The following is a 913,953-nucleotide window of genomic DNA, read 5'->3' on the forward strand; positions in this document are numbered from 1 at the left end:
GGCTGCTCGAGCAGCGTGCCGAGGCCCGGGCCGCGAAGGACTTCGCCACCGCCGACACGCTGCGCGACCGCATCAAGGCCGCCGGCATCGAGGTCGAGGACGGCCCGTCCGGCTCGACCTGGTCGCTGGCCTGAGACCCCGCCGCCCACCGGCGGCCCCCGCACCCGCGCCACCTCGGCGTACGACGAAAGGCAGCAGATGCCCGGCAACTCCTCCCGCAAGGGCGCCATCCGCAAGACCAGCAAGGGCAACCCGACCGCGGGGTCGGGGGGCCGGGTCCGTCGCGGGCTCGAGGGCCGGGGGCCGACGCCGAAGGCCGCCGAGCGCGAGAACCACAAGGCCTACAAGGCGAAGAAGCGCTCCGAGCGCGACGCCCCGAAGACCGCGCCGCGACGATCCAAGGGCGGCGACACCGAGTGGATCGCCGGCCGCAACTCCGTCGTCGAGGCGCTGCGGGCCGAGGTGCCCGTCACCGGCGTGTACGTCGCGGAGGGGGCCGAGCGTGACGGCCGGCTCCGGGAGGCGTTCAAGCTCGTCGCCGAGCGGGGCATCCCGCTGCTCGAGGTCACCAAGCGCGAGCTGGACCGGCTGACCGACGGCGCGGTGCACCAGGGGCTGACGGCGAAGGTGCCGGCCTACGAGTACGCCCACCCCGACGACCTGCTGCGGCTGGCCAAGGAGTCCGGCGCGCCGCCGCTCATCGTGGCGCTCGACTCGGTCACCGACCCGCGCAACCTCGGGGCGGTCGTGCGCAGCGCGGCTGGCTTCGGCGCGCACGGCGTCGTGGTGCCCGAGCGTCGGGCCGCCGGGATGACGGCGTCGGCCTGGAAGACCTCCGCCGGGGCGGCCGCCCGGGTGCCCGTGGCCCAGTGCGTGAACCTGACCCGGCAGCTGAAGGCCTACCAGGACGCCGGCTGCATGGTCGTGGGGCTCGACGCCGACGGGGAGGTCTCGCTGCCCGACCTCGACCTCGCCGACGGGCCGCTCGTGCTCGTGGTCGGCGCCGAGGGCGGGGGACTGTCCCGGCTGGTGGCCGAGACCTGCGACCAGCTCGTCTCCATCCCGATGGCGCACCAGCTGGAGTCGCTCAACGCCGGCGTGGCCGCCGGGGTGGCTCTCTACGGCATCGCCCAGCGCCGCGCCGGCGCCTGACCTCTCCTGACCCACCTGGCAGTCACCGCGGACCGGCCGGCCCGCCCCACCGACACCAGCGGCATCACGTAGGTCGCCGTACGCCGGGATCGTGTGCGCCTGAAGCCACCAGGTGACACGGAACGCACACGGTCGTGGGTAGGCACGCGAGAGGGCGAGCGGCGCCCCGACGTCGTGTCCGGCTCATGCGCAGAAGCGGCAGGCCTGCATCTCGCCGTCCCAGCCGCACACCGTCCTGAGCAGGCGTCCGACCCGCTCGGCGGTCCAGCACGCCCGGCCGAAGACCTGGCCGTAGGAGATCCGCGAGGTCCGGCGACGGTCCGCCGCCGCCTCGAGGTCACGGTCGAAGTCGGCGTCGCGCCCCCGGGCCGAGTCGTGTCCCAGACGGCCGTCCAGCTCCATGACGAGACCGCCGTCGTACTCCACGTCCTCGAACGCCGATCGACCCCCCGGCCCGACCACCCGGACCTGACGCCGCCCGACCGGCAGGCCGTGCGGCCTCTCGACCCTGGTCAGGTAGCCGTGCTCGAGAACGGAGCAGGCGCCGGTGACGACATCGGCGAGAACGTCCTCCAGGAACGTGCGACGCCGCAGTCGGGGACGGTTCCGCGCGGTCACGAGCAACCTCTCGGCGGTCGTGCGTCGGCTCTGCACCGCGCGGGTGAGCTCGTCGACGACACCCAGCACGTCGACCGCCCGGTCGGCGAGATCGACGGTGGCGTCCTCGACACGCATCCGGGGTGGAGAGCCCACGACGACCAGCCCGTCCCACCCACGCCGGCGACGCACCTCCACACCCGCGAGGCCCTGACGTCCGGAGGCCGTGAACGGCACCACGACCTCGACGACGTCCAGCGCTCCCCTGGCGACAGCCACCCCGCCGAGGCACTGGGCCGCCCGGCCAGCGAGCACCCCGCCGGAGACCGCGAGCGACGCGGCCCACAGCCGCTGCCGGTCGGACAACGGGCCGGTGTGCGTGACGTAGACGCCGGGATGGACCGGTGACAGCTCGCGGCGACGCACCATCCGTCGGACGTCGTGCGGTTGCAGGCCGCACTCCAGGAGCTGAGTCCGACTCACGGCGCCGTCCTGAGCGGCGAGCACGGGTGAGAGGAGGTCCATGGCAGGACTGTGGTCCGAGGAGGCATCGAGGGGGTGCGCCGTCGGCCGGCCTGTGGAGAACCGGGCCGATGGCCACCGCCTGGGACACCGCTGTGCCGTCCGCCGCCCCCCGGCCGGCCCGGGACCGTGTGCACCTGGAGTCACCAGGTGACTCGACGTGCACACGATCGCCGGATGAGGCTGCCCGGAGGGTCGGCGCGGTCAGCCGGGGGAGGCGAGGGAGGCGACGAAGGTGGGGAGGAACTCGGTCACGGTGGGGTGGATCGGCAGCCACGTCGTGATCTCGGTGACCGGCACCTTCGCGTGCATCATGAGGCTGAACAGCTGTGCCAGCTCGTCGCCGCCGATGCCGAGGCAGGCCGCCCCGAGCACCTGGTCGTCCTCGCCGACGAGCAGCTTCACCAGCCCGTCGGTCTCCCCGTCGAGCACGGCGCGCGTCACGCCGGACATCGGTGTGCTCGACACGCGGTACGGCGTACCGGCGCGCTTCAGCTGGTCCTCGCTCGCGCCGACCCGGCCGAGCGGCGGGTCGGTGAAGAGCGCGTAGGTCATGACCCGGCCGCCGACGGTGCGCGAGCCGCCGGTGAGGTGGTCGCCGAGGATCTCGCCGTCCTGGTACGACGTGTGGGTGAACGCCCCGCGGCCGTTGACGTCCCCGAGGGCGTAGACGCCGGAGACGTTCGTGGCGAACACCTCGTCGGTCTCGACGTAGCCGCGGTCGTCGGTCGAGACCCCCACGGTGTCGAGCCCCAGGTCGTCGCTGTTGGGCACCCGACCGGCGGCCACCAGGACGTGGCTGGCGTCGAGCTCGGTGCCGTCGGCCAGCGCCACGAGCACCCCGGCCCCGCCCCGCGACACCCGGTCGACCTCGACGCCGGTCAGCACCGTCATGCCCTCGTCGCGCAGGAAGGCTGCGACCGCCTCGCTGACCTCGGCGTCCTCGCGGCTGATGACCCGCTCGCCCCGCTCCACGACCGTGACCCGCGCCCCGAAGCGCGAGAAGACCTGGCCGAGCTCGAGCCCGATGTAGGAGCCGCCCAGCACCACGAGGTGCGAGGGCAGCTCGGTCACGTCGAGGATGCCGTGGTGGTCCATCCAGGGCACGTCGTCGAGGCCGTCGATCGGCGGCGGCACCGAGCGGGCGCCGGTGTTGAGCACCACGCGCCGGGCGGTCAGCGAGCGGCCGTCGACGTCGACGTGGTGGGAGCCGTCGGAGGTCCCGACCAGGCGGGCCCGCCCGTGCAGGTAGTCGATGCCCTCGGCGCCCTCGACCCAGTCGACGCTGGAGGCCCGCCAGCCGTCGATGAGCGAGTCCTTGCGGCCGATGGCCTCGGCGAGGTCGACCCGGACGCCGTCGACGTGCACCCCGAGACCGGCGCTGCTGCGCGCGACGTGGGCCGCGCGCGCCGTACCCCGCAACGCCTTGGTGGGACGGCAGCCGGAGTTGAGGCAGGTGCCGCCGAAGCGGTCCTGCTCGACGAGCGCGACCCGCTCACCCTCGCCGGCGAGCGTGGCGGCGAGCCCGGGACCCGCCTGGCCGGCGCCGATGACGATCGTGTCGTAGTGCGCGTCCGAGGCGGCGTCAGTGCTCATGCACCCGACGCTAGCGGCCGGGTCCCGACGCGAACAGATGCGCGAGGAGCGCCCGCGGGTCTACCTTCGCTCCCATGAGTCTCTGGCGCACCAAGAGCATCGAGCAGTCCATCCGTGACACCGACGACCCGGACCACAAGCTCCGCAAGGACCTCGGGGCGCTGGACCTCATGGTCTTCGGCGTCGGCGTCATCATCGGCGCCGGCATCTTCGTGCTCACCGGCACGGTCGCGGCGTCGAACTCCGGGCCGGCCCTGGCGCTGAGCTTCGTGATCGCCGCGGTCGCCTGCGGGCTGGCCGGGCTCTGCTACGCCGAGTTCGCCTCGACGGTGCCGGTGGCGGGCAGCGCCTACACGTTCAGCTACGCCACGCTCGGCGAGCTGGTCGCCTGGATCATCGGCTGGGACCTCGTGCTCGAGTTCACCATCGGCTCGGCCGCGCTGGCCTCGAGCTTCTCCGGCTACCTGCAGAACGTGCTCGACGGCGTCGGCGTCACGCTGCCGACCCAGCTGTCCTCGGCGTCCGAGGGCTTCGTCGACCTGCCGGCGGTGCTCTGTGCCCTGCTCGTGATGGCCCTGCTGATCCGCGGCACCAAGCTGTCGAGCCGGTTCAACCAGGTCGTGGTGGCGATCAAGCTGCTCGTGGTCCTCATCGTCATCGTCGTCGGCGTCACCCTCATCGACACCTCCAACTGGGTGCCGTTCATCCCCGAGTCGCAGCCCGTGCCGGAATCCGGGGGCGGCTTCCGCGACCTGCCGCTGATCACCAGCCTCTTCGGCATCGAGCCGGCGATCTTCGGCGTCGCCGGAGTGGTCGCCGGCGCGGCGGTCGTGTTCTTCGCGTTCATCGGCTTCGACATCGTCGCGACCACGGCCGAGGAGGCCAAGAACCCGCAGCGCGACGTGCCGATCGGCATCCTCGGCTCGCTCGCCGTCGTCACCGTGCTGTACGCCGCGGTCAGCCTCATCGTCACCGGCGTCCAGAGCTACGAGGACATCGACCCCAACGACGCCGCTCCGCTGGCGACCGCCTTCGACGCGGCCGGGGTGGAGTGGATGGGCGACGTCATCGCGGTCGGTGCCTGCATCGGACTCATCGTGGTGGCGATGATCCTCATGCTGGGCCAGAGCCGGGTGGCGTTCGCGATGGCCCGCGACGGTCTGCTGCCGGCGAAGCTCGCGCAGGTGCACCCGCGGTTCGGTACGCCGCACCGCATCACGCTCATCACCGGCACCGTCGTGGCCGTGATCGCCGGCTTCGTCGACCTGGCCACGCTGGCCAACCTGGTCAACATCGGCACGTTGTTCGCCTTCATCCTGGTGTCCATCGCGGTCGTCGTGCTGCGGCGTACACGACCCGACCTGCCGCGCGCCTTCCGCACCCCGGCCGCCCCGCTGGTGGCCGGCCTGGCGGTGCTGCTGTGCCTCTACCTGATGCTCAACCTGACCGGTGAGACATGGGAGCGCTTCCTCATCTGGATGGCGCTCGGCGTCGTCGTCTACTTCGCCTACGGTCGGCGCCACAGCCGGTTGGGCCGTGAGACACTGGAGCGTCGTACCAGTCAGTAACTTGCGGGGCGCCGACTCCGCGCGAGCAGTGAGGTAGGCGAATGAAGCGCGAGATCTACGACGAGGACCACGAGGCCTTCCGGGGCTCGGTGCGGGAGTTCCTGGACCGCTCCGTGAAGCCCCACCTCGAGGAGCACCTCGAGAACAAGGCCCTGCCGCGCGACTTCTGGATCGAGGCCGGCACGCAGGGCTTCCTCGGCCTCGAGGTGCCCGAGGAGTTCGGCGGGTCCGAGGCGGGCGACTACCGCTTCAACGCCGTGCTCATGGAGGAGCTCTCCCACGTCAACGCCGCGCTCAGCTCGTGCGTGGGCATCCACGCCGACATCGTGGCGCCGTACCTCGTGGAGCTGACCAGCGACGAGCAGAAGAAGCGCTGGCTGCCCGGCGTCGCGAGCGGCGAGCTGCTGACCGCGATCGGCATGACCGAGCCCTCCGGCGGCTCCGACCTGGCGGCGCTGAAGACCAGCGCGGTGCGCGACGGCGACGACTGGGTCCTCAACGGCTCGAAGACCTTCATCACCAACGGCTACTCCGCGGACCTCGTCGTCGTGGCGGCGCGGACCTCGCCGGAGAAGAAGGCGCGCGGCATCACGCTGTTCGGCGTCGAGACGTCCAAGGACGGCTACTCCAAGGGCCGCAAGCTCGACAAGGTCGGCCAGACCGAGTCCGACACCGCGGAGATGTTCTTCGAGGACCTGCGCTGCACCGACGACGACATCGTCGGCGAGCTCGACAACGGCTTCATCCACATGATGCAGAAGCTGCCGCAGGAGCGCCTCGGCTGCGCCATCTCGAACCTGGCGCACGCGCGGCAGATCCTCGTCGAGACGCTGGAGTACTCCAAGGAGCGCAAGGCCTTCGGCCAGGGCGTCGGGTCCTTCCAGCACAACAAGTTCCTGATCGCGGAGATGTTCACCCAGGTCGACGTGACCCAGGCGTACGTCGACCAGTGCGTGGTCGCCCACGACCGCAAGGAGCTCACCGCCATCGACGCCGCCAAGGCGAAGTGGTGGACCTCGCAGGTGCAGAACGAGATCCTCGACCACTGCGTGCAGCTGCACGGCGGCTACGGCTACATGAACGAGTACCGCGTGGCCCGCGCCTGGCGCGACGCCCGCGTCTCCAAGATCTGGGCCGGCTCCAACGAGATCATGAAGGAGCTCATCGGCCGCGACCTCGGCCTCTGAGGCCTCCGGTTTCCCACGGTATGCAGGAAAACTGGCACTCCCCACGGCGTACGCACCGTGGGGAGTGCCAATTCGGCTGCATACCGTGGGAAACCGGCATCCGCCCGGGGGGTCAGGGGCGCAGCGTCGGATCGTCGGCGGCCGCGAGCAGTGACGGGCCGTACCAGGTCAGCAGCCGCCCGCTGACCAGCCGGGTCGGTACGTCGAACGCCTCCGGCCCGTCCTCGGCGGTGAACACGTAGGGCTCGTCAGGCAGCAGCACCACGTCGGGGCCGGCGGCCTCGAGGTCGGCGACGGTCACGGTCGGGTAGCGGTCGGCACCGGGCCCGCCGTCGGCGTACACGTTCTGCCAGCCGAGCCGGCGCAGCAGGTCGTCGGTGAAGGTGTGGCGCCCGACGACCATCCACGGGTCACGCCAGATCGGCATCGCGACGCGGGCGGCGACGGGCGGCACCGGCCGGTCCCAGCGCCGCTCGACCTCCTCCAGCCACGCCGGGACGCCCCACCCGAGCGCCTCGTCGAAGATCCGCTCCATCGCCGTCAGCGCCTGCGGCAGCGTCTCGATCACGCTGACCCACACCGGGACGCCGGCGTCCCGGAGACGGCGTACGTCGAGCTCGCGGTTCTCCTCGCGGTTGCACACGACGAGGTCCGGCTCGAGGGCCCGGATCGCAGCCAGGTCGGGGTTCTTGGTGCCCCGCACCCGGGCGACGTCGAGGTCGGCGGGGTGGGTGCACCAGTCGGTGGCGCCGACGAGGGCGTCGGGGCGGGTCCGCGCGATCGCCTCGGTCAGCGAGGGCACCAGCGAGACCACCCGACGGGCCGGCGCGGGGACGTCGACCAGGGCTCCCAGGTCGTCGCGGGAGGGGCGCGGGGGCACGTCTGACCGGGTCACCCGTCCCACAGTAGGGCGGGGCCGTGACGGGCCGACGCCCGCGGTGACGCGCGACCCCCGGCGTTTGGCGACCCGGGTCGACGGGGCACCCTGAGGGGGTGAACCTGCGACGCGTACCCGCCCCGACCGGCGACCCGTTCTGGGACACCCTGCTGCGTCGGCACCCCGACCTCGAGCTCGTGCTGCTCCCTCCGGAGCAGCCGGAGCCCCCGGCCGCGGAGTCCCGGCCCCTGCTCGACGAGGTGACCCTGGAGGCCGTACGCCGCGCGTTGCGCGTCGCGGTCGACGCCGTCCTGGCCCGCGTGGGCGTCGACGTCGAGTCCGTCGTCGCTCAGCAGACCGAGCGGCTCGCGGCCGGTGCCACCCGGGGCACCGTGTCGGTCCACGTGCGCCGCGTCGTGCCCGGAGGGGCCGACGAGGCCTCGCCGCGCGAGGTCGTCGAGGCCCTGCGCGAGGACCGGTGGGACGTGAGCGACCACCCCGGTGTCGTCCACCGTGTGGTGGCGTCCCGAGCCGACCTGCCCGCCGGTCGCGGCGGGCTCCGTGTCGGGGTCACGGTCGTGGTCGGCCTGGCCCGCACGACGGGCTCGTTGCAGATCGAGGCGGAGACCGTGGACCTGCCGGTCGGCGAGGCCGCGGCCCGGGCCCTGCTGGACGCCCAGCGACGCGAGCGTGAGAAACCCGCGACCGACGACGACACCGACGCGCGCGACGCGAGCCAGGGGGACGACTGATGGAGGTGCCACTCACGCTCGGTGACACGGCACGGCTGTGGGACGAGCAGAACATCGACCTGACGTCGGCGGCCTCGCAGGTCGGCGACGCCTCGACCGCCGGCTTCAGCGACGCCGTCACGGGCTCGGCGAGCACCTTCGCCAGCACCTGGCGGGGACTGATCGACGACCTGGCCGGCGCGGCCGAGCGGCAGGCGGACTCCCTGCGGGGGGCCCTGGCCGACTACATGGGCGTGGACCTGTCGGTCGAGCAGTCCTTCCTGCCGCCCGAGCTGCAGGAGTACCGGTGAACGACGCCGCAGGGGGAGGGGGAGCGCCGGGGGCGCTGATCGTGCCCGAGGCGCCGCTGCCGGACGCGGTGCCGCACTTCGACGCCGACCCGGCCTCGGTGACCGCCTTCGGTGAGGACCTCCGCGCCGGGTCGACCCAGATCGACGACTTCGGCGGCTTCGTGCCCGGCCAGGCCCAGGTGCCGGAGTGGACCGGCGACGCGGGTGCGGCGTACCACGCGGACATCCGTCCGCAGGGCCGTCAGGCCGACGCGATGTCGCTCGCGCTGCGCAACGTCGCCCACCGGGTGCTGCGGCACGCCGACCAGCTCACGGCGCTGGTGCGCGACCACGAGGACCTGGTGACCGACCGGACGCGCCTCAACGAGACCGTCATCGCCTTCAACGCCGGCATCGACGGCTCGCCCGCGGCGCAGGTGCCCGCGCTGCAGGAGCGGTCGCGCGAGCTGACCGGGCAGGTCTCGTCCCTCAACGGCCGGATCTCGTCGTGGAAGCAGCGGCTGGCCACCGAGGAGAGCGAGATGCGCGAGGCCTTCCGCGGCGCGCTCACCCTCGAGCAGGTGGACCAGCGCTGGGGCGGGGTGGCCGACCCCGCCGACGCCGCCCTGGCCCGCCGCCCGCCCTCGGGCGCCTCGCCGACCGACGTCAACGCCTGGTGGGACTCGCTCACCGAGGCCGAGCAGCAGGCCATCATGGCGGCCGCGCCCGGCAGCATCGGCAACCTCGACGGCATCCCCGCCTCCGCGCGCGACGAGGCCAACCGGGTCTCGCTGTCGCGCGACCTCCACGAGCTGGAGATGCTCGAGGAGGCCGGCACGATCACGTACGACGAGCGCCAGCTGCTCGAGAACGCCCGAGCGGCCCGCGACGCGATCGAGAACGCCGAGGGACGGATCGACCCGCAGACGCTCGAGCCGGTCGACAGCATCCTCTACATGTACGACCCCGGTGCGTTCGGCGGCGACGGGCGCATGGCACTGACGTACGGCGACCCGGACACGGCTGACCACGTCAGCGTGCACGTCCCGGGCATGACCACCGACATGACCAGCGCGGTCGGCAACGGCGACGACGCCTGGGCGGCCTACGCCGCCTCACGCTCGGACACCACCGACACCGTGGCGACGATCGCCTGGATCGGTTATGACGCTCCTGACAATTATGTGTTCAACGGGGGCGGGCTCGACATCCTCCAGGTGGCGGGCGAGGGTCTGGCCGAGGACGGCGGCGCGCGCCTTGCCGACACCATGGCCGGTCTCGACGCCATCCGTGACGACGACCCGCACGTGACCGTGGTGGGCCACAGCTACGGCTCGACCACCACGGCGCACGGAGCGGCCGACGAGGGGCTCAGCGGCGTCGACGACATCGTGCTCATCGGGTCCCCGGGCGCCGGCGACGACAACCGGGCCGACGACCTCGGCGTCGACGAGGACAACGTCTGGGTCGGCACCAACAGCTCCGACCCGGTCAGCTACCTCGGCGACGAGGGCTACGTCGGCGGCATCGGCACGCTCGGCCACGACCCGGCGGACCGCGACTTCGGCGGCACCCGCTTCCAGGCTGAGGACACCGAGCGCTTCGACGGCTACAACTACTCGATCGACCAGCACACGTCCTACTACGAGCAGAACTCCGAGTCGCTCTACAACATCAGCCAGATCATCACCGGCCAGACCGACGACGTGCAGTCCGCCGAGGTGCGCTACGACCCCTGGTACTGGGAGGTCGTCGACCCCGAGGCCGACCGCGACGTCACCAACCCCGACACCGGGTCGTGGGAGGAGTGATGCGGCCCCTCGCTCGGCGTACGACGGGAGGGGCGCGCGCCGCAGCCGCGTGCCTGCTGGTCCTCGGAACCGTGGCGGGGTGCGGCGGCGGGGACGAGCCCGGCGACCCCCCGGCCTCGGCCGGCTCGGGCGACGAGCTCGACGGCGACCAGCTGCGCGCCGCCGTCGAGGAGGACCAGGGCTCCGTCGACCGGCTGACCGAGGAGGTCGCACCCGTGCTCGCCGAGGCCGTGGGCGGTCGGGTGCTGGGCGCCTACGGCAACGTCGAGGGCTGCAACGGCGGCTCGTTCGAGGGCTCGACCGCCTACGGCTACCAGGTGCAGGGAAGGCTCGTCGGCTTCACCGCCACCGACCAGGCCGACGTCGCCGCTGACGTCGAGTCCGCGCTGGCCGACGCCGGCTGGACCGGGACCGAGGTCATCGAGACCACCCCCGGCCGCACCGGGGTCGAGGGCTCCAGCGGCGGGGCCCAGGTCAACCTGACGCTGAGCGACGAGCTGCCCGGCGCGCTGTTCACGGTGCGCGGGCGCTGCCTGCCGGTGACCGACGACGGCCGCGAGGCCGTGACCGACCTGACCGGGTCGCGCGAGGTCATCGCTAAGCAGTGACGCCTCGCGTCACCCGCCGGTGAGCGAGAAGTGCTGGTAGTCCTTCAGCGACCGGTAGTCGCCACCCCACTGCCAGCCGACCGCGGCGAAGGCCGCCACCACGGGGCCGCCGGCGCGCACGAGGCCGGGCGCGCGACGGTCGCGGTCGAGGTACGCCGACGCGAGCTCGGGCAGCACCAGCTCACCCCGGACGTAGGGGTTCTGGAACGGGTTGACGTCGACCGCGCGGCCGTAGGCGTGCTCGGAGTACGACGTGCCGCCGGTGACCGGGCGGCACACGAACGCCCCGGTGTTGTTGCCGTCGCCGGTGGGTGGGGCGTCGAGCTCGTCGCGTCGGGTGATCCGCAGCTCCTCGAGCGGGAAGCGGGCCCGCCAGAGCCGCGCGAACACCGTCGTGAGGTCGTCGGCCACGTCGGCCGCCACCAGCAGCTCGCCGGTGTGCCGCTCGCCGTCGAAGCCGCGGAAGGCGACCCGCAGCCAGCGGAGGTCGCTCCGGGCGACCGGGCAGGCGGGCTGCCACGTCGAGCGGGCGATCACGGCGTCGGGGACCCGGGTCGTGCGAGCCGCGAAGCCGTCCCCGGGCAGGGGGTCCAGGGTGTCGGGCAGCGTGAACCGTCGGGTGCGGAGCTCCGGCGGGGTGGGACGGGCGGCGGCGTACCCGTCCGGGCCCTCGGGCAGCACCCGCGTGCCCAGCCAGGGCGGCGGCACGGTCCCGGGCGCCGGGTCGGGCGCCGGGTCGGGCGCCGGGTCGGGCGTGCGCCCGGGTGCCGGCGCCCCCGGCGGCTCGGAGCGCTCGGAGCGCTCGGAGCGCTCGGCCCGATCAGGCCGTCCGGAGGGCGGATCGGAGCGAGGGTCGTCCCCGGAGCCGCCCGGCGAGCAGCCGCCCAGGACCACGACGAGCAGCGTCGCGAGCACCGACCTGCCGGGGGACCCCATGGCGCCCAGGGTAGGTCGGTGCGCGTGCGGCGGATCGAGGTCGCCGGGCGGATCGGACCCACCGCGCGACCGGGGCCGGCTCAGGTGCCGGCGAGCGGGAGGGTCAGCACCGCCGGGGCGTCCGCGGCGACCCGGACCGGCACGCCCCAGTCCTGCTGGTGCAGGTGGCAGGCCGCGCCCTCACCACCCGCCTCGTCGCAGGAGGCGGCCCGGGCGGCGACGTGCAGCACGCCGTCGCCGACGGCCGGGTCGAGCACGAGCCGCCGGGTCAGCTCGGTGCCCCGGCCCTCGCCCTCACGGATCAGCTGCGCCGGGGTGGCGGAGACCAGCAGCTGCGACGGCGGTCCGAAGCGGTCGTCGACCTTCTGCCCCGGCGGCGGCGTGAAGTCGACGACGAGCTCGACGGTGGCCCCGACCTCGGTCACCGGCCGCTGGGTGGTGTGGGCGAAGCCGTCGACGCGGGCGTGCGCCCCGAGCGGTACGGCGGTCAGCCGGTGGGCGGTGGACTCCACCACGACCAGCCGGTCCCCGTCGACGTAGGCCGCGGAGGGCTCGGCCAGCCCGGTGGCCAGTGTCGTGGCCTGGCCGTCGGCGATCCGGCGGACGGCGCCGTTGTAGGTGTCGCAGACGGCCACCGAGCCGTCGGGCAGCGCGGTCACCCCGAGCGGGTGCTGGAGCAGGGCCTGGTCGGTGGCGCCGTCGCGGAAGCCGAAGTCGAAGAGCCCGGTGCCCACGACGGTGTGCACCGACCCGTCCTCGACGTACCGCACGCTCGAGGACTCGCTGTCGGCCAGCCACAACCGGTCGCCGGCCGCCGCGAGCCCCGACGTCTGCGCGAACCACGCGTCCGCGAGCGGGCCGTCGAGCAGGCCCTCGTTGGTCGTGCCGGCGGCCACCGCGCACGCGCCGGTCCGGGGGTCGAAGGTCCACAGCTGGTGCACGCCCGCCATCGCCACCCACGCCCGGTCCTGCCACCACGCGACCGACCAGGGTGAGGAGAGCCGACCGTCCTGCCCGGGGGCGCCGGGGAACAGCTGATCGCCGGTGCCGGCGACCGTCGACACGACGCCGTCGGCGAGGCGCACCCCGCGCAGCTCGTGGTTGACGGTGTCGGCGACGAGGACGTCGTAGCCGACGACCTCGGCGACCTCAGGCGGCAGCAGGCACAGGCCGTTGGGCTCGCTGAAGGCTGCCTCGCCGGGGCCGCCGTCGGCCAGTCCACGCTCGCCGGACCCGATCCGTCGGACCACGTCGAGGGTGCCGTCGAGCTCCACCAGCTGGTGGTGGCCCGCGTCGGCCACCAGCGCCCCGCCGCCGGGCAGCAGCACCGCGTCGGCCGGGAAGCGCAGGTCGCCGGGCACCGCCTCCGGCGCGACGTACGGCGAGCCCGCCGGCTGAAGCGTCCCCGTGGCGCGATGCTTTTCAGTCAGCTCGACAAGGAGTCGGTCGATCGCGTGCACGTGCCCCTCGCCGGCGTAGGTCGCGACGACGTACCCCTCGGGGTCGACCAGCACCAGCGTCGGCCACGCGCGGGCGGTGTAGGCCTGCCACGTGACGAGCTCCGGGTCGTCGAGCACCGGGTGGTGCACCTCGTAGCGCTCCACCGCGGCCGCCAGCGCCTCCGGGTCGGCCTCGTGGACGAACTTGGGGGAGTGCACCCCCACGACGACGAGCTCCTCGGCGTACGTCTCCTCCAGCGGGCGCAGCTCGTCGAGGACGTGCAGGCAGTTCACGCAGCAGAAGGCCCAGAAGTCCAGGAGCAGGAAGCGACCACGGAAGTCGGCGAGGGCGAGGTCGCGGCCGCCGGTGTTGAGCCACCCCCGTCCCCGCAGCTCGGGGGCCCGGACGTGCGCACGCGTGCTCATGGCTCCAGTGTCCCCGACCGGACACGCCGCGGCTCCCGGCACCGGCCTCGCCGAGACCGCCGCCGCCGACCCCGGGACGACGTACGCTCCCGGCATGCCCGGAACCCGGTGGAACACCACGACCACCCGCCGCGGCGCCCTGGCGCTCGGCGGTGCCGCCGCGCTCACGGCCTGCTCGCCCGTCCCGCCGCGCGGCTCCGACCTCGGCGTCCGCGTCAGGGCCCGCGACTGGCGGCGCCTGGCCGGTGCGGTGCGCGGCACCCTGACCCGCCCCGGTGACGCCGGCTACCGCAACGCCCGCCTCGTCGAGAACCCGGCCTTCGACGCCGCCCGACCCCTCGCGGTGCTGTCGGTCCGCTCCGCGGCCGACGTCGCCACGGGGCTGGCGTTCGCGCGCGAGCACGGCGTCGAGGTGGCGCTGCGCTCCGGGGGCCACAGCTACCCCGGCTGGTCGGCCGGGGACGGACGGCTCGTCGTCGACGTGCGTCCGCTGGCGACGGTGCGCCCCACCGCGGACGGCACCGGGGCGGTGATCGGCGCCGGTGCCTCGCTGGCGCGCGTCTACGAGACGCTCGCCGACCGGGGCCGCGGCCTGGCCGCCGGATCCTGCCCCACGGTCGGCATCGCCGGGCTGACCCAGGGCGGCGGCATCGGCATCGTCGGTCGCGCGCACGGTCTGACCTGCGACGCCGTCACCGCGATGCAGGTCGTCACCGCCGCCGGCGAGGTCGTCACGGCCAGCGCGCAGCAGGAGCCCGACCTGTACTGGGCCCTGCGCGGGGGAGGCGGCGGCCACCTCGGCGTCGTCACCTCCTTCACCGTCGACACCTTCGCCGCCCCCGCCGTCTCGACCGCGTTCCTGCAGTGGCCGCTCGCGGCGGCGGAGTCCGTCCTGCCGGCCTGGCAGGCGTGGGCACCGGCCGAGGACGCCCGCCTCTGGTCGACCCTGCGCGCCCTGTCGGGCACCGCCCACCGCGGCGGGCCGGTGCTGGCGCTGTCGGTGACCTGGACCGGTCCGGACACCGGGCTGGCCGCCCCGATGTCCCGCCTGCTCGCCGACGTCCCCCCTCCGACGGTGGACCGACGCCTGCGACGCACCTTCCGCGCCGTCACGCGGGCCTACGCCGGCTGCACCGACGTCCCCGTCGAGGACTGCCGATCCGCCCCGGCCGGCGCGCTCGCCCGCCGGCGCTTCGCCGCCACCTCGCACGTCGCCTACGACCCGCTGCCGGAGCGCGACGTCGGTCTCCTGGTCGACCGGCTCGCCGACGCCCACGGCTCCGGCCTCGTGGAGGCCGGCATCTCCCTCGACGTGCTCGGCGGCAGGATCGCCGACCCGGCCCCCGGGGACACCGCGTTCGTGCACCGTCAGGCGCTGGCCACGGTGCAGTACACCGCCACCCACCTCGCCGACGACCGGCAGCGGGCGGTCGGCTTCGTGCGCGGGTCGCGCGCCGCGCTGACCCCGGCCTGGGGGGAGCACGCCTACGTCAACTACGCCGACGCCGCGGTCGGTGACCACCGCACGGCGTACTTCGGGGCGAACGCGGTCCGCCTGGCCGCCGTGCGGCAGCGCTACGACCCGGACGGCTTCTTCACCCAGCCCCAGGGGTTCTGAGGCGGCCCGAACCCCTCGCCGGCCCTACGCTGGTGCGGTGACCACCGCCCCCGCCGACGTGCCCGTGACGGTCTCGATCACCCGCCGGGTCGACCCGGAGCACCAGGCCGAGATGGTGGCGTGGGTCCGCTCCGGCTCGCTGCTGGCCGAGCGCTTCGAGGGCTTCCTCGGCACCGGCTGGGTCCGACCCGGGCGCGACTCGGAGGTCTGGCACATGCTCTACCGCTTCGACAGCGGCGAGGCCTTGGCGCGGTGGGAGGCCTCGGACCAGCGCCGCTGGTGGCTGAGCTCGGCGCAGGGCATCGTCGAGGACACCCGGGTGGAGCGGCTGACCGGCATCGAGGGCTGGTTCGACCCGCCGGAGGAGTACGCCGTCGAGCAGCTCACCCCGACGCGTCCGCCCCGGTGGAAGCAGGCGGTGATGATCTGGTTCGCGTTCTTCCCGCTCAGCCTGGCCGTCACCGTGCTCGCGGGCTGGCTCGTGCCGGACCTGGCCGTCGTGCCCCGCGTCCTGCTGAGCACCATCGTGATGACCCCGGTCATGACCTACCTCGTGCTGCCGTTCCTCACGACCCGCCTCGAGTGGTGGCTGCACGGTCGTCCCGCGCCCTGGCGGCGGTGACGCGGCCACCCGGGGGCCTGGGAGACTGGAGCCACCCGACGAGGAGACCCATGTCGACCCCACCGCCGCCGCGCCGCGCCCGGCACCTGATGGACCCGAACGCCCCGCGCCCGGTCGCCGGTGGCCCGGGCTCCGCCAAGCCGGGGATGAGCATCACCTCGGTCCAGCGCTGGGTGCTGACCGCGCTGGTCGTCACCACCGTCGAGCACTTCGCGCTCGCCTTCGTTCTCGGCGCCGCCTCGATCGACGACAGCCGGGTGGCCGAGCGCGTCGTGCTGCTGGTGCTGGCGGCGGTGGTCGGCGTGCTCGGCGTCGTCTCGGCGTTCCTGCTGCACCAGCGCAGCCCGGTCTCGTGGTGGCTGCCGCTCGGCCTGCTGCCCGCCCTCCTCGGCGCCGCGTGGGTGTTCTCGAGCTGACCGCATGCCCCTGCCCGCGGCATCCCCCCTGCCGCTGGGCGCCCGGGTGCGACAGGATGCCCGGATGAGGATCCCCGATCGGCTCCGCGTGCGCCCCCGCGACGTCCGCGCCGTCGACGAGGCGGTGAAGTCGGTCGTCGGGGGACGGCTCTCGCGCCACGGCTGGGTGCCCCGGGTGCTGGCCTACCCCGGGTACGGCGGCGACGGCTGGGTCCGCGTCCTGGCCCGCGTGCTGCTCGCCCCGGAGGGCATGACGTCCAGCGACGAGCAGATCGTCCGCGGCTTCACCCGCTTCGTGGTGCTGCCGACCGAGGGCGTCGAGGTGCGGATCCGCGTCGGGGACCGGGTGCACGTGGTGCTCTCCAGCACCCAGGGGTACGTCGACGTCCGCCTCGACTCCGACCTGCCGCCCGGCTGGCACGACGTCGAGCTCGTGGTCGCCGACAACCCGCCGGTCGTCACGCAGGTGCGGGTCGTGGGGCCGGAGACCACCCTGGGCCTGGTCAGCGACATCGACGACACCGTGATCGTCACGATGCTGCCGCGACCGCTGCTGGCCTTCCGCAACACGTTCCTGCTGCGCGAGACCGACCGCGACGCCGTCCCGGGCATGGCCGCGCTCTACCGCGACGTCGTGGCCGCCGAGCCGGACGTCTTCGTCGTCTACGTCTCCACCGGGGCGTGGAACGTCGCCGGCGTGCTGCGCCGTTTCCTGCAGCGCAACGGCTACCCGGCGGGGCCGCTGCTGATGACCGACTGGGGGCCGTCGGACGAGCAGTGGTTCCGTTCGGGCCAGGAGCACAAGCGCACCCAGCTCGACCGGCTCTTCGCCGAGCTGCCCCAGCTGTCGTGGCTGCTCGTCGGCGACGACGGTCAGCACGACGTCACGCTCTACGCCGAGGCCGTCGAGCGGCACCCCGGCCGGGTGCTCGCGGTGCTCATCCGCGAGCTGAGCGCCACCGAGCAGGTCGCCACCCACGGCAGCCCGGTGCGGTTCTCCCAACGCGTCCGCCCCGACACCGGCGGCGGCGTACCGGAGCTGCGGGCGCCCGACGGCACTGGTCTCGGGCTCGCCCTGCGCGCCCAGCGCATCGTCCTCCGCTGACCACCCGAGCCACCCACCGCCGCGCCCCACCCACGCGACCCGCCCACGCGACTCGCCCACCCAACGGAACGAACCACCAACCGCATGTAACGCGGGGTTATGGACGCCCCACAAGGGTCACAACCCATGCGGCCCGTCCATAACCCCGCGTTACATGCAGGTTTTGCTGGGTTGGGTTGGGCTGGGAGGCCGGGGTGGGTTGGGGTGGGGAGGGGCGGTCAGGTGGTGGTGGCGTCGTGGATCTCGCCGACGAGCACCTCGATGGCGTCCTCGAGGAACAGCACCCCGCGGGGCGTGCCGTCGGGGTCGACCGAGGTGGCCATGTGGGCGCCCTGGGCCCGCATCCGGGCCAGCGCGTCCTCGAGCTCGGCGTCGCGGGAGATCGAGATCAGGCGGCGCTGGCGCTTGGGCGGCACCGGCTCGCCGAACTCCTCCGCGTCGGCCTCCATCACGTCCTTCATGTGGACGTAGGAGACCGGGGTGCCGTCGTCGGTGAGGACGTAGCGCGAGTAGCCGTGCTCGACCACCGCCCGCTGGATGTCCCCGGGGGTCGAGGACAGCGGCAGGTGGACCACGTCGTCCAGCGGCACCTCGATGTCGCGAGCCGCCTTGTCGGTGAACTCGAAGGCCCGGGTCAGCGGCTCCGGGGCATCGGTGAGGGTGCCCTCGCGCTGCGACTGCTCGACGATCCCGGCCACCTCCTCGAGGGTGAAGGTGCTGTTGGCCTCGTCCTTGGGCTCCACGCCGCACAGCTTCACGATGCCGTTGGCGATGGCGTTGAGGAAGGCGATGACCGGGCGGAAGACCCGCGAGACCATCACCAGCGGCGGCGCCAGCAGCAGCGAGGCCCGCTCGGGCACCGAGAAGGCGATGTTCTTCGGCACCATCTCGCCCAGCACCACGTGCAGGTAGGTGACCAGCACCAGCGCGATGACGAACGCCGTGACGCTGATGGCGTCCTCCGACATCGGGGTCGCGCCGAGCGGGTACTCCAGCAGGTGGTGGATGGCCGGCTCGGAGACGTTGAGGATCAGCAGCGAGCACACGGTGATGCCGAGCTGGCTGGTGGCCAGCATCAGCGTGGCGTGCTCCATCGCCCACAGCGTGGTCTTGGCGGCCCGGCTGCCCTCGGCGGCGCGGGGCTCGATCTGGGAGCGGCGGGCGGAGATCACGGCGAACTCGGCGCCCACGAAGAACGCGTTGCCCGCCAGCAGCACGACCAGCCAGGCCAGGCCGGGGAGGTAGTCGCTCATGCCTGGCTCCTCTCCGCCGTCGAGTCGCTCGGTACGTCGTGCTCGTCCGGCTCGCCGGGGGCCCTGCGGCCGGTGGGCTGGGGGGTGTCGGGCAGGTCGGGCACGAACTGCACCCGGCTGACGCGGTGGCCCTCGGTGCGGGTGACGCGGAGCAGGCCGTCCTCGACGGGGACCTCGTCACCCATGTCGGGGATGCGGCCGAGCGTGGCGGCCAGGAAGCCGTTGACGGTGTCCCAGTCGTCGTCCTCGGGCACCTGCACGCCGGTGCGGGCCAGCACCTCGTCGGGGCGCAGCGAGGCGTCGAAGGAGATGGAGCGGCCACGACGGGTCAGCGGCGACTGGTAGCGGTCGTGCTCGTCCTCGAGCTCGCCGATGAGCTCCTCGACGAGGTCCTCGACGGTGACGACGCCGGAGGTGCCGCCGTACTCGTCGATGACGACGGCGAACTGCAGCCCCTCGCCGCGCAGCTGCTCGAGCAGCTGGGCCGCGCCGAGCGTGTCGGGCACGACGACGGGCTCCATCATGAGGTCGCGGGCCCGGACGTCCGCGCGTCGGTCGAGCGGCACGGTGAAGGCCTGCTTGACGTGCATCAGGCCGACGACGTCGTCGGGTCCCTCGTCGACCACCGGGAGCCGGGAGTGGCCGGAGGCGGCGGCCGCCTCGATGACCTGCGCGGCGGTGTCGTCGACGTGCACCGAGGTCATCTGCACCCGCGGCGTCATCATGTCGGCGGCGTCGCGGCTGGAGAAGCGCAGCGTACGGTCGAGCAGCGTGGCGTCGTCCTCCTCGAGCAGCCCGGCGGAGGCGGAGTGGCGGATCAGCGAGCTGAGCTCCTCGGCGCTGCGTGCGCCGCTGAGCTCCTCCTTCGGCTCGATCCCGATGCTGCGGATGAGGCCGTTGGCGGTGTTGTTCAGCAGCACGACGATCGGCTTGAAGACTGTCGTGAACACCGTCTGGAACGGGATGACCACCTTGGCGGTGGCAAGCGGCACGGCGAGGGCGAAGTTCTTGGGCGCCAGCTCGCCGATGACCATCGAGAACAGCGTCGCCAGCAGCACGCCGACGACCGTGCCGACACCGCCGACCGCACCCTCGGGGACGCCGAGGCCGGTCAGCGGCTCCTCGAGCAGCGAGCTGACCGCCGGCTCGAAGGTGTAGCCGGTCAGCAGCGTGGTCAGCGTGATGCCCAGCTGCGCGCTCGACAGGTGCGTCGAGGTGATCTTCAGCGCGGCGATGGTCAGCGAGAGCCGCGACTCACCGGCCGCCTGGCGCTTCTCGAGGTCGTGACGGTCGAGGTTGACCAGGGCGAACTCCGAGGCCACGAACAGCCCGGTGCCGACGGTGAGGACCAGGCCGATGCCCAGCATGAACCACTCGTTCACGCGCTCCTCCTGACGTCCCCTGGGCGCGGGACACGTAGGTCAGGAGGGCGAGGACTTCGGGGCAGGTCATCCATGGTCCGATCATCGTAACGACCGGGTGCGTGCCTCGTGACCGCCTCGCGCGAGCGCGGAGACCGGCGTCACCCCGGGTCTCGCTCGCTCCGTCATACGTCTGGACGGTTCCCGGGCGCAGAAACCGTCCAGGCGTATGACGGAGCGGCGCGGTGCCTCAGGCCCAGAGGTCGGCGACGCGGCGCAGTGCCTCGACGTAGCCGGCGACCCCCTGGCCGATCACGTGGTCGGAGGCGACGAGCCCGACGTACGACGTGCGGCGGAACTCCTCGCGGGCGTGGATGTCGGAGATGTGGACCTCCACGAACGGCGCCTCGACCACGGCGAGGGCGTCCATGAGCGCGATCGAGGTGTGGGTGAAGGCGCCGAAGTTGCCCACGACGGCCCAGCCGCCGGCGAACGCCTCGTGGACCCAGTCGATGAGGACGCCCTCGTGGTTGCTCTGGCGGAAGTCCAGGGTGAGGCCCAGGTCGGCGCAGCCGTCGGCGCACAGCTGCTCGACGTCGGCCAGCGTCGCGGTGCCGTAGACCTCGGGGTCGCGGCGGCCGAGCAGGTTGAGGTTGGGACCGTTGAGCACCAGGACGGTCCGCGAGGTGGGCATGCCCGCAGTTATACCGGCTGGAGCGGCTCAGGCGGTTCGCGCGACCGGGTCGGAGGCCTGCGCCAGCAGGGAGGCGAGGAACTCGCTGGTGCCGTGGTGCAGCGCGAGGGTGGCGAGCGGGTCGCCGCGGGTCTCGCCCCGGTTGACGATCACGACGGGCGTGCCGGTCTTCGCGGCGTGCCGCACGAAGCGCAGGCCCGACATCACCGTCAGCGAGGAGCCGAGGACGAGCAGGGCCGGCGCGGTGTCGACGAGGTCGTAGCAGCGCTGCACCCGCGGCTTGGGCACGCTCTCCCCGAAGTAGACGACGTCGGGCTTGAGCACGCCGCCGCAGGTCTCGCAGGCCGGCACGTGGAAGCCGCCGGTGTCGGCGATCTCGACGTCGCCGTCGGGCCGGTCCTCGGCGGGCGCGACCTGGCGCTCCAGCCAGCCGGGGTTGATCGTCTCCATCCGTCGCTGCAGGTCGCGCCGGGGGCTGACCGTGCCGCAGTCGAGGCACACGACGTCGGCGAGGCGGCCGTGCAGGGCGATGACGCTGGGGGAGCCGGCGCGCTCGTGGAGGCCGTCGACGTTCTGGGTGACCAGGCCGCGGCACACGCCGCCCTGCTGCAGCCGCGCCAGCGCGACGTGGCCGGGGTTCGGGTCGGCGTCGCGCATCCGCGTCCAGCCCACGAAGGAGCGGGCCCAGTAGCGCTGCCGGGCGCGCGGACCCGACACGAACTCGGCGTACGTCATGGGGGTGCGGTTCACCGCACCGGGGCCGCGGTAGTCGGGGATGCCGGAGTCGGTGCTCATCCCGGCGCCGGTCAGGGCGACGAAGCCGCTGTCCAGCAGGAGCGCAGCGGCCCGGTCGATGCTGCCGACCCGGGGTGCGCTCACTCCGTCAGGTTACGCGGGCCTCCGAAGCGTCACGCTGCTCCCGCAGCGCGGGCAGTGCGTGCGCGAGCAGATGTCGAGCTCCTGCCCGCAGTGGCACACGCCCGCGTTGCCGCGCCGCTGCGCCATCGAGACGGTCGGGCCGCCCCAGCCGCCGGCCGTTCCCGCCAGCTTCTCTGTCGTCATCCCCAAGCCCCCTTGGTGTGTCGTGCCTCCACTACACGCCTGTCGTGTCGACGGCGACAGGGCCCTATGCCCTAGATGTCCTGGGTGCCGAGGGACCGGTCACGGGCGTTTGGTCCCGGCGACGACCGGCCGAACGGTCAACCGCCACGCACGTCCGTGCGTGCGCGTGGTTGCATCGGGGCCATGACAGGCGAGACGAGCGAGGCGAGCGAGCACCCGGTCCCCAGGGCAGCCGAGGACGAGCTGCGGATCGCGGAGTGGCAGGCGGCGTACGCGCGGGTGCGCGACCTGGTCGCCGCCACCGACGACGCGGCCCTCGAGGAGCGGGTGCCGGCCTGCCCCGGGTGGACCGGCCGCGAGCTGCTGGCCCACATGGTCGGGCTCGGGTCCGACGTCGTGGACGGCGACGAGCCCGACGACCACAACGAGGCGTGGACCCAGGCCCAGGTCGACGCGCGCGCCGACCGGTCGCCGGCCGACCTGCTCGCGGAGTGGGCGGCCACGGCGCCGCGGCTGGTGACGTGGATGCGCGCCCGGGGGACCCGGCCGCTCAACGACGTCGTCATCCACGAGCAGGACCTCCGCGGGGCGCTGGACGCACCCGGCGGTCGCGACAGCCGCGGCCTCGCGCTGGTGCGCGAGGGCATGGCCGGACGCGTCGGGTCGAAGGTCACGGACCTGCCGCCGCTGGCGCTGGTGGCGAACGACGAGGACTGGTCGTGGTGCTCGAGCGGTCCGGTGGAGGACGCCGCGGTGCGGCTGGAGGCGTCCGGCTTCGACCTCGCCCGAGCGCTGGTGTCCCGGCGTACGCCGCAGCAGCTGGCGTCGTGGACGGTGACCGGGGACGTGTCGGCGTACCTCGCCGCCTTCGCGCACCTGGGGCCTCCGCCCGACGGCCCGCTCCCCGAGTGAGCGACCCCGGACGGACCGCTACTGGCTGAGCTCGAGGTCGAGGCGGTCGAGCAGCGCCTCGAGGGCGTCCTCGAAGTCGACGTCGGCGTCGTGGCGGCGCAGCCGCGACTTCAGCCGGAGCAGCGTGGGGAAGTCGTCGAGGTCGACCTGCTGGTCGTCGTTGGGCACGTCGGCGTCGCCCTCGTCCAACGGCTCCTCCGGCGGGCCCGCGGGGGCGCCGGCCTGCACGACCTCGAGCAGCAGGTGTCCGAGCAGGAAGCCGGTGAAGGCCTTGTAGACCCACACCGCGTTGTCCTCGCTCAGCCCCCGGTGGAGGAGCCCGTCGAGGAAGTCCTCGACGAGGGCGAGGTTGCGCAGCGGCGGTCGCAGCCAGGGCGCCGCGGGCGGCCGGGTGGCCACGAGCGGGAACAGCTGCGGGTGGTCGACGGCGATGGCGCGGATCGCGTGGGCGACGTGCTGGAGGAAGGCCTGCCAGCCGTCGGCGGGCCCCAGGGGGTCACGCGGAGGGACCCGGATGCTCTCGACGAGGTCGGCGACCATCGCCTCGAGCAGGTCCTCGCGGCCGTTGACGTGGTGGTAGAGCGCCATCGCCTCGACGCCGAGGAGACGGCCGAGCTGGCGCATCGACAGGGCGCTCAGGCCGTACTGGTCGACCATGGCGATCGCCGCGGTCACCACCGTCTCGCGCGACAGGGGTGCCCCCCGCGGGGGTGTGGCGGCGCTCATCGCACCCACGGTACGACGGAGTGGGTGCCTGACAGCGGGGAACGACGGTTCTGCCGGTGCACGCCATTTTTACGCCATAAAGAGGTTTACGCCGTAAGGATGTGTCGCACGGTGGGAAGGAAAGTCCTTTCACGACAGAACGGAATCGCACAGTCATGGACATCGGAAACAGCTTCGAGGAGGCGACGGACGGGATCTTCGGATTCCTCCCGAACCTCCTGGGCTTCCTGCTCATCCTGCTCATCGGGTTCGTCATCGCGAAGGTCGTCAGCACGGTCGCCCGCAAGGCGCTCGAGAAGGCCGGCCTCGACCGGCGGCTGCACAGCTCGGAGGCCCACAACTACGTCGAGAAGGTCATGCCCGGCGCCAGCCCGTCGAACGCGATCTCCACGGTCGTCTTCTGGCTGATCTTCATCTTCTTCATCTTCAGCGCCATCGGCGCGCTGCAGATCCCCGCGCTGACCACGTTCATGAACCAGGTGCTCGCCTACCTGCCCAACGTGATCGTCGCGATCTTCATCTTCGTGCTCGCCTCGCTCGTCGCGGGCGGCGTCGCCGCAGCCGTCGGCAAGGTCATGGGCGACACCCCGACCGGCAAGGTTGTGGCCACCATCGTCCCGGCCCTCGTCATGGTCATCGCCATGTTCATGATCCTCGAGCAGCTGCAGATCGCTCCCGAGATCGTGCGCATCGCCTTCGGTGCCACCATGTTCGCGCTGGCCCTCGGCCTCGCCCTGGCCTTCGGCCTCGGTGGACGTGGTGTCGCGCAGCAGATGCTGGAGGACGCCTACCGCAAGGGCCGCGAGCAGCGCGACCAGGTCAAGGCCGACGTGCAGCGGGGACGCGAGCGCGCGGAGGCGAAGGCCCGTGAGGCCGCTCCGAGCCAGGGCGGCGCGACGTCGCACGACGCCGGCGCCTACGACCAGTCGACCGCCACCCCGGCGTACGGCCAGGGCGCCTACGACCAGAGCGCCTACGACCAGGGTGCCTACGACCAGGGCGGCCACGAGTCGCGTCGGACCGGCACGGCGCCGTACGACAGCTACGACCACGGCGCCTTCGAGCAGGGTGCGGACCCGGCACCGCGTCAGACCGGTGCCTCGGCGCCGTACGACGCGGGTGACGTCGAGACCCAGCAGTTCGAGCCGCGCCACGACCCCCGGACCTCCTGAGGCCCGGACGATCCGCCGCTGACGAGCGGCACCCCGCGACGCCCCCCGACCTGCCTCCCAAGGGCCGGGGGGCGTCGTGCTCCCCCTCCACCCGCGAGGCGTCGGTCGTTCGGGCGCGAGGCGTCGGTCGTGCAGGCGCGAGGCGCCGGTCGTGCAGGTGTACGACGCCTCAGCGGTAGTTGGTGAACTGCACCGCGAACTCGTAGTCCTGCTCCTTGACGAGCTGCTGGACGGCCTGGAGGTCGTCGCGCTTCTTCGAGGAGACACGCAGCTCGTCACCCTGCACCTGCGCCTTGACGCCCTTGGGGCCCTCGTCGCGGATGAGCTTGCTGATCTTCTTGGCGTCCTCGGTGGTGATGCCCTCCTTGAGGGCGATGCTGATCTTCGACTGCTGGCCCGAGGGGCGCGGGTCGCCGGCGTCGAGGATCTTGAGGCTGAGCTGGCGCTTGACCAGCTTCTCCTTGAAGACGTCGAGCACGGCCTTCGCGCGCTCCTCGGCGTTGGCGGAGATCTCGATGGTCTTCTCGCCCGACCAGGTGATCTCGGCGCCGGTGCCCTTGAAGTCGTAGCGCTGGGTGATCTCGCGGGCGGCCTGCCCGAGGGCGTTGTCGACCTCCTGGCGGTCGATCTTGGAGACGATGTCGAACGACGAGTCGGCCATGAGGACGCTCCTTGCGGTCTGGGGTGGGCGCGCGCCGGGACGTGCGCGTCGAGGGTCCGGCCGATTCTGAGGAGGGCCGGGTGCTGCGCTATCCTTTCGTCTCGTTGCCCCAGGCTCAACCCGGGGCGAAGCAGCACCCCGGCAGGTTGCCCGAGCGGCCAATGGGAGCGGACTGTAAATCCGTCGCGAAAGCTTCGAAGGTTCGAATCCTTCACCTGCCACACGACCGAGGGGTCGGCCCACGCGGCCGGCCCCTCGACGTGCTTCCGGGGCTCTGTCGTCCCGGCTGCCGCACCTCGAGGTGGCAGGCTCGGGTCATGGACATCGAACAGGCACGGGACTTCGTGCGTGACAACCACCGGGCGGTGCTGGCCACGCGCACGCCCACCGGAGGCCTGCAGCAGACGCCGGTGCTCGTCACGGTCGACGACGCCGGCGTCTTCGTGGTGAGCAGCCGCGAGACGGCGTACAAGACGCGCAACCTGCGACGGGACCCGTGGGCGCAGCTGTGCGTCGTGCCGGACGGTTTCTTCGGCTCGTGGGTGTGGGTCGAGGGGCGCGTCGAGGTGGTCGGCCTGCCGGACGCGATGGGCGGCCTGGTCGACTACTACCGGTCCGTCAACGGCGAGCACGACGACTGGGACGACTACCGCGCCGCCATGGCGCGCGAGCGGCGCGTGCTGCTGCGGCTGACCGCCGAGCGGGTCGGCCCGACCCGCCAGGGCTGAGCACGGCTCGGGTCGCCGCACCGACCCCTGTCGGGTCGGCCGCGAGCGGCGTACCGTCGAGGGATGGACCTCCAGCGGTTCAGCGTCGCGACGTTCAACCTCTACAACCTCCAGCTGCCGGGCGAGCCGATGAACCCGGGGCAGCGGGTGTGGACGGCCGAGGAGTTCGACCGCAAGCTGACGTGGATCGGCGGCAAGCTGGCGGCGCTCGACGCCGACGTGGTGGGGCTGCAGGAGCTGTGGCACCGCGACGCGATCGTCCAGGTCCTCGAGCGCGCCGACCTCACCGAGGTGTACGACGTCGTCGCCGACCCGGCCGACGGCGGCCGGATCGTGTGCGCGGCGCTCGTCCGTCGTGGCCTCCTGCGCGGACAGCCGGACTGGATCGACGTCTTCCCCGACGCCATGCGCCTGGACTCCACCGACCAGGCCGACCTGCAGGCGCCAGCCGTCAGCGTCAGCATCCCCGGCTTCTCCCGGCCCGTGCTGCACCTCCAGGTCGCGCTGCGCGACGACCCGCCGCTGACCGACGTCTTCGTGACCCACCTGAAGTCGAAGCTGCCGACCCGCATCGACCAGGAGCCGTGGTTCGACGCCGACCCCGACCTCTACCGGCCGCACACGACCGCGCTCGGTGCTGCGCTGTCGACCATCCGGCGCACCGCGGAGGCGACGGCCCTGCGGGTGCTGCTGACCGGGGTCATGAAGGGCACGACGACGCCGGTGCTCGTGCTGGGTGACGTCAACGACGGCCAGCACAGCAACACGTTGAACATCCTCACCGAGCAGCCGCGCTACCTGGTGGGGGAGTCGCGGGGTGGGGCGGACATCGGGCTCTACACGGCGCAGACGCTGCAGGAGTACCGCGACACCCGCGACGTCTACTACACCCACGTGCACGACGACCTGCGCGAGTCGCTCGACCACGTTCTTGTCAGTGAGCAGTTTTATGACAGCAGTCGGCGGCGGCTGTGGCTCTTCGACGGGCTGGTCATCCACAACGACCACCTCGACGACGAGGACCACCGGCTCACCGGGTCCGGGGACCACGGGGTGGTGCGGGTCAGCTTCACCTGGCGCCCCTTCACCTGACCCGTCGACCCCCGGTGGTCGAGCCGCCCCACCCGCTGGTCGATCTCGACAGGCTCGATCCAAGGAGCAGCGAGCGCCAGCGAGCGTCGTCGAGACCCGGTGAGTGGCAGAGCCGGCTTAAGTGGCGTCTCCACAGGCGATAGACCTGTCGAGCCACCACCTAGTCGTCGTCAGACCGACGTGGCGTCGAGGACGGCCGTCCATGGCCTTGGGACGTCGTCGAGCGGCAGCGCCTCCAGGAGGAGTACGGCGTAGCGCGCCTTGCGCCCCGACCTCGCCGTGAGGAAGCGCCGGAGCAGCTCGTGACGGGTCCAACCACGCTGGGCCGGCATCTGCGCCAGCAGGCGCAGGGAACGGGTCTCGTCGGCAGCCTCGATGACCGCCTCGACCGCGTCCACGCCGAGCGCGCGGATGAGCTCGCCCTCGAGATCGGGGGTGCACGCGAAGAACCCGAGCGTCTCGAGGTCGCGCGCGTCGTGGGTCTCGGCGAGTCCGGCCGCGGCAAGACCGTGCCGCACGAACGGCTGCTCCGGGGCGTCGTACAACCCCGCGAGGCGTACGCCGAGCCCGTGCGGCCCGTAGCGGGTGGCGAACGCCCGGACGTTGGTGACCCCGCCCATCGCCATTACGTCGACCCTCTCGGCAGCGAGGTCGCGGCCGCTCCTCGCCGCCAGCGTCAGCAGCGCCGCGCGGTCGCTCTCACCCTCGACCAGCACGACGGCGCGAGGGGAGTCCACCGGACCATGGCAGCGCCGGGAGCCGGAAGGCGTCAACACGTTTCCCGTCAGCGGCAGGAGCAGCGGGGGCTTGCTCGGGCGCGTGCCGCTGCGCGCCAACGGGGACAGATGCAGTCGCTACTCGAGCATCGAAATGCTTCGGACGTGGCTGCCCCTCAGCGCGTCACACGAGGCCAGCGTTGGGCGTCGACTCCCCGAATCGGGTTGTAGTCCGCGGAGATCACGGCCGATACGCCGGCCCCGGTCAGCTCGGCCACCAGGATGCGCTTCATCGTGGCGGCCATCTCGTGGCTGAGCCATTCACTGGTGTTGGCATACACATAGGCCGCTTCAGTGTCTACGCAGACGGTGGCGCTGCTGGGTGTGCGGTCCTCGGGTACGGCCGCGTGGGATGACTCGTACTCGGTACCACTCTCGCCGACATGCATGAACCGGTCGGCCACGGCGAGCAGGGCGTCCGCCGCCCGCTCCACCGTGTCGGTGACCACACGAAATCTCGGCTCCGCCTCCCAGCCGTCTTCGTAGTGACCCGTCGCCTCGGCGGGGTCCTCGATGTCCTCCCAGTCGGGTTGGATCGGATCTTCGGCGTGGAAGCAATCGGCCGCGAAGGTTACTGACATGGGCGTCACCGTATGACGGCGCTGCCACCTGGACGTGCACTCTTCCCCTGCCCGCGTCGGCCCCGCGCCGACTGGACACCACCTGCACCCGGCAGTGGGACGAGGTCGAGGCGCAGTTTGTGGACGAGTCGAGGCAGCGTGCTGAGTGCAGGAGCCTGCCTGTTCTCGCGGAGAACGTTCCCCGACCTCTGATCCATGATTCCCCTCACGCCGAGCGCGACGCTCATGTGTACTCGGCGTGGAGGTGCGGACATGGAGTGGCTGCTGATGGCGCTCGCGGTCGGTGGGGGCGGCACCTACGGATGGACGAAGTGGCGTGCCGGCGCGGCCGATCGCGCTGAGCAGGCGGCAGACCTCGAGGTCGTGCGACGGCTGGCCGACGAGGACGTCACGGTGCTGGGCGAGCAGCTCAGCCGCCTGGACACCCGGCTCGCGGGTGCCCCGCTGGACGACGACGCGCGGGTCGACTACCAGGCGGCGCTGGACGCCTACGAGCGGGCCGGGCGGGCGGTGCCGCTGCTGAAGAGTGCGGCCGAGGTGAGCACGGTGATCGACACCTTGTCCCACGGCCGCCACGCGATGGCGTGCGTGGAGGCCCGGGTCGCCGGTGAACCCCCGCCGCCGTGGCGCCCGCCGTGCTTCTTCGACCCGCGCCACGGGATGTCGGTGACCAACGTGATGTGGACCCCGCCGGGCCGGGGGACCCGCACGGTGCCGGCCTGCGCCCAGGACGCAGCCAGGGTCGCCCAGCACGAGAAGCCGGAGGTCCGCAGCGTGGTGCTGGGAGGGCGGCGCGTCCCGTACTGGCAGGCAGGGTCGGCGATCCTGCCCTACACGCAGGGCTACTTCACCGGTGCGGCGGGAATGGCCTGGGCCTACGAGGTGGCTGCGCGTGACGTCATGCTGCCGACGTCGCTCGGTTACTTCGGGGTCGGTGGCGGGGGCTTCGGAGACGGCGGCGGCGGAGGGGACGCCGGGGGAGGCGACGGAGGCGGAGGGGGCTTCTGAGCCCCCCACCCGTGGCGGACGTACGGCGCTAGCGTGGCCGAGTGCCCGATCTCGTGACCCCGTCGACCGATCTCCACGCGGCGTGGCTCGACTGCCACCACGAGTGGGGCCCGGGGCGCCACGAGGACGGCTTCGGCGTGCGGGAGACCGACGACGTCGTTTCGGAGGCGGGCTTCGCGGCGTACGTGACGCGGCTGGTCGACCAGGCCGACCCGGCGCAGGCCGAGGCGATGGGGCGGATGCCCTGCAGCTACCGATGGATCGTCGAGGACGGCCAGGTCCTCGGCGGCATCGCGCTGCGCCACGAGCTGTCCGCGAAGACCGAGCCGCTCGGCCACGTCGGGTACGGCGTACGCCCCTCCGCCCGAGGGCGCGGCGTGGCGACGTGGGCGCTCGGCGCGATCCTCGCCGAGGCCCGCACCCTCGGGCTGGACCGCGTGGTCGCGGTCTGCGACGTCGACAACGCGGCGTCGGCGCGGGTCATCGAGCACCACGGCGGGCGCCTCGAGGGCATCCGCGACACCGAGCACGGCACCGTCCGGCGCCACGTCATCGGCCTCTGACCGATCCGTGAGGGCCGGTCAGGAGCACGTCCCGGCTCAGCCGACGCTGACCGGGTGGTCCACGATCGCGCCGAACAGGTAGCCCTGCTCGTTGAACGGCACCGTCTCCGGCTGCACGTTGCCCTGGTCGTCGCGGGCGCGGACGCTGACGGTGTGCTGACCGCGCTTGGCGTTCCAGGGGAAGGACCACTGCCGCCAGGCCAGGGTGTCGTTGCGCTTCTCGAGCACGGCGGGGCGCCAGGGGGCGCCGTCGACGCTGACGTCGACGCGGCTGATGCGTCCGAGACCGGACCAGGAGCGACCCGTGAGGCGCTGCGCTCCGGGAGCGAGCGAAGCCGGGAAGGGGAGCTCGAGCGCGCTCTTGACGACCTGCGTCGTGACGAGCGGGGCGTCGGGGTAGTCCGGCCCGAAGAGCCGGTAGCTCGTGGTGTTCCACTGCGAGTAGAGCGGCGTCTCGGAGACCTCGATCGACCCGACCCACTTCACGTTCGCGACGCCGACCCAGCCGGGGGCGAGCAGCCGCACCGGGTAGCCGTGGTCCAGCGGCAGCGGTACGCCGTTCATCTGCGTGACCAGCAGCGTGTCGGCCAGCGCCTTCTCGACGGGGATCGGGCGCTGGACCCGCTGGGAGTCGAGGCCGACCGGCATGACGTCGAGCGCCGTGGGCTTCAGCCCAGCCCGCTCCAGAACCGCGGCCAGCGGCACGCCCGTCCAGGTGGCGACGCCGATCGCGCCCAGGCCCCAGGCGGTGCCGGCAGCCGGCGTGCCCTGCCGGGAGCCGAAGAAGCTGCGTGCGTTGCCCGCGCACTCGATCGCGCGGGTGACGGTGACCTGGGGGAGGGCCTGCAGGTCCACGAGCGACAGCGACAGCTCCCGGTCGACGCCGGTCCCGTGGATGCGCAGGCGCCAGGTGGTGGCGTCGATGCGCGGCGTCGTCGTGTGGTTGCGGATGAAGAACCGGTCGATCGGGGTGACGTAGCCCTGGCCCTTCATGGCCTCCCAGCGCATCTCGGCGTTGGTGCCGCGGATGATGAAGAGCTCGGGCGGCAGCGGCTTGGCGATGGGGGTGTCGGCGGCGAAGGCGCGCGCCGTGCCCAGCGCTCCCGGGCCGGTGGTGAGCCCGCCGCCGACCGCGGCGACGCCGAGACCGGCGAGCCCGGCCTTGAGCAGTCCGCGGCGTGACACCCCGGTGCGCGCGGTCGAGCGGAGGCGCTCGGCCCGCTCGGCGTCGTACTCGTGCTCCCGCAGCAGTCCCCGCTCCATCGTGGCTCCCTCTCGTCAAACAACCCAAAGTCGATTGGATTACTCATATCACGAGGGTGGGTGCGCCAGGACCCCCGCTGCGGGCCTCGGTTGGGCGCGTCGGGGATCATCGGGCGGGTGGAGTCCCCGAGCGCGCCGCTGACCGGCTGGGTGGCCGGCGCCCTGGTCTTCGGGTCCTCGGCCGCCGTGCTGGTGGTCGAGATCGTGGCGCTGCGCCTGCTGGCGCCCTACCTCGGACTGACCCTGGAGACCAGCACCCTGGTCATCGGCATCGCCCTCACGGCCATCGCGGTCGGGTCGTGGGCGGGCGGTCGCGCCGCCGACACCGTCGCGCCGCGGCGTACGCTCGCGCCCCTGCTCGCGGTCTCCGGCGCCGTCGTGGCCGCCACGCCGTTCGTGGTGCGCGCCGCCGGCGAGGCCGCCACCACCGGCCCGGTGCTGCTGGTGGCCGCGCTCGTGATCTTCGTGGCCGGCGCGGCGCTGTCGGCGGTCACGCCCATGGTGACCAAGCTCCAGCTGACCGACCTCGGCGAGACCGGCGCCGTGGTCGGACGGCTCTCGGGCGTCGGCACCGCCGGCGCCATCGCCGGCACGGTGCTCACCGGCTTCGTGCTCGTCTCGCGGGTGCCCGTCAGCGGCATCCTCGTCGGCCTCGGCGCCCTGCTCGTGGTCGCCGCGGTCGCGGTCGAGGTGCTGCTGCACCGCCGCCGCCCCGGCGTGGTCCCGGCCGTCGTCGTGCTCGTCGGCGGGCTGGCCGCGGTCGTCGCGCCCGGCGGCTGCGACGAGGAGACCGTCTACCACTGCGCGGAGATCGTCGCCGACGACGAGCGGTCCGGCGGGCGGCTGCTGCTGCTCGACGGCGTCGGGCACTCGTACGTCGACGTCGACGACCCGACGTACCTCGAGTTCGACTACGTGCAGTCGATCGCCTCGCTCGTCGACACCGCCTACCCGGCCGGGGAGCCGCTCGTCGGCTACCACCTGGGCGCCGGTGGGCTGACGCTGCCGCGCTACCTCGACGTCGTGCGCCCTGGTACGACGAGCCTGGTCTCGGAGATCGACCCCGGCGTGGTCGGCGTCGACACCGAGCGGCTGGGCCTGCGGACGGGGGAGTCCCTGGAGGTGCGCGTCGAGGACGGTCGCCTCGGGCTCGAGCGGCTGGACGATGCGGCGTACGACCTGGTGGTGGGTGACGCCTTCGGCGGCGTCACCGTGCCGTGGCACCTGACCACCCGCGAGGCCGTCACCGAGGTACGGCGGGTGCTGGCCGACGACGGGCTCTACGTCATGAACCTCATCGACCACGGGGACGTCGCCTTCGCGCGCGCCGAGGTGGCCACGCTGGCCGAGCAGTTCGACCACGTCGCCGTGGCCTCGCAGTCGGAGACGCTGCGCTTCGAGGACGGTGGCAACCTGGTCGTGGTGGCCGGTGACCGGGCCGTCGACGCGGCCGCGTGGACCGGGCGGATGGCCGAGCGGGACCTCGACTACGACGTGATCGAGGGGGCGGCGCTCGAGCGCTGGGTCGGTGGCGCCGAGGTGCTCACCGACGACCACGCCCCGGTCGACCAGCTGCTCACGCCGTACCCGACCGGCTGAATCCGCCACCACGGAGGGGCTGCCTCAGGCGGAGGGCTGCCTCACGCGGAGGGCAGCCTCACGCGGAGAACCAGTCCACCAGCCAGGTCCGCATCTGGACCATCTCCTCGCGCTGCTGTGCGCTGATGTCCTCGGCCAGCCGCGCCACCTGCGGGTGCTCGACGTCGCCGTGCATGCGCAGGCGCTGCGACATCATCACCGCGACCATGTGGTGCCCGATCATGTCGACCAGGAACGCCCGGTCGAGCTCGTCACCGCTCAGGCCAGACAGGTCGCGCATCATCGGCTCGTAGTCGGTGTCGGCCTCGGCGCCGGGGTGCCAGCGGTCGAGCCAGCCCTGCATCTGCTCGACCTGGGCGCTCTGCCCGGCCACCACGGCGGCGCCGAGGTCGCGCATCTCGGGGCGGTCGGACCGGGCCAGCTCCTCGGCGGCGCCGATCGCCTCCTCGTGGTGGGGGATCATCGCGACGAGGTACTCCGCCTCCGAGTCGACGTCCATCAGGCCGCTGCCCATGCCGACCCCGCCGGTGCCCGACCCGGCCCGGTCGCCCCTCCCCGAGCGGCCGGACCCGGACATCATGCCGAGGTCGTCGTCGGGGTCCTCCGTGCCCGACATCATCGGGCCCCGAGCGTCGTCGTCGTCGCCGTCACCGACGGCGGTCCCCACCCAGAAGGCGCTCCCCACGACGACGACCAGGGCGAGCAGCCCTGCCAGCACGACCACGATCCTGCGCATGACGATCCCGTTCCTCTCACCACCAGGCTGCGCGCCGTACGCCGTGAACGGCAGGGTCGGGAGACACCGGCCGGCAGTCCGATGGCACCGGGGGAGGTGACCCTCGGCCTCGCGGGGAGCAGGGGTGGGGACAATGACTCCCATGACGTCCCCCCGCCGGCTCCTGCGCTTCGACGACCCCGACGTGAAGGGCTACCCGCTGCTGAACTCGATCGTGGTGCCGCGCCCGATCGCGTGGGTCTCCAGCCTCTCGGCCGACGGCGTCGGCAACCTCGCGCCGCACTCGTTCTACACCGTGGCGTGCGCCGACCCCGGCGTCGTGCAGTTCACCTCGATCGGCGCCAAGGACACCCTGCGCAACGTGCAGGAGACCGGCGAGTTCGTCGTCAACGTGGCCCCGCGGTGGCTGCTGGAGCAGGTCAACAACTCCAGCGCGCGCTTCGACGCCGACACCTTCGAGGCCGAGGCGCTCGACATCGCGATGGAGCCCAGCGACCTGGTGGCGCCGCTGCGTGTCGCCGACGCCCCGGCGTCGCTGGAGTGCCGGCTGCACAGCACCGTCGACTTCGGCAGCTCGACCGTCGTCTTCGGGACCGTCGTCGCCGCGTCCGTGCGCGAGGACGTGCTCGACGGCGACCACCCGACGATGGAGGGCCTCCAGCCGCTCTCACGCCTCGGTCGCGACGAGTGGGGCCTGCCGCCCGAGGTCTTCCGGATCACCCGCCCCGGGCGTCCCGAGGACATCCCCGGCCGCGGCTGACGGCCGCACATTTCTTTCAAAAGAACGTTCAGAAGCCCCCTCGGCGAACGCGGACGGGCTTCTGAACGATCTTTTGAACGAAATGTGCTCCCTCACAGGAGCATCGTGACCGCGGCCGTCGTGCCGACAAGTACGACGAGCCCGCGCAGCACGGGCGCGGGGAGACGCCGGCCGATCCGGGCGCCGATGTAGCCGCCTACCACCGACCCGGCGGCCAGCAGCGCGATGGCGGCCCAGTCGAGCTCGGCCACGACGAGGAAGATCACGCCGGCCACGACGTTGGACGCCATCACGGCGAGCGTCTTGAGCGCGTTGACGACCCGCAGCTCGATGTCGAGGCCGAGCCCCAGGACGGCCATCATCATCACGCCCGACCCGGCGCCGAAGTATCCGCCGTACACACCGGTCAGGCCGGCGAAGAAGAGCGTGACCGGTGACATCTCGGTGCGGTCGGGAGCGTCGGGGCCCAGGCGGGCGCGCACGCGCGCCGAGATCCACGGCTGGGCGCCGACCAGCAGGCAGGTGAACAGGATCAGCCAGGGCACCACGGCCTCGAAGACGCCCGGCGGCAGCGCCAGCAGCAGGACGGCGCCGCCGACCGCGCCGACCGCGCAGGTCGCGAGGACGGCGACCGTCACGCCCGGGTGCTCGCGCAGCTCGGCGCGGTAGCCGAAGGACCCGCTCAGCCCGGCCGGCGTCATCCCGACCGTGTTCGAGGCGTTGGCGACCACCGGGGGCAGCCCGACCGCCAGCAGCACCGGGAAGCTCAGCAGCGACGCGACGCCGACGGTGGAGGTGAGCACACCGGCGCCGAGGCCGGCGAGGAGGACGGTGAGCTGTTCGAGGCCGCTCACGCGGGGCCGGGGGCGGCGCCGTCCGCCGGCTCGGGGCGCAGCAGCGCGACGTCGCTGACCATCGTCACGTGGTCGTGCATCGCGGTCGCCGCCGCGGACGGGTCGCCGGCCCGGATGGCCTCGGCCACGGCCCGGTGACCGGCCAGGGAGTCGCGCGGGCGCCCCGGCTGGGCCAACGACTCCAGCCGGGTCTCGCGGATCAGCTCGCTGATCTCCTCCATGAGGCGGGCCAGCAGCAGCGAGTGGGCGGCGGCGGTGACGGCGCCGTGGAAGAGCTCGTCGCCCTCCACACCGCGGCCGCCCGCCTCGACGTCGGCGGCCATGGTGGTCAGGGCGGCGTCGATGCGGGCGAGGTCCTCGTCGTTCCGCCGCTCCGCGGCCAGGGCGGCGAGCTTGGTCTCGAGCGCGTCGCGGGTGTCGATGATCTCGGGGAGCCGGTCGGCGTGGGCGCGGATGGCCTCGACGGTCCGATCGGCGGCGTCGACGTCGGGTGCCGCGCCGCTCGCGCCGTCGGTCGGCCCGCCTCCCAGCCCGGCCCCGACCCGCGTCACCACGGTGCCGTCGCCGTGGCGGACGCTGACGGCGCCGATCACCTCGAGGGCGACGAGGGCCTGGCTGAGGGTGGCGCGGCTGACGCCGAGACGGGCGGCGAGCTCGCGCTCGGGGGGCAGCCGGTCGCCGGGGGAGAGGCCGTTGTCGCTCACCCACGCCGTGATCTGGGCGGCCACCTGCTCGTAGAGCCGGGTGCGCACGAGGCGGCCCGGGAGCGACGTACCGAGGTCGCCGTTCGGCTCGGGCCGGGGCCTGCCGCTGGTCTGGCTCATAGCGGGAGTCTATTGACAAGAGGCCCGGTGGGCTAGAGGCTAGGCCACTGAGCCATCCACGTGAGCGGGGTCACACGCCCCGGACCGGACGGCCGATCCCCCTCGAGCGCAGCTCGAGACCGTCACGGAAGGACCGTCATGGGACCTGAATGGGTAGCCATCCTCGCGCTGGTCGCGCTCTTCGTGGTCGGCACGGTGATGCCGATCAACATGGGCGCGCTGGCGTACGTCGCCGCCTGGCTCGTCGGCATGTACGCGCTGGACCTCGACGAGAAGACCATCTTGGCCGGCATCAGCGCCGACCTCGTGCTCACGCTCATCGGCGTCACGTACCTCTTCGCGATCGCGCGACAGAACGGCACGGTGGACCTCATCGTGCGCAAGGCGGTGGGCGCGGTCGGGGGCCGCGTCGCGCTGATCCCGTGGGTGATGTTCGCGGTGACCGCGCTCATCACCTCGATCGGCGCCGCCTCGCCGGCCGCCTGCGCGATCATCGGCCCGATCGCCCTCGGCTTCGCCGGCCGCTACCGGATCAGCCCGCTGATGATGGGCATGATGGTCGTCCACGGCGCCCAGGCCGGCGGCTTCTCGCCGATCAGCATCTACGGCGTCATCACCAACTCCGTGATGGAGGGCGCCGGGCTCGAGCCGGCCAAGCTGACGATCTTCTTCTCCAGCCTGGTCGTCAACATCATCCTGGCCGCGGTCCTCTTCGTGGTCCTCGGCGGGCGTGACCTGATGAGCACGCGTCTCGACCCCGACGCCGACGAGGTCGGCGAGGTCGGCGAGGTCGAGCCCAGTGGACCCCACGCCGGGCCCCGTCACCGTGACCGCTCCACCGAGGCCTCCGGCACCGGCGCCACGCCCAGCACGGGCACCACGACCGGCACCACGACCGCCGTCCGTCCCGACCACGCCGGCACCAGCCGCGAGCACGCGCTCACTCTCTTCGCCTTCGTCGCGGTCGCCGCCGTCGCGCTCTACTTCGAGAAGAACATCGGCTTCACCGCCATCACTGCGGCTGTGGCGCTCTCGATGCTGTCGCCGAAGGCCTACCAGAACACCGTCAAGCAGATCGCCTGGCCGACCGTGCTGCTGGTCGCGGGCGTCAGCACCTACGCCACGATCCTCACCACCGCGGGATCGCCGGAGTTCGTCGGCAACTGGGCCGCCGGGCTGGGAGCGGCCGCCATCGGTGCGCTGATCCTCTGCTACGTCGGCGGCGTCGTCTCGGCGTTCGCCTCCTCCACGGCGCTGCTGCCGGTGATCATCCCGATCGCCATCCCGCTGATCGCCGAGGGCGGACTGTCCGCGGGGCTCTTCGTCGCTGCGCTGGCGGTCAGCTCGACGATCGTCGACGTCTCGCCGTTCTCCACCAACGGCGCGCTGATGCTGGCCAACCGGCCCGACACCATCGGCGAGCAGACCTACTACAAGCAGATCCTGACCTACGGCGTGATCGTCACCCTGGTCGGTCCGCTGCTCGTCTGGGCCGCTCTCGTCCTGCCGGGCTGGGGCTCGTGAGCGCGGCGAGCGCCGGGTCCGCAGGCGCCGGGTCCGCGAGCGCCGCAGGTGCCGGTACGCCGAGCGCCGGTCCGCTGGCTGACGTCGTGGTCGTCGACCTGTCGCGGGCGCTGGCCGGACCCCACGCGACGATGATGCTGGGCGACCTCGGCGCGCGCGTCATCAAGGTCGAGACCCCCAAGGGCGGCGACGACACCCGCGGGTGGGGCCCGCCGTTCGTCGGGGAGGACGGCGACGTGTCGACGTACTTCTTGTCGACCAACAGGAACAAGCAGTCCGTCGCGCTCGACCTCAAGGACGCCGGCGACCGCGACGTCCTGCTAGCGCTGGTGGACCGCGCCGACGTGCTGGTGGAGAACTTCCGCACCGGCGTGCTCGAGCGGCTCGGCCTCGGCATCGCCGAGCTCCAGCAGCGCAACCCGCGGCTGGTCGTGCTCTCGATCACCGGCTTCGGCCACGACGGCCCGGAGGGCGGTCGCGCGGGCTACGACCAGATCGCCCAGGGCGAGGCCGGCCTGATGTCGCTGACCGGCTCGGGACCGGACGACCCGCAGCGGGTCGGCGTACCGATCGCGGACATGCTGGCCGGGATGTACGGCGCCTACGGCGTCGTCGCCGCGCTCCACGAGCGGGACCGGACCGGGATCGGCACGGTCGTGCGGACCTCGCTGCTGGCCGCCGTGGTCGGCGTGCACACCTTCCAGGGCACCCGGTGGACGGTCGCCGGCGAGGTCGGCAAGGCGCAGGGCAACCACCACCCGTCGATCTCGCCCTACGGGCTGTTCCACTGCCGCGACGGCGTGGTGCAGATCGCGGTGGGCAGCGAGGGGCTGTGGCTGCGGCTGTGCTCCGCCTTCGACATCGACCCGGCGACCGAGGGCATGGCCACGAACCCGCAGCGCGTCGGCAACCGGGAGGCGGTGATCGCGCTCGTGGAGGAGAAGTTCGCCACCTGGGACGCCGAGGACCTGCTCGCCCGGCTGGCCGAGGCCGGTGTGCCGGCGGGCAAGGTGCGCAGCATCGACGACGTCTACCGCTGGGAGCAGACCGCGAGCCAGGGGCTGCTGGTCGACGTCGACCACGCCACGCTGGGCACGGTCACGATCCCGGGGCCGCCGCTGCGGTTCTTCGACGGCGCCGGCACCGAGGTCACCAAGTCCGACCACGCCGCCCCGCCGCTGCTCGACGAGCACGGCGACGTCGTACGCGCCTGGGCCTCCGAGCCCGGCTCCGACCCCGCCTGACGCGCGCCGAGCGCACATGTCGTTCAACTGAACGTTCAGAACCCCCGCCACGTGCTGTGACGGGGGTTCTGAACGTTCAGTTGAACGGAATGTGCAGGGTGACGCCGCTCGGGCGCCCCGGGGTCAGCGGGGGAGACCGGTGCGGTCGACCTTGCGGTGGAAGCGCATGCCGGCCAGGCCACCGACGATGGCGCCGAGGAGGCTCGCGGCGACGAGCACGGCGGCGGCGATGGCCCCGCCCTGGGTCAGCTCGCCCTCGCTGATCGGGATCCGCGGGAAGGTGTTGAGGTCGGCGAAGATGTCGTACTGGTCGCCGGCGACGAGGCCGAGGACCGCGACGAGCGCGGCGACCACGAGGGCCCACAGCCACACCGCGATGCCCTGCTTGATGCCGTTGAAGCGGGCCATGCGGCCGGCGACGTACCCGCCGCAGTAGTAGGCGAGGAAGACGACCAGCGCGAGCACGATGCCGCTGACCAGGCCGATGGTCTCGACGCTGGCCGAGCCGGCGGCGTCCGCGGCCTCGCTGGCGTCGGTGCCGCTCGCGAGCCCGACGCCCGCGCCGGCGGCGGCCAGCAGCGCGGTCAGCAGGACCGCGACGCCGGCGGCGGTGAGGAAGCCGAAGAACGCGGAGCCGATCTTGACGCCGCCGTGCTCCTCCTTCTGACGGGCGAGGACGCTGCGGCGGTCCAGCGCGGGCTCCTCGACGGCCGCGTGGTGGCCGGTCGGGGTGCCGTGCGTGGGGTGGGTCTGGGTGTCGCGCACCGGGGGCTGGTCGGTCCGGGTCTGCTCGGGGTGAGTGCCGCGGTCGGACGGTGTGGACGTGCTCATGTGTGTCTCCTGGGGTTCTTGGTACTTCCAGGATCACCGTCCGGCGGCGGTTTCAACCCTCCCGTACGCCCTTTCGTCGCGGGCGTGCCGAAGGGTGGCGGCGCGCTCCGCGCCGCCACCTCCGCGGTCTCAGGCGGCGACGACCGCCCCGTCGGCCGGCACGTCGTCCTTGCGCGCCGTGACCAGGGTGATCGCGGTGACGAGCGCCAGGGCGAGCAGGATGCCGCCCCAGAAGAACGCCACGTGGTAGCCGCTGATGAAGGCCTCCGGCGCCAGCCGCTGCGCGTCGGCCGCGCTGCGCACGTTGTCGGCGAAGTACGACGTGACCGCGCCGGCGAACAGCGTGTTGAGCAACGCCGTGCCCAGCGAGCCGCCGATCTGCTGCGAGGTGTTGAGGACGGCGCTGGCCACGCCGGCGTCGTGCTCGCCCACGTCGAGCAGCGCCAGGCTCGAGGCCGGCACGAACACGCACGCCATCCCGATGCTGAGCAGCAGCTCGGCGGGGAGCACGTGCGACCAGTAGGCCGTGTCGGACCCGATCTGGGTCAGCAGCATCATGCCGGCCGTGGCGAGCGTGAGCCCGGCGACCATGAGCGGCTTCGGCCCCAGCTTGGGCAGCAGGTTCGCCACCAGGCCGGCGGTGAGGATGATGCCGGCACTGAACGGCAGGAACGCGAAGCCGGCCTTGAGCGGGCTGTAGCCGAGGTTCAGCTGGAGGTAGTAGGTCAGGAACAGGAACATCGCGAAGAGCCCGGCGCCGACGAGGGTGAAGATCAGGTACGCCGCGCCGCGGTTGCGGTGCAGCACGATGCGCAGCGGCAGCATGGGGTTGGCCGCGCGACGCTCCCACCACACGAAGGCGACGAGGAGCAGGACGGCCGCACCGAGCCAGGTCAGCGTGGACGGGTCGCCCCAGCCCTGGACCGCGGTGTCGCTCGGGTCGTCGGGGTTGGCCGCCTTGGCGGCCTCGGTGAAGCCGAACACCAGCGCGAACAGGCCGCTGGTCGCCAGGAGCACGCCCGGCACGTCGTACCGGGTGTCGCCGTGGGCCTTGCTCTCCTTGACCAGCGGGACGGCGAGCGCGGCGACGAGCAGCGCGACGGGGACGTTCACGCCGAGGCACCAGCGCCAGGAGGTGAACTCGGTGAGCACACCGCCGACGATGAGGCCGATGGCGGCACCGCCGCCGGAGAGGGCGCCGAAGACGGCGAACGCCTTGGCCCGCTCCTTGGGCTCGGTGAAGGTGACCGTGATGAGCGCCAGCGCCGAGGGGGCGAGCAGCGCGGCGAAGGCGCCCTGGAGGGCGCGGGCCGCGAACAGCAGCTCCTGGTTGGCGGCGATGCCGCCCAGCGCCGAGGCGGCGGCGAAGCCGGCCAGCCCGACGAGGAAGGTGCGCTTGCGTCCCACGTAGTCGGCGATGCGGCCGCCGAGCAGCAGCAGGGCGCCGAAGGCGAGGGTGTACGCCGTGACGACCCACTGGCGGTCGGCGTTGCTGATGCCGAGGTCCGCCTGGGCGCTGGGCAGCGCGATGTTCACGATGGAGGCGTCGAGCACGATCATCAGCTGGGAGGCGGCCAGCACGGCCAGCGCCCACCAGCGGCGCGGGTCCGGCTCGGTCGGTGCGGCGCCGTCGGCCGGCGGGCGTGAAGTCTGGGCGGAGTCGGTCACGGGGATCCTGTTCGAGAAGGTGGCACGGGTGTCCGTGGAGGTCGCAGGTCGGTCGTGGGTCGGCCCGCGGGTGGCGCGTGTCCACGCTGCCTCACGATGACGACCTCCTCGTGAACACCCGGTCACGTTCGTGTGTTCCGCGAACCTGCCCCTTGTTTTCTCGCGAAGCGTCACGTGACGCCTCGGCCAGGGGGCTGGGGGTTCAGACGGGGACGGTGAGCCGGGCGGTCCAGCCGGCGGCGACGGAGCCGGACATGCGCGCCATCTGGAGGCGGTAGCCGTCGGAGAAGACCATGTCGGAGTCCAGCGACACCCGCGCCAGGTTCTCCGGGCTGCCGGCGTAGCGCGCGTCGGCGTACACCTCGCTGCTGACGTCCTCGGGCAGCGCGATCTGCGAGGTGCGCATCTTGGCGCTCGCGTTCGTCGCCTCGTCCAACGACGGGTAGACCTCGAAGTGGATGTGCGGCCAGCGGCCGTCGTAGCAGGCCGGGAAGACGCTGGTGAAGCGCACCTTGCCGTCGGCGTCGGCCTCCTGCACGCCGCGCAGGTAGTTCTCCTCGACGATCTCGTCGTCGTAGAGCGAGTAGCGCCCGGCCGCGTCGCAGTGCCACAGGTAGACCGCGGCCCCGGCGTACGGCGTGCTGGTGTCACCGTCGACGTCGAGGACCGTCAGGTCGATGGTCAGGGGTACGCCGTCCGCGACCCCGTCGGCGTCACCGAAGCTGCTCGTGATGTCGCTGCGCACGACCCCGCTCTCCGACAGCACGTTGACCCCGTTGGACCCGTCGCCGGGGTAGGGGCCGGCCGTCTCCTCGGGGATCTCGCCCGCCGCGACCTCGACCGACGACTCCGCCCCGCCCCCGGGCGGACCGTCCGGCGGTGCGCCGCCCGGGCCACGACCGGACGAGCCGGTGGCAGCGTCGCCGCACGCGGCCAGCGCCAGCGAGCCGCCGACGCCCAGCCCGACGAGGCCGAGGGCGCGACGACGTGACAGCAGCCGCGGCAGGTCGTGGTCGAGCCCCCGGTCGTGCTCGTGGTCGTCGTGGACGTCGGCGGCGGGGCCGGCCGCGGGGGTCGCGGGGGTCGCGGGGGTCGCGGGGGAGGAGGTGAAGGGGCGCACGGGCTGGCCTCTCGGGTCGGTCGTGGAGGGTGGGTCCTGCTCGACGCTAGGAGCCGGTCCTGGGAGCGACCTGTGCGTCGGCTGGGACCTGGCCGAGCACAGGATCCTCACAGGAGCAGCACAGGCCGGAGTCGGTTCCGTGCGGCAGGGTGAGTGCCATGAGTGACCCCTCCCTCCCCTCGGGCAGCGCGAGCACGGCGGGCCTGACCCGGCCCGACGGCTCCCCGCTGCGCATCCTCGTCGTCGACGACGAGGTCAACATCGCCGAGCTGCTGCGCATGGCGCTGCGCTACGAGGGCTGGGAGGTGGCCGTCGCCCACACCGGGCGCGACGCCGTCGAGGTCGGCCGCACCACCCGGCCCGACGCCGTGGTGCTCGACATCATGCTGCCCGACCTCGACGGGCTGTCCGTGCTGGCACAGCTGCGCGCCCACGTCGAGGACGTGCCCGTGCTGTTCCTCACCGCGCGCGACTCCGTGGAGGACCGGGTGGCCGGCCTGACCGCCGGCGGCGACGACTACGTCACCAAGCCCTTCAGCCTCGAGGAGGTCGTGGCCCGCCTGCGAGCGCTCATGCGACGGGCGGGCGCGCTCGACCAGCGGCAGCGGTCCGTGCTGACCGTCGGCGACCTCACCCTCGACGAGGACAGCCGCGAGGTCACCCGCGGCGGCGAGGAGATCGGCCTGACGGCGACCGAGTTCGAGCTGCTGCGCTTCCTCATGCGCAACCCGCGCCGGGTGCTGAGCAAGGCGCAGATCCTCGACCGGGTGTGGAACTACGACTTCGGCGGCCAGGCCAACATCGTCGAGCTCTACATCTCCTACCTGCGCAAGAAGGTCGACGCCGGCCGCGAGCCGATGATCCACACGATGCGCGGCGCCGGCTACGTCCTCAAGCCGGTCGGCTGAGGAGCGACGTGGACGTCGTACGCCGCCTGCGGCCGGGTCGGCGCGAGACCGCGCCACCCGCATCGCCTGGGTCGGAGGGTCCTCGGGCGGGCCTCGCGCGGTGGGTGCCGGCCAGCCTGACCGCCCGTCTGGTGCTGACCTCGGTGCTGCTGGTGGCCGTCGTGAGCCTGCTCATCGGGCTGGCGACGGCGCTCACCCTGCGGTCCTACCTGACCCAGCAGCTCGACGACGACCTGCGCTCCGCGGGCGACAGGGCTCGTGGGCAGTACGTCGCGGGATCCGACGACGGACCCGCCGTCCCGGACGGGCCACCCGGACCCGCTGCGCCGGACACGTCCGCCGGCACCGGCGGCGAGGTGTGCCAGTTCGGTCGCGACGACGACGACCGCCGCGGCGACGGTGACGGGGACGAGCCGGGTCGGGTGCCGGGCCAGGCGGCGGGGACGCTGAGTGCCTCCGTCCGGGAGGGCTACGTGGTGTTCGCGGAGGTCATCGAGGAGTCCGGCTGCTACGCCGAGGTGCCGGAGTCCGCCTACGGAACCCTGAGCGAGGTGGCGTCGGAACGGTTGTTCGACGACGGCGGCCCGCGCACCGACATCGAGGAGGTCGACCTGCCGGGGCTGGGGGAGTACCGCCTGCTCACCGAGCAGGTCGGGTCCACCACCCTGGTCAACGGTCTGCCCACCGAGAGCGTCGACCGCACGGTCGTGCGGGTCGTGGTCTCCGAGCTCGTGCTGATCCTGCTCGGCGTCGGGGTCGCCGGTGCGCTGGCGGTCGTGCTCGTGCGGCGGCAGATGCGGCCGCTGCGCCAGGTCGCGGCCACCGCCCACGACGTGGCCGCCGTACCGCTGTCGCAGGGCGAGGTCGGCGCCACCGCCCGTGTCCCCGAGGAGCTGACCGACGACCGGACCGAGGTCGGCCAGGTGGGCTCCGCGCTCAACACGTTGCTCGACCACGTCGAGGACGCGCTGCGGGCGCGGCACGCCAGCGAGCAGCAGGTGAGGCAGTTCGTCGCCGACGCCTCGCACGAGCTGCGGACACCGCTGGCCACCATCAAGGGGTACGCCGAGCTGACCAGGCGCACCACCCCCGAGGACGAACAGGCCGCCCTGCGTCAGGCCATGGGCAAGGTCGAGGTCGAGGCGGAGCGCATGTCGTCGCTGGTCGAGGACCTCCTGCTGCTGGCGCGTCTCGACGCCGGGCGGCCGCTGGAGCGGCGACCGGTCGACCTGACCCGGCTCGTGCTCGAGGACGTCGCCGACGCCCGGGTGCTGGCGCCCGAGCACCGGTGGGTCATCGACCTCGGCGAGGAGCCGGTGGTCGTGGAGGGCGACGAGCAGCGGCTGCACCAGAGCCTGGTCAACCTGCTCGGCAACGCCCGACGGCACACGCCGCCAGGCACCACGGTGACGGTGCGGCTGACGCCGGGGGTCGCCGGCCACGGCGCCGAGCTGGTCGTCCACGACGACGGCCCCGGCATCGACCCGGCCCTGGCGGGGCGCGTCTTCGAGCGCTTCGCCCGCGGCGACGCGGCCCGGACCCGGGCCTCCGGCAGCGTCGGGCTCGGCCTGTCGCTGGTGCAGGCCATCGTGGCCGCCCACCGCGGCGAGGTGTCCCTCGACAGCCGCCCGGGGTCCACCGCCTTCACCGTCCGCCTCCCCTGACCCGCCCCTGTCCCGCCCCCTGCCCAGTCCCTGCCGAGGTCCATGTAACGCGGGGTTATGGACGGGTACCCCGGGTCAGGACCCGTGCGAGGCGTCCACACGCCTGGGGCGGATGCGGGTACGACGACCGCCGGCCGGCCATCGCGTCGTACTCACAGGCCCGGCACAGGCGGGACAGGTGGCCCACCCAGGCCGGCGCCCGATGCTCGGTGCACGAGCCCGGAGCCGCCGGGTGACCGAGCACAGGAGCTCACATGTCCGACGACCAGCCGCGCAGCGGCTCCCGCTGGGAGCCTCCGGCCGAGACCCGTCCCCTCGCTGCCGACTCCCCGGCGTCCCCTCCGCCCGGGAGCTCGGCCCCTCCGTCCCCCGCGGGTGCCGCCCCCGAGGCGCCCGCGGGGGGTACCCCCGGGCCCGCAGCGGCGGCGCACCCGAGCGAGGACGAGGCCCGGCCGTTCCGGCGTCGCCGCCCGCGCGCACTCACCGGCGCCCGGGCGGTGCGCCCGAAGGTGGCGGCCGGTGTCGCCGCCGTCGCCCTCGCCAGCGCCGCCGGCGGGTTCGTCCTCGGCAGCGCGCTCGGCTCCGACGCCACCACCCCGGTGGGCTTCGGCGACGGCGGCCGGGATCATCACGGTGGCTTCGAGCGGGACGGCGACCGGGACGTCGGCGGGCCCCGCGGTGGCTTCACCGGTCCGGACGGGGAGGTCGCCCCGCCGCCGGGGACGGCCCCGGGCGAGGAGCCCGGCGCCCTGCCCGAGGGCGACGACGCGACCCCGCCGCCCGTGACCGGCGACGACGAAGGCGCCACCGACGGCGCCGGCGCCACGGAGAGCGGCGACTCCTCGGCCACCTGAGGGCCCCGCCGAGCGGCCGCCGCGCGCGATGCCGGGACGGTAGGTTCGGGCGGGTGATCACCGTCGGAACCGAGCCCGGACCCGTGCTGCGGGTCAGCCCGCTGGGAGCCCGCGTGGTGTCCCTGACCGTGCCGGTGGGAGGGCAGCGCCGCGAGGTCACCTGCGGCGTCGAGGACGAGGCGTTCCGCCGTACGCCGCACTTCCTCGGGGCGACCGTCGGCCGCTACGCCAACCGCATCGCGCGCGGGGACCTCCCCGTGGAGGGGGCCCCGCACCGGCTGGCGACGCAGGAGACCGGGCACACGCTGCACGGCGGCCCGGACGGCTTCGACCAGCGCACCTGGGAGGTCGTCGAGACCTCCGCCGACCACGTCGTGCTCGCGCTCGACAGCCCGGACGGCGACCAGGGATTCCCCGGACGGGTGCGCGCGACCGCGCGGTACGACGTGCGTCCCGACGGGGTGGTCGTGACCCTGGGCGCGACGACCGACGCCGCGACGTACGTCTGCCTGACCAACCACACCTACTTCTCCCTCGGCGCGCCCGGCGACGGTGACGTGCGTGACCACCGCCTGCAGGTGCTGGCGGACCGCTTCCTGCCGGTCGACGCCGAGCTGATCCCCACGGGGGAGGTGGCCGACGTGGACGGCACCCCGTTCGACCTGCGAGCCCTCACCCGGCTGGGCGACGTCGTGGCCGGCGAGCACCCTCAGCTCGTCGATGGTCTCGACCACAATTATGTGCTGGACGGTGACGCCACCCAGGTGCGCCTGGTCTCGCCGAGCGGTGACCTGACCCTGGAGCTGACCACCGACCAGCCGGGCGTGCAGGTCTACACCGGACAGGGTCTCGACCAGGTGCGTGACCATGGCGATCGGCCCGACTTCGCCGCCTACGCTGGCATCGCCCTGGAGCCGCAGGTCTTCCCGGACTCCCCGCACCACCCGGAGTGGCCCTCGGCGGTGCTGCGGCCGGGCGAGGAGTACCGCCACGTCACGTCCTGGCGGTTCGTCACCGCCTGAGCCGGACGGGCCGGAGCCAGGGCCACCATCAGTGCCAGGGCCAGGCCTGGCGTCAGGCCTGGCGTCAGGGCGTGCGCTCGCGCGGCGCGAGGCCGGCCGCCCGGTAGCACGCGTCGATGGCGCGCATCTGCGCGACGGCGTCCGCGGGCCCGGTCGGCACCTCGGCGCCGTGCTGCACCGCGTCGACGAAGGCCGCCAGCTGCGCGGCGTACGACGTGGGGTGGCGGGTGAACGACGCGCGCTGCACCCGCTCCTGGCCGCGGTGGCGCGACCGGACGACGAGGTGGCTGCCGCCCTGCGGACCGACGTAGCCCCGGACGGTCATCCGGCCGTGGGTGCCGATGATCTCGGCGCCGTCGCCGCGGCCGTGACGCGCCAGCATCGCCGAGCTCAGGTGGCCCTCGACGCCGCTGGGGAAGCGGAGGCGCGCCAGCAGGGTGCGGTCGACGCCGGGCGAGCGCGTCAGTGCCTCGGCCGACACGACCTCGGGCTCCTCGCCGGCGAGGGTGCGCATCAGGTGCAGCGGGTAGGTGCCGATGTCCATGAGCGAGCCGGGGCCGAGCCCGGGCTGCCACCGGATGTCGGAGGCGGGGCCGAGCCGGGCGCGGAAGAACGCGTCGACGCGGCGCAGCTGCCCGATCCGCCCGCTGCGGACGACCTCGAGCATCCGCTCCGTCAACGCGTGGTAGCGGTAGTGGAAGGCCTCCATCAGGACCAGCCCGGTGGACTCGGCGACGGCGGCCACCTCGGCGGCCTCGTCGGCGTTGGCGGTGAAGGGCTTCTCGCACAGGACGTGCTTGCCGGCCTCGAGCGCGGCGGTCGTCCAGCAGCCGTGCAGCCCCGCGGGCAGCGGGTTGTAGACGACGTCGACGTCGGGGTCGCTCACCACCGCCTCGTAGTCGGGCAGCACCCGGGCGATGCCGTGCTCGGCGGCGAAGCGGTCGGCGACCGCGGTGTCGCGGGCGGCGACGGCGGTCACCTCGACGTCGGTGCGCTCACGTGCCGGGGCGATCAGGGCGCCGGGCGCGATGCGGGCCGCCCCCAGGACGCCGATCCGCAGGGGCGGGTGTCCCGCCCCTGACGTGCCCCGGTCCGTCGTACGCGCGCCTGCAGCCATCCCGTGACGCTAGCCGGTTTCCCACGGTATGCAGACGTGTGGGCACTCCCCATGGTGCCGGCGCCGTGGGGAGTGCCAGTTTGCCGGCATACCGTGGGAAACCGACCGCCCCCGAGTGACCAAAACTGGAACGTGTTACAGTTTTGCGATGGCAGTGCCCGACGTGTTCTCCGCCGTCGGGCTCGGGCCGGTCCGGCTCCGCAACCGGGTCGTCAAGGCCGCCACCTTCGAAGGCCGCACGCCGGACGGCGTGGTCACCGACGAGCTGGTCGACTTCCACGCCACCGTGGCGCGCGGAGGCGCGGCGATGACGACCGTGGCCTACCTCGCGGTGTCTCCCGAGGGCCGCACGCACGCCGCGCAGGTGCAGCTGCGCGAGGAGTCGCTCGAGGGCCTGCGCCGGCTCACCGACGCCGTGCACGGCGCCGGGGGAGCGGTCGCGGCCCAGGTCGGCCACGCGGGTCCGGTGGCGAACGGCCGCTCGAACGGGGCGCGCGCCCTGTCCGCGACGGCGATGCCGAGCCCCCTGAGCATGCAGATGGTCCGGCGCGCCGGCGAGGCCGACCTCACCCGGATCACGCACGACTACGTGCGCGGGGCGCGGCTCGCCGTACGCGCCGGGTTCGACGCGCTCGAGCTGCACCTGGGCCACGGCTACCTGCTGAGTTCGTTCCTCAGCCCGCTCACCAACCGCCGCACCGACGCCCGCGGCGGCAGCCTCGCCCACCGTGCGTCGTACCCGCGCGAGGTCGTGCGCGCCGTCCGCGACGAGGTCGGCGACGAGGTCGCGGTCTACGCCAAGCTCGGCATGACCGACGGCGTGCGCGGCGGGCTCGGGGTCGACGAGGCCCTCGACGTCGCCTCGATGCTGGAGGACGACGGCTGCCTCGACGCGCTCCAGCTGACCGCCGGGTCGAGCCTGCTCAACCCGATGTACCTCTTCCGCGGCGGCGCACCGCTGCGCGAGCTGACCGCGCAGATGCCGTTCCCGGTCCGCTGGGGGATGCGCACGGTGGGCCGTGGCTTCCTCAAGGAGTACCCCTACGAGGAGCTGTTCCTGCTGCCGCACGCGCGCCGGTTCCGCGAGCGCCTCTCACTTCCCCTGATGCTGCTCGGCGGCATCAGCACGCGCGCCTCGCTCGACCGCGCCATGGCCGAGGGCTTCGCGTACGCCGTGATGGGTCGCGCCCTGCTGCGCGAGCCCGACCTGGTCGACCGGATGCGGACCGAGGGCCTGACCCGCAGCACCTGCATCCACTGCAACCGCTGCATGCCCACCATCTACACCGGCACCCGCTGCGTGCTCGACGACCCCGAGCAGCTGCGGCTCACCACCCGACCCGCCCGACCCGGACAGCAAGGAGCACGCGCATGATCCTCGACAGGTTCCGTCTCGACGGGCAGGTGGCTGTGGTCACCGGCGCCGGGCGCGGCATCGGTGCCGGTACGGCGCTGGCGCTGGCCGAGTGCGGCGCGGACGTCCTCATCTCGTCGCGCACCGAGGGGCAGCTGAAGGACGTCGCGGCGCAGATCGAGGCGCTCGGCCGGCGCGCGGTCGTCGTACCGGCGGACCTGTCCGACCTCGACGCCGTCGCGTCTCTCGCCACCCGCGCGGCCGAGGAGCTGGGGCGGCTCGACATCGTGGTCAACAACGTCGGCGGGACGATCCCGAACGCGTTCCTCGACACCACGCCGGACTACCTCGAGGAGGCGTTCCGCTTCAACGTCTCGACCGCGCACGCGCTGACCCGCGCCGCCGTACCCCTCATGCTGGCCGACGCCGACCTTCCGAACGGCAGCGCGGGCGCGGTCGTCAACATCTCGTCCGTCATGGGTCGGCTGGCCGACCGCGGCTACCTCGCCTACGGCACCGCCAAGGCCGCGCTCGCGCACTGGACGCGGCTGGCCGCGCGCGACCTCGACCCGCACATCCGGGTCAACGGGATCGCGGTCGGATCGGTGATGACCTCCGCGCTGGAGTTCGTCGCCGGGGACCCGGCGACCAAGGAGGCGATGGAGGCGGCCACCCCGCTGCGCCGCATCGGTGAGGTCGAGGACATCGCCGCGACCGCCGTGTTCCTGGCCAGCCAGGCGGGGGGCTACCTGACCGGCAAGGTCGTCGAGGTCGACGGCGGGCTGTCGCACCCCAACCTGTCGCTCGGCCTGTCCGACCTGGTGCCCGGGGGTGCCTCGTGATCCGCGTCGTCGAGTGGTCGACCGGCACCGTCGGGCGCCACGCGATCGCCGGGATCCTGGCGCGGCCCGAGCTGGAGCTGGTCGGGGTCTGGGTGTCCAGCGAGGCCAAGCACGGCCGTGACGTCGGCGAGCTCTGCGGCGGTCCGCCGCTGGGGCTGCCGGCGACCATGCACAAGCACGAGCTGGTCGCGCTGCGGCCCGACGTCGTCGTGCACACCGCGATGACCGACGCCGACCCGTTCGCGGCGGTCGAGCTCTTCCGCGAGCTGCTCGCCGCCGGCATCAACGTGGTGTCGAGCGGGCCGGTGTTCCTGCAGTTCCCCCACGGCGTGATCCCCGACGAGATGGTGGCGCAGCTGGAGGAGGCCGGGCGGTCGGGCGGCGCCTCGCTGCACGTGAACGGCATCGACCCGGGGTTCGCCAACGACGTGCTGCCCCTGACGCTGACGTCGCTGTCGCAGCGGGTCGACGAGGTGCGGGTCTCGGAGATCGCGGACTACTCGACCTACGACCAGCCGTTCGTCAACGGAGAGCTGTTCGGGTTCGGCAAGCCCGTCGACGACGTGCCGTTCCTGTTCTCCGACGGCGTGCTGCCGCTGGCGTGGGGCTCGGTGGTGCGCATCATCGCGGCCGGTCTGGAGCTCGAGCTCGACGAGCCGCTGACCGCGACGGTGGAGCACGCCGAGGCCTCGCGCGACTACGAGACGGTGAGCGGACCGGTGCCGGCCGGGACGCGCTGCGCGGTGCGGTTCCAGGTCGTCGGGTCGGTGGCCGGCATCCCGCGGGTGGTGCTCGAGCATGTGACGCGCACCCACCCCGAGCAGCGGCCGGACTGGCCGCAGCCGCCGACCGGTGACGGCTGCTACCGGGTCGAGGTCGTCGGCGAGCCGATGATGACGCTCGACCTCACCCACCGCGGCGAGCACGGCGACCACAACGTGTCCGGCATGATCACCACCGCCATGCGGCTGGTCAACGCCGTCGAGGCCGTCGTCGCCGCCCCGCCCGGGCTCGTCACCGCCCTCGACCTGCCCCTCATCACCGCCCGCGGCCTCGTCCCCCGGGACCCCGTGACCTCCTAGCCCACCGTGACCTCGACCCATCAATTTCGCGCACAAGTTCGCACATGTGACGTGTGAGCACCCCACGTGCCACATGAGCGAACTTGTGAACGGATCAGACCCCGTGGCGGGTGAGGGTGGCGCGCACCGACGCCGGTACGTCGACCCCGTGCGGTACGTCGGGCGAGGCCAGGGGCTGGTCGGCCCGCAGGGCCAGCGGGACGATCCCGGCCCACACGGAGCGGGGCTCGTGGTCGTCCGGGTCGACCTCGGGAGGTCCGGCCGCGACCTTGACGCTGGCGCTCTCCAGGGACACCCGGAGGACCAGCGTGGCGGCCAGCTCCTTGGCCGTGGGCGCCCGCAGCTCCGCCGTACGCCCGGGGAAGAGGTGGTCCGACAGCAGGTCGAGCGCCCGCGCCTTGTCGTCGGCCGGTACCTCCTCGGCGACCCCGTGCACGACGGCGGAGCGGTAGCGCATCGAGGAGTCGAACGTGGTCCGCGCGAACACGAGGCCGTCGAGGTGGGTGACCTCGACGCAGACCTCGTCGCCGGCCGCGATCCGCAGCAGCCCCGACCCGGTCGAGCCGTGCAGCAGCAGGTGGTCGCCGTCGCGGGCGCACGCGAAGGGCAGCACCAGCGGCCGGCCGTCGCGGACCACCCCGACGTGCGCCAGCAGCGCCTCGTCGAGCACGGCGTCCAGGGCGTCCCGGTCGGTGACCTGGCGGTGGGCCTCCCGACGGATTCGGGTGGCGTCGTCGACGACCAGCCCACGCTGCGGCGTACTCGATGGGTCCGGGGTGCTCTGGTCGCTCGGGCTGCTCATGGCCCCCACCCTCCCGCGCCCGCAGAATCGTTCACAAGAACGTTCGTGGGGCTGATGTGATGCTCACGCGCCACATGAGCGAACTTGTGCACGGAATCGGCCGTCCCCGGGGCGGGGACAGACGGGTGAGGTCGTCGGACAGGATGGGCCGGTGACCGACGTCGAGCACCCCGCCCACCACGAGCGCGAGCACCCTGCCACCGAGACGCTGGCCGATCGGACCACCTGGACCGAGCCGACGGCGGAGGTCGTGGCCCCGGGCGTCCGCCGGGTCCCGCTGCCGCTGCCGATGGACGGCCTCCGGGCGGTCAACGTCTACGTCCTGGAGACGGCCGACGGGCTGACCTGCATCGACGGCGGCTGGGCCCTGGAGGTCTCCCGCACGCGCTTCGAGGAGAGCCTGGCCACCTTCGGCGCCGGAGTCGGCGACATCAGCCGCTTCCTCGTCACCCACGCCCACCGCGACCACTACACGCAGGCGGCCGCGATCCGCTCCGAGCTCGGTCGCGCGACCGTCGAGCTCGGCATCGGTGACAAGGCGACCCTCGACCTCTTCAACAGCGGCACCCTCGACCACGACCCGACGGTGCCGCGGCTGCGGCTCGCCGGCGCCGCCGACACCGCCGCCGCCTGGGAGAAGATGTTCGAGGGCAACGACCCCGACCTGTCGGTGTGGCAGCCGCCGGACCGCTGGCTCGACGGCGAGCAGGAGATCGTCGTCGGCGACCGCGTCCTCACCGCCGTACCGACGCCCGGCCACACCGCGGGCCACTTCGTCTTCGCCGACCTCGCGGCCAGCCTGCTCTTCGCCGGCGACCACGTGCTGCCGACCATCACGCCGTCGGTCGGCTTCGAGCTCGTCTACGCCGAGGACCCGCTGCGCGACTTCCTCGGCTCCCTCGAGCGCGTGCGCCGCCTGCCCGACCTGCGCCTGCTGCCCGCCCACGGCGCCGTCACCGACAGCTCCCACGCCCGGGTCGGCGAGCTGCTCGCCCACCACGACGAGCGCCTCGAGCTCTGCCGGCGCGCGGTCGCCGGCGGGGCGGTCACGGCGTACGACGTCGCGCGGCAGCTGGCGTGGACCCGGCGCGAACGTGCCTTCGCCGACCTCGACGTCTTCAACGGCGCGATGGCCGTCATGGAGACGATGGTCCACCTCGACCTGCTCGCCGGGGACGGGGTCCTCGTCCGCAGCGCGACCGACGGCGTCGCGACGTACGCCGTCGCCTGACGACCGGGGTCACCTGGTGCCACGGGGTGACACCGGTTGACCCCCGATCAGGCACCATGGCCAGGTGGACGGCGACGTGACAGGTACGACGAGCAGCGGTGCGGCCGAGCTCGACCGCCAGGTCGACCGGCTGGTCGAGGTGGGCCACCCGGCGCTCGCCGGGCTGACCGAGGACGCCTTCCGGGAGCGACTCGCCCCGCTGCACGCCGTCGTGCCCGACGACCCGGCGGACCCGCCGGACCCGGCGGACCCGGCGGACCCGCCCCCCGACCAGGCCATGGGCTTCCTCCTCGTCGTCACCGCCGCCCTCGTCCCGACCGTCGCCGCCGTCGAGACCTGGCGGGTCCGCGGCAAGGCGGGCTGGACCGACATGGCCGACGAGCTCGCCGGCTTCCGGCCCGTCCCCGAGGTCGCGGTCGGGCTCCCCGACGCGACGGCGTACCTCCTGCTCGACGTCCGCACCGGCCGCGACACCCTCGGTGTCCGCCCCAGCGAGGCCCAGCCCGGCATCCTGGCCGCCGGCCGCACCCCGCTGACCATCGACGAGGGGGTCGCCCTGGTCACCCAGCGGCCCGACGTGTTCACCACGCACCACGCCTTCCAGGCGCTGGGCTCGCGCGCCGACAACGCGCGGGTGCCGTCGTTCTGGGTCAGCAAGGGCGCCCCGCGCCTGGGCTGGTGCTGGTGGAACAACCCCCACTCGTGGCTCGGTGCGGCCTCCGCGGCGGGTCGTCGGGGCCCCGCGTAGTACCGTGGCGGCTGAACGACAGGGGAGCGCCACCAGGCGCTGAGAGTGCGGAAACGGCCGCAGACCCTCGAACCTGATCCGGTTAGCACCGGCGTGAGGAAGTCGAGCTCTTCTCGCACGACCGCGAGACCCTCCCGACCTCTGGGAGACGACCATGAAGCACGCACGACCCCGGTGGAGGGCGGCCGCTGCCGTCACCGCCGCCGCCCTGGCCCTCACCGCCTGCTCCATCACCGGAGGCAGCGAGCAGGAGACCACCACCGGCACCGCCGCCGACGGCAGCACGGTCGCCGACCGCGACGTCACGCTGCTGGTCCACGACTCCTGGTACCTGCCGAGGAAGGTGCTGCGCGCCTTCGAGGAGGAGACCGGCTACCGCGTCGAGGTGCAGACCAACGGCGACGCGGGCTCGCTGACCAACAAGCTGGTGCTGACCGCGGACAACCCGCTGGGTGACGCCGTGTTCGGCATCGACAACACCTTCGCCACCCGGGCGGCCGACGAGGGCGTGCTGGCGCCGTACACCCCCGCGGACCTGCCCGCCTCCGCCGCCGACTACGCCCTCGACGGCGAGGCCGGCGAGCAGCTCACCCCGGTCGACTGGGGCGACGTGTGCGTCAACGTCGACGACGCGTGGTTCGCCGAGCGCGACCAGGCCCCGCCGCGCACGCTCGCCGACCTCGCCGACCCGGCCTACCGCGACCTCTTCGTCACCCCGGCCGCCTCGACGTCGTCGCCCGGCTTCGCCTTCCTGCTCGCCACGGTCGGGGAGTACGGCGAGGACGGGTGGCAGGACTACTGGACCCGGCTGATGGACAACGGGGCGCGGGTGGCCAAGGACTGGACCGAGGCCTACACCGTCGACTTCACCGCCGGTGGCGGCGACGGCGACCGGCCGATCGTGCTCAGCTACTCCTCCTCGCCGCCGTTCACGATCCCGAAGGGGGAGGAGCGGCCCACCACGAGCGCGCTGCTCGAAACATGCTTCCGGCAGGTGGAGTACGCCGGCGTGCTGGCCGGGGCGGACAACCCCGAGGGGGCGCAGTCCCTGCTCGACTTCCTCGTGGACCGCACCTTCCAGAAGGCGCTGCCCGACAGCATGTACGTCTACCCCGTCGACGCGGAGACCCCCCTCCCGCCGTTGTGGGAGGAATGGGCCGAGCCGGCCACCGACCCGATCGAGGTCGACCCGGCCGAGGTCACCGCGCAGCGCGACGAGTGGATCCGGACGTGGAGCGACCTGACGGCGGGATGACGTCTCGACAGGCTCGACCGACGGGTGTCCCCTCGGCGGGCCTCGTCGTCGGCCTGCTGGCGGCCCTGGTGCCGCTGGCGGTGATCGTCGTCTTCTTCGTGGTCCCGCTGGTCGGCATGGTCCAGCGGGGCTTCGTCGTCGACGGCCGCCTCGACGTCGGTGGCGTGCTGGCCGACCTGGCCCGTCCGCGGGTGGCCGGCGTGCTGTGGTTCACGCTCTGGAGCTCGGCGGTCGCGACCGCGGTCACGCTGCTGCTGGGCGTGCCGACGGCGTACGCCCTGCACCGGCTCGACTTGCCGGGCTCGGCGTTCCTGCGCGGCCTGGTGACGGTGCCGTTCGTGCTGCCGACGGTCGTGGTGGGCGTCGCCTTCCGGACCCTGCTCTCCTCCGGCGGCCCGCTCGGCGGGCTCGGCGGGGACGGCACTCCGGCGGCGATCGTGGCTGCCCTGGTCTTCTTCAACCTCAGCGTCGTGGTGCGGATGGTCGGGCCCTGGTGGGCCTCGCTCGACCCCCAGCGCGAGCAGGCCGCGGCCGCGCTCGGCGCCTCGCCCGCGCAGGTGTTCCGGACCGTCACGCTGCCGGCGCTGCGGCCGGTGCTGCTCTCCGCGGGGTCGGTCGTCTTCCTCTTCTGCGCCACCGCGTTCGGCGTGGTGCTGACCCTCGGCGGCACCCGCTACTCGACCGTCGAGACCGAGATCTACCTGCTGACGACGCAGTTCCTCGACCTGCGGGCCGCCGCGGCCCTGTCGGTCCTGCAGGTGCTCGTGGTCGTCGCGCTGCTGCTGCTCGCGGGGCGGGCGCAGCCGCGCGGGGCCGGGGTCGTCGACCGCGCCGCTCCCGCCCCCGGACGGCGCCCCCGCGGCTGGGTGGACCTCACCGCACTGGCGACGACGGCCGTCACGGTGGCGCTGGTCGCCCTGCCGCTGCTGGCGGTGGTGGCGCGCTCGCTGCGGGTCGACGACGCGTGGTCGCTGGCGCGCTACCGCTCGCTGTCGGAGTCCGCCCCCGGGTCGCCGCTGCGCACGTCGGTGCTCGACGCCGCCGCCACCTCGCTGCGCACCGCCACCGACGCCACCCTGCTGGCGGTCGGGCTGGGCGTCGTCGTCTCCGTCCTGGTGACGCGCCGGATCGCCCACCCCGGGCTGCGCCGCGCCGTCCGGGCCTTCGACGGGCTGTTCATGCTGCCGCTGGGGGTCTCGGCGGTCACCGTCGGCTTCGGGCTGCTCGTCGCCCTCGACACCCCGCCGCTCGACTTCCGCGGCAGCCCCTGGCTGGTGCCGGTGGCGCAGGCCCTGGTGGCGCTGCCGCTCGTGGTCCGTGCGCTCGTGCCCACCCTGCGCGGCGTCGACGAGCGCCAGCGCGAGGCGGCCGCGACCCTGGGCGCCGGTCCGCTGCGGATCCTGCGCGACGTCGACCTGCCGACGGCCTGGCGGTCGCTGCTGGCGGCGGCCGGCTTCGCCTTCGCGGTCTCGCTGGGGGAGTTCGGCGCCACCAGCTTCCTCAGCCGCCCCGACTCCCCGACGCTGTCGGTGCTGATCTACCAGCTCATCGGTCGCCCGGGCGCGGAGAGCTTCGGTACGGCGCTCGCCGCGGCCGTCCTGCTGGGCAGCCTCACGGCCGGCGTGCTGCTGGCCGTCGAGCGGCTCCGCGTCGGCCGGCTGGGGGTGTACTGAGGTGAGCGCCCCCGGGCTGGAGGTCCGCGACCTCGACGTCACCCTGGCCGGCACCCCCGTGCTCCGCGACGTGTCCCTCGACCTCCCGGCCGGGGAGGTGCTGGCGGTGCTCGGCCCGTCGGGCTGCGGCAAGTCGACGCTGCTGCGGGCGGTGGCCGGCCTCGAGCGTCTCGACCGCGGCGCCGTGCGGGTCGGAGGCCAGGACGTGACCCGGGTGCCGACGTACCGGCGCGGGTTCGCGCTGATGTTCCAGGACGGTCAGCTCTTCGGCCACCTCACCGTGGCCCAGAACGTCGCCTACCCGCTGCGGCTGCGGCGGGTAGGACGCCGGGAGCGCGCCGCCCGGGCGGCGGAGCTGCTCGAGCTCGTCGGGGTGCCCGGCTTCGGCGACCGCGACCCCGCCACCCTCTCCGGCGGCGAGCGGCAGCGGGTGGCGCTGGCCCGGGCGCTGGCGGTCGAGCCGCGGCTGCTGCTGCTCGACGAGCCGCTGTCCGCCCTCGACCGCGACCTCCGCGAGCGGCTGGCCGTCGACCTGCGGCGGATCCTCACCACCGCGGGCACCACGGCACTCCTGGTCACCCACGACCACGACGAGGCCTTCGCGGTGGCCGACCGGATGGCGCTGCTGCGCGCGGGCCGGCTCGTGCAGGACGGCACCCTCGAGGAGGTCTGGCGCCACCCGGTCGACGCGGAGGCCGCGCGCTTCCTCGGCTACGCGCGGGTGCTCACCGCCGACCAGGCCCGCCCTCTCCGCGCCGCGTACGCCGACCGGTCCCCCGACGGACGCGCCCTCGCCCTGCGGCGGTCGGCCCTGCAGGTCGACGCGGCCGGGTCGGTGCCCGCGACGGTGGTGACGAGCCGCTCGACGCCGGAGCAGACCCGGCTCGTCGTACGCCTCGAGGACGGGCTCGAGCTCGACGCCGTGGCCCCCGCGGGGCGGGCGTGCGCCGCCGGTGAGCTGGTGCGGCTGACCCTGGATGTGACACGAGTCGCACCCCTTCCGACGCACGCCACACCCACAGAGGCGGGACCTGACGTCCCGACGCCCGGCACCTCCGTAGAGTGACCTGCTATGAAGCGACCTGCCTACGGACTCCTCGTGGGCGTCGCGATCCTCACCGGGCTGGTGGCCGTCGTGGCCTCCTGGTCCCTCGACGAGCGGCTTCGCGACCCCGACGGGTTCCTCGGTCCTGCCTGGGTGCGGCTGCCGGCGATGGTGGTCGGCGCGTTCCTGGCCGACGTGGTGCCGCGCGCCTTCTGGCGCGCCGGCCGTCAACCCTCGACGGTGATGCGCCACGCCCGCCAGATCGTCCGTGAGCACTGGACGCGCGAGCGTGTGAGCCTCGTGGTCATCGGGCTGACGAGCTTCTACGTGACCTACGTCAGCTACCGGAACCTCAAGAACTACCTGCCCCGCATCTACGACACGATGCAGGACCCGCTGCTGCACCAGCTCGACCGCTGGCTGTTCTTCGGCAACGAGCCCGCCGTGGTGCTGCACGCGATCTTCGGCGAGACCTGGGCCGCGCACTTCTTCGCCTTCATCTACCTGCTCTACCTGCCGATCGCGCCGCTGAGCCTGGTGATCTGGCTGGTCTGGTCGCGCAACATCTCCTACGGCTACTGGTACGCCACCGCCAACTGCCTGACCTGGACGCTCGGCACGATCAGCTACTACCTGATCCCGACCATGGGGCCGACGTTCTGGTACCCCTGGCTCTACGAGGGCCTGCAGGTCACCGGTGTCACCGAGCTGCAGGACTCGCTGTGGCGCGGTCGCCAGGACGTCCGCTTCCCGCTCAACCCCTTCAGCGACTCGATCCAGAGCGTCGCGGGCTTCGCCTCGCTGCACACGGCGCTGACGCTCGTGATCGCGCTCGTCGCGCACTACACCGTGCGCCACCGGCTGATCCGCTGGTCGGCCTGGGTGTTCTTCGGGCTCACCGTCATCTCGACGCTCTACTTCGGCTGGCACTACATCGCCGACGACGTGGGCGGCGTGATCATCGCGGTGCTCGCCGTCTGGCTGGGGGGCATCGCGACGGGACAGAAGTTCGAACGCTGGGGGAGATCGGTGCGCCCCACCACGAGTACCTCCGCGGTGCCCGTGGACGAGGACGCGGTATAACCCAGGTCCGCGTCCCCCGCAAGGGGCAAAGGGGGAAAAAGGTCCCCCTCAGGCCTGTTTGTCGGCTGGGTTGGTGAGGTACTCTCGTACTAACGGGGACCCGGGGGGGTCTCCGCGAGGAGGGGTTCACAGAACACGCGACGCGTCGCTCTCGGCTCAACGGCTCAGGATCAGTATCCCGCCTGCCGTCGCCGCCCTTTCTCCGGCTCTGTCTCAGCCTCCCAATGGGACAGATGCCTTGAGGTCCCGCCCGAGCCTCCCAATCGGGCGGGACCTCTCTTCTTTTTCCTGAGCCCGCACCGGTCCGGTCCGCTCCTGTCCGCGCCGGCCGCATCTGTCAGCGCCGGCCGGATCTGTTAGCGCCGGCCCGCGCGCCCACGCGCCGCCGGAGAGGCCGTCCCCGACGGGCTCTGCCCTGGACGTCCCGGGACGTCCAGGGCCCCCGCCACGAACGACGGAGACGAATGACACGGTTGTTATTCGTCAAGTCGACACGCCGTGGGGCTTGCGGTTTCTTTGTGATTGTTGGTTCTCTTGGGGCTGTTGAGAACTAGCGTGACGAGAAACCACCAGGTCGACCGGAGAGGGATGCATGCCTGCGACGAGGACGAGCTCCGCCCGTGAGCGCACGCTCCGGGACCGGCGTGGTCCCCGCGCGGTCGTCACCGGCCTCTGCCTGACCCTCACCGTGGCCCTGGCCGGCTCCCTCGTGACGCTGGGCTCACCCGCCGGCACGGCGTACGGCGCACCGCGGGACCTGCCCCCGGGTACGCCGAGCCGCGCGGACGTCGAGGCCGCCGAGCGTCGGGCCGGCGACGCCGCCGGCGCCGTGGCGGCGACCGAGGCCGAGCTGGCCGCGGCGGACGCCGAGCTCGAGAGCGCCGCCGTCGCAGCCGAGCAGGCGTCCGAGGCGGCCAACGGCGCCCGCTGGCAGCTCGAGCAGGCCACCACAGCCCTCGCCGACGCCCGTCGCGACGCCCGTCGCGCCGAGGCGGCCGTGGCGGGCCAGCGCGACGACATCGCCGCACTGGCGGTGGCCGGCTACGAGGGCGCCGGGGACCTGTCCAGCCTGGACGCCGCCTTCGGTGCCCAGGGGCCCGAGGGCGTCATGAGCACCCTGCTGACCTACGAGGGTGCGAGCACCTCGCTCGAGGCGGAGTACCAGCGCTTCGCCGCCACCAGCGCGCTGGCCACGACCTTCCGCCAGGAGGCCGACGACGAGCAGCAGCGCCGGGCCGACGCCGCCGACCGGGCCGAGGCGGCCCAGGCCGAGGCGGTCGCGGCGGCCGCGTCCGCGCAGCAGGTCGCAGCGTCGATCGCGGACCGCAAGAGCGCCCTCATCGCCGAGCTGGCCCGCCTCCAGGGCGTGTCGGTCCGACTCGTGGAGGCACGCCGCGCCGGTATCGAGGAGGCCCGTCGCCAGGCGGCAGCCGCCGCCCAGGAGGCCGCCGCCCGCGCGGCGGCCCGCGAGGAGCGCGCCGCAGCCCGCGCCGCGATCCGGGACACGTCGGCGCAGGACGGGGACGCGACCGGATCGGGCTCGTCCGAGGCACCCGTCGAGGCTCCGGCGGACGACGCCGACGGCTCGGCAGCGACGGCGCCCGCTCCCGCGCCTGCCCCCGCTCCCGCGCCTGCCCCCGCGCCTGCTCCGGCCGTCACCCCGCCGCCGAGCGCCTCGGGAGCCCAGCGTGCGATCGCCTTCGCCCGCGCCCAGGTCGGCGACCCCTACGTCTGGGGCGCGGCCGGCCCGAGCTCGTGGGACTGCTCCGGGCTGACGATGGCGGCCTGGGCGGCCGCCGGGCGCAGCCTGCCGCACTACTCGGTGGCGCAGTACACCGAGTCCACCCCGATCTCCGCGAGCCAGCTGCGACCCGGCGACCTCGTCTTCTGGGGCTCCTCGAGCAGCCCGGGCTCGATCCACCACGTCGCGCTCTACGTCGGCGACGGCCTCATCGCCCACGCGCCGCGCACCGGGCGCGACGTCACGGTGGAGTCGATGTACTACTGGGTCCCGCCGAACTTCTTCGCCCGCGTCTAGCGACTCCCCGACAGGCGCTGCGCGGTGCTGCCACCATGGGGAGCATGCCGACCGAGTCCGAGACCCACGTCGACGTCGCCGCGCTGACGACCCTGCTCGACGGCCGCTACAAGCAGGTGCGCGACCTGGTGCGCGAGAACCTCGTCCTCCACCGCCAGCTGCTCGACGAGGCGGAGACGCTCGACACCACGGCGTACCGCGAGCGCGTCAAGGACGTCGTCGTCGAGCTGGCCAAGACCGGCCAGACCGGCTACGGCTTCCCCAAGGAGTACGGCGGCGGTGGTGACATCGGCGCGTCCGTGGCGGCCTTCGAGACCACCGCGATGGGCGACCTGTCCGTGCTGGTGAAGCTCGGCGTGCAGTTCGGGCTCTGGGGCGGTGCGGTGCTGCAGCTGGGCACCGAGCGCCACCACCGGGAGTACCTCGAGGCCACCGCCCGCGGCGAGGTCATGGGCTGCTTCGCGATGACCGAGACCGGCCACGGCTCCAACGTCCAGGCCATCGGCACGACCGCGGTCTTCGACCCCGACACGGACGAGTTCGTCATCACCACCCCCGACGACGCCTCGCGCAAGGACTACATCGGCAACGCCGCGATGCACGCCCACGTCGGTGCGGTCTTCGCCCAGCTCGAGGTGGCCGGCGAGAAGCACGGCGTGCACGCGTTCGTCGTACCCCTGCGCGACGAGAAGGGGCGCGTGCTCGACGGCGTCCGCATCGAGGACTGCGGCCCCAAGGTCGGCCTCAACGGCGTCGACAACGGCCGGATCTGGTTCGACCACGTCCGCGTGCCGCGCGAGGCGATGCTCAACAAGTACGCCGACGTCACCGAGGACGGCGCGTACGTCTCGCCCATCGACAACCCCGACCGTCGCTTCTTCACCATGCTCGGCACGCTCGTGCAGGGCCGGGTCTGCGTCGGCGGCGGTGCCGTCAACGCCGCCAAGGTCGCCCAGGTCATCGCCGTGCGCTACGCGCTGCGGCGCCGGCAGTTCGGGCCGCCGGACGGGGAGAGCGAGACCCTGCTGCTCGACTACGGCCAGCACCAGCGGCGGCTGCTGCCGGCGCTGGCGCGCACCTACGCGCTGCACTTCGCCCAGGAGCGGGTCGCCGCCGACCTGCACCGGGTCTTCTCCGACCCCGACAACGCCTCCGAGCGGCTGCGGCGGGCGCTGGAGTCACGCGCCGCGGCCACCAAGGCGCTCGGCACCTGGCACGCGAGCCGCACCATCCAGGAGTGTCGTGAGGCCTGCGGCGGCGCCGGCTACCTGTCGATCAACCGCTTCGACGCGCTGCGCGCCGACACCGACGTCTTCACCACCTTCGAGGGCGACAACACCGTCCTCATGCAGCTGGTGGCCAAGGGCCGGCTGACCGACCTGCGGGACTCCTTCGGCAAGCTCGACCAGATCGGCACCGCGGCGTACGTCGCCGGGATCGCGGTCGAGACCGTCGTGGAGAAGACCTCGATGCGCCAGATCATCGAGAGCCTGCGCGACGCCGTGCCGGGCCGCGACCGCGAGGGCGACCCCGACGCCGGGCTGCTTGACCCCGACTACCACCTGTCGATGCTGCGCTGGCGCGAGGACCACCTCACCTCGGGCGTCGCGCGGCGGCTCAAGGCGGGCATCGACCGGGGCGGCGACCCCGCGGAGGTGTTCAGCCGCGCCCAGGACCACGTCATCGCGGCCGCCTGGGCGCACAGCGAGCGGCTGGTGCTCGAGGCGTTCCTGACCAAGGTGCGCAACACGCCCGACGGCTCCAACCGGCGCGTGCTGGGGATGCTGGCCGACCTCTTCGCCCTGTCGGTCATCGAGGCCGACCGGGCCTGGTTCATGGAGCACGGCCGGCTGTCGTCGGCCCGGTCCAAGGCCGTCATCGCCATGGTCGGCGAGCTGTGCCGCCAGGTGCGCCCCCACGCCGCCGACCTCGTCGACGCCTTCGGCGTACCGGACGAGCTGCTGCGCACCGACCTGTTCTGAGGGGGGTGTCGGTTTCACTGGGTACCTAGTGAAACCGGCGCTTCCCGCACGAAACTTCGCTCGGGAAGCGCCAACATCACTAGGTACCTAGTGAAACCGACAGGGGCCGCTCAGTGGCCGGGGGTGTCCTGGTGGCGCTTCTGGGAGGCCACGACCTCGGCCTCGGCCTCGGTGCGTCCGACCCACTCGGCGCCCTCGACGGACTTACCGGGCTCGAGGTCCTTGTAGACCTCGAAGAAGTGCTGGATCTCGAGACGGTCGAACTTCGACACGTGGGAGATGTCGCGCAGGTGCTCCAGGCGCGGGTCCGTCGCGGGGACGCAGAGGACCTTGTCGTCGCCGCCGGCCTCGTCGGTCATGCGGAACATGCCGATCGCGCGGCACTTGATGAGGCAGCCCGGGAAGGTCGGCTCCTGCAGCAGCACCAGCGCGTCGAGCGGGTCGCCGTCGAGGCCGAGGGTGTCCTCGATGAAGCCGTAGTCGGCGGGGTACTGCGTCGAGGTGAACAGGGTGCGGTCGAGCCGGATCCGACCGCTCTCGTGGTCGACCTCGTACTTGTTGCGCTGCCCCTTCGGGATCTCCACCAGGACGTCGAACTCCACTGACAGCCTCCGCTCACACGGCCCGGGTCGGACGACCTGGGCTCTCGTCGTCGGTTAGTCTCGCGCACAATGCCCGGGAGTCACAGTCGAAGGGGGCAACGCGGCCGTGCGACGTGCCCTGATCGTGATCGGTCTCACCCTGGTCCTGGTGCTCGGGCTGGTCGTCTGGCGCGCCGACGACCTCGGCGTCAGTGACCTGGTCGACGACCTCACCGGCGCCTCTGACCCACCCCCGGCGTCCGAGGGGCCGGCCGCCGTGCCACCCCCTCCCGGCCTCGACCTGCCCCGGCTCCCGGACGCGCAGCCCGTCGCCCGGGAGCGGGTCGACCGCGCGATCGACCCCCGGGCGGTGCGCCAGAGCCTCGGCCGCCTGACCCGCGACAAGCGGCTCGGACCCCGCGTCGCCGTCGCCGTCGCCGGCCCGGACGGTCGGCCCGCCTACGAGGAGGGTCCGCGGGTGGTGACGCCCGCGAGCCTGCTCAAGACGGCCATCAGCCTCGCCGCCCTCGAGCTCCTGGGTCCCGAGCACCGCTTCACCACCTCCGTCGTACGCCGCGGCGGCGTCCTCACGCTCGTCGGAGGCGGCGACCCCCTGCTCACCGGGGCACCGGACCCCGGCGCCGTACCGCGCCGGGCCGACCTGACCACGCTGGCCCGGCAGACGGCCACGGCCCTGCGCGCGGAGAAGCGCGGGGGACCGGCGCGGGTGACGCTGCGCTACGACGACTCGCTGTTCAGCGGGCCCGCGGTCTCGCCGGACTGGGAGAACGACTACATCCCCGACAACGTGGTCAGCCCGATCACGGCCCTGTGGATCGACGTGGGACGGGAGTTCCCCGGGGCGCTGACCCGCTCGGCCGACCCGTCGCGGGCCGCGGCGCTGCGGTTCGCCGAGGCCCTGCGCGCTGCCGGCACCACGGTCGTCGGGAGCCCCCGGCCGGGCGCTGCCCCGGACGTCGACCCGGTCGCCTCGGTCGCCAGCGCCCCGCTCGTCGAGGTCGTCCAGCACGTCCTGGAGACCAGCGACAACGAGGGGGCCGAGGTGCTGCTGCGCCAGGTCGGGCTCGCGGACGCCGGCGCACGGGGCGGCTCCTTCGCGGCGGGGTCCCGGGCGGTGTCCTCGACGCTGGCCGACCTCGGCGTACCCCTCCGCGCGGCGCGGATCCTCGACGGCAGCGGGCTGGCGCGCGGCAACCGGATGGCGGTGTCGTCGTTGCTCGAGGTGCTCGCCACCTCGCTGGAGCCCAAGCGGCCGCTGCTGGCGGGCGTCACCAGCGGCCTCCCGGTGGCCGGGTTCACCGGCTCGCTCGCCTCGGGGCGGTTCGAGGTCGACGCCGTGGACGGTCTGGGGTGGGTCCGGGCCAAGACCGGCACCCTGACCGGTGTGCACGGGCTGGCCGGCTCCGTCACCGGGCGCGACGGCACCCCCATGCTCTTCGTTGCCGTCGTCGACCGGGTCAAGATCCGCAACGCCCTCCAGGCCCGCGCGCGGCTCGACCAGATCGCCTCGGCCCTGGCCGACTGTCGCTGCGCCGCCCGCTGACCGACCCCGTGGTCGTGTTGCGGGGGCTGTCGGTTTCCCACGGTATGCAGGAAAACTGGCACTCCCCACGGTTCCTGCGCCATGGGGAGTGCCAGGACGGCTGCATACCGTGGGAAACCGGCAGCGGTTCGGGCGGCGTCCGTAGAGTCGGGGCATGAGCGCGCAGATGATCGACTGGGACCTCGCCGTCGCCGCCGCCACCCGGCTGGCCGGGCCCGGACCGGTCGTCACGCGGGCCGAGGCCGACGACGCCGTGGCCGAGCTGCGCGCCGGCGCCGAGCGCTCCACGCCGCTGGTGCGCGACTTCACCGGGCTGGTGGCCGAGGCGGGCACGGCACCCGTGCTCGTGGTCGACCGGGCGGGCTGGATCCAGGCCAACGCCGAGGCGTTCGACCACCTCATCAGCCCTGTCGTCGCCAAGCTGCAGGAGCGGCGCGGCATCGAGCCGGGCGGGCTCACCGCGGCCGTCGGCTCCCGCGTCACCGGCCTCGAGGTCGGCGGGCTGCTCGGCTTCCTGGCCGGCAAGGTGCTCGGACAGTTCGACCCCTTCACGACCGAGGGTCTCGGCCGGCTGCTGCTGGTCGCGCCCAACATCGTCCACGCCGAGCGTGAGCTCGACGTCGACACGGCCGACTTCCGGCTCTGGGTGTGCCTGCACGAGGAGACCCACCGCGTGCAGTTCACCGCGGTCCCGTGGCTGCGCGACCACCTCCAGTCGGAGATCGACCGCCTCGTCGACGACGTCGACGTCGACCCGTCCCGCGTGGCCGCGATGCTCGGCGACGCCGTCAAGCGCACCGGTGAGATCGTGCGCGGCACCGGCGGTCCCGGCACAGGCAGCCTGCTCGACGTCTTCGCCACGCCCGCCCAGCGCGAGGTCATCGACCGCGTCACGGCCGTGATGTCGCTGCTCGAGGGTCACGCCGACGTGGTGATGGACGACGTCGGCCCCGAGGTCATCGGCTCCGTCGCCCTCATCCGCGAGCGCTTCAACCGCCGCCGCAAGGGCGCCTCCTCGATGGACCGGCTGATCCGCCGCCTGCTGGGGCTCGACGCCAAGATGGCGCAGTACCGCGACGGCGCCCGCTTCGTGCGCGCCGTCCTCGACGACGTCGGCATGGACGGCCTCAACAAGGTGTGGGTGGAGCCGGCGAACCTGCCGTCGATGGCCGAGATCTCCGAGCCGGGCGCCTGGATGCGCCGCGTCCACGGCTGAGCCGCCCCCGCCGAGCCGCCGCGAGACACCCGTGGGTCCGGATCCAGCCGTCGCCGCCGTCCGGCTCGCCGTACGGCGGGCGCTGCCGGTCCTGACAGACGACGACGGGGTGCGCTGGATCCCGGACGTACGGCGACCCGGGGCCGTCCTGGTCGCCTGCTCCGGCGGCGCCGACTCGCTGGCGCTGCTGGCCGCGACCGTCTTCGAGGTCCGCAAGGTCGACGGGGTCCGCGTCGTCGGCGCCGTGGTCGACCACGCGCTGCAGGAGGGCTCGGCCGAGCACACCGCGCGCGTCGTGGCGCAGATGGCGCAGCTCGGCGCCGACGAGACCGCCTCGATCCGGGTGAGCGTCGACCCGGGGCCGGGCGGGGTCGAGGCCGGGGCCCGGGAGGCGCGCTACGCCGCGCTGAGCCGGATGGCGCAGCACTTCGGCGCCGACCGGGTCCTGCTCGGCCACACCCTCGACGACCAGGCGGAGACCGTGCTGCTCGGGCTGACCCAGGGTTCCGGTCCGCGCTCGCTGCAGGGCATGCGGGCCGAGATCAAGGAGCTCGGCGGGCCGCTGGTCCAGCGCCCGATGCTCGGGCTGACGCGCGCGCAGACCGAGGCCGCCTGCCGCGCTGAGCAGATCGCGTGGTGGGAGGACCCGCAGAACCGCGACCAGCGCTTCCTGCGGGCGCGTGTGCGTCACGTCGTGATGCCGCTGCTCGAGGCCGAGCTGGGGCCCGGCGTCGCCGCGGCGCTGGCGCGCACCGGACCGATGGTGCGCGACGACCTCGCGGCTCTCGACGCGATCGCCGAGGACGAGCTCGGCCGCCTCGACCTCGCCACCGGCGTGGACCTCGAGCACCTCGAGCACCTCGAGCACGTCGTGCTCACCCGGGTGCTGCGGCTGGCCGCCCTGGCCGCGGGCTGCCCGCCCCGGGAGCTGACCCACGGCCACGTCACCGCCCTGGTGGAGATGGTCTGGCGCCGCCGCGGGGAGGCGCGCGACCTCGACCTGCCCGGCCACGTGCGCGCCGTACGCCGCGACGACGTACTGCGGATCGAGGGGCGGCAGGCACCCGGGGACCGGGGGCCGGACCGGGGTCGGGGACGCCCTGACGACACCGGAACCCATGTGGCAGGCTAATCCCTTCCGACGCCCCGCTGCACCGCCCCGGAAGGCACCTCGTGGACGCACAGCACGTGCAGGACGACCTCGTCGACGTCCTCTTCAGCGAAGAGGACATCCAGAAGCGGCTCGGTGAGCTGGCCCGGGAGGTGGAGCGCGACTACGCGGGGGAGGACCTCCTGCTGGTCGGCGTCCTCAAGGGCGCGGTGATGGTGATGGCCGACCTGGCTCGTGCGTTCGAGCGCCACGTCGAGATGGACTGGATGGCGGTCTCGTCCTACGGCTCGGGCACGAAGTCGTCCGGTGTCGTCCGCATCCTCAAGGACCTCGACACCGACATCAGCGGGCGTCACGTCCTCATCGTCGAGGACATCATCGACACCGGGCTGACGCTGTCGTGGCTGGTGTCGAACCTGAAGTCGCGCAACCCCGCCTCGGTGGAGATCTGCACCCTGCTGCGCAAGCCCGACGCCCTGCAGATGCCGGTCGAGGTCCGCTACGTCGGCCACGACATCCCCGACGCGTTCGTCGTCGGCTACGGCCTCGACTTCGACGAGCGCTACCGCAACCTGCGGTGCGTCGGCACGCTCGCCCCGAAGGTCTACAGCTGAGCCCCGACCCGCCCGCTCGTCGGTCGGCGGAGGTGCCCGTCCCACCCGTCCCGGGCGTTGCCGCTGCTGTGTAGGGTCACTGGAGTGAAGCGTTATCTCCGGACCCCGTGGTTCTGGATCCCCGTCGCCGTCCTCGGCGTGCTCATCGCCCTGCAGTACTTCGCGCCCAACGGCGGGTACGACGAGGTCGACACCTCCGAGCTGGCCGAGCACATCGCCGCCGGGGAGGTCAAGGAGATCACCTTCCGCGACCAGGACCAGGAGATCAAGGCCACCCTGGACGACGACACCAAGGTCATCACGCACTACATCGACGGGCAGCAGGAGACGTTGCTCGAGGCGGTGCGCGAGCAGCGCGAGGCCGGGGACATCGAGTCCTACAACTCGGAGAACCCGACGCCCAGCATCCTCGGGTCGCTGCTGACCTTCATGCTGCCGATCATCATCCTCGTGCTGGTGTTCCTGTGGCTGATGAACCAGGCCCAGGGCGGCGGCGGTCGGGTCATGCAGTTCGGCAAGTCCAAGGCCAAGCTGATCAGCAAGGACATGCCGAAGACGACGTTCTCCGACGTGGCCGGCTGCGAGGAGGCCATCGAGGAGCTCGGCGAGATCAAGGAGTTCCTCCAGGAGCCGGCGAAGTTCCAGGCCGTGGGCGCCAAGATCCCCAAGGGTGTGCTGCTCTACGGCCAGCCCGGCACGGGCAAGACGCTGCTGGCCCGCGCCGTGGCCGGTGAGGCCGGCGTGCCGTTCTACTCCATCTCCGGGTCGGACTTCGTCGAGATGTTCGTCGGCGTCGGCGCCTCCCGGGTGCGCGACCTCTTCGAGCAGGCCAAGGAGAACGCCCCCGCGATCGTCTTCATCGACGAGATCGACGCCGTCGGCCGCCACCGCGGCGCCGGCATGGGCGGCGGTCACGACGAGCGCGAGCAGACGCTGAACCAGCTCCTCGTCGAGATGGACGGCTTCGACGTGCGCGGCGGGGTGATCCTCATCGCGGCCACCAACCGTCCCGACATCCTCGACCCGGCGCTGCTGCGCCCCGGTCGCTTCGACCGCCAGATCGCCGTCGACGCCCCCGACCTCTCCGGTCGCCACCAGATCCTGCAGGTCCACGCCCGCGGCAAGCCCATGGGTCCCCACATCGACCTGATGTCGGTGGCTCGTCGTACGCCCGGGTTCACCGGCGCCGACCTGGCCAACGTGCTCAACGAGGCCGCGCTGCTGACCGCGCGCGGCAACCGCAAGATGATCGAGCCGGCCGACCTCGACGAGGCGATCGACCGCGTCATCGCCGGACCGCAGAAGCGCACGCGCCTGATGAGCGAGAAGGAGAAGCTCATCACCGCCTACCACGAGGGCGGACACGCGCTGGTGGCGGCGGCGCTGCCGGGCACCGACCCGGTCCACAAGGTCACGATCCTGCCGCGCGGCCGTGCGCTGGGCTACACGATGGTGCTGCCCGACGAGGACAAGTACTCCCAGACCCGCTCGGAGATGCTCGACAAGCTCGCCTACATGCTGGGCGGTCGGGCGGCCGAGGAGATGGTCTTCCACGACCCGACCACGGGCGCGGGCAACGACATCGAGAAGGCGACCGCGCTGGCGCGCGCCATGGTCACGCAGTACGGCATGACCGAGCGGCTCGGAGCGATCAAGCTCGGCGAGAACAGCGGCGAGCCGTTCATGGGTCGCGACTTCGGCCACACCCGTGACTACTCCGAGGACGTCGCGGCGGTGGTCGACGAGGAGACCAAGAAGTTCCTCACGACCGCGCACCAGGAGGCCTTCGACATCCTGGTCGAGAACCGCGACGTGCTGGACCACCTGGTCACCGAGCTGCTGGAGAAGGAGACGCTCGACAAGGAGCAGATCCGTCTGATCTTCGAGGCGCTGCGTCGGCGCCCGGTCCGTCCGGCGTGGACGGGGTCTCCCCACCGCGAGCCCTCCGACATCCCGCCGGTACGGGTGCCGGCGTCGGCCGCCAACGGCCTGAAGCCCGAGGAGCCCACGGGCGCCACGATCATCACCCCGCCCGGATCGGGTGGCGACATCCACGGGACGCCGCCGGTCGGTCGCTCCGACGGCTCCGAGCCGGGACCCCGTACGCCGTGACCCTCGGGCCCATCACGAGCCCGTCGTACGACGACGTGCCCGACTTCGACCACGAGCGCGCCGCCGCGGCGGTGCGCGAGCTGCTCGCCGCCATGGGGGAGGACCCCGACCGCGAGGGCCTGCGCGACACCCCGGCGCGGGTGGCGCGGGCCTACGAGGAGATGTCGCGCGGCATCCGGCAGCGTGCCGAGGACGTGCTGACCACGACCTTCGACCTCGGCCACGACGAGATGGTGCTCGTGCGCGACATCGAGCTGTGGTCGATGTGCGAGCACCACCTGGTGCCGTTCACCGGGGTGGCGCACGTCGGCTACATCCCCAACGACAACGGCCGGATCACGGGGCTGTCGAAGCTGGCCCGCACCGTGGACGTCTTCTCCCGGCGCCCGCAGGTGCAGGAGCGGCTGACGACCCAGGTCGCCGACGCGATGATGGAGATCCTGCAGGCCAAGGGCGCCATCGTCGTCATCGAGGCCGAGCACCTCTGCATGACGATGCGCGGCGTCAAGAAGCCCGGCGCCAAGACCATCACCTCCGCCATCCGCGGCGTCATGCACAACGCCGCCACGCGGTCCGAGGCGATGAGCCTCATCATGCACGGCACCCGCTGACCCCCCTCCACTCCCCGCGAAGCGTCGCTCGTGTACGCGCGAAGCGTCGCTCGTGCACCCGCGAAGCGTCAACGGTGTACGCGCGAAGCGTCACTCGTGCGCGCCGCCAGCACGTCGACGTACGTCGGGGCGGGCGTCGGCACCCCGACGCAGCCAGTGTCAGCGGGCCGACGGTCCGGGAGGTCGCCGCGGAGCAGAGTGGGGACCTCAGCCCGGTAGCACCCGGCCCCAGGGCCAGGTCAGCACCGGGACGTCGTGAGCCAGCAGGCTCGCACCGGAGGGAGAGGTCCCGTGTTCACTCGCAAGAGCCAGCCCCGTCGCCACCGCGGCGCCACCCACGTCCCCGCTCAGCGCTCGTCGATCCCGTTGGGGGCCGGCCCCGCTGCTGCCCTCGCTGCCCCGCTCGGGCGACGCAGCGGCTCGAATGCCTGGTGACCCGAGGCGCTCGAGCGTCTCGGCACCTGCAGAAGTGACGCTTCGCGCGTGCACGAGTGACGCTTCGTGGGGGCCGGGGGGAGGGGGGCGGATAGGGTTCGCGGGTGACGGCTGACGCGGGCGGACCGAGCGGGCGGGAGCAGGTGGCGGGGGTGTCTGGGCTGCCGCGGCACCTGGCCGGGACCGGTCGCTGCCTGGTCATGGGGATCCTCAACGTCACCCCGGACTCCTTCTCCGACGGCGGCCTGTACGCCGACCCGGCGGCCGGGATCGCGCGTGGCCTCGCCCTCCACCAGAGCGGGGCGGACCTCGTCGACGTCGGCGGGGAGTCGACCCGCCCCGGAGCGCGCCGTCCCAGCCAGGACGAGGAGCTGGCCCGCGTCGTCCCCGTCGTCCGAGCGCTGGCCGAGCAGGGCGTGGTCGTCTCCGTCGACACCATGCGGGCCGAGGTCGCCCGCCGCTCGGTCGAGGCCGGCGCCGCGGTCGTCAACGACGTCTCCGGCGGCCTGGCCGACCCCGCCATGCTCGCCACGGTCGCCGACCTCGGCGTTCCCTACGTGCTCATGCACTGGCGGGCGCACTCCGTCACCATGCAGCAGCACACGACGTACGGCGACGTGGTCGCCGACGTGACCGACGAGCTGTCCCAACGCCTCGAGGCGGCGAGCGCCGTCGGGCTCGAGGCCGACCGGATCATCCTCGACCCGGGCATCGGCTTCTCCAAGGACACCGACCAGAACTGGCAGCTGCTGGCCGGCCTGGACGCCCTGCGGTCCCTGGGGCGCCCGGTCCTGGTCGGGGTCAGCCGCAAGCGCTTCCTCGGCGAGCTGCTGGCCGCCGACGGCGTGCTGCGGCCGCCGCGCGAGCGCGACGACGCCTCGCACGCGGCGGCAGTGCTGGCCGCGGAGGCGGGCGCCTGGTGCGTGCGCACCCACGAGGTCGCGGCGGTCGCCGACGCCGTCGCGGTGGTCGCGCGGTGGCAGACCGCCCGCGCCGCCTCGACCCCGGCCACGCCCGGCGCCACCCCCGGCGCCACCTCGACGCCGGCCACCCCGGGCGGGGGAGCGCGGTGACCCCGGACCAGCAGGACGTCGCAGCGGCGAACGAGGCCTTCTACGGCGCGGTCGAGCGAGGAGACCTCGACGCCCTCACCGGGCTCTGGTGCACCGAGGAGACGGCGGTGTGCGTGCACCCCGGCGCGACCCCGATCCACGGCACCCGCAACGTGCTGCGCAGCTGGGCGCTGATCATGGCCAACACCGACTACATCCAGTTCTTCCTCACCGACGTCACCGTCAGCGTCAACGGCGACGTGGCGACCGTCACGTGCCGCGAGAACATCCTGACCGCGGCCGACAGCGGTCCCCAGGGCTTCAACGGCGGCCTGGCCGAGGCGCTGAACGTCTTCGTCCGGCGCCCGGGGGGTTGGCGCCTGTGGGTGCACCAGGCGTCGCCGGTAGTCTCGGAGGCCGGATGACCACCACACCGCGCACCCTGACCCCGCCCTCGGACCGCCTCCGGGTTCGCGGCATCGAGGTGTTCGCCCACCACGGCGTGCTGGATCACGAGCGCCGCGACGGGCAGACCTTCCTCGTCGACCTCGACCTCGAGGTCGACACCGCCGAGGCGGCCGCCACGGACGACCTGACCCGCACGGTCGACTACGGTTCCCTCGTCACCGACGTGGTGGCCGCAGTCCAGTCCGACCCGGTGGACCTCATCGAGACCGTTGCGGAGCGGGTCGCGGGCGTGTGCTTGGCTCGTGAGCGCGTGCGGTCGGTGGACGTGACCGTGCACAAGCCCGACGCACCCATCCCGGCGACCTTCGCGGACGTCGAACTGACCATCAACCGGAGGCGTGGATGAGCGAGACCCCCAACCCCAACTACGTGGACTCGGACACGTTGACCGGGGAGATGCGACCGATCCGCCGCTGCGTGATCTCGCTGGGCTCGAACCTGGGCGACCGACTCTCCAAGCTCCAGGGCGCCGTCGACACGCTCTCCGACACCCCGGAGGTGTGGCTCACGGCGGTCTCGAGCGTCTACGAGACGGCCCCGGTCGACGCCCCCGAGGGCTCGGAGCCGTTCCTCAACGCGATCGTGCTGTTCGACACGACGCTGCCGGCGCACACCCTGCTGGACCGCGCGCACGCGGTCGAGGACGCGTTCGGCCGCGAGCGCGACGGCGTCCCGAACTCCCCGCGCACCCTGGACGTCGACCTCATCGTGGTGGGGGAGCGCCGCGCGGACGACGACGACCTGAAGCTGCCGCACCCGCGCGCGCACGAGCGCGGCTTCGTGCTGGTGCCCTGGGCCGAGATCGAGCCCGACGCGGAGATCCCCGGCGTGGGACCGGTCGCCGAGTTGGCGGAGAAGGTCGGCTCGTCCGGCCTGCTGCTGCGCGACGACCTGGTCCTCGAGACGTCCTGAGCACGCCGGACCCCGACGGGCCCCCCGACGGACCTCCGCGGCTCGGGCTCACCGACCCGCGCAGCCTGACGGCGCTGGGCACGGGCGGGCTGGTGCTGGGCTGGTCGGTCCGCGCCGTGGCGACCCGCCTGGGCCTCACCGTGCCGACGGTCACCTGGCTCCAGGTCATCGGCCTCGCGGTCGGCGCCGGGATCGTCGCCCTGACCGCGCGCCACACCCGCCGCGCCGTACGCCGACGCACGGGCGACCTGCGCCCGCACGAGGCGGTCAACCGGCTCGTGCTGGGCAAGGCGTGCGCGCTCGTGGGCGCGCTGGTCGCCGGCGGGTACGTCGGAGCGGCGATCAGCTGGGTCGGTGCGCTGTCCGAGCGGGCCGACGACAACGTCGTGCGCTCGGCCGTCGCCGCCCTCGCGGGGGCCGCGCTCATGGCAGCCGGCCTGCTGCTGGAGCGCGCGTGTCGGACCGGGGACGAGCCGCCTCCGTCCTAGAGTCGGCCCATGGGTCGTACTCCTGCCGCTCGTCGTCGTCAGCGCAGCGTGCGGGTGGCGTTCGCCGCCGGCGTGCTGCTCCTCTCCACCGCCGTCGCGGTGACGGCCGTGGTCCTGGCCGACCCGGTCGCGCTCACGGTCGCGGTGGCGTTCTCCGTGGTGTGCGGCTGGGCCGCGCTGCGCGTCGTCGTCGTCGAGCTGCGCCAGCAGCGTCGTGCCCACGCGCAGGAGCGCTCACGCCTCGCCCAGGACTTCCACGCCGAGATCGCCGAGCAGTCGGTACGGCGTCGGGCCGCGCTCGCCGGGTCCGCCCGCGAGGTCGAGCGCACCCGTCTCGCCGAGCGGGCCACCGCCGAGCTGGAGGCCACGCTCCGGCTCTCCGAGGCGCGTGCCCACCACGCCGAGCACCGGGCCCGGCTTGAGGGCACCCGGGCCGACTCCGCGCAGCGGCGCGTGCACGACCTCGAGGTCTCGCTGGCCATCCGCAGCGCCGAGGAGGCCGACGAGCTGGCCTCCTGGGACGCCGGGCACGACGGCTGGGAGGTCGACACGGTGGTCGACCTGCTGAGCTGGTCGTCCGGCAGCACCCCCTCCGGCGGGTCGGACGGCCCGCCGCAGCGTCGGGCTCTCTAGACCACGCGCCCCTCCTCCTCCCGACAGCCCGGCTCCGGCCGGGCTGTCGGCTTTTTCTGCCGTCCGCCTCTTGCCCCGGGTGACCCCGGTCACTTATGTTCGTGCACATCGGTTCATGCGTGACGCACATATGTGCACAACCCAGGAGTACGGATGCCCCTCTCGCCCCTTCTCGACGTCGACCGTGGCCGCGCCGCGCTGCGCACCATGTGGCAGATCCGCCGCTTCGAGGAGGCCGTCGACGACCTCTTCGCCCGCGGGCTCATGCACGGCACGATGCACCTCTCGATCGGCCAGGAGGCCTCGGCCACCGGCGTCTGCCTGGCGCTGACCGACGGTGACGCCATCACCTCGACCCACCGCGGTCACGGGCACTGCATCGCGCAGGGCGCCGACCTGGTGCGGATGATGGCCGAGCTGCTCGCCAAGGAGACCGGCTACTGCCGTGGCCGCGGCGGCTCGATGCACATCGCGGACGTCGCCACCGGCAACCTCGGCGCCAACGGCATCGTCGCCGGTGGCATCCCGATCGCGGCGGGCGCAGCGCTGGCCTACCAGATGCGCGGCGAGGACCACGTCGTCGCGTGCTTCTTCGGCGACGGTGCGGCCAACGAGGGCGCCTTCCACGAGGCGGTCAACCTGGCGGCGATCTGGAAGCTCCCCGTGGTCTTCGTGTGCGAGAACAACAAGTACGGCATGTCCTTCTCCACCGAGAAGTCGATGGCGATCGACACCGTGGCCGAGCGCGCCAAGGGCTACGGCATCCCCGGGGTCACCGTCGACGGCAACGACCTCGAGGCCGTCCACGAGGCCGCCTCGGACGCGGTCGCCCGGGCGCGCGCCGGCGAGGGCCCGACCCTGCTGGAGAACGTGACCTACCGCTGGAAGGGCCACAGCAAGTCGGACAAGAACCTCTACCGCACCAAGGAGGAGATCACCGAGTGGCGGGGCAAGGACCCCATCGTCCGCTTCGAGGAGCGTCTCCGCTCGGAGGGCGTGCTCACGCAGGAGGACGTCGACGCGGTGCGCGCCCAGGCGCTCGAGGACGTGCGCAACGCCGTCCGCGAGGCCAACTCCGCCCCCGACGCCGACCCGACCGACCTCCTCGACGCCGTCTTCGCGTCGGCCTGAGCCCGAGAGGACCAGCAGCCATGAGCAGCCCCACCAGCACCCGCACCATCACCTACTCCGAGGCCATCCGCGAGGGCATCGGCCAGGCCATGGAGGCCGACGACAGCGTCTTCATGCTCGGCGAGGACATCGGCGTCTACGGCGGCGCCTTCGGGGTCAGCGGTGACCTCTACCACCGCTTCGGCCCCGAGAGGATCCGGGACACCCCGATCTCCGAGCTCGGCATCGTCGGCGCCGCCGTCGGCGCCGCGCTGGCGGGCATGCGCCCCATCGTCGAGATCCAGTTCTCCGACTTCACCAACCAGGCGATGGACCAGATCGTCAACCAGGCGGCCAAGATCCACTTCATGCTCGGCGGCGCGGCGTCGGTGCCGATGGTGCTCCGGGCCCCGCTCGGCTCCGGCACCGGTGCCGCCGCCCAGCACTCGCAGAGCCTGGAAGCGTGGTTCGCCCACGTGCCGGGCCTCAAGGTGGTCATGCCGGCCACGGCCGAGGACGCCAAGGGCCTGCTGCTGTCGGCGATCGACGACCCGAACCCGGTCATCGTGCTCGAGCACAAGCTGCTCTACCGCACCTCCGGCCCGGTCCCCGAGGAGGCCGTGCGCATCCCCCTCGGCAAGACCGCGGTACGTCGTACCGGCGCGGACCTGTCGATCGTCGCCACCGGCGTGATGGTCTCCCGGGCGCTCGAGGCCGCCGAGACGCTGGCCGCCGAGGGCATCGAGGTGTCGGTCATCGACCCGCGCACGCTCTCACCGCTCGACGACGCCCCGATCCTCGCCGACGTCGCCCGCACGGGACGGGCCCTGCTCGTGCAGGAGGCGCCCGGCCACGTCGGCTTCATGGCCGAGATCGCGGCCCGGATCTCCGAGTCGCCGACCCTCTACCGGCTGCTGGCGCCGATCAAGCGGCTGAGCGGGCTCAACGCCCCCATCCCCTACGCCCCGCAGCTCGAGACGGCCTCCGTGCCGCAGGTCGACGACATCGTCGAGGCGGCCCTGACGATCATGAAGGAGTCCTGATGGCGCGCCTGGCGATCCGCATGCCCAAGATGTCCATGACCATGACCGAGGGCGAGGTGTCGCAGTGGTCGGCGAAGGTCGGCGACACCGTCACCGAGGGTGACGTGGTCTGCGAGGTGATGACCGACAAGGTCGACATGGAGGTCGAGTCCACGGTCTCGGGCGTGCTGGCCGAGATCGTCGTCGAGTCCGGCACGGTCGACGTCGGCGCCGTCATCGGCTGGGTCGAGGGCGAGGACACCGGGGGAGGGTTCGGCGACCTGCTGAGCGAGCCCGAGAAGGCTCCCGAGCCCGTCCCGCCCGCGCCGGCCGAGGACGACCTGCCGCAGGCCGGTGCCGCGCTGGCGAACGAGGCGCCCGGCGACGTGCTGCCCACCGAGGCACAGCCGCAGCAGCCGCAGGAGCCCGCCGACCTCGCATCGGCGGGGGAGGCCCGGGCGACCGAGCGGCAGGACGCCTCCGACGTGCGTCCCCCGGCGAGCAGCATCGTCGCCGCCGTCCCCCGCGCCCGCGGGCTCGCGACCGAGCGCGGCGTCGACCTGGCGCTGGTGACCGGCACCGGGCCCGAGGGCCTCGTCCGGGTCGGCGACGTGGAGGCCTACCTCGCGGCCTCCGCGCGCCCGGCCACCACCGAACCTGTCGCAGGCGCTGCGTCGTCCCCCGAGCCGGCGCCTGCGGCAGCCTCCACGGCCCCGGCGCGCACGGCGGAGCGGCCGGCGAAGGCGCCCACGGACCGCAAGGCGGCCGTGCGTGCGGTGGTGGCCCGCACGATGACGCCGAGTGCCGCGATCCCGCAGTTCACGGTGTGGCGCGAGATCGAGCTCGACGCCGCCGACACCCAGCGGCGCGGGGTCTCGTGGACCACCGTGCTGCTCCGGGCGTACGCCGCTGCGTTGCGTGACGTGCCCGACCTGCTGTGCCGCTGGGAGGACGGTCGGGCGACCGACGCCGGTCCGCCCGCGGTCGCGCTCGCCGTCGCCACCGACCGGGGCCTGCTGGTCCCGATCTTCCGGGAGCCGGACCGCACCGCGGCCCCGGAGCTCGACCAGGAGATCCGCGCCGTCGTCCGCTCGGCCCACACCGGCAAGCTGGACAAGGCCTACCTCGGGGTGGCCAACGGCTCGGTGTCCAACCTCGGGGGCCAGGGCGTCGACCGCTTCCAGGCGCTGCTGACGCCACCCCAGGCCAGCGTGCTGAGCCTCGGCAGCATCCGGCAGCGGCCCGTCGCGGTCCCGGGCGGGGTCGGCCTGGCCCTGACCGTCCAGGCCGGTCTGACGGTCGACCACCGGGTCGCCGACGGCGCGCACGCCGCCACGCTGCTCGCCCGCCTCGCCGAGCGCCTCGGCGCCGGCGGCTGACGGTCGCACGGGGCACGCGTCGCGTGCCCCGCGCGGCTCCGGCCCACGACCGGACCCAACTCCGGACCAAGTCGGGCCCTCCAGCCCCTTGACGTGACCCCGGTCACATCTCTATACCTGTACTGAACATACGTGACGACCCAGACGCACAGAGGTGACAATGCCCACGCCACGCGACCCCGCGACGCTGATGGCTGCTGCGCGCCTCTACTACCTCCAGGGCCGCTCCCAGGCCGAGGTGGCCACCGCCCTGGGCACCAGCCGGTCCAACGTCTCGCGGATGCTCAGCGAGGCGCTCAAGCAGGGCATCGTCGAGATCCGCATCCACGACCCCGCCGGTCGCGAGCACCAGCTCGAGGAGCGGATCCGCGAGGCCTTCGGCCTCCGCGAGGTCCGGGTGGCCCACGTCGGCAACGCCGCCGGCACCAGCCTCGAGGAGAAGGTCGGCACCCAGGCCGCGCGGCTGCTGATCGAGAACCTCACCGACGGCATGACGGTCGCCCTGTCGTGGGGCCACGCGCTGCAGTCGATGGTCTACGCCACCACCGCCCAGCACGAGCACTACCGGCTCAACCTGGTGCAGCTGGTCGGCGGACTGTCGTCGATCAGCAACGAGGTGAGCGGCCAGGAGCTCGTGCGCGAGCTCGCCGTCCGGCTGGGCGCGGAGTACCGCTTCCTCCACGCCCCGGCGGTGCTGGAGTCGGCGGTCTCCCGCGACGCCCTCATGGCCGAGTCCTCCATCAGCGCCGCCCTCGCCTCGGCCGGTGAGGCCGACATCGCCTTCGTCGGCATCGGCGCCCCGACCGCCGGCTCGAGCTCGGCCATCCTCGAGTCGCTCAAGCTCAGCGCCGACGAGGAGAAGGCCTTCTGGGCCGCGGGTCCGGTCGGCGACATCGCCGCCCGCTACTACGACGCCGAGGGCCGCCAGGTCCGCGGCGCCGTGAGCGACCGGGTGCTGGCGATCAGCCTCGACCAGCTCGCCCGCATCCCGCACGTGGTCGGCGTCGCCCAGGGCCGCGCGAAGTCGCGCGGGGTCCTCGGAGCGATCCGCGGCCACCACATCGACTCCCTGGTCTGCGACGAGGTCCTCGCCCGCAGCCTGCTCGCCGACGCCCGCGCCGACGCCGGCGACACCTCCGGCCCCGCCCCCGACCTCGCCACCGACCTCACCGCCGTCGTCCCCGACACGAAAGGTGCCTGACATGCACACCGCCGCCCTGGTCCTCCTCGGAGCCGTCGTCGCCGGCTGGATGCTCCAGCTCTACGTCTCCTACAAGCAGGCGACCGCCTTCAACGCCGACGTCCGCGCGCTGCGCTCGCAGGGCACCGTCACGGTCGGCTCGGGCGGGCGGCGCTACCGCGGCGGGCGGGCATTCGTCGCCCTGGCCGTCGACGAGCGCGGCGTCGTCGCGGACGCCCTCTGCCTCAGCGGCATGACCACCTTCGCCCGCGGCAAGGCCCTCCCGGGCGTGCTCGGCGTCAAGGTGAGCAAGCTGTGCGGCGACGCCGAGCTGCCCGGCCTGACCTCGGCCCAGCGCGAGGCGGCCCGCGAGGCCGCGACGCTGCTGAGCCAGGCCCGACGCGCGACCCCCACGAACCTCGGGAACACCGTTTCCGGAGCGCTCCAGCGCGCCGGAGGCTGAGCAGGACACCGCGCGCCGTCGTGGGGTCGTAGCCCACGAGGACGCGCGGCGCAGGAGATCGAGCGGGACCTTCTCGCTCAGCACCAACCGGGATGCCGGTCCAGCATCACAAGGAACTGGTCGTCACAGACGGCCGACTCGACAGGAGCAATCATGCCACTCGTCCACCTGGTCTCGGGCGCGGTCAGCGCCTCGGAGACCCCGACGGTCGAAGAGCCGACCGGCTTCTTCGGCGCCCTCGCCGACGGCGCCGACAAGTTCATCGGAGTGTTCAACGCCGGCGGTGAGACCTTCGTCGGTCTCGTCACCGGCATCATCCCGACGCTGATCGTGCTGCTGACCGGCGTCAACGCCCTCATCCGCATCATCGGTCCCGAGCGGATCGACAAGGTCGGCGAGATGGCGGCTCGGCCGGGGATCCAGTACTACCCCGTGCGCTACCTGCTGCTGCCGATCCTCTCGGTCTTCTTCCTCACCAACCCGATGGCCTACACCATGGGCCGCTTCCTGCCCGAGCGCTACAAGCCGGCGTTCTACGACTCCGCGGTCAGCTTCGTGCACCCGATCACCGGCCTGTTCCCGCACGCCAACGCCGGTGAGCTGTTCGTCTACCTCGGCATCGCGGCCGGCATCACCACCCTCGGCCTCAGCCAGGGCGACCTGGCCGTCCGCTTCCTGCTCGTCGGCCTCGTCGTGATCCTCATCCGCGGCATCGTCACCGAGCTCATCACCGCGCGCATGCTCTCGCGTCGCACGACCAACCAGGAGGTGGCGGCATGAGCGCCACGAACACCACCACGTCCGGCGGAGCCATGGGCGGCTTCAACAAGGTCCTCGTGACCGTCGGCAAGAGCGTCGGCGGCGTCGTCGGCACCCTCTACCAGGCCGGTCGCGACACGATCGACACCGTCATCCGCAACATTCTGCCCTTCATGGCGTTCATCGCCCTGCTGATCGGCATCATCACCGAGACCGGCATCGGCGACGCGCTCGCGCACCTCATCGAGCCGCTCGCCAGCAACCTGCTGGGCCTGCTCGCCATCAGCGTCTTCTGCGCGATCCCGGTGCTCTCGCCGGTGCTCGGCCCCGGAGCCGTCATCGCGCAGGTCGTCGGCGTGCTGCTCGGCACCCGGATCGGCGAGGGCGACATCCCGCCGCAGTACGCCCTCCCGGCGCTGTTCGCCATCAACCCGCAGGTCGGCTGCGACTTCATCCCCGTCGGTCTGGCGCTCGGAGAGGCCGAGACCGAGACGGTCGAGGTCGGCGTGCCGGCGGTGCTGATCTCGCGGCTGTTCACCGGTCCGCTGGCGGTGGTCATTGCCTACTTCGCCAGCTTCGGGCTCTACTCGAGCAGCTGACCCCTTCCGCACCCCACGTGAGCTCCGCGGAGCTCGGACAAGGAGCACGACATGAGCGAGTACAAGTCCGCCAAGGTGTCCGCCGGCCGGGGCGGGTGGGGCGGTCCGCTGACCATCACCCCCACCGCCGACCGTCCGCTGGTCGCCTCGATCACCGGCGGTGGCATCCACCCCGTCGCGCAGCGCATCGCCGACCTGACCGGCGGCGAGGTGATCGACGGCTTCTCGGGCAACGCGCCGTTCGACAAGCTCGCCGTGGCGGTCATCGACTGCGGTGGCACGGCCCGGGTCGGCGTCTACCCCATGAAGAAGGTCAAGACCGTCGACATCCACGCCACCTCGCCGGCGGGACCGCTGGCGCAGTTCATCACCGAGGACCTGTTCGTCTCCGGGGTCAAGCCCGAGGACGTGGCCGAGGCATGAGCAGCGTCGTCTACGAGTCCTCGGTGACCGCGGTCGGCTCGCAGGTCGAGCCGTTCCTGGGCCACCAGGTCATGATCCTGTTCGGCGCGGACTCCCCGCCCGAGCTCCACGACATCTCGGTGCTGCACCGCGCCGAGGTGGCCGAGGACGGGCCGCGGCCCGGGGACACGATCCACATCGGCGGTGCCGACCTCGAAGTCCTGGCCGTGGGGGACGTCGTGCGCGACAACCTCCTCAACCTCGGCCACCTCGACCTCAAGGCCGACGGCCGCACCGAGCCCAAGCTGCCCGGTGACGTGTGCGTCCCGAAGGGCGACCTGCCGCTGCCCGCGGCCGGCCAGCGCTTCGCGATCACGCGCCGCGGAGCCGCGGCTGCCGGTGCCGGCGTCGGGGGAGGTGCCTGAGATGGCCTACCGCGACAGGCTCCAGCAACGGCTGGAGGAGACCGGGCGCCCGCTGCGCGTCGGGCTGGTCGGGGCCGGGCAGATGGGCACCGGGCTCGCCGCCCAGCTGCTCCGGATGCCGGGCATCACGCTCTCGGCCGTCTTCGACGTCCAGCACGAGCGGGCCGTCGAGGCGCTGACCCAGGCCGGCGTCGACCCGCAGGACGCGGCCGACGCCGAGTCCGGGGCGGCGATCATCGAGGGCGGCGGCAGCGTCGCGCTCGGTGGGCTCGACCTGCTCGACCGGCTCCCGCTCGACGTGGTCGTGGAGGCCACGGGCGTGCCCGAGGTGGCGGTCCAGGTCGCCGTACGCGCGCTCGCCGGAGGCATCGACGTCGCCACCCTGACCGTCGAGGCCGACGTGACCGTCGGCCGCTACCTCGCCGAGCTCGCCCGCCAGTCGGGCGCGATCTACTCGGTGTGCCGCGGCGACGAGCCGGTGGAGACCAAGATCCTCGTCGACTACGCCCGAGACCTGAACTTCGAGGTCATCTGCGCCGGGAAGGGCAAGAACAACCCGCTCGACCCGCTGGCCAACCCCGACACGCTCGCCGAGCGTGCCGTGACCAAGCAGATGAACCCGAAGATGCTCACCAGCTTCGTCGACGGCAGCAAGGCCATGATCGAGATGGCCTCGCTGGCGAACACGACCGGGCTCGGCGTCTCGACGACGGGCATGCACGGCCCGCCGTCGACCGTGCCGACGCTGCACCAGACCTTCGCGCTGAAGGAGGACGGCGGCGTGCTCGACCGTCCGGGCGTGGTCGACTACTGCACCGGGCCGGTGGCGCCGGGCGTCTTCGTGGTCATCCGCACCGAGGACCCCTACGTCCACCACGAGATGTCCTACCTGCAGATGGGCGAGGGCCCCTACTTCGCCCTCTACCGGCCCTACCACCTGGCCAGCATCGAGGCGCCGCTCACGGTCTACGAGATGGTGCTCGACCGACGGGCCAGCCTCGTCACCGAGCACTGGAACGCCGAGGTGGGCGCCCAGGCCAAGCGTGACCTGAAGGTCGGCGACACCATCGACGGGATCGGCGGCTACACCGTGCGCGGTCTCATCGAGGACGCCGAGGAGTTCGCCGGGCAGGGCCACGTCCCGCTCGGTGTCCTCGCCGGTGCACGCCTCGTGCGCGACGTGCCGGTCGGCCAGACGCTGTCGTACGACGACGTCGAGCTGGTCGAGGACTCGCTGGTGGTCCGGATGCGGCGCATCCAGGAGCAGATGGACGCCGCCGACGCCGAGACGCCCAAGCTCGTCGACCTGCGGACCAGCCTGCCCGGCTGAGTCACCACCCCTCGGACCGGGGAGCCCACCGCCCGTCAGGGCGGAGGGCTCCCCGGTCTCGTGCGTGGGGCGTGGGGCCGTGGAGCCTGGTGCTCGAGAGCGTGGTGCTCGAGAGCGTGGGCGCCGTCGGGTGTGAGCGCGGTCAGGCCGCGTCGAGCGGGTGCTCGCCCGGTGGGCAGGTCCCGGGTCCGAGGCTGTCGGTGCCGGAGCGGTCGACGCGGTAGAGACGACCGAGGGGACTGGCCCAGATCAGGTCACCGGTGTCGGGTCGTCGGTGCACGCTCCAGCCGCCGTGGGTCTTCAGGCGGTGGTGGAACCGGCACAGCCGGCCGAGGTTCGGGGTGCTGGTCTGACCGGGTGGTCCGCCGTCGTCGGGCGAGACGTACGGATCTCGGTGGTCGAGGTCGTGGCGGCCGGCGTTGCCGCACCACGGGAAGGTGCAGGTGTCGTCGCGCTCGGTGACCTGACGACGGAGCCGCGCAGGGATCTCGTAGTCGTCGACGGCGATGTCGGTGGTCAGGTCGATCACCGGGGTGACCTGCAGCCTCGATCCGGGTGTCAGCCCGGCCAGCCAGCGCTCCAGCGTCCGCACGGTGCGGGCGCCGAGCCGCTGTCCGTTGCGATCGACCCGCACGAGGGGGGCCCCGCCGGCCGTGCTCCCGGCCGTGCCCTCGGCCGGGTTCAGGGCCGGGTCCAGGGCCGGGTGCTGGGCCCGGTCGAGGCCGAAGGCCGTCAGGGCGTCGGTGTGCAGGTGGACGTGGAGCGTGGGGACCTGTCGCCTCGGCGCAGTCCTCGCCGGCGGCGTGCCGTCACCTGCGTGCTCGGTGGCGGCGTCGAGGTCGAGTGCGTGCTGCGGGTCGGCCAGCACCCCGAGAGCCCGGGCCCGGCGTACGTCGCGGGTGTCGGTGTCCCCGAGCCGGCCCAGCGTGGTGGCGACCTGGTCGAGCGCGTGGTCGAGGGCGGCGGCGTCGGGGGTGTCCAGGCGGGCGTCGAGGGTGGAGGTGCCGTCGAGGGCGTCCTCGAGCCAGACACCGCGCTTCTCGGCTGCCTCGGCCTCTCGAGCGGCGGCGAGGTCGGGCTCGTGACGCAGGATCGCGGCGTCGACGGCCCGGGTGATCCGGGCCAGCGTGAGGCGTCCGGCGAAGGGTGCCAGCGACGCGTCGACGGCGGCGGCGGTGCCGTCGGCCAGCGGGATCGTGCGCTCGGCGACCTGCCGCGCCTTCCAGGCCGGAAGAGCGCCGGCCATGACCGCGGCCCAGCACCGCGGCAGGCGGTCGCGGAGCTCGACGGCCTGACCGACGTAGGCCCGCCCCGCCCTCTCCCCGAGACCGAGCGCGGTCGCGAGCTCGGCGACGGCGTACTCCTCGACCATGAACGCGCCCTGCCCGGCCAGCCGCAGCACACCCTCGACGCCGCGCCGGTCGGACTCGGCGGCCAGCTGCTCGGCGATGCTCATCGCGTCGAGGATCTCGGAGTCGACCGAGCCGAGACCGCCGACGCGGTGGAGGTCGGCCCAGTGGGCCACCCCCTCGAGCTCCTGCGCCGCCGCCAGGTCGACGGCCCGTCGTCGCCCGGTCACGAACGACAGCGTTGCGGAGGCGTCGAGCCCCAGCACCTCGACGCCCTCGACCGCGCCCCGGGTCGTGCCCGGTGCGGAGTCGACGGTCGATGTCATGGCCCGAACCTACGACGGACCTCCGACACAAACGCGTCTCGGAACGACCCGTTCGCCAACCCTGGTTGACGATCGGACGTCAGACCAGCCAGGAGGCGTAGAAGAGCCCCATCCCGGTGGCGACGCTGATCCCGGCGAGCAGCCAGAACCGCACGACGACGGTGACCTCCTGCCAGCCCAGGTGCTCGAAGTGGTGGTGGATGGGGGCGATGCGGAAGATGCGCCGACCGGTGCCGGTGAGACGTCGCGTGATCTTGAACCAGCTCATCTGCAGCAGCACCGACAGGGTCTCCAGGACGAAGAGCCCGGCGATGACCGCCATCAGCAGCTCGGTGCGCGACATGATCGCGAGCCCGGCCAGCACGCCCCCGATCGCGAGCGAGCCGACGTCGCCCATGATGATGCGCGCCGGCTTGGCGTTCCACCACAGGAAGCCGACGCAGGCCGCGCTGATGGCGGCGGCGAGCACCGCGAGGTCGAGCGGGTCGCGCACCTCGTAGCACTGCGAGGCCACCACCGTCGGCCGCGACGAGCCGCACCGCTGGTTGTTCTGCCAGACGTTCACGAGCATGTAGGCGCCGAACACCATCGCGGAGGTGCCGGCGAGCAGCCCGTCGGCGCCGTCGGTCAGGTTGGCGCCGTTGGAGGTGGCGGTGACGATGAACCAGATCACCAGCAGGACCACGACCAGCGGCAGCTTGATCCCCCAGTCGTGGGTGGTGGAGATGTACGACGGCGACGCGGGAGTGACGCCTCGCTCGTCGGCGAAGAAGCTGGTGGCGAGGACCCCGAAGCCGAGGGCGACCGCGGTCTGGCCGGCCATCTTGGCGCGACTGGTCAGGCCCTGGTTGTTCTGCGTGTAGACCTTGATGAAGTCGTCGGCGAACCCCACCGCCCCGCATCCGAGGAAGAGCAGCAGCGCGAGCCACGCGCTGGCGCTGGGGACGCTCCCGGTCAGCAGCGTGGCCAGCAGGTACGACGCGGTGGCGCTCGCGACGATCACGAGACCGCCCATGGTCGGCGTGCCCCGCTTCACGTGGTGGGTCGTCGGACCGTCGTCGCGGATCGGCTGGCCGAGACCGTGCCGGGCGAACCACCCGATCGCGATCCGGGTCCCGACCAGCGAGCACACCAGGGCCAGGCCACCGCTCAGCAGGATCGCCCGCACGTGGTCGCTCCTGTCGGTCGCCTCGGTCGTCTCAGTCGTCTCGGTCGTCGGCCGCCGCCCGCACGGGAACGGCCCGCCCCTGATTGTGCGGGGGGAGCGCGCCGAGACGGCCGAGGCTCACCGGGCACGCGCGGGTTCACAGCCCGGTGCAACCGAATCACCGGTGGAGGCGTCTGAGGGGCAGAGGTGGCCGCAGGGGCCACCGCGACCACGGAGGACCCGATGCCCCAGACCACGCCCCCGTTCCCGACCTCCACCGCGACGTGCGCTGCGCGCCGTACCGGGCGTCGGTCGGCCCCCGTGCGGGGACTCGTGCTCGGCGCCCTGACGCTCGCCCTGCCCCTCGCCCTGTCCGTCACGGAGGGCGCGTCCGCCGACGAGTTCACCTACCTCACCGGCACGCCGGGCGACGACCGGCTGCGCGGCACGGCGACGGCCGACGACATCCGCGGTCTGGCGGGCGACGACCGGCTCTGGGGGCTGGCGGGGGCTGACGTGCTCAGCGGCGGCCGCGGCGGCGACGAGCTCCGTGGCGGCGCCGGCGTCGACGGCCTGTACGGCGGCGCGGGCGGGGACTTCCTGCTCGGGGGTGACGGCGCCGACCTGGTGTCCGGCGGCGCGGGCAACGACTTCCTCAACGGCGGCAGGGGACCGGACCAGATCGACGGCGGGGACGGGCGCGACTCTGTCGAGGACGACGGGGGCCGTGACCGCGTCGTCCTCGGGGCCGGCGACGACGGCTACGTCGCCTGGCAGGTCGACGGCGACCGCGACGAGATCTGGTGCGGTCCCGGCGACGACTTCGTCGGCTACTGGGGCGACCCGGACCCGGCCGACACGCTGCACGGCTGTGAGCGGATCGCCGACATCGCCCACTGAACCGGCTCGCGAGCCGTCGACGTGACGAGGCGGCGGCGGGGCTGGCTAGGCTCAGCGGGTGAGGACGACCGGTGAGCGACGTGCGGCGCTCGTGCTGCTGGCCGCGGGGGACGGTCGCCGCTCGGGGCACCACACCAACAAGGTGCTCCTGCCGCTGGCCGGTCGCCGCGTCCTGACCTGGTCGATCCGCTGGGCCACGGTCCTGCCCGCGATCTCGCGGGTCGTCGTCGTGATCCGTGAGCAGGACCGCGCCGAGGTGGAGGCCGTCCTCGACCGCGAGGCCCCCGACGTCCGCGTCAGCCTTGTCGTCGGAGGGGCCACCCGCCACGGCTCGGAGTGGGAGGCGCTGCAGGAGCTGGCCCCGGAGATCGAGAGCGGCGAGCTCGACGTGGTGCTCATCCACGACGCGGCCCGCCCGCTCGCGGGCACCGACCTGTTCGCCCGCGTCGTCGCCACGGCGGCCGCCGAGGGCGGAGCCATCCCGGTGCGCGAGCACGGCAGCCTGGTCGGCCTCGACGGCAGCCCCGGTCCCTCCGACCGGGTCGTCGCCGTCCAGACCCCTCAGGGGTTCGCGGCGGACCGGGTGCTCGCGGCGTACCGGCAGGCCGCGGTCGACGGCTTCGTCGGCACCGACACCGCCAGCTGCGTGGAGCGCTACACCGACGTCCCGGTCTGCGGGGTCGACGGCGACGTCGGCAACATCAAGATCACCTTCCCCGAGGACCTCTTCCTCGCCGAGCGGCTGCTGGCCAAGGCCGACTGGGACCTCTCCCGAGGAGCGGCGTCATGACCGCCGAGCACGCCGACCTCTGGTGCGAGACCTGCGACCAGGTCACCGAGCACGAGCTGCACTACGCCGGCCGGCTGCTGGAGTCGGTCCGCTGCCAGCGCTGCGGCCACCACGTGGAGATGTCGGCCCGTGCGCTCATCCCGGCGTACGCGATGGACCTCGAGCACCGCGTCGTCAGCAAGCCCCGCCGGCTCTGGCTGCGGGCCAGCCGCGACTGGCGCGGGTTCCTCAAGGGGCTGCCGCGCGCGACGGCCCGCCAGCCGCTGAAGTTCGCCCGCGAGTTCCGCGAGCTCTTCCGCCGCTGAGACCGCGGCCGTCGAGACCGAGCCCGGAGCCCGGGGCCGCTGGGGCTCAGCCGCTGCGGGTGCGGCGGCGGACCTCGTCGAGGCACTGGAGCAGGTGCAGCGAGGCCAGGTCGTCGACCCGGCGCGCCAGGGACGGCGCGCGCAGCATGCGGACCGGCCCGTGGCGGTGCACCCACGCCGCCAGCGCGGTCTCGCTGCCGAGGGGGAGGAGGTCGTCGTCCCCGGCCCGCGCCAGCGCGCCCGCTGCGACGAGCACGGGGGAGGCGACGGTCGCGAGGGTCTCGCGGTCGACGGTGCCGGTGATGCGGCTGCCGGCCATGTTCTTGACCGTGTCGGTGACGGGTCGGTAGGCGACCACGGAGGCGTCGCGGTCGTCGGCGCCCGCGGCCAGGACCTCGGCGAGGAAGTCGCGCCCCACCAGCGGGCACAGCGGGTCGTGGACCAGGACCGGTCCGTGGTCGGCGGCGCTCGCGCGGGTCTGCCGGTGCCACTCGGTCGGGGTCAGGACCTGGGCCGAGCGGTGGCCGGCCACCGCCTTCGCCGTACGCCGCACGTCGGCCGGGTCGGCGACCACGTCCAGGCGGCCGGGCAGCAGCTCCTCGAGCACCGCCAGCGCGTGCTGCAGCAGCGGCCGCCGGTGGAGGGTGGCGAAGGCGAGCTCGCCGCGACCGACGACGGTGAGGACAGCGCGCACCGCGCGCACGCGGTCGCCCGCCGGCTCACGGGCGTCGGCGACCATGGGTCTCCCTCGGCTCGAGGGGACGGCTCGGGTCGGGGCGCACCGCCGAAGTCTCCCACGCGCCCCGAGGCGTCCGAGGAGGGACCGGCGCCGCCGGGCCGCGGCCTATGCTCGCCGGTGTGGAGGACCTGTTCGCACCCCCGGACGCCACCTGGCAGCGCGTGTCGCCCCGGCTGGCCACGGCCCGCCGGCTCTCGGCGCTGCTCACCCTGCTGGTGCTGAGCGGTGTGGCGGTGGCGGCGCTGGTGGTGTTCAACCTCGACGGCTGGGCCGTGGTCGTCGCGGTCGTGGCCCTCGCGCTCGGCGCCTGGCAGTGGTGGTTCATCGGCCGGGTCGTGCGGCGCTGGGGCTATGCCGAGCAGGCCGAGGAGCTCTACATCACCCGCGGGGCGCTCGTGCGCGTGCTCGTCGCGGTGCCCTACGGCCGCATGCAGTACGTCGACGTCAACGCCGGCCCGCTCGACCGGGCCCTCGGCATCGCGACCGTCACCCTGCACACCGCCAGCCCCGGCACCACGGCCGTCATCCCCGGGCTGCCGGCCCTCGAGGCCGCCCGGCTGCGGGACCGGCTCACCGAGCTCGGTGAGGCCCGGGCGGCTGGGCTGTGAGCGAGCCCGACGCGGGTCGGGCCCCGACCCCGGAGTCCGCCCCCGCTCCGCTGCCCCCGCAGGAGCCGTCCCCGCAGGAGCTGTCCACGCAGGAGTCGGCCCCGCAGGAGTCGGCCCCGCTCGCGCCCCCGGCGACCGGGGCACGCCGGCTGTCGCCGCTCACCCCGCTGGTGCGCGCGCCGATCGTGCTGCTGGCGGTGCTGGGCGGCTCCTGGCAGTCGCTGCTCTCCGGCGGGATCGGCCCGGGCGCCCTGGCCGTCGTGGCGCTGGTGCTGGCCGGCGGCGCGTACGGCGTCGCGTCCTGGCTGCGCACGACGTACTGGATCCACGACGACGAGCTGCGCATCGACACCGGGGTGGTCAGCCGCCAGTCCCGGCGGATCCGCATCGACCGCCTCCAGGGCATCGACATCGTGCAGCCCCTGGTGGCCCGCCTCGTCGGGCTGGCCGAGCTGCGCTTCGACACCGCCTCGGGGTCCGGGCGCGAGGGCACGCTGGCCTTCCTGCCCCACCGCGAGGCGGTGGCGCTGCGGGCCCAGCTGCTGCGCCGGCGCGACGTGTCGCGCGGCGCCCCGGCCGGAAACCCCGGTCTGGGCGTGCCGGGCGCCGGGGTCACGACCACGCCCGAGCCCTGGCCCGGACCGCCGTTCCGGCTGCCCGAGGACCTCCCGCGGCCGGCCCCGACGGCCGCCTCCCCGGGCACCGGGCCCGCGGGCGCCGACCCCGCGGAGTGGCCGATCACGAGGCAGCCGGACCGCGAGCTCGCGCGGCTCGACCTCGGCCTGCTGGTCGCCTCGACGCTGCTCTCGCCCACCGCCGTGCTCTTCGTGCTCGGCGGGGGTGCGCTGCTCGCCGGGTCCCTCCTCACCGGCGCGCCCCTCTTCGCCGGGGGCGTGGTCCCGGCCCTGATCGGCACCGGCATCGCGCTGTTCCGCCAGTTCAGCGCCGCCTACGGCTTCGTCGTCTCGGAGTCCGAGGAGGGGGTGGCGGTCCGTCGGGGGCTGACCAACCTGACCTCCCAGACCGTGCCCCTGCCGCGGGTGCAGGGGGTCGTGGTCAGCGAGCCGGTGATGTGGCGGCGCTTCGGCTGGGCGCGGCTCGAGGTCTCGGTGGCCGGAGCCGCGGGCGCGGACGACGCGACCTTCTCCTCCTCGACGCTGCTGCCGGTCGGTCCGCGCGAGCAGGTGCTCTGGCTGGCCCGGCACGTGCTGGAGGGCGAGGACCTCACCACGGTCCCGCTCGTGCCCGTGCAGCGCCGCGCCCGCTGGGCCGCTCCGTTGTGGTGGCGGACGCTGGCCTTCGGCCAGGACGCGAGGTACGCCGTGAGCCGGCGCGGCTGGTTCACGCGCCGCTTCGACGTCGTCCCCCAGGGCAAGGTGCAGTCCGTGCGCGTGACGCAGGGGCCGTGGCAGCGGCGTCTCGGTCTGGCCACGCTGCACGTCGACAGCCCGCTCGGACGCGTCGCCGTACGAGCCGACGAGCGGGACGCGGCCGAGGCCCGCGCGCTGGCCGCGACGCTGGTCGAGCGGGGCCGCGCCGCCCGCCACGCGCCGGGGCGGGACCGTCCGGACGAGGCGACGACCGCGCCGCTGTGACGGAGCCCACCCGCCCGTTTCGGTGACGACCCGACCCGGGCCGACCTACCCTGGAGGGGTCAGCAAACCGTCCGGTACCCGCTCGCGGGACTGGAACGAAAGGCGATGACTGCCCATGAACGCGACGTCCGTGCAGGGACTCCGGATCGGCGTCGTCGGCGCCGGCCGCGTCGGTGCCGTCCTCGCTGCCGCCCTCCGCGCTGCCGGTCACGAGGTGACCGGGGCCGCCGGTGACTCCGACGCCTCCCGAGGCCGCATCACGAACCTGCTCCCGGGGGTGCCGCGGCGCAAGCCGACCGCCGTCAGCCGCGACTGCGACCTGCTGCTGCTGACCGTGCCCGACGACATGCTCGGCAACGTCGTCAGCATGCTGGCGGCCTCCGGCGCCATCCGCGAGGGCCAGCTCGTCGCCCACACCTCCGGCCGCCACGGGCTCGCCGTGCTGGAGCCGGCCCGGGCCCTCGGCGCCCGGGTGCTCGCCCTGCACCCGGCCATGACCTTCACCGGCACCGAGCTCGACCTGCCGCGCCTGCCCGGTTGCTCCTACGGCGTCACCGCCGTCGACCCCGACGCCGTCCCGACCGCCCGCCGCCTGGTCGCCGACCTCGAGGGCACGCTGGTGTGGGTGCCGGAGGAGAAGCGGGCGCTCTACCACGCCGGCCTCGCCCACGGCGCGAACCACCTGGTCACGCTGGTCTCCCAGGCGCTCGCGCTGGTGCGGGAGTCCGGTGCGTCGGACCCGGCGGCCACGCTCCGCCCGCTGCTGACCGCCGCGCTGGAGAACGCCCTGACGATGGGTGACGACGCGCTGACCGGCCCGATCGTGCGCGGCGACGTCGAGACCGTCCGCGCCCACCTGGAGAGCATCACCGCCACCCGGCCCGGCACGCTGCCGTCGTACGTCGCCCTGGCGCGCGCGACCGCGAACACCGCCGTCCTCGACGGCCGGCTGCTGCCGATCCGGGCCGCCAAGCTCATCGGCATCCTCAACGACTCCCTGGAGAAGGTCGCGGCGTGACCGCCTCCCCGTCCGGGGGTCCGCTCGTGGTCCGCACCCGCGCGGAGCTGGCCGAGGCGCTGTTGGCCGCCTCGTCGGCGGTCGCCCTCGTGCCGACCATGGGCGCGCTGCACGAGGGCCACGCGTCGCTGCTCGACCACGCCCGCGGCGTGGTGGGGCCCGAGGGGCGGCTGGTGGCGTCGATCTTCGTCAACCCGATGCAGTTCGGCGCGGGGGAGGACCTCGACCGCTACCCGCGCACCCTCGACAGCGACCTCGAGCGCTGCGCCGCCCACGGGGTGGACGTCGCGTTCGTCCCGACGGTCGACGAGGTCTACCCCGGCGGCGAGCCCGAGGTGAGCGTCGAGCCGGGGCCGCGGGCGCTGCTGCTCGAGGGCGCCTCCCGCCCGGGCCACTTCCGCGGGGTGCTGACCGTGGTCGCCAAGCTCTTCGGCCTGGTCCGCCCCGACGTGGCCGTGTTCGGCGAGAAGGACTACCAGCAGCTCGTGCTCATCCGCCGGATGACCCGCGACCTGTGTCTCGGCATCGAGGTCCAGGGCGCCCCGACCGTCCGCGACCCCGACGGGCTGGCGCTGTCGAGCCGCAACCGCTTCCTCTCGGCGCCCGAGCGGGCCCGGGCGCTGGCCCTGTCCGGTGCCCTCGCCGCCGGCCGGGACGCCGGGGCGCACGGCGGCGCGGCCACCCTGGACGCGGCCCGCGCGGTCCTGGCCGCCGGCGGCGTGGAGCCCGACTACCTCGCGCTGACCGGCCCCGACCTCGAGGAGGCGCCGTCCGCCGGCGACGCCCGGCTGCTCGTGGCAGCCCGGGTCGGCGCCACCCGTCTCATCGACAACACCGCGGTGCGCCTCGGCACGCCCCGCGCCCCGGACTGAGGAGCCGACCGTGCTGCGCACCATGATGACCAGCAAGATCCACCGGGCCACCGTGACCCAGGCCGACCTGCACTACGTCGGCTCGGTGACCGTCGACGAGGACCTCCTCGACGCCGCCGACCTGCTTCCCGGCGAGCAGGTGCACGTCGTCGACATCACCAACGGCGCCCGGCTGGAGACCTACACGATCGCCGGCCCGCGTGGCTCCGGCGTCATCGGCATCAACGGCGCCGCCGCCCACCTCGTCCACCCCGGCGACCTGGTCATCCTCATCGCCTACGGCCAGATGAGCACCGCCGAGGCCCGTGCGTTCACCCCGCGGGTGGTCCACGTCGACGCCCGCAACCGGGTGGTCGACCTCGGCACCGACCCGGCCGCCGTACCCCCGGTCGTGGAGGTGACCGGGACCGACCTCGTCCGCGGCGACCTCGTCGCCGGCCGGGCCGGGTAGCGTCGTTCCCGTGCTGCTCTGCGCCGACATCGGCAACAGCCACACCACGGTGGGGCTGCTGGACGACGGCGCCGTGCGGCACCACTGGCGCGTCAGCTCCGACGGACGACGTACGGCGGACGAGTGGCGCGTCCTGCTGACCCAGCTGCTCGCCGACGCCCCCGAGGCGACCGTCCACGGCTTCTCGGTCTGCTCGACGGTGCCGGCGGTGCTGCACGAGTGGCGCGACATGATGGCCACCGGCTACTCCCACGTGCCGCACGTCGTGGTGGAGGCCGGGGTGAAGACCGGGGTGCCGGTGCTGACCGACAACCCCCGCGAGGTCGGCTCCGACCGGGTCGTCAACGCCCTGGCGGCGGCCCACCTCTACGACGGCGCCGCCATCGTCGTGGACTTCGGCACCGCCACGACGTTCGACGTCGTCACCGCCCGCGGCGAGTACGTCGGCGGGGCCATCTCGCCCGGCATCGACATCTCCCTCGACGCGCTCGGGGCGCGCGGCGCGCAGCTGCGCAAGGTCGAGCTGCTGAGGCCGCGCTCGGTCATCGCCAAGAACACCGTCGAGGCGCTGCAGAGCGGGGTGCTCTACGGCTTCGCCTCGCAGGTCGACGGCATGGTCGCCCGGATGACCGCCGAGCTCGGGCTGACACCGGACCAGGTCACGGTCGTGGCCACGGGCGGCGTCGCCCCTCTCGTGGTCCACGAGTGCCGCAGCGTCACCGACCACCAGCCCTGGCTCACGCTGCTCGGCCTGGAGCTGGTGTTCTCCCGCAACGCCTGAGCCCGTCGGCCGCGATCCGGCCCCCGGCCCGGGTTCGGGGGCACGGTGCGCGCGGCCCTAGGCTTCGACCATGACCGAGACGACCCCTGCCGCCGACGACGTACCCGAGCAGATCCGGGTCCGCCAGGAGAAGCGGCAGCGGATCCTCGACGCCGGGGGAGCGGCGTACCCGGTCGAGGTGCCGATCACCCACACGCTGGCGGGCGTGCGCGCGGTCTACGACCCGCAGGAGCTCGAGCCCGACACCCACACCGGTGACGTGGTCTCGGTCGTCGGCCGCGTCATCCACGTCCGCAACACCGGCAAGCTCTGCTTCGCCCGGCTCCGGCAGGGCGAGGGCACCGAGCTGCAGGCCATGCTCTCGATCGCGGACGTGGGCGAGGAGGCGCTGGCCGACTGGAAGGCGCTCGTCGACATCGGCGACTTCGTGGGCGTCACCGGCGAGGTGATCACGAGCCGCCGCGGCGAGCTGTCGGTGCAGGCGAGCTCGTGGACGATGGCGGCCAAGACCCTGCGACCCCTGCCGAACGAGCACCGCCCGCTGTCGGACGAGGCGCGGGTGCGGCTGCGGTACGTCGACATGGTCGTCAACCCGGCCTCGCGCGAGATGGTCCGCACCAAGGCGACCGTGCTCAAGTCGCTGCGACGCACCCTCGACGAGCGCGACTTCCTCGAGGTCGAGACCCCGATCCTCCAGCTCACCAACGGCGGCGCCGCGGCGCGGCCGTTCCGCACGCACCTCAACGCGTTCGACCAGCCGATGCTGCTGCGCATCGCCCTCGAGCTCGACCTCAAGAAGGCGATGATCGGCGGCGTCGACCGCGTCTACGAGATCGGGCGGACCTTCCGCAACGAGGGGCTCGACTCCACCCACGCCGCAGAGTTCTCGATGCTGGAGGCCTACGAGGCGTACGGCGACATCGAGTCGATGAAGGAGCTCGTCCGGGCCCTCGTGGTCGACGCCGCCCGCGCCGTGGGCCGCACCGTCGTGACGGGCCGCAACGGTGAGGTGATCGACCTCGAGCAGCCGTGGCGCTCGGCCGGCCTCTTCGAGCTGATCAGCGAGGCGGCGGGGGTCACGGTCGACGTCGCGACCTCCGTCGAGGACCTGAAGGCGCTGGCCGCCCGGCACGACGTCGACCTGCAGCCGTCCTGGGGGGCCGGCGAGATCGCCCTCGAGCTCTACGAGCAACTCGTCGAGGACACGCTGGTCCAGCCCACGTTCGTCGAGGACTACCCCGAGTCGGTCCGGCCGCTGGCCAAGCCGCACCGGTCGGTGCCCGGCCTCGTGGAGGCCTTCGACCTCATCATCAACGGCGTCGAGCTGGCGCCGGCCTACACCGAGCTGAACGACCCGGTGATCCAGCGCGAGCGCCTGGTGGAGCAGTCCCTGCAGGCCGCCGGAGGAAATCCCGAGGCGATGGACCTCGACGAATCCTTCCTGCGCGCGATGGAGCACGGAATGCCGCCCGCGGGGGGCATGGGAATGGGCGTCGACCGCCTGGTCATGCTCCTCACGGGCGCCGGGATCCGCGAGACCATCCTTTTCCCGCTGCTGCGTCCCGAATAGGCGCGGGAATCGGTCCAGACCGCGGCCTGGACGACGACGGCGGCGCGACCCCGGTCAGGGGCCACGCCGCCGTGGTGTCGCGAGCGGGGACGATCAGAGGTCGCGGGCCTCGTCGGCCGCGGCCTTCTCGCTGCTGGCGCCCTCGTGGACGAGGTGGCCGCCGGTGTCCTCGAGGTGCGCGCGGATGAACCACTGGAACTTCTCCAGCTCGGCGGTCTGGCCGATCAGCATGTCCTCCGACACCGGGTCGATGTCGCCGGCCAGGTCGATGGCCTTGCGCAGGCTCCCCACGACGCCCGTGTAGACCAGGTCGAGCGCGGCCAGGTGGGCCGGCACGGTGTCGCGGTCGAGACCGTAGTCGTCCCACGTGCGGTCCTTGACGATCGCGCCGACGGTGCCCAGCGGGGCGCCGCCCATGGCCGCGATGCGCTCGGCGACCTCGTCGGCGTAGCCGCGCACGAGGTCGATCTGCGGGTCCAGCATCTCGTGGACGCCGATGAAGTTGGGGCCCACGACGTTCCAGTGCACGTGCTTGAGGGTCAGGTGCAGGTCGTTGTAGGCGCTGAGGCGCTCCTGGAGCGCGGAGATGACGCGAGTGGAGTCCTCGTCGGACAGCCCGGGAATCGTGTAGGTAGTCATGTGCGGAAAATGCTCAGTCTGGAGCGGCTCCAAACATGGTGCGGCCGTGATCCGCCACGACGCGGCCCCGGTCGTCGACTGGGCGGCGGCGGCCGCGGGGACGACGCATTTCGCGGAATAGCCAGGAAAGGCGTCGACACGCGTGGCTCGATTTCCCTTTCTGACGGATATGGATATGCTGAGCCCGATTCTCCGGGGGATACGGAAAGAATCACCCGAAAGCACAGAACGGAAAAGACAAGTGGCACAACGCGTGAATGTGGTTCTCGAGGACGACATCGACGGCACCGACGCCGACGAGACGGTGACGTTCTCCCTCGACGGGGTCCACTACGAGATCGACCTGTCGGCGGCCAACGCCGACAAGCTGCGTGAGTCGCTCTCGCTCTACATCGGCCACGGTCGCAAGACCAGCGGCCGTCGGCGCACCGGTGCACCGGCCCGCAAGGCCGCCGGCTCCGCCGCCTCCGGCCCGTCGGCCGCCGACGTGCGGGCGTGGGCGCGCGAGAACGGCCACGACGTGCCCGAGCGTGGACGCGTGTCCGCCGAGGTCCGCGAGGCGTACGCCGCCGCGCACTGACCGCGCGCTGTACCCGCACCACCTGGATCTGCCTCTCGACCCCTGGTCACGGGCTCCTCGGAGTGTTCGCCAGCAGCGAACTCGTCGACGGAACACAGCCCGCTGACCAGGGGTTGAGCCCTGTGTCGGCCCTCTTGAGGCCCCGTGGAGGGGTCGTGGAGGCCCTCGGCTGCCGGGCATCGCCTTTGCGTTGTCGGACCGCGGACTAGAGTGCAAGGGGACTTGACGATTCCGGCGCAGACCCGCGCCGCATCAGATCGTGGCGAGGAGCAATCACATGTTCGAGCGGTTCACAGACCGAGCACGTCGGGTTGTCGTGCTGGCGCAAGAAGAAGCCCGCATGCTCAGCCACAACTACATCGGCACCGAGCACATCCTGCTCGGTCTCATCCACGAGGGTGAGGGCGTCGCCGCCAAGGCGCTGGAGAGCCTCGGCATCTCGCTGGAGGCCGTCCGCGCGCAGGTCGAGGAGATCATCGGCCAGGGCCAGCAGGCGCCGTCGGGCCACATCCCCTTCACCCCGCGCGCCAAGAAGGTCCTCGAGCTGTCGCTGCGCGAGGCGCTGCAGCTCGGCCACAACTACATCGGCACCGAGCACATCCTGCTCGGCCTGATCCGTGAGGGCGAGGGGGTCGCCGCCCAGGTGCTGGTCAAGCTCGGCGCCGACCTCAACCGGGTCCGCCAGCAGGTCATCCAGCTGCTCTCCGGCTTCCAGGGCAAGGAGACGGCCACCGCCGGCGCCGCCGCGGAGGGCACCCCCTCCAGCTCGCTGGTCCTCGACCAGTACGGCCGCAACTACACGCAGGCCGCGCGCGAGAACAAGCTCGACCCCGTCATCGGGCGCGAGAAGGAGATCGAGCGCGTGATGCAGGTGCTCTCGCGACGCACCAAGAACAACCCGGTGCTCATCGGTGAGCCCGGTGTCGGCAAGACCGCGTGCGTCGAGGGCCTGGCCCAGGCGATCGTGCGCGGCGACGTGCCGGAGACGCTGAAGGACAAGCAGATCTACAGCCTCGACCTCGGCGCCCTGGTGGCCGGGTCGCGCTACCGCGGTGACTTCGAGGAGCGGCTGAAGAAGGTCCTCAAGGAGATCAAGACCCGCGGCGACATCATCCTGTTCATCGACGAGCTCCACACCCTCGTCGGAGCCGGTGCCGCGGAGGGTGCGATCGACGCCGCCAGCATCCTCAAGCCGATGCTGGCCCGCGGCGAGCTGCAGACCGTCGGCGCGACCACGCTCGAGGAGTACCGCAAGTACCTCGAGAAGGACGCCGCTCTCGAGCGCCGCTTCCAGCCCATCCAGGTGGCCGAGCCCACGATCGCGCACACGATCGAGATCCTCAAGGGCCTGCGCGACCGCTACGAGGCCCACCACCGGGTGACGATCACCGACGAGGCGCTCGTGGCGGCGGCGACGCTGGCCGACCGCTACGTCTCCGACCGGTTCCTGCCCGACAAGGCCATCGACCTCATCGACGAGGCCGGGTCGCGGTTGCGCATCCGTCGGATGACCGCTCCGCCGGACCTGCGCGAGTTCGACGACAAGATCGCCGACGTGCGCCGCCGCAAGGAGAGCGCGATCGACAGCCAGGACTTCGAGCTGGCCGCGTCGCTGCGCGACGAGGAGAAGAAGCTCATCGTCGCCAAGGGTGAGCGCGAGAAGCAGTGGAAGGCCGGCGACATGGACGTCGTGGCCGAGGTCGACGAGGAGCTCATCGCCGAGGTCCTCGCGATCGCGACCGGCATCCCGATCGTCAAGCTCTCCGAGGAGGAGTCGACCCGGCTGCTCAAGATGGAGGACGAGCTGCACAAGCGCGTCATCGGCCAGGAGGAGGCCGTCAAGGCGCTCAGCCGGGCCATCCGTCGTACGCGTGCCGGTCTGAAGGACCCCAAGCGTCCCGGTGGCTCGTTCATCTTCGCCGGCCCGTCCGGCGTCGGGAAGACGTGGCTGTCCAAGACGCTGGCGGAGTTCCTCTTCGGTGACGAGGACGCGCTCATCCAGCTCGACATGAGCGAGTTCTCCGAGAAGCACACCGTCTCGCGGCTCTTCGGCTCGCCTCCCGGCTACGTGGGCTACGAGGAGGGCGGGCAGCTGACCGAGAAGGTGCGGCGCAAGCCGTTCTCCGTGGTGCTGTTCGACGAGGTCGAGAAGGCCCACCCGGACATCTTCAACTCGCTGCTGCAGATCCTGGAGGAGGGTCGCCTGACCGACTCCCAGGGTCGGGTCGTCGACTTCAAGAACACCGTGATCATCATGACCACGAACCTCGGCACCCGCGACATCAGCAAGGGCGTCAACCTCGGCTTCCAGCAGATGGGTGACACCCAGGGGTCCTACGACCGGATGAAGGCCAAGGTCTCCGAGGAGCTCAAGCAGCACTTCCGGCCCGAGTTCCTCAACCGTGTCGACGAGATCGTGGTCTTCCCGCCGCTGACGCAGGACCAGATCATCTCGATGGTCGACAACATGCTGGCCGCGGTGAACAAGCGGCTGCTCGACCGCGACATGAGCCTCGAGCTGACCCAGCCGGCCAAGGACCTGCTCGCGGTGCGGGGCTTCGACCCGGTGCTGGGCGCTCGTCCGCTGCGTCGCACGGTGCAGCGCGAGATCGAGGACACCCTGGCCGAGAAGATGCTCTTCGGCGAGGTCGGCCCCGGCCAGATCGTCTACGTCGGCGTGGAGGGCGAGGGCCCGACCGCGACCTTCACCTTCGAGGGCAAGCAGCGCACGACGATCCCCGTCGAGGACCTGCCCCCGCTGGAGTCGATCGACGAGGTCGAGGCGGCCGACGCCGACTGACCCCACGACCGGCCCACGGCCGGAACGGCACCTGGCCCCTGTCACGCCTCCGGGCGTGGCAGGGGCCTGCTGCGTCCCCGGGTCTGGTCCGGTCCGGGAGCGGCGGCGCCGGTCGTCGAGCGGTCAGTGGGCGCCGTGCAGGTTCAGCACGAGCACGCCGGTGACGATCAGGGCGATGGCGCCGATCTTCACCAGGTCCATCGACTCGCCGAGCAGCAGGAAGCCGACGGCGGCGATGCCGGCCGTGCCGAGGCCCGACCAGATCGCGTAGGCGACCGAGACCGGGATCTCGCGCACCACCCAGCTCAGCATCCAGATGGAGGCGGCGTAGCCGCCGAGCACGGCAGCGGTCCACCCCGGGGCGTGGAAGCCCTGGGTGCGGGGGAGAGCGGCGGTTGCGCTGACCTCGATGCCGATGGCGGCAACGAGGACGAGCCACGCGGCGAGCATGAGGAGTCCTGGTGGGTCGTCGGATGTGTAGCGACTGCTACACCCTGCTAATGTAGCACTCGCTACACACCGACGGCCACCCGAGAGACCGCAGGAGGCGACGTGCCCGAGGACCCGTCGTCGCGCCGCGACCTCCTGGCCGAGCAGGCCACCGACTACGCGCTGGAGCACGGCCTCATCGGGCTCAGCCTGCGGCCCCTCGCCGCCGAGCTCGGCACCAGCGACCGGATGCTGCTCTACCACTTCGCCGACAAGGACGACCTCGTCGCGACCATCCTGCGCGTCTCGAACGACCGGTCCGTGGCGGCGCTCGAGGCGCTGCCGACGGCGGCCGACCTCGCCGACGGCGTCCGCCGGCTGTGGCAGGCGCTGCGGCAGGGCCGGCTCGAGCAGTGCCAGCGCCTGTACGTCGAGGCGGCCGCGCTCGGGCTCTTCGGGCAGGAGCCCTACGCGTCGGTCGTCAAGGAGGCCAACGACCGCTGGATGGCGGCCCTCGCCCGCCACCTCGAGGCGGCCGGCTGCCGGCGCGAGGCGTCGACCCGCACAGCGAACCTGGTGGAGTCGGTGATGGTCGGGCTGCTGCTCGACCAGCCGCTGAGCGAGGCCGACGTGCAGGCCCGGGTCGTCGAGGACCTGGCTGCCGCGCTGTCCGCCGCGGGCTGAGCTGTCAGGCGGGCAGCGCGAAGGTGTCCGGACCGACCTGCGTCACGAGCCCGTCCGCCAGCAGGCTGGCGAGGCACCGCTCGCGCTGCTCGTCGCGCAGGCCGCCGCTCCAGACCGCCGTCAGGGACGCACGGTGCACCACGGTGTCGGCGTCGCGCAGCACGTCGAGGAGCCGCCCCCGGCACTGCCGGTCGGTGCCGGCGTAGGTCTGGCCGCGCCGGGGCGGCCCGGCGTCGGGCGGGCTCCCCGCCAGCCGCCACGCGCAGACGTCGGCGACCGGGCACACCGAGCAGGAGGGGGACGCCGAGGTGCACACGACGGCCCCCAGCTCCATGGTGGCGATCGCCCAGCCGGCGGCGTCCGCCTCGTCGTCCGGCAGCAGCGCGGCGGCGCGCTCGCGCTCGGGCTTGTTGAGGCTCGCCGGCGGCAGCTCCTCGCCGGCGACCAGCCGGGTCAGCACCCGACGCACGTTGGTGTCGAGCACGACGTGGCGGTGGCCGTAGGCGAACGACGCCACCGCCGCCGCGGTGTAGTCGCCGATGCCGGGCAGCGCCAGCAGGTCCTCGTAGCGGTCCGGCACCACCCCGTCGTGCTGCTCGACGATCGTGGCGGCCGCGGCGTGCAGCCGCAGCGCCCTCCGGGGGTAGCCGAGCCGACCCCAGGCCCGCACCGCCTCGCCGGCCCCCGCCTCGACGAGGTCGGCCGGCTCCGGCCAGCGCTGCAGCCAGGCCTCCCAGACCGGCGCGACCCGTGGGACCGGGGTCTGCTGGAGCATGATCTCGCTGACCAGGACCCCCCACGGCGTGGTCCCGGGCCGTCGCCAGGGCAGGTCGCGCGCGTGGTCGGCGTACCACCGCAGCAGGCGCGAGTGCAGGTCGGTCGGGTCCATGGGCGGCGCCAGCCTAGCCAGGGCGTCGGATTCGTCGGTGATTCGGGGGCGGGCGGTGTGGCACGACCTGAGGGAGGGTGCCGGCTCGTTACCGTGGGCCCATGACCTCGTCCCGACCGCCCGGCGCCCCCGCGCGCCGTCCGGTCCGAGGCCGACGGCGCCCCCCGGCCCGCGTCTTCTGGGTGCGCCGCGTCGTCGCCCTCGCCCTGGTCGGCGCCCTCGTCTGGGCGTTCGTGGGTCTGGTCGGCATGCTCGACCTCTCCGCCGACGGCGAGACCGAGACGCCGCAGGCGACCACGGCCGGCGCGACGCCGTCGGCCACCCCGACCGTCGACCCCGACGCGGCTGCCGCAGCGGCGGAGCGGCGGGCCGCGGCGCGCGCCCTGCGCATCGTCGAGCGCGCCGAGAAGCGCGACGAGCTCGTCGAGCCCACCGGGCCGTGCGCCGACGGCGAGGTCGTCGTCACCCCCCAGGTCCCCGACGCCCACGCCGGCGCCGACATCACCGTCGAGCTCGAGCTGACCACCGAGGAGTCGGCGGCCTGCACCTTCGAGGTGGACCCCGACGACGTCTTCGTCACCATCAAGGACGACACCAGCACGATCTGGTCCAGCCAGCACTGCCCGGCGACGATGCCGACCGCCACCACGGTGCCGCGCCGCACCACCCCCGACACCGTCAGCTTCACCTGGAACGGCAAGGAGTCGATGACCGGCTGCGCCGTCGACACCGACTGGGTGTTCCCCGGCGTCTACCAGATCACCGCCGTCGCCCGTGGCTCCGTCACCCCGGTCGAGACCCTGTTCGCGCTCGGCAAGCCCGAGCAGACGGAGCCGGCCGAGCCCGAGGAGACCGACGAGGACTCCGAGAGCACCGAGGACGCCGAGAGCTCCGAGGACGCCGCGGCCCGCGAGGACGAGGCCCGGGACGGGTCGACGAGCGACGAGCAGACGGCCGAGCCGGAGACCGAGGAGGAGGCCGCGGAGCGCCGCGAGGCCCGCCGCGAGGCGCTGCGCGAGGCCCGACGGCAGCAGCGCGAGGACCAGCGCGAGGACCAGCGCGCGGAGCGCGACGCCGGCTGAGCCCGGTCAGGGACGTCGAGCCCGTGGCTCAGACGTAGCGCTCGAGGATGCTGGACTCGGCGAGCCGGGACAGTCCCTCGCGCACGCTGCGCGCGCGCAGCTCGCCCACGCCGTCGACGGCCTGGAGGTCGTCGATGCCGGCGCCGAGCAGCTTCTGCAGGCCCCCGAAGTGGTCGACGAGCCGCTCGACCACGGTGGCGGGCAGCCGGGGCACCTTCGCCAGCAGCCGGTAGCCGCGGGGGGCGACCGGGCTGTCGAGCATCTCGGTGCTGCCCAGGCCCAGGGCCGCGGCGACCGCACTGACGTCGACGAGGGTCGTCGCGTCGAGCTCCTGCATGTCGGTCAGCACCACCTCGTGAGCCCGGGCCTTCTTGCCGGCCGGCTGGTAGTCGCGCACGACGAGGAACCGGTCCTGGTCGACGCCGGTCACCAGCTCCTCGAGCTGCAGCGCCATCAGGCGGCCGTCGGTGCCGAGCTCGAGCACGTAGTCCTCGATCTCGCGGGCGATGCGGGCGACCATCTCGAGGCGCTGGGCCACGACGGCCACGTCCCGGACGGTGACGAGGTCCTCGATCTCGAGGGCCGACAGGGTGCTGGAGACCTCGTCGAGGCGCATCTTGTAGCGCTCGAGGGTCGCCAGCGCCTGGTTGGCCCGCGCCAGGATCGAGCCGGTGTCCTCGAGGACGTAGCGGCGCTCGCCGACGTACAGCGCGATGATCTGCATCGACTGCGACACCGAGATGACCGGGTAGCCGGTCATGCGGGCGACGCGGTCCGCGGTGCGGTGGCGGGTGCCGGTCTCCTCGGAGTGGATGGTCGCGTCGGGCATGAGGTGCACCGCGGCCCGGATGATGCGGGTGGCGTCGGCGTCGAGGATGATCGCGCCGTCCATCTTGGCCAGCTCGCGCAGACCGGTCGCCGAGAAGGGGACGTCGAGGCGGAAGCCGCCGCTGGAGATCGTGTCGATGGTGCGGTCGGTGCCCAGCACGATGAGGGCGCCGGTGCGACCCCGCAGGATCCGCTCCAGCCCGTCGCGCAGCTGGGTGCCGGGGGCGACCCCGGCCAGCACCGCGCGCAGGCGCTCGACGTCGTCGGGACGGTCGGGGGGTGCCACGGGCGCTCCTCGGTTCGCGGACGTGCGTCGGTCGTGGGCCGAGTCTAGAGCGTCAGGGTCGTCGCGAGGCGGAGACGGGGCCCGTCAGCTGGACGACCTGCAGCGCGCCGCGCAGATCCGGCGCCGCCGCGACCTCGAGACCGTCGACCCGCCGGCTGCCGATCTGTCCGGGCTCGGCGGAGACCAGCGCGAGCTTGAAGCCGATGCGGGCGGCCTCGGACAGCCGCCGGTCGAGCTCGGGCACCCGACGCAGCTCGCCGGCCAGGCCGATCTCGCCGATCGCGATCATGTCGGCCGGCAAGTGGAAGCCGCGCGCGGCGCTCGCGATCGCGAGTGCCATGGCGAGGTCGCCCGCCGGCTCCGAGACCCGGGCGCCGCCGACGGTGGAGGCGAAGACGTCCTGGCGCCCCAGCGCCAGGCCCTCCCGCGCCTCCAGCACGGCCAGCACCTGGGCGAAGCGGGCGGACTCGATGCCCGAGGACGTGCGGCGCGGGCGCTCCATCGGCGACGGGGCGACCAGGGCCTGGATCTCGGTGAGCAGCGGCCGCCGTCCCTCGAGGGTCACCGACACGCAGGTGCCCGGGACCGGTTGGTGGTGGCGCGAGACGAACAACCCCGACGGGTCGACCACGGCGTTGATGCCGTCGCCGGACAGGTCGAAGCAACCGACCTCGTCGACCGGGCCGAAGCGGTTCTTCAGCGCCCGCACCATCCGCAGCCGGGTGGAGCGCTCGCCCTCGAAGTGCAGCACCACGTCGACCATGTGCTCGAGGACCCGCGGCCCCGCGATGCCGCCGTCCTTGGTCACGTGGCCCACCAGGATGGTGGCCATCCCGCGGGTCTTGGCCTGGCGGACCAGGGCCGCGGTCACCTCCTTGACCTGGCTGATGCCTCCGGGCACCCCGGCGAGGCCGGGCGCGTCGATGGTCTGCACCGAGTCGACCACCAGCAGGTCGGGGCGCAGCTGCTCGACGTGGCCGAGCAGCACCCCGAGGTCGGTCTCGGCCGCCAGGTAGAGGTCGTGGTGGACCCCGCGGCACCGGTCCGCGCGCAGACGCACCTGCGCGGCGGACTCCTCCCCGGAGACGTAGAGGACCCGCCGGCCGCTGCGCGCCGTCCGGGCGGCCACGTCGAGGAGCAGGGTGGACTTGCCGACGCCGGGCTCGCCGGCCAGCAGGATGACCGCACCCGGCACCAGGCCGCCGCCGAGCACGCGGTCGAGCTCCTCGACCCCGCAGCTGGTCGCCTGGGACTCCTCGATGGGCACCTGCCCGATCGGGACGGCCGGCGTGACGGGGGTGGTGGCGGCCGGCGCGGTGCTCTCGCCGCCACCGGCGGTGCGGACCTCGGCCATGCTGCCCCAGGCCTGGCAGTCGTGGCAGCGACCCACCCACTTGGCCGTCTCCCAGCCGCACTCGGAACAGGTGAAGACGCTGCGGACGCGCGGGGCACGGGCGGTGGAGCGAGTCATGACAGGCACGGTAGGCGAGGGCTCCGACAGTGCTGGTACGGCGCTCCGCCGCGACGGGTCGACGACAGGTAGCATGAGCGGGTTGGAACGATCCAGACGCCGTGCAGGGTCTGCTCACGGGAGGACAGCAATGCCGGGACGACACCGCCCCGTGGCCACGCTGGCCACCGTCGCGGCCGCGGCCGGCGTCTCGCGGCAGACGGTCTCGAACGCGCTGAACAGCCCCGAGCTGCTGCGCCCCGACACCCTCGAGCGGGTGCAGACCGCGATCGAGACCCTCGGCTACACGCCGAACCGGGCCGCCCGCAACCTGCGCACCCGCACCTCCCACCTCGTCGGGCTGCGCCTCGAGCCGGCCGTCGAGGGCACCGCGTCGGGCCTGATGGACCGCTTCCTGCACTCGCTGGTCGAGTCGTGCAAGGAGGCCGGCCTCCACATCCTGCTGTTCACGGCCGAGGACGTGAGCGACCCGCTCGACGGCTACGACGCGCTGCTGCGCTCGGCGGCCGTGGACGCGTTCCTCGTCACCGACACCTACCGCGGCAACCCGCAGGCGCAGTGGCTCGAGGAGCGCCAGGTGCCGTTCGTGTCCTTCGGACGCCCGTGGGAGGAGCCCTCCGCGTCCCACCCGTGGGTCGACGTCGACGGCCGGGCCGGGGTCATGCTCGCCGTCGACCACCTCGCCGACCGTGGTCACGAGCGCATCGCCTGGGTCGGGTGGCAGAAGTCGTCGTACATCGGGGAGGACCGCCGCAGCGGGTGGGTCGACCGCATGCACGAGCGCGGGCTGTCGACCACGCGGCTGAGCGCGCGTGGCGAGGACACCATCGAGTTCGGCCGGCGCGCCGCGCACGCCATGCTCGACTCCGACCAGCCCTCGGCCTTCGTGTGCTGCAGCGACACCATCGCCATGGGGGTGCTGCAGGCCATCAACGAGCGCGGGCGACAGGCGGGACCGCACGACCTCTCGCTCGTCGGCTTCGACGACTCGCTCGCCGCGCAGGTCGTGCCGCCGGGGCTGACGTCGGTGCGCCAGCCGCTCGAGGAGGTCGCGGTCCAGATCGTGCGGCTGCTCGAGGACCGCCTCGTCATGCGGTCGATCGAGGACGCCCACGTCATCCTCACCCCCGAGCTCCGCCTGCGCGCCAGCTCCTGAGCTTCCCGGCCGACGCGGGCGGGTTGGTCAGGCGCGGCGCCACCAGAGGTTGACGGCGTAGTCGATCTCGAGGCCGGCGGAGGCCGGGTGCTCGACCAGCGCTGCCTCGGCGGTGGCGGGGTCGAGCTCGATGCGCACGACCTGCTCGAGGTCGGCCCGCGTCTCGAAGCGCCAGGCGATCGTGAGGGGCTCGCGCTCCCAGCCCTGTGCCGACCAGAAGCGCTCGACCGCGGCCGGGTCGACGCTCGGGTAGCCCCGCCGGAACCACCGGCCGAAGGTCGACCGGGTGCCGTCGTTGTCGACGACGAACGCCGTGCCACCCCGGCGCAGCACGCGCGTGAGCTCGCGCAGCCCCGGCTCGCAGCCCGGTCCGAAGAAGTACGACCAGCGCGCGTGGGTGACGTCGACCGAGGCGTCGGGCAGCGGCAGCGCCTGGGCGGTGCCGGCGCGCACCTCGACCTTGTCGAGCCGGCGGGTGCGCCGCGCCGCGAGGGCCACCAGCGGCGGGTGCGGCTCGACCCCGACGACGTGCCGCGCGGTGGCGGCGAAGCGGGGCAGGTGGAAGCCGGAGCCGCAGCCGACGTCGAGGACGTCGCGCCCGGCCCAGTCGGCGATCGACCGCATCGCGGTCTCGATGACGCCGTCGGGGTCGCAGGCCCGGTTCTCCAGCTCGTACGTCGCGGTGTGGTGCCAGATGTTGGGGGAGGGGACCACCCCGTCGCCGCTCACGCGGCCCGACCCGTCGACGTCAGATGCGGACGGGGCCGGCGGGGGTGCTGAACTTCGCCGCCACGAGACCGGGGGTGCCGTTGCGCCCGACCCAGTCGACCTTGACGTCCTCGAGCGGACCCTCGACCGGACGGCCGAGCCACTCGCTCACGCGGTTGGGGTCTCCGGCGATCTCCAGGCACTCCAGGTGCACCCGGTCCGAGCACCCGAGGCTCGGGTGGTCCTCGGCGTAGTTCTCCCACTGCACGAAGAACGGCAGCTGCGGGTCGGACTGCAGGCCCTTGACGCCGATCTGCTTCCAGCGCAGCTCGTGGCCGTCCGGCCGGTAGCGGTTGCCCTGCACGGCCTCGCGGCCCAGGCGCTCCTCGAGCGGGGCGACGTCGGAGACGGCGATCACCCACCCGAGCCAGCCGCCGCCCAGCTCGGAGCGCGCACGCACGGCCTGGCCGAAGGGAGCCTTGTCGGAGGCGGGGTGGTCGAGGCACTCGACCACCTCGACGTAGGTGCCCGCGCTGAGCGGCAGCACCATGTTGCGGGTCCCGAAGCGGGGGTGGATCCCGCCGTCCAGGAACGGTTCACCGAGCAGGTCCCCCAGCCGACGTGCGGTGCTGGCGAGCCCATCCGGTCCGGCGGCGTACGAGAGATGGTCCAGGCGCATTCCGTCATTGTGGACCGACCGCCGCGGGCCCGGAACAGCGGGGTCGGGCAAGTCCGCGACCGGAGGGCCGACGCCTGCGACCCCGCCCGCCGGGTGGTTCAGCGGGTGAGACGGTCCCGGCTCGCAGGGTGGATGGCCAGGGCGCTGCGCGAGCGCAGGTGGGTCGCGCAGTGCTGCGCCAGCTCGTCGTACGCCGCCGCGCCCATCAGCTCGGTGAGCTCGGTGGCGTTGGTGACGTAGACCGCCTCGGCGGCGACGTGGGCCTCGGTGTTGCCCGAGCAGTACCAGTCGAGGTCGTGACCGCCGGGTCCCCAGCCGGAGCGCTGGTACTCCGCGATCGTGATCTCCAGGTAGCTCGTGTCGTCGGGCAGCTCGACGGTGCGGTAGGTGCGTCGGATCGGCAGCTGCCAGCAGACGTCGGGCTTGGTCGCGACGAAGTGCTGGCCGGTGCGCAGCGCCAGCCCGTGCAGCGCGCAGCCGGCGCCGGCGGGGAACCCCGGACGGTTGAGGAAGACGCAGGCGCCGTCGACCACGCGGGTCTTGCGCTCGCCGTCGTCGTCGGTCTCGACCCAGCGCTTGCGGCCCTTCGGGCGCAGCTGCCAGTCGGCGTCGGTGAGCTGCTCGACCTGGGCCGCCACCCGGGCCTCGTCGGCCTCGTCGCTGAAGTGGGCGCCGAGCGTGCAGCAGCCGTCGTCGGGCCGGTCGGCGTAGATGCCCTGGCAGCCGTTGCCGAAGATGCACGACCAGCTCGAGGTCAGCCACGTGAGGTCGCAGCGGAAGACCTGCTCGGCGTCGTCGGGGTCGGCGAACTCGACCCACGCGCGGGGGAAGACCGGATCGACCTCTGGCACGGCCGTGAGCCTAGCCCCCTGGGTGTCTGGACCGTTGCGGCCGGGCCGCGCCCCCGCGCACGCTAGGTTGAGGGGGTGCGCCTCGGGGTCCTCGACATCGGGTCCAACACCGGACATCTCCTGGTGGTGGACGCTGCCGGCGGTGCCGCACCCCTGCCGGCCTACTCCTTCAAGGAGCCGCTGCGACTCGCCGAGCACCTCGACGACGACGGCGCGATGACCCAGAAGGGCATCGCCGCGCTGGTCGACTTCGTCGGGTCCGCCCTCGACGTCGCGGAGAGCAAGGGCTGCGAGGACATGTACGCCTTCGCGACCTCGGCCACCCGCGACTCCGCCAACTCCGACGAGGTCCTCGACGCCGTCAAGGACGAGACCGGGGTCGAGCTCGAGGTGCTCCCCGGTGACGACGAGGCCCGGCTGACGTTCCTCGCCGTACGCCGCTGGTTCGGGTGGTCCTCGGGACGGCTGCTCGTGTTCGACATCGGCGGCGGCTCGCTGGAGATCGCGACCGGTCAGGACGAGAACCCCGACGTCGTGCAGTCGCTGCCGCTCGGGGCCGGACGGCTGACCCGCGGCCTGCTGACCGAGGACCCGCCGGAGGCCAAGACCGTCCGCAAGCTGCGCAAGAGCATCCGCGCCGACCTGGCCCGCGAGGCCGGGAAGGTGCTGCGCGCCGGCGAGCCGCAGCACGCGGTGGCGACGTCCAAGACGTTCCGGTCGCTGGCCCGCATCTGCGGCGCCGCGCCGTCGGGCGAGGGCATGTTCGTCCGCCGCACGCTGAGCGCCGAGACGCTGCGCGAAAAGCTCGACGACCTGCTGGCCATGGACGACGACGCGCGCCAGGAGCTGCCCGGGGTCTCCCCGCGACGCTCGCGCCAGCTGGTCGCCGGCGCGCTGGTGGCCGACGCGGTCATGGACATCTTCGGCGTCGAGGAGCTCGAGATCTGCCCCTGGGCGCTGCGTGAGGGCGTCATCCTCGAGCGGCTCGACGAGCTCAGCATCCTCGGCTGACGGCGGTGACGGTGTCCAGCGGCGAGGGCCCGACGACGGGGACGGACGGCCTCCTCGGTCCCGAGATCAAGGTCGCGCTCTCGACCGCCTCGGTCTACCCGGAGTCGACGGCGGCGGGGTTCGAGATGGCGGTGCGGCTCGGCTTCGACGCCGTCGAGGTGATGGTGGGCGTCGACGAGACCAGCCAGGACCTCGACCAGGTCGCCCACCTCGCGGAGTACCACCGGATCCCGGTGTGCGCGGTCCACGCCCCCTGCCTGCTGCTCACCCAACGGGTCTGGGGGCTCGACCCCTGGGGCAAGCTCGAGACCAGCACCGAGATGGCCCGACGGGTGGGCGCCGACGTCGTCGTCGTGCACCCGCCGTTCCGCTGGCAGCGCGACTACGCCCGCGGCTTCGTCGAGGGGGTGGCGATGATGGAGGAGCGGACCGGCGTGCGGATCGCGGTGGAGAACATGTACCCGTGGCGCACGCGACGCCGCGAGACCGAGGTCTACGCGCCGGACTGGGACGTCACCGGCTCGGCGTACGCCACCACGCGGCACACGACCCTCGACGTGTCGCACGCCTCCACCGCCCAGCAGGACTCCCTCGAGCTGGCCCGCGCGCTCGGCGACCGGCTGCGGCACATCCACCTGACCGACGGGTCGGGCAGCGCCAAGGACGAGCACCTCGTGCCGGGCCGCGGCACCCAGCCGGTGGCGGCGATGCTCGAGCACGTCGCCGGCTCCGGCTTCGACGGCCACGTCGTGCTGGAGATCAACACCCGCCGCTCCGGCGGACGCCGTCAGCGGGAGACCGACCTCATCGAGGGCCTCGCCTTCGCCCGCCTCCACCTCTCGCCCCGGCCGGCACCGGCATGAGGCTGCTCGTCCTCGGCGGCACCTCGTTCGTGGGCCGTGCCGTGGTGCAGGCGGGCGTCGCCGCCGGCCACGACGTCACCACCCTCAACCGCGGCACCACCGGTCCCGACGAGCCGGGGGTCGACGTACGCCGGGCCGACCGGCGCGACCCCGACGCCGTCCGGGCCGCGCTCGGGAGCGACACCTGGGACGCCGTGGTCGACACCTGGTCGTCGGAGCCCCGACCGGTGGCGACGACCGCCGACCTGCTGGCCGACCGTGTCGGGCACCACGGCTACGTGTCGAGCCGCTCGGTCTACACCTGGCCGCCTCGTGCGGGCGGCGACGAGTCGGAGCCGGTCGTGGCGGGCGACCCGCGGAGCGACGACGCGGCGGACTACGCGGCGGCGAAGCGCGGTGGCGAGCTCGCCGTGCTGGAGCGCTTCGGGGACCGCTGCCTCCTCGCCCGTGCCGGGCTGATCCTCGGTCCGCACGAGAACGTCGGCCGGCTGCCGTGGTGGCTGCGCACGACCCGCGACGCCGACGCGGCTGCCCGGTCCGGGCGCGACGGCCGGGTCGTGGCCCCAGGGCCGCGGGAGCGGCCGTTGCAGCTGGTGGACGCCCGCGACCTCGCGGGCTGGATGGTGCGCTGCGCCGAGAGCGGCACCACCGGCACCTTCGACGCCGTCAGCCCGCCGGGCCACACCACCATCGGGGCGCTCCTGGACGCGTGCGTCGCGGTGACCGGGGGAGGCGCGGAGCTGGTGTGGGTCACCCCCGAGCGGCTGGCCGGGGCCGGGGTCTCCGGCTGGAGCGACCTGCCGGTCTGGACGCCGCCCACCGGGGAGCTGGCCGCCCTGCACGACAGCGACACGTCGGCCGCGGCGACCGCCGGCCTCACGGTGCGCCCGGCCGAGGAGACCGTCGCCGACACCTGGGCCTGGCTGCGCGGGCTCGACGAGGAGCCCTGGCAGATCCCCGGACGGGGCGTCACCGGCCTGACCGCGGCCCAGCGAACGGCCCTCCTCGACTGAGCCGGTCCCTGGGGAGTGACCGGGAGCCTGCCGGGGCCCTACGGTCGGAGGATGCCGAGCCCGCCGGCGGTCGTGGCCCGGGACCTCCACGTGGTCCGGGGCGGCACCGTCGCGGTCGACCACCTGACCTTCGAGGCGGCGGCGGGCGAGGTGCTGGGCCTGCTGGGTCCCTCGGGCTGCGGCAAGACCTCGCTGATGCGGGCGCTCGTCGGCGTGCAGAAGGTGGCCGGGGGAGAGGTCACGGTGCTCGGCGGCCCGGCCGGGTCGTCCCCGCTGCGACGTCGCGTCGGCTACGTCACCCAGTCCGCCAGCGTGTACGCCGACCTGACGGTGGTCGAGAACCTGCGCTTCTTCGCCCGGGTGCTGCGCGCCGACCCCGACGCCGTACGCCGCAGCCTGGAGCGGGTCGACCTGACCGGCCAGGCCGACCGGGTCGTGGCGACGCTGTCGGGGGGCCAGCGCAGCCGGGTCTCGCTCGCGGTGGCGCTGCTGTCCCGGCCCGAGGTGCTGGTGCTCGACGAGCCCACCGTCGGTCTCGACCCGGTGCTGCGCCGCGACCTGTGGCGGCTGTTCCACGTCCTGGCCGACCAGGGCTGCTGCCTCGTCGTGTCGAGCCACGTCATGGACGAGGCCGAGCGCTGCGACCGGCTGCTGCTCATGCGCGCCGGCCGGCTCCTCGCCGAGGGCACCCCCGCGGAGCTGCTGTCCCGGACCGGCGCCACGACGGTGGAGGACGCCTTCCTGCGGCTCGTCGAGGACGCCCCGTGAGTGCCCTGCCGTCGCCGCGCGTGACGCTCGCCGTCGCGGCCCGCGTGCTGCGCCAGGTCCGCCGCGACCACCGCACCTTGGCCATGCTGGTGGTGCTGCCGAGCGTCGTGCTCACCCTGCTGTGGTGGATGTTCCGCGAGGTGCCGACCGTGGTGGGCAGCCCGTTCGACTCCCTCGGCCCGCCGCTGCTGGCGATCATCCCCTTCATCGTGATGTTCCTGGTGACGTCGGTGACCACGTTGCGCGAGCGCACCTCGGGCACGCTCGAACGGTTGCTGTCGATGCCGGTCGGCAAGCTCGACCTCCTGGGCGGCTACGCCGTCGCCTTCGGCCTGCTCGCGCTGGTGCAGTCGACGCTCGCGGTGGCGGTCTGCGTCGGCCTCCTCGGGCTCGCGGTCGAGGGACCGGTCGCCGTCCTCGTCGTGGTGGCGGTCGCCGACGCGGTGCTCGGCACGGCGCTGGGGCTCCTGGTCTCCGCCTTTGCGGCCACCGAGTTCCAGGCGGTGCAGTTCATGCCGCTCGTGGTCATCCCGCAGATCCTGCTGTGCGGGCTCTTCGTGCCCACCGACCAGATGCCGTCGGTGCTGGGGGCCGTCGCGTCCGTGCTGCCGCTGACCTACGCGGTGGAGGCCATGCAGGCCGTCGCCGGCGGCGGATCGTCGACCTGGGACGGAGTGGCCGGCGACGTGGGGGTCGACCTCCTCGTCGTGCTCGCGTTCGCCGTGGTGGCGCTGGGCCTCGGGGCCGCCACGCTGCGACGACGTACGGCGTAGCCTGGGCGCCATGACCGGACCTGCCGACCTGTTGCGACGTCCGCTGCTCAAGCTGGCCGACAGTGACCGGGTCCGCCACCTGGTCACCACCACGCCGGTCTCGCGCGGGGTCGTCGACCGCTTCGTGCCCGGCGAGGAGACCTCCGACGCCGTCCGCGCCAGTGCCGAGCTGGTGGCCACCGGCCGCACCGTCACCCTCGACTTCCTGGGCGAGGACACCACCGACGAGGCGCAGGCCAGCGCGACCGTCGACGCCTACCTCGACGTCCTCGAGGGGCTGCACGCCGCCGGGCTGACGGGCTCGGTCGAGGTGTCGGTCAAGCTGTCGGCGGTCGGCCAGGCCCTGCCCGACCGCGGTGACAAGGTGGCGCTGGAGAACGCCCGCACCATCTGCGCCGCGGCGAGGCGACGGGGCACCACCGTCACCCTCGACATGGAGGACCACTCCACCACCGACGCGACGCTGCGGACCCTGCGCGAGCTGCGCAAGGACTACCCCGAGACCGGCGCGGTGCTCCAGGCCTACCTGCGCCGCACCGAGACCGACTGCCGCGACCTGGCCGTCGAGGGCTCGCGGGTGCGGCTCTGCAAGGGCGCCTACGAGGAGCCCGAGCGGGTGGCGTTCCAGACCCGGCAGGAGGTCGACCTCTCCTACGTGCGCTGCCTCAAGGTGCTGATGAACGGCGCCGGCTACCCGATGGTGGCCAGCCACGACCCGCGCATGGTCGCGATCGCGGGCGAGCTCGCGCGGGCGGCGGGCCGCGCGCAGGGCAGCTTCGAGTACCAGATGCTCTACGGCGTGCGCCCCGACGAGCAGCGTCGGCTGGCCGACTCCGGCGAGACGGTGCGGGTCTACGTGCCCTACGGTCAGGAGTGGTACGGCTACCTCATGCGGCGGCTGGCCGAGCGTCCGAGCAACGTCGCGTTCTTCCTGCGCTCGCTGGCCACCACCGGCTGACCCGGCCGCCACGGGCCACCACCGGACACCACCGGATGACCGGGCCCGGCCTCGGCTCGACCCTGCTGACACCGTCCCGACGGGGGCGGAGAAGGAGACCACCGATGACGGACAGCGTCGCGATCCTGGGCGCCGGGGTGATGGGGGAGAGCCTGCTGTCGGGCCTCGTGCGCGCCGGCCGGGAGGTCTCGAGCCTCCTCGTGGGCGAGAAGAGCTTGCAGCGCGCCACCGAGCTCGAGGAGCGGTACGGCGTGCGCGTGGTCGAGAACCGCGCCGCCGCCGCCGAGGCCGACACCGTCGTGGTCGTCGTGAAGCCGCAGGACATGGCCGACCTCCTCACCGACATCGCGCCGGTCCTGCGGGCGGGCCAGCTGCTGGTGTCGCTGGCGGCCGGCGTCACCACCGCCTTCATCGAGTCCCACGTCCCCGAGGGTGTCGCGGTCGTGCGGGTCATGCCGAACACGCCCGCCCTGGTCGACGCCGGCATGGCCGCCATCTCGCCGGGCACGCACTGCGACGACGACCACCTGGCGCGCGCCGAGGCGCTGATGTCGGCCACCAGCAAGGTCCTGCGGGTGCCGGAGAACCAGCAGGACGCGGTCACCGCGATCAGCGGCTCCGGCCCTGCCTACCTGTTCTTCGTGGTGGAGGCGATGATCGAGGCCGGGGTCCACCTCGGCCTGCCGCGTCCGACCGCGACCGAGCTCGTGGTGCAGACCGTGGTCGGCTCGGCCAAGCTGCTGCGCGAGACCGGCGAGCACCCGACCGTGCTGCGCGAGCAGGTCACCTCGCCCGGCGGCACCACCGCCGCCGCGGTGCGCCAGCTCGAGGACCACAAGGTGCGGGCGGCGTTCCTCACCGCGATGGAGGCCGCCCGCGACCGGTCGCGCGACCTGGCCGGCGGGGCATGAGCAGCGAGCCGTCCCCGGGTCCGCCGCCGGCCTCCGGGTCCTGCCGGGCCTGCGTGGTCTTCGACCAGAGCCTTGTCGACTACGACTTCGGCCACGACCACCCGCTCGACCCGGTCCGCGTCGACCTGACGATGCTGCTGGCCACCGAGCTCGGGGTGGTCGCGGGGCCCGGCTCGTCGTCGGGGCTGTCGGTCGTGCGGGCGCCGGTGGCCCCCGACGACCTCGTGGCCACGGTGCACGACGAGGAGTACATGGCCGCCGTCCGCCGCTCGGGTGCGGATCCCACGGTCCTCGACGCGGGCCGCGGTCTGGGCAGCGACGACAACCCGACCTTCGAGGGCATGCACGAGGCGGCCGCCCACGTCGTCGGCGCCTCGGTGGAGGCGGCGCGCCGGGTCTGGACCGGGGAGGTCGACCACGCGGTCAACGTCGCCGGCGGCCTGCACCACGCGATGCCGGACCGTGCCAGCGGCTTCTGCGTCTACAACGACGTCGCGGTCGCGATCCGGTGGCTGCTCGACAACGGCGCCGAGCGGGTGGCCTACGTCGACGTCGACGTCCACCACGGCGACGGCGTGCAGGCGGTCTTCTACGACGACCCGCGCGTGCTCACGATCAGCCTCCACGAGACCGGTCAGATGCTCTTCCCCGGCACCGGCTTCCCCGACGAGACCGGCGGCCCGGGGGCCGAGGGCACGGCCGCGAACGTCGCGCTGCCGCCGGGCACGGCCGACGCCGGCTGGCTGCGCGCCTTCCACGCGGTGGTGCCGCCGCTGGTGCGTGAGTTCGCCCCCGACGTGCTGGTCACCCAGCACGGCTGCGACTCCCACATCGAGGACCCGCTGGCGCACCTGCTGCTGAGCGTCGACGGCCAGCGCGCGTCGTACCTCGCGCTGCACGACCTGGCGCACGAGGTCTGCGACGGCCGGTGGCTGGCGACCGGGGGTGGCGGCTACGCGCTCGTCGACGTCGTGCCGCGGGCGTGGACCCACCTGTTGTCGATCGTCGCGGGCTCGCCGCTCGACCCGGCTCAGCCGGTCCCCGAGGGGTGGCGCGAGCTGGTGCGCGGCCGGATGCGGCGTACGGCGCCGCGGCGGATGACGGACGGACGCAATCCGGCCTACCGCGACTGGCGCGAGGGCTACGACCCCGACGTGTGGCTCGACCGCGCCGTCAACGCCAGCCGTGCGGCCTCGTTCCCGCTCCTGGGACTCGATCCGATGCCCTGAAGAGCCCGATCCGTGACATTTGCGGAGCGGCTGTCCAGTCGACACGCCAGTACAGAGTTAACTTTTTGCCCAAGTCGTATCGCGCACCCCATCTGTCACACTACGCTCAGAGAAGGAAAGCGCATCGTCGTCGCTCCGGTGGGGAAGCCGGAGGCGCTGTTGCTTGAGAAAGTGCGGTGCCGAACATGGCCGAATCCAGCTCCGGTGACATCTCCGGAGTCACGTTCCTGACCGTGGCCGAGGTGGCCTCGGTGATGCGTGTGTCCAAGATGACCGTCTACCGACTGGTCCACAACGGCGAGCTGCCCGCGGTGCGGGTGGGGCGCTCCTTCCGGGTCCCCGAGGACGCGGTCAACGAGTACCTCCAGCGCAGCTTCTTCCAGACCGGCTGACCCCCGGCGCACGCCTCGACGGAGCCGACGACCGACCGTGGTCGTCGGCTCCGTCGCGTCCGGGCCCCCCGGCGCCCCGGGCCGGTGCGCACGGTCACGTGGGACGGATTCGGGATCGACGGCGCCGAGGGCTAGGCTGGGCCACTCGGCCGGGTCGGCAGTGCGGACCCGGCGTCTCACGTCGGAAAGGTTCGACCCTTGGGTTCCGTGGTCAAGAAGCGCCGCAAGCGCATGGCGAAGAAGAAGCACCGCAAGCTGCTGAAGAAGACGCGCGTCCAGCGTCGTCGTCTCGGCAAGTAGCCGCGACGCACCAGGGCCAGGACCGGGCCGGCCGGGTCCCTCGAGGACCGGTCGGACCAGGTCGCCAGCGACACGGGGACGGGGCAGGCATGGGGCGGATCGTTCTGGTCACCGGGGTCTCGCACGACCTCGGTGGTCTCGTCGCGCGCCGGATGGCGAGCGACCCGGAGGTCAGCAGGGTCATCGGCGTCGACGTCGTGCCGCCCCGCGGTGACCTCGGTGGCGTGCGCTTCGTGCGCGCCGACATCCGCAACCCCGTCATCGCCAAGGTGATCGCCGGCGAGGACGTCGACACCGTCGTCCACACCAGCGTCGTCTCCTCCCCGGCCGCGGTCGGGGGGCGTGGCTCCATGAAGGAGCACAACGTCATCGGGACGATGCAGCTGCTGGCCGCCTGCCAGCGCGCCCCCGGCCTGGAGCGACTGGTCGTGAAGTCGTCGGCCGCGGTCTACGGCTCCTCGAGCCGCGACCCCGCCATGTTCACCGAGGACATGGCGCCCAAGCGCATGCCCCGCTCGGGCTTCGCCAAGGACGTCCTCGAGGTCGAGGGCTACGTCCGCGGCTTCTCGCGCCGACGGCCCGACGTGACGGTGACGCTGCTGCGCAACGCGCACACGATCTCCTCGCGCGGCGGGTCGATCATGGTCGACTACTTCTCCATGAACCCGGTGCCGAAGGTGCTGGGGTTCGACGCCCGTCTCCAGCTGCTGCACTACGACGACCTCGTCGCGGTGCTCCACCACGCCACCCTCGCGGGCGTCCACGGCACCTTCAACGTCGCCGCCGACGGCGTGGTGATGATGAGCCAGGCGCTCCGCCGGCTCGGCCGCGTGTCGGTGCCGATGCCGCAGGTCGCGCTGAGCTCGCTGGGGTCGCTGATCCGCCAGACCCCGCTGACGGTGCCGCACTTCTCCGGTGAGCAGATCGACTACCTCGCCTTCGGGCGCGGGCTCGACACGACCCGGATGCGCCAGGTGCTCGGCTTCGAGCCGGTCTTCAGCACCGAGCAGGCGCTCAACGAGCTCTCCAGCAAGCTGGGCCCGGGTCTGCTCGAGACCCACCCGGTGGTCTCCCTGGAGCGGCTGGTCGCCGGCAGGGCCGGTGCGACCGGCGCGACCGGTGCGACCGCCTCGCTGGGACACGACGTCCGAGCCGACCGAAGGGACAGCGATGGCTGACGCCGAGATCATCCCCCTGGGCACCCGCGGCCGACCGGGTCGTGGCGTGGGCAAGGACAAGCCCTCGGCCAACTCCCGCAGCCTGGCCGGCGGCGCGCGCCGCGGCGGCCCGGCACCGCGCGAGGAGTCCGACGCGGCCTCCGACGCCGTCGAGCCCGCGGACGAGACGCCCGGCGAGCCGGACCTCGACCCCGCCTTCGCCCCGGCCGCGACCGGTGCGCCGAGCAGCGCGGGCGGGCGGACGCAGGCGTCGCTCCCCGACGAGGGGGCACCGACGCCCGGCGCCGTGGATCCCGCGACGCCGGAGGTCGGGGACGGCGTGACCGGGCTGTCGCAGCCGGCCGCGTCGCTCGAGGCTCCCGCACCGGCCCGGACCGAGCGGCGCCTGCCCGGACCGTCGGTGCCCGAGCTGCTGGCCGCGGCCACCAGCGCCGCCCAGCGGGTCTTCGGCGACGACGCCGACCGCAAGCTGGCGCAGATGCTCGCCTTCGTGCGGCGCCGCGTCACCGGCGAGTACGTCGTCGACGAGTACGGCCTCGACGCCGAGGTCATCGACACCTTCCTCATGGAGATGGTGCGCCCCCTGGCGACCAAGTGGTTCCGGGTCGAGGTGCGCGGCGTCGAGAACATCCCCACCGAGGGCGGCGCCCTCGTCGTGGCCAACCACTCCGGCACCGTCCCGCTCGACGGCGCCATCTCTATGTTCGCGGTCCACGAGACCACCGGCCGCAACCTGCGACCGCTCGGGGCCGACCTCGTGTTCAAGCTGCCCTTCTTCGGCGAGATGGCCCGCAAGGCGGGCGCCACGCTGGCGTGCAACGAGGACGCCACCCGGCTGCTCAGCAGCGGCGAGCTCGCCGCGGTCTGGCCGGAGGGCTTCAAGGGCATCGGAAAGCCCTACTCCGAGCGCTACAAGCTGCAGCGGTTCGGCCGCGGGGGCTTCGTCTCGGCCGCCATCAAGACCGGCGTCCCGATCGTGCCGTGCTCGATTGTGGGCGCGGAGGAGATCTACCCGCTGGTGGGCAACGTGCCGGCGCTCGCGCGCCTGATCGGCGTACCCTACGTGCCGATCACGCCGTTCTTCCCGCTGCTCGGACCGCTGGGCCTCGTGCCGCTGCCGTCGAAGTGGATCATCGAGTTCGGCGAGCCGATCCGGACGGACTCCTACGACCCCGGCGCCGCGGACGACCCGATGCTCGTCTTCAACCTCACCGACCAGGTGCGCGAGACCATCCAGCAGACGCTCTACACGCTGCTGATGCGTCGCAAGTCCGTCTTCCACTGACCTGCACGGTCGGGCGGGGTCGGAGGCGACCCGACGGCTGGTCGGTGCGCGCTGTGCCGTGCCGAGGTCAGGACGAGGGGTCGGTCAGGGCAGGCGCGGGTCGTCGAGCCCGAGGCTCTCGCCGGTCTTGCCCACGATCGTGCCGAGACCCTCGGCGCTCTCACGGACCTTCTCCTCGGCCTCGCGCACGCCGTCGTCCAGCTGCTCGTCGAGGTCTCGGGTGTCGGAGCCGCCGTTGCTGACGTCGCTGCCCAGGCCGCCGGTGAGGCCGTCGAGCAGGCCCCCGGTGTCCTCGGGCACCTCCTGCGGTCCCAGGTCCTCGGCGGGCGGCGCAGCGCCGGCGCCGGTGCCGGCGCCCGGTGCGGAGGAGCGGGGGGTCGCCTTCATGGTGATCGGCGGCGCGATGCGCGGCGAGATCAGGGGGTGGTCGTTGCGGAGCTCGGCGCCACCCTCGAGGGAGGCCAGCACCCGCGCGGCGTCGTCGAGGGCCGGCTCGAAAGCCACGGGGAGCGCCCGGGCACTCGCGGGCCGGCAGGTCGGGCAGACCTCCACCGCGTCGGCGTCGATCGTCTCGAGCAACCGGGTCGTCTCGCGGAGGTCCTCGGCGAGCTCGGGCGCCAGGGCCGCGGCCAGCGCGTCGAGCTGGGCCAGGCCGTCCTGGGTGAAGCCGCGCACCTCGGAGACCGCGTCCGCGTCCGCGTCGCTGCCGGCGGTGTAGGAGCCCAGGAGCAGGCCGCTGCCCTCGCGGGCCTGGGACCGGTAGGTCTCGAGGGTGGAGCTGATGGCGGGGTCGGTGGCGGACTCGCCGACGAGGGCGGCCACCTCACCGAGGCGGCTGTCGGCCTGCGACAGCAGGGTCCGCCCGCGGGCGGCGTCGTCCGAGGTCAGGTCGGCGCGGACCTCCTCGAGGCCCCGCTTGATCGGGTAGAGCGCCTCGCCCGGGAGGGCCTGCTGGGCGGCCGCGGCCATGCCGGCCGAGCCGCCGGCGAGCAGGAGAGCGGTCGCGGCGACCACGAGCCGACGCTCGCGGCGGGGCGTCGTCGTGCGGGCCCGCAGCTCGAGGCGGGCGGCCGACGGGTCGTAGGTCCAGCTCTCCGCGGCCTCGGCGAGCAGCTGCTCACGCAGGCGGGAGGTGAACTCGGGGCGGGGGAACAGGGCCGGCGCCTCGGCGGCGGCGTGCGCCCGCAGGACGTCGGCGACACCGACGAGCTCGGCGATCTCCGGGCGGACGGCGGACGTCGTGGGGTCGTCGAGCGCGGCGGCCAGCTCGTCCGCGCGCCGACGGGCGCTCGTCAGAGTGATCATCGCTGGGGTCCGTTCCATCCAGTGGTGCGCGGCGGGTGGGGTGCCGGCGGCTCCGGGAGGGAGGACGTCGACACCTGGCACAACGAACGGACGAGACCCCGGGTTACGGCGTCCGGACGGCCGATCTCGCGGCCCGCAGCGCCGGGGTGCGGTCCGTCGAGGTGGCCCGCGCGCGACGTGCCGGGAGCGGTCATCGCAGACCCTCCGGCATGAGCTTCGCGAGGTTGCGCACCCCACGGAGCTGGAGCTGCTTCACGGCGCCGTCCGAGCGGCCGAGGGCCGCGGCCGTCTCCGCGATGGACAGCCCCTGCAGGAAGCGCATGATCAGGCACTCCTGCTGCTCGGCCGGCAGCTCCTTGAGGGCCGCCATCAGGGCCTCGTTGGTGAGGTGGGCCAGCACGGCGGCCTCCGGCGACTCCGTGGTGGAGTCGTGGGGGCTCATGTCCTCGGTGGTCATCTCCAGCCGGGTCTTGCTCGACTTGAAGTGGTCCATGGTGAGGTTGCGGGCGATGGTCATCAGCCACGCGCCGAAGTCCTTGCCCTGCCAGGTGAACGACGGCATGGAGCGGAGCGCGCGGAAGAAGGTCTCCGAGGTCAGGTCCTCGGCGACGACCACCGACCCCAGCCGGTAGTAGAGGAACCGGTAGACCGACGGCTGGTAGTGGTCGTAGAGCAGCCCGAAGGCGTCGGCGTCCCCGGCCTTGGCGAGGTCCACGAGGGCGATGAGGCGCTCGCCCTCGGCCTCGTCCTCCAGCGAGGACACCTTGAGGTCGGTCTCGTCACGGGGCCCCGGGGGCCCCTCGCCCTCCGCCCGGGCTCCCGAGCCGGAGGGCTCGGCAGGTCCGTCGGGGGAGGCTCGGTGGGACTGCACGAGGGCGTCGGAGGCCAGCAGCCGGTCGTGCCAGCGGCGCGGGGCCCGGCCGCGCACCGACCCCGTCGTGGGGGTGGCGAGCGCGGGGGTCGGGACGATCGCGGAGACGTCGAGGGAGGACAGCAGCACCTCGGCGACGGCGCGCCGGAGCGCGTCCAGCCCAGGCTGGTGCCCACTCCCTCGGAGATGCATGGGTCTCCCTCCCGGCGGTCGATCCCGGGCACGTCGTCGCCGCACCCCGGTCCGGTCGGACCGGGACACGTCGCCGGCCCACCCGAGCCGCGACGAAACCCGCTGTTCACCCTACCTCCGGTGATGCTGCCCTGTCGGGGGCTTGTGAAACGCCCCACGAGGGCCAGCGGGGGGCCAGCGGGGGGCCAGCAGGGGCCGGCGGGGCCCGAGGGATCAGTGGGGTCTGCGGGGTCAGCGAGGTCAGCGGGTGCGGCGGCGCAGTGCGAGGCCCGCGGCGACGGAGCCGGTGACGGCCCCGGCCATCCCGGCGGTGACGAGGCCGGCCTTCGCCGCCTTCCGGCCGGTGCGGTAGTCGCGGATGCGCCAGCCCTCGGCACGCGCGTGCTCGCGCAGGCGGGCGTCGGGGTTGATGACGCACGGGTCACCGACGAGGCTCAGCATCGGGATGTCGTTGGAGGAGTCGGAGTACGCCGAGCAGCGGGCGAGGTCCAGCCCCTCCTCCTCCGCGACCCGGCGTACGGCGACCGCCTTGTGGGGCCCGTGGAGCATCTCCCCGACGAGCCGGCCGGTGTAGACGCCGTCGACGTGCTCGGCGACCGTGCCCAGGGCCCCGGTGAGACCCAGCCGGCGCGCGATCGTGGTCGCGATCTCGATGGGAGCCGCGGTCACCAGCCAGACCCGCTGCCCCTGGTCGAGGTGCATCTGCGCCAGCGCCCGAGTGCCGGGCCAGATCCGCTCGGCCATCGACTCGTCGAAGATCTCCTCGCCGATCGCCTCGAGCTCCTCCACGCGGTGCCCCGCGATGAAGGCGAGCGCCGAGCTGCGGGCCTCGGCGACGTGCTCGGGGTCCTCGACCCCGACGATGCGGAAGTAGGCCTGCTTCCAGGCGGCGCCGACGATGTCCTTGGTGGTGAAGAAGTGGCGGCGGTGCAGGCCGCGGGCGAGGTGGAAGATCGACGCGCCCTGGATGATCGTGTTGTCGACGTCGAAGAAGGCGGCCGCCTCCGGGTCGGGCTGGACCGCCAGCGAGGTCTCCAGCTCGGCGACCGCCGCCGCGGCCTCGCCGGCCAGCAGCGAGCGCTCGGTCAGGTCGAGCCGGGCTCGGGAGCGGCCGCGACCGGCCCCGCGGTCGCTGCGTCCCCGCTGTCCCGACACCACGAGGACACCCTAGTGCGCCCGTGGACGGTGAGGGGGCCGGCACCGGGTCACCCCGGCCGCGACACCACCGGCGTGGTCGGCGTAGTCGGCGTGGTCGGCGTGGTCGCGGCCCGGAGGGGCGCGCTCCGGCCTCCGGCCCGGGCGGGTCGCGCTGTGGAAGACTTCCTGGCGTGACCGCCAACCTCGCCGACCTCCTCGCGCACACGGCCGCGCAGCGCCCGGACGGGGTCGCGCTGATCGACGCGGAGAGCGGCGTACGGCTGACCTGGCAGGAGCTCGAGGACACCGTCGCCCGGTGCGCCACGGGGCTGTCCGCGCAGGGACTGGTCGCCGGCAACCGGGTGGCGATCGCGATCGGCAACCGCGTCGAGCTGGTGGTGCTCCACCTGGCGGCGCTGCGCGCCCGGCTGGTCTCGGTGCCGGTGAACCCCCGCTCGGCCACCGGGGAGCTGCTGCGCGTCGTCGCCGACAGCGGCGCCCGCCTTCTGGTCGCCGATCCCACGACGGTCGATCCCGCCCGGGCCGTGGTGACGGGCCTGCGCGAGGCGCTGCCGCACGAGGGCCGCGCCGGCGCTCCCCGCCTGGTCGTGCTCGACGCCCCGACCGCCGGTGACGAGATCGCCTACGACGCCCTGCTCGCGGAGCCCGCCGCGGTGCTGCCGCCGCCGCGCGACGCCGAGTCGCTCGCGGTGCTGCTCTACACCTCGGGCACCTCGGGCCGGCCGCGCGCGGCGATGCTCAGCCACCGTGCGCTGCTGGCCAACATCACACAGGCCGGGAGCATCGACCCTCCGCTCGTGCAGGCCGACGACGTGGTCTACGGCGTGCTGCCGCTCTTCCACGTCTACGGGCTGAACGCCGTGCTCGGCCAGGTGCTGGCCACGGGCGCCACCCTGGTGGTCGTCGACGGCTTCTCCGTCGAGCAGTCCCTCGAGCACGTCCGCCTGCACGGCGTCACCGTGCTGCCCGTCGCACCGCCGGTGCTGGCGTCCTGGCGGGCCGTCGGCGACCTCGCGGACCGGCTCGCCGGCGTGCGCACCGTGATGTCCGGCGCCGCACCCATGCCCGAGGACCTCGTCACCGAGTACGCCGACCGCTTCGGCCTGCGCGTGCACCAGGGCTACGGCCTGACCGAGACCGCCCCGGTGCTGACCTCGACCCTCTGCGGCACCGACCCCGCCAAGCGCGGGTCGGTGGGTCGCGCGCTCCCCGGGGTCACCCTGCGGGTCCGCGACGACGCCGAGGGGGGCGAGCGGGTGCGCGGAGGTGCGCCCGACGACGTGCCGTCGGGCGACCCCGGCGTCATCGAGGTCCGCGGTGACAACCTGTTCAGCGGCTACTGGCCCGACGGCGAGGGCGGCCCCGACGCCGAGGGGTGGTGGTCCACCGGCGACATCGGGCTCCTCGACGCCGACGGCGACCTGTTCCTCGTCGACCGGGTCACCGAGATCGTCATCGTGTCGGGCTTCAACGTCTACCCCTCGGAGATCGAGGAGGTCCTCACCGAGGTCCCGCAGGTCCAGGAGGCCGTCGTGCTCGGCGTGCCGGACGTCAGCACCGGCGAGGCCGTCGTCGCCTACCTGCGCCTCGGGCCCGGGCAGCCCACGGACCCCGCCTCGCTCGAGGAGGTCGTCGCGGCTGCCCACCGGCACGCGGCCGAGCGGCTGGCCCGCTTCAAGCGACCGGCCCGCATCGAGGTCGTCGACTCCCTGCCCCGGACCGTGACCGGCAAGGTCGCGCGGGGCCGGCTCCGCTCGCAGGCCCGCGGCGCCCCGGACGTCCTGGGATGACGGCGACGCCCGGCGGGGCCGCCCCGGCCCGGGTCCGGCTCTACTCCCGGCCCGGCTGCCACCTCTGCGACACCGCCCGGACGACCGTCGCGGCGGTCTGCGCGGAGCTGGGGGAGAGCTGGGACGAGGTCGACATCAGCACCGATCCCGACCTGCTCGCCCGCTACGGCGAGGAGATCCCGGTGACCCACGTCGACGGTCGCCAGCACGACTTCTGGCGCGTGGACGCCGGTCGGCTCCGGGCCGCGCTCCGCCCCGCGTAGGGGCGTCGCTCCACCGTCCACACCCCCCTGGTGTGACCGATGTCACCGGGGGTGTCCGGGGCCGGGCCATCGTTTTGTTCTCACGTTCACAAACTCCTACAGTGGAAGCCCGCACCGGCCGCCGGACCACCGGCGGGAGCGGCGCGGCACGCAGATGCTGAGGAGCACGGTGAGGCCTTCCCGAGACCGCGAGGACGCGCGGGCGCACGACGCCCGAGACGTCGTCGACACGGTGCGGCTGGCCCCCACGGGGGAGCCGGCCGGGGACCGCCTGCCCGGTGCGCGCGACGGACAGCGCGCCTCCGGCACCCGAGGCATCCCCGAGGCGACCGTGGCCCGGCTCCCGCTCTACCTGCGCGCGCTCGTCGGCCTGGCCGACCGGGGCATCCGCACCTGCTCCAGCGAGGAGCTCGCCTCGGCCGCCGGCGTCAACAGCAGCAAGCTCCGCAAGGACCTGTCCTACCTCGGCTCCTACGGCACCCGCGGCGTCGGCTACGACGTGGAGTACCTCCGCTACCAGATCGCCCGCGAGATCGGCGTGACCGGCGACCTGCCGCTGGTCATCGTGGGGATCGGCAACCTGGGCCAGGCGCTGGCGACGTACGCCGGGTTCTCCTCGCGCGGGTTCCGCATCGTGGCGCTGATCGACGCCGACACCGACCGGGTCGGCGACCTCGTCGGCGGCCTGCCCGTCAGCCCGCTCGAGGAGCTCGAGGCGATCGTCCAGCACCAGCAGGTCGCGATCGGCGTCATCGCGACCCCGGCCGCCGCCGCGCAGGAGGTCTGCGACCGGCTGGTCGACGCCGGGGTCACCAGCATCCTCAACTTCGCCCCGGCCGTGCTCGCGGTGCCCGACGGCGTCGACGTGCGCAAGGTGGACCTCTCCATCGAGCTGCAGATCCTCGCCTACCACGAGCAGCGCAAGGCGCTGGCCGGCCACGGCGAGCACGCGGCCCCCGAGCGACCGGCGGTGGGGTCGTGAGCATCCTCGTCGTGGGCGTGTCCCACCAGACCGCACCGGTCTCGCTGCTCGAGCGGCTCAGCCTCGACGCCGACGGCGTCGAGAAGCTGATCGTGGCGGTGCACGGCACCGACCACGTGCAGGAGGCGACCGTGCTGTCGACCTGCAACCGCATCGAGATCTACACCGACGTCGAGCGCTTCCACGGCTCGGTCGAGGCGGTGGCCCGCGCCCTGTGCGACCTGGCCGAGGAGCCGACCGACGAGGTCGTGCCCCACCTCTACGTGCACTACGACGACGGCGCCATCTCCCACCTCTTCCACGTCGCCGCCGGCCTGAACTCCATGGTCGTCGGCGAGGGCCAGATCCTCGGGCAGACGCGGGAGGCGCTGCGCCACGGCCAGGAGCTCGGCACCGTCGGGCCCGCCCTCAACGCCGCCTTCCAGCAGGCGCTGCGCGTCGCCAAGCGCACGCACGCCGAGACCGACATCGACCGGGTCGCGCCCTCGCTGGTCTCGGTGTCGCTCGACCACGCCGAGGAGCGCCTCGGCACCCTCACCGGACGTCGGGCGCTGGTCGTCGGCGCCGGGGCGATGGCCTCGCTGGCCGTGGCCACGCTGACCCGTCGCGGCCTCGCCGAGGTCGTCGTGGTCAACCGCACGCCGTCGAAGGCGCGCCGCCTGGGCCTCCAGTACGACGCCCGGGGCGCCGACCTGGAGGACCTCGAGGCCGAGCTGGCCGTCGCCGACGTGGTCGTCTCCTGCACCGGCGCCGTCGGCACCGTGCTGTCCGTCGGCCAGGTCGCCCACGCCCTCGGGACGCGACCGCGCGACCTGGCGGTCATCGACCTGGCCCTGCCGCACGACGTCGAGACGGGTGTCGACGACCTGCCCGGCGTCGCGCTGGTCAACCTGGAGCGGCTCGCGGCCCTGACCGACGAGGACGACACCCTCGTCGACGTCCTCGGCGTGCGCCGGATCGTGGCCGAGGAGGTCCAGGCCTTCCTCACCGCCCGCCGGATCGCCAGCGTCACGCCCACCGTGGTGGCGCTGCGGTCGATGGCGACCGGGGTCGTCGACGCCGAGCTGGCCCGTCTCGACAGCCGCCTGCCCGAGCTGCCCGACGAGGTGCGCGCCGAGCTGGCCCACGCCGTGCGCCGGGTCGCGGACAAGCTGATGCACCAGCCGACCGTGCGGGTCAAGGAGCTGGCCGACTCCGGCGGCGCGGTGTCCTACGCCGCCGCCCTGGCCGACCTGTTCTCCCTCGACCAGCAGTCGGTGGACGCCGTCACCCGCGCCGACGGGGTGCAGCCGTGAGCCGGGTGGTGCGGGTCGGGACCCGCGGCTCCGCGCTGGCCTGGACCCAGGCCGGGCACGTCGCCGACGCCCTGCGCGAACACCTCGGCGTCGAGGTCGAGCTCGTCGAGGTCACCACGCACGGCGACGTCTCGGACGCACCGCTGGCCACCATGGGCGGCACCGGCGTCTTCGTGGGGGCCCTGCGCTCGGCGCTGCTCGAGGGCCGCTGCGACGTCGCGGTGCACTCGCTCAAGGACCTCCCGACGGCCCCGGCCCCCGACATCGACCTGGTCGCCGTACCGCTGCGGGAGGACCCGCGCGACGTCGTGGTGGCCCGCGACGGCCTCACGCTCGGCGAGCTGCCCGTCGGCTCCCGCGTCGGCACCGGGTCCCCGCGACGGGCGGCCCAGCTGCACGCGCTCGGGCTCGGCCTCGAGGTACTCGCGATCCGCGGCAACGTCGACACCCGGATCGGCAAGGTCGCCTCGGGCGAGCTCGACGCCGTGGTGCTGGCCCGCGCCGGCCTGGCCCGGCTGGGGCGTCTCGACGAGGTGACCGAGGCACTCGACCCGCTGCAGATGCTGCCCGCCCCCGGCCAGGGCGCGCTGGCGCTGGAGTGCCGCTCGGCGGACACCGCGCTGGCCGCCGACCTGGCCGTGCTCGACGACCCCGCCACCCGCGCCGCGGTGACCGCCGAGCGGCGGCTGCTGGCCGACCTCGAGGCCGGCTGCAGCTCCCCGGTCGGTGCCCTGGCCGACGTGGTCGAGGGTGAGGACGGCGAGGAGCTGTGGCTGCGCGCCGTGGTGCTCTCCCTCGACGGCGGGCTGTCGGTACGTCGCTCCGGGTCGGCACCGCTCGCCGCCGCCGACGAGCTCGGGTCGTCCGTCGCGGCGGAGCTGCTCGACGAGGGCGCCGCCGAGCTCGACGACGTCCCGCCGGCCCCCACCGACCTGGCGGGGAGGGCGGTGCCATGACCCGGCCGAGACGGCAGGCCGGTGACCAGGCGTCACCGCGACCCGCCCGCACCACCGGTCACCCGACCGCACCCGCACCCCGCACGCCCACGATCGAGAAGGCAGCCGTGAGTCACACCGCACCCTCGCAGCAGACCACCACCGTGCCCACCGGGACCACCACCGGGACCCTGAGCGGTCGGGGCACGGCCAACGGACGGGCGAAGGTCCGTCCGGGACGGGTCTCCTTCGTCGGCAGCGGACCCGGCGAGCGCGACCTGCTGACGGTCCGCGCCGTCGAGCTGCTCCGCTCCGCCGAGGTCGTCGTGACCGAGGTCCCCGAGCACGCCGACCTCGTCCGCCAGGTCCTCGGCCTGCCTGCGCCGGTGCTCGACGCCGACGGCGTCCCGGTGCCGGGCGACGGGCCCGAGCTGGTCGACGGCGGCTTCGGCACCGACGGCCAGCCGCTCACGCACGCCGCCCGCGCGAAGGTCGTGGTCCGCCACGCCAAGCAGGGCCGCCGCGTCGTGCGCCTCATGGCCGGCGACCCGTTCCTCTTCGCCTCCGGGCCCGAGGAGGCGCAGGCCTGCGTCAAGGCCGGGATCGGCTTCGAGATCGTCCCCGGCGTCTCCTCGGCCACCTCGGTGGCCGCCTACGCCGGCATCCCGCTGACCACCAAGAAGGCCCGCGAGGTCGCGGTGCTGTCCTGCGCCGACCTCAAGATCGACTGGCAGCCCTACGCCGGGGACACCACGCTGGTGCTGCTCTCGGCCGTGGCCTGCATCGGCGAGGTCGCCCAGCGCCTCATGGCGGCCGGCCGCTCGCCGCAGACCCCGGTCGCGATGACCCGGGTCGGCACCACGACCGAGCAGCAGACCGTGGTCTCCACCCTCGCCACCGTGGCCGTGGACGCCGAGGCCGCCGCCATGACCCCGCCGGCCATCACGGTCGTCGGCGACGTGGTCGACCTGCGCGAGACGCTCTCGTGGTTCGAGACCAAGCCGCTCTTCGGCTGGCAGGTGCTGGTGCCGCGCACCAAGGAGCAGGCCGGGTCGCTGTCGGCCGGGCTGCGCTCGCACGGCGCCGTGCCGGTCGAGGTGCCCACGATCTCGGTGGAGCCGCCGCGCAACCCGCTGCAGATGGACAAGGCCGTGCGCGGCCTCGTCGAGGGCCGCTACGAGTGGATCGCCTTCACCTCGGTCAACGCGGTCAAGGCCGTGCGGGAGAAGTTCGAGGAGTACGGCCTCGACGCCCGCGCCTTCTCCGGGCTGAAGATCGCCGCCGTCGGCGAGAAGACCGCCGCCTCGCTGGCCGAGTGGGGCCTGCGCGCCGATCTGGTGCCGACCGGTGAGCAGTCCGCCCGCGGCCTGCTCGAGGACTGGCCGGAGTACGACGAGGTCCTCGACCCCATCAACCGGGTCTTCCTGCCCCGTGCCGACATCGCGACCGAGACCCTCGTGGCCGGTCTGGTCGAGCTGGGCTGGGAGGTCGACGACGTGACGGCCTACCGCACCGTGCGTGCCACGCCGCCGCCGGCGCCGGTCCGCGACGCGATCAAGAGCGGCAAGTTCGACGCCGTCGTCTTCACCTCCTCCTCGACCGTGCGCAACCTCGTCGGCATCGCCGGCAAGCCGCACGCCGCCACCGTCATCGCCGCGATCGGGCCGGCCACGGCCAAGACCGCGGAGGAGCACGGGCTGCGCGTGGACGTGCTCGCGGCCAGCCCGTCGGCCGAGGAGCTCGTCGAGGCGCTGGCCGACTTCGGTGCCGCCCGCCGGCTCGCGCTGCTCGAGTCGGGCCAGGCGGTGACCAAGCCGTCGCAGCGGCGCACGACGAGCCGCCGCAAGGCCGGCTCGAAGTGAGCCCGAGGTGACCGTCGAGCGCCCGGTCGTCCGGCAGCGCCGGCTGCGACGGACGCCCGCGCTGCGCGACCTGGTCGCGGAGACGAGCCTGGCCGCGCGCCAGCTCGTCCTGCCGGTGTTCGTGCGCGAGGGTGCCGCCGAGCCCGTGCCGATCAGCAGCATGCCCGGTGTCGTGCAGCACTCGCGCGACTCGCTCAGGCGGGCCGCGACCGAGGCGGCGGAGGCCGGGCTGGGCGGGATCATGCTCTTCGGCGTGCCCACGACCAAGGACGCCGTCGGCAGCGGTGCGGTCGACCCCGACGGCATCCTCAACGTCGCCATCGCCGACGTCGCCGCCGAGGTGGGCGACGCGCTGCCGGTCATGGCCGACCTGTGCCTCGACGAATTCACCGACCACGGCCACTGCGGCGTGCTCACCGCCGGGGGTGTCGTCGACAACGACGCCACCCTCGAGGTGTACGCCGAGATGGCGCGCGCGCAGGCCGCCGCCGGCGCCGCCGTCGTGGGGCCCAGCGGGATGATGGACGGCCAGGTCGCGGTGGTCCGCGACGCCCTCGACGGGGTGGGTCGCACCGACGTGGCGATCCTGGCCTACGCGACGAAGTACGCCTCCGCCTTCTACGGCCCCTTCCGCGAGGCCGTCGACTCCTCGCTGACCGGCGACCGACGGACCTACCAGCAGGACGGCCGCAACCGGATCGAGGGCGTCCGCGAGGCGCTGCTCGACGAGGCCGAGGGCGCCGACCTGGTGATGGTCAAGCCGGCGCTGGCCTACCTCGACGTGCTGCGCGAGGTGCGCGACGCGGTGAGCGTGCCGGTGGCGGCGTACAACATCTCGGGGGAGTACGCGATGGTCGAGGCGGCCGCTGCGAACGGCTGGATCGACCGCGAGGCCGCCATCCTCGAGACCCTGACCTCGATCCGCCGGGCCGGCGCCGACGTGGTGCTGACCTACTGGGCCGCCGAGGCCGCAGCCCTGCTCCGTCGCTGACGTCCGGACGCAGACCGGGACGACGAAGGCCCCCTCACCGTGATGGTGAGGGGGCCTTCGTCGTGTCAGCCGTGGATCACATCTTGCCGTCGATGCAGCTCTCGAGGTTGAGGGCGAGCACACCCTCGGCGAGGCACTGGGCCTTCGCCTGGGCGTAGGACAGCGTGTTGGACGTACCGGTGGTGACCTTGTCGGTGGTGTCCTTGACCGTGTTGGTCACCTTGTCGGTGGTGTCCTTGACGACCTTCTCGGGCGAGACCTCCTGCGTCGGCGCCGGGGCGGGAGCGGGCTCCTGCGTGGGGGCCGGGGCGGGGGTGTAGCTGCCGCCACCCGACGAGCTGCTGCCGCCGCTGCCCGCGGTGGTGCTGCCGCTGCCACCGGGGCGCGGCGCCGGGTTCTTCGGCGGCGTGAAGCCCTTGGTGCCGCCACCCATCACCGAGTCGCCGTACGACGGGGTGAAGGTGGTGGGGGCCGTCGAGTTGTTCGGCACGGCGCTGTAGTCACCCGAGGCGTAGGCCTCCATGATCGACAGCACCAGGGCCACGTAGTCGTCGCTGTGGTTGTAGCGGTAGACGGCCGACTCCTGGCCGGCGCGCTCGCCGAGGTCCTCGTCGCCGGAGCAGAGGTAGACGGCCGTGGCGAGGGCCGCGTCGTCGATGTCCTGCGGGTCGCGCTTGCCGTCGCCGTCGCCGTCGACGCCCACCACCGACCAGGTGGAGGGGATGAACTGCATCGGGCCGACAGCGCGGTCGAACTGCTTGTCGTTGTCGTACTGCCCGGCGTCGGTGTCGCTGATGCGCTGGGTGCCGTTGCCGCCGTTGAGCGGGATGCCGTAGATGCCGGGGGTGGAGACACCCTCGGCCGACAGCGTGTTGCCGCCGTAGCGCCCGTGGTTGGACTCGACGCGCCCGATGGCGGCCACGAGGGGCCACTCGATGTTGCACGAGGCGTCGGCCGAGTCGATGACCTGGGCGGCCCGCTGGTAGGCCGACAGGGCAGCGCTGGGGATGCCGTTGGTGGAGGCGCTCTTGACGACCGAGTCCTCGCTGCCCTTCGGCACACCGGGGGCCACCTCGCCGGGGGCCGAGATGTTCGCGGGCTGGTCGACGGCCTCGCTGGGCACCGAGCTGCCGTCCGGCAGCGACGCCGCGGTCTCTTCCTCAGCGCTGTCCGAGGCGGTCGCGCTGGAGACGGCCAGGCTGGCCGTCCAGGCTCCGGAGAGCAGCGCGAGCGGGACGAGTGCCGTCGCCTTCTGCCACGTGGTCATGCGTTTGCTCATGATGATGTGTCTCCCTGTTGGCCCGGCGGCCAGGTCGGTGTTGCCGGGTCACTTCCCTCGTGCACTACAACTACCCAGACCGCGCGAGGTTACGCCCCAGTAGCAGACCTCTTCAAACGATCGTAAATCGGACGCGCCGTGCGCATCGGGAAAGATCCGGACGCGGTCCGACCCGGTCCGGGACGCGGTCCGATCCGGTCCGGGGCGGTCCTCGATTCGGCCTCGCTGGTCCCGTCGGGGAAGATGGCGGGTGTGAACCTGCCACCCCCGACCACCCCCGCGTCGGCACCGGCCTCGGAGGCCCTGTTCGCGCGCGCACGCACCGTCATCCCGGGCGGGGTGAACTCCCCGGTGCGTGCCTTCCAGGCCGTCGGCGGCACCCCGCGCTTCGTCGCGTCCGCCCGGGGTCCGCACCTCTACGACGCGGACGGCCGCGAGTACGTCGACCTGCTGTGCTCGTGGGGGCCGATGCTGCTCGGGCACGCCCACCCGGAGGTCGTGGCCGCGGTCAGCGAGGCCGTCGCCCGCGGCACGTCGTACGGCACGCCGACCGAGGCCGAGGTGCTGCTGGCCGAGGAGATCGTGGCCCGTACCCCGGTGGACCGGCTCCGGCTGGTCTCGTCGGGCACCGAGGCCACCATGTCGGCCATCCGGCTGGCCCGCGGCTTCACCGGCCGCGACGTGGTGGTCAAGTTCGCCGGCTGCTACCACGGCCACGTCGACCCGCTGCTGGCCGCGGCGGGCAGCGGGCTGGCGACCTTCGCCATGCCGGGCACCCCGGGGGTCCCCGAGGCCGTCACCGCCCGCACCATCGTCCTGCCCTACAACGACGAGGCGGCCGTCACCGCCGCCTTCGCCGAGCACGGCCACGAGATCGCCTGCCTCATCACCGAGGCCACCCCCGGCAACATGGGCGTCGTCCCGCCCGCGCCCGGCTTCAACCGCTTCCTGTCGGAGACCTGCGCCGCGCACGGCGCGCTCTTCGTCAGCGACGAGGTCATGACCGGCTTCCGCATCACCTCCTCGGGCCGCTGGGGCCTCGACGGTGCGGTCGAGGGCTGGCGCCCCGACCTCATGACGTTCGGCAAGGTGATGGGCGGGGGCTTCCCGGCCGCGGCCTTCGGCGGCCGCGCCGACGTGATGGCCCACCTCGCCCCCGAGGGCAGCGTCTACCAGGCCGGCACGCTCTCGGGGAACCCCGTCGCCGCCACCGCCGGCCACACCACGCTGCGCCTGGCCACCGACGCCGTCTACGCGCACGTCGACCGGGCCGCGGAGACCGTCCGCGAGGCCGCGACCGCGGCGCTGACCGAGGCCGGTGTCCCGCACGTCGCCCAGCACGACCGCAACATGTTCAGCGTGTTCTTCAGCGACGACGACGCCGCCACCCCGGTCACCGACTTCGCCGGCGCCTCGCGCCAGCGGCTCGACCGGTACGCCGCCTTCTTCCACTCCATGCTCGACTCCGGCGTGCACCTGCCCCCCAGCGCCTTCGAGATCTGGTTCCTCTCCGCCGCGCACGACGACGCGGCACTGGACCGCATCGTCTCCGCGCTGCCCGCGGCCGCCCGCGCTGCCGCCGCCGTGCCGGACCCGGCCCCTGGGAGGACCGCATGACGACCGTCGTCCACCTCGTGCGCCACGGTGAGGTGCACAACCCCACCGGCATCCTCTACGGCCGCCGGCCGGGCTACCACCTCTCCGACCTCGGGCGCCGGATGGCCACCCGGGTCGCCGAGGTCATCAGCGACCGCGACATCACCGGCGTCTACGCCTCGCCGCTCGAGCGGGCCCAGGAGACGGCCCAGCCCCTGGCCGACGCGCTGGGGCTGGACCTGCGCACCGACGAGCGCGTCATCGAGTCCAGCAACGTCTTCGAGGGCCAGACCTTCGCCGGCGACCAGCGCCTGATCCAGCGCCCGCGCACCTGGCGCCACCTGTGGAACCCGCTGCGACCCTCGTGGGGCGAGCCCTACCAGCAGATCGTCGCGCGCATGACCGAGGCCGTGCACGACGTGCGCGACGCCCACGCCGGCCACGAGGCCGTGATCGTGTCCCACCAGCTGCCGATCTGGATCACCCGGCTGCACCTCGAGGGCAAGCGCTTCCTGCACGACCCGCGCAAGCGCAAGTGCACGCTGTGCAGCCTGACCTCGCTCACCTTCGAGGGCGACCGGCTCACCACGCTCACCTACTCCGAGCCGGCCGGCGACCTCATCCCGGTGCACGACCGCAACAAGACCTTCTCCTCCGGCGGCTCGCCGGAGTCCCCGGGGGGCCGCACCTGATGCGTCCGACGAGGTCGAGTGGGAGGCCGAGGTCCGAGGTCCGCGAGCCCGGGGTCGCGACCCGCGCACGGCGTACGGCGGGTGCTCGCGTCACGTCCGCCGCCGCCGCGGCACTGCTGGCGCTCACCGGGTGCACCGGTCCGTCGCTGTCGAGCAGCGGCGAGCAGGGCTTCGTCACCTCCGACGGCTCGGTCTCGGTGCTCGAGCCCTCCGAGCGCAAGCCGCCGCAGGGCGACGTGGCGGGCGAGACCGTCGACGGCGACCCGGTCGCGCTGGCCGACTTCGCCGGCGACGTCGTGGTGATGCCGGTCTGGGGTTCCTGGTGCGGCCCGTGCATCGCCGAGGCGCCCGTGCTGGCCGCCGCCGCGCGCGACCTGGCCGACGACGGGGTGTCCTTCCTGGGCATCAACAACCGCGACTACGACGCGGCCTCGGCGCGGCAGTTCACCGAGAACAACGACCTGCCCTACGACAGCATCTACGACCCCGAGGGCAACCTGCTGCTCAGCTTCCGCGGCACGCTGCCCCCGCTGTCGGTGCCGACCACGGTGGTCGTCGACGCCGAGGGACGGGTGGCCGCGCGCATCATCGGCGAGCTGAACACCTCCACGCTGTACGGCGTGATCGAGGACGTGGTGGGCAGACAGCTCCGGACCCCACAGAGGTCGACCGAGGCGCCGGAGGGGGAGGGCGCGTGAGCGTCGCCGACTGGTTCGTCGAGCAGGTGACCAGCGGCTCGATGGCACTGGCCGTCCCGGTGGCCGCGGCCGCGGGCACGGTGTCGTTCTTCTCGCCCTGCGTGGTGCCGCTGCTGCCCGGCTACGTCTCCTACGCCACCGGCCTGTCCGGGGCGGACCTCGAGACCGCCAAGCGGGGCCGCATGCTGGCCGGCACGCTGTTGTTCGTCGTCGGCTTCACCGCGTGGTTCGTGGTCGTCGGCGCCACCGCCGGGGCGCTCGGCGGCTGGCTCTACGAGTACCGCCGCACCATCACCACCGTGCTCGGCGTCGTCACCATCCTGGTCGGGCTGGTCTTCATGGGCGTGGTGCCCTGGCTGCAGCGTGACGTCCGGCTCCACCGCGTGCCGTCGGTCGGGCTGGCGGCCGCGCCGCTGCTCGGGCTGCTGTTCGCGATCGGCTGGACGCCCTGCATCGGCCCGACTCTGACGGCCGTGCAGTCGATGGCCATCACCGAGGCGACGGCCGGGCGCGGCGCGCTGCTCAGCGTGGCCTACTCGCTGGGGCTCGGCCTGCCCTTCATCCTGCTGGGTCTGAGCTACCGCCGCATGCTCGGCGCGACCCGGTGGATCCGCAAGCACCAGGCCTGGGTCACGCGCGCCGGCGGTCTCATGCTCGTGGCCGTCGGGCTGCTGCTCGTGACCGGCTGGTGGGACCTGTGGGTCGCGGAGATGCGTGGCTGGGTCGTCGGTTTCGAGGTGTCGGTCTGATGAGCACGCGCACCACCGACCGGGACCCGTCCATGCCGGAGCCACCCAACGAGTCGGGGCCGTCGGACGGGACGGACGCGACAGACGCGCGGAGGCTCGCGAGCGACGTACCGGGGTCGCCGCCGGCGCTGTCGCCGCGCGAGCTCGCGCGCTGGGCCTGGCGCCAGCTGACCTCCATGCGCACCGCGCTGCTGCTGCTCCTGCTGCTCGCGCTCGGCTCGATCCCCGGCTCGGTCATCCCGCAGTCGAACATCGCCGCCGTGCAGGTCGGGCAGTGGAAGGAGGACCACCCCACGCTCGCGCCGATCTACGAGCGGCTGGGGCTGTTCTCGGTCTACGACTCGGTGTGGTTCAGCGCGATCTACCTGCTGCTCATGGTGTCGCTCGTCGGGTGCATCGTGCCCCGGCTGGCGGTGCACTGGCGCGCGGTGCGGTCGACCCCGCCGAAGGCGCCGCGCAACCTGCACCGGCTGCCGGCGTACGCCCGCGAGGAGCTGGCGCCGGGGGCGGCGGCCGAGGAGACGCTGGACCGCGCGGAGGCCGCGCTGCGACGCCGGCGCCGCTACCGGGTGGTGCGCACCGGCGACTCGCTGTCGGCCGAGCGCGGCCACCTGCGCGAGCTCGGCAACCTGGTGTTCCACATCAGCGTCGTCGTGGTGCTGCTCGCCTTCGCCTACGGCCAGCTGTTCGGCTACAAGGGCGGCGCGATCGTGCTCGTGGGCAGCGGGTTCACCAACTCCACCCCGCAGTACGACGAGTTCGCCCCCGGCTCGCTCTACGACCCGGTGGACCTGGAGCCGCTGAGCTTCACCGTCGACGACTTCGACGTGCGCTTCCTCGAGGGCGGTCCGGCCAACGGGCAGCCGGAGTACTTCCGCGCCCCCATCACCTACCGCGAGGACCTCGACGCCGCACCCGAGAAGCACGTGCTCGAGGTCAACAAGCCGCTGGTGCTCGACGGGGTCAGCGTGTTCCTCGTCGGCCACGGCTACGCGCCCGACTTCACCGTCACCGACGGCAGCGGCGAGGTGGCCTGGGACGCCCCGGTGCCCTTCCTCCCGCAGGACGCGACCTTCGCCTCCTTTGGCGTGCTGAAGGTGCAGGGCGCCCGGCCCGAGCAGCTCGCCTTCGACGGGCTGTTCCTGCCGACCTACGGCTTCACCATGGAGCGCGGGCCGTTCTCGGTGTTCCCCGACGCCCGCCGCCCGGTCGTCACGATGACCGGCTACTACGGCGACCTCGGTCTCGGCGACGGCCAGCCGCAGTCCGTCTACGCCCTGGACACCGACGAGATGACCCAGTTCGAGAAGGGCGACGGCACACCGTTCCGCCTCGACATGGTGCCGGGGCAGACCGTGGACCTGCCCGAGGGGATGGGCACGGTGCGGTTCAACGGCTACGAGCGCTGGGTCAAGCTGCAGATCAGCCACACCCCCGGCAAGGGCGTCGCCCTCGGCGGGATCGTGCTCGGCCTCGTCGGCCTGATGGGGTCGCTGTTCGTGCGACGCCGCCGGGTCTGGGTGCGCGTGGTCGGCGGACCGGACGGGCGCACGTCGTACCTCGAGGTGGGCGGGCTCGACCGCAGCACCGTGGCCGAGGGCCTGGAGACCGAGGTGACCGGTCTCGCACGCACGGCCCTGGGGACCATGACCGGTGCGGGTGATACTGGACGAGGACCCGGCAGCCAGGCGAGCCGGACCCGCGACGACGAGGAGCAGCCGTGACGACCGAGGCCTTCGCCAGCTTCAGCGACACCGCCATCATGTTCGCCGGCATCGTCTACGTGCTGGCGCTCGCCGCCCACGTGGCGGAGTGGGTGGTCGCCCTGACGACGCCGGCGCGCTCCGGAGGCGCCGAGGGTGCGGCGGCCCAGCCGGTCGTCGTGGGCGCCGACGGCAGCCGGATCGACGGACCGGCGGCTGGCGCGGGGTCCGGGTCGCTCCCCGAGCGCCCGGCGGACGCGGGTGATGAGCGCCGCGAGCTGCGCATCGACACCGCCAGCCGGATCGGCGTGGCGCTGACCGTCGTGGCCGCGGTGCTGCACACCGCGGGGGTGGTGACGCGCAGCTTCGCCAGCGACCCGTGGCGGGTGCCGTGGGGCAACATGTACGAGTTCACCCTCACCGGGGCGCTCGGCGTGACCCTCATCTACCTGGTGCTGCTGCGCACGCTCAGGCTGCGCTGGATGGGGCTGTTCCTGACGCTCTTCCAGGTCGTCGTGCTCATGCTCGCCAACCTGACGCTCGAGCAGCAGGCCGGCCCGCTCGTGCCGGCGCTGCACTCCTACTGGCTGGTGATCCACGTCGGTGCCGCGATCCTCGCGACCGGTGCCTTCGCGGTCGGGGCGCTCACGTCGGTGATGTTCCTGGTGAAGCTCCGGATGGGGGAGCGGCGCGCGGCGCTGCTCGACCGGTTCCCCGACGCCGACACCCTCGACCGGATCTCCTACCGGCTGCACGCCGTGGGCTTCCCGCTGTGGACGTTCGCGGCGCTGATCGCCGGGCCGATCTGGGCGGAGTACGCCTGGGGCTCCTACTGGAACTGGGACCCCAAGGAGGTGTGGGCGTTCATCACGTGGGTGGTCTACGCCGCCTACCTCCACGCGCGGGCGACCGCCGGCTGGAAGGGCAAGGCCGCCGCGATCATCGCGCTCATCGGTTTTGCCACCCTGCTGTTCAACTTCGTCGGCATCAACTTCTTCTTCGGCGCCAGCAGCCTCCACTCCTACGCCGGCTCCTGACCCCCGCAACCTCCGCGAAGCGTCAGGCGTGTACGCGCGAAGCGTCGCTCGTGTACGCGCGAAACGTCGCTCGTGCACGCGCGAAACGTCGCTCGTGCACGCGCGAAACGTCAGGCGTGTACGCGCGAAGCGTCAGTCCTGGCCCGCTGCCGACGCCAGGACGGCGCCGCGGCGCCGGTCGGAGAGGACCGAGGCGACCGAGGCGAAGCTGAGCACCGCGGCGACCGAGCCGAACGACCCGATCGAGAGCACCGAGAGGGCCGAGCCGACGCTGCCGACCGACAGCACGGACCCGACGCTCCCCACGGACAGCACCGAGCCGTTCGACGCGATCGAGAGCACGGAGCCCTTCGAGCGCCAGGACAGGTAAGAGTCAGCCACGAGTGGCAGGCTACGCGGATGACCGACGACACCTTCCGAGGCCTGCACCACGTCCAGCTCGCTGTCCCGGCGGGCTCGGAAGACCGGTGCCGTGAGTTCTGGGGCGACGTCCTCGGTCTCACGGAGCTCGAGAAGCCGCCCGTGCTGGCGGCGCGCGGCGGCTGCTGGTTCCGCCGCGGCGGCCTGGAGGTCCACCTCGGGGTCGAGGAGGAGTTCGTGCCGGCCCGCAAGGCCCATCCCGGGATCCTGGTCAGCGACATCGACGCCCTCGCGGCCCGGCTGGGAGCGCACGGGGTCGACGTACGGTGGGACGACGACTTCCCGGGCATGCGCCGCTTCTACACCAGCGATCCCTTCGGGAACCGCCTGGAGATGCTCGAGCCACACTGACCGCTTGGCGGTCCCGACGGTGTCAGTGGGTGTCGGAGGGGCGTCAGTCGGTGTCCTCGCGGGCGCGCATCTCCTCGAAGCGCGTCGACATGCGGTCGGCCCGCTCGGTGACGCGCTGCGCGAAGCGCTCGCGCAGGTCGCGCAGCAGGTACGCCGAGAGGAACGTCGACAGCACAGCGGCGAGGATCAGGGGCCACAGCACCGGCAGGGGCCCGTTGCGGTCCACCAGCCACACCATGAGCAGGACCAGGGCGTAGGTGACGCCGAAGATGCCGAAGCGAGCCGCGGTGTAGAGGACGAACTCACGCATGCCACCAGCGTACGGCGGTCGCCCGACCGCTCCGTCGGCAGCACCGGGGGCCGTCGACGGGTTGCGTGCCCGCCTAGGCTGGAGGGGTGCTGAAGTTCCTGCTGGTCGTCGCGCTGTTCGCCGGTGTCGTGTACGCCGTCGCGTGGACCCTCGAGCGCCGGCGCACCCTCGGCAAGGGCAATGCCCTGCCCCGCCGCCGTCCTGCGGCGCCGCCGACGAAGCAGGTCGCCCCGGACGACGACGAGGACTTCCTGCGCTGGCTGGACCGCAAGCGGCACAAGGACAGCAAGGACAGCAAGGACGGCACCGACGGTCAGGGCCAGGAGCCCGCTGCCGACTGACGGGGCCGCCGGCTTCGGCGGTCAGGCGACGAGGAGGCCGACGAAGAGGCCGAGGCCGTAGAGCAGCTCGGTGACGCCGGTCAGCTGCAGGACCGGGACGAGCGCGCGCCCCACGGCCCCGCCGCGCACCACGGCGACGGCCCGCGTGCCCGGCACCAGGGCGAGGAGGGCCAGCAGCGCCCAGGGGCTCGTCAGGACGGCGACCCCGACGGCGGCGAGGACCGCGACGACCATCAGGGCGACGTACCAGAGCCGCGTGCGGGCGTCGCCCAGCACCACGGCCAGCGTGCGCTTGCCGACCTCGGTGTCGGTCGGGATGTCGCGCAGGTTGTTGGCCACGAGGATGGCGCACGCGATCGCACCGATCCCGACAGCGGCCAGCAGCGACGGCGCCAGCCAGTCGCCGAGCGGCACCGCGCCACCCGTGCCGACCCCGTCGGTCTGGACGTACGTCGTCCCGACCACCGCGACCAGCCCGAAGAACACGAACACCATGACCTCGCCGAGCCCGCGGTAGCCGTAGGGGCTCGAGCCGCCGGTGTAGAACCACGCTGCGAGGATGCAGACCGCACCGAGCGCCACCAGCCACCAGGCCGTCGTCGCGGCCACCACGAGCCCGGCGACCGCCGCGACCCCGAAGGCCGCGAACGCCGCCCGCTTCACCGCTCCCGGCGTCGCCACCCGCGACCCGACGAGCCGCAGCGGCCCGACCCGGTCCTCGTCGGTGCCGCGCACGCCGTCGGAGTAGTCGTTGGCGTAGTTCACGCCGATCTGCAGCGCGAGCGCGACCACCAGCGCCAGCGCGGCCTTCCACCACACCGCGCTGTCGACGTACGCCGCGACGCCGGTGCCGGCCAGGACGGGTGCCACGGCCGCGGGGAGGGTGCGGGGGCGGGCTCCTTCGAGCCACTGCGCAGGGGTTGCCACGACAGGGATCCTGCCAGTGCCCACCTCGACGTCCCCACGACGGCCCCGCCACCGACGAGGGCATAGCGTGGACCGTCGTGAGCCAGCGAGAGGACAGCGACCGGGAGCACGCCGCCGCCGGTCTGCACCCGGTCACGGGCACCGCCGCCGACATCCTGGCCCTGCTGCGTGCCTGGGACGCCGCGCCGGAGGAGCCGGAGCCGCTCGTGCTGCGCACCTCCGGCTCGACCGGGCGCCCCAAGTCGGTGGTGCTGTCCCGCGCGGCCCTGCGCGCCTCGGCGCACGCCACCCACGACCGGTTGGGCGGGGCGGGGCAGTGGGTGCTCAACCTCCCGCCGACGTACGTCGCTGGCCTGCAGGTGCTCTTCCGCTCGGTCGTCGCCGGCACCGACCCGGTCCTGCAGACCGGGTCCCTCGCCGAGACCGTCGCGGAGATGACCGGCCCGCGCCGCCACGTCTCCCTCGTTCCCACCCAGCTGCGCCGGCTGCTCGACGACCCGGCCGAGCTCGCGGCCCTGGCCCGCTTCGACGCCGTGCTGGTGGGCGGCGGTCCGCTGCGGCCGGAGGTCCGCGCCACCGCCGAGACGGCCGGCGTACGCGTGGTGCAGACCTACGGCATGGCCGAGACCTGCGGCGGCTGCGTCTACGACGGACACCCGCTCGACGGGGTCGAGGTCCGCACCGGCGGCGACGGGCAGGTGCTGCTGCGCGGCTCGGTCCTCTTCGACGGGTACGCCGACGACCCGGACCGCACCGCCACCGTGATGGACGACGGCTGGCTGCGCACCCAGGACCTCGGGCGTCTCGACGAGGACGGCCGTCTGTGGATCCTGGGCCGGGCCGACTCGGTGGTCATCAGCGGCGGCGTCAACGTGCCGGCCGAGGCCGTCGAGGCGATGATCGAGCAGCACCCGGAGGTGGAGGACGTGGTCGTGGTCGGCGTACCGGACGAGGAGTGGGGCGAGCGCGTCACCGCCGTCGTCGCCGCCCGCCGCCCCCTGGGGCTGGCCGAGCTGCGCGACCTCGTCGAGCCCCGCGCCTGGGCCCCCCGCGCCCTCGTGGCCACCGACGCGATGCCCCACCTGCCGAACGGCAAGGTCGACCGGCGGGCGGCGCGCGCGCTGGCCGACCAGCAGGTCCGCCCGTGAGCCAGGTCTTCGCGGTCCCGATGCGCACGCGCTTCCGCGGCATCGACGTCCGCGAGGGCATGCTGCTGCGCGGCGACGCCGGGTGGGGCGAGTTCAGCCCCTTCCTGGAGTACGACGAGCGCGTCGCCGAGCCCTGGCTCCGCGCCGCCCTCGAGGCCGCCGACGAGGGCTGGCCGACGCCCCTGCGCGACTCCGTCCCGGTCAACGTCACCGTGCCGGCCGTGGAGGCGGAGCGGGCCCGCGCGACGGTGCTCGCCGGCGGCTGCACGACCGCGAAGGTCAAGGTGGCCGAGCCCGGGCAGCACCTGGCCGACGACGAGGCGCGCGTCGAGGCGGTCCGCGACGCCCTCGGTCCCGGCGGCCGGATCCGCGTCGACGCCAACGGCGCCTGGAGCGTCGACGAGGCCGTGACCGCGATCCGGCGGCTCGACCGCGCCGCCGGCGGCCTGGAGTACGTCGAGCAGCCGTGCGCGAGCGTCGAGGACCTGGCCCGGGTGCGTCGACGGGTGGACGTGCCGATCGCGGCCGACGAGTCGATCCGTCGCGCCGAGGACCCCTACCGCGTGCGCGAGCTGGAGGCCGCCGACGTCGCGGTGCTGAAGGTGCAGCCGCTCGGGGGCGTGCGGGCGTGCCTGCGGATCGCCGAGGACATCGGGCTCCCGGTGGTGGTCAGCAGCGCGCTCGAGACCAGTGTCGGCATCGCCGCCGGGGTCGCGCTGGCCGCCGCCCTGCCCACCCTGGAGCACGCCTGCGGGCTGGCCACCGTGCAGCTGCTGACCGCCGACGTGGTGCACCGCCCGCTGCTGCCGGTGGACGGCGCGCTGCCCGTCGAGCGGCCCCAGGTCGACCCGGTGCGACTGGCCGCGGTCGCGCCCGCGCCCGACCGGGTCGCGCACTGGGAGGCGCGGCTGGCCGCGATCCGGCAGGATCGACGCTCGTGAGCCCCGACCCCGACCCCGACCGCGACTCTGCCCCGGTCAACGCGGCGACCGCCCAGGCGCGCACGCTGCTCGACGAGCTCGTGCGGGGCGGGGTCGCCCACGTGGTCGTCTGCCCGGGGTCGCGCTCGGCGGCGCTGGCCTTCGCGGCCCACGCCGCGGCGTCCCGCGACGACCTCACGCTGCACACCCGTCTCGACGAGCGCACCGCCGGCTTCCTCGCCCTCGGCCTGGCGCGCACCTCCCGGCGTCCGGTGGCGGTGGTCACCACGAGCGGCACGGCGACCGCCAACCTCCACCCGGCCGTCCTCGAGGCCTCCCACGCGGGTCTCCCGCTGGTCGTCCTCACCGCCGACCGGCCCGCCCACCTCCGCGGCACCGGCGCCAACCAGACCACCGACCAGGTCCACCTCTACGGCACCGCGACCCGGCTGTTCGCCGACGTGCCGGCCGGTGCCCCGGGTCATTCGGAGGACCAGCAGGTCGCCGGCTGGCGCTCGCTGGTGGCGCGCGCCCTGGCCGCCGCCTCCGGGCACGCCGGCCCGCCGCCGGGCCCGGTGCACCTCAACGTCCAGCTCGACGGTCCGATGACCCCCGACGCCCCGGACGGCTGGAGCAGCGACGCGCCGGGCCGTGCCCGCGATCTGCCGTGGACCCGGAGCACGCGACCGCGTGAGGCGCTGGTGCCCCGGCCCGCCGCCACGGCCCCGGCCGAGGAGGACCCCTGGGACGACGACGTGCCCACGGTCGTCGTCGCCGGGGACGACGCCGGCCCGCCGGCGCGCGTGCTGGCCGAGGAGCGCGGCTGGCCGTTGCTGGCCGAGCCCTCCAGCGGCTCCCGCACGGGCGCCAACGCGGTCCGCACCTACCGGCTGCTCCTCGGCGACGCCGACCTCGCCGGCCGGATCCGCCGTGTGGTCGTCGCCGGTCACCCCACGCTCTCGCGCCCGGTCACGCGGCTGCTGTCCCGCGACGACGTCGAGGTGGTGGCGCTGCGCGACCGGCTCGGCGGCTGGACCGACCCCGGCCACCGCGTCAGCCGGGTCCTCGACCAGGCCCCGCTGCGACCCGCCACCGCGCCCGGTGCCCCTCGCGCGGAGCGCCCGGCGCCGGGACCATGGCTGCGGGAGTGGCTCGACCGCGACGCCGACGTCGGCGCCCGGCTCGACGCGCTCCTCGACGCCACCGGCGACCTCACGCCCCAGCACGTCGCGGGCGAGGTCGCGGCTGCGCTCGTGCCCGGCGGGCTGCTGTTCGTCGGCGCCTCGAACCCGGTCCGCGACCTCGACCTGATGGTGCCGCGCTACGACGTCGGCGCCCGCCGCATGGTGGTGGCCAACCGTGGGCTGTCGGGCATCGACGGCATCGTGTCGAGCGCGATCGGTGCCGCCCTCGGCCGCCCCCGCAGCACCCGCTCGCTGGCGCTGGTGGGCGACGTCACCTTCCTGCACGACACCACCGGCCTGGTCCTCGGACCCGACGAGGCCCGTCCCGACCTGACGATCGTGGTCGTCAACGACGACGGCGGCAGCATCTTCGCCCTCCTCGAGCAGGGTGCGCCCGAGCACGCCGGCTCCTTCGAGCGCCTCTTCGCCACCCCCCACGGCGTCGACCTCGCGTCGCTGTGCGCCGCCACCGGGACGACGTACGTCCGGGCGGGGGACCGCGCCGAGCTGCGCGCCGCCCTGGCGCGCGAGCCGCAGGGGATCCTCGTCGTCGAGGCCGTGGTGCGCCGCGACACCCGGCGCGACCTCGACGCCGCGATCCGCGCGCTCGTCGGCTGAGGCGCGTCCGAGGGCCGTCACCGGTCGGGCGGGCCTTGTCCGGGCCTCCACAATGGGGCGGTGCACGTCGCCCTCCTGCTGGTCGCCCTCGTCGTCACGATCGTGACGGTCGCGGCGGTCGCCCGCCGCCTCGACTTCCCGGCCCCGCTCCTCATGGTCGCCGTGGGTGTGCTGGCGTCCTACCTCCCGGTCGTCCCGGAGATCCGGCTCACCCCCGAGATCGTGCTGGTCGGGCTGCTGCCGCCGCTGCTCTACAACGCCGCGCTGTCGACGAGCCTGGTCGACTTCAACACCTATCGACGCCCGATCCTGGGGCTGTCGGTGGGGCTCATCATCTTCACGACGTTCGGCGTCGGCCTGCTGCTGCACACGATCGTGCCGGACCTCAGCTGGGGCGCGGCCTTCGCCATCGGCGCCGTGGTCGCGCCGCCCGACGCCGTCGCCGCCACCGCGGTCGGTCGCCGCATCGGCATGCCACGCCCGGTCGTCACCGTGCTCGAGGGGGAGTCGCTGCTCAACGACGCCACCGCCCTGGTGGCGCTGAACACCGCGATCGTCGCCGCCACCGCGACCATCTCGGTGGTCGAGGTCGGCCTGGACTTCCTCCTCGCCGCGGTCGGCGGCGTCGCCTGCGGCCTGCTCGTCTTCGTCGTGGTCGCCCAGGTGCGCCGCCACGTCACCGAGCCCACCCTGGACACCTCGGTGTCGATCGTGACGCCGTTCATCGCCTACGTCGTCGCGGAGGAGATCCACGCCTCCGGCGTGCTGGCGGTCGTCGTGGCCGGGCTCGCGCTGGGCCACAAGGCGCCGCTGCTGCAGACCCCGTCGTCGCGGATCGCCGAGCGGCTGAACTGGCGCACCTTCGCCTTCCTGCTCGAGAACGCCGTCTTCCTGCTGATCGGCCTGCAGACCAGCTGGATCGTCGGCGAGGTCTCCGAGAGCCCGCTGAGCACCGCCACGATCGTGGGCGCCTGCGTCGCGACCCTGGTGGCCGTCATCGTGCTGCGCTACCTGTGGCTGCTGCCGGCGCGGTTCGTGCTGCTCAAGCCGGACCCCAGCGGACGCAAGCCGCCGCCGGCGTACACCGTCATCGTGGGCTGGGCCGGGATGCGCGGCGTGGTCACGCTCGCCGCGGCTTTCGCGATCCCCGAGGAGGTGCCGGGCCGGGAGGTGCTGCTGCTCATCGCGCTGTTCGTCACCGGCGCCACCCTGCTCATCCACGGCCTGACGCTGCCGTGGCTCGTCCGGGCGCTGAAGGTGCGCCCGCCCGACCCGCGCGAGGACGCGCTGGCGCGTGCGGAGCTGCTGCAGGCCGCCAGCCGGGCCGGGCTGGACCGCCTCGAGGAGGTGGAGGACGACGGCGACCTGCACGAGGGCGTGCGCCAGGTCCTGCACTCGCGCATCGAGCAGCGCGAGTTCGCCGCGTGGGAGCGCCTGGGCGCCGAGCAGAACGAGGGCGAGACCCCCAGCGAGCGCTACGCGCGTCTCCGCGGCGACATGCTCGCCGCCGAGCGGGCCCGCGTCCTGGAGCTGCGGAGCACCGGACGCATCCCGCACGAGGTCGTCGAGGACGTGCTGTCGTCGCTCGACATCGAGGAGTCGATGATCGACTACGGGGTACAACGGCACCGGGAGTTCGTCCGGAAGCAGGAGAGGAGCGACGTCGTGAGCCGAGCCGTGGACGCGTGCGACCACCTGACCGAGGCGCCCGACCGGGAGGCCCCGGAGGAGCGTGCGTGCGAGGACTGCGTGCGCGAGGGCAGCAGCTGGGTGCACCTGCGGATGTGCCTGGACTGCGGCCATGTCGCGTGCTGCGACTCCTCCCCGCGCCGCCACGCCGCGGCGCACTTCCACGCGGAGGACCACCCGGTCATCCGCTCCGTCGAGCCCGGAGAGGCGTGGCGCTGGTGCTACGCCGACGAGGTGGTGGGATGACCATGCGGATCACCAAGTTCAGCCATTCGTGCGTGCGCCTGTCGAGCGGCGAGGGGCCTGGTCGCGACGTCGTCGTCGACCCCGGCGCGTGGTCCGAGCGCGAGTCGCTCGACGGCGCCGCGGCCGTGCTGATCACCCACGAGCACCCCGACCACTGGACCATCGAGCACCTGCAGGCCAGCGACGCCCCGATCTGGACGATCGAGGCCGTCGCGCGCCAGATCCGCGAGGCCGACGCCGGCGTCGGCGAGCGCGTCACCGTGGTCACCCCGGGCGAGCAGCTCGAGATCGCCGGGTACGACGTGCGCGTCGTGGGGGAGAAGCACGCCGTGATCCACCCCGAGGCGCCGGAGTTCGCCAACAGCGGCTTCGTGCTGAGCGCCGACGGCACGTCGGTCTACCACCCCGGCGACTCCTTCGAGCTGCCCGGACAGGACGTCGACGTCTTCCTCGGGCCCGCCTGCGCCCCCTGGGCGCGGATGTCGGAGCTCGTCGAGCTGGCCCGTGCCGTGGGGGCGCCCCGCACCCTCGGCATCCACGACGAGGTCTACTCCGCCAAGGGCCTCGGCATCGTCGACCGCTTCATGAACGACTTCCTCGGCAAGCAGGACGGCTCCTGGTCCCGCCTCGCCCCCGGCACCGACCTCTGACCGGCACATCCTCGTGGCCGTGGCCGCGCTGGTGGGCGTGGTCGGCGTGCCGATCGGCGCGCTCATGGTCTACGAGAAGAAGACCAGGAGGAAGCGCCGGAGGGGCGGCAGCGTGAGCTCCGCCGACTCGTTCAACGACATCATCAACGGCATGGACTGACGCCCAGGGCGCCGGCCGGCCCGGGCTCACCCCCTTGCGCGCAGGTCACGCCCGGTGCGCGTCCTCCTCGTCTGCGGGGGCTCCGGGCGGAGCAGCCGGCGGAGGTGGCGACCGAGCGGGATCCCGGCGACGGCCATCGCGAGGACCGCGAGGCGTGAGGGATCCGGGCGGTCGACGTGTCGGAACCCCTCGATCTCCCACGTGCAGGTGGTCCCGGGTGGGAACCAGCTGCGCTCGGCGGTGCCCCAGAACGACGACGCCGTCTCGAAGTCGCACATCAGTGAGCTGTCCTCGGCGAACAGCAGCCACAGCGCCACGAGGAGCAGGGAGACCGCACCCAGCACGTACGACGAGCCCACGAGCCAGCGACCCGGGTACCCGGCAGGACGACTCATCCCCGAACCGTAGGTGACGAGCCGAGCCGGGCCGGCGGCTACTGCTCGAGGGCGTCGCGCACGGGGACGAACTTGGCCTGCGCCTCGGCCAGCTCGGCCTCGGGGTCGGAGTCGGCGACGATGCCGCAGCCGGCGAAGAGGCGGACCCGCGGGCCCTCCAGCAGGCCCGAGCGCAGGGCGAGGCCCCACTCGCCGTCGCCGGTGGCGTCGATCCAGCCCACCGGCCCGGCGTACCGGCCCCGGTCCATGCCCTCGATCTCGTCGATGAGCGCGATCGCGGCCTCCGTCGGGGTGCCGCCGACCGCGGCGGAGGGGTGCAGCGAGGCGGCCAGCTCCAGGGAGGTGGCGTCGTCGTCGCTGACCCCGGCCACGTCGGTGGCCAGGTGCATCACGTTGGGCAGGTGCAGCACGAAGGGCGCCTCGGGCACGTTCATCGACGTGCAGTGGCGCCCGAGCGACTCGGCGACCGAGCGCACGGCGTACTCGTGCTCCTCGAGGTCCTTCGACGACCGCGCCAAGGTGGCCGCCAGCTGCAGGTCGTGGGCGTCGTCGCCGGTGCGGCGGATGGTGCCCGCCAGCACGCGGGAGGTGACCAGGCCGCGCTCGCGGCGCACCAGCAGCTCCGGAGTGGCGCCGAACAGGCCGTCGACGTGGAAGGTCCAGCAGGTGCGGTACTGCGTCGAGAGCCGCTGCAGCGGCCACCGTACGTCGATCGCGTCCTCGGCCTCGGCGACCAGGTCACGGGCCAGCACGACCTTCTCCAGGTCGCCGTCCTCGATGCGGCGCACCGCCTCGGCCACCACCTCGGCCCAGGTCGTGCCGCCCAGCGTGCCGTCGGTGTAGGCCAGCGAGCGGGGCGGCTCGGGAGCGACGGCGGGGCGGAGCTCGGGGGCGGAGCTGATCGACCCGACGGCGACGTGGGTGAGCCAGCTGACGCCGTCGCGTCGGCCGATCACGACCTCGGGGACGCGCAGCACGCTGTCGCCCGGGGCGTCGGAGAAGGCGAACGAGCCGAAGCCGACGAGCCCGGTCCCGGGCAGCGACACCTCGTCGCGGACCACGGCTCCGCGGGCCTGCTCGCGCCACCAGCGCTGGGCGGCGGCGAACCGGTCGGCGCCCGACGTACGCACCTCGGCGGCGACGCCCCAGCCGACGAGCCCGTCGCCGCGGCGCACCCACGCGACGGAGTCGGGCGTGCTCCCGTCGGTGCCTGCGGGCGCGGGGAGCAGGTCGAGCAGCTCGCCGGGATCGTCCAGGCGGACGGTGCGCACCAGCAGCGGCAGGGCGTCGCGGGGCGATCCGGCGGGACTGGTCGTCACGATCCATGAGCCTACGGCCCGCCCTGAAGCGGCCGGAGCGGGGTCGCCCACACGCGGCCGCGCGCGGTCGCGCGCGAGGGGGCGCGCCGGTCCGGGAGCGTGGCCGGGCGCCTAGAGTGATCGCGTGACTCGAGCCCAGCTGGACAAGGACCCCGCCGAGGTCGCCGCGATGTTCGACGGCGTCGCCCAGCGCTACGACCTGACCAACGACGTGCTGTCGCTGGGCCAGGACCGGGCCTGGCGCACGGCGGTGCTGCGCGCGGTCGCGCCGCTGCCGGGGGAGCGGGTGCTCGACCTCGCGGCCGGCACCGGCACCTCGAGCGTGCCCTTCGCCCAGGCCGGTGCGGTGGTCGTGCCCTGCGACTTCTCCCAGGGCATGCTCGCGGTCGGCAAGAAGGCGCGACCGGGCCTGCCCTTCGTGGCCGGCGACGGCACGCGGCTGCCCTTCGCCGACGCCTCGTTCGACGCGGTGACGATCTCGTTCGGCCTGCGCAACATCGTCGACAGCGACGCCGGGCTGGCCGAGATGCGGCGCGTGACGCGACCGGGCGGGCGGCTCGTGGTGTGCGAGTTCAGCTCCCCGACGTGGAAGCCCTTCCGGACGGTCTACCTGGAGTACCTCATGAAGGCCCTGCCGCGGGTCTCGCGTGCGGTGGCCACCAACGCCGACGCCTACGTCTACCTGGCCGAGTCGATCCGGGCCTGGCCCGACCAGGCCGGCCTCGCCGACCGCGTGCTGGCGGCCGGCTGGCGCGACGTGGAGTGGCAGAACCTGTCGGGCGGCATCGTCGCCCTCCACCGCGCCCGCGCCTGACGGCTGGATCCGCCGGTTTCCCACGGTATGCAGCGAAACTGGCACTCCCCATGGTCCGCTCGCCATGGGGAGTGCATGTTTGTCGACATACCGTGGGAAACCAGCAGCCCCCGGCCCGGGGTGCGCGGTGTGACCCGGGCCTCTAGACTGTCCTCCTGGCGGCTCGTGAATCCATTCACAAGGTCACGAGCCCGGGCCGCACGGCCCCCCTCAACGGCGAAGGCAGGCAGCGCATGACCCGGACCACCGCGGACGAGCGGATGGCTGACGTCATCGTCGTCGGTGCCGGTCCCGCGGGTGCGAGCACCGCCTACCACCTGGCCCAAGCCGGGGTCGACGTGCTGCTGCTGGAGAAGTCGTCCTTCCCCCGCGACAAGATCTGCGGCGACGGCCTCACCCCGCGCGCGGTCAAGCAGCTCATCTCGATGGGCTTCGACCTCGACGAGCCGGGCTGGCAGAAGAACAAGGGGCTGCGGATCGTCGGCGCCGGTCACCGCCTCGAGCTGCCGTGGCCCGAGCTGGCCAGCTTCCCGCCGTACGGCGCGGTCCGCACCCGCACGGACCTCGACGAGATCCTGGCCCGGCACGCGCAGAAGGCCGGCGCCCGCCTGACCGAGCGCACCAACGTCACCGGCCCCGTCCTCGACGAGCGCACCGGGCGCGTCGTCGGCGTCACCGCGAAGCCGGTCGACGACCGCGGCCGCAAGGTCGGCGACGAGGTCACCTACCGCGCCCCCGTCGTCGTCGCCTGCGACGGCGTCTCGGCCCGCATGGCGATCGCGATGGGCATCGAGCGCCGCGAGAACCGCCCGATGGGCGTCGCGGTCCGCGCCTACTACGAGACCCCGCGCCACGACGACCCGTGGATGGAGTCCTGGCTCGAGCTGTGGGACGGCCCGCCCGGGCAGAGCAACCTGCTGCCGGGCTACGGATGGATCTTCGGCGTCGGCGACGGTACGGCGAACGTGGGGCTCGGCATCCTCAACAGCTCCAAGGCGTTCCAGCAGGTCGACTACAAGCAGATCCTGCACACCTGGCTGGCCACCACGCCCGAGGAGTGGGGCTTCCGTGACGAGAACCGGGTCGGCCGCATCGGCTCGGCCGCGCTGCCGATGGGCTTCAACCGCAAGCCGCACTACAGCCGCGGCATGCTGCTGGTCGGCGACTCCGGCGGCATGACCAACCCCTTCAACGGCGAGGGCATCGACTACGCCCTCGAGGCCGGCGAGACCGCGGCCTCGGTGATCCTGCAGGCGCTGGCCCGCCCCGAGGGCCCGGCCCGCGAGCGCGTGCTCGAGGGCTACGCCGCCGCGATGGACGCCGCCTACGGGGGCTACTTCACCCTGGGCCGGGTCTTCGCGAAGATGATCGGCAACCCGACCTTCATGAAGCAGGCGACGAAGTACGGTCTGCCGAGGGAGGGCCTCATGCGCTTCCTGCTCAAGCTCATGGCCAACCTGACCGACCCGCGCGACGGCGACGTCTCGGACCGCATCATCAACGGGCTCAGCAAGATCGCGCCCGACGCGTGACCCGCCCGACCCAGCACGCGCACGGACCCAGAACGCGCACGACCGCACCACCCGCTCGACACCTGCAGCAGCTCACGACCTGAAGGGAGGTCCGGACAGATGGAGCTCTACGCCCCCGTGGTCGCGCTCGCCGCGCTCGCCGCGGGATTCGCGATCTTCTCGGTCGCCATCAGCGTCCTGACCGGACCGCGCCGCTACAACCGCGCCAAGCTGGACTCCTACGAGTGCGGGATCGAGCCGACCCCGCAGCCCGTGGGCGGCGGCCGGGTGCCGGTGAAGTACTACATCGTGGCGATGCTCTTCATCGTCTTCGACATCGAGATCGTCTTCCTCTACCCGTGGGCCGTGCACTTCGACGCGCTCGGCTGGTTCGGGCTCGTGGAGATGGTCATCTTCCTCGCCACCGTGTTCGTGGCGTACGCCTACGTCTGGCGACGTGGCGGATTGGAGTGGGACTGATGGGTATCGAGGAGAAGCTCCCGTCCGGGGTGCTGCTGACGACCGTCGAGGGCGTCGCCGGCTACTTCCGCAAGGCGTCGTTCTGGCCGGCCACCTTCGGCCTGGCCTGCTGCGCCATCGAGATGATGACGTCCGGCGGCCCGCGCTACGACCTCGCGCGCTACGGCATGGAGGTCTTCCGGGCCTCGCCGCGCCAGGCCGACCTGATGATCGTGGCCGGTCGGGTGAGCCAGAAGATGGCGCCCGTCCTGCGCCAGATCTACGACCAGATGGCCGAGCCGAAGTGGGTGCTCGCCATGGGCGTCTGCGCCAGCAGCGGCGGCATGTTCAACAACTACGCGATCGTCCAGGGCGTCGACCACGTCGTGCCCGTCGACATGTACCTCCCCGGCTGCCCCCCGCGCCCGGAGATGCTCATCGACGCGATCCTCAAGCTCCACGACCAGGTCCAGGCCGGCAAGATGGGCGCCCACCGCGAGAAGCAGGTCCTCGAGCTCGAGACCACCGCCCTCAACGCGCTGCCCACCTCGGAGCAGAAGGGACTGCTCCGGTGAGCGATCGGGACAGCCAGGCCGACACCTCGGGCGCCAGCACCAGCGGCCTCGCCCAGACCGGCGACCACGCCCACGACGTCGTCCGCACCCGCGAGGGCATGTTCGGCGTCCAGGGCAGCGGGGACACCTCCGGGTACGGCGGCCTCACCCAGGCCGTCGTCATGCCCGGCGGCACGCCGGCGCCGTACGGCGGCTGGTTCGACGACGTGGCGCGCGACCTGGTGCAGGGACTGTCCCAGCAGGGCATCGACGACGCGCTCGAGAAGGTCGTCGTCCACCGCGGCGAGATCACCTTCTTCATCCGCCGGGCCCGCCTGCTCGAGACCGCCCAGCTGCTCCGCGACGCCGAGACGCTGCGCTTCGAGATGTGCCTGGGCGTCAGCGGCGTGCACTTCCCCGACGAGCCCGGCCGCGAGCTGCACGCGGTCTACCCGCTGCTCTCGATGACCCACAACCGACGCATCCGGCTGGAGGTGGTGTGCCCCGACGCCGAGCCGCACATCCCCTCCGTGGTGCCGGTGTACCCGACCAACGACTGGCACGAGCGGGAGACCTACGACTTCTTCGGCATCGTCTTCGACGGCCACCCCGCCCTGACCCGGATCCAGATGCCCGACGACTGGCCCGGACACCCGCAGCGCAAGGACTATCCGCTGGGTGGCATCCCGGTGGAGTACAAGGGCGCGACGATCCCGCCGCCCGACACCCGGAGGTCGTACAACTGATGGTTTCGACAAGCTCAACCCAGGGGCGCGACGCGCAGGACCCCTACGGCGCCTCCGAGGCCGCCGGCTCGCAGACCAGCCAGGGCCGCGTCTTCACCGTCACCGGTCAGGACTGGGACTCCGTCGTGGCCGGCGTCGCCGACGAGGGCGACGACCGGGTCGTGGTCAACATGGGTCCTCAGCACCCGTCCACCCACGGCGTGCTGCGGCTCATCCTCGAGCTGGAGGGCGAGACGGTCACCGAGGCCCGCGCGGGCATCGGCTACCTCCACACCGGCATCGAGAAGAACATGGAGTTCCGCTCCTGGACGCAGGGCGTCACGTTCTGCACCCGGATGGACTACCTCGCCCCGTTCCACAACGAGCTGACCTACTGCCTCGGCGTGGAGCGGCTGCTGGGCATCGAGGACGAGATCCCCGAGGCCGCCACCGTGATGCGGGTGCTGCTCTCCGAGCTCAACCGGATCTCCTCCCACCTGGTCTGCATCGCCACCGGCGGCATGGAGATCGGCGCGCTGACGGTCATGACCATCGGCTTCCGCGAGCGCGAGCTGGTCCTCGACCTGTTCGAGACCATCACCGGCCTGCGCATGAACCACGCCTTCATCCGCCCCGGCGGCGTCGCGCAGTCCCTGCCCGACGGTGCGCTCGACCAGGTCACGGACTTCGTCAAGCTCATGAAGAAGCGGCTGCCGGAGTACGCCGCGCTCTGCAACGCCAACCCGATCTTCAAGGGCCGCCTCGTCGACGTCGGTCACCTCGACCTCGCCGGCTGCCTGGCCCTGGGCATCACCGGCCCGGCGCTGCGCTCGACCGGCTACGCCTGGGACCTGCGCAAGACCCAGCCCTACTGCGGCTACGAGGACTACGAGTTCGACGTCATCACCCGCGACAGCGCCGACGCCTACGGCCGGTTCCGGATCCGGCTCGACGAGATGTGGGAGTCGCTGCGCATCGTCGAGCAGGCCGTCGCCCGTCTCGAGGGCCTCAAGGGCGCCCCGATCATGGTCGGCGACAAGAAGATCGCGTGGCCCTCGCAGCTGAGCGTCGGCACCGACGGCATGGGCAACAGCCTCGACCACATCAAGCACATCATGGGCGAGTCCATGGAGGCCCTGATCCACCACTTCAAGCTGGTCACCGAGGGCTTCCGCGTCCCGGCGGGCCAGGCCTACGTGCCCGTGGAGTCCCCGCGCGGCGAGCTCGGCGCCCACGTCGTCTCCGACGGCGGCACCCGGCCCTACCGCGTGCACTTCCGCGACCCGTCCTTCACCAACCTGCAGGCGACCTCGGTGATGAGCGAGGGCGGCATGGTCGCCGACGTCATCGTCGCGATCGCCTCGATCGACCCCGTCATGGGAGGCGTGGACCGATGAGCACCACCGAGGGCACCACGGGCCTCACCGAGACGACGTACGCCGAGCTGCGGGAGATCGCGGCGCGCTACCCCCAGGCGCGCTCGGGGCTGCTGCCGATGCTGCACCTGGTGCAGGCGGCCGAGGGCTGCGTGACCTCCGAGGGCATCGAGGTCTGCGCGGAGATCCTGGGGATCACCGCGGCCGAGGTGGCCGGGGTGGCGACGTTCTACACGATGTACAAGCGCCGCCCGGTCGGCGACTACCACGTCGGGGTCTGCACCAACACGCTCTGCGCGGTGATGGGCGGCGACCTCATCTTCGAGCGGCTCAAGGAGCACCTCGACGTCGGCAACGACGAGACGACCACCCACGAGGAGGGTCGTCGCGACATCACCCTCGAGCACATCGAGTGCAACGCCGCGTGCGACTACGCCCCGGTGATGACGGTCAACTGGGAGTTCATGGACAACATGACCCCCGAGTCGGCGACCCGCCTGGTCGACGACCTGCGCGACGGCACCGAGGTGCGCTCGACCCGCGGGCCCCGCATCTGCACGTGGCGCGAGGCGGAGCGGGTCATCGCCGGCTTCGAGGACGGCCGTGTCGACGAGGGCCCCGCCGCCGGCGGGCCGTCGCTGCTCGGTCTGCAGATCGCCCGCGAGCGCGGCTGGACCGCGCCCGCCTCCGGCGACACCGGCTCGAACGGCTCGACTGGCTCGACTGGCTCGACTGATGGAGGCACGCAGTGACCGACCTGCTGACCCCGGTCCTCTCCGACACGTGGGACCACGAGCGCTCCTGGACCCGCGAGGTCTACGAGGCCAACGGTGGCTACCGCGCGCTGCGCAAGGCGCTCGCGATGGACCCCGACGACATCATCACCGCGGTGAAGGACTCCGGCCTGCGCGGTCGCGGCGGCGCCGGCTTCCCCACGGGCATGAAGTGGGGCTTCATCCCGCAGGACAACCCGAACCCGAAGTACCTCGTGGTCAACGCCGACGAGTCGGAGCCGGGCACCTGCAAGGACACGCCCCTGATGATGGCCGACCCGCACGTGCTGGTGGAGGGCGTGATCATCTCCTCCTACGCCATCCGTGCGAACACCGCCTTCATCTACGTGCGCGGCGAGATCCTCCACGTCATCCGCCGTCTGCGCGCCGCCGTCGCGGAGGCGTACGCCGCCGGCCACCTCGGCACGGACATCCACGGCTCGGGCTACGACCTCGACCTCGTCGTCCACGCCGGCGCCGGGGCCTACATCTGCGGCGAGGAGACGGCCCTGCTGGACTCCCTCGAGGGCCGGCGCGGCCAACCCCGCCTGCGTCCGCCGTTCCCGGCCGTGGCCGGTCTCTACGCCAGCCCGACGGTCATCAACAACGTCGAGTCGATCGCGTCAGTTCCGAGCATCGTCGACCGCGGCGCGGCGTGGTTCTCGTCGATGGGCACCGAGCGCAGCAAGGGCATGACGCTCTACTCGCTGTCGGGCCACGTGAAGAACCCGGGCCAGTTCGAGGCGCCGCTGGGCATCACGCTCCGTGAGCTGCTCGACCTCTCGGGCGGCGTCCGCGAGGGGCACGAGCTGAAGTTCTGGACCCCGGGCGGGTCCTCCACGCCGCTGCTGACTGCCGAGCACCTCGACGTCCCGCTCGACTACGAGGGCGTCGGCCAGGCGGGCTCGATGCTGGGCACGAAGGCGCTGCAGGTCTTCGACGAGACCACCTGCGTGGTCCGCGCCGTGCTGCGGTGGACCGAGTTCTACAAGCACGAGTCCTGCGGCAAGTGCACCCCGTGCCGCGAGGGCACGTGGTGGCTGGTGCAGGTGCTGGCGCGGCTGGAGAAGGGCCAGGGCACCGAGGCCGACCTCGACCAGCTCCTCGACCAGTGCGACAACATCCTCGGGCGCTCGTTCTGCGCCCTCGGTGACGGTGCGACGAGCCCCATCACGTCCTCGATCGAGTACTTCCGCGACGAGTACCTCGCCCACCTGACCCACGGCGGGTGCCCGTTCGACCCGATGAAGTCCACGCTGTTCGCAGCCGAGACGGCAGGAGCGTCCGCATGACCAGCGGGGTTTCGACAGGCTCAACCGCCGGTGGCGGACAGGTCGAGAAGGCCGACCTCGTCACCCTCACCATCGACGGCATCGAGGTCAGCGTGCCCAAGGGCACGCTGCTGATCCGGGCCGCCGAGCAGATCGGCGTGCAGATCCCGCGCTTCTGCGACCACCCGCTGCTGGCGCCGGTCGGCGCCTGCCGCCAGTGCCTGGTCGAGGTCGCGATGCCCGACCGCGAGGGCGAGCTCAAGACGATGATGGGCCCGCCCGGGCGCGTGAAGCCGCAGGCCTCCTGCACCATGGCCGTCGCCGAGGGGATGCAGGTCAAGACCCAGCTCACCTCGGCGATCGCCGACAAGTCCCAGCAGGGCGTCATGGAGGCGCTGCTGATCAACCACCCGCTCGACTGCCCGGTCTGCGACAAGGGCGGCGAGTGCCCCCTGCAGAACCAGGCCATGAGCAACGGCCGCGGCGAGACCCGCTTCAGCAAGGGCGAGGTCAAGCGCACCTTCCCCAAGCCGATCAACATCTCCGCCCAGGTGCTGCTGGACCGCGAGCGCTGCGTGCTGTGCGCGCGTTGCACCCGCTTCTCCGAGCAGATCGCCGGTGACCCCTTCATCGCGCTGATCGAGCGCGGTGCGCTGCAGCAGGTCGGCATCTACGAGAACGAGCCCTACCACTCGAACTTCTCGGGCAACGTCATCCAGATCTGCCCGGTGGGTGCGCTGACCTCGGCGTCGTACCGCTTCCGCGCACGGCCCTTCGACCTGATCTCCACCCCCTCGGTGGCCGAGCACGACTCCTGCGGCGCGGCGATCCGCGTCGACCACCGTCGCGGCAAGGTCGTGCGCCGCCTCGCCGGCAACGACCCCGAGGTCAACGAGGAGTGGATCAACGACAAGGACCGCTTCGCCTTCCGCTACGCCACCGCCGCGGACCGGCTGACCCACCCGCAGGTCCGCGACGAGACGACCGGCGAGCTCCGGGTCGCCTCGTGGCCCGAGGCCTTCGCCGTCGCTGCCCGCGGGCTCGCCGCGGCCTCTGCGGTCGGGGTCCTCACCGGCGGCCGCCTCACCCGTGAGGACGCCTACGCCTACGCAAAGTTCGCCCGCGTCTCTCTCGGCACCAACGACATCGACTTCCGCAGCCGCCCGCACACCGCGGAGGAGGCCGGCTTCCTCGCCTCGCGCGTGGCCGGCACCCCGACCACCGTGACGTACGGCGCCCTCGAGAAGGCGACCGCCGTGGTCCTGCTCGGGCTGGAGCCCGAGGAGGAGGCCGGTGCCCTCTTCCTGCGGCTGCGCAAGGCGTCGCGCTCGAGCAGCGGCGGCAAGGCTCCCCGCGTCTTCGCCGTGGCGCCCTTCACCAGCAGCGGCCTGCGCAAGCTCAAGGCGAGCGTCGTCCGCACCGCCCCCGGCGCCGAGGTCGCCGCGATCGAGCAGCTCGCCCACGACGGCGACCTCGCCCTCGACGGCGGTGGGGTCATCCTCGTCGGCGAGCGGCTCGCCCAGACCCCGGGCGCGCTGCACGCGGCCTCTGTGCTGGCCACCCAGACCGGCGCCCGCCTGGCGTGGGTCCCGGCCCGCGCCGGTGACCGCGGCGCGCTGGACGCCGGCTGCCTGCCGGGCCTCCTGCCCGGCGGCCGTCCCGTCTCCGACGCCGCGGCGCGGGTCGACGTCTCCACCGTGTGGGGCGTGCCGGTGCCCACCGGCGAGGGTCGTGACGGCGACGCGATCCTGGCCGCCGCCCGCGCCGGCGAGATCGACGCCCTGGTCGTGGGCGGGGTGGGTCTCGACGACCTCGCCGACCCGGCCGGTGCCGAGGCCGCCCTCGACGCGGCCGGCTTCGTGGTCAGCCTCGAGCTGCGCGAGAGCGCCGTCACCTCGCGCGCCGACGTCGTGCTGCCGGTGGCCCCGGTGGCCGAGAAGGCCGGCAGCTTCGTGACCTGGGAGGGACGCGTGCGTCCCTTCGTCAAGGCGCTGTCGGAGAGCAACGCGCTGCCCGACGTGCGGGTGCTGGCCGGCATCGCCGACCAGCTCGGGCGCCCGCTGGGGGTCTCCACCCCGCAGGCCGCCGCGGCCGAGCTCGACGAGCTCGGCGCCTGGGACGGAGCCCGCGCGGGCGACGACCTGGCCGACCTGGTGGCCGCGGCCCCGGCCGAGGCAGGCACCGGGCACCGGCTGGCGACCTGGAAGACGATGGTCTCCGACGGCCCGATGCAGGACGGCGACGCGGCCTACCACGCCAGCGGCCCCCGTCCGGTCGCCGTCCTCGACGAGCGCACCCTGTCCACCCTCGGCCTCGCCGAGGGTGACGGCGTCACGCTGTCGACCGCCCGTGGCTCCGTCACGCTGCCGGCCGTGGTCGGCGACGTCGAGGAGGGCGTGGTCTGGGCCCCGGCCAGCAGTGGCGGGGTGCACCTCGGGCGTGACCTCGGCGTAGGCTCCGGCGGCCGGGTGACGCTCCGGCCCGCCCCGGCAGCGGACGCACCCGTGCTCCACGACTCCCAGGAAGGACGGTGACGGGCGTGCTCGCGACCTCCCTCGCAGCCCCGGCGACGAGCGGTCTGGTCTCCCGGGCCGACGACCTGAGCTCCTTCGGGCAGGACCCCGTGTGGGTGGTGCTGCTCAAGGCGCTGATGATCTTCGTCGTCCTCGTGGTGCTCACCCTGTTCAACATCTGGTGGGAGCGGCGCGTGGTCGCGCGCATGCAGCACCGCATCGGCCCCAACATGCACGGCCCCTTCGGCCTGCTCCAGAGCCTCGCCGACGGCGTGAAGCTGGCGCTGAAGGAGGACATCATCCCGAAGTCGGCCGACAAGGTCGTCTTCATCATCGCGCCGGTGATCTCGGTGGTGCCGGCCTTCGTGGCCTTCTCGGTGATCCCGTTCGGCCCCGAGGTGACGATCCCTTTCACCGACACCGTCACCCCGCTGCAGCTGACCGACATGCCGGTGGCCGTCCTCTTCGTGCTGGCCATCGCCTCGATCGGCATCTACGGGATCGTGCTGGGCGGGTGGTCCTCGGGCTCGACGTACTCCCTGCTCGGCGGGCTGCGCAGCTCGGCGCAGATGATCTCCTACGAGGTCGCGATGGGCCTCGCGTTCGTCGCGGTCTTCCTCTACGCCGGCTCGATGTCGACCTCGGAGATCGTCGCCGCCCAGGAGGACACCTGGTTCGCCTTCTTCCTGCTGCCGTCGTTCGTGATCTACGTGATCGCGATGGTGGGGGAGACCAACCGCGCGCCCTTCGACCTCCCCGAGGCCGAGGGCGAGCTAGTCGGCGGCTTCCACACCGAGTACAGCTCGCTGAAGTTCGCGCTGTTCTTCCTCGCCGAGTACATCAACATGGCGACCGTCTCGGCCGTCGCGACCACCCTGTTCCTCGGCGGCTGGCGCGCGCCGTGGCCGATCAGCCTGTGGGACGGCGCCAACGAGGGCTACTGGCCGTTCCTGTGGTTCATGGGCAAGGTCCTCGGCTTCATCTTCTTCTTCATCTGGCTGCGCGGCAGCCTGCCCCGCCTGCGCTACGACCAGTTCATGGCGTTCGGCTGGAAGGTCCTCATCCCGATCTCGCTGGTCTGGATCGTCGCGGTGGCCACCATCCGCGCCGCCACCCTCGAGGGCGCCATCGAGCAGCGCCAGCTGCTCATCGCGGTCGGAGTCTTCGCCGCGCTGACGCTCGTGACGTTCTTCTTCGGCGGGACCGAGAAGGACGACGACGAGGACGAGCAACCCGCCTTCGACGCCTTCGCCGGCGGCTACCCGGTGCCGCCGCCGATGTCGGCCGAGGACGCCGGCTCGCGCGCGGCCCGGACCCCGACCACCACCGACCAGGAGAAGTGATGGCGACAGTCAAGGAGACCCTCTGGGACCCGATCGCCGGGTTCGGGGTGACCTTCCGGACGATGTTCCGCAAGACCGTCACCGAGCAGTACCCCAAGGAGAAGAAGGCCACCGCGCCGCGCTTCCACGGCCGGCACCAGCTGAACCGCTGGCCCGACGGGCTCGAGAAGTGCATCGGCTGCGAGCTGTGCGCCTGGGCGTGCCCCGCCGACGCGATCTACGTCGAGGGTGCCTCGAACACCGAGGACGAGCGGTTCTCGCCGGGGGAGCGCTACGGCCGCGTCTACCAGATCAACTACCTGCGCTGCATCCTGTGCGGGCTGTGCATCGAGGCCTGCCCGACGCGTGCGCTGACGATGACCAACGAGTACGAGCTGGCCGACGCCTCGCGCGCCGACCTCATCTACGAGAAGAAGGACCTGCTGGCGCCGCTGCTGCCCGGGATGGAGCAGCCGCCCCACCCGATGATGCTGGGCGAGGACGAGGGCGACTACTACCGCGGCGCCTTCCGCTCGCAGTCGCCGTCGGCCCCGGCCGACCCGGCGGCCACGGACGCCGGTGGCGGGTCGCACGAGGGCGAGGGGACGCGCTGATGCTGCTGTTCTGGGTGCTGGCCCCGATCATGGTGCTGGCCGCGCTGGGCATCCTGTTCGTCCGCAAGGCCGTCCACGCCGCGCTGCTGCTGGCCGTGGTGATGATCGGCCTCGCGCTGCTCTACCTGCTGCAGGACGCCCCGTTCCTGTTCGCCGTGCAGATCATCGTCTACACCGGCGCGATCCTCATGCTGTTCCTCTTCGTCGTCATGCTCGTCGGCGTCGACGCCTCCGACTCGCTGGTCGAGACCATCCGGGGGCAGCGGCTCGCCGCTCTCTCGGTCGGGCTCCTCTTCGGCCTCCTGCTCACGCTCGGCGTGGCCCAGGTGAGCGTCGGAGCGGTCGTCGGGCTGACCGAGGCCAACGCCGACGGCAACATCCAGGGCCTGGCGCAGCTGCTCTTCAGCCGCTACGTGTTCGCCTTCGAGACCACCAGCGCGCTGCTCATCACCGCCGCGCTCGGTGCGATGGTGCTCGCCCACCGCGAGCGCCTGACGCCGAAGCCGACGCAGGCCGACCTGGCCAAGAAGCGGATGCGTGACTACGCCGAGCACGGCAAGCACCCCGGCCCCCTGCCCAACCCCGGGGTCTTCGCCCGGCACAATGCCGTCGACACCCCGGCCCTGCTGCCGGACGGCACACCCTCGGAGCTCTCGGTCTCGCGGGTGCTCGCCGCCCGCGGCACCGTGCAGTCGCTGCCGGAGCTGGTCGACGACATCGCGGAGTTCATCACGCCCGACGGGCACGAAGGAGGGGAGCGGAAGTGAGCGCGACACCCTTCCTGGTGCTCTCGGCGATCCTGTTCACCATCGGCTGCGTCGGCGTCCTCACCCGGCGCAACGCCCTGGTGGTGTTCATGTGCGTGGAGCTGCAGCTCAACGCCTCGAACCTGGCCCTGGTGACCTTCTCCCGCACCAACGGCAACCTCGACGGCCAGATCGCGGCGTTCTTCGTCATGGTCGTGGCCGCGGCCGAGGTCGTCGTCGGGCTCGCCATCATCATGACCATCTTCCGCACGCGTCGCTCGGCCTCGGTCGACGACGCCAGCCTGCTGAAGTACTGAGAGGCACCTCGTGAACATCTCGATGGCAGCCGTCCGCCTCGCCGAGGGGGGGACCCCGGTCGTGGCGCCGACCGAGCAGGGAGGCATCTTCTTGCTGCTCTGGTTGATCATCGCGCTGCCGGCGCTCGGCGCCGCGGTCATCCTGCTGCTCGGCAACCGCCGTACGTCGGCCTGGGCCCACCTGCTGGGCACCGCCACCGTCGCCGGCTCCTTCGTCGTCGGCGTCATCGCCTTCGTCGGCCTGCTGGGCAACGACGAGAGCGAGCGCCAGGTCGGCCAGCAGCTGTGGACCTGGTTCTCCGCCGGGTCGTTCGACGCCGAGCTCGGGATCCTCTTCGACCCGCTGAGCGCGCTCTTCGTGCTGCTCATCACCGGGGTCGGCTCGCTGATCCACCTCTACTCCATCGGCTACATGGCCCACGACGAGCGGCGGGCGCGGTTCTTCGCCTACCTCAACCTCTTCGTGGCCGCGATGCTCACGCTGGTGCTGGCCGACGGCTACCTCGGCGTGTTCCTCGGCTGGGAGGGCGTCGGCCTGGCGTCGTACCTGCTCATCGGCTTCTGGCAGCACAAGACCTCGGCCGCCGTGGCCGCCAAGAAGGCCTTCGTCGTCAACCGCGTCGGTGACATCGGCCTGGCGCTCGGCACCATGCTGATGATCGCCACCTTCGGCACCGTCTCCTTCGCCGAGGTCTCCTCGATGGCCGAGGGTGCGGGGGACACCACGCTCACCGTCATCGGCCTGCTCCTGCTGCTGGCCGCCTGCGGCAAGTCGGCCCAGGTGCCGCTGCAGTCCTGGCTGCTGGACGCCATGGAGGGCCCGACCCCGGTCTCGGCCCTGATCCACGCCGCCACCATGGTCACCGCCGGCGTCTACCTCGTCGTGCGCTCCAACTTCATCTTCGAGCGCACCGAGGTCGCCCAGCACGCCGTCGCGATCGTCGGCGTCGTCACGCTGCTCGCCGGTGCGGCCATCGGGTGCGCCAAGGACGACATCAAGAAGGCCCTCGCCGGCTCGACCATGAGCCAGATCGGCTACATGATGCTCGCCGCAGGGCTCGGGGTCGCGGGCTACGCCTACGCGATCTTCCACCTGCTGACCCACGGCTTCTTCAAGGCCAACATGTTCCTCGGCGCCGGCTCCGTCATGCACGCGATGGACGACGACGTGGACATGCGCCACTACGGCGCGCTGAAGAAGGCGCTCCCGGTGACGTTCCTGACCTTCGCCATGGGCTACCTCGCGATCATCGGCTTCCCGGGCTTCTCCGGGTTCTGGTCGAAGGACAAGATCATCGAGTCGGCCTTCGGCGAGAGCCTGTGGATGGGCCTCGCCGCTCTGCTCGGTGCGGGCGTGACCGCGTTCTACATGACGCGCCTCATGCTCATGACGTTCTTCGGGGAGAAGCGCTGGGCCGAGGAGGTCCACCCGCACGAGTCGCCCAAGACCATGACCGTGCCGCTGATCGTGCTCGCCGCGCTGTCGGTGCTCGGCGGCCTGCTCTACCTCGGCGGCTGGATCAAGGACTGGCTCAAGCCGGTCGTCGGTGAGGAGGTCGAGCACTCCCTGCCGCTGCCCCCGCTGGCCTACACGCTCATCGTCACCGTGGTGGTCGCGCTCGGCGTGGCCGTCGCGTGGCTGACCGTCGGTCGCAAGGAGGTGCCGCGCACCGCGCCGACGAAGGTCTCCTTCGCCACCCGGGCCGCACGCGCCGACCTGTACGGCGACGCCTTCAACGAGGCGGTCCTCATGCGGCCGGGCAACTCGGCGGTCGACGGGATGGTCCACTTCGACGACCGCACCCTCGACCACGGGGTGGTGGACGGGACCGGGCGCGCCGCGATGGGCATGGCCGGCACCTTCCGCAAGCTCCAGAGCGGCTACGTGCGCAGCTACGCCCTGTCCGTCCTCGTCGGCGCCCTCGTCGTCACCTTCGCACTCCTGGCGGTGAGCTTCGCATGAGCGACTTCCCCTTGCTGACCCTCAGCATCCTCGTGCCCCTCGTGGGCGCGGTGGCGCTGATGTTCCTGCCCGAGCGCTCCGGCGTCGGCGCGCGCACCACGAACCTGCCCCAGACCGTGGCGCTCGGCGTCTCGCTGCTGACGCTCGTCGTGGTCGGCGTGCTGGCCGCGGGCTACGACACCGGCGCGGAGGGCTACCAGTTCTCCGAGGTCCACGAGTGGATCGGGGCCTTCGGCGCCCACTACGCCGTCGGTGTCGACGGCATCGGCCTGACGCTGATCCTGCTGACGGCCATCCTGACGCCCGTCGTCATCGCTGCCTCCTGGCGCGACGGTGACAACGGCCGGTGGTCGACGAAGTCCTTCTTCGCCTGGATGCTGGCGCTCGAGGGTCTGGCCCTCGGCACCTTCGCCGCGATCGACGTCTTCCTCTTCTACGTGCTCTTCGAGGCCACGCTGATCCCGATCTACTTCCTCATCGGCGGCTTCGGGGGGGCCAAGCGCTCCTACGCCGCGGTGAAGTTCCTGATCTTCAGCCTCCTCGGCGGCCTCGTCATGCTGGCCTCGGTCATCGGCCTCTACGTCGAGTCCGCAGGGTCCGACGGCGGACCGACGTACCTGCTCACCGAGCTGGTGCCGATCATGGCCGAGGCCGACACCGGCTACGCCCGCTGGCTGTTCGTGGGCTTCTTCTTCGCCTTCGCCACCAAGGCGCCGATGGTGCCGGTGCACACCTGGCTGCCCGACGCCGCCGACGAGGCGACCCCGGGCACCTCGGTGCTGCTGGTCTCGATCCTCGACAAGATCGGCACCTTCGGCATGATGCGCTTCTGCCTCGGGCTCTTCCCGGAGGCCTCGCAGTGGGCCACCCCGGTGGTGCTCGTGCTCGCGGTCGTCAGCGTCCTGTACGGCGGCCTCGTCGCGATCAACCAGCGCAGCATCCCGCGCCTGATCGCCTACACCTCGGTGTCGCACTTCGGCTTCATCGTGCTGGGCATCTTCGTGTTCAACAGCGCCGGCCAGACCGGCTCGCTGCTCTACATGTTCAACCACGGTCTCTCGACCGGCGTGCTGTTCCTCGTCACCGGCTTCCTCATCAGCCGGGGCGGGTCGAGGCTGATCCCCGACTACGGCGGCGTGCAGAAGGTCGCACCGGTGCTGGCCGGTGTCTTCCTCGTCGGCGGCCTGTCGTCGCTGTCGCTGCCGGGCCTGTCGCCGTTCGTCTCGGAGTACCTCGTCATGACGGGGGCCTTCCTCTACGACTGGTGGTACGCCGTCTTCGCGGTGCTCGGCATCGTGATCGCGGCGCTCTACATCCTGCTCATGTTCCAGCGCACGATGACCGGTCCGCTGCGACCGAGCCTCGCGACGATGCCGGACCTGAACCGCCGTGAGGTGGCCGCGCTGGCGCCGCTGCTGGTGCTGATCGTGGCCCTCGGCTTCTACCCCAAGCCCCTGATCGACGTCATCGAGCCCGCCGTGGAGACCACGCTGAGCCAGGTCGGCGTTTCCGACCCGGCGCCGGCCGTGGACGAGTCCTCCGCAGCGACCGAGGAGAGCGGCGAATGAGCGAGTTCCAGACCCCCTCGATCGACTACGCGGCCGTCTCGCCGCTGCTGATCGTGTTCGGCTTCGCGCTGCTGGGCGTCATCGTCGAGGCGTTCGCGCCGCGGCGGGTGCGCTATGCCGTGCAGTCGGTCCTGACGCTGGTCGGCCTCGCCGCCGCCTTCGCCGCCACCGTCTGGGTGGCCACCGACCTGACCGAGCGGGCCGACGGTGCGGCCTACGGCTCCCTGGTGGCCGAGGGCGCCATCGCCGTCGACGGTCCCTCGGTGTTCCTGTGGGGCACCCTGCTGGTGCTGTCGTTCACGAGCGCGATGCTCTTCGCCGAGCGCCACCTCGACGGCGGCCTCACGGCCTTCGCCGGCCAGGCCGCCGCCCTGCCGGGCACCGAGGCCGAGCGCCAGGCCTCCACCAAGGGCCTCGAGCACACCGAGGTCTACCCGCTGATGCTCTTCGCCGTCGGCGGCATGATGCTCTTCGCCTCGGCCAACGACCTGCTGACGATGTTCGTCGCCCTCGAGGTCTTCTCGCTGCCGCTCTACCTGCTCTGCGGGCTGGCGCGCCGTCGCCGACTGCTGAGCCAGGAGGCGGCGATGAAGTACTTCCTCCTCGGCGCCTTCAGCTCCGGTTTCTTCCTCTACGGCATCGCGCTGACCTACGGCTACGCCGGCACCACCAGCCTGGCCGGCATCGCCGAGGCGGTCGACGGCCGCATCGGCGCCGACGCGCTGCTGCTGGCCGGCATCGGCCTGATGGCGGTCGGCCTGCTGTTCAAGGTCGGCGCCGCGCCGTTCCACGCGTGGACCCCTGACGTCTACCAGGGCGCCCCGACCGCGGTGACCGCCTTCATGGCCGCGTGCACCAAGATCGCCGCCTTCGGGGCGCTGCTGCGGCTCTTCTACGTCGCCTTCGGTGCCGCCGAGTCCGACTGGACGCCGATGATCTGGATCGTCGCGATCCTCACCATGGCCGTCGGCTCGGTGCTGGCGCTGGCGCAGTCGGACATCAAGCGGATGCTGGCCTACTCCTCCATCGCGCACGCCGGCTTCCTGCTGGTGGGCTTCGTGGGGCTGCACCAGACCAACGGCAACGACATCTCCTCGCTGCAGGCGGTGCTGTTCTACCTCGTCACCTACGGCTTCATGACGGTCGGCGCCTTCGGCATCGTCACGCTCGTGCGCGACGCCGGCGGCGAGACCAACGACCTGTCCCGCTGGGCGGGCCTGGGCAAGGAGTCGCCGCTCGTGGCCGGCGCCTTCACGTTCTTCCTGCTGGCCATGGCCGGGATCCCGCTCACCAGCGGCTTCACCGGCAAGTGGGCCGTCTTCACCTCCGCCGCCCAGGGCGGTGCCTGGCCGCTCGTCGTGGTCGCCGTGGTCCTCAGCGCGGTGGCGGCGTTCTTCTACGTGCGCGTCATCGTGCTCATGTACTTCTCCGACCCGGTCGGGGCCGGACCCTCGGTGGCAACGCCGAGCGTGCTGACCGCCACGGTCATCGGCGTCGGCCTGGCCGCCACGGTGCTGCTCGGCATCGTCCCCGGACCGGTCCTGGACCTCGCCGGACAGGCCGGGGCCTTCGTCCGATGACCGACACCACCGCCGGCGGGCCGCTGCCCGCGCTGGCGCTGCCGGTGCTCGACCCCGCGCTCGCGGAGCGGCTGGTGGCGCGCATGGCGCAGGTGGAGGAGCGGCTCGAGCGTGAGATCACCTCGGAGGCCGACTTCATCACCGTGGCCTGCCGGCACCTGCTGCACGCCGGGGGCAAGCGGATCCGTCCGCTGCTGGTGCTCATGGCCGCCGAGACCGGCGGGTCGGCCGCGGTGCCGGCCGACGCGGGCGACGACCCGGTCCTGACCGCGGCCTGCGTGGTGGAGCTGACCCACCTGGCCTCGCTCTACCACGACGACGTCATGGACGAGGCGCTGCTGCGACGCGGCGCCCAGTCGTCCAACGCCCGGTGGGACAACCACGTGTCGATCCTGGCGGGGGACTGGCTGTTCTCGAAGTCCTCGGAGCTGACCGCCGACCTCGGGGCCGACGCGGTCCGGATCCAGGCCCAGACCTTCTCCCGGCTGGTCGAGGGGCAGATCCTCGAGACCCTGCCCGCGGAGACCGCCGAGGGCGCGCTGGAGCACCACCTGCGGGTGATCGGCGGCAAGACCGGCTCCCTGATCGCCACGTCGGCGCGCTACGGCGCGATGTTCGGCGGCGCCTCCGACGAGGTCACCGCCGCGCTCACCGAGTACGGCGAGATGGTCGGCGTCGCCTTCCAGCTCAGCGACGACATCCTCGACATCGCCAGCGACAGCGTCGAGTCCGGCAAGACGCCCGGCACCGACCTGCGCGAGGGCGTGCCGACGCTGCCGATGCTCTACGCCCTGGCCACCGATGGCCCCGAGGACGCCCGGCTGCGCGAGCTGCTCGGTCGGCCGTTGACCGACGACGGCGAGCACGCCGAGGCCCTCGCCCTGCTGCGGGCCCACCCGGCGATGGACCAGGCCCGGTCCTACGTCCTCGACCTGGCCCGGCGGGCGAGCGGGCGGCTCGACGTGCTCCCGGCCGGACCGGTCCGCGACGCCCTGGTCGCCTTCGCCGACCTCATCGCCACCCGCACCACCTGAGGATCGGCTCAGGAGTCGAGGACGATCGCGGCGAGGCGGCGCACGTCGTCGTCGAGGAGCGTCTCGGAGGCCTGGAAGCGCGCTCCGGCGCAGTCGAACTCGTAGACGTACTGGTCGGCGCCCGTCGGGGGCGTGCCGGCGGCCCGCTGCTCCAGCGCGGTGAAGTCGATGCGCTCGAGCAGCCCGGCGACCTCGCCGGCGCGCGGGTCGTCGGAGTCGAGCTCGACGGCCCCGCGCTGCACCATCCCGGCGAAGCCGCCCGAGCGGGTGACCGCGACCGTGCGGGTGTCGCCGCCGACCGGACCGGCCGGTGACGGCGTCGAGGCGGCGTCGGGCGTCACGCCGACCTGGGTCCAGGCGGTGGTGACGGCGTCGGCCTGCTCACCGGCGGCGGCCACGGTCGCGGCGGCGAAGCGGGCGAAGTCGGCAGTCGCCGGCACCCCCGACGTCAGCGCGGCGAACCAGATGCGCCCGGCCCCCTCCCAGGCCGTCCCCCCGATCGCGGTCGCGGCGAGCTGGAAGGCCTTGTTGGGGATGCCGGAGTTGATGTGGACCCCGCCGTTGTCGTCGGTGGTCTCGACGTAGTCGTCCATGTGCCCCGGCTGCGGGTCGCGCCCCAGCCGGGGGTCGTCGTACGCCGTGCCCGGCGCGACCATCGAGCGCAGCGCCACGCCCTGGACCCCGGCGACGAAGATGCCCTCACCGATGAGCCAGTCGCCGTCGGCGGCGTCCTGGCCCAGCAGCCGCTGCTTCACGCAGGCGCCCACGACGTCGGACATCGACTCGTTGAGGGCGCCGGACTGGCCGGAGTAGACGAGACCGGCGGTGTACTGCGTCAGGGCGTGGGCGAGCTCGTGGCCCAGCACGTCGACGGGCTCGGTGAAGCGGCCGAAGAGCACCCCGTCGCCGTCGCCGAAGACCAGCTGGGTGCCGTCCCAGAACGCGTTGGCGTAGTCCTGGCCGTAGTGCACGGTCGCCACGGCGGTGGCCCCGTCACCGTCGTAGGAGCTGCGACCCCAGTCGGAGAGCAGCGCCTGGGTGGCCTCGAGGCCCACCGCGGCCTCGTCGACCGCGACGTCGCCGCTCTCCGGGTCACCGGGGCTGCGCACCAGCTCACCCGGCAGCGTCTCGGTGCCGTCGGCGTCGTGCACCTGCCACGCCGGGCCGGGGGCGGCGTCCGGGGTGGCGCGGCGGTGGGTCCCGCTCGCGGCGCGCTGGTCGCGGAAGCCGGAGTCGACGCGCAGCATCCGCTCGCCGAGCTCCACCAGCACCGGTTCGTCGGCCTCGGTCAGCCGGCGCAGCAGGTGGGGCGGCACGATCGAGCAGACCGCAGGAGCAGCGGCGGGGTGGAGGCGAGCAGCGGAGCGGGGCGGGGCCGAGGAGGGGCGAGCGGCCGAGGGGCGGGGCGGGGTGGAGGAGCGGGGCGGGGTGGAGGTCATGCTCCGACCCTCACCCCGACCCCCGACACTCCACAACCCCCACCCCCATGTAACGCGGGGTTATGGACGCCGACCAAGGCGCAGAACCCTGGGGAGGCGTCCACAACCCGCGTTCACATGGCAACTGCGGTCGGGGGACCTCAGCCCTGGTAGGCGGTCACCACCGACGGGCGCGGGAAGGTCCCGGTGGGCCAGGTGCTGATCGGGGTCTCGAACGTCGCACCGTCGTCCTCGCCCGGGTGCTGCACGGCGACGAAGACCGTCTTCTGGTCGCGGGTGATGACCGGCCCGCAGGTCTCCGCGCCCGGCGGCACGGTGAGGAACTGCAGCACCTGGCCCCGCCGGGCCCCGGCGGTGGGCACCCGGAAGAGGCCGTCGTTGGACCCGAGCTTGTTGCCGTCGGTGGAGACCCACAGGTTGCCCTCGACGTCGAAGGCGACGTTGTCCGGGCAGCTGATCGGGCTCACCTCGTCGGGGTCGTAGCCGGCGAAGTAGGTCTCGGGTGCGTCCGGGTCGCCGCACACGAGCATGAGCCGCCAGTCGAAGACGGGCCGGTCGTGGTCGCCGTTGCGGGCGACCATCTCCAGCACGTAGCCGTTGCGGTTGCCGTTCGCGGGCTCCAGCTCGGAGCCGAGCGAGTCGCGGACCATGGACTCCGCCAGCGGGTTGGCCTCGTCGACGGGGTCGGTGCTGCCGCGCTCGTCGTTGTTGGTCAGGCAGGCGTAGACGCGGCCGTTGACCGGGTTGACGTCGACGTCCTCGGGCCGGTCCATCCGGGTCGGGGCGACCTTGTCGGCGGCCAGCCTGGTGTCGATGAGGACGTCGGCCACCGACATCCCCTCGACGAAGGACTCGGTGTCGCTGCACAGCGGGACCCAGCGCCCCACGCCGTCGTACTCGGGGGCGAGGTCCGGCGCCTCGTCGGTCAGCCGGCCGACGTAGAGCGTGCCCCGCGTCAGCAGCCGCATGTTCTGCCGCTTCGCCTTCGCGGTCCGAGCCGTGCGCACCCGGTCGGCGGAGACGAATTTGTAGAGGTACTCGCCCTTCTCGTCGTCGCCCATGTAGGCCACCGCGTGGCCGGAGTCGGAGACCACCACGTTGGCGCCCTCGTGCTTGAAGCGGCCCAGCATCGTGTGCTTGCGGGGCGTCGACTTCTTGTCGAACGGGTCGACCTCGACGATCCAGCCGAACCGGAACGCCTCGTGCGGCTCCTCGCTGAGGTCGAATCGCGGGTCGATCGACCCCCAGCCGCGCTCGGCCTCGGCCTGGAAGCCGTAGCGGGCGTACGACGCGGCGTACTCGGCGGGCAGGGTGCCCTCGCTGGCCTCGAAGTACTGGTCGATGTTCTCCTCGCCCGACAGCACGGTGCCCCACGGCGTGACGCCGCCGGAGCAGTTGTTGAGCGTGCCCAGCACGGTGCGGCCCTGGGGATCGGCGCTCGTGCGCATGCGCCGCGTGCCCGCGGCCGGTCCGTCGACCCGGAACGGCGTGCTCGTGTGGAAGCGCCGGTTGTAGGGGTTGTCGAGCCCCGCCACCTTCCACGAGCCGGCGCGGCCGCCGCGACGCAGCTTGACCACCGACAGGCCGTGCGAGGCCATCTCGATGCGCTTCTTCGTGTCCTCGTCGTAGTCACCGTCGGAGGGGAACATCAGCTCCGGGTTCGTGTACTCGTGGTTGCTGAACATCACCGCGGTGTCGCGGCGCAGCGGTAGTACGGCGAGGAAGTCGTTGTTGTAGCCGAACTGCCGTCGCGCCCTGGCCGGCGTCTGGGCGTCGACGTCGAACGCCGGCGTGCCGGGGAGGATCGGGTCGCCCCAGGAGATGACGATGTCGCTGCGGAAGCCGGCGGGCACGGTGACCCGGTCGCGCACGTTGGGCGGGACCGGCGAGAACCGCACCGTCCCCATGGTCGCCCCCGCCCGACGCTGCGCGGGCGCCGCAGCGGGAGCGGCGGCCGCGGGGGAGGGCAGGCCGAGGACGAGGGCACCCGCACCGGCGGCGGCACCGCCCAGCACGGCGCGGCGCGCGATCGCACGCGTCGCGATGTCGGAGAACTCGGGGTTGTCGGTCGTGTTGGGCAGCGGCTTGTCGCAGGCGTCGCCGCAGCGGTAGTGGCACGTCATCCGGCTGCGGGAGCCGTGGCGGGGGCCGGTGGGGTCCGAGAGGAGCGGCAGATATGTCGTCATCGTCCGACTCTGTACCTGAGACGCCCGTCACACAAGCACCGCGAGGAATCGGTCGCCCCACGAGCGACGCCCACGCCCCGGGGGACAAGGCGTGGGCGTCTGGGTGATGGGGCGGGTCAGGAGCGGTACTGCACCGTCACCGAGGGCCGCGGGAAGCCGTCGCTGTGCGGCCAGGTGCTGGCCGGCGACTCGAACGTCGCGCCGTTCACCTCGCCGGGGTGCTGCACCGCGACGAACACCGTGCGGTCGTCGGCGGAGATGAAGGGCCCGCAGGTCTCCGCGCCGACAGGGACGGTGAGGAACTGCTTGACCTCGCCCCGGCGCGGGCCCGCGACCGGGACGCGGAACAGCCCGTCGTTCGAGCCGAGGACGTTGCCGTCGGTCGAGACCCACAGGTTGCCGGCGCGGTCGAAGGCGACGTTGTCGGGGCAGCTGATGGGGCTGACCTTGTCCTTGGGGAACCCGCCGAAGTAGGTCTCCGGCGCCTCGGGGTCCCCGCACACGAGCAGCAGCTGCCAGCGGAAGCCGGTCCGGGCGTGGTCGCCCCGGGTCGGTGTGATCTCCAGGACGTAGCCGTTGCGGTTGCCCGAGGCGGGGGTCAGCGCGGCTCCCGGAGAGGTCCGGACCATGCTGCTGCCGATCGGGTTCGCCTCGTCGACCGGGTACGCCGTACCGCGGTTGCTGTTGTTGGTCAGCGCGCAGTAGACCTTGCCGTTGACCGGGTTGACCTCGACGTCCTCGGGGCGGTCCATGCGGGTGGGCGCGACCTTGTCGGCGGCCAGGCGGGTGTCGATGAGCACGTCGGCGACGCTCATGCCGTCGACGAACGACTCGGTGTCGCTGGTGAGCGGGATCCACTCGCCGGTGCCGTCGTACTCCGGCGCCGCGTCGGGGGCCTCGTCGCTGAAGCGGGCGACGTAGAGGGTGCCCTCGGTCAGCAGCGTCATGTTGTGGCGCTTGGCGCGGGCGGTGCGGCGCCGGTCCATCTTCTTCCTGCTGACGAACTTGTAGAGGTAGTCGCCGCGCTCGTCGTCGCCGGTGTAGGCGACCACGCGCCCGTCGTCGGCGATCGCGATGTTGGCACCCTCGTGCTTGAGCCGCCCGAGCATCGTGTGCTTGCGGGGCGTCGAGCTGCGGTCGTAGGGGTCGACCTCGACGACCCAGCCGAAGCGGAAGGGCTCGTTCGGCTCACGGTCGAGGTCGAAGCGCTCGTCGACCGTGCTGCACTTGCGCTCGCTGACCGGCACGATGCCGTAGCGGGTGTACGAGGGGGCCTGCGCCGCGGGCAGCGTGCCGCTGCTCGCCTCGAAGTACTGGTTGAAGTTCTCTTCGCCCGACAGCACCGTGCCCCAAGGTGTCAGCCCGCCGGCGCAGTTGTTCAGCGTGCCCAGCACGGTGCGGCCGGTCGGGGCGGCGCTGGTGCGCAGGCGCTCGTCCCCGGCGGCCGGGCCGTCGAGCTCGAACGGCGTGGCGAGGTGGATGCGGCGGTTGTAGGCGTTGGCGCGGCTGCTGACCTTGTAGGCCCCGGGGCGGCGGTGGCGCTCGATCTTGACCACCGACATGCCGTGGGAGGCCATCGCGATGCGCTTGATCTCCTCGCCGTCGTAGCCGGCGGGGAACATCAGCGCCTCGTCGGTGTACTCGTGGTTGCACACCATGAGGAAGGCGTCACGGCGCAGCGGGAGCACCCCGACGTAGTCGTTGTTGTAGCCGAACTGTTGCTGGGCCTTCTCCGGCGTCTGGGCCTCCACGTCGAAGGCCGGTGCGTCCTTGGTGACCGGGTCGCCCCAGCGGATCAGGACGTCGCTGCGGAAGCCGGGGGGAACGGTCACGGCGTCGGCCTTGTTCGGCGCGACGGAGGCGAACGGCGTACGGCTCAGCGGGGCGCCGGGACCGGTGGCCCCTCCGGCTCGGGCGGTGGGCGCGGCGGCGGCAGGCTCGGCGAGCGCGGCACCGACGACGATCGCGCCGGCACCGGCGGCGCCGGCCTTGAGCACGGACCGGCGGGCGAACGCGCGCCGCGCCACGGTCGCGAACTCGGTGTGGTCGGTCGGGTTCGGCACCGGCTTGTCGCAGGCGTTGCCGCACTTGTAGGCACAGGTCATCAGGCTGCGGGAGCCGTGGCGCGTGGTCGCGGCGTCCGAGACGTTCGGGAGCAGAGGGAGGTAGGTGGTCATGCCCCGACCCTCTGATTCCCGGCTGCCCGGCAGGTTCACGTCACCTGAACCCCCGGTGAACGCCTGTCGTTCGCCCGGAGGTTCAGGCGCCGGAGGCCCCGACCTGCAGCTCGGAGAGCCGGTCGCCGGGGACACGACGACGCCGGTGGCGCACCGAGTCGAGGGTGAACAGCGCGAGCGCGAGCCAGATGGCGGCGAAGGCCAGCCACCGCGCGGTCGGCATCTCCTCGCCGTAGAGGAACACCCCGATCACGAAGTGCAGGGTCGGGGTGCCGTACTGCAGCAGCCCCAGCGTGGTCAGCGGCACCCGGGTCGCGGCGCCGCCGAAGCAGATCAGCGGCAGCGCGGTCACCAGCCCGCTCGTGGTCAGCAGCAGCAGGTGCCACGGCCAGTCCTCGAGGGACTGCGCCTGACCGGCCGCACCGAGCCACCACAGGTAGCCGAGCGCCAGCGGTACGACGAGCAGGGTCTCGACGGTGAGCCCCTCGACCGCCCCGACGTCGGCCTTCTTGCGGACCAGCCCGTAGCCGGCGAAGGAGAAGGCCAGCGTGAGGGCGATCCACGGCGGCGACCCGAGGGCGAGCGTCAGCCCGGTCACGGCGGCGGCGGCGATGGCCAGCGCGAGCCACTGGGTGCGGCGCAGCCGCTCGCCGAGGACGAGCACGCCCGCGAGCACGGTCACCAGCGGGTTGATGAAGTAGCCGAGGCTGACCTCGACCACCTGCCCGCTGTTCACGCCGTAGATGAACATGCCCCAGTTGACGGAGATCAGCACCGCGGCGAGCATCAGCAGCCACCGGGTGCGCGCCGAGCGCAGCATCGCGCGCACGCGCCGGCCGCGGCGCAGCAGCACGACCAGCAGCACCATGACGAGCGCCGACCACGTCACCCGGTGGGCCAGCAGCTCCACGGCACCGGCGGGCTCGAGCAGCGGCCAGTAGAGGGGGAAGAGCCCCCACAGCGCGTAGGCGGCGACGCCGAGCAGGAATCCCTTACGTCGCTCGTCCACTCAGCGGACCACGGTCAGACCACGGTCCAGGTGTCGCCGCCGCCGAGGAGGTCGGCGAGCGCTCCGGTGCGGTCGGTGGTGCCCGCCTGGGCGGTCGCGACCTGGGCGCGAGCCTGGTCGTCGTACGTCGGGCGCTCGACCTGGCGGAAGATGCCGATCGGGGCCTGGTGGAGGTAGCCCGCGTCGGTGAGCCGCGACAGCGCGAAGGCCGGCGTCGGGTCGTCGGCGTGGGCGTCGTGGACGAGCAGGTCGGCCGTCGGCACACCGTCGGTCGAGCTCGTCGAGACCAGGTCCACCACGCGGACGCCGCCGGTGGCCGGGTCGCGCACGACCCCCTTGGTGGGGTTGCCGTCCTCGTCGGGGCGGCCGAAGGTGACCGGCTCGCCGTGGCGCAGCGGGATGATCGCGTCGGCGGCCGAGGAGTCCTTGGCGCCCTTGATGGCGTCGAAGGCGCCGTCGTTGAAGATCGGGCAGTTCTGGAAGATCTCGACGAGCGCGGTGCCGCGGTGGGCGGCGGCGGCCGAGAGCACCTCGGTGAGGTGCTTCCGGTCGGAGTCGACGGTGCGGGCCACGAAGGTCGCCTCGGCGCCCAGCGCCAGCGAGACCGGGTTGAAGGGGTGGTCGACCGAGCCCATCGGGGTGGACTTGGTGACCTTGCCGACCTCGGAGGTGGGGGAGTACTGCCCCTTGGTCAGGCCGTAGATCCGGTTGTTGAACAGCAGGATCGTCATGTTGACGTTGCGGCGCATCGCGTGGATCAGGTGGTTGCCGCCGATGGACAGCGCGTCGCCGTCACCGGTGACCACCCAGACCGAGAGGTCCTCGCGGGCGGTGGCGATGCCGGTCGCGATCGCCGGCGCGCGGCCGTGGATCGAGTGCATGCCGTAGGTGTCGAGGTAGTAGGGGAACCGGCTCGAGCAGCCGATGCCCGACACGAAGACGATGTTCTCGCGCTTGAGGCCGAGCGTCGGCAGGAAGCCCTGCACGGCGGCCAGCACGGCGTAGTCGCCGCAGCCGGGGCACCAGCGCACCTCCTGGTCGGAGGTGTACTCCTTGCGGTTCTGCGGCTCGTCGGTGGTGGGGACCCCGGTCAGGCCGGGGAAGGGGAGGTCCAGGGGTTCGGCGCTCATCGGGCGTCCTCTCGCTGCTCGGTGTCGACCGGCTCGAAGGTCGGGTCGGTGGAGGCGACGAGGCTCGACAGGGCCTCCGCCAGCTCCGCGGCCTTGATCGGCATGCCGTTGACCTGGTTGTAGCCCACCGCGTCGACGAGGTAGCGGCCACGCAGCAGCAGCGACAGCTGCCCGAGGTTCATCTCGGGCACCAGCACGGCGTCGTAGCGGCCCAGGATCTCGCCGAGGTCCTTCGGGAACGGGTTGAGGTGGCGCAGGTGCAGCTGGGCGACCTGACCGCCGGCGGTGCGCACGCGGCGGCAGGCCGCGCCGATCGGACCGTACGTCGACCCCCAACCGACCACGAGGACCTTGGCGGACCCGGAGGGGTCGTCGACCTCGAGCGGCGGGAGGGACTCGGCGATGCGGTCGACCTTGGCCTGGCGGGTGCGGACCATGAGGTCGTGGTTGGCCGGGTCGTAGGAGATGTTGCCGTGGCCCTCACCCTTCTCGAGACCGCCGATGCGGTGCTCGAGGCCGGCGGTGCCGGGGACGGCCCAGGGGCGGGCGAGGGTGTCCTCGTCGCGCAGGTAGGGCCAGAATTCCTCGACGTCCTCGCCCTTCTTGGTCACCGTCTTGTTGGGCTCGGTGGCGAAGGCCGGGTCGATGCGGGGGAGGTCCTCGACGGAGGGGACGGCCCACGGCTCGGAGCCGTTGGCCAGCATGCCGTCGGACAGCAGCATGACGGGCGTGCGGTAGGTGACCGCGATGCGGATCGCCTCCACGGCGGCGTCGAAGCAGTCGCCGGGCGACTGCGGCGCCACGACGGGCACGGGCGACTCGCCGTTGCGGCCGAACATCGCCTGCAGCAGGTCGGCCTGCTCGGTCTTGGTGGGCAGGCCGGTCGAGGGGCCGCCACGCTGGACGTCGACGACGACCAGCGGCAGCTCGGTCATGACGGCCAGGCCGATGGTCTCCGACTTCAGGGCCACGCCCGGGCCGGAGGTGGTGGTGACGCCGAGCGCGCCGGCGAAGGAGGCTCCCAGGGCCGCGCCGACCCCGGCGATCTCGTCCTCGGCCTGCAGCGTGGTGACGCCGAAGCGCTTGTGCTTGCTGAGCTCGTGGAGGATGTCGCTGGCCGGGGTGATCGGGTAGGAGCCGAGGAACAGCGGCAGGTCCGACTGCACCGCACCGGCGACGAGGCCGTAGGACAGCGCCAGGTTGCCGGTGATGTTGCGGTAGGTGCCCGCGCGCATCGGGGCGGGCTTGACCTCGTAGCGCACGACGAAGGCCTCGGTGGTCTCGCCGTAGTTCCAGCCGGTGTGGAAGGCCGCGATGTTGGCGTCGCGGATGTCGGGGACCTTGGCGAAGCGGCGCTCGAGGAAGGTCACGGTCGTCTCGGTGGGTCGGCCGTACATCCAGGAGACCAGCCCGAGCGCGAACATGTTCTTGGCGCGCGCGGCGTCCTTGCGCGAGAGCCCGAACTCCTTGACCGCGGCGACCGTCATCCCGGTCAGGTCGACGGCGTGGACGGCGAACGCCTCGAGCGTGTCGTCGTCGAGGGGGTTGTCGGCGTAGCCGGCCTTGGCCAGGTTGCGCCCGGAGAAGTCGTGGGTGTCGACGATGATCGTGGCGCCGCGCGGCAGGTCGGGCAGGTTCGCCTTCAGGGCTGCGGGGTTCATCGCCACCAGCACGTCGGGGCGGTCGCCGGGGGTGAGGATGTCGTGGTCGGCGAAGTGGACCTGGAACGACGACACGCCGGGGAGCGTGCCCTGGGGCGCGCGGATCTCGGCGGGGAAGTTCGGCAGCGTGGACAGGTCGTTGCCGAAGGAGGCCGTCTCCTGGGTGAACCGGTCGCCGGTGAGCTGCATGCCGTCGCCGGAGTCCCCGGCGAAGCGGATGATGACCCGGTCCAGCTGCTTGACCTCTGTGGCCACTGACGATCAGCCCTTCTGCTCGACTCGGCGCCACCGCGGCCCCGTGGTCGGGAACCGCAGAACGAGAACACGTTCTACGCACGTGACACCTTTGAAAGTGTACGTCGCGCCGCCGTCGCGGATCCGCCCGCGGACGCAGGGCAAGACGGTTGTGACGCGCGACTCACCGTCCGGGTGCTGGACACGGGCCCAAGGTCCGTTACTGTTCCCGACTAACTCAACTAGTTTAGTTGAGTAACACCAAATGGCGGGTCGTCGTGACCCGCCGAGAACGATGGGACCTGGGACTCATGATGAACAAGAAGACGGTGGGCGTGGCGTCTCTGACGCTCGGGCTGGGACTCGCCACCTTGACCGCCTGCGGGGGAGACGCATCGGCGGGCGGCGACGGCGAGGGCGGGTCGACCATCGACCTGGTCGCCTACTCGACCCCGGAGACGGCGTACAACGAGATCGAGGGCCTCTTCGCCGAGACGCCCGAGGGTGAGGGCGTGGAGTTCAGCGCCTCCTACGGGCCGTCCGGCGACCAGAGCCGCGCGGTCGAGGCCGGCCAGCCGGCCGACTACGTGAACTTCTCGCTCGAGAGCGACGTGACCCGCCTGGTCGACGCCGGCCTCGTGGCCGAGGACTGGCAGGACAACGAGCACGACGGCATCGTGGCCGACTCCGTGGTCGTCATCGTCACGCGACCCGGCAACCCGCTGGACATCCAGGGCTGGGACGACATCGTCAAGCCCGGCGTGGAGATCGTCTCCCCGAACCCCGGCTCGTCCGGTGGTGCTCGGTGGAACATCCTCGCCGCCTACGGCAGCGTCATCGCGAAGGGCGGCTCCGAGGCCGACGGTGAGGAGTACCTCACCAAGTTCTTCGAGAACGCCGTCTCGCTGCCCGGCTCGGCGCGCGACGCCCTGACGAGCTTCACCAGCGGCAACGGCGACGTCCTCATCTCCTACGAGAACGAGGCGATCCTCGCCCGGCAGAACGACGCCGAGCTGGACTACATCGTCCCGGACGAGACGCTGCTGATCGAGACCCCCGCGGCCGTCACCGAGGAGGCCGACGAGTCCGCCACCGCGTGGCTCGACTACCTCTACACCGACGAGGCGCAGGAGATCTTCCGCAAGTACGGCTACCGCCCGGTGGTCGAGGGCATCGAGGGCGAGGACGTCGAGGGCGCCACCGACCCGGCCGACCCGTTCCCGACCCCCAAGACGTTGCTCACCGTCGGTGAGGACTTCGGCGGGTGGCCCGACGCCACCACCAAGTTCTTCGACGAGGAGGCCGGCATCGTCCCGAAGATCCAGGTCGAGACCGGAGCCACCGGCGAGTGACCACGACCCTTGCTCCACCTCCTGCGGGGGCGGCGCCACCACGGCGTCGCCCCCGCAGGGCCACCACCACGCTCGGCGCGCCCAGCGCGCTGGGCCTGGGGGTGGCCGTGGTGTGGTTCTCCCTGCTCGTGCTCATCCCGCTGGCGGCGGTGCTCGCCACCACGGCCGAGGGCGGCTGGTCGAACTTCGTCGACACCCTGACCGGGGCGCAGACCTTCGCCGCGGTCAAGCTCACGGTGCTCCAGGCCGCGCAGGTCACCCTGCTCAACGTGGTCATGGGCACCGTCATCGCCTGGGTGCTGGTGCGTGACCGGTTCTGGGGACGCTCGGTCCTCAACGTCTTCATCGACATCCCGTTCGCGCTGCCCACGATCGTGGCCGGCCTGGTGCTGCTGGCCCTCTACGGCCCGCAGAGCCCGATCGGCATCAACGTGGCCAACACCGAGCGCGCGGTCTTCCTGGCGCTCGCCTTCGTCACGCTGCCCTTCGTGGTGCGGACCGTGCAGCCCGTGCTGGAGGAGCTCGAGGCCGACGTCGAGGAGGCCGCGGCCTCGCTGGGCGCCGGTCGCCTCACGACGTTCCGCCGCGTGATCCTGCCCAGCCTGGTGCCGGCCATTGCCGCCGGGGCCGCCCTGTCCTTCGCCCGCGCGATCAGCGAGTTCGGCTCGCTGGTCCTGCTCAGCGGCAACCTGCCCTTCCGCACCGAGGTCGCCTCGATCCGGGTGCTCAGCTACATCGAGAACGGCAACCTGGCCGCGGCCTCCGCGGTCGCCACCATCCTGCTCGTGGTCGCCCTCGTGGTGATCGTCGGCCTGGACGTCCTGCAGAGGCGGGTGTCGCGTCGTGGTTAGGGATCCTCTCTGGGTGCGCCTGTCGCTGCGCGCCGTGGCCATCGCCTACGTGTTCCTCCTGGTCGCGTGGCCGGTCTCGCTCGTCGTGCAGAACACCTTCGAGGACGGGCTCGGCCCGATGCTCGAGGCGCTCGAGGACCCGCTGGTGATCAACTCGCTGCGGCTGACCGCGATCGTCGCGGGCTCCGCGGTCGTCATCAACCTGGTGTTCGGCGTCGGCATGTCGCTGCTGCTGGTGCGCTACGAGTTCCCCGGCAAGCGCGCGCTCTCGGCCCTGATCGACGTACCGCTGTCGGTCTCGCCGGTCGTCGTCGGCCTGGCGCTGCTGCTCGTCTACGGCGGGCGCAACGGCTGGTTCGGCCCGACGCTGGAGAGCGCCGGCATCCAGATGGTCTACGCCGTGCCGGCCATGGTCATGGCCACCGCGTTCGTGGCCCTGCCCCTGGTCATCCGCGAGGTCGTGCCCGTCCTGCAGGAGATCGGCGACGAGCAGGAGCAGGCCGCCCGCAGCCTCGGCGCCAACGGTCGCCAGACCTTCTGGCGCATCACGCTGCCCAGCATCAAGTGGGCCGTCGTGTACGGCGTCGTGCTCAGCCTGGCGCGCTCGCTCGGTGAGTACGGCGCGGTCAAGGTCGTCTCGGGAAGCATCGTCGGCAAGACCCAGACGGCCACGCTGGTCGTCGAGCAGAAGTACCAGAACTTCGAGCAGTCCACGGCGTACTCGGTGGCGTTCCTTCTGGCCTTCGCCGCCGTCGTGTGCATCGTCGTCGTCTCCCTCCTGCGTCCCAAGGAAGAGCTCTCATGAGTATCGAGATCAACAACATCAACAAGAGCTTCGGTGACTTCGTCGCGCTCGACGACGTCTCGGTGAACATCCCCACCGGGCAGCTCACCGCGCTGCTCGGGCCCAGCGGTGGCGGCAAGTCGACCCTGCTGCGCATCATCGCCGGCCTGGAGAACGCAGACTCGGGCAACATCGTGATCGAGGGCACCGAGGCCACGCACCTGTCACCGCAGAAGCGCAACGTCGGCTTCGTCTTCCAGCACTACGCGGCCTTCAAGCACATGACCGTGGCCAAGAACGTGGCCTTCGGCCTCGAGATCCGCAAGCGGCCCAAGGCCGAGGTGAAGCGTCGCGTCGAGGAGCTGCTGGAGCTGGTGCACCTGAGCCAGTTCTCCCACCGGCTGCCCGCCCAGCTCTCCGGCGGCCAGCGTCAGCGCATGGCGCTGGCGCGGGCCCTCGCCGTCGAGCCGACCGTGCTGCTGCTCGACGAGCCGTTCGGTGCCCTCGACGCCAAGGTCCGCAAGGAGCTGCGCGACTGGCTGCGTCGCCTCCACGACGAGGTGCACGTGACCACCGTCTTCGTGACCCACGACCAGGAGGAGGCCCTCGAGGTCGCCGACAAGATCGTGGTCATCAACGACGGCCGCATCGAGCAGATCGGCACCCCCGACGAGCTCTACGACCAGCCCGCGAACGACTTCGTGATGTCGTTCCTGGGCCCGGTCACGTCGCTGCAGGGCCAGCTGATCCGCCCGCACGACATCGACCTGACCGACACGGAGTCGCTCCTGGGCAGCGTGCCCGGGGTCATCACGCGCATCCTCCGGGTCGGCTTCGAGGTGCGCATCACGGTGCGCACCGACGACGAGCCCGACGTGCTCGTCACCATGACCCGCTCGCACGCCCGCGGCCTCGAGACCGGATCGAAGGTCTGGCTCGTCCCCGCCAAGGGCGCCACCACGGTTCCGGCGATACCGTTGCGAGCGGGATGAGGGCCGGGGGGCGCCCGGCCGGCTCGTCTCCTCTACGACCAGCCCGGCACGGCGGCGCCCCCCGGCCCCTCACCCCGTGATCACCCGTCTGCGGTGGGTCGGAGCCACCTGGTGGCTCGGGCCCACCGCAGAGTCACGTCAGCGCTCGTCAGTACTGGTGGAAGAACCGGAACATCTGCTTCTCGGCCCCCGGGCACGTGATGTTGAGGTCGCGCTCGTACTGCACCCACTGACCCATCACGCCGTCGCCGCCCTGGATCGTCCAGTCCGGACCGCAGCGGCTGAGCGCCTCGGCCTGCGAGGTCTGCCCGGCCGCGCGCCACTCCGGTACGCCGCCCAGGCTCAGCTCGCCGACCACGCCCTCGTAGAGCGCGGGGGTGGAGTAGACGCCGATGCCGAAGCCGCTGTCGGTGTAGCCGCGGGCCGCCCCGGCGATCACGGCGGCGTTGGCGGCCTTGTCGGTGCTCCACTCGAAGGTCGGCACCGGCTCGACGTCGATCCAGACGATCGGCGTCGACAGCCCGGCGGCCTTCAGGTTGGCGAGGTTGTAGAGCGACTGCTGGAAGCCGACGTTCTGGAGCCGGCCCCGGGTGGTGCCGGCGTCGAACGGGCCCTTGCCGCCGTACTGCGCGAGCGTGCCGGCGTCGGGGTAGCTGTGCACGGCGTACGCCGACGCCATGAGGTCGCGCTCCTTGACCCAGTCGACCTGGCTCTCCAGGCACGGGTTCGGGGTGAAGCCGGGGCCGTTGGTCAGGCCGATCACGACGTACTTCGCCTGGGGCAGCGGCATCGGCATGCCCAGCGTACGTTTGGCGGGGATCCCCATGCCGGGAGGACACTGCGGCCACGAGATGTCCCCGCCCAGCACGGGACCGTCGAACACCGGCGGCATCTTCATCCGCGGGACCGTGATGTCGGGGCGCTTGAGCGGGGCCGGCGGCTTGCGGACCTGCTTCTTCCTGGCCGGGACGGGCTCGAGCGAGGGGCTGGGCAGCGACTCGGGCGGCTCGGCCGAGGGGCTCGCGGTGACCGACGGAGTCTCGGTGGGCGCGACCGTCTCGCTCGCGGCGTCGAGGTCGTCCATCAGCTTGCCGCCGCAGCCGGTCAGCAGGGCCGCGGCCGTCGTGAGCGCGGCCAGGCGCCCCACCGTGCCCCAGCGGCCGGTCCGGCCCCCGACGATCCCCATGCACACTCCCTCGTGAGGGGCCATGGTCCCACGGCGCGGACGATTCCGCCGGGGGTCGGGAGTTCGCGACGCCTCAGACGACGCGTTCGAAGAGCAGCTCGACCCCGTCCTCGGCGTCCCACTGCTCGCCGACCTGGCGGAAGCCGAGGCCGGCGATGGTGGCCAGCGAGGCGGCGTTGTCCGGGCTGATGCTGGCCCGCAGCAGGTGGACGCGCGGGTCACCCTCGAGGCGGTCGACGGTCTCGGTGAGCAGGGCCCGGGCGTGACCGCGCCGGCGGTGCGCCGGGTCGATCGTGTAGCCGACCTCGACGCGACCCTCGGCGTCGGGAGCGGCGTGGAACCCGAGGTGGCCCACGACCCGGCCGGCGTCGGTGCCCTCGAGGGCGACCGCCGGGCGGGCGATCCACTCGAGGTCCTGCGGCGACTCCTGCAGCTGCCCCAGCCGCAGCCGCCACAGCCACGTCTCGCCGGCGATGAAGGGGGTGAGGTCGGTGCCGCACCGGGCGCTGGCCGCGCCGAGGTCGCCGGCGGCCAGGGCCTCCAGGGACGTGAGGTCGAGGGGCACGAGGCGGTAGCGCACGCCCTGACAGTAGGCCCTTCCCAAGACTCTCCCCGCGGGGCGTCGCGTGTGGCAGGGTCCACCGCATGAGGGGTCGGCACCGCGTCACCGACATCGCCGCCCAGGCCGGTCTGAGCCGCGCCACGGTCGACCGGGTGCTGCACGGCCGCCCGGGGGTGCGACCGGAGACGGTGACCCAGGTCGAGCGTGCGATCGAGGAGCTCGACCGCCAGCGGGCCCAGGTCGAGCTGTCGGGTCGCCCGCTCATCCTCGACCTCGTGATGCAGGCGCCGCCCCGCTTCGCTGTCGCGTCGCAGCAGGCGCTGGAGGCCGAGCTGCGTTCGCTGCGACCGGCGGTGGTGCGGGCCCGGTCGCACCTCAACGAGGACAGTGACCCGCGAGCAGCGGCCCAGGCGCTCGACGACGTGCGCCGACGCGGCTCGCACGGCGTCGTGCTCAAGGCGCCCGACCACCCCGAGGTGGCGGATGCCGTGGACCGGGTCGTCGGATCCGGTGTCCCGGTCGTCACGTTCGTCACCGACGTGTCAGGCAGTCGCCGCGCGGCCTACGTCGGGGTGGACAACCGGGCTGCGGGCGCGACGGCGGCCTACCTGGTCACCCGGTGGGCGGGCACGTCGGGCGACGTGCTCGTCACCCTGAGCAGCTCGTCGTTCCGCGGCGAGGAGGAGCGCGAGACGGGCTTCCGCGAGGCTCTGGCCCGGCTGGCGCCGGAGCGTCGGGTGGTGGAGGTGAGCGGGACCGACGGTCGTGACGCAGGCGTCCTCGCGCCGGCGCTCGCGGCGCTGCGGGCGCACGGCGGCATCGACGCGGTCTACTCGGCCGGCGGCGGCAACGACGCGATCCTGGAGGCCTTCGCCGCCGTGGGTCGCGACCCGACCGTGTTCGTGGTGCACGACCTCGACGAGGACAACCGGCGCCTGCTGCGTGCGCACCGGGTGTCGGCCGTGCTGCACCACGACCTCCGCGGCGACCTGCGCCGAGCCTGCCGGCTGCTCCTGCAGGCGGGTGGCAGGGCGCCCGGCGCCCCCACGACCCGCCCGTCGCAGATCCAGGTCGTGACCCCCTTCAACGAGCCGCCGGGTCTGGTGGACGACCGCGACGACAGGTGAGCGGCTCGCCTCAGTCGTGGGCGCCGGGCACGTTCTGGTCCCAGTCGATGACCGAGCCGGTGACCACGCCGCTGCGCTCGGACAGCAGGAACACCACCATGGCGGCGATCTCGTCGACCTGTCCGAGCCGCCCCATCGGCAGCGTCTCCGCGGCTCGCTCGCGCCAGTCGTCGCCGGCGTCGTGGAACTCCCGCTGCACCGCGTCCTCGCTGTCGGTGTCGGTCCAGCCGATGTTGAGGCCGTTCACGCGGATCCGGTCCCAGCGGTGGGCGTGCGCCACGTTGCGGGTGAGCCCGGCCAGCGCCGCCTTCGAGGCGACGTACGGCGCCAGGTACGGCTGGCCGCCGTGGGCGGACATCGTGACGACGTTGACGACCGTGCCGCCGGCGCCCCGCTCCAGCAGGTGCCGGACCAGCGCCTGCATGAGGAAGAACGGGCCACGCACGTTGACCGCGACGTGCTGGTCGAACAGGTCCGGGGTGGTGTCCAGCAGCGTCCCCCGGGAGGTCAGACCGGCTGCGTTCACCAGGCCGTCGACGCGCCCCAGCAGCCTCACGGTCGCCGCGACCGCCTTCTGGACGTCGTCCGTGTCGGCGACGTCGCACGGCACGAAGTGGGCCTGCGGGCGGTCGGAGGCGGAGCGCAGGGATTCGGCCGCTGCCTCACCGACGTCGCGGCGGCGCCCCGTCACCACGACGTCGGCGCCCTGACGCACTGCCTCGCGCGCCACCGCGAGGCCCAGGCCCGCAGTGCCGCCGCTGACGAGCACAGCGCGGCCCAGCAGGAGGTCGTCCACGCGATCCTCTCAGCCGACCTGGGAGCGGCGACGGCCCTGCTGGGCGCGGAGGGCCTCGGTGAGGACGTCGGTCGACCAGTCCTCGGAGAGGGCCTGGTGAAGCAGGTCGGCCTGGCTCGGAGGGGCCAGTGATCCCACGGGCTGGTCGAGATCGAGGTTGGTGGGGAACGGGTAGGCCTCGGCGGCGGCCGTCACCACCCGGCCGATCGCGCGTGCGTCCACGCCCTCGGTGAGCCACCGGCGCAGCACCGGGTGGACGGCGGTGCAGATCGCGAGGGTGTCGACGGTCTCCATGGCGCGCCCGAACGCGCTCGAGACCTGGAGGAGGTTGGCCATCCGGCGCACGTCGGTGGTGAGGTTCGTGCCGGCACCGTGGAACAGGGCCGGGTTGAAGAACACCGCGTCGCCGCGCCTCAGGGGCAGCTGGACGCGGTGCTCCTCGAAGTACGACGTGAAGGCGGGGTCGTGGTAAGCGAGGTAGCCGGCCGGGTACTTCTGCGAGTGGGGCAGGTAGAGGGTCGGTCCGGTCTCGAGGGGCATGTCGACGTGCGCCACTGCTCCCTGGAGCGTCAGCCCGGGGGAGAGGGCGTGCACGTGGGCCGGGTAGGCCTGAGCCTGGTCCCGGTCCATGAAGCCGAGGTGGTAGTCGCGGTGCGCGACCTGCGCCTGTCCGCCCGGGTTCACCACGTTGACCTGCGAGGTGACCTGGTACCCCGGGCCGAGCCACGCCTCGCTCACCAGGGCAAGCACCTCGTTGGCGTAGTAGGCGGCGAAGGTCTCGGGGTCCGCGACGGCCAGCTTGTCCAGTGCACCCCAGACCCGGTCGTTCGCGCCCGGCTTCGCGAAGTGGTCGCCGGCGACCGTCCCCGCCGCCTTCTGCGCAGCGATGAGGGCGTCGAAGGCGGAGGTGGCGGCCTCGACCGTGGGACGGTCGAAGGCCCCCGGGAAGACCACGATGCCCGGTCCGTCGAGCAGGGCGTCGGCCAGCTCGGCCTGGAGGGTACGCCGCGCGGACGGGTCGGCAGCCGCAGCTCGCCAGCGCTCGCCGTACACCAGGACGCCGGAGACGACCTCGTCGGCGTGAGGGTAGCGGCGGGTGTCGGTCTCCACCTCCACCACGGCCCGCAGGTCGTCGAGGCGGCAGTCCTCAGGGGTGTACCAGCCCGTGCCGATCGTGGCCCCGCGGGGGCTGCTCGGTGGGGTGGTGGTGTCCGGCGTCGTGTCTGGGGTGCGGGTGCTCGTCGTCATGGCTCGACGCTAGGACCGCGCAGCCCCCGGCAGAGCTCCCGATCGCCTCAAGAACGCCTCACGGGCGGGCCGGGACCGGGGGCTCAGGCAGCGTCGAACAGCTCGGCGACGAAGAGCGCCCGGCCCGACGGTGAGGGGCGGCGCCGGACCGTCAGCTCGATGAGCAGCTCGCTGCCGTCCTCGCGGACGGCGGGCACCCGGACGGGCACGTCGAGCAGCGTCCGTCGGCCCGACAGCAGGTGCATCGTGAAGCCGGCCAGGTGGGCCTGCTGGAAGCGCTCGGGGATGATCGCGATCAGCCGCCGACCGACGAGCTCGCCCTCGGGGTAGCCGAGGAGGTCGAGAGCACCGGGGCTCGCGGCCAGGATGCGGTTGGTGTCGTCGGCCACGATCGTGGCCGGGCCGGTGCCCAGGAGGTCGTGCTCGTCCCACGCCATCGGGGCCCGCAGCGGGGCGTCGAGGTCGCTGGAGCTCAGCGCCCACGCCCGCGGCTCCTCGCCCCGGGCCTGCTCGGCCACGGACGCGCACAGCCAGCGACGCATCGCGCGCATCTCCGGCTGGATCACCGGCGTCAGGAAGCCGCCCTCGTCGGCCAGCGCGAGCCCGGCGTCGAGCATCTCGTCGAGGAGCCCGAAGTTGGACAGCGACTCGCGGGGCACCCGGAGGGTCACGCGCGGCGCCAGGACCCGCGAGCCGGTGGCGTGGTCCATCAGCGTCGCCGGGTCGTCACCGAGGTCGGGGGCGGGGATGCCCTCCGCCAGCAGCGCCAACGCGTCGCTCGCGGCGGCGTGCGCCACGATCACGGCCCCGTCGGCGGAGATGTCGTCGGGGTCGTCGGTCTGGTCCAGGCGGACCAGGAGGTACTCGCGCAGGAAGGTCTCGGCGTGCATCTGCCAGGCCGCGTGCAGCAGCAGCGGTACGTCGAGCAGGGTCACGTCCACGAACGGGTCGGCCTCGCGTGGCGCGTCGTCGCTCCCGGCCGAGGCGTGGTCCGGGGCGACCGTCGTGGCGCCGCGGCCGCGGGTCTCGCCGAGCTCGAACCAGACCGTCTTGCCGGTGGGGCTCTCCTCGACGCCCCAGCGGGCGAGCAGGTCCAGCAGCCGGAGACCGCGACCGGTCCCGGCGAGCTCGCCGTACTCGCGCACGATGGGGCTGTGCGGGCTTCCGTCGGAGACCTCGATCCGGACGCCGTCGCGCATGTGCCGCGCCGTCAGCCCGATCGGGCCACCGGCGTGCACCAGGGCGTTGGTGACGACCTCGCTCGTGAGCAGCTCGGCGTCGGCCGACAGCTCCGGGCTGGCCGACAGCGCGACGACGTCACGCACCAGCTGCCGCGCGCGGGACACGCTCGAGGGGTGCGCGGGTAGCTCGATCCCCTGCTCGTGCGCCGCCGCCATGGGGTCATGTCTATCGGATGCGGGTCAGCGGCGCAGACGAAGGCCGATCGCTGGACGGAGCCGGTGACAGGAGTCGAACCCGCGACATCCTCATGACAAGTAACCGCCAGGCTCGACAGGGCACCTCGGCGTGGCCTCTTGCCCGCATGAGGATCGAATCCCCGATCTCAGGTGCGGCTTCGTCTCCGACGTAGGCCGCGCCCTTGACAGCGTGGCTGACCCGGCTGACATGCCCGATTCTCAGTGACCTCGGTCCCGGCGTGGTCTAGCGGGTCGGGAACTCCAGGTATCGAGTGTGTATCCACTGACCTGTCCTGTCCTCCTTCCGCACGATCGCAGGTGCCGAGAGTCGGCACACCGACCGAGGAGGATTCCCATGAAACGAATCACCGCAGCCACGGCCATCGCCGCCCTTCCCCTGGGGGTTCTCGCTCCGGCGATCGGCGGCGCCGTCCCCGCACAAGCCGCAGGCGGCATCGTCCACATCGGTTTCGACGACGCCCCGGGCTTCTGCCTCTTCAACCAGACGACCGCCCTGCGCGACCGCTACGCGGCGGCCAACTTCCGTGGCCCGGGTGCTACGAGCGGCGGGGGCATCCTCGACTCCACGTGCGGCGGCTGGTCACAGTCGGCGCACAGCGGGAACCGGTTCCTCGCATTCAACCAGAGCGGGTCGTACTCCGACGGCGGGACGCCCGTCGGGCCGCAGCGGATCGAGTTCCACAACCTCAAGACGATGGTCTCCATCTGGGTGTCGCAGAACAGCGGTGCCAGCCAGGCGACCTTCACGCTGGTGGGCCGCAAGGGCAACTCTGTGGTGCGCAAGCACACGGTGTCGGTCAACAACAACGGCTGGGTGCAGCTGAAGGTCCAGCGGAACAAGGGCATGAACAACGTGATCCTTCGCGCTGACCAAGAGCCCGACGGTGTGTGGTTGGCCGATGACCTGCACATGAAGAACAAGTAGGGCGGGCACTCGACGCCACGAGGGCATCCGCGCGGTCGGTCCACCCAGCCGAAAGCGGGTGCCCTCGTTGTCGGGTGCCCCGCTCCACGGGGGTGGAGCCGGTGACAGGAGTCGAACCCGCGACATCCTCATTACAAGTGAGGCGCTCTACCAACTGAGCTACACCGGCGTGCGCCGTGCGGGACCCGCACGGACCGGGCAATCGTAGTGGGCCGTCCCGGCTCAGCGTGCGAGGGCCAGCTCGGCCCAGACCACCTTGCCGACCCCGGGCAGGGCGTCGAGGCCCCAGGCCGACGCGACCGCGTCGACGAGCACCAGGCCGCGGCCGTGCTCCTCGGTGGCGCTCGGCGGCTGCGGCTCCGGGGTGCCCACGCCGCGGTCGCCGACGTCGATGCGCAGCGACGACGGGCTCAGCGTCAGCCGGATCTCGCAGTCGGACTCGGCGTGGGTGATGGCGTTGGCCGCCAGCTCGCTGGTCACCAGCAGGGCGTCGTCCTCCAACGACTCCAGCCCCCACTCCTGCAGCCGCTCGGCGACGAAGCGTCGAGCCAGGCGCACGCTGGTGAGCTCCTTGGGCAGACCGAGCGACACCTGGACGGTCTGGGGGTGGGCGAGGGCGAGGTCGCCGCGACCGACCGACTCCACGAGGTCGACGAGGTAGCCGAGCTCGGCGTCCTTGGGGACGTAGGCCTCGACCTCCGACTCCAGCCCGGACTCGTCCGCGCCGGAGAACACCACGACCTTGCTGCGGGGGGAGGCGGCGCGGATGCGGGTGAGCACCTCGTGGCCGGCGAGGTCGGGCAGGCCCAGGTCCAGCACGACGAGGTCGGGCTGGAGCTCGGCGCTCAGCCGGACGGCCTCGGTGCCCTGCTCCGCCTCACCGACGACCTCGAAGCCGCCGCGCAGGCGCAGCGCGCTGCGCACCAGACGGCGGACGTGGACGATGTCGTCCACGAGCAGCACCCGGATGGTCGTGGCCGTCACACCGGCTCCGAGCCCTCGGGGGCGGTGGCAGCCGACGCCGCGCCGGCCAGGGGGAGCTCCAGCAGGAAGGCGCCCTGCGGGCCGTCGCCGTCGTAGCGGGCGTCGCCGCCGTGCACCCGCGCCAGCTCGCGCACGATGTAGAGACCCAGCCCGGTGCCGCCGGCGGTCGAGCCGGTGGCGAAGCGCTGGAAGAGGCGCGGCCGCATGTCGCTGCTGACCCCCGGGCCGTGGTCGCAGACGCGCAGCACCAACAGGTCGCCGTCGAGCAGCGCCGCCACCTCCACCGGGGGGCGTCCGTGCCTCAGGGCGTTGGTGAGCAGGTTCTCCAGCGCCTGGGCCAGGCGGTCGGAGTCGCCCCGCACGGTGGCCGAGGGCAACGGCCCGACGACGATCTCGGACGAGGGGTGCGTACGTCGTACGGTGTCGACGGCGGCGCCGACGAAGGACGCCAGCGGGACCTCGTCGCGCTGGACGGCCAGCTTGCTGCTCTGGAGCCGCGACGCGGTGAGCAGGTCGTCGACGAGCCGCCGCAGCCTCGTCGCGCCGGAGGTCATGGCCCCCAGCGTGTCGCGGCGCTCGGTCTCCGTCAGCAGCGCGTCGTGCTCGGCGAGCAGCTCGGCCGAGCCGCTGAGCAGGGCGACCGGCGTCCGCAGCTCGTGGGCGGTCACGGCCAGGAACTGCGCCTGGTCGTCGGCGGCCTTGCGGAGCCGCTCGTTGAGGACCGCCAGCTCGGCGTTGGCCTCGCGCAGGGCCTCGAGCGCGGCCTCGCGCTCCTGCTCCAGCTGCCGGCGCGACGTGGTGTCGCGGGTGACCTTGGCGAACCCGACGTGCTGGCCGGCCGGGTCGCGCACCGCGGTGATGAGCACGGTGGCCCAGAACCGGGAGCCGTCCTTGCGCAGGCGCCAGCCCTCCTCCTCGTAGTGGCCCTCCCGGAGGGCGACCTCGAGCTCGTGCTCCGGGTGCCCGCTCGCGGCGACCTCCGGCGGGTAGAAGATCCGGAAGTGGCGACCGACGATCTCGTCGGCGGTCCACCCCTTGCTGCGCTGGGCGCCGGCGTTCCAGCTCGCGATGGTGCCGTCGGGCTCGAGCATGAAGATGGCGTAGTCCTCCACCGCCTCCACCAGCAGACGGAAGCGTTGCTCGCTGCGGCGCAACGCGTCAGCGGCGCCCCCCGGCGAGGGGTCACCAGCCGAATCGGCCGCCAGGACCTCTCCCATGGTCTTCGACGCTAGCGGTTCGCGAGCCGGCGCGGGAGACCCGTGCGGGTGGTACGCCGTTCCCGCGGACTGTGCCTTCCCGAGGCCCGGCGCCGCGCCGCGGCGGTGTCCGTGGCCCGGGGGTGGCCCGGGGGTCAGCCCGCCGGCTCGTCGTCGAGCTTGGCGTAGTCGGTGACGGTGCCGTCCTTGATGACTTGTCGGGTCTGCTCGTGCAGGCGGGCGAAGCGCACCAGTGCGAGCACGATGTAGACCACCGACAGGCCGATGATGGTCCAGCGGTTCATGTCGGACGAGCCGAAGATGCTGACGAAGAATTGCACCGAGAACAGACCGATCAGCATCAGCGCCCCGCGGAAGCTCAGGCTCAGGTCGATGAGGACGGCCACCGCGAAGAGCGACTGGGCGGCGGTGATGAGGAGCTCGAAGCGCTGCTCGGTGTCCAGCGGGAGCCCGTCGAGGGTGCCGGCGGAGATCGCGAAGACCAGGGGCAGGCCGCCGACGAGCAGGGTCCACTGGTTCACCTTGCTCGACAGCAGGGTGCCGAGGCTGTCGCCGGCCTTGAGGCGCCAGGCGTAGAGGCAGGCCACGATCAGCTCGGGCGACTCGCTCGCCAGGGGAGCGACCCACTGCACCAGCAGGAACTCCGAGACGCCGATCTCCGCGCCGGTGGCGACGAGGGACTCCGCGAAGTGCTCGGCCGAGAGCAGGATGATGATCGCCGCGAAGACGAACATCCCGATCACCCAGGTGCGGCGGGGACGGGTGTCCTTCTCGCCGACCCACTGCGAGACGCCGAGCAGGTCGGGCTCGGTGGCCGGCATCTTGGCCAGCCGCCACGCGTAGGCGGCGAAGATGGCGAGGAAGACCCCCATGTCGAACAGCGTCAGCGTGTCCTTGAGCGGCAGCGTCAACGAGTAGAGCGTCGCGATGCCGAGGAAGACGACCTCGGCCGACATCGTCGGGGCCAGGCGCACCTCACCGGCGTGGGTGCTGGGGCTCTCGGACTCGTCCTTGTCGTTGCCCGAGCGGCGTGCATGCCAGACCGCGAAGGTGGCGACGAGCACCACGAGGGGCCAGCCCACGCCGACCAGCACCCGGTTGGCGCCGGTCATGTTGGCCAGGCTCAGGCCGCAGATCTCCGGGCTGCCGCCGGACGCGGCGTACTCCCCGCCGCACTTGGCGGTGAAGACGAAGTCGACGGCGTACTCCGGCAGCACGGCCAGCAGCGCGAGCAGCGCGAGTGCGAGCCCGGCGTTGATGTCGACCTGCACCGCCTCGGCGGCCCAGGACAGGATGAAGGCGGCGCCGACGATGGCCGCGCCGTAGACCAGCGCCTCGACCGGGGCGCCGAAGTGGACCGTGGAGATCCCGAAGTAGGCCGCGAAGCCCATCCAGGCCCCCAGCAGGGTGACCGCGGCGGCGACGCCGAGCTGCAGGGGGAAGCCGGTCTGAGAGGAGCGGTCCGAGCGCTCGGTGTCAGTGGTGGGCATCTGCGAGTCATGCCCACCACCGATCGCGCGCAATCCGACTGCGGACGACCCCAGGTCAGGGCCCGGGGATCCGCGGGGCGCTCGGAGGGATGGGGTCCGGCGGCTTCGGGGGGCCCACGTTCTCGTGGTCGCGGTCGCGCACGGCCCGCTTGATCTGCTCGAGGTTGTTGCGGAGCAGGTCGCTGATCAGCTCGTCCATGCGCGGGTCGCTCAGCATCTCGATGAGCACCCGCAGGGTCGTCTCGCTGACCTCGCTCACGATCGTGTCGTAGCCGGGGAGGCGGCCGATGAGACGGACGTTGGGGTCCCGCTTGACCTTCTCGGCGACCAGGTCCTTGAGCTCGTCGTGGTTCTCGAGCAGGGCCTGGGAGATGTTCTTCGTGTAGTGACCCGTCTGGATGACGGCGGCGACCTCGTCGAGGACGACGATGGTCAGCGGCCGCTTGACCAGGCCGAGGCCCTTCTCCGACAGGGCGGAGGCCCGGCGCACGACGGCGGGGCGGTGCATGCCCATCCGGACGAGCCAAGCACCGAGGACCGCGGCCACCACGGAGGCCCCGAAGACCACGGCGAGCACCAGCAGGATCACCTGCAGGGTGCTGAGACCCTCGAGCCAGTCGGACATGACGTCATCCTGCCCGACCGGCCCGAGGCTCGGGTCAGCTCGCGCTGTCGAAGGTGGCGGTGTCGATGACGAAGCGGTAGCGCACGTCGCTGTCGACGACCCGGTCCCAGGCGCCGTCGACGTCGTCGACGCCGATGGTCTCGATCTCGGCGCCGATGCCGTGCTCGGCGCAGAAGTCCAGCATCTCCTGGGTCTCGCGGATGCCGCCGATCTTCGACCCCGCCATGCTGCGCCGCATGGCGGCCAGCGAGAAGGCGTGGAAGTTGTCGGGGCTGTCGGGGATGCCGACGTTGACCATCGTGCCGTTCAGCTTGAGCAGCGAGAGGTACTTGTCCACCGGCAGGTTGGCCGCGACGGTGTTGACGACCAGGTCGAAGCTGTTGCGCAGCTCCTTGAACGTCTCCTTCTCGCTGGTGGCGTAGTAGTGGTCGGCGCCGAACCGCTTGCCGTCCTCCTGCTTCGACAGCGACTGGCTCAGCACGGTCACCTCGGCGCCCATGGCGGAGGCGATCTTCACCCCCATGTGGCCCAGGCCGCCCATCCCGACGATCGCGACCTTCTTGCCGGGGCCGGCCTCCCAGTGGTTGAGGGGCGAGTAGAGGGTGATGCCGGCGCACAGCAGGGGAGCCGCGACGTCCAGCTCGACACCCTCGGGGATGTTGAGGACGTAGTTCTCGTCCACGACGATCGCCTTCGAGTAGCCGCCGAACGTCGGCTCGCCGTCGTACTCCTTGCCGTTGTACGTCGGCACCTCGCCCTTGAGGCAGTACTGCTCGTCGCCGGCCTGGCAGTTCTCGCACTCACGGCAGGAGTCGACGAAGCAGCCGACGCCGACGCGGTCGCCGACCTTGAACTTGGAGACGCCGTCGCCGACGGCGCTCACCGTGCCGGCGATCTCGTGGCCGGGCACCATCGGGAACAGGGCCTCGCCCCACTCCTCACGGGCCTGGTGGATGTCGGAGTGGCAGATGCCGGCGAAGGCGATGTCGATGACGACGTCGTTCGCGCCGGGGTCGCGCCGCTCGACGGTCCGGCGCTCGAAGGGCTCCTTGGGGCCGGGGGTGACCAGGGCGTCCACGGTCTGGGGCATGTCTCTCCTTGGTGGGGCTCAGCGGGTTCAGGGGGCCCGGGAGGGCCGTGGTGAACCTGCCCGCCGGCGCTTGAGGGCTAAACCTTTGCGCTCGGTGCGGACCAGGTCCCGAACCGGTCATAACTCCCGCCCGTGCAGGTCGTTGACCTGGGCAGGGACGGGCAGCCGAAGGCGCTCGAGGGACAAGGAGAGACGCATGTCGAAGGTCGTCGTGGAGACCGCCGGGTGGATCCGGGGAGAGGTCGACGTCGAGACGGTGGAGGTCGCGCTGGCCTACGAGACCGCCGACCCGTACGCCGTGCGCGTGCACATCACCAGCGCGGAGGGGCGCCGCTGCTGGACCTTCGGCCGCGACCTGATGGCGGACGGCCTGCGCTCGATGGTGCCGGTCGGCGAGGGCGCCGTGCAGGTGCAGGCCACCTCGGTGCTGACCGAGATCTCCTACCTCGACCTCGACGGGCAGAGCACCACGCTGCGCCTGCCCTGGTGGAACACGCGTGAGTTCATCCGGCTGAGCCAGGAGGCCGTCGCCCGCGGCGACGAGCACTGTGACGTCGACTCCTGGGTGATGGCGCTGACCGACCAGGAGTCCTGAGCCGCTCACCGGTCCAGTCGAGTCCCGGTCGTTACCAGAGAAAGTAGGGCGATCGCGGGACTTTGGTCACTCCGGCGTGTCATGGTGGTGTGAGTCGCCCCACTGGGAGGAAGGCGACCACGACTCTGGGAGGTACACGACGATGTGTGCACACACGCCATCCTGTCCGTCCGTCGACGACCAGTGCTGCTGGACCGCGCACGTCGTCAGCGACCACTCGGAGCAGGGGTGGTGCCGTCTCTGCAACGGCGTCATCCTCTTCGACGACGGCTTCTTCATCGCGCCCGACGGTCACGTCGAGCCGGTGCTGATGTCGGCCTGAGCGCCGGCACCCTGCTGACCTGATGCGCCGGGGGCTGCGCGCCGTCGTCGTGACGGCGCTGGTCTCGGCGACCGCGTCCTTCGCCGTCCCCGTCGCCACGCCCTCGCTGGCGCCCGCGGCGTCGGCCTGGACCGAGGCGCCCGAGGACTACGCGGCGTACGAGCCCGAGGACGGCTGTCGCACCCGGCCGCTGCCCGGCACGGGCGAGCTGGCGTCCTGGATCGACCGCGCGTTCACCGGCGGCGCCGCCCGCGCCACCATGCGCACGTGCTCGAGCAGCTCCTCGGAGCACCAGGACGGGCGCGCCATCGACTGGACGATGGACGCGGACAAGCGCGCCCAGCGGCGCGAGGTCGCCCGCTTCCTGGCCAAGGTCTTCGCCGAGGACCCCGACGGCAACCGGCACGCACTCGCCCGTCGGATGGGCGTCATGTACGTCATCTGGAACGACCGCATCTACGCGTCCTACCGGACCTTCGAGGCGCGCGACTACCTGAGCTCGTCGTGCCGTTCGGTGGAGCGCTGCTCCAAGACGTTGCGGCACCGCGACCACGTGCACCTGTCGCTGAGCCAGCGCGGCGGGCGCGGGCTGACGAGCTGGTACGTCGAGGGGTCCTGACCCGCGGCCCTAGGCCGACGGACTAGAACGCGTTACAGTTTTCGGGTTTCCCGACCCGAGGAGTACGCCGCCATGCCCCTTCCCGCGACCATCGACGACCGGCTGCTCGGTCGCCTCACCGACCGGGTGCGCTCGAGCGGCGGAGCGACGTACAAGCTGCTCGAGGTCTACACCGGCGAGGTGATCACGGCGCTGCCGCAGTCCACCGCGGCCGACGTCGAGGCGGCGTACGCCGACGCCCGCGAGGCCCAGCAGGGCTGGGCCTCGCAGCCGCTGGAGCAGCGGCTCGCGGTGATGAAGCGCTTCCACAAGCTGCTGCTGAAGAACCACGCGACCGTCGTCGACCTCATGCAGGCCGAGACCGGCAAGGCCCGTCGGATGTCCTTCGAGGAGGTCTGTGACGTCGCCATGACGACCAGCCACTACCTCCGCACGGCGTCACGGGTGCTCACCGACACGAAGCGGGGCGGGGTGGTGCCGTTCGTCTCGACCGCCACCGAGGTGCGGGCGCCCAAGGGCGTCGTCGGCCTGATCTCGCCGTGGAACTTCCCCTTCGCCACCAGCCTCTCCGACGCCATGCCGGCACTGATCGCGGGCAACGGGGTGGTGCTCAAGCCGGACAACCGGAGCACCCTCAACGTCGCCTTCGGGGTCTCGCTGCTCGAGGAGGCCGGCCTGCCCGCGGGGCTGGTGCAGATCGTGTGCGGGGAGGGGCCGGACGTCGGACCGGCGATCGTCGACGGCGCCGACTACGTCATGTTCACCGGCTCCACCGCGACCGGGCGCGTCATCGGCGAGCGCGCCGGGGCCAACCTCATCGGCTGCACCCTCGAGCTCGGCGGCAAGAACCCGCTGGTCGTGATGCCCGACGCCGACCTCGACGAGACGGTCCCCGGTGCTCTCTTCGGCTCCTTCCTCAACGCCGGCCAGGCCTGCATGCACATCGAGCGGATCTACGTGCACGCCTTGGTCGCGGAGGAGTTCACCCGGAGGTTCGTGATCGCCGCCGAGCGGATCGCCCTGGGCGCGTCGTACGACTGGGAGCCGGAGATGGGCGCGCTCATCAGCGCCGAGCACCTGGAGCGGGTGTCCGACCACGTCGAGGACGCGCGGTCGCAGGGGGCGGAGGTGCTGACCGGGGGGCGGGCCCGCCCCGACCTGGGGCCGACCTTCTACGAGCCGACGGTGCTGCGCGGGGTGACCCCGGCGATGAGGCTCGCGCGCGAGGAGACCTTCGGACCGGTCACGGCGATCTTCACCTACGAGACCGAGGACGAGGTCGTGGCGCTGGCCAACGACACCGACTACGGCCTCAACGCCAGCATCTGGTCGCGCGACCTCGAGGCGGCCGAGCGGCTCGGACGTCGGATCCGGGCCGGCAACATCGGCGTCAACGACAGCCTGGCCTGCGCCTACGCCAGCAAGTCGACGCCCTCGGGCGGGATCAAGAACAGCGGGGTGGGCTCACGCCACGGCGACTCCGGGTTGCTGAAGTACACCGACCCGATCAACGTCGCCGTGCTCAAGAAGCAGGTCCTCACCCCGCCCGCCGACGTCGACTACGCGAAGTACGTCAAGCAGACGGTCCTGTCCCTCAAGGCCATGCGCCGCCTCAACCTGCGGTGATGGGGGGTGCCGGTTTCACCAGGTACCTAGTGAAACCGGCGCTTCCCGAGCGAAGCATCGCTCGGGAAGCGCCGGTTTCGTCAGGGAAGGTACGCCGTCACGCCACCTGGAGCGAGCGCTTCGACAGCCCCATCCAGTAGCCCTCGATGCGCTGCAGGCCGGGGGCGCTCGGGTCGGTCGCGGCGCCGAGCGTGACGAACAGCGGGGTCAGGTGCTCGACGGTGGGGTGGGCGTAGGGCAGTCCCGGGGCGAGGTCGGCGTACGACGCGAGCGTGTCGACGTCACCGCGTGCGAGGGCCTCGGCCGCCCAGAGGTCGAAGTCCTGCGACCAGCCCGGCACCGCGGCGTCGATGCGGAACTCGGTGAGGAACGGCAGGCCGTGGGTGAGGAAGCCGGAGCCGATGACGAGCACGCCCTCGTCGCGCAGCGCGCGCAGGCGCGAGCCGAGCTGGAGCAGGCGGCCGGGGTCGTGGGTGGGCAGCGACATCTGCACCACCGGGATGTCGGCGTCGGGGTACATGATCTTGAGCGGCACCCAGGCGCCGTGGTCGAGCCCGCGCGAGGGGTGGCGGTGGACGGTCTCGTGGTCCGGCATCATCGCCGCGACCCGGTCGGCGAGCGCGGTGGCGTCCGGGGTCGCGTACGTCTCCTCGTAGTAGCGCTGCGGGAAGCCGCCGAAGTCGTAGACCAGGGGCGTGCCGGCGGCCGTGGCGCTCAGCGCGAGGGGGGCGGACTCCCAGTGGGCCGAGACGATCACGATGCCGGTCGGACGCGGGAGGTCGGCGGCCCAGGCGCGCAGCTGGCCGCTCCAGACCGGGTCGTCGAGGAGGGGCGGCGCGCCGTGTCCGATGTAGAGCGCCGGGAGCGGGTGGGAACCGGTCATGATGGGCCTCACGAACGAACTAGATTGTTGAAGTCTCAAGTATAGAGGTAGGATGGCGGCTATGACCAGATGGTTGACCCAGGACGAGCTCGCGGCGTGGCTGCCCCTGGCCGGGGTCATGCTGCGCTTCAACAGCGCTCTCGACAGCCAGCTGGTCCGCGACTCCGACCTCACGCACTTCGACTACCTCTGTCTCGCGATGCTGTCCGAGGAGAAGGACCACGTCACGTCGATGAGCCACCTCGCGGGCCGCACCAACGCCTCACTGTCGCGCCTGTCCCACGTGGTCAGCAAGCTCGAGCGCCGCGGACTGGTCTCGCGCTGTCCCTCGGACATCAGCCGGCGGGTGACCAACGTGCGCATGACCGAGCAGGGGTACGCCGTGCTCGTCGCCGCGGCGCCGGGACACGTCGAGCACGTCCGCTCGCTGATCTTCGACGGCCTGAGCGACGAGGACGTCGACGCCCTGCGCCGGGTCATGCTCCACGTGCTCGGCAACATCGAGTGCGCCGGGGCGAAGGACGCCCAGCGCGAGGGCAAGCCCGTGCCGCCGCCCGCCCGCGTCATCTGACCCGTCCGACGCCTCAGCGGGCCCGCGACCGGCGCAGGCACAGCCAGGCGGCCCCGGCGTAGAGCACGGCGTACATCCCGCTGACTCCCACCACGTCGAGCGCCGACGCGCCCGCGGGCAGCCCGACGACCAGCCACCCGAGCGCGACCGCGACCACCACCCCGGCTGCGGCGCCGAGCGCCACCGCCGAGCCGTGCGGGCTCAGCCGCGCCAGGAGCACGCCGACCACGGCGACGACCGGCGCGAGGAGGTACGGCGCGTCGTCGCGACCGCCGTCCCCGACGATGCCGAGCGCCCCGACGCCGAGCAGCAGCAGGAGCGTGACGAGGCCTGCTGCTGCGAGGCCGAGCCACGGGGGATGGGAGGCGGTCGGTGAAGTAGGGGAGCCGGGTGCGGCGGTCATGGTGTCCTCCGGGGTCGGTCGGTGCGGGTGGGGTGAGGGCGGTGCGTGCCGAGAGGCGGTCAGTGTCCGGCGTCGGAGCGGACCAGGCGCCGTCCCCCGAGCAGGAGCGACCCGGCGGCCCAGGCGAGCAGCGTCAGGCGCGCCGACGTCGTGGTCATGTCGTCGCCCGGGCCCTCCCCGAAGACGAGGTACAGCGCGCTGGAGCCCGGGGTGGCCGCCGACAGGTCGAGCGCCCAGTCGTAGGGCAGGTTCGCGAGCAGCGGCGGCAGCACGAGCACCAGCGCGGTGACGCTGACCAGCGCACCGGCGGTGCTGCGCAGCGCCAGCCCGAGCCCGACCGCCAGCAGGGCGCTGCAGCCGAGCACCAGCCCCAGACCGCCGAGCTCGCGCAGCCCCTCGCCGGACGGCAGCCCGACGCCGGGCACGATCACCCACAGCACGACGGTGGCGGCGAGCAGCAGCACCAGCCCGACCAGCGTCGTGGTCAGGGCCAGCACGACGGTGCGGGCGAGGAGCAGTAGCCCGCGGCGCGGGGTCCACTGCAGCGTGGGCACGATGCCGCCGTTGCCGTGGTCGGCGGTGGCCGTCACGGTCGCCAGCGCCAGCACCCCGAAGAGCGCGAACATCGCGGTCGGACGGCTGCCGTCCCAGGCCGTCGCGTCGGACGGCACGTCGCCGGGGTCGCCGGCCACGTCGATGCCGATCAGCGCAGCCAGTCCGAGCACCGACACGGCGGTCACCAGCACGAGGACCCAGCTCGACCGCACGCTCCAGATCCGGCTCCACTCGGCCCGCCCGGTCGCGGCGAGCAGGGCGAGGTCGCCCATCACGCCACCTCCGCGCCGACGTGCTCGACCGCGCCCTCGGTCAGCCGGAGGTAGGCCTGCTCGAGCGACTGCTCGACCTCCGCCAGCCGGTGCAGGGGGACGCCGTGCTCGTGCGCCACCGTGCCGACCACCGCCGCGGCCAGCCCGGTGACCTCGAGGTCGTCGGCGCCCTGCCGCTCGACGACGCCGCCGCGCGTCGACAGCGCCCGCGCGAGGTCGTCGGCGTACGGCGTGCGCACGCTCACCCGCTGCTCGTCGAGGCCGCGCAGCACCTCCGCCACCGTGGCGTCGGCGATGAGCCGACCCCGGCCGATCACCACCACCCGGTCGGCGACCATCTGCATCTCGCTCATGAGGTGGCTCGAGACCAGCACGGTCCGGCCCTCGTCGGCCCACCCGCGCAGCAGCGTGCGGATCCAGCGCACCCCGTCGAGGTCGAGGCCGTTGACGGGCTCGTCGAACATCAGCACCGCGGGGTCGCCCAGCATCGCGGCCGCGATGCCCAGGCGCTGCCGCATGCCGAGCGAGTAGCCCTTGACCCGGCGTCCGGCCGCGCCGCTCAGGCCGACCCGGTCGAGCACCTCGTCGACGCGCGTGAGCGGGATGCCGTTGCTGAGCGCGGCGACACGGAGGTGGCCGCGCCCGGTGCGCCCGGGGTGCAGCGCCCCGGCGTCCAGCAGCGCCCCGACCTCGTGCAGCGGCGCCGACATGTCGGTGTAGGTCCGCCCCGCCACCCGGGCGGACCCGGCGGTGGGACGGTCGAGTCCCAGCACCATGCGCATGGTGGTGGACTTGCCGGCGCCGTTCGGCCCGAGGAAGCCGGTCACGGCCCCGGGCTCGACGTCGAAGGTCAGGTCGTCGACGGCGACCACGTCGCCGTACCTCTTGCTGAGTCCGCGCACCTCGATCATCGGGGTCCCTCCGTCCGCGGCGGCGCACGCCGCCGTCTCGTCTGCCTCGACCGTGCTGTCGAGCCGACGGTAGGGACGGGCGCGGGCGGAAGTGGCGGACGTGCTGTGGAGGTCCTGTGCAGATCGCGGAGCCCTCACCCCGCGGTCAGGGCAGGCGCCAGTCCACCGGCGGCGCGCCCTGGGCCTCGAGCAGCGCGTCGACCTGGCTGAAGGGCCGTGAGCCAAAGAAGCCGTTGCGCGCCGACAGCGGCGAGGGGTGCACCGACTCCACCGCGGGCACCGCGCCCAGCGACGCCTTGAGCCGGCGCGCGTCCGCGCCCCAGAGCACCGCCGCCAGCGGACCGCCGCGGGCCGCGAGCACCTCGATGGCCCGGTCCGTCACGGCCTCCCAGCCCTTGCCGCGGTGAGCCGCGGACTTGCCGGGCTGCACGGTGAGGCAGCGGTTGAGCAGCAGCACGCCCTGCTCGGTCCACGGGGTGAGGTCGCCGCTCGACGGCATCGGGTGGCCGAGGTCGGTCGTGAGCTCCTTGTAGATGTTGAGCAGGCTCGGCGGCAGCGGCCGTACGTCGGGGGCGACCGAGAAGCTCAGCCCGACCGGGTGGCCCGGCGTCGGGTAGGGGTCCTGGCCCACGACCAGCACGCGCACCTCGGCGAGCGGGCGCTGGAAGGCGCGCAGCACGTGGTCGCCCGCGGGCAGGTAGCCGCGCCCGGCCGCCACCTCCTCGCGCAGGAAGCGGCCCATCGCCTCGATCCGGTCCTCGACCGGCGCGAGCGCCTCGGCCCAGTCCGCGGCCACGAGCCCGCGGTCGACCAGCGACCCCAGGGTGCCGGTCACGACGCCTCCTGGCCGAGCCGCGCGGCGAGCGCGTCGGCGACGGCCTGCTGCCCCTCGGCGAAGGGGTGGAAGGCCAGGGCGCGCGACTCGTCGGTGCGGCGGCCGTTGACCCACGGGTCGTCCGCGCAGATCTCGTGCCCCGCCGACAGGGTGTAGGTGTCGAGGAAGGTGACGCCGGCGCGGCGGGCGGCCCCTGCGAGGGCGTCGCGCAGCGCCTTCTCCAGCTCCTGCGCCGCGGGCACGTCGCTCGGGTCGATCGGGAATTGGCGGCACCCGCCGGCCTCGCCCACGAGGCGCGGGTAGCCGACGAGCACGACCGTGGCTCGCGGGGCGGCGGCGGTGACGGCGTCCAGGGCGAGCGCGACCCGCTCGCCGACCCGTCCGATGGCCGCCGTCGGGTCGGCGACGTCGCCCAGGCACGGGCCCGTGGACGGCGGGGCCGCGCCCGGGGCGGCCGGTCCGAAGCCGCCGACGCAGCCGACCAGGGTCGCGAAGAGGTCCTCGTCGTTGCCGCCGATCCCGAGCGTCACCAGGTCGGTGCCACGGCGTACGGCGCGCAGCTGCGGCGGCACGGTGCCCTGGCCGCCGGCCACCCTCTGGGGCACCTCGACGTCGCGGGTCTCGGCCGCGCTGCAGCTGACGTCACGGACCTCGGCGATCCCGAGCGCGTCGGCCAGCAGCGCGGGGTAGTTGCCGTTCGAGCGCAGGCAGCCCTCGGCCAGGTCCGTGACCGGCACGAAGGGGGCGGCGGTGTAGGAGTCGCCCAGCGCGGCGTACGACGTGAAGGCCGGCGTCTGCGGCCCGTCCGACGTGCTCGGCTCCGTGCCCGACGACGAGGAGGGCTCGGACGGCTGCTCGGCGCCGGAGGACCAGCAGCCGGTCAGCGTCGCGAGGAGGAGCGCGGACAGCGCGGCGGAGGTGAGGCGACGGGGGGCGCGGCGCCCCCGGGGGTCAGCTGGCGCCACGCCTGGGGGCCGCCAGGCCCCGCGAGCTGGCCGAGGAGAACCGGCGGTTCGGGTTGGAGCCGATGGCGGGCTCGCCCTGCGCGTTGCGCACGGTGCCGCCGCGGGCGGGCGAGGCGGTCGCGCGCTTCGCGGGGGCGGAGGGCTTCTTCTTCGCGGTGGCCGTCCGCGCCCCGCTCGACGCGCGCTTCGTCGTGCGCCCCGCGTCGCTGGCGTGCTCGTCGATGAAGGAGTCGAGGATCCGCCACGTGGTCTCGCGAGCGCCGCGGCCGGTGAGCATGCCGAGGTGCCCGCCGGGCACGACCTCGAAGCGCAGGTCCGGCACGAGGTCCTCGATCGGGCGCACCGAGCTGACCGGCGCGATCGTGTCGCCGGAGCCGCCGAAGGCCAGCACCGGCACGGTGATGTCGGCGAACGAGATGTCGCGGCCCTCGAAGTGCACGGTGCCCTCGGCGAGCTCGTTGCCGCGCACCATGCGGTGGTAGAGCTGCCCGAACGTCCGGCCGGGGTAGGCGATCATGTTCTTGGTGAAGCGGTCGACGGCCTCGATCTGTGCGAGGAAGTCGGTGTCGTCGAGCTTGGCGAGCTGCACGAACGGCTTGGTCACCAGCTTGTCGAAGGCGCTGAGCTGGAAGGCCCGCTTGACCAGCGGCTGCGGCACGCCGCCCATGACGCGGTAGGCGAGCGTGATGAGGGACGCCCGGTCGCCGACGATGCCGAGCAGGGGGCGCACGGGCGCGATCAGCGGCACCTGCGTGACGTCGACGGGGGAGCCCACCGCGGTCACCGACGCGATCGGCAGCTTCGACCAGGCGGCGGCGGTCAGCAGCGAGAACGTGCCGCCCAGGCTCCAGCCGACGAGGTGCACCGGGCGCCCGCCGGCGTGGCGGCTGACGGTGCGGATCGCCTCGGGCAGCACCTCCTGCACCCAGTGCTCCATGCCGAGGTTGCGGTCCTTGAAGGACACCTGGCCGTACTCCACGAGGTAGGTCGGGCGTCCCTGCGTCACCAGGTGCTCGACCAGCGAGCAGCCCCGCCGCAGGTCGAAGCACAGCGAGGGAGCGGCCAGCGGCGTCACGAGCAGGACGGGGTCGCCGGTCTCGCGCACCCGGCCCTGCGAGCGGTAGTGGTAGACCTCGCGCAGCGTGCCCTCGTCGATCAGCGTGCGCGGCATGGGACGGAGATCGGCGACGCCACCGTAGAGCACCTTCTGAGCGACGTTCGCGGAGGCTGCGACGATCTGGTCCGGCTTGGGGATCAGATCCATGCGCGCATGTTACCCGCGGGTGCAGTCACGGCCCGGGAGCGTCCGAAGCGCGTCCCCCGGCCGTACGTCGTCCCGCTCACTCCGCGCGCAGGGTCGTCATGAACCGCTCGGCCCAGTCGACGACGTCGTGCTCGCGCACCGTGCGCCGCATGGCCTTCATGCGGCGCGACAGCTCGCGGGGCTGGCTGCGGACGGCCTGGAGGATCGCGGCCTTCATGCCGTCGATGTCGTAGGGGTTCACCAGGAACGCCTGCTTGAGCTCGTCGGCGGCCCCGGCGAACTCCGACAGCACCAGCGCGCCGTCGTCGTCCTGGCGGCAGGCGACGTACTCCTTGGCGACCAGGTTCATCCCGTCGCGCAGCGGCGTGACGACCATGACGTCGGAGGCGCGGAACATCGCCGCCATCTCGTCCTTGGGGTAGGAGGAGTGCAGGTAGGAGATGGCCGGACGGCCGATGCGGCCGTAGTCGCCGTTGATGCGGCCCACGAGCCGGTCGATCTCGTCGCGCAGCCGGCGGTACTCGTCGACGCGCTCGCGCGACGGGGTCGCGACCTGGATCATCACCGCGTCCTCGACGCTGAGCTCCTCCTCCTCGAGCAGCTCGCCGAACGCCTTGAGGCGCGTGTAGATGCCCTTGGTGTAGTCGAGCCGGTCCACGCCGAGCAGCAGCTTGGCGGGGTTGCCCATCTGCTCGCGGATCTCGGTGGCGCGCTCGCTGACCTCGTCGGTCCGCGACAGCTCGGCCAGGCCCTCGTAGTCGATCGAGATCGGGAAGGCCGCGGCGTGCACCGTGCGGCCGTCGGGCAGGTGGACGACGTCGCGCTGCGTGCGGTGCCCGACCCGCTGACGCACCAGCCGCACGAAGTTCTCGGCCCCGCCGGCGCGCTGGAAGCCGACGAGGTCGGCGCCGAGGAGGCCCTCGAGGATCTGGCGCCGCCACGGCAGCTGCACGAAGAGCTCGCTGGGCGGGAAGGGGATGTGGAGGAAGAAGCCGATCTTGAGGTCGGGGCGGGCCTCGCGCAGCATCGCCGGCACGAGCTGCAGCTGGTAGTCGTGGACCCAGACGGTGGCGCCCTCGGCGGCGATCCTCGCGGTGCGCTCGGCGAAGCGGCGGTTGACCGCGACGTAGGTGTCCCACCACTCGCGGTGGAACTCCGGCTTGGCCACGGCGTCGTGGTAGAGCGGCCACAGGGTCGCGTTGGAGAAGCCCTCGTAGAAGCGCTCGATCTCGTCGGCGTCCAGCGCGATCGGCACCAGCGTCATGTCGGACTCGTCGAGGTGGTCCTCGGGGCCGTCCGGGGCGCCGTCCCAGCCCAGCCAGGCGCCGTCGTGGCTCTGCATGACCGGCTCGACCGCGGTGACGAGTCCGCCGGGGGAGCGTCGCCAGCTGACCTCGCCGTCCTCGGCGACCACCCGGTCCACGGGCAGACGGTTGGCGACGACGATGAAGTCGAAGGTCCCTTCCTGGTCGTTCCGGTCGTTCTGGGGGGCGCTCATGGCGCGAGCCTAGTCGGCGTGGGGCGAATGACACGCCTGTCATTTGTGCCTACGATGGGGTCCGCAGACCCGCCGTCGTCGTACAGGAGTGCCCGCATGGACAGCGCCCCACGCGCCCACACCCCGAGCGACGCGGAGACCCCGGCCGGCGAGCTGTCGGCCCGCGACCAGGCGATCCTCGACTTCGAGCGGCAGTGGTGGAAGTACGCCGGCGCCAAGGAGCAGGCGGTCCGCGACCAGTTCCAGATGTCGTCGACGCGCTACTACCAGGTGCTCAACGCCCTCATCGACAGCCCGTCCGCGCTGGCCCACGACCCGCTCCTCGTCCGTCGCCTCCGTCGCCTCCGCGCGACGCGGCAGCGGGCCCGCTCCGCTCGTCGCCTCGGCTTCGAGGTCTGAGATGCCGCTACGTCACCGCGTCTCCGTGGCCGTCGCCGAGCGCCGTCCGAGCCGTCGCTCCGGTGCCGACGAGGGCTTCGTGATGTCGTCGCCGCTGGCGCTGATGAGCGCGGCCGCCGTGCTCATGGCCGGCGTCGCCTTCTTCGTGACGGACCCCGCGACCCCGGACGGGGACCAGGCCGTCCTGGTCACGGCTCCTGCGCCGACCGAGGCGCCGGTCGTGCTCGACCCGACCACGGTCGAGAAGGAGAAGAAGAAGACGCCCCCGCCGGTGCAGCGCGGTGAGGTCTACGTCAGCGTCTACAACAACTCGAACATCACCGGCCTGGCCGGCACCACGGCCTCGCGCATCGGCGGCGCCGGCTGGCAGGTCACCGGCTCGGACAACTGGTACGGCACGATCCCGGCCACCACCATCTACTTCCCGCCCCGGTTCCAGGACGCCGCCGAGCTGCTGTCCAAGGACCTCGGCATCACCCGCGTCCTGCCGGCCGTCGACCCCATGTCGATGGACCGGCTCACGGTGATCCTCACCTCCGACTTCGCCTGACCCGCCCCGGCGCCCTCGTGAGGTCGCCGGCCGCCTCTGGTTGAGTTCTCCCATGGACTTCGCCAGCGGTCTCTCCCAGCGTCGGTACGACGAGCTCGTCACGAGCGCGGAGCGCGCCGTCGTGGGCCTCGACTTCGACGGCACCCTCGCCCCCATCGTCGAGGACCCCAAGGACGCCCACATCCACCCCGACGCCGGAGCGGCCCTGGTCGAGCTCGCGCCGCTCGTGGAGGCGGTCGCGGTGGTGACCGGGCGTCCGGTGCGCCAGGCGGTGTCGCTCGGCGAGCTCGACGAGATCGGCGCGCAGGTCGCTGAGGGGGGCGGCGAGTTCCTGGTGCTGGGCCACTACGGCAACGAGAGGTGGTCGGCGCGGGACCGCCGGGTCATCTCGCCGCGCCCGCCCAAGGGCCTGGCCACGCTCATGTCCGAGCTGCCGGACCTGCTGCGCCGCCACGGCCTCGGCGAGGCCCACATCGAGTCCAAGGGCGGCCTCGCGGTCGCCGTCCACACCCGCCGCATGGACGACCCCGACGGCGCCCAGGAGACGCTCACCCCGATCCTCGAGAAGGCAGCACGCAGCCACGGCCTGGTCACCGAGCCCGGGCGGATGGTGGTGGAGGTCCGCGCCTCCGGCATGGACAAGGGCAGCGCCGTGCGCAGCCTGCAGAAGCAGCTGCACGCCGACGCGATGGTCTTCGTCGGCGACGACCTCGGCGACCTCGAGGCCTTCGACGCGGTGGCCGACCTGCGCCGTCGGGGGATGGTGGGCTTCCTGGTCTGCTCCGGCTCCGACGAGCAGCAGGCGCTCGTGGACAAGGCGGACCTCGTCGTCGACGGCCCGGACGGGGTCGTCGCCTTCCTCCACCAGCTCGCCGCCGACGTCGCTCGTCCCGCTGGTTGAGACAGGGGTCCGGATGCCGGACACGATGTGCGGATCTCCGGCGCGCTCCCTAGGCTTGCTCACAGCTCATCGAGAGGGGCAGAGGGACACGGCCCGTCGAAGCCCCGGCAACCCGCCACGGCAGTCATCCCCCGGATGACTTCCTCCGAGGAGCCAGAACGACCCCCTGACGGTCGCGCTGGCCCGTCGTGGTCACGGTGCTACATCCGTCCCGAGGCGAAAGACGCCGATCGGGGAAGATGAGAAGGAGGAATCCTTTGAGCGCATCAGTGATCGAGCCCACCACCCTGCGGAGCGGTGCTTTCGGGCACGCCACCGGCCTCGTGTGCCGCGAGTGCCGCGCCGAGCAGCCCCTCGGGCCGTTCTACGCCTGCCAGGAGTGCTTCGGCCCCCTGGAGATCGGCTACGACTTCCCGCAGGTCACCCGCGAGCAGATCGAGGCGGGCCCCAAGAACATCTGGCGCTACCAGCCGCTGCTGCCGGTGCCCTCGGACATCTCGCTGTCGCCGAACATGGAGCCCGGCTACACCCGCCTGCTCAAGGCCGGCAACCTCGGGCGCGAGCTCGGCCTGCGCAGCCTCTGGGTCAAGGACGACTCCGGCAACCCGACGCACTCCTTCAAGGACCGCGTCGTCGCCGTCGCCCTCTCGGCCGCCCGCGAGCTCGGCTCCAAGGTCTTCGCGTGCCCCTCGACGGGCAACCTGGCCAACGCGGTCGCCGCAGCCGGCGCCCGGGCGGGCATCCGCACGGTCGTCTTCATCCCGCACGACCTCGAGCCGGCCAAGATCCAGATGACCGCGGTGTACGGCGGCTCGCTGGTCGCCGTGCGCGGCAACTACGACGACGTCAACCGGCTGGCCTCCGAGATCGCCGGCGAGGAGGAGGGCTGGGCGTTCGTGAACGTCAACGTCCGCCCCTACTACGCCGAGGGCTCCAAGACGCTCGCCTTCGAGGTCGCCGAGCAGCTCGGCTGGCGCATCCCCGACCAGGTCGTCGTCCCGGTCGCCAGCGGCTCGCAGCTGACCAAGATCGACAAGGGCTTCCAGGAGCTCATCAGGCTCGGTCTCGTCGAGGACACGCCGTACAGGATCTTCGGGGCGCAGGCGAACGGCTGCTCGCCGGTCAGCGCCGCCTTCAAGGACGGCCGCGACGTCGTACGCCCGGTGAAGCCGGACACGATCGCCAAGAGCCTCGCGATTGGCAATCCCGCCGACGGGCCGTATGTTCTCGACGTCACTCGCCGTACGGGCGGCACGGTGGAGGACGTCACGGACGACGAGGTCCGTGACGGGATCGCGCTCCTGGCGCGCACCGAGGGGGTCTTCGCGGAGACCGCCGGGGGCGTCACCGTGGGCACGTTGAAGAAGCTGGTGGAGACCGGGCAGCTCGACCCGGACGCCGAGACCGTCGTCTTCAACACCGGTGACGGCCTCAAGACCCTCGACGCGGTCGCCGGTCGTGTGGGCCCGACTGCAACGATCGACCCGTCGTACACCGAATTCCTGTCCACCGGCCTGGCCTGAACCGGCCGACCACGCTGCCCGAGGAGCACCATGAGCGTCCACGTCCGTGTCCCCACCATCCTGCGCACCTACACCGGAGGCGACTCCGAGGTGTCCGCCGAGGGTGGGACGCTGGCCGAGGTCCTGGAGAGCCTGGACGGCTCCTACCCGGGGATCCGCGCACGCATCGTCGACGAGACCGGCGAGCTGCGCCGCTTCGTCAACGTCTACGTCGGCAACGACGACGTCCGCTTCCTGGAGGGGCTCGGCACCGAGACCCCCTCGGGAGCGCAGATCTCGGTCATCCCGGCCGTCGCCGGGGGCTGAGCGCCACCCGCAGGACCTGCGGGCCGCACGGACACAAGAGGCCGGAGAAGCGCTCGCGCGCTTCTCCGGCCTTGCCCCGTCGCACCCACGAGGTGCTGACGAACATAGGGCGGCGCGGCAGGAGCGTCAACGGGCGCCGGCGGCGCCCGGGTCCGGTCCAGACCGTCGCGGTCCCGACGCGTCTTGCACTCGTCTGGGGCGAGTGCTAAACATTGATTAGCACTCTCCCTAGGAGAGTGACAGCACGACATCGCACCACACAGCACCACCGGGCCGGGGAGACGAGGTCCACCAGCGCCGACGGGAAGGGTTCGTCGGGTCAGCCGGACCGTCCGTCGCGGGCGTCCTCCTCAGTCCATTCCCCCGACTTCACGCGAAGGAATCGCAGGAGTTATGCCGAAGCTCATCGCTTTCAACGAGGAAGCCCGACGCGGCCTGGAGCGTGGCATGAACACGCTCGCTGACGCCGTCAAGGTGACCCTCGGTCCCAAGGGACGCAACGTCGTCCTGGAGAAGAAGTGGGGCGCCCCCACGATCACGAACGACGGTGTCTCGATCGCCAAGGAGATCGAGCTCGAGGACCCCTACGAGAAGATCGGCGCCGAGCTGGTCAAGGAGGTCGCGAAGAAGACCGACGACGTCGCCGGTGACGGCACGACGACGGCCACCGTCCTGGCCCAGGCGATGGTCCGCGAGGGCCTGCGCAACGTCGCGGCCGGCGCCAACCCGATGGCCCTCAAGCGCGGGATCGAGGCGGCCGTCGAGGCCGTCTCCAGCCAGCTGCTGAGCATGGCCAAGGACATCGAGACCAAGGAGCAGATCGCTTCGACCGCCTCGATCTCCGCGGCTGACCCCCAGGTCGGCGAGATCATCGCCGAGGCCATGGACAAGGTCGGCAAGGAAGGCGTCATCACCGTCGAGGAGAGCAACACCTTCGGGCTCGACCTCGAGCTCACCGAGGGCATGCGCTTCGACAAGGGCTTCCTGTCGCAGTACTTCATGACCGACCCCGAGCGCATGGAGACGGTTCTCGAGGACGCCTACGTCCTCATCGCGAACCAGAAGATCTCCAACGTCAAGGACATGCTCCCGGTCCTGGAGAAGGTCATGCAGTCCGGCAAGCCGCTGCTGATCATCGCCGAGGACGTCGAGGGCGAGGCCCTGGCCACCCTGGTCGTCAACAAGATCCGTGGCACCTTCAAGTCCGCCGCCGTCAAGGCGCCGGGCTTCGGTGACCGCCGCAAGGCCATGCTGCAGGACATCGCGATCCTGACCGGTGGCCAGGTCATCAGCGAGGACGTCGGCCTCAAGCTCGACACCGCCGGCCTCGAGCTGCTCGGTCAGGCCCGCAAGGTCGTCCTGACCAAGGACGAGACGACCATCGTCGAGGGTTCGGGCGACGCGGAGCAGATCCAGGGCCGCGTCAACCAGATCCGCGCCGAGATCGACAAGTCGGACTCCGACTACGACCGCGAGAAGCTGCAGGAGCGCCTGGCCAAGCTGGCCGGCGGTGTTGCGGTCATCAAGGTCGGCGCGGCCACCGAGGTCGAGCTCAAGGAGCGCAAGCACCGCATCGAGGACGCCGTCCGCAACGCGAAGGCGGCCGTCGAGGAGGGCATCGTCGCCGGTGGCGGCGTGGCGCTGCTGCAGGCCACCGAGGCTGCCTTCGAGAAGCTCGAGCTCTCCGGCGACGAGGCCACCGGCGCGAACATCGTGCGCCAGGCCTCCGAGGCCCCGCTCAAGCAGATCGCGGTCAACGCCGGCCTCGAGGGCGGCGTCATCGTGGAGAAGGTGCGCAACCTGACCCCGGGCCACGGCCTCAACGCCGCGACCGGTGAGTACGTCGACATGGTCGCCGAGGGCATCCTCGACCCGGCCAAGGTCACGCGCTCCGCGCTGCAGAACGCCGCCTCCATCGCGGCGCTGTTCCTCACGACCGAGGCGGTCGTGGCGGACAAGCCCGAGAAGGCCGGAGCCGCCATGCCTGGCGGCGACGGCGGCATGGGCGGCATGGACTTCTGAGTCCCGCCCACCACCAGCACCTCCAGCACCACCCGCAGCACCCGAAGGGCCCCGAGGCGATCCGCCTCGGGGCCCTTCGCCGTGCTGGGGCCCTGTCGGTTTCACTGGGTACCTAGTGATGTTGGCGCTTCCCGAGCGAAACTTCGTTCGGGAAGCGCCGGTTTCACTAGGTACCCAGTGAAACCGACACCCGCTCAGAGCACGCCGCGGGGGCGGAGCTGGACCGAGATCCGTGGGCCGCAGGGGGTGCTGCTCTTGGGCACGGCGTGCTCCCAGGTGCGCTGGCAGGAGCCGCCCATGACGAGCAGGTCGCCGTGGCCGAGCGTGAAGGTCCGGGTCAGTCCGGCGAGCGAGGGGACCGAGTCGGGGTTGGGGCGCAGCTGGAGGCGCCGGGGCTCGCCGAGGGACAGGATCGCGACCATCGTGTCGGTGGTGCGGCCGCGCCCGATGCGGTCGCCGTGCCACGCCACCGAGTCGCGGCCGTCGCGGTAGAGGCAGAGCCCGCTCGTCACGAACCGCTCGCCCAGCTCGGGCTCGTAGTGGTCGCTGAGCTCCTCACGGACCTGCGTTAGCCGCGGGTGGGGGAGCGGCTCGCCGGCCCCGTAGTGCGCCAGCAACCGGGGCACGTCGACGACCCGGTCGTACATCTGCCGCCGCTCGGCCTGCCACGGCACCGAGCGGAGCAGGTCGAGGAACACCTCGTCGGCCCCGGTCAGCCACCCCGGGCAGTGGTCCACCCAGGCCCCGCGGGTCAACGTCGTACGACGAAGCCGGCCGGCCAGGGCGCTCGACGACCCGGCGTCGGGGGAGTCCGGCGGGTCGAAGAGCGACGGCTGGAGCGTGAGCGCCATGCCGGTCACGGTAGCACTCGTTCGAACACCTGTGCGAGAGACTTCGTGTGGTGGGGTGTCCTGTCCCGTCCCGACAGATGCGTGGGACAAGCACCCCGCCAGGCCGCCCGGGCGTGCTTTTCCCACGCATCTGCCCGGTCGGGGCCCACCGCCCGCCGGCCCCGACTAGGTTCGGCGTACGGCGTCACCGGGCGCCGCCCGAGGAGGGGTCATGGTCCGACGCGCCGCCGTCGCGCTCGCCGCCCTCACGCTGCTCGCCGGGTGCTCGGAGCCGGAGGAGACCGGCGGCACGCCGGCCGCCGAGACGCCGGTGACCCTGCAGCTGCCCGCCGCGGGTTCCGGGCGCTGCCTGTCGCCCACGGCCGACGCCCTGTCGCGCGCCGACGTCGCCTTCGACGGCCGGGTGGAGAACATCAGCGGCAGCGACGTCGAGCTGAAGGTCGACACCTGGTTCGCCTCCCGCCGCGGGAGGGAGCGCGACGAGTCGGTCGTCGTCACCACGCTCCGGGGCACCCGGAGCACCGAGGCCATCCCGATCTTCCGCCGGGGCGACCGCTACCTGGTGGCGGCCCTCGGCACCCAGGTCATGATCTGCGGGGCCACCGACGTCTGGTCCCCGGACCTCGAGGTGCTCTACCGCCAGGCCTTCGGCTGAGGATCCGCCCGCCGTCGCACCCGTGACGAACGGTCCGCCGGCGACGTGACAAAACGCAGTGGAGCCGGTGCGGTCGCAGTCGGTAGCGTCGGGGCTCAGGTCCCCCAGCCCGAGGATGTCCCCGTGTCCGCTGCAGCCCCTGCCCGTCCCGTCACCGGTGAGGTCGCCGCGCGCGTCGTGGACCTCCACAAGACCTACGGCGAGGGTGACGCCGAGGTGCGCGCCCTCGACGGCGTCACCCTCGACATCCACGCCGGGGAGTTCACCGCCGTCATGGGTCCGTCCGGCTCCGGCAAGTCGACGCTCATGCACTGCTGCGCCGCGCTCGACACCGCCACCTCGGGATCGGTCTTCATCGGCGCCACCGAGCTGTCGCGGCTCAAGGACAAGCAGCTGACGGTGCTGCGACGCACCCAGGTCGGCTTCGTGTTCCAGTCCTTCAACCTGGTGCCCACGCTGACGGCGAAGGAGAACATCCTGCTCCCGCTGGCGATCGCGGGCCGCAAGCCCGAGGCGGGCTGGTACGACACCGTCATCGACACCGTCGCCCTGAGGGACCGCCTCGACCACCGTCCCAACCAGCTCTCGGGCGGGCAGCAGCAGCGCGTCGCCGTGGCCCGGGCTCTCGCCAGCCGCCCCTCGATCGTCTTCGCCGACGAGCCCACCGGGAACCTCGACTCCCGCTCGGGGGCCGAGGTGCTCAGCCTGCTCAAGCGCTCGGTCGACGAGTTCGGCCAGACCATCGTCATGGTGACCCACGACCCGGTCGCGGCCGGCTACACCGACCGTGTGGTCTTCCTCGCCGACGGCAAGGTCGTCGACGAGATGCGCGAGCCCACCGCGGAGAAGGTGCTGGAGAAGATGACCCTCTTCACCCAGCCGGTCGGGGCCCGTCACGCGGCTCCGTCGGGCGAAGGCGCCTGAGCCGTGCTGCGGGTCACCCTGCGCAACCTGCTGGCCCGCAAGGTCCGGCTGCTGCTCAGCGCCTTCGCGATCGTCCTGGGCGTCGCCTTCGTGGCCGGCACCCTGGTGTTCACCAACGCGATGGGGGGCGCCTTCGACGACATCATCGAGGGATCGACCTCCGACGTCGAGGTGGCCTACCCCGGTGCGACGGACTTCGACTCGGTGCAGGACGCGCGCACCATCGACGCCGACGTGGTCGAGGACCTGGAGGCGCTGCCCGAGGCGGCCGAGGTCTACCCCAACGTCAACCTGCAGAACGTCTACCTCATCGGTGAGGACGGCAAGGTCGTCGGCGGCAACGGCCCGCCGGGACTGGGGTTCAACGAGAACGGCGCCGTGAACGTGGCCGGCGACCCCATCGTCGAGTACGTCGAGGGCGAGCCGCCGAGCGGTCCGGGGGAGGTGGCCCTCGACGAGGCCGCCGCGGAGAACGGCGGCTACGTCGTCGGCGACGAGGTCAAGGTGACCACCCCGGGCGAGCCGCCCGTGATGACCGCGACGCTCACGGGAGTCGTGGCGTTCGGGTCCGGGACGAACGGCGCGACGCTGACCATCTTCGAGACCCGCGCCGCGCAGGAGCAGTTCCTCGGGGGCGAGGACGTCTACAGCTCGGTCACCCTGCGCGCGGCGGACGGGGTGAGCCAGACGGAGCTCGCCGAGGCGGCCTCCGCGGTCGTGCCCGACGACCTGCAGGTGCGCACCGGCGACGAGATCGTGAAGGTCAACAAGGAGGGCCTCGACGAGGTCCTGGGCTTCATCACGACCTTCCTGCTGGTCTTCGCCGGGGTGGCCCTCGTGGTGGGGGTCTTCCTGATCATCAACACCTTCTCGATCCTGGTCGCGCAACGCAGTCGTGAGCTGGCGCTGCTGCGGGCCCTGGGCGCCTCCCGCAAGCAGGTCAACCGCTCGGTCCTGCTCGAGGCCGTGGTCGTCGGCCTCATCGGCTCCACGGTCGGCCTCGGTGTGGGGTACCTGCTGGCCCTCGGGCTGCGGTGGCTCTTCGGCACCTTCGGTCTCGACCTCGGCGGCGCGGACTTCCCCATGACGACGACCGCGGTCGTCGCGTCGTACGTCGTCGGTCTCGGCGTGACCTCGGTCGCCGGCCTCCTGCCGGCGCGACGTGCGAGCCGCATCGCACCGATGGCGGCCCTGCGTGACGACGTCGCCCTGCCGGAGGGCGCGCTGCGCAAGCGGGTGGCGATCGGGCTCGTGCTCTTCGCGGCCGGTGCCGGCCTCATGACCGCCGGCTTCCAGGTCGACGACGGCACGACCGGTCTCACGCTCATCGGCGGCGGCATCCTGGCCATGCTGATCGGGGTGTCCCTCGCGAGCGCCTTCCTCGGGCGACCGCTCATCCTGCTGTTCGGGGCGGTCTACCGGCGCGTCTTCGGCGAGGTCGGCAACCTCGCCACGGAGAACTCCCTGCGCAACCCGCGCCGCACCGCCGCCACCGCCAGCGCCCTCATGATCGGGCTGGCGCTGATGTCGCTGATGGCGGTGTTCGGGGCGAGCGCCTCGGCGAGCACCCAGTCGACCATCGAGCGGGTCGTGACGTCGCAGTTCATCATCAGCAACGTCATCGGCCAGCCGTTCTCCCCGGAGATCGCCGAGCAGGTCGAGGACCTCGACGGCGTCGCCTCGGTGGCCTCGATGCGCCAGGCGTTCGTCGACGTGGACGGCACCGGCTCGGCCGTCGGCGGCATCGACCCCGCGGCCTTCGGCGTCGAGCTCGCGCTCCCGGTCGAGGAGGGCTCGCTGCAGGACCTGCGCGACGGCACGGTCGCCGTCGACGCCGGCACGGCCCGCGGAGCAGACCTCGGGGTGGGCGACACCGTCGAGGTCGACTTCCAGGCCGGCAAGCAGGAGCTCGAGGTGGTGGCGCTCTTCCCGGCCGGGCAGGGGCTGGGGTTCTCCCACCTGACGACGCAGCAGACGCTCGAGGACGGCGGGCTCGCGCCGGTGGACGCGTTCGTCTACGTCGTCAAGGAGTCCGGTGCCGACACCGACGAGGTCCGCGAGGACATCGAGAAGGTCATCGAGGACCAGCCCACGGTCACCGTCAAGGACCCCGAGGGCTACGCCGCGGAGCAGCAGGAGCAGATCAACCAGTTCCTGGCCTTCATCTACGGGCTGCTCGGGCTGTCGGTGATCATCGCGATCCTCGGCGTGGTCAACACCCTGAGCCTGTCGGTCATCGAGCGCACCCGCGAGGTCGGGCTGCTGCGCGCGGTCGGGGTGACGCGTCGCCAGCTGCGACGCATGGTGATCCTCGAGTCCGTCGTCATCGCTGTCTTCGGCGGGCTGCTCGGCGTCATCATGGGCACCGGCTTCGGCTCGGCGGTCGTCATCGCGCTCGAGGACCAGGGGCTGTCCGACCTGGCCATCCCGTGGCCCGTGCTCGTGACCTTCGTCGTGGTCTCGGGCATTCTGGGCGTTCTTGCTGCGCTTTTCCCGGCATTCCGGGCAGCTCGCCTGAATGTGCTGCGAGCAATTACCGCTCAGTAGCAGCCCGATCGCGCCATATCTCCTCGACACGCCGCCGCCCTAGACTCGGACGTGCCACAGTGACGGGGTCAGATCGCGAAGGAGACACGCTCATGGGAGAAGCGGCTGTCGTCACTCGCGCCACTTCGGGCACCGGCGCAGGGTCAGCGGTTCACAAGCACGTCCAGGTCCGCGAGTACGTCCGGGCCCTGGTGGAGGGTGCCGAGGCCGGCACCCCGGCACCGTCCGAGCGCGAGCTCGTGCAGTACTTCGGCGTCGCCCGGATGACGGTGCGCCAGGCGCTCGACGCCCTCGTCACCGAGGGGCTGCTCGAGCGGGTCCCCGGTCGCGGCACCTTCGTGGCCGACCAGCGCCACGAGCAGAGCATGCGCCTGCACGGCTACACCGAGGAGATGCGCCACCGCGGGCTCCGGCCGGCGTCGCGCACCTTGCTGGCGCGTCTCGAGGCCGCCGGCCCCGGCGTGGCCCGGGCCCTCGAGATCGCGGTCGGGGAGTCCGTCGTGCACTGGCAGCGAGTGCGGCTGGCCGACAACGCCCCGATGTGCGTCGAGGACGCCTTCCTCAAGGCCGCCATGGTGCCGGGGCTGGTCGACCACCTCCCAGAATCGCTCTACGAGGACCTCGCCCGGCGCGACCTCGCCCCGACGTGGGGGGAGGACTCGGTGGACGCCGGCCTGGCCAAAGACCCCGAGGCGCGGCTGCTCGGCATCGCCGAGGGCAGCCCGGTGCTGCGGGTCGCCCGTCGCGCCTTCTCCGGACGGACCCCGGTCGAGGTCTCGCGCTCGACCTACCGCGCGGACCGGTTCACGCTCTGGATCCCGATGAGCCGCCAGCCCGGTCCCGCCCACTGACCTCCTGAGCGCCGCTCCTCGGCCGCTCCCTGCTGGCCGGTCGGGTGCTCGACCCGGTCGCCGGTCCGGCGCGGGGCACCGACAAACCTTCGACCAACCTGCGCGGGCTAGCCTCGCGGCGTGACCCGGGTGAGCGGACTGCTGCTGGCCGCCGGGGCCGGTCGTCGCATGGGCCGACCCAAGGCGCTGCTGCGTGACGCCGCGGACCGCCCGCGCCTCCTCGGCGCCGTCGACGTGCTGCTCGAGGGCGGCTGCGACGAGGTCGTCGTGGTGCTGGGCGCCGAGGCCGAGCAGGCGGAGACGCTGCTCACCGAGGGCACGTCCCGGTGGCCTGCGGACACCGTCTGCAGCGTGCGGGCTGACGACTGGGACCGCGGCATGGCCGCCTCGTTGGCCGCCGGCCTCGCCGCTACCGGCCAGGACCCCCCGGACGCGCTGGTCGTGCTGCTCGTCGACCTGCCCGACGTCGGGGCCGCGGTCGTGACCCGGGTCGCCGACGCCTGGCGCGAGGCCGGGGCCGGGCACGGCGCCGTCGCGCGTGCGGCGTACGACGGGGAGCCGGGGCACCCGGTCCTGCTCGGGCTCGACCACCAGCTCGCCCTGGCCGCCGAGGTGGCCCGGGCCCTCGGCACCCCGGGGGCCGTCGACTTCGGCGCCCGGCACTACCTCGCCACCCTCGCCAGCCACGACCGGCGCGAGGTGGCGCTCGTCGAGTGCGGCGACCTCGCGACCGGCCACGACGTCGACCGACCGGAGGACCTCCTGTGACCGACCCGACCCCTGCCGGCCGAGCAGCAGCGCCCGGCACGCCCGGCGCAGCGGCACGCACCCCCGGATCGCCGGAGGAGCTGGCCGAACGGCTCGGCGGCACCGGCTACCTGTGCGACGACGCGCTGGCAACCGTGGGCTTCCTGGCCCTGGACCTGGCGCGGCCGCTGCTGCTCGAGGGGGAGCCCGGCACCGGGAAGACGGCGCTGGCCGAGGCGCTGGCGGAGTCGATGGGCGTGCCGCTGATCCGGCTGCAGTGCTACGAGGGCATCGACGCCAGCCAGGCGCTCTACGACTGGGACTTCCCGCGCCAGATCCTGCACCTGCGGGCCATCGAGTCCAGCGCGTCCACCCGGGACGTGACCGAGGTCGAGGACTCGCTGTTCTCCGACCGCTTCCTGCTCGCCCGGCCCGTGCTGCGGGCGTTGCGCGAGAGCCCGGCCGTGTTGCTGGTCGACGAGATCGACCGCGCCGACGACGAGTTCGAGGCGTTCCTGCTCGAGGTGCTCTCGACGTTCCAGGTCACGATCCCCGAGCTCGGCACCGTCACCGCCGCCGTGCCCCCGGCCGTGGTGCTGACCTCCAACCGCACCCGGGAGCTGCACGACGCCCTCAAGCGCCGCTGCCTCTACCACTGGATCGACCATCCCGGGCTCGAGCGCGAGGTCGCGATCGTGCGCTCGCGGGCCCCCGAGGTGCCCGCGCTGCTGGCCGAGCAGGTCGTCGCGCTCGTCCAGCGGCTGCGCACCGCCGACCTGCTCAAGGCGCCGGGCGTGGCCGAGACCCTCGACTGGGCTCGGGCCCTGGACCGGCTCGGTGCCCGCGAGCTCGACGTCGAGACCGCGGCCCGCACCCTCGGCGCGGTGCTCAAGCACCGCGAGGACACCGACCGCGTGCGGGCCTCGCTGGAGCGGATGCTGGCGTGAGCCCGACCCCGCCCGCCACCCTCGACGTCGTCCCGCCCAGGACGCCGCCCGAGGTCTGGCTGCTCGGCTTCACCCGGGCGCTGCGCGCGGCCGGGGTTGCGGTGACCTCCGACCGCAGCCAGACCTTCCTGCACGCCGTGACGCGGGTCGGCCTGGGGGCGGACCGCGGCGTCTACTGGGCCGGGCGGGCGACGCTGTGCTCCGGCCCGGAGGACCTCGAGCGCTACGACCAGGTCTTCAGCGCGTGGTTCCTCGCCGACGAGCAGGAGCAGCGCGGGGCCGCCCGCGAGAACCCGCCCGCCGTCAGCCAGGCCGCGCTCGACCTCGAGGAGGCGACCGGCGAGGGCACCGAGTCCGAGGACGCCGAGGTCGCCGCCAGCGCCACCGAGGTGCTGCGGCACCGCGACGTCGCCACGCTCGACGCCGCCGAGCGGGCGCGGTTGAACCAGCTCTTCGCGACCCTGCGGCCCCGGGCGCCCACGCGCACGTCGTACCGCCGGACGCCGGCGCGGCGCGGCACCGTCGACACCTCCGCCACCCTGCGCCGCACGCTGCGCCAGCTCGGCGAGCCGGTCGACGTCGCCTGGCGCGCACGGTCGACGCGCGCGCGCCGGATCGTGCTGCTCGTCGACGTGTCCGGGTCCATGAGCCGCTACGCCGACGCGCTGCTGCGACTGAGCCACCGCATCGGCAGCGTCGGGGACACCGAGGTCTTCAGCGTCGGCACCCGCGTCACGCGGCTGACCTGTGCGATGCACCTGCGCGACGGCGACCGGGCCCTGGTCGCGGCCGGCGAGGCCGTGCCGGACTGGTCCGGCGGCACCCGGCTGGGGGAGGGGCTGCGCGTGTTCCTCGACCGGTGGGGCCAGCGCGGGCTGGTCCGCGGCGCGGTCGTGGTGCTGTTCAGCGACGGCTGGGAGCGCGGGGACACCGCGCTGCTGGCCGAGCAGATGGCCCGGCTGCACCGGCTGTCCCACCGCGTGGTGTGGGTGAACCCCCACAAGGGACGCGACGGCTACCAGCCGGTGCAGCAGGGGATGGTGGCGGCGCTGCCGCACGTCGACGAGTTCGTGGCCGGCCACTCCGTGGCGGCCTTCGAGAAGGTGCTGGAGGTGGTCGCGGATGCGTGAGGTGATCGAGCCGCTCGTCGGCTGGTGGCGCGAGGGCCGGACGGTCGGGATGGGCACGGTGGTGGCGACGTTCCGCTCCGCGCCCCGCCCGCCGGGTGCCTCGATGCTGGTCGGCCCGGACGGCTCCGCCGTCGGGTCGGTCTCCGGGGGCTGCGTGGAGGGAGCCGTCTACGAGCTGGCGCAGACCGTGGTCGCCGAGGGTGCCCCGCGCCTGCGCCGGTACGGCGTCAGCGACGACGACGCGTTCGAGGTGGGGCTGACGTGCGGCGGCATCCTCGACGTCTACGTCGAGAAGGTCGACCAGGAGACGTTCCCCGAGCTGGGCGAGATCGCCGACGACCTGGCCGCCGACCGGCCCGTCGCGGTCGCCACCGTCGTCGACCACCCGGACCCGTCACTGGTGGGCCGGCGGATGGTGCTGCGCCCGGGGCAGCCCCGGCACGGGACGCTGGGTGGTGAGCGGATCGACGCCGCGGTCGCCGACGACGCCACCGGACTGCTGGCCAACGGCACCAGCGGCGTGCTGACCTACGGCCCCCACGGCGAGCGGCGCGGCGAGGGCATGCGCGTCTTCGTCTGGGGCTTCGCGCCGCAGCCCCGCATGATCGTGTTCGGCGCCATCGACTTCGCGGCCGCGGTGGCGCGCATCGGCGGGTTCCTCGGCTACAAGGTCACGGTGTGCGACGCCCGGCCGGTGTTCGCGACCGCGACCCGCTTCCCGTCGGCCGACGAGGTGGTCGTCGACTGGCCTCACCGCTACCTCGCCGCCGAGCAGGAGTCGGGCCGTCTCGACTCCCGCACGGTCATCTGCGTGCTGACGCACGACCCCAAGTTCGACGTACCGGTGCTGGAGGTGGCGCTGCGGCTGCCCGAGGTGGGCTACGTCGGGGCGATGGGGTCGCGGCGCACGCACGAGGACCGGATGGAGCGGCTGGCCGAGGCAGGGCTGACCGAGGTCGAGCTGGCGCGGCTGTCGTCGCCGATCGGCCTCGACCTCGGGGCCCGGACCCCGGAGGAGACCGCGGTCTCGATCGCGGCCGAGATCATCGCCGCCCGGTGGGGCGGCGGCGGGGCCCGGCTCATGGAGCTGAGCGGGCGCATCCACCACGACGCCGACGTCGCCGTCGACGCCTGACCGCGGGCGGGCGGCGGCCCGCGGACGGGAAGGGGCTGCCCTCAGTTGGGGGCATCGGATAGCGTGACCGCGATCACACCGGCACGACCCGACCGGGCCCTGGGGCCACGAGAGGGAGGCATGAGCGACGTCCACGGCGACCTGCGCGCCCGGCGGCTCGATGCCGCACGCGCCTGGAGCCGCTTCGTCGAGCAGGGCGAGACCGGCGAGACCGCGGTCCGGCCCGAGATCCTCCACAGCTGGAGCCGCAGCGGTGCAGCGGTCGGCACGGACCTCACCGAGGCCCCGATGGACGACGAGTCCGACACCCAGGCCTACTTCCGCGGCTCCCCGCTGCAGGTGGCCGTCGAGCGGGTCGAGGACGAGCTGCGGCGCACGGCGGAGGACGGCGACCTGGTCCTGGCCCTGACCGACGCCGACACGCGGATCCTGTGGACCTACGGCGGGCGCGTCATGCGGCGCAAGGCCGAGACCGTGAACTTCGTGGCCGGCGCCCGCTGGGACGAGTCCAGCGTCGGCACCAACGCGTTGGCGCTGGCCATGCGCGACGGCTCCCCGTCGATGGTCTTCAGCGCCGAGCACTACGCGCCGATCGTGCACAACTGGGTGTGCTGGGCCGCGCCCGTCCACGACCCCGTCACCGGTCAGCAGCTCGGCGTCATCGACCTCTCCACCACCTGGGACCGCACCCACCCGATCGGCCTCGCCACGGCGCGCATGATGGCCCGGATGATCGAGGGCGCCATCCCGGCCAGCGACTGGCGGCCCGGCCCGGAGCACGCCGCCATCGCGCAGCCCGGGCTGTCGCTCACCCTCCTCGGCACCACCGAGACCTGGCTCGACGGGCGCCGGCTGCTGCTCAACCGCCGGCAGACCGAGATCCTCGCGCTGCTGGCCCTGCACCCCGAGGGCCTGTCGACCGAGCAGCTGCACGCCCTGCTGTACGGCGACCAGGCCGTCACGCTCTCGACCCTCAAGGCCGAGGTGTCCCACCTGCGCAGCGCCCTCGGCGGGCAGCTGGCCTCGCGGCCCTACCGCCTCACCGTCCCGGTCACGACCGACGTGGACACGGTGCTGCGCCGGGTCCGCCGCGGCGACGTCCGCGCCGCGGTCGAGGCGTACGGCGGCGACCTCCTGCCGGGGTCGAACAGCCCGGCCCTGTGCGAGCTGGGCGACTACGTCGCGGTGGCCCTGCGCGAGGCCCTCATGGCCAACCCCGAGCCCGACGCGGTCCTGCGCTACACCGAGCGGTCGCCGTACGACACCGAGGTCGTCGAGGTCTGCCTCGCCACGCTCGGCACCCGCCCGCACCCGAGCCGGCCGCTGCTCAAGGCCCGGCTCGCCGCCGCCCGCACCTGACATCCGGTCGCCAGCTGCCCCGCGGTTTCCCACGGTATGCAGGCAACCTGGCACTCCCCATGGCGTCCGGAGCGTGGGGAGTGCACGTTTTCCTGCATACCGTGGGAAACCGGCAGCCCCGACGTGACCGGCGTCACGATCAGCCAACCTTCCGCCAACCTCGGCCACCTAGGTTCGGAGCGCTCGGTAGACATCCGCTATCCCCGGGAGGCGCCCACATGGCCAAGATCGAACTCACCGTCGACGGGGGGCGGGTCAGCGAGGACGTCGAGCCCCGCATGCTCCTCGTCCAGCTGCTCCGCGAGCGCCTCGGCAAGACCGGCACCGTGATCGGCTGCGACACCAGCAACTGCGGCGCCTGCACCGTGCACCTCGACGGCCGCAGCGTGAAGTCCTGCAACATGCTGGCCGTGCAGGCCGACGGGGCCGAGGTGACCACGATCGAGGGCCTGGCCGAGGGCGACAAGCTCCACCCGGTGCAGGAGGCGTTCCGTGAGTGTCACGGCCTCCAGTGCGGCTACTGCACCCCCGGGATGATCATGCAGTCGATCGACCTGCTGAACGAGAACCCGCAGCCCAGCGAGGAGGCCATCCGCCACGGGCTGGAGGGCAACCTCTGCCGCTGCACCGGCTACCACAACATCGTGCGGGCCGTGCAGCACGCCGCCGGCGTCGCGACCGACGACGTCCCGAAGTTCGAGGAGAGCGCCCAGTGACCACCACCGCCAACGAGTCCCGCAAGGCCGAGATCGGCCTGGCCCGCCGGCGCAAGGAGGACCAGCGCCTCATCACCGGCCGCACCCGCTGGACCGACAACATCACCCCCACCGGCACCCTGCACCTGGCCATGGTGCGCAGCCCCTTCGCCCACGCGAAGATCACCAACATCGAGGCCACCGAGGCCCGGAACGCCCCCAACGTGGTCGCCGTCTTCACCGGCGCCGAGGTGGCCGAGGAACAGGGCACGCTCATCACCGCGTGGCCGCTCAACGACGAGCAGAAGACGCCCAACCACGCCCCCATCGCCGTCGACCGGGTCGCGTTCGCCGGCGAGATCGTGGCCGTCGTGGCCGCGCGCAGCGCCGCCGCTGCCCGGGACGCCGCCGAGCTGGTCGAGGTCGACTACGACGAGCTGCCGGCCGCCGTCGACCTGGCCGCCGCCGCCCGCGACGAGGTGCTCGCCCACCCCGACCTCGGCACCAACACGAGCGCCTTCTGGCAGCTCGACTCCGCCGGGCAGGGCTCGGGCGGCGACGTGAACGAGGCCATCGAGACCGCCCGCAACGGGGGCATCCTCATCGAGCGGGAGTACCGCCAGCAGCGGCTCATCCCCGCCTTCATGGAGCCCCGCTCCTGCGTGGTGGACCCGACCGGCGAGCAGATCACGATGTACTCCGCCACCCAGGTGCCGCACATCCTGCGCTTCGCGCTGGCCGCGACCACCGGTGTGCCGGAGTCGAAGATCCGCGTCATCGCCCCCGACGTGGGCGGTGGCTTCGGCGGCAAGCTGGCCTGTGCGGCGGAGGAGTGGATCACGTTCCTGGCCGCCCGCAAGACCGGCAAGCCCTGCAAGTGGACCGAGACCCGCTCGGAGTCGCTGGTCTCCGGCCACCACGGCCGCGACCAGATCCAGAAGCTCACGCTGGCCGCGACCAAGGAGGGCCGGGTCACCGGTCTCAAGGTCGACCTCATCGCCGACCTCGGGGCGTACGTCGCGCTGGTCGGCGGCGGTGTCCCGGTGCTCGGCGCCTGGATGTTCAACGCCATCTACAAGTTCGACTCCTACCAGTTCAACTGCACCACGGTGCTGACGAACAAGACCTACGTCGACGCCTACCGCGGCGCCGGCCGGCCGGAGGCGACGTACGCCATCGAGCGGCTCATGGACGAGCTCGCCGCGGAGGTGGGCGTCGACCCGCTCGAGGTCCGCGAGATGAACTGGATCAAGCACGACGAGTTCCCGTTCACCTCGGTGGCCGGCATGGAGTACGACTCCGGCAACTACGAGGCCGCCACCGAGAAGGCCAAGGAGATGTTCGGCTACGACGAGCTGCGCGCCGAGCAGAAGCGCCGCCGCGAGTCCAACGACCCGATCCAGCTCGGTCTCGGCATCTCGACGTTCACCGAGATGTGCGGGTTGGCCCCGTCCCGGGTGCTGGGCCAGCTCAACTACGCCGCTGGTGGCTGGGAGCACGCCGAGGTGCGGATGCTGCCGACCGGCACCGTCGAGGTCGTCACCGGCACCTCGCCGCACGGCCAGGGGCACGAGACGGCGTGGAGCCAGATCGTGGCCGACCGTCTGGGCGTGCCGTTCGAGGACATCGAGATCCTCCACGGCGACACCCAGAGCTCGCCGCGCGGGCTCGACAGCTACGGCTCGCGCTCGCTCGTCGTGGGCGGCGAGGCCGTGGTCCGCGCCGCGGACCGCATCATCGAGAAGGCGAAGCCGATCGCGGCCCACCTGCTCGAGGCGGCCGAGGACGACCTGGAGTTCGCCGACGGTCGCTTCTCGGTCCGTGGCACCGACGAGGGCGTGACCGTCCAGGAGGTCGCGATGGCGACCTTCACCGGCCACAACCTGCCGGACGGCGTCGAGCCGAACCTGGACGCCACCTCGACCTTCGACCCGGTGAACTTCTCGTTCCCGCACGGCACCCACCTGTGCGCGATGGAGATCGACACCGAGACCGGCGCCTCGACGATGCGCAAGTACGTCTGCGTCGACGACATCGGCACCATCGTCAACCCGCTGATCGTCTCCGGCCAGGTCCACGGCGGCCTGGTGCAGGGCATCGCGCAGGCGCTGTGGGAGGAGGCGGTGTACGACGACGCCGGCACGCTCGTGACGGGCTCCTTCGTCGACTACACACTGCCGACCTCGGCCGACACGATCTCCTTCGAGACCGCGCACACGGTGTCGAAGGCGACCTCGAACACGCTCGGGACGAAGGGCGTCGGTGAGGCGGGCTGCATCGCCTCGACGCCGGCCGTCGTCAACGCGATCGTCGACGCGCTGCGGCCGATGGGTGTCAACGACATCCGGATGCCCTGCACGCCGGAGCGGGTCTTCCGCGCGATCCAGACCGCCGGTGGCGGCGGTGCGGTGGACGCGGCCCCGGCCGCGCAGGCGCCGCACTTCGACACCGACACCCCCAACCAGGATCCCAGCGTGGGCTCGTCCGAAGGAGACGTCCAGTGATCCCCGCAGAGTTCGACTACAAGGCACCCTCCTCCGTCGAGGAGGCGCTGCAGCTGCTGGCCGAGGCCGGCGACGACGCCAAGGTGATCGCCGGCGGGCAGAGCCTCATCCCGGTGCTCCGGATGCGGCTCAACGCTCCCGAGCTGCTCGTGGACCTCGGCAAGATCGAGGCGCTGCGCTCCATCCGCGAGGACGGCGACCAGATCGTCATCGGGTCGATGGCGACCTACCAGCAGATCCTCGACGACGCGTCGATCGCGGAGCACCTCGGCCTGCTGTCCAAGGCCACCGCGACCGTGGCCGACCCGCAGATCCGCCACCGCGGGACGCTGGGCGGCGCGCTGTCGCACGCCGACCCCGCCGGCGACCTGGGCGCTCCGGTGCTCGCGCTGGGGGCGACCCTGGTGATCGCCGGCTCCGGCGGCACCCGCGAGGTGGCGGCGAGCGACTTCTTCACCGGGCTCTTCGAGACCGCGGTCGCCGAGGGTGAGCTGCTCACCGAGATCCGCATCCCCAAGCACACCGGCTGGGGCTCGCACTACGAGAAGTTCGTGCGGGTCTCCCACCAGTGGTCCATCGTCGCGGTCGCCGCCGCGGTGAAGGCCGAGGGCGGGAAGATCAGCGAGGCGCGGGTCGGCCTGACCAACATGGGTGACCGGCCGTTGCGGGCGAGCGCGGTCGAGGAGGCGCTCGTGGGCGCCGACGCGACCGAGGACGCCGTACGTGCGGCGGTGGCGTCGGTGGCCGAGGGCACCAACCCGCCCAGCGACCTCAACGGCGACGCCGACTACCGGCGCTCGATCCTGCCGGTGCTCACCCGCCGGGCCGTGCTCGCCGCCGCGGGAGCGTGAGCGGGTGGACCTGAACCACACCTTCACCGTCCCGGCGGACAAGGCGACCGCCTGGGCGGCGTTCGAGGACATCTCCTCGGTCGCCGAGTGCTTCCCGGGCGCCAAGGTCACCTCGTTCGAGGGCGACGAGTTCACCGGCACCTGCAAGGTGAAGCTCGGCCCGATCGCGCTGCAGTACTCCGGGCAGGGGTCGTTCATCGAGCGGGACGCGGAGGCCGGGAAGCTGGTCTTCGACGCCAAGGGCCGCGACAAGCGGGGCAACGGCACCGCCGGGGCCAAGGTGACCGCGACGTTCCACGAGGAGGGCCCGACGTCCACGCGGGTCGATGTCCACACCGACATGCAGATCACCGGCAAGCCGGCGCAGTTCGGCCGCGGGGTCATGCAGGACGTCTCCGACAAGCTGCTCGAGCAGTTCGTGGTCTGCCTGCAGTCGAAGGTGGGGGCGCAGCCGGAGACCTCGGAGTCCTCGGAGTCCTCGGCGTCGTCGGTCCCGGAGGTGTCGGAGTCGGCGCCCGCCGAGAACGGGGCGTCGCCCGAGGCGGTGCCGTCCGCGGCGTCCGAGTCGTCGGCGTCGGTGGCGTCCGCCGCCGGGTCGACGGCCCCGGGGGCGAACGACCCCGCTCCCGCCGCCGGCACCGCGCCCCGGCTGACGTCCGTCGGCTCCAACGGGACGGCCCGGGCTGCCTCGCCGGCGGCTCCGGCGGCCTCGAACGACGACGCGCTGGACCTCGGGGCGACGGTGCTCCCGATCCTGCTGAAGAGCTACGGCAAGCAGATCGGCATCGGGATCGCGGTGCTGGTCGTCCTCAAGTGGTTGCTGGGACGTCGCTGACGCCCCTGTGCCCCACCCCTGAGCGCGGCTGGTCCGCGTCGGCCGACCCGACGCGGACCAGCCGTCCCCATCTCCCCGGGGTCAGGACGGCGGGGGCGAGCCGAGGGAGCCCAGGGGCGCGACCTCGCGGCCGCTCTCCTCGCACACCCAGGTGGGGTCCGGTCCACCGAGGTCGGGGGAGATGAACACCGCGTGGGTGGCGTCCTCGCACAGCGGGCAGAGCGGCCAGCGGCCGTGCGTCTCGAGCAGCGTGTCCTGCACGTCCTGCGCCACGAGCCCGGCGGCGAAGACCGCGCCGTCCGGCCAGTGGGTGACCCACTCCCGCCGTGAGGCGACCACGTCCTCGAGGACCGAGACGGTCGCGGGCTCCGCGGCACCGGTCGCGGTCAGGTCGGCGAGCACCACCGCACGGGCGGCCGCGAGCGTCACGTCGACGTCGTCGCTCACCGGAACCAGCCGCGCTTCGGCTTCCGCTCCTTCGGCGGCCTGACCCGGGGCAGCTGGTTGAAGGCGCCGGCGGAGATGCCGGCGGTGGCGCACATCCAGTGGGGGATGCCCAGCCGGGCCTGCGGGTGCAGCGCGTGCGGGTGCGTCGCGCACATCGGGCAGGTGGGCCACAGCGGCGCCGAGGCGTGGACCTTCTCCTGCACCAGCCGCGCCAGCTCGACCCGGACGGCGGTCGGGTCGCCGAGCCGCAGCAGGTCGGGCCCGTGCTCCTCGGCCAGCCGGTCGACGGTCGCGGCGTAGCCCGGGTCCTCGAGACCCTGCAGCGTCAGGTCGAGCTTGACGATGATCACGGCCTCGTTGACCTCGAACGGGTCCAGCTCGGTCACGCGGCGACCTCCTCGGGGAGCGGCTCGGCGTGCAGCACGACCAGGGAGGTCACCGCACGGGTGAGGCAGACGTAGAGCCGTCGCAGGCCGGTGACCCGGTCGGGCTCAGCGGAGACGATCGTCGCAGGCTCCACCAGCACCACGTGGTCGAACTCCAGACCCTTGGCCAGGGTGGCCGGCACCACCTCGGTGCGGGGAGCGGTCGGGGGCTCGGTAGGGGCGGTGGGGGCAGGGATGGTGGGGGCAGGGGCGGCGGTGGTGTCGGCGGGGGTGGCGGGCACGGGCTCGGTCGCGGGGGCCGCGCCGAGGACGGTGTGGGGAGTCCCGTGCACGCGCAGCGCCTCCGCGACGTCGCGCACCAGCGCGTCGGGCGTGATCACCCCGACCGAGCCCGGGCGGGTCAGGGCGCTGGCCACGGCGTCACCGACCGCGGCGACCGGGTCCGCGACCTCCTGCAGGTCCAGCTCGCCCCGGGCCCGGCGGACCGAGGTGGGCGGTCGCAGTCCGGGGGCGATGTGCGGGAGCAGGCGAGCGGCGTACTCGATGACCTCGCCGGGGACGCGGAAGCCCTTGGTCAGCTCCTCGACGTGGGCGGCGTCCTTGCCGAGGTGGCGCAGCGACTCCAGCCACGAGCGGGTGGCCCACGGCGTCGTCGCCTGCGCGAGGTCCCCGAGCACGGTGACCGAGCCGGTGGTGGCGCGGCGACCGACCGCGCGCAGCATCATCGGCGAGAGGTCCTGCGCCTCGTCGGTGACGACGTGGCCGAGCGAGGCGGTGCGCTCCACCACGTCCGCGGCCTCGTCGACCAGTACGGCGTCGGCGAGCGACCAACGGACCGAGCCGGCGGCCCGTGCCGGCTTCGTCCAGAGGAGTCGGCGCTGCTCGTCCTCGTCGAGGAGCCCGTCGGCGCAGGAGGCGAGAAATTGTGCATCCGACAACAGTCGGTGCACGAGCTTGGCGGGGTCGACGGCGGGCCACACGGCGGCGGCGTACTTCTTGACGGGCTGGCTGCGCGCCACCGCGTCCTGGACGCGGTCGTCGGGGCTGTCGCCCGCCTCCTCCATTGCGAGCAGGATCGCGTGGGCCAGGCGTTGGGGCAGCATGGCGCGGGCGGCGCCGTACCGGACGCCGCGGCCGCGCAGCTCGGCCACGATCTCCTCGACGCGGTAGGTCGGGACGCGCCACCGGCGCGCGCCGCGGGGTACGACGAGACCCTCGGCCGGTGCGGTGAGGTGGCTCCACACGGCTCGACGGACGACCTCGGCCAGCCGGGCGTCGCCCTTGAGGGTGGCGACGTCGGCGGGGTCCTCGCCGCGGATCGTGTAGGTGGCCCGGACGCCGGACAGCGTCGCGCCGGCGAGCTGCTCGATCGTGGTCTGCTGCGCCTCGATCTCGCCCAGGGCGGGAAGGACGTCGCCGATGTAGCGCAGGAAGCTCTCGTTGGGGCCGACGACGAGGACGCCCTGGCGGCGGAGCTGCTCGCGGTAGGCGTAGAGGAGGTACGCCGCCCGGTGCAGCCCGACGGCGGTCTTGCCGGTGCCCGGCGCGCCCTGCACGCAGATCGACTCCGACAGGTCGGCGCGGACGATGACGTCCTGCTCGGGCTGGATGGTGGCGACGATGTCGCGCATCGGACCGACCCGGGGGCGCTCGATCTCCTCCTCGAGGATCCGCGACCAGTGCTCGTCGGACTCGGTGACCGCGTCACCGCCGCTCAGGCGCTCGTCCTCGAACGCCGTGACGCGACCGTGCTGGAAGCCGAAGCGCCGTCGGGTGGCGACCCCGAGCGCGTCGCGGGTGCTGGCGCGGTAGAACGGCAGGCTGATCGGCGCGCGCCAGTCGACCACCATCGGGTCGCCGGACTCGTCGCTGACGTGGCGGCGGCCGATGTAGAACGGGCGTCCGGCCTCGGGGTGGCCGTCGGCGTAGTCGAGGCGGCCGAAGAACAGCGGCACGGTCGGGTCGTCCTCGAGCGCCTTCAGCCGGCGACCCTGGGCGGAGTCGAGCAGCATCCGGCTGACCCAGTCGGCGGCGGCCGAGGAGTCCATGGACGCAGCTCGGGCCCGCATCCGGGCGAGGTGCTCGCGCGACGAGGTCAGGTGGGCGCGCTCGGACGCCAGCTCGTCTGTGGGCATCCGATGATTCTCCCACCGCCCCGCAACCGGGTTTCGGTGCTGTCGGTTTCACTAGGTACCTAGTGGTTCCGGCGCTTCCCGAGTGATGTTTCGTCAGGGAAGCGCCGGTTTCGCTCGGGAAGCGCGGCGTCTCGACGTACGACGTCCTCGCTGCAGTCGGATCGGGAGCAGGGGACGTGCTGGGTCCTCGAGCCGGCGTGCCAGTCCGGCACGGCACGCTCCCCTGACGAAACTGGCGCTTCCCGAGCGATGTTTCGCTCGGGAAGCGCCAGTTTCACTAGGTACCTGGTGAAACCGGCAGGGAGGATGTGCCTGTGGAGCGGGTGACGGTGGTGCGGCGGCAGGAGGAGCTGGGGCGCGCCGAGCTGGTGGAGGTGCGGGCGCTGCTGGACGACGCGTTCGCCGACGACCCGCTCAGCGAGGACGACTGGCAGCACTGCCAGGGCGGGCGCCACGTGCTGACCCGTGAGGACGGCCGACTCGTCGCGTACGCCGCCGTGGTCGAGCGCGTGATGCTGCTCGACGGCGTCCCGCTCGCCGTCGGGTACGTCGAGGGCGTCGGTGTCCGGCGCTCCCACCACCGGCGCGGGCTCGGGGGCACCGTGATGGCCCCGATCGAGGCCCTGGCCGGCGGAGACCTCGCCGCGCTGGCGCTGTCCACCAGCGACGAGGGCCTGCCGTTCTACCTCGCCCGCGGCTGGCGCCCCTGGCCGGGCCGGACGTACGTCGACACCTCGGCCGCCCCGCACCGGCGACCGCAGCTGCTGCGCACCCCTGACGAGGACGAGTCGCTGCTGGTGTGGCCCCACGGACCGTTCGCCGACGTCGGCCCCGACAGCGAGCTCGCGTGCCGGGCCCGGTCGGGGGACGACTGGTGAGCGAGCCCGCGCTGTCGGCGTCCTTCACCGGCGAGCTCTACCTGTGGCAGGCGCGCACCGACTCCTGGACCTTCGTCGACGCCCCGGCGGACCTGTCGGAGGAGATCCGCGACTCGCTGCCGCTGCCTCCGCGCGGCTTCGGCTCGGTCCGGGTCGAGGTGACGCTGGGCGCCACGACCTGGCGCACCAGCCTCTTCCCCGACAAGACGAAGGGGGTCTACGTGCTGCCGGTCAAGCGGGCGGTCCTGAAGGCCGAGGACGTCGAGGCCGGCGACGAGGTCACGGTCACGGTCGACGTACTCGCCTAGGAGCCCGCGCGACCCACGCGGCCTGGCTACGCTCGCGACCATGGCCCTCCTCGACTCCTGGACGCTCGGCGAGCACGCGTTCGACGGCACCACCCACCCGACCTACCGCAAGGGGTCCGGCCCCGGCGTCGTCGTCGTCCACGAGATCCCGGGCGTCACCGAGAACGTCATCAAGTTCGCCGACGAGGTCGTCGCCGCCGGCTTCACTGTGGTGATGCCGCGGCTGTTCGGCAGCGAGCCGCCCACGCCGTACACCCCGCCGCAGCTCGCCCGGTCGATGACGCAGGTCTGCATCAGCAGGGAGTTCACCACGCTGGCCACCGGCGAGACGACGCCGGTGGCGGGTTGGCTGCGCAGCCTCGCCCGCGAGCTGCACGAGGAGCTCGGCGGACCCGGCGTCGGCGCGCTCGGCATGTGCTTCACCGGTGGCTTCGCGCTGGCGATGATGGTCGACACCTCCGTCGTCGCGCCGGTGCTGTGCCAGCCGTCGGTGCCGTTCCCCGTCGGCAAGGCGCGTGCCGCCGACCTCAACCTCTCGCCGGCCGACCTGGCCACCGTGAAGGAACGCGCGGCCGGCGGCTGCGCCGTGATGGGCCTGCGCTTCACCGGCGACGTCGCGGTGGGAACGCGCTTCGACACCCTCACCCGCGAGCTGGGGGAGGCCTTCATCCGTGTCGAGTTCCCCGGCCGCAAGCACTCCACCGTCACCGAGCACCGCCAGCAGGAGGGCGTCGACCGCGTCCTGGCGTTCTTCCACGAGCGCCTCGACCCCTGAGGGGCGCAGTTTCGCGCACAAGTTCGCTCAAGTGACGAGGGACCGCCTCACGCGTCACATGAACGAACTTGTGCACGATTTCGTGCGGGGTTGGGGTGGGTTGGTGGGGTGGGGTGGTGGGGTCTCAGACGTCGGCGGCGTCGGTGATGGCGTAGGCGTAGCCCTGCTCGGCGAGGAACCGCTGCCGGTGCTGGGCGAAGTCGGCGTCGACGGTGTCGCGGGTGACGATCGTGTAGAAGTGCGCCGCGTGGCCGTCGGGCTTCGGGCGCAGCAGCCTCCCGAGACGTTGCGCCTCCTCCTGGCGCGAGCCGAAGGAGCCGGAGACCTGGATGGCCACGGTGGCCGAGGGCAGGTCGACGGAGAAGTTGGCGACCTTGGAGACGACCAGCAGCCGCTCCTCGCCGCTGCGGAAGGCGTTGAACAGCCGCTCGCGCTCCTTGACGGTGGTGTCGCCCTTGATGACCGGTGCGCCGAGCGCCTCGCCGAGCTCGTCGAGCTGGTCGAGGTACTGCCCGATCACCAGCGTCGGCTCGTCGCCGTGCTTGGCCACCAGCCGCTTCACGAGCCGGGTCTTCTCGGCGGTGCACGAGGCGAGCCGGTAGCGCTCCTCCGGCTCGGCGGTCGCGTAGACGAGCCGCTCGCCCTGCGGCAGCGTCACGCGCACCTCGGTGCACTCGGCCGGCGCGATCCAGCCCTGCGACTCGATGTCCTTCCAGGGCGCGTCGTAGCGCTTGGGCCCGATCAGGGAGAAGACGTCGCCCTCGCGACCGTCCTCGCGCACCAGCGTCGCGGTCAGACCGATCCGGCGCCGCGCCTGCAGGTCGGCGGTCATCCGGAAGATCGGCGCGGGCAGCAGGTGGACCTCGTCGTAGACGATGAGGCCCCAGTCCTTGGCGTCGAGCAGCTCGAGGTGGGTGTAGGCGCCCTTCCGGCGGGTGGTCAGCACCTGGTACGTCGCGATGGTGACCGGCTTGACCTCCTTCTTGGCCCCGGAGTACTCGCCGATCTCGTCCTCGGTCAGTGACGTCCGCTTCACCAGCTCGTCACGCCACTGCCGGGCCGAAACTGTGTTGGTGACAAGAATCAGGGTCGTCGCCTTCGCCTCGGCCATCGCCGCAGCGCCCACGAGCGTCTTGCCCGCTCCGCACGGCAGCACCACGACACCCGAGCCGCCGTGCCAGAAGGAGTCGACGGCCTCGCGCTGGTAGGCGCGCAGGCTCCACTCGCGCTCGTCGAGCTCGATCGGGTGGGCCTCGCCGTCGACGTACCCGGCGTGGTCCTCCGCCGGCCACCCCAGCTTGAGCAGCACCTGCTTGAGGTTGCCCCGCTCCGAGGGGTGCACTGCGACGGTCAGGTCGTCGAGCCGCTCGCCGATCATGCCGGCGACCTTCTTGGCCCGCACGACCTCCTCGAAGACGGCCTTGTCGACCGAGGCCAGCACCAACCCGTGGACCGGGTGCTTCTCGAGTCGGAGCCGGCCGTAGCGGTCCATTGTCTCGGCGATGTCGATCAGCAGGGCGTGGGGCACGGCGTACCGGCTGTAGGTCAGCAGCGTGTCGATGACCTGCTCCGCGTCGTGCCCGGCGGCCCGGGCGTTCCACAGACCGAGCGGCGTGAGGCGGTAGGTGTGCACGTGCTCGGGGGAGCGCTCGAGCTCCGCGAAGGGAGCGATCGCCTTGCGGCAGTCGACGGCGGACTCGTGGCCGACCTCGAGCAGGAGCGTCTTGTCCGACTGGACGATGAGGGGGCCGTCATTCACCCCCCGATGCTACGGACTCGCCGAAGCCCCGCTCACCACGGCGGCCGAGGTGGAACCCGACCAGCCTGACTGGACCACTCTTCTAACCTGGGGGCATGGCCGCGCCCCCGAAGAACCCCGCCTGGTCCGTCGCCGCGCCCGTCCTGGGACTGGTCGTGCTCGCTGCGACCTGGAACCGCGAGCTGCCGGTGATCGCCGCCGCCCTCGTGGGCCTGGTGCTGGCCGGAGCCGTGATGACCGCGGTCCACCACGCCGAGATGGTCGCGGCCAAGGTGGGGGAGCCCTTCGGCACGCTGATCCTGGCCGTGGCGGTCACCGTGATCGAGGTGGCGCTGATCCTCACCCTGATGCTCACCACCCCCGACGAGGCAGCCACGCTGGCGCGCGACACCGCGTTCGCCGCGGTGATGATCATCCTCACCGGCGTCATCGGGGCCTGCCTCCTCGCCGGCACCATCAAGCACCACGCCCAGGACTTCAAGGCCGACGGCGCTTCCGGTGCGATCTCCGGCATCACGGTCCTGGTCACGCTGACCCTCGTGCTGCCGGCGTTCACCACCAGCACGAACGGGGCGACGTACACCACGGCGCAGCTCCTGGTGATGTCGGCGATCGCGCTCACGATCTACGGGGTGTTCGTGCTGGTGCAGACCTCCCGTCACCGCGACTACTTCCTGCCCGACGAGGCGGAGGGCGATGCGGAGGCCGCCGCGGCCCACCCGGAGCCCTCGACGACGACCGCGCGCAACAGCCTGCTGCTGCTCATCGCCTGCCTGGTCGCCGTGGTCGGGCTCTCCAAGACGCTCTCGCCCAACCTCAAGGACGTCGTCAGCAGCCTCGGCGCTCCGGCCTCGACCGTCGGTGTCCTCATCGCGGTCCTGGTGCTCGCGCCTGAGACGGTGGCGGCGATGCGCGCCGCGGCGGCGAACCGGCTGCAGACGAGCATGAACCTCGCCGTCGGATCGGGCATGGCCAGCATCGGGCTGACCATCCCGACCATCGCAGTCGCGTCGCTGTTCCTCGACGTGCCGCTCGAGCTCGGCCTCGGCGCGCCGCAGATCGTGCTGCTGACGCTGGCGGTGTTCATCTCCGGCGCCACCGTGCTGCTGGGACGGGTGACGGTGCTGCAAGGCACGGTCCACCTCAGCGTCTTCGCCGCCTTCCTGTTCCTCGCCTTCGTCCCCTGAGGACGTCCGAGAACCGGGATCCGGGTCCGGCCGTCGGGCTCGGTTGCGGCACGCGGCCGCGCCGCTGCACGTCGTACGACGAGGGCGGCTGCGGACCTCCGACCCAGGGTTGTGGACGCCTGCCACGGGTTGTGAGCCTTGCTGGGCGTCCATAACCCCGCGTTACATGTGGGGACCCCGCGTTACATGTGGGGACCCCGCGTGACGTGGGGGTGGTCGGTCGGCCGGGCCGATGCGCCCGGGAGGTGTCGTTATCCGTGGCGGATGAGCGGTCAGCCTGCGAAATCCATCGTCGGGGACTGGAAACTCTGACGGATCCACGGCAGGCTGGCTCCATGACCGCCCCCGTCGCCCACTGGCTCGACAACGCCTCCTTCCCCGGCTCCTCCGACCGCACCGCCGAGGTCACCAACCCCGCCACCGGGGAGGTGACCGGCCGCGTCGCGCTGGCCTCGGCCGCCGACGCCGAGGCCGTCATCGCCTCCGCCGCGGCCGCCGCCCCCGGCTGGGCGGCCACCTCGGTCGCCGCCCGCACCCAGGTCGTCTTCCGCTTCCGCGAGCTGCTCAACGAGCGCGCCGCGGACCTCGCCGCGATCATCACCGCCGAGCACGGCAAGGTGCTCTCCGACGCCGCCGGCGAGGTGGCCCGCGGCCAGGAGGTCGTGGAGTTCGCCTGCGGCATCCCGCACCTGCTCAAGGGCGGCTACAGCGAGCAGGTCTCCACCGGCGTCGACGTCCACTCCAAGCGGCAGCCCCTCGGCGTGGTCGGCGTCATCAGCCCGTTCAACTTCCCGGCCATGGTGCCGATGTGGTTCTTCCCGCTCGCCATCGCGGCGGGCAACACCGTCGTGCTCAAGCCCAGCGAGAAGGACCCGTCGGCGTCGCTGTGGATGGCCGAGCTGTGGCGCGAGGCGGGCCTGCCCGACGGCGTCTTCAACGTGCTGCAGGGAGACAAGGAGGCCGTCGACGCGCTGCTGGACCACGCGTCGGTCAAGGCGATCAGCTTCGTCGGCTCGACCCCGATCGCGCAGTACGTCTACGAGCGTGGCAGCGCTGCCGGCAAGCGCGTGCAGGCCCTCGGCGGCGCCAAGAACCACATGGTGGTGCTGCCCGACGCCGACCTCGACCTCGCCGCCGACCAGGCCGTCAACGCCGGCTTCGGCTCCGCCGGCGAGCGCTGCATGGCCATCTCGGTGCTGGTCGCGGTCGGACCGGTCGCCGACGACCTCGTCGCGAAGATCGCCGACCGCGCCCGCGGGCTCGTCACCGGCGACGGCACCCGCGGCGCCGACATGGGACCCCTCGTCACCCGGCCGCACCGCGACAAGGTGGCGGCGTACGTCGACGCAGGAGAGTCAGCCGGCGCCAAGGTCGTCGTCGACGGCCGCGAGGTCGACGCCGACGGCGCCGCCGACGGGTTCTGGCTCGGCCCGACGCTGCTCGACCACGTCACCCCCGAGATGAGCGTCTACACCGACGAGATCTTCGGACCGGTGCTCTCGGTCGTCCGGGTCGAGACCTACGACGAGGCCGTCGCCCTGGTCAACGCCAACCGCTACGGCAACGGCGTCGCGCTGTTCACCTCCAGCGGGGGAGCGGCGCGCAAGTTCGAGGTGGACGTGGAGGTCGGCATGATCGGCATCAACGTCCCGATCCCGGTGCCGATGGCCTACTACTCCTTCGGCGGCTGGAAGAGCTCGCTGTTCGGCGACAGCCACGCCCACGGCACCGAGGGCGTGCACTTCTTCACCCGCGGCAAGGTCGTCACCTCGCGCTGGAACGACCCCGCCGTCAAGCCCCAGGGCGGGCTCGAGCTCACCTTCCCGCAGAACACGTAGATCTCGACGAGCTCGATCACCCTCGACGAGCTCGACCACCGTCGACCAGCTGGACCACCGCAGCACCGGAGGAAACCCATGAGCCGCGCCTACGACCTCGACCGCGCCCACGTCTTCCACTCGTGGTCGGCCCAGGCGACCCTCGACCCGATGGTGATCGACCGCGCCGAGGGCGCGCGGGTGTACGACGAGCAGGGCCGGTCGTTCCTCGACTTCTCCTCCCAGCTGGTCTTCACCAACATCGGCCACCAGCACCCCAAGGTCGTGGCGGCGATCCAGGAGCAGGCGGGCAACCTGTGCACGGTCGCGCCGCAGCACGTCAACGACGCCCGCTCGGAGGCGGCCCGGCTGGTCGCCGAGATCGCCCCGCCCGGCCTCGAGCACGTGTTCTTCACCAACGGCGGCGCGGAGGCGATCGAGCACGCCGTCCGCATGGCGCGGCTGCACACCGGGCGCATCAAGGTGCTCAGCCGCTACCGCAGCTACCACGGCGGCACCAACACCGCGGTCAACCTGACCGGCGACCCGCGACGGTTCCCCAGCGACTACGGCTCCGCCGGCACCGCGAAGTTCTTCGGGCCGTTCCTCTACCGCTCGGAGTTCGACGCCACCACCGAGGCCGAGGAGTGCGAGCGCGCGCTGCGCCACCTGCGCCGCACCGTCGAGCTCGAGGGGCCCGGCACCGTCGCCGCGATCGTCCTGGAGTCGATCCCGGGCACCGCCGGCATCATGATCCCGCCGCCGGGCTACCTGCGCGGGGTCCGCGAGATCTGCGACGACCACGGCATCGTGCTCGTGCTCGACGAGGTGATGGCCGGCTTCGGCCGGGCCGGCTCGTGGCTCGCGCTCGACCAGCACGACGTGGTGCCCGACCTGGTCACCTTCGCCAAGGGCGTCACCTCCGGCTACGTCCCGCTGGGCGGCGTGATCGTCTCGGAGGCGATCTACGAGACCTTCGCGCACCGCGTCTACCCCGGCGGGCTGACCTACTCCGGCCACCCGCTGGCCTGTGCCGCCGCGGTCGCGACCATCACGACCATGCGGGAGGAGGGCATCGTCGAGAACGCCGCCCGCCTCGGGCAGGACGTCATCGGTCCCGAGCTGCGTGCGATGGCCGAGCGTCACCCCTGCGTCGGTGACGTCCGCGGCACCGGTGTCTTCTGGGCCCTCGAGCTGGTGAGCGACCGGGCGACCAAGGAGCCGCTGGCGCCCTACGGGGCCAGCAGCCCCGCGATGAACGAGGTGATCGCCGCGTGCAAGAAGGGCGGTCTGCTGCCCTTCGCGAACTTCAACCGGGTCCACGTCGTGCCGCCCTGCACGCTCACCGACGACGAGGCCCGGGAGGGGCTGCGGATCCTCGACGAGGCGCTCGCGGTCGGCGACGCCCATGCCGCGGGCTGAGCGCCGCGGCGCCCCGACCGTCTTCGAGCGGCGTCGACCGGCCGCGTCGGTCGTCGACGTCGCCCTGTCCGACGCCGTCGACGGGTGCTTCTGGACCGAGGACGCCGTCGGGGCGTCGTACCCCTCGCTGCGCGGGGAGGCCCGCGCCGACCTCGCCGTCGTCGGCGGTGGCTACACCGGTCTGTGGACCGCGGTGCGCGCGAAGCAGCGCGACCCCGGCCGGCACGTGGTGCTGCTCGAGGGTGAGCGGCTCGGCTGGGCGGCCTCGGGCCGCAACGGCGGCTTCTGCGACGCCTCGATCACCCACGGCGAGGAGAACGGTCGCAACCGCTGGCCCGACGAGTACGACGACCTCGCGCGGCTCGGGCGCGAGAACCTCGACGGCATCGTCGCGACCGTGGCCGAGCACGGCATGGACGTCGACCTGGAGCTGACCGGCGAGCTCGCCGTCGCCGTCGAGCCCCACCAGGTGGCCTGGCTGCGCGAAGCGGCCGACGCCGGGGGCGGGACGTTCCTCGACGAGGCGGCGGTGCGCGCGGAGGTGGCCAGCCCGACGTACCTCGCCGGGCTGTTCTCGCCCGACTGCGCGCTGCTGCACCCGGCGAAGATGGTCCACGAGCTGGCCCGGGTGGCGACCGAGCTGGGCGTCGAGATCTACGAGGGTTCCCCGGTGACCGGCCTGTCGGCCACGCGCGGCGGGGGCCCGGTGGCCGTCGCGACCGCCTCCGGGCGCCTGCTCGCCGACCGGGTCGCGCTCGGGACGAACGCGTTCCCCGCGCTCGTGCGCCGCTTCCGCGCCTTCACCGTGCCGGTGTGGGACTACGTGGTGATGACCGAGCCGCTGAGCGCCGAGCAGCGGGCCTCGCTGGGGTGGGCGGCGCGGCAGGGCCTCGCCGACTCCGGCAACCAGTTCCACTACTACCGGCTCAGCGCCGACGACCGGCTGCTGTTCGGCGGCTTCGACGCGATCTACCGCGGCAAGCGGCTGCGGCCCGAGCACGAGCACCGGCCGGCCTCGCACGAGGCGCTGGTCTCGCACCTGCTGACGACGTTCCCCCAGCTCGAGGGCGTGCGCATCGCGCACCGCTGGGCCGGGGCGATCGACACGAGCACCCGCTTCAGCGCCTTCTTCGGCCAGGCGTACGGCGGACGGGTCGCCCACGCGGCCGGCTTCACGGGGCTCGGCGTCGGAGCGACCCGCTTCGCCGCCGACGTGGTGCTCGACCTGCTCGACGGCGACGAGACCGAGCGGACGTCGCTCGAGATGGTGCGGCGGCTGCCCGTGCCGTTCCCGCCCGACCCGGTGGCGCGGATCGGCATCGACCTGACCCGCTGGTCGCTGGACCGCGCGGACCACCGGGAGGGCCGGCGCAACCTGTGGCTGCGCTCGCTCGACCGGATGGGGCTCGGGTTCGACTCCTGACACGTGTCGGGGGCCGTTGCTAGCGTGCCCGGCATGACGATCAAGCTGGAGAACGTCGGCATCGCGGTGCGCGACCTGGAGGCCGCGATCGCCTTCTTCACCGACCTCGGCCTCGAGGTGATGGGCCGCGACACCGTGAGCGGTGAGTGGACCGACACCGCCGTGGGCCTCGACGGCAACCACGCCCACATCGCGATGCTCCGCACGCCCGACGGCGCCGGCGTGCTCGAGCTGTTCGAGTACGTCCACCCCGAGGCGATCGAGACCGAGCCGACGCGGCCGAACGAGATCGGCATGCACCGGGTCGCCTTCTCGGTCGACGACCTCGACGCGGCGCTGGCGGTCGCCGCGCGGCACGGTTGCCACCCGCTGCGCGGCGTGGCCACCTACGAGGACGTCTACCGGCTGACCTACGTGCGCGGGCCCAGCGGCATCATCGTCATGCTCGCCGAGGCGCTGCAGAAGGGCTGACCGCGGCCCGGGCGGGGTGGACCGTCGGCCTCGTGCTGCTGACGTGCGGGCGACCGCGGGGTCATACTGGGTCGGAGGGAAGGGGAGGGGCGATGAGGCGACCAGGTCGGGCCGCGGTGCTCCTCACGTGCGTCCTCGGGGTGGTGCCGCCCTCCGTGTCCGTGGCCGCGGCCGACGACCCGGGCGGACGTCCGGCCGACCTCGGGCCCGCGCCGTTCTCGCCGCCCGGGGCCGACGTGCCGCGCCCTGCACCCGAGCCGCCCGACGACGTACCGTTCCGCACGCCGCGCGCGGAGCAGCTCGACCCGGGCCCCGCCCCGGTCCCGATGCCGCGGGCGGCGCTGGGCTCCCGTGCCGTCCCGATGCCGGAGCTCGAGGCGGAGGCGGACCCCGACGGCCTGACCGGGCCGAACGGCTCGCCGCCTCCCGCGCCACCCCTCGAGCGTGGCCCGGGGCCACGCGTAGCGCCCGACCCGACGCCGCTGCAGGACCCGCGCGACCCGCGGCTCGCGCCAATGTCGGACCCGCGCCTGCCCTGAGCGGGCCCGGGCGACGGGACGCGTGCGGCTGTCGGCGGGGCGGCGTAGGTTCGCAGACATGACGGAACGACTCACCTCCCAGCAGTTCACCGACCTCGGCCTCGACGACTGGCGGGTGGTGCGCAGCGGCGCGCAGGCGAACTTCCACTGCGGGTCGTACGCCGACGCCGGCCGGTTCGCCGCCGACGTCGCGGCGCTGTGCGACGAGCACGACCACCACGCGAACCTCGACGTCCGCTACCCCGACCTGGTGCACGTCACCACCACGTCCCACGACGCCGGCGGCCTGACCCCGCGCGACGAGCGGCTCGCGCGGGCCGTCAGCGACCTGGCCGCCACCCGCGGGCACCGGGGCGACCCCCGGCCGTCGACCTCGCTGGAGGTGGCGATCGACGCGCTCGACATCCCCGCCGTCCTGCCGTTCTGGCAGGCCGTCCTGGCCTACGCGCCCGAGGGCACCCCCGACGGTCCGGCCGACGACAGCATCGTCGACCCCCGCGGCGTCGGACCCGCGCTGTGGTTCCAGCAGATGACCGAGCCGCGCCCGCAGCGCAACCGGGTCCACCTCGACGTCGTGGTGCCCCACGACGAGGCGGAGGGCCGGGTCGCCGCCGCGCTGGCCGCCGGGGGCCGCCTGGTCAGCGACGACCGTGCCCGCGCCTTCTGGGTGCTGGCCGACGTCGAGGGCAACGAGGCGTGCGTCTGCACCTGGCAGGACCGGGACTGACGGACCGAGCGTGCGCTTCCGCCTCGCCACGCCGGGCGACGCCCCGGCCCTGCGTGACCTCGAGCGCGACGCGAACCTGGTCGCGCTGGCCCACGTCTTCGGTGACACCCCTTACCCGGAGGCCGCCGTGCTCGCACGGTGGTCGGCCGAGCTGGCCGACCCGGCGTTCCGCGTCCACGTCGCCGACGGACCGGGGCGGCTCGACGCCTACGTCTCCCACGACGGGTCGGTGCTGCACCACCTCGCCGTGCACCCCGAGCGGTGGGGCAGCGGGCTGGGGCGCGCCGCCGTGGAGGTCGCGGTCGCGGAGATGACCGAGCCGCGGCTGTGGTGCCTCGACCTCAACGTGGCGGCGCAGACGTTCTACCGCCGGCTGGGGTGGGTCCCGACCGGACGCAGCCGCCCCGACGAGTGGCCGCCGCACCCCACCACCAGCGAGTGGGCCCTCAGCAGGGGCGGACCGAGCTGATCCGGTGCACGGCGTACGACGCGACCTGCTGGGAGCGCTGGTCGAAGGCCCGCAGCCAGCCGCCCTCGACCCGGTGCGGGTCGATGATGCGGTCGTGGACCGAGCCGTCCCCGTCGACGTACCCGATCCAGACCGACGACTCGGCCTCGCACGCCTCGCGGAGCAGCGCCAGCGTGAAGGCGGGCGACTGCTTGACCGGCGCTCCGGTCGAGCGCACCGCCGACACCCGGTCGCCCGAGCGCAGCGCCGTCACCGTCGCGGCCGCCCGCGTCGCGTCCCGCTCGGCCACCGTCTGCGGGTCGACGACCGGGCGCCCGCGCGGTCCCCGGGCCCGCAGCGGCTCGCGACCGGCGACGCGCACGATGCCGTCCGGGCCCTCGACCACGGGCGCGGCCCCGATCTCGCGCAGCCGGGGGAGCAGCAGGTCGAGGGGCAGGTCGCTGATGAGCACGGTGGGGGCGAGCCGTCGCAGCCGAAGCGACTCGGCGGCGCTGTCGTGCAGCAGCGCGGCGAGGGCGGCCTCGTCGTCGCTGCGCAGGAAGGACTCGGCGGCACCGACCCGGACGGTGCCGAAGGTCCGGGCGACGTCGTCGACGAGGTAGGTCAGCGGCTGCGGCACCTCGTTGCGGGCGGCGCGGTTGATCGCGTCGTGGACCTCGACGGCCGACCAGCCGACGTCGAAGGCGCGGCGCACGGAGCGCTCGGTGAAGCGGTAGACGGTGGCACCGCCGCGCGACTCGACCTCGGCCAGCAGGGCGAGGTCGCGGGCGAGCGCGTCCTCCAGGGGGCCGGGCGCCACCGCGGTCAGGTCGGCCTGGAGCAGGACGTGGTCGACGGGGGTGGGCAGCAGCGGCGCCAGCGCCGCCGCGGGGTCCTCGCCCGCGACGAGGGCGGCACCGTGCGTGCTGAGCCCGCCGAGCCCGACCAGACCGAGCACCGAGGCCTCCTCGACCGTCCACCCGACCAGCGCGGAGGCGCTCGACGGCAGGCGCGGGCGCAGCCAGGCGACGGTCTCGACCAGCGACTCGACGCCGGCCGCGGGGTCCAGGACGGTGCCGCGGGGCAGCCCGGCGAGCTCGCCGAGCACCCGCCGTCGCGTCTCCACGGCCCAGGGCCGCTCGAGCTCGGGGGCCAGGGCGTTGACGTTCTTGCCACGCATCGGGCGACCGACGTATCCGGCCGGACGCGCGCTCGACCACCAGGCGCGCACCAGGACGGCCCAGCGCTCGGCGGTGGGGGCGGCGCGCCAGGCGTCGTAGGCGTGGGTCGGCAGCCAGGCGACGTCGAGGCCGTCCGTGCCGCCCTGGGCGAGCAGCCCGGCGGCCGACGCGGTCTCGACCAGCAGGGCGGCCACCCGCTCGTCGGCGTGCAGCAGCGCTGCGGTCGCCTTGAGGTCGCGCACGCCGAGCCCGCCCTGGCGCAGCACGGTCGGGGGCCGCGCGCTCCACTCGTCGAGCAGCAGCTCGGTGCGGTGCACCAGCTCGTACGCCGCGCCCGCGGCGGCCCGGTCGACCAGCGTGGCCGAGCGTGACGTGGTGACCGGCGGCGGGGGTCCGTCGACCGGCTCGTGGGTGGTGCGACCGCCGCGGCGGGCCAGCCCCACCTCGCGGGGGACGACGACGTGGCGGGCGTCGCGCGGCACCAGCAGCCCCCGGGCCAGCAGCTGCTCGACGGGCGAGGCGGCGTCGGCCCGGCGGACCGGGGTGCGGGCGGCCTGGGTGACGCCCTCGGACCCGGAGCGCTCGAGGTGGTCGAGCATCGTCGCGGCGTCGTCGTCGAGCTCCTCGACGAGCCCGGCCACCGCGTCCACCCGGCGCAGCAGGTCGGCGAGGTCGCGCAGGTCCGTGGCCAGGTTGCCGCTCGAGCGGCGACCGAGGTCGCCGAGCAGGGCGGCGACCCTCTCCGGGCCGCCGGAGCCCAGCAGCTGGTCGACGGGCGGACCGAGTCCGCTGACCTGGGTGCCGAGGGTCTCGCTGACCGCGCTGACGGCGCGGAGGTCCTCGTCCTCGCCCCACAGCAGCACCAGGTCACGCAGCCGCAGGACGGCCGCCTCGGTGGCCTCGGCGTCGGCGTGGACCACCTCGACGAGCGCGGCGCGCGACGCGCGGGCGCCGAGCGCGACGGCCGCGTCCAGCACGAGCAGCTGCAGCCGGTCCAGGGTGTCCAGCGCGCGCAGCACCGAGGCGCGGGTGCTGGCCCGCGAGGCCAGCTGCGAGGAGTCGTGGGGTGCCGGGTTGGCGAGGTCGGGCCGGGCCACCAGCAGTGCCGTCAACCGCTCGTCCGACCAGCCGCGGAGCTGGTCGGCGAGGGTGCGGGGGGCGGCCGAGGTCATCCGCACCACGATACCGGCGGGGGTGAGCCGCGCGGGCCGGACAGCGGGTCGAGCGGTCGCCCGGCCCGCCTACCCTGGTGCGGTGCCTCCTCCCCTCGTCGTCGGCTTCGACCTCGACATGACCCTGATCGACACCCGACCGGGGTTCGCGGCGTGCCTGCGCGCGCTGGAGTCGCGCACCGGCCTGAGCTTCCCCGTCGACGACCTGGTGGAGCAGCTCGGGCCGCCGCTGGACCTCATGCTCGCCCCGCACGTGCCGGGCGCCACGCCCGAGACGCTGGCCGGGCTGGTCGACGAGTTCCGGGCGCTCTACCCGACGATCGCCGTCGCGCCGACCCCGGCGTTCGCCGGCGCCCACGAGTCGCTGGCCGCCGTACGCCGTCACGGGGGCCGGAGCCTGGTGGTCACTGGCAAGTTCACGCCCAACGCACGGCTGCACGTCGAGGCGCTGGGCCTGGACGTCGACGAGGTCGTGGGCGAGGTGTGGGGACCGGGCAAGGGGCCGGTGCTGGCCGAGCACGGCGCCGCGCTCTTCGTCGGCGACCACGTGCACGACATCGAGGGGGCCCACGCGGCCGGGGTGCTGGGCGTCGGGGTGACCACCGGCGGATGCTCGGCCGCGGAGCTGGAGGAGGCCGGCGCCCACGTCGTGCTGCCGGCGCTGAGCGACTTCCCGGGCTGGCTGGCCACGCACCTGGCCTCCTGAGCACGACGTTGCCGGGGCCCCGGCGCACGTTGCGGACGCCCGCGTAGGCTCAGCGCAGAGTCAGACGCAGCCGACAGGTGCCCGGGACCATCCCGGACGACGACGCGGGAGGTCCCTGTGCCCACGGGCAAGGTCAAGTGGTACGACGTGGAGAAGGGCTTCGGCTTCATCTCCTCCGACGAGGGCGGCGACGTCTTCGTGCCCTCCTCGGCGCTGCCCGACGGCGTGCCCAGCCTCAAGCCCGGCACCCGGGTCGAGTTCGGGATCGCGCAGGGCCGCAAGGGCGACCAGGCGCTGCAGGTCCGGGTCGTCGAGTCCCAGAAGTCGGTGGCCAAGGCCATGCGCCGCAAGCCCTCGGACATGGTGACGATCGTCGAGGACCTCTACCGGCTGCTCGAGGGCATCGAGCGCGGCTACCGCGCCGGGCGTCACCCCGACCCCAAGACCGCTGCTCCCACCGCCAAGCTGCTCCGCGCCCTGGCCGACGAGCTCGAGTCCTGACGGCTCCAGGGTCGGTCCTCCGACCTAGGTGACCTCCTGCGCGGCCGCCGGCTCGCGCAGCGACGTCAGGACCCAGGCCAGGATCCCCACGAGGATCACGGCCAGGACGCCGAGGCCGAGCCGCGGGATCAGCGGCATCGCGATGCCGAGGAACCCGCCGACCACCCACGACAGCTGCAGCAGCGTCTCGGAGCGTGCGAACGCGCTCGAGCGGGTCCGCTCGGGCACCTCGGTCTGGATCAGCGAGTCCAGCGACAGCTTGCCCAGGGCCTGGCTCAGCCCGGCCACCAGGCCGAGCAGCATCACCGCGACCAGGCTGTAGAACACGGCCGCGACCACGGCGGCCACGGTGTCGGCGACCAGCACCAGCACCACGACGTACGCCGGCTTGACCTCGCGCAGCAGCGACCCGAGCCCGATGCCGGCGGCGTTGCCGACCCCGGCGGCGCCGATGACCAGCCCGAGCAGGATCTCGGGACGGTCCTCCCACCCGGGCAACGGGTTCTCGCGCAGCAGGAACGCCATGAAGAGCGTCAGGAAGCCCGACACCAGCCGCAGCCCGCCGTTGCAGCGCAGCGCGCGCACGACGAGCGGGTGCACCTTGGTCCGGGTACGACGACCGCGCAGCTTGGCGCGCTCCTCGCCGGCGGCGTCGTCGACCTTGGACGGCAGCAGGATCGCGAGGACGGTGGCGGCGACGAACACCGCGAAGGCGTAGCGCAGCGACCACTGCGGACCGGCGAGCGAGGCCAGCACGGCCAGCGGGGCCGACACACCTGCACCGGCCATGCCCGCCAGCGAGATCCGGGAGTTGGCCTTCACCAGGCCCAGGCCGGGCGGACTGAGACGAGGCACGGCCGCGGCGCGGGTCACGCCGTACGCCTTGGACGCGACGAGCACGCCGAGCGCGGCCGGGAAGAGGCCGAGGGAGTTGCCGGTGACCTCGGTGGCGAGCACCCAGCACAGGAAGGCGCGGATCGCCATCGTGCTGCCGAGCGCCCAGCGCCGACCGTGGCTGAAGCGGTCCAGCACCGGCCCGATCAGCGGCGCGACGATCGCGAACGGCAGCATCGTGAGCCCGAGGAACAGCGCGACCTGGCCGCGCGCCTCGTTGGTCGGGACCTGGAAGAACAGGGTGCCGGCGAGGCTGATCGCGACGGCCGCGTCGCCGGCGGCGTTGAAGGCGTGCAGCTCGATGAGCCGCGACAGCCCGCTCTCGCCGGCGCCCTCCGCGTGGCTGGCGCGTCGCGCCTGGCGGTAGACGTAGCCCGCGGCGCGCGCGCTGCCCGATCCGGTCCGCCGGATCCCGCGCCCGGTCGCCACCCCGGCGCGGCGGGCGCCCCCGAGGGTCCGTCGACCGTCCCGACCCGGTGACGCGCCGGCCGGGGGCACCGGGTCGGTGTCCTCCAGGGTGTCCGGGCCGGTGTCGGGGCTGGCTTCCCGTGCGGCGCCCGGTGCGGTGTCCGGTGCGTGGTCCGGAGCGTGGCCCTGCGGGTCGTGGCCATGATCGGGAGCGCCCGCGGGCTGGGGACCGGGCCGGGCACCGGCCTGGGGACCGGGCTGAGGACCGGCCTCGGAGCCGGGCTCGGGTCGCTGGCGCGGCTCGTCGTCGGCCGCAGGGTCCCCGTGCATGGGGCCATCTTGCCTGCCCGTCCCGCGCCATTCGTCTCGGCCCCACCGACCGAGGCGACACGGGGCGCCGGGTTTGACACAATCCCCGGGTGACCAAAGCCAGCAAGCCGGCCAAGCTCGACCAGGTGGGCGCCGACGCCGTGGACGCGGCGCGTCAGGCGCTGCTCGAGCTCGTCCCGGCGGGCGACGTCGGTGAGCACCTCGGCGTCGACGTCGAGGGCAAGAAGGTGGTGACCCACCGCTTCGCGTGCACCCAGACGGGCTACCGCGGCTGGAGCTGGTCGGTCACGGTCGCGCGGGCGCCGAAGCAGAAGACGGTCACGGTCGACGAGATCGTGCTGCTGCCCGACGAGGACGCCGTGCTGGCCCCCGAGTGGGTGCCCTACAAGGAGCGGATCCGCCCCGGCGACCTCAGCCCCGGCGACCTGCTGCCCACCGAGGACGACGACGACCGGTTGGTGCCGTCGTTCACCGGCGCCGACGAGCTGCCCGACCCGCGCGAGGCCAAGCGCGTGGCCGAGGAGCTCGGCCTGGGACGTCCGCGCGTGCTCTCGGTCGAGGGCCGCGAGGCTGCCGCACAGCGCTGGTACGACGGCGACCACGGTCCGGAGGCGCCGCTGGCCCAGTCCGCGCCGGCCGCGTGCGTGACCTGCGGCTTCCTGGTCAAGCTGGCCGGTCCGTTGAGCCAGGCCTTCGGTGTCTGCGCCAACGCCTTCGCCAACGACGACGGCAGGGTCGTCTCGCTCGACCACGGCTGCGGAGCCCACTCCGAGGCCCAGCTGAGCAAGAAGCAGCTGCCCCGGCCGCTCCCCGAGCCCGCGCTCGACGCGATCCGTCGCGAGGACCTCGAGCTGTTCTGACGGGCGACAGCCGGCGGCCGACGGTGCCGCGCTGGCGTCGTCGTACCCGTCCTCGCGAGGGTTGTGGACGCCTCGCCAGGGTTGTGAGCCTTGCCCGGCGTCCATAACCCCGCGTTACATGCGGGTGGGCGGGGCAGGATGGCGCCATGCCTCTCGACCCCCAGATCGCCGGTCTCCTCCAGTTCATCGCCGACGCGGGCTACCCGCCGATGCACGAGGGTGACCCCGACACCGCGCGGAAGGGCTTCCGGGCGCTGACGGTCGACATGGTCTCGCCCGAGCAGGTGATCGCGGTCGGCGACGTGCGCGACCTCGACGTACCGGGTGGGGACGGGCCGCGGCCGGCGCGCCTCTACCGCCCCGAGGGCAAGGGCCCCTGGCCGACCACCGTCTTCCTGCACGGCGGCGGCTTCGTCATCGGCGACCTCGACACCCACGACCAGACCTGCCGCCGGCTGTGCCGCGACGCCGACACCGTCGTGCTCTCCGTGGACTACCGGCTGGCGCCGGAGCACCCGTTCCCCGCCGGGCTCGAGGACGCGCTCGCCGCCACGCGGTGGGCGCTGGAGCACACCGACGACCTCGGCGGCACCGACCGGGTGGGGATCGGCGGCGACAGCGCGGGCGGGAACCTGTCTGCCGTGGTGGCCCAGCACGTCCCGGGGCTCGCGGCGCAGCTGCTCTACTACCCGGCCACCGACGCCTTCACCGACCGGCCCTCGCGCCAGGAGAACGCCGAGGGCTACTTCCTCGAGCTGGCGACGATGGAGTGGTTCTTCGCCCACTACGTCGGCGACGGCGCCGGCGAGGTCGCGCCCGAGGACCCCCGCATCTCGCCGATCCTGCGCGAGGACCTGGCCGGGCAGCCGCCCGCGGTCGTCGCCACCGCCGGGTTCGACCCGCTGCGCGACGAGGGCGAGGCGTACGCCGACAAGCTCGCCGAGGCCGGCGTCCGGGTCGAGAAGGTCCGCTTCGACGAGCTGATCCACGGCTTCGTCGACATGACCCTGATGAGCCCCGGCGCGGACGCCGCCGTGGCCGAGGTGACCGCGCGGTACCGGGCCCTGCTGCACGGCTGATCGCACGGTCCCTGGGACGGCGGGGCTCGCTTCGCACGGCGGGGCGCGCTCGTCGCACGGCCGGGCGGACGTCGGGCGGACGGTCAGGTCGGCCCGACAGGCGCCGCACTAAGGTGGAGCGACCCGCGAGAAACCGACCCAGGAGCGTGCCCGTGACGGCCCAGCCGACCGATCGACCGAGCGACCCGACCGGGCAGCCCGACGACCAGCCCGACGCCGCGACGCGGCTGGGTGAGCTCACCGTCGCCGTCCTCGGGGGCACCGGCCCCCAGGGCCGTGGCCTGGCCCGACGCTTCGCCGCCTCCGGCCTGCGCGTGGTCATCGGCAGCCGCAGCGAGGAGCGGGCGCAGGGCATCGCGACCGAGATCGCCGAGTCCGGGAGCATTGAGGGCTCGCTGACCGGCGCCGACAACGCCGGGGCCGCCCGCGACGGCGACATCGTCGTGGTCGCCGTGCCGTGGGACGGCCACAAGGAGCTGCTGGCCTCGCTGGCCACCGAGCTGTCCGGCAAGATCGTCGTCGACTGCGTCAACCCGCTTGGCTTCGACAAGCAGGGCGCCTACGCGCTCGCGGTCGAGGAGGGATCGGCGGCCCAGCAGGCGCAGGCCGTGCTCCCCGAGAGCACCGTCGTCGGGGCCTTCCACAACGTCAGTGCCGTGCTGCTCGAGGACCCCGAGGTCACCTCGGTCGACACCGACGTGCTGGTGCTCGGCGACAAGCGTGAGGCCACCGACCTGGTCCAGGCGCTGGCCGACCGGATCCCCGGCGTCCGCGGCGTCTTCGGCGGTCGGCTCCGCAACGCCCACCAGGTCGAGGCGCTGACGGCCAACCTGATCTCGGTCAACCGCCGCTACAAGGCCCACTCGGGGCTGCGGGTGACGGACCTGTGACCTACCCCGCCATGCCGGCCGCCTCGGAGAAGGCCGTCGACCTCCACGCCCGTCTCCACACCTTCATCCAGGACCACGTGATCCCCGGCGAGGCGGCGTACCGCGCCTATCGCGCCGAGCGCGACCACGACGACCACAGCGTGCCGCCGGTCGTCGAGGAGCTCAAGGCCACCGCCAAGGAGCAGGGGCTCTGGAACCTCTTCCTGCCGGCGGAGTCCGGGCTGACCCAGCTGGAGTACGCCACGCTCGCCGAGCTGACCGGGTGGAGCCTCGAGCTCGCGCCCGAGGCCACCAACTGCGCCGCCCCCGACACCGGCAACATGGAGCTCCTCCACCTCCTCGGCACCGAGGAGCAGCAGAAGCAGTGGCTCGAGCCGCTGCTCGCCGGCGAGATTCGCTCGGCCTTCGCGATGACCGAGCCGGCCGTCGCCTCCTCCGACGCGACGAACATCGAGACCCGCATCGTGCGCGACGGCGACGAGTACGTCATCAACGGCCGCAAGTGGTGGATCTCCGGAGCGGCCGACCCGCGCTGCAAGGTCTTCGTGGTCATGGGCAAGACCGACCCCGACGCCGAGACCCACCGCCAGCAGTCGATGGTGATCGTGCCCGCCGACACCCCCGGCATCGAGATCGTCCGGTCGCTGCCGGTCTTCGGCCACCAGCACCAGCCCGGTCACTGCGAGATCGTCTTCGACGACGTGCGCGTGCCGGTGACCAACATCCTCGGCGAGGAGGGTGGCGGCTTCGCGGCCGCCCAGGCGCGCCTCGGCCCGGGCCGCATCCACCACGTGATGCGCGCCCTCGGCGCGGGGGAGCGGGCGCTGGCCCTCATGGTCGCGCGCTCGACATCGCGCACCGCCTTCGGCAAGGAGCTCGCCCGCCAGGGCGTCGTCCAGGCCAAGATCGCCGAGGCCCGGGTCGCGCTCGACGCCGGTCGTGCCCTGTGCCACCGGGCGGCCGCGGTCATCGACGCCGAGGGCAACAAGGCCGCGCGCCACCTCGTCGCCGAGGTCAAGGTCTTCGTGCCCCGAGCCGTGCTGCAGATCATCGACGACGCCATCCAGGTCCACGGCGGCGCCGGGATGTCCGACGACACCCCGCTCGCCGAGATGTACGGCTGGCACCGGGCGATGCGCCTCTTCGACGGTCCCGACGACGTGCACCTCATGACGTTGGCCCGCTCCGAGCTGCGCAAGGACCCGCTCTTCCGCTTCTGAGGGGCCGGCCTCACGTCGTTGACGACGTGAGGCCGGGGGCTGGTGTCGTTGACGACGTGAGGCCGGATCTGAGCGGTCTCGTAGCTGTCGCGTGTCGTCAACGACGTGGGGCAGGCGTCCTCGTGTCGTCAACGACGTGCGGCCAGCCGTCAGCTCGCTCGACGCATGGCACGCGCTGGCGTGCTGGAGGCCAGCCCCCAGGGCGCGACCCATCCCGGCGGTTCGGCGAGGGTCCATCGGCGTGCTCCTTCGGGAAGGAAGGCCGACCGGTCGCGACCAGCTCGAAGACGTCGTACGACGAGCCGGCGGTTGTCGATGTCGGGTCCCGTGACGCTGGTGTGCTCGAGCCCCACCTCGCGGACGCGTTCGTAGCGAGCGACGTCGCGCGCGTGTCGACCGGCGTGCCGGTGCTCGGCGCCGTCGTACTCAGCGACAAGACCTGCCTCCTCGTCGAACAGGTCGGCTATGCACACGAGGTCGCCGTCGAGGGTGAAGACGGGTTGGTTCACCAGAGGAGCCGGCAGGGCCGCGTCTAGTGTCCAGATCAGGCGCAGCCGTGTCTCCTGCGGCGAACGAGACCTCTCGGAGACGTGTTCGAGCGCGGTAGCCACCCAGCTGGCCCGTCGCCAGGACGAACGCGACTGCGTCATCCGACGCACCTCCCCGAGGATGTCAAGACCGGCAGCCAGCGCCATGTCGGCGGCGACGACCAGCTCACGTGCATGTGGGGGACACCGGAGCTCGTCGAAGAGGGCCCTCACCGGCGAGGTCACGCGGACATCCTCGACCTCCTCGACGTCAGCGTCCGGAAGCTTCTCGTAGCTCAGAAGGGAGCCCTGATGGACACGTCGCCCGGTGCCCGGCCCGACAGCCACCGCGACCGGGCGAGCCGAGCCATCGCGGCGTACGCCGTCGAAGAAGGCCGCTCCGTGGAAGTAGAGGGCAGCCCAGCCGGTCAGCGCCGCCCCCGGCGCTCGTGCAGACAAGGCCTCGATCGCGCGTTGTTCTGGTCGGGTGCCGTCGACGTCGCTGGGCACGTAGAGACCGTGACTCGTTCGCCGCCACCCCGCTCCGGCGGCCTGCGGCTTGGTCGGTCCGTCGAAACCCGTGGGATCCACCGGCACGGGGCGCACGAAGTCGAGGGAACCCTCGCGGCGAGGCTCGAACGGAGGCTGAGCGGCTGTCATCGGTGCAGGATCACCCAAGGCGGAGTCCGTTGACACGTCCTCCTGCGGAGATGTGGACAACGCCGGGGTTCGTCCCCTGTCGTTCCCGACGCGGGGGAGCGGAGCCTGGGGTCGTTGACGACGGGTGGCCAGGTGCGTGAGGTCGTTGACGACGGGTGGCCAGGTGCGTGAGGTCGTTGACGACGTGTGGCTGCGTACCGGAGCTCCGAAGCTGGCGGGACGTCGTTAACGACGTGGGGCGAGGGGCGGAGGTCGTTGACGACGTGCGAACGTCCGGGACGCTGAGGGCGCTGGACGGTCAGGGGAAGGGCGACCCGGTCCGGAGGTGCTCGAAGATGAGGTGCGTCTCGGTCATGGCGACGTCGCGGTTGGCCGACAGGTTGGCCACGACGAACTCGCGCAGCGCGTCGGGGGACGCGGCGGCCACGTGCACCTGGAAGTCGTCGGCGCCGGCGAGGAAGAACACGTTGAGCACGCCGGGCAGCGACGACAGCCAGCCGCCGAACTCGCCGATCCGGGCCCGGGCGTTGCCCTGCAGGCGTACGACGACGATCGCCTGCAGCGGCAGCCCCAGGGCCTCCGGCGACAGCTCGGCGTGGAACCCGCGGATGACACCGGTCTCCTGGAGCCGGCGGACCCGCATCAGGCACGTCGAGGGGGCGATGCCGACGGTCTGGGCCAGCACCGAGTTGGGGGTCCGTGCGTTCGCCGCCAGCATCGCCAGCAGCTGCCGGTCGACGTCGTCGAGCTCCAGGCCGCGCCCGTTCGTCGAGGGTCGAACGTTGTTCACCTCACACCCCTCTCCGACTCCTGACACCGAAGGATCGTCGGCTTGGATCGTTCCGCACGAATAGTCAACACGATCCGGCACCGTCAGCGGAAGAGTCAGGAGAATAGAGCGTCCCCAACTGCAGGAGAGAGCATGAAGGTCGGCGTCCCGAAGGAAGTCAAGAACCACGAGTACCGGGTGGCCATCACCCCCATCGGCGTCCACGAGCTGACCCAGCACGGCCACGACGTCTACGTCGAGAAGGGTGCGGGCGCGGGCTCGCAGATCCCCGACGAGGAGTACGCCGCCTCCGGCGCGACCCTGCTCGAGACCGCCGACGACGTCTGGGGCACCGCCGAGATGGTCCTCAAGGTGAAGGAGCCCGTCGCCGAGGAGTACGGCCGCATGCGTGAGGGCCAGACCCTCTTCACCTACCTGCACCTGGCTGCCGACCAGCCGCTGACCCAGGAGCTCGTCGACCGCAAGGTCACCGCGATCGCCTACGAGACCGTCCAGCTGCCCTCGGGCGGCCTGCCGCTGCTCTACCCGATGTCGGAGGTCGCCGGCTGCCTCGCGCCCCAGGTCGGGGCCCACTCGCTGATGAAGGCCGAGGGCGGCCGCGGCGTGCTCATGGGCGGCGTCGGCGGCGTGGCCAACGCCAAGGTCGTCATCATCGGCGCCGGCGTCTCCGGGCAGAACGCCGCCAACATCGCGCTCGGCATGGGGGCCGACGTCACGCTGCTCGACACCGACCTCGACAAGCTCCGGATGTCGTTCTGGCGCTACAACAACCGCGTCCACGGCCTGGCGTCGTCCAAGCTCGCCATCGAGCAGCAGGTCACCGAGGCCGACATGGTCATCGGTGCCGTGCTCATCCCCGGCGCCAAGGCCCCGAAGCTGGTCAGCAACGAGCTGGTCTCGCGGATGAAGCCGGGCTCGGTGCTCGTCGACATCGCCGTCGACCAGGGCGGCTGCTTCGAGGACACCCGCGCCACCACGCACGCCGACCCGACGTACACGGTGCACAACTCGGTCTTCTACTGCGTGGCGAACATGCCCGGTGCGGTGCCGAACACCTCGACCTACGCGCTGACCAACGCCACGCTGCCCTACGCCGTGGCGCTGGCCGACAAGGGCTGGCAGCAGGCCTGCAGCGACGACCGGGCGCTGGCGCTCGGGCTCAACACCCACGCCGGCAGCCTCACCAACGCCCCCGTCGGCGAGGCGCACGGCATGGAGGCCGTCTCCCTGGAGTCCGTGCTGGCCTGACCAGGTCGACGGGGCCCCGCCTAGCTGCCGCTGGCGTCGCGCAGCTTCTCCAGCAGCGGCCCGGCCGCCTCGGCGAGGAAGCGCTCCTGGGTGTCGCCGCCGATCTGCACCAGCGCCACGTCGGTGAAGCCCGACTCCCAGAAGGAGCTCACGGCGTCGACGATGGCGTCGAGGTCGGGCCCGCAGGGGATGTTGTCAGCGACATCCTCGGGGCGCACGAACTGCGTCGCGCCGGCGAAGCCGGCCGTCGTGGGCAGGTCGGCGTTGACCGACCAGCCGCCGGCGAACCAGCGGAACTGCTCGTGGGCGCGCGCGACCGCGGCGTCCTCGTCCGGGTCCCAGCAGATCGGGATCTGCCCGATGGCACGGGCCGAGCCGGGGATGCGCGGCGCGCCCTTGGTCCGGTTCCACCGGGACACGACGTCGGCGTCGGGCTCGGTGGTGATGAGGTGGTCCGACAGCGGCGCCAGCAGCTCGATCGACGACGGGCCGCTGACCGCGACGCCGATCTCGACCGGCTCGGTAGGCAGGTCCCAGATCCGGGCGGAGTCGACCTGGAAGTGGTCACCCTGGAGGTCGACGAGCTCCCCGGTGTGCAGCTCGCGGATGATCTCGATGGCCTCGGCCAGCATCTCCTGACGGTTGGTGACCGTCGGCCACCCCTTGCCCACGACGTGCTCGTTGAGGTTCTCCCCGCTCCCGAGGCCCAGCACGAAGCGGCCCTCGGACAGGATGCCCATCGTCGCGGCCTTCTGCGCGACCACGGCCGGGTGGTAGCGCATCGTCGGGCAGGTCACGTAGGTCATGAGGTCGACCCGCTCGGTCACCTGCGCGACCGCGCCGAGCACCGACCAGGCGTACGGCGCGTGGCCCTGCGCCGAGAGCCACGGGAAGTAGTGGTCGCTCATCACCTCGAAGTCGAAGCCGGTCTGCTCCGCCTGGGCGGCGTCGCGCACGAGACCACGGGGGTCACGCTGCTCGGTCATGAGGGTGTAGCCGAAGCGCGTCATCAGGGTCCTTCAAGTGTTGCCGAGTGGGGGCCGCCCCCACCGTGCCCATCCGGGTCCGGTCCAACCGGGGCCTCAGGCGCCCTTGTTGCCCTCCAGCGGCCGCATCAGGCCCTCCCAGTCGACGTCGGCGTAGCCCGACAGGTCGTCGAGGACCTGCGCGGCCCCGGCCTCGGTCAGCTCGTCCACGCCGAAGCCGCCGGTGCGTACCGTGAGGCAGCGCAGACCGGCCTTGGCGGCGGACTCCACGTCGTAGGGGGTGTCGCCGACCATGACGGCGCGGTCGATCGCGAAGCCGTCCAGGTCGTGCAGCTTGTCGAGAGTGGCGTGCAGCAGGTCGGACTCGGGCTTCGACTCCTCCGCGTCCTCGGACGTGGTCAGGATCGACACGTGCTCGCCGACGCCGAGGGTGCTCACGGCGTTCTCGGAGAAGTGCTTCTTGCCCGACGAGGCGAGCGCCACGACGTACCCGGCCCCGACGAGGTGCTCGATCATCGCGGCGGCGCCGGGCAGCGCGGGCACCTCGGACTCGACCTCGGCGTACTTCTTCTCCCACGCCTCGCGCAGCGCGTCGCCGTGCTTGTCCTCGACCTCCTCGCCGGCCACCTCGGTGACGAGCTTGTCGCCGCCCATGCCGATGGTGCGGTGCAGGCGCCACAGGGCGGGGGTGCGGTCGGCGCCGACGACCTCGTGGAAGGCGCGGAACCAGGCCAGGCCGTGGTGGTAGGTGGAGTCGACGAGCGTGCCGTCGATGTCGAGCAGGACGGCGGCGCGGGCGCCGGAGGGGGAGTCGCTCATCGCCCGACCGTAGCGGTCCGCGCAGCCCGCCGACTCCTCCGAGAGGGTGGGGCCCACCTGTCAGGATGGCGGGCATGGTCTCGACTCGTGTGGACGTCGTGGTGGTGGGAGCGGGGCTGGCCGGGCTGCGTTGCGCTCGTGAGCTGGCTGGTGCCGGGCTGTCGGTGAGCGTGCTCGAGGCCTCCGACGGGGTCGGCGGCCGGGTCCGGACCGACCGCGTCGACGGCTTCCTGCTCGACCGCGGCTTCCAGGTGCTCAACGACGCCTACCCCGAGGTGCGCCGCGCCCTGCGGGTGCCCGACCTGGACCTCCAGCGCCTCGACGACGCGATCACGGTGCGCGCCGACGGCCGCCTCCAGAGCATCGCCAACCCGCTGGTCCGCCCGTCCGAGACGCTCGCGACCGCGCGGACGGGTCTCGCGCCGCTGGGGCAGAAGCTGCGGCTGGCGGCGTACGCCGGAGCGGCCGCGACCCTGCCGCCGAGCCGGCTGCGGGCGCGTCCGGACGTGCCGGCCGTCGAGGCCTGGCGCCAGGCCGGCTTCGACCAGGCCACCGTCGACCGGGTGTTCCTGCCCTTCTTCGGCGGCGTCGTCCTCGATGACTCGTTCACCACCTCGCGGCGCTTCCTCGACCTGATGATGCGGATGTTCGCCCGCGGCCGCTCCACGCTGCCGGCCGCGGGGATGGGCGCCATGCCCCAGCAGCTCGCCGACGACCTGCCCGCCGGCACGGTCCGGCTCGAGACCCCGGTCAGCGAGGTCCACCCCGACGGTGTCGTGACCGCGGACGGCGACGTCGCGGCCGCAACGGTCGTGGTCGCGGCCGACCCCTGGACCGCGCACCGGCTGCTGCCCGCGCTCGGCGTGCCGCCCCAGGCGCGCGGCGTCTCGACGGTCTGGCACGCGGCGCCCGCGCGTCCCGGTCACCGGGGTCGTCTGGTGGTCGACGCCGACGGCAGCGTGGTGGCGAACTCGACCATGGTCTCCGCCTCCGCGCCGACCTACGCCCCGCCGGGTCGCACGCTCGTGGGCACCTCGGTGCTGCACGTGCGCGCCGGCCAGGTGCCGACTGACGCCGAGCTGCTGCCGCTGCTCGGCGAGCTGCACGAGGAGGACGCCTCGGGGTGGGAGCGGCTGCACGTCCACGACGTGCCCGAGGCGCTGCCGTTCATGGGGGCGCCGCACTCGTTCCGCCGCTACGTGCGGGTGCGGAGCGGGGCCGGCACGGTGTACGTCGGTGGCGACCACCGCGACACCAGCTCGATCCAGGGCGCGCTGGTCTCGGGGCGCCGCACCGCCGAGGCGGTGCTGGCCGACCGGGGCTGAGCTGCCGGGCGGAGTCGCCGAGCGGAGTCGCCGGGCGGAGTCGCCAGGCGGGGTTAGCGGGCGGCGGATCCGCGGGCCGCGGCGTCCCGGGCGATCGCGCGGGCGCGGCGTCGGCAGTAGGCGATGCCGAACAGCCCCAGCCCGAAGCCGGCCGCGCAGGTCCACAGCCACCACACGCGGCCGGTGTCCTCCAGCCAGTCGTAGGACGGCAGCAGCCCCAGCCCCGCTCCCAGGAACATCAGGGCGCCGAAGGCGACGGTCCGCACCCCGGTGACGTCGAGCGGCTCGACGTCGGCGACCAGGTAGGTGCGGTTGCCGATCTCGTGGACCTCGAGCACCGGCGGACCGCTCTCGGGGGCGGCGTCGGGCGGGGGGGAGTCCACGGGTCAGAACTTAGCCCAGCGGTGACGGCACCGACACATCGCTCTGGCAGCATGTGCCGCGGCACGGGCTGGACCGTGCCCGCCAACCCGTCCCGTCCCGTCCCGTCACCGCCTCAGGGGGCTCCTCCGGTGGACCAGTTCTTCAAGATCAGTGCGCGCGGATCCACCGTGGGCCAGGAGGTGCGCGGCGGCGTCGTCACCTTCTTCACGATGGCCTACATCATCGTGCTGAACCCGCTCATCATCGGCACCCAGACCGACGGCGCCGGGAAGTTCCTCGGTGGCGGCGACGCCCCGAACATCCCGCTGGTGGCGCTGGGCACGGCCGTCGTCGCCGGCCTCATGACCATCCTCATGGGGGTGGTGGCGCGCTACCCGCTGGCGCTGGCCACGGGGCTCGGGCTCAACGCCTTCGTCACCTTCTCGATCGCCAAGGCCTACACCTGGACCGAGGCCATGACGTTCGTCTTCCTCGAGGGCGTCATCATCCTGGTGCTGGTGCTCACCGGCTTCCGGGTCGCGGTCTTCAAGGCGGTGCCGACCTCGCTCAAGACCGCGATCAGCGTCGGGATCGGCCTCTTCATCGCCCTCATCGGCCTGGTCGACGCCGGGTTCGTGCGTCGTACGGCGGTGGGGCCGGTGCCCGTGGAGCTCGGCGTCGGCGGCGTGCTCGACGGCTGGCCGACCCTGGTCTTCGTGGTCGGCCTCGTGCTGGTCGTGGCGCTGCACGTGCGTCAGGTGAAGGGGGCCATCCTCATCGCGATCGCGGCCACCACCGCGCTGGCCATCGCGATCGAGAGCGCCTTCGACATCGGCCCGTCCTTCGTCAGTCCCGAGGAGACGAACCCGAAGGGCTGGCAGCTCAACGTGCCCTCGGTGCCCGGCGACGTGGCGAACGTGCCCGGACTGTCGGACCTGAAGGACCTCTGGGGCCTGGCGATCTTCGACGACATCGGGGGCCTGGGCGACGCGCTCGGCTCCTACGACGCCGCGGCGTTCATCGGCATCGCGCTGCTGATCTTCACCCTGCTGCTGGCCGACTTCTTCGACACCATGGGCACGATGACGGCCATCGGCGCCGAGGCCGGCCTGCTCGACGAGCAGGGCACCCCGCCGCGGGCGCAGCAGATCCTCATCGTGGACTCCATCGCCGCTGCGGCCGGTGGCGCCGCCGGGGTCTCCTCGAACACGTCCTACATCGAGTCAGCCACCGGGGTCGGCGAGGGCGCACGCACCGGTCTGGCCTCGGTGGTGACCGGAGTGATGTTCCTGCTCGCGACCGTGTTCACCCCGCTCGTGGCGGTGATCCCCTACGAGGCGGCCACGCCCGCGCTGGTGCTGGTCGGCTTCCTGATGATGACCCAGGTCCGCCACATCGACTGGGACGACGTCGAGGTCGCGCTGCCCGCGTTCCTCACGATCGTGCTCATGCCGTTCACCTACAACATCACCGTCGGCATCGGGGCAGGCTTCATCGCCTACGTCCTGATCAAGGTGGTGCGCGGCAAGGTGGGCCAGGTCCACGCCCTCATGTGGGTGGTCTCGGCGCTGTTCGTCGTCTACTTCGCCATCGAGCCGTTGCGGCAGGCCCTGGGCGTGAGCTGAGGGAGGAGCGCGCCCCCGCGCTCCAGCTCGTCCACCCAGGACCTGCCACTCCGTGTCAGCCGATCGCCTCCCCCGTGAGATCGTCCAGCAGGCGCAGCACGTGATCGCTGCGCTGCTGGACCATCGTCGTCAGCTGACGGAGGACCTCGGGAGTTAGGCCCTCCAGTCCCTCGCTCATCTCGGCCGCGGCGGCCTTGATGACAGCTGCGGAGTTCCGCAGGTCATGGATGAGCTCTTCGTGTTGTTTACCCATGGTGATACCCCTATCCCCACAGACAGGATGGCCCTCTACCACCCGATCCATCCAGGTTTGTGGGGATATGTAACCGAACGGCCAGCGGTCTAGTCCGGCAGGGTGGTCAGGCGGGCACCGTCGTCGTCCGGGTGGACCGCGCGGCCGTGTGGGGGATCGCCTCGAGGGTCGCGTCGAGGTCCGTGCGCAGCGTGGTGGCGGCGTCGACGACGTAGTTCTGCCGGACCCGCCACACCCCGGAGTCGCCCTGGCGCGGGAGGTGGGGCAGCGCCCGGGTGACGTAGCCCGAGGACAGGTCCAGCAGCGGTCGCTCGGTCAGCCCCTCCTCGAGCGGGGGCACGACCGCCCCGAGGTCACGGGCGTCGAGGTGCCGGAGGATCTTGCACACCAGGCGGGAGGACAGGTCGGCCCGCAGCGTCCAGGAGGCGTTGGTGTAGCCGACGCAGATCGCGAAGTTGGGCAGACCCGTGATCATCGCCCCGCGCCACACGAACTGCTCGTTGAGCGTGACCGTCTCGCCGTCCACGCTGGGCCGCACGCCACCGAAGAGCTGCATCTGCAGACCGGTGGCGGTCACGACGACGTCGGCGGGCAGCTCGCGTCCGGACTCCAGGGTGACGGCGTCGGCGGTGAAGCCCGCGATGCGGTCGGTGACGATGTCGGCATCGCCCCGACGGATGGCCTTGAAGAGGTCGCCGCTGGGCACCAGGCACAGGCGCTGGTCCCACGGGTCGTACGGCGCGGTGAAGTCGGCCGGGTCGAAGCGCTCCGCGCCGACCCCCTTCTCGACCCCCTGGAGGAGCAGCTTCTTCGCCTGGGCCGGGAAGCGCTGGCAGAACTGGAACAGCGCCTGGGTCACCAGCACGTTCTTGGTACGGATGAGCCGGTGGGCGAGCGGTGCGGGCAGCCGCTCGCGCATGCTGTTGGCGAGCTTGTCCACGCGCGGGGCCACCGCGATCCACGACGGGGTGCGCTGGAGCATCGTCACGTGCTCGGCCTCGCCGGCCATCGACGGCACCAGCGTGACCGCCGTGGCCCCGCTGCCGATCACCACGACGCGCTTGCCGGCGTACTCCAGGTCCTCGGGCCAGAACTGCGGGTGCACGACCTGGCCGCCGAAGTCGGCGATGCCCGGGATGGTGGCGGCGTAGGGCTCGGCGTAGTCGTAGTAGCCCGAGCAGGCGTAGAGGAACGAGCAGGTGAGCGTGCTGGTGCCCGGGCTCGCCGGGTCGGTCGACTCCACCGTGACGGTCCAGCGCTGGTCGGCCGTCGACCAGTCGGCGGCCACGACGCGGCGCTGCAGACGGATGTGGCGGTCGATGCCGTGCTTGGTCGCCGTGTGCTCGATGTAGCGGCGGATCGCGGCGCCGTCGACGATGGACTCCTTCTCCCGCCACGGCTCGAACGGGTAGGCGAGGGTGAAGATGTCGGAGTCCGAGCGGATGCCGGGGTAGCGGAAGAGGTCCCAGGTGCCGCCCAGCGCGTCGCGCGACTCGAGGATCGCGTAGGTCTTGTCGAGGCACTCGGTCTGCAGGCGGTAGCCGGCGCCCACGCCCGAGAGCCCGCCCCCGACCACCAGGACGTCGAGGTGCTCGGTGGAGGTGGCCGTCGCGGGGGCGGTGTCTGCGCTCATCGCGCCAGGATAGGGCGGCGGTCCGAGCCCGCGGGAGCGAACGTGCGCGGGGTCACGCGGGGGTCGGGACCGGGAATGATTAGCAGGACTAATGAGTTATGCTATCAATATGTCACCCACCGCAGAGAAGGTCGCCCGCACCGACGCCGGGCTCGCCTCCTCCCTCCGCTTCTCGGTGAACCGCCTGTCCCGGCGCATGCGCACCGAGGATCTCGACGACACCGGGGTCAGTGTCGGCGGCCTCTCGGTGCTCGCCCGGCTCTTCCGCGACGGGCAGAGCAGCATCGGCCAGCTGGCGGCCGCGGAGCGCGTGCAGCCGCCCTCCATGACCCGCACGGTCTCCTGCCTGGAGGCGGAGGGGCTGGTCGAGCGGGCGCCCCACCCGACCGACGGTCGACAGGTGATCATCCGGTTGTCCGAGGCCGGCGAGGCGGTCCTGGTGGCCGAGCGCCGCCGACGCGACGCCTGGCTGATGCCCCGGCTGCGTGAGCTGACCCCCGACGAACGTGCCCTGCTGCGGCAGGCCGCCCCGATCCTGGAGAGACTGAGCAACAGTTGAGCCCCACCTTCCGCGCCCTCGCCCACCGCAACTACCGGCTGTACTGGTCCGGTGGCTTCGTGTCGAACATCGGCACGTGGATGCAGCGGGTGGCGCAGGACTGGCTGGTGCTGCTGCTGACCAACAACTCCGGCACGGCGCTGGGCATCACCACCGGGCTGCAGTTCCTGCCGATCCTGCTGCTCTCGCCGTGGGCCGGCGCGGTCGCCGACCGGCTGCCCAAGCAGCGCCTGCTGCAGGTCGCCCAGCTCATGATGGCCGCCCCCGCCCTCGCTCTCGGCCTCCTCGCGGTCACCGGGCTCGCCCAGCCGTGGCACGTCTACGTGATCGCGCTGCTCTTCGGCATCGGGACCGCCTTCGAGGCACCGGTCCGGCAGTCCTTCGTCTCCGAGCTGGTGAGCGCCGACGACCTGCCGAACGCGGTCGGTCTGAACTCGGTCTCCTTCAACCTCGGCCGCATCGTCGGGCCGGCGGTGGCGGGCCTCACCATCGCGCTCTTCGGCTCCGGCGTCGAGGCCACCGGCGTCGTCATCCTGATCAACGCGCTCAGCTACGGACCGGTGTTCTTCGCCCTCGGGCGCCTGCGGGACCTGCCGCACGACCCGGATGCCGACCGCAGCCGACGGCCCGGCATGGTGCTCGACGGGATGCGCTACGTCCGCAGCCGCCCCGACCTGCTGCTGGTGCTGGCCGTGATGGGCTTCGTCGGCACCTTCGGGCTCAACTTCCAGCTCACGTCCGCGCTGATGGCCACCGAGGTCTACGCCCAGGGGGCGGGGGAGTACGGCATCCTCGGCTCCACGATGGCGCTCGGCTCCATCGTCGGGTCGCTCCTGGCCGCGCGCCGCACCAGCACCCGGCTGCGGCTGGTCGTCGGCGCGGCCCTGGCCTTCGGGGTGGCCGAGATCGTCATCGCGACCATGCCGACGTACCTCACCTTCGTCGCGCTGACGCCGCTCATCGGCATCACCGCGATGACCACCATCACCGCCGCCAACACCACCATGCAGCTGACGGTGCCCGCCGAGCTGCGCGGGCGCGTCATGGCGCTCTACCTCATGGTCTTCATGGGCGGCACCCCGCTCGGCTCGCCGATCGTCGGCTGGGTCGGGGAGACCTTCGGGGCCCGCTGGTCGCTGGCCGGCGGTGGGGTGATGTCGATCCTCGGCACGCTGGGCTCGGTCGCGGTCTTCTGGCACTTGAGCCGCCGCCGCGAGCGGCGTACGGCGGACGCCGCCGGGGACAACCAGCGGGTCCCCGACCCGCTGGAGGCGGATCCCGCGACCCAGCCGGTTCCGTAGACTCCTCGGGTGAACCCCCGCTACCGACGCATGGTGATCCCGGGCGCGCTGATCCTGCTCATCGTGATCGTCGTGGTCTCCTCGGTGACCCGTGGGTGAGACGACCAGCGACCCGGCCGGTCCGTCCGACGGCTTCGCCGAGGTCGCGGCGCTGCTCGGCGACGACGCGCTGCTCGAGCGGGCGGTGGCGGCCGGACGCCGCCGTGGTGAGCAGAACCCGTGGCGCCGCCTCGAGGTGAGGTACGTCGACCTCAAGGGCGGGCGCCACCTCCAGGTCACCCGGCTCGACGCCACCCAGGCGTTCACCGAGAACCACCCGCTCGCGACCGTGCCGGACGTGGTGGCGGGGCTGGTCGCCGAGCCGTGGTCCAACTGGCACGTGTGGACGCCGACCGGCACCCTCCAGCTGCGCGTGACGAAGAAGGGGCGGCCCCTGCTGCACCGCGAGCGCGTCGACCCCGCGGGCACCTCCGCGTCGTCCGACACCCCCGCGGAGCCGCGCGCCCACGACCGGGCCAAGACCCGCCTGCTGCCCGAGGACGACCCGGTGCTGGCGGTGCTGGGCATCGCGGACGCCTTGGGGCGGGTCAAGCCCAGCCGGCAGGCGAAGTACCGCCAGGTGGAGGAGTTCCTGCGCCGTCTCGACGCCGCGCTCTCCGACGCCTTCGACGCCGGGGCCCTGTCCCGGCCGACCGCGGAGGCGCCCCTGACGGTCGTCGACCTGGGCTGCGGCAACGCCTACCTGACGTTCGCCGCCCACCGCTACCTCAGCGCCGTACGCGGGCTGCCGGTGCGGCTGGTCGGGGTGGACGTCAAGGAGCAGTCGCTGCGCCACAACACCGCGCTGGCCCACGAGCTCGGCGTGGCCGACGAGGTCTCCTTCGTCCAGGGCGCGATCGGCGACGTCGCGCTGCCCGCGGCCACCGGTGACGTCGGGGTGGTGCTCGCGCTCCACGCGTGCGACACCGCGACCGACGACGCCCTGGCCCAGGCCCTGTCCTGGCGGGCGCCGCTCGTGCTGGCCGCACCCTGCTGCCACCACGACGTGGCCGCGCAGCTGCGGGTGTCGTCCCGCGCCGGGTCGGTGCCGGCTACCTACGCCCCGCTCGTGCGCGACGGGATCCTGCGCGAGCGCTTCGCCGACACCCTCACCGACGCCGTCCGGGCGGCCGAGCTGCGCCAGCGCGGCTACCGCGTGGACGTGGTGGAGTTCGTCGAGAGTCGGCACACGCCGCGCAACACGATGATCCAGGCCGTGCGCACGGGAGCGACGGCCGACGCCGGGGCGGGCGCCGAGCTCGAGAGGCTGCGCGCCGACTGGGCGCTGCGGCCGCGGCTCTCCGAGCTGCTGGCATGAGCCGGAGCGCTCCGAGGCGTCGGTCGACCCGCGGCCGTCGGATCTCGGGCCGGGCGACGCCAGGCCGGGCGACGCAAGGCCGGGCGACCCGGGGGCGGCGAGCCCTGGCCGTGACCGCGGCGACCGCTGCCCTCGTGGCCGGCGTCGGAGCGCTGGGTGTCACGACGCACGCGCCGCCGGCCGCTGCGTCGACCGGGGCCCGCGAGGAGCTGCGCTTCCTCGACCCGGCCATCGACGAGTCCAGCGGCCTCGTCGTCCAGGGCGACGACGTGCTCACCGTCAACGACTCGGGCGACGGGCCCGTGGTCTACGTCGTCGACGCCGGCACCGGCGAGACCGTCGGGCGCACGACGTACACCTCCGACGAGGTCGTCGACGTCGAGGCGCTGGCGCGCGGGCGCGACGGCAGCGTGTGGGTGGGCGACATCGGCGACAACGACGCGGTGCGGCCGTTCGTCAGCCTCTACCGCCTGCCCGCGGTGACCCGCGGGGACCGCACGGTCACCGCCCAGCGCTTCGACCTCGTCCACCCCGGCGGGCCGCGCGACGCGGAGACCCTGCTGGTGCAGCCGAGCACCGGGCGCGTCTTCGTGGTGACCAAGGGCGTCTTCGGTGGTCAGGTGATGGCCGCGCCCGATCCGCTGCGCGCCGGTCAGCCCAACCGGCTGCGGCCGGTCGGACGCGTCGGCGGCCTGGTCACCGACGGCACCTTCCTGCCGGGAGGGGCGGTGGTGCTGCGCGACTACGGCGACGGCTTCGTCGTCGACCCGCGGACCTGGCGCGGGGTGGGCGCCTTCCCGATGCCCTTGCAGGAGCAGGCGGAGGCCGTCGCGCCGTGGCCCGGGGGCCGGGTCCTGGTCTCGTCGGAGGGCGACGAGCAGCCGCTGCTGTCCGTCCCGGTGCCGCAGCAGTTCCTCGACGAGGCCACCCGGGAGGGCGACGGCGCGGGCGGCTCGGAGGCTCGAGGTCAGGGGCGCGACGGGCCATCGACGCGCACGGACGACGACGAGCCGGCGCAGTCGGTCATCCCGCTGGGTCCGGCCGTCGTGGGCGGGGGAGTCCTGGCGCTCGCCACCCTCACGGTGTTCTGGCTGCTGCGCCGCCGCGTCCGTCGTACTCCCCGCTGAGCACCGGCTGACCCTGGCCGGGCTCCGACCCCCGCAGGGTCAGAGGCGCTCGACGACGTAGTCGATCGAGGCGGTGAGCGCCTCCACGTCGGCGGGGTCGATCGCGGGGTACATCGCGATGCGCAGCTGGTTGCGGCCCAGCTTGCGGTAGGGCTCGGTGTCGACGATGCCGTTGGCGCGCAGCGTGGCGGCGATCGCGGCGGCGTCGATGCCGTCCTCGAAGTCGATGGTGCCGATCACCAGGGAGCGGTGGTCCGGGTCCGCGACGTACGGCGTCGTGTACGCCGTCTTCTCCGCCCAGCCGTACAGCGCGTCCGAGCTGGCCGTCGTGCGGCGCACCATGCCCTCGAGGCCACCCTCGGCGTTCATCCAGTCCAGCTGCTCGGCCATGAGGAACAGCGTGGCGACCGACGGGGTGTTGTAGGTCTGGTTCTTGCGGCTGTTGTCGATGGCCGTCGGCAGGTCGAAGAAGGCCGGGATCCAGCGGTCGCCGGCGGCGAGCTCCTCGGCCCGGGCCAGCGCGGCCGGCGACATGACGGAGATCCACAGACCACCGTCGGAGGCGAAGCACTTCTGCGGCGCGAAGTAGTAGGCGTCGACCTCGGTCAGGTCGACCGGCAGGCCGCCGGCGCCCGAGGTGGCGTCGACCAGCACCAGCGCGTCGGGGTCGGCGCCCTCGACCCGCCGCACCGGTGCCATGACGGCGGTGGAGGTCTCGTTGTGCGCCCACGCGTAGGCGTCCACGCCGGCCTCGGCGTGCGGTGCGGGGCGGCTGCCGGGCTCGCTGCTGATCACGGTCGGCTCGTCGAGGAACGGGGCCTGCGACGCCGCGGTCGCGAACTTGGCGCTGAACTCGCCGAAGGTCAGGTGCTGGCTCTTCTGCCGGATCAGCCCGAAGGTGGCGATGTCCCAGAACGCGGTGGCGCCGCCGTTGCCGAGGACCACCTCGTAGCCCTCGGGCAGCCCGAACAGGGTGGCCAGCCCGTCCCGGACGCGCCCGACGGTCTTCTTCACCGGCGCCTGCCGGTGGCTGGTGCCCATGAGCGAGGCGCCGGTGGCGGCCAGCGCGTCGAGCGCGCCGGTCCCGACCTTCGAGGGCCCGGCGCCGAAACGGCCGTCGGCGGGCTTGAGCTCTGCAGGGATGGTGATCGCGTCGGTCACGGCACTTCTCTCGTCTGATCGGGGTCGGACGGCGGACAAGGACCTGACGGCGTTGTCAGTGGTGGTCGACGCCACGCCGGGACACCCCGGCAGGTGAGGACGACCCGCCTATTCTGGCACCTGCCCCCACCCCCGCCCGAAACGAGGCAGCCCGCATGGACACCCCCGCGTCCGTCGGCCTGGACATCGAGCGCGTGTCGTTCGGTGCGTCCGACGTCGTACGCCTGGTCGCCGACCTGCAGCAGGAGTTCGTGCTGCGCTACGGCGGCCCGGACGAGACCGTGCTCACCGTCGACACGTTCGACGACGAGTCCGGCCAGTTCTTCCTCGGCCGCTCCGCGGGGGAGCCGGTGGTCATCGGGGGGTGGCGGATGCGGCGCGACGTCGCCGCACTCGGCGGCACCCGGGCGGCCGAGATCAAGCGCATGTACGTCGTCCCGACCGCCCAGCGCCGTGGGCACGCCCGCACGATGCTGGCCCACCTCGAGACGACCGCCCGCGAGGCCGGCGCCGACGTGCTGGTGCTCGAGACCGGTGCCGAGCAGCCCGAGGCGATCGCGCTCTACGAGTCGTCGGGCTACACCCCGGTCGAGGGGTTCGGCCTCTACAAGGACGAGCCGAGCGTGCGCTACCTCGGCAAGCGCCTGGCCTGACGCCGGTCCCGGCGCGAGGCCGTGAAACCTGTGCAGGTGGGTACGGCTGGGGCATGACCTCCACACCGGGCTCGAGCCCCCACACCGACGAGAACCTCGCTCCCGAGTTGTCCCGCGGCGACGACCGCGACGTACGCCCCGACCTCGACGCCGACGCCGCCGGCGAGGAGGCCGCCCAGCCCGGCGTGGACCCCGACTGGTCGCAGACCACCTCCGAGGAGGGCCGCTGAGCATGGCCGAGGCGGGCGAGCCCGACCTCGGGCGGGGTACGACGGCCCGCCGGGTCGTCGTGCACGGGCGGGTGCAGGGCGTGTTCTACCGCGACTCGTGCCGGCAGGAGGCCGAGCGCCTCGGGGTCGCCGGGTGGGTCGTGAACGAGCCCGACGGCACGGTGCGCGTCCACGCCGAGGGCGCGCCGGACGCCGTCCGCTCGCTCGTGGAGTGGTGCCGCACCGGTCCGACCCGCGCCGTGGTGCACGGCGTGGAGGTCACCGACACGAACGCCGAGGGCCTGGGCTCCTTCGAGGTCCGGTAGCAGCGCTCCCGTTCGTGCTCCCGTCGTGCCCCGGCTCGGCCGCGCGTCAGCCGTAGAGCAGGCGTGAGCCGAAGAACAGCGTCGCGCCCAGCGCCAGCACCACGACGAAAGCCATCACCAGCACGGCCCCCGACCCGCCGGTGCCGCCCGCGGTGGCGTGCGACTGCGGCTCGTCGTCACTGAGGAAGGCACCCGGGAACGCGTCCAGGGCGGACCCGCCGTCGCGCCGCGGCTCACGGGACGGCGACGTCCGCTCGGAGCTGCGGTCGGCCGCGGGAGCGCCGGTGCCTGCAGGGCGCGCATCCGTGCGTGGCTCCGTGGCGGCTCGGGAGCCGCGCTCCGTCCGGGGCTGGGCCTTCGGTCGCTTGCTGCGACGGGAGCGGGTCGGTCCCGTAGACGGGGCCGCGTCGGTCCGGTCCGTCCCGTCACGCGCACCGACGCCGGTCTCGCTGCTCGGCCGGTCCTCGGGCTTGCCGGTCACGGGGGCGAGCACCTGCGTGACGTCGTCTCCCGCGTCGGGCCCGACCGCGACGGTCTCGACGGTCCGGGTGTCCTCCTCCGAGGTCGCGGACCCGGCGGACTCCGCCTCGCCCGGTCCGGTGACGATGGGTCCGGCGCCGACGGGTCCGGGCGGCGCTGGTTCCGCCGGAGACGGCTCGGGGGCGGCACCGGTCGCAGCTGCTGCTTCGGGTGCTTCGGGTGCTGCGGGTGCTGCGGGGGCGTCGCGGACGACGAGGGCGCCGGGGACGGCCGCGTCGATCCCGGCGACCGCCCTGTCGCCGTGGCGCCAGGCGGCGGCGTCGACGAGCAGCGACGCGCCCCGGTGCGGCACCAGCAGACGCTCGGACGGGGACAGGTGGTGCACCGCGACGAGGTCGTCCCACGCGACCCCGTCACGCGTCAGCGTCCGGGTGACCTCGCAGGTGTGCTCCCCGACGACCAGCACGCCGCCGCCGCGGGAGCGCGAGCGGTGGCGGCTGCGCACCTCGCCCGGGGCGCGCAGCAGCGGCTTCTGGACCAGACGCAGGGCCGCTGCCCCCGACGGTTGCACGGGTCCGGTCGCCGCGCCCGACGCCTCGTCGTCGCCCAGCACCAGCAGGCTCGGCACGGCCTCGCGGGCCTCGGCCACCACGTCGTCGAGCGAGACGTCGTCAACGGCCCGGGCCGGCGGCAGGCCGAGCAGGTCGCCGAGCCCCTCCCGCTCGGCACGCGCCAGGGGAGCCGGGGCCGCGCTGCGGCCGAGCCGCTCCACGCACGCGGCCAGCTCGGGATCCTCCAGCTCGCCCCGCGAGATCGACCGCACCACGTCGTACACCTCGGTGGGACCGACGCCGCTGTGCTCGTGGACCCACAGCAGGCGGTCGCCGACAGGCAGGGCGCGGGTGCGGGTCCGTGGGCGGGTGGCGGCCCCGGCGGCGAGTCGCGAGCGCAGCAGCGCGGCGAGCACGCGGGTCGTGACCGGGTCGCGGGTCAGCGCGGTCAACGCGGTCAGCGGCATCGTCGGCCCCGGGCCGCCCGGAGCCCGGACCGCGCCGTCGCGCTCGGTCCACGCCGTGCGGCCGGGGAGCGGCAGGGGGAGGCCGGGCTGGTGCCGGACGGGGACGGCCGGCCCGTCGAGGAGGGTGACACCCCGCTCGGCGAGCCCGGGGTGGTCGGTGACGAGGTGGACGTTGGCCGAGGTGAGGTACGACGTCCGCCACGCGTCGAGGTCCTCGACCGTCACCTCGTGCAGCCCGACGGGCTCGAGCCCGAGCAGACCGACGCCGCGTCGACCCCAGCGGCTGAGGGAGGCGACGGCGAGCACGTCGTCGACCTCGCCGGGGTCCTCGGACCGGATCCGGTGCACGGCTCCGGGAAGGCCCGACCAGTCCGGCTCGCGGATCCAGCCCGCGAGGGCCTCGAGGGCCTCCTCGACCTCGGCCGCGGCGCCGGTGACCTCCAGCCGGGTGGTCACCGGTCCCACGACGACGTGCTGCTCGACCGGGCGCTCGCCGATCGCCTCGGCGAGCAGCTCGGCCAGGACGTGCACCTGGCCGTGGCAGCGGTAGTCGGCGTCGGCGACCCCGAGCCTCAGCAGCAGGACGCCGGTGGCGACGGCCCCCGGTCCGGGGGCCGCGTCACCGGCGGCGCCGGACGCGGTGTCCGCGACCTCTGCGACGTACGTCGGCAGCGGTGAGGCGGTCGGCGGTGCGGTCGGTGAGGGGGTCACGGTCGCGAGTGTGTCAGTTCCAGGAGTCGTTCCACCCGTCGACGTCGGAGGCCTTGCGCTCCGGCGGACCGGTGTAGACGGCCGAGGGTCGGATCAGGCGCCCGGTCTTCTTCTGCTCGAGGATGTGCGCGGACCAGCCGGCCGTGCGCGCGCACGTGAACATCGAGGTGAACATCCGCGGCGGCACCTCGGCGAAGTCGAGGACGATCGCGGCCCAGAACTCCACGTTGGTCTCGAGCACACGGTCGGGGCGCCGCTCCCGCAGCTCGGCCAGCGCCGCCTTCTCCAGCTCCTCGGCGACCTCGTAGCGGGGGGCGTTCAGCTCACGCGCCGTGCGCCGCAGCACGCGGGCGCGGGGGTCCTCGGCCCGGTAGACCCGGTGCCCGAAGCCCATGAGCCGCTCCTTGTTGTCGAGCAGCTCCTTGACGTACGCCGCCGCGTCGCCGCGCTTCTCGACCTCCTCGATCATGCCGAGGACGCGGGAGGGGGCACCGCCGTGGAGGGGACCGCTCATGGCGCCGATCGCGCCGGAGAAGGCCGCGGCCACGTCGGCGCCGGTGGAGGTGATGACGCGGGCGGTGAACGTCGAGGCGTTCATGCCGTGCTCGGCCGCCGAGCTCCAGTAGGCGTCGATGGCCTTGGCCTGGTCGGGGTCGGCCTCGCCCTTCCAGCGGATCAGGAAGCGGTCGGCGAGGGTCTCGCCCTTGTCGACCTCGCTCTGGGAGACCACGGGCTGGCCGAGGCCACGCGCGGACTGCGCGGCGTACGACAGCACCATGACCGCGACGCGGCTGAGGTCCTCGCGGGCCTGCTCGTCGGAGATGTCGTAGGTCTGCTGCATGCCGAAGGTCGGGGCCAGCATGGCCACCGCCGCCTGCACGTCGGCGCGGACCTCGCCGGTGTGGATCGGGAGGTTGAAGGGCTCGGCGGGCGGGAGGCCCGGCTCGTAGGAGCCGTCGATGAGGAGACCCCAGACCTTCTCGAACGGGACGCGGCCGACGAGCTCCTCGATGTCGACCCCGCGGTAGCGCAGCGCGGAGCCCTCCTTGTCCGGCTCGGCGATCTGGGTCTCGAAGGCGACGACACCCTCCAGTCCGTGGTGCACCTCGGGTGTGTCCTGCTCGGACGATGACATGCAGCCACTCCTTCGTCGGGGTTGTCTCCTCTGCCCGGGATTCTGCCCCACGTGTGGGCGCCGTGGGTCGGATGTGGCTGCCCGGTCCGCTGCCTACCCTGGGGAGGTGGACCACACGCCAGCCGGACGACCCGCCCCCGACCTCGCCGCCCTGCGCGAGGAGTACACGCTCGGGGGACTCGCCGAGAGCGACGTGGACCCCGACCCGCTGGTGATGCTGCGCCGGTGGGTGGACGACGCGGTGGCGGCGCAGATCGCCGAGCCGACGGCGATGGTGCTCTCCACGGTCGACGCCACGGGCCGGGTCGCGAGCCGGACGGTCCTGCTCAAGGGGCTCGACGAGCGCGGCGTGGTCTTCTTCTCCCACTACACCTCCCGCAAGGGCGAGGAGCTGGCCGGGCAGCCGCAGTGCGCGGTGCACCTGGGGTGGTACGCCCTCGAGCGGCAGGTCCGCCTCGAGGGGCGGGCCGAGCGGCTGCCGGAGTCCGAGAGCGACGCCTACTTCGCCAGCCGGCCGCGCGGGTCGCAGCTGGGGGCCTGGGCCTCGCCGCAGTCCACCGTGGTGGAGGGTCGGGAGGCGCTGGAGGCGCGGTACGCCGAGGCGGAGGCCCGGTTCGCCGGCGGTGACGTGCCGCGCCCGCCGTACTGGGGTGGGGTGCGGGTCGTGCCCGACCGCGTCGAGCTGTGGCAGGGCCGCCCCAGCCGCATGCACGACCGGCTGCGCTACTCCTGGAGCCCGACGCAGCACGCCTGGGCCCTGGAACGCCTCGCTCCCTGACCTCGGCCGGCCGAGGGCGGCGGAAAAATGCAGACGCCCCGCAGGCGGTTGATGACTCTCCGTTCGGACGAGCACGGAACGCCTGCGGGGCGGGTGACTGCTGTTGGATTCGCCTGCGCGCACTCGAACGAAGGTCGCTCGAAGGTTGCCGACGACGGTGCGCTGCTAGCGAGCAGCCACCTCACGTGTCCGCAAAGAACTCATTCTCTGGACCACCTCCTTTCCCGTGTACGACCACGGTAGATCGGCGGTTCACGTCCCCACAACCGGTTTCCGCGGACCGGTCCTGCGGCCGCCCGGGTGGTCCGGACCGGACCGTCACGGTCCGAGAAGTCCGACATCTGCTCCCAAACCGCACCACGCGCCGTCGGGGCCCGGCCGACCTCTCGCCACCCGGCCCCGGCGCGGGTGAGCATGGCGCCATGCGCCTGCCGAGCCGCCACCGTCCCTCCCCGAGCCGTCGCGCCGGGGCGGGGGAGCCGGTCGTGCTGCTGCACCCGCTGATGCTGTCGCACCACTCGTGGCGCCCGGTCGTCGACCGGCTCTCGCAGGGCCACGACGTGCTGGCGCCGACGCTGCCGGGCCACTGGGGCGGCCCGCCGCTGCCGTGGCACCGCGCCGACCTCGACTCCCTGGTCGCCCACGTCGAGCGACAGATGGACGACGCCGGCTGGGCCACCGCCCACCTGGTCGGCAACTCGCTCGGAGGCTGGCTCGCCCTCGAGCTGGCCCGCCGCGGCCGGGCGCGCAGCGTCACCGCGATCGCGCCGGGCGGCGGCCACACGTTCTTCGCCCCGCGCGACCTGCTCCTCGGCCTGGGGTTCGCCGGCGCGGCCACGCTCCGCCGTGGGCTGCGGGCGGTGAACCTGCTCCCGGCGTCCGTGCCGCTGCCGCCGCTGGCCCTGGTGGCGCTGCGCACGATCGCCCCGGACCCCGCCGCGCTCGCCCCGCAGGACGTGCGGCACCTGGTCCGCGCCTCCCTGGGCGCCAGCCACCCGCTGCAGGTGATCCTGGCCTACGCCCGGGCCCGGCCCGCCCGCGGCCTGGAGGACATCGACGTCCCGGTCCACCTCGTGTTCGCCGAGCACGACGTGGTCCTCCCGACGCCCACCCACGCGCCGTACTTCACCTCACGGCTGCCCGACGCCCACGTCACCCACCTGACCGAGCACGGGCACTGCCCCCAGCTCAGCGACCCCGACCTGGTGGTGGGGCTCGTCAAGGAGTCGATCGCGCTGAGCGGGCGCCACCTCGCGGTGGCGCGCTGACGGCTCGGGGCGCCGCGGACCCGCGGGGTCCGTTCAGCTCTTGTTGTTCTTGACCTTCTCGTAGCGCCGCAGCGACTCCTCGCGCTCCTCCTTGTGGTCCACGATCGGCTCGGGGTAGCCGGCCACGTCCTGCGGCTCGTGGATCTGCTTGGCCGGCACGTCGGCCAGCTCGGGCACCCAGCGCCGCACGTAGGTGCCGTCGGGGTCGAACTTCTTGCCCTGGGTGGTCGGGTTGAAGATCCGGAAGTACGGCGCCGCGTCGGTGCCCGACCCCGCCATCCACTGCCAGCCGTGCTGGTTGGAGGCCACGTCGCCGTCGGCCAGCAGGTCCATGAAGTGCCGCGCGCCGTGGCGCCACCACACGTGCAGGTCCTTGACCAGGAACGAGGCGGTGATCATCCGGACCCGGTTGTGCATGAACCCGGTCGCGGCCAGCTGCCGCATCCCCGCGTCGACGATCGGGTAGCCGGTCTCGCCCTTGCGCCAGGCCTCGAAGCCCTCACCCGGGTCGTCGTACTCCATGGCCGAGAAGGCCTTGTTGTAGTCCTGGCGCGCGCTGTCGGGGTTGTTGAACAGCACGTCGGCGTAGAACTCGCGCCAGGCGATCTCCTTGCGGTAGGTCTCCGCGGCCGCGCTGCGCTTCCGGGCCAGGTCGGCCAGGATCGTGCGGGGGTGGATCTCGCCCCACTTGAGGTACGTCGACATCCGGCTCGAGCCCTCGCCACCGGGGATGTTGCGGGCGTCGTCGTAGTCGGCGAGCCCGTCGTCGCGGAACGTCTCCCACGTGCGGTGGGCGGCCTTCTCACCGGCCGCGACGATCTCCATGTCGCCGGGCAGCGCCGCGTCGGGCCACCTGTGGCTGTCGAGGTCGGCCCAGGTGACGCCGGTCGGGGCGTCGACCGGCTGGCGCCAGCCGTGCTCGGCCCAGGCGCGCTGGAAGGCCGAGTAGACCTTGTACGGCGAGCCGCTGCCGTTGGTGATCCGCCCCGGCGCCACGGCGTACGGCGACCCGAGGACCGCCACCTCCACGTCGACCTCACCCAGCGCCTCGGCGACCTCCTCGTCGCGCCGGGCGCCGTAGGGGCCGTAGTCGGCGGCGTGGTGGACCGAGGTGGCGGAGACCTCGCGGGCGACCTTGGGCAGCACGGTGCGCGGGTCGCCCTGACGCACCACCAGGGCGCCGCCGAGCGACTCGTCGAGGGCGCGCAGCGAGTCCAGGAGGTAGCGCCGGCGCACCCGGCCCGACGGTTTCCACAGGGCCGGGTCGATCACGAAGAGCGGGACGACCTCGTCGGCGTCGCAGGCGGCCAGCAGGGCGGGGTTGTCGGCGAGCCTGAGATCGCGCCGGAACCACATCACGGAAGTGCTCACCTCGTCCACCCTGCCAGGGCGCCGGGAACCCTGACCTGGTCGGCCCGGGCGGCGGCCGGGTGGGGGTGGGCCGATCATCGGTCACAATGGGGGCGTGAGCGACCTCATCGACACCACCGAGATGTACCTCCGGACCATCTACGAGCTGGTCGAGGAGGGCATCACCCCGCTGCGGGCCCGGATCGCCGAGCGTCTGCACCAGAGCGGCCCGACGGTGAGCCAGACAGTCGCCCGCATGGAGCGCGACGGCCTCGTTACGGTCGAGGGCGACCGCCACCTCGAGCTGACCGACGAGGGACGCCGCCTCGCCACGCGCGTGATGCGCAAGCACCGGCTCGCCGAGCGGCTGCTGACCGACGTCATCGGGCTGCCGTGGGAGCTCGTCCACGCCGAGGCCTGCCGGTGGGAGCACGTGATGAGCGAGGACGTCGAGCGCCGGCTCATCGAGCTGCTCGACCAGCCGACCGAGTCGCCGTACGGCAACCCGATCCCGGGGCTGGCCGAGCTCGGCGGCACCGGGGGCGAGGAGTTCATGGAGGGCGTGGAGTCGCTCAGCGACGTGCTCGACGGGGACACCCCGGTGCGGGTGCGCATCCGTCGCATCAGCGAGGAGGTCCAGAAGGACGAGGTCCTCATGGCCGCGCTGCACCGGGTGGGTGCCACCCCCGACAACGACGTGCAGGCGACGCAGGGGCCCGAGGGCGTGCTCGTCGGCTCCGGGGGCGAGACGGCCGAGATCGAGGCCGAGCTCGCCACGCACGTCTTCGTCCGCCGCCTCTGAGCGGTGGGCCGTGGGCCCGCCGCGAGGCAGCCGGGCCTCAGGTGCCGTAGCGCAGCTGGGCGCGCGCCCGGGCCTTCGCCGCCTCGACCTCGCGGTCCTTGGGCGGCGCCGTGGTGGTGAGGCTGTCCAGCAGACGGCGCGTCGACTCGGCGACCTCGTGAACGGCCCGGTCGAAGGCCTCGGCGTTGGCCTGCGAGGGACGGGTGGCGCCGGCGACCTTGCGGACGTACTGCAGCGCGGCGGCCTGCACCTCCTCGCTCGTCGCGGGCGGCTCGAAGTTGTTCAGCGGTCGGATGTTGCGGCACATGACGACCACGGTAGGACTCCCGGTGCCAGAATGGCGCGTCCCACCGACCAGATCCTCGGCCAGCACGACCGTGACGAGGACCGCCCGACCCGTGACCAGCAGGAGCTCTCGTGCCCGACGGCCAGCAGACGTCCGCCAGCAACCGGAACGACCGGACCTACGACATCGTGCTCCTCGGCGCCACCGGGTTCACCGGCGAGCTGACCGCGGCGTACCTCGCCGAGCACGCCCCGACCGACTGCCGCTGGGCGCTCGCGGGACGCAACCAGGCCAAGCTCGAGGCGGTCCGCGACCGGCTGGTCGCGAAGCACGCGGGCCTCGCGGAGCTGCCGCTGGTCATCGCCGACAGCGGCGACGCCGCCTCCCTGCGGTCGCTGGCCGAGTCCGCCCGCGTCGTCATCACCACCGTCGGCCCCTACCTCGCGTACGGCGAGCCGCTGGTGGCCGCCTGCGCCGCCGCCGGCACCGACTACGTCGACCTGACCGGCGAGCCGGAGTTCGTCGACCGCATGTACCTCGCCCACCACGAGACCGCGGTCCGCTCCGGCGCCCGCCTGGTCCACTGCTGCGGCTTCGACTCGATCCCGCACGACCTGGGTGCGCTCTACACGGTCAAGCAGCTGCCGTCGGACGCCCCGATCTCGGTGCGCGGCGTGGTCCGCGCCGAGGGCATGTTCTCCGGCGGCACCTTCCACTCCGCGCTCGCGCAGTTCTCCCGCGGCCGGCAGATGGGCCAGGCGGCCAAGGCCCGGCGCAGCACCGAGCCGCGCCCCGAGGGCCGCAAGGTCCGCAGCGGCGACACCAAGCCGACCCGCGACGCCACGCTGGGCTACTGGCTCCTCCCGCTGCCCACGATCGACCCGTTCGTGGTCAAGCGCTCGGCCGCGGCCCGCGACGACTACGGCCCCGACTTCTCTTACGCCCACTTCGCAGGCGTCAAGACCCTCCGGTACGCCGTCGGCGGGTCCGCCGGGCTGCTCGGCCTGGTCGGCGCCGCCCAGCTGCCGCCGGCGCGCAAGCTGATCCTCAAGCGGGTGCCGCAGGGGGAGGGCCCCTCGGAGGCGAAGCGGGCGCGGTCGTGGTTCACCGTCGACTTCGTCGGCACCGGCGGCGGTCGCACCGTGCGGACCCAGGTCAGCGGCGGCGACCCCGGCTACGACGAGACGGCCAAGATGCTCGCCGAGTCAGCGCTCAGCCTGGCCTTCGACGACAACCCGACCACCAGCGGGCAGGTCACCCCGGCCACGGCCATGGGCGACCACCTGATCGACCGCCTGTCGAAGGCCGGGATCTCCTTCCGCACGCTCGCGGACGCGTCCTAGCACCGAGGGATGAGCGGCGCCGCCGGTCAGCCGTTCTGCGGCTGCTCCGGGGCGCCGGAGCTGCCGGTGGCCTCCTCGTGGAGGAAGAACGACAGCCGGCCGTTGGGCTCGAGGATGACGTGCTCGACGTCGGCGGTGTGGCGGATGCCCTGCTCGCGCATGGCCATGAGCAGGTCGGCCTCGGCGACCCGGTGCCGCTTCATGGCCTTCGCGTCGGGCTCGCTCCCGCGGATGATGAACACCGCGCGGCCGGTGATCACCGAGCGGGACCCGGGGAAGCGCCACTGCACCCACGAGAGGCTGACGGTGGCGAGCGCGAAGGTGCCGACGGCGAGGACGGCGCCCGTGACCGAGGTGTCCTGCTGGGTGACGGCCTGCTGGACCAGGTCGCCCATGGTGACGTAGAGCAGCAGCTCGAAGGTGCTGAGCTCGCCCAGCGTCGAGCGCCCGACCGAGCGGGTGATCATCCAGAGGAAGGCGAAGATCACCAGGGCGCGGAACACGATCTCCATCAGCGGGTCCTCACGGCAGCAGCCTGGTGCTGAACTCGACCGGCGCGACCTGGACCTCGCCGTCGAGCACCGCGACGGTCGCGGTGCTGCCGATCTGGCTGCCGGGCTGGATGTAGGCGTCGTAGGCGACCACGAACGTCTCCCCGGCGAGCGGCGGGTCGAACTCCAGGAACATCGTCGAGCCGTCGCGCATCATGGCCGACGGCTGCGGGTGGAAGGCCTGCGTCTCGTAGATGTCGAAGTAGGCGCCGTCGACGGCGAGCGTGATGGGTCCGGTGAAGCCGCCCTGGCGCTCGACGGTCACCTCCCAGGGGACGTCGAGGCCGCCGCGCGCCACCTCGGCGTACTCCAGCTCCAGCGTCCATCCCGCCTCGCTGTTGCTCGCGGTCGTCGTGTGCACGCCCAGCACCCCGACCGCGCCGGCCACGAGCACGAGCAGGAAGAAGGACAGCACGACGCGTCGCACGACCACCGACGTGCGCGTCTGGCGCGACGACTGCTCGTCGTCGATCGTCGACTCCGGGAGCTGCAAGGCCGCCTCCTCGCCCGGGTTCCACAGGGACCCCCGCCTCGGATGCCGCGGTGGGCGGGGTACCGGTGGGAGGGGGGTGGCTGATCATAGACCCGCGCGGCACCCGGCCGGGAGGGTGACGGGCCGGACGAGGAGAAGGTATCGGCCACGCCGACGTCGGCGGTGCGCGACCATGGGGGCATGGGGGACATGGGGACCGTGCACGCGCGCGGAGACGGACACACCGGGGTCGGCCCGGCCATCACGGTCCGGGTGGCGACCACCCGGGACGCGCTCGACGAGCACGCGGAGGCCTGGGACCGGCTCACGACGGCCTCGACCGAGAAGCTGCCCATGCTGTCCCACGCGTGGGTCTCCTCGTTCCTGGAGCACATGGTGCCGGCCGGCACCCCGTGGTGGTGCTTCTTCGCCTACGACGGACCCGAGCTGGTGGGCGTGATGCCGCTGATGCGCGCCCGCAAGTGGTTCCTCGACAGGCTCCGGGGGACCGCCGACGGCGGGCACACCGACTTCGCGCACCCGCTGCTCGACGCGAGGCTCGCGCAGCCCGCGCTCGACGCGCTGGTCGGGGCGGCGGCCGAGCTGGCTCCCAGGCTGCGGATCCGGTGGTACCGGGTCAGGGACGGCTCGCCGGTGCTCGCGTGCCTGTCCACCCTGGAGCGCCGCATGAGGGTGCTGCGACCGATCAGCACCTGGGGGTCGCTCGTGCGGACGACAGGGGACTGGAGCGAGTTCGAGGCCGGGCTGGGACGCAACTTCGCGCGCAACCTGCGCAAGGGTGGCAACCGGGCGGAGCGCGAGCACGCGGTCTCGTTCCGGTTCGTCGGTGGCGCGGAGGCGCAGTCGCCGGCGCTCCTGCAGCAGTTCCTCGAGGTCGAGAGCTCCGGCTGGAAGGGTGCCGCGGGCACGGCGATCCAGCGTTCTCCGCAGCTCGTCGCGTTCTACGAGACGCTCACGCGCCGGCTGGCGCACCGGGGATGGCTCGAGTGGCAGACCTTGCACATCGACGAGCGACCCGTCGCCGCCCACCTGGCCGTGCGCCTGGGGGACACGGTCGTGCTGCCGAAGATCGGGTACGACGAGGAGCACGCGCGGCTCGGGCCCGGCAACCTGCTGTTCCGCGAGCTGCTGGTGCGCTCCTTCGACGACCCGACGGTGAACGAGGTGAACTGCCTCTCCGACATGCCCTGGCACCGCAACTGGGGGATGCGGTCCGTCGGCTACGCCGGCGTGATGGTCGGTCCACGCGGACCGCGGGCCACGGCCGCGAGCCTCGTCGAGATGTCGAAGCCGCTCGCTCGCGACTACGGTCGCCGCCACCCCGACGTCCAGCGGAAGCTCCACGAGACCGCCGAGCGGCTCCGCCAGGCGACCCGCGCGAGGTGAGCCGGGTCCGGCGCGGACGTCTGCGGCTCGACGTCGCGGCGCGCGGCACTGCGTCGTGGTGGTGGTGCCGTGCGCGGTGGTGCCCCAGGCAAGAGTCGAACTTGCGACCTTTCGCTTAGGAGGCGGCTGCTCTATCCACTGAGCTACTGGGGCGGGCCGCGTCGCCCAGCACGCGTGGTGCAGGGAGACCAGCGCAGTCATCTTCCCAGAGTCGTCCGGACCGCGGGGAGGGGGCCCGACGCGGCTCGTGCGCCCGGCAGGAGGCGCTGGAGGTGCAGGGGAACCGACGAGGCCCCGGGTGCGTCGGACAGATGACCTCAGGAGGTGGGTGCTCGTGCGGGCTGTGGCTGTGGCTGCCTCGGTGGCTGTGTGCGGAGTGGTCCTCGCGACCACGGCCGCGTGCGTGAGCACCGACCCCGCGCCCCCCGGTGAGCCGGTCGCCGAGCCTGAGCGGACCAGCAGCCCGGGTGACCCGGGTGGCACGCCGACCGGGCCGGCGGCGACGGTCGAGGCGCCCGACGCGTGCGTGCCGTCCGCCGAGGCCCGGCGACCCACGACCGCCGGTGCGGCGCAGTGGGCCCGGTTCTGCCCCGGAGGTCGCGGGCGCACCACTCCGGCCGAGGTCCCGTCCGACGCGCTGACCACCCACCTCGAGCTGCTGTCCGGCCTCGTCGAGCTGGCGGCCGAGCCGTCGACCGAGGCGTCTGCCGAGGCGTCTGCCGAGGCGCCGGACGACGAGACGGTCTGCCGCCCCACGTTCAGCCGCACGTACCGCCTGCAGGTGGGGTACGCGGATGGTCAGGTGGCGGAGATCCGGGGAGCCACGGGCCCCGACTGCATCGGCACCCTCGGAACCGGACCGACGCGGGTTCGCGGACCCGAGGGATGGGGTGTCTACGGCGCGGTGATGTCCGCCTTCGGACGGCAGTACGCCGACCGACTCGCCGACCGCCTCGCCGGCACCGGGACCGCCCCGGCCGAGCCGCTCATGTGCCCCGTCGACCCCCGTGACCCCGACAGCGTGGACCTCGACGGCGCGTCGGCCGCCCTCGACACCGGGTGGCACCTGGGCAGACGCTCACCGATGGTGATGCCCCTGCGGGCCGTCCGCGGCATCGTGTGCACCTGGCCCTCCGGGGGGAGCGTGCCGGTGACCCGGGAGCTCAGCCCCGACGAGGCGGAGCGGGTGCGCATCGGTCTCCACGCCATCTACGGCGCGATGGTCGACTGCGCAGGTAGTCGCGACCCGACGTACACGGCCGTCGTCGAGGACCCCACCGGCACGCGCCGCGCGGTGACGATTGTCGAGTCCGAGTGCCACACGGTCATCCGCAGCGACGACGGGTACGGCCTGGGCTTTCCCTGGCTCCGGCGCTGACTGCGCGAGCCGCAGAGCCGCTGAGCCGGGAGCAGTGCGGAGGAGGACGGCCCGGACGCCGGTGGTCTCGACGCCCGGACCTGGAGCGACCCGTCGCCGACAACGAGGAGCTCCTGGTCCGGCGGTTCCCCTCCACCCACGAACCATGCGCAGCGGCCGGCGACACGTCGGTCACTGCTACGATCCGCCGGTGCCATGGGCCGCTGCGCGGCCTGGGGAACGGACGGGCGGCGCCGCATCTCGGAAGGCATGGACGTGACGGACATCAGTGACGCGTTGGCGGAGGCCGCGCGCGCCATGGGCAACCGCGAGTCGCTGCCCGAGACCCTCCAGGCGATCGTCGACGCGGCCCGCACCTCCCTGCCGCCGTTCGAGGTCGGTGTGTCCACCACGGCCAAGGACGGGGCGATCACGACCCGGGCGGCGACCAGCCAGACGGTCTGGGACCTCGACACCCTCCAGTACGAGCTCGGTGAGGGCCCGTGCCTCGAGGCGATCCTCGACGAGGGCGTGGTGAGCGCGCCGGCGATCCGTCACGACCAGCGCTGGCCCCGCTACGTCCCGGTCGCCGTCCGCGACCACGGGCTGTGCTCGCAGTTCGCGGTGCGGATGTTCCTCGACGAGGAGGGCACCGTCGGGGGGCTCAACTTCTACTCGACCTCGACCGAGAGCATCGAGGCCGAGGACGTCGAGCTGGCCAAGCTCTTCGCCGCGCACGCCGCGGTCGCCTTCGGGCAGGCCCGGGAGATCGAGAACCTCAACCGTGCCCTCGAGAGCCGGACCGTGATCGGTCAGGCCATGGGGCTCGTCATGGGGCGCTACTCGCTCGACCAGGACGCGGCGTTCGCGTTCCTGCGGCGGGCGTCGTCGCACGCCAACATCAAGCTGCACGACGTGGCGAAGCGCATCGTGGAGGAGGCCGACCGCATCGGCGGCAGCGGCACCCCCTGATCGTCCCCGTCCGCGTGCCCCTCAGCCCGTCGAGGCCAGCGAGGGATCGAGCGAGCGGTCCAGCGGGCCGATGGCGTCGCGCAGGTCGTCCAGGATCCGCGCGAGGAGTCGCGAGACCTGCATCTGCGTGATGCCCAGCTCCTCGGCGATCTCGCGCTGCGTCACCTGGGCGCAGAAGCGCAGGAACACGATCCGGCGGTCACGCGGGCTCAGCGAGTCGAGGACCGGCACCAGCAGCATCCGGGCCTCGAGCGCCGCGACGTCACCCTCGTCCTCGTCGGGCAGGAGGTCCCCGAGGGACCCGGGGGAGTCCGCCGACGTGGGCGCGTCCAGCGAGGTCGGGGCGAAGCAGCCGTTGGCCGCCATCGCCTCCAGCACCTCCTCCTCGTCCTGGCCGAGCGACGCGGCGATCTCGGACGGCCGGGCCGAGCGTCCCAGGATCTGGGAGAGGTCCTCGCCGGCGGCGGAGATGCGGGCCTGCAGGTCCTGGAGGCGGCGTGGCGGCCGCACCACCCAGGCCATGTCGCGGAAGTAGCGGCGTACCTCGCCTCGGATGGTGGGCACCGCGTAGGCCAGGAAGTCGTGACCGGCGTCGACGTCGAAGCCGCGCGCAGCCTTGACCAGACCGAGGTAGGCGACCTGCACCAGGTCGTCCTCGGCCACGCCCCGACGCCGGTAGCGGCTCGCGATGGACTCGGCCACCTCGAGGTGGAGCTCGACGACCTCGCCGAGCAGGCGCTCCCGCTTGTCGGGGGAGGACGTCTCGGCGGCGCGACGCAGCAGCTGCGACGCGTCGTCGTCGCGACGCTCGCGCGAGAGGCGGCGATCGGGAGAGAGGGTCGGGCTCACGGGGCACCTTGCAGCCAGGTGTGTCCGCCGTGGGCTCGAGCGGGTCCAGAACAGGAACGGTCAGCGCCGCTCCACCGCCATTGTGGTCGGGTCGGGCCCACGAGGTCAAGAAACCCCGGGCGCTCCCGGGGGCGACGGCGCGAGACCGTGGGAGAAGGCCCAGGCCACGGCCTGGGCACGGGTGCGCACGCCCATCTTGCGGTAGGCGGACCGGATGTAGCTCTTGAGCGTGTTCTGCGTGAGGTAGAGCCGGACGGCGATCTCGTGGTTGGGCAGCCCGGCGGCCACCAGGGTGACGACCTGCTCCTCACGCGGGGACAGCGCGGAGGCGTGGTCGGAGCGCCGCACACCGGCCGCCCAGTCGTCAGCAGGGTCGCCCGCACGGTCGTCCGCCAGCCGCGGCCCGGACGCCTCGACCGAGGCCAGCAGTGCGAGCAGGTCCTGCGTGCTGAGGGCGAGCACCAGCTCGCTGACGTCCGCCTGGGCCGAGTGCATGACCACGGCGCGGTCGGTGTACGGCGCCAGCACGCGTCTCAGCCGCTCGCCCACCTGCTGGTGGTCGTCGCGGACGGCCACCCGGACGACCGCCTGGGGGGCGGTGTCGTGGTCCCGACGCTGCTCGGGGACCGGTGGTTCCGCGAGGGCTGTGCCGGTGCTGGGGCTCATGGCGACCTCCTGGGACAGACCCCTGAGGGGGTGTCGGAGCCGTGCCCGTACCCCTCGCCCGTCCGTTCATGCGGACCGTCCAGCAGGTCGGCCTACCACACGCGATTTCAGGATTCACCCGGCGTGTCGGCATCATGGACGGGACCATGGGGGGCGGTCCGTGTCCAGCAGGACACGCCGCCGACTCCCGACGTACTCCTCGCAGGACGGTTCCGTGGCCTACCAGGGCAAGCACCGCAACACCGGCAAGCACCCGGTCATCCGTGCCGTCGCCATCTCCACGGCCCTCGTCCTCGCCGTCCTCGCCGGCACGGTCGTGCTGACCTACCGCCACCTCGAGGGAAACATCACGGAGTCCCAGGCCTTCGACAACATCCTCAGCGAGCGTCCGGAGCAGGAGGAGGTCGAGGGCCCCAAGGAGCCGCTCAACGTCCTCGTGCTCGGCTCCGACAGCCGGCAGGGCCAGACCGACGTGCTGGGCCAGACCCCCGGGCTCTCGGACACCACGATCCTGCTGCACCTGTCGGCCGACCGCTCGCGGGCGTACGGCGTCAGCATCCCGCGCGACCTGATGGTGCCCCGCCCGGCCTGCAAGGCGCGCGCGGGCGGCACCGTCCCCGCCCAGCAGATCGTGCAGTGGAACGACGCGTTCGCCGTCGGCGGCGAGGCGTGCACGGTGGCCCAGTTCGAGAAGATGTCGGACCTGCGGGTCGACCACTTCGTCATCGTCAACTTCAACGGCTTCGAGTCGATGGTCGACGCCCTGGGGGGCGTGCCGATCTGCGTGCCCACCGACGTCAACGACCCGATCGGCAAGATCTACCTCTCGGCCGGCACCTACACGATGGACGGCAAGCAGGCGCTCGACTACGTGCGGGTGCGCCACTCCATCGGCTCGCAGGACACCGGCGACATCGGTCGCATGAAGCGGCAGCAGACCTTCATGGCGTCGATGGTGAACAAGGCGCTCTCGTCGAGCACGCTGTTCAACCCGGTGCGGCTGGGGCGCTTCCTCAACGCCGCCACCGAGTCGCTGACGACCGACCCGGGCCTGCGCAACCTGAACTCGCTCTACTCGCTCGCGCAGGAGATGAAGGGCATCGGCCTCGACAAGGTGCAGTTCCTCAGCGTGCCGTTCGGTCCCTACGCCCCCGACCCCAACCGTCTCGGGCTGCTGCCGACCGCGGACCGGCTGTGGGACGAGATCCGCGAGGACCAGGCGCTGAGCCCCGAGTTCCTCAAGAAGGCCACCAAGGCGTCCGAGGGCAAGCCCGGCGACGGCAAGGGCGAGCCGAAGACCGAGGCGGAGAAGGAAGAGGCGGCCCTCAACGGGCTGTGCGCCTAGGCCCCGCGGTCGCCGGCGGGGCGGGTCGGGCTCTGCTCGGCGTACGCCGCGACGGTGGCGAGGTCGTAGTCGCCGTGGTCCGTGCCGAGGCCCTGCGCGACCTGGGCCGCCGCGGCGTTGCCCCACGCAGCCGCCGCGACGGGTGAGCGGCCGGCGAGGACCCCGGCCAGGTAGCCGGCGCTGAAGGCGTCGCCGCAACCGGTCGTGTCGACGACCGTGACGTCGTACGCCGGGACCGCGACCGCCTCGTCGGCCGACACCACGAGCGCGCCGTCGCCGCCGGCGGTGACCGCCACCCGGCCGACCCCGCGCCCGACCAGCGCGCGCGCCGCCTCGGTGAGGTCCTCGATGCCGGTCAGGCCACGCAGCTGCTCGTCGTTGGGCAGCAGGTGGTCGACGTGGGGGAGCGCGTCGGCGACCCAGGCCAGCATGTCGGGGTCGCCCGGCGCCAGCAGGTCCATCGACGTGACCGTGCCGTGGGCCCGGGCGTGCCCGAGCAGCCGCCCGGCCGCCTCGCCGCCGAGGAACTCGGGGCCGCCGAGGTGGAGCAGGTCGGCCGCCGCCACCAGGTCGAGATCGACGTCGTCGAGGGTGAAGGCGCCGTTGGCCCCGATGCAGTGCCAGGCCGGCCGGTCGCCGTTCGGTCGCACGGGGATGACGCTGGCGGAGGTCTGCTCGTCGCGCTCGACGAGCCCGGAGACGTCGACGCCGTGGTCGGACAGCAGCGTCCGCAGCAGCCGGCCGGCCGGGTCCCGACCGGTGGCGCCGACGCCGGAGACCTGCAGGCCGAGCTTCGCGAGCACGACCGCGGTGCCGCCGGCCGTGCCGGCGGGGGAGAGCGAGACCTGCTCGACGAGCTGGCCCTCCGAGCCCTCGGGGAGGGTCTCGACGTGGCGGACGTGCACGTCGAGGACGTGGACGCCGACGGCGACGACCCGGGTGGCGGCGAGGTCGCGAGCGGTCATCGGGACTCCTCGTCGGTCGGGCGGCGCCGCAGGGTGCCGTAGGACCGGGCGAGTGCCGCCTCGACCACGGCGCGCTGCTGGTCCTCGTCGAGCACGCGGGGAGTGCCCAGGGCGCTCGCGTCGCGGTAGATGCCGCAGAGCCACTCCAGCAGCAGGGCGTGGTCGAGGGCCTCGCCGACGGTGGCGCCCACGGCGACCGACCCGTGGTTGGACATGAGGGCCGCACGTCGGTCGGTGAGCGCCGTGCTGACGTCGGCGGCCAGCTCGGCGCTGCCGAACGTGGAGTACGGCGCCACTCGGACGTCGCCGCCGAGCGCCAGCTGCTGGTAGTGGATGACCGGCAGCGTGTCGAGGACGGTGCCGACCGCGACGCTCAGGGGGGCGTGGACGTGCATGACGGCGTCGACCCCGGAGCCCGCCGGGCGGGCGCGGTAGATGCCCAGGTGCAGGTCGACCTCCGAGGTGGGCTCGAGGTCGCCCTCCACGAACGCGCCGTCGAGGTCGACGACGACCACCTCGTCCTCGGTGACGCGCCCGAGGACGGCTCCGGTCGCGGTGATCGCCACCTGGCCGCCGAAGCGCTGGCTGGCGTTGCCGGCCGTCCCCACGACGAGCTTCTCGGTGGCGGCTCGGTGGCACGCCTCGACGACCGCCCGGCGCGCGGTGATCTCGTTCACCGCTCGGCCCTCGCCCCGGTGCCGGCCGCGGTCCCGGCCCCGGACCGGTCGGCGGCGTGCACATGCAGGTAGCCGACGACCGCCCGCCGGGCCTCGAGGAGGATCGCGTCGTCGCCGGTCAGGGAGTCCTCGAAGGCGAGCTGGAAGAGCCGGTCGCCGATCTCGACGGCGAGCTCGGCGACCCGGACCGGGGTGCCGGCGGCGAGCAGGCCGGACTCGCAGGCCAGCGCGTGCAGGCCGGCGGCGACCCGTCGGTTGTGCTCGCGGCAGAGGTCGCGCACCGACTGGTTGCCGCGACCGCGCAGCCAGATCTCCACGAACGCCGGGCGCTCGCGGTAGACCGAGACGAAGGCCTCGACGGTGGCGGACACCAGGCCCTCCAGCGTCAGGCCCTGCTCGGTGCCCTCGGCGAGGCCGGTGGCGACGCGGGCGTCCATCTCCTCGATGTCGCGCTCGACGAGGGCGAGCAGGATCTCGTCCTTGTCGGCGAAGTACTGGTAGAGCGACGCGACCGGCACCCCCGCGGCGTGGGCGATCGTGCGGGTGCCGAGGGCGTCGACGCCGTCGGTGACCACGAGCCGCGAGGCCGTGTCGAGCAGGCGGGCGACCCGGTCGCGGCTGCGCGACTGCTGGGGCACACGGCGCTTGCGGTGGTCGGTCACGAGCCGACAATAGTCCAGCGAGCGGAAACCTGACACATGTTTAGGTTAATCTTGAGACATTCGTTGTCCCTTGCGTCAGGATCGCCCCATGACCCGTGCACCGCGCCCCGCCACCGACGTCCCCTCCCCGGCCTCCGGGGACCCGGACCCCGACCCCACCGGCGGCCCGGGCGGGGTCAGTCGTCGCACGGTGCTGGCCGGCAGCGGCCTGGGCACGATCGGCGCGCTCGGTGCCCTGACGACCGCGGGATCCCTCAGTGCGGCCGAGGCCGCGACCACGCGCGGGTCCCTGCCCGACCGGGTCGACGTAGTGGTCGTCGGCGGTGGCCTGTCGGGCCTCGTCGCGGCGCGCAACCTCCGGCGGAGGGGTGCCTCGGTGCTCGTGGTGGAGGCCCGCAACCGGGTCGGTGGCCGCCTGCTCAACGAGGAGGTGGGCGAGGACTCCGTCATCGAGGCCGGCGGCGCGTTCGTCGGTCCCACCCAGGACCACATCCTCGACCTGGCCCGTGACCTGAGGGTGCCGACCTTCCAGAGCTACGCCACGGGCGACAACGTCTACGTCAAGGACGGCGTCGCCATCCCCTACACCGGGACGGTCCCGCCGGACCCGGCGATCCTGCCCGACGCCGGCCAGCTCCAGGAGCGCATCAACCGGATGGCCGCGGAGATCGACGTCAGCGCGCCGTGGTCGCACCCGCAGGCCGCGGAGTGGGACCGGCAGACCTTCGACGACTGGGTGCTGCGCAACGCCGCCAACGACGACGTCCGCGACCTGCTGCTGTGCTACTCCCAGGCCGCCTTCGGCAGCGACATGCGCGACTTCTCGCTGCTCTTCCTGGTCTGGTACATCGCCGCCTCCGGCAACGAGCAGAACGTCGGCACCTTCGAGCGCTCGTCCGGCAGCCGCGACGCCGCCCAGGACAGCCGCTTCGTCGGCGGGTCGCAGCTGGTGCCGCTGAGGCTGGCGCAGCAGCTCGGCGACCGGGTCGCGCTCAACGCCACGGTGCGGTCGGTGCGCCAGACCGCGCGGTACGTCGACGTACGCACCGATCGCGGCTCCGTGCGTGCCAAGCGGGTCGTGGTGGCCTGCCCGCCTCCGACGATCCTGGGCATCGACTGGTTCCCGCTGCTCCCGCAGCGGCGCGCCCGCCTGCTGCAGCGCATGCCGATGGGGGCGCTGATGAAGTGCGACGCGGTCTACGAGACCCCCTTCTGGCGTGAGGACGGGCTGTCCGGCACGGGGCTGAACACCGAGGGCGCCGTGCGCACCTGCTTCGACAACTCGCCGAAGGACGCCGCGGTCGGGGTGCTGCTGTCCTTCGTCGGCGGCTCGACGTGGGAGACCTACGGCACGGTGGGCCTGGCCCAGCGCCGGCAGGCGGTGCTCGAGGGGTTCGCGAAGATCGTGGGCGAGAAGGCGCTCGACCCGATCGAGTACACCGAGCACGACTGGACGCTCGAGCGCTGGACCGGTGGTGGACCGGTCGCGCTGCAGGTGCCGGGCACGATCGTGGAGTACGGCCGCGTCATCCGCCAGCCCTTCAACCGCGTGCACTGGGCCGGCACCGAGACCTCGACGTACTGGCCCGGCTACATGGACGGCGCGGTGCGCGCCGGGGAGCGGGCGGCCCTCGAAGTGGCGGACCTGCTGTGAGCGCGACGTCGACGCGCGCCCGCTCGCGCTGGGCGGGGGCGGCGCTCGCCGCGCTGGCGGGGGTGGCGGCGCTCACCACGCCCGTGGGACCCCAGGGTGCGGTCGCGGGGGAGCGCCAGGCCGCCGCGGAGCGGGAGCGCTGGGACACCCGGGTGACCACGCGGGTCCCGCGGCCCGGCTACCCGGCGTTCGCCTACGCCCACCCCAACGGCCGGCTCTACGCCGGCACCTACACCAACCCGTCCGGCGACGACGAGCGCTCGCGGATCTTCGAGTGGACGCGGTCCGGGACACTGCTGCGCTCGTGGACCGTGCCGGGGCAGGACCTCGCTGGCGACCAGGGCGCGCAGGCCGCGCTCAGCGACGCCGCCGGCCGGCTGGTCGTGCTGGAGAAGTCGACCGCGCGCGTGATGCGGCTGAACCTGGGGACGGGACGGTTCACGACGTACGCCCGGATCCCGGACCTGCCGACCTGTGCGCCGGGCGAGGAGCCTGACGGCTCCTGCTCGCCCAACGCCACCGACTCGCCGGCGATCCCGAACTACGCCGCCTGGGGACGCGGCGGCGTCCTCTACGTCACCGACTACGGCCAGGCCGTGGTGTGGCGGGTGCCGCCCGGCGGCGGACGTGCGACCGCGTGGTTCGCCGACAGCCGCCTCGACGGCTCCGAGTTCGGCACCGCCGGTCTGCTCATGACCCCGGGCCACCGGGCGCTGCTGCTGACCCAGCAGACCTCCACGGGCACCGCGCAGACCACGCAGGGCACGCTGTTCCGGCTCGCGATCCGCGACGACGGGCGCCCGGGAGCGATGCGGGCGCTGTGGACCAGCCTCCCCGGTGACCTGCCCGACGGCTTCGGGATCGCGCGGTCGGGGCGGATCTACCTCGCCAACGCCGGGCTCTCGAACCAGCTCGTCGTGCTGAGCGCCGCGGGCGAGGAGGTCGAGCGCTTCCCCGCCGTGCCCGGCTCCGGGGAGAACGGCTCGCCGATCCCCTTCGACACCCCGTCCAACGCGACCTTCGCGGGCCGGAGCGTCGTCGTGGCGAACCAGAGCTTCACCGGCAACCGCGACCACCACGCCCTGCTGGACGTGCACGTCGGGGAGCGCGGCGAGCCGGTCTGGATCCCCCGCCGCGCCGGACGCTGACCCGCGGGCCCGAGGCCCGGTCGGGACCTACCCTGGGACTCCCCGCGACTCCAGGAGGTCCGATGGCGCTGCACCGCTCCGACTCCGACCCGACCGGCCCCGCCGACCCGGGCGATCCCGCAGGCACCGGCACGGCTGGGGGCGCGGTCCCGCCTCGCTCGTCGGCCGACCACGTCGCGCTCACCGAGCGCTGGGCCGCGCACAACTACCACCCCCTGCCGGTGGTGCTCGCCAGCGGTGACGGGGCGTGGGTGACCGACGTCGAGGGCCGGCGCTACCTCGACTGCCTGGCCGGCTACTCCGCGCTCAACTTCGGCCACTCCCACCCGCGGCTGGTGGCTCGCGCCGCCGCGCAGCTGCCGCGGCTGACCCTGACCAGCCGGGCGTTCTTCAACGACCAGCTCGGGCCCTTCGCCGAGGCGCTGTGCGCGTTGACCGGCAAGCAGGTGATGCTGCCGATGAACTCCGGCGCCGAGGCCGTCGAGACCGCGCTCAAGGTCAGCCGACGCTGGGGCTACCAGGTCAAGGGCGTGCCCGAGGACGAGGCGGTCGTCATCGTGATGGGCGGCAACTTCCACGGCCGCACCACGACGATCGTGAGCTTCTCCGACGACCCGGACGCGTCGACGGCGTACGGGCCGTTCACCCCCGGCTTCCGCCTCGTGCCGTACGGCGACGCCGCCGCCCTGCGCGCCGCCGTGGAGGAGCGGGCCGGCCGGGTCGTCGCGGTGCTGCTCGAGCCGATCCAGGGCGAGGGCGGCGTGGTCATCCCGCCCGAGGGCTTCCTGCGCGACGTGCGGGAGATCTGCTCCGAGCACGGCGTGCTCATGGTCGCCGACGAGATCCAGTCGGGCCTGGGGCGCGCCGGCCGCACGTTCGCCTGCGACCACGAGGGCGTGGTGCCCGACGTCTACGTGCTCGGCAAGGCGCTGGGCGGCGGCCTCTACCCGGTCTCGGCGATCGCGGCGGACCACGACGTGCTCGACGTGATCACGCCGGGCTCGCACGGCTCGACCTTCGGCGGCAACCCGCTCGCGGCGGCCATCGGCCACGAGGTCGTGCAGATGCTGATGACCGGCGAGCACCAGCGGCAGGCCGCGGTCCTGGGGGAGCGGCTGCGCGCGGGGCTCGCGCCGCTGGTGGCCGAGGGCCGGCTGGCGGAGGTGCGGATCCGCGGCCTGTGGGCGGGTCTCGACGTGGCGCCGGGCGGACCGACCGGGCGTGAGCTGTGCGAGCGGCTGCTCGCCGAGGGGGTGCTGGCCAAGGACACCCACGGCCACACCATCCGGCTCGCCCCGCCGCTGGTGTGCACCGAGGAGGACGTCGACGTGCTCGTCGCCGCCCTCCACACCTCCCTGCCCCGCATGTGACGCCGGGGGGCTCCCGCATTTAGCGCGGGGGGTTTCTCGCAGGCAACGCGTGAGGGTTCTCGCATGTAACGCGGGGTTATGGACGCCGACCAAGGCGTGCACCCCTTGGTCCCCGTCCATAACCCCGCGTTACATGGGTTCCCGTGAGCCGTCTCAGCCCTGCTGGAGCTGGTGCATCGCCCGCTCGAAGGACCAGCCGGCGGCGGCCCACGGGCCGGTCGGCTCGTCGGGGTCGGTGAAGTTCAGCAGGTGCGTGGTGAGGTCGGCCGAGAAGGTCTCGCTCGCCTCCAACGGCAGCAGTGACGGCAGGTTGTCGATGGCGATGACGTCGAGCGGCCCGCCGGCGCCCTCGAAGCGGCGCACCGGGTCGTCCCAGCTGGTGATGGCGGTGTTCACCGGCAGCATGTTCGCGTCCGAGGTGACGTCGCAGGTGACGTCGGCGATGAGCCGCATGCGGCGCTCGCGGTCGAGGTCCGCGGGCGTGACGAACGGCGTCTGCGGGGTCTTGATGCCGACGCAGTTGACGACGTAGTCGTGGCGGAACAGGTCGTCCATGTCGAGACGCTCGGTCTCGAGACGGTCCCAGCGGGTCGGCTCGTGGTGGTTGACGGCCAGCGCCGCCCGGGCGCCGCGTCCCGAACGACCGCGCGCCCCGGTGACGAGGATGTCGGCGTCGGCCACCGCGTCGTGCGCGTCGCGCAGCTGCTGGTCGAGGTCGGCCTTGGCCAGGTGGGTCAGCGGGGACTCGAGCCGCCCGGCGAGCTGCAGCACGCCCAGCGCCGCGCCGACGTACCCGGCCCAGTAGCCGAAGGCGACCACGCGCCGCGCCTGGTCGTCGAGCAGGTACTCGACGTCGAAGAGCCGACCGCCGCCGGCCTCGAAGCGGCCCAGCGTCTCGGTGGCGTCGCTCTGGCCCTTGAAGGCGTGCGCGAAGTAGACGTGCGTGTGGCGCAGCTCCCGGGGCTCCTCGGGGAGCTCCTTGATGCCGACGACCACGACGTCGTCCGCGGCGTCGACCCAGCTGCCCGGCTCGGCGATCTCGGCACCCGCCGAGTGGTAGTCCTCGGTCGGGACGATCCGCTGCGGGGAGTCCTCGACGGTGACGCGGAAGCCCTCGTCGAGCAGTCGCAGGACGTCGGCGGGGACGACGGGGGCCCGGCGCTCGGTGGCGCGGGACTCGTGACGGATCCAGAAGTGGGTCGAGGCCATGGGCTCCATCATCCCGTACGCCGACCCGTGCTCCGGACACGCACCCGGCTCACGCGAGCGCGGGGTGAGTCCGCGATCAGCTGAAGCGGTGACCCTTGCCGAGGGCGACCACACCGGTGTCGCTGACGGTGAACCCGCGGCGGCGGTCCTCGTCGTGGTCGATGCCGATGAGAGCGCCGTCGGGGACGACCACGTTCTTGTCGATGATCGCGTTGCGCACCACCGCGCCCTTGCCGATGCGCACGTTGTCGAGCAGCACGCTGCGCTGCACCGAGGCGCTGTCGGAGACGTAGGAGTGCACGCCGATCACGGTCTCGTCGACGGTGGCACCGGAGACGATCGAGCCGGCGCAGACGATCGAGTCGCGCACCGACGCACCGTGGACGAACTTCGAGCCCGGCAGCTGGTGGTGCGAGGTGAAGATCGGCCAGGAGTCGTTGTAGAGGTTGAAGATCGGCACCGCGGAGACGAGGTCGAGGTGGGCCTCGTGGTAGTTGTCGAGCGTCCCGACGTCGCGCCAGTAGTCGCGGTCGCGCGAGGTCGAGCCGGCCACGTCGTTGCGCTTGAAGTCGTAGACCGCCGCGCGTCCCTGGCTCACCAGCATGGGGATGATGTCGCCGCCCATGTCGTGGCGCGAGCCCTCGTCCTTGGCGTCCTTCTCGAGCGCCTCCACCAGCGCGTCGGCGGTGAAGACGTAGTTGCCCATGGAGGCGAACGACTCGTCGGGGGAGTCCACGAGGCCCGGCGGCTCGGGCGGCTTCTCGAGGAACTCCTCGATGGTCACGCCGTCCTCGGCGGTCTTGATGACGCCGAAGGCGAACGCCTCCTCGCGGGGGACGCGGATGCCGGCGACGGTGACGTCGGCGCCGGACTCGACGTGCGCGGCCACCATCTGCGAGGCGTCCATGCGGTAGACGTGGTCGGCGCCGAAGACGACGATGTAGTCGGGCCGCTCGTCGATGATGAGGTTCATCGACTGGTAGATCGCGTCGGCGCTGCCCTGGTACCACTGCTTGCCGCGGCGCTGCTGGGCCGGGACCGGGGCGACGTACTGCCCGAGCATCGACGACAGCCGCCAGCTCTGCGAGATGTGGCGGTCGAGGCTGTGCGACTTGTACTGCGTCAGCACCGCGATCTTCGTGTAGCCGGCGTTGACGAGATTCGACAGTGCGAAGTCGATCAGCCGGTAGGAGCCGCCGAACGGCACCGCAGGTTTCGCCCGGTCGACCGTGAGCGGCATCAGCCGCTTCCCCTCGCCGCCGGCCAGGACAATGCTCAGGACCCGTGCCATGGGGTGACCCTAGTCGGATTAGTTGCGCAGGTCACACCGCGGCCCCGGAGGGCTAGATTCAGCGCATGCGCGTCTCCGTCCTCACCCGCGAGTACCCACCCTTCGTCTACGGCGGGGCGGGGGTGCACGTCGACTTCCTCGTCCGCGAGCTCCGACGCCTCGTCGACGTCGACGTCCTCTGCCTCGGCGAGGAGCGTGAGGGCGCGACGTCGTACGCCGAGAAGGACCCGCGACTGGGCTCGGCGAACTCGACGCTGCACCTGCTCTCGGCCGACGTGGCGATGGCCGCCGGCGCCGAGGGCTCCGACGTCGTGCACTCGCACACCTGGTACGCCAACATGGCCGGGCACTTCGCCAAGCTCCTGTACGACGTGCCGCACGTCGTGACGGCGCACTCGCTGGAGCCGCAGCGGCCGTGGAAGGCCGAGCAGCTCGGTGGCGGCTACCGCGTGTCGTCGTGGGCCGAGCGCACGGCGTACGAGGCCGCCGACGCCGTGGTGGCCGTCAGCGCCGGCATGCGCGCCGACATCCTCGAGGCCTACCCGTCGGTCGACCCGGCCAAGGTGCACGTGATCTACAACGGCATCGACACCGAGCTCTACGCCCCGGACGAGAACACCGACGTGCTGGAGCGGATCGGCGTCGACCTGACCCGGCCCTACGTCGCCTTCGTCGGGCGCATCACGCGGCAGAAGGGGGTGCCACACCTGCTGCGGGCCGGGCTCCAGCTCGACCCCGCCGTGCAGCTGGTGCTGCTCGCCGGCGCCGCCGACACCCCGGAGCTGGCGGCCGAGACCGACGCGCTGATCGCGGAGCTTCGGCGGTCGCGCGACGGCGTCTTCGTGGTCTCGGAGATGCTGCCTCGCCCCGACGTGCGTCAGGTCCTGACCCACGCGATGGCGTTCTGCTGCCCGTCGGTCTACGAGCCGCTGGGGATCGTGAACCTCGAGGCGATGGCGTGCGACACCGCCGTCGTGGCCAGCCGCGTCGGGGGCATCCCCGAGGTCGTGAACCACGAGGAGACCGGGATCCTGGTCGACCTCAGTCCGGACGACCCGGCGGACTTCGAGCGGCGCTTCGCCGAGGCGGTCAACCGGCTCGCGGCCGACCCGGACTTGGCGCGGCGGATGGGGGAGGCCGGTCGTCGACGGGCCGTCGAGTCGTTCGGCTGGGACGCGGTCGCGCGGGAGACCGTGGAGCTGTACCGCTCGCTGCGCTGAGGCGCCGGCTGCCCCGGCGGTCGGTGCCGAGGTCCGTCGGCAGCGGGGGGCGTGACGACTCGATCCGTTGTTCATGCCCCGTTGGGATGACGGCAACCGCGGCGGAACTTGCCGTTATCGGGTTGTTACCCCAGACTGTCGGCGGACACGGGCTCTCGGGGAGACCAACGCCCGTTTCACTGACCGCATCAGTCGGGAAGGGGCATCAGGCGTGCGAGTGGCCGTGGCCGGAGTGGCGTCGGGCGTGCGACGCAGCATCGTCGATCTCCTCGTCGCCGAGGGGCACGACGTCGTCACCGCTCCCCGGGGCAGTCAGCGCCCTGCGCTCGACGGCTGCCGGGCTCTCGTCCACGTCCCGGACCAGCTCCCGCACACGCTCGGCGCCCGCTGGGCCCAGCGCTGGCCGGCCCACGACCACCTCCACGCCCACGGCGTGCACCGGCTGGTCGACCAGGCCTGCGCGGCCGGCGTGCGCCGCATCGTCCACCTCAGCGGCTCCTGGCTGTACGCCGACCAGGGTGACGACTGGGTGAGCGAGGAGTCCCCGATCTGCGTGACGGCCGCGACCGAGCCGCTCGCGGTCGGCGAGATGGCCGTGCAGGACGCCGCCGACTGCGTGCGCACGAGCGTGGTGCTGAGGCTCGGCCAGGTCGTGGGTGACACCCCGCTGACCCGGTGGACGCTGCGCGCTGCCGCGGCGGGACGGCCCTACGGCGTCGGCGACCCCGACGGCTTCGCCCACCTCGTGCACAGCGACGACGTGGCCACGGCCGTGCTCGCCTCCCTCGAGGCGCCCTCGGGGATCTACAACGTCGGCGCCGCCCCCGTCCGACGGGCCGACGTCGTCTCGGCGTACGCCGCCGCGGTGGACCGCGGCACCGGACACTTCCTGGGGCCCGTCACCCGTCGGCTGGCCGGCTCGCGGATCGAGCCGTTCGAGCGGTCGCTGCGCGTGAGCTCCGACCGGTTCGCGGCGGCGACCGGCTGGTCGCCGCGCCACGCGACGTTCTCCCGCTCCTGGTTCGAGGCCGCGGAGAACCTGCTGGTCCTCAGGTGACCGAGCCGGCCCAGTCCGACCCGGCCCAGTCCGACCCGGCCCAGCCCGACCCGGAGCTGACCGGTGCTGGCCGGCAGAGCGCGGACGAGCCCGGTGCGACCGGGTCCGACCCGGCGTCCGATCGCGCGGCGCGAGCCCAGGAGGCCGAGCGCCGCCGACGCCGCGACCGTGTCTTCGGAGCAGTGCTCGCCGACACCACGGCCGACGAGCGCGGCCACGGCTCCTCAGCGGGCGACCGCTCCCGCGACGACGAGCTGCGCCGCAACGTCCCGCCCCACCACGGCTGACCCTCCCTTCCCCCACGAAACGTCAGTCGTGCACGCGCGAAGCGTCGGTTGTGCACGCGCGAAGCGTCGGTTGTGCACGCGCGAAGCGTCAGTTGTGCACGCGCGACACGTCAGTTGTGCAGGGGCCCTCGACGAGTCGGTAGGGCGATCCGCTCGTTCGATCAGCCAGGGGTCGCCGTACTCCACGAAGGTGACGACTGCGCAGAATCGGCAGCCCCTCCATCACGCCGGACGGGTGCGCGCGTCCCGAGTGACGCTTCGCGCGTACATCAGCGACGTTTCGCGCGTACAACTGACGCTTCGCGCGTGCATGAGCGACGTTTCGCGCGGCAGAACTGGCGTCCCGGCAAGCCGACGCCCGGCTCGCGCGGGTGGCGCGAGCCGGGCTCAGGCGGTGCGGGTCAGGCGGTGGGGGGCGGGGTGGTGCCGGTGCCGGTGCTGCCGTAGCCGCCGGCGGAGCCGGCGTTGCGGGACACGAGGGCGTCGCGGATCTCGGTCAGCAGGGCGATGTCCTCGGGGGTGCCGGCGGGCTCCTCGGAGGGGGAGGGGAAGAACTTCTCCTTGGCCCTCGTGTAGGGCGTCACCACGAAGAAGTAGACGACCGCGGCCAGGATGACGAAGGCGATGAGCGCCGTGAGGAACGCACCGACGGGGATGCCGACCCCGGTCTCGTCCTTCCAGATCGTGAAGGAGTCGAAGTTGGGGCTGCCGCCGAAGATCCGGGACACGAAGCCCATGATCACCGCGGTGAAGGTCGTGACGACGGTCGCGAACGACGCGCCGATGATGAAGGCGACGGCCAGCTCGACCAGGTTGCCGCGCAGGATGAAGGCCTTGAATCCACTCATGTTGATCGTGTCCCTCGTTCGTCCAGAAGATTCCGGTCCGCACGTTACACGCCGATGAGCAGGCTGAGGAGGTCCGTGGCCGCCCGACCCGCCAGGGTCACGGCGGTGCTCCGCGGCACGGCGAGCACGACCAGCGCGCCGCCGCTGAGTCCGGCGGTGTCCGGGTCGGAGCGGGTGCCGCGCGGCAGGGCCACCACGGGTACGTCGACCGCGGCCACCTCGGCCCGCCCGTTCGCGGGGTCGGTGGCGACCACGTCCACCCGGTCGCCGACGCGCAGGAGCCGCACCGAGCCCGGGTCGGTGATCCGCAGCGGCACCGCGACCCGCGCGGGGTAGCCGGCGAGCAGTCCCTCGGCCACCACCCTGACGTCGGTGACCGGCTCGCCCTGCCGCAGCGGTGCGGCCAGCGTGCGACCGACGAGGTCCGCGGCCTCCGTGGTCGAGCCGTCGGGCACGCTCTCGGGCGGCAGCGCACGGGCGACGAGGTCGCTGTCGGTCAGCGCGGTCCCTCCGGGCAGGTCGCGCGAGGCCACCAGCACCGAGGTCGTCGGCAGCGGTGGGGCGCTCGCCGCCCGGATGCCCGCCAGCACGGCCACCACCACGAGCACCACGGCGAGGGGGCGACGGCGCAGCAGCACCGCCCGCCGTACGCCGCGCAGCGTGCGTCCCAGCCCGCCGGGACCCGAGCGCCCGCGCACCTGCCCGCGCACCCGCCCGTCAGCTCGACCCCGCCCGGACGCCTGAGCACGACCCGTCGCCCGACCCCTCCCGGCCGCCTGGTCACGACCTGACGCCGGCCCCCTCCCGACGGTGTGGTCCCGCCCCGGTGCGCGACCCGGACCGCGGAGTCGGCCGGGGCCCGGGGCGCGGGAGGAGGCCCCGGCGTCGGGGCGGACGGCGAGCGGTGAGGGCGGGCGCATACCGCGACGCTAGGCACCTCGACGACCGCCCCGCGAGGGGCCGGACGCGGGACACCGGGATCTGTGGAGAACCGGGAAGTTAACGGATTCCGCCGGAGTTTGGAATGATTGGCAGTCGAGGGGCGCGAGTGCCAGCCCCGACGTCGTACCAAGGAGAGCGCGTGCCGACCTATCAGTACTCCTGCACCGAGTGCGGTCACTTCTTCGAGCAGGTCCAGACCTTCAGCGACGCGTCGCTGACCGAGTGCCCGGCCTGCGAGGGACGTCTCCGCAAGGTCTTCAACGCCGTGGGCGTGGTCTTCAAGGGCTCCGGCTTCTACCGGACCGACAGCCGCAGCGAGAACGGCTCGCGCGGCTCGGGCTCCTCCGACGGCAAGGGCAGCTCGGGCAAGGACGGCACGGACAGCAAGGGCGGCCAGGGCGGCAAGCACGGCACGGGCAGCACGGGCAGCACGGAGTCCTCCGGCGCCGGCACGTCGAAGGACGGCTCCTCGGGCAAGGGCAACGGCTCCAGCACGGGATCGGGCGGCTCCGGCAGCGCGGCCGGTGGCAGCAAGAGCGCCACGAGCTCCTCGTCGGGAAGCTCCGGCGGCTCCTCGACGAGTGGGAGCGCCGCCTGAGGCCTCGGCGGTTGGCACAATGACCGTCGTGCCCGACACGACCGCCGCCGACGCGCGCGCCCCCCGACGGTGGTTCCCCCGATCCCGTGTGGGTCGGACGTTCGCCTACTCCGGGCTCGCGCTGACGCTGATCCTGGTCGGGCTGGTGGTGGCCGGCGTGAGCGCGGTGCGCGCGCCGTTCCCGCAGACCGACGGCGAGCTCACGGTCCCGGGCCTGCGCGCCGAGGTCCGCGTGGTGCGTGACGAGCTCGGCGTCCCGCAGGTCTACGCCGACAACGCGCGTGACCTCTTCTTCGCCCAGGGGTTCGTCCAGGCCCAGGACCGGTTCTTCGAGATGGACGTCCGCCGCCACATCACCGCCGGCCGGCTGGCCGAGCTGTTCGGCCCGGACGCGCTCGAGACCGACAAGGTCGTGCGGACGCTGGGCTGGCGGCGGGTGGCCGAGCAGGAGGTCGCCGAGCTGGACCCCGAGGCGATCACCTACCTGGAGTCCTTCAGCGCCGGCGTCAATGCCTACCTGGCCGACACCTCGCCGGACGACCTCTCCCTGGAGTACGCCGTGCTCGGGCTGGACGGGCTCGACTACCAGGTCGAGGACTGGACCCCGGTGGACTCGGTGGCCTGGCTCAAGGCGATGGCGTGGGACCTGCGCGGCAACATGCAGGACGAGATCGACCGGGCGATGGCCTCGACGCGTCTCAGCGCCGAGCAGATCGCCGAGCTCTACCCGCCGTACCCCTTCACGCGCAACGCGCCCGTCGTGGGCGGCGGCACCGTCGTGCGCGGCGACTTCGACAGCGGCTCCGGCGAGGAGCCGGCGGTGCGCCCGGTCCGTCGGGTGCCGCCCGGCCCGGACCTGGAGCAGCTGCTGACCGGGGTCTCCGAGGCGATCGACGCGGTGCCGACCACGGTCGGGACCGGCGACGGCGTGGGCAGCAACGCGTGGGTGGTCGACGGCGAGCACTCGAAGACCGGGATGCCGATCCTGGCCAACGACCCGCACCTGGCCCCGACGCTGCCGGGCGTCTGGTACCAGATGGGCCTGCACTGCACCGAGGTCACCGCCGAGTGCCCCTTCGACGTCTCGGGGTTCACCTTCGCGGGCTTCCCGGGCGTGATCATCGGTCACAACCAGCAGGTGTCGTGGGGCATGACGAACCTCGGCCCCGACGTCAGCGACCTCTACCTCGAGGCCGTCGAGGACGAGCGCTACCTGCGCGGCAAGCGCTGGAAGCCGTTCGACCGCCGCACCGAGACGATCCAGATCGCCGGCGAGGAGCCGTTCACCTTCACCGTCCGCAGCACGGTCCACGGCCCGCTGATCTCCGACGTCGACGCGGTCACGTCCTCGGTGGGCGCGAACGCGCCGCTCCCTCCGGGCGTCGGCAGTCCCGAGCGGGGCAGCGGGTACGCCGTCGCGCTGGCGTGGACGGCGCTCGAGCCTTCGCGGACCGCGCAGGCCGTGTTCGGCTTCAACCGCGCGCAGAGCTGGGAGGAGTTCCGCGCCGCCGCCCGCGACTTCGCCGTCCCCGGCCAGAACCTCGTGTACGCCGACGTCGACGGCCACATCGGCTACCAAGCGGCCGGCGAGATCCCCGTCCGCGCGCCCGAGCACTCCGGTGACGAGCCCGTCCCCGGCTGGGACCGTCGCTACGACTGGACCGGGGAGACCGTCCCGTTCCGCGCGCTGCCCACGGTGCTCGACCCGCCGGAGGGCTTCATCGTCAGCGCCAACCAGGCGGTGACCGAGGCGAGCTACCGCTACGACCTGAACGGCGACATCGACTACGGCCAGCGGGCGCAACGGATCCGCGACGAGCTCGAGCAGCGCGGCGTGCTGTCGGTCGAGGACATGAGCGCGCTGCAGCTCGACACCGCCGACCCGTTCGCGGCCGAGCTCGTGCCGTACCTGCTCGACGTCGACGCCGGCTCCCGCTACTACGCCGGTGGCCAGGAGCTGCTCAAGGAGTGGGACTTCACCCACGACGCCGACTCGGCGGCGGCGTCGTACTACAACGCGGTCTGGGCGCGGCTGCTGGAGTACACCTTCGCCGACCAGCTGCCGCCCTCGGTGCGGGTGGAGGGCGGCAACCGGTGGTTCGAGGTCGTTCGCACGATCCTCGACGACCCCACCGACGAGTGGTGGGACGACGTCGACACCGAGGTGCGCGAGGCGCGTGACGACATCGTGCGGCAGGCGGTCCGGCAGGCCCGCGACGACCTGGTCCGGCTGCAGTCGCGGCGCACCGACGGGTGGAACTGGGGCCACCAGCACACGCTGGACCTCGAGAACCAGACGCTGGGCCAGAGCGACGTGCGGGTGGTCGAGGCGCTGTTCAACCGCGGCCCCTGGGAGGTCTCCGGCTCGTCCGCGGTGGTCAACGCGACCGGCTGGCTGGCCGACGAGGGCTTCGAGGTGACCTGGGTGCCGTCGATGCGGATGGTGGTGTCGGTGGGCGACTTCGACGACTCGACCTGGGTGAACCTCACCGGCGCGAGCGGGCACGCCTTCCACGAGCACTACACCGACCAGACCGACCTGTGGGCCGACGGCGAGACCCGGCGCTGGGAGTTCAGTCCCGAGGCGGTCGAGGAGCAGGGCAAGGACGTCCTGGTGCTGGAGCCGGTCGGGGCCGACGCGCCCGGTCGCTGACAGCCGGCCTCACGTCGTTACCGACGTCAGGCCGGCTCGGGCCCCGGGCCTCACGTCGTTACCGACGTCAGGCCGGTCGTCCCACGTCGTTACCGACGGGTGGCCCCTTCTCGAGCCGTTCCGGCAGGCCTCACGTCGTTACCGACGTCAGGCCGACCGCCGCAGGTCGTTTCCGACGCCAGGCGCCCCCGGGGCCTCCCGACCTCAGGGCTGCTCAGGAGCGGAGCACCCGCAGCCCGGAGGGGAGCGCGACCGCGGTGACCGGCCGGTCGTGCGGCTCGGTCGGCACCTCCTCGAGCAGCTCGCCCTCGTGCAGGAGCGCGCAGACCGGGGTGCCGACGGGGACCCGCCCGAGCGCCCGGTCGTAGGAGCCGCCGCCGCGACCGAGGCGCAGCCCGCGCCGATCGACGGCCAGCGCCGGCACCAGCACGACGTCGGCCGTCGCGACCGCGTCGGGCCCGAGCCGGGGGCCGGTCGGCTCGAGGAGCCCGCGGCCGGCCGACACCAGCGTGCCGTCGTAGCGGGCCCAGTCGAGGTCGCCGTCGGGCAGCAGCACCGGCAGCAGCACGTGGCGCCCGCGCGTCGCCAGCGCCTCCAGCAGCGGCCCGGTGCCCGGCTCGCCGGGGATCGAGACGTACGCCGCCACGGTGGCGGCCCGGCGCAGCGGCTCCCACGCCAGCAGGTGCTCGGTCAGCGCGCGGGCGTCGGCCTGGAGCTCCAGCAGGCTCCGTCGCCGGCGGGTCGTGAGGAGCCGGTCGCGCACCGCCACCTTGGCCGCGGAGCCGTCCGAGCGGCCTCCGGGCGGGCCGCTGCTCCCGGCACCGCCGATGTCGCCGCGCCCCGGGTCGCCGTCGGTGTCGTCCACCGGGCCAACCTAGCCCCGCCCGGGCCCCTACGATCGGACCCATGAGCGACGAGGGCCTGCAGCAGGCACGCGACAAGATGGCCGACGCCGGGGTCGACGCCACGGCGATCGAGGTGTTCTCGCACTACTACCGCCTGGTGGAGAGCGGCGAGAGCGGCATGATCCGCGAGTCCGACATCGAGCCCCTCGACATGGACGCCCTCGCCGACGTCGACGTCCCCGACGACGACGCGGTCGCCGCGCTGGGCGGCACCGTCGTGGTCAAGCTCAACGGCGGGCTCGGCACCTCCATGGGGCTGGCCGCGGCCAAGACCCTGCTCGAGGTCCGCGACGGGCTGACCTTCCTCGACGTCATCGCCCGGCAGGTGCTCGCGCTGCGTGAGCGGCACGACGTACGCCTGCCGCTGCTGTTCATGAACAGCTTCCGCACCCGCGACGACACCCTCGAGGCGCTGGCGGGCTACGCCGACCTGCCCGACGCCGACCTGCCGCTGGACTTCCTGCAGAACAAGGAGCCCAAGCTGCTGGCCGAGGACCTCACCCCCGTCAGCTGGCCCGACGACCCGAGCCTGGAGTGGTGCCCGCCCGGCCACGGCGACCTCTACACCGCGCTGCGCGGCACCGGGCTGCTCGACGCCATGATCGACGCCGGCTTCACCCAGGTCTTCGTGTCCAACTCCGACAACCTCGGCGCGGTGCCGGACCCCCGGGTCGCGGGCTGGTTCGCCGCCAGCGGTGCGCCCTTCGCCATCGAGGCCGTACGCCGCACGCCCAGCGACCGCAAGGGCGGGCACTTCGCCCGACGCACGAGCGACGACCGCATCGTGCTGCGCGAGACCGCCCAGACGGCCGAGGAGGACAAGGAGGCGCTGGCCGACCTGGACCGCCACCGCTTCACCTCCACCAACAACCTGTGGTTCGACCTCGCCGCGATGAAGCAGGCGCTCGACGAGCGCGACGGCATCCTCGGCCTGGCGATGATCCGCAACACCAAGACGGTCGACCCCTCCGACTCCAGCACCCCGGAGGTCATCCAGATCGAGACCGCGATGGGGGCCGCCATCGAGGTCTTCGAGGGCGCCACCACCATCGAGGTCGGACGCGACCGCTTCGTGCCGGTGAAGACCACCGACGACCTGCTGGTGCTGCGCAGCGACTGCTACCGCCTCGACGACGACGCGGTGCTGGAGCAGGTGGTCGAGGAGATCCCGTTCGTGGCCCTCGGCCCGGCCTACAAGCTGGTCGGCGGCTTCGAGGAGCGCTTCTCCCGCGGCGTCCCGAGCCTGCGGGGAGCCACCCGCTTCGAGGTCCCCGGCGACTGGACCTTCGGTGCCGACGTGACCGCGACCGGCGAGGTCGTCGTCGGCGACGAGGACTCCTCCGGCGAGATCGCCGACGGCACACGGCTCGACTGACACGGGAGTGGGGAGCGCCGGTTAGGGTCCTCCCCATGGCCTTCGTCCCCAGCTCCGACCAGCCGTCGGTCAGCGTGGAGGAGCACCTCGAGCGGGTCCTGTCCGCGCTCGAGCCGCTGCCCACCTCGGAGCAGAGCCTGCTGGACTCGCTGGGCCTGCCGCTGACCGAGGCGGTCACGTCGCCGATGGACCTCCCCGCCTTCGACAACAGCGGCATGGACGGCTACGCCGTGGTGCACACCGACCTCGACGGCGCCTCCGAGGAGTCGCCGGTGACGCTGCCGGTGGTGGGGGAGTCGGCGGCCGGACGTGCCACGCTGGTGGCGATGTCGCCCGGCACGGCGGTGAAGATCATGACCGGGGCGCCCGTCCCGCACGGTGCCACCGCCATCGTCCCGGTGGAGTGGACCGACGCCGGCGCAGCCACCGTCCGCATCACCCGGGCACCGCAGCCCGGCCAGCACGTGCGGCCGCAGGGCGAGGACGTCGCCACCGGCGACCTGCTGCTGGAGGCCGGCACGCTGCTCGGTCCGCGCCAGGTCGGTCTGCTGGCCGGCGTGGGTCTGGCCCAGGTCAGCGCCCGGCCGCGACCGCGGGTCGTGGTGATGTCGACCGGCGCGGAGCTCCGCGAGCCCGGCGCCCGGCTCTCGCACGACGCGATCTACGACGCCAACTCCTTCATGCTCGCCGCCGCCGTCCGCCAGGCCGGCGCCATCGCCTACCGCGTCGGCATCACCTCCGACGACCCCGCCGACTTCGCCGACGCGCTGTCGGACCAGCTCGTGCGCGCCGACCTCGTCGTCACCAGCGGCGGCGTCAGCAAGGGCGAGTACGACGTGGTCAAGGAGGTGCTCTCGACGCACGGCACGGTGTGGTTCGGCGAGGTGCGCATGCAGCCGGGCAAGCCGCAGGGCTTCGGCCGGGTGGGGGAGGACGGCACCCCGATCTTCGCGCTGCCGGGCAACCCGGTCTCCTCCTACGTCTCCTACCAGATGTTCGTGCTGCCGGCCCTGCGCAAGCTGATGGGGCGCACGCCGTACACGCGGCTGCCGACCCGCGCCCGCCTCACGACGCCGATGCGCTCGGCGCCCGGCAAGACGCAGCTCGCGCGAGCGGTGCACGCCTTCGACGACCACGGTGCGCACGTCACGCCGGTCGGCGGCCACGGCTCGCACCTGCTCGGCGACCTGGCGACCGCCAACGCGCTCGTGGTCCTGCCCGAGGACGTCGAGCACGCCGAGCAGGGCTCGCAGGTCGACGTGCTGCTGCTCGACCGGGACTACTGAGGAGAGCGCGGAGCGAGATGAGCGAGCCCACCGGCACCAACCGGCTGACCCACGTCGACGAGACGGGCGCCGCCCGCATGGTCGACGTCTCCGGCAAGGACGTCACCACGCGTACGGCGTCCGCGTCCGGGCGGGTGCTCGTGAGCGCCGACGTCGTCGCCCTGCTGCGCGGCGAGGGCGTGCCCAAGGGTGACGCGCTCGGTGTGGCCCGGGTCGCCGGGATCATGGCGGCCAAGCGCACGCCCGACCTGGTGCCGCTGTGCCACCCGCTGGCCATCAGCGGGGTCACCGTCGACCTCGACGTCCACGACGACGCGGTCGCGATCACCGCGACGGTGCGCACCACCGACCGCACCGGCGTGGAGATGGAGGCGCTCACCGCGGTGTCGGTGGCGGCGCTGACGGTGGTCGACATGGTCAAGGCCGTCGACAAGGGCGCGGTCATCACCGACGTCCGGGTGCTGTCGAAGACCGGCGGGAAGAGCGGCGACTGGAGCCGGTCGTGACCGACAAGACGGGCCCCGGGCCCGCCCGCTACCCGGCCACCGTCGTGGTGGCCTCGAACCGGGCCGCGGCCGGGGTCTACGAGGACACCACCGGGCCGCTCATCGTGGCCGCGCTGACCGAGGCCGGCTTCGAGGTCACCGGGCCGGTGGTGCGACCCGACGGCGAGCCGGTCGCCGAGGCGATCCGTGAGGCGGTCGCCGCCGGGGCCCGCGCCGTGCTCACCACCGGCGGCACCGGGGTCACCCCCACCGACCGCACCCCGGAGGTCACCCGCTCGCTGCTCGACTACGAGGTGCCCGGCGTCGCCGAGGCGGTGCGCGCCCACGGCGTGGCCAAGGGCGTCGCGACCGCGGCGCTGTCGCGCGGCGTGGCCGGCGTCGTCGGGTCGGCCTTCGTGGTGAACCTGCCCGGCTCGCGCGGCGGGGTGAAGGACGGGCTGGAGGTCGTCGTGCCGCTGCTGCGGCACGCGGTGGAGCAGATCGTGGGGAGCGACCACTGATGGCGCTGCGGTCTCCGAGCGTGCCCTGGCACGCGGTCGAGCTCACGCACGGACCGGTCACGCTCCGGGCGATCCGGGGCTCCGACGGCCGGGAGTGGACGCGGGTGCGCTCGCGCAACGCCGACTGGCTGCGGCAGTGGGACGCCACCCGCCCCCCGGAGGACGCCGGTCGGCCGGTGACGTTCCGCACCATGGTCCGCGACCTCCGCCGCCAGGCGCGGGAGGGGCGCTGCCTGCCCTTCGCCGTGCTCGTCGACGGCGCCTTCGCCGGACAGCTGACGGTCAGCAACATCGTGGGGGGCTCGGCGCAGTTCGCCAACGTGGGCTACTGGATCGACCGGGCGCACGCGGGGCGCGGGTACATGCCGTTGGCCGTGGCGATGGCCAGCGACTACTGCTGGTTCGAGCTCGGCCTCCACCGCATCGAGGTCGCCATCCGCCCGGAGAACGCCGCGTCGTTGCGGGTGGTGGAGAAGCTCGGCTTCACCGAGGTCGGCTACGCCCCTCGCTACCTGCACATCAACGGCGCCTGGCGCGACCACCGGATCTTCGCCCTGACGGTCGAGGACGTGCCGGGCGGGCTGGTCCGTCGGGTCGTCCGGGGACGCGTCTAGGGTCCGGCTCGGGCCGTCGACGTGACGTCCGGAGGGCCGCTGAAGCACGCGATTCACACGAGTCACAGGAGTTGTCTCCCGACACACCGCACCTCATCCGCCCCGGGAGAGGTCAGTCCTCTTACCGTTGTCCCGTGGACATGTCTGGCCTGATCTTCGTCGCCCTGGCCGCCGTCTGGGCGGTCGTTCTCATCCCGATGGCCCTGCGTCACCACGACGAGGCGGCGAGAACACGTGCCGTCGACAATTTCTCCGACGACCTCCGCGTGGTCGCCCGCCGCGAGGCCGTCAACACCCGTGAGTCGCGCCTCGTCGTGCCGTCCCGGCTGCGACGTACGCCGTCGACCGAGGCGTCCGCGACCACGACGGCAACCGACGCCGCGCCGTCACCCTCCGCCGCCGGCGCCGCCGGCGCCACCGGCGCGACCACGGACCGTCCGGTCGCCGGCCAGCCCAGCGTCCCGGCCCCGCGCCGCACCGGCCCGCGCGACGGCCGTCCGGCCGTCCCCGTCCGCGCCATCCCGGCCCAGAGACGCGCCTCCGCCCGCCGCGCCCACCGCGCCGCGGCGCGGGCCGCGGCCAAGCGCCGGCGCGTCGTGCTCGGGCTGCTGCTGCTCGTGACCCTGGGGGTCTCCGTCGGCTCGCTCACCGGTGTGCTCCTGCCGTGGGCCCCGGCCGTCCCGGCCGCGGTCGTCGTCGGCTTCCTGGCGCTGGCCCGCGTGCTGGCCCGGCGCGAGCTGCGGGCGTGGCAGGCCGTCGTCGGTGCCGAGGAGGAGACTGCGGCCCCCCAGGCCCCTGCCGCCCCGCTGGTCGTGGCCGACCTGCCCCGCTTCTCTCCCGCCATCACGGTCCCGGTCGTGCCGCCGGTCTCGGTGGTCAGCGGGCTCGACGACACCGCCGGCGTCCCCGTCGGTCTCGCCGCGGCCGCTCCCAGCACGCCGGTCGAGGGCCTGTGGGACCCGCTCCCCGTCACGCTGCCGACGTACGTCACCAAGCCGCGCGCCCACCGCTCGGTGCGCACCATCGACCTGCTGGAGCCGGGCGTCGTGAGCTCGGGACGCAACGCCGCCGACAGCGCCCTGGTCGCCGAGGCCGCCACCGCGCGGCCGGCGCAGGCCGAGCAGCACCGCGACCGCGCCGTCGGCAGCTGACGTCCCGCGGTCGAGCCGGTCGAGGCCCGCTCGTCGGTCGGGCTCGTCGAGACCTCCGCACGGTGGTCGAGCCCGTCGAGACCCGGTCCCCGATTCGGAGAGCCCCCGATCCGACTGGTATCTTCGACCCGCGCCCGGTCCTCCGGGCGCCCTGGTCTCCGGACCACGGGGCTGTGGCGCAGTTGGTAGCGCGTCTCGTTCGCAATGAGAAGGTCAGGGGTTCGAATCCCCTCAGCTCCACCAAACCCGCTGGTCAGAGGCCTGCACGGATCCTGAAATCAGGAGCAGGCAGTGGCAAGTCAGCAGAAACTCAGCACAAAGTCGATCAGATCGCAGGGACCCTCGGTCCGTCTGGGCCGGTCTCGGCCGGCCGCGGCACGGCTCGAACACCTGGTCTGCATGACGACCACAACATCCTCCGAGACGGCGCTGGGCCCCGTCCTCACCCTGTCCCAGCTGGCCGCCCAGCTCGGCGTCACCGTCCAGACCCTCTACGACCTCCGAAGTCAGGGGCGCGGGCCGCGCGGGTTCCGCGTCGGCCGTGAGCTCCGGTTCCGGGTCAGCGAGGTCGACGCCTGGCTCGCCAAGCTGGAGGCCGACGACGCCAAGCGGCACCCCCGCCAGGCCGGCTGATGCGCACCGGACGACCCCGTACGCCGATCGGCACCCACGGGGCGATCAACACCCGCCGGGAAGGCGGCAGCGTGGTGGCGGAGACCCGCGTCCGGGACCTGGATGGTCGGCTCCGCCAGGTCAGAGCCTCGGGGCCGACCGCGGCCGCCGCGCGCAGCCGGCTGATGGAAAGCATCCGGGAGCGACCGTCTCTCCCGAGCTCCGGAGTGTTGCGGCCCACGAGCTCGTTCGCCGACCTCGCGGACCTTTGGCTGGCTGACCTCGAGCTGCGCGACCTGGCCGGCAACACCAAGGAGAACTACCGCACCTGCCTGCGGCTCCACGTCCGACCGGCGTTCGAGCACTACACCCTGACCGAGGTGACCACCGGCCGGGTCGAGTGGTTCCTGGCGAGGCAGGCGAAAGTGTCGCCGTCGCAGGCCAAGCAGACCCGCACGATGCTCAACATGCTCTTCGCCTACGCGTTGCGTCATGACGCGATCGCTCGCAACCCGGTCGAGGGTACGTCGCAACTGCGACGGGTCAAGACGACACCTCAGGCGCTCACGCTCGACCAGATCGCCGCGATCAGGAAGGCGGCTGCCCAGTGGCGAAGTGAACCCGGTCTCCCCGGCCCCAAACCCGACGGCCAGGTCCGCGACATCATCGAGGTCCTGCTCGGGACAGCGATGCGTCCCGGGGAGGTGCTCGCGCTCCGTCCCTGCGACATCGAGGACCTGCCGACCGGGATGGTCGCCAGCGTCAACGGCACCGTTGTGCAGCGCAAGGGGAGCGGAGCTGAGCGCCAGCCTCGGCCCAAGACCGACGCGTCCATCAGGCGCATTCCCGTGCCCGAGTTCGCGGCCGACGTGCTGCGGCGCCGGATCACCGGCATGCCTCTCATTGCATCGTCTCGGACCATCTTCGCCAGCCGCAACGGGGGTCCTCTCAGCCCGTACAACGTCCGCCGCACCTTTCGCGACTTCCTCCAGCTCGCTGACCTGGGCGGCAGCGGAATCAGTCTTCGCTGGTATCGGCGGACCGGGGCAACCGTGATCGCACGCGGCATCGGGACCGACGCTGCCGCCGTCTACCTCGGACACACCTCCACCGTGATCACCGAGGGCCACTACATCGAGCCGGATCGTGCCGTGGATCCGACTCCTGCCGCGCACCTGGAACGTGCATTGCGACCGGACAAGCCAGACGGTTCGCTGCTGGCAATCCGTCCGGCCGACCGCGAAGCGGAGTTGCTCGACGCGGTTGACCGCGAGGGCGGGGATGACGCCGTGGCGTAGGCAGGTCGCGGCTCACGAACGTCGGATGGCGTCGTGGTTGCCCGGCGAGAAGTGTTCTCCGGAACATGTTGGGGGTCATGTGATCGAGCCCGGCCTCACCGATACGGGCGCCGGCGTGACGCCCGAGATCCTCGAAGCGCTGGCTCCGCGCGTGGGAGAGGACCACACCCCGCCGTGGGCAGCATCGGCTCACATCGAGCGCGAGGGACCGGTCGTTCCGCTGCCGGGTTGGTGCACGATCGCGGAGTGCAGTTCGGCTCGGCTCCGGGCCGCGCCCGGCGACGCAGTCGGCGGCTCTGACTGTGGGCGGAGTCGGTCGCGTACGAGCCCGATGATGGCGGTGTGGTCACCTTCGGTCAGGGGGAGGTAGCGGTGCCGGGGCGGGGCGACCAGCTGGCCGCTGTTCTCCACGATGCGCGGCATGGTGACGCGGGTGAAGTAGCCGTTGCGTTTGACGCCGGCCTCGATGACGTCGGCGATCCGGGCATCGAGCCTGGCGAAGAGGGCGGTGAAGGCGTGCAGGGCGCGGGGGTCGAGGTCGGCGTCGGGGCGGATGGTCTTGAGTCGGCCGATGGCGTTGGCGGCTTCGGTGATCGCGAGTCCGCCGGTTCCGACGCGGCCGCCGATGTTGCGCAACTGGTGTTGGAGGTCGAGGTAGGTCTGCGCGCGGGCGAGCCAGGCCTGTTCTAGGTCCCCGTCGGTCTTGGCGGCCAGCGGCGCGAGCCCTGCGGAGAGGAGCCGTTGGGAGTCGACCACGAGCCGCAGGTTCATCGCGCTGGGGAAGGACTTCATCCGGATGACGAGGTTGTGCTCGGCTTGGAGCACCCCGAGCAGTCCGGGTTTGGCGGGTCCGGTGATGACCTTGGCCTTGGGGCGCCAGCCGTGGGCGTCGAGGGCATAGTCGGGTGGTTCGAGGCTGGCGTCCAGGGCGCAGGCCAGCGCTGCCCAGCCGAGCCGTTCACCGCGGTGGAGCTTCTCCCAGCCGGGGATGTTGGAGTAGCGCTGGTCGAGCACCACCAGAGCGCGGACGGCGGCCGCGATGTCGCCGATCAGGGTGTGGGTCTGCCGGGCGTCCAGGCTGTCTCGGCGGAGTCCGGCGTCGAAGTCGTGCTCACCGAGGGCGGCGGCGCGGGCGACTTGGCGCCAGTGCTCGACCATCGGCAGGTCCTGGGGGGTGGTCAGCTCCTCCAGGGTGGGGAGCCGGGCGCTGGCTGCGTCGATGGCCTGGTCGAGTGCCAAGGCCAACGCGCCCAGGGCGCCGTGGTGGAGGCTGGGCAGCCGGAACGGGTTGGGCTGCCTGGGGTTCAGGTTGCTGGCCGTGTGTGGGGCGACGGCTCGGGTCGCCTGTCGGCACCACAGCAGTGCGGCGTGCCGGTAGCTGCCGATCTGGTCCCCGATCTGGCGGCGTTCGGCGTCGGTGGACGTGATCGGGACGCTGTGGGTGCCGTCGCCTCCGATGCGGAGTTGGACGCGGTGCTGGGTGAGCAGCGAGGCCAGCTCTGCTCGTAGGAGGGCGCCGTTCTCGCCGTACATCAGGGCTCATCCAGCGCGTGGGCGTCGGCGAGGGAGGCGAGGACCAACTCGATGTGGAGGGCATCGACGCCGTAGTCGGCGAGCTGCTGCACTGCGCACACGGCGAGACCCATCACGATGTCGCAGTCGCGGGTGATGCCGGCGGTGTCCAGGGCGGGCGTGTCGTCGCCGTGGACCCAGTCCAGCTCAATGAGGGCCCGTTCGTAGGCCGAGGACGCCTCGACGCTCCGGGCGTGATCGGCTAAAGCGGCGAGGTAGGAGCGGGCCTCGGCGAGGGTGGCCGCATGGGCGAGCAACATGATGAGTCCTTCCGTTCGGGGGTGGCATCCCGTTCACCGTCATCCCGGGGTCCGGGAAGCGCCGGCTGGGTTGCTCTGGCTGTGGAGACCCCTTGAGAATCAGGCTGTTGTGCAGCGCTACGAGGCGCTGCGGACCTGGTCCTCGATCCGTCGGCGGGCGGCGACGTCGTCGGCCACGAACTGGTGGAAGTCGGCGTTCCGGTCCGCGATCGGGACTTCCGGACCGGTCTCGATCGGCGTTTCCCCCGGCCAGGTGGTCTGCCTGGTCGGCCGGTCCCGGTCGAGGCGGCAGCCGGCGGTCGAGACCCATTCCCGGAGCCGGTTGCGGGCCTCGGCGAAGTCGCGGTGCCACCCGATCGGCCCGGATGGTGTGCCCTCGGTGTCGTAGGCGTTGAGCCAGTGGGTGTGGAGCGCGGAGAGTTCCCACACCAGTTCGTCGTGGCGATGCCAGTACGGCGGGACCACGGTCGGCGGGAGCCCGTAGGACAGCCGTAGCCAGGTGACCCAGCCGTTGAGGTCCAGCCACTCGACCAGGGCCTCGTCGGCGCTCAGCAGGTTCCAGTTGATCGGCCGCAGCGGCCGGTCGTCGTCCAAGTCGGCGGTCCCGAACTGCTCGGGATCGCCGTACTTTGACCTGCCGTCGTCGTCCGGGTCGAGGAGCGGCTGCTGCCCGGGGTCGACGTGAGTCGTCATCACTGGCCTTGCTCAGATGCTGGCAGCTCGTGCGGGCTCGTTGACCACCGTGAGCTCGTTGGTCGGCGGGTCGGGCTGCTGGGCCGGGGTGCGGTCGACGACGTAGCGGGTCCGGGCGCAGTCGTGCCCGATGCGGCGGGCGACGAACTGCTCACGGATCTCGCTGCGGCCGCCGGGGCGGTCCTGTTCGTACTCGTGGATGTAGCCCGAGGCGACGATCTGGTCGCCGGGCTTGAACCTTGGGTAGGCGCGCTCGGCCGACCGGTCGAACATCACCAGGTCGCAGTAGACCGGGTCGAGTTTGGTGAAGGACCCGTCGACCTCCTTGCGGTGCTGCTCGATGCCGACCCGGCTGTAGAACCGCGGGTGGCCCTTGCCGGTGAAGGTGAGTTCGGGCGCGGTAGCGATGAACCCCTGGAGGCTCATTTGGGTGGGAATCGACATTGGCTGACTCCTGGACTCGCGCGGCGCCTCGACTGGCGACCGCTCTCAGGAGTCAGGTGTGTGCTGGCTACTCCGTCGGCTTGTCCGCGTCGATGACGCGACGCCAGTCGTCGTGGAAGTCCTCCAACGGTTCGGGGGCAGTGCCCTCCCACCGGCGCGGGATGTCCTGCATTGAGTCCGGCATGAAGGGAGCGCTCTTGCGCCACTCGCTGAAGTACGTGTGCGCCATCGTCAACTGGTAACTCGGGCCCCGGTCACCGAAGGTGATGAGCAGATGGTCGAGCGTGGCACCGTCGTTGATGGTCGCGACGGCAACGGCGGTCACCGTCTCCGAGCTGAGGTCGGGGTAGAGCTTGGCCGTGTCCTCGGGCGGCTCACCGTTGGCCATGAAGTAGTTCTGACGCCAGAGATCGAACGGGCCGCCAATCGGGCATCCGTACTTCGCATGCTCAACCCAGTACTTGCTCACAGAACCTGTCTACGGGTCGCGTCCGACAGAAGCGCTTCTTCAGCGTCGTTGCAGGGCTTTCTCGATGGCAGTGCGCTCAGTGCGGAGTTGCTCGACCTCCTTGCGGGCCGTCCAGGGGCGCAGGTCGGTGACCAGGGGTGGGGAGCTGCGGAGCAGGACCAGGGCGAGGCCGAACGGGAGGGTGCGGATCGTCTCGGGTGGCATGACCGGGACGCGGCGGGTGGAGCGTTGGAGGGATCGGGAGCCGTAGTCGCCGATGGAGATGGTGTCGGTGCGTTCGTCGCGTTCGCCGATCAGCGCTGAGAGGTCTTGCAGGTCCCGGGCCGACGAGGCGCCGCCGAGGATGACCTTGACGATGCTCGCGTCCCAGATCGCGCCGGCGGCGTGGTCTCCCCACTTGTCGCGTGCCTGGGAGAGCGACTGGAGCACCGGCATGGTGGTGATACCGGTGCCGCCCCCTTCGGCCATAAGCACCGGCAGGGACGGCAAGGGGGAGAGGTTCCCGATCTCGTCGAGCGCCAGGAGCAGTGGTGGGTCGAGTCGGGCGCCCGGTGAAGCGGCGGCGAGGTGGCGGGCGGTCTCCACGAGGTCCTCGATGAACGCCGCGACGAGTGACCAGGAGGCGCCGGCTCCGGCTCCGGTGGCGAGCAGGTAGAGGGTGCCATTGCCGGTGAGGAACTCGACGGGGTCGAAGTGCTCGCCGGGGGGTGGCGAGACGGCGTCGAGGACACGGGGGTCGGCCAGGCACGAAAGGGCGAGGGAGACGCCCATCCAGATGGAGTCGCGGGTGCGGGGGTCGGCGTGGATCATCGACTCCAGCGAGTCTGCCCAGCCGGGGGCCGCGTTCGAGTTGCTGGCCAAGACCGCCACGGCGTCAGCGGCGGCGGAGGGTGAGAGCGTCCAGTTGAACAGCTCGCGCGGGGTCCTGTTGTCGAGCGCGGCGGCATGGAGGAGGGCTTGGAGAGCGGTGCGTGTCTTGCCCTCCCAGAACCCTCCGGACTCGACCCCGCCGGTGGAGAGGCCGGTGGCCGAGGCGAGGCCGGTGGCTCGGATCATCGCGGTGAGCGGGTCCTCGCAACCGCGTACGGGGGACCAGCGCAGCCCGGCGGGCAGTCCTTCGGCGAGGCGTTGGGGGTCGAAGACCGCGACGGGTCCTCGGCGTTGCCGTGAGGTGAGGGTGGCGGCGATGTTGTCGGGTCGGGTGGCGGTGGTGATCACGGCGCCGGGTGCGTCCAGGATCGCGTTGATGACGATGTGGAGGCCCTTGCCGGATCGCGGTGGGCCGAGCAGCAGGACCGAGTCCTCGACCGACGCCCACACGCTCTGGCTCCGGGAGCGGCCGAGCAGATAGCCGACATCCGAGGGTTCGGGCTGGTCGAGGGATGGCCTCAGGGTGCGCCCGCGTGCGAGCAGCGCCTTCTGCGAGGCCACAGTTCGTACGTCGCGGCCGGTAGCGACTCCAGCGAGCCGGCGCGGGTCGTGGGTTGTCCTGTGTCTGATCGTGCCGATGCGTCGCCACAGCACGAGCGCGGCCGCGATGACTCCGCCCATCATGAGGGCCAGGACGAGCCAGTAGACCCACGCGGCCATTCCGTCGGAGCCGAGCGCGGCGCCCGGGTCGCCTGGTCGGCTGAGTAGACGGAACCCTGCCTCCCATCCTTCGGTCGGCTGCCCGGTGCCTGAGAGCCAGGCTGCGACGGTTCCCGCCAGTCGCAGGATCGCGGCGATGACGCCGACGGCTGCGATCAGTCCGAGGCCGAGGTTGACCAGCTCGTCGTCGACGCCCTGGCCACGAGGGTTCACGCGGCACCGCCAATGACCATGACGGTCCCGGACTCCCTGCCCATGAGCACCAGGAGTCCCGGGTGGGCTTCGAGCAAGGCCGGTGGCAACCGGAGTCGAGTGGTGCCCTCAGTGCTCGCGGTTTGGTGCGCGACCACCACCGCGACGGCCACGTCCTCGTTCGGGAGGAACCCCTCCCCGGATAACTCCCCGACCGTGACACGCGGCTGCTTAACGGGCTCAACGACGTGCAGTCGGGGGCGGCCAGGGGTCACGATGTCGGTGAACGTCGAGTCGTCTGCCTCGTGCACTTCGACCCGCACGGGTGTGCCCAAGTCGGCGGCGATGTCGTCGAGCACCCGTCGGAGGTCCTCGCGCTGCAGGGCGCCGTCTGCGGAGTAGGGCTCGCGGTCGAGCGACACGGTCAGGTGGCCCGTCTTGTCGACGGTGACCTCGACTAGCGGCATCACCACGGGCACCCGCATCGCGGCGTGGTCGTCGCGTCGGTAGGAGCCTGCTGCGCTGGTCATGCTCATAGCCCCAGCACCCCCACTTGCCGCTGCGCTACCTGCTGCACGGGCTTGACGCCCTGCCGGGCTGCGAGTGCCTCACGGTCCAGGCCCGGCGGGTTGCCGTCACCGACCTGCGGGGTGTCGAGCAGGTCGAGGATCGTCACCGCGGCACCACGTACGCGCTCTGCGGTCGACTGCACCACCTCGACGGGTGACTTGCCCGGCACGCTGGAAGCCCACGAGGCGACGTAGGGGATCGTGTAGTCACCGGTGGCCAGCCCGTGCGCTGCGCCGAGCATGAGAGCCACCGATTCGGCCTCGACCTCGGCGATGCCGCGGTGCAGGGCGGCGTCGGCGTTGTCGGGGCCGTGGAGCATGACATGGCCCAGTTCGTGCGCGAGGGTCTTGACCTGGGCGGCCTCGTCCATGTCCATCCGCACCGACACCTCGCGGGTCAGGTAGTCGGTCAGACCGTTCGCGCCACCGATCAACTTCGCGTCGGAGACCAGCCGCAGCTGGAAACCATGGGCAGTGATCTGGTCGGCCAGCCCGTCCCACAGCCACTCGGGCGCCTGTCCTCGCAGCAGGGTGGGGCGGGGTGTCTCGGGGATCGGTTCGCCGTCGGTCTGGGAGATGTCCCACACGTGTGCCGGCTTGAGGCCGATCAATCTGGACCGGACGGCCTCGCCGAGGCCGGGCTTCTCGCCGCGACCGAGGCGGCGCCACGAGTCGGGGTCGGCCGGGTTCGAGGACGCGAACCGTGCGGTGACGGGGGCGAGGATCGCGTACCCGGCCTGGCCCTTCATGACATGCCGGTTCAAGCTGAGCCACTGCTTGAAGCCTGCGACGTAGGTCGGCATCGGCTCCGGCACCCGGCCCTGCTGAAAGGCTGCGTAATGCTGGACGTAGATCAGCATCGTGTTGTTGAACGAGCGCGAGCGGAACCTGGCCGCGAACTCCAACGCGCGCTTCCAGTCCTCACCAGTAACCAGCGCCTCGACCGATGCGGTGAGCTGCTGCTGGAGCGCATCGAGCTTCGCTTCACGCGCCGCGAGGTCGCGCGTCTGAAGTCTCATCGGGGACCGCCTCCTGATGCCGGGTCTCAGACGGCAGGTGTGCAAGAACAACCGCTACTGTCTGGGGCGGTCGATGCGCCAGTCGACGTCTCTGGGTCGTGGGTCGCGGCCGTGACGATTCGTTCTCGCGCAGGCTCCCAGCCTGCCGCCGAGAACCCACTGCCCGGACATCAGGCCAACTCAGCTGAGGGATCCCCCTTGGGGACGGAATGGAACAGAGCGTCGAGCGCAGGACGGGACCGCGCTTGACAGTCATACGCGGCGGAAAGACGTCGAACGGTTGGCAACGCCGATTCAGGCAGAGTTCGCGCCTCGCTCGAGTTCCCACAATCCAGCCACGCAGCAGGCAGCCTGGCGAGAGCACAACAACCGTGTGGCTGCGAGACATCCCGGCGACTGTTTCGCACGACCGGGAAGCGAACCTCTCCCTGGAGTCCGACTCGTCCCGGACCCGCCCGCGCGAGGTCTCAGATGGAGGCTGGGCCGACGGTTGGTGCCGATTGGAGAGACTCACTGAGCAGGGCTCGTCGCAGCACCTCGGCAGGGGAGACGCCGTAGCGCTCCGCGAGGCCCTGCAGCTTCTCCAGTTCCTCGGGAAGCAACCGAACACCGACTTGGTGTTGGCGCCGCCGAACGTCAGTGCCTCGGCGGCTTCGCTTGTTGCTCGACTCAGCCATGCCGAGAGCATGTCGTCAGCTGCTCGCGCGGGTAGCCGCGACACGCCGAGGGGACGCGGTTAGCCGCGCACCGCCCTGGCCGATGCGACTCTGGAACAGCCGCGCGGCTAACCGCGGCGCTGAGCAGATACGAATCCGACAGGAACGAGGCGTCATGGCACAGGCGAAGGGGGTCCTCCCTAGTAAGGAAGATGACCGGGAGGTCTTGTACAAGAACCCTCGAACCTGCGGCTATTTCATCCCGATTCGAATGCGGCCAGACGTCACCTTGGAGCAGCTCCAGACTTGGTTGTCGTCTCTGGACCAGGCGGTAGACGCACTAGTGGCCCGCGCCGAGCCGACCGGTGGGGAGGAGAAGGGCGAGAAGCTCGCGTCCGTTGCGGTGGGTCTCGCACCTACCTTCTTCGATCGACTCGCAAGCGTTGGCATTCCACTTGAACGCCCCGCGGGCTTCACGCCCGAGGCGGCCCCGCCTTCCCCCAGGTTCGGCCCGGCCGCCGAGCTGCCAGCGGACATGCTCTTCTACGTTGCGTCCGTGATGGAGTTCCGCGTCGAGCAGTTCCTCCGGTACCTGATGTCCTCACCAGTCATCGAAGTCCTGGGGCTGGAGCGCGGGTACCAGCGTGTAGATGAGTCCGAGCCCTTCGGCTATCGCGACGGGGTGCGCAACGTGAAGTCCTCGAAGCGCACCGGGGTGGTTTACGTGCACCGCGACGGCGAACAGCCTGACGAGCCGACGTGGGCCGACGGTGGTACGTACATGGTGACAATGAAGATCCAACAGAAGACGGCAGCATTTGCGAGCCTGGTCGACGACGCGGCCCGCGACGCAGTGATCGGACGCACGAAGGACGGGACGCGGCTGGACCTGCCGTCCGGATCCGACCCCCACCAGGAGTCCGGCGACGTCCCTGAGTCCCTTCCGCCTGGTTCCCACGTTCGAAAGGCCGGCCCGCGCGGGCACCACGACGACAACGAGATCTTTCGACGCGGCATGCCATACGTCGAGTTCGTTAACGGGATGGTGCAGGTGGGCCTGCACTTCTGCTCCTTCCAGTCGACGCCGAACCAGTTCGATGCCGTCTTCAACGACTGGATGCTCAACCAGCAGTTCCCCGCGCGCAGCGACGGGAGCGTCGCCGGACCGGACGCTCTGATGAGCGGCCAGTCGCCCCTCGGGCCCCTGGTCGAGGCGAAGCACGGCGGGATCTTCTTCGTGCCGCCCCATAACCCAGAGGGCATCGCGGCCACGCTGACACCGACCAAGCCGCACAAGCCCAAGACGGGCCGGCTGGCCATCAACAAGGTGGTCCGCGACCCGAACGATCCGAGCCGCCGCTTCGAGCGCGCTGGCTTCACGTTCGAGGTCCGCGACGTGTCGGGGGAGGTGATCGAAGGATCGCAGTTCGCCACCGGGTCCAACGGACGTGGGGTCTGCCCAGCTGAATTGCCGGTGGGGCACACCTACACGCTCGTTGAAACATCGTCACCTCAGGCAAACGTCTCTCTCGTGCAGCAGCAGTTCACGTTGGAGAAACCGAACCTCTTGCTGCGCGTGGAGAACGTCTTCCAAGCGCCTCCACCTCCGGGCGCCTACGGCGGAATCTAGAAGCGACCGCGAATCGCAAGTGAGCGCTTCGCGTGACTCAGGACAACATGCTCAATGTCGAGAGGAGGTAGACGGCATGGCGAAGAGCAAGCCGACTAAAGCAGCACTGTCCAAGGCGGGAAAGACCCTGGCATCCGGTGGTTCGTCGAAGGGCGCCAAGTCCAAGGCGGGCAGCACGCTGGGTAAGGGTTGATGGCCTGGACGCGTCTGAGCGGGCCGAGTTGAGCAGCGACCCTCGGCTCGGCCGCTTGGGATGTCCGGTAGGCGGCGGAATGGCCCATCCTGATGTCGCAGGCCAAGTACCGCGATCGAGATCCGCCTACCAGTCGTGATGACTCGACATTGCGGAGGACCTCCGACAGTTGAGTCAGTCCATAGTCTTGGGAACCGGCAACCACAAATGACCGTGGTGCGCACCTGCGGGCTCAGGCGAGTGCTGATGCCTGGATCTGCGTGGTGATGTCGGCGGGGACGTATCGCCAGCTCTGTGGGGGCTGGATGCCGATGGACCGGATGACGTCGAGGGGGATGGGTTGGACGGCGACGACGCAGTTCAGCTCGAGGGCGAAGGCCTGGTCGGTACCGTCGAAGTAGGCGTCGTAGTCGGTTTCGTCGATTGCTGCTGCAGTGCCGTACTTGTCCCAGATTTCGATGGGGGTGCCTACCCGTATGCCGGCGAGGTGGGCCCAGCCGACGACGGCGCGGGTGGGTGTGGAGGAGTACAGAATGACGAGGGATCCATCGGGGAGATGGGGCCGGGTGCGGCGTAGTTCGACGGTTTTGGAGCCCTCGAGGATCGCGTTCGCGTACCGCGGCTTCACCGAGATGAAGAGCGCTCGCTCTTCGGGTTCTTCGTCGAGTGCGTCGTCGGTCGCCACCGGCACGGCGTCTGCCGCGCTCTGCGTGCGGCGTCCGCGCACGGTAGAGGCGGTCGCTGCTCGAAGACTGGCCTCGAGTGCCTTCACCGCTCCTTGGGCCAGTCGGGGAACTCTCATCGGCGAATCCCCTCCTCATACAGCCGCTTGAACCACACTGTGTCGACCGGCACTGGCGACTGAAGCGTCAACCTAGCAGTGCCTCTCGACAGTTCCTGGGCCCGTGCCAGGGGGATCGGGCGGCCGAAAATTTCGGTGTCGGCGAACCGTAGGGCGTTCACTGTGCCGCGCTTGTCGGCGACCGCTCGGACTTGATGGAGGGTAAGGACGCCGATGTTGGCGAACTCTCGGTGGAGAACCTCCGGGGTACCAGTGACGCTTTCGACGAGCCTGGAGCAGGCGACGAGCTCTTGGTCGCGGGCGCTGGAGTACCACAGAATGCGACCGGGGGCCGCGGGTCGGCTCTGTCCACTCCGGTAGTAGACGTGTTCGCGGGACAGGCCGAGCTCGGCGGGTCGGGCGAGGAGTGTTGGTACGTGCCCGAGGAGGTCGTCGGCGAAAACACCGCGGATGGGCACGATGTAGGTGGGCAGGTCGGGGTCGAGGACCTTGGCCGGCCAAAGGAGCCGTTCGAACTCGGATGCCTCGGCTGTCGATCCGAGGTGGGTGGGTAGGACGAGACCGGACTCGGTCACTGCTTCGCCCGCCGCCCGGACCTCGGCCCAGGTGCCGATGGTGGTGAGGACGATAGCGGTAGGGCTGTTGGTCGCGGTGTCGGTTCTGAAGCCATCTCGGTCGAGTTCGGCGGCGATGGCGGCCGGAAGGTGTGTGTCGGTGAGTCGGACCGTGGTGAGGGCCAACTGTGCGGCCCTGCGGCGCAGCGTTCGCGAGATCTGGCGGGCGATCGTGGGGAGTAGTGGTCCACGCCGAATGCGAAGGAGGGATACCTCGAGGGTGGTTTCATTCGGTTGGGCTGCCCAGATCGCGAGGACTTCTCCGGCGGGGGTGAGCATCATCTGGCGGTCGTCCGTCCCGGCGGTCGTCTCCGCGAGTGATTTGATGAGGGTCCTGAAGTCGACCTTCCGTTCGCCGGAGTCGTTGCCGAGAAGGCCGGTGAGGTTCTCTGGGTTCCATGTCGCAGCGTCCCCGCGCGTCACTTGGAACTGGGTCTCCTCCAGTTGCACGGGGAGGTAGCTGGCGGCGTCGGCCCGGCGGTCGATGAACGCCGGAAGCTCGTCGGGATACAGGACTGCGAAGTCCCTCCCCTCGGCGGCGGTGGGTCCGAGGTAGGTGACGACGTTCTTGTCGCGGGTGACGAACAGGTCTGCACCGCCGACAATGGCCTCGGCCAGAAGGAGCACGTCTGTCTTCAAGCTGTCGTCCTTGGCGAGAACGTCGTCAGGTACGCCGGCCAGAAGTTTGTCGCGAAGCTTGCGGATCTCGGTGCGGTCGCCGTTGAGAACCTTCATGCCGCTGGCTGCGGCCGTGTGCAGGAGAGCGTCCCGTTCACGCTTGTCTGCGGTCCTGTTCAGCTCCTGGGTCAGTGTGAACGGCCTCGCGAGACGAATCTGTTCTGACGCGGCCAGGAGCGCGACGGTGCCCGAGAACCGCTGCCGCCGTTTCGGCGAGGTGCCGTGCAGGTCGCAGAAAACGTTGTTGTCGACGCCAGCCTCGAGCTGGTCAGGGTCCTCATCGGGCAACGTCAGCAGGTTCGCTACCGACTCGTTCTGCTTGACCCACTCCGTCATCGGCTTCTGGGTCTTGCCTCGGCCCGTCCGCCGGCGCACAGGCTCGAATCCGAGGCTCGGCCACTTCTTCGCAGCCTCCCAGTCGTCGCGGCACTTCAACCGAAGACCGAGCCGATCAGGGCAACGGTCCATCACCGCGTCGATGAGTTGTCGAGCTGCCCCAGAACCTCTCGCGTCGTCGGTCAGGCACAGGTGGGCGATGCGGGCGTACCAGTCGGCGCGGACCGTGGGGGCGTACAGGCAGTAGCCGGCGAGGGTCTCGGTCCCGTCGGGGTGGGTTCGAACAGCCAGGACGATGTTGCCGTTCGTTGCCGCTTCCCTGAAGCCGGAGTAAGGCATCGGGCCGAGGCGGTTTCGGTTGGCGTCGCCGAGCTCGATGACCTTGTCCACCCACTCGGGCGCCATCGCCTCGATGCCGACGATGCGAATGGCGTAGTCGTCGCTGTCGGTGGGGCCCCGAGTCACTTCGTCAGTCTGACTCAACCGGCGGCTGTTGTTTGGGAACTACGACCTGAGGGCAGCTCTCCGGGACGGTGACCAAGTCACTGGGACGGTCGCAGGTCCGGCGGAAGTCCTTCCGGATACAGCAGCGACGATGCCTTGGCCATTCGTCGCCACCGGTCGTAAGGGCTCAGATCCGGGTCCACGAGGTTGATGGCGAACTCCAGCCCGAAGATGCTCATCGCAAACAACGCGCTCTCTCGGTCGCTGGGGATGAGGAGGTCCATCTCCCACACCCGTTGATAGTTCGGGAGGTTCTCCTCGAACAAGTGGTTCGAGTCGTAGATCCGCTCGACACGCACACCCCACTCCTTCGGCCCTGCGCCATAGCGGGCGAAACGGCGACACAGCTCCAACTCCGGCGCACCGAAAATTGACTCCAGGCCCTCGGGGAAGCCCAGGTTTCGGTGCACTAGGTGCTCCAGGCCGGCCTTTGCCACAAACCGGGCAACGTCCCGAGTCGTCGGGGGCTTCTCTGGGCTGGCGAACATCGCGCCGCGTGGCCAGGTCGCCGTGTCAGGCCCTAGCCGGGCGAGGTCGGAGGCGTCCACCTGCAGGGAGAACGGAATCGGCAAACGCGGATACCTCTCCAAGCGACCGGGCATCCCGTTGTCCAGAACGACATCCATCCCTGGGATGCGCCCACGCTTGTTCCCCACAGCCTCCAAGTGCCGCAATGCCAACATCGCCGGCGAGTTCAAGAATGGTCCCTCAACCTTCCGGGCGAAGTAGTTGTTGCACCTGTCGCAGACGAACCCCCGAGGCAGCACCATCGTCGTGTTCCCCAGCGACTCCGGCACGATGTGCTCCACGCTCACCGACGAGCTCGAGTCCTCGCGGCAGAACAAGCAACGCTTAGGACTCATCTACGTCTCCTTGGGTCTCTGCCGCAGGTCCCCGACTCTAGGAAGCGCCACCGACACCACAGGTCTCCGCATGCGTGCGCCCGCATCCCAGGCTCCGACGGTTACGGTCGTACCACGACAACCACCCCTGTCGACCTCGAAACCCTTGACCCGCGAACCAGGCGAGGCTCGACGCGCCTCCGAGCGACGCGACAATCGACCTGCAGTGCTTCGTCTTCCACCGCCCGTCATTCTGGCTTGACGCGACTCGAGCGACGTCGGCAGGCGCGCCCCGTCCCACAAGCTGAACCTCGACCGGACCCGAGTTGATCAGTCGGCACGCCACCCTCCGAGCGTCCCGGTCGACCCGAGACCGGGACGTCATCCGGGAGGCCTTCGAGGCGGACCCCGCTGCCGGCACGACGATGTTCGTGCCACCTCAGCACCCAGACGTACTCTCCATGTCGCACGTGCTCTAGCTCCGGGCGACAACGTCGAGCTGCGCCGGAACTTCTAGAGAGCTGACTTCATCCGGCCGGTGGTGTCGAAGAGCTGGAGTTCGGCTGGGTGGAGTTGATGCTGGACGACGAAGGACCTGTGCTTGATCCGCCACAACCCCTGACCCGTTCCGAGGGTCGGCAGCAGCGACTGCTCGGTACCGGTCAGCCCGAGCGCGGCGGCTGTGGTGCCGAGCTGGTCAGACTCCTGCCGGTAGACCACGCGGGTCTCGGCGTTGGCGAGAAGCGACGAGGCCAAGGCGCGCATCGCTGAGCCCTGGTCGCCGACGTTGTCGAGGTCGGAGAGCTTGTGGAAGATCAGCATGTTCGCGATGCCGTAGTGCCGAGCTAGCCGCCAGTGCGCGTCCATGCGCCGCAGGAGTGCGGGGTGGGACATCAGGCGCCACGCCTCGTCGTAGACGACCCACCGTTGCCCGCCGGCCGGGTCGAGCAGGGCTGACTCCATCCACGCCGATGCACATGTCATCAGCACCGAGATCAGGGTGGCGTTCTCGGTGACCCGGGAGAGGTCAAGCGAGATCATCGGCAGGCTCGGGTCGAAGCGGACCGTGCTGGGACCGTCGAAGAGCCCGGCTAGATCGCCTGCCACGAGCCGCCGCAGCGCATGCCCGACCAGGCGGCCGTCCTCGGTGAGCCGGCCGTCGGTGTCTGTTGTGGGGTCGGGTGTCAGGAGTCGGTCGACGACCATCGGGAGCACCGGCACGTCGGCGATCCGGACGCTTTCGGCGAGTGCGACGTCGATGGCGGTGTGCTCCAGTGGAGTGAGTCTGCGGTCTAGCACGGTCTCGGCCAATGCGCCGAGGAGGTCACGTCGCCGGGAGGTGACCTGTGCTGCCCACTGGATGTCGTCGGATGCGGCGGGGCGGATTCCCTCGTCGAGCGGGTTCACCCGGTTGGACATCCCGTGCCCGAGTGCGATGGCCTTGCCGCCGACGGCTTCGGCGACGGCGGTGTGCTCGCCCTTCGGGTCGCCGGGGACGTAGACGCGGCGTCCGAACGGGATCGAGCGGGTGTAGAGGCTCTTCGCTAACGCTGACTTCCCCGACCCGACGATCCCGGCGAGTACGAGGTTGGGTGCGGTGATCAGTCCGCGGGCGTAGAGCACCCACGGGTCGTAGACGAACGACGAACCCGAGTAGAGGTCCTGGCCGACGAACACCCCGTCGCTGCCGAGGCCGCCCTCGGCCAGGAACGGGTACGCACCGGCCAGCGTCGCCGACGTGTCCTGATGCCGCGGTAACCGCAGCCGGCCAGGAGTACGGAGAGCGGCAGGGCCGGGTTCGCCGGACTTGGGCAGCATCACGGTGGCGCGGCGTTCAGCCGCGAGTGCGTCATGCTTCGACTTCGCCGCGGCCTTCCTGGTGTCGCGGTCCTCGGCGAGCAGTGACTGGGCGGCGGCTCGCCGGGTCCGGCGGTCGCGGCGGCGCTCGCGTCGGGGAGAGACGAGGACCGCGCTGTGGAGCCGTCCCTCGTTCCAGCCGTTCATAGCGAGAGCCCCTGGCCGGCTGACCGGTGCGGTGCCTCGCTGAGATCCGGGAAGTCGCGGTGGGTGTAGGTGATGCGGGACTCGGCGTTGTGGGCGCTGGCGATGGACTCGGAGACCTGGCGGAGGATCTCGCCTGCACGGTGGAGTTCCCACGACACCTGATAGGTCGCAACGCGTCCGGCACGGGAGTCGCCGGCCACCCACACCCCCTTCTTGACCTCGCCGTCGTGAAACGCCGCGAGCTGGTGCAAGGACTGGCTCAACGACGCGATCGCGGACGTGAGCGACCCGAGCACCGAGTAGACCTGGCGCGGGTCATCGATGGAGCGTGTCGCGTGCGCGAGTGCTCGTAGCGCCGCTTGGACTTCGTCGGCGTCGGCCGCCGGGTTCTCGAACGTGGGCATCGCAGCCTCCTTCTCGATGTGGTTGAGAGCCAGGTGTGGGGCTCACACCGCCCGGCACAGGGGCAGCGCGGCGGCCGAGAACGACTGCGCCTGCTGGCCCCAGAGGCGGCGGGTCTCACACGAGGCTTGGATGGCTGCCTGCTCGATGTCAGCGACCGCACGCTCCAGCTCGTCGGAGTCTTGGGCGCTGACGGCGATGAGTCCGGTGGTGCGCAGGATGCCGTGGCCGGCGGTGAGGTCGGCTTCCTGTTGGAGGACGTCGTTGTACTCGGCGCCTTGTTGGGCGTCCTCGATCTGTCCGATGCGCTGACGTTGGGCCGCGTCGGAGATGTACTCGGTCTTCTTCTTGCGGATGTCGCGAGCGGCCTGGTCGGTCCGCATCGGCGTGAACAGCAGCGAGAAGGTGCGACGTACTCCGGACGACAGGAGCACCGGGGCGAGGAACCCTGGGTAGACCAGCGAGCGCGGCCATTCGCTGATCCAGAGCACGCAGTGGTGGGCCGAGTCAGAGCGGACGCTGGCCCAGGTCTCGCTGACCGCGACCGGCCCGGCGGTTGCCAGGTCGCGGCCAAGATCACCGTGGCGTTCGAGGGCACCTGCGACGACCGGGTCGTAGGCCGAACGCAGGATCACGGCGAGGTCTCCAGGCTTCAACCAGCCTGAGGGGGCCAGGTCGGCAGCCCGCAGCGCCGCGGTCATGGTCGACATCTCCTGCCGCAGCACCGCGGCCGCCCCTCGGTTGCCACCACCGGCTGCGCGGATCGCTCTCCCCGCGGCCTTCATGTCGAGCGCGATCGAGACGGTGCTGGCGTGGCGCTCACCCGCCGGGCCGGCACGGTCGATCAATTCGCCGTACGTCGTCGAGGTCCACGAGCCGTCCTGACGTCCGTGCTGGGACCACCACTGCGCGAGTCCCTTGCCGGAGTCAGGCAGGGTCCGCTCCAGCACCTGCATCGAAGCGATGCGACCCGACCGGCAGGCGGTGGCCAGGACTCGGCCCCAGCTGGTGACTCGGCGTTGCTGTTCGAGCGGGTCGAGCAGGATGAACGCCGGATGGGTGACCCCGACGATTGCGGTGAGCGTCGACCGGTGCGGGTCATGGACCATCACCGCACCGCTTTCGGGATCGAACCACTGACGCAACCGGGCTGCATCTCCGGGGAGCGCGAGCGTGCCGACGGGTCGTGGTTGGACGATCCGACGGCGGAACAGGAGCTGCCCACCGGTCGAGCGCCACAGCCAGCGGGTGACGACGGGAAGCCACTCCACGACCTTGCGGCCACCGACACCAACGAACGCGAGCCCGGCGCAGACCAACAGGATCGGGACGACGTACATCAGCGATGCGCCGCCGCCGACGTACAGCGCGAAGATGAGGGTGATCCCGCCGAAGCCGACGACGACGAGCTGCAATCCCGACAGGCCGAGCAGCACGCCGCGTCGAGTGAGTCGGGAGAACTTCACGGGCGCCAGCTCGAAGTCACGCATCGTGGTGTTGGTGCTCATCGGTCAGCCCTTCCTGGCTCGCGACTGGCTGGGGACGGCGTCGCCAACGTGCGGCGGCACCGGTGGCCCTGCGGACGGCGGCGCCTGGCTCGCGGCGTCGGTCTGCGCCGAGGCTGCTGCTCCCACCGAGCGCCCAGCTGCGGCACCGGCCTTGACGGTCTCCTTCGCCACGATCACGCCCCCGGCGACGGCGCCACCCGCTGCGGCTGCTCCGCCCGGCGCGCCACCACTGGTGGCCCCGCCCGACGCTCCGCCTGCTCCGCCGTTCGCGGAACCAGAGGGTGCAGGCGCCGGAGCGGGTGCGCTACCGCTCGACGGACCGGTGCCGTTCGATGCGCCGTCGAGGACCTTGCTCGGCTCAGCGGCAGGGCGACGACTCATCGGGATCGGCAGCGGTCGGTTGAGCGCGGACTTGGCCTCTTGCTCGGCCGACATCGCGTGGTACATGTCGAAGCCCATGAAGCTGATCGCCTTGTAGGTCAGGTAGGGCGCGAACCCGGCGATGAGCATCAGCACCACCCCGGCGATGGGGTCGCTGACGGACTGGAGATCCCCGTCGATCGGTGCGGAGACCTGGGCCGTGGCGAGCAGGAAGATCACCACCAGGACGACCTTGGAGAGGATCAGCGCGATCACGAACGACGCCCACTTGCCCACCCAGCCACGGGTGTGGTCCCAGCTCGACCCTGCGAGCGCGATCGGGGCGAAGACGATCGCGATGAGCAGGAGCGCCTTGCGCATGAGCAGGCTGATCCACACGATCACGGCCGCGCCGATGGCGAGGCCGGCGATGAACATGGTGATGATCGCTCCCGCTCCGGGTGCTGCGATATTCAAGGTGAGCAGGCCGCCGGCGAGGAGGGCGATGCGATCACCCATCTGGTCCATGTTGGTCCCGGCAGCGTTCACGATGCCGATGCAGAGCTGGTCGGTGATCTCCAGAGCGGCGGCCAGCAGGGTGAGCGCGACGAACGAGCCGAGGATCGACTTCGCCAATCCGAGTGCCGCTCGGGTCAGCGCGGCAGGTTCGCGGCGAACCATGCCGCCGATCACCTGGAGGATGAAGAAGCCGAGCATCACGAAGACCGCGACGCCGAACAGGATGTTGTAGACCCGCGTGTACTGGCTGCTGGTGACGTCGACCATCGTGGTCGAGTCGAAGACCTTCCACACCGCCTCGAACATCCAGCCCGCTGCGTGACCCATGCCCTGGGCGAGCCAGTCGAACGGCGCCGCAACCAGGGATCCGGCTGCTTCCCCGGCCACATCGCAGACACCGGAGATGACGGGTACGTCGCATACATCGGCCATCGTCGTTGTCCTCTGCCTCTCGGGTGCCTCAGACCGACTGGCCGACGTTCCAGAAGAAGTTGACGAGCGCGACCGAGGCGCCGGTGATGATCGCCGCACCGACGCCGACAAGGACGCCCAGCTTCCCGCGACCGGCGAGGTGGGGGTTGGACGAGTTCGCGCCCAGCGCCCACACGATCGCGGAGATGATGAGCGCAAGCACCGCGAGGATGAGCCCCACGGTCATGGACGCTCCGACGATGCTGCGGAGCTGGCCGATACCGGGCAGGCCGTTGCCGTTAGGGCTGATGCTGATGTCCTGCGGGATCAGGGACACGATCGTCGTGAGCAGACCGGGCTTGATCACGATTCCTCCTGAGTGAGCGGCGGGGTTGCCTCGTCACACAGGTGCGCGCCTCGTTCCAGTCAGTCGCCGAGACCCACGGCAGGCGCTTGCGCGGCAGAGCGGGGCGGGGCTGGGAAGTGACTCGCCTTGGGACGCAGCGGCTTGGAGCCCTCGACGATCCGCTCTGGATCGACCGCGGTGTGGGAGAGGTCGTAACCACCCCACGGCGAGCGGCTAGGGACGTGTCGCGTGCCGAAAGGTCGCCGTTCGGTGATGATCGGAGCCCCGGGGACCTGCATCGACCTGGGGTAGTGCTCCTCGATCCACTTCCTCGCTGCCTTCGACAGCCCGACCTTGTCCAACATTCGCAGTCGCGCCGGGACGATCGGCAGCTCGCGCCAACCCGGGAGCGCGTGGTCGTGCCACATCTCGACCACGCCGTTCTCGCGGTCGGCGATGGCGTTCCACTCGCACGGTTCGCAGATGGCCTGGTACATGAGGTCACCGACGCACATGCAGCCCTCGTGCTTCTCGGCGTGCTTCCACGGCTCGCAGCGGAGGTCGGCCGTGTAGAGCACGAACCCGTGCCCGCCGACTTGTCTGCTCTCGGGGACGGCGATCGAGCGGCTCCACAGCCGGCTGCCGCTCTGGACCGGGTCGTGGGCGTGGAGGAACTGCCAGTGCTCGAACGCGGCGTCGAGGTCGCCGGGTGAGTAGTAGTCGGTTGTGAAGTGCAGGGGCGCGCCGCTCCATTCCGGCGTGGACTGGACACGCGCCTCGTGGAGCATCCCCTCGATGTCGAGGGCGAGTTGCTCCCCGCTCATAGCTTCGCCCCCACGTCGAGCAGCCAGTTGGCCCAGGCGAGCGCGCCACCCGTGAGGACTGCGCCGCCGAGCGCGACGAACAGCCCCGACTTGCCTTTGCTCGCTGTCTGCCAACTCCCGTTCGAGGAGCCGATCGCCCAGGTCGCCGCGCAGACGATGACCATGAGCACAGACACGATGAGGCCGTACGTCAGCAGCGCCCCGATGATCGCTCGGAGCTTGCTGGCACCGCCAACGGCTCCGAAGTCGGGACCGACAAGTGGAAGCAGAAAGGGCAGAGTCTTCACGTTTGGCAGGTGTTCTCTGCGGACCCACTTGCATCAGATGTAAGCGGGCAAAAGGCTAGTTCGCGGTGATCGTGAAGTGGAGGTGGTCGTAATGACCGCCAGTCACGGCGTTGGGGTCGTGCATGCCTCCTCCGCCGTACGGCCGCCATCCCTCGGCGCTCCGTGCAACCGACCTGATCCGGCCTTGCCAGATCAGGTATTCGACGCCGAGGGTCTTGGCGTTCGTCTTCAGCCAGTTCGTCACCTTCCAGCCGAGATCGAGCGCGGGACCCGTCGCAGCCGTGCCGATCGAATTGCCGAACGTGCCGTCGCAGGCGCGACCGAGGGGATGCTCGGACGTCGTGCCTGGGCGCTCAGCCCAGCAGGACCAGTGTGAGGTGGGGAAGCTCTTCTGCACCTGAGCGAGCACGCTCGCGGTGCGCTCGGTGATCTGTCCGCCCGTCGTCGGGTCATCGACGAGGTGGTTGGGGCTGTCGCCGGTGTACGCGGCGGCAGGTCCGCCGCGGTCGGTGCATCCCGCTGCGTCGGCACTCGCGCCGGCCTCGACGTTGACTGCGCCGTTTGCGGTCAGCCACGGCTCCGGGTCCACGGGCGAGGCGTGGGCGCCACCTGGGCGGACCTCGAAGTGGAGGTGCGGCCCGCTCGAGTAGCCGTCGGTGCCGACGTCCGCGATGTACTGCCCCGCACTGACCTGGTCGCCGGCCTTGACGAGGATGCCGTCGGCGTACATGTGCGCGTAGCCCGTGGCGACACGCTTCCCGCCGACCGTGTGCTCGATCAGGATGAGGTGCCCGAAGCCCGAGGCGGGGCCGGCGAACGCCACGCGGCCGTCGGCAGCGGTGAGGATGTGCGTGCCGCTCGGAGCCGCAAGGTCGACGCCGGTGTGCAGCTTGTACTCACCGGTGATCGGGTGTACCCGCATCCCGAAGCCGCTCGTTCGCACCCACGACCCCGCGGGGAGGGGGAAGGCGACGTGGGATGTCTCCGGAACCGATGGGGCGGCTGTGGTCGAGGTCGCCGTCGAGGCGGCCGGGAGGCACTGGGCCTGCGCCGCCGGGCTGAGGAGCGCGCCGAGGCCGAGCAGGGCACTGGCGGGCGCCAGGAGGACTGCGACCACTCCGGCGACAGCGACCTTGGCCATCGTTCAGTCCAGGGGCTTGTCGAGCATCGACAGACGCAGCAGATGGCACTCGGGGAACGACGGCCCACACACGATGAAGACGGTGAAGGCCACGTCGTGCTCGGATGCCACGGGCTCGCCCTCCCAGACGCCGGTGCGGTGCCGGATGCCGCGGATGGTGAGGCCGGTCGTTCCAGGCAACAACTGGTCGCCTGCCTGCGCTTCGGCTTCGGCCCAATGGCTCGGCGTAGAGACCGAGTCGATGGCGATCCACTGACGTGTCTCGTACTTGGCGAGCTCGGTCCAGGCGTCCGGCGTAGGCAGGTAGTTGTCGAGGTCAGAGACGAGACCGGGAGTGGCCTCACCAGTGGGGTCTGCCACGGCTATGAGTTGCTCGACGTGGTCGGCGCGGCTGGTGAGCATGGCGGTGTCCCACTCAAAGAGCGCCCCCGTGACCTGCCGCGCGAACGCGTCTGGGTCACCGGTCGGCCGGAGAGCAGTGAGCTCGGCGACAACCGGCGCGGTCTCGACCGGGGAACCCGGACCAGCGGCCGGCTTGTCGGCGGTCGAACTAGAGCTCGACGGGTGTAAGCGGTGGACGAGGACGGCGTAGCTGAGGAACGCGATCACCAGCAGCGCACCCGCGCCTGCGAGCACGACGAGTCGGCGGCGGCGGAGGTCATCGGGGTTCGTCGTGGAGAGCATCGGCGTGGCCTTTGAGTCGTGGGGTCACGACTGAGGTGCGCGGCTATTCCGCGCGAGGGTGACGGTCTCGGCGAACGTGTTGGTCTCGTCGAGGACACGCAAGAACAGCGCCCAGTCATCGGGCTTCATCTCACGGGCGATCTGCTCGGCGTCGTACTTGCGTGACCATCCGTCGAGTTCGGCCCACTTCAGCGCGAACGACCGGGTCGAACGTTTGATGTTCGCTGCGGCGGCTTCGCGCTTGGCGCGGTTCTCCTTGATTCGGCGAGCGCGATCGGCCTTGGCGTTGGCCAGGACTTCATCGGCAATCCTGTCCATCTCTGATTTGTCGTCGGGCTTCATCAGCTCGGCGACGCGCTGAGCGGCTTTCACCCGCTGGTAGCTCGGGTCGACGGCGCCGCCGTTGCGGATGGACTCGAGTTCGTCCTCGGCGACCTTGCGCAGGTCGTCGGACAGCGCCCGGTTGGCTGCGACTCGCTCCATCTCCAGGATCTGCTCCAGACGGTTGTGTGAAGCCTTCTGGGTGACGAGCAGCGCGGCCTGCCGTGATGCCCGACCCGGTGCGGTCTCCGGCTGTCCCGAATCGGGACAGCCGTCGTGACCTGCGGTTTCGCCGTTCCCGGCCTTATACTGGGTGGCCCTCATTCGTCGCGCTGCGTCCTCTTGGAGGAGGGTCTTCATCTCATCGAAGAGGTGGGCTGCTTCGACGGCAGACAGGGGCTTGTGGGTGACGTTCTCGTCGCGCTCGGCGAGGAGTCGGGTCAACTCGTCGCTGATCCCGGACCTCACCCACACCCGAAGGATCTCCCACCCCAGCTTCTTGGCGGCCTCCAGCCGACGGAAGCCGCAGATGAGGTAGCCATCCGGTGTGATGGTGACGGGCTGGAGCAGTCCAACCCGCTTGAGCGACTCCATCAGCGGCGTCAGGTCACCGGGGTCGCAGCGATGACGTTCGCCAACGACGATCGAGTCGACCCTGCGCTCCAGCTCGATGTGTCCGCGATCAGACATGGCTCTCACCCCTCGTCGTGATCGCGGGCGCGACTGACTCGATCGCGTCGGCCAGCTCCGTGTCCTGGAACAGGTCGTTGAGATGCTCCCCGCTCACCAGCCGCTGGAGAATCCCGTGCCCCTTGGTGGTCCCGGCGAAGTCGTGGTGCTGGTTTCCGAGCACAGCGGCCAGCACCGTCAGCCACGCCTCGTAGTCGATGTCGAGGGCCCCGGGACCCGTCCCATCGCGCCGCAGCGACATATAGGCGGCAGGACGTTCCTTGCACCGGATCAGTCGGGCGGCGATGATCTCCAGCCCGAGGCGGGCGGTGCGCTCCAGCCATCCCAGCTCGACGAAGAACCTCACCGCGATGTCGAGGGCGAAGTAGGCGTTGGTGGGATCGCCGTCGGGGTTCGCGTGCTTCGGTTCGTCGATCTCGTCCACGTTGTCGACGAAGTGGAAGGCCGGGTGGTAGTCCGCTATCTCCGACTCGCGGTCGCTGAACCTCTCGGCATCGTGGTACTCGGTTCCAGCGCTTCGGCGGGCCTGGCCCGTCGAACAGAGCAGGCCCTCTGCCCGCGACTCGTAGATCAGGCTGAGTTCGACCGCGTGGGTGGTGACGGCCCACGGGTCCTCGGCGAGGCGGGTCGAGCGCATCCGCATCACCTCGAACGCGGCGGCGGCCGCGTCGCTGGGCTCCAGGCCGTACTTGCGCGCGAGACCGCCGTACTTCTCCATCGCGTAGGTCATCAACTCAGTAGCGCGCGGGTCGTCATGCCAGCCGTGGGGGACGGCGTAGGTAAGTTCGAAGAGGAGCATCCGCAAGCCCTCGCTCGTCTTGAACCCTGGCGCGCTCACAGCCCGAGTCCTTCCCGGGTCGTGACTGGGGGGATCGGCGGCTCCGGCTGTGCGATCGAGCGTCGGGTCACGCGGCGGGCGGCTTTCGACGCAGCAGCACCGGGTGTCCGTCGAGCGCGGCGGGCCAGCTCCGTCTGGAGGTCGATCCCACGCCCCACGAACTTCGAGCCCACAAGCGTCGGCATCTCGCTCGGGCGGACCCAAGCCACGCTGGGCCGTGAGCGGCCGGACTCCTGCTTGACCTCGGCCACCGCCGGGACCGAGGGGTCGCGGTGCACCGCGAGTGCGTCAACCGACTTCTCGTCCTGGGGCGTTGGCTCGGGCTCCGGGATGGCGCGGTCGAGGCGGCGCTCGTATGGCTCGGGCGTGTTCACAGTCCCACCGCCTCAACCGCGTTCGTAGGGCGCGGCGGTGAGGCCGACCCCAGTCTCGAAGCGATCCGGTACGCGGACCGGATAGTCGCCATCGCCTCACGCTCGGGCAGCCCCGCGGCGTACGCCGCCTCACCGAGCAGCGAGGTGGTGGTGCTCAGGTCGTGTCCTTCCTCTGCCATCCGGCACGCCGCCCAGAACAGGCCGCCGTTGCGCCCACCCTCCGGCCGCGATGCCACCCAGCCGGCGAGCTTGTCGGGCCGGGAGCCGATGGCTGGCAGATCCGTGGGCGGACGCATCGGGCGGGGCGGGTCGAGGAGGGCGCGCAGACCGCTCGCGTCGACCGGCCCGGGCTGGTGGTGTTCGGCGACCGCGATCTGTCGGTAGCTCCTCGTGGCGCCGTCATCGCAGGTGACGCGGGACGGCGGAGCAACGATGTAGCCGCCGTCACCGCGGAAGTCGATGTGCTTGCCCGGGATCTGCCAGGAGCGCTGTTCCCGCTCGTCGGTTCGCAGGAAGTACGCGTGCATGCCACCGGAAGGGGTGCGGACCAGCCACGCCCAGCCCTCGGCGAAGCCGGCCCGGTGTGCCTGCTCGAAGGCGGCGTACCCGGAGCCGGAGTCGTGGACGTCTACGTCGACCACGTCGACTCCGCCGGCCGTCCCCGTGGGGATGCCGACGTTGGCCTCGGGCCACCGCCGCCACCAGGAGTGGACGACGTCGCTATCGGCGGTGGCGTCTTGGAAACCGCGGGCCGTCAGCGGACGCTTGCCGCCGGGGACGCAGGGGAACACCGGGATGCTCTGGAAGGCCAGGTGCTCGGCCGCCGTCGCGCTATCCGGTGCGTTGGCTAGGTCGTGGAGGAGCTGCGGACTCCACCGGCCCGTCGTAACTCGCTGCTGGTGCAATTGGTTCATGGGCTCGACTGTCCTCAGCCTGCGCAGGACAAATCGCCCCTCCTGGATGCGCCCCTCCTCGGGAGGGCGATGGAGGGGCGGGGGGCGTCAAAGCGTGTTTCCGCTGCTCAGAGGGGTGTCTTGCCTTCGCCCCTCCACGAGTTGAAGAAACATCGGTGAAAGGGGTCGCGTGCTGCTCGACTCAGGCTGTGGGGCGTCGTCTTGCGTTGCCCCAGCGTTGCCGTCCGACCACGTCGCCGGTCCTTTCGGGCAGGTCGATGGGTGGCAGATGGTCGTCAGTCCGGTTAAAGACATCGTCGGCCAGCATCCGTTCGGCGGCTTCCTCGTGCCCTTCGGCAGCAGCGACCTTCACCAGGTCGAGGCGGCAGATGTCGTCGTACGGCGCGGCCTTGCAGGCGGTCTCGGCCACGTCACGGGCCTTCGACAGGTCGCCGTTGGCGAGTGCGTCGATGACGAGGATGTGCGCGGTGTCGACGATCGCGCAGCCGATGGTCTCGTGGAGTCGCTCCCCGTCGAGCAGCCAACTCCAGCCCTTCTCTCGCAGCAGGCTGAACGGGATTCCTTCAACGAGCGACATGGCCGTTCTTAGATCCTCGATGCCGTCCGCACCGCGTGCCTCGCCCCGGGCTCGCAGACGGCGAAACAGGTCGACGTCGACAAGGACGTCCTGGAGTTGGTAGGTCTTCAAGCCCGTCTCTCGATAGGTCCGGGACTCGCTCGCAGCCGGCAGGTGCGGACTACCCGTTCGGGCGTCGGTGCCGAGCCAGTCGCGAAGGACGCTGAGCTGTGTGCGGGCGCGGGATGGGGAGACGGCGAACGCGTCAGCGACGGCGCTGCCTGTCGCGCCCTCGGGGTGGAGGGCGAGGAACGCGAACAGTTCGACGAAGTACGGCTTGCGCTTGGTGATCACCGGTGCGACCTCGCCGTAGGCCCGGGCGTTCACCGGCCCGAGCAAGGTCAATCGAGGCCGTTCGCTCTCGGAGTCGAACCAGTCCGCGACATCCTCGTCGAGGGTCGGATCGGCCTCCTCAACGGTCCGACGAAACTGTTCGGGCACGACCGGGGCGAGTGTCTCGACATCTTCAGGCGTCGTCGCGGCGATCTCGGGATACTCATCGGCGGCTGCGGGCAGTAGGGAGTCCTCTCCGGCGGGTCCTTCCTCGCGCACGTCCGTCAGCTCCTCGCGCAGTGCTCCTGCATGATCGGCCAGCGACCGCCAGCCGTCCGCTGCCTGGTCGAAGGTGGGGATCGGCACTGGCTCGCTCTCGCGAGTGAGGTCGACGATCGCTGCGCAAGTGGCAGCTTCCTCGCGGGTCAGCCCGGCAGCGCGGAGGTCGAGTCCGAGGGGGGGCGCCTGGAGCTGTCCCGTGCAGTCGACTTCGATGCTGGTTGCTTCGGGGAGGGGCGCGCCGAGTGAGACGAGGGCGACGCCGAGTCGCGGGGAGGGCGCTGACAAGAGAGAGGCGAGTTCAGCCGTGCCCGCGTCGGTGCTGATGCCCGTGGTGATGATGGCGCGGTAGGGCTCGGGGTCGCCCGAGCCAGCGTCGCGGGCCGCGGTGAGGCTGCGGGTGATCGAGGCAATGGTCTGCTCGCCGTGTGCGTGGTGTCGCAACCGCATCGGATCGAGTGTGGCCAGCTCCTCCCCGAGACCGATCAGGTCGACCTGGACCAGCACGGACCAGGGGTTGAGTGCCAGTTCGGCGGCGATGTGCCTGGCCAGAGCCTCTGTTGCAGCCGGGTCGCCGGCCAGTGACACGACGCCGAGGTGCTCCAGGTTCACCAGGTGCAGGCCCCCGGTGGCGTCCTGGCCGACCGTCACGAGTTGCGGGTACGGCGGGATCACCTCTCGATCCGGCAGGGTTTCCCCGAGATGAGTGGTCCATTCTCGGCCGCCGCCCTTCCACGGGTCGGGCAGGTCGTCGTCGTGGGCGAGGTGCAGGGTCGCCGATCCGCGCGCCAACGTCACGGTGGCGAGTGAGGGCAGCGCCCTCCCTTCGTCTGCGCAGGTGGCGGCGAGGTGTCGCAGTGCCCGGTCGAGGCGACCGATCGTGGCCGTGAGGGGGGCGCCCGCGAGGAGTGCCGTCTTCTCGACGTGGCGCAGCTCTAGTGGTGGAGGGGCGATCGTCTGTCCTGGTCGGCGGTAGCGGAGTTGGGTGTTGCGGTGGGCGCGAACGGCCAGCAGGACGAGCCCGGCCAGGACGGCGCCCGCTCCGGTCAGGCCAGGCAGCAGCCAGCCGGGCGCGGACGAGTCGACCTCGTCGTCGGGGACGTCGGCGGTGCTGACCTCCGGCTCAGGCTCGGCGGTCGCCGCGGGTGTCGGCGCTGGGGTCGGCGTCTCGGCCGGTGGTTTGTGCGGGCGTGGTCGCTCGGACTCGGCCGGAGGCGTCTCGGGCGCCTCGGCTTTGTGGTTGGCGTGTGGGGGAATGCTGATCTCCCAGCCGGGGCGGATCAGGTCCGGGTCGGTCAGCGTGGCGCCGTCCGGCTGGACCGTGTCACGAGACGACTCGAAGAGCGCCGGATAGCGCATCGGGTCACCCAGCTTCGCCTCGGCGATGTCCGAGAGGGTGTCACCGGGGCGTACGACGTACTCCTCATCGGGGCGGTCCGGATCAACGCCGGTGGTCACGTCCGGCACCTTGAGCACCGAGCCGGGGACGATGAAGTCGGGGCGCCCGTTGAGTTCCTTCTGGTTGAGCTCGACGATCTCGGGAAAGCGGGCACCGTCGCCAAGGAGCTGGTCGGCGATTCTCCACAGGCTGTCGCCGCGCTTGACGGTGTAGTCCATGGTCGACGTCTCCGTCGTCGAATCAGCAGCGACGCTTGGGAGGGGCGCAGGCTCCGGTAGCGCGGGTGCGGCTTCGACCACCGCGAGTCGTGCTTCGGGTAGTGCGGGCGTGGTCGCTGCAGCGAAGGCTGGAGGCGTCGGGAAGGCCGCGACTGCTGTCGGAGCAGCGACAAAGAGGAGTGCAGCCACAGCGACGAGCTGGCCGACGGCTCGCTGAGGGGCGCCGAGGCCGGGGAGGGAGGGCGCTGGTAGACCGCGGAGCCTTGCCGCGACCTCGATGAGCACGGAGACGGCGACGAAGAACCAGGCGAGCCACGCGACGCCGGCGATGACGACCATGGCGAGGGTGCCGTCGTCGCGGCTCGACAGCAGTGCTGGGAAGTCGCCTGGGTCGGCCTTCCACGGCGCAGCGCCGATGGCTAGCAGGAGGAAGGGGACGCCGGCGACGAGGAGCAGGATCACGAGTGTCGCCGCGAGACCTTGGAGGCGTTGTCGAAGCGTGGGCTGGGTCATTGCTCGCTACCTCCGAGGCTGCGGACCAGGCGTGCTGAGGCTTTGCCCGTGACGGCCAGGTCGCCGAGCCCGATGAAGCTCAAGAACTTGGGCGTGTAGGTGTCCGTGACGTTCACCGTGATCGTGTCTCCGTCGCTGATGGTCACGTTGCCGGTGACACCGGAGGCGGCGAGGTAGTCCTCCGCTGCGTGGCGAGCGGCCACCGCGTCGACGGCGACGTAGTCACCCTCGATTGCTGGAGCGGCCTGCACCTGCTCGCCGCCGGTTCTTGCGGCTTGGGCCGCGATGTTGTGAGCGCGTTGCTTGGCGTGGACCTGTCCGCCGAGGTCGACTGCGAGGCCGACGAGCATCATCATCACGAAGCTCGACGTGACGAGCCAAACGCTGATGGAGCCGCGTTCGTCGCGAGATCGGACCATCATCCGCGCTCCCTCCAAGTGTCGAGTGGGCTGCTGATGGTCGCCTCGATGAGGCGGCTGCCTGGGATGCCCGGCACGGACAGGTCGGCGAGATCAAGACGACACTCGACGGTTGCGGCGACCGAGCCCGGCTCGCCGACTGGCTTGCCGAAGGCTGAGAGGTCGAGGAGGACGTTCACGCTCAGGCAGTGGATGTCTTGGTTGGACAGGCTCGCCTGCGCGGCCGCCTTAGCGTCGGTTCTTGCCTCCGAGATGGTCCGTGCGATCGAGGCGGACCGGGCGGCGTCGGCGGCCGCGGACTCGACCGCCGAATGGGTCATGGCGGTCCGTCCCCCGAAGATGATGAGACCGACGAAGAGCACGAAGGCAGGCAGTCCGACAGCGGCTTCAATCGCGGCCGAGCCTCGCTCGTCTCGCACGAGCATCCGAGAACTCACGGGGCCGTCACCCTCTCCACCGGCAGTGAAGCCGACTGCACGATCTCCGGGTGCCAGCCCGGGATAACGCTGAGACTGCGTCCGGTCACAGTGACGGTGACCCTGGTCGCGGTGCGGTTGGCGGTCGCGCTCGTGCCGGTGAGTACGTCGTCTCCGCCGGCATCGGCGATGAACGAGGAGGCGGCACTGACGCCGTCAGCTGCCTGGCCGTTCTCCCCACCGGCCGCCCTGGCGCCTTCCTGAGCAGCAGCGATGGCCACGGTGCGAGCGTGGTAGAACAGCGCGGCTTGCATCCCGAGGAACATCACCGCGAACAGGGCAGGCAGCAAGATGACCAGCTCGATGGAGACCGAGCCGCGTTCGTCCCGCCGGCTACTTGATGTTGCCGGCCTGCGAGGTGACATAGGCCTTGAGGACTGCAACGACGATGCCGACGATGGCGATGACCGCCACTGCCCAGAGAACATGCTCCGTGGTCACGGAGCCGCGCTCATCTCGCTCAGACGGCGCACGCCAGCGCGTATCGACTCCGAGGTAGAGCGGCAGCAGGAGTTCGAGCAGTCGATTCATCTTGGCTTTCCCTTCCTTTGATGGGTCCCTTCGTGGGCTGGTTGTCAGGTGTTGCTGAACATCCGCAGGAGAGACGGGGCAACGAGCAGCGCCATGAAGATGACGCCCAGCAGGGAGCCGGGGATGGTCATGCGTTCGCCGACCGCGTTGGCTTCGGCGATCTCGTCGTTGAGCATCGCGGTGCGCATTGCGGTCGAGCGGGCTCGTAGGTTCGTGTAGACCGACGCACCTTCCTCGCCGGAGAGCCGCATGATGTCGGCGAAGTCGTCGAGCTCAGGCAGCCCCAGCTCGTCGGCCAGGGCGTGCAGGGCATCCCAGGGTGGCTGTCCGGACCAGCGGGATCGGGTCAGCTCCTCCGACAGGCGGGTGAAGACCCAAGAGTCGCCGACCTCGGCCGCGGACTCCATCGCCTGCCGCACCCCCGAGCCGTTGTTGCGCTCCAGGGCCACGAGGTCGATGTACGACCCGAGTGCCCGGGCGAACTCGAGCCTGGCCTTCCGGGCGTCGTCAACGGCGTTGTAGTTGGGCAGGAAGAACATCACCACCGCCAGCGCGAGCGAGGCGAATGCCGGAATCCCGACGGGGAACCCAAGGCCGATCTGCTCGAAGAAGAAGGCGAGCAGTGCCGGGATCACCAAGCCCATGACAGCCATCACGATCTTGTCGCCGTAGAACCGCGCCAGCGGGATACGCAGCAGGGCCAGCTCACGGGTCGGGGTCCTGATCCAGACTGCGGGCGGGAGGGCCTTGATCGCCCACACGCCGATCCGCTCCTTCCCCTTCGCAGTGGTCACCGGGCCGAGCGCGTTCGCTCGCCCTCGGGTGGGTGTGAGCCGACTGAGCGCCTCGGCGAGATCCGGCTCGGCCGGCATCAGACGGGCGATGAGAAGCACGACACCGAGCCCGAGGAAGGCTCCGCCGAGGAGAGCGAACTGGAGTCCGGTGGTCATCCGACACCGCCCTGCCTCGATGAGGCGGTGACGGGTGACAGGAACCGGGGCATCGCCTGTCCAATGGCCATCCGCTTCATCCAGACGAGCGTGGCGACGTACGCCGCCAGCAGCGCCACAAGGACGACTTGGCCGAGCGGGCTCTGGTACGGCTCCACGTACGAGCCCGACAGGGCAAGGATTACCAGCACGCCGACGCTGATCAGGGTGACCCAACGGGCTGTTGCTCGTGGCTTTGCCCGGTCTGCTTCGACCTGGCGTCGAGCGCGTACGTCGGCCGCCACCGACTCGGCGAGGCCTTCGAGGACGCTCGCCAGCCCTGCGCCCCTCCTGCGCGCTCCGAGGATGAGGTTGGCCGCCACGAGGTCACCGGTGGCGTCGTCCAGCTCGTCGGCGAAGGCCCGCAATGCATCCTCGGTGACCCACCGGGCGCGGAGCCGAGCGACAAGCCTGGTGACCTCGGGCGCGATGGCAGCAGGAGTCGAGCGGAGAGTGGCAACGAGTGCCTGCTCCAGACCGACGCCGACGGTCAGGACGCCCGCGAGGGAACGAGTCCATTCCTCCATCGCTTCCAAACGCTTGATCCGCGCGGTCGCCGAGGACGAGGACAACAGCGCCGGCAGCCCGACAAACGCCACCGGCACGGCGATCAGGGCGAGCATCCAGCCGGTCACGAGGAACGCGACGACTCCGGCAGCGGCGCCAGAGAGCAGGAGGATGCGGGTCTGCAGCGACAGCTCAATGGTCCGTCGGGCTCGGGAGGGGCGATCGATGACCGGGGCGGGGCGCAGCCCTACGAAGAGGGCGATCAGGCCACCGACGAGCAGTGCTCCGGCGAGGGCGGGGACGAGGACGATCACGAACGCCCCTCCTGCTGGGCCAGAAAGCCGGCGAGGTCGAAGCCGTACGTCGCGAGCGAGCGGTACTCGTCAGGCAACACCGAGGGGACGGCGGTGCCGTCGACATCGGGGGCGAAGACATGCGTGGTGGCGTACCCGGTCTCGCGTTCGCCGGGGGCGAGGGCGATGATCTCAGCCACTCGGCGTCGACGCGTCGAGCGACCGCTCTCGGTCACCGTCCGGAGATCGAGGTGGACGATCACGTCGATGGTCGAGGCCAGCTTGCTGGTCGCGAGCGCTTGCGTGACGTGCGGTCCGGCTTCCATCGCGCAGGTGACAAGCTTGCGGATCGCCGCGACCGCGTCGGAGGCGTGTGTGGTGGAGATGGACCCGGTGCCGGACTCCATCGCCTTGATCATCGCCCAGATCTCTTTGCCTCGGACCTCGCCGACGATCTGGCGTGAGAGGTTGAACCGGAATGAGTCCACCAATGCTTCGTCAAGGGTGAATTCACCGGCCGATCGCCCGTCAGGGCCGCGTTCGCCGGAGCCGGGCCGGGCCTCCCAAGGGTGGACGATCCGATGGCGGTCGCGCAGCTCATGCAGGTGCAGCTCGTATTCAGTCTCGAACGTGCCAATCGCCTCCAGCGGGTCGATCTCGGCACACAGAGCCCGGACCAGCGTCGTCTTGCCCGCCCCCTGCGATCCGGAGACGACGATGCTCCTGCGTGCTCTCACCGCCGCCCTCAGGAACGACGCAGCGACGGGAGTGAGCATCTGCCGGGCGACGAGGTCTTTGAGGGTGACCTCCATGAGCCGGTGACGCCGAATGACCACGGATGGGCGAGGTGTCACCCAGGCGGCAGCGGCGAGACGGGAGCCGCCATCGAGGCGCAGATGCAGGCGGGGTTGCGCTTCGGAGAAGCCGCGGGCATTGACCTCACTACGCGAGGCCAGAAAGACCAGGAAGTCGATCAGTTCCTCGTCCGAATCCGCCACGGGTGGGCCATCGACGAGCGACCCGTCGATGAGGTCGAGCAGCACGTTGTCGTAGCCGGTGATGATGATGTTCTCCACGCGATCGTCGTCGACGAGCGGCTGGAGCCGGCCGAGCCGGAATAGTGAGTCGAAGACCGCCCGCGCCAGGGCGTCCTGCTCGCTGACCGGCAGCGTCGTCGACCCGGCGTTCACGCGGTCGGAAACGGTCGACTCGATCAGGTCGAGCACGATCGTCCGCCCCAGTTCCTCCTGTGCGATCTTGTCGAGACGACTGCGGTCGGCGGCAACCGCCTGGCTGAGCTGCTCGGAGGCTTGAGCGCGCAGGGCAGAGACCAACGACCAGTCGACGTTCCGCCCGATGGGCGCGCTGCTCACAGTGGGCAGGTGTGCCACCGCTCCCGTCGGACGGCCGGCGCCCACCCGCTCGGTCAAGGGTGGGAGCTGCTGGGCGAACAGCGGCAGCCCGTGCAGGGATGTCTGAGCATCCTCCGAGTGTTCCGTCGTCATGACCGTGCTCCTTCGAGCAGTTGGGTGCGACGGTGGGTGATCGTAGAGTGGACCGTGGCGATCGCTGCATGAAGCGCTCGGGCCAGCGGCCCGGTCTCGAAGCGTTTGGGTGGTGGGGCACCGCGGGAGAACACCGCTGCTGCGTCGGGATCATCGGGAAGTGACGCCAGCACCGGCAGGTTGACCACCGACGCGACCTCTCGGGCGCCGTACGGTTGGCCCTCGGCGACGAGGAACACTCCGGATTGGTGCCAGTCGAGAGATGGGCGCCGGAGCGCGTCGGCCCAGGACCGTAGAGCCGACAGTGCGGGCAGTGTGGTCCGGCTGACGAGCAGTGCCAGATCGGCGGCATCCAGCAGCGGCTCGGGAGATCCGTTGAGACCGAGTCGGCCGGCGTCGACGACGACGTCCTGTCCCGTGGCTTCCAAGTCGCCGAGTGTCTCGGCCAACGGGGCCCATAGGTCTCGTAGCGCACTGGCCTGTGTATGCGAGCGAGTCCCGGCCACGAACGAGACGTGGGTCCCCTCGATGGGACGGGCGACATCGGCCAGAGCATCACTGAGGTTGCTCGCGGTCAGCGCCAGCTCGATGAGCCCCGAGTCGTACTCTCGCGTGCCGCGGAAGTAGCCGGCTAGTAGACCTGAACCGCCGGTCGGATCGGCCTCGACGAGCATGACCGGGCGCGGCCACAGTAACGCCAACCCCAGAGCCGTGGTGGTGACTCCGGGCGACCCGGAAGCGGAGACGAGCGCGACGATCGCCATCAGCGCTCCCGCGAGTCCAGGACGAGAGCGATGCGGCCGGTCGCGATGCGCGTCGCCAGCACGCCGGCATCCGCCTCGGGGACGAGCAGGTCGACCACGGTCTGCCCGGTCTCGTCGGAGACGTGGACACCGACCACGGTGGCGTCGTTGACGAGTGGTGCGCCAGCGGGCAGCTCTTCGTCCTGAGCCGGAGTCACGACGACCCGGACTGTGTCGCCGTATCGGAGGTCGAGGCCAGGTGCTTGTGCCGGGGTCAGAGCCACCCCGACCACCGAGTGTCCGTCGCCGGGAACGACCTCGTTGGTGAACGAGGCAGGCGTGAGCATCCCGCCCTCGGCGATGTCCAGCGCCGCTCGCTGCCCGACGATCTGGTCGAGCTCGGACGCGGACACAGGGTTGAGTGCAGGGTCCGTGCTGAGCCGCACACGGGCGAGATCGTCGGCCTCGATAACGGCGCCACGCTCGATGTTCTGCCGGGCGACGAGGACCTCTTGGGTATTCGTTGTCGCTGTCCAGGCCCAGGCGGCGAGGAGCGCACCGAGGCAGATCGCCCCGATCGCCGCAGCGACCAACGCGGGTCGTCGTCGCAGCTTCGGTGGCGGCACAAGCTGCCTAGCGGCGGGACCCGTCTCGCGGTCGACGGTCCTGTCGTCTCGGGTGGCTGTTCTGCTCATCCTCATCGCCTCTCCGTTGCCCGCTACTGCACGAGCACCTGCGCTTCGCCGACAGCGATCGCGACCGATCGAGTCAGGCCGTTCAGCCGGATGGTCCCGGTCTGCCCAGCCCCGTCCCAGGTGATGACCCAGTCCGAGCTCGCGGTCACCGTGTACTTCCCGCCCGACTTAGTGGAGCTGGACTTCGCATAGACGTGCCCGCAGTCGGGTGACTGCTGCTTGCCGTAGGACGCCTTGTAGGGCGTGCCGGTCGTCGTGCAGATGATCTGGGTGCCGTCTCCCATGTCCCAAGTGATCCTGTGAACCCGCGCCGTCGCCGTGACCGTGACGCCACCCGCGGACGCCGACTCGGTAATCGGTCCGACCGTGTGACTGTCGGGGTTGGCAGCCCACATCCACACCGGCATGCCGACGATCCCGATGCTGTCCTCTCCAGGCTCAGGTGCGATGCCGATGTCGATCGCACGGAGTGCCATCTGCTCGATGGCGATCTGCGCGACCTCGCGCGGCGTCGGCCCTGCCCCGGAGTTCGGTGGCGGGTCGGCGGACCAGATCCAGATGAGGAGGTCAGTCTGTGGCTGATAGCAGGTGTAGACCGCGCCGTCACCCGGCTCGTGACCCTGCCAGTTGGGGTCGCCCGCCGGCGGCTGCGGATCGAGCAGCGAGATGTAGCAGTTGTAGCCGTTGGACCAGTAGCCGTTCTCGCTGGAACAGGGGACCGGTCCGGGCGGGGGCTTGGTGATGCCCTGATCGGTCCCATCCCAAGCGCACGCCGCGCCGGTGCCGGTGTCCGTTGGCCCGTCGTCGCCAGGATCGCCCGGATTACCGGGAGTGCCCGGCACCTCGACGTAGATCAGGCAGACACCAGTCTCGGGGTCCGTGACCTGGCAGACCGGGTCTGCGTAGGACGGGCCGGGGGCAAGAGTGAGTAGACCCGCGGCTGCGAGCGAGGTGGCGACGACACGAGCTACGAGGCTTCGCATGGCGTGCGCTCGATGTCCTTGCTGGAGGCGACTCGCCATCCCGCGTCGGGATCGGTCTCCCACTCGTAGTTCGACACAAGGAACTGAATCCACCCGGTGTCGGGTCGATCGAGGCTGATGACCGACTTCTCGTCGGCGTCGACGACATCGACCTTGCTGACGTCGAAGCAGAGGTCGATCTGGACCGTGGGGACCTTCCCGGCCTTGGGGTCGGAGTTGTCGAGGTTCACCGACTGGACCTCAAGCTCGGCAACCTTCGTTGCGCCGACTTGGTGGAGCCCCTGCTTCCGTTCCTTCTTGAACAGGTTCTTCTGCGCGGCGAGCTCGGTACTGATCGCGACCTGGTCGAGGAGACTCAGCGGCCTGCTTGGGTTCTGACGAAGTTGGTTGCGGACGTCGTAGTACTTCCGCAACGTGGCAGACGCCGCCTCGGACGCCAGTTCGGTGTCAGACGGCGGCGTGGCGGTCGCTGTGGGGGTCGGGGTCGACGAACTCGGGGTGGGACTCGCGTTCGCCGCGGGATCTTGCCCGTCGTTGGCACAGGACGTCATGGCGACCAGTAGCAGCGCCGCGGCCGCGATTGCCCTTGCTCCTCGTGATGTCGTCATACCCGAGCTCCTGACTTCCCTCGCGAGGACGACTCGAGAAGGAAGAAGCCACCGTCCTGCCGCCCGTTCGGCAGTGCGCAGCCACGCCCTATTGAGTCACTCCTTGGCCCTCGAATGCAACCGTCCTGCACCTGTCGCTCCTGTCCTTGCCGCCGTGTGCGCGTCCCTGCTGCACAGGTGCTCCTGTCGCTCCGGCGCTGCCACCTCCCCGAGCGCACCCACCTCCTTCGACATACACGTCATGCAGAACGAGGAGGGCTCTGTGACCCGGGAACTGTGGACAACTCGGCCCGCCGCGGGCTGTGGAATCCGTTGTGCACCTTCACGCCAAGGAGGTGCGTGGCGATGACGGTTTCGATGCGCCGCATCAATGCTGGCCGGGGCTACGACTACCTGCTCAAGAGCGTGATCCGAGGGGACCGCAACATTTCCGACCCAAACCCGGTCACGAGGTACTACACAGAGGAGGGGACCCCTCCGGGGCGCTGGATGGGATCTGCGCTCCACGCATTCGGCGACGGTGAGATCGAGCGCGGCGACACCGTGACCGCCCAGCAGCTCTCGCTGCTGATCGGGATGGGGCGTGACCCGGTCACCGGCGATCAGCTGGGGCGGGCGTTCCCGCACTTCCCCAACCTCGCTGCGCGGGTGGCTGCCCGCGTCGCGGTGCTGAGCCCGGACCTGACCGGAGAGCAGCGAACGGAAGCTGTTGCTCAGATCGAGGTAGAGGAGTCGGCGAACGGCAGACAGGGTGTAGCCGGGTTCGACTACACCTTCAGCGTTCCCAAGTCCGTCTCCGCTGTGTGGGGCGTGTCCGATGCCGGCACACAAGCCCTGCTCGTGGAGGCCCACCACCACGCCGTCGCCGACGTGCTCGACTTCATGGAGCGGGAGGTTTGCGTCACGAGGAGGGGCGTTGCTGCTGGTGACGGCGCGGTGATGCAGGCGGACATCGTCGGTGTTGCCGCGACGGCATACGACCACTGGGACTCGCGGCTCGGTGACCCGCAGTTGCACACACACGTCGTCCTCTCCAACAAGGTCAAGACCGTGGCGGACGGACGCTGGCGCAGCCTGGACGGGCTACCGATGTTCGAGGCCAACGTGGCGATCTCGGAGCACTACAACGCCGTGCTCGCCGACCGGATCACCCGGCTGTTCGGCATCGAGTGGGAGCGACGCGACCGAGGTCAGGAGCGCAACGCCGCGTGGGAGCTTGCCCTCGTCCCTGAGGCCCTGATCCGTGAATTCTCTGGCCGGTCCAGCCACATCGACAAGGAGAAGGACCGGCTGATTGAGGAGTACGTCGGCCGCACGGGGCACCGTCCCTCCCCGACGAAGGTCATCCAGTTGCGGGCCAAGGCGACGCTCGCGACCCGCCCCGAGAAGAAGATCCGGTCGCTTTTCGATCTGACCGAGGAGTGGCGGGGGAGGGCGCAGAGGATTCTCGGGAGGGGTGCTGTGGAATGGGCGCGCACGGTCACCGCCCCTCCGATCGCCCCTCCAGCGCTCCGAGCCGACGACATCCAGCTCGGCGTGGTCGGCGCGGTCGGCGTCTCCGTCGTCGGAGCCGTCAGCCAGAAGCGCTCGACCTGGCGGCACTGGAACCTGTGGGCCGAGGCGTCCCGGCAGACGATGGGGTGGCGTTTCGCCACGGCTGAGGACCGTGAAGCCGTGGTCGGCATGGTTGTCGACGCCGCCAAGCAGGAGTCGCTCGCGGTGACGCCTCCCGAGCTGGCGACCAGCCCCGAGATCTTCCGCCGTGAGGATGGCACCACCGTCTTTCGGCCCCGTCACTCGGTTGTCTTCACCTCCGAGGCGCTGCTCGCCGCAGAGGACCGGCTGTTGGTGCGCTCGGCAGACCTCACCGCCCCGGGGGTCCGCCTCGATGTCGTCGAGCGGGTGACCGGCAAGGAACATCTGTTGAGCAGTGAGCAAGCCGAGACACTGGCTCGCATCGCCGTGTCCGGGAGGCAGGTCGACCTACTTGTCGGCCCGGCTGGTGCGGGCAAGACCACCGCGATGCACGCCCTGAAGACCGCCTGGACGAAGGCACACGGAAAGGGCAGCGTCGTCGGCCTCGCCCCGAGCGCGGTCGCCGCGCAGGTGCTGGCCGAGGACCTGGGGATCGGGTGTGAGAACACCGCCAAGTGGCTCCACGAGTTCGACCGTGGACGAGCGCGTTTCCGGAAGGGGCAGCTCATCATCATCGACGAGGCCACCCTGGCCGGCACGCTCACCCTTGACCGGCTCACGGGGCTGGCGGCCGACGCCGGTGCGAAGGTGCTGCTGGTCGGCGACTGGGCGCAGCTCCAGTCGGTCGACGCAGGAGGGGCATTCACGCTCCTCGCCTCCATTCGTCCCGACACCCCCGAGCTGACCGAGGTGCGACGGTTCACCTACGAGTGGGAGAAGACCGCGTCGCTCGCCCTCCGCTTCGGACACCCCGAGGTCATCGGCACCTACCTCCACCACGACCGGGTCCGCGAGGGCACGACCGAGGAGATGATGGATGCCGCCTTTCTGGCCTGGGCGGCCGACGTCCGTGCCGGGCGGTCGGCGATCCTCGTCGCCGAGGCGGCGGAAACCGTGAAGGTCCTCAACCGGCGTGCCAGGGCCGATCGCATCGTCGGAGGCGGCCCGGCGGGCAGCATCGAGGTGAACCTCGCGGACGGCACGCAGGTGTCCGAGGGCGACCTTGTCATCACGCGCAAGAACGACCGTAGACTCCGAACCCTGCGCGGCGGCTGGGTGCGCAACGGCGACCGCTGGCGAGCCGCCCATGTCGCGAAGGACGGCTCGATGCAGGTCCAGCGCGTCGGCGTCGCACTCGGGGGGTCGGTGACCCTGCCCGCGGCGTACGTCGCCGAGCACGTCGACCTCGGCTATGCGGTCACGGCTCACCGTGCCCAAGGCATCACGGTCGACACATCCCACGTCGTGGTGTCCGGCACCACCACGCGGGAGAACCTCTACGTGTCGATGACGCGCGGCCGGGAGTCGAACACCGCGTATGTCGCGCTCGACAAGCCCGACGAGAGGCACTCTCCACCGGAGCCTGACGAGGTAAGCGCCCGCACCGTGCTCTACGGCGTGCTCCAGCACTCTGGCGCGGAGTGCTCGGCGCACCAGATGATCGTCGACGAGCAGGAGCGCTGGTCGTCCATCGCCCAGTTCGCTGCCGAGTACGAGACCATCGCGGCAGCCGCCCAGCGCGACCGGTGGATCAGGTTGTTGGAGCGCAGCGGGCTCACTGACGCCCAGGTCGAGGCGGTGCTGACCTCCGCGTCGTTCGGCCCACTGACCGCCGAGCTGCGGCGTGCCGAATCGAACCATCACGACGTCGACCGGCTGCTGCCGGCCCTCGTGCGTCGTCGGTCGTTCGACGACGCCGAGGACATCGGCGCGGTGCTGATCAGCCGACTCCAGGAGGCAGCGCGGCCGAGGCAGGGCAGGCGCCGTCCTGACCCCAAGCTGGTCGTCGGGTTGATTCCTGTCGCCGACGGACCGATGAGCCTCGACATGGAGAAGGCCCTCACCGAGCGGCACGACCTGATGGAGTCCCGGGCGCTCACGCTGGCCGACCAGGCGGTCGAGTCGAAAGCGCGGTGGCTCAAGCGGCTCGGCACGCCACCCAGATCCGATGCCGCCCGCCGGCGCTGGCTTCACGAGGTCCGGACCGTGGCCGCCTACCGCGACCGCTACGGGGCTGAGGAGCGCAGCGCCCTCGGCGAGCCCCGCAGCGAGGCCCAGAAGCTCGACGCCGCCCGCGCCGAGCAGGCGATCACGCGTGCACGAGCAATCCGCGAGGAGGCTGCTGCCGCGGAGGAGGGGCGTAGCCGGGCGGTCGAGCAGGGTGGGCGGGCGATCGGTTAGGGCTCCACAGGGTGAAGCGCTGGCCACTTCCCCACAGGAGGGCGCGGCTGCGCCCCTCCTGTCGGCGGTCGGACGTATGGGTGGGAGTGAGCCGACCCGAAGGAGCCCATCATGCTCAGCGCGTGCTTCCGCCTCGCCGCCGCGATCCACGGCCACCTGGCCTTCCACATGCCCAGCAACCGAGCAGTCGACTGGCTGCGTACCCCGTGCGGCCTCAAATGGGCTGTCCCCGTCGCGCTCGTTGCCACGCCGACTTACCTGTTCGCGATGAGTGTCTGCACAGTCGTCATCCAGCGCGGCGGCCCGGGCTATCTCAACGTGCTGGTGATGCTGTTCGCCTGGAATGCACTTAAGTTCGTTGTGATCGGCATGCTGAGCCCGGCCATGCAGTTGCGAAGCTTCGTTCAGGGGCGGGCCGACTCCGATCACCAGGGAATGATGCGATCCACGGTCAGGTAGATCTCGCGCAGCAGCTCGCAATCGTCCGCGAGGCCCGCAACAGCTGTGCGCTGGATGTTCAGGACCTGGTCCGCGTTGACCGATTCGGACGGCGTCAGGTGCAGTTCCGACGTCACCCTGTCTGCCCAATAGGCCTTCCAGTCGCCGTTGTGGGCGCCGCTGCCCGGATCCACCGCCTTGGCAATGGCTTCCTCGGGCGTCTTGCCTGGCAGGTAGCCGAGATGTTGGTGTGCCCAGTTGATGCAGGCATGCAGGTTCTCCGGGTCTCGGCCGCCGCCCGAATCGGAATGGAGGTGTGGCGGGGTCTTGTGGAATTCCTCCGACCAGAGCTCGACGCGTTGCCGTAGCGCCCGTTCGTGATGGGCAAGTCGTCCGACCGGCGCCCCTGGCGGCGTCTGGGTCTATTCCTGATGAATCCGGGATTCACGAACCGTGATTCAACGCGACGACCGCGTGCGCACGCGAACCCACCTCTCCCTCGGCTTCGTAACTCATCGCAGTTTGTCGCAGGGTAGTCGCACTATGGCCTTGCAGGGTTATGTACGAAACCAGAACCCACGACGTGCTACGAGGCGAGGCCACCATCCTGTGGCGACGCACTCACCCCGGGGTCCGGCGTACCGTGTTAGCCATGAGTACGAAGTCGAGCCGGACGCGCAAGTCGTCCTCCGTCGCCGTTGCGGGCGCCGCAGTGACGACCGTGTCCCGGCACAGCGTCGACCCCACGAAGGTCGCGACGCCCGACTCGGCGCGAGAAGACATGGTGCGCTTCACCGGCGCCGAGTACACCGTCGTCCGCCACGTCTTCGTCCAGAAGCACAGCGGCAGCGACCGCTCGTCGACCCTCGCAGCGATCTGCAAGAACAAGAAGAAGCGGGCACTCATCCTCTACCTGATGCTGCTCACGCTGTGGAAGCCCGACCGTGATCCGCTCCGATCCGAGGTCTGGCTCCGTCTCGTGACCGTGACCGGCGGTTCCCTGACGTGGTCGCATTCCAGCCTCTCGGAGGCGTGGAGCAACCTCGTCGACATGGGCCTCGTCGACCGCACGAGGGTCCGGCGCATGGCACACGTCGTACCGCGGCGCGAGGACACCAAGTCGGACTACAAACGTCCGAACGGCCAGAAGAGGATCGATCGCTACTTCCAACTGCCCGGAGCGTTCTGGACCGAGAAGTGGTTTGACGCCCTGTCTCTCCCGGGGCTGTGCATGCTGCTGCTGCTCCTGAAGGAGACCAACGACAACGACGCCAAGTTCCACGTCACCCACAAGCAGGTCGAGGAGTGGTACGGAATCTCCGCCTCGTCGGCGGCCAAAGGCTTCACCGAACTGGAGGACCTCGGACTCGTCTCCGTCCGCCGCGATCAGATCAAGGCCGGATTGGCTCTCAAGGGCTACACCTATCACCTCTACTACAGCCTCAACGGTGACTTCAGCACGGCTTCCCGTTCGGCGGCGCGAACCGCCGCGAAGAAGGGGGCCCAGGACCGCGCCGCGGTGACGCCGAAGTCGAAGTCGAAGTCGACCAGCTCGGGCGCGAAGAAGGGGCCGGGCAACCGCTCCGCCACCAAGCCAGCCAAGAAGGGGTCGACGGGGAAGCGGTCCTCGACCCGCGCACCCAAAAGCGGCTTGAAGAAGCCGAAGGGGTGACGTGATGTTGCAGATCGTCAGGGCGAGTCCCGCCTGCTGGAAAACGATCCGGGTCGCCATCGAGGGCGGATGGGGCACGACCCTGCGCTTGATCGCCATCTTCACAGTCTTTGCCGCCTGCGTAATCGCAGTCCTGTATGCCGCACCGCTGTAACCGTCGCGAAGGCCCACGGGGTGCGGTGAGACGACAGCGAAGCGCAAGTGGACCCGCTGAACGCCGGCCCACTGCTTGGCCGGCGCGGGTGGGTCATACCGCCGCCTCTCGAGGCCCGGACCTGCTTGTCGGTGCGTAGCGGGCTCTGGGCGATCCTCGTAGACCGGCCAGCGCGTGGCATGGATGATGGCTATGTGACTCCGACCAGCGTGTTCAACGGGTGCTACGACGCGAACCGCGCCGCCGCGCTCTCTGGCGTACCCAAGTCGACCATCTACTGGTGGGCCCGCCAAGGAATCGTGGTCCCGAGTGTTTCGCCGGTCCAGGAGAAGCTGTGGTCCTTCGGCGACCTGATGACCCTGCGTATCGTCCACTGGCTGCGTCACGAGAAGGCCGGGGCCGACATCAAAGCCAGCCCGATGCCGATGGTTCGCCAAGCTCTAGCCTTGCTCGACGAGTACGACCTCGACCTTTGGGACGCCGCTGAAGGCCGCAGCCCCATCCTGGTCGACCCCCGCGGCCGAATCTTCGTCCGCCTCCACGAGGACGTGGTCGACCTTCATGGCGCCCACGCACTTCCCAAACTCCAGACTTGGGGTCTGACGGAGGCGTTCACCATCGACGGCGAAGTCAAGGGCCCGGACCTGCTCGCGCCACGCGCGAACCTGCGCATCATCCCGGGAAAGGTTTCCGGCGAGCCGCATGTGGTCGACACCCGCATTACCTCGCTCGCTTTGGCCTCACTGTCGCGGGACGGGTTCTCGACGGGGCAGATCGCCGCCATGTACGACTTGTCCGAGCACGTCGTCGATGACGCTGTCAGCCTCGAGAAACAGCTAGGCACCCTTGAGTTCGCCGCCTGACCATGCGGCTCGCCCTCGACCAGAACTTCCCGCTGCCACTGGTCCACGCCTTCCAGCAGTTCGTTCCGCCGGGCCTCACCCTGGAACACCTCACCAAGATTGACCCAGCCCTCTCACGGATGGCTGACAGCGAACTCGTCCGCGAACTCAGCCGCCGCAACTATGACGGCCTGGTGACTACCGACTACCACATGCTCGACGACCCCCCGACGGTCGCAGCGATGGTCGACACCAAGCTCACAGTGCTGGTCATCGAGGCAGCCGGCCACGATCCGTTGAAGGCGACGGCCGCCTTGCTCCAGGAGTTGCCGGGTCTCGAACACCGGCTGCTGCCAAACCAGGCCAACGTCATCCGTCACCGCCCGAGAGCGACGACGCCAAGGCCGGCGTGGGAGTACCTGAAGAAGATCGCCGACAAGCAGGGCGCTGACGTTGACGACCTGTGGAAGCGACACAAGGCGCCAGTGTCTGAAGAACCACGCTCACCCTCTTCGCCGGACGAGTAGCCGGACCGACCCGAGTGCGCATGGGCGGCTACCGCTGCGCCTCGTGACCGCGAACCAACGTCTAGCCGGATTCGATCGGGTCCATTTTGTGTCCAGATTGGGTCAGTCCGACTCGGTACTAGACGGGTAGCCTGAGACTGGAAGCGAGGGCGAATCCCTCACCACACCGAGCGAATCGGTAGTTTCCGGCCCGAGATCGTAGTAGCCGCGATGCCCCTGATGGCGTCCAGAGGCCTTCGGTTCAAATCCCGAGTGGTGGCGCCTGCTCCAGGTTAGGTCGAAGGCCTTGAGCCCCGCGAACCAACGGTGGGTGGCCCGGTCTAGTTTCCGGAGCTCGAAAACTCTTGGGGGCGGCAGGCACCAGTGGAGTCTGGGAGGAGCTCGGCCACTCCGGCATCGCGGTGAGACTCCACGCCCGCAGCAAACCCAGCCTCGCGGGTCGACGCTCGCTGGCATGCACTGCAGGCAGCCGCTCGACCTAGACGGTGAGACGGACTTAGACTGCTAGTACAAACAGCAGTTCTACAAGTCCTCGTGAGGGATGAGGTGAGTTGTGCCTGCTCGGAGCGCGGCAACGGCCGTTCTGGCCCTCGTAGTTCTCGCCAGCGGCTGCGTGGAATCTGTGGACGAAACTGAACCGCGGACGGGTCGAGTTGATGTGTCTCGCGTGATCAGGGGGGTGGATCCGGGAGTCCATCGACCCGTCGACAACCGCCCAACGGGTGTCGTGCTACCGCCATCCCTGGGTGGGTACCCAGCGATGTCAACGGCCGGGACGAGGCTGAGCGAGGCTGGTTTGCGGGCCGCGCAACGCGATCCAACTTGTGCGGCTCGCGGCCAAGGTCCGGCGCCCTCCAATGGGTTTGGTGGAACGAGGACTGAAGGCGGGGTGTATGCGGCGGGCATGCGTCCTGTGTTGTGGGTGGCGGTGCTTCGCGGCGTGCGGGACGAGAGTACCTCCGGGAGCGACGGCCGCGGGATCCGAGGGGGCCGTTGCCGCGACGTCGAGTACGTGGTCCGTGCAGGGGGTCTGGAGATCGCGGCGAGCTGGCTATGGATCCGGGATGTAGGTGGAGCACGGCTTCTGCGCACCCGCGTTCCGGGTGACCTCACCCTGGTCATCGCCTGTACATCCCCCATCCAGGATTCAACCTGCGGCGCGGCGATGGCGGAGCTGGTCCACTTTCTCGGTGTGTGACGCCGCCCGCGGCGTGGTCGTCTGCCGCTGCCAACGACGCGGGACTCGTGCTCGTGCGGCTTGCCCTGGACCTCCCCATCAAAGTCGGCGTTCGCAGGACTGGGGCGTTTACACATCGAGCAATCTAGTAAGTTTCGTTATCACTTGCTAGATTTCTGTAAACGGAAGGATGGAGAGTTCGATGAGCGTTCCCGCTCTGCGGCGTCCTCGCCGCGATCGCCTCGTCCTCGGTCCTCGCTCCAGCACTACACCGCTGACGGGGACGCCGTTGTGATGGTGCCAGCGCTCGCCTGGGGGGAGATGAGGGCCGCGCTCCGCACGCCGCTCGCTCTGGGAGGCGGAGGCCTGGCAACGATGGTCATTGCGACCGGACTCCTGGCATGTCCCGCACGGTGGCGGTCTCGCGGTTTCTCGAACCGGATGCTCTATCTGTGGAGTCGCTGCTGGCTGCTGTGCGTTGGTGCCCGGCTCAGGGTCCATGGTCGAGAGCACCTGGGCAATGGCGGCGCCTGCGTCGTGGTGTCCAACCACCAGTCGAACCTTGACCCCATTGTCTATCTGGCGCTGTCCCGCGGCTCGCTCCGCATCATGACCAAGCGGGAGCTGTTCGACGTGCCGCTTCTCGGGGCAGCTCTCCGGGCGCTGGGAATGGTGAAGGTCGACCGGCTCACCCCGGACCGGACGACGATCCAGGACGAATCGGCCCGAAACCTGGCGGAAGGCGTGCCACTGCTCGTCTTCCCGGAGGGAACGACCTCCCGTCGCGGGGAGCTCCTCCCGTTCCGTGCCGGCGCGTTCGAGGTCGCAGTGGCAAGCCAAGTGTCGATCGTTCCGGCGTGCGTACTGGACACCAGAGACGTCTGGCCCGCCAAGCGACTGCTCATCCGCCCCGGGACCGTCCACGTGATCATCAGCGAACCCCTGACCACCACGGGGCTCTCCCGCGACGACGTTCCAGCGCTCCGTGCGCGGGTGGTCGACCGGATCAGAACCACCTGCTGCCCACGTCAGGACACCAACCGGCCAGCCCACGCGGGTTGGGCCGACACACGAAAGGTCAACGGCACATGACTGCTCCAGCACTGGAAGGCAAGGTCGCGGTCATCACTGGCGGCGCCCGCGGGATCGGCTACGCGACCGCCAGGACGCTGAAGAGCCTGGGAATGAAGGTGGCCGTCGGCGATGTCGACGAAACCCGTCTGCTCGAGACTGACAGAGAACTTGATCTCGACGCGGTGGGCCGACTCGACGTGACCGACCCGGAGTCGTTCCAGGCGTTCTACCACATGGTCACCGACCGACTCGGAGTTCCTCACGCGTTGGTCAACAACGCCGGTGTGATGCCCGTCGGGCCCACGGTGGACGAGGGGCAGGAGGTTGCTCGTCGCATGGTCGACATCAACGTCCATGGAGTGATCACCGGCACCAAGCTGGCCCTGGACTCGATGCTGCCGCGCCGCAGTGGCCACATCATCAACATCGCCTCGATGGCGGGGGAGGCGTACGTCCCTGGCCTTGCGACCTACTGCGGGACGAAGGCGGCCGTGATCGCGTTCACCGATGCCGTCAGGCTTGAGCACCGCACCAGCGGAGTGGACGTCTCGCTCGTGCTGCCAACGTTCACCAACACCGAGCTCGTCGCCGGCACGCAGGGCCCCAAGGGCTTCCGGAACGCCGAGCCCGAGCAGATCGCCGAGGCCATCGCTGACCTGCTGGCCCACCCGCGGCCACGGGTCTATGTCACCCGACCCATGGGCGCGCTGCTCAAGGCACAACGGCTCATGCCTGCGGCATGGTCCGAAGGCCTCGCGCGACGACTCGGTAGCGACCGCATGTTCCTGGGTGGTGTCGACCAACAGGCGCGAAGCGCCTATGAGGAAAGGGCCCGGAAGTCATGATCACTCTGCTGTCACCGGGCAGGAGACTCCGCGATCGGTACTCCTCCCTCCTTCTGTTTCCGACGCCACGACCAGTCGACGACGCGCTCTTCGATCTCACACGGCGCTGGCCGAACCGGGTCCTGGCCGACCCCCCGGCCGGTAGCGGGCTGAAGGCGGTCATGGGAGACAGCGGGTTGCCGTTCCTCGGTCACACTGTCGACTACATCCGGTTCGGCTCCAGGCTCGGTCGCGAGAGGTGGCAGCGCTTGGGCCCCGTGTCCTGGATGGGGGCGTTCGGCAAGAAGGTGGTCGTCATCGCGGGTCCCTCCGCGACGCAGACCGCCTTGGCCAACACCGACAAGGCGTTCTCCCAGGACGGGTGGACCTTCCTCATCGACAAGTTCTTCCACCGCGGCCTGATGCTGATGAGCTTCGATGAGCACCTGATGCACCGGCGCATCATGCAAGAGGCATTCACCCGTGAGCGGCTCGCCGGGTACGTGGGCCAGGTGCTCCCCCAGGCACGCCAGGGCGTGGAGGCGTGGACGACAGGCGAGACGATCACGCTCTACCCGCTGTTGAAGGAGCTGACCCTGGACATCGCCACCGAGGTGTTCATGGGGGGTCGGGGCGGGGAGGACACTCGCGCCATCAACAAAGCCTTCGTGGACACCGTGCGCGCCTCCAGCTCGATCGTGCGGTTACCGCTTCCCGGCACCCGCTACCGCGCCGGAATCAAAGGTCGCAGGGTGTTGGAGGACTACTTCTACCGCCACCTGCCGGAGACGCGGGCCAGCGGGGGCAACGACCTGTTCGCCGGTCTCTGCCACGCCGGTACGACCGACGGCGAGAGCTTCTCGGACGAGGATGTCGTCAACCACATGATCTTCCTCATGATGGCCGCTCACGACACCTCGACGATCGCCACCGCCGCCGCCACCTACTTCCTGGCCAAGCATCCCCAGTGGCAGGAGCGGGCGCGACGCGAGTCGGTCGCATTGGCCGAGTCGGGTGGCGACATCGACATCGAGGCCCTGGAGGGCCTCACCGCGCTCGACCTGATCGTCAAGGAGTCACTGCGACTGGTAGCGCCGGTCCCCTTGGTGATGCGCAGAGCGGTCAAGGACACCGCGGTCGAGGGGCACTTCATCCCCACGGGTTCGCTCGTCGCGGTGGCGCCGGCGGTGAACCACTTCGACCCGGCATGCTGGTCGAACCCCGACGACTTCGACCCCGACCGATTCGGGCCGGCCCGTCGAGAGGACAGGTCCCACCGCAACGCCTGGATCCCCTTCGGTGGGGGCGTGCACAAGTGCATCGGTCTGCACTTCGGGACGTTGGAGGTGAAGGCGATATTGCACCAGATGCTGCTCACCCACTCCTGGACGGTGCCACATGACTACGAGGTGAGGTGGGACAACACCTCGCTTCCCATTCCTGTGGACGGACTTCCGGTGCGGTTCACGAGAGTCGACCGGTGATCAGCAGGGACGCATCGGACGACGAGACGCCAGCGGGGGAATCCGTAGCATCTGCGTCTAGCACGTTCCTCGAGTCCACCTTCTTCCTCGACTGGGAGAGCGAATCAGTTCAGCTGTTCACCGCATCCGCGGTCGGGGACGCCACCGAGCCGCTCGATGTCGCCGCGCGCATCTTCGCGGCGGTGCGCGACCGTGTCTGGTACGACCCGTACTCGGTCTCCGACGACCCCGTCCACTACCGCGCCTCGTACGTCGCGACTGCGAGGGCGGCGTACTGCGTACCGAAGGCGGTGCTGCTGACGGCGGTGGCCCGGGCCGCGGGCATTCCCTCCCGGCTCGGGTTCTGCGATGTCCGCAACCACCTGCAGACATACGCGCTGCGTCAGCGGATGGGCGGTACCGATCTGTTCGTCTACCACGGCTACAGCGAGCTCCTGCTCGACGGTCGCTGGGTCAAGGCGACCCCGGCGTTCAACCGAGAGCTCTGCGCACGCTTCGGCGTCGAACCGATCGACTTCGACGGCCGCAGCGACGCGCTGCTCCACCAGCACAGTGCGGACGGCGCCCAGCACATGGATTACGTCCGCGACCGTGGCTGGTTCGCCGACCTCCCGCTCCCCGAGATCCTCGCTGCCCTCCGCAGTCACTACGGCGACCTTGTCGGAGCCAAAGCCCCGACGGACGAGTTCCAGGCCCCGGGATCCCCGCAGCCGAGCGGGAGCCGGCGGCCCTGACCGCGGGGAAGCCAGGGCAGCCGGCGTCCCAGGTCACAGGTGGTTGCCTCGTCCCTCCTGATTGGGCGACACGTGAGCCTGAGCGTCGACGATCTCCCGCGACTCGGTACAACTAGGTCCTGTCGGCGCCGCATGAACCCGCATGAACCCGTGTGCTCACGGCTGCTGGTGCACCCGTCGGAAGTGACTCGGTGAGCTGCCGGTCCATCTCTTGAAGGCGTGCGAGAAGTTCGTGAGATCGCTGTAGCCGAGCTCGGTGGCGACCTCGCTGACTGACCTGGCGGGGTCGAGGAGCCGCATCGAGGCGCGGCCGAGCAGTGACTCCTGGAGCAGCTCGCGGAAACTGGTCCCCTCAGCGGCGAGGCGGCGCTTCAGGGTGCTCGCGGACATCGAGAACTCGTCCGCGACCGACTGGATCGTCCTGGCCCCGCACCCTTCGTCCAACAGGGCCTGCACCTTGCGGGTGAACTCCGGCGTGCCGGCTCGGCGTGCGAGCGCCTCCTGGAGCTGGGTGACGGCAAGTCCGTAGGTGATCGGGTCGGGGAAGCGGCAGGCGGCGGCAAGCGTCGTCGCAGGCATGTGCAGGTAGGACAACGGGGCGTCGAAGACGAGCCGGGACGCGCCCTTGGCCTCTCGGGGTAGCAAGCTCGGCTCAGGCCAGCGGCTGTGCATGGTCGCCTCCGACGCCTCGCCGACCAGCAGGTCGATCAACCGCATGAGCGCCAGTCCGCAGTAGGTGACGACCAGACAGTCGAGATCGGCGTCTCCTGCGTTCCCCGACAACCGGATCGTCAGGTCGTCCTTCTGTGGATGGAACTCCGTGGTGACCGCTTTGGTGATCAAGGGCAGATAGGTGAGCAGCTGCACGACCTCGGCGACGGTGCACGCGCTGACCAACGGGACGCTCAACGGTCCGAATGACGTGAGCTGGGCCTGTTCTGCGCAAGCGATCCCGAGCCGGGTGGCCTGCTCGGTGTCGAGGTCGGGATAGACCTCGCGGAACCACCGCAGCGGCGCCTCGTCCTGGGTCTGGATGAGAGCCAGCTCACCGGTTCCCTCGCGCGCCATGATGACGCGGAAACGCTCCACGGCGTCCTCGTCGATCGCCGGACTGCTCAGCAGCTGCACGAAGGCCAGCGACGGGACACCTGGCTCCTCAGTCCACACAGCAACCCCCAAGCGTGATCCGAATTCACAACATCCTGACACGGTACGACATGGCCCTAAGGGTGGTCGACGACCACCATCAGGGGAGACGTCAATTGCGGCGATAAGGAGAGTTGCAGATGGCAGTGGTCACCTTCATGTCATACGACGGGGAACAGCACGAGGCACCTCTCGAGGAGGGCAGCTCGCTGATGCAGGTGGCGACGAACAACGCCATTCCAGGCATCGATGCTGACTGCGGGGGAGAGGCCGCCTGCGGCACCTGCCACGTCGTCGTCGATCCCTCCTGGGCCGACAAGGTCGGCACGTCCGGCCCTGAGGAGGAAGAGATGCTGTCGATGAACCCCGACCGACAGCCGACCTCCCGACTGTCGTGCCAAGTCAAGGTCTCCCAGTCGTGGGACGGCTTGACCGTGCAATTGCCCGAGTCCCAGTGGTAGCAGGAGGTTCGACGAGATGAAGATCCCCGAAACAGTGAAGACGAAGGTCGAGGCGGCCATCCCGCTGGATCGACAGGTCCAGGGCGCGCACCTGTACGACAAGGGTCGACGGTGGCTCACCGGCACGAACGGGAAGAAGATGTTCGTCGAACGCCCGATCCCGCCCGTCGAGGACGTCGCGCTGGCTGATATCGACCTCAGCAACCCCTTCCTCTACCGGCAGGGGCGCTGGGCCTCCTACTTCGAGCGGCTGCGCAACGAAGCCCCGGTGCATTACCAGCCCAACAGTCCCTTCGGGCCGTTCTGGTCGGTGACGCGGCACGCCGACATCATCGCGGTGGACAAGAACCACGAGGTCTTCTCGGCAGAACCATTCATCATCATCGGGGAACCGCCGCGATTCATGGACATCGCGATGTTCATCGCCATGGACCCGCCCAAGCACGACGTCCGGAGGCGCGCCGTTCAAGGTGTCGTCGCTCCGAAGAACCTCCGCGAGATGGAGGGGCTCATCCGCGAGCGCGTCAGGGACGTCCTCGACAGCCTGCCGGTCAACGAACCTTTCGACTGGGTGAGCACGGTGTCGATCGAGCTGACCGCGCGCATGCTGGCCACGCTGCTCGACTTCCCCTTCGAAGAGCGCCACAAGCTCGTCGAGTGGTCGGACCTGGCGACCTCGATGGAGCAAGCCAACGGCGGGCCATCCGACAACGACGAGCTGTTCCGCGGCATGGTGGGCATGGCGCGGGGCCTCAGTGCGCTGTGGCACGACAAGGCCGCCCGGCTCGCCGCCGGCGAAGAGCCCGGGTTCGACCTGATCACGATGCTGCAAAGCGACGAGAGCACCAAGGACCTGATCAAGCGTCCCATGGAGTTCGCAGGCAACCTGATCCTGCTCATCGTCGGGGGCAACGACACCACACGCAACTCGATGAGTGGGGGCGTTCTCGCGCTGAACCAGTTCCCCGACCAGTTCGAGAAGCTCAAGGCCAACCCCGAGCTGATCCCAACGATGGTCTCGGAGATCATCCGCTGGCAGACGCCGCTCGCCTACATGCGGCGGGTCGCGAAGACCGACACAGTGCTGAACGGCCAGTTCATCCGCAAGGGTGACAAGGTAGTCATGTGGTACGCCTCCGGCAACCGTGACGAGACCGTGTTCGAGCGACCGGACGAGTTGATCATCGACCGCCGCAACGCCCGCAACCACATCGCTTTCGGGTTCGGCGTGCACCGGTGCATGGGCAACCGATTGGCCGAGCTGCAGCTGCGGATCCTCTGGGAAGAGCTGCTCCCGCGTTTCGAACGGATCGACGTCGTCGGAGAGCCGGAATACGTGCAGTCCAACTTCGTCCGCGGCATCAGCAAGCTGATGGTCGAGCTCACCCCCAAGCGCGCCGAATGAGCTCAGGGCGGGCGGTGGTCGTCGGGGCCAGCCACGCCGGCGCGCAGCTGGTCACCAGCCTTCGCCAGGGAGGCTGGTCAGGCGAGATCCTGCTCGTCGGCGACGAACCGGTGCTCCCGTACCAGCGACCTCCGTTGTCCAAGGCGTACCTCGCCGGCAAGCTCGGCCTGACGGAGTTGGCCATCCGCTCGGAGGACTTCTACCTCAAGCAGGACATCAAGCGCGTGGCCGCCACCGTGGAGGAGATCGACAGGTCGGCGGGCGAACTCGTGCTCGGCACCGGTGAGCGGTTGGCGTACGACGCTCTTGCTCTGTGCACAGGAGCGCGCCCCCGACGTCTCGCCGCGAAGGGCGCCGATCTCGACGGCGTGCACTACCTGCGTCGGTCATCAGACGTTGAGGGGATTCGCGAGGACGCGATACCGGGGCGGAACGCCGTCATCGTCGGGGGTGGGTACATCGGTCTGGAGACCGCGGCGTCGCTGCGCGCGTTGGGCCTCCACGTCACGGTCCTCGAGGCCGCAGACCGAGTCCTCGAGCGGGTCACCGCTCCGGAGGTTTCGGCGTTCTTCACGCGGGTTCACCAAAGTGAGGGTGTCGACGTGAGGACGAACGCCTTGGTCGAGGCCCTGGTCGGCGACAGCCGTGTGCGGGAGGTCGTGCTCGCCAGTGGGGATTCCGTCGTGGCCGACCTCGTGATCGTCGGGATCGGGATCGAGCCGACCACCGAGCTGGCCGAGAAAGCCGGCCTGGTCGTGGACGACGGAATCCTGATCGACGCCCACGCCCGCACCAGCGATCCCACCATCGTGGCGGCAGGGGACTGCACCTCGCAGGACATGCCCCGCTACGGCCGCCGGATCCGTCTGGAGTCGGTTCCAAGTGCGGTGGAGCAGGCCAAGGTGGCGGCGGCAACCATCTGTGGCAAGGACAAGGAGATCGCGGCACTCCCGTGGTTCTGGTCCGATCAGTACGACCTCAAGCTCAAGATCGCGGGACTCAACACCGGCTACGACGACATCGTCTTGAACGGCGACCCGACCCGTGACCGCGACTTCACCTGCTACTACCTGCGCGGCGGTGAGTTGCTAGCCGCTGATTGCGTCAACCGCCCACGGGATTTCGTGACCAGCAAGCGCATGCTCGCGCAGGGAGACCGGGTCGACCCCGGTGCGCTCGAGCAGGCGGTCGAGTCAAGGGGGACGTCGTGACGGACCGAGAAGTCTTCACCCACGTGGTGGTCGGGGCTGGCAGTGCCGGCGCGGTGGTCGCGGCCCGATTGACTGAGGACCCGTCGGTCTCGGTCCTGCTGCTCGAGGCCGGAGGCCCCGCCGACGCCGACGAGGTGAGCATCCCCGCGGCATTCGCCAACCTCTTCAAGACCCGGTGGGACTGGAACTACCAGACAGCCGAGCAGAAGCAGCTGCAGAGCCGCCGCGCCTACTGGCCGCGGATGAAGGGGCTCGGCGGCTGTTCGTCGATGAACGCGATGATCTACATCCGCGGCAACCGTGCGGACTACGACACCTGGCGCGACGCCTACGGTGCCACGGGGTGGGGGTTCGAGGACGTGTTGCCTGCGTTCGTCCGGTCCGAGGGCAATACCCGGTTAGGCGGGCCGTTTCACGGCCAGGACGGGCCGCTGCACGTCGAGGACCGTCGCTACACCCATCCGCTCACGACCGCCTGGGTCGAGTCGGCCGTGACCGCCGGGTTCAAGCCGACCGACGACTTCAACGGCGCCGAGCAGGAGGGTGCCGGGCTGTACCAGGTGACCTGCCGCAAGGGGCGGCGCTGGTCGACCGCGAAGGCCTACCTCGAGCCGGCGGACGGGCGACCGAACCTCACGGTCCGGACCGGCGCGCTCGTCGAGCGGGTCGTCGTCGAGGGCGGCCGGGCCGTGGGCGTCGCCTACCAGCACGGGCGCGGGACCCGCACGGCGTACGTCGACGGGGAGGTGGTGCTCGCGGGAGGCGCGATCAACTCTCCGCAGCTGCTGATGCTCTCCGGCATCGGGCCCGGTGCGCACCTGCGCGAGGTGGGCGTCGAGGTGGTCGTCGACCTGCCGGGCGTCGGGCAGAACCTCCACGACCACCCGGCCGTGCCGCTGGTGTTCCGCACCCGCGGGACGACCGACCTGATGGATCACAACAACCTGGTGCAGTTCGCCCGGGCCAAGGCGACCGGCACAGGCCCGTTGGTCTCGAACGTCGCCGAGGGCGGCGGCTTTTGGCGCAGCCGGGACGACCTCCCGGCGCCCGACCTGCAGGTGCACGTGGCTCCGACTGGCTTCTGGGACAACGGTTTGCACGAGGCCACCGCACGGAAGGTGACCGTCGCGCCGACCCTCGTATCGGTGGCCAGCCGCGGAACGCTGCGGCTGCGCTCCACCGACCCGCGCTGGCACCCCGAAATCGATCCCGGCTACTACGACGACCCGGCTGACCTCGACGCGATGACCGCCGGCGTGCGCCGGATGCTCGAGACGGCCTCGACGGGTCCGCTTGCCGGGCACGTCGCCGGGCCGGGGTTGCCGACGATGGAGGCCTGGGGCGAGGACCCGACCGATGCGCAGATCGTCGATCACATCCGCGCTTACACCCAGACGCTCTACCACCCCGTCGGCACCTGCGCGATGGGTGGCGACGAGCGCGCGGTGGTCGATCCGCAGTTGCGGGTCCGCGGCGTCGAGGGCCTTCGGGTCGCGGACGCCAGCGTGATGCCGATGGTGACCCGCGGCAACACCAACGCACCCACGATCATGATCGGCGAGCGTGCCGCCGACCTTCTGCGCGGAAAGGCCTGACATGACGACGACCACCTCCACCACGCCCAAGGACAGCGCATCGGGGCGGGCCACGCTCGAGTCGGTCAACCCCGCGACCGGTGACGTCGTGGGTGTCCACCCCGTCCACGGTGAGGCCGACGTGCGGGCGGCCGTCGCCCGGGCGCGTGCCTCTGCGGACTGGTGGGCCGGGCTCGGCTTCGACGGCCGCAAGCAGGTGCTGACCCAGTGGCGCGGCGTCATCACCCGCCGGCTCGCGCAGCTGTGCGAGCTCGTCCACCAGGAGACCGGCAAGCCGCACGGCGACGCCCAGCTCGAGTGCGCCCTGGCGATCGACCACCTCGCCTGGGCCGGCTCACACGCCGAGAAGGTGCTCGGCCGCCGGCGAGTTTCGTCAGGCCTGCTACTGGCCAACCAGGCCGCATCAGTGGAGTACCTCCCGATGGGCGTCGTCGGTGTCATCGGCCCCTGGAACTATCCGGTCTTCACGCCGATTGGCTCGATCGCCTACGCCCTGGCCGCCGGGAACACCGTCGTCTACAAGCCGAGCGAGCTGACGCCCGGTGTCGGCACCTGGCTCGCCGACAGCTTGCGCGAGGTCGTGCCCGATCACGCACTGCTGCAGGTCGTGACCGGTTACGGCGAGACCGGTGCGGCGCTGTGCCGGGCCGGCGTGGACAAGATCGCCTTCACCGGCTCGACCGCCACCGGCAAACGGGTGATGGCCGCCTGCGCCGAGACACTGACCCCGGTTGTCATCGAAGCCGGCGGCAAGGACGCGCTTCTCGTCGACGAGGACGCCGACCTCGAGGCCGCGGCAGACGCGGCCGCGTGGGGGGCGTTCAGCAACGCCGGCCAGACGTGCGCCGGTGTCGAGCGGGTCTACGTCCACGAGCAGGTCCACGACCGGTTCGTCGAACTGCTCGCCGAGCGCGCACGCGCCGTGCACGCCGGCACCGACGTCGACGCGAAGATCGGCCCGATGACCATGCCCGGCCAGCTCGACGTCGTACGCCGTCATGTTGCCGACGCGCTCGCGCACGGCGGACGGGCAGTCGTGGGCGGCGCCGAAGCGGTGGGGGACCGGTTCGTGCAGCCGACCGTGCTCGTCGACGTGCCCGAGGACAGTGAGGCGGTTGCGGAGGAGACGTTCGGGCCGACGGTGACCGTCCGCAAGGTGCGCGACATGGACGAGGCAGTCGAGCTGACCAACGGCGGCAAGTACGGCCTGGGGTCGGCGATCTACACCGCCAAGCGCGGTGACGATCTCGCGCGCCGGCTGCGCACCGGAATGACCTCGATCAACTCGGTGATCTCGTTCGCGGGGGTCCCGTCGCTTCCCTTCGGCGGGGTGGGTGACTCGGGCTTCGGGCGGATCCATGGGCCCGAGGGGCTGCGGGAGTTCGCCTACGCAAAGGCCGTCACCCGGACCCGGTTCAGAGCGCCGCTGAACCTCACCACCTTCGACCGCACCCCGGCCCAGGACTCGACATTGGCCACCATCCTCCTCGCTCTGCACGGGCGCGCCTCCCAGCTGCCGAAGCTCCCGCGAAGGCCGCTCGAGACGATCCGCGGACGCGCAGACTGATCACTCGAGGGCTCGTGGTGGCAAGCGCACGTAGCCGACTGGGATCTCTCGGGCACGTGTGCGTTCCCACATTGCTTTGACCCGGGGAACTGCCGCGGTTCATGGACATCGCTGGCTGCCACGTGACGGCCGGGTCGGCGGTGAGCACACATCTGGTCGTCACCACCTCTCCAGTGAGTCGGTGACGACGGCAGGGGCCAGCGAGTGGGCCGTCTCTGCCGCCGGTCTCGGGGCGGGCGGCGGAGCCTTCTCTGCGCACTTTGGCTACTGCACCCGTGAGCCGGAACGGGCGGTCTGTGGGCACCCGCCCGTTCTCAACGTCCCCACCTCCTTGATGCACGAGTGGCGGGCAGTGGTCCTGCCCGCGTCGCGATTCTCTCAGCCACGTACCGCTGCTCCTCGCGAGCGCTGCCAGATCAACTCGGCTTCGGCAGTGACCGCGCGATGATCTCCTTCATGATCTCAGTGGTGCCGGCGTAGATCTGACTGATCCGTAGGTCGGTCCAAGCTCGCGCGATGGGATATTCCTCCATGTATCCGTAGCCGCCGTGGAGCTGCAGACAGGTGTCGGCGACCTGCTGGGCGCGTTCCGACGACCAGTACTTCGCCATCGCGGCGGTCGGGATGTCGAGCTCACCCTTGACGTGGAGTTCGATGCACTCGTCGACGAAGGCGCGGGTCACGCGGGCCTCGGTGGCGACCTCGGCAAGCTTGAACTTGGTGTTCTGGAATCCGAAGATCGGCTTGCCGAACGCCTCACGAGACAGCGTGTACTCGTGGGTGATGTCAAGCATCAGGTCCATCGACGCGGCACAGCTGATAGCGACGATGAGTCGCTCCTGAGGGAGTTGCATCATCAGCTGGATGAAGCCTTGACCTTCTTCGGTGCCGAGCAGGTTGCCGGCAGGGACGCGCACGTCGTCGAAGAAGAGTTCGCAGGTGTCCTGCCCCTTGAGGCCGATCTTGTCCAGGACCCGGCCACGCCGGAAGCCCTCTGAGCTGGTCGGGACCAGGATGAGCGAGACGCCGGCCGCGGCTTCCTCGGGGTTGGTCTTGCAGGCCACCAGCACCATGTCGGCGTGGTAGCCGTTGGTGATGAAGGTCTTCGCGCCGTTGATGACGTAGTCGTCACCTTCTCGGATCGCCTTGGTCTTGATGCCCTGCAGGTCCGATCCGGTTCCGGGCTCGGTCATCGCAATGGCGGTGACGGCCTCTCCGGACGCCATCTTGGGGAGCCACTCCTGCTTCTGCTCCTCGGTGCCGTAGTGCAACAAGTAGTGGGCCACGATGCCGCTGTGCAGCGAGGCGCCCCAGCTGCCGTCGCCGACTCGGGCCTGCTCTTCGATGAGAACCGCCTCATGGAAGAAGTCGCCGCCACCTCCGCCGTACTCCTCGGGGATCGAGGCGCAGAGCAGACCCACCTCGCCGGCGCGGGTCCAGAGCTCGCGGTCGACTCGCTTGTTCTCGATGAAACGCTCGATGTTGGGCTTGATCTCCTTCTCGCAGAAGGTGCGGGCGAGATCGCGGAAGTCGTCGAGGTCCTGGTTCATCCAGGGCGAACGGCGGCCAGGCATAAATCCTCCATAGGGCTGGTCGTGCTCCGGGTACAAGCTGTACCAAGCGTACGGGTGCAACGTGGACCGGCGCCAGACCCATGAGCTAGATTGCCCGCCGTGGATCTCGCGAAGTGGGTGGACACGGCAGTCGTCCGCCGGTCGACCGCGCACGAGTCTCACCGAGCGCCACGACGCGAGCAGATCGTTGTCGCTGCGGCTGCCGCGATCGAGGAGTACGGCGCAGGGGTTGGCACGGCTCAGATCGCTGAGCGGGCCGGCGTTGCGCGACCCCACGTCTACCGGCACTTCGACAGCAAAGACGACCTCGAGGGCGAGGTGCTGCGATTCGCCGCCACCCAGCTCATCGAGGCAGTGCGTCCCGCGATGCGGCGGAGCGGGACCGCGCCGGTGATTATCGAGGGTGTGATCGCGGCCGCCGTAGGTTGGGCTGAGGAGCACCCGAACCTCTACCGCTTCATGGCGGCCCGTCAGCAGACCAAGGCAACCCATCGAGCCCGGTTGGGGCGCACGCGATTCCTGGGGGAGGTCGTAGCCGCCGCATCGGCCTATCTGCGCACCCCCGACGTGGAGGTCGACCTCCCTGATGGCGTCATGGCGGGCCTGATGGGCATGGTCGACGCCGGCATCATCTGGTGGCTTGACCACCACGACGAGTCCCAACCTGAGGTCGTGACCCGGGTCGCCCACCAAGTCTGGTTGGTTCTGCGTGACGTTGCCCAAAACGTGGGGCTGGCGATCGACGACGAAAGCCTGCTCACCGTCCCATGACTCGGTGTCGTGGAGCGTCGTCGACTGTGACACACCTCGACACGGCGAAGGGCGACGGCGACCTCCGCGCTGGCACTCGTTACTGCGCCGCCCAAGAGCTTCCTCGCCTTGTCGGAGCCGGTAGCAGATGGTGTTCGGACTCAACGAGCCCACGGGGCGCTCCGAGCCAGGTCACGACCGAGCCCCTCCAGTTGACGGGGGGTTGGTGGAACCGGTGCCCTATGACTCGTTCCGGGTTTCGGCGTCATCGCAGGCGAACTGGCAGCGAGGTGAGCCCTCGAAAGGTGAGTCCTGACCGCCACTGCGGCTGGCCGGCAAGCTCGATGCGTGGGAACCGGGTCAGCAGCCGGGGGAAGACCTCGACGCCCTCGGCCCGTGCGAGGGCCGCACCCAGGCAGAAGTGAATGCCGGCGCCGAATGACAGGGGGGAGGGGGAGGGCCGGGTCACGTCCAGCGTCTCTGGGTCCGCGAAGCGGGCAGGGTCGCGATTGGCCGCCCCCAGGAGCGTCAGGACGATCTCGCCTTCGGCAATGTCAACCCCAGCGATGCTGGTCGGGGCCAGGGCTGTACGGCCGTCGGTCTGCACCGGGGTGTCGTAGCGCAGCAGCTCCTCGACGGCATTGGGGGCGAGGTCAGGGTCGGTGCGTAGCCGATGAAGCTGAGCGGGATGGGTCAACAGCGCCGTCAGCCCGTTGCCGATGAGGTTGCTTGTCGTCTCGAACCCGGCGGCGAAGAGCAGGATGGCGGTGCCGACGGCTTCCTCGTCGTCGAGCGTGTCGTCACCCTGGGCTTGAGAGATCCGGCTGAGCAGGTCGTCCTGAGGGTCGCTGCGCTTGGATGCGAGCAGATGGCTGAAGTACTCGGCCAGCTGGTTCTCGGCGTCAGCTGCGCGCCGCACGGCCTCGGCGTCCGCGGTTGGTTCGAGGGGCGCCACCAGAGCCCGTACCAGGGGGGCTGCCTGTTCCCGGTCCGCCACGGGCACCCCCACGAGGTCGCTGATGACGTGGACGGGGAGCGGCAGCGCCAGCGAGGCGATGGCATCGATCTCACCTTGTGAGGAGGCGGCATCGAGGAGGGTGTCGGTCCACCGGATGACGGAGTCACGCAGCCCCTCGACGTGGCGGTGGGTGAACACGTCGGTGACCAGCCGCCGCAGCCGAGCATGGTCGGGCGGGTTACGAAACAGCATGGTGCGTCGGAACCGCTTCATGGCGCTGCGGGAAAGTTCCTCGGGAACGTCGGTCAGTCGAAACCCCAGCGACTCGTCGACCTTGCCGAGGCAACGGTCCCGCAAGGCGGCGTCGCAGTCGGCATATCGGCTGAGCACCAGGACTCCCGACCTGCTGCGCAAGACCGGTGCGCTCTCCCTCAGTCGGCGGTAGGCATCGTACGGGCCAGCGGTGCCGTGGTCTCCGAGGAGAATCTCGACCAGCAGCGACTCGGGCTCGGTGACGCCGAGGGACCGGCTCATCGGAGCACGCCCACCCGGTGGGACTGATCCATGTCCACCACGATGAAGAGTGCATCGGGGCGGACCGTGAGTCGATCGGCTGCGTCGACCAGTGCTGCGGAGCAGTGGAGACTGCGTCCCTCGCGCCGGACCACCTGGGCGCTGGTCTCATCGTTCATGGCTTCCCCTGGAGTTCGAGAGCCGCCGCAGCGACTTCCATGGTGGACACAGCGGACTCCTCCTGGGCGGGAAGGGTTGCGGCTACCTCGGCCACAGATCTCCAGCGGTCGATGGTGGTGCCTTGGCTGCGGCCGGCTGCAGCCAGCGCGGACCACCCATCGGCGCTCCGCAAGACTGCGGTGCCGGCGTGCGTCAGTTCGGCGACGTCGGTGTGACGCGCCACGTCGAAGCAGAACTGGGACTGCAGCCGTCGGAACAGGCCGCCGCCGGTACCGGCCTTCTCGACGAAGGCGGTGAGCGAACGGAGTGCGACGTCGAGTTCGGCCTCGGGCAGGAGGTCGGGCCACCGCTCGACGTCCTCCGCGAACACGCTCACCCCGGTGAGCCCGGCTGCGGTGACCGCGCCGGCTGGCAGTACAGCTGCGCCGGGGATGATCGAGGCATCGCCGCCCTGCAGCTGCTGGACGGATGACCTGAGGGCTGAGGCTGCGGCGCTGTGCAATTCAGGCAGGGTTCGTGGCCAGCGGACGAAGTAGGTGGTGTGCCGGGTCGGGACCGGGAATGCCCGTGACGACCGGGCTCGCGCCAGCGCAGCGTAAGGGACCTCCTGGACCTCGGTGCGGTCGTTGTCGACGACGTGGGCCACCTCGGCGTCGTCGTCGTAGCCGATTACTACGATGTCGTGGCGGCTCATGCGGAGTCGTACGTTGAGGTAGGGGAGTTCGCCGATGTCGGCCCAAACCATGACGGGTCGGCCTTGCTGGAGCTCTTGCCGGACCCATTCCCAGCCGAGCACCGGGTCATCCGTGTCGCGCAGGTCGACCTCGGCGCCCAGCCGGGTGAGCAGGTCGAGCTCGAGCTCGCTGCTGCGGCCGACCAGGTAGATCGGTGGACTGAGATCGGCCAGCCTGAGATAGGTGAAGCCGAGACCGCCACCCAGTCCGAACACCAGACCCTCGCTGGGAGGCTCACTCCAGCCGAGTCCTGCCCACTCCAGAAGGTCTCGCAGGGCTCCCGAGCCGCAGTGACCCGCCATCCGGTGGGGGTAGTCGAGCACTACCCGAGCGGGCTCGTCGGAGATGCCGGGACTTGTCACATCAGCTCCTGGAGCTTGGCGAGCTTCGCTTCGTAGGCCACCTCGTGCACGAAGTCGATCTCGCCCTTGTGAGCGATGTCATCGACGTTCGTGCTTCTGCAGAAGTGGTCATGGACCTCGCCTGATTGACAGTGAGCGGTCATCTGACCATACGGTGACAGAACTAGCAACTATGTAAACGGCCGATTAGAGATGATCGGCCGATATAGATGTAGTGCGCGGCTGTCAGCGTTCAGACAGAATCGCCAATATGTAAGGTGTGCGCGTGTCCACGCCATCCCTGCGCGCGCAGTTCCGCCATCAGGTGCGCGAACGCGCCCTGCAGGTCGCTCAATCGCTGACCGTTGAACGAGGGTGGGCTCAGGTGCGAGTGAACGAGGTCGCGGAGCTCACCGGGGTCTCGCGGCCCACGCTGTACGCGGAGTTCGGAGACAAGCACGGGCTGGGAGAGGCGTTGGTCCTCCGCGAGACAGATGCCTTCCTCTCCGGCATCGCCGAGGTGCTCCGTCATCACCACGACGACGCTCAGGGCGCGGTCACCGAGGCCGTGCGCTACGCCCTGGAGCAGGCCGAGGCCAGCCCCCTCCTGAGGGCGATCCTGACCTCGACCCGGGGTGTCGATCAGGACTTGCTGCCCTTGCTCACCACGGATGCCGCCCCGATCTTCCGGGCAGCCTCCGAGACCCTCGTCGCGTGGTTCTCCCTACATTTCCCGCAGTTCCCGGACGGGGACGTCGAGGCCGCCGTCGATGCCCTGGTACGCCTCACGGTCAGTCACATCGTGATGCCTGCTCAGGAGTCACCCGACCAGACCGCCGCGCGTCTGGCGAGCCTCGCGTTGCGCTTCATCGAACCGCGCGGGGTGGAGGCCTGAGTTCGCGCCGCCGGGGCTGAGACGGGGCACCAAGGTGCCCCGTTGACGTCACCGGCCAGGTGACGTGATCAGTGGCAGCGAGGTGAACCCGCGGATGGGACCGGACCTCAGTCGCGTCGCCGAGTCGTGGTCCACGTCCCAGTGGGGATGCCGAGCCAGGAGTGCGGCGAGCGCGAGTCGGGCCTCCATGCGCGCAAGCGCAGCGCCGAGGCAGAAATGGATGCCACGGCCGAAGGCGACCTGGCGCTCGGGCTTGCGGTCGATGTCGAACTGGTCCGCGCCCGGGAACGCGAGATCGTCACGGTTGGCTGAACCGAACAGCAGGAGAACCGTGTCGCCGGCACCCATGTGGACGTCATGGAGAGTCTCGTTGCGGGTCAGAGTGCGCGAGAGCCCCTGGACGGGTGAGTCGAATCGAAGCAACTCCTCCACCGCCGCGGGGATGAGCTCGCCGTTGTTGGCGAGGCGCTCTCTCGCGCCGGGGTGGTCCGCGAGGACCACGGCACTGTTGGAGAGCAGGTTTGTGGTCGTTTCATGTCCGGCGACGAGGAGGAGAAGGCAGAAGCCGAGCAGTTCGTCGTCGCTGAGTCGCTGACCCTCCACCTCGGCGTGGACCAGAGCAGACATCAGGTCCGGCTGGGGGCGGACGCGACGCTCCTCGAGAAAGCCAGTGAAGTAGTCGTAGAGGGCAGCCGCGGCCTCCAGGCCCTCGCCGAACTCCCCCCGAACGGGATTGGACTGGATCAGAGTTGTGGACCAGCTGCGGAACTGCGGGCGATCTGCGCGAGGAACGCCGAGCAGATCGGCGATCACGATGGCAGGCAAGGGGCCGGCGAAGTTGTCGACGAAGTCCCATGGCGTGCCCGACCCTGGAGTCTGGTCCAACAGCTCCTCGATGAGACCGCCGATTGTGTCCTCCAGAGCAGCGATCCGGCGTGCCGTGAAGGCTCTGCTGACCAGGTGACGAAGCTGGGTGTGGCGCGGCGGATCAGTCATGATCATCATCGGCAGGAACAGCTGGGTCATGTCCACACCCGGGGGTGTGGGGAAGACGCCCGAGGCCGAGGAATAGGTGTCGGGGTCGATCAGCGCAGCGCTGACATCGTCGTACCTGCTGAGCACCCAGCACCCGGCCGCCTTCGACCAGTAAACCGGCGCGTGCTCGCGCAGCTCCCGATAGATCGGGTAGGGGTCTGTGACGACCTGAGGGTCGAACGGGCTATAGGTCACAGGACTGTAAGTCGCAGTGTTGTCCGTCATGATGCCTTCCCCATGGCCGACAGAGAGTTTGTACTACGAGTACAACATAGGATGAGGTCAGGCGCCAGGGGTGAAGCGGAGAACGCCGGGGTGCTCCCCGCCCTGGGACAGTGGTAGTGCCCTGGGATTTGGGAAGGAGGCGGATCAATGCGTCAGGTCCCGGCCAAGCTGGCCAGCAAGCTCTATGGCGCGGCGGATCTGATCGCCGACCGCGGTCTGGCCGACGCCAAGATCGATGAGATCGCCGATGCGGCTGGGATCCCCAAGGCGACCCTTTACTACTACTTCACTGGCAAAGAGGAGATTCTGGCGTTCCTCCTCGGGGACGTTCTTGAACTGATCGCTGGAGAGGTCGGGGCCGCAGTCGCCGCGCCCGGCACCGCCGAGCAGCGACTCCGGGCGGCGGTGTTGGCCCAACTCACGGTGATGCTTGAGCAACCGGCCGTGTGCAGAGCCCTCGTCGGCGACCTGGGCCGAGCCACCAGGCTGCCCGAGCTCGCCCTAGCGCTGAGAAGCGCCTTTCACCAGCCCATCGAGCAGCTTCTCCACGACGGTGTGGCTGACGGATCGCTACGTCAGGTCAAGGACCCGCCGAACGTTGCCCTCAGCATCTTCGGTGCAGTCACCGTGGCAGGCCTCAGCCTCATGGTCGAAGATCCGTCCCGGGACGCCGGCAGTCATGCGGGACGCGCTTCAGAGGCGATCTGCGATCTCTTGCTCTACGGCATCCAGGCGCGCGCCTAGTTGTGATGTCCAGGCAGGTTGGTCGAGCAGGTGCGACGACACGATCTGATGTCGTAAATGGGTGAAGGCCTCCCGATGTGGAGTGGAGCTGTCTAGGAACCGCTTCACACCCAGGAGGCCTTCGTGTCCCACGCTAACGCTGCACTGACCCCGCGCCACCGACTGCGGCTCGCGCGGCTGATCGTCGACGACGGTTGGCCGACCTCGCGGGCGGCGAAGTTCTTCAACGTCTCCTGGCGGACCGCGGACCGATGGGCGCAGCGCTACCGAACGGAGGGGCCGGTCGGTATGAACGACCGCTCCTCAGCCCGGCAGACCCAGCACGCCAAGACGCCCCAGCCTCTGGTGCGCAAGATCGTGCACCTGCGGTGGAAGCAGCGGCTCGGGCCGGTCCAGATCGGCGGCCGGCTCGGGATGCCTGCTTCGACCGTCCACGCCGTGCTTCGCCGATGCCGGCTCAACCGGCTCTCCCATATCGACCGGGTCACCGGCGAACCGGCCCGCCGCTACGAACGGGCCCAGCCCGGCGAGCTGATCCACGTCGATGTCACCAAGTTCGGCAACATCCCCGACGGAGGCGGCTGGCGGTTCGTGGGCATCGAACAGGGCTGGGCCAACCGACAGACCACCCGCGACAGGACCGGCCAGCGCAGCAAGCGCCACCAACCAAGGCTCGGGAACTGCTTCGTGCACACCGTCATCGACGACTACTCCCGCGTGGCCTACGCCGAGATCCACGACGACGAGAAGGCGGTTACCGCGACCGCAGTCCTCTACCGCGCAGTGGCGTGGTTCGCCGAACGCGGCGTGACCGTCGAACGTGTGCTCTCCGACAACGGGTCGGCCTACATCTCGCACCTATGGCGCGACAGCTGCGCCGACCTCGGCATCGAGCACAAGCGGACACGCCCCCGACGACCCCAGACCAACGGGAAGATCGAGAGACTCCACCGGACCTTGGCTGACGGCTGGGCCTACAAGAAGCTCTACACCTCCGAGGACACCCGACGGGCCGCCCTGCCAGGATGGCTCCACTCCTACAACCACCACCGGCCCCACTCAGCGCTCGGCGGCCTCCCGCCCATCACCCGGTTGACCAACCTGGATGGACATCACACCTAGTCAGCGAAGGGCTGACAGGGCCAGTCTGAATCGTTAATCCCTAGCTGTAGTTCCCCGTGAGGTTGTGAACGCGGGCTGCGGGGACTTGGCCGCCGATGCCGGTGTGGGGTCGGTGGTGATTGTAGGAGTGGAGCCAGTTGTCGGCGTAGGTGGCTGCGCGAGCTTCGTCTGAGGAGTAGGCCTGGGCGTAGGCCCACTCGCTGTTCAGGGTCCGGTTGAAGCGTTCGACCTTGCCGTTGGTCTGTGGTCGATAGGGCCGGGTCCGGCGGTGCTTGATGGTCTCGCCGAGCGCTGCGTTGAAGGCGTTGGAGCGGTAGCAGGCGCCGTTGTCGGTCATCACTGCGGTGACCGTGATGCCGGCCGCGGCGAAGAAGGCGTTGGCCCGCAGCCAGAACCCGGCGGCGGTCTCCTTGCGCTCGTCGGTGTGCTGCTCGGAGTAGGCCAGGCGGCTGTGGTCGTCGACGGCGTGGTGGAGGTAGACGTAGCCGCGTGAGGGTGTCGCGCCACGACGGGCTGCTGCGTCGCGGGCAGCTCCGGCGCGACGGTCCTGGGCCGAGCCGCGACCGTGAACGCGCCAGCCTCCGCCGTCGGGGATGCGGCCGAGCTTCTTGATGTCGACGTGGACCAGCTCGCCGGGACGGGCGACCTCGTAACGCAGAGGGCGGGGCCTGCGGACCGGGAGTCCGGTGGCCTGGTCGAGGTGGGCCAGCAACGGCATCCGATAACGCTGCAGCACTCGTCCGACGGTCGAGCGTGGGACGCCGAGGTGGTAGCTGATCCGGTGCGGGCCCCATCGGCGGCAGTACCGCAGCTTCACGATGCGCCGCTCGAGCCGCGTGGGTGTCCTGGTCGGCGTCGTGTGCGGCCGCGACGGCAGGTCGGTCATCGGCAGACCAGCGCGATACCGAGCCGCCCACTTCGAGGCCGTGGCCGGTGAGCACTGGAACCGCTCAGCCGCACGGCGCACCGGCCAGTGCTGCACCACGATCAATTCGGCCAGACGTCGGCGACCAAGTGGGGTCAGCGGGGCGTTAGCGTGAGTCAACGAAGACCTCCGGGCGAGGGTTGGTGTGGTAACCCCCTCCGTACCGGAGGTCTTCGTCTATCCGCTCACGCCACGCTGTTCACAACCTGCCGGGGAACTACACCTAGCTCTCGAACGGAACGCAGCGGGCACACGTGTCGTGGTGGGTGACAGCTCGTACCTGGGTCTAGGTCGTCATGGAGCCAGAGCGGCACGGCAATGCGGAAGTGTTCCTGGAGGTCTGGCGCCGGAAGCCGGCAGGTCTTTCCCGTCGGGCAGATGTGTGTCGCCTTGTTCTCTCTCGTCCGATGACGGCTACTGAGTACCTCGGGAGAAGTGCTCGACGCCGACCGTGACGAACACCGCCTTCGACGTCCCCACCAGGGACCCCTCGGGATCGGTCAGGCTGGCGGTGAGGAACAGCTTGCGCCCCTCGTAGCTGCTCACGTGTGCCTCCATCCGGTAGGGGACGCCAATCAGTACCGGTGCTCGGTAGTCGACCGTCAGCTGGCGTGTGACCGCGGGTGTGCCGACGAGGTAGAGCAGGAAGCCGTAGAGGTCGTCGATAACGGTGGCGACTGCGCCGCCGTGCGCGATGCCGGGAGCGCCGACGTGCCGGTTGTCGAAGGTGTGATCGGCCACGACGCCGTCTCCGTCGCGGCGAACCTGGAGGTGATGGCCGTGCGGGTTGTCGGGCCCGCAGCCAAGGCACTGCTCGTGGTGGGGCGGGAGGTCGACTCCGTCCGGGTGTGGGCGAAACTTGTCCACCCAGGTGGCGAGCACGGAAGGCAGGTCAGTCATGGGGTGCACGGCCTCTCAAGAGTTGGGCCCAGGCGGCGAGGACCTGTTCTTGGCGATGGACTGGGTGGGGGGCGAGCAGGCCGCTGACACCCCTGCCGAGGAGTAGGTCGAGGGTGAGCCGGATCGAGACCGGGTCGTCGGTGACGTAGCGGCGGCAGATCTGCGCAAGCTCGTCGTTGACCCGCTCCTCGGCTGGGATCAACTGGGCGCGCAGGTCGGGGTGTGAACGCGCCGCCACCCACAGCTCCAGGGTGGCGGCGTACAGCGGACCCGACAGCGCGTCCGCCAGCAGCCCGAGCGCAGCCTCCTGCAGCTCGAGCGGATGTGGTGTCCGCCTCTCTCCTCCGGTCGTGGCCGACGACAGCGCGGCCAATGCCTCGTGTACCAGCGTCAGGCGCTTGTGCGCCAGATGCTCGACTGCCGCGACCACCAATTGGTCCCGCGTCCCGAAGTGGTGCAGCTGTGCGCCTCGCGAGAGCCCGGCCTTCTCGGCCACGGCCGCACTCGTGGTCCCGATGTAGCCCACCTCGACCAGGCACGCGACGGTGGCCTCCAGCAGCAGGCGGCGGGTGGCAGCGGAGCGCTCCTCCTGCCGCCTCGCTTGAATGTGCACGGTCACAACTTACATGCATGCACGAATGTATGTTGCACGGCGCTGCAGACGCCTTGCGATGTGCGGTCACGGGCAGCTGGTGGTACAGCGAGAGAGAGGCCCCAACACTACCCTTTCCCTCCTATCTAGTTCGGCGTAGCGTGGGTGGCGACCGATGCGTCGGGGTGATGGTGCTGCCCGGTTCGGCCGCAGGGGTTGGAGGTGAGCGACGTGAGCTACCCGGGTCCGAACGTGCCGGCATGGCAACAGCTCGGGAGCGCGCTCTGGGAGGTGCTGGCCGTCGTGGGGTGGACGCTCATCGCTGGCCTCATCGCGACTGGTGGATGCTGGTACCTGGGACAGTTCCTGTATACGGACTGGGTCCGCGAGCATCCTCCGCCACGACTCCGCTTCCTGGCAGAACGCAGGTTGCGCCGGGACTTCGCCCATGGGTTCAGCGATCTCGAGAAGTACCTCCGCGAGGGCGATCCGGCGCGCGCCAGCGACAGGGCGGCTCGACCGGGCCGGTCGTGGACCTGGAGGCACCAGGGCGGGCTCTGATCGAGAGGCTATGCCGGATAGCCGTGATGCCTCGACTGTCTGGGGGTGCCGCAGCCAGGTCTCGGGTGCCCGGCGACCCGCCGGGGTGTCTCTCAGGCGCGGACCTCGATGTTTTGCCTATCGGCAGCCTCTCCTTCGGAGGAATTTCCCCGGCCTGCCTACAGTTTTGATTGAAACGAAACCGTTCCGTTTCGATCGAGCATCAGGAGCACCACACGTGACACCACAGGAGGCGGCCCTCCGGCCCCGCATCGAAGGTGAGCGCGAGCAGGAGATCCTGGTCGCGACGCTCGACGTGCTAGCCGACGTCGGCTACGACCGCCTCACCATGGACGCCGTCGCGTGTCGCGCGAGGGCCTCTAAGGCCACCCTCTACCGCCGGTGGCATTCGAAGGCCGCTCTGGTGATCGAGGCCGTCATGCTCCACAAGGGTCCGGCCGCCTCGCCCGATACCGGCAGCTTCCGTCAGGACCTCATCGCGATGAGCTGCGGGGCTGGCGGCCTCACCGACGCGAAACCGCTCGGGATGCTGGCCAGCATCATCACCGCGCTCAACCTCGACGACGAGTTCGCCGAGCGATTTCGGCGAGACTTCATCGGCCCCAAGGTGGCCATCGGTCGGCTCGTCTACGAGCGAGCACAGGCCCGCGGCGAGATCCGCGCCGACCTGGACATCGACCTAGTGACGCCGGCGCTGACCGGGATGGTCCTGCATCGAATCTTCCTGATGGGCGAGCACGCCACCCCCGACCTGATCACCGCCCTGATCGACCAGATCATCATCCCGGCCTGCCGCCCGCAGGCCCAGGCACCTCGCGAAGACAAGGAATAGCTCGTGACTGAAATCGACCGCGTCACCACCCCACCCGCCGACGCGGCCCGCATGGCCGCCCCACAGCGCGAGCTCCACCTGGGCTGGGCTCTGGTCCTCATCTCGATTGCCCAACTGATGGTTGTGCTCGACGCCACCATCGCGAACATCGCGCTGCCCTTCATCCAGGTCGACCTGGAGATCAGCAACGCTAACTTGGCGTGGATCGTCACCGGCTACGCTCTGGCGTTCGGCAGCCTGCTGCTGCTTGGCGGCCGGCTTGGTGACCTCTACGGCCGCCGCAAGGTGTTCATGGCCGGCCTCGGCATCTTCGCGGTCGCTTCCCTGCTCGGTGGGCTCGCGACCAACGAGCCGTTGCTGCTCGGTGCCCGCGGACTGCAGGGCCTCGGTGCTGCACTGGCCTCCCCGGCCGCCCTAGCGCTGATCACCACCACGTTCCCCGCAGGCCCAGCCCGCAACCGGGCCTTCGCGGTTTATGCGGCGATGTCCGGCGCGGGTGCGGCCGTCGGTTTGATCCTCGGTGGCTGGCTGACCGGTACATCGCCGGAGTTCTTCGGCATGGTCGTTGACGGCTGGCGCCTCACCTTCTTGATCAACGTGCCGATCGGCCTTGGTGCCGCCGCTCTGGCGCCGCGCTTCCTCAACGAGTCTGAGTCCCACCCGGGCGAGCTCGATTTGCCCGGCGCCGTCTTCGGCACCCTGGCGCTGGTCGGCATCGTCTACGGCCTGTCGCGAGCCGGCACTGAGGGGTGGAGCGACGCGCTCACCATCGCCAGCCTGATCGTGGGCAGCTTGCTACTTGCCGTCTTCGGGCTGGTCGAGAGCCGAGTGGAGCACCCGCTGCTCCCGTTCCGGATCTTCACCAACCGAACCCGGGCGGCCAGCTTCGTAGCGATGTTCCTCGCGCCCGCGGCGATGTTCGCGATGTTCTACTTCCTGAGCCAGTACCTGCAGAACGTCATGGGATACAGCCCGCTCAAGACCGGTGTAGCGTTCCTGCCGTTCACGGTGGGCATCGTGTTCGGGGCAGGTCTGGCCTCCAACCTGGTGAACCGGATCGCCCCCCGCTACATCTCGGGAGTCGGCACGCTGCTCGCAGCGGGCGCCCTATTCGGCTTCTCCCGGATCCCGTTCGACACCGAGTTCCCGGTCAGCGACGTGACGGGGACGTATCTCGCCAACATCCTGCCGTACACGGTCTTGATGGCGATCGGCATGGGCCTGACGTTCGTGCCGGTCACCCTGACGGCGGTCCACCACCTCCGCTCGGAGGAGTCCGGCGTCGGGTCCGGGGTGCTCAACACGATGCAGCAGGTCGGCGGCGCGCTCGGCCTCGCAGTGCTCGCCACCGTCGCGACACAGACGTTCACCGACCGGGGCGCCGAGCTGGCCCAGGCCAGCGCCGCTGCGGGCGGCGAGGCCCCGTCGGCGGAGGTCATGCAGCGGATGCAGGCCATCGTCGAGCAGCAGATCTTCACCGAGGGCTCGACCCAGGCTTTCCTAGTCGGCTCGATTCTGATGCTCGCGGCATCCGCGGTGATCTGGATCTTCCTCGACGTGAAGCACCAGGAGCTAGCCACCGACGGTCCCGAGGGCGTCCACGTCGGCTGAGGCAGCCCACTCACTCCGTGGCCCGGTCGTCAGCCGCAGAGGTTGGCGGGCACCGGGACAGTGGCGGCGTGGCCGGGCCGCGGAGATGAACTCCGGCGTGAGCCGTATGACTCATCGCGAACGGTGACGTGATCGGCGTCCACGCCACGCAGCAGCGAGCAGCCCTTTACGTCACGGTAGGACAGCCATACCGCTGGTGCCATCGCACCGCGACCGACATCGCCTCACGGGAAACCGGAACCCTGCGAACGCCGACGCCAATGCGGAAGAAGTGACTAAGAACAGTCTCCCGTGTTGCGACGTGATCGTGCCGCCTGGATCCTGGTTGTCAAGCAGTGGGAGCCCGCGATGGAGATCACCCGGTCGAGTTCGGTGCTGAGGACAGTGGTGACCGCCGATCGGCCGATCAGTCAACGTTCATCGCGTTCCTGCGAGCGAGACGGAGCGGATGCGGGAGCGCTGGGCAGAGTACCGTCGGGATCTTCGGTGACCGAGCCTCCGAGGTTCATGCTGGATCGCTTTCGGTCGGCCGTCAGACCGTGGGGGGTCTGGCGTGCAGCACCACATCATGCCCGGCCATTAGGCCCTGGTGGCGTCAATTCCGGAGCTCGACGACCGGTGGCCTCGGTCTCTTGGTTGAGCATGGTGAGCAGCTTGTCGCCCTCGATGTCGAGGTCGGGCAGCAGGCGGTCAAGCCATCGAGGCAGCCACCAGGCTCTGTCGTCGAAGACAGCCATGAGCGCCGGGACGAGGGTCAACCGGACGATGAATGCGTCGATCAGGATACCGGCGGCGAGTGCGAAGCCGACCTGCTTGATCATGATGTCGTGGCTGAAGATGAAGCCGGAGAACACCGCGACCATGATGACGGCGGCTGCGACGACGACGCGGCTGGCTTGGTCGAAGCCATGGATGACGCTTGGTCGCGCTGCCTGGCCGTGGATGTGTGCCTCGCGCATCGAGGAGACCAGGAAGACCTCGTAGTCCATGGCGAGCCCGTAGAGGATGCCGGTCACGATGATCGGCATGAAGCTCATGAGCGGACCACCGGTGTCGAAGCCGAAGAGTTCGCTGACCCAGCCCCATTGAAAGACGGCGGTGGTGGCGCCGAAAGTGGCCAGGATGCTGAGCAGGAAGCCGGCTGTGGCCTTGATCGGCACGACCACCGAGCGGAAGACGACCATCAGAATCAGGACGGACAGCACGATGATGATGCCGAGGTAGAGCGGAAGGACGCTGGCGATCTTGTCGGACATGTCGATTCCGATGGCGGTGAACCCGGTCACGCCCAGCTGCACCTGGTTGGCCTCGGCGATCGCGTTGTCGGGCCCGCGCAGCGACTTCACGAGGTCGCTGGTGGCCTCGTCGCTGGGGCCTGAGGTGGGGATGATGCTGAAGACGGCGAGGTCACCGGCCTCGTTGACGCCGACGGGGGCGGCCAGCACGATGTCGTCTCGGTCCTGGAACCCAGTGATCAGTTTCGCGGTCAGGTCGGGAGTGACGCGGCCTGCGGTGCCGGTGGGCTCGGCGGTGACCAGCAGGGGGCCATTGAATCCCTCACCGAAGCCTTGGGAGACGGCCTCGTAGCTTTGCCGGGCGGCGGTGTCCTGGTTCGCGGTCGCGCCGGAGGGGATGCCAAGGTTCATGCTGGCTGCGGGGAGCGCCATCACGCCCAGGATCGCGACCACGCCGGCGATGACGGGCCACCTGAACCTGATCACACTCCTCACCCAGTGGTCAGCGACGCCGTGCGACTCCGCGTCCTCCTTGGCGCGGCGCCGGGATCGGGCCTTGTCGGAGCAGATGCGCTCCCCGACCAGTCCTAGCAGCGCGGGAAGCAGGCTGAGGGCGATGAGCACAGCGAGGGCCACCGTGGACGCTGCGACCAGGGCCATCGTCGACAACGACGCGATGCCGATGACAGTCAGCGCGGTCAGCGCGATGAGGACGGTGAGGCCGGCGAAGAACACGGCGCTGCCCGCAGTGCCGACCGCTCTGCCGGCTGCCTCTCGTGCGGTGAGTCCCCGGTCGAGGATCAGCCGTCGCTGCCGGTTGACGACGAACAGCGCGTAATCGATGCCGACGGCGAGGCCGACCATGAGTCCCAGGACGGGGGTGGCGGAGTTCATCTCGATGACCGTGGAGAGCGCGTACGCGCCACCCACGCCGATTCCGACGCCGACCAGCGCCGTGACCAGGGGCAGCCCGGCCGCGATGACCGAGCCCAGGGTGAGCACCAGCACGAGGGCAGCGACGGCGAGACCGATCACCTCGCCGATACCGACGGGGACCTCGAGGGCCTTGAGCGAGTCGCTCGGGAGAACGGTGATCCCCGTTCCCTGCTCGGCGCGCTCCACCACCTCGACCACTGAGGTGACGTCGTCATCGGTCAACGAGGTCGAGGCGACCGTGAACTGGAACTGGAACAGCGCGACCTGTCCGTCCGAGGACACCAGCACGCCGGGCACCGGGGCCCCATCCACCACGAGCGGCTGGTACGGGGGCGCCTGTTGCTGGTCCGACCCCGCTTGGGGTTCGACCGGTGCATCCTCTCGCGGAGAGCCCGCTGGCCCCTCCTCAGCGCCACCCAGCGCGGCGTCGAGCGGGTTGACGACCTTCTCGAGCTCATAGACGTCGCTGACGGTGCGGCTGATCACCGCAAGTCGCTCCGGTGTGTCGAGCCGCCCGCCGTCCGGCGCGGTGAAGACCACACTGGCCTGACCCCCCGAGGCCTCAGGGAGCTCGTCGGCCACGCGGTCAAGCACCGTCTGGGCCTGGGTGCCCTCGATCTTCATCTCGGAACTGACGCTCACGCCGTTGATGGCCACGGCACCGACGACCGCGGCGAGGACCGCGACCCAGCCCGCAATGAACAGCCACGGCCTGCCGAACGCGGTCTGTCCGAGCCGGTACAAGAAGGTGGACATGGATCTAGTGCTCCTTTGGGGGCGGGAGGCGCGGCGGTGCCTAGAGGCCGTGGCGCAGGTAGTCGAAGGTGATGTCGAGGAACGCGGCGTAGTCCATCGAAGCGGGGGTGGCGTCGCTCTCGCCGTCCAGGTGCACGTCGAGAGTTCCTTCCAGGGCAGCCATCACGGCGCCGTACACGGCGCCGAACAGCAGCGGTACGTAGACGGCGGGGTACCGGTCCCCGGCTACCGAGCCCAAAAGTTCCTGCGCGGTGTGGCGCATGCGTTGCTGAACGCCCAGGACGTACGGCTCCAGGGTCGGGTACTGCCGCGCCATCGCCATCAGCTCCCGCATCCTGATCAACGTGTCCGCGGTGAGCTGATCCCTCATCACGGCCAACAGGGCATCGAGCAGGGGCAGGTCTGCGGGGAGGCCAGCCAGGATCGCGCTGGCGTCGTCGACGCCACCGAACGCGACCGAGGCGACTGCCTCCTCCTTGCAGGAGAAGTGGTTGGCGAAAGTGCGTCGGGAGTACCCCGCCCGCTCCACCACGTCCGCGGTGACAAACCCGAACAGCCCCCGCTCACGGGTCAGCTCGAACGCCGCGTGCGCCAGCGCTTGGCCCGTCGCCTCGCGCTTCAAGTCCCGCAACCCACGATCCATTCCCTCAGTATGACCAGCCCTGCCCAATGGGCAACAATGCCCAGTGAGCAGACAGACTCCTCGCACTGCCCCTGCTTCAAAGCAGCAGCTGGCCAAGGGCAGGCCAGTAGCGTGACGACGACATGGAACTGGCGCTCCACCATCGGCGCCGGTCTCGTCCAAGAGTGGCCATCGACCTACGGGAGTGCGTATGGGTGCTGATGGCGGAGGGGCCGGGAGTGACGATGGCCCGAACCGGACGGCGACCGGCGACGGAGCGCAGTTCGCTGATGCAGTGCTGGCACTGCTCGCGGTCGCACGGCGGACCCGGGGCCGACTGCAGCCGCTTTTCGACGACATCACGGTGCCGCAGCTGGTGCTGCTCGATGCTGTGCAGGCGTGCGGCCGCGAGGGCATCGGTGCCATCTCGGCGTACACGCTGCTGAGCCAACCGACGGTGACCCAGCAGGCGGCCGCACTGGAAGTCGCCGGGCTGCTGCGTCGCATCCCGGCCGAGGACGATCGGCGGCGGCGAGTGCTCACACTCACCGAACGCGGCGAGCAGCTCCTGGCCGCAAAGCGCGACGTAGTCGCAGGTCGACTTTCGACCGCATGGCGATCCCTCAGCGCCGAGGAGCGGGGCATCGCGGTCCCACTGCTTCGCCACATCACGGATCTCATCAGGGAACTCGCCTGACTGCCACGACCACCCGTTGCCGGCCTGGGGATTCGGCCTCCTGCTCCGGCGCAGTCCCTCTCCCCACGTTCGCGAGGCCCGGACCGCCGACGAGGCTTCTGAGCTGTCGGCAGCGGCATGGAGGGGACAACGCCGACTGTGCGTACTGCGGCGACTCAGCGGAAAGTCAGCACAAAGACCGCGCGAAGTCGTCCGAGCCTCTCCGAGACCATCGGGTAGCGTGTGACCTCGGTAACGGATTGATCCGTGGCAGAGCGTCAGATAAAGCGGGTTCGGTCGAGACTGATCGAGATCGGAGGACGGCCGTGAAGGCCCCGTCCATCTGAGAAGGTCAGGGGTTCGAATCCCCTCAGCTCCACCACCGGCAGGGCCCGCAGCCACGGCTGCGGGCCTTCTGCGTTCCCCCGGGCGGAGTGGCGGCGGGCGCCGTGGCACGTCGCCCGGCACCTCGCCCCGGCACGGCGTCCGCCCTGGGCGAACACGGGCCGGGGCAGGAATCGGGCCCGCCACGCGAAGGTTGAGCCTTCACCTGTCAAGGACACGAGGTGAAGACATGGCTCAGGACCCACGGCGCCTCCCGGTGCTGTTCCTCTCCGACGGCGTGCTGCTGCCCGGCATGGTCGTCCCCATCGAGCTCGACGAGGCGGCGCAGGCCGCGGTCGACGCCGCGCGCAGCGAGGGCGGTGACGAGCTGCTCGTGGCGCCACGCCTGGTGGACCGCTACGCGTCGTACGGCGTCCGCGCGACGATCGAGAAGGTCGGCCGCTCTCGCGGCGGCTCTGCGGCGGCCGTCCTGCGCGCCGGCGGCCGCGCGCGCATCGGCACGGGCGTGGCAGGCCCCGGCGCGGCGCTCTGGGTCGAGGCGACCCCGGTCGAGGACGAGGACCCGTCCCCGCGTGCGCAGGAGCTGGCCGACGAGTACAAGAAGCTCGTCGTCGCCGTGCTCCAGCGCCGTGAGGCCTGGCAGATCGTCGACTCCTTCACCTCGCTGACCGACCCGTCCGTCATCGCGGACACCGCCGGCTACGCGCCGTACCTCTCGGTGGACCGCAAGCGCGAGCTGCTCGAGACCCCCTCGGTCGAGCGGCGCCTGGAGCTGCTCGTCGGGTGGACCCAGGACTACGTGGCCGAGCTCGAGGTCAACGAGAAGATCAGCGAGGACGTGCGCGAGAGCGTCGACGCGAGCCAGCGCGAGTTCCTGCTGCGTCAGCAGCTCGCCGCGATCCGCAAGGAGCTCGGCGAGGGCGAGCCCGACGGCGCCGACGACTACCGCGCCCGGGTCGAGGCGGCCGACGTGCCCGACGACGTCCGCGCCGCGATGCTCCGCGAGGTCGACCGCCTCGAGCGGGCCAGCGACCAGAGCCCCGAGACGTCGTACCTCCGCACCTGGCTGGACACCGTGCTCGACCTGCCGTGGAGCGTCCGCACCGACGACGCCACCGACGTCACGGCCGCGCGTGCCGTCCTTGACGCCGACCACCACGGCCTCGACGACGTCAAGGACCGGATCGTCGAGCACCTCGCCGTGCGCGCCCGCCGCGCCGAGCGCGGGCTCGAGGTGGTCGGCGGGCGCGGGTCGGGCGCCGTCGTGCTGCTGGCGGGGCCGCCCGGGGTCGGCAAGACCTCGCTGGGCGAGTCCGTCGCCCGCGCGCTCGGACGCAGGTTCGTGCGTGTCGCCCTCGGCGGCGTCCGCGACGAGGCCGAGATCCGCGGCCACCGGCGGACGTACGTCGGCGCGCTGCCGGGTCGCATCGTGCGGGCCGTCAAGGAGGCCGGGTCGATGAACCCGGTCGTGCTGCTCGACGAGGTCGACAAGGTCGGCTCGGACTACCGCGGCGACCCGGCCGCGGCGCTGCTCGAGGTGCTCGACCCGGCGCAGAACCACACGTTCCGCGACCACTATCTCGAGCTCGACCTCGACCTCAGCGACGTGCTGTTCATCGCGACCGCCAACGTGCTGGAGACCATCCCGCCGGCCCTGCTGGACCGCATGGAGCTGGTGAGCATCGACGGCTACACCGAGGACGACAAGGTCGCCATTGCGCGCGACTTCCTCGTGCCGCGGCAGCGCGAGCGCGCGGCCCTGACCGACGACGAGGTCAGCGTCACCGACGACGCCCTGCGCGAGCTCGCGAGCGACCACACCCGTGAGGCCGGCGTCCGCCAGCTCGAGCGGCTCGTGGCCAAGGCCTTCCGCAAGGTCGCCACGCGTCTCGCGTCCGGTACGACCGCTCCCGTGGTGGTCGACCGGGCGGCGCTGCGGGACCTGGTGGGCCGGCCCCGCTTCACGCCGGAGGCGCACGAGCGCACCTCGGTGCCCGGCGTGGCCACGGGCCTGGCCGTCACCGGTCTCGGCGGCGACGTGCTCTACATCGAGGCGTCCGACCTGCCCGCCGAGCCGGGCACGACCGGCCGGCTCCACCTGACCGGTCAGCTGGGCGACGTCATGAAGGAGTCCGCCCACATTGCGCTGACCTACGTGCGGTCGCACGCGGGCGAGCTGGGTCTCGACGACGCGGCGCTGGCCCGGCTGTCCGGTCCGGTCCACGTGCACGTGCCCGCCGGGGCGGTCCCGAAGGACGGGCCCTCGGCCGGCGTGACCATGACGACGGCCCTGGTGTCGCTGGCGACCGGTCGCAACGTCCGCGGCGAGGTCGGCATGACCGGTGAGGTGTCCCTGACCGGGCGGGTCCTGCCCATCGGCGGCGTGAAGCAGAAGCTGCTCGCGGCCCAGCGTGCCGGCCTCACCGAGGTCTTCCTCCCGGCCCGCAACGAGCCGGACCTCGACGACGTTCCCGCCGAGGTGCTCGACGCGGTGACGGTGCACCTGGTGCGCGACGTGCGCGACGTGGTGGCTCGGGCGCTGGAGCCCGGTTCGGCTCCGGCCGGGGTGGTCGCCGCCTAGGGTGAGGACGACCCGCCCAGCCCGTCCCCTCGCACGCAGGAGTCCGCCATGACGTCGTCCCGCTCTCTCGCCCGCGCTGCCGCCGTCACGGCCCTGGCTCTCGGCGTCGGTGGTCTCACCGCGGCGCCGGCGCAGGCTGCGTGGAGCAGTCTCGCGACGAACGAGGGGGGCCGCCTGCAGGCCTGCAAGGTCGCGACCGCGGACGGCGCGGCGTGGCGCGTCAAGGCGCGCGTGCGCAACGTGGACGACGACCGCAGCGACTGGGTGAAGGCGCGCGTGGTGGTGACGCGCAACGGCACCGCCACCGACCAGGCGTGGAGCAGCGGTCGCGTCTTCGGCGGGGAGAGCGCGGCGGGCACCGTGCGCAGCGGGCGCGGCAGCGCCTGGACCCTCGCCTTCAGCCTCTCCAGCCCCCAGTCGGGCGGCGGGGGTCAGGTGCCGGTCGGGGCGCTCGCCGGCTGCTGAGCCGAGCCAGGGGACCGTGGGACGCGCACGGCCCCTCGTCCCCGCGTCGTCGGGACCTAGGGTCGGGCGCATGACGGAGCGCCTGACCCTCGCCACCTGGCCCACCCCGCTGGAGCCGGCTCCCCGGCTGGCCACGGCCCTGGGCCTCGCGCCGGACGACCTGTGGGTCAAGCGCGACGACCTCGTCGGGCTCGGGGGCGGGGGCAACAAGGTCCGCAAGCTGGAGGCGACGCTCGCCGAGGCGCTCGCCCAGGGCGCGACGGCGGTGGTGACGAGCGGGGCGGCCCAGAGCAACCACGCCCGGCTCACGGCGGCGGCCGGCGCCCGGCTGGGTCTCGAGGTCACGCTCGTCCTCGCCGGCGAGCCACCGGAGCCACCGGAGCGCAGCACCGGCAACCTGCTGCTCGACGAGCTGCTCGGCGCCCGCCTGGTGTGGGCCGGCGCCACCTCGCTGGCCGACCTCGACGCCGTGGTGGAGCAGGAGGCGGCCCGGCTGAGGTCGGCCGGCACCCCGACGTACGTCGTGCCCTACGGCGGCTCGAACGTCGCCGGCGCCGGGGCCTACGCCGAGGCAGGGCACGAGATCCTGGGCCAGGCTCCGGACACGTCCCTGGTCGTGGCCGCCGTCGGCTCCGGCGGCACCATGGCCGGGTTGGTCCACGCCCTCGGGGTGGACCGCGTGCTCGGCGTCGACACCGGCGCGGTGCCCGATCCCGGGGACCGCGTGGCGCAGCTGCTCGCCGGCCTCGGCACGCCGGTGGCGTCGGCGGACCTGCGGCTGCGCCGCGACCTCGTCGGCGAGGGGTACGGCGTGCTGTCGGCCGAGGTCCGCGCAGCGATGGAGCTGGTCGCCCGCACCGAGGGGATCGTGCTCGACCCGGTCTACACCGGCCGGGCCGCCGCCGGGCTCGTGGCGGGCGTCCGTGAGGGCGTCGTCGTGGCGGGTCGTCGCACGGTGCTGCTGCACAGCGGCGGGCTGCCGGGGCTCTTCGGCCACCTCGGTGCCACCGACTGGTCCTGAGCGCGTCGACGCACCCGCCCGACGTACGACGTCAGCCGTTCCCAGCGGGAGCCGGGGAGCGTAACGTCGACGGCCTGGAACGGCCCGCGGCGGGGGAGACCCCGACCGTGGAGCGGGGAGGACACGACATGGCGGCCGTCGGCACCGGACCCACCGAGCAGGAGCAGGAGAGCGTCGCGCGGGCGAACGAGTCCGGCCGGCATCCGGTGGTGCTCGTCCACGGGCTGTGGCTGCTCAGCACGAGCTGGGACCGCTGGGTCGACTTCTTCACCGAGGCCGGCTACGCCGTGGTGACCCCCGGCTGGCCCGGCGACCCCGGGTCCGTCGCCGAGGCCCACGCGAACCCCGACGTCTTCGCGGGCACCGGCATCGGGGCCGTGGCGGACCACCTGCAGGCCGTCGTCGAGGGTCTCGACCGGAAGCCGGCGACCATCGGCCACTCCTTCGGCGGGCTCCTGGTGCAGATGCTCGCCGGTCGCGGGCTCAGCGCTGTCACCGTCGCCATCGACCCCGCGCCCTCGCGCGGCGTCCTCGCGCTGCCGATGGCCGCGCTCCGGTCGTCGTCGGCGGTGCTCGCCAAGCCCACCAACCGCTCGCGGGCCGTGACGCTGACCTGGGAGCAGTTCCGTTACGGCTTCGCCAACGCGGTCCCCGAGGACGAGGCGCGGACGCTCTTCGAGCAGCACCACGTGCCCGGCTCGGGCACCCCGGTGTTCCAGGCGGCGTTCGCCAACATGAACCCCGCCACCGAGCTGAAGGTCGACACGAAGCGGGCCGACCGGGGCCCGATGCTCATCATCTCCGGGGAGCACGACCACCAGGTGCCCCCCGCGATGGCCCACGGTGGCTACAAGAAGCAGCGGAAGAACACCGATAACGTCACCGAGCTGCACGACATGCCCGGGCGCGGCCACTCGCTCACCATCGACTCCGGCTGGCGCGAGGTCGCGCAGACCTCGCTGGACTTCATCGCCCGCTTCGTCCCCTGAGCCGCGCCGCGGCCGGCGCGGTCACCACGTCAGGGCGGCCAGCAGCCGGTCCACGACGGTGCGCGCCTCCTCGACGAAGACCCGGACCGGCTGGCGCTGCTCCACGTCGCGCCGCGCCAGCAGCACGATCCGTCGCGTGACCGGGTCGGCCATCCGCAGCGTCGTCAGGTCGTCGGCGCTCCGGGTGCCGAGCCGCAGCATCAGCGGGGTGGTGAGCGTCGCGCCGAGCCCGGCCGCGGCGAGCTGCAACGAGGCGGCCGTGTCGGTGACCTCGTGGACGACCCGGGGCTCGACGTCACGCCGACGCAGCCCCGAGCGCAGGGCACGGCCGTACTGCGTGCCCTCGGGCGGCAGGATCCAGTCGAGGTCGCGCAGCAGCTCCGGCGTCGCCGTACGCCGTCGGCCGCCGCGCGAGCCGGGAGGCAGCGACCCAGTCGCCACCGCCACGGCGAACTCCTCGGGCTCCAGCAGCGTGCGCGCGACGCCCCGGTCGCGGGGGATGGGGGCGTCGACGTAGTCGAGCCCGAAGGCGACGTCGACCTCCCCGTGCCGGACGGCGACCGAGACCGCGTCGAGGTCGACCTCCCGGGAGGTCACCACGACGTCGGGGAACGCCTCGCCCAGCCGGGCCACCACCGGCGCCAGCAGGCCGGCCGCGGTGCTGCCCCACGTGCCGACGACCAGTGGGCCCGCGACCTGCTCGCGCGCCGCCCGGGTGGCGCTGACCGCGCGGGCCTCGGCCGCCAGCAGCCCCTCGGCGTGGTCGGCCATGACCCGGCCCGCGTCGGTCAGCACCAGGTGGCGCCCGGCCCGCTGCACCAGGTTGACCCCCAGGGCGGCCTCGAGGGACGCGAGGTGCTGCGAGACCGCGCCTGGGGTGTAGCCGAGGTGGTCGGCCGCGGCGGCCAGCGTGCCGCGGCGGGTGAGCTCGCGCAGGGTCGTGACCTGGGTGAGGTTGAGCCGGGGACCGTGCACCACGGGGGACATCAGGCACCTCTCGCGTCGCGTGACAGTTCACGAAACCTAAACCATTGCACGGCCAGATCGTCGCTTGTGCTGCACGTTGGTCGCGGGAGAGGGTGAGGGGGTGCCGCCTGCCGCCTTGCCCTCACGCGCCTCCGTCGTCGTCGTCGGCGGCGGGGTCGTCGGCCTGAGCACCGCCTACCACCTGGCCCGGGCCGGCGTGCGCGACGTGGTCCTGCTCGAGAAGGACGAGCTGGGCTGCGGCTCCACCTGCAAGGCCGCCGGCGGCGTCCGTGCGCAGTTCTCGGACGCGGTGAACGTCGAGCTCGGCGCCCGGAGCCTGCGGACCTTCGAGACCTTCGCCGAGACCTTCGGCCAGGACATCGACCTGCACCAGGTCGGCTACCTCTTCCTCCTCGACGACGAGGAGCACGTGGCCGCCTTCGAGGCGAACGTCGCGCTCCAGAACGACCTCGGCGTCCCGAGCCGCATGATCGACGTCGCCGAGGCCCGGGCGCTGTCGCCGATGATCGACCCGACCGGGCTGCTCGCGGCGGCGTGGTCCCCGACCGACGGGCACTGCACGCCCGAGAGCGTCGTCGCCGGCTACGCCCGCGCGGCGCGCGCCGCCGGCGCCTGCCTCGTACGCCGCTGCGCCGCCCTCGAGGTGCTGTCCGAGGGAGGCGTGGTCACCGGGGTCCGCACCGAGCACGGCGTGGTCGCCACCGACACGGTCGTGTGCGCGGCCGGAGCCTGGTCGCGCGACCTGGCCGCGTCGGTCGGCGTGGACCTGCCGGTGACCCCGCTGCGCCGCCAGATCCTCGTCACCGAGCCGGTCCCGGGTGTCGACCCGCGCACGCCGTTCACCATCGACTTCGCCTCCTCGTTCTACTTCCACCACGAGGGCCAGGGCCTGCTGCTCGGGATGTCCGACCCCGACGAGACCCCGGGCTTCAAGCTCGGCCGCGGCGAGGAGTGGCTGCCCGGGCTGGCGGAGGTCATCGAGCGCCGCACCCCCGGGCTGGCCGACGTCGGGATCGCGTCGGGCTGGGCCGGGCTCTACGAGATGACCCCGGACCACAACGGGCTCATCGGCGAGGCCGAGGGCGTCTCGCGGTTCCTCTACGCCACCGGCTTCTCCGGCCACGGCTTCCTCATGGGCCCGGCCGTCGGCGAGGTCGTGCGCGACCTCTACCTTGGCCGGGACCCGGTGGTCGACGTGTCGGCCCTCAGCGCCACCCGCTTCTCCGCCTCCGCCGACCCGGCGGCCCTCCGTCCCGAGCTCAACATCGTCTAGTCACCTCGTCCCCCTCCTCCCCCTCGTCCAGGAGCCTCCATGTCCTCGCAGATCCCCTCCGGCGCCGACCTCCAGCGCCTCGCCGTCGAGCACGCCGGTCGCTGCGGCGTCGACACCGCCGCCCTCACCGGTGACCGGGTCGACCACTCGCCGATCAACGGCGAGCGGCTGGTCGACGTCGGCTGGGTCGACGCCTCGGCGGTCGACGACGCGGTCGGGCGGGCCCACGCGGCGTACCTGCAGTGGCGCCGCGTGCCGGCGCCCGAGCGCGGGGCCCTGGTCAAGCGCTTCGGCGAGCTGCTCGCCGTGCACAAGGACGACCTCGCCGCGCTGGTGAGCCTCGAGGCCGGGAAGATCACCTCCGAGGCCCGCGGCGAGGTGCAGGAGATGATCGACATCTGCGACTTCGCCGTCGGGCTGTCGCGCCAGCTCTACGGCCGGACGATGCCCTCGGAGCGTCCCGGGCACCGCCTCATGGAGACCTGGCACCCGCTCGGCGTGGTCGGCGTCATCAGCGCCTTCAACTTCCCGGTCGCGGTCTGGTCGTGGAACACCGCCATCGCGCTCGTCTGCGGCGACCCGGTGGTCTGGAAGCCCTCGGAGCTGACGCCGCTGACGGCCCTGGCCTGCCAGGCGGTGCTGGCCCGTGCGATCGCCGAGTGCGGTGCACCTGCCGACCTCAGCCAGGTCGTGCTGGGTGCCGCCGAGGTGGGGGAGCGGCTGGTCGACCACGACGGCGTCGCGCTGCTCAGCGCCACCGGCTCCACCCGGATGGGCCGCGCCGTCGGACCGCGCGTCGCCGACCGCTTCGGCCGCTCGCTGCTCGAGCTCGGCGGCAACAACGCCGCTGTCGTCGCCCCCAGCGCGGACCTCGACCTGACGGTGCGCGGCGTGGTGTTCTCCGCCGCCGGCACCGCCGGGCAGCGCTGCACGACGATGCGTCGCGTCATCGCCCACACCAGCGTGGTCGACGAGCTCACCGACCGGCTGGCCTCGGCGTACGAGCGGCTGCCGATCGGCAACCCGATGGCCGCGGGCACGCTCGTGGGACCGATGATCCACCGCGGCGCCTACGAAGCCATGGAGCGCTCGCTCGAGCAGGCCGCGGACGAGGGCGGCAAGGTCGTCGCCGGCGGCGGCCGCGCGCTGGCCGACGAGGCGCCCGAGGCGTTCTACGCCCGGCCCGCGATCGTCCGCACCGACCGCCAGAGCGAGGTCGTGCGCCAGGAGACCTTCGCGCCGCTCCTCTACGTGCTGCCCTACGGCGACCTCGACGAGGCGATCGCGCTCAACAACGACGTGCCGCAGGGCCTGTCGTCGAGCATCTTCACCTCCGACAACGCCGAGGCCGAGCGCTTCCTGTCGCCCGAGGGGTCCGACTGCGGCATCGTCAACGTCAACATCGGCACCTCCGGGGCCGAGATCGGTGGCGCCTTCGGGGGCGAGAAGGAGACCGGCGGCGGCCGGGAGTCCGGCTCGGACGCGTGGCGCGCCTACATGCGCCGGGCGACGAACACGGTCAACTACTCGGGCGAGCTGCCGCTGGCCCAGGGCGTCGACTTCACGGTCTGAGCGATGACCGCGACCACGGGAACCACCGGCACCACGGTCGGCACCACCGCGCTGCGGGCGCGCTTCGCCGCCCGCCTGTCGCGGCTGTACGGCGCGGAGGTCCCGGCCTACACCACGCTCGTCGAGGTCGCCCACGAGGTGAACCAGCGCGTGCTCGACCGCCACGGGGCTGCGGCCGAGCGGCTGGGGAGCATCGACCGGGTGACCGCGGAGCGGCACGGTGCCATCCGGGTCGGCTCGCGCCGCGAGCTCGCCGAGGTGGCGCGGGTGTTCCGGGCGCTCGGCATGCACCCGTGCGGGTTCTACGACCTGCGCGACGCCGCTCCCTCGGCCATCCCGGTGGTCTCGACCGCCTTCCGGCCGCTGGACCGCGACGAGCTGGCGGCGAACCCCTTCCGGGTCTTCACCTCCATGCTCGTGCCGGAGGACCGGCGCTTCTTCGACGCCGACCTCGAGGAGCGGCTGCACACGTTCTTGTCAGGGAGACAACTGTTTGCCCCCGAGCTGCTCCGGCTGGCCGACCGTGCCGTCGACGCCGACGGGCTGTCCGAGAGCGACGCCGAGGTGTTCCTCGACCTCGCGACCGCCTCCTTCGCGCTCTCGCACGACCCGGTCGACCGCGCCTGGTACGCCGAGCTCGAGGCGGTCTCGGCGGTCGCGGCCGACATCGGCGGTGTGACGACGACGCACGTCAACCACCTCACCCCGCGCGTGCTGGACATCGACGACCTCTACGCCTCGATGCGGGCGCGGGGGATCGCCATGATCGACGAGATCCAGGGCCCCCCGGCGTGGGAGGGGCCCGACGTGCTGCTGCGGCAGACGTCGTTCCGGGCGCTCGCGGAGCGACGTACCTTCCGCGAGGCCGACGGCGCGCTCACCGAGGGCACCCTGCGGGTGCGGTTCGGCGAGGTCGAGGCGCGGGGGATCGCGCTGACGGTCGCGGGCCGGGGCCGCTTCGACGAGCTCGTCGGCGAGGTCGACCGACGGCTGGCCGGCGACCCGGGCCTCACCCGCGCCGAGGTCGCTCCCGCCGTCTGGCGCGACGGGCTGCCCGCGACCGAGGAGGGGCTGTGGCGCGAGGGGCTCGGCTGCTTCGGCTACGCCGTGGACGAGGCGGCCCGCGCGCGACCCGACGACGCCCAACGTCGTGCGCTGAGCGACGGTCGGACCGAGGCGCTGGTCAGGACGGGCGTGCTGCGCCTCGAGCCGATCGTCTACGAGGACTTCCTGCCGCGCTCGGCGGCCGGCATCTTCGCCTCGAACCTGACCGGCACCGGCACCGGCAGCGCGGCCGGGGCCGACGGCGGCTCCGGCGCCGAGCAGGGGGGTGCCGTGCGTGACCTGACGTGGATGTCCGACGTGGTGGGGGCCGAGGTCGCCGTGCCCGAGGAGGTCTACGCCGCCGAGTCGGACGCCTCCTTGCGGACCGCCCTCGCCTCGTTGCGCTGACCGGCGTTCTCAGCCCGCGCGACCGGCCGTGGCCCCGCACGGGGTTGCGGTCTAGCGTGACGACGGTCACGTCACCGAACCCCGAGGAGCCGACCATGCCGCTGGAGAACTCGTTCTACACCGCCGAGATGCAGGGGCCGTACGTGACGGTCCCGCTGGGCCGCTTCGAGCTCGAGGAGGGCGGGGTGATCGAGGAGCTGGAGCTGGCGGTCGCGACGTACGGCGAGCTCAACAAGGCCAAGGACAACGCGATCCTGGTCCCGACCTGGTTCTCCGGCACCCACGCCACCTGGTGGCAGGTCTACATCGGCCCGGGGCGCGCGCTCGACCCGGAGAAGTACTTCATCGTGGTCGTCAACCAGATCGGCAACGGGCTCTCGACCTCGCCGCACACCACCGGCGACGCGTCGATCGCGATGGAGCGCTTCCCGCACGTCCGCATCGGCGACGACGTCCGCGCCCAGGAGCAGCTGCTGCGCGAGAAGTACGGCGTGGAGCGGCTGGCGCTCGTGGTGGGCGGCTCGATGGGCGCCCAGCAGACGTGGGAGTGGGCCGTCCGCTTCCCCGACAAGGTGCAGCGCGCGGCCCCGATCGCGGGCACGGCGCAGAACACGCCGCACGACTTCCTGTTCACCCAGACCCTGATGGACGCGATCACCTCCGACCCGGCCTGGGCGGGCGGGCGCTACACCAGCCACGCCGACGTCGCCGACGGCCTGCGGCGCCACGCCGACATCTGGGCCGTCATGGGCCTGACCACCGACTTCTGGAAGTCGGGGTTCTGGAAGGACCTGCCGCCGGTGGTCGAGGGACTCGGCTGGAGCACCTTCGAGGAGTTCCAGCAGAACTTCACGCGGCTGCTCTTCGGCCTCATGGACCCCAACGCGCTGCTGACCATGGGCTGGAAGTGGCAGCGCGGTGACGTCGCCCGCAACGCCGGCGGCGACCTGGCCGCGGCGCTCGGGCGGGTGTCGGCGAAGACCTTCGTGATGCCGATCGACTCCGACATGTTCTTCCCGCCGCGCGACTGCGAGGCCGAGCAGCAGCTGACCCCGGGCGCCGAGCTGCGCGTGCTGCCCAGCATCGCCGGTCACTTCGGGCTCTTCGGCTTCGAGCAGACCTACCTCGACGCGGTCGACGCGCACCTCCGCGAGCTCCTCGAGGCGGAGGTCTGAGGGGTCAGCGGGGCTCAGGGCCCCGGCCTCAGGGGCGCGACGCCGGGCGTTCGAGGCGCCCGCGGAGCAGGGCGAGCCCGGGGCCGTCGAGCTCGTCGAGGGCGGCCGGCCGGCCGGTGGCGGCCATCAGCAGCGCCTCGCCCGGCCCGGTCACGACCAGCCCGCGCCCGAAGGTCCAGTCGAGGTCGATGGCCTGCAGGCGGAGGAAGCGCGTGCGCACCGCTCCCCGGATCGGCGGGGCCACCATCGCGAAGGTCAGCGCGGAGGCGAGCCGGTCGTGCGGGACGTCGGTGCCCAGGCCGAGCGGTCGCCGTACGTCCTGGCGGTGGATCAGGCCGTCGGTCAGCGCGATCCGGCCGTTGAACTGCGCCGTCAGCCCGGTCGGGACCAGCGCGCGACGCAGCCTCTCGAGGAGCTCCTCGGTCGTCCCGGAGGTGCGCTCCACGACGAGGTCGTTGAGCCGCGCCGGGTTGCCGCGTGCCTGCACGGTGAGCTTGGCCATCTCGGTGCGCGGCAGGTCCTCGTAGGACACGACGTGGGTGACCACGTCCTGCACCGACCATCCGGTGCACAGCGACGGCGCCGCCCACTGCTCGGGGGTCAGCGACTCGGCCAGGACGAGGAGGTCCCGGCGCTCGGCCTCGGCCAGCTCCATCGACGACGTCATGGTCCCATCGTCACCCACGCACGCCGTGGAACAGCATCGCCCGGTCCGGATCGATGACCGGCGCACTCCCCACGGCAGGCTGGCACTCCCCATGCTCCGGACGCCATGGGGAGTGCCAGGATGCCGACATACCTTGGGAAACCGGCAGACCGGCCGGAGCAGGGATCAGTGGCGGAACGCCCGGCCCGGGTCCTCCCCGGTCCCGTCGCAGCGCCCGACGGCCCGGCCGAGCTCCATGAGGAACATCTCGGCGAGGTCGCGGCTGAAGGCGTTGCGGACGACGATGCGGATGATCTCCAGCTCCTCGCGGTCGGCGCAGAAGTGGTAGGCGGGCACCGCCCAGCCGCCCTGCTTCATCCAGTCCGCGACGTCGTTGAGGGTGTACTGCACGTTGGCGGCGTAGGAGTCCTTGCGCGGCTTGCCGGACTTGGTGTTCGCGCCGTTGAAGCAGAAGGCGATCACCGGCAGGTCGCTGGCGTCGGCGATCAGCTCGAACTCCTCCATGTCGCCGATGGCCTGCGCCATCATCTGGGCGATGTCGCGGCTGTGCTGGTGCACGCGCTTGAAGCCGTCGTAGCCCAGGCGCACGAACTGGTAGTACTGCGCGACCACGCCGGAGCCCGGCTTGGTGAAGTTCAGCGACATCGTCGGGTGGTCGCCGCCCAGGTAGTCGACGCGGAAGACCAGGTCCTCCGGACGGGCCTCCTCGTTGCGCCACAGCACCCAGCCGACACCGGGGTAGACCAGGCCGTACTTGTGGCCCGAGGCGTTGATCGACTGGACCCGCTCGAGGCGGAAGTCCCAGACCAGCTCCGGGTCGACGAAGGGGGCGAACAGCCCGCCCGACGCGGCGTCGACGTGGATGGGCACGTAGATGCCCTTCTCGATCTCGAGCCGGTCGAGCTCCTTGGCCATCCCGGCGATGTCCTCGTACGCTCCGTCGAAGGTGGAGCCCAGGATGCCGATGACGCCGATGGTGTTCTCGTCGCAGGCGGCCGCGACGTCCTCGGGGTGCATGGTCGTCTCGCCCTTGCGGATCGGCACCTCCTTCGGCTCGACGTCCCAGTAGCGGCAGAACTTGTGCCAGCACACCTGCACGTTCGCGCCGACGACGAGGTTCGGGCGGTCGGTGGGCTTCCCGGCCTCCTTCATGCGGTCGCGCCAGCGCCACTTCAGCGCCATGCCGGCCAGCATGCAGCCCTCCGAGGACCCGATGGTGGAGCAGCCGATGGGGTTGTCGGGCTCGGGGGCGTTCCAGAAGTCGGCGATGATGTCGAGGCAGCGGTCCTCGAGCTGCGCGGTCTGGGGGTACTCGTCGCGGTCGACGAGGTTCTTGTCCGCCGCCTCGGCCATCAGCTTCTCGGCCTGCGGCTCCATCCAGGTCGTGCCGAAGGTCGCGACGTTGAGCCGGGCGTGGCCGTCCAGCATCAGCTCGTCGACGATCACGTTGTAGGCCGTCTCCGGGTCGACGGACTGCTCGGCCATCCGGCGACGGGGGATGTCGACGACGGCACCGTCCCGGCTGAACTGCGGACGGACGTCGATACCGTCCTGGAGGTCGCGGCTGGAGGAGTACTTCGGCATCGGTGGGTGCCTCCCGGGTGGTACGGCGACCCTCCCGGGCCGGTCGGCGATCGGCCGACTCCTCAGGCCTACCCCATGCCGGGCCCTCGCACCCGTGCTTTGGCCCGGCCGGATCCGAGGGCGGGGGAAACCACGGGCGTGGTCAGTTCCAACACCGACCGGCGGGGGCAGGCTCCCCAGGTGAAGCGCCCCCCCTCACTGCACGACGTGCGCGCCGGCCTGCGCCGCCGCTCCAACGACCCCATCTTCTGGAACGACACGGTCCAGCTGTTCAAGACCGTCGCCGCGGCCGTCATCGCCTGGGTGGTCGCCACGAGCGTGCTCGACCTGCCGCAGCCCTTCCTCGCGCCGTGGGCCGCCCTGCTCGTCGTGCACGCCACCGTCTACCGCACGTTCTCCCAGGGCGCCCGCCAGGTCGCGGCGACGGGCCTCGGGGTCGTGCTCGCCTGGGCCGTCGGCGGTGCCCTCGGGCTCGACACCGTCTCGGTGGCGGTCGCGCTGGTGGTCGGGCTCGTCATCGGGGCCGTGACGTGGTTCGAGGACCAGGAGACGACGATCGCCGCCACCGCCCTGGTCGTGCTGACCACCGGGTTCTCGCAGAACGACAGCATGCTGGTGTCCCGGCTGCTGGACACCGGCATCGGCATCGGCGTCGGCCTGCTCGTCAACGCCGTGGTCTGGCCGCCGCTGCGACGGCGGACGGCGGTCACCGCGATCGACAAGGTCGACGACCGCATCGGGCGGCTGCTGACCCGAGTCCACGACGACCTCCGTCGCCACCCCGGGACCCCGCTCCAGCAGGAGACGGTCGCGGAGTGGGTCGAGGAGACCCGCGCGCTCGACGGCGACCTCGACAACGCCTGGTCGCTGGTGCGGCAGGCGCAGGAGAGCGCCCGCATGAACCCGCGCCGCTCGGCCCGGCAGGTCCGCCAGCCCCAGCAGTGGTTCTCGCTGCTGCACCGCATGGAGCAGGCAGTGGCCGAGCAGCGCAGCATGGCCCGCACCCTGGGCCGGTCCCTGGAGCGCGGCGAGGAGTGGCACGAGACGTTCCGCGACGGCTGGCTCCGGCTGCTGGAGGAGGCCGGTCGGGCCGTCCAGGACGCCGACAGCGAGGCCCTGGTCGACGTGCGCGGCCGCATCGACGACCTCGCCCGCGACCTCGAGCAGCTCGACCCCCTGCCGCTGCTCTGGCCGGAGTACGGCGCGCTGCTGTTCAACCTGCGCAACGTCGTGGACACCATGGACGAGGTGGCCGCGGCCAACCCCCTGGGCCAGCCGCCGCTGCCGGTGCGCCTGCCCGCGCCCGTGCTGCGGCGCGACGGCACGGCCGTCGGCAGCGTGCCGGCCGACGGGCTGACGAACGAGGACCGCGCCGGGTTGGACGCCCCGTCGGCGTCGGGCTCCGGCTCGCGGTAGGCTGGAGGCGAACGACCCCGACGCCCGCCTCGACACCTGTCAGCGGACGGCGGTCACCGTCCTTCCCAGGGCGGTCCCGGGGTCGGTCGGCGCGACGCCGCGGTCATGGCCGTGTCGCGTGGTCGGTGGTCACCGGTGGCCACCGTGTCCGACGCCGTACGGCGCCCCGGTCCCGACCCGGGGGGGCGCACGGTCCGAGCGCTCCGGGCTTTCCGGGGCATCCACGAGGAGCTGTTCTTGGCTCGACGAGGTCAGCGTCAGTCCGGTGCCACCCGCACCGCGACGCGGCAGCAGCAGCGCCAACGCCCTGCCCGCAAGCTGGACAACGAGGGCATCCTGCCGGTGCTCGCCCGCGCCGTGCGCGAGGTCGAGGCCGGGGTGCAGCGCGGGCCGACGACCCAGTCGCTGCGCACGAAGTTCCAGGTCATCGCCCTGCTGGCCCGTGAGGAGCGGACCCGGGTCAAGGCCGACACGGAGGCCTCCGAGACCTACCGCACCGCCCAGATGAAGCGGCTCGACGGGATCGCCACGATCCTGGCGAAGACCGCCGCCCGCGACACGTCCCTGCTGGCGCTGCTGGCCGAGGACGCCGCCGTCTCCGACGCCGCGAAGCGGCTGCGTCGCGAGATGGTGATGGCCACCGGGGTGGAACCGCCCCCGGAGGCCGAGCCCGCCGCCGAGCGTGTCGAGGGTGTCCCGCTGACCGAGCGCCGGGTCGTGCCGCAGTCGGTCGCGGCCCGTCAGCTCGCCAACCCGTTCCTGCCTCCCGACTTCACCATGGCGGAGGAGCGGCGCCCCGCCCGCGCCCGCCGCCTCGGCAGCTGGGAGCTGATCGGCCCGCTGCTGCGCGCCTTCGAGCAGGGCGGCGCGAGCTCCTGCATGGACCTCCCCGAGCCGCGTCCCATCCGCACCCCGCCCGGTCTGGAGCTGATGCCCCACCAGGCCCAGGTCGTGGCTGCCGCCGAGGACGGTCACCGCACCTTCCTGCTCGCCGACGAGCCGGGCCTGGGCAAGACCGCCCAGGCGCTGCTGGCCGCCCAGGCCGCCCGTGCCTACCCGCTGCTGTGCGTGGTGCCGAACGTCGTCAAGACCAACTGGGCCCGCGAGGCGGCGCTGTGGACCCCGCGTCACCCGGTCACCGTGATCCACGGCGACGGCGAGAACGTCGACGGGTTCGCCGACATCGTGGTGGTCAACTACGAGGTGCTCGACCGCCACGTCGGCTGGCTCGCGGACTTCGGCTTCCGCGGGATGGTCGTCGACGAGGCCCACTTCATCAAGAACAAGACCTCGCAGCGCTCCCAGCACGTGCTGCAGCTGGCCGACCGGATCCGCGAGCGCACGGCGCGCCCGCTGATGATGGCGCTGACCGGCACCCCGCTGATCAACGACATCGAGGACTTCCGCAACATCTGGCAGTTCCTGGGCTGGATCGACGAGAAGGCGCCGCAGCGGGCCCTGATGGAGGCGCTCGAGGAGACCGAGCTGACCCCGCTCGACCCCGGGTTCTACCCGGCGGCGCGCTCCGGCGTCATCGGCCTCGGCGTGGTGCGGCGTCGCAAGATCGACGTGGCCAAGGACATCCCGGCCCGGCGCATCGCCGACCTGCCGGTGGAGCTCGACGACGCCGTCGGGCGCTCCATCCGCCAGGCCGAGCGCGAGCTCGCCCGGCGCCTGGTACGTCGCTACGAGACCGCCCTGGAGAACCGCATCAGCGGCCGGCGCACCGAGGGCATCGACCTCGACCTGGTCCGCCAGGTCGCCGGCTGGGAGCTCTCCGACAAGGCCTCGAGCACCGACGGCGAGAACGTCTTCTCGATGGTGCGGCGCATCGGCCAGGCCAAGGCCGGCCTCGCCGCCGACTACGCCGCCCAGCTCGCCCGCAACGTCGGCAAGGTGGTGTTCTTCGCCAAGCACATCGACGTCATGGACACCGCCGAGGAGCTCTTCGCCAAGCGCGGGATCACGTACGCCTCGATCCGCGGCGACCAGACCCGGCCGACCCGTCAGCGCAACATCGACGCCTTCGTCAACGACCGCGACGTCGCGGTGGTCGTCTGCTCGCTGAGCGCGGCCGGCGTGGGACTGAACCTCCAGGTCGCCTCCAACGTCGTGCTGGCCGAGCTGTCGTGGACCGACGCCGAGCAGACCCAGGCGATCGACCGGGTGCACCGGATCGGTCAGGCCGAGCCGGTCACGGCGTGGCGCGTCATCGCCTCGCAGACCATCGACACGAAGATCGCCGAGCTGATCGACAGCAAGGCCGGGCTCGCCGCCCGGGCGCTCGACGGCTCCGACGAGGAGGTCGGGTCCTCCACCGACGTCCAGCTCGAGGCCCTCGTCGCGCTCCTCACCGAGGCGCTCGAGGACCGCTAGGACGTCCCGGGGGTGGACCCGCCCGCCGCTCCCGGCGTCGGGTCGACCGAGGCCACGAGCCCGGACGAGTGCAGGAAGCGGTCGACGCTCACCCGGATCGCCACCCGCTCCCGGTTGGGCCGCGGCACCCGGTAGCGGGAGGCGTAGCGCTCCTCGGCCCGGGCGACCGACGCCCGGTCGGTCAGCACCCGGCCCTCACCCTCCAGGGTCGACCAGCGCCGCCCGTCGACCTGGCAGGCCGCCAGCCCGGCGGTGAGCTGCACGTTGCGCACCTTGCGCGAGGTGCGGGAGGTGATGATCCAGGCGCACTCCTCCTCGGGGTCGAGCGCGACCCCCACGGGGACGACGTGCGGGGACCCGTCGGGTCGCAGGGTCGTCAACGTGCAGAGGTGCCGCTCGGTCCAGAAGGCCGCGAGGTCACCGGGCAGGTCGGACCAGCCGGGGCGCCAGGAGCTCATGGCGCCCATCCTGCCCGACCCCCCCCTGGGGGACGGGCGACGCGCGTGCTCAGCGGATGGCCAGCACGCGGGTCACGCCGTGCGACGGCGGGTCCGCGGTGAGCCGGGAGTCCGGTCGGACCGTCCAGCGTCCCGCCAGGGCACCCGGCCGCCCGAACGACCGCACCTCGGCCCGTGCCCGCACTGCGGCGCGGCGCAGGGTCTCCGGCTCCGTCCGCAGCGACGCCGGGAGCGCGAACAGCCCGTCCAGCCCGGCCGCGAGGAGCGCGCGGTGCAGCGCGAGGCTGGTGACGGTCACGGCGGCCGTCAGCAGCAGCGGGTAGGCCGCGACCACGACCGGTGCCGCCCACGACAGGTGCGTCCCGACCCGGGCCAGCACCTGCTCCGGACCCGGCAGGTGGTGCACCACGGCGAGCACCGGCATGTGCAGCACGTAGACCGGCAGCGTGCGCCGGCCCAGGCGTGCCGCCGCCGTCCCCAGCCGGGGCAGCTCCGTGAGGGCGCGGGCGGCCCGGACGGCGAGCGGCACCCCGAGCACGCTGAGGGTGGTCACCTCCACGCTGAGCGGGGTCCCCAGCCGGGCGAGGACGGACGCGGCGACGACGTACCCGCCGAGCAGGAGGGGGGTGGCGGGTCGGCGCCGGTCGGCCAGCAGTCGCACGAGCTCCGGAAGCCGGGCACCCAGCAGGAAGTAGACGAAGTGGACCAGCACCGCCTCGCGGTTGGCGTCGGCCATCGGCAGGGCCGAGACCGACACGGCGAGCAGGGCGGAGGCCGCCACGACGGGACGAACGTCGAGCGGCAGCAGCAGCTTGGCCAGCACGAAGTAGACCGCCAGCGCGTAGAGGAACCACACGCCCGTGGAGGCGAAGGCGAGGTCGGCCACGAGGTCGCCGAGGCCCTGGGTGCGGTTCATGACCAGGGTGCGCTCGACGCTGAAGACGACCGCGAGCAGCCCGAGCCACACCGCGTAGACCCAGTACGGGTTGAGCACGCGGGAGGTCAGCACCTGCGACCAGGGTCGGCGGACGGCGCCGGCGGCGAAGAGTCCCGACAGCAGGAAGAACAACGGCATCCGGATCGGCTTGAGCGCCGCGGTGAGCGCGGCCCAGCCCTCGACGACCCCGGCCAGCTCGGGCGGCGCGACCGAGGGCAGGTGCTTGACGGTCACGTGGTGGAGGACGACGAGCAGGATGCACACGCCCTTGGCCGCGTCGGCCCACCCCAGGCGGGCGCCGGCAGCGGTCGGGGGCGGGGCGGCAGGCACGGAGCTCCTCGGCGGTCTGAGGGAACAGAGCGGGACAGGGGGCGGGCAGGACCGCTCATCCCCCGTGACGGGCGGTCCTGCCCCTCTCCATGGTGTCCGGAAGGTCCGGTTCGGACACCTGAGTGAGAGGGCGCTCACGCTGTGCGGGCGCGCCTCAGGCGGGGGACGTGGCGACCGTCACGCCGGCCCGACTCAGATCCAGGAGCGGAACCAGATCCGGTCGAGCCACTCCGGGGTGGAGATCAGCTCGTGCGTGAGCACCGGCCAGAGCCAGGCGAAGTTGACCACGACGAGGACCACGAAGGAGCCGGCCGCCACCGCGCCGAGCGTACGGCGACGCGGGCTCGCGCCGGGTGGTCCCAGGACGCGGCCCAGGACGAGGGAGAGCACCACGATGGTGAAGGGCAGGATGGTGACGGCGTAGAACGAGAAGATCGGCCGGTCGGCGTAGAGGAAGAACGGCACCCAGGTGGTCAGCAGGCCGACGAGGGCGAAGCCGAAGCGCCAGTCGCGGCGGGCCAGGGCGGCGTACAGCGTGTAGGCCCACGCGACGGTCCCGCCCCACCACAGCGCCGGCGTGCCCAGCATGACGATCTCCCGCAGGCAGGTGCTGTCGGTCGGAGCCGTGCACCCCTCGACGCCGGGGGAGATGTCGAGGTCGGCGGCGACCACCACTGGGCGCCGCATGATCAGCCAGCTCTGCGGTGAGGACTGGTAGGTGTGCGTGGCGTCGACCAGACCGTTGGTGTGGAACGACAGCACCGCACCGTGGTAGTGCCACAGGCTGCGCAGCGCGTCGACCAGGGAGGGCCAGAAGCCCACGGGGTCGTCGGTGACGTAGGCGCCCCAGTAGGGCCCGTAGCTGTTGGTGGCGAACTGGCGCTCGATCTCGTCGGCGTGCATCAGCCACCCGGTCCAGGAGGCGACGTAGACCACCAGCGCGACCACGACGAGGTAGCCGAAGGCGAGCAGGCCGTCGGCGACGGAGGTCTTGAGCAGCGCCCAGCGCACGCCCAGCGTCCGACGGGCACCGGTGTCCCAGGCGAGCACGAGCAGCCCGAAGCCCGCCAACGGGATCAGCGCGCTCCACTTGCTGGCCACGGCGAGGCCGAAGAGCACCCCGGCGGCCAGCCGCCACGGCCGCCAGAGGAGGCCGCGCACGGGTCCCCACCCGCCGGGGCCGAGGGGTGAGCGCTCGGCGAGGTCGGCCAGGCGGCGTCGTCCCCAGTCGCGGTCGGCGACGAGGCAGGAGACGGCGCTGAGCAGGAAGAACGCGACGTAGATGTCGAGCAGGGCCAGCCGCGACAGGGTGAACTGCAGTCCGTCGAAGCACATCAGCACACCGGCCGCACCGCCGAGCAGGGTCGACCCGGTGAGCCGCCGGACCAGCCGGACCATCACGAGCACCATGAGGGTGCCGACGACGGCGCTGAAGAACCGCCACCCGAGGGGCTCGAAGCCGAAGACCTGCTCACCCGCCCCGATCAGCCACTTGCCGACCTCGGGGTGCACGACCATCGCGGGGTCGCCCTGGGTCGCCTCGGGGGGCAGCCGGCCCTCGAGGATCGCGCCGTTGGCGTCGTCGGGCCAGCTGATGCCGTAGCCGTGGCGCCACAGCGACCAGCCGTCCTTGGCGTAGTAGGTCTCGTCGAAGAGGAAGTCGCGCGGCTTCCCGAGGTGCCAGAAGCGCAGGACGCCCGCGAGGGCGGTGACGGCCAGCGTGACGACCCAGCCGATCGCCCGGTCGGGGTCCGGGCGTCCGCGCAGCCGGGTGAGAGCGTCGGGCACGGTGCGCCCGTCGGCGGTCCGCGAGCGGACCGGCCCCTCGACGGCGTCCGCGTCGCTGCGCTCGGCCGTCGTGGTCACGACGCCCAGCCTACGGTCCGTCGACCCGACGGGCGGGCGCCGCGCGCGCCTGCGGCGTGATCGGACATCATGGGGCGGTGAGCGGACTCCTGGTGCTGGCCGCGACCCCGATCGGTCGCCCCGAGGACGCCTCGGCGAGGTTGCGCGACGAGCTGGCGGGCGCGGACGTGGTCGCCGCCGAGGACACCCGCCGGTTGCGGCGGCTGGCGGGCGAGCTGGGCGTGGAGGTCGCGGGCCGGGTGGTCTCCTACTTCGAGGGCAACGAGGCCGGCCGCACCGCCGGCCTGGTCGAGGACCTCGTCGCGGGACGTCGGGTGCTGCTCGTCACCGACGCCGGCATGCCGTCGGTCTCGGACCCCGGTTACCGGCTCGTCGCCGCCGCCGTCGAGGCCGGCGTCCGCGTGACGTCGGTGCCGGGTCCGAGCGCCGTGCTCACCGCCCTGGCCGTGTCAGGCCTGCCGGTGGACCGCTTCTGCTTCGAGGGGTTCCTTCCCCGCAAGGCCGGGGAGCGGGCCCGGCGGCTGCGCGAGCTGGCGCAGGAGCCGCGGACCCTGGTGCTCTTCGAGTCCCCGCACCGCACCGAGGCGTCGCTGCTCGCGCTGGCCGAGGCGTTCGGGGCGGACCGGCCGGCGGCGGTCTGCCGCGAGCTGACCAAGACCCACGAGGAGGTCGTACGCGGTCCGCTCGGCGAGCTGGCGACCTGGGCGGCCGCCGGGGTGCGCGGCGAGGTGACGTTGGTGGTGTCGGGCCGCACCGGCCCGGCGGTCGGGCACGTCGACCCCGGTGACCACGACACGCTGCGGGCCCGGGTCGCGTCCGAGGAGGAGACCGGCCTCACCCGCAAGGAGGCGGTGCGCGCCGTCGCGGAGAGCACCGGAGTGCCGCGCCGTGAGGTGTACGACGCCGCCCACCGCGTCGCGCACGGGCCGTCCCGGCCCGACCTCGACCGCCCCGACCCGACGCAGGAGTGAGCGTGCCCGACCCCGTACCCGCCCCCGACCGCGCCCCCGACCGCACGACCCGGCCGCCGGCGCCCGAGCCGCTGCCGCACCCGGTGGTCGACAACCACTGCCACCTGGACATCACCTGGGACGGGGCCGAGGAGCTCGCTCCGGAGGAGGCGCTGGCGCGGGCCGCGGCCGTGGGGGTGCCGCGCATCGTGCAGATCGGCTGCGACCTCGCGGGAGCGCGCTGGGCCGAGGACCTGGCTTCGAGGTTGCCGGGGGTCGTGGCGGGCGTGGCGCTGCACCCGAACGAGGCGCCGAGGTTGGCGGAGTCCGGTGGGCTGGAGGAGGCGTGGGAGGAGATCGCGGCGCTCGCTCGCTCGCCCCACGTCCGGGCGGTGGGGGAGACCGGGCTCGACCACTTCCGGACGCCGCCGCCCGGGCGGGCCGCCCAGGAGGACAGCTTCCGCCGGCACGTCCGGCTCGCGAGCGAGCTGGGCAAGACCCTGGTCATCCACGACCGCGACGCCCACGACGACGTGCTGCGGGTGGTCGACGACGAGGGCGCGCCGCCCCGCGTTGTGATGCACTGCTTCTCCGGCGACGCGACCTTCGCGCGTGCCTGCCTGGAGCGTGGGTTCTGGCTCTCCTTCGCCGGGACCGTGACTTTCAAGAACGCCGGTGCCCTGCGCGAGGCGTGCCGCGTGACACCGGCGGACCGGCTGCTGGTGGAGACCGACGCGCCCTTCCTCACCCCCACCCCCCACCGCGGGCGGGCCAACGCCTCCTACCTCGTGCCGCTCACGGTGCGTCGGCTGGCCGAGGAGCGCGGCGACGACCTGGCCACCCTCTGCGCGCAGGTCGAGGCCAACACCTTCGCGGCCTTCGGAGGGCCCTGGGCCGCGGCCGGATCGGGCTAGACCTCTCGGCCGTCAGGTCGTTAGTCCTGAAACGGACAGGCACTCAGTCCCATCAAACGGGACCAAACGGGTCGATCACGATTTGGCAACGGCCCGGACACCGGTTACGGTCGACCGACCAGCCGGGAGCGGGAGATTCCTGGCGGCACGCCTGTGGGAGAGCATCACGCCCGGCCCGGACGACGACGTCCGCCGGACCCAGGACTGTGCCGCGCCGCGGCCCGGGGAGCACGAGCATGGGAGACGCGTGACCTCAGTCGCCTCCACCACCCCGTCCACCTCCTTCCTGCGGCGTCGCCGCACCCTCGTGGTCCTCGTGACAGCAGTGACCCTCGCCCTCGTCGGCGGCCTCGTCACCGCGATGGCCATGGAGCGCACCACCGTCACCCTGTCGATCGACGGCACCGCCTCCGAGGTGAGCACCGACGCGGAGACCGTCGGCCAGCTGCTGGCCGCAGAGGGCGTCGAGATCAGCGAGCGCGACGTCGTCGCGCCGGGCCCGGACACCGCCGTGACCGAGGGCACCCGCGTCGCCGTGCGCTTCGCCCGTCCGGTCGACCTGACCGTCGACGGCGACACCTCGCGCCACTGGGTCACCGCGACCGACGTCACCAGCGCGCTCGACCAGATCGGCGTCCGGTACGCCGACGCGCGGCTGTCCTCGAGCCGCAGCGCGACCATCAGCCGCAGCGGCATGAACCTGCGCGTGGTCACCCCCAAGACCGTCAAGCTCGTCGTCGGCGCCACCAAGCCGCGCCGCGTCGAGGTGGCGGCCACGACCGTCCGCCAGGCGCTGGACCTCCGCGACGTCACGGTCGACCGGTGGGACCTCGTCTCCCCGCGCCCCAACACCACGCTGGACGACGGCGACACGGTCCGCGTCACCAAGGTCAACTACATCGAGCGGACCGTGCGCAACGAGTCGCTCGCCGTGCCGACGCAGACCCGCTCCACCGACGAGCTCTACGAGGGCGAGGAGCGCGTGGTCCGCGCGGGTCGCAGTGGCGACCGCGACGCGACGTACCGGCTCCGCTGGGTCAACGGCGAGCTGCGCTCCCGCTCGCTGGTGAGCGTCAGCGACGTCAACCGTCCCGTGGCGCGCATCGTCGAGGTCGGCACCAAGGAGGAGGCCGCGGTCGAGGCCTTCGCCTCGGGCAACACCGTCTGGGACGCCCTGGCCGCCTGCGAGTCCGGCGGCAACTGGGCCATCAACACCGGCAACGGCTACTACGGCGGCCTGCAGTTCAACCTCGGCACGTGGCAGTCCTACGGCGGCACCGGCCTCCCGAGCGAGAACAGCCGGGAGACCCAGATCGCGGTGGCGACGCGCCTGCGCGACGCCAGCGGCGGCTACGGCGCCTGGCCGCACTGCTCGGCGCAGCTCGGCCTGCCGCAGTGACCGAGCTGGTGACCCGGCTCGTGACCCGACCGGGCACCGACTGAGACCGTCCGCGCGGACCGGCCCCCGTCCTGCGACGGGGGCCGGTGCACGTCCGGCCGCTAGGCTCGAGCCCTCATGACCCCCCACGACGCGACCGCCGGACCCGGTGCGCCGCGACTCCTCGGGCCGGTGGAGGTGCGCGAGCTCGCCGAGCGGCTCGGGGTGCGCCCCACCAAGCAGAAGGGGCAGAACTTCGTCATCGACGCCAACACCGTGCGGCGCATCGTGCGCGCCTCCGGCGTCGGTCCCGACGACGTCGTCCTCGAGGTCGGCCCCGGCCTCGGGTCGCTGACGCTGGCGCTGCTGGCGGAGACCCGGCGCGTGGTCGCGGTCGAGATCGACCCGGTCCTGGCGCGCGCCCTGCCGGCCACCGTCGCCGCCCACGCCCCCGACCACGTCGCCGCCTGCGAGGTCGTCGAGGCCGACGCCCTGCGCCTGCAGGAGCTGCCCGGTCCCGCCCCGACGGCCCTGGTGGCGAACCTGCCCTACAACGTCTCGGTCCCGGTGCTGCTGCACCTGCTGGCGCTGCTGCCGTCGCTGGAGCGGGGGATGGTCATGGTGCAGGCGGAGGTCGCCGACCGGCTGGTCGCCCCGCCCGGGTCACGCACGTACGGCGTTCCCTCGGCCAAGGCGGCGTGGTTCGCCGAGCTCCGGCGCGCCGGCTCCGTCGGCCGCTCGGTCTTCTGGCCCGCGCCGAACGTCGACAGCGGGCTGGTGGCCTGGGACCGGCGCGAGCCACCCGCCACGACCGCCGCCCGCGCCGACGTCTTCGCCGTGGTGGACGCGGCGTTCGCCCAGCGCCGCAAGACCGTGCGCGCCGCGCTCAAGTCCGTCGCCACCACCGAGCAGGTCGAGGCGGGCCTGGCCACCGCCGGTGTCGCGGCCAGCCGGCGCGGCGAGGAGCTCGACATCGCCACCTTCGCCGCCCTGACCGAGGGGCTCCTGGCGGCGGGGTGGTCACGATGACCTCCGAGATCCGCGTCGTGGCCCCGGCCAAGATCAACCTCTCGCTCGCCGTCGGCGGGGCCGGGGAGGACGGCTACCACCGGCTGGCGACCGTCTACCACGCGATCGGCCTCTTCGACGAGGTCGTGGTGCGCCCGGCCGGCAGGACGTCGGTGACGGTGTCCGGCAGCGGCGTCGACCTCGACGCCGTGCCCACCGACGAGCAGAACCTGGCCTGGCGCGCGGTCGCGGCCCTGTCCGCGCACGTCGGCCGGGACCTCGCCGTCCACGTGCACGTGCACAAGAACATCCCCGTCGCGGGCGGCCTCGCCGGCGGCAGCACCGACGCCGCGGCGACGCTGGTCGGCCTCGACGCGCTCTTCGAGCTCGGGCTCCCGCGCGCGGACCTGATGCACGTGGCCGCTGGCCTCGGCAGCGACGTGCCCTTCTGCCTCGTCGGCGGCACCGCCGTCGGGACCGGTCGCGGCGAGCTCGTCGCGCCCGTGATGGCACGCGGCAGCTACTGGTGGGCCGTGGTCCCCGGGGAGGGCGGTCTGTCCACCCCCCGGGTGTACGCCGAGTTCGACCGGCTGGCCGGTGACACGGACGTGCCCGAGCCCGAGCTGCCCGAGGACCTCCTCGGCTCGCTGCTGGCCGGTGATGCCGGAGCGCTGGGGTCCGCCCTGGTCAACGACCTGCAGCCGGCCGCGCTGTCCCTGCGTCCCACCCTGACGGTCCCGCTCGACGCCGGCCGCGACGCCGGCGCCCTGGGGTCGCTCGTCAGCGGCTCCGGTCCCACCACCGTCTTCCTGTGCGCCGACGCCGACCACGCCCGCGAGGTGCGCGACCTCGTCGTCGCCGCCACCGGCGCGGCCACCGGGTTCGTGGTGCCCGGGCCGGTCCCGGGCGCCAAGGTCTCGGCCGCCCGGCTCGCTGAGGGACCCCGCTGACGTGGCTGCTCCGCAACGCCCGGCCGGGGCGAACCTGGTCAACCTCGAGCGCGTCTCCCAGGCCTACGGCGTGCGCCCGATCCTGTCGGGGGTGAGCCTCGGGGTGGGGGAGTCCCAGCGCATCGGTGTGGTGGGCCGCAACGGTGACGGCAAGACCACGCTGCTGCGGATCCTCGCCGGGCGCGAGCAGCCCGACGAGGGGCGGGTGTCGCGCTCACGCGCGACCCGGATCGGCTTCCTGACCCAGGGCGACGACCTCGACGACGCCGCCACGGTGCGCCACGCGGTTCTCGGTGACAGCGCCGACCACGAGTGGGCCGCGGACGCGTCGCGCCGCGAGGTCGTCGAGGTGCTGCTGGCCGGCGTCGACCTGGAGCGGACCGTCTCCGGCCTGTCCGGCGGTGAGCGGCGGCGCTGCTCCCTCGCCCGGCTGCTGCTCGGCGACGACACGCTGCTGCTGCTCGACGAGCCCACGAACCACCTCGACGTCGAGGCGGTCGACTGGCTGGCGCGTCACCTGAGCGCCCGGACCTCGGCGCTCGTCGTCGTGACCCACGACCGGTGGTTCCTCGACGCCGTGTGCACCGAGACCTGGGAGGTCCACGACGCCCAGGTCGACCTCTACGACGGCGGCTACGCGGCGTACGTCCTGGCCCGGGCGGAGCGGCAGCGGCAGGCCGACGCGACCGAGAGCCGGCGGCAGAATCTGGTCCGCAAGGAGCTGGCCTGGCTGCGTCGCGGCGCCCCGGCGCGCACCTCGAAGCCGAAGTTCCGCATCGACGCCGCGACCACCCTCATCGAGGACGAGCCGCCGCCGCGTGACGCCCTGGCGCTGCAGCGCTTCGCCACGCAGCGCCTCGGCAAGGACGTGCTCGACGTCGAGGACGTCGACCTGGTGCGCGGCGAGCGGCGGTTGCTGAGCCACGTCACCTGGCGCCTCGGCCCCGGGGACCGGGTCGGCCTCGTCGGCGTCAACGGCGCCGGCAAGACCTCGGCCCTGCGGCTGCTCAGCGGCGACCTCGTCCCGGGCTCCGGGCGGGTGCGCCGAGGACGGACCGTGGCGCTGGCGCACCTGACGCAGGACGTCACCCCGGTCGACCCCGAGCTGCGGGTGCTGGCCTCGGTGGAGCGTGTGCGCCGCGTGACGCGCACCGTCGACGGCGAGATCACCGCGACCTCGATGCTCGAGCGCTTCGGGTTCACCGGCGACCGGCTCACCACCCGGGTCGGGGACCTCTCCGGAGGGGAGCGACGACGGCTGCAGATCCTGCGGCTGCTGCTCGACGAGCCCAACGTGCTGCTGCTCGACGAGCCCACCAACGACCTCGACATCGACACCCTGAACGTCCTCGAGGACTTCCTCGACGGATGGCCCGGGACCCTGGTCGTGGTCTCCCACGACCGCTACTTCCTCGAGCGCACCTGCGACACCGTGTGGGCGCTGCTCGGCGACGGCTCGCTGGCGATGCTCCCGCGCGGGGTGGAGGAGTACCTCGAGCGCCGCCGGGCCTCGCAGGGCGGTGGCACCCCTGGTGCCGGCAGTCCCGGGTCGGTCACGACCGGCGGTCCGGGGCTCGGTCCCCGCAACGGCTCGGTGGCCGGCTCGGGCGTGGGCACCGCCGAGGTGCGCGAGGCCCGCAAGACCATGCAGCGGCTCGAGCGACAGGTCGCGAAGCTCCAGGGCGACGAGCGCCGGCTGCACGACCAGCTCGCCGCGCACGCCCACGACTTCGAGCGGCTGGCGTCGCTCGACGCCGAGCTGCGGGCGCTGGTGGCGCGTCGCGAGGAGCTCGAGGAGGAGTGGCTCGAGGTCGCCGAGGTGGCCGAGGGCTGAGGCCGTCCGTCGGTCGGCGGGTCCGTGCGCTCAGGCCCGCCGCACGGTGTCGTCGTGCTCGATCCGGGTGAGCAGCACCCGCAGGGTGTCGGCGAGCGCCCGGTGCTCGCCGCGGTCCAGCGAGGTGAGGAGCGCACGCTCCTGGTCCAGGAGCAGCGCGAAGGCGCCGTCGACCCGGTCGCGGCCCTCGGGGGTGAGGCGGACCCGGACGCTGCGACGGTCCTCGGGCGCCGGGCCGCGGGCGACCAGGCCGCGCGCGGTGAGCCGGTCGACGCGGTTGGTCATCGTGCCGCTGGTCACGAGCGTCTCGCGCAGCAGCTGCCCGGGGGAGAGCTCGTAGGGGTCGCCCGCGCGACGGAGGGCCGCCAGCACGTCGAACTCCCACAGCTCGAGGTCCTGCTCGGCGAAGGCGCGGCGCCGGGCGACGTCGAGGTGGTGGCTGAGCCGGCTGACGCGGCTGAGGACCTCCATCGGGGTCAGGTCGAGGTCGGGCCGCTCACGCTGCCAGGCCGCGACCAGCCGCTCGACGTCGTCGCTCATGCCGCCAGGGTAGCGCCCGTCAAGAATCTTGACATCAAGATAAATCTGGCGCAGAGTGGCGGGATGACCGAGGAACGCGCCCACCGCTGGGACCCGCAGCTCTACCTGGCCCACGCCGACGACCGGGCCCGGCCCTTCGTCGAGCTGCTGGCGCGCGTCCAGCGCCCCGGGGACGCGGCCCCTCGTCGAGTCGTCGACCTCGGGTGCGGCCCCGGCCACCTGACCGCCCTGATGGCCGAGCGGTGGCCGCAGGCCGTGGTGCACGGACTGGACTCCTCCTCGGAGATGGTCGAGGCGGCCCGGCGCGACGTCCCGGCCGACCCGCGTCTCAGCTTCGAGGTCGCCGACCTCCGGTCCTGGCGCCCCGAGGAGCCCGTCGACCTGATCGTCAGCAACGCCACCCTGCAGTGGGTGCCGGACCACCTCGCACTGCTGCCCCACCTCCTCGCACAGCTCGCCCCCGGCGGCACGCTCGCCTTCCAGGTGCCGGGCAACGAGCAGGCGCCCAGCACGCTGCTGCGCCGCGAGCTGGCCCGTGACCCCCGCTTCGCGCCCTACCTCCACGGCGTGGCCGAGGTGGCCGCCCACGACCCCGCGGTCTACCGCGAGCACCTCGCGCCGGTGGTGGCCGCGACGGGCGGCAGCGGCGCCGAGGTCGACGCGTGGGAGACGACGTACCTGCACGTGCTGGCGGGGGAGGACCCGGTCTTCGAGTGGCTCAGCGGCACGGGCGCGCGCCCGACGCTGCAGGCGCTCCCCGACGGCGGCGACGACAGCCCGCGCCGCCGGTTCGCGTCCGAGCTGAGGGCCGCGCTGCGCACGGCGTACCCCGCGAGCGAGCACGGCACCGTGCTGCCGTTCCGCCGGGTGTTCGTCGTCGCGCACCTCTGAGGCGAACTCGGGTGCGCCCGGAGCCCGGGACTGACAGGCTGCGCGCATGCGTCTCGTGGTCGTCTTCGGTCCGCCCGCCGTCGGGAAGATGACGGTGGGGCGCGAGATCTGCGCCCGCACCGGCTTCAAGCTGCTGCACAACCACATGACGATCGAGCCGGTGCTCGAGATCTTCCCCTTCGGCTCGCCGCCGTTCGACCGCATCAGCGGCGGGCTGCGCCGCGACGTGGTCCGCGAGGCGGCCGAGTTCGGCCTGCCGGGGCTCGTGCTCACCTTCGTGTGGGGCATCGAGCTCGAGGGCGACGCCGAGACCGTCGCGGAGTACGACGAGATCGTGCGCAGTCGCGGGGGGACCGTCGACTACGTCGAGCTGTACGCCGACCTCGAGGTGCGCCTGGAGCGCAACGTCACCGCCGAGCGCCTGGAGCACAAGCGCAGCAAGCGTGACCTCGAGTTCAGCCGCAAGAACCTGCTCGACCTCGAGGAGACCTTCACCCTCAACACCGACCCGTCCGGGACCGGCGACACGCTCGCCGACCGGTTCCTCGTCGGCCAGGAGCACCTGAGGGTCGAGACGTCGCAGCTGCAGGCGGCGGAGGTGGCCGACCGCGTCGTGGCGGAGCTGGGCATCCTCGCCGAGCCGGAGCTCGGCGGCACCGCCGTCCGCCCGGCGTGACGGCCGGTCACTCCCGGAGCGCGTCCCGGTTCTCGCGGTACCACGCGACGGTGGACTCGATCCCGTCCCGCAGGCCGATGCGCGGCGTCCACCCGAGGGTGGCGAGCGTGCTGACGTCCAGGCGCTTCTGCGGCGTGCCGTCCGGACGGCTCGTGTCCCAGGTCGTCGCCCCGTCGTAGCCGACCACGTCGGCGATGACCTCGGCGATCTCGGCGATGGTGGCGTCCTTGCCCGTGCCGACGTTCACCTGGCCGGGACCGTCGTAGTGCTCGAGGAGGAAGAGGCAGGCGCGAGCCATGTCGTCGACGTGGAGGAACTCCCGGCGTGGACTGCCGGTGCCCCAGTTGGTGACGTCGCGGGCGCCCGCAGCGACGGCTTCGTCGTACCGGCGGATGAGGGCGGGCAGCACGTGCGACCCGGTTGGCGAGAAATTGTCACCGGGCCCGTAGAGGTTCGTGGGCATCGCGGAGATCCAGGGGACGCCGTACTGGCGGCGAGCGGCCTGCACGTGGAGGATGCCGGCGATCTTGGCGATGGCGTAGGCGTCGTTGGTCTCCTCCAGGTGCCCGGTGAGGAGGGCGTCCTCCTGGATGGGCTGGGCGGCGTCTCGGGGGTAGATGCACGAAGACCCGAGGAACAGCAGCCGCTCCACGCCCGTCTCCAGCGCGGCGTCGAGGACGTTCGTCTGGATCCGCATGTTCTCGGAGAGGAAGTCGACCGGGAAGCTCTGGTTGGCCAGGATGCCGCCCACCTTGGCCGCTGCGAGCACGACGTACCGGGGACGGGTGCGGTGGAAGAACTCGAGGACGGCCGTGCGGTCACGCAGGTCGAGCTCGCGGGACGGCAGCCCGACCAGACCGGTGAAGCCCTCGTGCTCGAGGTGCCGCCATACGGCGGAGCCGACGAGCCCGCGGTGCCCGGCGACGTAGAAGGTGGCGTCCCGGTCCAGCGGTGCCAGGACGACGGGCGACGTCACGACCGGATGCGGCCCACCTGGGGCCAGCCTTCGAGCGGGGGTTGGTCGATCCAGGACGTGCCGGCGTGCGCCAGCTCCTCGATGTCGGCGTCCACCATCAGGCGCACGAGGTCCTGGGCGTGGACGTCGGCCTTCCACCCGAGCTTCTCGCGCGCCTTCGTGGGGTCCCCCACGAGGGCGTCGACCTCGGTCGGACGGAGGTACCGCTCGTCGAAGCGCACGTGGCGCTCCCAGTCCAGGCCCGCGTGCTCGAACGCCGTGACGACGAAGTCCCGCACGCTGAACTCGACACCGGTCGCCAGCACGTAGTCGTCCGGCTCGTCGGCCTGCAGCATCCGCCACATGCCCTCGGCGTACTCCGGGGCGTAGCCCCAGTCGCGCACCGCGTCGAGGTTGCCGAGGAAGAGGTGGTCCTCCACGCCGGCCTTGATGCGGGCGACGGAGCGGGTGATCTTGCGCGTCACGAAGGTCTCGCCGCGACGGGGGGACTCGTGGTTGAACAGGATCCCGTTGACGGCGAAGGAGCCGTAGGCCTCGCGGTAGTTGCGCGTCACCCAGTAGGCGTAGACCTTGGCGGCGCCGTACGGCGACCGTGGGTAGAACGGCGTCAGCTCGTTCTGCGGAGGAGGGGTCGCCCCGAACATCTCGGAGCTCGACGCCTGGTAGAAGCGGCAGTGGATGCCGGCCATGCGCACCGCCTCGAGGAGGCGCATCGCCCCGATCCCGGTGGTGTCACCGGTGTGCTCCGGCTCGTCGAAGCTCACGCGCACGTGCGACTGGGCCGCGAGGTTGTAGACCTCGTCCGGCGCGATCTTGTGCAGGAGCGTGATGAGCCGGGCCCCGTCGGAGAGGTCCCCGTAGTGCAGGAACAGCCGGGCGTCGGGATCGTGCGGGTCCTGGTAGAGGTGGTCGATCCGGCGGGTGTTGAAGGTGGAGGCCCTCCTCGTCAGGCCGTGCACCTCGTACCCCTTCGACAGCAGCAGCTCCGCGAGGTACGACCCGTCCTGCCCCGTGATGCCCGTGATCAGCGCGCGCTTCACTCACCCTCCCCATTGATGCCAGACGCTCCCCCGGAGCGGGAGTCTATAGCAGGAGCTGCACGGGTCAGCGGTGCTTCCAGGCGAGCCTCAGGAAGGCGACGTTGCCCAGCAGGTAGCGCCGCCACAGGCGCCGAGGTTCCACGGCCAGCCGGAAGACCCACTCCAGACCGAGCCGCTGCATCCACGTCGGGGCCTCCCGGACCCGACCGGCCAGCATGTCGAAGGCGGCGCCGACGCCGACGCACGTCACGTTCAGGCGACGGGACAGCTCGTGGGCGAGGAGGTCCTGCTTCGGGACGCCCAGCGCGACCCAGACGATGTCGCTCTCGGAGGCAGCGACCCGTCGCCGGCAGTCCTCGACGAAGGCCTCGTCCAGGGGGCCGAACGCGGGGGAGTAGGTCCCCGAGATCTGCACGCCGGGGAAGCGGGCGTCGAGCTCTGCGGACAGAGCGGCCAGCGTGGGATCGGTGGTCCCCAGCAGGAAGTGACGCAGTCCGCGCTCCCGGCCTGCGTCCAGGGAGTCGACGAACAGGCTCGGTCCGCGCACCCGGCCGCCGTGCCGGTACCCGCCGCGGCGGAGCACCCGCATCGTCCCGGTGACGGACGCGCCGTCGGGGAAGGTCACGCCCTCGCCGTTCAGGACGGCGAGGTACGGCGGCTCCCTCGCGGCCAGCACGGCGCTCCAGGCGTTCGCGAGACGGACGCTGGGGCGCTCCTGGTCGCCGACGCAGACGTCGAGCAACCAGGCCACCGCCGCGGGCGCGCTGGTGTCGGCGAAGTCGATGCCCGCGACGCGCACGGTGTCGAAAGCCGAGGGTCTGCTGCGGGTCATGCCGCCCACCAGATCACGGATGAACCCTACGATGGTCGCCCCACGCGACGGAGGACGACCGACGGAGGACGACTGTGACGACGGCTCGCCTCACCTTCGTCAGCGTCGTCTTCGGCCCCGAGGTCCCTCTGCTCCGACTCCAGGCCCGGTCCTTCGCGGCGTTCGCGCACCCCGACGTGGTGGCGGAGGTGATCGTGCTCGACAACACCGCCGGGGGCATGGCCCGCAAGGAGCAGCAGGCCCTGGTGGCGGACTTCGGCGTGCACGGTCCCTCCGTGCGGGTCCTCCGAGGGCGCGAGGTGATGAAGGTCCCCGCGACCACCGGCTGGCGGTCGCAGCAGGTCCTCAAGCTCGGGATCGCCGAGCAGGTCGGCACCCCGCGCTACGTCGTGCTCGACGCCAAGAACCATCTGGTCGCCCCGCTCGGGGGCGACTTCTTCGAGGCGCCCGACGGCCGCATCCGGATGGGCCTGCCCCACTCCTACGCCGCCCACTCCCTGCGACCGAGCCTCGAGCGTGTCCTGACCTACCTGGGACTCGACCTGTCGCTCGTGGACCGCTTCACCACCACGGCCACCCCCTTCGTGCTCGACACCGCGACGGTGCGCTCGCTCGTCGAGGAGCTCGGGGCCCCCACGGGGCGGTCCTTCGCCGAGGAGTTCCTCGACCACGACCTGACGGAGTTCTTCCTCTACAGCGGCTGGGTCAGGGCGAGCGGCCCGTGGGAGGAGCTGTTCGACTTCCAGCCCGTCGAGTGCCCGGTGCTGTGGCCCCGCAACGCCACGGAGGAGGGCGTCGCGGCGGTCTCGTGGTGGGTGTCGGAGCGCGGCACGCCGTTCCTCGGCGTCCACCGGCGCGCCCTGCTCCGCCTGGACCCTGCCGGCCTCGAGGCCCTGGCGTCGATGTGGGCCGACGCGGGGCTGTTCGTCTCGGCGGAGGACGCGGCGACGTTCATCACCGACTTCCGGCGGTCGTGCGTGCGTGCGGAGCGGCGCGCCCACCTGCGGGAGGCTCCCGGGGCCCTGCGCCAACGGTTGAGGCGTCTCCGCGGCTCCACCGGCACACCCCGACCGGGTGCGTGACCCCTCTGCCTGGGCGCGAGGCGGCCGGGTTGCCTAGGCTGACCCCGCCGGCGGTCAGCATCCGCCGGTCTATCCCCGGTTGGTCTGCCGGCAGGGCCCGCCTGACTTTGAATCAGGACAAGCGACGTAGGTTCGACTCCTACCCGGGGAGCAAGGTTTCGTTGCCGCGCGGCTGCGGAGCCGGTCGTGACAGAGTGACCGCGTGAGCTCGAATCCCACTGCCGTGATCGTCCTGGCCGCGGGTGCCGGCACCCGCATGAGGTCGAGGACCGCCAAGGTGCTGCACCCGGTGTGCGGTCGCAGCATGCTCGCCCACGTGGTGGCGGCGGCGACGGCGGTCGAGCCGCGACACCTCGTGGCGGTCGTCGGGCACGGCCGCGAGCAGGTCGGTCCGCACGTGCACGAGCTGGTGCCCTCGGCCCTGCTGGCCGTGCAGGAGGAGCAGCTCGGCACCGGGCACGCCGTACGCGTGGGGCTCGACGCGCTGGCGGAGGCGCTCGGCGGGGCCGCGGGCCTGGACGGCGCCGTCGTGGTCACCACCGGTGACACCCCGCTGCTCGAGGGCAGCACCCTGGCCACCCTGCTGGCGGTGCACCGTGACGGCGGGCACGCCGTCACCCTCCTGACCGCGGAGCTCGGCGACCCCACCGGCTACGGCCGGGTGCTGCGCGACGCCGACGGATCCGTGCGCGAGGTCGTGGAGCAGAAGGACGCCACGGCCGAGCAGCGCGCGGTCCGCGAGGTCAACGCCGGCATCTACGTCTTCGACGGTCCCTACCTCGCCGAGGCGCTCGGCCGGCTCTCGTCCGACAACGCACAGGGGGAGTACTACCTCACCGACGTGGTGGGGATCGCCCGCCGGGACGGCGTCCGTGTGGGGGCGCACCTCACCGACGACGTCGACCAGACCGAGGGCGCCAACGACCGGGTGCAGCTCGCCGACCTCGCCGCCCGGCTCAACCGACGCACGCTGGAGCGCTGGATGCGTGCCGGCGTCACCGTGGTCGACCCGACCTCGACGTGGATCGACGTGACCGTGACGCTCGAGCCCGACAGCACGGTGCTGCCGGGTGTGCAGCTGCTGGGGACGACGACGGTCGCCGAGGACGCCGTCGTGGGGCCGGACAGCACGCTCACGGACGTCGAGGTCTCCCGGGGTGCCCGGGTGGTGCGCACGCACGCCGAGCTCGCCGTCGTCGGCGAGCAGGCAACGGTGGGCCCGTTCAGCTACCTGCGGCCGGGCACGGTGGTCGGGGCCGGCGGCAAGATCGGTGCCTTCGTGGAGGCCAAGAACGCCCAGCTCGGGGACGGTGCCAAGGTGCCCCACCTGTCGTACGTCGGCGACGCCGAGATCGGCGCGGGCACCAACATCGGCGCCGGGACGATCTTCGCCAACTACGACGGGGTCGCCAAGCACCGCACGGTGGTCGGGCGTCACGCGCGGACCGGGTCGAACAACACGTTCGTCGCCCCCGTGCACATCGGTGACGGAGCGGTGACCGGCGGGGGCACGGTGGTGCGCGAGGACGTGCCGGCCGGAGCCCTGGCCGTCTCCTCGCCGCCGTTGCGGATCATCGCGGACTGGGTCGCGCGCCGCCGGGCGGGGAGCGCCGGCGACCGGGCCGCCCGCGAAGCGCACGGTGCCGACGGGGCGCCTGGTGCGCGCGGCGGCACCGGCGGGGAGTGAGACCCGTCCCAAACCCCGCTCCCGGTGTGCGGGAACCCGCCCCGCTGGGTCACAATCGCAGCAGCGCCGAACGAGGAGAGACTGCACTGTGAGCAGCATCACCAGGACGACCGAGAAGAACCTGATGGTCTTCACGGGCCGAGCCCACCCCGACCTCGCGGAGGAGGTGGCGGCGCTCCTGGGGATCTCCCTGGTGCCGTCGTCGGCCTACGAGTTCGCCAACAGCGAGATCTACGTGCGCTTCGAGGAGTCCGTCCGCGGCAGCGACGCCTTCGTGATCCAGAGCCACACCGCTCCGGTCAACGAGTGGATCATGGAGCACCTGATCATGGTCGACGCCCTCAAGCGGGCCTCGGCCAAGCGCATCACCGTCGTGATGCCGTTCTACGGCTACGCGCGCCAGGACAAGAAGCACCGAGGTCGCGAGCCGATCTCCGCCCGCCTGATCGCCGACCTCTTCGCCACCGCGGGTGCGGACCGCCTCATCGCGGTCGACCTGCACACCGCCCAGATCCAGGGCTTCTTCGACGGCCCCGTCGACCACCTCATGGCCCTGCCGATCCTCTCCGACTACGTCCGCGAGAAGTACGGCCACGAGGACCTCGCGATCGTCTCGCCGGACGCCGGCCGGATCAAGGTCGCCGAGCAGTGGTCCGCCCGGCTCAACGGCGCCCCCCTGGCCTTCATCCACAAGACCCGCGACGTGACGCGCCCGAACGAGTCGGTGGCCAACCGGGTCGTCGGCGAGGTCGCCGGTCGCATCTGCATCCTGGTCGACGACATGATCGACACCGGTGGCACCATCGTGAAGGCCGCCGAGGCCCTCATGAAGGACGGCGCCGCCGGGGTCGTCATCGCCGCGACGCACGCGATCCTCTCCGACCCGGCGGTCGACCGCCTCAAGAACTGCCCGGCCGCGGAGGTCGTCGTCACCAACACGCTGCCGATCTCCACCGACCGCCACTTCGACAAGCTCACGGTGCTGTCGATCGCCCCCCTCATCAGCCGGGCGATCCGCGAGGTCTTCGAGGACGGCTCGGTGACCTCGCTCTTCGACGGCCAGGCCTGAGCCCGCCCGCGTTCACCCGCCGCGCGCGCTCATCGCGTGGGCGTAGACGGCCTCGGCGCGTCGCACCCACGACCGCGCCGTGAACTGCTCGGCGAACACGTGGGTGCACCGCTCGCGGAGCCCGGGGAACGCGTCCGTAGCCCGCCGTACCCCGCCGGCGACGTCGTCGCGGGCCACGGCGAGCCCGACCCCGAGCTCGGTCACCGACCGACCGGCCGGGACGTCGTCGAACGTGAGGATCGGCGTCCCCACCGACAGCGCCTCCAGGCACACCAGGGCGAGCCCCTCGAGCCACACCGAGGGGAACACCAGCCCGCGAGCCTCGCCCATCAGGTCGCGGAGCCGGTCGCCGTCCACCCGGCCCAGGCAGTCGACGTCGGGATGCTCGGGAAGAGGACGGTCGGGGTCGAGCGCACCGGCCACGAGCAGACGTTGCCCGGCGGGCCAGTCGCGGACCAACGCGTGCAGGCCCTTCGACGGATCGGTGCGACCGGCGTAGATCCAGGTGTCACCTCCCGGCCCCGGTGACGAGGCGGCCGTGGTGAAGTTGTCGAGCACGGTGAGCTTCTCGGCCGGTACGCCGGCGGCGACGTACTCCCGGCTCATGCCGTCGCTCAGGGTCGTGACGACGTCCGCCCGCACCAGGACCGGGTCCCGCGCGAAGCGTGTGCCGGTCGCGACGGGAAGGGTCGCGAGCCGGCTGCCGCGGTAGCACCCGTGCCGGACGGCCGGCCGCGTCGAGCCGGACTCCGGGCAGTCCCGGCAGGTCCCGCCGTCGCGGAACAGGGTGGCTGCCGGGCAGATGGGGCGGTAGTTGTGCATCGTCGCGACCACCGGACCGTCCCAGGAGCGCAGCCACCGCCGCCCGAAGCTGGGGAAGAGGTTGTGGACGTGCACCACGTCGGGACGGAACCGTCGCAGCTCCTCCTCCGGGGAGGGGCCGAGGCCGGTGGCGACCGTGACGGCGGCCTCGAGCGGGTAGGTGCGCCGCTGCTGCCGCTGGTCCGTCGACTGCGAGACCACGACGACGTCGTGACCCGCCTCGCGCAGCGCCGAGGCCTGTGCGTCGACGACCTGGTTCTCGCCGCTGGGCACGTCCGAGGAGTAGTAGCTGTGAACCAGGGCGATCCTCAGCGGGACTCCTCAGTCGGCCGGTCGGGGGACGACGGTAGCGCAGCCCCGACCGACATGCACGCGATCCACGGTCGCGCGGGCGCGGTGCCCCTAGGGTGGCGTGACGCACGATTCCGGAACGGGGGGCACATGACCGAGCAGCGGCGCAGGCGGAGACCTGGCCGGTGGGTGCTGGGTGTGCTCGTGCTGCTCGTGCTCGGCACCGCCTGGCAGACCTGGATCATCGGATCCTCCCTGCTGGAGGCGCGTCAGGAGCTGCGTGAGCTGGTCGACCGGGTCGACGCCCAGGACCCCGAGGGCGCGACCGAGGCGGCGCGCCGCGCCGACGACGCTACGTCGCGCGCCGACTTCCACAGCCACACCCCGGTCTGGTGGCTCGCGCAGTACCTGCCGGTCGTCGGCGACGACGTGGAGGCCGTGCGGGTGGTGAGCAGCGCCGCCCACGACCTGACCGAGGGGGTCGTGTCGCCGCTGGCCGAGGCCGGCCTGACCCCCGACCAGTTCAAGCCGCAGGACGGCCGACTCCCGATCGAACCGGTGCGCAGGGCCGCGGGCGTGCTGGACGAGGCCGCGCCTCGGGTGGCCGACGCGGAGGAGTCCGCGGGAGATCTGGAGACCTCGGGGCTCGTCGCCCCCCTGCGTGGGCCCGTCGTGGAGCTGCAGTCGATGTTGGGCGACGCCTCCCGCGTGACGCGGGCGGCCGCGATCGCCGCCGACCTCCTCCCCTCCATGCTCGGAGGGGAGGGGGAGAGGCGCTACCTGGTCGCCTTCCAGAACAACGCCGAGGTGCGCGCGACCGGGGGCATGCCGGGGTCGCTGGTGACGCTCACCGCGCGCGACGGCCGGCTCGAGATGGGGCGGTCACTGACGCCGGCCGCGTTCGAGGGCAACGGGCGCATCGTGGAGCCCACGCCGGCCGAGCTGGAGCTGTTCCAACCGCGCTACTTCGTGAGCGGTCGTCCGACGTTCAACCCCGACTTCCCGCGCAACAGCGAGCTCTACGAGGCCTGGTGGAAGACGACCGGCCGGGACCCGATCGACGGGGTGATCACGATCGATCCGGTGGCGCTGTCCTACCTGCTGGACTACACGGGTCCCATCACCCTGCGGGACGGGCAGGTGCTGACCCGGGCGAACACGGTCGACGTCATGCTGCGGGACTCCTACGCGAACCTCAGCATCCAGGAGCAGGACAAGTTCTTCGCCGACGCGGCGCGCACGATCTTCGACACGATGATCCAGGCGGACGGCTCGGCGGCCGACCTCGTCGCTGCCCTCAGCCGTGGCATCGACGAACGCCGGGTCGCCGTGTGGTCGGCGCGGCCGGAGGAGCAGGACCGGCTCGCGGGTGAGGACATCGCCGCCGAGCTGCCCCAGGAGACCGGCCGTCCGGAGATCGGGTTCTACGTCAACGGCGAGAAGGGCGACAAGCTCGGCTACTACCTCCACGTGGACACCGCCGTCACTCCGGGACCGTGCGACGAGGAGGACCAGCGGATGGTCGTGGACGTGACGATGCGCTCGAGCGCACCGGCGACGGGTCTGCCCGACTACGTCTACGGCGACCGGCTGCCCGGGCTGCCCGCTGCCGGGATGCGCAACCGCGTCTACCTCTACGCGCCGACCGGGGGACGGGTCGACGCGCTCACCGTCGACGGCGAGGAGGTGGCGGTGACCCGGGTGGTCCAGGGGACGCGGCCGGTCGCCTTCACGACCCTCGACCTCAGGCCGGGTGCCACCGTGAAGCTGCAGTACGCCGTCAGTGCTCCCCGCGAGGACGGTGACGTCCGTGTGCTGAGCACCCCGTTGGCCGACGGCACCGGTGGGGAGTCGTTCGTCGACTCAGCGTGCGGCTGAGGTCACGGGCTGTCGGCGTCGACGGGGCCCGTGATTCTGTCGTACTTCCGGACCGCCAGCAGGCGGTAGAACGCCCGCTGGGGCAGGACGAACCAGAGCACGGTCTTCGCCACCAGCTGGGCCTTCCCGCGTGGCCGCCGGGTCTCGCGGACCCGCTGCCGGACGACGGCCAGGTCGCCGTACTGCGACGACGTGCCGCCCAGCTCGAACTCGGTGACCACCTGAGGCACGAACCTGCCCCCGACGAGGTCGATGGCGCGGCGGGTGAAGTTGCCGTCCGACGCGACCGCGATCGACAGGTCGTAGCGCAGGACGGTGTACGCGCGGCGCGGATAGGCGGTCGCGGGGTGCGGGGCGGCCGCGAGGACGCCGTCCGTGCGGTTCCGGGCCGGGCGCAGGTAGCGGTCGTCGCCGAACCGCTCGACCACGTGTCCCACGACGACCTCCGTGCCGCGCAGGAACGTGCTCGGGTCGAAGGTGGGCAGGTACACGTCGCCCGCGTTGAGGAACATCACGAAGTCGCCGGTCGCGCGATCGAGCCCCTTGTTCATCGCGTCGTAGAGCCCGTCGTCGGGCTCGCTGAGAAGGTGGACGCGGGGGTCCGCCTCGGCAGCCACCACCTGACGGACGTCGTCGGTGGTGCTCCCGTCGATGACCCAGTGCTCGGCGAGGTCGAGGTGGGGCCGCACGCTCGCGAGCGTGCGGCGGAGACCGACCGGGTCGTTGAACACGACCGTGACGACGGTCAGGAGTGGCGTCATGGCCCTATAGTCTCCCAGCGTCGGACGTGGCGCCGTCGCTCGGTGCCGAACGCGTGGGGAGGGGAAAGACCGTGACCCTCGACGACGCGGTGCCGCAGCGGCGCCTGAGGGTAGCCATGTCGGCGTACGGGTGCGACCCGGCGGGTGGCTCGGAGCCCGGAGCCGGGTGGGCCTTCGCGGTCGCTGCTGCACGTCACAGCGACGTCTGGGTCTTCGCCCACCCCCGGTGGAAGCCCGCCATCGACGCCGTCCTCGCGCAGGACCCGGAGCTCGCCGAGCACCTCCACGTGCGGCACGTGGCTCTCGGTCGGACCCTGACCCGACTCCGACGGAGGCCGTCCGACGTCTACTGGTACTACTTCCTCTGGCAGCGGAAGGTCGGCAGGATCGCCGTCCAGATGCACGAGGAGGTCGGGTTCGACGTCGCCCACCACGTCACGTTCGCCACCGACTGGATGCCGGCCGGCCTCTCCCGCCTCCGCGACGTCCCGCTCGTGTGGGGCCCGGTCGGCGCCGCGGCCCGGCCGCCGGTCTGGCGGCTGCGGCGCTGGCTCGGTGCGCGCGGCTTCGTCGTCGAGGTCGTGCGACTGGTCGTGACCGACGCCGTCAGGCGCGTGTACGGCGACCCGGTCGCCCGGAAGGCGTCCGTGGTCGTCGCCCAGAACGAAGCAGTCGCGCGGCGGTTCGCCTTTGCGCGACGCGTCGTGCTGGAGCCGAACTCGGCCATGGGTCCAGCCCTCGACGGCGTGCGCCCGGGGCGGCCGGTCTCCGGGAGGAGGACGGCGCTGTACGTGGGCCGCCTGATCCCCCTGAAGGGCGTCCGTCTCGCGATCGAGGTGATGGCCCACCCGCTCGTGGACGACTGGGACCTGAGGCTGCTCGGCGACGGCGCAGAGCTGGACGTGCTCCGGCGCCGGGTGCACGAGCTCGGCCTCACGGACCGGGTCCACTTCCTGGGCCACCTCCCGCGCACGGAGGTCCTCGAGCAGTACGCCTCGGTCGACGCCCTGCTGTTCCCGTCCTTCCGCGACCAGGCCTCGTGGGCCGTCGCCGAGGCGTCGACGGCCGGCTGCCCGGTCGTCTGCCTTCCCCTGGGTGGTTCCCCCCTTCTCGCCCATGTGAACGGCTACGTGGCCGACCTGGACGGCGACGTGGTCGAGAACCTGGCGCGTGAGCTGGTGCGGGCTGGTGCCAGGGGTGGCACGCCTCACGAGCGGTGGTCGCGGGACCGCCTCCCGGGGCTCGTCGACGAGTGGTACGCCACCGCGCGAGGAGACGCCGAGGCCGGGTGAGTTCGGGCGGTCCTCGTCACCGACCGGGGCGGCCGTACTCCGCAGGACCGGCGCGCAGGGCACCGCTCATGACCCCCCGTGCGCGGTGGACCATCCAGAGCCCCCGCGCGTGCGTGCGGTCGTCGCGCAGCAGGAGCCCGAGGCAGGACTGAGCAGCACCCAGGACGAGGCGGCCCGACCCGCTGATGAGCAACGTCAGCCGCAGCCACCCGCGCTGCCGTCCGGTCCGGGCGAGGTGGGTCGCGACGAGGCTCCGGGTCTGCCCGTGGTACCAGGCCCGTTGCAGCACCCAGCTCCGTGTGCTGCGTTCGGCGGGCACCAGGTCGTGGACCGCGCCCTCGCGGCAGAAGACGATCCGTCCCCCGGCGCGGACGAGCTGCGCGCTGAACAGCGTGTCCTCGCCACCGTGCAGTCCGAGGGACGGGTCGAAGCCGACACCGAGCCGCCGGACCCGATCGATGTCGATGAGCATGTTGTTGGTGCCGGCGACGTCCACGGGCGTGCCGGTCGCGAGGTCGCGCCGGTCGAAGAACCGGCCCGAGGCGACCCACGGGCTCGGAGGAGCCGCGAACCGCGGCAGGATCCTGCCCGCCACCACGTCAGGGCGCCCCTGCTGCCACCACGTCGCGACCATGGCGAGGAGCCACCCCGTCGCCGGCTCCTCGTCGTCGTCGATGAACTGCAGCACGTCGACGTCGGCGCTCTCCTCGAGGGCACGCTGCCGACCGGCGGCGATGCCGGGGGTCCGCTCCAGCACGTAGCACACCTCGGGGACCGCGGCGCAGACGTCGCGGGCGCTGCCCTCGGGGTCGTTGTCGACGACGAGGACGTCGCCGGTGCCACCGGTCCAGGCGCACAGCTCCTCGACCTGGGTCACGAGCTGGGGCAGCAGGTCCGCGAGAAGCCCCTGGCGCTGGTAGGTCAGGACCGCGACCCGGGCGTGCAGCGCACCTCCGCCCCGCCCGTACGGCGTGGAGCGCGAGGTCATGACCGGATGTACTCGGTGACGACACGCCCGGTGGCGCCGCTCAGGAGTCCGAGCCCAGCAGCCACGTGACACTCGCCTGTCGCGCGCTGGCCGATGTCGGACGTCACCCGTCCCCGGACGGTCAGCAGGACGCCGCGCGCGACCCGCACGGCCCCACGGGCCATGAGGGTCACCCAGGTCCGGACCAGCTCCCGGCGCGAGTCGGCGAGCTCGAGGTGGACCCGGCTCCACACGTTCCCCACGCGTCGGTTCCGACGCAGCACCCACCCACGTTCCGCGCGATCGGGGGGCACCGCCTCGCGTGCCTCCGCCTCCTCGCACCAGCGGATGACGCCTCCTCGCCTGCTCAGCGTCCGGCTCAGCAGGGTGTCGCTGCCGCCGGTGAGCCCGTAGGCGTCCGAGAACTCCAGAGCCTCCCGTCGCAGCGTCGCGAGGTCGATCAGCAGGTTGCCGCTGGCCGCGCCCGCCAGGACCGTGCCCGTGACCCGGGTGACGCGGCGGAAGGTCGGGCACTCCCGGACCCAGGGGGAGACGTCGCCCACGAGGACGGGCACGGTCGGACCGGCGACGGCGTCACAGCCGTAGGACTGCCAGGTGCTGACGAGCGCCTCGAGCCAGCCCGCCGTCGGCTCCTCGTCGTCGTCGATGAAGACGACGGCGTCGGCGTCCGCTGCCTCGTGGATCGCGCGGTTGCGGGCCGCCGCGATGCCGGGGCGGGGCTCGTGGACGTAGCGGACCGGAGGGTCGGGCCAGGCGGCGAGAACGGAACGCCCCGACGCCTCGGGGTCGTTGTCGACGACCACAACGCGGGTGCCCGGCCCGAGGGCGGTCGCCTGCTCGACGACCATCGGCAGCATCCGGGCGAGGAGATCGGGGCGTCGGAACGTCGCAACGGCGACGGTGACGGTGGGGTCGGCAGCGGGCACCATGCTCCTTCGCGCATCCGTCGGCACAGCGGGCGGGCGCGGACCGGCGCCGCGCCCGTCAGGCACCCCCCGTCCGGCGCCTGCGAACAGGGAGTCCGCGCCGAGCGAACGAGAGGACGACCCGGACGTCGGAGCGTACCAGCGGGAGGAGGAGCCGGGCGGTGAGGAAGTACGTCGCCGCGGCACCGACACCGACGACCAGCTGCACGAGGGGAGGTGCCGGTACCCACGTGGCCGTGTGTGCCGCCAGCCCGCAGGGGAGGGCGACCAGGGTGAGCGTCAGCAGCACGCGAGTGACGAGGGGCGAGGTGTCCAGACGCGTCACCCTCCCGACGTGCCAGAGACCGACGGCCCAGGCCAGCACGCTTCCGGCTGCGACGCCCCAGGCCACGCCCACTGCGCCCCAGGGCAACCCGGCGAAGATGGCCAGGACGCTGAGCACACCCGTGACCGTCCGCTGCCGGAACAGCGCTCCGGAGTGACCCCTCGCGAGGTAGGCCCACCACGGAACCGCGGCGAGCGCGCGGAACGGTCCGGCGACGGCCAGCACGGCCAGGATGGGAGCGACCCCGGTCCACCCGTCACCGAACACGACCAGGACGATCGGGTCGGCGAGGCCGCAGGAGATCGCGAAGACGAAGCCCGTGGTGTAGAGCAGCACGAGCTGGGCGCGTGCCAGGTAGCGCAGGAACAGCTCGTCGTCCGACTGCGTGTGGCGCAGCACCGGCAGCACGACGTTGTTCATGGGCGCGTTGATGTTCGCCAACGGCGTCGTCATCAGCTGGTAGGCGCGACCGTAGAGACCCAGGGGTGCTGCACCCGACACCACGCCGATCGCGACGTTGTCGACGCTGCGGGTGAGGTACCCGATCGCCTGCGTCCCGAGGACCCCGGCCCCGAACCCGAAGTAGCGGCGGATGCTCGTCCGGCGTCTGGGCCACCCGGGACACCAGCCACCCATGACGGCGAAGAGCACCCCTGCGGCGGCCGAGTTGACCAGCATCCCGGCCACCAACGCCCACACCCCGGCCCCGGCAACGGCGAGGCCGACGGTGACGCCGGCGGACAGCGCCTGGGCGACGAGGTCGCTCAGCCCCAGCGAGGCGAACCGGAGCTGACGGGCGAGTCCGGCCCGGAACTGCGTCGCCAGGCCGTTCAGGAGAAACAGCGGCGCGATGGCGAGCGTGATGTCCTGCACGCGTGGTTCGTCGTAGAGCAGGACGACGAGCGGGGCCGCGCAGGCCGCGAGCACGGCGCAGCCGAGCCCGGCGGCTGCGTTGGCCCAGAAGAGGTTGGTGCGCTCGTCGTCGGACAACGTCGGGCTCTGGACCGCCGCCGTCGACAGACCGAAGTCGCGCAGCAGCTCGGCGACACCGACGACGGCCGCCACCATCGCCACGAGCCCGAAGTCGGCCGGCACGAGCAGCCGTGCAAGGACGGCCACCGAGCCGAACTGGATCGCCACGCGACCGACCTGGGTGATCACCGTGACGGCGGTTCCCCGGGCAGCGACGGACCCCAGGTCCGCCGGTCGATCGTCCGGTGAGGCCTCCATGTGCTGCCCGGCTCCTCACGCAGTCGCAGTGCCGGGGACTATACCGGCGGCGGTCCCGGCCCCGGCTCGCGGGCGAGGGGGCCCCCGGTCACGCTTCCCGGGACCATGGGCCTGACCTGGCCTTCGCATATAGGTCTATTCAGACAGCGGGGGTATCGTTCGACGCAGACCTGGGGTGGCTTTCATTGGGGTGGGTGCGGTCCCCAGGCGTCCGTTCGAAGAGGGCGCTCAGTTGCGCCCACAGGTTGGGGGTTGTGGACGATGATCGTCCCGCGTTTCGTTGCTCGTGCCGTGGCCGCTGCAGGGTTGTCCCTGGTGACGGCCGGTCTGGTGCTGATCCCGGGGCCGGCTCAGGCCGACACCCATCCGCTCGACCCTGCTGACCCGACAACGCCGCGCACGGCCGCGGCGCGGCCGCTGCCCACGACGCAGATCAACGGCGTCGTGTGGTCGCAGGCAGTCATCGGCAACACGGTCTACGTGGCCGGCGAGTTCACCACGGCCCGGCCCGCGGGGGCGGCCCCGGGCGTGAACGAGGTGCCTCGCAGCAACCTCCTGGCCTACGACATCCGGACCGGGCTCCTGTCGCAGACCTGGACTCCCACGGCCAACGCCGTCGTGAACGACATCGAGGTCTCGCCCGACAACTCCCGGATCTACATCGGTGGAGCGTTCACGGAGGTCAACGGCCAGACGCAGCGGCGCATCGCCGCGCTCGACCCGACGACCGGCAACCGGATCGCCAGCTTCGCTCCCAATCCCAACGGCCGCGTCCGCGCGATCGCCCCGACGAACACGTCGGTCTACTTCGGGGGAAACTTCGGCGCGGTCCGCGGGGTGACCCGGATCGCGTTCGCCGCGGCCCGGGCCTCGGACGGAGCCCTGCTCGAGTGGGCCCCGGCAGCGGGGGAGGGCTTCCCGTGGGACATGGTGCTCTCGCCGGACCACGAGCAGGTGCTGCTCGGCGGGTCGTTCGTCTCCATCAACGGCTCGGACAACCCCGGCCTGGGACTCGCGTCCGTCGACGCGGTGACCGGTGCGTCGCTGCCCTGGGCGGCCAACAGCCTGATCCGCAACGACGGGCGTCAGCAGTCGGCGATCACGTCGCTCGAGACCGACGGCGACTCGGTCTACGCCACCGGTGCGACCTACTCACGGCTGAGCAGGCTCGAGGGCGTGGCCCGGATGGACTGGGACGGCGGGGACGTCATCTGGGTGGAGGACTGCCACGGTGACTCGCTGGACACCTTCCCGTCCGGTGACGTCGTGTACGTCGCCTCCCACGCGCACTACTGCGGCAACCTGGCCGACGGGTTCCCGCAGCCCGACCAGTGGAACATGTACCGGGGGACGGCGTTCACGAAGCGCACCACGGGGACGCTGCGCACCGAGTACCTCAACTACTTCAACTTCGCCGGGACCCCGGCACCCTCGATGCTGCACTGGCTGCCCAACATCCCGGCCGGCAGCTACACGGGCAACGACCAGGGCGCCTGGGCGGTCGACGGCAACGACGACTACGTCGTCATGGGCGGTGAGTTCCCCAACGCCGGCGGCACGCAGCAGCAGGGCCTGGTGCGGTTCGCCAAGGACCCTTCCTCGTCGATCTCGCCCGACGAGACCCCGGCACGACTCACGCCCACCGTGCGCAGCCATGGCGCGGGCGAGGCCCTCGTCAGCTGGCGCACCAGCTGGGACCGGGACAACGAGAACCTGACCTACCAGGTGGTCCGCAACGAGAACTTCGCGAGCCCGATCCACACCCGGGTGGTCTCCTCGTCGGACTGGGACCGGCCCTACCAGAGCTTCCTGGACACCGGTGTGACGCCGGGTTCGTCCGCGACCTACCGGGTCGTCGTGCGTGACCCCCTGGGCAACCAGATCCGCTCCAACCCGGTCACGGTCCAGGTGGGATCGAGCGGCGCGTCGGACGCCTACGCCCGATCGGTCGCCGCTGACGGTCCCATGCACTACTGGCGCTTCAGCGAGTCGTCCGGCTCGACGGTCGCCGGGTACACAGGTCGTGAGAACGGCACCCTGGCAGGGAGCCCGACCCGTGGCCAGCCCGGCGTCGTGCCCGGCGACGCGTCGATCCGCTTCGACGGCACCAGCAGCCAGAGGATGGCCAACGCCGCCGCTGCCGAGGGGCCGTTCTGGTACACCGTCGAGGCGTGGTTCAACACCACGACGAACCGGGGCGGCAAGATCGTCGGCTACGGAAACTCGCAGTCCGGCACCAGCAGCAGCAGCCAGTCCGACCACGCTCTGTACATGGACAACAGCGGGCGGATCATCTTCGGCAGCCGTCAGGGAGGCGGCAACCAGGTCCTGGCCAGCGGAAGCGGACTCAACAACGGTCAGTGGCACCAGGCAGTCGGTGTCGTGACCAACGGCGGCATGAGCCTCTACATCGACGGGGCGCGGACCGGTTACCGGTCGGACGTCCGGACGGGTGCCTCGTTCAACGGCTTCTGGCGGGTCGGCGGCGACAACCTGAGTGGCTGGTCCAGCCGTCCCTCCAGCGACTACTTCGCCGGCAGCATCGACGAGGTCGCGGTCTACGGTCACGGCCTGAGCTCGAGCCGCATCCGCGACCACTACACGAAGAGCGGGCGCGCGCTCTCGGGTGCTCCGACCGACGCGTACGGCGCCGCTGTCGCCGGGGACGGACCGAGCGCGTACTGGCGCTTCGCCGAGTCGGGCGGCACGACCGCCGTGGACTCCTCGCTCAGCGGTGCGAACGGGACGTTCCTCGACGGTGCCGCGCGCGGCGCCACGGGGTCCGGGGCCGTCGGGGTCCCGACCGACCGGACGGCCAGCTTCGACGGCACCAACGACACGGTGGCGGCCGACGGCAGCAGGACGGCACCGGACCGGTTCTCGGCTGAGGCGTGGATCAAGACCAGCTCGACGTCGGGCGGCCGGATCATGGGCTTCGGCGCGAACCGCACCGGCACGAGCCCCCGGACCGACCGTCACGTCTACATGACCGACAACGGGCGGCTTCGCTTCGGCACCGCGTACCGCGGCGTCCAGTCCGTGGTCGAGACCGGTCAGCCCTACAACGACAACGCATGGCACCACGTGGTGGCCACGCAGGGTCCGCTGGGCATGCGCCTGTACGTCGACGGGGTGCTGGCCGGCAGCGACCCGACGGCGACCAACGAGGCCTTCACGGGCTACTGGCGGGTCGGCGGTGACTCGCTCGCCGGTTGGGCGAGCCGTCCCTCGAGCGACTACCTCGCCGGCTCGATCGACGAGGTGGCCTTCTACGACCGACCGTTGAGCGCTGGTCAGGTGGGGTCCCACTACAGCGCCGGTGGCGGCCAGCCCACCAACGAGCTGCCCCAGGCGGACTTCACCGCTGCGATCGAGGACCTCGAGGTCCAGTTCACCGACGGATCGGACGACCCGGACGGCACGATCGCGTCGCGGAGCTGGTCCTTCGGTGACGGCTCGACGAGCACGGCGACGAACCCGACACACACCTACTCGGCCGCCGGCAAGTACGTGGTCGAGCTGACGGTCACCGACGACCGCGGCGACAGCGACACCGTGAGCAAGGAGGTCACGGTCACGGTCCCGGTGAACGAGCCCCCGACGGCGGGCTTCACCACCACGGTCGACGGCCTCTCGATCGACGTCGACGGCAACGCCTCCGACGACCCCGACGGGTCGGTCGCGTCCTACGCCTGGGACTGGGGTGACGGCACGGCCGACGGGTCCGGGGCCACGGACTCCCACACCTACGCGGCGGCGGGGACCTACACGGTCGCGCTGACCGTCACCGACGACGAAGGGGCTGAGGACGTCGTGACCCAGGAGGTCACCGTGGCCGTGGCCGTTGCGCAGGACGCCTTCCAGCGGACGGTGACCGGCGGGTGGGGAACCGCCGACGTCGGCGGACCGTGGACCTCCGCCGCGGGAGTCGGCCGGCTCTCGGTCGCGGGTGGTCGCGGGGTCGTCACGGCTGGTCCGGGCCAGGCGAACTGGGCCTACCTCAACGGGATCGCCGAGACCGACGTCGCGGGCACGGTCGACCTGACGACGGACAAGGCGCCGACGGGCGGGGGCGTCTACATGTCGGTGCTGGCTCGACGGGTCGGCAACAACTCCTACAACTTCCGCACGCGGTTCATGCCCGACGGCACGGTGCGGTTGTGGGTCGTGCGGGAGGTCGCCGGCGCCGAGACCCAGCTCGGAGCCGCGGTGCTCGCGGTGCCGGGCGTGTCCTACGCCCCGGGCGACGTGCTGAGGCTGAGGTTCGAGGTGTCCGGTGGGGCGAACGCCACCCTGAGGGCGACTCTCTGGGAGACCGGTACACCGGAGCCGGCGGCCCAGGTCGTACGCACCGACAGCACACCGGCCCTCGCGGGTGCGGGCGCCGTCGGCGTGTCCACCAGCCTGTCGGGGACCGCCACCAACGGTCCGGTGCAGATGCGCTTCGACAACCTGGACGTCATCCCGCTCGGCTGATCCGAGGCGCCCTTGCGGCGCTTCGGGAGGGCGAGGGGTGAGGAGCGCTGGTGCAGCAGGAAGTAGGGCTCGACGCGAGCGCCACGTCGGGGGAGGTGCGACGGCACCGGCTCGGCGTGGCCCTCGTGTGGACGGCCACGGCGTGGACGGTCCTGCCCCGAGTGCTCCAGAGCGTGACGGCGCCGAAGGTGCGTGGCGAGGTGGGCGTCCAGTCGGCGGTGACGGGCAATCTCGCCTCGTCGCTCTCCTCGACCGCGCTCGCCCTCGCCCTGCTCGGCCTGTGCTGCTTCATCGTCCTCGACAGCTTCGCGAGTCCGCGGCGAGCGCCGGTGTTCCGTCTGATGGCGGTGCTGGCGCCCTGGGCCTACGTGGCCGTGCGGGACCTGTTCGTCGCCGAGGCGCCCCGCGTCGACCTCTTGGTGCACACCGCGGTGATGCTCGCGATCTGGAGGCTGCACCCGGATCGTCGGATGCTCGTGGCTCTGGGCTACGCCGTCGGGGCGTCGGCTGCCCTCGCCGTGCTCATGGGAGTCGTGGTGCCCGGCTCGGCGGTCTTCAGCACCGAGATCGGAGGTCAGATCACCGACGACAAGGCGGTGTTCTCCCTGGGTCTCCTGGCGGGGTTCTTCAGCCACAGCAACACGTTGGGACAGATGCTGGCGCTCGGGCTGCCGGTCGTCCTCCTCATCCCCAAGCGCGGTTGGAGGCTGGGCGCCCTCGCCGTGCTCCTCCTCGCCCTGCTCTGGACGGCGTCGCGCACCGCCTGGATCGGCGTTGCTGTCTCCGTGGTCGTCGTGACGGTGCTGCTCCCACTGCCCGCACCGCTCCGTCGGATGGCCGCGGCGACGGCGATGGCCGGGGCCGTCTCGGTCGCGGCGCTGGTGCCCCTCCTCGTGCGCGACCCGTCGGCGTTCACCTCGCGCGGCATCGTCTGGATCACGACCCGGGAGGCGTTCGGCGTCAGCCCGGTGTTCGGGCGCGGTTCGAACTGGTTCGAGGTGGTCGGGAGCACGTCCGAACGCTTGGGCGTGGCCGCCAGCACCGCCCACAGCCAGCTTCTGCACATGATGGTCACCGGAGGACTGGTGCTCGTGCTGCTGACGCTGCCCATGCTGGCGATGGTGGTCGCCGGAGCCCTCCGTCACCTTCGCGAGGGGTCGGTGTGGGGCGTGGTGTACGTCATCGCCCTCGCTGGGTGCGGGACGACCGAGGTCGTGATCAAGTTCGGTTCGGTGGCCGCTGCGTTCCCGGTGGTCATGATTCCGCTCGGGGTCCTGCTGTTTGGTGAGGAAGCTGCACCCCCGTTAGCATCTCCGGACGTCGGCGCCGATGACCGGGGACATGTCTTGTCGAGCGGGGGACGATGACGGCTCAGCCAGTGGATGGACGGCCCCGCCTGCCTGGAAAGCCGTGGTGGTGGGTGGCTGCAGCCGTCGGCGTCATCATCCTCGCGGCCCTCCTCTGGCGTGGGCTCGACGGCCGGTCCGACGGCTCGCAGCCCGGTGCCGGTGGGGACCCGGCGGGTCTTCCCTCGGCCGACGACCTCGGATCACCCACCGTCACGCCTTCTCCGGGTCAGACCGAGCCGGGGCTGCAGGAGATGCCGACCTCGACCCCGAAGCCGGTGAGGAAGGCGATCGACGAGGTCGCGGAGCTCGGCGGAGGGGTGAGTGCCCGGGTCGTCCGGTTCGAGTCCGTGCAGGGCGAGTCGACAGGTCGGGGCGAGCGCGACGCTCCCGCCGTGCGCTTCACCGTCGAGATCACCAACGACACCTCGTCCGACCTCGACCTGCGTGCTGCCACGGTGACGGCGTACCTCGGGGCAGACCAGGCGCCGGCTCCCGACCTCGGCGCCCCGGGTGTCCGACTCTTCCCGGCGTCGGCTGCGCCGGGCACGACGGCGTCCGGGACCTTCGTGTTCGCGATCCCCCCGGGGGAGCGGGACGACGTCTCCGTCCACGTGGGATATCGCGGTGAGGCCCCGACGGCCGTGTTCCGCGGCTCGGTGTCGTGACGGGCTTGAGCCAACGCGAGGTTCACGTGCGACACACTGTGAGACGATCACCACGGTGCATGCACGCCTGGAGTGAGGATGCCGACGGGCTCGAGCGCCTAGGGAGAAGCAGCAGGTGACTCTACGGGACTACATACGCGCGCTGCGCAAGCGGTGGTGGCTGGTCGTGGCCGCTGCCTTGGCCGGCGCGTCCCTCAGTGCCGTGTGGGTCCAGCAGCTGCCCCCCGTCTACCAGGGCACGGTCACGTTCTTCGCGACCACCCCCAGCCTCGATCCCTCCTCGCCGCTCCAGTCCGACCTCTTCGGTCAGCAGCGGGTCAACAGCTACGTACGCCTGCTGAAAAGTGAGCTGATGGCTGAGCGCGTGGTGGCCGACACCGATCTCGACCTGTCCGAGCGCGAGGTGATGACCTCGGTCGAGGGCAAGGCGGACCTGAACACCGTCCTCCTCACAGCGGAGATCAGGAACACCTCGCCCGACCGGGTCCAGGCCATCACCGAATCGGTCGCCGTCGAGATGCCGAGCCTGGTCGAGGAGATCGAGAGCGAGGGGGGACAGGCCCCGGTCCTTCTCCGGCGGGTGAGCGGACCCACGATCAACACGAGCCCGGTGAGCCCCCAGAAGGAGCTGTGGGTGGCGGCAGGACTACTCCTCGGGCTGGCGCTGGGGGTGGCGGTGGCGCTGCTCCGGGGTCTGCTCGACCGCACGGTGCGGACGCCGGAGGACCTGCGGGAACGGATGGGCGCACCCGTCCTGGGGCGCATCCCTGCCGGGTCCTCGAAGCGGATGAGGCTGCTGGCCAAGGGCAAGATGGGCTGGGCCCACGCCGAGGCCTTCCGCCAGCTCCGGACCAACCTGCAGTTCGTCGACATCGAGAAGCCGGTCAGCGTCCTCGCGGTCACGTCCTCGCTGCCCGCGGAGGGCAAGTCGAGCACGGCGGCCTACCTCGCGGTCTCCTTCTCCGAGGCGGGCAAGCGCGTCCTGCTGATCGAGGGCGACCTCCGTCGGCCGGTCCTCGCCGACATCTTCGGGCTGGAGGGCGGCGTCGGACTGACCAACGTGCTGGCGCACCAGGTGCTGCTGGACGAGGTGGTGCAGCCGTGGGGAACCCATGGTCTGCACTTCCTGGCCAGCGGGCCGATCCCGCCCAACCCGTCAGAGCTGCTGGGCAGCGATGCCATGGTCAAGCTTCTCGTGGAGGCTCGCGGGGTCTACGACCTCGTCGTGATCGACACGCCTCCGCTGCTCCCGGTCACCGACGGCGCGATCACGGCCGCCGGCGCCGACGGCGCCATCGTGGTGGTGCGCTACAGCAAGACGCGCACGAACGACGTGCAGCGAGCGCTGGAGAATCTCCGCGCCGTCGACGCCCGGGTGCTCGGCACGGTCCTCAACCGTGCGCCACTCAAGGGCCAGGACAGCTACACCTACGAGAAGTACACCGACAAGGGGGCGAGGGTCCGACGCGGTCAGCTGCGCTAGCGCCGGCTCGTCAGGTGCTCGGCCGCGGTGCTCGGTCCGCAGCAGAGAGCTCGCGCCACCAGGCGCGGACCGCCACCGCGAGCAGGCCCGCGCTGAGGACGGCGAGCGCACCGTATGCCGTCGCGAACCACCCGGGCCACGCCAGGAGGACGAAGATCCAGCAGACGAAGCCGTGGTCCGCCGGGAGCGTGAGCCACTTGCGCAGCGGGTGCTCGTTGGCGACGTCGGCTCGTCGCGCAGGCGCACCGGCCTGCCGCCGGAGGAAGGGCATCACGATCACGCTGAAGTAGGTCGCGGACGCGACCACCAGGAAGGCCATCGGCACCAGGAGGACCGACGTCTCCTCCACCGGAGGAAAGCGATACCACGACACGAGCACGCAGAGGTGGAGCAGTGTCGTCTTGAAGCAGTCGACCAGGTGGTCCAGCCACTCGCCCGACACCGACCCCCCGCCCCGCAGCCTCGCCAGCTGGCCGTCCACCGAGTCCATGACGTACCCCCCGGCCAGCAAGGCACCGACGGCGAACGCCTGCGGCGGTGACGGCTCGACCAGGGCGAGCAGCGCGAGGCCGAGGGCTGAGAGGACGGCGCTGAGGGCCGTCGCCTGGTTCGGGGTCGTCCCGAAGCTGTGGGCGGCCGCAGCCACCCGCCGCGCGAGCGGACGGTTGACGTAGCGGCTGTAAGCCGGTGTCCCGAAGGAGGGCTTCTGCGCCGACTCGAGCGCGCCGAGGTTGGCCCGATACGATCGGTCAGGAAGCGCCGACCCGGTGGCCTGGCCCGACCGGGTCACCGACGTTCACCCTGGCGGTCGGCCCCGAGGGGGGTAATCAGCGTCATGGCACCCATTGTCGGCTATGCCCCGGGCATCTTCGACCTCTTCCACGTGGGGCACCTCAACATCCTCCGACGCGCCAAGCAGCACTGCGACGTCCTGGTCGCGGGCGTGCTGTCGGACGAGATGTGCCTGCGCGCGAAGGGGCAGCCTCCGGTGATCCCGGCGATCGAGCGCCTCGAGATCGTCGAGCACGTCGACTTCGTCGACCGGGTGCACGAGGAGGTCGTGCCACGCAAGCTCGACACCTGGGGTGCGGTGGGCTTCGACCGGATCTTCAAGGGCGACGACTGGCGCGGGACCGACAAGGGGGGACGACTCGAGGCTGACATGGCGAGCGTGGGCGTGGAGGTCGTCTACTTCCCCTACACGGTCACGACCTCCAGCACCCAGCTGCGCCGCGCTCTCGCCGCCTTGCAGGCGGCCCTGCCCGCCGAGGTCGTGGACCTCGCCGACTGAGCTGCGCTCAGCCGCTCGTCGTGATCCGCAGCCGGTCGAAGTCGATGTGGCTGTCGCGCTGTCCGGCCCAGTCCAACGTCGCGCCACCGCGGAAGACCGCCCACATGATGTGCGAGATGCGGACCCTGCTGTTGAGGCGGTAGACCATGTCGGTCCGGCTGAGGACCTGCTGGCCGTCCAGCCAGGCGCGCATCACGCCGTTCGCCCTGCCGACGGTGTTCATGGTGTAGCACTGGCGCAGGACGTGCCAGCCACCGTCACCGGCCCGGGTGCCCCAGGCGAAACCCTGCCCGTAGTAGGAGGTCTGCGACGGGTAGTACAGGTAGGAGCTGAGCGATCCCCCGGAGCCCCACATCAGTCGGCCCGACCACCCCTTGTCCCCGGGGTTCCCCCCGCCGGTCGGTGCGGTGGGGGACACGCCGGGGGCGACGCCGGACAGGCCGGGGAGCTTGCCGCCCTTCGACCAGTCGAAGCCGCTCCCGAAGCGCACGCGGTACCGGATGCACGCGTTGTCGACCTGACGGGCCAGCGGCACCGCCGCGACGATCCCGTGGTTGCCGTGCGGGTTGTCCCGGATGGTGCCCGCGTCGAGATCGATCCGGTAGACCTTCCCGGACTTGCCGCCCGCATCGACGACCGAGGAGTCGTCGAAGGCGCCGTCCGCCCAGACCGGGCCTCCGATCGCTTCCGCGAACTCGGCTCCCGACATCTGGCCGGCCCGCAACGTGTCGAAGTCTGCGAACCGCAGCGTCGTCGTCCGGGTCTCCTCCGCCGAGGCGGTGCCGGTGGCGACGGTCGCGGTGCCGAGCGGCAGCGCGGTCGCGAGGGCGAGCATGAACACGGTGGTGGTACGTCGCAGCACAACTGCCTCCCAGCAGCTCGAACCGACGCGGGGGTGGGGTGGTCCTCCGCGTCCCGAAGAGCCGGCAGCGGAGGGCTGCCGGCTCTTCGAGGCTAGGTCGCCACTTTCACGCCGTACGGGCTTTTCGGGACTTTGGTCTGTAACCGGCGGGATTTTGGTCCTGCTGTCCAGACCGCCCAGGCCCGCGAGGCCTGGCGTGGTGCTCAGCTGGTGGTCGTGACCCGGACGTTGTCGATGTCGATCCAGCTGTCACGGGCGCCGGCCCAGTCCAGGGTCGCGCCGCCGCGGAAGACGTGCCACATGAGGTGGCTGATCTTGACGTCGGTGCGCTCGCGGAACACGTGGTTGGTGATGTTCAGCATCGAGGTGCCGTCGAGCCAGACCTGCATCTTGCCGTCGGCGTTGCCGCCGGAGGCTCCGACGGTGTTCATCGTGTAGCAGATCTTGACGGCGTGCCAGGTGCCGCGGGTCGTGGCGCGTGCCCAGGGGACGCCGTCGCCGTAGTAGTGGACCTGGCGCGGTCCGTACATGTACTGCGTCATGCCGCCGTTGGTTCCCCACATGACCCGGCCGGACCAGCCCTTGTCGCCGGGGTTGCCGCCGCCGGCAGGGAGCGTGGGCGAGACGCCGGGGGCGACCCCGGAGAGCCCGGGCAGCTTGCCGCCCTTGGACCAGTCGAAGTTGGCGTCGAAGAGGAGGTCGTAGGAGAGGCAGGCGTTGTCGACCTGCTTGGCCAGCGGGATGACCAGCGCGATCCCGTGGTTGCCGCTGCTGGGGTTCGCGTTGATGGTTCCCTGCTCGAGGCGGATCCGGTACGCCTTCCCGGTTCCCCGGCTGTCGGCGGTGACGGTCGAGTCGTCGAAGATCCAGTTCGCGAAGTTGGTGCCGCCGAACTGCGACTGGAAGCCGGTACCGGTCATCGGGCCGGTGGCCAACGAGTCGAACGGCGCGTTCATGACGGTCGACTGGGTGGGGGTCGGGGTCGGCGTCGGCGTGGGCGTGGGCGTCGGGGTCGGCGTCGGGGTCGGCGTCGGGGTCGGCGTCGGGGTCGGCGTCGGGGTCGGCGTCGGGGTCGGCGTGGGCGTCGGGGTCGGCGTCGGGGTCGGCGTGGGCGTCGGGGTCGGCGTCGGGGTCGGCGTGGGCGTCGGGGTGGGCTCGACGACCGGCAGCTGTCCCACGAGCGAGGCGTTGCTCAGCAGCAGCTTCTGCTTGGACCTGAGGGTCGCCCGGACCGAGAAGTCGAGCGAGGCGCCCGGCAGGGTCGGCGTGACGGTGACGGCGGCGCCCTTCCACGCCGTGCTCGTCAGCGACACGGACGCCCGGTGGTCGATGCTCGAGACTCCGTTGCTCTCGGTGACCACGAGCGTGGCTCCGAGCGTGGGCAGGTTGGTGCGCACGTCGACGGCGGCCCGGTAGGTCGCACCCGGCGTGACCTCGGCGACGGTCGTGCCGGTGTCGGTGACCCGCGTGGCGGTGGTGGTGCGCGAGCGGGTCGCGGTGGTCGTCGGGCGCAGGGCGCCGGCGCTGTCACGGGGCGACGCGACGGCCACCGAGGCGAGCCGCGCGTTGCTGCGCCAGTTGCTCGTCCCGTCGGCGAAGTCGCCGTTGGTGACGAACTCGTGGCTGGTCGTCCGTGCCGCGGTGGCGGACGGTGCGGCGGTGGCGGCGAGGGCTGCGGACGCGGGGACGAACACGGCACCGGCGCAGGCCAGGGCAAGGGTGGTGTGGCGGATCAAGGCTGCCTCCCAACAGACTTGTGGTGAATCCGGCATCCGCGGGGGGTCGGACGCCGACGTCGTCGGGAGGGCGAAGGCCCATGCCCGACACACCAAAGTTAGGCCCCATTCGGGACCTGTGGGGACCATTCCGGGACCTTGGTCCCGAATAGCGCAATCGGTTGATCCCGGGTAGGCCGAACGGGCTACTCGGAAGGCCGGTGGGGGTGGCCCACCGAGGAGTCCAGGGAGGTTGGCGGTCTAGACGGTGGGCTTGTTCATGACACGGTCAGGGGTCGAGGTGGGTGTCAGCCAGCGTTCGAGGGAGAGCGCTGCGAGCAGCTTCTGGTCCGTCGCGCGGGGCCCCGACCCTGCTGCCCGACCATGCCGCAGAGGACCGACTCGGCGTCTGTGACGTGCTCGAGGACGAGCGACGGGCAGGCCTCGTCGTAGGCGCCCTTGACGAGGAGGAGCGAGCGTACGTCCGAGGACCGCCTCGTCCAGTCGCCGTCGCTACCGAGATCCGACTGCGGGACCGTCTCCCTCGCGCTCGTCCCGCTCCGCCCATGCGAGCAGCGGTGCGAGGTCGAAGACCGTGTCGTCGATGCCGGCGTGCAGGTCGCCGATCTCGGCGAAGCGGGCAGGCACCGTCGCGATGGTGAAGTCGCCGGGCTCCGCGTCGTCGATCTCGTCCCACCGCACCGGGGTGGAGACCGTGCCCTCGGGGTTGCCGCGCACGGAGTAGGCCGCCGCGATCGTGTGGTCGCGGGCGTTCTGGTTGTAGTCGACGAACAGGCTGTGCGGGTCACGGTCCTTGCGCCACCAGGCGGTCGTCACGTCCTCGGGCGCCCGACGCTCCACCTCCCGCGCGAAGGCGAGAGCGGCGCGGCGTACGTCGGCGAAGCCGTGCGCCGGAGGGATCCTCACGTAGACGTGGAGGCCGCTCCCGCCGCTCGTCTTGGGCCAGCCGGTGGCGCCCAGGTCGTCGAGCACCTCGTGGACGACGTGGGCCACCCGTCGCACGCGGGCGTAGTCGCACTCCGGACCGGGGTCCAGGTCGATGCGCCACTCGTCGGGGCTCTCGGTGTCGGCCCGGCGGCTGTTCCACGGGTGGAACTCGACGGTCGACATCTGCACGGCCCAGACGACCGCGGCCGGCTCGGTGACGCACAGCTCGTCGGCGTACCGGTCGTAGCGGGGGAAGTGCAGGCGGACGGTCTCGAGCCAGGGCGGTGCGCCCCGGGGCACGCGCTTCTGGTGCACCTTCTCCCCGCTCACCCCCTCGGGGAACCGGTGGAGCATGCACGGGCGCTCGAACAGGGCCCGCACGATGCCGTCGGAGACGGCGAGGTAGTACTCGACCAGGTCGAGCTTGGTCTCGCCCCGTGCCGGGAAGTACACCCGGTCGGGGTTGCTCACCCGGACCACGCGGTCGTCGATCTCGATCTCCACCGCGGGAGAGGACGTGGCCATGACGTCACGGTAGTCCGCGTGAGCACCCGATTCGCCTCGCGGGACGCGGCCCGGTAGGATTCCGGGGTTGCCTCGGCGAGGGAGACGAAGGGTCCAGCGGGCTCTCGGCTCCGTGATCGACGCGGTCGTGCAGCGCACGTCTGCGTGCGCTCCGACCCAGCCTCTCGCCGACGGCCACCCCACGCGCACCCGCCGAGCAAGAGGAGAGCACCCATGTCCGAGACCAAGCTCCAGGCCGAGTCCCGCAACGAGTTCGGCAAGGGCGCCGCCCGCCGGATCCGCCGCGACAACAAGGTCCCCGCCGTGCTGTACGGCCACGGCACCGACCCCGTCCACATCACGCTGCCCGGTCACGACACGATGCTGGCCCTCAAGCACGGCGGCGCCAACGCGCTGCTGTCGATCGACCTCGACGGCACCTCGCAGCTCGTCCTGCCCAAGCAGGTCCAGCGCGACCCGATCAAGGGCTTCCTCGAGCACCTCGACCTGATCATCGTCCGCAAGGGCGAGAAGGTCACCGTCGACGTCCCGGTCCACACGGTCGGCGACGCCGCGCCGGAGACCCTGGTGACGCTCGAGAACTCGACGCTGTCCCTCGAGGCCGAGGCCACCCACATCCCCGAGGTCATCGAGGTCTCGATCGAGGGCGCCCAGGTCGGCACGCAGATCCTGGCCAAGGACCTGGTCCTGCCCAGCGGCTCGACGCTCGACGCCGACGAGGACCTGCTCATCGTCAACATCACCGCGGCCCCGACGGCCGAGGAGATCGAGGAGGAGCTCGCCGAGGCCGAGGCCGAGGTCGGCATCGAGCGCGACGAGTCCGACGAGGAGCTCGCCGAGGCGGCTGCCGCGGGCGACGACGCCGAGACCTCCGGCGACGAGTCGTCCGAGGGTGGCGACGACTCCTCGAAGGAGTGAGCCCGGTCGGTCGACCGCACGCCGACCCCGACCCCGACGCGCCCTGGCTGGTCTTCGGGCTCGGGAACCCGGGGCCGGCGTACGCCGGGCACCGGCACTCGGTCGGCCACATGGTCGTGCAGGAGCTGGTCGCCCGCCGGGGCGGATCCCTGCGCCCGTTCAAGCGGGGAGGGGCGGACGTCCTGGAGGGCTGGACCACCCCGGGACGTCGACGAGGGGTGCTGGCCACCGGGCGTTCGTACATGAACGTCTCCGGTGGGCCGCTGCTGAACCTCGCACGCTTCTTCAAGGTGGACCCGTCGCGCCTGGTGGTCGTCCACGACGAGCTCGACATCCCGTTCGAGGCGGTGCGGGTGAAGCACGGCGGCGGTGACAACGGCCACAACGGGCTCAAGTCGATCCGGGGCTCGCTCGGCACCGGCGACTACTTCCGTGTCCGGGTCGGCGTGGGCCGTCCGCCGGGGCGACAGCCCGTGGCCGACTTCGTGCTCTCCGACTACGCACCGAGCGAACGCGTCGCCCGCGACGTCCAGGTGGCGCGCGCCGCCGACGCGGTGGAGGTGCTGATCGACGAGGGCCTCGAGGCGGCGCAGCAGCGCTTCCACGGCGACTGACGGCCCGCGACCCGCGGCGGGGGCGCCGACACCGGGTGTGACGACCATCTCGGGGTCCTCGGACCTTGGTCCCGAGTACTCCCGAGACGGGACGGGGTACTTGCCTCGGGCGCCCCCGTTCCGTGAAGATGAACACGCGTCGATTCCGAAGGGGATGTCGGACCGGCGCTGTCACATTGGGGTTTTGCGTAACGGTGGGGGTTCACCGAGGTGTCGATTCACGTCGATGCTGCCGTTCAGGCATGGGGCGGCAGTGAGGATGCGCGCACGCAGGCGGCGCCGACTGCACGCGACGCGCGTGCGGTGGCCGGCCCCGTCCTGCCGCGCCAGTCCGCCCCGGGCCATCTCGCCGCACCGGTCGCTGCGCCCTTCCCGGTGCAGCGCGCCTCCTCGGAGGCCGGCACCGCACCCGCCCCGGCGCCCGCCGTGGTGCCCGCGTCGGAGCGCGGGTTCTCGGCCTGGCTGCGCCGGTGGGGCCTGCACCTCGAGCTGGCCGTGGCCCTCGCCATGGGCCTCGCCTTCGTCGTCTCCTCGGCGACCCCGCTCGTCGCGCTCGTGACGTTCGCGGTGTGGGTGGTCGGCGCGTTCTACCGCGGTCGCGCCGTGACCACCCCGTTGCGGCACCAGCTCCGCGTCGTCGCCTCCAGCGCGCTGCTCCCGCTGGCGCTGCTCTCGATGTCCGTGGCCCTGCTGAGCCTGCCCGTCGCCTCGGTCCGCCACAGCGTGCTCGCCGTCACCAGCGCGGCTGCCGTGACGGCCCTGAGCCGCTCGCTGCGCTGGACGCTGCAGGCCCCGGTCCGCGTCGTGGCCGTCGGGGACCGCGCCTCGGTGGCCACCTCCGTCGCCCAGCTGCCCCGCACCTCGCGCTGCCGCGTCGTCGGTGTCGTCGTCGTCGAGGAGGGCCTCGCCGCCGACGCCGTGCCGCAGCAGATCCTCGGGGTGCCCTGCCACCGCGACCTCGACGCCATCGCGGACGTGGTGACCGCGCACGCCGCCGACCTCGTGGTCGTCGATCCCGGCCGCGGGGTCAGCGCCGACGACTTCCGGCGGATGACCTGGCACCTGGAGGGCCTCGGCGTCGCGCTCGGGGTCTCCGGTGTCATCCGGACCGTCGCCCCCCACCGGCTGGCCGCCGGCAAACTGGGGCGCGCGTCCGTGCTCGACGTCCGGCTGCCCCGGCAGTCGCACTACGTGCGTCTCACCAAGGCTGTGCTGGACCGTGTCCTGGGTGGCCTGGCCCTCGTCCTGGCGACCCCGCTCCTGCTGCTGCTGGCCGCGGCGGTCCGCCTCGACAGTCCCGGCCCGTCACTGTTCCGGCAGACCCGTGTCGGGCAGGACGGCCGCGAGTTCACGCTGTGGAAGTTCCGCACGATGGTGCCCGACGCCGAGGACCGCAAGTCGGACCTCGTCGACGAGAACGTCGACGACGAGGTGCTCTTCAAGATCCGCAACGACCCCCGGGTGACCCGGCTGGGCGTGTTCCTGCGCACCTCCTCGCTCGACGAGCTGCCGCAGCTGCTGAACGTCGTGCGCGGCGAGATGTCCCTGGTGGGACCGCGACCGCACCTGCCCGAGGAGGTCGACGCCATGGACGACGGCACCCGCCGGCGGCACGTCGTCGCCCCGGGCATGACCGGGCTGTGGCAGGTCAACGGCCGCTCGGACCTCTCCCGCGACGAGGCGCGTGACCTCGACACCTACTACGCCGACAACTGGACCCTCAGCGGCGACCTGTCGATCCTCGCGCGCACGGTCCGCGCCGTGCTGGGGCACAAGGGCGCCTACTGAGGTTGCCGGTCAGGTTGCCGGTCTCGGGCGCCGGGGAGCGCAGTAGGTTACGGCCATGACGATCGCACCGGTCCCGCAGGACGCCCTGGACGACGACCACGCGCTGGCCTCCTGGCTGGCCACGCAGGCCGGCGAGCTGCTGCTGGAGGTGCGCACCCGCGGCCTGGAGGGGCGCGAGCTCAAGGACACCGGCGACCGCGAGTCCCACGAGTGGCTGATGCGTGCCCTGCACGAGGCCCGGCCCCAGGACCCGGTGCTGAGCGAGGAGGGCAAGGACGACCGACGTCGCCTCGAGGCCTCCCGCGTGTGGATCGTGGACCCCGTCGACGGCACGCGCGAGTTCTCCGAGCCCCCGCGCGACGACTGGGCCGTGCACGTGGCGCTCTGGCAGGACGGCGAGCTGGTCGCCGGCGCCGTCGCGCTCCCGGCGGTCGGCACGACCTTCCACACCGGTGCGCCCGCCACGGTCCCGCCGCGCACCAGCGACCGGCCGCGCATCGCGGTGTCGCGCTCGCGCCCACCGGCGTTCGTGCAGGCGCTCGCCGAGGAGATCGGCGCCGACCTGGTGCCCATGGGCTCCGCCGGGGCGAAGGTGATCTCGGTGGTGCGCGACGTCACCGACGCCTACGTCCACGCCGGCGGGCAGTACGAGTGGGACTCCGCGGCCCCGGTCGCGGTGGCACGTGCCGCGGGCCTCTTCACCAGTCGGATCGACGGCTCGGAGCTGGTCTACAACCAGGACGACGTCCTGCTGCCCGACCTCGTGGTCTGCCGACCGGAGCTCGCCGAGCAGATCCTGGCGTTCGTCGACCGCCACGGCACGGACTGACCGCGCGAGTCACGCAGGAGGGCCGGGTTCGGCACCGGTCGGACCCAGGAGGTCCGGGAGGCTCAGTCCCGGGGCCGGGCGGGGTGCCGGTCGTCCGGGAGGCGCTCCCGCCGCCACCGTAGACTGAGCCGGCAACCCCCTCCCGGGCTCGGGAGGGGGCGTTCGTGATGTGCGCGCAGCCGAGGACCATGGAGGAGCAGACCGGTGAGTCTCGTCGGAGTGGCCCAGCTGGTGAACCGGGAGGCGACCCTCGCCGGTGCATACGACGACGCCCGCGACGGGCGGGTGCCCACCCTCGACCTGACCGGCCCGTCGGCGCTGCGACCCTTCGTGGTCAAGGGCCTGGTCGACGCCGGCCGGTCGGTGCTGGCCGTCGCCGCCACGGCGCGCGAGGCCGAGGACCTGGTCACCGCCCTCGGCGGCGTCATGGACCCGGCGAGCATCGCCTACTACCCCTCCTGGGAGACGCTGCCGCACGAGCGGCTCTCCCCGCGCAGCGACACCGTGGGTCGGCGGCTCGCGGTGCTGCGCCGGCTGGCCCACCCGGGGACCGCGGTCGGCAACGGCCCCCTCAGGGTCGTGGTCGCTCCGGTCCGCTCGCTGCTGCAGCCGCAGGTCAAGGGGCTCGCCGACCTGGAGCCGGTCGAGCTCGCCGTCGGTGACGAGGCCGACCTCGAGGACGTGGTCCGACGGCTCGCGGCGGCGGCGTACACCCGGGTCGACCTCGTCGAGCGGCGCGGCGAGTTCGCGGTGCGCGGCGGGCTGGTCGACATCTTCCCGCCCACCGACGAGCACCCGGTGCGCGTCGAGTTCTTCGGCGACGACGTCGAGGAGATCCGCACCTTCTCGGTGGCCGACCAGCGCACCCTCGAGGCCGTCGAGCGGCTCTGGGCGCCGCCCTGCCGCGAGCTGCTGCTCACCGACGAGGTACGACGTCGCGCCCGCGAGCTGGGCGAGCAGCACCCCGAGCTGCTCGAGATCACCGAGAAGATCGCCGAGGGCCACGCCGTGGAGGGCATGGAGTCCCTCGCCCCGGCGCTGGTCGACGACCTCGAGCTGCTCGTCGACCTGGTGCCGACCGGCACCCACGTCCTGGTGCTCGACCCTGAGCGCGTGCGCGCCCGCGCCCACGACCTGGTCGCCACGAGCGAGGAGTTCCTCCAGGCGTCCTGGGCCGCCGCTGCCTCGGGGGGCAGCGCGCCCGTCGACCTCGGCGCTGCGTCGTACCGCAGCCTCGGCGACGTCCGTGCCCACGCCCTCGGGCGCGGGCAGGCATGGTGGAGCGTCAGCCCCTTCGGCCTGGGGGAGGACTCGGGCGAGCCGGAGCCCGCGGTGACCCGGCAGCGGCTGCGGGACCTGACCGGCGAGGTCGTCGACGCGGGCGTGGACGTCGAGGCCGGCGCCACCCCGAGCCGCAGCGTCGCCATCCGTCCGTCCGCGACCTACCACGGCGACGTGGAGCGGGCCGTGGGCGACGTGCGCGCGTGGCTGGCGCTCGGCGGCCGGGCCGTCCTCGTGCACGAGGGGCACGGGCCCGCGGAGCGGATGGTGGAGCTGCTGCGCGAGCACGACGTCGCGGTGCGTTTCGCCGAGACCCTCCCCGAGGCGGACGCCGTCCCGGAGGGGATCGCCGTGGTGACCTGCGGGACGCTCTCCCACGGGCTGGTCGACGAGGCGCAGCGCCTCGCGGTCGTGACCGGCGAGGACCTGCTCGGCCAGCGCTCGTCCACCAAGGACATGCGCACGATGCCGGCTCGCCGCAAGAAGCAGATCGACCCGCTGGAGCTCAAGCCCGGCGACCACGTCGTCCACGACCAGCACGGGGTCGGCCGCTACGTGGAGATGAAGCAGCGCGTCGTGCAGGGCGCCACCCGGGAGTACCTCGTCCTCGAGTACGGCTCCTCGAAGCGCGGCGGCCCGCCGGACCGCCTCTACGTGCCCACCGACCAGCTCGACCAGGTCACCCGCTACGTCGGCGGCGACATGCCCAGCCTCGACCGGCTCGGCGGCGCCGACTGGGCCAAGCGCAAGGGCCGCGCCCGCAAGGCGGTGCGCCAGATCGCCGCCGAGCTCATCAAGCTGTACGCCGCCCGCCAGGCGACCCGCGGCCACCGGTTCGGGCCGGACTCGCCCTGGCAGCGCGAGCTCGAGGACGCGTTCCCCTTCGTGGAGACCGTCGACCAGCTGAGCACCGTCGACGAGGTCAAGGCCGACATGGAGCGCGAGATGCCCATGGACCGGCTGGTCTGCGGCGACGTCGGCTACGGCAAGACCGAGATCGCGGTGCGTGCCGCCTTCAAGGCCGTGCAGGACGGCAAGCAGGTGGCCGTGCTCGTGCCCACCACCCTGCTGGTCACCCAGCACCTGTCGACCTTCGCGGAGCGGATGGCCGCCTTCCCCGTGGTCCTCAAGGGCCTCAGCCGCTTCCAGACCGACAAGGAGTCGGCCGAGGTGCTGGCCGGCGTCGCCGACGGCACCGTCGACATCGTCATCGGCACCCACCGCCTGCTCAACCCGGACATGCGCTTCAAGGACCTCGGGCTCGTCATCGTCGACGAGGAGCAGCGCTTCGGCGTCGAGCACAAGGAGCAGCTCAAGCAGATGCGCACCGCGGTCGACGTGCTCGCGATGTCGGCCACCCCGATCCCGCGCACGCTGGAGATGGCGATCACCGGGATCCGGGAGATGTCGACCATCACCACCCCGCCGGAGGAGCGTCACCCGGTGCTGTCCTACGTCGGGGCCTACGAGGACCGTCAGGTGGTGGCCGCCGTACGTCGCGAGCTGCTGCGCGAGGGTCAGGTCTTCTTCATCCACAACCGGGTCAGCTCCATCGAGCGGGCTGCCGCGCGGATCCGCGAGCTCGTGCCCGAGGCCCGCGTGACCACCGCCCACGGCCAGATGGGGGAGCACCAGCTCGAGCGGGTGATGCTCGACTTCTGGGAGAAGCGCTTCGACGTCCTGGTGTGCACCACGATCGTCGAGTCCGGCCTCGACGTCTCCAACGCCAACACCATGATCGTGGAGCGGGCCGACACCCTCGGCCTCTCCCAGCTGCACCAGCTGCGCGGGCGGGTGGGACGTGGCCGCGAGCGGGCCTACGCCTACTTCCTCTTCCCGCCCGACAAGCCGCTGACCGAGACCGCGCACGAGCGGCTGGCGACGCTGGCCCAGCACTCCGACCTCGGCGGCGGCATGGCCATCGCCATGAAGGACCTCGAGATCCGCGGGGCCGGCAACCTCCTCGGCGGGGAGCAGTCCGGCCACATCGCCGACGTCGGCTTCGACCTCTACGTCCGCCTCGTCGGCGAGGCCGTCAGCGAGTTCAAGGGCGACGGCCCGCCGGAGCAGACCGAGATGAAGATCGAGCTGCCCGTCGACGCCCACCTCCCGCACGACTACGTCGCCAGCGAGCGGCTGCGGCTGGAGATGTACAAGCGGCTGGCCGAGGTGCGCCACGACGAGGACGTCGCCCTGCTGCGCGAGGAGCTCGTCGACCGGTACGGCGAGCCGCCGGAGGCCGTGCGCAGCCTCCTGGAGGTCGCGCTGCTGCGGGCCCGGGCCCGTCAGGCGGGCCTGACCGACATCACGATCCAGGGCAGCTACGTGCGCTTCGCCCCGGTCGAGCTGCCGGAGTCGGGGGCGCTGAGGGTGTCACGGCTCTATCCGCGCACCCTGGTCAAGCCGCAGGTCAGTACCATCTTGGTGCCCAGGCCCTCCACGGCCGTCGTGGCGGGTCAGCCGATCCGCGGCGAGGCGCTGCTGACCTGGGTGCGCGAGGTGATCGACTTGGTGCTCGACCGGCCGGCGGTGAGCACCCCCGCGTGACGTCCGACCCCGCTCGACCCGACAGACCGGCTGCCCGTCCCGCTAGGAGCGTCCCTGTGCCCACCCTGCTCGCGTCCCGCCGCACCCCCCACCCCGGTCGTGCCGGCCGGGTCGCCGCCGCCGGACTCACGGCGCTGGCCCTGACGACGCTGACCGCCTGCTCGGGCCCCGGGCCGGGCGTCGCCGCGGAGGTCGACGGCACCACGATCACCACCGAGCAGGTCGACGACTTCGCGCTGCTGCTGTGCAGCCTCGGGGGCGTGCCCGGCGGCGAGGGGGCGGCCACCAAGTCGGCGCGTCAGCAGGCGCTGACCCTGCTCATCGGCAACGTCGCGGCGTTCGAGATCATCGACGAGGACGCCCTCGACCCTGCGGCGGTCGAGCAGGCCGTGGCGCAGAACGAGCAGGCTCGCGCCGGCGTGCCGGAGAGCCAGGTGGCGACCTTCGACGCCTTCGTGGAGGACTTCTCCCGCGCCCAGATCGGGCTGGTCGAGATCGGCACGGACGCGCTGGCCGAGCAGGGGCAGGACCCGGCTGCGATCACCCAGGAGGCCGCCTTCGCCGAGGGGCAGCGCCTGCGCCAGGAGGTGCTGGCCGACGCCGACATCGAGCTCGACCCACGCTTCGGCTCCGTCACCGACGGCGTGGTCGGCCCACGCTCCGAGCAGCTCTCGGTCCCGGTCTCGGACCTCGCGGTCGAGGGCAGCTCCGCGGAGCCGTCGGAGACGCTCGGCGGCCTGCTGCCGGCCTCGCAGACCTGCAGCTGACCCGTGGCGAGCACGCCGGACGACGGGGCGCCCCCGGGGTCGCGCCTGCTCGAGCTGGTCGAGGTCATGGACCGGCTGCGCACCGGCTGCCCCTGGGACCGCGAGCAGACGCACCGGTCGCTGGCGACGTACCTGCTCGAGGAGACCTACGAGACCCTCGAGGCGATCGACACCTGGGCCGCGACGGGCCAGGACCGCGACCTCGCCGAGGAGCTCGGCGACCTGCTGCTGCAGGTCGTCTTCCACGCCCGCGTCGCCTCCGAGCGCCGGGGTGACGGGTCGGGCTTCGACATCGACGACGTCGCGGGCGGCATCGTGGACAAGCTGGTGCACCGCCACCCGCACGTCTTCGCCGGCCTCGAGGTGGCCGACGCCGACGAGGTCGACCGCAACTGGCAGCGGTTGAAGGCCGCGGAGAAGCAGCGCTCGCACGTCCTCGACGGCGTCCCGCTCGCGCTGCCCGCGCTCTCGCTCGCCGACAAGGTGCTGGGGCGGCTCGCGCGTGCCGGCCAGGCGCCCCGACCGGTCGACCCGGGCATCGGCGCCGAGCTGCTGGCGCTCGTGGCCCGTGCCCGCGAGGCCGGGGTGGACCCGGAGCAGGCGCTCCGCGACGCCGTGCGGCAGGCCGCCCCGCCCCCGGGCGAGCCGGACCGGTCCGGGCCACCCGCGCGGGTCTAGGCTGGGCCGCGACGCCTCGGCGTCGACACCGACCCACCGACCCGACCGCACGGGAGCAGACACGTGGCAGCGATCGAAGCCGTAGGAGCACGCGAGATCCTCGACTCGCGGGGCAACCCGACCGTCGAGGTGGAGGTCGCCCTGAGCGACGGCACCATCAGCCGCGCCGCGGTGCCCTCGGGCGCCTCGACCGGCGCCTTCGAGGCGGTGGAGCTGCGCGACGGCGGCGACCGGTACGCCGGCAAGGGCGTCACCAAGGCGGTCGGCGCCGTGCTCGAGACGATCGCTCCGGCCCTCGTCGGCCTCGAGGCGTCCGAGCAGCGGCTGGTCGACCAGACCCTGCTCGACCTCGACGGCACCGACAACAAGGCCACCCTGGGCGCCAACGCCATCCTGGGGGTCTCGCTGGCCGTCGCCCGGGCGGCAGCCGACTCCGCGGACCTGCCGCTGTTCCGCTACGTCGGCGGACCCAACGCGCACGTCCTGCCGGTGCCGATGATGAACATCCTCAACGGCGGCGCCCACGCCGACACCGGGGTGGACGTCCAGGAGTTCATGGTGGCCCCGATCGGCGCCTCGACCTTCCGCGAGGCGCTGGAGCAGGGCGCAGCGGTCTACCACGCCCTCAAGGCCGTGCTCAAGGAGAAGGGCTTCGCCACCGGGCTGGGCGACGAGGGCGGCTTCGCCCCCGACCTGGCCAGCAACCGCGCGGCCCTGGACCTCATCGCCGAGGCGGTCGGCAAGACCGGCCTCACCCTGGGCGACGACGTCGTGCTGGCGCTCGACGTGGCCGCCACCGAGTTCTGCGAGAACGGCACCTACACCTTCGAGGGCCAGAGCCGCAGCGCCTCGGACATGCAGGCCTACTACGCCGAGCTCGTCGACGCCTACCCGATCGTCTCCATCGAGGACCCCCTCGACGAGGAGGACTGGGAGGGCTGGGCCTCGATGACCTCCGCCCTGGGCGACCGCATCCAGCTCGTCGGCGACGACCTCTTCGTGACCAACGTGCAGCGCCTGCAGCGCGGCATCACCGAGCGCTCGGCCAACGCCCTGCTCGTCAAGGTCAACCAGATCGGCTCGCTGACCGAGACCCTGGACTCGGTGGACCTGGCCCACCGCAGCGGGTTCCGCTGCATGATGAGCCACCGCTCGGGCGAGACCGAGGACACCACCATCGCCGACCTCGCGGTGGCGACGAACTGCGGCCAGATCAAGACCGGCGCCCCCGCGCGCTCGGAGCGGGTCGCGAAGTACAACCAGCTGCTCCGCATCGAGGAGGAGCTCGACGACGCCGCCCGCTACGCCGGTCGCGGCGCCTTCCCGCGCTTCTCGGTCTGAGACCGCCCACCCGCCGACCCTGAGAGCGAGCCGACCGGTGCCCCAGCAGCGACGAGGAGGACACGCCTCCCGCGGACCGCGGGACCGCGTGACCGACGCGCGCAGTGCCCGGCGCACCCCGGGCGGCCGCGTGCCCCGTCGCCCCGACCGTCCCGGGCGCTCCGCCGGCCGGGGGGAGGCGGCAGGGTCCGGTCCGGGCCACGGGGCCGCCACCCTGCGGAACCGTCCGCGCTTCACCGGTCGCGCCCTGGTGGTGCTGCTGGTGCTGGCGGCGCTGGTGGCCTCCTACGCCTCCAGCCTGGGCGCCTACCTCGACCAGCGTCGTCACGTGGCGTCGCTGCACGAGCAGATCGAGAGCTCCGAGGCCGCGATCTCCGACCTGCGGCGCGAGAAGGAGCGGTGGCGGGACGACGCGTACGTCGTCGCGCAGGCCCGTGCCCGCTTCGCCTTCGGGTTCCCCGGTGAGATCGGCTACCAGGTGCTTGACGAGGACGGCCGGCCGCTCGGCCACGAGGACTCCCTGCCCGAGCCCGTCGAGACGGTGCCCGACGAGCCGGAGTGGTGGGAGACCACCCTCGAGTCCGTCGCGGTGGCCGGCGACCCGCCCCCGGCCCGGGACTCCGGCCCCGTCGAGGACATCACGACGCCGCCCGACCTGAGGACCCCGACCGAGTGAGCGACGCCCCCGACACCTTCGGGCCCGAGGACGAGGCGTCGGTGACCGCCCAGCTCGGACGTACGCCGCGCGGCGTGGTCCGCGTCGGCCACCGGTGCCCGTGCGGCAACCCCGACGTGGTGACGACCGAGCCCCGGTTGCCGGACGGCACCCCGTTCCCGACGACGTTCTACCTGACCTGCCCGCGCGCAGCGTCGCGGATCGGGTCGCTGGAGGGCGGGGGAGTGATGGCGGAGATGACCGAGCGGCTCGCCCACGACGCCGACCTCGCGGCGGCGTACCGGGGTGCGCACGAGCGCTACCTCGCCGAGCGCGAGGCCATCGCCCACGTGCCCGAGATCGCCGGCGTCTCCGCCGGCGGCATGCCCGACCGGGTCAAGTGCCTGCACGTGCTGGCCGCCCAGTCGCTGGTCCAGGGCCCGGGCGTGAACCCGCTCGGCGACGAGGTGCTGGCCGAGCTCGGGGAGTTCTGGGCGACCGGCCCCTGCGTGGACCCGGGCGCCGAGCCCGGCACCGGCTCGGGCGCCGGGGCGTGAGCTCCCGCCGGGTCGCCGCGGTCGACTGCGGCACCAACACCGTCAAGCTGCTGGTCGCCGACCTCGACGCCGAGAGCGGCGAGGAGCGCGAGCTGGTCCGCGAGAGCCGGATGGTGCGCCTCGGCCAGGGGGTCGACGAGAGCGGACGGCTGGCCGACGAGGCGCTCGAGCGGCTCTTCGAGGCGGTCGACGCCTACGCCGCGACGGTCGCCGAGCACGACGTCGAGACGCTGCGGTTCTGCGCCACCTCCGCGGCCCGGGACGCCTCGAACGCCGACGTCTTCACCGCCGGGGTGCGCGAGCGCCTCGGCGTGGAGCCCGAGGTCATCGCCGGTGCCGAGGAGGCCCGGCTCTCCTACGACGGCGCCACCCGCGGCCTCCCGGACGTCGTCGCGCCGCTGCTCGTCGTCGACATCGGGGGAGGGTCCACCGAGCTCGTGCTGGGCGACGCCCACGGCTCGGTGCGCGCCGGGCACTCCCTCGACATCGGCTCGGTGCGGCTCACCGAGCGCTGCCTGCCCGGCGACCCGCCGGGTGCCGACGAGGTGGCTCGGGCCGTCGAGGTCATCGACGCCGCCCTCGACGAGCTCCCCGGCCACGGGGTCGACCTCGCCGACGCCCGGAGCCTGGTGGTGGTCAGCGGCACCGGCCTCACGGTGGCCGCGTCCGCGCTGGACCTGCCGGACCTCGACCGCACCGAGCTGCACCGGGCCACGGTCTCCGCCGAGGCCGCGCGCGCCGCAGTGGCCAGCCTCGTGGCGATGCCGGTGGCCGAGCGGCGGACGCTGGGCTACATGCAGCCCGGCCGTGCCGACGTCATCGGTGCCGGCGCCCTCATCCTCGACCGGGTCCTCGAGCGCACGCCGGTCACCGAGCTCCGGGTGTCCATCAGCGACATCCTCGACGGCATCGCCTGGTCGTGCCTCGAGCCCGGGCGCGAGCGGCGCGGCCCGTCGCGGCGATGACCCCGACGACGCTGCCGCACCCGCTCACCGGCGCCGCCCACCCCTCGCCGGTGCCGCCGGGCACCGGCTGGCCCGACGACCCCGCCGACCCCGCGACGCCCACGGCCCACGGTCCCGAGGACGTGGTCTCGCTCGCCGAGGGGGCCACCCTCGCCGAGGTCGGGGCCCGCGTCAGCGTGTGCCGGGCGTGCCCGCGCCTGGTCACCTGGCGCGAGGACGTCGCGGTGGCCAAGCGGGCGGCGTACGCCGAGGAGCCCTACTGGGGCCGGCCGATCGCGGGCTGGGGCGACCCGGCGGCGCGGGTGCTCGTCGTCGGGCTCGCCCCGGCCGCCCACGGCGGCAACCGCACCGGGCGCATCTTCACCGGTGACCGCTCCGGCGACTGGCTCTTCGCGTCCCTGCACCGCGCCGGGCTCGCGCGCACCGCCACCAGCGTCCACGCCGGCGACGGCCAGGAGCTGCTGGGCACCCGGATGGTCGCGGCCGTGCGCTGCGCCCCGCCGGACAACAAGCCGAGCACGGCCGAGCGGGACACCTGCGCGCCGTGGCTGCACCGGGAGCTCACCCTGCTCGCGCCCACCGCGCGCGTGGTGCTGTGCCTGGGCTCCTTCGGCTGGGCCGCCGCCCTGCGCGCCCTCGCCGCGATCGGGTACGTCGTGCCGCGTCCGCGCCCGCGCTTCGGCCACGGGGCGGAGGTCGTCCTCGAGCCCGGCCCCGGACGGCCCGACCTGGCGCCGCTCGTGCTGCTCGGCAGCTACCACCCCAGCCAGCAGAACACCTTCACCGGGCGGCTGACCGCCGAGATGCTCGACGCCGTCACCCGCCGGGCGGCCGAGCTCGGCCGCGACGGGTAGCCGAGCCCGCCCCGGGCGACCTGGCAGACTCCCGCCCGTGACCCTCCACGCCATCACCGTCATCGGCCACGACCGGCCCGGGATCATCGCCGAGACCACCGCCGCGCTCGGCGACCTGGGACTGAACCTCGAGGACTCCACGATGACCCTGCTGCGCGGCCACTTCGCGATGATGCTGGTCTGCCGCGGCGAGGCCGACCAGGCCGCCGTCGAGGCCGGGCTGGCGGGCCTCACGGCCGACGGCACCCTCGACGTCTCGGTGCGCGCGGTGCCCGACGAGGCCCCCGCCGGACCGGTCCGGGCGTCCTACGTGCTCACCGTCCACGGGGCCGACCGGATCGGGATCGTCAGCTCGGTGGTCGGGCGGGTGGCCGAGGTGGGCGGCAACGTCACCGACCTCACGACCCGGCTGGCCGGTGGGCTCTACCTGCTGGTGGCCGAGGTCGACCTGCCCGACGGGGTCGACGCCGACGCCCTCACGGAGGCCCTGCGCAGCACCGCCGGCGACCTCGGCGTCGAGGCGACCCTGCGGGAGCTGGAGAGCGACGACCTGTGACCGACGCCGTTCCCGACCCCGCCCAGCGGCCCGTCGGGCTGCTCGACGACGTCGTGGCGCGCTGGCACGAGACCGACCTGGGGGTCGAGGGCCGCGTGCTCGACGTCGTCACCGCCCCGGCGGCCGTGCTGTCGGGCACCGGGGCCGAGGTCGACCCCACGGCCCCCGAGACCGTGCGGCTCGCGGCCGACCTGGTCGCCACCATGCGGGTCTCGCCCGGCTGCGTCGGCCTGGCCGCCCCGCAGGTGGGAGTCGGGGCCCGGGTGTTCTGCGTCGACGTCAGCGACCACCCGAAGACGCGCACCCACCACGGCACCTTCGTGCTCTGCAACGCCGAGGTCGTCGGGTCCTCCCGCAACGAGAAGGCGCGCGAGGGCTGCATGTCCGTGCCGGACCTCACCGGCGACGTCAAGAGGGCCTCCCGGGTCGTGGTGCGCGGGCGCCTGCCCGGGACGGGGGAGGAGGTCGAGGTGGCCGCGGAGGCCTTCGAGGCCCGGGCCCTGCAGCACGAGATCGACCACTGCGCCGGGCTGCTCTTCCTCGACCGGGTGGCCGGCGCGCACGCGGTGCACCCCCGCAAGACGTACCTTTAGCCCCAGCACGTGGCCCGGCTGGTCGCGGCCCCCGTAGCCCAACGGCAGAGGCAGAGGTCTTAAAAACCTCGCAGTGTGGGTTCGACCCCCACCGGGGGCACCACCCGGCGGGTCCGGCGACGGATCCGGCCTGGGAGGATGCCCGGCATGCCTGACCTGATGACGCGCTGGGGGCGCGAGCTCGACGTCGACCACGTGCTCGCCGAGCACCCCCGGCCGCAGCTGGTCCGCGACAGCCACCTCAACCTCAACGGTCGGTGGGAGCACGCGTTCACCGCCGAGGACGCACCGGCCCCGTCGACGTACGACGGACCGATCGTGGTGCCGTTCTCGCCGGAGGCGCCGCTGTCCGGCGTCGGTCGTCAGCTGCAGCCCGACGAGCGGCTCTGGTACCGCCGCACCGTCACGCTGCCCGACGGCTTCGTGCGCGACCGGGTGCTGCTGCACTTCGGCGCCGTCGACCAGACCTGCACGGTGTGGCTCAACGACGTCGAGGTCGGGGGCAACGAGGGCGGCTACTGGGCCTTCACCCTCGACGTCACCGAGGCGCTGCGGCCCGGCGAGAACACGCTCGTCGTCGCGGTGCGCGACCTGTCCGACGGCCACCAGCACGCCTCGGGCAAGCAGCGGCTGCAGCGCGGCAACATCTGGTACACCGCGCAGTCGGGGATCTGGCAGACGGTCTGGATGGAGTCGGTGCCGGCGACCTGGGTGGACCGGCTCACCCTCACCCCGCACCTGGCGGACGGCGAGCTCGAGATCACCGTCCACGCCGCCGGCACCACGGCCGCCGACGGCGGGCCGGCCACGGCCCGGGTGGAGGTGGCCGGACGCGAGGTCGAGGTCGCGGTGGGGGAGCCGACCCGCATCGGGATCGACGACGTGCGCCCGTGGTCGCCCGAGGACCCCCACCTGTACGACGTCGCGGTCACCCTCGGCGCCGACCACGTGACGTCGTACGCCGGGATGCGCAGCGTCGGGATCACGACCGACGCCGACGGCACGCCGCGGATCACCCTCAACGGCGAGCCCTACCTCCACCTCGGCGTGCTCGACCAGGGCTACTGGCCCGACGGGCTCATGACCGCGCCGTCGGACGCGGCGCTCGTGCACGACGTCGAGACGATGAAGCGGCTGGGCTTCACCATGCTGCGCAAGCACATCAAGGTCGAGTCGATGCGGTTCTACCACCACTGCGACCGCCTGGGGATGCTCGTGTGGCAGGACGCGGTCAACGGCGGGGCGCCGTACCGTCGGCGCGCGGTCGCCAACGCCAAGCCGCGCCACTTCGACGACACGGTGCGCCGGCGCCCGCTCGGGCGCGAGGACGCGGCCGGGCGCGCGCTGTTCGAGCGCGAGCTGGCCCGCACGATCGACCAGCTGCACGACGTCGTGTCGATCGTGGTCTGGGTGCCGTTCAACGAGGGGTGGGGGCAGTTCGACGCCGCCCGCATCGCCGAGGAGACCGCCACGCGTGACCCCAGCCGGCTCGTGGACCATGCCAGCGGCTGGCACGACCAGGGTGCCGGCGACCTCTGGAGCCTGCACGTCTACCAGCAGGAGGTCGCGGTGCCGTCGCGGCCGTCGGCGGAGCGGCGGGCCTTCGTGCTCTCGGAGTACGGCGGGGTGTCGCTGCTGGTGCCGGGCCACGCCTTCGACGAGACCCGGACCTTCGGGCACGGCACCAGCCGGACCGAGGAGGCCTGGTTGGAGTCGTTCACCCGCCTGCACGACGACCAGATCGCGACCGCGGTGCGCCAGGGGCTCGCCGCGACCGTCTACACCCAGCTGTCCGACGTCGAGGACGAGGTCAACGGCCTGCTGACCTACGACCGCGAGACCTCCAAGGCTCCCGAGGCGGCGGTCCGGGCGGCGGTGGACGCGGTCCGCGCGGCGTACGACGACGCGCGCGGCTGAGCGCCCCAGGCGCGCGTCCCGGCGAGCACACCCTTGTGGAGGTTTCCCCGGAACATCACCGTTTCCGGTTCCGCCCGTGGACGGTTCGTGACAACGTGCGGCGGATGAACGCTCTCTCGGACCGCGCCCTCGTCTTCGCCCTCGCCGACGCCACCGAGCTGGTGGACCCCGAGCTGTGCAGTGAGCTGCGCCAGGCCGGGGCGACGACGTTGCAGGTCAACGTGTGCGACGTCGCGGTGCGGGCCGGGTTTCGGCTGGCGACCCTGGAGCCGCCCGTCGACGCCGTGGTGACGATGACGGGGGAGGTCGACGTCGAGCGCGCCCGCGAGGTGCTGGCGGCGCGCTCCCGCGTCCACGGGGCGTGGTGGACCGAGGTGGAGGTGCCCCTCGAGCCCGCCGAGACCCCGCAGGGCCAGCGGTTGGAGGCCCTGGCCCAGGTGGCCCTGCTGCGCCGTCCGGGGGCGATGGACGAGGAGCAGTGGCTGCACGTGTGGAAGGCCGAGCACACCCCCGTGGCGCTCGAGACCCAGGCGTCCACCGGCTACGTCCAGCACCGCGTCCTCGAGCCGGCGCTGCCGGGCAGCCCCGAGATCGCTGCGGTCGTGGAGGAGCACTTCCCCGTGGAGGCGGTCTCCGACCCGCACGCCTTCTACGGCAGCGGCGGCGACCAGGACGAGCTGGACCGCCGGATGACCACGATGGTCGCCTCCGTGCAGCGCTTCGGTGCCGACAAGGACCTCGACGTGGTGCCGACCAGCCGCTACCGCTGGGTGTTCCCCTCGCCCGACGAGCTCACATCGAGGCCTTGAGCCGCTTCTTCTCGGCCTCGACGTCGAAGTCGGGGGCCGGCCACTCCAGGTCGAGCCCGCGCAGCGTCTCCAGCAGCACCTGCGCCACGGCGAGCTTGCGGTACCACTTCCGGTGCGCCGGTACGACGAGCCAGGGCGCGACCGAGGTGTTGGTGCGCTCCAGGGCGATCTCGTAGGCCTCCTGGTAGGCGTCCCAGTGCTCGCGCTCGTCGATGTCTGCGGGGTTGTACTTCCAGTACTTCGTGGGGTCCTCGAGGCGGGCCATCAGGCGCTCGGCCTGCCGCTCCTTCGTGGCGTGCAGCATCACCTTGACGATCGTGACGCCGGACTCGACGAGCCCGGCCTCGAAGTCGTTGATGGCGCCGTAGCGGCGCTCGATCTCCTCCGGCTTGGCGAAGCCGTGCACCCGCGCGATCAGCACGTCCTCGTAGTGGGAGCGGTCGAAGACCCCGATCTTGCCCGGGCCCGGCAGCCGCTTCTCGATGCGCCACAGGAAGTCGTGGCGCTTCTCGGCCTTCGTCGGCGCCTTGAACGAGGCGATGTCCAGGCCCTGGGGCTCCATCAGCCCGGCGGCGTCGCGCACGATCCCGCCCTTGCCGGTGGTGTCCATGCCCTGCAGCACCAGCAGCACGCGCCGCTGGTCGCCCTCGATGCCGCGGGCGTAGAGCCGCTCCTGGAGGTCGGCCAGCTCGACACCGACCTCGAACAACGCCTCCTTGGCCGCCGCCTTGTCGTCGGAGGACGTGCCCGGCCACTCGGGGGTCGCCTTGGTGTCGATCGTGCTGAGGTCGACGGGACCGGGGTGGAGGCGCAGAGCCTCGGTGAATGCCATCGCCTCACCTTGTCACAGGCCGTCACGGGCCGGCGGCGCGTTGCGCGCGCTTTCAGCCTGGCTTCAGGTCCGGCCCCTACAGTGAAGAGGCAACCCGGGTGTCCTCATCGTCGCCCGGGTCCCGCCGCAGCCATCCGTCGAGGAGTGATGATGCACAGCAGCAACCCCGTGTTCCGCCGGTCCGAGGGCTTCAACGGCCAGCCGTCGACGACCAGCCAGAGCGGCGTCAGCTACCCCGCCCAGGGCTCGTCGACCTCCGGCACGGGCACCCAGCAGGCGCCCTCGTGGAACGGCGCCCCCGCGCCCCAGTACGGCGGCCAGTACGGCCAGCCGGGTGGTCAGTACGGCGACCAGTACGCGACCCCCTACGGCGTCCAGCCCGACCAGGGCCGGATGACCATCGACACCGTCGTGCAGAAGACCGGCCTGACGCTCGGCGTCGTGGCCGTCGTCGCGGCCGCGACCTGGATGCTCACCGGCGACTTCAGCACCGCCACGCCGCTGGAGCAGGAGCGCATCGCCTCCAACCTCTACCTGCTGTCGATGGTGGGTGCCTTCGTCGGCTTCGGCCTGGCGATGGTCAACTCCTTCAAGCGGGTGGTCAGCCCCGCTCTCGTCCTGGCCTACGCGGTCTTCGAGGGCATCTTCCTCGGTGCCTTCAGCAAGGTCATCGAGGCCACCTTCGGCGACGCCAACGGCATGCCGGGCCTGGTGATCGGTGCGGTCATCGGCACCGCCGGTGCGGTCGTCGGAACGCTGGCGGCGTACAAGTTCTTCGACATCAAGGTGAGCAGCAAGTTCCGCACCTGGGTGGTGGCGGCGGGCTTCGGCTTCGTGGCCGTCTCGCTGCTCGACGTCGTCCTGCGCCTGTTCAACGCCGACATCGGCTTCAACGGCTTCGGCACCATGGGCCTGATCTCCAGCTTCATCGGCCTCGGCCTCGGCGTGCTGTTCCTGATCCTCGACTTCGACTTCGTCGAGCGGGGCATCGCCGCCGGTCTGCCGGAGCGCGAGTCCTGGCGGGCCGCCTTCGGCCTCACCGTCACCATCATCTGGATCTACATCGAGATGCTGCGGATCCTGGCGATCCTGCGCGGCAACGACTGACCCACCGCGCGACCTCGACCGCGCACCCACCAGACGGCCTGCTCGGCCCGAGAGCCCCCCGGAGTGACCCGGGGGGCTCTCGTTCGTTCTCCGGGCATCGCACACGGCTGTCGTCGCGGCACGGGATCGCCGTGCCCTGGTGGGAGGGGTGCGGTTGTGCCATGATCCGGGCCATGCACCCGGGGATCGTGGTCGGCTCCGTGTTCTACACCGGGGTGGGCCTCACGGCGCTCGTCCGCCCGGCCCTGGTGCCGTCCCTGTTCGGCGGTCGTGCGCCGACCGCGACCGCGCGGACCGAGATCCGCGCGGTCTACGGTGGTCTTCCGCTGGCCATGGCCGGCCTCGTCCTGAGCGAGGCCGGAGGCCGGGACGGCGGCCGACGCGCCAGCAGGACCGAGGCGGTGGCCGCCCTGTCGGCGGCGATGGCGGCGGGACGCCTGCTGGGGAGCTGGATCGAGGGCGAGGCCGACGGCATCACGCGCCTGTTCACCGCCCTGGAGGCCGCCACGGCCGCAGCACTCCTGCTCGGCGCCGGGGTGGGCCCGGCCGGCCACGGCTCCGGGCCGGACGAGCGGACTGACAACGTGGGCCGGACGACTGCCTGATTCGACGGACAGGCCCGTCGGGGCCGCGTTGAATGGGCGGGACGAGCACTGGACGAGGACGGACGCCTGCCCGGCGTCGGCACCGCGAGGAGGCACCCCATGCGACGACTGCGAGCACGGCGAGCACTGCGTCGGCCCACCACCGCCCTGGCCGCGATCGCCGCGACCGCGACCACCGCCGGCCTGCTGGCCGCCGCGCCGTCGGCGCCGGCCGCGCCCGCTCCGGCCCTCGCCGCCGGCCCGTCGGCCACCGGCCTCACCCTGGGGGCCGCGACTGCCGAGCGACGCGCCCTCACCGGCAAACGCACCGTGATGGTGGTCGGCAACAACTGGGACGGCACCGCGACCATCGTGGACGGCGAGACCCGGCGCAAGCTCGACCGCATCGACATCGTCCCCGACCTCGAGCAGGAGCTGCGCGACATCCGCACCACCCCGGACCGGCTGGCCTTCTACCTCGCGGTGCAGCAGGGCGTGGGGGAGGGCCACGACCAGTACGTCGACGACGCCTTCACCACGCGCAACGGGCGCTTCCTGGCCGTCTCCCGGCCGAGCCTCTCCGACGTCGTGTGGATCGACCTGCGCAAGGCCGCAGCCGGCGACCGCGACAGCATCGTGGCCGAGCGCCAGATGGACGGCTACCGCACCGACCACATGGGGGTCTCGCCCGACGGGCGCCGCCTGCTCGTCTCGGACTCGACCGAGCGCCAGGTCATCGAGTACAGCATGGTGAACGAGCGGCGTCCCGACGGCACCCGGATCCGGATGGGCCAGCGGCTGCGGGCGTTCGAGTCCGGCGACACCCCTCACGAGAACAACTACTCCGACGACGGGCGGCGGATCTTCCACGCCTCGATCGGCCGGGTCTACACCGCGCCCGACCAGGACTTCCCGGCGCCGATCCCCGACGACTTCGTGCACGACTCGGTCAAGGCGGACCGGTGGCTGGAGGTCGTGCGCACCCGCGACTTCGCCGTGACGAAGCGCTGGGACATGGGCCTGGAGCTCGAGGAGGCCGGTCACCCGGACATGAGCAGCGCCGTCCGGCCGGTGGCGCTCAGCCCGGACGAGCAGACGATGTACCTCCAGGTGTCGTTCTTCCACGGCATCGTCGAGTTCGCCCTCGACGAGCCGGACGTCGCCGGCAGCGCCGACTACACGACCGGCCCGCTGGGCGGCGCCACCGTGCCGGAGCCCGAGACCGGCCGCGTCACCCGCCTCATCCCGCTGCCGAACCTCGTGCCCGACGTGCCCCGGGAGCAGTACGTCCTCGACTCGGCCCACCACGGCATCGCCATGAACGAGAGCGGCCGCAAGCTCTGCGTCTCCGGCACCATGTCCGACTACGCCGCGATCGTGGACCCGCGCACCGAGGAGCGCAAGCTCTTCCGCGGTGACGCCCGCTTCCTCGAGGGCCGGGAGTACTCCAAGCCCTACTGGGCCACCGAGGGCCCCGGCAACACCTGCTGGATGTCGATGAGCGGCAGCGACATGGTGACGATCATCGACTTCCGCACCGAGAAGGTGATCGGCGAGGTCGCCGTCGGGGACCACCCGCAGCGCGTCCGCGAGGGTCGCATCCGCGAGAGCATCGTCGCCACGTTCTGACCTGCTCGGGTCCCGTCAGGGAGCGACCGGCAGGTCGTCCGTGGGGTCCTCGGACGCGTCGTCGCCGGACCGGTCCTCGACGTCCTGCGGGGTCTCCACCTCGGTCTCCGGCTGGCGGCGTCGGCGGCGCAGCTGGACGAAGCGGCCCCGCGAGGCGCCGGCGGGCTTCGCGGTGTCGTCGGCCGGCTCGACCGAGGCGCCCGGGTGCCGCGCGGCCTCGAGGACGGCGATGTCGATCGGCAGCAGGGCCTCGCCGCGGTCGTACTCCGGCAGCTCGTCCTCGGCCGGGGCCAGGTCCAGCGCGGCCAGCACCGTCGGCAGCACCGCGGAGGACATCCGGGCGTAGCCGGCGGCCGAGGGGTGGAAGCGGTCCGGGCCGAACAGCAGGTCCGACAGTCGCTGGAACTCGGAGCTGAGCACCGAGGCGAGGGCGACGGCGCGACCGCCGTGCTCGACGACGGCCGTGGCCTGCGCCGCGGCCAGCCGGCGCGACCAGGCCCGGGCGACCTGCTTGAGCGGCGGTGCCAGCGGCTCGATGGTGCCCAGGTCGGGACAGGTCGCCACGACGACCTGCACGCCGGCCTCGCGGAGCCGCCGGACCTGGGCGGTCAGGTTGCGGACCGACGTGCGCACGGTGACGGCGTGCGTGACGTCGTTGCCGCCGATGAAGATGACGGCCACGTGGGGCTCCAGCGGGAGGATCCGGTCGACCTGGCCGGCCAGGTCCTTGGTCTGGGCCCCGACGGTGGCGACCGAGGTCAGGTAGACCCGCCGGTCGGCGGCGTCGGCCACGCCGGAGGCCAGGTAGGCGCCGGGGGTCTCCTCGACCGTGTCCACGCCGTAGCCGGCGGCCGAGGAGTCGCCGATGAGGGCGACGGTCAGCGCGGGGCCGGGGCGACCGTGGCCGTACCAGCCGGAGGGGGCCGGCGGATCACCGTCGGCGTCGCCGATGGCGCGCCGGGCCAGCTTCGCCTCGGCGACCAGCAGCCCGTAGACCGAGGTGCCCACCAGGGACAGCCCGCCCCCGCCGTACGCCGCGATGCGCCTGGCTGCTCCTCCTCGTCCGGCTGTGGTCACGGCGTCACTGTACAAACGCCCCGGCGGCCGCACCGCGGCTGCCCACGGGGGGCCGCCGCGATTAACGCCCCGGGGGTGTTTTCGCCTAGACTCGTACGTCGGCCCAACATGGGTCCGTCTTGTGCTGCCTCGCGGCTGCCCCACGACATCGCCCTCACGGTGGTGCCGGACACGGGGAAGAGGTGCCCAGGACGGCGTCATGAGGTCCACCCGGGGAGCGTGATCCTACGCCTCCGGGGCGGTTCGCGGGCCACCCGAGAGACCGATCCCACCCCCACGACAGATTGCGGAGGACATGCCGAAGAAGGAAGGCGTCATCGAGATGGAGGGCACCATCGTGGAAGCCCTCCCGAACGCGATGTTCCGGGTCGAGCTGAGCAACGGCCACAAGGTCCTGGCTCACATCAGCGGCAAGATGCGGCAGCACTACATCCGCATCCTTCCCCAGGACCGGGTCGTCGTCGAGCTGTCGCCCTACGACCTGACGCGTGGCCGGATCGTCTACCGGTACAAGTAGCACCCCGTGCGGGAGCAAGGCTCCTGCACGCCCGGGCACGCCCCGGGACCGTCCAGCCGACAAAGAACAGGACAGCACCGTGAAGGTCAACCCGAGCGTCAAGCCGATCTGTGACAAGTGCAAGGTGATCCGTCGCCACGGCCGCGTCATGGTGATCTGCGAGAACCCTCGCCACAAGCAGCGCCAGGGTTAGGTCGCGTCAGCGACCAAGGTCGAGTTGATGCGCGAAGCGCATCAAGGTCGAGCAGCCTGAGCCGCTAGGCGAAGGCGTCGTCGAGACCCTGTCGAGTAGTGAGCAGAACAGCACCACAACTGAACACCCCACAACGTGATCGCTAGCGAGGGTCCCCCTCGCGAAGACACCTCCGGAGCAGTGGCCGGAGCCCGCCGTGGCAGGCGGGACGCGACACGACAGAAACCACCGCGACGTACAGGAGGACCTCAGGTCCTCCGAGAAAGGGCCACTCATGGCACGCCTCGTCGGTGTGGACCTCCCGCGCGACAAGCGCATCGAGGTCGCACTCACCTACATCTACGGCATCGGCCGTACCCGCGCCCAGCAGCTGCTCACCGACACCGGTGTCAGCCCGGACACCCGTGTCCACGCGCTGGGCGAGGAGGAGCTGGTGAAGCTCCGCGACGCGATCGAAGCGAACTTCAAGATCGAGGGTGACCTCCGTCGCGAGGTCCAGGCGGACATCCGTCGCAAGATCGAGATCGGCAGCTACCAGGGACGCCGCCACCGGATGAACCTCCCGGTCCGCGGCCAGCGCACCAAGACCAATGCGCGCACCCGCAAGGGTCCCAAGCGCACCGTCGCCGGCAAGAAGAAGGCCAAGTGACGGCTCTCGCCAGGCTCGCTCGTCGAGCTCTGCCGAGCCTCACCGGCTGACTTCCATCCCACTCTTTCACCAGCAACTCAGGAGATAACGAATGCCTCCCAAGGGCCGTCAGGCCGGCGCCAAGAAGGTGCGCCGCAAGGAGAAGAAGAACGTCGCTCAGGGCGAAGCCCACATCAAGAGCACGTTCAACAACACGATCGTGACGATCACCGACCCCAGCGGTGCGGTGATCTCGTGGGCCTCGGCCGGCACCGTCGGCTTCAAGGGCTCGCGCAAGTCCACCCCGTTCGCGGCGCAGATGGCTGCCGAGGCCGCGGGTCGTCGGGCGATGGAGCACGGCATGAAGAAGATCGACGTCTTCGTCAAGGGCCCGGGCTCGGGCCGCGAGACGGCGATCCGCTCGCTGGGTGCGATCGGCCTCGAGGTCGGCACCATCCAGGACGTGACCCCCACCCCGCACAACGGATGCCGGCCGCCCAAGCGCCGTCGCGTCTGACCCGCCGACTCAAGAAACTAGGAGACATCTGACATGGCCCGTTACACCGGCCCCATGACCAAGAAGTCCCGTCGACTCGGTGTTGACCTGGTCGGCGGCGACATGGCGTTCGAGCGCCGCCCCTTCCCGCCCGGCCAGCACGGCCGCGGTCGGATCAAGGAGTCCGAGTACCTGCTGCAGCTCCGCGAGAAGCAGAAGGCTCGCGTCACCTACGGCATCCTCGAGAAGCAGTTCGTGCGCTACTACCACGAGGCCTCGCGTCGTCCCGGCAAGACCGGTGACAACCTGCTCCAGATGCTGGAGTGCCGCCTGGACAACGTGGTCTACCGCGCCGGCTTCGCCCGGACCCGTCGCCACGCCCGCCAGCTGGTCAACCACGGCCACTTCCTGGTCAACGGCAAGAAGGTCGACATCCCGTCCTTCCAGGTCACCCAGTACGACGTCATCGACGTGCGCGAGAAGTCGCTCGAGATGACCCCGTTCATCGTGGCCCGCGAGACCTTCGGCGAGCGCATCGTCCCGGGTTGGATGGACGTCGTCATCGACCGCATGCGGGTCCTGGTCCACCAGCTTCCCGTGCGCGCCCAGATCGAGCTGCCCGTCCAGGAGCAGCTCATCGTCGAGTACTACTCCAAGAAGTGACCCTGTGCGGGGGGCGCCGCCCCCCGCACCTCCTCCACTGAAGTTCGGGACCCTCAAATAGTGGTCGGTCCCGGGAAGGACACACTCCGTGCTCATCGCACAGCGCCCCACCCTCTCCGAAGAGGTCGTCGACGAGTTCCGCTCGAAGTTCATCATCGAGCCGCTCGAGCCCGGCTTCGGCTACACCCTCGGCAACTCGCTCCGCCGCACCCTGCTCTCCTCGATCCCCGGTGCCTCCGTCACGAGCATCAAGATCGACAACGTCCTCCACGAGTTCTCCACCATCGAGGGGGTCAAGGAGGACGTCACCGAGGTCATCCTCAACCTGAAGGACCTCGTCGTCTCCTCCGAGCAGGACGAGCCCGTCACCATGTACCTGCGCAAGCAGGGCCCCGGTGACGTCACCGCCGCCGACATCGCGCCCCCGGCCGGCGTCGAGGTGCACACGCCCGACCTGAAGATCGCCACCCTGAACGACAACGGCAAGCTCGAGATGGAGCTCGTCGTCGAGCGGGGCCGCGGCTACGTCAGCTCGGCGCAGAACAAGGGCCTGGACAACGAGATCGGCCGCATGCCCGTCGACTCGATCTACAGCCCCGTGCTGAAGGTGACCTACAAGGTCGAGGCCACCCGAGTCGAGCAGCGCACCGACTTCGACAAGCTCATCATCGACGTCGAGACCAAGCGCTCCATGCGTCCCCGCGACGCGATCGCCTCGGCCGGCAAGACCCTGGTCGAGCTCTTCGGCCTGGCCCGTGAGCTGAACGTCGAGGCCGAGGGCATCGACATCGGCCCCTCGCCCGTCGACGAGCAGCTGGCCGCCGACCTGGCGCTCCCGGTCGAGGACCTGAACCTCACCGTGCGCTCCTACAACTGCCTCAAGCGCGAGGGCATCCACACCGTGGGTGAGCTCATCTCGCGCTCGGAGCAGGACCTGCTCGACATCCGCAACTTCGGGGCCAAGTCGATCGACGAGGTCAAGCTGAAGCTGCACGAGATGGGACTCTCCCTCAAGGACAGCGCCCCGGGCTTCGACCCGTCGCTGGCCCTGGCCTCCTACGAGGACGACGACGACTCGTTCGTCGAGGACGAGCAGTACTGATCTGAGCTCCACCGGGTGGGCGCCACGTCCGAGGCGCCCACCCCGCACACCCCACTACCCGGGTACCTGGTACGGCTCGGGAGAATCGAGAAGCAGAGATGCCCACCCCCAAGAAGGGCTACCGCCTCGGCGGGTCGTCCTCGCACCAGAAGGCCATCCTCAACAACCTGGCCACCTCGCTCTTCGAGCACGGTCGGATCACCACCACCGAGGCCAAGGCGCGCATGCTGCGCCCGTTCGCGGAGCGGCTGATCACCAAGGCCAAGAAGGGTGACCTCCACAACCGTCGCATCGTGCTGCGTGCGGTCAAGGACAAGGGCGTGGTGCACACGCTCTTCACCGAGATCGGCCCGCAGTTCGCCGACCGCCCCGGTGGCTACACCCGCATCACCAAGCTCGGCCCCCGCAAGGGCGACAACGCCCCCATGGCCGTCATCGAGCTGGTGACCGAGCCCTACGCCCCCAAGGCGGCCTCGGGCGCGAAGGCCTCGACCACGACGAGCACCCCCGCCGCGGCCCCGGCCGCCGACGAGGCTCCCGAGTCGACCGAGGACACCACCGCGGAGTCGACCGACGAGACGACCGAGGAGACCGCTCCCCAGGAGACGGTCGCCGAGGACGCGCTCGCCGGCACCGCCGTCGAGGAGTCCGCTGCGGACTCGACCGACGAGGCCGACACGGCCGACTCGTCCGAGGACGACGCCAAGGCCTGACACCGGCCGCGCACGACCCACCGAAGGCCCGTTCCCCTCACCGGGGAGCGGGCCTTCGTCGTACGTCGAGCCCGTCGCTGCTCGCGCCGGGGGAGCGCGTCGCTACCCGCGGTCGGCGGGCTCGCGCGGCGACTCGGTGCGGACCGGGTCGAGCTGCAGGCCCAGCAGGCGGCCGGCCAGGGCGACGGCCGGCCCCAGCAGCACGATGACCGCGATCGTGCCCGGGCCGATCGCCGCCCCGAGCTGCCAGCCGACGACGGCGCTGAGCAGTTGCAGGGCGCTGTAGCTCCAGGCGAACGGCAGCGGCGGGTCCCAGGCCTGGGCCGCGGCCTCCATCGGGCCGGCGCCGAGGTGGCTGTCGAGGTAGAGCGCGATCCCGACCGCGAGCACGGGGAACGCCGCCAGCAGCATCAGGGTGCGCGCGACCGGTCCGCTCGGGTCGGCCCGCTCCAGCAGAGGAAGCAGCGCCGTGACGGTGGCGCCGACCACGAGGACCTGGACCACGGTGCCGATCCCGGGCCGCACGCCGCGCAGCCACGCCATGGCCAGGAACCCGGCGCTGACGACGGCGTTGGCCAGCATGAAGGACCAGCCGGCCGCCTCGGCCAGCCCGCTCACCAGCGAGGAGAAGCCGTCGGACCCCAGCTGCGGGGTGAGCAGCAGCGACACCCCGGAACCGAGGACGACGCAGCCGGCGAACAGCTGCACGATCCGGCGGGGAGTCACCTCCCGAGGATAGGTGGCGGCACGGGCCTCGTCCGGCCCGGGCGGCGGCCCCTCCCCGCGGAGGGGTGTGCCGGGCGACGACGAGGTGCAGGATGTGACCATGAGCACATTCGTCTACGACTTCGCCGAGGGCAACAAGGACCAGAAGGACCTGCTGGGGGGCAAGGGCGCCAACCTGGCCGAGATGACGAACCTCGGCCTCCCGGTGCCGCCGGGGTTCACCATCACCACCGAGGCCTGCCGGGCCTACCTGGCCGCGGAGGAGTCGCGTGACCACGCCACCCCGGGCGACGGCGGTGCCCACGGAGCCCTGCCCGACGGGCTGGCCGAGGAGATCACCGAGCACCTCGAGCGGCTCGAGGAGACGATGGGCAAGAAGCTGGGCCAGGCCGACGACCCGCTGCTGGTGTCCGTGCGGTCCGGGGCCGCGGCGTCGATGCCCGGGATGATGGAGACGGTCCTCAACGTCGGTCTCAACGACGAGTCGGTGCAGGGCCTGGCCCGGCAGTCCGACAGCGAGCGCTTCGCCTGGGACTCCTACCGTCGCCTGCTGTCGATGTTCGGGCGCACGGTGCTCGGCATCGACGGTGACCTCTTCGAGGAGGCCCTGGAGCAGCGCAAGGAGAAGGCGGGAGTCGAGGCCGACCTCGAGCTCGGCGCGGAGGACCTCCAGGGGCTGGTGCGCGGCTACCAGGAGATCATCGAGGAGCACAGCGGGCGGCCGTTCCCCCAGGACCCGCGCGAGCAGCTCGACCTGGCCGTGCTGGCGGTCTTCGGGTCCTGGAACACCGAGCGCGCCATCCTCTACCGCCGCCAGGAGCGCATCCCCGCCGACCTCGGCACCGCGGTGAACATCTGCTCGATGGTGTTCGGCAACCTCGGCGACGACTCCGGCACGGGAGTCGCCTTCACCCGCGATCCCGCCTCCGGTGCCCAGGGCATCTACGGCGACTACCTGCAGAACGCCCAGGGCGAGGACGTGGTCGCCGGCATCCGCAACACCGTCCCGCTGGCCGACCTGGAGGGCATCGACAAGACCTCCTACGACGAGCTGCTGGGCATCATGCAGCGTCTCGAGGAGCACTACCTGGACCTGTGCGACATCGAGTTCACCATCGAGCGCGGCAAGCTGTGGATGCTGCAGACCCGCATCGGCAAGCGGACGCCGGGCGCGGCCTTCCGGATCGCGGGCCAGCTGGTCGACCAGGGCCTCATCGACCTCGACGAGGCGCTCCACCGGGTCACCGGCGCCCAGCTCGCGCAGCTGATGTTCCCGCAGTTCGACCCGGCCGCCGACCGCGAGCTGCTGACCAAGGGCATGAACGCCTCCCCGGGGGCGGCGGTCGGCAAGGCGGTCTTCGACTCCGAGACCGCGGTGGAGTGGGCCGGGAAGGGCGAGAAGGTCATCCTCGTCCGGCGCGAGACCACCCCGGACGACCTGCACGGCATGGTCGCCGCGACCGGGGTCCTCACCTCCCGCGGCGGCAAGACCTCGCACGCCGCGGTGGTGGCGCGCGGCATGGGCCGCACCTGCGTGTGCGGTGCCGACGCCCTCGACGTCGACGTCCGCGCCGGGCACTTCAGCGCCCCCGACGGCGTGGTCATCGAGGAGGGCGACGAGATCTCCATCGACGGCACCACCGGCGAGGTGTTCCGCGGCAGCGTCCCGGTGATGGACTCCGCGGTGGTCCGCTGGTTCGAGGGCGAGGCCGACTCCGACGAGGACGACCTGGTGGCGGCGGTCGCCCGCCTGATGGAGCATGCCGACGGCGTACGCCGGCTGGGGGTGCGCGCGAACGCCGACAACCCGGCCGACGCCTCGCGCTCACGCCGGTTCGGCGCGCAGGGCATCGGCCTGTGCCGCACCGAGCACATGTTCCTGGGCGAGCGCCGCGAGCTGGTGGAGCACCTGATCCTGGCGCGCAGCGACGAGGAGCGCGACGAGGCCCTGGCGGCCCTGCTGCCGCACCAGCGCGACGACTTCACCGGCATCCTCGAGGCGATGGACGGGCTGCCGGTGACCATCCGGCTGCTGGACCCGCCGCTGCACGAGTTCCTTCCGGGCCTGACCGAGCTCTCGATGAAGGTCGCGGTGGCCGACGCCACGGGTCGGCCCAGCAAGCGCGACGCCCGGCTGCTGACCGCGGTCAAGCGGATGCACGAGGAGAACCCGATGCTGGGGCTGCGCGGGGTCCGTCTGGGCATCGTCATCCCCGGCCTCTTCACCATGCAGGCCCGCGCCATCCTCGAGGCCGCGGCCGCCCGCAAGCAGGCCGGGGGCGACCCGCGCCCGGAGATCATGATCCCGCTGGTCGCGGCGGTCCAGGAGCTGGAGCTGGTCAAGACCGACATCATCGAGGTGGCCCGCGAGGTCGAGCAGGAGACCGGGGTGGACCTGGAGTTCAAGGTCGGCACCATGATCGAGCTGCCGCGGGCGGCGATGACGGCCGACGAGATCGCCGAGGCGGCGGAGTTCTTCTCCTTCGGCACCAACGACCTGACCCAGATGACGTGGGGGTTCTCGCGCGACGACGTCGAGGCGGCGTTCTTCTCGCAGTACCTCGAGAAGGGCATCTTCGGGGTGAGCCCCTTCGAGTCCCTCGACCAGGCCGGGGTGGGTGCGCTGGTGCAGCAGGCGGTCGAGCGAGGTCGCGCGACGCGTCCCGACCTCCACCTCGGCGTCTGCGGTGAGCACGGCGGCGACCCGGACTCGATCCACTTCTTCGAGCGCGCCGGACTCGACTACGTGTCCTGCTCGCCCTTCCGCGTGCCGGTGGCGCGGCTGGAGGCCGGCCGGGCCGTGGCCGACCGGGGCGCCTCCGGGGACTGAGCACGGCCCCGCACCTGGGATGATGGGCCGGTGCGCATCCGACTCGACCTCGCCTACGACGGGGGCGCCTTTCACGGCTGGGCCCGCCAGCCGGGCCTGCGCACCGTCCAGGGCGACCTCGAGACGGCGCTGACCACGGTGCTGCGTCGGCGCGAGCCGGACGGCGTCGCGGTGACGTGCGCCGGCCGCACCGACACCGGGGTGCACGCCCGCGGCCAGGTCGTCCACCTCGACACCTCCGCCGACGAGCTCACGGCCGCCGCCGGACGTAGCGAGGAACCGGCCGTGGACTCCCTCGTCCGCCGGCTGAATGGGCTGCTGGGCGACGACGTCGTCGTCCGCGCGGGCCGGGAGGCGCCCGCCGGCTTCGACGCCCGCTTCGGGGCGCTGTGGCGTCGCTACGTCTACCGCGTCGCGGACCACCCCGCGCTCGTCGACCCGCTGGCCCGGGGGCACGTGCTGGCCTGGCCCCGCCCCCTCGACCTGGGCGCCATGAACGACGCGGCGGCCGGCCTGCTCGGCGAGCACGACTTCGCGGCGTACTGCCGGCGCCGGGAGGGCGCGACGACGATCCGGGCCCTGCTGGACCTGCGCTGGGACCGTGACGAGGCGGGGCTGGCCGCGGCCACCGTGCGCGCCGACGCCTTCTGCCACAGCATGGTGCGCGCCCTCGTCGGCGCGCTCCTCGCCGTCGGTGAGGGGCGACGCGCCACCACCTGGCCCGCCGAGGTCCTCGCCGCCGAGGTGCGCGACCCGGCGGTGCTCGTCGTACCGGCCCACGGCCTGTGCCTGGAGGAGGTCGCCTACCCGCCCGACGACGAGCTGGCCACCCGGGCGCAGGAGACGAGGACGGTGCGGACGCGTGGATGAGCACTACTTCACCGCCGACCCGTCGGCGCCCTTCCCCCGGACCACGGCGAAGACCGAGGTGTGGGGGCGCACCATGCGCATGGTCACCGGCGGCGGCGTCTTCTCCCACGGGCGCCTGGACCTGGGCACCGGCGTGCTGTTCCGCACCACGCCGCCCCCGACGGAGGGCCGGACCTACCTCGACCTGGGGTGCGGGTACGGCGTGATCGCCACCGCGCTGGCGCTGGCCCGTCCGGAGGCGACCGTGTGGGCCGTCGACGTCAACCGCCGGGCCCTGCTGCTGACCACGGAGAACGTGGTCATCGCTGGGGTCGAGGAGCGGGTGCGCATCGCCGAGCCCGACCAGGTGCCCGCCGACCTGCAGGTCGACGAGATCTGGTCCAACCCGCCGATCCGCATCGGCAAGGAGGCGCTGCACGCCCTGCTGCTGCAGTGGCTGCCCCGGCTGCGACCCGGTGGTCGTGCGGTGCTGGTCGTGGGCAAGAACCTCGGTGCCGACTCGTTGCAGCGCTGGCTGGGCGACCAGGGCTGGCCGACGACGCGGCTGGCCAGCGCCAAGGGGTTCCGCGTGCTGGAGACCCGCCGCGCGGAGCAGCCCTGACCCCGCCATGTAACGCGGGGTTATGGACCGGGGCCAAGGGGCACATCCCGTGGGAGGCGTCCGCAAGCCTTGGTCGGAAGGCGCGGCTCACCGGACCTGGCGCCGCTCGACGAGCACCCCGATCTTGTCGATGCGGTGCTCGGGGTTGCCGAAGCGGTCGGACCAGTAGTTGCCGCGCGCGTGGTCCTCGGGCGTCGCGCAGGTGGACAGCGTGATCATCGGCCGCGTCGCCTCCTGCTCCGGTCGCCCGGGCACCGGCGCCGACTGGGCCGCGAGCGAGCGGGGGGAGCGGAACGACGTCCACCGGGTCCGGGTGATCTCGTAGACCAGCTCCACCTCCCCGCTGCGGACCAGGACCCGGTCACCGGCCCGCGCCGAGGGCAGGTCGGCGAACGGCATCGTGTGCGACGTGCGGTGCCCGGTGACCAGGAAGTTGCCGACCACACCGGGCCCGACGCCACCGGCAGGGCCGCGCGGCGAGGCCATCGGGCCGGCGTTCTGGATCGCCGTCCCCGGTGCGTCGTCGGGGGAGCCGACGTAGCGCACCACAGGGAAGTCGCGCAGCCCGAGCGCCGGCACGGTGAGGAACGACCGGGCCGGCTCCGGCGCCGGAGCGGCTGCGCGGTCCGGCGAGCGCGTGGTCGTCGGACGGGCAGCCGGGGGTGTGGCCGGCGTGTCCGCAGGCTCCGACGGTTCCGACAGGTCCGACGGCTCCGACGACTTCGACGGCGAGGCGGGGCCGAGCCGGTCCCCACCGAGGTCCTCGCCCAGCGCCGCCGGGTCGGACCCGCAGGCGGCGAGGAGCAGGGCAGCGCCCCCGACGAGCGTCGCGGTGGTCCGGCTCGGGCGTGGCCTCACGCCTCCGACGGTACGCCGACCTCCGGGACGGGCCGTGAGACACGGACGGTGTCGCCGGGCCGCACGGTGCCGGCCTGCACGACGCGGGCGTTGAGCCCGCGCAGTCGCAGGGGGCGCCCGGTGCTGCCGTTGACGAAGCGCATGGCCTCGGCGCCGAAGCGGTCGACGAACTTCGGGCAGCCGGTGTGGGGCAGCGCGGTGACCTCGATGACGGCCCCGCCGGCCCCGCCGATCGCCAGTCGCGTCCCGGCCGGCAGGTTCTCCTCCGACAGGTCGAGGTCGAGGTAGAGCTGGTCGCCGGCCAGTGCCATCCGCTCCCGACCGTCGGCCACGAGCTCGGCGACGCGGACGCTCATGACGTTGAGCTGCATGTCGGGGTGGGCCGAGCCGTCGGGGGTGCGCTTGCTGCCGCGCTCGAGCCAGGTGTCGCCGACCAGCCCCACCTCGAGGTCGAGGACGCCCTCGGTGAGCACCTCGCGCTCGCCGACCCCGCCGCGGCGTACGACGAGGGCGAGGGTGCCGTCGTCCGTGGGTGAGCCGCGCAGGTGGTCCAGCGCGGCCGTCAGCTCCTCGGCGCCGAGGTGCCGGGGTCGTGCCGGCGCCAGCACCGGGTCGTGAGGGGACATGCGGAGGATGCTGCCACGCCGCAGGCGATCCACGACAGCCGGTTTGCGGGTGCGGCATGCTGGCCGAACACGCCCGACCGTCGCTGGCAGGGAGCCCGGTGTCCGACTTCGAGGAGTACGTCGCCGGTCGTGGCCCTGCCCTCGTGGCCTTCGCCGTGGCGGTGACCGGCCGCGACGACGCGGGGGTGCGCCTCGTCCAGAACGCGCTGGGACGTGCCCTGGCCGGCTGGGAGGGCCTGGTGCACGACGAGGATCCCGACGCGCACCTGCGTCGCGACGTGGTGGCCGAGGCGGCACGGCACGCGCGTCGTCCCCGTCGGGAGGGCTCCGAGCGCCGGGCCCGGCCGGCGGACCACGGCGGACGGCTCGACCCGGCGCAGGAGGCGCGGTGGCGACGGTGGTTGCGGCTGCCCGTCCTGACCCGGGCCGTGCTGGCGCTCCGGCTGCTCGAGGACCGGTCCTGGGCCGAGGTCGCCTGGGTGACCGACCTGCCCGAGCGAGCGGCCCGCCGGCGGGCCGAGCACGGCCTGCGGGCGCTGGGTGACGACGAGCCGACGCTGACCGAGGCGCTGCGGGCGCGGACGGTGGGGGTGGACGCCCTGCCCGTCGAGCTGTCGTCCCGTGCGGCACGCGTCAGCACCCGCCGCCGTGAGCGCGCCGTCCGCCGGGGCGCCCTGGCGCTGCTGCTGGCGGCGGTGGGGGTCCCGCTCCTGGTCTCGGTGTGGCCCGCGACGACCGGCGGGCTCGACCTCGATCCCTCGCCTGACGACAGCCTGCTCGAGGAGGTGCTGCCCGAGGGCTTCCGCACCGAGAGCTGGCGCGGCGTCGAGCTCGGCGTGCCCGACGGCTGGGGGCACGGCCCGCTCGCGGGCTGGTGCCGCGACGGCGACCTGCCCACGCCCCGTGTGGAGCGGCCCGGCCCGGACGGGGTCGGTGACGGGGACGAGGACTGCGACCCGTCCCTCGCCCCGGGGGTGCAGCTCCGGCTGGCGGGCGACCCCGCCCCGGACGTGCCGGACGACCTCGCAGCGGGGGAGCGGACGCTCGACGGCCGGGTGGTGCTGGTGGCGACCCCCGACGCCGACCTGACCGAGCAGGTGCTGGCCACGGTGCGCAGCGTCGAGCGCACGGACTCGGCCGGCTGTGCCGTGCAGCGCGCGATCCCGCGGGCCGGCAAGAACTTCCCCGCCGTGGAGACGAGCTCCGTCGCCCTCTCGGTGTGCCGCTACGAGGTCGGTGTCACCGGCCCCAACCTGGTGCAGTCCGAGCGGTTGAGCGTCATCGACTCCCTCGACGCCCGGGAGGCCGTCGACGCGGCTCCGACGGTCGTCGCCCCGCAGGGCTGCCTCGACGGCCCGGGTGAGGAGGCGGTGGTGCTGACCACCGCGGACGGCGACGTGGCGTGGATCCACCTGGGTCGCTGCCAGGGCCTCGACGATGAGGGCACGCACCTGCTGACCCCGGACGTCCTGTTCTGGGCGCTCACCCCGGGCTGGGACGGCCCGCGCCAGGACCTGCCGCTCCCCGACGAGCTGCGCGGGCTGCCGTCGCGCTGAGCGAAACCGGCTCGCCAGCGGGTCGTCGCCTCGGGGACACTGGCGTCATGGGCCATGTCGACGTCGCCGGGATCCGGTACGAGCTGCCGGACGGGCGGGTGCTCCTCGACGACGTGTCCTTCCGCGTCGGCGAGGGAGCCAAGGTCGCGCTGGTCGGTGCCAACGGTGCCGGCAAGACGACCCTGCTGCGCATCGTCACCGGCGAGCTGGTCCCGCACGAGGGTGCGGTCACGCGCTCGGGCGGCCTGGGCGTGATGAGCCAGATGGTCGGGCGGGGCAGCACCACCGTGCGCGAGCTGCTGCTGTCGGTCTCGCCGGAACGGGTGCGGCAGGCGGCCGCCGCGGTCGAGCGCTGGGAGCTCGCGCTCATGGACACCGACGACGAGCGCACCCAGATGAGCTACGCCGGCGCCCTCGCCGAGTGGGGCGACGCGGGCGGCTACGACCTCGAGGTGGCGTGGGACGTCTGCTGCACGGCCGCCCTCGGGGCGCCGTACGAGCGGGTGAAGTACCGCGACCTCGCCACGCTGTCGGGCGGCGAGCAGAAGCGCCTGGTGCTGGAGTTCCTGCTGGCCGGACCGGACGAGGTGCTGCTGCTCGACGAGCCGGACAACTTCCTCGACGTGCCCGGCAAGCGGTGGCTCGAGCAGCGGATCCGTGAGTCGGTCAAGACCATCCTGTTCATCAGCCACGACCGCGAGCTGCTGAACAACACCGCCACCCGGGTGGTCACGGTGGAGCTCGGGGCGGCCGGCAACAGCGTGTGGACCCATCCCGGCGGCTTCGCGTCGTACCACGCGGCGCGGCGCGACCGCTTCGCGCGCTTCGAGGAGCTGCGCCGGCGCTGGGACGAGGAGCACGCCAAGCTCAAGGCGCTGGTGCTGCGCTACAAGATCAAGGCCGAGTACAACGACGGGCTCGCCTCGCAGTACCGCGCGGCCCAGACCCGGCTGCGCAAGTTCGTCGAGAAGGGCCCGCCGACCGGACAGCCCCGCGAGCAGCAGGTCAGCATGCGGCTCACGGGCGGTCGGACCGGGAAGCGTGCCGTCGTCTGCGAGGACCTTCATCTGTGGCTCCCTGCATCGAGCAGCGAGCGCAGCGAGCGTGTCGAGATGATGAAGCCCTTCGACCTCGAGGTCTGGTACGGCGAGCGCGTGGCCGTGCTGGGCTCGAACGGCTCGGGCAAGTCGCACTTCCTCCGCCTGCTGGCGGCCGGGGGCTCGGACCCCGACGTCGAGCACCGGCCCGTGGGGGTCTCGACCGGCTCGACCGAGGTGGCCATCGAGCCGGTGCACCACCGGGGCCGGGCCCGCCTCGGGGCGCGCGTGCGACCGGGCTGGTTCGTGCAGACCCACGCCCACCCCGAGCTCGTCGGGCGGACGCTGCTGGAGATCCTGCACCGCGGCGACGACCACCGGGCCGGGATGCCACGGGAGCAGGCCTCGCGGGTGCTCGACCGCTACGAGCTGGCGCACGCCGCCGAGCAGCGCTTCGAGTCCTTGTCAGGCGGACAACAAGCCCGTTTCCAGATCCTCATGCTCGAGCTGTCCGGCGCGACCCTGCTGCTGCTCGACGAGCCGACCGACAACCTCGACGTCGAGTCGGCCGAGGCGCTCGAGGAGGGCCTCGACGCGTTCGCCGGCACGGTGCTGGCGGTCACCCACGACCGCTGGTTCGCCCGTGGCTTCGACCGGTTCGTCGTCTTCGGCAGCGACGGCTCGGTCTACGAGTCCGACGAGCCGGTCTGGGACGAGCGCCGCGTCGAGCGCGTGCGCTGAGGCCCCGCCACGACGGTCGAGCGCGAGCGTAGCGAGCAGTCGAGACCTGGTGACGGGGATCTCGACAACGGTCGCTGCGCGACCTGCTCGATCACCAAGAGCTACGACGGTCGCTGCGCGACCTGCTCGACCACCGGAGCGTTCAGTCGTCCTGGGGACGGCGCTGGCGCGGGATGCGGTCGCCCGCGACGGAGCGGCGCCGGCCGACCCGGGGCTGACGGTGTCGGACGGGGGACGGACCCTGGGCGCGTTCGACCCAGGCGGCGAAAGGATGAGGACTGGTCATGCCCACCAGGAGCACGGCCGGCGGGGGCTGATACCCAGGTCCAGACCGCTCAGAGGAACTCGACGGGGTCGAACTCGGCGATCGGGATGACCCGCACACGGGGGAGGCGGCTGGTGAAGGCCCGCACGTCGTGCTCGAGGTCGAACAGCCGCAGGCCCCGGGCGGCCAGCGCCGTGAACTGGTGGTTGCGGAACTCGTCGAAGCCGATGAGCGAGACCCGCCGGTCGCCGCCGAGCAGGCGGGAGACGTGGTCGGCGAAGTCGCCGTCGTTGCTGACGAGGACGACGTCGGCCTCGCGCCGCTGGAGCTCCTCCAGCGTGCGCTGGATGGCGATGTCGACGACCTTCTCCTCGCCGTCGCCCCGCAGCGGGACGGGCCGGTAGTCCATGGCCATGAGGGCCTGGACGAACGACATCGGCAGCTCGGAGGTGACGGCCAGGAAGAACAGGCCGTGGGTGTCGCCGCGCGAGCCCTCGGCGACGAACTGGAGCAGCCGCTCCCAGCGCGGCCGCTCGGCCGGCTGGGGACGGCGTCCCAGGATCGAGGCGCCCAGCGTCGCGTCGATGTTCTCGCCGTCGACGAGGACGTACGTCGGGCGGGACCCGGGCTCGGTGGACGTCACGGGTGTCACGACGACCTCACCGGCCCGGGCACGCGATCAGGCCCAGCGCTCGGAGGCGGGGACGAAGTCGAGTCCCCGGTCACCGGTGTAGATCTGCTTGGGACGCGCGATCTTCTGGTCCTTGTCCTGCACCAGCTCCAGCCACTGCGCCAGCCAGCCCGGCGTGCGCCCGATGGCGAAGAGCACGGTGAACATCTCCGGCGGGAACTGGAAGGCCTCGTAGATGAGCCCGGAGTAGAAGTCGACGTTGGGGTAGAGCTTGCGCTTGACGAAGTACTCGTCCTCCAGCGCGATCTTCTCCAGCTCCTGGGCGATCTCGAGGAGCGGGTTGACCCCGGTGACCTCGAAGACGTCGTCACAGGCCTTCTTGATGATCTTGGCGCGCGGGTCGTAGTTCTTGTAGACCCGGTGACCGAAGCCCATGAGCTTCTCGTTGCCGTCCTTCACCCCTTGGATGAAGTCGGGGATGTTCTCCTTCGAGCCGATCCGGCGCAGCATCCGGAGCACGGCCTCGTTGGCCCCGCCGTGCAGCGGGCCGTAGAGCGCGGCGATGCCGGCGGCCACGGCCGAGTAGGGGTCGACCTGCGAGGAGCCCACCGAGCGGACCGCGTTGGTCGAGCAGTTCTGCTCGTGGTCGGCGTGCAGGATGAACAGCACGTCGAGGGCCTTGACCAGGCGCGGGTCGGCCTCGAACTTCGACTCGCTCATCTTGAAGAGCATCGAGAGGAAGTTGGCCGTGTAGCTCAGGTCGTTGTCCGGGTAGACGTAGGGCTTGCCCTGCGCGTGGCGGAAGGCCCAGGCCCCCAGCGTCGGCATCTTGGCGATCATGCGCACGATCTGGAGGTGCCGGTTGTCGGCGTCGCTGATCTTGCTGGCGTCGGGGTAGAACGTCGACAGCGCGCCGGTGGACGCCATCAGCATCCCCATCGGGTGCGCGTCGTAGCGGAAGCCCTGCATGAAGGTCTTCACGTTCTCGTGGACGAACGTGTGGTAGGTGATCTCGTGCTCCCACGCGTCGTACTGCTCCTTGGTGGGCAGCTCGCCGTGGATGAGCAGGTAGGCGACCTCGAGGAAGTTCGACTTCTCGGCCAGTTGCTCGATGGGGTAGCCGCGGTACTCGAGGATCCCCTTCTCGCCGTCGATGTAGGTGACCGAGCTGCGGCAGGACGCGGTGTTGGTGAAGCCGGGGTCGTAGACCGCGATCCCCGGCTCGTCCTCGCCGGACTTGATCTGCACGAGGTCCTTGGCCTTGATCGTGCCGTCGGTGATGGGGAGGTCGTAGGACTCCCCGGTGCGGTTGTCCCGCACGGTCAGCGTCTGGTTGGACCCGTCGGTCACGTTCGCTCCTGAATGGTGAGGGAGAGCAGCAGAGGGAGGGCGGTCCCGATGAGGACAGTCCCGTGCCAACCTATTGCCCGAGCGTGTCCGGCGTGAAACCACGGCCCGTTTTGACCCTCGCGAGCCAGCGACGGTAGTCTTGTCGGTCGCGGCTGCTTGCACTCTCCTGTGCCTGCGGCCCGGACCGGTTCCCCGCGCGACGAGCGCGATGCTGTGGACCGCACCCGACCGAGCAACGACTGAGAAGGCAACTTAACGTGCGCACGTACAGCCCCAAGCCCGCTGACATCCAGCGCGAGTGGCATGTCATCGACGCCACTGACGTGGTGCTCGGTCGCCTCGCCGTGCAGACCGCGAACCTGCTGCGCGGCAAGCACAAGCCGACCTTCGCGCCCCACGTCGACGGCGGTGACTTCGTCATCATCGTCAACGCCGACAAGATCTCGCTGTCGGGCAACAAGAAGGTCACCAAGATGGCCTACCGCCACTCGGGCTACCCCGGTGGTCTGACCGCGACCGCGTTCGGCGACCTGCTGGACAAGGACCCGCGCCGCGCCATCGAGAAGGCGGTCTGGGGCATGCTCCCCAAGAACCGTCTCGGCCGCCAGATGCTGAAGAAGCTCAAGGTGTACGCCGGCCCGAACCACCCGCACCAGGCCCAGCAGGCCAAGCCCTTCGAGATCGTCCAGATCTCCCAGTGACCCGCTTCCCGGACAACCAGCAGGACGACGAGGACCTTTCGTGACTGACACGACCACGCAGACCGACGCCGAGGAGACCTTCGAGGTCAACGAGGACGGTGTCGCCTACAGCAGTGAGAGCGCGCCCAGCGCCGACGCGCCCCTGCGCCCCGCGACCATCGCGCCCGCCGCGGCCACCGGCCGTCGCAAGGAGGCCGTCGCCCGTGTGCGCCTCGTCCCGGGCACCGGGCAGTGGACCGTCAACGGTCGCGCGCTGGACTCGTACTTCCCGAACAAGCTGCACCAGCAGGTCGTCAACGAGCCCTTCGTGACCACCGACCTGGTCGACCGCTTCGACGTGATCGCCCGCATCCACGGTGGCGGCATCACCGGCCAGGCCGGCGCGCTGCGCCTCGGCGTGGCCCGCGCGCTCAACGCCATCGACCTCGAGGCGAACCGTCCGTCGCTGAAGAAGGCCGGTCTGCTGACCCGCGACGCGCGCGTCATCGAGCGCAAGAAGGCTGGTCTGAAGAAGGCCCGCAAGGCGCCGCAGTACAGCAAGCGCTGATCGCTTGACCCGCGGGGGGCCCCAGGTTGGGGGAGCCCGGGTCTTCGGCACCGACGGTGTCCGGGGCCTGGCCAACGGCTTGCTGACGGCCGAGCTCGCGCTCGACCTGTCGGTCGCGGCCGCTCACGTGCTCGGCGAGGCCGGGGCCTTCGAGGGCCACCGGCCCCGCGCCGTCGTCGGTCGGGACACGCGGCTGTCGGGGGAGTTCCTCCAGGCGGCCGTCGTGGCCGGCCTGGCCTCGGCCGGGGTCGACGTGCTCGACCTCGGGGTGCTGCCCACGCCAGGCGTCGCGCACCTGACCTCCGCCCTCGGCGTGGACCTGGGCGTGATGATCTCGGCGAGCCACAACCCGATGCCCGACAACGGCATCAAGTTTCTGGCCCGCGGCGGCCTCAAGCTCGACGACGACATCGAGCACGTCATCGAGGGCCGTCTGCGTGAGCCCTGGGACCGACCCACCGGCGCGAAGGTCGGGCGGATCTCCCCCTACGCCACCGCGGTCGACGAGTACGCCGCGCACCTGACCGCGACCGTCCCCGGCGACCTGGCCGGTCTCCGGGTCGTCCTGGACTGCGCCCACGGCGCGGCCTACCAGGCCGGCCCCCGGGCGCTGCGCGCCGCCGGCGCCGACGTCGTCGCGATCTGCGCCGAGCCGGACGGGCGGAACATCAACGACGGCTGCGGCTCGACCCACCTCGAGGTCCTGCAGGCGGCTGTGCTCGAGCACGGCGCCGACGCGGGCTTCGCCCTCGACGGCGACGCCGACCGGTGCCTGGCCGTCGACGCCTCCGGCGCGGTGGTCGACGGCGACCAGATCCTGGCCGTGCTGGCGCTCGCCCTGCGTGACGCCGGGCGCCTGCACCGCGACACCGTCGTGGCCACCGTCATGAGCAACCTCGGCTTCGTGCAGGCCATGGAGCGCGAGGGCGTCACCGTCGAGCAGACCAAGGTCGGCGACCGCTACGTGCTCGAGTCGATGAAGGCCCACGGCTTCACCCTCGGGGGCGAGCAGTCGGGCCACGTCATCCTCAGCGAGCACGCCACCACCGGCGACGGCATCCTCACCGCGCTGCAGGTGCTGGCGCGGATGGCGGCCACCGGTCGGTCCCTGACCGACCTGGCGGGCGTCATGACCCGGCTGCCGCAGATCCTCGTCAACGTGCCGGACGTCGACAAGTCCCGGGCGAGCTCCGACCCGGACGTCGCTGCCGCGGTGGCCGAGGCCGAGGCCGAGCTGGCCGGCCGCGGACGCGTGCTGCTGCGACCCTCGGGCACCGAGTCGCTGGTCCGGGTGATGGTCGAGGCCGAGAGCGAGGAGCAGGCCGCCCAGGTGGCTCACCGGCTCGCCGACGTGGTGAAGAAACACCTCGCGCTCTGATTCCCCGGGGCCCTAGCCTGGCGGCCATGAGCATCGCTGTGGTCGACCCCGCCGACGACGACGTCCTCCGCGCGGTCTGGTCGGTGGCCCGCGCCGCGCACGACCTGCGCCCCCACAACACCTACTGGGCGTGGGAGCCCTTCCGGGCCACCCAGCGCACGCCCCGGTCCGACCTCGAGACCGTCCTGCTCGCGGCGTACGACGACCGGGGCGATGACCGGGGTGCGTCAGGCGGGCCGGGGGCGGTCGTCGGGATGGTCGAGCTCCAGCTCTTCGGCCAGGCCAACCCCCACCTGGCCGCCGCCGACCTCCACGTCCACCCCGACCACCGTGGGCGCGGGGTCGGGACGGCCCTGCTGGCCGAGCTCGAGCGTCGCGTGACCGAGGCGGGGCGGACGGCGCTGCTCATGGAGGTCTTCGTGACCCCCGGGGAGACGTCGCCGGGTCGCGACTTCGGGCTCCGGCGCGGGTTCTCGGTCGCCATGGAGGAGGGCTTCAAGGCCTGCGACCTCGGCGCGACCGAGGACCGGTGGGACGCCCTCGAGGCGGAGGCGGCCCCGCGCCATGACGGCTACCGCCTCGTCACGTGGCAGCGGCGGGTGCCCGAGGAGCTGATGGCGGCCTACTGCCGGTTGCAGAGCGTCTTCCTCGACGAGGCGCCCCTGGGCGAGATGGAGATCCAGGCCGAGCCGTGGGACGCGAAGCGTGTCCATGAGCGCGACGACCGCCTGGCCGGTGCCGGGCGGCACCAGATCGGGGCGGTGGCGCTGGCGCCCGACGGGTCGCCGGCGGGGCTGTGCGAGCTGTCGGTCGCCGAGGCGGACCCCGCCGTCGGCATGCAGGGCATCACCCTGGTGCTGCCCGAGCACCGCGGGCACCGGCTCGGGATGGCGCTGAAGATCGCCACCCAGCGCGCGCTGCGCACCGCCGAGCCGCGCTGCACCCACGTCTTCACCGACAACGCCGACGTGAACGTCCACATGAACGCCGTCAACGACCAGCTCGGGTTCGAGACCGTGGAGCACCTGCTGGAGCTGCAGAAGACCTGGCCCCGCGACTGAGCCGCGGTCAGGTGGGGCGGAGCGCCGGAGGCGGGGTCAGGCGGTCTGCTGCGCGTCGAGCTTGCGCAGGAGGTTGGCCGAGAACCGGTCGCCCATCCGGGTCATCACGCTGCCCATGACCTTGTTCACCGACCGGGCCGCCACCTTCGGCAGGGGCAGGTCGACGCACACCTCGAGCTTGACCGCGAGGTGGGTGCCCCGCTCGTGGTCCTCGAGCTGGTACCACCCGGCGACGGCGGCGCGCTCCGGCTTGCCGCCCGGCGGGGCGTGCTCGAACTCGATGCGCGTCTCGGGGTCGAAGGTCATCTTCTCGGTGAAGGCCGGCGCGACGCTCACGCCGAGCACCGGGATGCGCCCCATCTGCCAGCGCCAGAGGTCACCGTCGGCGGTGATCTCGTTGAGGAACGGCGTCAGCTCCGGCAGGGCCTTCGGGTCGGTGAGGATCTCCCAGACCGCCGATCGGTCGGCCGAGACCACGGCCTCGTTCTCTGTCGTCGCGGTGAATCGAGCCACGCCTGCATCTCCTCCGAGTCGGACCCCTGGTCGGGTGGGACGGGGCCCCGGGGGCCCACCCTCTCAGGTCTCCCCACCTGCGGGCCTCGCCAACCTCACCGACCTCACCAACCGTGGAGCCGGGGTCCGCGCCCGCCCTTGTGCGACCAGTAGACGCGCTGGGCGAGCAGCGTGAGGGCACCGGCGACGACCATGCCGGCGATGTTGATGTTCAGCTGCAGGAACGCCGGCCACACCTCGTGCCACACCCCGGTGCCGAGGCACAGCGCGATCGTGCCGGCGGCGGGCACCGTGGTGACGGAGATGAAGACGCCGACGAGCGGGCCCGACTTGTCGCTGGTCAGCGACAGCACCCCGGCGACCCCGGCCAGCAGCGCGATGACGAGCGACCAGCCGTCGGGGTGGACGATGAACTCGGTGAGCCGACCGGACGAGGCGTCGCGGATCGTGGAGTTCCCGGTGACGTGGACCAGGACCCAGAACGGCACCGCGGCCGCCACCGCGATCAGGTAGCCGAGCACGAGCGTGCGCAGCGCCATCGGCAGGATGCTGAGCCGTGGCCGAGCCAGGGCCACGCAGATGGCGGCGATGGGGGAGAACTCCGGGCCCACCACCATGGCGCCGATGATGAGGATGGGCTGGTCGAGCAGCCGGCCGGTGCCGGCGATGAGCACGGCCAGGGTGAGGAAGGCCAGGTAGGCGAACGACATCCGGCTCTCCTTGCGGACCCGGTCCTCCACGACGTCCCACACCAGGCCGTCGTCGGGGTGCCCCGGGGCCGCCTTCTCCGCGGCCTCGGCCGCGTCGGAGAGCAGGGTGGCGGGCTCGGTCAGCATGATCGAGCCGTCGTGGTGCAGGCCCAGGCCGTGCAGCCGGGTGGTGATGCCGTGGGCGCCCTCGCGGGCGACGTCGGCGATGACGAGGCAGCCGTCGGGCTTGCAGTAGGCGCCCTCGAAGACGGCCACGTTGGTGACGCCGTCGTCCTCGGACAGCAGGGAGACGACCTCCTCGGACAGGTGCGACGGCACCCGCAGCTGCATGTGGATCATCGCGCCGCCACCTCTCCTCGTCTCTCCCCGCGTCTGTAAGCCGCTGCTCGTCAGAGCTTCCGCAGCCGGACCCAGCTGACCGAGTGGTCGCCGGCCTTGCGCAGCACGAGCGTGGCGCGCGAGCGTGTCGGGGCGATGTTGCGGGCCAGGTTGGGACCGTTGATGGTGTCCCAGATCCGCCCCGCCTCCTCGACCGCCTGGTCCTCGGACAGGTCGGCGTACTTGGTGAAGTACGACGTCGGGTCGCGGAAGGCGGTCTCGCGCAGCCGCAGGAAGCGCTCGGTGTACCAGCGCCTGATGTCGGTGCGCGAGGCGTCGACGTAGACGGAGAAGTCGAAGAAGTCGCTGACGGCGAGCCCGGCGGTGCCGTCCTCGCGCATCCGCGCCGGCTGGAGGACGTTGAGGCCCTCGATCACCACGATGTCGGGGCTGTTGACCACCACGGGCTGGTCGGGCGTGACGTCGTAGGTCAGGTGGGAGTAGGTCGGCGCCAGCACCGTGTCCTTGCCGGACTTGATGTCGATGACGAAGCGCAGCAGCGCCTTGCGGTCGTAGGACTCGGGGAAGCCCTTGCGGTCCAGCAGGCCGCGGCGGCGCAGCTCGTCGTTGGGGTAGAGGAACCCGTCGGTCGTCACGAGCGCGACGGACGGGTGGGCCGGCCAGTGCGCGAGCATCTGCTGCAGCACCCGGGCGGTGGTCGACTTGCCGACGGCCACCGACCCCGCGACGCCGATGACGAAGGGCGTCCGCGGCGGTTGCGGCTGGTCGAGGAAGGTCTCCTGGGCCCGGTGCAGCGCGCCGGACGCCTCGACGTACAGGCTGAGCAGGCGTGAGACGGGCAGGTAGACCTGCTCGACCTCGTCGAGGTCGAGCTCGTCGCCGAGACCGCGGACGCGGTCGATCTCGGCGGCGCTCAGCGGCTGCTGGGTGGCCGCCCCCAGCGCCGACCACGCGCTGCGGTCGAGCTCGACGTAGGGGGAGGTGTCGCGGTCGACAGGGGTGCCCGAGCGGACCTGCGCGGCAGAAGCCATGGCTCATTGTGGACCACGGGGGCACTAGGATCGCCGCCATGTGCGGAATCGTGGGGTACGTCGGGGAGCGCTCGGCCGAGCGTGTGGTCATCGATGGGCTGCGGCGGCTGGAGTACCGCGGCTACGACTCGGCGGGGGTCGCGCTCGTCCACGAGGGCACCCTGGTGGGCGACAAGAAGGCCGGCAAGCTGGCCAACCTGGTCAAGGCGCTCGACGAGACCCCGCTGCCGGAGACGACCACCGGCATCGGCCACACCCGCTGGGCCACGCACGGCCCGCCGACCGACGGCAACGCGCACCCGCACCTGGGCACCGAGCGCCGCGTCGGGGTCGTGCACAACGGCATCATCGAGAACTTCGCGCACCTGCGCGGCGAGCTCGAGGCCGAGGGCGTGACGATGAGCTCCGACACCGACACCGAGGTGGCCGCGCACCTGCTCGAGCGCGAGGTCCGCGGCGGCGCGACGCTCACCCAGGCCATGCAGGCCGTCTGCCGCCGGCTCGAGGGTGCCTTCACCCTCGTCGCGGTCGACGCCGAGGACGCCGACCGCGTGGTCGCCGCCCGCCGCAACTCCCCGCTCGTGGTCGGGGTCGGGCAGGGCGAGAACTTCCTGGCCTCCGACGTGGCCGCCTTCATCGAGCACACCCGCGACGCGCTGGAGCTCGGGCAGGACCAGGTCGTGACGATCACCGCCGAGGGCGTGGAGGTCACCGACTTCGACGGCGTCGCCGTCGAGCCGACCGCGTTCCACGTCGACTGGGACCTCTCCGCGGCGGAGAAGGACGGCTTCGACTGGTTCATGCGCAAGGAGATCTTCGAGCAGCCGCGCGCCATCGCCGACTCCCTGCTGGGACGCCACGACGAGGCCGGCCGGCTCCAGCTCGACGAGCTGCGGATGAGCGTCGAGGACCTGCGCTCGGTCGACAAGATCATCATCACCGCGTGCGGGACGGCCTTCTACGCGGGCCTGGTCGCGAAGTACGCCATCGAGCACTGGACGCGCATCCCCTGCGAGGTCGAGCTCGCCCACGAGTTCCGCTACCGCGACCCGATCCTGACCCGCGACACGCTCGTGGTCGCGATCAGCCAGTCCGGCGAGACCGCCGACACCCTGATGGCGATCCGCCACGCGCGCGAGCAGCACTCCAAGGTGCTCGCGATCTGCAACACCAACGGCGCCACGATCCCGCGCGAGTCCGACGCGGTGATCTACACCCACGCCGGTCCCGAGATCGGGGTGGCCTCGACCAAGGGGTTCATGACCCAGCTCATCGCGTGCTACCTGCTCGGCCTCTACCTGGCCCAGGTGCGCGGCACGAAGTACGCCGAGGAGATCCGCGACGTCGTGGAGGAGCTGGCGCAGATGCCGGACCGCGTCGCGACGATGCTCGAGCGCTGCGACGAGGTCTACGAGCTGGCCCGCGAGCTCGAGGACGCCGGCTCGGTGCTGTTCCTGGGGCGCCACGCCGGCTTCCCGGTGGCGCTGGAGGGGGCGCTCAAGCTCAAGGAGCTCGCCTACATCCACGCCGAGGGCTTCGCGGCCGGCGAGCTCAAGCACGGGCCGATCGCGCTGATCGAGAAGGACCTGCCCGTCTTCTGCGTCATCCCGCCCCGGGGCCGGGACTTCCTGCACGACAAGATGCTCAGCGGGATCCAGGAGGTGCGGGCCCGCGGGGCGCGCACCATCGTCGTGGTCGAGGAGGGCGACGACACGGTCGTGCCCTACGCCGACACGATCATCCGCATCCCGGTGTCGTCGACGCTGCTGCAGCCGCTGGCCGCGGTCGTGCCGCTGCAGCTGTTCGCCTGCGAGCTGGCCACGGTCAAGGGCCACGACGTCGACCAGCCGCGCAACCTCGCCAAGTCCGTCACGGTCGAGTAGGCCGCGGTGATCCTCGGGCTCGGCATCGACGTGTGCGACATCGAGCGCTTCGGCGCATCCTTGGATCGCACGCCCGAGCTGCGGGACCGGCTGTTCACCGCCGCCGAGCGCGACCGCCCGCTGGCCTCGCTGGCCGCCCGCTTCGCGGCCAAGGAGGCGCTGGCCAAGGCGCTCGGCGCCCCGGTCGGGCTGGCCTGGCACGACGTCGAGGTCGTCTCGGAGTCGTCGGGACGGCCGCGGCTGGCGATGACCGGGACCGTGGCCGACGCGTGCGACGCGCTGGGGGTGGCCTCGACCCACCTGTCGTTGTCCCACGACGCGGGGATCGCCTCGGCGGTCGTGGTGCTGGAGGGCTCGTGAGGTCGGCCCACACCGCGCAGCAGGTGCGTGAGGCCGAGGAGCCGCTGCTGGCGGCCGGGCCCGAGGGTGCGCTGATGAAGCGGGCCTCGGCCGGCCTCGCGACGGCGCTCGCGACCTACCTGGGACGCGTGTACGGCGCGCGGGTGCTGCTGCTCGTCGGCGCCGGCAACAACGGCGGCGACGCGTTGTACGCCGGGGCGTCCCTGGCCGGGCGCGGCGCTCGGGTGGACGCGCTGCTGCTGGTGCCCGGCAGGGTCCACCCCGACGGTCTGGCCGCCTTCCGGTCCGCCGGCGGCCGCGTCGTGGACCGGGTGGCGCGGGTGGACGGCCGGCCGCGCACGGCGTACGACGTGGCGGTGGACGGGATCGTCGGGATCGGGGGCTCCGGCCCGCTGCGGCCGGAGGCGGCCGAGGTGGTGGCGGCGCTGGACGGGATCCCCTTCGTGGCCGTCGACGTGCCCTCGGGTGTCGACGTCGACAGCGGACGCGTCGAGGGCCCGCACGTGCGAGCCGCGCTCACCGTCACCTTCGGCACCCACAAGGCGGTGCACCTGGTCGACCCTGGCGCCCAGGCGTGCGGAGTCGTCGAGCTGGTCGACATCGGCCTCTACCCGCCGGTTGCCCCGATCGAGGCGCTCCAGGCCACCGACGTGCGCGACCTGCTGCCGGTGCCGTCGCCGAGCGCCCACAAGTACACGCGCGGCGTGGTCGGGGTCCGCGCCGGATCCGACCGCTACCGCGGCGCCGGGGTGCTCAGCGTCGCCGGTGCCGCCTCGGGGCTCGCGGGCATGGTGCGCTTCGTGCCGGCCGGTGCCGGCGGCGGTCAGGGACCCGGTGTCGTCGACCTCGTGCAGGCCGCCCACCCCGAGATCGTGGTGGGGGAGGGCCGCGTGCAGGCCTGGGTCGTCGGGTCCGGCGGCGGTGAGGACGCCGCCGAGCAGCTGCGCGAGGCGTGTCGCGACGGGGTCCCGGTGGTGGTCGACGCCGACGCCCTCGCGGAGGTGAGCGGCCCGCTCGGCGTACCGGCCGTGCTGACACCGCACGCGGGCGAGCTCGCCCGGATGCTCGGGGTGGAGCGCCAGGAGGTCGAGGCCGACCAGCTGGCCCACGCCCGGCAGGCGGCCGAGCGGTACGACGCCGTGGTGCTGCTCAAGAACCGCCACACCTTGGCCGCCCACCCGGACGGCCGGGTGCGGGTCACGACGGTCGGCCCGCCGTGGCTCGCGACCGCCGGAGCGGGGGACGTGCTCGGGGGCCTGGTCGGGGCACTGCTCGCCGCAGGCCTGTCGCCACTCGACGCCGCGAGCGTGGGGTCGTGGCTGCACGGTGCAGCCGCTGCCTTCGCCGGACGGGGTGGTCCGCTGACCGCCTCCGACGTGGCCCGGGCGATCCCTGACGTGTGCGCCCGGCTGCTGCGCTGAGGCACTGCCCCTCGCCGGGGAGCGCCGTGCAGGTGTCCGCGGACGAGTACGCGCGATAAGCGGCCTCGCACTCACTGACGAGATCGACCCGCGGGGCTTGTCCGCGCCACCACAGGACTCCGACCGCTCATCGGCACGACCGCGCGGAACACGGCAGATCAGGGCGTTGGAGTCACGAGATCCTCGATGACGTCGGCGAGTTCGGATGGAGGACGTTGTCCGTCGAGTTCAAGGGCCCCTCGGCGCAAGAGTGGTTCGAGGGTGTCCACGTACCGCGCGATCTCGGCACGTTGCTCAGGGGTCTTGCCATAGGGGTTGTTCGTCCGTCTGCTCACTCGCTCGACCAGCACCGGAAGTGGCGCGCTGAGGAGCACGATGTGCTCGAAGCGGTCATAGAAGCGGCCTTGGTTCTCCACCGTCCCCGAGACGACCACATCATGGTTGGAAGCCAGAAGACGTTGCATACGTTCTTCGTCCCACGTGCCGTCAGGCAGTGCCCACCCGTCGTAGTCGGTGTCCACCGTCAGGTGTCCTCGACGTCGAAGCGCATCCAAGACAGTGGTCTTGCCCGCACCTGACATCCCCGTCACTAACACGCGCGCCATGGCAAGAACGGTAGTGACCTGGCGACGAGCAGGTCCGGTCATCAGCATGACCGCACTGTCGCGTCAGATAAGTGCCTTCGCGCAGCGATGGCTCGCCACCAGGCACAGAGGTCGTCTACGAGGCGTTCCACCGCTAAGGGCGAAAGCTGACGCGGAACTCGGCGTGGACCTCGCTTTGCAACCGCTCAGCCAGTCGCCGCCCGCGTTCCTCCAGTGGCGGATGCGGCAGCTGACGATGGTGGTGTGCCGTGTCCATGTCGCGCACCCACGCAAGTAGATCAGCGATGAGTGAGTCACTGAGGTCTAGCGCCTGCCGTAGCCATGAAGGGTCGTCAGGTAGCAGACCTCCCTCATCCCAGACGGGGCCGGCGCCCTCGTCCCACATGACTCGAAGCTTCGTGCCTTCGATAGTGGAGTCTGCCGCTTCGTCCCCTTCAGCGGTGGGTCCTTCAGCGTGAAACGATAAGTAGGTGTCAGCCGGGTAGTCGCCGGGGTGAGGCGGTGCTGGATCGTCCGGGCTGCACTCCATGGCCGCCATTTCACCAGAGAGGAAGCGAGCGGCACATGGGCACGGCCGCACATCGGTACGACCGCGCGGAACGCGGCAGATCCGGGCGAGCGTAGCCGCCCTCAACGCGGCAGATCCGGGCGAGCGTAGCCGCCCTCAACGCGGCAGATCCGGGCGAGCGTAGCCGCCCTCAACGCGGCAGATCCGGGTGCGTTCGCTCAACCGGGTTCTGCCGCTCGGACGACACCTGTCTCGTCGAGGAACAGCCTCAGTCGCTTTGGCCTCATGTCTGCAGTGATCGCTTCAACATCGGGATCGACCAGTTCAGGAGAGAAGCCCGCTTCAACGGCCCGGTCGAACGCAACGTCACCGGGCAACCCGATTAACTCGTCGCCGAGTACTGAACCGGCACGCAACGTCTCGGACAGCCGACGAGCACTTTCGTCCATGCGCGTCCCATTCACTCATTCGACCATCCCATCACTCCTGAGCGCGCCCATCAGCACCACCGCGCGGAACGCGGCAGATCCGGACGCTCTAGTCGAGCTTCGTTTGAGTGTCGTTAACCGAGTCCGGTGCGTCCTCGTCGTGCTCCATCCCGTAGATGTCCAGGTCGAGGTGGATCGGGAAGGTTCCCAGGCGCGCTAACAGGTCGGCGTCGAGGTCGACACCGCCCATGCCATCCACGTCGACGAAGCAGAACCAATCCATCGTGAAGCCGTCACCGGAGAGGTCCCGCAAGACTTCGCGGCGGTTCTCAACCTGCTCGAGCAGTGCCGAGAGGTGCTCCGTAAGTGGCCCACGTCCAAGGTGCTCTGTAGAAAGGCCCCACACTGCGCCCTTGCGCACGTGACCGCTACGCCCGATGTCACCGGCCTCGTGGGAGAAGGTCGGCGTGATGCCAAGACGTTCGGTTATCTCGGACGAGCTCGTGCCGGGTCTCCAAATCCGCAGGGTCGCGAAACACGTTGCTTGTGCCATAGACGGAAAGTCTGCCCGAGAGGAACACCCACCCGTCCGCTTATCGGCACGACCGTGCGGATCGCGGCATGAGCGGACGGTTTGCCTAGCCGCTGCTCGCCAGGAAGATCACCTCGTCGGGCTCAGACTTGTCGTTCCCCAGGACAGTCACGCGCACTGAACCAGCCTCAACGCCCAGCGACGCGTGCTCACGGTTGTAGACATCCCTGACGGACAGGTGCCCCTCCGACTCAATACGGAAGTCGCCGAGCGTCACGAGCCCTGACCCATCCATCACCTGCGTGAGCGAGGCCGATGTTGGGCCGTCATCGACGCTCAGGACTCCGACCGCGATGCAATCCGAACTCGACACACATACTTCGCCTGCAAAAGTCTGGGGCGGGGTGAACTCCTCACGCCCCACCAGCAGGAGTACCGAGTTGGGCGGCTCGATGAGGGGGCTCACCGGTTCATCTTCGCGCATTGCGGCCCCGTCCGCTCATCGGCATGACCGCGCGGAACGCAGCAGACGAGTGCGTTGGGGGCCGGCGAGGCTGCCAGCATGTGGTCATGCATCCACCCACGGGAACAGCGGTGACCATCAGCGGCGGCTACGACTTCGAGCCCCAGTGGCTGGGCGGCAAGCAAGAAGTTGAAGGGCACGTCGAGAAGTGGATTCCCGGCCAGAACACTCAGACAGCTTGTGTCGTTCGTCTTGACGAGTTTCTTACGGCCACCGGCGATGTGCGCGGCAAGCGCGAACAACGGACCGGGGTGTTCGTGGTACTCGAACTCCGGTACGTCGGGCAGGAGTGGGAGCACTCAGGAACTGCCCACGTCGAGTTGTGCGATGCCGAACCGGACGACAGGCCGTGGTCGGAACGCGAGGTCGGTGCGTGGGTGGAGTCGCATGCGACTTACGCATTCGCCGGTTGAGGTAACGCACTCACTCGGCGTAGCCGCCCTCAACGTGGCAGATGAGTGGGTCCTATGCGACTTATCGCTAACGAAGTTCGTTGCAGTGGACGAGTCGCACGGGCGCGGTCTGGTGATTCGGCGTCGACCGCTCACATGGCTGCCCGGACACCGCCAGAGCGTCGTCTGACTTATCGACCCGGCACTTCAGTTGGACGCCAGTTCCGCCTGGGCGGAATCCAGTCGAGCGCATCAGCTGCGGCGACGTCCGGCAGCACCACGACCGACTCGTCGTAGAGGTGCCATTCGTTGTGGGAGTAGGACTCGGCTGCAATCAGTAGTGAAGTCGACGCGTCGCCGTGAAGTAGCACCTCGGTGACCAAGCCCGGCGCGGAGCCGCCTTCAACCAAAGTGTCGAGCACGACCTCGACTTTCTTGATCCCGCCCACGACCAACGGGACATCCCGGCGCGAGCGGAGAGACCCATGGTCGGTCCCAGGCAACTGCAGGTCGACGTTCGAAACGAAGCTCAGCCCAAACACGGCATCGTCCTGGTAGATGCTGATCAAGAAGTCGCGATCGGAACCCCTTGCCCGGAGCCACGCGAAGGGCGTGCGGCCATCGGCTGGCATCGCCCACGCGAGTGCAACGTCGTCATCGCCAGACTCAAGTGCCCACTCCTCACCCTCCCAAGCGAGCACGTCTAACGAGGCCAGCAGCAGCGCTGCCGAGATGTTCTTCATGATCCATCCGTCGCCATCCGCCAAGTCAGCCGCTGCCAACAGATCAGCGACAGCTTCTCGGGTCATCGCCTCAAGTGCGTCCGGCGGTGGCAGGGCCCCTTCTCCGCGCGCCGCTGAGAACACCGGAAAGGCGCCACCGTCCTCGCGGAACACCGCCCAGACGTCTTCCTGCCGCAAAGTTGTAAACTCCCAACCAATCCCGTCGCGGGTGAGGACGTCGCTCGCCACCGTCACGAGCCACCGAGAGCGCCAATCAGAAGTCACCCGGGCGAGCGTAGCCGCCCTCAACGCGGCATGAGCGGTCGCTCAATCTTGCTGAGCCCGCTGGTTGAGGATGCTTACGAAGTACCTCGTGGACTGGCCCTGGCGCTCGGCCACCGCGTTGAGCCTCGCCGCCTCCTGGTCGGCGTCCCCGGCGTCAGAGAACGCCTTCATCAGCGCCACCCGCTGGTCAGGAGTCGTGCCTTCGTAGTCGTTGTACCGGACGACAACTGCTAACTCCCACGGGGGCGGCGGCCAGGGCTCGGGGAGGTTCGGACTCACAGGCCGAAGTCTGCCAGTCGGTCTCAACGCGTCGTCCGCTCATCGGCATGAGCGGACCCGTCGTGACGCGGGGTTGCGTGGGTGATCGCACGCCTCGACGGTGCGAGCGTGCGCCGCGCAGTGTCAGGGCAGGTCGAGAGCGGTGGTGCCGGAGGGAGTGACGAGGTAGCGGCGCCCGAGAGGGCTGGTCCAGGTGAGGTGGCCGGTGACCGGGTCGCGCTCGACGGTCCAGTCGCCGTTGGTCTTGAGCCGGTGGTGGAAGCGGCACAGCCGCGACAAGTTCGACGTCCGGGTCTGATCGGGTGGACCGCCCTCGTCGGGTGGTCGCCAGGGTTCGAGGTGGTCGAGGTCGTGCCGCCCGGCGTTGCCGCACCACGGGAAGGTGCACGTGGCGTCGCGCTCGACTACCTGTCGGCGCAGCCGGGGCGGGATCTCGTAGGAGTCGACCGCGATCTCGGCGGTCTGGTCGACGACGGGAATGACCGTGAGCCGTGCGCCGGGTGTGAGCCCGGCCAGCCAGCGCTCGAGCGTCGCGGTCGTCCGGGCTCCGAGCCGGAGCCCGGCCCGGTCGACGCGGATCAGGTCCGCGACGTCGTCGGCGATCTCGGCGTCTCCGGACGGCGCCGTGCGCGCGGCGTCCGAGCCGGACTCGGCGCCGCCACTCGTGACCAGGGTCCGCAAGGCGTCGAGGTGCAGGTGGAGGTGGAGGGTCGGCACCAGTCGCGTGGGCCGAACCGGCCGCCGCTGGATACCAGCTACCTCGTCCCGCTGCTGTGCCAGCTGCTCCGCGGCGCGGTCGAGGTCGAGGGAGTACTGCGGGTCGGCCAGCACACCGAGGGCCCGGGCGCGCCGGACCTCGCGCCGGTCACCGTCACCGAGCGCGCCCAGCGTCGTCGCCACGGCGTCTAGGGCGTGGTCCAGGGCGTGGGCGTCGGGAGTGTCCAGCAGAGCCGCGAGGTCGGTGGTGCCGTCCAACCGGTCCTCGAACCACACCCCTCGCTTCTCCGCCGCCGCAGCGTCCCGCTCCGCCGCCAGCTCGGGCTCCAGCCGGAGGGTCGCCGCGTCGACGGCCCGGTCGATGCGTCCGACGGAGAGCCGACCCGCGAACGGCGCCAGCGAGGCGTCCACCGCGTCGGCGGTCGCCGCCTCCAGCGGGATGGTGCGCTCGGCGATCCGGCGCGCCTTCCACGCGGGGAGCGCGCCGCCCATGACCTGGGCCCAGCAGCGGGGGAGGCGGTCGCGGAGCTCGACGGCCTGTCCGACGTACGCCCGACCGGCGGCCTCGCCGAGGCCGAGCGCGGTCGCGAGCTCGGAGACCGCGTACTCCTCGACCATGAACGCGCCCTCGCCCGCCGAGCGCAGCACGCCCTCGACGCCCTGCGCGGCCGCCGACGCCTTCACGAAGCCGTCGCGTCCGACCAGGGAGTCGCTGACGTCCTGGTGCGCGGCGCCGATGAGTCCCTGAGCGATGTCGGCGCGGCCGACGCGGTGGAGGTCGGCCCAGTGCGCGACGCCGCGCAGCTCGCGCGCCGCGGCCAGGTCCTGCGCCCGACGCTGTCCCACGACCCAGCCCAGCGCGTCGGCCGCGTCCAGCCCGAGGACCTCGGCGTCCTCGCTCGACCCCGCCACCGGTGCCGGCGGCGCCACCCGTCGGCGCTGGAGAGGGGTCGTCGTCATGCATCAAAACTAGGGGCACCCTCCGACACAATGGGCGTCTGATCAGGCCCTCTCCACAGGATCAGCAGAACCCATTTCTCGGCGACCTGACGACGCACACCGTCCGCCGCGCGTCGTGCTCCACCACCCGACGTGGCGCATCTGAAAAGATGCTGCGGTGAGCGAGCCGGAGAGTCCTGCGTCCGGACCCGTCCGGGCCGAGCTCGTCGTGGACCTCGACGCCCTGCGCCGCAACGTGCGCACGCTTGCCGACACGTGCGCGCCGGCCGCGCTCATGGTGGTGGTGAAGGCCGACGGCTACGGCCACGGCATGGTGCCCGTCGCCCGTGCTGCGCGCGAGGCGGGGGCCGACTGGCTCGGGGTCGCCACCCTCGACGAGGCGCTGGCGCTGCGCGCGGCCGGCGACACCGGACCCGTGCTCTGCTGGCTCGGGGTGCCTGGGGAGGACTACGCCGCCGCGATGGAGGCGGACGTCGACGTCACCGCCTACTCGACCGCCGAGCTCGACGAGATCGTCGGCGCCGCCCGTGCGCGAGGCGGCCGGGCGCGGCTGCAGCTCAAGGTGGACACGGGACTCTCGCGGGGCGGCGCCACCGCCGCCGACTGGCCCGACCTCGTGGCCGCCACCCGCGACGCCGTCGAGGCCGACGAGGTCGAGCTGACCGGCGTGTGGTCCCACTTCGCCTGCGCGGACGACCCCGACCACCCCGCGAACGAGGCCCAGGAGCAGGCGTACGCCGCCGCGCTGCGGGTCGTCGACGAGGCGGGCCTCGACCCGGGGCTGCGCCACCTCTGCAACTCCGCCGGCGCCCTGACCCGGCCCCAGGCACGCTACGACCTCGTCCGGTGCGGGCTGGCGTCGTACGGGCTCTCGCCGGTGCCCGAGCACCGCACCAGCGAGGAGCTGGGGCTCGTGCCGGTCATGACCGCGCGCGCCCAGGTCGCGCTCACCAAGCAGGTCCACGCCGGCGCGGGGCTGTCCTACGGCCACACCTACGTCACCGAGCGCGAGACCACCGTCGCCCTGGTCCCGGTCGGGTACGGCGACGGCGTCCCGGTCCACGGCTCGTCGGTCGCCCCGGTGCAGGTCGGCGGCGTACGACGTACCGTCTCCGGCCGGGTCTGCATGGACCAGCTCCTCGTCGACGTGGGCGACCAGCCGGTGGCCGCCGGGGACGAGGTCGTCCTCTTCGGCGCCGGCGCCGACGGGGGACCGACCGCCCAGGAGTGGGCGGAGGCCTGCGGCACGATCTCCTACGAGATCGTGACGCGGATCGGCGGACGCTTCCGACGACGCCACGAGCACCTGACCCAGGAGGACGCATGAGCCGGCGCGGGATCGCCGCGGGGGTGGTGGCCGGTCTCGGCGCCGCCGTCACCACCGGGGTGCTGGTGGACCGCCGGATCGGCAAGCGGCTCGAGGCCGCGGCCCGCGAGGGCGACGTCGACAACCTCGGCTCCCTGCGCGGCGAGGTGCACCGGATCCGCACCTCCGACGGCCTCGACCTGCACGCCGAGGTCGACCCCCGCTCACCCCACGTCGGGGAGGGGACCGAGGAGTACGGCGAGGACGACCTCACGGTGGTGTTCGTCCACGGCTTCGCCCTCAGCCTCGACTGCTGGCACTTCCAGCGGGCCGCCTTCCGCGGCCGGCACCGGCTGGTCTTCTACGACCAGCGCTCCCACGGCCGCAGCGACCGCTCGGAGAAGGAGAACGCGACCATCGACCAGTGCGGCGACGACCTGATGCGCGTGCTCGACGAGCTCGCCCCGGGGCCGGTCGTGCTCGTGGGCCACTCCATGGGGGGCATGACGATCGTGGCGCTCGCCGAGGAGCACCCGGAGCTGTTCGGCACGCGGGTGGTCGGCGTCGGCCTGGTCTCCACCACCGCGGGCGGGATGCGGGCCCACAAGGTCGTCATCAAGTACCTCCCCGACCGTGTCGGCACCACGCTGGTCAAGCAGGGCGTGATGCTGGCCGCGCAGCGCGACCGGCTCCTCGAGCTGCTGCGCCGCCGCGGATCCGCGGTCGGGCTCAAGCTCACCGACGTCTTCGCCTTCGGCGACCACCCGGTGCCCCCGGCGTACGTCGCCTTCGTCGACGACATGATCTCGGCGACGCCGATGTCGGTGCTGCTCGAGTTCATCCCGCAGTTCGACCTGCTCGACAAGTTCCACGTCGTGCGGGCGTTCGAGCGCGTCCCCACCTGGATCCTGGGCGGGACCGCCGACAAGCTGACCTCCATCGGGCACGCCCGCAAGCTCCACGCCCACATCGACGGCTCGCACCTCGTCGTGCTCGAGGGCGGCGGGCACATGCCGATCCTGGAGTTCAAGGACGAGGTCAACGCCGCCCTCGATGACCTCCTCGAGGCGGCCGAGCAGCACCGCGCCGGCGGAGGGCAGCCCGAGCGCGCCCGAGGGGCGTCGTGACGCAGCCCGAGGCAGCGCCGACGCTCCAGGTGTCCGAGGTCGGCGAGGAGGCCGCCGAGGTCGTCACCGCCCTGATCCATGCCGGCTTCTCGCACCGACCTGCCCTCGACCCGCCGGCCACGGCGCTCGACGAGACCACCGCCACGGTCGCGGCGGCCCTGCGCGGCGCCGGTGGCCTGCTGGCCACCCGGGACGGCGAGCCCGTCGGCGCCCTGCTGCTGGACCACGACGGCGACTGGCTGACGCTGCGCCGGGTGTCGGTGGCGCCGCAGGCCCAGCGCCTCGGCGTCGCCTCCGCCCTCGCGGCGGCCGCCGAGGAGGTGGCCGAGCGTCGCCGGGTGCCGCGGCTGCGCCTCGCGGCGCGCGTCGAGCTGCCCGCGACGGTGGCGCTGTGGGTCCGGCTCGGCTACCGCGAGATCGACCGCCACGGCCCGCTGCTGACGCTGGCGAAGGAGACGCCGGTGCGTGGCGTTGCCGAGGACGCCGACGCCACGCGCGAGCTCGGGCGCCGCCTCGCCGGTGGGCTGCGGGCCGGCGACCTGCTGATCCTCACCGGCGACCTCGGGGCCGGCAAGACGACGCTGACCCAGGGGCTGGGCGCGGGCCTGGGGGTGCGCGGTCCGGTCACGTCCCCGACGTTCGTGCTCTCCCGGGTGCACCCCTCCGAGGTCGGGGGACCGCCGCTGGTCCACGTCGACGCCTACCGGCTCGGCCTCGGGGCCGGCGCGGGGGCGCTCGAGCTCGACGACCTCGACCTGGACCTGTCGCTGGACACCGCGGTCACGGTGGTCGAGTGGGGCGAGGGTCTGGCCGAGAGGCTCGCCGACGACCGGCTCCACCTGAGCATCCGCCGGGCCACGGGTGGGGCGACCGACGGTGCGGGCGACGAGGCGACCGAGCAGCGGACCGTCACGCTCACCGCGGTCGGCGCCCGCTGGGTGGGTTCGGACATCCACAGGCTCGTCACCTAATCTCTACGGGTGCTTCTCGCCCTCGACACCTCGACCCCGCTGGTCGCGGTGGCCCTCCACGACGGTCGGGGCGTCGTCCACCGTGCGGTCAGCGAGGCCCGGATGCAGCACGGCGAGCAGCTCGGCGTGATGATCGACGCCGCGCTCCGCGCCGTCGGCGCCGACCGCCTCGACCTCACCGGGGTGGCCGTCGGTGTGGGACCGGGACCGTTCACCGGCCTGCGGGTCGGCGTGGTCACCGCGCGCGTGCTGTCCCTGGCCCTCGACGTGCCGACGCACGGGGTCAGCAGCCTCGACGTGCTCGCCGCGGCCGCCGCCGACGAGCAGGCAGCGGGGGGTCAGCCTCCCGAGCCCTTCGTCGCGACCCTCGACGCCCGCCGCAAGGAGCTCTTCTGGGCCTCGTACGACGCCACCGGGCAGCGGGTCTCCGACCTGCAGGTGACGCGGCCCGACGACGTACCGGAGGGGTTGGTGGTGGGCGCCGGACCCGTCCTCTACCCCGACGCGTTCACCCGGGTCGCGGGACCGACCGCGCCCGACGCCGGGGTGCTGGCGCAGGTCGTGCTGGACCGGCGCGCCGAGGTCGTCGCCGCCGAGCCGATCTACCTGCGCCGCCCCGACGCGCAGGTGCCCGGCCCGCCGAAGGCCGTGTCGTGAGCCGCCCGCACGTGAGCATCGAGCAGGCCACCGGCGCCGACGTCGAGGCCGTGCACGCGCTGGACGACGCCTGCTTCGGCGTCGACGCCTGGTCGCAGGAGTCGGTGCGCACCGCCCTGACCGGACCCCACCGGCACGCCCTGCTGGCGCACGAGGGCGAGGAGCTCGTCGGCTACGCCATCTCGATGCTGGGCGGCGACGTCCTGGACCTGCAGCGGATCGCGGTCGCCCCCGGGCACCGCCGCAGCGGCCTGGCCCGGGTGCTCTTCGACCGGCTCTGCCAGGAAGGCGCTGCCGGGCGAGCGCAGCGCCTGATGCTCGAGGTGAGCGAGGCCAACGCCTCGGGTCGCGCGTTCTACGAGGCCTGCGGGCTGACCGAGGTGGCGCGACGGCCGGCGTACTACCGCGACGGGTCCGCCGCCCTGGTGATGGAGCTGCCGCTCACGCCCGAGGACGAGGACGTGGTCGAGGCCCACCTCGCCCGGGAGCGGACCGACGTGGCGGAGCTGGCCGAGCTCGCCGAGCGGGAGGAGTGGCGCGATGCGTGACGAGCCGTTGGTGCTGGGGATCGAGACCTCCTGCGACGAGACCGGCGTCGGGATCGTGCGCGGCCACACCCTGCTCGCCGACGCCGTCGCCTCCTCGGTCGAGGAGCACGCCCGCTTCGGAGGGGTCGTCCCCGAGGTCGCCTCGCGCGCCCACCTGGAGGCGATGGTGCCGACCATCGAGCGTGCCTGCACGACCGCCGGGGTCTCCCTGCGCGACGTCGACGCGGTCGCGGTGACGAGCGGCCCCGGCCTGGTCGGGGCGCTGCTGGTGGGCCTGGCCTCGGCCAAGGCGCTGGCGATCGGGCTCGACAAGCCGTTGTACGGCGTCAACCACCTTTCGGCCCACGTCGCGGTCGACCAGCTCGAGCACGGGCCGCTGCCGGAGCCGTGCCTGGCGATGCTCGTCAGCGGAGGACACTCCTCGCTGCTGCTGGTCGAGGACGTCACCGGGACCGTGGAGCCCCTGGGCGCCACCATCGACGACGCGGCGGGGGAGGCCTTCGACAAGGTCGCGCGGCTGCTGGGCCTGCCCTTCCCGGGTGGGCCGCACATCGACCGCGCGGCCGCCTCGGGATCCTCGGTCGCGATCGACTTCCCGCGCGGGCTGACCTCGCGGCGCGACCTCGAGCGGCACCGGTTCGACTACTCGTTCTCCGGCCTCAAGACCGCCGTCGCCCGCTGGGTCGAGGCCCGCGTCGCCGCCGGCGAGCCGGTCCCGGTGGCCGACGTCGCGGCGTCCTTCCAGGAGGCCGTCTGCGACGTGCTGACCCGCAAGGCGATCGACGCCGCGGTGGACCGCGGCGTCGAGGACCTCCTCATCGGGGGCGGGGTGGCGGCCAACTCGCGGCTGCGCGTGATGGCCGAGGAGCGGGCCGCCCGCCACGGCATCCGCGTGCGGGTGCCCCGACCGGGGCTGTGCACCGACAACGGTGCCATGGTGGCCGCCCTCGGCTCCGAGCTGGTGGCCCGCGGCCGGACCCCGTCGGAGCTGGGCATCGGGGCCGACTCCAGCCTGCCCGTCACCCAGGTCCTGGCCTGAGCCATCTCCCTCAGGGGGTGGTCTCCAGGTGCACGTCGGAGACGTAGGGGTCGGAGCTCTCGTAGTCCCCGCCGCGCACGGCCGAGAACTCGCCGGTGACGCTCAGCTGCATCGTCCGCCACGTGCCGGCCTGCGCGACCGACATCACCACCTGGTCGGACTCGTTCCACTCCCTCTGAGCCACGAACGCCTGGGTCCTGCGGTTGTTGACCAGCGACGTGACCACCTCGCCGGTGGCCGCGTCGAGGATCGCGATCGACGAGCTGCCGGCACCGTCACCCTGGGGGTCGACGCCCATCACCCACCTCCCGCTGGGGCTGAAGACCAGTCCCGCGTAGTCGCACGTGCGCCAGAGCGGGCGCTGGGAGCCGGCCGCGACGACGCCGCTGCACGACCCGTAGTCCTCGACCTTGATCATGCCGGCGACGCGGCCGTCCGCGGCGACCGAGTTGACCCAGGCCAGCCCGGGCGTCACGGCGACGTCGCCCTGGGACGTGACGGTGAGGCTCTCGACCCGGTCCTGCCGGTTGAGGTGCACGACGCAGCCGTCGTCGGCCCCCGGGGTGCACGACCCCGTGGCGTCGATCGCGGCGACGAAGACCGTCCCCTCGGCCCGGTAGATCTCCTGGGGCTCACCTCCGTCGACCAGCGTCACGACCCGGTTGTCCGGGTCCGACCAGGCCACGACGGCGCCGTCACGCGAGACGGACAGCCCGCCGTCGCCGGCCGCGTAGGTGGCGTCGACGGCACCGGTCGCGTCGACGCGGTCGGCGACGAGGTCGGAGCCGTCGGAGCGGATCGCGACCCACCCGCTGCCCAGCGGCACGACCGACTGGTAGTCGGCCTCGACGGCCACCGGGCTCGCGCCGCCCGGCGGGTTGATGCGTCCGGGGGACACGGTGGTCAGGGTCTGCTCGGCCGCGGCCGGGCGATCGGTGGTCAGCACCTGTCCGATCGGGCTCACGGGCGTGTCGACGCCCTCGGAGGCGCGGTCGGGGCTGGGCTCCGCGGTCTGCGACGGCGAGGGCGACCGGTTGGCCGGGTCGAACGAGGGCGAGGCGCCGGGCGAGCCCGTGGCGTTCAGGCCGACCGGCACGGCGATCGCGAGCACCGCCGCGGCGGCCAGCCCGCTCACCGCGATGCGGCGGCGGCGGATGCCGTGGGCGCGGCCCTTGACGTCGTCGAGGGTGAAGGGGTGGTCGTCGCCGACGCCGTCGGCGCGGCGCTGCAGGGCGCCACGCAGGCTGCCCGGCAGCTCGTCGTGGGTGTTCATCGGGTCTCCCGGGGGGTGGAGGAGGAGCGGGGGAGGGACGAGCCCCGAGGGTCGTCGTCGTGAGGGGCGATCTCGTCGGCCCGGGCGCGCAGCGAGGCGAGGGCCCGGCTGGCCTGGGACTTGACGGTGCCGACCGAGACGCCGAGCGCCGCAGCGGTCTCGGCCTCGGACATCTCCTCGTAGTAGCGCAGCACCACCACGGCCCGTTGCTTGCGCGGCAGCGTCTGGACGAAGTCCCACAGGTCCGCGTCGCGTCCCGTCGGCGCCGGGGCGGCCTGGTCGGGCATCTGCGAGACCGTGGTCTCCTGCCGCTTCCAGGCCCGGCGCCACAGCGAGTTGTGCTCGTTGACGAGGATGCGGCGCACGTAGCCGTCGAGGCTCTCGCGCTGCTGCACCTTGTCCCAGCTCAGGTAGAGCTTGGCCAGGGCCGTCTGCACCAGGTCCTCGGCGGTGTGCCGGTCGCCCGAGAGCAGGTACGCCGTGCGCAGCAGGCTGGGCTGCCGGGCGGCCATGTACTCGGCGAACTCGGCGTCGCGGCGCTGGTCGCGTCGCTCGCCACGGCTCGTGCCGGCGGCCGGGACGTCTGGTCCGGTCACCTCAACCTCCTGGAGGTCGTGCCGTGGAAGGACGGCGGGCTGGGGTTCGGCGTACACGCGTGGTGCCATCCTTCCGCTTCTCTGTCGTCGTCCGGGGCCCGGACACGACCAAGACGCGAGCCGGTCGCAGAAGGTTGCACCGGTCCCGCGGCGGGTTGACCCGGCTGCCCGGCTACCCGGCTACCCGGCTACTCCGGGCGGCCGGTGGTGGCCAGCGCGAGCCCGAGGCCGATCATCGACAGCCCGCCGGTGGCGGTCAGACGACGGCCACGGGCGGGGGAGGCGTTGAACCACGTGCGGAGCCGGCTGGCCAGCAGCGCCCAGACCAGGTCGGAGACCACGCCGATGAGGACCGCGAGCAGCCCGAGGACCAGCATCTGCACGGGCACCCGCCCGAGCGTCGGCGTGACGAACTGCGGCAGCACGGCGGCGAAGATCATGAACGCCTTCGGGTTGGCCACGCCGACCACGAAGCCCTGCCGCACCGCGACCGGCCAGGGCAGCGTCGCCCGGGCGGCGTCGGGGTCGTCGACGTGGAGGTCGCGGCGGTGCCGCACCGCCTGCACCCCGAGCCAGACGAGGTACGCCGCCCCGACGAGCTTGACCACCGTGAACACCGCCGCCGACTCGGCGACCACCGCCCCGAGCCCGAGCGCCACGAGCACCATGACGACGAAGAGGCCGAGGCTGTTGCCGGCGACCGTGGCGATCGCCACCGACCGGCCGTAGGCCAGCGCCCGCCCGATCACGAACACCACGCTCGGTCCCGGGATCACGATCAGCACGAAGGCCGCCGCCGCGAAGGCGAGCAGCTCGTGGGCGGGGACCAGCGTCATGGGCTCCAGTCTGCCGCGTCTCCGGGGTCTGCGGGGAGCGGGTCGACGAGCAGGGCGGTGCCCCGGCCGGCCACCCGGGTCAGCACCACGGTGCCCTCGGCGTCGCCGCGGAGCGCGAGCCGCCGGCGCAGCTCCTCGGGCACGGCCTGGACGCCCCGCTTCTTGATGGTCAGCCGACCGATGCCGCGCTCGCGCAGCGCGGCCTTCAGCCGCTTCTCCTGGTAGGGCAGCTCCTCCTGGACCCGGTAGGCGCGCGCCAGCCGCAGCGCCCGCGGCCAGTCCGTGCCGCCCGTCCCGCCGGTCCCGCCCGTGCCGTCGGCGGCGACGTAGGCGATGTGCTCGTCGAGCAGGTGCCCGCCGACCAGTGCGGCCACGGCGGTGACCAGTCCGGCGCGGACGACCGCCCCGTCCGGCTCGAGGAGGTACGCCGCCACGGGGCCGGTGCCCACGGCGTCCGGCCCCGGGTCGTCGCGGTCGGTGACCTCCTCCACGTCGTACGCCGGGGTGGGGGCCGTCGCGTCCGCGCCCGGGTCCGTGCGCCGGCGGGTCCGGATCACGGTCGCTCGTCGGGTGACCTGCGCCAGGCCCGGCGACCACAGCGCGGCCTCCTTGACCTCCCCGTCGACGCTGACCCACTCCGCCTCCACCCCGGCCGGGATCCGGTCGTGCGGGACGCCGGGCGCCACCTTCACCACGGCCGGGACGGGCCCGGCGAGCACCTCCTCGACGAACGACCAGGGAGGGGAGTAGGCGTCGACGTCGAAGGTCCGACCGCGCGCCGTGCGCCGGGCCGGGTCGACGAACACCGCGTCGTACGCCGAACGGTCGACCGTCGTGGCGTCGGCCACCGTCACCCCGCCGCGGGTGCCGACGCCGTGGGCGGGCGCGGCGGCGAAATTGGCGGCGGCGACAGCGGCGGTGACCGGGTCCAGGTCGACCCCCGCCACCGCGAGCCGGGCGCGGGCGAGGGCGAGCAGGTCGGCGCCGATGCCGCACCCGAGGTCCATGACGGTGGGCGGCGCGACCGCCGGCGCTTCGGAGGTGGCATCGGGACCACCGTGGGGACCGGCGTCGTCCCGCAGCGCCGCGGCCAGGCGGGCCGCCCGGCGGTCGGCGATCTCGGGCCGGGTGGCCTGCTGGAGGCCGTCGGGAGTGAGCAGGAGCCGGGCCGCCCCGGGTCCGAGCCTCGCCACCGCGCGGGCCCGCAGCACCGCCTGCGTGGTGGCCGCCGCGGCGAGGTCGGCCGCGGCTCCCGGCGGCGCGTCGGCGTGCTCCGCGAGCGCGAGCCGGCGCACCTGCTCACCGGCCCGGAGGGCGTCGACGCCCGCGGCGTGCAGCTCCTCGGCGAGGGCCAGCACCCGCCGCCCGGCGGGCGTGAGCAGCCGCTCGAAGGTCGCCAGGTCCACGCCCGCATCCTCCCAGGACTCTGGTCTGGCACTCGACTTGACCGAGTGCTAACGCCGGACTAGTTTCGGTGTTGGCACTCTCGATGTGAGAGTGCTGATCGTCCGGCCCGTGCGACCCCCGCGACGGCGTACGACCACCGGGCGACAGTCTTGCTGCACCGTTCCACCCGCACCACCAGCTGCACCAGATCACCCAGCTCTCGACAACGAGACAGACCAACAAGATTGGGGAGGTCGACGACGTGTCGGTCAACATCAAGCCGCTCGAGGACCGGATCCTCGTCCAGACGCTCGACGCCGAGCAGACCACGGCTTCCGGCCTGGTCATCCCGGACACCGCGAAGGAGAAGCCCCAGGAGGGCGAGGTCATCGCGGTCGGACCGGGTCGCTTCAACGACGACGGTGACGAGCGCGTGCCGCTCGACATCTCCGTCGGCGACAAGGTCATCTACAGCAAGTACGGCGGCACCGAGGTCAAGTACGCCGGCCAGGAGTACCTCATCCTGAGCGCCCGCGACGTGCTCGCCGTCATCGGCTGATCCAGCCGGACCTGAGCTCGCGCACCACCGCACCACCGACTCCGCCCCGGGCGGCCCACCCGGGCCCCTGGGGCGTCGTCCTTCCACCCATGCGTGCACCACGATCAGTTCAAGAAAGGCAGTGATTCTTCGATGCCGAAGATCCTGGAGTTCGACGAGAGCGCACGACGCTCCCTCGAGCGGGGCGTCGACGCCCTCGCCAACACCGTCAAGGTGACCCTCGGTCCCAAGGGCCGTTACGTCGTCCTCGACAAGAAGTGGGGCGCCCCGACCATCACCAACGACGGCGTGACCGTCGCCCGTGAGGTCGAGCTGGACGACCCGTTCGAGAACCTCGGCGCCCAGCTGACCAAGGAGGTCGCCACCAAGACCAACGACGTTGCCGGTGACGGCACCACCACCGCGACCGTGCTGGCCCAGGCGATGGTCCACCAGGGCATCCGCGCCGTGGCCGCGGGCGTCAACCCGATGGCGCTCAAGCGGGGCATGGACAAGGCCGCCGCCGCCGTCAGCGAGGCGCTGCGCGAGGCCGCCCGCGACGTCGAGACCCGCGAGGACATGGCCGCCGTGGCGACCGTCTCCAGCCGCGACTCGGTCATCGGCGACCTGCTCGCCGAGGCCTTCGACAAGGTGGGCAAGGACGGTGTCATCACCGTCGAGGAGTCCAACACCATGGGCACCGAGCTCGAGTTCACCGAGGGCATGCAGTTCGACAAGGGCTACATCTCGCCGTACTTCGTGACCGACGCGGAGCGCATGGAGGCCGTCCTCGACGACCCCTACATCCTCCTGCACCAGGGCAAGATCAGCTCCATCTCGGACCTGCTCCCGCTGCTGGAGAAGGTCATGCAGGCCGGCAAGCCGCTGTTCATCATCGCCGAGGACATCGACGGTGAGGCGCTCTCGACCCTGGTCGTGAACAAGATCCGGGGCACCTTCAACGCCGCCGCCGTGAAGGCTCCCGCCTTCGGCGACCGTCGCAAGGCCATGCTGCAGGACATCGCGACCCTCACCGGCGCGCAGGTCGTGGCCCCCGAGGTCGGCCTCAAGCTCGACCAGGTCGGTCTCGACGTGCTGGGCCAGGCCCGCCGCGTCGTGGTCACCAAGGACAACACCACGATCGTCGACGGCTCCGGTGACGCCACCGAGGTCAACGGCCGCGTCGCGCAGATCAAGGCCGAGATCGAGAACACCGACTCCGACTGGGACCGCGAGAAGCTCCAGGAGCGCCTCGCGAAGCTCGCCGGCGGTGTCTGCGTGGTCAAGGTGGGCGCCGCCACCGAGGTGGAGCTGAAGGAGAAGAAGCACCGCATCGAGGACGCCGTCTCCGCGACGCGCGCCGCGATCGAGGAGGGCATCATCGCCGGCGGCGGTTCCGCGCTGGTCCACGCCGTCTCGGTGCTCTCCGACGACCTCGGTCTCGAGGGTGACGAGGCGTTCGGCGTGAAGGTGGTCCGCAAGGCCGCCGACGAGCCGCTGCGCTGGATCGCCGAGAACGGTGGCGTCAACGGCTACGTCGTCGTCGCCAAGGTCCGCGAGGCCGGCGTCGGCAACGGCTACAACGCCGCCACCGAGGAGTACGGCGACCTCATCGGCCAGGGCATCCTGGACCCGGTGAAGGTGACCCGCTCCGCGCTGGTCAACGCCACCTCCATCGCGGCGATGCTGCTGACGACCGAGACCCTGGTCGTCGACAAGCCCGAGGACGAGGACGAGTCCGCCGCCGGTGGTCACGGCCACGGCCACGGTCACGGCCACTGATCGAGTCGGGTGAGCCGGGCCGCTGACGCGGCCGCTGGTTTCTGGTCGATGCCCACACCTGGGAAGCCCTTCCCGGTGCGGGCATCGACCTGTTTTCGGGCCCGCTGCGGGGAGTGACCAGAAGCGGGCGGCCCGTCACTAGGATGCGGCGCATGCCCGAGCTGCCCTCCCTCAAGCGTCCCCGACCGCGTCAGCCCGGCGGGTCCGGCGGGTCCGGTGGGGGAGCCGACGAGGACGCGCGCGTGGTGATCGTCAGCACGGTCAAGGCGAGCGTCGAGGAGACCGAGCGGCACGTGCGCCGCAACCTCGCTGCCGGGGCGGACCACCTGGTGCTCTGCGTGGACGACGCCGACCCCGAGGTGTGTGCCCGCTGGGCCGGGGACCCGCACGTGACCGCGGTGCCGACCGACGCGGCGTACTGGGGCGGGGAGCGCTCGGACCGGCTCGCCCGCCGCCAGGGCATCAACGCCAACCTGGTGAACCTCGCCCTCACCCTGGTCCCGGGCGCCCGGTGGCTGTTCTCCCTCGACGCCGACGAGTGCCTCCACATCGACCGCTCGGTCCTGCTCGGGCTCGGCCCGGGCAAGCGGGTGGTGAGGCTGACGACGATGGAGGCGGTCTCGCGCACCGAGGCCGACGCGGGCACACCCACCGACGCCCCGGTCGAGGGCACGCGGCGCTACAAGCGCCAGCTCAGCGACGAGGAGCTGGAGATGCTCGTGGTGATGGGCGCGCTGACCGAGGCGCACATGGGCAGCTACTTCCGCGGCCACCGCCGCAAGATCGGGGTCCGGCCCGACCGCCGGTTCCGGCTGTTCCTCCACGAGGTCGAGAACGCCCAGGGCACGAAGGTGCCGATGCACCGCGACGCCGCCCGGCTGCGGGTGCTGCACGACGAGTCCCCGACGTTGGAGGAGTTCGTGCGCAAGTGGAGCGCCCACGTCGAGGGCGGCGGGTTCCACCAGAGCCCCGAGCGGCGCGCCATCCGCGGGGTCTTCCTCGCGCTGCGCGAGAACCCGGCGGCGACGGCCGAGGAGGTCGCGGCGGTCCACCGGCGCCTCTACGAGCGGGTGGCCCTCGACGACGTCGCCCTGCTCGACGCCCTCGGGTTCCTCGAGGTGCCCGACGCGGCGCGCCACACCCACCAGCCGCTGCCCTTCACCGCCGACGACCAGCAGCGCTGGGAGGCGGCTCTCGCGGCGATGTGCAGCGTCGACAAGGCCCTGCTCTCGCACCTGCCGAAGGCCCGCCCGGTGCAGGCGCTGCGCCAGGCCCAGCGCCACCTCTCGACCGAGCACCCCGCCCTGGCCGCCGAGCTCGGCGCGAGCCTGCCGAAGCGCAAGCGCCTGTCGCGCCGCGCCGACGACGAGCTGGACGGCGAGGACGAGGCGGTCGACGAGGCGGTCGACGAGGCAGCGGCCGAGGGAGCGGCCGGCTAGGCAGCCGGGACCGCGCGCGGCCGGCGCCGCGCGATGGACACCCCGACCAGAGTCACCACGCCGCCCACGTAGGCCAGCGACGCCGGCGTCTCGTCGAGCAGCAGCCACGCCATCACGATGGTGATGACCGGGATGAGGTAGGTCGTGACGGCCAGGTTCGAGGCCGGCATGTGGTTGAGGGCGTAGGCGTAGCAGGTGAACCCGATGGCGGTCGGGAACAGCCCGAGGTAGACCATCCACAGCACCGACGACGTCGGGGCCGCGGCCGCCTCATCGACGAGCCGACCCGCCCAGGGCAGGCAGGCCACGGCGCCGACGGCGCACGCGACCGCAGTGACCTCGACGGCCGGGAGGGTGGCCATCAGCGGCTTCTGGACGATGAGGCTCACGGCGTACACCAGCGCGGCGAGGGCGCACAGCAGCACGCCGAGCAGGTCGCTGCCCGGGTCGCCCGACCCGCTGCCCGACGTGCTGATCAGCCCCACGCCCGCGATCGCGAGCGCCAGCCCGACGGCCTTGGTGGCGGTGAAGCGCTCGCCGAGGAACACCGCGGCCAGCAGCGCGACCATGACCGGGGCGCTCTGCAGGACCAGCGAGGCGGTGCCGGCGTCGACGTGCTGCTCGCCCTCGTTGAGTGCGACGTTGTAGACGGCGTACCAGAGCAGGCCGATGACGACCAGGCGCCACCACTGACCCGGCCCGGGGCGGCGGAAGCGGGGGAGGGCGAGGGCGAGCAGGGCGAGGGCGCCGACGGCGTTGCGGCCCAGCGCGAGCGGTCCGGCGGAGAAGTCGTCGCCGAGGTGGCGGATCGCGACGAAGGCCGAGGCCCACAGCACCAGGGTCGTGGCGACGGCAGCGACCGGCAGCCACGTGCGCGTGGTCGTCGGGCGCGCAGCAGCCTGGCCGGGGTCCTGGGTCGTGGTCACGTCCGCGAGGCTAGAGGAGCCCACCGACACCGGGCACGCGGGTTTCGGCCACGTCACGGACTGTGGCCGGATACTGCCGGAATCTGGCAGATTGCAGGCCATGAGGCGCCGTGACTACTGGACCCACCGCATCAACCGGCTGCACCCGCTGCGCGACCACGAGGAGATCTCGCGGATCCTCGTGCAGCACGAGTTCCCCTGGGACATCAACCAGGCGCTGTCGTTCGCGCTCTTCCGCACCTACGCGGTGCCGTCGATCGGTCGGTTGCTCTACGAGACCGGCGAGTTCACCGACCGCACCCAGAAGCGGTACGACGACACGGGGCTCATCCTCGACCAGGTGCTGTGCCACGGGCTGTCGAGCCGGGAGGGCCGGGCCGCCGTGCGGCGGATGAACCAGATGCACGGGATGTACGACATCAGCAACGACGACATGCGCTACGTGCTGTCGACGTTCGTGGTGGTCCCGGTGCGCTGGCTTCAGTCCTACGGCTGGCGGGCCATGTCGGACACCGAGGTGCTGGCGAGCACGGAGTACTACAAGAACCTCGGGCGGCACATGAACATCGCCGGCATCCCCGACATCTGGGCCGACTTCGCCCGGCTGATGGACGACTACGAGGCCGCGAACTTCGGCTACGACCCCGGCGCCCGGGCGGTGGCTGACGCGACGCTGGAGCTGATGACGACCTTCCCGCCCAACGACCGGCTCCCGGCGGAGCGGGTCAAGGCGTTCTCGTTCGGGCTGATGGACGAGCCGCTGCTCGACGCCTTCCGCTACCCCCACCCCTCGCCGGCGCTGCGGCGCGCGGCCCGGGGAGCGCTGCGGGCCCGCGCCCGGGTGCTGCGGCTGGCCCCGCCCCGGCTCGCGCCCCTGCTGCTCGAGGACATGCCCAACGTCCGGTCCTACCCCGACGGCTTCCGCACCGAGGAGCTCGGCACCTTCGCGCCGACCTGCCCGGTCGACCTGCAGCGCCGGCCGGACGCCTCGGCCGTGCCCGGCGAGCGGGCACCGCTGCAGGCGGAGGGCGTCTAGCCCTTCCGGGCCGGGTCGGCGACCCAGAGCATCGGGTCGCCCCAGCCGAGGTCCTCGACCCCGTGGTGCAGCAGGGCCAGCGCGACGAGGGTCCGGCGGTGCGCGGCGAAGGTCAGCACGTGCGCGACCATGCCGCCGTAGGTGAAGACCTCCGGCGGGTCGCAGAGCGCGTCGACGAAGGTGTCGTCGAGCCGCTCGGCGGCCACGACCTCCCGCACCCGGTCGAGGTAGGCCGGCCCCTCGACGGCGAGACGGTCGCGCATCGCGGGGAGGGCCTCGTGCTCCTCCACCGACCAGTCGTAGTCGCGTGACTCCATCGCGGCGTTCCACATGCCCATCTGGCCGACGAGCCGAGACAGCAGCGAGCGCACCGACTGCGGGTCGTCGTCGACGCTCAGCCCGATCGGCTCGTCGAGCCGGTCGTCGCCCAGGCGGCCGGCGGCGTCGATCATCTCGCCGGTCAGCCAGATGTGGTGCTCGACCATCGTGGTCATCAGGTCCATGGAGCTCACCGTGTCTCGGACGGGCAGGCGCAGGCCTGCGGGTGGGTGGAAGTGGACGCCGTTCGGCGCCTCGATCTGCAGGTGCCCCGGCGAGCGTCGCCACGCCGCAGGGGCGGCGCCGTACGCGCGCCGGAACGCGCGGGTGAACGCCTCGTGGGAGCCGTAGCCCGCCTCGACGGCGACGTCGATCAGCGGGGCGTCGGTGCTCAGCATCCGGTACGCCGCCCGCTCCAGCAGGACGCGCCGGCGCAGGGCGTGCGGGGGCTCGCCGGCCACCGACCGGACGAGCCGGTCGAGGTGGAACCGTGAGAAGTGGAGCCGGGCTGCCCGCTCGGCCGCCGTCGCGTCGTGGTCGTCGAGCGCCTCGGTCAACGTGACGACGAAACGGGCGAAGACGTCCGCGCCGCTCGGGGCCCCGGTGCTCGTCATGGGCCCATCCTGCGCCCCGGGAATGCCGGCTGGCTTGATCGGCGTTGCGCTCACCTAGACTGGCCGCACGGGTCGGAGCGACGGAAGGTGTCCATGAGCGAGTCCACACCGATCCCCGACAAGTTCGCCGCGTTGGGGCTGACGTACGACGACGTCCTGCTGCTGCCCGGTCACTCCGACCTGGCGCCGGACGAGATCGACACCACCTCGCGGCTGACCCGCGAGATCTCGCTCAAGGTGCCGCTGGTCAGCGCCGCGATGGACACCGTCACCGAGTCGCGGATGGCCATCGCCATGGCGCGCCAGGGCGGCCTCGGCGTGCTGCACCGCAACCTCTCGATCGAGGACCAGGCCTACCAGGTCGACCTTGTGAAGCGGACCCAGACCGGCATCATCTCCAACCCGGTCACGATCGGCCCGGACCGGACGCTCGAGGAGCTCGACCGCCTGTGCGGGGAGTACCGCGTCTCCGGCCTTCCGGTCGTCGACACCGACAACCGGCTGCTGGGCATCATCACCAACCGCGACCTGCGGTTCACCCCGGTCGCGGAGTGGGCCACCACCAAGGTCGACGAGGTCATGACGACCGCGCCGCTCATCACCGGCGACGTCGGCATCTCCCGCGACGACGCGACGCTGCTGCTGCGCAAGCACAAGCGCGAGCGGCTGCCGCTGGTCGACGCCGAGGGCCGGCTGGCCGGCCTCATCACCGTCAAGGACTTCGTGAAGTCCGAGCAGTTCCCCCACGCGTCGTACGACGCCGACGGGCGGCTGCTCGTGGGCGCGGCCATCGGCTACTTCGGAGACGCCTGGACCCGCGCCACGACCCTGGTCGAGGCCGGCGTCGACGTGCTGGTGGCCGACACCGCCCACGGCAACGTGCGGATGCTGCTGGAGATGGTGGAGCGGCTCAAGAAGGACCCGGCGACCCGCCACGTGCAGGTCATCGGCGGCAACGTCGCCACGCGCGAGGGCGCCCAGTCGTTCGTCGACGCCGGCGCGGACGCCGTGAAGGTGGGCGTGGGACCGGGCTCCATCTGCACGACGCGCGTGGTGACCGGGGTCGGCGTACCCCAGATCACCGCGGTCTACGAGGCGTCCCTGGCCGCGAAGCCGGCCGGGGTGCCGGTCATCGCCGACGGCGGCATGAAGCACTCCGGCGAGATCGCCAAGGCGCTCGTCGCCGGGGCCGACGCGGTGATGGTGGGCTCGCTGCTCGCCGGCTGCGACGAGAGCCCGGGCGACCTGGTGTTCGTCAACGGCAAGCAGTTCAAGGCCTACCGCGGCATGGGCTCGCTCGGCGCGATGTCGAGCCGCGGCAAGAAGTCCTACTCCAAGGACCGCTACTTCCAGGCCGAGGTCACCAGCGACGACCAGATCGTGCCCGAGGGCATCGAGGGCCAGGTCGCCTACCGCGGCCCGCTCAGCGCGGTCGCCCACCAGCTCGTCGGCGGCCTGACCCAGTCGATGTTCTACGTCGGTGCGCGCACCGTGCCGGAGCTGCAGGAGCGCGGCAAGTTCGTCCGGATCACGTCGGCCTCGCTCAACGAGAGCCACCCCCACGGCGTGCAGATGACGGTGGAGGCCCCGAACTACCAGGGGCGCTGATCCTGCGGGGATCCGGCGGGGCGGTCCGGCGCGGGGCGCCCGGACGGTAGGGTTCACCCGTGCAGGAGTTCGAGATCGGCCGTGCCAAGCGAGGTCGTCGGGCGTGGTCCTTCGACGACATCGCGATCGTCCCGTCGCGCCGTACGCGTGACCCCGAGGAGGTCTCGACGGCCTGGCAGATCGACGCCTACCGCTTCGACATCCCGGTGGTCGCCGCGCCGATGGACTCGGTGATGTCACCGGAGACCGCGGTGCAGTTCGGCCGCGCCGGCGGGCTCGGCGTGCTCGACCTCGAGGGCCTGTGGACCCGCTACGAGGACCCGTCGAACCTGCTGGCCGAGGTGGCCGCGCTCGACCCGGCCGCCGCCACCCGCCGCATGCAGGAGATCTACGGCGAGCCGGTGAAGCCCGAGCTCATCACCGAGCGGCTCAAGCAGATGCGTGAGGCCGGCATCACCGTCGCGGGCAGCCTGAGCCCGCAGCGCACCAAGGAGTACTTCAAGACCGTCGTCGACGCCGGGGTCGACATGTTCGTCATCCGCGGCACGACGGTCTCGGCCGAGCACGTGTCGGGGCAGGCCGAGCCGCTGAACCTCAAGGAGTTCATCTACGAGCTCGACGTGCCGGTCATCGTGGGGGGCTGTGCGACCTACCAGGCCGCGCTCCACCTCATGCGCACCGGCGCGGCCGGTGTCCTCGTCGGCTTCGGCGGGGGAGCGGCGCACACCACCCGCTCGGTCCTGGGCATCGCGGTGCCGATGGCCTCCGCGGTGGCCGACGTCGCCGCCGCGCGTCGTGACTACATGGACGAGTCGGGCGGGCGCTACGTCCACGTCATCGCCGACGGCTCCATCGGCCGCTCCGGCGACCTGGCCAAGGCCATCGCCTGCGGCGCCGACGCCGTCATGATCGGCTCCCCGCTGGCGCGCGCCACCGAGGCGCCGGGACGTGGCTTCCACTGGGGCTCCGAGGCGTGGCACCCCGACCTGCCGCGCGGCGAGCGCATCGAGATCGGCATCGCCGGCTCGCTGGAGGAGATCCTCTTCGGGCCCTCGAACACCGCCGACGGCACCATGAACCTCGTGGGCGCGCTGCGACGCGCGATGGCCACGACCGGCTACACCGAGCTCAAGGAGTTCCAACGTGTCGAGGTCGTCGTCCAGTAGGTCGAGCAGCCCCCGTCCCGGCGCGCGCGTCGGGAACCGACCGGCCACCGGCTGCGTCGGAGGAGCATGAGCACCGTCCCGGGGCGCCGTGTCGCCCGGCCCGCAGCCGCCGCCCTCGCTGCCCTCCTCGCCTCCTCCCTGCTCGCTGCCTGCGGCAGCGACGAGCCGGCCGGCGGGGACCCTGACGGCTCCGGCGGGTCCGAGGCCTCGGCGACGCCCGCCGCCGGGTCCGAGACGCCCGAGAGCTCCGGCGGCTCCGACGGGTCCAGCACGGCCCCGTCGGCCGAGCCCGCCTCCACCCAGGGGTGGCGCACCGAGGTCTGGCACGACCTCCAGCTGGAGGTGCCCGCCGGCTGGACGGTCGGCTACGCGCCCGTCGCCCAGGGTGGCGACGTGCTCGAGTGCGGCGTCGGCCCCTTCGGCTCCGACGGCCCGGACGGCCCCGACACCACGACGCCGTACGTCGGGCGCCCGGGCTACGGCAGCGACGTGTGCGACGGCACCGGTGACGTGGAGGCGCCCGAGCAGGACTTCGTGTGGTTCGGCAGCCCCCTCGAGCGCGGCGAGACCGAGGACGACGGACGCAGCGTGACGACCGTGGAGGTCGACAACGAGACCGTCACGGTCGGAGCGGCGCCCGACGTCGCCGCCGCGATCCTCGAGTCGCTGACGGAGGTGGGGGAGGACGCCAACGGCTGCCCGGCCCAGCCGAAGCCCGAGACCCGCTACCCCGTGGAGGGCTTCGGCGACGTCCGCGGCGTCTCGGTCTGCGTCTACGCCGACGACGAGGCCGGTGCACTGAGCCGCACCTGGACCGAGAGCCTGGGCGCCCGGCAGGCCGACCAGCTCGTCCGGGGCGTGGCCCTGGGTCGACGGGCCGACTGCGACCCCGCCCCCGCGGGCCGGAGTGAGCAGCGGGTGCTGCTGCGGGCGACCTTCGACGACGACTTCGGCTCCAAGCCCCTCGTGCGCGACTACCTGGTCGAGCTGGGCGAGTGCTCGGCGGTCCTCGACCTCTCCGAGGGCGTCATCGGCACCCCGCGGCCGGTGGCCCTGTCCGAGCGCATCCTGGACGCCTGGGACTCCAACGGCGTCCGGGCGTACGTCGTCGGCGGCTCGGTCCCGCGCGACCTGGCGTCGTACTTCAAGCCGATCATGGGCTGAGGCGTGGGCCGTCGCAGGGAGGACGACACGGCCGGAGCGGCCGAGCCGGCCGAGAAGACCTGCGCCTCCTGCGGGCGCCGCATCGAGTGGCGCAAGAAGTGGGAGAAGTCCTGGGACGACGTCCGCTACTGCAGCGACGCCTGCCGGGCGCGGAAGGTGAAGCCGGTCGACCGCGAGCTCGAGGAGGCCATCCGCGAGCTGCTGGACCGCACGACGGGCACGATCTGCCCCTCCGAGGCGGCCAGGAAGGTCGGGGGCACCGACGCCGAGGACGCCTGGCGCGACCTCATGGAGCCGGCGCGACGTGCCGCCCGACGCATGGTCGCGGCCGGCGAGGTCGAGATCACCCAGAAGGGCGCCGTCGTGGACCCCTCGACCGCGAAGGGCCCGATCCGGATCCGCCGCGTCACCTGAACGGCGGCCCCGGGCCGCGACGTGACCGAGCCCGCACCCCGCGTTGTTACCGGCGGGTTCCGGTGCCGTCAGCACTCAGATACCCTCGGTATATGACTTCTTCGGACCCGACCGCGCCCGACGTGCTCGACCCCGAGACCGACCCGAGCGCGACGTACGGCCTCGACCAGCAGCTCGTCCGTCGTCTGACCGGGCTGCTGCACGCGACGAGCGGCACGAGCAGGCGTGCGGTCTCCCCGATCAACGGCCAGCCTCTGGGCGACGTGCCGCAGTCGACGACCGCCGACGTGGAGGCCGCCTTCCGACGCGCCCGACGCGCCCAGGCGGCGTGGTCGCGCACCACGCTGGAGCAGCGCTCGGCGATGATGATGCGGCTGCACGACCTCGTGCTGGAGCGCCAGGACGAGATCATCGACCTGATCTGCTGGGAGTCGGGCAAGGCGCGCAAGCACGCCTTCGACGAGCCGCTCCACATCGCGCTGACCGCCCGCTACTACGCCCGTACGGCGCACGAGCACCTGGACACCCGCCGCGTCGCCGGGGTCGTGCCCGCGCTGACCCGCGTGGAGGTCAACCGCGTCCCCAAGGGCGTCGTCGGCATCATCTCGCCGTGGAACTACCCCTTCACGATGGCGCTGTGCGACGGCCTGCCGGCGATCATGGCCGGCAACGCGGTGGTGGCCAAGCCGGACGCCCAGACCATGCTGAGCGCGCTCTACGGCCTCGAGCTGCTGCGCGACGCGGGGTTCCCCGAGGACCTGTGGCAGATGCTCGCCGGACCCGGTCGCGAGATCGGCACCGACATCATCGAGCGGTCGGACTACGTCTGCTTCACCGGATCCACCGCCACCGGCCGGATCATCGCCGGAAAGTGCGCCGACCGCCTGATCGGCTGCTCGCTGGAGCTGGGCGGCAAGAACCCGATCCTGGTGCTGCGCGACGCCGACCTGGACCGGGCTGCCGAGGGGGCCGTGCGGGCGGCGTTCTCCAACGCCGGACAGCTCTGCGTCTCGACCGAGCGGATGTACGTCGCCGACCAGGTCTACGACCGGTTCGTGGCGAAGCTCGTGGACCGGGTCAACGCCATGAGCCTGGGCGCCAGCCTGGACTGGGGCGTCGACATGGGCTCGCTCATCAGCCAGGAGCAGCTCGACACCGTGGTCGCCCACGTCGAGGACGCCCGCGCCAAGGGCGCCACCGTGCTGACCGGCGGCCGGGCGCGCCCCGACCTCGGGCCGTTCTTCTACGAGCCGACGGTGCTCGAGGGCGTGTCCCCGGACATGGTCTGCTTCGGCGAGGAGACCTTCGGGCCGGTGATCTCGCTCTACCGCTTCAGCGAGGAGGCCGACGCGGTCGCCCGCGCCAACGACGGGGACTACGGCCTCAACGCCTCGATCTTCAGCCAGGACGGCCCGCGGGCCCGTGACCTCGCCAGCCGGATCAGGTGCGGCACCGTCAACGTCAACGAGGCCTTCGGTGCGACCTTCGCCAGCATCGCTGCGCCGATGGGCGGCATGCGCGAGTCCGGCATGGGCCGGCGTCAGGGCGCCGAGGGCATCCTGCGCTACACCGAGTCGCAGGCGGTCGCCACCCAGCGGCTGCTCCGATTTGCGCCGATGCTCGGCATGAGCGACGAGCAGTACGCCAAGATCATGACCTTCAACGTGCGGCTCCTCACCCGGCTCGGCAGGAAGTGAACGACGTGGCAGACAACGACGTGTCCGGCGGCTTCGACTTCGACGTCCTCGTCATCGGGTCCGGCTTCGGCGGCTCGGTCAGCGCGCTGCGGCTGACCGAGAAGGGCTACCGGGTCGGTGTCATCGAGGCCGGGGCCCGCTTCGAGGACTCCGACTACGCGACGACCTCGTTCGAGCTGAAGAAGTACCTCTTCCGCCCCGAGATCGGCTGCTACGGCATCCAGCGGATCGAGGCGGTCCGTGACTCGCTCATCATGGCGGGCGCGGGTGTCGGGGGCGGGTCGCTGGTCTACGCCAACACGCTCTACGAACCGCTCGAGCAGTTCTACAAGGACCCGCAGTGGGCCGACATCACCGACTGGAAGTCCGAGCTCGCGCCGTTCTACGACCAGGCCAAGCGGATGCTCGGCGTGGTCGAGAACCCGCTGCGCACCCCGGCCGACGACGTCATGGAGAAGGTCGCCAACGACCTCGGCGTCGGTGACACCTTCCACCCCACCCCGGTGGGGGTCTTCTTCGGTGGGCCGGACGCGAAGGAGGGGGAGCTCGTCGAGGACCCCTACTTCGGCGGCGCCGGCCCGGCGCGCAACGCGTGCGTCGAGTGCGGCGACTGCATGACGGGCTGCAAGTACAACGCCAAGAACACCCTGGTGAAGAACTACCTCTACCTCGCCGAGAAGAAGGGCGCGAAGGTCCTGCCGCTGACCACGGTGACCCGGGTGACCCCCCTCGAGGGCGGCGGCTACGAGCTCAAGGTCAAGTGGACCAAGTCGCTGCGCAGCGGCAAGTCCGTCACCCGCACCCTGACGTGCGAGCAGGTCATCTTCGCCGCGGCCGCCATCGGCACGCAGAAGCTGCTGCACAAGCTGAAGGCGCAGGGCATCCTGCCGAAGCTGTCGGACCGGCTGGGCTACCTGTCGCGGACGAACTCCGAGTCGATCCTCGGCGCGATCGCGCCCGACACCTCGATCGACTACAGCCGCGGCATCGCGATCACCTCCAGCTTCCACCCCGACGCCGACACCCACGTCGAGCCGTGCCGCTACGGCAAGGGCAGCAACGCGATGTCGCTGATGCAGACCGTGCTGACCGACGGCGACGGCCCGGTGCCGCGCTGGCGGACGTGGCTCGGCGAGCTGTGGACCCAGCGCAGCAGCGTTCTCGACCTGTACGACGTCAAGCACTGGTCCGAGCGCACCGTCATCGCCCTCGTGATGCAGACCCTCGACAACTCGATCACGACGTACGCGAAGAAGATCCCGGGCACCAAGAAGTGGCGCCTCACCTCCCGCCAGGGCCACGGCCAGCCGAACCCGACGTGGATCCCGGTCGCCAACCAGGTCGTGCGCAAGATGGCCGAGATCATGGGCGGCACGCCCGGTGGGTCGGTGGGTGACCCCTTCAACATGCCGATGACGGCCCACTTCATCGGCGGCTGCACGATCGGCCGCTCCGCCGAGGACGGCGTCGTCGACGCCTACCAGCGCGTCTTCAACTACCCCGGTATGCACATCGCCGACGGCTCGGCGATCTCGGCGAACCTCGGGGTCAACCCGTCGCTGACGATCACCGCTCAGGCCGAGCGGATGATGGCGCTCTGGCCCAACAAGGGCGAGGAGGACGCACGTCCGCCCCTCGGGTCGGCGTACGAGCGCATCGAGCCGGTCGAGCCCAACGACCCGGCCGTGCCCCCCAGCGCCCCCGGAGCCCTGCGCCTGCCCATCGTCGCGGTCTCCTGAGGCTCGCCCCCACGCCCAGATGCGTGGGAAAAGCACCCTCAGCGCTGGCTGCAGGGGTGCTTTTCCCACGCATCTGTGGGCCGACGACGTCCTGGGTGGTCAGAGACGTGCTCGGCGTCGGCGCACGACGGACGACCCGAGGACGAGCAGCGCGACGCCCACGACGCCGGCGAGCCACACCGCGGGGCGTTCCCACACGGGGGTGCGGGCCCACTCGGGTGCGTCGTAGGAGCGCGTCGGCCCGGCCAGCAGGTCGGTGGCGAGCGACACGGACGAGGGGGCGAGGTAGCTGCCGTACTCGCCGTGCAAGGTGACGAGCGGACGGCTCTGGAGGACGTCGTCACGTGCCGACCCCGGACGTACGTCGACCTCGTGCAGGGTGTCGACGTTGTCGATGCCCACGACCACGCGGTCGTCGCCGGACCAGCCCAGGACGTGGACCGCCTCCGAGCTCGCGTCGCGGTCCTCCGGCTCCAGGAACCCGGACGACTCCACGGCGATCCGCCCCCGGGTGCCGATCACGATCAGGCGGCCGCTCTGCATGCCCGTCGCGAGACGCGCTCCGTCCGCGTCCCAGACGAGCCGGGAGGCTCCGCCGTCCCCGAGCAGGGGGAGCCGGCGGCCGGTGTCGTCGGTCGCCGGGTCTGCGTCGGCCGACAGGCGCCCCCCGCTGCCCAGGCTCGCCACCACCCCGTCGTCGGAGACCGTGACCGGGGACTCCGTCGACTGGAAGGCGAGGCGCGTCCGCTCGCCGGTCGTGGTGTCGAGGCGCTCGGTGCGGTAGTTGCGGGACCCGCTGACGCGCCCGCTCCGGTCGGTGACGAGGGTGATGCCGTAGGCCAGCCACCGGCCTGACGGGGACCACCCGAAGCCGTAGGTCTGCACCCCGAGGTCGGAGGGGATCGGGTGGTCGGTGACCTCGCCGGTCGTGAGGTCGAGGACGCGGACGCCGGACCGGTCGGGTCGCAGCGCGCGCGTCGGGTCGCCGGTCGCGTCCCGGGCGCGGTCGGCCCAGGCGTAGGCCAGGCGCGTGCCGTCGGGGGAGAGGGCGGCGGCCCCCGCCTGCTCGTTGTTGAACAGACCCTCGGTCCACAGACCGGGCAGGTCGAGCCCGCGGTAGCGCCCGTCGACCGCGGACACCGCGACCAGCCCGCTGTACCCGACGGGCATCACGGCCGCGGTGACGCCGACGGCGAGCGTGTCGGTGCGCACCTCCTCGGCCCACGGGTCGGTCCCGGCCTCGTCGCGACCGGGGGCGAAGCCCTCCGGGACGCCGTAGAGGTCCGACGGCAGAGCGGGCGCGACCTCGGAGCCGACGGGGTCGGGGCTGCCAGTGACGTCGCGGACGAGGGCCGTGCCGCCGACCGCGACGACACCCACCGCGGCGGCCGTGGCGGCAGCGGCGATCGTCACCCGCCGCCGGTGGGCGCGCCGGCCGCGGCGCCAGGTGTCGGGCGCGACGCGGACCGCGGGCTGGTCGTCGGCGAGCCCGTGGAGCAGCTCACGCAGGCCGGTCGGGCCGGGGCCGGGGGAGGCGGTCATCGGGAGCCTCCTGCCGGCTCGGACCGCGGGGAGAGGTGCTCGGCGAGGTGCGGGGCGACCGAACGCAGCCGGGCCAAGGCCTGGCGGGTGTTGCTCTTGACGGTGCCGAGCCCGATCCCGAGGACCTCGGCGGCCTGCACCTCGGTCAGGTCCTCGTAGAAGCGCAGCACCACCACGGCCCGCTGCTTGGGCGTCAGCTGTCGCAGAGCGGCTTCCAGGCTGAGGCGCAGGTCGGGGTCGCCCGCGCGCGCAGCGACCTGGTCGCCGTACGTCCCGAGGGGGACCTCGCGCACGCGGCGCTGGCGGGCGGCGCTGATGTGCTCGTGGTGGAGGATCCGCCGGACGTAGGGCTCCGGCTCGCCCTGGATGCGGTGCCAGGCCCTCGCGGCCTTGACGAGCGTGGTCTGCACGAGGTCCTCCGCGCGGTGGTGGTCTCCGACGAGGAGGTACGCCGTGCGCGCCAGCGCGTGCGTGCGGGCGTGCACGAAGGCGTCGAACGTCGACTCGTCAGCGGTCACGGCCACCCCCTCTCACCACCCAGGACGCGTCGGACCGGGCTCCCGGAGGGTAACGACCGCGGACTTTCTCGCGCGGCGGGGCCGGGCGAGGGTGGTCGAAAAAAGGTCCAGGGCCCGACCAGGGAGGGAGGGGCGGTCGGGCCCTGTTCGAGCCGGCGGACCGACTCACCGAGACCCGGTCCTGGGAGGAGGACCTACCGGATCTCATCTGGCGCAACGACCGGGGTGGTGCGGGGTTACGCGGCTGGACGAGAAGTTTTCGGCGGGTCACCGGCCGCTAGGCTGTGGGCTCTCGCTCCCGCCTCGGAAGGTGCCCGGTGACCACCGAACACGACCTGGTCCTCGTCGTCGACTTCGGCGCCCAGTACGCCCAGCTCATCGCCCGGCGGGTGCGTGAGGCGCGGGTCTACTCCGAGATCGTGCCGCACTCGATGCCGGTGGCGGAGATGCTGGCCAAGAACCCCAAGGCGATCGTCCTCTCCGGCGGTCCCTCCTCGGTCTACGAGCCCGGCGCCCCGCAGATCAGCGACGACCTCTTCGAGGCCGGCGTCCCGGTCTTCGGCATGTGCTACGGCTTCCAGGTCATGGCCCAGGCCCTCGGCGGCGAGGTCGCGCGCACGGGGGTCTCGGAGTACGGCCGCACCCCGGTCGAGGTCGAGGAGCCCGGCACCCTGCTGGCCGAGGTGCCGACCGTGCACAAGGTCTGGATGAGCCACGGCGACTCCGTCGTCGGCGCACCGGAGGGCTTCACCGTGCTGGCCTCCACCGTCGTGTCGCCGGTCGCAGCCTTCGAGCACGTCGAGCGCGGCTTCGCCGGCGTGCAGTGGCACCCCGAGGTCATGCACACCGAGCACGGCCAGACCGTGCTGGCCCACTTCCTGCACCACATCGCCGGCTGCCGCCAGACCTGGACGATGGTCAACATCGTCGAGGAGCAGCTCGAGCGCATCCGCGAGCAGATCGGCGACGCCCGCGCCATCTGCGGGCTCTCCGGCGGCGTGGACTCCGCCGTCGCGGCCGCGCTCGTCCAGCGCGCCATCGGCGACCGCCTGACCTGCGTCTTCGTCGACCACGGGCTGCTGCGCCAGGGCGAGGCCGAGCAGGTCGAGCGTGACTTCGTGGCCGCCACCGGCGTCGACCTGGTCGTGGTCGACGCGCAGCAGCGCTTCCTCGAGGCGCTGGCCGGCGTCACCGACCCCGAGACCAAGCGCAAGATCATCGGCCGCGAATTCATCCGGGTCTTCGAGCAGGCCGAGATCGACGTCATCGGCTCGGCCGCCGCCCAGGGCGAGAAGGTCCAGTTCCTCGTCCAGGGCACGCTCTACCCCGACGTGGTCGAGTCCGGCGGCGGCAGCGGCACCGCCAACATCAAGTCCCACCACAACGTCGGCGGGCTGCCCGAGGACCTCGAGTTCGCGCTCGTCGAGCCGCTGCGCACGCTGTTCAAGGACGAGGTGCGCCTCGTCGGCGAGCAGCTCGGCCTGCCGTCCGAGATCGTCTGGCGCCACCCGTTCCCCGGCCCCGGCCTCGGCATCCGCATCATCGGCGAGGTCACCCACGAGCGCCTCGAGATCCTGCGGGCCGCCGACGCCATCGCCCGCGAGGAGCTCACCCGCGCCGGGCTCGACCGCGACATCTGGCAGTTCCCCGTGGTGCTGCTGGCGGACGTCCGCTCGGTCGGCGTGCAGGGCGACGGCCGCACCTACGGCCACCCGGTCGTGCTGCGGCCCGTGACGTCCGAGGACGCGATGACCGCCGACTGGGCGAGGCTGCCCTACGACGTCGTCGAGACCATCTCGACCCGCATCACCAACGAGGTGCGCGAGGTCAACCGGGTCACCATCGACGTCACCAGCAAGCCGCCGGGCACCATCGAGTGGGAGTGACACGACGGCCCGGCCGCTGACAGCGACCGGGCCGACGTACGTCGTCCTGCGGGTGGCTCAGCGGCCACCGGCGACGCGCACCGAGTGCTTGCGGATCTGCTCCCAGTTGCGCTTGTACTCCGTCCACGCCGATCGCAGCGAGATGTTCAGCGTGTTCTCGTCACCCTTGTCGAGCCCGCCGTCGACCCAGTTGGCCGAGCCGGTCATGACCTCGTACGCCGTGTTGTTGTCGCCGTAGGCGCCCTTGACCAGGACGTACTTGGTGTGGGCCCGCAGCTCCTTGCGGTCGTCGCCCGTGAGGTCCCAGCGGCTGTTGTAGAGCGGGACTCCGGTGGCGCGGGCCTTCTGTCGCAGGTAGATCGCCATCTGCTTCGACGGGGCGCCGAAGATGACGGAGACCGCGCAGCCCTGGCCCTTGAGGGAGAACACCTTGTCGGCCAGGTAGGTGCCGCGGGTGCCGCGCCAGCCGAACATGGAGACGTGGACCTGGGTCCGGCCCAGCGAGCTGCCGCGACAGCGGATCTTGTTGAGGTCGTCCAGCACCGGGTCGTTGGCCATGGTGGCCTTCGCCATCGGGAAGAAGCGGGTGGTGAAGGGGCCGTCGACGACCTCGCGCAGCTCACCGCCGCCGGGCTTGTCCTCGGTCATCTCGCGGTGGATCTGCCGGTAGCCCTCGAACGTCTTCTGCCGGTTCGAGGTGGTGTAGAGGTCGTTCCAGCCGTACTCCCCGCCGCCCAGGTTGAGGTTGGAGGAGCTGATCATCGAGACCCAGCGGGCGTCGCCGCTGTTGGACATCGCGTAGAACTTGCTGTGCATGTTGCCGGCGCCGTTGGCGTTGCCCCGGCAGCTGCCGACGCACTGGGTGACGTAGCTGCCGTCGCTGCCCCAGGTGGCCTGGGAGTCGGTCGGGATCGCGAGGCTGTTGACGATGCGCTTCTGCGACCAGTCGCCGGTGCTGCTCTCCAGCTCGCGTCCGAGGGCGTCGGTCTCGACCCGGTCCGGCATCAGGCGCGGTGACGCCGGCGGCGGCTCCTCCACCGGGGGCGGCAGAGGGGTGTTGCACGGCCCCCGCCTGGGGGGCTCGAGGACCCCGTCGCCGTCGGTGTCGCGCGGGTTGTCGCCGTTGAGCACCTCGATGAGGTTCTGCGCGCTCTTGGTGCCGATGCCGGAGTCGAGGATGACCCGGACCGAGACGCCGCGGCGGCAGGCCCCGATGAGGGCGTCCGAGGAGGGCTTGCGGTCCATGAGGTAGGCCGAGATCAGGATGATCGGCGTCGGGTCGTCCGCGGTCGGACGGACCTGCCGGATCGCCTCCTCGACGTGCCGGATGATCCGGTACGTCTGCTCGGTGTCACCCCACGGCGGCGGCACGTTGAAGGTGCCGCCCTCCTTCGGGACGTAGGCGAACGCCGGCGCGCTGGTGAGCACCAGACCGCACAGCAGGACCAGACACAAGACGATACGACGCACCAGGAGTCCCCTCACTCGACCAGAACACGACGAACTCTACATCCGACTACGACCGTTTCACCCCGCGACGAGCCCGCGGCCCGAGTGGCGGAGGCGACGGGAGAGGCCAGATTTCCTATGATGCAGACTCGACTCGACTTCTGGGGGCTCCACCGCCATGGTCCGCTTCACCTCCGGCGTGCAGACGCTGATCCGGCAACAGCTCATGAAGCGCGTCGGTCCGATGGACCTCTCCCAGGTCCACCGCGTCCCGGACCGGCTCGTCTGGCCGCTGCGCCGTGACGGCTTCGACCCCGTGGCGCGGCTCGGTTCGCAGCGTGAGTCCGCCCCGGTGGCGCGGCTGACGTCGTTCCTCGGCCTCGACGTGTGGCTGGTCACCGGCGAGGCGGAGGTCCGCACCGTGCTGGCCGACGCGACGTCGTACAGCAACGACATCCGGCCGTACGTCGGCGCGGTCGGGGACGCGGCCACCGGCGACATCGGCGGGCTCGGGTTCACCGACGCCCCCGACCACACCCGCCTGCGCAAGCTGCTCACCCCGGAGTTCACGATGCGCCGGCTGGCCCGGCTGCGTCCGCGCATCGAGGAGATCGTCGAGACCCAGCTCGACGTCCTCGAGGCGGCCGAGCGGTCCGAGGCCGGCGCCGACCTGGTGCGCGACTTCGCCTTCCCGGTGCCCTTCCTGGTCATCTGCGAGCTGCTCGGTCTCCCGGTCGAGGAGCGGGAGACCTTCCGGTCGCTCGCCTCGGCCCGCTTCGACGTCAGCTACGGCGGCTCCGGCGCGTTCGGCGCGGTGTCGGCGTCGCGGGAGTTCCTCAAGGACTTCACCCGGCGCCAACGGCTCGCCCCCGGTGACGGGCTCGTCGGCCAGATCATCCGCGACCACGGCGACGACATCGACGACCGCGACCTCGCCGGCCTGGCCGACGGCGCCTTCACCGGTGGCCTCGAGACCAGCGCCAGCATGCTCGCCCTCGGCACCGCCGTGCTGCTGCAGGACCCCGACACCTACCGCCGGCTGGCCCACGAGCCGGCCCTCGTCGAGACCACCGTCGAGGAGCTGCTGCGCTACCTCTCGGTGGTCCAGGTCGCCTTCCCGCGCTTCGCGCGCGAGGACCTCGTCGTCGCGGGCCAGCGGATCAAGAAGGGCGACGTCGTCATGTGCCACCTCGCCGCCGCCGCACGCGACCCACGGGCCGGTGTCGACGACGACTTCGACCCCGAGCGCACCCCGGCGCGCAGCACGCTCGCCTTCGGGCACGGCTTCCACCGCTGCGTCGGCGCCGAGCTGGCCCGCATGGAGCTCCGCATCGCCTACCCGGCCCTGTCCCGGCGGCTGCCGGACCTCGCCGTCCACGGCAGAGGCCCCCTGGCCTTCCGCGAGAAGTCGATCGTCTACGGCCTCGAGGAGATGCCGGTCGACCTCGGCGCCGAGCGCGGTGCCGCGCTGAGCTGACCCCGACGCGGAGCAGCCGGGGGAGCGGGACTCAGGCGCGCACGCCGTACGTCGTGGTGCGCTCGCGGACCGGGCGGCCGATCCCGTCGGCGATCTCGGTGATCTCGGCGACCGTCTTCGCGGAGCCGTGCTCGGAGCCGGCCATCCGGGAGATCGTCTCCTCCATCAGCGTGCCACCGAGGTCGTTGCAGCCCGAGCGCAGCATCAGGCGCGTGCCCTCCACCCCGAGCTTGACCCACGAGGTCTGCACGTTGTCGACGCGTCCGTGCAGCAGGATCCGGGCCGCCGCGTGCACCGCGACGTTGTCGCGCAGCGTCGGGCCCGGCCGCGCCACCCCGGCCAGGTAGATCGGGGCGCTGGTGTGCACGAACGGCAGCGGCACGAACTCGGTGAACCCGCCGGTCTCGTCCTGGATCCGCTGCAGCACCCGCAGGTGCGTCACCCAGTGGTCCGGGCGGTCGACGTGGCCGTACATCATCGTCGCGCTGGAGCGGATGCCCAGCTTGTGCGCGGTCGTGACCACCTCGACCCAGGCGCTCGTCGGGAGCTTGCCCTTGGTCAGGATCCAGCGCACGTCGTCGTCGAGGATCTCCGCCGCCGTGCCCGGGATCGTGTCGAGCCCGGACTCCTTGGCCTTCAGCAGCCAGTCGTGGATCGACAGCCCCGTGCGGGACGCCCCGTTGACGACCTCCATCGGGCTGAAGGCGTGCACGTGCATCTGCGGGACCCGACGCTTCACCGCCGCGGCGATGTCGAAGTACGCCGTGCCCGGCAGCTCCGGGTCGATCCCGCCCTGCATGCACACCTCGGTCGCCCCGAGCTGCCACGCCTCCTCGGCCCGGTCGGCCACCTGCTCCATCGACAGCGAGTAGGCGTCCGCGTCGGTCCGGCGCTGGGCGAAGGCGCAGAAGCGGCAGCCGGTGTAGCAGACGTTGGTGAAGTTGATGTTCCGGTTCACCACGTAGGTCACGTCGTCGCCGACCACGTCGCGGCGCATGTCGTCGGCCAGGCGGCGTACGGCGTCGAGGTCGTGGGCGTCGGCCGTGAACAGCGCCAGCGCCTGGGCGTCCGTGAGCTGCTTGGGGTCCTTCTCGGCCTGGCGGAGGGCGGCGGCGACGGTGGGGGTGAGGGGGGTCGGGGGGGTGGGGGTGGTCGGCGCGGAAGCGGGGGTTGCGGGCGAGGGCTCGGAGGGGCTCCCGGCGCCCAACCACCCCTTCCGCTCCTTCGTCGCTCCAGGGGGGCCAGACCCATCCACGGTCGCCGGGAGCCCCTCCGAGCCCTCCGGCGCGGACCCTCGCGTGCCTGCCGTGCTCGGGAGCCCCTCCGAGCCCTCCGGCGTGGACGCTCGCGTCTCTGCCGGGTCAGGTACGTCGGCCGCCTTGGTGCTGACTGTGCCGGCTGCTTGGGCGGCGGCGGTGTTCTGGGTGGCGAGCTGGTCGCGGAGGGACTGCCAGGAGCCGTAGACGTCCTCGAAGTCGGAGCGACGGTCGGTGGTGCGACCGGTGGTGTCGATGGTCTCGTGGAGGTCGGTGCGGCCGGAGCCTGAGCCGCCGGCGTCGAGACCGCCCTGGTCGGGCTCCTGCCAGGGCAGGCCGACCGGGCGGGCGCCGGGGCGCAGGTAGCCGTCGTCGTCGGCGAGGGCGGCCACGTGGGGGCGGACGCGGGGGTCGATCCAGGGGTCGCCCGCCCGGACGTAGGAGGCGTGCGCGGTGAGCCGCGGCCGCAGGGTGAAGCCGGAGTCGGCCGTGATGTCGCGGAGCCGGTCGAGGGAGGGCCAGGGGCGCTCGGGGTTGACGTGGTCGGGCGTGAGGGGGGAGACGCCGCCCCAGTCGTCGATGCCGGCGGCGAGGAGGGCGCGGCACTCGGCGAGGTCGACGAGGTTCGGCGGGGCCTGGACCCGCATGGTGGGGCCGAGGACCAGGCGGGTGACGGCGATGGTGGCGACGTACTCGTCGAGGCCGAGGTCGTCGACCGAGCGCATCGCGGTGTCGGGCTTCGCGCGGAAGTTCTGGACGATCACCTCCTGGAGGTGGCCGTACTGCCGTCCCACCGAGCGCAGCGCGAAGATCGTCTCGGCGCGCTCGCGCAGGGTCTCCCCGATGCCGACGAGCAGCCCGGAGGTGAAGGGCACCGACAACCGCCCGGCGTCCTCGAGCACCCGAAGGCGGACAGCGGGGTCCTTGTCGGGGGAGCCGTGGTGGGGCTGGCCCTTCTCGGTGAAGAGGCGGGTCGAGGTGGTCTCCAGCATCATCCCCATGGAGGGGGAGACGGGCTTGAGCCGGTTGATCTCCTGCCAGGACATGACGCCCGGGTTGAGGTGGGGCAGGAGCCCGGTCTCCTCGAGCACGCGGACCGCCATCGCCCGCACGTAGTCGAGCGTCGAGTCGTAGCCGTGCTCGTCGAGCCACCGGGCCGCCTCGGGCCAGCGGTCCTCGGGACGGTCGCCGAGGGTGAACAGCGCCTCGGCGCACCCCAGGGCCGCCCCCTGGGTCGCGATCGCGAGCACCTCGTCGGGCGACAGGAACGGCTCCTGGCCGGCGGCGGCCAGCTTGCCCGGCACCGTCACGAACGTGCAGTAGTGGCAGCGGTCGCGGCACAGCCGGGTCAGCGGGATGAACACCTTGGGGGAGTAGGTGACGGTGGCGGGGCGACCGGCGGCGACCAGCCCCGCGTCGCGCACGCGTCCGGCCGCCTCGACCAGGGCGGCGAGGTCCTCGCCGCGCGCCGCCAGGAGGGCCTCGGCCTCGGCCACGTCCAGGGTGACCCCGCGCCGGACGCGAGCCAGCGCTCGGCGTACCTGCTGGGGGGTGGGCTCCTGGGTCACCACGTGAGCGTAACGACAACCGGGGCGGGCATCACGGCCCGACCGGGCAGGGAGACGCACACCACAGGACCACCGGGTCCCCGGACCCCCGGACCTCAGGGGGTGCGGCACCCGACGGTGGCACACCTGGGGGTGTGACCGCCGGGTGGACAGGGGGCCTAGCGTGGCGAGATGCCCTCCCCGTCCGCACCTGTCCTGCTGCGCGCCGCCAGCGATCCCGGCCTGGGCGCGCCGCCGGCGGCCCTCGTCAGCCTCGCCGCGGCCTCCGCGACCGAGGTCGCCGGTGACCTGCACCGCTCCGCCGACCTGGCCCGCGCCCTCGGCCGCGAGGCCCCGCGACCCGGCTCCGGCTCCACGCTGCTGCTCTGGGAGCTGCTCGCCACGCTCGGCGCCGCCGACCTCAGCGTCGCCCGGGTCGTCGAGCCCCACCTCGACGCGCTGGCCATCCTGGACCAGGCCGGTGGGGTGGCCGAGGACGAGGTCGACCTGCTCTGGGGCGTGTACGCCGCCGAGGGGCCGCCGCCGCGGCTGACGGCGAGCTCGACCCGCCAGGGCTGGGAGCTCACGGGTCGCAAGCACTGGTGCTCCGTGGCTGACGTCGCCGACCGCGCCCTGGTGACGGCCTGGATCGACGAGGACCAGCGGCAGCTCTTCGCGGTGCCGCTCGGCGACCCCGGCGTGAAGTCGGCGGCCGAGCAGGCCTGGGTCGCCCGCGGCCTGCAGCAGATCACCAGCACCGCGCTCGACTTCCACGAGGTCGGGGCCGACGCCGTCGGCGAGCCCGGGTGGTACCTCCAGCGGCCGGGCTTCGCCTGGGGCGGGATGGGCGTGGCCGCCGTCTGGTACGGCGGCGCGGTCGGCGTCGCCCGCCGGCTCCTCGCCCAGGCCGAGCACCGCCCCCTCGACCAGATCGGCCAGATGCACCTCGGGGCGCTGGAGGCCTCGCTGGCGGGAGCCCGCGCCGTCCTCGTCGAGGCCGCCGCTGCGGTCGACGCCGGTCAGGCCGACGCCGAGCACGGGGAGCGCCTGGCCCTGACGGTCCGGCAGGTCGTCCGGCGCGCCGCGGAGGAGGTCCTGCTGCGCACCCAGCACGCCCTCGGTCCCGGCCCCCAGGTCTCCGAGCCCGACCACGCCGCCCGCATCGCCGACCTCGAGCTCTACCTGCGCCAGGAGCACGCCGAGCGCGACCAGGCCGCGCTCGGCCGCTGGCTGCTCGACGCCCTCCCGGAGGTCGCGTGGTGAGGACGGGGCACGACGACGCTCCCGGGTCGGCGCCCGCCACCCGGCTCCGGCGGCCCTGGCAGGTGCTGGTGGTGGTGCCGGCCCGCAACGAGGAGGCCGACCTCGGCGCCTGCCTGACGTCGGTGGACCGCGCCGTCGCCCGAGTACGCCGAGCCCGTCCCGCGAGCGCGGTGCGGGTGGTCGTGGTGCTCGACTCCTGCACCGACCGGACCGCCGAGGTGCTGCACCGCTTCCCGCACGTCGCCCGCCTCGACGTGCGGCTCGGGCTGGTCGGCGCCGCCCGCGCCGCGGGGATCCTGGCCGCGCGGACCCACGACCTCGACCACCCGGCCGAGCGCACCTGGCTGGCCTGCACCGACGCCGACGGACAGGTCCCCGCCGACTGGCTGACCGGGCAGCTCGACCACGCCGACCGGGGGGCCTGCGCCGTGGTCGGGACGGTGGAGCCCGACCACGACCTGCCCGCCCCCGTCCGGGCCCGCTGGCTGGCGCACCACGCGACGCACGAGGGCCACACCCACGTGCACGGCGCCAACCTGGGCGTGCGGCTGGACCAGTACGACGCCGTCGGCGGCTTCGAGCCCCTGGCCGAGCACGAGGACGTCCGGCTCGTGGAGCGGCTGGTCGCCGCCGGCGGGCTGCTGGTGCGCACCGGCGACGGACGGGTCACCACCTCGTCGCGGCGGGTGGGGCGCACGCCCGGCGGCTTCGCGGCGTACCTCGGGGTGCTCCACGACCTGCACGACCTGCACGACCCCCGTGACCCCGGCGTGAGCGTGGCGGAGGTGGACGACCGTGCCGTCGGATGAGACCCGGGCCCGTCCGCCCGCCTTCACGCGGCCGGACGCGGGGGGTGACGACGAGACCTGGCGGGCCCTGCCCCAGTGGCGCTCAGTGCCCTCCCTGCGGCTGGGACCGGACCCCGACGAGGTGCGCGGCCACCGGGCAGGACCGTCGCCGTCGGGGCGGCACCCCGTGGTGTGCGGGCGCGAGCGGCTCGTCGTGGTGGTGGCGCACCCCGACGACGAGACGCTGGCCTGCGGCGGGCTGCTGGCCCGCGCCGCCGAGCACGACCTGCCCACCGTGGTGGTGGTCGCGACCGACGGCGAGGCCTCGCACCCCGACAGCCCCACCCTGGACCCCGAGACGCTGGCCGGTCGGCGCCGTGAGGAGCTGATCGAGGCGGTCGCGGTGCTCCACCCCGCGGCGCGGCTGATCCGGCTCGGGCTGCCCGACGGCCGGCTGCCCGGGCACGAGGACGCCATCGCCGACCGGCTGCGCGACGTCGTCGACGCGGACACCCTGCTGGTCTCGACGTGGCGCCACGACGCCCACGGCGACCACGAGGCGGTGGCGCAGGCCGCGGCCGACGTCGCCATCGAGACCGGCGCGCGCCACCTCGAGGCACCGATCTGGCTCTGGTACTGGGGCGAGCCCTCCGACGTGCCGTGGCAGCAGTGCGCCGTGCTCCCGCTGACCCCCGGCGAGATCGCGGCGAAGGAGCAGGCGCTGGCGCGCTACCCCTCGCAGACGGCGCCGCTCTCGGACGCCCCCGGGGACGAGGCGGTGCTCGACGAGGCGATGCTGTCGTCCTTCCGTCGCTCCTACGAGACCTACATCGAGTCCGGGCTCCGGCTCTCCCCGCCGCCGCGGCCCGCGCCCGGGTCGGTGCCGGTGCAGTCCCACGCCCCGGACCGTGCGGACGAGCCGCACCGGTCGGACACCCCGCCCCGGGAGCGACGTCTGCCGGACGCGGCCGCTGTCTTCGAGGAGCTCCACCGCGGCGACGCCGACCCGTGGCGGACCGCCTCGTCGTGGTACGAGGCCCGCCGACGTGCCCTGGCGCTGGCGCTGCTGCCGCGCGAGCGGGTCGCCTCGGTGCTCGAGGTCGGCTGCTCCGTCGGTGAGCTGACCGCCGCGCTCAGCGACCGCGCCGACCACGTGCTCGGCGTCGACGTCAGCGAGACCGCGCTGGCCGCGGCCGCCCGCCGCTGCGCGGGGCGCTCGGTGCACTTCGAGCGGCGCCGGGTGCCGGGGGAGTGGCCGGACGGCCGGTTCGACCTGGTGGTGCTGTCGGAGGTCGGCTACTTCCTCAGCGGCGCCGAGCTCGCCGAGACCCTCTGGCGCGCGTGCCGGTCGCTGACCGCGGACGGCGCCCTGCTGCTCGTGCACTGGCGCCACGAGGTCGCCGGCTGGCCCCTGGACGGCGCGGAGGTGCACGGGGCCGCGGGCCGCGTCGCGGCCGAGCACGACCTGACGCTGGCCACCCGGGTGGTCGACGACGACGTGCTGCTCGACCTCTACCGACCTCGCAGGCGGCGCACGCTGGCCGAGGAGGAGCGCACCGGGCGCGGCTGAGGCGGCCGGACCCGTCCGGTCCGGGGGTCACGCTGTGGTCGAGCGACGGCGGCGGGGACGACCGCGGGGTAGATTGAGCCGGTGAGCACGAGTGAGATCTCGCGGGTCCCGGGCTCGTCCGGGGAGGGTGGGCGCGACACCGGATCAGCGGTCCGGCCGGTCAGCGTCGCCCTCGTCAACGACCACGAGCTCGTCGTGCGCGGGCTCCAGCGGATGCTCGAGGAGTTCGAGGACCGGATCCGCGTCGTCGAGCTCGACGTGAACGTCGACGTCGCGCAGCCCGTCGACGTGGCGCTCTACGACACCTTCTCGGTCCCGCAGGTCACCTCGAGCGACATCGACGACATCATCGGTCAGTCGCGCGTGGCCAGCGTGGCTGTCTACAGCTGGAACATGCATGAGGAGCTGGTCCGCGAGGCCCTCGACAAGGGCGTGCGCGGCTACCTGTCGAAGTCGCTGCAGGGCCACCAGCTGGTCGACGCCCTCGAGCGCGTCGCCGCCGGCGACGAGGTGGTCCTGCCCGCCGCCGACATCGGCAAGGAGATCGAGGCCGTCGGTGGTGACTGGCCCGGCCGGCAGCACGGCCTCTCGGCCCGGCAGGCCGAGATCGTCTCGCTCATCACCCAGGGGCTCAGCAACAGCGCGATCGCCGAGCGCACCTACCTGTCGCCGAACACCGTGAAGAGCTACATCCGCGAGGCCTACCGCCACATGGGGGTCACCAGCCGCACCCAGGCCGTGCTGTGGGGCATCGAGCACGGCATGGTCCCGGCGCGGACGCGTGTCATCACCGACCGACCGCCGTCGCGACGCCCCGAGTCCTGAGCCCGGGTCCTGTGCCGCCCGACCCGGATCCGCGCGTCAGGCCTGCCAGGACTCCCAGAGCCGTGCGTAGGAGCCACCGCGCGCGACGAGCTCGTCGTGGGAGCCGAGCTCGCTGACCACGCCGTCCTCGACGACCGCCACCCGGTCGGCGTCGTGGGCCGAGAACAGCCGGTGCGCGATCGCGACGACCGTGCGGCCCTCCAGCACCGCCGCCAGCGAGCGCTCCAGGTGCCGCGCGGCGCGGGGGTCGATCAGCGAGGTGGCCTCGTCGAGCACCAGCGTGTGGGGGTCGGCGAGCACCAGCCGGGCCAGCGCCACCTGCTGGGCCTGGGCCGGGCCCAGGGCGAGGCCGCCGGAGCCCACGACGGTGTCGAGCCCGTCGGGCAGCGCGCGCACCCAGCCGTCCGCGTCGACCGCCTCCAGGGCGGCGTGGAGCTCGGCGTCCTCGACGGGCGCCCCGGCGGGACGGTCGAGGGCCAGGGCGAGGTTCTCGCGCACGGTGCCGACGAAGACGTGGTGCTCCTGGGTGACCAGCGCGACCCGGCCCCGCAGCTGCGCCAGCGGCAGCTCGGTCAGTCCGACCCCGCCCACCTCGACGGTGCCGGTGCGGGGCGGGTGGATGCCGGCCAGGAGACGGCCGAGCGTGGACTTGCCCGCCCCGGAGGGCCCGACCATCGCGAGCCGCTCCCCGACGGCCAGGGTCAGGTCGACGCCGTGCAGGACGTCGCGGCCCTCGAGGTAGGCGAAGCGCACGTCGCGGGCGACCAGCGCGTCGCCGTCGGGGACCCGGTCGGTGGTGACCCGGTCGTCGGGCACCTCGGCGACACCGAGCAGACGTGCCAACGACGCCGCCCCGACCTGGAGCTCGTCGAGGATGGCGACGAGCCGGTCCACGGGGTCGATGAGCATCTGGACGTAGAGGGTCGCGGCCGTCACCTCGCCGAGCGACACCTCGCCCCGGCTGTAGAGCCACCCGCCGAGCAGCAGCGTGGCCACGCTCGGCAGGAGGTAGGAGGTGACCTCGACGCTGGGGAAGAAGCGCGTGCGCAGCATGAGCGTGTAGCGCTCGGCCGCGTAGGACTCGGCGATGTCGTCGTCGATCCGCGCGATGCGCGCCTCGGCCAGGCCCAGCGCCTCGACGGTGCGGGCGCCCTCGACGGTCTCGGTCAGGGTGGCGTTCATGCGTGAGTAGCTGGCGTTCTCCCGCAGGTAGCCCGCGCCGGCCCGGCGGAGGTACCACCGGGCGCCGATCACGACCCCGGGCACGCCGACCAGCAGCGGGCCGGCCACCCAGACGCCGACGAACAGCGCCGCCACCACGGTCAGCAGCGCGGTGATGAGCGCGATGAGCCACTCCGGCAGCGCCCAGCGCACCGACCAGCCCAGCTGGTCGATGTCGCGGGAGGTCCGGGTCAGCAGGTCCCCGGAGCCGGCGGACTCCACGGTGCCGATCGGCAGCGCCAGGGTGTCGCGGACGAAGTCCTCGCGCAGCTCGGCCAGCACCTGCTCGCCGAAGACGAACGAGCGGAACCGGGCGGCCCGGGTCAGCAGCGTCTGGGCCACGAGCGCGGCGGCGATCACCAGGGTGAGCCGGTCCACGGTGCCGACGCCGCCGCCGGACTGGACCTCCTCGACGATCGCGCCCAGCAGCCGCGGGGCCACCAGGCCGGCCAGCGCCGCCGCGGCGTGCAGCGCCAGCATCGTGACCAGCAGCCGGCGGTGGCGGCGCGCGAGGCGGACCAGGTAGGCGCGCAGCGTCGCGCGCCCCGCGACGGGCAGGGTCCGGCCCGGCAGGGTGTCGTCGGTGCCCGGGTCGGTCGGGTCGGTCGGGTCGGTCGAGTCGGTCACGTCGCTCGGGTCGGTGTCGAGGGTGCTCACGCGTGCACCTCCTCCTCGCGCGTCACCACGGCCCGGTAGCGGGGCACCCGGGCGAGCAGGTCACGGTGCCGGCCGGTCGCGACGACGCGTCCGTCCACCAGCAGGGCGACCTCGTCGGCGCGGTCGAGCAGCAGCGGCGAGGTCGAGGTGACCACCGTGGTGCGCCCGCGGCGCACGTCGGCCAGCCGCTCGGCGATGCGCGCCTCGGTGTGGGCGTCGACGGCCGAGGTCGGCTCGACCAGCAGCAGCACCTCCGGGTCGGCCAGCAGGGCGCGGACCAGCACGAGCCGCTGCCGCTGGCCGCCCGAGAACGAGCGACCACGCTCGGCGACCCAGGACCTCAGCCCGGCGGGCAGCCCGTCGACCACGTCCTCGGCGGAGGCGGCGTGGAGGGTCCGTGCGACGGTGTCGTCGTCGAGCCCGGCCCCGCGCACGTCGAGCTGCTCGCCCAGCGGCCCGGAGAACAGCGCGCTGGCGGAGTCACTGACCACGATGCGTCGGCGTACGTCGTCGAGGGCGACCTCGTCGAGGGGCACGTCGCCCCACCGGACGTCGCCGTCGGTGAAGCGGCCGAGCCGGTCGAGGACCTCCGCGGTCTCCTCGGGATGCTCGGAGACCAGGGCGGTCAGCAAGCCCACGCGCGCCCGGACGCCGCTGGTGAGGTCGACGAGGTCGGCGGGCTCCGCGGGAGCCGGCACCGGCCGGCCGGCCGTGGGCAGGTCGGGCTCGAGGGCCAGGACGGTGCAGATGCGGCGGGCGGCCACCGCGGCGCGGATCCACTTGTTCATGGCCTCGGTCGCGGTGCGCAGCGGGATCATGAGGAAGGCGGCGTAGCCGTAGAACGCCACCAGCTCGCCGACGGTGATGGCCCCGTCGACCGCGAGGCGCGCGCCCAGCCAGACCACGAGCACGACGAAGGTGCCGGGCAGCGCGACCTGGGCCGCGTCGAGCACCGACTGGAGCCGGCCGACCTCGACGCCCGCGCGCCGGACCTGCTGGGACTCGCGGACGTAGCGCTCGTGGAAGACCCGCTCGCCGCCGATCCCGCGCAGCACCCGCAGCCCGGACACGATGTCGGTGGCGAGGTTGGACAGGTCGCCCATCATCGAGCGCTGCGCCAGGTTGCGACGCTGCAGCGGCCCGAGCAGCGGGCCGAGGGCCAGCAGCATCAGCGGCACGCCCAGCAGCACGACCAGCCCGAGCACGACCGAGGTCTGCAGCAGCAGGACCGCCACCACGACGAAGGACACGACGGCGCCGGCGGCGCGGGCCGAGACGTCCATGGCGTTGCCGATGTGGGACAGGTCGTTGGTGCCGATGGCGACGACCTCACCGGTCGCCACGCGCTTGGGCAGGGTGGCGCCCAGCCGGGTCGCCTGCCGGGTGACGAGCTGCACCACCCGGTACGCCGCTGTCAGCCAGTTGGTGACCGCGAAGCGGTGCCGCATGATGCCGGCCGCGGCCTGCACGACGCCGATCCCCAGCATGAGTCCGGTCCACCGCAGCAGCGCGCCGGTGTCCTGGGCGGTGACGCCCTGGTCGATCGCGCGGCCGACGACGGCCGGCATCACCGCCTGGCAGAGCATCCAGGTGATGCCGAGCAGCATCCCGACCACGATCGTGCGCCACTGACCCCGCACCAGCCACCACAGGAAGCGCGCCGGGGACCGGTGGTCCGCGGTGCCGGGGTGGTCGAGAGGGAGGTGGCGCACCGAGCCAGGCTAGGTTCCCGGTGGTGGCCGCCGCACCCGGGTTTCTCCCGCCGGGCGCGTGCCGTCAGGCGGGGACGGCCGCCCGCTCCTCGTCGCTGCGCAGGATGCAGAACTCGTTGCCCTCCGGGTCGGCCAGCACGACCCAGCCGGTGCCGGGGCCGTACTTCCCACGCAGGTCGGCCACCTCGGCGGCGCCCAGCCCTCGCAGCCGCTCGAGCTCCTCGTCGCGGGTGCCGGCGCGGGGCACGAGGTCGAGGTGGATCCGGTTCTTCACCGACTTGGTCTCCGGCACCTCGAGGAACAGCAGCCGGTGCCCGGAGACCGGGTCGAGGACCATGCACTCCTCGTGGCCGGGGAGGTTCGGGTCGCCGTCGACGTCGACGTAGCCGAGCACCTGCTTCCACCACTCGGAGAGCTCGTAGGCGTTGCGGCAGTCGACGGAGGTGTGCGAGACGAGGGAGGTCATCGCTGCACTCTCGTCGCGCCGCCGCCGCGTCTCAACCGGATTCCGGCGTCAGCCGCGCCGGGCTGACGAGGCGAGCGAGGCGACCAGCCCGATGGCGCCCACCACCACGAGGGTGAGGGGGAAGAGCCACGAGCTGTCGCCGGCGTCCACGACACCGGCCTGCCGCAGCGCCCAGGAGGCGGCGACGCCGAGGAAGACGAGCCCGGCGACGAGATAGGAGATCGACAGGGGGTGGCGTCCGCTGCGCTCCTCGACCTGCGGGTCGGGAGACAGGTCGCGGGGGACCGGGTCGGGGGACACCGGGTCCCCGAACCTCGGTGCCTCGGGGGCCGGGCCGTCGACGGACAGCGGACGGGTGTCGCCGGTGTCGTGGGGGTCGTGGTGGTCGTGGGTTCCGCGGGGGTCGCGGGTGGGGTCGGTGGTCATGGCTGCCTCAGCTCGATGTGTCCGAAGTCCAGGTCGGCGTCGATGGTGATCGTGGGGTCGTCGGCGTCGCCGAAGCGTCGGTCGAGGCCGAAGCCCCAGCCGCCGCGGGTGCCGTCGGGCCAGTCGACGGCGCCGCCGTAGGCGACGTCCGCGTCCAGCTCGACCGTGAGTCCCTCGGGCACCGTCACCAGGATCTCGCCGGCGTTGGCCGAGAGGTCCAGCCTCCGCCCGTCGAGGGCGCCGAGGTCGTCGACGTCGGTCAGGTCGACGGCGATACGGCCCGCCGGGACGGTGTAGGCGCTGTCGAGCTCCTCGGCCGAGGTCGGGGCGACGGTGAGGTCACGGTCGCCGTCGAAGCGGGGCTGCGTCACCGAGACGGCCGCCAGCGCGAGGCACGACGCGATCCCGAGGAGGACGAGCCCGCCGGGTCGGCCGTAGACCGAGCCGAGGACCAGCATGAGGCCGACGACCGTGAGCGCCAGGGCGGGGTAGGCGCCGTCGACGACGGTCACCCCGCTGGCCTCGACGAGACCCAGCACGCCCAGCGCCAGGGCGCCGAGGGCGAGGGTGGCACCGAACAGCAGCGGACCGCGGCGTCGGCGGCGGGGGGCACGCGGGGCCGCCGGCGCCGGGGTGTACGTCGCCCCGCTCCAGCCGGGTGCGCCCGTCCCCGACCCGGCGGTGGAGGGAGTCGCGGTGTCGGGGCCGCTGCGGCGTTCCTCCCGGCGGTCGCGGGCCATCAGCCACACGAGCGTGACGACGGCGATCACCACGAGGGGCGGCCAGGAGATGGAGCCGCCGTCGAAGGTGTCGCCGAGCGCGAGGATCACGCCCAGCACGAGGACGGAGATGACGATGACGTTGCGGGTCGCGTCCCTCACCGAGAGGGCCGAGCGTCCGGTGGTGTCGTCAGGGACGACGAGCCACAGCACGGCGTACACGAGGAGGCCGGCGCCGCCGAAGAAGATGGAGACGACGAAGAGCACCCGCACGATCGTGGGGTCCACGTCGAGGTGCCGGGCCACGCCGCCGGCGACGCCGGCCACCTTCTTGTCATCGTGACTACGACGCAGCAGGCGGTAGTCGCTGAGGTGCTCGCTGCGCCAGTGGCCGTTGTCGTGCCACCCGGGCGCCGGGCCGCCCGAGGAGGAGGGCGGCGGAGGAGGGGGTCCGGCGGGGGGCGGAGGAGGCGGCGGGGGCGGCGCCTGCTGGTCGGTGTCGTTCATGGCTCCAGCGTGGCCGCCCGCGCCGTCCGCCACCATCGGGGACCACCCTGATCCTTTCCGCGGGCTCTCGGGGTCGGACCAGGGTCGGCTCCGGGGTTCCACGCATGGGCGTGGACCTCCGGCTGTGTGACGATTCAAGGACCATGAGCAGCATCTCGCCTCCCCGCAAGGCCTTCCGCGTCCCGCAGGAGTCCTACCTGGGTGGCGTCTGCTCGGGCCTGGCCCTGCACCTCGGGATCGGCGCCACCTGGGTGCGGGTGTTCTTCCTGCTGACCGGCCTCTTCGGCTTCGGCGTCGTGTTCTACCTCGGGCTGTGGATCACGCTGCCGATGGCACCGGCACCGGTCGAGAGCCCGGGGCTGGAGGCTGCCTCGCGCCAGGGCCGGCGCCCGGGCCGGCCCACCGCGCTGCGCGACGCCGGCCCGCACATCGCCTTCGTGGTCGTGCTGCTCGGGGTGGTCGGCCTGGTCGACGGCAACGGCGGCCCCGCCCTGCTGTGGCCGGCGCTCTTCGCCGTCGGCGGCATCGCGGTGCTCTGGCGCCAGGCCGACCAGGCCCAGCGGGAGCGGTGGCTCGACACGACCACCCGCCTCGACGTCCGCCGGCTCGTGGTCGGCTCCGGCGGATGGGCGGCGTACGCGCGCCTCGCCGCCGGGCTCGGGCTGCTGGTGACCGCGCTGCTGCTCTTCGCCGTCCAGACCGGGCAGCTGCGGGTGGCGCAGGACATCGTGGTCGCTGCCACCCTCGGGGTGGCGGGCCTGGCCGTGATCCTCGGGCCGTGGCTGGTCCGGCTCGTCGCCGACCTGGGCGAGGAGCGCGCCGCCCGGGTGCGCACCCAGGAGCGCGCCGACGTCGCCGCCCACCTGCACGACTCGGTGCTGCAGACGCTGGCGCTGATCCAGAAGAACGCCGCCGACCCCGGCCGGGTCGCGACGCTGGCCCGGGCCCAGGAGCGCGACCTCCGGTCGTGGATGTACGGCGACGCGCGACCCGACGACGTGACCGTCACCAGCGCGCTGCAGGCCGCGGCCGCCGAGGTCGAGGACGCGCACGGCGTACCCGTCGAGGTCGTGGTGGTCGGCGACTCCGGCGGGCGGGTGGCGGTGACCGAGCCCGTGCGCGCCGTCCTCCAGGCGGCCCGGGAGGCGATGGTCAACGCCGCGCGTCACGCCGGCGCCCCCGTCGTCGACGTCTACGCCGAGGTCGTGCCCGCGGGCGAGCGCTCCGGCACGCTCGACGTCTTCGTGCGCGACCGGGGGAGCGGGTTCGACCCGGACGCCGTGCCCGCCGACCGGCTCGGGGTCCGCCACAGCATCCTGGACCGGGTGACCCGTCACGGCGGCCGGGCCGAGGTCCGCTCCCGACCGGGCCACGGCACCGAGGTCCGGCTCCACGTCGGCGACCTCGAGCTGGCCTCCCGCACCGACCACCCGACCACCGACCAGCAGCAACCCACCGGAGGCAGTCGCCCGTGACAACGAGACGCCCATGAGGACCGTCGTGATCGTCGACGACCACGCGATGTTCCGCGCCGGGGTCCGCTCCGAGCTCGCCGGCGCGGTCGACGTGGTGGCCGAGGCCTCCGACGTCCCGACCGCGGTGGCGGCGGTGCTGACCCACCGGCCCGAGGTGGTGCTGCTCGACGTGCACCTGCCCGGGGGCGGCGGCGTGCAGGTGATGCGCGACGTCGCGCACCGCAGCCCGGGGACCCGCTTCCTCGCGCTGTCGGTCTCCGACGCCGCCGAGGACGTCATCGGCACCATCCGGGGCGGGGCGCGCGGCTACGTCACGAAGACCATCACCGGGCCCGAGCTGGTCGACGCGATCGAGCGGGTGGCGGACGGTGACGCGGTGTTCTCGCCCCGGCTGGCCGGCTTCGTGCTCGACGCCTTCGCCGGGTCGATCGAGGTGGCCCACGTCGACGAGGACCTCGACCGGCTCACCGAGCGCGAGCGCGAGGTGATGCGGCTGATCGCGCGCGGCTACGCCTACAAGGAGGTTGCCGCGGAGCTGTTCATCTCGGTCAAGACCGTCGAGACCCACGTCTCCAGCGTGCTGCGCAAGCTCCAGCTCAGCTCGCGCCACGAGCTCACCCGCTGGGCGGCCGACCGCCGGCTGCTCTGAGCAACTCCGGTCGGGGTTCGCCCGGCCCCACTACGTTGGGAGGATGACCGCCGCGCCTGAGCACGACCGCTCCTCGGACATCCCCGTGCAGCCCTCCGGACGTCCGCGCCGGGTGCTCGTCGCCGGTGCCTCGGGGTTCGTGGGGCGTCGCCTCTGCCCGGCCCTGGCCGAGGCCGGCCACGACGTGGTCGCGATGACCCGCCACCCCGACACCTACCGCGGCGTGGGGGAGCCCGTCTTCGGCGACGTGCACGACGCCGGCACGCTGACCTCGGCGCTCGCGGGCGTCGACGTCGCCTTCTACCTCGTGCACTCCCTCGACAGCCCCGACTTCGAGCGCCTCGACGCCGAGGCCGCCACGGCGTTCGGCCAGGCCGCGGCCACGGCGGGCGTGGAGCGGATCGTCTACCTCGGCGGGCTCGGCAAGGAGGACGACGACCTGTCGCCCCACCTGCGCTCGCGGCGCGAGGTCGAGGACCTGCTCGGCCGCGCCGGCGTACCGGTCACCACGCTGCGTGCCGGCATCGTCATCGGCCACCAGGGCCTGTCGTGGGAGATGACGCGGCAGCTGGTCGAGCGGCTGCCGCTCATGGTCACCCCGCGCTGGGTCTCCACCCGCACCCAGCCGATCGCCCTCAACGACGTGGTCCGCTACCTCGTCGGCGTCCTCGAGGTCGAGGAGACCGTCGGGCGCCCGTTCGAGGTCGGCGGCGACGAGGTGCTGCGCTACTCCGACATGATGCGCCGGGTCGCCGCGGTCGAGAACCGTCCGTTGTTCCTGCTGCCGGTGCCGCTGCTGTCGCCGAAGCTGTCGTCGCACTGGCTCAGCCTCATCACCGACGTCGACGCCAAGGCCGGCCGCTCGCTCGTCGACTCCATGGTCAACGAGGTGGTCGTCGAGGACGACGAGATCCACCGGCTCATCCCCTTCGAGAGGCTCGGCTTCGACGACGCCGTGCGCGGCGCCCTGTCGGACCGCGGCTCGCTCAAGGACCCCGGCCTCATGGGCCAGCTCAAGGGCCACCTGCCGATGTCGTTCAAGCACCGGGTGCCGGTGCGCCACGACGAGTCGGCCGCCGTACGTCGCCACCGGCGCCGCGTCGTCGCGGCGACCTCGGTCGCCGGGGCCGGGCTGCTCGGGGTCGGGCTGTCGACGGCTCCGGGCTCGCGTGCCTTCTACGCCACCACGCTGGGCGTGGCCGGCACCTGGCTCGTCGGCGGCCTGGCGTCCGGCCCGCTGCACCTGGGCTGGATCCAGACCCAGAACCAGACCGTACGGCGCCCCGTGCTCGCCCCGGTGACCACCGGCGTCGCCGCCTTCGGGGTCTTCTACGCCGGCGGGCTGGTGGTCCGCGAGATCCCGCCGCTGGCCCGCTACATCTCCAGTGTCCTCGACTACGCCGACGCCGGCGACGACAAGCTCGTCTTCCTCACCACGATGGCCAACGGCTTCGGCGAGGAGGTCTTCTTCCGCGGTGCGGTGTACGCCGCCCTCGGCGACAACCACCCGGTGGCCACCTCGACCGCCGTCAACATGCTGGCCACCGTGCCGACCCGCAACCCCGTGCTGGTGCTCGCCGCCGGCGCCATGGGCAGCCTGTGGGGCCTGCAGCGCCAGGCCTCGGCCGGCCTCCAGGCGCCCGTGCTGACCCACCTGACCTGGTCGACGCTCATGCTGCGCCACCTCCCGCCGCTCTTCCGCGAGGTCGCCGCCGAGACCGGCGAGCTCGTCCCGGCCGTCGGCCCGGCGCGCCGGGCGCTGCAGGGCGTCGGCCGGGCCGCGGCCCGCAGCGTGGCGCGACGCCCGGACGTGCGCCTCGCCCGTCGTGCGGCGCGGGAGGCGGGCCTGCTCGGCGCCCGCTGAGCCGCCGACCTGCCGGGGTGTCCGGCGCGGTCCGGCGCCGTTGGTCGCTGTCGGTCGCTGTCGGCGGGGCGTCGTAGGGTGATCGGGAGATGAGCGCACCCCTTCCTGTTCCCCCGTCCGTGCCGAGCGGCTCGCGTCGGTCGGCCCGCCCCGTGCCCGACGAGAACGCCCTGTTCGGGGCCGAGGAGGCGGGCGCCCGCGAGTCCGACGAGCGCCCCGCGCGTCGTCGGCGCGGCCCGACGTCGGAGGAGCTGCTCGAGGGGCTCAACGACCCCCAGCGCCAGGCCGTCACCCACGCCGGGTCCCCGCTGCTGGTGGTCGCCGGGGCCGGCTCGGGCAAGACCCGGGTGCTGACGCGGCGGGTCGCCTGGCTGATCGCGGAGCGCAACGCCCACCCGGGCTCGATCCTGGCCATCACCTTCACCAACAAGGCCGCCGCCGAGATGCGCGAGCGGGTGGAGAGCCTCGTCGGTCCGCGGGCCACGATCATGTGGGTCTCGACCTTCCACTCCGCGTGCGTGCGGATCCTGCGCAAGGAGGTCGAGCGCTTCGGCATCAAGTCGAGCTTCTCGATCTACGACGCCGCCGACCAGAAGCGGCTGATGACGCTGATCTGCAAGGAGCTCGACCTCGACGTCAAGCGCTACCCGCCCCGGTCGGTCCTCAACTGGGTCTCGACGCAGAAGAACGAGCTGGTCGACCACGAGACGGCGGCGGCGAACGCGCAGAACGACCTCGAGCGGACCTACGCGGAGGCCTACGGCATCTACCAGGCCCGCCTGCGCTCGGCCAACGCCCTCGACTTCGACGACCTCATCATGACCGCGGTCAACCTGTTCCAGGCGTTCCCGGAGGTCCGCGAGACCTACCGGCGGCGCTTCCGCCACGTGCTGGTCGACGAGTACCAGGACACCAACCACGCCCAGTACGCCCTGGTCCGCGAGCTGTGCGGCACCAGCGTGCGGCGCCCGGCGGCGCTCGGCGGCGACGACCCCGACCTGCCGGACGCCGACGAGGCCGAGGGGGAGGGCGGCGTCGGGCCCGCCGAGCTCATGGTCGTCGGTGACGCGGACCAGTCGATCTACGCCTTCCGCGGCGCCAACATCCGCAACATCATGGCGTTCGAGGAGGACTTCGCCGACGCCCGCACCATCCTGCTGGAGCAGAACTACCGCTCCACCCAGACCGTGCTCGACGCCGCCAACGCCGTGATCGGGCGCAACAAGGGCCGCAAGCCCAAGCGGTTGTGGAGCGACACCGGCACCGGCGACCCGATCGTGGGCTACGTCGCCGACGACGAGCACGACGAGGCCCGCTTCATCGCCCGCGAGATCGACACGCTCGGTGACGAGGGCAGGGCCAAGCCGAAGGACGTCGCGGTGTTCTACCGCACCAACGCCCAGTCGCGTGTCTTCGAGGAGGTGTTCATCCGCGTCGGCATGCCCTACAAGGTCGTCGGCGGGGTGCGCTTCTACGAGCGCAAGGAGGTCCGCGACGCGCTCGCCTACCTGCGCATGCTGGCCAACCCGGCCGACGAGATCAGCCTGCGGCGGGTGCTCAACGAGCCGAAGCGCGGCATCGGCGAGCGGGCGGAGGCGTGCGTCGAGGCGCTGGCCCGCCGCGACGGCATCACCTACTGGCAGGCCCTGCAGCGCGCCGACGAGGCGCCGGGCATCGCCACCCGCTCGGTGATCTGCATCCGCGGCTTCGTCACCGTCGTCGAGCAGCTGATGGCGATGGTCGACGCGGGGGAGCGGGCCGACGTGGTGCTGGAGCAGACCCTGACCCGCACCGACTACCTGCCGGTGCTCGAGGCCAGCGACGACCCGCAGGACGAGACCCGGGTGGAGAACCTCGCCGAGCTCGTGGCGGTCGCTCGTGAGTTCGCCGACGAGCCGCTGCCCCCGCCCTCGGCCGACCCGGCCGACCTGAACCCGGCGCTGCCCGGGGTGCCGGAGTTCCTCGAGCGCGTCAGCCTCGTCGCCGACTCCGACCAGATCCCCACCCAGGGCGACGAGGACGCCGGCGTCGTCACGTTGATGACGCTGCACACCGCCAAGGGCCTGGAGTTCCCGGTCGTGTTCCTGACCGGGCTCGAGGACGGCGTCTTCCCGCACCTGCGCTCGCTGGGCGACCAGACCGAGCTCGAGGAGGAGCGCCGGCTCGCCTACGTCGGCCTCACCCGGGCCGAGCAGCGGCTCTACCTCTCCCGGGCCGTGGTGCGCTCCGCGTGGGGCGCGCCCTCGCACAACCCGGCGTCGCGCTTCCTCGACGAGGTGCCCTCCGAGCTGGTCGACTGGCGTCGTACGGCGCAGGAGCAGACGTCGTGGAACCGACCCGTCATGCCCGCGCTGTCGCGTCGCAACGTCAACCGGCCGGCACCGCGCTTCGGCACCGCCGCGATCCAGGCCGACGCCAAGCGCAAAGCCGGTCGCGAGGTGCCGTCGTTGTCGCCAGGCGACCGGGTCAGCCACGACTCCTTCGGGCTCGGCTCCGTCGTGACCGTCGAGGGGGCGGGCGACAAGGCCGTCGCCTCGATCGACTTCGGCTCCACCGGCGTCAAGCGGCTGCTGCTGCGCTACGCCCCCGTCGAGAAGCTCTAGCCCCTCCGCCGTGCCGGGGCGGACGCGTCACGAGCGCTCGGGCACGGGCAGGCTGCACCACCACGAGGCCCGGCCGGGAAGGTCGGTGGACACCACGACCTCCTCGACCAGCAGGACCTCGGACGGGCCCGTGCCGACGTACGGGCCGTTCGAGCCCAACCGGACGAGGTGGCGCGAGGTCCCGCGGGGGACGGTCGCGTGGTCACCTGACGAGGCGCCCCACTCGAGGACCGCCGACCCCGGGGACGACACCCGCGCGCGTCCGGACAGCGTGGCGAACAGGCGTCGGGGGAGGTCGTTGCGGAAGGTCAGCTCGAGCCACCAGACCCGCCCCGTCCCACTCCGTCGCCACCAGGTCCGGTAGGAGGCGGACGCACGGTCCTGGACGGCGCGGCACTCGTGGAGGCCGCGGGACAGGGCGCTGGCCGTGCTGCCGAACCCGACCGACCTCGCCCACGTGGAGTAGGCGCTCATCACGGCGTCGAGGTCGTCGGAGCCCAGGGCGGTCCGACCTCGTCCACCCGCGACGCGCACGAAGTCGCGCGCGGCTGCCGACGGTCGGCTGCACTGCCCGAGCACGGTGCGCTCGACCCAGGCAGCCCGGGCCCTCACCCGGGCAGCGGCCGCGGAGGACGCCCCGCTGGGGGATCGCATGACGTCGTCGATCGTCTGCTGCAGCGGGAACTCCACGCCCCGCACGGCCCGTCTCTCGCTCCGGCGGCACGCTGCCGACTCCCGGTCGTCCGCGGACGGCGGTCCGGCAGCGGTGCCGGACGACGACTCCCCGCCGTCGACGTCGCGGGTCGGCGAGGGCGACTCGGGCCCCGCCGACGTCCTGGGCTCTGCCGACGTCTCGGGCCCCGCCGGCGGAGGGGTGGCGGGTCCCTCGGCGGTGCACCCGCTCAGCCCGACCAGCCCGACCAGCAACATCGCTGCGCACAGCGCGCCGGTGGGCCGCAGGGGCGAGAGCATGCTCCAGTCTGCTGCCCCGGCGACCCTGGCGCCATGACCCGTCCGCGACGCCGGAGACCAGCTCTCGTCATACGTCCGGACGGTTCCCGGCGTTCAGAACCCGTCCGTTCGTATGACGGGGCCCGCATCGCCGGTCCGGTCGGGTCGACCCGTCAGGTCGAGAGGTCTCGACGACGGTCGCTGCGCGACCTGCTCGACCACCGGGGTGGGTCTGGTCGAGAGGTCTCGACGACGGTCGCTGCGCGACCTGCTCCCTGGTTCGAGTTCGTCGAGATCGACCACCGGGGTGGGTCTGGTCGAGAGGTCTCGACGACGGTCGCTGCGCGACCTGCTCCCTGGTTCGAGCTCGTCGAGATCGACCACCGGGGTGGGTCTGGTGGAGGGGTCTCGACGACGGTCGCTGCGCGACCTGCTCCCTGGATCGAGCTCGTCGAGATCGACCACCGGGGTCGGTCAGGTCAGGTCGAGGTGCATGACGTGCAGGCCGACGTACCCGTGGCTCGCGGAGCGGAAGGCGCCGGGCACGGTGCCGACGATCACGAAGCCGAGCGACTGCCACAGCCGCACCGCGGCGGTGTTGGTCTCGACGACGGCGTTGAACTGGATGCCGCGAAAGCCCTGCGCGCGGTGCCACGCCACGACGTGCTCCGCCAGGGCGCGTCCCACGCCCCGACCGCGCGCCGACTCGGCGACCAGGAACGACGCCGTCCCGACGTGATCGCCGCGGCCCGGCCGGTTCGGCCCCATCTTCGCCGTGCCCAGCAGCGTGCCGTCCTCCTCGAGCACCACCGTCGCGCCGGGCGGGCGCTCCAGCCAGAGGTCGGCTGCCTGCGCCGAGGTCAGGTCCTCGGGGTAGGCGTAGGTCTCGCCGGCCGCGACGGTGGCGCGGAAGACCGGCCAGATCGCGGTCCAGTCGTCAGGGGTGGCCGGACGGATCACGCGCGGAACGGGTGACGAAGGCACGCCCGGGAGCCTAGGGGCGCGCGGAGCAGCGCGCGATCCGGGACGCGCCGAGGGCGGCCGGACGGGATCAGGGGGCGGTGCCGCGCACCGCGAGGGCGCGGGCGGGGTCGACGGCGTCGCCGCCGCCGGGGCGGACCTCGAGGTGGAGGTGCGGGCCGGTCGAGTTGCCGGTGGAGCCGACGTAGCCGATGGTCTGGCCGCCCACGACGGGCTGGCCCTCCTTGACGCCGAACTGCGACTGGTGGCAGTACCAGAGGTCGGTGCCGTCGTCGAGGGTGATCACGGTGCGGTTGCCGTAGGCGCCGGCCCATCCGGTCTCGCTGACGACGCCGTTGGCCAGTGCCTTGATGGGCGTGCCCTCCGGGGCGGCGAAGTCGAGGCCGGTGTGGCAGTGCGACCACAGCCCGCTGCACTGGCCGAACGTCGCGGTGAGCTCGTAGACGCCGGAGGCGATGGGCAGCTGCCAGGCGTTGAGCGCGATCTTGGCCGCGGCCTTCTCGGCGCTGGCGGCGAGCTCGGCCAGGGCGGCGTTCTCCTCGCGGGCCTGCCCGGAGCGGGACTGCACGTCGTCCTGGCCGGCCATGGCGGCGAAGGCGTCGTCGGCGGACTCCGCCTGGGCCGCGGTGGGGACGAGCGCGAGTCCGGCCACGACCACGGAGCCGAGCAGCATCGCCGTACGACGGGTGCGGGTCGGCAGCGGCATGCGTGTCTCCTGGGTGGCGAGCGGTGGACGGTCGTGGTGCGCGGGACGGGCGTGGAGGATCGCGCGGTTTCGTCGGACTTCGTGCCCCACGATGTCGAGGTCCGCCCTCCATTGTGCGGCAGAGGGGGGAATGTCACACCCACTTGCGGCACCTCGGCAGGGTGCACGGGATACTTTGGCACCGTGACAACCACCACCCCGTCCCTGGCGGCCCGGTCACGGACCTCGACGATCCTGCTCAAGCTCCTCATGGCAGGCACCGGTCTGGTCTTCATCGGCTACGTGCTGCTCCACATGTACGGCAACCTGAAGGTCTTCGGCGGCCAGGAGAGCTTCGACTCCTACGCCGAGCACCTGCGTGAGTTCGGCGAGCCGATCCTGCCGTACTCCGGCCTGCTGTGGATCATCCGCGTGGTCCTGCTGGGCTCGCTGGTCGTGCACGTCTACTCCGCGGTGACGCTGTGGCGTCGCGCCCACGGGGCTCGCACGCAGAAGTACACCGTCGCGAAGCGCGTGCACTCGACCTGGTCGTCGAAGACCATGCGGTGGGGCGGCCTGGCGCTGCTGCTGTTCGTGGTGTTCCACATCCTGCACTTCACGACCCGCACCATCACCCCCGGCGGGGACTCCGACAGCCCCTACCAGCGCCTGGTCAACAGCTTCTCGCCCGACCAGTGGTGGGTCCCGGTCGTCTACCTGCTCGCCATGGGCGCGCTCGCGATGCACCTGCGTCACGGCACCTGGAGCGCAGCGCAGACCCTGGGCCTGACCGGCAGCCCGGCGGCGCGCCAGCGTGCCAACGTCGCCGGCTACACCCTCGCCGTCGTGATCGCCGGCGGGTTCGCGATCGTCCCGCTGTCCGTCCTGGTCGGCATCGTCGAATGATTCGAGTGATTCGAGTGAGGTCTCTCCGATGACTGAGGTCACCCTGCCCGCGGGCACCCGCAACGGCTCCGGCGACGCCGCCGAGTACTTCCTCGAGGGCGAGCCGCTGACCGACGCCAAGGCGCCGTCCGGCCCCATCGAGATGCGCTGGACCAACCGCCAGTTCGACTCCCGGCTGGTCAACCCGGCCAACCGCCGCAAGCTCAGCGTGATCATCGTCGGCACCGGTCTCGCCGGCGCCTCGGCGGCGGCCACCATGGGCGAGGCCGGCTACGCGGTGAAGGCGTTCTTCTACCAGGACTCCCCGCGCCGGGCGCACTCGATCGCCGCCCAGGGCGGCATCAACGCGGCCAAGAACTACAAGGGCGACGGCGACTCGGTCCACCGGCTCTTCTACGACACCGTCAAGGGCGGCGACTACCGCAGCCGCGAGTCCAACGTGCACCGCCTGGCCGAGGTCAGCGTCAACATCATCGACCAGTGCGTCGCCCAGGGCGTGCCCTTCGCACGCGAGTACGGCGGCCTGCTCGACAACCGCTCCTTCGGCGGCGTGCAGGTGTCGCGCACCTTCTACGCCCGCGGCCAGACCGGCCAGCAGCTCCTCATCGGCGCCTACCAGGCCCTGGAGCGCCAGGTCGGGGCCGGGACCGTCGCGACGTACGCCCGTCACGAGATGCTCGAGCTCGTCGTCGTCGACGGCAAGGCCCGCGGCATCATCGCCCGCGACATGGTCACCGGCGAGATCGAGACCCACCTCGCCGACGTCGTCGTGCTCGCCTCCGGCGGCTACGGCAACGTCTTCTACCTCTCGACCAACGCGATGGGCTGCAACGTCACCGCGTCCTGGCGCGCGCACCGCAAGGGCGCCTACATGGCGAACCCCTGCTACACGCAGATCCACCCGACCTGCATCCCGGTCTCCGGCGAGCACCAGTCGAAGCTGACGCTGATGAGCGAGTCGCTGCGCAACGACGGCCGCATCTGGGTGCCGAAGAACCGCGAGGACCGCGACAAGGACCCGCGCGACATCGCCGAGGAGGACCGCGACTACTACCTGGAGCGGATCTACCCGAGCTTCGGCAACCTGGTGCCGCGCGACATCGCCTCGCGCGCCGCGAAGTACCAGTGCGACGCCGAGAAGGGTGTCGGCCCGGGCGGGCTCGGCGTCTACCTCGACTTCGCCGACGCCATCGAGCGGATGGGGCGCAAGACCGTCGAGTCGAAGTACGGCAACCTCTTCGACATGTACGCCCGCATCACCGGCGAGGACCCCTACGCGACGCCGATGCGGATCTACCCCGCGGTGCACTACGTGATGGGCGGGCTCTGGGTCGACTACGACCTGCAGTCGACCATCCCGGGGCTCTTCGTCACCGGTGAGGCCAACTTCTCCGACCACGGCGCCAACCGCCTCGGCGCGTCCGCCCTCATGCAGGGCCTGGCCGACGGCTACTTCGTGCTGCCGAACACCATCCGCGACTACCTCGCCGACGGCCCGTTCGAGAAGGTCGACGAGGAGCACCCCGCGGTCGTCGAGGCCCGCGAGTCGGTCGAGAGCCGCATCAGCCGGTTCCTGTCGGTCAAGGGCACCCGCTCGGTGGACAGCTACCACCGCGAGCTGGGCCAGATCATGTGGGACTACTGCGGCATGGAGCGGACCGAGGAGGGCCTCAACAAGGCCATCGGTCTGATCCGCGACCTGCGGACCGACTTCTGGGAGAACGTCAAGGTCCTCGGCAGCGCCGAGAGCATCAACCAGTCCCTGGAGAAGGCCGGCCGCGTGGCCGACTTCCTCGAGCTGGGCGAACTGATGTGCATCGACGCCCTCAACCGGCGCGAGTCGTGCGGCGGCCACTTCCGCGCCGAGTCGCAGACCGAGGACGGCGAGGCGCTGCGTCAGGACGACGACTACGCCTACGTCGCGGCCTGGGAGTTCGCGGGCGGCGACCACGACCTCGGGAAGCCCGTCCTGCACAAGGAGAACCTCGTGTACGAGTTCGTCGAGATGAAGCAGCGGAGCTACAAGTGAGACTGAACCTCAAGATCTGGCGCCAGGAGAACGCCCGCGCCAAGGGCGGGATGGTCGACTACGAGCTCGACGACATCTCCGAGGACATGTCGTTCCTCGAGATGCTCGACGTGCTCAACGAGAAGCTCAACGCCGCCGACGAGGAGCCGATCGCCTTCGACCACGACTGTCGCGAGGGCATCTGCGGCTCGTGCGGGCTGATGATCAACGGCCAGGCCCACGGCCCGGAGGTCACCACCACCTGCCAGCTGCACATGCGGTCCTTCAAGGACGGCGAGACGATCACGATCGAGCCGTGGCGCGCCGACGCGTTCCCGGTCCTCAAGGACCTCGTCGTCGACCGCACGGCCTTCGACCGGATGATCCAGGCCGGCGGGTTCATCTCCGTCAACACCGGCTCGGCCCCCGACGCGCACGCCACCCCGGTGCCGAAGGAGAACGCCGACCGGGCGTTCGACACCGCCACCTGCATCGCCTGCGGCGCTTGCGTCGCGGCCTGCCCGAACGCCTCCGCCTCGCTGTTCCTCGGCGCCAAGATCACCCACCTCGGTGAGCTGCCGCAGGGTCAGGCCGAGCGTCACGAGCGGGTGCTCGGCATGGTCTCGCAGCACGACCACGAGGGCTTCGGCGGCTGCACCAACATCGGCGAGTGCGCCTCCGCCTGCCCCAAGGGCATCCCGCTCGACGTCATCTCGCAGCTGAACAAGGACCTGCGCACCGCGCTGCGTCACGCCCCCAGCTGACGGCTGGCCCGTGTCGGTTTCACTAGGTACCTGGTGAAACCGGCGCTTCCCGAGCGAAGCATCGTGCGGGAAGCGCCGGTTTCGTCAGGGGAGCTCGGCCGGTCTCGGCTCAGGTCGGGCCGACCAGCTCGCCCAGCACCGTCCTGACGTCGAGCAACGTCGGCCGGGCCGCCGGGTCGCGCTCCAGGCAGGCGCGCAGCAGCTCGTCGTACGCCGGGGGGACGCTGTCGAGCGACGGCACCCGCCCCGGGGCGCGGCGGTGGACCGGCCACACCCGGCGTCGGCTGTCCCAGGTGGCCTCGTCGCCGTGGGGCAGGTCGCCGGTCAGCGCCTCCACCAGCGTGACGCTGAGCCCCCAGACGTCGGTGGCGGCCGACAGGCCCTCCCCGAGCGCCTGCTCGGGCGCGAGGTAGCCACGGGTGCCGGCGCCGCGACGGCCCGACCCTGCGCGCCCGGCGAGGCTCAGGTCGATGAGGGTGGCACGGCCCTGCTCCACCACGACGTTGGCCGGCTTGAGGTCGAGGTGCAGCCAGCCCTTGCGGTGCAGGTAGCCGAGCACCGACGCCAGCTGGAGCCCGAGCAGCGCGGTGTCGGCGACCGACAGCGGCCCCTCCTCCAGCATCGCGTCAAGGGTCGCGCCCGTGAGGGTCTCGAGCACCATCGCCGGCGCCGGGTCGCGGTGCACCTCGTAGCCGCGGACCAGGTGGGGGTGCTGCAGCTCGCACAGCAGGGTCCCCTCGAGCTCGACCGCGGCCCGCACGCCGGGCTCGTCGCGCCGGTCCTCGCGCAGGATCTTGACCACGCACCGGCAGTCCCGCTCCACGCTGTGGACGTCGTAGGTGTCCATCCGCCTGCCGTGCGCCAGCAGCGCGACGACCTCGTAGCCGGGCAGCACCTGCGCTCCCACGGGCACCGGGCGGAAGCCCTCGCTCGCTCGTCGGAACATCAGCGCACCACCGCCCCGGATGCCCCGGATGCTGCCCCGGCTGCCGCGCCGGCCGCCGCGTCGACCACGCGGCCGTCCTCGAGCCGGACCGTGCGGTCGGCGATCTCGAGCGCGACGGGGTCGTGGGTCACGATCACGACGGTACGGTCCCGCGCAGCCCGCCGCAGCGGCGCCAGCACGCGGCGGGCGGTGTCGGGGTCGAGCCCGGTCGTGGGCTCGTCGAGCACGAGGACCGGGCTGTCGCGCAGCAGCGCCCGGGCCAGGGACAGCCGTTGCCGCTGGCCGCCGGAGAGCAGCCGGCCGCGTTGGCCGACCCGGGTGTCGTAGCCCTCGGGCAGCGCGTCGATGAAGCCGTCGGCGTCCGCGGCGCGCGCGGCACGACGTACGTCGTCACGGGTCGCGCCCGGGCGGGCGAAGGCGATGTTCTCCGCCACGGTCGCGTCGAGCAGCAGGGTCTCCTGCAGCACGACGGTGACCGCGTCGCGCAGGGACCCGAGGGTCACGTCCGCCACCGGTACGCCGTCGATGGTCACCCTGCCGGCCTCCGGGTCGAGGTGGCGGGTGAGCACCCGGGCCAGGGTGGACTTGCCGGCGCCGCTACCCCCGACCACGGCCACGACCTCGCCGGGGTGGAGCTCGAGGCTGACGTCGTCGAGCGCCGTCGCGGGGGCACCGGGGTAGCGGGCGGTGACGTGCTCGAGGCGGACGACGCCGCGCGGCGCCACGAGCGGGACGGCGCCGGGCCGGTCCCGCGGCGGCTCCTCGTCGAGCAGCTCGACGAGCCGCTCGATGCCGGCCGTCGCGGAGTACAGGGACGGCAGCAGGTCCGCGAGGTCGCGGATCGGGCGGTAGCACTGCGCCAGCAGGGTGAGGAACGCCAGCAGCCCGCCCAGGGTCAGCCGGCCGCTGTCGAGCGCCCAGACCCCCATCGCGACGACGGTGAGGGTGCCGGCGAGCTCGGTGAGGTCGACCAGGGGCAGGAAGACGCCGCGGACTCGGCTGCCGGCGAGCTCGGCGGAGAAGATCGCCTGGTTCTGCCGGTGGTAGCGACCGACGGCGTCGGCCTCACGGTTGTAGCTCTGCACGAGCGGACCGTTGGAGAGGTTCTCCTCGGTCACGGCGCTCAGCGAGCCCGAGCGACGACGGCGCTCGCGCGAGAGGCGGCGCACGAAGTCGGCGAAGCGGCGCGAGACCCACCAGAAGAGGGGGACGACGACCAGGCTCGCGAGAGCGAGCGCCCAGTCGAGGTAGAACAGCGCCCCGACGAAGAACACGATGCGGACCACGGCGTCGATGCCGCCGGCCATGTGGCCGATCATGAAGGTCTCGACGGCCGCGACGTCGGAGGTGAGGCGCGAGATGACGTCGCCGAGGCGCCGCCGCTCGTGGACGTGCAGGGGCAGCGACAGCACGTGGCGGAACACGTCGACGCGCAGGTCGAGCAGGAACTTCTGCGAGATCCAGGTGGCGAGGTAGTCGTCGACGCCGGAGATGACCGCGCTCAGCAGGTTCAGGCTCAGGTAGACGGCGGCCAGCCAGACCAGCGGGCGCCACTCGGCCGGGACGAGGACGTCGTCGACCAGGCGCTGGAAGAGCAGGATCTCGGCCACCTCGATGGCCGGGGCGGCCGCGAGCAGCCCGACGGCCAGCACGAGCCAGCGGCGCAGCGGGCGCAGCCGGGGCCAGAAGCGGGTCACGACCTCGCGCAGCGTCAGGCCGGGGGCGTGCTCGACGATCGGGGCGTCGTCGGCCTCGGGCCGCAACGAGGCGACGGCGCGGTCCCACTGCTGTCCCATGGGCGGATCTCCTGGTAGTGGGAGCGGACTGGGGGAGACGGGGCTGGACCCGCGAGGGCCCCGGACCGGCTGCTGCCGGTCCCGGGGCCTCGGGTCGTGCACCGACAGGGTGGTCGGGCCGGTCTGGGAGGCACCGGCTCGCTGCCCTGTCGGCGGGCCGCGTCAGTTCGTGCGGCTGCGGCTGTTGCTGCGGTTCCGGCGACGACGCATGCGACGACGGTTCCGGCGCCGACGCCGGCGGCGACGACGGTCGTCGCTGTCGTTGCTGTCGCTGCGACCGGCACGCGCCATGCGCGCCGGCTGGAGCGCCTTGAGAACACTGGATCGAGCCATGGGGATGACCTCCTCGGTGGTGATGAGCCGCCGGTGCGGGGGTGCTCCGGCGATGACCAGGACTCTGGGCCCGGGACGTGTGAGGGGCGTGAGTCGCGTGTGAGACCGCTTTCATGAGAGTTCTCATGTGGCGGCAGGGAGGCGCGGGGGACGGCGTACGACGGTCCGCGCCGGTGTGACGCGGGCGATAGGGGGGTTCGTGGTGCCCGGCGTGTCGACAGGGCTAGGGTCGGACCGGCAGTCACCGGGCCCGAACGGCCCCACCCAGCCCTGCGCTGGCGTGCATCCGAGAAGAGAAGGCTGAACCCGTGGACCTGATGGAGTACCAAGCGAAGGAGCTCTTCGCCAAGCACGGCGTGACCACCACGTTGGGGACGGTCGTCACCACCCCCGACGAGGCCCGGGCCGCCGCCGAGGAGATCGGTGGCGTCACCGTCGTCAAGGCGCAGGTCAAGGCCGGCGGCCGCGGCAAGGCCGGCGGCGTCAAGATCGCCAAGACCGCCGACGAGGCGCAGCAGCACGCCGAGGCGATCCTCGCGCTGACCATCAAGGACCTGCCGGTCAACCGGGTGCTCGTCACCCCGGCCACCCCGCCGGTGGAGGAGTACTACTTCTCCTTCCTGCTCGACCGCTCGAACCGCTCCTACCTCTGCATCGCCAGCGTCGAGGGCGGCGTCGAGATCGAGGAGGTCGCCAAGACCAACCCCGACGCGGTCAAGAAGATCGCCATCGACGCCGGCACCGGTGTCGACGACGCGAAGGCGCAGGCCATCGTGGACGAGGCGGGCTTCCCGTCCGAGCTGCGCGACCAGGCCGTGACCATGGTCAAGGCGCTCTGGAAGGTCTTCGTCGAGGAGGACGCCACTCTCGTCGAGGTCAACCCGCTCGCCCGCCTCGAGGGCGACAAGCTGGAGGCGCTCGACGGCAAGGTCTCGCTCGACGAGAACGCGGAGTTCCGCCACGAGGACCACGCCGAGTTCGAGATCCGCGAGGAGACCGACCCGCTGGAGGCAAAGGCCAAGGACAAGGGCCTCAACTACGTCAAGCTCGACGGCCAGGTCGGCATCATCGGCAACGGCGCGGGGCTCGTGATGAGCACCCTCGACGTCGTGGCCTACGCCGGTGAGGCGCACGGCGGCGTCAAGCCCGCCAACTTCCTCGACATCGGCGGCGGCGCCAACGCGCAGGTCATGGCCGACGGCCTCGACGTGATCCTCAACGACGAGCAGGTCAAGAGCGTCTTCGTCAACGTCTTCGGCGGCATCACCGCCTGCGACGAGGTCGCCAACGGCATCAAGGGTGCGCTGGAGATCCTCGGCGACGAGGCGACCAAGCCGCTCGTCGTACGCCTCGACGGCAACAACGTCGAGAAGGGTCGCGCGATCCTCGACGAGCTGAACCACCCGCTCGTGACGCAGGTGGACACCATGGACGGCGCGGCCGACAAGGCCGCCGAGCTGGCGAACGCCTGAGGACGAGGAACATGTCGATCTACCTGAACAAGAGCTCGAAGGTCATCGTCCAGGGCATGACCGGGGGCATGGGCGCCAAGCACACCACCCTCATGGTCGAGGCCGGGACGAACATCGTCGGCGGCGTCAACGCCCGCAAGGCCGGCACCAGCGTCGAGCTGGGCGGCAAGGACCTGCCGGTCTTCGGCAGCGTCGGCGAGGCGATGAAGGAGACCGGCGCCGACGTGTCGGTCGCGTTCGTCCCGCCGGCCTTCACCAAGGACGCCTGCATCGAGGCCATCGACGCCGGCATCGGCCTGCTCGTGGTCATCACCGAGGGCGTGCCGGTGCAGGACACCGCCGAGGTCTGGGCCTACCTCGAGAGCGACGCCAACCACGCCGGCACCCGGATGATCGGGCCGAACTGCCCGGGCATCATCACCCCGGAGGAGTCGCTGGCCGGCATCACCCCGCACACCATCGCGGGCAAGGGCCCCATCGGTCTGGTGTCGAAGTCCGGCACGCTGACCTACCAGATGATGTTCGAGCTGCGGGACTTCGGCTTCTCGACCGCCATCGGCATCGGCGGCGACCCGATCGTCGGGACCACCCACATCGACGCCCTCAAGGCGTTCGAGGAGGACCCCGACACCGAGGCCATCGTGATGATCGGTGAGATCGGTGGCGACGCCGAGGAGCGGGCGGCGGCGTACATCAAGGACCACGTGACCAAGCCGGTCGTCGGCTACGTCGCCGGCTTCACCGCCCCCGAGGGCAAGACCATGGGCCACGCCGGCGCCATCGTCTCCGGCTCCGCGGGCACCGCCGCCGCCAAGCAGGAGGCCCTCGAGGCCGTCGGCGTCAAGGTCGGCAAGACGCCGTCCGCGACCGCCCAGCTGATGCGGGAGATCCTCCAGAACCGCTGACTTGGTAGGGGTGCCGGTTTCACCAGGTACCTAGTGAAACCGGCGCTTCCCGAGCGAAGCATCACTCGGGAAGCGCCGGTTTCGTTCGGGAAGCAGGCCCCACGTACGCCGCTCCGCCGCCGGCCTCAGCAGCCGCCGTCGCGGTAGACGCACATCGCCTCGACGACACCCGTGACCGCGTCCCGGGCGTCGCGCTGCTCGCGGGTCACGCCCTGCTTGCTGCCACCGCCCTCACTGCCGATCTCGTCGAGCAGCAGCGCGTTGCCCTGTCGCACCAGGTGGTAGACGGTCAGGTAGAGGCCGGGGGTGTCGCCGTACTCCGAGCCCAGCGTGACCCGCTGCGCCTCGTCACCGAGGTCCACCGGCTCGACGACGCTGACCAGCACCTCCTCGTCGTCCGGGGACGACGGGTCGCGCGGGCACCGGTCGAGCGCCGTCACGACGCGCTCGAGCGCGGCACCGGCCGCGGCGGCGTCCGGGAACGTCACGAGCAGCCGGTCGCCGCCGCGGGTGATGCCCATCTGGCGGGCGCCGAGCTGCTCGACGCCGCCGCTCGGCAGCAGGTCCACGGTCTGCCCGCACACCATCCGCTCGTCGAAGACCCTCAGGTCCGGCGACGGTCCGCGCACCGCGACGTCCTCCGGGTCGGGCTCGGGCCAGCCGTCGAGCAGCGGGAAGTCGGGTGCGATCGCGGTCTGCGCCGGCCCGCCCGGCTCCGGGGTGAGGTCGGCGTCCGGCGTCTCGCTCGGCGCGGGGGCGGACTCGGACGGAGTGGGCGCGGGCTCGGAGGGGCTGGGCTCCACCACGCTCGGGGACGGAGCAACGGGGTCCTGCGACCGGCTCTGCGTGCCGGCCTGGCTCCAGGCCACGCCTCCCACGGTCAGGGCCACCGCGAGGGCGCTGCCGGCGGCCACGGTCGCCGTACGGCGTCGGCGCAGGTGGTCGCCCCGACGGCGGGCGTCGGCGGGGGAGCCGGGCGCGGGCGGGACCGCGCGGAGGTCGGCGAAGTGGTCGTCGAAGGTGTCAGGCACGGGAGGCTCCCTCGTCCAGGTCGGTGGCGGTGAGCAGCTGCTGCAGCGCGGTGCGCCCGCGCGAGAGGCGGGCCTTGACGGTGCCCACCGGGGCACCGACCTCGTCGGCGACCTGCGCGACGCTGAGGTCGCACAGGTGGTGCAGGACCAGGGCCCGGCGCTGGTCGTTCGGGAGCCGGTCGAGCGCGGCCATCAGGGCGACGTGGTTCTCGTCGGGCCCCGGTGAGAAGCGCTCGGGCTCCAGGGCGCGGTCCGCCGTACGACGAGCGCGGCCCAGCGAGCGCCACCGGCTGACCGCGTGCCGGTAGGCGACCGTCCGCAACCAGGCCTCCGGGTTGTGGACCTCGGCGAACGCGCGTCGGCGGGCCCAGGCCCGGGCGAACGCCTCCTGCACGCTCTCCTCGGCTCCGTCCCGGTCGCCGGTCATGGCGTGGATCTGGTGGACCAGACGGGCGTGCGACGCGTCGTACAACGCGTCGAACTCTCCTGTCTCCATCTCGGCTCCCCTCGGTGGGCTTCTGTCACCCTGCACGACGCCCGGGCCCGCCGTCCGGTTGCATCGCGTGTCGCGGACTTGACGTGGTCGCGCCGCATGTGAGCAGGGGTTGTGGACGCCTCCCACGCGGTGTGCGCCTTGGGGGGCGTCCATAACCCCGCGTTACATGCGGTCTCTGCGAGACGGACGGGCGGACGGGCGGGCGGGCGGACGGACGGGCGGGCGGGGGGTCAGGTGACGGCGAGGCGGGAGGCGTACGCCGGGGCGCGGTGCTCGTCGGAGGCCAGGACCGTCACGAGCGCGTCCACGGCGTCGAAGACCTCGACGTGGGTGTTGTAGAGCGGGGCGAAGCCGAAGCGGGCGATGTCGGGGGAGCGGAAGTCGCCGACCACGCCCCGGGCGATCAGGGCCTGGACGATCCCGTAGGCCTCGTCGTGGCGCAGCGCCACCTGGCTGCCGCGGCGGGCGTGCTCGCGCGGCGTCACGACCTCCACCGACGGCACCCGCTCGTCGACGAGAGCGACGAACAGGTCGGTCAGCGACAGCGACGCGGCCCGCAGGTCGGCCACCGCCACGCCCTCGAACGCCGTCAGCGACTCCTCGAGCGCCGACAGCGCGATCACCGGCGGGGTGCCGACGACCATCTGCTGCACCCCCGCGGCGGGGGTGAATTCCAGCGACATCGCGAACGGGTCCGCGTGGCCCCACCAGCCCTGGACCGGCTGCTCGAGGGCGTCCTGGTGCCGGGGCGCGACCCAGACGAAGGCGGGTGAGCCGGGACCGCCGTTGAGGTACTTGTAGGTGCAGCCCACCGCGAAGTCGGCGTCCGCCGCGGTCAGGTCCACCGGCACCGCCCCCGTGGAGTGGCACAGGTCCCACACCGTCACCGCGCCGACCTCGTGCGCGGCCGCCGTCACCGCCGCCACGTCGTAGAGCGCGCCGCTGCGGAAGTCGACCTGGGTCAGCGCCAGCACCGCGACGTCCTCGTCGAGGGAGGCGGTCGGGTCGGCCGGGTCCGCCCAGCGCAGCTCGAGGCCCAGCGTGCGCGCGACACCGGCCGCGACGTAGCCGTCGGTCGGGAAGGTCGAGCGCTCGACCACGATCACCCGCCGGTCGGGGCGCAGCCGGGCCGCGGCCACGAACGTCTTGAACAGCGTGACGCTGGTCGAGTCCCCGACGGTGACGTCGGCGGCCTCGACGCCCACGAGCGGCGCCAGCCGGGCACCGACGCGGGCGGCCAGGTGCGTCCAGCCGGCGGCGTTCCAGGAGGAGACCAGGCCCGCGCCCCACTCCCGTCGTACGACGTCCGCGACCCGGTCCGGCACCGAGCGCACCAGCGGGCCGAGCGAGTTGCCGCACAGGTAGACCATGCCGTCGGGCAGGTCGAACAGCTCGCGCCGCGACGGCAGCGGCGAGTCGGCGTCGAGGCGTACGGCGTCCTCACGGGTCAGCGTCATGACCCCGACCCTAGGCTCAGCTGCCCCGCAGCACCCGCCGACTGATGGCGTCGCGACGGATCTGCGCCGGGGTGAAGGCGAAGCGCACCCACTCCTCCCGGCTGAACAGGCGCGTCTGGTCGTCGCTGAAGCGTGACGAGGTGTCCGTGGCCTGGGAGTAGGTCAGGATCGTGCGCGCGTCCACCCGGCCGCGGTCGCCGAACGCGACCGCCTGGATGTGCGAGGAGCCGTAGCTGACGGGGGAGTAGCGGTCGAGGTGGGCCCCCGGCATCCGCGACACCGTGACGTTGGCGTTGCCGGTGTCGCCCTCGCCGCCGCCGATGCCGACCAGGGGGGCACCCTCGTCGCCGGCGACGTGCAGGCTGCCCCACGGCGCGTCGAACGCGATGTCGCGCTGCTGCAGGGAGTCCAGCGCGTCGCGCATCGCCTGCACCACCTGGGGGTTGGTCTCGTTGAGGTCGCGCGGGGTGCCGACCGGGTCGGCCGGGTCGAACGGCACCTGCCAGCGGCCTTCGGTGGGAACGCGCTTCCAGAACTCCTCGAAGACGTGGTTGCCCCGGCTGGTGACGTCGCTGCGCCCGTCCCAGGCGGCGAGCACGTCGCAGGCCTCCCCGCCGGCCGCGGCCTCGCAGACCGTCTGCAGGTCGCCGTTCTCGCGCGCCAGCTCGGCGGCGAAGACCCGGTTGGTGTGCTCGAAGAGCCGCAGCGTGCGCGGGGTGACCTTCCGGCCCGCACCGAGGTCGTCCTCGCCGGCGAGCCGGTCCAGGACGTAGCGGTAGACCATGCGGGTGCGGGGCGTGCGCTCGCACTCCTCGCAGCCGATGATGCGGGCGAAGCCCTCCAGCCGCTCCTCGGGGTTCGGCAGCCAGTAGCTGTCGTTAGCGTTGGCCACCCAGTCGCGGCGGTCGGCCAGCGGCAGGTTCGCCGGGCCGAAGATGCCCGGCCGGCTGGCGTCGGCGTCGGTGCGCCAGGCGCAGCTCGACTCCGCCCGGGTGCCGTCCAGTGCCGGCAGGCCGGCCAGGTTGAACAGCACCTGCCCGGTCGGGGTGGCGCACTCCTGCACCAGCTCGTCGGGCACGTTGGGCACCACGGAGTGGTCGGCGTAGAGCACCTCGCCGGTGCGGTCGGCGGCCGTGGTGTTGACCCACGGCATGCCGGCGGCGCGGTCCTGACGGCGCAGCAGGTCGTGGACGTCGGTGGCCTTGCCCATCTCGAGGAAGGTGTCGACGGTGCGCAGGTGCTCGCCGTTGGCGTCGCGGAGGGCGAAGAAGCTCGCCGGGCTCCAGACCTGGAGGGTGGCGGAGTCGTCGAGCACGTAGCCCTGGCCGGTGCGGTATAGGTCCTCGGTGACCGTGTCGACGTCGCCGTTCGGGCGCTTGACCCGGACCTCCACCACGCGCCGGTCGAGCTCGGTGGGCCCGTCCTCGGTGAGGTACGTCGTGGGCGAGCCGGGCACGGTGCGGTACTCGTAGGGGGTGAACCGGTAGGCCGTCGAGACCGTGTGGCTCCACGCCACCCGCTTGTTCCAGCCGATGTTGACGACCGGCGAGCCGATGAGGCTGGCCCCGGCCACGTCGTAGGTGCCGGGGATGGTCAGCTGCACCTGCTCGAAGCGGTAGCGGCCGCGCCACGGGAAGTGGGGGTTGCCCAGCACCATCCCGCGCCCGGTCGAGGTGGACTCGGAGCCCACCGCGGTGGCGTTGGACCCGAAGCCGGCCGGGTCCTTGCCGAGGTGGGCCCGCAGGTCGTCGGCCGCCGGCAGCTCGGTCGGGGCCGCGGGGAAGCCGCCGGCGCCGAGCTCCGGAGCGGGTGTGCCCGGGGTGGGCGGCGTGGCCTCGACGATCTGGGGCACGAACACCCCGGTCGAGGCGAGCAGGTTGGCGGCGTACACGCCGTACCAGACGTCCAGCGCGGTGGCGTCGGGGCGGATGTAGCCCGCGCCGCGGCAGGCGGGGTCCTTCACGCCGCTGCTGCCGCCGACGTCGCGGATGTAGCGGTTGATGCCGGCGACGTAGCCGCGGACCATCGCGCGGGCCTGGGTGCCCGGGCCGCGCTGGGGGTCGGCGAGCAGCGCCTCGACGACCCTCCGGTTGCGGATGTCGGTGAAGAGGGCGTCGGTCTGGAGGTTGGTCGCGTCGAGGGTGACCCGGTCCTGGTAGCGGGCGTCGGGCCCGAACCACCGGGAGCGCTCGCCGCGGCCCGTGACCAGGGTGTCGGCGAGGTTGCACAGGTTGGTCTCCGCGGTGGCGTAGCCGTGGCCGTAGCCCAGCGAGCCCCAGTCGTCGGCGACCACGTGGGGGATGCCGTGCTTCGTGCGGGTGACGGTGGCCTCGAAGCGGGGAGCGCGCTGGGCCGCGAGCACCGCGCGGCCCACCTCCAACGTCGTGGCGCCGGCTGCTCCCGCCGCCGGGGCGGCGCCGCTGACGGGGACCAGCAGGGCCAGCGGCAGGGCCGCCGAGATCGTCGCGGCGGCGCCGCCGGCCGCCAGTCGTCGCAGGTCCATGAGGGCTCCGTCTCGTCGTACGCCGTGGGGTGCGGGGTCGTGCCGGGCCGACCAGGGGCCGACCGTGTGGTCGACCAGGGGGCCGACCAGTGACAACGTAGACAGACAGACACCGGTCCGGGGGCCGAACGCCGCACCTCACGGCGTGGCAGCACGGAGGCGTCGCCGGGCTGGGCGAGACTGGAGCGCGATGACCGACGTCCTTGCCGCCCACGCTGCTCGCCTGTCCGCCACGGTGCCCGAGCCGGACAGGCCCTCGCGTCGGCTCCCGGTCCTGGCGGCCCTGGCCGGCGTCCTGTCGCCCCTCGTGGTCGTCCTCGTGCTCTGGATCCTCGGCCTCGGTGCCTGGTTCGCCGCCGACGGCGGCAGCCACGGAACCACGCTGTCGGTGCTCCGGCTGGCCGCCGACGGCTGGCTGCTGGCCCACGGGTCGCACCTGGCCCTCGGTGGCGCCGGGGCGGTCGTGGTGACAGCCTCGCCGCTCGGGCTGACCCTGGTCTGCGTCGCGGTGACGGTGCGGGTGACCCGGTGGGCGGCGTCGCTGTCGCCGGGCGGATCGTTGCGCGACGTGCGCAGCGCAGCCCTCGTCCTGACCGGCGCGTACGTCGTGACCGGCCTCCTCCTGGCGCTGGTGGGACGCAGCGGCGCCGTGACTCCCGGCCTGCTCTCGACCCTGGTCGGCTGCGTGCTGCTCGGCGGCCCCGCGGGCGCCCTGGGGCTCGTCCTCGGCACCGGCAACGCCGGCCACCTGCGCTCCCTCGTGCCGGTGGCGCGACGCTCGGTCCTGCTCGGGGCTCTCGCCACCTCCGTCCTCGTCGTGGCCGCCGGCTCCGTGCTGGTCGCCGGCTCCCTCGCCTGGCACGGCGGCGCGGCCGCGGAGGTCGCCGACGGGCTCGACCTCGACGCCGCCGGCGTGGTCTTCTCGCTGCTGCTCGCCGCCGCCCTGGCCCCCAACGCCGCGCTGCTCGGCAGCGCCTACCTCGCCGGCCCCGGCTTCGCCGTCGGCACCGGCACCGTTGTCTCCACCGCGCAGGTCTCCGTCGGGCCGCTCCCGAGCGTCCCGCTGCTGGCGGCGATCCCCGGCGACGGCGCGCAGCCGGGCTGGCTGGTCGGCCTGCTGGCCCTGCCGCCGGTCCTCGGCGTCGTCGGCGCCGTCTGGGCCGCGCGCGCGGTCCCGACGCGGTCGTGGCGCTCCGGCGCGCTGCGCGGTCTCGGCGGTGGCGCCCTCGCAGCGGTGCTGCTGACGGTCGCGACCGCGTGGGCCGGGGGCGCGGTCGGCCCGGGTCGGATGACGGAGCTCGGGGCGCCGTTGTTCGACCTGCTGCTGTGGAACCTCGCCGGGCTCGGCCTCGGCGGCCTGCTCGGCGGCCTCGGCGCCACCTGGTGGGCCCGTCGCCGGGACCTGCCGGTCGCGGTCGAGGTGCCCCGGGTCCGCAGCGAGCGCCCGATCACGCTCTACCCCCACCTCGCGCCCCGGCTGACGCCCCAGCGGTCGGCCCCCGCGGTCGAGCGGACCGGCGCCGAGGACACCGTCGTCGTCGAGGCCCCGGACAGCTCCCGGGACTAGTCTGTGCCGGTGCCCGCCACCCCCTCCTCACCCCCGCGCGGGCCCACCCGCCTGGTCGTCCTGGTCTCCGGCTCGGGCACCAACCTCCAGGCGCTGCTCGACGCCGCCGCCGACCCCGCGTACGGCGTGCAGGTGGTCGCGGTCGGTGCGGACCGACCCGGCATCGAGGGGCTGGCCCGGGCAGAGCGCGCCGGCGTGCCGACGTTCGTGCACCGCGTCGCGGACTTCCCCGACCGCGGGTCGTGGGACGAGGCGCTCGCGGCGAGCTGTGCGGCGTACGAGCCGGAGCTGGTGGTGCTCGCCGGGTTCATGAAGCTGGTGGGTCCAGCGTTCCTCGAGGAGTTCGGCGGGCGCTGCGTCAACACCCACCCGGCGCTGTCGCCGTCGTTCCCCGGGATGCGGGGCCCGGCCGACGCGCTGGAGTACGGCGTGAAGGTGACCGGCGCGACGCTCTTCGTGGTCGACCCGGGGGTCGACACCGGGGCGATCGTGGCGCAGACCGCGGTGCCGGTGGAGGACGACGACGACGTCGAGACGCTGCACGAGCGGATCAAGACCGCCGAGCGGGCGATGCTGGTCGACACCGTGGGGCGGATGGCCCGCGAGGGCTTCGCGGTGGTCGGGCGCAAGGTGCGGATCGGGCGTCCGGTCGCCTAGGCTGGACCCACACGACTGGCGCAGGTGGGTCACCACCGGGGAGTGAACGTCGAGAGCATCGAACGCCTGGGTGCCTCATCGATCACGCGACCGATGAGGAGCTCCATGACCACCCCCGCCGCCCCCTCCGCCGCCCCGTCCGCCGCCGGCCCGTCCACCGCTGAGCGCGCCCCCGTGCGCCGCGCGCTGGTCTCGGTCTACGACAAGACCGGCCTGGAGGAGCTCGCGGTCGCGCTGCATGCCGCGGGCGTCGCGCTGGTGTCGACCGGGTCGACGGCGGCGCGCATCTCCGACGCCGGCGTGCCGGTGACGCAGGTCGAGGAGCTGACCGGCTTCCCCGAGTGCCTCGACGGGCGGGTCAAGACGCTGCACCCCCGCGTGCACGCCGGCATCCTGGCCGACCGCCGCCTCGAGTCCCACGTGGCCCAGCTGGCCGACCTCGGCATCGAGGCGTTCGACCTCGTGGTCTCCAACCTCTACCCCTTCACCGACACCGTCGCCTCGGGCGCGGCGCCGGACGAGTGCGTGGAGCAGATCGACATCGGCGGGCCGTCGATGGTGCGGGCGGCGGCGAAGAACCACCCGTCGGTCGCGATCATCACCTCGCCGGAGCAGTACGCCGACCTCGTCGCCTCCGTGGAGTCCGGCGGCACCACGCTCGAGCAGCGTCGCCGCCTCGCGGCCGAGGCCTTCGCCCACACCGCCTCCTACGACGTGGCCGTGGCCTCCTGGATGGGCAACGTGCTGACCGACACCTCCGACGGCACCGGCTTCCCGGCCTGGGTCGGGGCGACCTGGGAGAAGAAGGCCGTCCTGCGCTACGGCGAGAACCCGCACCAGCCGGCCGCGCTCTACGCCGGCTGGCCCGGGGGCGGGCTCGCCGGGGCCGAGCAGCTGCACGGCAAGGAGATGTCCTACAACAACTACGTCGACGCCGACGCGGCCCGACGGGCGGCGGCCGACTTCGACGGCCCCGCGGTGGCGATCATCAAGCACGCCAACCCCTGCGGCATCGCGGTCGGGAGCGACGTGGCCGAGGCTCACGCCAAGGCGCACGCCTGCGACCCGGTCAGCGCCTTCGGCGGCGTGATCGCGGCCAACGTGCCGGTCAGCGTGGCCATGGCCGAGCAGGTGGCCGAGGTGTTCACCGAGGTCGTGGTGGCGCCGGGCTACGAGGACGGGGCCGTGGAGGTCCTGGCCCGCAAGAAGAACGTGCGGCTGCTCGTCGTACCGGCCGACGCGGAGCGTCGCGGCGCGGAGATGCGCCCGGTCAGCGGGGGGCTGCTGCTGCAGGCGCGCGACCTCGTCGACGCCACCGTCGAGGGCGGTGGGGACGACCCGGCCTCCTGGACGTTGGCGGCCGGCGAGCCCGCCTCCGACGACGTGCTGGCCGACCTGGCCTTCGCGTGGAAGGCCTGCCGGGCGGTGAAGTCCAACGCGATCCTGCTCGCCTCCGGCGGTGCCTCGGTCGGCGTCGGCATGGGCCAGGTCAACCGCGTGGACTCCTGCCGCCTCGCCGTCACCCGGGCCGGTGAGCGGGCCGCGGGCGCGGTGGCGGCCAGCGACGCGTTCTTCCCCTTCGCCGACGGTCTGCAGATCCTGCTCGACGCCGGCGTGCGCGCCGTCGTCCAGCCGGGCGGGTCGGTGCGCGACGAGGAGGTCGTCGAGGCCGCCCGCGCCGCCGGCGTGACGATGTACTTCTCCGGCACCCGGCACTTCTTCCACTGAGGTTCCCCGGCACCGGGGCCGACGAGCCCTAGGGTCGGTCCCACACACGTCGTCCACACCGGGGGGTCCCTCATGCGCCGTACGTCCGCCGTCGTCACCACCGTCCTGGCCCTGGGGGCCGCCGCCACGATCGCGCCGCCGGCAGCCGTCGCCGCGCCGCGGTGCATGGGGGAGCGCGCCACGATCGTCGGCACGTCCGGGGCCGATGTCCTGCGGGGCACCCCGAGGGACGACGTGTTCGCCGCCCTGGCCGGCGACGACCGCATCATCGGCCTCGACGGCGACGACATGGTCTGCGGCGGCCCGGGGGTCGACATCATCGACGCCGGTGACGGTGGGGACTTCGTCCTCGGTGGCCGGGGTGCCGACCGGGTCGAGACGGGGCGCGGCGCGGACCTGGCGATCGTGCTCGCCGGCGACTCGACGCAGACCGGACCCGGAGGCGACCTCGTCCTGATGATCGGCGGCGAGAACCCCGCCGTCACCGAGCTCGGCGCCGGCCCCGACCTGTTCCTCGCCGAGACCGGTCGCGGTGAGGCGCAGGGTCAGGGCGGCACGGACGCGATCGCCCTGCCCCAGGACCTCGAGAGCGAGCCCGGGACGTCGCCCGGGGTGGGCGTCATCACCCTCGACCGCAGGGCGTCGTACACCGCGCCGGACGTCGAGGTGGAGGTGGGCATCAGCCAGTTCGAGCAGGGCATCGGCAGCTCCGGGGCGGACACGCTGACCGGCAACGACGACGCCAACTACCTCGACGGCGGACCGGGTCGCGACGTCGTGTCCGGCCTCGCCGGCGACGACGTGCTCGAGGGGGGCGCCGGGCGCGACTCCCTCGACGGCGGCGAGGGCACCGACCGGTGCACCGACCGCGGCGCGACGACCGTGCGCGTCGACTGCGAGCGACCGCGGGAGCAGGCGGCGGCCGCGGCCCGGCAGGCGGGGGCGACGCGAGCGGCGTACGGGACGGTCCAGCAGGGCGCGGACGCGCGGCTCACTGCGCTGCTCACCGTGCTGGGGCGGACCAGCCGGTGAGCACCAGGTGAGAGGATGCAGCACGTGACGGCACAGATCCTGGACGGCAAGGCCACCGCGGCGGCGATCAAGAGCGAGCTGACCGAGCGGGTCGCCAAGCTGCGCGAGCAGGGCGTCGTGCCCGGGCTGGCCACCGTGCTGGTCGGCGACGACCCCGGCAGCCGGTGGTACGTCAACGGCAAGCACAAGGACTGCGCCGAGGTCGGCATCACCTCGATCCGCGTCGACCTGCCCGCCGAGGCGCCGCAGAGCGCGGTCGAGGACGCGATCGCCGAGCTGAACGCCAACCCGGACTGCACCGGCTACATCGTGCAGCTGCCGCTGCCGAGGCACATGGACGAGAACGCCGTCCTCGGCCTCATCGACCCGGTCAAGGACGCCGACGGCCTGCACCCGACCAACCTCGGGTGGCTGGTGCTGGGCAAGGACGCGCCGCTGCCGTGCACGCCTCACGGGATCGTCGAGCTGCTGCGTCGCCACGACGTGCCGATCGCCGGAGCCGACGTGTGCGTGGTGGGTCGCGGCGTCACCGTGGGACGCCCGCTCGGGCTGCTGCTGACGCGCCGCTCGGAGAACGCCACCGTCACGCTGTGCCACACCGGCACCCGCGACCTGGCCTCGCACGTGCGGCAGGCCGACATCGTGGTGGCCGCGGCCGGCGTGCCCGGCATCATCACCGGGGCGATGGTCAAGCCGGGCGCGGCGCTGCTCGACGTCGGCGTCTCGCGGGTCGACGGCAAGATCGCCGGCGACCTGGCCGACGACGTGAACGACGTGGCCGGCTGGGTCTCGCCCAACCCCGGCGGGGTGGGGCCGATGACGCGGGCGATGCTGCTGGCCAACATCGTGGAGGCGGCGGAGAAGTCGCTGCGATGAGCCACCCCGACCCGGGTGCGCCCGCACCCGAGGGGCGGCCCCCGCACGACGGCCCGCACGACGGCCCGCACGACCCGCCGTTCGAGGCGCCGCCGCCGCGGGGCCCGGACGAGCCGGACCACGTCTTCCCGGTCGGGCCCCTGCCCGAGGGGGAGGAGGACAGCCGCCCGTACCCCCAGCCCGAGCACAGCCTGGCGCCGCGCAAGCCCCGGACCGTCGGCGGACTGGTCTACCTCGGGGTGCTGGTGGCGACCCTCACGGGCGTCGTCGTGGTGGCCCTGGGGGAGTGGCGCAGCGGCCTGACCACGATCGGCGTCGCCGTGCTGGTGGGGGGCATGGGCCGCCTGGTCCTGCCGAACGACAACGCCGGCATGCTCGGCATCCGCCGCAAGCTCATCGACGTCGCCACGCTGCTGGTTCTCGGTGGCTCGCTCGTCGTGCTCGCCGCGATCATCCCGGACCCCACCCTCCCCTGACATGGGCGGCCGGGGGACGCGGTTTCCCACGGTATGCAGGAAAACTGGCACTCCCCATGGCGTGCACACCATGGGGAGTGTCAGAACGGCTGCATACCGTGGGAAACCGGCAGCCACCACGCCGCAGGACCGGAGTCAGATGAGGCCGAGGTCCTTGACGGCGTTGCGCTCCTCGGTCAGCTCGGCGGCGGTGGCGTCCATCTTGCCGCGCGAGAAGTCGTCGATCTCGAGGCCCTGGACGATCTCCCAGTCACCGTTCGACGTGATGACGGGGAAGGAGTAGATCAGGCCCTCCGGCACGCCGTAGCTTCCGTCGGAGTGCACGGCCATGGAGACCCAGTCGTTCTCGGCCGACCCGGTCAGCCAGTCGCGGGCGGCGTCGATGGTGGCCGAGGCGGCGGAGGCAGCCGAGGAGGAGCCGCGGGCCTCGATGATGGCCGCGCCGCGCTTGGCGACGGTCGGGATGAAGTCGTTCTCGATCCACGACTGGTCTCCGACGACCTCGGCGGCGTTCCGGCCGGCGATGTCGGCGTGGAAGATGTCGGGGTACTGCGTGGCCGAGTGGTTGCCCCAGATCGTCATCTTGGTGATGTCGGTGACCGGGGCGCCGGTCTTGGCCGCGAGCTGGCTGATCGCGCGGTTGTGGTCCAGACGGGTCAGCGCGGAGAAGCGCTCCTTCGGGATGTCGGGAGCGTTGGTCATCGCGATGAGGGCGTTGGTGTTGGCGGGGTTGCCGGTGACACCGATGCGCACGTCGTCAGCAGCCACCTTGTTGAGCGCCTTGCCCTGAGCGGTGAAGATCGCGCCGTTGGCCTCGAGCAGGTCACCGCGCTCCATGCCCTTGGTGCGCGGACGCGCGCCGACGAGCAGGGCGAGGTTGACGCCGTCGAAGATCGCCTCGGCCTCGTGGCCGATCTCGACGCCGGCCAGCGTCGGGAAGGCGCAGTCGTCGAGCTCCATGACGACGCCCTCGAGGGCCTTGAGGGCCGGCTCGATCTCCAGCAGGCGCAGCTCGACGGGACGGTCGGGCCCGAGCAGGGCGCCGCTCGCGAGCCGGAACAGCAGGCTGTAGCCGATCTGGCCGGCGGCGCCGGTGACGGCGATCTTGAGCGGGGCGTGGTCGGGCACGAGAACTCCTCGAGAAGACAGACGGTGACAGGCAGGTGGTCGGTGACGCGGCCCCGACGCTAGCAGCGGAGGGACGCCGCGTCGCCGGGAGCCTGCCCCGGGGTCAGGCTTTCGACACGGCACAGAGGGGACTGTGCCTCTGGCCGCCGGGTCTCGACGACGGCCGCTGCGCGACCTGCGCGACCTGCGCGACCTGCGCGACCTGCGCGACCGACGTCAGCGGGGGAGCTGGGCCGCCTGTCGCGCCCAGGACCAGATCGACTGGCGCTCGTCGTCGCTCTCGCGGGTGGTCGGCAGGTAGTGGTCGGGCCGCACCCGGCGGTCGTGCCACAGCCCGCCGCCCGGCGGGTGCGGGTCGACGGCAGCCAGCCACACCGTGGTGTCGGCGCCCTGCGCGACGTCGCGCAGGATCGGCCCGGTCACCTTGTGGAAGCCGGGCAGCGAGTCGACGACGCCCGGGGTGTCGGCCCAGCCGGGGTGGGTGGCGTAGACGGAGACGCCGCGGGAGCGCCAGCGGTCGGCCAGGACCGGCAGCAGCGAGACCTGGGTGCGCTTGCTGCGCGCGTACGCCGTCGCCGGCTTGTACGACGACTGCGTGTACTCGGGGTCCGAGACCGGCAGCGACTGGGTGTACATGCCGCCCGAGGTCACCATCACGACCCGGCCGTCGCCGGCCGACAGCTGGTCGAGCAGCAGCTCGGTCATGAGCAGCGGGCCGAGGACGTGGATCGCCATCGTCATCTCGTGGCCCTGACGCGACTCCGTGCGCTCCGGCGGCATCGCGCCGGCGTTGTGCACGATTGCGGAGATCGCCGGGACGGCCGCGCCGATCTCGGCGGCGAAGCGGCGTACGTCGTCGAGGTCGGAGACGTCGCACTGCCACAGCTCGAAGGTGGCGGACGGGACGGCGCGGCGCAGCTCGCCGCGTGCCTTCTCGCCCTTCTCGAGGTTGCGCACGACCAGGTGCACCCGGGCACCGAGACGAGCCAGGCCGTCGGCCGTGGCGATGCCGAGGCCGGAGGAGGCCCCGGTGACCACGACGTCCTTGCCGGCCAGGGCGCCGGGGGCCGGGTCCTGCGGCCACGACGACGTACGACGACGCAGGGCGTAGCCGATCTTGGAGTAGCCGAGGACGACCGAGCGGTCCAGGACGGTGTCGAGCAGGTTCACGAGCGCGTCACTTCCCCAGCTTGTCGAGGTTGTCCTGCAGGCCCTTCTCGGCCTCGTCACCGAGCTTCTTGAACGCGATGGCGAGCACCGGGGACAGCACGGGGGCGACCTTGCCGAACAGGCCCTTGAACTCGAAGGCGGCGTTGTAGGTGACGCGCGTGCCGGTGGCGGTCGGGCTGAAGGTCATGGTGTCGGTGGCCGTCACGGTCTTGTTCTGGCCGACGAGGACGAAGCGCTCGTTGGGCACGTGCGTGCGCACGGTGTAGGTCAGCTCGGTCTTGCTGCCGGCGAACTTCGAGACGTTGTGGTACTTCGTGCCCTCGCCGCCGTCACCGGCGACCCGGCGCGTGCTGACGGTGCCCGGGTCCCACTCCTCGGTGTGGGTGAAGTCGCTGAGGTAGGCGAAGACCTTCTCGACGGGTGCGGTGGTCTCGACGCTGCGGGTGATCTCCATGTCCCCAGCGTCCCAGGGGGCACCAACTGCGAAACCGACCCGCGGGGTCGCCCGCGTCACAGGCCGCGCGTGTTCTCGGGCGCCGGTTCGGGCTCCGGTGCGGGCTCGGGGTCGTGGGCGACGTGCGCCAGCGCGCGCCACAGCAGGGCGACGAGCAGCGCGCTGCCGGCGAAGCCGAACCAGAACGGCGCTGCGACCCCCCACTCCCGGGCCAGCAGCCCGCCGATCGGGGCACCCACGAGCATGCCGCCGTACACCCCGATGAGGTAGACCGAGCCGACCCTGCCCTGCAGCTCGACCGGCACCGAGCGCTGCCGGATCGTGCGCGAGGTCGTGCCCCACACGAAGGCGTGGAAGCCGAAGACGAACATGACCGCGAAGGCGAGCGCGGGCTCGGTGGTCAGCGCGAGCCCGAGGTGGGTGAAGGTCTCGACCACGAGCCCGGCGCGCATCAGCCCGGCGAGGCCGACGGTGCGCTCGAGCCAGCCGTACGACGCGGTGCCGGCCAGTCCACCGGCGGCGATGCAGAAGGTCAGCCAGCCGTAGCCGGCCTCGCCCAGCCCGAGCTGCTCCTGGCCGTAGAGGACCAGCACCGACCAGGCTGCGCCGTAGGTCACGTTGAACAGCACGATGGTGATCGTCAGGGTGCGCACCGCCGGGTGGCGCCAGAGCCAGACCACGCCCTCGGCGACGTCCTGGCGCAGGGGGCGGCTGCGGTCGGGCGCAGGTCGCGGACGCAGCGTGACCCGGGTGACGAGGACCGCGCCGGCGGCGGCGCAGATCGCGGTGACGCCGAAGGGCAGCGGGCGGACGACGGAGAACAGCAGCGCCCCGATCGGGGGACCCATGAGCTGGTTGGCGGTGATGAAGCCGCCCTGCAACCGGGCGTTGGCCACCCCGAGGTCGGCGCGCTCGACGGTCTCGACGAGCAGCGCGGACCCGGCGATGTCGGCGAGGGTCTCGGCCGTGCCGAGCACGAACATGGTCGCCAGCACCATCGCGATGTCGACCACGCCGGTGGTGATGGTGACGGTGAGCGCGACCAGCACCGCGGCGCGCAGCAGGTCGACGACCAGCACCAGCCGGCGACGGTCGACGCGGTCGCTCCAGGCGCCGGCCAGCACGCCGAACAGCAGGACCGGCAGCTGCTGCAGGAAGACCGCCGCTGCCACCAGCAGCGGGTCCCGGGTCTCGGAGGCGACGAGCAGCGGCCCGGCGGCCAGCAGCAGCCCGTCGCCGACGTTGGTGACGACGCTGGAGGCGAACAGCCAGCGGAACGGCGTGCCCAGCCGCGCGGGGAGCACGGCCTCCACCGGGGCGCGCATCAGGGTCGGGATCGTCACCGGGAGAGGGTAGGGCCTGCACCCGGGTCGGCGGCGACCCGTTTCTCGAACCACGCCTCGGCGTAGGGGTTGTCGTTGTACCGCTCGATCTCGCGGTAGCCGGCGCGCCCGTAGAGCGCGACAGCCTCGGCGAGCACACGGTGGGTGTCGAGCACGATCCGGCGGCAACCGAGGTCGACGGCGGTGGCCTCCAGGTGGCGCAGCAGACGGCCCCCGAGGCCGGCTCCGCGCCAGTCGCGGTGCACCCACATGCGCTTGACCTCGACGGTGCCGGGGTCGAGGCGCCGTACGCCGCCGCAGGCCACGGGCTCGCCCTGGTGCACGGCGACGACGAAGGCCCCGCGCGGGCGGGTCAGCTCGGCGACGTCCGCGGCGCTCATCGGGCCGGGGACGAAGTGGTCGGGGAACCGGTCGTCGAGCTCGCGGACGTAGGCGTCGAGCGCGGCCTGGGCCGCGGGTGCGTCGGGGGGCAGCTCGTCGAGCGCGAGCGAGGAGGCGATCGCCCGGCGGTCTCGGCGGTCGTCGTCCATGCCGGCGACGGTAGCGGCCGCGGGAGCACCGACCGCCCGGTGATGGGGCGTTTCCTGGCCGCCCGGGCCGGGAATGGGCAGGATGGGCCGCGCGGGCGAGCACGGTCCGGTGGCGGTCCGAGGGGCCGGCGCCGCGGCCGCCGGGTCGCCCCGGTATCTTGACGTCAAGAGACTTCGCCCCGCGAACCTCAGCAGGACCCCCGAGAACCCCCCCAGCGAACGGAGCCGTCGTGCCGGACTCGACGATCATCTACACCCACACCGACGAGGCGCCGCTGCTGGCGACGTACTCGTTCCTGCCGATCGTCGAGGCGTACGCCGCGAAGGCCGGCGTCGAGGTCGAGACCCGGGACATCTCGCTGGCGGGCCGCATCATCGCCGCCTTCGCCGACCGCCTCCCCGAGGACCAGCGCACCGACGACGCGCTGGCCGAGCTGGGCGAGCTCGCGAAGACGCCCGAGGCGAACATCATCAAGCTGCCCAACATCAGCGCCTCGGTGCCGCAGCTGAAGGCGGCCGTCAAGGAGCTGCAGGAGCAGGGCTACGACCTGCCCGACTTCCCCGGCGAGCCGAAGACCGACGAGGAGAAGGAGATCCGGGCCCGTTACGGGTCGGTCATGGGCAGCGCCGTCAACCCGGTGCTGCGCGAGGGCAACTCCGACCGTCGCGCGCCCGCGTCGGTCAAGGGCTACGTCCGCAAGCACCCGCACTCGATGGGGGAGTGGAGCAGCGACTCGAAGACCAACGTCGCCCACATGGACGGCGACGACTTCCGCTCCAACGAGCTGTCGGCCGTCATGGACGCCGACACCACCCTGCGCATCGAGCACACCGCCGAGGACGGCACCACGACGGTGCTGCACGAGGGCGTGCCGGTGCAGGCGTCCGAGGTCGTCGACGCCTCCTTCATGAGCGCCGCCGCCCTGGACTCGTTCCTCAAGGACGCCGTGAAGCGGGCCCAGGACGAGGACGTGCTGTTCTCGGTGCACCTCAAGGCCACGATGATGAAGGTCTCCGACCCGCTGATCTTCGGCCACGCCGTCGAGGCGTTCCTGCCCGAGGTCTTCGAGAAGCACGGCGCGGCCCTGGCCGCCGCCGGGCTGTCGTCGAGCAACGGCCTCGGCGCCATCCTGAGCAGCCTGGACCAGGTCGAGAACGGCGACGAGATCAAGGCCGACATCGAGCGCGGCCTCACCGCCGGGCCGGCCCTGGCCATGGTCGACTCCGACCGCGGCATCACCAACCTGCACGTGCCGAGCGACGTCATCATCGACGCCTCGATGCCGGCCATGATCCGCACCTCGGGGCACATGTGGGGCCCGGACGGCGGCGAGGCCGACACCCTCGCGGTGATCCCCGACAGCTCCTACGCCGGCGTCTACCAGGCCGTCATCGACGACTGCCGCGCGAACGGCGCCTTCGACCCCACCACGATGGGCACCGTCCCCAACGTCGGGCTGATGGCGCAAAAGGCGGAGGAGTACGGCTCGCACGACAAGACCTTCGAGATCGAGGCCGCCGGCACGGTGAAGGTGCTCGACGGCGACACGGTCGTGTTCGAGCACCAGGTCGGCCCGGGGGACATCTGGCGGATGTGCCAGACCAAGGACGTCCCGATCCGTGACTGGGTCAAGCTCGCCGTACGCCGTGCGCGGGAGACCGGCGCCCCCGCCGTGTTCTGGCTCGACGAGACCCGCGCCCACGACGCGTCGCTGATCGCGAAGGTGAAGGAGTACCTCCCCGAGGAGGACACCGACGGGCTGACGATCGAGATCATGGCCCCGGCCGACGCCACGACGTACTCGCTGGAGCGCATCCGCAAGGGCGAGGACACCATCTCGGTGACCGGCAACGTGCTGCGCGACTACCTGACCGACCTGTTCCCGATCCTCGAGCTCGGCACCAGCGCGAAGATGCTGTCGATCGTGCCGCTGATCAACGGCGGCGGCCTCTTCGAGACCGGCGCCGGCGGCTCGGCGCCGAAGCACGTGCAGCAGCTGGTGAAGGAGAACTACCTCCGCTGGGACAGCCTCGGCGAGTTCCTCGCGCTGGCGGTGAGCTTCGAGCACCTCGCGAAGACCACCGACAACGCCAAGGCGCAGGTGCTGGCCGACACCCTCGACGCGGCCACCGGCACACTGCTCAACGAGAACAAGTCGCCCAGCCGCAAGCTCGGCTCGATCGACAACCGCGGCAGCCACTTCTACCTGGCGCTCTACTGGGCCGAGGAGCTGGCGAAGCAGACCGACGACACCGAGCTGGCGTCGCTGTTCACCGAGCTCGCGAGCACGCTGCGCGAGAACGAGGACACGATCACCGAGGAGCTGCTGGCGGTCCAGGGCAACCCCGCCGACATCGGCGGCTACTTCCGCCCCGACGACGCCAAGGCCTCCGAGGTCATGCGCCCCTCGGCCACCTTCAACGAGGCCCTCGACTCCTTCTGAGGGGGTGTCGGTTTCACTAGGTACCCAGTGAAACCAGCAGGGCCGGTACGCCGCTGGGTGGTGCGGAGGCGGGGGCGGGCGGGTCAGCTGACGGGGACCGCGAGGTCGCTGTAGATCACCCGGTGGTCGGTGATGGAGCGGGTCACGTCGTTCTCGAGGTCGGTGTAGGAGTCCACGCGCATCGACTTCGAGGCGAAGATCCAGTCGATGCGCATCCACGAGGGCGGGTCGCAGCGGCCGTTGGGCCAGCCGCCCCCGTTGACGGCCTTGAGGTTGCTGGCGCCGGTGATGTCGCAGAAGGCCTCGTCGCGCTCGTTGAAGTCACCGAGCAGGATCACCGGGACGCCGGTGCGCTCGAGCGTGTTGGCCAGGTCGGCCTGGATCGCCATCGCGCGGTCGCGGTACTGCTGGGCCGGGCCCTTGGAGTCGGCCGGGTTGTGGGTGTTGATGACCCACACCGAGACGCCGTCGGAGTTGCGCAGCTTGATGTAGGGCTGCTGCACCATCCGGCCGCGGAAGTAGGGGATCGCGTAGAGGCGCTTCTCGACGACGCGCCACTCGGAGGTGCGCCACGCGATCGAGTTCTGCACCGGACGGCGTCCCTCCTCGAGGCCCGGGTAGACCCCGAAGCGGCCGGCGGTGCGGCGCACGAACATCTCGTGCTGGTCGACCTGGTACTCCTGGAACCCGACGATCCCGAAGGCGCGCTCCTCGATGAGGGCGATGGTCTTGCGCATCCGCGGCTCGTACGTCGCAAAGCCCCGGGCCGGGTTCTCGGTGTGGCTCGCGCCGAGGATGTTGAAGGTGGCGACCCGGAAGGGTGCGCTCATCGCGGCCCGCTCGGCCGTGCCCGCCGCCGTGGCGACCGACGGGGTCGGTGCCGCCTGGGCGCCCTGGCCGGCCAGCGCCAGCACGCTGCTCAGTCCGAGCGTCAGCGCGAGCGCGGTGCCGAGGCGACGCAGCGGTCGCCGGGCCGATCGTCGGGCGGGGCGGTGGGTCGTCGGCCGCGTGCGGCCCGTCGACGTCGTGGTGGTGTCAGGCATGCGCAGGCGTCTCCCGTGTGATGGGCCGCGGGGCGAAGGGGGGTGGGCCGCGACCGTCTCCCTCCAGGACGATAGTCCCGAAACGGAGGACGCCAGAGGCGAACCCGGCAGCCCGTCAAGGACTGGTCTTGACCACCTCGGAGGCCAGCACGTCGTAGATCGCGGCGTCGGCGAGGGTGTCGCCCTCAACGCGGGCGGCCCGTCGCTCGCGTCCCTGGTGGGTGAACCCGAGGTCCTCGAGCAGCCGACGGGAGGCCGTGTTGCCCTCGGCGGCGAGCGCCCGGACCGCGACCAGGCCGAGGCCGCCGTCCTCGACGTCGACGACGGCGTGGCGCAGCGCGAGCCCGGCGGCGCGACGCCCGAGACCGCGTCCGCGCCCCTCCGGGTGCAGCACGTAGCCCAGCTCGCCCGTGCCCGACGGGGTGAGGTCGAAGACGTTGACCACCCCGAGCAGCAGGTCGGTGTCCGGGTCGGCCACGGTCCAGGTCACGGCGGTCCCACGGGCGTGGCGCTCGGTCAGGTCGTCCAGCCAGGCCCGCGCCTCGGTGTCGCCGTACGGCTGGGGGATGTGGCCCAGCCAGCGTCGGGTGAGCGGGTCGGCGGCGTACTCGACGACGCGCGGGAGGTCCGCCTCCGTGGGGGCGCGCAGCACGACGCCGTCCCCGACGATCCGCGGCGCGTCCAGCCAGGCGTGGGCGGGGCGGCGCGGGTCCCCGGCGCGCAGGGTGCCGACCCACGCGTCCAGGAGCTCCCCGCGCTGCGGGAGCCAGCTGCGCAGGCCGGCCTCGACGGTGAAGCCGACGCGCCACGCCAGCTTGCGGGAGGACCAGTTGCCCCGGTTGGCCCACCAGACGACGGTCCGCAGGCCCCGCTCCTCGAAACCCCAGTCGAGCAGCAGCCGGACCGCCCGCTCCATGACGCCCGTGCCGCGGACCCACGGGTGCGCGCCGTAGGCCAGCTCGGCCCGGTCGTCGCCCTCGTCGCGCAGCGAGATGGTGCCGGCGAAGCGACGTACGCCGTCGGGCTCGTCCGCGGTGGTGAGCGAGGTGTCGAGCGCCTCGACGGCGAACATCAGCTCGGCCTCGGTGCGCCAGGCACCTGGAGCGATGTCCCGCACGAAGCGGTCGGCGTCCGCCCGGGTGTAGTCCAGCGGCACGGTCGTCCACTGCCGGCTGACCGGGTCCAGGCACTGCTCGAGGACGGCCGGGGCGTCCTCGGGTCGGTGGGCGCGGATGGTCGCCACGCCGTCGGTGAGGGTCGGCACGTCGGAGGGGAAACGCATGTCTCTATCCTGGACGAACAGATCTCCCGGTTTCCGGCGGGGGACGGACGAGAGGGTTGGTCACCGTGGGTGGCACCTGGGCCTCCATCGGCCTGGTCGTGGTGTTCGTGCTCATCGGAGGGGTCTTCGCGGCCGCTGAGATCGCCTTGGTATCGCTGCGTGACAGCCAGGCCCGCGCGCTGGCCGACCGCGGCCGGCGCGGCCAGGTGGTGGCCGAGCTCAACCAGGACCCCAACCGCTTCCTCGCCGCGGTGCAGGTCGGCGTCACCACGGCCGGGTTCCTCTCGGCCGCGTTCGGTGGCGCGACGCTCGCCGACGACCTCGCGCCGGTGCTGGTCGACGCCGGGGTCTCCGCGCGCTTCTCCGACGGGCTGGCGCTGGTGCTGGTGACGCTCGCGATCTCCTACCTCTCGCTGGTCCTCGGCGAGCTGGTGCCCAAGCGGCTCGCGCTGCAGCGTGCCGAGGTGTTCGCGCTCGCGCTGGGGCCGACCATCAACCGGGTCTCGCGGCTCTCCCGCCCGGTGATCTGGCTGCTGTCGCGCTCGACCGACGTCATCGTGCGCATCCTGGGCGGCGACCCCAACGCCCAGCGCGAGCAGATCTCCGACGAGGAGCTGCGCGAGCTGGTCGGCTCCCACGAGGCGCTCGGCGAGGAGGAGCGGCGCATCCTCGAGGACGTCTTCGAGGCCGGGGACCGGCAGATCCGCGAGGTCATGGTGCCGCGCACCGAGGTCGACTTCCTCGACGCGTCCGTGCCGGTCTACAAGGCGGCGCGCGAGGCGCTGACCAAGCCGCACTCCCGCTACCCGGTCATCCGGGGCTCCTCCGACGACGTCATCGGCTTCGTCCACGTCCGCGACCTGCTCGACCCCGACATGGCCAACCGCTCGGTCCGGGTCGGCGAGCTGTCGCGCGACGTGCTGACCCTGCCGTGGACACGCAACATCATCGCCGCGCTGGGTGACATGCGCCGCGAGGGCATCCACATGGCGATGGTCGCCGACGAGTACGGCGGCACCGCCGGCATCGTGACCATGGAGGACCTCGTCGAGGAGGTCGTGGGCGACATCCGCGACGAGTACGACGTCGACGAGGGCGAGACCACCCGCCACCTCAGCGGAGACGTCGAGGTCGACGGGCTGCTCAACCTCGACGACTTCGAGGACGAGACCGGCGTCGAGCTCACCGAGGGCCCCTACGAGACGGTGGCCGGCTTCCTCATGAGCCGGCTCGGCCGCATCCCCGAGGCCGGCGACGCCGTCGACCACGAGGGCCGCCGGATCACGGTCGTGCTCGTCGACGGCCGGCGCGTGAGCCGGGTGCGGGTCAGCCCGCTCCCGGACCCCGCCCCGGGGGAGGCGGCGGAGTCGGCTGACCCCCCTGCTGGGGCGGGTACGACGACAGGTGCTGGGTCGGGTGCTGGGTCGGGTGCTGGGTCGGGTGCTGCGTCGGGTGGCCAGCCGGAGCAGGCCAACCCGGACCGCTGACCCCCGTCGGGCCGTAGATCGGCGCGCCGGGAGCGGTGACGGCCGGGTCGTAGGCGTCCGGGTCGGGGACGACCGCGGTGCTGTCCAGGAGGTCCTGGGGCACCCGTTCGGCGGCGCGCGTCAGGCGCATCACGACGAGGAACCACAGCACCAGGGCCAGCACGCAGAAGACGAGCTGGCCGGTCTCGAAGATCTCGAGGCGAGCGACCGTGCCGGGATCGCCGGAGCCGAGCTGACTGGTGGTGACGCGTCGGTCGACGAACTCGTTGAGGAGCAGGAACGTCCACCAGGCGCCCACTGGTGCGACCCGACGCACCTGCCGCATGTCGAGGGAGTCACGCAGGTCGCGGGTGTACTGGAACGGCACCACGAAGAACGCAAGAGGGATGAGCCACCCGCCGAAGGCCCACCACCGACGCCGGTTGTGGTGGAACGTCGGTCGGACGCGCTCGGCGAAGCGGCGCAGCCCGAGAAGCCAGAAACCGGCGAGGACGATCGTCGCCAGCTGGGCGACGATGATCGGCAGGGCGACGAGGTCGTACGCCGTGATGACGTCCGCAGGGTCCCCGCCCGTGCGCAGGGTGCGGGCGAAGCGCTCCCCGGCGGGACCGGCCAGGACCGCTTCGACGACCTGGAGCGCCGTCACGACGACTGCCCCGCCGATGGCGGCGTAGGCCAGAGCGCGTCCCGGCGGCTGAGCGGCAGGGAGGCCGGCGGTAGCGGCGTACGGTCCGGGGCCGGGGGCGGGCGGACCGCCCGCAGGTGGCAGCGTGGCACTCATCGGACGTTCCTTCCTCCGGGCGCCGCGACCGGTGGCGACCTCCGAGCGGAACGACCCCCGTTCCGAGTGGGGTGACTGTGCCCGCTGTCAGAACCTCGCAAACCGGACAGCTGCCGCTCCGCGGCGCCGCCGGGCGGGTGGGCCGGGAAACCCGGTCGAGGGGGCGGCCGGGCGCCTGAGAGAATGCCGCTCGTGCCCGAGACACCTGCCGAGACCCCTGCCGAGACCCCTGCCGAGACCCCCGCCGAGACCCCCGCCCGCCGACGCGTCCTCTCCGGGATCCAGCCCAGCGCGGACTCGTGGCACTTCGGCAACTTCCTCGGGGCGGTGCGTCAGTGGGTGACGCTGCAGGACGAGTTCGAGCCGTTCTTCTTCCTCGCCGACCTGCACGCCATCACCGTCGAGCAGGACCCGAAGCAGCTGCGCCGCCGCTCGCGGAGGTACGTCGCGCAGCTGGTCGCGGCGGGCGTGGACCCCACGCGCTCGGCGATCTTCCTGCAGTCGCAGGTGCCGGCCCACGCGCAGCTGGCCTGGGTGCTGCAGTGCCTGACCGGCTTCGGCGAGGCGCGCCGGATGACGCAGTTCAAGGACAAGTCCGCGAAGGGCGGCGAAGGTGCCGCGAGCGTCGGCCTCTTCACCTACCCGATCCTGCAGGCGGCCGACATCCTGCTCTACCGGCCCGCCTACGTGCCGGTGGGGGAGGACCAGCGCCAGCACCTGGAGCTCACCCGCGACCTCGCCCAGCGTTTCAACCACCGTTACAAGAAGACGTTCCCGCTGCCGGAGCCCTACATCCTCAAGAGCACCGCGCGCATCTGCGACCTCCAGGACCCGACGAAGAAGATGTCGAAGTCGGCCTCGAGCGCCGCCGGTCTCGTCGACATGCTCGACGACCCGAAGGTCTCGGCGAAGAAGATCCGCAGCGCCGTGACGGACTCCGGCTCGGAGGTCCGCTTCGACGAGGACGAGAAGCCCGGCATCTCGAACCTGCTGACCATCTACTCCGCGCTCAGCGGCGACCCGGTGCCGGCGCTGGAGGAGCAGTACGCCGGGCGCGGCTACGGCGACTTCAAGGGCGACCTGTCCGAGCGGGTCGTCGAGTTCGTGACGCCGTTCCGCGACCGCGCGCTCGCGCTGCTCGAGGACGACGCACGGCTCGACGAGATCCTCGAGCAGGGGCGGGCGACGGCGCACGAGGTCGCCCAGCGGACGCTGGCCCAGGTCTACGAGCGGGTCGGGTTCGGCACTCCCGGACCGTGAGTAGGGTGGTCCGCTGTGACCACGATCGGCGTCTCGCTGGCGGTGCCCGAGCCCTGGGGACCGCAGCTGCAGGAGTACCGCGTCGGCCTCGGTGACACCCCCGCCGCGGGCATCCCCACGCACATCACGCTGGTGCCACCGGTGGAGGTGGACGAGGCCGCCCTGGGCGACGTCGTCTCCCACCTGGAGGCGGCCGCCCGGGAGCACGCCGCGTTCGACGTGCACCTGCGCGGGACCGGCACCTTCCGACCGGTCTCCCCGGTGGTCTTCGTCAGCCTGGTGGAGGGCATCTCCGGCTGCGAGCTGCTGGCCAAGACGGTCGCCCAGGGGCCGCTGGCCCGGGAGACCGAGTTCCCCTACCACCCGCACGTGACCGTGGCCCACCACCTGTCCGAGGCGCTGCTGGACCGGGCCTTCGACGAGCAGGCCGGCTTCGAGTGCCGGTTCACCGCCGACCGGTTCTGGCTCTACGTCCACCACAGCGAGCTGGGCTGGGCCCCCGCGCACGAGTTCGTCCTCGGTGGCTGAGGCACCGGCCGGGGCCACCACCCGCCGCGGCGCCCACGGCATCCCGCACGTCGTCGCGGGCTCGCTCCTCGCGGTCGCGCGCGAGCAGGGCCGCGCCGTGGTCGAGGACCGCCTGTGGCAGGTCACCTGGTCGCGCCTCAAGGCGGAGGGCCGCACGGCCGAGCTCGTCGGTCCGCCCGGGCTGCCGTGGGACCGCTTCGCGCGCCGCGCCGGGGTCGCCGACGTCGCGCAGCAGGCGAACGCCGCGCTGGGTCCCGAGTCGCGCGCCTTCGTCGCGGCGTACGTCGACGGGGTGAACGAGGCGCTCGCCGCCGGACCCACCTGCGCCGAGCTGGAGGAGGTGGGCCACCGCGCGGAGGCCTGGCCCGCGTGGATGCCGCTGGCCGTCTTCGCCGCCCACCACGTCCTGTTCGGCACGTTCCCCGGCAAGCTGTGGCGCCGGCACCTGCGCGCGACCGTCGGCGACGACGTGGCCGGGCTCTTCCGCCACGAGGGCCTCGGGCCCGGCAGCAACTCCTGGGTGGTCGGCGGGCAGCGGACGGCCGGCGGGTTCCCGATGATCGGCGGCGACCCGCATCGCGGCTTCGAGCTCCCCAACGGCTACCAGCAGGTGCGGCTGACGAGCACCGACCCCGACGACGCCTTCGACGTCGCCGGCTTCACCTTCCCCGGCGTCCCGGGCGTGCAGCACTTCGCCCACGCCGGCGCGGTGGCGTGGGGCATCACCAATGCCACGGCGGACTACCAGGACGTGTACGTCGAGGAGCTCGAGCGGCGGGCCGGGAAGGTCCTCGCGCGGACCGCGGACGGCTGGGTGGAGGTGACCAGCCGGCTGGAGACCGTCCACGTGGCCGGTCACGACCCCGAGACGGTCGAGGTCGTCGAGACCCCCGCGGGCCGGGTGGTCCAGGGCGAGCCGGGCGGGACGGCGTACAGCCTGAGGACGCCGTCGTACGCCCTCGGCGACCTCGGCTTCGAGGCGCTGGTGCCGCTGCTGCGCGCCCGCAGCGTCGCCGACGTGGAGCGGGCGCTCGAGCACTGGGTCGAGCCGGTCAACAACCTGCTGGTCGCGGACCGCGCGGGCACCGTGCGCCAACGCGTGGTGGGGCGGGTGCCGCTGCGGCACGACGCGAACCGGACCGAGCCCGTCCCGGCCTGGGACCGCGCGCACCGCTGGAACGGCTGGGTCACGCTGCCGCCGCACGACGTGGCGCCGGACGGGCACCTCGCCACCGCCAACCACCGGATGTACGACGACTTCGAGCGGATCGGGCGCGACTTCGCACCACCCGGCCGGGCGCGACGCATCGAGGCCCTGCTCGAGGGGCGGGACGGCCTCACCCGCGACGACTTCGCGGCGATCCATGCCGACGTGCTGGCCGGGCAACCGGCGGCCCTGCACCGGGCCCTCGCCGAGCTGTCCGGGCTGGACGGCCCTGCCGAGCAGCTGCGCCGGCGCCTGGTCGCCTGGGACCAGCGGTTCACCGCCGACAGCACCGAGGGGACGGCGTACGTCGACGTCCGGACGCGGCTGGTCAGCGAGCTGGCCCGGACACCGACCCTGGCCCGGCTCTCCGAGCACGAGGCCGACCCGCTCCTGGCGCCCTGGTTCGACGTGCCGACCGAGCTGTGGCTGAGCCTCCCGCACGTGCTGTCGCCGTGCGGTCGCGCCCTGCTGCCCGAGGTCGACGCGGCCCTGGCCGAGGCGCTCGCGCACGTCGCCGGCCGGCCGGCCGAGCCGTGGCACCGGCGCCACGTCTACGCGCCCTACCACCCGCTCGGCCGGGAGCTGCCCGACGCCCCGGGGCTCGCGGGCGACAACGACTGCGTCCGCTGCGCCGGCGCCCGCCCCGGCTCGGACCTGGTGCTGCGGGGCTCGGTGGCGCGCTACGTCTGGGACCTGGCCGGGCTGGAGGGCAGCGGCTGGGTGGTGCCGCTCGGGGCGGACGGCGACCCCCGCTCGGCGCACCACCACGACCAGCTCGGGACGTGGGTCGACGGCCGCCTGGTCCCGGTCGGGGACCCGGCGTCGGACTTGTCACAACCAGTGGTCGGTGGGTCGGGCGGCTCCTAGGCTTCGCCCCATGGAGCACCTGTCACTCCTCGCCGGCGGCGACGAGCACACGAGGGCCACGCGCGAGCAGTGGGAGAAGGCCGCGGCGGACGTCCTGCGCAAGGCGGGTCGTCTGAAGGACGACGACCCCGACGACCTGGTGTGGAGCAGGCTGACGCGCACCACGCTGGACGGCATCGACGTCCTGCCCCTGGGTCTGCGCGAGCACCTCGACGGGCTGGCCCCGACCGGGGAGCCGGGCGAGGCGCCGTACACGCGGGGGAGCGCGCTCTCGCGCCCCGACCAGGGCTGGGACGTGCGCGTCCACCTCGCCGACCCCGACGCGAAGCAGGCCGCGGCCGACGCCCTGACCGACCTCGAGAACGGCGCCACCAGCCTCTGGCTGCGGCTGGGCCGCGGCGGCCTCGCGGTCGCCGACCTGCCGACGGTGCTGGAGAAGGTGTACGTCGACCTCGCTCCGGTCGTCCTGGACTGCCCCCGGGACCCGGTCGGGGCGGCCGAGGCGTTCGCCGCGATCCTCGCCGAGCGTGAGGTCGCGCCGGCTCCCGGCACCGTCCTGGCCGTCGACCCCTGGAGCGCCGCGGCGAACGGCTTCAGCGGCCACCCGCACCGTGACGACGACGTGCTGCCGCGCCTGGTCGAGCTCGCCCGCGAGCACGGCGCCCGCATCACGATCGACGCCTCCTGGGTGCACGAGGCCGGCGGCCACGACGCCCACGAGCTCGGCTGGTCGCTGGCCGCGGGCGCGGCGTTCCTGCGTCGGGCCACCGGGGACCTCGGGCTGTCGGTGCCCGAGGCCGCGGACCTGCTGGAGTTCCGCTACGCCGTCACCGACGAGCAGTTCCTCTCCATCGCCAAGCTCCGCGCCGCCCGTCGCCTCTGGGCCCGGGTGCTGGAGCTCTCCGGGGCCCCGGACGCCCCCGGCCAGGTGCAGCACGCCGTCACCGGCCGCGCCATGCTCACGAAGTACGACCCCTGGGTGAACATGCTGCGCGGCACGGTCGCGGCGTTCGCCGCCGGCGTCGGCGGCGCCGCCTCGGTCACGGTGATGCCCTTCGACACCGCGCTCGGCGTCCCTGACGCCCTCGGTCGACGCGTCGCCCGCAACACCTCCTCGCTGCTGATCCACGAGGCCCACGTCGCCCGGGTCACCGACCCCGCCGGCGGTTCGTACGCCGTGGAGAAGCTGACCGACGACCTCGCCCGCCGCGGCTGGGAGGAGCTGCAGAAGCTCGAGGCCGACGGCGGCGCCGAGGCCGCCCTCGACCAGCCCGGCGGCCTCTACGACCGCATCAAGGACGAGGCGATGCAGCCCCGACGCCGCCAGGTCGCCACCCGGAAGCGCGCCGTCACCGGCGTCAGCGAGTTCCCGAACCTCCACGAGGAGCTTCCCGAGCGCCGCCCCGTCGAGGAGGGACACGGCCCGGACCGCTACGCCCTCGACTTCGAGACCCTGCGCGACGACCCGGCCAGCACGCCCGTCTTCCTGGCCACCATGGGCCCGGTGGCCCAGCACACCGCTCGCGCCACCTTCGCCGCCAACCTGCTGGCCGCCGGCGGCGTCGACACCGTCTCCGCCGGTCCCACCACCACCGCCGAGGACGTCGTCTCCGCCTTCCGGCAGTCCGGTGACACCGGCCCCGCCACCCCGGTCGTCTGCCTCTGCGGCACCGACACGGCGTACGCCGAGTGGGGCGCCGACCTGGTCGCCGAGCTCCGCGAGGCCGGTGCCAGCCACGTCGTCCTCGCCGGCAAGCCCGGCGAGAAGACAGTCCCCGAGGACACGGTCGACTCCCACTGCGCCGTCGGCATCGACGCCCTCGCCTTCCTCCACGCCGTCCGAGAGGAGCTCACCCGATGAGCGTCCCCGCCTCCTTCGCCGACCTCCCCCTGGTCTCGACGAGCTCGACCGACGGGGGTGACCAGAGCGCGCCCGGTGAGGTCTCGACAGGCTCGACCACCGACACCCCCGAGACCACCGAGACCGCCGACCCGCTGCTGCAGACCACCGAGGCCGAGGACGGCCAGCCGGCGTGGATGTCCCCCGAGGGCATCCCGGTCAAGGCGCTCTACACCGCGGCCGACCTCGAGGGCCTCGACGGCCTCGACACCCTCCCCGGCCTGAGCCCGTTCCTGCGCGGGCCCTACCCGACGATGTACACGACGCAGCCCTGGACGGTCCGCCAGTACGCCGGTTTCTCGACCGCCGAGGAGTCCAACGCGTTCTACCGCCGCAACCTCAAGGCCGGCCAGAAGGGGCTGAGCGTCGCGTTCGACCTGGCGACGCACCGCGGCTACGACTCCGACCACCCGCGGGTGAAGGGCGACGTCGGGATGGCGGGGGTGGCGATCGACTCGATCTACGACGCCCGCACGCTGTTCGACGGCATCCCGCTGGACCAGATGAGCGTGTCGATGACGATGAACGGCGCCGTGCTGCCGGTCATGGCGCTCTACATCGCGGCGGCGGAGGAGCAGGGGGTGAAGCCGGAGCAGCTCGCGGGGACGATCCAGAACGACATCCTCAAGGAGTTCATGGTCCGCAACACTTACATCTACCCGCCGCAGCCGAGCATGCGGATCATCAGCGACATCTTCGCGTTCACGGCGCAGAGGATGCCGCGGTTCAACTCGATCTCGATCTCCGGCTACCACATGCAGGAGGCCGGGGCGACCTGCGACCTGGAGCTCGCGTACACGCTGGCCGACGGAGTGGAGTACATCCGCGCAGGTCTCGACGCCGGTCTCGAGATCGACAAGTTCGCTCCCCGGCTGAGCTTCTTCTGGGCCATCGGGATGAACTTCTTCATGGAGGTCGCCAAGATGCGCGCGGCCCGGGCGCTGTGGGCGCGGCTGGTGACGCAGTTCGACCCGCAGAACCCGAAGTCGCTGTCGCTGCGCACGCACAGCCAGACGTCGGGCTGGTCGCTGACGGCGCAGGACGTGTTCAACAACGCCTCGCGCACCTGCATCGAGGCGATGGCTGCGACCCAGGGGCACACCCAGAGCCTGCACACCAACGCCCTCGACGAGGCGATCGCGCTGCCGACGGACTTCTCGGCGCGCATCGCCCGCAACACCCAGCTGCTGCTGCAGCAGGAGTCGGGGACCACCGGCACGATCGACCCGTGGGCGGGCTCCTACTACGTGGAGCGGCTGACCCAGGACCTGGCCGAGAAGGCGTGGGCGCACATCACCGAGGCCGAGGAGGCCGGCGGGATGGCGGCGGCCATCGAGAAGGGCATCCCCAAGATGCGCATCGAGGAGGCGGCCGCCCGCACCCAGGCGCGCATCGACTCGGGCGCGCAGAAGGTGATCGGCGTCAACACCTACCGGCTGCCGAGCGAGGACGCCCTCGACGTGCTGCGCGTCGACAACGCCGCGGTGTACTCCTCCCAGGTCGCCAAGCTGGAGCGGCTGCGCGCCGAGCGCGACGAGGACGCCGTACGCCGGGCGCTGGCCGGCCTGACCGAGTCGGCCGAGAAGGGGGCCCGGGGACAGGGCTCCCTGGAGGGCAACCTGCTCGCGCTGGCGGTCGAGGCGGCGCACGCCAAGGCGACGGTGGGGGAGATCTCGGACGCGCTCGAGAAGGTCTACGGGCGGCACCGGGCGACGATCCGTACCATCTCCGGGGTGTACCGCTCCGAGGCCGGCTCCTCCAACGAGGCCGTGACGAAGGTGCTGGAGGCGACCGAGAAGTTCGCCGAGGACGAGGGGCGTCGCCCTCGCATCCTGGTGGCGAAGATGGGCCAGGACGGCCACGACCGGGGGCAGAAGGTCGTGGTCACGGCCTTCGCCGACCTCGGCTTCGACGTCGACGTGGGTCCGCTGTTCTCCACGCCGGAGGAGGTCGCCCAGCAGGCGGTCGACGCCGACGTGCACATCGTCGGGGTGAACTCGCTCGCCGCCGGCCACCTGACGCTCGTGCCGGCGCTCAAGAAGGCGCTGGCCGACCTCGGCCGCGAGGACGTGATGATCGTGGTCGGCGGCGTGATCCCGCCCGACGACGTGCAGCCGCTGCGCGACATGGGCGCCGCCGCTGTCTTCCCCCCGGGCACGGTGATCGCGGACGCCGCCCTCGACCTGCTGCGCCAGCTGTCCTCGGCGCTGGGCCACCCGGCCTGACCCTGGCGCGGGCCACGCTCGGGCCGCGCCCCGTGGACACCGGGCCGCGGGGGAGGGACCATGAGGCATGGAACCTCCCCTGCGACTCGCCACGGGCAGTGAGGTGTTCCTGGACGCCCGGGGCGACGAGCGGGCGCTGAAGGTCACCTGGCACCACGACGCCGGGATCGTGGTGCTGTCGCTGTGGCGCGGAGCCACGTGCGTCGGCACGCTCCAGCTGGCGGCCGACGAGGTCCCCGCGGCGGTCGCGGCGCTGTCGCAGGGCCTCGCCGAGGGGTACGCCGCACGCGGTGGCGAGGCCTCGGCGGCCGGCTGAGGCGACCTCAAGCGGCCTCTGGCGACCTCAGGCGGCCAGGAGGCCGTCGATCTGGTTCATGGCCTCGGTGATGCCCTCGATCATGCCCATGGCGCTCATCTGCTCCATGACCTCGGCCGAGGGGAAGGTGGACGTGACGGTCATGACCGTCCCGCCCTGCTCGGCGCGCAGGGCGACCTCGGCCCGCGTCACGAGGCCGTCCTCGGTCGGGGTGCCGTTCTCGTCGGCGAACCCGTCCTCGAAGACGAGGCGCTCGGGCGCTGCGACCTCGTGCACGCGCCACCAGCCGTGGTGCTGGTCGCCGCCCGGGCCGGTCATCAGGTAGTGCACGCGACCGCCGGGGGACAGGTCGTGCTCGAGGACGGTGGCGGGGTAGGTCGGGGGTCCCCACCAGCGCTCCAGCAGGCGCGGGTCCTCCCAGACCTGCCAGACCCGCTCCGGCGGGGCGTCGAAGCGCGCGGTGAGCGTGACGGTCAGGGCGTCGACGTCCTTGGTGGTGTCGATGACGGTCATGGGTGCTGTCCTTTCGTCGGTGGTGCCTGAGGAGGGTCGACCTCCGGGGAGAAGAGGTCGTCGATGCGGTCCAGCCGGTCCTGCCACCGAGCAGCGAGCTCGTCGAGGACCAGGTCGGCGGCGCGCACCGCGCCGATCTCGGCGCGCACGAGCTTCTCGCGCCCGCGGCGTCGCTTCGTCACCGCGCCGGCGCTCTCGAGCACCGCCACGTGCTTCTGCACCGCCGCGAACGACATCGGGTAGTCCTGCGCCAGCGCCGAGACGGACAGCTCGCGCACCAGGGTGCGCCGCAGGATGTCGCGTCGGGTGGCGTCGGCCAGGGCGTGGAACAGCCGGTCCGGCTCGTAGGAGACGTCGCGGCTGGTCACAGGAACAACGTACAACCATATGGTTGTACGTTGTCAAGGGTCGGCGGCTCAGCCCACCGTGAGCAGGCCGACGCCGAGGCTCGACACGCCTGCCGCGAGCAGCGCACCGCCGACGTAGACCAGGGCGAGGAGGGTGTTGGGCTCCGTGCGGCCCCTGCCCGCGGAGGCGCCGAAGAAGCCTGCCGGCATGAGGATCGCGGCGACGGCCACGCCCGAGCGGGAGAGCCACGCGAGCAGCTCGCCCGGCGTGCCGACCTGCCGGTCGCCACCGTGAAGTTCTACCTCCGCGAAGGACTGCTGCCGCCGGGGGAGCCGGTGAGTGCGACCCGGGCCCGCTACGGCGAGGACCACGTCGACCGGCTGCGCCTGGTGCGCGCCCTCGTCCAGGTCGGTGGCCTGGGGCTGGACCGGGTGCGCGCGGTGCTGGCGGTCCGGTCCTCCGACGCCACCCTCGCGGCGAGCATCGGGGCGGCGCACTACGCGCTCGCGAGCCCCCCGGAGGCCTCCGCCGCGGCCCGCGCCCGCGTCACCGCGCTCGTCGAGGACCTGGGCTGGACCTGCGACCTCGAGCAGACCCATGCCCGCGCCCTGGCCGCCGCACTGGACGGCCTGGACCGGGCCGGGCAGCCGATGGCGGAGACCGTGGTGCGGGAGTACGCCGAGGCTGCCGCGCGGGTGGCGCGGGCCGACCTGGGGTCGCTCGGGGAGCGGACCGGAGCGCAGGCCGTCACCTACGCCGTGATCGGCACCGTGCTGAGCGAGCCCGTCCTGGTGGCGCTGCGCCGGATGGCCCAGGAGGACCGCAGCCGGCGGGGCGCCGCAGAGCAGGATGGCGCCCGGCATCGGTGATGATGGGGCGGTGCCGTCCCCGAGGAAGCCCGTCGACGTCCCCGCCCTGGCCCGGGACCTGCGCGCCGGCGACCGTGCCGCCCTGGCCCGCGCCATCACCCTGGTCGAGTCGACCCGCCCCGACCACCGGCTCGCGACCCGGGAGCTGATGGCCGACCTCGGCGCGACCGCCGCGGAGCGCCTGGTGCCCCGGGTCGGGATCTCCGGCGTCCCCGGCGTCGGGAAGTCCACGTTCATCGAGTCCCTCGGCAGCCACCTGCTGGAGGCAGGGCTGCGCATCGGCGTGCTGGCCGTCGACCCCTCCTCGATCCGCACCGGGGGCTCGGTGCTGGGGGACAAGACCCGGATGGCCACTCTCGCCGCGGACCCGCGCGCCTTCGTGCGGCCCTCGCCGTCCGCCGGGACCCTCGGCGGCGTCGCCAAGGCGACCGCGCAGGCGATGACCGTGCTCGAGGCGGCCGGCTTCGACCTGGTCCTGGTCGAGACGGTCGGGGTGGGCCAGTCGGAGGTGACGGTGGCCGGCATGGTCGACACCTTCCTGTTCCTCACCCTCGCCCGCACCGGCGACCAGCTGCAGGGCATCAAGAAGGGCATCCTCGAGATCGCCGACGTCATCGCCGTCAACAAGGCCGACGACCGGGAGGCCGAGACCCGCGGCGCGGCCAAGGAGCTGGCCGGCGCCCTGCACTTCGTCCACCGCGGCGGTGACGGGTGGGTGCCGCCCGTGCTGACGTGCTCGGGCCTGACCGGGGACGGCGTGCCCGAGGTCTGGGAGAAGGTGCAGGCGCACCGCGACGCCCTCGGGGCCGACGGACTGCGCGACAAGCGCGCCCGCCAGCAGCTCGACTTCACCTGGTCGCTGGTGCGCGACGAGCTCGAGCAGCGGCTGCGGACCTCCCCGGGCGTCCGTGCGGTGCGCGAGGAGGTCCACGTGGAGGTGCGGGCCGGACGGCTGCCCGCGACCGCCGCGGCCGACCGGTTCCTGGCCGCCTTCGACGCCGACCGCGCGGACCCGGCCGACCCGGGCCCGACGGGGCACTAACCTGGAGGGCGATGTCTCTCCCAGCCGATCCCTCCCGTGCCATCAAGACCGCCGTCGCCTCGCTCGTCGAGGAGCTGGTGGAGTTCCGTCGCGACCTCCACCGCCACCCGGAGCTGGCCTGGGAGGAGACCCGGACCACCGAGAAGGTCGCGGAGCGGCTGGCCCGCGACGAGATCGGCGTCCAGCTGCTGCCGAAGTCGGGGCTGATCGCTGAGATCGGCACCGGTGGCCCGGTCGTGGCCCTGCGCGCCGACCTCGACGCGCTCCCCGTCGGTGACCAGACCTCCGACCCCTGGCGCAGCGGCACCGACGAGGTCGCGCACGCCTGCGGCCACGACGTCCACACCACCGCCCTGCTGGGCGCGGGCCTCGCGCTGCAGCGACTCGACCGCGAGCGGCCGCTGAGCGGTCGGGTCCGCCTGCTGTTCCAGCCCGCCGAGGAGGTCATGCCCGGCGGTGCCCTCGAGGTGATCGCCGCGGGCGGGCTCGAGGACGTGACCCACGCCTTCGGCCTGCACTGCGACCCCTCCCTCGACGTCGGGCAGGTCGGCCTGAGGGTCGGCCCGATCACCGGCGCAGCCGACAGCCTCAGCGTCCGGCTCACCGGTCGCGGCGGCCACACCTCCCGGCCGCACCTGACCCAGGACCTGACCTACGCGCTGGCCACCCTCGTGACCGAGCTGCCGTCCGCGCTGAGCCGCCGCCTCGACCCCCGCGCCGGCGCGAGCATGGTCTGGGGCCTGCTGCGCGCCGGGTCCGCGCGCAACGTCATCCCCGCCACCGGGGTCGCCTCCGGGACCCTGCGGATGCTGGACCCGGTCGCCTGGGCCGACGCGGAGCAGCTGGTGCGCGGACTCATCGGCCACATCGTGGCGCCGTACGGCGTGGTGGCCGACGTCGACTACATCCGCGGCGTGCCGCCGGTCGTCAACGAGCCCCGGTCCACCGCCATCCTCGCCGACGCCGTCGAGTCGACCCTGGGTGAGGAGGGCATCGTGTCGACCACCCAGAGCCTCGGGGGCGAGGACTTCGGGTGGTACCTCGAGCAGGTCCCCGGCGCCATGGGCCGGTTGGGCACCCGTACGCCGGGGGGCCCCACCTTCGACCTGCACCAGGGCGACCTGCGCATCGACGAGCGGGCCGTCGGGATCGGCGCCCGGGTGCTGGCCCAGGCCGCGTCCGCCGCCCTTCCCCGACCGTCCGTCGACGCCTCAGCCTGAGGATCTGCGGCGGCGGCACCTCACGACTGGATAACATCTCGCCGCTCCGGCGCCGCGTGGTTCGGATCACGTCCCCGCGGAGGTTTAGGGTGACCGCAAGTCACGCCCGGCCGGGCGGGCATTGCATGGAAGGGATCGACTCTTGCGTCGAGTCAGCACTATTTCTTCGCTCGTGGCAGCGTCCGCGCTCGTCCTCGCCGGTTGCGGCGACGGCGGCGGCGGCGGCACCGGCGGGTCCGAGTCCGGCGGCAGCTCGGAGGGCGGCTCGTCCTCGGAATCGGTCTGCGAGTCCGCGGACGGCGACGGCCCCAAGATCGGCGTCGCCTACGACGTCGGCGGTCGCGGCGACCTGTCCTTCAACGACTCCGCCTTCTCCGGCGTGGAGCAGGCCGTCGAGGAGCTCGACGCCACCTGCCAGGAGGCCGAGGCCCAGGCCAACGAGAGCGAGGCCGACCGCGAGGAGCGTCTGCGCCTGCTCGCCGAGGCCGGCTTCAACCCGATCATCGCCGTGGGCTTCGTCTACTCGCCCTCGGCCGCCAAGGTCGCCGAGGAGTACCCCGACACCGACTTCGCGGTCGTCGACGGCTACTCCACCTTCATCACCGGCGACATGGTCGAGATCCCGAACGTCGCGGACCTCAACTTCGCCGAGGAGCAGGGCTCCTTCCTCGTCGGTGTCGCGGCGGCGCTGACCACCAAGACCGACAACGTCGGCTTCATCGGTGGCACCAACACCCCGCTGATCCAGAAGTTCGAGGCCGGCTTCAAGGCCGGTGTCGCGGAGATCGACCCGAAGATCACGGTCCAGAGCGAGTACCTCTCGCAGGGTGACCCGGTCAAGGGCTTCGAGAACCCCACCGACGGCAAGACGGTCGCCGAGGGCATGTACGAGAAGGCCGACGTGGTCTACCACGCCGCCGGCAAGTCCGGCCTGGGCCTCTTCGACGCGGTCACCGAGGCCGGCGAGGGCAAGTACGCCATCGGCGTCGACTCAGACCAGTACCTCACCGCCGACGAGGAGCAGAAGCCCTACATCCTGACCTCGATGCTCAAGCGCATCGACGTCGCGGTGCTGGAGTACGTCACCGCCTTCGCCGAGGGCGACGCCCCCGCGGGTGTCGCGCTCTACGACCTCAAGGTCGACGGTGTCGGCTACTCGACGTCCAACGAGGAGGCCATCTCCGGCATCCAGGACCAGATCGACGAGTACGCGGAGCAGATCAAGAGCGGCGAGATCAAGGTCCCGTCCGCTCCGTGATCGACCCCGACGGGGGACTGAAGGGCTGAATCCGGGAGGCCCGGTTCACGCGGTAGCGTGAGCCGGGCCTTCTGTGTGGCACACCAGCGAGCGGCCGGCGAGCAGGCCAGGGAGCAGGGAGGACGAGCATGGGCACCACCGAGTCCAGGGCACCGGCGGTCAGGCTGAGCGGCATCGGCAAGAGCTTCCCGGGGGTGCGCGCCAACTACGACGTCGACCTGACGGTCCGTCCGGGCACCGTGCACGCGCTGTGCGGCGAGAACGGCGCCGGCAAGTCCACGCTCATGAAGATCCTCTACGGCGTCCAGAAGCCCGACGAGGGCACCATCGAGGTCGGCGGCGAGCGCGTCACCTTCTCCTCGCCCTCCGACGCCATCGAGCACGGCATCGGGATGGTGTTCCAGCACTTCCAGCTCGCCGACAACCTGACCGTCACCGAGAACGTCGTGCTCGGGGCGGAGAAGCTGCACGGCATCGGCGACAAGGCCCGCGCCGAGATCCAGCGCATCTCCGACGCCTACGGCTTCGGCCTCGACCCCGACGAGCTGGTCGAGGACCTCGGTGTGGGGGAGCGCCAGCGGGTCGAGATCCTCAAGGTCCTCTACCGCGGCGCCAAGATCATCATCCTCGACGAGCCGACCGCGGTGCTGGTGCCGCAGGAGGTCGACGCCCTCTTCGACAACCTCCGCGAGCTCAAGTCCGAGGGCCACACCCTCATCTTCATCTCGCACAAGCTCGACGAGGTGCTCGCCGTCTCCGACGACATCACGGTGCTGCGCCGCGGCACGACGGTCGGGACCGTCGTACCGGCCGAGACCAGCTCGCGCCAGCTGGCCGAGCTGATGGTCGGCGCCGAGCTGCCCAGCCCCAGCACCTCCGAGTCCACCGTGACCGACCGCGAGGTCCTCGAGGTCCGCGACCTGACCGTCCACGACGCGGCGGGCCGCGTCGTGCTCAGCGACATCGACCTCGTCATCCACGCCGGCGAGGTCCTGGGCATCGCCGGGGTGGAGGGCAACGGCCAGACCGAGCTCGTCGAGGCCGTCATCGGCCTGCTGAAGCCGTCGGCCGGCGTCGTCGAGCTCAAGGACCAGGACGTCTCGAGCTGGGGCACCCGCGAGCGCCGCGCCTTCGGGGTGGGCTACATCCCCGAGGACCGTCAGCGCCACGGGCTGCTGCTCGACGCACCGCTCTGGGAGAACCGCGTGCTCGGCCACCAGACGCGCAAGCCGTCGTCGAAGGGCAAGCTCGTCGACCGGGCGGGTGCGCGCCAGGACAGCCAGCGCATCCTCGAGCAGTACGACGTCCGCTCGCCCGGCATCGACACCACCGCACGCGCGCTGTCGGGCGGCAACCAGCAGAAGTTCATCGTGGGACGCGAGATGAGCGGCGAGCCCAGCCTGCTCGTCGCCGCCCACCCGACCCGCGGCGTCGACGTCGGCGCCCAGGCGGCGATCTGGGACCACATCCGCGAGGCCCGCCGCCGCGGACTGGCCGTGCTGCTGATCTCCGCCGACCTCGACGAGCTGATCGGCCTGTCTGACAGCCTCAAGGTCATCCTGCGCGGACGTCTCGTGGCCGACTTCGACCCGCGCACGGTCACCCCGTCCCTGCTCGGCTCGGCCATGACCGGCGCCGACAGCACCGAGACCCCCCAGGGAGGCGCGGCATGAGCCGGGTCCAGCGCATCGCGCTCAGCATGGCGGCGCCGGTGCTCGCGCTGGTCGTCGCCGGCATCATCACCACGGTCGTGCTGCTCATGGCCGGCGAGGACGCCGCGCTGTTCTGGGAGACGATCCTGTCGGTCCCCGAGAGCCGCAACGTCGTCAACATCCTCAACAGCGGGTCGGTGCTCTACCTGTCGGGCCTGGCGGCCGCCATCGGGTTCCGCATGAACCTGTTCAACATCGGCGTCGAGGGCCAGTACCGCGTCGCCACCTTCTGCGCGGCGCTCTTCGCCGCCCAGGCCTGGCTGCCCGGCTACGCCAACACCTTCGCCACCCTGCTGGTCGGCATGCTCGCCGGCGCGGCCTGGGCCGGTATCGCGGGCCTGCTGCGCGTCACGCGCGGGGTCAGCGAGGTGATCTCGACGATCATGCTCAACGCGATCGCGGTCTCGCTGATCGCCTACCTGCTGCGCGAGACCGGCTCGCGCCAGGGCCAGACCATCGTCACCGACCCGATCCCCGAGGGCAGCCGGGTGGGCGGCATCGCGCTGTTCTCCGACTCCCAGACCGAGGTCTACGGTCTCATCGTCGTCGCGGTCGCGGCCGGCATCGTGTTCTGGTTCCTCGTCAACCGCACCGTGTTCGGCTTCAACCTGCGGGCCACGGGCATGTCGGAGTCGGCGGCCGTGGCCAGCGGCGTCAACGTCAAGCGCATGACGCTGTGGGCGATGCTCATCTCGGGTGCCCTGGCCGGACTGATCGGCATGCCGAACCTGTTCGGCGAGTCCTACAACTTCGGCTCCACCATCCAGAGCGGCATCGGGTTCGCCGGCATCGCGGTCGCGCTGCTCGGGCGCAACAACCCGGTCGGTGTCGCCTTCGGGGCGCTGATCTTCGCCTTCCTCAACGAGCAGGCCAACCCGCTGGGGATCCTCGCCGGCATCTCGCCCGACATCATCCTCATCACCCAGGGCGCGGTGGTGCTGTCGGTGGTCATCGCCTACGAGGTCGTACGCCGCTACCGCCAGCGCCTCGAGCAGGGGGCCGTGGCCGACGCCTTGGACCGCGAGCGCACGAGCACGGAAGGCGCGACGGCATGAGCACCGCCACCCGCACCCCCAGCGGCTCCGGCCCGTCGACGCGCGAGCGCAGCGGCGTGGCCGGCTTCCTGAGCTCGGTGCCGAAGGTCTGGATCTACCTCAGCGTGCTGCTGCTGGCGCTGTCGCTGGTGCGGGTGATCACCGGCGCCGACCAGATCACCTCCGTCGGCACCCTGCGCGCGGCGCTGATCTCGGCCATGCCCATCGCGCTGGCCGGCCTCGGCGGACTTTGGTCCGAGCGGGCGGGCGTGGTGAACATCGGCCTCGAGGGCATGATGATCCTCGGCACGCTGGGCGCTGGCTACTACGGCTTCAACTACGGCGTGTGGGCCGGTCTGATCGGGGCGGCCGTCTTCGGCGCCGTCGGCGGCCTACTGCACGCCCTGTCGACGGTGATCTTCGGTGTCGACCACATCGTGTCCGGCGTCGCGATCAACATCATCGCGCTGGGGGCCTCCGGCTTCCTGGCCGAGGCGATGTTCACCGGGCTCGAGGGCGGCGGTCCCACGCAGTCGCCGTCCTTCGACCGGGCGCCGTCCCTGACGGTTCCCGGGGTCTCCGACGTGGCGGGTGACGTCGCGGCCAAGGGCTGGTTCCTGGTGTCCGACCTGGCCGGGGTGGTCGGTGCGCTCACGACCGGGCTGTCGTCGTTCACGATCATCGCGATCGGGCTGTTCCTGCTCACCTCGTGGGTGCTGTGGCGCACCAGTTTCGGTCTCCGCCTGCGCTCCTGCGGGGAGTCGCCGCAGGCCGCGGAGACCCTCGGCGTCAACGTCTACCTGTACAAGTTCATCGCGGTCACCATGTCCGGCGCGCTGGCCGGCGCCGGTGGCGCCTACCTCGCGACCGTGTCCTCCTCGGGCTACCAGTCCGGGCAGACCCTCGGCTTCGGCTACATCGGCCTGGCCGCCATGATCTTCGGCAACTGGCGCCCCTCGGGCCTGTTCCTCGGAGCGCTGCTCTTCGGCTACGCCAACGCGGCCCGGCTGCGCGACGGCGGCGACTCGGTGCACGCCCTGGTCTTCATGGTCGGGGCCGCCCTGGTGGTGCTGCTGGCCTACCAGCTGTGGAAGCGGCGCTGGCTGGCGGCGGGGCTGGCGGGCTTCGGCGCGCTGCTGGCGCTGGCGGTCTACTTCGGGACCGATCGGGTGCCCAGCGACTTCACCGAGATGACGCCCTACATCGCGACGCTGCTGGTGCTCGCGCTGGCCTCGCAGAGCCTGCGGATGCCGGCGGCCGACGGTCAGACCTACCGCCGCGGATCGGCGGGCTGAGGTGGCGTCGAAGCGCGGCGTCGACTGGCACGCCCTCACCGCGGCGGCGACCGGCGCCATGACGCACGCCTACGCGCCGTACTCGCGCTTCCCGGTGGGCGCGGCGGCCCTGGTCGACGACGGCCGGGTGGTGACCGGCTGCAACGTGGAGAACGCCTCCTACGGCCTCGGGCTGTGCGCGGAGTGCGGGCTGGTGTCGGCGCTGCACCTCAGCGGCGGCGGACTGCTCACGCACTTCGTGTGCGTCGACGGCCGCGGCGAGCTGCTGATGCCGTGCGGGCGGTGCCGCCAGCTGCTCTTCGAGAACGGCGGCCCCGACCTGCAGCTGATGCTGGGCCGGGGCGTGGTGACGATGGCCGACATGCTGCCGGACGCCTTCGGCCCGGACGCGCTGGACGCGGTGTCAGGAGAGACCGGTGCGTCCGACCACCACGCTTGACCTGACCGACCCGGACGTCGTCGCCGACCCCTACCCGCACCTCGCGGTCGAGCGGGCGCGGCACCCGGTGGCCTGGCACGAGGCGACGCAGCGCTGGCTGACCTTCGACCACCCCTCCGCAGCGGCCGTGCAGCGGGACCGCCGGCTCGGACGGCTCTGGAGCGACCGCGAGCCGGCGGCGTACCTCGAGCCGTTCAACCTCCTCCACCGCAACCAGATGATGGAGAACGAGCCGCCCGCCCACACCCGGCTGCGCCGTCCCGTGGCGGCCGCCTTCAACCGGGGACACGTCGAGCGGCTGCGGCCCCGGGTGCGGTCGATCGCCGCCGGACTGCTCGACGCGGTCGACCCCGCCGGCTTCGACGTCGTCGCGGAGTACGCCGAGCCGTTGCCGGTGCTCGTGATCGCCGAGCTGCTCGGGGTGCCCGACGACCGCGTGACCTCGCTGCGCGACTGGTCGCAGGCGATCGTGCGGATGTACGAGCCCGCCCCCTCGTCGGGGGTGGTGGCCGCGGCCGTCTCGGCGGCCGACGACTTCGCCGCCTACGTGCGCGCCCTGGTCGCCGAGCGGCGGGAGCGGCCGACCGACGACCTGGTCTCCGACCTCGCCGTGCGTCCGGCCGACGAGCCCGGCGGGCTCAGCGACGACGAGATCGTGGCGTCGGTGGTGCTGCTGCTCAACGCCGGTCACGAGGCGTCGGTCAACGTGCTCGGCAACGGGCTGGTGGCGATGCTGCGGGCGGGCGCGCGCCCGGCCGCGGACGCCGTACCCCTCGCGGTGGAGGAGATGCTGCGCTTCGACTCGGCGCTGCAGCTCTTCGAGCGGACCGCGACGGAGGCGGTCGAGGTCGGCGGGGTGACCGTGGCGCCGGGGGAGCGGATCGCCGCGCTCCTGGGCGCGGCCAACCGCGACCCGGCGGTCTTCGGCGACGCCGACACCTTCGTCGTCGATCGCGACCCGAACCCGCACCTGGCGTTCGGCGTCGGGGTGCACTTCTGCCTCGGGGCGCCGCTGGCGCGCATGGAGCTGGCCGAGTCGCTGACCGCCCTGCTGGACCGCTTCCCACGGCTGCGCCCGGCCGGGGACCCGGTCTCGCGCGGGACGTTCGTGCTGCGGGGGCACCGGGCCGTCCCGGTGTCCGGCGTGTGACAGGGTGAGCCCCATGGGAGAGGCGTTCGACGCGGTCGAGGTGATCATCACCAAGCGTGACGGCGGGGTGCTCAGCGACCCGCAGATCGACTGGGTGGTGGACGCCTACACCCGCGGGGTGGTGGCCGACGAGCAGATGGCCGCGCTGGCGATGGCGATCCTGCTCAACGGGATGTCGCGCGAGGAGATCGTGCGCTGGACCGCCGCTATGATCGCCTCGGGCGAGCGCATGGACTTCTCCGCGCTGTCGCGTCCCACCGCCGACAAGCACTCCACCGGCGGCGTCGGCGACAAGATCACGCTGCCCCTGGCGCCCCTCGTCGCGGCGTGCGGCGTCGCGGTGCCGCAGCTGTCGGGGCGCGGCCTCGGGCACACCGGCGGCACCCTGGACAAGCTCGAGGCCGTCCCCGGCTGGCGGGCCTCGCTGTCCAACGAGGAGATGATGCGCCAGCTGGAGGACGTCGGCGCCGTCATCTGCGCGGCCGGCTCCGGGCTGGCCCCGGCCGACAAGAAGCTCTACGCGCTGCGGGACGTCACGGGCACGGTCGAGGCGATCCCGCTGATCGCCAGCTCGATCATGAGCAAGAAGATCGCCGAGGGCACCGGCTCGCTGGTCCTGGACGTCAAGGTCGGCACCGGTGCCTTCATGAAGGACGAGGCCCGGGCCCGCGAGCTGGCCGAGACGATGGTGGCGCTGGGCACGGACGCCGGGGTGCGCACGGTGGCGCTGCTGACCGACATGTCCACGCCGCTGGGCCGCACCGCCGGCAACGCGCTGGAGGTCCGCGAGTCCGTCGAGGTGCTCGCCGGTGGCGGCCCCGAGGACGTCGTCGAGCTCACCCTCGCGCTGGCCCGCGAGATGCTCGCCGGGGCCGGTCGCGACGACGTCGACCCCGCCGACAAGCTGGCCGACGGCTCGGCCATGGACGCCTGGCGGGCGATGATCAGCGCCCAGGGCGGCGACCCGTCCGCGGAGCTCCCGACCGCCCGCCATACCCAGGTGGTCACGGCACCCGCCAGCGGGGTGGTCACCCGGCTGGACGCGATGGCCGTGGGCCTGGCGGCCTGGCGCCTCGGCGCCGGCCGGGCCTCCCAGGGCGAGCCGGTGCAGGCCGGTGCCGGCGTAGAGATCCACGCCCGCCCGGGCGAGAGCGTGACCGAGGGCCAGCCGCTGCTGACGCTCCACACCGACGACGAGCCGCGCTTCGCCCGTGCGCTGGCCTCGCTCGAGGGTGGCTTCGACATCACCGCCGACGACGGCGGGCCGGCCTACCGCCCGGCGCCGCTCGTCATCGACCGCGTCACCGCTCGCTGACCGGCGGTCGCGTCAGGAGACGCTGCCCCGGAAGGTGTCCAGGATGCAGCCGTCGGAGCCGGCCTGGATCGTGCACCGGGCGGCGTCGCCCTTGACCTGCCCGCCTCCGCTCTCCACCCCGGCGAGGGTCGAGTCGACGACCTGCCACGTGCCCGACGTACGACGCCCGGTGGCGAGGTTGATGCTGGCCTCGTAGGAGACCGTGACGGTCTCCGACCCGCACTGCAGCAGCTTGACCCCGGAGAAGAGCACCGTGCGGGGACCCGTCTCCACGCCGTCGCCCTCGAGGTCGAGCGCGGACGTGCACGAGCTCAGGGGTCCGGTCGCCGAGACGATCGCGCTCGGTCCGGGGACGAACTGGGTGTCGATGACGAACGTCGTCCGGGCGCCGGCGGCTCCGGCCGGTGGCGCCGCCAGGGCGGCGGAGAGGGAGGCCAGCAGCACGCCGGCGACGGTGATGAGGGATCGGTTCACGGGTCGCTCCTCGGGCCAGAGATCCGAGCGTCTCGCGGATGGTGGTTCCGACGCTCCTCCGTCCGCCCCGGGCCGTCCAGCCGAATTCCCGACGGTCTAGCCGACCCGCGGGAGCCTCAGGACAGCAGCAGGACGACCGTCTCGGCGACGCAGGCGGGCTTGTCGGAGCCCTCGGTCTCGATCGTGTACCGCGTGACCAGCTGGGTTCCGGCCTTGGTCTCGCTGACCTCGGCGATGGTGGCGGTGGCGCGCACCTTCGAGCCGACCGGAAGGGGAGCGGGGAAGCGGACCTTGTTGGTGCCGTAGTTCAGCTTGGCGCCGGGGGTGTCGAGGGTGAACAGCTCGCTGGTGAAGAGGGGGAGCAGCGAGAGGGTGAGGTAGCCGTGGACGATGGTGCCGCCGAAGGGGCTGTCCTTCGCGCGCTCGACGTCGACGTGGATCCACTGGTGGTCACCGGTGGCGTCGGCGAAGGCGTTGACACGCTCCTGGTCGACGGTGATCCAGTCGGAGGGACCGATCTCCTCGCCGGTGGCGTTCTCCAGCTCCTCGACCGAGGTGAAGCTGCGCATGGGTGCTCCTTGAGGTGCGTCGTGGTGAAGCCTCTGCTTCGATGGGACCGTGACCGAACCTAGCCGACCCGACCTCGTCGCGCGTGCTCCCAAGGTGCTGCTGCACGACCACCTGGACGGCGGGCTGCGGCCGCGGACCATCCTCGAGATCGCCGACGAGATCGGCCACGAGCTCCCACCCGGCGCCGACACCCCCGAGAGCCTCGGAGCCTGGTTCGTCGAGGCCTGCGACTCCGGCTCGCTGCCGCGCTACCTCGAGACCTTCGACCACACCGTCGCGGTGATGCAGCGCGAGCAGGACGTCCGCCGGGTCGCGCGCGAGTGCGTGCTGGACCTGGCCGCCGACGGCGTCGTCTACGCCGAGGTGCGCTACGCCCCCGAGCAGCACCTCGGGGGCGGCCTGGAGCTGCAGGACGTCGTGGACGCCGTCCGGGAGGGCTTCGCCGAGGGCGAGGCCGAGGCGCGCGACGCGGGCCGTCCGATCGTGGCGCGCCAGCTGGTCACCGCGATGCGTCACCAGGCCCGCTCGCGCGAGATCGCCGAGCTGATGGTCGCCAACCGCGACCGCGGGGTGGTCGGCTTCGACATCGCGGGCGCGGAGGCGGGCTACCCGCCCACGCGTCACCTCGACGCCTTCGAGTACCTCCAGCGCGAGAATGCGCACTTCACCATCCACGCGGGCGAGGCCTTCGGCACGCCGTCGATCTGGCAGGCCCTGCAGTGGTGCGGCGCGGACCGCCTCGGGCACGGCGTACGCATCATCGACGACATCACGGTCGACGAGGACGGGCAGCCGCACCTGGGGCGCCTCGCGGCGTACGTGCGCGACAAGCGGATCCCGCTGGAGATGTGCCCGACGTCGAACCTGCAGACCGGGGCGGCCACGTCGATCGCCGAGCACCCGATCGGCCTGCTGACCCGGCTGCGCTTCCGGGTCACGGTCAACACCGACAACCGGCTGATGAGCGGCACCTCGCAGGGCGGGGAGCTGCAGAAGCTGGTCGACGCGTTCGGGTACGGCGCCGCCGACCTGCGCTGGTTCACCGTCAACGCGATGAAGTCGGCGTTCCTGCACTTCGACCAGCGGCTCGAGCTCATCGAGGGCGTCATCAAGCCCCGGTACGCCGAGCTCGGTGCCTGAGCCTCACGCCGGGGGGACGACGAGGGCGTCGACGAACTGCTCGTAGGCCCGGTCGAGGATCGCGAGCGCCCCGGTGGCGCTGGCCTCGGGTCGCCACGGCCCTGGTTCGTTCGGCCACCGACGGGTGGACGGTTGGGCGACCCCCATGAGGCGGTCGGGTGGTCTAGACCATGACGCGTTCGGGCCATCCGGTGTTTGTGCAGGTGAGCGGCCTGTGAGCCAGGTCACGCGTCGGCATACCAGGTCTGAGCACGTCTGTGTCCAGTTTGTCCGACTTCACCCCGGGGAGGTCTAGCCCAGACAACGGGAGGGCCGTTGCGCGGAAAGGGAGTCATGATTCGAATCTCGAGGAGGGGCCGTCTGGCCTCTGCGATGGTGGGCGCGCTGTCCGCTGCACTGATGGTGCCGACGGCGGCACCGGCGAACGCGGCGGCGGTCTCGACCGCCGAGCGGGCTGCCGCCCCGACCACCCAGGTGGTCATGAAGAACGAGTTCGGCAAGGCGAGGTCGCTGGTCACCGGCACCTTCGGTGCCGCGGGCACCGCCACCGGGACCTTCACGCCCAAGCGCTTCTTCGTCAACGACGACGGCGTGATGATGGTCGCCGGCGTCGTGAAGGCCAAGCTCACGCGGGCCTCCGGCAAGGTCGAGGGCGTCGACAGGCAGCGGGTGCGCACCGAGGTGGTCTCGGCCAACGGCGCCGCGCTCGGCGCGGCACCGGCTGCGGCCGGGGCACGGGCGGCGGCGCAGGCCGCCGAGTGCGACGTGCTCAACCTGGTGCTCGGACCCCTGGACCTGAACCTCCTGGGCCTGCAGGTCTCGCTCGACACGGTCGTGCTCGACATCATCGCCGTCAGCGGTGCCGGCAACCTGCTCGGCAACCTCTTGTGCGCGGTGGCCGGCCTGCTGGATGGTGGACTGCCTGGACTGCTCGGGGAGATCTCCAACATCCTCAACGCGATCCTGGCGATCCTGCGCCTCTGACCGCCCACCGCACCACTGCACCAGACTGACGAAGCCCCCGGACTCACCCCCGATCCGGGGGCTTCGTCCTGCCCGGGCCCGGGCCGCGGGAACCGGCAACGGGCCGCGTGCGTCGGAGGTGAGGGTCGCAGCCGGCGGCCCCCGAACCGGGAGAGAAGTCGATGAACACCTCCGTGACCGTCAGCCTCAGGGCGCTCGTCGCCGCCGTCCTCGTCCTGCTCGTGGTGGTCGCGGCGTACCTGCTGGGTGGTGCCGGCTCGACCGAGGCTGCCGCCACGCCGGTCCCGGCCGCTGCCACGGCCTCGGCGCGCGACCTCGCCCGCGGTCAGGTGCCCGGCACCCTCACCATGACGGGGGAGGGCGAGGCGGTCGGCGTGCCGCACCAGCTCGCCTTTCGTGTCGCGGTGACTCGAAAGGAGCCCACCGTCCCGGCCGCGATGGACGCGGCGTCCAGGACGATGGGCCGTGTCCTGGCGGCGCTGGAGCGGGCCGGGGTCGAGCGCAAGGACGTGCAGTCCACCGGCCTGTCGGTGGACCCGGTCTACGACTACGTCGACTACCGGCCGCCGGTGCTGACCGGTTACCGGGTCAACCAGTCGGTGTCGGTGCTCGTGCGGGACCTCGGCGACGGCGGGGAGGCCATCTCGACCGCCACCCGCACCGGCGGCAATGCCGTCCGGGTCTCCGGCATCGGTCTGCGCATCGGCGACAAGGACGCGCTCCTGGCGACGGCGCGCGACGCCGCGGTCGAGGCCGCCACCGCCAAGGCCGAGCAGTACGCCGCCGCGACCGGCCAGGAGCTCGGCACGGTGCTGACCCTGACGGAGGGCCGCGAGGCGGTCGCCGCCACCCGGGACCAGGTTCGCGGCTACGAGCTGGCCCGCATGGCCGCCGACAGCGCCGGCGCCAACATGGCCGTGCCGATCCGCGCCGGCCGCGAGGACCTGGCCGTCAACGTCTCGATCGTGTGGCAGCTGGTGCCCGCCGCGGACTGAGCGCGGCCGCCCGGCGCGAGCACCGCTCGCCGTACCAGCCGACGACGTGGGGTCGAACCCGCATGTGACGCGAGGGTGGACCCGGACATGTAACCCGAGGGTGGACCCGCTCATGTAACCCGAGGGGGGACCCGCTGGTGGGGCGAGGGTGGACCCGCATGTAACGCGGGGTTATGGACGCCTCGCAAGCCGTGGGCGCCATGCGCGGCGTCCATAACCCCGCGTTACATGTGCTGCTTGTGCTGCTTGCGCTGCATGTGCTGCTTGCGCCGGGGGCTCAGGGTCAGCGGCCGATCGGGTGCCAGACCGTCTTCGTCTCGAGGGTCCAGGTCAGCCGGTCGAGACCGGGATCGAGGGTCCAGTCCTCCTCGGCACCACCGCCGCGACGCACGCGCTTGAGGTTGTCGGCGGCGAGCTCCTCGAGCTCGGCGGCCAGCTCGGCGTCACCGGCGGTGCCGGTCAGGTCGAGGGCGTTGACGTCGCGGTGCGAGGCCAGTGTGGGGAGCGTGTCGCGCAGCGTGCCGGTCAGCACATTGACGACGCCACCGGGCACGTCGGAGGTGGCCAGCACCTCGGCCAGCGTGATCGCCGGCAGGGGCCGCTCGACCGAGGAGGCGACGACGCAGGTGCTGCCCGTGGTGATGACGGGCGCGACCACGCTGACCAGGCCGAGCAACGACGAGCCCTGCGGCGCGGACACAGCGACCACGCCGGTCGGCTCGGGCACCGAGAAGTTGAAGAACGGCGCCGCGACGGGGTTGGTGCCGCCCACGACCTGGGCGACCTTGTCGGCCCAGCCGGCGTACCAGACCAGGCGGTCGACAGCCGTGTCGACCGTGGCCTCGGCCTGCCGCTTGGTCGCGCCCTCGGAGCGCTGCACCTCGTCGACGAACTGGGCACGGCGACCCTCGAGGACCTCGGCCACCCGGTAGAGCACCTGACCCCGGTTGTACGGCGTGCGCGTGCTCCAGCCCTTGAAGGCCGAACGGGCCGCCACGACGGCGTCGCGGGCGTCCTTGCGCGAGGCCGCCGACGCGTTGGCCCAGAAGGCGCCCTTCGCGTCGGTGACCTCGTAGGTGCGACCGGACTCCGAGCGGGGGAAGGCCCCGCCGATGCTCAGCTTGTAGGTCTTGCGGACGTCGATGCGACTCACCTGAGGTAACCCTCCAGACCGTGCCGACCGCCCTCGCGGCCGTAGCCGGACTCCTTGTAGCCGCCGAACGGCGAGGCAGGGTCGAACTTGTTGAACGTGTTGGCCCACACCACGCCGGCGCGCAGCTGGTCGGCCATCCACAGGATGCGCGAGCCCTTGTCGCTCCAGATGCCGGCCGAGAGACCGAAGGGCGTGTTGTTGGCCTTATCGACCGCCTCGCTCGGGGTGCGGAAGGTCAGCACCGACAGCACGGGGCCGAAGATCTCCTCGCGGGCGATGCGGTGCGCCTGGGTCACCCCGGTGAACACGGTGGGGGGGAACCAGAAGCCCTGGGCGGGCAGGTCGCAGGGCGGCGACCAGCCAGCGGCGCCCTCGGACTCACCGACGGCGGCGAGCTCGCGGATCTTGGCGAGCTGCTCGCCGGAGTTGATGGCGCCGACGTCGGTGTTCTTGTCGAGCGGGTCGCCGACCCGCAGCGTCGACATCCGGCGCTTCAGGCGCTCGAGCACCTCGTCGGCGACCGACTCCTGCACCAGCAGGCGCGAGCCGGCGCAGCAGACGTGGCCCTGGTTGAAGAAGATGCCGTTGACGATGCCCTCGACGGCCTGGTCGATCGGGGCGTCGTCGAGCACGATGTTGGCGGCCTTGCCGCCGAGCTCGAGGGTCACCTTCTTGTCGGTGCCGGCCACCGAGCGGGCGATCGAGCGGCCGACCTCGGTGGAGCCGGTGAAGGCGACCTTGTCGACGTCCGGGTGCGCGACGACCGCGCGGCCGGTGTCCCCGGCACCGGTCACGATGTTGACCACGCCCGGGGGCAGGTCGGCCTGCTGGCAGATCTCGGCGAACAGCAGCGCGGTCAGCGGCGTGGTCTCGGCGGGCTTGAGGACCACGGTGTTGCCGGCGGCCAGTGCCGGGGCGACCTTCCAGGCCAGCATGAGCAGCGGGAAGTTCCACGGGATGACCTGGCCCGCGACGCCGAGGGAGGCCGGCGCGCGACCGGCGACGGCGTACTCGAGCTTGTCGGCCCAGCCGGCGTAGTAGAAGAAGTTCGCCGCGACCTGGGGGACGTCGACGTCGCGGGACTCGCGGATCGGCTTGCCGTTGTCGATCGACTCGAGCACAGCGAGCTCGCGGGAGCGCTCCTGGATGATGCGGGCGATGCGGAAGAGGTACTTCCCGCGCTCGCGGCCGCTCAGGCGCGACCAGACCCGGGTGTGGGCGCGGCGGGCGGCCTTGACGGCGCGGTCGACGTCGGACTCGTCGGCCTCGGCGACCTCGGCCAGCACCTCCTCGGTCGACGGGCTGATCGTCTTGAAGGAGCCACCGGCCGCGGGGTCGGTGAACTCGCCGTCGATGAACAGTCCGTAGGAGGACTTGATGTCGACGATCGAGGTCGACTCGGGGGCAGGGGCGTAGTCGAAGGAGACCATCAGTCCACCGTGACGTAGTCGGGGCCGGAGTAGCGGCCGGTGGTCAGCTTGCTGCGCTGCATCAGCAGGTCGTTGAGCAGCGTGGAGGCGCCGAAGCGGAACCAGTCGGGGTCCAGCCAGTCGGGTCCGGCGACCTCGTTGACGGTGACGAGGTACTTGATCGCGTCCTTGGAGGCGCGGATGCCACCGGCGGGCTTGACCCCGACCATGCGGCCGGTGGCCTCGCGGTAGTCGCGCACGGCCTCGAGCATCACCAGGGTCACCGGGAGCGTGGCCGCCGGCTGGATCTTGCCGGTGGAGGTCTTGATGAAGTGGGCGCCGGCCATCATCGCCAGCCAGGAGACCCGGCGGACGTTGTCGTAGGTCTGCAGCTCGCCGGTCTCGAAGATCACTTTGAGGTGCGCGTCCCCACACGCCTCGCGGACCTGGGCGATCTCCTCGAAGACCTGCAGGTAGCGGCCCGAGAGGAACGCGCCGCGGTCGATGACCATGTCGATCTCGTCGGCCCCGGCCTCGACGGCGTCGCGGGTGTCGGCCAGCTTGATGTCCATGGCGGCGCGGCCGCTGGGGAAGGCGGTGGCGACGGCAGCGATGTGGACGCCGGAGCCGCCGAGGGTCTCCTTCGCGACCGGCACCATGTCGGGGTAGACGCAGACGGCCGCCGCGGCCGGGCACGTCGCGTCGGTCGGGTCGGGGCGCATCGCCTTGTTGGCGAGCGCGCGGACCTTGCCGGGGGTGTCGGAGCCCTCGAGCGTGGTCAGGTCGACCATGCGGATGGCGAGGTCGAGCGCCTGGGCCTTGGCGGTGGTCTTGATCGAGCGGGTGCCGAGCATCGCGGCGCGGGCCTCGGCGCCGACCTGGTCGACCCCGGGAAGTCCGTGCAGGAAGCGGCGCAGGGCGGCGTCGGAGGCGGTCACCTCGCGGATGGCCGACGGGTCCATGCCACCGTCTCGGGCTGGCCCCTCGGACGTGCGGGTGAGGGCGGTCATGGGGTCAGTGTCTCAAGCCCCAGAGAACCGGCCAAATCGCCACGGATCGCGTCCAGTCGTCCCGCGGCGGAGATGCGCGCGGCCTCCACCCCGTCCTCCACGTCGGCCTCCACGGCGACGACGACCTCGAGGTAGCACTTGAGCTTCGGCTCGGTCCCCGAGGGGCGTACGACGACCCGGGCACCGTCGGCGAGGGCGAACCGGAGACCGTCGGTGGGAGGCAGCCCGTCGGAGGGGCGGGTCAGGTCGTCGACGCGCTCCACGGCGAGCCCGCCGAGGGCGTCGGGGGGCGTCGCTCGCAGGCGCGCCATCGCGGCGCCGATGAGAGACAGGTCGCTGACGCGCACGCTCAGCTGGTCGGTGGCGTGCAGCCCGTGCCGCCGCGCGATCTCGTCGAGCCGGTCCAGCAGGGTCAGCCCGTCAGCCTTCAGACGTGCGGCGAGGTCGAGGACCAGCAGCCCGGCGGAGATGCCGTCCTTGTCGGCCGCGACATGCGGGGCCACGCAGTAGCCGAGCGCCTCCTCGTAGCCGAACGCCAGGCCCGGCACCCGCCCGATCCACTTGAACCCGGTCAGCGTCTGCTCGTAGGGCTGGCCCGCGTCGGCGGCGATCCTGCCCAGCAGGCTGGAGGACACGATCGACGCGGCGTAGACGCCCTCACGGCCCGACCGCGCCAGGTGGTCGCCGAGCAGCGCGCCCAGCTCGTCGCCGCGCAGCATCCGCCACGGGTGCGGGCTGTCGGGGGTGGGCACGCCCACCGCGCACCGGTCGGCGTCGGGGTCGTGGGCGACGATCAGGTCGGCGCGCTGCTGCTCGGCGAGGGCCAGCGCCAGGTCCATGGCGCCCGGCTCCTCGGGGTTGGGGAAGGCCACGGTCGGGAAGTCCGGGTCGGGCTCGGCCTGCTCGTCGACCGCGTGCGGGCGGGTGAAACCGGTGGCCTCGAGGACGCGGCGCTGGATCGCACCGCCGACCCCGTGCAGCGGGGTGTAGACCGACACGACCTCCCGCGGACCGGCCGGGTCGAGCAGGGAGGCGACGGCGTCGACGTACGCGCCGACGACGGAGTCGTCGAGCCTCTCGCCGGCGTCACCGCGCGGCACGTCCGCCAGCGGTCCGACCGCCGCGATGCGCTCGGCGATGCCGGCGTCGGCGGGCGGCACGATCTGGCTACCGTCGCCGAGGTAGACCTTGTAGCCGTTGTCCTGCGGCGGGTTGTGGCTCGCGGTGACCATCACGCCGGCGACCGCGCCGAGGTGGCGGATCGCGAAGGCCAGCACGGGCGTGGGCAGCGGCTCGGGCAGGACGAGCGCCCGGAAGCCGGCCCCCGTCATCACCTCGGCGGTGTCGCGGGCGAAGACGTCGGAGTTGCGGCGGGCGTCGTACCCGATGACGACGGAGGAGCCGGGGGCGCTGCCCGTGTCGCGCAGGTAGGCCGCCAGCCCGGCCGCCGCGCGGGTGACCACGACCCGGTTCATGCGCATCGGGCCGGCGCCCAGGGCGCCGCGGAGCCCGGCGGTGCCGAACTCCAGCGTCCCGGAGAACCGGTCGGCCAGGTCGGCGCGGGCTGCCTCGGCGGCGTCGCCGTCGCGAGCAGCGGCGTCGGTCAGCGCCTCCAGCTCGGCCCGGGTCTCGGCGTCCGGGTCCTCGGCGGCCCAGCGGCGGGCCCGGTCGAGCAGGTCGTCGGGGTGCTGCGGGGCCACGGCGGTCGGCTGGTCGGTCACGGCAGACCAATCTAGACCCCGCCCACCCCCTCCCCGCGAGACGTCGGTCGTGCCGGCGCCAGACGCCAGTAGGGCCGGCGCGGGAGTGTCAGCGCTTGCGCGCGGTGAAGACCGGGGTCTCGCGGCGGAAGGCCGCCTCGCGGGCGATGCGGGTGTTGGCGTTGACCAGGAGCGCGAGCTGCTCGGCGCGCTCGCGGGCGAAGGTACGGCGCGGCGTGCTGGTCCAGGTGTCGTTGAAGAGCCGCTTCGCGGCGGCGATGGCGTCGGGCGACCGGGACTTGAGCTTCTGGGCCAGCGCGTCGGCCTCGACGAGGGGGTCGGCCGCGAGCTGGGTGACGAGCCCGTAGTCGCGGGCCTGCTCGCCCGAGAAGGTGTCGCCGGTCATCGTCAGCAGCTTGGCGGTGTCCATGCCGACCACCTCGGCCAGGCTGCGGATCCCGGACATGTCGGGGATGAGGCCCCACTTGGCCTCGAGGACCGACCACTGCGCGTCGGGGGTGGAGATGCGGAAGTCCGCGCCGAGCGCGAGCTGCACCCCGCCGCCGTAGCAGTGGCCCTTGATCGCCGCGATGACCGGCACCGGCAGCCGGCGCCAGCCCCACGCGGCCTCCTGGAAGGTGTTGGTGCCGCGCAGTGGGGCGGGCACGAAGGTGCGGGCGATGCGCGCGGGGTTGCGCATCGCGGAGGCGAAGTCGAGGCCGGCGCTGAAGGACTCGCCCGCGCCGGCGAGGATCACCGCGCGCAACGACCGGTCCTGGCGCAGCCGCTTCGAGACCGCGACCAGCTCGCCGAGCATGTCCAGCGTCAGCCCGTTGAGCTTGTCGGGCCGGTCGAGCCACACCTGGGCGACGCCGTCGTCGATGGTGCAGGTGATGTTGTGCGCGCTGGAGCTCGTCATGGGACCAGCCTAGGCGCCCGCCCTGCCGGACGGCCCTCGCCTGGCGGGTCGCGGCCTCAGACGCGGGGGAGCACCGCGGCGAGCAGCTCGCCCATGCGGGTGGCGGCGGAGCGTCCGGCCTCGAGGACCTCCTCGTGGTTCAGCGGCTCCCCGGTCATCCCGGCGGCGGCGTTGGTGACCAGCGACATGCCGAGCACCTCGAGCCCTGCCTGGCGCGCGGCGATGGCCTCCAGCGTGGTCGACATCCCGACCAGGTCGCCGCCGATGGTGCGGATCATGCGGATCTCGGCCGGGGTCTCGTAGTGCGGCCCGGGCAGCTGGACGTAGACGCCCTCGTCGAGGGTCGGGTCCACCTCGCGGCACATCTCGCGGAGCCGCGGGGAGTACAGGTCGGTGAGGTCGACGAACTCCGCGCCCTCGATCGGGCTGGTCGCCGTCAGGTTGAGGTGGTCGGAGATGAGGACCGGCGTGCCCGGCGCCCAGGCCGGGTCGAGGCCCCCGCAGCCGTTGGTGAGCACGACGGCGCGACAGCCGGCGGCCGCCGCGGTGCGGACGCCGTGGACGACGGGGCGCACCCCGAGGCCCTCGTAGAGGTGGGTGCGTCCCAGGAACACGAGCAGGTGCCGGTCGCCGGAGCGGATGGAGCGGATCGTGCCGGCGTGGCCCGCCACCGCGGGCGGGACGAACCCGGGCAGGTCGGTGCTGGAGATCTCGGCCGTCGCCTCGCCAAGCATCTCCGCGGCCGGCACCCAGCCGGACCCCATGACCAGGGCGACGTCGTGACGCTCGACGCCGGTCAGCTCGCGCAGCCGGTCGGCCGCGGCACGGGCCAGTCCGGTCGGGTCGGTCGGGTCGGTCGGGTGCGCGTCGGTGGGGGTGGCGGGGGTGCTGGACATGCGCGTCAGGCTAGTCGAGCCGACGCCCGCCGTACGTCGTGGCCGGTGCGGCCCGCGGCCGGGGGTCAGAGGCCGCTGGAGCGGCAGGGCCGGCGTCGCAGGGCGTTGACGTAGTCGCCCGGGGCGTCGGCGGCCTCGGCGGCGTCGGCGAGGATCCCGAGGTAGGACGCCGACGGCATGCCGCCCTCGTAGGCGTCGAGCACGTAGGTCCAGGCGACGACCTCGCCCAGCATGGTCGCGATGCGGACCTGGATCTTGAGGTAGAGCCCGGTCGCGACGCTCTCCCAGTCGTCCATCTGCGCGACGTCCTCGTCGGTGACGTCGAAGACGGCGACGAAGACCTGCTCGAAGGGGTCCTCGACGATGGTGGCCAGGGAGCCGTCCCAGCCGTACTCCTCACCGCCGAACGTCAGTCGCCACCCCTGCAACCACCCGGTGCTCTGCAGGGGGGAGTGGGGACACCGCTCCATCATGGTGCGGGGATCCATGTTGGGCCCGTAGGCGGCGTACAGCGTCACGGAGCGCAGCGTAGCGACCGGCGCGCCCGAGGGGGCCGGCGCGGATGGGATAGTGGGGCGCGTGACTCACGTGGCGATCATCGGTGGCGGACCCGGCGGCTACGAGGCGGCGCTGGTGGCCGCCCAGCTGGGGGCCCAGGTGACGCTCGTCGACAGCGACGGGATCGGCGGCTCGGCGGTGCTGACCGACTGCGTGCCCAGCAAGACCCTCATCGCCACCGCCGAGGTGATGGCCGACCTCGAGGTCGCCGACGAGCTCGGCATCACCGTCCACGACGCCGAGGGCGACGTCGCCAAGCGGACCACCGTCGACCTCGGGAAGGTCAACCGGCGCGTGCTGAGCCTGGCGCGCGCCCAGTCGCACGACATCGCCGAGCGTCTGGACCGCGACGGGATCCGCCGGGTCGCCGGGCGCGGGCGCCTCGACGGCACGCGCAGTGTGGTCGCCACCCTCGACGACGGCTCGGAGGAGCGCATCGAGGCCGACACCGTGCTCGTCGCCACCGGCGCCGCACCGCGCACGCTGCCCACGGCGCAGCCCGACGGCGAGCGCATCCTGACCTGGGAGCAGGTCTACGACCTCGAGGAGCGGCCCGAGCACCTGATCGTGGTCGGCTCCGGCGTCACCGGCGCCGAGTTCGCCGGCGCCTACAACGCCCTCGGCCTCGAGGTCACGCTCGTCAGCAGCCGCGACCGGGTGCTGCCGGGGGAGGACCCGGACGCCGCGGAGGTGCTCGAGGAGGTCTTCAAGCGCCGGGGCATGACCGTGCTCGGCAAGTCACGCATGGCGTCGGTGACCCGCGACGGCGACCGCGTCACGGTCGCGCTCGAGGACGGCCGCGAGGTGGTCGGCTCGCACTGCCTGCTCGCTCTCGGCTCGGTGCCCAACACCGCCGACATGGGCCTCGAGGAGGCCGGCGTGACGCTGGGCAAGGGCGGCTTCATCGAGGTCGACCGGGTCTCGCGCACCAGCGTGCAGGGCGTGTACGCCGCCGGCGACTGCACCGGCGTCTTCATGCTCGCCTCCGTCGCCGCCATGCAGGGGCGCATCGCCATGTGGCACGCACTGGGTGACGCGGTGTCGCCGCTCGACCTGAGCATCGTGTCCTCCAACGTCTTCACCGCCCCCGAGATCGCCACGGTCGGCTGCTCGCAGAAGGCGGTCGACGAGGGCGAGATCGAGGTCGAGCAGGTCATGCTGCCGCTCGCCACCAACGCCCGGGCCAAGATGCAGGGCGTGCAGGAGGGCTTCGTCAAGATGTTCTGCCGCCCCGGCACCGGGATCGTGGTCGGCGGCGTCGTCGTGGCGCCGCGAGCCAGCGAGCTCATCCACGCGCTGTCGATCGCGGTCGCCGAGAAGCTGACCGTCGACGACCTCGCCCTCACCTTCACCGTCTACCCGTCCATGAGCGGGTCGGTGGCCGAGGCGGCACGGCGCCTGCACCACGTGCGCTGACGACGCTCCCCACAGCGCAGGGACCCTGCCCGCCCCGGCCTCGGGGCGGTCGCTCCGGCCTGTCCGGCCGGGGATCGCCTAGTCAAATCCAGGCGCTTTGTCACGCAGGCGCGCCGAAGTGCTTATGCTCGCTGAGTCACTCCAGTCACACGACTCACACCCGGAGCCCGCATGCGTCTGTCGTCCCTCGTCCTGGCCAGCGCCGCGCTGATGGTTCTGCCGACCCTGCCGGGGCTCGTCGACGGAGGCGGCTCCGCCTCGGCGATGACCGGCACTGCCGACCGCGGCACCGCGAGCGCCAGCCGGGTCGCGGTCAGCCAGAGCTACCCCGTGCCCGGCTCGGGGCGCTACACCGTGCGTGGCCACGGCTACGGCCACGGCCACGGGATGTCGCAGTTCGGCGCCCAGGGCGCCGCGCTGAAGGGCCTGCGGCACGAGGAGATCCTCCGGTTCTACTACCCGGGCACCGAGGTGGGGACCGCGCCGAAGAAGGTCCGGGTGCTCATCACCGGTGACACGAGCTCCGACCTCGTCGTGGTGCACCAGGACGCGCTCCAGCTGCGCGACCGCGGAGCGGGCACGACGTACGACCTGCCCGACAACGTCGGGGCCACCCGCTGGCGGGTCGACGTCGGCTCGGGCAACAGCGACGTCGTCGACTACTGGACCGGCAGCACCTGGCGGCGCTGGCAGCCGGGCGGACGCGCGGCGCTGGTCGGCGAGGGCGAGTTCCGCACCGACGGCCGCCCGATCACGCTGGTCAAGCCGAGCGGCACCACGACGTACCGCGGCTGGCTGCGCGCGGCGCGGCCCAGCCCGAGCTCGACCAGCCGCGACACCGTGAACGTCGTGGCGATGGACGACTACGTCAAGGGCGTGGTGCCGTCGGAGGTCTACACCTCCTGGCACGCGCAGGCGCTGCAGGCGCAGTCGGTGGCCGCGCGCACCTACGCGACCTTCGAGCGTGCCTACTACGCCGACCGGTACTACCAGATCTGCGACACCAGCTCCTGCCAGGTCTACGGCGGGGTCGACAAGGAGGTGGCGAGCACCAGCGCCGCCGTCGAGGCGACCGCCCGCAAGATCCTGACCTACCGGGGCGCCCCGGCGTTCACGCAGTTCTCCTCCAGCTCTGGCGGCTGGACCTCGGCGGGCTCGAAGCCCTACCTGGTGGCGAAGGCCGACCCCTACGACGACCACCCCGGCAACATCGTCCACGACTGGTCGGTCGCGCTGACCGCGAGCCGGATCCAGGACCGCTACCCCTCGATCGGGCGGCTGCAGCGCATCCACGTCACCGCCCGTGATGGCAACGGCGAGTGGCGCGGCCGCATCCTCACCCTCGTCCTCGACGGCAGCCGCACCAACGTCACCATCTCCGGCGACACCTTCCGCTCCGCCTTCGGTCTCCGGTCCACCTGGCTGACCTTCTGAGGAGCGCCCGGGTGTCGGTTTCACTAGGTACCTAGTGAAACCGGCGCTTCCCGAGCGAAGCATCACTCGGGAAGCGCCGGTTTCGTGCGGGAAGCACGGGCCCCCGCCGTACGCCGGACGGGGCTACCGTCGAGGCATGACAGCTCCCGGAGGCTCCGAGGACTACCGCGTCGTCAACCGTGCCAACTGGGACGACCGTGCTCCCGCCCACGCCGCGTCGCCCGACTACGCCGTGCAGCGCTTCCTCGACGACGCCGAGTTCGTCTCCGACGTCGTGCGGTTCGACCTGCCGCGGCTGGGGTCCGTCGCGGGCCTGCGCGGCGTCCACCTGCAGTGCCACATCGGGACCGACACGATCTCGCTGGCCCGGCTCGGCGCCGACATGACCGGGCTGGACTTCAGCGGCGCCTCGTTGGCGCAGGCGCGCGAGCTGGCACGTCGTACCGGCGCGGACGTCGACTTCGTCGAGTCCGACGTCTACGAGGCGGCGGAGGTCCTCGGCGAGGGTGGGTTCGACCTCGTCTTCACCGGCATCGGCGCGCTCTGCTGGCTCCCCGACGTACGGCGCTGGGCCGCCGTCGTGCGCCGCCTCCTGCGCCCGGGTGGTCGCCTGTTTCTGCGCGAGGGGCACCCGATGCTGTGGTCGCTGGCCGACGTCGGGCCGGACGGGCGGCTGGTCGTGGAGCACCCCTACGTCGAGCGGGCCGAGCCCACGGTGTGGGACGAGGACGGCACCTACGTCGAGACGGACGTCGCGTTCGTCCACAACCGCACCCTGGAGTGGAACCACGGCCTCGGCGAGGTGGTGGCCGCGCTGCTCGACGAGGGACTGCGGCTGACGCAGCTGGTCGAGCACGACAGCGTGCCGTGGGACGCGTTCCCGGGCCACATGGAGCGCATCGGCGGCGGTGAGTTCCGCCTGGCCGACCGGCCCTGGCGGCTGCCGCACTCCTACACCCTGCAGGCCGTGCTCGGCGGCTGAGGTCCGGGCCGGCCGGGCCCACGCGGCGTACTCCACGGGCCTGCTTCCCGCACGAAACCGGCGCTTCCCGAGCGAAACTTCGCTCGGGAAGCGCCGGTTTCACTAGGTACCTAGTGAAACCGACAGGGGCCTCACCCCGGCAGGTCGCACACCACCGCGCCGGAGGTGACGGTGGCGCCGACCTCGGCCTGGAGGTTGGTGACGGTGCCGGCCTTGTGGGCCTTGAGAGGCTGCTCCATCTTCATGGCCTCGATGACGACGATGGTGTCGCCCTCGGCGACCTCCTGGCCCTCCTCGACGGCGACCTTGACGATGGTGCCCTGCATCGGGGAGGTGACGGAGTCGCCCGACGCGGCGGCGCCGGCCTTGGTGCCGGCGGACCGCTTCGGCTTCTTGGCGCCGCCGCCACCGGACCCGGCGGCGACCGCGAAGGCGGCCGGCAGCACGACGTCGAGGCGCTTGCCGCCGACCTCGACGGTGACGCGCTGACGCTCGCCCTCGTCGTCGGAGCCCGCTGAGCCCGCCGACCCCGAGTAGGGCTCGATCTGGTTGTCGAAGTCGGTCTCGATCCACTGCGTGTAGACGTCGAACGAGCCCTCGCCGCTGGGGTTCGAGGCCCCCACGTAGGCCGGGTCGGACACGACGGCGCGGTGGAAGGGCAGGACGGTGGGCATGCCGTCGACGACGAACTCGTCGAGCGCGCGGCGCGAGCGCTCGAGCGCCTGGGTGCGGTCGCGGCCGGTGACGATGAGCTTGGCGATGAGGGAGTCGAACGAGCCGGGGACCGTCTCGCCGTTCTCGTAGCCGCCGTCGAGCCGGACGCCGGGGCCGCTCGGCGGCGACCAGGCGGTCAGCGTGCCGGGGGCGGGCATGAAGTTGGCGCCGCCGTCCTCGGCGTTGATGCGGTACTCGATCGAGTGGCCGCGGATCTCGGGGTCGTCGTAGCCGAGCTCCTCGCCGGCGGCGATCCGGAACATCTCGCGCACCAGGTCGATGCCGGTGACCTCCTCGGACACGCAGTGCTCGACCTGGAGGCGGGTGTTGACCTCGAGGAAGGAGATGGTGCCGTCCTGGGCGACGAGGAACTCGCAGGTGCCGGCGCCGTAGTAGCCGGCCTCGCGCAGGATCGCCTTGGAGGACTCGTAGAGCCGCGAGACCTGGTCGTCGCTGAGGAACGGCGCGGGCGCCTCCTCGACGAGCTTCTGGTTGCGGCGCTGCAGCGAGCAGTCGCGGGTCGAGACGACCACCACGTTGCCGTGCTGGTCGGCCAGGCACTGGGTCTCGACGTGGCGCGGCTTGTCGAGGAACTTCTCGACCAGGCACTCGCCGCGGCCGAACGCCGAGACCGCCTCGCGGACCGCCGACTCGTAGGCGTCGGGGATCTCCTCGACCGTTCGGGCGACCTTGAGGCCGCGGCCACCGCCGCCGAAGACCGCCTTGATGGCGACCGGGAGGCCGTGCTCCTCGGCGAAGGCGACGACCTCGTCGGCGTCCTTCACCGCGTCCTTGGTGCCGGGCGCGAGCGGAGCCTTCGCGCGCTCGGCGATGTGCTTGGCCTTGGCCTTGTCGCCGAGCGCCTCGATCGCGGACGGCGGCGGGCCGATCCAGGTCAGCCCGGCGTCGATGACGGCCTGGGCGAAGTCGGCGTTCTCGGCCAGGAAGCCGTAGCCGGGGTGGACCGAGTCGGCGCCCGAGCGCTCGGCCACGGCGATGATCTTCTCGATGGAGAGGTAGGAGTCGCCGGGGGTGGCGCCCTCGAGGCTGTAGGCCTCGTCGGCCAGGCGCACGAACAGCGCATCGCGGTCGGGCTCGGCGTACACCGCGACGCTGCCGATGCCGGCGTCCTTGCAGGCGCGGACCACGCGGACCGCGATCTCCCCGCGGTTGGCGACGAGCACCTTCGCCAGGGGCTTGCTCTGCGACTCGGGCACGCCGGGTCTCCTTCGTCTCGCACGGTTCGGGCGCTTCGGAGTGTAGGGCCCGACGCGGACGCCCGCGGCAGGGTCCCGGGTACGACGTACGTCTGAGGGGGTAACCCGTGTCACGTCGGCTCGTTTGACCGACACTGGACCACCTGATCCATCCGTGATCCATGCCTGACCCACCCGACGTCGTCGTCTCGAGAGGCACCCATGCGCTCCTTCCGGACCACCGCCCGCTCCCTGCTCGCCACGGCCGCGCTCGTGGTGGCGCCGCTCGCCGTCACCGGGGTCGTCGCCGGTCCCGCCGACGCGATCGTCGGCGGCTCCTCGGTGCCGAACGGGAAGTACGCCTTCATGGCCTCGGTGCAGGACCGCGGCAGCGAGGGCTCCGACGGCCACTTCTGCGGCGGCTCGGTCATCGCCAAGCGCTGGGTGCTCACCGCGGCCCACTGCATGGAGGGCGAACGGCCGCGCGCGCTGCAGGTGGTGGTCGGCCGCACCGACCTCGAGCAGACCGGTCGCGGGCAGACGGCGAAGGTCGAGCGCATCGTGGTGCACCCGAAGTACGCCGAGACCGGCACCTTCGACGCCGCGCTGATCAAGGTCGACCGGGCCCTGAAGGTGCCGAAGATCGCGCTGGCGCCGCTGCGCAACCAGAGCCTGGAGCGCAGCGGGACCAAGCTGACCGTCACCGGCTGGGGCACCGAGTTCTTCGGCTCGCCCGTCATCCCCTCGCGGATGAAGTCGGTTGGTGTCGAGGCCGTCGCGGACGCCGACTGCACCGCCAACGAGACGCAGGGCTTCAACGCCGCGTCGGAGGTCTGCGCCGAGGCGCTGGGCGGCGACTCCTGCCAGGGCGACTCCGGCGGTCCGCTCTTCGGTCGGCTCTCCGACGGCCGCCGGGTCCAGGTCGGCATCGTGTCCTACGGCGTCGGCTGTGCGTTCCCGGAGTTCCCGGGCGTCTACGGCGAGGTCAACAACCCCTCGATCCGCCGCTTCATCACCCGCACCGCGGGTCTCTGAGGCGCGAGCCGCTCAGGCGGCGACCAGGTCGCGACGGCGTACGCCGAGCGCGCCGAGGGCCGTCAGCGCCACGGCGAGGAGCGTCAGGGTGAGCAGCGGGGCGGGCGTGGGGTCGTCGAGCGGCACCTGAGGGGTCCGCGTGAACGGTGACAGGTCGAGGGTCCACTGCGGCAGCGACAGCACCTCGCCCAGCCAGCCGATGACGAAACACACCGCGAGCACGCCCCACGTCAGCCCGGACCACCGCGGCGCCCACCCCAGGACGGCCACGGCCACGGCGCCGAGGACGAGCGTGGCGGGCAGGTAGGACAGCGCGGCCAGCGTCAGCAACGGCACCTGGCCCGCGTCGCCGCTCACCAGGGCGTACGCCGTGCCCGCGCCGAGCCCGGTGCAGGCCAGCACCACCGTCGAGCCTCCGACCGTGACGGCCAGCCAGGAGGCCAGCCACCGCGAGCGTGACAGCGGGGTGGCCAGCAGCCACTCGGTGCGGGCCGCGGCCTCCTCGCCGCGGACCCGGAGCGCCGAGCCGACCGTGAACCCGGCCGCCACCAGCGCGGCGATGGTCATGACCATGGCGAAGTAGGCGTCGACCACCGTGGCGCCGCCGGAGGTGCGGCGGAACACCTCGGCGATGTCGGGGTTGCTCTCGACGAGCTCCTGCACGTCCTGGCCGAGCGACCCGAAGGCGACGCCGAGGACGGCCATGCCGGCGGCCCAGGCCACGATCGCGGTCCGCTGCAGGCGCAGCGCGAGACCGACGGGCGAGACGAGCAGCGACGACGCGCGGGCGGGCCCCGGACGGGCGGCCACCAGCCCGCTGCCGACGTCGCGCCGGGTCGTGAGCCAGCCCGCCAGCGCCACGAGCGCCACCGCGACAGCGGCCGCGAGCGCGAGGGGCCACCACCGCTCTTCGCCGAAGGCCCGCACCGCCTGCACCCACCCGAAGGGCGAGGCCCAGCTCAGGCCGTTGCCGGCCACGTCCCCGACGGCCCGCACCAGGAACGCGGCGCCGAGGACGGCCAGGCACAGCCCGGTGGCAGCCCGGCTGTGCTCCGCGACCTGGGCCGCCACCAGCGCCAGACCGGTGAACACCCAGCCCAGCGCGGCCACGGAGGCGCCGTACAGCAGGGAGCCGGAGGGGGGCAGCCCGACGGCGAGGAAGGTCGCGGCGATCCCGAGCCCGACCGCGGCGCACGCCGCCGAGACCACGAGACCGACCGCCAGCAGGTCGGCCTGACGTCCCAGCACGCCGGCGCGCAGCAGCTCGGTGCGGCCCGCCTCCTCGTCGGCGCGGGTGTGGCGCAGCGTGACGAGGACGGCCATGAGCGCGACCCCGACCAGCGCGGTGAAGGTCACCTCGAAGACGGTGATGCCGCCCAGGGTGTCCACCGCCGTCGGCGGACCGGTCATCGCGATCGTCGCGGTGCTGCTCCCGACGCTGCGGGCGTAACCGGCCTGGGCCTCGGGCGTGCCGTAGACGCCCTGCACCGCGGCGGCGGAGAAGCCGACCAGGCCGACCTGCGCCCCCAGCCACACCGGCAGCCGGACGCGGTCGCGGCGCAGGACGAGGCGGACCAGCGCGAGCGTGCCGGTGAAGCGGTCCGGCCCCACGCGGCGGCGCGTGGTCACGAGCCGCCTCCGTCCGGCGGCGGGTCGGCGGCGGGCTCGTCGCGGCCGTACTGGCGCAGGAACAGCTCCTCCAGCGTCGGCGGGTGGCTGACCAGCGAGCGGACGCCGTGCGGGGCGAGGTGGGACACGACAGCGTCGAGGTGGTCCGAGCCCACCTGGAGCGAGACCCGGTGACCGTCGGTGTCGAGGCGTCGCAGCGCGGTGACGCCCGGCAGTGCGGCCAGGCCGGGGACGGGGCTGGCGGTCTCGACCACGAGCGAGGTCAGGGCCAGGCCGCGGAGCTCGTCGAGCGTGCCGGTCCGCACCGTGCGGCCGGCGCGGATGATGCTCACGCGGTCGCAGAGCTCCTCGACCTCGGCCAGGATGTGGCTCGACAGCAGCACGGTGCGGCCCTCGCGGCGCACCTCGCGGATGCAGTCCTGGAACTCCTCCTCCATGAGCGGGTCGAGTCCCGAGGTCGGCTCGTCGAGGATGAGCAGCTCGGCGCGCGAGGCCAGCGCGGCGACCAGGCCCACCTTCTGGCGGTTGCCCTTGGAGTAGGCGCGGGTCTTCTTGGTGGGGTCGAGCGCGAAGCGCTCCAGCAGCGCGTCGCGCCGCTCGTGGTCGACCTCGCCCCGCAGCCGCCCGAGGACGTCGATGACCTCGCCGCCGGTGAGCTGGGGCCACAGCGTCACGTCGCCGGGCACGTAGGCCAGCCGCCGGTGCACCCGGGTCGCCTCCGACCACGGGTCGCCGCCGAGCAGGCGCACCTGCCCGGAGGTGGCGCGCAGCAGCCCGAGCAGCACCCGGATCGTGGTCGACTTGCCCGACCCGTTGGGCCCGAGGAACCCGTGCACCTCACCCGGGCCGACCACCAGGTCCAGCCCGTCGAGCGCACGGAACCCGCCGAACTGCTTGACCAGGTCGCGCACCTCGATCACGTCCGCCATGCCCAGAACGTAGGCGGGCCGGGAGGGGAGCCGTCAGGGCCGAGGGTCCACACCTGAGGAGTCTCTCGGCGGGGCACCATCAGGAACGGAACCGACCTGATGGGGTCCTAGCGTGGCGGCATGAGCGATTCACCGATCCCCAGCCCGATGTCCAGCCCGACCCCGTCCACGGACCCGGACGCCGACGAGCGCGCCGACCTCCTCGAGGCTCTCCGCAAGCACCGGGGCCTGTTCCGGGTCACGGTCCAGGGTCTGAGCGACGAGCAGGCGGCCAGCCGTCCGACCGTCAGCGAGCTCAGCCTCGGCGGCCTCGTCAAGCACGTCAGCGCCACCGAGGCGGAGTGGGCGCGCTTCGTCGTCGAGGGCCCTGCCACGCAGCCGGACATGGACTGGGGCAGCATCGACTGGTCGAACCCGCCGCCGGAGGTGCTGGAGTACCAGAACCAGTTCCGCATGGTGGAGGGGGACACGCTGGCCGGCATCCTCGCGAGGTACGACGAGGTGGCCGCCGCCACCGACGCGCTGGTGCAGCGCGTCGACCTCGCGGCCCGGCACCCGCTCCCGGCGGCGCCGTGGTTCGAGCCCGGGGCGACCTGGAGCGCGCGGCGCACCTTCGCCCACGTCGTGGCCGAGACCGCCCAGCACGCCGGTCACGCAGACATCCTGCGCGAGACGATCGACGGCCAGAAGTCGATGGGCTGAGCGAGCCCGGGGCCGGGGTGGTCAGGGCGGGGGGCGGCCGCCGCGCGGTCAGCGTTGCAGTGCGCGCAGGTCAGCCCGGCAGCGCTGCTCGACCCGGTCGATCTCGACCAGGGTGGCCTCGATGTCGTCGCGCAGCCGGTGCAGCTCGGAGCGCCGCACGTCGCACTGGGCGATGAGGAACTCCAGCTGGCCCGCCTCGCCCGGCGGCTCGTCGTACATGTTGACGATGACGCCGATCTGGTCGAGCGAGAAGCCGAGGCGCTTGCCGCGCAGGATCAGCTCGAGGCGGATGCGGTCGCGCTGGCGGTAGACGCGCGCGGTGCCGACGCGCTCGGGGGAGAGCAGGCCGAGCTGCTCGTAGTGGCGCAGGGTCCGCAGCGTGACGTCGTACTCCTGCGCGAGCTCGGTGATGCTCCAGGTGCGGTCAGCCATCCGGTCCTCCTGGATCTCGACGAGCTCGGTCACCGGGGCTCGCTTGCCTTACGTTGACGTCAGCGTCACACACTGGGGGCATGACTTTCGAGCTGTCCGCCGAGCACGAGGACTTCCGCCGCAGCATCCGCGACTTCGCCGAGAAGGAGGTCGCGCCCCACGTCGCCGGCTGGGACCGCGCCCACCACTTCCCGGTCGACCTGGTGGCCAAGATGGGCGACCTGGGGCTGTTCGGCCTCACCGCCCCCGAGGAGTACGGCGGCGCCGGTGACGACGGCGACTTCACCAGCCTCTGCGTGGCCATCGAGGAGCTCGGCCGCGTCGACCAGTCGGTCGGCATCACCCTGGAGGCCGCGGTCGGGCTGGGCATCAACCCGATCCAGACGTTCGGCACCAAGGAGCAGCAGGACCGCTGGCTGCCCGACCTGGTGGCCGGCAAGGCGATCGCGGGCTTCGGGCTGACCGAGCCCGGTGCCGGCTCCGACGCGGGCGCGACGGCGACCAAGGCCGAGCTCGTCGACGACGAGTGGGTCGTCAACGGCGCCAAGCAGTTCATCACCAACTCCGGCTCCGAGATCACCTCCTGCGTGACGGTGACCGCCCGGACCGGGACGCGGGACAACGGTTCGCCGGAGATCAGCGCGATCATCCTGCCGGCGGGCACGCCCGGTTTCGTGGCCGAGAAGGCCTACGACAAGCTCGGCTGGCACCTCTCCGACACCCACCCGCTGACCTTCACCGACGCGCGCGTGCCGGCCGACCACCTGCTGGGGGAGCGCGGCCGCGGCTTCGCGCAGTTCCTCGCCACCCTCGACGACGGCCGGGTCGCGATCGCGGCCCTGGCGGTCGGCTGCATCCAGGCGTGCCTGGACATGAGCGTGGAGTACGCCGGCGAGCGGCAGACGTTCGGCGGCCCGATCGGGCGCAAGCAGGGCGTGGCGTTCCAGATCGCCGACCTCGAGGTCATGCTCCAGGCGTCGCGCGCGCTGACCTACAAGGCGGCCGCGATGAAGGACGCCGGGCGGCACACCGGGTCGTCGATGAAGGAGTTCAAGCGGGCGGCCGCGGTGGCCAAGCTCTACGCCACCGAGTCGGCGGTGACGGCGACTCGGATCGCCACCCAGGTCTTCGGCGGCTACGGCTTCATGGAGGAGTACCCGGTGGCGCGCTTCTACCGCGACGCCAAGATCCTCGAGATCGGCGAGGGAACCTCCGAGGTCCAGCGCATGCTCATCGCCCGGGGACTCGGCCTCCCCGTCGAGTGACGCCTCCACCACAATCGCGCACAAGAACGTTCATGTGACGTGAGAGCGTCACAGCCGCCACATGAGCGGTCTTGTGAACGAAAAGGTGAGGGGTCAGGCGGGGGTGGGGAGGTCCGGGCCGTCGTCGGCGGGGTCGGCCGAGTCGTGGGCGGCGGTGCGCTCGTCGGAGTCGGCGAGGATCGCCTCGGCCTGGGCCTCGGGGTCCTCGCTGCCGGCCGCCTTCTCCTCGGGCAGCAGGTCGGCGCGGGTCTCCACACGCTCGCGGTCGCGGTCGGTCTCACTCATGCTCCCGACCCTACGGCAGCCGGCCCGACCGGCCGCGTCAGTCGGGTCGGGGCGCCCAGAAGTCGGTCCACGCGTGGCCCAGGTCGGCCAGCAGCTCGCGCAGCAGCGGCAGGCTGATCCCCACCACGTTGTGCGGGTCGCCCTCGATGCCGGCGACGAAGGCGCCGCCGAGCCCGTCGAGGGTGAAGGCGCCGGCCACCTCGAGCGGCTCGCCGGTGGCGACGTACGCCGTGATCTCGGCGTCGGTGACCTCGGCGAAGCGGACCGTCGTGGCACCCGCCCCGACGACCTGGCGTCCGGTGTCGAGGTCGACGACGCAGTGGCCGGTGTGGAGCACCCCGGTGCGCCCCCGCATGGCGCGCCACCGTGCGGTGGCCTCGTCGGCCGAGGCGGACTTGCCGTGGACCTGCCCGTCCAGCTCCAGCACCGAGTCGCAGCCCACGACCAGGCCGGGGGCGTCGACGACGCCGGCCACCGCCTGGGCCTTGAGCACGGCGAGCTCGGTCGCCAGCGCGGCGGCGTCCGCGAGCGCGACCTGCGACTCGTCGACGCCGGAGACCACCACCTCCGGGGCCAGTCCGGCCGATCGCAGGGTGGCCAGCCGCGCCGGTGAGCGCGACGCCAGGATCAGCCGCGTCGGCAGCGCCCCCGGCGCGGTGACGGGGTCACCCGGACGCGGGACGTCGGCGACCGGCTCGTCGCCGACGCGCGGCTCGGGCAGCTCCGGCGGGCCGGGCGACTGTCCGGGGATCGGGTCCGGCGCGCTCACAGCCGCTCCAGCGCCCGGGCCAGCGGGTCCAGCCCGATGCAGCCGAGGTCCAGCGCGCGCCGGTGGAAGTCGCGCAGGTCGAAGGCGTCGCCGTGGCGGGCCTGCGCGTCGGCGCGAGCCTGCAGCCACACCCGCTCGCCGAGCTTGTACGACGGCGCCTGGCCGGGCCAGCCGAGGTAGCGGTTGACCTCGAAGGCCAGCGTGCCCTCGTCCATGCGGCTGTTGTCGCGCATGAATTCGAGCACCAGGTCGGCGTCCCAGGTCTCGCCGGGATGGAAGCCGAGCGGGTTGTCGGCTGGGATCTCGAGGCCGAGGTGCACGCCGATGTCGGCCACCACCCGGGCCGCCCGGAAGCCCTGCTCGACCAGCATCCCGAGCCGGTCGGCCGGGTCGTCGAGGAAGCCGAGCTCGTCCATGAGCCGCTCGGCGTACAGCGCCCAGCCCTCGCCGCTGCCGGAGACCCAGCACATCCGCCGCTGCCAGCGGTTGAGCAGGTCGGCGCGGAAGCAGGTCTGGCCGATCTGCAGGTGATGGCCGGGCACGCCCTCGTGGTAGACGGTGCTGACCTGCTCCCACTTCTGGAAGTGCGTGACGCCCGCCGGCACCGACCACCACATCCGGCCGGGCCGCGAGAAGTCCTCGCTGGGGCCGGTGTAGTAGATGCCGCCGTCCTGGGTCGGCGCGATGCGGCACTCGATGCGCCGCACCGGGTCGGGCACGTCGAAGTGCACCCCCGCCATGGCGTCGACGGTGCGGTCCGCGAGGTCCTGCATCCACGCCTGGAACGCCTCGGTGCCCTCGATGGACTGGGTCGGGTCGGCGTGCAGGTGCTCGACGGCGGCCTCCACGTCGGCGCCGGGCAGGATCCGCTCGGCCGTGCGGGCCATGTCCTCGCGGATGCGGGCCAGCTCCTGCCAGCCCCACGCGTAGGCCTCGTCGAGGTCGACGGTGGCGCCCAGGAAGTAGCGGCTGGCCAGCTGGTAGTGCTCGCGTCCCACGCCGTCGCGCTCGCGCCCCCGCGGTGCCATCTCCTCGGACAGGAAGCGGCCGAAGTCGGCGTACGCCGCGGTGGCTGCGTCGGCGACCGCCCGCAGCCCCGCGGCGCGCGCCTCGGGCGCCGGGGCGACGAGGCGGGTGAAGAACGACTCCCCGCCCCGCTCGCCGGTCCAGCCGCGGACCTGGTCGGCGATGAGGAGGTACTGCCGCCGGGCCGACACGAGGCCGCGGTCGGCGGCCTTCGTCAGGGTCGTGCGGTAGTCGGCGAGCGTGGCCGGGACGGCCGCGAGGCGGGCGGCGACGTCCTCCCAGCCCTGGTCGGTGGAGGTGTCCATGAGGTCGAAGACCGAGCGCACCGAGTGCACCCCGCTGACGATCACCGAGACCTCGGACTCGCCCACCCCGGCGTCCGCCCGCTCCAGCGAGATCGTCAGCCGCTCGACGAACGCCTCCTGGGCGGCACGCTCACGGTCGTCGGACGGCTCGGCCTCGCGGGCCGCGGCCAGGGTGCGCCGGACGAGGTCGGTGCGGGCGGCGAAGCCTGCGGGGCTGAGGTCGGTCAGCCGGTGCTCGTGGCCGGCGATGCCGGCGCTGGTGGCGGAGACCGGGTCGAGGGCGGCGTACTCCTCGACGAAGGCGTCGGCGACGGCGTCGACCGGTCGGTCGGGTGCGTCGGGACCGGGTGACGGCGCAGAAGACATGGCGCCGACCCTAGCGCCGCGCCCGGCACCGCGCTGAGGGGTGCGGGCTACCGTGAGTGACGTGTCATCGAGGTCCGCCGCGCGGCGCTGGGTCGTCGTGGCGCTGGGGGTCTCGCTCCTGGTCGCTGCGCCCTTCGTCGCGCGCGCCTGGCCGGTGCCGGCGAGCGGGATGACGGCCCCCGAGCTGGTGGCGGCGATCCGCGCCTCCGACACCCAGGCCTACACCGGCGTGGTCCGCAGCCGCGGCGGGGTGGAGCTGCCCACCGACGACTCCCTCGAGGGCGCGGCCAAGCTGCTGGGCCGTGACGGCACCCTGCGGGTGTGGTGGACGGGCGCCGACGCCTGGCGGGTGGCCACGCTGCGCACGACCGGCGAGACCGACCTGCTGCACCGGGCAGGGCAGAACCTGCGCTGGGTCTACGAGTCCAAGAACGTCACCGTCTACCCCGACACCCCGGTGCGGCTGCCGACCTCGGTCGACGTGCTGCCGCCGGTGCTCGCCGAGCGGGTGCTGCAGGGTGCGCGCCCCGAGGAGGTCGAGCGGCTGCCCACGGAGCGCATCGCCGGTCGTACGGCGGCCGGGCTGCGGCTCACGCCCGACCAGGCGCAGTCCAGCGTCGGCCGCGTCGACCTCTGGGCCGACGTCGAGACCGGGCTGCCGCTGCGCGTCGAGCTGTACGGCGCCACCGGCCCGGCCGCGCTCTCGACGTCCTTCACCGACGTGACCCTGGGCGAGCCCGACGCGGACGCCCTGGACTTCCGCCCGCCCGAGGACTCCCGGGTCCGCTACGACGAGGTCGTCGACGCGGCCGCGGCGGCGGACTACTACGCCGAGCGCTTCGCCCCCGAGCGGCTGGCGGGTCTGCCGCTGCGCCGCCCCGACACCTTCGGCTCGGTGGGCCTCTACGGCCGCGGACCGACGGTGCTGCTGGCGCTGCCGCTGCGGGAGAGCGACGCCTACCGGCTGCGTGACGAGCTTGCGACCCGACCGGGGGCGGTGTGCCTCACCGAGGGCCGAACCGTCGCGGCCGGGCCGCTGCAGCTGCTGGTCACGGACCGCATGGAGGAGCCCTGGCTGCTGGCCGGCACCGTCACCCGCGACGCCGTGGCCCGGGCCGCCCGCGAGCTGCGCGCCGACGCCGTGGTGCGGGTCGGGCCTCTCGACGTCGACGACCTGGAGGCCGAGCTGCAGCCCGGCGTCGAGCCACGCGAGCGTCAAGCGCCCGTTCCCTCGGGCCCGTCGCGGCCGCTCGACCCCGGGGAGTGCCGGTGATCCGCACCCACAGCCTGACGAAGAGGTACGGCGAGCTGGTCGCCGTCGACGGTCTCGACCTCGACGTCCGGGAGGGCGACGTCTACGGGTTCCTCGGGGCCAACGGCTCGGGGAAGACCACGACGGTGCGCATGCTGCTGGGCCTGGTGCTCGCGACCTCGGGGGAGATCGAGCTGCTCGACCGCCCGATGCCGCGTGCCGCCCGCGACGTGCTGCCGCAGGTCGGCTGCCTGGTCGAGGGTCCGGCCGCCTACCCCCACCTCAGCGGCCGCGCCAACCTCGCGCTGCTGGACGCGGCGGGGCCGCGGGGGCCGGGCGGGCGACGCGGCCGGCGGGCCCGGGTGGGGGAGGTGCTCGACCAGGTGGGGCTCGCGAGGGCCGCCGACCGGCGGGTCCGCGGCTACTCGCTCGGGATGCGGCAGCGCCTCGGCCTGGCGGCCGCGCTGCTGCAACGTCCTCGGCTGCTGGTGCTCGACGAGCCCACCAACGGCCTCGACCCGCAGGGCATCCGCGAGATGCGCGACCTGCTGCTCGCCCTCAACGCCACCGGCACGACGGTCTTCCTCTCCAGCCACCTGCTGGCCGAGGTGGAGCAGCTGTGCCGCCGCGTCGGCGTGCTCGACCGGGGACGCATGGTGCTCCAGGAGGACCTGGCCGACCTGCAGGCACCCACCGGCCGGGTGGTCGTCACCACCAGCCGCCCGGCCGACGCCGTGCGGGTCCTCGACGGGAGGGTGGTCGACCGGGTCGGCACCCGGCTCGTCGTACGTGCGGAGGCGGCGGCCGAGGTCAACGCCGCGCTGGTCGCGGCCGGGGTGCCGGTCGACGAGCTCGGCCCGGAGAGACGAGGCCTGGAGCAGGTCGTGCTCGAGGCGACCGAGGGCACGGGGGACGTCCGATGATTCGTGTCGAGCTGACCAAGATGCTGCGGCGCCCCCGCACCTGGATCACGATCGCGCTGCTCAACGCGCTGCCGCTGGTGGTCGCCGTGCTGCTGGCCGTGACCGACCTGGGTCCGCAGCCGGGGGAGGGGCCGGCGTTCCTGTCGGCGGTGCTGACCGACGGCACGCTCTACCCGCTCGCCGCGCTGGCCATCGTGCTGCCGCTGTTCATGCCGGTCGCGGTGGCGCTCTACGCCGGCGAGGCGGTGGCCGGGGAGGCGCAGGGCGGCACGTTGCGCTACCTGCTGGTGCGGCCGGTGGGGCGCACCCGTCTGCTCGTCGCCAAGCTGGTGATGATCCTGGCCTTCGTGCTGCTGGCGGTGGCCGTGGTGGCCGCGGTCGGCTACGTCACGGGCGTGCTGCTGCTCGGGGACGGGACGGCCGCCGGGGTCACAGGGGTCTCCGGCACGACGTTGACCACGGCCGACCTCGTGCAGCGCACGCTGCTGTCGATCGTCTACGTCGCGCTGTCGATGCTGGGGGTGGCCGCGCTGGCCCTGCTGCTCTCCACGATGAGCGACTCGCCGCTGGCGGCCGCCATGGGGGCGCTGGCCTTCCTCATCGCCTCGACGCTGCTGCTCACGCTCGACGCCGCCGAGGCGCTGCACCCCTACCTGCCGACGCGCTACTGGCTGGCCTTCGTCGACCTGTTCCGCGACCCGATCCTGTGGCGCGACCTGGTGCGCGGCGTGCTGCTGCAGGGGGCGTACGTCGTGGTGTTCCTCGGCGCCGCCTGGGCCAGCTTCACCACCAAGGACGTGACCTCCTGAGGCGTGCGTGCTCGGGCGGCGTCAGTCCTCGGGAGCCACGAAGTGGGCCTTGAGGCTCGCCGGGTTCGTGCCGGCGTACGCACGGATGATGCTCATCGCGCGGTTGGACGGCGTCAGCGTCGCGCGGCCGCCGGCCGGGACGGTGGTGCGGGCCGCGATCTCCGCCACCGCCTCGGCCTGCTGCGGCGCGCCGTCCTGCGGCGGCGCGAAGACGATGTAGATCGTGCGGACCTCGACGTCGGCGTCGTTGGGGTTGCGCAGCTGCACCTTGCTCAGCAGCCCGGGGTAGGTCACGGGCCTTCCCTTCGCGTTCACGGGCACCGCCTCGACGGGGCTGGTGACCTCGGGGAAGTCGACCGGCTCGACCGCCTCGAGCTCGACGTCGACGTCCTCCGCCTGCTCCGCGCCGCGGCCGGTGAAGGTCACGATGTCGAGGTCGCGTCCCGGCACCACGACGAGGCCGCCGACCTGGCTGCCGTAGAGGGTCTCGACCTCGACGTCCTCCAGCGGCTCGCCGGCGCCGTCCAGCGCGGTGAGCGCGGCCTCGAAGCGCAGCGGCTGCGTGCCCGCGTTGGTGATCGTCAGCGACTGGTCGATGAACTGCTCGCCGCCGCGCAGCTCGAAGGCGAAGCTCAGCGCCTCCTCGGGCGGGGGGGCCGAGGGCTCGGACGAGCCGGAGCCGGGCAGGGCGCCGCAGGCGCCGAGGGGAGCGAGCACGAGGGGGAGCGCGGCGGCCAGCGGACGGCGGAGCGCGGCGCGGCGGGTGCGACGGGGGGCAGGCACCCGGACATTGTGCGGCTCCGGGACTGCCGGCGGGGCACGATCCGCAGGGTGGGCAGGGCTCAGCAGGCGGAGGCGAACTCGGGCTGCGACGGGTCGGGCGACTGGAGCGCTCCTACGACGAGGGTCTGCGCGACCGGGTCGCCGGGCAGGTCCCCGTGGCCGGGTCGCGCCGGGGCGCACAGCTCCTGCACGGTCAGGTTCACCGCTCCCTCCAGACGGGCGGAGTCGGGCGGGGTGACGGTGCGGTCGGCGTCGGTCCAGATCGAGGTGTACGCCGGACCGGCCGGTGTCTCGTCGCCGGCGTTGAGGGCGCGCAGGAAGTCGCTGTCGGGGGCGAGCTGCACGCACGCCTCCGGGCAGGTGCCCGCGGCGTCGAGGGCGAGCTGCGCGGTCCCGGTGCCGTGGTGGGGCGAGCCGAGGGTGACCACCCGCCGGGCCTGCTCGGCGCCACCGTGGTCGGCGACCCAGGCGCGGGCGACCACGCCACCGGCGGAGTAGCCCACGACGTCGACCGACGGGGCGCCGCCGGCCAGCACCTCGTCGACCCGCTCGCCGAGCGCCTCGGCCTGGGCGTCGAGGTCGCCGGTGCCGTCACCGACTGCCGGCACCACCTCGACGTCGCGGCCGTCCTCCTCGATCGCCTCGGCGAGCGGGGCCAGGGACGCGACGTCCCCGCCGTACCCGCTGACGAGCAAGACCGGGCCACGCGCGTCCTGGGGGACCGGCTCGACGTCGTCCAGCGCAGCGCGAAGCACCAGCCCCCCGACCAGGAGCAGGAGCGCCACCAGCAGGGCGAGCGCTCCGAGCACCACGCGGCGGCGGGCCGGGGCGAGGGAGGCGAGGAGCACCCTTCCAGTGTGCAAGGCGCGGTGGCACGATCGCGCCATGGTGTCGCCGACCCCCGAGGACATGGCCCGCTGGCGCCTGCACCACCTGCGGCTGACGGGCGCGCAGGAGCCCGACCCGGCCGCGGTGGTCGACCACCTCCTGGGGGTGCAGGCCGAGAACGTCGCGCAGGCGACCTGGGCGATCGGCACGCGGTGCGGGGCGGACCTCGGCGCCGTCGAGCGCGCGCTCGACGACGACGTCGTCCGCACCCACGTCCTGCGGCCCACGTGGCACTTCGTCCGCCCCCACGACCTGGGCTGGCTGCTGGACCTCGGGCGCGAGCGGATGCTTCCCCTGTGGCGCCGCTCGGCCGAGGTCGCCGGCGTCGAGGTCGACGAGGTGCGGGCGGCCGTGGCCGTCGTCGAGCGGGTCCTGAGCGCGGCAGGTGACGACGGCGGCCCGGGGCACCTCACGCGCGCCGAGCTGGCCGAGGCCCTGGCCCGGGCCGGCACACCCCTCACCGGGATGGGCCTGGGGCACGTGCTGGGCTACGCCGAGACGGAGGGCCTGATCTGCGGCGGCATCCGGCGCGGGGACCACACCTACGCCCTGCTCGAGGACCGGGCGCCGCGCCGTGCGTCGATCTCCCGTGAGGAGGCGCTGGCCCGGATCGCCCGGAGGTACGTCGTCGGCCACGGTCCGGCGACCGACCGCGACCTGGCCTACTGGGCCACCCTGACCCTCACCGAGGCACGTGCCGGCCTCCACGACGCCGGCCTCGACACGCTCGAGGTGGGCGGGACGACGTACTGGTGCGACGGCGAGCCGGAGCCCGGGGCGTTCTCCCCGCGGGCGCACCTGCTGCAGATCCTCGACGAGGCCTACCGCGGGTTCCCGGAGTCACGGCGGGTGCTGGACCGTGAGGGCCTGCTGGTCACCGGCCGGGAGCGGGCGATCGGCATGGTGCTCGTGGACGGGCAGGTCGTCGGCGACATGCGGCGCACCGTGACGGAGCACGAGGTCCGCTTCGAGCTCACCGCGTGGCGGACGTGGACGCCCGAGGAGGTCGTGGCGGTGGAGCGGGCGGCCGTCCGGTACGGCGCGTTCCTGGGTCGCGAGCCCGTCGTCCGCCTCGCGTCGCGCTGAGGCGCCATGTGACCGGGGGTCGGCGCCATGTGACCGGGGGTTGTGGACGCGTCCCACGGGTTGTGCGCCTTGGGAGGCGTCCATAACCCCGCGTTACATGCGGGTTTTGGGGGTTGCGGGTCCTGGGTTACGGGTTTTGGGCGTGCGGGGGTGGGGCTTGCTGGGTGGGGCCGGGGTCAGCCGGGGAGGGAGCTGGCGCGCCAGCCGCCGGGGCCGGCGGCCAGGGGACGGCGCACCCGGCGGGCCGGGTCGGCCCAGGTGGAGCGGGGCCGGGCGGGAGCCTCGGCGGCCGCCGCCGCGGACGCCATGCCCTGGACGACCGCGACCAGGGCCGCGACCTCCTCGGGGGTGGCGTGCGCGTCCAGCACCACGAGGGCCGGTCGGGCGTCGGGGGTGGGGGCGGCGGGCGTGGTGTCGGGCGTGCCCGTGCCGGGGTCGCTCACAGCGGGATGTTCCCGTGCTTCTTGGGCGGCAGCGTCGCGCGCTTCGTGCGCAGCAGCCGCAGCGCTCGGACCACCTCGGCGCGGGTCTCGTGCGGCGTGATGACGGCGTCGACGTAGCCCCGCTCGGCGGCGACGTAGGGGTTGGCCAGCGTGTCCTCGTACTCCGTGATGAGCTCGGCGCGACGGGCCTCGGCGTCGTCGGCGTCCTTGAGCTCGTTGCGGTAGAGGATGTTGACCGCGCCCTGCGCGCCCATGACCGCGATCTGCGCGGTGGGCCACGCCAGGTTGATGTCGGCGCCGAGGTGCTTGGAGCCCATGACGTCGTAGGCGCCGCCGTAGGCCTTGCGCGTGATGACGGTGACCAGCGGGACGGTGGCCTCGGCGTAGGCGTAGATCAGCTTGGCGCCGCGCCGGATGATGCCGTTCCACTCCTGGTCGGTGCCGGGCAGGAAGCCGGGCACGTCGACGAAGGTGAGGACCGGGATGTTGAAGGCGTCGCAGGTCCGCACGAAGCGGGCCGCCTTCTCCGAGGCGTCGATGTCGAGGGTGCCGGCGAACTGCATCGGCTGGTTGGCCACGACACCGACCGAGCGGCCCTCGACGCGGCCGTAGCCGACGATCAGGTTGGGCGCGAACATCGGCTGGACCTCGAGGAAGTCCTCGTCGTCCAGCACGGTCGTGATGACGGTGTGCATGTCGTAGGGCTGGTTCGGCGAGTCCGGGATGATCGCGTCCAGCGCCCGGTCCAGCTCGCTGGGCTCCAGGTCGGCCGGCTCGTCGTACGACGGCGGCTCGTCGAGGTTGTTCTGCGGCAGGAACCCGAGCAGCGTCTTGACGTACTCCAGCGCGTCGTCCTCGTCGGAGCCCATGTAGTGGGCGTTGCCGGACTTGGTGTTGTGGGTCCGGGCGCCGCCGAGCTCCTCCATCGTGACGTCCTCGCCGGTGACGGTCTTGATGACGTCGGGGCCGGTGATGAACATGTTCGAGGTGCCGTCGACCATCACGGTGAAGTCGGTGACGGCGGGGGAGTAGACGTGGCCGCCGGCGCAGGAGCCCATGATCAGGCTGATCTGCGGGATGACGCCGGAGGCGTGGACGTTGCGGCGGAAGATCTCGCCGTAGAGGCCGAGGGAGACCACGCCCTCCTGGATCCGGGCCCCGGCGCCCTCGTTGATGCCGATGATGGGGCAGCCGGTGCGGACCGCGAGGTCCATGACCTTGCAGATCTTCTCGCCGTAGACCTCGCCGAGCGAGCCGCCGAAGATCGTGAAGTCCTGGCTGAACACGCAGACCTGGCGACCGTCGATGGTGCCGTAGCCGGTGACGACGCCGTCGCCGTACGGGCGGCGCTCCTGCAGGCCGAAGGCGGTCGAGCGGTGGCGGGCCAGCTCGTCGAGCTCGACGAAGGACCCCTCGTCGAAGAGCTTCGCGATGCGCTCGCGGGCGGTCATCTTGCCCTTGGCGTGCTGCTTCTCCACCGCCCGGGCCGACGCCGCGTGCACCGCCTCGTCGAGGCGCCGGTCGAGGTCGGCCACCTTGCCCGCCGTGGTGTGGATGTCGATGTCTGCCTCAGGGGGCGGGACGTCGGTCCCCTCACCGGGGTTGGTCACCGGTTCTGCGGCCTCGGTCGCTGCTGCGTCGCTCACGGGTGTCAGGCTAGTGCGTGTGGACCCCGACTCCGTGAGTGACCTGCGCCACCCGCTGATGCGACCCCATCTCGACCCGGAGCGGCTCGCTGCCCTGGCGCCGCGGTGGCAGGTGGTGGTGGTCGACACCAGTCCGTCGACCCACCAGGCCCTGGCCGCCGAGGCCCGGACGGGTGCAGCGGGGCCCGGGACGGTGCTGGTGGCTGAGCACCAGACCGCCGGTCGCGGACGTCTCGACCGGACCTGGACCACGCCGGCCCGCGCCGCGCTGACCGTCTCGCTCGTCGTCGAGCCGACGCTGCCCGACGCCGACTGGCCCTGGCTGCCGCTGCTCCTCGGGACCTCGGTGGCGGCCGGCATCGAGGCGGCCGGCGGTCCCCGCTGCGGCCTCAAGTGGCCCAACGACGTGATGGCGCCGGGGCGCGGCGCCGCCGGGGACGACCGCCCGGACCTCAAGGTCGGCGGGCTGCTCGCCGAGCGGGTCGAGCGGGAGTCCGGCCCCGCCGTGGCCGTCCTCAGCCTCGGGCTCAACGTCACCACCACGCCCGAGGAGCTGCCGGTGCCGACCGCGACCTCCCTGGTCGCGCTCGGCTGGGCGGAGCCGGACCGCACCACGCTGCTGACGGAGGTGCTGGCCGCGGTGGCGCAGCGGCTGGAGGCCTGGCCCACCGACGGTGACCGGCTCCGGGGCGAGTACGCCGAGCGCTGCCTCACCGTCGGCCGCCACGTCCGGGTGGAGCGTCCGGGGGCGGTGCCGCTGACCGGCGAGGCCGTCGAGGTCGCCCGCGACGGCTCCCTCGTCGTGGACACCGCGAGCGGACGGCGCCCGGTCAACGCCGGCGACGTGGTGCACGTGCGGCCGTTCTGAGCCCCGGCACCGGGTCGGAGGACCCCTGACCGGAGGGCCGGTGCGTGCCATGATGCTGCCGTGCCGATCTCCGCGAAGCTCCTCAACGAGGGTGAGCGCGTCGTCGTCGACACCCGCACCCACGTCAAGGTCCTGCTCGTCCCGGTCCTGGTCCTGCTGCTGACGGCGTTCGCGGCGGCGTACCTCCTCGCCCAGGTCTCCGGCGTCGACGGTGACGGCACGCGCCGGGGGCTGGAGATCGCGGTCGGCGTCGTCGCCGCGGTCGTGCTCGTGTGGTTCGTGCTCCGACCGTTCCTGCGGTGGTACTTCACCTCCTACACCTTCACCGACCGCCGCTTCATCCAGCGGACCGGGATGATCGCCCGCGAGGGTCGGACCATCCCGCTCAACCGCATCAGCGGCGTCGACTTCGAGGTCGGGGTGGTGGACCGGATGTTCGGCTGCGGCACCCTCGTGGTCTCCGACGCCAGCGAGCAGGGACGGGTCGCCCTGCACGACATCCCCCGCGTGGAGCGCGTGCAGATGGTGGTCGCCGAGGAGCTCCACCGGCTCTCGGGCGACCGGCCGGACGACCGCTACGACCGGGACGCACGCCGTGACCACCGTGACCGGGGCGATGACGGAGCGTGAGGGCGCGCGCGACCAGCCGCCCCCCGACCGGCCGGTGTACACCAGCGCCGAGGTCGCGGCCGCGGTCGGTCTGAGCGAGAAGGACGCCCGGCGCTTCTGGATGGCACTGGGCCTGCCCTACGCCGGCGAGGTGCCCGGCTACACCGAGGACGACGTCGCCACGCTGCGGACGCTCGTCGAGGCGGGCGGCAGCGACGTCGCGGTGGACACCCTCGTGCGGCTGGTGCGCCCGGTCGGGCAGAACGTCGCCCGGATGGCGGAGTGGCACGTGGCCGCGCTGACCCACCGTGCCGACCCCTCCGGCGACCCGGTCGGGCTGGCGGCCGAGGTGGGCGACGCCCTCGAGGGCGTGCTGCTGCACACCTGGCGCCGGCACGTGGCCGCCGCGCTCGGCCGGCTGGACGCGGACCCGGCCACCGACCAGCACGCGAGCACGAGCACCGTCACCGTGGGCTTCGCCGACCTCGTGAAGTTCTCCGCGCTGTCCAACGAGCTCGACGTCAACCGGCTCGGCGACCTCGTCGAGGTGTTCGAGTCGCGCTGCGGCGACGTGGTGACCTCCCACGACGGCCGCCTCATCAAGACCCTGGGCGACTCCGTGCTCTTCGTGGCCGACGAGCCGGACCGGGCCGTGCGGATCGCCCTCGGCATGGTCGACGTCGTCGGCGGGGACCCGCGGCTGCCCGACGTACGGCTCGGGCTGGCCAGCGGCGAGATCGTGACCCGCATGGGCGACGTCTTCGGCCCCCCGGTGAACCTGGCGGCACGGTTGACGGCGGTGGCCCGGCGCAACCGGGTGATCGTCGACGAGGCGACTGCGGCCGGGCTGTCTCCCGACCGCTTCGAGACCCGCCGGCTCAGCGTCCGCCCGCTGCGCGGCTTCGGCCTGGTGGAGCCGGTCGCCGTCCGAGCGGGTGGCTGAGCACCGCTGATCGGCCGGCTTCGCGGCGGGAGGAGGGCCCGGGTCCTCTCCCCTGGGGGACACGAGGTAGTCCGATCGAACCAGATCGTGCTGTTTGTCCGCCTCGTCCGACTCGGGGCCCGACCCTGGGGGCGTGGAGTCGGTGCAAGGGGTCGAGGTCGATGCGGTGCATCGTCGTGTCTGGCGCGACGGCGAGGAGGTGCGGCTGTCCCGCAAGGAGTTCGACCTGCTGCACGCGCTCATCCGCCGCCCCGGGGTGATCGTCACCCGCGACGAGCTGATGCGCGAGGTCTGGCAGACCACCTTCTGGACCAGCGGCAAGACCATCGACGTCCACCTCGGCTGGTTGCGTCGCAAGCTCGGCGACGACACCCGCAACCCCACGCTCATCACCACGGTGCGCGGCCAGGGGCTGCGCTTCGAGACCGGTGCGGCGCCACGGCGTCCCGGGGTGAGCCCCGGCACCAGCCCGCAGTCGCGCGCCAGCTGAGGCGGACGAGCCGACCCGCGCACGTCGTACGACGGACGCGTGCCGAGCCTGGCGCGCGCGCTGACTAGGCTCGCGCCGTGACGGCGACTCCTGAGACCCCCGTGCCCGCACACCCCGTGCCCGCTCACCCCGCGACCGACGGGCCGCCGCGGCTGGCCGTGATCGGCGGTGGTCAGCTGGCGCGGATGATGGCGCAGGCCGCGGTCGGGCTCGGCGTCGAGATCCGGCTGCTGGCCGAGGGGCCCGACGTCAGCGCGGCGCAGGTCGTGCGCGACACGCTCGTGGGCGACTACCGCGACGAGGTGACCGTGCGGGAGGCCGTGGCGGGCTGCTCGGTGGTGACCTTCGACCACGAGCACGTGCCGACGCCGATCCTGGAGCGCCTCGACGCCGAGGGCACCGCGTGCCGTCCCGGTCCGGCGGCGCTCGTGCACGCCCAGGACAAGGGCGTGATGCGCGAGCGACTGACCGCGCTCGGCGTGCCCTGCCCGGCACACCGGCTGGTGGCCGACCCCGCCGAGGTGGGCGCGTTCGCCGCCGAGGTCGGCGGGTTCCCGGTGGTGCTGAAGACGACGCGCGGCGGCTACGACGGCAAGGGCGTGTGGGTGGTGGCCGACGAGGCCGCCGCGGTGACTGCGTTCGACGCGGCCGAGGCCGCCGGCGTGCAGGTGCTGGCCGAGGAGAAGGTCGACTTCCGCCGCGAGCTGTCGGCGCTGGTGGCCCGCTCGCCCTCGGGGCAAGTGGCGGCCTACCCGGTGGTGGAGTCGGTGCAGCGCGACGGCATCTGCGCCGAAGTGATCGCCCCCGCGCCGGACCTGGACGAGGAGCTGTCCGTGCAGGCGCAGCGGATCGCGATGACGGTGGCCGGCGAGCTCGGGGTGACCGGCATCCTGGCCGTCGAGCTCTTCGAGACCACCGACGGGCGGGTCCTCGTCAACGAGCTGGCGATGCGGCCCCACAACACCGGGCACTGGGCCATGGACGGCGCGGTGACCGGGCAGTTCGAGAACCACCTGCGGGCCGTGCTCGACCTGCCTCTGGGCTCGCCGGCGACCCGGCAGCCGTGGACGGTGATGGTCAACATCCTCGGAGGCGACCACGGACCCCTCTCGGAGAACCTGTACGCCGGATACCCTCACGTGTTCGCCCGGGACCCCCGGCTGAAGGTGCATCTCTACGGCAAGAGCGTGAAGCCCGGTCGCAAGGTCGGCCACGTGACGGCGTACGGCGACGACCTGGCCGAGGTGACCGAGCGGGCCCGCCACGCGGCCGCGTGGTTCACCGGGGAGCTGGGCGAGGAGAGCGAATGAGCGAGCAGCCGCTGGTCGGGGTCGTGATGGGGTCCGACTCGGACTGGCCCACCATGAAGGCCGCCGTCGAGGCGTGCGAGGAGCTCGGCGTGCGCGCCGAGGCCGACGTCGTCTCCGCGCACCGGATGCCCGACGAGATGCTCGCCTACGGCCGGGAGGCCGCCGGGCGCGGGATCAAGGTGATCATCGCCGGCGCCGGGGGAGCGGCCCACCTGCCGGGCATGCTCGCCGCGGTCACTCCGCTGCCGGTCATTGGCGTGCCGGTGCCGCTGGCCTACCTCGACGGCATGGACTCGCTGCTGTCGATCGTGCAGATGCCGGCCGGCGTCCCGGTCGCCACGGTGGCCATCGGCAACGCCCGCAACGCCGGCCTGCTCGCCGTACGCATCCTCGCGACGGGTGACGACGCGCTCCGGGCGCGCATGGAGGCCTTCCAGGCCGACCTGGCCGACGCGGCACGTGCCAAGGGCGCGACCGTCCGCGACGGCGGCAAGCGCTCCGCCGGCTTCTGAGCTCAGCCCCGACCTCTAGGCCGGCGTCGGGTCAGTCCCGGCGCTGCGCCAGCTCCTGGTCGCTCAGCGGTCGCGGCCGGCCCCACAGCCGGGCGCGGGCGTCCCGCCGTTTCGTCAGCAGGTGCACCGGCAGGTAGGCGAGGAACGCGGCCCCGACCGTGATGCCCCACTGCTCGGCGCGGGTGAGGTCGCGCGGCATGACGAGGAGCACCAGCAGCGTGACCGCGAGCCCGCCGCGGCGCTGGACCCGCTCGGCCGGCTCGTTCAGCCGCCGGCGCTCGTAGAAGTGCGGGTCCGCCGCGAGCCGCTGCCGGTGGACGGACCACCCGGCGAACCCCGCTCCGATGAGTGCGTAGGTCCACAGCAGGGCCAGGGGCCGGCTCACCCCGTCGCCGTACCGGACGGTGGTGACGGTGAGCGCGCCGGCGACGAGCAGGAGCACGACGGCGGCGGTCACCACGGCGCGGGTCCGCGTGGGCCACCGCACGGACGGTACGGCGGGGCTCACGGCCGGGCTCAGCCCCAGGACCACTCGAGCTTGGGGCAGGCGTCCATGACCATCGGGACGCCGGCCTGGGCGACGCGCTCGTAGGCGGCGGTGTCGGTGACGCCGAGCTGGAACCAGATCCCGCGGGCGCCGATCGCCACCGCCTCGTCGGCGAACCGACCGGCTGCTTCGGAGCGGCGGAAGACGTCGACGACGTCGACCTCGAAGGGGATGTCGGCCAGCGTGGCGTAGCCCTGCTCGCCGAGCACGGTCTCCGCCCGCGGGTGGACCGGGACGATGCGCTTGCCGCGCTGCTGCAGGAAGCTGGCGATGCCGTACGCCGTACGGCTCGGGTTGTCGGCCAGGCCCACGACGGCCCACGTCCGGCAGTCCTCGAGCATGAAGCGCATGGCCTCCGGGTCGAGCCACGGAGGTCGGGTTTCCGAGATCATGACGCCGAACCTAACCCGTGGACCACGACCGGCGCGGGTGTTACCGGCGAGTACGATCGTCCTCATGACCGACGAGTACCCCCTCTACGCCTTGTCCGAGGAGCACCGCGCCATCCGTGAGGCGGTGCGCGACGTGTGCGACGCGAAGGTCGCGCCGTACGCCGCCGCGGTGGACGAGGAGGCGCGCTACCCGCAGGAGGCGTCCGATGCCCTGCAGGCCTCGGACTTCCACGCCCCGCACGTGCCGGAGGAGTACGGCGGCGCCGGTGCCGACGCGCTCGCGACCTGCATCGTGATCGAGGAGGTGGCGCGCGCGTGCGTGTCGTCCTCGCTCATCCCCGCGGTCAACAAGCTGGGCTCGCTGCCGGTGCAGATCGCCGGGTCCGAGGAGCTCAAGAAGCACTACCTGACCAAGCTCGCCGCAGGCGAGGGCGGCTTCTCCTACTGCCTGTCCGAGCCCGACGCCGGCTCCGACGCGGTGGCGATGAAGACCACCGCGAAGCGCGACGGCGACGGCTGGGTGCTCAACGGGGTCAAGCGCTGGATCACCAACGCGGGCGTCTCGGAGTTCTACACCGTCATGGCGGTCACCGATCCCGAGAAGCGCAGCCGCGGCATCTCCGCCTTCGTGGTGGAGAAGGGCGACGAGGGCGTCTCATTCGGCGCCCCGGAGAAGAAGCTCGGCATCAAGGGCTCGCCGACGCGCGAGGTCTACTTCGACAACGTCCACATCCCCGGCGACCGCATGATCGGCGCCGAGGGCACCGGCTTCGAGACCGCGATGAAGACTCTCGACCACACCCGCGTGACGATCGCCGCGCAGGCGGTCGGTGTCGCGCAGGGAGCGCTCGACTACGCCCTCGGCTACGCCCAGGAGCGCACGCAGTTCGGCAAGCAGATCGCCGACTTCCAGGGCCTGCAGTTCCTGCTGGCCGACATGGGCATGAAGGTCGAGGCCGCGCGCCAGATGACGTACGCCGCTGCCGGTCGCTCCGAGCGCGGCGACAAGGACCTCACGTTCTTCGGCGCCGCCGCGAAGTGCTTCGCCTCGGACGTCGCGATGCAGGTGACCACCGACGCCGTCCAGGTGCTCGGCGGCTACGGCTACACGCGCGACTACCCGGTCGAGCGGATGCTGCGCGACGCCAAGATCACCCAGATCTACGAGGGCACCAACCAGGTGCAGCGGATCGTGATGGCGCGCCAGCTGCTGGGCGGCATCCAGTCCCAGCTCTGAGGCCGGGGCCTGGGCGGCGCGGTGCGCGCGCTGCACAATGGCGCGGTGAGTGACGTGACCGGTGCCGACGACGGGACGCCCGTCGTACGTCTGAGGCGGGTCGAGGACGAGGACGTCGAGGTCTTCTTCGAGCACCAGGCGGATCCGCTGGCGGTCGAGATGGCGGCGTTTCCCGCCCGCGACCGGGACCAGGTCGAGGCGCACTGGGCGAGGCTCCGCGCCGACGGCTCCCTGGTGACGCGCACGATCGTCGCCGACGGCCAGGTCGCGGGCAACATCGGTTGCTGGCCCGACGGCGGCCAGTACTTCCTCGGCTACTGGATCGGGCGCGACTGGTGGGGCCGCGGCGTCGCCTCCCAGGCGCTCAGCCGGCTGCTCGACGAGGTGCCGGTCCGACCGCTGCACGCCCACGTCGCCGCCCACAACGTCGGCTCGATCCGCGTCCTGGAGAAGTGCGGCTTCCGGCGCGACCGCGAGCAGGAGGCGTTGGCACCTGCGTCCGACGACGGCGTCGAGGAGCTCGCGTTCGTGCTCGAGGCCGCGGTCGTCACTGAGCCCGGGTCGGGCCGACCGGCACGTCCGGAGGATCCGCCAGGCTGACCCGATCATCGTCGTGCCCCTCCATGGAGGGTGTCCCTGCGCAGGTGGAGGGCGCGGTCAGCTCCGCCCGGCAGCGCCCTCCTCGACGGTCATGCGTCGTACGTGAGGACCGTCGAACTCGTAGACGTGTGTCACGTCGGAGCGGGCCAGGACGGTCCCTCCGAGGTCGCGCACGACGATGCGCACCCGTGCCTCCACGGTGCCGTCGGCGCGTTCGTCGATGGCACCCACGACCGTGGTCGGACGGATCTCCCGCCACTGTCGCCTCCAGTAGTCCGCCACCTGGTCACGCCCGAGCAACCGGCCGCCCTCCCAGCCGTTGGGCCAGTCGACGTCGGGGGCCATCGTGGCGAGCACGGCGTCGAGGTCGCGCTCGTTGAAGGACTGGTACAGGGCTCGCACGCCGTCCGCACGCGCAGAGCTCACGTATCAGCCGCCCGCTTTGAGAGCAGCGGCGATGAGGGCGTTGTCGTCGCCGCTGTGGTCGAAGATCGAGTCCCCACGGATCGACGTCACGGTGTCCTCGACACGAATCGCCTCGGGCAGGCGGCGGAAGGCCTCGGGAGCAGCCTCAGTGACAGTGCTCCGGTCCACGGGCTTCGACATGGTTCGAGTGTGGCCCGGGTTCGTGGGGTCCGCAAGGGCCTGGCTGGCGGTCACGGACCTGTGCCTCGCTATTGGCGTAGGCGCGATCCGCGCGGTGTGCGGCTGATGCTGACCCGGTGCCCCGCCCGGCGTTCGAGGCGGTAGTCGGGGTGGTGGGCCATCGTGTGGTGCCGGGCGCAGATCAGGGCCCCGTTGTCGAGCGAGGTCTCCCCGTCCGCGCTCCAGGGGACCAGGTGGTGGGCGTCGCACCAGGACGTCGGGCGGGTGCAACCCTCGGCGGCGCAACGGAAGCTCTGGCGGACCGCCATCGCGAGGCGTTGCGGCCTGCTGTGCAGACGACGCCGGCGGCCGACGTCCAGGACCTCCGACGGTCCCCCGAGCACGGCGGGGATGACCCCGGCCGCACAGGCCATGCGGCGCGCCTCTCCGGGCGAGACCTCGGCGCCGGTGTCCATGGTCGCCGTCGCGAGCCCGCCGAGCAGCGTCTCGACGGTCATGGTGACGACTACCTGGGCGCTCATCCCGCCGCTGGTCGGGAGACGGTCGGGGTCGAGGGTCTCGAGAAGGCGGCAGAACGCCTCGCCGAGCACCTCGGGCACCGGGCGGGGTGGCAGCGGCGGCACGTCGCACCCGGACTCGAGGCCGGCGCCCGACGGCGTCGGTGCTGTCGGTGCTGTCGGTGCTGTCCGGCTGATGGCGTCCGGCAGCTGAGGGCTGGCGATGGCCTCGATGACCTTGCGCAGCATCTGCCCGTGGCGGGTCGGCACCTTGGCGAAGAGGTGCGTGGTGCCGTGGCGGTCGTCCCACAGCGAGAGCATCGTCGAGCGCGCGGCGCCGTCCTCCTCGGCCTGCAGGCGCCGGGCCTCTGCCTCCTCCGCGCCGTCCGGGTCGATCACGGCCAGCAGGCGTCGACCCAGTCGTCGCAGCTGGCCGGCGTCGAGGCGCAACGCCTCGTCGAGCATCGTCTTCTCCGCCAGCAGCCTCTGGTCGGACGTGACCCAGCCCGGCAGCCGGTCCAGCGCCCACACGACGACCTCTGCCTGGGCGGTGTCGATGTCGCCGGCCAGCAGGGCCGAGCCCGTCGCCGTGCACGTGCCGGTCACGGCCGCCGACAAACGGACCTCGCGGCGAGCGGCGCCGGGATCGGTCAGGCCGGCGTGGGCCAGCCACGCGGCGGTGTCGACCGTCGTGGGGCCGTCGACCTCGGCGCTGACGCTGCGGGCGTCGGCGTGGGCGAGCACGGCCAGCTCGAGACCCTGCAGCCGCGCGACGACCTCGCGCAGCTCGAGCACGGTCTCGGCCGCCTCCCGCGCGGAGAGGCACCCCACGGCGACGTTCTCCACCCCACCCGCGGTTGCGTCGTCGAGAGCGGCTAGCAGACGACCGGAGAAGCGGTGCATCCGCTGCGAGCGGCTGCCCACCGGGCTGCGTCCGCGCTGCCGCGAACCAGCTGTCGTGACACCGGGCACCGACACACCGGCGCCGTCGCCGGTCGGCTGCTGGTCCGCGGTGGGTGGCTCCATGACGTCACTTTTCCAGGGCCCACCGACAGGATCGGCCCGCAGGAGCCGCTTTCCCGAACCGATCCGGTCGGAGTTCTCGACGGCCTCGAGACCCACCCACGACGGACGACGGCTCGGCCTCCACGACGGGGGTTCGGGCCCGTCCGACCACGGCCCGGCGTTACGCTGCCCGCTTCCGGGACAGCAGCAAGGGGGACGGTCGTGCGCTTCAACCCACCGCCGAACTGGCCGCCACCGCCCCCCGGGTGGCAGCCGCCGGCGGGATGGAACCCCGACCCGGAGTGGGGCCCGGCTCCGCCCGGCTGGCAGCTCTGGGTCGAGGACCGTCCAGCGCCGCGACCGGACGGCGCCGCGCCGTACGCCCTGCCCCCGACGACCGGCAACGGCACCGCGATGGTCGCCGTGGCGGCCGGGACGTGCGGGATGGCGGGCTTCGTCCCGCCGCTGTACGCCGCCCGCCGGCGACCGCACGACCGCCCGTTCCGCCGCCGGATGTACCGCATCGCCGCAGTCCTGCTCTCGCTCAGCGGGACAGTGTGGATCCTGGCCTTCTTCGGCGACAAGGACGGCGAGGGCGTCCTGACCGGGACGATCGGAGACGTCGCCTCGGCCACGTTCCTGCTCAACGTCATCGCCTCGGTGACCGTCGCGATCATGGTGCGCAACACCCAGCCCGACCAGCCCCTGGTGGCCGTCGAGGAGGGGCTGGCCCGCCGCCGGCTGCGTCAGCAGTACCGCGAGATCGCGACGAGCGATCCCGGCCTGGCCCGGACCATGCTGCTCGGCCGCCCGGACCTCCCGCGCAACGTCGACGACGGCGGGCTGCTCGACCTGAACGCGATGCCCGGCGACCAGCTGGGGCGCTTCGCGGGCCTCTCGCGCGCCGAGACCGATCGCGTCCTCGACGCCCGCGCGAGGCTGGGCCGCTTCTCCAGTCTCGACGAGCTCGCCGTGTACGCCGACCTCTCGCCGGCCACCGTCGACGCCCTGCGCGACCAGGCGATCTTCGTCTGAGAGCCGAGTCCTGTCAGTCGCTAGGCGTGAAGTAGCCGCGCATGTACTCGCGCAGGTGCTCATCGACGACGTACAGGTAGGTGCCACGAATCCCGCGGGTGAGCAACACCGAGTAGATGTTCGCGACGTATTCGAGCAGGTCGTCGTCTGAGAGTCGTTGTCCCGGGTTGTTCTGCTTGCCCTTCTTGTCGAAGTAGTGATTCCGATCAAAGCGCAGGGAATTCGTGACGGGGTCGAGCCTGAGGTCCCGCCCGATGATGACGCCGGCGTAGTTGAGGTCGTAACCCTGGATGGTGTGGATCGATCCCACCTCGTCCACGCTGCGCGGTGAATCGACCCAGTCGACAATCGTGGTGTTCCAGCGGAGCTGGATATCTCCGAATGCGATGTCAACCCTGGTGCGATCACGCTTGCTCTTCCACTCCCACGCATAACCGGCGAGTACCCGTGCGAGTCCGTGCTCACGGTTCCTCGCCTTCACGGCCACCAGCATCTGCTCGACGTCGTCGTAGAACCGCACGTCGTACTGACCAAAGTCGAGAGTCGTGGCCGGCGGAGCGTCGCTCAGCACACTTCGTACGTAGCTGACGTAGTCACCACCCGCGCTCACTCTCATCTGCGACCGCAACCGGTGAAGCCGACCTGTGGTTCGAGCCGCGTCCAGTTCGGCAGTCAACGAAGCGACGCTCAGGTCACCGGGCTTCACACGCTGTCTGACGTCTACGAGGAGAAGCTGGTGATGACTCATCTGCTTGATCCAGTCCAGCTGCGTGTGCGCGGGGGAGTCCTGCCCGAAGATCTTGACGTTGATGTCGACGAAGTCCCGGTTGCGCACAGCAGACGTCTGGTTCGACCGTTGCCCCAACCGGTGCGCTTCGTCAACGATGAGCAAATCCCAGGGCTCATCGCTCTGCCCGACGTCGAAGGGTGACAGGACCATGTCTCGGTCGAGCCCGGGGGTGTTCCGGAAGACCGCTCGGATCGATGAACGCAAGGACTGCTGAGGTACGACGAGCCCGATCCGCAGCCCAGCCAAGCGGGAAGCGTTCTCCAGGGTGAAGAGGCCTTCGAGGAGGCTCTCGCTCTCCAGAGGGCGCCCGTCCCAAGCGCCGATGTCGCGCAGCATCTTCATGAGGAACACGGCGACGACGGTCTTGCCCGTCCCAGGGTCGCCCTCGACGACGCTGGTTCCCCCTGAGCTGCCAGTCAGATCGGCAAGCAGGCTTTGAACGATGGAGGCGACGGCCTCGGACTGCTCCGCAGTGAGGCTCTTGAACGGCGAGAGCTTGAAGAGGTCGGAATTCTGGATCTGCTCGATGGACGTCGCGAAGAGACCTTCGTCGCGGAGGAGGTCGAATATCTCGCGGAAGGACTGGCGGTAGTCCTCGCGGCGGTAGTAGTTGGAGTTGGCCACCCCGACGTTCGCGTTGAGAACCTCCAACTGGCCCTCGCCAGCGAAGAGCCGGATCAGGAAAGCCTCCAGGTCCAGGCACGCTGATTTGTTGAACGATTGGTCGATGATGACTCGAGCGTGATCGAGGTGGGTCTTCGTCCCGGCATCCAGGTGTTGGCGGAGACGTCCTGCTGCGGCAAGGGTCTCGCCGACGTAGACCTGCTGCTTGTCGTTCAAGGTGTAGACGACCGGCCAGTCCCGATGCCGGCGTCCGCGCGCGGCCCAGGAGCTCACGTGGTGACGGTCAAACGGTAGGTGCTCAATCCGAACGTTGGTCATACCTCTCGCTGTTCCCCCGTGATACCTCAATCGGGTACTTGAGCCTGGTCTCCTCGAGCTTGGCCAGCACAACGGCGCTCGGGTCTACCTTCAGTGTGTCGGCCAGCAGAAGGCAGTACGTCAGGACGTCTGCCAGCTCGCCCTCGACCTTGCCCTGGTCTGCGTGGTCCGACCACTGAAAGCACTCGAGCAACTCGCCGGCCTCGATAGCGATTGAGCGCGCCAAGCTTGCAGGCGAATGGAACTGGCCCCAGTCCCGCTCCGCCATGAAGTCGCGGACAGCCGTTATCGCAGATTCATCGAACACAGACTCAGCGTACGGCGGCAGCAACCGCATCTCGCAGCGACGTACGCCACCGGTGGCCCGCCGCCCCGCGCGTAGCTCGGACGCGGTGCCCACCCACGCGCGGGCTACCGTCGAGAGCGGCAGCGCATCACTCGGGACCGCTGCCGACGCGAGCGCGTTCGGTCGCGCGGATGAGTGGTGATCGTCGTGGAGCGGCACGAGGTCCTGGTCGTGGGAGCCGGCAACGCCGGAGTCTCCCTGGCGGCGAAGCTGCTGAAGGACGGAGCGCGTGACGTCGCGGTCGTCGACCGACGGCAGGTGCACCGCTACCGCCCGCTGCTGAACTACGTCGGCTCCGGCGAGGCGACCACGGCCGACCTCGAGCGCGCCCAGCACGAGGTGCTCCCGTCCGCCGCCACCTGGGTCCGCGACGATGTCGCCTCGGTCGACCCGGGGGCGCGGACGGTCACGCTCGGCGGCGGCCGCACCCTCGGCTACGGCACCCTCGTGCTCGCCACCGGTCTCCCCGAGGACTGGGACGCCGTGCCCGGCCTCCGGGCGGCGTACGACGCGGGGTGGGCGGGGTCGACCTTCGTCGACACCAGTGCGGTCCGGGTGTGGCCGGCGCTGCGGGACCTCGCACGCGGCACGGTCGTCTTCACGATCCCGCCGGAGCCCGCCCCGTGCGGCGCGACCGCGCTCAAGCCGCTCCTCATGGCCTGCGAGCACTGGCAGCGCGCCGGCGTGCTGGCCAACCTCGACGTCCGACTCGTCACGCCCTTCGACTCGGTGCTCGACGTCCCGCAGGCGGACGAGAGGCTCGAGCCGATCCTGGCGTCGTACGGCGTGCAGGTGCACCACGCGAGCCGGGTGGCGACCGTCGACGCCGCGAACCGGTCCCTGACCCTGTCCACGCCGGACGGCGAGGAGACCCTCGACGACGTCGCCTTCGCCCACGTCGTGCCGCCGTACCGTGCCCCGCGCTGGGTCGAGGACGCCGGTCTGGGGACCGGCCCCGCCGGACTGGTCGACGTCGACCCCGAGACGCTGCGCCACCACCGGCACCCCGATGTGTGGGCCCTCGGAGACGTCGCGAACCACGGCACCCGGTCGTCCGGGGGAGCGCTCCGCGACCAGGTGAAGGTGCTGGCGCACAACCTCGCCGCGGTGCACAACGCCGGAGGCCCCGCCGCGGACGCCGAGCTGCACCGCTACGACGGCTACACCGTCATGCCGATCACGACCAGCCGGCAGCGGCTCCTGCTCGTCGAGGTCGACCGCGAGGGCCGCAGCTCGCCGTCGGCGCCCTTCGTCGACCTGACCAGGCCGCGACGCTCGACCTGGCTCTTCGACCGCTACGGGCTGCTGCAGGTCTACTACCGCCGCATCCTGCGTGGCAGGGTCTGACCCATGAGCATCGAGACGCAGGTCGAGGACCTGCTCGCGCAGCTGACGCCGGAGGAGAAGGCCGGGCAGCTGACGCAGTACTTCTACTTCAAGCTCCCCGCGAGCGCCCCGCCGCCGCAGCAGGGCTTCGACGCCGACGAGCAGCCCCGCATGGTCGAGTCCCGGCTCGCGGACGGCGCCGTCGGGTCGTTCCTCTTCGTGACCGACCCGGCCGAGATCAACCGGCTGCAGCGGCTCACCGTCGAGGGCAACCGCCTCGGCATCCCGGCGCTCGTCGGCTTCGACGTCATCCACGGCCTGCGCACGATCCTGCCGGTCCCGATCGCCATGGCGGCCTCCTGGGACCCGGCCACGGTCGAGGCCGGTCAGACGGTCGCCGCGCGCGAGGCTCGTGCGGTCGGCATCCACTGGACCTTCGCGCCCATGGTCGACGTCGCGCGCGACCCGCGGTGGGGGCGCATCATCGAGGGCGCTGGCGAGGACCCCTACCTCGGCGCCGCGATGGCGGTTGCGCAGGTGCGCGGCTTCCAGGGCGAGACGCTGGGCGCCCCCGAGCACGTCATCGCCGGGCCCAAGCACTTCGCCGGGTACGGCGCCGCCCTCGGCGGCCGTGACTACGACGAGGTCGACCTGTCCGACCACGCGCTGTGGAACGTCTACCTCCCGCCCTTCGCCGCGGCGGTCGCCGCCGGGGCCGGCAACGTGATGACGGCCTACATGGACCTCAACGGCATCCCGGCCAGCGGCAACCGGTGGCTGTTCACCGAGGTGCTGCGCGACACCTGGGGCTTCGACGGTTTCGTGGTCAGCGACGCCAACGCCGTACGCAGCCTGCTGACGCACGGCTTCGCCGCCGACCTGACCGACGCCGGCGCCCGCGGCCTGAACGCCGGCGTCGACCTCGAGATGGCGATCGACGACCCGGCCTTCGCCCACCTGCCCGAGGCGCTCGCCGCCGGCGCGGTCGACGAGGCCACGCTCGACGCGGCCGTCCGCCGCCTCCTCACCGCCAAGCTCACCCTCGGCCTGCTCGACGACCCGTACGTCGACGAGGACCGGGCCCGCGAGGTGCTCGCCGACCCGGCTCACCGCGAGGTCGCCCGGGTCGCGGCCGAGCGGTCCGCGGTGCTGCTGCGCAACGAGGGCGGGCTGCTGCCGCTCGACGCGGACGCGCTGACCTCGGTCGCCGTCATCGGGCCGCTGGCCGACTCTCCCCGCGACACCCTCGGCCCCTGGGTGTTCGACTTCGACCTCGACGAGACCGTCACCGTGCTCGACGGCCTGCGCACCCGCCTGGGCGACGGCGTCCGCGTCGAGCACGCCGGCGGCGTCCCGGTGGTGCAGCGCGAGTTCGGCTCCATCTTCGACATGTTCGGCGGCAACACCCCGAGCGACCCCGACGGCTTCGACCCCGACGCCGAGCTGACCCGCGCCGTCGACCTGGCCCGCGCCAGCGACGTCGCGGTCGTCGTCGTGGGGGAGTGGCAGAACATGATCGGCGAGCAGGCCTCCCGCTCGTCGCTGGAGCTGCCCGGGCGCCAGCTCGAGCTGCTGCAGGCGGTCGTCGCCACCGGCACCCCGGTCGTCGCGGTGGTCATGAACGGTCGCCCGCTCGACCTGCGCTGGGCCGACGAGCACGTGCCGGCGATCCTCGACGTCTGGTACCCCGGCACCCAGGGCGGCACCGCCGTCGCGAACCTGCTCCTCGGCGACGTCAGCCCCGCCGGGAAGCTGCCCTTCACCTGGCCGCGCACCGTCGGGCAGGTGCCGATGATCCTCGGCCACACGATCAGCCACGAGCCGGAGAACCAGGACAAGCGCTACTGGGACGAGCACAGCACGCCGCTCTACCCCTTCGGGCACGGCCTGTCCTACTCCTCCTTCACGTACGCCGACCCCGTGGCGGACCCCGCCACGACGACCTCCGACGGCACCACCGCGATTTCTGTCACCGTGACGAATACCGGCGACCGCGAGGCCGACGAGGTGGTGCAGCTGTACCTCCACCAGCGCCACGGCACCGCGTCGCGACCCGTCCGCGAGCTCAAGGGCTTCGAGCGCGTCACGCTGGCAGCGGGGGAGTCACGCGACGTCTCGTTCGTGGTCGGCCCTGCCGAGCGCCGCTACTGGAACGCCGCGGTCCGCGACTGGGTCCTGGACGACTCGACCTTCGACGTGTTCGTCGGCGGCTCGTCGGCCGCGACCGGCACGACGTCCTTCGAGGTCACGGCTCGCTGAGCGGTCGCACGCTCCGGTGATCGAGGCCGGGCAGGGGTGCGTGCCCGCGTGACTCGAGGTGGAGCTGCTCCATCTGCTGGTCGAGGCGGTCGGTGGCCTCGGCGATCGCGACCAGGTCGTCGCGCAGCCGTTGAGGCACGTCGGTGCGGTACTTGTAGTAGATCTTGTGCTCCAGGCTGGCCCAGAAGTCCATGGCCACGGTGCGGATCTGCACCTCGACCCGCACCATCTCGGTGCGCTCGGACAGGAACACCGGCAGCTCGACGATCAGGTGCAGGCTCTTGTAGCCGCTGGACTTCGGCTCGGCGATGTAGTCCTTGACCGTGACGACGGTCAGGTCCGGCTGACGCTGGAGCATGCCGAGCACGTGGTAGGCGTCGGTGACGAAGCTGCACACGATCCGGATGCCGGCGATGTCCCACACCTTGCTGCGCACGTCGGCGAAGCTCGGCAGGCAGCCCAGCCGCTCGGCCTTCTCCGCCACGCTCTTCGGGTGCTTGAGCCGGTGGCTGACGTGCTCGATCGGGCAGCCGGAGGGGTCGGCGTGCGAGAGCTCGTCCCGCAGGATGTTGACCTTCGTCAGCATCTCCTCAAGGCCGAAGCGGTACATCAGCAGGAAGCCGTTGAGCTCGTCGCTGAGCTCGAAGAAGTCCGCCATCGTCAACGAGGGCGCCTCGGGCGACAGGTCCGTCATCACCCGAGGCTAGCCCGAGCCATGAGCCCGACCATGAGAGAGCCCTCACCTGCGGCTCACGGCCACCTCACGTCGACGCGACACGCTCGGGTCATCGCCGGGCAGGAGGTCCGGCCACGACCACGGAGGACACCCCCATGAACGCCCTGCGCCGCACCACCGCCGCCACCGGAGCCGTCGCGCTCCTCGCCGTGCCCGCCACGATGCTCATCACCGCCCCAGCCCAGGCCGTGGACCGCAGCGAGCGCTGCGACGGCGCCCGCATCGAGCTGAGCGTGGAGAAGGACGACGGCCGCTTCGAGGTCGAGGCCGACGTCGACAACGCCCTCCGTGGCAGCCAGTGGCGCGTCACCCTGCTCCAGGACGGCAACCGCTACTTCACCGACGTCCGCACCGCCGACAACGAGGGCGACGTGTCGGTCGACCGCAACCGCCCGAACACCGCCGGCAAGGACGTCTTCACGTTCCGCGCCAACAAGGTCGGCACCGGCGGCTCCTGCGTCATCACGATCACCCGCCGCTGACCCGGACCCGACGAGCCGCCGCCCCGTCCGCCCCCGGCGGGGTCGGCGGCTCGTCGCCGGGGTGACGGCGGACACGCAGACAGCCGCGGCCGCCACGTGCTAGCGTCACTTAGGTAAGCCTTACCTACACCTACTGCTGACCAGCGCCCGGGAGGTCCCGTGATCGTCTGCCACTGCAACGTGGTCAACGACCGGGCCGTCACCGACGCCATCGACGCCGGTGCCCGCACCCTGGCCGGGGTGTGCGCCGCCACCGGCGCCGGCCGCGACTGCGGCTCGTGCGTCTTCTCGGTGAAGCGGCTGCTGTGCGACCATGAGCCCTCGGTCGCCGCCCGCGCGATCGCGTCGTACGAGGCCCTGGAGGTCGAGGTTGCAGCCAGTTAGCCCCCGCGTCGTGGAGCTGTTCAACGACGCGCTCACGTTCGAGCTCACGGTCACCAACACCTACTTCCTGCACGCGCGCATGCTCGACAACTGGGGGTTCGGCAAGCTCGGCAAGGTCTTCTACGACCTCTCCATCGACGAGATGAAGGACGCCGACGAGATCATCAACCGGATCCTCTTCTTCGACGGCCACCCCAACCTGCAGCGTCTCGGCGCCATCACGGTGGGGGAGAGCCCGCAGGAGATGCTCCGGCTCGCCTTCGAGAGCGAGAAGGCCGCCGTGGCGCAGTTCAACGCCTCCGCCCGGGAGTGCCGTGAGCTCGGCGACCACGGCAGCGCCGCGATGTTCGACGAGATGGTGCGCGACGAGGAGCGTCACGCCGACTGGTTCGAGGGCCAGCTCGACGCCATCGCCCACGTCGGTGTCCCGCAGTACCTCTCCCAGCAGATCGACAGCTCCGCGTCCTGACGACCCCTAGGGTCGAGCCATGCGCGAGGACATCACCTTTCCGTCGTACGGCGTCACCTGCCGCGGCTGGTTCTACCCGGCCGAGGGCACCGCACCCGACACCGGACCGGACACGCCCGGGCCGTGCGTGGTCATGGCCCACGGCCTGGCCGCGGTCAAGGAGATGCGCCTCGACGCGTACGCCGAGCGCTTCGCCGCGGCCGGCCTGAACGTCCTGGTCTTCGACTACCGGCACTTCGGCGACAGCGACGGCGAGCCGCGTCAGCTGCTCGACATCAAGAAGCAGCACCAGGACTGGGTCAACGCCGTCTCCTACGCCCGCTCGCGCCCCGAGGTGGACGCCTCCCGGGTGGCGCTCTGGGGCTCCTCGCTGTCCGGCGGTCACGTCATGACGGTCGCGCGCACGGTCGAGCCGGCCTGCGTGGTGGCGCAGGTGCCGCACGTGAGCGGGCCGATGTCGACCAAGGAGCTGGGGGCGCGCGGCGTGGCCCGCCTGGTGCCCCACGGCCTGCGCGACGTCGCGCGCTCGGTGCGTGGCAAGGAGCCGCACTACATCCCCGCGGCCGGACGGCCCGGTGAGCTCGCGGTCATGACCGCCCCGGAGGCGATGGAGTACCTCGACCTCGCCCCCGACGGCTTCGACGACCGGGTCGCGGCCCGGTTCGCCCTCGCCATCGGGCTCTACTCACCCGGACGGGCGCTGCGCCACCTGACGGTGCCCGTGCTGGTCCAGGTCGGGCTGCGCGACCGGACCACGCCGCCGCACCCGGCGGTCAGGGCGGCCGAGCGGGCCCCGACGGCCCGGGTCAGCAGCTACGACGTCGGCCACTTCACGCCGTACACCGGCGAGATGTTCGAGGCCTTCGTCGCCGAGCAGACCGCGTTCCTGCGCGAGCACCTCACGCCCGGACGCAGCACCTGACGGGCGCCGCTCACTCCTGCCAGGGGTAGAACGGCGGCATGTCGGTGGTGCTGCTCGTGTACGACGGGTCGCGCTTCTCGCGGAAGGACGCCACGCCCTCCTTGCCGTCGGCGACCGAGGTGTAGAACATCGCGAGCGAGTCGACGCGGTGGGCCTCGATCGGGTGGGGCTGGGCGGAGTTGCGGTACATCATCTGCCGCGCCAGCGCCGTGGCGACGGGGGAGCGGTTCGCGGTGAACTTCCGCGCCAGCTCGTACGCCGCCGGCAGCAGGTCGTCGGGCTCGTGGACCGAGCGGACCAGGCCCATCCCGAGGGCGGCCTCGCCGTCCAGGATGTCCGCGGAGTAGACGAGCTCCAGCGCCCGGCTGATGCCGACGATGCGCGGCAGGAACCACGTGGAGCAGGCCTCCGGGACGATCCCGATCTTGGCGAAGACGAAGCCGATGCGGGCCTTCGTCGACGCCAGCCGGACGTCCATCGCCAGCGTCATCGTGGCGCCGATGCCGACCGCGGCTCCGTTGATCGCCCCGATGACCGGCTTGGTGCAGGCGTAGATCGCCAGCGTCACGCGCCCGCCGGTGTCGCGCACCCCGTCGAGGATCTCGGGGTCGTCGAGTCGCTCGTGGAGGTCGTCCAGGGTGGGCCGCTGGGTCTCGTCGAGCCCGAAGACGTTGCCGTCCGCGGTGAGGTCCATGCCGGCGCAGAACGCGCGGCCCCGGCCGGTGACCACCACGGCCGTCACGGCGTCGTCGCTGCTGGCGCGCTCGAAGGCCGCCACCAGGTCCTCGGCCATCTGCACCGTGAACGAGTTGAGCGCGTCGGGCCGGTCCAGCGTCAGCGTGAGGATGCCGTCGTCGTCCACGGCGTAGTCGAGGGTCGCGTAGGTCATGGGTGCCTTCGGTCGGTGGTGGGGAGGGTGACGCGGGCGGGCGCGGGGCGCGCCGGAGCGGTTACTGCGGCAGGCCGGTGGGGGAGCAGAGGTCCTTGCCGATGTCCTCGGTGCGGTCCTCGCGGATGGCGGCGAACATGCGCGGCGCCCGCTCGGCGTCCCAGTTGACGGCCAGGTCGGAGATCGGCACGCCGCAGGTCAGGCCGTCGGCGCCGTTGACGCGGGTCATCGCGTAGGCGAAGCGGCCGGCGTCGAAGGGGCCGGTGCCCTCGCTGACCTTCACCGCCCCGGCGCCGCCGAACATCACGCGCCAGTAGCGGACCGGGTTGACCACGGTCTTCCAGGACACGACCTCGCTGCCGATGGCGCCGACGACCTCGCGCTGGTTCTTGGCGCGGTCGATGTCGCCGTTGGTCTGCGTCTTCCGGGTCCGGGCGTAGCCGAGGGCGGTCTCGCCGTTGGCCTCCTGGCAGCCCTTCTCGACCTTCAGCTCCGCCTGGGGGTCGTCGAGCGCCTTGGTCGGGCAGATCTCGATGCCGCCGACGGCATCGACGAGGTCGACGAAACCGGTGAAGCCGATCTCGACGTAGTGGTCGATGCGGATGTCGGTCTCGGACTCGATGGTGCGGGTGAGCAGCTTCGGTCCGCCGAGGGCGAAGGCGGCGTTGATCTTGTTGGTGCCCTGGTCGGGGATGTCGACGATGGAGTCGCGCGGCAGCGACATCAGCAGGTCGGGGCCGCTGCCGGTGTGCAGCAGCAGGATGGTGTCGGTGCGCTGGCCGGAGAGGCCTTCGCGGGCGTCCGAGCCCACCACGAGGTATGTCGTCCCGGGCTGGTCGTCGGGCCGCGCCCCCGCCGGCTCGGCGTCGACCTCGTCGACCGACATCCAGGCGAACACCGGCACCGCGACGAGGAAGACCAGCCAGGCGGCGAGGGCGAGCGCGATCCAGCGACCGGGCCGCCTGCGTCGGGTGCGGGTCCGCTTCGGGCGCGTCTGCTTGTCCGGGCGTCGGGCGCTCGGGGGCGGCGAGCCGGGGGTGGGCGCGATCCTCGACGGCGGGGCGTCGTCGCGGGCACCGGACCGCGGACGTGACGCGGCGGCGGTCGGGACGACCTGGGTCCGCTCGTCGTCGGCGCCGGGGCGGCCCGCACCGCTCGCACCGCTCGCAGAGCCGCGCGCGGCTCCGCGGGTGTCGATCACCTGGGTGGCGTCGGGGTCCGGTGCCGGTCCGGACCCGCCCGACCCGCCGGAGCCACCCGAGCCGCCGGAGTACAGCCAGTCGTAGGAGCTGCCCTGGTCGCCGTCACCGTTGTCGCCGCGCCGGTCGTCGCGCCCATCCGCCATGGCGGTGACGCTACCGTGCCTGCATGCCGCAGGAGACGACATCGGACGGGACACCGGAGGGGGGCCTGTCGCCGCGTCACGCGCGCACCGGGCTGTCGGTCCTCATGGACCAGAGCCACGTGAACCTGCTGGGCAACGTGCACGGCGGGGTGATCATGCGCCTGGTCGACAGCACGGCCGGGGCCATCGCCCAGCGCCACACCGGGGGACCGGCGGTGACCGCGGCGATGGACGAGATGGCCTTCCTGCGGCCGGTCCACGTGGGCGACATCGTCCGCACCTTCGGGCAGGTCAACTGGGCGGGGCGGACCTCGCTGGAGATCGGGGTGCGGGTGGAGGCGGAGCCGTGGAACGAGGCCGGTCGCGAGCCGGTCCACGTCGCCTCGGCGTACCTGGTCTTCGTTGCGATCGACGCGGACGGCGCGCCCCGGGAGATCCCGGGGCTGCTGCCGGAGTCGCCCGACGAGCTGCGGCGCGCCCGCGAGGCGGAGATCCGACGGGCGCACCGGCTGGCGCGCAAGCAGGCGATCCAGGAGGGCCGAGCCGGGGTGCCCGGCGCGCCGTGACGGCTGCGGCCGGTGGGACTGGTGATACTTCACGGTACGCCGACTCCCACCCGCTTCCCCTGTGGAAAGGCCCGCTGCATGGCCCCCGTCACCTCCGGGTCGACCCGCACCCGCTCCACCGCCAGCCACCCCGGCCACCCCGACCTCGCCGCCTACCGGGCGCGTGAGCTCGGTCGGGTCCGCTTCCGTCGGGCCCTCACGCTGCTGGTGATGACCCTGCTGATGCCGGGCTCGGCGCAGCTGGTGATGGGACGCAAGCAGGTCGGTCGGCTCGCGGTGCGGGTGTGGCTGGCATGCGTGGGCAGCGCCCTGCTGCTCGCGGCCGTCGGCTGGCTGTGGCCCGAGGTGCTCTTCCGCCTCGCCGCGGACACGACCGTGCTGGCGGTGCTCCGCACGGGGCTCACCGTGCTGGCGATCGGCTGGACCCTGCTGCTCATCGACGCCTGGCGCCTGGGCGACCCGCTGCGGCTCCGGCAGAAGCAGCGGCTCGCGATGGTGGGTCTCAACGGCACCGTGGTCTTCGCGGTGGCGGGCTCCCTGCTCTTCGCCTCGCACCTGGTGGCGGTGCAGCGTGACTTCATCACCACGATGTTCGGCGACGGCGTCGCCAGCGCCGCCGAGCACGGCCGCTACAACGTGCTGCTGATCGGCGGCGACGCCGGCGACGGCCGCTGGGGCCTGCGCACCGACAGCATGACGGTGGCCAGCATCGACGAGGAGACCGGCCGGACCATCCTCTTCGGCCTGCCGCGCAACATGACGAACTTCCCCTTCCCCGAGGGCAGCGAGCTGGCGGCGGAGTTCCCCGACGGCTACGACTGCGAGACCTGCACCCTCAACAGCCTCGCGACCTGGGCCGCGGACCACCGTGACCTGTTCAAGGGCTCCGAGACCCCGGGCATCGACGCCACCATCGAGGGCATCGAGGGCATCACCGGCCTCAAGATCAACTACTACACGCTGGTCAACATGGAGGGCTTCAAGAGCCTGGTCACCGCGATGGGCGGCCTCACCCTCAACGTCCGCGACCGCATCCCGATCGGCGTGCCCGTCGTCGACTACATCGAGCCCGGCGTCCGCCGCCTCAACGGCTTCCAGACCCTGTGGTTCGCCCGCTCGCGGGAGTCGGCCGACGACTACTCGCGCATGGCGCGGCAGAAGTGCGTCATGAGCGCGATGCTGCAGCAGCTCAGCCCCCAGACGGTGCTGACGAAGTTCGAGGCGCTCGCCGACGCCAGCACGCACCTCATCGAGACCGACCTCCCGGCCTCCGAGGTCGGCGAGTTCACCCAGCTGGCGCTGCGGGCCAAGTCGCAGAAGGTCGGCACGGTCTCCTTCGTGCCCCCGGCGATCAACACCTCGGACCCCGACATCGACAAGATCCGCACGATGATCGACGACGCGATCACGAAGTCCGAGCAGCCGAGCGGCTCCGGCAGGAAGAAGGGCCCCGGCTTCAGCAAGTCGTCGTCCGGTGCCAGCACCGGCGGCTCCATCGGCAGCCTGTCGTCGGGGTACGCCGCCAACCAGTCGGCCGACCTGTCGAAGGTCTGCTGAGCCGTTCGTGCCGGGTGCCGTCTAGGGTCGCTGCGTGCCTCCCCGTGTCGTCGCCGTCGTCGTGACCTGGAACCGGTCCGCCCTGCTCGAGCGGATCGTGCGCGCGGTCGACGCCCAGACCCGGGTCCCGGACCTGCTCGTGGTCGTCGACAACGCCTCGACCGACGACACCCCTCAGGTCTGCGCCCGGCTCGTCGACGACCTCGCGGTGCCGATCGAGGTGCTGCGGCTGCCCTCCAACACCGGGGGAGCGGGTGGCTTCCACGCCGGGATGGCGCGAGCCGTGGAGCGCGACGCGGAGCTGCTCTGGCTGATGGACGACGACGGCACCCCGCCGCCGGACTGCCTGGCCGACCTGCTGCCCCACGTGGACCGCTACGACCTCCTCGGCCCGGCCGTGGTCGCCGAGGACGCCCCGGACCGGCTCTGCTTCCCGATCCGCGTGCCCGGCACGACCCGCGTCGTCCACGACCTCGCGGACGTGACCCGCGCCGCCCGCGACGGCCTGCTCGAGGACGTGGTCATCCCCTTCAACGGGGTGCTCGTGACCCGCGACCTCGTCGAGGAGATCGGCCTGCCGCGCGAGGAGTTCTTCATCTGGGGCGACGACGTGGAGTACCTCTGGCGCGCCCGTGCGGCCGGCGCCCGCGTCGCGACGGTCGTGGACAGCCGCTTCGCCCACCCGGCGACCGACGACCTCGGGACCCCCATGGCGTTCGGGCGCACGACGTACAACCACTCGCCCTCGGACCTCAAGCACTACTGCATGGTGCGCAACAACGTCACCAACCTGCGCACCTACGTCAACCTGCTCGGCGTGCTCGCCTTCCTGCTGAAGACGCTGTGGTTCTACCTGTTCACCCGCCCGGACACCGCCCGGCTCCGGCTCAGCGCACAGGCGCTCGGCGCCGCCGTACGCCGCGACTTCACCGGCCACGAGAGGTTCCTGCGATGAGCGGCACCGAGCCGACGGAGTCCGTGGCAGTCGTCGTCGTGACCTACAACCGGGCCGACCTGCTGCGCGGCCTGCTGGCCGGGCTGGCCGCCCAGGACCGGGCCCCGGACGCGGTCTACGTCGTGGACAACGCCAGCAGCGACCACACCGCCGCGGTGCTCGCGTCGGCGCGTGACGAGCACCCCGGACTTCCGCTGGAGGTGATCCGCAGCGAGGAGAACCTCGGCGGTGCCGGCGGCTTCCACCTCGGGGTGCGCACGGCGTACGACGCCGGCCACGACCGGATCTGGCTGATGGACGACGACGTGGTGCCGGCCCCGGGGTGCCTGCGGGTGATGGCGGCGCACCCCGGCCCGGCGCTGATGGCGGTCCGTGAGGACCGGTCCGGGCGGATCTGCGAGAAGGCCGCCACCCGCTTCGACCTCGTCCACCCGTGGGCCGTGCGGCCCAAGCGGGAGATGGTGGAGGACCGCTACCCGGAGCGCCGGCTGATGCCGGAGACGGTGCCGCTGGAGAACGTCGCCTTCGAGGGCTTCATGGTGCACCGTCAGGTGATCGACGCGGTGGGACTGCCCGACCCGGGCTTCTTCATCTTCTACGACGACGTGGACTACGCCGTCCGGGTGCGGCGCGCCGGCTTCGAGATCCTCGCGCTGCGCGACGCGGTGCTCGTGCGCCAGCTCGACTTCGACCAGCAGCACGACATGAAGTCCTGGAAGGGCTTCTACATGTACCGCAACCTCTTCGTCGTCCACCTGCGCTACGGCCGGAACCCCCTGGTCCGGCTCAAGCCGTGGCTCATCACGCTCGTCGTGCTCCTGCTGGCGCCGGTGCGCGGCGGTCGGGCCGAGGCGCGCAACGTGGTGAAGGCGCTGCGCGACGCGCCGCGCCTGGCCCGGACCAGCCCGCCCCGCGGATAGACTCCCGGACGGCTCCCGGCGCACGCGCGGGCGCCGTACCCCTCTGATGTCCACCTGCTGGGAGCTCGTCGTGAACTATGACCTCGTCGTCGTCGGATCCGGATTCTTCGGGCTCACCGTCGCCGAACGCTGTGCCAACGAGCTCGGGCTGAAGGTGCTGATCCTCGAGCGTCGCCACCACATCGGGGGCAACGCCTACAGCGAGATCGACGAGGAGACAGGCATCGAGGTGCACAAGTACGGCACGCACCTCTTCCACACCTCCAACAAGCGGGTCTGGGAGTACGTCAACCGGTTCACCGACTTCACGAACTACCAGCACCGCGTGTTCGCGAAGTACCAGGGGCAGGTCTACTCCTTCCCGATGAACCTCGGGCTCATCAACCAGTTCTTCGGCACGAGCCACTCGCCCGACGAGGCGCGCGCGCTCATCGCCGAGCAGGCCTCGGAGATCGAGACCTCGGAGGCCAAGAACCTCGAGGAGAAGGCGATCAGCCTCATCGGGCGCCCGCTCTACGAGGCGTTCGTCAAGGGCTACACCGCGAAGCAGTGGCAGACTGACCCCAAGGAGCTGAGCGCGGACATCATCACGCGCCTCCCGGTCCGCTACACCTTCGACAACCGCTACTTCAACGACGACTTCGAGGGCCTGCCCGTCGACGGCTACACCGCGTGGCTGGAGCGGATGGCCGACCACCCGAACATCGAGGTCCGGCTGAACACCGACTTCTTCGACGTCGCCGACGAGTTCAAGGGCCAGGTGCCGATCGTCTACACCGGCCCCGTCGACGAGTACTTCGGCAACTCCGAGGGCCGGCTGTCGTGGCGCACCATCGACCTGGAGGCCGAGACCGTCGACGTCGACGACTACCAGGGCACCGGCGTGGTCAACGCCAACGACGAGGACGTCCCGTGGACGCGCGTGCTGGAGTTCAAGCACCTGCACCCCGAGCGCACCTACCTGCCGGGCAAGTCGATCGTGGTCCACGAGTACTCCCGCTTCGCCGAGGAGGGTGACGAGCCCTACTACCCGGTGAACACCGCCGCCGACCGCGAGAAGCTGCTCAAGTACCGCGAGCTGGCCAAGAAGGAGCCGATGGTGCTCTTCGGCGGCCGGCTCGGCACCTACAAGTACCTCGACATGCACATGGCGATCGGCGCCGGCCTGTCGATGTTCGACAACAAGCTGCGTCCGCACTTCGAGAGCGGCGAGGCGCTCACCAGCGGCGGCGTCGACGAGGGCTGAGCCCTCCCGGGCCCGGGTCGGGCCCTCCCACGCCGCTCCGAGCGTCCGCCGGGTCGCGGAGATCGTGTCGTTCGTGTCTAGACTCGTGTGACAGATGTGAAAGCAGAGACACGAGACTGCTGGAGTGACGCGTGTGAAGAAGTTGACCTGGGTGCTCGGTGTGGTGCTGGCGGTGGCCCTGACCGTGGGGCTGACGTCGGGACCGGCGACGGCGTACCGGCCGGAGAGTCGCGCCACCTTCAACGTGCCCAAGCCGTGGGGCCGGACCGTCAGCAACTACACGATCGTGCGGTCGATCGAGAAGGCCATCGACAACACGCGGCCGACCAAGCGTCACCCGCGACCGCGCATCCACATCTCGACGTACCTCATGGACCGCAGCATCAGCACCGCCAAGCTGATCGCGGCGTGCCGCCGCGGGGTCTCGGTGCGCGTCATCCTGGACGAGGAGATCGCCAGCCGGCCGTCGCGCCGGCTCATGGCGGTCCTCAACGCCGACAACGTGCGCGACCGCAACGACGACGGCAAGGCCGACACCAAGCCCAAGCGCGGTCCCTGTGACACCAAGCTGAAGAAGAAGAAGGACAAGAAGAAGGACAAGAAGGGCGACGCGAAGCGCGACGGCAAGAAGGACGGCAAGAAGAAGGACGGCAAGCAGAAGGCCGGCAAGAAGAAGAGCGCCAAGGACAAGCGCGCCGTCCAGCGCAAGCGCAAGCCCGGCCCGGGCCGCCCGTCGGTGAAGTGGGGCAAGGACCTCAGCTACGCCAAGAAGTGCGAGGGCTCGTGCCGCGGCGTCGGCGGCAACATGCACAGCAAGTTCTTCCTGTTCTCCCGCACCGGCAAGGCGCAGCAGGTCGTCATGGTCAGCTCCTCGAACCTCAACCGCGGTGGCGCCCTGCTGGGCTGGAACGACATGTACACGATCGTGGGCCGCAAGAAGTCCTACGACGAGTACGTGCGGATCCACCGCCGCATGACCGACGACGTGCGCGCCGGCGTCAAGAAGGTGCAGTTCAAGGACGGCCCCTACGTCAGCCGCTTCTTCCCGATGCGCGACGCCAACCGGCGCAACGACCCCACGATGGTCGACCTGCGCAAGGTGGACTGCCGCGTGGGCAAGCAGCGCACCGCCCTCCACGTGTCGATGTTCTTCTGGAAGGGCGTGCGCGGCAACTACATCGCCAGCCGGCTGCTCGACCTCGCTCGCGAGGGGTGCCGGGTCAACATCATCTACGGCGCGCCCTCCCTGCAGATCGCCGAGCGGCTGCGCAACGCCGCCCGCGCGCGGCTGATCAACCTCTACGACAGCCGCTGGGACATGAACGGCGACGGGGTCAACGAGGTCCGGGTGCACTCGAAGTACATCCTCATCAAGGGCAAGTACGGCAGCCAGAAGAAGACCGTGCGCGTGCTCACCGGCTCGCAGAACTGGGTCGCCGGCTCCCTGAGCCGTGGTGACGAGACGACCCTCAACATCGCCCGCGGCAAGGCCTACAAGCAGTACATCGCGCACTGGAACCGCGTGAAGTCGCACTCCCGGCGGTTGCCGTACAACTGGTGAGCCGAGCAGGGCGGGCGGGGCGGGGGCGCCGCGGCTCTGGGTGACGCGGAGGCTGCGCCTCGAGGCCCCGGAGCGAGCTCCGGGGCTTCTCGGCGCTTGAGGCCGTCCGCATCACCCGGCGCCGCTGCACCCCCGCCCCGCCTGCGTGCGCGCAGGGGCAGGAGCGCTGTCCGCGTCACCCGGCGCCGCTGCGCCCCCGCCCCGCCTGCGTGCGCGCAGGGGCAGGAGCGCTGTCCGCGTCACCCGGCGCCGCTGCACCCCCGCCCCGCCTGCGTGCGCGCAAGGGTGCGGTCCGCGTCACCCGGCGCCGCTGCACCCCCGCCCCGCCTGCGTGCGCGCAGGGGCAGGAGCGCTGTCCGCGTCACTCGGCGCCGTGCGGGGAACCGGGGGAGCGGGCCTCAGCCCTGGTCGGGCTGGACCAGGGCGTCGGTGATGACCACCGGGTGGTCGGTGGCGCGGGAGATCAGGCCGCCGCGGGTGCGGACGTGGTTCTCGAAGCTGATGTCGAGGGTGCCGAAGACCCAGTCGATGCCGAGGTCGCCGGGCGGGCGGCACGGTCCACCGACGCTGCCGCCGGCGGACGCGCTCATCCTGCCGCCGCCGGTGACGCGGCAGAAGGCCTCGGCGCGCTCGTTGAAGTCGCCCATGAGGATGACGGGGTCTCCCGTGGCGGCCTTGAGCCGGTTGGCCAGGTTGACCTGCATCGTCGTACCCATGTCGCGGAACCGCTCGTTCTGGCCGCGCTTGGCGTTGCTGGTCGGGTTGTGGATGTTGATGAACCAGACCCGCTGGCCGGTCTCGCGGTGCTCGAGCTGCACGTAGGGCATGGGCACGCGGTTGCCGCGGAAGTAGGGGCTGGCCAGCGTCCGGGTGTCGACCGCCTCCCAGACGTCGGTGCGCCAGGCGATGGAGTTGCGCACGCCCTTCTTGCCCAGCGCCATGCCGGGGTAGGTGTCCCACTGGCCGCCGCCGCGACGCAGGAAGGTGTAGTTCTGGATCGGCTCGAACTCCTGCAGCCCGACCACGTCGGCCTGGAAGCTGCGCAGGATCTGCAGCGCCATGCCGGTGCGGGTCACGCCGGAGGCGTAGCCCGGCTTGTTGCCGCCGCCCACCGTGTGCGAGTGGCCGAGGACGTTGAAGCTCATGACGCGGAAGGCGGTCGGGACGACCTCCTCCGAGAGGCTCTCCTCCACCGCGCTGGCGAGGTCCTTCTGCGACTCGTCCGTGCGCTGCGAGGTGCCGTCGGCGTCGTCGGACCCGGACGAGCCCTGGGCGCCCTTCGCGTCACGGTCCCGGGGTCGGTCGCCGGGCTCCTCGCTGGGAGCGGCCTCGCTCTCCTCGGGGAGGGGAGCCGCCGAGGTCGTGCCGTCCTCCGGCGTCTCCGACGCCGACGGGGCCGCGGGAGCCGCGGTCTGCTCGGGCTCCCCACCGACGACGCCCGTCGCGCGGGCGGTGACCATGCCCAGCAGCACGAGCGCGAGCAGGATGCCGAGCAGCGCCTGCCGCGAGAACGCGGAGGTCTCGGACGCGTGCTTACCCACGGTGAGTTGACCCTTCCTTGCAGCACGGCGCCGACGGCGCCACCGGTGCCGTCGGACTCCCAGGCGCGACGGCGGCGTACGCCGAGCACGCATGTGACAACGAGATCGACGGGACAGGTCGAGTTTATCCGACCCCGGGGCTCAACGAGGCGGGGAGAGAACAGTCACGCAGAAGGGACGCGTCGTCACGAAGCGGACTCACGTGACTGGGTTATCCTTCCGTGGTCGCTGGGGCGTGTGGAACGACGTACGCCCGTCCTCAATTGTCTCCCGTAGGGGGAAGCCGTGCGCAAGTTCCTGTCCGTCCTGATCGTCGCCGTGCTCGCCGGGTCCCTGACCCCTGGCGTCGCGCAGGCCGCCTACACCCCCGCCGGTGGGGGGACCTTCAACGTGCCGCGCCCGTGGGGCAGCGACACCGAGCGCTACCGCATCGTGCGCCACGTCGAGACCGCCATGAAGAACACCCAGGGTCCGACGGCGGCGTTCCCGAACCCGACGATCCACATCTCGACCTACCTGCTCGACCGCTCGCAGAGCGTCGACCAGATGGTCGCGGCCTGCCGCCGGGGCGTCTCGGTGCGGGTCATCCTTGACGAGGACATCGTCAACCGGAACTCCAAGCGCCTCATCAAGATCCTCAACGCCGACAACGTCGAGCGCAAGGCGGACGGCACCTTCACCCGGCCCAAGGCCGGCCCGTGCAACTCCCGTCTGCCGGGCGCGCGCAGCGCCGAGGTCGACGACGTGCCGCTGACCGACGCCCAGGCCCGCGCCAGCGCGGCGGCCCCCACCGACGCCTCGGCGACCTGGGGCGCCGACGGCAGCTACGTGAAGCGCTGCGACGGCTCCTGCCGCGGCGCCGGCGGCAACATGCACAGCAAGTTCTACCTGTTCTCCCGCACCGGGGACGCGCAGAACGTCGTCATGGTGAGCTCGTCGAACCTGAACCGCGGCGGCGCGCTGCTGGGCTGGAACGACCTCTACACGATGAACGACCGCCCCGAGAGCTACCGCAAGTACGTCGACATCCACCGCGAGATGACCGAGGACAGCCGGGCCGGCGACGGCAAGGTCGAGGTCCAGGACGGCCCGTTCACGAGCCGCTTCTTCCCGATGCGCCGGGCCAGCAAGGCCAACGACCCGACCCTGGCGGACCTCAACAAGATCGGCTGCCGCAGCTCCTTCGGCCCGACGCAGGTCAACGTGTCGATGTTCTACTGGAAGGGCCCGCGCGGCGACTACCTCGCCGACAAGCTGCTCAACCTCGCGCGCAGCGGCTGCGACGTCAGCATCATCTACGGTGCCCCGTCCGTCGCCATCGCCACGCGTCTGCGGGAGGCGGCTGGCCGCAACCTGATCAACCTCTTCGACAGCCGCTGGGACTTCAACAACGACGGCTACAACGAGATCCGCACCCACGCGAAGTACGTGCTGGTCAAGGGCGACTTCGGTGGCGACAACGCCCACCACATCGTCATGACCGGGTCGCAGAACTGGGTGTCCGGATCGCTGTCGCGCGGTGACGAGACCACGCTCAACATCGAGCTGCAGTCGGCGTGGTCGGACTACATGCGCAACTGGACCGCGATCCGCAACCACGCGCGTCGCCTGCCCTACAACCGCTGACGGAGAACGGGTGAGCCGACCTGTGGACACTCCCGCGCCGCGGGTGGTGCTGCACGTCGGCGCTCCCAAGAGCGGCACGACGTACCTGCAGCGGGTGCTGTGGCGCAACCGTGACGAGCTGGCCGGGGTGGGGCTGACCTGCCCCGGCTCCCAGCAGCGGGCGATGTTCGAGGCCGCCGTCGAGGTGCGTGGGGTGGCCGAGCGGTGGGGCATGGACCCCGACGGCATCGCGGGCACCTGGGCCCGGCTGTGCGCGGAGGCGCGGGCCCACCCCGGCACCACCGTGATGAGCCACGAGGTGCTGGCGGCCGCCTCGGCCGAGCAGGCGGCGACCGCGATGGCCGAGCTCGAGGGGCTCGAGGTCCACGTCGTCTTCACGGCACGCGAGGTCTCGCGGCAGCTGGTCTCGGAGTGGCAGGAGAACGTCAAGAACGGCAGCGGCCAGAGCTTCGAGCGCTTCAGCCGCCTGGTGATGAAGGACGCGAGCCGCTCCGAGCACCTGTTCTGGCGCTACCAGAACGTGCTCGGCGTGCTGGACCGCTGGGGGGCCGGCGTGCCGCCCGAGCGCCTCCACGTGGTCGTGGCGCCGGTCGGGGGCGGCGACGTGACGGTGCTGTGGCGCCGGTTCGCGGAGGCCTGCGGGCTCGACCCCGACGTGGTGGCGAACCCGGTGGTCTCGCAGTCGGCCAACCAGACGCTCGGCATGACGCAGGTCCGGCTGCTCCGGCGCGTGGTGACGAGCCTCGACGGACGCCTGCAGCAGCCCGACTACGCCCGGGTGGTCAAGCGGCTCTTCGCCCAGCGGGTCCTGGCCGGCCAGTCCTCGGACCGCCCGACGTGCCCCCCGGCCCTCTACGACCCCCTGACCGAGCTGTCGCGCAGCTGGATCGGCGGCGTGCGCGAGCGCGGCTACCGAGTCCACGGCGACCTCGACGAGCTGCTGCCGGTCGCGCCGCCCGCGGACGCCCGGGCCCCGGACGCCGTCCCGGCCGAGGAGGAGATCGCGCTTGCCGCCGACGCGATCGCCGAGCTCCTGCTGGAGGTCTCCCACCGCCCGCCACCGCGCAAGAAGGCGGAGCGGGCCGACGGTGCAGCTCCCCGGCCGGGCCCGGGCGTGGTGCCGCCGGCCCCGCGCGGGCGCAGCCTGGTGCGGCGTACGGCGTCGCGCCTGCGCCGTCTCGCCCGCCGCCGCTGACCCACGTCACCGCCGGGAGCCGGACGCACCGGCTCGGCCTGGGCGGGAGCAGGTCGCGGCACCGTTAGGGTGATCCGGTGCTCCGATCCCGCCGCGCCCGCCGCTCCTCGATCTTCCTCCACGTCGGCAGCCCCAAGACCGGGACGACCTTCCTGCAGAACGTGCTGTGGAAGCAGCGGGCTCTCGCGCTCGAGCAGGGCCTGCTGCTGCCGCAGGAGCGCTTCCACGACCACTACCTGGCGTCCCTGGACGTCCGCGGCGTCGCCGGGCGCGAGCACCACCCCGAGCGGGCGGTCGGCATGTGGGACCGCGTGGTCGAGGAGGTCGCGGCCACCAAGCGCGACGTCCTGGTCTCCCACGAGCTGTTCGCCGCCGCCTCCGCCGACCAGGCGCGTCGCGCCGTCGAGTCGCTGGCCGACGCGGGCGAGGTGCACGTCGTGCTGACGGTGCGCGACCTGGTCCGGCAGATCACCGCGGAGTGGCAGGAGCACGTCAAGCACCGCTCGACGGTGACGCTGGAGGAGTTCGTCGCCTCGCTGCGCTCCGACACAGCGCGGACGTCGTGGTTCTGGCAGGTCCAGGACTTCGCCTCGGTCGTCGAGCGCTGGCGCGCGGACCTGCCCGCCGACCGGGTGCACGTGGTGACGGTCCCGCCGGCCGGGTCGCCCCCCGGCCTGCTCTGGGACCGCTTCGCCGGGCTGCTCGGGCTCGACCCGGGCTCCTTCGACACCGAGTCCTCCCGCTCCAACACCTCGCTCGGCGCCGAGCAGGCCGAGCTGCTCCGCCGGGTGAACGCCGGGCTGGGCTCGCGCCTGCCGCTGCCGGGTCCCTACCCGGCCGTCGCGAAGGAGCTGCTCGCCCACCGGCTGCTGGCCGCTCGCAGCGGCGGGCCCCTGCGGCTGACCCCGGAGGACATGGCGTTCGCCGTCGACGAGTCGGCCGCCCAGGCCGCCCGCCTGGAGGCCGCTGGGGTGCACGTGGTCGGCGACCTCGCCGAGATCGTCCCCGACGCGGGCGTCGTGGGAGCGGCCGCGTCGCCCGACGCCTACGCCGCCCCGGACGAGGCCCGGCTGCTCGAGGAGAGCGTGGCCGCCATCCAGGGCCTCCTCGTCGCCCTGGCCGACAAGCGCGCGCAGCGCCGCTACGAGCAGATGAGCACCGAGCTGCGGGAGGCGCCGGTGCGCTTCGTGGCCAGCAGCTACGTGCGTCGCCACCCGCTCCTGGCGCGCGGCGTGCGCGCCGTGCGCCGCCGCTAGAGGCAGGTCCTCGCCCCGGGACCGACCCGAAGCTGCACCGCCCCGACCGGCTCTGCGACGTGACGCGGAGGCCGGCTCGGGTTAGCCTGCCGGGGCGGACGCGAACCACACGCATCACTCCAGCCCCATGAGCACCGTCCGCGTGAGGTGCCCCGATGAGGTCCGACAACCCCCGCCGCTGGGTGCTGCCCGTGGTCCTGACGGTCGCGACGGTGGCCGCCGCTGCCCTCGTCCTGCCGCCGCTGGCCTCGACCGGGGGCGCGGACGACGACCGGCCGGAGGCCGTGCTCGCCGCAGCGCCCCACTCCGAGATGCCGTTGCGGGTGGCCACGTTCAACACGGCCGCGACCCTCGGCAGCCGCGCCGCCGCCGAGGACGTCGTCGGCGTGGTCCGCAAGGGCCGCCCCCACGTGCTCGCGCTGCAGGAGATGGGCAACCCCGACCGCCGCACGTTCGTGCGCCGTGCGCTGGTCGACTGCAAGGGCTGTCCCTACCGGGCCTACGTGCCCGGCAGCGCCGTGCCCGCCAGCACCCCGATCCTGTGGCGCGCGCGGCGCCTGGCCCTGGTGCGCGGGTTCAGCCGTCAGGTCACCGAGGCCACCCGGGTCGGGGCACGGGGCGCGGGGCCCGCGGTGATCAGGGCCAAGTTCGTCAACGGGGTGCACCTGCGCGACCGGCTGACCGGGCGGCACGTCTACGTGCTCAACAACCACACCGTGCCCACCGTCCAGACCGGCGACGGCAGCCCGAACACGCGTCTGCCCGCGCGGCTGGGCATCTACCGCAAGCACATGCAGGGCCTGCAGGAGATCGTGGCGGGGCTCCGGAAGACGGGCGCCGCCGTCCTGGTCGTCGGCGACCTCAACGTCAACTACCGCTCCGACCGGGTGGCGAAGCCGCGGCTCTTCCCCTACACGCGCCTGGGCGAGGTCGGGATGCGGGCGAGCTTCGAGGCGACCGGGCTGCCGCGGCGGGGGACGCACGTGCTGCGGCGCAGCGGCAACTCCGTGCGGCTGATCGACTACGTCTACGTCATGCGTCAGCGGGGCTCGGTGCCGCTGGACAACCGCATCATGGGCGGCTTCCGCTCCGACCACCGACCCCTCGTGGTGACGCTGCTGATGAAGGCCCGCGACTGACCATGTCCGTGGGCACGCCGTTGCTAGGGTGACCCAATGCCCGACGCCCGGCCTGCTCGAGCCGACACCGAGACGATCTACCTGGTCTCCACCAGTGGGTTCCCCAACTACGGCGACGAGGCCAGCACAGCCGCGTGGCTGCGCTTCCTCGCCACCGCCCGTCCCGACGCCGACGTCTGGCTGGACTGCAACGACCCCGGCCTGAGCGCCGTGCTCTTCGACGGCTTGAACCCCCGGCTGCGCGTGACCGACATGGTCTGGCGGCTGGCGCGCGAGACCGCCGAGATGACAGCCGAGGAGGGCGACCGCCACGTCGACGTCCGCCTGCGCGACTTGGGCAGCCCCCGCTTCGATCTCGGGCTCCTCGCCCTGCGCGAGGCCTCGACCTACCACGTGGTCGGCGGTGGCTACGTCAACGACCTGTGGCCCCACCACCTGCAGCTGCTCCGCGCCGGGCTCCGGCTCAAGGAGCTGAGCGGGGCCCGCCTGGTGGCCACGGGCATCGGGCTCACCCCGTTGACGCGACCGGACGAGCTGAAGGAGGTCTTCGCCGCCTTCGACCACGCCACGGCGCGCGACGCGCCGAGCGCCGAGGCCGCCGGCATCGCTCTCAGCAGCGACGACTCGCTGCTCGGCCTCGACCAGGTGACCGGCTTCAAGCGGGGCGGTCACACCGGGGGAGGAGCACGCGGCGACGTGTGGGTCTGCCTCCAGAGCGACCGCATCTCCGGCGAGGACCTCGAGACCGCCGTCGCGGCGGTCCGCGAGCTGCTCGCCGGCCCGCGCTTCGCGGGACGCACGGTCCGCTACCTCGAGGCCATCCCCGGGGTGGACCGGATCGCCTTCGACAAGCTCGCGGACCTGATCCCCGAGGAGAACTTCGTCCCGTTCGTCGACCTGTGGCGCAACGGCTTCCCGGGCGGGCAGGACCAGACCTGGGTGACCTCGCGCTTCCACCTGCACCTGCTGGCCGCTGCCACCGGCGCCGAGGGCGTCGTGGTCGAGCCCGACGAGCAGTACTACCGGCCGCTGCACGCCTCGTTGCTGGAGGCCGGCACGGGGTGGGCGGTGTCGCCCGCGAGCAGCCCGAGCCTGCCCGAGCCCTCGGTCTCGGCGCGGTTCCGCGGCGTCGCCGCCGCCGCCCACGAGGCCAAGCGGGCCGAGGCGGGCGCGCTCTACTCCTGAGGCTCCTGAGGCTCCTGAGGCTCCTGAGGCTCCTGAGGCTCCTGCTGCCTGCCGGGGCCGCGCTTCGCGCCGCCCCGCTTCGGCGGCGCCGGCTGCCAGGTCGCGACGATGCGGCACACGTAGGGGTCCTCGGTCTCCCGCACGGCGAGCCCGGTGCCCTGCTCCTTGTGCAGCACGCGGCCGCCGGCCCGCTCGATCTGGCGCACCACCGTGCGTGGGCGCAGGTAGCGGCGGTTGTGGTTGCCGAACAGCTTGGGCCGGTGCCGGTCCTCCGGGGTGCGGAACTCCAGGAAGAGCAGCCCGCCCCGGCGCAACGACATCGAGGCGAGCCGCATCACGTTGATGCGGCCCCAGAAGTCGAGGGCGTGCAGGGTGAAGCGGGCGTAGACGTCCGGGGTCTCCTCCATGCGGCTGATCTCGGCGCCGAAGGCCAGCACCGCCCGGGTGTCGTAGAGGTTGAGCGTGCGGAACGACGCGTCCAGCCCCTCGCGCTTGGAGTGGTTGTTTGCGCGCAGCACGGGGGAGAAGCCGTAGTCGACACCCGTCACGGTGCGCGTCCGACCGCCCTGGCCCTCGCCCGAGGCGAAGTAGTGCGCGTCGCGCCCGGTGCCGCACCCGACGTCGATCAGCGGCCGGTCGGTCGGGTAGGTCGCCGCCACCCACTCGGCGAACGGCGACGGGGTCCGCAGGTGGCGCTGCGGGTAGCTGTTGTAGAAGACGTCCCAGTGCTTGCGGTGGGTCTTGAGGCCGCCGAACCAGCCGCCGAGCCGCCGTGACAGCCACTGCGGGGTCTCGTACTTGAACGAGGGGTCGGGGACCCGCCAGCTCTCGCCGTACGTCGCCGCCAGCAGCTCCTCGGACCGGGCCGGGGCCGGCAGCATGCGGCCCATGAGCTCGACCGGGCGCAGCGGGAGGATGGTCTCGACCGGCAGCCGGAAGCCGGTGTCGGAGGGCATGTAGAGCACGCCCTCGACCCAGTGGGCGGTGAAGACGTCGACGTAGCGCGTGCTGCCGTCCTGCATGAGCAGGCGGACGTTGAGCCGGACGCCGGAGCCGCGCCGGACCGTCCAGCCCGCCTCGCGCAGGGCGCGCTCGACGCGGAAGCCCTCCCGCACGACGTCGACGGGGAAGGGCTCCTGGCTGACGTAGGCGAGGTCGACGTCGTTGTCGTGGCCGATGAGCCGGCCGTTGCGCACGGCGCCGAGCAGGGTGCCGTAGCTGATGAAGGCGGGCACGCCCGCCACGGTCTCCAGGTCCTCGATGAGACGCTCCACGGCGTCCATGAGCTCGTCGATGTCGGAGCCCGCCTCGGCGCTCAGCGGGCGGATCAGCCGGCCCCACTTGTCGAGGGTGAGGGGCTGGCCCTTCTTGTCGGTGATGCTGACCTCGCGGTCGGTCTCGCCGGCGAACACGTGGTGGGTCGAGGCGACCTCGTCGCCGGAGACGTGCGAGCGCACCAGCACGTCGGCGTGACCGCGCAGCAGCCGCCGCAGCGCCTTCGGCCAGGGGGCGTTCAGCCGACCGTCGCGGCGCTCCATGTCGCGGGAGGGCTGGAACGACCAGGCGTGCAGGCCGTTGAGCACGACGTCGTACGTCGCCTCCGGGTCCAGCTCGGCGTCGACGCCCAGCGTCTCGTCGTCGACGACCAGGGAGGCGCTCATCGACGCCCCCGACCCGCGAAGCGGTGGCGGGCGCGCGACACGAGCCCGGCGGCACGACGGGGGACCGACCGTGCCCCGGCCCGGCGCCGTAGCCGCTGCTGGGCCAGCGTGAGCCGGCGGACGTCGCGGATCATGCGCTCCATGGCCACCGCGGCCACCTCCACGAGCTCGGCGTCGCTGACCTCCGAGGGGCGGGCCAGGTCCGGCTCGTCCGCCGGCTGGAGGTCGTCGAGGTCGCCGGCGAGAGGGTAGCCACCGTCCCGGACGGCCGCCACGGCCGCCGCCGAGGCCTCGGCCAGGGCCGCGCGGTGGTCCTCGCGCAGCCCGAGGCGCGGCCCACGCTGGGGCACGAGCACGTCGTGGGCGAAGTAGCCCCGCACCCAGCGGTGGCGCTCGGGACCCTTGCGCAGCGGTCCCGTGAGGTGGGGCTTGACCCGCTGCAGCAGCGCCGCCTGGGGGGCGCCGAGCGACTCGTTGGGGTGCGCGGTCTCCATGTCGAAGCCGGTGGTGTCGAGGCCGAGGACCTGGGTCCACCGGTCCCAGAGCAGGTTGCGCGCTGCCCCGGGCGGCGGCACGGTAATGACGTGGAGCCGGTGCGGGGGCACCGCCTGGCTCCACTCGGCGAGCACCGTCGGGACGTCCTGCGAGCGCCAGCCCCACGCGCCCCGCACCCGGCGGGCCAGCACCTCGTCCATGTAGTCGTCGACGCTGAGGTCGGAGTTCATCTTCAGCGCCTCCTGCCACACCGCCGGGAACTGGCGGACGTAGTCGCGCAGCACCACGACGACGTGCACCTCGCCCTCGAGCGAGGCGACCAGGTCCTGCGCCTGCGCGCCGGTCGTCATGCTGAGGAACTCGTGGCTGAGCAGGCCGTCACCGGAGAAGCCGTTCAGCTCGCGGCGCAGCTCGTCCCAGGTGTCCGCGTGCGGGCCGAGGGCCTCGCGCGAGGTGCCGCGGATGGCCTGGCTGGCGTGGTAGTGGTCCATGCGCTTGGAACCGGGGTAGAGGAAGCCGCGGGACCGCAGCAGCCCCCGGTTCTGCCACATGGTGGTCTGCAGGAAGGTCGACCCCGCCTTGGGCAGACCGACGTGGACGAAGACCCGCCGAGCCATTGCTTCCCCTTCACTGGTTTCCGTCGTTGCGCCGTGGTGCACGACCGGACTGGTGCTGCTCAGAGCGCGTCGGAGTACTTCTTCAGCACCGCGTCGACGCGCTCCTGGTCACGCTGTGACAGCGGCAGCAGCAGCTCCTGCACGACGTCGGTGACCTCGGCCAGCCGGCGGTTCAGCCGACGGGCCTCCTGCATCTCCTTCTCGAGCTCGGCCACCCGACGGCGCAGGTCGTCGACGCGCGCCTCGCTCACGGGCAGGGCCTTGCGGCGGAAGGCGACGAGGCGTCGTCGGGTGCGTCCTGGCCTGGCCTGCGCCCGGTTCGTCATCTGGTGTTCACCTGTCGGTCGAGGGGAGCCATACGGTAACGCGTCACGGGCCTGCGATCCGGGGCGCGGCACGCACGATAGCCTCATCGGACCCAACGCCCCGGCGACCGCCGGGGGTGCCGGGCCCTCGTGGGTCCCAGGGTCCGAGGGAAGGACACGCACGTGATCGGGATGGTGCTGGCTGCCGGGGCCGGGCGGCGACTGCGCCCCTACACGGACACGCTGCCCAAGGCGCTGGTGCCGGTGGACGGCGAGACCACCATCTTGGACATCGCCCTGCGCAACCTCGCGGCGGTCGAGCTCACCGACGTCGTGGTCGTGGTGGGCTACGCCGCGGGCGCGGTCGAGGAGCGGCGCACCGCGCTGGAGCGCCGCCACGGGGTGTCGCTCACGCTGGTGCACAACGACAAGGCCGAGATCTGGAACAACGCCTACTCGCTGTGGACCGCGCGCGACCACCTGCACGAGGGCGCGCTGCTCGTCAACGGCGACACCGTGCACCCGGTCTCGGTCGAGGAGACCCTGCTGGGCTCCCGTGGACCGGACATCCTGCTGGCCATCGACGCCGAGAAGCGGCTGGCCGACGAGGAGATGAAGATCCAGGTCGACGACCAGCGGCACCTGACGCGGATCACCAAGCTCATGGACCCCGCGACCGCGTTCGGCGAGTACATCGGCGCCACCCTCATCGAGCCGGCTGCGGCCGTGCCGCTGGCCGACGCGCTGCAGACCACCTTCGAGCGGGACCCCGACCTCTACTACGAGGACGGCTACCAGGAGCTGGTCGCGCGTGGCGCCCACATCGGCATCGCGCCGATCCCGGCCGGGACCTCCTGGGTCGAGGTCGACGACCACCGCGACCTGGAGAAGGCTCGGGAGATCGCGTGCCGGTACTAGCCCGGATGCTGGCGAGCCCCCTGTTCGTCGACATCCGCCGGGGGGCCGTCGAGGACCTCTCGACCCTGCTGCACGAGCGCTACGTCTCGAGCACGGGTCGGGTCCTCATCGCGGTGGGACGCACGCAGGGCGCCGACATCTGGCGCCGGATCAGCAGCTCGCTGCCGGAGGCGACCGTCTTCGAGGTGCCCGACGCGAGCCTCGCCGCGGCCGGCGCGCTGCAGGAGGAGCTCGGCAAGCAGGGGTACGACGCGGTCGTCGCCATCGGCGGCGGTCGCACCCTCGACGTCGCGAAGTACGCCGCCACGCGGGCCGCGCTGCCGATGGTGGCCGTGGCCACCAACCTGGCCCACGACGGCATCTGCTCACCCGTGGCCTCGCTGGAGCACCCGCACGGCAAGGGCTCCTACGGGGTGGCCCTGCCCCTGGCGGTCGTCGTCGACCTCGACTTCGTGCGGGCCGCCCCGCGTCACCTCGTGAGCGCCGGCGTCGGCGACGTCGTGAGCAACCTGTCCGCGATCGAGGACTGGCTGCTGGCGCACCGCACCCAGGGCGAGCCGGTCGACGGGCTCGCGATGGCCTTCGCCCGCACGGCCGGCGAGGCCGTCCTGCGCCGGCCCGACTCCATCGAGGACGACGCCTTCCTGGTCGCGCTCGCCGAGGCCCTGGTGCTGTCGGGGATGGCGATGTCGGTGGCGGGCACCTCGCGACCGTGCAGCGGGGCGTGCCACGAGATCGTGCACGCCGTCGACCAGCTGTTCCCGGGCAAGTCCAACCACGGCGAGCTCGCCGGCGTGGGTGCGCTCTTCGCGACGTCGCTGCGCGGTGACACCGCGCTGCTCGGCGAGATGGCCCAGTGCCTGCACCGCCACGGGCTGGCCACGGACCCGGCCGGGCTGGGCCTGACGACCGACGAGTTCGTCCGCGCGGTGCTGCACGCGCCGACGACGCGGCCGGACCGCTACACGGTGCTCGAGGAGCGCGACCTGGACGAGGCCGGCGTGCACCGCGAGGTCGAGACGTTCACGACGGCGGTCGCGGCCGTCCTCTGACCTCCCGGTCCCGGCCCGGGGGCCGTGTCAGACCGGATCAGGCCGGATCAGGCCGTGGCCCCGTCCTCGACGTCCTCGTCGGGCAGCTGCTTGTGGTGCGAGATCTCCACGCACTGCTGCACCAGGTCGACCAGCTCGTCGACGGCGGCCTGGAGCGGGTCGGGCCGGTGGGACCAGTGGTCGGCAGGGGTCACGGCCTCGAAGGGAAGGCGCGGCAGCCGCAGGATCTGGGGCTCGGTCACCTCCCCGGCGGACGGACGCCGGTCGGGCAGGCCCGCGCTGAGCTGTGCGCGCAGGGTCAGCAGCCCGTCGCGGGCGTGCACGGCGGCGGCCAGGACGTCCTTCGGCGCCGCCTGCGGGAGCTTGGCCCGGACGTCCTTGCCGGGACGCTGCACGACGAGGTCGTCGAGCGAGCCGACGACGTCGACACCGTGGCGACGCACCGCGCGGCGGATGCGACGGTTCCAGCGCACGCCGAGGAGGTGGCCGCGTCGGTGCATGCGGATGGGCTGCTCGACCTCGGCCCGCGAGCCGAGGATGCGTCGCGCGAGCGGTCCCTTCACCAGGAGCGTGTAGTCGGTGGGGGAGAGGTCGAGCTGCTTGTTGACCAGCCGCATGAGCTCGGTCGAGGCGTGGCCGAGCGAGCTGTTCGAGGTGTCCTCGGGCTGCTCGCACACGTCCGGGTCGACCCCGACGACGGACGCGAACCGCTGCCACAGCAGGGCCGGGTCGGAGCCGCGCGGGGGCACCGTCACCACGTGGACGCGCTCGGCGCCGACGAGGGGAACCCACACGTCGAGCATCCGCTCGATGTCCTGGGTCCGGCGGAAGAGCCGCACCGGCTTGCTGACCGGCCCCGCCCGCTCCGGTCCGTCCGCCAGCGCGATCGCGTCGCGCACGCCGTACACGAAGCGCCGGTAGGGAACGTGGGCGCCGTTGCGGCAGCTGGTCTGCCACTGCGCCGGGATGGTGGAGATGGTGTCGCGCACGGTGAGGATGATCTCGACGTCGGCGTGCGCCAGCGAGTCGAGGATCCGCTGGGCCTGCTCGGTGTCGGCGAAGCTGAGGAACTCCATCGAGAAGATTGACGCCTTCTTGCCGCGGCCCCGGTGGGCGAGCATCTCGGCCACGATCCGGTCCCACCGGCCCTCGACGGCGGCCTTGCGGCGGGGGTCCTGGACGGAGAAGCCGAGCACGTCGGCCGCCGCGCGGCTCTGGTCGGTCCACCGCTCCCCGGGGAACAGGTAGCCGGCCTCGGCCAGCCGCTCCTTGTTCGCCGAGAGCAGCCCCTGGAGGTAGGTGGTCCCGGTCTTCATGGCGCCGATGTGGAGGAAGATCCTCGGTCTCCTGCGCAGGCGGACGTCCCAGTCCCGCCGAAGGGGCAACATGCGGCGAAGGCTAGCAGGGCGTGGCGCTGGTCCCGGCCTCCACGCTGGTACCGTGACGGGGTTCAGGAGCCGCCAAATCTTGAGGAAACCACGTGAGTGACGCGACCCCGTCCCCCGTCTCTGCCGACCGCGAGAGCGAGGGGTTCCGAGTCGTCCAGCGGACGCTGATGCGCGCCGACCAGGAGCTCGACGTCCGGTCGCTCTACCTGGCCGGGGTGTCCGGCTTCAGCGGCGGCGGAGGTCCGTCGCGCCAGTCCGGCGCCGGCCACGACGAGGGCGGCGAGACGCAGGAGTCGACCTCCTCGGAGACCGACAAGATCATGGGCCACGGCCGGGTGACCGACGACGGGCACACCATCGTCGAGGCCGAGCACCGGCTGACGTTCGGCACCTACTTCAACGCGTTCCCCGCCAGCTACTGGCGCCGGTGGACCGACTTCGAGGCGGTCACGCTGCGCATCCGCGCCCGCGGCGACGGCAACGTGATCGTCTACCGCTCCACCTCCAAGGGACACGTGGTGCGGGCCAGCTCCGCCGCCGTGGACTCCGAGCAGAGCACCGACATCGAGCTGGTCCTGCCGCTCAAGCCGTTCATCGACGGCGGGTGGTACTGGTTCGACGTCGAGGCGGGCGACCGCGAGATCGTCATCGAGTCGGCGGTCTGGGGCTTCCCGACCGACCGCACGGTCTCCAGCACGGTGACGATCGGCATCACGACCTTCAACCGGCCCGACTTCTGCGTGGACCAGCTGCTGAACCTCGGGCAGGACGCGGCCGTGCTGGAGATCCTCGACGAGGTCGTCGTGGTCGACCAGGGCACGCAGAAGGTCGTGCACAACGAGCACTTCGAGCGGGCCGCCGAGGCGCTGGGCGCCAAGCTCCGCGTCATCGAGCAGCCCAACCTCGGTGGCTCGGGCGGCTTCTCCCGCGCCATGAGCGAGGGAGTCTCCCGCGGCGACTCCGACTACGTCCTGCTCCTCGACGACGACGTCGTCTGCGAGCTCGAGGGCATCCTGCGGGCGGTGGCGCTGGCCGACCTGGCCAAGCAGACGGTCCTCGTCGGAGGTCAGATGTTCAGCCTCTACGACCGCTCGGTGATGCACGCCTACGGCGAGGCCATCGGCACCTGGCGCTGGTTCTGGGGCCCGGCCCCGGCGACGCTCCACGGCCACGACTTCGCACGCAAGTCGCTGCGCTCCACGAGCTGGCTGCACCGCCGGATCGACGTGGACTACAACGGTTGGTGGATGTGCCTCATCCCCACCAAGGTCATCCGCGAGATCGGCCTGTCGCTGCCGATGTTCATCAAGTGGGACGACGCCGAGTTCGGCCTGCGGGCGCGCGCTGCCGGCTACCCCACGGTGACGATGCCCGGTGTGGCCGTCTGGCACGTCCCGTGGACCGAGAAGGACGACACGCTCGACTGGCAGGCCTACTTCCACGAGCGCAACCGCCTCGTCTCCGGCCTCCTCCACTCGCCGTACGAGCGCGGTGGGCGGCTCGCCGTCGAGAGCCTGGAGAACCACGTCAAGAGGCTCATGTCGATGCAGTACAGCACCGGCGAGACCATCCTCATGGCGCTCTCGGACGTCCTCGAGGGCCCCGAGCGCATGCACCGCGACATGTCGTTCCGGCTCAAGGAGCTCCGCACCCTGCGCGAGCAGTACTCCGACGGCCGCTCCTCGGCCGACCTCGACGACTTCCCGGCCCCGCGGCTGAAGAAGCCGCCGAGGCGCGGTCGCGGCGTCCCGAACCCCAGCGACACCGTCGGCAAGGTCAAGATGGCCGTCACCGGTCTCGTGCGGCAGGTCCGACCGACCCGCCCGCTGGCCCAGGAGCACCCCGAGGGGATCGTGCCCCACGTCGACCAGCGCTGGTACCGCCTCGCGCACTTCGACTCGGCCATCGTCTCGACCGCGGACGGCGTCGCGGCGTCGTGGTACCGCCGTGACACCGCGGAGTTCCGGGCGCAGCTGGCCCGGTCGACCGCCCTGCACAAGCGGCTCTACCAGGAGTGGCCCGAGCTGGCGCGTCGCTACCGCGAGGCCCTGCCCGAGCTCACCTCGCCCGAGAAGTGGAAGCTCACCTTCGAGGGCCTCGACGACGACGAGTTCGACGCCGGGCTCCCGAGCGGACCGGCCGCGGAGGGCACCGTCCGCCCGTGACGCACATCCCCGTCGACCACGCCGTCGACCCTGCCCGGGTGCCTGACGCCCCGCTGGTCGCCCCTGGCGCCCGTGGCGGGCTCGTCGACGTCTTCCGTCGGCGCTACCTGCTCAAGCTGCTGGTGCGCAAGGAGATCCAGGCGCGCTACAGCGGGTCGTTCCTGGGGATGTTCTGGTCCTACGTGCAGCCGGCGGCCCGGTTCGCGGTCTACTTCTTCGTGATGGGCTACATCCTGGCCCTGCACAAGAACGTGGAGATGTTCGGCATCCACGTGTTCGCCGGGCTCGTGTTCGTCCACTACTTCACCGAGACCTTCGGGGCCGGCACCCGCTCGATCGTGCGCAACAAGGCGATCGTGAAGAAGATGTCGATGCCGCGGGAGATGTTCCCGGTGGCCTCGATGATGGTCTCCGCCTTCCACGTGGTGCCGGGCCTGGTCATCCTGACGGTGGCCGGCCTGGCGGTGGGGTGGACGCCCGACCCGGTGGGACTGGCCGCAGGCCTGCTCGGCTTCGCGATCGTCGGGGTCTGGGGCACGGCGGTCGCGCTGCTCTTCAGCGCCGCCAACGTGTTCTTCCGCGACTTCGCCAACATCGTCAGCACGCTGACGATCTTCGTGACCTTCTCCTGCCCGATGATCTACCCCTACAGCATGGTCGACGACCGGTTCGGCGCGGCGGCGCAGTTCTACCTGCTGAACCCCGTGGCCGAGGCGGTGCTGCTGAACCAGCGCTTCTTCTGGGTCGGCGCCACGCCCGACCCGGAGGCGACCATCGCCGAGCACATGCCCGACAACCTCTTCGCGCTCGGCTTCGCCCACCTCGGGGTCGCGCTGGTCGTGCTGGTCGTGGCGCAGCTGGTGTTCGCCCGGCTCGAGGACAAGTTCGCGGAGCGGCTCTGAGATGACCCAGTCGATCGTCGTCGAGAACGTCTCCAAGCAGTTCACGCTCCGCTTCCACCGCACCCTCAAGCAGGTCACGGTCGCAATGGCCCGCGGCCAGGACGTTAGCAACCGCTTCCTGGCCCTGGACGACGTGAGCTTCACCGTCGAGCAGGGGGAGTCCATCGGCCTCATGGGCCTCAACGGGTCCGGCAAGTCCACGCTGCTCAAGATCATCAACGGCGTGATGCGCCCCGACTCGGGCTCGGTGCGCACGCGCGGGCGTGTAGCCGGACTGATCGCCACCGGTGCCGGCTTCCACCCGCAGCTGACCGGGCGCGAGAACATCTACCTCAACGCCGCCATCCTCGGGATGACGGAGGCCGAGACCAAGGCCAAGTTCGACGACATCATCGACTTCGCCGACATCGGACGCCACCTCGACACCCCCGTCGGCCACTACTCCTCGGGACAGTTCTCGCGGCTCGGGTTCGCCGTCGCCGTGCACACCGAGTCGGACATCTTCCTGGTCGACGAGGTGCTCGCGGTGGGGGACAAGCCCTTCAAGAAGAAGTGCATCGCCCGCATGGAGGAGATCAAGAAGGAGGGGCGGACGCTGTTCTACGTCAGCCACTCCGCGCCCTCGGTCAAGCGGATGTGCGACCGCGTGCTGGTCCTGGAGAAGGGCGTGCTCGGCTACGACGGGCCCACCAAGGAGGGCATCCGCTACCTCAAGTACGACAACGACCCGGACGACGTGAACTCCGAGGAGGAGAACGACGACGACGCCGAGTACGGCGCCGACATCTGAGTTACACCGCTGTAGTTTAAGTCGCTCTGACAAAATACAGTCGTGTAGTTATCCCGGATCCATTGCGGTCCTCTGTTACTGGTGTGACATTTGTGAACACCTGAGACCGAGTGAGCCGCTGGGAGACCCCTCACGATGCCCGAGATGCGCCGTCGTTTTGCCGTGCTGTGCCAACAGTCGACCGTCCTGGCGGTGGTCGCTGCGGTCGGGCTGTCCGCCGTGGGGGTGGTGGAGCTCGACGTCGTCGCGCCCTCCGGCCCGCAGGCCGTCGGGGGAGCGGGCGCCTCGCAGGGCGGCCTCTCGCTCGTCTCGGCCGCCCCGGTCGAGCCCACCGTCCGCAGCGTGCCGCTCGTGGCTCGGGCCCAGAAGGCCCGCCGCGACGCCGAGCTGGCGGGCCGGACCTCCGGGCCGCTCGTCGTCACCAGCGCGCCGGAGAAGGCCCCGGGCTACGCCACCGTGGGCGTCACCTGGCGCGGCGGTCAGCAGGTCACCGAGGACGACGTCACCGTGTCGGTGCGCACCCGTGGCGAGAGCTACTGGTCGCCCTGGCAGGAGATGCACTTCGACCCCGACCACGGGCCGGAGCCGGCCGAGGACGACACCGAGGCCCGCAGCGGCACCGACGCCGTCGTGGTCGGCGACGTCCGTCGGGTGCAGGCCCGGGTGACCGTGCTGCAGGGGGAGACCCCGACCGGCCTGGAGCTGGACGTCGTCGACCCCGGTGACGAGGAGCGGGCGGCGTACGAGTCGGCGGCCATCGACACCGCGGCCCTGGGCAGCCCGGCACCGGTGAGCGAGCCGGGTGCCGAGGCGACCACCGCGTCCGCGGTCCAGGCCGCCGGCGTCAGCGCCCCCAAGCCCCAGATCTTCTCCCGTGACCAGTGGGGTGCCGACGAGTCGCTGCGCGACCGCGGCTCGCTGCGGTACGGCGACATCGACGGCGGCTTCGTGCACCACACCGTCAACGCCAACGACTACAGCCGTGACCAGGTGCCCTCGCTGCTGCGCGGCATCTACGCGTACCACACGCGCTCGCTGGGCTGGAGCGACATCGGCTACAACTTCCTCGTCGACCGCTTCGGCCGGATCTGGGAGGGTCGCTACGGCGGCGTCGCCCGCCCGGTCGTGGGGGCCCACACCCTGGGCTACAACGAGGACTCGTTCGCGATGTCGGCGATCGGCAACTTCGAGACGGCCCAGCCCAGCGACGTCATGCTCGACGCCTACGCCAAGCTCTTCGCCTGGAAGCTCGGCCTGCACGGCATCCGGGGCGACGACGGCGACGTCGTCATCTCGGGCGACCACTTCAAGGCCATCAGCGGCCACCGCGACGCCGGCTCCACCGCCTGCCCCGGCCGCTACCTCTACGCCCAGCTGCCGGCCATCCGGCGCGCGACCGCGGCTGCGCAGAGCGGTCGCGACCCCGACCCCACCCCGCCGCCCCCGACGCCCGAGCCCGAGCCCGAGCCGGTGACCACCACCGACCGGGACGCCGACCTGTCCGGTCGGTCCTTCCCCGACCTCGTCGCCCGCGACAAGCGCACGGGTCGCGCCGTGGTGATCCGGACCGGCGGCATGCTCGAGTTCGAGGCCACCGACGTGGTGGCGCGCGACCTCAGCAGCTTCGACCTGGTCGCGGCCGCCGACGACCTCGACGGCGACGGCACCGCGGACCTGGTGGCGCGGCGCACCGAGGGCGGGGAGGCCGTCCTCCTGCGTGGCGAGGCAGCGGGCGCACGGTTCCGAGCCGACCGGACCTACACCGAGTTCGCCCGGCTCGACCTGCTCACCGGGGTCGGCGACCTGGACGGCGACGGCAACGCCGACCTGGTCGGACGCACCCGCGGCGGCGCCCTGCGCCTCTACCCGGGCAAGGGCAACGGCGCCTTCGCGCCCCACGTCACCCTGGCCGCCTCCTGGGCCGGCTACGACCTGACCACCGGCGCGGGCGACCTCGACGGCGACGGTGACGAGGACCTGCTGGCGCGCTCCGGGTCGCAGCTCTACCTCGTCCCCGGCACCGGCGACGGAGCCCTCGGCCAGCGCCGGGCCCTGCCCGGCAGCTGGGGCGGCTACGACCTGGTCACCGGGCGCGGGGACGCCACCGGTGACGGACGCGACGACCTGGTGGTCCGCGTGCGGGCCACGGGGCTGACCTACGTCCTGCCCGGTGACGGCGCCGGCTCCGTGGAGCCCCGCATCGGGGGCTGGAGCCAGTTCGCGCAGGCGCGCTGGGTGGCGCTCGCCGGCCAGCTCGCGGGCAACCGCATGCCGGACCTCGTCGGCCTCGCGCGCGGCGGGGCCCTGCAGGTCCACCCCCACAGCGGGCGCACCAACATCGAGGCGGTCGTCGCGACCGACGTCGACCTCGGCGAGGTCGACGTGCTGCTCAACGTCGGTGACTGGGACGGCGACGGCCACGGCGACTTCATGACCCGTCGCCCGGCCGGTGCGGTCCTGCTCTACCGCGGGCGGGGCGACGACACCTTCGCCGCGCCCGTGAGGGCCGCCGAGGGCTGGAGCGGCGTCGACCTGCTCGCGCCCCTCGGTGACGTCACCGGAGACGGGCGACCCGACCTGCTGGGTCGCTACCAGGGCGCGCTGCGGGTCTACCCCAGCAACGGCACGACCGGGTTCCGCAAGAGCCTCGCGTCGCCCGGTGCCGGTCGCGCCGACCGCGTGGTCGGCGTGGACACCTGGGGCGGGGACCGGCTGGCAGACGTCGTGCTGCGCCGGCCCGACGGCACCCTCGTCGTGACCAGCGTGCTGGGCGACGGCAAGGCCGACGGGACGCGTGTCGGCACCGGGGCCGGTGGCTACGACTGGATGCTCGGCCAGGGCGACGTCGACGGCAGGGGCCGCTCCGACATCGTGGCCCGGCAGCCCGCCTCGGGTGAGCTGTGGCTGCTGCGCGGCACGAAGGACGGCTTCTCGCGCGTGCGGCTGGGCAGCGGCTTCGAGCGCTACGACCTGGGCGGGTGACCCGGCCAGAGCACGGCCCGCTCGGCCGCCGCGCGCTCCGCGCGGCGGTCGGGGGCGGCGTGACGCACCCACACCGTGCCGTCACCGCTCTGCAGCGGGCCGAGGAAGGCGCTCAGCCCCGCCCGTGAGGTGGGGGCGACCTCGGTCAGCAACCGACCGCTGGTCCCGGCGGCCTCGGCCAGCACCTCCTGCTGCGTCAGCGTCCCGTCGGACCCGGCCCAGGCACGGTCGCCCGGCAGCGGCAGGTCGACCGGCACGAACAGGTCGGGCTGGCCCCACACGACCTGGCTGAAGTCGGTCACGCCGGGGGGCAGCGGCTCGGTGAAGCGACCGGCCATCGGCAGCAGCGACAGCGCCACCACCGGGACGTCGGACGCCGGTGCCGTCGCCGCCCCGGCCGGCTCGGCGTAGCGCGCGAGGCCCTCGGGGCCGCAGACGACGAGGTCCACCTCCGCAGCGCGGGACGGGTCGGCCGTGACGGTCAGGCCCACGCTCCACAGGGCGCCGAGCCACACCGGGGCCAGCCAGTGCGTCGGCAGGTCCACGAGGGCGAGACCGCCCCGCTCGACCATCAGCTCGTCAGACACCAGCGAGGCCGTCTTGGCCACCCAGTTGGCGTAGGTCACGACGGAGAGCTCCACCCGCTCCCCGGTGGCGTCGTCGTAGAACGTGACGAGCGGACGGCTGCCGTCGGCGCGCAGCTGCTCGGCCAGGACGCGGGGGAAGTCGGGGGGAGGGGGCACGACCCCAGGCTAGTGAGGGGTCGCGCGTGGCAGGATGCCGCCGTGCCCGCGACGCCCCGCCCCGCCGCCTCCCCGGTCCCCGTCCGTCCCGACACGCTGGCGCCCGAGGCGGTGATCGTCGCCGGCGGGTTCGGCACCCGGATGCTCCCGCTGACCGAGCGCCGGCCCAAGCACCTGCTCGAGGTCGGGGGCGTGGCCTTCCTGGAGCACCAGATCAGCACGCTCGCCGCGGCGGGGGTCGGGCACGTCGTGCTCGCCACCTCCTACCACGCCGAGCTGTTCTTCCCCGTCCTCGGCGACGGCAGCCGCTTCGGCGTCCGGCTGTCCTACGTGACCGAGGACGAGCCGCTCGGCACCGGCGGGGCGATCCGCAACGTCGCCGGAGCCCTCGCGCCCGAGCCGGAGCGGGCGGTGGTGGTCCTCAACGGGGACGTGCTCTCCGGGCACGACCTCGTCGCCCAGCTGGCCGACTTCGAGCAGCCGCGCGACGGTCGCGCCGTCGACGTCTCGCTGCACCTCGTCGAGGTCGCCGACGCCCGTGCCTTCGGCTGCGTCCCCACCGACGAGGGGCGCCGGGTGCTGGCCTTCGTCGAGAAGTCCGACGACCCGGTCTCGAACCAGGTCAACGCCGGGTGCTACGTCTTCCGGCGCCGGGTCGTCGACGACATCCCGGCCGGGCGGGTCGTCTCGGTGGAGCGGGAGACCTTCCCCGGCCTGGTGGCCGACGGGGCGTTGGTGGTCGGGTGGGTGGAGTCGGCGTACTGGCGCGACGTGGGCAGCCCCGCAGCCCTGGTGGCCGCCTCGCGCGACCTCGTGCTGGGTACGGCGACCAGCCCGGCCGTCCGGCGCGCGCCGGCGCCGGCCTGGGTGGACCCGGGGGCGCGGGTGGAGGGCGAGGTCTCCGACGGCTCCAGCGTGGCCGTGGGTGCCCAGGTGGCCGCCGGTGCGACCGTGCGGGGCTCGGTGCTCATGCCCGGGGCCGTCGTCGGGGCCGGCAGCGAGGTCGTCGACTCGGTGCTCGGTCCCGGGGTCCGGGTCGGGGCCGGTGCCCGCGTGCACGGCTGCGCGGTGGGCGACGAGGCGGCGGTGCCCGACGGGGCGATGCTCGAGCCCGGCTCCCGGGTGGCCTGCGGGTCGACCGCCTGAGCCGACCCGCTCAGCCCAGCGCGGCGCCGTACAGCTCGGAGAGGAAGCCGGCGCCGCCGAGGAAGGCGGCGAAGCGCAGCGTGCGCCCGACCGTGCCGACGACGACGAAGGTCACGAGGCTCATCCGCAGCTGCCCGGCGAGCACGGCGACGATGGCGAACGGCGGGAAGCCGCTCACCGCGCTGGCGAACAGCAGCGTGGCGCCGAGCACCGGCCGGTCGTTGGTGCGGGCCTGCCACTTCTCGAGGGTGGCGCGTCCCTTGGGTGTGTCGATGCGCTTGGCGATCCACGGCCACTTCAGGGCGTTGGCGCCCAGGTAGTACCAGACCACCTTGCCCGCCATCTGGCCGATGCCGGCGATGGTGGCCAGCAGCCAGATCCCGGTGGAGTCGCGCACCGCGGCGAGGCCGACCAGGTAGACCTCGATGTTGATGAGGGGCACCAGGGCCGAGGCCACGGAGACGCCGAAGAGGGCGAGTGCCTCACCCACGGCGCTGACCCATGCGCGTCAGTGTACGGAGAGGTTCGGGACGAGCTCGGCACGTGCGAAGTCCAGCGCGGCGAGGTGCCAGCCGTGTGCCGCGGCGAGCGCGCCGAGGGCGGCCTCCGTGCGGCCCCGGGCACGGTCGTCGCGACCTGCCAGGTCGACCCGGAGGAGCCCGGGCCCCTCGAGGTGGGTCTGCCGCGGCCCCAGGACCTCGTCGAGCACGGCGACGAGCACCTCCGGAGCCACGGGGGCGCCGAGCCCGGGTGCGGGAGGGCGACCCGGGTGGAGGGATGCGCCGACCGCGGCCACCACGGCCTCCCGGGCGCCGAGGCCGAACATGTCCTCGTGCTCGGGCCGCACCAGTGCGGCCGCACCGGGTCCGTCCTCGCCGCGGGGGAGCACCAGGTGGCCGAGCCCCCTGACCACCGACAGCGGGCTCTGGGACAGCTTGCCGGTGGCGAGCTCGGCGGCCCCCGCGATCTCGTCGGCGACCGCGGGCAGCGTGACGGCGAGCAGGTTGCCGTAGCCGTCCACCCGGCCGGCGTGGTCGTCGACCACGTGCAGGCCGGCGGCGCCGATCGCGATGTCGGTCTGCCCGACCCGCCACGCGCGTCCCGCCGTGTCGGTGACGACGACCCCGACGTCGACGCCGCGCCGCCCGGCCAGCGAGCGACGCAACCGTCGCGCCGAGTCGTCGGGGTCGAGGGGGAGCAGCACCAGGCGCCCGGCCGTCACGTTGGAGGCGTCGATGCCGGCGGCGGCCATGACCAGCCCGTGCCGGGTCCGCGCGATGGTGGTCGGTCCGCGTCGGGCCACGACGCGCACCGTCTCCTCGGCCAGCACCTCCTCCTTGGAGCGGTCGCTCACCCGGCCCTCGGCCTTGCTGACGACCTTGCTGGTCACCACGACCACGTCGCCGTCGTCGAGCGGAGTGGCGTCGAGGAGAGCGGCGAGGTCGGCGCCCTCGCGCACCTCGCCCACGCCGGGCACGACGTCGACGCGCAGCCCGGCGGAGGCGCCGCTCACCGTCCCACCAGGGCCAGCGCGGCGCGCGCCATGGCCTCGGTGGCGGCGTCGTCGGTCATCATCAGCGGCACGGCGCGGCAGGACACCCCGCCCGTCTCGACCCGCTCGACGGCGTCCGCGTCGGCGGAGTCCACCAACCAGGCGTCCAGCACCCCGCCGGCCGAGCGGGCGCCGTAGTGCGCGGCGACCCCGGCGGCGGAGACCTCGATGCCGAGGCCCGTCATGAGCTGCTCGGCCATGCCGCGGACGTGGCGGCCGGCGACGATGGGGGAGAGGCCGACGACCGGTGCGGGTCCGGTGCGCAGGGCCTCGCTGACGCCCGCCACGCCGAGGACCGTCCCGAGCGAGACCACCGGGTTGGACGGCGGGAGCACCACGACGTCGGCCTCCGTGATCGCCTCGAGCACGCCGGGGGCGGGCGTCGCCCGGTCCAGACCGACGGGCACGACCCCGCGGGCGGGCACCTGGGCGCGCAGCCGCACCCAGTACTCCTGGAAGTGGACGGCGCGGCGTCCCGACGGCTCGCCGTCGTCGTCGATCAGCACGTGGGTCTCGACCCGGTCGTCGGTCATCGGCAGCAGCGTGACGCCCGGCTGCCAGCGCCGGCACAGCGCGGCGGTGACGGCGGACAGCGGGTAGCCCGCCTCGACCATCTGGGTCCGCACCAGGTGCGTGGCCAGGTCGCGGTCGCCGAGCCCGAACCACGTCGGCTCCACGCCGTACGCCGCCAGCTCCTCCTTCACGCGCCACGACTCGTCGGTGCGGCCCCAGCCGCGCTCGGTGTCGATGCCGCCGCCGAGCGTGTACATCACCGTGTCGAGGTCGGGGCAGATCTTGAGGCCGTGCATCCACAGGTCGTCGGCGGTGTTGGCCACCACCGTGATCTCGACCTCGGGCACCCGACGGAGCCCGCGCAGGAACGTCGCGCCGCCGACCCCACCCGAGAGGACGGTGCATCGCAGCGGTCCGGACATCCCATATCACCCCTTCCAGGAGGGCGGCGAATTTCGCCGTATAACAGATCTGGTGTTGACTTTAGTGGTACGACAGGCTTGTAATTCCCTCAGTGTCATTTCACGAAGTCACGTTGACAGCAGCCGGCATCCTTCCCCAGCGCCTCGCGATCTGGACTGCACACGTTACGTACCTCGGATGCGACAGAGGGAAGGCAACCAGGGAAACAGCGGGACCTCCGGGTCCCACCGGTTGAAAGGCGAGGACACCATGCGGGAACTATTCGTGCTGGACACGCAGCTCGACGAGGTCGAGGACCCGGGTTGGCAGGAGCGCGCGCTGTGCGCCCAGACCGACCCCGAGGCCTTCTTCCCCGAGAAGGGCGGCTCGACGCGGGAGGCCAAGCGGGTCTGCCTGACCTGTGACGTGCGGGGCGAGTGCCTCGAGTACGCGCTGGCCAACGACGAGCGCTTCGGGATCTGGGGCGGCATGTCGGAGCGGGAGCGGCGCAAGCTCAAGAAGCGCGCGGTCTGAGCCCACGCGGGCCCGGGCCTGCCGCCCGGCTCCGGGCTCACTCACCCGCGCGCGGGTCGATGTCCTCGGGACGACGGCCCAGCAGCTCGGCGACCTGCTCGACGAGGACGGTGTAGACGAGCGCGCCCAGGTCGCCCGGCGTCTCGCACCGCATCTCGATCGGTCGCCGGAACAGCACCACCCGGCTCGGCGTGCTGCCGCTGCCGGGCACCAGGGACCCCAGGGGCACGGTCGGCGCGCTCCAGTCCGCCGGCATCAGCGGGGTCTCCTCGATCGCGAACTCCACCAGCCCCAGCTCCGTGCTCCACCGCGCCTCGAGCGCGCTGAGCACGTCGAGCACCACCTCGTCGAAGCGGTCGCGCCGGCTCGGCCGGCGCGGCGGTCCCTGAGGGGTCAGCGGCCCGGGCAGCACCGCCGGCCCGCGCAGGCCGCGACCGTGCCGGTCGCGGGCCGAGGTGGGGCGGGCAGGGACGTGGTCGGACATCCCGCGAGCCTAAGGGGCGCCCGCCTCCGCAGGTTGTAGCGTCAGGCTCGTGAGTCCCGCGCGCCGCTGCTCCCGCACCGCCTGTCGGCGGCCGGCCATCGCCACGCTCACCTACGTCTACGGCGACCAGACCGCGGTCCTCGGGCCGCTGGCCACCTACGCCGAGCCGCACGCCTACGACCTCTGCGAGGAGCACTCCGAGCGGCTGTCGGCCCCGCGCGGCTGGGAGGTCATGCGTCTGGCCCCCGACCCGGACGCGCTCGGACCCAGCACCGACGACCTCCTCGCCCTCGCCGACGCGGTCCGCGAGGCGGCCCGCCCGGCTCCGACCCCGCCCCCGGTCTCCGCCGTGCCCGGACGCCTGGCCTCCGGCGGGCGCGCCACCGGGTCCGACGACTCCGGTCCGGACCGGCCGGGTCATCCCGCTCCCGAGACCGGACGCCGCGGTCACCTGCGCGTGCTGCGCCCCCTTCCGGACTGAGGGGTCCGCGGGCGCGGATAGGGTGCGGACATGCCGTCCGCCCCCGACCCCCGCGTGGTCGACGCGGTCTTCAAGGCCTACGACGTCCGCGGCCTCGTGCCCGAGCAGATCGACGACGTGCTGGCCCGCGCCACCGGCAACGCGTTCGCGACGGTGGTGACCGGGGAGCCGGGCACCGAGCCGCCGCGGATCGTCGTGGGTCACGACATGCGCGCCTCCAGCCCGGGGCTCGCGGAGCAGTTCGCCGCGGGCGCCCAGGACGCGGGCGCGGACGTGGTGCTCATCGGGCTGGCCTCCACCGACCAGCTCTACTTCGCCTCCGGCTCGCTGGGACTCCCCGGGGCGATGTTCACCGCCTCGCACAACCCCGCGGCGTACAACGGCATCAAGCTGTGCCGGGCCGGTGCCGCGCCGGTGGGGCAGCAAACCGGGCTCGCGGAGATCCGCGACCTGGTCGCCGCCGGCGACTACCGGACGGCCGGACGCACCGGCGGCCGCGAGGAGCGCGACCTGCTCACGGCGTACGCCGAGCACCTGCTCACGCTGGCACCCGTGCAGGGCCGCCGGCTGCGGGTGGTGGCCGACGCCGGCAACGGCATGGCCGGGCACACCGCACCGGCCGTGCTGGGGCGGCTCGACGTGGACGTGGTGCCGCTCTACTTCGAGCTCGACGGCACCTTCCCGAACCACGAGGCCAACCCGATCGACCCGGCGAACCTGCGGGACCTCCAGACGGCGGTCGTCCGCGAGCGCGCCGACGTGGGCCTGGCCTTCGACGGAGACGCCGACCGGTGCTTCCTCGTCGACGAGCGCGGCGAGACGGTCGACCCCGGGACCGTGACCGCGCTGATCGCCACCCGGGAGCTGCTCCGCCACCCCGGCGCGACCGTGATCCACAACCTCATCACGAGCCGGGCCGTGCCCGAGATCGTCCGCGAGCGGGGAGGGGTCCCGGTCCGCACCCGGGTCGGCCACTCCTACATCAAGGCCACCATGGCCGAGACCGGCGCCGTCTTCGGCGGCGAGCACTCCGGCCACTTCTACTTTCGCGACTTCTGGCGGGCCGACTCCGGGATGCTGGCCGCGCTCCACGTCCTGGCCGCGCTGGCCGAGCAGGACCGCCCGCTGAGCGGCCTGCTGGCCGAGTTCTCCCGCTACGTGGCCAGCGGCGAGATCAACACCGAGATGCCCGACCAGGACGCCGCGCAGCGCCGGGTCGGCCGCGTCGAGGACGTGGTCGGTGCCGAGCCCGGCGTCGAGGTCGACCGACTCGACGGACTCACGCTGAGCCACGACGACTGGTGGTTCAACCTGCGGGCCTCCAACACCGAGCCGCTGCTGCGCCTCAACGTCGAGGCGGGCGACGAGGCCACCATGCGCACCGTCCGTGACAGAGTCCTGTCGATGATCCGCACCCAGGAGGCGTGATGACGCTCGACCACCACCGGCTCGACCCGCTGCTGCTCGAGCTGCTGCGCTGCCCCGCCTGCCGGGCCGAGCTCGAGCCGCCCCGTGACGACGAGCTCACCTGCACCGGGTGTGCGCGGGTCTACCCGATCCGCGACGGGGTGCCGGTCCTGCTGGTCGACGAGGCCCGGGACGACCGTGGCTGAGTGGTTCGACGAGTCCCGGCTCGACGACGGCGAGGCGCTGGCCCGCGCCGACGCCACGCTGCGCTCGCTGGCCGAGGCGGGCAGCCGCGTCCGGCGCGAGGCGGTGGCCGCCGCGGACGCCGTGGACACCGCCGTGGCGCTCACCCGGGACGACCGTCCGCGCGCGGTCATCGCGGCCGGCCCCGACTCCCGCCTGCTGCGCGCGGTCCTCGAGCCCGCCTGCCCGGTGCCCTTCGTGGCCTGGCCGAACCCCGGCCTCCCCGGCTGGACGGGCCCCCTCGACGTCGTCGTGGTGCTGGCCCCCGACGGTGGCGACGCCGGCAGCGCCGGTGCCGTCGCGGAGGCCGTGCGCCGCGGCTGCCAGGTCGTGGTCGCCTGCCCGCCCGACTCGCTGGTCGCCGAGCACGCCGTCGGTCGGCACACGACCGTGCTCCCCACCACCTCGCGCGACCAGCTGGCCACCGCCGTGGTCATGCTGCAGCTGCTCGCCCGCGTCGACCTCGGCCCGCACGCCGACCCCGAGGAGGTCGCCACCGCCCTCGACGACGTGGCCGTCTCCTGCTCGCCCCACCGCGACCTGGCCGTCAACCCCGCCAAGATGGTCGCCATCGCGCTGGCCGACGCCACCCCGCTGTGCTGGGGCGGGTCGGTGCTGGCCGCCCGGGCCGCCCGCCGCGTCTCCGAGGCGGTACGCCGCGCCAGCGGTCGCACGACGGTGGCCGGTGACGCCGAGCACCTGCTGCCGCTCGTGGCCGCGGCACGCCCCCACGACGTCTTCTCCGACCCCTTCGCCGACGACGACGACGCCGACCCGGCGGACCGCCGCCCGATGCTGCTGGTGCTCGACGACGGCGCGGAGGACCCGGCCGTCACCGAGCAGCGCGGCCGCCTGACCGCCGAGGCCGACGAGCGGGGGGTCCGCGTCGAGCTCCTGACGTGCGACACCGGCAGCGAGCTGGCCCGCTACGCCTCGCTGCTCGGCCAGGGCCGGTACGCCGCGGCGTACCTGGCGCTCGGCCTGGGACGCCTCGGGCGCTGACCGAGCCCCACCCGGGGGACCCGTACGTCGCTAGGCTGACCCGGTGACGACGCCTCCCCGCCCCCGCTCGGTCCGCCCCGTCCGGAGCGGCGCGTGAGCGCCGGCCTCTTCGGACTCCTCGACGACGTCGCGGCGCTGGCCCGGCTGGCGGCGGCCTCGGTGGACGACATCGGCGCGGCCGCGGGCCGTGCGAGCGTCAAGGCCGCCGGCGTCGTGGTCGACGACACGGCGGTCACCCCGCAGTACGTCCACGGCGTCACCGCCGACCGCGAGGTGCCCATCATCCGGCGCATCGCGACGGGCTCGTTGCGCAACAAGCTGCTCGTCATCCTGCCGGCGGCCCTGCTGCTGAGCCAGTTCCTGCCGTGGGCGATCACCCCGATCCTGATGGCCGGCGCCACGTTCCTCTGCTACGAGGGCGCCCACAAGGTGTGGGGCGCGCTCAGCGGGCACGGCGACGCCCACGCCGACGCCTCGGGCGAGCCGCCGTCGGAGGACACGGTCGTCTCCGGCGCGGTCCGCACCGACTTCATCCTGTCGGCCGAGATCATGGTGATCGCGCTCAACGAGGTCTCCGACGAGCCGTTCGTGTCCCGCGCGCTGATCCTCGTGGTCGTCGCCATCGGCATCACCCTGCTGGTCTACGGCGTGGTCGCGCTGATCGTGAAGATGGACGACGTCGGCCTGCACCTCGCCGAGCGGTCCTCGGCGGCCTCGCGACGCATCGGTCTGGGCCTGGTGCGCGGGATGCCGAAGCTGCTGAGCGTCATCTCCGTCGTCGGCATCGCGGCGATGCTCTGGGTGGGCGGCCACATCCTGCTGGTCGGGCTCGACGACCTCGGCTGGCACGCGCCGTACGACGCGGTCCACCACGTCGAGGAGGCGGTCCACGACTCCGCGGGCAGCCTGGGGGCGGTGCTCGGCTGGCTGGTCAACACCGCAGCCTCGGCCGTGGTCGGTCTCGCGGTCGGTGCCGTCGTCGTGGCGGTGCTCGGGCTGGTGCAGCGTGCGCGCGGCGGGTCCACCGGGGGCAGGTAGTCTGGACGGGTATGCGCGGGAGATCCCGACGAAGCGCAGATGCGCCGCACACCCATCCTGTGACACCAGAGGAACCCTTCATGGACTTCAAGGTCGCCGACCTGTCCCTGGCCGACTACGGCCGGACCGAGATCACCCTCGCCGAGCACGAGATGCCCGGCCTCATGGCGATGCGCGAGCGCTACGGCGCCTCGCAGCCCCTCGCGGGCGCCCGCATCGCCGGCTCCCTGCACATGACCATCCAGACCGCCGTGCTCATCGAGACCCTCGTGGACCTCGGCGCGGAGGTCCGCTGGGCCTCCTGCAACATCTTCTCGACCCAGGACCACGCGGCCGCCGCCGTCGTGGTGGGCCGCGACGGCACGCCGGAGGACCCCCGCGGCGTCCCGGTCTTCGCCTGGAAGGGCGAGAGCCTGGAGGAGTACTGGTGGTGCACCCAGCAGATCCTCGACTGGTCCTCGCAGGGCGCCGACGTCCTGCCGAACATGATCCTCGACGACGGCGGTGACGCCACCATGCTGCTGCACCTCGGCGTCGAGGCCGAGAAGAACGGCGTCGCCCCCGACCCCGCCACCGCCGGCAGCGGCGAGCAGCGGATCGTCTTCGAGGTGCTCGGTGCGCAGCTCGAGAAGAGCGCCACGCACTGGAGCCCGATCGCGAACTCGGTCAAGGGCGTCACCGAGGAGACCACCACCGGTGTCCTCCGCCTCTACGACATGATGCGCGACGGCACGCTGCTGTTCCCGGCCATCAACGTCAACGACTCGGTGACCAAGAGCAAGTTCGACAACAAGTACGGCTGCCGCCACTCGCTCATCGACGGCATCAACCGTGCGACCGACGTCCTCATCGGCGGCAAGGTCGCCGTGGTCTGCGGCTACGGCGACGTCGGCAAGGGCTGCGCGGAGTCGCTGCGCGGCCAGGGAGCCCGCGTCATCGTGACCGAGATCGACCCGATCTGCGCGCTGCAGGCGGCCATGGACGGCTACCAGGTCGCCACCCTCGACGACGTGCTGCCGGTGGCCGACATCGTCATCACCGCGACGGGCAACAAGGACGTCGTCACCGTCGCGCAGATGCAGCGGATGAAGTTCCAGGCGATCGTGGCCAACATCGGCCACTTCGACAACGAGATCGACATGGCCGGGCTGGAGTCCTTCGAGGGCGTCGTCCGCAAGAACGTCAAGCCGCAGGTCGACGTGTGGTCCTTCCCCGAGGGCACCAGCATCATCGTGCTGTCGGAGGGGCGCCTGATGAACCTCGGCAACGCGACCGGCCACCCGTCGTTCGTGATGTCGAACTCCTTCACCAACCAGGTGCTGGCCCAGATCGAGCTCTTCACCAAGACCGAGGAGTACCCGACCGGCGTCTACGTGCTGCCCAAGCACCTCGACGAGGAGGTCGCGCGCCTGCACCTCGGCTCGCTCGGCGTCCGGCTGACGGAGCTCACCGAGTCCCAGGCGGCGTACCTCGGCGTCGACAAGGCCGGTCCGTACAAGTCCGACCAGTACCGGTACTGAGGCAGCAGACATGGCGGTGGAGTCCGGGGCGACGGCACGGGCCAAGGTGCTCGTCGTCGACGACGACGCCGCCCTGGCGGAGATGCTCACCATCGTGCTGCGCAACGAGGGGTTCGAGCCCCAGGTGTGCGCGCACGGTGGTGAGGCGCTGGCGGCCTTCCAGGGCTTCCGGCCCGACCTGGTGCTGCTCGACCTGATGCTGCCCGGTCGTGACGGCATCGACGTCTGCAAGGACATCCGCGCCGAGTCGGGGGTGCCGATCGTGATGCTCACCGCACGCGGCGACACCCTCGACGTGGTGGAGGGACTGGAGTCGGGGGCCGACGACTACGTCGTCAAGCCCTTCAAGCCCAAGGAGCTGGTGGCGCGCATCCGCGCCCGGGTGCGCACCTTCGAGGCGGCACCGCCCGAGCAGCTCGCCATCGGCGACCTCTCCATCGACGTCGCCGGCCACCGCGTCACCCGCGGCGAGGAGGTCATCGCCCTCACGCCGCTGGAGTTCGACCTCCTGGTGTGCCTGGCCCGCAAGCCCTGGCAGGTGTTCACCCGCGAGGTGCTGCTCGAGCAGGTGTGGGGCTACCGGCACGCGGCCGACACCCGCCTGGTCAACGTGCACGTCCAGCGTCTGCGCTCCAAGGTCGAGCGCGACCCGGAGAACCCCGAGATCGTGGTGACCGTCCGGGGCGTCGGCTACAAGGCCGGCTGACGTGGCGGCGGCCCGGCGCGTGCGGGGCGTGGCGGCCCGGCCGCTGCGCGCCGTCGGCACGCTGTGGCGCCGCTCGATCCAGGCGCGCGTCGTGCTCAGCACCGTCGTGCTGTCGGCGGTCGTCGTCTCGCTGGTGGGCTGGACGCTGCTGCAGCAGGTCACCGACGGTCTCGTGCAGGAGCGCGTCAAGGAGGCCGTCGCCGAGTCCGGACGCGCCACCGAGGACCTCCAGGTCAGCCTGAGCGCCGCGACCCCGGACTTCGAGGCCAGCGCCCAGCTGGCCTCGCTGATGTCCACCGAGATCTCCCGCGGCGCGGTGCGCGGCTACGACGTCGTGCTGGTCGGGCCCCTGTCGGTCGACGCCGACGGGCGGGCCTACGGCGGCGGCCAGCGGTTCACCCCCGGCCTCGACCTCACCAGCCTGCCCGACGACCTGACCGAGCGGGTGGGGGCGCCGCAGGAGAACTCCCAGCTGTGGACCTTCACCCGGCTGCGGTACGACGGAAGCGACGGGCGGGCGGCCCGCCCCGACGTCCCGGGCGTGGCCGTGGGCACCCGGCTCGTGCTGCCCGCCGACGGCGACACCTACGCGCTCTACCACCTCTTCCCGATGTCGGCCGAGCAGCGCACGATCGACCTCGTCGAGCGGGCCATCCTCACCAGCGGGGTGCTCCTGCTCATCCTCGTCGCCGCCCTCACCTGGCTGGTGACGCGGCAGGTGGTGACCCCCGTCCGGCTCGCGCGGCGTACGGCCGAGCGGCTCTCCTCCGGGCGTCTGGAGCAGCGGATGCTCGTCAAGGGCGACGACGACATCGCGCGGCTGGCGACGTCGTTCAACCACATGGCCTCCAGCCTGCAGAAGCAGATCCGCAAGCTGGAGGACATGTCGGCGGCGCAGCGGCGCTTCGTCTCCGACGTCTCCCACGAGCTGCGCACCCCGCTCACCACGGTGCGGATGGCCAGCGACGTGCTTCACGACGCGCGTGACCGCTTCGACCCGGTCACCGCGCGCTCGGCCGAGCTGCTGCAGAACGAGCTCGACCGCTTCGAGACCCTGCTCGCGGACCTGCTCGAGATCAGCCGGTTCGACGCCGGGGCGGCGGCCCTGGAGGTCGAGGACGTGAACCTCCTCGACGTCGCCCACCGCGTGGTGGGCTCCCTGGCACCGCTCGCCGCCCAGCGCGACGTGCGCATCGTGGTGCGTCCGCAGGGCGGGCCCTGCGTGGTGGAGGCCGACACCCGGAGGCTGGAGCGCATCGTGCGCAACCTCGTCACCAACGCCATCGACTACGCCGACTCCTCCGACGTGGTGGTGCTCGTCGCCGCCGACGCGGAGGGCAGCGCGCTGGCCGTCCGCGACTACGGCGTCGGTCTGCGACCCGGCGACGAGGTGCGGGTGTTCAACCGCTTCTGGCGCGCCGACCCCTCACGCGTGCGGCGCTCGGGCGGCACCGGGCTCGGGCTGTCGATCTCGCAGGAGGACGCCCGCCTGCACGGCGGCTGGCTCGAGGCGTGGGGCGCGCCGGGTGCCGGCTCGCAGTTCCGCCTCTCGCTGCCGCGCCGTGCCGGTGGCACCCTGGCCGCCAGCGCCCTGCCGCTGGTGCCGGCGGACGCCGGGCTGGTCCCGGCCCGGTCGGGGCGGGTGAGCACCCCGTGACCCGGTCGTACGTCGCTCGCGGGCGCCTGGTGACCGCGCTCGCTGCCGGGTGCCTGGTCGCCGCCGGCTGCTCGACCCTGCCCGACGGGGGACCCGTGGTGTCGGGAGGACGGGCCGCCGCCACGGTGGAGGCGCAGCCGTTCGACTACAACCCGCCCGGCCCGCGACCCGGCGCGCTGCCGGACGACATCGTGGCGGGGTTCCTCAGCGCCCAGCAGGCGGTCCCGGTCAGCACCCGCGTGGCGGAGGAGTACCTCACCGCGGACGCCGCCGCCACCTGGCGCCCGGACCGTCGCACCATCGTCTACACCTCCCAGCAGGTGGTGGCGCGCGGCACCGACGTCGTCATCCGGCTCCGCGGGGCCTCCGCCCTCGACGCCGCCGGTCGCTGGCGCGGCGCCTGGTCCGACGACGCCCGCGGCACCCTGCGGCTGCGCGTCGAGCGTGAGGACTCCGAGTGGCGCATCGTCGACCCGCCGCCCGCCCTGGTCATCCCGCGCACCCACTTCGAGTCGCGCTACCGCGCGCTGACCCTGTCCTTCTTCGACCGCACCGGGTCGGTGCTCGTGCCCGAGCCGGTGTACCTGCCGGCGGGCGTGCAGGCCGCCACCCGGCTGGTGGCCGGACTGCTCGAGGGACCGCCCCCGGGGAGCCGGGAGGTCGAGCGGTCCTACCTGCCGACCGGCACCGACCTCGGCGTCGGCGTGCCCGTCCGGGGCCGCGGGATCGCGGAGGTCCCGCTGAGCGCCGCCATGGTCGACCTGCGCCCGGCCGACCTCGCCCGCGCCCTGGCCCAGCTCACCGCCACGCTGGGCCAGCTGCCGGAGGTGCGGGGGGTGCGCGTCCTCGTGGACGGCGCGCCGCTCGCGCTGCCCGGGGGCGAGGAGGTGCTGCCCGTGACCACGGGGGAGGAGTACGACCCCTCGGTCGACTGGGCCGCGCCGGACCTCTTCGGCCTCGTCGGACGCTCGATCGTCCGCATCTCCGAGGGCGCCGAGACCCGGGTCGCCGCCCTGCCCCGCTCCGCCACCGACTTCTTCGGACGGCCGCGCTCGCTGGGCGTGAGCCTGGCCGGCGACCGGTCGGCCGTGGTGTCCGGCGACGGCACCAGGGTCTGGCGGCTGACCTCCCGCGAGGGCGCCCGCATCGCGCCCACCTCGGTTGCCGAGGGCACCGACCTGCTGCGGCCGATGTGGGACCGCACCGGGCGTCTCTGGCTCGTCGACCGGGGCAGCAGCCTCAGCGGCACCGCCGCGGTGCGTGTGCTCTCCGACGACGGCCGCGTCCGCCTCGACAGCCCGCAGCTGGACGACGGACGCCTCGAGGCGGCGTCGGTCTCGCGCGACGGCAGCCGCTTCGTGGTGCTGGTGTCCCGGCCCGACGGCGAGGTCGAGGCGCGGCTGTTCCGCGTGGTCCGCGACGACCTCGGCGCGCCCGTCCGCCTGGCCTTCGCCCGCACCCTCCCGGCCCCCAACACGCTGCGCAACGCCCGCGCCGTCGGGTGGTGGGACCCCACGACGGTGGCCGTCATGACCCGGCCCTCCGGCTTCTCGACCCGGGTGCAGCTGCTGCCCACCGACGGCGCGACCGTCGCCACCTCGGGTGCGCCGCGGCTCGACCTGCTGTTCGAGGAGGGCCAGAGCATGGCGACCTCTCCCGGCTCCCCGCAGAGCCTGCTGGTGACCAGCGCCGACGGGGTGTTCGACCTCGGCGGCGACGGGCGGTGGGCCGAGCTCGTGCTGCCGCCCGAGCTGCGCGCCACGACGTTCGTGGGCTGAGCCGGTCGGGGGCCGGGTTCTCCCCAGGCCGCCGGCAGCGGCTCGCACCGGGGTCGACGTACGGCGAGGGTGGGAGGGTGCGTGACGCCCTGGTCGACCTCGTCCTGGGGTCCTGCTGCGTCGGGTGCGGGCGGGCCGGGCGTCTGCTGTGCGGCGGCTGCCGGGCCGGGCTGCCCCACCGGGGACGGTCCTGCCCGCCGACCCCGTGCCCGGCGGGGCTGGCCGCACCCTGGTGCGCGGCCGAGTACGCCGACACGGTGCGGCGGATGGTGCTCGCCCACAAGGAACGCGCCTGCCACGGGCTCGCCCGGCCGCTCGGCGAGCTGCTCGCCGTCGCGGTCGAGGCGGCCGCGGGACCGGGACCCCGCCCCGGTCCTGTCGTGCTGGTGCCCGTGCCCAGCCACCCGACGGTCGTGAGGACACGCGGCCACGACCCGCTGCTACGACTGACCCGGGCGGCTGCCGTCACCTTGCGCCGGCGTGGGGTGGCGGCCGCGGTCCGCCCCCTCCTGCGCGCCCACGCACGCCCGCGCGACCAGGCGGGCCTCGACGCGGTCGCCCGGGCGGCCAACCTGCGCGACGCCTTCGCCGTGCGCCCGGCTGCGGGGCTCGCTGCGGGACTCGCCTCCGGGCCGGCCGTCGGGGGACCCCTCCTGGTCGTCGACGACGTGCTCACCACCGGCGCCACCGCACGGGAGGCCCAGCGGGCCCTGGAGCGGGCCGGGGTGCCGGTGGACGCGGTCGCGGTGGTGGCGGCCACGACCCGGCGGCTGCCGCCCGGCCACCTGAGAAGCCGCCATGATGTGGACGATCGGGTTCCGTGGACCGTCGCGGAGGTCTAGCGTCTGTGCATGGAGTCCGTCCGGGTCCGTGGTTGCGCCGAGGAGGTGCGTCCCGGCTCGTCACGAGTCGTCGACGTCTCCTGGCTAGCCGATGCCAGTCGCAGGCGAAACGGTCCACGTAAGAGCCCCTCGCGGGCTCGATCACGGTGCGGCTTAGAGGTAAGTCCTGCCGTCGCGGGGGCGTCAGATGCGCCCCCGGCCGGCGAGAAGGCGGGTAGTGGCGGAGAAGCTGCGAGAGCCTCAGCAGGCGGTTGTGGGGTCGAAGACCAGGTCGGCCGGGCGGACTCCGCTTCCTGGTATCTCGGGACGCGCGCTCGACAGGGGGCGCGCGTGCACGACGTCGGACGGGTCCGGCGCAGTCGACCCGCACAAACACCGGAGGTGTGCATATGGACGTTGTCGTGAAGAGTCGCCACTGCGAGGTCTCGGACCGGTTCCGTGAGCACGTCGAGGAGAAGCTCAGTCGGCTCGAGAAGCACGACCACCGGGTCATCCGCATGGAGGTGGAGGTCGAGCTCGAGCGCAACCCGCGCCAGCACGACCGGGCCGTGAAGGTCGAGCTGACCGCGTTCTCGAAGGGCCCGGTGGTCCGGGCCGAGGCGGCTGCCGAGGACAAGCTGGGCGCGCTCGACCTGGCGCTGGACAAGATGGCGGCCCAGATGCGCCGCGCCGCCGACCGCCGCCGGGTGCACCACGGCCGGCGTACCCCGGTGTCGGTCTCGCAGGCGCTCGCCGGGCTGGAGGTCACCGAGAACGGCTCCGTGCTGACCCTGGACGAGGGCTCCACCGACGGCCCGGAGCTGACCGGCGGCCCGGACGTGACGACGGCGTCCGACGGCTCGATCGTGGTCCGGGAGAAGACCCACCCGGCCCGGCCGATGAGCCTGGACCAGGCGCTCTACGAGATGGAGCTCGTGGGCCACGACTTCTTCCTCTTCGTCGACAGCGAGTCCGCCCGACCCTCGGTGGTCTACCGCCGCAAGGGCTACGACTACGGGGTCATCGCCCTCACCCAGGACTGAGTCCGGGACCCCACCAGGCCCTTACGGGACCAACGGCACTCCTCGGGGGGACAGGGGTGAGGAGTATCCGTATTCGCTATCCCGCATAGTCCGTCCGTGCCATGATCGAGCGGTGGTCATCCCCCCGTCCTCCGCTCGATCCGGCACGTCCGACATCCGCGTGCTCGTCGTGGACGACCAGGAGCTGTTCCGCCGCGGGCTGACCATGCTGCTCGGGGTCGAGACGGACATCGAGGTGGTCGGGGAGGCCGCCGACGGCGCCGCCGCCGCGGCCCTGGCCGCCGGTTCCGCCCCCGACGTCGTCCTCATGGACGTCCGCATGCCCCGGCAGAGCGGCATCGAGGCCTGTGCGGCGGTGAAGGAGGCCGCGCCCCAGGCGCGGATCATCATGCTCACCGTCAGCGACGACGAGGCCGACCTCTACGACGCGGTCAAGAGCGGCGCGTCGGGCTACCTGCTCAAGGACTCCTCGATCGAGGAGGTCGCCCAGGCGATCCGCGTGGTGGCCGACGGCCAGTCGTTGATCAGCCCCTCGATGGCCATCAAGCTGCTCGACGAGTTCAAGCAGATGGCGCGCACCGACCGTCAGGCCGTGCCGACACCGCGCCTGACCGAGCGGGAGCTCGAGGTGCTGCGGCTGGTGGCGCAGGGCCTCAACAACCGCGAGATCGCCAAGCAGCTGTTCATCAGCGAGAACACCGTGAAGAACCACGTGCGCAACATCCTCGAGAAGCTCCAGCTGCACTCGCGCATGGAGGCGGTCATGTACGCCGTGCGCGAGAAGATCCTCGACATCCCCTGAGCGGCGCACCCCCTGCACCATGGCCCGGCCCGAGCACCTCACCCGCGCCCAGGCGCGCCGCATCGCCCTCGCGGCCCAGGGCTTCCTCGACCCGCGCCACGCGACGCCGTCCCTGCGCACCCTGAGCCGGACCGTCGCGCGCACCGGCGTGCTCCAGGTCGACTCGGTCAACGTGCTCCAGCGCGCGCACCACATGCCGCTGTTCAGCCGGATGGGTCCCTACGACACCGGGCTGCTCACGCGGGCCGCCGAGCAGCGGCCCCGGCGGCTGGTGGAGTACTGGGCCCACGTCCAGGCCCTGATGCCCGTCGACCTGTGGCCCGTCATGCGTCACCGCATGGAGGAGTACCGAGCGCAGCGCGGCAAGTGGGGCATGGGCGCCGACGAGGGACTGGTGGCGCGGCTCGTGGCGGAGATCCGCGCCGGCGGCCCGGCCACCGCCCGTGACCTCGACGACGGCGCGCCGCGCAGCACCGAGCACTGGGGCTGGAACTGGTCGGCGGCCCGCAAGGCGCTCGACTTCGCCTTCCTCACCGGCGACCTCGCCGTGGCCGGGCGCACCTCCTCGTTCGAGGTGGTCTACGACGTCCCGGAGCGCGTGCTGCCCGCCGCGGTGCTGGACGCCCCGACACCCACGCGCGACGAGGCCGACCGGGAGCTGGTCCGTCGCGCCGCCCGCTCCCACGGGGTGGCCAGCGCGCGCTGCCTGGCCGACTACTACCGCATGCGCCAGGTGCCAGGCCCCGGCACGCGGGGCGCCCAGGGTGCCGTCGCGGACCTCGTCGAGGACGGCGAGCTCGTGCCGGTGCGGGTCGAGGGCTGGGCACGCCCGGCCTACCTGCACCGCGACGCCCGCCTGCCGCGCCGGGTCGCGGCCCGCACCGTGCTGAGCCCCTTCGACCCCGTGGTGTGGGAGCGCGACCGCACCGAGGCGCTGTTCGGCTTCCGCTACCGCATCGAGATCTACGTGCCGGCCGCCCAGCGGGTGCACGGCTACTACGTGCTGCCGTTCCTGCTCGGGGACCGTCTCGTCGCCCGGGTCGACCTCAAGGCCGACCGGCCGCGGCGCACCCTGCTGGTGCAGGCGGCGTACGCCGAGGAGGGTGCGCCCCCGGACACCGCCGAGGAGCTGCTGGCCGCGCTCGGTGAGCTCGCCGGCTGGCTGGGGCTCGACCGGGTGGTGACCCGGCCCCGCGGCGGGCTCGGGGAGGTCCTGGCCCGAGCCCTGCCCGACCTGACCTGACCGGCCCGGGTCAGCCCAGCGCGGAGGTGCAGTCCACCGACGGCGTCGGGTCGCCCGGGGCGCGCTTGTGGCTGAGCGCGTCGAGGACGATCGCGTGCACCACCGGGTCGTTCGGGGCCTGGTCGTGCTCGATCGGGTCGGCCGGGCAGACGTCCTGGATGAGGGTGTTGGTGACCCGTCGGGCCGGACCGGCGAGGTACTGGCTCTCGTAGGGCGTGACGACCTCGTCGTACCGGGTCGAGATGACGGTGTAGTAGGGCCCGCGCTCGGGCTTGCGGGCGCGCAGGATGTCGCCGCCCTCGTTGAGGCGTCGCAGGAACGGCGAGCCGGCCTGCTGCTGCTCGCACGCCTTGCACGAGGAGCTGCTCGGCGGCTCGCCGCCGTCCGGCGCCGGGGTGATGAGGCCCTGCGTCCCGTGGTTGGACGGGGCGATGCCGACGAGCTGACGGACCTCGTTGCGCCCGCCCTCGAAGCGGAGGTACTGCCGCGGCATCATGCCGCCCTGGCTGTGGCCCACGATCGCGACCTGGCGCGCACCGGTGCGGCGCAGCACGCGGTCCACGAACGCGTCGAGCTCCTTCGCCGAGGCGCCGATGGGGCCGGTGGCGTAGACGCCGTCGGTCTCGCCGTAGTTGAGCGCGAAGACGCAGTAGCCGGCGTCGGCGAGGACCGGCGAGAGCGTGGACCAGTTCTTCAGCCGGCTCTCGAACGTGCCGGGCACCAGCACCACGGGGAACGGGTGGGCCTTCGAGGGACGGCACGAGAAGTCGTTGGCGCCCGGCGGCGGTGCGGCACCGGGGTCGGGCGCCGCCTGGGCGCCCGTCGGTGCCAGCAGCACGCCGGTGGCGGCGAGCGTGGTGACGGTGGCGCCGACGAGGGCGGCGCGGATGCGGGTGGTGAGGGTCATGGCGCACTCCTGGGCCCGGGGAGCGGGAACCGGGCGATCGGCGGAGGTTACCCGCCCCGCCGACGTCGAACCGGGGCCCGGGTGATGTGGTGGGCCCCGGGCGGTGCGGTCGCTGGGTACAGTTGCCACGGCGCCGCCCGCCCGGCGCCCACCCGATCGTGCCTCGAACCAGGAGCCAGACTTCGTGCCTGCCATCATCGACAAGATCCTTCGCATGGGCGAGGGCAAGGTCCTGCGCCAGCTGGAGGGCGTCGCGAAGGCGGTCAACGCCATCGAGGACGACTTCGTCGCCATGAGCGACGCCGAGCTGCAGGCCATGACCGCGGAGTTCCGCACCCGCCTGGAGAACGGCGAGACCCTCGACGACCTCATGCCGGAGGCCTTCGCCACGGTCCGCGAGGCCGCGAAGAGGGTGCTCGGCCAGCGGCACTTCGACGTCCAGCTCATGGGCGGGGCGGCGCTGCACCTCGGCAACATCGCCGAGATGAAGACCGGTGAGGGCAAGACGCTGGTCTCCACGCTGCCGGCGTACCTCAACGCGCTCAGCGGCAAGGGCGTGCACGTGGTGACCGTCAACGACTACCTGGCGAAGTACCACGCCGAGTGGATGGGCCGCGTCCACCACTTCCTCGGGCTGACCACCGACGTGATCCTGCCGTCGATGTCGCGCGAGGCCCGCCGGGCGGCGTACGCCGCGGACATCACCTACGGCACCAACAACGAGCTCGGCTTCGACTACCTGCGCGACAACATGGCCACCGACCTGGCCGAGTGCGTCCAGCGCGGCCACAACTTCGCCGTCGTCGACGAGGTCGACTCGATCCTCATCGACGAGGCGCGCACACCGCTGATCATCTCCGGCCCCACGCAGGAGGAGGTGAAGTGGTACCCCGAGTTCGCCACCATCGCCCAGCGCATGGTCAAGGACGTCGACTACGAGGTGGACGAGAAGAAGCGCACCATCTCGGTCCTCGAGGGCGGCATCACCAAGGTCGAGGACTACCTCGGCATCGACAACCTCTACGACTCGGTCAACACGCCGCTGATCTCGTTCATGAACAACGCGATCAAGGCCAAGGAGCTCTTCCGCAACGACAAGGAGTACGTCGTCCTCAACGGCGAGGTGCTCATCGTCGACGAGCACACCGGGCGCATGCTCCACGGCCGCCGCTACAACGAGGGCCTGCACCAGGCCATCGAGGCCAAGGAGGGCGTGCAGATCCGCGAGGAGTACCAGACCCTCGCCACCATCACGCTGCAGAACTACTTCCGCCTCTACGAGAAGCTCTCCGGCATGACCGGCACGGCGATGACCGAGGCCAGCGAGTTCGACAAGATCTACAAGCTCGGCGTGGTGCAGATCCCCACCAACCGCCCGATGGCCCGCATCGACCAGCCCGACCTCGTGTACCGCACCGAGGAGGCGAAGTACGCCGCCGTCGTCGACGACATCGCCGAGCGCCACCGCGTCGGGCAGCCGGTGCTGGTCGGCACCGTGTCGGTCGAGAAGTCCGAGCACCTGTCGAAGGAGCTGCGCGCCAAGGGCGTGCCGCACTCGGTCCTCAACGCCAAGCAGCACGCCGACGAGGCGAAGGTCGTCGCGCTGGCCGGGCACAAGGGCGCGGTCACCGTGGCCACGAACATGGCCGGTCGAGGCACCGACATCATGCTCGGCGGCTCGGTCGACTTCCTCGCCGACGCCGAGCTGCGCAAGCAGGGTCTCGACCCGGTCGAGAACGTCGAGGAGTACGACGCCGCGTGGCCGGCCATGGTCGAGCGCATCAAGGCGCAGGTCGCCGCGGAGCACGACGAGGTCCGCGACCTCGGAGGCCTCTACGTCCTGGGCACCGAGCGTCACGAGTCGCGCCGCATCGACAACCAGCTCCGCGGTCGCTCCGGCCGCCAGGGCGACCCGGGGGAGTCGCGGTTCTACCTGTCCCTGCAGGACGAGCTCATGCGGCTGTTCAAGTCCGACTGGGTCGACTGGGTGCTCACCACCCTCAAAGTGCCCGACGACGTCCCGATCGAGAACAAGCGGGTCACCAGCTCCATCGCGTCGGCGCAGAGCCAGGTCGAGTCGCAGAACTTCGACTCGCGCAAGAACGTCCTGAAGTACGACGACGTGATGAGCCGCCAGCGCGAGGTCGTGTACGCCGAGCGGCGGGCCGTCCTCGAGGGCGCCGACCTGCACGACCAGGTCACGACGATGATCGACCAGACCATCGAGGGCTACGTCGGGGGCGCGACCACCGGCTTCCCGGAGGAGTGGGACCTCGAGGCGCTGTGGACCGCGCTGAAGACCCTCTACCCGGTCTCGCTGAACCGCCAGGGGATCGAGGACGAGGCCGGCGGCCGCGCCAACCTCGAGCGCGAGGAGCTGCTCGAGATGGTCCGCGCCGACGCCCACCGGGCCTACGCCGAGCGTGAGAAGCAGTTCGGCTCCGAGGTGATGCGCGAGCTGGAGCGCCGCGTGGTGCTGTCGGTGCTCGACCGCAAGTGGCGCGAGCACCTCTACGAGATGGACTACCTGCGCGAGGGCATCGGGCTGCGGGCCTACTCCCAGCGCGACCCGCTCGTGGAGTACCAGCGCGAGGGCTTCGACATGTTCAACGTGATGATGGACGCCATCCGCGAGGAGTCGGTGGCGTTCCTGTTCAACCTCGACGTCCAGGTCGAGGAGGAGCCCGAGCCGGCCGAGGAGGCAGGAGGCGGCGTCCCCCTCATCACCCCGTCGTCGGCCGCCGCGACGTCGCAGAGCTCGCCCGTGGGCCAGTCGGCCCCGGCGGGGTCGTCGGGGACGGCCGCGCCGTCGGCGCCGGTCCTTCGCGCGAAGGGCCTCGAGCCCAAGAAGCCGGACGCCGCCGGGCTGACCTACGCCGGCCCGACCGAGACCGGCGACGTCGAGGTCCACGGCGAGCAGGCTCCGGTGGACGACGAGTTCGTCGGGGTGGGTCGCAACGACCTGTGCCCGTGCGGCTCGGGCAAGAAGTTCAAGCGCTGCCACGGCGCCTCGGGCGGCCCGACCGGGACGACCGCGCGCATCAGCTGAGGTCGACCGCTCCGGCTCAGCCGAACTGCAGGACCGTGCAGCGCCAGCGGTCGCGGTGACGCTCGAGCCGGAGCGCCAGCGCGCGCGAGCGCTCGCCGTGGCGCACGTGCACGCTGACCTCGGCGCTGTCGTCGTGGGGGCGGCAGACGTGCACGCTGCGGACCTGGGCGTGCACCCGGCGCGGTGACGAGCCGCGCGCCTGGCGGACCAGCGACGCCCGACGCTCGAGGTCGGCGTAGACGTGCTCGTCGGTCCAGCGCAGCAGCTGCAGCACGGGGCGCTGCCCGGCCACGACCTCGACGGCCGCCTGCGCGAAGCGGCGGGCGAGGGCCGTGATCTCGGAGTCCTCGTCGCTCACCCGCACCGGACGGGGGCGGGCCTCGACCGGCGCCCAGCTCAGCGCGAGCGAGCCCTGGACCACGGGACCCGCGGGCACGCCCTCGGGTCGGGTGCGGGGGCGGGGGAGGTGCGCCACGGAGGCGGTGGCTCTGCGGGTGGCGGCTGTGTCGTCCCGGGCGGTCATGGGTGTCCTTCCGTCGGTGCTGGGGCAGGCAGGTCCAGGCGGGAGCCGGGACGGATGAGGTCGGGGTCGGGTCCGAGCACCGCCCGGTTGGCGGCGTACAGGCGTCGCCAGGCGGCGTCGACCTGGCCGTCGGACGCGTCGGGCGCCAGCAGGTGGCGTGAGGCGAGCGCCCACAGCGTGTCGCCGGGACGGACGACGACCGGGGCGTCCGCGTCGGGTCGAGGCGCCACGGCGGGCGCGGGGGCGGGGCGAGGCGTGGCGGCGGTCGCGAGGCCGCCGACCGGCCGGTGGGGCAGCGGGAGCGCCCCGCGGGCGGCGCGGTCGGCGAGCGAGGTCGGAGCGACGGCGTCGTCCGAGCCGACGTCCGGGGTGACGCCCGCCGCGGTGGCGGTCAGGGGCACGCCCGCCGCGAGGACCAGGCCGCCGACACCCGAGCCGACGACCATCCGCGCCACCTGTCGCGCCAGCGCCGGGCGGAGCCGTGACGGCGTCGGGGCACCGGCCCCATGTGCGCCCCGCTGGCCGCGGGGGCTGCGCACGAGCTCTTCGCCGAGGCAGAGGACGACCCCGAGGGCGAGCCGGCACCAGGCCGGCACCAGGACGAGGGCGCACCCGAGGACGACCAGGTCGTCGAGCCCGAGCGGGCGCCCGGTCGGCGCCAGCAGCGCGGTCAGCGCCGGGGTGAGGACCGTCGGGAGCCCGGCCAGCAGCCCGGCGGTGAGCGTCAGGATGACGCCCAGCCCGGCGGCGGCGCGCAGCCGTGGCGGCGCGACCGAGCGTCTCGGTTGCATGGATGGTTCCCCCGTGGATCGTGTTTGATCGTGTTTGACATTTCTAAACCGGCTTTGGCGGGACCGTCAAGGCTTCGGGGCTGGTTGTTGACATCGGGCACGGTCGGCGTGAGGGTGCTCCGGTGACCGACGACCCCGACCGCGACCTCCCCGGGCACGAGGGTGCTGCCGAGGCGCTGCTGCCGCTCTTCGCGCTCTTCGACGACCTCGAGCAGCAGGCGGAGGGGCTGGAGCTGGAGCGCCGGGACGCCGAGGTCGCCGACCGGCTGCGCGACGAGTACGCCGAGATCGACCTCGCAGCCCGGCTGCACGCCTCGGTCGGTGCCGTGGTGGAGCTGACCGTCCCCGGCCCGGGGGCGTCGGGAGCCTCGACCGGCGGCGAGCGGGTGCGGGGCACGCTGGTCCGGGTGGGCGCGGGCTGGCTCCTGCTCGCCGTCGACGGCCGCGAGCTGCTGGTTCGCGCGGACGCCCTGGTCGTGGCCCGGGGCCTGTCCGAGGAGGCCCTCCCCGTGGGGGCACGGTCCGTGCTGAGCCGCCTCACGCTCACGTCGTGCCTACGGCGCCTCGCCGAGGAGGGGGAGCGACAGGTCCTGCGCCTGGTCGACGGCAGCCGGTGCGCCGGCGAGCTCGGCCGGGTGGGTGCCGACTTCGTCGAGCTCTGGGACGACCGGGGCGTCGTCCAGGTGCCGCTCGCGGCCCTCGTGTGGGTCCACCGCGCCTGAGAGCCCTGGCTCGGACCCTCAGGCCATCAGACGGTCAGATCTCGAGCTTCTCGGTGGACTCCAGCGCGCTGGCCGTGCGCTGCTGAGCGAGGTGGCGGTCGGTCTGCTCGTACATCCGGGCGATGAAGTCCTCGAGCTCGGAGGCCTCGACCCGCCACTGCCCGCGGCCGCCCAGCTTGAGGGCCTTCAGCTCCTGGCGGTGGACCAGCGCGGTGACCTGAGCCAGGGAGGTGTTGAGCACCTCGGCCACGTCGGCCAGGGTCAGGAAGCGGGGGGCTGCGCTCATGGGCGTCACTATGGCACCGTTTGCCACCGGGAGCGAACGAAATCCGGCCTGGGCCTGTGGAAAACTCGTCTGGGGTCGATTCGGTCGAGGTTGGCCCCGCATGATGACGGCCATGAGCCTCGCACCGTCCCCACCCGCACCCGCCACGCACGCCCACGAGGCGGTCGGGTCGCCCACCGCCCGCCGCGCGGCCCGCCCGGGGTGGCGCGACCCGCGCTTCGCCGTCGGCCTGGTCCTGGTGGCCCTCTCCGTGGTGGTGGGGGTGCGGGTCGTCGACGGCCGCGACGACACGACGCCCGTGCTGGCCGCCGCCCGTCCGCTGGCGGCGGGGGAGGAGCTGGCGCCCGACGACGTCACGGTCGTCGAGGTCCGGTTCACCTCGGAGGACGACGCCGACCGCTACCTGCCTGCTGACGGCTCCGTCACCTCCGGCGGGTCGGAGCCGGTGGTGCTGACCCGCGGGGTGGGGGCCGGCGAGCTGCTGCCACGCACCGCGACGAGCACGGACGTGGTCGCCGACGTGCAGGTGCCCCTCGCGGTGCCGCTCGGCCGGGTGCCGAGCACCGTCCAGGTCGGCTCGGTGGTCGACGTGTGGGCGACCTCCGACCCCGCCGACGCGCTCGCGACCGGGGATCCCGGGGAGCCCGCCACGACGGGCAGCCGCACCGGGGCCGCCGGGGCCGAGCGGGTGCTGCAGGAGGTGCCGGTGCTGGCCCTGGGGCGTGGCCAGGGGCTCGGGCCGGACAGCGAGATCCGGGTGGTCGTGGGCGTCCCCGACCGGGGCGACACCGTGGCCGAGGTGGTCCGGACCGTGGCCACCTCCGGCGTGCTGGTCGTCCACCGCCCGGAGGGGAGCTGACCGTGGCGACGCAGGCCCGTCCCGGCCCCCGCCTCACCGTCGCCCTCGCGGCCGGCAGCGAGGCCTGGGAGTCCGAGGCGCTCGCGTCCGTGGCAGCGGCCCCCACCCGGGTCACCCTCGTCAAGCGCTGCCTCGACCTCGGTGACCTGCTGGCGGTCGCGGCCACCGGGTCGGTCCGGGTGGCGCTGCTGGCCGCGCACCTCGACGGCCTCGACGCCGACAGCGTGGAGCGGCTGCGGCGCGCCGGCGTGCGCGCGGTCGTCGTGGTGCCGGCCGGCGCCTCCGAGGTGGAGCGGCACCGGCTGCGGCGGCTGGGGTTCGCCACCGCCGTCGAGGAGACCGAGGTGCGGCAGGGCTCGGCCCTGCTGCCGGTGCTCGAGGCCACCTCCGAGGCCGGCCTGGCCCCGCCCGGCGTCGAGGACCTGCTGGCCGACCCGCTGCCGCCGGCCGGCGGCAGCGACGGACCTGTCGCGGGCACCGCACCTGCCGCGGGCGCCGGACCTGGCCGCGTGGTCGCGGTCTGGGGCCCGCACGGCGCGCCCGGCCGCACCACGGTGGCCATCGGGCTCGCCGCGGAGGCGGCCGCCCTGGGGGTGGCGACCACCGTGGTCGACGCCGACCCGCACGGCGGGGCGGTCGGGCAGCACCTCGCGGTGCTCGACGAGGCCTCGGGGCTGCTGGCCGCGGTGCGCCTGGCCAACGCCGGCCAGCTCGACGCCGCCCGCCTGGTCGGCGTCGCCCGGCAGGTCGACCCGCGCCTGCGGCTGGTGACCGGCCTGCCGCGACCCGACCGGTGGACCGAGGTCCGGCCCCAGACGCTGACCACGGTCCTCGACGTGGCCGCCACCCTGACGCCGCTCGTGGTGGTCGACGCCGGGTTCGGGCTGGACACCCGCGCCGCGGAGGGCCGGCCGGCCGCGCCCTCGCGCGACCGGCTGAGCATGACCGTGCTCGAGCACGCCGACGACCTCGTGGTCGTCGCGGCCGCCGACCCGGTGGGGCTCACCCGGCTGGCCCGGTCGCTGCTCGACCTGCGGTCGGTGCGTCCCAGCGGGCCCGCAGTGGTCGTGGTCAACCGGATGCGGCCCGGGCTCGGCTGGTCCGAGCGCGACGTCGTCGACATGGTGGCCCGGGTCGCCCCCGACGCCCGGGTGACGTTCCTGCCCGAGGACCGGGCCGCAGCCGACAAGGCGTTGGTGGGCGGCCGGACGCTCACCGAGAGCGGCGACGGACCCCTGCGACGCGCCGTCGCGCGGCTGGCGACCGAGCACCTCACCCGCACCGGCCTGCTCGCCTCCACGCCGCGCCGGTCCCGACGCGACCGGCGCCCCCGACGGGACCGGCGGGCGCGCGGCGCGCGGGGTCAGACGCTCAGCAGCAGGTAGAGCCCGCTCACAGTGAAGACGACCATGACCACCAGCAGCGGGAGCTGGGCGGTCAGCTGACGGTGCGCCGGCAGCACCGCGAGGGCGCGGTCGTGGGCGGCGACCACCCCGAGCACGTGCCCGGCCACGATCGCGAGCACCTTCACGGTGGCCAGGAAGGTCGGGTGCTGGGTGAGCCAGTAGTTCACCTGCAGGTCGGCCGTGCCCAGCAGGTCGCTGCCGTCGACCAGCGGGTCGCTGAGGCGGGCGAGGGTCTGCTGGCCGACCTCCACGCCGTAGCTGAGGTAGTGGGCCACGATGTAGCCGACCACGATCGGCACCAGGGAGTGGGCGAACAGGTTCGCCGCCCGCCCGGGGGTGGTCCGGCTCGCCGCCATGGCCCACGTCGCGGCCGCGAAGAGCAGCGCCACCGCCAGGCACAGCAGCAGCAGCCCCAGGGTCTCCACCAGCACCAGGGGCACGGTCAGGTCAGCGGTGAAGCGGACCCAGGCGATGGAGTCGGAGAAGCTGTCCCAGGCGGTGCTGCCCAGCAGCACCGCGGTCACCGCGGTCAGTCCCGGCACCGTCGGTACGCCGTCCAGGTTGGCCAGGGGGCTGCGCAGCACGAGCGTGCCGTCCTCGCGGCGACCCACGACGGACAGGTGCGAGACCAGCGTGGAGTAGGCCTCGAACGGGTCCGCCGCCGCGATCCATCGGTCACCGAAGACTGCCGCGCCGACCAGCACCACCGCGGCGTACACCGCGAACCACAGGCGCAGCGACGAGAGGTAGTTGGCCTCGGGGTAGACGAGCTCGAGCCACACGAACGCCAGCAGCCCGAGGGCCGCCGGCCACAGCCCCACCCACCGCGGCAGCGTGACGACCCCGGCGCCGGGGTCGCCGCCGGCCACCCTGGAGACCAGCAGGTGCAGGGTGCGCACCGGGCTCACGGCCCGGACCACCGGACCGAGCAGCAGGGAGGCGGGCACGAGCCCCACCCAGAGCCAGACGTAGACGACCCCGAAGGTCGGGTTGGCCAGGTTGTCCGGGCCGGCCACCGCGGCCCAGGTCACGTAGCCGGCGAACGCCAGGCCGAGCGCCCGCAGCACCAGCGCGAGCGGGGCGCCGTCGAGCACCCGGGCGAGGCCGGCGGGCAGCGGGCGGCCCTGCGTCGCCGCGTCGTAGCGGGGGCGTCGCCAAGCCAGCACGAGGACGGCGAAGGACACCGTCAGGGCCGCCGAGCCACCGGCCAGGGCGAGCGGGAGGGAGATGGGGAGGTCCTGGCTCCCCCCGATGCCGTGCTGGAACACCATGAGCCTCAGCCTTCCATGCGGTGATCCCCGCCGGGGGCGAGACGGGCCCGACGGGCGGCGGGGGCTCTGACACAATGCACGGCACGAGCGGGCCGCAGGGGAGCGGCCCTGCGCCAGGACGGCCCGACGACGAGAGGGGTGTGGGACGCGATGGAACGCCTGCGCCCCGGTGACGTGCAGCTGCTCGACATCGAGTCGGCCAGCTCACCGATGCACCTCGCCACGGTGGAGATCTTCGAGCCGCCGGAGGAGGGCTTCGACTACCGGCGCCTGGTCAGCCTCGTGGGCGACCGGTTGGCGTTCGTGCCCCGCTACCGCCAGCGTCTCGCCGCGGTGCCCGGCGGGCTGGCCCGCCCGGTGTGGGTCGACGACGACGACTTCGACCTGACCTACCACGTGCGCCAGTCGGCGGTGCCGCGGCCGGGCTCGATGGAGCAGGTGCAGGAGCTCGTCGCCCGCATCATCACCCGACCCCTCGACCGGACCCGGCCGCTGTGGGAGATGTACCTCATCGAGGGTCTCTCCGACGGCCGCGTGGCGATCCTGTCGAAGTCCCACCAGACCCTCGTCGACGGCGTCTCCACCATCGACCTCGGCCAGGTCATCCTCGACAACGACACGGTCGTCCGCGACCGCGTCCCCGACGAGTGGACGCCGCGCACCGAGCCCTCCCCGCTGTCGATCCTGGGCGGGGCGGCCTACGAGCGGCTGCGGCACCCGGGCGAGACGGTCGCCGGGGTCGGCGCCCGCGCCCTCGCCGCCGCGAACCCGCTCGCCCGGCCCCTGAGCGGGCTGCTCGGCGGCCGGCGCACGGGCCCGGAGTCGCCGCTGCAGGCCACGCTGTCGCAGCAGCGTCGCTTCGCGACGCTGCGCACCGACCTCGACGACTACCGCAAGGTCCGCCGCTTCCACGGCGGCACCGTCAACGACGTCGTGCTGGCCACCGTCACCGGCGGCCTGCGGTCGTGGCTGATGACCCGCGCCGAGTCGGTGCAGAGCAGCCGCCAGATCCGCGCCATGGTGCCGATGAGCGTGCAGGACGTCGACCTCGAGCCGACCTCGCTGGGCAGCCAGGTCACCGGGCACCTGCTCAACCTGCCGATCGGCGAGGCCAGCCCGGTCGTCCGGCTGCACCAGGTCTCCTACGCCCTCAAGGCCCACAAGGACACCGGCAAGGCCGTCTCCGCGCTGCGGCTGATCGGCGTCGGCGGCTTCGCCCCCACCACGTTCCACGCGCTCGGCGCACGGGTCGCCGCGATCAGCGAGAACCGCGGCTTCAGCCTCGTGGTCACCAACGTCCCGGGCCCGCAGTTCCCGCTCTACGCCTCGGGTGCGCGCATGCTGGAGAGCTACCCCGTGCAGCCGCTGCTGCCCGGCCACGCGCTCGCCATCGGCGTGACGTCGTACGACGGGGGCGTGCACTACGGGCTGACCGCCGACCGCGACGCGATCCCCGACGTGGACGTGATCGGCCAGTGCCTGGGGGAGGCGCTCGCCGAGCTCGTCGACACCACCACCGAGAGCCGCATCCGCGCGCCGCGGGGTTGGACGCCCCGGGCGTGACGGTGCGACGATCGCGCCATGGACGCCGTCACCCACCCGCCCGCCCCGGTCAACGAGCCCACGCTCACCTACGCCCCCGGCACGATCGAGCGCGAGCAGCTGCTGGCCGAGATCGCCCGGCAGGAGTCGCGTGAGCTGGAGCTGACCGCCACCATCGGCGGCGAGAAGGTGCGCGGCAGCGGGGCCGAGGTGCCCGTCGTCCAGCCCCACGACCACGGTCACGTGCTCGGGGTGCTCAAGGGCACCAGCGCGGCGCAGACGCGCACCGCGATCGCGGCGGCGAAGCAGGCAGCCCCGGGGTGGGCCGCCCTGTCCTTCGACGACCGCGCCGCGGTCATCCTCAAGGCCGCCGACCTGCTGGCCGGGCCGTGGCGCCAGCGCCTCAACGCCGCGACGCTGCTGGGGCAGTCCAAGACCGCGTTCCAGGCCGAGATCGACGCGGCTTGCGAGCTCATCGACTTCTGGCGCTTCAACGTCCACTTCGCGCGCCAGGTGCTCGCCGAGCAGCCGATCGCCAACGCCTCCGGGATCTGGAACCGCTCCGACCACCGCCCGCTCGAGGGCTTCGTCTACGCCGTCACGCCCTTCAACTTCACCGCCATCGCCGGCAACCTGCCGACCGCGCCGGCCCTGATGGGCAACACCGTGCTGTGGAAGCCGTCGCCGACCCAGCAGGTCGCGGCGCACCTCACCATGGAGCTGCTCGAGGAGGCCGGCATGCCTCCCGGCGTCATCAACATGCTGCCCGGCGACGGCCTCGACGTCTCCTCGGTCGCGCTGCCCCACCCCGAGCTCGCCGGCATCCACTTCACCGGCTCGACCCCGACCTTCCAGCACCTGTGGCGCACGGTGGGCGAGAACATCAGCTCCTACCGCTCCTACCCGCGCATCGTGGGGGAGACCGGCGGCAAGGACTTCATCGTCGCCCACCCCTCGGCCGACGTGGACGTGCTGCGCGTGGCGATGGTGCGCGGCGCCTTCGAGTTCCAGGGCCAGAAGTGCTCGGCGGCGTCCCGCGCCTACGTGCCGCGCTCGGTCTGGGCCCGGCTCAAGGACGACCTGGTCGCCGAGATCGACGCCATCAGCATGGGCGACGTCACCGACCTGTCGCACTTCATGGGCGCGGTCATCGACGAGCGGGCCTTCGCCAAGCACAAGGCGGCCATCACCCGCGCCAAGCGCTCCTCCAAGCTGTCGGTGCTCGCCGGCGGCGCCGTCGACGACTCGGTGGGCTGGTTCGTGCGCCCGACGCTGGTGGAGGCGAGCAGCCCCACCGACGACATGTTCCGCACCGAGTACTTCGGCCCGATCCTCGCCGTGCACGTCTACGAGGACGGCGACTACGAGACGGTCGTCGACCAGCTCGAGTCGTTCGCGCCGTACGCCCTGACGGGAGCCGTCATCGCGCAGGACCGCGCGGCGATCGCGTGGACCGCCGAGCGGCTGCGCTTCGCGGCCGGCAACTTCTACGTCAACGACAAGCCGACCGGCGCGGTCGTGGGGCAGCAGCCGTTCGGCGGCGCGCGGGCCTCCGGCACCAACGACAAGGCCGGCTCGGTGCTCAACCTGCTGCGCTGGACCTCGCCGCGCAGCCTCAAGGAGACGTTCGCCCCGCCGACGGACTACCGCTACCCGTTCATGAGCTGAGCCACCTGCGCCCCACCTGGTGCTCGGCGCGCAGCGCCTTGCTCAGCATGTCGGCGATGAGCCCCTCGAGCTTGCCGCCGACGATCGGGATGCCGACCTTGACCTCCAGGGCCACGGTCTCCGTGGTGCCGCCGGCGTCCTCGGCCAGCGTCGCGGTGCCCTTCATCTCGCCCGGCTTGCCGGGGATGGTCACGAGCACGTCGCCGCGCTCCTTGGACGACCAGGACTCGGTCTGCACGATGTTGGTCTCGTCGCCCACGACCTTCTTGGCGAAGCCGGGCACGCCCTTGGTCTCCTGGACCTGGTCGATGCGCACCTCCATGGCGCCCGTCCCGGCGTCGGTGCGGTCGATGGTCACGGTGCGTCGCAGCACGCGCTGGTGGTCGCAGACCTTCTCGCGGAACGCGGGGTCGGCCAGCATCTCGTGCACCTGGTCGATGGTGGCCCCGTCATAGCGGAGCTCCTCGGTGATCTTCTTCATGGGCCCTACCCTCTCGTGCTCAGCGCTGTCCCGTCAGCCAGGCCACGCCGGCCTCCCGCTCGGTGTCCATGCCCTGGGTGAACAGCTCGGCCATGAGGGCCTCGAGCTTGCCGGCGATCAGGGGCACCTTGACCCGCAGCTCGCCCTCGAAGGTCTTGGTGGTGCGCCCGCCCGACTCGGCGAGCGTCAGCGTGCCGCGGATGTCGGTGGGCCTTCCCGGGGTGGTGACGGAGAAGTCGGCGCGGTCGGGCGAGTGCCAGGTCTCGACCTGCACCGCCCGGGTCGTCTCGCCGGCGAACTTCCGTGCGAAGGCCGGCACGCCGGCGGTTGGCTGCACCTGGTCGACGGTCACCACCCGGACGCCGTCCTCCTCGACCACCTCGACCTCGGCGGAGACGACACCGGTGCGCTGCGCGGCGTACTCCCGGAAGGCGCGGTCGGTCAGCAGGGCGTGGACCTCGGCCGCGGAGGCGTCGTAGGTCGCGGTGTGGGTGAGGCGCATCGGGTCATCATGACGCACCGGGCCGGGCCCGTTAGTGTCCTTGCGGTGACCGACCAGGACGTGCAGTTCGGCGAGCAGGGCGCCCGGCTGAGCTACGGAAGCTACCTGCAGCTCGAGACGCTGCTCGCCGCCCAGACCCTCGAGTCCGAGCCGCCCGCGCACGACGAGCTCCTCTTCATCACCATCCACCAGGTCTACGAGCTGTGGTTCCAGCAGCTGCTGCACGACCTCGGCGCCGCGCGGGAGGCGATGACCCGCGGCGACCTGTGGTGGGCCGCCCACCTCCTGCGCCGCGCGCACGTCGTCGAGCGGGTGCTGGTCGACCAGGTGGACGTGCTCGAGACGATGACCCCGCAGGACTTCCTGACCTTCCGCGAGCGGCTGGCCCCGGCCAGCGGGTTCCAGTCGGTGCAGTTCCGCGAGCTGGAGTTCCTCTCGGGGGCGAAGGACCCGGCGTACCTGAACCGGTTCCGGGGCATCACCGCGGCCGAGAGGGCACGGCTGGACCGCCGGCTCGCCGAGCCGACGCTGTGGGACGCCTTCCTGGAGGTGCTCGCCGCGCGCGACCTCGACGTCTCCGACGACGAGGCGGTGCTGGCGTCGCTGCGCACGGTCGCGCGCGACCGCAGCCGCCACTCCGAGGTCTGGACCCTCGCCGAGGCGCTGCTCGAGCACGACGAGCAGGCGGCGCAGTGGCGTGCCCGTCACGTCGTGATGGTGGAGCGCATGATCGGGTCGAAGACCGGCACCGGGGGGTCCACCGGCTCGTCGTACCTCCGCAGCCGGCTGGGGCTGCGCTACTACCCGCTGCTGTGGGAGCTGCGCAACGCGCTGTGACCTGCTCGTGGACGCTGGACCCCGACCGGCCTAGGGTCGGGGCGACGGCACGACGAGGTGACGTCGCAAGCGCCAAGGAGCAGCGTTGCCCACTCACGGGTCCCCCCGGCACGACGAACCCCAGGCCGACCTGATCGCCCGCGCCGCCGCCGTGGCGGCGTCGCGGCGAGGCTCGGGCGGACCGCCCCGGGAGTCGGTGGAGACGTTCCTGCAGCAGTACTACCGCCACGTCGCCGTCGAGGACCTCGTCGAGCGCGCCGACGTCGACCTGTACGGCGCCGCCGTCAGCCAGTACGCGCTCGCCGCGGAGCGCCCGCAGGGAACCGCCAACGTGCGGGTCTTCACCCCGACCGTCGACGAGCACGGGTGGTCCGCGGGCGGGCACTCCGTGGTCGAGGTCGTCACCGACGACATGTCGTTCCTCGTCGACTCGGTGACGATGGCCCTCAACGAGGAGGGCCGCAACGTCCACCTCGTCATCCACCCCCAGCTCCTGGTCCGCCGCGACGTGACCGGCCGGCTGGCCGAGGTGATCGACGACGAGGGCTACCAGGTCGGTCAGGAGGGGGCGCGCGCCGACGTCGGGCGCGAGTCGTGGATGCACGTCGAGATCGACCGCGAGGTCGAGGACTCCGAGCTGGTCGCGATCGAGCAGCGGCTCCAGAAGGTCCTGCTCGACGTGCGTGAGGCCGTCGAGGACTGGGAGCGGATGCAGCACCGGGTCCGCGAGGTGATCGAGGAGCTGCGCGAGTCGCCGCCACCGCTGACCGAGGAGGAGGTCGCCCAGGGGGCGGCCCTGCTGGAGTGGCTGGCCGACGACCACTTCACGTTCCTGGGCTTCCGGGAGTACCGCCTGACCGACCTCGACGGCGTCGAGGGCGGCGCCCTGGTCGCCGTGCCGGGCACCGGGTGCGGCATCCTGCGCGCCGACCCCGACATGGCCGACGACGGCCGCATGCCCGAGCTGGTCCGGGCCAAGGCCCGCGAGAAGACCCTGCTGGTGCTGGCAAAGGCCAACTCCCGCTCGACCGTGCACCGTCCGGTCTACCTCGACTACGTCGGGGTGAAGTCGTTCGACGAGAACGGCGAGGTCGTCGGCGAGCGCCGCTTCCTCGGCCTCTACTCCTCGGCCGCCTACACCGAGTCGCTGACCCGCATCCCCGTCGTGCGCGAGAAGGCGTACGCCGTGATCGAGGCGGCCGGGGTGTCCCGCGAGAGCCACACCGGCAAGGCCCTCATGGACGTGCTCGAGACCTACCCGCGCGACGAGCTGTTCCAGACCCCGCTGGAGGACCTGGTCCCCATCGCCCACGCGGTGCTCTACACGCGCGAGCGGCGCCGGCTGCGGCTGTTCGTGCGGCCCGACGCCTACCGCCGCTACCTGTCGTGCCTGGTCTACCTGCCCCGCGACCGCTACAACACCGCGGTGCGGGAGCGGATCTCGGCGATCCTGACCCGTGAGCTCGGGGGCGAGTCGGCGGAGTACACCGCCCGCGTCTCGGAGTCGATGCTGGCGCGGCTGCACTTCGTGGTCCGGCCCGCGCGCGGGCAGACCATGGAGGCCGAGGTCGACGTACCGGAGCTGGAGCGGATGCTGGCCGACGCCGCCCGCTCGTGGACCGACGACTTCGCGGCCGCGGTGCGCGAGAAGCACGGCGAGGCGAAGGGCGTGCGCCTCGCCCGGCGGTACGCCGACTCCTTCCCCGAGGCCTACAAGGAGGACTACCCGGCTCGCACCGGCGCGGTCGACCTGGCCCGTCTCGAGGCGCTCGACCCCGGTGAGTCGGGGGAGGCGCTGTCGCTGTCGTTCTACCAGCCGATGGACTGCGGCCCCGGCGAGGCGCGGCTCAAGGTCTTCCGCATCGGCCCGCCGCTGTCGCTGAGCAACGTGCTGCCGGTGCTGTCGACGATGGGGGTCGAGGTCGTCGACGAGCGGCCCTACGAGCTCGACGGGCTGAGCCCGACCTCCTACGTCTACGACTTCGGGCTGCGCTACCGCCGCCCCATCCCGACCCACGCCCGCGAGCTGTTCCAGGACACCGTCGCCGCGGTGTGGAACGGGCAGAACGAGGCCGACGGCTTCAACGCGCTCGTCCTGGCGGTCGGGCTGACGTGGCGGCAGGCGACCGTGCTGCGCGCCTACGCGAAGTACATGCGCCAGGGCGGCACGCCGTTCGCGCAGGACTACATCGAGGAGGCGCTGCTCAACAACGTCGACATCACCCGCGGGCTGCTGGCGCTGTTCGAGACCCGCTTCGACCCCGACCTGCACGTCGACGACGCCGACGGCCGGGCCGAGGCCGAGCAGAAGACGGCGGACAAGATCCTGCGCGCGCTCGACGAGGTGGTCAGCCTCGACCACGACCGCATCCTGCGCTCCTACCTGACGACGATGCGCGCCACGCTGCGCACGAACTTCTACCAGCGCGCCGAGGGCGGGGACGGGCCGAAGTCCTACATCTCGCTCAAGCTGCGTCCCGCCGACATCCCGGAGCTGCCCGAGCCGCGCCCGCAGTTCGAGATCTTCGTCTACTCGCCCCGCGTCGAGGGCGTGCACCTGCGCTTCGGGCCGGTGGCCCGCGGCGGCCTGCGCTGGAGCGACCGCCGCGACGACTTCCGCACCGAGGTGCTCGGCCTGGTCAAGGCGCAGATGGTGAAGAACGCCGTGATCGTCCCGGTCGGGGCCAAGGGCGGGTTCTTCTGCAAGCAGCTGCCCGACCCCGGCGAGCGGGAGGCGTGGATGGAGGAGGGCGTCGCCTGCTACAAGACCTTCATCTCCGGGCTGCTCGACGTCACCGACAACCTCGTCGACGGCGAGAACGTCGCCCCGACGCGCGTCGTCTCGCACGACGGCGAGGACTCCTACCTCGTGGTGGCGGCCGACAAGGGCACGGCGACGTTCTCCGACATCGCCAACGGGGTGGCGAAGGACTACGGCTTCTGGCTGGGCGACGCGTTCGCCTCCGGCGGCTCGGTCGGCTACGACCACAAGGCCATGGGCATCACCGCCCGCGGGGCGTGGGAGTCGGTGAAGCGCCACTTCCGCGAGATGGGCGTGGACTGCCAGAGCGAGGACTTCACCTGCGTCGGCGTCGGCGACATGTCCGGCGACGTGTTCGGCAACGGCATGCTGCTCTCCGAGCACACGAAGCTGGTGGCGGCCTTCGACCACCGCGACATCTTCCTCGACCCCGACCCCGACCCGGCGGCGTCGTACGCCGAGCGCCGGCGGCTGTTCGAGCTGCCCCGCTCGAGCTGGGCCGACTACGACACGGAGACGATCTCCGAGGGCGGAGGCGTGCACTCCCGGCGGGCCAAGCGCATCGAGATCACCGCGCCGGTGCGCGAGTCGCTGTCCCTGCCGGAGGGCACCACCTCGATGACCCCGCAGGAGCTGATGCGCGCCATCCTGCTCGCCCGGGTTGACCTGCTGTGGAACGGCGGCATCGGCACCTACGTCAAGGCCTCGAGCGAGAGCAACGCCGAGGTCGGCGACAAGGCCAACGACGCCATCCGGGTCGACGGCCGCCAGCTGCGCTGCCGCTGCGTCGGCGAGGGCGGCAACCTCGGTCTCACCCAGCAGGGACGCATCGAGTACGCCCTGCACGGCGCCGGCACGGAGGGCGGTCGCATCAACACCGACTTCATCGACAACTCCGCCGGGGTGGACACCTCCGACCACGAGGTCAACATCAAGATCCTGCTCGACCGCGTCGTCGCGGCCGGCGACCTCACCGAGAAGCAGCGCAACGACCTTCTCGCGTCGATGACCGACGAGGTGGGCGCGCTGGTGCTGGCCGACAACTACGAGCAGAACGTCGCGCTCGCCAGCGCCGTGCTGCAGGCGCCGGCCCTCATGCACGTCCACGAGGACTGGATGCAGCGGCTGGAGCGGCAGGGGCTGCTCGACCGCGAGCTCGAGTTCCTGCCGTCGACCGAGCAGGTCCTCGAGCGGATCGACCGCAAGCAGGGGCTGACCGCGCCGGAGCTCGCGGTGCTGATGTCCTACACCAAGATCGTGCTGGCCGACGACATCGTCGACACCGACCTGCCCGACGACCCGTTCCTGCTCGAGGACCTGCACGAGTACTTCCCGACGGTGATGCGCGAGAAGTACCAGGAGCAGATCGAGAACCACCCGCTGCGTCGCGAGATCATCACCACCCAGGTGGTCAACTACCTCGTCAACGGGGCCGGCATCACCTTCCACCACCGGCTCTCGGAGGAGACGGCCGCCTCCGCGGTCGAGCTCATCCGGGCCAACTTCGTGGCCCGTGAGATCTTCGGCTCGCGGCCGTTCGTGGACCGGGTCTACGGGCTCGACAACACCATCGAGGCGCAGGTGCAGCTGCGGATGCGCATCGAGATGCGCACGTTGGTCGAGCGGGCCTCGCGCTGGCTGGTCAACAACCGGCGTCCGCCGCTCGACAGCCGTGCGACGGTCGACTTCTTCCGCGACGACGCGACGGCGGTGCTCTACGCGTTGCCGGAGGTGCTGACCGGGCTGGAGAAGCAGGCCTTCGAGGAGCGGCGCCGGGCGCTGCTCGCCCAGGGCGTGGCGGACGACCTCGCCGAGCGGGTCGCGGTGCTGCCGCCGGCGTACGCCGTGCTCACGATCGTCGAGACCGCCAGCCGCGACGAGCTCGACCCCGTCGAGGTCGCCCGGCTGCACTTCGCCCTGGGGGAGCGGCTCGAGCTGTCGCGGCTCGTGGCGCGGATCCTGACGCTGCCGCGCGACGACCGGTGGCAGACGATGGCGCGCGCGGCGCTGCGCGACGACCTGCACACCGTGCACGGCACGCTGACCGCCCAGGTGCTCGCCACCACCTCGCCCGAGCGCTCGGTGACCGAGCGCATCGCGGAGTGGGAGGAGCAGGACGAGGTGCTGGTGAACCGGGCCGTGGGGACGCTGCGCGAGATCTGCGGCGACGACAAGGCCGACCTGGCACGCATGTCGGTGGGTCTGCGGGTGGTGCGCACGCTGCTGGCTTCGGGCGTCTAGCATGAAGCCGACCTCGGCCATCTCGGGCCCGGGGAGCCGGAGCGCAGGCGGCGCTCCCTCCGGCACCTCCACCCCGCAGGTGAGGAAAGGACCAGGGTGAGGACGCAGCACGCAGCAGGAACCCGCACGTCGACCCCCGCGCCCGCCCGCACGTCGGGCGCACCCGCGCTCGACGCGCTGCGCCGCCGCACCCGCGCGGCCCACGAGGGGCTCGACGCCGCGCTGTCGGGTCCCGGAGGCAGCATCGTCGACACGGCCGGCTACGTGCGGCTGCTCACCACGCTCTCGACCCTGCACGCCCACACCGACGAGCCCCTGCACGGCTGGGCCGCGCGGTCCGGCTGGGTGAGCGACCACCTCGACCTCGCCGTGCTCCCGCGACGCCGTGACCTCTACGCCTCCGACCTGGCCCGGCTCGGCGCGAGCCCGCGTCCGACCACGGTGCGCGCGACCCCCTGCGACGACGGGCGGGCCCTCGGGCTCCTGTACGTCGTCGCCGGCTCGACCAAGGGTGCGCGCATGGTCCTGCGGGGACTGCCCGACGACCTCGCCCCGGACGCCCGCGCCGGTCTGAGCGACGCCGCCGCGCCGGGCGCGGCCCGCCTGTGGCAGGGCTGCCGCAGCGTGCTCACCACGCCGCTGCCCGAGGAGCTGGTGGCCCGCGCGGCCGACGAGGCGGAGCGGCTGTTCACCCTGCTGCGGGAGGGCGTGCATTGAGCGAGGCCTTCCTGCCGGTCGGCAGCCCGGTCGACCTGACCAACTGCGAGCGCGAGCCGATCCACATCCCCGGGAGCATCCAGCCCCACGGGGTGCTGCTGTGTGCGCTGGGCCCGGACGACCCGGTGCTGCAGGTCAGCGCCAACGTCGCCGACGTCTTCGGGGTCGGTCCCGAGCACCTGCTCGGCACCCCGCTGCTCGACCTCTTCGAGCACGCCTGCCACGACGCCCTGTCGCTGGCGATGTCCGCGCCGCCGGGGGAGCGGACCGCGGTGCCGGTCAAGGCGCTGGTGCGCCGTCGCACGAGCAACGGCCGCGGCACCCCGCCCACGAGCAACGGACGCGCGTCGGCGTACTCCGCGCTGGTGCACCAGGTCGGCAGCGTCTGGCTCGTCGAGCTCGAGGCCGAGGAGGTCGCCCTCACCGTCGAGGACACCCTGCTCGGCGTGCGCTCCGCGGTGACCCGGCTGACCTCGGCCACCTCCGTGAGCGACCTGCTCGAGGTGGCCGCGGTCGAGATCCGTCGCATCACCGGCTTCGACCGGGTCATGGTCTACCGCTTCGACCAGGACTGGAACGGCCAGGTGGTGGCCGAGGCCAAGCACGACCTGCTCGAGTCCTTCCTCGGCCTGCACTACCCGGCCTCCGACATCCCGCCGCAGGCGCGCGCGCTCTACAAGGTCAACCTGCTGCGCTTCATCCGCGACATCGACGCGGTCAACGCCCCCCTGGTGCCGGTCGACAGCCCGCTCACGGGGGCGCCGCTCGACCTGTCCCTGGCCGCGCTGCGCAGCGTCTCGCCGATCCACTGCGAGTACCTGCGCAACATGGGCGTCACCGCCTCGATGTCGGTGTCGATCATGGTGGCCGGCGAGCTCGCCGGGCTGGTCGCCTGCCACCACTACTCCGGGCCCTACGTGCCCTCGGCGCCGGTGCGCGCCACCTGCGAGTTCCTCGCCCAGACGCTGTCGCTGACGCTGAGCAGCCGCGAGCAGGACGAGGTGGTGCGCCGCTCCACCCAGATCCAGTCGACGCTGGCAGCGGTCACCCGGGCCGGGGCGCGGGCCCAGGAGGACCTGGGCACGCTCATGGAGCGCTACGCGCCGGGACTCATGAGCATGGTCGGCGCCCAGGGCATGGCCTGGACCTTCGACGAGACGACCCACACCTCGGGTCTCGTCCCGGATCCGGCCGACCTCGTCCGGCTCCGACGGTGGGTCGCGGACCACCCGTCCCCCGAGCAGGTGCTCCAGACCGATCGGCTCGGGCTCGACGTACCGTCGCTCAGCGACCTGGCCGGCACCGCCAGCGGCGTGCTGGCACTGCGCATCGCCGACGGCCAGGACGTCCTGTTCCTGCGGCCCGAGGCCGTGCAGACCGTCGACTGGGGCGGCAACCCGCACCTCAAGGTGATGCAGGTCGACGCCGACGGCGTCTCCCGGCTCTCCCCACGCGGGTCCTTCAAGCTCTGGCGCGAGACCGTCCGGCGACGCTCCGTGGCGTGGGAGAGCGCCGAGCTGGAGGCCGCCCACGCGCTGTCGGCCCACCTCGTGCAGCTGCTCTACAGCCGCCACCGCACGGTGGCGATGGTCGCCGAGACGCTCCAGCGCAGCCTGCTGCCCGAGACGCTGCCCGCCCCGCCCGGGTGGAGCTTCGCGGCCGACAGCCGTCCGGCCTCCGCCGGCGTCGGCGGCGACTGGTACGACGCGTTCCTGCTGCCCTCGGGCCGCTACCTGCTCGCGGTGGGCGACGTGGCCGGACACGGGCTGACCGCGGCCAGCGCCATGGCCCAGCTGCGCAACGCCCTGCGGGCCTACGCCGTGGAGGACGACGACCCCGTCCAGGTGCTGCTGCGCCTGGACCGGATGGCGTCCATGCTGGCGCCCGACGACCTGGCCACCGCGGTGGTGGCGACCCTGGACCCGGTGACCGGCGACGTGTGCGCGGCCTCGGCGGGTCATCCCTCCCCGATCGTGAGCCAGGGGGGTCGGGCGTCCCTGATGGAGGTGGCGTCGTTGCCCCCGCTGGGCGCCGGACTGCTGGCCGCGGCGCACGACACGGTCCGGGGCACCGACCTGAGCCTGAAGCCGGGCGACGCGCTGGTGCTCGTCTCCGACGGGATGTACGAGCGTCGGGGGGAGGCCGTGGACGTCAGCCTCGCCTCGCTGGCGAGCCTGGTCGACGAGAGCCTGGAGGAGCACCCCGAGGTCGGCGCGAGCCTGCGCGACCTCATGGTGCGCGCCCCGGGCAGCAGCATCGACGACGACGTCACGCTGCTCATCGTCCGCCGCGACTGAGCAGCCGCTACGGTTCGACGGTGACCGACCGACACACGTCCGTGCCAGAAGACCCGACCCGCGGCGGGGTCGTCGCGCAGGCGGAGGCGGTGGCCGCTTCGCGGCTGACGGCGTCGGACCTGCTGGAGCAGACGCTGGCCCGCATCGAGGCGCTCGACCCGACGCTCAACGCGTTCACCGTGGTGCTGACCGAGCAGGCGCGGGCCGAGGCGGCCGAGCGCGACGTCGCCCAGCAGCGCGGGGACGCGCTGGGCCCGCTGCACGGCGTGCCGGTGGCCATCAAGGAGGAGAACGTCGTGGCCGGCACGGTCACGACCCTCGGCGGGTCGGCCAACCGCACCCCGGCGACCGAGGACGGGCACGTCACGCGGCTCCTGCGCGAGGCCGGCGCGGTCGTGGTGGGCAAGACGAACATGCCGGAGTTCGGCCTGTTCCCGTTCACCGAGTCGGTCGCCCACGGCATCACCCGCAACCCGTGGCGGACCACCCACACCCCGGGCGGCTCCAGCGGCGGCACGGCCGCGGCCGTCGCCAGCGGGATGGTCGCGGTCGGCATCGGCGGTGACGGTGGCGGCTCGATCCGCATCCCGTCGGCGTGCTGCGGACTCTTCGGGCTCAAGCCGAGCCGGGGACTGGTCTCGTCCGCACCGCTCGGCGACCTCTGGCAGGCGCTCGGCACGGTCGGACCCCTCACCCGGTCGGTCCTCGACAGCGCGGTCGTCTACGACGTCATCCGCGGCAACGAGCCGGTGGACCGGTGGACGGCCCCCGAGCCGCCGTCGTCGTACGCCGAGGCCGCACGGCTCTCCGCGGACGGGGCACAGCGCCGTCTCCGCGTCGGTTGGTCGACCACGCCGCACACGCGGGGGATGCGGCCGGCGCCCGAGCACGTGGCCGCGGTCGAGGAGACCGCCGCGCTGCTCGAGGGGCTCGGGCACGAGGTGGTCGAGATCGACCCGCGCTACCCGGACGCGACCGCGGCGTTCCTGCCGCAGCTCTTCGCGGGCATCCGCGACGAGGCCGCGCTGGTCGAGGACCGCAGCCGCCTGGAGCCGCGCATCAAGCAGACGGTGGCCATGGGGGCCTGGGCCCGTCCGGCGGTGGTGCGTCGCGCCATCGCGCGCGGCGACCGGCTCGCCGACCGCGTCGACGAGCGGGTCTTCTCCCGGTGCGACGTGCTGCTGACTCCCACGCTGGCCGAGCGGCCGCCGCAGACCCCCGTGCTGGGCCGCAAGCCGGCACCGGTGGCGCTGCTGCGGTCGATGCCGATGATCGCCTACACGGCGCTGTGGAACGTGACCGGCCACCCGGCGGCGGCGCTGCCGACCGGCATCGCCGACGACGGCCTGCCGGTCTCGGTGCAGCTGGTGGGGCGCCGCTTCGACGAGGTCACGCTCTTCGCGCTGGCCGCGCAGATCGAGTCGGTGCGGCCGTGGGCCGACCGCTGGCCGGAGGTCGGGGCGTGAGCGCGGTCGGGCTGCTGCTCCACACGCCCCTGGCCCGGGCCCGTCGGGCGGCCGGCCTCCTGCCCGGCGTGCCGGCGGCGCCGTCGTGGCTCGCTGGGCGCCGGGTGCTGGTGACGGGCGCCTCCTCGGGCATCGGCGAGGCGACGGCGTACGCCGCGGCCCGGCGCGGGGCGACCGTCCTGCTGGTGGCGCGCCGGGCCGACGAGCTGGACCGGGTACGGGCCGCGATCGTGGCCGACGGCGGCCGGGCCCACGCCTACGTGTGCGACCTGACCGACGCCGCGGCGCTGGACCGTCTCGTGGCGCAGGTGCTCGCCGAGCACGGAGGAGTCGACGGGCTGGTCAACAACGCCGGCCGGTCGATCCGCCGGTCGCTGGCCGCCTCCTGGGACCGGGTGCACGACGTCGAGCGCACGCTGGACCTGAACTTCGTGGCCCCGGTGCGCCTGACGCTGGGGCTGCTGCCCGGCATGGTCGAGCGCGGCGAGGGTCGGGTGGTCAACGTGCTGACGTGGGGCGTGCAGGTCAAGGCGCCGAAGTTCAGCGCCTACATCGCCTCCAAGACCGCGCTGGACGCGTGGTCGCGCATCGCCGGACGCGAGCTGTACGGCGACGGCGTGTCGTTCTCCAACGTCCGGCTGTCGCTGGTGCGGACCCCGATGATCGGTCCGACCGACGTCTACCGCAGGGCGCCCGCCCTGAGCCCGGAGCGGGCCGGCGAGATGGTGGTGCGGGCCCTGGAGGAGCGACCCGTCACCGTCGACACCCTGGCCGGCCGGGTGGCGGAGGTGCTCAACCTGGCGCTGCCCCGCTTCAGTGACCTGGTCGCCTGGGCCGGCAGCCGCGGCTTCCCGGACTCGCCCGCGGCCGTCCGTCACCTGGAGGAGCCGGCAGAGGAGCCGGCAGAGGCTCCGTCCGAGGCGCGGGCCTAGCGTCCGAGCGTCAGGCGGACTTCTTGGTCTGCTTCTTGGCGGCCGTCTTCTTCGCGGACTTCTTGGCCGGGGCCTTCGTGGAGCTCGCCTTCTTGGCCGTCGACTTCTTCGTCGTCTTCTTGGCGGGCTTGCTGTCGTCCGCGGCGTCGTCGGCCTCGTCGTCGGCCCCGTCGTCGGCCTCGTCGTCGGCCTCGTCGTCGGCGCTGTCCTCGCCCCGGGCCGTCTTGGCGGCGGCGACCGACTTCTGCAGCGCGGCGAGCAGGTCGACGACCTGGCCGGCCTCGGGCTCGGGCTCCTTGGTCCGGGTGACCTCGCCGCCCTCCAGCTTGGCCTTGACCAGCTCGCGCACGGCGGCGGCGTAGTCGTCCTCGAAGTCGCTCGCGTCGTAGTCGCCGGCGAGGGTGTCGAGCAGCAGCTTGGCCATCTCGACCTCCTGCGGCTTGGGGTCCTCGACCTCGGCCAGGGAGGAGAAGGAGGGCTCACGGATCTCGTCGGGCCACAGAAGTGTCTGCATGACAAGAACATCGTCACGGACCCGCAGCACGGCCGGCGTCATGCGGGTCCGGATCGAGACGGTCACCACGGCCACCCGGTCGCTCTCGCGCAGGGCGTCGCGCAGCAGCGCGTAGGGCTTGGTGCCGCTCTTCTCGGGCTCGAGGTAGTAGGGCTTGTCCAGCTGCATCGGGTCGATCTGGTCCGAGGGCACGAACTTCTCGACCGAGATCTCCCGGCTGCTGTTCACCGGCAGCTCCGCGAGGTCCTCGTCGTCGAGGATGACCATCTCGCCGTCCTCGGTCTCGTAGCCCTTGGCGATGTCGGCGTAGGCGACCTCCTCGCCGTCGACCGAGCAGATCCGCTGGTACTTGATCCGGCCGCCGTCCTTGGCGTGCACCTGCCGGAAGCTGATGTCGTGGCTCTCGGTGGCCGAGTAGAGCTTGACCGGCACGCTGACCAGGCCGAAGGAGACCGCGCCCTTCCAGATCGCTCGCATGCGGACACGGTACCCATCCGCGACCCACCCGCGCTGATTCCGTCAGGATGGGCCCATGCGTCCGATGCTCGCGACCAAGTCGACCGGCGGCACCCCGCCGCCGGGGGAGACGTGGGTGCACGAGGTGAAGTGGGACGGCATGCGGGTGCTCGTCAGCGTGACCGGCGGCGTCCTGCGGATCGAGTCACGCAACGAGAACGACGTGACGGTGGCCTTCCCCGAGCTGGCGGGGCTGGCGGACCGGTCGGTGGTGGGCGGTCACGACATCGTGCTCGACGGCGAGGTGGTGGCCTTCGACGACGCGGGGATCCCGCGCTTCGGGGTGCTGGCCGACCGCATCCACGTGCGCAGCAGCCGGCGGGCCGAGGAGCTGGCCGCCGCCCGTCCCGTGACGCTCATGGTCTTCGACCTGCTGGCGCTCGACGGCCTCGACGTCACCGGCCTGCCGTGGTCGGACCGCCGCGCGGCGCTGGAGGGACTCGAGCTGGAGGGTGCCCACTGGCGCACCCCACCGACGTACGACGACGGGGCCGGGTTGTTCGCGGCGACCCTGGCCCAGGGGCTCGAGGGCGTGGTGAGCAAGCGCCGCTCCTCGCTCTACCGACCCGGGCTGCGGTCGAAGGACTGGCTGAAGCTGCCACACCGCCCGTCGGGCTCGTACGTCGTCGGAGGCTGGCGACCCGAGACGGGCGGCCGGGACCGGCTCGGGGCGCTGCTGGTGGGGGAGCCGACCGAGCGGGGGCTGGTGTTCCGGGGGCGGGTCGGCAGCGGCCTGGCCGGCAAGGCGGGGGCGCGGGTGGCCCCGCTGCTGGCGCCCCTGGCGGCCGACGCCTCGCCGTTCGTCGACCCGGTGCCGAAGGAGGACGCCGTCGGCGCCCGCTGGGTCCGACCAGAGCTGGTCGTGGAGGTGGCCTCCCTGGGCTTCACCCCGCAGCACCGGCTGCGGCAGCCGGCGTACCTCGGCCTGCGCGCGGACGTGAGCGTGGACGACCTGGGGGTGGCAGGTGCCTGAGGCGCGCGAGGAGGTGCGGGTCGAGGTCGACGGACGCGCCCTGACGCTGAGCAACCTCAGCAAGGTGCTCTACCCGCAGACCGGGACGACCAAGGCCGAGGTCATCGACTACTACGCCCGGATCGCGCCGGTGCTGCTGCCGCACCTCGAGGGGCGGGCGGTGACGCGCGTGCGCTGGCCGCACGGCACGGGGGACCAGTCGTTCTTCGAGAAGAACCTGCAGGCGCGAGCACCGACGTGGCTGCGTCGGGTCGAGGTGCCGTCCTCCGGCTCCCGGGGCGGCACGGCCGGGCTGCTGACCTTCCCGGTGATCGAGTCGGTCGCGGCGCTGACCTACCTGGCCAACCTGGCGGCGCTCGAGCTGCACGCCCACCAGTGGCGCTTCGACGACGACGGGCAGCCGGTGAACCCCGACCGGATGGTCATCGACCTCGACCCGGGGGAGCCGGCCGGGCTGCACGAGTGCGCCCGGGTGGCGCTGCTGGTGCGCGAGCGGCTCGCGGCACTGGGCCTCGACGCGGCACCGGTGACCAGCGGCAGCAAGGGGCTGCACCTCTACGCGCCGATGCCGGGCGACCTGACCACCGACCAGGTGCGCGACGCGGCGCGCCAGATCGCGGAGAGCCTGGAGGAGGAGCACGGCGCCCTCGTCATCTCCTCGATGACCAAGGCGCGGCGCGGCGGCAAGGTCTTCCTCGACTGGTCGCAGAACACCGGGGCCAAGACCACGATCAGTCCCTACTCGCTGCGCGGCACCCTGACGCCGTACGTCGCGGCGCCGCGGACCTGGGACGAGGTCGAGGAGGGTGCCGAGGACGAGCTGGGCCTGGAGCAGCTGCGCTTCGACGAGGTCCTGGCGCGGGTCGAGTCCCACGGTGACCTGTTCGGCGAGCTGCTCACCTGAGGGTGGTCGAGCCCGTCGTGCCTCTCGGGACCTGCCCCCGGGGCACCGAGGCGTCGACGTACCCGTCCTCGACCGCGCGCTGGAGCAGCTCGATGCGGGTCTTGACCGGCCGCCCGAGGGCGGCGTACTTGCTGCGGATGCGCTTGAGGTGCTCCTTGACGGTCGACTCGGCGAGCTCGAGCTGGCGCGCGACCTGCTTGCTGACCAGGCCCTGGTAGAGCAACGTCAGCACCTCGATCTCGCGCGCCGTCAGCGTCGGACGCGTGGTGCGGGAGGTGTGCAGGAGCGTGGCCAGCTCGACCGAGAGGTAGGAGTCGCCCGAGCCGACGGCGGTGACCGCGGCGAGGAAGTGCTCGGCGGGCTGGTGCTTGAAGACGATGCCGCGTGCGCCGGCGCCGACGGCCTCGGCCATGAGCGCGACGTGCTGGCCGTCGGACTGCACGAGCACCTCGGCGCCGCTGGCGCGCAGCGCCACCACGTTGTCGGCCAGGGACGACCCGTCGAGCAGGCGCAGCCCGAGGACGGCGACGTGCGCACGGTGCCGCTGCGGGTCGAGGTCGGCCACGGTGGGCGCCGCGCCCACCAGCCGCATCGGTCGCGCCCCGTGGCGCGAGGCCAGCAGCGTCGCGTGCTCGATCCCCAGCAGCGTGAGGGGATGCTCGTCCACCGCGACGACGCGCAGCTCCGACTCGGTCATCGGCTCCCCCTCTCACCCGGCCCGCTGAGGTTGTACCCGGGGGGGTTAGGCCGGAATCGGGACTTTGGTCCCCATGAAGGTAAAGAAACCGGGGTCTGACCTGCGGGTTCGCCGCCCGGCCGGGAGTTATCCACAGGTTGGAGCCTGGGGGCTGATCCGGAAGGTAAAGACGCGAAGACTCAGGACCGTCCAGGACCAGCCGGCCGAGGGGGAGCGCGCGGTGACCACCATGTCTGCCACGTCTGCCACGTCTGCCGAGGCACCCGCCGAGGTGCTGCCCGACCGCGACGTGGTGGCCGGCCTCGACGCCGCGCTGCGCTCACGGGTGCAGCAGCGCGGCGTGGACCCCCAGCGCGAGGCCGACGTCGTGCGGCAGCTGGCCCACCAGGTGGTCCGCGAGCACGACGACCGCAGCCTCACCGGGGCCGTCGACCCGGTCGCCGACCGCGAGGCGCTGGTGCGCTACCTGGTCGCCCACGTCTCCGGCTTCGGCCCGCTCCAGCCGTTCCTCGACGACCCCGTCGTCGAGGAGGTCTGGATCAACGAGCCCTCGCGGGTCTTCGTCGCCCGCGACGGACGCCACGAGCTCACCCCGGTCGTGCTGAGCGCGGCGCAGGTCATGGAGCTGGTCAAGCGCATGCTGGCCACCAGCGGTCGCCGCATCGACATCTCCCAGCCGTTCGTCGACGCCCTGCTGCCCGGCGGTCACCGGCTCCACGTCGTGCTCGACGGCATCACGCGCGGCTTCACCGCCGTGAACATCCGCAAGTTCGTCGTCAAGGCCGCGCACCTCGACGACCTGGTGGCGCTGGGCAGCCTGCCCGCCCCGGCCGCTGCCTTCCTGCGAGCCTCGGTCGCGGCCGGCCTCAACGTGCTGGTCTCCGGCGGGACCCAGGCGGGCAAGACCACGATGCTGAATGCCTTGGCCGCGGCCATCCCTGGCGGGCAGCGCGTCATCAGCGTCGAGGAGGTCTTCGAGCTCGACTTCCGCCAGACGGGATTAGCGGTAGGACCATGCAGAACCAGAGAGAGACAAACGCACTCGCCGGTCTAGTCCGGGCTGTCTGCAACCTTTTGATGCCCGTAGTAGCAGCATGAGTGTCGTGACGCGCCACATCGCGGTGTACGTGCGTATCTCGCAGGACCGTGATCTCAACCGCGACAAGGTGACTCGCCAGCACACCGAATGCGAGAAGCTGCTCAAGAAGCTGCAGGGGGACGGCATCTTGCGGAAGGGCTTGCGTGTCGAGGTGTACGAGGACAACGACACCAGCGCCTATGACACGAAGAAGCGAGAAGCCTTCGAGCGCTTGATGGATGACGCGGCGAAGGGCTACGTCGAGGCGATCATCGCCGACAACACAGATCGCCTTTACCGGCGGGTCTTGGATCTCTATCGGGTTGCTGGGCTCATCCGCGATCAAAGGCACTTGACGGTGCACACGAGCAAGGCTGGAAGGGTCGACTTCTCTACACCAGCTGGTCGCCTAGCCGCCGTGATGCTGGCCGCGGTCGCGGAGTACGAGGTCGAACTGAAGTCGGTGCGCCAGAAGTCGCAGTCAGATCAGCTCGCGCGAACGGGAGCTCCAAGGAGAGGCGGTCGCCGGCCATTCGGCTACGAGAAGAACGGACTGGACATCATCGCGCCAGAGGCTCAGCAAGTCCGCGAAGCCGCAGACTTACTGCTGGGAGGGGCGTCCGTGATGTCGGTCCTTCGCGAATGGAATCGGTCGGGACTCCCCCCAGTGCGTGGGGGCGTTTGGCAGCACTCTTCCTTCTGCGCGGTCATGACACGCCCCCGAAATGCAGCCATTCGAGAGCATCGCGGCAAGCTCGTTGGTGACGCCTTGTGGCCACCAATTCTCGACGAATCGACCTTCGAGCAGGTCCGAGATCTGCTCACGGATCCGTCGCGCTCCACCACAACCGACCGGACACGTAAGCACCTGCTCAGCTTCGTTCTCAAGTGTGGCCGCTGTGGCGGGGCAATGCGGGCGGGCGCGACAAGGTCTCGTGGCCGTACCTACCCCGTGCTTCAGTGTCATGGCCTCGATGGCTGCCGTCTAGCGATCTCTTACGGTGTGGCAGAGACAGCAGTCAGGAGCTACATCCAGCGCCGTTTGACTCTCCCGGATGCCACCCTGAAGCAGGCCACGCGAGACGGCCGCAAAGACCTTGCTGACCTCCGTCGTGAACGTGCAGTGCTGGCCTCCGATGAGTTAGAGGTTCAGGCGAGGGACATCAGCCTGAAGATGAAGCTGCTGTTCCTGGCCGACCTCCACGCGCGGCGTCGCCAGATCGATGGGGAAGTGCAATCCTTGGAGCGGCGCCTTTCGCTTGCGGGTCTTGTAGTCGAACCCACCATTCGAGGGGGCGTTACAGCATCGAGGGCTTCGCCGTCGAGGGAGCCGCCGCGATGCGACGCTTTGACGCTATGGACCTACAAGCGCGCAGGCGAGTGGTCAGGGCTCTGTGCGCGGTGACGATCGAGCCCGCGGAGAAGGGCGTCTCCTACAAGGGCGGGAAGTCCTTTGAGCGAGTCTGGATCCAGCCGCTTGACCCAGTGACAGGTGAGCCGGTAGGTGATTCGCTGCAGGGCGAGCCACCAATGTCGCCGCCTCCCTAACGGGCGCGCCTTGCGAGGCAGGATGAGGGGTCACGACGGGCCGCTCCTTGGGCTCCCGGCGGCTGTTGGCTGGGTCCTGGGGGGCGATGGGTTCCTGAGCTGTGCAGCAGCGACAGCGCGGCTCAGAAAGTTGCCGCGCGAGAGGGGTTGGGGGGCCCTTCGGTCGATGACAAGTCAGTCGTCGCCACCGGTTTGCATAGTGCGTGAGAGAGGGAGTCTCCGCGAGCTGCTGTGCATCGCCACGTACAGGATCGTTGTTCGGGCGTAGTAGCAATATGACTACTCAGAGGCAGCGTGACACGGCCCGCGAGACCATGCGGCGCAACGCGACGAAGCATGGGCTGGCGAGCGGCGAGACCAAGTCCACCTATTACGTTTGCAAGAGCGTGCTCCGCTCGCCCTACACGCTCGTCGACCCGTGCTGGCACGACCTCGCGGTGTTCACCCGTGGAGTGCTGTGCGAGATCGGCCCGCGTTCTGGCCCCGAGTGGAGGCTCGTTGCCGTGGTGGACCTCGGATACCTCCTCGACCCCAACGGGGAGCCGAGCAAGCTCCTGATCTTCAAGCCGGGCTGCGTGCGCTGGCAGCTGAAGTGAGCTGAAGGGTCTACGTAATTGCCCAAAGGTGGAGGCCTGACCAAAGGTGGCCCTCAAGTCTTGCCCCTGACCCATGGCTTGTCGGGAGTGCCCTTCGGGCGTAATAGCAGCATGAATGAAGTGACAGCGTGTAATCGCCTCAACGAAGCAGGGGGATTGCCATGAGCGATGAGGGCAACCCGCGTCATTTCGCTCATGGCGCAGTGATCCCCTTGAATGGCGCCGCCGCGCGCTACATACGTGCTTTCGATGCCATCGATCCCGATGATCTGGGCTGGAGCTCGTACCGACTCAACTCGTCGCACCTCGACCCGGTGAGGATGCCGCTCCGTGAGCACGCAAACTTCAGGCCGGCCAGGCGGGCTTGGGCGCTGGCCTGCGCCTTGGACACCCCCATTGCCTCGCCGTGGGTTCTGTCGTTCGAGGCCTTCCTCGTGTGGGTAACGGTCGAGCTCGGTGTTGTCTCGGATGGTGCCGAGATCCAGGTTCGCGACCCTGACTTGGGCTTCGCAAACGGCAATCTCGACGTGACGTAGCGGACCGAAGTCCGGCGCCTGAGCATCCGAACGACCACGCGAACTCTCTGCCGGGGCTCCGACCTGTGTGGCGAGCACGGAGTTCGCGTACCGTTCGATCTGCGGATTCGCCTTCAACCTGACGCGAAACCACTGCTGGAGGAGGCATGAGCCTCACGAAGGATGTGGGGACGCTAAGGAAAGGAGGTCGGATGAGATAGAGATTCATATCAAAATCACTCCGAAGGTCGCGAGGCAGTTGATTGCACTGGCGACATTGCTGATTCTCCTCTGAGATGACGCAGAGCACACGGTGCTGCCCGAGCCGTGTGCGGGACCGCACCGGGCACGTACTGAAGTCTGAAAGCGGACGAGACGCGCCTACGCTGCTCATCGCCCGCCGACAGCGACGGCGAGGCGGATCACCGAGCTCTATCCTCCAGGCGTCCCTGATGCGGGTCGATTGGCTGTAGTTCGGGTCGCTGATCACTGAACTGTAGGTCGTGCGGGAGCCCAGCAGAGGTGGCGATTTCTTCGAGCTCCTTCAAGCGGGGCGAGTCTTCACGGAACCGCTCGAAGGCGTCCACTGCGAGCACCGCAGCCACCGCGAGTCCTGTCGCCGTCGCGTCGATTCTCCGCGCCGCCCCTGTCGGAGAAAGCGACGTGAGCGTTTCTCGGTCGTCATCGTGTTGTTGGACGATCTGAAAGTGGGCCGCGAGGGTGCCGTACGACGGATGGACCGCCTGCGAGAGCTCGCGGTAAAGGTCGTAAAAGAGACCGCTGTCATCGAATCTGTCGAAAAGCTTCTGGCTGGAGAAGCTTCTTTCGTGACCTGGGATCGGCTCAACATCGAGGATGGGTCGTAGATCGTCGTGCGTCCCAGTCGCGTCCGCGAAGGTCCTCGCTCGTGTCATCCACGAGTGCTTCATGTGGTTCGACAGGACCCTTTCGCCATCCTCGGTCAATAGGATCCACTGGGAGCTCAGGGCATGCTCGAGGGCGATGCGAGCAGAGGCCGTTGCGACGAGCGGGAGCTGCTCGATGACGTCGAGCGCCTGGGACACGTGATTGAGGGCGTTGGCCACCATGGGATAGGCGACGCGGAACTTCGTGTCGAGCGCCGTCGGGACCTCCACGCGGCCACGCTCCTCGTGCCACAGGCGCAGGCATTGCCGCGCAGCGGCGAGGTGGGCACGGTCGAGAGCGCGTGTCTCGTGGGCTTGGAGGTCAGGGTCAAACGCGTCAGTCAAGCGACATTCACCCCGACGATTAGGTACCCGGGGCAGCTAACCGCATCTCGCGACGGCGTGAGCACTCGCACCATCTGCCCGGCAGGGGCCGGCTCCGGGGTCGTAGCACGGATCGTTTGGTGGAAAGTGGTGAGCCAGACGAGCCGCCCGTTAGTGAGGGGGAGAGGTGTGGGGAAAACCAACCTGTCTGAGTCGAACGCGATGTGGGGTTCAGTGATGACGACCTCGACGCCTGTCAAACGGTCCCATCGATCGTCAAGCGCAACGACCGTCTCGCGCGCGTCGACCTGGCATGGAGTGAGCGCCGCCCGGACTGTGGCTATGACAAAAGCGCTCTGAACCCCGTCGACAACGGGGGGCGCGTCGAACTTCCAAGCAGCCCGATCCGCCGAACGCCAGAGCGGCTTGTCCTGCGCCATGTGCTCAGAGGTATAGGCGACACGCCACCTTCCGCTTTCATGCAATGACGCCTTGATGGTGTCAGCTTGTTCGGCGGCTGCGACATAGACGTCGTTCTTGTGGACCCACAAGCGCCAGGAGCCAGCACCGAGACCGGCATTGGCGCCCTCGACGATCCGAAGACAGAATCTATAGCGCTGACGCTTCCCCATGAAGAGACGGTAGCTCCGAGCACCGACAGGGATACGCAACTCCCTCCTCTGCCGGGAGTCGCAGCGGGAGTTTGTTCAGGTTGCGCTCAGGGTCGACAGACGCGGAAGTACACACGCCCGCTCATCGGCGATCTGGTGACTGGGGCTTGGTGGCTCCTGGCCGGTCTGGCCGCTGGCGGGGAGGCCCCAGGAATGGGTCTCGAATCTCATCGTGCACCAGATCTGGCCAACGGTCGTCAGCCTCGCTCCCGGACGGTTCGCTCGACCAGCGCGCCTCAGGGTCCTATGAGCAGTTGAATAGCCCGCGGTCCGAAGAGTTGTACATGAGTCGACTGATGAGCAGCCCATAGTGGCCAGGCAATGCGGTTGGTGTGCGTCGCAGCGGAGGGCGGACCTTGAGCGGCGGGTCCTTGATGGCGAGCCCATTCGGCTGGTGTCGGCTGCCGCTGGCTATTCGGAGAGCGCGGCCTACCGCCACATCCGCCATCACATGCGTCCGGAGCTTCGCAAGAGCTTGCGACAGGCAGACGCCCCTCTCGATGTAAGCGACTTCGGCGCTCGCCTGGTGGCGCTGCTCAACGACTCCGCGACGGTGCGGCAGCACGCGGTGGCTGTCGGCGATGGCCGCCTCCTCCTCCAGGCAGGAGCACACGAGCGGGACACGCTTGCTGTGCTGCTAAACCGCCTGGGCATCGACTCTGAAGAAGTCCTTGACGTGCTGGATGAGGCTCGCCAGCTGGCGCGGGCGCTGCGCACGGTGTTGCCGCACCACCCTGACGCGTGCATGGCACTCGTGAGAGAGCTGCACCGCCTCGGCCTCACCGAGGCCGCCAGAGCCTTGGTGCAGGTATGCGCCACACATGTGGCAGAACCAAACAATGCGTCACAAGACAGGAGCACCGAATGAGTCAGAGTAGCGAAATCAAGCCTGCGTCAATGGACCAGAGCCAGCACGCCGCAGTAGGTGAGGTCCTCCATTTCCTAGTGTCGGGCATTACCTACTGCGTAACGACGAAGCTGTCAGGGGGCGTTGTCTCGCGACGCGGTGACACCCTGGCCATCACCGAGGAGCTCCTCGACGCCAATCGCACGCGCACTGGCAAGTGCTGGTTAGACCTTCTCCACGACCCGCTCGGACAGGAGCGTCGATGGGGGCGGCAGGTGATCGCCCCTGGTCAGCCGCCCGAAAGGCTCGTGACCTGTGATCCGGGTTCGCTCCAGTTCGAAAGCGAGCGGGCGGAGGCCCTAGAAGCAGCACGATCGAAGGCGGACCCCCGCGACAGGGCTCACGCCGTGGCGGAAGTGGGCAAGCGCTTCGGCCTCCCCGCGCCCAGCAGCCGCAGCGTGTCGTACGGACCCCGATGAATAACAAGGGACGCTCCTACCGCTTCCGTGGCGATGTCGTGAACTACCTCCGTGCTGCTGGCTTCACCAAAGCCAGGGCGCGAACGGAGACACGAGTGCTCTCTGCCGAGCTCCGTGACGCACGTGATACCGGCGACATCATCGGACTCTGCCCTTGGACGCTGGCGGTCAGGAGTGGCCAGTCGATAGACCTGAGCGGAGCCATGAACGAGGTGAAGGGGGAGGCGGAGCGGGCTGGGTCGTCACTTTTTGCCAGCATCCAGCTGCGTCGAGCTCACCCGGCATCCGAGGCGTACGTGACCATGCCCTTGCACGTCTTCACACAGGTCCTCGCCCAAACCGAAGCCCCGTAGCGCACGACCAAGTAGCCGAAGGTCCTGGCTGGACAGGCAGCCGTGCCGCACCTCTTGGCGAGGTGAGGTTGCGCTAACCGTGACGGTGGGGCGGGCTGCCCGTCCAGGGAGGGGCTTGGGCGAGGGTTCCGTGCGGGATGGTAGTTATTGATATGTGATCGTCTTTCTCGACTCGAACGCGCTGATGCAAGACCCCATGTGCGCTGGTGCGCTTTGGCAAGTCCTGGCACATGCGCCAGAAAGCTGGAGTCTCGATCTCTCAACAAGTGAAGTGGTCGTCGCTGAGTCGGTGGCTGGGTACGAGCGACGGATCGAGACCGAGCTCGCCAAGCTCGAGAAACTTCGACGATCCGTGGGTGCCCTGGGAGCTGCAGAAGATGTCGCTGCACTCGCTGCACAACTCAAGAGACGTAGTGAGGCTTATCGCGAGCACCTTCTCGCCTCACTAACCGCGGCGAGTGTGGGGATAATCGAACCGCCAGCTGTGACACATATGGACGTTGTTGGGCGATCTGTGGCGCGTCGGCGCCCTTGTGATCACAAGGGCGATGGTTACCGCGATACTTTGATCTGGCTCTCTGTACTTGAGATGGCTCAGGCAAATCCCGAGAAGGACATAGTCTTTGTCACCGATGATCCTGACTACCTAGACGACAGTGGGTTGGGACTCCACGAAGACCTCCTGGAGGACCTTCGCCGTATCGGAGCAGATTCTAGGGTCCGCACAAGTCGTGTCCTTTCCGACGTCGCGCTGGAGCTAGCGGATAAGGCAGGGGTGGATGGTGCCCTGCGCGAGCTTCGGGCAGAACTAAAGGACGAGACGGTTCGGTCGTTCGTGGCGTCATTGGCAACGGCCCTGCCTAACCGACACCTGGACGCCCGTAACTGTGGCTTACCTCGCGGAGCACGCGGCGGCTTCCTGCAGGACTTGGGAAGCATGCAGAAGTTCCTTTACAAGGTGCGAGGTGGACTCACCGCAAACGAAGCGGTGGCCGAGTTCAGTTTTGAGGCGGACACCCACGTCGTATTTTCGCTGCCTAGCGGCCTGGAACCTGACTCCTTCGAAGCGACGCTACCCCTCCCTGACGGCGGAGCACTGTTCGTTGTCGCCAAGCCCCTGGTGATCACGGGAATCGTCAGATTGGGAAGATTCGACCGGCCCATCGACGGCGAGGTCACGGGTGTCTCAGCAAGGGCCGACGACCCAGGTCGGATCGCCTGGGAGTCCGCGACGCGGCCAGAGATTTCCTCCCTCGCAAGTCTGTACAAGACCATTGGCGTCAACCCACTTGCTGATGTGTACAAGAACTTGAACATCAACCCACTCGCTGATGTGTACAAGAACTTCAATATCAACCCACTCGCTGATGTGTACAAGAACTTCAATATCAACCCACTCGCTGACGTGTACAAGAACTTCAATATCAACCCACTCGCCGACGTGTACAAGAACCTGAATATCAACCCATTGGGCGACGCATTCAAGAATCTAGGCACCGGTCGGGGCTCCTATGAGCAGGAAACGCCGTCGGAGGGACTTGATAACGCCGAGCCGACCGAGCCGACCGAGCCGACCGAGCCGACCGAGCCGACCGAGCCGACCGAGCCGACCGAGCCGACCGAGCCGACCGAGCTGACCGAGCCGACCGAGCCGACCGAGCCGACCGAGCCGACCGAGCGGCCAGATGAATCCAAGGATGACCCCGAGAACTAGGACGGGCTGTCCTAAAGCTTGCTTCTGGACAGGAGTCTCGTAACCGACTGCAATGACGGGTCGACGTGGTGCGACCGCAACCATGACGTCCAAATGGCTGTTCACAATGCAAACGCCAAGACCGTCCACATTGGGAGAACAATCTCGACAAAGTAGACACCCAGCAATGGCTGGGTTCTCTACTGTTTATGACACAGAACATCACCGGATCGGCTCAAGTAGTCATCGCTGCCAACCTCGCTGTGCCCGCGCTCGTGCTCGCTGCAGTGTCCTGGTCCGACGAACCGCAGGCGGTTCCAGTTGCGAGACGGCGACGCTGCGGCAGCCGCGTCATTCTGGAGCTAGAGGGTGCTGGGGCACTCGACCTCCATCCGACGCAACCCCTTCTCGTCATCGAGGCCGCCCCGTGACCGCCGCAACGTTCGGATACGCGCGTGTCTCGACGGGGCAGCAGCTCCTCGACGGTCAGCTCGATGCGCTGCGCAATGCTGGCTGCGAGCGGGTCTTCACCGACAAGATTTCTGGAGTCCGAGCTGATAGGCCGGGCCTTTTGGAGTGCCTCGACCGACTGCGGCCCGGTGACACCCTTGTCGTGGTTGCGCTTGATCGCCTTGGTCGTTCGGTTCTGCAGGTCGTTGGGACATTGACCGAGCTCCACGACCGCGGTGTGGTCGTTCGTAGCTTGAGAGAGAACCTCGACCTCAGCACACCAACAGGCAAGGTCGTGGCGGCGATGTTCGCAGCGCTGGCCGAGCTGGAACGGGAGCTGATCCGCGAAAGAGCGGCAGCAGCTCGCGAAGCTGCGCGTCTCCGAGGCAGGCAGGTGGGGAGGCCGCCGGTCTTGACGATGGAGCAGGCCGAGCTCGCGGGGCGCATGCGGCGGTCGGGGGAGCCCTACGCCGTCATCGCTAGGACTCTGGGGTGTAGCCGCGCCACTGTGTACCGCGTCATCGAGAAAGGTCTTGTCGAGTAACTGTCTGTCTGTCACACTGAGACAGTCAGCTCACGATGGGTGAGCCAGAAGGAAGAGGAATCCGATGATGGCACCAACGATTCGAGTGGACGACGAGGTCTTTGCAGTGCTTCAGTCCGCAGCCACGCCATTCGTAGACACGCCCAACATGGTGCTGCGTCGCAAGCTTGGACTGGACGTCGAGAAGGCAGGAACGACGGCCAACTCAGTTCCTGCGACACAGCTGCGAGGTCGCTTGTGGAGCCTCGTGGAAGCGGGTCTGCTCTCGGCCAATGACGAGCTGCTCTGGCACCGTCGCCAGCAGAACAAGACCTACACCGCGGTCGTGCGTAGCGACGGCGGACTCACCCTCATGGGTGCAGCGAACGGTGAGCACGACTCTCCCTCCTCGGCAGCGCGCGAAGCGGCTGGATACGAGGTCAATGGCTGGAAGGTGTGGAGGCACACCAAGAGCGGCAAGACACTGGATGAGCTGTGGAGTGATCGGGAAGCGGCGCAATCCTGAGCGCCAGCGGGAGTGGTGGGGTGCGGCGGGCTGAACTTCGCAATGTTGCTTAGTCCAGCTCTCCCAGATCGTCGCTGAGGGGCGGCAGCATGTACCGATACCGGGTGACCTCTAGCGCCGTCTCCGTTGGTGCCCAATCCGCGTATCGGCGAGAGAAGCCGCCGGACGCTTCAACGGAACCGTTCTCGAGGCGCGCGTAGGTGATTCCATCGACAACAAAGAGGTCGGTGGCGTCGAATGCTCCCGCGTTCTTCACCTCGCCCGCTGTGAGCTCCACCGTCTCCGCCTTACCCGATGAGCCCTTAACTTCAACCCGCCGAACGTCGCTGCCCTGCGTAGCGACGATGTCGTATGGCTTGTTGGCCCCCGTGTATTCGCATGCGTAGCCCTGCCCTTCATACCAGCGGGTCGCGACAGCTACGGCTCGCCATTCGATTGCCGAACGCACAACTGAGTCCGCGATGTAGCCGCTCTTCCCCGCTTTCGGGCTCCGACCCGGGCTGGGCTTGGCGGCGGGTAGTGACGGAGTGCCAACCAAATCGTCCAGCCCGAGGATCGAAAGCAGGCTCGCTGGCATCTTCACGAAGTACGTCTGCGAAGCGCGGATCGGCCGTTTGTCGCTGAAAGCGAACGGGAAGTAGGAGACGTTTCCGTGAGACGCTTCTAGATGTGCTTTAGCCACACGCAACTGTGTCTCGACCTTGCGGACATCCGAGTCCATTACAGGGCGGGCGAGGAAAACGAAACCCTCAAGCGGCATCCTCCAGGCCGGCCTCGAGTGTAGGTTGCCGCTCGCGCGCCCGACGGTCCCTCGCGCCTGCCAGGAAATATCCGTGTCCTCATAAGCCCCGGTCGCCCGAGACCAGCCGACCACGGCACCCTCGCCGTACATCGTTTTGTGCCAGTGCAAAACCACGTCGCCAGGACGCACGTGCGTGATGAGCTCATATCCCCAATAGGGGCGCCCGCCACCGTCTAAGGTGGGCGCAAACAGGTCGGCGCCCACGTCATGCCTATCGGTGATCTCCATCCAGTACCGCTCGCTGGTGTGGCCCGACCACCAATCTCGAATCTGCATGGCCCCATCCTTCTACGTTGCTGGCCATGCGCTGCAAGCCAGGTCGGCATATGCCGCGGTCCGAGCGGTTATCTCGGCCTCGTCCCACGACTCCAGTTCTGCGAGCGACTGCGTTAAGTGGAAGTCTGAGCCGCTGTACAGATGGCGTTTCGCGGCAAAGCTCTTGCTTCCCATGTCCTTGTTGATCCGCTTCTCGAGTAGAGCCAGATTGCCGATCTGTCCGATCAGGGCCTTCCTTGCGTCGTCCCCGCCGTGCGCCGACTTTGGCATGACATGCTCGATAGTGACCCCAACACTCGACCAGTCGAGTGCGCGAGGCGGGAGTCCGTCCTTCTCATCTTGCGCCCGATCCAGCATCGCCAACAGGTACTTGGCTCTGGCCGTTGGTGGGTCGGCAGTGGCGATGAACGCAGCGCGAAACTCGCCATCGGTCGGTATGAGCTTCTTGATCAGGCGACGAACATCCGGTTGATTGACCGCGGTTCCCGCGGTGATTGCCGCGCTTGCTGTGCCGAAAGCATCTTCCGACAGTTGAGCCCCAATCCGGCCCACGAACTGTGCTCTGACGGACCACTTTGCCAGCTTCACAAATAGCCTTGCGCCTTTGGGCTTATCCCAGGTTCGGAAGGCTGCGATTAGAACGGGCATGCTGCTCTCGAAACCGAACCGCCGATAGGCCAGGATTGCATCCTTGACGTCGACGTTGATCGAGTTCCAGAACGTGTCGTCACTGTCCCTTAGTGCGAGGTAAACCGCGGCAGACTCTTTGAGTTCCTGGAGGTACCGCTTCACCCCGATCTTGCTCTCGGTGAGCCACTGCTGGATCGCTCGATACAATTTCCGAGTGGTGACCGGACCTCGCCTAGAGACGTAGTCGTAGCGCACGAACTTGACAAGCTCCTCGGGCTTGCCGAGGCGCTCCTCGAGAATGGTCCACGCGTTCTCTACGTAGGCAAAGTCGGTGCCCTTGGCCTGGCTAAAGAGGTAGTTCTTCAAGAGGTCGGCGGTAGTCAGGTCTGCCCCGCGGTCGTTCAGCGTTTCGAAGATGACGTAGGCCTCGGGAAGGTCTGTTGCCACGGCAACCAGGACCTGGACCGATTTTTCCAAATGGTCCGCGACCTCGATCAGTTGGCGATACTGCTTGCCAGTCGGTGCGATGGCCCGTAGGTACTCCTTGCAGGTTTCATAACAGATTCTGAGTTTGTCTTTTTGGTCCAGGTCTGTGGATCTCGCCTCCAACAAGGCGTCATACGAATCCTGGTCCCTTGGGCTGAGCGTCAGGGTGACCACGTCACTCTCCTCCGACAACACGTAGCGTCGCAGGTAGCGCTGCTCAGTCTGCTTGGACGTCTCGCCCTTCCCGTACTGAAGAAGCATGTCTCGAACTGCGATGAAGAAGATGGCTGTCGTAGCGAGTCGTTGTTGACCATCGACGATCTGTCGACGGTCGCTGCCGTGACCTGGCTGAGCAAACACGAGAGTGCCCATGAAGTACGGCCTCTTTTGAGTTCGAGCTGCGTGCAGGTCGTTGAGGTACTCCTCGACGTTGGTCGCGTCCCACGCGTAGCTCCTTTGGAACCGCGGCACGGCGACGAGATGCTCGGTGAGCACACGCCCAAGCTGGTCATGATTGAACTCAGTGGTCTCGGCCACTCGAACCCCCTCTGATTGAGTGTGACGCTATATGTCGCGGGTGGCGTATGCCTCGTGGTTGACACGCGCAGCCCGCCGTGGTTTCTACCATTCAGGCCTCGAGACTTACTCGAGCTCACTTCGTGCACCCCGACCGCGTGGCGATGCAGACCCGCCAGCAGGGGCTCGAGGGCACCGGCCAGGTCACCCTGCGGCACCTCGTGAAGGAGACGCTTCGCATGCGGCCCTCGCGCATCATCGTGGGGGAGGTGCGCGCCGAGGAGGCGCTCGACCTCCTGCTGGCGCTGAACGCAGGACTCCCGGGCATGGCATCGCTGCACGCGAACAGCGCACGCGAGGCCTTGGTCAAGCTGTGCACGCTGCCGCTGCTGGCGGGGGAGAACATCTCCGCACGCTTCGTCGTGCCGACCGTCGCTTCGTCGGTCGACCTCGTGGTGCACCTCGACCTCGGCCTCGACGGGGTCCGGCGGGTCCAGGAGATCGTCGCCGTACCGGGACGCATCGAGGCCGGGACCATCGAGACCGAGACCGTGTTCGCGCGCCGCGGGGACGACCTCGTGCGCGGTCCCGGGCTGCCACCGCGAGCGGAGCGCTTCGAGCGGATCGGTGTCGACCTCCCGGCGCTGCTGCGGGGGCAGGACTGACGTGGGCGTCGTCGTCGGTCTCCTGCTGGGGCTGGGCCTGCTGCTGGTCTGGTCGGCGTTCGTGCTGCCCCCGGGCGACCCGCGCGGGCAGCGGGGCGGCCGCACGTCGCGGCGGCGGATGGCCGACCAGCTGGCGCGTGCCGGCATGCCCTCGGTCACGCCGGCGATGCTGGTCGCCTCCGCGGTCGCCGTCGGCGTCCTCGCCCTCCTCACCGTGTACGTCGTCTCGCGCACGGTCCCGGTGGCCGCCACCTTCGGGCTGCTGGCGGCGTACGGGCCGTTCGCCCTGGTCGCCGGTCGGGCGCGTCGCCGCCAGCGCGAGCTGGCCGAGGTCTGGCCGGAGGCGGTGGACCACCTCGCCAGCGGCGTGCGCGCCGGCCTGTCCCTGGCGGAGGCCGTCAGCGGTCTGTCCGAGCGGGGGCCGGAGTCCCTGCGCCCGGCGTTCGCGCGGTTCGCGCGGGAGTACCAGCTGTCCGGACGCTTCGAGGAGTGCCTCGACCGGCTCAAGGAGCACCTCGCCGATCCCGTGGGCGACCGGGTCGTCGAGGGGCTGCGGGTGGCGCGCGAGGTCGGCGGTGGCGACCTCGGACGCCTGCTGCGCGGCCTGTCGAGCCACCTGCGCGACGACGCGCGCACCCGCTCCGAGCTCGAGGCGCGCCAGAGCTGGGCCGTCAACGGCGCTCGTCTGGCCGTGGCGTCGCCGTGGCTGGTGCTGCTGCTCATGTGCTTCCAGCCGGAGGTGATCGCGCGCTACTCGTCCACGGCGGGCGTCGTCGTGCTCGTGACCGGCGCGGGGCTGTGCCTGCTGGCCTATCGCGTCATGCTGCGCATCGGCCGGCTGCCCACCGAGCGGCGGGTCCTCGGGGAGGGAGCGGCATGACCGGCGTCGTGCTCGGCCTGCTCGCCGGACTCGGGCTCTGGCTCGTGGTCGACCGGGTCGCCGCGATGCGTCGCCCGGACTTCGAGGCGCGCGTGCTGCGCCACCTGCCCGACCTGCCGCACACCGGACTGCGTCCCGACCTGCCCCGGCGCGGGGTGGTCGACGAGCTGCTGGGCCCGGTGATGCGGGGAGCCGCCCGTCGGCTGGAGTCGGTGGCGGGCGGTTCGGCGTCCATCACGCGTCGTCTGCAGCGTGCCGACCTCGACCTGAGCCTGGCCGACTTCCGCGTGCAGCAGGTGGTGTGGGGGCTCACGGCCTTCGCGGTCACCACTGTCGGCGCCCTGCTGGTCGCGTCGCGCGCGCCCGGTCGGGCGGTGCCGCTCGCCGTGCTGTGCGCGGTCGCCTTCGTGACCGGGGTGCTGCTGCGCGAGAACCGGCTCACCGCCCAGGTCCGCCGCCACGAGCGGGCGGTGCTCACCGAGCTCCCTGCCGTGGCCGAGCTGATGGCCCTGGCGGTCGCGGCCGGGGAGGGACCGGTGGCCGCGCTCGAGCGCGTGGTCGGCCGCAGCCGGGGTGCGCTGGCCGGCGAGCTGACCCGCGTCCTGGCCGAGGTGCGCACCGGAGCGCCGGTGGCCCGTGCCCTCGACGACTGGTCGCGGCGCACCGGGCTCGCCCCGGTGGCCCGGTTCGCCAACGGACTGGCCGTGGCGCTCGAGCGGGGTACGCCGCTCGCCGACGTGATGCACGCCCAGGCCGGCGACGTCCGCGAGGCCCAGCGGCGCGAGCTCATCGAGTCCGGCGCCCGCCGCGAGGTCTTCATGATGGTGCCGGTCGTCTTCCTGGTGCTCCCCACCACCGTCATGTTCGCGTTCCGGCCGAAAACGGAGTAACTAGAAACGCTGTGAGGTTGGCACGCGTTGGCGGACGGGACCCTGGCGAGGTCCGACCGACCACGCTGAACCCGACGGATTGCTCGTCCCTTGCAGGGATCGGCGACAGGGCCCGGCCCTCAGGAGGGTTTCGTATTACACTTGCGCTGTGCTTCGAATCCGTGACTCGGCTCTACGTCACGGCTGTTCTAGGGAGGACATCTCTCATGCATACGACCTGTTCCTGATTGACCGGGTAATCGAGCCCGACACAGAACCGCCGAAGTTGTTGTTCGTCGGACCCGACGAGGCCGGGAACCTGCTCGAACTTGTCGGCGGTGAATTGAATGGCGAACTCTGGATTTGGCACGCGATGAAGTGCCGGCCGCAATACCTACAGCTTCTCGCCGGGGCGGGAAGGAAGCGATGAACGAGAGGAGCTTCACCACGGAAACTGGTCACGTTCTCACGGACAACGAACTCAACGCGCTCGCTGAAGAGGCTGAGCGCGGATACGACGTGACCAAGATGGTGCGCCGTCCTGGCCGTCCTCGCATGGGATCGGCTCCTGCGGCCCCGGTCCCGGTTCGGATGCCGGAAGACCTGCACGAGGCTGTGAAGGCACTCGCTGAGGCGGAGGAGACGTCAGTGAGTGAGCTCGTGCGTGACGCGCTAAGCGCTTACCTGCGGACCGAGGTCCCGCCACAAGTGCACGATCTCCACGGGCAGCCCGACAGCGAGGCAGCGATCCTCGCTCTAGTGGAGGAAGCAGAGTCTGGGTATCCCCTTGGCTCGCTTCAAAGGCGTCGCGGCTCGCGACGCAAGGGGCGAGCGCGCGTGTTCCCGGTACGGATGTCGCCGGAACTGCAGTCGGCAGTGGAGGCACGGGCCGAGGCAGAGATGACGTCAGTGAGCGAGGTTGTCCGAGCGGCCCTTCGAGCGCGCCTCGAGAACGGGGGCGGGTCTGGACCACCAGGTGGGGGAGGAGCACACGCTACGCAGCACAGTCCCACCGAGGCGGACACTTGCCGCGACTATGTCTTACCGCGGCTGAAGGAAGCGGGCTGGGACGAGAGTCAGATCGTCGAGCAGTACCGAATCACGGACGGTCGGATCACCACTGTCGGCAAGAATCACCGACGAGCTATGCCGCTACGTGCGGATTACGTCCTCGAGTACCGACCGGGGCTGCCCATCGCAGTTGTCGAAGCGAAGCGCTACTACGCGATACCGGGCAAGGGCATGCAGCAGGCCCGGCGCTACGCCGGACTGCTGGACGTTCCGTTCGCCTACGCGACGAATGGCCGCGGCATCGTGGAGGACGACCGCAACACTGGTATCGAGCGAGCGGACATGGTCGGCTTCCCATCGCCCGACGCGCTATGGGCGCGGTACCGGGAATGGAGGGGGATCAATGAAAGCCCTGCCGCAGGCGAGGGCTTACTGATTCCGTTCAATAGGGATCTTCGGAACCCTGACGGCTCAGTCAAGGAACCCCGGTACTACCAGCGCACTGCGGTGAACCGCGCGGTCGCTTCCACTTTGAAGGGCGACAAGCGGCTCCTGCTCACGATGGCGACCGGGACGGGAAAAACCTTCGTCGCTATGCAGATCGTATGGAAGCTGTGGAACGTTGCGTGGCGCCCGGGGCGGAATCCGCGAATCCTCTATCTAGCAGACCGGAACATCCTGATCGACCAGCCGATTGAGCGAGAGTTCAAGCCTGCGTTCGGCTCCGGCGCAGGGTCCCCCATCTGGAAGCTGCAGGGCGAAGCCAAACTCGGTCGCGAGATCTACTTCGGCCTGTACCAGCAGCTTGCTGAGACGCGGAGCGACGATCCGATGTTCCGGCGCTACCCCAAGGACTACTTCGACCTCATCATCGTGGACGAGTGCCACCGTGGCAGTGCCCGAGCTGAGTCGTCTTGGCGCGCAATCCTTGAGTACTTCGCCAGCGCAACTCAGATCGGAATGACCGCGACCCCGAAGCGAGACGAGACGGTTGACACCTACGACTACTTCGGCGGCAAGCCACTGTTCGAATACACCCTCGCTTCAGGCATCGAGGATGGCTTCCTCGCGCCCTATCGAGTCCGTCGCGTGGTCCTTAGTCCAGACGCGCTGGGATGGACACCAACCAAGGGGCAACTGGACCTCCACGGTAGGGAGGTACCCGCGGGCTTGTACTCGACAAAGGACTTTGAGCGCGTGGTTTCCCTGTTGTCACGAACCGAGGCGGCGGCGAAGCATCTAACCGACTATCTGCGCCGTACCGATCGCATGGCAAAGACGATCGTGTTCTGCGTGGATCAGGAGCACGCGGACCAGATGCGTCGCGCGATTCACAACGCCAACAGGGACTTGACCAAAGAGCATCCCAACTACACGGTTCGGATCGTGAGCGACGAGGGGGTCGTTGGCCAGGGCCACCTGAGCGACTTCGCGGATACGGAGCGAGAGTTTCCGGTGATCGCGACAACCTCTGAAATGCTCTCTACAGGCGTGGACGTTCCGACCGTGCGGAACATTGTCATCTTCCGCACCATCGGTTCGATGGCTCTCTTCAAGCAGGTCATTGGCCGAGGAACCCGCCTATTCCCGGACGAGGACAAGCTGTCCTTCGAGATCATTGACTACTCCGGCGCTACCGCTCTCTTCAGTGACGCGGAGTTTGACGGCCCGCCCGAGAAGGTGGTCCGCGAGGAAGTCGATGAGCACGGCGATGTAGTCGACAGCGCTGGGTCCGAGACGACCGAACCGGAGACAGAACCTGCTGGTCCTGCTGCCATTCCCAGCGACCCGGGGATCACTCCAGAGGACCTTGAGGGCGAGCCCCATTCGAAGTTCTACATTGACGATGCGCAGGTGTGGGTGACCGCTGAGGCCACTTACCAGCTCGATTCGGAAACCAACCGGCTTCGCCTCGTCGCGTACCGGGACTTCGTCGCCGAGACGGTGCGGGCACTGTTCCCCGAACCCACGGAACTTCATTCGCTGTGGATGAGTCGCGTCGGTCGGAAGGACGTGCTCGAAGCCCTGATGGCTCATGGGATCGACGCGGATGAGATGATCGACCGAACGGGCCTTCGCGACGCGGACCCGCTCGATGTCTTGGTCCACTTAGCGTGGAACCAGCCACTTCGCAGTCGGTTGGACCGTGCACAGAGGGTTCGCCGAGACCGCGTGGCGTTCTTCGAGGAGTACCAGCCTGCCGCTCGGGAAGTCCTAACAGCTCTCCTCGAGAAGTACGCGCAGCACGGGATTACTGAGCTAGATGATCTGCACGTGCTGCAGGTACCACCGCTTTCTAAGCTCGGGACGCCTGCCGAGATCGCCTCAAGGTTTGGCTCGCCAGCCGCCCTCCGGGCGGCCGTGGCTCGTCTGAGTGAACTTGTGTACGTCGCCTGATCGGACGAAGGAGTACGGAAACCCTTGACGGGAAAGAAGCGGACTGGATCGCCAACTTCGCCTCAAGCGAAGTTGGGGGGACTGATCAAAGCTGCGCGCGATGCGATGCGTAAGGACGCTGGTCTGAACGGCGACCTGGATCGCATACCTCAACTGGCGTGGCTCCTGTTCCTTAAGGCGTTCGACGCCCTTGAAGAGAACCGCGAGATAGTCGACGAGTCCTTCCGGCCATCAATCGAGGCGCCATATCGCTGGCGCGACTGGGCGGCAGACCCAAATGGAGCCACTGGCGACGCACTACTGAAATTCGTTGACGGGTCGCTGTTGCCCTACCTGCGTGGGTTGAGCGGAGCGGGTGCTCACGATCCACGTGACGTCCTGGCTGCGGTCTTCAAGGAGACAAACAACCGTATGGTCTCGGGGTACCTACTCCGAGACGTCGTCAACAAGGTGAGTGAGATCAATTTTGCGTCTTCGGACGACATTCACACGATGGCGCACCTGTACGAGTCCATGCTGCGAGAGGTACGGGACGCGGCCGGCGATTCGGGCGAGTTCTATACCCCCCGACCCGTGATTCGATTCATCACGCAACAGGTCGATCCCAAGTTGGGCGAGGTTGTTCTCGACCCCGCCTGCGGCACCGGGGGATTCTTGGTAGAGGCCCTCGAGCACATGTCGATTGACGTGGAAACTGCCCGCCAGGGACAAGCATTGCACCAGGACCTGCGTGGCATTGAAAAGAAGCAGCTCCCGTTCCTGCTGGGCATGATGAACCTCGTCCTGCACGGTGTCGGGCAACCCAATCTCGTACGCGGAAATGCGTTGTCAACGCCAATAACGCAGATCGGCAAAGCCCAGCGCGTGGATGTCGTCTTAACGAACCCTCCGTTTGGCGGTGCCGAGGAGGCGACTATTCAAGCCAACTTCCCGGCCGGTAAGCGCACGGCAGAGACTGCGTGGCTTTTCATCCAAGCAGTGATCCGTCGGTTGAAGGATGGAGGACGTTGCGGAATTGTCGTGCCAAACGGTGTTCTCTTTGGGGACGGCGTCGGAGCCAAGATAAAGCAGCAACTTCTTGAAGAGTGCAACTTGCACACAGTGTTGCGGCTTCCGGCTGGCGTCTTTGAGCCCTACACCGATATTCCCACAAACGTGCTCTTCTTTGATAAGGGGAGCCCGACCAAAGAAGTCTGGTTCTACCAGATTACGCCTCCCGAGGGGCGAAAGAAGTACACGAAGACGAAGCCGATGCACTTCGACGAATTTGCTGAATGCCAGGCCTGGTGGAGGGAACGCGCGGAGAATTCGCATGCTTGGCGGGTCCCTGTCCCCGACATCGAACAGAGCAACTTCAACCTGGACTTCCGAAACCCTCACTCGCCTGACGACCTCGCCCACCGCGCCCCACTCGACCTGATAGGTGAGGCCCTTGCGGCGGAGCGACAGCTCGTGACGCTCCTTGAGAAACTCGGCGCGGAGTCGTCCGCCGCCGTCGAGCCGGCCACGGCGGAAGACCGCAGGGCAGCGGGTTGGACTGAGGTGAAACTCGGTGACTTCCTGCGGGTAAAGTCGTCGACGGTATCGGTGGACCCGTCAGCCACCTACAAGATCGCCGGGGTCTATAGCTATGGCCGCGGCCTTATCGACCGCGGCGAGCTCCTCGGCTCAGAGACTTCGTACACGACCCTTGGGCGGCTCGAGAAAGACACGGTCGTCATCAGCAAGCTCGGTGCATGGGAGGGGGCTGTCGCAGTTGTAAGCGACCCATTCGCGGACTACTACGTGTCGAGCGAGTTTCCACGCTTCGAGTTCTATTCCGACCTCACCGACGCGGCCTTCTTTGCTGGCCTCGCTCACTCGCCCTCATGCTGGGAAGCGATCGATCGAGTAACCCGAGGAAGCATGGCGCGCCGCAAGCGCACTACGCCTACACAGTTCCTTGAGACCCGTCTCTGGTTGCCTCCCAAGCCTGAACAAGCCCGAGCGACGCGGCGACTAGCGTTGATCCAGCAACTGCGAGCGCCGCGCGATCTGGCCACCACCCGTCAGGATGCCCTTGCGCCATCAATCTTCAACGGCCTCTTTTCAGGCGCGCGCTGAAGGGTGCGACCCGGGGGGATGACCCCCCAAGGGTCGCTGCGACATCGGAGGTGGACAGCCGCTCACACATTGCCACGGTTTCAGGGTCGTTTTTCTAGGCCAGCCAGGGCCATGTTCGCTTCCAGTCCTGCCCAGAACCGTCGTGTCGTGTCACTGAATCAAATGCAAGGGCGCGCGGTTCAGCGCGACCACGGGTGCCAAGCAAGCAGCGCTGTAATGATAACGCTGGCGACAAACAACACCGTTACGCCCGTCGGGAACGGTCCTCGACCCAGGGTGGCGGTCCGATTTTCCGCGTCGAAGAGAGGCGCAGATTCCTCGCTGCCAGCATAGAACGACTCCACCGTCATGCCCTCGCGGGAAGGGGTGCCTTTCAGTCGCACGTGCACTTCCTTTTCGGCGGCGTGATCTGCAACCTTTATCAACCACGCGCGGACCCCGGCCATTTCGTCGTCGTTCGCCAACGACTCCGCCAGATCGCGGAGTTCTGTAGGCGAAAATATCCGTCCGTCCTGCGTCTTCAATACCAGCCTCTTGCCGAAGCGATCTATCGACTTGAAGCGATACACGATGACTTTGCCGAACGAATCAAATACGACCAGTCCTTTCGCCTGCGCGACTCGAGGGTCAAGTGAGTAGTGGAAGGTCGCATCCTTCGCGATTTCTAAGTGCACTGGAAGGTCTGTAATGGGACTTGGAGGCGTTGGGTAGTCGTCGCCCCGGAAGCCGTAACTTTCACCATTGCGTACTTTATCCCCCCGCAGGCGCCAACGGGAGAGCCAGCCAGTCTCATGGACGAACATGATTCGCTCGAGGCCAACGGGACGTCGTCCAGTGTTCACGCACTTTATAGTTATTCCAGGCGTTGGATAACCGATCCATTCGACGCGGATCTTGAGGCGGTAGCGATCGCGGTATATTGCCACCGCACTGAGTAGCGTCGACACGATGGCCGCATAGGCCGCGATAGCTATCGTTACGAAGTCAAATGCGTTCGTGGTCTTGTCCACACGGAGACTGTACGCGGGCGCTCGGCCCATTCCGAGTGGCCGGTTGCAATGGAACAGGGCTTGCCACGCAACGAGCCAGTGGGGCTTCGGTGGAGGGTCAAGGCACCCACAGCAAGGTGCGGCTGCTACGGATTCGCGTTCTGGCCCGGCGTCGTCGGGCTGCGCCTGACGACGTGACCCGCCGGTGACCCTGTGGCCCGGCGCCCCGACCTGTCAACGAAGGAGAACTCCATGTCCGAACCGATCCGCCGTCTGGTGCTCGCCCTCGCCGGGCTGCTGGCCGCGGTCAGCGCCCTCGGCCGAGGTGGAGGGCGCCGCGACGATCGCGGCGACGTCCCCGGCTGGGTGCTGGTGACCGTCATGACCGCCGGCTGGTCGCCGGGCTCTGGGCCGTGGCCGGCCCGGAGCTCGAGCGGATGCTGCGCCAGGCGCTCAACTCCGTCGCCTGAGCGTGCCCGCACCCGGTCCTGCCCGCAGCCTTCTCCGAGGCGGGGAGCGCGGCGCCGCGACGGTGGACTTCGTCCTCGTCGTGGTGGTCGTGGTCCCGTTGTTCCTCGGCATCCTCCAGGTCGGCCTCGTGCTCCACGTGCGCAACACCCTCACCTCCGCGGCGTCGGAGGGTGCCCGGTACGGCGCCCGGTTCGACCGTGAGCCGTCAGACGGCGCGGCCCGCGCCCGTGAGGCTGTCTCCGACGCCGTGTCGGGCCGGTTCGCGCGCGACGTCACCGCCCGGCGTACGACGCTGCAGGGCGCGCCCGCGGTGACGGTCGAGGTCCGCGGGGAGGTGCCGGCGCTCGGGCTCTTCGGGCCGGCGTGGCCGGTGCGGGTGAGCGGCCACGCCGTGGAAGAGGTGGCGCCGTGAGGACGCTCGTGACGCGCCTGCGCAACGCCCGGGAGGCCGAGGAGGGGACCGCCCTGGTCGAGGTCACCTGGTTGGCCCTGCTCCTGCTGGTGCCGCTGGTCTACCTCCTGGTGGCCGTCTTCGACGTGCAGCGCGCGTCGTTCGGGGTGAGCGCTGCGGCCCGAGCCGCCGCCCGGGCCTACGCGCTGGCGCCCGACGAGGCGTCTGGCCGGGCCCGGGCGCAGCAGGCGGCGGCGGTGGCGCTGCGCGACCAGGGCCTCGACCCCGGCACCGTTCAGCTCGCGGTGTCCTGCTCGCCGAGCCCGGGCAACTGCCTGGCACCCGGCAGCGTGGTCGCGGTCCGGCTGTCGCACCAGGTGCGGCTGCCGCTGGCTCCTGAGGCGTTGGGTGGCGGGGCACCGTCGTTCCGGGTCGAGGCCGACCAGAGCTTCCCCTACGGCACCTTCCGGGAGGACCGGTGAGACGCGACGACGAGCGGGGCTCGGTCAGCGTGCTGCTGGTCGGGTTCTTCCTGATCGCGGTGCTGCTGGTGACCGTGGTGGTGGACGCCTCGGCGGCGTTCCTGCGGCGCCAGGAGCTGTCGGCGCTGGCCGACGGTGCGGCGGTGGCGGCGGCCGACGGGGTGGCGACCGAGCGGATCTACCTCGAGGGCGTGCCCGAGCAGGTGGCGATCGATCCGGCCCTGGCCCGCGCCGAGGTCGCGGCGTACCTCGCCCGCTCCGGCCGGCCCGCCGGCCTGCGCTACCGGGTCACGACGACCGCCGACTCCGTGCGCGTCGAGGTGAGCGCACCGCTCGACCTGCCCCTGGTGCCGCCCGGCTGGAGCGGCCGCACCACCGTCGCCTCCGAGGCCGGCGCCGTCTCGGTCGTCGGCTGAGGGCGCTCAGCAGCCGGCCGGGCTGACGCCCAGCGCGACGGTGCATGCCGAGGGCTGGGCCGGATAGCCGGGATCGCCTCGCGGCCCGCGGGGTCCGCGAGGGCCCGGCTCGCCGCGGTCGCCCTGCGGCCCGCTGTCGCCACGCGGCCCGGGGGCGCCAGGCGACCCCTCGTCGCCCTCAGGACCTCGCTTCCCGCGCTGCCCCCGGTCACCCTCGGGACCCTTGTCCCCGCGAGGTCCGATCTCACCCGTCGCCCCCGGGTCCCCGCGCGGCCCCTTGTCGCCGGGTGGTCCCTTGACCCCTCGAGCGGGCACTACGGACACCTCGGTGTCACCGTCCCCGCACGACGGGGCGTCCGGGTAGGTCACCTGGCCGGTCGGAGCGAGGCAGGCGATAGTGGCGTCCTCGCGGAGGTCGTCGGAGTCAGGACACGTGGGGAGCTTCTCGCCGAGGATCCACCCGGCGACCCTAAAGAGCGGTGGAGCGTCCAGTCGGTACCACGAGTCCGGACGGTCGCAGAGGACGCGAGCGCCGACCGCAGGCAGCATGACCACGGCCGGGTCGTCGTCGGGATTGTTGGAGTCGGTCAGCAGGACAGGCGTGAAGTCACCCTCCTGCCCCAGGACGTAGCCGTCGTACGCCGTCCCGTCTACGGCGACGACGCGCTCGTGAGGAAGCCAGGGGGTACTCAAGAGCGGCGCCGCGATCACCGTCAGTGTGACGAGCGACAGGGCTGCGAGGACGATGGGCACACGTCGGGAGAGCCGTGCTTGGTCACTGGGGTTCATCCGCCGCCACGCCCATAGCAGAATCAGCAGAGCGGCAGCCACCGCCGTCACGGTCCACGGACTGAGCATCAGCGCGACGAAGGCGACGAGCGGCACGCCGAATCGCAAGCCGATCAGAGAACGACGGCCTGCGCCCTGTCCGAGGAGGCCCCAGACGTGGGGGGTCCAGCTCACGAAGCCGACCACGACGCTCGCAACCAGGACGAGCAGCGTCGCCTCGACGAAGAGGGAGCTGAGGGCGGCCTCGGCGATGCCGGAGACCCCCATCTGGCGGACGATCTCGAGCGCGACCTCGCGGTCGAAGCGCGCGAGCACGAGGATGCGGAGCGCGAGGTAGATCGGCAGCACCGCGACGGCCACCCGCCACGCCCGTCCCCAGCCGGCCCACGAGACGGACCACGGCTCGGGACGGTCGAGGCGCGGGGTGAGGCTCACGGGTTCTGCGGATCCGATCCCGCCGTCTCGGCCCCGTCGGATCGCTCGTCTTGGACGGGCCGGGCCACCCATCGGTGGACCCGGTGCACCGGCCAGCCGTCCTCACCGCGCAGCCGGACGCCCGGGTGGGGATCTCGGATCCGGCGGGACAACGGCGTACCGGGGTCCCACATCTTTCGTGACGGCTGCTCGGAGTCGAGCCGGTCGATCCACTGCCCGACCTCGGCGTAGGACGAAAAGGTGAGGTGCAGCTCGTAGACGACGGCCTCACCTGCGAGCAACGGCTGGAACAGCTCCGCGGCCGACGGTGACTGCCGAGGCTCCGCGACGAGGGACTCTCCAAGGGCGAGCAGCGACGTCGCGGCCTCACGGTCGTCACGCGGGACCTCGTAGCGCAGCACCAGCCGGACCGAGGAGGCCCGCTCGCCGGGCTCGATGTTCACGCGCATCAGGAGCGGCCGGGGAAGGCCGGGGTGGGGGTGCCGGGGCTGCCCTGGCTGATGAAGGTCTGCGACTCGCGGTCACGCAGCCACGCGTCGACGACCCCGCGGGCGGGGGAGGAGACGTAGGCCGCCAGCCGCGCCTCGAGCTCACGGACCAGCTCGTCGCGGCTGATCCCGAGCGGCGGGGCGGTGATCTCGCCGAGGGCGGCCAGCTCGCTCGTCACCGCGAGGTGCCAGGGCTTGAGCCCGGGGTACACGCGGGCGCTCCGCGCGACCACGGTCAGCGCCCGCAGCCAGGACCCGGCGGCCGGGGGGAGGCCGATGCTCTCGAGCTGGTCCAGCGACGTGCGGCTCAGCCGGTCGATGGTGACGAGGCCCGCCGAGCGCAGCACGGTCGCGCACTCCGCGAAGGGGGCCAGCTCCAGCATGTCCTCCGGCAGCGGCCGGCCGAACGCCTGCCGGTAGGGGTTGGTCCGCGGAGCAAGCGGGTCGCCGGTCGCCTCGCCGGTCCGCAAGCGGGCGAGCTGGGGGTCGGCCTCGCGCCAGCGGGCCAGGGTGGGGTCGACGTCGGCGCACGCCAGGTGGCGTACGGCGATCGCGGCCTTGCCCGCCGACTCGGCCAGGAAGCAGCCGGCCGCGTAGTTGAGCCCGGGGCCGTACTCCTCCGGCCGCCGCAGGCGCTCCGGGCCGGGCTTCCACCCCACGGCCGGGCACGCCGGCACGGAGCGGGTCAGCATCTCGGAGCTGCGCTGCAGCCGGCACCGGAACTCGTCGTCGACACCGGTGCCCGGGTCCGCGACCGCGGCCGTCAGGCGCTTCGCGTCCCGGGCCAGGCCGCGCAGCTGCGCCTCCAGCGCCTCGCTGGCGAAGCGGCGTTCCGCACCTGCGGCCTGGTCCCGCTCTTGGCGCAGCAGCGACGCCCGGTTGATCCCCACGGCGACCCGGGTGTGCAGCAGGCGGAGCCGCAGCGCCGGCTCGCGGCGTACGACGTCCGAGGCCAGGGCGCTGCCGAGCAGCTCGAGGTAGCGCCCGAGCTCCTCGCTCGATCCGGCCTCGCGGTAGAGGCTGTGCCAGTAGCCGACGAGGGCGAGCTGGTTGGCCGGGTCGAGATCGACCGCCTCGGCGAAGAGCGCCTGGGCGATGCTGCTGCCCCGGGGCTCCTGGGCGGCCAGGGCGTGCAGGGCGATGCTGCGGGCGACCGTCGCCCCCGCCAGGCCCTGCGTGATGCCGTGGGCGCGGGCAATGCGGGTGACGGCGAGGGCGGCCGGGAAGACACCGAGGTCGAGACCCTCCGTCGGGTCGGCGGCCCCGGCCGCCCCGGCTGTCGTGGGCACGTCGTACCGGAGGAACCCGAGCGCGGTCTGCCGGTCGACGCTCTGGGTGTCGACGAGGCGGTGGTTGCGCAGCAGGTCGACGACGAGGCTGTCGTCCTTCGCCGTGACGACCAGCCGCCACGGCGACGGCGCCCGCAGCAGCCGCAGCGCCCGCCCGAGCGCGGCGATCCAGGGGGTGCTCGACGTCTCGACGATCCCGACGTCCTCGAGCAGCTCGGCGTCGGTCCCCAGCGGGACCTCGATGCCGCCGGGCGTCGTCGGCGCGAGCCGGCCGACCAGGGACCGGAGGTGCTCCGGCGACGGCGCGCCGTCCCCGGTCGTCGTGATCGTCAGCCGGGCGCTCGCGCCCCAGTCGATGGCGAGCAGTGCCGCGGCGGCGACGCCCAGGAGGGTGGCGACCCCGAGCGTCGGCGTGAGCGGCGGCCCCTCCAGCGAGACGTCGAGCGAGAGCACCAGCCCGGCGACTGCGACCAGCCCGACCGCGGCCACCAGGGCGACCGCCGCACCGGACGAGGCCGCGTCGTCGTCACGGGCGGCGGCACGACGCCAGCCCAGGACGAGGATCAGCACGGTGGCGACCAGGACCGCGACCAGGCCGAGGTCGGTGCCCAGGTCGGTCCCCTCGCCGGACCACGCGGGGCCGGCCGCGATGCTGACGGCCTCGGGCAGGCCGACCAGGGACACGGCACCGCCCACCAGGGCGGCCCAGGCGACGTAGCGACAGGTGCGCCGCAACCACCGGGTGGTGCTGACGGGGTCGCTCACGTGCCGGCCGACGAGGCCGAGCAGCAGGCGCGCGAGCACCAGGACGAGGGCCAGCCAACCGAGGACCACGGCCGCGAGGACCAGCCCCGGGTCGAGCCACTGCTCACGGAGGTCGGACCACCCCGCGTCGGCGTCCTGGGCCGGCGTGGTGGTCGCGTCGAGCTTGTCCTGCGCCTGGCGCTCCACGGCTGCGGCGTACTCCTCGGCACAGACCGGGGTCGTGCCGGCGGCGACCGGGTCGGCCTTGCGCAGCTCGGCGATGCTCGCGAGCGCGGCCGCCGGGTCTCCGGCGTCCGTCAGCTGCTGTGCCGTCGCGCAGGCCGGCGACGTGGTCGCCGAGGCCGGCGACGGGAGCGCAACGAGCAGCACGGCGACCAGCAGCAGCGTGGCCCCGAGACGGTGTTGGTGTGTCGACGTCATGGTCACCCCCGAAGTCCGTAGCAATCGACGCTAGACCTGTTGCTTTCTTGTCGGCAGGGACCTAAGTACCTGTCTGGCCGGGTCGGGGTGAGCGCGGTCAGGAGGGCCCCCACCGACGGGGTAGCCTGGGCGATTGTGGCTGCCCCTGACCTCGAGACCCGTATCAAGCACCTGCGCGCGACGATGCACACCATCGAGCAGGTGCTCGACGTCGACAAGATGCGCCGGGAGATCGCCGAGCTCGGAGAGCAGGTCGCGGCGCCGGACCTGTGGGACGATCAGGCCAACGCCCAGCGCGTGACCGGCCGACTGTCGACCCTCCAGGGTGAGCTGGAGCGCTTCACCGGCCTCTCGGCCCGCCTCGACGACGTCGAGGTCATGGTCGAGCTCTCCCGCGAGGAGGGCGACGCCGAGGCGCTCGCCGAGGCCGAGAAGGACCTCGACCGCATCACCAAGTCCGTCGACGTCCTCGAGGTCCGCACCCTGCTGGCGGGGGAGTACGACGCCCGCGAGGCCCTGGTGACGATCCGGTCGGGCGCCGGCGGCGTCGACGCGGCCGACTTCGCCGAGATGCTCATGCGGATGTACACCCGCTGGGCCGAGCGCAACAAGTACGCCGTCGACGTCTACGACACGTCGTACGCGGAGGAGGCCGGCATCAAGTCGACGACCTTCGCCATCCACGCGCCCTACGGCTACGGCACGCTCTCGGTCGAGTCCGGCACCCACCGGCTGGTCCGGATCAGCCCCTACGACAACCAGGGCCGCCGCCAGACCTCGTTCGCCGCCGTCGAGGTGGTGCCGGTGCTCGAGCAGACCGACCACATCGAGCTGCCCGAGGAGGAGGTCCGCATCGACGTCTACCGCTCGAGCGGCCCCGGCGGGCAGAGCGTCAACACCACCGACTCGGCGGTCCGCCTGACCCACATCCCCACCGGCATCGTCGTGTCCTGCCAGAACGAGAAGTCGCAGCTGCAGAACAAGGCCTCGGCGATGGTGATCCTCAAGGCCAAGCTCCTCGCCCGCAAGCGCGAGGAGGAGAAGGCCCACCTCGACGAGCTGCGCGGCGACGTCCAGGGCTCCTGGGGTGACCAGATGCGCTCCTACGTCCTGCACCCCTACCAGATGGTCAAGGACCTGCGGACCGAGTACGAGGTCGGCAACCCCGGCGCGGTCTTCGACGGCGACATCGACGGCTTCCTCGAGGCCGGCATCCGCTGGCGCCGCGGCGCCGACAAGGTCGAGGCGGGCTGAGCCCGGTCGGTCGGGGCAACACACCCGGGATCGAGGTCCCGGGATCGGGCGGGCGGCGAACCTAGACTCCGAGACGTTGTGATCACCTTCGACAGCGTCTCCATGGCCTATCCGGGGCAGCAGCGTGCCGCCCTGGAGGGCGCGACGGTGCACGTCTCCGAGGGCGAGTTCGTCTTCCTGGTGGGCGCCTCGGGCTCGGGGAAGTCGACGTTCCTGCGCCTGGTGCTGCGCGAGTCCGGACCGACCAGCGGCCGGATCGTCGTCGCGGGCCGTGACCTGGCCAAGATGCGCAGCTGGCGCGTCCCGGCCCACCGCCGCCAGATCGGCACCGTCTTCCAGGACTTCCGGCTGCTGCCGAACAAGACCGTCCGCGAGAACGTCGCCTTCGCCCTGCAGGTCATCGGCACGCCGCGCGCGACCATCCGCCAGCACGTCCCGGTGGTGCTCGAGATGGTGGGCCTGGAGGGCAAGGGCGACCGCATGCCCGACGAGCTCTCCGGCGGCGAGCAGCAGCGGGTCGCGATCGCGCGCGCCTTCGTCAACCGCCCGCGCATCCTCATCGCCGACGAGCCGACGGGCAACCTCGACCCGAACACGTCGGTCGGCATCATGAAGCTGCTCGACCGGATCAACCGCACGGGCACGACGGTGGTGATGGCGACCCACGACTTCGGCGTCGTCGACCAGATGCGCAAGCGCGTCATCGAGCTCGAGGCCGGACACGTGGTGCGCGACCAGGCCCGCGGCGTCTACGGCTACCAACACTGACCACCCGAGCGCAGGAGCCACCGTGCAGCTGACCTACGTGCTGACCGAGCTGGGGAGCGGTCTGAGGCGCAACCTCTCCATGACCGTCGCCGTCGTCGTCACCCTCTTCGTGTCGCTGACCCTGGTGGGCCTCGGGCTGCTGCTCAACGCCCAGGCAGACAAGGCCGAGCAGTTCTGGGGTGACCGGCTCCAGGTCACGGTCTTCCTCTGCACCGACAACTCCCCGGGGGCCGGCTGCATCGACGGCCGGGCCACGCCCGAGCAGCGCGCCGACGTACGCCGTGCGCTCGCCGCCAGCCCCGAGGTGGAGTCGTTCCGGTTCGAGACCAGCGACCAGGCCTACGCCAAGTGGAAGGACGTCTACTCCACGGGCGAGGAGACGCAGCAGCAGGTGTTCGAGGCGATCGAGCCCGACGACCTCGCGGAGTCGTTCTGGGTGACGCTGAAGGACCCGCGCGAGTTCAGCACCGTCACCGACGACGTGGGCGCGCTCGGCGGCGTCAGCTCGGTCCGTGACCTGCGGCAGGTGCTGCAGCCCATCTACTTCTGGATCAGCGCCTTCAAGTGGGGGGCCATCGGCATCGCCGGGCTGCTGCTGGTGGCGGCGCTGCTGCAGGTGGCGAACACCATCCGCCTCGCCGCGATGGCGCGGCGGCGCGAGATCGGCATCATGCGGCTGGTCGGCGCCTCGAGCCTCTACATCCAGCTGCCGTTCCTGCTCGAGGCGCTGGTCGCCGCGGTCCTGGGCATCGCCCTGGCGACGGGCGCGGTCGCCGGGTTCCTCTACTTCGTCGTCTACCGCCTGCTGCGGCCCAACTCCAACATCGTGGCGTGGGTGGACTGGAACGACGGGGTGACGGCGGTCTACGCCATCGCGGCCGTCGGGCTGGCCCTGACGTTGGTCCCGACTCTCCTGCTGACCCGCAAATACCTCAAGGTGTGAGAGGCGTCGGTTACGGTCGAGCCGACAACAATGTTTCTCGTGAGGTCACTGTGGTTCGCTCCTTCCCCCGCGCCACCCCGTCCGCCCCTCCCACCCGGCCCGTGCTGCTCGTCACGGGTCTGCTGCTCGCGCTCGTCGCGGGCCTGATCTCCGCGCTGCTGCCGACCGCCGGCGCGGCGGACCTCGACGACCGCAAGGCCGAGGTCCAGCAGCGTCTCAAGCAGGCCGACCGGCACCTGGGCGAGTCCTCGTCCGAGCTGGCCGAGGCCACCCGGGCCCTGCTGCGCTCGCAGGCGGCGCTGACAGCCGCGCGCGAGAGGCTGGCCGCGACGCAGGCGGACCTGACCGCCGCCGAGGAGCGCGACGCCGCGATGCAGGAGCGGCTGGAGGCTGCCGAGGCGCGGCTGGTCCGCGCCCGAGCGGCCCTCGAGCAGGGCCGGCAGGACGTCGCGGAGCAGGAGGGCGAGCTGCGCCGCGTGGTGGTGGCCAGCTACCAGCAGGGCGACCCCGAGCTGCTCGGGCTGTCGATGGTGCTCACCACCCAGGACCCGGCCCAGCTCACCGGCCAGATGAACACCAACAGCACCGTTGCCAACGTCGAGGCCGCCGTGCTCGACCAGGTCGAGGCCGCACGGGTGATGCTCGCCGTGCGCGAGGAGGAGACCGAGCAGGTGCAGGTCGAGGTCGAGGCCCGTCGGACCGAGGCGGCCGCCAACCTCGTCGAGAAGACCCGCCTCGAGGAGGCGGCCCGGGTCGCGACCGCCGAGGTGGCCGACCTCGTCGGTGCCCGGCGCTCGGCCCGCGCGACCGCGGTCGCGGCCAAGCAGGCCGACCTGCGCGAGCTGTCCCGGCTGCAGGCCGAGCGAGACCGCATCGAGCGGCTGATCCTGGCCCGCGCCGCGGCGACGAAGCGGGCCCAGGCCCGCGCCGCCGGCAGCAGCGACGGCTTCCTCGACCTCCCGGTCAGCGGCTGGATGAGCAGCGACTACGGCTGGCGCACCCACCCGATCTGGGGCTACCGGTCCTTCCACGACGGGGTCGACTTCGGGGCGGGCTGCGGAGCGCCGGTCCGCGCCGCGGCGCCGGGCCGCGTGCTGTCGACGTACTTCCAGACCGCCTACGGCAACCGAGTGATCATCGACCACGGCGTCCAGCGCGGTGTCGGGGTCGCCACCATCTCCAACCACCTCTCGTCCTTCGCCGTCTCGGCGGGGGAGCGGGTCGAGCGCGGCGAGGTCGTCGGCTACGTCGGCGACACCGGGTGGTCGACCGGGTGCCACCTGCACTACACGGTGCTCAACAACGGCACGGCCGTGAACCCGCTGAACTGGTTCTGACCCGCGCGGGAGCAAACAGGTGGCGTGGCCTGAGAGAATGGGGCCATGGCAAAGGAGAAGGGGCGCAGCCTCATCGCGCAGAACAAGAAGGCGCGGCACGACTACGCCATCGAGGACACCTACGAGGCCGGCATCGTGCTGCAGGGCACCGAGGTGAAGACGCTGCGGGCCGGTCGCGCCTCGCTGGTCGACGGCTTCTGCGACATCGAGAACGGCGAGGTCTTCCTGCACGCCGTCCACATCCCGACGTACACGCAGGGAACCTGGACCAACCACGAGGTCCGCCGACGCCGCAAGCTGCTGCTCAACCGCGTCGAGATCGACAAGATCGAGGCGAAGATCCGCGAGAAGGGCTACTCGCTGGTCCCGCTGTCGATGTACTTCAAGGACGGCCGCGCCAAGGTCGAGATCGGCCTGGGCAAGGGCCGCAAGAGCTACGACAAGCGCAACGCCATCGCCGAGCGCACCGCCAAGCGCGAGGCCGAGATCGCGGTGGGTCGCAAGTTCAAGGGCATGGGGTGAGCCTGGCCGCTGAGCCGCCGCTCGCGGACGCCGACGTCCCGGCCTGGTGGCAGCGCCTCGGCCTGCCCGGGCTGGTCGACGTCCACGTCCACTTCCTGCCGCCGCGCGTGCAGGAGAAGGTCTGGGCGCAGTTCGACGAGGCGGGCCCGCTGATCGGGCGGGAGTGGCCGATCCGCTACCGCGGCAGCGAGCAGGAGCGGATCGCCCAGCTGCGCGCGCTCGGCGTACGCCGCTTCTCGGCGCTGTCCTACGCCCACCGGCCGGGGATGGCCGAGTTCCTCAACGACTGGGCTGCCGACTTCGCCGACCGGGTGCCGGAGTGCCTGCGCTCGGGCACGTTCTTCCCCGAGGACGGGGTCGAGGACTACGTCGGCCGCCGGGTCGAAGCCGGGGTCGAGGTCTTCAAGGTCCACGTCCAGGTCGGCGCCATCGACCTGCGCGACCCGCTGCTCGACGCCACCTGGGGCCTGCTCGCCGAGGTCGGCACCCCCGTCGTGATCCACGCGGGGTCCGGCCCGGTCGCCACGCCCTTCACGGGCCCGGGACCGCTGCGCGAGGTGCTCGCCCGCCACCCGCGGCTGTGCGCGGTGGTCGCGCACGCCGGCGCCCCGGAGTACGCCGAGTTCGTGCGGCTGGCCCTGGACCACGAGCGGTGCTTCGTCGACACCGCGATGGTCTTCACCGACTTCTTCTCCGAGGGCGGCGCCTTCCCGCCCGACCTGCTCGCCGAGCTGGGGGACCGGCCCGACGTGGTGCTGCTGGGCTCGGACTTCCCGACCCTGCCCTACCCCTACGCCCACCAGCTCGAGGCGTTGGAGCGGCTGGGCCTGGGGGACGACTGGCTGCGAGCCGTGTGCTGGGACAACGGGGTGCGCCTGTTCGGCGAGCCGTCGCCCGCCGGGCACGCGTGACAGGTCCTGCCGAGGCCCCCGTCGCGGGTTCCGAGGTCCGCAGGCCGTCCGCGAGCCGGTCGCGAGGACATGTATCCACTAACCTGACTGACATGGTTGACAAAGAACAGGGTCGCGACGGAGCCCCTCGTGGCGCGCTCTCCACCAACCAGGACCTCGACCCGGTCCAGCTGCGTGAGGCTTTCGGGGTCTTCCCCAGCGGGGTGGTGGCGGTCGCGGCCGAGGTCGACGGTCGCCGTACGGGCATGGCGGCGAGCTCTTTCACCTCGGTGAGCCTCGACCCGCCGCTCGTGTCGTTCTCCGTCGCCAACACCTCGCGGACCTGGCCCGACCTGCGGCGGGCGCCGCACCTGGGCCTGACCGTCCTGGCCGACCACCACGACGAGGTGTGCCGGCGCCTGGCGGGTCCGGTCGAGCACCGCTTCGACGACGTCCCGACGACCTCCGCGGACAACGGTGCCGTGACCCTCGACGAGGGGCTGGCCCGCTTCGACTGCACGATCTACCGCGAGGTCGAGGCCGGCGACCACACCATCGTGCTGCTGCTCCTGCACGGCGTCGAGCGCACCGACACCTCGCAGCCGCTGGTCTTCCACCGCAGCGGCTTCGGCCGTCTCAGCGAGAGCGCGTAGTCTCGACACGCAGTCGACAGCCATCCGGCCCACCGATATGCGCTAAAGTCTATCGACTAAGGCGACAATGAGGAGGGCGGCATGACGGTGATCGACCTTCATCAGCACCTGTGGCCCGCGCCGCTGGTGGAGGCGCTGCGCGACCGCACGCACGCGCCGTACCTCCGGGGCTGGACGCTCACCACCGCCGGCGAGCCCGCGACCGAGCTGCGGCCCGCCGACCACGACGTCGCGCGCCGCATCGCGCTCGACGAGGCCGACGGCATCGAGCTGGCCTGTGTCAGCCTCTCCGCGCCGCTGGGCATCGAGGACCTGCCGCCCGACGAGGCCCAGCCGCTGCTCGACGCCTGGCACGCCGGTGCGGTGCTCCTGCCGGGCCACTTCGCGCCCTGGGCCTCGGTCGGGAGCCTCGAGCCCGACCTCGACGGGGTGCGCACGATGCTCGAGGGCCCGTTCGTCGGGCTCCAGCTGCCCGCCACCTCCCTGGCCGACCCGGACGGCTGGCTGGCGGCCGGCGAGGTGCTCCGGATCGCCGAGGAGACCGACCGGGCCGTGCTGGTCCACCCCGGCCCCAGCCCGGCGAGCTCCGGCACCCGGCCCGACTGGTGGGCGCCCGTCGTCGACTACACCGCCCAGCTCCAGGCGGCCTGGTGGGCCTGGCACGCGCTGGACGGCCGCGCCCACTTCCCCCGCCTGCGGATCGTCTTCGTCGCCGGCGCCGGCCTCGCGCCGCTGCAGCACGAGCGGCTCGCCGCCCGCGGCGGACGCACCACCACGGTCGACCCCGACGTGTACGTCGACACCTCGTCCTACGGCCCGCAGGCCCTCGACGGCCTGATCCGGGCCCTGGGCCTCGACGGCCTGGTGCTCGGCAGCGACCGTCCCTACGCCGAGCCCCTGGCTCACCTGCTCGACGACGCAGCCACCCGGCTGGTCCGCGTCGACAACCCGCGACGCGCGCTCGGCGCCCGTCTCGGCGTACCCACCCTGGAAGGAGTGGCATGACCACCGTCATCGACGTACCCGCCCGCGCAGCGACCGGGCTCACCGGCTGCCTGGATCTCGACGCGTTGCCCGGTCGTGACCTCGACCAGGACGAGCTGCGGGCCCTGGCCTCCACCATCGCGCGCGACCCCGCCCGGTGGCGACACCACCTGGCCTTCGACGACGACAACCGCGTCTACGTCTCGCTGCACCGCGACTCCCACGTGGACATCTGGCTGCTCTGCTGGACCCCGGAGAACGACACCGGCTTCCACGACCACGACGTCTCCTCGGGCGCCGTCGCGGTCGTCGACGGCACGCTGGTCGAGCACAACCTCGCGGTCGGCACGGAGACGATCGAGACCTTCGTCGACGGCGGGCACGTGTTCAGCTTCGGCCCCGACCACATCCACCGACTGACCTGCGCGGTGTCCGGATCGGTCTCGGTGCACGCCTACAGCCCGCCGCTGTGGCGGATGGGGCAGTACGCCGTGACCGCCGACGGTCGCCTGCACCGCCACTCGGTGTCGTACGCCGACGAGCTGCGGCCGATCGAGACGTGACAGGTGTCATGACGAACTCCTGACACGCGGCTCATCCGCTCCGGGCGCCGGGGCGTGAGGCTGGGGGACATGGTGACGGACATGTCGATCAGGAGGAGCGCAGCGGCCATCGAGCTGCGCGGGCTGCGGCGCACGTTCGCGACCCGCGACGGCGAGGTCACGGCCGTCGACGGGGTGGACCTGACCGTCCGGCCCGGCGAGGTGGTCGCCCTGCTCGGCCCGAACGGCGCCGGCAAGACCACCACGCTCGACGTGGTGCTCGGCCTCACGCAGCCCACGAGCGGCAGCGTGACCGTGCTGGGCGGCGGCGCCCGCGAGGCGGTCCGAGCCGGACGCGTGTCGGCGGTGCTCCAGACCGGAGGGCTGCTCGGCGACCTGACGGTGCGCGAGACCGTGCGCTTCATCGCCTCAACCTTCACCGCGACCGGCCGCGACACGGCCTCGGTCGACGAGGTGCTCGAGCGGGCCGGCGTCACGCGGCTCGCCGACCGACTGGTCGCCAAGTGCAGCGGTGGCGAGCAGCAGCGGCTGCGCTTCGCCCTGGCACTGCTGCCGGACCCCGACCTGCTGGTCCTCGACGAGCCGACCGCCGGGATGGACGTCAACGCCCGCCGCGAGTTCTGGTCCGTGATGCACGCCGAGGCGGCCCGCGGGCGCACCGTCGTCTTCGCCACCCACTACCTGGAGGAGGCCGACTCCTTCGCCCAGCGGATCGTGGTGATGACCGACGGCCGGGTCATCGCGGACGGCAGCGTCGAGGAGGTCCGCGCGCGGGCCACGGGACGCACCGTCACCTGCGACCTCCTGGACGTCATCGCCCTGGAACGGCTCCGCGCCCACCCCGCGGTCGCCGCGGTCGCGGTGGACGGCGACCGGGTGAGCGTGCGCTCCTCCGACTCCGACGCCGTGGCGCGCCTGCTGCTCACCGAGCTGGGCGGCCACCAGGTCGAGATCACCAGCGGGTCGCTCGAGGACGCCTTCGTGCACCTCACCCACGGCGACCGGCCCGTCCGCCGTACCACCGAGGAGGCCTCGTGAACCCCACCATCCTCGCCCTCGAGCTGCGCCGCTTCGTGCGCGACCGCGCGAGCCTGTTCTTCATCGCGCTGCTGCCGGGCTTCTTCTACCTGATCTTCGGGGCCGCGCAGGAGTACGCCGACGGCACCGTCGGCAACGGCAACGTCGCGATGTTCATCATGATCGCGATGGCGGCCTACGGCGCCGTGTCCGCGACCGTCGGGATCGGCGGCCGGGCCGCCACCGAGCGGCTCCAGGGGTGGGGCCGGCAGCTCGGGCTCACCCCGCTGAGCGACGCGTCGTACGTCGCGACGAAGACGGCGCTGGCGGTCGTGGTCGCCGCCGTGCCGCTGGCCGTGGTCTACGGGCTGGGTGCGCTGACCGGGGCGCGGGCGTCGTTCGGCGCCTGGGTCATCAGCTTCACGGTGCTGCTGGTCGGGGCGGTCGTCTTCGCGCTCTACGGGCTGTGCTTCGGCCTGCGGTTCCGCTCGGAGGCGGCGCTCAGCGCGGCCGGCGGGTCGATCGTCATCCTCGGCTTCCTGGGCAACATCTTCTTCCCGCTGTCGGGCACTTTGCTCGCCATCGCGAAGTTCACCCCGCTGTACGGCTACGTCGCCCTGGCTCGCTACCCGGTCACCGAGGGGGCGGTGCTCGACGGCAGCACGGGGGACCTGGTCCAGGAGGCGCTGTGGGTCCCGGTGGCTAACGTTCTCGCATGGACCCTGATCCTGGCGCTGGTGGCGACCTGGCTGGTGCGCCGCGGGCGGAGCCGGGGGTGACGCAGAGCCCGCCCCCCGCGCCGCCCGACGCAGCGGCGCCGGGCGAGCGGGACGACCCCTGGGCGCGCTTCGGCTGGGTGATGTGGGCGCCGTGGATGGTGTTCCTGGCGTTCCCCCTCATCGCGGCCTTCGAGGCCGACGTCCCGCCGGTCGGGCGCTGGTGGGTGGTGGCGCTGACCGTCGGGTTCGGGGGTGTCTACGCGGTCTCGACCCACCGGCTCTCGAGCGGCCGGAGCCGACCGGTGGGCGGCGTGCCCGAGTCCTACGTCGTGCTCGCCGTTCTTGTCCTCCTGACAGTTTCGACGGCGCCGGTGCTCGGCGCGGGTGCGCTCTCCTTCCTGCCCTTCATCCAGTCGTTCGCGATGTTCGGCCTGCCCCTGCCGTGGAACTGGTGGTTCACCGGCACGGTGCTGGTGGCGTCCCTCGTCGGCCTCGCGCTCACCCAGGACGCGGCGGAGTGGGTGTCCTTCGGCTTCATCCTCGTCGCGGTCACGCTCGGCACCGGGGCGGGCCGCTTCCTGGAGCAGCAGAGCGAGCAGTACGTCGAGGTGCGCGACGGGCTCGCGGTCAGCGCCGAGCGCGAGCGCCTGGCGCGCGACGTCCACGACGTGCTGGGCCACAGCCTGACCGTGGTGTCGGTGAAGGCCGACCTCGCTGCCCGCCTGCTCGAGGTCGACCCGGAGCGTGCTCGCTCCGAGCTGGAGGACATCCAGCGTCTGAGCCGCCAGGCCCTCGGCGAGATCCGGGCGACGGTCGGGGGACTGCGCGCCGCGCGGCTGGCCGACGAGCTGGTGGCGGCGCGGACCGCGCTGCTCGGTGCCGGGGTGGAGCCGGTGGTGCCCGACGACGAGCTGGTCGTCGACCCGCGCTACCGCACCGTCGTGGCCTGGGTGCTGCGGGAGGCCGTGACGAACGTGGTGCGCCACAGCGGCGCGCGGCGCTGCGAGGTGGTGCTGGCCCCGGAGGCGCTGGTGGTGCGCGACGACGGGCGCGGGCTCGACGGATCCCGCGAGGGCAACGGCCTGCGGGGGCTGCGGGAGCGGGTCGAGGACACCGGTGGCCTGCTCCGCCTGAGCAGCGGCGGGTCCGGCGCCGGGACCTGCCTGGAGGTGACCTGGTGAGCGAGCCGATCCGCGTCCTGCTGGCCGACGACCAGGTGCTGGTCCGCGACGCCCTGGCGACGCTGCTCGACCTTGAGCCGGACCTGTCCGTCGTGGTGCGGGTGACCCGCGGTGACGAGGTGGAGGCCGCCGTCGCGCAGCACGCCCCCGACGTGTGCCTGCTCGACATCGAGATGCCGGGTCTCGACGGGATCGCGGCGTGCCGGGCGGTGACCGCACGCTTCAGCGACGTACGCGTGCTCATGGTGACGACCTTCGGACGTCCCGGCTACCTGACGCGTGCCCTCGACGCCGGCGCCACCGGCTTCGTCGTCAAGGACATCCCGGGGGACCAGCTGGCCGACGCCGTACGCCGCGTCGCCGCCGGTCACCGCGTGGTCGACCCCGCCCTGGCCACCGAGACGCTGCTGGGCGGGCGCAGCCCGCTCACCGAGCGCGAGGCCGAGCTGCTGCGGCTGGCGGTCGAGGGCACGCCGGTGGCCCAGATGGCCTCGCGGCTGTTCCTGTCGCCGGGCACGGTCCGCAACCACCTGTCCGCCGCGATCCGCAAGACCGGGACGACCACGCGGGTCGAGGCGGCGCGAGCGGCGCAGGACCGCGGCTGGCTCTGACGGGGTCCGGTTCCGGGCAGGGTTCTCCCCAGGCGGCGCGTTCCTCTTGATCCGTCGGGCCTGGCGTATACAATCGAATACATGTTCGATCACGAAGCCTTGGACGACCTGGACCGGGTCGCGGCTTCGGACGCCCTGGCCGAGGTCCGGCGGCGGGTCCTGGCGGTGGAGGCCGAGCAGCTCTACCTCGCGGCCCACTGGGCCGACCTGCACGCCCCCGAGTTCGTCAGCGACTGCCTCGACCTGCTTCCGGGGTCCCCGGCGCCCGGGGCCGAGGGCACCAAGCAGCTCGGTGGCGACGGCTGCCCGGAGATGAGCGAGTTCGCTGGCGTGGAGCTCGCCGCGCTGCTGGGTCGCACGACCGGGTCGGGCGAGGAGCTGCTCGTCGACGCGGTGACGCTGCGGCACCGTCACCCGGGCCTGTGGCGAGGCATCCGCGAGGGCCGGGTGCGGGTGTGGCTGGCGATCCGCGCCGGCCGGCTGTGCACCTCGGCGCAGCTGACCCAGGAGCAGGCGCACTGGGTGGACGACCGGACGACGCCCTACGTGGAGACGCTGCCGCCCGGTCGCTACCTGGCGCTGGTCAGGGCGACGATCATCGCCGCCGACCCGGCCGCCGCCGAGGAGCGGGCCAGGGCCGCCGAGCTGGCCCGCTTCGTACGGGCCGGACAGACCGACGAGCACGGACTGCGCACCCTCGTCGCCCGGGCCCGCGCCGGCGACGTGACCGTGCTCGTCGCCGTCATCGACCGGATCGCGGCGATCCTGTCCGACCGCGGTGACACCGACCCCGTCGAGGTACGTCGTGCCACGGCGCTGCGCGTCCTGGCCAACCCCGCCGAGGCCCTCCACCTGCTCACCTCGGCCGCGCTGGATCACCTCGACCCGGCCGCCGAGACCGGCGACGCCACGGAGCCCGCCGACGAGACTGTGTCGGAGACAGGCAGCGTCGACCTGGTGGCGGAGCGGCGGGCCGCGGCGGCGGGGGAGCGTTCGGACGGTCGCTTCGTCGGGCACCCCGAGGAGTGGATCGGCTGGATGCGCGACTCCTCCGGCGACTTCCTCCCGCACGCCTGCACGCGCCGCGACCTCCAGGACACCGACCTCCGGGCTCCACGGGGCTGCGGCACCAGCCGATGGCCGGACGACCTTCCCCTCGAGCTGGACCTGCATCCGGCTCCGGGGCTCGCACCATCGCGACCACCAGACCCGCCGGATCCAGCAGCCGCAGCCGAGCGACAAGACCCGCCGGTCCCGCCAGGTCGGGACGGGGAGAGTGACCCAGCATCAGGGCTCGGTGGTGTCGACCTGCTGCGTGCCGTGGTGGTGAACGCCGAGCGCGCGGCGTCACGCCTGACACCGACCTGCGTCCTGCACGTCCACGCCAGCACGGAGTCCGTGACCACCGGCGCCGGAGTGGTCCGGGTCGAGGAGATCGGGCCCATGGTGGGGGAGCAGGCCCGGTCCTGGCTGACCGGTGAGCACGGCGGCACGAGTCCCGGGGTCGGGCGGATGCGGATCAGGGTGCAGCCGGTGCTGGACCCCGACCGCGTCGCACCGGTCGACCGCTACGAGGTGCCGGCCACGATGCGCCAGGCCGTGGAGGAGCTCCAGCCCTACAGCCCGTTCCCCTACGCCACCACGGCGTCGCGGCGGTGCGACCAGGACCACGTCGTCCCCTACCGGCCCCAGGGGCCCGCGGGGCAGACCCGCGTCGAGAGCCTCCAGCCGCTCGGGCGCCGCCACCACCGGGTCAAGACCTTCGGGTCCTGGCAGGTGGTCGGGGCCGAGCGCGGCGCGTACTGGTGGCGCACACCCACCGGGCACTGGTTCCACGTCGGCCCCGCCGGCACCCGCCCGATCGGCCGCGACCGCGATTTCGACAGCGCCCTCGGCGTCGCGTGACATCCGGCCGTCACCTGAGCGTCATGCTCGTGGTGCCCACGCGTGGCAGGGTCGTGTCATGACCTCACGCGAGGAGCTCCAGGACGCCACCGCGCAGCACCGTCGGCTCACGGCGGACCTCTTCGACGACCTCAGCGACGACGAGCTGGACACCGCGACGCTGTGCCCCGCCTGGACGGCCCACGCGATGGCGGCGCACCTGGTGATGCCGCTCGACGTGCCGCCGCTGCGGTTCGCGCTCGAGATCGCGCGCCACAAGGGATCGATGGACCGGGCCTCGGAGGCCGTGGTGGCGCGCTTGGCCGACCGTCCGATCGGGGAGCTGACGGCGGTGCTGCGGGAGAAGGCCGACGTCCACCCGCCGATCCCGGTCGTCGGCACCACCGGTCAGCTCGCGGACACCGCGATCCACCTCCGCGACGTCGCCCGGCCGCTGGGGCGCGACGACGACGTGCCGCTCACGAGCTGGCGGCTCGTCCTGGCGTTCCTGGTCACCCGGGCGGCTCAGATCGGCCACGCCCCGCGCGGGGTCACCCCCGGCCTGCGCTTCCGCGCCACCGACCAGGCCTGGTCGTGGGGCGAGGGTGCGGAGGTCGTCGGCCCCAGCGAGGCGGTCGCGCTCGGCATCGCCGGCCGCCCCGCGGCGCTCGTCGACCTCGACGGCCCCGGGCTGCACACCCTGCAGCGCCGTCTGGCGGGCCGCGGGGAATAAGGGGTCGGCCATGATCCGTTGGGACAGGTAGCATGGCCGCGTTGCCGTGCTCGCGCGAGCGGCGCGGATTGACAACTCAAGAGGGGCTGATCGGTTTCGACTTGGGACGTTTCGTTCCAGGGGAAGCGGGTCGAGGATCCAGGGTTATCTCGTTAACGATCTCTGGAAACCAATAACTGCCAACGCTAAGCGCAGTTCGTTCGCTCTCGCCGCCTGACGGCAGAGTGACGGGTCAGACTGAGGGCGCCTCCGCCTCAGAACCTGGCCTCATCTAGGAGGCTTGCTGGATCACGTGCGTCGAAGGCGTGCTCCGGGACTCAACTTCGACTGAGCCTGTCGGTGACGTGTCTGTACGAGCACCGGGGCTGAGAAAACGGTTGTACAGACTGCACCCGGAGAAGACCTGGCACTGCGCCGAAGGACGCGGGTTCGATTCCCGCCAGCTCCACGACAGCCCTCTGGCAGCGACGCCGCTCCGACCCTCGGGTCGGGGCGGCGTCGCTGTGTCATCCCACCGTCCCTGGCACCGTCCTGGCACAGTGAGAGCCATGCGCTCCACGACGACGTACGCCGTCCGGCTCGCGCTGGCTGCGTGCACCGCGGCGGGGCTGACCGGCTGCGGGGCCGGCGCCGAGGGTGGCTCGGAGGCGACCTCGCCCTCCGGCGACCGGCTCGACGCGGACCGCATGGGCGACGTGGCGCGGGACCCGTCGGCGAGCGCCGACGAGATCGTCGACGCCGGCCGCGCCGTCGACGCCGCCGCCTCCGGCGACACCGTGCTCGTCACCTACACCGTCGACCAGGGCACGAGCGAGGGCCGGTCGGCGGGCGCGTGGCGGCTCTACGACGCCGAGGGCGACGCGATCGCGACCGAGCGTGCCGGGGTGACCGAGGAGGGTGCGTCGACCCCCGACGTCACCGGGCTGCCGGACGGCTACCTGCTCCGCGAGAACCCGGGCGGGTCGCTGTGGCACGTGGCCGCCGACGGTGCGAGCGAGAAGGTCGCACGAGCAGACGGTCCGCAGCGGGCGCGCGCCGGCGACGTGCCGCTCGACGACGGCACCGCCCGGCTCTACCGGCCCGCCGACCGCACCGTCCTCGAGGCCGCCCCGGTGGCCGACCGGGACCGTCAGGGCTGGACCGTGACCGACGACGGGGTCCTCTGGCAGCAGCTCCTCGGACGCAACGACCGGGTCCCGTTCGAGCGCAGCACCCCCGACGGCCGCTGGGAGCCGGCGGCGACGTACCGCTCGCGACCGGACCGGATCGTCACCAACCTCGCCCTCACCGCCGTCGGCGAACGGATCGCCCTCCCGCTCACCGCCGAGGGTGACGACCCCACGACCGCCTCGCTCGTCGGCCTCCTGGTCCGCGACGCCGACGCCGCCCCGGGCAGCCCCTGGCAGGTCCTCGCCGCCCGCGACGTGCCCGGAGAGGGCTGGTGGGACGCGCGGCTGGCCGCGGTCGACGACACCACCGCCGCCGTCAGCACCTACGGGGACGCGCCCTACCTCGTCGACGTCACCGGCGGCGACGGGGGCTGGACCCGGATGCCGCTCCCGACCGACGAGGAGGGCTGGGTGGTCGAGTTCGACGGCGGGCGCGCCCACGCCACCCACAGCGACCACGCCGACGCCTGGGTCAGCGACGACCGCGGCGTCACCTGGGACCGCCTGCCCCACTGAGGCACGAGGACGGGGCCGAAGTCCCTGTCCGGCCGCCACGCAGCGGCGCACGCTGGGAGGAGCCCACCCCCGGGGGGAGCCCGCCATGAGGAACCACGTCGCCACCGCCTCGCGCGTCACCGCCGTCACCGCCCTCCTGACCGCCCTCGTGACCGCCGTCGCCGGCCTCCACGCGGGGCTCGCGACCGCCGCCGCCGCCGAGGTGCGGGTCTCGCTCACGACCTCGACCGCGACGTTCTACCCGCCCGTCGACGGCTACCGCGACCTCGCCCGCTTCACGGTCCGCACCGACCGGGCGTCGACGCTCTCGCTGCAGGTCCGCGAGGACCCCACCTCGCCCGTCGTGCGCACGGTGGCGATCGGCGCACGGCCGGCGGGCTTCCACGCCGCCAGCTGGGACGCCCGCGACGACCTCGGTGACCTCGTCGACCCGGGCGGGTACGTCGTGCGCGCCGTCGCGACCCGCCCCGGACGACCGACGCAGCGCACGGCGTACACCTCCGTGCGGATGTCGTGGCGGCAGCTGGCGCCCCGCGCGAGCCGACACGTCGTGCCCGCCACCGCCTACCGCTCGGTCCGGGGCGAGTGCGGGGTCCTGCGGCACCTGGCCACGCCTGCCGGCGCCGTGCGGTTCGACATGGTCGAGCCGGAGGACTGCCCGATCGGCACCTCCGGGCGGCTGGAGGCGATGTACCGCTTCCGCGACTACCCGGCCGGCTTCGGCTCCCCGACGACCGTCATCCGGCCCCACGTCACCGTGGAGGCACGCGGCAACGACCCGGTCGGCTACGGCGCGCTCGGCCTCGAGACCTGGCTCGACCAGGGCGACGAGAGCGGCTGGGAGTGGTACTTCGACCCCTCCTCGGGCGACGACGGGATCGTCCGGATCGACACCGGCCTGCGCCACCACCAGGACACGGAGCGGGCGGTGCGCTTCTCCTTCTCCGGCTCGACCGGCGACGACTACGTGCTGGAGGACCTCGTCATCGACCTGGACTGGCAGGTGCTGGTGCCCGCGCCGGCTCCCTGATCGTCAGGACGGCAGCCCGCCGAACCCGAGGACCACGGCGTGCTCCGCGTCCCCGGTGGGTCCGTCGACGCGCGAGCACCCGCCGCCGACCGCGCACGTCAGCACCGCGGCGGTGTCGGAGGGCGCGCCCTCCTCGAGGTCGCGGGCGACCACGACGAACGTCGTGTCGTCGAGCCACCCCCCGACGCTCGCGTACGCCGAGCCCGTCACGACCCGCTCGGGGACACCACCGGCTGCGTCCACCGACGACACGACCCCCTCGTCCTCGAAGACCACCCGCGCGCCGTCGGGGGAGGCCCGGCCGGGGAGCCGGTCGAGCACGGAGTCGTCGACCTCGGCGCGTCCGCCCCCCACGGTGACGCCGACGGGGGTGCCGCCCGCGGAGTCGTCGGCGACGACCGGGCGGTCCTGCCAGTCCACGACGAGGTCGCCGTCGAGGTCGACCCGAGCGATTTCGGTGGACACGCCGCCGCGGGTGAAGACGTGCCTGTCGTCGTCGAAGCCCAGCACCGCCGGTGCGACCTCGGCGTAGGCGTCCTCGACGTCGTCGGTGCGCGAGCCGTTGCCGGTGGTGTCGCGCAGGACCGTCTCGCCGGACGCGGTGTCGACGACGACGACCTCGGCCACATGGTCCCCGCGCACCGTCCAGGGGCCGTGCTCGTAGTCGACGTAGCCGAGGTAGCGCCCGTCGGCGGTCGCCTTCAGGTCGCCGACACCGCCCAGGTCGGCGACCTCCTCGTCGCCCTCGGGCGACCAGCGCCACATCGTGGCGTAGGACAGGTAGTAGATGCCGCCCTCGGTCGACACCAGCGAGTCGGCCTCTCGCTCGAGCGTGTGACGCTCGCCGTCCACGACGAGCTCGCGCCCCACGGCGTACACCAGCGCGCTCGGCGGTGCGGCCCGCTGACCGACGGGCACCTCGCCGTGGCCGAGCAGCGCCTTCCCCTGCACGACCGCCACGACGAGCAGCACGACGAGCAGGAACGACACGAGGGGACGTCGGCGCATGATCACCTAGTCTCGCGCCATGGCGGACGTCCCTCACCTGAGCCGCGCCGAGGCGCGCCGGATCGCCGTCCGCGCGCAGCTGCTGACCCTGCCCCGCCCCACCGACCTCCTCGCCACGGTGCGCCACCTGACGCTCGTGCAGCTCGAGCCGACCCGGCCGGTCGCCCCGAGCGCCGACCTCGTGCTCTGGAGCCGCCTCGGTGCGGCGTACGACGTGCGTGACCTGCGCGACGCGCTCGACGAGCAGCGGCTGGTCGAGCTCGACGGGGTGGCCCGCCCCGCGGAGGACATCGCGCTGTTCCGGGCCGAGATGGACGCCTGGCCCGGTCCGGAGCCCCGCAAGCCGTGGCAGGACGGCCTGCTGGCCTGGGTGGAGGCCAACAACGCCTGTCGCCTCGACCTGCTCGAGCGCCTCCGCGGCGACGGACCGCTGCCGGCCTCGCAGCTGCCCGACACCTGCGTGGTCCCGTGGCGCTCCAGCGGCTGGAACAACAGCCGCAACGTGCTCATGCTGCTGGGCCAGCTCGCCGGTCGCGGCGAGGTCGCCGTCGCGGGGCAGGAGGGCCGCGAGAAGCTCTGGGACCTCGCCGAGCGGATCTACCCCGACGTGCCCACGGTCCCGCTCGAGGAGGCGACCCGCGCCCGCGACGTACGCCGCCTGGCCGCCCTCGGCATCGCACGCGCCGGCCGGCGGGTGGTGCCGATGGAGCCGGTCGACGTGGGGGAGGCCGGCGTGACGGTGACCGTCGAGGGGGTGAAGGGTCGCTGGCAGGTCGACCCCGACGAGCTCGCGCGCCTCGACGCGCCCTTCGAGGGTCGGGCGGCGCTGCTGTCGCCGTTCGACCGGCTGCTGGCCGACCGCAAGCGGACGACCGAGCTGTTCGCGTTCGACTACGTGCTGGAGATGTACAAGTCGGAGGCCCAGCGGCGCTGGGGCTACTACGCCCTGCCGGTCCTCCACGGCGACCGGCTGGTCGGCAAGCTCGACGCCCGCGCCGACCGTGACGCCGGCGTGCTCCGCGTCGCCGCGCTGCACGAGGACGAGCCCTTCGACGCTGACACCCGCGACGCCGTGCACGAGGAGGTCGCTGCCCTCGCCGACTGGCTCGGTCTGGCGCTCGACCTGCCCGGCTGAGTCGCGGCCGGGCGGGGATACTGACGCCATGGGGCACGGTCACGCGCACACCACGGGCCACGCGGCTGGGAGGCACAGGTCGCGGCTCGCTGTCGCCTTCGCGCTCGTCGCGACGTTCTTCGTCGTCGAGCTGGTCGTCGGCCTGACCTCCGGCTCGCTCGCGCTGCTCTCGGACGCCGGCCACATGGCCGCCGACGTGGTCGCGCTCGGCGCGGCCCTCGTGGCCACCACGGTGGCCACCCGTCCCGACACCAGCGGCCGCCGCACCTACGGCTCCTACCGAGCCGAGGTGTTCGCCTCCGGGTTGGCCGTGCTGCTCATGCTCGGCGTCGCGGTGTACGTCGTGCTCGAGGCGGTCGCGCGGGCGGGTGACGAGCCGGAGGTGTCCTCGACGCCGATGCTGGTGGTCGGCGCCCTCGGGCTGGCCGTCAACGTCGCCGCGATCGGGCTGCTGCGGGCCGGCTCGCGCGACTCGCTCAACGTGCGCGGCGCCTACCTCGAGGTGGTCGCCGACGCCGCCGGCAGCGTCGGGGTGATCGCCGCCGGCGTGCTCGTCGGGCTCACCGGAGACGCGGTGTGGGACACCGCGGTCGCCGTCGCGATCGGCGTCTTCGTCGCGGTCCGCGCCGTGCCGCTGGGACGTCAGGTCCTCGCCGTGCTCGGTCAGCACGCCCCCGCGGGTCTCGACCTCGACGCGGTGGTGGCCGACCTGGAGGCCGTCCGCGGGGTCGAGGACGTCCACGACCTGCACGCGTGGACGCTGACCTCCGGGATGCTCGTCGCCACGGCCCACCTGGTGGTCGCCGACACCGTCCCTCCCCAGCAGGCGCTGGACGCGGCGCGCCGGGTGCTGCGCGAGCAGCACGGCATCGAGCACGCCACCGTCCAGGTGGAGACCCACGCCTCGGCGGAGTGCCACGAGATCGACTGGTGAGACCGGGGCGGCCTCAGGAGAGGCCAGCCCGCCAGCTCCGGCGGCGCAGCCGTGTCGTCGCGCCGGTCGCGACGGCCACGCCGACGACCGCGACCACCAGCCCGACCACCTCCCGCGGCGTCAGCGTCTCGCCGAGCACCAGCCACGCCATCACCGCGGTGACGGGTGGCATGAGGAAGAAGACGCTGCCGGCCGCGCCCGCCCCGCCGGCGCGCACGAGCGTCCCGAGCAGCAGCAGGCCCACGATCGAGTTGACGACCGCGAGGTAGCCCAGCGCGACCACCGCGCCGCCGGGGTGGCGGACCACGTCGGTGCCCTCGAGCAGCAGCGCCGCGAGGTAGAGAGGAGGAGCGGCGGCGGCGAACTGCACCGCCGCCGACCACAGCGGGTCGGGGGCGTGCCCGATCCAGCGCTGCCCGAGCGTGCCGAGGCTCAGCGCGAGCGTGCTCACCACGCCCAGCACCACCCCGAGCAGCCCGCCCGCGCCCTGCACGTCGGGGCCGAGCACCAGCAGCACCCCGGCCACCCCCACGACGAAGCCGACCAGCTGGACCCGCCGGAGCCGCTCGCGCAGCAGGACGGCGGCCAGCACCGCCGTCAGCACCGGGCTCAGCGAGTGCATGAGGGCGCCGAGGGTGGCGCCCAGGCCGGCGTCGAAGGCGGCGTACATCGCGCCGAACTGCAGGCCGTTCATCACCACCCCGACCGCGCCGATGCGGGCCGCGACGCCGAGCGGCATCCGCGGCCGGCCGCGCAGCGCCCACGCCAGCGCGGCCGCCAGCACCGCCGCGATCGCGAACCGGGCGGCCACCAGGGTCACCGGGGCCATCTGGTCCACGCCGTACGGCCCGGCGATGTAGCCCGAGGACCACACGAGCACGAACGCGCCGAGCGGCACCAGGGGCAGCGTCTCCGGCGGGCGGTCAGCCACGCGCCATCGGCAGGTGGGGGATGCCGTCCTCGAGGAACTCGTCGCCGGTGACGAGGAAGCCGAAGCGGGCGTACCACGCCCGCAGGTGGGCCTGGGCGTGGATCTCGGTGCGCCGGTCCCCGACCACCTCCAGCGCGGCCGTCACCAGGACGGCCGCCAGGCCGCGTCCTCGGTGGGCCGGATCGGTGACCACACGCCCGATGGCGGCGTGGTCGCCGTCGTCGAGGATCCGCAGGTACGCCGCCGGGCGGGTGGGCTCCGCCTCGATCCACAGGTGCACCGTGCCGGGCTCGAGGTCACGGCCGTCGAGGTCGGCGTAGACGCAGTCCTGCTCGACGATGAACACCCGCTCGCGCAGCACGAGGATGCGGTACGCCGTGACCGGGTCGAGCTCGGCGTACGACGCCCGACGGACCTGGGGGACGTCCGGGGGGACGTCGGGGGACGGCGGTGGGCTCACCCACCTATCGTGGCCGACCCGGACGGCGCCCAAACCGGGCTACGGGGCCGCACGACGCTTCTCCGCTCGCTTCTCGACCTGGTCGATGCGGCTGCTCGCCGTGGTCAGGCCGATGGCCGAGGTCTCGAGCGGGTCGGTGAGCCGACCGCTCGAGCCGTCGTAGCGCCGGTAGCCCGAGAAGATCACGTTGCGCGGGCCGTCCGGCATCCGTCGCCCGACGACGTGCAGCGCGCCGACGCCACCCAGCGGCGACGGTGCCGGCTGCAGCAGCCACGACTCGCCCGGGTCCTCGCCGCGAGCCGGACGCCACACGACGCGGGCGTCGCCCGGGGCCCAGCAGCGCCATCCCTCCCGGCAGGACTCCGGCTCCGCCCAGCGCGGCATCGTGGGCACGGCCGCCACGTCGAGGACGCCGGGCCCGATCGGCCCGTCGGCGCGCTCCAGCCGGACGCGGCCGCCGACGGCGCCCTCACCGAGGTCGGCGGCGACGGGGGAGGGGCCGAGGTAGCGCCAAGCCTTCGTGCCCTTCGCGATCATGAAGGTGCCGGCGAGACCGGCGCTGGTCTGCGGGACCCGGTCGAGCGAGCCCGGCTCGGGCTCGCCGCCCTCCCAGTCGTCGAGGTCGTCGCCGGCGGCGACGACCTCCTCCGAGACCAGCGGCCGCAGCCGCTCGTCGGCGACGACCGCTACCAGGTCGTCGACCGTGAGCGGGAGCTCGACCTCGCGGGGGTCGCCGTCGAGCGGTGGCCCCGCGCTGCGGGCCCGCACCGTCGCGCCGTCCCGCTCGGTCCACACCGACCAGCCGCCGGGGTCTTCTACGGTCGCCTCGCTCCAGCCGAGACGGACACCGCCGCCGAGGTCGGCGCACTCGGGCGAGACCGTCGCGCGGCAGGACGGCATCCGGCCGTCAGGGGTGATGCTGACCTGGACGAGGTCTGCGTCGCCGTCGCCGTCGGCGTACCAGAGGTCCGCGGCGACGTAGCCCGCCGGGTCGGTCTCGTCGACGTACGTCGCCCTGCGGGCGCCGGTGTCATCGGGCAGGTGGTCGAGCGCGACCGCCGCGACGGCGCGCGCGGTGATCGGGGTCGAGCCCCGCGGGTCGACCGCGTCGACCGTGTCGCCGCCGTCGCCGCCGCCGCTGCACCCGGCCAGGGCCAGGGCGGCGACGGCGACGAGAGCGGCGCGGGACCTCACACGCCGATCTTGCTCCACGGACCCCAGATCGCGAAGGTCATCCCGGCGCTGGCCTGGATGTTGACGAACAGGGTCTTCCCGTCGGCGCTGAACGTCGACCCGGCGAACTCGTCGCCGAAGCGGGGCGTGCCGTCGGGACGGGTCAGGCGGTTGAGCGCGATGTCCCAGATCCGGCCCTGGCGGGTCAGCCCGCGCAGGTAGTTGTCGCCGCTGCTGTCCTCGCAGACCACCAGCGTGCCGCTGCGCGACGTGGTGACGTTGTCGGGGAAGTCGAGCACCTCCGGGCCGGGGGACTGGAAGACGCAGGTCAACGTCTCGCTGCGCACGTCGTAGGCCCAGACCTGGCCGTAGCCCTTGCCGTAGCCGCGCACCGGGTCGTCGGCCTTGGTGCCCGACTCCTGCGCGCCGCCGGCCTGGGTGGAGGTGAAGTAGACGACGCCGTCCTCATAGATCTGCCCCTCCAGGCGCGAGAAGTACGCCGCGCCCTTCGCCCGGCCCTGGTCGCCGACGAAGACGATCGCCTCGTCGTTCGCGGTCGGCGCGGTCTCGCCCGGGGTGTAGTCGTAGAGGACGTCCGGCTCGTCGATGCGGACCCACTCGACCTTGTAGCGACGCCCCGGCTTCTGCTGACCCTCGAGGTGGGCGTTCGGCTGGTTCGTGACCGCCAGCATCTCGAGGACGCCCTCGTTGTCCAGGGAGCCGGTCTTCATCGGGTTCTGCTTCGGCGTGTAGCGGTAGTAGCCGGAGGCGAAGCCGAAGTTGTCCTCGGTCAGGTAGAGACGCCCCTCGCGCGGGTCGAAGGCGACCGCCTCGTGGGCGAAGCGTCCCGCCTGCGTGATCGGCTGCCGGTTCGACTGGCCACCGGCCGGCACCTCGAAGACGTAGCCGTGCGGCTTCTCCAGGGTGGTGTTCGGGGCACCGGTGAAGTCCGGGCCGACGTCGGGACCGTTGACGGTCTCCTCGCAGGTGACCCAGCTGCCCCAGGGCATCTGTCCGCCGGAGCAGTTCATCATCGTGCCGTTGAGGCTGGTGAAGGCGCTGAGCACCTCTCCGGTCGCGGTGGTGCGGATGGTCGTGGTGCCACCGCCGGCCGCGGCGTCGTACGGCGTGCCGGGGCCGAAGGCGCCCACGGGGTTGTTGACCTCGTGGTTGCGCACCAGCGTCGTGGTGCCGCCGGAGCCGGGGAAAGCGCCCATGCCGTCGTGGCGACCGGGCAGCTTGGTGCCGTCGTCGAGCACGACCGGGGTGGTGGTGTCGTGGAAGGAGCGGTAGGAGAAGCCCTTGGGCAGGTGCAGGCGGACGACGCCGTCGCGCTCGTCGGCGACCGGTCCCAGCTCGACAGCGCGCGGCCTGCCCCCTCCCTTGCGGCCCGAGGGGCGGGCCTCGGCGGCAGCGAAGCCGGCGAAGGGTCCGGCCAGGGCGGCAGCGGCGGCACCGGCTCGGAGCGCTGTACGGCGGTCGACGTCAGGGGTCTCGGAATCCATCGCGCCACCCTAGGCGGCGACACGCGCATCAGAAAATACTTGGTATGCACCTACTCGGTATGCATACTCAGTACATGTCCATCAAACACGGGTTGCTCGCCCTGCTCGAGCGGGAGCCGATGTACGGCTACCAGCTGCGTCACGAGTTCGACACCACCACCGGGTCCACCTGGCCGCTCAACGTCGGCCAGGTCTACACGACCCTGGCGCGCCTCGAGCGCGACGGACTGGTCGAGCCGCAGGAGGAGGACGCCGAGGGTCGCGTCCGCTACGCCATCACCGACACCGGGCGCGACGAGCTCGACGCGTGGTTCGCCCACCCCGTCGTGACCTCGGACCGCCCGCGCGACGAGCTGGCCATCAAGCTGGCGCTCGCGGTGACGGTGCCCGGCATCGACGTCGGCGAGGTCATCCAGCGCCAGCGCGCGGCCAGCATCACCGCCATGCAGGACCTCACCCGCCTCAAGACGGGCGGGACGGGCGAGATCTCGTGGACGCTCGTGCTGGAGTCGATGCGCTTCAGCCTGGAGGCCGAGATCCGCTGGCTCGACCACTGCGAGACCACGCTGGCGCGGGCGGCGCACCAGCGCGACGCCACGGCAGGCGCCACCACGGACACCGACCCCTCGCCGACCCGCTCGATCCGCACGCCAGGAGACCGCCGATGAACGCCGACCTGACCTCCACCCCCGCGCCGGGCCAACCGGCGCTCGAGATCGTCGACGTCAGCCGCATCCACGGTCGCGGCGACGCCGCCGTCCACGCCCTGCGCGGGCTGCACCTGAGCGTGCAGCCTGGCGAGATGGTCGCCGTCATGGGCCCCTCCGGCTCCGGCAAGTCGACCCTGCTCAACCTCGCCGGTGGCCTCGACCAGGCCACCGCCGGACGCGTGCGGGTGCAGGGCCACGAGCTGGGCTCGCTGTCGAAGGGCGAGCTGGCGCAGGTGCGCCGCCGGATGGTCGGCTACGTCTTCCAGGACTACAACCTGATCCCCAGCCTGACCGCGGGCGAGAACGTCGCGCTGCCGCTGGAGCTGGACCGGGTCAAGGCCCGGCGCGCGGCCGAGCTGGCCGCCGCCGCGCTCGAGGAGGTCGGGCTGGGCGGCCTGGACGGCCGGTTCCCCGACGACCTCTCGGGCGGTCAGCAGCAGCGCGTCGCGATCGCGCGCGCCGTCGTTGGGGAGCGCAGCCTGATCCTGGCCGACGAGCCGACCGGCGCCCTGGACTCCGACACCGGCGAGCAGGTGCTCGCCCTGCTGCGCGCGCGCTGCGACGCCGGGGCGGCGGCGCTGCTGGTGACCCACGAGGCCCGCCACGCCGGCTGGGCCGACCGGGTGGTGTTCCTGCGCGACGGCGCGGTCGTCGACGAGGCGGGGTCCACCGTCACTCCCGACGCGTTCCTGTCCGGCAGCGGGTGGGGCCGGTGAGCCGCATGATCGGCCACTGGCGTCCGGTGCTCCGGATGGCCCGCCGTGACCTCCGCCGCCACCCGGTCCGCGCCCTGCTGACCTGCCTGCTGGTGGCCCTGCCGATGGTGGCGGCCACGGTCGCCGCGCTGGCCTCGGCCAACTCCGAGTACACCCGCGACGTCGAGGCCACCGAGCAGATGCGGCAGGCCGACGGCGTGGCCGTGGTGTCCTCCTGGTCCCGGCTCGACCGGCGCGAGGCGCTGTGGCTGAACACCTCCAGCACCGGTGGTCCCGCGCAGCGGCGCGACGCCGGCTCCGTGGAGGTCGGCCCCCTGCTGCCCCTCGGCTCCACGGCCACGGCCGTGCCGCAGCAGCGTGACGTCCCCCTGCCCACCGGGGGGATGGGCCTCGTCGAGTTCGCCGACCTCGACGACCCGCTGTTCGCCGGGGGTGCCGAGCTGACCGGGGGCCGGGCCCCCTCCGCGCCCGACGAGGTGGCCGTCACCGAGGCCGCCGCCGACGAGCTCGGGCTGCTGACGAGCGACGGCGACCCGGCCGACGAGGCCCTCCTCGCGGTCGCCGACGGACCTCCGCTGGAGGTGGTCGGGGTCGTCTCCGGCGCGGACTCCTACGGTCCGGCTCTGGGCCTCGTGGCGCCGCTCGACAGCCGCCTGGCGCCCAGCGACCCGCAGCGTCCGCGCTACCTGGTCGAGCTGCCCTCGCTGCCGCGCAGCGAGCTCAAGGAGCTGCAGGGCTCGCTGGCCGCCGCGGGGATCGCGTTCAGCCCGCGTGACTACGTGCTGCACCCCGCCGCGTGGGAGGGGCGCGGGGGCTTCGACGTCACCGAGGCTCCGGACCTGACGCACCTCGTCGTCGGTGCGCTGGTGATGCTCGTCGGGATGCTCGAGGTCGTGCTGCTGGTTGGCGCCGCCTTCGCCATCGCCGCCCGCCGCCAGGTCCGCGACCTCGGGCTGCTGGCCGCCAACGGCGGCGCCCGGTCCGACCTGCGCCGGGCCCTGCTGGCCCAGGGGCTCGTGCTCGGGGGCGTGTCCTCGGTGGTCGGCGTCGGGCTCGGCGTCGTCGCCTTCCTGGAGGGCGTGCCGCTCTGGGAGCGGCTGCTGGACCGGACGATGTACCGCACCGAGGTCGACGTACCCACGCTCGCGGTGGTCGCGCTGCTCGGCGTCGTGACCGCCGTCGTGGCGGCGCTGCTGCCGGCGTGGAGCACAGCGCGGCTCAGCCCGGTGGCGGCGCTGTCGGGGCGCTTCCCGGTCAAGCCGGGCGAGGCCCGGGCCCACCGGGGTGCGTTCGTCCTGCTCGGCGGTGGGCTGGTGCTGACCCTGGCCGGCGGCTGGTTCACCGCCCGGGCGTTCGCGCCGCGGGCCGAGGAGAACCCGCTGCCGCCGTTCGTGGCGGGACTGGGGCTGGTCCTCATGGTCGTCGGAGCGATCTGGGCGACGCCGTACGTCGTGCGCGTGGTCGCCGGTGCGGGGAAGGGGCTGCCCCTCGCGGGTCGCTACGCCTTCCGCGACGCCGGGCGGCACCGCTTCCGCTCCGCTGCGGCCGTGATGGCGCTGACCATCACCGTCGCCGGTGCCGTGCTCAGCGGCTTCGCGTTCTCCTCGGCGGCCGCGATCCAGGAGCAGCAGGGTGGCTACCAGCCCCCGAACTCGCTGGTGCTCTACGGCGACGACACCGCGGCCGCCACCGCGACCGTCGAGGAGGTCTACGGGCCGGTCGAGCCGGTCCGGACCCGCGGCATCCAGCTGCCCCGCGCCGACACCCCGAAGGCGCGAGGCGTTGCGGCCGACCGGTCCCTGGTGGTGCCCGGCGCCCCCCAGGGTGTGCGGATCACCGACCCCGGCTCGCTGGCCGTCCTCGTCGCAGCGGCGGACCGCGAGGCGGCCGTCACCGCGCTGGAGGACGGCGGACTGGTCGTCCTGGCGGGGACGGGCGTGCCCGACAGGGACGTCGCCGAGCTGAAGGCACGCGGGCGCACGACGGCGCAGCTCGCGGTGGACCGCCTTCCCCAGACCACGGTCTCCTCCGGGCTGGCGGTCGACTCCGACGCCGACCTCCTCGGCAACGCCTTCGTCAGCGAGGCCACGGCCGAGCGCGTGGCCGGCCAGGCGCTCTCCGGGCGAGGCGACTTCGCCCAGACGCTCCTGGTCGGCGGGGAGCCGTTCACCCAGGACGTGCTCGACCGGTTGGAGGTCTACGGGATCTTCGGCCAGAGCGACGACCCGCAGCAGCTGCGGGCCGAGCAGGCGCAGTACCTCGGGCTGGTGGTCGCCGGCCTGCTCAGTGCCCTCGTCGTCGGCATCGCGGTGGCGATGGCGTCGGCCGAGAGCCGCGACGACGTCGCCACGCTGGCCGCGGTCGGGGCCGGGCCGTGGCGACGGCGCTCGCTGGGCGCGATGCACGGGCTGTTCCTCGGCATCGTCGGCTGCGTGCTCGGGCTCGCGGTCGGCGTACCGTCCGGGCTGGCGTTCACCCAGGTCGACGGGCTGCCCGGCGTCGACGTCCCGTGGCTGTCGTCGCTCGGCACGGTCGCCAGCGTGCTCGTCCTCGGCCTGGTGGCCGGGTGGCTGGTGACCCCGTCGCGGCTGCGTCTGACGCGTCGGACGGCGTGAGGCTCCGTCAGCCTGGGCGGTCCGGGGGGACCACCTAGGCTGAGGGGATGACCAGCGGGTGCCTCTTCTGCGCGATCGTCGCGGGGGAGGCACCCGCTCACGTCGTGCTGGACGAGCCCGAGCTGGTCGGCTTCCTCGACGTCCGCCCGGTCTTCAAGGGTCACGTGCTGCTGGTGCCGCGCGCGCACGTCGTGACGCTGCCCGACCTGCCGGCGGCGCTGCGCGACCCGTTCCTGGAGGCGGGTCAGCGGCTGGCCTCGGTCATGACGACGGACCTGGAGGCGCAGGGGTCGTTCGTCGCGATGAACAACACCGTCTCCCAGAGCGTGCCGCACCTGCACCTGCACGTCGTACCGCGGACGAAGGGGGACGGGCTGCGGGGCTTCTTCTGGCCGCGCACGACGTACGCCGACGAGGCCGAGGCGGCGTCGTACGCCGAACGGATCAGGAGCGGCTTGCGGGCGCCGGGGAGCTGACCGCGTCCAGCGGCGAACGTCTCCGGAACGCGTTGCCCGTGCCCTTGGCCGCGATCCAGACGCCGGCCGTGCCGAGCAGCGCGCCGCCGAGGGCGTCCACGGCGAAGTGCCAGCCCAGGTAGACGGTGGCGACGACGGTCAGCACGAGGAAGACCCAGAGGAAGACGCGCAGCGCCCGGTGCAGCCGCAGCAGCTCGGCCATCAGGCACATCGTCACGCAGATGCCGACGTGGAGGGACGCGAAGGCGGCGATGGTCTGCACGGCCTGGGTCGTGAACGGGTTGACCAGCACGTCGTGCCGCTCGGCCATCATCATGTCCTGCAGCCCGGTCACGTCGGTGCGGGGCAGGTCGGCGAACATCTCCGGGCGCGAGTAGATCGGACCGAGCGTGGGGACCGCGAAGTAGGTCGCGGCGCCCAGCACCCAGTCGACCGCGATGGCGGTGACGTACCAGGCGCCGGCGCGCGTGTTGCGCGACCACACCAGCGCGAGTGCGAGCGAGGCCGGCACGAACGCGATCCACGCGATGTAGACGAAGGAGAGGAAGTGGGCCGCGGCGCCGGTGCCGAGCCAGGCGTGCAGCACCTCGGCCGGCTCGTGGCCGAGGAAGAGGATGCGGTCGACGTCCTCGAGGAAGCCGTCCCACAGGTGGGTGTTGACGAAGGGCACGAAGGACTTGAGGTTCCGGAACGACGCGTAGGTGAGGTACCACGCGCCGAGGCCGACGAGCGCGAACTTCACGTGCGCCAGGTGCCACCGCTCGCGGACCACGGCGGTGAAGTGCGGCCACGCCCGCACCGGGTTGCGAGCCCGCCAGAGCGCGCGGGGGACGACGTCGGCCAGGAAGGCGAGCAGGAGGATGCCCGGCAGCCTCAGCCAGGTGGGTCCGGCGACGCTGTCGGGATCGCGGACCGGGAGGTCGTAGATCCAGGCCATGACCAGCGTCAGGGCACCCATGGCCAACGCCACGTAGGCGGCGAAGCGGAAACCCTCCCTCTGCATGGGGCCGAGAATACCGTCGCGGGGCTCCCTGAGCGCGCACCGACGGCGCATGGCAGGGTGCCCTCTGGAGCCCACCGGGGCCGGGTCGTCGCCGATCGTCGTCGTACAAGGAGAAGAGAGCAGCAATGAACCGTTACGCAGGTCGGGTCGTCGTCGTCACCGGAGCGGCCCGAGGCATCGGCGCCGGAACCGCTCAGCGCTTCGCCGACGAGGGTGCCCGCGTGGCCGTGCTGGACCTCGACGAGTCCGCCGCCTCGGCCACCGCGCAGGGTCTCGGTGCCGAGAAGGCCGTCGGCCTGGCCTGCGACGTCTCCGACGCCGCCGCCGTCGAGCGCGCCGTCTTCGCCGTCGTCGAGGAGCTCGGCTCCATCGACGTGCTGGTCAACAACGCCGGCATCACCCGCGACAACCTGCTGTTCAAGATGTCCGAGGACGACTGGGACCTCGTGATGAACGTGCACCTCAAGGGCGCCTTCCTCATGAGCCGCGAGGCGCAGAAGCACATGGTGCCGGCGAAGTACGGCAAGATCCTCAACCTCTCCAGCGTCTCCGCACTCGGCAACCGCGGCCAGGCAAACTACTCCGCGGCCAAGATGGGCGTCCAGGGCTTCACCCGGTCGCTGGCCCTCGAGCTCGGCCCCTTCGGCATCAACGTCAACGCGATCGCCCCCGGGTTCATCGTGACCGAGATGACGGACGCCACCGCCGTACGCCTGAAGATGGAGCCGGAGGAGCTGCGCCGCCTGAACGCGGAGGCCAACCCGGTCCGCCGTGTCGGTGCGCCCGAGGACATCGCGGCCGCTGCCGCGTTCCTCTGCAGTGACGAGGCGTCGTACATCACCGGTCAGACGCTGTACGTCGACGGCGGCGCGAAGGTCTGACGCGAGGCGCCGCGCGCCTTCCTCGGTCCTCCACGGAACCGAGGGAGGCGCTGCGGCGTCCGACCGGTGAGTGAGGGGGTGCCGGTGCGGGTCGTCTGGTCGCTGGTCGCGCTGCTCGCCCTCGGAGTCGGGGGGGCAGCGAGGGTGCCGGGTGCACGGACGTCGGAGGGATCGAGGGCATCGCGGTCGAGGTCTCACGTGGGCTCTTCGTGACGACCGGAAGTCTCGCCGTCGAGGTGTGCGATGCGGGCGACTGCGCGTCGGCGACGACGCGGCTGGGACGCGTCCCCGGTGGTCCCGTCGCTCGCGAGGCCGTCGTCACCTTCGACGAGCTGGGGCGGGACTTCGAGACCGGTGAGGTCACCGTGACCGTCCGGCTGTCCGACGCGCGCGACGCGACCGTCGCCATGGCCGAACGGCCCGTCGAGCTGACACCGTTCTTTCCGAACGGCGCGTCCTGCGACGGAGACGGCTACGTCAGTGGCCAGCTCCGGATGACGACGGCCGACCGTCGCTGAGCCCCTCTGTGGAGGAGGACGCGCCTCGTGCGCGGTGATCTGCACCGCGACGGGAGGCGAGGAGCGCCGCTGCAGCCAGGAGGACAGCCGCGCCCACCTCGGCGGCCCCGAGAGCGGCGACGCGCTCCCACGAAGCGGCTCGGCAGGGGCCGTGCGCGGGCGAGAGGACGGGGCCGGCGTCCGTCGTCACCCAGGCCGAGCCCTGCAGGGCTCCCCACGCGCTCCCGCACTGGACCTCTCCAGGTCGGGCGCTGTCGATGGTGGCACTGACGGCCTGGACGGGCAGCGTGAGCCAGATGCAGCAGAGGAGCAGCGAGGCGAGGCAGGCGAGAGCCCCAGGACGCGCCCTCGGTCGATCGCCCGAGCGCCGCGTCACGACCGCCGTCGCTGCGCCCACCAGGAACGCGCCGGCAGTCACCCACGCGAGCGCGAGAGCCAGGCTCATCCGTCGAGACTAGGGGAGTGCCACGGTCGCGGCGGGAGCGTCGAGCGACTCGTGCTCATTCTCCGAGGAAGGTGCCGTCCGGCGCGACGACGAACGTCGTGGTGAGAGGGGCGAAGGCCCGCCAGCCGCGTCCGTCGTCGATGGCGACGAACATCCGCAGGGTCCTGGCTTTCTTGTCGTCCCAGAGCGCCTCGATCTCGACCTGGTACCAGATGCCACTGGCGCCTGTGACGTCCTCGCAGTCCGGCCGGAGCAGCCAGGTGTCGCGGAGCTCCTCGTAGGACTGGTCGCGCAGCTGCATGACGCGTCGGTCCAGTACGGCTCGCGCCTCCACCTCGTCCACGGTCGCATCATGGCACGGCATCCGGCGGTCGCGCGCCGGGTTTTGTCCACAGCACAAATTCGTTGCCATCAGGCTGTGGATTGTGCGGTTTCCGGGGGTCATTGTGTCGGAGGTCCCTGGCAGAGTCAGTCCATGGAGCCCTTCACCCACGCGGCCGCGGACGACGGATCCGCGTCGATCAGCGCCGGCGGTGACGCAGCCTCAGGAGCAGGTGTTGACGCGGACGCTGTGGCGGTCGCCGGCGCAGACGCCGGAGTGTGGCCGTTGGAGGGGCGGTGGCGTGGCTTCTCGTCGGTGGAGGTGCGGACTCAGCGGGTGCACCGCTTCACCGGGCGCCTGGTGGCCGCGGTGGCCGACGCGACTGCGGGTGGGGTCGATGGTGTCGCGGTGGGGTGTCTGAGTGCGGCGGAGGCGGGGGAGGCGGTGCTGGAGCTGGGCGAGGTGATGGCCCGGTTGAAGGGGCTGCAGCTCGCCCTGCTGGCCCGAGCCGACGAGCAGGACGTCAGCACGTGCGCTGACGGCGGTCCGGCGGCGGTGAACACCGCGGCGTGGTTGTCCCACCGCGGGCTGGTCGCGGGTCGGGTGGCGCGCGGTGAGGTGCGCCGGTGCCGGGAGCTGACCGGACAGTACGCCGCGACGGGGTCGGCGTTGTTGGCCGGTGACCTCGACGTCGCGCAGGCCGAGGTGATCGTGTCGTCGTTGAACCGGTTGCCGGGGGATCTGGAGGTCGAGGACCGGGTGCGGGCGGAGAAGGTGATGCTCGCCGAGGCGGCCCGGCTGGATGCGGAGCAGCTGCGGGTCGTGGGGCGGCGGTTGCTGGAGGTGATCGCACCCGAGGTGGCGGAGGAGGTCGAGGCGGCGCGGTTGGCGAAGGAGGAGGATGCGGCGGCGGCGCGGACGTGGTTGACGACGTGGGACGACGGTGAGGGCACCACGCACCTGAACGTGAAGCTGTCGACCCGTCATGCGGACATGTTGAGGGCGGCGTTGCACGCGATCGCGAACCCCGGCCTGGCCGATGCGATCTGCCGCACCGAGTCCTCGCCGTCGCCGAAGCCGGGGCCTCGGATCCTGGGCGAGGCGTTCTGCCGGCTGCTGGAGACCCTCGACGTCGACAGGGTCCCGCAGAACGGGGGGATGAGCGCGACGGTGGTGGTGACGATCCCGCTCGCGACGCTGCACGGTGGGCTGGAGGCGGCGACGTTGGACACCGGCACCCGGCTGAGTCCGGGTGAGGCACGGAGGATGGCGTGCGACGCCGGCCTGGTCCCGGTGGTGCTGGGTGGGCGCAGTGAGGTCCTCGACCACGGGCGGGCACGGCGGTTGTACTCCCGGTCGCAGCGGTTGGCGATGGCGGTGCGGCAGGACTTCCGCTGCGCTGCTGAGGGGTGTGATCGCCCGAGTGGCTGGTGCGATGCGCACCACTTGAGGCCCTGGTCGACCGGCGGCCGCACCGACCTGGCTGACGGGGTGCTGCTGTGCGGGCGGCACCACACCTTGGTCCATCACCCCGACTACACCGTGCGCCGAGGCTCCGGCTGGCGCCTGAGCATCGTCCGCACCCCACGCGACACCCCCCGACGCCAATAGCGGCCGCCCCGAACATCGGAACTCCCCGGGCGAAGCTTCTCAACGGGCAGATCGAGAAGCACGCGCGGATGGCGGAGCACGCGCAGATGGCGGAGCACGCTCAGATCGAGAAGATCGCCACCGTGGGCAGAGCGATCGCCGCGGCGGCTATGACCAGGGTGACGGTGCCGAGCGACCGGCTGCGCACGTCCGTGCGGGACACGAGGCCCAGCACCACCGCCAGGGCGCCGACGAGGTAGGCGAGCGGGCTGAAGAAGTAGGTCGCCGCCAGCACGAGGCTGAGCACAGCCAGCCCCAGCGCCATCCTCCCCAGGACCCGGGGGTCGGGCTCCGACGTTCGCACGCGCGCTCCCCTCGGGTCTCTGGCGCCCCGCGGTCGTGGGCGACGTCGTACGACGGTAGCGGCGAGTGGGACCCGGGGGTGCCGGAGGTCCAGTTCCGACGCCGACCCCACGGTCCGACGCCGACGCCACGGTTCCGACGCCACGGTCCCGACGCGGACCCCACGGGCCCGGCATCGATCCCGCGGCGTGGTCGGTGATGAGTTCTGACGTCCGCCGCCGTCTTACCTGTGACACCCCGAGACGGAAGGATGACGCGATGACGGCGGACACGGTGATGGAGCAGATGGTGACGGAGGAGAGCGACGTGGGTGACCTGGGCGATCTGGGCGAGCTCGACGAGCCGGCGTTCTCGGCGCTGGCGGAGCGGCACCGCCGCGAGCTGCACGTGCACTGCTACCGCATGCTCGGCTCCTTCGAGGACGCCGAGGACACGGTGCAGGAGACGTTCCTCCGGGCCTGGCGGCGGCGGGAGACCTACGAGGGGCGCTCGACGTTCCGCGCCTGGCTCTACCGGATCGCGACCAACGCCTGCCTCGACCTGCTCGCGCGGCGCCGGCCGGAGCCGGCGACCGGCGGGGAGGTGCCGTGGCTGCAGCCCTATCCCGACCGACTGCTCGACGAGCTCCCCGCGGCCGGGTCCGACGAGCCCGAGACGTCCGCCGTCGCCCAGGAGACGATCGAGCTGGCCTACCTGGTCGCGGTGCAGCACCTGGCCCCGCGCCCGCGGGCCGCGCTGATCCTGCGCGACGTGATCGGCTGGCCGGCCAAGGACGTCGCCGAGCTGCTCGGCGACTCCGTCAACTCCGTCAACAGCGCGCTGCAGCGCGCCCGCGCAGGCATGCGGGAGCACCTGCCCGCCGAGCGGCAGGACTGGACGGGCGGCGACGGCGACGCCGCCACGCGCGACCTCGTACGGCGCTTCACCGAGGCCAGCGTGGCCACCGACATCACCACCCTCTCGAGCCTGCTGCGTGACGACGTCCGCTGCTCGATGCCACCGACCCCCGGCCTCGACGTCGGCCGCGACGCGGTGGTGAGCTCCTGGCAGCAGGACGGCTTCACCGACCTCGGACGGATGCGGACCGTCTTCACGACTGTGAACCGCCAGCCGGCCGTGGCGGCGTACCTCTGGCGGGAGAAGGACGACGCCTACCTCCCGCTGACGATGGACGTGCTGCGCATCAGCGGTGGCCTGGTCACGGAGATCGTCATCTTCCACGCCGACCAGTTCCCGCGGCTCGGGCTGCCGGAGCGGCTGCCCGCCGAGACCCCCGCCGACGCCCCTGCCGACGGTCCCGCCTACGGCCTCGCCGCCGACGTCACGGAGCAGCCGTCGTGAGCGGGCGCCGGACGCGCGGCGTGGTCGTCACCGGCCTGCTCGCTACGGTCGTCGCGGCGGCCCTCACCGCTGCCTGCGCGGCGCTGGCCCGGACTCTCGGGGTCGACTTCGAGGTCGTCGAGGGCGAGCCGATCCCGGTGTCGGGCATCGCTTTCGTCACCGGGGTGTTCTCCGTCGCGGGCGTCGGCATCGCCGCGGCCCTTCACCGCTGGAGCGCCCGCCCCGCGGAGCGGTTCCTCTCGGTGACCCTGTCGTTGACGGCCGTCTCGCTGGTGCCTCCGCTGCTCTCCGGGGCCGCGGTGTCCACCGTGGTCACCCTCGTCGGGCTGCACCTCGTCGCCGCAGCCGTGATGATCCCCGCGCTGGCCCGCCGCCTGCGCGGCTTCGCCGCGACCAGCGACGAGCCGGAGCCTCGTCCGCTCCAGCGGCAGCGCTGACGTCGCCCTCGCGTGCCCGCCGGCGGCCGGCCGCCCCGCCGACTCCGGCCGCCAGCAAGCACGCACCGGCGCCGACGGTGAGCACGCCGGAGACGGCCTCCCACCACGGTCGGGCCTCGGACGAGCCGTTGGCGTAGGTGAGGGCGGCGACGAGCGGGCTCGCGAGGAGCAGCAGGACGCACGCGGCTCGCGCCCACCCGCGGGCGCCGAGGCCGAAGCGTACGAGCAGGGCGGGAGGCCACAGGAGCCACAGGTACACGGCGAGGGCCGCGGTCACCGGACGCACGACGTCACCGCTCGTCCCGGAGAGCAGCGTGGCGACGCCGACGGCACTCTGGGCGAGGACCGCGCCGGTCAGCACGACACGGGCGACCCGACCGGGGCGGCGGCCGGTGGTGGCCCAGGGCAGCAGGGCGAAGGCCACCGCGAGCACGAGCAGGGAGACGCCGGCCAGCTCGGCGGCGGACCCCACGGGCTCCCAGCCGGTGGTCGGGGCCAGGAAGTCGAAGCGGTGGTCCTGCCGGGCGAGGCACGCGCGGCTGTCCCCGGCGCCCCACGCGCACGCCTCGGCCCACCGCTGCCACGAGGCGGCGGCCATCAGCCCACCGGCCGCGACCAGCAGCAGACCTGACCCGATCCTCGGAACCTGCAGCGCCATGACTCCCCGTCCTCCGCGTCCCAGTGTGCGACGCCCGGGCAAGGTCGGAAGCCCGACAGGGAGCGCCTGGCGGCTCCCGGCGGAACCTGTCAGCTCTCGGGCGGGTGTCCGAATCCCCCCGGGGTGTCGGGCCGGGCGACGCCGACGCGCGGTGGGATGCTGGGCGGCATGTCGCGAGCGCTTCCCCCTGCCCGTACGCCCCAAACGTCCGCCCCCGCCCGGTCCCGCCGTACGGCGACCGCCGCGGTCCTGCTGCTGACGGCGAGCCTCGCGCTGGCCGGGTGCGGTGGTGAGGACGAGCCCGAGGAGGCGTCGCCCGAGGCGGCCGCCGTCGAGGGGGAGACCGTCCTCGAGTCCGGCCCGGTGCTCAACCCGCTGAACGGGCTCGAGCTCGAGGCGCAGCCCGCGCGGCCCGTCCTGACGGTCAAGATGGACAACAGCTCGGCCAGCGCCCCGCAGGTCGGGCTGAGCAAGGCCGACCTCGTGACCGAGGAGCTCGTCGAGGGCGGCATCACCCGGCTCGCGGTCTCCTACTACTCCGCCATTCCCGAGAACGTCGGACCGGTCCGCTCCATGCGCGCCACCGACATCGGGATCGTGCAGCCGCTCAAGTCGACCCTGGTCACCAGCGGAGGGGCCGCGGTCACCGCGGACCGCATCGGCGAGGCGGGCATCCGGGTCATCAACGAGAGCGGCACCGGCTTCTACCGCGACGAGAGCCGCAGCGCGCCGTACAACCTGTTCAACACGCTGACCGAGGTGGCCGACAAGCTCAAGCCGGTCGACCCGCCGGAGCCCTACCTGCCGTTCAGCGACGAGGGCGACCTCCCGGCCGGCAAGCCCGCGAAGGGCCTGAGCGCGGTCTTCTCGCAGGGGCACACGACGTCGTTCACGTTCGGCGACGGGGTGTGGACCAACACCAACAGCTTCGCCGCCGACGGCGACACCTTCGAGCCCGAGACGGTGCTGGTGCTGCGGGTCCAGGTCGGCGACGCCGGCTACACCGACCCCGCCGGCTACCCCGTCCCGGAGACCAAGTTCACCGGCACCGGTGCGGCGCAGATCTTCCACGACGGCGAGGTGGTCACCGGCCGCTGGGTCAAGGACGGCCTCGACGACACCATCGCGCTGGAGGTGGGCGGCAAGGAGGTCTCGCTGCCCGCCGGCAAGGTGTGGATGGAGCTGGTGCCGGCCCAGGGCGGGTCGGTGCAGGTCCAGCGCTGAGGCGTACGCCGAGCCCGCGGGGCCGGCGCCGCCCTCAGTCGTCGAGCAGGGACCGGATCCCAGCCAGCACCAGGACCACGGCGCCCTCGGCGTCGTCGGCCGCCTGCTGGGGGTCGGGGGCCTGGGCGACGGCCGAGGCCGTGGCCGACATGGCCCCGAAGAACAGCCGGGTGAACGCGGCCAGCTGGGACTCGGGGAGGTCGTAGGGAGAGAGCAGCCCGCCCACGATGTCCTGCACGAGCCCGTAGGTGCTGCGCTCCTCCTGCTCGCGGAACCGCTCGTAGCCGAGCACGACCGGGCCCTCCAGGATCACGATGCGGCGGTACTCCTCACCCTGGGCGACCGTCAGGAACTCGCGCAGCCCCACGAGGGCGCGCTCCCAGGGATCGGCGACGTCGGCGATGCGGGCGCGGATCCGCTCCCGGGCGTCGTCCTCGACGGTGGCCAGCACCTCGCCGTACAGGTCCTGCTTGCCGCGGAAGTGGTGGTAGAGCGCGCCCTTCGTAACGTCCGCGCCGGCCACGATCTCCTCGAGGCTGGTGGCGGCGAAACCCTGGCGCGCGAAGAGGTCACGCGCCACCGAGACCAGGGCGCGCTTGGTGTGGGCGCGGCGCGCGCGAACCGTCATCGCCCGAGCATAGGCGCCGGCGCCGGTGGGGGAGCGACCGTCGTCACAGGGCCTGTGCGCGGGATCACCGCACGGATCCCTCCGGTTCCGTACTGACGGTACGTACCGTGGGTATGTATCCACCGGTGGGGCCGAACGGCCCCGGCGAGAGACAAGGAGACTGCGATGACCGAGCAGAAGAACGCTCAGCAGTTCGCCGACCGGCTGCGCACGGCCCTCGGCAAGCAGAGCCGACGCCGAGCCGGCGACCTGCGTCGTCGGACCGGCAGCAGCACCCGCAGCTTCGCGGACCGCCTGCGCAGCTCGCTCGACGTGCGCTGACCCGCACCACCTGATCCACCGGGCCCCGGCCGGTCGCCGCTCACGGCGCCGGGCCGCCTCCCTCGGCCTGCGCGTCCCTCCCTCCCAGGAGTGGCCGCCGTCGGGGTCCGGTCACGGGACCGACGCGGTCCTACCGATGGGTACCGGCTCGGGGTCCCGTCGGACCCGCCGGGCGTGAAACGATGCGGCCATGGCAGCCGCGCCCAGCATCTCGTACTCGATCACCGTCCGCCTCGAGGTCCCCGCCGGAGGCTCGGCGATCAGCCACCTCACCTCCTGCGTCGAGGAGACCGGCGGCATCGTGACCGCCCTGGACGTCAGCGCCTCGGGCACCGACCGCCTCCAGATCGACGTGACCTGCGCGGCCAGCGACACCGACCACTCCAAGCGCATCGTGCAGCGCCTCGGCGAGCTCGACGGCGTCACCGTCGGCAAGGTCTCCGACCGCACCTTCCTCATGCACCTCGGCGGCACGATCGAGATGGCCTCGAAGCACCCGATCCGCAACCGTGACGACCTGTCGATGGTCTACACCCCCGGCGTCGCCCGGGTCTGCGAGGCGATCGCGGAGAACCCCGACGACGCGCGCCGCCTGACCGTGAAGCGCAACTCTGTCGCCGTCGTCACCGACGGCTCCGCCGTCCTCGGGCTGGGCAACATCGGGCCCGCCGCCGCGCTGCCGGTCATGGAGGGCAAGGCGGCGCTGTTCAAGCGCTTCGGCGGCATCGACGCCTGGCCGCTGTGCCTCGATACCCAGGACTCCGACGCGATCGTCGAGATCGTGCGCGCCATCTCGCCGGGCTTCGCGGGCATCAACCTCGAGGACATCTCCGCCCCGCGCTGCTTCGAGATCGAGGCACGGCTGCGCGAGCTGCTCGACATCCCGGTGTTCCACGACGACCAGCACGGTACGGCGATCGTGGTGCTGGCCTCGCTGCGCAACGCGCTGAGGGTGGTCGGCAAGGAGCTCAGCGACGTCCGCGTCGTGATGTCGGGCGCCGGCGCCGCCGGCCAGGCGATCCTGCGGCTGCTGCTGGCGGCCGGCGCCTCCGACGTCGTGGTCGCCGACATCGAGGGCGTGGTGCACGAGGGCCGCGAGGACCTGCACGACTCGCTGCGCTGGCTGGCGGAGGCGACCAACCCCGAGGGCCTGACCGGCACGCTGGCCGAGGCGCTGTCGGGCGCCGACGTGTTCATCGGCGTCTCGGCGCCGAACATCCTCACCGGCGAGGACGTGGCCTCCATGGCGGACAAGAGCATCGTCTTCGCGCTCGCCAACCCGGTGCCCGAGATCGACCCGGGCATCGCCCGCGAGCACGCCGCGGTCGTGGCGACCGGCCGCTCGGACTACCCGAACCAGATCAACAACGTGCTGGCCTTCCCCGGGGTCTTCCGCGGCCTGCTCGACTCGCACGCGCGCACCATCGACACCGAGCTGCTGCTGGCCGCGGCCAAGGCGATCTCGGACGCGGTGCACCCCGACGAGCGCAACGCGAACTACATCATCCCCAGCGTCTTCCACAACGAGGTCCACCAGTCGGTGGCCGCCGCGGTGCGCGCCGCCGCCGGGGCCGAGCGATGACGACGGCGGGCCGGCCTCCGGCATGACCGGCGGGGTGGGGGAGCCCGGGCCGGCCGGCGGGGCCGACCCCGGCCCGCTGCTGGGGAAGGGCCGTCTGCTCGTGGCGACCCCCCAGCTCCTCGACCCCCACTTCGACCACACCGTGGTCCTGCTGCTCGACCACGACGACGAGGGCAGCCTCGGGGTGGTGCTCAACCGACCCACCGGGGTCGGCGTCTCGACCGTGCTCGACGAGTGGTCCGAGCAGGTGGACGGCCCGCCCGTGCTGTTCGAGGGGGGGCCGGTCAGCCCCGACGCGGCCCTGGCCCTCGCGGCGCTGGCCGGGGACGGTCCGGCCGACCCGGTCGGGTTCCGCCGGCTCTTCGGCAGCACCGGCGTCATGGACCTCGACACGCCGCGCGAGCTGCTCGACCCGCGGGTGGTGCGGCTGCGGATCTTCGCCGGGTACGCCGGCTGGGGCAGCGGCCAGCTCCTCGCCGAGGTCGAGGAGGGGTCCTGGCACGTCGTGGACTCCAGTCCGGGCGACCCGTTCTGCCCGCACCCGGACAAGCTCTGGGCCGAGGTGCTGCGCCGGCAGCCCGGCTCGCTCGCGTGGGCCTCCACGCGGCCCTCCGACCCGACCCTCAACTAGTCCGGCGACACGCCCGGGACCTGGTCGGTGTCCGCCCGCCGGTGCGTCACCGGGGCCGGTCGGCGACGTATGCTCGGTGGCTGTGAGCACACAGCTGAGCCCCGGAGCCGAGACGGTCGAGGACCGCCGTACCCAGACCACCGAGGGGGGCGACCACGAGCGCTTCTCCCACTACGTGGAGAAGGAGAAGCTCACCGAGGCCATGGTCATGGGCACACCCGTCGTGGCGCTGTGCGGCAAGGTCTGGGTGCCCAGCCGCGACCCGGAGAAGTTCCCCACCTGCCCGGAGTGCAAGGAGGCGTGGGAGCAGCTGAAGAAGGACGAGGACTGAGCACGCTGCGACGCCCCAGCCCGACCTCCCCTCCGAGCACCAGGACGACGTGACCTCCCCCTCCTCGCCTTCTGCCCTCCCGCTCACGCCCGCTCTCCCGCCCGCCTACCCCGACCGCGCCGCCTGGGGCACCGCCACCAAGCTGCGCGCGTGGCAGACCGAGGCGCTGACGCAGTACTTCGAGGCGCTGCCGCGTGACTTCCTCGCGGTCGCCACGCCCGGCGCCGGCAAGACGACCTTCGCGCTGACGGTCGCCGCCGAGCTGCTCAGCCGGCGGCTCATCGAGCGCGTCACGATCGTGGCCCCCACCGAGCACCTCAAGACCCAGTGGGCCGAGGCGGCGGAGAAGGTCGGCATCGCCGTCGACCCGTCGTACGCCGGCGGCAAGGGCCGCACGAGCAAGGAGTACGTCGGCGTCGCCGTCACCTACGCCGGTGTCGCGGCGAACCCGCTCGCGCTGCGGATCCGCACCGAGCGCTCCAAGACGCTGGTGATCCTCGACGAGATCCACCACGCCGGCGACGCGCTGTCGTGGGGGGAGTCGGTGCGAGAGGCCTTCGAGCCGGCGCACCGGCGGCTCGCGCTGACCGGCACGCCGTTCCGCTCGGACGTCAACCCGATCCCGTTCGTGGGCTACGCCCCCGGCGCCGACGGGGTGCCGCGCAGCGTGGCCGACTACAGCTACGGCTACGCCCGGGCGCTCGCGGACCACGTCGTGCGACCGGTGCTGTTCCTGGCCTACTCCGGCGACATGCAGTGGCGCACCCGCGCCGGCGACGAGGTCGCCGCCCGGCTCGGCGAGCCGCTGACCAAGGACCAGTCGGCGCAGGCGCTGCGCACCGCGCTGGACCCGCACGGCGCCTGGATGGCGTCGGTGCTGGCCGCCGCCGCCCGCCGCCTCGACGAGGTACGTCGTCACGTGCCCGACGCGGCCGGGCTGGTGATCGCCAGCGACCAGGAGTCGGCCCGCTCCTACGCCCGGCTGCTGGCCGAGCTGACCGGCGAGAAGCCGGTGGTGGTGCTCTCCGACGAGAAGGCGGCGTCGAAGAAGATCGCGGAGTTCACCGAGTCCGACGACCGGTGGATGGTCGCGGTGCGGATGGTCTCCGAGGGCGTCGACGTGCCGCGGCTGGCGGTCGGCGTCTACGCCACCGTGACGACCACGCCGCTGTTCTTCGCCCAGGCGGTCGGCCGCTTCGTGCGGGCCCGCAGGCGCGGCGAGACCGCCTCGGTGTTCCTGCCCTCGACGACGTCGCTGCTGGCCCTGGCCAACGAGCTGGAGCTGCAGCGCGACCACGTGCTCGGCCGCACGGTCGCCGACGAGGACGACATCTTCGCGGCCGAGGACGAGCTGCTGGCCCGCGAGCAGGCGGCCGAGAACGCCTCCGCGGAGGAGCAGCTCATGCCGTTCCAGGCGCTGGGGTCGGAGGCCCGCTTCGACCGGGTGCTCTACGACGGCGGCGAGTTCGGCCATGCCGGCGAGGTCGCGGTCGGCTCGGAGGAGGAGATGGACTTCCTCGGCATCCCCGGGCTGCTCGAGGCCGACCAGGTCCGCGACCTGCTCCGCAACCGGCAGTCGGCGCGAGCGGCGGCCCAGAAGGCGGCCCAGGCACGGCGTACCCCCGACGAGGAGGCCGCCGCGGTCGAGAAGGCGCGGGCCCGCGTCAGCACCCACGAGCGGCTGGCGATGCTGCGCCGCGAGCTCAACGGCCTCGTCGCCGCCTGGCACCACCGCAACGGCCAGCCGCACGGCGTGACCCACACGGTGCTGCGCAAGGAGTGCGGCGGTCCGGTCGCCTCGCTGGCCTCCGAGGAGCAGCTCCAGGCGCGGATCGACAAGATCCGGGACTGGGCCGTCGGCCGCTGACCGCGGGCCGGCTGCCCGGGTCAGCGGGGGTGCGCCCCCGGGCCCGGTACGGCGACCACGTCGCGGGGGTCGGCGATCTCGTGACCGGCCCAGCAGCGCAGGACCGGAGCGACGTGCTCGCCGCAGTCGCGGTGGGTGAAGGAGACCGGCGGGCCCTCCGGGTCGGCCAGGTAGCGGTCGCCCCACTGCGCGAGCGCCACCATGACGGGGTAGAGGTCGAAGCCCTTGGCGGTGAAGCGGTACTCGAAGCGCTCGCGCTCGCCGGGCTCGCGGTAGGGATGGCGACGCAGGATGCCGGCGTCGACCAGGCTGCCGAGCCGGTTGGTCAGCACCTGCCGCGGGATGTCGGTGTGGCGACGCATGTCCTCGAACCGCCGCACCCCGTTGGCGACCTCACGGATGACGACGAGGGACCAGCGCTCGCCCAGGGTCTCCAGGGTGCGGCCGATGGTGCAGTTGTCGACCGAGAAGGCGAGGGCGGGGGGAGAGGTGGCCATGCAGGCAGTCTAAGTCTGTTTGACAGACTCAGGCTACCCTGACAGGCTCGGTCCATGAGTGAGACCCAGCCGTCCCCGCCCTCGTCGCCGATCGACCTCTCGGGCCGGTCGTTCGAGACCGCCAGCCGCACCGTGACCTGGGAGCGTCCCGGGCAGGGCGACCTGGCCGCGCTGGCGGGCCGCGACGGGCTCGGGCAGCTGCAGGCGATCGCCGAGGGCCTGCTGCCGGCACCGCCCATCATGTCCACCCTCGACGTGGCCAGCTTCGAGCCCGAGCGGGGTCGGGTCGTGGTGGGTCTGCGGGCCCAGGAGTTCCACTACAACCCGCTCGGCACCATGCACGGCGGCGTCATCGCCACCCTGCTCGACACCGCGGCCGCCTGCGCGGTCCACTCGACGCTGGAGGTGGGGGAGGCTTACACCTCGCTCGACCTGACCACGAAGTTCCTCCGCGCCGTCACCGTCGACTCCGGGCTGCTGACCTGCGAGGGCACGGTCATCCAGCGCGGACGGCGTACGGCGCTGGCCCAGGCCACGCTGACCGACGAGTCCGGGCGCACGGTCGCGCACGCGACGTCGTCCTGCATGATCTTCAGCTGACGCCGGGCCCGGCCCCGGGCTGCTCCAGCGGCGCCGTCGCCAGCGGCAGCACCCGGTGGGGGACCGGCGTGGCGAGCGCGATCACGGTCGAGGAGCGCACGATCGCGGGGTCGGCGAGCACGGCGTCGATGACCCGCTGCAGGTCGGCGTTGGACCGGGCCACGACGCGCGCCATGAGGTCGCCCGCGCCGGTGATGGTGTGGGCCTCGAGCACCTCCGGGATGGCGGCGAGGTGGGCGCCGACGGTGTCGTGCCCTCCTCCGGAGCTCGTCTCCTGCCGGATCTCGAGGGTCAGGAACGCCGTGACCGGGTGGCCCAGGGCGGCCGGCGACAGCTCCGGGCCCCATCCCGTGATGACGCCGTCGGCGGTCATCCGGTCGAGGCGGGCCTGCACGGTGCCCCGGGCCACGCCGAGGCGGCGCGATGCCTCCAGGACGCCGACCCGTGGGTGCCGGGCGAACACGTCGAGCACCTTGCGGTCGAGATCGTCCACGACGGCCCCTCTCGTTGGGCAGGTTGTCCAGCGTGTCGACGTACGGTTGCACAGAATGTCCTGCAGCGCCACGCTGACGCGATGACGGACACCACGACGACCACGTCCACTCCCTCGACCGGCGGCGCGCTGACCGAGGACGAGCTCCGCGCCGACCTGAGCCTCGAGCAGCTCCAGGCGCTCGTCGGGCTCGTGGAGTACGACGCCGCCGGCGACGTCTTCCCGGTGACCGGGTGGGACGCGATCGTCTTCGTCGTCGGCAACGCCACCCAGGCCGCGCACTACTACCAGTCCGCCTGGGGCATGCAGCTCGAGGCCTACTCCGGCCCCGAGACCGGCAACCGCGACCACAAGAGCTTCGTGCTCCGCTCCGGCTCGATCCGTTTCGTGCTCAACGGCGCCGTCGACCCCGACAGCGCGCTGGCCGACCACCACCGCCGCCACGGCGACGGGGTCGTCGACATCGCCCTCGAGGTGCCCGACGTCGACCGCTGCATCGCGCAGGCCCGTCGCGCCGGCGCCACCGTGGTGCGCGAGCCCGAGGACGTCACCGACGAGCACGGCACGGTGCGCATCGCCTCGATCGCGACCTACGGCGAGACCGTGCACACGCTGGTCGACCGCAGCCGCTACGACGGCCCCTACCTGCCCGGCTGGGTCGCCCGGACGAGCACGCTGCAGCGCCGCGAGGGCCAGCCGAAGCGGCTCTTCCAGGCGCTCGACCACATCGTCGGCAACGTCGAGATGGGCCACATGGACGAGTGGGTGGACTTCTACAACCGCGTCATGGGCTTCACCAACATGGCCGAGTTCATCGGCGACGACATCGCCACCGACTACTCCGCGCTCATGAGCAAGGTCGTCGCCAACGGCAACCACCGCGTGAAGTTCCCCCTCAACGAGCCGGCGGTCGCCAAGAAACGTTCGCAGATCGACGAGTACCTCGACTTCTACCGCGGCGCCGGCGCCCAGCACCTCGCGGTCGCGACCGGCGACATCCTCGCCTCCGTCGACGCGCTGCGCGAGAACGGCGTCGAGTTCCTCGCGACCCCGGACTCCTACTACGAGGACCCCGAGCTGCGCGCCCGCATCGGGCAGGTCCGGGTGCCGATCGAGGAGCTGCAGAAGCGGGGGATCCTCGTCGACCGCGACGAGGACGGCTACCTGCTGCAGATCTTCACCAGGCCGCTCGGCGACCGTCCGACCGTGTTCTTCGAGCTCATCGAGCGCCACGGCTCGCTCGGCTTCGGCAAGGGCAACTTCAAGGCGCTCTTCGAGGCCATCGAGCGCGAGCAGGACCTCCGCGGCAACCTCTGACCACCCCGCGAAGCGTCGCGTGTGTACGCGCGAAGCGTCGCGTGTGTACGCGCGAAGCGTCGCGCATGTACGGCCGAGACGTCAGGCGTGCAGTTCCCACGGGAATGGCGGGCGCCCGCTCCCGCTGACCCGGAAGCGGCCCCACGGGTCGGGGTCGCTCAGGCGCGCGACGCTCTCGCCGTACGACGTGCGCAGGCGGACCTGGGCGCCCGTGCGCAGCGGACCGCCGGGGCGTGTGGCCTCGGCGAGCGAGTCCGAGCGGACCCGGCCGTACCAGTGGAACCGCCCGTCGAGCGGCTGGAAGGCGCCGCGCAGGTCGGCGTCGACGCTGACCACGACGTCATCGGTGCGGACCTGCGCCGGGCCGGTGTAGCCCTCGCCGTCGTGCAGGTCGACAGCGCTCTCGTCGGCAACGGGCGAGGTCATCGCGTCTCCTGGGGGCGGGGCGTGAGCGGCCCGACGGGGTTCTGGGTGAAGTACTCCTGGCTGATGCCGTCGACCGCGTGCCACACGAACGCCGACAGGTAGTCGGCCACCGCGGCACGACTCATCGTCTGCCGCTCCAGCCACCACTCGGCCGTCGAGACGCCGAGGCCGACCATCGCGTGCGCCCACGGCTCGGCCCCGCCGGCGTCGAAGCCGGCCTTGCGCAGCTCGTCGCCGAGGAGGCGGGCCAGGATCGCGGCGACGGCGGCCTTGCCGTCGGCGACGGTGCCGCCGATGGCGCCGCCGTGGTGGCGCACGGCCAGCAGGAAGACGTTGCGGTGGGTCTCGACCTCGGCGAGGTAGGCGGCCGTGCCGCGCTCCACCCGCTGCCGGGGCGGCAGGTCCTCGGCGATGACGTCGGTGAGGACGGCCAGGATGCGGTCGCTCTCCCAGCGGGCGACGGCGGCCAGGAGGTCGTCCTTGTCGGTGAAGTAACGGTAGAGCACCGGCTTCGAGACCCCGGCGCGCAGGGCGATCTGGTCGATGTGCACGTCGGGGCCGTGCTCGGTGATGGCGGCGACCGCGGCGGCGACGAAGTCGGCACGCCGGGCGTCGCGGTGGGCGTCCCAGCGGCTGCTGCGGCCGTCACCACCGGATCCGCGGATTCCCTTGACGGAGGGGGGCATGTCGGCGACATTATCACTAAGCGTTACTCGAGGTAACACCTAACCGCAGGAGAGTTCATGACCGTCGTCGACGACTCCGTGGCCACCCGGCTGCTCCGCTCCAGCGCCCGTCACAGCTACGACCCCGAGGTCGACCTCGACTGGTCCGCGCCCGAGGTCGAGGGGATGTGGTGGATGCAGCCCGAGCGGGTCTCGCTCTACGGCACCGAGCTGTGGGACTCGCTGACCCGCGAGCAGCAGGTCGAGCTGTCGCGCCACGAGGTCGGCTCGATCGTCCACATGGGCTGGTGGTTCGAGGTGATCCTCATGCGCGGCCTGCTCCGGGAGGCCTACCGCAGCGACCCCCGCAGCGCCCGCACCCACTACCTGCTGACCGAGGTCGCCGACGAGTGCCGTCACTCGACGATGTTCGGCCGGGCCATGACGAACGCCGGCGTCCCGGCGTACGGGCCCCCGCCGCGGCTGCAGCGCCTCGCCGACTGGAGCAGCGTCGTGCTGCACGGCCCGAGCCTGTACGCCGGCGCGCTGCTCGTCGAGGAGACGCTCGACCGGTGGCAGCGCGAGTCGATGCACGACGAGCGGGTGCAGCCGCTGACCCGCATGGTCAACCGCATCCACGTCATGGAGGAGGCGCGCCACGTCACCTTCGCCCGCGACGAGCTCACCACGAGCGTCGCCGGGCTGTCCCGGCTCGGCCTGATGCACCACCAGGCAGTGATGGGCCAGGTCGCGTACGGCGCGATGCGCTGCCTGATCCACCCCCAGGCGTACGCCGCCGTCGGCATCGACCCGTCCGAGGGTCGGCGTACGGCGATGGCGAACCCGACCTACCAGGCGACCCTGCGGTGGATGGGGGAGAAGGTCATGCCTTTCTTGCAGGAGAACAAGATGGTGGCGCGCCCGCACCTGAAGTGGTGGCAGGGCTCGCACCTGCTCTGAGGGCGTCCAGGACCTGGGCGGTGGCAGAGGCGGTGTCCGTGGTGTCGACGAGCAGGCGGTCGCCGTCGCGCTGGACGTCCCACGGCTGCCACTCGCCGTGCTCGACGTCCTCCCAGCTGGGGACCACGTGGCCGGGGATGTCGGCGGTGCGGGACTCGACGCGGCGGCGGTGCTCCTCGGGGTCAGGGAGCGCAGTCTCGACGTTCACCAGCCGTGCCTCGGCCCGGTCCGCGGCGTCGCGCCACGACGCGCGGGCCTCGGCGACCGGGTTGACGGCGTCGACGACGACGGTGCTGCCGAGCAGGAGGTTCGACACCGCCAGCTCGTGGACGACGGCGTAGCCCCCGACGCCCACCTCCACGCCGACGCGGGCCAGCGCGGTCTCGGCGGCGTCCACCCGCAGGTAGCAGGCGCCCAGGCGGCGGGCGATCTCGCGGGCGATCGTCGTCTTGCCCGTCCCGGGGCGGCCAGACAGGACGATCAGGGTCCCGTCGCTCACGACAGGCGAGCCTCGACCGACGGCAGCCAGCGGCGGACGCGCGCGAGGGCGTCGGAGCCGAGATCGGCGCGGACGGTGTGGAGGTCGGCGGATCCGGCCAGCACGGCTCGGGCCTCGTCCGCCTCGCCGTCGAGGACCAGCCGGACGGCGAGCAGCAACGCCTCCGGGTCGAAGCCGGTGACGGCGTGGTTCGGGCCGGTGAAGCGGATCGCGACCTCGCGGTCGAGGGCGGCGTCGACCGCCTCCACCACCGCGGGCGCCAGGGCCGGGCCCTGGCCGGCGGTGCGGAACGACACCGTCAGGTCGGCCATCGCGACCTCGTCGAGCGCGGCCAGCCAGCCGGGCCGGCCGACGCCCTCGAGGGGCAGCCCCACCGATACGTGGGTGGCGTCGGGGTCGTCGAGCCCGGCAAGGGTCTGCTCCGCCGCCGCCGTCGTACGTCGCGCCGCTCCCGCCAGGTCGTCGAGGTCGCGCAGGGTGGTGGACAGGGTCCGCAGCCGAGCGCCGGCGATCCGGGAGGCCCACTGGGATGCCGGTTCGATGCCGCCGGCGCCACCGGAGACGACGACCGTGAGTGCCAGGGGGTCGGAGGAGGCTCCGGAGAGCAGGTCGGCGAGGGCCGGCAGCATCGGGTCGGGGACGACCAGGGACCCGACCAGCCCTCCCGGCGTGAGCCGCTGCCGGTGGCGTGCGACCGCGTCGGCCAGCGAGGCCACGCCGGCGCCGGAGGGTGGCTCGAGCAGGGTCGCGTCGTCGACGAGTCCGGCGTGCTCGGGCGCCACCTCGGGCGCGTCGGGTCCGTTCGTTGACACCCCTCGGACCCTAGTCCACGGTGGGGTCCGTGGCTTACTACCGGCAGGTCGGCGACGTCCCCCCCAAGCGGCACACCCAGTTCCGCGACGAGCACGGCGCGCTGCGCTACGAGGAGCTGATGGGGGAGGAGGGGTTCTCCTCCGACTCCAGCCTGCTCTACCACCGCGGCGTGCCCTCGGCGATCGTCGACAGCCAGGTCTGGGAGCTGCCCGACCTCACCACCACCCCGAACCACCCGCTCAAGCCGCGTCACCTCAAGCTGCACGACCTGGGGGTCTCGACAGGCTCGACCACCGAGAACGGCTCGACCACCGGGGACGGCTCGACCACCGGGAACGGCTCGACCACCGACGCCGTCACCGGCCGCCGGCTGGTCCTGGGCAACGGTGACGTCCGGATCTCCTACGTCGTCGCGACCGAGCCGTCGCCGCTCTACCGCAACGCGGTCGGTGACGAGTGCGTCTTCGTCGAGACCGGATCCGGCACGGTCGAGACGGTCTTCGGGGTGCTGTCGTACCGGGCCGGCGACTACGTCGTGGTCCCGCGCGCTACCACCCACCGCTGGGTGCCGGCCGAGGAGAGCCGGCTCTACCCGATCGAGGCCAACAGCCACATCGCCCCGCCGAAGCGCTACCTCTCGAAGTACGGTCAGCTCCTCGAGCACGCGCCGTACTGCGAGCGCGACCTGCACGGCCCGACCGAGCCTTTTCTTGTCGACTCGACAACCGACGGGGTCTCGACAGGCTCGACCACCGGAGACGGCTCGACCGACGTCTATGTCAAGCACCGCGGCTCCGGCCCGAGCGGGCTGGTCGGCACGCGGATGACCTACGCGACGCACCCCTTCGACGTGGTCGGCTGGGACGGCTGCCTCTACCCCTACACGTTCAACGTCGAGGACTACATGCCGATCACCGGCAAGATCCACCAGCCGCCGCCGGTGCACCAGGTCTTCGAGGGCTGGAACTTCGTGATCTGCAACTTCCTGCCGCGCAAGGTCGACTACCACCCGCTGTCGATCCCGGTGCCGTACTACCACTCCAACGTCGACTCCGACGAGGTCATGTTCTACGTCGCTGGCGACTACGAGGCCCGCAAGGGAAGCGGCATCGGGCGCGGCTCGATCTCGCTGCACCCCGGTGGGTACGCCCACGGGCCGCTGCCGCAGGCGATCGAGGCGTCGCTGGGGGCGGAGTACTTCGACGAGACCGCGGTCATGGTCGACACCTTCCGGCCCCTCGAGCTCGGGGAGGGCGCGCTCGCGTGCGAGGACCCGGCGTACGCCTGGACCTGGAGCGGGCGCGGCCCGGACTCCCGCCTCGCGGCCCCCGCCGACCCCACCCAGGAGAGCTGAGCCCGTGCCGACCTACGTCGCCTTCCTGCGCGCCATCAACCTCGGCGCCACGCGCAAGCTCCCGATGGCGCTCGTAAAGGAGCACCTGCCTGCGGCGGGCTACACCGACGTCGACACCTACCTGGCCACCGGCAACGTCCGCGTCACCACCGGCGCCCGGTCGGCGGCCAAGGTCCGCGCCGACCTGGAGAAGCGCTTCGCCGACGCGGGCGGCTTCGAGGTGCCGACCGCGGTGCTCACCCCGGCCGAGCTGAGCGCGACGTACGACGAGGCGGTGGCGCTCGACGTCGACGCCGTACGCCGCTACGTCGCCTTCCTGCCCGACCCGCCCTCCGACGAGGCCCGCGCCGCGCTGGCGGACTGGGACACCGCGGGTGAGGGGGTGCACCTGGGGGCGCGGCACCTGCACTGGTGGACCGACGGCGGCACCACCACGGCGCGGATCTTCCAGCCCGCCCAGCTCAAGCGGCTCGGGCTCCAGCTCGCCACCACGCGCGACCTCAAGGTCGTCACGACCCTGGCAGAGAGGTGGGGCGTGTGAACGCCGAGAACACCGCGGCCGAGTTCCGCCGCGCCGTCGAGGCCGGCGACCCCGACGCCCTGGAGCCGTTGCTGGCCGAGCACGTCGTCTTCCGCAGCCCCGCGGTGCACACGCCGTACGAGGGCCAGGTCGCGACCATGATCGTGCTGCGCGCGGTGACGCGGGTCTTCGAGGACTTCCGCTACACCCGGTCGTACGCCGAGCAGGGGCATGCTCTGGGTGGCCACGCCCTGGTCTTCGAGGCGACCGTGGCCGGCAAGAGCGTCGAGGGCATCGACCTCATCCGTGTGGACGGCGACGGGCTCATCGACGACCTGCGCGTGCTGGTGCGACCGTTGTCGGGGATCAACGCGCTGGTGGCGCGGATGGGCGAGGAGATCCCGAAGGTGATGACCGACATGGGCCTCGGCTGACGCCGTCTCAGCGGGCCCGCACGATCGTCGAGCTGCGCGACCAGGGGCTCGTGCCCTCCGCGTTGACCGCGGCGACCCGGAACTTGTAGCGGCCCTTGCTCAGCCTCACCGTGAGGGATCGGGCGTCGGCCGCCGCCGTGCGGGTGACGCGGGCGACCACCTGGCCGGCGGCGTTGAGCTTCTGCGCCTGGACGGTGTAGCCGGTGATCGCCAGCCCGCCGGTGTCCCGGGGGGCGGACCAGCGCGCGGTGGCCGTCACAGCACCGCCCCTCGCGCCGCTGGCGGCCCTGCCGATCGCCGGCGCGGCGGCAGCGGTGAAGCCCTCGTCGACGCTGCCGTCGCAGTCGTCGTCGAGGTCGTCGTAGGCCTCGGTGGCGCCGGGGTTCACGGCGGCACTGGCGTCGTCGCAGTCGTTCTGGAACACGCCGTAGCCGTCGCTGTCGCTGTCGCTGCCCGGGTCGACGTACGTCGTGAAGGTCATGTCATCAGCGGGGTCGTTCACGTTCCAACCGGGCTCCCAGAGAGGGCCGATCATCTCGGTGAGTGCGGCGCCATCCGTGTACGGCGTGTCCCGGTCCATGCCCCAGGCGACGCTCTTCTCCCGTTCCGCGTCGCTGCTGAGCACCAGCGCGTAGCTGGTGCCTTGCTCGACCGGTGCAGGGACATCGAGCTCGATGTCCGTGACGACGTTTGCGAACTCGGTGAGGTCAGGGATGTCGGCAAGCGCGACGGTCGTGTCAGCGAGGACGTCATCCGAGGGGAGGCCGTCGGACAGGGTCCGGACCTCGACGGTCAACGACGTGTCGTCGAGGGTGTGGCCTACCTGGCGCAACGAGACGTCGACCCGGTCCAGGGCACCGGTCCGACCTGCGGTGAAGGTCTGGGCGCGGCTCGCGATCTCCGAGACCTCGTAGTTGTAGACCTGCCGTGCCTGCGTCTGGTCCGCCGTGCTCGCTGCCCAGGCGGCTGGACCCGCCACGGCGACAGGAAGGGTGACCGCGAGGGCGGCCGCGGACGTGAGCAGGGCGCGTCGTCCCGAGCTGAACATGTGAACTCCCCGTGGTCCCGCTGCTGCCCCGAGCAGCCGCGGTGGTGCGTCGCGCCGCTCCAGCCATGAAACGCCTCGCTGACCCGTCCGCTGCGTGCGGAAGGTCCCGAGATCTGGCCGGTCGCCCTCGCGGCTCAGGCCCCGGCCGGGTCCTCCAGCGAGGCGAGGTACGCCGACAGCCGGGCGTCGATCTCCTCCTGGGGGATGTCGCGCTCGCGCAGCTCGGCGTACCACTGCGACGCGACGGCGTTGGGCGCGCTGAGCTCGAGGGCGATGTGGTCGGGGTCGCGGAAGTTCAGGTGGTGGCAACTCCATGTCGCGGATCGGGGTGTGCTCGACCCCGAGCGCCTCCAGCCGCTCCTGCCAGGCGACGAGCTCCTCGCGGGTGGCGACGCCGAGACCGAGGTGGTCGAGGCCGGTCCGCAGCTCGGTGAAGGGCTTCTGGTCACCCCCGTCGTGGCGCGCCAGCGCCACGGTGAGGGACGTCGGCCGGTGGCAGAGGATCCGCACGTAGCCGAAGTTGGCCAGCCGGACGAGGCCCAGCACCTTGCGGTAGAACGCCTCGCTGCGGTCGAGGTCGGTGACCGTCAGCGCGACGTGGTCGACGCCGTGGAAGACGGTCATCCGCGCCGGCCGCCGTCGGCGCGGCGCGTCGTGCGGACCAGTCTCGGGTGGTGCCAGAGGTTCAGGCAGGCCCAGACCGGACGGGTGCTCTCACGGCCGAGCGTCTCTAGGATCGTGGTCGATGTCCTCATCCGGGCTCTCCTCCGACGACGTGTCTCCGGTCGAACGTCGCACCGGCGGCGCTGCGGTCGCGTCCGGGAAATCCCTCAACCCCGGGGGACTGGTGGGGCGGGAGGCCGAGCTCGTCCGGCTGACCGAGCTCGTCGCGGGCGCCGCCGGCGGCCGCTCCGGCGCCCTCCTCGTCACCGGCGAGCCGGGGGTGGGCAAGACCGCCCTCCTCGAGGCCACCCGCGACGTCGCCACCGGCTTCTCCTGCCTGGTCGTGCGCGGTGTCGAGTCGGAGATGCAGCTCGCGCACGCCGGTCTGCTCGGGCTCCTCAGCCCGCTGCGCGACCTCCTCGGTGAGCTGCCCCCACCGCAAGCGGCCGCGCTCGGCTCCGCGCTCGGCTGGTCGACCGCGAGCGCCGTGTCGGACCGCTTCCTCGTCGGCGCCGCCACCCTGTCCCTGCTCGCGGCGGCTGCCGAGCGCCGCCCGGTGCTCGTGCTCGTCGACGACCTCCAGTGGGTGGACCGCGAGTCCGTGTCGGCCCTCGCCTTCGCCGCGCGCCGACTGGGTCCCGATGCGGTGGCGTTCGTCCTGACCGAGCGCGACGGCACCGGTCCCGTGGACCTCGTGCAGGACTTCCCGACCCTGCGCGTCGGAGGACTCTCCGCGACGGCGGCCGCGCCCCTGCTGGACGGCCTCGCCGGACCGGTGCGGGAGCGGCTGGTCGCCGAGACCGGCGGCAACCCGCTCGCCCTGCTCGAGTCGTCGCGTGCGCTCGACCACGCCCAGATGGCCGGAGCGGCGCCGCTGCCGTCCCCGCTGCCGGCCGGTGACCGGCTCCGGGCGCTCCACCGAGGCACCGTCGACGCGTTGGGTGCGGACGCGTGGCGGGCGGTGCTGCGGCTCGCGCTCAGCGCCGACCCCGACGAGGGGGACCGCGAAGCAGCCGGCCTCGACGAGGCACGGACGCACGGGGTCGTCGTACGCGACGGGCTGCGTCACGAGTTCCGGCACCCGCTGCTGCGCAGCGCCGTCCTCGAGCGAGCCACGGCCGCCGAGCAGCGCGCGGTCCACGCGGACCTGGCGGCGTCGCTGCCCGCGGGCTCCCGCGCGCAGGTCTGGCACCGCGCCGCGTCGGCGCAGGAGCCGGACGCCGGTCTCGCCACCGAGCTGGCCCGGGTCGCGGAGGCGGACCGTGACCGGCTGGGCCACGCCGCCGCCTCGCTCGCTCTCGAGCGGGCCGGCGCGCTCACCCCGGACCCCGAGCTGGCGGCCCAGCGGCTGGCGGCCGCGACGCAGGAGGCCTTCCTGACCGGCGACGTCGTCCGGGTGCGGCGCCTCGCGGCCCGCGTGCTCGACAGCGGCGCCTCGGCCCGCACGCGGGGCGAGGTGCTGTGCATCGCGGGGATGCTCGAGCAGTACGCCGGCTCCGTGCCGGCCTCGGTCGAGCACCTCCGCGAGGCCGCGTCCCTCCTCGACGGCGTGATGCTGGTCCGCGCCCTCCACGAGCTGGCCATGGCCTGCTTCCGGCTCAACGACGCGGCCGGGCTCACCGACTGCGCGAGGCGGACCGACGAGGTGGCCGACCCCGAGGACCCGGAGCAGCAGCTGCTCGGCCACTTCACCGGCGGGTTCGCGCTGGTGCTGGCCGGAGAGTTCGAGCAGGGCGCGGCCAGGCTCGCCGAGCTGCGGCGGCTGGCCGACCACCCCGAGCTGCGCCACGACGCCCGCGTGCTGCTGTCGATGGCGCTGGCCGCGGGCATCACCGGGCAGGTGCGCGACGCCGTCACCGTGGGTGCGGTCCGGCTCGAGGAGGTACGCCGCCGGGGCGCGATCGGCGTCCTGGTCCCGTGCCTGGCGATCCTGGCGGCGGGCCGGGCCTGGCTGGGCGACCACACCGGGGCCTTCGCCGACGCCGGCGAGGCAGCCGACCTCGCCACCCACCTCGGCTACGCCGCGGACGCGTCCCTGGCCGTCGAGATGCTGGCGTGGCAACAGGCGGCGCGCGGCCTGCACGACGACGCGCGGGCGTCACTGGCGCGCGCCCGTGACCTCACCGACCGGGCGGGCACGAGCAGTGCTGCGGCCCACCAGGCGCTGACGGCGGCGTTCTGCGCCCTGTGTCGCAGCGACCCGGCGGACGTGGTGGCGACGCTGGAGCCGCGGCTGGCGGTCGACGGCGGGGTCGGTGCCGGCGGCGAGCCGCTCGGGGTCGCCCCGCTGCTGGTGGAGGCGTACGTCGCCCTCGGCCGGCTCGACGACGCCGTCGCGCTGACCGCCCGGTACGCCGACGTGGTCCCGTCCGCCGGTCCGCCGCTGTCCGTCGCGCTGCTCCAGCGCTGCCACGTCCTGACTGCCGCTTCGGAGAGCGTCGCCGCCGCCGCGTTCGACGCGGCGATGCTGGCGCACCAGCCCGCCGACGACCCCTTCGAGTCGGCGCGGACACAGCTGCTGTTCGGCAGCCGGCTCCGCCGTACGGGACAGCGGGTGGCGGCCCGCACCCACCTCGAGGCCGCGCGCGCGGCCTTCGACGGCATGGACCTCACGCACTGGGTCGGCGTCGCCTCCGCCGAGTTGGCCGCGACCGGGGCCACCGCGCGGCGCGACGCCGGTGCTGGCGCGCAGCCACTGACCGCACAGGAGACCCGGGTGGCGCTGCTGGCTGCGCAGGGACTGTCGAACCGGGAGATCGGCGCCTCGCTCTTCCTCAGCCCGAAGACGATCGAGCGCCACCTGAGCAGCGTGTTCCGCAAGCGCGGCTTCCGCTCGCGCACCGAGCTCGCCGTCGCCTTCGCGCGGGACGCCTGACCTCGATCGGGAGCCCGATGGGCCATGATCGGCGCATGAGGAACCGGCTGGCCTGGGGTGCGGCGCTGTGGGCGGTGCGCCCGGTGTACGTCGCGATCGAGCTGGCGGTGGCCGGGCTGACCACCGGCAGCTACTCGGTGGTCGACGACACGGTGAGCGACCTCGGGGCTTTGAGTTGCTCGGCCGACTTCTGCTCGCCCGCGCACGCGCTGATGAACGGCACGTTCATGGGCGTCGGGGCGCTGCTCGCCGGCGGGGCGCTGCTGCTCGCGCCGCGCACCGGCCGCTCCGTGACGACGCTGCTCGTGGTGTCCGGCCTCAGCTCGGTCGCCACCGGGTTCGCCCCGGTCGACGTCGACGGCCGCCTGCACGCACTGGCGGCCACGCCGCTGTTCGTGTGCCAGCCCGTGGCCCTGGTGGTCCTGGGCCGGCGGCTGCGGGCGAGCCGTCCGCGCACGTCGAGGGCGCTGGTCGTCACCGGCGTGATCACGGCGGCGGGTGCGGTCGGGTTCATCGCCGGCGGCGACACCGGCGCCGGGGCGTGGGAGCGGTTGGCGCTCTGGCCGGTGATCGGAGCCCTCGCGGCCGCCGGTGTCGCGACCGGGGGCGGCGTACGTCGATCCGCTCCGGGCCAGGTGGCCGCCGACCTACAGTGACCGCATGTCCACCGGCACCGAGCCTGCGCGGGTCGACGTAGTGCCGTCGGCGTCGCCGCGCGGGCGGTGGAGCCGCCGCCGGGGGCTCACCACGCTCGGTGTGCTCGCGCTGCTCGTGGCCGTGGGGGTCCTGGCCTGGATCTGGCGCCACCCCACGTCGCCCTTCGACACCAGCTACGGGCTGGGGGTCGAGCGCGCGAGGGGCGAGCCGGTGTGGACGACGCTGATCACTCCGGGCGAGCACGGAGACGACACGGTGACGCTGCGCGGCCTGACGCCGAGGACGCGGCTGATCCCCTCGGGTGGCGGACTCGCGCGACCGGGTCCACCGGTGGAGGTCGAGTACGTCCTCTGCGAGATCGATCCGGACGTCGCCGACCGACCGGGGCTGGAGCAGTCCCCGCTCGGCCAGGAAGGCTTCGACCTGGACTCCTACTGCGCCAGCACGCGCCCCGCTGAGGGGGCCACCCTGGAGCCGGGCTCCGTGCAGCAGGAGGTGATCGTGGGCATCACCCTCGACGTCCCGGGCCGTGTCGCCGTGCGAGGCCACGTCGTGGACTACCAGAAGGGCTGGCAGGTGGGGACGGACGTGATCCCCGTCCGCACGTGGGTGCAGGTGCGCCCGCGCCGCTGAGCGCGCCGGCTCAGTCCGCCACGACGTACGTCGACCCCGTCGCCTGTGTCTCGGTCGCGCGCGGGAGTCGGCGGACCGCCGGGGACAGCAGCACCAGGCCGCACACGACCATCCAGACGATGCCGGCCGTGACCAGCACCGGCCCGTAGCCGACGTGCTCGCCGAGCGGGCCGAACAGCAGCTGCCCGAGGGGCATGGCGGCGAACGACCCCAGGGCGTCGTACGAGAAGGCGCGCGAGAGCTGGCGCTCGTCGATGTGCTCCTGCATGGCGAGGTTCCAGCCCATGTTGAACACCTCGAAGCCGGCGCCGGCGAGGACCGCGGCCGCCATCAGCACCGGGAGGTGCGCCGCACCGCCGAGCAGGACCAGCGGCACCCCGAACGCCGCGATCGCAGCCATGCCCCACAGCAGCGGACGCTGCAGCGGCACCCGCAGCAGCACGGCCGTCATGAGCAGCAGCCCGACCGACTCCGCCGACAGCACGAGCCCCCAGCCGCGGGCGCCGATGGTCTCGAGCGCCTGGGCGGGGCCGACCGTCAGCCAGGCGCCGCTGTGGATCGCGTTGAGGAGCGCGAAGCCGAGCACGACCTGCCACAGCCACGGGGTCGTGCGGAAGAGCGTCCAGCCCTCGCGCAGCTCGGCGACGTGGCTCGGGCGGCCGCCCTCGGGGGCCGGAGGCCGCGGCGGCAGCCGCACCGGCAGGAGCAGCGCGGCGGCGAGCGCCCAGGCCAGGCCATCGACGGCGAGCGCCCATCCAGGCCCGACGGTGACGACGAGCAGCGCCGCGACGGTGGGGCCGAGGATGGTGAGGCCGCCGCGGGCCATCGAGATCAGGGCGTTGGCCTGCTGCAGCGACGTGCGGTCGACCAGCTGCGGGGTCATCGCGGCCACGGCCGGGAAGGAGATCGCCGACATCGTGCCGGTGATCGCGCTGAGGACCATCAGCCATCCGATCGTGGCGGTGTCGGTCAGGAAGAGAGTGGCCATGACGCCCTGACCGAGCGCCGAGCCGACGTACGCCGTCCGGATGACCAGCGTCCGCGGCAGCCGGTCGGCGACGACGCCGCCGACGAGGAGAAAGCCGATGAGCGGCACCGTGTGCGCCGCGAGGACCAGGCCGAGATCGGCGGCGGAGCCGGTCAGCTCGAGCACGCCGAAGGCCAGCGCGACCCCGGCCATGGTGATGCCGAGCAGGTTGACCACCCGCGAGGCGTAGAACCACGCGAAGCTGCGTTGCCGCAGCGGGGCGACCGCGTCGCGCCACGTCATGACGGGTCGTGGCGCATCGGGAAGGACGCGATCGTCAGGCTGACCGGTTCGGTGCCGGGAGAGCGGGGTGGCTGCGCCTGGTCGTGCAGCAGCGAGGTGGCCTGCATGAGCAGGTCGCGGACCTCGACGAAGACCTCGGGCGTGACCCAGAGCTCGGCGTCGGTCAGCGCGCCGCCCACGTCGGGACGCCGCAGCCGGTGGCGACGCCGCAGCTCCTCGGCGAGCGCGGCCACGGCGAGCTCGGTGGCCTCGCCGGTCGCGGGGTCGGTGTGGTCCGGGGGCGGCGGCTCCCCGCCCGGGCGGTCCGCGGCGCGCCACGGGTGCCGGTAGCGCTTGGCCACGCCGCCGCGGATCTTCTCCTCGCCGGCGACCACGATCTCGCCCGCGTCGAGCAGCAGGCGCAGGTGGTACGACGCGTTGGCGTGGGTCACCTCGAGCTCTCGGGCCACCTCGGCGGCACTCATCTCGGTCCCGGTCAGCAGCGACAGGATGCGGAGGCGCAGCGGATGGGCCAGCGCCCTCAAGGACGGCACGGACTCGGACACAGGTGACCTCCCAACGACTGTTGGACAGTCTGGAGGGCTGTGCGGGCTGCTGTCAAACACTTGTTGGGGGGTGGTGCCGATGTCGGCGCTTGTCAGCGCTGATCACTGGGGAACATCGACGTCGCCTGGTGACCTCGATCGTCCCTGATCGCCCTCGCCCGCCCGGATCCGAGGCTCTCGTCATACGTCCGGACGGTCTGCGGGGCTCCCGGACCGTCCAGGCGTATGACGAACGCGTGCATGCCTGCTCCGAACCAGCTCGGGACTGGATCGAGGCTCCTCGTCATACGTCCGGACGGTCTGCGGGGCTCCCGGACCGTGCAAGCGTATGACGAACGCCGGCATACCTGCTCCGAACCGGCCCCAGACCGGCCTCGGAGCGGCCCCAGACGGACGACGAGCCCGGACCGTGGCGGTCCGGGCTCGACGTTCGGTGCTGTCGGCCGACCGGGACGGCTGGCCGCCCGATCGGATCGTGCAGGTGTGGCGCGGGTGCGCTGTGTCAGCCGGTGACCGGGGCGGTGCCGGCAACCGGCGCCGGGGCCGGGGCGGCCGGCGGGGCCGGGGTGTCCACGGCCGGCGCGGCGATCGCCTCGCCACACGTCGCGTTGGCCACGATGGCCTCCGCACCCGTTGCCTCACCGTCGCCGAGCGTGATCGCCAGGCCGTCGACACTGAAGCCGCCGTCGTCGGTCGTGGACTGGCGGTTCGCCGTGATGGTGACCAGCGGATTCTCCGGAACGATCGCCTGATTCTGCGCGACCGCTGGGACAGGGACCTGCTGGCCGAGGAAGCTCAGCCGGGCCAGTTCGACACCCCCCTGGTCGCCTTCGCAGTCGACGCTCAGTACACCGATGCTGACCAGCGGAGCCGTCGGGTCGAAGGAGTCGCAGAAGCCTTCCAGGTCATCCAGGCCGGCACCCTCGGGTAGAAGGTCGGCCAGGAGGTCGTTCACCTCCGGCGGCACGCCCGGAATGGGCGGCAGCCCCGTCGCCGGCGGGTCGGGGAGCCCCGCCGTCACCTGGGCGCATCCATCCTCCAGCTGGGTGAGGATCGCCTGCACCTCCGCGGGAAGCTGCTCGCTGCTCGGGGCAACTTCCAGGTTCGTCAGCTCGACCGAAGCGAAGTCGTCACCGGCCGTCAACTCGCCGATTGTGGCCGAGAGGCCCAACGGGTTCGCCGGGAGAGCGCCGCCCGTGACCTGCTTGGTCGACCCGTCGGTGCTCTCGACGTACGGCGTCGGAGGGACCGCCTCCTGCCCGCCCGCGGTGGCGGACAGGCCGTACGCCGACGACTTGGTGGCGTCGGCGGAGGCGGCTCCCGGCGCGGTGACGAGCAGGCCGACGCCTGCGGTGGCGGCAGCGAGGGCGGTGGCGGTCGCCGTCGCCGCGAACGAGAGGGTTCTCATGGGTCGTGCCTTTCGTTGGGTTGATCAGCGCTCGTCGACGATGACGAGCGTTCCGAGCGGAACCTGGGTGAGGAGGTCGAGCGCCTCCGCCGGGACACGGATGCACCCGTGGCTGGCGGCGGTGCCGAAGACGGATTCGTCCGGCCACCCGTGCAGGGCGACGGTCCCGGGGCCGCCGCCGTACGAGTCGAGGGTGTCACTGTGCGAGCCCAGCGGCAGGATGATCGGCGAATAGGACTGGTTGTCGTCGATGACCGAGCCGAGCAGGAACGTCCGCCCCGGCGGTGTCGGGGTCGACGGCTCGCCGATCGCGACGGGCCACGTGCCGAGCGTCGAGCCGTCGTAGACGATGTCGATCGTGCGCGAGGTCAGGTGCACCCGGACGACGTACGGGCTGCGGGCGGTCTCCACGCGGCTCTCGCGCAGCCAGCCGCTGGCGCCGTTCGGCCGCGAGGGCAGCAGCACCTTCACCCAGCCGTCCTCGCGACCCACGACCGGCAGCCAGGTGTCCTGGAACTGCTGCGGCGGCACCTTCGCGAACGGTCGCTTGCCGGGGGTGGCGTAGACCGCCAGCGTCGTCGTCGGGCGCACCACGTCGCCCTCGGTCTCGGCCAGGGAGCGGTCGAGGGGTGCGTCCGGCAGCGTGGTGTTCGTGGTCGCCGGGGTCAGGGACGCGAGGTCGAGCGGGGGAGGGGTGGCCTTCTGCATCGTGCGGCCGGGCTCCGAGCGCTGCGCCTTCGGCTTGTCCGCGCGCGCCTCGCGGCGCGGCTGCTCGGCGACCAGCTCGGAGTCGCCCCCGCGCATGACGCCCAGCGCGCCGGCGGCAGCGAGCACCACCAGCACGGCGACCAGCACCAGCACGCTCGTACGGCGCACCTGCGACTCCCTCCCCGGACCTCGCCCCTCGCACGGCCCGGTGACCACCGTCACGGTAAGGCACGACGACCGAGCACGCACGTGGTCAAGGGCGATTCGGGACGTTGGTCCTGCGCGGGCTTCCCGGGCGCCGACCGGCCGCGCCTCGCGCCGCGACCTGCCCCCGGAGCCGCTGACCGGCGCTAGCGTGCCCCCATGAGCCACCTCGAGGTCCAGACCGCCGGCGGCGTCCGCCGGATCACCTTCACGCGTCCGGAGGCGTTCAACGCCATGAGCGAGGAGATGGCCGCCGGGCTGGTTGACGCTCTGGACTCGGCCGCCGACGACGAGGCGGTGCGCGTCGTGCTCGTGACCGGCACGGGGGCGGCCTTCAGCGCCGGCGTCGACCTGACCGGGGACGACCCGGTCACGAACTTCGACGACTCCACGCTCGTGGGCGCCAACACGATCATCCGCAGCGTCACCGGCCTGCCGAAGCCGGTCGTGGCCGGTGTGAACGGCATCGCGGCCGGGGTGGGGGCCTCGATCGTGTTCGCCTGCGACCTGCAGGTCACCACGTCCTCGGCTGGTTTCCTGCTGGCCTTCAGCCGCATCGGCCTCATGCCCGACGGTGGGTCGTCGTTGACGGTGGCCGCCTCCGTCGGCCGCGCGCGGGCGATGCGGCTCGCGCTGCTCGGGGAGACGCTGGGCGCCCAGGAAGCCTTCGACGCAGGGCTGGTGAGCCACGTGGTGGCCGACGACGACTACGACGAGCAGCTCGAGAAGGTGGTGTCACGGCTGGCCCGCGGCCCGGCGCTGGCGTTCGCCCGGACCAAGGACGCCGTCAACACCGCCACCCTCGGCGGCCTCGAGGACGCGCTCGAGCGCGAGCGCGCCGGTCAGGTCGCGCTCTTCGCGACCCACGACGCCTCGGAGGGCATGAAGGCGTTCGTCGGCAAGCGCCGCGCCGACTTTCAGGGCCGCTAACCGCTAGCCCCGCCCCGAGCGTGCGGAATCGCGCACAAGTTCGTGCATGTGACCCCTGAGGCCCTCAGACGTCACATGAGCGGTCTTGTGCGCGGTTCTGGCGACCCTCAGGCGACGGCCGCGCCGGCGTTCCTGACCTCGTCGATGGCCGCGGCGGACGTGCCGGGCTGGACACCGGCGCAGAGGTCGGTGAGGACACGGGTCCCGAAGCCCTGCTTGAGCGCGTCGAGCGTGGTCGCCCGGACGCAGTAGTCGGTGGCGATCCCGCAGATGTCGACGTCGGTCACCTCCTGGCGGCGCAGCCAGTCCGCCAGCGCCACGCCCTCGGCGTCGCTGCCCTCGAAGCCGGAGTACGCCGCGGCGAACTCGCCCTTGCGGAACACGGCGTCGAACGGCTCGGGGTCGAGGTTGGGGTGGAAGGCCACCCCGTCGGAGCCGGACACGCAGTGCGGCGGCCAGGTGTCGACGAAGTCGGGCGCTGCACTGAAGTGGTGGCCCGGGTCGATGTGGTGGTCCTGGGTGGCGACCGCGACGGCGTACTCCGGGGCGTCGGGACCGCCGGCCGACCAGCGGTGGAGCAGCTCGGTGATGCGCCTCGCCACGTCCGCACCGCCGAAGACGGGCAGGCTGCCGCCCTCGCAGAAGTCGTTCTGGACATCGACGACGATGAGTGCGCGCTTCATGGGGTCAGCCTAGACAAGCCGCGCTCGGCGCCGTCACCGCGGCAGGAACACGGTGGGCAGGACCGGCTCGCCACGCGACATCTGCCGCGCCTGCATCGGCAGCTCCTCGCGGGAGGTCCGGTGCCGCTCGCGCCCGGCCTCGAGGCTCTCGCGCCCGACCACCTCGCCGTCGCGCACCAGCTCCACCATCAGCGCCCGGTCGTCGCCGTCGTCCACCGGCGGCGTCCCGATGCCGACCATCTCGGCCTCCGCCACGCCGGCGGCGCTGCGCCGCCGGAGCGCGAACTTGCGGCCCCCCACCGAGATCTTGTCCTTGCTCTTCTTCGCCACGTCGACCATGGCGCCGTCGGCGCCCTCGCGCGCAACCAGCTTGTAGACGAACCCGCAGGTCGGGTGGCCGCTGCCGGTGACCAGCGAGGTGCCGACGCCGTAGCCGTCGACCGGAGCCGCTGCGAGCGAGGCGATCGCGTGCTCGTCGAGGTCGGAGGTGACCACGATGCGGGTCGCGTGCGCCCCCAGGGAGTCCAGCTGGGCGCGCACCTGCTGGGCCAGCAGCCCCAGGTCGCCGGAGTCGATGCGGACGGCGCCCAGCTCGGGCCCGGCGACCTCGACCGCGAGACGGACCGCCTCGGCGATGTCGTAGGTGTCGACCAGCAGCGTCGTGCCGCGCCCGAGCGAGTCGACCTGCGCGGTGAAGGCGTCACGCTCGGTGTCGTGCAGCAGCGTGAAGCTGTGCGCGCTGGTGCCGGTCGTCGGGATGGCGAAGCGCTGCCCTGCGGCGAGGTTCGAGGTCGCGGTGAAACCCGTGAGGTACGCCGCTCGCGCGCACGCGACAGCCGCCTCCTCGTGGGTGCGGCGCGTCCCCATCTCGATGCAGGGACGCTCGCCGGCGGCCCACGTCATCCGGGAGCCGGCCGAGGCGATCGCCGAGTCGTGGTTGAGGATCGACAGCAGCAGCGTCTCCAGCACGACCGCCTCGGCGAAGCTCGCCTCGACCACCATCAGCGGCGAGTGCGGGAAGTAGACCTCGCCGTCGGGGTAGCCCCACACGTCGCCGGTGAAGCGGTAGTCGGCCAGCCAGGCCACCGTCGCCTCGTCGACCACGCCGTTGTCGCGCAGGAACGCCAGCGCCGGCTCGTCGAAGACGAAGCGCCCCAGGGCGTCGAGGGCGCGCCCGACACCGGCCACCACGCCGTACCGGCGGCCGTCGGGGAGCCGCCGCGGGAAGAGCTCGAAGACCGAGCGGCGCGACGCCGTACCGGCCGCGAGGGCGGCCTGCAGCATCGTCAGCTCGTAGTGGTCGGTGAGCAGCGCCGTCGAGGCGCCAGCCGGGTCGCTCATGGACAGCCACCCTAGGGTGCGGCATCCGGGCGCCGTCGGCCCCTTAGGGTGGACCGGTGTCCACGCCCGCTCCCCTGGAGGTCGAGGAGCCCGTCGCCGACGAGCTCACCGCGACCGACCGTCCCTGGCAGACGGTGGTCTGGAACGACCCGGTGAACCTGATGTCCTACGTCACCTTCGTGTTCCGGCAGTACTTCGGGTTCACGGAGAAGAAGGCCGAGAAGCTGATGCTCCAGGTCCACCACGACGGACGCTGCACGGTGTCCTCGGGCAGCCGCGAGGAGATGGAGCGCGACGTCCAGGCCATGCACGAGTACGGCCTGTGGGCCACGCTCGAGCGGGCCGAGGGGTGACGGCGTGACCGAGGGCTTCCACCCCAGGCGCGGCGGCGGCGTGGTCGCCACCTTCAGCGGCTTCGAGGCCGACCTGCTGCGCTCGCTGGCCTCCCAGCTCATCGAGCTGCTGCGCAACGAGGCGGCGGTGCCGCACGCCGAGGCCGACCCGCTCGAGGCGCTGCTCGACTTCACCGGGCCCACGACCGCCCCCGAGGACCCGGTGCTGGCCCGGCTGTTCCCCACCGCCTACCCGCAGGACGAGGAGGCGGCCGGGGAGTTCCGCCGCTTCACCGAGACCGAGCTGCGTGGCGGCAAGGCGGGCAACGCCGCGGCCGTCATCGACGTCCTCGAGGAGGCCGGGCTGCCCGGTGACCTCGAGGGTGAGGCGCTCGTCATCGACGTCGAGCTCGACCACGGCGGGGCGATGCAGTGGATGAAGTCGATGACCGACATGCGCCTGGCGCTCGCCAGCCGGCTCGACATCACCGAGGGTGACGAGGACTACTGGGACTCGCTGCCCGACGACGACGCCCGCGTCCACGTCCACGACATCTACGACTGGCTCGGGTTCCTCCAGGAGAGCCTCGTCCGCGCTGTCGCACCCTGATCGGCGTACGCCGCGGCTCCCACTACCCTGGAGCCGTGCTCGTCATCGACCAGAAGACCTACGACGCCATCGTCGCCCACGCCCGCCGTGACCACCCCGACGAGGCCTGCGGCATCGTCGCCGGGCCCGAGGGCTCGGACCGCGCGGAGCGGATGGTGGAGATGACCAACGCCGCCGGGTCGCCGACGTTCTACGAGTTCGACTCCACCGAGCTGCTCGAGCTCTACAAGCAGATGTGGGACAACGACGAGGAGCCGGTGGTCGTCTACCACTCCCACACGGCGACCGAGGCCTACCCCAGCCGCACCGACATCGGCCTCGCCAGCGAGCCCGGAGCGCACTACGTGCTGGTCTCCACCCGCGAGCACGGGAATAACGAGGGCCCGGTGGAGTTCAGGTCCTACAGGATCGTGGACGGCCAGGTCACCGAGGAGGACGTCGACGTCGTCGACGCCCTGCCCGCGAGAAAGACCGCCTGAAACCCGGTCCACGGGGCACGATCACCCGAGCGAGACCCGCACCACCCGGAACACACCCCAGCACCCACCTGCACCCCGCATCACGAGGAGCGAGCACACCATGGCCATCGAGGTCCGGATCCCGACCATCCTGCGCACCTACACCGACGGCGCCAAGGCCGTGAACGGTGAGGGCGCGACGCTGTCGGCGCTCATCGACGACCTGGAGGAGCGCCACACCGGCATCAAGGACCGTCTCGTCGAGGACAAGGACGGCCAGAGCGACCTGCGCCGCTTCGTCAACGTCTACGTCAACGACGAGGACGTCCGCTTCACCGGTGGCCTCGGCACCGAGCTCGGCGACGGCGACCAGGTCGTCGTGCTCCCCGCCGTGGCGGGCGGGGCCTGACCCCACGCGCATGCGCTTCGACAACCTCCTCGACTCCGTCGGCGGCACCCCCCTCATCGGGCTGCCGCGGCTCTCGCCGTCCCCCGAGGTGCGGCTGTGGGCCAAGCTCGAGGACCGCAACCCCACCGGCTCCATCAAGGACCGCGCGGCGCTGAAGATGGTCGAGCAGGCGGAGAAGGACGGCCTGCTCACCCCGGGCTGCACCATCCTCGAGCCCACCAGCGGCAACACCGGCATCTCGCTGGCCATGGCGGCCAAGCTGAAGGGCTACCGCATCGTCTGCGTCATGCCGGAGAACACCTCGATCGAGCGCAAGCAGCTGCTCGGCATGTGGGGGGCGGAGATCATCTCCTCACCCGCCGCCGGCGGCTCCAACGAGGCCGTCCGCGTCGCCAAGCGCATCGCGGGGGAGAACCCCGACTGGGTCATGCTCTACCAGTACGGCAACCCCGCCAACGCGCTCGCGCACTACGAGGGCACCGCGCCGGAGATCCTCGCCGACCTGCCCTCGGTCACCCACTTCGTCGCCGGGCTCGGCACCACCGGCACCCTCATGGGCACCAGCCGCTACTTCCGCGAGCACAAGCCCGACGTGCGCATCGTCGCCGCCGAGCCGCGGTACGGCGAGCTCGTCTACGGACTGCGCAACCTCGACGAGGGCTTCGTCCCCGAGCTGTACGACGCCTCGCTGATCGACAGCCGTTTCTCGGTCGGGCCCCACGACGCCGTACGCCGCGTGCGGGAGCTGCTCGAGCACGAGGGCATCTTCGCCGGTATCTCCACCGGCGCCATCCTCCACGCCGCCCTGGGCCAGGCCCGCAAGGCCGAGAAGGCCGGCGAGAGCGCCGACATCGTCTTCATCGTCTGCGACGGCGGTTGGAAGTACCTCTCGACGGGCGCCTACGAAGGCACCCTCGAGGAGGCCGAGGAGCGCCTCGACGGCCAGCTCTGGGCCTGAACGCCGGTCGATCCGCGAGCGCTCCGGTGGTCGAGCAGCGAGCGCCAGCGAGCGTCGTCGAAACCTGGTGAGCTCGGCGGGGTCTCGACATCGGTGGTCGAGCAGCGAGCGCCAGCGAGCGTCGTCGAGACCTAGTGACCTGGGCAGGGTCTCGACATCGGTTGCTGCGCAACCTGCTCGACCACCGGTGGTCGAGCAGCGAGCGCCAGCGAGCGTCGTCGAGACCTGGTGACCTGGGCAGGGTCTCGACGTCGGTTGCTGCGCAACCTGCTCGACCACCGGTGGTCGAGCAGCGAGCGCCAGCGAGCGTCGTCGAGACCTGGTGAGCTCGGCAGGGTCTCGACGTCGGTTGCTGCGCAACCTGCTCGGCCACCGGGGTGGGGTCTCGACGTCGGTTGCTGCGCAACCTGCTCGACCACCGGGGTGGGGTCTCGACGTCGGTTGCTGCGCAACCTGCTCGACCACCGGGGTGGGGTCTCGAGCGTCGTGCTACTCCTCGACGAACTCGATGAGGTCGGCGACGGAGCCGAAGGTCTGGGTCGCCCGGTAGGGGAACGCGTCGACGTCCTCGGGCGACGTCGAGCCGCTGGTGACCAGCACGGTGCGCAGCCCGGCCTCCAGGCCGCTCTTGATGTCGGTGTCCATCCGGTCGCCGATCATGATCGTGGTCTCGGAGTGGGCCTCGAGGCGGTTGAGCGCGCTGCGCATCATGAGCGGGTTCGGCTTGCCGACGTAGTAGGGCTCGCGGCCGGTGGCGGAGCTGATCAGGGCCGCCACGGCGCCGGTCGCAGGCAGCTTGCCCTGCGGGCTGGGGCCGCTGACGTCGGGATTGGTGGCGATGAAGCGGGCGCCGGCGTCGATCAGCCGGATGGCGCGGGTGATCGCCTCGAACGAGTAGGTGCGGGTCTCGCCGAGCACGACGTAGTCGGGGTCCCGGTCGGTCATCACGTAGCCGATCTCGTGCAGCGCCGTGGTCAGGCCCGCCTCGCCGACGACGTACGCCTTGCCCTGGGGGCGCTGCTCGTCGAGGAACTGCGCCGTGGCCAGCGCCGAGGTCCAGATCGCGTGCTCGGGCACGTCGATCCCGCTCGAGCGGAGCCGGGCCCGCAGGTCGCGCGGGGTGAAGATCGAGTTGTTGGTGAGCACGAGGTACTTCTTGCCGGAGCGCTCGAGCGCGGCGATGAACTCGGGAGCCCCGGGGATGGCCTCCTCCTCGTGGACGAGGACGCCGTCCATGTCGGTCAGCCAGGTCTCGATGGGTCGCGTGGGACTCGTCATGCGTCCAGTGTTCCAGCCTGTGCTCGTCGGAGCGTCATCGACGTGGCAGGCTTCCGGACATGATGTACCGGCTCGTCGACTCCGTGGTCAGCCCGCTGGCGCGCGCCGTGTGGCGCCCCACGGTCGAGGGCGTCGAGCACGTGCCCGCGACCGGGCCGGTGCTGCTGGCCAGCAACCACCTCTCCTTCTTCGACAGCGTCGTCATCCCGGTGGTCGCGCCGCGCAAGGTGGTCTTCCTGGCCAAGGACGACTACTTCAACAACCCCGGGCTGAAGGGTCGGGCCCAACGCGCCTGGTTCGAGGGGCTCGGCATGGTGCCGGTCGACCGCGACGACACCCGCGCCGCGATCGACTCCCTCCAGATCGCGCTCGAGGTGCTGGGTCGCGGCGAGGCGTTCGGGCTCTACCCGGAGGGCACCCGCTCGCGCGACGGCCGCCTCTACCGCGGCAAGGTCGGCGTCGCCCAGCTCGCGCTCCAGTCCGGCGCCCCGATCGTGCCGGTCGGCCTGATCGGCACCGACAGGCTCCAGCCGGTGGGCTCCTCCGTGCCCCGCCTGGCGAAGGTGACGGTCCGCTTCGGCGAGCCGATCCGGGTCGCGGGGGAGTACGACGGCGTCGCGCCCGGGCGCGCCCGTCGCGAGATCGCCGACCGGGTGATGACCGCCATCCAGGCCCTGACCGGCCAGGAGCAGGCCGGCGTCTACAACGAACGACCCGCCGACCCCCACTGACGAGCAGCGGGGGACCGGCGGGTCGTCGGTCGGGCGGGACTAGCGGCAGCGGGCTCCTGGGAAGCACCCGGGGATGCCGCCGCCCGGCTGCAGCGTGCCGTCGGCGACGAGCTGGTAGCCCGCCTGGTAGCGCGCCACCTCCCGCGGGTCGTCCTGCATCACGATCGCCGCGACGGTCGTCGCGTCGTCGCCGATCGCCTGGCGCAGAGCGTCACCGCTGAGCACCCCGGAGTGGGACGGGTCGAGCGCCATCCGGTGGTAGCGCACCGGGTCGCCAGCGGCGCCGTAGGCCACCAGCTGGACGGTCCAGTCGGCGACCGGGTCGGGGTCGATCTGCGTCTGCGTCCGCCAGCCGTCCAGCGTCGCCGGGATCGCGGTCCCGCCGACGTCGATGTTGCGGACCCACCAGCCGGCCTCGGCCTGGGCGCCGTCGGTCATGTAGCGGAACGCCAGCAGCACGTCCTCGCCGGCCCAGTCCGACAGGTCGGCCGTCTGGGTCCGGTAGCCGTCCGAGCTCCCCGTCAGGCCGGGCAGCTGCGCCACGATCGCCGGGTCCGCGTCGGGGTCGTGCTCCGACGTCGAGTCCGTCGTGGGGACGGTGGTCCAGGTCTGGCCGTCGTCCTCGGAGACCTGCACGATGCCGAAGTCCCACGCCTCCTCGATGTCCGACAGGGAGTCGAAGGACAGCGTCGGGTCGCCCTCCGGCACCGAGACGGTGCGCGCGATGCTGCGGTCGAGGTTGTCGCCGCAGCCGGAGTAGAGCGCCGGCGCGCCCGACCCGTCGGCGGGCGGCGTGGCGCAGGTGTCGTCCTCGCCGTCGGCGGTCGCCGGCGGCGTGCTGTCGACGGCCCACTCGACCGGCTCCCCGAGCGCCGTGTCGGACCCGTTGAACCGCAGGGACGAGATCTCGTCGGCCGCGAGCCAGTCGCCGCCGTCGTTGCGCAGCCGCACGTAGTCGGCGCCGTTCGCCGGGGCGCCGGCGTCGCCGTACGACTCCGGGTTGGCCCACTTGACGTGGAAGCTCAGCGAGTCGGCGGTGAACGCGTCGGGGTTGCCGCCGGTGAGTCGGCCGCCGTCGCGGTCGATCGGTCGGTCGATGGCCACCATCACGGCCCAGCGGTGCAGGTGCGTCATGGCGTCGCCCCTGGCGCCCACGGCGTCGAGCGCCCGCTGCAGGCCACGGAGGCCGTTGGCGTCGAGACGGTGGAGCTTGGTCATGATCGCGTTGCCGTAGAGGCTGTGCAGGTACTCCATGAAGGAGTAGGCCGCGCCGTAGTCGCAGAGGATCTCCGGGCCGCCCTGCTCGCCCCACAGCGTCATGCTGTTCTCCGGGCCGCCGAAGCGACGTCCGAGGTAGCCGGCGAAGCAGGCCATGTGGCGGTCGGCGCCGTCGGCGGAGACGTTGACGCGCGGGTCGGTGTAGCCGGTGAGGGTCTGCGCCCAGTCGGAGACGCCCTCGTTGACCCAGTTCACCTCGTCCTCGTCCTCGTAGTACTCGAGGAGGTGCTGGTACTCGTGGGCGAAGGTGCCCTCGTAGTCCTGCGGCCGGGAGATGCCGAAGTTCGTCGTCGGCTGGTCGAGCTCCTCGGCGCACGCCTCGTAGTCGGCCTCGGTGCTGTTGTCGGGCGGGTTGACGCCGGTGCGGTGGATCCAGTCGTAGGCGTCGATCGTCATGATGTTGCGGTCGGCCAGCTCGTTGAAGTAGCTCCAGAAGAAGCCGGCGATGAAGGTCTGGCCGTCGGGAGTGGCGGGGGCGTAGTAGTTGCCGTCACGGACGTTGTCGACCAGCACGACGATGTCGTCGGCCTGCTTGCGCGGCACCTTCCAGTAGTCCGCGTCGAGCCCGAGGGCGGCGGCGGAGCTGTCGGCGCCGTTGCGGTCCGGCGGGACCGAGAAGACCTTCGACTCGCGGGGGTACATCGTGGTGCTGAACTCGTCGACGAAGGAGCTGACCTGCTTCTTCGTGATCTCGGTCAGGCCGAGGTCGTTGCGGCAGTCGTCGGTGGGGAACGCGCGGTCGTTGGCGACCCACACCTGCACGTTGTCACCCATGCCTCGCAGCACGTAGCGCTTGAGGTAGGGGCCGTAGATGTCGTCGTTGGCGAGCCACGAGCGGGTGTCGCCCACCTGCGGGGCACCCGTCGCGTCGGCACGCGCCTGGCGGCGCGCGGTGACGGACTCGCCCCGGTCGAGCCTCGGGGTCTTCGCCGAGGGGACGAACTCGCGGGTGTCGTCGGTGCCGCTGGGCGCGGCGGAGGCCGGGCCCGACGGGTCGGGGGCGGGAGCCGGGGCGGCGCCTGCCGGGAGGGTCGGAAGGCCGAGGGCGATGGCCACCGCGGATCCGGTGAGGGCCGCGGTCCACAGGGTCGGCCGTCGCGAGGCCGTCCGTGAGGGTCTGCGCATGGAGACTCCTAGGTCGAGAGTGGCGGGTGGTTCGGGGAAGGGTGCCGAGACGGAGCCCGCTGCGACGGGGGCCCGCAGGAGGAGAGGGTGTGCTCTACCTCACCCTCAAGTGTGGCCTCGCCCACCGGCGGAACGCTGGTCCTCGCGGTCCCCTGGCGTGTCGGGCGCGCCGCGCCGTGCTCCGGGCACGCGCCACGCGCGCGCCGGGGGCGCGGTTCGTCCTCCGCCGGGGATTGCGAGCACTAGCCTGGGGCGGTCATGGCGGACGCTCCTATCGGCATCTTCGACTCAGGCTTCGGTGGTCTCACCGTGGCCCGCTCCGTCATCGACCAGCTGCCCCACGAGTCGGTGCTCTACCTCGGCGACACCGCTCGCCAGCCCTACGGGCCCAAGCCGATCGGCGCGGTCCGCGAGTACGCCCTCGACTGCCTCGACCACCTGGTCGACCAGGGCGTCAAGCTGCTCGTCATCGCCTGCAACTCGGCCAGCGCCGCGGTGCTGCGCGACGCCCGCGAGCGCTACCCCGTCCCGGTCGTCGAGGTCATCTTCCCCGCCACCCGGCGCGCGGTCGCCGCCAGCCGCACGGGCCGGATCGGCGTGATCTGCACCCGCGCGACCGCGGAGTCCATGGCCTACGACGACGCCTTCGCCGCCGCGCCCCACGTCGAGCTCACCACCCAGGCCTGTCCACGCTTCGTCGACTTCGTCGAGGCGGGCGTGACCTCGGGGCCCGACCTGATCGGCGTCGCCCACGACTACCTCGACCCGCTGGTGTCGCAGGGCGTCGACACCCTGATCCTCGGCTGCACGCACTACCCGCTGCTGACCGCGGTCCTGGCCTACGTGATGGGTGACCAGGTGACGCTGGTCAGCAGCGCGGAGGAGACCGCCAAGGACGTCTACCGCACGCTCGTGCGGCGCGGGCTCGAGCGCGACCCCGACCTCGGCCCGCCGACGTACCGCTTCCTCACCACCGGCCAGCCCGAGGAGTTCGGGCGCATCGGCCGACGGTTCCTCGGTCCCGAGCTGGTCACCGCCGACCAGCTCGCCTGGGTGCGGGCCGGCGCATGAGCACGGCAACGGGGCAGACGGGGCAGACGGGTGATCGGTCGTGAAGGTCACCGTGGTGGGCTGCTCGGGCTCGTACGCCGGCCCGGAGTCCTCGGCCAGCTGCTACCTCGTCGAGGCCGAGGACCCCCAGACCCCCGGGCGGACGTGGCGCCTGCTGCTCGACCTCGGCTCCGGCTCGCTCGGCCCCCTCCACCGGTACGTCGACCCGCTCACCATCGACGCGCTCGTCATCAGCCACCTCCACGCCGACCACTTCTTCGACATCAGCGGCTACTACGTGATGCGGAAGTACCACCCCACCGGCGCGCAGGCGCGGATCCCCGTCTGGGGGCCGCGCGGCACCAAGTCACGTGTGGCCCGCGCCTACGGCCTGCCGCTCGACCCGGGGATGAACGAGGAGTTCCGCTTCCGCCGCATCAAGCGCGAGCCGATCACGCTCGGCCCCTTCACGATCACGCCGCGCCGTGTCGACCACCCCATCGAGGCTTACGCCTTCCGGGTGGAGGCGGGCGGTCGGACGCTGGTCTACAGCGGCGACACCGCCGCCTGCGAGGAGCTGACCGCGCTCGCCCGCGGCGCCGACCTGCTGCTGTGCGAGGCCGCCTTCCGCGACGACGCCGACAACCCGCCCCACGTCCACATGACGGGGTCGGAGGCCGCGGCGACGGCGCAGGCCGCCGGGGTCGCCGCGCTCGTGCTGACCCACGTGCCGCCGTGGCACGACCGCCAGGACGCCCTGCTCGAGGCCGAAGGCGTCTTCGACGGCTCGACGGTGCTGGCGGCCGAGGGCTCCACCTACCAGGTATGAGGCCATCCATGACCACGACCACGAGGACGACGAGAAACCCCCCGACCAGGACGGTCGCGTGCGTCGCGGCACTGCTGCTCACGCTGGTGCTCGGCTCCGCCGCCCTGCCCGGGGCCCACGCGCGCGAGCAGGCCGCGCCGGAGGGGGAGCCGGCCGGGGCGCCCAGCGCGGCGCCCACCGTGCTGCCGCAGGTCACCCTCGAGGCGTCCCGACCGCGCGCGCCCGCGCGCCACGTGGTGCGCTACCGCGTGGAGACCCGCGGTCGCATCGTGGCGAGCACGGCCGTCTTCCGCCGGCAGGTGCAGGAGACCTTCGACGATCGGCGCGGGTGGCGTGCCTCGGGCATCGAGTTCCGTCGCGTGGCCACCGGCGGCACCCTGTCGGTGGTGCTCAGCGAGGCCTCGAAGGTGCCGACCTTCTCGTCGGGGTGCAGCGCGCAGTGGAGCTGCCGCGTCGGCCGCTACGTGGTCATCAACCAGATGCGGTGGAACGGCGCCAGCACGATGTGGCGCAACAAGGGCCGCACGCTGCGCTCGTACCGTCACATGGTCGTCAACCACGAGACCGGTCACTGGCTGGGGCTGGGCCACCGCGGCTGCCCCCGCCCGGGCTCGCTCGCACCCGTGATGATGCAGCAGTCCGTCGACCTGCAGGGCTGCCGCCCCAACCCCTGGCCCCTGCCGGGCGAGCGGAACGTCCCCCGGTTCTGATGGCGGGCGTCTCCTCGTCGCGGCTCGTCGGCCTCGACCTCGCGCGTCTCGTGGCCCTGCTGGGGATGGTCGCCGCCCACCTGCTCACCGGCGTCGTGGACGGCCGGGTCACGCTGACCCACCAGGTGGTCGCCGGGCGCTCGTCGGGACTGTTCGCCCTGCTGGCCGGCCTCGCGATCGTGCTGCTGGCGCGGACCCGGGAGCCCGTTCGGGGTCTCGCCTGGCGCGCGGAGCAGGCTGCCGCCCTCGCCCGGGCCGTGGGCCTCGGCGCTCTCGGCCTGCTCCTCGGCGGGCTCGTCGACACCGGGATGTCGGTGATCCTCGCCTACTACGCCGTGCTCTTCGCGCTCGCGACGCCCTTCCTGGCGCTGCGCACCCGGTGGATAGCGCTGGCGGCCGGGGTCCTGGTGCTGGTGGGTCCGCCGCTGAGCCAGGTGCTGCGCTCGGTGCTGCCGCGCGACCGCCCCTCGGACCCGACGCCCGCCTCGCTGCTCGACCCGCTCGACCTGCTGCAGGAGCTCCTGCTGACGGGCAGCTTCCCGGTCCTCACGTGGCTGCCCTTCGTCCTCGCCGGCATGGTCGTGGGGCGCCTCGACCTCCGGTCGGTGGACGTGACCCGGCGGCTGACGGCCGTCGGCGCCGGGCTCGTCCTGCTCGCGTGGGTCGCGGCCGACCTGTTCCTCGCCGTCCCGGGGGTGCGCGAGCAGCTCGAGCGCAGCGTCGCGCGCCCCGGGGGACCGGCGGACCTCGAGCTGATCCTCAGCCGCGGCTTCAAGGCCGTGCTCCCGACCGACACCTGGGCCTGGCTCCTCGTGCGGGCCCCGCACTCCGGCGCGTGGCTCGACCAGGTCAACGTCATCGGCAGCTCCTGCCTGGTGATCGGCCTCTGCCTCGCCGTCGGTCGCCGCGTCCCCGAGCGCCTCGTCGTGCTGACCGGGGCCGGGTCGCTGACGCTGACGCTCTACACGCTCCACGTCGTCTCGCGCGACCGCGGGCTGGTGCCCGTCGACGGCCCGGACCAGCTCCTGCCGCAGGTGCTGGTCATGCTCGCGCTGGGTGCTCTCGCGCACCGGCTCGGGCGGCGCGGACCGCTGGAGGCGGTGCTGACGAGGATGTCGCGGGCCGCGCGCGCCGCCGTCGTCGTCGCGGTGCCGGAGGCCGAGCCCGACGTCCCAGGAGTGACGGTGCGCGGGGGACGCGGCTGAGCGCTCGGCCGTCCCCTCAGGCAGCCGAGCTGGTCACGCTCCTTCGGCGTCGTTGACGATGAGCGCGACCTGCACGCGGTTCTCGACGCCCAGCTTGGTGAACAACCGGCCCACGTGGGCCTTCACCGTGGCCACGCTGAGGTGCAGCTGGTCGGCGATCTCGGCGTTGCCGAGGCCGCGGCCGACCGCGACCGCCACCTCGCGCTCACGCTCGGTCAGTGCGCCCACGCGGTCACGGGCGCGCGCGCGGCGCACCGGGTCGGTGCCGGCGGTCACCCGCTCGATCAGCCGGCGGGTGGCGGTGGGCGAGAGCATCGGCTCACCGGCCGCGGCACGTCGTACGGCGTCGACGAGGTCCGGGGGAGGTGTGTCCTTGAGCAGGAAGCCGGAGGCGCCCGCCTCGAGCGCGCGGACCACGGCGTCGTCGACGTCGAAGGTCGTGAGCACGACGACCAGGGGCGGCTCGGGCAGGGCGGTCAGCGCGCGGGTCGCCTCGAGGCCGTCCACGCGGGGCATCCGCAGGTCCATGAGCACGACCGCGGGTCTCAGGGCGCGGGCGGCGACGAGCGCCTCGGCCCCGTCGGCCGCTTCGCCCACGACCTCGAGGTCGGGCGCCCCACCCAGGATGAGAGCGAGACCCGAGCGGACCAGGGGGTCGTCGTCGACGACCAGGATCCGGGTGGGGGTCACGGGACCACCCGGTCCCGCCCACCGCCACCGCCGCCACCGCCGCCGCTGGCGGTGGCGGTGGCGGGCACCGCTGCGTCGGGGCCCGGTCCGTCCTCGGCGAGCGACGGAGCGGTGTCGTGCACGGGCAGCCGTGCGCACAGGACGAAGCGATCGCCGCGCACACCGTGCTCGAGTGCTCCGCCCGCCAGGTCGACGCGCTCGCGCAGCCCCACCAGTCCGAGGCCGGCGCCCGGCACCCGCGGTCGTGCGGGTCCGGTGGAGTTCGCGACCGTCACGACCACCTCCTCCGGGCGCCGCCGGACCTCGACGTCGGCGTGCGCGTGGGGAGCGTGCTTGCGCGCGTTGGTGAGCCCTTCCTGGACGACGCGGTAGACCGCCCGCCCGAGCGCGTCGGGCAGGTCCGAGGCCTCGTCGACGTGCAGGGACACCTGCATGCCCGCCTGTCGCGCGTCGAGGACCAGCGCGGGGAGGTCCGCGTAGGTGGGCTGGGGCCGCAGCGCGACCGGGACGGCGTCGGGCGAGACCTCCTCGCGCAGGACGTTGAGCACCGCGCGCAGGTCGGTGAGCGCCTCGTGCGCCTGGTGCTGGATGAGGCCGGCCGACGAGCGCACCGCCTCGGCGCCCAGGTCGGTGCGGTAGGCCAGCGCCCCGGCGTGCATCGCCACCAGGGAGATCCGGTGGGCCAGGACGTCGTGCATCTCGCGGGCGATCTGCTCGCGCTCGCCGGCGCGGGCCTGCGCCACCCGAGCGGCCTGCTGCTCCTCGGCGCGACGGGCGCGGTCCTGCAGCGTCCACATCAGCTCGCGCTGGGAGCCGATGTACATGCCGAGGGCCATGAGCGCCACGGTCACCACCAGCAGGAAGCCGACGCTGACCCAGGCCGGGGTCGGGGGGACCGGCTGGTAGCCGGTGAACACGAGGGCGACCACCACGCCGAGCGCGCCGACCCCCAGGATCTCGGGCCAGCGGCGCCGGGTCGCCAGCGAGACCGTCACGAGGACGGCCGGGCCGGCCGAGGAGTACGACGCCGCCCCCGCCAGCGTCACCGCGACCGCCACGCCCAGGGGGTGGCGGCGGCGGAAGAACATCGCGACGAAGCTCGCCACGCCCAGGACCAGGTCGAGCACGAACAGCCACGGCGCCTGGTCCCACTGGAGGTGACCGGTCTCGAACCACCCCAGCGCGGACACGACGAGCACGATCGCGATGCGCCAGGCGTGCCCCCGCGCGCTGATGCGCGGCGGGTGGGCGAAGGGCGGCGGACCACTGGCTCCGGCTCGGGCGGGGAGGTGCACGCGTCCAGGCTAGGACCCCCGGGGCAGGGCGCCCACCGCCCTGGGTATCGCCCCACCCCTACCTGCGTCGGTGCGACCGAGGACCGCGGGCCGATGCCGCGGGCGCGCGTGCCGGGAAGGGTGGACCCATGATCTCCGTGCAAGGACTGACCAAGACCTACGGCGGCTTCCGGGCCGTCGACGACGTGTCGTTCGTCGCGGCGCCCGGCCGGGTGACCGGGTTCCTGGGGCCCAACGGCGCCGGCAAGTCGACGACCATGCGCATGATGACAGGCCTCACCGTGCCGACCTCGGGACGCGCCACCATCGGCGGGCACGCCTACCGCGACATCCCGAACCCCGGTCGTCACGTCGGTGTCCTGCTCGACGCGTCGGCCCAGCACGCCGGCCGGACCGGCCGCGAGGTGCTGGCCCTGGGGGCCGGCGTGCTCGACCTGCCGCGCTCACGGGTCGACGAGATGCTCGAGACCGTGTCGCTGACCCGGCAGGAGGCCCGCCGGCGGGTCAAGGACTACTCGCTCGGCATGCGGCAGCGTCTCGGCATCGCCCACGCCCTGCTCGGCGACCCCGAGGTGCTCGTGCTCGACGAGCCGGCCAACGGGCTCGACCCGGCAGGCATCCACTGGATGAGGACGCTGCTGACCGACTACGCCCGCCGCGGCGGCACGGTGCTCCTGTCCTCCCACCTGCTGCACGAGGTGGAGGTGATCGCCGACGACCTCGTCGTGATCGGCCAGGGCCGGATCGTCGCGCAGGGCACCAAGACCGAGCTGCTGCAGTCCACCGGCACGGTGGTCCGGGCCGTCGACGACGCGGCCCTCGAGCGGGCCCTCGCCGAGGCCGGCATCAGCAGCGTGGCGTCGCCCGACGGCGCACGCCGTACAGAGGCCGAGGCCCGCCAGGTCGGCGAGGCCGCGGCACACCACGGCGTCGTGCTGCTCGAGCTGCGCGCCGCCGACGGCGCCGGCCTCGAGGAGCTCTTCCTCACCCTCACCTCCCAGACCCAGCGCGAAGGAGCAGCCGCATGAGCCTGCCCACGGCACCCGCCGACGACCCCGCCCGAGCCACCACCTCCCGCCCCGACGGCCCCGTCGGCCCCGCGGGGCCGACGCTCGACGTCTCGGGCACGGCACCCGTCACGCTGGCGCGCCTGGTCCGCGTCGAGCTGCGCAAGATGTCCGACACCCGGGCCGGGCTCTGGTTGCTGTCCATCATCGGCGTCATCACGGTGCTGGTCATCGTGGCGTTCTTCGCGGTCGGTGAGAGCGACGACCGCACCTTCCTGGCCCTGCTGGGGTTCGCGAGCATCCCGCAGGGCGTGCTCCTGCCGGTGCTCGGCATCCTGCTGGTGACCCAGGAGTGGGGCCAGCGCACGGCGATGGTCACCTTCACGCTCGTGCCCGACCGGGGACGGGTCCTGCTGGCCAAGTGCCTGGCGGCCGTGGTGCTGGTGCTGGCCGGACTGGCGCTGGCCGCCCTCGTAGCGTTGCCGCTGTCGTTGCTGGGCGGCTCCGACGCGCCGTTCGACGGCGTCACCGCCAACGTGGCCGCCTCGCTGCTGATCGGCTTCCTGCTCGGGATCGTGTGGGGCCTCGCCTTCGGCATGGTGTTCCTCAGCTCGGCGGTCGCCATCGTCCTGTACTTCCTCGTCCCCACGATCACGAGCGTGGTGTCCGGCGTGTGGTCCTCGGCCCGGGACTGGCTGGCCTGGGTGGACCTGGGGACGAGCCAGGGCGCCCTGTTCACCGAGGGTGGCCCCTCGGGCGAGCAGTGGGCCCAGATCGCGACCGGGTCGCTGGTGTGGATCGTGCTGCCCGGTGCCGTCGGGATCTGGCGGATCCTGCGCTCCGAGGTGAAGTGAGCGCGCGCCCGACCCCGGTCGGCGACGGCGCGCTGGCAGGATCGGTGCATGGCAGCGGTCCGGTCGTCCCCGCGACTCGTGGGCATCGACGTCGCCCGGTGCCTGGCACTCGTCGGGATGATGGCGACCCACATCCTGCCCGGCGACGTCGGCGGCGAGGTCACGGTCGTCCAGCAGCTCGCCGGAGGTCGCGCGTCGGCCCTCTTCGCGGTGCTGGCCGGCCTCAGCCTCGTGCTGGTCGCCGGGCGGCCGGTGCTCCGGGGGAGGGACTGGTGGGCGTTCCAGGCCGGCACGGCCGTCCGGGCGCTCCTGGTCGGCGCCGTCGGGCTCTGGCTGGGCGGCCTCGGCACCAACATCGCCGTGATCCTGGCCTGCTACGCGGTCCTGTTCGTGGTCGCGGCGCCGTTCGTCGCGCTGCCGACACGCTGGCTGGCGCTCGCGGCCGGCGTCAGCGCGCTCGCCGGACCACCGCTGAGCCTGCTGCTGCGGCGCGAGCTGCCCCCGACGTCGTACGCCGTGCCGTCCTTCGACTCGCTGTCGGAGCCGGCGGCGCTGCTGCGTGAGCTGACGCTGACCGGCTACTACCCGGTGGCCACCTGGCTCCCGTACCTGCTGGTCGGGATGGTCCTGGGGCGCCTCGACCTGCGCTCGGCCGCGACCGCGCTGCGGGTGGCGGCGGCCGGCCTGGTGGCCGTGGTCGTGGCCTGGGTCGTGGCCGACGCCCACCTCGAGCGCGACGGGGTGCGTCGCGCGCTGGTCGAGACCTTCGACGTGGCCGGGTGGTCGGGCAACCTCGACGACAGCCTGACCCACGGCCTGTACGGCGTCGTGCCGACCGGCTCCTGGTCGTGGCTGATGGTGCGCGCGCCGCACAGCGGGGCGTGGCTCGACCTGGTCATGACCACCGGCAGCGCCTGCTTGGTCCTCGGGCTGTGCCTGCTGCTGGGGCGGCTCGCGCCCCCGCTGGTGGGCCGCGCGCTCGGGGTGCTGTTCGGGGCGGGGGCCCTGACGCTGACGCTCTACACGCTCCACGTCGTGCTGCGCCAGGAGGGCTGGTGGGACGGCGACGCTCCGACCGACTTCGTGGGCCAGGTCGGGCTGGTGCTCGTCATCGGCGCGGTGGTGCGGGTCTTCGAGGTCCGGGGCCCGCTGGAGGCGCTGGTGGGCCGGGCCGCGTCGGGCACTCGGCGGGCGGTCGGCAGACGTGGCGGCGGGAGCGGCCCCGGGAGCGGCCCCGGGAGCGGCCCCGGGAGCGTCGGTGGGCCTCGGTAGGGTCCGCTCCATGACCTCCCCCTCCACCGGACCGACCAGCCCGACCCGCGCCGACGGCCGCTCCGACGACGAGCTGCGCACCGTGCGCTTCACCCGCGACTGGCTCGACCACCCGGCCGGCTCGGTGCTGGTGGAGTTCGGCCGCACCAAGGTGCTGTGCGCTGCCTCGGCGACCGAGGGCGTGCCGCGCTGGCGCAAGGGCAGCGGCCTGGGCTGGGTCACCGCGGAGTACGCCATGCTCCCCGCCGCCACCAACACCCGCTCCGACCGGGAGTCCGTCAAGGGCCGCATCGGCGGCCGCACCCACGAGATCTCCCGGCTCATCGGCCGGTCGCTGCGCGCGGTCGTCGACGTCAAGGCGCTGGGCGAGAACACCATCGTCATCGACTGCGACGTGCTGCAGGCCGACGGCGGCACCCGCACGGCCGCGATCACCGGCGCCTACGTGGCGCTGGCCGACGCCTGTGCCCACCTGCGTGGCCGCGGCGCGCTGCGCGGCGAGCCGCTGTCCGGGTCGGTGGCGGCGGTGTCGGTCGGCATCATCGACGGCGTGCCGCGCCTCGACCTGCCCTACGAGGAGGACGTGCGCGCCGAGACCGACATGAACGTCGTGATGACCGGCGACGGTCGCTTCGTCGAGGTGCAGGGCACCGCCGAGGGTGCGCCCTTCGACAAGGCCGAGCTCGACGCGCTGCTGGAGCTGGCCACCGGCGGCTGCGCCGACCTGACGCGCCTGCAGCAGCAGGCCCTCGCCGCGAGCAGGCCGGGGACGGGGGGTCCGGTGTGAGGCAGGTCTTCCTCGCCTCCCGCAACGCCAAGAAGCTCGAGGAGATGCAGCGCATCCTCGCCGAGCACCTGCCCGACGTCGAGGTCCTCGGGCTCGACGACGTGGCGCCGTACGACGAGCCGGCCGAGACCGAGCCGACCTTCGAGGGCAACGCCGCGCTGAAGGCCCGCGCCGGTGTGCTCGCCACCGGGCTGCCGTCGTTGGCCGACGACAGCGGCCTGTGCGTCGACGCCCTCAACGGCATGCCGGGCGTGATGTCGGCGCGCTGGGCCGGCCTCGCCGACGCGCCGCGCCAGGAGAAGGACGACGCCAACAACGCGCTGCTGCTGGCCCAGCTGGCCGACGTGCCGGACGAGCGGCGCGGTGCGGCGTTCGTCTGCGCGGTCGCCTTCGCGGTGCCGGGGGAGCAGCACACGCACCTCGTCCTGGGCCGGATGCCGGGGCGCGTGATCCGGGAGACCCGCGGTGACGGCGGCTTCGGCTACGACGTGCTGTTCTGCGCCGAGGGCCACGACGTCACGAGCGCGGAGCTGCCGGCCGCGGACAAGGACGCCATCTCCCACCGGGGACAGGCCCTGCGCGAGATCGCGCCGCTGGTCGCGCGCGTGGTGTCGACCCACTGACGGCGCCTGACGGCGCCTGACGGCGCCTGACGGCGACTGGCGGCGGCGGGCGTCGGTCCCGGTGCGCCCGGCGAGACTCGAACTCGCACTGCACAGGACCTAAACCTGTTGCCTCCTGCCAATTGGGCTACGGGCGCGCCCGAGCAGTCTAGGCAGGGTCAGGCGGTGGCCAACCCCAGGTCGCGGCGGAGGTTGGCGACGTGGCCGGTGGCCTTGACGTTGTACTGCGCCAGCTCGACGCGGCCCTCGGCGTCCACCACGAGGGTCGAGCGGATCACGCCCTGGACGACCTTGCCGTAGAGCTTCTTCTCGCCGAACGCGCCCCACGCCTGCATCACGGCCTTGTCCTCGTCGGAGAGCAGGGTGATGCCCAGGGAGTCGCGCTCGCGAAACTTCGCCAGCTTGGCCGGCTTGTCGGGGGAGACGCCGAGCACCTCGAACCCCTCGGCGCGCAGCGCCTCCAGAGAGTCGCTGAAGTCGCACGCCTGCTTGGTGCAGCCCGGGGTCATCGCCGCCGGGTAGAAGTAGACGATCACCCGGCGACCGCGCAGGGCGCTCAGCGTGACCTCGCCGCCGTCGTCGGTGGGCAGGGTGAAGTCCGGGGCGGTGTCGCCGGGCTGCAGTCGTTCGCTCACGGGGTCCTCCGGGGTCGGGACGGGGGCTTATTGCACATCATGTGCAATAACGTAAGATGGTCAACAACCCGGCAGCAGGCCGGGCCGACGGGCTGGCTCACGGTAGCGGAGGACGACGATGCACGTTCCCGACGGGTTTCTCGACGCACCCACCTCGATCGCGACGGGCGTCGTCGCGGCCGCTGCCGTCGGTGTCGCGCTGCGCGGGGCCCGCCGCGAGCTCGACGAGCGCACCGCGCCCCTCGCGGGGCTGGCGGCCGCCTTCGTCTTCGCGGCGCAGATGTTCAACTTCCCGGTCGGGGCGGGCACGAGCGGACATCTCCTGGGGGGAGCGCTCGCGGCCGTCCTGGTCGGGCCCTTCACCGCGGTCCTGTGCCTGAGCGTCGTGCTGCTCGTGCAGGCCCTGATGTTCGCCGACGGCGGGATCACCGCCCTCGGCACCAACGTCGTGCTGCTCGGCGTCGTCGGCGTCCTCGCCGCCTGGCTCGTCTTCCGCGGCCTGCAGTCCGTGCTGCCGCAGCGCGTCGGGCTGGTGGCCCCGCTGGCGGCCGTCTCCGCCTTCGTCGCCGTCCCGACGGCGGCGCTCGCCTTCGTCGGCCTGTACGCCGTGGGCGGCACCGCGCCGATCCCGCTGGACTCCCTCGTCACCGCGATGCTGGGCTGGCACACGCTCATCGGCGTGGGGGAGGCCGTCATCACCGGTCTCGTGGTCGGCAGCGTGGTGGCCGCCCGGCCCGACCTGGTCCACGGCGCGCGACGGGTGATGGGCCGGCAGGAGCTGGAGATCCGCACCAGCCCGGCCCCCACCACGTCCACGCCGGCGGCGGAGGCCCGGCCGTGAGCCGCCTCCGGGGCCGGGTGCCGACCCGTCTGGTGCTGGCCGGCCTGCTGGTCGCCACCCTGCTCATGGCCGGCGTCGTCAGCTTCTACGCCTCCTCGGCCCCCGACGGCCTCGACCGGGTGTCGCAGGACGAGGGGTTCGCGGCGACCGAGAAGGAGCACGGGTCGGCCGGCAGCCCGCTGTCGGACTACACCGTCGACGGCGTCGAGGACGAGCGCGTCTCGGGTGGCCTGGCCGGGGTGCTCGGCGTGGGGGTGGTCCTGACGCTCACCGCCGGGATCGCCTACGCCGTGCGCCGGCGACCGGGCGACGCGTCCGAGGCCCGCACCGACAGCCCGGACGCGGTCGAGACCGGAGCCCGCTGACGTGGGGGCCGGGCACGGGCACCGGCTCCACTTCCACGGCCACTCGGTGGTCCACCGGGCCGCGCCGCACCACAAGATCCTCGCCCTGCTGGCCTTCGTGCTCGCCGTGGTCGCCACCCCTGCCGGCTGGTGGCCGTTGTTCGTCGTCGCCCTCGGCGTGCTGCTGGGGGTGGTGCTGACCGCCCGGGTGCCGCTGCGCTTCCTGCTGCCCCGGATGGTCGTCGAGGTGCCGTTCCTGGTCTTCGCCCTCGTCATCCCGTTCGTCGCCACCGGCCCGCGCGTCGACCTCGGCCCCGTGTCGCTCAGCGAGCCCGGACTCGTCGCGGCGGCCCTGCTGGCCGTCAAGGGCACCCTCGGCGTGCTGGCCAGCCTCACCCTGGCCGCCACCACGGAGCCGGTCGACGTGCTGCGCGGCCTGGAGCGGCTCCGGCTGCCGGCGACGCTCGTGCAGATCCTCGGCTTCATGATCCGCTACCTCGACGTCGTCACGGCCGACCTCGGGCGGATGCGTCGCGGCCTGGTCGCGCGGGGCTTCGACGCCCGCAACCCCCGGCACTGGCCGGTCCTGGCCCGCACCGTCGGGGCGCTGTTCGTCCGCTCCTACGAGCGCGGCGAGCGGGTGCACCTCGCGATGGTCGCCCGCGGCCTCCCGCCGGGTGGGAGCATGACGCGGTGAGCGTCCCCGTCCTCGACGTCCGCGGCCTGGCCTACGCCTACCCCGACGGCCACCAGGCGCTGTACGGCGTCGACCTGCACGTCCACGCCGGGGAGCGGGTGGCGCTGCTGGGGCCGAACGGTGCCGGCAAGACCACCCTGGTCCTCCACCTCAACGGGCTGCTGCGCGCCGGCGCCGGCTCGGTCGCCGTCTCGGGGCTGCCCGTCGAGGACCGGCACCTGGGCGAGATCCGGCGCCGGGTCGGGCTGGTGTTCCAGGACCCCGACGACCAGCTCTTCATGCCGCGGGTGCGCGAGGACGTCGCCTTCGGGCCGCGCAACCTGGGGCTCCGGGGGGCCGAGCTCGACGCGCGGGTGGCCGAGGCCCTCGAGCAGGTCGGGATGCTCGAGCACGTCGACCGGGCGCCCCACCACCTGTCCTTCGGGCAGCGGCGCCGGGTGGCGGTGGCCACCGTGCTGGCGATGCGGCCCGAGATCCTCGTGCTCGACGAGCCGTCGTCGAACCTCGACCCGGCCTCGCGCCGCGAGCTGGCCGACATCCTGCGCGGCCTCGACGTCACCGTCCTGATGGTGACCCACGACCTGCCCTACGCCCTCGAGCTCTGCCCGCGCTCGGTGGTGCTGTCCGAGGGCCACGTGGTGGCCGACGGCCCCACCGGCGAGGTGCTGGTCGACGAGGCGCTGATGGCGCGGCACCGGCTGGAGCTGCCCTTCGGTTTCGATCCCCGGACCATGGGCACCCGTAGACCCGGGTAACCTACGGACCCAGCGGTCAGGCCGGCCGGCCCAACCCCCCGACGAACCGCGACCGAGGAGTGCTTCTCGTGGCACCTGCTGAATCTTCTGGCTCCGCCGACAAGCGGGACGGGTCCGCACCGAGCCCCGACACGCTCGAGCGCGAGATGGAGCAGACCCGGCTCCGGCTGGCCGCCACCATCGACGAGCTCGTCGACCGCACCAGCCCCAAGCGCGTCGTACGCCGTGAGGTCGCCTCCCTGCGCGCCGCCTTCATCGACGAGCAGGGCAACCCCCGCACCGACACGCTCGCCAAGGTCGCCGGCGGTGTGGCCGGGGTCGTGGTGCTGCTGGTGGTCATCCGCCGCGTGACGCGCTGACGACGGACCCCGCCGTGGCGGACAAGACCCCCATCCGGATGCTGCACGACCGGGTGCTGGTCCAGCTGGACCGGGAGGCCGGCGAGCGTCGCTCGACCGGTGGCATCGTCATCCCCGCGACCGCGGTGGTCGGCAACCGCCGCCTCGCCTGGGCCAAGGTCGCCGCGGTCGGCCCGCACGTGCGGGCCGTCGAGCCCGGCGACCGGGTGCTGTTCGACCCCGAGGACAAGGGCGAGGTCGAGGTCAACGGGGAGGCCTACGTGCTCATGCGGGAGCGTGACGTCCACGCCGTGGCGGCGGAGCGGCTCGAGGACAGCGAGACCGGCCTCTACCTCTGAGGCCCTCCGAGCCAGGTGGGCGTGCCGTCCGAGTTCACTGCACCAGCAGCTTGAGCACGAGCGCGCCCGTCTCGTGCTCCTCGACGTCGATCGCGCCGGGGTTCTCGATGACGATCTGCGCCGTGGTGCTGCCGGGGCCGAACTCGACGTACTGCTCGGGGCTCGCGTGGACGTGCATCTCCCCGGCCCGGTCGGACTGGATCTGCAGCGTGATGGGGGAGTCGATGTCGGCCTCGACCACCTCGGCCTGCGGGCTGACCTCGTCGCCTCGGACCGTGACGTCGACGACGAGGCCGGTGGGGGTCGGTGCCGGCGTCGCGGAGGGCGGGGTCCGCGTCGGCTTCGTCGCGGACGGCGACGCGGACAGGGTCTCCTCGGGAGCCTCGCTCGCGGTCTCGGAGGGGGTCTCGCTCGCCGACTCGGTCGGAGAGGCCGCGGCCTCGGTCGCGGGTTCGTCCTGACCGCAGCCGGACAGCCCGGCGAGGGCGAGGACGCCCGCTGCGGTCAGGGCGGCGGTGCGGAGGGTCAGGGCACGTCGGGCAGGGCGCATGAGGAGCATTCTCGCTGGTGCCGTCCCCGGCGCGGGCAGCGGCACCCCGGCGGCGCGGCGGAAAGCGGAGCCGGTCAGGCGGGGTGGCTCTCAGCGCGGATCGCGAAGATCTCGGCGTAGAGGTCGTAGGCGTCGGGACGACGCTTCTGCTGGGCCGGGACGACGGTCTCCGACGCGGCGGGGTCCGGCTCGGCCGGTGTCGCGGCCGCGGTCTCGCGTCGCTGCTGGGCGTGGATCATGGTGTCGGTCCTCTTCCCGGTGCGGCGGGGGTGCACGAGCAGCCCCGCCTGTGGTGGATGCCTACCCCCGCCCCCTCGGCGGAAACGTCCGCGGAGCGTCGCTGGCTAGACATGTCAGGGACAACTGCGCGACACCCCCTGAGGTCACGCTCGGGTCATGAGCCTGTCGGAACCACGTCCCGTCACTCACCTCGGTCCCGGTGCCCTCTCAGGTGAGGGGGACCGACGACCGTGGTCGTCCGAGGGACGTCCAGCGGCCACCGTCGAGCAGGTGCTCGCCGTGGCCCACCGAGGAGCGAGCGCTCGCGCCCCGGAGAACACGCTGGCCGCCGTGCGGCTGGCCGCCGACCTGGGAGCCGACGCGGTCGAGGTCGACCTGCAGCGCACCCGCGACGGCGCGCTGGTGCTCCTGCACGACGCCGGGCTCGGGCGCACCACCGACGCCGCGACGCGGCTGCGGGGGCGCGGGCCCTGGTCGGTCGGCAGCCTGACCCTGGCCGAGGTGCGCCGCCTCGACGCGGGGAGCTGGAAGAGCCCGGAGTTCGCCGGCGAGGCGGTGCCGACGCTGGCCGAGACGCTGGCCGTGGTCGGCGCCCGAGCCGGGTTGCGGCTGCTCGTGGAGCTCAAGCTGCCCGAGCGGCACCCCGGCATCGTCGCCGACCTCGCCGCGGAGCTGACCCGGGCGCACGCCACCGGCGTCGTCGACCTCTCCCGCGTGGTGGTGCAGTCGTTCGACGTCGCCGCGGTCAAGGAGCTCAAGGCGCGCTGCCCCCGGCTCGTCGTCGGCGTCCTCGGGCTGCCGCCCCGCGAGCACCTGCCGGCGCTCGGCACCTGGGCGGGACAGGTCAACCCGCACCACGCGGCCCTCGACGCCGGCTACGTCGAGGCGGTCCACGCCAACGGCATGCGGTGCCTGACCTGGACCGTCGACCACCGCTTCGCGATGCGCCGGGCGCTGCGGGCCGGGGTCGACGGGGTCATCACGAACCGACCGGACGTGTTCCTCCGACAGCGCTGAGCGGGCGCGGGCCGGGCTGCTGCGGCGGAGCCTCGAGGGGCCGGGCCGCCGCGCCCGCGGCCAGGGCCGCCTCGACCCGCGCGGCGTCACCGGCGACGAAGACCAGCTCGGTGTTCCGCAGGTGCGAGACCCGGCCGACCTTGGAGCCGTCGGGCCCGTGGATGCCGATCTGCGCCCCGACGTACCGCTTGCTGTCGAAGGCCAGCACGCCGACGCGCTCGTGCCCGGCGTCGCGCAGCGAGCGGGTCATCTGCTCCGGGGTGATCCAGGACTCGTCGTTGTAGGAGACCACCACGACGTCCGCGCGCGCGGACCGGATCAGCGCGTCGAGGGCGGCGGGCATGTCGGCCTTGCGGTTGAAGACGCTGCGGGTGGACTCCTCGCGGGCGTCGACGCGCTTGCAGGCCACGCCGTAGTGCTCGGGGGCGTCCCAGCGCACCAGCGTCTCCCACACGTGGTAGTTGGTGAAGTAGCGGTGGTGGTTGTACGGCGGGTCGAGGTACATGAGGTCGACCGGGCCCAGCGTGGCCACCGCCGAGACGGCGTCGTCCTGCACCGTGCGGCCCACCCCCGGCAGCAGCACGGGCGCACGCAGGGTCAGCGTGCGCTGCGCCCGCGGCGCCCAGCTCTTCAGGTAGGCCATCTGCACCCCGGTGGTGGAGTCGACGCGGTCGGCGGCCATCAACAGGCTCGTGAGGAGCAGGGGGCGCAGCGGGGAGTCGCCCCAGCGGTCCTCGACGGCCTCGCGGATGGCGTCCACCCGTGCGCCGTTCTCCGGCCGCAGGAACCGCGACTGCTCGCAGAAGGTGGCGGTGAAGTAGCCGCGACGTCCCGGCAGCGCGTCCAGCTCGGCGAGCGCGTCGGCGAGCTCGTCGGTGTCGACCGTCGCGGCGTCGGTGGCCACGAAGCAGTCGCTGAGCACGGCGCTGTAGCTGGCCAGGTCGACGGCCGTGGTGTGCAGCCCGCGCCGCTTGAGCTCCTGGGCGACCCGGGTGGTGCCGGTGAAGAGGTCCACCGCGGTGCGGGCGCCGGTCGCCTCCGCCAGCGCCCCCAGCACCGGGACCAGCTTGCGCTTCGATCCCAGGTACTTGATCACTCGGTGACCCTAGACCAGCCGAACGGTCAGACCTTCGCGCCACTTCGGTCCGCGACACGCACGGGGGACCGGACTACGGCAGCATGGGCAGTGCGGGACCAAAGTCCCGCCTCGGGCGGGAGAGAAGAGGGGTCGATGGTCGAGGACGTGACCGGCGCGGTGCAGGGGCGCTGCGGGGACGTGTTCCGGTTGTACGCCGAGATCTACGCGCTGCGACTGGTCGAGCCGGAGCTCGACACGGTCGTCCTGGCGCCCGACGAGCCGCTGGTCGAGCTGCTCCCGGCGGCGACGCCGGTGGTGCCGGAGGCGCCGCGCTAGGTTCGGCCCATGCGCTACCGACCACTGGGCCGCAGCGGCTGTGCCGTGTCCTCCCTCGCCCTGGGGACCATGACCTTCGGCGCCGAGAGCGACGAGGCGGAGTCCCACGCCGTGCTCGACGCCTTCGTCGAGGCGGGGGGCACGCTCGTCGACACCGCCGACGTCTACTCGGCGGGGGTGTCGGAGGAGATCATCGGGCGATGGCGCCAGGCCCGGCCCGCCGACGTCACGGACGCGGTGGTGCTCGCGACCAAGGGTCGCTTTCCGATGGGCAGCGCGCCGAACACCAGCGGGCTCTCGCGCCGCCACCTCACCCGCGCCCTGGACTCCTCGCTCGGACGGCTCGGCGTCGACGTCGTCGACCTCTACCAGGTGCACGCGTTCGACGCCTGGACCCCGTTGGAGGAGACGCTCCGCACCCTCGACGACTTCGTCCGCGCCGGCAAGATCCACTACTACGGCTTGTCCAACTTCACCGGGTGGCAGCTCACCAAGGCCGTCCACGTCGCCCGGTCCCTCGGCCTGGCCGAGCCGGTCACGCTGCAGCCGCAGTACTCGCTGCTCGTGCGCGAGGTCGAGTGGGAGGTCGTGCCCGCCGTCCTCGACGCCGGGATGGGCATGCTGCCGTGGGGCCCGCTCGGCGGCGGCTGGCTGAGCGGGAAGTACCGCCGCGACCAGCGCCCGACCGGTGCCACCCGGCTGGGCGAGGACCCCGGCCGCGGCATGGAGGCGTGGGACCGGCGGGGCACCGAGCAGACCTGGGACGTGGTGGCCACGGTGGAGGCCGTGGCCGAGGAGCGCGGCGTCTCCATGGCCGAGGTCGCCCTGTCCTGGCTCACGGACCGCCCGGGTGTCACGTCGACGATCCTGGGCGCCCGCACCGTCGAGCAGGTCGCCGCGAACCTGCGCGCGGTCGACCTGCGGCTGGACGAGGCCGAGCGGTCCCGGCTGGACCGCGCGAGCCGGCCGCGGGTGGGCGACTACCCCTACGGGTCGCTGGGGGTGTCGCAGCGCGAGCGCCGCCTGGACGGCGGGCGCGACTGAGTCGCCGCTCGTCTCAGCCGTCGGTGCCGGCCTCCGGGCCGACCTCCGGGTCGGCCTCGGGGACCTCCGGGTCGACCTCCAGGTCGGCGTGCCACGACTCGGTCCGCTCGGTGACCGCCCACCCCAGCGAGGTGTAGAGGCCGTCGGCGCCGGTGGGGGAGTCGGCGTCGACCTCCAGGTTGACGCGGTTGCGGCCGCGCTCCGCGGCGTCGCGCAGCACGGTGCCGAGCAGGGCCTTGGCGACGCCCCGGCCGCGGGCCCGGCGGTGCACGCCGATGTAGTCGACGTAGCTGCCGGCCCGGCCGTGCTCGTCGGGGGTGAGCACCGAGCTCACGAGAGCGCCGCCCGGCTCGCCGTCCACCTCGGCGACCCACCAGTGGTCCCACCGGTGCCCGGGGTCCTCGCGCAGGCGCTGGAGGAACTCCGGGAAGCTCTCGCGGTAGGAGTTGAAGTGGTCGGCGAACGACTCCTCCAGCATCTGGTGCACCACCTGGATGTCGGCGGCGACCGGCAGGTCGTTCTCGTGGGTCGCCACGCGGCGTACGACGACGCCGTCGCGGACCTCGCCGAAGGCGTCGAGGTCCTCGGTGCCGCGCGTCATGTTCATCCACGTCCGCACGTGCCGGTAGCCGGCGGACCCGAGCCGACGGCGCTGGTCGGCGTCCGCCTCGTCGGCGTAGGCGTCGAGCTGGGTGGCGGTCAGCCCGCGGAGCCGTGCGGTGCCGGCGGCCGCCTCCCGGGCCCACGCGAGCAGGTGGGCCGCCGCGGCGTCGACGGCCTCCTGGGCCTGCTCGGCCTGCTCGGCACGGTGCGCCTGCTCGCTCGTCTCTCCGGTGCGGACCGGGGCGCAGGTGAGCTCGATGCCGGTGCGGCCGGCGGCGCGGTCGTGCACCGCGACCCAGCCCAGCAGCCGTCCGTCGGCGTCCTCGACGAGCAGCTGGCGCCGCGTCCACGACCCGGTGCCGGTGACCGTTGCCGCGACGGCGCGCTGGTCGACCTTCGCCTGGCCGCGCACCGCGTCGCGGTGGGCCGCGACCAGCGTGGCCAGCGCGGCGACGTCGTCCTCGGCGGGCTCGCGGGCCAGCAGCCCGGTCGGCAGGGGAGGCAGGTCGCGAGGCGTGGTCACGCGGTCATTGTCGCCGACGCGTCACCGCCGGGGCCGCCGGGTGCGACCCGACGGGGCCCGAGGGACCCGGCGGGGTGGCCGGGTGGCCGCCGGGTGCGACCCGACGGGGCCCGAGGGACCCGGCGGGGTGGCCGGGTGGCCGGGTGGCCGGGTGGCCGGGTGGCCGGGTGGAGCGCCAGGTGTGCGGTCAGGCGGCCGGGGCGGCGTCGAGCAGCGAGATGAGGCGGGCCAGCTGGGGGCGGGCGTCGGTGAGCGTGACGGTGCACCCGGCGCTGCGCGCGTCCTGGGCGAAGGCGAGCAGCTGACGCACGCCGTGGGAGTCGCAGAAGTCGAGCTCGTCCAGGCGCAGGTCGACGGCGGTGACGCCGCTCAGGTCGACGGCGGCGAGGTGCTCGGCGAGTCGTTCGTGGGTGGCGATGTCGACCTCGCCCCGGACGTGCAGGAGGAGGTGGGACGGACGCTTCTCGACGGCGACCTCGACAGGTCGCGCGGACGGGACGGTGCTGGTGCTGGTGGAGCGGGTGGTGGGTCCGGTCATAGAGGGTGCCTCCGAGGCGTGGGTGGCCTCGCTTGATGTTCTCCGGGATCGACGCTCGCCTTGCTGGCCGCGCACGAGAAACCCCGACTCTGGTGACGGTACGCCCTGAGGTGGGGAAATCACAGTCACCAGGTTTGACCCGCGCCGAGGCTGGGCAGAACTTCACCCTTTGGGGTGGGATCGGTCCCGGAGGCGGCCGAGGCTCGTCCGGACGCACGAAAGGCCCCGTCCCGGGGGACGGAGCCTTGTCGCGAGAGGCCCGGGGGCCGCGGTACGCCAGGTAGGACTTGAACCTACAACCCGCTGATTAAGAGTCAGCTGCTCTGCCAATTGAGCTACTGGCGCGTGAAGCGGTCCAACCGTACCAGCGGACGCGGCGGCAGATGAAATCGAGGTGGCGCAGGTGCGGAGACCGACCAATCCGCACGCGACCGTCCGGCGAACTACCCTCGACACAGGACAGACTGCTGCCGGTTGCGAGAGAGGGGTGCCCATGGCGTCCGAGCCGACCCTGCGCCTGGTGCACGCCCGTGAGCCCAACGACGTGGATCTCCTCGTCGGCAAGGTCGCGCGCGGTGACACCGGTGCCTTCGAGCGTCTCTACGACGCCCTCGGCGCCTCCGTGTACGGCGTCGCCCGCCGGGTCGTGCGCGACCCGAACCGGGCCGAGGACGTCGCTCAGGAGGTCTTCCTCGACGTCTGGCGCAAGGCCCCCAGCTTCGACCGGGCCCGGGGGTCGGCCAAGACCTGGATCATGACGATCGCCCACCGCCGCGCCGTCGACGCCGTCCGGCGCAACGAGACCCAGAAGCGGTACGACGGCCACGCGGTCGTCGAGGAGGTCGGTCACGACGAGCCCGCGGACACGGTCCTGCGCACCGAGGAGCACCAGGAGGTACGGGGCTGCCTGGAGTCCCTGACCGAGCTCCAGCTGGAGTCGGTGCAGCTGGCCTACTTCAACGGCTACACCTACAACGAGGTCGCCACGATCCTCGAGAAGCCCCTTCCGACCATCAAGACCCGCATGCGGGACGGTCTGATCCGCCTGCGTGACTGTCTGGAGGCCACCCGATGAACGTCGACGTCCACACCCTCTCGGGTGCCTATGCCCTCGACGCCCTCAGCCGCGAGGAGCGCGACACGTTCCGCGCCCACCTCGCCGCCTGCCCGGCCTGCCGGGAGGAGGTCGAGGAGCTGCGCGACGCCGCCGCCCGGATGGGCGCGGCCCAGTGGTCCTCGCCCTCGCCGGGCCTGCGCTCCCGCGTCCTGGACGCCGCGGCCCGCACCCCGCAGCAGCCGCCGGCCCGTCCGGTGACACCGGCGACGCCGACGACTCAGCCGACTCAGCCGACGCAGACGACGGGGCGTCCCGGCGACGGCGACCGGACGTCGTCCGTCGTGCCCCTCACGCGTCGCCGCTGGCCGGCGATGCTGGCGTCCGCGGCCGCCGTCGTGGCGCTGGCACTCGGCGGCGTGGCCGTCGTGCAGTCGCTCGACGACGGCGCCGAGGACCTGACGGCCGGTCCGGCGCGGGTCTTCGACGCCGACGACGTGCGGCGCGACACGTTCGCGACCGAGAACGGCGGCGCCCTCACCGTGGGCATCTCCGAGAGCCGCAACCAGATGGCCGTCGATGCCCGGGAGCTCCCGCCCCTGGACCGGCAGCACGTCTACCAGCTCTGGACCGTCCACGACGGCGCGATGGTCAGCGCGGCCGTCCTCACCGAAGGCACCACCGGTGCCGCGATGGGGCTGCCCGCCGCGGACACCCGGGTCGCGGTGACGGTCGAGCCGGCCGGTGGCTCGGAGCAGCCGACGAGCGAGCCGATCGTGGAGGTCGACCCGACGCAGGTCTGACCCTCCGGTCAGTCGTCGTCGGTCGGCAGCGCCGTACCGGTGAGCTCGAGCACGGCCATCGCGGCGTTGTGCCCGCCGACGCCGGTGACCGCGCCGCCACGGCGCGACCCGGCGCCGCACACGAGGACGTTGTCGGCCGCCCCGGCCACGCCCCACCGGTGCGCGGCTCCCGTCGGGCCGTCCGCCTCGGACGCCTCGTCGTCCCACGGCCACGACAGCGGGCCGTGGAACGCGTGGCCGCCGGGCATGGCCAGGGCCGCCTCGACGTCCTGCGGTGCGAGCGCCTGCAGGCACGGGTTGCCGTGCCGGTCCAGCGAGATCAGGGTCTCCAGCGGCTCCTCGAGGTGGACGTTGACGGCGTCGAGCATCCGCAGCACGAGCTCGTCGCGCTGGGGCTCGACGTGGCCTGAGAACAGCCGGGCCGGGGTCTGGAGACCGAAGTAGGTGAAGGCGTGCTTGCCGTGGACCGCCATCGTCCCGAGGATCGAGGGGTCGGTGAGGGTGTGGCAGAACAGGTTGCCCGGCGGGATCTCCGGGATCAGGCCCTCCTGCGCCTCGAGGTAGGCCTCCTGCAGCTGCTCGTAGCCCTCGGCGACGTGGAACGAGCCGGAGAAGGCCATCGGCGGTGACATCTGGTTGCGCAGGCGGGGGAGCTTCTCCAGCAGCATGTTGATCTGCACCTGGGCGCCCTCCGGGCGCGGGCCGGGGTTGTCGCCGAGCAGCAGCCGCATCACCCAGGGCGCCACGTTGCCGAGCACGTAGGAGCAGTCGGCCGTGTGCTCGGCGCCGCCGTGGCGGAAGGTCACGCGCGCCTCGCGCCCGTCGGTGCGCACGGCCGTGACGAAGGCCCGGGTCACGATCTCGCCCCGGTGCCGGCGTACGGCGCCCTCGAGCAGGTCGGTGAGTGCCCCCATGCCGCCCAGCGGCACCGACCAGGCGCCGGCACTGCCGATGACGGCGTGCTGCAGGAAGGTGCGGTTGGGGGTCAGCTCGGGGTCGTTGAGGTCGGCGAAGGTGCCGATGAGGGCGTCGGTCGCGACCAGGCCGCGCACCAGGTCGTCGGCGAAGCGCGACTCGAGGGTCTCGCCGAGCGGTCGCTCCGCGAGCAGCTCCCACACGTCGGGGGCCAGCAGCTCGCGCACCTCGGCGGCCGGGCGCAGCGGCTCCAGCAGGGTGGGGCGCAGGGCCTCGCCCGCGGCCGCCAGCTGCGAGCGGAAGGCCGTCCAGCTCTCGTACTCCCGGCCCGAGCCGGTCAGCTGGGCGAAGGAGTCGGCCGTCATGCCGGTGGGGTTGCTCTCGATGACGAGACCGGTGTGGCGACCGCCGCGGATCGTCGGCACGTAGGCCGCCATCCGGCGGGCCCGCAACGGGGCCTCGACGCCGAGGTCCTCCAGGATCCGGGGCGGCATGGGCCCGACCCGGTGGGCGTAGGTCGACATCCGCACCGGCAGGCCGGCGAAGCTCTGGTGGCTGGTGGCCGCGCCACCGACCTGGCCGAGCCGCTCGAGGACCAGCACGGAGAGGCCGCTGAGGGCGAGGTAGCCCGCAGCGACGAGACCGTTGTGGCCGCCTCCGACCACGACGACGTCGTAGCGTGACTGCTGCGTGGGGACCGTCATCGAGCCACAAGGTACTAGGTCCGAGGGGCCCGTCCGGGTGGTCTGGGCGAAGACGCGCGGTGCGGGAACAACCCGTGGTGCATACTGGTTGAAGCGTCAACTGATCGATCCGAGGAGGACGTCGTGCCCGCTGTCACCGTCGAGGACCTGACCACCCTGCCGCGCCTGCAGGCGCCCACGCTGGGCGACACCGCCCGCCCGGTGCTCCAGGTGACCACCGCGCCGCGCGGCTACGAGGGGGAGGGTTTCCCCGTACGTCGGGCCTTCGCCGGCGTCGACCTGCGCCTGCTCGACCCCTTCATCCACCTCGACCAGATGGGCGAGGTGGAGTACGCCCCCGGCGAGCCCAAGGGCACGCCCTGGCACCCGCACCGCGGCTTCGAGACCGTCACCTACATGATCGACGGCGTCATGGACCACCACGACTCCGAGGGCGGTGGCGGGTCCATCACCGACGGCGACACCCAGTGGATGACCGCCGGCTCCGGCCTGCTGCACATCGAGACCCCGCCGGAGTGGCTCGTCGCGAAGGGCGGGATGTTCCACGGCCTGCAGCTGTGGGTCAACCTGCCGCGGGCGCAGAAGTGGGCGCAGCCGCGCTACCAGGACCTGCGGTCCTCCCAGCTCGGCCTCACCACGAGCGCCGACGCCGGCGCGCTGGTGCGGGTCATCGCCGGTGAGGTGGGCGGCGTGGCCGGCCCCGGGTCGACGTACACCCCGATGGCGATGGTGCACGCGACCCTCGCCCCCGGCTCGCACCTGGACCTGCCGTGGTCGGTCGACTTCAACGCCCTGGTCTACGTGCTCGGCGGCAGCGGACTGGTCGGTCCCGATCGCCGGCCGCTGGAGACCGGGCAGCTCGCGGTGCTCGGGCGCGGCGACTTCCTCCAGGTCGCGGCGGCGGAGCGCCAGGACGCCCACCACCCGAACGTCGAGCTCGTCGTCATCGGCGGGCTGCCGATCCGCGAGCCCGTCGCGTGGGGCGGTCCTTTCGTGATGAACACCAAGGCCGAGGTCATGCAGGCCTTCGAGGACCACCAGAAGGGTCGCCTCGGCGTGATCCCGCCGGTGCACGGGGCGCCGACGCGCGTGGTCGAGGGCTGAGCCTCCGCGGCTGAGGGACCCGGCTCGGGCATCCTTGGCCCGGTGAGCGACGAGCGACGTACCGCCTGGGAGGACGTGACCGCCTGGCCCCTGGTGGCGTCCGCGGTGGTGTTCCTGGGGGCCTACGCCTGGCCCATCCTCGACCCCTCGCTGTCGTCGGGGTGGGTGGCCGTCTGCGCCACCGTCGCGGGACTGGTCTGGCTGCTCTTCGCGGTCGACTTCCTGGTGCGCCTCGCCCTGGCGGAGCAGCGGGGCCGCTTCGTGCGTGACAACCTCGTCGACCTCGCCAGCGTGATCCTGCCGCTGCTGCGACCGCTGCAGCTGCTGCGGCTGGTGCGGGCACTGCGGATCCTCGACCGCAAGCTGGGGGAGAGCCTGCACGGCAGGGTCGGCTACTACCTCGTCGCCGCGTCGTCGCTGGCCGTGGTCATCGCCTCCCTCGCCGTGCTCGACGCCGAGCGTGAGGCACCGGGGGCGAACATCACCTCGATCGGCGACGCGGTCTGGTGGGCGTTCACGACGATGACCACCGTCGGGTACGGCGACCAGTACCCGGTCACCACCGTGGGCCGTTGCATCGCCGTGGGTCTGATGCTCTTCGGCGTGGGCCTGCTCGGGAGCGTCACCGCTTCGCTGGCCTCGTTGCTGCTCGAGCGGGTGGCCGAGGAGGACGAGGCGGACCGGACCGCGACCCGGCGCGACCTCGAGGAGCTGACCCGCGAGACCGCGACCCTGACCGCCGAGATCCAGCGCCTGCACCGGCGCCTCGACGAGCGGGGACCCGGGTGAGCCGCCGCCCCTCGACCGCCTGGCGGATCCACCTGGGCGTGGTGGTGGTGGCCACCGTCGGTCTGCTGGTGGCCGGCATCGCGCACGGTGACTCACCCGAGGCCGACCCGCTGACGGCCGGCTTCTACCTCGTCCTGCTGCTGCTCGGGATGCCGTGGTCGATCGTGCTCATCGCGGCCGGGACGGCGGTGGGCGGCGCGGTGGACGACCTGCCGGTGTGGAGCGGGGACGTGCTCGTGGTGGCGGCGGCCGGGATCAACCTCGCCCTCCACCACTGGATCCGCCGACGCCGGGCCCCTGCGGAGGACTGAGCGCGTCAGTGCGCACGGGGCGGAGGCGTTCCTCCGGGTGCCAGCCGAGGTGGGTGAGCCCCGGGCCCACCGACCAGCGGACGAAGCCGCTCCAGCCGTTGCCGTCGTGGCGGTAGGCCTCGAGGTCCCCGACGAGCCAGGTGTCCCCGACGAGGACCTGGACCTCGCGGACACGGTCGGGGCGGAGGTCGACGTACGTCATGGGGTCTCCCCGGCTCGGTCGACCCCGAGCCACGAAGACTAGCGATCTCCAGGGCGATCTATCGGGCGGGGGAGACGCATGTCCGCGCTGGTCGTGGGTACCCGGCGCGAGGCCGCCCGCTCCGGCCGCCGGGCGGAGCCGGGCGGGCGGTCGTCGATACTCCTCCACGCACCTCACGGTGCGTGGTCGGGGCCTCCGTGGTCGGCGCGCGCCTGCTTCGACTCCGCCGCCGCGACGCGCTGGCTCAGGCTGCCGGTGCGCAGCCGGCGCTGGTCGCTCAGCTCGTTGCCCCCGGAGCCCGTCCGGCCGGCCAGGTCCGAGGCCTCGCTCTGGCCGCCGGGCGGCAGGTCGCGGGTGTCGTAGCCCGGCTCGGCGCCGGTCCAGTACTGCAGCAGCGCCAGCGGCAGCCGGGTGGCCTCGGAGACCGCCTCCAGGCTGTGCCCGGCGTCGACGGCGTCGAGGACGGCGACGCGGACGCGTCGTTCGTGGTCGAGGAAGGTGACGGCCAGGTGTGCGAGGCGTTCCAGCTCGTCAGGCAGGGTCCCGTCGCGACCGTCCGAGGAGTCGTTCATGACCCTTCATCGTAGTGGCGCTCGACGCCGTCGTCATCACCCTGCAGGCGGGGCCGGCGACGACGCGAGCGCAGGATCGACGGGGCTGGCGACGCATCGATCGGCCGCCACGGGGAACGGGAGGCAGGTACCAGTCCCGGTGCCCCACACCGCTCCACGAGGAGGACCTCCTGTGCGTCCGCGTGCTCGACATCGCCCTGCCGACCGGCCTGGCCAGCGTGTCGACCGCGCGCCGTCTCGTGCGCGAGATCGTGGCGACCTCGGCGAACCCCGAGCTCGCGGACGACGCGGCGCTGCTCACCAGCGAGGTGGTCACCAACGCGCTGCTGCACGGGCGGTCGCCGGTGCGGATCGCGGTCAGCGTGGGGATGGGGGTGCGGATCGAGGTCTCGGACTGCGGGCCGCGCGACCTTGTGGTGCGGGAGCACGGCGCGCTGGCGACCTCCGGTCGCGGGCTCACGCTGCTCGACCTGCTCGCGCGATGGGGGGTGGTCCAGACGGACACCGGCAAGGCGGTCTGGTTCGAGCTCGGCGAGACCCGCGCACGGCCCGGGGGAGCAGCGACGTGAGGCAGCGCCGACCGGTCCGCGAGGGCCCGGCCCAACGGTCCACACCGACGTGCAGTTGACGTGATGGGGTGGACGGACCACTCTGAGACGATCGTCCCACTTGCCCAGAAGGGGTGCTTATCAGTATCGAACCAGCCGACACACCGCTCACGCCTCCCGTGGAGTCACGCCGCACCCGCGTCTTCATCCTCGACGACCACGAGCTCGTCCGACGCGGCCTGAAGGACCTCTTCGAGGCCGAGGACGACTTCGAGGTCGTGGGGGAGTCCGGCTCGGCCAAGGACGCACAGGCGCGGATCCCGGCTCTGCGGCCCGACGTCGCGATCCTCGACGGGCGGCTGCCGGACGGCACGGGCGTCGAGGTGTGCCGTGCGGTCCGCTCGGTCGACCCCTCGATCCGAGCCATCATCCTGACGTCGTACGACGACGACGAGGCGCTCTTCGCGGCGATCATGGCCGGTGCCGCGGGCTACCTGCTCAAGCAGATCATCGGCGTCGACTTCCTCGAGGCCATCCGTCAGGTCGCCGACGGGCAGTCGCTGCTCGACCCGGCCGTCACCCAGCGAGTCCTGGACCGGCTGCGCAACGGTGGCGCGCACGAGCCCGAGGAGCTGCGCCAGCTCACGCCGCAGGAGCGGCACGTCCTCGACCTCATCGCCGAGGGCCTCACCAACCGTCAGATCGGCGAGAAGCTCTTCCTGGCCGAGAAGACGGTCAAGAACTACGTCACGAGCGTGCTGGCCAAGCTCGGCATGCAGCGCCGCACCCAGGCCGCGGTCTTCGTCTCCAAGCTGCTCGAGCAGCCCCGCTGAGACGGCCCCCGACGAGAGAAAGAACGAGCCCCAGGCCGTCCGGCGTGCCGGATGACCTGGGGCTCTTCTCGGGGTGAATGACGGGACTTGAACCCGCGACATCCGCGACCACAACGCGGCGCTCTACCAGCTGAGCTACATCCACCATGTCGGCTCGGTCGCGGGGAGGCCCCACGAGCGGCAACGGCGAGAAGTGTACCTGCTCTCAGGCAGGCCCCGGACCGGGGCCGTCCTGCGGCTCCGGTGCCGGCCGGTGGTCCTCCGGTTGGAGGGCGTCCGGCTCGGCGGGCGCCGGGGGCGCCTCGTCGCCGGTCAGCCCGGTGAGGGTGCCGCCGTGGCGGGCGGCCAGCTCGCGGGCCTCGACCGAGGACGGGCCGGGCGGCGGCACGAAGACCGCCTCGCGGTAGTAACGCAGCTCCTCGATGCTCTCCTGGATGTCGGCCAGGGCGCGGTGGTTGCCGCGCTTGGTCGGGGAGTTGAAGTAGGTGCGCGGGTACCACCGCCGTGACAGCTCCTTGATGGAGGAGACGTCGACGATGCGGTAGTGCAGGAACGCGTCGAGCTCGGCCATGTCCCGGGCGATGAAGAGCCGGTCGGTGCCGACCGTGTTGCCGGCCAGGGGCGGGCGCGAGCCGTCGGGACAGTGCTCGCGGACGTAGGCGAGCACCTGCTCCTCCGCCTCGGCGAGGGTGATGCCGGCCTCGAGCTCCTCCAGCAGGCCCGACGAGGTGTGCATGTCGCGCACGAACGGCACCATCTGCTCCAGGGCCGCGGCGGGCGGCTTGATGACGAGGTCGACCCCCTCGCCGAGCACGTTGAGCTCGAAGTCGGTGACGAGCGCCGCCACCTCGACGAGGGCGTCGGACTCCACCAGGAGCCCCGTCATCTCACAGTCGATCCACACCAGCCGGTCAGTCACGCTGCGACCCTACTCACCGGGTGCGCGGTCGGGGCCCATACGGGTGCGACGCCCGGCCCGGCCCCGGTGAGAGACTCGGCCGCATGAGCGAGCACCCGTCCCGTCACGCCGCCTTCGTCGCCGGTCTGCCCAAGGCCGAGCTGCACGTCCACCACGTCGGGTCGGCCTCGCCCCGCATCGTGGCCGAGCTGGCCGAGCGCCACCCCGGCACGGTGCCGTCGGACCTCGACGCCCTGCGGGAGTTCTACACCTTCCGCGACTTCGCCCACTTCGTCGAGGTCTACCTCGCCGTGGTCGACCTGGTCCGGACGCCCGAGGACGTGCGGATGCTGACCTACGAGATCGCCGCGGACATGGCCGGGCAGAACATCCGCTACGCCGAGCTCACCTGCACGCCGTACACCAACGTGAAGGCGGGGGTGCCGATCCAGGCGTTCGTCGAGGCGATCGAGGACGCGCGCACGGCCGCCGAGCGCGACCACGGCGTCGTCCTGCGCTGGGTGTACGACGTGCCGGGCGAGTTCGGCGTGGAGGCGGCCGCGGAGACCGTGACCTACCTCGACAAGAGCCCTTCGACGCTCGTCGGCTTCGGGCTCGGCGGGCCGGAGATCGGCGTACCGCGCCCGCAGTTCCAGCCCTTCTTCGACGCCGCCCGCGCTGCGGGGCTGCACTCCGTCCCGCACGCGGGGGAGACCACCGGCCCGCAGACGGTCTGGGACGCGATCCGGCTGCTCGGGGCCGAGCGGATCGGGCACGGCACCTCGTCGGTGCAGGACCCGGACCTGCTGGCCCACCTGGCCGCGACCGGCATCCCGCTGGAGGTGTGCCCGACCTCGAACCTCGCCACCCGGGCGGTGGCGTCGTACGAGGAGCACCCGGTCCGGGCCATGGTCGAGGCCGGGGTCACGATCACGATCGGCAGCGACGACCCGCCGATGTTCGGCACGTGGCTGACCAAGGAGTACGAGATCGCGGCGGAGCTGCTCGACCTCGACGAGGCGGGCGTGGCCGACCTGGCCCGCTCCGGGGTGCGCTGCTCCTTCGCCGACGACGCCACGAAGGCCCGTCTGCTGGCCGAGATCGACGCCTACGCCGACGCGCCCCGCTCGTCCCGCTAGCCCCGCTAGCCCCGCTCGTCGTCGCGTCGCGCCGCCACGGCGGCCAGCAGGCCGGCGCGCAGGGCGTCCCAGGTCTCCGGCCCGACCCGCTCGCGCCACTCCTGCTCGACCTCGTCGATCAGCCGCTCGCTGGCCGCGACCGCGGCACGTCCGTCCGGAGTGAGACGCAGGATGCGGACCCGGCGGTCGGTCGGGTCGCGCAGGGACTCGAGCAGGCCGCGCTCCTCCAGGGCGTTGGCGAACTCGCCCAGCGCCTGCTTGGTCATGCCCACCCGCTCGGCGAGGTCGGTGACACGCATCCCGTCGGGCGGGGTGAGGCTCAGCAGACGGATCTGCGAGGACCGCAGCCCCCGTCCGGAGGCCGGCATGCCCGGGGTCCCGGGCTGGCTCGTCCGGGCGTGCATGTCGCGGCGCAGCCCGTCCATGACCTGCCCGAGGAGGCTCAGGGCGTGGTCGGGGAAGTCGTCCTTGACCCCACTCATAAGGCAACCTTACTATCGCCGAGGTAGGAAGGTTACCTGACTGACGGAGGTGACGGGGTGACGGAGACGACGCACGCGGGCGGGCGGGCCCGCTCCTCGCTGCCGCCGGTGCCCGAGATGACCGTCGAGGCGCTGCTCGGCCTCGCGGGCGTGGAGGACCCCGGCGCGGTGGACGGGCGGCTCGACGCGTTGGTGCGCCGGGCGGGAGGCGGCGTCCACCGCTCCGGCTCGGCGGAGGTCTCCGTGGTCTCGCACTCGCTCGGGGCGCCGGCGACGCACGGCGTCTACCGCGTGACCGGGCGGACCGAGGGTGGTGGGGCCTGGTCGATGTTCTGCAAGGTGATCCAGCACCCGCGCCACTGGGAGGGGCTGGCCCAGATGCCCCCGGACCTGGCCCGGGAGTTCGCCGACACCTTCCCCTGGCGCACTGAGCTCGAGCTGTGGGACCCCCGCGTGCAGGCGTCGTTGCCCGACAGCCTGCGCAGCCCGGCGCTGCACGAGCTGATCGAGCTCGAGGAGGACCGCATCGCGGTGTGGCAGGAGGACGTCGCGCTGGTGCCGGGGGACATCGGCGCGGTGTTCGACCTCGACCGCTACGACCGGGCGGCGTACCTGCTCGGCCGCTGGAACGCTCGCTCGACCACGCCGGAGGTGCTCGGTGTCACGGACCTGCCCGTCGGCATGGCGCTGCGGATGTACGCCGAGAAGGCCGTCCCCATGCGCGGACTCGCGCCGCTCACCGACGACGCGCTGTGGGCACACCCGTGGCTGGCCGACCACGGGTACCTGCGCGCCACCCTGGGGCGGCTGGGGGAGCGGATCGCCGACGACCTCGTCCGGCTCGACGCAATGGTGCAGTGCCTGCCGCACGGCGACGCCAGCCCGCAGAACCTGCTGCTGCCGGCGGCCGGGGACCCGGCCGAGCTGGTGGTCATCGACCTGTCCTTCCGCACGCCGCACGCCCTGGGATTCGACCTGTCCCAGCTGCTCGTCGGGCTGACGCAGGCGGGGGAGGTGCCTGCCGCCCAGCTGCCCGAGATCGCCCGACGCATCCTGGCGGCGTACCTCCGGGGGCTGCACGACGAGGGCGTCGCCGACCAGGACGCGGCCGTCCACGACTCCTTCGTGACCGTCTCGCTGCTGCGCAGCGGCTTCGACTCGCTGCTCTACGAGCTGCTGGGCTCCGAGGACCCCGGCGCGCGGCACGCCTTCGACGAGCGGATCGCGCTCACCCGCTTCCTCGTGGAGCAGTACGTCGCGCTCCACGGCTGAGGCGTGACAGAACCGAGGGACAAGCACCGCCGGACCCCTCGCGAGGGTGCTCTTGCCTCGGTTCTGTGAGGCGGGGCCGGCGCGCATGATGGGGCGATGGACGTGCTGCGCTCGATCTCGCTGTTCCTGCTCGCCGCCGTCGCGGAGATCGGGGGTGCCTGGCTGGTCTGGCAGGGCGTGCGCGAGAACCGCGGCTGGCTCTGGATCGGGCTCGGGGTGGTCGCACTCGGGCTCTACGGCTTCGTGGCCACGCTGCAGCCGGACGCCAACTTCGGACGCATCCTCGCCGCGTACGGCGGGGTGTTCGTCGCCGGCTCACTGGCGTGGGGGATGGTGCTCGACGGCTTCCGCCCCGACCGGTACGACGTCGTCGGCGCGGTGCTCTGCCTCGTCGGCGTGGCCGTGATCATGTACTCCCCGCGGACGTCGTGAGGGCTCGTCACAGCCTCCCCCGCCCTGCCGGCGCGGCAGAACCGAGAGACAAGCACCCTGGGACCGGCCGGGAGGGTGCTTTTCTCTCGGTTCTGTGAGGCGGGGAAGGTGGGGTCAGTGCAGGGACGCGTCGGGCGCCCCGGTGCGCCAGGCGAGGAACCGGACCTGCAGCCCCGCCCGGGTCGGCGCCGCGCAGAACGGACCGGCCGTGGCCGCGGCCTCGGGATCGAGCGGCAGCACCCGCACGAGGCGGAACGCCTCCCCCTCGGCACGGGCCCGGACCGTCACGGCGTCACCGGCCCGGCTGAGGCGGACCGTGACCGTGCGCCCGCGCCAGTCGGGCACCGGCGCCACCGACCAGTCGGAGCGCCCCCGGGTCACGACCGCGCCGAGCTGGGCCACGCCGTCGGAGACCTCCACCCCGGCCTTGACCCAGTGGTCCTCGGCGGCGTGCAGGAACACGCCTGCCTGGTCGAACTGCTCGGCGTAGTCGAGGACGACGTCGACCTCTACGGCCGCGTCGTTCGGCAGCGGTGCCAGCAGCGCGTGCTCGCTGTCGTGCACGAAGCCGTAGCTGGTGTGGCGCCAGGCGTCGCTGCCCTCCCGGGCCGTGACGAGCAGCGACGTACCGTCCTCGACCACCTGCACGGGCGGGTGGGACCAGTGTCCCTCGGACCACGGCACGTCACGGCTGCTCATCGCAGCATCCTGGCTGCTCGTGCGTGCCGTGACCAGACGTCGGGCCCCGGCCGGCCGGCTCCCGCAGATGCGTGGGAAAAGCACCTGGTCGGGGGCCCAGGTGGGTGCTTTTCCCACGCATCTGGGTGAGGTGGAGGGCGCCCCCGACAGGATTCGAACCTGTGACCGGCGGATTAGAAGGCCGCTGCTCTATCCAGCTGAGCTACGAGGGCAGGTGGCGGGATCGCGGACGTCGCCGCGGACCCGCGCGTCAGGATAGCCGCCCGGCCGGGCGCCCGATTGCCCGCTTCGGGACCTGCCCCCTTAGGGTCGATGGTCGGACCGGACGCCGTGGGGCGCCGGCCAACGAGAGCAGGGAGTGGTGGAGATGCGTCGCACCCCAGGAGCGATCGCGCTGACGGCGCTGGTCCTCGTCCTGGCCGGGTGCTCGGACTCGGGCGAGCCGGAGACCGAGGAGACGCCCGCCGCGAGCGCGTCGGAGACCGCGTCCGACAGCGCATCGAGCAGCCCCTCCGACGACGCGAGCGAGGAGCTGCCCGAGACCTCCGGCTCGGGCGTCCCGTCAGACGTCGAGGAGGGCGTGCTGGCCCGGCTGGCCGCCGCGGACGACCTGTTCGGCACCGCCCCGGAGACGGACCCGCAGGTGCTCGGCCTGGAGGAGTTCAACGCCGGGGCGCCCCCGGAGCAGCTCGCCGCCCTCGAGGAGCGCGGCTTCGTCGCCGGTGCCTTCGAGCAGCTGAAGGCGCCGAGGACCGCCGACGCGGTCCGCGTCGTGATCGGCTTCGAGACCCCCGCGGGGGCCAAGGCCGACGTGCAGTCCGGCATCGAGGACCAGCCCGGTGAGGGCGAGGTCGAGAAGTTCCCGGTGCCCGGCGTGCCCGGCGCGGAGGGCTTCGACGTCTTCGGCCAGCAGGGCCTCATCGGGCGCAACGTCGCCTTCAACGTGGGGGAGTACCAGTACATCCTCGGCGTCGCCACCCAGCAGCCGGCCAGCAAGCCGCAGGTCAGCCAGGGCGAGCTCGCCGGTGTGGCCCAGGAGTGGTACGCCGCGGTCCGCGGGCTCGACTGACGGTCAGGCCCGTCAGGCGCGCAGCCGCGCCACACCCTCGCGGAGGACCTCCGGGTCGGCGTGCAGCGAGCTGGACGGGTCCGCGTCTGGCCAGTAGACGGCCAGCTCGGTGAAGCCGATCTGCGTGGCCCGGCCGACTGCGTCGACGTACGCCTCGACCGAGGCGAGCGGGCGGAGATGGCCGAAGCCGACCAGCAGCGACATCCGGACGGTCGCGGGGTCGCGGTCGTGGGTCTCGCACGCCGCGACGAGCCGGTCCCGCTGCCGGGTCACCTCGGCCCAGTAGTCGTCGCCGGTCAGGTCGCGCGACTGCGGCCCGCCGTACGTCGACCAGCCGTCGGCCTTGCGCGCCACGAGGTCGAGGCCGCGGGGACCGTGGGCGGCCAGCATGAGGTGGGGCGGACGGCGTCCGGGAGGGAGCGGCAACGTCTCGATCCCGGTGAACGACAGCTCGCGGCCCTGCCACTCCGTGTCGCCGCGCCACACCGCCTCGAGGCCGTCGACGGTGTCGTGGAAGAGCCGGCTCAGCTCGCCGAACTCCGGCACCCGGCCGGTGTCGGCACCGCCCTCGGTCGGCACGCCGGCCCCGAAGCCCAGCACCATCCGGCCGTCGCTGACGTCGTCGACGGTCGCGGCCAGCCGGGCCAGCGCCACCGGGCGCCGCAGCGCGGCCGAGGCCACGAGCACCCCGACGTCCACCCGCGAGGTCGAGGCCGCGGCGGCGGCCACGGTCGCCCAGCCCTCGGCGAGCCAGCGGCCCGGCACCGTGCGGTGGGTCAGGTGGTCCCAGGTGTAGCCGACGTCGAGGCCCCAGTCGTCGAGCGAGCGCCACGCCTCCCGGGACTCGGACCAGGGGCGTGACGGCGGGATCACGACGCCCAGCCGCGGCGCAGGCGACGGCTCAGCCACCCAGGCCCGCCATCCACTCCTCCACGGCGTCGGGCTCGCGGGGCAGCGCGGCCGACAGGTTCCGGTGGCCGTCGGCGGTCACGAGGATGTCGTCCTCGATGCGGATGCCGATGCCGCGCATCTCCTCGGGCACCAGCAGGTCGTCCTCCTGGAAGTACAGACCCGGCTCCACGGTCAGCACCATGCCCTCGGCGAGCGTGCCCGCCGTGTAGGCCTCGGGGCGCGAGCCCGCGCAGTCGTGGACGTCGAGGCCGAGCATGTGGCTCGTCGAGTGCAGCGTCCAGCGCTTGTAGACCAGGCTGTCGGGGGCCAGCGCCTCCTCGGCGGGGACCGGCAGCAGGCCGAGGTCCTCCAGGCCGTGGGCCAGCACCCGCATGGCGGCGTCGTGCGGGTCGAGGTACGCCGCACCGGGCCGGACCGCGTCGATGCCGGCCTGCTGGGCGGTCAGCACCAGCGTGTAGAGGTCGCGCTGCAGCGGCGAGAAGCGGCCGTCGACCGGCAGGGTGCGCGTGACGTCGGCGGTGTAGAGGCTGGTCGCCTCCACGCCCATGTCGAGCAGCAGCAGCGTCCCGGGCGTGACCGGGCCGGTGTTGTCGATCCAGTGCAGCGTGGTGGCGTGGCTGCCGCCGCCGACGATCGAGTCGTAGCCGATGTCGTTGCCCATCGTGCGGGCCCGGCGGAAGAACGTGCCCTCCACCCAGCGCTCGCCGTGCTCGAGGACCTTGTCCCACTCCGCGACGGCGTCGGAGAAGCCGAGCGTGGTCGCGTCGCAGGCCTCCTGCAGCTGCTCGACCTCCCACGGGTCCTTGACCAGGCGCAGCTCGCCCAGCAGCGTCGCCAGCTCGGCGTCGCGGCCCTCGTCGGAGGGCACCAGGGCGTCGACCGAGGCGTCGACCCCGCGCAGGACCCGGGTCTTGCCCGAGGCGGCCAGCGCGGCGGGCAGCTCGTCGATGTGGCGGCAGGTCAGGCCGAGCGAGTCGGACATCTCGTGCAGCGAGGGACGGCGGCCGGCCCAGAGCTCGCCGTACACGCGGTCGCGGAAGAACTCGTCGGTGTCGCGGCTGGAGCGCGGTCGCGCGAAGAGGGTGGCCTCGCCGTCCTCGAGCACCAGCACGGCGTCGGAGGTCTGGTTGCCCGACAGGTGGGTGTGCGCGGTCTGCGGCCGGAAGCGGTAGTCGGTGTCGTTGGAGCGCTGCTTGTAGGTGCCCGAGGGGACCACCAGGCGCTCGCCGGGCAGCAGGTCCGCGAGCCGCTCACGCCGCGCCTGCGCCCACGGCGTGACGGGGTGCGGCGGGAGGTCGAGCTCGCGGTCGCCCCAGCCCGTGCGCATGAAGGCGGCGTACGCCGAGGGGACGCCCTGGTCGTGGGAGGCGGTCCCCGGGGCTGGCCCGGAGAGGCTGCCGGAGAGGCTGCCGGAGGGGGGCGTGGTCGGGGTGGTCTGCTCGTCCGTGCTCACCCGGCCAGCCTACGACGACGACCGTTCGATGGTTCGGGTCGTCGCTCACTGGATACGCTCCGGAGGTGACCTGGGGCGTCGGTGAACAGCGTCCGCCGCAGCTCTGGGCTCCGGCGGCACACCCACCTGCCCACGGCCAGGGCCACGGCTGGAGCCAGGGGTGGGCACCGCCCCCGCTGCCGCCCGTCCCGCCGTCGCTCTCGAGCCGGCGCAACGCCCGCAGCATCGTCTTCGCGGTGCTCGTCGCAGTGGGGCTGCTCATCGGCGCCGGGGTCATCGGCTTCGTCTTCGTCGCCAGTGGCCAGCCCGAGGCGATCGCCGTCGGGTTCGTGCTCGCGCTGCTGCCGGTGGGGCCGCTCGTCGGCTGCTACCTGTGGCTCGACCGCTACGAGCCCGAGCCGGGGCGGCTGCTGCTCATGGCGTTCGGCTGGGGCGCCCTCGTGGCCACCGCGACCGCGCTCGTGCTGCAGGTCGTCGACGACAGCCTGAGCGGACGCGGCATGGTCTGGTCCGGCGTCGTCGTGGCGCCGATCTCGGAGGAGGCCGCCAAGGGCGCCTTCGTGCTGCTGCTGCTCTGGCTGCGCCGCCACGTCATCCACGGCGTGCTCGACGGGCTCGTCTACGCGGGGCTGGTCGGCATCGGCTTCGCCTTCACCGAGAACATCCTCTACTTCGCCGGGGCGTACGCCGGCGAGATGGGCCTGGGGCCGGGCGGCTTCGGAGCGGCGACCACGATCTTCGTCGTGCGCGGTGTCTTCAGCCCCTTCGCCCACCCGCTGTTCACCTCGGCGATCGGCATCGGGGCGGGGATCATGGTCGGCACGCGCCGCCGGTGGCTGCGCTGGCTGGCGCCGCTGGTGGGCTACCTCGTCGCGGTCGGTCTGCACGCGGCCTGGAACGGCTCGGCCTTCCTCGCCGACGGACGCTTCTTCCCGTTGACCTACTTCTTCGCCATGGTGCCGGGGTTCTTCGTGCTCGTCGGGCTGGCGATCTGGTTCCGGGTGCGGGAGGGTCGGATGCTGACCCGGTCGCTGACCGACCTGGCGCACCGCGGCTACCTGGGGCTCGACGAGGTCCTCTGGCTGGTGCGGCCCCCGGCTCGGCGTACCGCTCGCCGCAACGCGCGACGCCGCGGCGGCCCGGGGGCGGAGAAGCTGCTCAAGGACTACCAGCGGCAGGCCATCGAGCTGGCGGTGCTGCACGACCACGTCATGCGCGGTCACCGTGGTCGGCGCGGCCGCGACGCCGAGGACACGCACCGCCGCGGCGCCCACATGGCCCACCGGCTCGGGGTGCTCCGCGCCCACGTCACCGCGCCGCCGCAGCCGGCCTGGTCGGCCTGGTCGGCGTGGCCGCACCCCCACTCGTCCGGCTGGCCGCAGGGGTGGTCGTGACCGGTCTCGAGAGCACCCTGACCGACCTGCGCGACGCCCTCACCCGGGTCCGGCTGCCGCTGGAGACCCCCGAGGCCGCCCGCCACCGCGCCGCCCGCGACGAGGTCGTCGGCCAGCTCGACGACTACGTGCTGCCGCGGCTGCGCCAGATCGACGCCCCGCTGCTGGCGGTCGTCGGCGGCTCCACCGGGGCGGGCAAGTCGACCATGGTCAACTCGCTCGTGGGGCGCCGCGTCAGCGAGCCCGGGGTGCTGCGGCCGACCACCCGCGCCCCCGTCCTGGTCTGCCACCCGGACGACGTGGCGTGGTTCGACGACGACCGGGTGCTGCCCGACCTCGCCCGCAGCCACGGGCCGAGCCAGGACCCCGGTGCCGTGCAGGTCGTCACGGCCGACACCGTGCCCCGGGGCCTCGCCGTCATGGACGCGCCCGACATCGACTCCGTCGAGGTCCGCAACCGGGCGCTGGCGAGCCAGCTGCTGGCCGCCGCCGACCTGTGGCTGTTCGTCACCTCGGCCGCGCGCTACGCCGACCAGGTGCCGTGGGACTTCCTGCGCGCCGCGGCCGAGCGCAGTGCCGCCGTCGCGATCGTGCTGGACCGCACCCCACCGGCGGCCGTCGACGAGGTCGGCGCGCACCTGCGCGAGATGATGGACGCCCGCGACCTGGCCGCCTCGCCGCTCTTCACCGTCGCCGAGGTCGGCCTCGACGGCGAGGGCCTGCTGCCGGCCCAGCAGACCGCGCCGATCGCCGGCTGGCTGCACGACCTCGCCGCCGACTCCGACGCGCGGGCGAGCGTCGTGCGGCAGACCCTCGAGGGCGCGGTGGAGTCCGTCGTACGTCGCGCGCGCGGCATCGCGGAGGCCCACGGCGACCAGCGCGCCGCCGTGCAGCAGCTGCACCAGGACGTCGCACGCTCCTACGACCGCGCCCGTCGTGAGGTCGGCGAGGCGTCGGCCGACGGCAGCCTGCTGCGCGGCGAGCTGCTGGCGCGCTGGCAGGAGTTCGTCGGCGCCGGCGACCTGATGCGCTCGGTCGAGTCCAAGGTCGGCTGGCTCCGCGACCGCGTCACCGGCTTCTTCCGCGGCCAGCCCGCGCAGGTCGACCGCGTGACCTCGGCGGTGGAGACCGGCCTCGAGGCGTTGCTGGTCGAGCACGCCGAGGCGGCCGCGGAGCGCGCCCGTGACGCCTGGGACGGCTCGACCACCGGCCGCCAGGTGCTGTCCGAGCCCGGTGCGCGCGACCTGGGCCGGGCCTCGCGGGAGTTCCGTGGCGCGGCCGAGCGGGTCGTGCGCGACTGGCAGCGGGCCGTCGTGGAGCTGGTGCGCGAGGAGGGCCAGTCGCGCCGCACCACCGCACGCTTCCTGGCCTTCGGCGTCAACGGCCTCGCCGTAGCGCTCATGATCGTGGTCTTCGTCAGCACCGCCGGCATGACGGGCGCCGAGGTCGGCATCGCCGGCGGCAGCGCCGTGCTGGGGCAGAAGCTGCTCGAGGCGGTCTTCGGCGACCAGGCCGTGCGGCGGCTCACCGAGCTCTCGCGCCGTGACCTGGAGGAGCGGGTGGCGGCGGCGTACGACGGGGAGCGCGCCCGGTGGGACGAGGTGCTCGCCGCGCTGGGCGTGCGCACCGAGGACGGCGAGCGGCTGGACGCCGCGGTGGGCGCGGTCGAGCGGTCGCGGGTCGCCGAACCTGAGGCGCGGGCGTGAGCATCGCCGCGGGTGTGCGTCGGCTGACGGGACGCGGACCCGAGCTCCCGGCCCGGCTGGATGCGCTGCGCGAGGCCGTCGAGGCCACCGAGGGCCGGCTCGACCCCGACCTCCTGGCGCGGGCCGGGTCGCTGCTGGAGCGTGCCGAGGGACGTCTCGCCCTGGCCGGCGACCACACCGTGGTGGCGCTCGCCGGGGCCACCGGCTCGGGGAAGTCCTCGCTGTTCAACGCTCTCGCGGGCTCGACGTTGAGCCAGGTCGGCGTACGACGCCCGACGACGTCGTCGACCACCGCCGCGGCCTGGGGCGAGGCCGACGAGGTGCTCGCCTGGCTGGAGGTCCCGCAGCGCCACCAGGTCGGGGGCGACCCCGGGAGGCTCGGGGGACTGGTGCTGCTCGACCTGCCCGACCACGACTCCACCGAGGTCGCCCACCACGTCGAGGTCGACCGACTGGTGGAGGTGGTCGACCTGCTGGTCTTCGTGCTGGACCCGCAGAAGTACGCCGACGCCGCGATCCACCACCGCTACCTCGCCCCGCTGAGCACCCACCGCGACGTGATGATGGTGGTGCTCAACCACGTCGACGAGGTGCCGCCCGAGCGACGCCGTGACCTCGACCGCGACCTGGCCCGGCTCCTCGACGCCGACGGACTCACCGGCGTGCCCCGGCTGCAGACCTCCGCGCTGACCGGCGAGGGCGTCGACCACCTGCGAGACGTGCTTGCCGAGCGGGTCGCGGCGACCCGCGCCGCCGCGGCCAGACTGTCCGCCGACGTCTCGGCGGTCGCCGCCCGGATGGCCGAGGCGAACGGCTCCGCCGACGCACGCTCCGCCGAGATCGGCAAGGCCCACCGCACCGAGCTGGTCGGGGCGCTGGCCGAGTCGGCGGGCGTGCCCACCGTGGTGCGCGCCGTCGAGCGGTCGATGGTGCGCCGGGGCTCGATGCGCACGGGGTGGCCGGTGCTGGCCTGGCGGGCGCGGCTGCGGCCCGACCCGCTGCGTCGCCTGCACCTCGACCGTCTCCCGGGACGCGGGTCCGGCTCCGGCTCTGATGTCGACCGGGCCCCGGACCGCACCTCGCTGCCGGCCGCCGGTCGGGTCGAGCGGGCCCGGGCCGAGACCGCCGTACGTCGGGTGGCCGACGTCGTGGGGGAGCCGCTGGCCCCGGCCTGGCAGCGCTCCGTGCGCCGTGCGTCGCTGTCGCGCGCCGACGACCTCGAGGACGCCCTGGACCGCGCCGTCGCCGGCACCGACCTCGGCGTCGACCGGGTCCCGCTGTGGTGGCGGCTGGCCCGGCTGCTGCAGCTCGTGCTGGTCGTCGCGCTGCTGGCCGGTGCGGTCTGGCTGGGGCTCCTCGCCCTGGTCGACTTCGTCGCGATCCCGATCCCGGACCCGCCCGAGACCGAGGGCATCCCGGTCCCGACCCTGCTGCTGGTGGTGGGCCTCGCCGGCGGCTGGGCGCTGGCCGTGCTCTCGCGGGTGGTCAACGGCTGGGTGGCCCGGGCCCGGGGCCGCAAGGCGCGCCGGCGGCTGGAGGAGTCCGTCGCCGAGGTCGCCGACCGTCTCGTGCTGGCCCCGATCGGCGCCGAGGTCGAGGCCTACGCCCGCGCCCGTCGGGCGCTCGAGGTGGCTGCCGCCCGCTGAGCGCCGGCCGGGTTCTGGTCACTCCCCGCAGGGATGCCGGGTTCCGGGCGCTGCCCGCACCCGACGGCCCGTCCTGGTTGCAGGCGCCGACCAGGAACCAGCCGACCGGCCCGGAGATCCGTCGCGCGACGGATGTGGACGCCGGTCCAGGTGCCCTACGGTGCTGGGGTGCCGCACCTCCCCGAGCTGACCGTCGAGCGTCTGCGGCCGCCCGCGCTCCGGCAGCCGCCATGGATGGACCTGCTGCTCGCGGGGTTCTTCGTCGCGCTGACCGTGGCCGAGCAGGTCACCTCGACCGCCCCCCGGGCCCCGTGGCAGCTCGTGCTGGCCGTGCTGGCGATGGCCGCGCTCGCCGTACGGCGTCAGCTGCCGGTCGCGGTCGCCGTCCTGGTGGTGGTGAGCAACCTGCTCACGAACCCGCAGGGCGACTTCGCGATCCTGCTGAGCCTGGTGCTGGTGGCGTTCTCGGTGGGGTTCGAGACCGACCCGCCCCGCAGCGGGTGGGGGCTGGCGGTCGTGCTGCTGCCGTTCCTGGCGGTGCAGCTACCCGGCGGGGTGGAGCCGAGCGACCTCGCGGCGGCGGTGGTGTTCGTCGGTGGCCCGTGGGGCGTCGGTGCCGCGACCCGTCAGCGCACCCGGCGGGCGGCGGAGGCGATGGCCCGCGCGGAGCTGCTCCAGCGCGACCAGGAGGACGCGGCGGCGCGGGCCGTGGCGGAGGAGCGCACCCGCATCGCCCGCGAGCTGCACGACGTCGTCTCCCACTCGATCAGCGTCGTGACGATCCAGACGCAGGCCGTCCGCCGCCGGCTCGACCCCGCGCAGGAGCGGGAGATCGAGGACCTCGCCCGGATCGAGGCCACCGCGCGCGACGCGATGGCCGAGATGCGGCGGCTGTTCGGGGTGCTGCGCACCTCGGGCGAGCAGGTCGACCTGGCACCTGCGCCGGGGCTGGGCGAGCTGCCGGCGCTCGTGGGCCGCACCTCGACCTCCGCGGTGCCCGTCACGCTGCACGTCGAGGGTGCGCCGGTGCCGGTGCGACCCGGTCTCGACCTGGCTGCCTTCCGCGTCGCCCAGGAGGCGCTGACCAACGCCGCCAAGCACGCCGACGCCACCCGCGTCGAGGTCACGCTGACGTGGACCCCCGCGATGCTGACCGTGCGGGTGCAGGACGACGGTCAGGGGGCGGCGGACCTGAGCGGCGACGGCGCGGGCCAGGGACTGGCGGGGATGCGCGAGCGCGTCGCGCTGTACGGCGGTGCGGTCGACGTCACCACGTCGCCCGGCCGTGGCTTCACCGTCGAGGCCCGCTTCCCGCTCGAGGAGCCCAGATGAGCACTCCCATCCGACTCGTGGTGGCCGACGACCAGGGCATGATCCGCGCGGGCTTCCGCTCCCTGCTGGACGCCGAGCCCGACCTCGAGGTGGTGGGGGAGGCCGCCGACGGCGCCGAGGCGCTGGAGGTCGTGCGCGACCTGCGGCCCGACGTCACCCTCATGGACATCCGGATGCCGCAGCTCGACGGCATCTCCGCCACCCGGCAGCTGGTCGCCGAGGGGGTGGACACCCGGGTGCTGGTGCTGACGACCTTCGACCTCGACGAGTACGTCTTCGAGGCGCTGCGCGCCGGCGCCTCGGGGTTCATGCTCAAGGACGCCCCGGCCGACGAGCTGGCGGCGGCGATCCGGGTCGTCGCGGCCGGCGACTCCCTGCTGGCCCCGTCCATCACCCGGCGGGTCATCGACGCCTTCGTGGGGCGGGCGCCGACGCGACCCGCGCACGCCGTACCGGACGACGCGCTGGGGCGGTTGACGCCGCGCGAACTCGAGGTCCTGGGACTGATGGCGCGCGGCCGCTCGAACGCCGAGATCTCGACCGCGCTGTTCGTCTCCGAGGCGACCACGAAGACCCACGTCAGCAACGTCCTGGCCAAGCTCGGCCTCAAGGACCGGGTGCAGGCGGTCATCTACGCCTACGAGCACGGCGTGGTGTCGCCGGGCTCCGACCGGACCTGAGCCGACGCCTCCTGCTGCCGGGGGAGGCTCGCGCGTCCTGCTGGTGCGGCGTGCTCGTCCGCCCGGGGGAGGTCACCCTCCGTCGCGGGGACGAGGCGAAGATCCGTCCTCGGCCCGATCCGTGATGAGGCCCGGTCGCGGTTGGCTTCTTGTCAACAACACAACCGCTCCGGACCCGGGCTCCACCGGGTCGCTCCCGAAAGGACCTCGTGATGACCACCGTCACCACTCCCGCTCCCACCGACACGCACGCACCGGCTGCGTTGGCCGCCCGGCAGCCGTTCGGGCTGCGGATCCGGCGCTACCTGCTCGTGGCATCCCCGGTGATCGCCGCGGCCCTCGCGATCGCCGGCACCGTCGCCGACCCGGGCACCGGCACCACCGGCGAGGAGATGAACCGGATCTACACGAACAACCCCGACCCGCTGCAGTGGAAGTCCTTCCTGTTCCACTGGTCCTACGCCTTCTGGATCGCTCCGGCGCTGCTGCTCGCGCCCTACGTCCGGGGGAGGGGTCGCTGGCTGGCCAACGTCGCGGCCGTCCTCGGGTTCACGGGGATGACGACGATGCCGGGCATGCTGACCATCGACTACGTGGACTCGGCGATCGGTCAGATCTACGGCGTCGCGGCGATCGGCGAGTTCCACGCGTTCATCGACGACTCGATGTGGGGCCTGCCGGCCATGCTCGTGCCCGGTCTCGTGGGCTTCGCGCTCTCGCTGCCCGTGGTCTCCCTGGCGCTGTGGCGCGCGGGGCTGGTCCGCTGGTGGGCACCGGCAGCGGTCGTCGCCGGGATCGTGGCCTACGTCGGCTCGATGGCCGCCGTCTGGGGGACCTGCGTCGTGCTCGTGAGCTTCACCGTCTTCGCGGTGGCCCTGGAGCGAGCCACCCGAGGCAGGGTGCCGTCCGTCTGAGCCGCCCCCGGGCTCGGAGCACCCCTGAGGGGCCGTCCGCAGGTCGCACCTGCGGGCGGCCCCTGTCGTCGTGCGGGCCGGTTGCTGTCCACCGGTCGACGAACCGGCCGGCTCTCCACGACCGCAACCACGCGCCCCCGGGCGTCGGCGGCCGGCGGCGACAGTGGTGCCCACACGACGGAGCGCACCGGCGACCCGGGCGCAGGACGAAGGGGAATCAGATGCAGGACACGTACGTGACCTTCCAGGGCTGGGTGGGCAGCGAGGTCCGCCACCGGGTGGTCAAGGAGACCTCGGTGGCCAGCTTCCGCGTCGGGGTCACCCCGCGGCTGCGGCGCGAGGGGGACTGGGTGGACGGCGAGACCGGGTGGTACACCGTGACGGTCTGGCGCACGCTCGCCGACCACGTGCGCCAGTCGATCCGCAAGGGCGACCCGGTCATCGTCAGCGGCAAGCTGCGCACCGAGACCTGGACGCCCGAGGAGGGCTCGCCGAGCACCACGATGATCGTCGACGCCACGCTGGTGGGTCACGACCTCAACCGTGGCTGCAGCCACTGGTGGCGCGGCGACCGGCCGCAGGAGCTCGGCGGCGACGGCTCGCGCGAGGGCGGTCGCGCCGACGGCGAGACCCCGGGCGAGGGGGCGGAAGCGACCGACGCCGGGGGCGCGGAGCGGGCCGCCTGAGCCCGGGCCGCGACGCCGTCCGGCGCTCGGCGCACGGCTCCCGGCGAGAGCCGGGTCGGATCCTGTCCGGACGGACCCGACCCGGTGGCGCACCGCGCTGAGCGGTCCGCCGGTGATTGGAGCCGCGGGGCGGGCGCACCGTAGGCTGGGGCCACTATGGCTGAATACGTCTACACGCTGCGCAACGTGCGCAAGGCCCATGGTGACAAGGTCGTCCTCGACAACGTCACCCTCTCCTTCCTCCACGGCGCCAAGATCGGTGTCGTCGGCCCGAACGGCACCGGCAAGTCCTCGCTGCTGAAGATCATGGCGGGGCTCGACCACGCCAACAACGGCGACGCGATGCTCGACCCCGGCGCGACCGTCGGCATGCTCCAGCAGGAGCCCCCGCTCAGCGAGGGCCGCACGGTGCTGCAGAACATCGAGGAGGCCGTCGGCGACATCAAGGGCAAGCTCGACCGCTTCAACGCCATCTCCGAGGAGATGGGCAGCCCGGACGCCGACTTCGACACGCTGCTCGCCGAGATGGGCGACCTGCAGACCGACCTGGACCACGCCAACGCGTGGGACCTCGACAGCCGGCTCGACCAGGCCATGGACGCGCTGCGCTGCCCGCCGCCGGAGGTGCTCGTCGACCACCTCTCCGGTGGTGAGCGCCGCCGCGTCGCGCTGTGCAAGCTGCTGCTGCAGCAGCCCGACCTGCTGCTGCTCGACGAGCCCACCAACCACCTCGACGCCGAGTCGGTGCAGTGGCTCGAGGGTCACCTGGCGTCGTACCCGGGTGCCGTGCTGGCCGTGACCCACGACCGGTACTTCCTCGACAACGTCGCGAGCTGGATCCTCGAGCTCGACCGGGGCAAGGCCCACCCCTACGAGGGCAACTACACGACGTACCTCGAGACGAAGCAGAGCCGCCTCAAGGTCGAGGGCGCCAAGGACGCGAAGCGCGCCAAGATGCTCGAGCGCGAGCTCGAGTGGGTGCGCTCGAACGCCAAGGCGCGGCAGACGAAGAGCAAGTCGCGTCTCGCGCGCTACGAGGAGATGGCGGCCGAGGCCGACCGCATGCGCAAGATCGACACCTCGGAGATCAACATCCCGGCCGGTCCCCGCCTCGGCGACGTGGTGCTCGAGGCGCACGACCTCGAGAAGGGCTTCGAGGGTCGCACCCTCATGCACGACGTCACCTTCACGCTGCCGAAGGCCGGCATCGTCGGTGTCATCGGCCCCAACGGCGTTGGCAAGACGACGTTGTTCCGGATGATCACCGGCGAGGAGAAGCCCGACGGTGGCGAGCTGAAGGTCGGCCAGACGGTCAAGATCTCGTACGTCGACCAGAGCCGCGGCGGCATCGATCCCAACAAGAACGTCTGGGAGGTCGTCTCCGACGGCCTGGACTTCATCAAGGTCGCGAACTTCGAGATGAACTCCCGCGCCTACGTCGCCTCCTTCGGCTTCAAGGGCCCGGACCAGCAGAAGAAGGCCGGCGTGCTCTCCGGCGGTGAGCGCAACCGTCTCAACCTGGCGCTGACGCTGAAGATGGGCGGCAACATGCTGCTCCTCGACGAGCCCACCAACGACCTGGACGTCGAGACCCTGCAGTCGCTCGAGGACGCGCTGCTGGAGTTCCCCGGCTGCGCGGTCATCACCTCCCACGACCGGTGGTTCCTCGACCGCACCGCGACCCACATCCTCGCCTGGGAGGGCACCGACGAGGACAGTGCGAAGTGGTTCTGGTTCGAGGGCAACTTCGCCGCCTACGAGGCCAACAAGATCGAGCGCCTCGGCGCCGAGGCCGCCCGCCCCCACCGCGTGACCCACCGCCGCCTCACCCGCGACTGAGCTGCTGGTTTCACTAGGTACCTAGTGGTTCCGGCGCTTCCCGAGCGATACTTCGCTCGGGAAGCGCCGGTTTCGTCAGGGGAGCAGCGGTCACGACGGGCCGGACTTCGTCCCCAACCCCGGGAGACCTCCCGCTGCCCACAGCCCAGCACGACGTACGCCGTACGCCGTGCGCGGGGCCTGAGGGTGGGCACATGCGACTCGACCTCACCGACACCTCGTCCTCCGAGCCCACGATCCTCCTGCGCCGCGAGGCGCTCGCCGCGGGCGTCGACGACCGCGCCCTGCGTCGAGCCGTGCGGGCCGGGGAGCTCGTGAGGGTGCGTCACGGTGCCTACATCGCCGCCGACGACTGGGGACGTGCGGACGGGCGCGAGCGCCACCTCATCACCGCGCGCGCCCTGCACCGCACTCACGGCGATCGCGTCGCGTTCAGCCACCACACGGCAGCGTGCCTGCACGGGTTGGACCTGTGGGACGTCGACCTCCGCAGGCTGCACGTCACCCGAGCGGACGACAAGCACGGGCGTCGAGCGAACGACGTGGTGCACCACCAGGGGCTCGTCGAGCCCAACGAGCTGACCTGGGTCCGCGGACTGCCGGTCGTCCCCGTCTCCCGCGCCGCGCTGGAGTCGGCATCGCTGGTGTCCCTCGAGCAGGGCCTCGTCACGCTCGACTCGGCCCTGCGGAACGACCTGTGCGACAAGGAGGCGCTGGCGCACCGGTACGCCGCGGTCGGAGGGTGGCCGCACAGCCTCGGGCTGCAGCTCGCGGTCACCCTGGCGGACGGGCGTCACGAATCGGCGGGGGAGACCCGCACCGGTCACCTGCTGTGGCGCTCCGGACTGCCTGCGCCGGTGCCGCAGCTCGAGATCCTGCTGGACGGCAGGGTCATCGCGCGCGTCGACTTCGCCTGGCCTGAGCACGGTGTGGTCCTCGAGTTCGACGGTCGCAAGAAGTACCTGAAGTACCTCCGCCCCGGGGAGAGCGTGACCGATGCGGTGCTGCGCGAGAAGAAGCGGGAGGACCTGATCCGCGAGGTGACCGGGTGGATCGTCATCCGCGTCGTCTGGGCCGACCTCGCGGACCCCCGCCGGCTCGTCGCCCGGATCGAGCGGGCGATGCGGCGCGCCGCGGCCTGAGGGACCTCGGGGGTCGGTTCGGGAGAGAACGGGTCGGTGCGAGGGCGCCGTACGACGGATGCTTCCCGCACGAAACCGGCGCTTCCCGAGCGAAGTTTCGCTCGGGAAGCGCCGGTTTCACTAGGTACCTAGTGAAACCGACAGGGCCTCAGCTGAGGCGCTCGAGGACTAGCGCCATGCCTTGGCCGCCACCGACGCACATGGTGATGAGGCCGGTCTGCTTGTCGTGGTGCTGCAGGGAGTTGATCATCGTCGACTGCAGGCGGGCGCCGGTCATGCCGAAGGGGTGTCCCACGGCGATGGCGCCGCCGTTGACGTTGAGCCGGTCGAGGTCGATGCCGAGGTCCTGGTAGGACGGCACGACCTGGGCCGCGAACGCCTCGTTGATCTCGACGAGGTCGATGTCGCCGACCGACATCCCGGCGCGCTCCAGCGCCTGCTTCGACGCCTCGACCGGGCCGAGCCCCATGATCTCGGGCGACAGCCCGGTCAGGCCGGTCGACACGATGCGCGCCAGCGGGGTGAGCCCCAGCTCGGCGGCCTTGGTGTCGCTCATGACGACGACCGCGGCGGCGCCGTCGTTGAGCGCGCAGCAGTTGCCGGCGGTCACGACACCGTCGGGGCGGAAGACCGGCTGCAGCTGCGAGACCGCGTCGTACGTGACGCCCGCGCGCGGACCGTCGTCGGTGGAGGCGACCGAGCCGTCGGGCAGCGTCACCGGGGTGATGTCCTTGGCCCAGAAGCCGTCGTTGATCGCCTTCTCGGCCAGGTTCTGCGACCGGACGCCGAACTCGTCGAGCTCCTGGCGCGAGAGGCCCTTCATGCGGGCGACGTTCTCCGCGGTCTGCCCCATCGCGATGTAGGCGTCGGGCAGCAGCCCGTCCTCGCGCGGGTCGTGCCAGTCCTGGCCGCCCTCGGCGTACGTCTTCGTGCGCGCCTCGGCGTCGGCGAACAGCGGGTTGTGCGTGTCGGGCCAGTGGTCCGAGGTGCCCTTCGCGAAGCGGGACACGGTCTCGACACCGGCGCTGATGAAGACGTCGCCCTCGCCGGCCTTGATGGCGTGGAAGGCCATCCGCGTGGTCTGCACCGACGACGAGCAGTAGCGCGTGATCGTGGCACCGGGCACGTTGTCCATCCCGAGCAGCACCGCGACGATGCGGCCCAGGTTGTTGCCGGACTCGCCGCCGGGCAGGCCGCAGCCGAGCAGCAGGTCGTCGATGTCGTCGGTCGACAGCGCGGGCACCTTGTCCAGCGCGGCCCGGACCATCTGGGCGGTCAGGTCGTCGGGGCGCATGTCCTTCAGCGACCCCTTGTTGGCCCGTCCGATGGGGGAGCGGGCGGTGGCGACGATGACGGCCTCGGGCATGGGTTCTCCGTTCGGTGGGCGACCCCGGACGGTTCCGGCGGGCCGCGGGTGACACGGTCGGACACGGTGCTGAAACGGCGGCAGTCAGTCACACCTCCGCCGTACGGCGAGACCGCCCCGGCCACCCTAGTGAGGAATCTGCCAGCATGCAGGTGTGACTCGTCACCTCTACCGCTGTCCTCTGCGCTGGGCCGACATGGACCAGCTCGGCCACGTCAACAACGTCACGTACGTCGACTACCTCCAGGAGGCGCGCGTCGACATGCTGCGGCTGCACGCCCCGGTGTCGGGCGGCGAGGAGCTGGCCGAGGGCGTGGTGGTCGTCAAGCACGAGGTCGACTACCGGGTGCCGCTGGTCTACCGCGAGGAGCCGGTCTCCATCGAGACGTGGGTGACCAAGGTCGGCGCGGCCTCGTTCACCATGGCCTACGAGATCTTCGACGAGGACGAGCACGGCGAGCGCACGGTCTACGTGCAGGCGCGGTCGCAGCTGGCGCCGTACGTCTTCTCGACGGAGTCGCCGCGCCGCATCACCGCCACCGAGCGCGACGTCCTGGCCCAGCTGAGCGACGACGACGAGGGACCCCGGCCGCGCACCGGCCGCCTGGCGCGCGACTCCGGCGAGGCGCGGCGCCACCGCTACGACTGCCACGTCCGCTTCTCCGACGTCGACCTCTACCGCCACGTCAACAACGTGACGTACTTCGAGTACGTCCAGGAGGCGCGCATCGCGATGATGAGCAGCCTCGTCGAGGGCGGCATCGCCCGGTGGAGCCTGGTGGTGGGCGCGATCGACGTGGAGTACGCCCGGCCGATCCTGCTGCGCCCGGACCCCTACCCGATCGACTCGTGGGTCGAGAGCGTCGGCCGCTCGTCCTTCGTGGTCGCCTCGGAGATCTCCGACGGCGAGAACGTGCTGTCGCGGGCGCGCGCCGTCATGGTGACCTTCGACCCCGAGACCGGGCACTCGGTGCCGTTGAGCGACTCCGAGCAGGCCGCCCTCAGCGCTCGGCCCTGAGCATCAGGTGCCCCATGAGCGCGGGGTGGTCGAGGGTGTAGGCGGCGCGGTTCCAGGCGGTCGCCACGCCCTTGAGCGGGGGAGGCAGGTAGGGCTCGTAGAGCCGCGGCAGGTCCCACATCCGCAGCTCGACGCGGGAGAAGCCGGCGTCCTCGAGCCGGTGCGCGACCGAGCCGATGCTGTTCATCCGGTACTCCGTGGGCACGTGGTACTCCTGCACCACCTCGGGGTCACGGACGCGCCGCAGCAGCCACTCGTCGACGCCGAGCCGTGAGGTGGCCCAGGTGGTGAGGCCGAAGTAGTGCCACCGGTTGAGCGTCAGCGCCAGCAGGCAGCCGCCGGGGCGCAGCACCCGTGCGGCGGCCTCGGCGAACGCGGCAGGGTCCGCGACGTGCTCGAGCACGTAGACGGCGAACGCGACGTCGAAGCTCTCGGGGTGGTCGGGCGCGAACTGCTCCAGCGTCATCCGGTGACGCTCGTCGGCGACGGTGTCGAGGTCCACCCGTGCGCTGGGGTCGACGCTCACGACACGCCCCGCGCGTCGTCGTACGCCGGGCAGGGCGCCCGACCGGTTGCAGCCGCCACCGATGTTGAGCACGTCGGCCCCGGGCGGGGTCGACTGCGCGACCCACCGGGCGAACGCGCGCACGGGTCGTTGCGGCGGCGGTGTCACGACGACCGTCGCCGGGATGGTGACGCCGCGCACGCGTCGCTCGAGCCGCCCGACCATCCTCCATGGCAGCACCGCGGACCGGCGGATCCCAGGGACCGTCGTCCCCCGTCGGGGCGTTCCCGATGGCCCGGGTGGACTAGTCCTCGGTGTTGAGCATGAACTCCGCGGCGTAGGTGACGTAGCCCCAGAACTTGGCGTCCTGGTCGGGCGTCAGGTGCGCCTCGTCGAGCCCGACACGGAAGTGCTCGAGCCAGTGCGCCTGCGCCTCGCGGTTGACCGTGAAGGGAGCGTGCCGCATCCGCAGCCGCGGGTGCCCCCGCTCCTGGGAGTACGTCGTGGGGCCGCCCCAGTACTGCGCCAGGAAGAGGCGCAGACGGCGCTCCGCGGAGCCGTCGGCGAGGTCCTCCGCGGGGTACATCGGTCCCAGCACCGGGTCGGTGGCCACGCCCTCGTAGAAGCGCGCCACGATCTTCTCGATGGTGGGCATGCCGCCGATCTCGTCGAAGAACGACTGCTCGGTCGGGGGGAGGGTCTCGGTCACGGGCCCAAGTCTGTCAGGCGTCGTCGTACGAGCCGCCTCGGTGCGCCACACGTGACGCTTCGCTGCGACACACGTGACGCTTCGGCGCGACACACGTGACGCTTCGGTGGATTCTCAGCGGGCGAGGACGGTCGGCGTGGGGCCATCGGGGCCGGGTAGGTTCGCGGCACGACGGCGTGGGACCACCCCCGCGCGGTCGACCGACGCGAAGCACCGCACACGACGAAGGAGATGCACCATGGCGACTGTCCGCCACGCCTCGACCCACTGGGAAGGCTCGCTGTTCGAGGGCTCGGGTCAGGTGACCCTGAAGTCCTCCGGCCTCGGCACGTACGACGTGTCCTGGCCCTCGCGCGCCGAGGAGGCCAACGGCAAGACCAGCCCCGAGGAGCTGATCGCCGCGGCCCACTCGTCCTGCTTCTCGATGGCGCTGTCCAACGGCCTGGCGCAGGCCGACCACGCCCCGCAGGCGCTCGACGTGACCGCCAACGTGACCTTCGTGCCGGGCACGGGCATCACCGGCATCAAGCTGACCGTGGTCGGCACCGTCGAGGGCATCTCGGCCGAGGACTTCGCGGCCGCCGCCGAGGAGGCCAAGAAGAACTGCCCGGTCTCGCAGGCGCTGACCGGCACCGAGATCACGCTGGAGGCGTCGCTCGCCTGAGCGGCCCCACCGCACCCCGGAGGGCCGGGGCCTCAGTCCGAGGCCCCGGCCTTCTCGTGCACCGGTCCCCCGCCGGCCGGACCGTCCGGGGCGTCGCGGTGCCAGACCACGCGCTGCGGCAGCGGCATCTCGATGCCCTCGGCGCGGAAGCGCTCGCTGATCTTCTGGCGCAGGTCGCGGGCGACCGCCCACTGCTCCAGCGGCACGGTCTTGAGCGCCACCCGCACGATCACCGCGTCCGGGTCGATGCGCTCGACGCCCCAGACCTCGGGCTCCTCCATGACGAGCTCGCGGAACCCGCGGTCCAGCCACAGGTGGTGGAAGAGGTCGGTCAGCACGCGGCGGACCCGGGCGAGGTCCTCGCCGTAGCCGACCTTGATGTCGAGGACCGCGCGCGCCCAGTTCTGGCTCATGTTGCCCACGCGCAGGATCTCGCCGTTGCGGACGTACCAGACGGTGCCGTTGACGTCGCGCAGCCGGGTCACGCGCAGGGTCACCGCCTCGACGGTGCCGGTGGCGTCACCGACGTCGACCACGTCGCCGACGCCGTACTGGTCCTCGAAGAGCATGAAGAGGCCGGACAGGAAGTCCGACACGAGCGACTGGGCGCCGAAGCCGAGGGCGACGCCGACGATCCCGGCGCCGGCGATCAGCGGGCCGACGTTGACGTCGAACTCGGAGAGCACCATGACGCCGGCGATGGCGAAGATCGCGAACGACGCGACCGAGCGGAGCACCTGGCCGAGGGTCTCGGCGCGCTGCTTGCGCCGCTCGCGGGCGACCCGGGCGGTGAGGTGCGCGGACTCGTCGGCCTCGGCCAGCGAGCCCTGGCCCACGGGCACGACCCCGTGGGCGGCGCGGCGCACGACGCGCGCGACGACCTTGTAGACCAGCCAGCGGGCGATCCAGGCCACGATGAGGATGAAGAGGATGACCGCGGGCTTGGCGATGAGCCAGTCCGCTGCCGCCGCCAACCAGTCGTTGCCGGTGGCGTCGGAGACGGTCCGGCAGAGCCAGTCCTCCTGGGCGCATTCGGGGGGAGTGGTGGTGAGCGAGATCATCCGAGCAGGCTAGGTGATCGGGCCGGGGTGGTCCGAGCCGACCGGTAGGCTGAGCCGTGTGAGAACCGACATGCCGACCGCTCTGCGACGTCTCGCCGTCCTGACCACCGGTCTCGCGCTCGGAACGGCCGCCTCGCCGGCCTCCGCCGAGCCCCCGACCGCCTGGGAGCAGGCCGAGGACCCCTCCACCCTGGAGTTCCTCACGGTGCTCGTGGGGATCCCGCTCGCGATCATCGCGGTCCTCGCGCTGCTGACCTACCTGCCCTCGATGATCCGCGGACAGTCCACCGAGCCCGCGCTCGTCTTCCGCGAGCGCAGCGAGTGGTTCGGCGGCCCCCGCAAGACCCCGGCCGCCGACGAGGTCCCCGCGGACCGTCAGCCCGTGGGAGGTGCCGGTGCCCAGTTCTGACGGCTTCACCGCCGCCGAGCGGCAGCAGATCGACCGCGCCATGCGCGACGCCGAGACGGTCTGCCGCTTCGAGTTCTCCGTCTTCGTGGGCCCCACCGAGGGTCCCTCCCGGGAGTACGCCGAGCGCCTGCACGCCGCGCTCGTGGCCCCCGACCGCTCCATCCTGCTGCTGATCGACCCCGCCGCCCGGGTGCTGGAGATCGTGACGGGGTCCGTGGCCCGCCTCGAGCTCGAGGACAAGGAGGTGCGCCTCACAGTGGTCGAGATGCAGTCGCAGCTGGCCCACGACGACCTCGTCGGCGCGATCACCCGCGGCATCGACCGGCTGGCCCAGCAGGCCCGCAAGCCGCGCAGCCTGCACACCTCGCACAACCAGACCTGACGCCCCGGCCGCTCGTCCGTGGGGCCGGCGCCCGGCCGGCGTCAGCGAGGAGCGACGCGGCTACGTCGCTCGAGCGCCAGGACGTCCGCGGCGACTCGGTCCGGTGTCCACAGGAACTGCAGGTGGCCGCCCTCGCGCGTGAGGAGCGGCCATCCCTGGGCGCCGGCGAAGGCGACCTCGTCGGCGTAGGTGTCGCCGAAGGCGAGGTAGGCGGTGGGCTCCGCCGCCCACCCGTCGGGCACGTCCACCGTGCTGTCGAGGTAGCCGAGCGGGACGCGGGGGCAGTCGCGCTCCAGCGCGGGCAGCACCTCGCCCGGCACCAGCGCCTCGAGCGTGGCGCGTGGCCACCAGTCCGTCCAGGGCGGCAGCAGGCCGGTGTCGTCGGCCAGCGAGGCCGCGAAGTCGCGGAAGCCCGCCGGGGCCAGGGCGGCACGTCGTCGACCGGCCGGCGGCAGCGCGGCGTCGACGTGCACGACCACCGCCCCCGGAGCGGCCCGGGCGCGGACCGCGGGGGCGAGGTAGCCGGCGTTGCTGTGGGCGACGATCAGGTCGGGGCGCAGGTCGCGCGCCACCGCCGACCAGCGCTCGACGAGCTCCCCGCCCGTGGTCGGCCCGGAGGGGTCGGCGAGCACGGCCGGGCGTGCCCCGTCGGTCGTGGGTGCCGCGCCGGCCAGCGCCTCGAGCAGCCCCGTGTAGGCGGAGGACGGCAGCAGGGGACTGGGGAGGAGGACGACGCTCACGGTTCCGGGGTGCCCCGGCTGGTCGGCTCGTCGAGCGTGGCCCACACGCCGAGGACCAGCGCCACGACCGAGGCGACCGCGGTCAACGGGTCGTAGGCGTCGAGCGCGAACTGCGGCCACACCACGAGCGCACCCATGAGGGCCAGCAGCGCCACCGGCACGCCCCGGCGGCGCAGCGCCGCGTGCACGACCCCGAAGCACAGGACCGTGCCGGCGACGAGGGCGACCTTCGCCGTCCCGAAGTCGAGCACCCGCAGGGTCACGGCGTACCCGACGGCCAGCAGGCCGCCGGACAGCAGCACCTGCGGCAGCCGGTGCATCCCCAGGAGCAGCTGCTGCACGACGCCTCGTCCCAGGAGCTCCTCGCTCGCACCGGTGACGACGAACGCCACCAGGAAGACGCCCGGCGGCACCTGCAGCTGCAGGACCACCAGCAGCTCGAGGGCCACGACCGGCACCAGCAGGCCCCACGACGCGCGCGGCGGGACGCCGACGAGCCACGGCGCCCGCCACCACCCGAACGCCGCCAGGGCGCCCAGCGGGACGAGGAGGGCGGCCGCCGGTGGCAGCACGAAGGCTCCGGCCGGGGACCCGTCGGGGCCCCAGGCCACCAGCGCCCAGAAGACGACCTGCCAGGCCGCCACCAGCGCCACGGCCAGGGCCAGCGCCGCCCCGATGCCCAGCGCAGGGCCGCCCTCCGGCCGCGTGGACGCACCGTGGGCGCCCCGGGAAGCCGCCGTCACGGCGCGGTTCTCGCTCTCACGGCGCCCATCCTCCCCGAGAGCCGACCCCCTCCGGCGCGAAACGTCGCGCGTACACCCGCGACGTTTCGCGCGTACACGAGCGACGCTTCGCCGCAGGAGGGGGGTCAGTTGACGGCGGCGTCGAACGCCTGGGCGGCGAGCGCCCGGCGTACGTCGTCGGCGCCCTCGCGCACGAAGCGGACCGCTCCCGGGTTGGCCGGGTTGTCGGCCAGCCAGGCGTCGACCCGGTCCAGCACGGCCTGGGTGGCGTGGGTGCGGGGGAACATCCACTGCAGCACCACGCGGGAGCGCTGGACGCCCTTGGACTCCCAGATCGTCTCGGCGGCCTCGAGGTAGCGGTCGACGTACGGCGCCAGCAGCGCGTCGTCGCCGGACTCCTGGAAGTGCACCGCGATCTGGCGCTGGGTCTCGTTGGGCGTGTTGTCGCGCTCCACCGCGGTCTGCCAGGCGGCCTCCTTGGCCTCCGGCGTGGGGATGAGCGCCCGTGCCGAGGCGGCCCGCTCGCGGCCCGAGATGGTGCCGTCGCGCTCCTGCTCGGCGGCGATCTCCTCCTCGCCGGCCCGGCCCCGGCGGACGGCGGCGTAGAGCAGCAGCCAGCGCAGGTCGGGGTCGAGCGAGAGGCCCTCGAGGGACTGCGACCCGTCGTACCAGCCGACGAGCAGGTCGAGGGTCTCGTCCGCGTGGGCGGCGGCCGTCAGGGCCCGCACCAGGGCCAGCTGGTGGTCGCTGCCCGGCTCGGCGGCGAGCGCCAGCTCGCGCACGCCGGCGTCCCACCGGGCCCGGAGCGCCTCGCGGTGCTCGGGTGCGGAGTAGACGTCCACGGCGGTCTGGGCGTAGCGCAGCAGGGCGCTGACCGCGGTCAGGTCGCTCTCGGTGGCCACGCCCTGGAGCACCAGGGAGGCGAAGGCAGTGGCCGACAGCTCCGCGTCGCGGGTCATGTCCCAGGCGGCGCCCCAGCACAGGGCTCGTGCCAGCGAGTCGTCGAGGGTGTCGATCGAGGCGACCAGGGTCGCGAGCGAGCGGTCGTCGAGGCGGATCTTGGCGTAGGACAGGTCGCCGTCGTTGAGCAGCAGCAGCGCCGGCTGGGACCGGCCGACCAGCTCCGGGATCTCCGTGGAGGCGCCGTCGACGTCGGTCTCGACGTGGTGGGTGCGCACCAGCCGGCCGCCGTCGACCTCGTAGAGGCCGATGCCGATGCGGTGCGGGCGCAGGGTCGCGAAGTCGGGGTGGTGGCTCTGCTCGACCGCGAACGACGTGAAGGTGCCGGCCTCGTCGACGTCGAAGGACGGACGCAGCGTGTTGACGCCCGACGTCTGCAGCCACGCCTTGCTCCAGGCGGCCAGGTCACGTCCGGAGACGGCCTCGAGGGCCGTCACCAGGTCGCCGTACTCGGTGTTGCCGAAGGCGTGCTTGGCGAAGTAGTCCCGCAGCCCGCTGAGGAACTCCTCCTCGCCGACGTAGGCCACCAGCTGCTTGAGGATCGAGGCGCCCTTGGCGTAGGTGATGCCGTCGAAGTTGACCTCCACCGCCTCGAGGTCGACGTTGTCGGCGACCACCGGGTGGGTGGAGGGCAGCTGGTCCTGGCGGTAGGCCCAGTTCTTGCGGGCGTTGGTGAAGCCGGTCCAGGCCTCGGTGTACTTCGTGGCCTTCACCGAGGAGTGGTGCGCGGCCCACTCGGCGAACGACTCGTTGAGCCAGAGGTCGTCCCACCACTTCATGGTCACCAGGTCGCCGAACCACATGTGGGCCATCTCGTGGAGCACGGTGTTCGCGCGCTGCTCGTAGAAGGCGTGGGTCTGGCGGGACCGGGGGAGGTACTCGTCGCGCAGCGTGACGCAGCCGGCGTTCTCCATCGCGCCCATGTTGTACTCCGGCACGTAGGCCTGGTCGTACTTCCCGAACGGGTAGGGGTAGCCGAAGGCGTCCTCGAAGAACGCGAAGCCCTGCTTCGTGACCTCGACGAGCTCCTCGACGTCGAGGTGGGCCACGACCGACTGGCGGCAGAAGTGGCCCAGCGGGATGGTGCCGTGCGGGCCGTCATAGGAGTGGTGGACCGCGTGGTACTCCCCGGCCACGATCGCGGTGATGTACGTCGACATGCGCTCGGTCGTGCCGAACGACCAGCGGGCGCGGCCCTCGTCGAGGGTCTCCGGCTCGGGGGTGGCGGCGTTTGAGATGACCGTCCAGCCCTCGGGGGCGGTGACGGTGAAGGTGAAGACCGACTTCAGGTCGGGCTGCTCGAAGGTGGTGTAGACGCGGCGGGCGTCCGGCACCTCGAACTGGGTGTAGGTGTAGACCCGGTCGTCGACGGGGTCGACGAAGCGGTGCAGGCCCTCACCGGTGTGGGAGTAGGGCAGCAGGGCCTCGACGACCAGCTCGTTGTCGTCCGCCAGCCCGGTCAGCGCGATGCGGTGGTCGGCGTACACCTCGAGCGGGTCGAGGTCGCGACCGTTGAGGCTGATGCGGCGCACGTCGCCGTCGACGAGGTCGGCGAAGGTCTCCGCGCCCGGCTCCCGGCAGGTGAACCGCAGGGTGGTGGTGCTGGCGAAGACCTTGTCGGAGACGGTCAGGTCGAGGTCGACGACGTAGGACGTGGCGTCGAGCAGACGGGCGCGCTCAGCGGCCTCGTCGCGGGTCAGGTTGGTTCCGGGCATGGCTCATCAGTACACCACCGGCCCAGGGCCCCCCAAACCCGCCCGCGGCCGGGCTCCGGGGCGCGACGCGGCGCTCAGAGCTGGTCGGCGATGAGGAAGGAGTCCCCGTCGGGGACCAGCTGCAGCGTGACCCGCTCCGGCGACGTGGTCTCGCCGCCGGCGCGGCCGTAGCTGACGGTGTAGCTGACCCGGTCGTTGGCCGGGTCGGGCGTGATCTCGGAGACCTGGGCGCTCTGGTTCAGGCTCCAGAAGCCGTCGTAGGAGCCGAAGCCGCCGCTCTCGCGCTGGTAGCCGGGGGTGAGCATCTGCCACGACGCCTGGGTGTCGGTGGTGGCGGTCTCCAGGTAGTCGGTGACGAAGGCCCGCTGCCGGTCCGCCACCGTCTCGGTGTCGGCCGACGGCGTCTGGCTGGGAGAGGCCTCGGCGGACTCGGAGGCCTCCGTGCTCGACGAGGTCGACGGATCCTCGCTCGCCGTCTCGTCACCGTCGCCGCCGAGCAGCCCGGTGACCAGCCCGATGCCGAGGAAGGCCACCAGAGCCAGGCCGGCGACGAGGGCGGCGACCGCCAGGCCGCGACGTCTGCGCGGCGAACTGCGCCGCGTCCTCGGCGCGGGAGCGATCACCGGCGGCTCGTCACCGGTCGGCCGGTGGGAAGTGCCGGTGTCGACGGTGGTCCACACCGGCTCGGCCTCGTAGTCCTCGTCGTCGTCCTCGGGCCGGTGGCGCTCGGTGGCCCGGCTGACCAGGGACGCGACCGGGGCAGCGGGGGCGACACGCGTCGGGGGGACCGCGGTCGTCGCGACCGTGTCGGTCCCGGCGGAGCGCGCCTCGTCGAGACGGCGGGGGTCGGCCAGGGCCGCGCGCACCTGGTCCATCGACCACCGGCTCTCGGGGTCCTTGACCAGCGTGTGCTCGAGCAGCGGGGTGAGCATCCCGGCCCGGTCGCTGCGGGGCTCCGGTCCGTGCACGATCTGGTACATCCCCGCCATGACGTTGCCGCCCATGTCGTACGGCGGACGGCCCTCGAGGGCGTGGTAGAGCGTGGCGCCCAGGGCCCACACGTCGCTGGCGGCCGAGGCACGACCGCCCGAGGCGACCTCCGGGGCGAGGTACGCCGGCGACCCGGTGACCAGGCCCGTCTGAGTCAGGGTCACGTCCGCGGTGGCGCGGGCGATGCCGAAGTCGGTCAGCTTCACGCTGCCGTCGTTGCGGACCAGGATGTTCGAGGGCTTCACGTCGCGGTGGAGGATGCCGGCGGCGTGCGCGGCGGCCAGCGCGTCGGCGGCCTGGGCCAGCACGACGCGGGCTCGCTCGGGGTCGAGCGGTCCCTGCTCGGTCGCCATCTGCCCGAGGGTCTGGCCGGGGACGTACTCCATGACCAGCCACTGGGCGTCGCCGTCGGCGACGAGGTCGAAGACCGCGACGATGTGGGGGTGGTTCAGCCGGGCGGCCAGCTGGGCCTCGCGCTCGGCCCGGACGAGGTCCGGCTCGGCGCCGCCCGGCATCAGCCCGATCTTCTTGAGCGCGACCTCCCGACCGAGCATGCGGTCCTCGCCCCGCCAGACCACACCCATGCCCCCACGGCCCACCTGGGCGTCGAGGGTGTAGCGGCCGGCGATGACTCGGGGCGTCTCGTTGTCGGGACTCATCGGAACACTGTTGCCCCTCAGGCCCCGGATCCATGCATCGGGAGCCCCCTGAGCGGGTGTCGTCTGCACCACGTCGGGCGGGTCGGGCGATGCCCCGCGGCTGCATAGGATGCGCCTCATGACCGTCCCCGAGACCGATCCCCCCGGCGGCCCCGCCCGGCCCCCCGTGCTGTCGGCGGTGGCCTGGCCCTACGCCAACGGCCCGCGCCACATCGGCCACGTCGCCGGCTTCGGCGTGCCCTCCGACGTCTTCAGCCGCTACATGCGCATGACCGGTCACGACGTCCTCATGGTCTCGGGCACCGACGAGCACGGCACCCCGATCCTCATCGCCGCGGACGAGGCCGGGGTGAGTGCCCAGGAGCTGGCCGACGCCAACCACCGACTCATCGCCGAGGACCTCTGCGCGCTGGGCGTCTCCTACGACCTCTACACGCGGACGACGACCCGCAACCACACCGCGGTGGTCCAGGAGCTGTTCCTCGGCGTCCACGCGAACGGCTACTTCCAGGAGCGCACGACGTACGGCGCGATCTCGCCGTCCACCGGCCGCACGCTGCCCGACCGCTACATCGAGGGCACGTGCCCGATCTGCGGCGCACCCGGCGCCCGCGGCGACCAGTGCGACACCTGCGGCAACCAGCTCGACGCCCACGACCTGGTGGACCCGGTCTCGAAGATCAACGGCGAGACCCCGCAGTTCATCGAGACGCAGCACTTCTTCCTCGACCTGCCGGCGCTGGCCGACGCGCTCAAGGCCTGGCTCGACGAGCGGGAGTCCAGCGGCACCTGGCGGCCCAACGTCATCCGCTTCAGCCAGAACATCCTCGACGACATCCGTCCGCGCGCGATGACCCGCGACATCGACTGGGGCATCCCGGTGCCGCTGGACGGGTGGCGCGACGAGCCGACAAAGCGGCTCTACGTCTGGTTCGACGCCGTCATCGGCTACCTGTCCGCCTCCGTCGAGTGGGCCCGTCGCACCGGCGACTCCGAGCGCTGGCGCGAGTGGTGGAACCCCTCGACGGGCTCGGGAGGGGCCGACCCGGCGCTGTCCTACTACTTCATGGGCAAGGACAACATCACCTTCCACTCCCAGATCTGGCCCGCCGAGCTGCTGGCGTACGCCGGGAAGGGCTCGCTGGGCGGCAGCCCGCGCACCTTCGGGGAGCTGAACCTGCCCACCGAGGTCGTGTCCAGCGAGTTCCTGACCATGGAGGGCCGCAAGTTCTCCTCCTCCAAGCGGGTCGTCATCTACGTGCGCGACATGCTGGCGCGCTACCAGGTCGACGCCTTCCGCTACTTCGTGGCGGCCGCGGGCCCCGAGAACCAGGACTCCGACTTCACGTGGAGCGAGTTCGTCCGCCGTACCAACGACGAGCTGGTCGCCGGCTGGGGCAACCTGGTCAACCGCACCGCCAGCCTGGTGGCGAAGAACTTCGGCGAGATCCCGGCGGCCGGCGAGCTGACCGCGACCGACCGGGCGCTGCTCGACCGGGTGGAGGCCGCCTTCGACGTCGTGGGCGACCTCATCGGGCGCCACCGCCAGAAGCAGGCGGTGGGCGAGGCGATGCGTGTCGTGGCCGAGGTCAACAAGTACGTCTCCGACTCCGAGCCGTGGAAGCTCAAGGGCGAGGAGCAGCGGGAGCGGCTCGGCACCGTGCTGCACGTCATGGCGCAGGCCACGAGCGACTGCAACACGATGCTCTCGCCGTTCCTGCCGCACGCCTCGAACGCCGTGGACGCGGTGCTCGGTGGCTCGGGCGACTTCCAGCCGATGCCCCGCATCGACGAGGTCGACGACCTCGACGGGGGAGCGGGCTACCCGGTCATCACCGGTGACTACACCGCCGCCCCCGCCTGGGGCCGACGCCCGCTCGTCGCGGGCACGCCGGTCGGCAAGCCCACACCGGTGTTCACCAAGCTCGACCCGTCGGTGGTCGACGACGAGCTGGCCCGGCTCGAGGCCGAGGCCGGGACGCGCGCATGAGCCTGCACCCGCAGTCGGTCGCCGCGCTCGCCCTGTGGGGCGAGGCGCCGCCGGTGCACACCCTGGACGCGGAGGGCATCCGCGCCCGGCGCGCGACGGCGCGCGAGGAGGGCCTGGCCGAGCCGAAGGAGGACGTCGCGCAGACCACCGACGTCGACGCCGGCGGGGTCCCCGCGCGTCTGCTGCGTCCGCACGGGGCGGACCCCGAGGAGCACCTGCCGGCGCTGGTCTACCTGCACGGGGGCGGCTTCGTCCTCGGTGACCTCGAGACCCACGACGCCCCGAGCCGCCGGCTGGCCAACCGCACCGGCCGGGTGGTCCTCGTCGTCGACTACCGCCGCCCGCCCGAGCACGTCTTCCCGGCTGCGCTGGTCGACAGCGTGGCCGCCCTCGACTGGATGGTCGCGCACGGCACCGACCACGGCGTCGACGTACGCCGGGTCGGGGTGGTCGGCGACAGCGCCGGCGCCAACCTCGCGATCGGGACCGCGCTGCGGCGTCCGGGCGTGCTCGAGGCAGCCGTGCTCGTCTACCCGTTCCTCGACCCCGAGGCGAGCTCCGCGTCGTACGCCTCGACCACCGGCGGGCTCGACCGTGAGGACGGGCTGTGGTTCTGGCGGCAGTACGTCGAGCCGGGTGACGACCGCGTCCTGCGCGACCCCGAGCTGGCGCCGCTGCGCTCGACCCGGCTGGGGGAGCTGCCCCGCAGCCTGGTGCAGATCGCCGGTGAGGACACCCTGGTCGACGAGGGGCGGGCGCTGGTGGAGCGGGCCCGCGACCTCGGAGCCGACGTCACCGAGCTGACCTACGACGGCATGGTGCACGGCTTCTGGCGCCACCCGGCGGTGTTCGACGCCGCCGAGCAGGCGCTGGCCGACGCCGCGGACTGGCTCGACCGGCCCTGACGGCCCCGGAGGGCGTCAGAGGCGGTTGATCGTCAGCAGCCGTGCGTAGCCGGCGGCGGCGAGCTCCGGCCCGCTCAGGCCGTAGACCTCCTGCAGCGCGGCCGCCTGGGCGCGGGCGGGGGAGGTCTTGTCCTCGGCCGCGTCGGCGAGCTCGTCGAGCAGCCGACGCAGGCGGGGCACCCCGCCGCGGGTGAGGAGCTCCTCGGCCAGGGCCTGGGCCAGGGTGTAGCCGACGACGGGGTTGCCGCGGAACTCGTCGGCGGTGATCAGCCGCCGGCGCGGTGCGGAGGTGGCGAGGCGGTCGTAGATACGGCCCGGGACGACCAGCTCGGCCATGCCGGCCCGGCGCCAGCCCAGGTGCTCGGCGATCCCCTCACCCAGCCACAGCGGCTGCGGCTTCTCCCGGAGCACGAAGTGGGTCAGCTCGTGGCGCAGCACCCGGTCGTCGTCGAGGAACTCGTCGAGCACGTCGGGGTTGTACTTCACCCGCCAGCCGGCGACGCCGAGCGGCTCGTGGCTGGTCAGCGTCGTGGTGATGGCCGGCCCGAACACGGCGCCGGCGACGGCCAGTCCCTCGTAGCTCAGGCGGGTGGCGTTGCCGCTGCTCGTGGCGTCGACCAGCAGGGGGGCGGGGTCGGTCACCCCGATCTCGCCGCGCACGTAGCCCAGGGCGCGGGTGACGCGTGCGGTCAGGGCGGCCAGCTGGTCGCTGCGGCTGCGGTCGACCACGACGGTGACCGAGCCGGCACGACGTACGGCGATCGGGCCCTCGGCCCAGGGGCGGGCCGTGCCGATGCTGCTGAGGGTGCGCTCGGTCTCGTCGATGCGCTCGGCCCCGAGCAGCCACTGCCCGTCGCGCTCGACGAAGGTGAAGCCCACGGAGGTGGAGACCGGCTCGCTGTCGACCCCGCGCAGCCGGACGTGCTCGGTGATGTCGGGCTTGACCTCGGGGTCGTCGCCGGGGATCGGCGTCACCGGCAGCGTCTTCTGCTCCAGGCCGTAGAGGATCTCCGCGACCCCGAGGCGCTGGAGGTTCTCGAAGGTGACGCGCTGCTGCGCCCGCACGCCCGGGCGGTCGTCGACCGTGGCGAGGAACGCCTCGCGGTCGCCCTCGAGGACGGCCTCGGCGCGCGTGTCGAGGACCCGCTGGATGGCGGCGTACTCCTCGTCGGAGGCGTAGCCGCTGACGGAGCCGTCCGCGCCGCCGGCGTCGACGCCGGTGTCCGGCCCGGTGCCGCTATCGCCGCCGTCCTCGGCCCGGTCGGCGCCGTCCGCGAGGGACGTCGCGCCGGGTCCGCCCGCGGAGCCGCCGGAGCCGTCGGTGTCCCGGTCGTCGCCGACGGTCACCGTCACCACGACCGCGGCGGCCGTCGCGGCGATGGCCAGGCCGGCTGCCAGCAGGCCGGTACGCGTCCCCGTCACAGGCACCAGCGTAGGAGGAATCGGACACCCGCACCGTGATTCGCAGGCCTTCGGCGCGGGTGACAGACTTCCGCCCATGCGCGTGCACATCGGATCGGACCATGCCGGACTCGAGCTGAAGGACCACCTCGTGGGCTGGCTGGCCGACCAGGGGCACGAGGCCGTCGACCACGGGCCGTTCGTCTACGACGCCCTCGACGACTACCCCGTCTTCTGCCTGCGCGCCGCCGAGGCCGTGGTCGCCGACCAGCAGGACGGCGTTGAGGCCCTCGGCGTGGTCGTCGGCGGGTCGGGCAACGGCGAGCAGATCGCGGCGAACAAGGTGGTCGGCGTCCGTGCCGCCCTGGTCTGGAGCGAGGAGACCGCAGCCCTCGCACGCGAGCACAACGACGCCAACGTGGTGTCGGTCGGTGGCCGGATGCACACCCTCGACGACATGACGCGCTTCGTCGAGGTCTTCCTCGGCACCGACTACTCGCGCGCCGAGCGCCACGACCGGCGCATCGCGATGCTCACCGACTACGAGAAGACCCGGAACCTCCCGGCGCTGCCGGAGTCGGCCCTCGGGGGAGCCGCGGGGGCCGCCGGGCCGGGCGATGCCTGAGGGTCACACCCTGCGTCGGCTGGCCGACGACCTGACCGACGCCTTCGGGGGGCGGGTCGTGCGCGTCAGCAGCCCGCAGGGGCGCTTCGGCGCCGAGGCGGCGCTGCTCGACGGCGGCCGGCTCGAGCGGGCCGACGCGGCCGGCAAGCACCTCTTCCTCGAGGTCGAGGGCGGTCACGTCGTGCACGTCCACCTCGGCCTCATCGGCACCTTCGTCATCCGCACCGGCGTCCTCGAGCCGCCGGTCGGCCAGGTCCGGCTGCGGCTCGTCGCGGGCGGGGACGCGAGGGAGACGACGTACGCCGACCTGCGGGGGGCGATCACCTGCGCCCTCGTCACGCCCGAGCAGCAGGAGGCGGTGATCGCCCGCCTCGGACCGGACCCGCTGCGCGCGGACGCCGACCCGGGCCGCGCGTGGGCGCGGATCTCCCGCAGCCCGCGGAGCATCGGCGACCTGCTGATGGACCAGGCGGTGATGGCCGGCGTCGGCAACGTCTACCGGGCGGAGGCGCTGTTCCGTCAGCGGCTCCACCCGTTCCGGCCCGGGACCTCGGTGCGGCGTGGCCGCTTCGAGGCGCTGTGGGCCGACCTGGTGACGCTGATGGCCGAGGGGGTGCGGACCAACCGGATCGACACCGTGCGGCCCGAGCACACGCCCGAGGCGATGGGGCGCGACCCGAGGCGCGACGACCACGGGGGAGAGGTCTACGTCTACCGGCGCCACGAGCAGCCCTGCCACGTGTGCGGCACCCGGATCCGCACGAAGGAGCTGGCCGGGCGCAACGCGTTCTGGTGCCCGAGGTGCCAACCGGTGTTCCGCTCCCGCGCCACCCGCTGACCCGTCCCCACCCCACGAAGCGTCGCGTGTGTACGCGAAGCGTCACGTGTGTACACGCGATGCGTCGGGCGTGTACAAGCGAAACGTCAGGCGTGTACGGCCGAGGCGTCGCTCGGCGACGCGCCCGCTCCGCGCCGTACATCAGTGACCTTTCGGCTGTACATACGTGACGCTTCGGCTGTACACACGTGACGTTTCGCGCATGGGGCCCGGCGGGACGTGCGGTGACGGGGATGGAGCGGATGACGGGAATCGAACCCGCGTAGTCAGTTTGGAAGACTGAAGCTCTACCATTGAGCTACATCCGCGTGGCGGTCGTCGGCCGTGCGAGGCCCGGACGCCGCGGACCATGGTGCCACACCAGCAGCCCCGCCCGTCACGCGGGCGAGCGGGCCTGGCGGCCGTCGTTTCGACAGGCCCAGTCGCGCTGACTAGACTCCCGGACGTTCCACAACCGGGGCGTAGCGTAGTGGCTAGCGCGCCTGCTTTGGGAGCAGGAGACCGCAGGTTCGAGTCCTGTCGCCCCGACCGCGCGCCCCGTCCGACCCGGCTGCCCAGGCCGTCCGGACACCCGCACGACCCGATCGACCTGCCCGACCGACGTGCCGCGTCCGTCTGCCCGGACCAAGACCCGGAGCAGAGACCCGGACCTGGCACCCCAGACACCCGGCCGCACCCGCTGAGAAACCCGAGGAGACACCCCTGTGAAGAGCACCGTCGAGACCCTGAGCCCCACGCGGGCGAAGCTCACCGTCGAGGTGCCTTTCGAGGAGCTGAAGCCGAGCCTCGACAGCGCCTACAAGAAGATCGCCTCCCAGATCAACGTCCCCGGCTTCCGCCGCGGCAAGGTCCCGGCCCCGATCATCGACCGTCAGGTCGGCCGCGGAGCCGTCCTCGACGAGGCCATCAACGACGCGCTGCCGGGCCTCTACATCCAGGCGCTGCAGGAGAACGAGCTCGAGCCCCTGGCCCAGCCGGAGATCGACATCACCAAGCTCGAGGACAACGACACCCTCGAGTTCACCGCCGAGGTCGACGTCAAGCCGGAGATCACGCTCCCCGAGCTCGACGGCCTCGCGGTGAGCGTCGACGACGTCGCCGTCACCGACCAGGACGTCGAGGACCAGGTCGCTGCGCTGCGCGAGCGCTTCGGCACCCTGACTGACGTCGAGCGCGCCGCCGGCGAGGACGACTTCGTCGTCATCGACCTGACCGCCCGCAAGGACGGCGAGGTCGTCGAGGGCGGCGAGGCCGCCGGGGTCAGCTACCAGGTCGGCAAGGGCGGCATGCTCGACGGCCTCGACGAGGCCCTGCGCGGCATGAGCGCCGGCGACAGCACCACCTTCACCAGCAAGCTGGCCGGTGGCGACCTCGAGGGCGAGGACGTCGAGGTCGAGGTCTCCGTCACCGCGGTGAAGGAGCAGCAGCTCCCCGAGCTCGACGACGAGTTCGCCCAGATGGCGTCGGAGTTCGACAGCATCGGCGAGCTGACCGACGACGTCCGGGTCCGCCTGGGCAACGGCAAGCGCCTCGAGCAGGCCGCGGCCGCCCGTGACGCGGTGCTCGAGAAGATCCTCGACCTCACCGAGATCCCGGTCCCCGAGTCCCTCGTCGCCGAGGAGCTCGTCGCCCGCCGCCGGGGCATCGAGCAGCAGCTGGCGATGGCCGGCATGACGATGGAGGCCTACCTCGACGCCGAGGAGCAGACCGTCGACGAGTTCGAGGCCGAGCTCGAGAAGCGGGTCCACGACGCCGTGGCCGCGCAGTTCGTCCTCGACCAGATCGCGGTGGACGAGGAGCTCGGTGTCGAGCAGCAGGAGCTCACCGAGCACATGCTGCGCCGCGCGCAGCAGTCGGGCCAGAACCCGCAGGAGTACGTCCAGCACATGGTGGAGCACAACCACCTCCCCGAGCTGGTCTCCGAGGTACGTCGCGGCAAGGCCCTCGCGCTCGTGGTGGAGAAGGCCGTCGTGACCGACGAGTCCGGCAACCACGTCGAGCTGAAGAACCTCCGCCCCGACGGCACCATCGGTGAGCCCGCCGACGAGGCAGACGAGGCCGACGAGGCCGCCGAGGCTCCCGAGTCGAGCGACGCCACCGAGGTCGAGGAGTCGGGCGACAAGGCCTGAGCCTGGCCTTAGCCCGCTCGCAGCGCACGCAGCACGGGCAGCACACGCAGAGGAGGACGCGTCCGGATCACATCCGGGCGCGCCCTCTTGCGTGTACAAGTGTTCACTGAGGACACTGGACCCATGGCCACGACGCAGCCCCAGACCCTCGTCCGCACCGGAGACCCGGTGGACGCGCAGATCCCCGACGCGATCACGCCGGCGCACCCGGAGCCCGGCCTGGTCGACGCGCTCGCGCTCGGCGCCCTGTTCGCCGACGAGCTGATCGTCGCGACCGCGCGCGACACCCACGAGGCCTTCGCCCGGCGCACGTTCGACCTGCTGACCGGCACCTCGCCCTTCGGGCGCGTCACCCGCGGCATCCACGACGCCGTCGCCGGCACCGTCTACCGGGGCCTCAGCCTCGGCCTCCAGGGAGCGGCCACGGGTCTCTCCAAGGTCGGCGCCACCGGGGTCGGCCCGCGCCTCGACGCCAGCCCCCAGGGCCGCGTCCTGCAGTCCGCGGTCAACGGGCTCATCGGAGAGCGGCTCAAGGAGGAGCACCCCCACCTCGCCCTGACCATGACGATCCGCGTGGACGGCCGCGCCGTACGCCCCGACCCCGCGGAGCTCGAGGTCGCCTTCCCCGAGGCGACCGACAAGGTCGTCGTCTTCCTCCACGGCCTCGGCGAGCACGAGGGCCACTGGAACACCCGGGCCGCCGAGATGGGCGGCACCTACGGCAGCCGGCTGGCCGAGAGCGACGGCTGGACGCCGGTCTTCCTGCGCGTCAACACCGGCCTGTCGGTCGCGGAGAACGGCGTCGCGCTGACCGCGCTGCTGCAGGAGCTGACCGAGAGCTGGCCGGTCCGGGTCGGCCGCATCGCGCTGGTCGGCCACTCCATGGGCGGGCTCATCATCCGGGCCGGCTGCGCGGTCACCACCGAGCACGAGCGCTCGTGGCGCGACGTCCTCACCGACGTCGTCACGCTCGGCACGCCCCACCTCGGCGCCGACCTCGCCCTCGGGGTCAGCCACGGCTCCCGCTTCCTGGCGCTGCTTCCGGAGATCGCGGGGTTCGGCCGCATACTCGAGCACCGCTCGTCGGGCATCCGCGACCTCGAGCGCGGGCTCCCCGACCTGCCGCCGATGGAGGGGGTCCGCTACCGCCTGGTGTCGGCCGCGCTGGGCAGCGAGCGCAGCCCGGTCGGCGCGGTCTTCGGCGACCTGCTCGTACGCCGTGCCTCGGCCACCGGTCTGCGCCGCTCGCTCCGGCTCTTCCCCGACGCCGACGTCCTCCACGTCGCGAACGCCGGCCACTTCGCGCTGCTCAACCACCCCGAGGTCGACGACGCGCTGGTGGGCTGGCTGGCATGATCCGGCCATGACCGAGCCGTCGCACCGACCCGACCGAGACCGTCCCGCCCCCGGGCGCGAGCTCCAGGCCGAGGTGACGGTGGCGGCGCCCGCCGAGCGCGTCTGGCAGACCCTCACCGACCTGAGCCGCATGCCGCGGTGGAGCCCCGAGCTGGTCCGGATGGTCCCGCTCGGGCGTGGCGGCCTCCGGGTGGGCCAGACCTACCTCGGCGTGAACCGACGTGGCGCGGTGGTCTGGCCGACCCGCAACGTGGTCCGCGAGGTCTCCGCGCCCCGGTCCCTGGTCTGGGACACCCCGACCTCGGGCGCGCGCTGGATCTACCGGGTGGAGCCCGCCGCCGATGGCACCTCCCGGCTGTCGCTCACCCGGCCCGTCCCCGCGGGCATGGCGCTGGGCGGCCGGATCTTCGCCCGCCTCTTCCTCGGCGGGGCGGGCCCGCACAGCGACGAGCTCGAGGACGGGATGCGCACGACGCTGCAGAGGATCGCCTCCGACGTCGAGGGCTGACGTCGAGGGCTGACGTCGAGGGCTGACGTCGAGGGCCGACGTCGGGGCGTGCGCGCGGGGCGACCGTCCGCTGTCCGCGAACACGGGGGATCGTTGCCCCCCGGGCCCTGGAAAGGGCGCCACGGCGGGCTAGGGTCGGGGACGTGACTGACATCGAGATGAACGGTGGCGGGGCCGGCTACGGCCTGGACGACCACATCTACCAGCGGCTCCTGCGCGAGCGGATCATCTTCCTCGGGTCCGAGGTGCGCGACCAGAACGCGAACGCGATCTGCGCGCAGCTGCTGCTCCTGAGTGCGGAGGACCCGGAGGCGGACATCTTCCTCCACATCAACAGCCCCGGAGGCTCCGTCGACTCCGGCATGGCGATCTACGACACCATGAACTACATCCCCAACGACGTCGCGACCGTCGGCATGGGTCTGGCCGCGTCCATGGGCCAGTTCCTGCTCTGCGCCGGTGCCAAGGGCAAGCGCTACGCCCTGCCCCACGCGCGCATCATGATGCACCAGCCCTCGGGCGGCATGGGCGGCTCGGCCTCGGACATCAAGATCCAGGCCCAGCAGTCCCTGCACATCAAGAAGGTGCTGTTCGAGCTCATCGCCGACCACACCGGTCAGCCCCTGGAGCAGATCGAGCTCGACGCCGACCGCGACCGGTGGTTCACCGCGTCGCAGGCCGAGGAGTACGGCTTCATCGACCAGGTCATCCGCAGCGCCCGCGAGGCCGCCGACGAGGGCCGTCCGGCCCGCAACAAGTGACGGGACCCACCATGAACTACTACATCCCCCAGTGGGAGGAGCGGACGTCGTACGGCTTCCGCCGCATCGACCCCTACGCCAAGCTCTTCGAGGACCGCATCATCTTCCTCGGCACGCCGATCAGCGACGACATCGCCAACGCGGTGATGGCCCAGCTGCTCTGCCTGGAGTCGATGGACCCCGACCGCGACATCCAGATCTACATCAACAGCCCCGGTGGCTCGTTCACCGCGCTGACCGCGATCTACGACACGATGCGGTTCGTCAAGCCCGACATCCAGACGGTGTGCCTGGGTCAGGCGGCCTCGGCGGCGGCGATCCTGCTCGCCGCCGGTGCGCCGGGCAAGCGCCTGGCGCTGCCGAACTCGCGGATCCTCATCCACCAGCCCTACACCGAGGGCACCTACGGCCAGACCTCGGACATCGAGATCCAGGCCAACGAGATCCTCCGCATGCGTGAGCTGCTGGAGAAGATGATCTCGGACCACTCCGGCAAGCCGGTCGAGGAGGTCAGCCGCGACATCGAGCGCGACAAGATCCTGACCGCGGAGGCGGCGGTGGAGTACGGCCTGATCGACTCCGTGCTGGCCTCGCGCAAGGGTGCCCTGCAGCTCACCCCGTGACGGGTGGTGGCACGGCCCGCCGACGCTTGAGCGAAAGTCGGGCCGTGTCACCCATCCCAATCTGGGCGGGCGCGGGGTATTTTCAAACTGAGTGAGCTTGACGTGAACCACAGCCGAGACCCCCAGCCAGGTCCTTCTGGTTGCTCGGCCCGAGTCGTGAGGAGTCGTGCCTGTGGCACGCATCGGTGATGGCGGCGACCTGCTGAAGTGCTCGTTCTGCGGAAAGAGCCAGAAGCAGGTCAAGAAGCTCATCGCAGGACCCGGGGTCTACATCTGCGACGAGTGCATCGACCTCTGCAACGAGATCATCGAGGAGGAGCTCTCCGAGGGCACCGAGGTCGGTCTGGAGGAGCTCCCCAAGCCGCGGGAGATCTTCGACTTCCTCAACTCCTACGTCATCGGCCAGGAGACGGCGAAGAAGTCGCTGGCCGTCGCTGTCTACAACCACTACAAGCGCGTCCAGGCCGGCGTCGGGGTGGCCAACCACCGCCAGCGCGGCGAGGACGCCGTCGAGCTCGCCAAGTCCAACATCCTGGTCATCGGCCCCACCGGCTGCGGCAAGACCTACCTGGCGCAGACTCTGGCGCGCATGCTCAACGTGCCCTTCGCCATCGCCGACGCCACGGCCCTGACCGAGGCCGGCTACGTCGGCGAGGACGTCGAGAACATCCTCCTCAAGCTCATCCAGGCCGCCGACTACGACGTCAAGAAGGCCGAGACCGGCATCATCTACATCGACGAGATCGACAAGGTGGCCCGCAAGGCCGAGAACCCGTCGATCACGCGCGACGTCTCCGGCGAGGGCGTGCAGCAGGCGCTGCTGAAGATCCTCGAGGGCACGACCGCCTCGGTGCCGCCCCAGGGCGGGCGCAAGCACCCGCACCAGGAGTTCATCCAGATCGACACCACGAACATCCTCTTCATCGTCGGCGGAGCCTTCTCCGGCCTCGAGGGGATCGTGGAGAGCCGCATCGGCAAGAAGACCCTCGGCTTCGGCGCGACGCTGCCGACCAAGGAGGAGCGCGACCTCGACCAGATCTTCTCCGAGGTCATGCCCGAGGACCTGCTGAAGTTCGGCCTGATCCCCGAGTTCATCGGACGCCTGCCGGTCATCGCGACCGTCGACAAGCTCAATCGTGAGGCGCTCGTGCAGATCCTGACCGAGCCCCGCAACGCGCTGGTCAAGCAGTACCAGAAGCTCTTCGACCTCGACGGGGTCGAGCTCGAGTTCACCGACGACGCCATCGACGCGGTCGCCGACCTCGCCATGGTGCGCGGCACCGGTGCCCGCGGACTGCGCGCCATCATCGAGGAGGTCCTCCTCCACGTGATGTACGACGTGCCGTCGCGCGAGGACATCGCCAAGGTCGTGGTGACCGCCGAGGTCGTGCGCGACAACGTGAACCCCACCCTCGTGCCGCGCCCGAGCGAGAGCAAGAAGAAGAAGACCGCCTGAGCCGCGGCCCCCGACGGTGACCCCGCACGAGAACGGCGTCGCGCCGCTGGCGCTGCCGACCGACGACGGCTCCTGGGCCGACTGGCTCTCCGAGCGCGCCGAGGCGCAGCTGGTGGCGGCCGAGCACCACACCGAGCGGTTGCGCTCGATGGACGGCGCCGCGGGTGAGGCCGTCCTCGAGCGCTGGAACGAGATCGCCCGTCAGCTGCGCAGCGTCGCCTCGCTCGCCTCGCTGGTGACGAACGTGCACCCGGACGAGCGGGTGCGCGACCTCGCCGAGGCCCTCGAGCAGCGCGTCCAGGGCGTCTACACCGACCTGGGCCTCGACCGGGACTGCTACCGCGTGCTGTCGTCGGTGGACCCCGCCGGGCTCGACGCCGGGGCCCGCCGGGTGCTGGAGCGGTCGTTGCGCGACTTCCGGCGCTCCGGGGTCGACCGACCCGACGACGTGCGGGAGCGCGTCCGCTCCCTCTCCGAGCGCGAGACCGACCTCGGCCTGCGCTTCAGCCGCAACATCCGCAACGGCAGGCGCACCGTGCGGGTGGACCCCGCCCGGCTCGACGGCCTCCCCGACGACTTCGTGGCCTCCCGGCCGGTGGCCGACGACGGCACCGTCGAGCTGACGACCGACTACCCCGACTACATGCCGGTCCGCACCCTCGCCACCGACCGGGCGCTGCGCGAGGAGCTCACGGTCGCCTTCCTCACCCGCGCCTGGCCCGACAACGAGCCGGTGCTGGCCGAGCTGCTCGCCGTACGTCAGGAGCTGGCGCAGACCCTCGGGTACGCCGACTGGCCCACCTACGACGCCGAGGTGAAAATGATTCGCGACGGGGCGGCGATCGCGGCCTTCGTCGACACCGTCACCGAGCTCGCCCGCGAGCCCGCCGCCGCCGAGCACGACACCCTGCTCGCCCGGGCGCAGCAGGACCACCCCGACCTCGACCGCCTGACCGCTGTCGACCGCTACCACTACTCCGAGCTGCTGCGCCGCGAGGAGTGCGCGGTCGACGGCCGCGAGGTGCGTGCCTACTTCGACTTCGACCAGGTGCGCGCTGGCCTGCTCGACGTCACCGGCACCCTGCTCGGCCTGGAGTACGTCGACGTGCCCGACGCCCCGCGCTGGCACCCTGACGTCACCGTCCACGAGGTCCACGACGTGCACGACGGCGGCCGCTACCTGGGGCGGATCTACCTGGACCTGCACCCGCGGGAGGGGAAGTACTCCCACGCCGCGCAGTTCACGTTGGCGCCCGGCGTCGCGGACCTCCAGGTGCCGGAGGGCGTGCTGGTCTGCAACTTCTCGCGCGGGCTGATGGAGCACAGCGACGTCGTGACGCTGTTCCACGAGTTCGGCCACCTCGTGCACCACGTCGTCGGCGGCCGGCAGCGGTGGGTGCGCTTCTCCGGCGTCGCCACCGAGTGGGACTTCGTCGAGGCCCCCTCGCAGATGCTCGAGGAGTGGGCGTGGGACGCCGACGTGCTGGCCCGCTTCGCCCGGGACGCCGACGGCCGACCCATCCCGGCAGAGCTGGTGGGGCGGATGCGCGCGGCGAACGAGCTCGGCAAGGCGCTCGGTGTGCGCACCCAGATGTTCTACGCCGCCATCTCCTACCGGCTGCACGCCGAGGTGCCGGCCGACGTCTCCGCGCGGGTGGCCGAGCTGCAGGAGACCTACGACGGGTGCGCGATGGTGCCTGACACCCACTTCGAGGCGTCCTTCGGCCACCTCGGCGGCTACACGTCGGCGTACTACACCTACATGTGGAGCCAGGTGATCGCGAAGGACCTGTTCTCCGCCTTCGACCCCGACGACCTGCTCGCTCCCGAGGTCGCCCGGCGCTACCGCGACCGGGTGCTGGCACCCGGCGGCTCGCGGGACGCGGCCGACCTGGTCGCCGACTTCCTGGGACGTCCCTACTCCTTCGACGCCTTCGAGGCCTGGCTCACCCGCTGACCGGTCGCTGACCGGTCGCTGACCGGTCGCTTGGGCGCACCCCGGAGACTGAGCGGGTGCTCGTCACCAACCACGTCCTGTCCGGCGCGTTCGTCGGGCGCGCCGCCTCCGGCCCGGTCAGCGCGTTCGTCGCCGGCGTGGCCTCGCACTTCGCGCTCGACGCGGTGCCGCACTGGGGCGACGGACGACCCATCCGCGAGGTCATGCACATCGCCGTGCCCGACGGGCTGCTCGGCCTGACCGCGATGGCCGGCGTCACCGCCGCCACCGAGCCGTCGGCGCGCCTGCGCGTGCTGGCCGGCATGGCGGGCGCGGCGTTCCCCGACCTCGACAAGCCGGCCGACCGCTTCCTCGGGTTCTCGCCGTTCCCGAGGCGCTGGGACGCCTTCCACCAGGCCGTCCAGCACGAGTCGGCCGGACGGATGCCGCAGGAGGTCCTCGTCGGGCTCGCCCAGGTCGCCCTCCTGGCTGCTCTCGCACGGCGCCGACCCTCCGGTCAGGGCCTCCCCGGTCGGACGAGTCCCGTCTCGTAGGCCAGCGCCGCGACCTGGACGCGGTCGCGCAGCGACAGCTTGGTCAGGAGCCGGGACACGTAGGTCTTGACCGTCGCCTCGCTCAGGAACAGCCGGGCCGCGATGTCGTGGTTCGACAGCCCGCGCGCGACCAGAGCGGCCACCTCGCGCTCGCGGTCGGTCAGCGGCTGCCACACCTCCGGCCTCGGTGCCTGCTGATCCTCGGCCGCGAACCGTTCGAGGAGACGCCGCGCGACGGCCGGCGCCACCATCGCCTCACCCCGCGCGGCGGTCCGCACGCTGTGGACGAGCACGTCGGGGTGGACGTCCTTGAGGAGGAACCCGCTGGCGCCGGCGCGGACCGCGGCGTACACGTGCTCGTCGAGGTCGAAGGTGGTCAGCACCACCACGCGGGTCTGCGGCGTCGACCGGGAGAGGCGACGGGTGGCCTCGATCCCGTCGAGGCCCGGCATGCGGATGTCCATGAGGACCACGTCGGGCCGGTGCCGCTCGACGGCGGCGACCGCGGCGAGGCCGTCCTCCGCCTCGGCGACGACGTCGAGTCCGGCGCTCCTCAGGATCAGCGCGAACCCGGCCCGGACCAGCGCCTGGTCGTCGACCACCACGACGCGCAGCGGCGCACCGTCGGCCCCCGCCGTCGTCACGTCGGGTCCGGGAGCTCGGCGCGGACGACGAAGCCGTGCCCGGGCGGCGCGCAGGGACCGACGTGCAGGGTGCCGCCGTAGAGGCTCACCCGCTCCCGGATGCCCAGCAGACCGTGCCCCGGCGCACGGCTCGCGCCGCCCGGGGTGCTCGCCGCCGACGTACCGGCGCCGTCGTCGGTGACCTCGACGGTCACCCCGCTGTCGGCGTACGCCAGCCGGATCGCCGCCGTGGTCGCCGCCGCGTGCCGTCGGACGTTGGTCAGCGACTCCTGCACGATGCGGTAGACGGTCAGGTCGAGGCCGGGGGAGAGGGGGACGGCCCGCCCGGAGGTCTCGAGGGTGACGTCGAGCCCGGCGCTGCGCACCTCCTCGACGAGCGCGGGAATCGCGGCCACCCCCGGGTGGGGTGCGAGGGCGTCCGGCTCACCCTCCGCGCGCATGACCGTGACCAGCCGACGCATCTCGGCCAGCGCCTCCGATCCGGTCGCCCGGATGGCGTCGAGGCTCCGGCGCACGAGCTCGGGGTCGTCCTCCACCACGCGCCCGGCGGCCCCGGCCTGGACGACCATCGTGCTGACCGCGTGGGCGACGATGTCGTGCAGCTCGCGAGCGATCCGGGCCCGCTCCTCGACCACGGCGCTGAGGACCTGCGCCTGCGCGGCGACCTCGACCTCGATGGCGTGCTGGGTCGAGGCCCGGGCGCGGCGTTCCATGGTGGCCAGGCTCCAGCCGCTGAGCCACACCAGCGTCAGGAGCGTCCAGTGGAAGACGATCTCCGACGGGCTCTGCAGCTCGGGGACCGTGAGGTCGATGACCAGCAGGCACCCCGCCACCAGTGCCCCGCCCACGAACGGCTCACGACCGCGCCCGTGGCGAGCGACGGAGAAGGTCGCCACGACGATCGGGACGAAGCCGCCCCAGAACAGGACGGGGAGGGACCCGACGGCGTGCAGGAGCGGCAGGGCGGGGACCACGACGGCCGCGGTGAGGAGCGGAGCCGTGCGGCGGGCCGCGAGCGGCACCGTCATGACGAGCA

Annotated in this window: 867 protein-coding genes, 12 tRNA genes, 1 other RNA gene, 3 pseudogenes and 3 riboswitches (2 of these 886 only partly in view); of the genes and pseudogenes, 551 read left to right on the plus strand and 332 right to left on the minus strand. The window is 72.3% G+C overall.

What is annotated here, in order from left to right:
* Together cysS and rlmB are read left to right on the plus strand one after the other, a co-directional pair.
* Positions 1–134 carry the 3' end of a cysteine--tRNA ligase gene (gene cysS, locus G7072_RS00520; RefSeq protein WP_166083704.1) on the plus strand. 1,273 nt of this gene lie to the left of the window's left edge, so the window shows 134 of its 1,407 coding nt (coding positions 1,274–1,407); its start codon lies beyond the left edge, outside the window; the stop codon is at positions 132–134.
* Positions 135–198: 64 nt separating this feature from the next.
* On the plus strand, positions 199–1,152 hold the full coding sequence (gene rlmB, locus G7072_RS00525) for a 23S rRNA (guanosine(2251)-2'-O)-methyltransferase RlmB (RefSeq protein ID WP_166083706.1): 954 nt from the start codon (positions 199–201) through the stop codon (positions 1,150–1,152).
* 183 nt (positions 1,153–1,335) lie between these two features.
* On the opposite strand, the gene G7072_RS00530 is transcribed toward rlmB, so the two are convergent.
* Positions 1,336–2,274, minus strand: coding sequence for a type IV toxin-antitoxin system AbiEi family antitoxin domain-containing protein (locus tag G7072_RS00530; RefSeq protein WP_166083707.1), 939 nt, complete (start codon positions 2,272–2,274; stop codon positions 1,336–1,338).
* A 201-nt stretch (positions 2,275–2,475) separates the two neighbouring features.
* Complete coding sequence (locus G7072_RS00535) at positions 2,476–3,867, minus strand: mercuric reductase (RefSeq protein WP_166083708.1); 1,392 nt, start codon at positions 3,865–3,867, stop codon at positions 2,476–2,478.
* A gap of 74 nt (positions 3,868–3,941) precedes the next feature.
* On the opposite strand from G7072_RS00535, the gene G7072_RS00540 reads away from it, so the two are divergent.
* On the plus strand, positions 3,942–5,435 hold the full coding sequence (locus tag G7072_RS00540; protein WP_166083709.1) for an amino acid permease: 1,494 nt from the start codon (positions 3,942–3,944) through the stop codon (positions 5,433–5,435).
* Between the two features lie 41 nt (positions 5,436–5,476).
* The gene (locus tag G7072_RS00545; protein WP_166083710.1) at positions 5,477–6,622 is read left to right on the plus strand and encodes an acyl-CoA dehydrogenase family protein; all 1,146 of its coding nucleotides are present in this window, start codon (positions 5,477–5,479) and stop codon (positions 6,620–6,622) included.
* Positions 6,623–6,734: 112 nt separating this feature from the next.
* Here the strand turns inward: G7072_RS00545 and G7072_RS00550 are convergent, their stop codons facing one another.
* On the minus strand, positions 6,735–7,517 hold the full coding sequence (locus G7072_RS00550) for a helical backbone metal receptor (RefSeq protein WP_240917074.1): 783 nt from the start codon (positions 7,515–7,517) through the stop codon (positions 6,735–6,737).
* Between the two features lie 98 nt (positions 7,518–7,615).
* On the opposite strand from G7072_RS00550, the gene G7072_RS00555 reads away from it, so the two are divergent.
* The 4 genes from G7072_RS00555 to G7072_RS00570 are packed head-to-tail and all read left to right on the plus strand — an operon-like array spanning position 7,616 to position 10,939.
* Positions 7,616–8,251: a hypothetical protein gene (locus tag G7072_RS00555; RefSeq protein ID WP_166083711.1), complete on the plus strand. Its 636-nt coding sequence runs from the start codon at positions 7,616–7,618 to the stop codon at positions 8,249–8,251.
* A complete protein-coding gene (locus G7072_RS00560) occupies positions 8,251–8,541 on the plus strand; it encodes a hypothetical protein (RefSeq protein WP_166083712.1) in 291 nt (96 codons plus the stop codon). The genes G7072_RS00555 and G7072_RS00560 overlap by 1 nt, the downstream gene beginning before the upstream one ends.
* Positions 8,538–10,331: an alpha/beta hydrolase gene (locus G7072_RS00565; RefSeq protein WP_166083713.1), complete on the plus strand. Its 1,794-nt coding sequence runs from the start codon at positions 8,538–8,540 to the stop codon at positions 10,329–10,331. The genes G7072_RS00560 and G7072_RS00565 overlap by 4 nt, the downstream gene beginning before the upstream one ends.
* Positions 10,331–10,939 (plus strand): hypothetical protein, encoded by a 609-nt coding sequence (locus G7072_RS00570; RefSeq protein ID WP_166083714.1) that lies wholly within the window; start codon positions 10,331–10,333, stop codon positions 10,937–10,939. Before G7072_RS00565 ends, G7072_RS00570 begins: the two co-directional genes overlap by 1 nt.
* 9 nt (positions 10,940–10,948) lie before the next feature.
* On the opposite strand, the gene G7072_RS00575 is transcribed toward G7072_RS00570, so the two are convergent.
* Complete coding sequence (locus G7072_RS00575; RefSeq protein WP_166083715.1) at positions 10,949–11,875, minus strand: M15 family metallopeptidase; 927 nt, start codon at positions 11,873–11,875, stop codon at positions 10,949–10,951.
* Positions 11,876–11,955: 80 nt separating this feature from the next.
* Positions 11,956–13,740, minus strand: coding sequence for an NHL domain-containing thioredoxin family protein (locus tag G7072_RS00580; protein WP_166083716.1), 1,785 nt, complete (start codon positions 13,738–13,740; stop codon positions 11,956–11,958).
* Between G7072_RS00580 and G7072_RS00585 the strand changes: the two genes are divergently transcribed.
* The 4 genes from G7072_RS00585 (at position 13,739) to G7072_RS00600 (ending at position 17,501) form a co-directional block, all read left to right on the plus strand.
* Positions 13,739–15,358 carry an FAD-binding oxidoreductase gene (locus G7072_RS00585; RefSeq protein WP_166083717.1) on the plus strand — a complete coding sequence of 540 codons (1,620 nt, stop codon included), beginning with the start codon at positions 13,739–13,741 and terminating at the stop codon, positions 15,356–15,358. The two genes, G7072_RS00580 and G7072_RS00585, sit on opposite strands and share 2 nt — an antisense overlap.
* Positions 15,359–15,395: 37 nt before the next feature.
* On the plus strand, positions 15,396–15,980 hold the full coding sequence (locus G7072_RS00590) for an antibiotic biosynthesis monooxygenase (protein ID WP_166083718.1): 585 nt from the start codon (positions 15,396–15,398) through the stop codon (positions 15,978–15,980).
* Between the two features lie 50 nt (positions 15,981–16,030).
* A complete protein-coding gene (locus tag G7072_RS00595) occupies positions 16,031–16,396 on the plus strand; it encodes a hypothetical protein (RefSeq protein ID WP_166083720.1) in 366 nt (121 codons plus the stop codon).
* Positions 16,397–16,460: 64 nt separating this feature from the next.
* Positions 16,461–17,501, plus strand: a complete 1,041-nt coding sequence (locus tag G7072_RS00600) for a phosphatase domain-containing protein (RefSeq protein ID WP_166083721.1) — start codon at positions 16,461–16,463, stop codon at positions 17,499–17,501.
* Between the two features lie 218 nt (positions 17,502–17,719).
* On the opposite strand, the gene G7072_RS00605 is transcribed toward G7072_RS00600, so the two are convergent.
* The 5 genes from G7072_RS00605 to G7072_RS00625 all read right to left on the minus strand — a co-directional run bounded on the left by G7072_RS00605 (position 17,720) and on the right by G7072_RS00625 (position 21,871).
* The gene (locus tag G7072_RS00605; RefSeq protein ID WP_166083722.1) at positions 17,720–18,754 is read right to left on the minus strand and encodes a hemolysin family protein; all 1,035 of its coding nucleotides are present in this window, start codon (positions 18,752–18,754) and stop codon (positions 17,720–17,722) included.
* Positions 18,751–20,136: a hemolysin family protein gene (locus G7072_RS00610; protein ID WP_206063233.1), complete on the minus strand. Its 1,386-nt coding sequence runs from the start codon at positions 20,134–20,136 to the stop codon at positions 18,751–18,753. The genes G7072_RS00605 and G7072_RS00610 overlap by 4 nt, the downstream gene beginning before the upstream one ends.
* A gap of 229 nt (positions 20,137–20,365) precedes the next feature.
* Positions 20,366–20,809: a type II 3-dehydroquinate dehydratase gene (locus tag G7072_RS00615; RefSeq protein WP_166083723.1), complete on the minus strand. Its 444-nt coding sequence runs from the start codon at positions 20,807–20,809 to the stop codon at positions 20,366–20,368.
* Positions 20,810–20,836: 27 nt separating this feature from the next.
* Positions 20,837–21,688, minus strand: coding sequence for an NAD-dependent protein deacetylase (locus G7072_RS00620; RefSeq protein WP_240917075.1), 852 nt, complete (start codon positions 21,686–21,688; stop codon positions 20,837–20,839).
* A gap of 9 nt (positions 21,689–21,697) precedes the next feature.
* Positions 21,698–21,871, minus strand: coding sequence for a hypothetical protein (locus G7072_RS00625; protein WP_166083725.1), 174 nt, complete (start codon positions 21,869–21,871; stop codon positions 21,698–21,700).
* Between the two features lie 183 nt (positions 21,872–22,054).
* On the opposite strand from G7072_RS00625, the gene G7072_RS00630 reads away from it, so the two are divergent.
* Positions 22,055–22,783, plus strand: a complete 729-nt coding sequence (locus G7072_RS00630; protein ID WP_166083726.1) for a maleylpyruvate isomerase family mycothiol-dependent enzyme — start codon at positions 22,055–22,057, stop codon at positions 22,781–22,783.
* Positions 22,784–22,801: 18 nt separating this feature from the next.
* Here G7072_RS00630 and G7072_RS00635 read toward each other — a convergent pair whose 3' ends face one another.
* Positions 22,802–23,509, minus strand: a complete 708-nt coding sequence (locus G7072_RS00635; RefSeq protein ID WP_166083727.1) for a TetR/AcrR family transcriptional regulator C-terminal domain-containing protein — start codon at positions 23,507–23,509, stop codon at positions 22,802–22,804.
* Positions 23,510–23,664: 155 nt separating this feature from the next.
* Here G7072_RS00635 and G7072_RS00640 point away from each other — a divergent pair, with 155 nt between their 5' ends.
* The gene (locus G7072_RS00640) at positions 23,665–24,681 is read left to right on the plus strand and encodes a transporter (protein ID WP_166083728.1); all 1,017 of its coding nucleotides are present in this window, start codon (positions 23,665–23,667) and stop codon (positions 24,679–24,681) included.
* 169 nt (positions 24,682–24,850) lie between these two features.
* Here the strand turns inward: G7072_RS00640 and G7072_RS00645 are convergent, their stop codons facing one another.
* Entirely contained in the window at positions 24,851–25,342 is a 492-nt protein-coding gene (locus G7072_RS00645) for a YajQ family cyclic di-GMP-binding protein (RefSeq protein WP_166083729.1), read from the minus strand.
* 140 nt (positions 25,343–25,482) lie between these two features.
* On the opposite strand from G7072_RS00645, the gene G7072_RS00650 reads away from it, so the two are divergent.
* From G7072_RS00650 to G7072_RS00660, 3 genes are all read left to right on the plus strand, one after another.
* A tRNA-Tyr gene (locus tag G7072_RS00650) sits at positions 25,483–25,563 on the plus strand.
* 96 nt (positions 25,564–25,659) lie between these two features.
* A complete protein-coding gene (locus G7072_RS00655) occupies positions 25,660–26,070 on the plus strand; it encodes a PPOX class F420-dependent oxidoreductase (RefSeq protein WP_166083730.1) in 411 nt (136 codons plus the stop codon).
* A gap of 63 nt (positions 26,071–26,133) precedes the next feature.
* The gene (locus G7072_RS00660; RefSeq protein ID WP_166083731.1) at positions 26,134–27,162 is read left to right on the plus strand and encodes an endonuclease/exonuclease/phosphatase family protein; all 1,029 of its coding nucleotides are present in this window, start codon (positions 26,134–26,136) and stop codon (positions 27,160–27,162) included.
* Between the two features lie 170 nt (positions 27,163–27,332).
* On the opposite strand, the gene G7072_RS00665 is transcribed toward G7072_RS00660, so the two are convergent.
* Together G7072_RS00665 and G7072_RS00670 are read right to left on the minus strand one after the other, a co-directional pair.
* Complete coding sequence (locus G7072_RS00665) at positions 27,333–27,899, minus strand: TOPRIM nucleotidyl transferase/hydrolase domain-containing protein (RefSeq protein WP_166083732.1); 567 nt, start codon at positions 27,897–27,899, stop codon at positions 27,333–27,335.
* A gap of 155 nt (positions 27,900–28,054) precedes the next feature.
* Positions 28,055–28,519, minus strand: a complete 465-nt coding sequence (locus tag G7072_RS00670) for a hypothetical protein (RefSeq protein WP_166083733.1) — start codon at positions 28,517–28,519, stop codon at positions 28,055–28,057.
* Between the two features lie 252 nt (positions 28,520–28,771).
* On the opposite strand from G7072_RS00670, the gene G7072_RS00675 reads away from it, so the two are divergent.
* Together G7072_RS00675 and G7072_RS00680 are read left to right on the plus strand one after the other, a co-directional pair.
* A complete protein-coding gene (locus G7072_RS00675) occupies positions 28,772–29,527 on the plus strand; it encodes a hypothetical protein (protein WP_166083734.1) in 756 nt (251 codons plus the stop codon).
* Between the two features lie 41 nt (positions 29,528–29,568).
* Positions 29,569–30,090 carry a GNAT family N-acetyltransferase gene (locus G7072_RS00680; RefSeq protein WP_166083735.1) on the plus strand — a complete coding sequence of 174 codons (522 nt, stop codon included), beginning with the start codon at positions 29,569–29,571 and terminating at the stop codon, positions 30,088–30,090.
* A 36-nt stretch (positions 30,091–30,126) separates the two neighbouring features.
* On the opposite strand, the gene G7072_RS00685 is transcribed toward G7072_RS00680, so the two are convergent.
* Positions 30,127–31,353, minus strand: coding sequence for a sulfite oxidase (locus G7072_RS00685; RefSeq protein WP_166083737.1), 1,227 nt, complete (start codon positions 31,351–31,353; stop codon positions 30,127–30,129).
* A gap of 117 nt (positions 31,354–31,470) precedes the next feature.
* Between G7072_RS00685 and G7072_RS00690 the strand changes: the two genes are divergently transcribed.
* Positions 31,471–32,952: a fused MFS/spermidine synthase gene (locus G7072_RS00690; RefSeq protein WP_240917076.1), complete on the plus strand. Its 1,482-nt coding sequence runs from the start codon at positions 31,471–31,473 to the stop codon at positions 32,950–32,952.
* Positions 32,953–33,010: 58 nt separating this feature from the next.
* Here G7072_RS00690 and G7072_RS00695 read toward each other — a convergent pair whose 3' ends face one another.
* The gene (locus G7072_RS00695) at positions 33,011–33,688 is read right to left on the minus strand and encodes a DUF305 domain-containing protein (protein ID WP_166083739.1); all 678 of its coding nucleotides are present in this window, start codon (positions 33,686–33,688) and stop codon (positions 33,011–33,013) included.
* 142 nt (positions 33,689–33,830) lie between these two features.
* Here G7072_RS00695 and G7072_RS00700 point away from each other — a divergent pair, with 142 nt between their 5' ends.
* Positions 33,831–34,448, plus strand: coding sequence for a flavin reductase family protein (locus G7072_RS00700; protein ID WP_166083740.1), 618 nt, complete (start codon positions 33,831–33,833; stop codon positions 34,446–34,448).
* Positions 34,449–34,540: 92 nt separating this feature from the next.
* Here the strand turns inward: G7072_RS00700 and G7072_RS00705 are convergent, their stop codons facing one another.
* On the minus strand, positions 34,541–35,302 hold the full coding sequence (locus tag G7072_RS00705; RefSeq protein WP_166083741.1) for a sulfite exporter TauE/SafE family protein: 762 nt from the start codon (positions 35,300–35,302) through the stop codon (positions 34,541–34,543).
* Positions 35,299–36,126 (minus strand): FadR/GntR family transcriptional regulator, encoded by an 828-nt coding sequence (locus G7072_RS00710; protein ID WP_166083742.1) that lies wholly within the window; start codon positions 36,124–36,126, stop codon positions 35,299–35,301. The genes G7072_RS00705 and G7072_RS00710 overlap by 4 nt, the downstream gene beginning before the upstream one ends.
* A 138-nt stretch (positions 36,127–36,264) precedes the next feature.
* Here G7072_RS00710 and G7072_RS00715 point away from each other — a divergent pair, with 138 nt between their 5' ends.
* Together G7072_RS00715 and G7072_RS00720 are read left to right on the plus strand one after the other, a co-directional pair.
* Positions 36,265–37,650 (plus strand): SLC13 family permease, encoded by a 1,386-nt coding sequence (locus tag G7072_RS00715; protein ID WP_166083743.1) that lies wholly within the window; start codon positions 36,265–36,267, stop codon positions 37,648–37,650.
* On the plus strand, positions 37,647–38,894 hold the full coding sequence (locus tag G7072_RS00720; RefSeq protein ID WP_166083744.1) for a CoA transferase: 1,248 nt from the start codon (positions 37,647–37,649) through the stop codon (positions 38,892–38,894). Before G7072_RS00715 ends, G7072_RS00720 begins: the two co-directional genes overlap by 4 nt.
* Before the next feature lie 123 nt (positions 38,895–39,017).
* On the opposite strand, the gene G7072_RS00725 is transcribed toward G7072_RS00720, so the two are convergent.
* The 3 genes from G7072_RS00725 to G7072_RS00735 all read right to left on the minus strand — a co-directional run bounded on the left by G7072_RS00725 (position 39,018) and on the right by G7072_RS00735 (position 42,513).
* Positions 39,018–39,725, minus strand: a complete 708-nt coding sequence (locus G7072_RS00725; RefSeq protein ID WP_166083745.1) for a hypothetical protein — start codon at positions 39,723–39,725, stop codon at positions 39,018–39,020.
* Positions 39,726–39,854: 129 nt separating this feature from the next.
* Positions 39,855–41,393, minus strand: a complete 1,539-nt coding sequence (locus G7072_RS00730) for an MFS transporter (RefSeq protein WP_206063234.1) — start codon at positions 41,391–41,393, stop codon at positions 39,855–39,857.
* A 202-nt stretch (positions 41,394–41,595) separates the two neighbouring features.
* Positions 41,596–42,513 carry a 3,4-dioxygenase subunit beta gene (locus tag G7072_RS00735; RefSeq protein ID WP_166083746.1) on the minus strand — a complete coding sequence of 306 codons (918 nt, stop codon included), beginning with the start codon at positions 42,511–42,513 and terminating at the stop codon, positions 41,596–41,598.
* A 158-nt stretch (positions 42,514–42,671) separates the two neighbouring features.
* On the opposite strand from G7072_RS00735, the gene G7072_RS00740 reads away from it, so the two are divergent.
* The 4 genes from G7072_RS00740 to G7072_RS00755 all read left to right on the plus strand — a co-directional run bounded on the left by G7072_RS00740 (position 42,672) and on the right by G7072_RS00755 (position 46,961).
* Entirely contained in the window at positions 42,672–43,421 is a 750-nt protein-coding gene (locus tag G7072_RS00740) for a response regulator transcription factor (RefSeq protein ID WP_166083747.1), read from the plus strand.
* Between the two features lie 104 nt (positions 43,422–43,525).
* Positions 43,526–45,085, plus strand: a complete 1,560-nt coding sequence (locus G7072_RS00745; protein ID WP_240917077.1) for a HAMP domain-containing sensor histidine kinase — start codon at positions 43,526–43,528, stop codon at positions 45,083–45,085.
* 254 nt (positions 45,086–45,339) lie between these two features.
* Positions 45,340–45,939 (plus strand): hypothetical protein, encoded by a 600-nt coding sequence (locus G7072_RS00750; protein ID WP_166083749.1) that lies wholly within the window; start codon positions 45,340–45,342, stop codon positions 45,937–45,939.
* Complete coding sequence (locus G7072_RS00755; protein ID WP_277343423.1) at positions 45,936–46,961, plus strand: aldose epimerase family protein; 1,026 nt, start codon at positions 45,936–45,938, stop codon at positions 46,959–46,961. Before G7072_RS00750 ends, G7072_RS00755 begins: the two co-directional genes overlap by 4 nt.
* A gap of 64 nt (positions 46,962–47,025) precedes the next feature.
* On the opposite strand, the gene G7072_RS00760 is transcribed toward G7072_RS00755, so the two are convergent.
* Positions 47,026–48,078: a Gfo/Idh/MocA family oxidoreductase gene (locus G7072_RS00760; protein WP_166083751.1), complete on the minus strand. Its 1,053-nt coding sequence runs from the start codon at positions 48,076–48,078 to the stop codon at positions 47,026–47,028.
* A gap of 148 nt (positions 48,079–48,226) precedes the next feature.
* Between G7072_RS00760 and G7072_RS00765 the strand changes: the two genes are divergently transcribed.
* From G7072_RS00765 to G7072_RS00775, 3 genes are read left to right on the plus strand one after another with little or no spacing between them, the layout of a single operon-like run.
* Positions 48,227–49,453, plus strand: a complete 1,227-nt coding sequence (locus tag G7072_RS00765; RefSeq protein ID WP_166083752.1) for an NADH:flavin oxidoreductase — start codon at positions 48,227–48,229, stop codon at positions 49,451–49,453.
* Positions 49,450–50,274: an SDR family oxidoreductase gene (locus tag G7072_RS00770; protein WP_166083753.1), complete on the plus strand. Its 825-nt coding sequence runs from the start codon at positions 49,450–49,452 to the stop codon at positions 50,272–50,274. Before G7072_RS00765 ends, G7072_RS00770 begins: the two co-directional genes overlap by 4 nt.
* On the plus strand, positions 50,271–51,356 hold the full coding sequence (locus tag G7072_RS00775) for a diacylglycerol kinase (protein WP_166083754.1): 1,086 nt from the start codon (positions 50,271–50,273) through the stop codon (positions 51,354–51,356). Before G7072_RS00770 ends, G7072_RS00775 begins: the two co-directional genes overlap by 4 nt.
* A 94-nt stretch (positions 51,357–51,450) precedes the next feature.
* On the opposite strand, the gene G7072_RS00780 is transcribed toward G7072_RS00775, so the two are convergent.
* Complete coding sequence (locus G7072_RS00780) at positions 51,451–52,158, minus strand: pyridoxamine 5'-phosphate oxidase family protein (RefSeq protein WP_166083755.1); 708 nt, start codon at positions 52,156–52,158, stop codon at positions 51,451–51,453.
* Positions 52,159–52,309: 151 nt separating this feature from the next.
* On the opposite strand from G7072_RS00780, the gene G7072_RS00785 reads away from it, so the two are divergent.
* The 8 genes from G7072_RS00785 (at position 52,310) to G7072_RS00820 (ending at position 63,213) form a co-directional block, all read left to right on the plus strand.
* Positions 52,310–53,389, plus strand: coding sequence for an MBL fold metallo-hydrolase (locus G7072_RS00785; protein ID WP_206063235.1), 1,080 nt, complete (start codon positions 52,310–52,312; stop codon positions 53,387–53,389).
* 64 nt (positions 53,390–53,453) lie between these two features.
* Positions 53,454–54,137: a DUF5701 family protein gene (locus G7072_RS00790; protein WP_166083756.1), complete on the plus strand. Its 684-nt coding sequence runs from the start codon at positions 53,454–53,456 to the stop codon at positions 54,135–54,137.
* Positions 54,138–54,147: 10 nt separating this feature from the next.
* A riboswitch (TPP riboswitch) is annotated at positions 54,148–54,255 on the plus strand.
* A 36-nt stretch (positions 54,256–54,291) separates the two neighbouring features.
* Entirely contained in the window at positions 54,292–55,392 is a 1,101-nt protein-coding gene (locus G7072_RS00795) for a thiamine ABC transporter substrate-binding protein (RefSeq protein ID WP_166083757.1), read from the plus strand.
* A complete protein-coding gene (locus G7072_RS00800; protein WP_166083758.1) occupies positions 55,389–57,065 on the plus strand; it encodes an ABC transporter permease subunit in 1,677 nt (558 codons plus the stop codon). Before G7072_RS00795 ends, G7072_RS00800 begins: the two co-directional genes overlap by 4 nt.
* 1 nt (position 57,066) lies before the next feature.
* A complete protein-coding gene (locus tag G7072_RS00805; RefSeq protein WP_240917078.1) occupies positions 57,067–58,131 on the plus strand; it encodes an ABC transporter ATP-binding protein in 1,065 nt (354 codons plus the stop codon).
* 6 nt (positions 58,132–58,137) lie between these two features.
* Complete coding sequence (locus G7072_RS00810; protein ID WP_166083759.1) at positions 58,138–59,193, plus strand: phosphatase PAP2 family protein; 1,056 nt, start codon at positions 58,138–58,140, stop codon at positions 59,191–59,193.
* Positions 59,194–59,785: 592 nt separating this feature from the next.
* Complete coding sequence (locus tag G7072_RS00815; protein WP_166083760.1) at positions 59,786–61,231, plus strand: C40 family peptidase; 1,446 nt, start codon at positions 59,786–59,788, stop codon at positions 61,229–61,231.
* A 44-nt stretch (positions 61,232–61,275) separates the two neighbouring features.
* Entirely contained in the window at positions 61,276–63,213 is a 1,938-nt protein-coding gene (locus tag G7072_RS00820) for an acyl-CoA dehydrogenase (protein ID WP_206063236.1), read from the plus strand.
* Between the two features lie 110 nt (positions 63,214–63,323).
* Here G7072_RS00820 and G7072_RS00825 read toward each other — a convergent pair whose 3' ends face one another.
* Positions 63,324–63,815: an inorganic diphosphatase gene (locus tag G7072_RS00825; protein ID WP_166083762.1), complete on the minus strand. Its 492-nt coding sequence runs from the start codon at positions 63,813–63,815 to the stop codon at positions 63,324–63,326.
* 106 nt (positions 63,816–63,921) lie between these two features.
* Between G7072_RS00825 and dacB the strand changes: the two genes are divergently transcribed.
* From dacB to G7072_RS00935, 22 genes are all read left to right on the plus strand, one after another.
* On the plus strand, positions 63,922–65,358 hold the full coding sequence (dacB, locus tag G7072_RS00830; RefSeq protein WP_166083763.1) for a D-alanyl-D-alanine carboxypeptidase/D-alanyl-D-alanine-endopeptidase: 1,437 nt from the start codon (positions 63,922–63,924) through the stop codon (positions 65,356–65,358).
* Positions 65,359–65,512: 154 nt separating this feature from the next.
* The gene (locus G7072_RS00835) at positions 65,513–66,574 is read left to right on the plus strand and encodes a zinc-dependent metalloprotease (protein ID WP_240917079.1); all 1,062 of its coding nucleotides are present in this window, start codon (positions 65,513–65,515) and stop codon (positions 66,572–66,574) included.
* A gap of 31 nt (positions 66,575–66,605) precedes the next feature.
* Positions 66,606–67,706, plus strand: coding sequence for a tRNA lysidine(34) synthetase TilS (gene tilS / locus G7072_RS00840; protein ID WP_166083764.1), 1,101 nt, complete (start codon positions 66,606–66,608; stop codon positions 67,704–67,706).
* Between the two features lie 41 nt (positions 67,707–67,747).
* Positions 67,748–68,299, plus strand: a complete 552-nt coding sequence (gene hpt, locus G7072_RS00845; RefSeq protein ID WP_166083765.1) for a hypoxanthine phosphoribosyltransferase — start codon at positions 67,748–67,750, stop codon at positions 68,297–68,299.
* Positions 68,300–68,383: 84 nt separating this feature from the next.
* A complete protein-coding gene (ftsH, locus tag G7072_RS00850; protein WP_166083766.1) occupies positions 68,384–70,411 on the plus strand; it encodes an ATP-dependent zinc metalloprotease FtsH in 2,028 nt (675 codons plus the stop codon).
* Positions 70,412–70,422: 11 nt separating this feature from the next.
* Entirely contained in the window at positions 70,423–71,022 is a 600-nt protein-coding gene (gene folE / locus G7072_RS00855; RefSeq protein WP_206063348.1) for a GTP cyclohydrolase I FolE, read from the plus strand.
* 635 nt (positions 71,023–71,657) lie between these two features.
* Positions 71,658–72,530 (plus strand): dihydropteroate synthase, encoded by an 873-nt coding sequence (gene folP, locus G7072_RS00860; RefSeq protein WP_166089481.1) that lies wholly within the window; start codon positions 71,658–71,660, stop codon positions 72,528–72,530.
* Positions 72,527–72,934, plus strand: coding sequence for a nuclear transport factor 2 family protein (locus tag G7072_RS00865; protein ID WP_166083769.1), 408 nt, complete (start codon positions 72,527–72,529; stop codon positions 72,932–72,934). Before folP ends, G7072_RS00865 begins: the two co-directional genes overlap by 4 nt.
* Positions 72,931–73,323, plus strand: coding sequence for a dihydroneopterin aldolase (folB, locus tag G7072_RS00870; RefSeq protein ID WP_166083770.1), 393 nt, complete (start codon positions 72,931–72,933; stop codon positions 73,321–73,323). Before G7072_RS00865 ends, folB begins: the two co-directional genes overlap by 4 nt.
* Entirely contained in the window at positions 73,320–73,889 is a 570-nt protein-coding gene (gene folK / locus G7072_RS00875; RefSeq protein WP_166083771.1) for a 2-amino-4-hydroxy-6-hydroxymethyldihydropteridine diphosphokinase, read from the plus strand. Before folB ends, folK begins: the two co-directional genes overlap by 4 nt.
* A gap of 74 nt (positions 73,890–73,963) precedes the next feature.
* Positions 73,964–74,377 (plus strand): DUF3180 family protein, encoded by a 414-nt coding sequence (locus G7072_RS00880; RefSeq protein ID WP_277343412.1) that lies wholly within the window; start codon positions 73,964–73,966, stop codon positions 74,375–74,377.
* 9 nt (positions 74,378–74,386) lie between these two features.
* Complete coding sequence (locus tag G7072_RS00885) at positions 74,387–75,010, plus strand: hypothetical protein (RefSeq protein ID WP_166083773.1); 624 nt, start codon at positions 74,387–74,389, stop codon at positions 75,008–75,010.
* Between the two features lie 153 nt (positions 75,011–75,163).
* A complete protein-coding gene (locus G7072_RS00890) occupies positions 75,164–76,141 on the plus strand; it encodes a thiamine pyrophosphate-dependent dehydrogenase E1 component subunit alpha (protein WP_166083774.1) in 978 nt (325 codons plus the stop codon).
* Between the two features lie 20 nt (positions 76,142–76,161).
* Positions 76,162–77,163, plus strand: coding sequence for an alpha-ketoacid dehydrogenase subunit beta (locus tag G7072_RS00895; protein ID WP_166083776.1), 1,002 nt, complete (start codon positions 76,162–76,164; stop codon positions 77,161–77,163).
* A complete protein-coding gene (locus tag G7072_RS00900; RefSeq protein ID WP_166083777.1) occupies positions 77,163–78,521 on the plus strand; it encodes a dihydrolipoamide acetyltransferase family protein in 1,359 nt (452 codons plus the stop codon). The genes G7072_RS00895 and G7072_RS00900 overlap by 1 nt, the downstream gene beginning before the upstream one ends.
* A gap of 160 nt (positions 78,522–78,681) precedes the next feature.
* Positions 78,682–79,722 carry a sugar-binding domain-containing protein gene (locus G7072_RS00905; protein ID WP_166083778.1) on the plus strand — a complete coding sequence of 347 codons (1,041 nt, stop codon included), beginning with the start codon at positions 78,682–78,684 and terminating at the stop codon, positions 79,720–79,722.
* A gap of 1 nt (position 79,723) precedes the next feature.
* Positions 79,724–80,164 (plus strand): transcriptional regulator GutM, encoded by a 441-nt coding sequence (locus tag G7072_RS00910; protein WP_166083779.1) that lies wholly within the window; start codon positions 79,724–79,726, stop codon positions 80,162–80,164.
* A 153-nt stretch (positions 80,165–80,317) separates the two neighbouring features.
* A complete protein-coding gene (locus tag G7072_RS00915) occupies positions 80,318–80,944 on the plus strand; it encodes a PTS glucitol/sorbitol transporter subunit IIC (RefSeq protein ID WP_166083780.1) in 627 nt (208 codons plus the stop codon).
* Positions 80,941–81,522, plus strand: coding sequence for a PTS glucitol/sorbitol transporter subunit IIB (locus G7072_RS00920; RefSeq protein ID WP_166083781.1), 582 nt, complete (start codon positions 80,941–80,943; stop codon positions 81,520–81,522). Before G7072_RS00915 ends, G7072_RS00920 begins: the two co-directional genes overlap by 4 nt.
* A gap of 51 nt (positions 81,523–81,573) precedes the next feature.
* Positions 81,574–81,945, plus strand: a complete 372-nt coding sequence (locus G7072_RS00925; protein ID WP_166083782.1) for a PTS sorbitol transporter — start codon at positions 81,574–81,576, stop codon at positions 81,943–81,945.
* Positions 81,942–82,349, plus strand: a complete 408-nt coding sequence (locus G7072_RS00930) for a PTS glucitol/sorbitol transporter subunit IIA (protein WP_166083783.1) — start codon at positions 81,942–81,944, stop codon at positions 82,347–82,349. The genes G7072_RS00925 and G7072_RS00930 overlap by 4 nt, the downstream gene beginning before the upstream one ends.
* Before the next feature lies 1 nt (position 82,350).
* Positions 82,351–83,679, plus strand: coding sequence for an oxidoreductase (locus tag G7072_RS00935; RefSeq protein ID WP_166083784.1), 1,329 nt, complete (start codon positions 82,351–82,353; stop codon positions 83,677–83,679).
* Positions 83,680–83,821: 142 nt separating this feature from the next.
* On the opposite strand, the gene G7072_RS00940 is transcribed toward G7072_RS00935, so the two are convergent.
* Together G7072_RS00940 and mraY are read right to left on the minus strand one after the other, a co-directional pair.
* On the minus strand, positions 83,822–85,354 hold the full coding sequence (locus tag G7072_RS00940) for an HNH endonuclease signature motif containing protein (protein WP_166083785.1): 1,533 nt from the start codon (positions 85,352–85,354) through the stop codon (positions 83,822–83,824).
* Positions 85,355–85,433: 79 nt separating this feature from the next.
* Positions 85,434–86,522 carry a phospho-N-acetylmuramoyl-pentapeptide-transferase gene (gene mraY, locus G7072_RS00945; RefSeq protein ID WP_166083786.1) on the minus strand — a complete coding sequence of 363 codons (1,089 nt, stop codon included), beginning with the start codon at positions 86,520–86,522 and terminating at the stop codon, positions 85,434–85,436.
* Positions 86,523–86,744: 222 nt separating this feature from the next.
* On the opposite strand from mraY, the gene G7072_RS00950 reads away from it, so the two are divergent.
* The 3 genes from G7072_RS00950 to G7072_RS00960 are packed head-to-tail and all read left to right on the plus strand — an operon-like array spanning position 86,745 to position 88,496.
* On the plus strand, positions 86,745–87,401 hold the full coding sequence (locus G7072_RS00950) for a calcium-binding protein (protein WP_166083787.1): 657 nt from the start codon (positions 86,745–86,747) through the stop codon (positions 87,399–87,401).
* Positions 87,402–87,459: 58 nt separating this feature from the next.
* Positions 87,460–88,191, plus strand: a complete 732-nt coding sequence (locus G7072_RS00955; RefSeq protein WP_166083788.1) for a 2-C-methyl-D-erythritol 4-phosphate cytidylyltransferase — start codon at positions 87,460–87,462, stop codon at positions 88,189–88,191.
* Positions 88,188–88,496, plus strand: a complete 309-nt coding sequence (locus G7072_RS00960; RefSeq protein ID WP_166083789.1) for a hypothetical protein — start codon at positions 88,188–88,190, stop codon at positions 88,494–88,496. The genes G7072_RS00955 and G7072_RS00960 overlap by 4 nt, the downstream gene beginning before the upstream one ends.
* Positions 88,497–88,542: 46 nt before the next feature.
* Here G7072_RS00960 and G7072_RS00965 read toward each other — a convergent pair whose 3' ends face one another.
* Positions 88,543–89,235: a 2-C-methyl-D-erythritol 4-phosphate cytidylyltransferase gene (locus G7072_RS00965; protein ID WP_166083790.1), complete on the minus strand. Its 693-nt coding sequence runs from the start codon at positions 89,233–89,235 to the stop codon at positions 88,543–88,545.
* A 119-nt stretch (positions 89,236–89,354) separates the two neighbouring features.
* On the opposite strand from G7072_RS00965, the gene G7072_RS00970 reads away from it, so the two are divergent.
* The 7 genes from G7072_RS00970 (at position 89,355) to lysS (ending at position 96,130) form a co-directional block, all read left to right on the plus strand.
* Entirely contained in the window at positions 89,355–89,843 is a 489-nt protein-coding gene (locus G7072_RS00970; RefSeq protein ID WP_206063237.1) for a PH domain-containing protein, read from the plus strand.
* Entirely contained in the window at positions 89,840–91,438 is a 1,599-nt protein-coding gene (locus G7072_RS00975; RefSeq protein ID WP_166083792.1) for a PH domain-containing protein, read from the plus strand. The genes G7072_RS00970 and G7072_RS00975 overlap by 4 nt, the downstream gene beginning before the upstream one ends.
* Before the next feature lie 115 nt (positions 91,439–91,553).
* A complete protein-coding gene (locus G7072_RS00980) occupies positions 91,554–92,456 on the plus strand; it encodes a DUF2520 domain-containing protein (RefSeq protein ID WP_166083793.1) in 903 nt (300 codons plus the stop codon).
* Positions 92,453–93,328 carry a pantoate--beta-alanine ligase gene (gene panC, locus G7072_RS00985; protein WP_166083794.1) on the plus strand — a complete coding sequence of 292 codons (876 nt, stop codon included), beginning with the start codon at positions 92,453–92,455 and terminating at the stop codon, positions 93,326–93,328. Before G7072_RS00980 ends, panC begins: the two co-directional genes overlap by 4 nt.
* A gap of 10 nt (positions 93,329–93,338) precedes the next feature.
* Complete coding sequence (gene panD, locus G7072_RS00990) at positions 93,339–93,779, plus strand: aspartate 1-decarboxylase (RefSeq protein ID WP_166083795.1); 441 nt, start codon at positions 93,339–93,341, stop codon at positions 93,777–93,779.
* 10 nt (positions 93,780–93,789) lie between these two features.
* Entirely contained in the window at positions 93,790–94,560 is a 771-nt protein-coding gene (locus G7072_RS00995) for a type III pantothenate kinase (protein WP_166083796.1), read from the plus strand.
* A 70-nt stretch (positions 94,561–94,630) separates the two neighbouring features.
* Positions 94,631–96,130 carry a lysine--tRNA ligase gene (lysS, locus tag G7072_RS01000; RefSeq protein WP_166083797.1) on the plus strand — a complete coding sequence of 500 codons (1,500 nt, stop codon included), beginning with the start codon at positions 94,631–94,633 and terminating at the stop codon, positions 96,128–96,130.
* 93 nt (positions 96,131–96,223) lie between these two features.
* Here lysS and dps read toward each other — a convergent pair whose 3' ends face one another.
* Positions 96,224–96,769: a DNA starvation/stationary phase protection protein Dps gene (gene dps / locus G7072_RS01005; protein WP_166083798.1), complete on the minus strand. Its 546-nt coding sequence runs from the start codon at positions 96,767–96,769 to the stop codon at positions 96,224–96,226.
* Positions 96,770–97,010: 241 nt separating this feature from the next.
* Between dps and G7072_RS01010 the strand changes: the two genes are divergently transcribed.
* A complete protein-coding gene (locus G7072_RS01010) occupies positions 97,011–97,349 on the plus strand; it encodes an Lsr2 family protein (protein ID WP_166083800.1) in 339 nt (112 codons plus the stop codon).
* A 277-nt stretch (positions 97,350–97,626) separates the two neighbouring features.
* Entirely contained in the window at positions 97,627–100,149 is a 2,523-nt protein-coding gene (locus G7072_RS01015; RefSeq protein WP_166083801.1) for an ATP-dependent Clp protease ATP-binding subunit, read from the plus strand.
* Positions 100,150–100,272: 123 nt separating this feature from the next.
* Here G7072_RS01015 and G7072_RS01020 read toward each other — a convergent pair whose 3' ends face one another.
* Positions 100,273–100,599: a multidrug efflux SMR transporter gene (locus G7072_RS01020; RefSeq protein ID WP_166083802.1), complete on the minus strand. Its 327-nt coding sequence runs from the start codon at positions 100,597–100,599 to the stop codon at positions 100,273–100,275.
* Between the two features lie 102 nt (positions 100,600–100,701).
* Between G7072_RS01020 and G7072_RS01025 the strand changes: the two genes are divergently transcribed.
* Positions 100,702–101,262 carry a TetR/AcrR family transcriptional regulator gene (locus G7072_RS01025; protein ID WP_166083803.1) on the plus strand — a complete coding sequence of 187 codons (561 nt, stop codon included), beginning with the start codon at positions 100,702–100,704 and terminating at the stop codon, positions 101,260–101,262.
* Between the two features lie 4 nt (positions 101,263–101,266).
* Here G7072_RS01025 and G7072_RS01030 read toward each other — a convergent pair whose 3' ends face one another.
* The gene (locus G7072_RS01030; protein ID WP_166083804.1) at positions 101,267–102,151 is read right to left on the minus strand and encodes an A/G-specific adenine glycosylase; all 885 of its coding nucleotides are present in this window, start codon (positions 102,149–102,151) and stop codon (positions 101,267–101,269) included.
* A gap of 101 nt (positions 102,152–102,252) precedes the next feature.
* On the opposite strand from G7072_RS01030, the gene G7072_RS01035 reads away from it, so the two are divergent.
* A complete protein-coding gene (locus G7072_RS01035) occupies positions 102,253–103,233 on the plus strand; it encodes a hypothetical protein (RefSeq protein ID WP_166083805.1) in 981 nt (326 codons plus the stop codon).
* Positions 103,234–103,261: 28 nt separating this feature from the next.
* Here the strand turns inward: G7072_RS01035 and disA are convergent, their stop codons facing one another.
* Together disA and radA are read right to left on the minus strand one after the other, a co-directional pair.
* Complete coding sequence (gene disA, locus G7072_RS01040; RefSeq protein WP_166083806.1) at positions 103,262–104,347, minus strand: DNA integrity scanning diadenylate cyclase DisA; 1,086 nt, start codon at positions 104,345–104,347, stop codon at positions 103,262–103,264.
* A gap of 52 nt (positions 104,348–104,399) precedes the next feature.
* Positions 104,400–105,818 (minus strand): DNA repair protein RadA, encoded by a 1,419-nt coding sequence (gene radA, locus G7072_RS01045; protein ID WP_166083807.1) that lies wholly within the window; start codon positions 105,816–105,818, stop codon positions 104,400–104,402.
* Positions 105,819–105,948: 130 nt separating this feature from the next.
* On the opposite strand from radA, the gene G7072_RS01050 reads away from it, so the two are divergent.
* Positions 105,949–106,974 carry a LacI family DNA-binding transcriptional regulator gene (locus G7072_RS01050; protein ID WP_166083808.1) on the plus strand — a complete coding sequence of 342 codons (1,026 nt, stop codon included), beginning with the start codon at positions 105,949–105,951 and terminating at the stop codon, positions 106,972–106,974.
* Between the two features lie 27 nt (positions 106,975–107,001).
* Here the strand turns inward: G7072_RS01050 and G7072_RS01055 are convergent, their stop codons facing one another.
* The 3 genes from G7072_RS01055 to G7072_RS01065 form a co-directional block, all read right to left on the minus strand.
* The gene (locus G7072_RS01055) at positions 107,002–107,703 is read right to left on the minus strand and encodes a class I SAM-dependent methyltransferase (RefSeq protein WP_166083809.1); all 702 of its coding nucleotides are present in this window, start codon (positions 107,701–107,703) and stop codon (positions 107,002–107,004) included.
* A gap of 19 nt (positions 107,704–107,722) precedes the next feature.
* Complete coding sequence (locus tag G7072_RS01060) at positions 107,723–108,361, minus strand: VOC family protein (protein ID WP_166083811.1); 639 nt, start codon at positions 108,359–108,361, stop codon at positions 107,723–107,725.
* Between the two features lie 98 nt (positions 108,362–108,459).
* Positions 108,460–109,212, minus strand: coding sequence for a DUF3109 family protein (locus G7072_RS01065; protein WP_166083812.1), 753 nt, complete (start codon positions 109,210–109,212; stop codon positions 108,460–108,462).
* Between the two features lie 75 nt (positions 109,213–109,287).
* Between G7072_RS01065 and G7072_RS01070 the strand changes: the two genes are divergently transcribed.
* From G7072_RS01070 to G7072_RS01125, 12 genes are all read left to right on the plus strand, one after another.
* Positions 109,288–110,223: a Ppx/GppA phosphatase family protein gene (locus tag G7072_RS01070; protein ID WP_166083813.1), complete on the plus strand. Its 936-nt coding sequence runs from the start codon at positions 109,288–109,290 to the stop codon at positions 110,221–110,223.
* 5 nt (positions 110,224–110,228) lie between these two features.
* Positions 110,229–111,086, plus strand: a complete 858-nt coding sequence (locus tag G7072_RS01075; RefSeq protein ID WP_240917080.1) for a sugar phosphate isomerase/epimerase — start codon at positions 110,229–110,231, stop codon at positions 111,084–111,086.
* The gene (locus tag G7072_RS01080) at positions 111,083–112,099 is read left to right on the plus strand and encodes an NAD-dependent epimerase/dehydratase family protein (RefSeq protein ID WP_166083814.1); all 1,017 of its coding nucleotides are present in this window, start codon (positions 111,083–111,085) and stop codon (positions 112,097–112,099) included. Before G7072_RS01075 ends, G7072_RS01080 begins: the two co-directional genes overlap by 4 nt.
* 51 nt (positions 112,100–112,150) lie before the next feature.
* Positions 112,151–112,867: a heme ABC exporter ATP-binding protein CcmA gene (ccmA, locus tag G7072_RS01085; RefSeq protein WP_166083815.1), complete on the plus strand. Its 717-nt coding sequence runs from the start codon at positions 112,151–112,153 to the stop codon at positions 112,865–112,867.
* The gene (locus G7072_RS01090; RefSeq protein ID WP_240917081.1) at positions 112,864–113,640 is read left to right on the plus strand and encodes an ABC transporter permease; all 777 of its coding nucleotides are present in this window, start codon (positions 112,864–112,866) and stop codon (positions 113,638–113,640) included. Before ccmA ends, G7072_RS01090 begins: the two co-directional genes overlap by 4 nt.
* Before the next feature lie 28 nt (positions 113,641–113,668).
* Positions 113,669–114,598: a proline dehydrogenase family protein gene (locus G7072_RS01095; RefSeq protein WP_166089485.1), complete on the plus strand. Its 930-nt coding sequence runs from the start codon at positions 113,669–113,671 to the stop codon at positions 114,596–114,598.
* Between the two features lie 104 nt (positions 114,599–114,702).
* Complete coding sequence (proC, locus tag G7072_RS01100; protein WP_166083816.1) at positions 114,703–115,509, plus strand: pyrroline-5-carboxylate reductase; 807 nt, start codon at positions 114,703–114,705, stop codon at positions 115,507–115,509.
* Entirely contained in the window at positions 115,506–116,738 is a 1,233-nt protein-coding gene (locus G7072_RS01105) for an acetoin utilization protein AcuC (protein ID WP_166083817.1), read from the plus strand. Before proC ends, G7072_RS01105 begins: the two co-directional genes overlap by 4 nt.
* Positions 116,739–116,923: 185 nt before the next feature.
* Complete coding sequence (locus G7072_RS01110; protein ID WP_166083818.1) at positions 116,924–117,130, plus strand: helix-turn-helix domain-containing protein; 207 nt, start codon at positions 116,924–116,926, stop codon at positions 117,128–117,130.
* A gap of 198 nt (positions 117,131–117,328) precedes the next feature.
* A complete protein-coding gene (locus G7072_RS01115) occupies positions 117,329–117,430 on the plus strand; it encodes an AURKAIP1/COX24 domain-containing protein (protein ID WP_121804165.1) in 102 nt (33 codons plus the stop codon).
* An 89-nt stretch (positions 117,431–117,519) separates the two neighbouring features.
* Positions 117,520–118,608 (plus strand): NAD-dependent epimerase/dehydratase family protein, encoded by a 1,089-nt coding sequence (locus tag G7072_RS01120; RefSeq protein ID WP_166083819.1) that lies wholly within the window; start codon positions 117,520–117,522, stop codon positions 118,606–118,608.
* Positions 118,601–119,893 carry a lysophospholipid acyltransferase family protein gene (locus G7072_RS01125; protein ID WP_166083820.1) on the plus strand — a complete coding sequence of 431 codons (1,293 nt, stop codon included), beginning with the start codon at positions 118,601–118,603 and terminating at the stop codon, positions 119,891–119,893. The genes G7072_RS01120 and G7072_RS01125 overlap by 8 nt, the downstream gene beginning before the upstream one ends.
* An 84-nt stretch (positions 119,894–119,977) precedes the next feature.
* Here G7072_RS01125 and G7072_RS01130 read toward each other — a convergent pair whose 3' ends face one another.
* The 3 genes from G7072_RS01130 to G7072_RS01140 all read right to left on the minus strand — a co-directional run bounded on the left by G7072_RS01130 (position 119,978) and on the right by G7072_RS01140 (position 123,419).
* Positions 119,978–121,198 carry a DUF5667 domain-containing protein gene (locus G7072_RS01130; protein ID WP_166083822.1) on the minus strand — a complete coding sequence of 407 codons (1,221 nt, stop codon included), beginning with the start codon at positions 121,196–121,198 and terminating at the stop codon, positions 119,978–119,980.
* 190 nt (positions 121,199–121,388) lie between these two features.
* Positions 121,389–122,261 carry a sigma-70 family RNA polymerase sigma factor gene (locus tag G7072_RS01135; protein ID WP_166083824.1) on the minus strand — a complete coding sequence of 291 codons (873 nt, stop codon included), beginning with the start codon at positions 122,259–122,261 and terminating at the stop codon, positions 121,389–121,391.
* A gap of 240 nt (positions 122,262–122,501) precedes the next feature.
* Complete coding sequence (locus G7072_RS01140; RefSeq protein WP_240917083.1) at positions 122,502–123,419, minus strand: HAD-IB family hydrolase; 918 nt, start codon at positions 123,417–123,419, stop codon at positions 122,502–122,504.
* Between the two features lie 170 nt (positions 123,420–123,589).
* Between G7072_RS01140 and G7072_RS01145 the strand changes: the two genes are divergently transcribed.
* From G7072_RS01145 to hemB, 7 genes are all read left to right on the plus strand, one after another.
* On the plus strand, positions 123,590–125,209 hold the full coding sequence (locus G7072_RS01145; RefSeq protein WP_166083825.1) for an AMP-binding protein: 1,620 nt from the start codon (positions 123,590–123,592) through the stop codon (positions 125,207–125,209).
* The gene (locus tag G7072_RS01150) at positions 125,206–125,472 is read left to right on the plus strand and encodes a glutaredoxin family protein (RefSeq protein WP_166083826.1); all 267 of its coding nucleotides are present in this window, start codon (positions 125,206–125,208) and stop codon (positions 125,470–125,472) included. The genes G7072_RS01145 and G7072_RS01150 overlap by 4 nt, the downstream gene beginning before the upstream one ends.
* A 271-nt stretch (positions 125,473–125,743) precedes the next feature.
* The gene (locus G7072_RS01155) at positions 125,744–126,454 is read left to right on the plus strand and encodes a redox-sensing transcriptional repressor Rex (RefSeq protein WP_240917240.1); all 711 of its coding nucleotides are present in this window, start codon (positions 125,744–125,746) and stop codon (positions 126,452–126,454) included.
* Positions 126,451–127,749, plus strand: a complete 1,299-nt coding sequence (locus tag G7072_RS01160) for a glutamyl-tRNA reductase (RefSeq protein WP_166083828.1) — start codon at positions 126,451–126,453, stop codon at positions 127,747–127,749. The genes G7072_RS01155 and G7072_RS01160 overlap by 4 nt, the downstream gene beginning before the upstream one ends.
* Complete coding sequence (gene hemC / locus G7072_RS01165) at positions 127,746–128,705, plus strand: hydroxymethylbilane synthase (protein ID WP_346766210.1); 960 nt, start codon at positions 127,746–127,748, stop codon at positions 128,703–128,705. Before G7072_RS01160 ends, hemC begins: the two co-directional genes overlap by 4 nt.
* Positions 128,706–128,875: 170 nt before the next feature.
* On the plus strand, positions 128,876–130,546 hold the full coding sequence (locus G7072_RS01170; RefSeq protein WP_206063350.1) for a uroporphyrinogen-III synthase: 1,671 nt from the start codon (positions 128,876–128,878) through the stop codon (positions 130,544–130,546).
* A 7-nt stretch (positions 130,547–130,553) separates the two neighbouring features.
* Positions 130,554–131,537 carry a porphobilinogen synthase gene (gene hemB, locus G7072_RS01175; RefSeq protein WP_166083830.1) on the plus strand — a complete coding sequence of 328 codons (984 nt, stop codon included), beginning with the start codon at positions 130,554–130,556 and terminating at the stop codon, positions 131,535–131,537.
* 76 nt (positions 131,538–131,613) lie between these two features.
* Here the strand turns inward: hemB and G7072_RS20165 are convergent, their stop codons facing one another.
* Complete coding sequence (locus G7072_RS20165; protein ID WP_277343389.1) at positions 131,614–132,816, minus strand: lytic murein transglycosylase; 1,203 nt, start codon at positions 132,814–132,816, stop codon at positions 131,614–131,616.
* A gap of 258 nt (positions 132,817–133,074) precedes the next feature.
* On the opposite strand from G7072_RS20165, the gene hemL reads away from it, so the two are divergent.
* The 6 genes from hemL to ccsB are packed head-to-tail and all read left to right on the plus strand — an operon-like array spanning position 133,075 to position 139,291.
* Positions 133,075–134,433 (plus strand): glutamate-1-semialdehyde 2,1-aminomutase, encoded by a 1,359-nt coding sequence (gene hemL, locus G7072_RS01185; RefSeq protein WP_240917241.1) that lies wholly within the window; start codon positions 133,075–133,077, stop codon positions 134,431–134,433.
* Positions 134,430–135,104, plus strand: coding sequence for a histidine phosphatase family protein (locus tag G7072_RS01190; RefSeq protein ID WP_166083832.1), 675 nt, complete (start codon positions 134,430–134,432; stop codon positions 135,102–135,104). Before hemL ends, G7072_RS01190 begins: the two co-directional genes overlap by 4 nt.
* A complete protein-coding gene (locus G7072_RS01195; RefSeq protein ID WP_166083833.1) occupies positions 135,104–135,802 on the plus strand; it encodes a TlpA disulfide reductase family protein in 699 nt (232 codons plus the stop codon). Before G7072_RS01190 ends, G7072_RS01195 begins: the two co-directional genes overlap by 1 nt.
* Positions 135,803–135,843: 41 nt before the next feature.
* Positions 135,844–136,551 (plus strand): cytochrome c biogenesis protein CcdA, encoded by a 708-nt coding sequence (locus G7072_RS01200; RefSeq protein WP_166089491.1) that lies wholly within the window; start codon positions 135,844–135,846, stop codon positions 136,549–136,551.
* Positions 136,551–138,275, plus strand: a complete 1,725-nt coding sequence (locus G7072_RS01205) for a cytochrome c biogenesis protein ResB (RefSeq protein ID WP_166083834.1) — start codon at positions 136,551–136,553, stop codon at positions 138,273–138,275. Before G7072_RS01200 ends, G7072_RS01205 begins: the two co-directional genes overlap by 1 nt.
* Complete coding sequence (ccsB, locus tag G7072_RS01210) at positions 138,272–139,291, plus strand: c-type cytochrome biogenesis protein CcsB (RefSeq protein WP_166083835.1); 1,020 nt, start codon at positions 138,272–138,274, stop codon at positions 139,289–139,291. The genes G7072_RS01205 and ccsB overlap by 4 nt, the downstream gene beginning before the upstream one ends.
* A 132-nt stretch (positions 139,292–139,423) precedes the next feature.
* On the opposite strand, the gene G7072_RS01215 is transcribed toward ccsB, so the two are convergent.
* Positions 139,424–139,672, minus strand: a complete 249-nt coding sequence (locus tag G7072_RS01215; RefSeq protein ID WP_166083836.1) for a hypothetical protein — start codon at positions 139,670–139,672, stop codon at positions 139,424–139,426.
* Positions 139,673–139,690: 18 nt separating this feature from the next.
* Here G7072_RS01215 and G7072_RS01220 point away from each other — a divergent pair, with 18 nt between their 5' ends.
* Entirely contained in the window at positions 139,691–140,062 is a 372-nt protein-coding gene (locus tag G7072_RS01220) for a VOC family protein (protein WP_166083837.1), read from the plus strand.
* Between the two features lie 43 nt (positions 140,063–140,105).
* Here the strand turns inward: G7072_RS01220 and G7072_RS01225 are convergent, their stop codons facing one another.
* Positions 140,106–140,372: a DUF4229 domain-containing protein gene (locus tag G7072_RS01225; RefSeq protein ID WP_166083838.1), complete on the minus strand. Its 267-nt coding sequence runs from the start codon at positions 140,370–140,372 to the stop codon at positions 140,106–140,108.
* An 86-nt stretch (positions 140,373–140,458) separates the two neighbouring features.
* Here G7072_RS01225 and G7072_RS01230 point away from each other — a divergent pair, with 86 nt between their 5' ends.
* Positions 140,459–140,713 (plus strand): hypothetical protein, encoded by a 255-nt coding sequence (locus G7072_RS01230; RefSeq protein WP_166083839.1) that lies wholly within the window; start codon positions 140,459–140,461, stop codon positions 140,711–140,713.
* Positions 140,714–140,734: 21 nt separating this feature from the next.
* Here G7072_RS01230 and G7072_RS01235 read toward each other — a convergent pair whose 3' ends face one another.
* Entirely contained in the window at positions 140,735–141,640 is a 906-nt protein-coding gene (locus G7072_RS01235) for a 1,4-dihydroxy-2-naphthoate polyprenyltransferase (RefSeq protein ID WP_166083840.1), read from the minus strand.
* Positions 141,641–141,717: 77 nt separating this feature from the next.
* On the opposite strand from G7072_RS01235, the gene G7072_RS01240 reads away from it, so the two are divergent.
* Genes G7072_RS01240 through G7072_RS01265 form a run of 6 tightly spaced genes read left to right on the plus strand, consistent with a single transcriptional unit; the run spans position 141,718 to position 148,255 of the window.
* Positions 141,718–142,788 carry an AMP-binding protein gene (locus tag G7072_RS01240; RefSeq protein ID WP_240917084.1) on the plus strand — a complete coding sequence of 357 codons (1,071 nt, stop codon included), beginning with the start codon at positions 141,718–141,720 and terminating at the stop codon, positions 142,786–142,788.
* Entirely contained in the window at positions 142,785–143,729 is a 945-nt protein-coding gene (locus tag G7072_RS01245; RefSeq protein WP_277343390.1) for an o-succinylbenzoate synthase, read from the plus strand. Before G7072_RS01240 ends, G7072_RS01245 begins: the two co-directional genes overlap by 4 nt.
* On the plus strand, positions 143,726–145,510 hold the full coding sequence (menD, locus tag G7072_RS01250; protein WP_166083841.1) for a 2-succinyl-5-enolpyruvyl-6-hydroxy-3-cyclohexene-1-carboxylic-acid synthase: 1,785 nt from the start codon (positions 143,726–143,728) through the stop codon (positions 145,508–145,510). Before G7072_RS01245 ends, menD begins: the two co-directional genes overlap by 4 nt.
* Before the next feature lie 60 nt (positions 145,511–145,570).
* On the plus strand, positions 145,571–147,445 hold the full coding sequence (locus tag G7072_RS01255) for a Na+/H+ antiporter (RefSeq protein ID WP_166083842.1): 1,875 nt from the start codon (positions 145,571–145,573) through the stop codon (positions 147,443–147,445).
* A complete protein-coding gene (locus tag G7072_RS01260) occupies positions 147,442–148,095 on the plus strand; it encodes an MBL fold metallo-hydrolase (protein ID WP_240917085.1) in 654 nt (217 codons plus the stop codon). Before G7072_RS01255 ends, G7072_RS01260 begins: the two co-directional genes overlap by 4 nt.
* A 19-nt stretch (positions 148,096–148,114) precedes the next feature.
* A complete protein-coding gene (locus G7072_RS01265) occupies positions 148,115–148,255 on the plus strand; it encodes a hypothetical protein (RefSeq protein WP_166083843.1) in 141 nt (46 codons plus the stop codon).
* A gap of 26 nt (positions 148,256–148,281) precedes the next feature.
* Here G7072_RS01265 and G7072_RS01270 read toward each other — a convergent pair whose 3' ends face one another.
* Both G7072_RS01270 and G7072_RS01275 read right to left on the minus strand, forming a co-directional pair.
* Entirely contained in the window at positions 148,282–148,650 is a 369-nt protein-coding gene (locus tag G7072_RS01270) for a hypothetical protein (RefSeq protein WP_166083844.1), read from the minus strand.
* 38 nt (positions 148,651–148,688) lie between these two features.
* Positions 148,689–149,969, minus strand: a complete 1,281-nt coding sequence (locus G7072_RS01275) for an isochorismate synthase (RefSeq protein WP_166083845.1) — start codon at positions 149,967–149,969, stop codon at positions 148,689–148,691.
* 124 nt (positions 149,970–150,093) lie between these two features.
* Here G7072_RS01275 and G7072_RS01280 point away from each other — a divergent pair, with 124 nt between their 5' ends.
* The 17 genes from G7072_RS01280 (at position 150,094) to G7072_RS01360 (ending at position 169,109) form a co-directional block, all read left to right on the plus strand.
* Positions 150,094–150,783, plus strand: coding sequence for a demethylmenaquinone methyltransferase (locus G7072_RS01280; protein WP_166083846.1), 690 nt, complete (start codon positions 150,094–150,096; stop codon positions 150,781–150,783).
* A 233-nt stretch (positions 150,784–151,016) separates the two neighbouring features.
* Positions 151,017–152,315 (plus strand): geranylgeranyl reductase family protein, encoded by a 1,299-nt coding sequence (locus G7072_RS01285; RefSeq protein ID WP_166083847.1) that lies wholly within the window; start codon positions 151,017–151,019, stop codon positions 152,313–152,315.
* 99 nt (positions 152,316–152,414) lie between these two features.
* The gene (locus G7072_RS01290; RefSeq protein ID WP_166083848.1) at positions 152,415–152,774 is read left to right on the plus strand and encodes an NADH-quinone oxidoreductase subunit A; all 360 of its coding nucleotides are present in this window, start codon (positions 152,415–152,417) and stop codon (positions 152,772–152,774) included.
* On the plus strand, positions 152,774–153,328 hold the full coding sequence (locus tag G7072_RS01295) for an NADH-quinone oxidoreductase subunit B (protein WP_166083849.1): 555 nt from the start codon (positions 152,774–152,776) through the stop codon (positions 153,326–153,328). Before G7072_RS01290 ends, G7072_RS01295 begins: the two co-directional genes overlap by 1 nt.
* The gene (locus G7072_RS01300; RefSeq protein WP_166083850.1) at positions 153,325–154,053 is read left to right on the plus strand and encodes an NADH-quinone oxidoreductase subunit C; all 729 of its coding nucleotides are present in this window, start codon (positions 153,325–153,327) and stop codon (positions 154,051–154,053) included. Before G7072_RS01295 ends, G7072_RS01300 begins: the two co-directional genes overlap by 4 nt.
* On the plus strand, positions 154,053–155,429 hold the full coding sequence (locus G7072_RS01305; RefSeq protein ID WP_166083851.1) for an NADH-quinone oxidoreductase subunit D: 1,377 nt from the start codon (positions 154,053–154,055) through the stop codon (positions 155,427–155,429). The genes G7072_RS01300 and G7072_RS01305 overlap by 1 nt, the downstream gene beginning before the upstream one ends.
* Positions 155,426–156,160 (plus strand): NADH-quinone oxidoreductase subunit NuoE, encoded by a 735-nt coding sequence (gene nuoE / locus G7072_RS01310; protein ID WP_166083852.1) that lies wholly within the window; start codon positions 155,426–155,428, stop codon positions 156,158–156,160. The genes G7072_RS01305 and nuoE overlap by 4 nt, the downstream gene beginning before the upstream one ends.
* Positions 156,157–157,473, plus strand: coding sequence for an NADH-quinone oxidoreductase subunit NuoF (gene nuoF, locus G7072_RS01315; protein ID WP_206063238.1), 1,317 nt, complete (start codon positions 156,157–156,159; stop codon positions 157,471–157,473). The genes nuoE and nuoF overlap by 4 nt, the downstream gene beginning before the upstream one ends.
* A complete protein-coding gene (locus G7072_RS01320; protein ID WP_166083853.1) occupies positions 157,470–159,986 on the plus strand; it encodes an NADH-quinone oxidoreductase subunit G in 2,517 nt (838 codons plus the stop codon). The genes nuoF and G7072_RS01320 overlap by 4 nt, the downstream gene beginning before the upstream one ends.
* A gap of 116 nt (positions 159,987–160,102) precedes the next feature.
* Positions 160,103–161,308, plus strand: coding sequence for an NADH-quinone oxidoreductase subunit NuoH (gene nuoH, locus G7072_RS01325; RefSeq protein ID WP_240917242.1), 1,206 nt, complete (start codon positions 160,103–160,105; stop codon positions 161,306–161,308).
* Positions 161,308–161,901, plus strand: coding sequence for an NADH-quinone oxidoreductase subunit NuoI (gene nuoI, locus G7072_RS01330; protein WP_166083854.1), 594 nt, complete (start codon positions 161,308–161,310; stop codon positions 161,899–161,901). Before nuoH ends, nuoI begins: the two co-directional genes overlap by 1 nt.
* On the plus strand, positions 161,901–162,668 hold the full coding sequence (locus tag G7072_RS01335; protein ID WP_166083855.1) for an NADH-quinone oxidoreductase subunit J: 768 nt from the start codon (positions 161,901–161,903) through the stop codon (positions 162,666–162,668). Before nuoI ends, G7072_RS01335 begins: the two co-directional genes overlap by 1 nt.
* Complete coding sequence (nuoK, locus tag G7072_RS01340; RefSeq protein WP_166083856.1) at positions 162,665–162,964, plus strand: NADH-quinone oxidoreductase subunit NuoK; 300 nt, start codon at positions 162,665–162,667, stop codon at positions 162,962–162,964. The genes G7072_RS01335 and nuoK overlap by 4 nt, the downstream gene beginning before the upstream one ends.
* A gap of 22 nt (positions 162,965–162,986) precedes the next feature.
* Positions 162,987–164,927, plus strand: coding sequence for an NADH-quinone oxidoreductase subunit L (gene nuoL / locus G7072_RS01345; RefSeq protein WP_166089504.1), 1,941 nt, complete (start codon positions 162,987–162,989; stop codon positions 164,925–164,927).
* A complete protein-coding gene (locus tag G7072_RS01350; RefSeq protein WP_166083857.1) occupies positions 164,924–166,495 on the plus strand; it encodes an NADH-quinone oxidoreductase subunit M in 1,572 nt (523 codons plus the stop codon). The genes nuoL and G7072_RS01350 overlap by 4 nt, the downstream gene beginning before the upstream one ends.
* Positions 166,492–168,075 carry an NADH-quinone oxidoreductase subunit NuoN gene (gene nuoN, locus G7072_RS01355; protein WP_166083858.1) on the plus strand — a complete coding sequence of 528 codons (1,584 nt, stop codon included), beginning with the start codon at positions 166,492–166,494 and terminating at the stop codon, positions 168,073–168,075. Before G7072_RS01350 ends, nuoN begins: the two co-directional genes overlap by 4 nt.
* Positions 168,072–169,109, plus strand: a complete 1,038-nt coding sequence (locus G7072_RS01360) for a polyprenyl synthetase family protein (RefSeq protein WP_166083859.1) — start codon at positions 168,072–168,074, stop codon at positions 169,107–169,109. Before nuoN ends, G7072_RS01360 begins: the two co-directional genes overlap by 4 nt.
* Before the next feature lie 8 nt (positions 169,110–169,117).
* Here G7072_RS01360 and G7072_RS01365 read toward each other — a convergent pair whose 3' ends face one another.
* The 6 genes from G7072_RS01365 to G7072_RS01390 form a co-directional block, all read right to left on the minus strand.
* A complete protein-coding gene (locus tag G7072_RS01365) occupies positions 169,118–170,548 on the minus strand; it encodes a protealysin inhibitor emfourin (protein WP_166083860.1) in 1,431 nt (476 codons plus the stop codon).
* A 140-nt stretch (positions 170,549–170,688) separates the two neighbouring features.
* Positions 170,689–172,734, minus strand: coding sequence for a PhoX family phosphatase (locus G7072_RS01370; protein WP_166083861.1), 2,046 nt, complete (start codon positions 172,732–172,734; stop codon positions 170,689–170,691).
* 116 nt (positions 172,735–172,850) lie between these two features.
* Positions 172,851–174,911 (minus strand): PhoX family phosphatase, encoded by a 2,061-nt coding sequence (locus G7072_RS01375; RefSeq protein WP_166083862.1) that lies wholly within the window; start codon positions 174,909–174,911, stop codon positions 172,851–172,853.
* 82 nt (positions 174,912–174,993) lie between these two features.
* On the minus strand, positions 174,994–175,920 hold the full coding sequence (gene rarD, locus G7072_RS01380) for an EamA family transporter RarD (RefSeq protein WP_166083863.1): 927 nt from the start codon (positions 175,918–175,920) through the stop codon (positions 174,994–174,996).
* 14 nt (positions 175,921–175,934) lie between these two features.
* The gene (locus tag G7072_RS01385) at positions 175,935–177,050 is read right to left on the minus strand and encodes a 2-oxoacid:ferredoxin oxidoreductase subunit beta (protein ID WP_166083864.1); all 1,116 of its coding nucleotides are present in this window, start codon (positions 177,048–177,050) and stop codon (positions 175,935–175,937) included.
* Entirely contained in the window at positions 177,047–178,966 is a 1,920-nt protein-coding gene (locus G7072_RS01390) for a 2-oxoacid:acceptor oxidoreductase subunit alpha (RefSeq protein ID WP_166083865.1), read from the minus strand. Before G7072_RS01390 ends, G7072_RS01385 begins: the two co-directional genes overlap by 4 nt.
* Positions 178,967–179,280: 314 nt before the next feature.
* Here G7072_RS01390 and G7072_RS01395 point away from each other — a divergent pair, with 314 nt between their 5' ends.
* Genes G7072_RS01395 through cysA form a run of 4 tightly spaced genes read left to right on the plus strand, consistent with a single transcriptional unit; the run spans position 179,281 to position 182,924 of the window.
* Positions 179,281–180,297, plus strand: a complete 1,017-nt coding sequence (locus G7072_RS01395) for a sulfate ABC transporter substrate-binding protein (RefSeq protein ID WP_240917086.1) — start codon at positions 179,281–179,283, stop codon at positions 180,295–180,297.
* Positions 180,294–181,148, plus strand: a complete 855-nt coding sequence (gene cysT / locus G7072_RS01400) for a sulfate ABC transporter permease subunit CysT (protein ID WP_166083867.1) — start codon at positions 180,294–180,296, stop codon at positions 181,146–181,148. Before G7072_RS01395 ends, cysT begins: the two co-directional genes overlap by 4 nt.
* A 13-nt stretch (positions 181,149–181,161) precedes the next feature.
* Positions 181,162–181,953: a sulfate ABC transporter permease subunit gene (locus G7072_RS01405; protein WP_166083868.1), complete on the plus strand. Its 792-nt coding sequence runs from the start codon at positions 181,162–181,164 to the stop codon at positions 181,951–181,953.
* The gene (gene cysA, locus G7072_RS01410; protein WP_166083869.1) at positions 181,950–182,924 is read left to right on the plus strand and encodes a sulfate ABC transporter ATP-binding protein; all 975 of its coding nucleotides are present in this window, start codon (positions 181,950–181,952) and stop codon (positions 182,922–182,924) included. Before G7072_RS01405 ends, cysA begins: the two co-directional genes overlap by 4 nt.
* Positions 182,925–183,072: 148 nt before the next feature.
* Here the strand turns inward: cysA and G7072_RS01415 are convergent, their stop codons facing one another.
* Both G7072_RS01415 and G7072_RS01420 read right to left on the minus strand, forming a co-directional pair.
* Positions 183,073–184,110 (minus strand): hypothetical protein, encoded by a 1,038-nt coding sequence (locus tag G7072_RS01415; RefSeq protein WP_166083870.1) that lies wholly within the window; start codon positions 184,108–184,110, stop codon positions 183,073–183,075.
* A 73-nt stretch (positions 184,111–184,183) separates the two neighbouring features.
* Positions 184,184–184,690, minus strand: coding sequence for a GNAT family protein (locus tag G7072_RS01420; RefSeq protein ID WP_166083871.1), 507 nt, complete (start codon positions 184,688–184,690; stop codon positions 184,184–184,186).
* A gap of 65 nt (positions 184,691–184,755) precedes the next feature.
* Between G7072_RS01420 and G7072_RS01425 the strand changes: the two genes are divergently transcribed.
* Positions 184,756–185,799: a LacI family DNA-binding transcriptional regulator gene (locus tag G7072_RS01425; protein ID WP_166083873.1), complete on the plus strand. Its 1,044-nt coding sequence runs from the start codon at positions 184,756–184,758 to the stop codon at positions 185,797–185,799.
* Positions 185,800–185,809: 10 nt separating this feature from the next.
* Here G7072_RS01425 and G7072_RS01430 read toward each other — a convergent pair whose 3' ends face one another.
* From G7072_RS01430 to G7072_RS01440, 3 genes are all read right to left on the minus strand, one after another.
* Positions 185,810–186,595 (minus strand): SDR family oxidoreductase, encoded by a 786-nt coding sequence (locus G7072_RS01430; RefSeq protein ID WP_206063239.1) that lies wholly within the window; start codon positions 186,593–186,595, stop codon positions 185,810–185,812.
* A gap of 9 nt (positions 186,596–186,604) precedes the next feature.
* On the minus strand, positions 186,605–187,843 hold the full coding sequence (locus G7072_RS01435) for a phytanoyl-CoA dioxygenase family protein (RefSeq protein WP_166083874.1): 1,239 nt from the start codon (positions 187,841–187,843) through the stop codon (positions 186,605–186,607).
* 83 nt (positions 187,844–187,926) lie between these two features.
* Complete coding sequence (locus tag G7072_RS01440) at positions 187,927–189,240, minus strand: PAS domain S-box protein (protein ID WP_166083875.1); 1,314 nt, start codon at positions 189,238–189,240, stop codon at positions 187,927–187,929.
* Positions 189,241–189,616: 376 nt separating this feature from the next.
* On the opposite strand from G7072_RS01440, the gene G7072_RS01445 reads away from it, so the two are divergent.
* A complete protein-coding gene (locus G7072_RS01445; RefSeq protein WP_166083876.1) occupies positions 189,617–190,207 on the plus strand; it encodes a hypothetical protein in 591 nt (196 codons plus the stop codon).
* Positions 190,208–190,300: 93 nt separating this feature from the next.
* Here G7072_RS01445 and G7072_RS01450 read toward each other — a convergent pair.
* From G7072_RS01450 to G7072_RS01475, 6 genes are all read right to left on the minus strand, one after another.
* Positions 190,301–190,376: transfer RNA gene (locus tag G7072_RS01450), tRNA-Thr, on the minus strand.
* Positions 190,377–190,429: 53 nt separating this feature from the next.
* On the minus strand, positions 190,430–191,191 hold the full coding sequence (locus G7072_RS01455; RefSeq protein WP_166083877.1) for a response regulator: 762 nt from the start codon (positions 191,189–191,191) through the stop codon (positions 190,430–190,432).
* Positions 191,188–192,408, minus strand: a complete 1,221-nt coding sequence (locus G7072_RS01460; RefSeq protein WP_166083878.1) for a PAS domain-containing sensor histidine kinase — start codon at positions 192,406–192,408, stop codon at positions 191,188–191,190. Before G7072_RS01460 ends, G7072_RS01455 begins: the two co-directional genes overlap by 4 nt.
* A gap of 134 nt (positions 192,409–192,542) precedes the next feature.
* Positions 192,543–193,898 carry a sodium:proton exchanger gene (locus G7072_RS01465; protein ID WP_166083879.1) on the minus strand — a complete coding sequence of 452 codons (1,356 nt, stop codon included), beginning with the start codon at positions 193,896–193,898 and terminating at the stop codon, positions 192,543–192,545.
* A gap of 55 nt (positions 193,899–193,953) precedes the next feature.
* Positions 193,954–194,523, minus strand: a complete 570-nt coding sequence (locus G7072_RS01470) for an NAD-glutamate dehydrogenase (RefSeq protein WP_166083880.1) — start codon at positions 194,521–194,523, stop codon at positions 193,954–193,956.
* A 34-nt stretch (positions 194,524–194,557) separates the two neighbouring features.
* Positions 194,558–195,613, minus strand: coding sequence for an NAD(P)-dependent alcohol dehydrogenase (locus G7072_RS01475; protein ID WP_166083881.1), 1,056 nt, complete (start codon positions 195,611–195,613; stop codon positions 194,558–194,560).
* A gap of 196 nt (positions 195,614–195,809) precedes the next feature.
* Here G7072_RS01475 and G7072_RS01480 point away from each other — a divergent pair, with 196 nt between their 5' ends.
* The 4 genes from G7072_RS01480 to G7072_RS01495 all read left to right on the plus strand — a co-directional run bounded on the left by G7072_RS01480 (position 195,810) and on the right by G7072_RS01495 (position 198,775).
* Entirely contained in the window at positions 195,810–196,208 is a 399-nt protein-coding gene (locus G7072_RS01480) for an SsgA family sporulation/cell division regulator (protein WP_166083882.1), read from the plus strand.
* A 142-nt stretch (positions 196,209–196,350) separates the two neighbouring features.
* Positions 196,351–196,530 carry a DUF5999 family protein gene (locus G7072_RS01485; RefSeq protein WP_166083883.1) on the plus strand — a complete coding sequence of 60 codons (180 nt, stop codon included), beginning with the start codon at positions 196,351–196,353 and terminating at the stop codon, positions 196,528–196,530.
* 22 nt (positions 196,531–196,552) lie between these two features.
* Positions 196,553–197,149, plus strand: coding sequence for a hypothetical protein (locus G7072_RS01490; protein ID WP_166083885.1), 597 nt, complete (start codon positions 196,553–196,555; stop codon positions 197,147–197,149).
* 72 nt (positions 197,150–197,221) lie between these two features.
* Positions 197,222–198,775, plus strand: coding sequence for a succinic semialdehyde dehydrogenase (locus G7072_RS01495; RefSeq protein WP_166083887.1), 1,554 nt, complete (start codon positions 197,222–197,224; stop codon positions 198,773–198,775).
* 97 nt (positions 198,776–198,872) lie between these two features.
* Here G7072_RS01495 and G7072_RS01500 read toward each other — a convergent pair whose 3' ends face one another.
* A complete protein-coding gene (locus G7072_RS01500; RefSeq protein WP_166083888.1) occupies positions 198,873–199,658 on the minus strand; it encodes a class III extradiol ring-cleavage dioxygenase in 786 nt (261 codons plus the stop codon).
* Positions 199,659–199,719: 61 nt separating this feature from the next.
* On the opposite strand from G7072_RS01500, the gene G7072_RS01505 reads away from it, so the two are divergent.
* Positions 199,720–200,229 carry a MarR family transcriptional regulator gene (locus G7072_RS01505; RefSeq protein ID WP_166083889.1) on the plus strand — a complete coding sequence of 170 codons (510 nt, stop codon included), beginning with the start codon at positions 199,720–199,722 and terminating at the stop codon, positions 200,227–200,229.
* 13 nt (positions 200,230–200,242) lie between these two features.
* Here G7072_RS01505 and G7072_RS01510 read toward each other — a convergent pair whose 3' ends face one another.
* The 7 genes from G7072_RS01510 to G7072_RS01540 form a co-directional block, all read right to left on the minus strand.
* Positions 200,243–200,632, minus strand: a complete 390-nt coding sequence (locus tag G7072_RS01510; protein WP_166083890.1) for a hypothetical protein — start codon at positions 200,630–200,632, stop codon at positions 200,243–200,245.
* A 59-nt stretch (positions 200,633–200,691) separates the two neighbouring features.
* Positions 200,692–201,459, minus strand: a complete 768-nt coding sequence (locus tag G7072_RS01515; protein ID WP_166083891.1) for a hypothetical protein — start codon at positions 201,457–201,459, stop codon at positions 200,692–200,694.
* Complete coding sequence (locus tag G7072_RS01520; RefSeq protein ID WP_166083892.1) at positions 201,459–202,370, minus strand: ABC transporter ATP-binding protein; 912 nt, start codon at positions 202,368–202,370, stop codon at positions 201,459–201,461. The genes G7072_RS01515 and G7072_RS01520 overlap by 1 nt, the downstream gene beginning before the upstream one ends.
* Before the next feature lie 145 nt (positions 202,371–202,515).
* Entirely contained in the window at positions 202,516–203,205 is a 690-nt protein-coding gene (locus tag G7072_RS01525; RefSeq protein WP_166083893.1) for a uracil-DNA glycosylase, read from the minus strand.
* Positions 203,202–204,170 carry an SGNH/GDSL hydrolase family protein gene (locus G7072_RS01530; RefSeq protein ID WP_166083894.1) on the minus strand — a complete coding sequence of 323 codons (969 nt, stop codon included), beginning with the start codon at positions 204,168–204,170 and terminating at the stop codon, positions 203,202–203,204. The genes G7072_RS01525 and G7072_RS01530 overlap by 4 nt, the downstream gene beginning before the upstream one ends.
* Positions 204,157–205,434 carry an alpha/beta fold hydrolase gene (locus G7072_RS01535; RefSeq protein WP_206063240.1) on the minus strand — a complete coding sequence of 426 codons (1,278 nt, stop codon included), beginning with the start codon at positions 205,432–205,434 and terminating at the stop codon, positions 204,157–204,159. Before G7072_RS01535 ends, G7072_RS01530 begins: the two co-directional genes overlap by 14 nt.
* Positions 205,435–205,510: 76 nt before the next feature.
* The gene (locus G7072_RS01540; RefSeq protein WP_166083895.1) at positions 205,511–206,932 is read right to left on the minus strand and encodes a trehalose-6-phosphate synthase; all 1,422 of its coding nucleotides are present in this window, start codon (positions 206,930–206,932) and stop codon (positions 205,511–205,513) included.
* A gap of 96 nt (positions 206,933–207,028) precedes the next feature.
* Here G7072_RS01540 and G7072_RS01545 point away from each other — a divergent pair, with 96 nt between their 5' ends.
* From G7072_RS01545 to groL (G7072_RS01570), 6 genes are all read left to right on the plus strand, one after another.
* Entirely contained in the window at positions 207,029–207,331 is a 303-nt protein-coding gene (locus G7072_RS01545; protein ID WP_166083896.1) for a DUF3263 domain-containing protein, read from the plus strand.
* A gap of 1 nt (position 207,332) precedes the next feature.
* Positions 207,333–207,881 carry a LytR C-terminal domain-containing protein gene (locus G7072_RS01550; RefSeq protein ID WP_240917087.1) on the plus strand — a complete coding sequence of 183 codons (549 nt, stop codon included), beginning with the start codon at positions 207,333–207,335 and terminating at the stop codon, positions 207,879–207,881.
* A gap of 52 nt (positions 207,882–207,933) precedes the next feature.
* On the plus strand, positions 207,934–208,782 hold the full coding sequence (otsB, locus tag G7072_RS01555; RefSeq protein WP_166083897.1) for a trehalose-phosphatase: 849 nt from the start codon (positions 207,934–207,936) through the stop codon (positions 208,780–208,782).
* Positions 208,783–208,845: 63 nt separating this feature from the next.
* Positions 208,846–209,028: riboswitch (SAM riboswitch) on the plus strand.
* An 11-nt stretch (positions 209,029–209,039) separates the two neighbouring features.
* Positions 209,040–210,305, plus strand: a complete 1,266-nt coding sequence (thrC, locus tag G7072_RS01560) for a threonine synthase (protein WP_240917088.1) — start codon at positions 209,040–209,042, stop codon at positions 210,303–210,305.
* A 30-nt stretch (positions 210,306–210,335) separates the two neighbouring features.
* A complete protein-coding gene (locus G7072_RS01565) occupies positions 210,336–210,611 on the plus strand; it encodes a MoaD/ThiS family protein (RefSeq protein WP_166083899.1) in 276 nt (91 codons plus the stop codon).
* A gap of 393 nt (positions 210,612–211,004) precedes the next feature.
* On the plus strand, positions 211,005–212,633 hold the full coding sequence (gene groL / locus G7072_RS01570; RefSeq protein ID WP_166083900.1) for a chaperonin GroEL: 1,629 nt from the start codon (positions 211,005–211,007) through the stop codon (positions 212,631–212,633).
* Positions 212,634–212,827: 194 nt separating this feature from the next.
* Here groL (G7072_RS01570) and G7072_RS01575 read toward each other — a convergent pair whose 3' ends face one another.
* Positions 212,828–213,484: an alpha-ketoglutarate-dependent dioxygenase AlkB gene (locus tag G7072_RS01575; protein WP_166083901.1), complete on the minus strand. Its 657-nt coding sequence runs from the start codon at positions 213,482–213,484 to the stop codon at positions 212,828–212,830.
* A 211-nt stretch (positions 213,485–213,695) separates the two neighbouring features.
* On the opposite strand from G7072_RS01575, the gene G7072_RS01580 reads away from it, so the two are divergent.
* The 13 genes from G7072_RS01580 to G7072_RS01640 all read left to right on the plus strand — a co-directional run bounded on the left by G7072_RS01580 (position 213,696) and on the right by G7072_RS01640 (position 228,664).
* Entirely contained in the window at positions 213,696–214,139 is a 444-nt protein-coding gene (locus G7072_RS01580) for a hypothetical protein (protein ID WP_166083902.1), read from the plus strand.
* Positions 214,140–214,262: 123 nt separating this feature from the next.
* Positions 214,263–215,063, plus strand: a complete 801-nt coding sequence (locus G7072_RS01585) for an ABC transporter ATP-binding protein (RefSeq protein ID WP_166083904.1) — start codon at positions 214,263–214,265, stop codon at positions 215,061–215,063.
* A 3-nt stretch (positions 215,064–215,066) separates the two neighbouring features.
* Positions 215,067–217,610 carry an FtsX-like permease family protein gene (locus tag G7072_RS01590; RefSeq protein ID WP_166083906.1) on the plus strand — a complete coding sequence of 848 codons (2,544 nt, stop codon included), beginning with the start codon at positions 215,067–215,069 and terminating at the stop codon, positions 217,608–217,610.
* A gap of 92 nt (positions 217,611–217,702) precedes the next feature.
* Positions 217,703–218,461, plus strand: a complete 759-nt coding sequence (locus tag G7072_RS01595; RefSeq protein WP_166083907.1) for a GntR family transcriptional regulator — start codon at positions 217,703–217,705, stop codon at positions 218,459–218,461.
* A gap of 120 nt (positions 218,462–218,581) precedes the next feature.
* Positions 218,582–219,229, plus strand: a complete 648-nt coding sequence (locus G7072_RS01600; protein ID WP_166083908.1) for an NTP transferase domain-containing protein — start codon at positions 218,582–218,584, stop codon at positions 219,227–219,229.
* An 80-nt stretch (positions 219,230–219,309) separates the two neighbouring features.
* Positions 219,310–220,155 carry a MoxR family ATPase gene (locus G7072_RS01605; RefSeq protein WP_240917244.1) on the plus strand — a complete coding sequence of 282 codons (846 nt, stop codon included), beginning with the start codon at positions 219,310–219,312 and terminating at the stop codon, positions 220,153–220,155.
* Positions 220,152–221,285: a VWA domain-containing protein gene (locus G7072_RS01610; RefSeq protein ID WP_166083910.1), complete on the plus strand. Its 1,134-nt coding sequence runs from the start codon at positions 220,152–220,154 to the stop codon at positions 221,283–221,285. Before G7072_RS01605 ends, G7072_RS01610 begins: the two co-directional genes overlap by 4 nt.
* Entirely contained in the window at positions 221,278–222,420 is a 1,143-nt protein-coding gene (locus G7072_RS01615) for an XdhC family protein (RefSeq protein WP_166083911.1), read from the plus strand. Before G7072_RS01610 ends, G7072_RS01615 begins: the two co-directional genes overlap by 8 nt.
* A gap of 120 nt (positions 222,421–222,540) precedes the next feature.
* Positions 222,541–223,779 carry a transcriptional regulator gene (locus tag G7072_RS01620; protein WP_166083912.1) on the plus strand — a complete coding sequence of 413 codons (1,239 nt, stop codon included), beginning with the start codon at positions 222,541–222,543 and terminating at the stop codon, positions 223,777–223,779.
* 218 nt (positions 223,780–223,997) lie between these two features.
* Entirely contained in the window at positions 223,998–224,495 is a 498-nt protein-coding gene (locus G7072_RS01625) for a (2Fe-2S)-binding protein (RefSeq protein ID WP_166083913.1), read from the plus strand.
* The gene (locus G7072_RS01630) at positions 224,492–226,978 is read left to right on the plus strand and encodes a xanthine dehydrogenase family protein molybdopterin-binding subunit (protein ID WP_166083914.1); all 2,487 of its coding nucleotides are present in this window, start codon (positions 224,492–224,494) and stop codon (positions 226,976–226,978) included. Before G7072_RS01625 ends, G7072_RS01630 begins: the two co-directional genes overlap by 4 nt.
* Positions 226,975–227,829 (plus strand): xanthine dehydrogenase family protein subunit M, encoded by an 855-nt coding sequence (locus G7072_RS01635; RefSeq protein ID WP_166083915.1) that lies wholly within the window; start codon positions 226,975–226,977, stop codon positions 227,827–227,829. Before G7072_RS01630 ends, G7072_RS01635 begins: the two co-directional genes overlap by 4 nt.
* 4 nt (positions 227,830–227,833) lie before the next feature.
* Positions 227,834–228,664, plus strand: coding sequence for an SRPBCC family protein (locus G7072_RS01640; RefSeq protein ID WP_166083916.1), 831 nt, complete (start codon positions 227,834–227,836; stop codon positions 228,662–228,664).
* A gap of 81 nt (positions 228,665–228,745) precedes the next feature.
* On the opposite strand, the gene G7072_RS01645 is transcribed toward G7072_RS01640, so the two are convergent.
* From G7072_RS01645 to G7072_RS01655, 3 genes are read right to left on the minus strand one after another with little or no spacing between them, the layout of a single operon-like run.
* Complete coding sequence (locus tag G7072_RS01645) at positions 228,746–229,111, minus strand: hypothetical protein (RefSeq protein ID WP_206063242.1); 366 nt, start codon at positions 229,109–229,111, stop codon at positions 228,746–228,748.
* The gene (locus tag G7072_RS01650; protein ID WP_166083917.1) at positions 229,108–229,497 is read right to left on the minus strand and encodes a hypothetical protein; all 390 of its coding nucleotides are present in this window, start codon (positions 229,495–229,497) and stop codon (positions 229,108–229,110) included. The genes G7072_RS01645 and G7072_RS01650 overlap by 4 nt, the downstream gene beginning before the upstream one ends.
* Positions 229,494–231,632 (minus strand): AAA family ATPase, encoded by a 2,139-nt coding sequence (locus tag G7072_RS01655; RefSeq protein WP_166083919.1) that lies wholly within the window; start codon positions 231,630–231,632, stop codon positions 229,494–229,496. The genes G7072_RS01650 and G7072_RS01655 overlap by 4 nt, the downstream gene beginning before the upstream one ends.
* Positions 231,633–231,946: 314 nt before the next feature.
* Here G7072_RS01655 and G7072_RS01660 point away from each other — a divergent pair, with 314 nt between their 5' ends.
* The 3 genes from G7072_RS01660 to G7072_RS01670 are packed head-to-tail and all read left to right on the plus strand — an operon-like array spanning position 231,947 to position 233,593.
* Positions 231,947–232,510, plus strand: a complete 564-nt coding sequence (locus tag G7072_RS01660; RefSeq protein ID WP_166083920.1) for a GNAT family N-acetyltransferase — start codon at positions 231,947–231,949, stop codon at positions 232,508–232,510.
* Positions 232,507–232,818 carry a DUF1905 domain-containing protein gene (locus tag G7072_RS01665; protein WP_240917090.1) on the plus strand — a complete coding sequence of 104 codons (312 nt, stop codon included), beginning with the start codon at positions 232,507–232,509 and terminating at the stop codon, positions 232,816–232,818. The genes G7072_RS01660 and G7072_RS01665 overlap by 4 nt, the downstream gene beginning before the upstream one ends.
* 40 nt (positions 232,819–232,858) lie before the next feature.
* A complete protein-coding gene (locus G7072_RS01670; RefSeq protein ID WP_166083921.1) occupies positions 232,859–233,593 on the plus strand; it encodes a dienelactone hydrolase family protein in 735 nt (244 codons plus the stop codon).
* A 124-nt stretch (positions 233,594–233,717) separates the two neighbouring features.
* On the opposite strand, the gene G7072_RS01675 is transcribed toward G7072_RS01670, so the two are convergent.
* Complete coding sequence (locus G7072_RS01675; protein WP_166083922.1) at positions 233,718–235,352, minus strand: DNA repair helicase XPB; 1,635 nt, start codon at positions 235,350–235,352, stop codon at positions 233,718–233,720.
* A gap of 95 nt (positions 235,353–235,447) precedes the next feature.
* On the opposite strand from G7072_RS01675, the gene G7072_RS01680 reads away from it, so the two are divergent.
* The 8 genes from G7072_RS01680 (at position 235,448) to G7072_RS01715 (ending at position 243,407) form a co-directional block, all read left to right on the plus strand.
* A complete protein-coding gene (locus G7072_RS01680; RefSeq protein WP_166083923.1) occupies positions 235,448–236,539 on the plus strand; it encodes an ionic transporter y4hA in 1,092 nt (363 codons plus the stop codon).
* A 335-nt stretch (positions 236,540–236,874) separates the two neighbouring features.
* Complete coding sequence (locus tag G7072_RS01685) at positions 236,875–238,377, plus strand: CoA-acylating methylmalonate-semialdehyde dehydrogenase (RefSeq protein WP_166083924.1); 1,503 nt, start codon at positions 236,875–236,877, stop codon at positions 238,375–238,377.
* A gap of 78 nt (positions 238,378–238,455) precedes the next feature.
* Entirely contained in the window at positions 238,456–239,778 is a 1,323-nt protein-coding gene (locus tag G7072_RS01690) for an aspartate aminotransferase family protein (protein ID WP_166083925.1), read from the plus strand.
* The gene (locus tag G7072_RS01695; RefSeq protein WP_166083926.1) at positions 239,765–241,201 is read left to right on the plus strand and encodes an FAD-dependent oxidoreductase; all 1,437 of its coding nucleotides are present in this window, start codon (positions 239,765–239,767) and stop codon (positions 241,199–241,201) included. Before G7072_RS01690 ends, G7072_RS01695 begins: the two co-directional genes overlap by 14 nt.
* Positions 241,202–241,234: 33 nt before the next feature.
* Positions 241,235–241,672 (plus strand): VOC family protein, encoded by a 438-nt coding sequence (locus tag G7072_RS01700; RefSeq protein ID WP_166083927.1) that lies wholly within the window; start codon positions 241,235–241,237, stop codon positions 241,670–241,672.
* A 92-nt stretch (positions 241,673–241,764) separates the two neighbouring features.
* Complete coding sequence (locus tag G7072_RS01705; RefSeq protein WP_166083928.1) at positions 241,765–242,211, plus strand: hypothetical protein; 447 nt, start codon at positions 241,765–241,767, stop codon at positions 242,209–242,211.
* A gap of 58 nt (positions 242,212–242,269) precedes the next feature.
* Positions 242,270–242,938: a VOC family protein gene (locus tag G7072_RS01710; protein ID WP_166083929.1), complete on the plus strand. Its 669-nt coding sequence runs from the start codon at positions 242,270–242,272 to the stop codon at positions 242,936–242,938.
* A 10-nt stretch (positions 242,939–242,948) separates the two neighbouring features.
* Positions 242,949–243,407: a GNAT family N-acetyltransferase gene (locus G7072_RS01715; protein ID WP_166083930.1), complete on the plus strand. Its 459-nt coding sequence runs from the start codon at positions 242,949–242,951 to the stop codon at positions 243,405–243,407.
* On the opposite strand, the gene G7072_RS01720 is transcribed toward G7072_RS01715, so the two are convergent.
* Entirely contained in the window at positions 243,385–245,739 is a 2,355-nt protein-coding gene (locus tag G7072_RS01720) for a helicase-associated domain-containing protein (protein WP_166083931.1), read from the minus strand. The genes G7072_RS01715 and G7072_RS01720 overlap by 23 nt on opposite strands.
* 82 nt (positions 245,740–245,821) lie before the next feature.
* Between G7072_RS01720 and G7072_RS01725 the strand changes: the two genes are divergently transcribed.
* Together G7072_RS01725 and G7072_RS20170 are read left to right on the plus strand one after the other, a co-directional pair.
* Positions 245,822–246,445, plus strand: a complete 624-nt coding sequence (locus G7072_RS01725; RefSeq protein ID WP_240917091.1) for an HAD family hydrolase — start codon at positions 245,822–245,824, stop codon at positions 246,443–246,445.
* A gap of 117 nt (positions 246,446–246,562) precedes the next feature.
* Positions 246,563–246,946: a cold shock domain-containing protein gene (locus G7072_RS20170; RefSeq protein WP_166083932.1), complete on the plus strand. Its 384-nt coding sequence runs from the start codon at positions 246,563–246,565 to the stop codon at positions 246,944–246,946.
* Positions 246,947–246,970: 24 nt separating this feature from the next.
* Here G7072_RS20170 and G7072_RS01735 read toward each other — a convergent pair whose 3' ends face one another.
* Positions 246,971–248,578 (minus strand): MFS transporter, encoded by a 1,608-nt coding sequence (locus tag G7072_RS01735; RefSeq protein WP_206063243.1) that lies wholly within the window; start codon positions 248,576–248,578, stop codon positions 246,971–246,973.
* 89 nt (positions 248,579–248,667) lie between these two features.
* Between G7072_RS01735 and G7072_RS01740 the strand changes: the two genes are divergently transcribed.
* The 4 genes from G7072_RS01740 to G7072_RS01755 all read left to right on the plus strand — a co-directional run bounded on the left by G7072_RS01740 (position 248,668) and on the right by G7072_RS01755 (position 252,627).
* Positions 248,668–249,438: a DUF3027 domain-containing protein gene (locus tag G7072_RS01740; RefSeq protein WP_166083933.1), complete on the plus strand. Its 771-nt coding sequence runs from the start codon at positions 248,668–248,670 to the stop codon at positions 249,436–249,438.
* A 146-nt stretch (positions 249,439–249,584) separates the two neighbouring features.
* The gene (locus tag G7072_RS01745) at positions 249,585–250,517 is read left to right on the plus strand and encodes an alpha/beta hydrolase (protein WP_166083934.1); all 933 of its coding nucleotides are present in this window, start codon (positions 249,585–249,587) and stop codon (positions 250,515–250,517) included.
* Between the two features lie 152 nt (positions 250,518–250,669).
* Positions 250,670–251,407 (plus strand): NADPH-dependent F420 reductase, encoded by a 738-nt coding sequence (gene npdG, locus G7072_RS01750; RefSeq protein WP_166083935.1) that lies wholly within the window; start codon positions 250,670–250,672, stop codon positions 251,405–251,407.
* Positions 251,404–252,627 (plus strand): acyl-CoA dehydrogenase family protein, encoded by a 1,224-nt coding sequence (locus G7072_RS01755; RefSeq protein WP_346766211.1) that lies wholly within the window; start codon positions 251,404–251,406, stop codon positions 252,625–252,627. The genes npdG and G7072_RS01755 overlap by 4 nt, the downstream gene beginning before the upstream one ends.
* A 149-nt stretch (positions 252,628–252,776) precedes the next feature.
* Here G7072_RS01755 and G7072_RS01760 read toward each other — a convergent pair whose 3' ends face one another.
* Entirely contained in the window at positions 252,777–253,664 is an 888-nt protein-coding gene (locus tag G7072_RS01760) for a hypothetical protein (RefSeq protein ID WP_166083936.1), read from the minus strand.
* 448 nt (positions 253,665–254,112) lie between these two features.
* Positions 254,113–254,604, minus strand: a complete 492-nt coding sequence (locus G7072_RS01765) for an Lrp/AsnC family transcriptional regulator (protein ID WP_240917092.1) — start codon at positions 254,602–254,604, stop codon at positions 254,113–254,115.
* Between the two features lie 132 nt (positions 254,605–254,736).
* Here G7072_RS01765 and ald point away from each other — a divergent pair, with 132 nt between their 5' ends.
* Positions 254,737–255,852: an alanine dehydrogenase gene (gene ald / locus G7072_RS01770; protein WP_166083937.1), complete on the plus strand. Its 1,116-nt coding sequence runs from the start codon at positions 254,737–254,739 to the stop codon at positions 255,850–255,852.
* Positions 255,853–255,872: 20 nt separating this feature from the next.
* Here the strand turns inward: ald and G7072_RS01775 are convergent, their stop codons facing one another.
* A complete protein-coding gene (locus G7072_RS01775; protein WP_166083938.1) occupies positions 255,873–256,862 on the minus strand; it encodes an LLM class F420-dependent oxidoreductase in 990 nt (329 codons plus the stop codon).
* A gap of 72 nt (positions 256,863–256,934) precedes the next feature.
* Positions 256,935–257,657, minus strand: a complete 723-nt coding sequence (locus G7072_RS01780; RefSeq protein ID WP_166083939.1) for an HAD family hydrolase — start codon at positions 257,655–257,657, stop codon at positions 256,935–256,937.
* Between the two features lie 74 nt (positions 257,658–257,731).
* On the opposite strand from G7072_RS01780, the gene G7072_RS01785 reads away from it, so the two are divergent.
* Positions 257,732–258,982, plus strand: a complete 1,251-nt coding sequence (locus tag G7072_RS01785; protein WP_166083940.1) for an NAD(P)/FAD-dependent oxidoreductase — start codon at positions 257,732–257,734, stop codon at positions 258,980–258,982.
* A 53-nt stretch (positions 258,983–259,035) separates the two neighbouring features.
* Here the strand turns inward: G7072_RS01785 and G7072_RS19920 are convergent, their stop codons facing one another.
* A complete protein-coding gene (locus tag G7072_RS19920) occupies positions 259,036–259,365 on the minus strand; it encodes a hypothetical protein (protein WP_240917093.1) in 330 nt (109 codons plus the stop codon).
* Between the two features lie 129 nt (positions 259,366–259,494).
* Between G7072_RS19920 and G7072_RS01795 the strand changes: the two genes are divergently transcribed.
* Entirely contained in the window at positions 259,495–260,970 is a 1,476-nt protein-coding gene (locus G7072_RS01795) for an NCS2 family permease (RefSeq protein ID WP_277343391.1), read from the plus strand.
* 55 nt (positions 260,971–261,025) lie between these two features.
* On the opposite strand, the gene G7072_RS01800 is transcribed toward G7072_RS01795, so the two are convergent.
* Both G7072_RS01800 and G7072_RS01805 read right to left on the minus strand, forming a co-directional pair.
* Positions 261,026–261,223: a hypothetical protein gene (locus G7072_RS01800; RefSeq protein WP_166083942.1), complete on the minus strand. Its 198-nt coding sequence runs from the start codon at positions 261,221–261,223 to the stop codon at positions 261,026–261,028.
* Positions 261,224–261,329: 106 nt separating this feature from the next.
* Complete coding sequence (locus G7072_RS01805) at positions 261,330–262,856, minus strand: NAD(P)/FAD-dependent oxidoreductase (protein WP_166083943.1); 1,527 nt, start codon at positions 262,854–262,856, stop codon at positions 261,330–261,332.
* Positions 262,857–262,965: 109 nt separating this feature from the next.
* On the opposite strand from G7072_RS01805, the gene G7072_RS01810 reads away from it, so the two are divergent.
* From G7072_RS01810 to G7072_RS01825, 4 genes are all read left to right on the plus strand, one after another.
* On the plus strand, positions 262,966–263,415 hold the full coding sequence (locus G7072_RS01810) for a MarR family transcriptional regulator (protein WP_240917094.1): 450 nt from the start codon (positions 262,966–262,968) through the stop codon (positions 263,413–263,415).
* Complete coding sequence (locus tag G7072_RS01815) at positions 263,412–264,716, plus strand: MFS transporter (protein ID WP_166083945.1); 1,305 nt, start codon at positions 263,412–263,414, stop codon at positions 264,714–264,716. Before G7072_RS01810 ends, G7072_RS01815 begins: the two co-directional genes overlap by 4 nt.
* Positions 264,717–264,807: 91 nt before the next feature.
* On the plus strand, positions 264,808–266,073 hold the full coding sequence (locus tag G7072_RS01820) for an SAM-dependent methyltransferase (protein WP_166083946.1): 1,266 nt from the start codon (positions 264,808–264,810) through the stop codon (positions 266,071–266,073).
* 110 nt (positions 266,074–266,183) lie between these two features.
* Positions 266,184–267,200, plus strand: coding sequence for a hypothetical protein (locus G7072_RS01825; RefSeq protein WP_166083947.1), 1,017 nt, complete (start codon positions 266,184–266,186; stop codon positions 267,198–267,200).
* A 39-nt stretch (positions 267,201–267,239) separates the two neighbouring features.
* Here G7072_RS01825 and serC read toward each other — a convergent pair whose 3' ends face one another.
* A complete protein-coding gene (gene serC, locus G7072_RS01830; protein WP_166083948.1) occupies positions 267,240–268,361 on the minus strand; it encodes a phosphoserine transaminase in 1,122 nt (373 codons plus the stop codon).
* A 155-nt stretch (positions 268,362–268,516) separates the two neighbouring features.
* On the opposite strand from serC, the gene G7072_RS01835 reads away from it, so the two are divergent.
* Genes G7072_RS01835 through G7072_RS01845 form a run of 3 tightly spaced genes read left to right on the plus strand, consistent with a single transcriptional unit; the run spans position 268,517 to position 269,549 of the window.
* Complete coding sequence (locus G7072_RS01835) at positions 268,517–269,014, plus strand: GNAT family N-acetyltransferase (RefSeq protein ID WP_166083949.1); 498 nt, start codon at positions 268,517–268,519, stop codon at positions 269,012–269,014.
* Positions 269,015–269,067: 53 nt separating this feature from the next.
* On the plus strand, positions 269,068–269,244 hold the full coding sequence (locus G7072_RS01840) for a hypothetical protein (protein ID WP_166083950.1): 177 nt from the start codon (positions 269,068–269,070) through the stop codon (positions 269,242–269,244).
* 2 nt (positions 269,245–269,246) lie between these two features.
* A complete protein-coding gene (locus tag G7072_RS01845) occupies positions 269,247–269,549 on the plus strand; it encodes an acylphosphatase (protein WP_166083951.1) in 303 nt (100 codons plus the stop codon).
* Between the two features lie 46 nt (positions 269,550–269,595).
* Here G7072_RS01845 and G7072_RS01850 read toward each other — a convergent pair whose 3' ends face one another.
* Positions 269,596–271,758 (minus strand): hypothetical protein, encoded by a 2,163-nt coding sequence (locus G7072_RS01850; protein ID WP_166083952.1) that lies wholly within the window; start codon positions 271,756–271,758, stop codon positions 269,596–269,598.
* A gap of 13 nt (positions 271,759–271,771) precedes the next feature.
* Positions 271,772–272,893: a citrate synthase 2 gene (locus G7072_RS01855; protein ID WP_166083953.1), complete on the minus strand. Its 1,122-nt coding sequence runs from the start codon at positions 272,891–272,893 to the stop codon at positions 271,772–271,774.
* A gap of 106 nt (positions 272,894–272,999) precedes the next feature.
* Here G7072_RS01855 and pdxH point away from each other — a divergent pair, with 106 nt between their 5' ends.
* Together pdxH and G7072_RS01865 are read left to right on the plus strand one after the other, a co-directional pair.
* Positions 273,000–273,671 (plus strand): pyridoxamine 5'-phosphate oxidase, encoded by a 672-nt coding sequence (gene pdxH / locus G7072_RS01860; protein ID WP_240917095.1) that lies wholly within the window; start codon positions 273,000–273,002, stop codon positions 273,669–273,671.
* Between the two features lie 422 nt (positions 273,672–274,093).
* A complete protein-coding gene (locus G7072_RS01865; RefSeq protein WP_166083955.1) occupies positions 274,094–274,939 on the plus strand; it encodes an alpha/beta fold hydrolase in 846 nt (281 codons plus the stop codon).
* A 33-nt stretch (positions 274,940–274,972) separates the two neighbouring features.
* Here the strand turns inward: G7072_RS01865 and G7072_RS01870 are convergent, their stop codons facing one another.
* Positions 274,973–276,310, minus strand: a complete 1,338-nt coding sequence (locus G7072_RS01870; protein WP_240917096.1) for a deoxyribodipyrimidine photo-lyase — start codon at positions 276,308–276,310, stop codon at positions 274,973–274,975.
* Between the two features lie 94 nt (positions 276,311–276,404).
* On the opposite strand from G7072_RS01870, the gene G7072_RS01875 reads away from it, so the two are divergent.
* The gene (locus tag G7072_RS01875; protein ID WP_166083958.1) at positions 276,405–277,091 is read left to right on the plus strand and encodes a metal-dependent transcriptional regulator; all 687 of its coding nucleotides are present in this window, start codon (positions 276,405–276,407) and stop codon (positions 277,089–277,091) included.
* A gap of 37 nt (positions 277,092–277,128) precedes the next feature.
* Here G7072_RS01875 and G7072_RS01880 read toward each other — a convergent pair whose 3' ends face one another.
* The gene (locus tag G7072_RS01880; protein ID WP_166083959.1) at positions 277,129–277,398 is read right to left on the minus strand and encodes a DUF2277 domain-containing protein; all 270 of its coding nucleotides are present in this window, start codon (positions 277,396–277,398) and stop codon (positions 277,129–277,131) included.
* A gap of 110 nt (positions 277,399–277,508) precedes the next feature.
* Here G7072_RS01880 and G7072_RS01885 point away from each other — a divergent pair, with 110 nt between their 5' ends.
* Complete coding sequence (locus G7072_RS01885) at positions 277,509–278,720, plus strand: saccharopine dehydrogenase NADP-binding domain-containing protein (protein WP_166083960.1); 1,212 nt, start codon at positions 277,509–277,511, stop codon at positions 278,718–278,720.
* A gap of 26 nt (positions 278,721–278,746) precedes the next feature.
* Here G7072_RS01885 and G7072_RS01890 read toward each other — a convergent pair whose 3' ends face one another.
* The gene (locus G7072_RS01890) at positions 278,747–279,232 is read right to left on the minus strand and encodes a YetF domain-containing protein (RefSeq protein ID WP_166083961.1); all 486 of its coding nucleotides are present in this window, start codon (positions 279,230–279,232) and stop codon (positions 278,747–278,749) included.
* 10 nt (positions 279,233–279,242) lie between these two features.
* Positions 279,243–279,764 carry a hypothetical protein gene (locus G7072_RS01895; RefSeq protein WP_166083962.1) on the minus strand — a complete coding sequence of 174 codons (522 nt, stop codon included), beginning with the start codon at positions 279,762–279,764 and terminating at the stop codon, positions 279,243–279,245.
* 180 nt (positions 279,765–279,944) lie between these two features.
* Here G7072_RS01895 and G7072_RS01900 point away from each other — a divergent pair, with 180 nt between their 5' ends.
* Positions 279,945–281,150 (plus strand): GNAT family N-acetyltransferase, encoded by a 1,206-nt coding sequence (locus G7072_RS01900; protein WP_166083963.1) that lies wholly within the window; start codon positions 279,945–279,947, stop codon positions 281,148–281,150.
* A 77-nt stretch (positions 281,151–281,227) separates the two neighbouring features.
* Here the strand turns inward: G7072_RS01900 and G7072_RS01905 are convergent.
* Positions 281,228–281,303: transfer RNA gene (locus G7072_RS01905), tRNA-Arg, on the minus strand.
* 250 nt (positions 281,304–281,553) lie between these two features.
* Between G7072_RS01905 and G7072_RS01910 the strand changes: the two genes are divergently transcribed.
* Positions 281,554–282,528, plus strand: coding sequence for a hypothetical protein (locus tag G7072_RS01910; protein WP_166083964.1), 975 nt, complete (start codon positions 281,554–281,556; stop codon positions 282,526–282,528).
* 255 nt (positions 282,529–282,783) lie between these two features.
* Complete coding sequence (locus G7072_RS01915) at positions 282,784–283,479, plus strand: GAF and ANTAR domain-containing protein (RefSeq protein ID WP_166083965.1); 696 nt, start codon at positions 282,784–282,786, stop codon at positions 283,477–283,479.
* A 21-nt stretch (positions 283,480–283,500) separates the two neighbouring features.
* On the opposite strand, the gene G7072_RS01920 is transcribed toward G7072_RS01915, so the two are convergent.
* Together G7072_RS01920 and G7072_RS01925 are read right to left on the minus strand one after the other, a co-directional pair.
* Positions 283,501–284,328 carry a sigma-70 family RNA polymerase sigma factor gene (locus G7072_RS01920; protein WP_166083967.1) on the minus strand — a complete coding sequence of 276 codons (828 nt, stop codon included), beginning with the start codon at positions 284,326–284,328 and terminating at the stop codon, positions 283,501–283,503.
* Between the two features lie 105 nt (positions 284,329–284,433).
* Entirely contained in the window at positions 284,434–284,994 is a 561-nt protein-coding gene (locus G7072_RS01925; protein ID WP_206063244.1) for a response regulator transcription factor, read from the minus strand.
* Positions 284,995–285,154: 160 nt separating this feature from the next.
* On the opposite strand from G7072_RS01925, the gene G7072_RS01930 reads away from it, so the two are divergent.
* On the plus strand, positions 285,155–286,339 hold the full coding sequence (locus G7072_RS01930; protein ID WP_166083968.1) for an LCP family protein: 1,185 nt from the start codon (positions 285,155–285,157) through the stop codon (positions 286,337–286,339).
* Here the strand turns inward: G7072_RS01930 and G7072_RS01935 are convergent.
* The 3 genes from G7072_RS01935 to G7072_RS01945 are packed head-to-tail and all read right to left on the minus strand — an operon-like array spanning position 286,336 to position 288,643.
* Positions 286,336–287,304, minus strand: a complete 969-nt coding sequence (locus tag G7072_RS01935) for a sugar kinase (protein ID WP_166083969.1) — start codon at positions 287,302–287,304, stop codon at positions 286,336–286,338. The genes G7072_RS01930 and G7072_RS01935 overlap by 4 nt on opposite strands.
* Complete coding sequence (locus G7072_RS01940; protein ID WP_166083970.1) at positions 287,301–287,981, minus strand: class II aldolase/adducin family protein; 681 nt, start codon at positions 287,979–287,981, stop codon at positions 287,301–287,303. Before G7072_RS01940 ends, G7072_RS01935 begins: the two co-directional genes overlap by 4 nt.
* The gene (locus G7072_RS01945; RefSeq protein ID WP_166083971.1) at positions 287,978–288,643 is read right to left on the minus strand and encodes a TetR/AcrR family transcriptional regulator; all 666 of its coding nucleotides are present in this window, start codon (positions 288,641–288,643) and stop codon (positions 287,978–287,980) included. The genes G7072_RS01940 and G7072_RS01945 overlap by 4 nt, the downstream gene beginning before the upstream one ends.
* Before the next feature lie 88 nt (positions 288,644–288,731).
* On the opposite strand from G7072_RS01945, the gene G7072_RS01950 reads away from it, so the two are divergent.
* From G7072_RS01950 to rocD, 3 genes are all read left to right on the plus strand, one after another.
* The gene (locus G7072_RS01950; protein WP_166083972.1) at positions 288,732–290,297 is read left to right on the plus strand and encodes an FAD-dependent oxidoreductase; all 1,566 of its coding nucleotides are present in this window, start codon (positions 288,732–288,734) and stop codon (positions 290,295–290,297) included.
* Positions 290,294–291,445, plus strand: a complete 1,152-nt coding sequence (locus G7072_RS01955; protein ID WP_166083973.1) for a hypothetical protein — start codon at positions 290,294–290,296, stop codon at positions 291,443–291,445. Before G7072_RS01950 ends, G7072_RS01955 begins: the two co-directional genes overlap by 4 nt.
* A gap of 62 nt (positions 291,446–291,507) precedes the next feature.
* A complete protein-coding gene (rocD, locus tag G7072_RS01960) occupies positions 291,508–292,815 on the plus strand; it encodes an ornithine--oxo-acid transaminase (protein ID WP_166083974.1) in 1,308 nt (435 codons plus the stop codon).
* A gap of 153 nt (positions 292,816–292,968) precedes the next feature.
* Here the strand turns inward: rocD and G7072_RS01965 are convergent, their stop codons facing one another.
* Both G7072_RS01965 and glgC read right to left on the minus strand, forming a co-directional pair.
* On the minus strand, positions 292,969–294,024 hold the full coding sequence (locus tag G7072_RS01965) for a saccharopine dehydrogenase (RefSeq protein ID WP_166083975.1): 1,056 nt from the start codon (positions 294,022–294,024) through the stop codon (positions 292,969–292,971).
* 76 nt (positions 294,025–294,100) lie between these two features.
* Positions 294,101–295,315: a glucose-1-phosphate adenylyltransferase gene (gene glgC / locus G7072_RS01970; protein ID WP_166083976.1), complete on the minus strand. Its 1,215-nt coding sequence runs from the start codon at positions 295,313–295,315 to the stop codon at positions 294,101–294,103.
* A 65-nt stretch (positions 295,316–295,380) separates the two neighbouring features.
* On the opposite strand from glgC, the gene glgA reads away from it, so the two are divergent.
* The 3 genes from glgA to G7072_RS01985 all read left to right on the plus strand — a co-directional run bounded on the left by glgA (position 295,381) and on the right by G7072_RS01985 (position 297,879).
* Positions 295,381–296,535, plus strand: a complete 1,155-nt coding sequence (gene glgA / locus G7072_RS01975; RefSeq protein WP_166083978.1) for a glycogen synthase — start codon at positions 295,381–295,383, stop codon at positions 296,533–296,535.
* 211 nt (positions 296,536–296,746) lie between these two features.
* On the plus strand, positions 296,747–297,592 hold the full coding sequence (locus tag G7072_RS01980; RefSeq protein WP_166083979.1) for an NAD(P)-dependent oxidoreductase: 846 nt from the start codon (positions 296,747–296,749) through the stop codon (positions 297,590–297,592).
* Entirely contained in the window at positions 297,589–297,879 is a 291-nt protein-coding gene (locus tag G7072_RS01985) for a hypothetical protein (protein WP_206063245.1), read from the plus strand. The genes G7072_RS01980 and G7072_RS01985 overlap by 4 nt, the downstream gene beginning before the upstream one ends.
* 401 nt (positions 297,880–298,280) lie before the next feature.
* Here G7072_RS01985 and G7072_RS01990 read toward each other — a convergent pair whose 3' ends face one another.
* Positions 298,281–298,727, minus strand: coding sequence for an MscL family protein (locus G7072_RS01990; protein WP_166083980.1), 447 nt, complete (start codon positions 298,725–298,727; stop codon positions 298,281–298,283).
* A 44-nt stretch (positions 298,728–298,771) separates the two neighbouring features.
* Entirely contained in the window at positions 298,772–299,437 is a 666-nt protein-coding gene (locus G7072_RS01995; protein WP_166083981.1) for an SAF domain-containing protein, read from the minus strand.
* 371 nt (positions 299,438–299,808) lie between these two features.
* Here G7072_RS01995 and G7072_RS19925 point away from each other — a divergent pair.
* Positions 299,809–300,000: pseudogene (locus G7072_RS19925) on the plus strand (FmdB family zinc ribbon protein); the annotation flags it as partial.
* Positions 300,001–300,295: 295 nt separating this feature from the next.
* A complete protein-coding gene (locus G7072_RS02005; protein WP_240917097.1) occupies positions 300,296–302,920 on the plus strand; it encodes a penicillin acylase family protein in 2,625 nt (874 codons plus the stop codon).
* A gap of 214 nt (positions 302,921–303,134) precedes the next feature.
* Here the strand turns inward: G7072_RS02005 and G7072_RS02010 are convergent, their stop codons facing one another.
* Positions 303,135–303,785, minus strand: coding sequence for a 5-formyltetrahydrofolate cyclo-ligase (locus G7072_RS02010; protein ID WP_240917098.1), 651 nt, complete (start codon positions 303,783–303,785; stop codon positions 303,135–303,137).
* Between the two features lie 41 nt (positions 303,786–303,826).
* On the opposite strand from G7072_RS02010, the gene G7072_RS02015 reads away from it, so the two are divergent.
* The 9 genes from G7072_RS02015 to G7072_RS02055 all read left to right on the plus strand — a co-directional run bounded on the left by G7072_RS02015 (position 303,827) and on the right by G7072_RS02055 (position 311,167).
* Positions 303,827–305,200 (plus strand): UTP--glucose-1-phosphate uridylyltransferase, encoded by a 1,374-nt coding sequence (locus tag G7072_RS02015; protein WP_166083985.1) that lies wholly within the window; start codon positions 303,827–303,829, stop codon positions 305,198–305,200.
* Between the two features lie 35 nt (positions 305,201–305,235).
* Positions 305,236–306,486, plus strand: a complete 1,251-nt coding sequence (glp, locus tag G7072_RS02020) for a gephyrin-like molybdotransferase Glp (RefSeq protein WP_166083986.1) — start codon at positions 305,236–305,238, stop codon at positions 306,484–306,486.
* Between the two features lie 17 nt (positions 306,487–306,503).
* On the plus strand, positions 306,504–306,992 hold the full coding sequence (gene moaC, locus G7072_RS02025; RefSeq protein ID WP_166083987.1) for a cyclic pyranopterin monophosphate synthase MoaC: 489 nt from the start codon (positions 306,504–306,506) through the stop codon (positions 306,990–306,992).
* Complete coding sequence (locus G7072_RS02030) at positions 306,989–307,492, plus strand: MogA/MoaB family molybdenum cofactor biosynthesis protein (protein ID WP_166083988.1); 504 nt, start codon at positions 306,989–306,991, stop codon at positions 307,490–307,492. Before moaC ends, G7072_RS02030 begins: the two co-directional genes overlap by 4 nt.
* A complete protein-coding gene (locus G7072_RS02035; protein ID WP_166083989.1) occupies positions 307,492–308,106 on the plus strand; it encodes a GNAT family protein in 615 nt (204 codons plus the stop codon). Before G7072_RS02030 ends, G7072_RS02035 begins: the two co-directional genes overlap by 1 nt.
* Positions 308,107–308,240: 134 nt before the next feature.
* Positions 308,241–309,257 carry a hypothetical protein gene (locus G7072_RS02040; protein ID WP_166083990.1) on the plus strand — a complete coding sequence of 339 codons (1,017 nt, stop codon included), beginning with the start codon at positions 308,241–308,243 and terminating at the stop codon, positions 309,255–309,257.
* A 167-nt stretch (positions 309,258–309,424) separates the two neighbouring features.
* Positions 309,425–309,500, plus strand: a tRNA-Ala gene (locus tag G7072_RS02045).
* Positions 309,501–309,656: 156 nt separating this feature from the next.
* Positions 309,657–309,890, plus strand: coding sequence for a helix-turn-helix domain-containing protein (locus G7072_RS02050; protein ID WP_166083991.1), 234 nt, complete (start codon positions 309,657–309,659; stop codon positions 309,888–309,890).
* Positions 309,890–311,167, plus strand: coding sequence for a tyrosine-type recombinase/integrase (locus tag G7072_RS02055; protein ID WP_166083992.1), 1,278 nt, complete (start codon positions 309,890–309,892; stop codon positions 311,165–311,167). The genes G7072_RS02050 and G7072_RS02055 overlap by 1 nt, the downstream gene beginning before the upstream one ends.
* Positions 311,168–311,356: 189 nt before the next feature.
* Here the strand turns inward: G7072_RS02055 and G7072_RS02060 are convergent, their stop codons facing one another.
* The 8 genes from G7072_RS02060 to G7072_RS02095 all read right to left on the minus strand — a co-directional run bounded on the left by G7072_RS02060 (position 311,357) and on the right by G7072_RS02095 (position 317,975).
* Positions 311,357–312,700, minus strand: coding sequence for a hypothetical protein (locus G7072_RS02060; protein WP_166083993.1), 1,344 nt, complete (start codon positions 312,698–312,700; stop codon positions 311,357–311,359).
* Entirely contained in the window at positions 312,700–312,999 is a 300-nt protein-coding gene (locus G7072_RS02065) for a hypothetical protein (RefSeq protein WP_166083994.1), read from the minus strand. Before G7072_RS02065 ends, G7072_RS02060 begins: the two co-directional genes overlap by 1 nt.
* Positions 313,000–313,116: 117 nt before the next feature.
* Positions 313,117–313,692 carry a hypothetical protein gene (locus G7072_RS02070; protein ID WP_166083996.1) on the minus strand — a complete coding sequence of 192 codons (576 nt, stop codon included), beginning with the start codon at positions 313,690–313,692 and terminating at the stop codon, positions 313,117–313,119.
* Between the two features lie 12 nt (positions 313,693–313,704).
* A complete protein-coding gene (locus G7072_RS02075) occupies positions 313,705–314,118 on the minus strand; it encodes a single-stranded DNA-binding protein (RefSeq protein ID WP_240917099.1) in 414 nt (137 codons plus the stop codon).
* Between the two features lie 85 nt (positions 314,119–314,203).
* The gene (locus G7072_RS02080; RefSeq protein ID WP_166083998.1) at positions 314,204–314,605 is read right to left on the minus strand and encodes a hypothetical protein; all 402 of its coding nucleotides are present in this window, start codon (positions 314,603–314,605) and stop codon (positions 314,204–314,206) included.
* Between the two features lie 39 nt (positions 314,606–314,644).
* On the minus strand, positions 314,645–316,408 hold the full coding sequence (locus G7072_RS02085) for a TraM recognition domain-containing protein (RefSeq protein WP_166083999.1): 1,764 nt from the start codon (positions 316,406–316,408) through the stop codon (positions 314,645–314,647).
* A complete protein-coding gene (locus G7072_RS02090; RefSeq protein ID WP_166084000.1) occupies positions 316,405–316,917 on the minus strand; it encodes a hypothetical protein in 513 nt (170 codons plus the stop codon). Before G7072_RS02090 ends, G7072_RS02085 begins: the two co-directional genes overlap by 4 nt.
* Before the next feature lie 2 nt (positions 316,918–316,919).
* Entirely contained in the window at positions 316,920–317,975 is a 1,056-nt protein-coding gene (locus G7072_RS02095; RefSeq protein ID WP_166084001.1) for an ArdC-like ssDNA-binding domain-containing protein, read from the minus strand.
* Between the two features lie 831 nt (positions 317,976–318,806).
* Between G7072_RS02095 and G7072_RS02105 the strand changes: the two genes are divergently transcribed.
* On the plus strand, positions 318,807–320,261 hold the full coding sequence (locus G7072_RS02105) for a Dyp-type peroxidase (RefSeq protein WP_166084003.1): 1,455 nt from the start codon (positions 318,807–318,809) through the stop codon (positions 320,259–320,261).
* Positions 320,262–320,686: 425 nt separating this feature from the next.
* Here G7072_RS02105 and G7072_RS02110 read toward each other — a convergent pair whose 3' ends face one another.
* The 27 genes from G7072_RS02110 to G7072_RS02240 all read right to left on the minus strand — a co-directional run bounded on the left by G7072_RS02110 (position 320,687) and on the right by G7072_RS02240 (position 346,900).
* The gene (locus tag G7072_RS02110) at positions 320,687–321,226 is read right to left on the minus strand and encodes an ASCH domain-containing protein (RefSeq protein ID WP_166084004.1); all 540 of its coding nucleotides are present in this window, start codon (positions 321,224–321,226) and stop codon (positions 320,687–320,689) included.
* 26 nt (positions 321,227–321,252) lie between these two features.
* Positions 321,253–323,349, minus strand: coding sequence for a GNAT family N-acetyltransferase (locus G7072_RS02115; protein ID WP_166084005.1), 2,097 nt, complete (start codon positions 323,347–323,349; stop codon positions 321,253–321,255).
* Between the two features lie 77 nt (positions 323,350–323,426).
* Positions 323,427–324,251, minus strand: a complete 825-nt coding sequence (locus G7072_RS02120; RefSeq protein ID WP_277343392.1) for an HNH endonuclease — start codon at positions 324,249–324,251, stop codon at positions 323,427–323,429.
* A 492-nt stretch (positions 324,252–324,743) separates the two neighbouring features.
* Positions 324,744–326,234: an ATP-binding protein gene (locus G7072_RS02125; protein ID WP_166084007.1), complete on the minus strand. Its 1,491-nt coding sequence runs from the start codon at positions 326,232–326,234 to the stop codon at positions 324,744–324,746.
* Entirely contained in the window at positions 326,231–326,638 is a 408-nt protein-coding gene (locus tag G7072_RS02130; protein WP_166084008.1) for a hypothetical protein, read from the minus strand. The genes G7072_RS02125 and G7072_RS02130 overlap by 4 nt, the downstream gene beginning before the upstream one ends.
* A 42-nt stretch (positions 326,639–326,680) precedes the next feature.
* On the minus strand, positions 326,681–328,144 hold the full coding sequence (locus tag G7072_RS02135) for an SCO6880 family protein (protein ID WP_166084010.1): 1,464 nt from the start codon (positions 328,142–328,144) through the stop codon (positions 326,681–326,683).
* A 3-nt stretch (positions 328,145–328,147) separates the two neighbouring features.
* On the minus strand, positions 328,148–329,290 hold the full coding sequence (locus G7072_RS02140) for a type IV secretion system protein (RefSeq protein ID WP_240917101.1): 1,143 nt from the start codon (positions 329,288–329,290) through the stop codon (positions 328,148–328,150).
* Positions 329,291–329,483: 193 nt separating this feature from the next.
* On the minus strand, positions 329,484–329,798 hold the full coding sequence (locus G7072_RS02145) for a DUF6112 family protein (RefSeq protein WP_240917245.1): 315 nt from the start codon (positions 329,796–329,798) through the stop codon (positions 329,484–329,486).
* A gap of 62 nt (positions 329,799–329,860) precedes the next feature.
* Positions 329,861–330,604: a DUF6349 family protein gene (locus tag G7072_RS02150; protein ID WP_166084012.1), complete on the minus strand. Its 744-nt coding sequence runs from the start codon at positions 330,602–330,604 to the stop codon at positions 329,861–329,863.
* Positions 330,601–330,891 (minus strand): DUF6112 family protein, encoded by a 291-nt coding sequence (locus G7072_RS02155; protein WP_240917102.1) that lies wholly within the window; start codon positions 330,889–330,891, stop codon positions 330,601–330,603. The genes G7072_RS02150 and G7072_RS02155 overlap by 4 nt, the downstream gene beginning before the upstream one ends.
* A 55-nt stretch (positions 330,892–330,946) precedes the next feature.
* Positions 330,947–332,032 (minus strand): M23 family metallopeptidase, encoded by a 1,086-nt coding sequence (locus tag G7072_RS02160; RefSeq protein WP_166084013.1) that lies wholly within the window; start codon positions 332,030–332,032, stop codon positions 330,947–330,949.
* 3 nt (positions 332,033–332,035) lie between these two features.
* The gene (locus tag G7072_RS02165) at positions 332,036–332,716 is read right to left on the minus strand and encodes a hypothetical protein (protein ID WP_206063246.1); all 681 of its coding nucleotides are present in this window, start codon (positions 332,714–332,716) and stop codon (positions 332,036–332,038) included.
* A 24-nt stretch (positions 332,717–332,740) separates the two neighbouring features.
* The gene (locus G7072_RS02170; RefSeq protein WP_166084014.1) at positions 332,741–333,727 is read right to left on the minus strand and encodes a ParB N-terminal domain-containing protein; all 987 of its coding nucleotides are present in this window, start codon (positions 333,725–333,727) and stop codon (positions 332,741–332,743) included.
* Positions 333,720–334,526, minus strand: a complete 807-nt coding sequence (locus G7072_RS02175) for a serine/arginine repetitive matrix protein 2 (protein ID WP_166084015.1) — start codon at positions 334,524–334,526, stop codon at positions 333,720–333,722. The genes G7072_RS02170 and G7072_RS02175 overlap by 8 nt, the downstream gene beginning before the upstream one ends.
* 409 nt (positions 334,527–334,935) lie before the next feature.
* Positions 334,936–335,853 carry a bifunctional DNA primase/polymerase gene (locus G7072_RS02180; RefSeq protein ID WP_166084016.1) on the minus strand — a complete coding sequence of 306 codons (918 nt, stop codon included), beginning with the start codon at positions 335,851–335,853 and terminating at the stop codon, positions 334,936–334,938.
* A gap of 181 nt (positions 335,854–336,034) precedes the next feature.
* Complete coding sequence (locus tag G7072_RS02185) at positions 336,035–339,151, minus strand: LysM peptidoglycan-binding domain-containing protein (RefSeq protein ID WP_166084017.1); 3,117 nt, start codon at positions 339,149–339,151, stop codon at positions 336,035–336,037.
* Positions 339,148–339,573, minus strand: coding sequence for a pilus assembly protein TadG-related protein (locus G7072_RS02190; RefSeq protein WP_240917103.1), 426 nt, complete (start codon positions 339,571–339,573; stop codon positions 339,148–339,150). Before G7072_RS02190 ends, G7072_RS02185 begins: the two co-directional genes overlap by 4 nt.
* Positions 339,570–339,995, minus strand: a complete 426-nt coding sequence (locus tag G7072_RS02195) for a TadE family protein (RefSeq protein ID WP_166084018.1) — start codon at positions 339,993–339,995, stop codon at positions 339,570–339,572. The genes G7072_RS02190 and G7072_RS02195 overlap by 4 nt, the downstream gene beginning before the upstream one ends.
* 8 nt (positions 339,996–340,003) lie before the next feature.
* The gene (locus G7072_RS02200; RefSeq protein WP_166084019.1) at positions 340,004–340,411 is read right to left on the minus strand and encodes a TadE family protein; all 408 of its coding nucleotides are present in this window, start codon (positions 340,409–340,411) and stop codon (positions 340,004–340,006) included.
* On the minus strand, positions 340,380–340,577 hold the full coding sequence (locus G7072_RS02205; protein ID WP_166084020.1) for a hypothetical protein: 198 nt from the start codon (positions 340,575–340,577) through the stop codon (positions 340,380–340,382). Before G7072_RS02205 ends, G7072_RS02200 begins: the two co-directional genes overlap by 32 nt.
* A 44-nt stretch (positions 340,578–340,621) precedes the next feature.
* Positions 340,622–341,527 carry a type II secretion system F family protein gene (locus G7072_RS02210; RefSeq protein ID WP_166084021.1) on the minus strand — a complete coding sequence of 302 codons (906 nt, stop codon included), beginning with the start codon at positions 341,525–341,527 and terminating at the stop codon, positions 340,622–340,624.
* Complete coding sequence (locus tag G7072_RS02215; RefSeq protein ID WP_166084022.1) at positions 341,524–342,387, minus strand: type II secretion system F family protein; 864 nt, start codon at positions 342,385–342,387, stop codon at positions 341,524–341,526. Before G7072_RS02215 ends, G7072_RS02210 begins: the two co-directional genes overlap by 4 nt.
* Positions 342,384–343,871, minus strand: a complete 1,488-nt coding sequence (locus G7072_RS02220; protein ID WP_166084023.1) for an ATPase, T2SS/T4P/T4SS family — start codon at positions 343,869–343,871, stop codon at positions 342,384–342,386. The genes G7072_RS02215 and G7072_RS02220 overlap by 4 nt, the downstream gene beginning before the upstream one ends.
* Entirely contained in the window at positions 343,868–344,635 is a 768-nt protein-coding gene (locus G7072_RS02225) for a hypothetical protein (protein WP_166084024.1), read from the minus strand. Before G7072_RS02225 ends, G7072_RS02220 begins: the two co-directional genes overlap by 4 nt.
* Positions 344,635–345,309 (minus strand): SAF domain-containing protein, encoded by a 675-nt coding sequence (locus G7072_RS02230; protein WP_166084025.1) that lies wholly within the window; start codon positions 345,307–345,309, stop codon positions 344,635–344,637. Before G7072_RS02230 ends, G7072_RS02225 begins: the two co-directional genes overlap by 1 nt.
* Before the next feature lie 23 nt (positions 345,310–345,332).
* A complete protein-coding gene (locus tag G7072_RS02235) occupies positions 345,333–346,292 on the minus strand; it encodes a hypothetical protein (RefSeq protein ID WP_166084026.1) in 960 nt (319 codons plus the stop codon).
* A complete protein-coding gene (locus tag G7072_RS02240; RefSeq protein WP_166084027.1) occupies positions 346,277–346,900 on the minus strand; it encodes a hypothetical protein in 624 nt (207 codons plus the stop codon). Before G7072_RS02240 ends, G7072_RS02235 begins: the two co-directional genes overlap by 16 nt.
* 345 nt (positions 346,901–347,245) lie before the next feature.
* Between G7072_RS02240 and mobF the strand changes: the two genes are divergently transcribed.
* Both mobF and G7072_RS02250 read left to right on the plus strand, forming a co-directional pair.
* Positions 347,246–350,776: a MobF family relaxase gene (gene mobF / locus G7072_RS02245; protein ID WP_206063362.1), complete on the plus strand. Its 3,531-nt coding sequence runs from the start codon at positions 347,246–347,248 to the stop codon at positions 350,774–350,776.
* 111 nt (positions 350,777–350,887) lie between these two features.
* Positions 350,888–351,235 (plus strand): sulfate permease, encoded by a 348-nt coding sequence (locus tag G7072_RS02250; protein ID WP_166084029.1) that lies wholly within the window; start codon positions 350,888–350,890, stop codon positions 351,233–351,235.
* On the opposite strand, the gene G7072_RS02255 is transcribed toward G7072_RS02250, so the two are convergent.
* Entirely contained in the window at positions 351,202–351,408 is a 207-nt protein-coding gene (locus tag G7072_RS02255) for a hypothetical protein (protein WP_166084030.1), read from the minus strand. The genes G7072_RS02250 and G7072_RS02255 overlap by 34 nt on opposite strands.
* Positions 351,409–351,866: 458 nt before the next feature.
* Here G7072_RS02255 and G7072_RS02260 point away from each other — a divergent pair, with 458 nt between their 5' ends.
* From G7072_RS02260 to G7072_RS02290, 7 genes are all read left to right on the plus strand, one after another.
* Positions 351,867–352,886, plus strand: coding sequence for a hypothetical protein (locus tag G7072_RS02260; RefSeq protein ID WP_166084031.1), 1,020 nt, complete (start codon positions 351,867–351,869; stop codon positions 352,884–352,886).
* Positions 352,887–353,234: 348 nt separating this feature from the next.
* Complete coding sequence (locus G7072_RS02265; protein WP_166084032.1) at positions 353,235–353,903, plus strand: DUF433 domain-containing protein; 669 nt, start codon at positions 353,235–353,237, stop codon at positions 353,901–353,903.
* A 2-nt stretch (positions 353,904–353,905) separates the two neighbouring features.
* Positions 353,906–354,409 carry a hypothetical protein gene (locus tag G7072_RS02270; protein WP_166084033.1) on the plus strand — a complete coding sequence of 168 codons (504 nt, stop codon included), beginning with the start codon at positions 353,906–353,908 and terminating at the stop codon, positions 354,407–354,409.
* A 1,618-nt stretch (positions 354,410–356,027) separates the two neighbouring features.
* Complete coding sequence (locus G7072_RS02275; protein ID WP_166084034.1) at positions 356,028–356,678, plus strand: lysophospholipid acyltransferase family protein; 651 nt, start codon at positions 356,028–356,030, stop codon at positions 356,676–356,678.
* Positions 356,675–357,505, plus strand: coding sequence for an SDR family oxidoreductase (locus tag G7072_RS02280; protein ID WP_166084035.1), 831 nt, complete (start codon positions 356,675–356,677; stop codon positions 357,503–357,505). The genes G7072_RS02275 and G7072_RS02280 overlap by 4 nt, the downstream gene beginning before the upstream one ends.
* Positions 357,502–358,968 (plus strand): cytochrome P450, encoded by a 1,467-nt coding sequence (locus G7072_RS02285; RefSeq protein ID WP_166084036.1) that lies wholly within the window; start codon positions 357,502–357,504, stop codon positions 358,966–358,968. Before G7072_RS02280 ends, G7072_RS02285 begins: the two co-directional genes overlap by 4 nt.
* Positions 358,965–359,702 (plus strand): transglutaminase-like domain-containing protein, encoded by a 738-nt coding sequence (locus G7072_RS02290; protein ID WP_240917105.1) that lies wholly within the window; start codon positions 358,965–358,967, stop codon positions 359,700–359,702. Before G7072_RS02285 ends, G7072_RS02290 begins: the two co-directional genes overlap by 4 nt.
* Before the next feature lie 156 nt (positions 359,703–359,858).
* Here the strand turns inward: G7072_RS02290 and G7072_RS02295 are convergent, their stop codons facing one another.
* Complete coding sequence (locus tag G7072_RS02295; protein WP_240917106.1) at positions 359,859–360,830, minus strand: AraC family transcriptional regulator; 972 nt, start codon at positions 360,828–360,830, stop codon at positions 359,859–359,861.
* Positions 360,831–360,988: 158 nt separating this feature from the next.
* Between G7072_RS02295 and G7072_RS02300 the strand changes: the two genes are divergently transcribed.
* The 5 genes from G7072_RS02300 to G7072_RS02320 are packed head-to-tail and all read left to right on the plus strand — an operon-like array spanning position 360,989 to position 367,087.
* Entirely contained in the window at positions 360,989–361,309 is a 321-nt protein-coding gene (locus G7072_RS02300) for a 2Fe-2S iron-sulfur cluster-binding protein (protein WP_166084037.1), read from the plus strand.
* Positions 361,310–361,325: 16 nt separating this feature from the next.
* The gene (locus G7072_RS02305) at positions 361,326–362,714 is read left to right on the plus strand and encodes a cytochrome P450 (protein WP_166084039.1); all 1,389 of its coding nucleotides are present in this window, start codon (positions 361,326–361,328) and stop codon (positions 362,712–362,714) included.
* A 14-nt stretch (positions 362,715–362,728) separates the two neighbouring features.
* Positions 362,729–363,925, plus strand: coding sequence for an FAD-dependent oxidoreductase (locus tag G7072_RS02310; protein WP_240917107.1), 1,197 nt, complete (start codon positions 362,729–362,731; stop codon positions 363,923–363,925).
* A gap of 53 nt (positions 363,926–363,978) precedes the next feature.
* Positions 363,979–365,520: a GMC family oxidoreductase N-terminal domain-containing protein gene (locus G7072_RS02315; protein WP_240917246.1), complete on the plus strand. Its 1,542-nt coding sequence runs from the start codon at positions 363,979–363,981 to the stop codon at positions 365,518–365,520.
* Position 365,521: 1 nt separating this feature from the next.
* A complete protein-coding gene (locus G7072_RS02320; protein WP_166084042.1) occupies positions 365,522–367,087 on the plus strand; it encodes an aldehyde dehydrogenase family protein in 1,566 nt (521 codons plus the stop codon).
* A 416-nt stretch (positions 367,088–367,503) separates the two neighbouring features.
* Here the strand turns inward: G7072_RS02320 and G7072_RS02325 are convergent, their stop codons facing one another.
* Entirely contained in the window at positions 367,504–368,637 is a 1,134-nt protein-coding gene (locus G7072_RS02325) for an acyl-CoA dehydrogenase family protein (RefSeq protein WP_240917108.1), read from the minus strand.
* A gap of 123 nt (positions 368,638–368,760) precedes the next feature.
* Here G7072_RS02325 and G7072_RS02330 point away from each other — a divergent pair, with 123 nt between their 5' ends.
* On the plus strand, positions 368,761–369,432 hold the full coding sequence (locus G7072_RS02330) for a TetR/AcrR family transcriptional regulator (RefSeq protein ID WP_206063247.1): 672 nt from the start codon (positions 368,761–368,763) through the stop codon (positions 369,430–369,432).
* Positions 369,433–369,676: 244 nt separating this feature from the next.
* On the opposite strand, the gene G7072_RS02335 is transcribed toward G7072_RS02330, so the two are convergent.
* From G7072_RS02335 to G7072_RS02345, 3 genes are all read right to left on the minus strand, one after another.
* Positions 369,677–370,903, minus strand: coding sequence for a cytochrome P450 (locus G7072_RS02335; protein ID WP_166084043.1), 1,227 nt, complete (start codon positions 370,901–370,903; stop codon positions 369,677–369,679).
* 154 nt (positions 370,904–371,057) lie between these two features.
* Positions 371,058–372,098: a BtrH N-terminal domain-containing protein gene (locus G7072_RS02340; protein ID WP_166089554.1), complete on the minus strand. Its 1,041-nt coding sequence runs from the start codon at positions 372,096–372,098 to the stop codon at positions 371,058–371,060.
* A gap of 56 nt (positions 372,099–372,154) precedes the next feature.
* The gene (locus tag G7072_RS02345) at positions 372,155–372,301 is read right to left on the minus strand and encodes a hypothetical protein (RefSeq protein WP_166084044.1); all 147 of its coding nucleotides are present in this window, start codon (positions 372,299–372,301) and stop codon (positions 372,155–372,157) included.
* A gap of 122 nt (positions 372,302–372,423) precedes the next feature.
* Between G7072_RS02345 and G7072_RS02350 the strand changes: the two genes are divergently transcribed.
* Positions 372,424–373,032 carry a TetR family transcriptional regulator gene (locus G7072_RS02350; RefSeq protein WP_206063248.1) on the plus strand — a complete coding sequence of 203 codons (609 nt, stop codon included), beginning with the start codon at positions 372,424–372,426 and terminating at the stop codon, positions 373,030–373,032.
* A gap of 48 nt (positions 373,033–373,080) precedes the next feature.
* Here G7072_RS02350 and G7072_RS02355 read toward each other — a convergent pair whose 3' ends face one another.
* Positions 373,081–374,292: a cytochrome P450 gene (locus G7072_RS02355; RefSeq protein WP_166084045.1), complete on the minus strand. Its 1,212-nt coding sequence runs from the start codon at positions 374,290–374,292 to the stop codon at positions 373,081–373,083.
* Positions 374,293–374,439: 147 nt separating this feature from the next.
* Between G7072_RS02355 and G7072_RS02360 the strand changes: the two genes are divergently transcribed.
* Together G7072_RS02360 and G7072_RS02365 are read left to right on the plus strand one after the other, a co-directional pair.
* A complete protein-coding gene (locus tag G7072_RS02360) occupies positions 374,440–375,036 on the plus strand; it encodes a TetR/AcrR family transcriptional regulator (protein WP_166084046.1) in 597 nt (198 codons plus the stop codon).
* Positions 375,037–375,159: 123 nt separating this feature from the next.
* Positions 375,160–376,158 (plus strand): IS481 family transposase, encoded by a 999-nt coding sequence (locus tag G7072_RS02365; protein ID WP_166084047.1) that lies wholly within the window; start codon positions 375,160–375,162, stop codon positions 376,156–376,158.
* Between the two features lie 40 nt (positions 376,159–376,198).
* On the opposite strand, the gene G7072_RS02370 is transcribed toward G7072_RS02365, so the two are convergent.
* The 3 genes from G7072_RS02370 to G7072_RS02380 form a co-directional block, all read right to left on the minus strand.
* On the minus strand, positions 376,199–377,203 hold the full coding sequence (locus G7072_RS02370) for an IS481 family transposase (RefSeq protein ID WP_166084048.1): 1,005 nt from the start codon (positions 377,201–377,203) through the stop codon (positions 376,199–376,201).
* A gap of 294 nt (positions 377,204–377,497) precedes the next feature.
* Positions 377,498–377,965 (minus strand): PaaI family thioesterase, encoded by a 468-nt coding sequence (locus G7072_RS02375; RefSeq protein ID WP_240917109.1) that lies wholly within the window; start codon positions 377,963–377,965, stop codon positions 377,498–377,500.
* A 10-nt stretch (positions 377,966–377,975) separates the two neighbouring features.
* Positions 377,976–378,596 carry a TetR/AcrR family transcriptional regulator gene (locus tag G7072_RS02380; protein ID WP_166084050.1) on the minus strand — a complete coding sequence of 207 codons (621 nt, stop codon included), beginning with the start codon at positions 378,594–378,596 and terminating at the stop codon, positions 377,976–377,978.
* Between the two features lie 201 nt (positions 378,597–378,797).
* Here G7072_RS02380 and G7072_RS02385 point away from each other — a divergent pair, with 201 nt between their 5' ends.
* The 3 genes from G7072_RS02385 to G7072_RS02395 all read left to right on the plus strand — a co-directional run bounded on the left by G7072_RS02385 (position 378,798) and on the right by G7072_RS02395 (position 381,579).
* Positions 378,798–379,136, plus strand: coding sequence for a hypothetical protein (locus G7072_RS02385; RefSeq protein ID WP_166084051.1), 339 nt, complete (start codon positions 378,798–378,800; stop codon positions 379,134–379,136).
* Positions 379,137–379,353: 217 nt separating this feature from the next.
* A complete protein-coding gene (locus G7072_RS02390) occupies positions 379,354–379,968 on the plus strand; it encodes a TetR/AcrR family transcriptional regulator (RefSeq protein WP_240917110.1) in 615 nt (204 codons plus the stop codon).
* A 3-nt stretch (positions 379,969–379,971) separates the two neighbouring features.
* Positions 379,972–381,579, plus strand: coding sequence for an MFS transporter (locus tag G7072_RS02395; protein WP_240917111.1), 1,608 nt, complete (start codon positions 379,972–379,974; stop codon positions 381,577–381,579).
* 566 nt (positions 381,580–382,145) lie between these two features.
* Here G7072_RS02395 and G7072_RS02400 read toward each other — a convergent pair.
* Entirely contained in the window at positions 382,146–384,506 is a 2,361-nt protein-coding gene (locus G7072_RS02400; protein ID WP_166084053.1) for an MMPL family transporter, read from the minus strand.
* Between the two features lie 40 nt (positions 384,507–384,546).
* Positions 384,547–385,149, minus strand: coding sequence for a TetR/AcrR family transcriptional regulator (locus G7072_RS02405; protein WP_166084054.1), 603 nt, complete (start codon positions 385,147–385,149; stop codon positions 384,547–384,549).
* Between the two features lie 274 nt (positions 385,150–385,423).
* Between G7072_RS02405 and G7072_RS02410 the strand changes: the two genes are divergently transcribed.
* The 5 genes from G7072_RS02410 to G7072_RS02430 all read left to right on the plus strand — a co-directional run bounded on the left by G7072_RS02410 (position 385,424) and on the right by G7072_RS02430 (position 391,205).
* The gene (locus G7072_RS02410) at positions 385,424–385,825 is read left to right on the plus strand and encodes a MarR family transcriptional regulator (protein WP_166084055.1); all 402 of its coding nucleotides are present in this window, start codon (positions 385,424–385,426) and stop codon (positions 385,823–385,825) included.
* A 553-nt stretch (positions 385,826–386,378) separates the two neighbouring features.
* Positions 386,379–388,730, plus strand: coding sequence for an endopeptidase La (gene lon / locus G7072_RS02415; protein ID WP_166084056.1), 2,352 nt, complete (start codon positions 386,379–386,381; stop codon positions 388,728–388,730).
* A gap of 48 nt (positions 388,731–388,778) precedes the next feature.
* Positions 388,779–389,195 (plus strand): hypothetical protein, encoded by a 417-nt coding sequence (locus G7072_RS02420; protein ID WP_166084057.1) that lies wholly within the window; start codon positions 388,779–388,781, stop codon positions 389,193–389,195.
* A 70-nt stretch (positions 389,196–389,265) separates the two neighbouring features.
* A complete protein-coding gene (locus tag G7072_RS02425) occupies positions 389,266–390,216 on the plus strand; it encodes a pyridoxal-phosphate dependent enzyme (RefSeq protein ID WP_166084058.1) in 951 nt (316 codons plus the stop codon).
* Positions 390,217–390,344: 128 nt separating this feature from the next.
* A complete protein-coding gene (locus G7072_RS02430; protein WP_166084059.1) occupies positions 390,345–391,205 on the plus strand; it encodes an alpha/beta fold hydrolase in 861 nt (286 codons plus the stop codon).
* Positions 391,206–391,226: 21 nt separating this feature from the next.
* Here G7072_RS02430 and G7072_RS02435 read toward each other — a convergent pair whose 3' ends face one another.
* A complete protein-coding gene (locus tag G7072_RS02435) occupies positions 391,227–392,192 on the minus strand; it encodes a LysR family transcriptional regulator (RefSeq protein ID WP_166084060.1) in 966 nt (321 codons plus the stop codon).
* Positions 392,193–392,292: 100 nt separating this feature from the next.
* Between G7072_RS02435 and G7072_RS02440 the strand changes: the two genes are divergently transcribed.
* The 4 genes from G7072_RS02440 (at position 392,293) to G7072_RS02455 (ending at position 397,664) form a co-directional block, all read left to right on the plus strand.
* Positions 392,293–393,465 carry an FAD-binding oxidoreductase gene (locus G7072_RS02440; RefSeq protein ID WP_240917112.1) on the plus strand — a complete coding sequence of 391 codons (1,173 nt, stop codon included), beginning with the start codon at positions 392,293–392,295 and terminating at the stop codon, positions 393,463–393,465.
* Positions 393,466–393,504: 39 nt separating this feature from the next.
* The gene (locus tag G7072_RS02445) at positions 393,505–395,037 is read left to right on the plus strand and encodes an aldehyde dehydrogenase family protein (RefSeq protein ID WP_166084061.1); all 1,533 of its coding nucleotides are present in this window, start codon (positions 393,505–393,507) and stop codon (positions 395,035–395,037) included.
* A 3-nt stretch (positions 395,038–395,040) separates the two neighbouring features.
* A complete protein-coding gene (locus G7072_RS02450) occupies positions 395,041–396,489 on the plus strand; it encodes a DUF1338 family protein (RefSeq protein WP_166084062.1) in 1,449 nt (482 codons plus the stop codon).
* 95 nt (positions 396,490–396,584) lie between these two features.
* A complete protein-coding gene (locus tag G7072_RS02455) occupies positions 396,585–397,664 on the plus strand; it encodes an alpha/beta fold hydrolase (protein WP_166084063.1) in 1,080 nt (359 codons plus the stop codon).
* Positions 397,665–397,692: 28 nt separating this feature from the next.
* On the opposite strand, the gene G7072_RS02460 is transcribed toward G7072_RS02455, so the two are convergent.
* Both G7072_RS02460 and G7072_RS02465 read right to left on the minus strand, forming a co-directional pair.
* Positions 397,693–398,331 carry a maleylpyruvate isomerase family mycothiol-dependent enzyme gene (locus G7072_RS02460; protein WP_206063249.1) on the minus strand — a complete coding sequence of 213 codons (639 nt, stop codon included), beginning with the start codon at positions 398,329–398,331 and terminating at the stop codon, positions 397,693–397,695.
* A 165-nt stretch (positions 398,332–398,496) separates the two neighbouring features.
* Entirely contained in the window at positions 398,497–399,915 is a 1,419-nt protein-coding gene (locus G7072_RS02465) for a glutamate decarboxylase (protein ID WP_166084064.1), read from the minus strand.
* Between the two features lie 180 nt (positions 399,916–400,095).
* On the opposite strand from G7072_RS02465, the gene G7072_RS02470 reads away from it, so the two are divergent.
* Positions 400,096–401,331 carry an FUSC family protein gene (locus G7072_RS02470; RefSeq protein ID WP_166084065.1) on the plus strand — a complete coding sequence of 412 codons (1,236 nt, stop codon included), beginning with the start codon at positions 400,096–400,098 and terminating at the stop codon, positions 401,329–401,331.
* Positions 401,332–401,568: 237 nt separating this feature from the next.
* Positions 401,569–403,707, plus strand: a complete 2,139-nt coding sequence (locus G7072_RS02475; protein WP_166084066.1) for a DEAD/DEAH box helicase — start codon at positions 401,569–401,571, stop codon at positions 403,705–403,707.
* Here G7072_RS02475 and G7072_RS02480 read toward each other — a convergent pair.
* From G7072_RS02480 to G7072_RS02490, 3 genes are all read right to left on the minus strand, one after another.
* Positions 403,704–404,165 (minus strand): TIGR03618 family F420-dependent PPOX class oxidoreductase, encoded by a 462-nt coding sequence (locus G7072_RS02480; RefSeq protein ID WP_166084067.1) that lies wholly within the window; start codon positions 404,163–404,165, stop codon positions 403,704–403,706. The two genes, G7072_RS02475 and G7072_RS02480, sit on opposite strands and share 4 nt — an antisense overlap.
* Positions 404,166–404,214: 49 nt before the next feature.
* The gene (locus G7072_RS02485) at positions 404,215–405,432 is read right to left on the minus strand and encodes an acyltransferase (RefSeq protein ID WP_166084068.1); all 1,218 of its coding nucleotides are present in this window, start codon (positions 405,430–405,432) and stop codon (positions 404,215–404,217) included.
* A gap of 192 nt (positions 405,433–405,624) precedes the next feature.
* On the minus strand, positions 405,625–407,298 hold the full coding sequence (locus G7072_RS02490; RefSeq protein ID WP_240917113.1) for a phospholipid carrier-dependent glycosyltransferase: 1,674 nt from the start codon (positions 407,296–407,298) through the stop codon (positions 405,625–405,627).
* A gap of 77 nt (positions 407,299–407,375) precedes the next feature.
* Here G7072_RS02490 and rsmI point away from each other — a divergent pair, with 77 nt between their 5' ends.
* The 6 genes from rsmI to G7072_RS02520 all read left to right on the plus strand — a co-directional run bounded on the left by rsmI (position 407,376) and on the right by G7072_RS02520 (position 414,332).
* Positions 407,376–408,269, plus strand: a complete 894-nt coding sequence (gene rsmI, locus G7072_RS02495) for a 16S rRNA (cytidine(1402)-2'-O)-methyltransferase (protein ID WP_166084069.1) — start codon at positions 407,376–407,378, stop codon at positions 408,267–408,269.
* Between the two features lie 2 nt (positions 408,270–408,271).
* Positions 408,272–409,162: a TatD family hydrolase gene (locus tag G7072_RS02500; RefSeq protein WP_166084070.1), complete on the plus strand. Its 891-nt coding sequence runs from the start codon at positions 408,272–408,274 to the stop codon at positions 409,160–409,162.
* Positions 409,163–409,409: 247 nt separating this feature from the next.
* On the plus strand, positions 409,410–410,561 hold the full coding sequence (locus G7072_RS20175) for a resuscitation-promoting factor (protein WP_277343393.1): 1,152 nt from the start codon (positions 409,410–409,412) through the stop codon (positions 410,559–410,561).
* A 117-nt stretch (positions 410,562–410,678) separates the two neighbouring features.
* On the plus strand, positions 410,679–411,569 hold the full coding sequence (rsmA, locus tag G7072_RS02510; protein ID WP_166084071.1) for a 16S rRNA (adenine(1518)-N(6)/adenine(1519)-N(6))-dimethyltransferase RsmA: 891 nt from the start codon (positions 410,679–410,681) through the stop codon (positions 411,567–411,569).
* On the plus strand, positions 411,566–412,498 hold the full coding sequence (locus G7072_RS02515) for a 4-(cytidine 5'-diphospho)-2-C-methyl-D-erythritol kinase (protein ID WP_166084072.1): 933 nt from the start codon (positions 411,566–411,568) through the stop codon (positions 412,496–412,498). The genes rsmA and G7072_RS02515 overlap by 4 nt, the downstream gene beginning before the upstream one ends.
* A gap of 1 nt (position 412,499) precedes the next feature.
* Entirely contained in the window at positions 412,500–414,332 is a 1,833-nt protein-coding gene (locus tag G7072_RS02520; protein WP_166084073.1) for an ABC-F family ATP-binding cassette domain-containing protein, read from the plus strand.
* Between the two features lie 30 nt (positions 414,333–414,362).
* Here the strand turns inward: G7072_RS02520 and G7072_RS02525 are convergent, their stop codons facing one another.
* Positions 414,363–414,872 (minus strand): MarR family transcriptional regulator, encoded by a 510-nt coding sequence (locus G7072_RS02525; protein WP_166084074.1) that lies wholly within the window; start codon positions 414,870–414,872, stop codon positions 414,363–414,365.
* Between the two features lie 63 nt (positions 414,873–414,935).
* Between G7072_RS02525 and G7072_RS02530 the strand changes: the two genes are divergently transcribed.
* Positions 414,936–415,763 (plus strand): methyltransferase domain-containing protein, encoded by an 828-nt coding sequence (locus G7072_RS02530; RefSeq protein WP_166084075.1) that lies wholly within the window; start codon positions 414,936–414,938, stop codon positions 415,761–415,763.
* 46 nt (positions 415,764–415,809) lie between these two features.
* Entirely contained in the window at positions 415,810–416,439 is a 630-nt protein-coding gene (locus G7072_RS02535; RefSeq protein WP_166084076.1) for an AAA family ATPase, read from the plus strand.
* Between the two features lie 7 nt (positions 416,440–416,446).
* On the opposite strand, the gene G7072_RS02540 is transcribed toward G7072_RS02535, so the two are convergent.
* The 3 genes from G7072_RS02540 to G7072_RS02550 all read right to left on the minus strand — a co-directional run bounded on the left by G7072_RS02540 (position 416,447) and on the right by G7072_RS02550 (position 419,287).
* A complete protein-coding gene (locus G7072_RS02540) occupies positions 416,447–417,415 on the minus strand; it encodes a GDP-L-fucose synthase (protein WP_166084078.1) in 969 nt (322 codons plus the stop codon).
* Positions 417,412–418,455: a GDP-mannose 4,6-dehydratase gene (gene gmd / locus G7072_RS02545; protein WP_166084080.1), complete on the minus strand. Its 1,044-nt coding sequence runs from the start codon at positions 418,453–418,455 to the stop codon at positions 417,412–417,414. Before gmd ends, G7072_RS02540 begins: the two co-directional genes overlap by 4 nt.
* A gap of 64 nt (positions 418,456–418,519) precedes the next feature.
* Positions 418,520–419,287: a WecB/TagA/CpsF family glycosyltransferase gene (locus G7072_RS02550; protein ID WP_166084082.1), complete on the minus strand. Its 768-nt coding sequence runs from the start codon at positions 419,285–419,287 to the stop codon at positions 418,520–418,522.
* A gap of 74 nt (positions 419,288–419,361) precedes the next feature.
* Between G7072_RS02550 and G7072_RS02555 the strand changes: the two genes are divergently transcribed.
* From G7072_RS02555 to G7072_RS02570, 4 genes are all read left to right on the plus strand, one after another.
* Positions 419,362–420,369, plus strand: a complete 1,008-nt coding sequence (locus tag G7072_RS02555; protein WP_166084083.1) for a DUF6492 family protein — start codon at positions 419,362–419,364, stop codon at positions 420,367–420,369.
* A gap of 72 nt (positions 420,370–420,441) precedes the next feature.
* A tRNA-Gln gene (locus G7072_RS02560) sits at positions 420,442–420,520 on the plus strand.
* 51 nt (positions 420,521–420,571) lie between these two features.
* The gene (gene glmU, locus G7072_RS02565; RefSeq protein WP_166084084.1) at positions 420,572–422,056 is read left to right on the plus strand and encodes a bifunctional UDP-N-acetylglucosamine diphosphorylase/glucosamine-1-phosphate N-acetyltransferase GlmU; all 1,485 of its coding nucleotides are present in this window, start codon (positions 420,572–420,574) and stop codon (positions 422,054–422,056) included.
* 88 nt (positions 422,057–422,144) lie between these two features.
* Complete coding sequence (locus tag G7072_RS02570; RefSeq protein WP_166084085.1) at positions 422,145–423,125, plus strand: ribose-phosphate diphosphokinase; 981 nt, start codon at positions 422,145–422,147, stop codon at positions 423,123–423,125.
* A 12-nt stretch (positions 423,126–423,137) separates the two neighbouring features.
* Here G7072_RS02570 and G7072_RS02575 read toward each other — a convergent pair whose 3' ends face one another.
* Positions 423,138–424,220, minus strand: a complete 1,083-nt coding sequence (locus G7072_RS02575; protein ID WP_166084086.1) for a glycosyltransferase family 4 protein — start codon at positions 424,218–424,220, stop codon at positions 423,138–423,140.
* A gap of 207 nt (positions 424,221–424,427) precedes the next feature.
* On the opposite strand from G7072_RS02575, the gene G7072_RS02580 reads away from it, so the two are divergent.
* A complete protein-coding gene (locus tag G7072_RS02580) occupies positions 424,428–426,116 on the plus strand; it encodes a DUF4012 domain-containing protein (RefSeq protein ID WP_166084087.1) in 1,689 nt (562 codons plus the stop codon).
* A 2-nt stretch (positions 426,117–426,118) separates the two neighbouring features.
* Here the strand turns inward: G7072_RS02580 and G7072_RS02585 are convergent, their stop codons facing one another.
* On the minus strand, positions 426,119–426,877 hold the full coding sequence (locus G7072_RS02585) for a glycosyltransferase (protein WP_166084088.1): 759 nt from the start codon (positions 426,875–426,877) through the stop codon (positions 426,119–426,121).
* A 71-nt stretch (positions 426,878–426,948) separates the two neighbouring features.
* Here G7072_RS02585 and G7072_RS02590 point away from each other — a divergent pair, with 71 nt between their 5' ends.
* Entirely contained in the window at positions 426,949–428,169 is a 1,221-nt protein-coding gene (locus G7072_RS02590) for a glycosyltransferase (RefSeq protein WP_166084089.1), read from the plus strand.
* 16 nt (positions 428,170–428,185) lie between these two features.
* On the opposite strand, the gene G7072_RS02595 is transcribed toward G7072_RS02590, so the two are convergent.
* Genes G7072_RS02595 through G7072_RS02605 form a run of 3 tightly spaced genes read right to left on the minus strand, consistent with a single transcriptional unit; the run spans position 428,186 to position 431,638 of the window.
* Positions 428,186–429,157, minus strand: a complete 972-nt coding sequence (locus G7072_RS02595) for a glycosyltransferase (RefSeq protein ID WP_166084090.1) — start codon at positions 429,155–429,157, stop codon at positions 428,186–428,188.
* The gene (locus G7072_RS02600) at positions 429,154–430,083 is read right to left on the minus strand and encodes a glycosyltransferase family 2 protein (protein WP_166084091.1); all 930 of its coding nucleotides are present in this window, start codon (positions 430,081–430,083) and stop codon (positions 429,154–429,156) included. Before G7072_RS02600 ends, G7072_RS02595 begins: the two co-directional genes overlap by 4 nt.
* 58 nt (positions 430,084–430,141) lie before the next feature.
* Positions 430,142–431,638 carry a lipopolysaccharide biosynthesis protein gene (locus G7072_RS02605; RefSeq protein ID WP_277343394.1) on the minus strand — a complete coding sequence of 499 codons (1,497 nt, stop codon included), beginning with the start codon at positions 431,636–431,638 and terminating at the stop codon, positions 430,142–430,144.
* A 315-nt stretch (positions 431,639–431,953) separates the two neighbouring features.
* Between G7072_RS02605 and G7072_RS02610 the strand changes: the two genes are divergently transcribed.
* The 4 genes from G7072_RS02610 to G7072_RS02625 all read left to right on the plus strand — a co-directional run bounded on the left by G7072_RS02610 (position 431,954) and on the right by G7072_RS02625 (position 439,611).
* On the plus strand, positions 431,954–436,114 hold the full coding sequence (locus G7072_RS02610) for a LamG-like jellyroll fold domain-containing protein (RefSeq protein ID WP_166084093.1): 4,161 nt from the start codon (positions 431,954–431,956) through the stop codon (positions 436,112–436,114).
* A gap of 50 nt (positions 436,115–436,164) precedes the next feature.
* On the plus strand, positions 436,165–437,481 hold the full coding sequence (locus G7072_RS02615; protein ID WP_166084094.1) for an O-antigen ligase family protein: 1,317 nt from the start codon (positions 436,165–436,167) through the stop codon (positions 437,479–437,481).
* A 53-nt stretch (positions 437,482–437,534) separates the two neighbouring features.
* Positions 437,535–438,128 (plus strand): hypothetical protein, encoded by a 594-nt coding sequence (locus tag G7072_RS02620; protein WP_166084095.1) that lies wholly within the window; start codon positions 437,535–437,537, stop codon positions 438,126–438,128.
* Between the two features lie 115 nt (positions 438,129–438,243).
* Positions 438,244–439,611: a tyrosine-protein kinase family protein gene (locus tag G7072_RS02625; RefSeq protein WP_166084096.1), complete on the plus strand. Its 1,368-nt coding sequence runs from the start codon at positions 438,244–438,246 to the stop codon at positions 439,609–439,611.
* Between the two features lie 10 nt (positions 439,612–439,621).
* On the opposite strand, the gene G7072_RS02630 is transcribed toward G7072_RS02625, so the two are convergent.
* Complete coding sequence (locus G7072_RS02630; RefSeq protein ID WP_166084097.1) at positions 439,622–440,401, minus strand: CDP-alcohol phosphatidyltransferase family protein; 780 nt, start codon at positions 440,399–440,401, stop codon at positions 439,622–439,624.
* A 45-nt stretch (positions 440,402–440,446) separates the two neighbouring features.
* On the opposite strand from G7072_RS02630, the gene G7072_RS02635 reads away from it, so the two are divergent.
* A complete protein-coding gene (locus G7072_RS02635; protein ID WP_166084098.1) occupies positions 440,447–440,902 on the plus strand; it encodes an adenylyltransferase/cytidyltransferase family protein in 456 nt (151 codons plus the stop codon).
* A 7-nt stretch (positions 440,903–440,909) separates the two neighbouring features.
* On the opposite strand, the gene G7072_RS02640 is transcribed toward G7072_RS02635, so the two are convergent.
* From G7072_RS02640 to ligD (G7072_RS02650), 3 genes are all read right to left on the minus strand, one after another.
* On the minus strand, positions 440,910–441,764 hold the full coding sequence (locus G7072_RS02640; protein WP_166084099.1) for a polysaccharide lyase: 855 nt from the start codon (positions 441,762–441,764) through the stop codon (positions 440,910–440,912).
* Positions 441,765–441,967: 203 nt separating this feature from the next.
* Complete coding sequence (locus G7072_RS19685; protein ID WP_206063250.1) at positions 441,968–443,500, minus strand: polysaccharide lyase; 1,533 nt, start codon at positions 443,498–443,500, stop codon at positions 441,968–441,970.
* A 492-nt stretch (positions 443,501–443,992) separates the two neighbouring features.
* Complete coding sequence (gene ligD, locus G7072_RS02650) at positions 443,993–444,952, minus strand: non-homologous end-joining DNA ligase (protein ID WP_166084100.1); 960 nt, start codon at positions 444,950–444,952, stop codon at positions 443,993–443,995.
* A 213-nt stretch (positions 444,953–445,165) separates the two neighbouring features.
* Here ligD (G7072_RS02650) and G7072_RS02655 point away from each other — a divergent pair, with 213 nt between their 5' ends.
* The 17 genes from G7072_RS02655 to G7072_RS02735 all read left to right on the plus strand — a co-directional run bounded on the left by G7072_RS02655 (position 445,166) and on the right by G7072_RS02735 (position 462,621).
* The gene (locus tag G7072_RS02655) at positions 445,166–445,870 is read left to right on the plus strand and encodes a 50S ribosomal protein L25/general stress protein Ctc (RefSeq protein WP_166084102.1); all 705 of its coding nucleotides are present in this window, start codon (positions 445,166–445,168) and stop codon (positions 445,868–445,870) included.
* Positions 445,867–446,484: an aminoacyl-tRNA hydrolase gene (pth, locus tag G7072_RS02660; protein WP_166084103.1), complete on the plus strand. Its 618-nt coding sequence runs from the start codon at positions 445,867–445,869 to the stop codon at positions 446,482–446,484. The genes G7072_RS02655 and pth overlap by 4 nt, the downstream gene beginning before the upstream one ends.
* Positions 446,485–446,787: 303 nt before the next feature.
* A complete protein-coding gene (locus tag G7072_RS02665) occupies positions 446,788–448,272 on the plus strand; it encodes an exopolysaccharide biosynthesis polyprenyl glycosylphosphotransferase (RefSeq protein ID WP_166084104.1) in 1,485 nt (494 codons plus the stop codon).
* Positions 448,273–448,327: 55 nt separating this feature from the next.
* Positions 448,328–449,101 (plus strand): 3'(2'),5'-bisphosphate nucleotidase CysQ, encoded by a 774-nt coding sequence (locus G7072_RS02670; RefSeq protein WP_166084105.1) that lies wholly within the window; start codon positions 448,328–448,330, stop codon positions 449,099–449,101.
* A gap of 204 nt (positions 449,102–449,305) precedes the next feature.
* A complete protein-coding gene (gene mfd / locus G7072_RS02675; RefSeq protein WP_166084106.1) occupies positions 449,306–452,929 on the plus strand; it encodes a transcription-repair coupling factor in 3,624 nt (1,207 codons plus the stop codon).
* Positions 452,930–452,985: 56 nt separating this feature from the next.
* Positions 452,986–453,696 carry a hypothetical protein gene (locus G7072_RS02680; RefSeq protein WP_166084107.1) on the plus strand — a complete coding sequence of 237 codons (711 nt, stop codon included), beginning with the start codon at positions 452,986–452,988 and terminating at the stop codon, positions 453,694–453,696.
* A gap of 66 nt (positions 453,697–453,762) precedes the next feature.
* Complete coding sequence (locus tag G7072_RS02685) at positions 453,763–454,374, plus strand: MazG family protein (RefSeq protein WP_166089568.1); 612 nt, start codon at positions 453,763–453,765, stop codon at positions 454,372–454,374.
* Positions 454,375–454,437: 63 nt separating this feature from the next.
* Positions 454,438–455,715 carry a phosphopyruvate hydratase gene (gene eno, locus G7072_RS02690; protein ID WP_166084108.1) on the plus strand — a complete coding sequence of 426 codons (1,278 nt, stop codon included), beginning with the start codon at positions 454,438–454,440 and terminating at the stop codon, positions 455,713–455,715.
* A gap of 88 nt (positions 455,716–455,803) precedes the next feature.
* A complete protein-coding gene (locus G7072_RS02695; RefSeq protein ID WP_166084109.1) occupies positions 455,804–456,391 on the plus strand; it encodes a septum formation initiator family protein in 588 nt (195 codons plus the stop codon).
* Complete coding sequence (locus G7072_RS02700) at positions 456,388–456,927, plus strand: DUF501 domain-containing protein (protein WP_166084111.1); 540 nt, start codon at positions 456,388–456,390, stop codon at positions 456,925–456,927. Before G7072_RS02695 ends, G7072_RS02700 begins: the two co-directional genes overlap by 4 nt.
* Complete coding sequence (locus G7072_RS02705; protein WP_166084113.1) at positions 456,924–457,892, plus strand: exopolyphosphatase; 969 nt, start codon at positions 456,924–456,926, stop codon at positions 457,890–457,892. Before G7072_RS02700 ends, G7072_RS02705 begins: the two co-directional genes overlap by 4 nt.
* Positions 457,889–458,746 (plus strand): uracil-DNA glycosylase, encoded by an 858-nt coding sequence (locus G7072_RS02710; RefSeq protein WP_166084114.1) that lies wholly within the window; start codon positions 457,889–457,891, stop codon positions 458,744–458,746. The genes G7072_RS02705 and G7072_RS02710 overlap by 4 nt, the downstream gene beginning before the upstream one ends.
* Positions 458,747–458,783: 37 nt before the next feature.
* Entirely contained in the window at positions 458,784–459,302 is a 519-nt protein-coding gene (locus G7072_RS02715) for an ACT domain-containing protein (RefSeq protein WP_166084115.1), read from the plus strand.
* Positions 459,299–459,895: a peptide deformylase gene (locus G7072_RS02720; protein WP_240917114.1), complete on the plus strand. Its 597-nt coding sequence runs from the start codon at positions 459,299–459,301 to the stop codon at positions 459,893–459,895. Before G7072_RS02715 ends, G7072_RS02720 begins: the two co-directional genes overlap by 4 nt.
* 27 nt (positions 459,896–459,922) lie before the next feature.
* Positions 459,923–459,998, plus strand: a tRNA-Leu gene (locus G7072_RS02725).
* 44 nt (positions 459,999–460,042) lie between these two features.
* On the plus strand, positions 460,043–461,812 hold the full coding sequence (locus G7072_RS02730) for a sugar-binding domain-containing protein (RefSeq protein WP_166084116.1): 1,770 nt from the start codon (positions 460,043–460,045) through the stop codon (positions 461,810–461,812).
* 104 nt (positions 461,813–461,916) lie between these two features.
* Entirely contained in the window at positions 461,917–462,621 is a 705-nt protein-coding gene (locus tag G7072_RS02735; protein WP_166084117.1) for a hypothetical protein, read from the plus strand.
* Here the strand turns inward: G7072_RS02735 and G7072_RS02740 are convergent.
* Positions 462,605–463,453 carry a PPK2 family polyphosphate kinase gene (locus tag G7072_RS02740; protein ID WP_166084118.1) on the minus strand — a complete coding sequence of 283 codons (849 nt, stop codon included), beginning with the start codon at positions 463,451–463,453 and terminating at the stop codon, positions 462,605–462,607. The two genes, G7072_RS02735 and G7072_RS02740, sit on opposite strands and share 17 nt — an antisense overlap.
* 150 nt (positions 463,454–463,603) lie before the next feature.
* Here G7072_RS02740 and G7072_RS02745 point away from each other — a divergent pair, with 150 nt between their 5' ends.
* From G7072_RS02745 to G7072_RS02755, 3 genes are all read left to right on the plus strand, one after another.
* Positions 463,604–464,560, plus strand: coding sequence for a Bax inhibitor-1/YccA family protein (locus G7072_RS02745; protein ID WP_166084119.1), 957 nt, complete (start codon positions 463,604–463,606; stop codon positions 464,558–464,560).
* 161 nt (positions 464,561–464,721) lie between these two features.
* Positions 464,722–465,165 (plus strand): DUF4345 family protein, encoded by a 444-nt coding sequence (locus G7072_RS02750; RefSeq protein WP_206063251.1) that lies wholly within the window; start codon positions 464,722–464,724, stop codon positions 465,163–465,165.
* Between the two features lie 99 nt (positions 465,166–465,264).
* On the plus strand, positions 465,265–466,773 hold the full coding sequence (locus G7072_RS02755; protein ID WP_166084120.1) for a serine/threonine protein kinase: 1,509 nt from the start codon (positions 465,265–465,267) through the stop codon (positions 466,771–466,773).
* Positions 466,774–466,788: 15 nt separating this feature from the next.
* On the opposite strand, the gene G7072_RS02760 is transcribed toward G7072_RS02755, so the two are convergent.
* Positions 466,789–467,850, minus strand: a complete 1,062-nt coding sequence (locus G7072_RS02760; protein ID WP_240917115.1) for an SGNH/GDSL hydrolase family protein — start codon at positions 467,848–467,850, stop codon at positions 466,789–466,791.
* Between the two features lie 295 nt (positions 467,851–468,145).
* Between G7072_RS02760 and infA the strand changes: the two genes are divergently transcribed.
* From infA to rplQ, 7 genes are all read left to right on the plus strand, one after another.
* Complete coding sequence (gene infA / locus G7072_RS02765) at positions 468,146–468,367, plus strand: translation initiation factor IF-1 (protein WP_166084121.1); 222 nt, start codon at positions 468,146–468,148, stop codon at positions 468,365–468,367.
* A 79-nt stretch (positions 468,368–468,446) separates the two neighbouring features.
* Positions 468,447–468,560: a 50S ribosomal protein L36 gene (gene rpmJ / locus G7072_RS02770; protein WP_004008316.1), complete on the plus strand. Its 114-nt coding sequence runs from the start codon at positions 468,447–468,449 to the stop codon at positions 468,558–468,560.
* Between the two features lie 274 nt (positions 468,561–468,834).
* The gene (gene rpsM, locus G7072_RS02775) at positions 468,835–469,209 is read left to right on the plus strand and encodes a 30S ribosomal protein S13 (RefSeq protein WP_166084122.1); all 375 of its coding nucleotides are present in this window, start codon (positions 468,835–468,837) and stop codon (positions 469,207–469,209) included.
* Between the two features lie 91 nt (positions 469,210–469,300).
* Complete coding sequence (gene rpsK / locus G7072_RS02780; protein ID WP_166084123.1) at positions 469,301–469,705, plus strand: 30S ribosomal protein S11; 405 nt, start codon at positions 469,301–469,303, stop codon at positions 469,703–469,705.
* Positions 469,706–469,738: 33 nt separating this feature from the next.
* Entirely contained in the window at positions 469,739–470,347 is a 609-nt protein-coding gene (gene rpsD, locus G7072_RS02785) for a 30S ribosomal protein S4 (RefSeq protein ID WP_166084125.1), read from the plus strand.
* 88 nt (positions 470,348–470,435) lie between these two features.
* Positions 470,436–471,449 (plus strand): DNA-directed RNA polymerase subunit alpha, encoded by a 1,014-nt coding sequence (locus tag G7072_RS02790; RefSeq protein WP_166084126.1) that lies wholly within the window; start codon positions 470,436–470,438, stop codon positions 471,447–471,449.
* Positions 471,450–471,547: 98 nt separating this feature from the next.
* Complete coding sequence (gene rplQ / locus G7072_RS02795; RefSeq protein ID WP_166084127.1) at positions 471,548–472,162, plus strand: 50S ribosomal protein L17; 615 nt, start codon at positions 471,548–471,550, stop codon at positions 472,160–472,162.
* A gap of 102 nt (positions 472,163–472,264) precedes the next feature.
* On the opposite strand, the gene G7072_RS02800 is transcribed toward rplQ, so the two are convergent.
* A complete protein-coding gene (locus G7072_RS02800; protein WP_166084128.1) occupies positions 472,265–472,888 on the minus strand; it encodes a hypothetical protein in 624 nt (207 codons plus the stop codon).
* A gap of 100 nt (positions 472,889–472,988) precedes the next feature.
* Here G7072_RS02800 and ppdK point away from each other — a divergent pair, with 100 nt between their 5' ends.
* From ppdK to G7072_RS02815, 3 genes are read left to right on the plus strand one after another with little or no spacing between them, the layout of a single operon-like run.
* On the plus strand, positions 472,989–475,718 hold the full coding sequence (gene ppdK, locus G7072_RS02805) for a pyruvate, phosphate dikinase (RefSeq protein WP_166084129.1): 2,730 nt from the start codon (positions 472,989–472,991) through the stop codon (positions 475,716–475,718).
* 30 nt (positions 475,719–475,748) lie between these two features.
* A complete protein-coding gene (gene truA / locus G7072_RS02810) occupies positions 475,749–476,588 on the plus strand; it encodes a tRNA pseudouridine(38-40) synthase TruA (RefSeq protein ID WP_166084130.1) in 840 nt (279 codons plus the stop codon).
* On the plus strand, positions 476,581–477,189 hold the full coding sequence (locus tag G7072_RS02815) for a methyltransferase (protein WP_240917116.1): 609 nt from the start codon (positions 476,581–476,583) through the stop codon (positions 477,187–477,189). The genes truA and G7072_RS02815 overlap by 8 nt, the downstream gene beginning before the upstream one ends.
* Positions 477,190–477,276: 87 nt before the next feature.
* On the opposite strand, the gene G7072_RS19935 is transcribed toward G7072_RS02815, so the two are convergent.
* Together G7072_RS19935 and G7072_RS19940 are read right to left on the minus strand one after the other, a co-directional pair.
* Positions 477,277–478,047: a class E sortase gene (locus G7072_RS19935; RefSeq protein ID WP_240917117.1), complete on the minus strand. Its 771-nt coding sequence runs from the start codon at positions 478,045–478,047 to the stop codon at positions 477,277–477,279.
* Complete coding sequence (locus tag G7072_RS19940) at positions 478,044–478,673, minus strand: MOSC domain-containing protein (protein WP_166084131.1); 630 nt, start codon at positions 478,671–478,673, stop codon at positions 478,044–478,046. Before G7072_RS19940 ends, G7072_RS19935 begins: the two co-directional genes overlap by 4 nt.
* A 56-nt stretch (positions 478,674–478,729) precedes the next feature.
* On the opposite strand from G7072_RS19940, the gene G7072_RS02830 reads away from it, so the two are divergent.
* Both G7072_RS02830 and G7072_RS02835 read left to right on the plus strand, forming a co-directional pair.
* The gene (locus G7072_RS02830; protein WP_166084132.1) at positions 478,730–480,229 is read left to right on the plus strand and encodes a hypothetical protein; all 1,500 of its coding nucleotides are present in this window, start codon (positions 478,730–478,732) and stop codon (positions 480,227–480,229) included.
* Positions 480,230–480,276: 47 nt separating this feature from the next.
* Positions 480,277–482,007 carry an ATP-binding cassette domain-containing protein gene (locus G7072_RS02835; protein WP_166084133.1) on the plus strand — a complete coding sequence of 577 codons (1,731 nt, stop codon included), beginning with the start codon at positions 480,277–480,279 and terminating at the stop codon, positions 482,005–482,007.
* 335 nt (positions 482,008–482,342) lie between these two features.
* Here G7072_RS02835 and G7072_RS02840 read toward each other — a convergent pair whose 3' ends face one another.
* On the minus strand, positions 482,343–482,915 hold the full coding sequence (locus G7072_RS02840) for an NYN domain-containing protein (RefSeq protein WP_166084134.1): 573 nt from the start codon (positions 482,913–482,915) through the stop codon (positions 482,343–482,345).
* 36 nt (positions 482,916–482,951) lie between these two features.
* On the minus strand, positions 482,952–484,253 hold the full coding sequence (locus G7072_RS02845; RefSeq protein ID WP_166084135.1) for a citrate synthase: 1,302 nt from the start codon (positions 484,251–484,253) through the stop codon (positions 482,952–482,954).
* A gap of 257 nt (positions 484,254–484,510) precedes the next feature.
* Here G7072_RS02845 and rplM point away from each other — a divergent pair, with 257 nt between their 5' ends.
* Genes rplM through G7072_RS02865 form a run of 4 tightly spaced genes read left to right on the plus strand, consistent with a single transcriptional unit; the run spans position 484,511 to position 487,940 of the window.
* The gene (rplM, locus tag G7072_RS02850; protein ID WP_166084136.1) at positions 484,511–484,954 is read left to right on the plus strand and encodes a 50S ribosomal protein L13; all 444 of its coding nucleotides are present in this window, start codon (positions 484,511–484,513) and stop codon (positions 484,952–484,954) included.
* A 40-nt stretch (positions 484,955–484,994) separates the two neighbouring features.
* On the plus strand, positions 484,995–485,501 hold the full coding sequence (gene rpsI, locus G7072_RS02855) for a 30S ribosomal protein S9 (RefSeq protein WP_166084137.1): 507 nt from the start codon (positions 484,995–484,997) through the stop codon (positions 485,499–485,501).
* A 4-nt stretch (positions 485,502–485,505) separates the two neighbouring features.
* A complete protein-coding gene (glmM, locus tag G7072_RS02860) occupies positions 485,506–486,879 on the plus strand; it encodes a phosphoglucosamine mutase (protein ID WP_166084138.1) in 1,374 nt (457 codons plus the stop codon).
* 26 nt (positions 486,880–486,905) lie between these two features.
* Complete coding sequence (locus tag G7072_RS02865; protein ID WP_166084139.1) at positions 486,906–487,940, plus strand: GNAT family N-acetyltransferase; 1,035 nt, start codon at positions 486,906–486,908, stop codon at positions 487,938–487,940.
* A 36-nt stretch (positions 487,941–487,976) separates the two neighbouring features.
* Here the strand turns inward: G7072_RS02865 and G7072_RS02870 are convergent, their stop codons facing one another.
* The 3 genes from G7072_RS02870 to coaA form a co-directional block, all read right to left on the minus strand.
* On the minus strand, positions 487,977–488,453 hold the full coding sequence (locus G7072_RS02870) for an SRPBCC family protein (protein ID WP_166084140.1): 477 nt from the start codon (positions 488,451–488,453) through the stop codon (positions 487,977–487,979).
* Between the two features lie 104 nt (positions 488,454–488,557).
* Entirely contained in the window at positions 488,558–489,502 is a 945-nt protein-coding gene (locus tag G7072_RS02875; RefSeq protein ID WP_166084141.1) for a DUF389 domain-containing protein, read from the minus strand.
* Between the two features lie 50 nt (positions 489,503–489,552).
* Entirely contained in the window at positions 489,553–490,533 is a 981-nt protein-coding gene (coaA, locus tag G7072_RS02880; protein ID WP_166084142.1) for a type I pantothenate kinase, read from the minus strand.
* Positions 490,534–490,571: 38 nt separating this feature from the next.
* On the opposite strand from coaA, the gene glmS reads away from it, so the two are divergent.
* Genes glmS through G7072_RS02895 form a run of 3 tightly spaced genes read left to right on the plus strand, consistent with a single transcriptional unit; the run spans position 490,572 to position 494,197 of the window.
* Positions 490,572–492,416: a glutamine--fructose-6-phosphate transaminase (isomerizing) gene (glmS, locus tag G7072_RS02885; RefSeq protein WP_166084143.1), complete on the plus strand. Its 1,845-nt coding sequence runs from the start codon at positions 490,572–490,574 to the stop codon at positions 492,414–492,416.
* 6 nt (positions 492,417–492,422) lie between these two features.
* Positions 492,423–492,776, plus strand: coding sequence for a holo-ACP synthase (locus G7072_RS02890; RefSeq protein ID WP_166084144.1), 354 nt, complete (start codon positions 492,423–492,425; stop codon positions 492,774–492,776).
* The gene (locus tag G7072_RS02895; protein WP_166084145.1) at positions 492,773–494,197 is read left to right on the plus strand and encodes an NAD(P)H-hydrate dehydratase; all 1,425 of its coding nucleotides are present in this window, start codon (positions 492,773–492,775) and stop codon (positions 494,195–494,197) included. The genes G7072_RS02890 and G7072_RS02895 overlap by 4 nt, the downstream gene beginning before the upstream one ends.
* Positions 494,198–494,355: 158 nt before the next feature.
* On the opposite strand, the gene G7072_RS02900 is transcribed toward G7072_RS02895, so the two are convergent.
* The 4 genes from G7072_RS02900 to G7072_RS02915 form a co-directional block, all read right to left on the minus strand.
* The gene (locus G7072_RS02900) at positions 494,356–494,850 is read right to left on the minus strand and encodes an AAA family ATPase (RefSeq protein ID WP_240917118.1); all 495 of its coding nucleotides are present in this window, start codon (positions 494,848–494,850) and stop codon (positions 494,356–494,358) included.
* A 678-nt stretch (positions 494,851–495,528) separates the two neighbouring features.
* Positions 495,529–495,759, minus strand: coding sequence for a hypothetical protein (locus G7072_RS02905; protein ID WP_166084146.1), 231 nt, complete (start codon positions 495,757–495,759; stop codon positions 495,529–495,531).
* An 88-nt stretch (positions 495,760–495,847) separates the two neighbouring features.
* A complete protein-coding gene (locus G7072_RS02910; RefSeq protein ID WP_166084147.1) occupies positions 495,848–496,291 on the minus strand; it encodes a DUF4279 domain-containing protein in 444 nt (147 codons plus the stop codon).
* Positions 496,292–496,376: 85 nt separating this feature from the next.
* A complete protein-coding gene (locus tag G7072_RS02915) occupies positions 496,377–496,736 on the minus strand; it encodes a hypothetical protein (protein ID WP_166084148.1) in 360 nt (119 codons plus the stop codon).
* Positions 496,737–496,840: 104 nt separating this feature from the next.
* On the opposite strand from G7072_RS02915, the gene G7072_RS02920 reads away from it, so the two are divergent.
* The gene (locus G7072_RS02920) at positions 496,841–497,206 is read left to right on the plus strand and encodes a hypothetical protein (protein WP_166084149.1); all 366 of its coding nucleotides are present in this window, start codon (positions 496,841–496,843) and stop codon (positions 497,204–497,206) included.
* Between the two features lie 170 nt (positions 497,207–497,376).
* Here G7072_RS02920 and G7072_RS02925 read toward each other — a convergent pair whose 3' ends face one another.
* The 3 genes from G7072_RS02925 to G7072_RS02930 all read right to left on the minus strand — a co-directional run bounded on the left by G7072_RS02925 (position 497,377) and on the right by G7072_RS02930 (position 500,148).
* The gene (locus tag G7072_RS02925) at positions 497,377–498,156 is read right to left on the minus strand and encodes a hypothetical protein (protein WP_206063252.1); all 780 of its coding nucleotides are present in this window, start codon (positions 498,154–498,156) and stop codon (positions 497,377–497,379) included.
* Between the two features lie 78 nt (positions 498,157–498,234).
* A complete protein-coding gene (locus G7072_RS20180) occupies positions 498,235–498,363 on the minus strand; it encodes a hypothetical protein (protein WP_277343395.1) in 129 nt (42 codons plus the stop codon).
* 231 nt (positions 498,364–498,594) lie between these two features.
* Complete coding sequence (locus tag G7072_RS02930; protein WP_166084151.1) at positions 498,595–500,148, minus strand: HNH endonuclease signature motif containing protein; 1,554 nt, start codon at positions 500,146–500,148, stop codon at positions 498,595–498,597.
* A 157-nt stretch (positions 500,149–500,305) separates the two neighbouring features.
* On the opposite strand from G7072_RS02930, the gene alr reads away from it, so the two are divergent.
* The 6 genes from alr to tsaD are packed head-to-tail and all read left to right on the plus strand — an operon-like array spanning position 500,306 to position 505,796.
* Positions 500,306–501,475, plus strand: coding sequence for an alanine racemase (gene alr, locus G7072_RS02935; RefSeq protein ID WP_166084153.1), 1,170 nt, complete (start codon positions 500,306–500,308; stop codon positions 501,473–501,475).
* Positions 501,472–502,581 (plus strand): alpha/beta hydrolase, encoded by a 1,110-nt coding sequence (locus G7072_RS02940; protein ID WP_166084154.1) that lies wholly within the window; start codon positions 501,472–501,474, stop codon positions 502,579–502,581. Before alr ends, G7072_RS02940 begins: the two co-directional genes overlap by 4 nt.
* Positions 502,578–503,552 carry a tRNA (adenosine(37)-N6)-threonylcarbamoyltransferase complex ATPase subunit type 1 TsaE gene (tsaE, locus tag G7072_RS20185; RefSeq protein ID WP_346766212.1) on the plus strand — a complete coding sequence of 325 codons (975 nt, stop codon included), beginning with the start codon at positions 502,578–502,580 and terminating at the stop codon, positions 503,550–503,552. Before G7072_RS02940 ends, tsaE begins: the two co-directional genes overlap by 4 nt.
* 9 nt (positions 503,553–503,561) lie before the next feature.
* Entirely contained in the window at positions 503,562–504,209 is a 648-nt protein-coding gene (tsaB, locus tag G7072_RS02950; protein ID WP_166084155.1) for a tRNA (adenosine(37)-N6)-threonylcarbamoyltransferase complex dimerization subunit type 1 TsaB, read from the plus strand.
* Entirely contained in the window at positions 504,206–504,757 is a 552-nt protein-coding gene (locus G7072_RS02955) for a GNAT family N-acetyltransferase (RefSeq protein ID WP_166084157.1), read from the plus strand. Before tsaB ends, G7072_RS02955 begins: the two co-directional genes overlap by 4 nt.
* Entirely contained in the window at positions 504,750–505,796 is a 1,047-nt protein-coding gene (gene tsaD, locus G7072_RS02960; protein WP_166084158.1) for a tRNA (adenosine(37)-N6)-threonylcarbamoyltransferase complex transferase subunit TsaD, read from the plus strand. The genes G7072_RS02955 and tsaD overlap by 8 nt, the downstream gene beginning before the upstream one ends.
* Before the next feature lie 10 nt (positions 505,797–505,806).
* Here the strand turns inward: tsaD and G7072_RS02965 are convergent, their stop codons facing one another.
* The 4 genes from G7072_RS02965 to G7072_RS02980 form a co-directional block, all read right to left on the minus strand.
* Entirely contained in the window at positions 505,807–507,069 is a 1,263-nt protein-coding gene (locus tag G7072_RS02965; protein ID WP_166084159.1) for a hypothetical protein, read from the minus strand.
* The gene (locus G7072_RS02970; RefSeq protein ID WP_240917119.1) at positions 507,066–507,665 is read right to left on the minus strand and encodes a SigE family RNA polymerase sigma factor; all 600 of its coding nucleotides are present in this window, start codon (positions 507,663–507,665) and stop codon (positions 507,066–507,068) included. The genes G7072_RS02965 and G7072_RS02970 overlap by 4 nt, the downstream gene beginning before the upstream one ends.
* Positions 507,666–507,853: 188 nt before the next feature.
* Positions 507,854–508,501: a LysE family translocator gene (locus G7072_RS02975; RefSeq protein WP_206063253.1), complete on the minus strand. Its 648-nt coding sequence runs from the start codon at positions 508,499–508,501 to the stop codon at positions 507,854–507,856.
* Positions 508,498–509,907 (minus strand): SAM-dependent methyltransferase, encoded by a 1,410-nt coding sequence (locus G7072_RS02980; protein WP_166084161.1) that lies wholly within the window; start codon positions 509,905–509,907, stop codon positions 508,498–508,500. The genes G7072_RS02975 and G7072_RS02980 overlap by 4 nt, the downstream gene beginning before the upstream one ends.
* A gap of 242 nt (positions 509,908–510,149) precedes the next feature.
* Here G7072_RS02980 and groES point away from each other — a divergent pair, with 242 nt between their 5' ends.
* From groES to G7072_RS02995, 3 genes are all read left to right on the plus strand, one after another.
* Positions 510,150–510,446, plus strand: a complete 297-nt coding sequence (gene groES, locus G7072_RS02985; protein ID WP_166084162.1) for a co-chaperone GroES — start codon at positions 510,150–510,152, stop codon at positions 510,444–510,446.
* A 132-nt stretch (positions 510,447–510,578) separates the two neighbouring features.
* Entirely contained in the window at positions 510,579–512,207 is a 1,629-nt protein-coding gene (gene groL / locus G7072_RS02990) for a chaperonin GroEL (RefSeq protein WP_166084163.1), read from the plus strand.
* Between the two features lie 152 nt (positions 512,208–512,359).
* The gene (locus G7072_RS02995; RefSeq protein WP_166084164.1) at positions 512,360–513,646 is read left to right on the plus strand and encodes a glycosyltransferase family 2 protein; all 1,287 of its coding nucleotides are present in this window, start codon (positions 512,360–512,362) and stop codon (positions 513,644–513,646) included.
* Here the strand turns inward: G7072_RS02995 and G7072_RS03000 are convergent.
* On the minus strand, positions 513,643–514,572 hold the full coding sequence (locus tag G7072_RS03000; RefSeq protein ID WP_240917120.1) for a DMT family transporter: 930 nt from the start codon (positions 514,570–514,572) through the stop codon (positions 513,643–513,645). The genes G7072_RS02995 and G7072_RS03000 overlap by 4 nt on opposite strands.
* A 100-nt stretch (positions 514,573–514,672) precedes the next feature.
* On the opposite strand from G7072_RS03000, the gene G7072_RS03005 reads away from it, so the two are divergent.
* A complete protein-coding gene (locus G7072_RS03005) occupies positions 514,673–515,608 on the plus strand; it encodes an oxygenase MpaB family protein (RefSeq protein WP_166084166.1) in 936 nt (311 codons plus the stop codon).
* Here the strand turns inward: G7072_RS03005 and G7072_RS03010 are convergent.
* Positions 515,605–516,540, minus strand: a complete 936-nt coding sequence (locus G7072_RS03010) for a helix-turn-helix domain-containing protein (RefSeq protein ID WP_166084167.1) — start codon at positions 516,538–516,540, stop codon at positions 515,605–515,607. The two genes, G7072_RS03005 and G7072_RS03010, sit on opposite strands and share 4 nt — an antisense overlap.
* 93 nt (positions 516,541–516,633) lie before the next feature.
* Here G7072_RS03010 and guaB point away from each other — a divergent pair, with 93 nt between their 5' ends.
* From guaB to G7072_RS03040, 6 genes are all read left to right on the plus strand, one after another.
* Positions 516,634–518,148 (plus strand): IMP dehydrogenase, encoded by a 1,515-nt coding sequence (guaB, locus tag G7072_RS03015; protein ID WP_166084168.1) that lies wholly within the window; start codon positions 516,634–516,636, stop codon positions 518,146–518,148.
* A gap of 59 nt (positions 518,149–518,207) precedes the next feature.
* A complete protein-coding gene (locus tag G7072_RS03020) occupies positions 518,208–519,314 on the plus strand; it encodes a GuaB3 family IMP dehydrogenase-related protein (RefSeq protein WP_166084169.1) in 1,107 nt (368 codons plus the stop codon).
* Between the two features lie 66 nt (positions 519,315–519,380).
* Positions 519,381–520,478, plus strand: coding sequence for a hypothetical protein (locus tag G7072_RS03025; RefSeq protein WP_166084170.1), 1,098 nt, complete (start codon positions 519,381–519,383; stop codon positions 520,476–520,478).
* Between the two features lie 3 nt (positions 520,479–520,481).
* Positions 520,482–520,892 (plus strand): DUF2256 and DUF3253 domain-containing protein, encoded by a 411-nt coding sequence (locus tag G7072_RS03030; protein ID WP_166084172.1) that lies wholly within the window; start codon positions 520,482–520,484, stop codon positions 520,890–520,892.
* A 92-nt stretch (positions 520,893–520,984) separates the two neighbouring features.
* On the plus strand, positions 520,985–522,589 hold the full coding sequence (locus G7072_RS03035) for a succinic semialdehyde dehydrogenase (RefSeq protein WP_166084173.1): 1,605 nt from the start codon (positions 520,985–520,987) through the stop codon (positions 522,587–522,589).
* Positions 522,590–522,594: 5 nt separating this feature from the next.
* Entirely contained in the window at positions 522,595–524,328 is a 1,734-nt protein-coding gene (locus G7072_RS03040) for a GMC family oxidoreductase (protein ID WP_240917121.1), read from the plus strand.
* Between the two features lie 99 nt (positions 524,329–524,427).
* Here the strand turns inward: G7072_RS03040 and G7072_RS03045 are convergent, their stop codons facing one another.
* Positions 524,428–525,870: a PD40 domain-containing protein gene (locus G7072_RS03045; protein ID WP_166084175.1), complete on the minus strand. Its 1,443-nt coding sequence runs from the start codon at positions 525,868–525,870 to the stop codon at positions 524,428–524,430.
* Positions 525,867–526,388 carry a SigE family RNA polymerase sigma factor gene (locus G7072_RS03050; protein WP_240917122.1) on the minus strand — a complete coding sequence of 174 codons (522 nt, stop codon included), beginning with the start codon at positions 526,386–526,388 and terminating at the stop codon, positions 525,867–525,869. Before G7072_RS03050 ends, G7072_RS03045 begins: the two co-directional genes overlap by 4 nt.
* A gap of 317 nt (positions 526,389–526,705) precedes the next feature.
* Here G7072_RS03050 and guaA point away from each other — a divergent pair, with 317 nt between their 5' ends.
* Positions 526,706–528,274: a glutamine-hydrolyzing GMP synthase gene (guaA, locus tag G7072_RS03055; RefSeq protein ID WP_166084178.1), complete on the plus strand. Its 1,569-nt coding sequence runs from the start codon at positions 526,706–526,708 to the stop codon at positions 528,272–528,274.
* A gap of 57 nt (positions 528,275–528,331) precedes the next feature.
* Here guaA and G7072_RS03060 read toward each other — a convergent pair whose 3' ends face one another.
* Positions 528,332–529,744 carry a phospholipase D-like domain-containing protein gene (locus G7072_RS03060; protein WP_166084179.1) on the minus strand — a complete coding sequence of 471 codons (1,413 nt, stop codon included), beginning with the start codon at positions 529,742–529,744 and terminating at the stop codon, positions 528,332–528,334.
* Positions 529,745–529,901: 157 nt separating this feature from the next.
* Here G7072_RS03060 and G7072_RS03065 point away from each other — a divergent pair, with 157 nt between their 5' ends.
* The gene (locus G7072_RS03065; RefSeq protein WP_166084180.1) at positions 529,902–531,200 is read left to right on the plus strand and encodes a cytochrome P450; all 1,299 of its coding nucleotides are present in this window, start codon (positions 529,902–529,904) and stop codon (positions 531,198–531,200) included.
* Between the two features lie 31 nt (positions 531,201–531,231).
* Here G7072_RS03065 and G7072_RS03070 read toward each other — a convergent pair whose 3' ends face one another.
* Positions 531,232–534,024, minus strand: a complete 2,793-nt coding sequence (locus G7072_RS03070; RefSeq protein ID WP_206063254.1) for a bifunctional FO biosynthesis protein CofGH — start codon at positions 534,022–534,024, stop codon at positions 531,232–531,234.
* 171 nt (positions 534,025–534,195) lie between these two features.
* Between G7072_RS03070 and G7072_RS03075 the strand changes: the two genes are divergently transcribed.
* From G7072_RS03075 to G7072_RS03090, 4 genes are all read left to right on the plus strand, one after another.
* The gene (locus G7072_RS03075; protein WP_166084182.1) at positions 534,196–535,266 is read left to right on the plus strand and encodes an acyl-CoA dehydrogenase; all 1,071 of its coding nucleotides are present in this window, start codon (positions 534,196–534,198) and stop codon (positions 535,264–535,266) included.
* Positions 535,263–536,075 (plus strand): glycosyltransferase, encoded by an 813-nt coding sequence (locus G7072_RS03080; RefSeq protein WP_206063255.1) that lies wholly within the window; start codon positions 535,263–535,265, stop codon positions 536,073–536,075. The genes G7072_RS03075 and G7072_RS03080 overlap by 4 nt, the downstream gene beginning before the upstream one ends.
* Positions 536,062–537,624 carry a bifunctional PIG-L family deacetylase/class I SAM-dependent methyltransferase gene (locus G7072_RS03085; RefSeq protein ID WP_166084183.1) on the plus strand — a complete coding sequence of 521 codons (1,563 nt, stop codon included), beginning with the start codon at positions 536,062–536,064 and terminating at the stop codon, positions 537,622–537,624. Before G7072_RS03080 ends, G7072_RS03085 begins: the two co-directional genes overlap by 14 nt.
* A gap of 81 nt (positions 537,625–537,705) precedes the next feature.
* A complete protein-coding gene (locus G7072_RS03090; RefSeq protein ID WP_206063256.1) occupies positions 537,706–538,449 on the plus strand; it encodes a response regulator transcription factor in 744 nt (247 codons plus the stop codon).
* Between the two features lie 36 nt (positions 538,450–538,485).
* On the opposite strand, the gene G7072_RS03095 is transcribed toward G7072_RS03090, so the two are convergent.
* The 5 genes from G7072_RS03095 to G7072_RS03115 all read right to left on the minus strand — a co-directional run bounded on the left by G7072_RS03095 (position 538,486) and on the right by G7072_RS03115 (position 544,157).
* Positions 538,486–540,327, minus strand: a complete 1,842-nt coding sequence (locus G7072_RS03095; RefSeq protein WP_240917123.1) for an ABC transporter ATP-binding protein — start codon at positions 540,325–540,327, stop codon at positions 538,486–538,488.
* Positions 540,324–542,039 (minus strand): ABC transporter ATP-binding protein, encoded by a 1,716-nt coding sequence (locus G7072_RS03100; protein WP_206063257.1) that lies wholly within the window; start codon positions 542,037–542,039, stop codon positions 540,324–540,326. The genes G7072_RS03095 and G7072_RS03100 overlap by 4 nt, the downstream gene beginning before the upstream one ends.
* A 64-nt stretch (positions 542,040–542,103) precedes the next feature.
* Positions 542,104–542,505, minus strand: coding sequence for a VOC family protein (locus G7072_RS03105; protein ID WP_166084184.1), 402 nt, complete (start codon positions 542,503–542,505; stop codon positions 542,104–542,106).
* A gap of 48 nt (positions 542,506–542,553) precedes the next feature.
* A complete protein-coding gene (locus tag G7072_RS03110) occupies positions 542,554–542,931 on the minus strand; it encodes a hypothetical protein (protein ID WP_166084185.1) in 378 nt (125 codons plus the stop codon).
* Positions 542,928–544,157, minus strand: coding sequence for a PspC domain-containing protein (locus G7072_RS03115; protein WP_166084186.1), 1,230 nt, complete (start codon positions 544,155–544,157; stop codon positions 542,928–542,930). Before G7072_RS03115 ends, G7072_RS03110 begins: the two co-directional genes overlap by 4 nt.
* Before the next feature lie 143 nt (positions 544,158–544,300).
* Between G7072_RS03115 and G7072_RS03120 the strand changes: the two genes are divergently transcribed.
* From G7072_RS03120 to pcrA, 4 genes are all read left to right on the plus strand, one after another.
* On the plus strand, positions 544,301–545,632 hold the full coding sequence (locus tag G7072_RS03120) for an ATP-binding protein (RefSeq protein ID WP_166084187.1): 1,332 nt from the start codon (positions 544,301–544,303) through the stop codon (positions 545,630–545,632).
* A 13-nt stretch (positions 545,633–545,645) separates the two neighbouring features.
* Positions 545,646–546,281 (plus strand): response regulator transcription factor, encoded by a 636-nt coding sequence (locus G7072_RS03125; protein WP_166084188.1) that lies wholly within the window; start codon positions 545,646–545,648, stop codon positions 546,279–546,281.
* A gap of 43 nt (positions 546,282–546,324) precedes the next feature.
* Entirely contained in the window at positions 546,325–548,145 is a 1,821-nt protein-coding gene (locus G7072_RS19695) for an NAD(P)H-binding protein (protein WP_206063258.1), read from the plus strand.
* Between the two features lie 89 nt (positions 548,146–548,234).
* Entirely contained in the window at positions 548,235–550,748 is a 2,514-nt protein-coding gene (gene pcrA, locus G7072_RS03140) for a DNA helicase PcrA (protein ID WP_166084189.1), read from the plus strand.
* A gap of 27 nt (positions 550,749–550,775) precedes the next feature.
* Here pcrA and G7072_RS03145 read toward each other — a convergent pair whose 3' ends face one another.
* The 3 genes from G7072_RS03145 to G7072_RS03155 form a co-directional block, all read right to left on the minus strand.
* Positions 550,776–551,720, minus strand: coding sequence for a hypothetical protein (locus G7072_RS03145; RefSeq protein ID WP_166084190.1), 945 nt, complete (start codon positions 551,718–551,720; stop codon positions 550,776–550,778).
* Positions 551,721–552,173: 453 nt separating this feature from the next.
* Positions 552,174–552,683: a GNAT family N-acetyltransferase gene (locus tag G7072_RS03150; protein WP_240917124.1), complete on the minus strand. Its 510-nt coding sequence runs from the start codon at positions 552,681–552,683 to the stop codon at positions 552,174–552,176.
* A 67-nt stretch (positions 552,684–552,750) separates the two neighbouring features.
* Positions 552,751–553,386, minus strand: a complete 636-nt coding sequence (locus G7072_RS03155) for a M23 family metallopeptidase (RefSeq protein WP_166084191.1) — start codon at positions 553,384–553,386, stop codon at positions 552,751–552,753.
* Between the two features lie 183 nt (positions 553,387–553,569).
* On the opposite strand from G7072_RS03155, the gene G7072_RS03160 reads away from it, so the two are divergent.
* Genes G7072_RS03160 through G7072_RS03170 form a run of 3 tightly spaced genes read left to right on the plus strand, consistent with a single transcriptional unit; the run spans position 553,570 to position 557,043 of the window.
* The gene (locus G7072_RS03160; RefSeq protein ID WP_166084192.1) at positions 553,570–554,271 is read left to right on the plus strand and encodes a succinate dehydrogenase cytochrome b subunit; all 702 of its coding nucleotides are present in this window, start codon (positions 553,570–553,572) and stop codon (positions 554,269–554,271) included.
* A 28-nt stretch (positions 554,272–554,299) separates the two neighbouring features.
* Positions 554,300–556,300 (plus strand): fumarate reductase/succinate dehydrogenase flavoprotein subunit, encoded by a 2,001-nt coding sequence (locus tag G7072_RS03165; RefSeq protein WP_166084194.1) that lies wholly within the window; start codon positions 554,300–554,302, stop codon positions 556,298–556,300.
* A complete protein-coding gene (locus G7072_RS03170) occupies positions 556,297–557,043 on the plus strand; it encodes a succinate dehydrogenase/fumarate reductase iron-sulfur subunit (RefSeq protein WP_166084195.1) in 747 nt (248 codons plus the stop codon). The genes G7072_RS03165 and G7072_RS03170 overlap by 4 nt, the downstream gene beginning before the upstream one ends.
* A 109-nt stretch (positions 557,044–557,152) precedes the next feature.
* Here the strand turns inward: G7072_RS03170 and G7072_RS03175 are convergent, their stop codons facing one another.
* Together G7072_RS03175 and G7072_RS03180 are read right to left on the minus strand one after the other, a co-directional pair.
* Positions 557,153–557,989 (minus strand): serine/threonine-protein kinase, encoded by an 837-nt coding sequence (locus G7072_RS03175; RefSeq protein WP_166084196.1) that lies wholly within the window; start codon positions 557,987–557,989, stop codon positions 557,153–557,155.
* Entirely contained in the window at positions 557,989–559,785 is a 1,797-nt protein-coding gene (locus G7072_RS03180; RefSeq protein ID WP_166084197.1) for an ABC transporter ATP-binding protein, read from the minus strand. The genes G7072_RS03175 and G7072_RS03180 overlap by 1 nt, the downstream gene beginning before the upstream one ends.
* A 641-nt stretch (positions 559,786–560,426) precedes the next feature.
* Here G7072_RS03180 and sucC point away from each other — a divergent pair.
* Together sucC and sucD are read left to right on the plus strand one after the other, a co-directional pair.
* Positions 560,427–561,590, plus strand: a complete 1,164-nt coding sequence (gene sucC / locus G7072_RS03185) for an ADP-forming succinate--CoA ligase subunit beta (RefSeq protein WP_166084198.1) — start codon at positions 560,427–560,429, stop codon at positions 561,588–561,590.
* Positions 561,591–561,601: 11 nt separating this feature from the next.
* Positions 561,602–562,495 carry a succinate--CoA ligase subunit alpha gene (sucD, locus tag G7072_RS03190; RefSeq protein WP_166084199.1) on the plus strand — a complete coding sequence of 298 codons (894 nt, stop codon included), beginning with the start codon at positions 561,602–561,604 and terminating at the stop codon, positions 562,493–562,495.
* 125 nt (positions 562,496–562,620) lie between these two features.
* On the opposite strand, the gene G7072_RS03195 is transcribed toward sucD, so the two are convergent.
* The 4 genes from G7072_RS03195 to G7072_RS03210 form a co-directional block, all read right to left on the minus strand.
* Entirely contained in the window at positions 562,621–563,526 is a 906-nt protein-coding gene (locus G7072_RS03195; RefSeq protein ID WP_166084200.1) for a hypothetical protein, read from the minus strand.
* Positions 563,519–564,022: a SigE family RNA polymerase sigma factor gene (locus G7072_RS03200; RefSeq protein ID WP_166084201.1), complete on the minus strand. Its 504-nt coding sequence runs from the start codon at positions 564,020–564,022 to the stop codon at positions 563,519–563,521. The genes G7072_RS03195 and G7072_RS03200 overlap by 8 nt, the downstream gene beginning before the upstream one ends.
* 230 nt (positions 564,023–564,252) lie before the next feature.
* Positions 564,253–565,479 carry a kynureninase gene (kynU, locus tag G7072_RS03205; protein WP_166084202.1) on the minus strand — a complete coding sequence of 409 codons (1,227 nt, stop codon included), beginning with the start codon at positions 565,477–565,479 and terminating at the stop codon, positions 564,253–564,255.
* Positions 565,480–565,495: 16 nt separating this feature from the next.
* Entirely contained in the window at positions 565,496–567,982 is a 2,487-nt protein-coding gene (locus G7072_RS03210; RefSeq protein ID WP_166084203.1) for a penicillin acylase family protein, read from the minus strand.
* 190 nt (positions 567,983–568,172) lie between these two features.
* Here G7072_RS03210 and G7072_RS03215 point away from each other — a divergent pair, with 190 nt between their 5' ends.
* The 6 genes from G7072_RS03215 (at position 568,173) to G7072_RS03240 (ending at position 574,318) form a co-directional block, all read left to right on the plus strand.
* Complete coding sequence (locus tag G7072_RS03215; protein WP_166084204.1) at positions 568,173–569,549, plus strand: DUF6350 family protein; 1,377 nt, start codon at positions 568,173–568,175, stop codon at positions 569,547–569,549.
* A gap of 9 nt (positions 569,550–569,558) precedes the next feature.
* Entirely contained in the window at positions 569,559–570,206 is a 648-nt protein-coding gene (gene purN / locus G7072_RS03220; protein ID WP_206063259.1) for a phosphoribosylglycinamide formyltransferase, read from the plus strand.
* A 1-nt stretch (position 570,207) separates the two neighbouring features.
* Positions 570,208–570,285: riboswitch (ZMP/ZTP riboswitch) on the plus strand.
* Between the two features lie 26 nt (positions 570,286–570,311).
* Positions 570,312–571,934, plus strand: coding sequence for a bifunctional phosphoribosylaminoimidazolecarboxamide formyltransferase/IMP cyclohydrolase (purH, locus tag G7072_RS03225; RefSeq protein WP_166084207.1), 1,623 nt, complete (start codon positions 570,312–570,314; stop codon positions 571,932–571,934).
* A 72-nt stretch (positions 571,935–572,006) separates the two neighbouring features.
* Entirely contained in the window at positions 572,007–572,966 is a 960-nt protein-coding gene (locus tag G7072_RS03230; RefSeq protein ID WP_166084208.1) for a calcium-binding protein, read from the plus strand.
* A gap of 24 nt (positions 572,967–572,990) precedes the next feature.
* Positions 572,991–573,842 (plus strand): bifunctional methylenetetrahydrofolate dehydrogenase/methenyltetrahydrofolate cyclohydrolase, encoded by an 852-nt coding sequence (locus G7072_RS03235; RefSeq protein ID WP_166084209.1) that lies wholly within the window; start codon positions 572,991–572,993, stop codon positions 573,840–573,842.
* On the plus strand, positions 573,839–574,318 hold the full coding sequence (locus G7072_RS03240; RefSeq protein WP_166084210.1) for a DUF3017 domain-containing protein: 480 nt from the start codon (positions 573,839–573,841) through the stop codon (positions 574,316–574,318). Before G7072_RS03235 ends, G7072_RS03240 begins: the two co-directional genes overlap by 4 nt.
* A 135-nt stretch (positions 574,319–574,453) precedes the next feature.
* Here G7072_RS03240 and G7072_RS03245 read toward each other — a convergent pair whose 3' ends face one another.
* The 5 genes from G7072_RS03245 to G7072_RS03265 form a co-directional block, all read right to left on the minus strand.
* Entirely contained in the window at positions 574,454–575,446 is a 993-nt protein-coding gene (locus G7072_RS03245) for a malate dehydrogenase (protein WP_166084211.1), read from the minus strand.
* A 216-nt stretch (positions 575,447–575,662) separates the two neighbouring features.
* On the minus strand, positions 575,663–576,616 hold the full coding sequence (locus G7072_RS03250; protein ID WP_206063260.1) for an SDR family NAD(P)-dependent oxidoreductase: 954 nt from the start codon (positions 576,614–576,616) through the stop codon (positions 575,663–575,665).
* 7 nt (positions 576,617–576,623) lie between these two features.
* Positions 576,624–577,070 (minus strand): SRPBCC family protein, encoded by a 447-nt coding sequence (locus tag G7072_RS03255; protein ID WP_166084213.1) that lies wholly within the window; start codon positions 577,068–577,070, stop codon positions 576,624–576,626.
* Between the two features lie 56 nt (positions 577,071–577,126).
* Complete coding sequence (locus G7072_RS03260) at positions 577,127–578,413, minus strand: MFS transporter (RefSeq protein WP_240917125.1); 1,287 nt, start codon at positions 578,411–578,413, stop codon at positions 577,127–577,129.
* Positions 578,410–578,943, minus strand: coding sequence for a GNAT family N-acetyltransferase (locus tag G7072_RS03265; protein ID WP_166084214.1), 534 nt, complete (start codon positions 578,941–578,943; stop codon positions 578,410–578,412). The genes G7072_RS03260 and G7072_RS03265 overlap by 4 nt, the downstream gene beginning before the upstream one ends.
* Positions 578,944–579,173: 230 nt before the next feature.
* Between G7072_RS03265 and G7072_RS03270 the strand changes: the two genes are divergently transcribed.
* Positions 579,174–581,387 (plus strand): NADP-dependent isocitrate dehydrogenase, encoded by a 2,214-nt coding sequence (locus G7072_RS03270; RefSeq protein ID WP_166084215.1) that lies wholly within the window; start codon positions 579,174–579,176, stop codon positions 581,385–581,387.
* Between the two features lie 83 nt (positions 581,388–581,470).
* On the opposite strand, the gene G7072_RS03275 is transcribed toward G7072_RS03270, so the two are convergent.
* Together G7072_RS03275 and G7072_RS03280 are read right to left on the minus strand one after the other, a co-directional pair.
* On the minus strand, positions 581,471–582,430 hold the full coding sequence (locus tag G7072_RS03275; protein ID WP_166084216.1) for an endonuclease/exonuclease/phosphatase family protein: 960 nt from the start codon (positions 582,428–582,430) through the stop codon (positions 581,471–581,473).
* A 115-nt stretch (positions 582,431–582,545) separates the two neighbouring features.
* Positions 582,546–583,712, minus strand: a complete 1,167-nt coding sequence (locus G7072_RS03280; protein ID WP_166084217.1) for a GNAT family N-acetyltransferase — start codon at positions 583,710–583,712, stop codon at positions 582,546–582,548.
* Between the two features lie 65 nt (positions 583,713–583,777).
* Between G7072_RS03280 and G7072_RS03285 the strand changes: the two genes are divergently transcribed.
* Complete coding sequence (locus tag G7072_RS03285; protein WP_166084218.1) at positions 583,778–585,199, plus strand: hemolysin family protein; 1,422 nt, start codon at positions 583,778–583,780, stop codon at positions 585,197–585,199.
* Between the two features lie 127 nt (positions 585,200–585,326).
* Here the strand turns inward: G7072_RS03285 and G7072_RS19955 are convergent.
* A pseudogene (locus G7072_RS19955) lies at positions 585,327–585,980 on the minus strand (DUF4328 domain-containing protein); the annotation flags it as partial.
* 192 nt (positions 585,981–586,172) lie between these two features.
* Between G7072_RS19955 and trpS the strand changes: the two are divergent.
* The 6 genes from trpS (at position 586,173) to G7072_RS03315 (ending at position 594,283) form a co-directional block, all read left to right on the plus strand.
* Positions 586,173–587,240 carry a tryptophan--tRNA ligase gene (gene trpS / locus G7072_RS03290; RefSeq protein ID WP_277343396.1) on the plus strand — a complete coding sequence of 356 codons (1,068 nt, stop codon included), beginning with the start codon at positions 586,173–586,175 and terminating at the stop codon, positions 587,238–587,240.
* Between the two features lie 15 nt (positions 587,241–587,255).
* The gene (locus G7072_RS03295) at positions 587,256–587,768 is read left to right on the plus strand and encodes a 2'-5' RNA ligase family protein (protein ID WP_166084220.1); all 513 of its coding nucleotides are present in this window, start codon (positions 587,256–587,258) and stop codon (positions 587,766–587,768) included.
* Positions 587,761–589,842, plus strand: a complete 2,082-nt coding sequence (locus tag G7072_RS03300) for a penicillin acylase family protein (RefSeq protein ID WP_166084221.1) — start codon at positions 587,761–587,763, stop codon at positions 589,840–589,842. The genes G7072_RS03295 and G7072_RS03300 overlap by 8 nt, the downstream gene beginning before the upstream one ends.
* Positions 589,843–589,852: 10 nt before the next feature.
* A complete protein-coding gene (locus tag G7072_RS03305; RefSeq protein WP_166084222.1) occupies positions 589,853–591,703 on the plus strand; it encodes a methylmalonyl-CoA mutase family protein in 1,851 nt (616 codons plus the stop codon).
* Positions 591,700–593,967 carry a methylmalonyl-CoA mutase gene (gene scpA, locus G7072_RS03310; protein WP_166084223.1) on the plus strand — a complete coding sequence of 756 codons (2,268 nt, stop codon included), beginning with the start codon at positions 591,700–591,702 and terminating at the stop codon, positions 593,965–593,967. Before G7072_RS03305 ends, scpA begins: the two co-directional genes overlap by 4 nt.
* 67 nt (positions 593,968–594,034) lie before the next feature.
* On the plus strand, positions 594,035–594,283 hold the full coding sequence (locus tag G7072_RS03315) for a hypothetical protein (protein ID WP_166084224.1): 249 nt from the start codon (positions 594,035–594,037) through the stop codon (positions 594,281–594,283).
* 27 nt (positions 594,284–594,310) lie between these two features.
* Here the strand turns inward: G7072_RS03315 and G7072_RS03320 are convergent, their stop codons facing one another.
* From G7072_RS03320 to G7072_RS03330, 3 genes are read right to left on the minus strand one after another with little or no spacing between them, the layout of a single operon-like run.
* Complete coding sequence (locus tag G7072_RS03320) at positions 594,311–594,796, minus strand: SRPBCC domain-containing protein (RefSeq protein WP_166084225.1); 486 nt, start codon at positions 594,794–594,796, stop codon at positions 594,311–594,313.
* Positions 594,793–595,164 carry a metalloregulator ArsR/SmtB family transcription factor gene (locus G7072_RS03325; protein WP_240917126.1) on the minus strand — a complete coding sequence of 124 codons (372 nt, stop codon included), beginning with the start codon at positions 595,162–595,164 and terminating at the stop codon, positions 594,793–594,795. Before G7072_RS03325 ends, G7072_RS03320 begins: the two co-directional genes overlap by 4 nt.
* A 48-nt stretch (positions 595,165–595,212) precedes the next feature.
* Positions 595,213–595,374: a hypothetical protein gene (locus tag G7072_RS03330; protein ID WP_166084226.1), complete on the minus strand. Its 162-nt coding sequence runs from the start codon at positions 595,372–595,374 to the stop codon at positions 595,213–595,215.
* A 60-nt stretch (positions 595,375–595,434) separates the two neighbouring features.
* Here G7072_RS03330 and G7072_RS03335 point away from each other — a divergent pair, with 60 nt between their 5' ends.
* From G7072_RS03335 to G7072_RS03380, 10 genes are all read left to right on the plus strand, one after another.
* Positions 595,435–596,013 (plus strand): MerR family transcriptional regulator, encoded by a 579-nt coding sequence (locus tag G7072_RS03335; protein ID WP_166084227.1) that lies wholly within the window; start codon positions 595,435–595,437, stop codon positions 596,011–596,013.
* Between the two features lie 10 nt (positions 596,014–596,023).
* Positions 596,024–597,055, plus strand: coding sequence for a methylmalonyl Co-A mutase-associated GTPase MeaB (meaB, locus tag G7072_RS03340; RefSeq protein WP_240917127.1), 1,032 nt, complete (start codon positions 596,024–596,026; stop codon positions 597,053–597,055).
* A gap of 11 nt (positions 597,056–597,066) precedes the next feature.
* Positions 597,067–598,275, plus strand: coding sequence for an amidohydrolase (locus tag G7072_RS03345; protein WP_166084230.1), 1,209 nt, complete (start codon positions 597,067–597,069; stop codon positions 598,273–598,275).
* A gap of 172 nt (positions 598,276–598,447) precedes the next feature.
* A complete protein-coding gene (locus G7072_RS03350) occupies positions 598,448–599,533 on the plus strand; it encodes a BMP family ABC transporter substrate-binding protein (protein WP_240917128.1) in 1,086 nt (361 codons plus the stop codon).
* A 128-nt stretch (positions 599,534–599,661) separates the two neighbouring features.
* Positions 599,662–601,206, plus strand: a complete 1,545-nt coding sequence (locus G7072_RS03355) for an ABC transporter ATP-binding protein (protein ID WP_166084233.1) — start codon at positions 599,662–599,664, stop codon at positions 601,204–601,206.
* Positions 601,203–602,300 (plus strand): ABC transporter permease, encoded by a 1,098-nt coding sequence (locus G7072_RS03360; protein ID WP_166084234.1) that lies wholly within the window; start codon positions 601,203–601,205, stop codon positions 602,298–602,300. The genes G7072_RS03355 and G7072_RS03360 overlap by 4 nt, the downstream gene beginning before the upstream one ends.
* Complete coding sequence (locus tag G7072_RS03365; protein WP_166084235.1) at positions 602,297–603,574, plus strand: ABC transporter permease; 1,278 nt, start codon at positions 602,297–602,299, stop codon at positions 603,572–603,574. The genes G7072_RS03360 and G7072_RS03365 overlap by 4 nt, the downstream gene beginning before the upstream one ends.
* A 1-nt stretch (position 603,575) precedes the next feature.
* The gene (locus tag G7072_RS03370) at positions 603,576–604,013 is read left to right on the plus strand and encodes a cytidine deaminase (protein WP_166084236.1); all 438 of its coding nucleotides are present in this window, start codon (positions 603,576–603,578) and stop codon (positions 604,011–604,013) included.
* Positions 603,991–605,163: a cytochrome P450 gene (locus tag G7072_RS03375; protein WP_166084237.1), complete on the plus strand. Its 1,173-nt coding sequence runs from the start codon at positions 603,991–603,993 to the stop codon at positions 605,161–605,163. The genes G7072_RS03370 and G7072_RS03375 overlap by 23 nt, the downstream gene beginning before the upstream one ends.
* 13 nt (positions 605,164–605,176) lie before the next feature.
* On the plus strand, positions 605,177–606,478 hold the full coding sequence (locus tag G7072_RS03380) for a thymidine phosphorylase (protein WP_166084238.1): 1,302 nt from the start codon (positions 605,177–605,179) through the stop codon (positions 606,476–606,478).
* A 12-nt stretch (positions 606,479–606,490) separates the two neighbouring features.
* Here the strand turns inward: G7072_RS03380 and G7072_RS03385 are convergent, their stop codons facing one another.
* Both G7072_RS03385 and G7072_RS03390 read right to left on the minus strand, forming a co-directional pair.
* Positions 606,491–606,952, minus strand: coding sequence for a hypothetical protein (locus G7072_RS03385; RefSeq protein ID WP_166084239.1), 462 nt, complete (start codon positions 606,950–606,952; stop codon positions 606,491–606,493).
* 116 nt (positions 606,953–607,068) lie between these two features.
* Complete coding sequence (locus G7072_RS03390; RefSeq protein ID WP_166084240.1) at positions 607,069–607,521, minus strand: MaoC family dehydratase; 453 nt, start codon at positions 607,519–607,521, stop codon at positions 607,069–607,071.
* A 49-nt stretch (positions 607,522–607,570) separates the two neighbouring features.
* Here G7072_RS03390 and G7072_RS03395 point away from each other — a divergent pair, with 49 nt between their 5' ends.
* On the plus strand, positions 607,571–608,662 hold the full coding sequence (locus tag G7072_RS03395) for an adenosine deaminase (RefSeq protein WP_166084241.1): 1,092 nt from the start codon (positions 607,571–607,573) through the stop codon (positions 608,660–608,662).
* Between the two features lie 3 nt (positions 608,663–608,665).
* Here the strand turns inward: G7072_RS03395 and G7072_RS03400 are convergent, their stop codons facing one another.
* Entirely contained in the window at positions 608,666–608,809 is a 144-nt protein-coding gene (locus G7072_RS03400) for a hypothetical protein (protein WP_166084242.1), read from the minus strand.
* A gap of 252 nt (positions 608,810–609,061) precedes the next feature.
* Here G7072_RS03400 and G7072_RS03405 point away from each other — a divergent pair, with 252 nt between their 5' ends.
* Entirely contained in the window at positions 609,062–609,646 is a 585-nt protein-coding gene (locus G7072_RS03405) for an ABC transporter substrate-binding protein (RefSeq protein ID WP_166084243.1), read from the plus strand.
* 161 nt (positions 609,647–609,807) lie between these two features.
* Complete coding sequence (locus G7072_RS03410; protein WP_166084244.1) at positions 609,808–610,641, plus strand: SIMPL domain-containing protein; 834 nt, start codon at positions 609,808–609,810, stop codon at positions 610,639–610,641.
* A gap of 283 nt (positions 610,642–610,924) precedes the next feature.
* On the opposite strand, the gene G7072_RS03415 is transcribed toward G7072_RS03410, so the two are convergent.
* The 7 genes from G7072_RS03415 to G7072_RS03445 all read right to left on the minus strand — a co-directional run bounded on the left by G7072_RS03415 (position 610,925) and on the right by G7072_RS03445 (position 618,246).
* Positions 610,925–611,794 carry an aldehyde dehydrogenase family protein gene (locus tag G7072_RS03415; RefSeq protein WP_166084246.1) on the minus strand — a complete coding sequence of 290 codons (870 nt, stop codon included), beginning with the start codon at positions 611,792–611,794 and terminating at the stop codon, positions 610,925–610,927.
* On the minus strand, positions 611,791–613,224 hold the full coding sequence (locus tag G7072_RS03420; RefSeq protein ID WP_166084247.1) for an aldehyde dehydrogenase family protein: 1,434 nt from the start codon (positions 613,222–613,224) through the stop codon (positions 611,791–611,793). The genes G7072_RS03415 and G7072_RS03420 overlap by 4 nt, the downstream gene beginning before the upstream one ends.
* Positions 613,224–614,213 (minus strand): deoxyribose-phosphate aldolase, encoded by a 990-nt coding sequence (gene deoC / locus G7072_RS03425; protein ID WP_240917129.1) that lies wholly within the window; start codon positions 614,211–614,213, stop codon positions 613,224–613,226. Before deoC ends, G7072_RS03420 begins: the two co-directional genes overlap by 1 nt.
* A complete protein-coding gene (locus G7072_RS03430) occupies positions 614,210–615,934 on the minus strand; it encodes a phospho-sugar mutase (RefSeq protein ID WP_240917130.1) in 1,725 nt (574 codons plus the stop codon). The genes deoC and G7072_RS03430 overlap by 4 nt, the downstream gene beginning before the upstream one ends.
* A gap of 88 nt (positions 615,935–616,022) precedes the next feature.
* Positions 616,023–616,832 carry a crotonase/enoyl-CoA hydratase family protein gene (locus tag G7072_RS03435; protein WP_166084248.1) on the minus strand — a complete coding sequence of 270 codons (810 nt, stop codon included), beginning with the start codon at positions 616,830–616,832 and terminating at the stop codon, positions 616,023–616,025.
* 56 nt (positions 616,833–616,888) lie between these two features.
* Complete coding sequence (locus G7072_RS03440) at positions 616,889–617,728, minus strand: purine-nucleoside phosphorylase (RefSeq protein WP_166084249.1); 840 nt, start codon at positions 617,726–617,728, stop codon at positions 616,889–616,891.
* 65 nt (positions 617,729–617,793) lie between these two features.
* On the minus strand, positions 617,794–618,246 hold the full coding sequence (locus G7072_RS03445) for a gamma-glutamylcyclotransferase (protein WP_166084250.1): 453 nt from the start codon (positions 618,244–618,246) through the stop codon (positions 617,794–617,796).
* Between the two features lie 61 nt (positions 618,247–618,307).
* Between G7072_RS03445 and G7072_RS03450 the strand changes: the two genes are divergently transcribed.
* The 3 genes from G7072_RS03450 (at position 618,308) to G7072_RS03460 (ending at position 622,118) form a co-directional block, all read left to right on the plus strand.
* Complete coding sequence (locus tag G7072_RS03450) at positions 618,308–619,702, plus strand: NAD(P)H-quinone dehydrogenase (RefSeq protein WP_206063262.1); 1,395 nt, start codon at positions 618,308–618,310, stop codon at positions 619,700–619,702.
* 171 nt (positions 619,703–619,873) lie between these two features.
* Positions 619,874–621,136 carry a SpoIID/LytB domain-containing protein gene (locus G7072_RS03455; RefSeq protein ID WP_166084252.1) on the plus strand — a complete coding sequence of 421 codons (1,263 nt, stop codon included), beginning with the start codon at positions 619,874–619,876 and terminating at the stop codon, positions 621,134–621,136.
* Between the two features lie 136 nt (positions 621,137–621,272).
* Positions 621,273–622,118, plus strand: a complete 846-nt coding sequence (locus G7072_RS03460; RefSeq protein WP_166084253.1) for a class I SAM-dependent methyltransferase — start codon at positions 621,273–621,275, stop codon at positions 622,116–622,118.
* A gap of 131 nt (positions 622,119–622,249) precedes the next feature.
* Here the strand turns inward: G7072_RS03460 and G7072_RS03465 are convergent, their stop codons facing one another.
* A complete protein-coding gene (locus tag G7072_RS03465; protein WP_240917131.1) occupies positions 622,250–624,049 on the minus strand; it encodes a biotin carboxylase N-terminal domain-containing protein in 1,800 nt (599 codons plus the stop codon).
* A 201-nt stretch (positions 624,050–624,250) separates the two neighbouring features.
* Here G7072_RS03465 and G7072_RS03470 point away from each other — a divergent pair, with 201 nt between their 5' ends.
* On the plus strand, positions 624,251–625,063 hold the full coding sequence (locus G7072_RS03470; protein WP_166084254.1) for a serine protease: 813 nt from the start codon (positions 624,251–624,253) through the stop codon (positions 625,061–625,063).
* A gap of 12 nt (positions 625,064–625,075) precedes the next feature.
* On the opposite strand, the gene G7072_RS03475 is transcribed toward G7072_RS03470, so the two are convergent.
* Together G7072_RS03475 and G7072_RS03480 are read right to left on the minus strand one after the other, a co-directional pair.
* Positions 625,076–626,692, minus strand: a complete 1,617-nt coding sequence (locus G7072_RS03475; RefSeq protein ID WP_166084255.1) for a hypothetical protein — start codon at positions 626,690–626,692, stop codon at positions 625,076–625,078.
* A complete protein-coding gene (locus G7072_RS03480) occupies positions 626,689–627,621 on the minus strand; it encodes an ABC transporter ATP-binding protein (RefSeq protein ID WP_166084256.1) in 933 nt (310 codons plus the stop codon). The genes G7072_RS03475 and G7072_RS03480 overlap by 4 nt, the downstream gene beginning before the upstream one ends.
* 120 nt (positions 627,622–627,741) lie before the next feature.
* Between G7072_RS03480 and G7072_RS03485 the strand changes: the two genes are divergently transcribed.
* On the plus strand, positions 627,742–628,323 hold the full coding sequence (locus G7072_RS03485) for a DinB family protein (protein WP_166084257.1): 582 nt from the start codon (positions 627,742–627,744) through the stop codon (positions 628,321–628,323).
* A gap of 48 nt (positions 628,324–628,371) precedes the next feature.
* Here G7072_RS03485 and G7072_RS03490 read toward each other — a convergent pair whose 3' ends face one another.
* The gene (locus G7072_RS03490) at positions 628,372–628,788 is read right to left on the minus strand and encodes a MerR family DNA-binding transcriptional regulator (protein ID WP_240917132.1); all 417 of its coding nucleotides are present in this window, start codon (positions 628,786–628,788) and stop codon (positions 628,372–628,374) included.
* Positions 628,789–628,835: 47 nt separating this feature from the next.
* Here G7072_RS03490 and G7072_RS03495 point away from each other — a divergent pair, with 47 nt between their 5' ends.
* Positions 628,836–630,020 (plus strand): acyl-CoA dehydrogenase family protein, encoded by a 1,185-nt coding sequence (locus G7072_RS03495; RefSeq protein ID WP_166084258.1) that lies wholly within the window; start codon positions 628,836–628,838, stop codon positions 630,018–630,020.
* Between the two features lie 93 nt (positions 630,021–630,113).
* On the opposite strand, the gene G7072_RS03500 is transcribed toward G7072_RS03495, so the two are convergent.
* Genes G7072_RS03500 through G7072_RS03510 form a run of 3 tightly spaced genes read right to left on the minus strand, consistent with a single transcriptional unit; the run spans position 630,114 to position 632,771 of the window.
* Complete coding sequence (locus G7072_RS03500; RefSeq protein ID WP_166084259.1) at positions 630,114–630,305, minus strand: hypothetical protein; 192 nt, start codon at positions 630,303–630,305, stop codon at positions 630,114–630,116.
* 37 nt (positions 630,306–630,342) lie between these two features.
* Complete coding sequence (locus G7072_RS03505; protein ID WP_346766213.1) at positions 630,343–631,074, minus strand: nucleoside triphosphate pyrophosphatase; 732 nt, start codon at positions 631,072–631,074, stop codon at positions 630,343–630,345.
* Positions 631,071–632,771 (minus strand): DUF885 domain-containing protein, encoded by a 1,701-nt coding sequence (locus tag G7072_RS03510; protein WP_166084260.1) that lies wholly within the window; start codon positions 632,769–632,771, stop codon positions 631,071–631,073. Before G7072_RS03510 ends, G7072_RS03505 begins: the two co-directional genes overlap by 4 nt.
* A 61-nt stretch (positions 632,772–632,832) precedes the next feature.
* On the opposite strand from G7072_RS03510, the gene G7072_RS03515 reads away from it, so the two are divergent.
* From G7072_RS03515 to G7072_RS03525, 3 genes are read left to right on the plus strand one after another with little or no spacing between them, the layout of a single operon-like run.
* Positions 632,833–634,044 carry a sigma-E factor regulatory protein RseB domain-containing protein gene (locus tag G7072_RS03515; protein WP_166084261.1) on the plus strand — a complete coding sequence of 404 codons (1,212 nt, stop codon included), beginning with the start codon at positions 632,833–632,835 and terminating at the stop codon, positions 634,042–634,044.
* The gene (locus tag G7072_RS03520; protein ID WP_166084262.1) at positions 634,041–634,946 is read left to right on the plus strand and encodes an ATP-binding cassette domain-containing protein; all 906 of its coding nucleotides are present in this window, start codon (positions 634,041–634,043) and stop codon (positions 634,944–634,946) included. The genes G7072_RS03515 and G7072_RS03520 overlap by 4 nt, the downstream gene beginning before the upstream one ends.
* Positions 634,943–635,755, plus strand: coding sequence for an ABC transporter permease (locus G7072_RS03525; RefSeq protein WP_166084263.1), 813 nt, complete (start codon positions 634,943–634,945; stop codon positions 635,753–635,755). Before G7072_RS03520 ends, G7072_RS03525 begins: the two co-directional genes overlap by 4 nt.
* A gap of 21 nt (positions 635,756–635,776) precedes the next feature.
* Here the strand turns inward: G7072_RS03525 and G7072_RS03530 are convergent, their stop codons facing one another.
* Both G7072_RS03530 and G7072_RS03535 read right to left on the minus strand, forming a co-directional pair.
* Positions 635,777–636,538, minus strand: a complete 762-nt coding sequence (locus G7072_RS03530; RefSeq protein ID WP_166084265.1) for a hypothetical protein — start codon at positions 636,536–636,538, stop codon at positions 635,777–635,779.
* 59 nt (positions 636,539–636,597) lie between these two features.
* The gene (locus G7072_RS03535; protein ID WP_206063264.1) at positions 636,598–637,386 is read right to left on the minus strand and encodes a hypothetical protein; all 789 of its coding nucleotides are present in this window, start codon (positions 637,384–637,386) and stop codon (positions 636,598–636,600) included.
* A 37-nt stretch (positions 637,387–637,423) separates the two neighbouring features.
* On the opposite strand from G7072_RS03535, the gene G7072_RS03540 reads away from it, so the two are divergent.
* Positions 637,424–638,512, plus strand: coding sequence for a crosslink repair DNA glycosylase YcaQ family protein (locus tag G7072_RS03540; RefSeq protein WP_166084266.1), 1,089 nt, complete (start codon positions 637,424–637,426; stop codon positions 638,510–638,512).
* A gap of 176 nt (positions 638,513–638,688) precedes the next feature.
* Here the strand turns inward: G7072_RS03540 and G7072_RS03545 are convergent, their stop codons facing one another.
* Both G7072_RS03545 and G7072_RS03550 read right to left on the minus strand, forming a co-directional pair.
* Positions 638,689–638,955 carry an acyl-CoA carboxylase subunit epsilon gene (locus G7072_RS03545; protein ID WP_166084267.1) on the minus strand — a complete coding sequence of 89 codons (267 nt, stop codon included), beginning with the start codon at positions 638,953–638,955 and terminating at the stop codon, positions 638,689–638,691.
* On the minus strand, positions 638,952–640,565 hold the full coding sequence (locus G7072_RS03550; protein WP_166089620.1) for an acyl-CoA carboxylase subunit beta: 1,614 nt from the start codon (positions 640,563–640,565) through the stop codon (positions 638,952–638,954). The genes G7072_RS03545 and G7072_RS03550 overlap by 4 nt, the downstream gene beginning before the upstream one ends.
* Positions 640,566–640,635: 70 nt before the next feature.
* On the opposite strand from G7072_RS03550, the gene G7072_RS03555 reads away from it, so the two are divergent.
* The 6 genes and pseudogenes from G7072_RS03555 to purE all read left to right on the plus strand — a co-directional run bounded on the left by G7072_RS03555 (position 640,636) and on the right by purE (position 645,333).
* The gene (locus G7072_RS03555) at positions 640,636–641,469 is read left to right on the plus strand and encodes a biotin--[acetyl-CoA-carboxylase] ligase (RefSeq protein ID WP_240917133.1); all 834 of its coding nucleotides are present in this window, start codon (positions 640,636–640,638) and stop codon (positions 641,467–641,469) included.
* Between the two features lie 60 nt (positions 641,470–641,529).
* Positions 641,530–642,099: a PH domain-containing protein gene (locus G7072_RS03560; protein WP_166084270.1), complete on the plus strand. Its 570-nt coding sequence runs from the start codon at positions 641,530–641,532 to the stop codon at positions 642,097–642,099.
* Complete coding sequence (locus G7072_RS03565) at positions 642,065–643,021, plus strand: adenylate/guanylate cyclase domain-containing protein (protein ID WP_240917134.1); 957 nt, start codon at positions 642,065–642,067, stop codon at positions 643,019–643,021. The genes G7072_RS03560 and G7072_RS03565 overlap by 35 nt, the downstream gene beginning before the upstream one ends.
* Positions 643,022–643,214: 193 nt before the next feature.
* Positions 643,215–643,445: pseudogene (locus G7072_RS20250) on the plus strand (helix-turn-helix domain-containing protein); the annotation flags it as partial.
* A gap of 182 nt (positions 643,446–643,627) precedes the next feature.
* A complete protein-coding gene (locus tag G7072_RS03575; RefSeq protein ID WP_206063373.1) occupies positions 643,628–644,821 on the plus strand; it encodes a 5-(carboxyamino)imidazole ribonucleotide synthase in 1,194 nt (397 codons plus the stop codon).
* Positions 644,818–645,333 (plus strand): 5-(carboxyamino)imidazole ribonucleotide mutase, encoded by a 516-nt coding sequence (gene purE / locus G7072_RS03580; RefSeq protein WP_166084273.1) that lies wholly within the window; start codon positions 644,818–644,820, stop codon positions 645,331–645,333. Before G7072_RS03575 ends, purE begins: the two co-directional genes overlap by 4 nt.
* Before the next feature lie 31 nt (positions 645,334–645,364).
* On the opposite strand, the gene G7072_RS03585 is transcribed toward purE, so the two are convergent.
* Complete coding sequence (locus G7072_RS03585; RefSeq protein ID WP_166084274.1) at positions 645,365–645,820, minus strand: hypothetical protein; 456 nt, start codon at positions 645,818–645,820, stop codon at positions 645,365–645,367.
* A gap of 29 nt (positions 645,821–645,849) precedes the next feature.
* Positions 645,850–646,272 (minus strand): CoA-binding protein, encoded by a 423-nt coding sequence (locus G7072_RS03590; RefSeq protein ID WP_206063265.1) that lies wholly within the window; start codon positions 646,270–646,272, stop codon positions 645,850–645,852.
* 64 nt (positions 646,273–646,336) lie between these two features.
* Here G7072_RS03590 and G7072_RS03595 point away from each other — a divergent pair, with 64 nt between their 5' ends.
* Together G7072_RS03595 and G7072_RS03600 are read left to right on the plus strand one after the other, a co-directional pair.
* A complete protein-coding gene (locus G7072_RS03595) occupies positions 646,337–647,509 on the plus strand; it encodes an acyl-CoA dehydrogenase family protein (RefSeq protein WP_166084276.1) in 1,173 nt (390 codons plus the stop codon).
* A gap of 45 nt (positions 647,510–647,554) precedes the next feature.
* The gene (locus tag G7072_RS03600) at positions 647,555–648,109 is read left to right on the plus strand and encodes a GNAT family N-acetyltransferase (protein WP_206063266.1); all 555 of its coding nucleotides are present in this window, start codon (positions 647,555–647,557) and stop codon (positions 648,107–648,109) included.
* Positions 648,110–648,166: 57 nt separating this feature from the next.
* On the opposite strand, the gene G7072_RS03605 is transcribed toward G7072_RS03600, so the two are convergent.
* The 3 genes from G7072_RS03605 to G7072_RS03615 all read right to left on the minus strand — a co-directional run bounded on the left by G7072_RS03605 (position 648,167) and on the right by G7072_RS03615 (position 650,238).
* The gene (locus tag G7072_RS03605) at positions 648,167–648,535 is read right to left on the minus strand and encodes a nuclear transport factor 2 family protein (protein WP_166084277.1); all 369 of its coding nucleotides are present in this window, start codon (positions 648,533–648,535) and stop codon (positions 648,167–648,169) included.
* A gap of 3 nt (positions 648,536–648,538) precedes the next feature.
* Positions 648,539–648,715, minus strand: a complete 177-nt coding sequence (locus G7072_RS03610; protein WP_166084278.1) for a hypothetical protein — start codon at positions 648,713–648,715, stop codon at positions 648,539–648,541.
* A gap of 68 nt (positions 648,716–648,783) precedes the next feature.
* Positions 648,784–650,238 (minus strand): HNH endonuclease signature motif containing protein, encoded by a 1,455-nt coding sequence (locus G7072_RS03615; RefSeq protein WP_166084279.1) that lies wholly within the window; start codon positions 650,236–650,238, stop codon positions 648,784–648,786.
* Positions 650,239–650,439: 201 nt separating this feature from the next.
* Between G7072_RS03615 and G7072_RS03620 the strand changes: the two genes are divergently transcribed.
* Positions 650,440–651,252: a hypothetical protein gene (locus tag G7072_RS03620; RefSeq protein ID WP_166083597.1), complete on the plus strand. Its 813-nt coding sequence runs from the start codon at positions 650,440–650,442 to the stop codon at positions 651,250–651,252.
* A 13-nt stretch (positions 651,253–651,265) separates the two neighbouring features.
* Here the strand turns inward: G7072_RS03620 and G7072_RS03625 are convergent, their stop codons facing one another.
* Both G7072_RS03625 and G7072_RS03630 read right to left on the minus strand, forming a co-directional pair.
* The gene (locus G7072_RS03625; protein WP_206063267.1) at positions 651,266–652,939 is read right to left on the minus strand and encodes a DNA/RNA helicase domain-containing protein; all 1,674 of its coding nucleotides are present in this window, start codon (positions 652,937–652,939) and stop codon (positions 651,266–651,268) included.
* A gap of 25 nt (positions 652,940–652,964) precedes the next feature.
* Positions 652,965–653,489 carry a nucleotide pyrophosphohydrolase gene (locus G7072_RS03630; RefSeq protein WP_206063268.1) on the minus strand — a complete coding sequence of 175 codons (525 nt, stop codon included), beginning with the start codon at positions 653,487–653,489 and terminating at the stop codon, positions 652,965–652,967.
* Between G7072_RS03630 and G7072_RS03635 the strand changes: the two genes are divergently transcribed.
* Complete coding sequence (locus G7072_RS03635; protein WP_206063269.1) at positions 653,469–654,677, plus strand: FAD/NAD(P)-binding oxidoreductase; 1,209 nt, start codon at positions 653,469–653,471, stop codon at positions 654,675–654,677. The genes G7072_RS03630 and G7072_RS03635 overlap by 21 nt on opposite strands.
* Before the next feature lie 3 nt (positions 654,678–654,680).
* Entirely contained in the window at positions 654,681–656,915 is a 2,235-nt protein-coding gene (locus G7072_RS03640) for a glycoside hydrolase family 3 N-terminal domain-containing protein (protein ID WP_166084281.1), read from the plus strand.
* On the opposite strand, the gene G7072_RS03645 is transcribed toward G7072_RS03640, so the two are convergent.
* Entirely contained in the window at positions 656,902–657,609 is a 708-nt protein-coding gene (locus G7072_RS03645) for a GTP pyrophosphokinase family protein (protein WP_166084282.1), read from the minus strand. The genes G7072_RS03640 and G7072_RS03645 overlap by 14 nt on opposite strands.
* A gap of 137 nt (positions 657,610–657,746) precedes the next feature.
* Between G7072_RS03645 and G7072_RS03650 the strand changes: the two genes are divergently transcribed.
* The 4 genes from G7072_RS03650 (at position 657,747) to G7072_RS03665 (ending at position 659,908) form a co-directional block, all read left to right on the plus strand.
* Positions 657,747–658,133, plus strand: coding sequence for a hypothetical protein (locus G7072_RS03650; RefSeq protein WP_166084283.1), 387 nt, complete (start codon positions 657,747–657,749; stop codon positions 658,131–658,133).
* Between the two features lie 159 nt (positions 658,134–658,292).
* On the plus strand, positions 658,293–658,517 hold the full coding sequence (locus tag G7072_RS03655; protein WP_166084284.1) for a (2Fe-2S)-binding protein: 225 nt from the start codon (positions 658,293–658,295) through the stop codon (positions 658,515–658,517).
* A gap of 10 nt (positions 658,518–658,527) precedes the next feature.
* On the plus strand, positions 658,528–658,986 hold the full coding sequence (gene bfr, locus G7072_RS03660; protein ID WP_240917135.1) for a bacterioferritin: 459 nt from the start codon (positions 658,528–658,530) through the stop codon (positions 658,984–658,986).
* A 19-nt stretch (positions 658,987–659,005) separates the two neighbouring features.
* Complete coding sequence (locus G7072_RS03665) at positions 659,006–659,908, plus strand: alpha/beta hydrolase (protein WP_166084286.1); 903 nt, start codon at positions 659,006–659,008, stop codon at positions 659,906–659,908.
* A 10-nt stretch (positions 659,909–659,918) separates the two neighbouring features.
* Here G7072_RS03665 and G7072_RS03670 read toward each other — a convergent pair whose 3' ends face one another.
* Positions 659,919–660,797 carry a crotonase/enoyl-CoA hydratase family protein gene (locus G7072_RS03670; RefSeq protein ID WP_166084287.1) on the minus strand — a complete coding sequence of 293 codons (879 nt, stop codon included), beginning with the start codon at positions 660,795–660,797 and terminating at the stop codon, positions 659,919–659,921.
* Between the two features lie 61 nt (positions 660,798–660,858).
* Entirely contained in the window at positions 660,859–662,142 is a 1,284-nt protein-coding gene (locus G7072_RS03675; protein WP_166084288.1) for an LCP family protein, read from the minus strand.
* Between the two features lie 23 nt (positions 662,143–662,165).
* Between G7072_RS03675 and G7072_RS03680 the strand changes: the two genes are divergently transcribed.
* From G7072_RS03680 to G7072_RS03705, 6 genes are all read left to right on the plus strand, one after another.
* Positions 662,166–662,708, plus strand: coding sequence for an acyl-CoA thioesterase (locus G7072_RS03680; RefSeq protein WP_166084289.1), 543 nt, complete (start codon positions 662,166–662,168; stop codon positions 662,706–662,708).
* Between the two features lie 78 nt (positions 662,709–662,786).
* Positions 662,787–664,265, plus strand: coding sequence for an LCP family protein (locus G7072_RS03685; RefSeq protein WP_166084290.1), 1,479 nt, complete (start codon positions 662,787–662,789; stop codon positions 664,263–664,265).
* A gap of 34 nt (positions 664,266–664,299) precedes the next feature.
* Complete coding sequence (locus G7072_RS03690; protein ID WP_166084291.1) at positions 664,300–665,220, plus strand: glycosyltransferase; 921 nt, start codon at positions 664,300–664,302, stop codon at positions 665,218–665,220.
* Entirely contained in the window at positions 665,217–666,140 is a 924-nt protein-coding gene (locus G7072_RS03695; protein ID WP_166084293.1) for a glycosyltransferase family 2 protein, read from the plus strand. Before G7072_RS03690 ends, G7072_RS03695 begins: the two co-directional genes overlap by 4 nt.
* A 46-nt stretch (positions 666,141–666,186) precedes the next feature.
* A complete protein-coding gene (gene glf / locus G7072_RS03700) occupies positions 666,187–667,386 on the plus strand; it encodes a UDP-galactopyranose mutase (RefSeq protein ID WP_166084294.1) in 1,200 nt (399 codons plus the stop codon).
* 133 nt (positions 667,387–667,519) lie between these two features.
* A complete protein-coding gene (locus G7072_RS03705) occupies positions 667,520–668,947 on the plus strand; it encodes a phospholipase D-like domain-containing protein (protein WP_166084295.1) in 1,428 nt (475 codons plus the stop codon).
* Between the two features lie 398 nt (positions 668,948–669,345).
* Here G7072_RS03705 and G7072_RS03710 read toward each other — a convergent pair whose 3' ends face one another.
* Positions 669,346–670,488, minus strand: coding sequence for an endonuclease/exonuclease/phosphatase family protein (locus G7072_RS03710; protein WP_166084296.1), 1,143 nt, complete (start codon positions 670,486–670,488; stop codon positions 669,346–669,348).
* Positions 670,489–670,773: 285 nt separating this feature from the next.
* Here G7072_RS03710 and G7072_RS03715 point away from each other — a divergent pair, with 285 nt between their 5' ends.
* The 5 genes from G7072_RS03715 (at position 670,774) to G7072_RS03735 (ending at position 676,889) form a co-directional block, all read left to right on the plus strand.
* Entirely contained in the window at positions 670,774–672,114 is a 1,341-nt protein-coding gene (locus G7072_RS03715) for a phospholipase D-like domain-containing protein (protein ID WP_166084297.1), read from the plus strand.
* Between the two features lie 10 nt (positions 672,115–672,124).
* Positions 672,125–673,309, plus strand: coding sequence for a hypothetical protein (locus G7072_RS03720; protein ID WP_166084298.1), 1,185 nt, complete (start codon positions 672,125–672,127; stop codon positions 673,307–673,309).
* 77 nt (positions 673,310–673,386) lie between these two features.
* On the plus strand, positions 673,387–674,565 hold the full coding sequence (locus G7072_RS03725; RefSeq protein WP_166084299.1) for a hypothetical protein: 1,179 nt from the start codon (positions 673,387–673,389) through the stop codon (positions 674,563–674,565).
* Positions 674,566–674,720: 155 nt separating this feature from the next.
* Positions 674,721–675,704 (plus strand): endonuclease/exonuclease/phosphatase family protein, encoded by a 984-nt coding sequence (locus tag G7072_RS03730; protein ID WP_166084300.1) that lies wholly within the window; start codon positions 674,721–674,723, stop codon positions 675,702–675,704.
* A 36-nt stretch (positions 675,705–675,740) separates the two neighbouring features.
* Positions 675,741–676,889 (plus strand): polysaccharide pyruvyl transferase family protein, encoded by a 1,149-nt coding sequence (locus G7072_RS03735; protein ID WP_166084301.1) that lies wholly within the window; start codon positions 675,741–675,743, stop codon positions 676,887–676,889.
* Here the strand turns inward: G7072_RS03735 and G7072_RS03740 are convergent.
* From G7072_RS03740 to G7072_RS03750, 3 genes are read right to left on the minus strand one after another with little or no spacing between them, the layout of a single operon-like run.
* Positions 676,880–678,550: a class I SAM-dependent methyltransferase gene (locus G7072_RS03740; RefSeq protein ID WP_166084302.1), complete on the minus strand. Its 1,671-nt coding sequence runs from the start codon at positions 678,548–678,550 to the stop codon at positions 676,880–676,882. The two genes, G7072_RS03735 and G7072_RS03740, sit on opposite strands and share 10 nt — an antisense overlap.
* On the minus strand, positions 678,547–679,662 hold the full coding sequence (locus G7072_RS03745; protein WP_166084303.1) for a hypothetical protein: 1,116 nt from the start codon (positions 679,660–679,662) through the stop codon (positions 678,547–678,549). The genes G7072_RS03740 and G7072_RS03745 overlap by 4 nt, the downstream gene beginning before the upstream one ends.
* 59 nt (positions 679,663–679,721) lie before the next feature.
* The gene (locus G7072_RS03750) at positions 679,722–679,988 is read right to left on the minus strand and encodes a DUF6752 domain-containing protein (RefSeq protein ID WP_240917136.1); all 267 of its coding nucleotides are present in this window, start codon (positions 679,986–679,988) and stop codon (positions 679,722–679,724) included.
* A 171-nt stretch (positions 679,989–680,159) separates the two neighbouring features.
* Here G7072_RS03750 and G7072_RS03755 point away from each other — a divergent pair, with 171 nt between their 5' ends.
* Both G7072_RS03755 and G7072_RS03760 read left to right on the plus strand, forming a co-directional pair.
* Positions 680,160–680,885, plus strand: coding sequence for a sugar phosphate nucleotidyltransferase (locus tag G7072_RS03755; protein ID WP_240917251.1), 726 nt, complete (start codon positions 680,160–680,162; stop codon positions 680,883–680,885).
* Between the two features lie 5 nt (positions 680,886–680,890).
* Positions 680,891–681,937: an iron-containing alcohol dehydrogenase family protein gene (locus tag G7072_RS03760; protein WP_166084305.1), complete on the plus strand. Its 1,047-nt coding sequence runs from the start codon at positions 680,891–680,893 to the stop codon at positions 681,935–681,937.
* Positions 681,938–681,984: 47 nt separating this feature from the next.
* On the opposite strand, the gene G7072_RS03765 is transcribed toward G7072_RS03760, so the two are convergent.
* Complete coding sequence (locus G7072_RS03765; RefSeq protein WP_166084306.1) at positions 681,985–683,325, minus strand: hypothetical protein; 1,341 nt, start codon at positions 683,323–683,325, stop codon at positions 681,985–681,987.
* Positions 683,326–683,417: 92 nt separating this feature from the next.
* On the opposite strand from G7072_RS03765, the gene G7072_RS03770 reads away from it, so the two are divergent.
* From G7072_RS03770 to G7072_RS03785, 4 genes are all read left to right on the plus strand, one after another.
* Positions 683,418–685,490, plus strand: a complete 2,073-nt coding sequence (locus G7072_RS03770) for a glycosyltransferase (RefSeq protein WP_240917137.1) — start codon at positions 683,418–683,420, stop codon at positions 685,488–685,490.
* Positions 685,487–686,392, plus strand: coding sequence for an ABC transporter permease (locus tag G7072_RS03775; RefSeq protein ID WP_240917138.1), 906 nt, complete (start codon positions 685,487–685,489; stop codon positions 686,390–686,392). Before G7072_RS03770 ends, G7072_RS03775 begins: the two co-directional genes overlap by 4 nt.
* A gap of 1 nt (position 686,393) precedes the next feature.
* A complete protein-coding gene (locus G7072_RS03780; protein WP_166084307.1) occupies positions 686,394–687,182 on the plus strand; it encodes an ABC transporter ATP-binding protein in 789 nt (262 codons plus the stop codon).
* A 135-nt stretch (positions 687,183–687,317) separates the two neighbouring features.
* Complete coding sequence (locus G7072_RS03785) at positions 687,318–690,164, plus strand: FG-GAP-like repeat-containing protein (RefSeq protein ID WP_166084308.1); 2,847 nt, start codon at positions 687,318–687,320, stop codon at positions 690,162–690,164.
* Here the strand turns inward: G7072_RS03785 and G7072_RS03790 are convergent.
* Positions 690,146–690,907 carry a TIGR03089 family protein gene (locus tag G7072_RS03790; RefSeq protein ID WP_166084309.1) on the minus strand — a complete coding sequence of 254 codons (762 nt, stop codon included), beginning with the start codon at positions 690,905–690,907 and terminating at the stop codon, positions 690,146–690,148. The genes G7072_RS03785 and G7072_RS03790 overlap by 19 nt on opposite strands.
* 42 nt (positions 690,908–690,949) lie before the next feature.
* On the opposite strand from G7072_RS03790, the gene G7072_RS03795 reads away from it, so the two are divergent.
* Positions 690,950–692,053 (plus strand): NDP-sugar synthase, encoded by a 1,104-nt coding sequence (locus G7072_RS03795; RefSeq protein ID WP_206063271.1) that lies wholly within the window; start codon positions 690,950–690,952, stop codon positions 692,051–692,053.
* Positions 692,054–692,063: 10 nt separating this feature from the next.
* Here the strand turns inward: G7072_RS03795 and G7072_RS03800 are convergent, their stop codons facing one another.
* The 3 genes from G7072_RS03800 to cofD are packed head-to-tail and all read right to left on the minus strand — an operon-like array spanning position 692,064 to position 694,528.
* Complete coding sequence (locus tag G7072_RS03800; RefSeq protein ID WP_166084310.1) at positions 692,064–692,543, minus strand: VTT domain-containing protein; 480 nt, start codon at positions 692,541–692,543, stop codon at positions 692,064–692,066.
* Between the two features lie 18 nt (positions 692,544–692,561).
* Complete coding sequence (gene cofE / locus G7072_RS03805; RefSeq protein ID WP_166084311.1) at positions 692,562–693,566, minus strand: coenzyme F420-0:L-glutamate ligase; 1,005 nt, start codon at positions 693,564–693,566, stop codon at positions 692,562–692,564.
* Positions 693,563–694,528 (minus strand): 2-phospho-L-lactate transferase, encoded by a 966-nt coding sequence (gene cofD, locus G7072_RS03810; RefSeq protein WP_166089642.1) that lies wholly within the window; start codon positions 694,526–694,528, stop codon positions 693,563–693,565. Before cofD ends, cofE begins: the two co-directional genes overlap by 4 nt.
* A gap of 262 nt (positions 694,529–694,790) precedes the next feature.
* Between cofD and G7072_RS03815 the strand changes: the two genes are divergently transcribed.
* A complete protein-coding gene (locus G7072_RS03815; protein WP_166084312.1) occupies positions 694,791–695,054 on the plus strand; it encodes a WhiB family transcriptional regulator in 264 nt (87 codons plus the stop codon).
* A gap of 37 nt (positions 695,055–695,091) precedes the next feature.
* Here the strand turns inward: G7072_RS03815 and G7072_RS03820 are convergent, their stop codons facing one another.
* Entirely contained in the window at positions 695,092–695,538 is a 447-nt protein-coding gene (locus G7072_RS03820; RefSeq protein ID WP_166084313.1) for a metallopeptidase family protein, read from the minus strand.
* Between the two features lie 49 nt (positions 695,539–695,587).
* On the opposite strand from G7072_RS03820, the gene G7072_RS03825 reads away from it, so the two are divergent.
* The 13 genes from G7072_RS03825 to G7072_RS03885 all read left to right on the plus strand — a co-directional run bounded on the left by G7072_RS03825 (position 695,588) and on the right by G7072_RS03885 (position 709,279).
* Positions 695,588–696,019, plus strand: coding sequence for a DUF3499 domain-containing protein (locus G7072_RS03825; protein WP_166084314.1), 432 nt, complete (start codon positions 695,588–695,590; stop codon positions 696,017–696,019).
* Between the two features lie 30 nt (positions 696,020–696,049).
* The gene (locus tag G7072_RS03830; protein WP_166084315.1) at positions 696,050–697,447 is read left to right on the plus strand and encodes a phosphomannomutase/phosphoglucomutase; all 1,398 of its coding nucleotides are present in this window, start codon (positions 696,050–696,052) and stop codon (positions 697,445–697,447) included.
* Positions 697,447–697,632, plus strand: coding sequence for a Trm112 family protein (locus G7072_RS03835; RefSeq protein WP_166084316.1), 186 nt, complete (start codon positions 697,447–697,449; stop codon positions 697,630–697,632). The genes G7072_RS03830 and G7072_RS03835 overlap by 1 nt, the downstream gene beginning before the upstream one ends.
* Positions 697,625–698,671 (plus strand): SIS domain-containing protein, encoded by a 1,047-nt coding sequence (locus G7072_RS03840; RefSeq protein WP_166084317.1) that lies wholly within the window; start codon positions 697,625–697,627, stop codon positions 698,669–698,671. Before G7072_RS03835 ends, G7072_RS03840 begins: the two co-directional genes overlap by 8 nt.
* A 93-nt stretch (positions 698,672–698,764) precedes the next feature.
* Positions 698,765–699,709, plus strand: coding sequence for a DUF808 domain-containing protein (locus G7072_RS03845; RefSeq protein WP_166084318.1), 945 nt, complete (start codon positions 698,765–698,767; stop codon positions 699,707–699,709).
* Positions 699,710–699,789: 80 nt separating this feature from the next.
* Positions 699,790–701,229, plus strand: a complete 1,440-nt coding sequence (gene ahcY, locus G7072_RS03850) for an adenosylhomocysteinase (RefSeq protein ID WP_166084319.1) — start codon at positions 699,790–699,792, stop codon at positions 701,227–701,229.
* Between the two features lie 10 nt (positions 701,230–701,239).
* Entirely contained in the window at positions 701,240–701,935 is a 696-nt protein-coding gene (mtrA, locus tag G7072_RS03855) for an MtrAB system response regulator MtrA (RefSeq protein WP_166084320.1), read from the plus strand.
* Between the two features lies 1 nt (position 701,936).
* Entirely contained in the window at positions 701,937–703,592 is a 1,656-nt protein-coding gene (mtrB, locus tag G7072_RS03860; protein WP_166084321.1) for an MtrAB system histidine kinase MtrB, read from the plus strand.
* Entirely contained in the window at positions 703,589–705,370 is a 1,782-nt protein-coding gene (locus G7072_RS03865; RefSeq protein WP_166084322.1) for an LpqB family beta-propeller domain-containing protein, read from the plus strand. The genes mtrB and G7072_RS03865 overlap by 4 nt, the downstream gene beginning before the upstream one ends.
* A gap of 77 nt (positions 705,371–705,447) precedes the next feature.
* Positions 705,448–706,212 carry a ComF family protein gene (locus G7072_RS03870; protein ID WP_240917140.1) on the plus strand — a complete coding sequence of 255 codons (765 nt, stop codon included), beginning with the start codon at positions 705,448–705,450 and terminating at the stop codon, positions 706,210–706,212.
* A 389-nt stretch (positions 706,213–706,601) separates the two neighbouring features.
* A complete protein-coding gene (gene raiA, locus G7072_RS03875) occupies positions 706,602–707,234 on the plus strand; it encodes a ribosome-associated translation inhibitor RaiA (protein ID WP_166084323.1) in 633 nt (210 codons plus the stop codon).
* 112 nt (positions 707,235–707,346) lie between these two features.
* Entirely contained in the window at positions 707,347–708,036 is a 690-nt protein-coding gene (locus G7072_RS03880; protein ID WP_240917141.1) for a response regulator transcription factor, read from the plus strand.
* 19 nt (positions 708,037–708,055) lie between these two features.
* A complete protein-coding gene (locus G7072_RS03885) occupies positions 708,056–709,279 on the plus strand; it encodes a crosslink repair DNA glycosylase YcaQ family protein (RefSeq protein ID WP_166084325.1) in 1,224 nt (407 codons plus the stop codon).
* Positions 709,280–709,289: 10 nt separating this feature from the next.
* Here the strand turns inward: G7072_RS03885 and G7072_RS03890 are convergent, their stop codons facing one another.
* Entirely contained in the window at positions 709,290–710,186 is an 897-nt protein-coding gene (locus tag G7072_RS03890; RefSeq protein WP_166084327.1) for an alpha/beta fold hydrolase, read from the minus strand.
* A gap of 184 nt (positions 710,187–710,370) precedes the next feature.
* Here G7072_RS03890 and secA point away from each other — a divergent pair, with 184 nt between their 5' ends.
* Positions 710,371–713,235: a preprotein translocase subunit SecA gene (gene secA / locus G7072_RS03895; RefSeq protein ID WP_166084328.1), complete on the plus strand. Its 2,865-nt coding sequence runs from the start codon at positions 710,371–710,373 to the stop codon at positions 713,233–713,235.
* Positions 713,236–713,251: 16 nt separating this feature from the next.
* On the opposite strand, the gene G7072_RS03900 is transcribed toward secA, so the two are convergent.
* Both G7072_RS03900 and G7072_RS03905 read right to left on the minus strand, forming a co-directional pair.
* Positions 713,252–713,758 (minus strand): Rv3235 family protein, encoded by a 507-nt coding sequence (locus tag G7072_RS03900; RefSeq protein WP_166084329.1) that lies wholly within the window; start codon positions 713,756–713,758, stop codon positions 713,252–713,254.
* Positions 713,755–714,549 (minus strand): LysM domain-containing protein, encoded by a 795-nt coding sequence (locus G7072_RS03905; RefSeq protein ID WP_166084330.1) that lies wholly within the window; start codon positions 714,547–714,549, stop codon positions 713,755–713,757. Before G7072_RS03905 ends, G7072_RS03900 begins: the two co-directional genes overlap by 4 nt.
* A gap of 122 nt (positions 714,550–714,671) precedes the next feature.
* Between G7072_RS03905 and G7072_RS03910 the strand changes: the two genes are divergently transcribed.
* Entirely contained in the window at positions 714,672–715,271 is a 600-nt protein-coding gene (locus G7072_RS03910; protein ID WP_166084331.1) for a hypothetical protein, read from the plus strand.
* Positions 715,272–715,305: 34 nt separating this feature from the next.
* Here the strand turns inward: G7072_RS03910 and G7072_RS03915 are convergent, their stop codons facing one another.
* Entirely contained in the window at positions 715,306–715,557 is a 252-nt protein-coding gene (locus tag G7072_RS03915; protein WP_166084332.1) for a helix-turn-helix domain-containing protein, read from the minus strand.
* Between the two features lie 112 nt (positions 715,558–715,669).
* Between G7072_RS03915 and G7072_RS03920 the strand changes: the two genes are divergently transcribed.
* On the plus strand, positions 715,670–716,416 hold the full coding sequence (locus G7072_RS03920) for an SAF domain-containing protein (RefSeq protein ID WP_166084333.1): 747 nt from the start codon (positions 715,670–715,672) through the stop codon (positions 716,414–716,416).
* A 2-nt stretch (positions 716,417–716,418) separates the two neighbouring features.
* Positions 716,419–717,801, plus strand: coding sequence for a chromosome partitioning protein (locus G7072_RS03925; protein ID WP_166084335.1), 1,383 nt, complete (start codon positions 716,419–716,421; stop codon positions 717,799–717,801).
* On the opposite strand, the gene G7072_RS03930 is transcribed toward G7072_RS03925, so the two are convergent.
* The gene (locus G7072_RS03930; protein ID WP_166084336.1) at positions 717,780–719,093 is read right to left on the minus strand and encodes a hypothetical protein; all 1,314 of its coding nucleotides are present in this window, start codon (positions 719,091–719,093) and stop codon (positions 717,780–717,782) included. The genes G7072_RS03925 and G7072_RS03930 overlap by 22 nt on opposite strands.
* 150 nt (positions 719,094–719,243) lie before the next feature.
* Between G7072_RS03930 and G7072_RS03935 the strand changes: the two genes are divergently transcribed.
* Both G7072_RS03935 and pruA read left to right on the plus strand, forming a co-directional pair.
* Positions 719,244–720,656, plus strand: coding sequence for a wax ester/triacylglycerol synthase family O-acyltransferase (locus G7072_RS03935; RefSeq protein WP_166084337.1), 1,413 nt, complete (start codon positions 719,244–719,246; stop codon positions 720,654–720,656).
* Between the two features lie 18 nt (positions 720,657–720,674).
* Positions 720,675–722,303 (plus strand): L-glutamate gamma-semialdehyde dehydrogenase, encoded by a 1,629-nt coding sequence (gene pruA / locus G7072_RS03940; RefSeq protein WP_166084338.1) that lies wholly within the window; start codon positions 720,675–720,677, stop codon positions 722,301–722,303.
* Here the strand turns inward: pruA and G7072_RS03945 are convergent.
* Both G7072_RS03945 and G7072_RS03950 read right to left on the minus strand, forming a co-directional pair.
* The gene (locus G7072_RS03945; protein WP_166084339.1) at positions 722,293–722,784 is read right to left on the minus strand and encodes a DUF2505 domain-containing protein; all 492 of its coding nucleotides are present in this window, start codon (positions 722,782–722,784) and stop codon (positions 722,293–722,295) included. The two genes, pruA and G7072_RS03945, sit on opposite strands and share 11 nt — an antisense overlap.
* Positions 722,785–722,803: 19 nt before the next feature.
* Positions 722,804–723,286: a DUF2505 domain-containing protein gene (locus G7072_RS03950; protein ID WP_166084340.1), complete on the minus strand. Its 483-nt coding sequence runs from the start codon at positions 723,284–723,286 to the stop codon at positions 722,804–722,806.
* Positions 723,287–723,331: 45 nt separating this feature from the next.
* Here G7072_RS03950 and G7072_RS03955 point away from each other — a divergent pair, with 45 nt between their 5' ends.
* The 6 genes from G7072_RS03955 to G7072_RS03980 all read left to right on the plus strand — a co-directional run bounded on the left by G7072_RS03955 (position 723,332) and on the right by G7072_RS03980 (position 734,537).
* Entirely contained in the window at positions 723,332–724,123 is a 792-nt protein-coding gene (locus tag G7072_RS03955; protein ID WP_206063272.1) for a tryptophan 2,3-dioxygenase family protein, read from the plus strand.
* Positions 724,124–724,208: 85 nt separating this feature from the next.
* On the plus strand, positions 724,209–729,125 hold the full coding sequence (locus G7072_RS03960) for an NAD-glutamate dehydrogenase (protein ID WP_166084341.1): 4,917 nt from the start codon (positions 724,209–724,211) through the stop codon (positions 729,123–729,125).
* Between the two features lie 96 nt (positions 729,126–729,221).
* Positions 729,222–729,842, plus strand: coding sequence for a biliverdin-producing heme oxygenase (locus G7072_RS03965; protein ID WP_166084342.1), 621 nt, complete (start codon positions 729,222–729,224; stop codon positions 729,840–729,842).
* On the plus strand, positions 729,839–732,139 hold the full coding sequence (locus G7072_RS03970; protein WP_166084343.1) for a SpoIIE family protein phosphatase: 2,301 nt from the start codon (positions 729,839–729,841) through the stop codon (positions 732,137–732,139). The genes G7072_RS03965 and G7072_RS03970 overlap by 4 nt, the downstream gene beginning before the upstream one ends.
* A 20-nt stretch (positions 732,140–732,159) precedes the next feature.
* A complete protein-coding gene (locus G7072_RS03975; RefSeq protein ID WP_206063273.1) occupies positions 732,160–733,605 on the plus strand; it encodes an amidase in 1,446 nt (481 codons plus the stop codon).
* Positions 733,602–734,537, plus strand: coding sequence for an SDR family NAD(P)-dependent oxidoreductase (locus tag G7072_RS03980; RefSeq protein WP_240917142.1), 936 nt, complete (start codon positions 733,602–733,604; stop codon positions 734,535–734,537). The genes G7072_RS03975 and G7072_RS03980 overlap by 4 nt, the downstream gene beginning before the upstream one ends.
* Before the next feature lie 10 nt (positions 734,538–734,547).
* Here G7072_RS03980 and G7072_RS03985 read toward each other — a convergent pair whose 3' ends face one another.
* Positions 734,548–735,528, minus strand: coding sequence for a Ku protein (locus G7072_RS03985; protein WP_166084345.1), 981 nt, complete (start codon positions 735,526–735,528; stop codon positions 734,548–734,550).
* 55 nt (positions 735,529–735,583) lie between these two features.
* Between G7072_RS03985 and ligD (G7072_RS03990) the strand changes: the two genes are divergently transcribed.
* Together ligD (G7072_RS03990) and ligD (G7072_RS03995) are read left to right on the plus strand one after the other, a co-directional pair.
* On the plus strand, positions 735,584–736,540 hold the full coding sequence (ligD, locus tag G7072_RS03990; protein ID WP_166084346.1) for a non-homologous end-joining DNA ligase: 957 nt from the start codon (positions 735,584–735,586) through the stop codon (positions 736,538–736,540).
* Positions 736,533–737,444, plus strand: coding sequence for a non-homologous end-joining DNA ligase (gene ligD / locus G7072_RS03995; protein ID WP_166084347.1), 912 nt, complete (start codon positions 736,533–736,535; stop codon positions 737,442–737,444). Before ligD (G7072_RS03990) ends, ligD (G7072_RS03995) begins: the two co-directional genes overlap by 8 nt.
* On the opposite strand, the gene G7072_RS04000 is transcribed toward ligD (G7072_RS03995), so the two are convergent.
* Complete coding sequence (locus G7072_RS04000; protein ID WP_166084348.1) at positions 737,437–738,141, minus strand: response regulator transcription factor; 705 nt, start codon at positions 738,139–738,141, stop codon at positions 737,437–737,439. The genes ligD (G7072_RS03995) and G7072_RS04000 overlap by 8 nt on opposite strands.
* Positions 738,142–738,370: 229 nt before the next feature.
* Between G7072_RS04000 and G7072_RS04005 the strand changes: the two genes are divergently transcribed.
* The 4 genes from G7072_RS04005 to G7072_RS04020 all read left to right on the plus strand — a co-directional run bounded on the left by G7072_RS04005 (position 738,371) and on the right by G7072_RS04020 (position 741,899).
* Positions 738,371–739,195 (plus strand): ATPase, T2SS/T4P/T4SS family, encoded by an 825-nt coding sequence (locus G7072_RS04005; protein WP_166084349.1) that lies wholly within the window; start codon positions 738,371–738,373, stop codon positions 739,193–739,195.
* 49 nt (positions 739,196–739,244) lie between these two features.
* Complete coding sequence (locus G7072_RS04010; RefSeq protein ID WP_166084350.1) at positions 739,245–740,624, plus strand: recombinase family protein; 1,380 nt, start codon at positions 739,245–739,247, stop codon at positions 740,622–740,624.
* A 418-nt stretch (positions 740,625–741,042) separates the two neighbouring features.
* Positions 741,043–741,363 carry a hypothetical protein gene (locus G7072_RS04015; RefSeq protein WP_166084351.1) on the plus strand — a complete coding sequence of 107 codons (321 nt, stop codon included), beginning with the start codon at positions 741,043–741,045 and terminating at the stop codon, positions 741,361–741,363.
* 161 nt (positions 741,364–741,524) lie between these two features.
* Complete coding sequence (locus G7072_RS04020) at positions 741,525–741,899, plus strand: hypothetical protein (RefSeq protein WP_166084352.1); 375 nt, start codon at positions 741,525–741,527, stop codon at positions 741,897–741,899.
* 401 nt (positions 741,900–742,300) lie between these two features.
* Here G7072_RS04020 and G7072_RS04025 read toward each other — a convergent pair whose 3' ends face one another.
* Entirely contained in the window at positions 742,301–743,014 is a 714-nt protein-coding gene (locus G7072_RS04025) for a hypothetical protein (RefSeq protein WP_166084353.1), read from the minus strand.
* Positions 743,015–743,124: 110 nt separating this feature from the next.
* Positions 743,125–743,739 (minus strand): hypothetical protein, encoded by a 615-nt coding sequence (locus G7072_RS04030; protein WP_166084354.1) that lies wholly within the window; start codon positions 743,737–743,739, stop codon positions 743,125–743,127.
* A gap of 433 nt (positions 743,740–744,172) precedes the next feature.
* On the opposite strand from G7072_RS04030, the gene G7072_RS04035 reads away from it, so the two are divergent.
* The 4 genes from G7072_RS04035 to G7072_RS04050 all read left to right on the plus strand — a co-directional run bounded on the left by G7072_RS04035 (position 744,173) and on the right by G7072_RS04050 (position 748,649).
* Positions 744,173–744,646 carry a hypothetical protein gene (locus G7072_RS04035; protein ID WP_166084355.1) on the plus strand — a complete coding sequence of 158 codons (474 nt, stop codon included), beginning with the start codon at positions 744,173–744,175 and terminating at the stop codon, positions 744,644–744,646.
* A 965-nt stretch (positions 744,647–745,611) separates the two neighbouring features.
* Positions 745,612–747,171 (plus strand): PIN domain-containing protein, encoded by a 1,560-nt coding sequence (locus G7072_RS04040; protein ID WP_166084356.1) that lies wholly within the window; start codon positions 745,612–745,614, stop codon positions 747,169–747,171.
* Positions 747,172–747,577: 406 nt separating this feature from the next.
* Positions 747,578–748,144 carry a recombinase family protein gene (locus tag G7072_RS04045; RefSeq protein ID WP_240917143.1) on the plus strand — a complete coding sequence of 189 codons (567 nt, stop codon included), beginning with the start codon at positions 747,578–747,580 and terminating at the stop codon, positions 748,142–748,144.
* 85 nt (positions 748,145–748,229) lie between these two features.
* Positions 748,230–748,649: a DUF4357 domain-containing protein gene (locus G7072_RS04050; protein ID WP_166084358.1), complete on the plus strand. Its 420-nt coding sequence runs from the start codon at positions 748,230–748,232 to the stop codon at positions 748,647–748,649.
* Positions 748,650–748,698: 49 nt separating this feature from the next.
* On the opposite strand, the gene G7072_RS04055 is transcribed toward G7072_RS04050, so the two are convergent.
* The gene (locus G7072_RS04055; protein WP_166084359.1) at positions 748,699–749,727 is read right to left on the minus strand and encodes a DUF3883 domain-containing protein; all 1,029 of its coding nucleotides are present in this window, start codon (positions 749,725–749,727) and stop codon (positions 748,699–748,701) included.
* A gap of 12 nt (positions 749,728–749,739) precedes the next feature.
* The gene (locus tag G7072_RS04060; protein WP_166084361.1) at positions 749,740–751,380 is read right to left on the minus strand and encodes a DUF262 domain-containing protein; all 1,641 of its coding nucleotides are present in this window, start codon (positions 751,378–751,380) and stop codon (positions 749,740–749,742) included.
* A gap of 143 nt (positions 751,381–751,523) precedes the next feature.
* Between G7072_RS04060 and G7072_RS04065 the strand changes: the two genes are divergently transcribed.
* The 6 genes from G7072_RS04065 to G7072_RS04095 all read left to right on the plus strand — a co-directional run bounded on the left by G7072_RS04065 (position 751,524) and on the right by G7072_RS04095 (position 759,284).
* Entirely contained in the window at positions 751,524–752,024 is a 501-nt protein-coding gene (locus tag G7072_RS04065) for an ATPase, T2SS/T4P/T4SS family (protein ID WP_166089651.1), read from the plus strand.
* Between the two features lies 1 nt (position 752,025).
* Positions 752,026–752,904, plus strand: a complete 879-nt coding sequence (locus G7072_RS04070; protein ID WP_166084362.1) for a type II secretion system F family protein — start codon at positions 752,026–752,028, stop codon at positions 752,902–752,904.
* Positions 752,901–753,794: a type II secretion system F family protein gene (locus G7072_RS04075; protein ID WP_166084363.1), complete on the plus strand. Its 894-nt coding sequence runs from the start codon at positions 752,901–752,903 to the stop codon at positions 753,792–753,794. The genes G7072_RS04070 and G7072_RS04075 overlap by 4 nt, the downstream gene beginning before the upstream one ends.
* Before the next feature lie 148 nt (positions 753,795–753,942).
* Entirely contained in the window at positions 753,943–754,203 is a 261-nt protein-coding gene (locus G7072_RS04080; protein ID WP_206063274.1) for a hypothetical protein, read from the plus strand.
* Positions 754,200–757,181: a DEAD/DEAH box helicase family protein gene (locus G7072_RS04090; protein WP_206063275.1), complete on the plus strand. Its 2,982-nt coding sequence runs from the start codon at positions 754,200–754,202 to the stop codon at positions 757,179–757,181. Before G7072_RS04080 ends, G7072_RS04090 begins: the two co-directional genes overlap by 4 nt.
* Before the next feature lie 72 nt (positions 757,182–757,253).
* Complete coding sequence (locus G7072_RS04095; RefSeq protein WP_277343414.1) at positions 757,254–759,284, plus strand: N-6 DNA methylase; 2,031 nt, start codon at positions 757,254–757,256, stop codon at positions 759,282–759,284.
* A gap of 179 nt (positions 759,285–759,463) precedes the next feature.
* On the opposite strand, the gene G7072_RS04100 is transcribed toward G7072_RS04095, so the two are convergent.
* Positions 759,464–760,294: a hypothetical protein gene (locus G7072_RS04100; RefSeq protein ID WP_166084365.1), complete on the minus strand. Its 831-nt coding sequence runs from the start codon at positions 760,292–760,294 to the stop codon at positions 759,464–759,466.
* 511 nt (positions 760,295–760,805) lie between these two features.
* Here G7072_RS04100 and G7072_RS04105 point away from each other — a divergent pair.
* From G7072_RS04105 to G7072_RS04115, 3 genes are read left to right on the plus strand one after another with little or no spacing between them, the layout of a single operon-like run.
* The gene (locus G7072_RS04105; protein WP_240917144.1) at positions 760,806–761,156 is read left to right on the plus strand and encodes a TadE family protein; all 351 of its coding nucleotides are present in this window, start codon (positions 760,806–760,808) and stop codon (positions 761,154–761,156) included.
* Positions 761,153–761,617, plus strand: a complete 465-nt coding sequence (locus tag G7072_RS04110) for a hypothetical protein (RefSeq protein WP_240917145.1) — start codon at positions 761,153–761,155, stop codon at positions 761,615–761,617. The genes G7072_RS04105 and G7072_RS04110 overlap by 4 nt, the downstream gene beginning before the upstream one ends.
* Positions 761,614–762,033 (plus strand): pilus assembly protein TadG-related protein, encoded by a 420-nt coding sequence (locus G7072_RS04115; RefSeq protein ID WP_166084367.1) that lies wholly within the window; start codon positions 761,614–761,616, stop codon positions 762,031–762,033. Before G7072_RS04110 ends, G7072_RS04115 begins: the two co-directional genes overlap by 4 nt.
* Before the next feature lie 6 nt (positions 762,034–762,039).
* Here the strand turns inward: G7072_RS04115 and G7072_RS19700 are convergent, their stop codons facing one another.
* From G7072_RS19700 to G7072_RS04130, 3 genes are read right to left on the minus strand one after another with little or no spacing between them, the layout of a single operon-like run.
* Positions 762,040–763,257 (minus strand): collagen-like protein, encoded by a 1,218-nt coding sequence (locus G7072_RS19700; RefSeq protein WP_206063276.1) that lies wholly within the window; start codon positions 763,255–763,257, stop codon positions 762,040–762,042.
* Positions 763,254–763,700, minus strand: a complete 447-nt coding sequence (locus G7072_RS04125) for a hypothetical protein (protein ID WP_166084368.1) — start codon at positions 763,698–763,700, stop codon at positions 763,254–763,256. The genes G7072_RS19700 and G7072_RS04125 overlap by 4 nt, the downstream gene beginning before the upstream one ends.
* A gap of 5 nt (positions 763,701–763,705) precedes the next feature.
* On the minus strand, positions 763,706–766,219 hold the full coding sequence (locus tag G7072_RS04130; RefSeq protein WP_166084370.1) for a hypothetical protein: 2,514 nt from the start codon (positions 766,217–766,219) through the stop codon (positions 763,706–763,708).
* A gap of 135 nt (positions 766,220–766,354) precedes the next feature.
* Here G7072_RS04130 and prfB point away from each other — a divergent pair, with 135 nt between their 5' ends.
* The 18 genes from prfB (at position 766,355) to G7072_RS04220 (ending at position 782,993) form a co-directional block, all read left to right on the plus strand.
* Positions 766,355–767,473: a peptide chain release factor 2 gene (gene prfB / locus G7072_RS04135; protein WP_166084372.1), complete on the plus strand. Its 1,119-nt coding sequence runs from the start codon at positions 766,355–766,357 to the stop codon at positions 767,471–767,473.
* A 78-nt stretch (positions 767,474–767,551) separates the two neighbouring features.
* Positions 767,552–768,241, plus strand: coding sequence for a cell division ATP-binding protein FtsE (gene ftsE, locus G7072_RS04140; protein WP_166084373.1), 690 nt, complete (start codon positions 767,552–767,554; stop codon positions 768,239–768,241).
* Positions 768,242–768,263: 22 nt separating this feature from the next.
* A complete protein-coding gene (gene ftsX / locus G7072_RS04145) occupies positions 768,264–769,184 on the plus strand; it encodes a permease-like cell division protein FtsX (RefSeq protein ID WP_166084374.1) in 921 nt (306 codons plus the stop codon).
* 101 nt (positions 769,185–769,285) lie between these two features.
* Positions 769,286–770,521, plus strand: coding sequence for a M23 family metallopeptidase (locus G7072_RS04150; RefSeq protein ID WP_166084375.1), 1,236 nt, complete (start codon positions 769,286–769,288; stop codon positions 770,519–770,521).
* Between the two features lie 45 nt (positions 770,522–770,566).
* A complete protein-coding gene (gene smpB / locus G7072_RS04155; protein WP_166084376.1) occupies positions 770,567–771,043 on the plus strand; it encodes an SsrA-binding protein SmpB in 477 nt (158 codons plus the stop codon).
* Positions 771,040–771,954, plus strand: coding sequence for an amidohydrolase family protein (locus tag G7072_RS04160; protein WP_166084377.1), 915 nt, complete (start codon positions 771,040–771,042; stop codon positions 771,952–771,954). The genes smpB and G7072_RS04160 overlap by 4 nt, the downstream gene beginning before the upstream one ends.
* 92 nt (positions 771,955–772,046) lie before the next feature.
* Positions 772,047–772,586 (plus strand): flavin reductase family protein, encoded by a 540-nt coding sequence (locus G7072_RS04165; protein WP_166084378.1) that lies wholly within the window; start codon positions 772,047–772,049, stop codon positions 772,584–772,586.
* 81 nt (positions 772,587–772,667) lie between these two features.
* The gene (locus tag G7072_RS04170) at positions 772,668–773,591 is read left to right on the plus strand and encodes an amidohydrolase family protein (RefSeq protein ID WP_240917146.1); all 924 of its coding nucleotides are present in this window, start codon (positions 772,668–772,670) and stop codon (positions 773,589–773,591) included.
* Positions 773,588–774,133 carry a cysteine dioxygenase family protein gene (locus tag G7072_RS04175; RefSeq protein WP_166084379.1) on the plus strand — a complete coding sequence of 182 codons (546 nt, stop codon included), beginning with the start codon at positions 773,588–773,590 and terminating at the stop codon, positions 774,131–774,133. Before G7072_RS04170 ends, G7072_RS04175 begins: the two co-directional genes overlap by 4 nt.
* Positions 774,134–774,214: 81 nt before the next feature.
* Positions 774,215–775,171 (plus strand): ABC transporter ATP-binding protein, encoded by a 957-nt coding sequence (locus G7072_RS04180; protein WP_206063277.1) that lies wholly within the window; start codon positions 774,215–774,217, stop codon positions 775,169–775,171.
* A complete protein-coding gene (locus G7072_RS04185) occupies positions 775,168–775,929 on the plus strand; it encodes an ABC transporter permease (protein WP_166084381.1) in 762 nt (253 codons plus the stop codon). Before G7072_RS04180 ends, G7072_RS04185 begins: the two co-directional genes overlap by 4 nt.
* Positions 775,926–777,050, plus strand: coding sequence for a sensor histidine kinase (locus G7072_RS04190; protein WP_240917147.1), 1,125 nt, complete (start codon positions 775,926–775,928; stop codon positions 777,048–777,050). Before G7072_RS04185 ends, G7072_RS04190 begins: the two co-directional genes overlap by 4 nt.
* The gene (locus G7072_RS04195) at positions 777,044–777,661 is read left to right on the plus strand and encodes a response regulator transcription factor (RefSeq protein ID WP_206063379.1); all 618 of its coding nucleotides are present in this window, start codon (positions 777,044–777,046) and stop codon (positions 777,659–777,661) included. The genes G7072_RS04190 and G7072_RS04195 overlap by 7 nt, the downstream gene beginning before the upstream one ends.
* An 81-nt stretch (positions 777,662–777,742) precedes the next feature.
* Entirely contained in the window at positions 777,743–779,566 is a 1,824-nt protein-coding gene (locus tag G7072_RS04200; RefSeq protein WP_166084384.1) for a hypothetical protein, read from the plus strand.
* 58 nt (positions 779,567–779,624) lie between these two features.
* A complete protein-coding gene (locus G7072_RS04205) occupies positions 779,625–780,278 on the plus strand; it encodes a maleylpyruvate isomerase family mycothiol-dependent enzyme (protein WP_166084385.1) in 654 nt (217 codons plus the stop codon).
* A gap of 82 nt (positions 780,279–780,360) precedes the next feature.
* Positions 780,361–780,729, plus strand: a transfer-messenger RNA (tmRNA) gene (gene ssrA / locus G7072_RS04210).
* A gap of 97 nt (positions 780,730–780,826) precedes the next feature.
* Entirely contained in the window at positions 780,827–781,963 is a 1,137-nt protein-coding gene (locus tag G7072_RS04215) for a hypothetical protein (RefSeq protein WP_166084386.1), read from the plus strand.
* Between the two features lie 85 nt (positions 781,964–782,048).
* On the plus strand, positions 782,049–782,993 hold the full coding sequence (locus G7072_RS04220) for a FlgD immunoglobulin-like domain containing protein (RefSeq protein ID WP_166084387.1): 945 nt from the start codon (positions 782,049–782,051) through the stop codon (positions 782,991–782,993).
* 3 nt (positions 782,994–782,996) lie between these two features.
* Here G7072_RS04220 and G7072_RS04225 read toward each other — a convergent pair whose 3' ends face one another.
* Entirely contained in the window at positions 782,997–784,001 is a 1,005-nt protein-coding gene (locus tag G7072_RS04225) for a hypothetical protein (RefSeq protein WP_166084388.1), read from the minus strand.
* 19 nt (positions 784,002–784,020) lie between these two features.
* Between G7072_RS04225 and G7072_RS04230 the strand changes: the two genes are divergently transcribed.
* A complete protein-coding gene (locus tag G7072_RS04230; RefSeq protein ID WP_166084389.1) occupies positions 784,021–785,136 on the plus strand; it encodes a crosslink repair DNA glycosylase YcaQ family protein in 1,116 nt (371 codons plus the stop codon).
* 28 nt (positions 785,137–785,164) lie between these two features.
* Positions 785,165–786,070: a cation diffusion facilitator family transporter gene (locus G7072_RS04235; protein ID WP_166084390.1), complete on the plus strand. Its 906-nt coding sequence runs from the start codon at positions 785,165–785,167 to the stop codon at positions 786,068–786,070.
* A gap of 13 nt (positions 786,071–786,083) precedes the next feature.
* Here the strand turns inward: G7072_RS04235 and G7072_RS04240 are convergent, their stop codons facing one another.
* The 4 genes from G7072_RS04240 to G7072_RS04255 are packed head-to-tail and all read right to left on the minus strand — an operon-like array spanning position 786,084 to position 790,139.
* Complete coding sequence (locus G7072_RS04240; protein WP_166084391.1) at positions 786,084–787,001, minus strand: DMT family transporter; 918 nt, start codon at positions 786,999–787,001, stop codon at positions 786,084–786,086.
* Positions 786,994–787,461: a GNAT family N-acetyltransferase gene (locus G7072_RS04245; protein WP_166084392.1), complete on the minus strand. Its 468-nt coding sequence runs from the start codon at positions 787,459–787,461 to the stop codon at positions 786,994–786,996. Before G7072_RS04245 ends, G7072_RS04240 begins: the two co-directional genes overlap by 8 nt.
* Positions 787,462–787,500: 39 nt before the next feature.
* Positions 787,501–788,655 carry a hypothetical protein gene (locus tag G7072_RS04250; RefSeq protein WP_166084394.1) on the minus strand — a complete coding sequence of 385 codons (1,155 nt, stop codon included), beginning with the start codon at positions 788,653–788,655 and terminating at the stop codon, positions 787,501–787,503.
* Positions 788,652–790,139 carry an alkaline phosphatase PhoX gene (locus tag G7072_RS04255; RefSeq protein WP_166084395.1) on the minus strand — a complete coding sequence of 496 codons (1,488 nt, stop codon included), beginning with the start codon at positions 790,137–790,139 and terminating at the stop codon, positions 788,652–788,654. Before G7072_RS04255 ends, G7072_RS04250 begins: the two co-directional genes overlap by 4 nt.
* Before the next feature lie 74 nt (positions 790,140–790,213).
* Between G7072_RS04255 and G7072_RS04260 the strand changes: the two genes are divergently transcribed.
* From G7072_RS04260 to G7072_RS04275, 4 genes are read left to right on the plus strand one after another with little or no spacing between them, the layout of a single operon-like run.
* Entirely contained in the window at positions 790,214–790,807 is a 594-nt protein-coding gene (locus G7072_RS04260) for a PadR family transcriptional regulator (protein WP_166084396.1), read from the plus strand.
* Positions 790,804–791,565: an ABC transporter ATP-binding protein gene (locus G7072_RS04265; RefSeq protein ID WP_166084397.1), complete on the plus strand. Its 762-nt coding sequence runs from the start codon at positions 790,804–790,806 to the stop codon at positions 791,563–791,565. The genes G7072_RS04260 and G7072_RS04265 overlap by 4 nt, the downstream gene beginning before the upstream one ends.
* A gap of 5 nt (positions 791,566–791,570) precedes the next feature.
* Complete coding sequence (locus G7072_RS04270; protein ID WP_346766225.1) at positions 791,571–794,180, plus strand: FtsX-like permease family protein; 2,610 nt, start codon at positions 791,571–791,573, stop codon at positions 794,178–794,180.
* Positions 794,181–794,227: 47 nt separating this feature from the next.
* Positions 794,228–794,656: an HIT family protein gene (locus G7072_RS04275; protein ID WP_166084399.1), complete on the plus strand. Its 429-nt coding sequence runs from the start codon at positions 794,228–794,230 to the stop codon at positions 794,654–794,656.
* On the opposite strand, the gene G7072_RS04280 is transcribed toward G7072_RS04275, so the two are convergent.
* Positions 794,625–795,659, minus strand: coding sequence for a phosphatase PAP2 family protein (locus tag G7072_RS04280; RefSeq protein WP_166084400.1), 1,035 nt, complete (start codon positions 795,657–795,659; stop codon positions 794,625–794,627). The genes G7072_RS04275 and G7072_RS04280 overlap by 32 nt on opposite strands.
* A gap of 125 nt (positions 795,660–795,784) precedes the next feature.
* Here G7072_RS04280 and fabG point away from each other — a divergent pair, with 125 nt between their 5' ends.
* Both fabG and G7072_RS04290 read left to right on the plus strand, forming a co-directional pair.
* Entirely contained in the window at positions 795,785–796,540 is a 756-nt protein-coding gene (gene fabG, locus G7072_RS04285; RefSeq protein WP_166084401.1) for a 3-oxoacyl-ACP reductase FabG, read from the plus strand.
* 209 nt (positions 796,541–796,749) lie between these two features.
* Positions 796,750–797,058, plus strand: coding sequence for a hypothetical protein (locus G7072_RS04290; protein ID WP_166084402.1), 309 nt, complete (start codon positions 796,750–796,752; stop codon positions 797,056–797,058).
* A gap of 500 nt (positions 797,059–797,558) precedes the next feature.
* On the opposite strand, the gene G7072_RS04295 is transcribed toward G7072_RS04290, so the two are convergent.
* On the minus strand, positions 797,559–797,846 hold the full coding sequence (locus G7072_RS04295) for a hypothetical protein (RefSeq protein WP_166084403.1): 288 nt from the start codon (positions 797,844–797,846) through the stop codon (positions 797,559–797,561).
* A gap of 132 nt (positions 797,847–797,978) precedes the next feature.
* Between G7072_RS04295 and G7072_RS04300 the strand changes: the two genes are divergently transcribed.
* Positions 797,979–799,436, plus strand: coding sequence for an HNH endonuclease signature motif containing protein (locus G7072_RS04300; RefSeq protein ID WP_166084405.1), 1,458 nt, complete (start codon positions 797,979–797,981; stop codon positions 799,434–799,436).
* Positions 799,437–799,536: 100 nt separating this feature from the next.
* On the opposite strand, the gene G7072_RS04305 is transcribed toward G7072_RS04300, so the two are convergent.
* Positions 799,537–799,779, minus strand: a complete 243-nt coding sequence (locus G7072_RS04305; protein WP_166084407.1) for a hypothetical protein — start codon at positions 799,777–799,779, stop codon at positions 799,537–799,539.
* Positions 799,780–800,036: 257 nt separating this feature from the next.
* On the opposite strand from G7072_RS04305, the gene G7072_RS04310 reads away from it, so the two are divergent.
* From G7072_RS04310 to G7072_RS04320, 3 genes are all read left to right on the plus strand, one after another.
* Entirely contained in the window at positions 800,037–801,119 is a 1,083-nt protein-coding gene (locus tag G7072_RS04310; RefSeq protein WP_166084408.1) for an RNA polymerase subunit sigma-70, read from the plus strand.
* Positions 801,116–801,556, plus strand: coding sequence for a DUF6069 family protein (locus G7072_RS04315; protein ID WP_166084409.1), 441 nt, complete (start codon positions 801,116–801,118; stop codon positions 801,554–801,556). Before G7072_RS04310 ends, G7072_RS04315 begins: the two co-directional genes overlap by 4 nt.
* 826 nt (positions 801,557–802,382) lie before the next feature.
* On the plus strand, positions 802,383–803,438 hold the full coding sequence (locus tag G7072_RS04320) for a DUF3048 domain-containing protein (protein ID WP_166084410.1): 1,056 nt from the start codon (positions 802,383–802,385) through the stop codon (positions 803,436–803,438).
* Positions 803,439–803,472: 34 nt separating this feature from the next.
* On the opposite strand, the gene G7072_RS04325 is transcribed toward G7072_RS04320, so the two are convergent.
* Complete coding sequence (locus tag G7072_RS04325; RefSeq protein WP_166084411.1) at positions 803,473–804,066, minus strand: TetR/AcrR family transcriptional regulator; 594 nt, start codon at positions 804,064–804,066, stop codon at positions 803,473–803,475.
* A 165-nt stretch (positions 804,067–804,231) separates the two neighbouring features.
* On the opposite strand from G7072_RS04325, the gene G7072_RS04330 reads away from it, so the two are divergent.
* From G7072_RS04330 to G7072_RS04350, 5 genes are all read left to right on the plus strand, one after another.
* Positions 804,232–804,387: a hypothetical protein gene (locus G7072_RS04330; RefSeq protein WP_166084412.1), complete on the plus strand. Its 156-nt coding sequence runs from the start codon at positions 804,232–804,234 to the stop codon at positions 804,385–804,387.
* 190 nt (positions 804,388–804,577) lie between these two features.
* On the plus strand, positions 804,578–805,969 hold the full coding sequence (locus G7072_RS04335; RefSeq protein ID WP_166084413.1) for an NAD-dependent malic enzyme: 1,392 nt from the start codon (positions 804,578–804,580) through the stop codon (positions 805,967–805,969).
* Positions 805,970–805,991: 22 nt separating this feature from the next.
* The gene (locus tag G7072_RS04340) at positions 805,992–806,600 is read left to right on the plus strand and encodes a YqgE/AlgH family protein (RefSeq protein ID WP_166084414.1); all 609 of its coding nucleotides are present in this window, start codon (positions 805,992–805,994) and stop codon (positions 806,598–806,600) included.
* An 82-nt stretch (positions 806,601–806,682) separates the two neighbouring features.
* Positions 806,683–806,931, plus strand: coding sequence for a DUF3039 domain-containing protein (locus tag G7072_RS04345; RefSeq protein ID WP_166084415.1), 249 nt, complete (start codon positions 806,683–806,685; stop codon positions 806,929–806,931).
* 49 nt (positions 806,932–806,980) lie between these two features.
* Positions 806,981–808,798, plus strand: a complete 1,818-nt coding sequence (locus G7072_RS04350; RefSeq protein WP_166084416.1) for a DEAD/DEAH box helicase — start codon at positions 806,981–806,983, stop codon at positions 808,796–808,798.
* Between the two features lie 20 nt (positions 808,799–808,818).
* Here G7072_RS04350 and G7072_RS04355 read toward each other — a convergent pair whose 3' ends face one another.
* Positions 808,819–809,295 carry a helix-turn-helix domain-containing protein gene (locus tag G7072_RS04355; RefSeq protein WP_166084417.1) on the minus strand — a complete coding sequence of 159 codons (477 nt, stop codon included), beginning with the start codon at positions 809,293–809,295 and terminating at the stop codon, positions 808,819–808,821.
* A gap of 54 nt (positions 809,296–809,349) precedes the next feature.
* On the opposite strand from G7072_RS04355, the gene G7072_RS04360 reads away from it, so the two are divergent.
* The gene (locus G7072_RS04360) at positions 809,350–809,895 is read left to right on the plus strand and encodes a PaaI family thioesterase (protein ID WP_166084418.1); all 546 of its coding nucleotides are present in this window, start codon (positions 809,350–809,352) and stop codon (positions 809,893–809,895) included.
* On the opposite strand, the gene G7072_RS04365 is transcribed toward G7072_RS04360, so the two are convergent.
* The gene (locus G7072_RS04365) at positions 809,888–810,388 is read right to left on the minus strand and encodes an Lrp/AsnC family transcriptional regulator (RefSeq protein WP_166084419.1); all 501 of its coding nucleotides are present in this window, start codon (positions 810,386–810,388) and stop codon (positions 809,888–809,890) included. The genes G7072_RS04360 and G7072_RS04365 overlap by 8 nt on opposite strands.
* Positions 810,389–810,469: 81 nt before the next feature.
* Between G7072_RS04365 and hppD the strand changes: the two genes are divergently transcribed.
* Entirely contained in the window at positions 810,470–811,705 is a 1,236-nt protein-coding gene (hppD, locus tag G7072_RS04370; RefSeq protein ID WP_166084420.1) for a 4-hydroxyphenylpyruvate dioxygenase, read from the plus strand.
* Positions 811,706–811,786: 81 nt separating this feature from the next.
* Here hppD and G7072_RS04375 read toward each other — a convergent pair whose 3' ends face one another.
* Together G7072_RS04375 and G7072_RS04380 are read right to left on the minus strand one after the other, a co-directional pair.
* Positions 811,787–812,131: a DUF4873 domain-containing protein gene (locus G7072_RS04375; RefSeq protein WP_166084421.1), complete on the minus strand. Its 345-nt coding sequence runs from the start codon at positions 812,129–812,131 to the stop codon at positions 811,787–811,789.
* Entirely contained in the window at positions 812,128–812,817 is a 690-nt protein-coding gene (locus tag G7072_RS04380) for a TetR/AcrR family transcriptional regulator (RefSeq protein WP_166084422.1), read from the minus strand. Before G7072_RS04380 ends, G7072_RS04375 begins: the two co-directional genes overlap by 4 nt.
* Positions 812,818–812,874: 57 nt before the next feature.
* On the opposite strand from G7072_RS04380, the gene G7072_RS04385 reads away from it, so the two are divergent.
* Positions 812,875–813,756 (plus strand): diiron oxygenase, encoded by an 882-nt coding sequence (locus G7072_RS04385; RefSeq protein ID WP_166084423.1) that lies wholly within the window; start codon positions 812,875–812,877, stop codon positions 813,754–813,756.
* On the opposite strand, the gene G7072_RS04390 is transcribed toward G7072_RS04385, so the two are convergent.
* Complete coding sequence (locus G7072_RS04390; protein ID WP_206063278.1) at positions 813,680–814,255, minus strand: AAA family ATPase; 576 nt, start codon at positions 814,253–814,255, stop codon at positions 813,680–813,682. The genes G7072_RS04385 and G7072_RS04390 overlap by 77 nt on opposite strands.
* Positions 814,252–815,067 carry a hypothetical protein gene (locus G7072_RS04395; RefSeq protein ID WP_166084424.1) on the minus strand — a complete coding sequence of 272 codons (816 nt, stop codon included), beginning with the start codon at positions 815,065–815,067 and terminating at the stop codon, positions 814,252–814,254. Before G7072_RS04395 ends, G7072_RS04390 begins: the two co-directional genes overlap by 4 nt.
* A gap of 29 nt (positions 815,068–815,096) precedes the next feature.
* Here G7072_RS04395 and G7072_RS04400 point away from each other — a divergent pair, with 29 nt between their 5' ends.
* The 3 genes from G7072_RS04400 to G7072_RS04410 are packed head-to-tail and all read left to right on the plus strand — an operon-like array spanning position 815,097 to position 817,376.
* Positions 815,097–816,422 carry a homogentisate 1,2-dioxygenase domain-containing protein gene (locus G7072_RS04400; protein WP_166084426.1) on the plus strand — a complete coding sequence of 442 codons (1,326 nt, stop codon included), beginning with the start codon at positions 815,097–815,099 and terminating at the stop codon, positions 816,420–816,422.
* 4 nt (positions 816,423–816,426) lie between these two features.
* Positions 816,427–816,963, plus strand: coding sequence for a DUF1697 domain-containing protein (locus tag G7072_RS04405; RefSeq protein ID WP_166084427.1), 537 nt, complete (start codon positions 816,427–816,429; stop codon positions 816,961–816,963).
* The gene (locus tag G7072_RS04410; protein WP_166084428.1) at positions 816,960–817,376 is read left to right on the plus strand and encodes a nuclear transport factor 2 family protein; all 417 of its coding nucleotides are present in this window, start codon (positions 816,960–816,962) and stop codon (positions 817,374–817,376) included. The genes G7072_RS04405 and G7072_RS04410 overlap by 4 nt, the downstream gene beginning before the upstream one ends.
* 7 nt (positions 817,377–817,383) lie before the next feature.
* On the opposite strand, the gene G7072_RS19705 is transcribed toward G7072_RS04410, so the two are convergent.
* On the minus strand, positions 817,384–819,048 hold the full coding sequence (locus G7072_RS19705; RefSeq protein WP_206063279.1) for a VOC family protein: 1,665 nt from the start codon (positions 819,046–819,048) through the stop codon (positions 817,384–817,386).
* A 121-nt stretch (positions 819,049–819,169) separates the two neighbouring features.
* On the opposite strand from G7072_RS19705, the gene G7072_RS20190 reads away from it, so the two are divergent.
* Genes G7072_RS20190 through G7072_RS04440 form a run of 3 tightly spaced genes read left to right on the plus strand, consistent with a single transcriptional unit; the run spans position 819,170 to position 823,252 of the window.
* Positions 819,170–821,962, plus strand: coding sequence for a LuxR family transcriptional regulator (locus tag G7072_RS20190; RefSeq protein ID WP_166084429.1), 2,793 nt, complete (start codon positions 819,170–819,172; stop codon positions 821,960–821,962).
* A gap of 35 nt (positions 821,963–821,997) precedes the next feature.
* Positions 821,998–822,618 (plus strand): DUF998 domain-containing protein, encoded by a 621-nt coding sequence (locus G7072_RS04435; RefSeq protein WP_166084430.1) that lies wholly within the window; start codon positions 821,998–822,000, stop codon positions 822,616–822,618.
* Between the two features lie 4 nt (positions 822,619–822,622).
* Entirely contained in the window at positions 822,623–823,252 is a 630-nt protein-coding gene (locus G7072_RS04440) for a hypothetical protein (protein ID WP_166084431.1), read from the plus strand.
* 10 nt (positions 823,253–823,262) lie between these two features.
* Here G7072_RS04440 and G7072_RS04445 read toward each other — a convergent pair whose 3' ends face one another.
* From G7072_RS04445 to G7072_RS04460, 4 genes are all read right to left on the minus strand, one after another.
* Complete coding sequence (locus G7072_RS04445; RefSeq protein ID WP_166084432.1) at positions 823,263–824,522, minus strand: MFS transporter; 1,260 nt, start codon at positions 824,520–824,522, stop codon at positions 823,263–823,265.
* Complete coding sequence (locus tag G7072_RS04450; RefSeq protein ID WP_166084433.1) at positions 824,519–825,067, minus strand: helix-turn-helix domain-containing protein; 549 nt, start codon at positions 825,065–825,067, stop codon at positions 824,519–824,521. The genes G7072_RS04445 and G7072_RS04450 overlap by 4 nt, the downstream gene beginning before the upstream one ends.
* A 502-nt stretch (positions 825,068–825,569) precedes the next feature.
* On the minus strand, positions 825,570–826,211 hold the full coding sequence (locus G7072_RS04455) for a hypothetical protein (protein ID WP_166084434.1): 642 nt from the start codon (positions 826,209–826,211) through the stop codon (positions 825,570–825,572).
* A gap of 288 nt (positions 826,212–826,499) precedes the next feature.
* Positions 826,500–827,351 (minus strand): L,D-transpeptidase, encoded by an 852-nt coding sequence (locus G7072_RS04460; protein WP_206063280.1) that lies wholly within the window; start codon positions 827,349–827,351, stop codon positions 826,500–826,502.
* A 195-nt stretch (positions 827,352–827,546) separates the two neighbouring features.
* Here G7072_RS04460 and G7072_RS04465 point away from each other — a divergent pair, with 195 nt between their 5' ends.
* Positions 827,547–828,317: an enoyl-CoA hydratase gene (locus G7072_RS04465; RefSeq protein ID WP_166084435.1), complete on the plus strand. Its 771-nt coding sequence runs from the start codon at positions 827,547–827,549 to the stop codon at positions 828,315–828,317.
* A gap of 107 nt (positions 828,318–828,424) precedes the next feature.
* Here G7072_RS04465 and G7072_RS04470 read toward each other — a convergent pair whose 3' ends face one another.
* Positions 828,425–829,000: an isochorismatase family protein gene (locus G7072_RS04470; protein WP_166084436.1), complete on the minus strand. Its 576-nt coding sequence runs from the start codon at positions 828,998–829,000 to the stop codon at positions 828,425–828,427.
* A 33-nt stretch (positions 829,001–829,033) separates the two neighbouring features.
* Complete coding sequence (locus G7072_RS04475) at positions 829,034–830,341, minus strand: nicotinate phosphoribosyltransferase (protein WP_166084437.1); 1,308 nt, start codon at positions 830,339–830,341, stop codon at positions 829,034–829,036.
* Positions 830,342–830,397: 56 nt separating this feature from the next.
* On the opposite strand from G7072_RS04475, the gene clpS reads away from it, so the two are divergent.
* From clpS to G7072_RS04500, 5 genes are all read left to right on the plus strand, one after another.
* A complete protein-coding gene (gene clpS, locus G7072_RS04480) occupies positions 830,398–830,694 on the plus strand; it encodes an ATP-dependent Clp protease adapter ClpS (RefSeq protein ID WP_166084438.1) in 297 nt (98 codons plus the stop codon).
* A gap of 4 nt (positions 830,695–830,698) precedes the next feature.
* Complete coding sequence (locus G7072_RS04485; RefSeq protein ID WP_166084439.1) at positions 830,699–831,283, plus strand: DUF2017 domain-containing protein; 585 nt, start codon at positions 830,699–830,701, stop codon at positions 831,281–831,283.
* A gap of 35 nt (positions 831,284–831,318) precedes the next feature.
* Positions 831,319–831,762: a M67 family metallopeptidase gene (locus G7072_RS04490; protein WP_166084441.1), complete on the plus strand. Its 444-nt coding sequence runs from the start codon at positions 831,319–831,321 to the stop codon at positions 831,760–831,762.
* 100 nt (positions 831,763–831,862) lie between these two features.
* Positions 831,863–832,150, plus strand: coding sequence for a MoaD/ThiS family protein (locus G7072_RS04495; protein ID WP_166084442.1), 288 nt, complete (start codon positions 831,863–831,865; stop codon positions 832,148–832,150).
* A gap of 10 nt (positions 832,151–832,160) precedes the next feature.
* Positions 832,161–833,108 (plus strand): cysteine synthase, encoded by a 948-nt coding sequence (locus tag G7072_RS04500; protein WP_166084443.1) that lies wholly within the window; start codon positions 832,161–832,163, stop codon positions 833,106–833,108.
* 489 nt (positions 833,109–833,597) lie between these two features.
* Here G7072_RS04500 and G7072_RS04505 read toward each other — a convergent pair whose 3' ends face one another.
* On the minus strand, positions 833,598–834,386 hold the full coding sequence (locus tag G7072_RS04505) for an HAD-IIA family hydrolase (protein WP_166084444.1): 789 nt from the start codon (positions 834,384–834,386) through the stop codon (positions 833,598–833,600).
* A 59-nt stretch (positions 834,387–834,445) separates the two neighbouring features.
* Between G7072_RS04505 and G7072_RS04510 the strand changes: the two genes are divergently transcribed.
* Positions 834,446–835,117, plus strand: a complete 672-nt coding sequence (locus G7072_RS04510) for a lysophospholipid acyltransferase family protein (RefSeq protein ID WP_166084445.1) — start codon at positions 834,446–834,448, stop codon at positions 835,115–835,117.
* 39 nt (positions 835,118–835,156) lie between these two features.
* Here G7072_RS04510 and G7072_RS04515 read toward each other — a convergent pair whose 3' ends face one another.
* Positions 835,157–837,520 carry an immune inhibitor A domain-containing protein gene (locus G7072_RS04515; RefSeq protein WP_166084446.1) on the minus strand — a complete coding sequence of 788 codons (2,364 nt, stop codon included), beginning with the start codon at positions 837,518–837,520 and terminating at the stop codon, positions 835,157–835,159.
* A gap of 258 nt (positions 837,521–837,778) precedes the next feature.
* Between G7072_RS04515 and murI the strand changes: the two genes are divergently transcribed.
* The 4 genes from murI to G7072_RS04535 are packed head-to-tail and all read left to right on the plus strand — an operon-like array spanning position 837,779 to position 841,314.
* Positions 837,779–838,591 carry a glutamate racemase gene (gene murI, locus G7072_RS04520; RefSeq protein ID WP_166084447.1) on the plus strand — a complete coding sequence of 271 codons (813 nt, stop codon included), beginning with the start codon at positions 837,779–837,781 and terminating at the stop codon, positions 838,589–838,591.
* Between the two features lie 40 nt (positions 838,592–838,631).
* Positions 838,632–839,399 carry an MBL fold metallo-hydrolase gene (locus G7072_RS04525; RefSeq protein WP_166084448.1) on the plus strand — a complete coding sequence of 256 codons (768 nt, stop codon included), beginning with the start codon at positions 838,632–838,634 and terminating at the stop codon, positions 839,397–839,399.
* A gap of 8 nt (positions 839,400–839,407) precedes the next feature.
* Positions 839,408–840,109 carry a DUF3152 domain-containing protein gene (locus G7072_RS04530; RefSeq protein WP_166084449.1) on the plus strand — a complete coding sequence of 234 codons (702 nt, stop codon included), beginning with the start codon at positions 839,408–839,410 and terminating at the stop codon, positions 840,107–840,109.
* Positions 840,109–841,314, plus strand: coding sequence for a heparan-alpha-glucosaminide N-acetyltransferase domain-containing protein (locus G7072_RS04535; protein WP_166084450.1), 1,206 nt, complete (start codon positions 840,109–840,111; stop codon positions 841,312–841,314). Before G7072_RS04530 ends, G7072_RS04535 begins: the two co-directional genes overlap by 1 nt.
* Before the next feature lie 33 nt (positions 841,315–841,347).
* Here the strand turns inward: G7072_RS04535 and G7072_RS04540 are convergent, their stop codons facing one another.
* Complete coding sequence (locus G7072_RS04540; RefSeq protein ID WP_166084451.1) at positions 841,348–842,004, minus strand: response regulator transcription factor; 657 nt, start codon at positions 842,002–842,004, stop codon at positions 841,348–841,350.
* A complete protein-coding gene (locus tag G7072_RS04545; RefSeq protein WP_166084452.1) occupies positions 842,001–843,299 on the minus strand; it encodes a histidine kinase in 1,299 nt (432 codons plus the stop codon). The genes G7072_RS04540 and G7072_RS04545 overlap by 4 nt, the downstream gene beginning before the upstream one ends.
* A gap of 128 nt (positions 843,300–843,427) precedes the next feature.
* On the opposite strand from G7072_RS04545, the gene G7072_RS04550 reads away from it, so the two are divergent.
* The 5 genes from G7072_RS04550 to rdgB are packed head-to-tail and all read left to right on the plus strand — an operon-like array spanning position 843,428 to position 847,842.
* Complete coding sequence (locus G7072_RS04550) at positions 843,428–844,327, plus strand: ATP-binding cassette domain-containing protein (protein ID WP_166084453.1); 900 nt, start codon at positions 843,428–843,430, stop codon at positions 844,325–844,327.
* Positions 844,324–845,160: an ABC transporter permease gene (locus tag G7072_RS04555; protein ID WP_166084454.1), complete on the plus strand. Its 837-nt coding sequence runs from the start codon at positions 844,324–844,326 to the stop codon at positions 845,158–845,160. The genes G7072_RS04550 and G7072_RS04555 overlap by 4 nt, the downstream gene beginning before the upstream one ends.
* Positions 845,161–845,208: 48 nt before the next feature.
* Positions 845,209–846,432 (plus strand): heparan-alpha-glucosaminide N-acetyltransferase domain-containing protein, encoded by a 1,224-nt coding sequence (locus G7072_RS04560; protein ID WP_166084455.1) that lies wholly within the window; start codon positions 845,209–845,211, stop codon positions 846,430–846,432.
* A gap of 10 nt (positions 846,433–846,442) precedes the next feature.
* Positions 846,443–847,219 carry a ribonuclease PH gene (rph, locus tag G7072_RS04565; RefSeq protein WP_166084456.1) on the plus strand — a complete coding sequence of 259 codons (777 nt, stop codon included), beginning with the start codon at positions 846,443–846,445 and terminating at the stop codon, positions 847,217–847,219.
* Positions 847,216–847,842 carry an RdgB/HAM1 family non-canonical purine NTP pyrophosphatase gene (gene rdgB, locus G7072_RS04570; protein ID WP_166084457.1) on the plus strand — a complete coding sequence of 209 codons (627 nt, stop codon included), beginning with the start codon at positions 847,216–847,218 and terminating at the stop codon, positions 847,840–847,842. Before rph ends, rdgB begins: the two co-directional genes overlap by 4 nt.
* A gap of 62 nt (positions 847,843–847,904) precedes the next feature.
* Here rdgB and G7072_RS04575 read toward each other — a convergent pair.
* Positions 847,905–847,979 (minus strand) — tRNA-Leu (locus tag G7072_RS04575).
* A gap of 21 nt (positions 847,980–848,000) precedes the next feature.
* Positions 848,001–848,477: a thioredoxin-dependent thiol peroxidase gene (gene bcp, locus G7072_RS04580; protein WP_166084458.1), complete on the minus strand. Its 477-nt coding sequence runs from the start codon at positions 848,475–848,477 to the stop codon at positions 848,001–848,003.
* Positions 848,478–848,595: 118 nt separating this feature from the next.
* Between bcp and G7072_RS04585 the strand changes: the two genes are divergently transcribed.
* From G7072_RS04585 to G7072_RS04605, 6 genes are all read left to right on the plus strand, one after another.
* Complete coding sequence (locus G7072_RS04585) at positions 848,596–849,318, plus strand: energy-coupling factor ABC transporter permease (protein ID WP_206063281.1); 723 nt, start codon at positions 848,596–848,598, stop codon at positions 849,316–849,318.
* Entirely contained in the window at positions 849,315–849,683 is a 369-nt protein-coding gene (locus tag G7072_RS19710) for a PDGLE domain-containing protein (protein WP_240917148.1), read from the plus strand. Before G7072_RS04585 ends, G7072_RS19710 begins: the two co-directional genes overlap by 4 nt.
* 1 nt (position 849,684) lies before the next feature.
* On the plus strand, positions 849,685–850,359 hold the full coding sequence (gene cbiQ, locus G7072_RS04590) for a cobalt ECF transporter T component CbiQ (protein WP_166084459.1): 675 nt from the start codon (positions 849,685–849,687) through the stop codon (positions 850,357–850,359).
* Positions 850,356–851,114 carry an ABC transporter ATP-binding protein gene (locus tag G7072_RS04595; protein WP_166084460.1) on the plus strand — a complete coding sequence of 253 codons (759 nt, stop codon included), beginning with the start codon at positions 850,356–850,358 and terminating at the stop codon, positions 851,112–851,114. The genes cbiQ and G7072_RS04595 overlap by 4 nt, the downstream gene beginning before the upstream one ends.
* Positions 851,115–851,182: 68 nt before the next feature.
* Complete coding sequence (locus G7072_RS04600) at positions 851,183–851,473, plus strand: DUF3618 domain-containing protein (RefSeq protein WP_240917149.1); 291 nt, start codon at positions 851,183–851,185, stop codon at positions 851,471–851,473.
* 38 nt (positions 851,474–851,511) lie between these two features.
* A complete protein-coding gene (locus G7072_RS04605; protein WP_166089670.1) occupies positions 851,512–851,811 on the plus strand; it encodes a co-chaperone GroES in 300 nt (99 codons plus the stop codon).
* Positions 851,812–851,845: 34 nt separating this feature from the next.
* Here the strand turns inward: G7072_RS04605 and G7072_RS04610 are convergent, their stop codons facing one another.
* Together G7072_RS04610 and G7072_RS04615 are read right to left on the minus strand one after the other, a co-directional pair.
* Positions 851,846–852,361 (minus strand): hypothetical protein, encoded by a 516-nt coding sequence (locus G7072_RS04610; RefSeq protein ID WP_166084461.1) that lies wholly within the window; start codon positions 852,359–852,361, stop codon positions 851,846–851,848.
* Between the two features lie 74 nt (positions 852,362–852,435).
* Positions 852,436–852,600, minus strand: a complete 165-nt coding sequence (locus G7072_RS04615; protein WP_166084462.1) for a hypothetical protein — start codon at positions 852,598–852,600, stop codon at positions 852,436–852,438.
* Between the two features lie 280 nt (positions 852,601–852,880).
* Between G7072_RS04615 and G7072_RS04620 the strand changes: the two genes are divergently transcribed.
* Positions 852,881–853,618, plus strand: a complete 738-nt coding sequence (locus G7072_RS04620; protein ID WP_206063282.1) for a glycerophosphodiester phosphodiesterase family protein — start codon at positions 852,881–852,883, stop codon at positions 853,616–853,618.
* On the opposite strand, the gene G7072_RS04625 is transcribed toward G7072_RS04620, so the two are convergent.
* Positions 853,581–854,714 carry a DNA adenine methylase gene (locus G7072_RS04625; RefSeq protein WP_166084464.1) on the minus strand — a complete coding sequence of 378 codons (1,134 nt, stop codon included), beginning with the start codon at positions 854,712–854,714 and terminating at the stop codon, positions 853,581–853,583. The two genes, G7072_RS04620 and G7072_RS04625, sit on opposite strands and share 38 nt — an antisense overlap.
* Positions 854,715–854,849: 135 nt before the next feature.
* Between G7072_RS04625 and G7072_RS04630 the strand changes: the two genes are divergently transcribed.
* Both G7072_RS04630 and G7072_RS04635 read left to right on the plus strand, forming a co-directional pair.
* The gene (locus G7072_RS04630; protein ID WP_166084465.1) at positions 854,850–855,032 is read left to right on the plus strand and encodes a hypothetical protein; all 183 of its coding nucleotides are present in this window, start codon (positions 854,850–854,852) and stop codon (positions 855,030–855,032) included.
* 9 nt (positions 855,033–855,041) lie between these two features.
* Complete coding sequence (locus G7072_RS04635) at positions 855,042–856,076, plus strand: aldo/keto reductase (protein ID WP_166084466.1); 1,035 nt, start codon at positions 855,042–855,044, stop codon at positions 856,074–856,076.
* A gap of 13 nt (positions 856,077–856,089) precedes the next feature.
* Here G7072_RS04635 and G7072_RS04640 read toward each other — a convergent pair whose 3' ends face one another.
* The 3 genes from G7072_RS04640 to G7072_RS04650 all read right to left on the minus strand — a co-directional run bounded on the left by G7072_RS04640 (position 856,090) and on the right by G7072_RS04650 (position 858,085).
* Positions 856,090–857,202, minus strand: coding sequence for a GNAT family N-acetyltransferase (locus G7072_RS04640; RefSeq protein ID WP_206063283.1), 1,113 nt, complete (start codon positions 857,200–857,202; stop codon positions 856,090–856,092).
* A gap of 187 nt (positions 857,203–857,389) precedes the next feature.
* Complete coding sequence (locus G7072_RS04645; RefSeq protein ID WP_166084467.1) at positions 857,390–857,740, minus strand: STAS domain-containing protein; 351 nt, start codon at positions 857,738–857,740, stop codon at positions 857,390–857,392.
* A 272-nt stretch (positions 857,741–858,012) separates the two neighbouring features.
* Positions 858,013–858,085 (minus strand) — tRNA-Lys (locus G7072_RS04650).
* Between the two features lie 148 nt (positions 858,086–858,233).
* Here G7072_RS04650 and sigK point away from each other — a divergent pair.
* Together sigK and G7072_RS04660 are read left to right on the plus strand one after the other, a co-directional pair.
* Complete coding sequence (gene sigK, locus G7072_RS04655) at positions 858,234–858,815, plus strand: ECF RNA polymerase sigma factor SigK (protein WP_166084468.1); 582 nt, start codon at positions 858,234–858,236, stop codon at positions 858,813–858,815.
* Positions 858,812–859,597, plus strand: coding sequence for an anti-sigma factor (locus tag G7072_RS04660; protein WP_166084469.1), 786 nt, complete (start codon positions 858,812–858,814; stop codon positions 859,595–859,597). Before sigK ends, G7072_RS04660 begins: the two co-directional genes overlap by 4 nt.
* Positions 859,598–859,605: 8 nt before the next feature.
* On the opposite strand, the gene G7072_RS04665 is transcribed toward G7072_RS04660, so the two are convergent.
* Positions 859,606–861,216, minus strand: coding sequence for an NAD(P)/FAD-dependent oxidoreductase (locus G7072_RS04665; RefSeq protein WP_166084471.1), 1,611 nt, complete (start codon positions 861,214–861,216; stop codon positions 859,606–859,608).
* Between the two features lie 123 nt (positions 861,217–861,339).
* Here G7072_RS04665 and G7072_RS04670 point away from each other — a divergent pair, with 123 nt between their 5' ends.
* From G7072_RS04670 to G7072_RS04680, 3 genes are read left to right on the plus strand one after another with little or no spacing between them, the layout of a single operon-like run.
* Positions 861,340–862,320 (plus strand): pirin family protein, encoded by a 981-nt coding sequence (locus G7072_RS04670; protein ID WP_166084472.1) that lies wholly within the window; start codon positions 861,340–861,342, stop codon positions 862,318–862,320.
* A 42-nt stretch (positions 862,321–862,362) separates the two neighbouring features.
* Positions 862,363–863,109: a potassium channel family protein gene (locus G7072_RS04675; RefSeq protein ID WP_240917150.1), complete on the plus strand. Its 747-nt coding sequence runs from the start codon at positions 862,363–862,365 to the stop codon at positions 863,107–863,109.
* Positions 863,106–863,420, plus strand: a complete 315-nt coding sequence (locus G7072_RS04680) for a hypothetical protein (protein ID WP_166084473.1) — start codon at positions 863,106–863,108, stop codon at positions 863,418–863,420. The genes G7072_RS04675 and G7072_RS04680 overlap by 4 nt, the downstream gene beginning before the upstream one ends.
* Before the next feature lie 375 nt (positions 863,421–863,795).
* On the opposite strand, the gene G7072_RS04685 is transcribed toward G7072_RS04680, so the two are convergent.
* Positions 863,796–864,194 carry a hypothetical protein gene (locus G7072_RS04685; RefSeq protein WP_166084474.1) on the minus strand — a complete coding sequence of 133 codons (399 nt, stop codon included), beginning with the start codon at positions 864,192–864,194 and terminating at the stop codon, positions 863,796–863,798.
* 182 nt (positions 864,195–864,376) lie between these two features.
* Between G7072_RS04685 and G7072_RS04690 the strand changes: the two genes are divergently transcribed.
* Together G7072_RS04690 and G7072_RS04695 are read left to right on the plus strand one after the other, a co-directional pair.
* A complete protein-coding gene (locus tag G7072_RS04690) occupies positions 864,377–864,763 on the plus strand; it encodes an ATP-binding protein (protein WP_166084475.1) in 387 nt (128 codons plus the stop codon).
* 158 nt (positions 864,764–864,921) lie between these two features.
* Entirely contained in the window at positions 864,922–865,575 is a 654-nt protein-coding gene (locus G7072_RS04695) for a response regulator transcription factor (RefSeq protein ID WP_166084476.1), read from the plus strand.
* A gap of 72 nt (positions 865,576–865,647) precedes the next feature.
* Here G7072_RS04695 and G7072_RS04700 read toward each other — a convergent pair.
* Positions 865,648–865,720, minus strand: a tRNA-His gene (locus G7072_RS04700).
* A 60-nt stretch (positions 865,721–865,780) separates the two neighbouring features.
* Positions 865,781–866,494: an oligoribonuclease gene (orn, locus tag G7072_RS04705; protein ID WP_166084477.1), complete on the minus strand. Its 714-nt coding sequence runs from the start codon at positions 866,492–866,494 to the stop codon at positions 865,781–865,783.
* A gap of 83 nt (positions 866,495–866,577) precedes the next feature.
* On the opposite strand from orn, the gene G7072_RS04710 reads away from it, so the two are divergent.
* Positions 866,578–867,612, plus strand: coding sequence for an adenosine deaminase (locus tag G7072_RS04710; protein ID WP_166084478.1), 1,035 nt, complete (start codon positions 866,578–866,580; stop codon positions 867,610–867,612).
* A gap of 5 nt (positions 867,613–867,617) precedes the next feature.
* On the opposite strand, the gene G7072_RS04715 is transcribed toward G7072_RS04710, so the two are convergent.
* Entirely contained in the window at positions 867,618–868,094 is a 477-nt protein-coding gene (locus tag G7072_RS04715; protein WP_166084479.1) for a MarR family transcriptional regulator, read from the minus strand.
* Between the two features lie 57 nt (positions 868,095–868,151).
* Between G7072_RS04715 and G7072_RS04720 the strand changes: the two genes are divergently transcribed.
* On the plus strand, positions 868,152–869,366 hold the full coding sequence (locus tag G7072_RS04720) for a hypothetical protein (protein ID WP_166084480.1): 1,215 nt from the start codon (positions 868,152–868,154) through the stop codon (positions 869,364–869,366).
* A 96-nt stretch (positions 869,367–869,462) separates the two neighbouring features.
* Positions 869,463–869,798 (plus strand): YnfA family protein, encoded by a 336-nt coding sequence (locus G7072_RS04725; RefSeq protein WP_166084481.1) that lies wholly within the window; start codon positions 869,463–869,465, stop codon positions 869,796–869,798.
* Between the two features lie 114 nt (positions 869,799–869,912).
* Here the strand turns inward: G7072_RS04725 and G7072_RS04730 are convergent, their stop codons facing one another.
* The gene (locus G7072_RS04730) at positions 869,913–870,497 is read right to left on the minus strand and encodes a DUF1349 domain-containing protein (protein ID WP_166084482.1); all 585 of its coding nucleotides are present in this window, start codon (positions 870,495–870,497) and stop codon (positions 869,913–869,915) included.
* A gap of 138 nt (positions 870,498–870,635) precedes the next feature.
* Positions 870,636–870,709, minus strand: a tRNA-Arg gene (locus G7072_RS04735).
* Positions 870,710–870,864: 155 nt separating this feature from the next.
* On the opposite strand from G7072_RS04735, the gene G7072_RS04740 reads away from it, so the two are divergent.
* Complete coding sequence (locus G7072_RS04740) at positions 870,865–871,566, plus strand: hypothetical protein (RefSeq protein WP_166084483.1); 702 nt, start codon at positions 870,865–870,867, stop codon at positions 871,564–871,566.
* 12 nt (positions 871,567–871,578) lie between these two features.
* Here G7072_RS04740 and G7072_RS04745 read toward each other — a convergent pair whose 3' ends face one another.
* Positions 871,579–872,475, minus strand: coding sequence for an LLM class flavin-dependent oxidoreductase (locus G7072_RS04745; RefSeq protein WP_166084484.1), 897 nt, complete (start codon positions 872,473–872,475; stop codon positions 871,579–871,581).
* Positions 872,468–873,931, minus strand: coding sequence for an aminopeptidase P family protein (locus G7072_RS04750; protein WP_240917151.1), 1,464 nt, complete (start codon positions 873,929–873,931; stop codon positions 872,468–872,470). The genes G7072_RS04745 and G7072_RS04750 overlap by 8 nt, the downstream gene beginning before the upstream one ends.
* 65 nt (positions 873,932–873,996) lie before the next feature.
* Between G7072_RS04750 and G7072_RS04755 the strand changes: the two genes are divergently transcribed.
* The 9 genes from G7072_RS04755 (at position 873,997) to G7072_RS04795 (ending at position 885,270) form a co-directional block, all read left to right on the plus strand.
* Complete coding sequence (locus G7072_RS04755) at positions 873,997–875,325, plus strand: PrsW family intramembrane metalloprotease (protein ID WP_166084485.1); 1,329 nt, start codon at positions 873,997–873,999, stop codon at positions 875,323–875,325.
* Positions 875,280–877,031, plus strand: a complete 1,752-nt coding sequence (locus G7072_RS04760) for a GTPase domain-containing protein (protein ID WP_206063284.1) — start codon at positions 875,280–875,282, stop codon at positions 877,029–877,031. The genes G7072_RS04755 and G7072_RS04760 overlap by 46 nt, the downstream gene beginning before the upstream one ends.
* Entirely contained in the window at positions 877,028–878,677 is a 1,650-nt protein-coding gene (locus tag G7072_RS04765) for a GTPase (RefSeq protein ID WP_206063285.1), read from the plus strand. The genes G7072_RS04760 and G7072_RS04765 overlap by 4 nt, the downstream gene beginning before the upstream one ends.
* 168 nt (positions 878,678–878,845) lie before the next feature.
* Positions 878,846–880,009: a sensor histidine kinase gene (locus G7072_RS04770; RefSeq protein ID WP_166084487.1), complete on the plus strand. Its 1,164-nt coding sequence runs from the start codon at positions 878,846–878,848 to the stop codon at positions 880,007–880,009.
* A complete protein-coding gene (locus tag G7072_RS04775; protein WP_166084488.1) occupies positions 880,006–880,689 on the plus strand; it encodes a response regulator transcription factor in 684 nt (227 codons plus the stop codon). The genes G7072_RS04770 and G7072_RS04775 overlap by 4 nt, the downstream gene beginning before the upstream one ends.
* Positions 880,690–880,901: 212 nt before the next feature.
* Positions 880,902–881,603, plus strand: a complete 702-nt coding sequence (locus G7072_RS04780) for a hypothetical protein (protein ID WP_166084489.1) — start codon at positions 880,902–880,904, stop codon at positions 881,601–881,603.
* Between the two features lie 221 nt (positions 881,604–881,824).
* Positions 881,825–882,289, plus strand: coding sequence for a single-stranded DNA-binding protein (locus G7072_RS04785; protein ID WP_166084490.1), 465 nt, complete (start codon positions 881,825–881,827; stop codon positions 882,287–882,289).
* 156 nt (positions 882,290–882,445) lie between these two features.
* A complete protein-coding gene (gene ettA, locus G7072_RS04790; protein WP_166084491.1) occupies positions 882,446–884,128 on the plus strand; it encodes an energy-dependent translational throttle protein EttA in 1,683 nt (560 codons plus the stop codon).
* A gap of 194 nt (positions 884,129–884,322) precedes the next feature.
* The gene (locus G7072_RS04795; protein ID WP_166084492.1) at positions 884,323–885,270 is read left to right on the plus strand and encodes a type IV toxin-antitoxin system AbiEi family antitoxin domain-containing protein; all 948 of its coding nucleotides are present in this window, start codon (positions 884,323–884,325) and stop codon (positions 885,268–885,270) included.
* A gap of 148 nt (positions 885,271–885,418) precedes the next feature.
* Here G7072_RS04795 and G7072_RS04800 read toward each other — a convergent pair whose 3' ends face one another.
* The gene (locus tag G7072_RS04800) at positions 885,419–886,636 is read right to left on the minus strand and encodes an acetyl-CoA C-acetyltransferase (protein WP_166084493.1); all 1,218 of its coding nucleotides are present in this window, start codon (positions 886,634–886,636) and stop codon (positions 885,419–885,421) included.
* 154 nt (positions 886,637–886,790) lie between these two features.
* Here G7072_RS04800 and G7072_RS04805 point away from each other — a divergent pair, with 154 nt between their 5' ends.
* Positions 886,791–887,654, plus strand: a complete 864-nt coding sequence (locus G7072_RS04805; RefSeq protein WP_166084494.1) for a thioesterase family protein — start codon at positions 886,791–886,793, stop codon at positions 887,652–887,654.
* Here G7072_RS04805 and G7072_RS04810 read toward each other — a convergent pair.
* The gene (locus tag G7072_RS04810; protein ID WP_166084495.1) at positions 887,638–888,360 is read right to left on the minus strand and encodes a methyltransferase domain-containing protein; all 723 of its coding nucleotides are present in this window, start codon (positions 888,358–888,360) and stop codon (positions 887,638–887,640) included. The two genes, G7072_RS04805 and G7072_RS04810, sit on opposite strands and share 17 nt — an antisense overlap.
* A 103-nt stretch (positions 888,361–888,463) precedes the next feature.
* Entirely contained in the window at positions 888,464–888,868 is a 405-nt protein-coding gene (locus G7072_RS04815) for a globin (RefSeq protein ID WP_277343400.1), read from the minus strand.
* A 238-nt stretch (positions 888,869–889,106) separates the two neighbouring features.
* On the opposite strand from G7072_RS04815, the gene G7072_RS04820 reads away from it, so the two are divergent.
* Complete coding sequence (locus G7072_RS04820) at positions 889,107–889,532, plus strand: OsmC family peroxiredoxin (protein WP_166084496.1); 426 nt, start codon at positions 889,107–889,109, stop codon at positions 889,530–889,532.
* 32 nt (positions 889,533–889,564) lie between these two features.
* On the opposite strand, the gene G7072_RS04825 is transcribed toward G7072_RS04820, so the two are convergent.
* Complete coding sequence (locus G7072_RS04825; protein WP_166084497.1) at positions 889,565–890,593, minus strand: mechanosensitive ion channel family protein; 1,029 nt, start codon at positions 890,591–890,593, stop codon at positions 889,565–889,567.
* 58 nt (positions 890,594–890,651) lie between these two features.
* Between G7072_RS04825 and G7072_RS04830 the strand changes: the two genes are divergently transcribed.
* Together G7072_RS04830 and G7072_RS04835 are read left to right on the plus strand one after the other, a co-directional pair.
* On the plus strand, positions 890,652–891,002 hold the full coding sequence (locus G7072_RS04830; protein ID WP_166084498.1) for a hypothetical protein: 351 nt from the start codon (positions 890,652–890,654) through the stop codon (positions 891,000–891,002).
* Entirely contained in the window at positions 890,989–891,384 is a 396-nt protein-coding gene (locus G7072_RS04835; RefSeq protein ID WP_166084499.1) for a TPM domain-containing protein, read from the plus strand. The genes G7072_RS04830 and G7072_RS04835 overlap by 14 nt, the downstream gene beginning before the upstream one ends.
* A gap of 41 nt (positions 891,385–891,425) precedes the next feature.
* Here G7072_RS04835 and G7072_RS04840 read toward each other — a convergent pair whose 3' ends face one another.
* The 4 genes from G7072_RS04840 to G7072_RS04855 form a co-directional block, all read right to left on the minus strand.
* Positions 891,426–892,124: an alpha/beta hydrolase gene (locus G7072_RS04840; protein ID WP_166084500.1), complete on the minus strand. Its 699-nt coding sequence runs from the start codon at positions 892,122–892,124 to the stop codon at positions 891,426–891,428.
* Positions 892,121–892,867 carry a hypothetical protein gene (locus tag G7072_RS04845; RefSeq protein ID WP_166084501.1) on the minus strand — a complete coding sequence of 249 codons (747 nt, stop codon included), beginning with the start codon at positions 892,865–892,867 and terminating at the stop codon, positions 892,121–892,123. The genes G7072_RS04840 and G7072_RS04845 overlap by 4 nt, the downstream gene beginning before the upstream one ends.
* A 125-nt stretch (positions 892,868–892,992) precedes the next feature.
* Positions 892,993–895,542, minus strand: a complete 2,550-nt coding sequence (gene pepN / locus G7072_RS04850; protein WP_166084502.1) for an aminopeptidase N — start codon at positions 895,540–895,542, stop codon at positions 892,993–892,995.
* A gap of 74 nt (positions 895,543–895,616) precedes the next feature.
* Entirely contained in the window at positions 895,617–897,191 is a 1,575-nt protein-coding gene (locus G7072_RS04855; protein ID WP_166084503.1) for a serine/threonine-protein kinase, read from the minus strand.
* A 118-nt stretch (positions 897,192–897,309) separates the two neighbouring features.
* On the opposite strand from G7072_RS04855, the gene metG reads away from it, so the two are divergent.
* Together metG and G7072_RS04865 are read left to right on the plus strand one after the other, a co-directional pair.
* A complete protein-coding gene (gene metG, locus G7072_RS04860; RefSeq protein ID WP_166084504.1) occupies positions 897,310–899,181 on the plus strand; it encodes a methionine--tRNA ligase in 1,872 nt (623 codons plus the stop codon).
* Positions 899,178–900,086: an alpha/beta hydrolase gene (locus G7072_RS04865; protein WP_166084505.1), complete on the plus strand. Its 909-nt coding sequence runs from the start codon at positions 899,178–899,180 to the stop codon at positions 900,084–900,086. The genes metG and G7072_RS04865 overlap by 4 nt, the downstream gene beginning before the upstream one ends.
* A gap of 15 nt (positions 900,087–900,101) precedes the next feature.
* Here the strand turns inward: G7072_RS04865 and G7072_RS04870 are convergent, their stop codons facing one another.
* Positions 900,102–901,508 (minus strand): hypothetical protein, encoded by a 1,407-nt coding sequence (locus G7072_RS04870; RefSeq protein WP_166084507.1) that lies wholly within the window; start codon positions 901,506–901,508, stop codon positions 900,102–900,104.
* A gap of 76 nt (positions 901,509–901,584) precedes the next feature.
* On the opposite strand from G7072_RS04870, the gene G7072_RS04875 reads away from it, so the two are divergent.
* Both G7072_RS04875 and G7072_RS04880 read left to right on the plus strand, forming a co-directional pair.
* Entirely contained in the window at positions 901,585–902,112 is a 528-nt protein-coding gene (locus tag G7072_RS04875; protein WP_166084508.1) for a ribose-5-phosphate isomerase, read from the plus strand.
* Positions 902,105–902,950: an Fpg/Nei family DNA glycosylase gene (locus G7072_RS04880; protein WP_166084509.1), complete on the plus strand. Its 846-nt coding sequence runs from the start codon at positions 902,105–902,107 to the stop codon at positions 902,948–902,950. The genes G7072_RS04875 and G7072_RS04880 overlap by 8 nt, the downstream gene beginning before the upstream one ends.
* Before the next feature lie 234 nt (positions 902,951–903,184).
* Here the strand turns inward: G7072_RS04880 and G7072_RS04885 are convergent.
* A tRNA-Gly gene (locus G7072_RS04885) sits at positions 903,185–903,258 on the minus strand.
* A 147-nt stretch (positions 903,259–903,405) separates the two neighbouring features.
* Here G7072_RS04885 and G7072_RS04890 point away from each other — a divergent pair.
* The 9 genes from G7072_RS04890 (at position 903,406) to G7072_RS04930 (ending at position 912,273) form a co-directional block, all read left to right on the plus strand.
* Positions 903,406–903,478 (plus strand) — tRNA-Pro (locus G7072_RS04890).
* 176 nt (positions 903,479–903,654) lie between these two features.
* Positions 903,655–905,079 (plus strand): trigger factor, encoded by a 1,425-nt coding sequence (gene tig, locus G7072_RS04895; RefSeq protein ID WP_166084510.1) that lies wholly within the window; start codon positions 903,655–903,657, stop codon positions 905,077–905,079.
* Between the two features lie 123 nt (positions 905,080–905,202).
* On the plus strand, positions 905,203–906,435 hold the full coding sequence (locus G7072_RS04900) for an alpha/beta hydrolase (RefSeq protein ID WP_166084511.1): 1,233 nt from the start codon (positions 905,203–905,205) through the stop codon (positions 906,433–906,435).
* Between the two features lie 7 nt (positions 906,436–906,442).
* Complete coding sequence (locus G7072_RS04905) at positions 906,443–906,943, plus strand: SRPBCC family protein (RefSeq protein WP_166084512.1); 501 nt, start codon at positions 906,443–906,445, stop codon at positions 906,941–906,943.
* A gap of 158 nt (positions 906,944–907,101) precedes the next feature.
* Positions 907,102–907,704 (plus strand): ATP-dependent Clp protease proteolytic subunit, encoded by a 603-nt coding sequence (locus G7072_RS04910; RefSeq protein WP_166089686.1) that lies wholly within the window; start codon positions 907,102–907,104, stop codon positions 907,702–907,704.
* 11 nt (positions 907,705–907,715) lie between these two features.
* A complete protein-coding gene (locus tag G7072_RS04915; RefSeq protein WP_166084514.1) occupies positions 907,716–908,327 on the plus strand; it encodes an ATP-dependent Clp protease proteolytic subunit in 612 nt (203 codons plus the stop codon).
* Positions 908,328–908,499: 172 nt separating this feature from the next.
* On the plus strand, positions 908,500–909,783 hold the full coding sequence (gene clpX / locus G7072_RS04920; protein WP_166089688.1) for an ATP-dependent Clp protease ATP-binding subunit ClpX: 1,284 nt from the start codon (positions 908,500–908,502) through the stop codon (positions 909,781–909,783).
* Positions 909,784–909,799: 16 nt separating this feature from the next.
* Positions 909,800–911,740 carry a M3 family metallopeptidase gene (locus G7072_RS04925; RefSeq protein ID WP_166084516.1) on the plus strand — a complete coding sequence of 647 codons (1,941 nt, stop codon included), beginning with the start codon at positions 909,800–909,802 and terminating at the stop codon, positions 911,738–911,740.
* A gap of 56 nt (positions 911,741–911,796) precedes the next feature.
* A complete protein-coding gene (locus G7072_RS04930; RefSeq protein WP_166084517.1) occupies positions 911,797–912,273 on the plus strand; it encodes a hypothetical protein in 477 nt (158 codons plus the stop codon).
* Here the strand turns inward: G7072_RS04930 and G7072_RS04935 are convergent.
* Positions 912,237–912,917, minus strand: coding sequence for a response regulator transcription factor (locus G7072_RS04935; protein WP_166084518.1), 681 nt, complete (start codon positions 912,915–912,917; stop codon positions 912,237–912,239). The genes G7072_RS04930 and G7072_RS04935 overlap by 37 nt on opposite strands.
* On the minus strand, positions 912,914–913,953 hold the 3' portion of the coding sequence (locus G7072_RS04940) for a sensor histidine kinase (RefSeq protein ID WP_240917254.1). The gene runs 130 nt beyond the window's last position; only the last 1,040 of its 1,170 coding nucleotides appear in the window; its start codon lies off the right edge, out of view; it ends in the stop codon at positions 912,914–912,916. The genes G7072_RS04935 and G7072_RS04940 overlap by 4 nt, the downstream gene beginning before the upstream one ends.

This window comes from Nocardioides sp. HDW12B (assembly GCF_011299595.1).
In the GTDB taxonomy this organism is placed as follows: domain Bacteria; phylum Actinomycetota; class Actinomycetes; order Propionibacteriales; family Nocardioidaceae; genus Marmoricola_A.

Bases quoted from the DNA above. Each gene is read 5' to 3' on its own strand.
- G7072_RS02465 (WP_166084064.1), bottom strand. From the start codon at position 399,915: ATGCCGAAGTACTCCTCCAGCCGCGACCTCCAGGACGGTATCGACGTC.
- coaA (WP_166084142.1), bottom strand. From the start codon at position 490,533: ATGGCTTCTGCCGCGCAGGTCCGCTCGGGCACCCCTGTCGACCGCGAC.
- G7072_RS00645 (WP_166083729.1), bottom strand. From the start codon at position 25,342: ATGGCCGACTCGTCGTTCGACATCGTCTCCAAGATCGACCGCCAGGAG.
- groL (WP_166084163.1), top strand. From the start codon at position 510,579: ATGCCGAAGATCCTGGAGTTCGACGAGAGCGCACGACGCTCCCTCGAG.
- G7072_RS00580 (WP_166083716.1), bottom strand. From the start codon at position 13,740: ATGAGCACGCGTGCGCACGTCCGGGCCCCCGAGCTGCGGGGACGGGGG.
- G7072_RS01415 (WP_166083870.1), bottom strand. From the start codon at position 184,110: ATGGGGATCGTCGGGGGCCGGACCGGCCGCTGGGGCACGGTGGGGCGC.
- G7072_RS04530 (WP_166084449.1), top strand. From the start codon at position 839,408: ATGACCACGACCACGAGGACGACGAGAAACCCCCCGACCAGGACGGTC.
- G7072_RS00810 (WP_166083759.1), top strand. From the start codon at position 58,138: ATGAAGCGACCTGCCTACGGACTCCTCGTGGGCGTCGCGATCCTCACC.
- G7072_RS00935 (WP_166083784.1), top strand. From the start codon at position 82,351: ATGGCCTACCGCGACAGGCTCCAGCAACGGCTGGAGGAGACCGGGCGC.
- G7072_RS02225 (WP_166084024.1), bottom strand. From the start codon at position 344,635: ATGGCGATCGTCGCGCTCGTCTCCGCTTCCGGGTCGCCCGGAGTCACC.
- G7072_RS03155 (WP_166084191.1), bottom strand. From the start codon at position 553,386: ATGCCGCTGCCGACCCGCACCCGTCGTACGGCGATGCTGCTCGGCTCC.
- G7072_RS04905 (WP_166084512.1), top strand. From the start codon at position 906,443: ATGACCGAGCCGTCGCACCGACCCGACCGAGACCGTCCCGCCCCCGGG.
- G7072_RS01080 (WP_166083814.1), top strand. From the start codon at position 111,083: ATGAGGCTGCTCGTCCTCGGCGGCACCTCGTTCGTGGGCCGTGCCGTG.
- G7072_RS03010 (WP_166084167.1), bottom strand. From the start codon at position 516,540: ATGACGAGCACCGGGGCCCCGAGCGGCGCGGACGTCTTCGCCCGTTTC.
- G7072_RS04505 (WP_166084444.1), bottom strand. From the start codon at position 834,386: ATGACGAGTCCCACGCGACCCATCGAGACCTGGCTGACCGACATGGAC.
- G7072_RS02435 (WP_166084060.1), bottom strand. From the start codon at position 392,192: ATGTCCCCCGTGGTGCACGGTCCCCGGCTCAACCTCACCCAGGTCACG.
- G7072_RS04310 (WP_166084408.1), top strand. From the start codon at position 800,037: ATGACGGCGGACACGGTGATGGAGCAGATGGTGACGGAGGAGAGCGAC.
- G7072_RS01035 (WP_166083805.1), top strand. From the start codon at position 102,253: ATGACCTCGTCCCGACCGCCCGGCGCCCCCGCGCGCCGTCCGGTCCGA.
- G7072_RS02300 (WP_166084037.1), top strand. From the start codon at position 360,989: ATGGCAGTGGTCACCTTCATGTCATACGACGGGGAACAGCACGAGGCA.
- G7072_RS04380 (WP_166084422.1), bottom strand. From the start codon at position 812,817: ATGCCCCCCTCCGTCAAGGGAATCCGCGGATCCGGTGGTGACGGCCGC.
- G7072_RS02940 (WP_166084154.1), top strand. From the start codon at position 501,472: ATGAGCCGGCGCGGGATCGCCGCGGGGGTGGTGGCCGGTCTCGGCGCC.
- rph (WP_166084456.1), top strand. From the start codon at position 846,443: ATGACCTCCCCCTCCACCGGACCGACCAGCCCGACCCGCGCCGACGGC.
- G7072_RS03590 (WP_206063265.1), bottom strand. From the start codon at position 646,272: ATGATCTCGGAAACCCGACCTCCGTGGCTCGACCCGGAGGCCATGCGC.
- pepN (WP_166084502.1), bottom strand. From the start codon at position 895,542: ATGCCCGGAACCAACCTGACCCGCGACGAGGCCGCTGAGCGCGCCCGT.
- G7072_RS01335 (WP_166083855.1), top strand. From the start codon at position 161,901: ATGCTGCTGTTCTGGGTGCTGGCCCCGATCATGGTGCTGGCCGCGCTG.
- G7072_RS03500 (WP_166084259.1), bottom strand. From the start codon at position 630,305: ATGAGTGAGACCGACCGCGACCGCGAGCGTGTGGAGACCCGCGCCGAC.
- G7072_RS04685 (WP_166084474.1), bottom strand. From the start codon at position 864,194: ATGAACGACTCCTCGGACGGTCGCGACGGGACCCTGCCTGACGAGCTG.
- G7072_RS00965 (WP_166083790.1), bottom strand. From the start codon at position 89,235: ATGGTCGCCGACGCCCGTGAGCCGGCGGGCGACCGCGTGCGCGCGGTG.
- G7072_RS04465 (WP_166084435.1), top strand. From the start codon at position 827,547: ATGAGCCACCTCGAGGTCCAGACCGCCGGCGGCGTCCGCCGGATCACC.
- G7072_RS03540 (WP_166084266.1), top strand. From the start codon at position 637,424: ATGGTGTCGCCGACCCCCGAGGACATGGCCCGCTGGCGCCTGCACCAC.
- G7072_RS03175 (WP_166084196.1), bottom strand. From the start codon at position 557,989: ATGTTCCGACGAGCGAGCGAGGGCTTCCGCCCGGTGCCCGTGGGAGCG.
- G7072_RS04235 (WP_166084390.1), top strand. From the start codon at position 785,165: ATGGGGCACGGTCACGCGCACACCACGGGCCACGCGGCTGGGAGGCAC.
- G7072_RS01475 (WP_166083881.1), bottom strand. From the start codon at position 195,613: ATGCCCCAGACCGTGGACGCCCTGGTCACCCCCGGCCCCAAGGAGCCC.
- G7072_RS02035 (WP_166083989.1), top strand. From the start codon at position 307,492: ATGGCGCTGCGGTCTCCGAGCGTGCCCTGGCACGCGGTCGAGCTCACG.
- G7072_RS03345 (WP_166084230.1), top strand. From the start codon at position 597,067: ATGTCTCTCCCAGCCGATCCCTCCCGTGCCATCAAGACCGCCGTCGCC.
- G7072_RS01710 (WP_166083929.1), top strand. From the start codon at position 242,270: ATGACGGAACGACTCACCTCCCAGCAGTTCACCGACCTCGGCCTCGAC.
- G7072_RS03985 (WP_166084345.1), bottom strand. From the start codon at position 735,528: ATGCGAGCGATCTGGAAGGGCGCGGTCTCCTTCGGCCTGGTCAGCGTG.
- G7072_RS04130 (WP_166084370.1), bottom strand. From the start codon at position 766,219: ATGACGTCGACACACCAACACCGTCTCGGGGCCACGCTGCTGCTGGTC.
- G7072_RS00560 (WP_166083712.1), top strand. From the start codon at position 8,251: ATGGAGGTGCCACTCACGCTCGGTGACACGGCACGGCTGTGGGACGAG.
- G7072_RS02605 (WP_277343394.1), bottom strand. From the start codon at position 431,638: ATGGAGGCCTCACCGGACGATCGACCGGCGGACCTGGGGTCCGTCGCT.
- G7072_RS02430 (WP_166084059.1), top strand. From the start codon at position 390,345: ATGGCGGCCGTCGGCACCGGACCCACCGAGCAGGAGCAGGAGAGCGTC.
- G7072_RS03120 (WP_166084187.1), top strand. From the start codon at position 544,301: ATGAGCAGCATCTCGCCTCCCCGCAAGGCCTTCCGCGTCCCGCAGGAG.
- G7072_RS02755 (WP_166084120.1), top strand. From the start codon at position 465,265: ATGCGACGACTGCGAGCACGGCGAGCACTGCGTCGGCCCACCACCGCC.
- G7072_RS02285 (WP_166084036.1), top strand. From the start codon at position 357,502: ATGATCACTCTGCTGTCACCGGGCAGGAGACTCCGCGATCGGTACTCC.
- G7072_RS01365 (WP_166083860.1), bottom strand. From the start codon at position 170,548: ATGACCTCCACCCCGCCCCGCTCCTCCACCCCGCCCCGCCCCTCGGCC.
- G7072_RS03785 (WP_166084308.1), top strand. From the start codon at position 687,318: ATGCCCGAGATGCGCCGTCGTTTTGCCGTGCTGTGCCAACAGTCGACC.
- G7072_RS03420 (WP_166084247.1), bottom strand. From the start codon at position 613,224: ATGGTCTCCTTCGACTACGCCCCTGCCCCCGAGTCGACCTCGATCGTC.
- G7072_RS04610 (WP_166084461.1), bottom strand. From the start codon at position 852,361: ATGCGCCCTGCCCGACGTGCCCTGACCCTCCGCACCGCCGCCCTGACC.
- G7072_RS01810 (WP_240917094.1), top strand. From the start codon at position 262,966: ATGTCACCCACCGCAGAGAAGGTCGCCCGCACCGACGCCGGGCTCGCC.
- G7072_RS04855 (WP_166084503.1), bottom strand. From the start codon at position 897,191: ATGAGTCCCGACAACGAGACGCCCCGAGTCATCGCCGGCCGCTACACC.
- G7072_RS04075 (WP_166084363.1), top strand. From the start codon at position 752,901: ATGACCGGCGTCGTGCTCGGCCTGCTCGCCGGACTCGGGCTCTGGCTC.
- G7072_RS04000 (WP_166084348.1), bottom strand. From the start codon at position 738,141: ATGACCGAGTCGGAGCTGCGCGTCGTCGCGGTGGACGAGCATCCCCTC.
- G7072_RS01320 (WP_166083853.1), top strand. From the start codon at position 157,470: ATGACCAGCGGGGTTTCGACAGGCTCAACCGCCGGTGGCGGACAGGTC.
- G7072_RS02530 (WP_166084075.1), top strand. From the start codon at position 414,936: ATGACCGAGGAACGCGCCCACCGCTGGGACCCGCAGCTCTACCTGGCC.
- folP (WP_166089481.1), top strand. From the start codon at position 71,658: ATGGGGATCCTCAACGTCACCCCGGACTCCTTCTCCGACGGCGGCCTG.
- otsB (WP_166083897.1), top strand. From the start codon at position 207,934: ATGGACTTCGCCAGCGGTCTCTCCCAGCGTCGGTACGACGAGCTCGTC.
- G7072_RS02425 (WP_166084058.1), top strand. From the start codon at position 389,266: ATGACGGAGCGCCTGACCCTCGCCACCTGGCCCACCCCGCTGGAGCCG.
- glf (WP_166084294.1), top strand. From the start codon at position 666,187: ATGTCCACCTGCTGGGAGCTCGTCGTGAACTATGACCTCGTCGTCGTC.
- rlmB (WP_166083706.1), top strand. From the start codon at position 199: ATGCCCGGCAACTCCTCCCGCAAGGGCGCCATCCGCAAGACCAGCAAG.
- radA (WP_166083807.1), bottom strand. From the start codon at position 105,818: ATGACTCGCTCCACCGCCCGTGCCCCGCGCGTCCGCAGCGTCTTCACC.
- G7072_RS01595 (WP_166083907.1), top strand. From the start codon at position 217,703: ATGGGAGAAGCGGCTGTCGTCACTCGCGCCACTTCGGGCACCGGCGCA.
- mtrA (WP_166084320.1), top strand. From the start codon at position 701,240: ATGGCGGTGGAGTCCGGGGCGACGGCACGGGCCAAGGTGCTCGTCGTC.
- G7072_RS01445 (WP_166083876.1), top strand. From the start codon at position 189,617: ATGAAACGAATCACCGCAGCCACGGCCATCGCCGCCCTTCCCCTGGGG.
- G7072_RS00835 (WP_240917079.1), top strand. From the start codon at position 65,513: ATGAGCGCGCAGATGATCGACTGGGACCTCGCCGTCGCCGCCGCCACC.
- G7072_RS01485 (WP_166083883.1), top strand. From the start codon at position 196,351: ATGTGTGCACACACGCCATCCTGTCCGTCCGTCGACGACCAGTGCTGC.
- G7072_RS03740 (WP_166084302.1), bottom strand. From the start codon at position 678,550: ATGAGCGCCTCCCTGGTCGTCGACGACGAGACGCTGGGCGTCGACGCC.
- G7072_RS04030 (WP_166084354.1), bottom strand. From the start codon at position 743,739: ATGGGGAAGCGTCAGCGCTATAGATTCTGTCTTCGGATCGTCGAGGGC.
- glgA (WP_166083978.1), top strand. From the start codon at position 295,381: ATGCGCGTCTCCGTCCTCACCCGCGAGTACCCACCCTTCGTCTACGGC.
- G7072_RS03275 (WP_166084216.1), bottom strand. From the start codon at position 582,430: ATGCCTGACACCACCACGACGTCGACGGGCCGCACGCGGCCGACGACC.
- G7072_RS03200 (WP_166084201.1), bottom strand. From the start codon at position 564,022: ATGGAGACAGGAGAGTTCGACGCGTTGTACGACGCGTCGCACGCCCGT.
- G7072_RS04260 (WP_166084396.1), top strand. From the start codon at position 790,214: ATGTCCATCAAACACGGGTTGCTCGCCCTGCTCGAGCGGGAGCCGATG.
- G7072_RS02975 (WP_206063253.1), bottom strand. From the start codon at position 508,501: ATGACGCTGGTCCCCGCCCACGAGCTGCTCGCCTTCGCGGCGGCGGCC.
- G7072_RS02050 (WP_166083991.1), top strand. From the start codon at position 309,657: ATGACGACCACAACATCCTCCGAGACGGCGCTGGGCCCCGTCCTCACC.
- G7072_RS03110 (WP_166084185.1), bottom strand. From the start codon at position 542,931: ATGACCACCGACCCCACCCGCGACCCCCGCGGAACCCACGACCACCAC.
- G7072_RS04730 (WP_166084482.1), bottom strand. From the start codon at position 870,497: ATGAGCAGCCGTGACGTGCCGTGGTCCGAGGGACACTGGTCCCACCCG.
- G7072_RS04500 (WP_166084443.1), top strand. From the start codon at position 832,161: ATGCGCTTCGACAACCTCCTCGACTCCGTCGGCGGCACCCCCCTCATC.
- nuoN (WP_166083858.1), top strand. From the start codon at position 166,492: ATGAGCGAGTTCCAGACCCCCTCGATCGACTACGCGGCCGTCTCGCCG.
- G7072_RS04585 (WP_206063281.1), top strand. From the start codon at position 848,596: ATGCACGTTCCCGACGGGTTTCTCGACGCACCCACCTCGATCGCGACG.
- G7072_RS02335 (WP_166084043.1), bottom strand. From the start codon at position 370,903: ATGAGCCGGTCCCTCGGCGTCACCGAGCCCGAGTCGCTGCTGGTCGAG.
- G7072_RS02910 (WP_166084147.1), bottom strand. From the start codon at position 496,291: ATGGCACAAGCAACGTGTTTCGCGACCCTGCGGATTTGGAGACCCGGC.
- infA (WP_166084121.1), top strand. From the start codon at position 468,146: ATGCCGAAGAAGGAAGGCGTCATCGAGATGGAGGGCACCATCGTGGAA.
- G7072_RS03240 (WP_166084210.1), top strand. From the start codon at position 573,839: ATGAGCCACCCCGACCCGGGTGCGCCCGCACCCGAGGGGCGGCCCCCG.
- purE (WP_166084273.1), top strand. From the start codon at position 644,818: ATGAGCGAGCAGCCGCTGGTCGGGGTCGTGATGGGGTCCGACTCGGAC.
- G7072_RS00535 (WP_166083708.1), bottom strand. From the start codon at position 3,867: ATGAGCACTGACGCCGCCTCGGACGCGCACTACGACACGATCGTCATC.
- smpB (WP_166084376.1), top strand. From the start codon at position 770,567: ATGGCAAAGGAGAAGGGGCGCAGCCTCATCGCGCAGAACAAGAAGGCG.
- G7072_RS04215 (WP_166084386.1), top strand. From the start codon at position 780,827: ATGCGCTCCACGACGACGTACGCCGTCCGGCTCGCGCTGGCTGCGTGC.
- scpA (WP_166084223.1), top strand. From the start codon at position 591,700: ATGAGCGTCCCCGCCTCCTTCGCCGACCTCCCCCTGGTCTCGACGAGC.
- tsaD (WP_166084158.1), top strand. From the start codon at position 504,750: ATGCGTGACGAGCCGTTGGTGCTGGGGATCGAGACCTCCTGCGACGAG.
- G7072_RS01990 (WP_166083980.1), bottom strand. From the start codon at position 298,727: ATGAGTGGATTCAAGGCCTTCATCCTGCGCGGCAACCTGGTCGAGCTG.
- G7072_RS04445 (WP_166084432.1), bottom strand. From the start codon at position 824,522: ATGACGTGGCGCGACGCGGTCGCCCCGCTGCGGCAACGCAGCTTCGCG.
- G7072_RS01670 (WP_166083921.1), top strand. From the start codon at position 232,859: ATGGCCCTCCTCGACTCCTGGACGCTCGGCGAGCACGCGTTCGACGGC.
- G7072_RS01270 (WP_166083844.1), bottom strand. From the start codon at position 148,650: ATGAGTCGTCCTGCCGGGTACCCGGGTCGCTGGCTCGTGGGCTCGTCG.
- G7072_RS04555 (WP_166084454.1), top strand. From the start codon at position 844,324: ATGAGCCTGCCCACGGCACCCGCCGACGACCCCGCCCGAGCCACCACC.
- G7072_RS20180 (WP_277343395.1), bottom strand. From the start codon at position 498,363: ATGAAGGCGTTCTCTGACGCCGGGGACGCCGACCAGGAGGCGGCGAGG.
- G7072_RS04435 (WP_166084430.1), top strand. From the start codon at position 821,998: ATGAGGAACCGGCTGGCCTGGGGTGCGGCGCTGTGGGCGGTGCGCCCG.
- G7072_RS04615 (WP_166084462.1), bottom strand. From the start codon at position 852,600: ATGATCCACGCCCAGCAGCGACGCGAGACCGCGGCCGCGACACCGGCC.
- G7072_RS03075 (WP_166084182.1), top strand. From the start codon at position 534,196: ATGCCCTCCCCGTCCGCACCTGTCCTGCTGCGCGCCGCCAGCGATCCC.
- sigK (WP_166084468.1), top strand. From the start codon at position 858,234: ATGGCGTCCGAGCCGACCCTGCGCCTGGTGCACGCCCGTGAGCCCAAC.
- guaB (WP_166084168.1), top strand. From the start codon at position 516,634: ATGAGCGAGTCCACACCGATCCCCGACAAGTTCGCCGCGTTGGGGCTG.
- G7072_RS03835 (WP_166084316.1), top strand. From the start codon at position 697,447: ATGACGCTCGACCACCACCGGCTCGACCCGCTGCTGCTCGAGCTGCTG.
- G7072_RS03935 (WP_166084337.1), top strand. From the start codon at position 719,244: ATGGAACGCCTGCGCCCCGGTGACGTGCAGCTGCTCGACATCGAGTCG.
- moaC (WP_166083987.1), top strand. From the start codon at position 306,504: ATGAGCGAGCCCACCGGCACCAACCGGCTGACCCACGTCGACGAGACG.
- G7072_RS02445 (WP_166084061.1), top strand. From the start codon at position 393,505: ATGTCCTCGCAGATCCCCTCCGGCGCCGACCTCCAGCGCCTCGCCGTC.
- G7072_RS03685 (WP_166084290.1), top strand. From the start codon at position 662,787: ATGGCCCCCGTCACCTCCGGGTCGACCCGCACCCGCTCCACCGCCAGC.
- nuoH (WP_240917242.1), top strand. From the start codon at position 160,103: ATGATCTTCGTCGTCCTCGTGGTGCTCACCCTGTTCAACATCTGGTGG.
- G7072_RS00890 (WP_166083774.1), top strand. From the start codon at position 75,164: ATGCCCCTCTCGCCCCTTCTCGACGTCGACCGTGGCCGCGCCGCGCTG.
- G7072_RS02340 (WP_166089554.1), bottom strand. From the start codon at position 372,098: ATGGCGGGTCACTGCGGCTCGGGAGCCCTGCGAGACCTTCTGGAGTGG.
- G7072_RS02060 (WP_166083993.1), bottom strand. From the start codon at position 312,700: ATGTACGGCGAGAACGGCGCCCTCCTACGAGCAGAGCTGGCCTCGCTG.
- G7072_RS03180 (WP_166084197.1), bottom strand. From the start codon at position 559,785: ATGGGACAGCAGTGGGACCGCGCCGTCGCCTCGTTGCGGCCCGAGGCC.
- G7072_RS01695 (WP_166083926.1), top strand. From the start codon at position 239,765: ATGCCGCGGGCTGAGCGCCGCGGCGCCCCGACCGTCTTCGAGCGGCGT.
- G7072_RS03815 (WP_166084312.1), top strand. From the start codon at position 694,791: ATGCGGGAACTATTCGTGCTGGACACGCAGCTCGACGAGGTCGAGGAC.
- G7072_RS02450 (WP_166084062.1), top strand. From the start codon at position 395,041: ATGACCGCGACCACGGGAACCACCGGCACCACGGTCGGCACCACCGCG.
- G7072_RS03765 (WP_166084306.1), bottom strand. From the start codon at position 683,325: ATGTTGCCCCTTCGGCGGGACTGGGACGTCCGCCTGCGCAGGAGACCG.
- G7072_RS01050 (WP_166083808.1), top strand. From the start codon at position 105,949: ATGCCGGGACGACACCGCCCCGTGGCCACGCTGGCCACCGTCGCGGCC.
- G7072_RS00940 (WP_166083785.1), bottom strand. From the start codon at position 85,354: ATGACATCGACCGTCGACTCCGCACCGGGCACGACCCGGGGCGCGGTC.
- G7072_RS00585 (WP_166083717.1), top strand. From the start codon at position 13,739: ATGGCTCCAGTGTCCCCGACCGGACACGCCGCGGCTCCCGGCACCGGC.
- G7072_RS00670 (WP_166083733.1), bottom strand. From the start codon at position 28,519: ATGTCAGTAACCTTCGCGGCCGATTGCTTCCACGCCGAAGATCCGATC.
- G7072_RS04335 (WP_166084413.1), top strand. From the start codon at position 804,578: ATGGCAGCCGCGCCCAGCATCTCGTACTCGATCACCGTCCGCCTCGAG.
- G7072_RS01690 (WP_166083925.1), top strand. From the start codon at position 238,456: ATGAGCCGCGCCTACGACCTCGACCGCGCCCACGTCTTCCACTCGTGG.
- G7072_RS01865 (WP_166083955.1), top strand. From the start codon at position 274,094: ATGCGCCTGCCGAGCCGCCACCGTCCCTCCCCGAGCCGTCGCGCCGGG.
- G7072_RS03905 (WP_166084330.1), bottom strand. From the start codon at position 714,549: ATGCAACCGAGACGCTCGGTCGCGCCGCCACGGCTGCGCGCCGCCGCC.
- folB (WP_166083770.1), top strand. From the start codon at position 72,931: ATGACCACCACACCGCGCACCCTGACCCCGCCCTCGGACCGCCTCCGG.
- ligD (WP_166084346.1), top strand. From the start codon at position 735,584: ATGCGTCCGATGCTCGCGACCAAGTCGACCGGCGGCACCCCGCCGCCG.
- G7072_RS03390 (WP_166084240.1), bottom strand. From the start codon at position 607,521: ATGCGCAGCTTCACCTCGGTCGAGGAGCTGGAGAACGCCACCGGCGAG.
- G7072_RS03510 (WP_166084260.1), bottom strand. From the start codon at position 632,771: ATGTCTTCTGCGCCGTCACCCGGTCCCGACGCACCCGACCGACCGGTC.
- G7072_RS01615 (WP_166083911.1), top strand. From the start codon at position 221,278: ATGCGTGAGGTGATCGAGCCGCTCGTCGGCTGGTGGCGCGAGGGCCGG.
- G7072_RS02735 (WP_166084117.1), top strand. From the start codon at position 461,917: ATGAACGCTCTCTCGGACCGCGCCCTCGTCTTCGCCCTCGCCGACGCC.
- G7072_RS01460 (WP_166083878.1), bottom strand. From the start codon at position 192,408: ATGGGAGAGGTCCTGGCGGCCGATTCGGCTGGTGACCCCTCGCCGGGG.
- G7072_RS03255 (WP_166084213.1), bottom strand. From the start codon at position 577,070: ATGGAGATCACCCGCAGCGTCGAGACCACCGCACCCGTCGAGAAGGTC.
- raiA (WP_166084323.1), top strand. From the start codon at position 706,602: ATGGACGTTGTCGTGAAGAGTCGCCACTGCGAGGTCTCGGACCGGTTC.
- G7072_RS02670 (WP_166084105.1), top strand. From the start codon at position 448,328: ATGACGATCGCACCGGTCCCGCAGGACGCCCTGGACGACGACCACGCG.
- G7072_RS03045 (WP_166084175.1), bottom strand. From the start codon at position 525,870: ATGACCGCCTCCCCCGGCCCCGGCCCGACCGGCCTGCGTGAGCTGCTC.
- rplQ (WP_166084127.1), top strand. From the start codon at position 471,548: ATGCCCACCCCCAAGAAGGGCTACCGCCTCGGCGGGTCGTCCTCGCAC.
- G7072_RS00655 (WP_166083730.1), top strand. From the start codon at position 25,660: ATGGACATCGAACAGGCACGGGACTTCGTGCGTGACAACCACCGGGCG.
- rocD (WP_166083974.1), top strand. From the start codon at position 291,508: ATGGCGCTGCACCGCTCCGACTCCGACCCGACCGGCCCCGCCGACCCG.
- G7072_RS04205 (WP_166084385.1), top strand. From the start codon at position 779,625: ATGACCTCACGCGAGGAGCTCCAGGACGCCACCGCGCAGCACCGTCGG.
- G7072_RS02165 (WP_206063246.1), bottom strand. From the start codon at position 332,716: ATGCTCTCCACGACGAACCCCGATGACCTCCGCCGCCGCCGACTCGTC.
- G7072_RS00685 (WP_166083737.1), bottom strand. From the start codon at position 31,353: ATGGAGCGGGGACTGCTGCGGGAGCACGAGTACGACGCCGAGCGGGCC.
- G7072_RS02305 (WP_166084039.1), top strand. From the start codon at position 361,326: ATGAAGATCCCCGAAACAGTGAAGACGAAGGTCGAGGCGGCCATCCCG.
- G7072_RS02250 (WP_166084029.1), top strand. From the start codon at position 350,888: ATGCTCAGCGCGTGCTTCCGCCTCGCCGCCGCGATCCACGGCCACCTG.
- G7072_RS01285 (WP_166083847.1), top strand. From the start codon at position 151,017: ATGACCCGGACCACCGCGGACGAGCGGATGGCTGACGTCATCGTCGTC.
- G7072_RS00915 (WP_166083780.1), top strand. From the start codon at position 80,318: ATGCCACTCGTCCACCTGGTCTCGGGCGCGGTCAGCGCCTCGGAGACC.
- G7072_RS00795 (WP_166083757.1), top strand. From the start codon at position 54,292: ATGAAGCACGCACGACCCCGGTGGAGGGCGGCCGCTGCCGTCACCGCC.
- G7072_RS02710 (WP_166084114.1), top strand. From the start codon at position 457,889: ATGACCCCGACGACGCTGCCGCACCCGCTCACCGGCGCCGCCCACCCC.
- G7072_RS01385 (WP_166083864.1), bottom strand. From the start codon at position 177,050: ATGAGCGCCGAACCCCTGGACCTCCCCTTCCCCGGCCTGACCGGGGTC.
- G7072_RS02275 (WP_166084034.1), top strand. From the start codon at position 356,028: ATGCTCTATCTGTGGAGTCGCTGCTGGCTGCTGTGCGTTGGTGCCCGG.
- G7072_RS00715 (WP_166083743.1), top strand. From the start codon at position 36,265: ATGGGACCTGAATGGGTAGCCATCCTCGCGCTGGTCGCGCTCTTCGTG.
- G7072_RS03125 (WP_166084188.1), top strand. From the start codon at position 545,646: ATGAGGACCGTCGTGATCGTCGACGACCACGCGATGTTCCGCGCCGGG.
- G7072_RS00710 (WP_166083742.1), bottom strand. From the start codon at position 36,126: ATGAGCCAGACCAGCGGCAGGCCCCGGCCCGAGCCGAACGGCGACCTC.
- G7072_RS02055 (WP_166083992.1), top strand. From the start codon at position 309,890: ATGCGCACCGGACGACCCCGTACGCCGATCGGCACCCACGGGGCGATC.
- G7072_RS02455 (WP_166084063.1), top strand. From the start codon at position 396,585: ATGCCGCTGGAGAACTCGTTCTACACCGCCGAGATGCAGGGGCCGTAC.
- G7072_RS00615 (WP_166083723.1), bottom strand. From the start codon at position 20,809: ATGCCCACCTCGCGGACCGTCCTGGTGCTCAACGGTCCCAACCTCAAC.
- G7072_RS00640 (WP_166083728.1), top strand. From the start codon at position 23,665: ATGGACATCGGAAACAGCTTCGAGGAGGCGACGGACGGGATCTTCGGA.
- G7072_RS02135 (WP_166084010.1), bottom strand. From the start codon at position 328,144: ATGAGCACCAACACCACGATGCGTGACTTCGAGCTGGCGCCCGTGAAG.
- G7072_RS00600 (WP_166083721.1), top strand. From the start codon at position 16,461: ATGAGGATCCCCGATCGGCTCCGCGTGCGCCCCCGCGACGTCCGCGCC.
- G7072_RS02900 (WP_240917118.1), bottom strand. From the start codon at position 494,850: ATGCTGATGACCGGACCTGCTCGTCGCCAGGTCACTACCGTTCTTGCC.
- G7072_RS02930 (WP_166084151.1), bottom strand. From the start codon at position 500,148: ATGACGACGACCCCTCTCCAGCGCCGACGGGTGGCGCCGCCGGCACCG.
- G7072_RS03665 (WP_166084286.1), top strand. From the start codon at position 659,006: ATGCGCGAGGACATCACCTTTCCGTCGTACGGCGTCACCTGCCGCGGC.
- G7072_RS00595 (WP_166083720.1), top strand. From the start codon at position 16,031: ATGTCGACCCCACCGCCGCCGCGCCGCGCCCGGCACCTGATGGACCCG.
- G7072_RS00765 (WP_166083752.1), top strand. From the start codon at position 48,227: ATGGCAGTGCCCGACGTGTTCTCCGCCGTCGGGCTCGGGCCGGTCCGG.
- G7072_RS04300 (WP_166084405.1), top strand. From the start codon at position 797,979: ATGGAGCCCTTCACCCACGCGGCCGCGGACGACGGATCCGCGTCGATC.
- G7072_RS03410 (WP_166084244.1), top strand. From the start codon at position 609,808: ATGAACACCTCCGTGACCGTCAGCCTCAGGGCGCTCGTCGCCGCCGTC.
- G7072_RS02210 (WP_166084021.1), bottom strand. From the start codon at position 341,527: ATGACCACCGGACTCCAGTTCGCTCTCCTCGGCGGAGCCTTCCTCGGG.
- G7072_RS01295 (WP_166083849.1), top strand. From the start codon at position 152,774: ATGGGTATCGAGGAGAAGCTCCCGTCCGGGGTGCTGCTGACGACCGTC.
- G7072_RS01775 (WP_166083938.1), bottom strand. From the start codon at position 256,862: ATGACGCGCTTCGGCTACACCCTCATGACCGAGCAGCGTGACCCCCGT.
- G7072_RS02515 (WP_166084072.1), top strand. From the start codon at position 411,566: ATGACCTCCGAGATCCGCGTCGTGGCCCCGGCCAAGATCAACCTCTCG.
- G7072_RS03360 (WP_166084234.1), top strand. From the start codon at position 601,203: ATGAGCCGGGTCCAGCGCATCGCGCTCAGCATGGCGGCGCCGGTGCTC.
- G7072_RS03280 (WP_166084217.1), bottom strand. From the start codon at position 583,712: ATGCGTTTCCCCTCCGACGTGCCGACCCTCACCGACGGCGTGGCGACC.
- G7072_RS04825 (WP_166084497.1), bottom strand. From the start codon at position 890,593: ATGATCTCGCTCACCACCACTCCCCCCGAATGCGCCCAGGAGGACTGG.
- G7072_RS01500 (WP_166083888.1), bottom strand. From the start codon at position 199,658: ATGACCGGTTCCCACCCGCTCCCGGCGCTCTACATCGGACACGGCGCG.
- G7072_RS04800 (WP_166084493.1), bottom strand. From the start codon at position 886,636: ATGCCCGAGGCCGTCATCGTCGCCACCGCCCGCTCCCCCATCGGACGG.
- G7072_RS02175 (WP_166084015.1), bottom strand. From the start codon at position 334,526: ATGCTCCTCTTCGAACTTACCTACGCCGTCCCCCACGGCTGGCATGAC.
- proC (WP_166083816.1), top strand. From the start codon at position 114,703: ATGACGGACAGCGTCGCGATCCTGGGCGCCGGGGTGATGGGGGAGAGC.
- G7072_RS01510 (WP_166083890.1), bottom strand. From the start codon at position 200,632: ATGACCGCCGCACCCGGCTCCCCTACTTCACCGACCGCCTCCCATCCC.
- G7072_RS01780 (WP_166083939.1), bottom strand. From the start codon at position 257,657: ATGAGCGACTCCCCCTCCGGCGCCCGCGCCGCCGTCCTGCTCGACATC.
- G7072_RS02015 (WP_166083985.1), top strand. From the start codon at position 303,827: ATGAGCGACGAGGGCCTGCAGCAGGCACGCGACAAGATGGCCGACGCC.
- G7072_RS01195 (WP_166083833.1), top strand. From the start codon at position 135,104: ATGCGTCCGACGAGGTCGAGTGGGAGGCCGAGGTCCGAGGTCCGCGAG.
- G7072_RS01800 (WP_166083942.1), bottom strand. From the start codon at position 261,223: ATGGGTAAACAACACGAAGAGCTCATCCATGACCTGCGGAACTCCGCA.
- G7072_RS02325 (WP_240917108.1), bottom strand. From the start codon at position 368,637: ATGAACCAGGACCTCGACGACTTCCGCGATCTCGCCCGCACCTTCTGC.
- G7072_RS01130 (WP_166083822.1), bottom strand. From the start codon at position 121,198: ATGATCACTCTGACGAGCGCCCGTCGGCGCGCGGACGAGCTGGCCGCC.
- G7072_RS01205 (WP_166083834.1), top strand. From the start codon at position 136,551: ATGAGCACGCGCACCACCGACCGGGACCCGTCCATGCCGGAGCCACCC.
- G7072_RS03005 (WP_166084166.1), top strand. From the start codon at position 514,673: ATGAGGCGCCGTGACTACTGGACCCACCGCATCAACCGGCTGCACCCG.
- G7072_RS04325 (WP_166084411.1), bottom strand. From the start codon at position 804,066: ATGACGGTTCGCGCGCGCCGCGCCCACACCAAGCGCGCCCTGGTCTCG.
- G7072_RS02585 (WP_166084088.1), bottom strand. From the start codon at position 426,877: ATGACGCCACTCCTGACCGTCGTCACGGTCGTGTTCAACGACCCGGTC.
- ppdK (WP_166084129.1), top strand. From the start codon at position 472,989: ATGAGCACATTCGTCTACGACTTCGCCGAGGGCAACAAGGACCAGAAG.
- G7072_RS04165 (WP_166084378.1), top strand. From the start codon at position 772,047: ATGGTTGACAAAGAACAGGGTCGCGACGGAGCCCCTCGTGGCGCGCTC.
- G7072_RS03025 (WP_166084170.1), top strand. From the start codon at position 519,381: ATGAGCACCGTCCCGGGGCGCCGTGTCGCCCGGCCCGCAGCCGCCGCC.
- G7072_RS01425 (WP_166083873.1), top strand. From the start codon at position 184,756: ATGAGGGGTCGGCACCGCGTCACCGACATCGCCGCCCAGGCCGGTCTG.
- G7072_RS02345 (WP_166084044.1), bottom strand. From the start codon at position 372,301: ATGACCGCTCACTGTCAATCAGGCGAGGTCCATGACCACTTCTGCAGA.
- G7072_RS01545 (WP_166083896.1), top strand. From the start codon at position 207,029: ATGGACAGCGCCCCACGCGCCCACACCCCGAGCGACGCGGAGACCCCG.
- G7072_RS01785 (WP_166083940.1), top strand. From the start codon at position 257,732: ATGGTCTCGACTCGTGTGGACGTCGTGGTGGTGGGAGCGGGGCTGGCC.
- G7072_RS03735 (WP_166084301.1), top strand. From the start codon at position 675,741: ATGCCCGACGCCCGGCCTGCTCGAGCCGACACCGAGACGATCTACCTG.
- G7072_RS04880 (WP_166084509.1), top strand. From the start codon at position 902,105: ATGCCTGAGGGTCACACCCTGCGTCGGCTGGCCGACGACCTGACCGAC.
- G7072_RS02830 (WP_166084132.1), top strand. From the start codon at position 478,730: ATGCTGGCCGAACACGCCCGACCGTCGCTGGCAGGGAGCCCGGTGTCC.
- G7072_RS02750 (WP_206063251.1), top strand. From the start codon at position 464,722: ATGATCCGGGCCATGCACCCGGGGATCGTGGTCGGCTCCGTGTTCTAC.
- ald (WP_166083937.1), top strand. From the start codon at position 254,737: ATGAAGGTCGGCGTCCCGAAGGAAGTCAAGAACCACGAGTACCGGGTG.
- G7072_RS01125 (WP_166083820.1), top strand. From the start codon at position 118,601: ATGGCTGACGCCGAGATCATCCCCCTGGGCACCCGCGGCCGACCGGGT.
- G7072_RS04785 (WP_166084490.1), top strand. From the start codon at position 881,825: ATGCAGGACACGTACGTGACCTTCCAGGGCTGGGTGGGCAGCGAGGTC.
- purH (WP_166084207.1), top strand. From the start codon at position 570,312: ATGACCACCCCCGCCGCCCCCTCCGCCGCCCCGTCCGCCGCCGGCCCG.
- G7072_RS01110 (WP_166083818.1), top strand. From the start codon at position 116,924: ATGGCCGAATCCAGCTCCGGTGACATCTCCGGAGTCACGTTCCTGACC.
- G7072_RS00780 (WP_166083755.1), bottom strand. From the start codon at position 52,158: ATGAGCAGCCCGAGCGACCAGAGCACCCCGGACCCATCGAGTACGCCG.
- lysS (WP_166083797.1), top strand. From the start codon at position 94,631: ATGACCGAGACGACCCCTGCCGCCGACGACGTACCCGAGCAGATCCGG.
- G7072_RS04725 (WP_166084481.1), top strand. From the start codon at position 869,463: ATGGACGTGCTGCGCTCGATCTCGCTGTTCCTGCTCGCCGCCGTCGCG.
- G7072_RS01925 (WP_206063244.1), bottom strand. From the start codon at position 284,994: ATGAGCCCCAGCACCGGCACAGCCCTCGCGGAACCACCGGTCCCCGAG.
- G7072_RS02185 (WP_166084017.1), bottom strand. From the start codon at position 339,151: ATGACCCAGCCCACGCTTCGACAACGCCTCCAAGGTCTCGCGGCGACA.
- G7072_RS04475 (WP_166084437.1), bottom strand. From the start codon at position 830,341: ATGAGCGACCCGGCTGGCGCCTCGACGGCGCTGCTCACCGACCACTAC.
- G7072_RS04560 (WP_166084455.1), top strand. From the start codon at position 845,209: ATGGCAGCGGTCCGGTCGTCCCCGCGACTCGTGGGCATCGACGTCGCC.
- G7072_RS19940 (WP_166084131.1), bottom strand. From the start codon at position 478,673: ATGTCCCCTCACGACCCGGTGCTGGCGCCGGCACGACCCCGGCACCTC.
- G7072_RS00625 (WP_166083725.1), bottom strand. From the start codon at position 21,871: ATGACGACAGAGAAGCTGGCGGGAACGGCCGGCGGCTGGGGCGGCCCG.
- G7072_RS03495 (WP_166084258.1), top strand. From the start codon at position 628,836: ATGACTTTCGAGCTGTCCGCCGAGCACGAGGACTTCCGCCGCAGCATC.
- G7072_RS04005 (WP_166084349.1), top strand. From the start codon at position 738,371: ATGTCTGCCACGTCTGCCACGTCTGCCGAGGCACCCGCCGAGGTGCTG.
- G7072_RS00540 (WP_166083709.1), top strand. From the start codon at position 3,942: ATGAGTCTCTGGCGCACCAAGAGCATCGAGCAGTCCATCCGTGACACC.
- G7072_RS02190 (WP_240917103.1), bottom strand. From the start codon at position 339,573: ATGATGGTCCGATCTCGCGACGAACGCGGCTCCATCAGCGTTTGGCTC.
- G7072_RS04320 (WP_166084410.1), top strand. From the start codon at position 802,383: ATGTCGCGAGCGCTTCCCCCTGCCCGTACGCCCCAAACGTCCGCCCCC.
- G7072_RS03145 (WP_166084190.1), bottom strand. From the start codon at position 551,720: ATGCTCTCGCCCCTGCGGCCCACCGGCGCGCTGTGCGCAGCGATGTTG.
- G7072_RS01735 (WP_206063243.1), bottom strand. From the start codon at position 248,578: ATGCACGGGGACCCTGCGGCCGACGACGAGCCGCGCCAGCGACCCGAG.
- G7072_RS03165 (WP_166084194.1), top strand. From the start codon at position 554,300: ATGACTGAGGTCACCCTGCCCGCGGGCACCCGCAACGGCTCCGGCGAC.
- G7072_RS02865 (WP_166084139.1), top strand. From the start codon at position 486,906: ATGAGCATCGCTGTGGTCGACCCCGCCGACGACGACGTCCTCCGCGCG.
- G7072_RS02150 (WP_166084012.1), bottom strand. From the start codon at position 330,604: ATGAGCGGGGAGCAACTCGCCCTCGACATCGAGGGGATGCTCCACGAG.
- G7072_RS04740 (WP_166084483.1), top strand. From the start codon at position 870,865: ATGCGTCGCACCCCAGGAGCGATCGCGCTGACGGCGCTGGTCCTCGTC.
- G7072_RS02965 (WP_166084159.1), bottom strand. From the start codon at position 507,069: ATGAACACCCACGACGAGCTGCCGGGCAGCCTGCGTGGCGCCCTGCAG.
- G7072_RS02745 (WP_166084119.1), top strand. From the start codon at position 463,604: ATGCACAGCAGCAACCCCGTGTTCCGCCGGTCCGAGGGCTTCAACGGC.
- G7072_RS01625 (WP_166083913.1), top strand. From the start codon at position 223,998: ATGGCCAAGATCGAACTCACCGTCGACGGGGGGCGGGTCAGCGAGGAC.
- G7072_RS04495 (WP_166084442.1), top strand. From the start codon at position 831,863: ATGGCCATCGAGGTCCGGATCCCGACCATCCTGCGCACCTACACCGAC.
- G7072_RS04170 (WP_240917146.1), top strand. From the start codon at position 772,668: ATGACGGTGATCGACCTTCATCAGCACCTGTGGCCCGCGCCGCTGGTG.
- G7072_RS00905 (WP_166083778.1), top strand. From the start codon at position 78,682: ATGCCCACGCCACGCGACCCCGCGACGCTGATGGCTGCTGCGCGCCTC.
- G7072_RS02740 (WP_166084118.1), bottom strand. From the start codon at position 463,453: ATGGCATTCACCGAGGCTCTGCGCCTCCACCCCGGTCCCGTCGACCTC.
- kynU (WP_166084202.1), bottom strand. From the start codon at position 565,479: ATGACGCTGACCCGTGAGGACGCCGTACGCCTCGACGCCGACTCGCCG.
- G7072_RS01200 (WP_166089491.1), top strand. From the start codon at position 135,844: ATGGCACTGGCCGTCCCGGTGGCCGCGGCCGCGGGCACGGTGTCGTTC.
- G7072_RS04180 (WP_206063277.1), top strand. From the start codon at position 774,215: ATGTCGATCAGGAGGAGCGCAGCGGCCATCGAGCTGCGCGGGCTGCGG.
- G7072_RS03355 (WP_166084233.1), top strand. From the start codon at position 599,662: ATGGGCACCACCGAGTCCAGGGCACCGGCGGTCAGGCTGAGCGGCATC.
- G7072_RS03610 (WP_166084278.1), bottom strand. From the start codon at position 648,715: ATGTCGAAGCCCGTGGACCGGAGCACTGTCACTGAGGCTGCTCCCGAG.
- G7072_RS00950 (WP_166083787.1), top strand. From the start codon at position 86,745: ATGCCCCAGACCACGCCCCCGTTCCCGACCTCCACCGCGACGTGCGCT.
- G7072_RS02655 (WP_166084102.1), top strand. From the start codon at position 445,166: ATGTCCGAGACCAAGCTCCAGGCCGAGTCCCGCAACGAGTTCGGCAAG.
- G7072_RS03670 (WP_166084287.1), bottom strand. From the start codon at position 660,797: ATGACCTACGCGACCCTCGACTACGCCGTGGACGACGACGGCATCCTC.
- G7072_RS00605 (WP_166083722.1), bottom strand. From the start codon at position 18,754: ATGAGCGACTACCTCCCCGGCCTGGCCTGGCTGGTCGTGCTGCTGGCG.
- G7072_RS03930 (WP_166084336.1), bottom strand. From the start codon at position 719,093: ATGGTGTTCCAGCACGGCATCGGGGGGAGCCAGGACCTCCCCATCTCC.
- G7072_RS03105 (WP_166084184.1), bottom strand. From the start codon at position 542,505: ATGACCTCCCTCGTCTCGCACACCTCCGTCGACTGCCGCAACGCCTAC.
- pruA (WP_166084338.1), top strand. From the start codon at position 720,675: ATGGACGCCGTCACCCACCCGCCCGCCCCGGTCAACGAGCCCACGCTC.
- G7072_RS04055 (WP_166084359.1), bottom strand. From the start codon at position 749,727: ATGCAGATTCGAGATTGGTGGTCGGGCCACACCAGCGAGCGGTACTGG.
- G7072_RS01020 (WP_166083802.1), bottom strand. From the start codon at position 100,599: ATGCTCGCCGCGTGGCTCGTCCTCGTTGCCGCCATCGGCATCGAGGTC.
- G7072_RS03065 (WP_166084180.1), top strand. From the start codon at position 529,902: ATGGTCCGCTTCACCTCCGGCGTGCAGACGCTGATCCGGCAACAGCTC.
- G7072_RS02160 (WP_166084013.1), bottom strand. From the start codon at position 332,032: ATGGCCAAGGTCGCTGTCGCCGGAGTGGTCGCAGTCCTCCTGGCGCCC.
- G7072_RS01745 (WP_166083934.1), top strand. From the start codon at position 249,585: ATGCCTCTCGACCCCCAGATCGCCGGTCTCCTCCAGTTCATCGCCGAC.
- G7072_RS03215 (WP_166084204.1), top strand. From the start codon at position 568,173: ATGACCGACGTCCTTGCCGCCCACGCTGCTCGCCTGTCCGCCACGGTG.
- G7072_RS03695 (WP_166084293.1), top strand. From the start codon at position 665,217: ATGAGCGGCACCGAGCCGACGGAGTCCGTGGCAGTCGTCGTCGTGACC.
- G7072_RS04020 (WP_166084352.1), top strand. From the start codon at position 741,525: ATGAGCGATGAGGGCAACCCGCGTCATTTCGCTCATGGCGCAGTGATC.
- G7072_RS01135 (WP_166083824.1), bottom strand. From the start codon at position 122,261: ATGCATCTCCGAGGGAGTGGGCACCAGCCTGGGCTGGACGCGCTCCGG.
- G7072_RS01480 (WP_166083882.1), top strand. From the start codon at position 195,810: ATGTCGAAGGTCGTCGTGGAGACCGCCGGGTGGATCCGGGGAGAGGTC.
- G7072_RS04280 (WP_166084400.1), bottom strand. From the start codon at position 795,659: ATGCAGAGGGAGGGTTTCCGCTTCGCCGCCTACGTGGCGTTGGCCATG.
- G7072_RS02320 (WP_166084042.1), top strand. From the start codon at position 365,522: ATGACGACGACCACCTCCACCACGCCCAAGGACAGCGCATCGGGGCGG.
- G7072_RS01965 (WP_166083975.1), bottom strand. From the start codon at position 294,024: ATGGCCTCGACCCACTTCTGGATCCGTCACGAGTCCCGCGCCACCGAG.
- G7072_RS01515 (WP_166083891.1), bottom strand. From the start codon at position 201,459: ATGGGCGACCTCGCCCTGCTCGCCGCGACCGGGCGGGCCGAGTGGAGC.
- G7072_RS02075 (WP_240917099.1), bottom strand. From the start codon at position 314,118: ATGAGCCTCCAGGGGTTCATCGCTACCGCGCCCGAACTCACCTTCACC.
- G7072_RS01550 (WP_240917087.1), top strand. From the start codon at position 207,333: ATGCCGCTACGTCACCGCGTCTCCGTGGCCGTCGCCGAGCGCCGTCCG.
- G7072_RS02525 (WP_166084074.1), bottom strand. From the start codon at position 414,872: ATGAGCGACGACGTCGAGCGGCTGGTCGCGGCCTGGCAGCGTGAGCGG.
- G7072_RS01440 (WP_166083875.1), bottom strand. From the start codon at position 189,240: ATGGCGGCGGCGCACGAGCAGGGGATCGAGCTACCCGCGCACCCCTCG.
- G7072_RS00770 (WP_166083753.1), top strand. From the start codon at position 49,450: ATGATCCTCGACAGGTTCCGTCTCGACGGGCAGGTGGCTGTGGTCACC.
- G7072_RS03950 (WP_166084340.1), bottom strand. From the start codon at position 723,286: ATGCGCCTCACCCACACCGCGACCTACGACGCCTCCGCGGCCGAGGTC.
- G7072_RS04715 (WP_166084479.1), bottom strand. From the start codon at position 868,094: ATGAGTGGGGTCAAGGACGACTTCCCCGACCACGCCCTGAGCCTCCTC.
- nuoE (WP_166083852.1), top strand. From the start codon at position 155,426: ATGAGCACCACCGAGGGCACCACGGGCCTCACCGAGACGACGTACGCC.
- G7072_RS00820 (WP_206063236.1), top strand. From the start codon at position 61,276: ATGCCGACCGAGTCCGAGACCCACGTCGACGTCGCCGCGCTGACGACC.
- G7072_RS03320 (WP_166084225.1), bottom strand. From the start codon at position 594,796: ATGACCGTCATCGACACCACCAAGGACGTCGACGCCCTGACCGTCACG.
- G7072_RS02120 (WP_277343392.1), bottom strand. From the start codon at position 324,251: ATGAGTCCTAAGCGTTGCTTGTTCTGCCGCGAGGACTCGAGCTCGTCG.
- G7072_RS04865 (WP_166084505.1), top strand. From the start codon at position 899,178: ATGAGCCTGCACCCGCAGTCGGTCGCCGCGCTCGCCCTGTGGGGCGAG.
- G7072_RS03945 (WP_166084339.1), bottom strand. From the start codon at position 722,784: ATGAAGAAGATCACCGAGGAGCTCCGCTATGACGGGGCCACCATCGAC.
- G7072_RS04270 (WP_346766225.1), top strand. From the start codon at position 791,571: ATGATCGGCCACTGGCGTCCGGTGCTCCGGATGGCCCGCCGTGACCTC.
- G7072_RS00630 (WP_166083726.1), top strand. From the start codon at position 22,055: ATGACAGGCGAGACGAGCGAGGCGAGCGAGCACCCGGTCCCCAGGGCA.
- G7072_RS03455 (WP_166084252.1), top strand. From the start codon at position 619,874: ATGCGTCTGTCGTCCCTCGTCCTGGCCAGCGCCGCGCTGATGGTTCTG.
- G7072_RS04510 (WP_166084445.1), top strand. From the start codon at position 834,446: ATGATGTACCGGCTCGTCGACTCCGTGGTCAGCCCGCTGGCGCGCGCC.
- G7072_RS04470 (WP_166084436.1), bottom strand. From the start codon at position 829,000: ATGAAGCGCGCACTCATCGTCGTCGATGTCCAGAACGACTTCTGCGAG.
- G7072_RS04605 (WP_166089670.1), top strand. From the start codon at position 851,512: ATGCTGCACGACCGGGTGCTGGTCCAGCTGGACCGGGAGGCCGGCGAG.
- G7072_RS04225 (WP_166084388.1), bottom strand. From the start codon at position 784,001: ATGCGCCGACGTCCCCTCGTGTCGTTCCTGCTCGTCGTGCTGCTCGTC.
- G7072_RS03480 (WP_166084256.1), bottom strand. From the start codon at position 627,621: ATGGCGGACGTGATCGAGGTGCGCGACCTGGTCAAGCAGTTCGGCGGG.
- G7072_RS03760 (WP_166084305.1), top strand. From the start codon at position 680,891: ATGCTGGCGAGCCCCCTGTTCGTCGACATCCGCCGGGGGGCCGTCGAG.
- glmS (WP_166084143.1), top strand. From the start codon at position 490,572: ATGTGCGGAATCGTGGGGTACGTCGGGGAGCGCTCGGCCGAGCGTGTG.
- G7072_RS03680 (WP_166084289.1), top strand. From the start codon at position 662,166: ATGCCGCAGGAGACGACATCGGACGGGACACCGGAGGGGGGCCTGTCG.
- G7072_RS03750 (WP_240917136.1), bottom strand. From the start codon at position 679,988: ATGACGAACCGGGCGCAGGCCAGGCCAGGACGCACCCGACGACGCCTC.
- G7072_RS02460 (WP_206063249.1), bottom strand. From the start codon at position 398,331: ATGACGTCGTCGATGGAGCTGGCCGAGGCCGAGCGCCGGGACCTCCTC.
- G7072_RS00700 (WP_166083740.1), top strand. From the start codon at position 33,831: ATGACGTCCCCCCGCCGGCTCCTGCGCTTCGACGACCCCGACGTGAAG.
- G7072_RS04355 (WP_166084417.1), bottom strand. From the start codon at position 809,295: ATGGCCACCTCTCCCCCCGCCCTCGCCTTCTCGGTCGACAACTGCACC.
- G7072_RS03730 (WP_166084300.1), top strand. From the start codon at position 674,721: ATGAGGTCCGACAACCCCCGCCGCTGGGTGCTGCCCGTGGTCCTGACG.
- glgC (WP_166083976.1), bottom strand. From the start codon at position 295,315: ATGGCACGGGTCCTGAGCATTGTCCTGGCCGGCGGCGAGGGGAAGCGG.
- G7072_RS04660 (WP_166084469.1), top strand. From the start codon at position 858,812: ATGAACGTCGACGTCCACACCCTCTCGGGTGCCTATGCCCTCGACGCC.
- G7072_RS04780 (WP_166084489.1), top strand. From the start codon at position 880,902: ATGACCACCGTCACCACTCCCGCTCCCACCGACACGCACGCACCGGCT.
- G7072_RS01505 (WP_166083889.1), top strand. From the start codon at position 199,720: ATGACCAGATGGTTGACCCAGGACGAGCTCGCGGCGTGGCTGCCCCTG.
- G7072_RS03675 (WP_166084288.1), bottom strand. From the start codon at position 662,142: ATGGCGGATGGGCGCGACGACCGGCGCGGCGACAACGGTGACGGCGAC.
- G7072_RS02070 (WP_166083996.1), bottom strand. From the start codon at position 313,692: ATGACGACTCACGTCGACCCCGGGCAGCAGCCGCTCCTCGACCCGGAC.
- G7072_RS02835 (WP_166084133.1), top strand. From the start codon at position 480,277: ATGGGCCATGTCGACGTCGCCGGGATCCGGTACGAGCTGCCGGACGGG.
- G7072_RS01685 (WP_166083924.1), top strand. From the start codon at position 236,875: ATGACCGCCCCCGTCGCCCACTGGCTCGACAACGCCTCCTTCCCCGGC.
- G7072_RS03485 (WP_166084257.1), top strand. From the start codon at position 627,742: ATGAGCGATTCACCGATCCCCAGCCCGATGTCCAGCCCGACCCCGTCC.
- G7072_RS01565 (WP_166083899.1), top strand. From the start codon at position 210,336: ATGAGCGTCCACGTCCGTGTCCCCACCATCCTGCGCACCTACACCGGA.
- G7072_RS01805 (WP_166083943.1), bottom strand. From the start codon at position 262,856: ATGAGCGCAGACACCGCCCCCGCGACGGCCACCTCCACCGAGCACCTC.
- G7072_RS01260 (WP_240917085.1), top strand. From the start codon at position 147,442: ATGACCATGCGGATCACCAAGTTCAGCCATTCGTGCGTGCGCCTGTCG.
- fabG (WP_166084401.1), top strand. From the start codon at position 795,785: ATGAACCGTTACGCAGGTCGGGTCGTCGTCGTCACCGGAGCGGCCCGA.
- ccmA (WP_166083815.1), top strand. From the start codon at position 112,151: ATGCCGAGCCCGCCGGCGGTCGTGGCCCGGGACCTCCACGTGGTCCGG.
- G7072_RS00725 (WP_166083745.1), bottom strand. From the start codon at position 39,725: ATGAGCACGTCCACACCGTCCGACCGCGGCACTCACCCCGAGCAGACC.
- G7072_RS03460 (WP_166084253.1), top strand. From the start codon at position 621,273: ATGACAGCTCCCGGAGGCTCCGAGGACTACCGCGTCGTCAACCGTGCC.
- G7072_RS02240 (WP_166084027.1), bottom strand. From the start codon at position 346,900: ATGACGACATCACGAGGAGCAAGGGCAATCGCGGCCGCGGCGCTGCTA.
- G7072_RS02635 (WP_166084098.1), top strand. From the start codon at position 440,447: ATGGCACCCATTGTCGGCTATGCCCCGGGCATCTTCGACCTCTTCCAC.
- G7072_RS04820 (WP_166084496.1), top strand. From the start codon at position 889,107: ATGGCGACTGTCCGCCACGCCTCGACCCACTGGGAAGGCTCGCTGTTC.
- G7072_RS02065 (WP_166083994.1), bottom strand. From the start codon at position 312,999: ATGTTGCTCGCCCATGCGGCCACCCTCGCCGAGGCCCGCTCCTACCTC.
- G7072_RS02280 (WP_166084035.1), top strand. From the start codon at position 356,675: ATGACTGCTCCAGCACTGGAAGGCAAGGTCGCGGTCATCACTGGCGGC.
- G7072_RS00570 (WP_166083714.1), top strand. From the start codon at position 10,331: ATGCGGCCCCTCGCTCGGCGTACGACGGGAGGGGCGCGCGCCGCAGCC.
- G7072_RS04630 (WP_166084465.1), top strand. From the start codon at position 854,850: ATGGTCGAGGACGTGACCGGCGCGGTGCAGGGGCGCTGCGGGGACGTG.
- rsmA (WP_166084071.1), top strand. From the start codon at position 410,679: ATGACCCCCCACGACGCGACCGCCGGACCCGGTGCGCCGCGACTCCTC.
- G7072_RS04175 (WP_166084379.1), top strand. From the start codon at position 773,588: ATGACCACCGTCATCGACGTACCCGCCCGCGCAGCGACCGGGCTCACC.
- G7072_RS03650 (WP_166084283.1), top strand. From the start codon at position 657,747: ATGAACGCCCTGCGCCGCACCACCGCCGCCACCGGAGCCGTCGCGCTC.
- G7072_RS00760 (WP_166083751.1), bottom strand. From the start codon at position 48,078: ATGGCTGCAGGCGCGCGTACGACGGACCGGGGCACGTCAGGGGCGGGA.
- G7072_RS03615 (WP_166084279.1), bottom strand. From the start codon at position 650,238: ATGGAGCCACCCACCGCGGACCAGCAGCCGACCGGCGACGGCGCCGGT.
- G7072_RS04265 (WP_166084397.1), top strand. From the start codon at position 790,804: ATGAACGCCGACCTGACCTCCACCCCCGCGCCGGGCCAACCGGCGCTC.
- nuoI (WP_166083854.1), top strand. From the start codon at position 161,308: ATGGCGACAGTCAAGGAGACCCTCTGGGACCCGATCGCCGGGTTCGGG.
- G7072_RS01225 (WP_166083838.1), bottom strand. From the start codon at position 140,372: ATGCGTGAGTTCGTCCTCTACACCGCGGCTCGCTTCGGCATCTTCGGC.
- G7072_RS00925 (WP_166083782.1), top strand. From the start codon at position 81,574: ATGAGCGAGTACAAGTCCGCCAAGGTGTCCGCCGGCCGGGGCGGGTGG.
- G7072_RS04645 (WP_166084467.1), bottom strand. From the start codon at position 857,740: ATGACCGGACCCACCACCCGCTCCACCAGCACCAGCACCGTCCCGTCC.
- G7072_RS01220 (WP_166083837.1), top strand. From the start codon at position 139,691: ATGACCGACGACACCTTCCGAGGCCTGCACCACGTCCAGCTCGCTGTC.
- G7072_RS00675 (WP_166083734.1), top strand. From the start codon at position 28,772: ATGGAGTGGCTGCTGATGGCGCTCGCGGTCGGTGGGGGCGGCACCTAC.
- G7072_RS04550 (WP_166084453.1), top strand. From the start codon at position 843,428: ATGATCTCCGTGCAAGGACTGACCAAGACCTACGGCGGCTTCCGGGCC.
- G7072_RS04015 (WP_166084351.1), top strand. From the start codon at position 741,043: ATGACTACTCAGAGGCAGCGTGACACGGCCCGCGAGACCATGCGGCGC.
- G7072_RS02220 (WP_166084023.1), bottom strand. From the start codon at position 343,871: ATGACGACGGAACACTCGGAGGATGCTCAGACATCCCTGCACGGGCTG.
- G7072_RS01900 (WP_166083963.1), top strand. From the start codon at position 279,945: ATGGGGGACATGGGGACCGTGCACGCGCGCGGAGACGGACACACCGGG.
- G7072_RS02875 (WP_166084141.1), bottom strand. From the start codon at position 489,502: ATGATCCACATGCAGCTGCGGGTGCCGTCGCACCTGTCCGAGGAGGTC.
- G7072_RS04200 (WP_166084384.1), top strand. From the start codon at position 777,743: ATGTTCGATCACGAAGCCTTGGACGACCTGGACCGGGTCGCGGCTTCG.
- G7072_RS01290 (WP_166083848.1), top strand. From the start codon at position 152,415: ATGGAGCTCTACGCCCCCGTGGTCGCGCTCGCCGCGCTCGCCGCGGGA.
- G7072_RS04340 (WP_166084414.1), top strand. From the start codon at position 805,992: ATGACCGGCGGGGTGGGGGAGCCCGGGCCGGCCGGCGGGGCCGACCCC.
- G7072_RS01575 (WP_166083901.1), bottom strand. From the start codon at position 213,484: ATGGCGCTCACGCTCCAGCCGTCGCTCTTCGACCCGCCGGACTCCCCC.
- cysA (WP_166083869.1), top strand. From the start codon at position 181,950: ATGAGTATCGAGATCAACAACATCAACAAGAGCTTCGGTGACTTCGTC.
- G7072_RS01030 (WP_166083804.1), bottom strand. From the start codon at position 102,151: ATGGACCCGACCGACCTGCACTCGCGCCTGCTGCGGTGGTACGCCGAC.
- G7072_RS04535 (WP_166084450.1), top strand. From the start codon at position 840,109: ATGGCGGGCGTCTCCTCGTCGCGGCTCGTCGGCCTCGACCTCGCGCGT.
- G7072_RS02400 (WP_166084053.1), bottom strand. From the start codon at position 384,506: ATGTCCACCTTCTTGTACCGGCTCGGACAGACCGCGTTCGGCAGGCCG.
- G7072_RS04275 (WP_166084399.1), top strand. From the start codon at position 794,228: ATGACCAGCGGGTGCCTCTTCTGCGCGATCGTCGCGGGGGAGGCACCC.
- G7072_RS03885 (WP_166084325.1), top strand. From the start codon at position 708,056: ATGGCCCGGCCCGAGCACCTCACCCGCGCCCAGGCGCGCCGCATCGCC.
- lon (WP_166084056.1), top strand. From the start codon at position 386,379: ATGGCTCAGGACCCACGGCGCCTCCCGGTGCTGTTCCTCTCCGACGGC.
- G7072_RS02480 (WP_166084067.1), bottom strand. From the start codon at position 404,165: ATGAGCTCCTGGCGCCCCGGCTGGTCCGACCTGCCCGGTGACCTCGCG.
- G7072_RS01540 (WP_166083895.1), bottom strand. From the start codon at position 206,932: ATGAGCGCCCCCCAGAACGACCGGAACGACCAGGAAGGGACCTTCGAC.
- G7072_RS03440 (WP_166084249.1), bottom strand. From the start codon at position 617,728: ATGTCCAGCACCCCCGCCACCCCCACCGACGCGCACCCGACCGACCCG.
- sucD (WP_166084199.1), top strand. From the start codon at position 561,602: ATGTCGATCTACCTGAACAAGAGCTCGAAGGTCATCGTCCAGGGCATG.
- G7072_RS01680 (WP_166083923.1), top strand. From the start codon at position 235,448: ATGGCCGCGCCCCCGAAGAACCCCGCCTGGTCCGTCGCCGCGCCCGTC.
- G7072_RS01855 (WP_166083953.1), bottom strand. From the start codon at position 272,893: ATGTCATCGTCCGAGCAGGACACACCCGAGGTGCACCACGGACTGGAG.
- G7072_RS19705 (WP_206063279.1), bottom strand. From the start codon at position 819,048: ATGACCGTCTTCCACGGCGTCGACCACGTCGCGCTGACGGTCACCGAC.
- G7072_RS04875 (WP_166084508.1), top strand. From the start codon at position 901,585: ATGCGCGTGCACATCGGATCGGACCATGCCGGACTCGAGCTGAAGGAC.
- G7072_RS00660 (WP_166083731.1), top strand. From the start codon at position 26,134: ATGGACCTCCAGCGGTTCAGCGTCGCGACGTTCAACCTCTACAACCTC.
- G7072_RS03920 (WP_166084333.1), top strand. From the start codon at position 715,670: ATGAGCCTCGCACCGTCCCCACCCGCACCCGCCACGCACGCCCACGAG.
- murI (WP_166084447.1), top strand. From the start codon at position 837,779: ATGGCGGACGCTCCTATCGGCATCTTCGACTCAGGCTTCGGTGGTCTC.
- G7072_RS03640 (WP_166084281.1), top strand. From the start codon at position 654,681: ATGAGCATCGAGACGCAGGTCGAGGACCTGCTCGCGCAGCTGACGCCG.
- ligD (WP_166084100.1), bottom strand. From the start codon at position 444,952: ATGGCCACGTCCTCTCCCGCGGTGGAGATCGAGATCGACGACCGCGTG.
- G7072_RS02180 (WP_166084016.1), bottom strand. From the start codon at position 335,853: ATGAACCAATTGCACCAGCAGCGAGTTACGACGGGCCGGTGGAGTCCG.
- rpsM (WP_166084122.1), top strand. From the start codon at position 468,835: ATGGCACGCCTCGTCGGTGTGGACCTCCCGCGCGACAAGCGCATCGAG.
- G7072_RS02535 (WP_166084076.1), top strand. From the start codon at position 415,810: ATGCGTCTCGTGGTCGTCTTCGGTCCGCCCGCCGTCGGGAAGATGACG.
- G7072_RS20165 (WP_277343389.1), bottom strand. From the start codon at position 132,816: ATGAGCAAACGCATGACCACGTGGCAGAAGGCGACGGCACTCGTCCCG.
- G7072_RS04255 (WP_166084395.1), bottom strand. From the start codon at position 790,139: ATGGATTCCGAGACCCCTGACGTCGACCGCCGTACAGCGCTCCGAGCC.
- G7072_RS01370 (WP_166083861.1), bottom strand. From the start codon at position 172,734: ATGACGACATATCTGCCGCTCCTCTCGGACCCCACCGGCCCCCGCCAC.
- G7072_RS03365 (WP_166084235.1), top strand. From the start codon at position 602,297: ATGAGCACCGCCACCCGCACCCCCAGCGGCTCCGGCCCGTCGACGCGC.
- G7072_RS01470 (WP_166083880.1), bottom strand. From the start codon at position 194,523: ATGTCCGACTGGCTCGAGGGTCTCAGCACCCTGCAGGTGATCCTGCTG.
- G7072_RS01935 (WP_166083969.1), bottom strand. From the start codon at position 287,304: ATGACCGCTCGCGACCTCGCCGCCACCCGGGTCGTCGCCGTCGGCGTC.
- G7072_RS01190 (WP_166083832.1), top strand. From the start codon at position 134,430: ATGACGACCGTCGTCCACCTCGTGCGCCACGGTGAGGTGCACAACCCC.
- ettA (WP_166084491.1), top strand. From the start codon at position 882,446: ATGGCTGAATACGTCTACACGCTGCGCAACGTGCGCAAGGCCCATGGT.
- G7072_RS02105 (WP_166084003.1), top strand. From the start codon at position 318,807: ATGGCACAGGCGAAGGGGGTCCTCCCTAGTAAGGAAGATGACCGGGAG.
- G7072_RS01120 (WP_166083819.1), top strand. From the start codon at position 117,520: ATGGGGCGGATCGTTCTGGTCACCGGGGTCTCGCACGACCTCGGTGGT.
- G7072_RS04440 (WP_166084431.1), top strand. From the start codon at position 822,623: ATGTCCACCGGCACCGAGCCTGCGCGGGTCGACGTAGTGCCGTCGGCG.
- G7072_RS04230 (WP_166084389.1), top strand. From the start codon at position 784,021: ATGGCGGACGTCCCTCACCTGAGCCGCGCCGAGGCGCGCCGGATCGCC.
- G7072_RS02730 (WP_166084116.1), top strand. From the start codon at position 460,043: ATGCCTGACCTGATGACGCGCTGGGGGCGCGAGCTCGACGTCGACCAC.
- ahcY (WP_166084319.1), top strand. From the start codon at position 699,790: ATGGACTTCAAGGTCGCCGACCTGTCCCTGGCCGACTACGGCCGGACC.
- G7072_RS04775 (WP_166084488.1), top strand. From the start codon at position 880,006: ATGAGCACTCCCATCCGACTCGTGGTGGCCGACGACCAGGGCATGATC.
- G7072_RS20190 (WP_166084429.1), top strand. From the start codon at position 819,170: ATGTCCTCATCCGGGCTCTCCTCCGACGACGTGTCTCCGGTCGAACGT.
- G7072_RS04795 (WP_166084492.1), top strand. From the start codon at position 884,323: ATGCGACTCGACCTCACCGACACCTCGTCCTCCGAGCCCACGATCCTC.
- G7072_RS03745 (WP_166084303.1), bottom strand. From the start codon at position 679,662: ATGGCTCGGCGGGTCTTCGTCCACGTCGGTCTGCCCAAGGCGGGGTCG.
- G7072_RS02905 (WP_166084146.1), bottom strand. From the start codon at position 495,759: ATGGACGAAAGTGCTCGTCGGCTGTCCGAGACGTTGCGTGCCGGTTCA.
- G7072_RS04910 (WP_166089686.1), top strand. From the start codon at position 907,102: ATGAACGGTGGCGGGGCCGGCTACGGCCTGGACGACCACATCTACCAG.
- G7072_RS02595 (WP_166084090.1), bottom strand. From the start codon at position 429,157: ATGACCTCGCGCTCCACGCCGTACGGGCGGGGCGGAGGTGCGCTGCAC.
- G7072_RS03405 (WP_166084243.1), top strand. From the start codon at position 609,062: ATGGTGCCGACGGCGGCACCGGCGAACGCGGCGGCGGTCTCGACCGCC.
- metG (WP_166084504.1), top strand. From the start codon at position 897,310: ATGACCGTCCCCGAGACCGATCCCCCCGGCGGCCCCGCCCGGCCCCCC.
- G7072_RS04220 (WP_166084387.1), top strand. From the start codon at position 782,049: ATGAGGAACCACGTCGCCACCGCCTCGCGCGTCACCGCCGTCACCGCC.
- G7072_RS03435 (WP_166084248.1), bottom strand. From the start codon at position 616,832: ATGACGAGCTCCAGCGCGCACAACATCACCTGCACCATCGACGACGGC.
- G7072_RS00635 (WP_166083727.1), bottom strand. From the start codon at position 23,509: ATGAGCGCCGCCACACCCCCGCGGGGGGCACCCCTGTCGCGCGAGACG.
- G7072_RS00695 (WP_166083739.1), bottom strand. From the start codon at position 33,688: ATGCGCAGGATCGTGGTCGTGCTGGCAGGGCTGCTCGCCCTGGTCGTC.
- G7072_RS01840 (WP_166083950.1), top strand. From the start codon at position 269,068: ATGACCTCCACACCGGGCTCGAGCCCCCACACCGACGAGAACCTCGCT.
- G7072_RS00575 (WP_166083715.1), bottom strand. From the start codon at position 11,875: ATGGGGTCCCCCGGCAGGTCGGTGCTCGCGACGCTGCTCGTCGTGGTC.
- G7072_RS00740 (WP_166083747.1), top strand. From the start codon at position 42,672: ATGAGTGACCCCTCCCTCCCCTCGGGCAGCGCGAGCACGGCGGGCCTG.
- G7072_RS04090 (WP_206063275.1), top strand. From the start codon at position 754,200: ATGAACGAGAGGAGCTTCACCACGGAAACTGGTCACGTTCTCACGGAC.
- G7072_RS03035 (WP_166084173.1), top strand. From the start codon at position 520,985: ATGACTTCTTCGGACCCGACCGCGCCCGACGTGCTCGACCCCGAGACC.
- G7072_RS02685 (WP_166089568.1), top strand. From the start codon at position 453,763: ATGGACCGGCTGCGCACCGGCTGCCCCTGGGACCGCGAGCAGACGCAC.
- G7072_RS03820 (WP_166084313.1), bottom strand. From the start codon at position 695,538: ATGTCCGACCACGTCCCTGCCCGCCCCACCTCGGCCCGCGACCGGCAC.
- pcrA (WP_166084189.1), top strand. From the start codon at position 548,235: ATGAGCGCACCCCTTCCTGTTCCCCCGTCCGTGCCGAGCGGCTCGCGT.
- G7072_RS00930 (WP_166083783.1), top strand. From the start codon at position 81,942: ATGAGCAGCGTCGTCTACGAGTCCTCGGTGACCGCGGTCGGCTCGCAG.
- G7072_RS01435 (WP_166083874.1), bottom strand. From the start codon at position 187,843: ATGACGACGAGCACCCGCACCCCAGACACGACGCCGGACACCACCACC.
- G7072_RS02355 (WP_166084045.1), bottom strand. From the start codon at position 374,292: ATGACGGACAACACTGCGACTTACAGTCCTGTGACCTATAGCCCGTTC.
- G7072_RS01465 (WP_166083879.1), bottom strand. From the start codon at position 193,898: ATGCCCACCACTGACACCGAGCGCTCGGACCGCTCCTCTCAGACCGGC.
- G7072_RS03400 (WP_166084242.1), bottom strand. From the start codon at position 608,809: ATGGGGGTCGCCCAACCGTCCACCCGTCGGTGGCCGAACGAACCAGGG.
- G7072_RS02420 (WP_166084057.1), top strand. From the start codon at position 388,779: ATGACGTCGTCCCGCTCTCTCGCCCGCGCTGCCGCCGTCACGGCCCTG.
- G7072_RS01150 (WP_166083826.1), top strand. From the start codon at position 125,206: ATGACGGCGACGCCCGGCGGGGCCGCCCCGGCCCGGGTCCGGCTCTAC.
- G7072_RS01375 (WP_166083862.1), bottom strand. From the start codon at position 174,911: ATGACCACCTACCTCCCTCTGCTCCCGAACGTCTCGGACGCCGCGACC.
- G7072_RS02205 (WP_166084020.1), bottom strand. From the start codon at position 340,577: ATGAATCGACTGCTCGAACTCCTGCTGCCGCTCTACCTCGGAGTCGAT.
- G7072_RS02140 (WP_240917101.1), bottom strand. From the start codon at position 329,290: ATGGTCGACGTCACCAGCAGCCAGTACACGCGGGTCTACAACATCCTG.
- G7072_RS04360 (WP_166084418.1), top strand. From the start codon at position 809,350: ATGAGTGAGACCCAGCCGTCCCCGCCCTCGTCGCCGATCGACCTCTCG.
- G7072_RS04375 (WP_166084421.1), bottom strand. From the start codon at position 812,131: ATGACCTCGCCCGTTGCCGACGAGAGCGCTGTCGACCTGCACGACGGC.
- G7072_RS01490 (WP_166083885.1), top strand. From the start codon at position 196,553: ATGCGCCGGGGGCTGCGCGCCGTCGTCGTGACGGCGCTGGTCTCGGCG.
- G7072_RS01520 (WP_166083892.1), bottom strand. From the start codon at position 202,370: ATGATCGAGGTGCGCGGACTCAGCAAGAGGTACGGCGACGTGGTCGCC.
- hppD (WP_166084420.1), top strand. From the start codon at position 810,470: ATGACGGACACCACGACGACCACGTCCACTCCCTCGACCGGCGGCGCG.
- G7072_RS00980 (WP_166083793.1), top strand. From the start codon at position 91,554: ATGAACGCGACGTCCGTGCAGGGACTCCGGATCGGCGTCGTCGGCGCC.
- G7072_RS03470 (WP_166084254.1), top strand. From the start codon at position 624,251: ATGCGCTCCTTCCGGACCACCGCCCGCTCCCTGCTCGCCACGGCCGCG.
- G7072_RS03915 (WP_166084332.1), bottom strand. From the start codon at position 715,557: ATGAGCGCAGCCCCCCGCTTCCTGACCCTGGCCGACGTGGCCGAGGTG.
- G7072_RS02125 (WP_166084007.1), bottom strand. From the start codon at position 326,234: ATGAACGGCTGGAACGAGGGACGGCTCCACAGCGCGGTCCTCGTCTCT.
- G7072_RS03890 (WP_166084327.1), bottom strand. From the start codon at position 710,186: ATGACCCTCACCACCCGCATCCGCGCCGCCCTCGTCGGCGCCACCGTC.
- G7072_RS02270 (WP_166084033.1), top strand. From the start codon at position 353,906: ATGCGGCTCGCCCTCGACCAGAACTTCCCGCTGCCACTGGTCCACGCC.
- G7072_RS01835 (WP_166083949.1), top strand. From the start codon at position 268,517: ATGGACACCCCCGCGTCCGTCGGCCTGGACATCGAGCGCGTGTCGTTC.
- G7072_RS02235 (WP_166084026.1), bottom strand. From the start codon at position 346,292: ATGCGAAGCCTCGTAGCTCGTGTCGTCGCCACCTCGCTCGCAGCCGCG.
- G7072_RS03315 (WP_166084224.1), top strand. From the start codon at position 594,035: ATGGAACCTCCCCTGCGACTCGCCACGGGCAGTGAGGTGTTCCTGGAC.
- glp (WP_166083986.1), top strand. From the start codon at position 305,236: ATGGCCTTCGTCCCCAGCTCCGACCAGCCGTCGGTCAGCGTGGAGGAG.
- G7072_RS01580 (WP_166083902.1), top strand. From the start codon at position 213,696: ATGGTCCGACGCGCCGCCGTCGCGCTCGCCGCCCTCACGCTGCTCGCC.
- G7072_RS04915 (WP_166084514.1), top strand. From the start codon at position 907,716: ATGAACTACTACATCCCCCAGTGGGAGGAGCGGACGTCGTACGGCTTC.
- G7072_RS02360 (WP_166084046.1), top strand. From the start codon at position 374,440: ATGCGTCAGGTCCCGGCCAAGCTGGCCAGCAAGCTCTATGGCGCGGCG.
- rpsK (WP_166084123.1), top strand. From the start codon at position 469,301: ATGCCTCCCAAGGGCCGTCAGGCCGGCGCCAAGAAGGTGCGCCGCAAG.
- nuoL (WP_166089504.1), top strand. From the start codon at position 162,987: ATGGCAGCCGTCCGCCTCGCCGAGGGGGGGACCCCGGTCGTGGCGCCG.
- G7072_RS04515 (WP_166084446.1), bottom strand. From the start codon at position 837,520: ATGCGCAGACCCTCACGGACGGCCTCGCGACGGCCGACCCTGTGGACC.
- G7072_RS04385 (WP_166084423.1), top strand. From the start codon at position 812,875: ATGACCGTCGTCGACGACTCCGTGGCCACCCGGCTGCTCCGCTCCAGC.
- G7072_RS01360 (WP_166083859.1), top strand. From the start codon at position 168,072: ATGACCGACACCACCGCCGGCGGGCCGCTGCCCGCGCTGGCGCTGCCG.
- G7072_RS02130 (WP_166084008.1), bottom strand. From the start codon at position 326,638: ATGCCCACGTTCGAGAACCCGGCGGCCGACGCCGACGAAGTCCAAGCG.
- G7072_RS00910 (WP_166083779.1), top strand. From the start codon at position 79,724: ATGCACACCGCCGCCCTGGTCCTCCTCGGAGCCGTCGTCGCCGGCTGG.
- G7072_RS02170 (WP_166084014.1), bottom strand. From the start codon at position 333,727: ATGTCTGATCGCGGACACATCGAGCTGGAGCGCAGGGTCGACTCGATC.
- G7072_RS02195 (WP_166084018.1), bottom strand. From the start codon at position 339,995: ATGCTCGTGCGAGACGAGCGAGGCTCGGCCGCGATTGAAGCCGCTGTC.
- G7072_RS01890 (WP_166083961.1), bottom strand. From the start codon at position 279,232: ATGGAGATCGTGTTCCGCGCCCTGGTGATCTTCGCCTTCCTCTGGATG.
- folK (WP_166083771.1), top strand. From the start codon at position 73,320: ATGAGCGAGACCCCCAACCCCAACTACGTGGACTCGGACACGTTGACC.
- G7072_RS03265 (WP_166084214.1), bottom strand. From the start codon at position 578,943: ATGGACGACGACCGCCGAGACCGCCGGGCGATCGCCTCCTCGCTCGCG.
- G7072_RS00750 (WP_166083749.1), top strand. From the start codon at position 45,340: ATGTCCGACGACCAGCCGCGCAGCGGCTCCCGCTGGGAGCCTCCGGCC.
- G7072_RS00895 (WP_166083776.1), top strand. From the start codon at position 76,162: ATGAGCAGCCCCACCAGCACCCGCACCATCACCTACTCCGAGGCCATC.
- G7072_RS04665 (WP_166084471.1), bottom strand. From the start codon at position 861,216: ATGACGGTCCCCACGCAGCAGTCACGCTACGACGTCGTCGTGGTCGGA.
- G7072_RS01845 (WP_166083951.1), top strand. From the start codon at position 269,247: ATGGCCGAGGCGGGCGAGCCCGACCTCGGGCGGGGTACGACGGCCCGC.
- G7072_RS19695 (WP_206063258.1), top strand. From the start codon at position 546,325: ATGACCGCCGCGCCTGAGCACGACCGCTCCTCGGACATCCCCGTGCAG.
- G7072_RS01700 (WP_166083927.1), top strand. From the start codon at position 241,235: ATGACGATCAAGCTGGAGAACGTCGGCATCGCGGTGCGCGACCTGGAG.
- G7072_RS03115 (WP_166084186.1), bottom strand. From the start codon at position 544,157: ATGAACGACACCGACCAGCAGGCGCCGCCCCCGCCGCCTCCTCCGCCC.
- G7072_RS01620 (WP_166083912.1), top strand. From the start codon at position 222,541: ATGAGCGACGTCCACGGCGACCTGCGCGCCCGGCGGCTCGATGCCGCA.
- G7072_RS04900 (WP_166084511.1), top strand. From the start codon at position 905,203: ATGGCCACGACGCAGCCCCAGACCCTCGTCCGCACCGGAGACCCGGTG.
- G7072_RS01880 (WP_166083959.1), bottom strand. From the start codon at position 277,398: ATGTGCCGCAACATCCGACCGCTGAACAACTTCGAGCCGCCCGCGACG.
- deoC (WP_240917129.1), bottom strand. From the start codon at position 614,213: ATGACCGCCCTCACCCGCACGTCCGAGGGGCCAGCCCGAGACGGTGGC.
- G7072_RS01305 (WP_166083851.1), top strand. From the start codon at position 154,053: ATGGTTTCGACAAGCTCAACCCAGGGGCGCGACGCGCAGGACCCCTAC.
- G7072_RS01655 (WP_166083919.1), bottom strand. From the start codon at position 231,632: ATGCCCACAGACGAGCTGGCGTCCGAGCGCGCCCACCTGACCTCGTCG.
- G7072_RS00900 (WP_166083777.1), top strand. From the start codon at position 77,163: ATGGCGCGCCTGGCGATCCGCATGCCCAAGATGTCCATGACCATGACC.
- G7072_RS02090 (WP_166084000.1), bottom strand. From the start codon at position 316,917: ATGACCAGCGCAGCAGGCTCCTACCGACGCGACGACCACGCCGCGATG.
- G7072_RS01950 (WP_166083972.1), top strand. From the start codon at position 288,732: ATGACCCGTGCACCGCGCCCCGCCACCGACGTCCCCTCCCCGGCCTCC.
- G7072_RS03645 (WP_166084282.1), bottom strand. From the start codon at position 657,609: ATGACGGACCTGTCGCCCGAGGCGCCCTCGTTGACGATGGCGGACTTC.
- G7072_RS02260 (WP_166084031.1), top strand. From the start codon at position 351,867: ATGAGTACGAAGTCGAGCCGGACGCGCAAGTCGTCCTCCGTCGCCGTT.
- G7072_RS03780 (WP_166084307.1), top strand. From the start codon at position 686,394: ATGACCCAGTCGATCGTCGTCGAGAACGTCTCCAAGCAGTTCACGCTC.
- G7072_RS00920 (WP_166083781.1), top strand. From the start codon at position 80,941: ATGAGCGCCACGAACACCACCACGTCCGGCGGAGCCATGGGCGGCTTC.
- G7072_RS04330 (WP_166084412.1), top strand. From the start codon at position 804,232: ATGACCGAGCAGAAGAACGCTCAGCAGTTCGCCGACCGGCTGCGCACG.
- G7072_RS01535 (WP_206063240.1), bottom strand. From the start codon at position 205,434: ATGGATCTGATCCCCAAGCCGGACCAGATCGTCGCAGCCTCCGCGAAC.
- G7072_RS00545 (WP_166083710.1), top strand. From the start codon at position 5,477: ATGAAGCGCGAGATCTACGACGAGGACCACGAGGCCTTCCGGGGCTCG.
- G7072_RS00960 (WP_166083789.1), top strand. From the start codon at position 88,188: ATGACCGCCGAGCACGCCGACCTCTGGTGCGAGACCTGCGACCAGGTC.
- G7072_RS04635 (WP_166084466.1), top strand. From the start codon at position 855,042: ATGCGCTACCGACCACTGGGCCGCAGCGGCTGTGCCGTGTCCTCCCTC.
- rpsD (WP_166084125.1), top strand. From the start codon at position 469,739: ATGGCCCGTTACACCGGCCCCATGACCAAGAAGTCCCGTCGACTCGGT.
- G7072_RS00800 (WP_166083758.1), top strand. From the start codon at position 55,389: ATGACGTCTCGACAGGCTCGACCGACGGGTGTCCCCTCGGCGGGCCTC.
- G7072_RS03525 (WP_166084263.1), top strand. From the start codon at position 634,943: ATGATTCGTGTCGAGCTGACCAAGATGCTGCGGCGCCCCCGCACCTGG.
- G7072_RS01350 (WP_166083857.1), top strand. From the start codon at position 164,924: ATGAGCGACTTCCCCTTGCTGACCCTCAGCATCCTCGTGCCCCTCGTG.
- groL (WP_166083900.1), top strand. From the start codon at position 211,005: ATGCCGAAGCTCATCGCTTTCAACGAGGAAGCCCGACGCGGCCTGGAG.
- G7072_RS01105 (WP_166083817.1), top strand. From the start codon at position 115,506: ATGAGCAGCGAGCCGTCCCCGGGTCCGCCGCCGGCCTCCGGGTCCTGC.
- G7072_RS04710 (WP_166084478.1), top strand. From the start codon at position 866,578: ATGAGCGAGCACCCGTCCCGTCACGCCGCCTTCGTCGCCGGTCTGCCC.
- G7072_RS03210 (WP_166084203.1), bottom strand. From the start codon at position 567,982: ATGGACCTGCGACGACTGGCGGCCGGCGGCGCCGCCGCGACGATCTCG.
- G7072_RS03230 (WP_166084208.1), top strand. From the start codon at position 572,007: ATGCGCCGTACGTCCGCCGTCGTCACCACCGTCCTGGCCCTGGGGGCC.
- G7072_RS02920 (WP_166084149.1), top strand. From the start codon at position 496,841: ATGCATCCACCCACGGGAACAGCGGTGACCATCAGCGGCGGCTACGAC.
- G7072_RS04065 (WP_166089651.1), top strand. From the start codon at position 751,524: ATGCAGACCCGCCAGCAGGGGCTCGAGGGCACCGGCCAGGTCACCCTG.
- G7072_RS03900 (WP_166084329.1), bottom strand. From the start codon at position 713,758: ATGACCGCCCGGGACGACACAGCCGCCACCCGCAGAGCCACCGCCTCC.
- G7072_RS01705 (WP_166083928.1), top strand. From the start codon at position 241,765: ATGAGGCGACCAGGTCGGGCCGCGGTGCTCCTCACGTGCGTCCTCGGG.
- G7072_RS03380 (WP_166084238.1), top strand. From the start codon at position 605,177: ATGGGAGAGGCGTTCGACGCGGTCGAGGTGATCATCACCAAGCGTGAC.
- mobF (WP_206063362.1), top strand. From the start codon at position 347,246: ATGACGGTTTCGATGCGCCGCATCAATGCTGGCCGGGGCTACGACTAC.
- dps (WP_166083798.1), bottom strand. From the start codon at position 96,769: ATGACTACCTACACGATTCCCGGGCTGTCCGACGAGGACTCCACTCGC.
- G7072_RS01015 (WP_166083801.1), top strand. From the start codon at position 97,627: ATGTTCGAGCGGTTCACAGACCGAGCACGTCGGGTTGTCGTGCTGGCG.
- G7072_RS02230 (WP_166084025.1), bottom strand. From the start codon at position 345,309: ATGAGCAGAACAGCCACCCGAGACGACAGGACCGTCGACCGCGAGACG.
- G7072_RS02200 (WP_166084019.1), bottom strand. From the start codon at position 340,411: ATGTCACCTCGCAGGCCGGCAACATCAAGTAGCCGGCGGGACGAACGC.
- G7072_RS02550 (WP_166084082.1), bottom strand. From the start codon at position 419,287: ATGACCCGCAGCAGACCCTCGGCTTTCGACACCGTGCGCGTCGCGGGC.
- G7072_RS03830 (WP_166084315.1), top strand. From the start codon at position 696,050: ATGCCGTCCGCCCCCGACCCCCGCGTGGTCGACGCGGTCTTCAAGGCC.
- G7072_RS00885 (WP_166083773.1), top strand. From the start codon at position 74,387: ATGGGTCGTACTCCTGCCGCTCGTCGTCGTCAGCGCAGCGTGCGGGTG.
- G7072_RS02405 (WP_166084054.1), bottom strand. From the start codon at position 385,149: ATGGATCGTGGGTTGCGGGACTTGAAGCGCGAGGCGACGGGCCAAGCG.
- G7072_RS03595 (WP_166084276.1), top strand. From the start codon at position 646,337: ATGACCGACGAGTACCCCCTCTACGCCTTGTCCGAGGAGCACCGCGCC.
- G7072_RS00815 (WP_166083760.1), top strand. From the start codon at position 59,786: ATGCCTGCGACGAGGACGAGCTCCGCCCGTGAGCGCACGCTCCGGGAC.
- G7072_RS03305 (WP_166084222.1), top strand. From the start codon at position 589,853: ATGGAGCACCTGTCACTCCTCGCCGGCGGCGACGAGCACACGAGGGCC.
- G7072_RS02095 (WP_166084001.1), bottom strand. From the start codon at position 317,975: ATGAGACTTCAGACGCGCGACCTCGCGGCGCGTGAAGCGAAGCTCGAT.
- G7072_RS01495 (WP_166083887.1), top strand. From the start codon at position 197,222: ATGCCCCTTCCCGCGACCATCGACGACCGGCTGCTCGGTCGCCTCACC.
- G7072_RS01060 (WP_166083811.1), bottom strand. From the start codon at position 108,361: ATGCGCCTGGACCATCTCTCGTACGCCGCCGGACCGGATGGGCTCGCC.
- G7072_RS00530 (WP_166083707.1), bottom strand. From the start codon at position 2,274: ATGGACCTCCTCTCACCCGTGCTCGCCGCTCAGGACGGCGCCGTGAGT.
- G7072_RS01720 (WP_166083931.1), bottom strand. From the start codon at position 245,739: ATGACCTCGGCCGCCCCCCGCACCCTCGCCGACCAGCTCCGCGGCTGG.
- G7072_RS02995 (WP_166084164.1), top strand. From the start codon at position 512,360: ATGCCCGAGCTGCCCTCCCTCAAGCGTCCCCGACCGCGTCAGCCCGGC.
- G7072_RS03755 (WP_240917251.1), top strand. From the start codon at position 680,160: ATGGTGCTGGCTGCCGGGGCCGGGCGGCGACTGCGCCCCTACACGGAC.